The sequence below is a fragment of the Citromicrobium bathyomarinum genome, from assembly GCF_038594605.1.
GTDB classification, from domain to species: domain Bacteria; phylum Pseudomonadota; class Alphaproteobacteria; order Sphingomonadales; family Sphingomonadaceae; genus Alteriqipengyuania; species Alteriqipengyuania bathyomarina_B.
Map to the genome: position 1 here is coordinate 533419 of NZ_JBCFZM010000001.1, position 895140 is coordinate 1428558.

Sequence of the window (895140 nt, forward strand, 5' to 3'; positions counted from 1 at the left end):
TTGCTGGTTTGTCTGACACACCTGACACAGTGTTCAGGGGCTAAAAACGTGCCACCTTTTTGGTGGCGGAAAATGGTTGGCGGCGCTGGATGGGGCTTGCGGTCGGCATCGCACCATCATTGCCGTTTCGATGGATGTAGGACAGCGCCTCAGCCATCATAGCTCGGCGTCGGTTCCGGCACCGGCCGCGCCGCGGCGGCCTGCATGCGAACGGGGCGCGGATTGCCGTCGTCGTCGGCGAGCACGAACACGAAGGTGCCCTTGCACACCAGCTTGGTTTCCTCGCCATGGCGCGCGCGGGCGATGCCCTCGGCGGCGATGGTGATCGAGGTGTTCCCCTCCTTCACGATCTCGCAATAGATATTCAGCTCGTCGCCCAGCGCCATCGCGGCGGGGAAGCCGAAATCGCTCGCCGCAACCACATTCGCGCGGCCCTGCCCTTCGCGGCTCGCGAGCGAACCTGCGCCCAGCGCCATCTGGCTCATCAGCCACCCGCCGAACACGCCCCCGTAGGGATTCATGTCGGTCGGCATCGCAGTGACGCGGATCTGGGGGGCGCGTTCAGTCATGCCCCTCTCCAAGCTTCGCTACCTCGCTATGCGAGCAAGCTGGGCTAACCTCTCCCACAAGGGGAGAGGAGGATAGGGAGTCTGCCATCATTACCCCGCCACGATCGTCACGAACTTCTTGCTCACCCAGCCCTGCGCGCAGGGGCCGGTGTAGTTGCGCGGCTGTTCGACCGGGCTGTCGACCTCGCAATCGATTCCGCTGTCGCCTTCGATATCGTAGACGATGCCGTACCAGCCCTTTTCCTCGGCACAGACATGCACGCCGTGGCCGTTGCCGATCCGGTTGCGTTCCTTCACCTGCGTGCTCGGCGCGTCGCGGACCGCAAGGTAATTGTCGCCATCCGGGTTCAGGCCGGAGACTTCCCCGTAGCTGGCGCAGGAATCCATGTCCGCGCCGTTGGTGCCGACACGGATCGGCATCGGGATCGGGCCGGCGTAGCCCAGATCGGTCGATCCCGGCGCTTCGGGGACCGTTTCGGCAGGCACCGCGATATCGGCGGGCGCCGTGGTTCTTTCCTCGGGCGCAGGCGTTTCGGTCGAGCCGTCGGCAGGGGCTTGCTGACACGCGCACAGCGCCAGCGCGCTCGCGGCGATTACGGCAATGCCGGTTTTCATAGCATCATGCCCATCGGTTGCTCACACATCTGCTTGAACGCTTCCATCAGCTGCGCCCCTTCGGCACCGTCGATGGCGCGGTGATCGAAGCTGCCGCTGGCGGTCATCACGGTGGCGGGCACGATCTGGCCATCCTTGACCCACGGGCGCTGCTCGCCCGCGCCGACCGCCATGATCATGCCCTGCGGCGGGTTGATGACCGCGTCGAACTGCTTGATCCCGAACATGCCGAGGTTGGAGATGCTGGCCGTACCGCCCTGGTATTCGTGCGGCTGCAGCTTGCCTTCGCGCGCCTTGCCCGCAAGCTCCTTCATCTCGGTCGCGATCTCGGCCAGGCTCTTGCGATCCGCGCCGCGGATGATCGGGGTGATGAGGCCCTTGGGCGAGGCGACCGCGACGCTGATGTCGGCGCGGTTGTAGCGGTGGAGCGTGTCGCCCTGGAAGCTGACATGCGCCTGCGGGGTGCGCATCAGCGCCTTGGCCAGCGCCTTGATCAGCAGATCGTTGACGGAGAGCTTGACGCCCTCGGCCTCCAGCATCGCGTTCAGATCCTTGCGCGCCGCGAGCAGTGCATCGAGGTTGATATCGACGCTGAGGTAGTAGTGCGGCACCTCCTGCTTGGCCGCGGTAAGCCGCTTGGCGACGACCTTGCGCACGCCGGAGACCTTTTCCTCCTCGAACGGTGCATCGCCGTCCAGCGAGGAATCTGCGGGGCCTGCGACCGCGCCGGACTTCGCTTCATTGGCGGGCCTGCCGGCCTCGGCGCCTTCGACGTCGGCTTTGACGATCCGCCCCTTGGGGCCGCTTCCGCTGATGCTCGCGAGATCCACGCCCTTTTGCTCGGCGATCCGGCGGGCAAGCGGCGATGCGAAGATGCGATCGCCATCCTTCTGGGGCGCGGGGGGAGCCTGCTGCGGCTCCGCATCGGCGCGCGGCTGCGCCTTGGCGGGTTCTGCCGGAGCTTTGCCCTCGTCCTTGTTAGGGGAGTCCTTGTCAGCGGAGTCCTTCTTCGGCGCGGGCTTGTCGTCCTTGCCCGAGTCGCTGGCGGGCGCAGCCTTGGCGGCGTCTTCCACGCTCTCGCCCTCGCCTGCCATCATCGCGATGACGGTGCCGACGGCGACACCCTCGGTCCCTTCCTCGATCTCGATCGAGGCGATGGTGCCTTCGTCCACAGCTTCGAATTCCATCGTCGCCTTGTCGGTCTCGATCTCGGCCAGTAGATCGCCTGCCGAGACGGTATCCCCGGCCTTTACCAGCCACTTGGCCAGCGTGCCCTCCTCCATGGTTGGCGAAAGCGCGGGCATCTTGATCGGCGTTGGCATAAAGGCGTGTCCTGCGATTGCGTCAGCGTTGCGTCAGGCGGGGATCGGCCCCCGCCGTAGCGGCATGGTATGTTCTGCGCCGCTTTGGCCAATTTGCCCGGACAGGGCAAGCGCCTTGCCACAGCGACGAATATGTGCCGAAAGCGGGGACGGGAGAACGAACGTGGGCAAATATCTGGTCATCATCGACGAAACCGACGAGGCGCGCAAAGCGCTGCGTTTCGCTATGGGCTGGGCCGAAGAGAGCGGCGGATCCGTGCAGATCCTCGCTATCGTGCAACCGCAGAACTTCAATGCTTTCGGCGGGGTGCAGGCAACCATCGAGCAGGAAGCGCGCGACCGCGCGGAGGCGATTGCGACCAGCGCAGCAGGCAACGTGTTCACGCAAAGCGGCAAGATGCCCAGCATCGCGGTGAAGGTGGGCGAGGCGAACCGCATCGTGCGCGAATACCTCGCTGACAATCCGGATGTGCTTGCGCTGGTGCTGGGCGCGGCGGCGGATGGCCCTCCGGGACCGCTGGTGACGCATTTCAGTGCGCATACCGGCACCCTGCCCTGCCCACTGGTGATCCTGCCGGGCGCGATGGCGATCGAGGATGTGGACCGGATCGCGAGCGCCTAGCCTCAAGCCAAGGCCTCCCGATCCGCCTCCGACAGCTAAACCGCCGTTCCGCGCGCCGGATAGTCGTTCTCGAGCACGAATTCGATCGCGCTGAGCATCTCGTCGAGCGGCGGCCGCGCGAAGGGTGCGCTCTGCACCTCCTCGAAATACAGCGTGCCGTCGGGCTTGATCAGGAACAGTCCCGGTTCGGAGAAAAGCTCGGGCTCGTCGCTGCCGTCGCGCTTGGTGGAGAGGAACAGTCCCCACTCGCGCGCCTGTTCCTCGGACAGATCGTAGGCCAGGGGCAGATCGTGAGTCGCCCACTCCTCGTGCGCGACCATCGCCCGGTCCTTGCTGTCCATCGAGATGGCGAAGGGCGTGGCGCCCAGCGCGGTGAACTTGTCCAGCTTGCTGCCGAGTTCCTCGAGATATTTCTTGCAGATCGGGCAGTGCTTGCCGCGATAGAACACCAGCATGGTGAAGGCGTCCGGCTTCTGCTTGGAGAGCTGGAACCGGGCATCGATGGTGAGGTGCAGGTCGAGATCGGGGACTGGCTGACCGGGGGTTAGCATGGGGGAATTCTCCTTTGCCCGCTCAACGGCAAAGGCCCGGGCGCGTTCCGCCGCGCACCCACCGCCTTTGGTCCCGTATCCCCCGCCTTTGCTCCCGGACCCGGAGTGCTATTTCTTGCCGCGTCCCTGATGGCGAATATTGCCAGGGCGCCCCCGCTTGCCGACCGCGTGCTTGCCCGCCTTATCCTTGCGGAGGCCATCCTTCTTGGGGCCAGCTTTCTTGGGGCCACCCTTTTTGGGACCGTCCTTCTTCGGCTCCCCCTTGTTGTATGCGCCGCGTGGCGAACCCTTCGGCCTGCTGCGCAACGGACGGCCTTCGCGCGCCTTCGAGGCATCGCCGCCGGGCACCTCGAACCGCATGCCGCCGGTGAGCGGATTGGCCTCGACCAGCTTCATTTCCAGCCGCTGCCCGGTTTCGTAACGCGTGCCGGTGTCACTGCCGACCAGTGCCTTGGCGGCCTCGTCGTAATGGAAATATTCGTCGCCGATGGTCGAGATCGGGACGAGGCCGTCGCCTCCCAGCCCGACGATCGTCGCGAAAAAGCCGAAATTCTGCACGCCCGTGATGCGCGTTTCGAAATTCTCGCCCACGCGGCCTGCGAGCCACGCGGCGACATAGCGGTCGATCGTATCGCGTTCGGCCTCCATCGCGCGGCGTTCGGTCCGGCTGATCACTTCGCTGATCTTGCCCAGATCGTCGCGGTCGGTCTCGCTCAGGCCGCTGCTCTCTGGCAGCCTGGACTTTGGCTTGGGCTGTTCGAGCCCGAAGGAATCGACCAGCGCCCGATGCACCAGCAGGTCAGCATAGCGACGGATCGGCGAGGTGAAGTGCGCGTAACTCCCCAGCGATAGCCCGAAATGCCCTTGGTTTTCGGGCCCGTAATAGGCCTGGGTCTGCGTGCGCAGCACCGCCTCCATCAGCAGTGCCTTTTCCTGCTCGTCCGAGACGTCTTTCAGGAAGCGGTTGAACAGCGTGGGCGTGATGACCTGCCCCAGCGCCAGTTTCTTGTCCTGTGTGCCGAGATATTCCTTCAGTGCGAGCAGCTTCTCGCGGCTCGGCTGCTCGTGAACGCGATAGACGACCGGCGAGTTCTTGCTTTCGAGCGCCTTGGCCGCCGCGACGTTCGCCGCGATCATGAATTCCTCGACCACGCGGTGCGCATCGAGCCGCTCGCGGATGGCAATCTCCTTGATCCCGCCCTCCTCGTCGAGGATGACGCGACGCTCGGGCAGGTCGAGGTCGAGCGGATCGCGCACCTCGCGTGCTTTCCACAGTGCTCCCCAGGCTTTCCACAGGTTGTCCAGCCGTTCGTCCCCGGCATTCTCGTCGATCCGGCGCTGGGCCTCTTCGTAGGCCATGACCTCGGCAATCCGCACGACCGCGCGGGTGAAGCGCCGGTCGAGCAGTTTGCCCTGCGCCGAAATGGTCATGTGGCAGACCATCGCCGCGCGATCCTCGCCCGATTTCAGCGAGCACACATCGGCAGACAGCACTTCGGGCAGCATGGGGATCACCCGATCGGGGAAATAGGCGGAGTTGCCACGCTTGCGCGCCTCGCGGTCGAGCGCGCTGCCTGGCCGCACATAATGCGACACATCGGCAATCGCGACGATGACGCGAAAGCCGCCCCGGTTGGCGTCGCTCTCGTCCGGCGCCGCCCAGATCGCATCGTCGTGGTCGCGCGCATCCGCCGGATCGATCGCGATTATGGGGATATCGCGCAAATCCTCGCGCTTGTCGGTCGTCACCGGCAGCTTGGCCGCCAGTTGCGCTTCGTCCAGCACCTCTTGGGGGAAGACCGTCGGGATGCCCTGCTTGGCGATGGCGATCATGGAGAAGCTGTTGGGGGCGAGCGGATCGCCCAGCACTTCGGTCACGCGGACCCCTGCCCGCGGGCCGCGCCCGGTCGGTTCGGCAGAGACCAGCTGGCCTTCCTCGGCCGTGCCGACATCGGAAATGGGCGAGGAATTGCGCACCTTCTTGTCTACCGGCGCGAGCCAGAACTTGCCGCGCCCATCCTTCTCGACAACGCCGATCAGCCCTTCGGTACGCTGCGGCAGCTTCTTCATCGGATGCGCGCGCCAGCCCTTGGGCGTTTCTTCGGTGCGCGCTAGGATCCTGTCATTCACCTTGAGCGCGGGCATGCCCTTGGAGCCGCGGCCACGGCTCTTCTCGATCACGGTCAGCCGAGGCGGCTTCGCACCATCGTCCGGCTCCCACTTTTCGGGCACGGCGACAGGCTCGCCATCCTCGATTTCGACCACGCGCAGCACGGTTACCTTGGGCAAGCCGCCCATCCGGTGAAAGGCGGTTTTCTTGCCGTCGATCAGGCCTTCCTCGGCCATGTCTTTCAGCAGTTTCTTGAGCGCGATCTTTTCCTGCCCCTTCAGCCCGAAGGCCTTGGCGATCTCGCGCTTGCCGACCGTGCTGTCGGACGTTTCGATGAATTCGAGAACCTGCTTCTGCGTCGGCAGGCCCTTGGGCATGTTTTTTGGTTTTTTCGCCATGATGGGGGCTTAAACGCACGGACCCCCCTGCGCTATCCCGCCGCGGAGTTATGCCCCCGGATCGATAAGCACAACGTCACCCCGGGCCGACGATTTGAGATCAATAGGCTCTGGCGACGTAGATCCGCTCCACAGCCGGATCGCCGGTGAAGATGCAGGTGCCGTCTGCGGGCGTGGCGTCGCGCGGCACGTTGCGCACGGTCAGCTTTTCGACCTTCAGCTTCTCGACCACCTGTTCCAGCGCATCGCCGGTCGGTTTCGACCACTGCACTTCGACCCAGCCGGGATATTTGCCGTTGTTGGCGAAGAATTGGACCACGCCGTCCCAGCTGTCGATCCCGGTCGCGATATTGGCATCGCGACGTTCGGCGGCCTGCGTAAACAGAGCCTGCTGGATATCGCCGAGCACGCCGGGGATCGTCTGGCCCGCGACCTCGCGCGTCGGCGCCTGCGAGTTCAGCTTGCCCGTTTCGATGTCCCACAGCTGGTCACGGCGGATCAGCGTGACGACGCCGTTCTCCATATCGCGCCCGCCGACCTCGATAATGATGGGCGCGCCCTTGCGGACCCAGTCCCACCGCTTCTGCGCAGGCTTGCCGGGCTTGGTATCAAGCAGCACGCGCACCGGCTCGCCCAGCGCCTGTTGGCCGGTAAGCGTTGCGCGCAGGCCGTCGCAATATTCGATCAGCGGAGCATCGTCGTCGTTGCCGCGCAGCATGGGCAGGATCACCACCTGCCACGGAGCGATGCGCGGCGGCACGCGCTGGCCATCATCGTCACCGTGCGCCATGATGACGCCGCCGATCAGGCGGGTGGAAACGCCCCAGCTCGTGGTGTGCGCGAACTGCTCGCCGCCTTCCTGCGCCTGGTACTTGATGCCCGAGGCCTTGGCGAAATTGGTGCCGAGATAGTGGCTGGTGCCCGCCTGCAGCGCCTTGCCGTCCTGCATCATCGCCTCGATCGACCATGTCTCGACCGCGCCGGGGAAGCGTTCATGCTCGGGCTTCTCGCCCGCGATCACCGGCAGCGCGAGATCTTCCTCGGCCATCGCGCGGTAGACTTCGAGCATGGTCAGCGTGTGCTCCTTCGCCTCCTCGGGAGTGGCGTGTGCGGTGTGCCCTTCCTGCCACAGGAATTCGCTGGTGCGCAGGAACATGCGGGTGCGCATTTCCCAGCGGACCACGTTGGCCCACTGGTTGAGCTTCAATGGCAGGTCGCGCCAGCTCTGCACCCAGCGCGCCATCGCATCGCCGATGATCGTTTCGGAGGTCGGCCGCACCACCAGCGGCTCTTCCAGCTTTGCCTCGGGATCGGGGATCAACCCCCCCTTCCCGTCCGCAATCAGGCGGTGGTGGGTGACGACCGCCATTTCCTTGGCGAAGCCTTCGACATGATCGGCCTCACGCTCGAAATTGGAGAGCGGGATGAACAGCGGGAAATAGGCGTTGTCGTGGCCCGTGGCCTTGATCCGGTCGTTGAGCAGGCGCTGGATGCGTTCCCAGATCCCGTAACCCCACGGCTTGATGACCATGCACCCGCGCACGCCGGACTCTTCGGCCATCTGCCCTTCGGCAATGGCGGCCTGATACCAGGCGGCGAAATCGGCTTCACGGGTGACGGACAGGGCGTGACGGATCTTGGACACTTGGATTTTGCCTTGCACAGTGAGTGCCGCCAGACCCGCACTGTTCGCGCCGATCGTGGTCGAAGCACTGCTTTTTCTTCGGATGCCGACCCCTAACGACAAAGACGGCCATTGGGCAATGCCCCGCCACGCTTCCGACATTCGCGGGGGCGAGCGGGGCGTTCGTTTTCCTACTTACCCAGCTCGTCGAGCTTTTTCTGCATCGCGGCCATCTGATCGCGCATGCTCGCAAGCTCCTGCGCGGTGTCGTCAGACTTGCCCTCGGCGGTGCGGCCGCTGGTGCTGGTCGGTGCCCCCTGCCCGGTGAACGCGGTGGTCGCCGCGCGCATCATCGCCAGGTTGGTTTCGGCCATCTTGGCGAAAGGATTGCCTGCCATCCCGCTCTTCCACGCTTCGGCGATCTTCTCCTGATTGGCGCGGAAATTCGCCATGCTCGCTTCGAGGTAGCTCGGCATCATCGACTGCATCGAATTGCCGTACATCGAGATGAGGTCGCGCAAGAAGCTGACCGGGAGCATCTGCTCGCCATGCGCCTCTTCCTCGACGATGATCTGGGTCAGGATGGCATGGGTGATGTCATCACCGCTTTTCGCATCGACGACCGTGAAATCCAGCCCCTCGCGCGTCATCTTCGCGAGATCATCGAGCGTGATGTAGCTTGACGTGTGGGTGTTGTAGAGGCGCCGGTTGGCGTATTTCTTGATGACGATGGGTTCGCCATCCACGTGTTTCTTACTGGCCATGGGGGTCGTGCGGCTCCGGATTAATGCTGCGCAGCATCATCCTTAGCATTCGCAGCATCCTCTGCGCAATCCAGCGCGATACTCCGTTCGAAGCGGTGGCCCAGCCCGGTCAGCAACTCGTATTGCGAAAGTCCGGAATGCTGCGCCGCATCGGGCAGGTAATAGGGCACGTCGAGCCAGTCGCCGACCCCGGCTTCGGGCGCCTCCGCCAGATCGACCACCACCATGTCCATCGAGACCTTGCCGAGCAGCGGGAGCGGGCGGCCCTTGTGGCGGAAATAGCCGCGCGCGCCCCAGCTGCGCAGGAATCCGTCCGCATAGCCGAGCGAGACCGTGCCGACGCGCATCGGCGCGGGCGCAGTGAATTCCCGATTATAGCCCACCGCGTCGCCTGCCTTGAGTTCGCGGACATGGATGATCGCAGCCTGCGGATAGGCGACCTGGCGTATGTGCCCGGCCAGGCCGGCGGACGGCACACCGCCATAAAGTGCAAGGCCCGGGCGGGTAAGATCGCACTGGAAATCCGCGCCCAGCGCGATGCCGGCGCTGTTGGCAATGCTTGTCTCGCGATGCGAAACCATCGCCCGCGCCGCGCGGAAGGCGGCGAGCTGTGCCGCGTTGGCGGGCGAATCCTCATCGGCGGAAGACAGGTGCGACATCAGCACCTGGACGTCCAGTTTCGCCACGCTCGCGTCGTCCAGTTCGGACGGTGTCAGGCCGAGCCGGTGGATCCCGGTATCGACCATCAGGTGGCAGGCGCCGCCGCCCGCCTCACTCCACAACCGCGCCTGGTGAAGCGAGTTGATGACCGGCCGCACGCCGAGCGCCTTGGCGTAGTGCGCCTCCTGCGCGTTAATCGGCCCGTGGAGCACGCCCACCTGCGAAGGCGGCACGTGGTCGAGCAGTGGAGCAACCTCGCTCCAATGCGCGACGAAGAAATCGCGCGCGCCCGCCTCGACCAGCGCGGGAACGCACAGGTCCACGCCGAGGCCGTAGCAGTTCGCCTTCACTGCCGCCCCCGCCCGCGCGCTGCCCGACAGCGTGTCGAGCGCGCGCCAGTTCGCGGCGAGCGCGTGGGTGTCGATGGTAAGGCGAAGCGTCGGTGGTGGAGGTTGCGTAGTCACCGTTCCTCAAAATCACGTGGTGGCCCGCCGGGCAAGCCAAACCATGCGACGACGACGCCGAAAGCGACCACGATCCACGTATACCACAGGCCTGCGTAGATATCCCCGCTGCGCGCCACGATGATCCCCGCGATCAGCGGCAGGAAACCGCCGAGATAGCCCGCGCCGATATGATAGGGGATCGACATCGAGGAATAGCGGATCCTGGGCGGAAACATCTCCGACAGCAAAGCCGCGACCGACCCGTAGGTGAGCGCGGACAGCATCCCCATCACCAGCAGCAGCGCCACGATCCCGATGATGTTGCCCATCGGCGGGGTCTGCACGGAGAAATCGAACCCGCGCTGGGTCAGCGACGCGCGGACGCCTTCGCGCAATGCGGCCCCATCATCGAACCACGCACCGGGCAGCGAAACGGCCTCGCCGCCCACGGTCACTCCAGGCCGCTCGCCATCGCGCAGGTCGTAGCGCACGCCGCTGGAAGTCAGCGTGTCGAGCAGTTTGCCGCAATCGCTCTGTTCGCGCCCGAACAGTTCGGCAAAGGGATCAGGCGTGCAGTCCTGCCCGGTCACGACCACCGGCGTACGCTCCGCGGCCTCGGCAAGCCCCGGATTGGCGAGCTGGCCCATCCCCCAGAACACCGGGAACAGCAGGATCAGCGCAAGTCCCCCGCCCAGAATGATCGGTGCCTTGCGCCCGATCCGGTCGGACCAGCGGCCGACGACAATATAAAAGCTCATCGCGATCAGCCCGGCGACGAGCAGCATCCATTCGACTACCCCCTCGTCCACCCGCATCGGCCCGCGCAGGAACGACAGGCCGCTGAAAAACGCGGTGTACCAGATCGTCGTCAGCACGCCGGTAATGCCGAACAGCGCGACGAAGATGCGCCGCTTGTTACCGGGGAAAGTGAAGCTCTCGACGAAGGGGTTACTGGCAGTCTCGCCCGCCGCCTTCATCGCCTGGAACACCGGGCTTTCGGATAGTTTGAGCCGCATCCACAGCGAAATGGCCAGCAGGATGATCGACAGCAGGAACGGCACGCGCCAGCCCCATGCGGCGAAGTCTTCGGGCGGGATCAGTGCGCGGCAGGTCAGCACGACCGCGATCGAGAGAACGAAGCCGCCGACGACACTCGCCTGGATGAAGCTGGTGTAGAAGCCGCGCTTCTCGGGCGGCGCATGCTCGGCGACATAGATCGCCGCGCCGCCGTATTCTCCGCCGAGTGCGAGGCCCTGCAGGATGCGAAAGCCGATGACGATGATCGGTGCGGCAAGGCCGATTGTGGCGGCATCGGGGATAAGGCCGACCCCTGCGGTGGCGACACCCATCAGCGTGACCGTGACGAGGAAGGTGTACTTGCGACCCAACCTGTCTCCCAGGAAGCCGAACAGGATCGCGCCGAGCGGCCGGAAACCGAAACCGACGGCGAACCCGGCCCAAACCAGCAGGATCTGCAGCGTCTCGTTCCCGCTGGGGAAGAACGCCGCGCCGATCAGCCCGGCAAGGGTCCCGTAGATGAAGAAATCGTACCATTCGAAGATCGTGCCCGCAGAGCTTGCGGCGATAACCAGACGGATTTCCTTTTCCGTCGGTTCACGGTGAGTGGCGGCGACGTCGGACGCGCTCATCGATCGATTTTCCCCCTCCGGTTTTTTGCGCAATCTAGCGCGGCGCTGCCTCCTTGCAAAGCGCCTCGACCGCGGCTTTCCAGGGGAGGAGAATGGCACCGTGGCGCGCGGGATAGCCGCTTGCCGGAGTCAGTATCGCAATGCCGGGCCAGCGAGGCGTATCGCCTCTGTTTTTGGCCTCGCCCGCCAGCCAGGTCTCGATCTCGCCGAGCGCGGCGAGCATCTCTTCGGGCCCGCGCCCGCGTGCCTCGCGCGCGAAGATCGCGGCGGCGGACTGCCCGATGGCGCAGGCGGACACCTGCATGCCGAGCGCATCGACCCGGCCCGCATCGTCCAGCGCCAGGTCGAGCGTCAGGGTGCCGCCGCAGGTGCGCGAGCGGACTTCCGCGCTGACATCGGGCGCGCCGAGGCGCGGATGGTCCGCAAGTTCGACCGCGAGGGCGAGGATTTCGGGTGTGTAGAGCTTGGTCACGCGATCGGAGCTATTCGGATGCCGACTCGCTGGTCACGGCGCGCGTCTCGTCATCCTGTTGCTCGCCTTCCTCGGCGCGCAGGGCAGCCCGGCGATCGCGGATGAAGGAGACCATCTGCTCGCTCCCGGCATTGATCGAGGGGTAGGTCCGCGCGGTCACGATCCAGCTCGGTCGTCCTTCGTAGCCCCACACCGTATCGTAACCGAGCACAAGCAGCGAAAAGCCGATCACCGCGATGATCGCGCCCTTGATCGCGCCGAAGCCGAAACCGAGTACCCGGTCGAGCGGGCCGAGCAGCGATTCGCGCGCCTTGCCGCCGACCAGCGAAGCGATCAGTTTCATCGCCGCGTAGGGAATCAACAGGAGTAGCGCGAAGGCGAGGATCGCGGAGGTCGTCTGCGTGCCGAAGCGCGGTTCGATGAATTGCTGCAGCGGCGTGTGCAGGTTCTGGATCGCCAGAATCACGAGAATCCACGCGGCGAGCGAAAGCACTTCCTGCACGAAACCGCGCATGAAGCCGCCCGCCGCCGCCACGGCGACGATCAGCAGGACAATGATGTCGAACCCAGTCATTGGCGCGTTCGTACCTCAGTTTTGCCTATCGCATCACGCGATCCACCAGCTGCGCGAGATGCCTAAATCCACCGAATTGAATGCCTGGTGAAGCTTTTTCTTCCCTTATCGGGCCATGCGCACTTTCGAAACCGAGCTTTGCCGCCTCGCGCAGGCGCAGCCCGGAATGGGCCACCGGTCGAATTTCTCCTGCCAGCGAAACCTCGCCGAACCAGACCGAGCGATCGGGCAGCGCTCGGTCGGCCAGCGCCGAGACGAGCGCGGCGGCCACCGCAAGATCCGCCGCCGGGTCCGCCAGCCGGTATCCGCCCGCGACGTTGAGATAGACCTCCGCCGCGCTGAAATTGAGCCCGCAGCGCGATTCGAGCACCGCGAGCAGCATCGCGAGGCGGCCACTATCCCACCCCACCACCGCGCGGCGCGGGGTCGCGCCCGATTGCAGCTTCACGATCAGCGCCTGGATCTCGACCAGCACGGGGCGCGTGCCCTCCATCGCCGGGAACACCGCACTGCCGGCCAGCGGCGCGTCGCGCCCGGAGAGGAACAGCATGGACGGGTTCTCGACTTCCTCCAGACCCTCCTGCGCCATCGCGAACACGCCGATCTCGTCGACCGCGCCGTAGCGGTTCTTGAGCGCGCGCAGGATGCGGTACTGGTGGCTGCGTTCGCCCTCGAAGCTCATCACCACGTCGACCATGTGTTCGAGCACGCGCGGCCCCGCGATGTTGCCGTCCTTCGTGACATGGCCGACCAGCACCAGCGCGGTGCCCTGTTCCTTGGCATAACGGATCAGCTCGAAGGCGCAGCCGCGCACCTGGCTGACCGTGCCGGGCGCCCCTTCGATCGTGTCGGAATACATCGTCTGGATCGAATCGACGACCAGCAGGTCGGGCGGATCGCCCGCGCCCAGCGTGGTCAGGATGTCGCGCACGTTGGTGCTGGAGGCGAGGCGCACCGGTGCGTCGGCCAGCCCCAGCCGCTCGGCCCGCAGGCGCACCTGGGCGGAGGCTTCCTCGCCGCTGACATAGACGACATCGGCCCCGCGCCGCGCCACCGCCCCCGCGGTCTGCAGCAGCAGAGTCGACTTGCCAATGCCGGGATCGCCGCCGATCAGGATCGCCGCGCCGGGCACCAGCCCGCCGCCCAGCGCGCGGTCGAATTCCTTGAGGCCCGTCGTCTCGCGCTGCGGCGGCTCCACCGCGTCGGACAGCGAGACGAATTCCAGCCGCCGTCCCCCGCCCGAAAGATCATGCTTCTGGCTGAACACGGTCGCAGGCGCATCCTCGACCAGCGTGTTCCATTCCGAACAGTCTGCACACTGCCCCTGCCAGCGCGACGAGACCGATCCGCAATTCTGGCAGACGTAACGTTTCTTGGGCTTTGCCATGCCTTCTCCTTAAGGCGGGGAGTTAGGTGGAACATTTGCGGAACGCAAGTTGCTTTCCCACCGCTTCCACCGCTAGGCATGCGGGCATGCGCCAGAAGGAATTGAGGATCGGCTTGGTCTGCTACGGCGGGGTCAGCCTTGCGGTGTACATGCACGGCGTGACCAAGGAGGTGTGGAACCTCGCCCGGGCGAGCCGCGCCTTCCATTCCGAAGCGCCCGCGATGGGCGGCGTGGCGGGTGCCTATCGCGACGTGTTCGACATGCTCGCCGACGAGCACGATCTGCGCCTGCGCGTGCTGCCCGATATTCTCAGCGGGGCGAGCGCGGGTGGGATCAATGCGGTGTTCCTCGCGCAGGCGATCTTTTCGGGCCGCTCGCTGGAACCGCTCACGACGATGTGGCTCGAGAATGCAGACATCGACAAGCTGACCGCCGAAGACGCTCGCATGGGCTGGCGCTTCGCCAAGGTCTGGGCGCAGCCGCTGGCGAATTTTGTGCTGCGGCGGCCCGGCAACCTCGTGTCCGAAAGCGTCGCGCCCGAAACCCGCGCCGAAGTGCGCGAGAAGGTCTCGAAGCTGATGCGCGGGCGCTGGTTCCAGCCGCCATTCTCGGGCGAGACCATGTCGGCGATGCTGATCGAAGCGCTGGAGGCGATGGACGGCGCGCTGGCCGACGGACCGCTGCTGCCGCCGGGCCACCCGCTCGACCTCTATGTACCGACCACCGATTTCCACGGCTATCTCTCCACGCTGCGGCTCAACAGCCCGCCGGTGGTGCAGGAGAGTGAGCATCGCATGCCGATCGGCTTCACCGCCAAGACGCCCGAGGTATCCGGCGCCTGGCTGGCCGACCCGCTGGAGCTGACGCTCGCGGCGCGCGCCACCGCCAGTTTCCCCGGCGCGTTCCCGCCGCTGCAGGTGGGCGAGATCGACGCGTTGGCCGACACGCACGAGCGCGACTGGAGCAATCGCGAGGCCTTCCTGCGGCGGATCATGCCTGCCCATTTCGAAGCCGGCAGGGTCGATGGCGTCTCGTTGATCGACGGATCGGTGCTGGTGAATCGCCCCTTCGAAGGCGCGATCGACGCGCTGCGCGGGCGCCCCGCGGTACGCGAGGTGGAGCGGCGCTTTGCCTATATCGACCCCCGGCCCGATCGCTATCAACGCGACGAAGACCGGATGCGCGCGAAGGTCGGGTTCTTCGAGAACATCTTCGGCTCGCTCTCCACCCTCCCCCGCGAACAGCCGATCCGCGACAATCTGGAAGCCATCGCCGAACAGTCGCGTCATGCAGCGCGGCTGCAATCGATGATCGCCGAATTGCGTCCCCAGGTGGAAGGTGCAGTCGAGAAACTGTTCGACCGGACGGTGTTCTTCGATCGGCCCACGCCCAGGCGGCTCGCCAACTGGCGGGGCAAGGCGCAGCATGCGGCCGCGGAACAGGCGGGTTATACCTTCGCGGGCTATGCCGAGCTCAAGTTCATCGGCATCGTCGAGCGTCTGGCCGATCTGGTGAAGCGGGCTGCCCCCAAGGAGGCCGAGGCCGACAGACAGCTGATCGCGCTGCGCCTGCGCGACGCTTTACGCGAACGCGGCCTTGAAAGCCTGGTTGGCTCGGGCAGTGGCGCGAGCAAGGAAGCCATCGAGTTCTTCCGCAGCTTCGATCTTGCCTTTCGCATCCGTCGTCTGCGCCTGCTCGCCCGGCGGACGGCGCGCGACTGGGAGGCTGACCCCGACATTCCCAACGACGCGCTCGATCGTGCGCGCGAGGCGATCTATTCCATCCTCGCGGAGTATTTCGAGCGTGACGGGCTGACGCCGATGGATTCCGAATTCGCCGCGATTGCGCGCGAGGCGGTCGCCGATCCGGGCGCAGTGCTCGATTACATTGCCGAAAAGCGCAACCTGATGGAGCTAGATACGCGCTCCGAAGCCGCGCTCGCCAGCGCATTGAGCGACATGCCGCGCGAGCTGCGGCGGCGGATGATGTACGCCTATCTCGGTTTTCCATTCTACGACGTCGCAACGCTGCCTATCCTCGGCACGCAAGGGATGAACGAGTTCGAGCCGGTCAAGGTCGACCGGATCAGCCCCGAAGATGCGCAGGCGATCCGCGAAGGCGGAGCCTCGGCGACCTTGCGGGGCATTGAGTTCTACGACTTCGGGGCCTTCTTCAGCCGCGCCTATCGCGAGAACGACTATCTGTGGGGACGCCTGCACGGCTGCGAACGGCTGATCGACATCGTGCTGTCGACCAGCGACCGCGCCGTACCGTTCGAACAGCGCCGTGACATCCTGCGCCGCGCCTTTCTCGCGATTATCGAGGAAGAGCGAGGGGCGCTCCGCTGTTCGGAAGACCTGCTCGACAATCTGCAAGCCGAGATCGAGTCGCGGGTCGGGGATTCCTGAAGCACCGCCCGGGGCGCACACGAGTTCGCCGAAAAATCCGCCTAACGGTAATTGTCATCCACCGGCATCGATCGCGGCGATATGTTCGCGGCGAGATCGAGGTGCATCGCACCAGCCGGAGAGGTCCCGCCATGAGAAGATATCTGCTTGCCGCCGCCTGTCTCGCCCTTTGCGCTCCGGGCGCAGGTATCGCGCAGGAACCCTTGAACACAAGCGAACAGGCGATCGCCGATTTCTTCGCGCAACGCGACGTGAAGCGCAAACAGGTCAGCGCCGAGAACGGCGATCCCTACTCGATGGTGTGGCTGGCCGACGAGATCCAGAAGCAGAAGGGCGGCGATTGGCTCACCGCGAAGGAGCTCGTGCCCTTCCGCGTGAAGATGTACATGGGCGCGATCCAGGCGGGGTATGCCCCGGCCTATGATCGCATGGCGAAGATGGTGCTCGAAGGGCGCTTGCCCGAAGGCACGAAGATGGATGCGCTGGATTTCTACCGCCAGGGTGCGAAGCTTGGCGATATCGACAGCATCATCGGCTACGCTAGGATGGCGCAGGACGATTTCACCTGCTCGATCTGCAGCAAGGGTGACGAGGGCGAATTGCTGCTCTCCTACGACAACACCGCCGATGGCGAAAAGCGGAGTCTGAAGGAACTCCACGCCGCATCGATGGAGAAGCGAGAAGCGGCAGCAAGGATATATCAGAGGGAGCGATCCGAGTTCGCGAATACGGCGATCGCCCTGCTTTCCTCCGATGCCGCCGCAGATGATTCCAACGCGCAGGACAGGCTGGCGCGCATCTACCTCAACGGGATCAAGCGCCCCGCTCTGACGCGGTACGCGACCTATGAGAGCGCCAGCAGGGACTATTTCATTCTCCGCCCGGATACGGCCAAGGCAAAGCCGATCCTGGAGCGCATGGCGGCGAAGAACGACCGGGCGGCCCTACAACTGCTGGCCGACCTGTACCTCGTCGGAAGCTATGACGGGTTTCCGCAGGATCGTGCCAGGTTCATCAAATATGCCAGCCAGGCCGCCGACGGGGGCGACATGGCATTCGCGTACAAGCTTGGCCATACGATGGTAGCGGGCCAGCCCTTCGGAACAGATTTCGATCTAGGCGCCAAGTACCTCTACATGGCGCATCAGGCCGGGCGTGCCGACGCGACGCTGGATCTCGCCTTCATGTTTTCCGAAGGGCGCGGCGTGCCGCAGAACATGACCACGAGCCTTGCGCTGTTCGAAGAGGCCGCCAATCGCGGCTCAGCGAAAGCCGCCCAGTTCCTCGCCGATTACTGGCGCGAGGGAATGGGTGGAACGGTCAACCCGCTGAGAGCCAGCGTGTGGCAGAAGAAGGCTGACGAGCTCAAGGCCAACGAACAGCGGGGTTCCGAGACGATGGATCTCCTGAAGGCTCTTGCAAACTGACGACCTCGCAAGCCGACGCAGGTTCAGGCCCCGAAAGCATCCTTGATCCGGTCGAAGAAGCCCCGGCTCTCCGGACATTCCTCGCCCGTCTCGGTTTCGCGGAATTCCTCGAGTATTTCGCGCTGCCGCTTGGAGAGCTTGGTCGGGGTCTCGACCGTGATTTCGGTCACGAGATCGCCCCGCCCGCGCCCCTGCAGCACGGGCATGCCCGCCCCGCGACGGCGCAGTTGCCTGCCCGACTGGATGCCCGCCGGAATCTCGATCGTGTTGGTCGATCCGTCGAGATCGGGAATTTCCACCTTCCCGCCCAGCGCGGCGGTCGTGAAGCTGACCGGGATATGCGCGATCAGGTTCGAACCCTCGCGGCTGAACAGCGTGTGCTGGCGAACGTGGATGAAGATGTAGAGATCGCCCGAAGGCGCCCCACGCGGCCCAGCCTCACCCTTGCCCGACAAGCGGATGCGGGTGCCGGTATCGACGCCCGGCGGAATATCGACCGATAGGGATTGCGGCGCGTCCACGCGCCCGTCTCCGCGACAGTTGCGGCACGGGCTCTCGATCACTTCGCCGCGCCCGTGGCAGTTGGGGCATGGTCGCTCGACGACGAACAGGCCCTGCTGCGCGCGGACCTTGCCGTGCCCTGCGCAAACATTGCAGCTGCGCGTGCCGGTGCCCGGTTCGGCGCCCGATCCGGCGCACACGTCGCATTGCTGCGACACCTCGATCTCGATCGTGGTGGATTTGCCGTGGAAGGCCTCTTCCAGCGTAATTTCGAGATCATAGCGCAGGTCAGCCCCGCGCCGCGCACCCTGGCGCATGCCGCCAAAGGCACTGCCGAAGATCGTTTCGAAAATATCGCCGATATCGCCGAAATCGGCCTGGTGCCCACCGCGACCACCGCCGCCGCCCTGCTGGAAGGCGGCATGGCCATACTGGTCGTAAGCCGCGCGTTTTTGCGGGTCTTTCAGGACCTCATAGGCCGCACCGATTGCCTTGAAGCGCGCTTCGGCCTCGGCATCGCCGGGATTGCGGTCGGGGTGATACTGCATCGCCATCTTGCGATAGGCAGACTTGATCGCCGCTGCGTCCGCGTCGCGCGAAACGCCCAGCAATTCATAAAGATCGGGTTCGGAAGCCATCAATTAATGCACCGGTTCTGGACATGAGACGAGGGCCGCGCAGGTGTGAAGTTCCTGCGCGGCTCCATGTTTCGTCTCTGACCTATCAGACCCGGCCTTCTTCGCCGCTGTCGCCCTGATCGGCATCGGCACCGGGTGCCGGGCCGTCGCTGGCGGCATCGTCGACTTCGGAGAATTCCGCATCGACGACGCCGTCGTCCGCAGACGCTGCAGCACCACCTTGCGCAGCATCGCCGTCGCCGCTGGCCTGTTCCTTCTCGTAGATCTGCTGGCCCATCTTCATGGCCACTTCGGTCAGCGCCTGCGCCTTGGCATTGATCGCGTCGACATCGTCGCCTTCCAGCGCGGTCTTCGTCTCTGCGATAGCCGCCTCGACATCGGACTTGAGCGATGCGTCGATCTTGTCGCCGTTTTCCTGAACCTGCTTTTCGGTCGCGTGGACGAGGTTATCGGCCTGATTGCGGGCCTCGGCAGCTTCGCGCCGCTTCTTGTCCTCTTCGGCGAACTTCTCGGCATCCTGGACCATCGATTCGATGTCGGTGTCCGAAAGACCGCCCGAGGCCTGGATGCGGATCTGCTGTTCCTTGCCCGTGCCCTTGTCCTTGGCGGACACGTTCACGATGCCGTTGGCGTCGATGTCGAAGGTCACTTCCACCTGCGGCACGCCGCGCGGTGCGGGCGGAATGCCGACCAGGTCGAACTGGCCGAGCATCTTGTTGTCCGCCGCCATCTCACGCTCGCCCTGGAACACGCGGATCGTCACCGCCTGCTGGTTATCCTCGGCGGTCGAATAGACCTGCGTCTTCTTGGTCGGGATCGTCGTGTTGCGGTCGATCATCTTGGTCATGATCCCGCCCAGCGTTTCGATGCCCAGCGAAAGCGGCGTCACGTCGAGCAGCAGCACGTCCTTGACGTCGCCCTGCAGCACGCCCGCCTGGATCGCGGCGCCCATGGCCACGACTTCATCGGGGTTCACGCCGGTATGCGGCTTCTTGCCGAAGAACTGCTCAACGACTTCGCGGACCTTGGGCATGCGGGTCATCCCGCCGACCAAGATCACTTCGTCGATACCGTCGGCCTTGAGGCCGGCATCTTCGAGCGCCTTCTTGCACGGCTCGAGCGTGCGCTTGACCAGATCGCCCACCAGCTGTTCCAGCTTGGAGCGGGTAAGCGTTTCGACGAGGTGCAGCGGGGTGGAGCTGCCGCCTTCCATGCGTGCGGTGATGAAGGGCAGGTTCACTTCGGTCTGCTGCGCGCTCGAAAGTTCGATCTTCGCCTTTTCGGCGGCTTCCTTGAGGCGCTGCAGGGCCAGCTTGTCGCTCTTCAAGTCCATGTTTTCCTTGGACTTGAATTGGTCGGCCAAATATTCGACGATTGCGCTGTCGAAGTCTTCACCGCCCAGGAAGGTGTCGCCGTTGGTCGACTTCACCTCGAACACGCCGTCCCCGACTTCGAGCACGGAGATGTCGAACGTACCGCCGCCAAGGTCGTAGACCGCGATGGTCTTGTTCTCGTCCTTATCGAGCCCGTAGGCGAGCGCGGCCGCGGTCGGCTCGTTGATGATGCGCAGCACTTCGAGGCCAGCGATCTGGCCGGCGTCCTTGGTCGCCTGCCGCTGCGCGTCGTTGAAGTAGGCAGGCACGGTGATGACCGCCTGGGTCACGTTCTCGCCCAGATAGCTCTCGGCGGTTTCCTTCATCTTCTGCAGAATGAAGGCGGAAATCTGGCTGGGCGAATACTTGTCGCCGCCCGCTTCGACCCATGCATCGCCATTGTTGCCCTTGACGATGTTGTAGGGGACCAGCTCCATGTCCTTCTTGGTCATGGGGTCTTCGAACCGGCGACCGATCAGGCGCTTCACCGCGAACACGGTGTTGTCCGGGTTGGTGACCGCCTGGCGCTTGGCCGGCTGGCCGATCAGGCGTTCGCTATCCTTGGTGAAGGCTACGATCGACGGCGTGGTGCGCGCGCCTTCCGCATTTTCGATGACCTTTGGCTTGCCGCCATCCATCACCGCAACACACGAGTTGGTCGTACCGAGGTCGATACCGATTACTTTTGCCATGATACCCCGCATCCTATTGGCTTCGTTGGACACTGCCCCTCGCGCTATCCCCGTCCAAGGGCGAGAGCGCTCGGCAGCTCAGTTGAGCCGCGGATATAGGTGCGCTTGTTCTTGGCACAAGAGACGGTTGCGCCTAGTCGTACGCCGGGACAAAAAGTCAGGGAGACGATTGAAGATGAAATCGATTTACGCAGCGACCGCACTTGTGCTGGGCACGATTGCTCTGGCCGCATGCTCCGAAGAGTCTGCCGAGACAGAAGAGACCGCATCGCCGCTCAGCGCGAGCGAAGGGCGCCTGTTCCTGCCCGCCGTGGAAGGCAATCCGGGGGTCGTCTATTTCGAGCTTACGAACGACAGCGACCGGGCGATCTCGGTCCGCCGCGCGGACGTGGAAGGCGCGGCCAGCGCGGAACTGCACGATTACATGGAATACGACGATACCGAGATGGGATCGATCGGCGTGGTCACCGTCCAGCCGGGCGACACGACCAGTTTCGAGCCGGGCGAATTGCATGTGATGGCATTCGAACTCGATCCCTCGCTCGAAGCGGGTGGTTCGACCACTGTCACGCTGACGATGGCGGGCGGATCGACGATGGATTTCGAAGCCGAAATCATGCCCGCCGACGCGGAACGCTGATCGCGAGTTAGCGACGCCAGCGGAATCGACGAACGTGCCCGATCATCCGATCGACGCCGAGACACATGAGGCAAAAGTCGCTCCCTGCCCGGCGGGTGGGGAGCGGCAGCTGACGAGCGGCGAGGTGGCACTGGCGCGCAGTGTGTTCGGCACCGCGATCGATTATCGCAAGGTGACGATCCGGCGCCGCAAGTGGGCCTTCTTCCAACCCAGGAACACCACCATGGCGCCGCGCGGGCACCTCCATTTCCATCCCGATGCCGCTGGGTACTGCGACGATTTTTCGGCCGGAAACCACCACCGGCAGGGCCATTTCATCCACGAGATGACGCATGTCTGGCAGACCCAAGCCAAGGGCGAGTGGTACTTGCCGCTCCACCGCCACCCCTGGTGCCGCTACGACTACAGCCTGCGACCGGGCTGGAGCCTTGAGAAATACGGGATCGAGCAGCAGGCCGAAATCGTAAAGCACGCCTTCTGGCTGAGGAATGGCGTGCGCGTGGCGGGGATCGCCAACCGCGAAGCCTATGATCTGCTAGTGCGGTTTCCCGGGGCAAAGACATGACCGAATTCGAGTTCATCTTCGCGCTCTACGCGCTCGCGCTCGGCCTTTCGCTGGTAGAGATATTGTCCGGCCTCGGCCGCACGCTCGAACTTCGCTTCGCCAGCGATGCGGGCGGCGAGAAATTCTCGATAGGCTGGCTGACCCCGCTGCTCGCCATCTTCGTGATCCTCGACCTGCTGTCGTTCTGGATGTTCTCGTGGAGCGTGCAAAATCTGGTTTCGGTCAATTCAGCAACCCTGCTGGCGGTGGTCGCGTTTGCGAGCGCCTATTACCTTGCCGCACGGCTTGTTTTCCCGACCGATCCCGACCGGTTCAACAATCTCGACACCCACTATTTTCGCGTCTGCCGAACGATCATGGCGATGCTGATCGGGCTGGTCGTGGTGCAGTGGGCCTATCTGCTCAGCCTTCCCGAGGTCCGTGATCAGCTGCTCACTGTGCAGTCGGTTGGCCTGACCGTGCTGTTCGTCGCCATGATGGCCGGGCTGATCGCGGTCCGTAACCGGCGGGTCCACGCGATCCTGCTGGTGGCGCTGAGCGTGCGCTATCTGGTGCTCTACCTCCAATAAAAAAGGCCGCCCCTCGCGGAGACGGCCCTCTTCATAATCGTGCGCCTCGCACTGATCAGCGCGGGTCGGCCGGATAGCCGCGCGTGCCGAAGCAATCTTCGTCGAGATAGCCGTCGCGGTCGTAACCGTCGCAACCGTCGTTCTTGTCGACGAAATAGCCGGCGAGCGAACCTGCCGCAGCGCCTGCCAGCGCATAGCGCGTAATGTCGCCGCCGGTGACGGCAGCCACGCCTGCGCCGATCGCAGCGCCCGCAGCGCCACCTTCCACCGCATAATTCTCGGCACACGCGCCGAGCGAGAGGGCGGAAACCAGCGCAACCGGGACGAGGGCAAAACGGGTCTTCGACTTAAGGACATTCATGACGGGTTCTCCACTGGACCTGATGCGATCCAAAGCTCCGAACGCCGTCATTTGTTCCATTAAGAGACGGAAAATGCTCCGCTACCCTGCCCGGCCGAGATCAGTCCGGCTTCTTTGCGACACCGACCAGCGCAGGTCGCAGCAGGCGATCGCGGATGAGGTATCCGGCCTGCATCTCCTGGATGACGGTGCCCGGATCGACATCGTCGCTCGGAATTTCCATCATCGCCTGATGGACGTTGGGATCGAGCGGCAGGCCCTTGGCCGCGACGCGCGTGACGCCGTGCTGGCTGAACACCCGCTCCAGCTCGCGCTGGGTCGCCTCGATCCCGGCTACCAGTCCCTTGAACTTCTCGTCATCGCGAAGCTCCTGGGGAATGGAATCGATCGCGCGCACGAGATTGTCCGAGACGGACAGGATATCGCGCGCAAACCCGGTCGCCGCATAGGCGCGGGTGTCGGCAACGTCCTTTTCCAGTCGCCGCCGCACGTTCTGCGTTTCAGCGCGGGCATAGAGCACTTCCTGCCGCGCGGTGTCGAGATCCGCCTTCATGCTCACCAGCGCTTCGGACAGATCGCCGCCGTTATCGGCGTCATCCTCGTCCTCGCTCTGGTCGCGGAGATGCTCGGGCACGCCCGCCAGCTCCTTCTCGGCTTCCTCGTCCAGCGCTTCGCGATCCTTTACAGGCTCGTCCTTGGGTTCGTTTTCGTCTTGCATATCGTTAGGTGAAGTTTGCCCTGTTATCCGGTCAGTCGCCCCAGTGACTGGGCGGTGAAATCGACCATGGGAACGATCCGGCCGTAGTTCAAGCGAGTGGGGCCGATAACCCCCAGCACACCGACGACGTTCCCATCACGATCGCGAAAGGGAGAGGCGATAACAGACGATCCGCTGAGCGCGAAGAGGCGATTTTCGCTGCCTATGTAAATCCGCGTAGCCTGTGCCTCGCGCGCGCGCTCCAGAACCTCGGCAACGGCTTGCTTGTTTTCCAGTTCGTCGAGCAGTTGGCGCACCCGCTCGACATCGCCGACAGCCTCGTCGTCGAGCAGCCGGGCCTGCCCGCGCACGATGAACACGGGGCTGCGATCCGCGTCCTCGCTCCACATCGCGATGCCCCGCTGGACAAGGCTGGCGGAAGCTTCGTCCAATGCGCTGCGGCCGCTGGCGATTTCGCGCTCGATATCGCTCAGCGCTTCGCCGAGACTGCGGCTTGCGAGCCGGGCCGACAGGTAATTGGAAGCCTGGGTGAGCGCGCTTGCATCCATGCCTTCCAGCTCGATCAACCGGTTTTCGATCTGCCCGTTCGCATCGACCAGGACGGCCAGCGCGCGGGTCGCATCGAGCGGCACGAAGCTCATCTGCGCCAGTCGCCGCTCCGATGTCGGGACGAAGACCATGCCTGCCGCGCCCGAGAGGTCGGACAGCGTCGCGCTGGCCGCTTCGAGCCGGGCTTCGAGCGGGCCGGGATCGCCCAGCCGCGCCTCGATCGCGCGGCGTTCTTCGGCGGATGGCTGGGTGATCTGCATCATCCCGTCGACGAACAGGCGCAGCCCGCTCTCGGTCGGCTTGCGCCCGGCGGAAACGTGAGGCGCGGCGAGCAGGCCAAGGCTTTCCAGGTCCGCCAGCACGCTGCGAATTGACGCAGGCGACAGGTCCACCGCCCCGCCCTGCGCCAAGGTTTTAGAGCCGACAGGCTGCCCGGTGGTGAGGTACTGTTCGACCACCAGGCGAAAGATGTCGCGCGTACGGTCGGTCAGTTCGGTGAGCGGCGGAGAGGTCATAGGGCCAATCTAGGATCGCATCGTATTCATTCGAGCCTGCCATAGGTCTGGCGGTTCTCGTCGCTGCCGACAAGATCGTCTACGGGCAGTTCCTGCCACGCCTTGTACAGCGCCTCGCTATTCTCGGTCAGGCCGGGCTGGCGGCAGCCCATGTACCAGTCGAGCGTGACCGGCTGTTCGCCCGGATCGCGCCAGGTGATCTTCACGCTGGGGGAATCGGTCGCCACCGGCCCATCGCAATTGTCGTACCCGTAGCTGACGGATTCTTTCGGACGATACGGCGCGAGACGCCGGGCGAACGCCTGGTATTCCGCGTCGCTCGCCATGAAGCTTGCTTCGCCGCGTCGGGCCACGAAGGCCTGACCCTCGTAGGTGCCGTCGCCTTCGGCGGTGACCGACAGTTCGAAGGACGGGCAGAAACCGAAGCAGGGGGTGACGGTGTAGTCGATCGTGGCGGAGTTATCCGGCGCGGTCGGCGTGGTCGCGCAGGCGGTTAGCAGGAGAGCGAACGAAGCTATCAATGCAGCACGGACCATGGCGAATGTCTTTCGTAACGGTGATCCTGCTTCCTTGCGGCGAGCCCGCTGGCCAAGCGATGAACAGCGGCGATGAACAGCGGCGATGAACACCGACGCTGGCCACGGGCATCATGGCTTGGTGATGGTGACCTCGCCGAAGGTCATGTAGACGAGCGTCGTCCCCATCGCCCCCCGATAGGCGCCGTTGCTTTCGGAGAGGTAGGCCGCCAGCGCGGTGTAGGCCCACGCCTCATCCTCGCCGATTTCGACCGGGTTCGTGGTCAAGTCGGCCAGTTCGTGACGCTTTCCATAGTCGAACGCCAGCTGCGCGGCGCGGGCGCTATGACCCGGTACCGAGGGATGGTCCCAGCCCCACATGAAGCTGCCGTCGCGCGTGTCGTAGGTGCCGATCACCTGGACCGGCGCGGAGATCAGCCATCGCTTGCTGTTTTGAAATTCGATCACTCCCTCGTCGAGATCGACGCTCCAGTCCGCCCCGCCCAGGTCCCAGGTCTGGTGATTGGCGGCGGTCAAGGTTTCCAGCCCGCTCTTGGCACGGGCGAAGGCGATATGCGGGGCTTGGGTCATCCGTTCTTCTGCCACCGACATCCCATCGTCCTGCGACTGAGCGGTGGCTGGCGCAACGAGGAATGATGCGGCCAAAATTGCCGACAGATGTCTGAACGTTGCCATCGGCTGCCTTTCACCTTGAACAGAGTTCGCGTTAGCCTATGCAACGCGCCAATCCAAAGGAGATTCCCCCATGCGACCTTCAGGCCGTGCGCCCGACCAAATGCGCGCCATTTCCATCGAAACCGGCTACACCAAGCACGCCGAGGGTAGCTGCCTCATCAGCTTCGGCGACACGCGCGTCCTGTGCACCGCCAGCGTCGAAAACAGCGTGCCGCCGTGGATGCGCGGCAAGGGTGCTGGCTGGGTCACCGGCGAATACTCGATGCTTCCGCGCGCCACGCACACCCGTGGCAGCCGTGAGGCGGCGCGTGGCAAGCAGTCGGGCAGAACGCAGGAAATTCAGCGGCTTATCGGGCGCAGCTTGCGCGCGGTCGTAGATATGAAGAAGCTCGGTGAGCGGCAGATCACGCTCGATTGCGATGTCATTCAGGCCGATGGCGGCACTCGGACTGCGGCGATTTCGGGCGCATGGGTCGCGCTCAAGCTGGCGATCGACGGCCTCAAGAAATCGGGCGCGATCGTCGAGGACCCGATCACGGGCAAGGTCGCCGCGGTTTCCTGCGGCGTGTTCAAGGGTACGCCGGTGCTCGACCTCGACTACGACGAGGACAGCAATGCCGATGCCGACGCCAACTTCGTCCTGATCGAAGGCGGCAAGATCGCCGAAGTCCAGGCCACCGCCGAAGGCGCGGCCTATGACGAAGAAGCGCTGCTGCGCCTCCTGCGCCTCGCGCAGATGGGCTGCGGCGAGATCTTCAAGGCGCAGGACGCGGCGGTGAAATGACGCGCCGCATCGGTTCGGGCAAGCTCGTCATCGCGACGCATAACGCGGGGAAGCTGAAGGAGATTCAGGCCTTGCTCGCGTCCTATGGGGTCGAGTGCATATCTGCCGGTGCGCTCGGCCTGCCCGAGCCCGAGGAAACCGGGACCAGTTTCGTCGAGAATGCGCTGCTCAAGGCGCGTGCCGCGGCGGAAGGTTCGGGCATCGTCAGCCTCGCCGACGACAGCGGGTTGTCGGTCGCCGCGCTCGATGGCCGGCCCGGCGTCTACACCGCCGACTGGGCCGAGCGGCAGTGGTTCGAAGGCGAGCCGGGGCGCGACTGGTACATGGCGATGGGCAAGGTCGAAGGCCTGCTCGCCCAGCAGGGGCCGGACGTGGACCGAAGCGCGGCGTTCCACTGCACTTTGGCGCTCGCCTGGCCTGACGGCGAATATTCGGTCTATGAAGGCACCGCGCCCGGTTCGCTCACCTGGCCCCCGCGCGGAAAGCTAGGCTTCGGCTACGATCCTTTGTTCGTTCCAGAAGGCCGCGACCGGACTTTCGCCGAGATCGACCCGGAAGAGAAACACGCCATCAGCCACCGCGCCGATGCCTTCGCGAAGCTCGTGGCGGAGCAGTTCGGCTAGTCAACGAGCGCGAGTCCCTGCGAAAGCAGGGACGTGTCTCCGATCAAATCCCCTCCCCCGATCGAGACCCCAGCTTTCGCTGGGGATCATACAAGTGCTACATTGCCACCATGCCCGCCGCAGACGATCTTGCGCTCTATATCCACTGGCCCTTCTGCCTGAAGAAGTGCCCCTATTGCGACTTCAACAGCCATGTTCGCGAGAATGTGGATGCCGAGGCGTGGCAGGCTGCGCTGCTGGCCGACATGCGCCATGAGCACGCGCTGACGCGTGACAAGCGCGTCGGGTCGATTTTCTTCGGCGGCGGTACGCCCTCACTTATGCCGCCCGCGCTGACGGGTGCACTGATCGAGGAGGCGCAGCGCCTGTGGGGCTTCGCGCCCGATGCCGAGATCACTCTGGAGGCCAATCCGACCTCCTACGAAGCTACCAAGTTCGCGGATTTCCGCGCCGCCGGGGTCAACCGCGTGTCGCTCGGCGTGCAGTCGCTGGAGGACGAGGCGCTGGCCTTCCTGGGGCGCGAGCATAGCGCCACCGAGGCGCTCGCGGCGGTCGAAAGCGCGCAAGGCCTGTTCGGGCGCGTGACCTTCGATCTGATCTACGCCCTACCCGGCCAGAGCGCCGCGGCTTGGGAAGCGCAGCTTGCGCGGGCGCTCGCTTTCGGGACCGAGCACCTCTCGCTCTACCAGCTCACCATAGAGCCCGGCACGGGGTTCGCCGGAGCGGTGTCGCGCGGCCGTTTCGAGCCGATGGATGCGGACGAAGCCGCCGATCTCTTCGTGCAGACGCAGGCGCAGACGGCGGCTGCGGGGCTGCCTGCCTACGAGATCAGCAACCACGCGCACAAAGGTGCACAAAGCCACCACAACCTCACCTACTGGCGGTACCGCGACTATGTCGGCATCGGTCCGGGTGCACACGGGCGGCGAGGCGGGATGGCGACCATCCGCCACAAGAAACCCGAGGCGTTTCTGCGCCGCGTCGGTGAGAACGGGCACGGCATTTCGGAAGAGCGTGCACTCGCGCGCGACGAACTGTTGAGCGAGGCGCTGCTGATGGGCTTGCGGCTTGCCGAGGGGGTCGACCTCGCCGCGCTCGCCACGCGCTTCGGCGCCGAAGCCGATGCGCTGATCGACGCCAAGCGGGCCGAGTTCTATGCCGGGCTTGGCTTCGTGACCCGCGAGGGCGAGCGGCTGACGGTGACACCGCAAGGCATGCCGCTGCTCGATGCGCTGCTGGCCGAATTGGTCTCGGCAGATCTTTGCGCGGCATGAGCCCGCACCGCGAACAGGGCGTTCTCTCCCGCTGGGAAAGCCACCTCGCGGATGAGCGCCGGCTCTCGCCCCATACGGTGCGCGCCTATGTGCGGGCCGCCGAACGGCTGCTGGAGGCAACCGGAGATAGCGACTTCGCATCGCTCGCCCAGCTCGAGGCCCCTGCCCTGCGCGCCCAGCTCGCCCGCCGCCGCGCCGATGGCGTGTCCAATCGCTCCGCCGCGCGCGAGCTTTCCTCGCTGCGCGCCTTCCTCTCTTTCGCGCGGGCCGAGGCGGGGGTGAGCGATGCGCAGGCGCCGCGTTTGCGCGGGCCGAGGATCAAGCGCACCCTCCCCCGCCCCGTCACGCCCGACGAGGCGGTCCATATGGCGCAGGCCATCGGCGAACGGCGGCGCGAGGAATGGACGGGCCTGCGCGACCGCGCGGTGCTGCTGCTGCTCTACGGCGCGGGGATGCGCCTGGGCGAAGCGCTCTCGCTGACGGGCGAGCATGCGACACCAGGCGAGACGATCCGCGTCACCGGCAAGGGCGGCAAGACGCGCGTGGTGCCGATCCTGCCGGCGATCCGCACGGCCATCGCAGCCTATGTCTCCGCCTGCCCGCACGATCTTGCGCCGGACAAGCCGCTGTTCCGGGGTTCGCGAGGCGGGCCGCTTTCGCCGGGTCTGGTGCAAAAGGCGGTCGCCGAGGTGCGCGCAGAGATTGGCCTGCCCGCCAGCGCAACGCCGCACGCCATGCGCCATTCCTTCGCCTCGCACTTGCTGGGCGCGGGCGCGGATCTCCGCAGCCTGCAGGAACTGCTCGGCCATGCGAGCCTTGGCTCGACGCAGATCTATACCGAGGTCGATGCGGCGCGCCTGCTCGACACCTATCGCAGCGCGCATCCACGGGAGAGGGACGGTTAGCGCTCGGCGCGCGGCTTCCAGCTGTACAACCGCCAGCCATAGCCGGCCGCCGCCAGCACCAGCGATCCGATCAGGACCCATCCGACCAGATCCTGCACATTGGAAAACGTACCGACCAGCCATTGCGCGCCGAGAATCAGGAGCACGTTCCAGATCGCCGCGCCCGCGGTGGTGAAGATCAGGAATTTCCACACATTCATGTGCGCAAGCCCGGCGGGCAGCGAGATCATCGTCCGCATCACCGGGAAGAAGCGCAGGAAGAAAACCGCCCACTGGCCGTGTTTCTGGAAGAACTCAGAGGCGCGCTCGATGTCTTCCCATTCGAGCGTGAGCCAGCGCCCCCACTTGTCGATAAAGGGGCCGAGCCGTTCGTATCCGACCCGGTTGCCGAACCAGAACCACGCGTAGTTGCCTGCGACGGTTCCGATCGTGCCGAAAATCAGCAGCGGCCAGAAGCTCATCCGGTCATTGATCACTGCGAGCGCCCCTGCCCCCATGATCGCCTCGGATGGCAGCGGAGGAAAGATGTTTTCCAGCGCCATCAGGATTGCGATGCCCAGATAACCGAGCCGCTCGATGATGCCGACAATCACTTCGTCCATGGCGGTCCAATGCACGGGGCGAATTATCGGGGCCGGGAAAGTTGCGAAGGGTCACGCGGGCATCCGCTCAACCGTGCTGCAAACTCATTTCACCGATGAATAAGAACGCTTCATCGCTCGTTCAGATCGTTTCATCGATAGGGATGCACGGTTGGTCGCTGTAGCGACCCGGCCAATGGAGGCCGCGCTTCCGCCCAGCCGACGAGGAGAAAGAGGCATGGCCGGGTTTATCGAGAGCAATCGTTTCGTGGTGTTGGGTTCGGTCGCAATCGTGATGCTTGGCCTAATGGGCAGCGGTTTCCTCCTCGGCGATGGTCTGCGCCGCGCCAAGGAAGCCGACCGCGAGGTCACCGTGAAAGGCGTGTCGGAACGCGACGTCACCGCCGATATCGCGACCTGGTCGATCCGCTTTTCCGACACCGGCAATGATCTCGCGAGCGTCCAGAATTCGGTCGACCAGCAGGCGCAGGCGGTGCGCAAGTTCTTCACCGAGGCGGGCTTCAAACCGGCTGACTATACCGACAGCGACATCTCGCTGATGCGCGACCAGCCGCGCGACGCCTATGGCAATCCGCTGCCCGAAAACCTGACCGTCTCGCGCACCATCCAGCTGCGCACCAACGACGTCATGAAGGCGCGCGAGGCCTATGCGAAGCAGGCCGATCTGCTACGCGCGGGTGTCGAGATGGGTGGCGGCTCGGTCAACTACACCTTCACCGGCCTGAACGAGCTGAAGCCCGATATGATCGCGGAGGCGAACCGCAGCGCCCGCGAGAGCGCGCAGCAATTCGCCAACGACAGCGGTGCCTCGGTGGGCAAGATCAAAACCGCCAGCCAGGGCTATTTCTCGATCAGCGCGCGCGACGGGGTGGAGTGCGAATATTGCGACAGCAGCGGGGCGAACACACCGTTCCAGAAGGTCCGCGTAGTGACGACCGTGGCGTATGAGCTGAACTAAATCTCCTCCCCCTTGAGGGGGAGGTTGGGTGGGTGGGTACTACGGCTGATGGCTGGGAGCCCCCTCCCCCTCATCGTCATCCCGGGCTTGACCCGGGATAGGGCTTCTTCTTGCGACAGGCCCCGAAGAAAGCCCTGCCCCGGATCAAGTCCGGGGCGACGAATAAAAGGGGGCGAGCGAGACTAGCCCTTCGCCATGGCCGCGTGCCGCCGCTCGGTCGCATCCCACAGTGCGCCCGCCGTGTCGGTGCCGTTGAAGCGGTCGATTGCGACGATGCCGGTGGGCGAGGTGACGTTGATCTCGGTCAGCCACTCGCCGCCGATGACGTCGATCCCGACGAACACCAGGCCGCGGCGCTTCAGCTCGGGGCCCATCGCGGCGCAGATCTCTTCCTCGCGGTCGGTCAGCCCAGCCGCCTCGGCCGAGCCGCCCTGCGCGAGGTTGCTGCGGAATTCGCCCTCCCCCGGCTTGCGGTTGATCGCGCCTGCGACTTCGCCGTCGACCAGCACGATCCGCTTGTCGCCCTCGCTCACGGTGGGCAGGAAAGCCTGCACCATGTGCGCCTCGGGCCATTGCCTGTCGAACACCTCGGACAGCGCCGAGAGGTTCGTGCCTTCCCGATCGATCTTGAAGATCGCCTTGCCACCATTGCCGTGCAGCGGTTTCACCACGACCGTGCCGTGCTTCTGCTGGAAGGCCTGGATATCGGCCAGCCTGCGCGCGATCAGCGTGGGCGGCATGAAGCGCGCATAATCGAGCACGAACATCTTCTCGGGCGCGTTCACGACCTCGCGCGGGTCGTTGACCACCAGCGTGGTGCCCTTCAACCGGTCGAGCAGGAAGGCGGCGGTGATGTAGCCCAGGTCGAACGGCGGGTCCTGCCGCAGCCAGACGACGTCGATATCCTTCGCAAGGTCGATCACGCGGCGCTCGCCCGTCCATTCGAAGTGGTCGCCTTCCTTGCGGCGCACCTTCACCGGCCGCGCAAAGGCGGTGATCCTGCCTGCCGGGCTGCCGTCGCTTTCCCAAGCAAGGCTCTGGACGTCGTAGTGCCAGACCTCGTGCCCGCGCTCCTGCGCCGAAAGCATCAGCGCGAAGCTGGAATCGCCCGCGATTTTGACGCTCTCGATCGGGTCCATCTGGAAGGCGGTTTTCAGGGACATTTCTAACCTCGTCATTGCGAGCGTAGCGAAGCAATCCAGGGCGGATGCGCGCTACGCTCTGGATTGCTTCGTCGCATTCGCTCCTCGCAATGACGAAGAGCGCGCTAAGGCATCCAGGCGTTGGCGATGTGGCGAGGGGGAGCGCCCGGTGCAAGCAGGATCACGTCGATCCGTATGTCCTCTCCACCGGTCGCATATTCATGCGCGACCGCGCCCACCGCCGCCGCGACTCGCGCGAGCCGCCGTTCGTCGATTGCGAGGTCGAGATCGGGCACGCTGCGCCGCCATTTGACCTCGACGAAGGCAATCAGGTTTTCGCGCCGCGCGACCAGGTCGATTTCGCCGAGCGACGTCTTGCGGCGGCGGTCGATAATCTCCCAGCCCTGTTCCTTAAGCCAGCGCGCGGCTTCCTCTTCGCCGCCGCGGCCCGCCTTCTCGGCACGTTCGCGCTTTGCGCTCATTAGCGCAACTCGAGCGCGCGGGCATAGAGCGCCTTGCGATCCGCGCCCGTCGCCTTCGCAACCTTTGCCGCCGCCTGTGACGGTTTCTCGGTCAGCAACGCCTCTCGCAGCAGAGCGTCGACATCTTCCGCGCTCGCCTCCGCCTCGTGGGGCGGTTCGACCAGCAACACGATCTCGCCCTTGGGCGGCTTCGCCTCGTAATGCGCGATCAGAGCAGCGGGCGTATCGAGACGACATTCCTCGTAAAGCTTGGTCAGCTCGCGAGCGACGGCCACCCGGCGCCCCGGCAGCGCGCGATCTATTGCGGACAGAGATTTCACCAGCCGCCCCGCGCTTTCGTAGAACAGCAGCGTCGCATCCACTGCTGCGAACTGCGCCAACATGTCGGCCCGCGCCTTCTCTTTCACCGGCAGGAAGCCTGCAAACAGGAAGCGGTCGCTCGGCAGGCCCGCCAGCGTGATCGCGGCGATCGCGGCGCAGGGGCCGGGAATGGTCTGAACCTCGACGCCTGCCTCGCGCGCGGCGTTGACGAGGCGATAGCCGGGATCGGAAATCAGCGGCGTGCCCGCATCGCTCACCAGCGCCACGGCGCGGTTCGCCATGCTTTCCACCAGCCGCGTGCGGTCGCGCTCCTCGGCATGGTCGTTATAGCGCCACAGCGGCTTCGAGAGGCCCAGATGCCGCATCAGCTTGCCCGTCACGCGCGTATCCTCGCACGCGACACCATCGCACCGCGTCAGCACGTCGACTGCCCGCAAGGTGATGTCGTTCAGATTGCCAATAGGTGTCGCGACGATATACAGGCCGGGCGCAAGGGCGGGGTGAGAGGCTGCATCGCTGGTGTCGTTCACGCTTACCGCCATGGACCAACGCAAGGGATATCCGCAAGCATGATGGGCATTCGCCACTGCCGCCGCCTGATCCTCGCCATGGGCCTCGGCCTGTTTCTCGCGGGCTGTCAGATCATTCCGCAGGTCGACGGCCCACGCACGGCGCCTCCGCCGACCTCGCAGCCCGGCCAGTCCGCCGAGCCGAGCGGCAGGCCCGGCCCCGTCACCGGCGACCCGTCGCGCACCCCGCCGCCGATCGCGCGCGACACGCCCACTCCGCTGCCGCAAGACGGCACGCGCCACCGCATCGCACTGCTGGTGCCGACCACCGGCGGCAACGCCCGCGTCGGTCAGTCCATTGCCAATGCGACGACCATGGCGCTGCTCGACACCAATGCCGACAATCTGCGGATCACCACCTACGATACGGCCGACGATCCTCGCGGAGCCGCGCGCCGTGCGATCAACGATGGCAACCAGCTGATCCTCGGCCCCCTGCTGGGCAGCAATGTCGAGGATGTGGTGGCCGAGGCACGCCCGGCGCGCATTCCGCTGATCAGCTTCTCCAACGATGTCGGCGTCGCCTCGCCCGATGTCTATGTGATGGGCCTGTCGCCATCGCAATCGGTCGGCCGGACGGTGGAGATCGCCCGCAGCCGGGGCGCCCGCAATTACGGCGCGCTGGTGCCCGAGGGCGAATATGGCCGCCAGGCCGAGCTCGCGCTGATCGCGGCGCTGCGCAATATCGGCGGCAGCCTCGTCGCGACCGAGCGCTATTCGCGCAACGAAGGGTCTGCGGCGAGCGCGGCCCGCCGGCTGCGCGCACGCGGCGGCTTCGACACCGTGATGATCGCAGACAGCCCGCGCCTCGCCATCGTCGCCGCATCGGAGCTGCGCACGGAAGACAGCACCGCCCCCCGGCTGCTCGGGACCGAGCTGTGGAGCGGCGAGAGCGCCATTCCTGCCGCCGGTGTGATGGACGGCGCGCTGTTCTCTGCCTTGTCCGACGGACGCTACCGGCGCTTCTCCGACAGCTATCGCAACCGCTTCGGCAATCCGCCCTACCGGATCGCGACGCTCGGTTACGATAGCGTCCTGCTCGTCCTGCGCGTCGCCGGCAGCGGCGACTGGCGGCCCGGCACGCCCTTCCCCACACAGGCGCTGAGCGATCGCGGCGGTTTCCTCGGCCTCGACGGCGCCTTCCGCTTCCGCACCGACGGCACCGCCGAACGCACGCTCGAAGTGCGCGAGGTGCGCGACGGACAGGTGGTGGTCGTTTCGCCCGCGCCGGAGGCCTTCTAGGACCGCTCTGGCCCGTCGAAACTTGCGGACAGTGGGATGTGCGCGCTTGTGAAGCGGTGCGTGCGCGCCCACTGTCTGTTCCATGTCCGATGATCTGTTCGACGGTACGCCGACCTCCAGCGGCGACTATGATTCCTCCTCGATCGAGGTGCTCGAAGGGCTCGAGCCCGTCCGCCGCCGCCCCGGCATGTATATCGGCGGGACCGACGACCGCGCGCTGCACCACCTTGCTGCCGAAGTCCTCGACAACGCGATGGACGAGGCGGTGGCGGGCCACGCCAGCCGGATCGAGATGCGTCTGGAGGAAGGCAACCGACTCACCGTAAGCGACAACGGCCGCGGCATCCCGGTGGACGAGCACCCGAAATATCCGGGCAAATCGACGCTGGAAGTGATCCTTTCCACGCTCCACTCGGGCGGCAAGTTCTCGGGCAAGGCCTACGCCACCTCGGGCGGTTTGCACGGCGTCGGCGTGTCGGTCGTCAACGCGCTTTCCCAGCATACCCGGGTCGAGGTGGCGCGCGACAAGACGCTCTACGCACAGGAATTCTCCAAGGGCCAGACGCTCGGCCCGATCGAGGAAGTCGGCGCGGCGCCCAACCGGCGCGGGACGCAGGTCAGCTTTACGCCAGATGTCGAGATTTTCGGCGAGCGCAGGTTCAGCGCCAAACGCCTGTTCCAGCTCGCGCGGTCCAAGGCCTATCTCTTCGCCGGGGTCGAAATTCGCTGGAAGTGCGCAGAGAGCCTTACCAGCGACGACGTGCCCGCCGAAGAGACTTTCAAGTTCCCCGGCGGCCTTGCGGATCATCTCGCCCAGCGCGTCGCGGGGCGCGAATGCGTTACCGCAGAGCCATTTGCAGGCAATCAGGACTTTCCCGAGATCGACGGCACCTCGCAGGGCCGTGTCGAATGGGCGATCGCCTGGCCGCTGTTCTCCGACGCTGCAACCAGCTGGTACTGCAACACCGTGCCCACCCCCGATGGCGGCACGCACGAGCAGGGCCTGCGCAGCGCGCTGACCAAGGGTCTGCGCGCATTCGGCGATCTGGTCGGCCAGAAGAAGGCGAAGGACATTTCCGCCGACGATGTGATGGCGGGCGGCGAGGTGCTGCTGTCGGTCTTCATCCGCGATCCGCAGTTCCAGAGCCAGACCAAGGACCGGCTCACCAGCCCCGAGGCCGCCAAGCTGGTCGAGAATGCGGTGCGCGACCATTTCGACCACTTCCTCACCGACAATATGGAGCGCGGCAAGGCGCTGCTGGGCGAAGTGATGGAGCGCATGGACGAACGCCTGCGCCGCCGGGCCGAGCGCGAGGTCAAGCGCAAGACTGCGACCAACGCCAAGAAGCTGCGCCTTCCCGGCAAGCTGACCGACTGTTCGGGCGAGACGGGCGCGGAGACCGAGCTGTTCATTGTCGAGGGCGATTCCGCCGGTGGCAGCGCCAAGCAGGCGCGTGATCGCAAGACGCAGGCGATCCTGCCGATCCGCGGCAAGATCCTCAACGTCGCTTCTGCCAGTGCGGACAAAATCCGCGCCAACAGCGAGATCGCGGACCTGATCCTCGCGCTCGGCTGCGGTACGCGCAAGGATTGCGACGCCGACCAGCTACGCTACGACCGCGTGGTCATCATGACCGATGCCGATGTCGACGGCGCGCATATCGCGACGCTGCTGATGACGTTCTTCTTCCAGGAAATGCCCGACCTCGTCCGCAAGGGGCACCTCTTCCTCGCGCAGCCACCGCTCTATCGGCTGACGGCGGGCAAGGAGAGCCACTACGCCCGCGACGAAGAACACCGGCGCGAGCTGGAAGAAACGGTCTTCAAGGGCAAGAAAATCGAGATTTCGCGCTTCAAGGGCCTCGGCGAAATGAACCCCGCGCAGCTGCGCGAAACCACCATGCACCCCGACAGCCGCAGCCTGATCCGCATCACCCTGCCCCCCGAGTTCGAGGATCGCGCAGCGGTGAAGGAGCTGGTCGGCCAACTGATGGGCCGCAACCCGGAGCATCGCTACCAGTTCATCCAGAACAAGGCGGGCGATCTGGACCGCGAGCTGATCGATGCTTGAGGGTTGTTGCCCCTCATCCAGGCGCCGCTAGTCGCTGGCGCGACAAGCTATGCCATCCTTCTCCCGAGGGAGAAGGATACGCAGGCTAGCGCGAAGCGCTTAGCCGGAGTTGGATGAGGGGCCAATGCGCCGCTCCAGTTCCACGAGCACGCCATCGGCATTCTCCAACACCTCGTGGTTCCAGAACCGCTCAACCCGGTAGCCTTCGCTCTCCAGCCATAACGTCCGCGCACGGTCGGCTTTCTCGGAATGCTGACCGCCGTCCAGCTCCACCACCAGACGAAATTCGTGGCAGTAGAAATCGACAATGTAGCGCCCCAGCGGCACCTGCCTGCGGAACTTGAGATCGTGGAACCGGCGGTTGCGCAGGCGCGACCACAAGAGCGCTTCCGCATCGGTCGATGTCTTGCGCAGGGTCCGCGCTCGCTGGGTTCGATCCAAGTTCTGTCCCCCCTCATCCACGCGTCGCTAGCCGCTTGCGCGACAAGCTGTGCTATCCTTCTCCCTCGGGGAGAGAGATATAGAGACTTGGCAGCTTGGCTGCCTAGTCGGAGTTGGATGAGGGGCTCAATCCAGGAAAAAATTCCCCACCCCCTGTAAGAAATCCTCCCGCTCGGCGACTAAAGAGGCATGAGCGGGCAACAGGCCAGACTTTACCACCAGGCGGGCGAGCAGTTTGCACCCGCAATCGCGCGGCTTGCGCGGGCGATGGAGCGCGATGCGGACAAGGCGCGCGATCTGGAGCAGGATATCCACCTCGAACTATGGCGCAGCTTCGCGCGGTTCGATGGGAATTGCGCGCTCAAGACGTGGGTCTTCCGGGTCGCGCATAATGTCGCCGCCGACCATGTGGGGCGCAACAGCCGCAAGCCGGCGACGATCGATATCGACGAGATCGAGACGCTGCCCGTGTCGAACAGCGGTGAGAAGGCGGCGGCGGACGCCCATGCCCTCACCCGGCTTCACGCGATCATTCGCACGCTCCCGCTGCTTGACGCGCAGGTCATCCTGCTGTGGCTCGAAGGGCATTCGGGCGCCGAAATCGCGGAGGTAACGGGCCTTTCCAGCGGCGCTGTCGCCACCCGGCTTTCGCGGTTGAGAGACAAGCTTACGGCACAATTCGAATTACCGGAGAACGATCATGGCGAATGATCTCCAGCACATCTGGCGGACCGATGACGCGCCGCGCAGCTTCACCAGACCGGAGGATCTCGTGAAACGCAGTACCCGGTTCGAGCGGACCATTCGTCGTCGCAACTTCATCGAATATGTGGCGGGTGCGTTACTGCTTTGCCTCGAAGTTCCGGCATTCATCATGTTCGTCATGATGGGCGAGCCGCTGATGGCGGGCGCGATGGTGCTGATGCTGCTCGGCACGCTGTGGGTCCTGTGGAACCAGTACACGCGCGCATCGATGCAGCGCCGCCGCCCCGAAGAGGACTGCCGCAGCCACCTCGTCTCGCAATATCGCCGCCAGGCAGACGCGCTGCGCACCGTGCCGATGTGGTATATCGGGCCACTGCTGCCGGGGGTGCTTGGGGTCTACGGCACGGTTGCGTTCAAGGCGATCGGCGAGGTCGATGCATGGGACATCCTCACCGAAATGGGACCGCCCTTTGGCGCGACGCTCGCCTTCTTCGGCTTTGTCATCTGGCTCAACCAGCGGGCTGCGCGCAGCCTGCAGCGCCGGGCCGAAGAGCTGGAGGCGGTGTGAGCCTACTCGCCCCCCACCTTGGTATGGACGTGCAGGCGCCCCTCCAGCGTGCGATGCACGGGGCACTTGTCCGCGATCTCGATCAGCTTGTTGCGTTGCTCGGCGGTGAGATCGTCGCCGAGCAGGGTGATGACGCGGTGGAGCGCCTGGACCTGGCTGTCCTCGCCCTCGCAATGGTCGCAGTCTTCCGCATGATTGCGCTCGTGCGTCACCGCCACCCGCGCGCCCTCGAAGGGCAGGCCCTTGCGCTCGGCATACATCTTCATCGTCATCGCGGTGCAGGTGCCCAGCGCGGCATTGAGCAGGTCGTAGGGCGTCGGGCCGGTATCGTCGCCGCCGTAGGATCTGGGCTCGTCCGCGATGAAGCGGTGCGAGGGCGTGTGCACCTCGGTGCCGAACTTGCCGTGGCCGGTGCACACGACCACGCCCTGTTCGGGCATCGGCCACTCGGACTTCATCGGGATATAGCGCGCACCCCACGCGGCGATCATGTCGGCAATGAAATGCGCGTCTTCGGGCTTGGTCAGCAGGTGGTCCGCTCCGGCAAGGCTGACGAAGCTCTTGGGATGCAACGCCGCATCGAACAACTGGCCTGCATTTTCGATGCCGACGATCTGGTCGGTCGGCGAATGCGCGATCAGGATCGGCAGTTTGAGCCGCGCGACTTCCTCGGGCAGGTCGATCTCGCGGGTCTTGTGGAGGAATTCACGGCTCAGCTGGAATTCGCGCCCGCCGATGGTCACCTCACCCTCTCCGTCGCGCTCGATCGCCGCGAGGTCGCCCTTGATGTTGCCGAGCACATGCGGAACGTCCGCCGGAGCGCCGATGGTGGCAATGGCCGCGACCCGGTCGCGCCCGATCATGTCGGCCGCCGCGAGCACCGCCGCACCGCCCAGACTATGCCCAACCAGCAGGATCTGCCCGCCGAACCGCTCGCACAAATGATTGGCCGAGGCGACGAGATCTTCGACGTCGCTAGCGAACCCTGCCCTGCCGAAATCGCCGCCGCTGCCGCCCAGCCCGGTAAAATCGAACCGCAGCGTTGCGATGCCCTGCCGCGCCAGCGCGCGCGTCACCTCCACCGCCGCGCGGCTTTGCTTGGTGCAGGTGAAGCAATGGGCGAACAGCGCTGCGCCGCGCACCAGCCCGGTCGGCAGCTCCAGCGATCCGGCCAGTTCGTGGCCGCGCGGCGTTTTGATCGTGATCGGTTCGGTCGGCATCGTGGCTCCAGCGGCAAGAGGTCGATCGGCATTCAGGCATTTGGCTGAATGCGAACTATCAATGGGAATCGAAGGGAAGGAATAACATGCAGATGAGAACAACGCGCGCGATGATCATGGGTGCCGCACTGGCATTCGGAACACTCGGCACCGCCCCCGCCGCCGCCCTCGCCTACGCTCAGGAGACCCAGGCCGAAGCGCCGAGCGAGGCGACCAAGTTCGAAGCCCGCGCGGCGGACGTCGTCGCCATGATCAAGGGCGAGAGGCCCGTCGAAGAGGTGATTTCGCCCGAATTCCTCGCCAGCGTCCCGGCAGAGCAATTCGCGCAGATCGGGCAGCAGCTGACGGCGCAGTTCGGTCCGGTGATCGGTGTTGAGGAAGTTCAACCGGTCGAACCAGACCGTGCCATGATCACGCTGCGGTTCGAAAAAGCGACCGTCGGCGGACCCATGAACCTCGAGGCCACCGCGCCCTTTCTCGTCAATGGCCTGCTGCTGAACGATATCAAGCCGGTCGCCGGAGATGCGAACAGCGTTTCGGCGGACATGGAATCGCTTTCGGGCAGCAAGGCGGCCTGGTTCGGCCCGCTCGATGGCGATCCGGTCTTTGCCTATGGCGATCCAGCAAAGCCGTTCGCGATCGGCTCGACTTTCAAGCTTTACGTGCTCGCCGCGCTTGCGCGCGCGGTCGACGAAGGGCGGCTCGCGTGGGACGATGTGGTGGCGCTCGACGCGAAGAGCTTTCCCAGCGGCGTGATGCAGACCTGGCCCGATGGCGCACCGGTGACGTTGCAGACCGCAGCCACGCTGATGATCTCGATCAGCGACAACACCGCCACCGATCTGGTCATGCGCACGCTCGGACGCGAGGCGATCGAGGCGGAAATGCGCGCGAGCGGCCATGGTGATATGGGCAAGACCCTGCCTTTCCTGACTACGCGCGAGATGTTCGTCCTCAAGGCGAGCGACCTCGGCGAAGACTATGCCATGGCCGACGAAGCCGAACGGCGCGCGATGCTGGCAACGCTCGATCTCGGAAGCATCGAGGAGGATCGGGTTCTCCAGACCTTCACCTCGGGCACGCCGGTGCTGATCGAGGATATCGAATGGTTCGCCAGCGTGGCCGACCAGCGGTCGCTGATGCGCGTGCTGGCCGCCTTGCCCGGCGATACCGCGCGCAACATCATGGCGGTCAATCCCGTGTTCGACGAAGAGGAAACCGCGAACTGGGATTATGTCGGTTACAAGGGCGGCTCCGAGGCAGGCGTGCTCAACATGAGCTGGCTGCTGCGCGATCATGCGGGTCGTTGGTACATGCTCGCGATCAGCCAGATGGACCCGGCAAGCGAGGTCGATACCGCGAGCCTGCTGCTGATGGCCAAGCGGATCCTCGCGCTGGCCGAGTGACCTCGCCCCCCTTGCGGGCCGTGGCCTGTCCCCGTAGCAGGCTTTCAAACGAGTTTTGAAAGGTCGGGTATGGAACGCTTCGAAGGCACGCAGGATTACATCGCAACCGACGATCTGAAGGTGGCGGTCAACGCGGCGGTGACGCTGCGCCGCCCGCTGCTGGTCAAGGGTGAGCCCGGCACCGGCAAGACGGTGCTGGCGCACGAGATCGCCAAGGCGGTGAACGCGCCGCTGATCGAGTGGAACGTCAAGTCCACCACCAAGGCACATCAGGGCCTCTATGAATACGATGCGGTCGCGCGCCTGCGCGACGGCCAGCTGGGCGACGAGCGCGTCCACGACATTGGAAACTACATCAAGAAGGGCAAGCTGTGGGAGGCCTTCGAGAGCCCCGAACTGCCCGTGCTGCTGATCGACGAGATCGACAAGGCCGACATCGAGTTCCCCAACGACCTGTTGCAGGAACTCGATCGGATGAGCTTCGACGTTTACGAAACGCAGCAGCGGATCGAGGCGAAGGAACGCCCGATCGTGGTCATCACCTCGAACAACGAGAAGGAACTGCCCGACGCTTTCCTGCGCCGCTGCTTCTTCCACTATATCGCCTTCCCCGACCGCGAGACGATGCGCGAGATCATCGAGGTCCACTTCCCCGGCATCCAGAAGAACCTCGTCAGCAAGGCGATGGAGATCTTCTATGACATCCGCGAAGTGCCCGGCCTCAAGAAAAAGCCCAGCACCAGCGAACTGCTCGACTGGCTCAAGCTCTTGCTGAACGAGGATATGCCGGTCGAGGTCTTGCAGGATGCCAACCCCAACAAGGCGATCCCCCCGCTCCACGGCGCGCTGCTGAAGAACGAACAGGACGTGATGCTGTTCGAACGGCTTGCTTTCATGAGCCGGCGACAACAGTAATGGGAGGTCGGTAGCGGCTTCGACCTGATGCTTTAGCTGGTCAATCAACCATCACTGGCATACGCTCGTCTGATAATCAGGGGGGTGTCTATGTTGCGTTTGACCGGTGTCGCAATCGCGCTTTGTGTGTTCGAAACACCTGCGTTTGCCGAGCCGCAGCTTCTCGATATAGAGCCGGACGCCCATTGGGTACACGAGCCGACCGGCCTTCGCTTGCCACCGAAGATTCGGGATTTCGTCCGTGACCGGATCGCCAGCTATGCTGCTGGCGACAGCAATATCGGGTCGTCCTACTTCTCGCCGGATGACGACGAGGTGCTCTCGGTCTACGTCTATCGGTCGGGCAGCTACGATGTCTCGATGATGGCCGATGCGGCGATCGAAGCCATGTTCACGAACGAGAACCTGGGCACGATCGACGCCGAGAGTGTGCTGTTCGCAACATTCGGTGCGGACGACATCGGCGAGCAGAGCGGCGTTCGGGCCTCCTTCGAAGTCGATGGCCCCTACAGGTCGACGGGTCTGGCGCTGTTCAGGGCAGGCAACTGGCTCATCAAGCTGCGCCTTTCGTCGAAGAGGGTCGACGTGCAAAGTCTCGACGGGCGGTTGGCCCTGCTGGCCTCGGGAATGCCGATCTCGGAGCCGCCCGAGAAGGCTCCACCGGCCTACCGCATCCTCGACTGCAACGATGCGCAAGAGCGTCCCGTTGCTCCGCGGCGGACGCTGGAGATGACCGACTGGGTGATCGCAACGATGGCCGTATCGGTCGCCTACGACGAGAGTATCGACGAGGGCATGCCTTCAGAGACCCAGCAGGGTCCTGCGCCATCGAAGCTGTGCCGCGATCGCGCATCTCGGGGTGGACGGATGTTCTATCGCGATGGAGACAGCAAAATGCCCCGGGCGATCGTTTTCGGGGATTCCGGCACGGTGAGCTACGTTGGGCAAACGGGCTTTTCTCTCTCCGAAGGCGAGGAGCCGCCGATCATCCTTTCGCTCGCCAATGGAATGCGAACACAGCTCTACGAGGGGTTCGACATGGTGCCGGGGTTCGATCAGATGCTATCGGTCCTGAGCAACGAGCCGATACGGGCCGTTGTCGAGCGCACCGAGGATGGTGGTACGAATATCATCCTGCCATCGGATAGCTAAGACCTCCCGCCCTCACCTCACCGGGAAGCAGTCCGTCCCCGCTTGCCTGAGCGCACCACACGTGGCTTTGGCGCCCGGCCCGGTCACCCGGAGCCGGTAATACTGGCGCGAATTGACCACTGCCGGAATGATCGCCTTGTCGAACCTCTCCAGCTCGGGATGGCGGGCGCTGACCCGCGTCCAATAGGCTTCGGCCTCCGCCACGCTGCGCGGCGCGGCGAGCTGGATCGTCTGCCCGCGGGGTGGTGTGCGGGTCTGTGCAAGCAGATCGATCGGCGGCGCGGAGGTCTCAGCCACTGCGGCGATGGCGGGACGGGACTGCTCGGCAGGTGCGGGGCTCGCCTCTGCCAGACGGGGCTGCTGCTCATCAAAGTCGCGCGTGTCGTCCCGCAGCGCGTCGAGATCCGCCAGACGCGGCTCGGGGCGCTGGATCAGGTGGCCCCGCTCGCCGGGCGTCGGCATGTGCATCGCAAGCGCCATCTGCCGCGCCTGCCACTCCGATCCCAGCGCCTGGTCGACGACGACCACGGTGGTCGCACCCATTTCGGTAATGCCGTAAAGTTCGCGCGCGAACGCCTTGGGCAGGCGGATGCAGCCGTGCGACGCGGGGTAGCCGGGCAGCTTGCCCGCATGGATCGCGATTCCGCCCCAGGTCAGCCGCTGCATGTGCGGCATGGGCGCGTTGGAATAGATGTTCGAACGGTGGTGGACCCGCTTCTGCAGGATCGGGAAGACACCCGCTGGCGTGTCCTTCCCGGGCTTGCCGGTCGAAACGGGCGATGTGTCCCACAACTCGCCGTTGCGATAGACGTACATCTGCTGCGAGCCCTTGCTGATCACCACCAGCGTGCCCGAGCGCAGGACCTGGTCGACCGACGGCGGCATGCCCGCAGTGGGCTTGGCGACCTTCCTGGTCGCCGGGGGCGAAGGCGGAACCTGCTGCACGACCGGGTTCGAGACATAGGTGATGTCGCGCGGCGCACTTTCCGCGCTTCCCGCCTGCAGGATATTGCCCGACGAGGTTACGAAAAAGAAAGCCGCGCACAGGACGGTGGCGATGCCGAAAAAGGTAAAGAGCCCCTTAACCATGTTCCGAGATGTGCACAGCGAGGCGATTCGATTCAACGCCATTTGTCGAAAGTCGCACGATATTCGCGGAATCTTCGCGCTTCAGGCCCGGCGCAAGACCATTAAATCTCGACGGCGAACGATTGAATCCATTCCACAATTCTCGTCATGTGTTGCACAAAGCCAACCCGGTTCAAGAACTCGCATCGCAGCCTCGCGAAGGCGCGCAATTGACCGGAACCGCCTTTGTGGCGCACCGGCCAGACACCTGTTAGACCGCCGCCCAAGTTTGACCTGTCCGCAGTTCGGGAGAGACCCTCGGTGTTTTTCAATTTCGTAGACGAGCTGCGCGCGGCCGGCATATCCGCCAGCCTGAAGGAGCACCTCACGCTTCTCGAAGCGCTCGACAAGGACGTCATCGAGCAGACGCCCGAGGCGTTCTACTACCTCGCGCGCGCGACCTTCGTGAAGGACGAGGGGCTGCTCGACCGGTTCGACCAGGTGTTCTCGAAGGTCTTCAAGGGGATCATGACCGACTACGGCCAGGAACAGGTCGACATCCCCGAAGACTGGCTGAAAGCCGTCGCCGAGAAATTCCTGACCGAAGAGGAAATGGCAGAGATCGAGAAAATGGGCTCGTGGGACGAGCTGATGGACACGCTCAAGAAGCGGCTCGAGGAACAGAAGGAACGCCACGAGGGCGGCAACAAGTGGATCGGCACGGGCGGCACCTCGCCCTTCGGCCACTCCGGCTATCACCCCGAAGGCGTGCGGATCGGCGGGGAGAGCAAGAACAAGCGCGCGGTGAAGGTGTGGGAAAAGCGCGAGTTCAAGAATCTCGACAACACCAAGGAACTGGGCACCCGCAACATCAAGATGGCGCTGCGTCGCCTGCGCCGCTTCGCGCGCGAAGGTGCGGCGGACGAGCTCGATATCGACCGCACCATTCGCGGCACCGCCAAGCAGGGCTGGCTCGACATCCACATGCGCCCCGAACGCCGCAATGCGGTGAAACTGCTGCTGTTCCTCGACGTCGGCGGCTCGATGGACCCGTTCATCAAGACCACCGAAGAGCTGTTCAGCGCGGCCACATCCGAGTTCAAGAACCTCGAATTCTTCTACTTCCACAACTGCCTCTACGAAGGCGTGTGGAAGGATAACCGCCGCCGTTGGCAGGAGCGCACGAAGACCTGGGATATCCTCCACAAGTACGGGCACGACTACAAGGTGGTGTTCGTCGGCGATGCCGCGATGAGCCCCTACGAGATCACGCATCCCGGTGGCTCGGTCGAGCATATGAACGAGGAATCCGGCGCGACATGGATGCAACGGATGACCAACACCTACCCCGCAACCGTGTGGCTCAACCCCATTCCCGAACGCCAGTGGAACTACTCCCAGTCGACCTCGATCATGAAGCAGCTGGTCAATGACCGCATGTATCCCCTGACGCTCGACGGGCTTGACGACGCGATGCGCGAGTTGAGCCGCAAGCACGGCTAGGGTATATCTGCGGCCGGAGGAGATTGATCATGCGTGTCGCCATCCTGCTTGCCGCCCCCTTCGCGATGGGCTTCGGCCCGGCCCAAGAGACCGAGACTGAGGCTCCGGCTGAGCCCGCCCCCGCCGTTGCCGCAGCCGCTCCCGAAGTCGCTCCCGCCCTGCCCCTTACCATGCCCGGTTATAGTCGCCCCGCCCCGCTGGCGACTGGCGACCTGGACGATTTTCTTCGCCGCAAGACCTGCCGCGACACGATCGAGCATGCGCGCGAGGAGAACGGGCAGCCTCCACTCGACCAGCGCGACGGCCCTGCCGACGGGGCGCCCGAAGTGATGCTCTACAAGGCGGTCGATCATCACGTCGATGGCTGCGATGTGCTGGTGATGGCAGGCAACCCCGATGATATTCGCCCGGTGCCCGAAGGTGGCCAGGTGAGGGTTATTCGCTCTACGTCCACCCCCGAAGCCGCACCCGCGCGCTGACAGCGATTTTCTGAACGGGTCACGGGCGGATGGAAGGAACCAGCGAGGCTTTTCTCTATCTCGCCGTCCTCACCTCGATCATTTTCGGCCTCGCTATCCAGCAGGTCCTGCTCGGCTATCGCGACCTGATCCTGACGCGCACGCGCAACCGGCTGTTCGCGCCGGTCCTCACCTGGTCGGTGCTGATCCTGCTGATCGTCGCGCAGAACTGGTGGGAGAGCTTCGGCCTCGCCGGTCGCAGCGACTGGAACTTCGTCGCCTTCGGGATGATCCTGCTGCAGGCGCTGATCATCTACATGCTCGCCGCGGTCATCTTCCCGCGAACCGAGGGCAGCGACCCCATCGACCTGAAGGATCACTATTTCCGCGAGCGCCGCGCAATCTACGGCATTGCGATTGCTTACGTGGTGTCGAGTCCGCTGCGCGCGCTAATCGTCGACGGGGCGATCCTGCCCGCGCTCGATCTCGCCTATCACGGCCTGTTCCTCGCGATCTTCGTCATGCTGGCGATTGTCGCGCGGACGGTGGTCCACCAGCTCTTCGTCCCGGCGCTGCTCGCAGGATTTATCGGCTATATCGCCTTGATGACCCCGGTGCTGGCGGGTGGGTGAACCGTTCGGCGCGAGCCGCTTCCAGCAGATACGCGCGCGCCTGGAGGCCTTCGACCCGGGCTCGGGCTGGCGGTTGTGGCTCTACGAATTCCTGCTGTTCGGCGTCAAGCAAGGCTGGGCGTGCCTGTTCGGCGGGCTGCTGCTCGCGCTGCTGCTCGCGACGCATCTATTCTACCCCGATGATGCTGCCCTCGCCCGTTACGATTTCCTGACGCTGGCCGCGCTCGCGATCCAGGTCGGGATGCTCGCCTTCCGGCTCGAGACGTGGGACGAGGCGAAGGTCATCCTGATCTTCCATGTCGTCGGCACGGTGATGGAGATCTTCAAGACCTATGCCGGATCTTGGGTCTACCCGGAGGAAGCGCTGCTTCGTATCGCCGGTGTGCCACTGTTTTCGGGCTTCATGTATGCCGCCGTCGGCAGCTATGTCGCGCGTGTCTGGCGCATTTTCGATTTCCGCTACACTGGCTATCCGCCGCGCTGGACGACCTGGCTGCTCGCGGCGGGCATTTACGCCAACTTCTTCCTCCACCATTTTTGGATCGATCTGCGCTGGCCGCTCTTCGCGGCGACCGCGCTCATCTTCCTTCGCACCCGCGTCTATTTTTGCAATTTTCGCATGCACCGCTGGATGCCGCTGCTGCTCGGCTTTGGGCTGGTCGCGCTGTTCATCTGGTTCGCGGAGAACATCGCGACCTTCGCCAATGCGTGGACCTATCCGGGGCAGGAATTGGCGTGGAAGCCCGTGTCGCTTGCCAAGTACGGCAGCTGGTACCTGCTGATGATCATCAGTTTCGTGCTCGTCGCACTGGTTCAGCCGATCCGCGAGCCCGACTAATACAGCAGGTGCGGCGCGATCTGGTCGCGCCACTCGGTTTCGTCATTGGTCGCCATGCGGTCGAGGTCGACCGGTAAGGCGGACGGATCGTCGACCCATTCGCGCAAGGCCGGGCCGCCGTTGATGACGTCGATCGCTAAGCGGTCCAGCTCGTATTCGTAGGGAAAGTCACGCCACAGGTCGTAGTCGGGATAGAGTCGGCGGATCGCCTTAAAGGCGAGCGCCTGCAGCCGCCAGGGACGGAATTGCGCGTGATCGTAGAACGGGCCCTCGGCATGGATCATCAGGCCGTTGCACAGCTGCCCGGCGTGCTTGTGGAAGGTCGGCTCGAACCAGCATTCGCGCAAGGCGCAGCCCTTCATCCAGTTGGGCGCGATTCGCTGCATTTCCGCGAGCACCGCCTTGGCGTCGATATCGGGCGCGCCGAACAGAACTTCGAGCGGGCGCGTGGTGCCGCGCCCTTCGGAAACGGTTGCGCCCTCGATCATCACCGTGCCCGCATAGGCACGCGCCATGTTGACGTTGGCGGCGTTGGGCGACGGGTTGATCCAGATTCGATCGGTCGGCCAGCCATGGCCCGGCCCATCGGGCTCCCAACCCTCCATTTCGATCACGCGGTAATCGACGTCGAGACCGAAGTGATCGATGAACCAGTGCCCCATCTCGCCCAGGGTCAGGCCGTGGCGCATGGGCATGGGGCCTGCCCCGACGAAGCTTTCCTGCCCCGGCACCAGCAGCGTGCCTTCGACCGGGCGTCCGGCAGGATTGGGCCGGTCGAGCACCCACACGGCCTTGCCATGCTTCGCGCCCTCTTCCAGCAGGTAGAGCAGCGTGGTGACGAAGGTGTAGATGCGGCAGCCCAGATCCTGCAGGTCGAAGAGAAAAACATCGGCGCTCGACATCATCTGCCCGGTCGGGCGGCGCACCTCGCCATAAAGGCTGAACACGGGGATGCCGTAGGTGGGGTCGGTCTCGTCCGCCGTTTCCACCATATTGTCCTGCTTGTCGCCCTTCAGGCCGTGCTGCGGCCCGAACGCGGATGTGACGTTTACTCCCGCCGCGACCAGTGCATCGAGGCTGTGCCGGAGATTCTCGGTGACCGATGCCGGATGGGCAACCAGTGCGACTCTTTTGCCTTCGAGAGGCTTGCGTAGGTCCGGCTCGGACAAGAGCCGGTCGATACCGAATTTCATGCGTGCTGAAGGGCCTGCTTGGGTTGTGCGGTCTGGGGCTTGCCGAAATGGATGGCGAAACTCATCGGATCGTGGAAGTCGGGCTCGTCACGGCGATGCGCCAGCGACCACAGCGATTGATGCTCGCCCTCTTCCTCGATCACCGCGCATAGCGAAGCGGATTTCACTCCGTCCAGCAGCCGTGCGGGGAGACGGACTGTCGCCGTGATGACCTGAGGGCCGCGCTGAAAATCGATCTTCGGCGCGACTTCGGGCACGTAATCGCCGATCAGCTTGCGGTAGGAGGCGAATTCGAAGGCCGCCCAGTCGCCTGCCGGGGCGAAATTGAATTCACGATAGCGGCCGCCATGGTCGTAGAGGAAGAACTCGAGGCAGGTCCGCCGCCACAGGTCTTCCTGGCTGCGATGGGCATATCCGCGCGGCACGACCACCTTGCTGGCCTGGTTGATACGATAGCGCAGCAACAGCTCGCCACCCATCAGGCGCATCATGGTGACCGAGATAGCGCTGACCTCCAGCGGAGGTGTGGTTGGATGCGGCTTCAACCTGTACGTTTGCATTTGCGACCCCCCATGCTAGCGGGCGCGGTCTTTCCCCCGGAGGAACGCGTGCCCGAATATCGATCCGAACTCTTGAACGTGCTCGATAAGAGACACTATACGCACCAAATCACGGATGCGGAAAGACTTGATTTTCTGGCGTCCCAGAATGTGATTTCGGGTTATGTCGGATTCGATCCGACCGCACCGTCGCTCCACATCGGCTCGCTCGTGCAGATCATGCTGCTTCGCCGTCTCCAGCAGACCGGGCACAAGCCGATCGTGGTGATGGGCGGCGGCACCGGCAAGGTGGGCGATCCGTCGGGTCGCGATGAATCGCGCCAATTGCTGACCGACGAGGTGATTGCGACGAATATCGCCTCGCAGCGCCCGGTATTCGAGCGGCTGCTGACCTTCGGGGACGGACCGACCGATGCGGTGATGGTCAACAACGCCGAATGGCTGAGCGGCCTCGGTTATCTCGATCTCTTGCGCGAGGTCGGCCCCCATTTCACGATCAACCGCATGCTGACCTTCGAATCGGTCAAGTCGCGGCTCGACCGCGAACAGCCGCTGACCTTCCTCGAATTCAACTACATGATCCTGCAGGCTTACGATTTCCGTGAGCTGGCGGAGCGCTATGGCTGTCGCCTGCAGATGGGCGGCAGCGACCAGTGGGGCAATATCGTCAACGGGATCGAGCTGACCCGGCGAACAGGCGGGCCCGAACTCTACGGCTACACCACGCCTCTGCTGACCACCGCCGACGGCAAGAAGATGGGCAAGACCGCGAGCGGCGCGGTCTGGCTCAACGAAGATCTGCTCCCGGCCTACGATTTCTGGCAGTACTGGCGCAATGTCGACGATCGCGATGTGGGCCGCTTCCTGCGCCTCTTCACCGATATCGATCTCGCCGAGATCGAGCGGCTGGAGAAGCTCGAAGGCGGCGAGATCAACGACGCGAAAATCGCGCTGGCCAATGCGGTGACTGCGCTGGTGCGCGGAGAAGACGCCGCCGCGAACGCCGAGTCGACCGCGCGCGAAACCTTTGCCGGTGGCGCGGGCGGCGATCTGCCGGTGCTCAATGTCGGCGACGGCATGCCGCTGCCCGCCGCGCTTACCGCGATCGGGTTCACCGCGTCCAACAAGGAAGCCAAGCGCAAGATTGCGGAAGGCGCGGTGAAGCTCGACGACGAGGCACTAAGCGATCCGGGCATGGTGTTAACCGTGGACGAGGGCGCGCAGCGGCGGCTTTCGCTCGGGCGCAAGAAGCACGGCATCGTCACGCGTTAAGCCTCTCATTTAACAAGCTTTCGTCCCAATACAGGACAAGGCGGCTTAACCGAAATTCAGGCTTTGCTCGTCATAAGGTATATCCTTGGCAGAGGCCATTACGGCCCCCGGAGGACTATGACTTTGGCTTCGCATCTCAGTGTGACCGACCAGCGCGCCGCCATCCGGCATCCGGTCGACTACCAGGTTATCGCCGAGTATTTCGGTCGCGGGGATATCGCGTTCCACGTCAGCAACGTGTCCGCCAACGGCTTCATGATCGACAATGCGAGCGGCGGATCACGCGGCGACCGTGTGATCGTGAGCTTCCCGGTCATCGGCCGGATCGAGGCCTATCTGATCTGGACCAAGGATAACCGCGCGGGCTTCCAGTTCGAACGGATCATCCGGGTGGACGACTTCCTCGAGATGATCGACCAGTTGCAGCCCAACCCGCGCCTGCGCCGCCGCCACTGAAGCATGCGCGGATAAAGCCGCGCTTGCACCCACCCCTTCCAGAAATTGCTTTTGTCGTCGCGGGCCGCCTGTCATGGCAACGGGCGTGACATCTTCAGACGCGCCCGCCGACAGCACCCCCGACACTTCGCCGCTGCGAATCCATAATTTCCGCGCCTATCTGGTCGCGCGGTTCTCCATGATCGTCGGCCAGTACGCGATGATGCTGATCATCGGCTGGCAGACCTACACCATCGCGCGCGGCAATGGCCTGAATGCGTTCGAGGCGTCGGGCCAGCTCGCGCTCATCGGGCTGCTGCAGTTCCTGCCGCTGTTCGTGCTCTCGCCCTTCTCCGGCCTCGCGGCGGACCGCTTTAACCGCAAGACCGTGTCGCGGCTGACCATCGGCCTGCAGTTCCTTGGCGCAGCCTACCTCGCATGGACGACCTATACCGGGCATATCGACCTGCTATCGCTGTTCTCGGTCGCGGTGCTGCTGGGCGTGGTCCGTGCGTTCAACGGCCCTGCGCTGTCCGCCCTCGCCCCCAACCTCGTCCCCAAGGCGATCCTGCCCAACGCCATCGCGTTGTCGTCCATCGCATGGCAGACCGGGATGATCGTTGGCCCGGCAGTAGGCGGCTATGCCTACGACGCGATGCCCGCCTTGCCCTATGCCATCGCCAGCGGTCTGTTCCTCGTCTCGATCATCGCGATCAGCACCATCGGCAAGGTGCCCCGGTCCCCCATTACCGGCGCGCAGCGCCCGATCGGTCAGGTGATCGACGGGTGGAAATACGTGCTGCACAACAAGATGGTGCTCGGCGCCATCACGCTCGACCTGATGGCGGTGTTCCTGGCCGGAGCGACCGCGCTGTTCCCACCCTTTGCCTACGACATCCTGAAGGTGGGCGAGACCGGCCTCGCCCAGCTCGCCGCCGCGCCCGCCATCGGCGCGGCGGTGACCGCGCTGTGGTTCAGCTTCCGCCCCTTGAGGACCAATGTCGGGCCCAAGATGCTGTGGGCGGTCGCGGCCTTCGGCGTCGCCACCATCGTCTTCGGTTTCTCGCGCTTCATGCCGCTCAGCCTCGCGATGCTGGTGATCGTGGGCGCGGCGGACATGTTCAGCGTCTATATCCGCCAGTCGCTCATTCAGCTGCATACGCCCGACGACAAGCGCGGCCGCGTGTCCTCCGCCAGCCTGCTGACGATCAGCGCATCGAACGAGGGCGGCGATGCCTTCTCGGGCTTCCTCGCAAGCGTCATCGGCCCGGCGGGCGCAGTGATCTTCGGCGGGGTCGGCGCGATCGTGACCGTGGCGATGTGGAGCAGAATCTTCCCCGTTCTGCGCCACACCCGGACCTTCGACCCGCCCGCATCGTTACAAGAAGAAACCCCCGAACAGACCTTGCAGGAGAAGATCCCATGAAAGCCGACTCGATCCTCGAAACCATTGGCAACACGCCGCATATCCGCCTCTCGCGCCTGTTCCCCGACCACGACGTGTGGGTGAAGAGCGAACGCGCGAACCCCGGCGGCTCGATCAAGGACCGGATCGCGCTCGCCATGGTCGAAGATGCGGAGAAGGCCGGCAAGCTCAAGCCCGGCGGCACGATCATCGAGCCCACCAGCGGCAATACCGGCATCGGCCTCGCGATGGTCGCCGCGGTCAAGGGCTACAAGCTGGTGCTGGTCATGCCCGAGAGCATGAGCCTCGAACGCCGCCGCCTGATGCTCGCCTATGGCGCCACCTTCGACCTCACGCCCAAGGAGGGCGGCATGAAGGGCGCCATCAGCCGTGCTCAGGAACTGGTCGAGCAGGACTCCAGCGCCTGGATGCCGAGCCAGTTCGACAACGAGAGCAACTGGCAGGTCCACGTGCGCACCACCGCCAAGGAAATCCTCGGCGATTTCACCGACCGCCCGGTCGATGCGCTGATTACCGGTGTCGGCACCGGCGGCCACCTGACCGGCTGCGCCGAAGAGCTGAAGCGTCACTGGCCCGAGATGAAGGCATGGGCGGTCGAGCCCGCAGGCTCGCCCGTCATCGGTGGTGGCGAGCCCGGCCCGCACCCGATCCAAGGCATCGGCGCGGGCTTCGTGCCAGAGAACCTGCACACCCAGTCGATCGACGGCGCGATTCAGGTCGATCCCGAAGACGCCAAGGAAATGGCGCGGCGCGCGGCAAGCGAGGAAGGCATGCTGGTCGGTATCTCGAGCGGCGCGACGCTGGCCGCGATCGCGAAGAAACTGACCGACCTCGCCGCAGGCTCGCGCGTGCTCGGCTTCAACTACGATACGGGCGAGCGGTATCTGTCGGTGCCGGACTTCCTGCCCGAGGCGTGAAGCTTCCTCCCTCCCCCGCGCGGGGAAGGGTCGGGGTGGGGGCGTTCAGCAGTAACTGCCGGCGCCGCACACCCACCCCCAATCCCGATACCCGCCCCCGCAAAAGCGGGGGTCAAGGGAGGGGGGGGTTTTTCAGCCACCCCTTCCGATCACGAGCCGCAAGGGCCCGTCGAAGAACGGTTGCCTGCGCAGATACCCGTATTTCTCGTCCCACCTGCCGCTTTCCAGATCGGCGGACAGGGCCGCTTCGAAGCGTTCCACGGCTCCGCTGGGCACCAAGCTCCAGCTGGAACAGGCTAACCGCGCGTTTCTGTCGAGGAATGCCTCGGGTCGCCCATAATACGCCTCGTTGAACCCGTCCCGGCAATCGAGCGGAGCGGGCACCTGCTCCACCACCACCTTCCCCCTAAACGCGGCTGCGATGCGCTCCAGCGACGGAAAACGGCTTGCCTCGATCTCCCGCACTTCGGGGATGTAGTCGGCCAACCAGTAATCCATCATCGCCGCCGGGTCGCACACCAGCAAGACGACTGGCCCGCGTGTGACGCGCCGCATTTCGGCAATCCCCGCTTCGAGGTCGAACCATTGATGCACGGTCACCGACGCCATCGACGCATCGAAGCTGGCGTCTTCGAACGGCAGGTCTTCGGCGACTGCGTCGATCGCCCGGGTGAGGTGGGCTGGACGCTGCGCTCGCATCGAAGCCGAGGGTTCGACGGCGGTCACCTCGCAATGGACGGGCTCGTAGGAACCCGCGCCCGCACCGACGTTGAGCACGGTCTTCGCGTCCCCCAACGCGCGATGGATTTGCGCTTCGATCACGGGATCGGGCTGGCGGTAGCGGCTGTAGGTGCCGCCGATTGCGCCGTAATCGACGTCTCCCGCGCTGCCGTCGCTTCGACGTTCACCGCTCATGGCTCACCACCCTGCCCGCATAACCCTCGGCTCCGTTTTTCCTACTCGAACCGCCGCTGCTAGCTTCACATCGGCTCTTTGAACCCTGATTATAGCGAAAAACGCGGGATGCCCTAAGTGAAGGGCACCCCGCGTCTGTACTTCATAAACTAAGTCCCAGCGTGACCCTGCGACTCGGGCTTCAGGCCGCCGTGGCAAAGGCCTCTTCGCCCAGCGCCATCAGCGAGTCGCTGCCCGCCTCGATCTTGCGACGCAGCGCGCCCGCATCGGGCACGAAGCGATCCGCGAAGTAGCGCGCGGTGGCGATCTTGGCCTCGTAGAAAGCCTTGTCGTCGGTGTCTTCGGCCAGCGCGGCCTTGGCGACGCGCGCCATCTTGACCCACATCAGCATCAGGCAGGTAATGCCCATAATGTGCATGTAGTGATGCGCGCCCGAACCAAGGTGGTTGGGGTTCTGCATCGCGTTCTGCATGAACCACATGGTCGCGGCCTGCTGTTCACCGACGGCCTTTTCGAGCGCTTCGGCCAGCTCGGCCATGCCCTCTTCTTCCTTGGCTGCGGCGACTTCCTCGCCCACCATCTTGAAGAACGACTGAACCGCACGGCCACCATGCTGGGCCAACTTGCGACCGCACAGGTCCATCGCCTGCACGCCGTTGGTGCCTTCGTAGATCATCGCGATGCGCGAATCGCGCACGAACTGCTCCATGCCCCACTCGGCGATGTAGCCGTGGCCGCCGTAAACCTGCTGCATGTTGTTGGCGACGTCGTAACCCTTGTCGGTGCCGTAGCCCTTGATGACCGGGGTCATCAGCCCGACCAGATCGTCTGCGAGTTGCTTCTCGTCCTCGTCCTGCAGCGCGTGGCTGAGGTCCTGCTGCAGTGCGGTCCACAGCGCGAAAGCGCGCATGCCTTCGTTGAAGGCCTTGGCGTCCATCAGCATGCGGCGAACATCAGGGTGGACGAAGATCGGATCGGCCTTCTCCTCGGGCTCGGCCGGGCCGGTCAGCGCGCGGCCCTGACGGCGGTCGAGCGCGTAGGTGACCGCGTTCTGGTAGGAAACTTCGGCCTGGCTGAGGCCCTGGATGCCCACGCCAAGGCGCGCGGCATTCATCATGATGAACATCGCGGCGAGGCCCTTGTTCTCCTCGCCGACCATCCAGCCCTTCGCATCGTCGTAGTTCATGACGCAGGTCGAGTTGCCGTGGATGCCCATCTTGTGTTCGATGGAGCCGCACATGACGCCGTTGCGCTCACCGATCGAGCCGTCGTCGTTGACGAGGAACTTGGGCACCACGAACAGCGAAATGCCCTTCGAGCTGTCGGGCGCGCCCGGCGTCTTGGCCAGCACGAGGTGAATGATGTTCTCGGCCATGTCGTGTTCGCCGGCGGAGATAAAGATCTTGGTGCCGGTGATCGCATAGCTACCATCGGCCTGCGGTTCGGCCTTGGTGCGGATCAGGCCAAGGTCCGTTCCGCAATGCGGCTCGGTCAGGTTCATCGTGCCGGTCCATTCGCACGTGACCATCTTGGGCAGGTACTTTTCCTTCTGCTCCTGGCTGCCCTTTGCGATCAGTGCCGAGATCGCGCCGTTGGTGAGGCCGGGATACATGCCGAAGGACTGGTTGGAGGAACTGATCATCTCCTCCATCGCGAAGGCGACGACATGCGGCAGGCCCTGCCCGCCGAACTCTTCCGGCATCGAAAGCGTACCCCAGCCCGCCTCACGGAACTGGTCGAAGGCGTCCTTGAAGCCGGTCGGCGTGGTCACCGAGCCGTCTTCGTGCCGGGTGCAGCCTTCCTGGTCGCCGATCTGGTTGAGGGGCTGGAGAACTTCGGCGGTGAACTTGCCCGCCTCGTCGATGATCGAGGTCACCATGTCGGTGCTTGCGTTCTCGAAGCCGGGCAGATTGCTGTAGCTTTCAAGCTCCAGCATCTCGTTGATGATGAAGCGGAAGTCGCGGGTGGGGGCGGTATAGCTCGGCATCGGACGGTCCTTTGCGTCAGGTTCGTAAGGGGATGTTTCGGGGAATGTCTATTGAGAGAACGATCGGCAGCGCGTTGCGTTCAATCCTGGTCGACCCGGTCGACGTGATTGATGAACTCTGTCAGCTCGGTGATCGAGGAATCGATATCGTCACGCTGCTGTTTCAGCTTGGCGACATGCGCGCGGCACCGCTCCAGCGTCACGCGGCGCTGTTCCACGCGGCCGTCGCCCAGATCGTAGAGGTCGATCATTTCCTTGATCTCGCCCAGACTGAAACCGACGTTCTTGGCGCGCATGATCCACGCAAGACGCGCGCGGTCGCGCTTGGAATAGATGCGGGTCAGGCCGTTCCGGGTCGGCGCGATCAGCCCCTCGTCCTCGTAAAAACGCAAGGCACGCGCCGTGCAGTCGAACTCGGCGGTCAGATCGGAGATCGAATAGGTCTCCCGATCCTGCGCGTCGGGGCGGTCGAGATGCGCTCCTGCGCCGCGATAGGAGCTTTTGACGGTGGCTTCGCTCATGGGGCTCTTATAGTCCCCTTTACGTAAAGGTCAATCGTCGATCGGCGCAAGTCGGCCATTCGTGTCGAGCTTGCGGTAGAAACAGCTGCGCGCACCGGTGTGACAGGCGGGGCCTGCGGGCTGCGCAACAATGACCAATGCGTCCTGATCGCAATCGACGCGAATCTCCTGCACCCTCAGCACGTTGCCGCTGGTCTTCCCCTTGCACCACAAGGTGCCCCGGGAACGGGAATGGAAATGCGCGAGGCCCGTTTCGCGAGTGGCCGTCAGCGCCTCCTGGTCGAGGTGCGCGACCATCAGAATTTCGCGCGTCTGCGCATCGACGACGACGCCGGTCAGCAGTCCGTCCGGGCCGAACTTCGGCATGAACTGGCTCCCGGTTTCGCGAAGATCGGTATCGATGGCGCTCATGGCTTTGCGCTCCTTTCAGATTGTCATCCGTCAGTGACCATATTGTTGCCAAAGCACAACAGTCTCAGGCCATTCCTTTCAATTTCACAACGAGAGCGTTGCAAGGAGCCATCCAATTGGAAAGACTGCGTGTTGTGGCCGGTAACGGTCACCCTTCAAGGCCGAGGCGCCACACAGACGCGCCGGGTTCAGGGGGTAGCATCGCTGGATGGGGGTTTTCCCGCGATGCTAAGACGAGGGTTTTGGGTTGCCGAGTGGCCTTTCGGGGGAATGGCCGGGCACTCCATCAAAATTTCGTCACGCGGCGCCCGGGATCGTTGAGGTCCCGGGCGTTTCGCGTTCTAGCACCCTGCCCTCCCGCACACCTTCCCTGACTCTGGCGAAACACGCGATTCGCACGCTGCGTGCTCCTGCGTCCAGCAGCGCCCGGGTACAGGCCGCGCTGGTGGCGCCGCTGGTCAGCACATCGTCGACCAGGATCACGTCGCGGCCCTGCACCGCGGCGGCGCCCTTCCGGCTTGTCACGATGCTCGCACGCATCATCCGGGCCCGCTCGGCCCGGCCCAATCCACCCAGCATCGGCGTCGAGCGGGTGCGCTTGAGCGCGTCGACCGCCACCGCGTGGCCGGTATGCCCCGCGACCGCACGCGCGAGCAGTGCCGCCTGGTTGAAGCCGCGCGCCCACAGCCGCGTGCGATGCAGCGGCACCGGCACCAGCAGCGCATTGGCAGGAGCTGCCGCCAACCGCCCTGCCATCAACCGCCCCATCAGTTTCGCAAGGCCGATACGCCTGCCATGCTTGAACCGCAGGACGAGTTGGCGCGCGCTTTCATTATACATTGCCGCAGCCGCTACCCCCGCATGGTCCGGCGGGAAGGAAAGGCACGCGCCGCACACGCTTTCTTGCGCCGCCGACGGCAAGGGAATCTGGCAACGGGTACAGGAGGGTTCGCCGGGCAGTTCCAGCTCGCTCCAGCAATTCGCGCAGAGCCCCGGCCCGCTTGCGATCCCCTCGCCGCATAAGGGGCAGCGGGGCGGATAAACGAAGTCCACCAGCGGGCCGACCGCACGGGAAAGAACGCTTGCGGGCATCTTGGGCTATGCTGCCCAGATGCGCCCATGTAGGCAAGCGCCATGGCCGAGCGCAGCATCCCCCGTATCTTCAGCCGCCAGCGTCGCATCGCGCGCGCCCTGAGGCACCACAATCTCGCAGGCACCGACGCCAAGGCCGATCCGGCGGAGCAATTCCTCCGCGCCCAGGCGGCGGAGGACATCCTCGAACGGCTCGACTTCATGCGTTTCGAGCCCTGCCCCGCCCTCCTGATCGGCGACCGGCCCGGCTTTCTCGGCGGACCGCTCATCCGAGACCGAGGTTTCGGCGTTTGGGATGGCGGGCCGGACACCATCGACGAGGAGACTCCGCACGGAGACGCAGCCTTCGGTCTCATCGTCAGCCTGTTCACGCTCGACACCGTGAACGACCTGCCCGGCGCGCTGCTTCACTATCGCAATGCCCTGACCCAAGACGGGCTGTTCATCGCCCAGTTCACCGGTGCCGGCAGCCTGCCCGCCTTGCGCGGGATCATCCAGGCGGCCGATGGCGAGACCCCGCACGCGCGCATCCATCCTCAGATCGACCGGCCTGGCGCCAGCGGCCTGATGAGCCGCGCGGGATTCGCCAAGCACGTGGTCGACAGCCACACGCTCACCGTCCGCTATTCCAGCCTCGACACCTTGGTCGCAGACCTCAGAGCGCAGGGCCTGGGCAGCGTGCTCGCCGATGCGCCGCCGCCGCTCACCCGCGCAGGCCGCGCCCGCGCCCGGGCCGCCTTCGACACCTTGCGCGAGGATGACGGCAAGGTGAGCGAGACCTTCGAAATCCTCAGCCTGACGGGCTGGCGCTAACCCTTCCCCGAAGCCTAAGCCTTGAGAGCAGCCTGGGCCGCCGCGAGCCGCGCGATCGGGACACGGAAGGGCGAGGCGCTGACATAGTCGAGGCCCACCTGCTCGCAGAAAGCGATGCTCGCCGGATCGCCGCCATGCTCGCCGCAGATGCCCAGCTTGAGCTTGGGATCGGTCTTGCGACCGCGCTCCGCCGCCAGTTCGACGAGCTGGCCCACACCATCCACATCAAGGCTGACGAAAGGATCGCGCGCGAAGATGCCGCGGTCCACGTAGGTGCCGAGGAACCGGCTCGCGTCGTCGCGGCTCACGCCCAGCGTCGTTTGGGTCAGGTCGTTGGTGCCGAAGCTGAAGAAGCGCGCTTCCTCTGCAATCTCGCCCGCCATCAGCGCGGCGCGCGGCAGTTCGATCATCGTGCCGACGAGGTATTCAACCCGCGTGCCGGTTTCCGCGAACACTTCTTCGGCCACCCGATCGACCAGCGCGCGCAGGATTTCCAGCTCGCGCCGCGTGGCGACCAGCGGGATCATTACTTCGGGAAGCGGTGCCTCGCCGGTTCTCTCCTTCACAGCGCACACCGCCTCGAATATCGCGCGCGCCTGCATTTCGTAGATTTCGGGATAGGTTATGCCGAGGCGGCACCCGCGATGGCCGAGCATCGGGTTGAATTCGTGCAGCTCCGCGATCCGCCGTTTGAGCTGTTCCGCCCCCACACCGGTCGCCGCCGCGATATCGTCGATATCGCTGTCTTCGGAGGGCAGGAATTCGTGCAGCGGCGGGTCGAGCAGGCGGATCGTGCACGGCAGGCCCGCCATCACCTCGAAGATCGCTTCGAAATCGCTGCGCTGTTCGGGCAGCAGCTTGGTGAGCGCGGCGCGGCGGCCATCCTCACGTTCGGCAAGGATCATCTCGCGCACCGCCATGATGCGGTCGGCGTCGAAGAACATATGTTCGGTCCGGCACAGGCCGATGCCTTCCGCGCCGAAGCTGCGTGCGGTCTTGCAGTCCTCGGGCGTTTCGGCGTTGGTCCGCACGCCCATCCGGCGCGCTTCGTCGGCCCACTCCATAACCTTGGCGAAATCGCCGGCCAGTTCGGGCTCGATCGTGTCGACCTGGCCGCGCATGACCTGCCCGTTGCCACCGTCGAGCGTCACGACATCGCCCTCTGCCAGCTCGGCCGAGCCGATCCTGAGGGTGCGCGCCTTGCGGTCGATCGAAACGCCGCTCGCGCCCGAAACGCAGGGACGGCCCATGCCGCGCGCGACCACCGCCGCGTGGCTCGTCATCCCGCCGCGCGCGGTCAGGATGCCCTTGGCCGCATGCATGCCGTGGATGTCTTCGGGCGAGGTTTCGACGCGCACGAGGATCACCGCATCGCCACGATTGGCCCACAACTCGGCAGTATCCGCGTCGAGCGCGATCTTGCCCGAAGCCGCGCCCGGCGATGCAGGGAGGCCCTTGGTCAGAATATCGCGCGCGGCATCGGGGTCGAGCGTCGGGTGGAGCAGCTGATCGAGCGCCATCGGATCGATCCGCAGCACCGCCGTCTTGCGGTCGATAAGCCCCTCGCTTTCCATCTCCACCGCCATCTTGAGCGCGGCCTTTGCGGTGCGCTTGCCGGTGCGGGTCTGGAGCAGGAACAGCTGGCCCTGCTGCACCGTGAACTCGATATCCTGCATATCCTTGTAGTGCTTTTCGAGCAGGTCGAACACGCGGGCGAGCTCTTCGTAAGCCGCGGGCATGGCCTCTTCCATGCTCGGCTTGTCGGCCCCGGCTTCCTCGCGCCGCGCCTTGGTGAGGTATTGCGGCGTGCGGATGCCCGCGACTACGTCCTCACCCTGCGCGTTCACCAGCCATTCGCCGTAGTAGTACTTCTCGCCGGTCGAAGGGTCGCGGGTGAAGGCGACGCCGGTCGCGCTGTCGTCACCCATGTTGCCGAACACCATCGCCTGCACGTTCACTGCTGTGCCGAGGTCGTGCGGAATGTCATTCAACCGGCGATAGATCTTCGCCCGCTCGCTATCCCAGCTGTCGAACACTGCGCGGATCGCGCCCCAGAGCTGCGTGTCCACATCCTGCGGGAAAGGCTTGTCCTGTTCGTTCGCGACGATCTTCAGATATTCGCGCGTTAGCTCTTCCCAGTGCGAGGCTTCCATCTCGGTATCCGAGTAGAAGCCATTATCCTCGCGCATGATCTCCAGCGCTTCTTCGAACAGGCCGTGATCGATGCCGAGCACGACGTCCGAATACATCTGGATGAACCGGCGGTAGCTGTCCCACGCGAAGCGCGCGTCGCCGCTGGTCTCAGCCAGCCCCTTCACCGTCTCGTCGTTGAGGCCGAGGTTGAGGACCGTGTCCATCATCCCGGGCATCGAGATCGCCGCGCCCGAACGGACCGAAACCAGCAGCGGGTCCGCCGCATCGCCCAGTTTCTTGCCGACCGTCTGCTCCACATGCGCGACACCCTTGGCCACCGCATCGTGCAGCTCGGCGGGAAAGTCGCCGCCCAGATCGAGATAGCGCAGGCATTCCTCGGTGGTGATCGTGAAGCCGGGAGGCACCGGCAGGCCGATACTCGCCATTTCGGCAAGGTTGGCACCCTTGCCACCGGTGATGGTCTTGTCCTTCTGGCGCGCATCCGAATGATCCGCGTTGCCGCCGAAGTGGTAGACTGTCTGGGTCATTTCGATCCTATCCCGGTAACTGCTGACACACCTGACACAGTGTTCAGGCGCTAAAAACTATCCCTCGATTTTCCCGAAATCCGCCACCTGGTGGACCGCATCGCGGAACCGCGCGAGCAGGCCGAGCCGTGCGCTGCGCTTGGCTTCGTCGGGGTCGTTGACGGTGACGGTCTCGAAGAAATCATCGATCGGCTTCCTCAGGCTGGCAAGTGCGGACATGGCATCGGCGAAACGCTCTTCCTGTACCGCCGTTTCGGCCTGCGGCCCTGCGGTATCGAGCGCATCGATCAGCGCCTTCTCGGCCGGTTCGGGCGTGTAGGACAGGGCTTTACCAGCCAGGTGCTTTTTGCGCTCTTCCATCTGCGCGGCGACGATGTCCCTCATGTCGGGATCGTCGACCAGCACCAGCGGGTCTTCCTCGCCATTCTGCGGCACGTCGTCGTCGGCGCCCTGCCAGTCTTCCTTCTTGAGGATATTCGCCGCGCGCTTGTACCCGGCGAGCAGGTTCTGGCCGTCCTCGGTCTCCATGAAGCTCTGGAGCGCGTGGACGCGGGCGAGCAGGCGAACGAGATCGTCCTCCCCGCCAAGCGCGAACACCGCGTCGATCAGGTCGTGACGGACGCCCGCTTCGCGCTGCTGCACCTTGAGGCGGTCGGTGAGAAAACTCAGTAATTGCGCTTGAACCGCAACCAAGCGGTCCATGTAAGCTTTGAAGCCCTCTAATTCGCCGATAACTTCGTCAGCCATCAACTGACTTATCTTTTTCCCGTACGCACCTTCGCTTTGCGCGTCGAAAATAGCGGGAATGTGAGCCTTCATCTTTTTTAGACGCTGCTCAAATTCTGCGCTTCCGCCGACCAGATTGGTTGTTTTTACGATAGCTCGATTAAGCGGCATGCGAAGCTCAGCGTGTTGGCACAGAGCAAGAAACGACAACGCTGACCGTCGGAGAGCAAACGGATCTTTGGACCCGGTAGGCTGCTGATCGATCCAAAAAAAACTGACCAACGTATCCAGCTTGTCCGCCAGACTCACCGCCACCGTCACCGGAGCCGTCGGCACATCGTCGCCCTGCCCGACCGGCTTGTAGTGATCGCGGATCGCGTCAGCCACTGCATCGGGCAGGCCCTCGGCGCGGGCGTAGTAGCCGCCCATAAGACCTTGCAATTCCGGAAATTCGCCGACCATCTCGGTGACGAGGTCGGCCTTGCACAGCCGCGCGGCCTGTTCGGCCCAATCCGCAAGTCGAGAATTGTCGGCCAGTTCTTCCCGATCCTCCCCCGCTGGGGGAGGGGGACCATCCGCAGGATGGTGGAGGGGCACGTTCCCCGCACGCACGCCGTGGTCGGTCGGAGCGGCTGAGGGTGCCCCTCCACCACCCCGGATCGGGTCCGGGGTGGTCCCCCTCCCCGTTTCGGGGAGGATTATCCCCTCTTCGACCAGCCAGCGGGCCAGCTTGGCGACGCGCTCGACCTTGTCGGCGACGGTGCCCAGCTTCTCGTGGAAGGTGATCCGCGCCAATCCCTCGGCGTGCTGCGCGAGGGTTTTCTTCTGGTCGACCTCCCAGAAGAAGCGCGCGTCGGAGAGTCGCGCGGCGAGGACCTTGCGGTTGCCGTCGACGATGGCCGCCCCGCCGTCCGCCGCCTCGATATTGGCGGTGCAGATGAAGGCGTTGGCGAGCGTGCCTTGCGCGTCCTCGCACACGAAATACTTCTGGTTGACCCGCGCGGTGAGCTGGATCGTCTCGGGCGGGACGGTGAGGAAATCCTCCTCGAACCGGCCGAGCAGCGGGATCGGCCATTCGGTCAGGCCCGCATTCTCGACCACCAGCCCCTCGTCCTCGACCAGGCTCAGCCCCGCCTCCGACGCGACCTGCGCCGCGCCCTTGCGGATCAGTGCGGCGCGTTCCTCGTGGTCGACGATGACATGTGCGGCGCGCAGCTTCACCGCGTAGTCGTCCGCATCGCCGATGGTGATGTCGCCCGAGTGGTGAAAGCGGTGGCCCAGCGTGACCGCCCCGCTCGTGACCCCATGCACCTCGCATTCGACGACCTCGTCGCCCAGCAGCGCGACGATGCCGGACAGAGGCCGCACCCAGCGCATGCTTTCGGTCGAGATCGACGCCGCGCCCCAGCGCATCGACTTTGGCCAGGCGAAGTCGCGGATGATGGCCGGGATCGCCTCGGCCAGCACGTCGCGCACCGCCCTGCCCGGCGTGTCGATAACCGCGAAGTACGTCTCGCGGCCCTTCACTTCGCGCACTTCGAGCTGGTCGCGCGTAACGCCGTTCTTGCGGCAGAAGCCATCGACCGCCTGATCGGGCGCGCCCACCGGCGGGCCCTTGGCTTCCTCGCTGACGGCCTGCGTCTCGGTCGGCAGCCCCCGCGCAATCAGCGCGAGGCGGCGCGGGGTCGACCAGACGGTGATCTCGCCCATGGAAACGCCGGCGGCGTCCATTTCGCGCCGGAACAGCTTTTCCAGTTCCTTGCGCGCACCCGCCTGCATCCGTGCGGGGATTTCTTCGGAGCGCAGTTCGAGGAGGAAATCGGTCATAGTTCCTCCCCCCACCGGGGGAGGGGGACCAGCCGCGGGCTGGTGGAGGGGCGCCTTCCCCGTTTCAGGGAAGCGGTCGTTCGTTTCGAGGCACGTTGCCCCTCCACCATGCTGCGCATGGTCCCCCTCCCCGTTTCGGGGAGGATTTGCGCGATCCCAATCACAGCGACCACTCCGGATATTTCTCGGCCCATTCGGGCGCTTTCAGCTCGGCGTATTTCTCGCAGGAACCGCGCGCGAGGTCGCGGACGCGGCCCATGTAGCTCGCGCGTTCCTGCACCGAAATCACGCCGCGCGCCTGCAACAGGTTGAAAATGTGGCTCGCTTCCACCGCCTGTTCGTAGGCGGCGATGGGGACATTGTTGGCGAGCGCGTTCTCGCACTCCTTCTCCGCCTTGGCGAAGAGATCGAACAGCGCATCGGTCTCCGCGACCTCGAAGTTCCACTTCGACATCTGCTTCTCGTTTTCGAGAAACACGTCTCCATAGGTTGTGCCACGGCCGTTGAAGTTCAGGTCGTACACATTGTCGACGCCCTGGATGTACATCGCGAGGCGCTCCAGCCCGTAGGTCAACTCGCCCGCGACCGGCTTGCAGTCGAACCCGCCCATCTGCTGAAAATAGGTGAACTGGGTCACCTCCATCCCGTCGCACCAGACTTCCCAGCCCAGCCCCCATGCGCCGAGCGTGGGCGATTCCCAGTCATCCTCGACGAAGCGGATATCATGCTTGAGCGGATCGATCCCGATCACCCGCAGCGATTCCAGATAGAGGTTCTGGATGTCCGGCGGGCTCGGCTTCAGGATCACCTGATACTGGTAGTAGTGCTGCAGCCGGTTCGGGTTCTCGCCATAGCGACCGTCGGTGGGCCGGCGGCACGGTTGCACGAAGGCGGCATTCCACGGCTCCGGGCCCAGCGCGCGAAGCGTGGTCGCGGTGTGGAACGTGCCCGCACCCATCCGCATGTCGTAGGGTTGCAGGATGACACATCCCTGCGCCGCCCAGAAATCGTGCAGCGTGAGGATCATGTCCTGAAAACTGTTTGTCGGATCGCGGGTCGTCATCGTGCCTGCGGCCATGGCGAACCCGCGCGAAAGCGTCAACGGCGGCGCGCACGGCTACACACGTTGACGCATCGCCGGGATCGGGCGATGACCGGGATGTGCGAGGGGGGACGAATGCGGATACACAATATTGGTGCGGCGCTCGCCGCGGTGGCGCTCCTCGCCCTGCCCCTCGCTGCTTGGGCGGCGGACGAGCCAAAAAGCGCGGGGATCGCGCAACAGGCGAAGGGCAGCGACCCTGCGCCGGGCCCTGCACCGACCCCCGTTATCGTCCAGGATTACGAGCCCAATCCGGCGATCTGGCGGCTCGCGGACGAAGACACGACGATCTACCTCTTCGGGACGATCCATATTCTGCCCGAAGGGTTTGCCTGGCGCACCGCGCAATTCGATGCAATCGCGGCGGGGGCAGACGAGCTTGTCGTCGAATCGTCGGACGCGGACCTCGAGGGAGAGGAATTCCAGGCCGCGATCTACGACCTGCTCTTCCCCTCCGATAACCGCATGCCGACCTCACAGGCACTCTCGCCCGAAGCGGCGGACAAATGGCGCAAGCTTGCCGAAATTTCCGAGCTGCCGTTTGAGTTCATCGACTCGATCCCGCCCATGCTCGTGATGCTCATGGTGGGCGTGGACTTCTCCTACGATACCGGTTCGATGTCGGAAGCAGGAGTGGAGACCGTCCTCGAGGCGGAATTCGCGCAAGCGGGAAAGCCGATCATCTCGATCGAGGATCCGGTGCCCGTACTGCGCGATCTGCTGGGTATCGACGAGCAGCTGATGATTGCGCAGCTTGAAACGGACCTCGCGGAGTGGGACGGGCAGAGCATCGACAGCCTGCTGTTCGAGGAAGATTTCGCTTCAGCACCCGACGGTGACCTGTTCGCGCTGGAGCATTCGTGGGCTCGCGGCGAGGTCGGCGCGGAGAATCTGTTCAGCGATACTCCGTTCGAGATGGCCATGCAGGATGCCCTGATCACCAAGCGTAACCGGGCGTGGGCCGAATGGCTCGACACGCGGCTCGATCAGCCCGGAGTCGTGCTGGTCGCAGTGGGTGCGGGGCATTTCGAAGGCTCCGATTCGGTGCAGAACATGCTGGCCGAGCGCGGCCTGACCCCCACACGCATAAACTGAATGTCCAGCAATTTGAGCATCCTAGCCGCACTTTGCGGCTCGCCCTGTCATGCCTGCAGCACTTTTTGTCAGGTCATGTTGACATAGGCAGCGAATCGCGACATATAGTCAGCACAACCTGACACGACGGAAGGTTGGCATGACACCTTGGACCCAATATCCAACTGGAGTGAATGACATGAAGACCCGTATCCTGACGATCGCCGCCGCTCTCGCCGCCCTGAGCGCCCCTGTCCTGACCACCCCCGCCATCGCTTCCGAACGCTCGGTGACGGTTTCGGTCGAGGACCTCGACCTGACGGGCAGCGCAGATCGCGCCAAGCTCGAAAGCCGGATCGCAACCGCCGCCCGGATCGCCTGCGACAGCGGCGCCCGCGATGCCGCCTCGCTCAAGATGGAGCGCGAATGCCGCGCGGCCGCCATCGCAGATGCCACCGCCCGGGCGAAGGTGGCCATGGTCGGCGAACAGCCTCGGCTTGCCGCGATCGAGGTAAGCCCCGGCGCGTGAGGCTCAGGGTCGGGCGGTGACCACCAGTCTTGCGCCGCCGCCCGGCTCACCCAGCAATTTCGATGCTATCGGAGGCCCATACCAGGTGAGCAAAGTCAGCATATTCATGACCGCCGGATGGATCGGCCTCGCCGGTGTCGGCGTCGCGATTGCGGGGGCCGTCGCCCCAGATGGGGACGGTATTGTCGTGACCGGAGCGATCGTCGCGGTGCTGGGGTGCTGGGCCATGCTCTTCACCCGCAAGGCGGACGAGTACACCCAAGCGCTCTGGACCGCGGCGGCGAGCCTCGCATTCGCCACCCTGCTGATCCTGTTCGTTCTCCTGCCCTTCGCCGAGGGCGTCTACGAAGGCTTCACCATGGCGCATGAGGGGCGGGATCCCGACATGGATCCCGGCAAGGCGCAGCCAGAATCCTCCATGGGCCTGACCATCATGATCGCCATTTTCGCCTTTTACGTCGGGCTGTTCTGGAAACGCCTGCGCGGCACCTGACCCGCGCGTCCAAGCAAGAGGATCGAACCGATGAACCGCTTTCTATCCTGCAACACAAACCGTTTCGCCATCGGCCTGCTGGCGGGCGTGCTGCTCTATTGGGCGAGCACGATGGACCGAAACCCGCTGATCGATCTCGTTTTCGGGTTCGGCTCCCTGCCGGAGACGCCCGCACCTTCGAGCCCTTCAATCCTTTCTCCGGAACTCGCCTGAGGACAATTCGATGACCATCAAGATCAACCGCAAATCCATCAGCGCATCGATCCTCGCGATCGGTTTGGTGTTCTTCGCCGGATACGGCGTCGGCAACATCGTCGCGAAGATCGTTCTGGCTTTCGGGGCCTGAGATGCCATTCGATCCCACCGCCCCTACCGACGAGGAACGCTCCCGCATTTTCGCGGTCGTATGGTTCGGCCTCGGCGCCAATGCGGTCCTGCTCGCGTCCTATCTGTTCGAACTCGGCATCACGCCCCCGTTTCTCGGGCTGACCGGTGCGATGATCTTCATCTCGATGTTCAGCAATCGCTACGACGATTATTACGCGGCACTTCGCAATTCCGGAATGCGCTGGGGCATGGGGGTCATCGCGCTCTACCTTTTCGGGGGCGCCATGCTCTCCGTTTTCGCAGGCGGCAACATCGTCGGCTCGTGGGCTGCCTCGGGCGAGATGCCCGACCTGGCCCGCGGGAACCCCGGCCTCATGGCCGATGGCTTCCTCCTCGCGATCGTCGCGGGGCTTGCCTACCACCTCGGCTTTACGCTCGCCCGCCTGAGAGGGACCGGCAGCCGATGACGAATGTCGCCCAAGCCCCGCGCCCGCCCGCCGCTTCCGGAGAGCCTGACATGCCCTACGACCCCAACGCCCTGACGGTCGAAAGTCGCAACTTTCAGTTCAAGATCATGTGGCTGGGCCTTCTCACGACGGTCGGCTGCGTGGTCCAGTATTTCGTGGCCCACGATCTCCTGTGGCTGAATATCGGCTACGGGATCATGATCGGCGGCCTGACCAACGCCATGCTATCCTACAGGTCGGACGATTATTTTCGCGCCAAGTGCCATGTCGGCATGAGCTGGAGCCTCGGCCTCCTCGCGATCTATCTTTTCGTCCTCACCATATTGCGCGTTTCCGACATCGCGTTCGTGACCGGCTACCGCGCCGTTGCCGATGGCGAGGTGGAGCGCATCGCGATGAACCCCGCCGGTTACGCCAATGATGCCAGCCTGCTCGCCATGCTGCTCGCCCTCGCATTCTACTCGGGCTTCGCTTTCGCGATGCTGCGCGACAGATTCTTCGTGGGAGGTAAGTGATGAGCTATAGCGAAAATGGCGTCACCGAGAACGAGCGTGGGGCGCTGGGCACGCTTGCCGTCTGGGCGTCCACCGTCGGCATGCTGACCCTTTTCTTGCGCGATACCGGGCTGGAGCCCGCCGGCTTCATGCGCGACCAGATGTCGACGCTTTGCTCGGTAATGCTGGCGTTTTTCGTCGGCTTCAATCTCGCTGCGAGGCGCAATCCGTGAAAAACCGTCTCAAAGTCCTGCGCGCCGAACGCGACTGGAGCCAGGCGGAACTCGCCGGGCGGCTGGATGTGTCGCGCCAGGCAGTCAACGCGATCGAGACGGGCAAGCACGACCCCTCGCTGGGCCTCGCGTTCAAGATTTCGCGCCTGTTCGAAATGCCCGTCGAGAATATCTTTCTGGATGACGAGGATTGACCATGACCGACCAGACAGAACCCGGACCAGACCCCTTCCCTGAAGATACGACCGGTACGAACCGCGAGATTTCAGGCGAAGCCCGCCTCAGACGCCGCCGGCGTTCGTTCTGGCGTTATCTCGCCGTCGCCTTCGTCGCCAGCATCCTTGTTGGCGCATTCAGCGGTGCGCTCGTCGATGTCTATGAGAACGGCTCGATCCCGCTCTGGCTGCCGGTCGCGATCATGGTGTTGGCAGTCACCGTCTTCGCGTGGTTCACGCGGGACTATTTCAAACGCGTCGACGAACTCGATCTGATGGACAACCTGTGGGCTCACCTGACTGGCGTATACGGCGGGATGATCGTGTTTGCCGTCTGGTATTTTACCGCCGAGCTGGACCTCGTGGCATACCCCAACGCGCCCGCGATGATGGCCATCATCGTCCTGATCGTGTTCGCCGCCTATGGCCTGCGTAAACTGGGCTGGCGTTAAAAACCGCCCCTCAAGCCCCTCACCTCAAACCACTCTTCGAAGAAGGAACCGACATGAAAACGATGACCAAACGGATCGTAAGCAGCTTGACCGCAATTGGCCTCGCACTGGCCTCCACCGCCTGCGCGCCGACGCAGGACACGATGGAGCCGGGTGCATCCGCCGCTCAAGGCACGGGTCCCGCGCTGTGGCGCGTCGCCGATGAAGACACCACGATCTACATCCTTGGCACGGTCCACGCGCTGCCTCCCGAGATCGACTGGTATTCGGGACCGGTGAAGATGGCGCTCGATTCCAGCGAAGCGCTGGTGACCGAGATCGACATGTCGCCCGAGGCGCTGGCCCGGGTGCCCGCGATCCTGCAGGAGACGGCCATGCTGCCCGAAGGCACCACGGTGCGCAGCCTGATGGACGATCAGGAGCGTGCGACCTTCGAAGCGACGCTCACCGATCTGGGCATTCCGCTCAATGCGTTCGACCAGGTCGAGCCGTGGTTCGCGGCTATCCAGTTGGGCAACGCCGCCTTCGCCCGCGCCGGGTTCGACCCGAGCAACGGCACCGAAACCGTGCTCGAACGCACGGTGGGCGACACCAAGGGTCGCGACGCACTGGAAACGGTCGAAATGCAATTCGCGATCTTCGACGAACTGCCGGTCGATGCGCAGGTCGATTATCTGATCGAAACCGCCGAGCAGCTCGACGAGGTTGCGCCCTTTCTCGAAAGCCTTGTGGCCGAGTGGTCCGAAGGCGATGTAGAGGCGCTGGGCGACCTGATGAACGAAGCGCTTGAAGCGGACCCGGTGCTGGCCGATCGCCTGCTCTATGCGCGCAACGCCAACTGGGCGGTGTGGATCGACGATCGTCTCGATACGCCGGGCACGATCTTCATGGCGGTGGGCGCGGGCCACCTTGCGGGCAAGCAGAAATTGCAGGATAAGCTTGCCGAACGCGGCATCGATATCGAGCGAGTCCAGTAATACTGCCGCACCGCCGACCACGAGGACTATCGGATATGCTACGCACCGCCATCCTCGGCTTGCTCGCCTGCCTCGTGGCGGCGTGTGGACAGCCCGACGGGCCCGAGGACACATCTCGCGAGCAGGTCAATCCCCTGCTGTGGGAGATCGCCCGGGCCGACCAGCCAGAGACGAGCCCCGATGCAGGCGAGCCGAAAGGCTGGCTGCTCGGCACGATCCACGCCCTGCCCGACGATACCCAGTGGCGGGCGCCATCGACCGACCGCGCGATCGCCGAGGCGGACGTGCTGGCGGTCGAGATCGCGGACCTGAGCAATGGCGGAGGCATGTCGAGCGCGTTTCTCTCGCTCGCATACTCCGCCGGCCAGCCCCCGCTGACCGCGCGTGTGCCCGCCGATCAGCGCGAACGCCTTGCCGAACTGGTTGACGAGACCAGCTATCGGCTCGATGATTTCTCGCGGATCGAAAGCTGGGGCGCGGCGCTGATCCTCGCTCAGGCTGTCGGCAGGGACGCCAAGACCGTCAATGGCATCGACCGCGCGCTGCTGCGCGATTTCGCTTCGCGCCGGATCGTGGAGCTGGAAGGCGCGCGGGCCCAGTTCCAAGCCTTCGATAGCCTGTCCGAACGCGCGCAGCGTGCAATGCTGGCGGCCATCGTCGAGGAATCGCAGGCCGATCCCGAAACCCTCGAACGCCCCGTCCGCCTCTATCTTGCGGGCGACGATGCCGGGCTGGAAAAGCTTAGCCGCGAGGGCATGCTCGGCAATTCGGAAATCCGCGAGGCTCTGCTGGCGCGCCGCAATGCGAGCTGGATGCCGCAGATCGAACGGCTGCTCGCCGACGACGCGCGCCCGCTGATCGCGGTGGGCGCGGCGCATATGGTGGGCGAGGACGGGCTGGTCGCGCTGCTCGAAGCGAAGGGATACCGCGTCACCCGCCTGCGGTGAAACGGCTTGCTTTCCTGCGGCTTTGCCCGTAACAGCGCGCGCCTCGGCGCCATGTGCATCCCTGGAGGCGTGGCGGGACCGAGCATACATCAGCATTTCGAAAGGTAGTATACGATGAGCGACGCTCTGACCCTGCCGGCCGAGACGCGCGACCGGGCTGGCAAGGGAGCCTCCCGGGCACTGCGTCGCGAAGGCCGTGTCCCCGCCGTGATCTATGGCGGCAAGGAAGAACCCACCCCGATCCACGTCGAGGAGCGCGAACTGGTTCGCCAGCTCGACACCGGCCACTTCATGAACTCGATCATCGAGATCGAAATCGGCGGCAAGAAGGTGCGCACCCTGCCCAAGGACGTTGCGCTGCACCCCGTGACCGACCGGCCCGAGCATGTGGACTTCCTGCGCCTCGCCAAGGGTGCCAAGGTGGACGTGAACGTCCCCGTGGTGTTCGTGGACGAAGAGGAATCCCCCGGCCTCAAGAAGGGCGGCGTGCTCAACGTGGTCCGTCACGAGCTGGAACTGGTCTGCGAAGCGGACAAGATCCCCAACGAGATCACGATCAGCGTCAAGGGCAAGGAAGTCGGCGACTCGATCCACATCAGCGAAGTCGACCTGCCCGAAGGCAGCACTTCGGCGATTACCGATCGCGACTTCACCATCGCCACCCTGGTTGCTCCGTCGGCTCTGAAGAAGTCCGAAGGCGCCGAGGGTGAAGACGAAGTCACCGAAACCGAGGTCATCGAGCAGAACGCCGAGACCGTCATGGGCGAAGACGACCAGGTGGTCGACGGCGAATAAGCCGCCTCGCGCATTGCATTACGAACGCCGGGCCTCTTGCCAGAGGTCCGGCGTTTTTTATGGCCCTCCCCGAGCCGGGGAGGATTTGCTAACGGCGCTGCATGCAAATCTGGACTGGCCTCGGCAATCCCGGACCGCGCTATGCGCTCCACCGGCACAATATCGGCTTCATGGCGTGCGACGTGCTCGCCGAAGCGCACGATTTCGGCCCCGTGCAGAAGAAGTTTCAGGGGTGGGTCCAGGAAGGCCGGATCGGCCGCCAGAAAATCCTGCTGCTCAAGCCCGCGACCTTCATGAACGAAAGCGGGCGCTCGGTCGCAGAGGCGCTGCGTTTCTACAAGCTGGAGCCCGAGGCGCTGACCGTGTTCCACGACGAGCTCGACCTCGCGCCTTTCAAGGTGAAGGTGCGCATGGGCGGCGGGCTGGCCGGGCACAACGGCCTGCGCAGCATCAACCAGCATCTCGGCCCCGATTTCCGCCGCGTGCGGATCGGGATCGGCCATCCGGGCCACAAGGACCGCGTGACCGGCCATGTGCTGGGCAATTACGCGAAAGCGGAGATGGACGATCTCGCCACGATGCTCGGCGCGATGGCCAGCGAGGCGCAGTGGCTCGCCGATGGCGACGACGCGCGCTTCATGAACGATGTCGCGCTCAGGATGCAGGACTGACCGCGTATGGAAGACATGTCGGGGTTCGATTTCGTCACGCTGATCTTCGCCATCCCGATGGGTCTCGCCATCGTGGAAATCGCCCAGGGCCTCTCGCTGAGCCTGCGCCGACGCAAGGACGTGCGGCTCGGCTGGCTGACCCCGATGCTCGCGATCTTCCTGATCCTCAACACCGCTGCCCTGCTCGAAATCTATTGGGAGTGGCGCGGCGAGATCGCCGTGAGTTCGCCGATCCTGGTGAGCGTGCTGCTATTGTCGATCCTCTATTACGTGGCGGCGTCCTTCGTCTTTCCTCACCAGATCGAAGACGGCGGCGATCTCGACGACTGGTTCATGGAAAACCGCCGTTATTCGCTGGGCGGGACCTTCGTGATCTTCGCGGTTTTCGCTTTCGGTGAGCTGTTTCTGGAGATCGAGGCTACGCTGCTGCAGCAGGTCGTCCGCACCATCGTCACGCTTTTCGTCCTCTCCTTTTTCCTCGTCCCTATCCTGGTGGCGATCAGATCGCGTCGCCGGCGCACCGCGTTGATCGCGATCGGGGCGCTCAACCTCATCTGGATCGCGCTGCTCGTGTCCTACACGATCTTTGCGTGATGCGCCCGCACGCGATCCTCGCGCTGCTGACCGCCCAGACCGCGGTCTTCGTCGTGCTGGGCCTGGGGCTGTGGGTCTGGTCCGGGCGCAGCGCCGGTACCTTCGTTACCTTCGGAGGCGATGAATTCGCCATCGGTTTAGCGCTGGCGGGCGCGCTGATCCTGCTCGCCGCGCTCACCTTCTACGGCCTGCCGAAGCTGTCCGAATACCTTGTGCGGGCGCAGGCGGACAACTTCTCGTTCCTCGAAAAACCGCTGCCCTTCCCGGCGATCATCTGGGTCTCGCTGGGGGCGGGGATCGGTGAGGAGGCGCTGTTTCGTGGCGGTGTGCAGACGCTGGCCGGCGATTATATCGGCGCGCCACTGGCGATCGTCCTCGCCGCGGCGCTGTTCGCGGCGGTCCACTTCGCCAAGCCGTTAGTGGCGGCGATCATCTTCGTGATCGGGGTGCTGTTCGGCGTGGTCTATTGGCAGACCGGCAGCCTGCTGGCGGTGATGATCGGCCACGCGCTCTACGATGTGTTCGCCTTGTGGTATGTGCAGAAGGAGATGCACCGTCTGGGCGTGTTCGCGCCTCAAGCAAAGGAGTGATGACCATGCCCCACCTTTCTCGCCGAAGCCTGATGGCCGGTGCCGCCGCGACCAGCGTGCTGGCCGCCACCGCGGGCCGCGCGCAGTACGATGCGATGTCCACCACACCCAACCTGTTCGGCAAGAGCGTGCTTATCACGGGCTGCTCGTCGGGCTTCGGGCGGCTTGGTGCCGAACATTATGCGCGTCTGGGGGCCAAGGTGTTCGCGACGATGCGCGGCCTTCCCCGCCCCGAAGCGGGAGAGCTGCGCGCGCTGGCCGCCGAGAAGAACCTCGACATCACCGTGCTCGAGATCGACGTTCTGTCCGACGAGCAGGTTGCCGCGGGCGTCGCGGAGGCCGAGCGGATCAATGGCGGACCGATCGATGTGCTGGTGAACAACGCCGGCATCGGCATTTCCGGGCCAATCGAGGTGCAGGACATGCAGGCGACCGAGCTGATCTTCGGCACCAACGTGCTGGGTGCGCACCGCATGGCACGCGCCGTCCTGCCCGGCATGCGCGCGAAGGGCGGCGGGTTGATCGTGCCGATGTCGAGCCAGCTGGGCCGCGTAATCGTTCCCTACTCCGGCCATTACTCGCCGACCAAGTTCGCGCTCGAGGCGATGAGCGAAGCGATGGCGTATGAGCTGGTGCCGCACAATATCGAGGTTTCGATCATCGAGCCCGGCGGATATCCGACGCAGGTTTGGGTCAACCGCAACATCTATACCTCGGCGCTGAAAGAGCGGGCCGAAGAAATTCACACCAGCGGCTACCCCCGCGTGGTCGCTTCGATGGGCGAGGAAGACGGCTCCGGCCGCAGCGCGGACCCGATGGATGTGCCCCGCGCGATCGCGCAGATCATCGCCATGCCCGCCGGCACCCGCCCCTTACGCACCGAAGTCCACCCCGGCTCCAAACCGCAGATGAAGATCAACGAGGTGACCGCCGCGACGCAGGTCGGCTGGCTCGGAGAATCGGGCTATGGCCCGCTGATCAAGGCGGTGCACAATGTCGACAGTTGACATCTTGCGCCGCGCTGCGCTGGCGTTTGGGGCCCTTGCGCTCCTCGCCGGCTCCCCCGCCCCGCACCTCGGCAAATCGGAAACGCGGTGCGGGTGGCTCATCAATCCCACGCCCGCCAACTGGTGGCTGATCGACGCGGAGGGTGAATGGACCATCGGCGAACAGGGCGGCTACCAGGCGCCCGGCTTCGACGAAGCTCCATGGGAGGGTCTGCGTGAACAGGTGTCGGTTAACGGCAATTACGGCTATGAATGCGTGTGCATGGCGGTTACGAGCGATCCCGACACGATGACCATCGCGCGCGTCATCTCGGTTCGGTCCAAGCCGCTCAAAGCTTGCAAGGACGATCCGAAGCTTCCCTCGATGGACAGCTGACGCGCCCTACCCGACCAGAGGATTCCCATGGGTTTCAAATGCGGTATCGTCGGCCTGCCCAATGTCGGCAAGTCGACGCTTTTCAATGCTCTCACGCAGACGCAGGCCGCGCAGGCCGCGAATTATCCCTTCTGCACGATCGAGCCCAATGTGGGCCAGGTCGCGGTGCCGGACGACCGGCTCGATACGATCGCGGCCATCGGGAAGAGCGCCAAGATCATCCCCACCCAGCTCGCTTTCGTCGATATTGCGGGCCTCGTGAAAGGCGCGAGCAAGGGCGAAGGCCTCGGCAACCAGTTCCTTGCCAATATCCGCGAGGTCGATGCCATCGTCCACGTCCTGCGCTGTTTCGAGGATGACGACATCCAGCACGTGAACAACAAGGTCGATCCCATCGCCGATGCCGAAGTGGTCGAGACCGAGTTGATGCTCGCCGACCTCGAAAGCGTCGAGAAGCGCGTCGAGAATGCGAAGCGCCGCGCGACGAGCGGCGACAAGGAAGCCAAGGCGCTGGCCTCCATCCTCGGGCAGGCGCTCGACTTCCTCAAGGACGGCAAGCCCGCGCGCCTGGTCGAGCCGGGCGACGACGAGGAAGCGCGGCTGTTCGAACAGGCGCAGCTGCTCACCGCCAAGCCGGTGCTCTACGTGTGCAACGTGGCCGAGGCAGACGCGGCACAAGGCAACGCGCTGTCCGCTCTCGTGGCGCAGAAGGCTGAGGCCGAAGGCGCACAGTCGGTAGTCGTCTCCGCCGCGATCGAATCCGAACTTGTCGAGATGGAAGAGGCGGATCGCAGCGAATATCTCAGCGAACTCGGCCTCACCGAAAGCGGCCTCGCAAAGATCATCCGCGCCGGATACGAGCTGCTGGGCCTGCAGACCTTCTTCACCGTCGGCCCGAAGGAAGCGCGCGCGTGGACCTTCCCCAAAGGTGCCAAGGCTCCTCAGGCGGCCGGCGAAATCCACACCGATTTCGAACGCGGCTTCATCCGCGCCGAAACCATCGCCTATCACGATTACGTCGAGCTGGGCGGCGAAGCCGGGGCGAAGGAAGCGGGCAAGCTGCGTCAGGAAGGCAAGGAATACCTTGTGCAGGACGGCGACATTCTGATGTTCAAATTTAACGTCTGAGACTTTTCGGCACCATACGCGGCCTGCCCCGTTGGGTGTGAAACACACATCGCAACAGGGGCTCACGCGTAATGGTCGACAAATCCGAAAAGTTTAACTGGCTGGTCCGCGTGGGCTATTTCAGCCGCGCCATTCTTTATACGGTCGTCGGCCTGATCGCGCTGACCAGCGCCGGACGCATCGCGGAAGGCACGGCGGGCATCTTCAAGGCGATCGAGGATTTCCCCGCTGGCACCGCGATTCTGTGGATCATGGTCGTCGGCCTGTTCGGCTATGCGCTGTTCCGCTTCTGCTCGCCGCTGTTCGATATCGAGAACGAGGGCTCCGACGCGAAGGGCTGGGGCAAACGGATCGGCCACGCGGGCAGCGCCATCGGCCACCTTGCGCTGGCCTGGTCGGCGTTCAAGTTTGCGACCGATAGCGGCGGCGGGTCCGGCGGCGGTGCGCAGGAAGCGGCATCGGGTGTGCTCGGCGTCGAATTCGGCGGCATCCTGCTCGGTATTCTGGGCCTCACCTTCTTCATCGCCGCATTTAACCAGGGCAAGAAGGGCGTGACCGGCAGCTTCATGAACCGCGTCAGCCCGCAGGCACCCGACTTCACCCGCATGATCGGCGGCGCAGGCTACGTCGCGCGCGCGGTCGTCTTCGTCATCATCGGCTGGTCGCTGGTGAGCGCAGGCTTCATGTCGGGCGGCAGCGATCAGGTGAAGACGATCGGCGATGCGGTCGCCAGCCTTGCCGATGACGGCATCTGGTTCACGCTGGTCGCGATCGGACTGCTGCTGTTCGGTCTCTTCAGCTTCATCCTCGCCCGTTATCGGATCATCCCGGAGCTGAGTTCGGGTGGCAAGGTGCCGAAATTCCGCGCGAGCTAGCGCACGACGTAATCTTGTCATCAAGCGCGCCTAACGGCACCGGCATGCGGTTCATTCTCACCCTTGTCGCTGCGCTGTTGGGCGCGCTTCCGCTCCACGCTCAGGCTCAGGCTCAGGCTCCGGCAACCCCACCCGAGACGCTCGGGGCGGCAGAGCCTGCCGCCACCATCCTGATCTCCATCGACGGGTTTGCGCCGAGATATCTCGACCGGGGCATCACCCCCAACCTCTCCGCGCTGGCCGAGCGTGGCGCCACCGCGCCGATGACGCCATCCTTCCCCACCAAGACGTTCCCCAACCACTATACGCTGGTCACGGGGCTGCGGCCCGACCACCATGGCATCGTGTCGAACAACATGCTCGACCCGCGTCGCCCCGAGGTGACCTTCAGCCTCGGCAACGCGGCGCAAGCGCTCGACCCGTTCTGGTGGGACGAAGCCGAACCCCTGTGGGTCACCGCAGAGCGCGCAGGCATTCGCACCGCGACGATGTTCTGGCCGGGCAGCGAGGTTGCCATTCACGGCCAGCGCCCGTCGGACTGGCAGCGCTTCGACCAGAACGTCTCCAATCGGCAGCGGGTCGAGACGGTGCTCGACTGGATGCGCCGCCCCCGGGGCGTGCGCCCGTCCTTTGTCTCGCTCTATTTCGACACGGTCGATACCGCAGGCCACCGCTTCGGTCCGAACAGTGCAGAGATGAATGCCGTGATCGCCGAAGTGGATGAGCGGATCGGCTATCTGGTCGATGGCCTCGCGCAGATGGACCGCCAGGCCAATATTGTGATCGTGTCGGACCATGGAATGCGCGAGATCGACGAGGCGCGCGTGATCCAGCTCGACGAGATGGTCGACCCGGGCCTCTACCGCCTGATCGACGCCGGGCCGTTCGCGTCCATCGAACCGGCGGCCGGCACGGACCGGATCGTACACGAGGCGCTGCTGGGCTCGCACGAGCGGATGGAATGCTGGCAGCGCGAGGATATTCCTGCCCGCTTCGTCTATGGCAGCAATCCGCGGGTCGGAGAGATTTTCTGCCTCGCCGAGCCGGGCTGGAGCATCATCAGCGGGCTCCCGCGCTATCCCATCGCAGGCGGTACGCATGGGTGGGACAATATGGACCCGCAGATGCAGGCGCTCTTCATCGCTGCAGGCCCGGATATCGCACCGCACGAAGCGTTCGACCGGCTCGACAACGTAGACGTCTATGCGCTGCTCGCAGCGCTGGTGGGAATTGACCCGCGCCCCAATGATGGCGACGACGATGCGATGATGCTGCTTGCAGGCGAATAGCCCGGCCTGGCCTCGCTGACCGGGAACCCTGGCGATGATTGCCATGGGAATCCGGATGCTGCTACGCCACGCGCTCTGACCACCTGAGGGCATTATCCATGCAGTATTTCGAGGATCTGGAAGTCGGCACAAAGGCGTCTTTCGGCCAGTACGAGGTCACCCGCGAAGAGGTGATGGAGTTTGCGGGCAAGTACGATCCCCAGCCCTTCCATCTCGATGACGATGTCGCCGCGAAAACCCATTTCGGGCGGCTATCGGCCAGCGGATGGCACACCTGCGCGATGACCATGCGGATGATGGTCGACCAGTTCTCGAAAGAGAAAGCCGCCTCGCTCGGCTCGCCCGGGATCGACGAGTTGCGCTGGCTCAAGCCCGTCTATCCCGGCGACACGCTGCGGGTCGAAGCGGAGTTGATCGAGAAGCGGCAGAGCAAGTCCAAGCCCTCGATGGGCCTGACCAAGAACCGCCAGACCGTGTTCAACCAGCACGACGAGCCGGTCATGACGATGGTTTCCAACGGCATGATCCAGGTGCGCGATCCGGAAAAGACCCAGGGGTAAATCCGATGAACCCGTTCGCCCGAAAACTGAGCTTCGGTGCCGCGCTGCTCGTCGCGGCAGCTTCGGTTTCGGCGATCGCTCATGCTTCGGACGGCGGACAAGCGGGATCGCGCTTCGCTTTCCTGCCCGACTTCTTCTTCGACCTCGATAGCAACCTCGAAGTGAACGATCGGGCCATCAGGCCCAACCCCTCCATGCGCGTTTGCGACACAGCGGAAACGAACTGCCTCTACGGGCGCTGGTTTCGCGTCGCTTGGCCGATGGATTGCATCATTCCGGTCGAAGGCCAGAAATTTCACGGTAGAGGCGTGACCACGCAGGTGGTCGGATCGTACCATGCGCCGCAGCGGCATGGGCGAAAATGGTTCTATCTCGCGGCGACGCAGGATCATCCCGATGCGCTTTTCATACTCGACAGCAAGGCGCGCCTGGTGGGTATCGTGCAGGACCCGCGGATGCGCGGCATTCTCGAAACCGAAAACGGGCAAGCCGAAGTGGCCGACGCCCTAAACCAAGGAAATCGGATCACACCGAGCGGCTTTCGCACTTCCTATCTGGTCGGCGGGCACCTTCGGCCCTGTCAGTACGCGAGCGATCGGGAAGCGGACGGATGATCCGCATGTCCTGAACCGGGTCGACGATTTCGTTCTCGACCGGTCATGCCCCGCACTCGGCGGAGCCCGCCGCTTCGTAGACGATGCGGTCGTACCCGTCGTGCACGCTCAGCTGCGCGGGCTGGCTCCATAGCTCGTCCCCGGTCCGCTCCTGCGTACCCGAGACGGCGAGCCGGAATGAGAGTTCGCGCCCGTCATACTTGGCGCGCGTATCGAAGGGTCCTTCGGCGCTGCCCGCATCGGGCGCGAAGCGTTCGACATTGCCGTTATACTTGAGCGCGCCGATGTCCGGCATGGCCAGCGCAAACACTTCGTCGTCGATCACAAAGGCGCAGCTTGCGCCGAGCAGGCCTTCCCGCTCGAAATCGGCGTAGTCCATCGGCATCAACGCGACCTTCATCGGCGGGGGCGTGTTGGCAGCGAGGACATCCTGCACCGCCTGCGCGTCCGCTTCTTCCTGCGCGGCAATGTCCTCCGGAGACTGCGCCCCGCAGCCCGCCAGCATCAAGCCAGCGGCCAGCCCCATCCCCCAAGTCGATCGCATCACTATCTCCCGAAGAGCTTTTTCTGCTTTTTGCAGGCTCATCCCGGCCTATCGTAAGGCCATAAGTCGACGGCAGAAACCCTAGTCTTACAAAAGGTTTTCCACGACAGAAAAGACAGCTTTGCCGCCGAAGACCGCTTTCTGCCACATGACAATGATAAACGAATATCCGCAATGGCGTCGCTAATCGACTGTCCGCTTTCAGCGAGATAGCTTCGAAAGCCGACGCTCGACCTATCGTGCCAGCGTCTCTAGTGTCGCCCGAACAGCTTCTCGACCTCTTCCATGCTCAGCTTCACCCATGTCGGGCGGCCGTGGTTGCATTGGCCCGACCGCGGGGTGCGTTCCATTTCGCGAAGCAGGGCGTTCATCTCTTCTACCCGCAGCGTGCGCCCGGCTCTGACCGATCCGTGGCACGCCATGGTCGCCAGCACATATTCGATCTTCTCGGTCAGGAGCAGGGAGCCACCCTCCCCATCGACGCCATTGGTGGCGAGATCGTCCGCAATGTCGCGCAGCAGCGCGTGCGGGTCCGCCTTGGGCAGGGAATGCGGCAGGCTGCGCACGAGCATTGCGGCGGGGCCGAAGCGTTCGATGGCGAGGCCCAGCGTGTCCAGATCGGGCGCGATCGCTTCGAGCCGGTCGCACTCGGCCTCGGACAGCTCGACCACCTCAGGCATCAGCAACGCCTGGCTGCGCGCGGCGGCCTCGCTCGCCCCTGCGGTGCGCAGGCGTTCGAGCGTGAGCCGCTCGTGCGCGGCGTGCTGGTCGACCAGCACCAGCCCGTCCGCCGCCTCGGCAACGATATAGGTGTTGGCGACCTGCCCGCGTGCGATGCCGAGCGGATATTCGCGCGCCTCCTCGGCAACCGGTTCGGCTTCGGCGGCACGGCCCGAGGGCAGCGTGTCGGATGGCTTCGCGCCCCAGTCCATACGCGGCTCGTGGAGCGCGGCGGGCGCTCTCTGATCCGCCCCCTGCCCCGTAAACGGGTCGAAGATCGAACCCACCGCAGGCACAGGCTCGGCCACCGGCTCCGCCTGCCACTTGGCCATCGCGCTTGCATCGGGCGCCTGCGCGCTGCGCTTGTCCCCGGTCGCCAGCGCGGCGCGCAGGCCGCCCACGATCATTCCGCGAACCCCCTGTGGATCGCGGAAGCGGACCTCGCTCTTCGCCGGATGGACGTTCACATCGACATCCTCGGGCGGCAGGTCGAGGAAGAGCGCGAGCACGGCGTGGCGATCGCGCGCGAGCATTTCGGCATAGGCCCCGCGCACCGCGCCCACCAGCAGGCGGTCTTTCACCGGGCGCCCGTTGACGAAGAGGTACTGGTGGTCGGCGACGCCCCGGTTGTAGGTCGGCAGGCCCGCGATCCCGGTGAGCGTCATCTCGCCCCCGCCATCGATCTGGCGGGCGAGTTCGATGGGGACCGAATTGTCCTTCAACTCGCGCGCGACGAGCCGCACGACTCGCTCGGGCAGGGCCTCGCCGCGCTGCAGCTGGAAGATGCGGCGGCCATTGTTCGAGAAGGTAAAGCCGATCTCGGGCCGCGCCATCGCGAGGCGGCGGACGATATCCTGACACGCGGCATGTTCGCTGCGCGGGGTGCGCAGGAACTTGCGCCGCGCGGGCACCTCGCGGAAGAAATCCTCGATCCTGGCGCGCGTGCCCGGCGGGACGGCAGCGGGCTTGTCTTCCACCACCCGCCCGTGGTCGACCACGCGCCGCCATCCGGTATCGGCATCGCGCGGGCGGCTTTCGAGTGTGAAACGCGCCACGCTGGCAATGCTGGGCAGCGCCTCGCCCCGGAAGCCGAGCGTCGCGACATGTTCGAGCGCGTGCCCTTCTCCCACCAAGTCCTCTGGCAGCTTGGAGGTCGCGTGGCGTTCCAGCGCGAGCGACAGAGCGGCTTCGTCCATCCCGCAGCCATCGTCGACCACCTCGATCGCGCCGATACCGCCGTCTTCCAGCATCACTTCGATCCGCGTGGCGCCCGCGTCGATTGCGTTTTCCAGCAATTCCTTGAGCGCGGCGGCCGGGCGTTCGATCACTTCACCCGCAGCAATGCGGTTGATAAGCGCTTCCGGGAGGCGTCTGATGGTGGGCATTTCACCGGCTGTAGCCAAGGCGGTGGAAAAATTCGACGGGGCACGCGAACTTACGCCCGTTTTTTGCTTAAAGGCGTCGCGTTTTTCGTTAGGGGACGCTAGGGGCCGTGTTCTGGTGGACTCGCACCAACGGCCCGTCCCTTCAACCACTGAAAAGGCCGACCGCAAGATCGGCACGGAAGCATACTACCTATGGGTTTCTTCTCGAATCTTCTGAAGTTCGGCACTCAGAACATGGCGATCGACCTCGGCACCGCGAACACGCTGGTCTACGTGCCCGATCAGGGAATCATCCTGAACGAACCCTCGGTGGTTGCCATTGAGACGCTCAACGGGATCAAGCGCGTCAAGGCCGTGGGCGACGACGCGAAGATGATGATGGGCAAGACGCCCGACTCGATCGAAGCGATCCGCCCGCTGCGTGATGGCGTCATCGCCGACATCGAAATCGCGGAAGAGATGATCAAGCACTTCATCCGCAAGGTGCATGGCAAGCGGAGCCTGTTCCGCTATCCCGAAATCACGATCTGCGTCCCCTCGGGCTCGACCTCGGTCGAACGCCGCGCGATCCGCGATGCCGCCAGCAATGCCGGTGCGAGCGCGGTGTACCTGATCCTTGAGCCGATGGCCGCCGCAATCGGCGCGGACATGCCGGTGACCGAGCCCGTGGGTTCGATGGTGGTCGATATCGGCGGCGGCACGACCGAAGTCGCGGTGCTTTCGCTGCGCGGCCTTGCCTACACCACTTCGGTCCGCACCGGCGGCGACAAGATGGACGAAGCGATCGTTTCCTACGTGCGCCGACACCACAACCTGCTGATCGGCGAATCCACCGCCGAACGGATCAAGAAGGACTTCGGCGTCGCCGTTGCCCCGGCAGACGGTGTGGGTGAAACCATCACGCTCAAAGGTAGGGATCTCGTAAATGGTGTTCCGAAAGAGATCACCATCAACCAGTCCCATATCGCCGAAGCCCTGAGCGAGCCTATCGGTGCAATCGTCGAAGGCGTCCGGATCGCGTTGGAAAACACCGCGCCCGAACTCGCTGCCGACATTGTCGACCAGGGGATCGTCCTCACCGGTGGCGGCGCGCTGATCACCGGGCTGGACGAGCATCTGCGCGAAGAGACGGGCCTGCCCGTCAGTATCGCGGAAGATCCGCTTTCCTGCGTTGCGATCGGCACCGGTCGGGCGATGGAAGACCCGGTGTTCCGCGGCGTGCTGATGACGGCTTAAACCAACCGGGCCAAGGTTTAGAAACTACCGGCCGGACGGAGGAATTATGGCCCTGGCTGGGTCTAAACAGCGATTGTCGGGGCACTCCAAGAAGGCCCAGTACGGGGCCTTCACCGGCTACGTGCTGGTCGTGCTTGCCATGTTGCTGGGCATCGTGCTGCTCGTCATTTCTCTCATCCAACCCGCCTCGTTCGACGGGCTGCGCGGTCTGTTCAGCGATGCGACGCGGCCCGCCGCCCAGGTTTCCGCCACCACGCGCACCGGCGGTCGCGGCTTCTTTGAATCGGTCCAGGGCTACCTCGAGGCGGGCCAGCAGAACGCCGACCTCAAGCGAGAGGTCGAGATCGCGCGGATCCGCCTGGCGGAGGCCCGCGCGACCGAAGAAGAAAACCGCCGCCTCAAGGGCCTGCTGGGCCTGCGCGAAACCGATGTCGAGCCGGTCGCGGCGGCCCGTCTCGTCGGTTCAAGCAGTTCGAGCACGCGACGCTTCGCCTATCTCGGCGCAGGACGCTCCGACGGGGTGCTCCCCGGCATGCCCGTTCGATCCGAACGCGGGATCGTGGGCCGGGTGCTCGAATCGGCGCGCCATTCCTCGCGCGTGCTGCTCATCACGGATAGCGAAAGCGTGCTGCCCGTGCGCCGGGCGGGCGACAATACGGTCGCCTTCGCCGAAGGGCGCGGCGATGGCCTGATCAACATCCGCCTCATCAATCTCGGCATCAATCCGCTCAAGCGGGGCGACGTGTTCGTGACCAGCGGCGCGGGCGGCCTCTATCGCCCCGGCATCGCGGTCGCCATCGTCACCCGTCTGACCGACGATGGCGCGGTGGCCCGGATCATCAGCAATCCCGCCGCAACCGACTTCGTGGCGGTCGAACCGGTCTGGCAGCCCGAGGCGCGGCGCGGAGCGAACACTCCCATCGAGGAAGCGATCGGCTCCAACGAGACGGTCGCCGGGGACGGCGAGGACGGCGCGGCGGAAGCCGTCGAACAGGGCGGCGTGGTGACCCCATGATCGAAGGGCGCGCCCACAACAACCGGCGCGGGCCGGCGAGCCGCCAGATCAACAAGGAACACTCCCCGTTTCTGATGGTCTTCATCCCGTGGGCGACGATCATGCTGGCCTCGTACTTCCAGAGCGTGCCGATCGCCACGGTCGGCCCGCTTTTGCCGCCCATCGGCTTCCTGTTCCTGCTCGCCTGGCGCTTGCTGCGCCCCGGCGTGCTGCCGATCTGGTCGGGCATCATCTTCGGCATGTGGGACGACCTGTTCAGTGGCCAGCCATTCGGCTCCGCTATACTGCTGTTCTCCGCAGCGATGCTCGCGATCGAACTGATCGAGATGCGCTTTCCCTGGCGCGGCTTCGCTCAGGACTGGTTGATCGCTGCGACCATCGCGGTGATCTACATCCTGGTGGCGACGCTGGTGTCGGGTAGCCGGCTCAGCCTGCCGCTCTTCGCCGCCATCGTGCCCCAGCTACTGCTTTCGATTATCGCCTACCCGTTCATCGCTTTCATCGTTTCCCGCCTCGACAAACTACGCCTCATGCGTTTCCGGACCGTCGCCTGATGCCTTTCGGCCTGACCAAGCAAGTGCTCAACGAAAGCACGCTGACCAACAGTTTCGATCGCCGCTGCTTCGTGCTCGGCGTGGGCGGCCTTTCCGTCGGCATGCTGCTGGCCGGGCGGATGGGATACCTCGCGATTGCCGAGAACGACAAATACGCGGTCGAGAGCGAGAGCAACCGCGTCAACCTGACGCTGATCCCTCCCCGGCGCGGCTGGATCCTCGATCGCAACGGCGCACCGCTTGCCTCCAACCAGGCGGACTTCCGCGTCGACGTCATTCCCGAGCGCCTGCAGGACGGCGATCGCGAGCTTGAGACGCTCGCCACGCTGCTCAAACTGGACGATGCGAAGATCCGCGACCTGCGCAAGAAAATCGCCGATTCGGCTGGCTATGCGCCGATCGAGGTGGCCAGCGGGCTCGATTACGACGCCTTCGCGGCGGTCAGCATCCGGCTGCCGGAGCTGCCCGGCGTGGTGCCGCAGCGCGGCTTTTCCCGCTACTATCCGACCGGAGCCTCGGTCGGCCACCTGCTCGGCTATGTCGGCGCTGCGAGCCGCGAGGAGTTCGAGGCCGACCGCAATCCGCTGCTGATCACGCCGGGCTACAAGATCGGCAAGGACGGGCTCGAGAAGCAGTTCGAGCAGACCTTGCGCGGCGAACCCGGCGCACGCCGGGTCGAGGTGACCGCCTCGGGCCGGATCGTGCGTGATCTCAGCACCCGGCCCGATGTGCAGGGCGATCCCATCCAGCTGACCATCGATGGCCCGCTGCAGGATTATGCCGCGCGCCGCCTGGGCCTCGAAAGCGGCTCGGTCGTCGTGATGGACTGCCTGACCGGCGATCTGCTGTGCATGGCTTCGATGCCCAGCTTCGATCCCAACTCCTTCTCCGACGGGATCGGCAGCGTCGAATATGCGATGCTGAGCGAGAACGACCGGGTTCCGCTGCGCAACAAGGTGCTCAAGGGCCTCTATCCACCCGGCTCCACGGTCAAGCCGATGCATTCCATGGCTTTCATGCACGAAGGGATCGACCCGAACGAGTCGATCATCTGCGGAGGTGGGCGCCGCATCGGCAACCGCTTCTTCAACTGCTGGAGCAACCATGGCCGCGTGGACATGGCCAAGGGCATCTACCAGAGCTGCGACAGCTATTTCTATCACTTCGCCCAGAAGGTCGGGTTCGACAAGGTCGCCGCCTACGCCCGCCAGTTCGGCCTGGGGCAGGAATTCGACCTGCCGGTCGCGAGCCAGTTCTACGGCACCGTGCCCGATCCGGCGTGGAAGCTTAAGAAATACGAGCGCGAATGGCAGCCTTACGACACGGTCAATGCGTCGATCGGTCAGGGTTACTATCTCACCAGTCCGCTCCAGCTTGCCGTCATGGCGACGCGGATCGCCACGGGTCGTCATTTCGAGCCGGCGATGATCAAGACCGACAAGCGCAAGCCTGCGCCCTCGCTCGACTTCAAGGCGGATCAGATCGCCTATATCCGCCAGGCGATGAGCGACGTGGTCAATGGCCCCGGCACCGCCGGTCGCGCGCGCCTGCCGATCGACGACGTGCTGATGGCGGGCAAGACGGGGACGGCCCAGGTCGTCTCGCTCAGCAAGTCCGATGGCAAGAGCGGTCCGTGGAAATACCGCGATCACGGCCTGTTCGTATTTTTCGCTCCGTTCGACAATCCGCGCTACGCCGGAGCGGTCGTGATCGAGCATGGCGGCGGTTCGAGCGCGGCCTACCCCATCGCGCGCGATGTGATGACCTTCCTGTTCGATCCGCAAAAGGGCATGGACGCCCTGCGCGCGCTGGAAAAGGAATGGGGCGGGACCGCGCAAGAGCGCCTGCAGCGCCGCTACGCCGAATACGCCCGCGCAGCAGGCGAGACGATCCCGCCCAGCGCGCCGCAGGATCGCGAGATACAAGAGCGTGTCGACGCCGAAGCACGGATCGAGGCCCAGCGGATCGAGGCCTTTGCGCGCGACAATCCGCGCCGCGCCCGGCGGACCGATGCCGAAACGTCGGCCGCAGACGGTGGTAGTTCGCAAGGGGCCGCGCAATGAGCAGCATCATCCCGGCACCGATCGCGCGCCAGCCTTGGTCGATGCTGACCCCGCTGATCCTGCTCACCTGCTTTGGCTCGGCAGTGCTCTATTCGGCGGCCGGCGGCAGCTTTACGCCTTTCGCATCCTCACACCTCCTCCGCTTCGCCATCTTCATGGTGGTCGCGCTGGTGATCGCCCAGTTTCCGCGCGATTTCGTGAAGCTCGCCGCCTATCCCGGCTACGTTGTCATCCTCCTGCTGCTGGTCGCGGTGGAAGCCGCGGGCGCGATGGGTGGCGGCAGCCAGCGCTGGCTCGAGGTCGGCCCGATCCGCATCCAGCCATCGGAGCTGATGAAGCCCGCAGTCGCCCTCGCCCTCGCCCGTTTCTACGACACGCTGCCGACCGGCATGATCGGATCGTGGCGTGCGCTGGTGCCTGCAGGCGTCATCATCGCGATGCCGGTAGCGCTGGTGCTGATGCAGCCCGACCTCGGCACCGCGCTCGCTATCCTGTTTTCGGGCGCGGTGGTGATGTTCCTCGCCGGGCTGCCGATGAGCTGGTTCCTGACCGCCGGAGCCGCTGCGGCGGTCGCCGTACCGCTCGCCTACAACTTCGCGCTCAAACCCTACCAGCAGCGCCGTGTGACCACCTTCCTCGACCCGGAGAGCGATCCGCTCGGCAGTGGCTACCACATCACCCAATCCAAGATCGCGATCGGGTCCGGCGGCTTTTCGGGCAAGGGTTTCAACGAAGGGTCGCAAAGCCACCTACAATATCTGCCCGAACCGCACACCGACTTCGTCTTCGCCACCATGGCGGAGGAATGGGGCTTCCTCGGCGGGCTGTTCGTGATCGTGACCTTCGGACTGATCCTCAGCTGGGGTCTGTCGGTGGCGCGCAACGCGGAAGTCCGCTTCGATCGGTTGCTGGCGGCGGGCATGGTCGCGACGATGTTCTTCTACATCGCGATCAACCTGCTGATGGTCATGGGCCTCGCTCCGGTGGTCGGCATTCCCCTGCCTTTCATGAGCCACGGGGGATCTTCGATGATGACCAACATGCTGTGCATCGGCGCATTGATGATGGTCTATCGCTGGAACACGCAGCGGCGCGGCGGCGGACTTCTTTCCAGCTGATCGCCCCCGGCAACGCGCGGAGCGGTACAAAGGGGCTTGCACGATCCGCCACAGGCCCTATGTGACCGCCTCCCGCCGACGAATCGCACGGTCGATCGTGGGCGCGGCCTCTTTCGCAAGCAGGCCGGTGTGGACGCATAGCTCAGTTGGTAGAGCAGCTGACTCTTAATCAGCGGGTCCTAGGTTCGAACCCTAGTGCGTCCACCATTTTTCTCTTCATAAGCAAAGCTTTGAAGCTCAGGCGAGATTCAGTGCGGACGCGCTTTCTGCCGCTAGTAAGTGCTCAGTAAGGCTCAGCTCGAATCCGGGCCAGTCATGCGGTCGCCAGCCCGACGATCAACCCGACGAACCAGCATGCCGCCGACAGATGCATGAAGCGCAAGCCCCAGGCGTCGAGCGTGTGATCCTTTGGGGGGCGCGCGGCCCACGCTTTCAATTCCTCACCCAGCCTCTCGATCGCCGCGGACGAGATTTCTCCCTCGAGGGTCGACGCAATGCGTTGAAGCGCGTCCAGCCGAAGGCCCTGATCGCTTGCGAGCCCAATCAGATGGAGATGTTCTCGCTGCATGGAGAGCATCGCTAGGACGATGCCGACGACGAAGAACGCGATCGCCGTGCTGCCGCCTTCTGACCAAGGGTTTAGGGTGAAATCCTCAGCCACCTGACTGAGTCCAGCCAGCAATGTCACCCCATTCAGGGACAACGAGCCGAAACGCATGCGATCGAGAAGTGAGTCCCTGCGGACTAGCGTTGCTCGATAGCTTTCTCGCGCATCGACCAACGCGCTCTGATTGGCCGCATAGTTGTATTTGAAAAAATCGCGGACCGCCTTCGGCTCTTCAGAAGGCCTCGCCATCACCCCGACAACCTCTGATCCAGCAATCTCCGCACCGCCTCCGGCCGCGTAGGCTTGTCCTTCTGGTCGGCGCGCCAAGCGTCAACACGCTCGAGCATGTCTGGCTGCATTCGCACATTGATCGACACGCCTTCGCCCGTTGCGGGCCTGCCTCTTTTTCTGGCACCATTTATTCTTGCGTCAGCCATGAATTAGCGGTACCAAAAAAGGTGCCCACTGAGAAGGAGAGAAGTGATGGCCACCGCACCTGTCGTTGAAGAAAGCCCTTCGACCCATACCGGCTCGATCGAAAGCTGGCATGCACTGTTCAAGCGTTACGCTGCGGCGAAGCGCAAAGCCCAGGACTACGAGGCGACGGACTATGATCCGATGCGAAGGGCTTTCATGGCCCAATTTCCGAAATGGCCCTCCGACCTCGTATCGGCAGCAGCAGAGAAATGGAGCCGCGAGCATGGCTTCGATGTCGTCGCTACTCGGCACGATGAGCTCGTCAACGCGTATGCGGAACTCGGGGATGAGCTAATCAAGCGGCCCGCACCGGATGAAAAGGCCGCTCTGTGGAAGTTCGACTTTCTGTTCGCCGATTTCGACGAGAACGGCTTTCATACGAGCAATTGGTCGCACGAGTATTGCAGCCAAGCGCTCGTCGATATCCGACGCTTTCTCAGCGCAGTCTGATCGGGAGGCGTGAATGATTGCATTAGCAACCGGGCAACCGGCGTTCAGGCAAGACGGGGACTATACGATCCTATCGGTGCCTTCCGGCGATGGCGCTCCGATCGAAATCGCGTTCAGTAAGAACCAAGTCGTCTACCTGTCCCGTGAGGCCGCGGATGCGGTACAGGAAGCATTCTCGACGATGCCAATTGCGGCCGAACTGATTCCAATGGTTCGCTAGCGCTCTTCCTCGATCCGGCCACGCGTCGCGCCTTCCCACCAATCCGACATGGTCTCGGGCTCAGCTTCGCCGGAGGCTACGTCCACGATGAATTGCGCCGAGGCCGCTCCCTGCCCGGGGACGCGCCCGGTCGCATAGCCGATGAGCTCGAGCGTATTGCGCGTCGCGCGCGTTGTGTCCTCGCCCTCTCGCAGCTTCCGCACATCGGAGCCGACCCGGACCATCGATTCGCCGAGCCCCGCAATCGGCGTGAAGCGATAGGGATAAGCCTGGTCGCCAGCCACCGCAGCTGTGGTCACCGGAACGGCATCACGGAAGAACGGTAGCGGGGCGGCGAGGCCGTATAGCGACTGCTTCGCTGCCCACTCGGCCCAGCCTTCCTCGTTCTCCTCGTCGGGGCCCTTTCCCGAGACCAGCTGCCCGATCACCGGGACCAGCGCCACCAGCACGAACGTGCGCGCAGCGATCTCCGGAATCATCTCCGGCGCCTTCTCTCGCTTGGCGTCGCTCGCGTCGTAGTAGAGATTCGCCAGTCGATTGAACTGCGCTGACTGGAACGAATAGAAGAGGGTCAGTGCCTTGCCGAGTTCGCCGGCAGGCCCGCGGCCGCGCTGGATGGCGCTCAGATCCTTCGCCGCGCCACCCCCTTGAGATTGGAGCACGGCGCTGTCCGCTTCGTAAACTGCCTGCTCTTCGCCCAATCCTTGCGCCAGCGCCTTGTTGTAGGCGCCCAGCCAGGTCGGGATCGACACGAGCCGGTCGAATGCGGAAATGCCCGAGTAGGCGTAGCGCGAGACCATGGCGCCAACGTCGGTTCGACCCGCCACCCGGCGCGCGTTCTCAGCCATGTCCCGATCCATGGTAGAGAAGCGGGTCTTGAGCTCGTTGCTCCGCTCGATCGCGAAGCGGTTCGCTTCGATCGGGTTGCGCAGCGACAGGCCGAGCCCTTCCATGAACCACCTCAGGCCGATGCGCTCGACCGAGTTCGTGTAGCCCGCTAGCTGCGTGATGACGGTGTAGACCCGGTATCCCATGCCGACGAACGTCGTATTCCGCCGCAGCGTGCGCATCGCGTTCTCGAGTTCGCTGACTCCGGCGCGATCATATGCCCACTGGTTGGCGACGTGCTGCAGCCAAGGACGGAAGAGCTTGCTGATGTGCTGGCCCATCGTCTCATCGACGGCGTCGAGCACTCTGCTGTCCGAAAGGAAGCGGTCGGCCTGCATCACCGCTTCGCGATGCGTGATATCGTGCGCGACCTCGGCGACGTGTCGTTGAATGACGTCGAGAGAAAGCAGGATAGGCCGCTCGACCTGCGTGCGAGCCTTTGTGAAGCCCCGCGAGGTCGCCGCCCGCTGATAGGTGTTTTCGAACAGGCTGTCGCGGTTACGCTCCTGCTGCTGGCTCGTGGCACGATCGCGCGCCAAGTCATAGACAACGGGGAAATAGCCGCCGCGCAGGATGCCTGCCGAGGTATTGAGCCTGCGCGCCCGTACCTTGTCGGGCGCCACCCCATTCACGCGCTTCTCGACTTCGACGATCTTGGGCCAGAGCTTCTCGATGGTGTCCCACACACGCTGGACGTACTGCCACTCTTCGGGAGCAAGCTCCTTGTCGAGCACGCGCATAACCTCGTTCTCGCGCCAGCCGTAGCCGCCAGCTAGTTTCGACGCGTTTTGCTCATTGCCCATGTTGAGCGCCATCGAAATGAGCTTGCTCCGCGGACCCGCAAATGGCTCGAGCGTCCGAAATTCGAGCAGACTATCGATTTGGATCTTGTCGCCCCAGGTCGCGAGGACTTTCTTGGGCACCTTCTTCAGATGCTCGTCGAGCTCGCCTCGAATCTCCTCTATCAGCTGTTGCTCAGCCGCTTGCGCCTCGGAGAGCGGTTGCCACACCACACGATGAAACGCCCCGGCACGGCTCCCATCGAGCCGTTCGAAGATCGTATCCATCTTGAGCAGCGAAGCGCCGATGCCGAGCGCGCCGGATTTAATATCGTCGAACTTCGTCGGATCGGCGAAGCCCTTCGTCTTGCGCGGCGGCAGGCGCTGGATCGTGGTGACGGCCTCATTGACCAGCGCATCGAGCTCGCGCTCTTCCTGCCGATCGCGCAGCGTCTGCTTGAGACGGCCAAGGTGCATCACCTGCTTGACCGCGTCATCGAGCCCGAGAAGGTTCTCAGCCGAAAGCTTCGTCCAGTTCGTGCGGCCGAGTGTGCTGGCGAACGAGCGAGGGACCGCGATCGAGTATCCTTCCTCCTCGCGCTTCGCAGCCCAGCTTTCAAACGTCTCCTGCCGCTCCACCTGTGCGCCAGACCGCTTGCGTAGGTCGACTTGCTCGAGCAGCGCGTGCGCCTGTTCCAGATAGTCTTGGTCGACGCTTGGCATGGTCTTCTTGCGCGCGATCTTGTCGAGACGGGCGACCGCCTTTTCGACCTCGACCGAAGCCTCGCGCGCCTCCCGCACCAGCGCGTTATTGACAAGCTGCGCCTGCTTGTGCCGGAACGCGACCCGGTAGTTGCCAGCAGACAGCGCCTCGAAAGCAGATGCGGCATTGCGCGCCGCCGCGCGCCGGTACTGTTGCAGCGCGGCCCCGCTCAGATGATCCTTGACCTCGCCCTCGCGAATTTTCCGTCGCGCCCATTCCCGGGCCATCGAATAGGGCGTGGGCCGATCACCGACGCGCCGTGCGAGCGCGCGCACCTCGGCAGCGAGCACCTCGCCCTGCAGGTCATTGTGCACCGAGGACAGCGCTTCGGTCTCGACCTCCCCGGTCGCGAACGGGTCGCCATATTGCGCGTCCATCCGATCGAGCGTCTCGGCATCGATCGTGGCGGCGCGCACGGAACGCTTGTCCCCATTTTCGCGCATTTCGCGACGCTGCTTTTCGAGACCCATCAGCGTCTCGATCATCTCGCGACCGTCGCCAAATCCGGCTTGTTCGGCGACCGCATCAGGGTTGGCGCCGTTCTTCTTGTACGACTTCGGCACGCCCGCCGGCATGAGCCCGAGCGCATCCTGGCCGAAGCGATCGACGATCCACTGTTGATTGAGCGGCGCCGAGCGAACCAGATCGAGCGCACGCATCGGTGGCCGTGCATCCACATCGACGGCAACCTCGGCGCGGACCTCTGCCTCCATCGCCTTGTAGCGTGCAGACTCCTGCGCCTTGAGGCGTGCGAGCGCCTTCCCGAGCAGTTCGCTGTTCGCGGCGCTTTGCGATTGCGCGACCAAATCCATGTATTCCGCGAATTCGGCCTGCGTCATGCCCGCTTCGGAGAGAGACCCGAACGCCGGATCGAGCACCTGCTCTTCGCGCTTGGTCGCGATCGCGTCGTCGGTCGCCAGCAGGCGATCCATTACATGGCGAATGTCATCCGAAATCGGCGCGTCGAGATTGCGCGCACGCCGATAGATCGCGACCAGCCAGGACCGAACCGTTTCGAACACGTCCCGCAGGGCCGACGAGGGCGCTTGCCCTTCGAGCAGATAGCGCTCGAAACCGCGGGCCCACAGTTCATGCGCCTCGACCGGGATCGTCCCGCCTTCGAGCGGCACCTTGTTGGCGGCGAACCACTGTTCGACCGCCTGCCAATCCGCCTTAAGCTGATCGTTCGCATCGGCTCGCGCGGCATCCTCGCGCAGTTCCTCGAGATAGAGGTGTCCGCTCTCGTGGAGGAAGGTCGACAAGTTGCGCGACTTGAAGAGACGGATGATCGCTTCGCCATCCTCGGTGAAGTGGATCTGCCCCCGCTCGCCACTGGCGTAGGACCGACCGCCCAGATCGCGCGCCTCGAAACGCTCGATCGCCTCCCGAATTTCCGCATCGGTCATGGCACCGGGATCAAAGTCGTCGCCTTCGAGCAGCTCCCGAAGTTCCTCGGCTGCGAGGCGCATGTCATCAATGACCGGCTCACCAGCGTAGCGAGCGTCGCCAGCAAGTTCCGCGGATAGGGCGTCGACGAAATCCTGAGTGTCGAGCGTGGACGGACCCGCCTCGGTCTCGACCGCCTGCAGTTCAGGGAAATAGCCCGCTTCGATTGCCGCCCGAAATGTCGTGTCGATGCCGTAGTCGCCATCCCCAGAGATGCCGCCGAGCGATTTCTGCGGATCGAAGTCCCGAACAAGCTTGCGCCGAAATGCCTTGCCGCGGTGCCACTGGTCGAGCCCGATCGCTGCAAGATCGCCGCCTGTGTCGTTGATCCCGCCCCGCGCTGCGATCCATTCCAGGAGCGATGGCCCCGTCTGCGTCGCGGCAGGCTGTCCGCCGCGAAGGGCGTTGATGACCAGGTCTGTCGCGTCCGCCTTGGCAGCGGCCTTGAGACGTTCGGGGAGAACCCGCTCGACGGTCACCGGGTCGAACTCTTTCCCGGTCAGTGCTTCACCGCGTCGCTCCGCGCGCGTCGCATACCGCTCGGTCACGAGCTCAGCCTGAACCCGTGCCGCATTGCCCGAGTAGCCACCAGCGGAGATCGCTTCGTATGCCTTGGCGAAAAGCTGCGAGCGCGGGTCGTTCCCGCGATCCTCGACCAAGTCCGCCAACTCGGTATCGACCCGATCGGCTTCCTCGCCAAATGCATCTGTCTCGGCGCGCGATTGTCCGCCCGCCGACATGCGCACGTCGTTGCGAAGAGCGTTCCAGGTGGAGCGATCCGAGAGGTGCGTCATCGCCTCGGACAAGGAAATGACGAGGTCACCGCCCGTCGCCTCGGCTTCGGCCAAGGCGTCAGCCTGCGCGCGCCACCAGTCCGTTTCCTCGAACCCTTCCGACTGCATGTAGGACCGCACGGCCGACGCGGGGACATAGAGCTTGTCGGCAACCATGTCCTCGCTCAGCCGGTCGAGCATCGATTGAAATGCGCCGGGGTTGCGCTTGCGGAGCTTGGAGTCGGCTGCGCCATCCGCGAGCCGATCGAGGAAGTAGCCCTCAGCCTCGGCTCTTGCCCTGACGCCTTCGCGCGTTTCAGATCGCGATGCGATCGCGCTCAATCCGCCGAGCGTGCCGGTTGCGACCAGTGTCGCGATCGCGGTCTCGTAAGCAGCAGCGGGTCGCTCCGCCCAGAACTCGCCCCATGTCTTGTCCGGATTGGCGATGGCCGTGTCGATCGCATCCTGAGCGATTGTCGTGAGCTGTTCGGTCGCCAGCTCCTTGCCGAAAAACTCGGCGACGAACTTGCCGGTCGATTGCCGGCCGAATTTCGCCGCCACCGTGCCGAACGGAAGCAGGCTGAGACCGGCTTCCACGGAGCCTTCGCCTACCGCGCCGACTGTCGCCTCGGCTGCGGTCCCGCCGCGTGCGCGATACTTGCCGTAAGCGGGGGCGGAAGTCTGCGCGCCAGCAATCATCGCAGCGGGGTATGGGGAGCGCGTAGCAACAGAAGCAGCCAGGGCGGGGACCATCTGGGCTAAGGATGCGGCGCCGGAATAGACACCGCCTGCCGTTGCACTTTCGAACGTAGGTGTGCTCGCCTGTATGTCCGCCTGCGTAGCCCGAAACCGCCTTAGCAGACCCTCCCTGCTGGCCTTTTCCTGCGATGCGGTGATGTATTTCGGACGTGGAAGCCAGTCACCGAGAGCGAGCGCCCCCCCATCTTTGAGTTGCTCGAAACCACCGACGAGGCTTTGCAATAAGCCCGAGACGATATTGCCGAACGTTGGTTCGACATCTGGCGCAGCCCGAATGGACCAACCGTTGCTCAGGTCTTCCCTGTCAAAGGTACGCGCAATCTTGCCGATTGCCCGACCGTCGTCCTGTGCCATTGCCGCAACACGGGGATTGTTGCCGAACCACCGTCTAAGGACCTCATTTTCCTGCGCTTCACTCAGAAATTCGAGCCGCCAAAGCGATCGTTCAACTTCATCCTCGCGTCCAATAATTTCGGACAAAGCGCCACCAGTGCGTTCGGCGAGTCGATCTACTCTAGCAGTTGCGTCCGGCGCTGGCGCGTCGCGGAGCGTGCGGCTCAAATCTTCCCGTTCGATATCCTCGACGGCACGCAAAATGCGATCACCTTGCGTCTCGTCAGGCTGCGCGCGCTTGCGACGCTGCAGCCGTTCTGCATAGTCGAACGGGTTGGTCGGAACGGGGGTCATAGACGCGAGCTAAGCGCTGCGCTGCGGTGCTTGGCCCGCCATGAGGGGGTCGCCATCGGCGGCCGTGCGGACGTAGCCTTGCGGCGCCTGCCCGCTCATCGGGTCCTTCGTTGCCGCGCTCTCCGCTTCGGGGGTGAGTGCCGCTGACGCCGCGGCCTGTTCGCTCAGGCGGATTTCGTTTTCTGCGTAGATGGGATCGCTCACCTGCTCACGCCAAGCAGCCCTCTCGGCCTGGTCAACCGGTTCGAACTGCCATGTAGGCTTCCCGTCATAGTCGAACCGCTCGTTCGGCAGGACGATGCGGAGATTCGGGAGTTGCGCACGAACGCGCGCACGGTGCAGGGTCATTGTGCAACCTCCTTCTCGGGTGCCCACTTCTCGATCTTGCGCTCGAGAAATTCGGCGCTGGACTGCGCGAATGCGACGGGATCCGGCGCGCCCATCAGGCTTGCATCGAAATGCGTCTTATCGACACCATGCGGGCGCAACAGCGTGGCGAGACGCCCGCCGACCGTACCTTGAAACCGCATCCGGTCCCGCAACTGGCGAAAGTCGATTTGTTTGCGAACCGATCGACCATGGGCCACCATCAATTCGACTGCGCTGCTCGTCTCGTTCTCGAGGTTCTCGACCGCGTCCTGGAGTTCGTCGCTGGCTTGACGCACCGCCTCTGCCGCCTGTTGCCGACGCTGAAGTGCGGCAGCCACATCCTCGCGTAGTTTTTCGTAGGCTGCGACCCGCGCTTTTTCGGCGCTCGCTCCCTCGACTTTCCGGGCCTCATCGAGGGCGAGTTCCAGGCGCTTGAGCTTGCCTCTCGCGCCATCCACCCGCTTTTGGGCGTCGTCGACCTGGCCCTTTTCCGCGGTGCCGGTCGCTTCTGCCAGCGAGGCTGCTCCAAGCGCTTCTTCGGCTTGCGCCAGCTCGTCACGCAATTGCCCGTGCCGGGTCTCGTAATCTGTCAGCGTGAGCATCCTTAATCTCCTTTCGAATCTTCGAGCGTGGCGCGCATCCGGCGCCCTTCCTCGCGAATGTCTTCCGGGTCATTCTCAGGTTCGCCCGCTTGTGCTTGCTCCACCCTGCGATTGCCTGCCGCGATTGCGTTCGCAATGGCATCGGTATCTTCGACTTCGACCGACATGCGGTTCCCCCATTCGTCACGGCGACGGTTCGTCAGCCAAAGGCGTTGAGCGTTGACGTCGGCCGGAATGTGCTTGGTGATCGTCGCGACAACTGGCTTACCGTCGAAGAAGCCGACCTTTTCTTCTTCGATGTCGTAGCCGAGCGCCCGATTGTAGAGCGCGCTGACAACACGATCGTCGGCAGGCTCTTTTCCGACCCGCAGTGCCTCTGCGAACTCCGGATGCTTGACGGTCCACCGACCAATGGTCCGGGCACTCACACCCAGTTCGCGGGCGATCTCCGGGTTCGTCGCACCATTTGCCGCCAGTTCGCGGGCAATAGCGCAATGCGCGGAATCGTATTCGGTTGGTCTGCCTGTCATTTCGTCCGCGTTATGGACGGACAAAAGGAACGTTTGAATCGCGGGCGCGGATCGCCTTTGCCTTGCCTCGGCCTCGCGAAAAGTGTTTCTTTAAACTCGTCAGAAGGAGGACCGCAGATGGGGGATTTTTCGCAAGAAAAGCGAGCGCGCTTTGTGCTCTTTCTCGGGCTGGGAATGCTCGCTGCCTTTATGTTCTTTCACGAGATGATCTCGGACACCCTGGGCTATGAAGGTGAATGGCTAATCGAAGGCGGCGGTCTCCACACACTTGCCGGCGCTCTGATCCTGCTCGGTGCTTGGAAGTGGCTCAATGTCCATGAGGACCGTCGGAATGGAGATGACCGCTAGGAATGCCCCGACGCAGGTCCCCGCCACCGCTCTCGACGGAGATCTTTGACGATTGGACGGCTCACGATGGCGGCCCTTGTCCCGTCGATCCCGACAGCACCCCGGCTGTGATGTTCCGCTCTGGCGTTCGAACACAGCCAACGCGGCCGGCAAGCAGCTGGGAGCGGTTCTGGACCCACGAGGGGACCGGCATGGATATTGTGGCTTACCGGCTCTGAAGGCTAGCGCCAGATGCCGCTAGTTGCTGCTTGCGCGCGCGATGCGAATACGAATTTGCCTGCGAGAGAATAGTAGGAGGATTTTCTATATCTCACGCACGCAAGCAGCATCTGTCAGCAACTAGCAAGGCCGTTTAGCAAGAGAGGCTTCCGAATGAACGACCGACGGTTTCCGGAAAGCTTGCGGACACTGCGTGATGGACTCAGAGCCGCATATCGGGAACAAGATCGGCCGGGGTAAGTTCACGGCGGTGTTTCTCGTTCAATGTCTGATAGCACTCGGAGCAGACTTGGTCAGATTGGACTAGCTTTTGCCGCGGGATCCGCCGTCTTGTCTGGGGGAGGACTCTGGCATTGGGCCAGTTCCCAAGAAGCTGAGTATCGGAACACCGCCGAACGAGACGCACGATACGAGGAAAGCGCCGCACGTGAAAACGTGCAGATCGAATGTGCGATCGCTGATATCTCTCGCGCGGATTGCGACGACCGCATCGAGCAAGCAGCCAGGGACGCTCAGGAAAACACTCGCGATCTTGAAGCCCAGCAGACCATGGCGGTCTGGACCAAAGCCATGGGGCTCGCTGCGGTCATCGGAATGTCGGTCGGTATACTCAGTCTTGGTCTGATCTTCTTCACCTTCCGTGAAACTCGTAAGGGCGCCCAAACCGCGCGCGACAACCTGAACGCCTTCTACGAAAGCGAAAGAGCTATTGTTCACGCTATCGCTGGACGCGTTGGCACAAGCAACAAGCGGGGCGGAGAGTATGTTGCTTTCGAGTTCAAGAACAAGGGCAGGTCGCCGGCTAGGATCGTGAGGATGGGCGGCAATCTCCCTTCCAATGACACCGCGACTGAAAATGCCGAAACCAGATGGACGGTTATTCCGGTTGCGGGTTCTGTTTCCGTCATCGCTTTTCCCGTTCCACCGAAAAACGCGATTCTGGAAACGGAATGCTGGGTAGAATACCGCTCTGTCGGGCCGAAAATCTATACCAGCTATTTCGAGGTCACTGTGAAATGGCGAGAAGAAAGAAGCACCTCGCTCGTTTTCATAACGCCAGCTTGGGAGGTGACCGTTACCAATACTGATGGGCACCCAAAAGACACGTAAAACCCCGTAAACGATGGCAGCTGCAATAGCCCAAGCAGATCATTGCCTACGCGTTGGTGCGCATGGGACATAATGCCGGGAAAGTCTGCTCCAGGTCAGTCGGCGAAGGTCTGAGAGCAACTTACTGGCATAGCGCATTCCTTATGAGCTTACGGGCGATGGCACGGCGTTCGAGCTCCTCCTTGCCCCGATCGGCGAAGCGTTTGTGCACGAGCGGATTGATCAGGAAGCGAGGCTTGTTGCTCTTAGGGGCCGGTTCAGCCCATTCGCCCCAGCCAAACGCCTCTAGTTTCTCGCACAGCACCCTCACTTCATCGGCGGTGACGTGACGGAAAGACTGCGACGAACTCTGCACATCGCGCGCTTTCACCTCACGGACTTCGGAGCCAACGATCCATGTCGCGAGGTGGACCAGATGTTCATGCCCGGCCGACATTCCGAGCACCCCCGCATAGAACGCAATCGCGCTCGGGCGGAGGAACTGCTCCATGAAAGCGGCTACGCGCTCGGCAGTGTTGCCGGAAATCTCGGCCGGCGGTTGGATCTGATCTGAGTGGTCGACGCAGTGCCAGAGAACGCAGAGACGGGCAAAGAGACCGTCATACTTGCCGAAATGGGCGGCAAGCTTCGGGGAGACGGCTTCTAGAGCCGTGATAAGATCGAGATGCTCCTGCTCGAGCTTCTCGCGAACTCGGCGAGCATTGTCGTCGAGGCGAAGGGGGGAAGCCGGATCGTCAAATTTGATGGTTCCGCTCCGTTCGGGTGGTCGCATTACTTCCAGCCGCTCGATGAGCCTCTCGTAGTCGCTGAGAGTGCCGTCGGCTGGCACGTCCCGACCTACTTTCCCGGCTCGCAGGATGACAGGCAGAAGCCGCTGCACCAGTCCGTCGTCGTGGGTATCATTCGCGATCGAGCGGATGGGCTCGGGCTGGATCCCGCCTAGAAGGCTAATCGAGCAATTCGGAATATAGGATGCTCCACGCGCGATGCGGTTCAGGCTGTAGCTGCCGCCGTTGAAAGCTTGCAGCCAGAAACCGCGGTCGGCCTGTGAGCCCTTTCCGGGCGCATACTTGTCCATCGCGCCAAACCAGCCGGACAGCTCGTCCTGCGCCGAAAGCACGCCACGTGGGGAGTCCCGCAGCACTTCCTGCGCCGCCTCGATCGTCGCATCAGAGATAACGCGACGTTCCTGGCGTGGTCGCTCAGCCTCCTTTCGCTCTTTGCTACTCAGGGCGTCATATTCCTGCCGCTTCCCGGCGTAGACTCTCATCAGATTTGCATCGATCCGCTTCAGAGGACGAAGCGCAGCACTCATGATGGGCGTCTTCTTCATCGACGGCGAACCGACAAGCCCTACCCACAGTCGCGCGCTTTCTCGCCAAGAGGGATCATGGCGCTTCACCTGCAGCTTGATGTCGTCGGTAATCGTCGCCGCACACACGCAAAGGGTAGCCATCGCCAGTCCAGCGGGATCAACTCCCATGATTTCAGCATGCCCCCGCGCAAAGCGTTCCACAGCTTGCGGAAGCAGCCCCTCAGGCAATTCGGGTGCTGAGTAGTGTTGCCAGAGGTTGACGGGTTCAGGGTGCAGCACAGGCTTGACCGAAGCCTGTTTCATTAACTCGCGAAGATCGTCCGGGCCGCCAGCCCAATCGAGTATGTCGCCACCTTTCGGCAGACCTGGTAGCCGGATGAGGAACGGCGAGCCCTCTGCCTTTTCGATCGCCTCGACCGCACACTGTGCTTGCCTCTCGCCAGATGTGTCATTGTCAGGCAGAACGAAGACGGTCCGTCCCTTCACGTACCCGGAGAAATCGAAGCTCTTCCAATCCTTGTGGCTCGTGGCGAGGAAACTCCACTCGGCGAGCCGGTCGGCCTTCGCCTCGCCTTCGGCCATGACGATCGGCAGGTCTCGCGGCGCAGTGAGCAGGTCGGGCAGGCGATAGGGGACACGTTCTTCGCCAGCGCCGCGCACCCATCCGCCCTTGCCGTCCGGGCGATCATATTGAAACGACTTCGACCGGCCGTCCGGTCCTGGTTCGATGCGATGTTTCCGATACAACAGGGCACCGTCGGCTGCATGAAACTCGAAAGTCGCGACGATCTTTTGCCCCGGGCAAAGCCCAACGGCGTGCTCGCGAGGGGTAGGCGTATTTTGCCGGGGCGGCGACCATGGAACCCTGTCGCTGAGCGACTGCAACGGGGGTAGGAAGCCGTCTACTCGCAGCCTGTCCTTCTCCACGCGCCAGTCTCCGCCGTTGAAGCAATGGACAAGGCACCCATCAGGCTCATCATCCGCTGCCTTAACAGCGACGCCTCGATCGCGGGCACTATGCCCGATCGCGGGGATAAGCGCCTGCCCACCGGAAACCTCGCCGCCATAGTGCTGAGCGATAGCTTGGATATCGATCATAGCTCGACCACCAGTGTCGTGAGGTCGAGCGAGCCCAGGAATTCGTTTCGGGCGGAGCGATATCGCGGAAGCAGCGAACGACAGAGCTTACCGGTCGGCATGCGCGGCGACCAGCGGCAATCGAGCGAGCCTTCATTGAGGATGAATTCGACCGACCAGCGCCCTTTCAGCCGGTAGGTTTTTCGGTAGCCGTATGCGCTCACGCTGCCACCTCGCTATCGAGATGATCGACCACGACGATTGGCAGGCCATTTCGTGCCGGCCATTGCTTCAAGAGATCGAGCAAGCCGCGCAGCGGTAGCACTGGCTTGAATTCGATCGAGGCAGTCCACTGGTCGCCAGCATATGTCGCCACCCAGTGGGTTCGGTCACGATTAAAAGGTTCGACCCGGATTGCTCGCAAGGGCGGGTTGGGGAATCGGGTGAGCGTCATCGCCGCCCTCCATGCGCCATCAGCACGCCACGGCTTCCTGCCGTCAGGCTTGCCCAGGGTGAGCCATTGGTGTATTTCCTGCGGCGTTCGATCGTCGTGGAGAGAACAGAGCCGCCCCTGCCAGGGCGGCTTTTTCGTGGGTCAGGTGGCCTTCGCATTGGACACCTCCCACAGCTTGAGCGAGAGGGTCGGCAGCTCAGCGCCGTCGCCAACATTCTCGGCGACGATCTCGTTCAGCGCCATGCTGCGTTCGAAGTGCTCGAGGGCGACTGCGTTCGCATCGACAGCGTTGTGCCAGAAGCCGATCGAACGGCGCCCGAAACATCCGCCATCAATCATCACGCGAAAGCCGATCGTGCCGACGGGCTCGACCCATGTTTGGCGAAGCTCGCTCATGCTGACACCTGCGAGGTCGAGAGAAAGCGCCTATCCTCGATCCAAGTATCCAGATCGCACCTTTTGTATCGGACAAATCGGCCGATCTTATAGAAGTGCGGTCCCTCACCGCTTACCCGGTAGTGGGCGAGCGTTTTCGCAGAGAGGCCTACGACCTCACTAGCTTGCCCCGGCGTTAGCAATTCAGTGCTCATCACTGCCTCCATCCTTTGCGTTTGGAAGCTAGTGGGCGGTCGCATCCCTTTGAATCGCGCAGCATCCGCAAGCTTCCCGTAGGAGACTTGTGGACCCGTTGCGAGGGGCTTTGAATTGCATCAGTAAGATTTTTAGGTGACTGTTTTTGAACGATAAACAGAGAAATGCACCGCGAAAAATCAGCGGCTCTGGCTTGGCCCCAGAACTATACCGGCCACTCGAAAGGCCCATGCCTCGAGTGCCTCTCGCTTTTCGTCGGCCCAGTCGTGCCGTTGATATACACCAGCTACACCGGCTCGTGCACCGCTGACATGATTCAGGACTGACTCTGTCACTTCGAACCTGATGCCCAGGCGCTGTAGTCCGGTGGCAACTGTGCGGCGAAGATCATGAAGGCGCCAGTGCGCAATCGGAGGGCGCTCTGCTATGGAGGCGACCTGAGCTATTTCGCGGTCCAAACGCGCCTTGGCCTTCGAAATACCCGAAACAGGCGTCTTCCCGGTGACGGTGAACACTAGCCCGGCATTGGGCCACTCCGCAGATGTCGACAAGGCATCGAGTTCCAAAATCACCGCTGGCGCGAGCGGTACGATGTGAGCCGCCCTGTTCTTCGCCCTCGCCGCAGGGATAATCCACACTCGCTCTCTTCGGTGCAATTCTGTCCAACTCATCCCCATAACCTCGCTTCTCCTTTGCCCCGTAAGGACGAGCAGGCGGACGATTGGGCCGAACGGGTATGACATTCTTTGAGATGCGGCCCACAGAACTGCGATCTCCTCATCGGATAGGTAGCGATCGCGACTTGGGGCCGAGTCAGGTGGAGGAAGGCGATCAAACGGATTCTCGTCGATCAGATCGCGTGCCGCTGCCCATTTCCAGAGGATGCGCGAATAGCTGTATAAGCTCCGTCGCGTGGCAACCTTTTCCGGAGGCACGCTATCGAAAAATGCTGCGAGCTGAGCCCGACTAATCTCGTCTATTCGCTGCGCTCCAAACTCCGCCCGCAGCTTAGCCGCAGCCAATTTAGCGGCTTTCAAGCTAGCTACACTGCGTGCGCGTCCGTTGTGGTGACTGTAAGAGGCCAACCAATTTTCCGAAACTTCGGAGAAAGCGCCGTGCAGGCCCTTCAAAAACTCGGCCGTCCGCCTTTCCCCTTCCTGACGATCCAGCTCGAACGGATCTCCTCCAGTGTCAATTATCCGCCGTAGCTTGCGTGCTTGTTCGCGTGCCTGATCCGGGGTCCAATCGCCGTATTTCCCGATGCGATAACGCCTATCTGCTCGAGAGCCGCGCGGTCGATATTGCAGCACGAATATTTTGGAGCCCGCAGGCGTCACCTTGAGGCCGAACCCACTTACGCTCCCCCGGCCCGAGTCCCACAGGTAGAGGTCGGAATTCGGCTTGTCGGTCCTGGGAGTCGCGGTATCAACGGTCCGCTTCGTTATAGCGCAGGAGGGCATGTCTCTCGTCCAGTAAGTGTCTCGGTAAGTTTGCGCGATACACCAAGCGGGATTCGGCGGGAAGCTGCGGGGCCATACGAATTGAGGAAACCACGTTTTCCATGCGCTTGGAGGTGTTAGATGGACGAGACAGGGTCTAGCGGGATTTGCTGCCAGCTGACTCTTAATCAGCGGGTCCTAGGTTCGAACCCTAGTGCGTCCACCACCTTTTCAAAAACTTCGAGATGATTGATTGGTGCAGCCGCCTGCGTGGGTCCAGATGGGGTCACCGGATTGTTCTGCTTTTCGCTAGGCGGCTTCGTACTCACGCCACAAAGGCCGTGGCAAACCTCCAGTTTTGCAGCGAGAGAATTGCTTTTGGGTGAAGCCAAACGCGGCGAGAAGGCAGGAAGTTTGGCGTTGAATATGCGGCCCTAGCCGCCATAGTCGTCGCATGATCAAGCCGCTCGCATATCATGAGAATATCGTCGATTGGCTCTGCACGAATGAAGACGGTGTGTGGGACTGGTTCTCGATGCGCAAGCTTCAGGACGACCAGGATACCGAGACCCGCGACCTTCTCCTGAAAGAGACCTACCGCCTCTCGCGCGAAGCCCACGGTGCGGTCTATGATTGCTGTGAAACCGCCATGGCGAAGCTCGGGGTCGAAGCGCCGGTAACACTATACCAGGCGGGCGACGGCGCGATGAATGCGGCGTTGTTCTTTATCCCGGATGAAGTGCACATCGTGCTCTATGGCCCGGTGCTTGAGAAGCTCTCGAAGGTAGAGCTGACCGCCCTGTTCGGGCATGAGGTATCGCATTACCTCCTATGGACGCTGCAAGACCGGCGCTATCGCATCGCGCAGCAGATCATCGATGACAGCGCGCAGCAATCGGTCAGCGATTATGCGCTCTCCGAAACTGCGCGGCTCTATCGGCTTTCGACCGAGGTGTTCGCCGATCGCGGCGCGACGCTGGCCGCAGGCGGAGCGGAGCCTGCGATCGCGGTTCTGCTGAAGGTGATGACCGGGCTCGCCACGACCGATCCCACGGCTTTCCTCGAACAAGCGGCAGAACTCGACGCGAAGGGCGAGATCAACAAAAGCTCCAGCCACCCCGAAGTCTATCTGCGCGCGCTGTTTATCGACCGCTGGGAGCGCGGCGACAGCCCGCAGCAAGAGGTCGACAGCTGGGTGCTGGCAAAGCTGAAAGGTCCGCTGGCTATCGGCAGCCTCGACCTGATCGACCAGGCCCGGCTGACGGCGACGACGCGGCAGTTCTTTTCGCTTCTGCTGTACGACACCACGCTTGCCAGCGAGATGGTGGTCACGCAGGTCAAGCAGTTCTTCCCCGATTGGCAAGCGGGGGAAACAGCTCTCGATCCGTCGTCGCTGACGGAGCTGGCGACCGACAAGAGTATCCGCGACTATCTGGTCGCGCTGATCTTCGACCTCGCCCACGCCGACCCCGACCAGACCGAAGAGATGCTCGCCCGCGGCGGCAAGTTTGCGGCCGCCATGGATTGGGAAGCCGATTACCTCGAAAATCTGAAAGCGCTGCTCAAGATGCGCAAGCCGCAGATCGACCGTGTTCTGAGCGCGTCGAAGAAAGTTGCGTGGGAGTTTGGCCGATGAGCGCCGAGAACGAGACGGATTCGCCGGCCGACACGCAACCAGCGATCGAAACTACGCGTGAGCCGCGCACCCTCTCCAAGGCGATGGAGGGCTATTCGGGACGCGTCCCTGAACATGACCTCGTCCACATGTTCGTCCCGCTGATGCGCGAAGTCGCAGCGCTTCACGCCGAAGGGCGTGTGGCGCAGATCACGCCCGACACCTTGCTGGAAGACCCTGACGGGACGCTGAGGCTGGCGAACCCCCGGGGCTCTCCGCTGGTCGCCAATTTCGAAGCTCTGCGCGCGGTTGAACCCCGGGCCACGTCCTCGCTCAACATCGTCGGCAGTCTGGAGGTGACGAAGGACAACGCCAAGGGGGTAAGCTGGCGCGATCGGGCGGTCGCGACCGAAAACGACCCGATCAGCCGGCCGGTATACGTCGCAGGCTACCGTGCGTGGGAAAGCCTGATTGGGCATCATGACGAGCGCACCGATGTATTCTGCATCGGGCAGCTTCTCGCTGCGCTGGCTTGCGACCTCGATTTCGAGAGCGACGGCGATCTCGCCGCCTTCGCCGAAACGCGGACGAATCTCTTCCGGATCAATCCGCATCTCCATCCGGTGGTTGCCGCGCTGATCGAGAACATGACGCCGCTGGTCCGCAAGGATCGGCTGGCCGACCTTGAGGGGATCGCGGCCCGTCTGGAGAACTACCGCGAGGATAACGCGACATTCGATCCCGTGCGTGCGCTCGACGGGGTGTCCTCGATACCGGATCGCCGCACCGCAGTGCTTACGCATCTACGCGACAGGCTGTTCGACCTCTCGCGCAGGAACAAGCTGATCCATTTCCGCCCGACCCAGGCGAGCGTGAACATGACGGTCGCGAGTGTCCCGCTGGTGATGCGGGTCGAATCGATCCGGCGGGACCAGCTTTGCACCTGGAACGACCGCTTCGCGAAGGATGTGCTCTCGACCAAAGCACAGCCGCTGGGGCGCTGGCTGCGCTTCGAGGATCAAACCTACCTGCCCTCCTCGCTGGACCGCATCCTGCAACAATCGCGCCGGGATCGCGCCGAGTACGGCTTCAGCAACCTTCGGCTGGTGGTGGCATTCCTCAACTGGACCAACCTGAAAGACGCGCCGGGCGACAAGATCAATTCGCCGCTGCTCTGGCTGCCGGTGGACGTTCACAAGAAGAAGGGTGTGCGCGACCGCTATACCTTTCAGGCGCTCGACAAGGTCGCCGAGTTCAACCCGGCGCTGCGGCATTATCTCAAGCAATTATACGATATCGACCTGCCCGAAACGGTCGATCTGTCCGAAACGAGCGTCGAGCAGATCCATGCCGATCTCGAGAGACAGATTCATACCAGCGAACCCGGCGTCACGCTCGACCTCGCGACCGCACCGTCAATCCGGCTGATCCACGAAAAAGCGGTGCAGCGGCTGCGGCAATACGAGAAGCGGCGGGGGCAAACCCAGCGACGCGCCATCGGCCGACCGGATTTCAGCTACGGCCGCGACGACTACAAGCCGCTCGGTCGCGCGATCTTCGAACGTCAAGTGCTCATCAAACCGTTCCCGCAGCGAGAAGCTCTCGGCCTGCCGATGCCCGCTCCGCGCCCCGATTACATGGCCGGCGCGGCGGTGAAGGAAACCGAGAAATACTCGCTCGAAAAAGAGGACAAGGGCAAGTTCGCGTGGGAGATCGACTGCGCGCAGGTGACGCTGGCGCATTTCAATTATCGCAAGATGTCGCTGGTGCGCGATTATGCCACGCTGATCGAAAGCGCCGATGAACAGCCGTCGTTCGACCGGCTGTTCTCGATTGCCCCGCGCGATGTCGATCCCAGTCCTCCCGATCCTCTATCGCTGCTCGACCAGTGGAATGTCGTCGCCTCCGACGCGACCCAGGATGCGGCGGTGGCGATGGCGCGCAGCGGCGACAGCTTCATCATCCAGGGCCCGCCGGGCACGGGCAAATCGCAGACGATCACCAATCTGATCGCGGACTTCGCCGCGCGCGGCAAACGGGTGCTGTTCGTGTGCGAGAAGCGCGCCGCGCTCGATGTGGTGTTCAACCGCCTCAAACAGGCGGGGCTGGAGCGGCTTTCGACGCTGATCCACGATAGCCAGGAAGACAAGAAGGCCTTCATTCTCGATCTCAAGGATTGCTACGAGGACTGGATCAAGAACGAGAGCGGGCTCGAGCAGATTACCGTGGCGCGAGAGCGGACGGTCAAGGCGCTCGACCATCATTTCAGCCAGATCGTAGCGTTCGAAGAGGCGATGGCGGCGGTGGAAGCCGACGATGCCTTGTCGATCCGTGCGCTGATCCGTCGGCAACTGGAACTGCCCCCGGTTACGGGCGACTACCCTTTTTCGGTTCGCGAACGCCTGCCCTCGCCCGCCGCGTGGGGGCAGCACAAATCGCTCGCCTCGCAGATCGAACAATCGATGCGGCAGAGCTTCGGCGTTACCAGCCTGTCGCAGACCCCTTTTGCGATGCTATCGGAAAGCATCGTGCGCGATGATCGCGCTTATGCCCGAACCGAGGAGTTCATAAGCCGCGCCGAGCCGCTGGCGGATCGGCTGGCCGGACCGCATGAGCGTCTGCCCGACTTCATCAACGCTGCGGACTTAACGTTCGGCGAACTGACGGCGTTGGCGCAGCTGTGCGACAAGGCCTTGGCCAGCAAGCTTGCCGATAATCTCGACCTGCTCGATGAAAATTCCGCCGACAGCGCCAAGCTCGCGGACTTCCGTTCGGCCCGGCAGGCGATCGAGCGCAGGCACGCCGAGGCTGCCGAAGTAGCGAGCAACTGGCACGATCCGCTCGCGCCCGAAGATGCGGCGAACGGATTGGCCCTCGCCGAAGTCAAAGAGTCCGGTTTCTTCAAGTTTCTGAGCGGTCCGTGGCGGAGCCTGAAGGCGACTGTCACCGCGCGCTACGATTTCGCGGCGCATGCCGTGAAACCGAGCATCACCGAAGCGCTGAGGAAACTGGTCGCGCTGCACGCGGTCGAAGCCGAGATGCATAGGCTCGACGCCGATATGGGCGCGGCGTTCGGAACCGACGAGCCAGCTTTGCTATTGGAAATGCTCAATACGGTCACGCAAGCGCGACGCGAGGATGCGCGGATCGAGCGGTTGTTCGATCCGGCCCGGCCCGCGCATGGCGCCATTGCAGACCTTGCCGCAATGCTGCCCGACTTGCTGGCCTTGGCCGAGGCGTCCTCGGGCGCAATCGACGACGCCGACACCCGGCCGTTCGCTATCCTGGAGGAAACTCTGCGCGACATGCGCGAAGGGCTGGAGGACTTGCCCGATCTCCTGCCGCTGCTCGCGTCTACCTACACTGCCGATCCCGCCAGCGGATATGTGCTCCGCAACATCGCGGAGACTGCGGAAGGGATAGAAGCGCTGATCGTGGACGAGGCGCTGCAGGCGACGTTTCGGACCAAGCCAGAATTGAAGCGTTTCGATGCAGCGCGGCTTGGCCAACTCGCCCGCCGCAGCGCGAAGGCCCGTGCGATTTTGGCCGAGCAGAATGCACAGGCGGTACTGGCCAAGGCCCAGAACGACTTTCTCGCCAATGTGCGCCATTCGACGCTTTCGGCATCGCAGCTCGATGCCCGGGGCAAGGCGTTCAAGAAGGCTTACGCGAATGGACGGCGTGAAGCGGAGCACGAATTTGGCAAGACCATGCGTCACCGCTCGATCCGCGACATGGCGAGCGGCGACACCGGATTGGTGGTCGGCGATCTCAAGCCCATCTGGCTGATGAGCCCGCTCTCGGTCTCCGATACGCTTCCGCTATCGCCCGACCTGTTCGATGTCGTGATCTTCGACGAGGCGAGCCAGATCCCGGTCGAGGACGGCATTCCCGCGCTGTGCCGCGCGCCCCAGCTGATCGTGGTCGGCGATGAGATGCAGTTGCCGCCGACCAGCTTCTTCGCCACGAGCATCGATGAAGACAGCATGGAGATCGAGGTCGAGCACGAGGGCGAAGCCTTCAACATCATGCTCGATGCGGATAGCCTGCTGAGCCAATCCGCCCGGCACCTCCCCGCGACTTTGCTGGCATGGCACTATCGCAGCCGCTCCGAAGCGCTGATCAGCTTCTCCAATGCCGCGTTCTACAATGGTCAGCTGGTGACGATTCCCGATCAGGCATTCCCGGTGCCTTGCGCAGAGCCTGCCCCGCTTGCCTCGGACGACGAAGCTGCCGCAGCGGTAGCGACCCGGCGACTGCGCGAGCGGCCGATCAGCATGCACACGGTTTCGGACGGGGTCTATCTCGATCGGGCCAACCAGCCCGAAGCCCGGCTGATCGCCGCCATGGTGCGTGAATTGCTGCTTCGCGGCGATGGCAAGAGCATCGGCATTGTCGCTTTCTCCGAAGCCCAACAAAGCTGCATCGAAACTGCTCTCGAACAGCTGGCGAACGAGGACAAGGCATTCGGCGCCCGGCTCGAGGACGAATTCAACCGCGAGGACGACGGGCAGTTCGATGGGCTGTTCGTCAAGAATCTCGAGAATGTGCAGGGCGATGAACGCGACATCATCATCCTGAGCGTCTGCTATGCGCCCAATGCGACAGGCAAGATGTCGATGAATTTCGGCCCGATCAACCAGCGCGGAGGCGAGAAGCGGCTCAATGTAATCTTCAGCCGCGCGCGCCACCACATGGCGGTGGTTTCGACCATCGAACCCGAGGCGATCACCAACACCCATAATGATGGGGCGATGGCGTTGCGCACCTTCCTCGCTTTTGCCCGCGCGCGTGCCATCGGCGATGCCGAACTCGGCCGCTCGGCGCTCGCCTCGATCAATCCGAACGCCCGCACGATCTTTGCAGCTGCCCCTCCCGCAGACCCGCTGCGCAGCGCCATCGCTCAGGAGCTTGCCATGCGCGGGCACGATGTCGCCGAATATGTTGGCGGGGCAAGCTTCCGCTGCGACCTCGCAATCGTGGCGCAGGACAAGGCCGACTTTGCGCTGGGCATCCTGATCGACGGGGGAACGCTGGACAGTGCGCGGCGGATCTACGAGCGGTTCGTCTTCAAGCCCGCGATTCTGCGCGCCTTCGGGTGGAAAGTGGTCGATATTCCCTCGCATTCATGGCGCCAGGACAAGGACGGCGTCATCGCCATGATCGAGGCCGAGCTGAAGCGTACGGATGCCGCACCGGCGGACGATGATCCGTTCACCGATATTCCAAGCCCGGCGCAGGTCAGCGTCCCGAGTACCAAGCCGAGGAAGCCGCTAACCGAAGAGGTGGCTCCACCGGCGAGCGACGATTGGCAGACCTTCCGTTTCCAGCAGGGTAATTCGGACAAGTTCTGGCGGATCGCGCTTCGGGGGAGCGATGTGGTCGTCAACTACGGTCGCAGCGGGACGAAAGGGCAAAGCGTCACCAAAACCTACGAAGACGGGGCCCGCGCGAGCCATGAGAAGAACAAGCTGATCATGGAAAAAACACGCAAGGGCTACGTCGAGGAATGATGTGCCGAGTTGCTTTTTTTCGCGCGATCGGGCTCATTTCATGAGGTTGTGAGGCCTATTCGGTTTCCAGCCCAGTGGGAGAAGTCAACGAAGATCGGTCGGAAAGCGACGCGGCGACGCGGCGCGAAAACGTGTTGCGAGGTAACGCGTCCATACCACGCCGGGAGACCGGTATCGGTAGCTCCTGCGACTGCGGTGTCGCGAGAACTCGTATTCGCGCCTGAGCCGTTACGCACGGCCCGATGTCGTGGTGTACGTTCTCCCGACCGCATGCCCCAAATCGGGTGCCCGGCATAAAGCTACGCTAGCTGGCGGCGCCGGCAGCAGCGGCAAACGCCTCGCCAAAGATGCCCAGGCCTTCGTCAATCTGCTCGTCCGAAATCGTCAGCGCGGGCAGGAAGCGGATCACGTTGCCGTACATTCCGCAGGCGAGGATGATGAGGCCGCGCTTGTGGCATTCGGCCAGCACCGCCTTGAGCAGCGCTGCGTTGGGCTTCGCCATCGATCCGTCCCGCACCAGCTCCAGCGCAATCATCGCCCCGCGGTCCGCGCGGATGTCTCCGATCAGATGGGGATATTGGCGCTGCACACCTTCAAGCGCCGTGCCGAAGCGTGCGCCGATTGCCTGCGCGCGTTCGACCAATCCTTCCTCTTCCAGCACGTCGAGCACTGCGAGCGCCGCTGCGCAGCCGATGGGCGAGCCTGCGTAGGTGCCGCCGAGCCCGCCCGGATCGACCGCGTCCATGATCGCGGCCTTGCCGACGACGCCCGCAATCGGGAAGCCGCCCGCCATGCCCTTGGCCATCGTCATCAGATCGGGCTCGATGCCCGCATATTCGCTCGCGAACATCTTGCCGGTGCGCCCGAAACCGGTCTGAACTTCGTCGGCGATCAGCACGATGCCGTGCTCATCGCAAATCTCGCGCAGACGGCGCAGCCATGCGGTCGGGGCAGGATAGAACCCGCCCTCGCCCTGCACCGGCTCGAGAATCATCGCCGCACAATCGGCCGGGTCGAGATCGGTGCGGAAGAGCGTGTCGAGCGCCTTGAGCGATGCCTCATCGGAAATGCCGTGGCCCGCGATAGGATAGGGCGCGCGGTAGATTTCGCCCGGAAACGGGCCGAACCGTGTCTTGTAGGGGGCGACCTTGCCCGTCAGGCCGAGCGTCATCATCGTGCGCCCGTGATAGCCACCATCGAAGGCGACGATCCCGCGCCTGCCGGTGTGCGAGCGCGCGATCTTGATCGCGTTCTCGACCGCCTCGGCGCCGGTTGTGACGAACATCGTCTTTTTGGGTGTATCGCCCGGGGCGAGCGTATTCAGCCGCTCGGCCAGCTCGACCGCGCTCGCATAGGGCGTGATCATGATGCAGCTATGGCTGAGATGGTCGAGCTGCTTCGCGACCGCGCTCTTCACTTTGGGGTGGAGGTGGCCGGTGTTGACCACCGCGATGCCGGTCCCGAAATCGAGATAGCGCTTGCCCTCGACATCCCAGACCTCGGAGCCTTCGGCGCGGTCGATGAAGATCGGCGCGAGATTGCCCTCGCCGCGCGCCATGGCCGCATCCTTGCGCTCCTGCCATTGCGCGTTGCCGACGACTTCTGCCTTCACCGCGTCCTGTGCGAGCGTAGCGCTCATGCCGAAAGCCCTCCCATGCGAATATATTTCATTTCGAGATAATCCTCGATCCCGTGGCGCGAGCCTTCGCGCCCCATGCCCGATTGCTTAATCCCGCCGAACGGCGCGGCGACCGACGAGATGATCCCTTCGTTGAGGCCCACCATTCCGTATTCGAGCGCATCGCTCATCCGCCAGGCGCGCCCCAGATCGCGGGTGTAGCAATAGGCGGCGAGGCCGTAGGGCGTGTCATTGGCCGCCGCGACGACCTCTGCTTCGGTATCGAATACGATGATCGGCGCTACGGGTCCGAAGATTTCCTCGCGCACGATGCTCGCATCGCGGGCGACGTCCGCCACCACGGTCGGCTCGAAGAACAGGCCGTCCTTGTTCGCCCCGCCTGTTTCGATGCGGGCACCGCCCGCGACGGCTTCTGCGAGCAGACGCGAAACCTTGTCGAGCGCCGCCTGATTGATCAGCGGGCCGACCTCGGTTCCGTCCTCCGCCCCATCGCCAACCTTGAGCGCGCGGACCCGCTCGACCAGCTTGGCGCAGAAGGCGTCGTAGATGCCCCGTTGCACATAGAAGCGATTGGCGCACACGCAGGTCTGGCCTGCGTTGCGGTATTTCGATGCCATGGCCCCGTCGACCGCCGCATCCAGATCGGCATCGGCAAACACGATGAAAGGCGCATTGCCGCCAAGCTCCATCGAGGTCCGCTTCACCGTGCCCGCGCATTGCGCGAGCAGCTCGCGGCCGACCCCGGTCGATCCGGTGAAGGAGAGTTTGCGCACCACCTCGCTCTCGGTCAGCGCGCGGCCCACGTCGCCTGCGTTGCTGGTGGGGACCACGTTGAACACGCCCGCAGGCACGCCCGCCTGAATCGCCAGGTGCGCGGCGGCGATGGCCGAGAGAGGCGTGTCTTCTGCCGGTTTCGCGACCATCGTGCACCCCGCTGCAAGTGCAGGAGCAACCTTGCGCATCAGCATGGCATTGGGGAAGTTCCACGGCGTGATCGCCGCGCATACGCCCACAGGCTCGCGCGTCACGAAGGCTCTTGCGCCGCCGACGGGCGCGGGAATGATCTCGCCATAAACCCGCTCGGCCTCCTCGGCGAACCACTTGATGTAGCCAGCGCCGTAGCGCACCTCGCCCAAGGCTTCGGGCAGGGGCTTGCCCATTTCCGCCGTGATGAGGCGAGCGAGCGCGTCTTCCTCGGCGATCATCAGGTCGTACCAGCGGCGCAGGATCGCGCCCCGGTCCGCTGCCGGGCGTGCGCGCCACTCCGGCAGAGCGCGATGGGCCGCGTCGATCGCCGCGAGCGCATCCTCGTGCGAGCAATCTGCCACCGATGCGATCACCTTCCCATTGGCGGGATTGAGGACCGCGAAAGTCTCGCCGCCCGACGCAGCGCGCGGCTCCCCGTCGACGAGGGCCTGCCAGCTATGCTCCTCGGTGCTGAAAAATCGCGGCATGTCGTTCATCATTCGCTCCCTGTTCGCCTGAAATCCCACTCAGGGCGCGCAGGTGATAGGTCCAGAATTTCTCGAAATCTGGAGCCAGTTATACACTCTTGCTCCGGTCGAGCGATCGTGCCGGAAGCAGCATGACGACTGCGCTCAGAACAAAGGTGGCGATGGCGACATTGATGAGCAGCCCGTAATCGCCCCCGCTGCCGAGCAGCTGCCCGGCGACGAGCGGGCCCGATGCAAGCCCGACCTTCGAGACGAAGCCCGCCGCCGCCGCCGTCCGTCCTGCCCCGTCGAATTGCGATGCCATGCCCAGCAGGTACGCCATCACCATGCCCCAGGTGATCCCGGTGCCACAGTTGGCGATCAGATATGCCGCCGGATGCGCGCTCCAGTGGAAGATGGCGGTGCCGCCGAGCGTCAGCAGCATGACCAGCGCCAGTGGCAGGAAACGCCCGAACCTGGTCCCGATCACGATCACGCAGAGTGGCCCCAGCAGCGCGACCCACGTTGCCAGCCCCAGCGCATAGCTGGTGTAGGTCCGGTCGAGATCATAGGCGAGGCCGAGCCGGAAGATATAGGCCAGCAACCCCATGTTCGCGGCCTGGAAGAGGAAGATGGCGAGGAGCGTGAGGACGAGCGGACCCCATTCCACTTTGCCGGTGCCCAGCGTCGTGGTCGGCTTGGGCGGGAAGGCGGGCAGGAAGACCAGCATCACCAGACTGGCGAAGCTGAACAGCGCGAGCGCAATGAACAGCGCCTGCGTGCCATAGATAGGGACCAGCTGCGGCAGGGTCATGACGCCCAGCCCGCCGAGTCCGAACTGGACGAACAGCAGGATGCCGAAGGTCCGGTCGGCCTGCGCGGTGCGGGCGATGACGCCGAATGCGATCCCGACCAGCATCCCGCCCACCAGTCCGTGGAAGGCCCGCACGGCCAGCAGCGCGTTGGCACTTTCAATCGGCATCGAGACCAGATCGAGCGCAATCAGCACGATCAGCAGGGTGTAGGCTGCCGGACGCCAGGGCACGATCTTGATCAGCACCACCGATATCAGCGCGCCCACCGACGCGCCGTAGATATTGGCCGACCCGATCAGGCCTGCCTGGCTTTCGCTCAGGCCCAGCCCGGTGATCAGCCCGTCGACGATGGCCGCCATGATGTTGACGTAGAACAGCCCCGCCGTCGCGAGGAAGCTGAGCATGATCCCGGCGAGGAGGCCTGCCGGATCGACCTTCATTCTGGTGCGTGTCGCGGCGCTCATTTGGTGTCCCCACACAGCGGAAATCGTTGATGAATGGCCTTCGCCGACGCGCCCCAGCGGTAGGTTCCGCCGTCGCTGACATGCCAGTAGAGTCTCTCGTCCGGCAGGAAGGCCGCGGCGAGCCCTCCGAAGCCCGACATCAGCGGGATCCACTGGTCGCTTTCGCACCCGAGGTACGGCCCCGCATTCCACGCCCAGAACCCGTTGCGGTAACGCTGATCATCGCTCGCCGCGCGCAGGCCATAGGGCGGCTCGCCGTGTTGCAGAGCCTCGCCCAGCATGGCGGGATCGAGAAACACCTCGCCACCAATCGTGCCGCCGCGCTGGAGGAAGGCGGCGATCCGGGCGAGATCGGCGCGGGTCAGATACAGGCCCCAGCCCGAGAACGGAATCGCGCTTTCGTCATAGGTGCGGCGCGGGGCCTCCATCAGTGCCGAAAGACCAAGCTCACGCCAGATCGGCGCGAGCAGATCGGTCTGCAGATCGGCGGCCGCATCCTGACGCTCGGTGCGTAAAATCGCGGTCATGGCGGTGCCCGCGATGTAGGTGTCGGCAGTGCGATAGACAAAACGGGTGCCCGGACCGGCGCGGCGACCGAAGGCCTTACAGGCGATCAGGATCTTGCCCGGATGATCCTCGACCAGGAAGAACTTCTGCATCGCAGCAGAGCCTTCGTCCACCTCGTGCCGGCGGCTGTTGTAGTGGCCCGAGGCCATGTTGAGGACGTTCGACACCGTGACGTCGCCCCAGTCATCGGCATCGCAGCCGCCGACATAGGGGGCGATCTTGCGCTTCATCGAACCGGGATAGAGCTGTTCGAGCCGCATCGCGCCAATGCCCGCGAAGACCGACTTGGCCCAACTGTACGAAGGAATTACCAGCTCCGCGCAAAACGGATAGGCGCCCGCGCGGGTCGGACAGTCGGACACGTAATGCGTGCCGCCCAGCACGGTGCCGTAGGCAGTCAGCGCCTCTGCGGGGACCTGATCTTTAGACGCGAGGCGGTCGGCAAAGGGCAGCGTGCTCACTGGCATTTCGGGCAGGCGCGCCGCGCGTTCGCGCTTGTCGGCGGCGATGACGGCTGCCGCATTTGGAATCTCGGTAGCGGTGAAAAGCGCAGCGAGCTCCGCGCGCATGTCGAACTGCAGATAGGCGCAGGTCTCGCCGGCGATCTGGAAATCGGCGGGCTCGTCGGGTTCTGAAAGATTCATCTTGAGCAGCCCGTTATGGACGCAATTCGCATTCCGCTCGGTCAGCGCCACGGGCAGCGATAGCCACGCGATCCCCTCGGCATCGCTCCACGCCGTGCCGGGCTGGACGATCCATTCCCAGTGGGGATGCTCTCCGCGGATCGGCCCGCGCTGCACCGGGATGATGCGCGTTCCATCCTGCACCAGATCGACCCGGAGCGGCGGGATCATATCGAGTTGCAGGGCCTTGCGGTCGATCCTGAAGCTGTTGGTGTGCAGGTCGAACAGGTCGGCCTCGGCTCCGTCGATCACCAGAGTGCCCTCGATCGCTGCGTCTGGCGCAATCGGGTCCTCGGGCGGGGCGAAGAAGGAGGTCGGCAACAATTCACTGCCGGACGCAAAGGCCGCGCCGGGAAGCAAAAGCACCATGCAGACAAGGATGATCTTCAGCTTCGAAATCATGCGATCACCCCTGCCTGCGACAATGCGTCGACCAGTCGCTTGAATTGCTCTTTGTGGCGCCGCCAGGCACCGACCGACCGATTGTGGATTGGTTGGCGGACCTGCACCGCGCTGGCCGTGGCCGAGGGCGAGCTGGCTTGGTGGAAGTCGAGCACGCGCTCGTCCCAATCGAGCCCCGCTGCATCGAGCAAACGCCGGCTCTCGCCCTCCTGATCGGCCACCAGATCTTCGTAACGCACGTGGTGAATGCGATCTTCCAGCAGTGCATCCCAATGCGCCATCAAGCGATGTTTCGCGATCAGATATTCGGCAATGTCGTCGAGCGAGTAGGCGAAGGGATATCCCATGCGGAACAGCGTCTTGTAGACGGCAAAGGCAATATCCATCGGATCGCGCTCGACGCTGACAATGGTCGCATTGGGCAGCGCCTGCGCGATGATGCCGAGATACAGGAAATTGAGCGGCGTCTTGTCCACGGTGCGGGCTGCCTCGGGCGCACGCCAGCCCATCCGCTGCGCATAGTTGGCACCGATCGCGCTTGCCGGGCCGCGATGCGATTTCTCGATCAGCTCGCGTTTCGAGCCGACGGCGCCGGTTTCTTCCATAATCGCGAGCGCGAGGTCGTTGACCTCACCCACGCTCGCAACATCGGGATGGCTGGCGAAAATGCGGTCGACCAGCGTGGTGCCCGAGCGCGGCATGCCGACCACGAAGATCGGCGCGGCATCGGTGTGGCCCTCCTCATCCCCGCCGCTCTCTGACGAACACGCCGCAATCTGGCGCATCGCTTCGGCATCGTCCTGTACGCGATATTGTATCGCCCGCCTGCGCAGCGCGTTGCCGTGCTGCAGGGCCTGCCAGCTCTCCCGGTGGTGACCCAGGTCCTCCAGTTCCTTGGCAAACGCGAAATGCACCGCAAACGCGTCGCGCTGGCCCTGCATCTGTGGGAGGATTCGCGTCAGCTCGTCGAGGTTGTTCTGCTCGGCCGATTGCGTTCGCAGGGTCGAGAGGTTGTAGCGGGCATCGCCGTCGAGCGGCCGGGCCTTCAGCACCGCCCGAAGATTGTCCTCGGCCAGCCCGAAGTCTCCCAGAGCGACCTGCGCGGCGGCGAGATTGAAACGGTATCGCGGATGCGCGGGCTCTGCATCGCAGGCGCGGAGCAACAGGTTCGCCGCGAGCTGGTAGTCGGCAATCTGCGTGGCCGTCTGCGCCAGTGCATCGAGCCGCCCGGCCCCGATCGCCGGATCGTCCGACAATTGGGCAATGCGCTCCCTTGCGGTCGGGATATCACCCCGCAGGACCAGGGCTTCGAGTTCAAGATTCTGCGCGCGGGCGTCTTCCGGCGAGGCCTTGCGCGCCATCGCGGCGCTGCGCACCATTGCCACAAAGTCGCTCTGCCGCTGGTAGGGGCGGGCGAGCACGGTCCATTCGGTCGTGCCGCCCTGCCCCGTCGCCAGCGCCGTTTCCAGCATCGCGGCAGCTTTCACCGGATCCCCCTTCTCGAGCAGGACCACCGCTTTGCGCGTTGCCGCGGCCAACCGATGTTGCTGCTCGAGAGAGGTCTCCATGCGTTCAGTCGACCGCTAGAAGGACACGGTCGCGGTCAGGCCCACGGTCCGGGGGAGCGAGATGAACTCCTTGCTCCCGTTACCGAAGTACCCGGCGGCAGGTGCGGTGCCCATGTAGGCCTCCGTAAAGACGCCGGTCACACCCTCCTCGTTGAAGATGTTCTTGATCCACGCGGCAATGGTGAGCGGCCCGTTGGATACGCTCGCGGTGGCATTGAACAGGGCGAACCCTTCCAGCGGCACGTTGAACGTCTGGCTGGTGCCAATCGCATTGCGCGTTTCGGACTGGTAGTTGCCGTCGGTGCGCAGGAACAGCGACCATGTGTCGCTGATCGGCGTATCGTAACTGAACGCCCAGTTGATCATATGCGCGGGCGTGCCCGGCAGCCGATCGCCATCCTGCCCCAGCACGGTGCCAGCAGGCGAGAGCACATCGCCGGTAAGCTCGGCATTCACGTAGGCATAGCCAAGCTGGTAGCGCAGGCTGTCGCCAATATAGCCGTCGACCGCCAGTTCGAGCCCGTAGGTGCGCGCGGAATCCCCGTTTCGGACGGCGAAGAAGCCCCAGTTGGTGGTCGCCGTGTTGAGCTGCGGATCGCTCCAGTCGACATAGAACACGCTCGCATCATAGGTCACACCGCCGGTGCGGCCCTTCACGCCCGCTTCGTAGTTCACGACGCTGTCCGATGTGTAGACCTGCCATGCGGGATCTTCGGCAAAGGTGCCCGTCAGCGGCACCGCGTTGGAGCCGCCACGGCGATAGCCTTCCGACACCGTCACGTAAGCCAGCTGGTCTGTGGCGAACTTCCACGAGAGGTTGCCCTTGAACAGCACATCGTTCTCGCCGATTTCGAAATTCGCGGTCGTCGGTTCGGCGACCGAGGCATAGAGCGGGAGATCGATGAAGGTGTCATTGCTCGACTGGTTGTCGAAATAGCGCGCCCCCACGGTCAGGTCGAACGTATCGGTTGCGTGCCAGGTGACTTCGCCGAAGACCGAGACTTCCTCGAAATCCTCGTCGCGGCGGTAGGCAAAATCCTGATCGCCGGTAACCGCACTGGCAAAGCCGGGGAATGCGGTATCCCACCAGCGCTTGAATCCGAGGAGATAGCTGCTCTGCGTGGAGACGATGTTCTGATCGCGATAGAAGCCGCCGACCACGTAGTCGATCGTCTCGTTGCCCTTGGACACGAGGCGGACCTCCTCGACGAAGGCGGAGTCCTCGTAAGTGCGCACGGCGGCTGCGGCCGGACGCGGATAATTGTAGTAGAAGCCCAGGAAACCGGCCTGCGCATAGAAGCCGGTGTTCTCGCTCGTGCTGCCACCCGACGTGTCGTAGTATGACGTCGAAGAGGTCAGCGTTGCGAAGCCGAGGTCGATATTGGCTTCGAGCGCGACGAGATCGACTTCGCGATCCGACGGTTCGAGCTGGATCGAACCAATCTCGTTATCCTCATAAGGATTGCCGAACCCGTCCGAGCCGACCGTCTGCGCGCGGCGACCGCCAATATCGTCTTCCTGATGGGCGTAGAGCAGCTTGGCATCGAAGTTCGCGCTCGGCTCGAACAGCATGGTCGCGCGGACCATCCATTGCTCGGCCGTGTCGGCATCTTCGACTTCGCGGTAGGACGCTGCTGGGTCGAGCACGCCGTTGGGTGCGGCCGGCAGGCCATCGCTATCGAGTTCGTAAACGTTCACGTAATCGGTGATGCCGGGGTAGTCCGCATAGGAGCCGACGACCCTGAGCGCGAGCGTGTCGCCAAGCGGTACGTTGACCACACCGTCGAGCGAGTAGCCGATCCCCGACGAGCCATCGACATGCGACAATGCGCCGCTGGCATATCCGCCGAATTCACCGAGCACGGGATCGCGGGTGATGAAGCGCACTGTGCCGCCCAGCGAGCCGGACCCGTATAGCGTGCCCTGCGGCCCGCGCAGAACCTCGACCCGGTCGATGTCGCGCAGCATGAAATTCGCGAAGACCGGCGTTTCGTTGACGTAGGTGGAAACGGTCGCGACCGATGACGTCGCGTAATCGCCCAGCGCATTGCTGTCGACGTTGAGGCCGCGAATACGGATCTGGTTGACCGTGCCCGCATTGCGGAAGCCACGATCGACCACCGCCACACCGGGGATCGAACGGAGCAATTCGGCGCTGTCGAAGGTCTGCGCCGCCTCGATCTCGTCTCCGCTGACCGACGTGATGTTGTAAGGCACGTCGATCACGCGTTCCTGGCGGCGGGTCGCGGTGACGGTGATGATGGGCCGCTCGCCCTCGTCCTCGGCGGCGGTTTCGTCCGCCTCGCTGGCGTCCTGTGCGTGCAGCGGAGCGACCATTGCGGTCGACGCGAGCAGCAGGCCGCCGAAGGTCGCCATGCGTATCTGTGTTCTATGAATCATTGTCCTGACCCCTTTATTCCTGATGGACTTTGAAGATTTTCGCTTCGGCTTCTGGTGCCCCCTCGGCACCCGCTTCACTTTCGGGAACGACCAGCGGACCCAAGTCCGACATCGCCTTTGCGCGCGTTTGCGCGTTCTCGTGCAGTGGATAGCGCAGCGGCGTGTCGCGGAAGCTCTTCATGACCTGGCCCAGGCCCTGCCAGCCTTCCTCGCGTGCATCGCGCACCTGCTGCAGATCGAGCCGAAGGGCCGCAACGTCGCGCCCTTCGCCGCTCTCGTAGATCAGCTCGCCACCCGGCCCGAAATAGGCAGAGCGACCATTGCCGAGCATCCCTGCGCAATTCACATCGATGAAGAAGCACTGGTTGGTGGCGGCATTCGCGCGCGCAATGGCCAGTTCCACATCGCGGTCCACCGTGTTGGTCATCGTCGGCAGGACGATAACCTCCGCGCCCATCGCGGCGAGCGTGCGCATCGCCTCGGGAAACCACATGTCGTAACAGATCGCGACGCCGATCCGGCCGATGCCGGGGATTTCGAACACGCAATATTCTTCACCGCAAGCAATGTCCTTTTCGTAGGGAAGGAAAGGGAAGAACTTGTCGTGCCGGGCAACGATCTCGCCCTGCGGGTCGAAGACGGGGGCGACATTGAAGATACGCCCATCGCGTTCCTGATAGAACGAGCCCGGGATCAGAAAAGTGCCGGTTTCGCGGGCGAGCGCGGACATGCGCTGTTCGAATGACCCGCCCTCGCGCTCGGCATGCTTGGGAGACGCGCCATAGGCGGCAAGCTCGCCGAACACGACCAGATCGACCCATGGAAACCGCCGCGTTACCGCGCGCGCCTCACGTTCGATCAGATCGACATTATCGGTCGCATCGGCGTCGACCTGGATTGCAGCAATTCCTAGCTTTGCCATCAATTCCCCCTCTGAGGACAGAGGTTCTCGCAACTGCGGCAAAGTTATTAGAGCCAGTTTGGTCGGTTTTTTAGAGCCAGATCGGTCAGGTTGGAGAGGGTGCGATCACGGCCTCGTCGATTGTGCGGCCATCGTCGTCGAGCCAGAAAATGCGGTTTCCCGCGCGCGCAACCCGAAAGCGCCCCGTTTCGCCATAGGCCCACTCATCCCACTGGCGACACCAGTGGCCCCCCTCGATCCACCAGCGCCCCTCGTCGCGCTCTTCCTGGGCATAGCCTGCCCGGCCCTGCATACTGCCATCGGCGAAAAGCTCGATTATGCAAGGCTCGCCGTAGACGGTCTGATAATTGAGCCGCTGGCCCGAAAACAGCGGCTCCAGCTCTGCTGCCGGGAGCGCAGCGCGCGTGTCGTCGGCGGGCGACTGCTCCGCGCCGTCACCTTCGGGCGCGTTCACCAGTTTCAGCATTTCACGCGAAAGGGCCTCGATCCCGGGCCGGATCTGGCCTTCATCGAGGCTGGTAACGCCGAGCCTGAACATATTCGAGCGGCCCTGACCATCCGCGAAATAGGGGGTTGCCGGTTCGATCAGCACACCCGAATTCTGCGCCGCGACGCGTAATTTCTCGGCGTCGAGATTTTCGGGCCCCCGGACCCAGTAAGACGTGCCCCCGGTCACGGGAGGGATCGCGATCGAGAGCGGGCGATAGTGGTTGAGCGCGTCGCGCAGTGCAATCAACCGCCGCTCGTAAATCCCGAAATGCTTGCGCAACATCGCGTCATAATGCCCCAGCGACAGGAAAATCCCTGCCGTGCGCTGCGTGATCGGGGAGGGTTTGCGCGTAGTCAGGTTGCGCAGCCTTCGCGCGGCGCGGATAAAATCGGCGGGCCCAACCAGAAATCCGAGCCGCAAGCCGGGCGAGAGCACCTTGGAGAGCGAGGCGACATATACCACCCGGCCGTCGCTATCGCCGCTCTTGAGCGAAGGCGGGGCATCGGCAAGGAAGCCCAGCTCGCATTCGAAGTCGTCCTCCACGATCAGCGCGTCGTGTGCGCGCGCCTCGGCCAGCAGCGCCGCGCGTTGGCTATCGGGCATGGTGACCCCGGTCGGGCGCTGGCGGCTCGGCGAGACGTAGAACAGGTCGATCCCGTCGAGCCCGCTCGAAATGTCGACGCCGGTATCGCCGACCGGGAAATACCGCACCCCTGCGCCACGTTCGTGAACCAGCGAGCGGATGTCCGGTTCGCCGGGGTCTTCCAGACCGACCGTGCTATCCGCGCCGCATAACAGCTCGAAAATGAGGTGGAGCGCCTGCTGCTCCCCGACCGTGACGAGAATCTCGTCGGCCGCCGCCGCAATTCCGCGCCGTGTGAGGATCTTCTGCCGAAACTGCTCGACCAGCAATTCATCGTCGGCCTCGCCGGTATCGGTCGACCAGCTTTCGACCTCGTTTACGGCAAGCGCCATCCGGCTCGCCTCGCGCCATTCGGCAATCGGGAACAGCGTGCGGTCGTAAAGCCCTTCGATGAAGGGAAAAGGCAGTTCCCGCCAGTCCGCCTGATACCGCAGGCCTTCGCCGGGGATCACCCGATCGGGCGCCTTGCGCATCACCGCCGATTGCTCGCGCCGGGGCTTCGGCCCGGCGACTGCGGGAATGATTGCCGCGCGGCGCCCATCGGCGACATACACGCCGCTCCGCTCGCGCGAATGCAGATGACCGGAGGCGATGAGCTCCTGATAGGCTAGCGAGACGGTGTTGCGGGCGATGCCGAGTTGACCGGCAAGCTTGCGCGACGATGGCAGTTTGAGCCCCGCTGGCAACACGCCCGAATTGATCGTTTCGACGATGCGCGCGCGCAACTGCGCCTGCAGCGAAGTGTTCGATTCCCGGTCCAGGCGGAAGAGGTGCGCAATCGATTGCTTTGCCATCCTGCACGCTCGTGGCCCAATTGCAGGGGTTGCTCAAGCTCGCTCGCGTTTACGCGCAGGAGTTGCGCGCACCCCTGACCGGGGTCAAAGCGACCTCTCGCGAGTGCGGCCTTTGACTTGAGCCACCACACACACGCCCCTACCACCGCAATGTGCAGCGATGCTTCCATTATCACACTGCAATGTGATAGAGCGCTTCATCATGAGCGAATCAACCATCAGCCGTGTGCGCGCCGCCATCACCTCCGGCAGCATCACCCGCGCCGCCCTCGCCCGGGCGGCGGGGCTCCATGCCAACACCCTGCGCGACTGCGCCGAGGCGGACTGGAACCCCACCGCCGAAACCTTGCGCAAGCTCGACGCCTTCCTCGACGCGCAGGAAGATGCGCCAGTCCTCGTCCCGATCGAGGAGATTATCGAGGAAGCGCGCAACGGCCGCATGTTCGTGCTGGTCGACGACGAGGATCGCGAGAACGAGGGCGATCTGGTGATCCCCGCACAGATGGCCACGCCCGATGCGGTCAACTTCATGGCCACCCACGGGCGCGGACTCATCTGCCTGACGCTCCAGCGCGCACGGGTCGAGGCGCTGGGCCTCGAACTGATGAGCCGCAGCAATGGCAGTCGCCATGAAACCGCCTTCACCGTCAGCATCGAAGCGCGCGAAGGCGTGACCACCGGGATCAGTGCGGCGGACCGCGCGCGCACCGTCGCGGTGGCCATCGACCCTACGCGCGGCGCGCAGGATATCGTCACCCCGGGGCACGTCTTCCCGCTGATCGCACGCGACGGCGGGGTGCTGGTGCGCGCGGGCCATACCGAAGCGGCGGTGGATATTTCGCGTCTGGCGGGCCTCAACCCCAGCGGCGTGATTTGCGAAATCATGAACGACGATGGCTCGATGGCGCGGCTCGACAATCTCGTCGAGTTCGCGCGGCGTCACAAGCTCAAGATCGGCACGATCCGCGACCTGATCGAATACCGGATGAAGCACGATCATCTGGTCGAGCGTGCGGGCGAAAGCACCTTCGACAGCCAGCACGGCGGCGAGTGGCGGGCGATCAATTACCGCAGCACGGTCGACGGCAGCGTCAGCGTGGTGCTGCAAAAGGGCCGCGTACTGCCCGACAGCCCGACGCTCGTGCGGATGCACCGCATCTCGCTGTTCGACGACGTACTCGGGCGGACGAGCGAGAAGCGCGAGATGCTACAGCGCGCGATGCGCGTCATCGGCGAAGAAGGCAGCGGGCTGATCGTGTGCCTCATGCCCGGCCAGCCAGACAAGATGCAGGCCGAGGTTGCTGGCCGCCCTGAGGGTGGCGAATTGCGCGAATACGGCATCGGTGCGCAAATCCTCGCCGATCTCGGCGTTTCCGAGATGACCCTCCTTTCCAATTCCCACCGCAATGTGATCGGCCTCGAAGGCTATGGCATCACCGTGGTGGGCGAACGCCCTATTCCGGAGTGATCTGATGGCCCGTTTTCTCATCGTCGAAGCGCGTTTCTACGCCGAGCTCAACGACAAGCTGATCGAAGGCGCGCGCGCTGCGCTGGAGGAGGCTGGTCATCAGGCCGATGTTCTCACCGTGCCCGGTGCACTCGAAATTCCGGGCGCGATCGCACTGGCGGCGGAGAGCGGCCAGTACGATGGCTTCGTCGCGATCGGAGTCGTGATCCGGGGCGAGACCTATCATTTCGAAATCGTCGCCGGCGAGAGCGCGCGCGCGATCATGGCGCTGACGATGGACGGGATCGCGATCGGGAACGGCATCATCACGGTCGAGAACGAGATCCAGGCACAGGTGCGCGCGGATCCGGCCCAGAAGAACAAGGGCGGCGAAGCGGCCCGCGCGGCCATCGCGCTGCTCGATATCGCGGGCAGGTTCGCCCCGCGCGGCTAGGCGCAAAACCTAACCTTTGCGCAAGTGCGAAACCTTTCGGGCGTGCGGCGTGTTACCCGCCGCATGAACGGACCGCTCGAATGGATCGCCGCAATCGGCACGATGATCGCCGCAGGAATGATCGCCGCCGATCTTGGCCGTAAGGCTACGGGCTGGGGCTTCGTGTTGTTCTGCGTGGTGGCGATAACCTGGGTCGTGTCCGGCCTGATCGAAAACGCCATGCCGATTGCCGCGATGAACGCGATCCTGCTGCTGATCAACGCATGGGGCGTGTGGCAATATCTGCTCAGCCCAAAGAACCGCAAGAAGATCGAGAAACTCGAAGAGCTTGAGGAAGAGGCCGAAGCCGAGGTCGAGGCGGAGGAACGCTAGCCGCCCTCCCCCGCCTGCCAGCAAAGTATCAGCGTGCCAGACGCCCAAAGCAGGCGTGACCTGCATAATGGGCGCTATCGCCCAGCTCTTCCTCGATCCGGATCAGTTGGTTGTATTTGGCGAGCCGGTCCGACCGGGCGAGCGAGCCGGTCTTGATCTGCCCGCAATTGGTCGCAACCGCGAGATCGGCGATGGTCGAATCCTCGGTCTCGCCCGAACGGTGACTCATCACGGCTGTATAACCGGCGCGATGCGCGATATCGACCGCGTCCAGCGTCTCGGACAGCGTGCCGATCTGGTTGACCTTCACCAGTAGCGAGTTGGCAAGCCCGCGGGAGATCCCGTCGCGCAGGCGGGCCGGGTTGGTCACGAACAGATCGTCGCCCACCAGCTGGACTTTGTCGCCGATCTTCTCCGTCAGCGCTTTCCAGCCCTCGAAATCGTCTTCGCCCATGCCGTCTTCGATCGAGCGGATCGGATAGTCGTTGCACAGCGCGGCGAGGTAGTCCGCCATTTCGCTGGCGCCGTAGGTCGCGCCCTCGCCCGCCAGAACATACTTGCCGTCCTTGAAATATTCGGTCGCTGCACAATCGAGCGCGAGCGCGATGTCGCTGCCCGGCGTGAAGCCTGCGGCCTCGATCGACTGCATGATGAAATCGAGCGCGTCGCGCGTGCTGCCGATATCGGGGGCAAAGCCGCCCTCGTCGCCCACCGAGGTCGACAGGCCCTTCTGCGACAGGCCCTTCTTGAGCGTGTGGAACACTTCCGCTCCCCAGCGCACTGCCTCGGCCAGCGTTTCCGCGCCGACCGGCATGATCATGAATTCCTGGATATCGATCGAGTTGTCGGCATGTTCGCCGCCATTGATGATATTCATCATCGGCACCGGCAGGACATGCGCTGAAACCCCGCCAACATAGCTCCACAGGGGAAGGCCGCGTGCGTTTGCGCCCGCCTTCGCCACCGCGAGGCTGACGCCGAGCAGCGCATTCGCGCCGAGGCGGCCCTTGTTGTCCGTCCCGTCGAGCGCGATCAGCATGGTGTCGACGTCGCGCTGGTCTTCCGCGTCGAGGCCCAGCAGCATGTCGGCAATCTCGCCATTTACCGCATCGATCGCCTTGAGCACGCCCTTGCCCATATACCGATCGGCATCGCCATCGCGCAGTTCCACGGCCTCGTGCGCGCCGGTCGACGCGCCGGAGGGCACCGCAGCGCGTCCGAAACTGCCGTCTTCCAGTAGACAGTCAACTTCGACGGTCGGGTTGCCCCGGCTGTCGAGAATTTCACGCGCGTGCAGATCGAGTATGGCAGTCATTGGGCCTCCGGTCGGATTATGTTACTTGGGCCGGGGAACAAGCGATCGGCCTTGGTGCGCAGCGCGGCTTATGCGGTGGAACGAACCCTTGCAAGCTGCGTTGCAATTTCAAGGACGGCACCAGTTTTGGGCCTGTCGAACACGAACTGCAAAAAGAGGGAAAACCCATGGCTACTGACGACAAGATCAACGAGACGAGCGCCGTTCCGCTGACCACCGATGCGGCGGGTGCAGCAGCAGGTTCCGCCGAAGCGCAGCCCACGGGTGGCACGCAGGAGGCAAAATCGCGCTTCAATTCCGCGCTCGACGAAGCCAAGGCGGGCGCCCAGGCGCTGCGCGGAGAGGCGAGCACCAAGGCCCAGGCTTACAAGGAACAGGCTGCCGCTAAGGGTTCGGAATATGCCGAGCAAGCCAAGGCCAAGGGTTCGGAATATGCCGAACAGGCCAAGGCCAAGGGGGGCGAGCTTGCCGTCGAAGGCAAGCACAAGGCGAGCGAAGCCCTGACCTCGCTCAGCCGCGTCGTGGCGGAAAACGCTGCGAAGATCGACGATAGTTTCGGCCCGAAATATGGCGACCATGCGCGCAACGCCGCGCGCGGCCTGCAGGATGCTGCCACTCATATCGATTCGAAGTCGTATGACGAACTCGGCGGCGAAGCGCGCGAATTCGTGCGCCAGAACCCCGGCCTCTCGGTCGGTATCGCGGCCGTGGGCGGCTATGTCCTCGCTCGCCTGTTCCGCCGTTGAGCGGGACTGGCTGAGAAGGGCCTGTGCCGGATATAAAAGACCAGCAATTCGGACATCCTGACGGACCTGTCGCGCCCTTGGGTGCGGCGGGCCCGCCTCGTCCCGAAACCACGCGCGCCGACGAAGAGCCTTTGGGTTCCTTGTTCGACGACGCCTATGCGCTTTACGAGGATGGCCGGACTTATGTGGAGGCGGAAGTCGCCTTCCAGAAATCGCGGGCAAGTTACGCCTCGCGAGAAGGTATCTCGGGAATCATCTTTGCGCTCGGTGCGCTTGCGTTTCTTCACCTGGCGCTGATCGGCCTGGTGGTGGGGCTCATAATAGCACTCGGCCCGATTCTCGGCGCGTTCGGTGCGACCGCTGCGGTGGTCGGTGCCCTGCTGCTGATGATGGCCGTCGTCGGTCTGGTCGCCCGCTCGCGCTTCAAACACGTGAGTAACGCGTTCAAGGATTCCGGCGGCGAAAGGACGAGCTCATGAACCCGCACCTTCGCCAGATGGAAGAAGACCGCGCGCTGCGCGATGCCGCACGCGGGCTCGTGAAGAACGATATCGCGCATCTGAAGGGCGACGTGGAGGAAAAGGGCATTGTCGCCCGGATCGCGAGTTCGGCCATGATGGGTGTCGGCGATATCGTTGGAGAAGGCATAGAGCTCGCAGAGCGGCACAAGCCAGCATCCTACGGCCTCGGCGCAGTTTTCGCGGTCGTCCTCGGCTCGTGGGCCTTGGGCGGCGGCGGATCGGACGAATCCGACGACGAGGACTATGCGTGGGACGAAAAGGACTGATCCTGCGTTCCTGCCCGGAACTCACGCGGCCCTGCGGCGCTTCATATATGACGCACCCATACGAATTTGGAGACCAAGCATGAGCACCCAGGAACAGCGCGACGAATTGCGCCGCAAGATCGAAGCGAGCGAGCGCCGCAACGAAGAACGCAGCTATGCCGACATCGCGCGCGAGGCGACCGACGACGCAGTCGAATTCGTCAAGGCCCATCCGATCCTTACCGTCAGCGTGGTCGCGCTGGTCGGTCTCGCGCTCGGTTCGCGCACTTCGAAAGGTCGCGAGCTCACCGGTCGCGCGATCGGCTTCGCCGATCACCTCACCGATCTGGGCATGGCTTATGCCAGCGGCATGGCCGGCAAGATGACCGATGCAACGCGCCATGGCGGCGATCGCCTGGTCGATTTCGGTGACGATGTTGCTTTCGGCAGCCGTGCCGCACGCCGCAACGCAGCCTATTTCGCGGAACGTCAGAAGGACGCCGCGCGCCACGCCGGACGTCGCGCTGCGCGCAAGACCGGTCGTGGATATCGCGATCTCAAATCGGCGCTCCCGTTCTGATCGATCGCGTCGAAAAGCGCACGAATCACAAGGGCTCGCCCTTGTAACAAGGCCCGCTCGCGCTAAGGCGTGCGGGCCTTTTTCATATCCGAATTCCAAATTCCATGGAGCAGTCTCCCATGTCCCACACCACCGAAAACAATGTCCACGAAACCACCAGCCCCCAGCTCCTCCACCTCGTGATGGGCGGACGGGTCAAGGATCCGCGCTCGGTCGAGTTCCACGATCCCGAAAGCATCCATGTCGTCGGCGTGTTCAGCAGTTACGAGCAGGCCGAGGAAGCATGGCGTGCCAATGCCCAGCGGACGGTCGACGATGCGGAGATGAAGTATGTCATCGTGCACATCCACAAGCTGCTCGAGCCCGAGGCCTGAGCATACGCCCGCAGGCTATCGCCTTCGCACCTATCGTGAGGGCGACGCCCCTGCCCTCGCTGCAATTACCGCCGCCGCCATCGAGGCGGTCGGCAGGCGACGCTATTCGCCCGAGCAGGTCGCGGCGTGGGCCGCGCGCCATCCGGGGCCCGAGCGCTTCGTCGAGCGCATCGCGCAGGGGCATCTGATCTGGATCATCGCGAATGCGCGGGACGAGCCTGTGGCCTATGCCTTGCTTGAGCCCGAAACCGAGGATGGAGGGCATCTCGACATGCTCTATTGCCACCCCGCACATACGCGGAACGGGCTGGCCGACCGCTTGCTATCCCAGGCAGAGCAGCACGCGAGGGGCCTGAACCTTGCGCGCCTCTATACCGAAGCGAGCGACCTTGCCCGCCCCGCGTTCGAGCGCGCGGGCTATCGGGTCACGCACCGGCGCGACTTTGCGATCGAGCACGCGGGCAAACGCGTCCCGATCCACAATCATGCAATGGAGAAGGTGCTGGCCTGACGCGGCTTCCCCGTTCTGGCCGACAACCTCAGATGAATTCGATCTTGTCGACGAGGTAGAACTTGTCGCCCGAAGGGACCGTTACCTCGACCTCCTCGCCCACCTTCTTGCCGATCAGTGCACGGCTGAGCGGAGAATTGTAAGAGATGCGGCCCGATTTCGCGTCCGATTCGGTCTGGCCGACGATCTGGTATTTCACCGGCTTATCGTCCTCGTCGAGCAGCGTCACGGTCGCGCCGAACACCACCTTGTCGCCCGACAGGGTCGACGGATCGATGATCTGCGCGCGGGTCACCCGGTCCTCGATCTCGGCGATCTGCGCCTCGACCTGACCCTGGCGTTCCTTCGCGGCGTGATATTCGGCGTTTTCCGAAAGATCGCCATGTGCACGCGCTTCTTCAATCGCGTCGACGATTTTCGGACGTTCCGCGCGCAGGGCTTTCAAGTCGGTTGTTAGCCGCTCGTAACCTTCTGCCAGCATCGGAACTTTTTCCATTGGGTACCCCCGATCTATCCTGTTGGCCTGCCCGGCGCCCTTGCCCGAAAGTCCCGTTTCCACCGCACCCTTGCGGGGCGGACGTGGCGAACAGGAGTTTTCGGGGAGAAGAACTGCCGTCAGGTCGCAGAATAATAGGATTGGAGAGACCGAACTTCAAGCGGCTGCGACGTCAGCGCGGTGATCGCTTCCACAGCAGCGCGTCCGGCCGAGGCTGTGGTGAAGTACGGAACCTTGTGTTCCAGCGCGCCCGCGCGGATCGACTGGCTGTCACGCAGGCTCTGCCAGCCTTCGGTCGTGTTGAGGATCAGGTCGATCTCGCCGTCGATGATCCGGTCCACGATATGCGGGCGGCCCTGCGCCACCTTGTTGACCTGCGTGACCGGCAGGCCCTGGTCCGCGATGTAATCGTGCGTGCCGCCGGTCGCGACGATTTCGAAGCCGGCATCCACCAGTCCTCGAACCGCCTCGATAATCACCGGCTTGTCGCTATCCTTGACCGAAACGAACGCACGCCCGCTGCGCGGCAGGATCATCCCCGCGCCCAGCTGTGCCTTCGCGAAGGCCATCGCGAAATCGCGGTCGAGACCCATCACTTCGCCGGTCGATTTCATTTCGGGCGACAGGACCGGGTCCACCCCGGGGAAGCGGCCCCACGGGAACACGGCTTCCTTCACCGCAACGTAATCCAGCTCGCGCGTGATTGCGGGCAGGTCGGCCAGCTTCTCGCCCGCCATGATCCGCGCGGCATATTTCGCGATCGGCTGGCCGATGGTCTTGGCGACGAAAGGCACGGTGCGGCTGGCACGCGGATTGACCTCAATCAGATATATCTCGTCATCCTTCACCGCGAATTGCGCATTCATCAGGCCGACGACCTTGAGTTCGCGGGCCAGCGCCTCGGACTGGCGCTCGATTTCCTCGACGACTTCGGCGCTGAGCGAATAGGGCGGCAGCGTGCAGGCGGAATCGCCCGAGTGGACGCCCGCTTCCTCGACATGCTGCATAACGCCCGCGACCACGATATCCGCGCCGTCGCACAGGACATCCACGTCGCATTCGATCGCATCGCGCAGGTATTGGTCGACCAGCACCGGACTATCGCCCGACACCTTGACCGCGCTGGCGATGTAGTCGTCCAGCTGGGCTTCGGAATCGACCACCTGCATCGCGCTGCCACCCAGGACGTAGGACGGGCGCAGCAGGACCGGATAACCGATGGTGCGCGCCGCGGCGGCGGCTTCGTCGCGGCTCTTGGCGATCCCGTTCTCGGGCTGCTTGAGCTTCAGCTTGTTGACCAGCTTGGCAAACCGCTCGCGGTCTTCGGCGAGGTCGATTGCATCGGGGCTGGTGCCGAGGATCGGGATCCCCTCGTCCTCCAGCGCCTGCGCCAGCTTGAGCGGGGTCTGCCCGCCATACTGGACGATAACGCCGACCAGCTCGCCCTTCACCATCTCGCGGTTGAGGATTTCGAGCACGTCCTCCGCCGTCAGCGGCTCGAAATAGAGCCGGTCGGAAGTGTCGTAATCGGTGCTGACGGTTTCCGGGTTGCAGTTGACCATGATTGTCTCGAACCCGGCCTCGCTCAGCGCGAAGCAGGCGTGGACGCAGCAATAGTCGAACTCGATGCCCTGCCCGATCCGGTTCGGCCCGCCGCCCAGGATCACGATCTTGCGGCGGTCGGAAGGATCGGATTCGTCCGCAGGTGCGCCGAAGGCCGGGGCCTCGTAGGTCGAATACATGTAGGGCGTGGCGGCCTCGAATTCGGCCGCGCAGCTGTCGATCCGCTTGTAGACCGGCAACACGCCGAGCTTGTGGCGCAACTGACGCACTTCCGCCGCACTGGTCGCGCCCGCCATCGCCTGCATCGCATCGTGCAGCAGGCCCGAGCGTGCGGCGACCGCACCGCGCGCCGCGCCGACCGAGTCCACTGCCAGCCTGGCGAGCTGCGCGTCGGAGAAGCCCAGCGCCTTCAGCCTGCGCAGCTCCGCCGCATCGCGCGGCAGGCCGTTGTCGCCGACGGTCTTTTCGGCCTCCACGATCGCTTCGATCTGCCGCAGGAACCACGGATCGAAGGTCGTCGTCTCGCGGATCGTTTCGAAGGGCAGTCCGGCACGGAACGCCTGCCCGATGCCGAGCAGGCGCGAAGGCGTGCGGCGGCTGATCGCGGCGAGAATCTCGTCGTGGCTGGCATCTTCCAGCTCCTCGACCGGGTCGAGCCCGTCCAGACCGGTTTCCAGCCCGCGCAGTGCCTTCTGCAGGCTCTCGGCAAAGCTGCGACCGATCGCCATGACCTCGCCGACCGATTTCATCGCGGTCGAGAGCAGCGGTTCGGCGCCCTTGAACTTCTCGAAGGCGAAGCGCGGGATCTTGGTGACGACGTAGTCGATGGTCGGCTCGAAGCTGGCCGGGGTCGCGCCGGTGATCTCGTTGGTGATCTCGTCGAGCGTGTAGCCCACTGCCAGCTTCGCCGCGACGCGTGCAATGGGGAAGCCGGTGGCCTTGGAGGCAAGCGCCGAGGACCTCGAAACACGCGGGTTCATCTCGATCACGATCAGGCGGCCGTTCTCCGGATTGACGGCGAACTGCACGTTCGAGCCGCCCGTCTCCACCCCGATCTCGCGCAGCACAGCAATGCTGGCGGAGCGCATGATCTGGTATTCCTTGTCGGTCAGCGTCAGCGCGGGCGCGACGGTGATCGAATCGCCGGTGTGGACGCCCATCGGATCGACATTCTCGATCGCGCAGATGATGATCGCGTTGTCCTTGCGATCCCGGACAACCTCCATCTCGTATTCTTTCCAGCCGAGCAGCGATTCCTCGATCAGCACTTCGGTGGTGGGCGATGCATCGAGCCCTTCGCGCACGATCCGCTCGAATTCGGACTTGTTGTAGGCGATCCCGCCGCCGGTCCCGCCCAGGGTGAAGCTCGGGCGAATGATCGCGGGCAGGCCGGTGTCGTCGAGCGCGTCGAAGCTGCGCTGGACGGCCGATGCGACATAGCGTTCCTTGCGCCGCTGCTCGCCGCGCCGCCATTCGGTTTCGAACGTCTCGAGCTCTTCGCCCGAGAGCCCGGCGACGCGCTGGCGGTATTCGTCACGGTCGGCCTGCACCAGATCGTCGGCATTGATCGTGCGCGAGCGCGCGCTTTCGAGCCCGATCTTGTCCATCGCCTCGCGGAAGCGCTGGCGGTTCTCCGCCTTGTCGATCGCGTCTGCATCCGCGCCGATCATCTGCACCCCGTGCCGCTCCAGCGCGCCGCTTTCGAACAGCTTGAGCGCGCAGTTGAGCGCGGTCTGCCCGCCCATCGTCGGCAGCAGCGCGTCGGGCTTTTCCTTGGCGATGATCTTCTCGACCACCTCCGGAGTGATCGGCTCGATATAGGTCGCGTCGGCGAACTCGGGATCGGTCATGATCGTCGCCGGGTTCGAATTGACGAGGATGACGCGATAGCCCTCCTCCTTCAGCGCCTTGATCGCCTGCGTGCCCGAGTAATCGAACTCGCACGCCTGCCCGATGATAATGGGCCCCGCGCCGATGACGAGGATAGAGGAAATGTCAGTGCGTTTGGGCATTATTGAGGAATCCCAAGGTGTATGGCTAGCGCAGTTAGTAAGGAGGTGGCGAGAGACCCTATAAGCTCATTTTCGTAGCGCTTAGCTAAGAAAGTCAGAGCGTTCACAAGCGTCACCTGAATTGAATAAAGTCTGAAAACGCCCTCATCGATGAGTGCTCTGCCCGCCTTGAGTTGCCCTACGATCAAGTTCCGAAATCCATCTGGACCATCAATCGAATTGAGCGATTCAACCTCATCGACCAAAGTTTTTATCTCGTCATCGAGTTCAGAGATTTGATTATGATCAAGCCGAACAATTCTATCGGAGGCTGGCGCTTGGGTATTTAACTCTTCAAGCGCGCGAAAATCCTCCTCTGCTTTCTCATTCTGAAGATCATTCGACGGGTATATTTGACCGTCTTCAGCAGCTATTTTCTTTAGCGCCCTAGCCAGGGCCTCCGGGCCAGGTGATCCGATTCTGTTAAGACGATTCGCGACTTCATGTTTCGACAAAAATGCGTCAACGGCGGCATCTTTTTTGCTTACGATGAGTTTGAAAAGCCTGTCTGAATACTCATCCCCATCGAATATTATACCACCACCTTTTTCTAAAACATCAAAAATATCATCGACAGATTTTCGATATGCATGAGATGATATTATCAGGTTTTCCTTCGCGAAGGCGCGAAAGGCGATTTCACGGGAAATATCGTCATATTGATCATAAAAAATCCATTGAGTGCCAATCTGCTGGTCGAACTCAGTTGATCTAATATACCGTGCTATAACGTATTCGAGATACTGTTCCTTCACCCCAGCATCCCCACAAACTTCTCGAACAGGTAGAAGCTGTCCTGCGGCCCCGGCGACGCCTCGGGGTGATACTGCACGCCAAACGCCCGCTTGCCCTTGATCGCGATGCCGCAATTGGTGCCGTCGAACAGCGAGACGTGCGTCTGCTCGACATTCGCGGGCAGCGTGTCGCCGTCGACGGCGAAGCCGTGGTTCATGCTGGTGATCTCGACCAGACCGGTATGCTCGCCCCAGCCCTCGCCGACGCGCTGGACGGGGTGGTTCGCGCCGCGGTGGCCCTGGAACATTTTCGACGTTTTCGCGCCCGCCGCGAGGCCGAGGAGCTGGTGGCCGAGGCAGATGCCGAAGATCGGAATATCGCGCTCCAGCAGGCCCTGGATCACCGGCACCGCATAGGCGCCGGTCGCAGCCGGATCGCCCGGGCCGTTGGAGAGGAACACGCCATCGGGTTCCAGCGCCAGCACATCCTCCAGCGAAGTCTCCGCAGGCACCACCGTCACCCGCGCGCCCGCACGGACCAGCTGGCGGAAGATATTGTCCTTCGCGCCATAATCGATCGCGACCACGTGCGGCTTGTCCGCCGCGCTGTCGCCATAACCCTTGCCCAGTTCCCAGTGGCCGCCGCGCCAGCCTTCGTGCGCCTTGCGCGATACGCGGCGGGCAAGGTCCATGCCCTCCAGCCCCGGCCAGTCGCGCGCCTTCTCAAGCAAGGCATCGAGGTCGAACACACCGTCTGCGCTGTGCGCGATCACTGCGTTGGGTGCGCCGTTGAGGCGGATGAGGCGCGTCAACGCGCGCGTATCGACGCCAGCCAGCCCGATCTTGCCCTCGTCCTTCAGCCAGGTGTCGAGATCGACTTCGGAGCGGAAATTGCTCGGCCCCGTGGGCACTTCGCGCATGACGCAGCCGAGCGCGCTTTCCACCTTGCTCTCGATATCCTCCGGGTTCGCGCCGACATTGCCGATATGCGGGAAGGTGAAGGTGACGATCTGGCCGGCATAGCTCGGGTCGGTCATCACTTCCTGATAGCCCGTCATCGCGGTGTTGAAGCACACCTCGCCCACCGCGCTGCCTTCCGCCCCGCAGCCAATGCCCCACAATGCCGTTCCGTCGGCCAGAAGCAGCAGACCCGTCGCGCCTTCAGGCTGCGCAGGAGTGATCTCGGCTGAAGCCATGGGCCTGTCCGTTCCTTAAGTCGTTTCCAGCGATGTGCGCTAAGCCATCCGGCTAGGCCTGAGGCCCCCGCCCGTCAAGCGCACACAGCCCTCTTCGCCCACAGGAACATTTGTTATATCCGCACGTCTGTTGATTAACACGCAAGGATAAATGGAACACCATGATACGCGACACGATTCAGAAGGAAACGATCGCCGCAATGAAGGGCGGCAACAAGGAGCGTACGGCCACGCTCCGCCTGATTCAGGCCAAGATCAAGGATCGCGATATCGAGCTGCGCACTACGGAAAAGAAGGGCGAGGATGACGAGATCGTCACCGACGTGCTCCTCAAGATGGCCAAGCAGCGCAAGGAATCGATCCAGATGTACCGCGACGGCGGGCGCGAAGAGCTTGCCGCGCAGGAAGAAGCCGAGCTGGCGGTGATCGAGGAATTCCTGCCCAAGCAGATGGACGAAGCCGAAACGCGCGCCGCGATCGACCAGGTAAAGACCGATGTCGGCGCAACCAGTATCAAGGATATGGGCAAGGTCATGGCCGAACTGAAGGATCGCCACGGCGCGACGCTCGACATGAGCCGCACCAGCGGGTGGGTGAAGGAATCGCTGCAATGATCCGCACGCTCGCCTGCTGCTCGCTCGTGCTCGCACTGGCGGCCTGCTCGGGCGAGCCCGAGGATGCCGATGCGACCCCCTCGCCCACCGCCAGCGCCACCACCGATGCGCCCTCCGATCCGCGCACTCTGGTCGCCGCCGATTTCGGCGAGCTTGAACTTGGCGCGAAGATCGAAGGGCCAGTGGGCCCGGAAGTCGAGGCGTCGATCATCGTCGATGGTCGCTCGATCGGTGATATCGTCAGCTACGTCGCCTGCCCTGCCGAATATGACGAGTGCGATCCGGAGGATATGCCCGAGGGCACGGTCTATACCTATGTGCACACCGTCCGCCCCGGGGTCGACGATCCCAACGATCCGCCGTTCATGCGCCCGGTCGGGCTCGACGAAGTGGAAGCGGCCACATTGTTCGAAACCGTGCGCGAGGCGCGCGGGTTCACCGGCGCGATCGGCTTCGACCGCAAGCAGGTTGAAGAAGCGCTCGGCCCCGATGGCACGATCCGCGTGCAGGATGATAATGGCGCGCTTGCTTGGCGAATCGTCGGCGGCGATGGCTGGTCGACGGGCGAACCGATTACCTTCTTCTGGCAGAGTACCATGGCGCCGACCGGCCCCGCAGAAGCGTTTGCGCTGCGCGCCGACCAAAAGATCGCCATGGCCTCCGGCCCCTTCCCCGGCGAAGAAGACGATGAGCCCTGATCGGTCTTGTGGACCATGCTGTGGACCGCGCGATTAATGGCGAAATCGGCTCTGGTGAAGCAGCGACACCGGCACTAGGCTGCTAGGCGCGATGGCGCTTTCCCCACAATGGCTCGATCAGTTGCGGACGCGTGTGACGCTGTCCACCGTCGTCATGCGGACGACCAAGCTGCAGCGCGCCGGGCGCGAATGGCGGGCATGCTGCCCGTTCCATGACGAAAAGACGCCCAGCTTCTACGTCAACGACCAGAAGGGCTTCTACCACTGCTTCGGCTGCGGCGCGCATGGCGACGTGATCCGCTGGATGACCGACCAGCGCGGGCTGCAATTCATGGATGCGGTGAAAGAGCTGGCAGCGCAGGCGGGCATGGAGATGCCCGCACCCGATCCGCAACAGGCGAAGCGAGCGAAGAAGCGCGCCGGACTGCACGATGCGATGGGCGCGGCGCAGGAATTTTTCGTCCGCGAGCTGGCAGGGCCGCGCGGCTCTCAGGCGCGCGATTATCTCGACAAGCGTGGCTTCTCGCCCGCTATCATGCGCGAATTCGGCTTCGGCTATGCCCCAGACGAGCGACAGGCGATGGCACAGGCGCTCGGTTCGCTCCCGCCGCAATTGCTGGTCGAGGGCGGACTGCGTATCGCAATCGACGGGAAGGACCCCTACGACCGCTTCCGCGACCGCCTGATGCTGCCGATCCACGACGTGCGCGGCCGCGTGATCGCCTTCGGGGGGCGCATTCTTTCGGCAAAGGAAGGCGCGCCCAAGTACCTCAATTCGCCCGAGACGCCGCTGTTCGACAAGGGGCGCACGCTCTACAATATCCACCGCGCCAGCGCGGCCGCGCGCAAGGCAGACCGCATCATCGTGGTCGAAGGCTATATGGACGTGATCGCGCTCGCCAATGCGGGGCTCGCCGAAGCCGTCGCCCCGCTCGGCACCGCGCTGACCGAGAACCACATTGCCGAGCTGTGGCGCCACGCCCCCTCCCCGATCCTGTGCTTCGACGGCGATGCGGCGGGCCAGCGTGCGGTGCGTCGCGCAATCGAGCGATCGCTCCCGCTGCTGCATCCCGGCCACACGCTGAGAATCGCCTGGCTGCCCTCGGGGCTCGATCCGGACGATCTCATCAAGGCCAAAGGTGTTGCAGCATTCGAACAGGTCATCGAAAATGCGCAGCCGCTGCTCGAGGCTCTGTGGACGCTGGAGGCGCGCGCCGTGCCGCTCGACACGCCCGAGGCGAAGGCGGGCCTGAAGGCGCGGCTGATGACGCATATCGAGACGATCGAAGACGGCGATGTGCGCGCGCTCTACCGTCGCGATCTGCTCGACAGGTTTTCCGCCTTCGCCTTCCCTCCGCGCCAGAAAGGCGGCGGAAAACAGCCGTTTCAGCCGCGCAAACAGTGGAAGCGCGACGCGCCCGAACCGCTCTCGCCGGAGCTTGCGCGCAAGCTCGCCAACCTTGCGCAAGGCGGCGCGCGCCAGCGTCTGCTGGCCGAAGTGATGGGGCAGCTGGCGGCCTTTCCGGAGCTGATCGAGCCGCATCGCGACGCCCTGAACGAACTCGGCGAAATCGATCCGGCGACGATTTCTTTGCTCGATCCGGTGATGGAGCGCGCACAAACGCTTGAAGCCGACGACAAAACGACCATATTCGACCCGCGCTGGGGCTCCCGGTCCGCTGAACAATCCGCACCCGGCTTGCCTCGACAAGCCACAGATGCAGCGACCGCGCGCGAAGACCTGGCCGAAGCCATCGAGTTGCTGGTCGAAGGGCCGGCGCTGGAAAAGGCACTGGCCGCCGCGACGGAGCGTTTCGAACACGATCCAGAAGGCGCGTTCGCCGAACAGCAGCGACTGCTCAAGCGGAAGCTGGCATTCGACGCTCGTTTGGGCCAGATGGCAGCGAGGCGGATCGCGCGAGCGACACCGGCAACAGATTTAAAAGCCGCGGCGGCTCCTCCCGAAGACGGGGAACGCATCGGCCAGGAAACGGATTAGCAAGGCCCTATGGCGTCCGAAGCGAAGACCAAAGACACCGAAGATGCTCCCCTGATCGACCTTAACGAGGCCTCGATCAAGAAGCTCATCACCAAGGCTAAGAAACGTGGTTACGTCACCTATGACGAACTTAACGAGGCTTTGCCGCAAGGCGAGATGAGTTCGGACCAGATCGAGGACATCCAGGCCGCGATTTCCGAAATGGGCGTGCAGATCGTCGAATCGGACGACGAGGTCGAGGCCGAGAAGGACGAGGTCGAGGAAATCGCACCCGATTCATCGGCCAAGAAAGATGCCAAGCCTGCCGCCGCAGCGACCAAGAAGACCGTCGATGCCCGGACCGACGATCCGGTGCGCATGTATCTGCGCGAAATGGGCGCAGTCGAACTGCTCAGCCGCGAGGGCGAAATCGCCATCGCCAAGCGGATCGAGGCCGGGCGCGACACTATGATCATCGGGCTGTGCGAAAGCCCGATCACCTTCCACGCCATCATCCAGTGGTCTGACGCGCTCAACGAAGGCGAGATGCAGCTGCGCGAGATCCTCGATCTCGATGCCATGCTCTCCAAGGAACCTCCCGTCGACAAGATGGAAGAGGAGAACGAGGACGATTCGGGCGAGATTTCGGAAGAGACCGCCGGGCCGACCATTCGAGACGACGACGAGGATGAAGACGAGTCCGAAGACGGCGACGAAGAAGGCGACGGCGAAAGCAAGCGCCGCGACGACGAAGAAGAAGAAGACAACACGATGTCGCTGGCCCAGATGGAGGCCGCGCTCAAGCCCGACGCGCTGGAACGTTTCGCGCGCATCACCGACCTGTTCAAGAAGTTCGAGAAGCTGCAGGGCGAACGCGTCGATACGCTGGGCCGTGGCGATGCCTTCCCGGCTGCCAAGGAAAAGAAGTACGAGGACCTGCGCGAACAGCTGACGGCGGAAGTCGAAAGCGTGCAGTTCCACGCGACCAAGATCGAATTCCTGGTCGACAATCTTTACGCCTTCAACCGGCGCCTGACCGCGCTCGGCGGCCAGATGCTGCGCCTGGCCGAGCGTCACAAGATCAAGCGGATCGACTTCCTCGATGCCTATCTCGGCAACGAGCTGGACGACGAATGGCTCACCAGCCGGACGAAAGATAAAAAGTGGGCCGCGTTCGCCGAGGGCGAAAGCGATTCGATCGAGCGTATCCGACAGGAAATCGGCGATATCGCCAGCCAGACCGGCATGGCGCTGCCCGAATTCCGCCGGATCGTGAACATGGTCCAGAAGGCGGAGCGCGAGGCGCGCATCGCCAAGAAGGAAATGGTCGAGGCGAACCTGCGTCTCGTGATTTCCATTGCCAAGAAATACACCAACCGCGGGCTGCAATTCCTGGATTTGATTCAGGAAGGGAACATCGGCCTGATGAAGGCGGTCGACAAGTTCGAGTACCGCCGCGGTTACAAGTTCAGCACCTATGCGACGTGGTGGATCCGTCAGGCGATCACCCGCTCGATCGCCGACCAGGCGCGCACGATCCGCATCCCTGTTCACATGATCGAGACGATCAACAAGCTGGTTCGGACTTCCCGCCAGTTCCTCCACGAGCAGGGCCGCGAGCCTACGCCCGAGGAAATGGCCGAGCGTCTTTCGATGCCGCTCGAAAAGGTTCGCAAGGTGATGAAGATCGCCAAGGAACCGATCAGCCTCGAGACGCCGATCGGCGACGAGGAAGACAGCCACCTGGGCGATTTCATCGAGGACAAGAACGCGATTATCCCCGTCGACGCCGCGATCCAGTCGAACCTCAAGGAAACCGTCACCCGCGTGCTCGCCTCGCTCACCCCGCGCGAGGAACGCGTGCTGCGCATGCGCTTTGGCATCGGGATGAACACCGATCACACGCTGGAAGAAGTTGGCCAGCAGTTCTCGGTGACGCGCGAGCGTATCCGCCAGATCGAAGCAAAGGCGCTGCGCAAGCTCAAGCACCCCTCGCGCTCCCGCAAGATGCGCAGCTTCCTCGATCAGTAGACCGGGTACTGCGGCCACGGCGTGAAGGGGCTTCGGCCATGGCGATACTGAAAGCGCAGTTGAAACGACAACTGCGCTCCGCCCAGAGATGGTTTCCCTTTTTGCGCGGGGCCAAATTCTCCGCGTGGAATTTTGCGACCCGCCGTCTCGGTTAGAAGATCGAACCCGAATTCCGGCTGCTGCGCCATCGGCCGCGGTGCGATCTGGCGATCGATGTCGGCGCCAATTGGGGTCAGAGCATTCTGGCCCCGAAACGCTGCGCGCGTCCGCGCCGCATCCTGAGCTTCGAACCCAATCCCAAACTGGTCGCACGGCTGCAACTCCGATATCGCGACGATCCTTCGGTGCAGATCGACGCCATGGCGCTTGGCTTACGAGAAGGGCCATACGAGCTCCTCATCCCGAGCTATCTCGGCTTAACGAATACGATCTTCCTGACCGACGAGCAGCGTTCGGCGATGCCGTTCTAAACAGGCACCCGGCCCCAGCGTGCGCCTTGCGATTGTGCTCGCTCCCCGTCGGTCCTATCCCGGCGTATGCTCGCGTTGAAACATCCTGCCATCAGGCAAGCCCGCCCGACCCGTCTGCGGCCGATGCATTGGGGAAAGCTGCTTCCGGCGATCGCAGGGATCGCGGCCCTACCCGGCTGCATCGCGTTTCCGGACGTATCCGCATTTCCCGAATGGGCGATGATTCAGGAACAGATGGCGGCGGAGGCCAAGCCGATCCAGCTGGACCCGCTGATACTCGACCAGACCGACGATTTCGTGATCGATGCGAGTATCGCCGGGCAGCCCGTCCGGCTGCTGGTCGATCTCTCGCACTCCGGCATTGCGCTCAACCCCGATGCTGCCGAACGGCTGGGGCTGGCTCCCCTGACCAGCCTCACTTCCACGCGGATCGGCCCGGTAACGGTCAGGCGCTGGATAGCCGATGCGCAGGTCGCCAGCGGACCGGTATCGTCGCAGCAGCGCCTCTCGTGGACCGAAAGACCGATCACCGATGAGGCCGATGGCATCGTCAATATCGCCAACCTCCCCAACCCTTCGGTCACGCTGAACTTGCGGCCGCGCAGGTCCGAAGATCGGGCAATCACGCTTCCCACCCGTCCGCGCGGCGGTTTCGCCTTGGCATATGTCCACGACGACGCCGGCCAGAACATCGATGTCCGCTTCCTCCTCTCCGGCCCCCGCAGCATGGCGACCACCGCGACCGGCGCCTATCTGGCCGAAACCTATGGTGGATCGTGGGACGGCCCCCGACGCGCGCATCCGATCCTCTATGGTGTGGAGCGCCCCGTCCGCCCGATGCGCTTTGCCCGCCCCGTCTCTTTCGGCGGCATTCTCTTCCAGAACCCGCTGGTGCGGATGCGCGACTATCAGGGCGAGGATCTGCTTCCCCAGGACGCGCCGAGCGAAGAGACGACGATTACCGTTCAGGGCGTCGGCGAGCGCACCTCGGCCGAGCATTTCGTTTACGTCGCGTACGACATTCTGGGGCAATGCAGTTCGATTACCTACGTCCGCGCCACAAGGAATCTGACGCTGGTATGCCCGCCCGCCGTGCTGGCTCCGCCGGCCTGAGCATGTCCTGCCGCTATCGCTGTGCCGCCTTGCGAAATAGGGCCGCCAGCGACAGCCATCCGAGGCAGACCACCCCGGTCGCCACCCACTCGAAGCCCATTTCCTGCCGGCCCAACAGCAGGATCGCGAGTTGCGCCACTGCACAGAACACCATCAGCCCCGCCATGGCGTTCGCGCGGAAGCGAAAGATCGCTCCGCCGATCGGAACGACCGCCAGCATCGCAAAATAGGCGAGGTTGAGCGGATTGTCCCCATTGCCGATGAACCCGATGGCGAGGTTGATCCACACCAGCGAAACCGTGCCCAAGCACGACTATCGCTTCGTCGCGGAGATCAAGGCGGACGAGGGGCAATCGGTACCCACCCCCAGATCGAGTGGCCCGGACCATTCGCAGCATGCCGCGATCCGCATGCTGTTACGAGCGATCCTCGGCGGAGCGGCTGCGGGCATCATTGGCGGCGTGGTTTACGGGATGATCGGGCTGGCAGACGCGCCGAGCGCATTGTCTAGCCTGCTCGTGCTGGTGGTCCTGTGCGGCGGCGTCGGCTTGCTCGCCGGAGTCGGTGTGGGCGCGGGTCTTGCTCTGGCGGACCGCTTCGCTTCGGGATCGCGCTTGTGGCTTGCCGTGGGTGGCGCGCTCGGCGGAGCTATTGTCGGCGCGCTCGCCAAGCTGCTCGGCTCCGATGCCTTCAATCTGCTGCTGGGCGCCGCGCCCGATACTATGACCGGAGCGCCCGAGGGGCTCATAATCGGCCTCACAATCGGCCTGGCGCTGCTGGTGCCCGGCCAAACACCCGATGGACGCACCTCGCCCGCGCCCGTCGCCGTTGCCGGAGCACTCGGCGTCGTGAGCGGCGCGCTCATCGCCTTTTCGGGAGGCCGCCTGATGGCGGGGAGCCTTGCTGCACTGGCAGAGGCTTTCAGCGGGAGCAAAGTGGGGCTTGAACGGATCGCCGCGCTGTTCGGCGAAGCGGACTTCGGGCCGCTCAGCCTCGCATTCACGACCGCCTTCGAAGCCATGCTGTTCGCCACCATGGTCGTGGCGGCGATCCGCTTTCGGACTGCTCGACACGACAGGCCAGTGCGCCCGGTGGATGCAGCGCGCGTTCCGGGTAGCGTCTGACGGCGCTTCCCCCTATGTGGCCCCCATGCGTATCGCGATAGCTTCCGACCATGCTGCCATCGAAATGAAGGCCGCACTCCATGAATGGCTCGTCGAAAAGGGCCACGAGGTTGCCGATCTCGGCCCCGGCGACGGGGAACGGGTCGATTACCCCGACTACGGGTACAAGCTTGCGAGTGTGATCGCCGATGGCACCGCCATGCGCGGTATTGCGCTCTGCGGCTCCGGTCTCGGCATCTCGATGAGCGTCAACCGCAACCCGAAGTGCCGTTGCGCAATGGTATCCGAACAGCTCTCTGCCAAACTCGCGCGCGAGCATAACGACGCCAACGTCATTGCGATGGGCGCCCGGTTGATCGGGATCGAACAGGCCAAGGCCTGCGTGCAGACTTTCCTTGAAACCGCGTTCGAGGGTGGCCGCCATCAGGGCCGCGTCGACAAGCTTTCCAACCCCGACATTACCGGAGGCGCCTGAACAATGGCCAGCACCAACGCCGATATCACCGCGCCTGCCGCGAACCCCGCCGATCCGATGCATCGCTTCTGGCATGACAGCCTGGCCGATGCGGACCCGGAAATCGCCGCCGCGATCGGCAACGAGCTTGGCCGCCAGCGCGACCGGATCGAACTGATCGCGTCGGAAAACATCGCCAGCTCCGCCGTGCTCGAAGCCGCGGGCAGCGTATTCACGAACAAGTATGCCGAAGGCTATCCGGGCAAGCGTTACTACGGCGGCTGCGAATATGCCGACGTGGTCGAGACGCTGGCGATCGACCGCGCGAAGGAACTGTTCGGCTGCAACTTCGCCAACGTCCAGCCCAACAGCGGCAGCCAGATGAACCAGGCGGTCTTCCTCGCCATGTTGCAGCCGGGCGACACCTTCATGGGGCTGGACCTCAATTCCGGCGGCCATCTGACCCATGGTTCGCCGGTCAACATGAGCGGCAAGTGGTTCAACCCGGTCGCCTATGGCGTGCGCGAAGGCGACGAGCTGATCGATATGGACGCGGTCGCCGCCACCGCGCGCGAGCATAAGCCCAAGCTCATCATCTGCGGCGGCACGGCCTATTCGCGCACGTGGGATTTCGAGGCTTTCCGCACAATCGCCGACGAAGTGGGCGCAATCCTGCTGTGCGACATGAGCCACATCTCGGGCCTCGTCGCGGGCGGTGCCCACCCTTCGCCCTTCCCGCATTGCGACATCGTGACCACCACGACGCACAAGAGCCTGCGTGGACCGCGCTCTGGCGTGATCCTGTGGAACGACGAGAAATATTCCAAGCCGCTCAACATGGCGGTTTTCCCGGGGCTTCAGGGTGGCCCGCTGATGCACATCGTGGCGGCCAAGGCGGTTGCCTTCCGCGAAGCGCTGCGGCCCGACTTCAAGGATTACGCCTCGCGCGTGGTCGAGAATGCCCGCGCGCTCGCCGCCAGCCTCGAAGAGAATGGCCTGCGGATCGTTTCGGGGGGGACGGACAACCATTCGATGCTGGTCGATCTCAGCGCGAAGGACGTGACCGGCAAGGATGCGGAAAAGGGCCTCGATCGCGCTTATCTCACCTGCAACAAGAACGGCATTCCGTTCGACAAGCGCAGCCCTTTCATCACCAGCGGGCTGCGGCTCGGCAGCCCGGCGGGCACCACCCGCGGCTTCGGCCCCGAAGAGTTCGCCAAGGTGGGCGAATTGATCGCGCGCGTGGTCGATGGCCTTGCCAAGAACGGGCCGGAAGGCGATGCGCAGATCGAACAGGCGGTTCGCGCCGAAGCCAGCAAGCTGTGCAACGCCTTTCCTGTCTATCCAGGGAGATAATCAGATGAATAATCAGGATCCCGGCAACGGGCAGGATTGGGTCGAGGATGCCCGGGTAGAAGTGTCGGGCATGCTCAAGGGCGGGATGGACCATCCCTCCACCAAGCCGGTGCTGACTGGCGCCGCCGTCGGCGCGGTCGGCGCAATGATTTTGCCGGTCATCACCTGGCCGGTCGGCCTGGCGGCCGGTGCCGGTTACATGCTCTACCGACGGATCAAGCGCTGAACGAGAAGCCCGCAATCGTCCTCGTCCGTCCGCAACTGGGCGAGAATATCGGCAAGGCGGCACGCGCGATGGCCAATTTCGGCCTCGCGGAGATGCGCCTCGTCACCCCGCGAGATGGCTGGCCGAACCCCTCGGCAGGCCCTGCGGCGGCGGGGGCTGACTTCATTATCCACAAGGCACAGGTGTTCGAAAGCACCGCCGATGCGGTCGCCGATTGCGCGCATGTGTTTGCGAGCACGGTGCGCAAACGCGGCGTGACCAAGCCGGTACTGACGCCCGAGGAAGCAGCCGATGCGATCCACGGCGAAACCGGCAAGTCCGCCATCCTCTTCGGGCCGGAGCGCTCAGGGCTGGAAACGCAGGATGTCGCGCTCGCGCGCAGCATCCTGACCGTACCGATCGATCCCGATTTCGGTTCGCTCAATCTGGCGCAGGCCGTCGTATTATGCGCTTACGAATGGTCCAAGCGGCGCGGTCTCGCGCAGCCTCCCAAGGAAGACCTGTTGCCGCCCGGCCCGCAGGAAGAACTCGACGGGCTGATCGCGCATCTCGAGCATATGCTTGAGCCCAAAGGCTATTTCCTGCCGCCGTCACGCGCCGAGTCCACCCGGCGGACGCTGCGCGGGGTCCTGACCAAGCCGGGATGGAACCACCTCGAGTTGCGGACCTTGCGCGGAGTGCTCTCTTCGCTCGAACGCAACAGACTATCCGATTGAATGCATTTGACTTCTTCGAGCCGAGATGGTGACTCTTGAACGAATCCCGTCTTGCAGACCTATTGGAGTTTACCCCCGCTAATGAAACGCACCCTCATTCTCGCCGCCGCCTGCGCGGCCTTCGCGCTGCCCGCCTCGCTCGCCGCGGCACCCGAATCGGACAATCCCAAGGAGCAGACCGAGGCCAAGGCGCAGGACGAGAAAGACGCCAAGGAAGAGGCGAAGGAAGAACGCAAGATCTGCCGCCGCATCAGGGAAGTCGGCACGCGGTTCAGCGAAAAGGTCTGCATGACCAAGGACGAATGGAAAGAGCAGATGTCCGGCGCTCAGGATACGGTTCGCGAAGGTCGCGACCGCTAGGCGGAAACGCTATCGATATCGGGGGCGGCTGGCAATGCCTTCAGCGCCGCAGCCGCTCCCACTCGATCATCTCGTAACCGATCGAAGCCTCGACGAGGCGGTCCCAGATGTCGCGGATCGCCTCTTCGGGAATGCCGGCATCCCGTGCATCGTCGCAGGCGTTGGCGATCACCTCTGCCTTGCGCGCCTCGTCACGCACGTGGCCTCGCTCAGGCTTGATCCGGGCTGCGGCACGCATGTAGCCGAAGCGGATAGCGATCAGCCGCATCAGCTCGCGGTCCAGCGCATCGACGCCGGTACGCACATCGGCCATGGTTTCACAACGTTCGGGGGCTTTGGCTTCAGGAGCTTGGACGGGGTCACTCATGGGAACGAGCCTGTGCCCTGCCCCGCGCGAAGTGTCGAGCCTTGACGAAACCGGCGAAAGCGCTATGTGCCGCGCTTCGCTCGCGAGCTTTCTACAAAGTCTCACGAAATTGGCCCCGCATCCCGGTGAAGCGGTGGCCGCGACAGGGATATTGCCCTGTCGGTGCGATGCCGGGTTGAAGCGCCGTCATACGGGCGGCGACAGCAAATTGAAGGAATGGATTATGTCGAAGCGCAAAAGCGCCAAGTACAAGCTCGATCGCCGGATGGGCGAGAACATCTGGGGTCGTCCGAATTCGCCGGTCAACAAGCGCTCCTACGGCCCCGGCCAGCACGGCCAGCGCCGCAAGGGCAAGATGTCCGACTTCGGCCTGCAGCTGCGCGCCAAGCAGAAGCTGAAGGGCTATTACGGCGACGTCACCGAAAAGCAGTTCAAGCGCACCTACCAGGAAGCGTCGCGGATGAAGGGCGACACCGGTCAGAACCTGATCGGCCTGCTCGAACAGCGTCTCGACATGGTGGTCTATCGCGCCAAGTTCGCGCCGACGATCTTCGCCGCGCGCCAGCTGGTCAACCATGGCCACATCACCGTCAATGGCGGCAAGTGCAACATCCCGAGCCGCCGCGTGATGGTAGGCGACGTGATCGGCCTCGGCAGCAAGGCCAAGGACATGGCGCTTGTGATCGAAGCGCAGAGCCTGCCCGAGCGGGACATTCCCGATTACGTCGCGCCCGAAGGCGACGACAAGGTGACCCTCACCCGCGTGCCGAAGCTGGACGAGGTGCCCTACCCCGTCACCATGGAACCGAACCTGATCGTCGAGTTCTACTCGCGCTGACCGGTCGGCCAGTTCCAACGAAGAAGGCGGCCCGTGCGGCCGCCTTTTTTGTGTCCGGGGCAGACGGCGGCCGATTCCGCGGGGCCGGCACGGTCAAGAAGGTGGCAAGACTTTGCTAAGAATACCTTGCTAACCGGCTGCGATGGACTTCGTGAACATCGACCGTCATTTGCGCGACGAAGATAAGCGGCTGGCAGAGCTTGCCAACCTCGCGATCCTCGACACCGGGGTGGAAGCCGAGTTCGAAGAGCTGACCGCGCTTGCCGCTTCGGCGCTCGGCATGGAGAGCGCAGCAATCAGCCTCGTCGATCACGACCGGCAATGGTTCAAGTCGCGCGTCAACCTGCCCATGTCGCAGACCCCACGCGACATCGCCTTCTGCCATCACACGGTCGAGCGACGCGAAGTCATGGTCGTCAAGGATGCGAGCCTTGATCCGCGCTTCAAGGACAATCCGCTGGTCGTCGCGAAGAACGGCATCCGGTTCTATGCGGGCGCCCCGCTGATCCTCGATAGCGGCTTCTGCGTCGGCAGTCTGTGCGTGATCGACAGCCAGCCTCGCGAGGAATTCGAAGAAAAATCGGTCGCCGTGCTCGAAGGACTGGCACGGATTGCAGCACGCCTGATGGCCGCACGCAGGGATCGGCTCAAAGGCGAAATCGCAGCGAAAGTGGTCCAAGAAACGACCGACGCGATCATTGCCGCCGATCGAGCCGGGCGGATCGTGCTGCTCAACCGCGCGGCCGAAGAGCTGTTCGGCCATGCGGCGGAAGATGCGCTGGGCGAGAGCATCGAGATGCTGATGCCGCAACGCTTCCGGCACGGGCACCAGCGCAAGGTGGACAACGCAGCGAACGGCGGGCCGACACGTTTGCTGAACACCTTCGTCGAGCTGCCTATCAAAACGGCGGACGGGCGCGAAATCGAGACTGAAGTTTCGCTCGCGCCGTGGGGCGAGGCTGGCGCAAGCGGCGGTTTCGCGGCGATCTTCCGCGACATTACAGATCGCAAGGCGTTGGAAGCGGACCGTCAGGAGGCACGCAGTTTCCTCGATGCGATCATCGCGAACCTGCCGACTATGCTGTTCGTGAAAGATGCCAGAACCGGCAGATATCTGATGGTGAACAGGCAGACGGCCAAGGTCGCGGGGATCCCGCAAGAGGCCTTTGTCGGCAAGACCGATACCGAGCTGCTAGGTGCGGACGGCGCCAAGTTCGAGCGGCAGGACCGCCTGACCATGGCCACGAAGCAGCCTCAGGCATTCGAGGTCGATTTCGTTCGGTCCGATGGACGCGAATTCCATCTGCGCACCACACGTGTCATGATGGATGGGCCGGATGCGAGCCACCAGTATATTCTCGGTATGGTCGAGGACATGACCGATATCCGACAGAGTGAAGCGGAAAACGTGCGCCTTGCCCACTTCGACGGGTTGACCGGTCTGCGCAATCGCAAGAGCATTTCCACCCTGCTCGGCGACTATGTGGCCGAAGGCGTTCCGTTCGCGATGCTGAACATCAATCTCGACCGGTTCAAATCCGTCAACGAGCAGTTCGGGCACCATGCAGGCGACGCGGTTCTGGTAGAAGCGGGGCTTCGCCTGAAGGAGCTCACCAAGCAACGATGCGCGTTGGCCCGAACTGGTGCCGACGAGTTCGTCATCCTTCTCAAAGGCGAACGGTTGAACCAGCGTGCCATGAACCTGGCCGACCGCATCGTGGAGGTGCTGGCAGAGCCGATCGAGACCCATGGCCAGCTCGCCCATATCGGCGCATCGGTCGGCGTTGTCCTGTATCCCGATGACGGGACGACGATCGAGAAGTTGCGCGAGCATGGCGATCTTGCGCTCGATCGCGCGAAGAAGAGCGGTCGCGGCATGGCCTGCATGTTCGATGCAGGAACGGATGCCGCGGTACGCGACCGTCAGACGCTGGAGTGCGATCTGCGCGCGGCGATCTGCGCGGGCGAGATCACACTTGCCTATCAGCCCGTCTTCGGCACGCGGAGCGGCGAATTCACCAGCGTCGAAGGCCTAGCCCGAGGGGAGCACCCGACGCGCGGCTTCATCAACCCCGAGGTCTTCATTTCGCTGGCGGAGGACTGCGGCCTGATCGACGAGCTCGGCTGCCAGCTGCTCGACATGGCATGCGATGATGCAAAGCAGTGGCCCGAGCAATTGAGGGTCGCGGTCAACCTTTCTCCGATGCAGTTCCGGTCGGGTGAGCTGGTGTCGACTGTCCGTTCGGCATTGAAGCGATCCGGCCTGACGCCGGACAGGCTTCAGCTGGAAGTTACCGAGCGGCTCATGATCGAGGATACCGACGAAACCTTCTCCCAACTCAAGGAACTGCGCGAGCTCGGCATCCAGATCCTGATCGACGATTTCGGCGTCGGCCACTCGTCGCTCAGCTATTTCAAGGTGCTGCCCTTCGACAAGGTGAAGATCGACAAGTCGTTCATCGCCGATATCGAGACATCGAAGCCCGACCGCGCCATCGTCGAAGCGGTCGTCGGCCTCGGTCGCGAATTGTCGATGGGAATCGTCGCCGAGGGGGTGGAGACCGAGGCCCAGCGGGCGCTGCTGACGAAGCTGGGATGCACGCACCTGCAGGGCTATTATTTCAGCCCGGCCTTGCCGCGGGAAGAGGTCGGCGAGTTCATCACGCAAGGCGGCGCGTGGCAAAAGCGCCAGACCGCCGCGATCGCGTGAGGTCGGGCTCGCCTCGGTACCGACCTTCGCGGCGGCCGTGACGAAAAAAGGGCGACCCGCCGGGCCGCCCTTTTCTGTGCGCTCGTTTCGGAGCTAATTCTGGAGGTTCTCGGCGAGGAAGCCGTCGATCGCCAACAGCATGTCGCGCCGCACCTTGCCGTGATCGAGATAGTGGTCGTGCCCTTCGAACTCGACATAGCGGACCGGAACGCCCGCCGCCTCTAGCCGGTCTTCCATCTTGCGCGACTGCTGATTGCCCACGTTCATGTCTTCCGTGCCGTGGAACAGCAGGACGGGCGCCTGGAAGCGGTCGGCGAAGTTCACGGGGCTGCCAGCGCGCACATGCGGGCCCTCGCCAACGAACCGTCTGACGACCTGGAAGTTGGTGTAATCGCGCGCCTCTTCGACGACCATATCGAGATCGGTCACCGGAGCGATGGCGACCACCGCCTTGTACAGGTCCGGATCGACCACCTGCGATTGCAGTGCGGCATAGCCGCCGTAGGACCAGCCAGCGATCCCGAGACGCGCCGGATCGGCGATTCCTTCGGCCACCAGCCACCGGCCTGCATCGTTGACGTCGCCGATCGCCGTTTCCCATTCCTGAAAGCCGTTGCGGCCGAACCATGCATCGCCATAGCCCGCCGAACCGCGGAAGTTGGGTTGCAGAACGGCATAACCACGGGCGGCAAGGAACTGGACCAGCCAGTCGAAGCCCCATTCGTCGCGCGAACCGGGCCCGCCATGCGGCAGCACGATGGCGGCCATCGGGCCGGACGCCCCGGCGGGGATCGTGAGGTAGCCGGGAATCTGCGTACCATCGGCCGCCGGGAAGGTGATCGGCTTCATCTGTGCCATCGGCCGGTCGACCAGCGGATCGCGCAGGGGAAGCAGCGGCGAAAGCCGGTTGCTGTCGCGTTCCAGCAGGTAGGTCATGCCCGGATCGACATCGCTCGATGCGACGATCAACAGCGTCCGCTCGTCCGCCGAGGCATCGACGATGTCGATCAGCGGCTTGCCCGGAAGCGCCGCCTGGAGCTTGCTCGCGAGGCTGGCCAGCTCGGGATCGAGATATTCGATGGTGCGCTTCTCGGTGGCGTAGCTCGCTCCGACGACGCGCCGCTGGCGGCCGATGCGGATCAGCTGGTCGATATCCACGTCGTCACGCGCGAGCACCTGCTCGCTGTTGCCCGAACCATCGAGCGCGACGCGATAAAGCGCCTGATAGCCATCGACGTCCCTGAAACCGTAGGCCACGTTCTTGGCTGCATCGACCGCAACCGGTGAGAAGCCGCTGAAACCGTCCCCGAAATCGCGCCAGCTCTTGGAGCCGGACTCGCGGTAGAAATACCTCCGCTCGCCCGTCAGGCGCCCGGAACCGTCGCGAAGCGAGCGCACCTTCAGGCGAATGGCACCCTTGTCATCGGCGATGTAGCGGGTGGCATATTCGTCCGGCTTTTCCACGGTGTTGCGTCGCTTGCTCGACACGTCGACTTCTTCGACCCCAAGACCGCGCTCTTCGTTGGCGAGGCGCGTGCCGATCGTCGCCTCGGCAAGGAAATCGCGCGTCATGAGGATGCGGTTCTCTTCGCCCTCGACGTCGAGCGCGACGATCGTGCCGCCATCCTGCTGCACACCATAGGCCCGGACGGAGCGGGTCGAGGTGAGCAGGCGCGGCTCCGAATCGTCGGTCCCCACCGAAAGCATGCGCGAGAAATAGACCGGCACCCCGCCATCGACCCTCGCGATGCCGACGATTTCGCAGACAAGGTACGTATCGGTGGCCCAGTCGCAGCGGCTCAGCTCGGCATCGTCTTCCCCCAGCGACATAAGCGCGCGAGGCGCCCCGTCGCTTGCCAGGTCCACGACATAGAGCACCTCTGTCGTGCCGTTGTCAGAACCGAGATAGGCGATCTTGCTGCCGCTGGGCGACAGGGAAATATCGAGCACCGAAGCGCGTGCGCCGAAGACGGCCGCATCTTCCTCCGCATCCCCCTGCGCCACGGCAGCGGCAGGAAACGCGACGGCAAGGCCCGCCAGAAGCGGCACGAAAAAGCTGTATTTCATCCAATCCCCCAAGTCAGATCGGGAGAAAAGCACAGCTATCCGTTGAATGCCATGGGTCTTATTGCGCCCTACCGCCGAAAGGCAAAGCGCAGGCTCCACCACAATAGCGCGATATTCACTGCGCTCAACACGATGCCCCAGAACCAGTATGGCAGCAAAAGCGCCTCGGCGATTGCGCCCGTGTCCGAGATCTGCGCCCTCCCGTCTAGCGTACCGCCTTGCGTGAAGAGGTATCCCAACTGGGCCCACACGCTGATGATCGCCTGCACGCCCAGCAACTGGATGGCAAAGCGCTGCTGCGCAGGGTTCGCCTGCCGCGCGATCGCGAGGATGGCGAGCCCCATGGCCGGCAGCACCAGCCATCCGGTAAGGCCGCGCACCCAGATCACGCTCGTCACCAGCAGTGCAGCACCGAGCACCGCAAGCGCGATCCGTGTGCCTTTCAGTGTCCGCGACGAAGCGATCAGCGCTGCCCCCGCCAGGCCGGGGCCAATGGGGCCCCCTGCCGAGATGATCGCGTCCTGCAGGACATTGCGACTGGGCGACACCTCCGAAATCGCGACGCCCGATCCATCGGGATAGATCTGCAGCGATTCGAACCGCTCGCCCATGAAGATCGTCGCGATCCCATGGCCCATCTCGTGAAACCAGGTCGTCAGAATGGTGAAGGGATAGAGCAGCAGCGCACCGAACTGCGTATTCCAGAGCATGATCGAGCCGATGCCGAGGATGACGAGCAGCGTGATCCTCTGTTCCCGGTCCTGATCTGCAAGATAGTCGCTCATCTTCCGCCCAGATAGGAATTGCGGAAGTCGCTCGCAAAGGCGGCGAAGCGATCTTGCGCGATGGCCTCGCGCATGGCGGCCATCAATTGCTGGTAGAAGCCGATATTGTGCTCGGTCAGCAGCATCGCGCCTAGCATCTCGCCCGACTTGATCAGGTGGTGCAGATAGGCGCGGCTGTAGGTGCCGCAGGTTGGGCACGTGCAACGCTCGTCCAGCGGGCCTTCGTCTTCGGCGAAGCGCGCATTGCGCAGGTTCATCGCGCCGTTCCAGGTGAAGGCCTGCCCGTTCCGGCCCGAGCGCGTCGGCAGCACGCAGTCGAACATGTCGACCCCGCGCTCCACCGCGCCAACCAGATCGTCGGGCTTGCCGACCCCCATGAGGTAGCGCGGAGCATCTTGTGGCAATTGCGCAGGCGCAAAGTCGAGCGTGGCGAACATCGCCTCCTGCCCTTCCCCCACCGCGAGGCCGCCGATGGCATAACCGTCGAAGCCGATCTCGGCGAGCGCATCGGCGGATCGACGGCGCAGACCTTCGTCGAGTGCGCCCTGCTGGATGCCGAACAGCGCGGACCGCGCCGCATGCTCGCCGCCGGCGTCGAAGGCATCGCGGCTGCGCTTCGCCCAGCGCATCGACATCTCCATGCTCGCCTCGATCTCAGCCAGCGGCCGGTCGGCACGCGGGCATTCGTCGAACGCCATCACGATATCGGAGCCGAGCAGGCGCTGGATTTCCATGCTGCGTTCGGGGGTGAGCATATGCTTGCTGCCGTCGAGATGGCTGCGGAATTCGACCCCTTCCTCGGTCAGCTTGTTGAGGTCCGACAGGCTCATGACCTGGTAGCCGCCGCTGTCCGTCAGGATCGGGCGATCCCAGTTCATGAATTTGTGCAGCCCGCCAAGGCGCGCAATCCGCTCCGCCCCAGGCCGCAGCATGAGGTGGTAGGTATTGCCGAGGATGATGTCCGCGCCCGCGCTGCGCACGTCTTGCGGTTTCATGCCTTTCACGGTGGCAGCGGTGCCGACCGGCATGAAGGCGGGCGTGCGGATCTCGCCGCGACGCATGGCGATCGTGCCGGTGCGCGCGGCGCCGCTGGTGGAGGAGACGGTGAATTGGAAACGTGTGCTCATCGCCTGCCCAGCTAGGATAGCCGGGCGCGGCTGTCGATGCGCGGTGCATCGTCTCATTCACGATTTGCTCAGTGGTTCGACGCCAGACATGGCTCCCACCACTTTAGGACACCGCCATGATCCGTTCCGCCGCCGCTGCCGTCTGCCTGCTTGCCGCCAGTTCCACCGCCATGGCCCAGACGCAGGAACGCCCCTGCATCAGCCCTGCCCAGAACGAGGCGCTGGTCGCCTATGCCCTTCCCGATCTGATCGGCGCGCTGGAAACCCGCTGCGCGAGCAGCCTGCCCGCCAAGGCATTCCTCGGCGCCCGCTCGGACGCGCTGCAGAAAAAGCTGCGGCCGCAGGCGGACCGGGCGTGGCCGCGCGCGCGCGATACGGCGCAAAGCCTCGCAGGCACGCGCCTGCCGGTCGACACCCGGTTCGAAAGCGTGGCCAAGGCGGCCCTTGCACCTGCCGCCGCCGCCATGATTGCACGCAGCTTCGATGCGGGGCGATGCCAGGTCGCCGACCGTTTGCTGGCCGAGCTGGCGCCCCTTCCGCCGGAGAATCTCGCCGGAGTGATGGCGCTGTTCGTGGAGCTGGGGATCGAGGAGAACGCGGACGTGCCCTTCAGGGTCTGCTGAGCCTGGTCGCCCGTCACCCACAAAAAAACCGCGCGCCCCCATGATGGGAGCGCGCGGCTGTTTCAGGCTCGCGTTCGCTTAGAACTTGAAGCCGACGCCGGCAGTGGCGCGCAGCGTGTCGAACGAGATCGTGTCGAGATTCACGCGAACCACGGCGCCGCCAAGGCCGAAATCGACACCGGCACCGACGAGGTAATCGTCGAACGTGTCTTCGAGATCGCCCGGGATATCGTCTTCATCGACATTGAGGATATTCGCGTAGTCCAGATCGATGAACTGGTAACCGCCACGAAGGTAAACCTTGGTGCCATTGGCGGCACGGTAGCCGAGACGGGCCGAGGCACCGTAATCGGCGTCGAGCGCGTCGGTTCCGATGTTGAGGTTGCCTTCGACGCCGGCGAAGAGCGATTCGCTCAGCGGGAAGTCGACAGCGGCGAACCCGCCGAAGATCGGGCTGCCATCTTCGACTTCGAGACCGGTCAGGTCTTCGACTTCGTCGGCAATGCCGAGATCGTGGTAGCCGGCGGTCACGCCCAGAGTCACTTCGGCCTGACCGTCCTGCGCGAAGGCAGCGGCGGGCATGACGAAGACAGTGGCGGCCAGAGCCGCACCGAATGCAAACTTGTTCATCTGCTTGTTTTGTCCTTGATAGGGTTACTGCCGAGAGGCAGCCCGTGCCAGATACTGCGCCGCTGACTGCGAAGCGATATCCTTAATCGGAGCAGATGCACTTCGACCTCGCGCTGTGACCATTTGGTTACAGCCGATCAGAACCCGTAAACCAAAGTAAACCGGGTCAGCGTGTCCACTTCTTCATTCGGCGACCCACCATTACTGTTGTATTCGAGTTGGTAGGTCAGGCGCGAGCGCAAGCGGTCGCTCACCTTGAAATCGATCCCGCTCACCAGGTTGAGCGTGGTGTTGGAGCTGTCCACGATCAGTTGCGCCTCGCCGCCTGTTTCGGTCACGGCGTTTGCATCCTGGCTGAAAGTGACGCGATCGGCGATCTTCCAGTCGAAGTCGGCGCCGAGCAGTGCGGCCAGACGGTCGACCCGCATGCCGTCGGTCCGCTCGGTTACGCGGTAAGCCGGGCCCGCCTTGACCGAAAAGGTGGCGGAATCGCTGTCGAGCAGCTTGTAGCCGACACCGCCCGACACCGCATAGCGATGCTCGAAACCCTGGAACCGGTCGTGCTCGTATTGCGCAAGACCATAGGCGAACAGATTTTCGCCGAACTGAAAGCGCGGCTCGTAGGCGGCAAGGTATCGCTCGCGGCTGGTGACGCCGTTGGAGCGCTGATAGTCGGCATTGACGCGCATGGCGTGCGTCCAGTCGATGCCTTCGCGCTTCGCCGACAGCGCGAGCGAAAGGCCGGTATTGTCGCTGTTGCCGGTCGAGACGAAGGCACCCACCTGCCCTTCCCCGCTCCACAGGTCGAGCAGACCCGCCTTGCGGATTTCCTCGCGCTTCTGCTCTGCGGCGATTCGCTTTGCCTCGGCCTGGCGGGCCCGCCAGTCTTTGGCAATCGCGTCGATGTCGCGGGCGCTATCGGGCTGGGTCTGCTTGGCGAGCGCGATCACCGTTTCCACCTTGGCGGGATCGCCGGTGGCGATGGCGGCATCGATCATCGCCTGCACGTCCCTTGGAATGGGGGCGGGCGAATTGTCCGCCAGTGCGGGCGTGGCGATCAGGCAGGTGGCGGCGGTGGCGAACAGCGCGTGTCGGATCATGCGGCAAGCTGTTAGCGGCTCAATTGCGCAATCGCCAGCCAGTCTTGAAGATGTATGCGATCACGCCGGTACACACCGCGAGGAAGGCGAGCGTGAGGCCCAGCGAGAGCCAGATGCTGACGTCCGCCGAGCCGTAGAAGGTCCAGCGCAGACCACTGACGAGGTAGACGATGGGGTTGGCCAGCGCGATCTGGTCCCACGGGCTCGGCAGCATGTCGATCGAGTAGAAGGTGCCGCCAAGGAAGGTCAGCGGGGTCAGGAACAGCAGCGGGATAATCCCCAGTTTCTCGAAACTGTCGGCCCAGATGCCGAGGATGAAGCCGAAGAGCGAGAAGCTCGCCGCGACCAGCACGATGAACATCAGCGCGAAGACCGGATGCGCGATCTCGTAAGGCACGAACAGGCGCGCGGTCAGCAGGATGATCGCCGCGAGGATCAGGCTCTTGGTGGCCGCCGCGCCGACGAATCCGATCAGCGTTTCGGCCACCCCCACGGGCGCCGAAAGCAGTTCGTAGATCGTGCCGGTGAAGCGCGGCATGTAGATGCCGAAACTGGAATTGCTGGTCGTCTCGCCCAGCAGAGTGAGCATTAGCAGGCCGGGAATGATGAAGGCGCCATAGTCGACCCCGTCGAGATCGGGCATGCGGCTGCCGATCGCGGCGCCAAAGACGATGAAATAGAGCGCGGTGGTGAGCACCGGGGCGAGGACCGACTGGAACGCGGTGCGCAGGAAGCGCCACAATTCGCGTTTGTAGATCGACCAGGCGGAGCGTGCGTTGAAGATCATGCCGCTGCCGCCTCATCATCGGTCTGCTGTTCGCCAAGCAGCGAGACGAAAATGTCTTCCAGGCTGCTCTCGCGTACATCGATCCCGACATAGTCGATCCCGCTGGCGATCAGCGCCTTGGTCAGGCCCGCCACCTCTTCGCGGCCTTTGCCGGTGCCGTCGCCACCGCGATAGCAGATCGTGCGCCCGCCCTCCTGCAGCTCCACCGGGAATTGCGCGATCGCCGGGGGCAGTTCGCCCAGCGGCTCGGCCAGCGTGACGAACGCCTCGGTCCGCCCTAGCCGCGCCATCATCGCCGCCTTCTCGTCCACCATCAGGATCTTGCCGCCCCGGATGATGCCCACCCGGTCGGCCATTTCCTCGGCTTCCTCGATATAATGCGTGGTCAGGATCACGGTGACGCCGCGCGCGCGCATCGCGTCGATCTGGTGCCACATGTCCTTGCGCAGCTCGACATCGACGCCCGCGGTCGGCTCGTCGAGGAACAGCAGGTCGGGCTCGTGCGCCATCGCCTTGGCGATCAGCACCCGCCGCTTCATCCCGCCCGAAAGCTCCATGATGCGGTTGTCGCGCTTGTCCCACAGGCTCAGAGACCTGAGGATTTCCTCGATCCGCGCGGGATCGGGAGCGAGGCCGAACAGGCCGCGCGAATAGGAAACCGCCTGCTTCACCGGCTCGAACATGTCGGTCGAAAGCTCTTGCGGGACGAGGCCGATCCGCGCGCGAGCCTTGCGCCAGTCGCGGGTCAAATCCTGCCCGAAGGCAATCATGCTGCCCGATGTCGGCCGCACCAGCCCGCACACCGCACCGATCAGCGTCGTCTTGCCCGCACCGTTCGGCCCGAGCAGCGCGAAAATCTCGCCGCGATTGATAGTGAGGTCCACATTGTCGAGGGCCTTGAGCCCACCGGGGAAGACCTTGGTCAGGCCGGACAGCTCGAGGATCGGTTCGGACATGCCAGCCTATTTGACGCGCCCGAAAGGTTTTACAAGAGAACTCGTCGCGCGCGCTATTCGTCGATCCCTTCCTTTTCCGCCCGCTCGCGCAAAATTGCCAGCCCGCGCAGCACCTTCTCCCGATTGGTCGATGCTTTCATCCAGCGCGGCAGCCGCGCCATCATCGTGAGGCCCGGCTGTGGGCCGCGCTCGCGAACCTTTGCGCCCAGCCAATCCTCCAGCGCGTTGAGATGGGCGAGGTTCAGGACCCACAGCGTTTCGCCCGCGACCTGCGTTTCGAGGTAACGGCGCAGCACCCGCCAGGATCGCCCGCCCGAAGGGGGCGAGCCGGGCGATGCAGGGTAATCCTCTGTCTCGCCGCAATGTTCGCAACAAATACGGACGAACAGCTTACCGTCGATTTCGCGCGCTGTCGGTCGCTCCCGCCTGTCGAGCGGCTTGCGGCAGTGGCTGCACAAGGGGTTCGACGAAGTGGGGTAGGCCCATTTGTCGCTGTAGGGCTTCAGATCGGGCACGGTCGTGTACCCGCAATGCATGCAGGACACGGTGCTGCCGTCGCTCTTCGCGGCCTTGTCGCATTCGGGGCAATGGACCCAGGTCACGCTTCCGAAACTCCACACCCGTCCGCCCGGATCTTCGGCGCGGTGATGGATGGGCAGCTCTCGCTCGGTCATGACCCGGGAAGTAAGAGCGAGGAATCGCCGTAGGAATAGAAGCGATAATCGTTCGCGATAGCGTGGGCGTACACATCCAGCATCCGCTCGCGCCCCATCAGCGCGCTGACGAGCATCATCAGGGTCGATTTGGGCAGGTGAAAATTGGTCATCAGCCCGTCGACCGCCCGGAAAGCGTAGCCCGGGGTGATGAAGATGTCGGTATCGCCCGAAAACGGCTGGATCGCGTTTCTCTCGTCAGCCGCACTTTCCAGCAGTCGCAGGCTGGTCGTGCCGACGGCGATCACGCGGCCGCCTTTTGCACGCGCGGCGTTGAGGCGATCGGCCGCTGCCGGAGAGATTTCGCCCCATTCGGAGTGCATCTTGTGGTCGAGCGTGTCCTGCGCCTTGACCGGCAGAAACGTGCCCGCGCCCACATGCAACGTCAGGGTTTCGGTCGCGATCCCGGCCTGGTCCAGCCGCGCGACGAGGTCGGGCGTGAAATGCAGCGCTGCGGTGGGGGCGGCGACCGCGCCGGGCTTGTCCGCGAACAGCGTCTGGTAATCGCTCGCATCGCGTTCGTCGGTGGGGCGCTTTTGCGCAATATAGGGCGGCAGTGGCATCGCGCCCGCGCGTTCCAGCAGCAGCTCGACCGGCTCGTCGCCTTCGAAGGCGAGCACCCAGCTGCCGTCGTCACCGCGCGATTGCGCGATGGCCGAGACGTTTGCGGGAAAGACGATCCGGTCCCCCTCGCGCAGCCGCTTGGCATTGCGCACGAAGGCCTGCCAGCACCGCGCATCGATCCGCTTGTGGAGCGTCGCGCCGATGGCCGCGCCGCTCGCGCCGTCGCGCACGCGCTCCCCTTCCAGCCGGGCGGGGATCACGCGCGTATCATTGAAGACCAGCACATCGCCCTGGCGCAACAGGTCGGGCAGGTCGCGGACCTGCCTGTCGCCAAAGGGGGCATCGCCCTCCACCACCAGCATCTTTGCCGCATCGCGCGGCGAGACCGGTCGCAAGGCGATGCGATCGGGCGGAAGGTCGAAATCGAACAGATCGACTTTCATGGGATATTTTCCGAATCCCCGCAAAGGCGGGAACCCAACATCGTCACTGATCGATGGATGCGTTCAGATCGCCGGCGGTGATGTCGTCGTCACGCTGCGGCCGGGCAAGCGTCGCCGGATCGGGCGCGGGCTTGTTGTCCGCCGCGATCGAGGCCTGAACGATGCGGGTCGGATTGCCGGGCGGTTCGCCGCGGGCAATCGCATCGACCGCATCCATACCCTGAATCACGCGTCCGAAATTGGTGTAGTTCCGGTCCAGGCTGAAGCGCGGGTAGAAGACGATGAAGAACTGGCTGTTCGCGCTGTCTTCGCTCTGCGCACGTGCCATCGAGACGGTGCCGCGCACATGCGGCATGGGATTGAATTCTTCCACGAGGTCGGGAAGCTGCGATCCGCCCTGCCCGGTTCCGGTGGGATCGCCGGTCTGCGCCATGAAGCCTTCGATCACGCGGTGGAAGATCACCCCGTCGTAGAAGCCCTGCCGCGCCAGCGTCTTGATCCGCTCGACATGGTTGGGCGCCCATTCGGGCATCAGCCGGATCGCCACGCGCTTGCCGTTCGACAGGTCGAGCATCAGGATGTTCTCCCGCTCCGCCTGCAAGCTGTAGTCGATCGGCGGGTAGCTTCGCGCAGGCGCCGGAGCAGCCGTCGCGTCATCCTCCGCAACGTCTTGCGCCTGTGCGGAGGTTGCGGCCAGCGCGATCAGCGCTGCGGCGGAAAAAATGGTCTTGAACATGGGTCTCACGGATGAAAATTCCTGAATTGCCGCGGCGATACAAACCCCGCGCTGTCCACGCAATGAACGATTTGGCGCAGGCAAGCGCGCGTCAGTAGTCGCCCTTCATGCCGATCTTCTCGACCCGGGCGACCACGTCGTCGCGCACCGAGGGGCTGACGAAGGCGGCGATGTCCCCGCCATAGACCGCGATTTCCTTGACCAGCTTGCTGGCGATCGGCTGCAGCGAGACGTCCGCCATCAGGAACACCGTCTCGATCTCGTCGTCGAGATACTGGTTCATCCCCGCCATCTGGTATTCGTATTCGAAGTCCGCGACCGCGCGCAGGCCTCGAATGATCACCGACGCCCCTTGCGCCTTGGCGAACTTCATCAGCAGCGCGTTGAAGCCCACGACCGATACGTTGCCGAGATCCATGTCCGACACTTCGCGTTCCACCATCGCGAGGCGCTCGTCGGTGTTAAACATCGGGTTCTTGGAAGGATTGGTGGTCACCCCGATGATCAGGTGATCGACCAGCTTGCTGCCACGCCGGATGATGTCCGCATGGCCGCGCGTGATCGGATCGAATGTGCCAGGATAGATGCCTGTACGCTTACTCATTATTCGCCTCCCCCGGACCAATAGACCGCTCCGGGAATCGGTTTATCGTGCAGCCATTTGACGAATGCCGCGTCCCCCTCGGGTGCAGTTTCGTCCCCGCTTCGCATTACCGTCAGATACAGCTGCTCATTGCCCAGAAAATACAATTCTCCGCGATGATCCTCGTTTTTCCCGAACGCCTCATTCCACGAATTCAAACATTCCCGGCTGCCGGTGAAGTAGGCGGTGTCTTCGTACCCTCCATTGCGCAGGAGATGGTTATCCAAATCCCGCCTTTCGGGATCAAGAGATCCGCAGTCCGGTATCTTTGCCGCTTCGGGAAACGCTTCGATGAACTGATCGTCAGGGATCAATTCCGGTTGGCTGCACCCGACCGAAACTAAGAGCATGAGTAAGGCAAAAGTCGCCCTCACCGATCCCGCTCCACGATATACCGCGCAAGATCACACAGCACGCCCGCATCCTCGCCATAATGCGCAAGGTGGCCGCAGGCCTGTTCGACCAGCGCCCTTGCCTGGCTGCGCGCGCCATCGGCACCCATCAGCGTGACGAAGGTTTGCTTGCCCTGTTCGTCGTCCTTGCGCAGCGCCTTGCCCGCCTTTTCCTCATCACCTTCGTGATCGAGCAGGTCGTCGGCGATCTGGAAGGCGAGGCCGATGTCGCGCGCGTAGTTCAGCAAAGGCCCGCGAGAATCGTGCGGCAGCCGGCCGAGGATCGCGCCCATTTCCACGCTCGCGGTCAGCAGTGCGCCGGTCTTGAGCTGTTGCAGGCGGGTGATCGTGTGCAGGTCGTAGGTCGCGCTGTCGGCGGCCATGTCCATCGCCTGTCCGCCCGCCATGCCGCCCATGCCGCTCGCGAGAGCGAGGCAGCGGGTCAGCTGGGCCTGCACGAAGGGATCGGCGCTCACATCCTCGAAGGTCAAAATCTCAAAGGCCAGCGCATGCAGCGCGTCGCCCGCCAGGACCGCGGTCGCTTCGTCGTAGGCCTTGTGCAGCGTCGGCTTGCCGCGGCGCATATCGTCATCGTCCATGCACGGCAGATCGTCGTGGATCAGCGAATAGACGTGGATCGATTCGAGCGCCGCTCCGGCGAGCACCGCCGCCTCGCGCGATACGTTGAACATGGTTGCGGTGGCGCACAGAAGCAGTGGGCGGACCCGCTTGCCCCCGCCGATCGCGGCATAGCGCATCGCTTCGAACAGGCGCGCGCGCGTGTCGTCGGGCACCGGCAGCAGGCGGTCGAACGCCTCGTCGATATCGGTCTGGATCGTCGCCAGCGCCATGTGCAGCCGCGCACCCTTGGAATCGACGAAATCCATCTCAGCGCCTCACATCAATCCGCGCCATCGAAGCTTTTCGTGCCAGCGGGCTTGCCGCCTGCATCGAGCACGATCGCCTCGATCCGCGCCTGCGCCGCATCGAGCCGCGCCTGGCAATGCGCGCGCAGCTTCTCGCCGCGCTCGTAAAGCGTGATCGACTGGTCGAGCGGCACCTCGCCGTCCTCCAGCTGGCGCACGACCTGCTGGAGAGCTTTCAGCGCCTGCTCGAAGCTCATTTCCGAAATGTTGGGAATGTTGTCCTCTGCCATCGCGGGCGAGCATTGACGGGCTGCCTGTGGCGGGTCAAGCGAAGGGTCGCAGGGTTTGGGGAGGAACGCACATGTTTATCGGGCACTTCGCCCCCGCATTCGTGGCTGCGGCGGTGACTCCGACCAGGCCGCGACTGGGGCTCTATTTCCTGGCCGCGCAACTGGTGGACTGGGCGTTTTTCGCCTTCGTGCTGGCTGGCGTGGAGGATATGCGGATCGTGCCGGGCATCACCGCGATGAACCCGATGGACCTTTATCACACGCCCTATACGCACAGCCTGCTGGGCAGCGCAGGCTTTGCGTTGGGTTTCGCCGCGCTGGTCTGGCTGTTCACACGCGATCGGCTGGCAAGCGCGCTGGTGGGCTGCGTGGTGCTGTCGCACTGGCTGCTCGATTTGGCTGTCCACCGACCCGACCTCACACTGGCGGGCTCCGCCCCGAAGATGGGCCTGGGGCTGTGGAATTATCCGCTGATTGAAATGCCGCTGGAACTGGCGCTGACCTTCGGTGCGCTGGCCTTGTTGCTATCCCGGACACGCGGCCCCTCAGGGCCGGCCATCATCTTCGGCGTCGTGCTGTTGCTGGTGCAGGCGTTCAACTGGTTCGGGCCCGAACCCGAGGCGGTCACGCCCGCGCTCTCCTACACCGCGCTCTTCGCCTATGGCCTGATTACGCTTATCGCATGGTGGCTGGGACACACGCGGCGTGCGAAACGCTAGTGTAGGACTGGCGTAGCGCCGCGGACCGGTTTAAGCGGCGGCGCATGGCTACCCCAAACACTCCCAGCGCACCCCAGATCACCCCAGACATCGTCGAACAGCACGGTTTCAGCCCCGAAGAATACGAGCGCGTGCTGAATGCACTCGGCCGCGAACCCAACCTGCTGGAACTCGGCATATTCTCCGTGATGTGGAGCGAGCATTGCTCGTACAAGTCCTCGCGCCTGCACCTCAAGAAGCTGCCGACCGAAGCCGAGTGGGTGATCTGCGGCCCGGGCGAGAATGCGGGCGTGATCGATATCGGCGACGGACAAGCCGCGATTTTCAAGATGGAGTCGCACAACCACCCGTCTTACATCGAGCCCTATCAGGGCGCGGCGACGGGTGTCGGCGGCATCCTGCGCGACGTTTTCACCATGGGCGCGCGTCCGGTGGCCAACGCCAATGCGCTGCGCTTCGGGCGGCCCGATCACCCCAAAATGAAGCATCTGGTGCAGGGCGTGGTCGCAGGGATCGGCGGCTATGGCAATTGCGTGGGCGTGCCGACCATCGCGGGCGAGACCAATTTCGACCCGGCCTATGATGGCAATATCCTCGTCAACGCGATGACCGTGGGCGTCGCTGACGCGGACAAGATCTTCTATTCGGCTGCCACAGGCGTGGGCAATCCGATCGTCTATGTCGGTTCCAAGACCGGGCGCGACGGCATCCATGGCGCCACCATGGCGAGCGCGGATTTCGAGGAAGACGCCGAGGCCAAGCGCCCCACCGTGCAGGTGGGCGACCCCTTCACCGAAAAGCTGCTCATCGAAGCCTGCCTCGAACTGATGGCGACCGACGCGATCGTCGCCATCCAGGACATGGGCGCGGCGGGGCTGACCAGCTCCAGCGTTGAGATGGCCACCAACGGCAAGGTCGGCATCCGACTCAAGATGGACGACGTGCCTCAGCGCGAAGAGGGGATGACGCCCTACGAAATGATGCTGAGCGAGAGCCAGGAGCGGATGCTCATGGTCCTCAAGCCCGGCAAGGAAGAGATGGCCCGCGCAATCTTCGAAAAGTGGGAGCTGGACTTTGCGGTGATCGGCGAAGTGACCGAGCCCGGTCCGTCCGGGGGCCGCATGGTGCTCGACTTCGAGGGCGAGACCGTGTGCGACATTCCGCTCGGGCCGCTCGCCGACGATGCGCCGCTCTATGACCGGCCCTACCTGAGCCGCGAGGAATACGGGGCATGGGCGAAGATCACGCCGATGAAGAACGTGCCCGACAGCGCGAATGTGGGTGCCGACCTGCTCAAACTGATGGGCAGCCCTGCCCTCGCCTCGCGCCGGTGGATTTACGAACAATACGACCGGCAGGTGGGTGCGGACACGCTCCAGACCGGCGGCGATGCGGGCGTGGTGCGCGTTCACGGGACTAAGAAGGCGCTCGCGATCAGCACCGATTGCACACCGCGCTATGTCCATGCCGACCCGTTCGAGGGCGGCAAGCAGGCGGTTGCCGAGGCCTACCGCAACCTGTGCGCGGTGGGCGCGAAACCGCTCGCGATCACCAATTGCCTCAACTTCGCCAATCCCCAGCGGCCCGAGATCATGGCCCAGATCGTCCACGCGCTGGACGGCATGGGCGAGGCGTGCCGCACGCTCGACTTCCCCGTCGTGAGCGGCAACGTGTCGCTTTATAACGAGAGCAAGGCGACGGGCGGCGGCTCGGCCATCCTGCCCACCCCTGCCATCGGCGGGGTCGGGCTGATCGCGGATTACGACAAGCTGGTGAACAGCGCTTTCAAGAACGAAGGCGACGCGATCTACCTGATTGCACCCGAATTCTGGGCCAAGCCCGATCCGGTCCGCTCGCACCTCGGCAAATCGCTGTGGCTCAAGGAAGTCCACGGCCGCGACGAAGGCCGCGTACCACCGGTCGACTTGGCTGCAGAACGTGGCGCGGGCGAGATCGTGCTCAAGCTGATCGACGAAGGGCTGCTGAGCGCGGTGCACGATTGCTCCGACGGCGGGCTCGCCGTGACGCTCGCCGAAATGGCGCTGGCGGGTGGTATGGGCGCGGAGGTGACCGCGAACGAGGCCTACACGCCTGCGCAGTGGTGGTTCGGCGAGGATCAGAGCCGCTATGTCGTCACCGTCAGCAAATCCAATATCGAAGCGTTCAATGCGATCGTCGCCGAAGGGCCCGAGAGCGAGGCCGCCGCGCTGGTTGGCTTCACCCGGCTCGGCACGGTCGGCGGCGACAGCCTGCTGGGCGTGAAGGTGGAAGACCTGCGCGCCGCGAACGAGGCGTTCTTCCAGGACTGGATGGAGGGGTAAGGTGAGCGCGGGCACTTCGCCAACCCCGCTCGCCAGAGAGCTGGACCTGCGGGACGGCCAGCGGGTGTGGTTCGAGAACATGCCCGAAAACGTTCAGGACGAGATCGGCGAATATGCGCTCGACCTGATATTTGTCGGTCACCCGGACGAAGGCGCCGATGCGCTGCATGTGTTCGTCCGCGACATTGCCACGCTGGAGGCAAGGCTCCCAACGTTTCGCCGGACCATGGCTCCGGACGGGCATGTCTGGGTCAGCTGGCCAACGCAGGCGTCGGGCGGGGCGAGCGAGCTGGACGAGCCCGCTGTCCGCGCCGCCGGGCTTGCCGCGGGCTTCGTCGAAACGAAGAAATGCGCGGTCGACGAGATTTGGTCCGGCCTCAAATTCGTCATCCCGAAGGGTGATCGTTGAACGAGGCGCACCACCCCTTCCCGCCATTGCCCGACTATAGCGATGAGGAACGGGTTGCGCGGGCCAAAGCCGCCTACGAACGCCTCAAGAGCCGCCACTCCTGCCGCAGCTTCACCGATACCCCGGTGCCGCGCGCGGTGATCGAACAGGCGATCCTCGCCGCGGGCACCGCGCCCAATGGCGCGAATCACCAGCCGTGGCATTTCGCGGTCGTCGGGTCGGCGGAGAAAAAGCGCGCGATCCGCGAGGCGGCAGAGGCGGAGGAGCGGCGCTTCTACGGTGAAGGCGGCGACAAGCCGAAAGCTTCGGGCGACTGGCTCGATGCGCTCGCGCCTATCGGCACCGATGCGCAAAAGCCGTTTCTCGAAACCGCGCCCTGGCTGATCGTGTGCTTCGCGCAGCGCAAGGGCGGGATCGACGAAGACGGAACCACGCAGAACTACTACGTGAACGAGAGCGTCGGAATCGCCTGCGGGATGCTGATATCGACGCTGCACGAGGCCGGGCTTGCGACGCTGACCCATACGCCCTCGCCAATGGGCTTTCTGCGTGAGATCTGCGGGCGTCCCGAGTGGGAAAAGCCGCTGATGATCGTGGTCGCCGGGCACGCGGCGGGCGATGCTACCGTGCCCGACCATGCCGTGCGCAAGAAGCCGCTGAGCCGGATCGCCAGCTGGCTTTGAACAGCGAGCAAGTCCCAGCGAAGGCTGGGACCTTTTTCAGGCAAAGCGCTCTTTCCGAGCGAGGTCCCAGCTTTTGCTGGGACTCTGGGCTTAGGCAGCTACCGGCGCCCCGGCATCGCCGGGAGCATTGCCGAGCAGGTCGTAGGGGTCGATCCCTTCCTCGCGCCACACGCGGTGGCACTCGCGGTACCAGTGCGGCTCGGGAATGTTGAGCTTCGCACGCGCTTCTTCGAGATCGGTCGCGAGCAGCTCGCGGATCGACATCTCGACCAGTGGCGGGCACGCGGTGCCCGTCTTCTGCGCCTGCCGCACGGCCTTGAAGACCGGAGCCTTGCTGCCCTTCACGCCCCGCTTGATGTTGAGCGCTCCGGCATAGCCGATCAGCAAATGGCCGTGGCTCGGCTGCTGGCCGTGGGTGAACAGCAGCACGCATTGTTCGCCCAGCGCATCGCGCCCGTAGCCGGTCAGCACATGCATCAGATCGTGCGTGTCGCGATTGCGGAAGGCGAACCACTGGACCAGGTCGTCGAACTTGCGACGGCCGAGCTTGTCAGCTTCGGCAACCAGGCCGGCAGCCGACAGGCCTTCGCGCTCCATGAAATCGCAATAGGCGTGCGCGACCGTGCCCTTCGGCAGCTTGCGCAGCGCCTCGTGATCGTCGAGGATCGGCGGCAGGAACGGCTCTTCGGCCCGCAGACGTTCCCCCTGCTCGCTCAGCACAAGTTTGCGCACGCGCGGCATGAAGCTCTTGTGCGGCAGCGCCTCGAAGATGCGGAAGACGTGGGAGGTATCCTCCTTGTCCTTCAGCAGCTCGCGAAAATGGTGGTAGGCGAGCAGCGGCCGGTATCTCGGCGCAACCCGGTCGGGGTGACGCAGCGGGGTGCCATCGCGGGCAGCTTCCACGGCTGAAGAATCGGTCGAGAGGGGTGTTGCTTCGGTCATGCGCCATTCCTTACTGACATCAATGTCAATAGATGATGAACGAACACATTCCAAGCCTATTTCACGACCCAGTTTTCGCGCGCTATCCCCAGGAGCAAGAGCAGCGCGGTGAGGTCCTCGATATCGACCCAGCCATTGGCCGCAGCACGGGTTTTGGGCTTGGCCCGATAGGCAACGCCGTAATCCGCCGCGACCAGCATCGGCGTGTCGTTCGCGCCGTCGCCCAACGCGAGCGTTCGGGCACCCGCCCCAAGCTTTGCCGCCTCTTCGCGCAAGGTGCGTTCCTTGGTCGCGCTGTCGCAAATCGGTTCTTCCACCGCGCCCGTCAGCTTGCCGTCCGCCACCAGTAAGCGGTTGCCGACCACATGGTCGAAGCCGAGCCGCTGGGCCACGGGATCGGCAAAGCGGTGAAATCCTCCGGTCACCAGCACGCTGCGGGTGCCGTGTGCTGCAAGCGTGGCGATCAAGGTCGCCGCGCCCGGCGTCGGGACGATCCGTTCCGCAAGGCAACGCTCGATCGCGGTTTCCTCCAGCCCTTCGAGCAGCGCAACCCGCTCGTGCAGGGCGCCTGCAAAATCGAGTTCGCCGCGCATTGCGCGCTCGGTAATCGCGGCAACCTGCGGCTTTATCCCTGCGAAATCGGCCAGCTCGTCGATGCATTCCTGCCCGATCATCGTCGAATCCATGTCGCTCACGAGCAGTCGCGGGATCGCGATCTCGTCTTGCGCGAACAGCGCAGCAAAAGGCGCGAGATGCTGTTCGACCAGCGGCGCGGCGACCTCCTGCGTGGCGTCGGGAATCTCGATTTCGAGCACGCCCTCGCTGCCCGGGAGCGTCGTGGTCCGCGCGATCGGCTGGCCCGCTGCGGATAAAGCGGATTCCAACGCGCGCACACTTGCCTCAGGGGGCGCGGGCTCTGCTAGGAGGCGGATGATGAGCACGGGCAATATCTCCGAGGATGCAGTCAAGGGGCCGCTCGCGCTCATCGCAGGGCCGACGGCGAGCGGCAAGAGCACGCTGGCGCTCCGCCTGACCGACAGGCTGGCGGAGCAGGGCCGGAGAGGCGTGATCGTCAATGCGGACAGCGCGCAGGTCTATGCCGATCTGTGCGTGCTGAGCGCGCGGCCCGGCGCACAGGACACCGCGCACCACGAACACCGCCTGTTCGGCACCTGGGACGGCGCGCAGGCATGCTCGGCGGCGGATTGGGCGGAGGCAGCGAAGCGCGAGATTGCCGATCTCCACGCGAGCGGCGATGTGCCGATCCTCGTCGGCGGGACGGGGCTCTATATCCGCACGCTGCTCGACGGGATTGCGCCCATCCCCGCCATCCCCGCGCAAGTGCGCGATGCGGTGCGCGCGATGCCCACGCCCGAGGCTTACGCCGAACTGGCGGTGGCGGACCCGGCGAGCCACGCGAAGCTCGACGCCAATGACACGCAGAGGATCGCCCGCGCGCTGGAAGTCGTCCGCGCCACCGGGCTGAGCCTGCGCGAATGGCAGCAGCGCAAGGAAGGCGGGATCGGCGAAATGGTCGATCTGTCGCCCGCGATTCTGCTGCCTGACCGCAATGTTCTCTATGCCCGGTGCGACGCGCGATTCGAGACGATGATGGACGAAGGCGCAGTTGCGGAGGTCGAGGCGCTGCTTGCGCGAAATCTCGACCCCGATCTACCGGTGATGCGCGCCATCGGCGTGCGCGAGATCGCCGGTTGGCTGCGCGGCGAGTATTCGCGCGAAGAGGCGGTCGCGAAGGGCCAGCAGGCCACCCGCAATTACGCCAAGCGCCAATATACCTGGCTGCGTCACCAGCCGCCCGAGGCATGGCCGCGGGTCGCGAGCGCTGCGGATGCACTGGCGGTGCTCGAATGAGGCGCTTCCCTACCCGGCCCTCCTCCGGCACTCTGCGCCGAATGCACTGGCCCAGCACCCTCGATCGGTACGATTGCACCCGCCTTGCGAAAGGTGACACTTCAGGCCCGGATGCAACGCGCTATCGCTTGGCCACTGCGGCACAGCGCGCATTCCAGAGTTTTTCAAACACCCCCTGTCCGTGTCTCACGCCAAACGGGAAATCCGCATGAGTAAGCCCGAATCCGTCCGCGAATCCGTGATCGAACCCGATCTGCCGATCATCGATCCGCATCATCACCTGTGGGATCTGCGCGCGCTGGTCGGTGCATTTCCCGAGCCCCTTCACCCCTTCATCGAAACGGTCGGCCTGTCTGCGCACTACACCTTCGACCAGTTTCTCGCCGACATCGGCAGCGGCCACCGGATCATCGGCACCGTGTTCATGGAATGCGGCGCATTTTACGATGCGTCGCGCGGCGAGGCGCTGAAGGTGGTCGGCGAGGTCGAGTTCGTGCGCGGAGTCGCAGCGCAGGGCGCGAGCGGGCTCTACGGTGCCAGCCGCCCCTGCGCGGGCATCGTCGGCCATGCGGACCTCCGGCTTGGCGCGAAAGCCGGAGAGGTACTGGATGCGCAGGCAGAGGCGGGTGGCGCGCGCTTCAAGGGTATTCGCCACGCAGGCGCGTGGGATGCCGACCCCAGCGTGCTCGGCCCCGCGTTCCACCACCCCGAAGGTCTCTACCGCGATGCCGCCTTCCGCGAAGGCTTCGCCGAGCTGGGCAAGCGTGGGCTGACCTTCGACGCCTGGGTCCTCGAACCGCAGCTGGGCGACGTAATCGACCTCGCGCGCGCCTTTCCCGACCAGCCCATCGTGCTCGACCATTGCGGAACACCGCTGGGCACCGCCTCCTATGCAGGCAAGCTGGACGAGCATTTCGGGCGGTGGCGTGCCTCGATCCGCGAGCTGGCGGAATGCGAGAATGTGGTGGTCAAGCTCGGCGGCCTGGCCATGTCGTTCTGCGGCATGCCGCCCGAAGGCCCGACCGAAAGCGTGCCTTCGGAAGAGTTGGCGCGGATGTGGCGGCCCTATGTCGAAACCTGCATCGAAGCCTTCGGGACGGACCGCGCGATGTTCGAGAGCAATTATCCAGTCGACAAGTGGGCGGGCAGCTACGCCACGCTCTGGAACGCATTGAAACGGCTCGCCTCCGGGGCCTCGCAGGACGAAAAGCACGCGCTGTTCGCGGGCACCGCGGCGCGGGTCTATGACCTCGAGCATCTGCTCGAGTTGACGTAACGGCAGTCTCGACACCGCCGAAAGCGGCGCATAGACCCCACGCAAACAGCTTTTCCGGAGAGAAACCCAATGCCCCTTCCCGCCCCGTTCGACCGTCTGCGCCTGCCCATCATCGGCTCGCCGATGTTCATCGTTTCCGGGCCGGAACTGGTCATCGCCCAATGCAAGGCGGGGATCGTCGGCAGCTTCCCGGCGCTCAACGCGCGGCCCTCGGGCGTGCTCGACGAATGGCTGCACCGGATCACCGAGGAACTGGCGGCGCATAACCGCGACAACCCCGATCGCCCCGCCGCGCCCTTCGCGGTCAACCAGATCGTCCACCGCTCGAACGCCCGGCTCGAAGAAGACATGCAGGTGTGCGAGAAGTGGCAGGTGCCGTTGGTCATCACCTCATTGGGCGCGCGTGAAGAGGTCTTCCAGGCGGTCGACAACTGGGGCGGGATCACGCTGCACGATGTCATCAACAACCGCTTCGCGCACAAGGCGATCGAAAAGGGCGCAACCGGGCTAATCCCCGTCGCCGCCGGTGCGGGCGGCCATGCCGGCACGCAGTCGCCCTTCGCATTGATGCACGAGATTCGCGAATGGTTCGACGGGTTGATCGCGCTGTCGGGCTCGATCGCGACCGGTCGCTCGGTCCTCGCCGCGCAGGCGATGGGCGCCGATTTCGGCTATATCGGCAGCGCGTTCATCGCGACCGAGGAAGCCAATGCGGAGCAAGGCTACAAGGATGGCATCGTCGAGGGCAGCGCCGAAGGCATCGTCTACACCAACCTCTTTACCGGCGTACACGGCAACTACCTGCGCAGCTCGATCGAGGCAGCCGGGCTCGACCCCGACAACCTGCCCGAAAGCGACCCGTCGAAGATGAATTTCGGCAGCGGCGGCAATTCCAAGGCCAAGGCGTGGAAGGATATCTGGGGCTCCGGCCAGGGTGTCGGCGCGGTGAAGAAGGTGGCAAGCGTGGCCGAAATGGTCGACCGGCTGGAGCGCGAATACAAGGACGCCAAGGCGTCGCTTGATGCGGCGAGCGCGCCCTATTAGGCGATCTCTCAGCCCGGCCAGACCCGCACGAAACGGCGATTGCCCGATGGCTCCAGCCGCAGCGGCGTGCCGTCGGGCGCGGCCAGCTCGCCGGTCACGGTCTGCTCCCCGGCGTAGAACAGGTGCGAGAAGATCAGCCGGGCCAACCCGTCTTCCCCGCCCCGCACCAGGGGGGGCTCGATGCGAAACTCCTGCCCCGTGAAGAAGGCAAGTCCGTGGCTCTGCACCGCTCCGTCGATCGTCCGGCGAAAGCTCGCCAGCAGATTGACCGGCACATCGCCGCGATCATCCCAGGCATGCAGGTGATGGGGGAGCCGGTCGAGCGGAACGACGACCCCGCCGGGCACCCAGCACAAGGTCGTAGCGCCAAAGGTCTCCGCGAGCCCGGAAGCGAGACCGAACCATTCGCGCAGGATGGCGAGGCTGCCCTTGCCCGCAACGATATGCGGGCCGAGCCGCAGGGACGAGGCCTCGGTCCGGGTGGGCAGGATCGGTTCGCGCATCACTTGCTCCTCGCCCATATCGGGCACCGCAATGGGTGGGCCGGGCGCCAGCCCGACGAGATCGAAGACCAGCCCCGCGCGCTGCAGCCCGAGCCCGGTGGGCGCCGCGATATCGACCTTGTGTTCGTACTCCGTCAGATCGGGACCGCTCGCATCGGCAAAGCCGCTCGTCCCGCATTGCCCATGGACGCGGCGCGCGGTGGGCCGCGTGCCATGAGGAAACAGGATCAGGAGGTCGTCGCCGATTTCGGGCGCGGCGGAACCGCTCAGGCCCTCGGACATGCGCGCATCTCTTCCCTTTCCGTCCCCATTCACGGCGCGGACCTTTGCGCATGTCCCTCCCGTGCGTCGAGGGGGTAGGCGCAGGCATTGCTCCGAAATGGTACGAACTCAACCGAGGTTAAGTGTCAGAAGACCCCCATCGCCAGGCCTTCGGCCAAGGCTTCGCCCAGCGCTTCGCATTCGTCGAGGCGTGCCTGGGGAACCTCCCTGGGGGCGAGAATGTCCTCGGGCGATTGTGCATCCATGTTCACGATGATCGGGTCGGCGACTCGTTTCAGCCGCCAGCCCTGCGCGATCCGGTCTATCTGCGCCTGCGCGCCCTCCCCGTCGGACCCGGCGGAGATGATGGTCGCGAAGGCGCGCCCCTCGATCTTGCCGAGCACAGGGTAATAGCAGCGGTCGAACATCTCCTTCATCATGCCCGACATCGTGGCGAGATTCTCTGGGCAGACGAACAGATAACCGCTCGCCGCGAGCAAATCGTCGGGCTCCACCTCGGCGGCGGCCATCAGCCGTGCCGCGTCGCCCGCGCCAGCTGCGGCGGCCTGCGCCAGTGCCTCGCTCGCGCCGGTGCGCGAATGCCAGATGATGAGGAGCGTCGCGTCGACCATGCGCGCAACCTCGCGCCCGCCTGTCGAAAGTCAACGGGGCCGCGCTTTGTTCTGGTGGCGAGGCGCGCTAGGTTGAGCCGATGGCCACCACCGCACCCACCAATACCGCAACGCATGTCTGCGGAGTCGAACGCTCGCTTGGCGGTCGCAGCTGGCGCTGGCGCGGCGGGCGCAACCAGCACGACGGGATGGTTGCGGGCCTCGGCGACGATATCCTGACCCAGATCCTGATTGCTCGGGGGGTGGCGCGAGACGATCTGGAGCGGCAGCGCGAGCCCAAGCTCGCCGCCTTCCTGCCCGACCCGGCGATCTTTCAGGACATGGAAATCGCGGCAGAGCGGCTCGCACAGGCGATCCTCACCCGCGAAAGAGTGACGATCTACGGCGATTACGATGTCGACGGCGCGACTTCCGCCGCCCTGCTGATCCGCCTTTTCCGCATGCTCGGCCACGAGGCCGATTACTACATCCCCGATCGCCTGCTGGAAGGCTACGGCCCCAGCGGCGAAGCGCTGGTCAAGCTGGGCGAACAGGGATCGAGCCTTGTCGTCACTGTCGACTGCGGCGCGATGGCGCACGAGGCACTGGCGGCAGCGCGCGATGCGGGCGTCGACGTGATCGTCGTCGATCATCACAAATGCTCGCCCGAGCGCCCCGCCGCGGTCGCCCTCGTCAATCCCAACCGGCTCGACGAAGAAGACGATGCCGCCGCGCATGGTCATCTGGCCGCAGTCGGCGTGGCCTTTCTGGTCGCCATCGCGCTTGTGCGCAAACTGCGCGAAGGCGGCTATTTCGAGACGCGCAAGGAGCCCGACCTTCGCGCGCTGCTCGATCTGGTCGCGCTGGGCACGGTGGCGGACGTTGCCGCGCTCCATGGTCTGAACCGGGCGTTCGTGTCGCAGGGCCTGAAGGTCATGGCGAAACGCGCCAATATCGGCATGAGCGCGCTGATCGACGCAAGCCGGCTGACGCGCGCGCCTGCCTCTTCCGATCTCGGCTTTGCGCTCGGCCCCCGAATCAATGCGGGCGGACGCGTGGGCGAATCGACCTTGGGCGTCCGCCTGCTGACCACGGAGGACGCCGAGGAAGCCGGTACGATCGCCGCGCAGCTATCCCAATTGAACGAAGAGCGCCGCGCGATCGAGGCCGAGGTGCAGGAGGCGGGCGAGGCACAGCTTGCCGGGCAGGCGAATCGCGCGCTGCGGATCGTCCACGGCAATGGTTGGCACCCGGGTGTGATCGGAATCGTCGCGGGCCGGATCAAGGAAAAGACGGGACGCCCCAGCATCGTCATCGCCCGCGACGCCGCGACGGGAATCGGCAAAGGCTCGGGCCGCTCGATTCCCGGTGTGGACCTGGGCGCAGCGATTATGGCGGCGCGCGAGGAAGGCCTGCTGGAAGCGGGCGGCGGGCATGCGATGGCGGCCGGCCTGACCGTGCGCGAGGACAAGATCGAGGCATTGTCCGATTGGCTGGAGGCGCGGCTGGAGAGGCAGGTCGCGGCAGCCAGCGCCGAGGCCTCGCTCGGCTTCGATCTCTCGCTCGGCCCGCGCGCGCTCACCGTGGAACTGGTCGAAACGCTGGAGCGTGGCGGGCCCTACGGCATGGGCTGGCCCGGCCCGCGTCTGGCCATCGGGCCGGTCCACGTGGTGAAGATTGACCGTGTCGGAACGGATCACGTGCGGCTCGTCGCCGGCTCTCGCGATGGCGGCTCGATCAAGGCCATCGCCTTTCGCATTGCCGACACCGAATTCGGGCAGGCACTGCTTGCGCTTCATCCGGGGACAAAACTGTGGCTCGCGGGCCGTGCAAAGGTCGATACGTGGGCCAATACGCCGCGCGCGGAATTGCACCTTGAGGACGTCGCGCTGGTCGAAGCGTGAATTTGGCAGATTGTGGGCTTGACCGCTTATCGCGACATGCCTAAGTGCGCGGCTCGCTTCGGCGGTACCGGCCTTTTCGCCGACCCGCCAGAAGCTGTTCCGGATGTGGCCCCTTCGTCTAGCGGTTAGGACGCGGCCCTTTCACGGCTGAAACACGGGTTCGATTCCCGTAGGGGTCACCATCCGGTGCCGGCGCTTCGTCGGCAACTCAATCTCCCCCCAGATAATGCCCATCGGGCCGGGAAGCGCACAGCTTCCCGCGCGTGGAACACGCCAGTTGGCGGGTCCGGAGGCACCTCTACAAAGCGAAGCAAAGCGATCCGCTCTCCGGCTCTGGCGTGGCGCGGCAAATCCGCCTAGGCGAGACGCTATGCACAAGCCGCTCGCATATCCCTGGGCAGGCCTCATCATCGCCACCTGCTCCACACTGCTGCTGATGCTGGCAGGCGTGGCCGTCGCCTACGCGCTGGCCATCTGGCTCGTCTGGTCGCTGACCTTGTGGATCAGCCAGCCGCAAGAGCAGCGGGTCGAAGCCGATTCGCGGCGCGATGGCCTCTCGCGCGAGGGCTTCGCCGAGATGATCGAGCACGCGCATTCGCCGCTGCTGCTTACGGATCGCAAGCGCGTGGTTATGGCCAATGCCTCTGCACGTCGCCTACTGGGCCAGCATGTGATCGGACAGGACGTGCGTGTGGCAATCCGCAACCCGCGTGCGATCGCTCTGATGGATAGCGAACGCCATGGCGAGACGGTGGTGACCGGCCTTGTGCGACGCAAGGACGTGTGGCGGGTCAGCCGTTACGGGATCGATGCGCGCACCGCGGTCATCGAATTGACCTCCAAAACCGCCGAATCGGACGTCAGCCGGGCGCATACCGATTTCGTCGCCAATGCAAGCCACGAACTTCGCACGCCGCTTTCGTCCATAATCGGCTATGTCGAGACGCTGAGCGAACACCCCGAAGATATCGACCGGGACACGGCGCGCAAATTTCTCGACACGATTCATCGCGAGGCCCGGCGCCTGCAGAACCTCGTCAGCGATCTGATGTCCCTCTCTCGCGTCGAAGCGGAAAAGCATGATCGCCCGGACACGCCTGTCGAGCTCAACGCGCTGGTGCAACGTGCCGCGCGCGAAGGTGCTGGCGCCCACCGGGCCGAGCGTATCGCGTTCGAAGCGGACGGTACCTTCACCGTGCTGGGCGACCCGCAGCAGTTGGAGCAGCTCATCCGCAATCTCGTCGACAATGCGCTGAAATATGGCCGCGAGGGAACGCCGGTCTCCGTCCGGTTGAGCGAATCGGCCCTCGGCGAAGCGAAGGTCGAGGTCGAAGACCGCGGCGAAGGTATCGAGCCCGAACACCTCCCTCACCTCACCCGCCGATTCTATCGCACCGATCCGGGGCGCAGCCGGCTGTCCGGTGGGACCGGATTAGGGCTCGCCATTGTCAAACATATCGTAGAGCGCCACCACGGGCGGCTCGACATCGATAGCGAAGTCGGGCGCGGCACGATCGTTACCGTTCGACTGCCGCGCGAAGAATGTTCGCAGACGGCCGGAACGGAGGAGATGCCCGTTGCGGATCGCGCCTCTGGCTCTTCGCTCGATGCGTCGAATGCGCGTGATGAACAGCAATTGTCATGAGGCTTTCACAAAGTTTCAACAACGGGGGGTGCCTGCCGCTTGCGGAGCGGCACCTCACCTGATTTCTGACCGGACTACACGGGGGCAAGATCGCGCTAGGCGATGGACCCTCCAAAGCATGACGTAAGGGGCCCTTCGGCAGCATGTCTCCCGCTTTTCTTTTTCTGCTAGCGATCGGCCTCGGGCTGGCAGGATGGCTGGCCGGCCGGGCGAGAGCCCGCGCGTTCGACCGGTCGCCCGAAGCCCCGCGCGTCGTTTCGCGCCCCGGCTATCACGCATGGTTCGTTGCGATCTGGGTCGCCGTGCCGCTGGTGCTCTTCGCGGCGCTGTGGAGCGTGCTTTCGCCGATTCTCATCGAACAGTGGGTGCTCGCTTCGGCGGCGGCGCAGGATCTGCCCGCTTTCGGCTTTCAGCGCGACGCCATGCTGGCCGAAGCGCGCAGCGTGGCAAACGGGCATGCGGCAGCCGTGTTCAACCCCGACGCGCAGGCGCTGGTCGAACCGTTTCGCGAAGCGAGCCAGTTCTACAGCCTGGTCGGCCTCGCTTTCGGCATTGCCATGGCGATTATCCTGGGCCTGTGGGCATTTAGCCGCCTGAAGCCGCAATTCACCGCACGGGTAAAGGTGGAACGCGCGGTGATGGCCGTGCTGCTGATCGCATCGCTCGTCGCGATCCTGACCACCTTCGGCATTCTTGCCAGCCTGGTTTTCGAGACGATTCGCTTCTTCGGCATGGTCTCGCCGATCGATTTCCTGTTCGGCCTGAGCTGGAACCCCGACCCGATGTCCAATCCAGACGCGGTTCAGGGCGACCGCTATGGCGCAATCCCGCTGTTCTGGGGCACGATCTTCATCGGTGCGATCATTGCCATGATCGTCGCCATTCCGCTCGGCATGATGAGCGCAATCTACCTCACCCAGTACGCCAGCCCGCGCTGGCGCAAGATCATCAAGCCCGCGCTCGAGGTTCTCGCCGGGGTACCGACCGTGGTCTACGGCTATTTCGCCGCGCTGACGGTGGCCCCTGCGATCCGTGACGCAGCCCAGGCGATCGGCGTTACCAACGCCTCTTCCGAGAGCGCGCTGGCGGCCGGGCTCGTCATGGGTGTGATGATCATTCCCTTCGTCTCCTCGATGGCGGACGACAGCATCGCAGCCGTGCCCGGATCGATGCGCGACGGGAGCTTGGCCATGGGTGCCACCAAGTCCGAAACGATCAAGAAGGTGCTCATCCCCGCCGCCCTGCCTGGCATCGTCGGCGGCGTGATGCTGGCGGTCAGCCGCGCGATCGGGGAAACCATGATCGTCGTCATGGCAGCCTCTACTGCCGCCAATCTCACGGCGAATCCGCTGGAGTCGATGACCACGGTGACCGTGCAGATCGTCGCCCTGCTGACCGGTGAAGGCAGCTTCGATCATCCGGCGACGCTCAGCGCCTTTGCGCTGGGCTTCGTGCTGTTCATGGTTACGCTGCTGCTGAACTTCATCGCCCTGCGCGTCGTCAAACGCTTCCGGGAGGCCTACGAATAATGAGTGATCCCGTAAGCCCCGATGCCGCGGCCAAAGCCGGCGGCCAGCCGACCCGAACCGCCGCGTTCGAAAAGCGCCTCAAGCAGCGCTATGCATCCGAACGGCGTTTCAAGTTCTTTGGCCTGTTCGCGATCCTGGTGTCGATCACAATCCTGTTCGTGCTGCTCGGCAACATGACCATCAACGGCATCGGCGGCTTCCAGCGCGCCGAACTGCAGGTGCCGGTCGATTTCGCCGCCTCCGGCCTTGCCGGCGACGCAGAAACAATGAGCCAGCCCAGCGCAGTCCAGACGCTGGAAATGCAGGGCCTCCCCCAGATCGTCCAGTTCTCTGCGGAACAGGCGATCGGCGAGGCCGGCGCCGAGGAATTGAGTGAGGATGCCTGGCGCGAAGTCGCCGATGATCTGCGCGCAGACCCTGCGCTGCTCCAGCGACAGGAAACCTTCTGGCTGCCCGCCAGTGGCGATCTCGCCATGGGCATGGACGGCGAAGGCGCGCCGGAGATGCAGGCGCTCGCAGCTCAGCTCGAGCGCGAAGGGCACCTCGCCAAGCGGCTCGATTGGGGCTTCCTTGCGCGTTCCGATGCGACCGACCCGCAGCAGGTCGGCGTGTGGGGGGCGCTCAAGGGATCGATCCTGACAATGCTGGTGACGCTGGCGCTCGCCTTTCCGATCGGCGTGCTTTCCGCGCTCTACCTCGAGGAATATGCGCCCAAGAACCGCTGGACCGACATTATCGAGGTGTCGATCAACAATCTCGCGGCAGTCCCGTCGATCATCTTCGGCCTGCTGGGTCTCGCGGTGTTCCTCACGATCTTCCCCAACATGCGCTCCGCCCCGCTGATCGGGGGGATGACGCTCGCGCTGATGACGATGCCGGTGATCGTGATCTCGGGCCGCAACGCGATCAAGGCGGTGCCGCCCTCGATCCGCGATGGCGCGCTGGCGGTGGGCGCATCGCCCGTGCAGGTCGTTTTCCACCACGTGTTGCCGCTCGCCCTGCCCGGCATCCTCACCGGCACCATCATCGGCATGGCGCGTGCGCTGGGCGAAACCGCCCCGCTGCTGCTGATCGGCATGCGCGCCTTCGTGGCGACCCCGCCGGACGGTTTTACCTCGCCCGCCACTGTGCTGCCGGTGCAGATCTTCCTGTGGTCGGATGAAATCGACCGCGGCTTCATCGAGCGAACCAGCGCCGCGATCATCGTGCTACTGGTGTTCCTGCTCGTCATGAACGCCCTCGCCATCTTCCTGCGCAACAAGTTCGAGAAAACCTGGTGACCGTAATTCACGAAATGGACGAAAAGGCCGAAGCCAAGATGCGCGCGCGCGACGTCTCGGTCTACTATGGTGACAAGAAGGCGATCGACGATGTGTCGATCGACATTCCCACCAAGTTCGTCACCGCCTTCATCGGCCCCTCGGGTTGCGGGAAATCGACCTTCCTGCGCACACTCAATCGCATGAACGACACGATCGCCTCCGCGCGTGTCGAGGGCGATATCGAGCTCGACGGCGAGAACATCTATTCCAGCGGGATGGACGTGGTTCAGCTGCGTGCGCGGGTCGGCATGGTGTTCCAGAAACCCAATCCGTTCCCCAAGTCGATTTACGACAACATCGCCTACGGCCCGAAGATCCACGGCCTCGCCGAAAGCAAGGGCGAGCTGGACGAGATCGTCGAGCGGTCGCTGCAGCGCGCAGGCCTGTGGAACGAGGTGAAGGACCGGCTGAGCGAATCGGGCACCGCACTTTCCGGCGGACAGCAGCAGCGCCTGTGCATCGCGCGCGCCATCGCGGTCGATCCCGAAGTGATCCTGATGGACGAGCCGGCCTCCGCGCTCGACCCCATCGCCACCGCCAAGATCGAGGAACTGATCGACGAACTCGCGGGGCGCTACGCCATCGTGATCGTCACCCACTCGATGCAGCAGGCCGCCCGCGTTTCGCAGCGCACGGCTTTCTTCCACCTCGGCAAGATGGTCGAATACGGGCCAACGGGCGAAATCTTCACCAATCCGCGCGAAGAGCGCACCAAAGACTATATCACGGGACGCTATGGATGATTGCCCAGCACACCGTCAAGGCCTTCGACGAGGACATCACGCGGCTGCGTGGGCTCATCACCGAGATGGGTGGGCTCGCGGAAACCGCACTGGAAGGCTCGCTCGATGCGTTGATCCGCGGCGACGAAGAGCTTGCCGAACGGATCGTGGCCGACGATCGCAAGCTCGATACGCTGGAAGTCGAAGTCGACAAGCTGGCGGTCAAGATCATTGCCCTGCGCGCCCCGATGGCGGACGATCTTCGCGAGGTGATCGCCGCGCTCAAGATCGCCGGCGTGGTCGAGCGGATCGGCGACTATTCCAAGAACATTGCCAAGCGCGTCGGCCGGATCGAGGGACGCTCGCGGTTCGAACCGCTTACCCTGCTGCCCGCAATGGGCGAGGTTGCGGCGGAGATGGTCCACGACGTGCTGACCGCCTATGCCGCGCGCGATCCTGCGCTGGCGCTCGAGGTGATCGCTTCGGACAAGAAGGTCGACGCCTTCTACAATTCGGTTTTCCGCAATCTTGTCAGCCATATGGTCGAAAACCCTGCGACCATTTCGAGCGCGGCGCAGCTGCTGTTCGTTGCCCGCAACATCGAACGGATCGGCGACCATGCGACCAACGTGGCCGAAATGGTCTACTTCGCCGCGACCGGTTCCTACCCACTCGACGACGACAATTGACACAGGCCCGTCCTGTTCTAACACCCATGAAGTCCATCGGAATGCGAGACTCCCAGTGCCTGCCGCAAAGCTGATCCTCGTCGAAGACGATCCGGCGCTCGCCGAGCTGCTCGAATTTCGTTTCGCCAACGAAGGCTACCAGGTGCGCGTGACCGCCGATGGCGATGAAGCGCTGCTGATGGCGAGCGAGGACGTGCCCGATCTCATCATCCTCGACTGGATGATCGAAGGCACCAGCGGGATCGAGGTCTGCCGTCGGCTGCGGCGCGACAAGGAAACCGCGCACGTTCCGATCATCATGCTGACCGCGCGCGAGGCGGAGGACGACCGGGTTCGGGGGCTCGACACCGGGGCCGACGACTACCTGACGAAGCCTTTCTCCCCGCGCGAATTGCTGGCCCGCGTCGCGGCCGTGATGCGCCGCATCCGCCCTGCCCTGGCCGGCGAATCCATTTCGGTGGGCGATATCCAGCTCGATCCGGTGGCCCACAAGGTCGAACGGCGCGGACGTCCGCTGCAACTCGGCCCGACCGAGTACCGCTTGCTCAAGTTCTTCATGGAAAGCCCGGGGCGCGTGTTCAGCCGAGGGCAGCTGCTCGACGGCGTATGGGGTACAGGCAGCGACATCGAGCTGCGCACGGTCGATGTGCATATCCGCCGCCTGCGTAAGGCGCTGGAGCTGGAGGGCGCGAAGGACCCGATCCGCACGGTCCGGTCTGCCGGATACGCGCTCGAAGCGGTGTAAACCCTGCTTTTGCGGCGCCCCACAGGCTGGCGCTTCACCGGGTTCAAATCCCGAGCCTGACACACCTGACACAGTGTCATGGGGCAGAAAACCTGCCCGATCGCGAACCTTCGGAAGGTTGCGGGCATGGTGGGTCGTGCGCAGCATCGGGCTGGCTTCGCATATCCGCCCGCCTGTAGGACAGCGCGCAAGCCTCAGCCCATCGTCGCTAGCGGCACACGCCGCCGAAACCCCGACCTTCCTGGTCGAGGTGAAAATGGTCGCGGTGCGCCTCGTTGTAATCGGGTGAGAGGACGGTGCCGAAGGCCGCGCAGGCCCCGTCGCGCACCTGCCGCAGGAAGCGGGCCTCGGCATCCTCGCCATCCCATGCATTGACGATCGCGATGCGGGTGCCGTCCTCCAGCACGAATCCTGCAATATCGATCGCATTGGCGGTGGCATGTTCGCTCCACGGTCCTTCGTCGCGCCCGTAGAGGCGGCGGCAGCTGAAACTGCCGAAATGCTCGATCCGGGCGACGTCTTGCCCGAAAATCTCCTGCGCGACAGGCTGGACGCTGTCGCGCCGCCAGATTTCCAGCGCGGCGGCCATCGCGCAGGTCGTGTCGGGACGCGCGCCCGCATAAGGAAAGCCATCGAGCCGGGTGCGATTGTCGCGCAGGCACGGCGCCTCGCCCACCGGATCGAGCGGGGTAAAAGCCACCTCGCTACGCTCCAGCACGGCGCGACATTGCGCAGGATCGTCGCGCAGAGCCGCGATTTTCGCGGGTGTCGCCCAGCCCGGCTCGTCGCGCAGATCGAGCGGTGCCCACGGATTGCTTCCAGGGTTCTCGGCCAGCCACGCGCGCCCACCCGCGAGCACCGCGATCATGACGAGGATCGTGAGCACGAACCGGTCGGCGCTGAGCCGCGCCAGTGGGCGCAACATGCGCGCGGCGCTCCTGAGCCGGTCGAAGCGGGGATTTGCATCTGCCATCTCAATGAAAGTCGCGCGATTTGGGAATGATCCGGGCATTGCGCGGATGGCCACCGGTATTGGGCAATTCGTCGATCAGATCGCGCGGGCGGATCGGGGGGCGGATCGCATCGTTTGTGGTTGGGCCATTAGCGGGATCGTCCGCACCACTGCGCAAGTCGTCGCGCGGGTTGGCCTTGCCGGAAGGCAGCGGCGAATTGACGTGGTCCGCCCGCGCCAGCTGATAGTTCAGCGTGTCTTCGGAAAGCCGGGCGAGCTGGTGGCTCGCATCGGTCATGTGCTGGGCGATAACGTGGATCACCTCGTCATCATACTCGACCCGGCCGCGCACCTCCATCAGCCGCGATCCCATCACCACCTTGCGCTGCTTTTCCTTCAAGTCGGGCCACACGACGAGGTTCACGACCCCTGTCTCGTCCTCCAGCGTGATGAAGCACACGCCCTTGGCGCTGCCCGGCCGCTGGCGGATCAGCACCACGCCCGCGACCTGCACCATGCTGCGGAACTTGCGGGTCCGCAGGTCGCTGGCACGCACGAAACCCCGTTCGGCCAGATCCGCGCGCAGGAAGGCCATCGGGTGCGCCTTCAGGCTGAGCCGCGTGGTCTGGTAATCGGCGACGACTTCTTCACTCAGCGACATGGCGGGGAGGCGGGTAGCGGCCTTTTCCGCCCCCTCCTCGCGCTCGTCCGCCGCGCGGAACAGCGGCAGGTCGGGCGATGCGATCAGGCTGCGTGCATCCCACAGCGCCTGGCGGCGCGGCAGATTGAGCGACTGGAAGGCATCGGCGGAAGCAAGCCGCTCGACATGGGCAGGCGATAGCCCCGCCCGGTCGCGCAATTCGGCAACGTCGCGATAGGGCCCTCGCTCGGCCCGCTCCGCCACCAGCTTCGCCGCGACATGTTCGGGCAACCCGTCGATCTGACGCAGGCCGAGGCGGAGCGCGATGTGGCGGTCGAGGCGGCCCTTGTCCTCCTCTGCCCACCCTGTTGCAGCTAGGCTCACCTGCGGTTCGCCAAGCTTCACTGCCCCTCCCGCTTGCGGGAGGGGTTTGCGAGACTTGGCAGCTTGCTGCCTAGTCGCAGCGGGGTGGGCATCCGGTCCACGCATATCCTCCAGCGTGCAATCCCAGTCCGAGCAGTTCACATCCGCCGCCAGCACGCCCACGCCATGCTCGGCGGCATCGCGCACGATCTGCGCGGGCGCGTAGAAGCCCATCGGCTGTGAATTGAGCAGCGCGCAGGCGAAGGCCGCGGGGAAGTGGCATTTGAGCCAGCTGGAGACGTAGACGAGGTGCGCAAAGCTGGCCGCGTGGCTTTCCGGAAAACCATATTCACCAAAGCCACGGATCTGGTTGAAGCAGCGCTCGGCAAAGTCGCGGTCGTAGCCGCGCGCCACCATCCGCTCGACCATCATGTCCTGCAATTCGTCCACCATCCCGCGGCTGCGGAAGGTCGCCATCGCCTTGCGCAGGCGGTTGGCCTCGAGGCTGGAGAACTTTGCGGCGTCGAGCGCGATCTTCATCGCCTGTTCCTGGAAAATCGGCACGCCCAGCGTGCGTTCGAGAATGCTCGATAGCTCGTCCGGGGGCCCGTGCTGCTGGCTCGGCGCAGGGATCACCACCTGTTCGGCGCCCCGGCGGCGCTTGAGATAGGGATGCACCATGTCGCCCTGGATCGGCCCGGGCCGCACGATCGCGACCTGGATGACGAGGTCGTAGAATTCGCGCGGACGCAGGCGCGGGAGCATGTTCATCTGCGCCCGGCTTTCCACCTGGAACACGCCCAGCGAATCCCCCTTGCGCAGCATCGCGTAGGTCTCCGGGTCTTCGCGCGGCACGGTGGCGAGTTGCAGCGGGCGCTGGTGGTGATCCTCCAGCAGGTCGAAGCACTTCTTGATGCAGGTCAGCATGCCCAGCGCCAGCACGTCGACCTTGAGGATGCCGAGCGCCTCGATATCATCCTTGTCCCACTCGATGAAGCTGCGATCGGGCATGGCGCCATTGCCGACGGGCACGGTCTCGATCAGGTCGCCATGGGTGAGGATGAACCCGCCGACATGCTGCGAAAGATGCCTTGGCATTCCAATCATTTGTTGCGTGAGTTTCAGAACTCGCTTTAGGTGCGGATCGGTGACGTCCAGGCCCGTTTCCGCCACGTGATCCTCCCCGATCTCGCGCCCCCAGCCACCCCATACGGTACGCGCGAGCGACGCGGTGACATCTTCGCTCAGCCCCATCGCCTTGCCCACTTCGCGGATTGCCATGCGCGGGCGGTAGTGAATCACCGTCGCGCACAGTCCGGCACGGTGGCGGCCATATTTGCGATAAAGATACTGGATCACCTCCTCGCGCCGCTCATGCTCGAAATCGACGTCGATATCGGGCGGCTCCTTGCGCTCCTCGGAGATGAAGCGGTCGAACAGCAGCTGGTGCTTGGCCGGATCGACCGAGGTGATACCCAGTACGTAGCAGACCGCCGAGTTGGCCGCACTGCCCCTCCCTTGGCATAAGATCGGCGGATCGACCTCGGTGCGCGCAAAATCGACGATATCCTTGATGGTGAGAAAGTATCGCGCGAGATCGAGCTTGCCGATCATTGCCAGCTCCTTCTCAAGCGTCTTGCGAACAGTATCCGGCAAGCCGCTGGTATAACGCGCTTTTGCCCCCTTCCACGTCTCCTGTTCGAGGAATGCCTGCGGGCTCACGCCCTCAGGCAAAATCTCGTCTGGGTATTCGTATTGCAGCTCGTCGAGCGAGAAGCCGCAGGAATCGGCAATTGTGCGTGACGCCATGACGGCATGAGGCCAGCGGGCGAACAGGCGGACCATGTCTTCGGGCGATTTCAGGTGCCGTTCGGCATTGGCGTGGAGCAGGTGCCCGGCGGCATCCACCGTCGTCTTGTGGCGGATTGCCGTCATGACGTCGTTCAACGGACGCCGCTCGGGCGCGTGATAGTGCACGTCGTTGGTCGCGAGCAGCGTGAGGCCATAGGCGCGGGCCATGGCGTCCAATCGGTCGATCCGCGCGATGTCGTCCCCGCGATAGAGGTAGGCAGCGGCAAGGTGGCGCAGCGTGGGGAGCTGCGCGATCAGATGGGGGAGGATGTCCGGGAAGGGAGCGGTTAGCTCGACCCTGTCGTCACCCCGGACTTGATCCGGGGTCCCGCTTCTTTTGCGAGCAAGTGGCACCTTAGAAATGCCAGCGGGATGACGGAACGGGATAACGTTGCTCGGCACCGCGATCGTAAACCGCGCATCCGGATCGTCGGGCGGCAGCAGGATCAGCTGCACCTCCTCGCTATGCGCGGCGAGCATCGCGAGGGAGATTTCGCACACGCCCTTGTCCTGCCATCCGCCCGATAGAGTCTGCATCCGGCCCTGGCTGATCAAACGGCACAGGCGGCCATATGCAGCGCGGGTTTTCGGGTAGGCGAGGAAGGCGAGCCCCTCGACCGTCTCGATCCGGCAGCCGATCACCGGACGCAGCTTCAGCATCTTCGCCTCGGTATGCAGGCGCACCACGCCCGCCATGGTGTTGGCATCGGCGATCCCCAGCGCGTCGTAGCCCAGCGCACGCGCCGTCAGCGCCAGATCGACCGCGTCCGAACTGCCGCGCAGGAAGCTGAAGCACGAGACGAGACCAAGCTCGACGAAGGGCGCGCGTGGCGGCGGATCGATCGCGTCGGGATCGATCTCTATCCGGCGTTTGTCGGGGGTGAGCGGTGCTTCGGGCATGCTTGCCTCGGCGCCGGCCCGTCATCCCTGCGCAGGCAGGGATCCATCCACCTTCACCGATCGGGGCAAGGTTAGCTGGACCCCCGCCTTCGCGGGAGTGACGAAATGGATTGAGTGTCTCATTGTGCGGCCAACTCTTCGAGCCGATCCCGCACCGCCGCGAGGTCGGCATCGAACAGCGCAGCCTGCTTGTCCCGCGCCTCGCCATCGAGGCGCAGCAGGTAGGATGGATGCGCAGTGATCCACAGCTCACTACCGTCATCGAGCGGGATGGGTGCCCCGCGCACCTTCGCAATGCTGACCGTCTTGCCCAACATCCCACGCGCGGCGCTGGCCCCCATGGCCAGCACCAGCTTCGGCTTCACCAGTTCGCGCTCGCCCTCGATCCACCAGCGGCAGGTGTCGATCTCCTTGGCGGTGGGCGATTGGTGGAGCCGCCGCTTGCCCTTCACCGTGAACTTGAAGTGTTTGACCGCATTGGTGACGTAGGCGCGGCCGCGATCGATTCCGGCGCGTTCCAGATGGCCATCGAGCAGCTGGCCGGCTGGGCCGACGAAGGGCCGCCCATCCTGATCCTCGCGATCGCCCGGCTGCTCGCCTACAATCATCAGAGTGGCATCATCCGGCCCCTCGCCCATAACCGCGCGATTATCCAGGCAGCCGATCGGACATTTGCGGCATGCCTGTATCGCCTCGCTGATCGCCATGAGACTTGCAGGCCGTTCCTCGAAACTCTGCTCGCCTGCCGCCACCATCTCGCTCTCGCGCTGCTGCGCACCCGCGATCAGTTCGGGGATGAGCGCAGCCTCGGGCAGGTTATTCCAGTATTTGCGCGGCATTTCGGAGAGCATCGCCCCCACCTTCAACCGCGCCGGATTGAAGATCGACGCATAATAGGTGCGCCACAGGTCCTCGACCGGATCGCCCTGCGGCGCGTCCGATTTCTGCGCGGGCGGGCCTTCGCGCATGGTTTCGCCATCCCAGTGCAGCGTGCCTTGCGGAGTGAGAATCGACCAGCGCATGCTCGCAAAGCGGCGCAGGAAGAAGCCCGCATTGGCGCGCAGGATGTGATGCTCAGGCTCGAACCAGGCGACATAGTGCTCGCCGCCTTCCGCGTCTTCCACCTGCCGGAAGCGGACGAAGGCGTGCATCTTGTGGCTGTCGCGCCGGACGTTCTTATCCAGCTCCTCGACACGCCGCACGTCCGGATCGGCCTTGTCCTCCATGATCCGGGGATTGGCCTGGAGCCCCCACAACAGCCGGTAGAGCAGCGCGAAGCGGTTGGGATCGCTGTGCAGCGCAGCGTTCTTGGCGAGCGAAAGGTAGCGCTTGCTGGCACGCACCGGCGGTGCATCTTCGAGGGGTGCGGGCAGCCGCATGCCGCCACTCGAGAACAGGTCGTCGGTACCGCCCGGTTCCACCCACGCGACCTTGTCGGGCGGAATATCGCACTGGATCAGCGCCCGCGCCCGCTCGCGCCAGAAGGCGAAATCGTCGCTGCGGGGCAGTTGCACGGTATAGTGTGCGTGCGGGCGAACATGCTGGAGCGCGGTCATTCTTTCCCCTCTCTTTCAGGGGAGCGGGTTAGGGGGTGGGGAGCGCGGCAAAGGCCCCACCCCGCTGCGACCAGGACTTGGCAAACGCCAAGCCCAAGTCTCGCTGCCCCTCCCCTGAAGGAGAGGGGTGAAGTCACTTGCCTCATCATGCCGCAAACAGCTCCAGTTGTTCCTGCTTCGGCGCCAGCAGCGCGCGCAGGTCCGCACGATCGGTCAGCATGGTCGGACGCCAGTCGAGGGTGCAGATAAAAGGGCGCACCTTGGTAATCGACACGGTCAGCCGCGCCACATCGTCGAGCCGCAAGGTCCGATGGCGGCGCGAGGCGAGGATGCGCTGCACCGCCTTTACCCCCAGCCCCGGCACGCGCAGCAGGTCTTCGCGGCTCGCGCGGTTCACATCGACCGGAAAGCGCTCGCGAAACTTCAATGCCCAGGCGAGTTTGGGATCAATATCCAGCGGCAGGTTTCCGTCGGCCTCGGTCGCCTGCATGATCTCCTGCGGGCGGTAATCGTAGAACCGCATCAGCCAGTCCGACTGGTAGAGGCGATGCTCGCGGATCAGCGGCGGGCGCTTCAGCGGCAGCACGGCCGAGGCATCGGGGATCGGCGAGAAAGCGCTGTAATAGACGCGGCGCAGATTGAAACTGTCGTAAAGGCGGCTCGCCCGGCCCACGATATCCGCATCGCTCGCCGTGTCCGCACCCACGATCATCTGGGTCGACTGGCCCGCCGGGGCAAAGCGCGGCGCGTGGCGGAAGCGCTTCTTCGCGTCCTTCGCCTCGACGATATCGTCCTTGGTCTTGCCCAGCGCGCCTTCGATCTGGCGCGCGTCCTTGTCCGGCGCGAGGCGCGTCAGCCCCGCATCGGTGGACAGCTCGACATTGATCGAGACGCGATCGGCATACATTCCGGCGCGGTGGATGATCTCCGGGTCCGCCTCGGGGATGGTCTTCAAGTGGATATAGCCGCGAAAATCATGCTCCTCGCGCAAAATGCGCGCGGCCTCCACGATCATCTCCATCGTGTGGTCGGAGCTCTTGATGATGCCCGAGGAGAGAAACAGCCCCTCGATATAATTGCGCCGATAGAAGCTGAGCGTCAGGTCCGCGACTTCCTGCGGCGTGAAACGCGCGCGGCGGACATTCGAACTCTTGCGATTGATACAATAGTGGCAATCGAAGATGCAGTGATTGGTCAGCAGGATCTTGAGCAGCGAGATGCAGCGTCCATCGGGCGCGTAGGCGTGGCAGATGCCCATCCCTTCGGTCGAGCCGATTCCGCCGCTTGTGCTGTTGCGTTTCGCGGTTCCCGAAGAGGCGCAGGAGGCATCGTATTTCGCCGCATCGGCGAGAATTTTCAGCTTTTCGAGAATCGGTGGATGGCTCATATGTTCTTTATATGTTCCATCTCCGGCAATGCCTAGACCTAGTCTTTAGGGCACTCGCAAGTGCGCCATTATGTGTTTTTTGCAACGCGGGACCGGGCCCCTCTGGCGCGTTTCATGACGCGTGATGTCGGACCGCATCGTAGTCGAAGGGCTGAAACATGCCCTCTGGATGAAGATGCGCGTTCGACGGAAATGAATTCTCGAACCTCCATCAACGCGCAAGGGGTGGAGTTCATAATGAAAAACTTACCGCAACTGCTCTTGTCGCCACCGGTGCGCTTGCACTGGCCGCATGCAACGAAGCCCCGGCGGGCGAAGGTGGCGATATCGCCGCCACCGAAGGTTCGGGCGAAGCCATCACCGGAGCCGAAGTCGCAGCGGCCCAGCAGGCATGGGGCGAAGGCATCGTCGCGATCGGCCAGACCTTCACCGAGGACGGCGATTTCCGCGCCCGCGCGCAGGAACATATCAACACGCACTATGCCTATGGCGACGACCAGACGATCCTCTTCAAGCCGACGCTGGCAGCCGAAGACCAGTTCCGCGAAACCAACGAGGAAGCGCTGAGCTACTTCGTCGGCACCGAAGGTACCGAGGATGGCGGCTTCGCCATCGCGCCCTACACCGCTGTACGATGGGAGAACAATGGGACCGTCGTCAGCGAAGACGGCACGATGGCGGTCGCCATGGGCAACTACTACTTCACCGGCACCAACGGCGCGGAAACGAAGGTCGAATACTCCTTCGCCTACGAGCGCGGCGAGGACGGCGATCTCGACATCGTGCTGCACCACAGCTCGCTGCCGTTTAGCGCAAACTAGGAATATCCCCTAGGGAGAGGGTCGCATTGCAGAATGCGGCCCTCTTTCGTTTTTCCGAACAGCAGGTCGGCGACATGCGCCGGCGGCATCTCGGTGAGGCACCCGCAATGAAATATCTCGTATCTGCCCTTACGGGGGCTCTGGCCGCCGCGAGCCCCGCCCATGCGGCCGATGAGGCCTTCGAGCTGTGGCTCAATCCCTCGGTCTCGGCCGCGCTGGACGACGACACCGCGCTCGAACTGGAGACCGCACAGCGGTTCCGCAGTTCGGAAGATGGCCGGGTCGATACCTATTTCTTCCGCCTGTGGCTGCAGCAGGCCATTTCCGACGAGTTCACGCTTGCCGGGGCCGTCGAGCAGAGGTTCAACGATGGTGGGCGAGACGAGACCCGCACCATGCAGCAGCTCTCCGGCAAGCACGGATTCCTGCGCACGCGGCTGCGGCTCGAGCAGCGTTTCGTCGATGGTGCCGATCGCATGGGGCTGCGGCTCCGCCCCCGCCTCGGCGTGGCGGTCCCGCTCGACGACGAAGGGCGCTGGTCCGCCGGTGCCGATGCCGAACTTTTCGTCACGCTCCGCAGCACCAGCGCGGGTGGAGACGACGGGCTGACGGGGCTGCGCACGCAGGTCGGCCTGGGCTACGACGTGAGCGACAGGCTCGGCGTGAGCCTCACCTATCTGCGCCAGCAAGATTTCGAGCCCGGCGGCCCGGACGAGATCGGCCATGCGCCTCTGATCGGGATCGAATACGCGTTCTGAATGCGCGCCGGGCCCGCGTGTGCGGCTGTGGATCATTCGGTGGATAAGTGTTCGTCGTTCGCCCGAGAAAGCCGTTTGCATTCCGTATCTTGCACTCAGGTCTGCATTTACGCATAATCGAGACTGAAGGAGAGGCGTTATGGACGATCTTTCGAGCACTTCGGGACTGACCAACCGGTTATGGCGCGTGGCCCTGTGGGGCTCGTTCGTCGCAATCCTTATCGCTCCGCTGATTGCGATGCAGTTTACCGGAGAGGTCCACTGGACGCCGTTCGATTTCGGCGTTGCGGCAGTGTTGCTGGGCGCGACCGCGCTCGCGATCGAGTTTGCGATCCGCAATATCGGCCGTCCGACCTGGTGCGTGGCGGCGGTGCTCGCGATCATGGCCACACTGCTGCTTGTATGGGCGGAGCTTGCCGTGGGCGTCTTCGGAACACCCTTCGCAGGTCACTGACCGGCCCCCGTTCCGGTCACGCCCCACATCACGCACATAGGCCCTGCATGAACCATTCGGGCGCACCCCCGCGCCCGTCGCCCGCAATGCCATAGCGATAGATCCAGTAGCGGCGCCCGGCATCGTCCTCGATCCGGTAGTAATCCCGCAGCCGGGTGGAGCCACGCTCGCGCCACCACTCGGGCGCAATCCGTTCCGGCCCCTCGACCCGCGCAATCTCGTGCACCTGTCCGCGCCAGCGGAACCGCTGGGGCAGCCCGTCGGGGGTCGCATACAGGACCGCGATGCTTTCCGCGCGGTCGAGCAGCTTCAGCGGGCGCGTATGGAAGCGCATTTCTTCCTGTGCGGGCGGCTCCGGCTCCAGCGGTGGCTGCCAGCGCTGCGCTCTTTCCGGCACGTGGCTGCCCTTGAGCACCGGGCGGCGCACCGCCCTGGGGCCGAGCCGGGTGGTCAGCCGGTCGACGAATGCGGACAGCGAGGTGCCATGCCGCTCCGCCGCGGCTTCGATATCGGCCTGGGCCGTCGGCAGCGGCTCGGCCCAGCTGGCGCGCAGGCGCACCAACTCGATCCCGAAGCCCGCGTCGATATCCGCCAGCTTCTCGCCGAACAGCCGCACGATATGGGCTGCATCGCGGGTGGCGGCAGCAAGCTCGAGCGTCTTGACGATCACCTCGCCATCGACCCGCCATAGCCCGAGATCGAGGCGCCGCCCGCCCTGCCCCGCGCCTTCCAGCTCGCGTACCATCTCCTGCGCCAGATCGGTCAGCACCTGGTCGAGCAGCGTCCGGTGGCGGATCGGCTCCATCAGGCGCCGCTGCACCAGCGGCATTTGCTGCGGGACGACCGGCAGCAGCGGCTCGGGCACATGGCCCAGCAACTGGTCCATCCGGATCAGCGGATTGGCAGACGGCGACTTGCGGTTGCGGAACCGGCGGTGGAGCGCGTCGCGCCCCGCCCCGTGCCCTGCACTGTGCCCCGGCCCGCCTCCGATAACCCCGCCAAGTTCGCCGAGCCGCTTGAGACCGAGCCGCCGCAGCACGGTCAGCACGTCGTCGTCGAGCCGCAATGCCGCCACCGGCAGATCGGAGAGGCGCGCCTCCATGTCGTCTTCCGGCGCGAGGATGCAGCGCTCCGGCCCGTGATGCGCCAGCGCCCAGGCCGCGCCTGCCGTGGGCGCGATCGCGCCGCGAATGGCGAAACCGCGCGCCGCGAATGCCGCATGAACATCGGCGAGCAGCTTCGCCTCGCCGCCGAACAGGTGCGCGACGGCAGTGACATCGACCAGCAGGCCGTCGGGCGGGTCGAGTGCGGACCATGGCCCCCAGCGCCGCGCCCACGCGGCGAGCTTTTCCAGCGCATCGAGGTCACCCGCCGGATCGCCCGGCACCGCCGCGATGGACGGGCACAGCGCCCGCGCATCGGCGAGCATCGTGCCTATCCGTGCGCCTGCATTGCGCGCCGCGTCGTTGGCCGCCGAGATCCGGGGGCCGTGCGCGGTCTCGGCGATAAGGACCAGCGGCTGCGCATCCGCGCCCTCGCCCCGCGCGCAGCCTTCACCGAGCCGCCAGCAGTCGATCGCGAAACGCGCGAGCCAGATCGAGAGAATGCGACGGGGCTGTGCCATGCCTAACCACTCACCCTCTCCCCAGTGGGGGAGAGAATGGCGACGCTTGCTCCCAAGGAGCGAGCAGAGCCTGGAGAGGGGGCTGCCGCATCCGAAGGCTTCGTACGACCCTCTCCAACTTCTTGCACGGGGAGAGGAATGTGTCGCCCCGCCACCAATCGACCGCCATCCTCGCTCAACCGCCAGGTCCCCGGCGGATGGGAGCGCGCGCGGAACAGCTCGGCCTGCCACGCCGGAACGCCGGGCGCCTGACGGTTCCACTGCGGGTTTGCCGAGGGGGCGGCCTGCACCGCCCAGCGCTGGCGGGCAGAGGAGAGATCGCGCGTCCCGTCCAGCCGCACCAGCGTGAGCGGCACGCCATGGCGTTCGGCAGCCAGCGTCAATCGGCGCGAGGCGGTGAAATCGAGCGCGCGCGGGCTCCCGGCGATTTCACCGATGACGAAGGCGATATCGCGGCATCGGACCGCCTCTTCCAGCGCGAACAGCGCGTCCTCGTCCTTCTCGGCCAGCACATGGATCAGACGATGGCGGATTTCGGGCGGCAGGCCGGGGCGAAACGGACGCCCGCCATGCTTTACCGCGCCGCGCGTCTGCACCCACACCACCGCGCGACGATCCTCTGCCTCCTCCCCCTCGCCACGCGGGCGGCAGCGCCAGGCATCGAGCGCGAGCGCCAGCGCCGCGCCCGCCCCGCTTCCCTCGCGCGAGGACGCGAAAATTTCGCTCTGCGCGACAGCGCCCAGCCCCGGCTTCCAGCGCTGGGCGGGTGCCCCCGATGCAAGGTCGGCGGCGGTATCGAAGGCACTCGTGGAGGATTGTGGGATCATGGTGGAACGACTCATCTGTTCCACTTATGTTCCATTTCGCATTCGGTCGCAAGCGCCCGCCGACTACCGTCCTTCGTCCCGTGTCGAAACCATCCCCCCACCTCGTCCGTTGGGCCAGCAAAGGAGAAAAAATTCATGCGATACAACGAAGGCAAGGCCGACGAACTGCGGGAAAAATTCTGGAAAGCGCTGGCCGACAGCCCCTACCTCTTCCTCCAGCTCGACAGCGACCCGAAGAGCGCGGTTCCGATGGCACCCCAACTCGACAAGGATGCCAACAGCTCGATCTGGTTCTTCACCCACACCAAAAGCGATTTCGCCAAGCTGGGCGCGGCCACCGCCACCTTCGAAGGCGAGGATCACAAGATGTTCGCGCGCTTCCACGGCACGCTGGTGAAAGAACCCAGTCAGGAGCGGTTCGACCAGTTCTGGAGCAACTTCGTCGAAGCCTGGTACGACGGCGGCAAGGACGATCCCGACATCCTGTTCCTGCGCATGGACCTGGGCGATGCGGAAATCTGGAACGGCGACATGGGCCTGCTCAACGTCGCCAAGATGGCGCTGGGCATGAATGTGCACGACGACGCCAAGGACAAGCACGTCAAGGAAACGTCGCTGTAAACTTCTTCCAGCAAGACAACGAAAAGGGGCGCGACCTGCGACGGCCGCGCCCCTTTTTCGTTGTTACCCTATCAATTGGTCACTCAGCCACTTCGGCGGACTGCGCTTCACCGCCACCGAGCATGGCGAACACCTCCGCCGCACGGTCGGGGAAGATACCGCCCAACAGGATCAGGAGCAGTGCCAGCGGGCAGAACCAGCGGACGAGGAAGCGCCAGAAAAGGTGCAGCCCGCCGCTCAGGCCGTTCTCCGAATCGACCAGCCGCTTGTCCGCGATCCAGCCGATGAACACCGCCGTCAGCAAGGCGCCGATCGGCATCGTCAGCTTGCTGGTCAGCGTATCCAGCGTGTCGAGGAAGCCGAGCCCTTCGAACATCGGCAGGAAACCGAGCGGGTGGAACCCCGACAGCATCCCGGTCGACAGGGCAGACAGGGTGCCGAACACCGCCGCCAGCGCGGTGACCAGCAGAACCGCCGCCGGTCGCCGTATGCGGAACTGGTCGATCACCCAGGCCGACGGAACCTCCATCAGCGCGACCGAACTGGTCAGCGCGGCAAAACCCACCATGATGAAGAAGGCGAGACCGATCAGCGAGCCGAAAGGAATTTCCTGGAAGGCGTGCGGCAGCGTCTGGAACATCAGTCCAAGCCCCCCATTGGGCGTGAGCCCGGCGGCAATGACGATCGGGAAGATGCACAGGCCTGCAACCAGCGCCACAGAGGTATCGGCCGCACCGATGATGGCCGACGTGCCCGCAAGGTTCACGTCGCGCGACACGTAGGCACCATAGGTGACCATCCCGGCCACCCCCAGCGACAGCGAGAAGAACGCCTGCCCCACCGCTGCCAGCATGACCTCGCCGGTCAGCTTCTCGGGCTCGAAGGTGAAGAGGTAATCGAACGTCTCCTGGCTCGATCCGCCGATCAGGCTGTAGATCGTGATGCCGACCAGCAGCACGAAGAACAGGGGCATGAGATAGACTGCGACCTTCTCGATCCCGCCCGAAACGCCGCGCGCGACGAAGAACAGGGTTATCGCGAGGAATATCAGGTTGAGCACGACGGTGACCGGTCCATTGGCGATCATGGCCGGGAACAGCGCATCGACCGCTTCGAAGTTCAGCCCGTCGAACGCCGGCCCGGTCACGCCGGTCGCGATCAGGTCTGCGATGAAGAGATAGATGTAATAGAGCACCCAGCCGCCGAGCACGCAGTAGAAGCTCAAAACCAGAAAGGCGGACAAGACCCCGAGGGTCGCCACCAGCTCCCAGCTCTTGGACGCGCCCGACTCCTCAGCAACCTTGCGGTAGCTTTCGGGCGCGGCGGCCTGGCCATGCCTGCCGATCAGGGTTTCCGACAGCAGCACTGGCAGACCGATGAGCACGATGCACAGGATGTAGAACAGGACGAACGCCCCGCCCCCGTTGGCGCCTGCCTCCGCCGGAAAGCGCACGAGGTTGCCCAGCCCCACGGCCGAACCGATCGCGGCGAGGATGAATGCTGAACGCGAGGACCAGCCATCGCGGCCCGTTGACGTCGTAGCGACCATAGAATCTGTTCTCCCTGCCGTGCCCCCTAAGGCACGGTTTACCCTTTGCATTGGTCACGCTTTTGCAATGATTCTGCGACCGCGTCGAGGGCTTCGCTTTGCGTTTGTCCCATAGTCGGTCTAGCAGACGCGCTTATGTCGACGACCTTTCAGATTGATACCGCGACCAGCCGCGCCACGCCCACCCCCCAGCCAATGAAGCGGCTGACGGTGCCAAAGATCCAAAGCCGCAAGGCGGATGGCAAAACCGAAGAGCCGCTGGTGATGCTGACGGCCTATACCGCGCGGCAGGCACAGTTGCTCGACGAACATTGCGACCTCCTGCTGGTGGGGGATTCGCTGGGCCAGGTCATCTACGGTCTGCCATCGACCTTGCAGGTCACGCTCGACATGATGTGCGCGCACGGCGCCGCCGTCGTTCGCGGCAGCTATCATTCGGTCGTCGTGGTCGACATGCCCTTCGGTGCCTATGAACAAAGCCCGGAAAAAGCGTTCGAAAGCGCCAGCCGGATCATGGCCGAAACCGGCTGTGCAGCGGTGAAGCTGGAAGGCGGCGAGGCAATGGCGGAAACCATCGCTTTCCTCTCCCAGCGCGGCATCCCGGTCATGGCGCATGTTGGCCTGACCCCGCAGGCGGTCAACGCTTTGGGCGGCTATGGTGCGCGCGGTCGCAGCCAGGAAGAACACGCCAAGATCATTGCCGACGGTGAGGCTGTGCAGGCCGCCGGAGCCTTCGCTGTCGTGGTCGAAGGGGTGGTCGAGCCTATCGCGGTTGCGCTGACGCAGACACTGGACATCCCGGTAATCGGCATCGGTGCCTCTGCCCAGTGCGACGGCCAGGTGCTGGTGGTGGACGACATGCTCGGCATGTTCGAGCGCGTGCCGCGCTTCGTGAAGAAATACGGCGACCTTGCCGACCGGATCACCGGCCACGTCGAAGATTACGCACACGAGGTGCGCGCGCGCACCTTCCCTACCGAAGACCAGACCTACCAACCCAAATAGACCGGCCCCGGCCCGTCATCACGTGGACGACGCATTTCGTGAACACGCTTTTCAAACATTACTGGGGCTCGCTCCTCTTCACCGCGGTATGCTTTGCGGCGGCGGCGATCTACGCTTGGAACAGTAGCGGCTCGGTCGGCGGAGTGGCGCAGGTCCTGTGGATCGTGCTGGTCCTCTCGATCCTCGAAATCTCGCTCAGCTTCGACAACGCGGTGGTCAACGCGACCGTGCTGCGCGAAATGGACGAGAAGTGGCAGCGGCGCTTCCTGACCTGGGGCATCCTGATCGCGGTGTTCGGGATGCGGATCATCTTCCCGCTCGCGATCGTGGCGATTGCCGCAAACCTCGATCCGCTTTCCGCGATCAACCTCTCATTGAACGATCCCGAACGCTACGAGGCGATCGTGTCGTCAGCGCATGTCGGCATCGCCGGCTTCGGTGGCGCCTTCCTGACCATGGTAGGCCTCAGCTTCTTTTTCGACGGCGAGAAGGATGTGGACTGGATTCGCGGGCTGGAACTGTGGCTGCGCCGCTTCTCCGAGGTCAAGGCAGCCGAGATCGGCATCCTGCTGGTGATCCTCTACGCTATCTCGACAATGCTACCGGATGCCGAGGCGATGGTCTTCCTCACCTCGGGCATCCTCGGCCTGCTGACCTATATCGCGGTCGATGCGGTCGGCACCCTGCTCGACAAGATGGAGCGCAAGAAGATGGCCGAGGGCGCCGTGCGCTCCGGCCTCGGCGGATTTCTCTATCTCGAAGTGCTTGATGCGAGCTTTTCGTTCGACGGGGTGATCGGTGCCTTCGCACTATCCAACAACATGATCGTCATCGCCATCGGGCTGAGCATCGGCGCGCTGTTCGTCCGGTCGATGACCGTGCACCTCGTTCGCGCAGGCACGCTGACCAAATACCGCTTCCTCGAACACGGTGCTTTCTGGGCGATCATCGCGCTCGGCCTGATCATGCTGGTGTCGGCCAAATTCCATATCCCCGAAACGATCACGGGGCTGATCGGTGCGGTGTTGATCGGGATCTCGCTGGTCTGGTCGATGCGCTACAACCGCCAGCACGGGGCCGAGACCGACGAAATCTAGTTCTGCAGATCGTACTGCTTGAGCAGATCGTACAGCGTCGGGCGTGACACGCCGAGCAGCTTGGCGCTGCCCGAGATATTCCCCTCGGTCCGGGCGAGCGCTTTACGGATCACATGCCGGTCGGCCTGCTCACGCGCGCATTTGAGGTTGAGCGGCGCAGCATCCTCCACCGCGTCGGTTTTCAGATCGAGATCGTCTGCCGAGACGAGCTTGCCGTCCGCCATGATCACCGCGCGCTTCACGCGGTTCTCGAGCTCGCGCACATTGCCCGGCCACTGGTGTGTGTCGAGTGCGGCCAGCGCATCGGGTGCGAAGCCTTTCACCTGCGGGTTCATCTCGCGCGCGAAACGGTTGAGGAACGCTTTTGCCAGCAGCGCCGCATCGCCCGGCCGTTCCGCCAGCGCGGGAATCGCGATCACGATTTCGGCCATGCGATAATAGAGGTCTTCGCGGAACGTCTGTTCGGCGATCATCGCGTCGAGATTGCGATGGGTCGCGCACACGATCCGCGTATCGACCGCAATCGTCTTGCGCCCGCCGATCCGCTCGATCGTGCGCTCCTGCAGAAAACGCAGCAACTTCACCTGCAGGGCAAGCGGAATATCGCCCACCTCGTCGAGGAACAGCGTGCCGCCATCCGCGCTCTCGATCTTGCCCTCGGTCGTCTTGACAGCGCCGGTGAACGCACCCTTTTCGTGCCCGAACAGCTCGCTTTCGAGCAGGTTTTCGGGGATCGCCGCACAGTTGATCGCCACGAACGCACCGTCGCGGCGGGGGCTGGAATCGTGCAGACCTCGCGCGAGCAGTTCTTTGCCCGTCCCGCTCGCACCCAGCAGCATGACCGAGGCATCGGTGTTCGCGACCCGCTCGATCGTGCGGGCAACCTTCACCATTTCCGGTGCGCCGGTGATCAGCGTCCCGAGTACGGTCTTGTTTTCGCCCACCTTGTCCGCCAGCCGGCGGTTTTCCGCCTCGATCCGGTGGAGATTGAGCGCACGCCCGACGATCAGTTCGAGGGCGGAGATATCGAGCGGCTTCTGGTAGAAATCATATGCGCCCGCCGAGATGGCATCGAGCGCGCTTTCGCGAGCGCCATGCCCGCTGGCGACGATCACCTTGGTGGTCGGCGCTTCGGCCATGATCGCATCGAGCACGACGAAGCCTTCGCTGGTGCCATCGGGATCGGGCGGTAAGCCCAGATCGAGCGTCACCACCGGCGGACGTTCGGCGCGCAGGATCGTCAGCGCCTCGTCGCGAGTCCCCGCAACGAACACTTCGAAGCCTTCGAAGGCCCATTTGAGCTGGGTCTGCAGCCCCTCGTCATCCTCGACGATGAGCAGTTTGGGTAACGATTCGCTCATCAAGCAACCTCTTGTTCGTGAGTTTTGGCAGACAGCGAGGCGCTGTCGGCAAGATCGAGTTCGATGGTAAAGCGCGTCCCCAGGCCGACGCGCGACTGGACCTGCAGGCGCCCACCCATCGCGCGCACCAGCTCGCGCGCTTCGAGCGCGCCGATGCCGAAGCCGTCGGGTTTGGAACTGACGAAGGGCGCAAACAGCTTCTCGCGCACGAAGACCTGATCCATGCCCTGCCCCATGTCGACGATGTCGATACTGGCATGCCGACCCTTGCAATGCACCGCGATGCATACGGGCGCACCTTCCGGACTGGCTTCGATGGCGTTCTGGATCAGGTGAACCAGCGCCTGCTCCAGCCCCTCCCGGTCCGCGCTGACTACGCACGATGTCGTGCAGCAAACATCGACCGTACGGCTTGCGCCGAAGCCCTTCGCAATGTCGCGCAGCAGCGTGGCAAGATCGACATTCTCGATCCGCGCCGCACGACCCGTGCCATATCGCCCGAGCCGCTGGATCAGCGCGTTGAGCTTGGCCGTGCTGGTGCCCAGCGTCTTGAGCATGTCTGCGCGAAAGGCGGGATTGTCCGCATGGCGCTGCGCATTGTGCGATAGCAGGGACATCTGGCTGGCAAGGTTCTTGATGTCGTGCAACACGAAAGCCATCCGGCGATTGAACTCGTCGAAGCGGGCAGCCTCCATCAGCGCCCGCTGGCTCGCCTGTTCGGACAGATAGCTTGCCAGCTGGCGCCCGACGACGGTCAGCAGGTCGAAGTCTTCCCAATCGAGCTTGCGATCGACCAGCGGCCGGGCGAGCAGCACTACGCCCTGCAACCGGTCGAAATGGCGCAGCGGCACGATCGCCCATGCGCCGCCTTCGCCATCGAGCCAGGCGGGCAGCGCCTCGGTCTTCCCGGCGAGCGAGGTGCCCGCGCGCCAATCCTCCAGATCGATCACATAATCGCGCGTCTCGACGAAACGCACGATTTCGGGAGGCAGCGCCGCCGCCGCCTCGTCCAGAGTGGGCCAGTGCCAGGTCTCGGTCAGGACGAGCGCACCATCGGCATCGGGCAGGTAAAGCGCGGCGGAGGGGCTTTCCGTTATGTCGGCCATCGCTTTGGGGATGCGCAGGTGCAGCGTGTCGCCCTCCTCCACCCCGCGCCCGATCGTTTCGGCAAGCCTCAGCCATTCGGCGCGGTAATCGTAGCGATGGCTGAACAGGTGCTTTTGCGCGGTGACCTTCAGCCAAGCCCGGAAGCGCGGCGACGGCAGCCACAGTGCCGCCACGGTGAGTAGGGCGACTAGGAAGCCGACCTGCGCCAGCCGCGCTCCATCCGCGTCCAGCGCGCTGAGCAGCCGGGCGAGCCCCGCCATCGCCAGAAGGTAGCTACCGATCATCAGCAGCGAGATGGAGCGGAACGCCACCTTGCGCGATGCCCGGAACCGCAAGCGCCGAACATCCGAGCCCAGCGCCATGGCGAGCGGGATGAAGGCAACGCCCACCACCAGCCCGCGCAGGCTCGCCACATAGCCGGGCAATTCGCCCGTAAACCACGTCACGACATAGTAGTTCAATTCGAACACCCACAGGGCGGAAAGCGACAATGCGATCCAGCGCGTGCCCGAGCGGTCCTGCTGCAAAGCCCCCGTATAAAGGTTGTGCAGCAGCACCAGCGCCCCGATCGCGACGAGCGTATGCAACAGGGCCGACACCGGGAGAATTTCGTCGGCGAGCTGCGGGCCCGTCTCGAACCAGCTGTTGGCGACCAGCACTGCGCTCTGGAGCAGTTCAACAAAGACCAGGCTGGCGAATACGAAACGCACACGGCGCGCGGTTTCGCTGTCCACACCGGTCGCGAACAACGCGTGCAACAGCGCGAGCCATGAAAGGTTGCGGATCGCTTCGGTCGCTGCCGTTAGAAGACTTGCCGGGCCCAGCGCTGCGAGCACCGCCGCCCACAACGCGGTGAGGCAAAGCGCGGCCACGCCCGCAATCCGCTCGCGGTGCCACGGCAACGGCCGCTGGACGAGCCAGATCGCGGCGAGCGCGCAGACGGCGGCGCACGTCGTGCTGCTGGCAAGGCCCACAACCTGCGCGACGGCGTCTCCGCTGATCATCGCGCGCCATCCGGCCACAGGATCACGCGCAGAGTTTGCAGGAGGATCAGCAGATCGAGGAAAGGCGTGTAGTTCTTGGCGTAATAGAGGTCGTATTCCAGCTTGTGCCGGGCATCCTCGATGCTCGCCCCGTACGGATAGTTGATCTGCGCCCACCCGGTGATGCCGGGCTTCACCATGTGCCGCTCGGCGTAATAGGGCAGCTTGTCTTCCAGATCGTCGACGAATTTCGGTACTTCGGGGCGCGGGCCGACGAAGCTCATCTCGCCTTTCAGGACGCTCCACGTCTGCGGCAATTCGTCTATCCGCACCTTGCGGATGAAGCGGCCGAGGCGGGTAATGCGCGGATCATTCTCGCTCGCCCATTTCACCCCGTCCTTTTCGGCATCGGTCCGCATGGAGCGCAGCTTGATGACCGAAAAGGGGCGTCCGTAGAGGCCGACCCGCTGCTGGCGGAAGAACGCCGGACCCTTGCTGTCGAGCTTCACCAGCAGCGCAAACAGCGCAATGACCGGGAGCGTGATCAGCAGCACGAGCCCGCTGACCGCGACGTCGAACGCGCGCTTTGCAATCCGTGAAAAGCGTTGCCCGGAGGAAAACCCGTCGGAAAAGATCAGCCAACTCGGGTTGAGCGTATCGAGATCGACGCGGCCCGTTTCGCGTTCGAGAAACCCCGAAACCTCGCGCACCGGCACCCCGCGCGTACGCACCCGCAGCAGGTCATTGAGCGGCAGCGCATTGCGACGTTCTTCCAGCGCCAGCACGACCTCGCTGGCGCGAAGGCGCGTCACGTAGGCGCCGAGATCCTTCAGCCGGTCGCGCGAAACCGCCTCGGGCAGCAGCCGGTGCGCCTCACTCATGGCGATGAAGCCGACAATAACGAAGCCGCTGTCTTCCTGGGCAGCGAGTGCTTTGAGCCGCGCGGCGCGCGATCCCGCGCCGAGCACGACCACCCGCCGCTTGAGCCGTTCGCGGTCGACCGCATGGCTAAGGCCCACCCGGACGAGCCCGATGAGCACCAGCGCGATGCCGAGCGCATAGAGCAGCGTCGAACGCCAGAACCCGACCGAGGGCACGGCGAAGGCCATCACGGCCAGCGCGACGCCGCCAAGCGACAGCGCCACCATCGCGCGCGCGAAGGCATAGCGCGGGCTGCGCAGCGCCTCAGCGCTATAGGCACCGACTGCAATAAGGCTCAGCGAAGAGACGACCGCGAAGCCAAGGATCGGCGACATGCGATCGACCCACGGGCCAGCCTCCATGCCGATCTGCACCGCGCGCACATGCCAGGCCAGGTCGCCCGCCAGCAACAGCAGCGCCAGGTCGCACAGGCCGTACAACACTGCGGCGTGCGGAATATAATGCTTGAACAGCCGGATCATCGCGCTTGCCGGGCCCCTTTGCTCCGCGAAATTTCGCGAATTTCACATGGGGCCCGGCTTACGCACGAGTGATGAAATGTCGGTAAACTTTACACCGGGCTTTCGCTGCCCGGGACAGTGCTATTCGGTGGGAGCCACGCGATCAGCCGCGCCTTCGATGGCGTCGCCCGCCTGATTGGCGGCTTCGCCAACCTCGCCTGCCGCATCGCCGATGGCATTGTCCTTCGCCACTTCGGCGCCGCTCATGTTGTTGAAGATCAGCACAGCCGCGACAATCGCTACAATGGCCACGATCACCAGCAGGATGGTGGCACCGCCCCCGCCCTTGCGCTCACCATCGGTGACGATCGTGTGCGTGGTGTGCGTGTTGCCTGCTTCGTCGGTGTGCTCGGTAATGCGTTCTTCGGTCATGCTGACTTTGCCCTGGTGGGTGATCGGTGCCTTGCAGAAAGCGCAAGCCGCCCGACGGTTCCGCGCAATCGTCAGTCGACCGGCCCCTGCGTCGGCCCGCGCAGGGAGCGCGCGGGGCATTCCATCCGGCGGCAAGTCCGACAGCCGGGCCCAATGGGGATGGCATCTTCCGGGCGGAGCGAGACCCCGCGCGCCAATGCGAAGCTCTCTGCCAGACGTGCCTCGATCCCGAGGATCAGCACATCCGTGCGCGGTTCGTCGGCAAACGGCGGCGCGGCGATATGCGCGATCAGCCAGTGCGCCGGGCCCAGCGCACCGCTTTCCAGCATCACCGCATTCGCGCGCCATTCGGGCTGCCAGTGAAAACCGAGACGCGGGCACCCCGGCCTGCGGTCGAGCAGGCTCGCGTCGCTCGCGCCGAGCAGGCGCTCGACCAGTTGCACCGATCCGTCGATCCGCCCGACGAAGAACGGAAGGCCGCGCTGGCCCACCCGCTGGAGCGTAGTCAGCCGTCGGGCGACCTCGCCTGCATCGGTGGCGAAACGGCGGGCTAGGACATGCGGCTCGTATCCCGTCGCCTCGCATGCGCGCAGGAACCGGCCATAGGGCATGATCAACGCCCGCGCGAAATAGCTGCGCAGATAAGCTTGAAAAGCTCCGCGCGCGCCAGGATGCTCGAAACTCGCGCCATCCGCGATGTCGGCGATCATGTCGCGATGCTCCAATTCGGCAACCTGCTTGGCAATCTCGAGATTGCGCGCGGCAGGCGACAGCATTTCCGACAGCTGCACTTGGCGCGCATGAAGATCGAGCCGCCGGTTGGCCTCGGGCAGAACCGCCCGCGGAAGGAAGCGGAGCGCGAGATCGTGGCGTTCTCTCAGGTGGTCGGTCAGGGCTGCGCCAATGTCCGCGCGGGTGAGACGCATTTCGTCGGCGAGAGTTTCCGCCGCTTCGTCCAGATCGGCGAAGTGGTTACGCCAGCGCTCGATTGCGCGCCAGACTTCTTCCTCGAAGGGTCGCCCATGCGGGCTCGCGGTGCCCTGCTCGTCGAACAGCCGGGCGAAGGCGGCGGCGGCCTGTGGAGCCGCGGCGAGGAATTCAGTCACCTCCGCACGGTCGATGCCGAGATCGGCAAAACGCTCGTCCCCCAGGCGGCGGACCAGCCCGTCGATCCCGCCGATGGCGCTGTTTTCCTGCAGGCTGCGCGGATCGTAGTCGAACTGATCGACCAGTTGCACCACCACCCGCGCCGTCACCGGACGCTGGTTGCGCTCGATCAGGTTTAGGTAGCTGGGCGAGATCGACAGGCGTTCGGCCATGCTCGCCTGCGTCAGGCCCTCACGGCGGCGCAGGCGGCGCAAGGCCGCGCCTGCGTAGAGGGAGGGTTCGCTCATGGCTCGGGTGCTCGCAAAGGTTTGTAAATATCTTCACATCACGACAAGACTAACCTATCGATATCGCCATATAAGACAAGATAGCTTGTAATGATCTCTAGTCCCGCGGTCCGCCCAAGCGTAACTCCAGCGCCACGAACGCATTACCCGACGGAGTATCAAGATGACCTACGCACGCGAAATCGACGAACTGACCAAACGCATCGAACAGGGCGGCGAAGCATGGAGCGCCATCGACGCGCAGGCCGCTGCGCGCATGCGCCTGCAGAACCGCTTCCGCACCGGGCTCGACATCGCGAAATGCACCGCGAAGATCATGCGCGAAGACATGGCCGCTTACGATGCCAATCCTGCCGACTACACCCAGTCTCTGGGCGCATGGCACGGCTTCATCGGTCAGCAGCAGATGGTTGCGATCAAGAAGCATTTCGGCAGCACCAAACGCCGCTACCTTTACCTCTCGGGCTGGATGGTCGCCGCGTTGCGCAGCGAATTCGGCCCCCTGCCCGACCAGTCGATGCATGAGAAAACCAGCGTCCCTGCCCTGATCGAGGAGATTTACACCTTCCTCAAGCAGGCCGATGCACGCGAGCTGGGCGGAATGTTCCGCGACCTCGACGCGGCACGCGAAGCGGGCAATGATACCGAAGCCAAGCGGCTGGAAAACGCGATCGACAACTACGAAACCCATGTCGTTCCCATCATCGCCGATATCGACGCAGGCTTCGGCAATGCCGAGGCGACCTACCTGCTCGCCAAGCAGATGATCGAGGCGGGCGCCTGCGCGTTGCAGATCGAGAACCAGGTGTCGGATGAAAAGCAGTGCGGCCACCAGGACGGCAAGGTCACGGTGCCGCACGAGGACTTCCTCCAGAAGATCCGCGCGATCCGCTACGCCTTCCTCGAACTCGGGGTCGAAGACGGCATCATCGTCGCACGCACCGACAGCCTGGGCGCAGGCCTGACCAAGCAGATTGCTTACAGCAAGGAGCCAGGCGACCTGGGCGACCAGTACAACGCCTTCCTCGACGCCGAACCCGTCGATGCGAGCCAGATCCAGAACGGCCAGGTTTTCATCAGCCGCGACGGGCAGCTGATGGCGCCCAAGCGTCTGCCGTCGAACCTCTATCAGTTCCGCGCCGGCACCGGGGTGGATCGGGTCGTGCTCGACTGCATCACCAGCTTGCAGAATGGCGCCGACCTGCTCTGGATCGAGACCGAGAAGCCTCATGTCGAACAGATCGCCGAGATGGTGGACAAGATTCGCGAGACGGTGCCCAATGCCAAGCTGGTCTACAACAATTCGCCCAGCTTCAACTGGACGCTGAACTTCCGCCAGCAGGTTTACGATGCGTGGGAGAAGGAAGGCCGCGATCTGTCGCAGTACGACCGGGCAAAGCTGATGAGCGTCGACTACGACAGCACCGAGCTGGCGCAGGAAGCCGATGCGAAGATCCAGAGCTTCCAAGCCGACGCCGCGAAGCGTGCGGGCATCTTCCACCACCTTATTACGCTGCCGACCTACCACACCGCGGCGCTGAGCACCGACAATCTCTCTAAGCGCTACTTCGGCGAGGAGGCGATGCTGGGCTACGTGAAGAACGTCCAGCGCGAGGAAATTCGCCAGCAGATCGCCTGCGTGAAGCACCAGAACATGGCCGGCTCCGACATCGGAGACGACCACAAGGAGTACTTCGCTGGCGAGGCCGCGCTGAAGGCGGGCGGCAAGGACAACACCATGAACCAGTTCGCGGCGTAGTCCTGACCAAATCGATCAAGAGCTCGAGAGGCGGGCTTGTCACCGGGGCGTCGGGTCGGCATTGCTATCCGACGACCCCGGGACACCTGACTTTTCCGATGGAGCGGATGCACTTATGACCGAAGAAACCCCGAAAGAACCGGGCCGCGCACGCGCCCTGCTTTCCACCGCAGATTTCCGCCTGCTGCGCGCCGCGCTCGCCAGCCATGCGCGGACCACCGAAGACCGTGAGGAACTAGCGAAGATCAACGCCCTTCATCATCGGTTGGGCACATACGTCCCTGACGCGGAATAGCTGCGCGGAGAGGATGCGACGGGCGGGCGCGTGGGGACCTCCCTGCGCGCCCGCTTCTATTTTGGCCGGTTGTTCGACCCTGGTTGCACTAAACGACAGAGCGCCTAGACCGCGCGGCAATCAATTTGCTCAAGGAGCCTGTCTATGCCTCGTTTCGCCCGTGGCGTGCTGAAATTCCAGGACGAGATCTTTCCCAGCAGGAAAGAGCTGTTCGAAAAGCTGAGCCAGGGCCAGTCGCCCGAAGCGCTCTTCATCACCTGCTCCGACTCGCGGATCGAGACAGGGATGATGACCCAGACCGATCCCGGCGAACTGTTCATCTGCCGCAACGCGGGCAACATCGTCCCGCCGCACACCAACCAGACCGGCGGGATGACCGCGAGCATCGAGTTTGCCAGCGCCGCCCTGCGCGTGCCGCATATCGTGGTGTGCGGCCATACCGAGTGCGGTGCGATGAAGGGGGCGATGGACCTCCACAAGGATCGCAGCTCGCTCGACACCCTGCCCCACGTCCGCGAATGGCTGGGCTTCAGCCGCGCGGCAGTCGATATCGTCGATGCCCGTGCGGCGGGCATGAGCGACGAAGAGCGGATGCGCATGCTGCTGGAGCAGAACGTCGTGCTCCAGCTGCAGCACTTGCGTACGCATCCCACGGTCGCCCTGCGGCTTGCGCAGCGCGAGGTTCAGCTGCACGGCTGGGTCTACGATATCGGCACCGGCAAGGTCGACGCCTACGATCCCGAGCAGGACCGCTTCATTCCCATCGCCGAGCGCTACGGCCTCTGACTAGCCACGCGGCATCAGCCTGAGCGCGGCGTCGGCCATGGCTTCGGCGCCGGTCGCGATGACCTGTTCCGCGTCAGGCGCCCACAAGGCGCTGTGCAGCGAAGGCAGCGTCGCCTCGCCGTTCTGCGCAGCCTGCCATTCGTCCTGTGGAACGCCGCCGATCCAGAAGATCAGCGACTGGACCCCATCGGGATCGGCGCGGCGGAACTGGCCGAAATCCTCGCCCCCCATCACGCTGGGCACCTGCATCACGCGATCATCACCAAAGCGAGTGCGAAAGCCTGCCATTACGGACTCGGTAAACTCGGGGTCGTTATAGGTCGACGGGGTGTAGGGATCGGCGACGGTGACGGTCGGCAGCTTGTCCTCCGGCATCCCCGCTGCAATCGCCTCGCCCCGTGCAATCCGGGCGATCCCGTCGAGCAGCAGCTTGCGCGATTCGTCGGTATAGCTGCGCACGGTCAGCTGCAGCTTCGCCTCGTCCGAAATCACGTTGTGCTTGGACCCCGCGCGGAAACTGCCGACCGTGACCACGCCGGGTTCGAGCGGAGACAGCTCGCGGCTGACCAGCGTCTGCAGCCGCATCACGATGGCGCTGGCGATCACCACCGGGTCCTTGGTCGTGTGCGGATAGGCGCCATGCCCGCCGATACCGGGAACGGTGATGTCGACGCTGTCGACATTGGCGAGCGCATAGCCCGGCGAATAGCCGATCATTCCGGCAGGGAACTGCGCCGCATCGTGGAAGGCGATCGCGTAATCGGGCTTGGGAAAGCGGGTGAAGAGCCCATCCTCGAGCATCGCGAGCGCGCCCTCGCCCAGCTCTTCCGCCGGTTGCAGGATCATCACCAGCGTGCCGCTCCACGCGTCTTTCCGGTCGACCAGCTGCTGCGCTGCGCCGATCCACGCGGTCATGTGCGTGTCGTGCCCGCAGGCATGCATCACGCCTGTTTCGACGCCGGTGGCGGGCGTGGCGGTGACGGTCGAGGCGAAGGGCAGCCCGGTCTGCTCGACCACCGGAAGCGCGTCCATATCCGCGCGCAGCAACACGGTGGGCCCTTCGCCGTTCTTCATCACCGCGACCACCCCGGTCCGGCCGACGCCTTCGGTCACGTCAAAGCCCAGTTTGCGCATCCGGGCCGCGAGCCTGGCGGCGGTCTCGGTCTCTTCGAAGCTCAATTCGGGATTGGCGTGGAGATAGCGATAGAGCTCCATAAGCTCGGGCATGTCTTCGGTTACGCCCGCACGCAGGCCGTCATCCTGCGCGACGGCGGCGGTGGAGCATAGCAGCGCGCCGGCCGCCGCTGCCAACATCGTGCCCATCATACCGTTCTGCTTAGCCATTCCCCATGTCCCCCTTGTCTGGTCCTGCGTGACACAGTGCCCGCGCATCGAGGTGCTTACAATCGGCTCGACACCTGATGTCGCGCTCGTTGATGAAACACATACGCAAGGCAGCGTCGGGGCCGACTCATCGCAGATTTGCCGCGCGTAGGAAATGCCTAGAGCCGATAGGTCAGCACCAGCAGGATCGACAGCGTCGTCACCATCAGCAGCACCAGCGGCACGCCGGTGCGGATATAGTCCGAAAATTCGTACGAACCCTCGCTCATGATCAGCATGTTGGTCTGATAGGCAATGGGCGTCGCGTAACACAGGTTGCAGCCGAACAGCACGGCCAGAACCAGCGGTTCGGGCGGCAGACCGAGTTCGCGCGCGATGCTGAAAGCGATGGGCGTGCCGACCGTCGCGGCGGTCGCGTTGGACGCGAAATTGGTCAGCACGGTCACGAACAGCATGATCGCCGCGAGGACCAGCGCCGGGGGTAGTGACGACAGACCGATCGAGAGCGCCATGCCGAGCCACGCTGCCGCACCGCTCGCCTCGACGATCGACCCGACCGCGATGCTTGCCGCCACCAGCACGATGACCTTGGCGGACAGCGCCCGGCCCACCCGGTCGAACTTCACGCAGCCGGTCAGGAACATCAGGATCGCGCCTGCCAGCGCCGAGATCGCGATCGGGAACAGCCCGATCGAGGCGGTGAACACCGCGCCGCCCATGATGACGGCGGAAAGCAGCGCCTTGGACCGACGCGGCAGCTCGCGCATGCCTTCAAGCATCAACAGGCTGTCGCTGCGCGCGAATTCTTCCAGCTCGGCGCGCAGTCCAGTGACCATCAGCACATCGCCTTCCGCAAACTGGAGGTCGCCCTGCGCATAGCCGGACAGGTCTGCCTCCCCACTCGCCCAGCGCTCCGGCCGATGGACGCCGAGCACGGCAACGCCATAGCGGTCAGCGATGCCCGAACTCGGCAGGGTGCGGCCAATCAGGCGCGAATCTGCCGTTACCGCCATCTCGACCACGATCACGTCTTCGCGCCGCGCATCCGCTTCGCGCTTGATCTTGGAGAGCACCCAGTCCGGCGCCGCCTCCCCGCGCAAGGTCCGCATCGCGGCTTCGATCCCCTCCTGCGTGCCCGAGATCAGCAGGCGCTGCTGCGGTTGCAGCTGTCCGGTGGGGGGATCGTGGACGATCACGTCGCCCGAGATCTGCGGCAGGACGTCGGCCAGCGCCTCCCCGGTGAGGGGGCCATCCTCGCTCACCCGCAGGCGCACCTGAAACTGCCGACGCGGGCGCGTTTCCTGCACGCGATTATCCTTCAGCAGGCGCGGCATGACCAGCCAGAGATAGGGCAGCGCGATGGCTGCGGCGAACAGGACAATCGGCGTGTAATGGAACACGCCCATCTCGGGCAGACCCAGATCGCTCGCGATCGAGACCACCAGGATATTGGTGGAAGTGCCGATGGTGGTGGCCATCCCCCCGATCAGGACCGCCGCGTTCAACGGGATCAGTGTCTTGGATGCAGGCAGTGCGCCACGTGCAGCCAGACTGACGAAGATCGGCATCAGCAACACCAGCACCGGCGTATCGTTCACCGCCATGGAAAACGCCATCGCCGCGATCAGCGAGACGAGCAGGCCGATCTGCAGGTTCCACTTGAACAGCCGCTCCAGCAGGTGCGCGGCAGGCTCGAGCGCGCCGGTCACGACCAGCCCCCGGCCCATGATCATCAGCGCGCAGATGGTGATGAGCGCGTAGTGCCCGAAGCCCGAGAAGGCGAGCGCTAGCCCCTCGGTCGGCTGGGCGCCCGGCAGCGGAAAAAAATAGAGGAACACCGCGATGACCGCGATGGTCATCAACGAGACGATCTCGGTCGACAGCTTGCTGCGCGCGAAGCCAAGGAACATCGCAACCGTAACGATCATTGCGGCGATCGCATGAAATGATGGAGCTTCGAGCATCGCTGCCCAAGGCGATAGCCGCGCGTGCCCCCCCTAGGCAATCGATAGCGGAATTTTACATAGGTTAATCCTCGGCTTCGGATGCGGCCCGCATCGCAGCAGGTGGCCGGAGATCGAGGAAGATGGTGCCCCTGGCCCGACTCGAACGGGCACTCCTTGCGGAACTCGATTTTGAGTCGAGCGCGTCTACCAATTCCACCACAGGGGCTCCTGAGGGAAGGAAAGGGTGCCTAGCCGAGCATGCGAGACGCATCAACGGCCAAAGCCGGGCAACGCCATAATTCCCTCCGCGGCGCGACGCGCGCCTGTCAGCCCGGCCCGTCGGCGGGCATGGGAACGAGGGCTCGCCCGGTCGGTGTCACGCAACCCGCTCCACCTTGGATTCGCTGGGCTCGCTGTCCGAATTTTCCTGCTTGGCCGCATGGCCCGGCGCGGGCCTGCCATAAAGGAACCCCTGCCCGACATCGCAGCCGAAATCGCGAACGCTCTGCGCGCTGGCCTCGGTTTCGACTCCTTCCACGATCACTTGGAGACCGAGATGATGCGCCATCGAGGTCACGGCTTGCACGATTGTCTGGCTATCCAGGTTGGTGTCGATGTTCGAAATGAACGACCGGTCAATCTTCAGCTTGTCGAAATGCAACTCGCTCAGGTGGCGCAACGAAGAATAGCCGGTCCCGAAATCGTCGAGCGAAACCTTGATCCCCTGGCGCTTGAAATTCGCGATGACCGCGCGGGCCGTCTCGAGTTCGGAGACCAGCGCGCTCTCGGTGATCTCCACTTCCAGCCGCGCGGGCGAGAGGCCCGCGTGATTGAGGACTTTCAGAGTGCGCCCGACCAGCCAGGGGTCGCTGAACTGCAAGGGTGACAGGTTGATCGACAGGATGGTGCCCTGATCCCACTCACGCGCCTCGCGCGCGGCCTTGGCCAGCAGGCCGAAATAGAGATCGCCGATCAGGCCGCATTCCTCGGCGATCGGGATGAATTCGTCTGGATCTTTGACGGCCCCGTCTTGCTGGCGCCAGCGGGCGAGCGCCTCGTAACCCAGAATCCTGCCGGTCGAGAGCTCGACGAGGGGCTGGAAAAAGGGTTCGATGGCGTCGGCGGCGATGGCTTCGCGCAATTCACGCTCGGTCCGCGCGCGTTCGGTGACCGCCCTGTCCATGCCCGGCTCGAAGAAACAGAACGACTGGCCGGGAGAGGCTTTGGCGCGGTACATTGCAGCGTCTGCCTGGGTGATGATCTGGTCGATCTCGATCCCCGACCGATCGACCAGCGTCACGCCCACGCTCGCGCCGACCGTCACCGCGCTGTCGACCGACGGCAGCTCGATCGGCTTCGCGAAGGCGGAGACGATGTCTTCCACGCGCCCGACGAGCGCTTCGCTGGAAGCAAAATCGTCAAGCATCACCACGAATTCATCGCCGCCGAGCCGGGCGACGAGATCGCCCTCACGCACGCGCGAACGCAGGTTTTCGGTCGCCGCCAGCAGCACTTCGTCGCCGGCGAGATGGCCATACTGATCATTGACCGACTTGAACCGGTCGAGGTCGATCAGTGCCAGAGCGAAATGCCGCGTATCGGCATCTTGGGTCGCTGCCTCGATCACCTGATAGGCCTTGCGGCGGTTGGGCAGGCCGGTGAGGGGATCGTGGAAGGCGAGCGCGCTCGCTTCTTTCTCTGCCGCGATGCGACGCCGGAATTGCTCGCGCAGCTCGAACAACCGCCGGATGGTGTAAATTGCGAGGGCGAGCGGCATGATCATCAACGCGGTCAGGATTTCGTCGAGTTCCCATGACTCATGGTCCCGGGAAAACTCTATGACCGTTTCGAAACCCTGAAACGCGATGGAAACGGTCAGCAGAACGCCGAAAAACCCGAAGATGGCGAAAGCTTCGATCCGCGCGGCCCTGCTAAAGAAGGTCTTGGAATCTAAGTTCTTCATATCATTCTCTTTCCGGCCACCGAGTAGATCAGGTGGCCGTTAAGATACTCTTGATATGAAGTGCCTCAGTTCCCTGCGTTGCGCAGCGAAGCGGCGATGATCTTGTGCATTTTCGAATGCAGTCCATCATTGCCCGCAAGCACCTGTTTGTGCAGCACCGGCTCGCTGCGACCGCGATAATCGGTCACGAAACCGCCCGCCTCGCGCACCAGCAGACAGCCGGCAGCCGTATCCCAAGGCTGGAGGTCGCTTTCCCAGAAGCCGTCGAAGCGCCCGGCAGCGACCCACGCCAGGTCGAGCGATGCGGCACCGAAGCGGCGGATACCCGCGACCTCGGGGCCGAGCGCACCATAGATGCGGCTCCATTCGGCAAAGTTGCCATGGCCCTGGAAGGGCATCCCGGTCGCGATCAGCGCATCGGGCAAGCGATTGCGCGCCGATACGCGCAGGCGCGCATCGTGCAGCCAACTGCCACGGGTCTTCTCTGCCCAGAAGGTTTCGTCGGTGACGGGATTATAGACGACCGCTGCGGTCACATCGCCCCAGCCCGATCCGTCCAGCTTGCGCTCCTGCACCGCGATCGAGATCGCGAAATGCGGGATGCCGTGCAGGAAGTTGCTCGTCCCGTCGAGCGGATCGACCACCCAGCGCGGCGCATTCTCGTCCTCGCCTTTGATCTCGCCCGCTTCTTCCAGCAGGAAACCCCAGCCGGGGCGTGCCTGGAGCAGGTCGTCGTACAGCGAGCGCTCGGCCCGCATATCCGCCTTGCTGACGAAATCGGCAGGCCCCTTGCGGCTCACCTGAAGATGCTCGATCTCACCGAAATCGCGCCGAAGCTTGCCGCCTGCGCGGCGTGCTGCGCGTTCCATGACGCGGATGAGACCCGTAATCGCTGCCATTATATGTGCCCGTTATTCTGCCGGAGCCTGCGGAACCGTCTCCGCAGATGCACCGGGCTTGCGCGCGCCGCAGACAATGGCGGCGACGATGTAGATGTTGATCGGCTTGCTCGTATCGATTTGCGGGTTCTTGGCCAGAACCTCGCCCGTCGCCTTGCTGACCTCTTCGAGGGTCGCAGCATAGAGGCAGCGGATCAGACCGTTCTTTTCGTCGGCGGAAACATCCTCGTCCTGAACCGCACTGGCGAACAGGGTGAAGATCAAGCCCGCCCGATCCAGCACCGCCTTCTGCTCCGGAGCGATCGCTGCGGAGGCGGGAGCCTCCTGCGCGATCGCCGGCGTGGCGAGCATAAGGCCCGCCAGAAGCGCGAGGATGGACCCGGCCCGCATGCTTAGCTGGCCTTCCCGACGTAGCTCTGTTCGTACACGTCGACGATGATGCGTGTGCCGCTCTCGATATGCGGCGGCACCATGATGCGAACGCCGTTGTCGAGCACCGCCGGCTTGTAGCTGGAAGAGGCCGTCTGCCCCTTCACCACCGCGTCGGCCTCGACAATCTCGGCCTCGACCTGTTCGGGAAGTGCCACGCTGATCGGCTTTTCTTCCCACAGTTCCAGCGTCACGGTCATCCCGTCCTGCAGGAAGGGGCGCGCATCGCCCAGCAGGTCCGACGGCAGGTTGATCTGCTCGTATGTGTCGGTGTCCATGAACACGAGCATGTCGCCGTCTTCGTAGAGGAACTGGTAATCCTTGGTGTCGAGCCGGACGCGCTCGACCGTATCGGCGCTGCGGAAGCGCACGTTGGTCTTGCGGCCATCCTGCAGGTTTTTCATCTCGACCTGCATGTAGGCCCCGCCCTTGCCCGGCTGGGTGTGCTGGATCTTGGCGACCTTCCAGATGCCGCCTTCATATTCGATGATATTGCCGGGACGAATGTCGACGCCGCTGATCTTCATGGGGTATACCTTGGCTCTGAGCGAATTGGAGGCTGCGGCGCGCATGATTGCAGCGTGGCAGCAAGTCGCGCGCCTTAGCCGAGCGCTCATGGTCAGGCAAGGTAAGCCGTATTATAGCGAGCGCCATGGACACGATTTCAAAGCTCATCGCGCCGTTGGTGGCATCGAGCGCGCTCGCCGCGCTCGCGCTGCCCGCTGTCGCCCTTGCCAGCGGGCAGAGCACCCTGCCATCGGGCCGCATCGCGACCCTGCCGATCGGCGCCTACGAATGCTCTTTGCCCGGCAAGGCAGATGGCCCCGCATGGCATCGCATTCCCGACCAGGATTTCTCGATCCTCAATGCGTCGAGCTACGAAGCACGCGGACAGCGCGGCATCTACCTGCTGCGTGGGTCAGAGGTGATCTTCACCCGCGGGCCGTTGAGGGGCACGAGGATGGAACGTTCTGGCCGCCGCATGCTGCGCGAACGGATGGACGACGGCACGCTGGGTCGGATGCGCTGCGTGCGCACCGGCCCCGCTGACTGACGCCCGGCCTGATCGTTGGGCCTGATCAGTCGGTCTCGCCTGAAAGGTAAGGGTACGGATTGATCGCATTGGTCGGCTCCCACCACTGCGCATCCTTCGTCGTCCGCATGATCGCGAAATGGAGGTGCGGTGCGTCGGGCGCGGCGTTGCCGGTAGTCCCGACCGAGCCGATCCGCTGCCCGCGGCGCACCTTCTGGCCTTCCTTCAGGCCCGGCGCATACTTGTCGAGATGCGCGTAGTAGAAGATCGTCTCCTTGTCGTTCGATCGGACATAGAGCGAATTGCCGCCGGTCTCGGACTGGTAAATCCGCTCGATCGTGCCCGGCGCCGCTGCAACCACCGAGGTGCCCTTGGGGGCCATGATGTCGATCGCTTCGTGCAGGCGCGCGCCGCCGTCACGCTCGGCAAGGAAACTGTCGTTCAGATCGCTCTTGCGCACATTGAGGACGGGGATGACCAGCTGCCCCAGCCCTTTCTCGCGCGGCGAGGTTGCATTGGCGCGATCGGGCGAGGCGACATTCGCCGAGCGCCGCGCGGTTTCGGCCTCCCGTTCGTCTCCGGCGACCGTTTCCTGCGTCAACGGGGGCGCCGCGGCCTCTGACGCAACCGCGCCGGGCCGCGTTTTCTCGATCTGGCTGTCGGAGCCCGCCATGTCCAGCAGACTGCCCCCTGCCACGATCCACACCATCGAGGTGATCGTGGCGGTGACGATGATCGTCAGGATGCGGTCCACGGCGCCCATGGTCTTGCGTTTAGCAGATTTCAGCCCATCAAACATCCTCTTGCCCCTCAAGCACGCCGACGAATGCCTTAACGGCTGCCGCCTCGTCGCCGTTCCAGACGGCACCGGACACGGCGAGGAAGTCGGCGCCCGCCGCAATCAGCGGAGCGCAGTTTTCGGGCGTGATCCCGCCGATGGCGACGCTGGGGAGTTCGAATATCTGCGACCACCATTCGAGGATTTCAGGCGTCGGCCGCTCGGCATCGCCCTTGTCCTTGGTGGTGCTGGGGTAGAACGCGCCGAACGCGACGTAATCCGCGCCCGCATCGCCCGCTTCCATCGCCAGATGCCGCGAGGCGTGGCAGGTGACGCCGATCTGGGCCTGCATGCCCAGCGCATCGCGCGCTTCATCGACTGTCCCGTCATCCTGCCCCAGATGCACACCATCCGCCTTCAATCGTTTGGCGAGCGCGATGTCGTCGTTGACGATGAAGGCGACCTCATGCTCGGCGCAAATCTGCTGCAAAGGCTCGGCTAGCGCGGCCGCCTCGTGCTGGCCCGCCGATCCTTCGAAGCCTTTGACGCGGAACTGGAACGCGGTGACATGTCCCTTCCCCGCCTCCAGCGCGCGGCCGAGCCGTTGCGGGAAATCGCCACCCACTTCGAGCGGGGAGATGAGGTAAAGCTGCGTCGGAATGTGCGGGATCGTGCTGTTGGTATCGGTCATCGCCAATCGACCTAGCGCCGCTTTCGCGGCCAGTCGATTCCATCGCTTCGATATTCAGCAGCGGGCAAGCCGCGCAGGCGCTAAACCCGGGGAATGAAACACACCCTGATATTCGCCGCGATCCTGCCGCTTTCCGCCTGCGCGATCGTCCCCAACAAGGGGCCGATCGTCGATTCGCCCCACGAAGTCGCGCAGCAGGGCAGCACCGTCGGCCTGCTGCGCCCGGTGCAGCTTGGCCGCGTTGTGGTGACCCCGATGCGGGTAACCGAGGACAGCCGCTGTCCGGTCAACGCGCGCTGCGTTTGGGCGGGCCGCACGGTCGTGGAAACGCGGATCGACGGGCCCGGCTGGCGCCAGACGCAGCCGCTCACGCTGGGTGAGCCGCACACTGTACGCGGCGTCACCGTGACGCTGGTGTCGGTCATGCCTGCCCAGCAGACCGGCAAACAGATCAGCTCCGCCGAATACCGCTTCGCGTTCGAGGGTGGTTAGCCCTCAGCCCGCGACGCTCGCCGAGTAAATCTCGTCGATCGCGCTTTCGAGGGCGTTGTTGAACTTCTCGTCGTCCATATGCGCGCGCAGCTCTTCGAGCAGGGCGCGGCTGAAGCTGGCGATCATGCCGGTGTTCTTGGCCAGCTCCGCGCAGGCTTCGTCACGGCCATAGCCGCCTGACAGCGCGACGACGCGCAGCACCTTGGGGTGCTCGACCAGCGGCAGATAGAGGTTCGGCTCGCTCGGGATGGTCAGCTTGAGCATCACCTGCTGTCCTTCGGGCACGCGCTCCAGCTGGTCGAGGAAGGCCGCCAGCAGATGCGCTTCCGCCGTGCCGCGCGTTTCCGACTTCAGGCTGACTTCGGGCTCGAGCATCGGCACGAGGCCGTGGCTGAGGATTTCGAGGCCGAAATCCATCTGCTGGCTGACCGCGTCCATGATCCCCTGCTGGTTCGCCTCGTGCACGACAGAGCGCATCTTGGTGCCGAACACGCCCAGCTCCTTGGCGCGCGCGCACTGCTGCGCCAGCTGCGGCATGTCCTTCATCAGCTGCACGCCATTGGCTTCGTCGTGCATCCCCTTATCGACCTTCAGGAACGGCACGATGCCCTTGCCTGCAAGCCGTTCGGGAATGGGCATGCCTTCCTCGTTGCAGCCTTCCATCGTCTTTTCGAACAGAATCGCACCGACGACCTTCTCGCCCGTGAAGGCCGGGCTTTCGACGATGCGGCAGCGCATTTCGTGGATCTTGGCGAACATCTCGTCTTCGCCCGAATATTCGTCTTCGCCGACGCCATATCCGGCGAGAGCCTTGGGCGTGGAGCCGCCCGATTGGTCGAGCGCCGCGATAAACCCGTCGCCCTTGGCGATTTTCGCCTTCATCTCTTCGAAATTCATGGGAGCCTTACGCCTTTCTGGAATTCGGGAAACTGTGTCCGGGCGCTTAGCCAGCCAAGCCAGTGCTCGCAAGGTAGGTGCATTTTATCGCACTCTCCCGCTCGCATTCTTGCTCGCCCAGACGGAGCTTCCTAAGCGCCCGCGATGTTTTTCAGACCCGCAGCATGTCTTGCCCTCGCCGGCGCGAGCTTAACCTCCCTACCCGCCTGTACGACGGCTGCCGATGTGCAGACTGCGCGCCTGACCGTCAGCGAAGAGCAGCGCCCGTTCGTCACGGTGGACGAGGCGAAGGTCGCCATCGTTGGCGCAAGCTTGATCGACGGTTCTGGCACCGCGTCGAGGGACGATCAGACGATTCTGATGGAAAACGGGAAGATCGCGTGGGTCGGCAAAACCGCCGATGCGCCGATCGACGGGCATCGCCGGATCGACGGACGCGGGGCGACGGTCATCCCGGGTATCGTCGGCATGCACGACCATCTGCATCGGCCCGGCACGCCTTTCACCGCCTTTTCTTCCACACGGCTCTGGCTGGCCGGGGGCGTTACCGCCGTGCAGACGGCAGGCGCCGCAGAGGCGGAGCGCGAACTCGAACTGGCGCGTGCCATCGAAGAAGACGGGGCGCTCGGGCCCGAGATTTTCGCCAGCGCACCATATGTTACCGGGCCGGGCGGCAACGGGCCGATGACCAAGCCGAAGAGCGAGCAAGAAGCCCGCGCCTTCGTTCGCGAGTGGGCGGCGAAGGGCGTCAGCTGGTTCAAGCTGTACCGCCATACCGAACCCGCGATCGCGTCCGCCATCATCAACGAGGCGCATCGGCTAGGCCTGCGAACGACCGGGCACTTGTGCAGTATTTCGTACGGCAAGGCGGCCGAAATGGGGATCGACCGGGTGGAGCATGGCCTGAACGCCATGGCCGATTTCGTCGAGGGCCGTTCGGAAGGGGAATGCGTTTCGAACCGCGCCGCGATCGACGCGCTGGAGATGGACGATCGGCGCCTGATCGCGCTGGTTGACACGCTGGTCCGCAACGATGTGGTGGTCGGATCGACCTTGCCGATCATCGAAAGCGGCTATCCGGCGCGAATCCATATCGATGCGCGCAGCCTCGATGCATTGAGCCCCGACGAACGAGCGCGGGCCGAAGCTGCGCGCGAGGCGGGACGGAGCATTACGGACGAAGAACGCAAGCGAACCGCACGCTACACCAAGATCGCCGCGTTCGAACGGCTTTTCGCGCAGCGTGGCGGTACGCTGGTCACCGGGCCGGATCCGGGCCGCCACATCGTGCCCGGGTACGGCAACCAGCGCGCGGCGGAGCTGCTTTACGAAGCAGGTTTCACGATTCCCGAGGTGATCCGCATCATGACCGCGAACGGCGCCGAAACGCTGGGCGCAGGCGACAGGATAGGCCGGATCGCCGTAGGCTACGAAGCGGACATCGTCTTGCTGGAAGGTAATCTCGTGAAGGATGCCAGCGCGATCAATCGCCCGCGCATCGTGTTCAGCAACGGGCTCGGATACGATCCAACTGCGCTCGCTCGCGCGGCGAGCGGCCAGGTCGGCATACGGTAGTTTCGCGCAGAGCCTGCGCTCAGCGGCTGCCGCGCACCTTGCGGATAATGCCGTCGAAGCGCAGCACCGGGGCGCCATCGGCCTTGACGATCCCGGCAACGAAGATCGTCTTGCCGCCCGCGCGCACCACCTCGCCGGTCGCCTCGATCAATTGCCCGACGCGCGCGGGATCGAGGAAATCGCCGGTCAGCGTCAATGTCACGCCGTGGCTGCCGTCCATCGCCTTGCGTGCGATGGTGAAGATCGCGGCGTCGGCGAAAGTCATCAGGCAGCCGCCATGCATGAAGCCCGCGCCGTTCATATGGCGCGGCTCTGCCCGGAACGCGATCCGCGCGGTGCCATCTGCATCGACCTTTTCGTAGAACGGCCCGGCGCGCTGTTCGAACGCGTCGCTCTGCCACACCTGCCAGCCCGCGAATTCGCCCTCGGTTACGTCCACCAGGCCGGTAGCGCCCGTTTCGCCCACACCTTCATTCTCGCTCATCGAATCACGCCTTCAACGCTTCGACACCGGGCAGCGGCTTGCCTTCCATCCATTCGAGGAAGGCACCGCCAGCCGTCGAAACATAGGTGAAATCCCCCGCTACGCCTGCTGCGTTGAGCGCAGCAACCGTATCCCCGCCGCCCGCAATCGAGACGAGCGAACCTTCCTGCGTCAGCGCCGCAGCGGTGCGTGCAAGGCTGACGGTCGCCTGATCGAAGGGCGGCGTTTCGAACGCGCCGAGCGGGCCGTTCCAGACCAGCGTGCGGCAGGTCTTGAGCACGTCGGCCAGCGCCTCGGTCGCCTGCGGCCCGATATCGAGGATCATCTCATCCTCGGCGACCTGGTGGACATTGCTCGTGCGCAAGCTTGCCGGGTTCGCCGCGAATTCCTTCGCCACCATCACATCATACGGCAGATGCACGGTGCATCCGGCATGATCGGCGGCGTCCATGATCGCATTGGCTTTGGCGACCAGATCGTGCTCGCACAGCGATTTGCCGACATCGGCCCCGCGCGCGGCGAGAAAGGTGTTGGCCATCCCACCGCCGATGATCAGATGCTGCACCTTGCCGACGAGGTTTTCGAGCACATCGAGCTTGGTCGACACCTTCGCCCCGCCGACCACCGCTGCGACCGGCGTTTCCGGATTGCCGAGCGCCGCGTCGAGCGCCTTGAGCTCTGCTTCCATCGCGCGGCCCGCATAGGCGGGAAGGATATGGGCAAGCCCCTCGGTGCTGGCATGAGCACGGTGCGCGGCGGAAAAGGCGTCGTTCACGTAGAAATCGGCGTGCTGCGCCATGCGCTTGGCGAACTCGGCATCGTTCGCCTCTTCGCCCGGCCAGAAGCGGACATTGTCGAGCAGGCCGACATCGCCATTGCCGAGAATGCCGATCGACTGTGCGACCACAGGGCCCGAGACCTCGGAGATGAACATCACCTCCTTGCCCAGCACGTCCTCGACATCGTCCTGAACGAAGCTGGTGCTCATGGTCGAATGGCGCTGCCCCTTGGGCCGCCCGAAATGGGCGAGCAGCAGCACCTTGGCACCCTTGTCGCTCAACTCGAGGATGGTCGGCTTCGCCGCCTCGACCCGGGTGACGTCGGTGGCCGAGCCATCCTTCATCGGCAGGTTGAGGTCGACGCGCACCAGCGCGACCTTGCCGGAAAGATCGGCGGGCAGATCGTCGAGGGTTTTGAAATTCGCCACTGTCACATCCTTTCCTCTCCCACGGGAGAGGGATACGGAGCCCTGCGAGCTGGCTCGCCAGGCGGAGTTGGGTGAGGGTCTGCCCAGTTTGCAGCCCCTCATCCAAGCTTCGCTAGTCGCTTCTGCGACAAGCTGCGCTGTCCTTCTCCCGTCGGGAGAAGGATGCGCCGACCTCAGATCAGCTTCGCCATTACCCCGGCGGTGTCGATCATCCGGTTGGAGAAGCCCCACTCGTTGTCGTACCAGCTGACGACGCGCGCGAGCTTCCCTTCGAGAACCGCGGTTTCGAGGCTGTCGACCGTGCTGCTGGCGGGCTGGTGGTTGAAGTCGCTCGAAACCAGCGGCTGTGCGGTGAAATCGAGCACGCCCTTCATCGGGCCGTTTGCGGCAGCCTTGAGCGCTTCGTTGAGCTCTTCGGCGCTCGTGTCGCGCCCGGGCGTGAACACCAGGTCGATCAGCGAGACGTTGGGCGTGGGCACGCGGACCGACGATCCGTCGAGCTTGCCGTTGAGCTCGGGCAGGACGAGGCCGACCGCGCGCGCCGCGCCGGTGGTGGTCGGGATCATGTTCTGCGCGCCGCCGCGGGCCCGGCGCATGTCCGAATGCATCTGGTCGAGCATGCGCTGGTCGTTGGTATAAGAGTGGATCGTGGTCATGAAGCCACGTTCGATCCCCACGGTGTCCTGCATCACCTTCGCCACGGGCGCGAGGCAGTTGGTCGTGCAGCTGGCGTTGGAGACGATATGATCGTCGGCGGTCAGCACTTCGTGGTTCACGCCGTAGACGACCGTCTTGAGGTCGCCCTTGGCAGGCGCCGAAATCAGCACGCGCTTGGCACCGGCATCGAGATGCGGCTTCGCAGCGTCGACCGACTGGAAGAAGCCGGTGCATTCGAGCACGATGTCCACGCCCATGTCGCCATGCGGCAGCTTGCCAGGCTCACGCTCGCTCGTCACCGCGATCTTCTTGCCGTCGACCACCAGCGCGTTGCCGTCGACGCTGACCGTTCCGGGGAAGCGGCCATGGGTCGAATCGTACTGGAACAGCAGGGCATTGGCGTCCGCATCCGCCAGATCGTTGATCGCGACCAGTTCCAGATCGTGATCGCTACGCTCAAGGATGGCGCGCGCGACAAGCCGCCCGATGCGGCCGAAACCATTGATTGCAACCTTGGTCGCCATGATGCTGTTCTCCTGACTTATGCTTCTAGCTTGGCGAGGATCTTGGGGACGATCGCTTCGCTGGTGAAACCGAATTTCTCGAATGCGTCCTTCGCGGGGGCGGAGGTGCCGAAAGTATCGATGCCGATCCGCAGGCCATTGAGCATCGTGTAGCGTTCCCACCCGAAGGTGGTTCCCGCTTCGATGCTGACCCGAAGAACCTCGTCCGGCCCGACATTGGGCAGGATGTTGTCGCGATAGGCGGGGCTCTGTTCGTCGAACAGTTCGGCGCAGGGCATCGAGACCACGTCGGCACCGATATCGCACGATTCGAGATCCTTGGCGCAGGCCAGCGCCAGGCCGACTTCCGAACCCGTCGCGATCAGGATCACGCGGCGTTCGGCCTCGGCTTCCTTCACCCGGTAGGCACCGTGCGCGCACTGGTTGCCCTCGGCAACCTCGGTGCGGAACTGATCGAGCCCCTGACGCGACAGCGCGAGCACGCTCGGCCGCTTTTTCTGCTGGAGCGCGACATCCCAGCATTCGGCGGTCTCGACCGCGTCGCCCGGGCGCATCACCAACAGGTTGGGGATCGCGCGCAGCGATTGCAGGTGCTCGATCGGCTGGTGGGTCGGGCCATCCTCGCCCAGCCCGATCGAATCGTGCGTCATGACGTAGATCACCCGCGCCTCTTGCAGCGCGGAAAGGCGGATCGCCGGGCGGCAATAGTCGCTGAACACCAGGAAGGTGCCACCGTAGGGGATCACCCCGCCGTGTAGCGCCATGCCGTTCATGGCCGAAGCCATTCCGAATTCGCGGATGCCGTAATAGACGTAGCGTCCGGCGCGGTTGTCGGCGAAGAAATCGCCCAGATCGCCGGCCTTGGTGTTGTTCGAGCCCGTAAGGTCGGCGGAACCGCCGACTGTTTCGGGCAGCCGGTTGTTGATCACCGCCAGCGCATTCTCGCTCGCCTTGCGCGTTGCCACCTTCTGCGGTTCACGAACCAACCCGGCTACGAATTCGTCGAGGCTGAAGCCTTCGGGCAGGTCGCCCGCCATGCGTCGCTCCAGCTCGGCCTTCTGATCGCTGGCATCGAGCCGCGCCAACCATTCGGAACGCTGTTCCCTGCATCGCGCGCCGGCGGAATGCCATTCGCCGCGAATCTGGTCGGGGATCTGGAACGGCTCCGCGTTCCAGTTCAATTCCTCGCGCGCGGCGGCGATTTCGTCTGCGCCCAGCGGAGCACCATGGGTTGCAGCGGTACCCTGCTTGTTGGGCGCGCCGTAACCGATCATCGTGCGGCACGCGATCAGCGCAGGGCGATCCTCGGCCAGCGCTTCCTCGATTGCGCGCGCGATGTCGGCATAGTCGTGGCCGTCGCACTGGTTCACGAACCAGCCGGTCGCCTCGTAGCGGGCGCGCACGTTCTCGCTCGTCGAAAGGTCGGTGCTGCCGTCGATGGTGATCTGGTTATCGTCCCAGAACACGATCAGACGGCTGAGTTTCAGGTGACCGGCAAGCCCGATCGCCTCGTGGTTGAGGCCTTCCATCAGGCACCCGTCGCCCGCGATCACCCAGGTCCGGTGGTCGACCAGCTCGTCACCGAATTGCGCATTCAGGTGCCGTTCCGCCATCGCCATGCCCACCGCCATCGCGAGGCCCTGCCCCAGCGGACCGGTGGTGCATTCGACGCCCGGCAGCAGAAAATTCTCCGGGTGCCCCGCGGTCGGGCTGCCGAGCTGGCGGAAATTCTCGATCTCCTCCATCGTCGGATGCGCGAAGCCCGAAAGATGCAGCAGCGAATAGAGCAGCATCGACCCGTGGCCCGCGCTCAGCACGAAGCGGTCGCGGTCGGCCCAGTCAGGCGCGCTCGAATCATATTTGAGATAGTTCGACCAGAGGACGGTGGCGACATCGGCCATGCCCATCGGCATCCCGGGATGGCCGCTTTGCGCTTTTTGCACCGCATCCATCGACAGGGCCCGGATGGCGTTGGCCATCGGGATCATGCGTGCAGGGTCGAGACTCATCTGTGGGGGCACTCCTGAGCGGCGGGCGGATGCCGCGATTCGAACATGCGAGTGCCTTCGACAAGCGAAGCGCTCAGGTCAAGGCGAGGGGGCACTTTGCGGCCCAAGGATCGCTCAACCTGTCCAAAAAATTCTTTGCGCTCTTGGGAATGGCGGATTTGCCCCTTACACGTTCTGCGCATGAGGGATGAAAGGCTCGAACAGACAGTCCAGCGGATCGAGCGTGCACTGGCGCGGATCGCGGCTGCTGCCGATTCTTCCGTCAAAGGCGGCCAGCCTTCCGACAGCGATCTGGCGGCACGGCACGAGGCGATGCGCAGCAAGGTGCGCAGCGAACTGGACCGGCTCGACCGGGTAATCGGCGAGTTGGAAGATGAGTAAGGTCGAAATCACCATCGGCGGGCGCGACTTTGCGATCTCCTGCGGACCGGAGGACGAGCCGCGGGTGCGCGCGCTCGTCGAATCGATCGACGAGCATTATCAGGAAGTTGCCCCCCGCTTCTCGCAGAACCTGCTGTTCGCGTGCCTGCGCGCGGCGGACGAGGTGTTCGACAAGGCGGGAGTGGCACCCGGGGAAGACCCCGAACTGGCGCGCACGCGCGCGCGACTGGCCGAGGTCGAGCAGGAACGGGACCGGCTGGAAGCGGCGCTCTCCTCCGCAACCGATGCGCGAGGGCGGCTGGAGCGGGACATCCGCCAGGCGCGCGAGGAAGCAGCCACACGCGATGCCGCGCAAAGCAAGGCGCAGGCGGAGCGGATCGAGACGCTGGAGGCGCGCTGCGCCGATCTCCAGCAGCGTCTCGAGGATGCGCAGAGCCAGGAACTGCCCTTTGCGGCCGCTCCGCACGGGGACGATCCCGAGCTGCTGCCTGCGCTGGAGCGATTTGCGGGCCTGCTCGAATCCTGTGCGGACAAGCTTGAGGGTCGCGTCCCCAACACCTAGATAGGTGATGGCGGGGCTGCCCGGTACGAGCCGTAGAACATCCCTGAGGCTATAAGTTTATCCTAGGGAGCTGTCCCTGTCCTGGTCCACCAGTTCGGCTGTGGGGCCGGGGTATACGGCGCCCACCTGACCTTTTGCGTCAGAGGATTTCCCAGGCACCGACCCATGGTGGTCCCGCCACTTCGCTGTACGAAGTGCCCCCTAACGGGCCGCACGGGCCGAGCCTTCGAAGCCCTGCACTTCTCCTTTTTCGATGTTTCTCGAAGGAAGAACGGCCCTTCGACAACCTTGGGGCGAGCAGTGACCGACAAGACAACCCTGCGAAAACAGATGCGCGCAATCCGAAAGAAGAGCGCCGACGCGCTCCCCGACGCGGTGCGTGGACTGGTTTTCTCGCGCCCGCCCGCACCCGTCATCGAACGCATCCCGCAAGATGCCGTGATCGGCCTCTATCGCGCGAGCGCACATGAAGCGCCCGCCGCACGCTACGCGCAGTTCTTCCGCGAAGCGGGTCACCGTGTCGCCCTGCCCCGCCTGCTGGCCGAGGATGGCGCGATGCGCTTTGCCGAACATACCGACCCGCTGGGCGAGAGCGATCTGGTGGAAGGCCCGCACGGACTCATGCAACCCGGCGAGAATGCGGACGATATCGTGCCCGACGTGCTGTTCGTGCCGCTGCTCGCCTTCGACGAGGATGGCGGCAGGCTTGGCCAGGGCGGCGGCTACTACGACCGCTGGATTGCCGAGCATCCCGGCGCGCTGCGGATCGGGATCGCGTGGGATGCGCAAAAGATCGACGCGGTGCCGCTGGAGCCGCACGACCAGAAACTGCACATGGTCGTCACACCCCAACGCGTGTACGAAGCGGACTCATGAGCCACGAACCCAATTGGCGCATCCCGGTGGGCATGCTGATCCTGCTTGTTGCGCTGTCTATCTATGCGATCCTGATCGCGCGCTATGTGCCCGAACTGATCGGTGGCTGGCACATTATTGTGCAGACCGCGATCTACCTCGTACTCGGGCTGATCTGGCTGCTCCCGCTCAAACGCTTCCTCATCTGGATGGAGAGCGGCCGGCGCAGCTGACCGGAACTGCCACAGCGCGGGCTACGTTTCTCGTGCATGCCGGAAGCACCCGAAGCCGAAGCCAATCGCCTGCGGATCGAGCGCGAATGCCTCAACCGCACGATCGAGGCGGCCGAACCGGGCAACGACACCAGCTATATCGAGCTTCCCGGCGATAACGAGCGCGGCCGGCTGGTCGGGCATCAGTTCACGCAGACCCACCGCCACGGCAAGCTGATCTTCGCCGGGTCGAAGACCGGCCCGTGGATGTGCGTCCATCTGGGGATGAGCGGCTCGCTGCGCCCGTTCGACGAAGAGGACAGCCCGCCCGACTACATCAAATTCCTGATCCGCTTCGAAGGCGCCCGCCGGTTGGCATTCCGCTGCCCGCGCAAGCTCGGATGGGTCCGCGTGGTCGACAGCCCGGAAGCGGAGATCGAACGAATCGGCTTCGGGCCGGACGCGCTGGAGATCGGCCGCGATGCCTTCGTGGACGTGATCGGCAGCTCACGAGGAGCGATAAAATCGGCGCTGATCGAGCAGAAGAAGATCGCCGGTGTCGGCAACCTGTGGTCGGACGAGATCCTGTTCCGCACCGGCATCGACCCTGAACGCAAGGGGACCGATCTTTCCGAAAGCACGCTCGGCGAAATTCGCACGGCCATGCGAGATATCCTGCACGCTGTTATGGATACCGAGGCGCATTATGACCAGCTACCCGACGACTGGCTGATCCATACGCGCAAGGAAGGCGCACCCTGCCCGCGCTGCGACGGGACGATCACCAAGACCAAGGTCGGCGGGCGCAGCGCTTATCACTGCACCCGCCACCAAGAATAACGTCTAGAAGCTGAAGACGCCTAGAAACTGAAGACAAAAGTCTCGCGCCCGTCCTTCTCCATCGCCCGCTGGAACGATGGCGTATCGCGCATCTGCTTCATCCAGCGCTGGCAGTTCGGGCGGCCTTCGAGCCTGCCCTGCGCGTCTGCCGAAGCGATCGAATAGCACATGGAAATATCGGCGGCGGTCAGGTGGTCGCCCGCCAGCCAAGTGTTGCGACCGAGGTCCGCTTCCAGCTTGTCGAAGATCAACTTCAGGCGCGGCGCGACGAGCATTTCGCGCACCTTGTCGGTCGCGATGCCCACCACCGACTTTACCAGCGCGGGCGAGCGCGCCTTCATCATGGTGAGGATGCCGTTCATGAACTGCATCGGCATCAGGCTGCCGGTGCCCGCATGGAACCAGAACAGATAGTCGGCGCGGGTCGCCTCGCCCGGCGCGGGGCGCAGCGGGCTCTCGGGGTACGAATCGAGAATATAATCGATCACCGCATTGCTCTCCGCCATCACGAGGCCGCTTTCGTCGGTGATGACGGGCGCGGTACCCAGCGGCGAGAGGGCCTTGTAATCGGAGGGCGCGAGGCGGCTTTCCGGATCGCGCTCGTAGACCTTGAGGTCGTAGGGAGCGCCCAGCTCTTCCAGCAGCCAGAGGATGCGGAAGCTTTGCGAATATTCGAGATGGTGGAGCGTGATCATCGGATGGCCTTCCCTGACGCGGTTCGTGCCGCCGGGGTGGCGAAACGCGCGCCATCGCGCAAGCCTTATGCTGGGCGTCGAAAGCACCATTCCTTGATGAAATGGCGCGAGTGACGGGACTCGAACCCGCGACCTCCGGCGTGACAGGCCGGCGCTCTAACCAACTGAGCTACACCCGCGCAAACACGAGGGAGAAGGTGTCTCCGCTGCGTGGGAGCGGCGCGCTTAAGCCACCCCCGCACCCCTGTCAATGGCTTGCGCCACGCCTTTTTGACCTTGTGCCGTACGAACGTGGTTAGGACCGCCTTAACCGCATTTTGAGCAATTGCTGCAAGGGTCGCCCGCGAATGGAAAACCGGCCTGGGGGAGCCGTTTCATGCGTGTGCAATTCCTGATCGCCGGCGCCGCCTTGCTGACCGCAGGCACGGCCGCCGCACAATCGCTGGTCGAGATCGACCGCGAAGTTTTCGTGGAGATCTCGCAGCAGCGCGATGGGCGCATTCAGCGCGTGCTCGCACCCGCCGATACGCTGGAAAGCGGCGATACGGTGGTGCTCATGCTCGCCTGGCGCACGCCGCGCGACCGGCCCTTCACGATCTCGAGCCGTGTACCGCGCGCCCTGGCCTTCAGCGCCCACGGCGGCGCGGCGCCCGAAGTCTCGGTCGATGGAGGGCGAAGCTGGGGAAAACTGGAGACGCTGCGGGTGCGCGGACGCCCCGCGACGTCCGCCGATGTCACCAACATCCGCTGGGATGTCGCGAATCCACGCGCCGCAAAGGGCCGGGGGGTTCTGACCTACAGCGCAGTGGTGCGCTGATCCGCGTCAGCAGGCTTCGTATTTCCAGTTGCGGCGCTTGCCCTCGCCGATCCAGGCGACCGACGTCGCGATCCGCTTGCTGCGGGTCCCTTCGCGCTTGGCGGTGGTGATCCATTCCAGATATTCGCGCCGCTGGGCATCGGTGAAGGTGTCGTACACCGCCTTGGCCCCGGGGGCGGCGGCGAGAGCCTGCGCAAAATCTTCGGGCATTGCGATGGTGGGCTTGGCATTCGGCACCCGGCGCTTGCCAGCCGCAGCGCGCTCGGCTCCGCGCCGGAACCGCGCGATCAACTCTTCGTCGGACGGCAGGTTCTCAAGATCGGCGATCTTGCCGAGCTGCCCCATCCCCTCGCCGTTGCGATCGTGCTCCTCGTGATGAATCACGCAGCTGCAATGGGTCGCAAAACCGGCGATGCTGATGACATTCCTGCCCCCGAGCATAAGGGTTGGCATCGACCACTTGATGCTCTCTTCCCCTTCGGGAAGCGCCTCATGCGCCAGCTTGCGCAAGTGGCGCAGGATCGGCTGCGCGAAGGGTGCCGCCCGCGCGATGTAATCATCGATGCGCGGATCGGTCTTCACCGAATCAGTTCGCGAGGATCAGAGCAGGCGATTCGATCCGCTTCCTGAGCGCCTGGATGAAGCTCGCCGCATCCCAGCCATCGACCACGCGGTGATCGCAGCTGATCGAGATGTTCATCAGCAGGCGCTTCTCGACCCGCTCTACCCCGTCGGCACCCTTCACGAACATCGGGCGTTCGACGATCTTGTTCGGGCCGATGATCGCGACCTCGGGCCGGTTGATGACCGGCGTGGTCGCGATCCCGCCCAGCGGCCCGAGCGAGGTGACGGTCAGCGTGCCGCCCTGCATCTCGTCCGACTTGGCCTTGCCAGTACGCGCGGCTTCGGCCAGGCGACCGATCTCGCGCGCCAGCTGCCACAGGTTCTGGTTCTGCGCATCCTTGATCACCGGCACCATCAGCCCTGCATCGGTCTGTGCGGCCATGCCCATGTTGACCGATCCGTGGCGCGTTACGACGCCTTCTTCGTCGTCGTAGGTGGCATTGATCATCGGGAATTCGGGCAGGCACTGGCAGATCGCGGTGATCAGCAGCGGCAGGATGGTAAGCTTGGGCTTGTCGCCGCGCCCATCGTTCAACTGCGCGCGCATCGCTTCGAGATCGGTCACGTCGACCTCTTCCACATAGGTGAAATGCGGAATGTTGCGCTTCGACGCTGCCATGTTCTGGGCGATCCGGCGACGCATGCCGATGACCTTCACGGTCTCGTCCGAACGCGGGCCGGTGGCGGGCGAATAGCCGCCCGAATAGCTGATGAACTGGTCGAGATCGCCATGGCGCACACGGCCATCCTCGGCCGGTTTCACCTGCGCCAGATCGATGCCGAGGTCCTTGGCGCGCTTGCGCACCGCGGGGCTGGCGAGAACCTTGGTCTCGGACTTGGGCGCGCTTTTCTCGACCGGTTGCTCGGGTGCAGGATCGGGATCGGCTTCATGCGCGTCGTCCGCATCGCTCGCATCGGGGTTCTCGACCTCGATGCGCGTTTCGACCTCGTCGTCCTTCGGCGCAGGTGCGGGCGACGGATCGGACGCCGGCTCAGCCTGAGCTTCATTCTCTTCCAGCACTTCGTCCGGAATTTCGCCCTCGACTTCGATCGTGACGAGCATCGCGCCGATCGAGATGGTGTCGCCCACCTCGCCTGCGATTTCGATCACCTTGCCCGCCACCGGGCTTTCCATTTCCACGGTCGCCTTGTCGGTCATCATGTCGGCCAGCGGGCCGTCTTCCTCGACCGTGTCGCCGACGCTGACGTGCCACGCCACGATTTCGGCTTCGGCAATGCCTTCGCCGATATCGGGCAGGTTGAAGGTGAATTTCGCCATGTCGGATTTACTCGCTTAGAAGCTTGTCGAGGGCGGCGCCGATGCGCACCGGGCCCGGGAAGAAGGCCCATTCGAGGCTGTGAGGATAGGGCGTGTCGAAGCCGGTGACGCGCGCGATCGGCGCCTCCAGGTGATAGAAGCAACGTTCCTGCACCAGCGCGGAAAGCTCTGCGCCGAAGCCGGAAGTGCGGGTCGCCTCATGCACGATCATGCATTTCCCCGTCTTCTTCACAGACTTTTCCACAGCCTCGATATCGAGCGGGACCAGCGTGCGCAGGTCGAGGATATCGGCCTCGATGCCCTTCTCCTCCAGCACCGCCTTCGCGACGTGAACCATCGTGCCGTAGGTCAGCACGGTCAGCTGATCGCCTTCGGTCACCATTCGAGCCTTGCCCAGAGGGATGCTGTAATGGCCTTCGGGCACGACGCTGTCGGGATGCGATTTCCAGTTGCGCACCGGGCGGTCGAAGAAGCCGTCGAACGGGCCGTTATAGATCCGCTTGGGCTCGAAGAAGATGACCGGGTCGTTGTCTTCGATCGCGGCGATCAGCAGGCCCTTCGCGTCGTAGGGCGTCGCAGGGATCACGGTCTTGATGCCCGAGGCATGGGTGAACAGCGATTCCGGGCTCTGGCTGTGCGTTTGCCCGCCAAAGATGCCGCCGCCAAAGGGCGTGCGAATGGTCATCGGCGCGGTGTACTGGCCCGCGCTGCGATAGCGAATCCGCGCCGCCTCGCTGATGATCTGGTCATAGCCGGGGTAGATATAGTCGGCGAACTGGATTTCCGGGACCGGCCGCAAGCCATACGCGCCCATGCCGATCGCCGCCGCCACGATCCCGCATTCCGAAATCGGCGTATCGAACGCGCGCGACTTGCCGTATTTCTCCTGCAAGCCCGCCGTGCAGCGGAACACACCGCCAAAATAGCCAACGTCCTCGCCGAACACGACCACATTGTCGTCGCGCTCCATCGACACGTCGAGCGCGTCGTTGATCGCCTCGATCATGTTGAGACGACGCTCGTCGTTTCCGTTGCCCTCGCCGGTCGCATCGCGGCCGGACCCGGGGTTTGGCTTGTCCTTGGCGGACGCCTTGGTTTCAGTCTCGCTCATGAGTGAGGCACCCCGTCGGGATATTTGGTTACACGCTCGCTATGAGCCTGCTCGTTCTGCTCGCGGAGGTGCCATGGCTCCTCCTCGAACACGTCCTCGAACATCGTGTGGAACGGCTGGTGCATGCCATGGCCCAGGATGCCGTTCTTCTCTGCCGCCTTGGTGTCGGCCTTGACCTTCTCGGCGGCTTTGAGGTCCATCTCGGCCTGCCGGTCCTCATCCCATTCGCCCAGTTCGATCAGGTGGTTCTTCAGGCGCACCACGGGATCGCCCAGCGGCCATGCCTCGCGCTCCTGAGCGCTGCGATAGCCGGAGGGATCGTCCGAAGTGGAGTGCCCCTCGGCCCGGTAGGTGAAGAATTCGATCAGCGTCGGGCCGGAATTGGTCCGCGCGCGATTCGCCGCCCATTGCTCGGCGGCGTAGCAGGCCAGCGGATCATTCCCGTCGACCCTCAGTCCGGCAAGACCATACCCGATCGCGCGGCTGGCGAAGGTGGCGCGTTCGCCACCTGCGAAACCCGAAAAGCTGCTGATCGCCCACTGATTGTTGACGATGTTGAGAATGACCGGCGCGTTATAGACGCTGGCAAAAGTGCACGCGGCATGAAAATCGTTTTCCGCTGTGCTGCCCTCGCCCACCCATGTCGCGGCGATCCGGCTGTCGTTCTTGATCGCGCTCGCCATCGCCCAGCCCACGGCCTGGGGCGTTTGCGTGGCGAGGTTGCCCGAGATGCTGAAGAAGCTGTGCTCGCGGCTCGAATACATGATCGGCAGCTGGCGGCCCTTCAGCTTGTCGCCACTGTTCGAATAGATCTGGTTGATCATCTCGATCAGCGGATAGCCGCGCGCGATCAGTACGCCCTGCTGGCGATAGCTGGGGAACACCATATCGTCCGGCTGCAACGCCATCGAGGTGGAGATGCTCGTCGCCTCCTCGCCGGTGCACTTCATGTAGAAGCTGGTCTTGCCCTGCCTCTGCCCGCGGAACATCCGCTCGTCGAAGGCGCGCACCATGGAGAAGTGGTGCAACATTTCGCGCAGGGTTTCAGGGTCCAGCTTGGGGTCCCACGGCCCATGCGCCTTGTTGTCATTGCCCAGAACGCGAATCAGATCGGTGCACAGCCCGTGCGTTTCGGCAGGATCGCAGGTTTCGTCCGGGCGGGCCTGAGCGCCGGCATCGGGGATCTCGATCGCCGAGAAATCGACCTCTTCCGCACCGGGACGATAGTTCGGCTCGGGCACATGCAGCGATAGCTGCGGCTTGTTGTCGCGCTTGTCGGTCTGCGCCTTTGTTCGCTGGGGCCCTTTGGCCATGCGTATCTCTCCCGGCGCCTCTCGGGTCGAGACGCATTCTTTCACTCACGCGACCGGATATTGCGCGAGCACTTCGTGGTCAAGCACAGCGACGCCGAGCCTTCCCTGTCACACCGCAACCGGCGCCTTGATGGGCGGATGCGGGTCGTAATCGGCGACCGCGAAATCCTCGATCCGATAATCGAAGATGCTCGCCGGACGCCTTGTGATTTCAAGCGCCGGGCGCCCGCGCGGTTCCCGCCCAAGCTGTTCCTCGATCAGATGCGCGTGGTTGAGATAGAGGTGCGTATCGCCACCCATCCACACCAGCTCGCCCGGTTCGAGGTCCGTCTGCTGGGCGATCATGCGGGTGAGCAGCGCCGCACCGAAAAGGTTGAAGGGCAGCCCCAGCGCCACATCGCAGCTGCGCTGGTAGAGCACGCAGTCGAGCGTGGTGCCCCCTCCCCCGACATGGAACTGGTAGGACTTGTGGCACGGCGGCAGAGCCATCCGGCCAACCTCGGCCACATTCCATCCCTCGATGATATGGCGACGGCTGCCGGGGTTGGTGCGCAGGCTCTCGATCACCTTTGCCACCTGGTTGATCCCCTCGCCCTTCTCGTAGAGCCCATCTGCGCGATAGCGATAGGTCGGCCAGTCGACCCACTGCTTGCCATAGACCGGGCCGAGATCGCCCCAGCGATCGGCGAATCCCTCGTCGTCCGCGATCCGCTGCACGAACTCGTCGAGCGGCAGATCGTCGCCCGTTTCCGCGACATAGCGGGCGTGCGGCCACTCGTTCCAGATCTTCACGCCTTGGAGAACCAGCGGGCGGATATTGGTTTCCCCGGTGAGGAACCACAGCATCTCGCGCGCGGCGGTTTTCCAGTAGACCCGCTTGGTGGTCAGCAGTGGCACCGCGTTATCGGCGAGACTGCACCGCAACTGCGTCCCGAAAACCGCACGCGTGCCCACTCCGGTCCGATCCACGCGCTCGTCCCCGCCGCGCCAGATGCGCGCCATGAGATCGAGATATTGCTGTTCGAAATGGGGATCGCTCATGCGCGAATGCCTTAGCGGGCAAATGCATGCTTGCCACCCCCGGCGCACGTTCCTATAGGGCGCGCCTTGCCTCGACCCGCAGGTGGCATCGCCACCCTCGGGGCCGACACGGTCGGGGAGTAGCTCAGCCTGGTAGAGCACTGTCTTCGGGAGGCAGGGGCCGGAGGTTCGAATCCTCTCTCCCCGACCAATTATCGTTCGCAGCAGGGCGCATGGTATGCGCGAAGGGCCGATCGGTGTCGCCCCTCGGGCCCCGCGTGAAAACGCTCGATCCGCAATATTGAATCTTCGCCCGCCCGGCGGCTGTCGGCCGCGTCGAACGGGTCGCGTGCGCTGTCTCTCGCTGGCCGGGCCGTCTTGAGACTGCCGCCCTCCCCCGGATCCGATGGAGAATCGCCTAACGGCGGCGCATCGTGGCGCGAGCGAGGCGATTTAGCAGGGTCGAGAGCGAGGAATAGTTCGCATCCCCATAGGCGGAACCGACCGGCAGCGCGCCAGCAAGGCGCCGATGCGCCTCGGGCAGCGCGTGATAGGGCAGCCGCGGGACGAGATGGTGGAGCGCATGAAAGCGCAGGCCGACCGGGGCCCAGAGTACGCCCGGGAACGCGGGCGGGACATTGGTGCTGTCACGGTACTGGTCGGTAAGCGAAAGCTCGGCGCCATCGTTTTCCCACAAATGCGCCACCAGTGTGCGCGTCTGGTTCAGCACCGCAACGCCGGCGACGACCACGCAATAGAAGACGAAAGCGCGCAGCGGCACCAAGCCGGTCGCGGTGCTCGCGAGAATGGCGATGGCCGCCATGCTGGCTGCAATCTCCTGCAACCGCCAGCGGCGGGCAAAAGCCCCCTCGGGTGCAGGACGGTGATAGGCCGGGTTCACCTCGAGCGCGGAAAAACGTTCGACCAGCACCCGGCGCAGCGGCGGGATAAAGATGGAGAGCGGGGCGAGAATGCCGAAGCGCAGCAGCAACAGGAACGGCATGGCCAGCGCGGCCAGCGTGAACAGCGGCAGCGTCCACGGGCGCATGTGCGCAAGCGGGAGGTATTCCGGGTCGCGCTCGGTCCCGTAATGCCTGCGCGAATGGTGGACCGCGTGAATCCCCTCGTAAAGAAACGAGGGCAGCAGCAGCGGTGCGCCGACCCCGATATTCCATGCCGCGCGAAACCCAGGAAGCAGGCGGTGATCGAGATGCGTGATCTCGTGAATGAACAGCACCGCGCGGTACAGCGCGAGGATCGACAGCACGACCAGCGCGACTGTGAGCGCGGCGCTGTGGCTGAGGATTGCGCCGGCCAGCGCGGCATATCCGACCGCTGCCGACCCGAAACAATCGCTCCAGTATCGCGCTGGGCTTGGCCGATGAAGGTCGCGCGTCAGAAGCGCTGCCTGACGCAGCATCTGCTTGTCCTCGGCTCTGGTGGAGTGCGATTGCGAGGGCATTGCTCTTTGCTCTTTATCGTGGGCGATGCGCGCCCTCGCCATGATCAGTGGCGCTGCAGCATCCGGTTGATGACGGTGTTGACCGGCAGAATATGCGCGGCTGCGCCCAGCGCGGCATGGCGTGCGATGCGCGCGCGCCGATCCTCTGCCGTATAGAGGCGCACGAGCAGATTGGTCCCGCTGTAGAGCGGGCGGGTGGCAAGGCGGTGGCGCGCCTCGTACCGGCGCAGCAACAGCGGCGAAGCGATCGAGCGGCGCTTTTCGGCCGCGCTGCGCAGAAGTCCGGAAAGGGTTTCCGCCGATTGCAAGCCAAGGTTGAAGCCATGCGCGGTGACCGGATGCATGCCCACTGCGGCATCGCCGATCAGCGCTGCGCTGTCGCTCACGAAATGGCGGGCATAGGTGGTGGCGAGTGGATAGACATGCGGGGCGGAAACACAGCGCATGGGGCCGAGACGCCCGTCGAAACGCTCCTCGATCTCGGCCGCGAGCACCTCGGGAGGATAGGCGGCAATCGGCTCCATCGCAGCGCTCGACAATGTCAGGACCGCGGAGGATCGATGTTCTCCCAGCGGAAGCATGGCGATCGTCTGGCGATAATCGAACCACTCGGTCGCAATACCGTGATTAGGCCGGTCATGAGCGACACGCACGACAAGCATCGAGCGGCCGAGGCGATTGATCTCCGCCCCGATGCCGAGCTGTTCTCGTATCACCGAAAACCGCGAATCGGCGGCAACGATGAGCTTGGCAGTCACGGTTCGGCCATCGGCCAGAAATACGCGCGCGCCCGCCCTGTCGGCATGAACATGCTCGACGCCCGTACCGGCAAGCAGCGTCACGCCCCCCTGCCCCTCGATCGCCGCGAACAGGCTCTGGCGGATCAGATGGTTCGAGACGAGGCAACCGAGGTGGTCTTCCGGCCCGCCGTCCGGATCGAAGCCGAGCGCCAGCGCAGAGCGGCCATTATAGACGCGCGCGCTCCGCAAGGCGAAGACCTGATCGGGCGGGATACTGCTCCACGCGCCAAGCCGATCCAGCATGTCGACCGAGCGGTGGGTGAGCGCGATTTCCCGCCCGTCGACCGGCGGATCGGCCAGCACCTCCGCAGCCTGCCGCTCGATCAGCGCGATACGAAGACCGCTCCCTTCGAGAGCGCGGGCAAAGGCAAGGCCGCTGGGCCCCGCGCCTACCACGATAATATCGAAATCTCGCATCGCCTGTCCTGCAATTGCCGGTTGGAGGAGCGGGCTAGCGAGTGCCAGCCAGGGTATCATTGCGATGGATCAAACCGGACCCGGAGGCCGTGCTTTCTCGTTCCCTCGCCGGTCCGCGGCCTGCGCACGACGCAGCTAGAACGGGATAAGTGCCCGATGCGCCTTTGCGTGCTGCCGGTGGGCACCTATTCATAAGCCATATGAAATCGCAGATCGAAATTGGCACGGATTCGGCCGGGCAAGGCATTTGCGTCGACGTCGAGGAACTGCTCGCCACCCGTTTGCTCGTTCAGGGCAATTCGGGATCGGGCAAATCGCACCTGCTGCGCCGCCTCCTCGAACAGACGGCCGGGCTCGTTCAGCAGATCGTGATCGATCCGGAAGGCGATTTCACCAGCCTGGCGGACCCGTTCGACCATATCGTGATCGATGGCGCCGCGCATTCGGTGCGCGAGATAGAGGCGCTTGCAAGGCGGGTACGCCAGCACCGCGTTTCGGTCGTCCTGGCACTCGACGAGCTGGAGGTGGAACAGCAGATCCGCTGCGCCGCGCTGTTTCTCTCCGCGCTGTTCGATGCCCCGCGCGAGCATTGGTATCCCGCGCTGGTGGTGGTCGATGAAGCGCAGATGTTCGCCCCTGCCGCCGCGGGCGAGCTGGCCGAGGATACGCGCCGCATGACGCTGTCCGCGATGACCAACCTGATGTGCCGCGGGCGCAAGCGCGGCCTCGCGGGGATCGTCGCGACGCAGCGGCTCGCCAAGCTGGCCAAGAATGTCGCCGCCGAGGCCTCGAACTTCCTGATGGGCCGCACCTTCCTCGACATCGATATGCAGCGCGCAGCCGACCTGCTGGGGATGGACCGGCGGCAGGCGGAGCGTATCCGCGATCTGCAGCGCGGCCATTTCCTGGGCCTCGGCCCGGCGATCAGCCGCCGTCCGGTCGCGGTGCATATCGGCAATGTGCAGACCGGCGGGAAGAACGCCGCCGAGGGTCTGATGCCCCTGCCCCAGGCCGAGGGAGAGGACCTGGAGGCCCTGCTCCATTCCGAACTGGCCGAGGAAGCGGCTGCGCCCGCGCGCGCCCCTGCCCCGCCCAAGTCGGCGCCCGACCTGGAACGAGCCATCACTGAGCGCGCCGCAAAGGCCGAGCCTGCCGTGAGCGGCGAGGCGGACGCCGCGGACGACTATCTGCGCGAAGGCGGCGCACCCAACCCGCAGGCTGGCGAAGATGCGGTGCCCCGGATAATTGCCGAGCTGGCAGCCGAAGAAGGCGCGACCTTCCAATCCTCGGCTGCGCTGTTCCGCAATTTCGCGACCCGCTGCCGACAGCAAAAGGTGCCGAGCGCGCATATCGACATGGTGCAGTTCCGCCGCCTGTTCGCTTTCGCGACGGCCGGTCTGCACGAACTGGAGGCGCCCCTTCGCGAGGTGATCGAACGCCTGGCCGATAATGTGCCGGACGATGTGCTCGCGCCCTACCTTGCGCTCGCGGTTTCCGCCGCTCGGGGCGATGAGGCACCCGACGAAGACGAACTCGCGCGCGTCTATGGCAGTTCGTCCCCCAGCCGCATCCGCCGGTTGCTGGAACACATGGAGCGTCAGGGACTGATCGTGGTGCGCGAGGAATTCGGCGGCGGGCGCACGATCATCGTCGTCGGGCTCGAAGAACCGGCCGGCGCAGTACATGCTTCGTGAGGTAGTGCGCACTCTCCGGGCGAAAGACTAAGGCGATTGGACGGAACAGGCGTCTGCGGGCGCGGTTGATCAGGCAAAGGAGAAATATCGAATGCCTATCATCATCCTCATCGCTACGATTCTCGTTCCGCCGCTCGGCGTCGCGCTCAAGCACGGGCTCGGCACGCAGTTCCTCATCAGCCTCGTCCTGACTTTGCTGTTCTACATCCCCGGCCTGATCTACTCGCTCTACGTCAACTACGCCTGATCCCATGGCGCGGGAGGATGATCGGCAGGGCCGCCACCGTGCGGTCCCTTCCTCCCGGCTCGGGCGGCTGAGCGGCTTCGGGCGGCTCGCAGGCGGTGTCGCCGGCGGCATGCTGGCCGAAGGCGCGCGCCGCGTGGCTTCTGGCGAGCAGCTCCGGATGAACGACCTCGTTCTGACACCGAGCAATATCGGACGGCTGACGGAGCGCCTGTCGCACCTGCGCGGGGCCGCGATGAAGATGGGCCAGATGCTGTCCATGGATGCAGGCGATGCCCTGCCTCCCGAGCTGTCCGAGATTCTCGCCAAGCTGCGCGACAACGCCGATTTCATGCCCCCGCGTCAGCTCGACAAGGTGCTGGCCGAGGAATGGGGTACCGACTGGCGCAAGCAGTTCCGCCGGTTCGAGCCTCGCCCGATCGCTGCCGCCAGCATCGGGCAGGTCCACCGCGCCCTCACCCGCGACGGGCGCATGCTGGCGATCAAGGTGCAATACCCCGGCGTGAAGCAGAGCATCGATTCCGACGTCGACAATGTTGCCACCCTGCTGCGCATCACCGGCCTGCTGCCCAAGGAACTCGACATCGCACCGCTGCTCGTCGCCGCGAAAGAGCAGCTGCACGAAGAGGCCGACTACCGCCGCGAGGGCCGCATGATGCAGCGCTACGGCGAACTGCTCTCAGGGCACGAGGCGTTCGTGGTCCCCGCGCTCGACGAAGAACTGACCCGCGACCGCATCCTTGCGATGAGTTACGAGGAAGGCCGCCCGGTCGAACAGCTGGGCGACCAGCCTCAGGAGGTGCGCGACAGCGTGTTTGCGGAGGTGATCGAACTGGTCGCGCGCGAGCTCTTCGAATGGGGTTTCATGCAGACCGACCCCAATTTCGCGAACTACCGATACCGCGAGGCGGACCGGAAGATCGTGCTGCTCGATTTCGGAGCGACGCGAGAGGTCGCTCCAGGGATCGCGCTGTCCTATCGCAATCTCCTCAAAGCCGGTCTCGACCGCGATCACGCTGGCGTCCGGCAGGCCGCGATCGACGCGCAATTCATGGCCCCCGCCGTCGTGGAAAAGCACGGTAAAGCAATCGACCGGATGATCGCGATCATTCTCGGCGAAATGGCGAGGGACGCCCCCTTCGACTTCGGCGACCGCGGCTTCGTGCCTGCCTTGCGCGACGAAGGCATGGCCATCGCGCAGGACAAGGCTATCTGGCACATCCCGCCCGCCGAAACGCTGTTCGTGCAGCGCAAGGTCAGCGGCACCGCGCTGCTCGGCGCGCGGATCGGCGCGGTGGTCAATATCCACGCCATCGTGCGCGATGTGCTGACAAGGACCGCCTAGCGGGAGCCTATACCTCCCGGGCACGGCCGAATTGCCAGCCCAGCGCCTATGCAGATTTACGAGTATGAAGGGCTGCGTTTTCGCAGTATAGCTCCCCAATGCTCAGTAAAAATTGTCGACAAAACGACTGATTTCTTGTGGCTGGGCATGGTCGAGTGGCCCTGTAGGTCACTTTCATTCGGAGGGCCTTGAACATGCACCCCCAGCAGCATCATTCACAGTTCGAAATTATGCCCTATCCAAGCGCGCTGCGCAGCGGCTGGATGCCCGATCCCGCCAGCAATGCCTGGTCGATGTTCCAGCAGGAGCTGTCGGAACAGGCCGATCCCGGGGCGCAGTTCGATCCGGTCGTGCAGGATCTGCTCGATTTTCTGCAAGGCGATCCGATCATCGCCTGGCTGATGGCGCAGGCGTGCCGGCAGAACGCCACCATGCTGGCGACGCCCGATCTCGACACGGGCGGCGTGCCCCTCCCCCGCATCGACGACGCAATCTGGTTTGCCGCCTATTGCAATGCGCTGCTGACCCAGACCCCGCGCTTCATCGACGATCAGCTGGTTGGCCTGCCCTTTTCCGGAATGACCGTAGGGATCGACCCGACGCTGGCCGGATCGCAGCTTCTCGGACTACCTCAGTTCAATGAGAAAATGCGCGCGGTGCTCGACCAGTGGCACCGGTTCCTCGGCACCGCCGCATCCAACTGGGTGTTCGCGGTCGATGGGCAGCAATGGCTCTCCGACCAGGCGAAGGCGATGTATCACTTCGACGACTGGCAGAAGGACAACGAGACGCTGCCCTACTGGAATTCGTGGAATTCCTTCTTCACGCGCGAGTTCAAGGACCCCGCGACGCAACGGCCGACCGCCGATCCGGAATCCAACCAGACGGTGATCTGCCCGAATGACGGATCGCTGTTCCGCTGGGAATATCAGGTGGCGTCCGACAATACCTACTGGTTCAAGGACATGAATTACTCGCTGCGCGATATTTTGAGCTCATCCGATCCGACGCAGCAGGAAACGATCGACAAGTACGGCCTGGTCGACATGTTTTCTGGCGGATATATCTTTCAGACCTATCTCAACCCCTACAATTTCCACCGCTGGTGGGTGCCGGTGAACGGCAAGGTCCTGTTCGATCCGATCTCCATCCCCGGCGCCTATTTCGCCAAGCTCGTCCTGCCGGATTTCACCGGGGCGACCACCGCTTCTCTGCCCTATCTGTGCGAAGCCAACGCGCGCGGCCTGATCGTGTTCGAAACGCCCGACTACGGCCATGTCTGCTGCATTCCGCTGGGGATGAGCGAGGTCTCCACGATCGACTTCGATCCGGCGATGACCATGGGGGCAGAAGTGCGCAAGGGCCAGCCGATGGGGATGTTCAATTACGGCGGATCCTCCTTCGCTATCCTGTACGAGAACCTGCCCGACAAGCAGCTCGTCTTCATGGATGGCAACGGGCAGCATTTCCCGCAGCGGCCGGTACTCCCATCGGGCAGCGCAAGCACCGGCGGCAATGTCACCAAGATCGGCGCACAGATCGGGGTGTGGTATTCGCGCTGAAGCAGAACCACCCTGCGCTCCACGCGAAGGAAAAGAGCTACCCCTCCCCCTGCTCCGCGATCCAGCGGTTTACATGGTCTTCCAGCACATTGAGCGGCACTGCCCCGTTCTCCAGCACCGCGTCGTGGAAGGCGCGCAGGTCGAACCGGTCGCCTAGCGCCTGTTCCGCGCGGGTCCGCAGCTCGCGGATCTTCAGCTCGCCGATCTTGTAGGCGAGCGCCTGGCCGGGCCAGGTGATGTAGCGGTTGACCTCCGCGTCGATGTTCGCCGCACTGAGCGCGGTGTTCTCGGTCATGAAATCGACCGCCTGTTGCTTGGTCCAGCCCTTCGAGTGGATGCCTGTATCCACCACCAGCCGGGTCGCGCGCCACATCTCGTAGCTCAGCCGCCCCATCTCCTTGGCGGGCGTGTCGTACAACCCCATCTCGATGCCGAGCCGTTCGGAATAGAGGCCCCACCCCTCGACGAATGCGGTGAAGAATGTGCCGTTGCGGCGCAGCGGGTGCAGGTCCAGCTCCTGCTGCAGCGCGATCTGGAGGTGATGCCCCGGCACCGCCTCGTGGACGCCCAGCGCGGGCAGCTCCCACAACGGCCGCTGGTCGAGCTCGGTCAGGTTGACGCGATAGATTCCCGCTTGCCCCGTCTGGAGCGAGCCGGGCTCGTAATAGGCGGTGGTATTGCCGGGCGCCTGCGCTGCGGGGATCGGCAGCACGGTGTAGGGCTGGCGCGGCAGCGTGCCGAACAGCTTGGGCATCCAGCCGTCAATCTGCTTGGCGAGCGCGGCGGCGTAGCGCAGATACTCGTCCTCGTCGGTCATGTAATATTGCGGATCGGTGCGCAGATGTTCGATGAAAGCCTCGCGGCTGTCGAACCCTGCCTCTGCCGCCACGCTTTCCATTTCTGCCAAGATGCGCGCGACTTCGGAGAGGCCGAGCTGGTGGACCTCGTCGGGCGTCATGTCGGTCGTGGTGAAGCTGCGCACGCGATAGGCGTAGTAGTCGTCGCCGTTCGCGGTTTCGGCGACACCGGGCAGGCCGGTGCGGCATTCGGGCGCGTATTCCTCGGTGTAGAAGCTCAGGAAATCTTCGTAGGCGGGGAACACCACATCGGTCAGCGCGGCGCGGGCGCGGGCTTGCAGGGCTTCCCAGTCGGCTTCGGAAATGGTCGAGGGGCGCTTTGCGAAGGGGCGCCAGAAGGCCGATTCTTCGGGGCTGTCCGCCATCTGGCCGGTGATCTGGTCCTCGACGCCTTCCATCGGCCCGCATGCCTGCGTCAGCCCGCGCGCAACCGCCTCTCGGCTGCGGGCGATCCCGGCTTCGTTCTGAGCGCCATAGGCTTCGAGCCGCGCAACGTAGCTTTCGTAATCGGCCTTGGTGAACAGCGGCGAGCTGTAGGGCAGCGACGCGATCCAGCTGAACCAGCCGCCGCGATTGGTGAACAGGACGTAGCGGGTCTGGTCGAACTGCGCGCCCTCGATCCCGTCTTCGAGCGAGCTTTTGAGGATCGCGTAATCCACCCGCAGGTCTTTGGGCAGCGCGCTCTCGTCGATGGCGTTCAACCGTGCGAGGAATTCGCGGTCTTCGGCGACGTTGCGATCATAGGCCGCCATGCTGAGGTCGCCCAGCTGCCCGTCCCCGCGGCGGTCGCCCACCGAGGTCGCCAGAGTGGGATTGTCGTCGAGCATGTCTTCCCACACATCCTCGCGCAGCTCGGTGTAGTCCTCGACCGGGCCGGCGGTCAGCGGGCTGGCGATGGTGAATGCGAGCGCCGTGGCGGCGAGCAGGTGCTTCATGGTGACTGGTTCCCCTTGTTTGCGGCAATCCCTATTGCGCGCGGCGGCGTGCGTCCAGTAGGCCGGACCGATGGAAAAACCCGCGATCCTGTTCGTCTGCCTCGGCAATATCTGCCGCTCTCCCTTGGCGGAAGCGGCGTTTCGCGATGCTGCGGAGAAGGCCGGGCTGGAGGCGGAGGCCGACAGCGCAGGCACTGCGGACTACCACGTCGGCAACCCGCCCGATCCGCGCAGCGTCGAGGAAGCATCGAAGCACGGGCTCGACATCTCGGGCTATTCCGGACGGCAGCTGGTGATCGAAGATTTCGAGTGCTTTACGCACATTTTCGCGATGGATCATCAGAACCTGCGCAATATCGAGGCGCTGCGGCCCGAGGGATCGCGTGCGCATGTCTCGCTGCTGATGGACCTCGTGCCGGGGCGTGAAGGCGCGGCGATTGCCGACCCGTACCACGACGGCGAGGAGCAGTTCGAATATACGTGGGAGGATGTCGACGCGGCGGCGAAGGCGCTGGTGGAGCGGCTGGGCGGATAACCAAAAAACCCCTCCCCTTGGGGGGGGCAGTTCTTGTCACCCACCCCGCAGTGTTCGCACACCCATGTCGCGCTCCATCAGGTAGAGCAGGATGCGCGCCGCCTCGCCGCGTTCGCCCTCCAGACCGGCGTCGCGGTCCATCAGAAGTTTCGCATCGGCAGTCGCGGGGTCGAGGAAGCGCTGCATCTGGTCGAGCGTGGCGATGCGGAACGGCGTGTCGCCCGACTGCCGCGTGCCGAGCAGTTCGCCCCCGCCGCGCAGCTCCAGATCTTCCTCGGCGATCCGAAACCCGTCCTGTGTCTCGCGCATGAGGGCGAGGCGGCGCTGGCCCGTTTCGGACAGCTGGTTACCGCGCAGCAGCAGGCAGACCGATTTCTCGCTGCCCCGCCCGACCCGGCCACGCAGCTGGTGCAGCTGGGCGAGGCCGAAGCTTTCCGCCTGTTCGATCACGATCAGCGTGGAGGCGGGGACGTCGACGCCCACTTCGATCACCGTGGTCGCGACCAGCAGTTTCGCCGCGCCGCTGGCGAAGCGCGCCATAGCGGCGTCCTTCACCTCGGGGTCGAGCTGGCCGTGGACCAGCACCACGGCATCGTCGAACCGCGCCTTGAGCGCAGCAAAACGCTGCTCGGCGGCGGCTTTCTCCATGCCCTCTTCATCGCGGACCATCGGACACACCCAATAGGCCTGCTGGCCGCTCGCGAGGTGCCGCCCGACCGCCTCGACCACTTCGGGCAGACGATCCATCCCGACCACGCGCGTATCGATCGCCTGTCTGCCCGGCGGCAGTTCGTCGAGCCGGCTGACCTCCATCTCGCCATAATTGGCGAGCGTCAGCGTGCGCGGGATCGGGGTCGCCGTCATCGAGAGCGTGTGCGGCGGCCGCTTGCCCTTGCCCGCCATCTGGAGCCGCTGCGAGACGCCGAAGCGGTGCTGTTCGTCCACCACCACCAGCCCGAGGTCGCGGTACTGCACCGCCTCCTGAAAGATCGCGTGCGTGCCGACGACGATCTGGATGCTGCCATCCATCAGCCCCATCAAGATGCTTTCGCGCGCGCGCCCCTTGTCGCGGCCCGTCAGCAGCGCGACCTCGACCCCGGTGGGCCGCGCCATCTCGCGCAACGTCTCGTAATGCTGGCGCGCGAGGATTTCGGTCGGGGCGAGCAGCGCCGCTTGCGCGCCCGCCTCCACCGCGACCAGCATTGCGTGCAGCGCCACCACGGTCTTGCCCGCGCCCACATCGCCTTGCAGCAGACGCAGCATCGGTGCGTCCTGCGCGAGGCCGCCCTCGATCTCGCGGATCGATCGCTCCTGCGCGCCGGTCAGCGGAAACGGCAATTGCAGCTTGTCGCGCAGGCTCCCGTCGCCTGCCAGCGGACGGCCCCGCTTGCGGCGGTTATCCGCCTTCACCAGCTGCAAGGCCAGAGCATTGGCGAGCAGCTCGTCGTAGGCGAGCCGGTCCTTCGCGGTCTCGTCATCGCGCGCATGGACGCTGCGCAACGCGTCCGCCCAGGCGGGCCATTTCTGCTGCGCGAGCATGCCCGGCTCGATCCATTCGGGCACCGCGGGCAGCTTCTCCAGTGCCTGCGCCGCGAGGCTTGCCATGCGCGGCTGAGTAAGCCCCTCAGCCAGCGGATAGATCGGCTCGCGCATTGGGCCGAGCGCGGCGTCCTCCATCGTCAGCACATGGTCCGGGTGGACCATCTGGAGCATGTCGCCGTAGCGCTCCAGCTTGCCCGCCACGCGGCGCTTCTCGCCCACCGGCAGCTGCTTTTTCGCGGTGTAGCTCGACCGGCCGAAAAAGGTCAGCGCCAGCACGTTGCCCGCGCTGTCGGTGGCGAGGATCCTGTACGGCGCGCGCCGCGACGCGCCTGCGCGGTGTTCGGTCACGGTCAGCGCGACGATGATCTGCTCGCCCTCGCCCGCCTCGTCCAGATTGTCGACCGGGCGGCGCGTCACGAAGCGGTCGGGCCAGTGATAGGCAATGTCGCGCACCCGCGTGCAGCGCAGTTTCTCGAGCGGCTTCTTCAGCTTGGGGCCGACACCGTCCAGCGTGTCGACCTCGGCAAACAGGGGGTTGAGGATTTCGGGCCGCATGGGAGCGCTATGACAAATAGAGGTCGTCATTGCGAGACACGTCCGCAGGACGGGGCGAAGCAATCCAGAGCGTCTTGCGAAAACGCACTGGATTGCCGCGTCGCGGCTTCGGCGTTCCGCGTAATGACGAGTTGAGAAATCGGCGCGGCAGGCCTAGTCCCCAACCCATGACCTCCCCCAGCTTCGAATCCCGCCTCGCCCGCGCCAAGTTTCGCGCCTGGCACCGTGGCACGCGCGAGGCCGACTACATGATCGGCGGCTATTTCGATCGCTATCACGCCGAATGGGGCGAGGACGATCTCGTCTGGTTCGAAACCCTGCTCGATTACGACGATGTCGAGATCATGGCCTGGGCGCTCAAGACGCAGCCGATCCCGCCGGAAATGCAGGGTGAGCGGATCGAGGTCATGCAGAAGCTCGATTACGTCGATATTCCGCGATGACCATCTCTCCCCTCCTCTTTAGAGGAGGGGCGGCGAGACTTGCGAGCTTGCTGCCTAGTCGCAGCGGGGTGGTGCTTTGCGACCGGCCTCGCTAACGCCATTCCACCACCCCCCCAACCCCCTCCTCGCGAAGAGAAGGGGGCAAAATGCGTGTGCACGGAACACGTGCGCGCCGGAGCGACTTAGACACCAATGCCCGACCTCTCCCGCATCCTCGCCGCGAAACAGCCGCTGACCTTCGCCAACTTGGCCCGTGGCGCGCAGCCTCTGGTGATGGCGGACATCGCGCGCGCAGCGAAACGACGCGCTGTGTTCATCGCTCCCGAAGACAGCGCGATGCGCGGCGTGGCCGACGCCGCGCGCTATTTCGCGCCCGAGCTCAGCGTGATCGAGCTGCCTGCGTGGGATTGCCTGCCCTATGACCGGGCCAGCCCCGCGCTCTCGATCAGCACCCAGCGGCTGGCCGCGCTGCATCGCCTGCAGAGCGAGAAAGGCACGCCGCAACTGCTCGTCACCACCGCCAATGCCGTGCTCCAGCGTATGCTCACTCCGTTCCGCATTCGCGAGGCGGTGCGCGAGCTGAAGCCGGGAATCAGCATCGGGCACGAGAGCCTGACCCAGCTGCTGCAAAAGCAGGGCTACAACCGCACGGACACCGTGATCGACGCAGGCGAATTCGCGGTGCGCGGATCGATCTTCGACATTTTTCCCTCAGGCCTCGAACAGGGCCTCCGGCTCGATTTCTTTGGCGACGAGCTGGAGAGCCTGCGGCTGTTCGACCCGAGCACGCAGCGCACCACCGGCACGCTCGATTCCTTCCTGCTGCTACCTGCTTCGGAAGTGTTGCTCGAAGACGCGACGATCAAACGCTTCCGCTCCGCCTATCGCGAACGCTTCGGCGCGAATGCCACGCAGGACCCGCTCTACGAGGCGGTCAGCGAAGGGCGACGACAGGCGGGGATGGAGCACTGGCTGCCGCTGTTCGAGGACAAGCTGGCGACCCTGTTCGACCATCTTGGCGAGAGCGATCCGGTTGTCATCGACGTCGGTGCGCTCGCCGCGTTCGAGGAACGTATCTCCGACATCGTCGAATACCGCCGCACGCGGACCGAGACTGCCGGGCAGAAGGCGGGCAGCTATCGCCCGCTCGACCCCGAGGCACTCTACCTGGCGCAGGACGAGATCGACGGCGTAATGGCCCAGCGGCCCGTCCACCGCGCGACCGGCTTCGACGAGCCCGAGAGCGACAGCGTGATCGATTTCGGCTTCGGCTCGGCCCGCGACTTCGCGCCCGAGCGTGCGCGCGGCGACAATATCTACGAAGCGGCCGCACAGCATTTCAAGACCATCGGCAAGGCGGGCAAGCGCCCCTTGCTCGCCGCCTATTCCCAGGGCAGCCGCCAGCGCATCGCCTCGATCCTCAGCGAAGCGGGCACAAGTGTGACGCTTGCCGAGAGCTGGCAGGATGCGCTGGGCAAGGCGGCAAAGGGTGCGCCGACGGCGATGATCCTGCCGCTCGACAGCGGGTTTGCGAGCGACGATATCGAGCTGATTACCGAGCAGGATCTGCTCGGCGATCGGCTGGTCCGCAGGCGCAAGAAGCGGCGCGATTCGGATGCTTTCCTGAGCGAGCTTCAGGCGCTCTCGCGCGGCGATCTGGTGGTTCACACCGAACATGGCATCGGCAAGTATCTCGGCCTCGAACCGATCACCGTCGGGAAGTCCAAGCACGACTGTGTGATGCTGGAGTACAAGGGCAGCGACAAGCTCTACATCCCGGTCGAAAACCTCGAAGTCCTCTCGCGCTACGGCAGTAGCGAAGAAGCCGTCATGCTCGACCGGCTGGGCGGCGAAGCTTGGCAGAAACGCCGCGCGCAACTGCGCGAGCGGATTCGCGAAATCGCGAGCGAGCTGATGCGCACCGCCGCACAGCGCGCGCTCAAGAAGGCCCCCGTGCTCGAAACGGACGAGGCCAGCTACAACCAGTTCGTCGACCGCTTCCCGTGGGAGGAAACCGACGATCAGGAACGCGCGATCGCCGACGTGCTGGGCGATCTGGAAAGCGGCAAGCCGATGGATCGGCTGGTCTGCGGCGATGTCGGTTTCGGCAAGACCGAGGTGGCGCTGCGCGCCGCCTTCGTCGCGGCGATGGGCGGCCAACAGGTCGCTGTCGTGGCCCCGACCACCCTGCTCGCGCGACAGCACTACCAGAATTTCAGCGAGCGGTTTGCCGGCTTCCCGCTCAAGATCGGGCGCCTCAGCCGCCTCGTGCCGCCCAAGGAAGCGAGCGAGACGCGCGATGCGCTGGCCGACGGCACGATGGATATCGTCATCGGCACGCACGCGATCCTCTCCAAGTCGACCAAATTCAAGGATCTGGGCCTCGTGATCGTCGACGAGGAACAGCGTTTCGGCGTGACGCACAAGGAAAAGCTCAAGACGCTGCGCGCCGACGTCCACATGCTGACCCTCACCGCGACGCCGATCCCGCGTACGCTGCAGATGGCGATGACGGGCCTGCGCGAACTCTCCACCATCCAGACCCCGCCGGTGGACCGCCTCGCCGTGCGGACCTACGTGATGGAGTGGGACGACATGGTGATCCGCGAGGCGCTGCTGCGCGAACACCATCGCGGCGGGCAGAGCTTTATCGTGGTCCCACGCATCTCCGACATGGACCCGATGCTCGACTGGCTGCGCGAGCATGTGCCCGAAGTGAAGGTCGTGCCCGCGCACGGGCAGATGAGCGCGTCGGAGGTCGAAGACCGGATGAGCGCGTTCTACGAGAAGAAATACGATGTTCTGCTGTCGACCACGATCGTCGAAAGCGGGCTCGACATCTCCAGCGCCAACACGATCATCATCCACCGCGCCGACCGTTTCGGCCTCGCCCAGCTTTACCAGCTGCGCGGGCGCGTGGGCCGTGCGAAGCTGCGCGCCTATGCCTACCTGACCACGCCTGCGGATGAGGCTTTGTCGGAGGTCGCGGAGAAGCGCCTCAAGGTATTGAGCGACCTCGACAGCCTTGGTGCTGGCTTCCAGCTCGCCAGCCACGACCTCGACATTCGCGGCGCGGGCAACCTGCTGGGCGACGAACAGTCGGGCCATATCCGCGAGGTCGGCTTCGAACTCTACCAGTCGATGCTGGAGGACGCGATCCTCGCGGCCAAGGCGGGCGAGATGGGGCTTGAGAAACCCCCCGAGGATATCAGCCCGCAGATCACGGTCGATGCACCGATCATGATTCCGGAAGAATACGTGCCCGACCTCGCTGTGCGCATGGCGCTCTACCGCCGCCTCAATCAGGCGAGCGACCAGGCCGAGATCGAGGGGCTGGCGGCCGAGATGATCGACCGCTTCGGCGAATTGCCCAGCGCGACGCAGAACCTCGTCCGCCTGATCGAGATCAAGCATCAGGCGATTGCCGCCAACATCGCGAAGATCGATGTCGGCGCGCGTGGCACGCTGGTCACCTTCCACAAGGACGATTTCCCCGATCCGGCAGGCCTGCTGGCTTACGTCGACAAGCGCGCAGAAGCGGTGAAGCTGCGGCCCGATATGAAGCTGGTCGTCAACCGTGCGTGGGGCGATCCGCAAAGCCGCCTCAACGGGCTGTTCCAGCTGACCAGGGGCCTGATGAATGTCGCCCGCAAGGCAAAGAAAACCAAGGCGGCGGCAGACTGATGGATTGATCGCTCGGCCGGTTTGGGCAAAGCTCCCCGCGAGGGAGAAATACCACCATGCGATCGATCAACTTCGCCGCCAGCGCGCTCGCGCTTGCCATTGGCCTTGCCGCCACCGCCGCACCTGTCGCCGCGCAGGAAGGCTACCAGACCCCGCCGCAGGACGTGACCGACATCGTCACCCGGGCGCCCAGCCCCGGCGTGTCGGTTTCGCCCGATAACGACCAGATCCTGCTGCTGGAGCGCGAGGCGCTGCCGCCGGTCGCAGAGCTGGCCAAGCCGATGGAAAAGCTCGCCGGGCTGCGGCTCGATGCCTCGATCAATGATCGCTACGGCACGCGCGCCACGGTCGGGCTGGTGCTGCAGGATATCGCCAGCGGCGCTACGCGGCGGGTCGCACTGCCCGCCGAGGCAGACATCTCCGACGTTTCATGGAAGCCGGACGGCTCGCAGGTGGTCTTCACCAACACGCGCAGCGACGCGATGGACCTACACGTCCTCGATACCGATACCACGACCGTCGCCAAGCTGATGACCGGCGGAGTGAACCCGATCTTCCAGAACCCGCGCTGGATGCCCGATGGATCGTTGCTGGTCCTGACCATCCCGCAGGATCGCGGACCCAAGCCGGTCGAATCGCTGACCCCGAGTGGCCCGGCGATCCAGGACGCAGCGGGCGGCGTGGAAGCGCAGACACGAACCTATCAAGACCTGCTCGAAAATCCGCATGACGAGGCATTGTTCGAATGGCTGACAACCAGCCAGCCGGTAGTGATGAACGCAGACGGATCGGGCATGCGCGCCATCGGCGAGCCTCGCATCTACACCAGTGTCACGCCCTCGCCCGATGGCGAATATCTGCTGATGGAATGGTTGGAAAAGCCGTTCTCGTACCAGGTGCCTTACTACCGTTTTCCGATCACCAGCGCGGTCTACAACCGCGAAGGCGAGCTCGTGCAGATGATCGCCGAGCAGCCGCTGGCCGATGCGCTGCCCGTGCAGGGCGTGGTGACCGGACGGCGCAATATCCAGTGGCACCCGACCGAAGACTCGCTGCTGATGTGGGTCGAAGCGCAGGACGGCGGCGACCCGCGCGTCGAAAGCGACAACCGCGACAACCTCTACGCGCTCACCGCGCCGTTCAGCGGCGAGGGCCGTGTGGTCGCGCGCTTCGAAGACCGCGCCTCGGGCGCGATGGGCATCGAAGGCACCGACGACATGATCGCTTATGATTACGACCGTGACACGCGCGAGCTGCGCCAGTCGCTGGTCGATGTGACGGGCGGCAATGCGCCGCGCGTGCTCAACCTGCGCAACGTGCAGGATGCCTACAACGACCCGGGCAGCCCGCTGACCACCTATACGGCACGCGGCTTCGGCGTGGCGCGCAATGTCGATGGCAAGCTGCTGCTGAACGGTAGCGGCGCGACGCCCGAAGGCCTGCGACCCTTCCTGCGCCGCTTCGATCTGACCACGCTGGAAACCGAAGAGCTGTGGCGCAATTCGGGCGAGCAGCTCGAATCGGTGATCGATGTGCTCGACGATGACGGCAGCGAGTTCCTCACCTTCTACGAAAGCCCGCTCAACCCTGGCAACATCAAGCTCTACGGAGATGGGACCGAACGCTTCATCACCGACTTCCCCGATCCGCACCCCGAACTGACCGGGATCAAGCGCGAGCTGGTCACTTACCAGCGCGCCGATGGCGTCGATCTGACCGCGACGCTTTACCTTCCGCCCGAATACAAGGAAGGCGACAAGCTGCCGGTGGTCGTGTGGGCCTATCCGCGCGAATTCAACGATGCGGCGACGGCCAGCCAGAACCGCGATTCGCCGTACCGCTTCACGCGCATCGGCAGCTATTCGCACCTGTTCTTCCTGACTCAGGGCTATGCCGTGCTGGACCGGGCAGCGATGCCGGTGATCGGCGACGATCCCGAAACGGTCAACGACAGCTTCATCGAACAGATCGTCGCTGCCGGACAGGCCGCCGTCGACTTCACGGTGGAGCGCGGCTTTGGCGACGGCGTTCGCGTGGGTGTCGGCGGGCACAGCTACGGCGCGTTCATGACCGCGCACCTGCTGGCACAGAGCGACATCTTCAAGGCGGGCATCGCGCGTTCGGGCGCGTATAACCGCACGCTCACGCCTTTCGGTTTCCAGTCCGAACGGCGCATCTTCTGGGATACGCCCGAGACCTACTACATGCTCAGCCCGTTCATGGCGGCGGACAAGATCAACGAGCCGATCCTGTTCATCCATGGCGAGAACGACAGCAATTCGGGCACCTTCCCGCAGCAGTCGGAGCGCATGTTCGCGGCGGTCAAGGGAACCGGAGGCACCGCGCGGCTGGTGATGCTGCCGCATGAGGACCACGGCTATCGCGGGCGGGAGTCGATCCTCCACACGCTCGCCGAGATGTTCGACTGGTTCGACACGCATGTGAAGAATGCCGAGGTGCCGAGCGACGACCCGGCCTCGGCTGACTAGCGATGAGCTATCGGCCTCTCGGGCTTATCCCCGGGGGGCCGCCCTCACCCGGCCCGCGCCAGGTCGAGAAATTCGGCCTGCGGCAAAGGCTTGGCGCGCAGGAAGCCCTGATACGAGGTGCAGCCCTCTTCCAGCGCGATCGTGCGCTGCTGCTCGCTCTCCACGCCCTCGGCCACCACTTCGAGGTCAAGCGCGCGGGCCATTGCCACCACGGCGCGCAGCACCGCCCGGTCGCGCGGGTTGTCCTCCACCCCGTCGAGCATGATGCGGTCGAGCTTGATGATGTCGAGCGGCAGGAATTTGAGATATCCGAAATTGCAGAAGCCCGCGCCGAAATCGTCGAGCGCGATCCGCATCCCCGCATCGCGCAACAGGCCTAGCGAGCGTGCGGCCAGGTCGAGATCGCCCAGCAGCGCCTGCTCGGTAATCTCCAGCGTAATCCGCTCGGGATTGACCGAGAGATCGCCCATCATGTCCAGCATGTCCTGGGGAAAGCGCGCGACAGCCAGATCGGCGGCCGTCACATTGATCGAGCATTTGAGATCGGCAGGCCAGGTGAGCACCGATTTCAGAGCGGCCCCGACCACCCGCCGGGTCAGCTGCGTGGTAAGGTCCGCCCGCGCCGCGATCCGCAGCAGCGCCTCCCCGCCGATCGAGCCGAGCAGCGGCTGGTTCCAGCGGACCAGCGCCTCGGCCCCGATCATCGCATCGTCGGCGAGCCGATATTGCGGCTGGAAGCGCACCGCAACTTCCCCTGCGTCGAGCGCGCGGCGAAGCTCCGCCTCTACCTGCCCGGTGTCGATCCCCGCAGGTGCCTCGTCCCGGTCGATCCAGACGATCCGCCGTCCCGGCTCGCCCCGCAGGCCGATCTGCGCATCGCCCAGTCGCCCGAGGATGTTTGCCGCATCGTCGCCCGACAGAGCGCGGATCAACGCAATATGCGGCCAAAGCTGCGGCAGGCCGGCAATCGCCCCGGCGAGCGGCTGTGCGATCCCGTCCGCCAGTGCCTCGGCGAGGAACTGCCACCGCTCCCGGCTGCACGGCTCGCGCGTTGCGAGCAGGAACTTGCCGCCATCGAGCCGCGCGACGAACCACGTGTCTTGCGCGAACTCGTCATGCCCGAAATGGCTCAACCGCCGGGCCACCTCGGTCAGCGCATAGTCCCCCGCGACCGCGCCATGGGCAAGGTTCACACTGTCGAACCGCCCCAGCACCAGCAGCATCGCATGAACCCGCGTATCCTCCTGCTCCAGCCATCGGCTCAGAATTGCTCGTGCGAAGTCCGGGCTCGCAAGCCCGGTCAGCGCATCATGGTCGGCGTCGGCATCCATCGCACCTCTATTGCAAGCGCTTGCCGAATGGGGAAGCCTGAGCTTCGCGAGAATACCCCGCTGCGGCGCACATGCATTGCCAAGCCGCTCCATGCTCCATAGGCACTGCGCCCAGTGACTGGGCAAGGCACGGGAAGAGGACTGCAATGGCCGGGCAACCGACATTCGAGCGGCTGGCGCTCGCGATTTCGAACTCCGCTCTGGCGCAGGACGCGGCGCAGGACCTGCGCGATTCGCACGACTGGGTGCCGCAGAGCGAGGCCGACGCGGTCGTCGCGCTAGGCGGCGACGGTTTCATGCTCCAGACGCTGCACACGATGCTCGATACCGGGCGCATCCTGCCCGTCTATGGCGTCAATCGCGGCACGATGGGCTTTCTGATGAACAAGCACCGTCCCAAGGGTGCGCTGATCGACCGGGTCAACCGCAGCCGCCCGGTGGGGATTTCTCCGCTGAGGATGGAGGCGACCACGCAGGATGGCGAGACCCGCATCGAATGCGCGCTCAACGAAGTGTCGCTGCTGCGCGAAACCCGCCAGACCGCGAAGATCGAGATCGTAGTCGACGACAAGACCCGGATCGAGGAACTGGTGGCCGATGGCGTGCTAGTGGCAACGCCTGCAGGATCGACCGCCTATAACCTTTCCGCCAATGGCCCGATCCTGCCGCTCGATTCGCATCTGCTTGCGCTCACCCCGATCAGCGCCTTCCGCCCCCGGCGCTGGCGCGGCGCGATCCTGCCCGACCGCGCGCGGGTGACGTTCCGCATCAACGAGCCTGCCAAGCGCCCCGTGGCGGCGGTGGCGGACCAGAAGGAGGTGCGCGACGTGGCCGAGGTCCACGTGGAGATCGCGCGCGACTCCGAGCTGACCCTGCTGTTCGACAAGGGCCATTCGCTCGACGACCGGATCGTCGCCGAACAATTCATGACCTGATTTTCCATTGGGGGCTTGCGAAATCTTAAGCCCCCCCATATAGGCCCGGGCCTGCCGATATGGCTGCTCCCCGATAGCTCAGCGGTAGAGTAGGTGACTGTTAATCACTTGGTCGTTGGTTCGAATCCAACTCGGGGAGCCATTTTTCCTTCATAGCCGCAGCAACAGCGCCGGAGCCGTCTCCTGTGCGAGGGCTTCCGGGCTTTTCGTAGCTTCGCGTTCGATGTCCGCTTCAGGGCACTTCATGCGGTGGCGTCGGCGACCGTGATGGGGTGGTTAGCTGCCACCCAAGGTCATTCTACCCGCTGCGCGTTCCTCAAGACATATGGCTGGCAGACCGTGATACAGATGAGCTCGGTGCCACAGGCCGTTTTTTCCAATGTCCCTGTCAGCTTCACTCTACTCGCATGAGGTGCATCGATAACCGCATCGACAGCGACACAGCTTTCCGGGGCGTCAAAATAGTTCCTTTTGCCAAAGTAGATGCCTGTCGCCTCGTGCTGGTTTGACCAGAATCCGGAGAGGGTGACTTTCTCATTCAACCTCTCTTCGAGCATCTGATAGTTCGAGATTCCAGTGGGGGAAGAGGCCGACACGCAGCCAGCCAATGTCATCGAAAGTATCGCTATTCGAGCGCTGCGCATGTTGCATTCTTAGTAATAAAGCGAGTGTCCGCAATGGGGTCGTTAGCTGACGGTCAGCTTCAGCGCCCTAAGCCCCCAACAACAGCCGCACCCCCACAAACAGCGTCAACCCCGCCGTCAGCCAGGCGATCACCTTCGGCTTGAACAGCCGAACCGCGAACAGGCTGCCGATCTGGCCGCCAATAACCACCGCGATCATCAGCGGCAGGCCCGCCTCTGCCGCCGCGCCGAGCATTCCGAAACCGTTCTTGGCGAGCTGGCCGGAGAGGCCGAACAGCGAATTGACGAGGATGAACAGGCTCGCGGTCGCGGCGATGGCGCGCGGGTTGTCCCAGCGCACGAGGTGCAGCAACGGGGCGAGGAAGATGCCGCCGCCGATCCCCACCAGCCCCGCGAGATAGCCCAGCGGCATCGCGGCTACGTAGATCGCGCGGCCTCCGAGCCTTGATCGGCCTTCGCTTGCCTCACGCTTGGGCAGCAGCAGCAAGGCGCCCGCGACGCACAGGCTCGCGCCCAGCAGCATCAGGAAGGCGCGCTCTCCGATGGGGGTCAGCCCGCCGAGCAGCGCGGCGGGTGCGGCAATCGCGGTCAGCGCCAGAGCGCCGCGCCACGGGGTGATCCCCGCGCGCGCGAAGCGCACCGAGCTGCCGCTGACCACCGCGAGATTGCACAGCAGCGAGACCACCGGCAGCAGCCGGTAGTCCATGCCGGAAAGCGCCAGCAGCGCGCTATAGGTCGATCCACCGCCGAAGCCGACCGACGCATAGAGCAGCGCGGTTACGCAGAACGCGGCGAGGAGGGCTGCGAAGCCGATCCGCCCGATCCCGCCATCGAGCCACCGGCGGCGCCGTGGCAATGCTTGTACTTGTTACCCGATCCGCACGGACACGGCGCGTTGCGGCTGATGTCCTGCCCGGCCCATGGATTCTCCCCGCTGGCCGAAGCCCGGCCCGGCCCGGCAGACGCACGCGGAGAGCCCGCCAGCGAGCCGAACATCGCGGCCTGGCTTTCCGAACCATCGCCATCGTTGCTGTCGTCGATCCCCGTTAGCGGGTCGATATGGCCGGTCAGAAAGTCGGGCAGGTCGGGCAGCTTCTGCTGCGGCGGAGCGATCCGGATTTCGTTGCGCAGCAGGATCTTGGTCACGTCCTCACGCAGCGTATCGAGCATCTTCTCGAACAGGCCGAAGGCTTCCTGCTTGTATTCGTTGATCGGCGTCTTCTGCGCATAGGCGCGCAGGAACACCACCTGGCGCAGCGCGTCGAGCGTGGCGAGATGTTCCTTCCAGTGGAAGTCGAGCCGTTCGAGCAGAATGCCCTTTTCGACCCGGCGCCAGATCTGCGCATCGGACTGTTCGATCTTGGCGTCCATCTTGGCGTCGGCCTCGGCGCGGAGACGATCCTCGAACAGCTCGGGTTCGATCGCGTCTTCTTCCATCCAGTCGTCGATCGGTGGGGTCAGGCCGAGGATTTCCTCGACCCGGGCTTTCAGCCCTGCGACGTCCCACTGTTCGGGATAGGAACCCGGCGGGCAGGATTCGGCGACGATTGCGGTCACCGTATCGTGCCGCATGTCGACCACCACATCGTCCACCGCTTCGCTATCCATGATTTCGGCGCGCTGTTCGTAGATCACCTTGCGCTGGTCGTTCATCACGTCGTCGTATTCGACGACCTGCTTGCGCGTGTCGTAGTTGCGCGCCTCGACCTTCTTCTGCGCGGTCTCAATCGCCTTGGAGAGCCATTTGGAACCGATCGCCTCGCCATCGGCGAGGTTGGAATTCATCATTCGGGCGAACAGCGTGTCCGGCCCGAAAATGCGCAGCAGATCGTCTTCGAGGCAGAGGTAGAAGCGCGAGAGGCCGGGGTCGCCCTGACGGCCCGAGCGGCCGCGCAGCTGGTTGTCAATCCGGCGACTTTCGTGGCGTTCGGTGCCGAGCACGAACAACCCGCCCGCTTCGAGGACCTTGGCCTTGTCCTCCGCGACCTGCGCCTTGATCTTTTCGATCAGCTTGTCGCGCTCGGGCCCTTCGGGCATGTCGCCGACCTGGTCTTCGATCATGAAGTCGAGGTTGCCGCCCAGCTGGATGTCGGTCCCGCGGCCCGCCATGTTGGTCGCGATGGTCACCGCCCCGGGCTGCCCGGCCTGCGCGACGATATGCGCCTCACGCTCGTGCTGGCGCGCGTTCAGGACCTCGTGCTTCACGCCTTCCTTGTCGAGGAACGAGCTGAGCAGTTCGGACTTCTCGATGCTGACCGTGCCGACCAGCACCGGCTGGCCGATCTCGCTCTTCTCGCGGATCGCCTTGGCGATGGCCTGGAACTTGTCCATCGTGTTCTTGTAGAACTCGTCGTCCTCGTCGATCCGCTGGACGGGCACGTTGGTGGGGATCTCCACCACGTTCATCTTGTAGATTTCCCAGAACTCGGCGGCTTCGGTCGCGGCGGTGCCGGTCATGCCCGAAAGCTTGGGATACATGCGGAAATAGTTCTGGAAGGTGATCGAGGCCATCGTCTGGTTCTCGGGCTCGATCTTCACGCCTTCCTTCGCCTCGACCGCCTGGTGCAGGCCGTTGGACCAGCGGCGCCCTTCCATCATGCGGCCGGTGAACTCGTCGATGATGACGACCTTGCCGTCTTTCACGATGTATTGATCGTCCAGCTTGAACATCAGGTTGGCGCGTAGGCCTTCGTTCATATGGTGGACGACCTGAGTGTTCTCGACATCGTAGAGATTATCGGTTTCGAGCAGACCGCTCGCGGCGAGCCGCTGCTCGATCTCCTCCGCGCCTTCCTCGGTCAGCGAGACGGTGCGCGATTTCTCGTCGGTGTCGTAGAAGCCCACGCCTTCGCTGGAGCTGTCGGGGATCGCATTATGATCGGCGACGAAGTCCTTCAGAACCTGGTCGATGGTGATGTAAAGGTCGGTCTTGTCTTCGGTGGGGCCCGAGATGATCAGCGGGGTGCGCGCTTCGTCGATCAGGATCGAGTCGACCTCGTCGATGATCGCGTGGTTAAAGGCGCGCTGCACCATCTGGCTGCGCTCGTGCTTCATATTGTCGCGCAGATAGTCGAAGCCGAATTCGTTGTTCGTGCCGTAGGTGATGTCGGCGGCATAGGCCTCGCGCCGCTCGAACTCGCCGAGGTTGGGCACGATCACGCCGACCGACAGGCCGAGCCAGCGATAGAGCTGACCCATCCATTCGGCATCGCGCTTCGCGAGGTAGTCGTTCACGGTGATCACGTGGACGCCCTTGCTTTCGAGCGCGTTGAGGTAGGTCGCCAGCGTCGCGACCAGCGTCTTGCCCTCACCCGTCCGCATTTCCGCGATCTCGCCGCGATGGAGCACGATCCCGCCGATCATCTGCACGTCGAAGTGCCGCATGCCGAAGACGCGGACCGAGGCTTCGCGCACCGTTGCGAAGGCTTCGGGCAGGATGTCGTCGAGTTTGGCACCCTCGGCCAGCCGATCGCGCAGCTTGTGCGTCTGCGCCTGCAAATCCTCGTCGGAAAGCGCCTGCATTCCGGGCTCGAGCGCGTTTATCTGCGCGACGATCTTGTGCAGCGACTTGACGTAGCGATCGTTGGACGAGCCGAAGATGGATTTGGTGAGCGACTGGAACATGGTGCGAGGGGACCTTGAAATTTCGATGGAATGCGCAGGCTCGGCTGGGAACGCCGGCGCTGCCGCAGGAAAAAGGGATTATGCGCCGCCCTCAGGGGCGAACGGCCGGGTACGCAGGTGCGCTATTCGCGCAAGCGGTCGGGCCCGTACTGGACGGTCGGAATGAAAACGACCGGGCCGCGCAGGCGGCACACCTTCTCGGCAACGATCCACCAGTCGCGCACCGCATACTTGGTGCGACAGACGCAGCGCTTGTTATCCTCTTCGGGATCGCAGACTTCGTCGGCCGAGCGGCTGACCGAGCTTTCCGCCAGCATGGCGTGCCCCGGCGCGCCGAGCGCGATCAGGCCGGTAAGGAAGGCCAAGCAGGTGAGCAGAATGCGAAGCATCGGCTGTTTACATAGGCACAGCTTCACTCGCCGTCCAGCCGCAAGCGGTAGGCCCGCCTAGTCCGCGGGTTCTTCGACGCTCACGCTGCCCTTCATGCGGAACCTGCGCCGTACCGGATTGCCGTCCTCGTCGCGGATCGGCTCGAAGACCGGGCCAGCCGGAAATCCGCAGGCCCATGACCGGTCGAAACCGACGAGCGTATCGATCTCGCAGTCCGAAACCGAACCGTCTGCCTCTACCGTGAAGGCGTAATCCCATTCACTTTCTTCGGGCGCAGGGCGGCTGCCTTCGGGTATTTGCCAGCGCACGGTGCCATCGAAGACGCCCGCGACCGCCTGCCCCTCCTGATCGCGCTTGGGCACGAAAAGTGCGCGCTTCGTGATAAGCTCGCAGGTCAGCTGCTTGAGGTTTTGCGGCGCGCTACCCCCGGTCGTTTCGCAGCCCGACACCGTGCCGTCGGGCTCCACGTCGAGCGAGAAGGACACCGTCCCCTCCTCGTTTCTTGCGATAGCCGAGGTAGGATAGTCCGTACTCCGGATCCACGTACCGGGGTTGTTGGCCGGCCTCAGCGCATTTCCGCCCGGCTCCGCCCTGTCCAGCGGCGAACCGGCCTGCTGGGGCTTCGGTTGCTCTGAATCGACGATGCGAAGTGCCGGTGGTGCATCCTGCGCCAGCGCCGCACCCGATCCCGACATGAGCAAGACCGCGGCCGCTCCGATAACGCTTTGCATATTACCCCCTGTGGCAATCCCTTGCGCAGAGTGTGTGCGGCGGAGCCGCGCTTGTAAACCCGTGTGCACCGCATTCCGCACTGTCCCTAAGCGTGGGCGGGAATGGCGGCTTGCAGCGCTTCCTCCCACCGGTCGGCTACCGCGCGATCGCCGTAGCGCGCATCGATATGGGCAAGGCCCTGCGCAAGGCGCTCCCGCTCGTCGTTCCAATCGCAGGCGTAGCGCGCAAGCCCGCCCTGCCAGTCGTCGATCGCCACGAAGTCTCGCAACTCCTCGTAAGCTGGAAGCGCATCGGCAACCACGCCCAGCCCCGCACGCAGCGCGGTGGCAGGCCGGTTGATCGACTTGCCCAGCGTAAAGCTGCTTCTCCCCACCGGAATGACCGCCACGCGATGCGCGCGAAGCGCAGGCAGGAAAGCGGCGAGCGACCAGCTCATGTAATGGGACGGGATGCCGAAATCCGCGCCGACCTTCCGATAGGCAAACCAGGTGTCGCTGATGATGGTGAGCGTGATCGGATGGCTCCTTGCAAAAGCCTCCAACTCGCTCATCCGCTCGGCGACATGGACCAGCCCGGCATGCTTGCCCGCGCTGTTGCCGAACCAGACGCAGTGCAGCGCTTCGTCGTGGCGGGTGAGGAAGCGGCGCAAGCGCGTCAGCCGCCAGCGCTCCAGCAGCGAGAGAGGCAATCCGGCGAGGAAATCGGTATTCTCCAGCATGTCCGGAACGACCTTCAGCGGAACGCCTGCAACCTGTTCGGCGAGCCGCGCGAGCAGGTCGGGTGTAGGAGCGGTAATCAGCGCTGCCCGCTGCAAGCCCGCAATCACTCGGGCTTCGGTCTGCTTGTCACCCTCGGCGCGCGCTTTGGCGATCAGGTTGTCGCACATGTCGTAGAGCACCGGCACGCCTGCCGCTTGGGCCCGGTCCATCACCTTGTCGGCCGTACGGGTGAAGCTCTTGGAAATGACGATGCAATCGAGCCCCTCAGCCGAGTGCCCGCCGTCGTAAAACACGCATTCATGCCCGCGTGCCGCGAGCTGCGCCATCGGGCCATGGACGCGCAGGCGCGCGCTGGCGTGCTTGGGGTTCCGGCGCTGGGTGTACCAACCAATACGCATTCGGCTCTCTTCTGATGACCTTTCGTCAGAGTTCTGCGCCCGACACTCGTTGCGCGATGCGTGCAAGCGGTGGTGAGCGACGAGCGGTGAACTTTCGGCAGCGCAATCGCAAGCGGGAATGGGAGCGCTGATGCATGCCCTTCCATCGAACGCTCTTGCCTCGCTGCATGGCCGAACCTAACCCGCAGACAATGGAACTCGCCCGCTCCCCGCTCGCCCTGCCCTTCCCCCATATGCCGCCGATCGACGGCGTGACGCTGCGCATCGCGCGGGCGCGCTACAAGGAATGGGACCGGTGCGACCTGACCTTTGCCGAGCTGGCAGAGGGCACCAGCGTCGCGGGCGTGTTCACGAAGAACGTATGCTGTTCGAGCGAGGTCGAACTGGGCCGCGAGCAGATCAAGGGCGGCAGCGCGCGGGCGCTGATCGTCAATGCGGGCAATTCCAACGCCTTCACCGGCTATCGCGGGCGCGAGGCGGTGGAGCAGATCATGGGCCAGGTCGCCGAGCATCTCGGTTGTACGACCGGTGAGGTGTTCGTCTCCTCCACCGGCGTGATCGGCGTGCCGCTGCCCAAGGACAGGGCGCGCGCGGGCGTGGAAGCCGTGCTGAGCGCGCAAGCCTGTTCGTGGGAAGAGGCGACCAACACCATCGGCACGACCGACACCTTCGCCAAGGGCGCGCATGCCAGCGCGATGATCGGCGACACGCGGGTCGAGATCGCGGGGATCGTCAAGGGCAGCGGGATGATCGCGCCCGATATGGCGACCATGCTTGGCTACATCTTCACCGACGCGGCGGTCTCCCCCGCCTTCCTTCAGGAATGCCTTTCCGCCGCGAACCGGCAGACATTCTCTTGCATCACCGTCGATTCCGACACTTCGACCAGCGACACCGTGCTCGCCTTCGCGACCGGCAAGGCGGGCCATGCACAGCTGACGTCGTTCGACGATCCGGGCGCGGATGCCTTCATGGCGGCGCTGCACGACGTCTGCCGCCAGCTTGCCCACGCGGTCGTGCGCGACGGCGAAGGCGCGCAGAAATTCATCGCGGTGCATGTAAGCGGCGCGGTGTCGGACAACAGCGCACGGACCGTAGGCCTGGCCATCGCCAACTCGCCGCTGGTCAAGACCGCGATCGCGGGCGGCGATGCCAACTGGGGCCGCGTGGTGATGGCCGTCGGCAAGGCCGGTGAACCCGCCGACCGCGACACCCTCTCGATCGGCTTCGGCGGGCACTGGGCCGCACGCGAGGGGCAGCCGGTCGAGGACTACGACGAGGCCCCGGTCGCTGCGCATCTCGCGGGGGACGAAATCGACATCGCGGTCGACCTCGGTCTCGGCGATGGCCGCGCGAGCGTGTGGACCTGCGACCTGACCCACGGATATATCGCGATCAACGCGGATTATCGCTCATGAGCGTGCTCGACCGCGAAATTCTGGCCCTGATGCGCGATGTGGCGGAACGGATCATCATGCCGCGCCACCAGGCGCTGAAGGCGACCGAAATCATCGAAAAGGCGGACGACGACCTCGTCACCATCGCCGACCGCGAGGCGGAGCTTGCGCTGGCCGAGGGGCTGGCGAAACTCGTGCCCGAAGCGGCCATCGTGGGCGAGGAAGCGGTTCATGCCGATCCGTCGGTGATGGATCGCCTATCGGGCGCCTGCTGGATCATCGACCCGATCGACGGGACCAGCAACTTCGCCAGCGGCAAGGGCCATTTCGGGATCATGATCGCTCTGGCCGAAGGTGGCGCCGCGCAGGCCGGATGGATCTTCGACCCGCAGCGCGACCGGCTATGCGCCGCCCATCTGGGCCAGGGCGCGACAATCGATGGCGAACAGGTGCTCGCCCGACCGAGCGGCGCAAACCCGCCGCGCCTCGCCGCGATGAAACGCTTCATGACGCCCGAGCAGCGCCGCCGGTTCGAGCTGGAGGTTGCGCCCAATTACACGCTGGTCCACGCGCCCGGTGCCGCGTGCGAACAATATCCGCTGACCGTGCTGGGTGAGCACGACATCGCGATCTACGAGCGAACGCTGCCGTGGGACCACGCGGCGGGCAGCCTATTTCTCAACGAAGCAGGCGGCACCTGCCTGCGGCTCGACGGTTCGCCCTACCGGGTCGACGACGGGCGCAGGGGCATGGTCGGCGCGGCGAACCGCGAATTGTTCGACCAGCTGGTCGTGCGGTTGACGGCGGCAGGCTACGAGCCCGCCGCCTGAGCACGCATCAGAGCTGTTCTTCGAGCCAGGCCTTCAGCTGGCTCTTGGGCCGCGCGCCGGTTAATTCGGCGGCACGCTCGCCGTTCTTGTAAAGGACGAGGTAGGGGATGCCCTGCACGCCCAGCTTGCCGGGAGTGTCGGTGTTTTCCATGATGTCCATCTTGGCGATGGTCACCTGATCGGCCAGTTCGTCGCTGATTTCCTCCAGCGCAGGCGCGATCATCTTGCAGGGCCCGCACCATTCGGCCCAGAAATCGACCAGCACGGGCTTGTCGCTCTGGATGACATCGGACTCGAAGCTGGAATCGGTGACGGTCTTGGTGGCCATGGAAGTTCTCCTGTTCGTTGAACCAGTATCTAGGAAGCGCGAACGATTACGCAAAGCCGTTCGCGGCCAAGCCTTCCTCTTGGGCCTGCAAGCCGGGCTTGTGCGCGGCCAGCAGATCGTCGGGCAATGCGATGAGCTGCGGCGCGTGCGTATAGAGCAAGGCCGCCGAAATCCGCCGCCCCGGATAGATCGTGGCGAGCGCGTGCGCATAGGCGGACATCTGTTGCAAAGTCGCCGCAGGCACGGCCTCCAGCGATTGCGGCGGGCGGCGCGTGGTCTTGTAGTCCACGACCAGCACCTCCTTTTCGCCCACGCATAGCCGGTCGAGCGTGCCGGTGACGACCTGCCCCTCCACGCTCGCGGCGATGGACACCTCGGCCAGCGCGCCGGGCGCGAACAGGTCCGCGAAGTCGGAGTGATCGAGCACCGCGATGGCCTGCGCGATCATCTGCGCGCGCAAATCCTCGGGCAGATCGTCCGCCTGCTTCGCCAGCCACGCGGAGCCGCGCGCCTCTCGTTCATCGGGCGCGATATCGGGCAGGCGTTCGAGCAGGCGGTGGATCAGGGTGCCACGCCGCGCCGCCTCGTTGTTCTGCGCGAGCCCGGGAGGATTGGGCGCAAGGTCGGCCCCTGCCGAGGTCGGCACGAGGGGCCGTTGCGGGGTCGGCTCGTCGGCTGGAGGGCGGCTCGCCCAATCGGGCAGCGCCGCACGCTCGGCGGAAGGCGCGGAGTCTTCCGCCGGAACGCGCTCCTCGACCAGCATCCCCAGATCGAACCGCGAGCCCCAGATGGCATCGTCCACGCTATCCGCACCTTCGAACAGCGAAGCCGCCACCGCATACCAGCTCGCCGCGGGCACCTCCTTGTCGCTCGGCAGCAGCGCCCCACCGATATAGAGCGCTTCTTCGGCGCGGGTCATCGCGACATACATCAGCCGCCAGTGTTCCTCGCGTTCGCGCGCGGCCTTGGCCTCTTCCGCCGCGACCACCGGCCCCGCCTTCGCCTCCTTCGGAAGCGGCGGCAAAGGCACGGCGCGGCCATCGGGGGTTTCGAGCTCGCCCGCGCGCACCGGCCCGCGATCCGGATTGCCGGTCGCATCGGCGAGGATCACGATCGGGGCCTGCAATCCCTTTGATCCATGCGCGGTCAGCACCCGCACCGCATCGCCGCTGCCCGCAGCCTCGCGCTTCAGTTCCTCGTCCGAGGCATCGAACCAGTTGAGGAAGCCCTGCAGGCTCGGCGTATGTTCGGCGGCGAAGGCGAAGGCTGCGCCAATCAGCTCGTCGATCGGATCGTTCGCCTCGCGTCCCAGCCGCGCGACAAGCTTGCGCCGCCCATCCCATGGGCCTGTGAGCAGGTACTGCAGCAGCGATGCAGGGGGTTCGTAGTCGACGCGCGCCAGCAAGCCGCGCAGACGCTCGGCGGTCTCCATGCACAGCGGCGCCTCGCTACGGCGGATCTGATCCCATAGCGTCACCTTCCTGTCGCGCAGGCCGTGCTGAAGCAGGTCGTCCTGCGACCATCCGCCCAGCGGCGAGACGAGCAGGTTCGCGAGGCTGAGATCGTCGCGCGGCTGCGCGGCGAAGCGCAGCGCGGCGAGCAGATCCTTCACCGCCAGCGGCGCGCCCAGCCGCAGCCGGTCGACCCCCGCCACCGGCACGCCCTTGGCATGAAGCCGCGCGACGATCAGCCCGGCGAGCGCGCGGCGCTTGCGCACCAAAATCATGATGTCGCCTGCCGTGGCGCGTCGATTGCCGCCCTTCGTGAGAGCATGCCCCTCATCCAGCCACGCTTTTACCTGATCCGCGATCGCATCGGCCATGCGCCGCTCGGGCGCGGGCAGCCAGGATTCCTCGCCCTCCTGCTCGACCGCTTCGGGATCGTCGCCATCCTCGGCGCCGATCGGGGCCCACAGGGTAACGCGCCCCGCCCGGCCCTCGCCCGAATGGCGCACCTCGCCCGGTTCCATCCCCATCGCCTCGGCACCCAGCTTCGCAATCGCGCCATCGACGAAATCGAGGATCGTCTGCGAGCTGCGGAAATTGCGCTCCAGCCCGAGCTTTTCGAGCGGACTGAGCGGCACCATCGGCCGATCGCGGGTTTCGTGCGCCAGTTCGCGCGCATTGGCGATGGCGGCGTTGATCCGCGCGTCGTATTCCTCGCGCTTGTCCGCGAACAGGCGCGGCTCGGTGCCCTGAAAGCCGAAGATCGCCTGCTTGTAATCGCCGACCACGAACATGGTGCGAAGCCGATCGCCCGCCGCGCCGAGCCCGTCGAAATAGTCCTGCGTCAGCGCATCGATGATCGCCCACTGGCTGGCATTGGTATCCTGCGCCTCGTCGACGAGGATATGATCGAACGCCCGGTCGAGCTTGTAGCCGATCCACTGGGACATTTCCGAATTGCCGAGCAAGGTGGCGGCACGCGCGATCTGGTCGTCGAAATCGACCAGCCCGCGACTGCGCTTCGCTTCGTCCCACCTCAGCGCGAACCGCCGCCCGAGTTCGAGGGCGGGGGTGAGATATTCCGCCAGTGCCAGCAGCGCGAGCTTTTCGCGAATACCCTCGCAACAGGTCCGCACCGCCTCGATATGGCCCTCGTAGGCCGGGTCGCGCTTTGCCAGATGGTTGAGGTTCTTGGGCTTCGAGCCGTCCGCGACGAACAGCGTGCCGTTGAAGCCGCCCAATCCCGCAAGCCGCTGCGCCGGATCGCCTGCGAGCCACGCGTTGATCGCCTCCGTACCTTCGCGCCCGCCCTTGGTGTCCCAATCGCGCAGCGTCGCGAGGCAGGCGTTGAGCGATGCGGTATCGAACGCACCGTCCGCACAATCCTGTGCCAGTTGGGCCTCGTCGAAATCGCTCGGCAGGCCGAGCAATTGCAACACCTGCGGTCGCATCGGGCTCTGCCAACCCGCAGGACCTTCCCACAATTCGCGCGCCTTGGCGCAGGCCATCAGCCAGGCTTTCGCGCCATCGGGCGACAGCTTGCGCGACAGCATGGCGAGCGCGCTGCGATCATCCTCGTCCGCATGCATAACCAGATCGGTCAGCACTTCGCGAGCGAGCAGCGCGCGCGTACGGTCGTCCATCGCGACCGTGCCCGGCTCCAGCCCCGCTTCCTCGGGAAAGGCGGCGAGCAGATATTGCGCGAAAGCGTGGATCGTATCGATCCGCAGCCCACCGCCCGGACAATCGAGAACCTTGGTGAACAGCGTGCGTGCCCGAGCTTGCGTCTCCGGATCGAACTTCGCGCCGATCGCGCGCAAGTCGGCCGCCAGAGCGTCGGGCTTCATCCGCACCCAGCGCGCCAGCGTTTCGTTGACGCGCGTCGCCATTTCGGCGGCGCCCGCCTTGGTAAAGGTGAGGCACAGGATCGCGCCCGGCTCGACACCGGGCTGCAGTAGCAGGCGAAGCACGCGGGCGGAGAGAACCTGCGTCTTGCCGGTGCCCGCGCTGGCCGAGAGCCAGACCGAATGCCCAGGGTCGGCTGCGCGTGCCTGTTCGGGCAGAAGGGGATAAAGCTTACCCACCCTTTTCGCTCCCACCGATTTCGCGCCCGAGCCATTCTTCCAGCCGCATCAGCTGATCGTAGGTGGCATAGAGCTTGAGGTCGGGATTGGGCCGCGCGGTAAAGGGCTCGTCGCCGATGATCCACCGGTCTATCGCGTCTTCGAGATATCTGCGGGTCTCGGGCAGGAATTCGTCAGGCTCCATTCCCGTACGCGCTGCACCGACTTTCAACGGCGTGGTGACATAGCCGAACCCCGTGTCCGACTTCGCGTCGCGCCCCAGCGACCAGTATTCGAACCGCGTCGGCGTGCCGTCGACACCGCGATCAGCATAGGCCCCCTCGGCCAGCAAAACGCCCAGCGTACCGAGCTGAAGCGCGAAGCCTTGCGCGACCATCTTCTTCGATGGCGGTCCGCCGGTCTTGTAGTCGACGATCGCATAGGTGCCGTCACCTAGCCGATCGATCCGGTCCGCCGTTCCGGTAACCTCAACGCCCTTGAAAACTTGTTTGGCCTTCTCCTCGACCAGCACGATCTCGCGCGACGGATCGCCCTCCACCTCGTTGGCGATCCATTCGAGCGCGGCCATCAGGCGCGGCTCCCACAGCGCGCGGGTCAGCGGGTGGGCATCCATCTCGGCGAGGTGCTTCGCCGCCAGATCGGTGAGCGCGCCCTTCCGGTTGTGCCATTCTTCGAGGATCGCGTGCGCGAGCGTGCCCTGCCACGCAGGCGAAGGCTCGGCATCGAGCGTATCCTTCTCGTCCAGCCTCAGGATCGAGCGGGCATAGAACTGGTACGGGTCCGACCGCAGCCGATCGAGCGCCGTGGCGCTGAGGGACACGCGACGTACCTCGGCCGGCGGACACGGCGTCGGGATCGGATAGAGCGGCGCAGGCTCCGCATCGCGCAGCGCGTGGACCAGGGGAGCAAGCTCCGTATCCTCGTGCCGCTTCGCAAGATCGCCGAGCAAAGCCCTGACCCGCAGGAAAAACCTTGAGGGGATCGCAGGCCCGTCGGAATCCCGCTCCGCGCGCGTCAGCAGCACCTCGGGTGCGCCAAGCGCTCCCGCCAGATCGTGTGCGGCGAGGCCAATGCGGAACTCACCGCCGGGCACCCCCAGCGCTCGCAGCACCGGCGGCGCAAGCAAGGGATCGGGCGAGGCACCGCCCGGCCAGGTCCCCTCGTTAAGCCCCGCACAGATAATAAGGTCGGCGCGCGCCATCCGGCTTTCGAGCAGCCCATAGATCGCCACGCGCGGGTGCCCGCCATAGGGCGGACGCACCGCGATGCGCTCCATCGCGTCGGCGAGCACATCGTGCAGGTCGGCAGGGTCGAGCATGGTGCCTGCCGCCGCCGCGTGATCGGTCAATTCTGCGATGAATTGGCCTAGCGCGCGGCCATCCTCGCGCGCCCAGATCCCCTCTCCGCAAAAGCTCTCGAGCGTCTGCGCAGCCTGCCCCAGCAACTCTGCGAGTGGCGCTTCGCCCCCTTGCGACATCAGCGGCTCAAGGCGTTCCGCCACGCCGCGCCACCAGTCCGCCACGTCCGCTTTCGCGGCGACCGCGCGCAAGGGGCCGAGGCCGGGAGCAGGGCGCGGACCGCGCAACCGGGCCTCGAACCGACGCAGCGCATCGAGCCAGTCGGCACGCGCTTTGCCCTCGTCCTGCGTCCCCGCGATCCCCATTGCCGGATGGCCGAGAAACGCGATCAGCGGAACAGGTGCGGCATTTTCGGCTATTACCTTCGCCAGGAGCAGCAACGCGCGCCCGGCAGGCGTATCGCCAAGCGGCGCACCGGCGGAATCGTCCGCCCGAATGTCCCACCGGCGCAGGTGCTGCACGATGCGGCGGGCGACCGTGCGATCAGGCGTCACCACCGCGACCCGCTTGCGCGGCTCTTCCAGCGCATGGCGCACCGCCAGCGCGACCGCCTGCGCCTCTTCCTCGGGATTGCCCGCTTCAACCAACCGTACGCTCGCCAACCGACGTTTGTCGGACGGCAGATCGACCCAGCTCTTGCTCGCCTGCGGGGGTAGGAACAGCGCGCTCACCGCGTGCGTGCGGTCCGGGTTAGCCGCGCCGATCCCGCGCCGGTGCCATTGCTGCACCTCGCCCCGGTTCACCCCCATGCGATTGAGCAGCAGCTTGAGGTGATATTGCGGATGGCTCGGTGCGTCGTTGCGGCCGAGGCTCTCGCCATCGGCCTCGTCGGACTGACCTGCGCGGCCCAACTCTTCCCACGCTTCGTCCGACAGCGAAAGATCGAGATCGGGCAAAATGACCGCGCCCTTTGGCAGTTCGCTGATCACGCGCAGCAGCCGCGCAAGCGCGGGCGCGGCACTGGTGACACCCGCAGCGACAATCGGCGTTGCCGGAGGCTCGGCGCGCCAGCTCTTCGCGGCTTGCGTGAACAGAAGATTGCGCCGGGTGGCGGCATCGACCCGGCCCATTTCGGTCAGCTCGATCCGCCACCGCGCCTGCACGCGGGCGAAGCGGCGCAAGCTGTCCTGCCAGTGCCCCGCAACCGAACCGACAACATCGAGCACGCGATCCCCGAGCAGGTCTTCGGGTGCGATCTGCTCCACCAAGAGGCGGTCCATCGTCTCGCCGATCATGCGGGCCTGCCGGAAGAGCGGGGGGCCATTCGGAGCCTTCTCGCCCATCTCCTCCGCGAGCAATGCAGCAAGGCGGAGCCAGCGATATGTCGGGTCGACCGCGGGCGGTATGTCGCTCGCATCCAGTGGATCGAACAGCGGGCCCAGCGCCTCGTCCAGCGACAGATCGCCAATCGTGAGCATGCGTGGCAGCAGGAGCCCGGCGGCGCCCTCTTCGCCCATCTGGCGCACGAACGCCTCGCTCACGGTGCGGATCGCCCGGCCGCTGGGCAGCAGCAGCGTCAGCCGCGCGAGCCCCAACCCGTCCTCGGCGTATCGCGGAAGCAGACCGGCGACCAACGCGTCGGCAAATCCGCGATGGGCCGCGATCGAGTAGACCTGTGGACGCGTGGATTCACCCACGCGACAGCGCATCCTCGGTCGGGCGAATGGCAGCGGGGGTGCCGACCTCGAACCACTGGCCGGTAAAGGGCAGCGCGAAGAGGCGTTCTTCCTCGATCGCGCGGGACCAAAGGATATTGGTGGAGAACTTGCCCATTGGCGCATCGCGCAGCAGGCGGTGCGAAACGAGCTGAATGCCGGTGTAGATGAACGGCGCGATACGCCCCGGCTTGCGGCGGGTTACACGGCCCGTCGCATCGAGATGGAAGTCGCCCGGTCCGTCGAAATTGCCCGCCTGCTTGTGCGGCACGACCAGCAGGAGCGCGTCCATCGCATTCGCATCCCATCGATCCGATAGCTCGGCAAACGCGTTGCGCGGGCCGTCGAGCCAGATATTGTCGGAGTTGAGGCAGAAGAACGGATCGGGCAACAGTCCTTGCGCCTTCACCATGCCGCCACCGGTTTCGAGCAGTTCCTCGCGCTCGTCCGAAATCTCGACCTTGGGCACAGCACGTTCGAGCACATGGGCTTCGAGCGCGTCCGCCAGGTAGTGAACATTGACCACCGCCCGGGCGAGGCCCGCCTCGGCCAGCCGGTCCAGCGTGTGATCGATCAGCGGCTTACCCGCGACCCGCACCATCGGCTTGGGCATGGTCGCGGTGAGTGGGCGCATTCGCTTGCCCAGCCCGGCCGCCATGACCATCGCGGTGTCGGTCGCCAGTGCGCTCATGCTTCCACGGCCCCGTGCCTTGCGCGCAGCTGCGCCGGGATATTGTCATCGAACCACTTGGCGACGGGAGCGAGCGCCGGGTGTGCAAGATCGCGCTCCAGCGCTTCCCATACGCGCGGGATCATGCCGAGATAGCGCGGCTTGCCATCGCGCCTGTCGAGCCGCGCGAAAATGCCGACGATCTTGGTGTTACGCTGCGCACCGAGGCGCGCATAGTCCGCCTCGAAATCGCCGCCGCAATTCGCGCACGCGCGGTAATGGGCGAGCATTCTGGCCTCCAGTTCGCGCGATACATCGCGCCGCGCATCCTGCAGCAGCGAGACGAGGTCGTAAGCCGGATGGCCGACCAGCGCGTCCTGAAAATCGATCACGCCCTGCTCCTTCGCGCCGGCATTGGGCCGCAGCAGCATGATGTTTTCCGCATGATAGTCGCGCAGCACGGTGACGCCCGGCTGCTGACTGGCCATCAGCGGGGCAAGCGCCTCGCGCCACGCGGCCTCGAACCCGTCACTGTCGACATCGAGGCCGAGCGCGGCACAATACCATTCGGTGAACAGCCCCGCCTCGCGCAGATAGGTTTCTTCGTCGTAAGGCGGAAATGGCCCGGCGGGCTTGCGGTGAAGATCGGCCAGCGTCTCAATCGCGGAAGCATAGGCTTCATCCTCGCCGGCCGGGTTCTCGTCCAGCCAGTCACGCATCCGCGCATCGCCGAAATCCTCGATCAGGACCCAGCCGCCTTCGAGATCTTCTGCATAAATCCGTGGCGCGCGAATCTGCTGATCGAGCAACCAACGCCCGACATGGAGGAATTCGCGCGGCTCTTCGGGCGGAGGCGCATGCATCAGCATCGCGCTCCTGCCTTCATGGTGGACGCGGAAATAGCGCCGGAAGCTCGCATCGCCGGTCAGCGGAGCGATCTGTGCGCCCGCCCAGCCAGCCGAGCCGAGAAATTCGTAGATACCATCGGGCAAAGTCGTCATGGTACGCGCCCTAGCCAATCGGTCCCGGGTTCGACAATCGCCTTGCGCCCGGTTGCGTCGAATGAAATGTCGATTGCGAGGCAGGCAGGCTCGTGCGCGAAGCCCCCTGCCCGCTCGGGCCATTCAGCGATCAGGACGGCGCCTTCGCGATAATCGTCGAGGCCCAATTCCTCTGCCTCCGCCGGATTGTCGAGCCGATAGAAATCTGCGTGAGCGACCGGCGGTTCGAGCGCGTCGTACATTTCGATCAGTGTGAAAGTCGGCGAAGGCACCTCGCCGCGATGCCCCGCACCTTGCAAGATCGCCCGTGCGAGCGTGGTCTTGCCCGCCCCCAGCGGCCCGGACAGCGCGATGACGTCGCCCACACGAATCTTCGCCGCGATGCGCGCACCGAAAGCCTCCATGGCAGCAAGATCGGGAAGGTCGTGGGTTACGGCAGCCATAGGTTCACGCTCGTCCCCGCGCCTTTCTCGGACTGGATTTCAAACGTCCCCCCGTGCGCCTCGATCAACTGCTTCGCCAGGGGCAGCCCCAGACCCTGACGACGCGTATCGTCCGGATCGCTGTCGCTTGGCTGACGCATCCCGTCGAGTGCGCGGGCCAGTTCGCCCTCGTCCATTCCGCGCCCGTTATCCGAGATGACAATCCGCACTCCGCCATCGTGCTTCGCCAGATCGACCAGGATGCGGCCATCCTGCGCGCAGGCGGCGATCGCATTGTCGAGCAATTGACCGATGGCCCGGCCTAGCTGACGCGGATCGGCATGGACCGCCAGCGACTGCTTGCCGCGCAGGTCGAGCGTGATGTTCTTCGCCTCGACCGCTTCCTCGCGCGCCCGCGCCACGCCCGCGACGAAGGCCAGCAGCGAAAGCTCGCGCCGCGCGATCGGCAGCAGCCCAGCTTCGCTCTGCGAGAGGTCGAGCACGTTTTCCACCTGGTCGGTCAGCCGCGCGACCGATTCGAGAATTGCGGAGACATATTCCTTCGCGCCATCGCTCAGCGGCCCAGCCACCTCGGCCTCGAGCAGTTCGGCGAAGCCACCGATCGAGGTCAGCGGCGTACGGAACTCGTATGACATGTTGGCGAGGAAGCGGGTCTTGACCTTGTCCGCCTGTTCCAGTGCCTCGGCCCGATCGCGCAGCGCGGTTTCGGCCTGCTCGTTGGCGGTCACATCCAGCGTGGTCAGCAGGCCATTTCCGTCCGGCAGCGGAATGCCTGCGAACTCGATGGTGCGCCCGTCGGCCAGTTGCAGGCGCCCGGCGCGTTCCTTGCGGTCGAGCGTCGCGGAGCGGATCACCTCTGCCACGCCCTTGATCTGCCGGGGCCGCGCCAGATTGGGCTCGATCAACGGCAGCAGCGCGTCGACCGAAGGGTGCTTGTCGAGCGCTTCTGCTTCCAACCCCCAGGTCTCGGGAAAGCTGTGGTTCCACAGCTGCAGGGTGCCATCGGGCGCGAACACCGCCAGTGCTTCGAACAGGCTGTCGAGCATCGCGGTGCGGGTGCGCAGCAAGGTATCGCGATTTGCGGCAAGCGAGAGCTGCTCGGTGCGATCCTCGACGATGAGGGCGAGCCCGCCGTCGGGCATCGGCTGACCGACGACGGCAAGGTGCGTGCCGTCGGACAGTGGCCAGTCCTCTTCCTGCGTGCCGCCTTCACCGAACCACGCGACATGCTCCTTGCGCCAGGTCGGAAAGTCCCTGACCGACGGCGTGCGGCCTTCGTCGCGCGCGTCGCTCAGCAGCCGTTCGAACGAGGTGCCGATGGCGCCAGCGCCCGGCCGCACGCCCAGCAGGCGACGGAAGGGCTGGTTGGCGAAGGTTAGCCTGCGCTGCCCGTCGAACTGCGCGACGCCGACCGACAGGCGATCGAGCATCGAGCGCTGGGCCTCGCGATAGGCGCGATGTTCGCGCGCCTGATCTTCCTGTTCCTGGATGTCGACCGCGTAGCCCGCCACACCCTCGTCGCCCAGCGGAAGATCGGAAACGCGGAACCGCCGCCGCGTGCCGTCGACGCTGGTGACCGAGACCGTGCGCTCCATCGGTTCCCCACTCTCCGAGGCGCGGCGCGCGATTTCGGAAGCGGGCGTGCCCTCGACCGGTTCGACCAATTCGATCTGCTGGTCGAGCACGCTCTGCATGTCTTGTGCGCCGACTGCGGCCACATAGGCTTTGTTGACCAGCTGCAGCTGCATTTCGGGGTTCCGAAACCACATCGGCGTCGGCGCAGAAGCGATCACGCCGACCAGCGCAGCAAAATCGGACATCGCGCGCGCCGTCTCCTTGCGCATCTGCACAAGTTCGAGCTCGCTTTCACTGAAATCGAACACCCAAATCAGCGCCGCGCCGCCGGGCGAAACCTGCGGATCGGCAAGACTGCCGCGCAAGGCAAGACTGCGCGCGGACCCCGGCAGCGTGATCGCCATCCGGAAAGGCTTGGCGGATTTCTGGGCGAGCCGCACCCTGCTGGTCAGATCGTCCAATTGCTCTTCGGTCAGTCCGCGATCGGGATGTCTGGAAAGCTCGCTCAGGAATTGCGGCAATTCCTCGAAGCCGAGCCAGTGCGCCAGCCGCTCCGAGCCCTCCAGCCGCCCGTCGCTGCGCACCAGCAGGGCGGCGGCAGGTGACTCGTCGAGCAGTCGATTAAGGCGCTTGGCAGTGCGCCGTGCCGTGTCCGCCCCGCGCGAGCGTGCCCCGGCGGCGATCATCAACCACGCCGCGCCAGCCGTCCACGCCGCCAGCAGCAGGCCGAGAAGCGCCAACGCGGTTGAGCCGAGGTCCATAAGAATCAGCTAGGCCCGGCAATGGTCGCTTGGCAACCATGCCGGGCCTGCATGTGGCGGGGATTTCCCCGCGCATTCGCTCGATTAGCGCTTAGTAGCGATAATGCTCGGGCTTGTAGGGCCCTTCCTTGGGCACACCGATGTAGTCGGCCTGCTCCTTGCTCAGCTCAGAAAGCTTCACGTTGAGCTTCTGCAGGTGCAGCGCGGCGACCTCTTCGTCGAGGTGCTTGGGCAGCACGTGCACGGCGTTGTCGTACTGGTCCGCCTTGGTGAAAAGCTCGATCTGCGCGAGCACCTGGTTGGTGAAGCTGGCGCTCATCACGAAGCTGGGGTGGCCGGTCGCGTTGCCGAGGTTGAGCAGGCGGCCCTTCGAGAGGAGGATCATCCGCTTGCCGTCGGGGAATTCGACCATGTCGACCTGCGGCTTGATCTCGGTCCACTTCATGTTCGCCAGGCCTTCGACCTGGATCTCATTATCGAAGTGGCCGATGTTACCGACGATCGCCATGTCCTTCATGTCGCGCATGTGATCGACGGTGATGACGTCCTTGTTGCCGGTGGTGGTGACGAAGATGTCGGCGCGCTTGGTCGCCTCTTCCATCGTGACGACCTCGAACCCGTCCATCGCGGCCTGCAGGGCGCAGATCGGGTCGATTTCGGTGACCATGACGCGCGCACCGGCCCCGGCAAGCGAGGCTGCCGAGCCCTTGCCGACATCGCCGTAGCCCGCGACGCAGGCGACCTTGCCGGCCATCATCACGTCGGTGCCGCGGCGAATACCGTCGACCAGTGATTCCTTGCAGCCGTACTTGTTGTCGAACTTCGACTTGGTGACGGAATCGTTCACGTTGATCGCCGGGAACGGCAGCTTGCCCGCCTTGGCCAGCTGGTAGAGGCGGTTGACGCCCGTGGTGGTCTCTTCCGACACGCCGCGGATCGTTTCGACCGTCTTGGTCAGATAGCCGGGCTTGCGTTCGATGAAGGCCTTGAGGGCGCGCTGCATTTCGCGCTCTTCCTCGTTGGTCGGCGCGGGCATTTCCTCGCCCGCTTCGATCCGTGCGCCCCACAGCGCGAACATCGTGGCGTCACCGCCATCGTCGAGGATCATGTTGCAGGGCTCGTCACCCCAGTCGAAGATCTTTGCGACGTAGTCCCAGTAATCGGCCAGCGTCTCGCCCTTGATCGCGAACACGGGAATGCCCTTGTCGGCGATGTAGGCGGCGGCGTGATCCTGCGTCGAATAGATGTTGCAGGTGGTCCAGCGCACGTCGGCGCCCAGTTCCACCAGCGTTTCGATCAGCACGCCGGTCTGGATCGTCATGTGCAGCGAACCGGCAATCTTCGCGCCCTTCAGCGGCTTGCTCTCGCCATACTGTTCGCGCAGCGCCATCAGACCGGGCATTTCGGTCTCGGCGATTTCCATTTCCTTGCGACCATAATCCGCAAGATCGATGTCCGCGACAATGTAGTCCTGTTCCTTGGTAGCCATGCTTGCTCCTTTGGGTTGTGTGGGCATACGCCTGGCAGGCGCAGGGAACCCGGGGGTGTTGTTCTGTTATAGGCGGCGCGGCCGCTCGTGTGTGCGGTGCCAATATAAAGACTTCTTTATATCTGCAAGCGCCCAGAGGCGAATAGGCGCCATGGATGGTGCGGCAGATCGGCTCGACCGACCGCGATCGCCTTTTTGCGGGATAGAAACCGGCCATGCTTCGTAGAATGCACGAAGCCGGTTTTTCCGACGTCGGGGCCCTAGCGGATTGCCCTTGCCGGTCGAGCGGGCCACAACGACGCCACGAACACAACAAGAATGGGACATACACACATGCGCATTTCAGAAGGCGACAAGCTTCCCCAGGTCAAGGTTTCCAAGGCTGGCGAAAGCGGCCCCGAACCGGTCGACACCCGCGAGTTCTTTGCCGGTCGCAAGGTCGCGCTGTTCGCGGTGCCAGGTGCCTTCACGCCGACCTGCTCGGCCAAGCACCTGCCCGGCTTCGTCGAGAAGGCGGAAGAGCTCAAAGCCAAGGGCGTCGACGAAATCGCCTGTATCTCGGTCAACGACCCCTTCGTCATGGGCGCCTGGCAGAAGGCCGATGGCGGCGAGGAGGTGACCATGCTGGCCGACGGCAACGGCGACTTTGCCGAAGCGGTGGGCCTGACCATGGACGGTTCGAACTTCGGCATGGGAAAGCGCAGCCAGCGCTATTCGATGCTGGTCGACAATGGCGAAGTGCGCAAGCTCAACGTCGAGCAGCCGGGCGATTTCAGCGTCTCGAGCGCGGAGCACATGCTCGGCCAGCTCTGACCGGTTTACGAGACTAAAAATAAAGGGGGCGGCCGCTCATTCACGAGCGGCCGCCCTTTTTCATGCCCAAAGGCTTTGCGTCAGAAGCGCACTTCGGCCTGCACGAACACCCGGCGCGGATCGCCGTAGAACCCGGTCAGCGTGCCTTCGAGGCCCAGCGTCGGCGCGAAAGGCGTGTTGATCCCGTCGCCGGTCGTGAAGTTGTAGCCGGACACGATGTACCGCTTGTCGAGCAGGTTCTTGCCATGCACGCCGATGCTGAAACGATCGGAATCGGCGGTGTAGACGATGCTCGCATCCACCAGCGCGAAGCCATCCTGGTCGAGGAAGCGGTTGGGCACCTCGAACTGGCTGGCGTCCGAACGCAGCGACACTGCACCGAGGAAATCGACGATCCCGCTCGCGACCGGCAGCCCGAGGTCGAAGCCTGCCTTCACGGTGTACTCCGGGGTGTTCTGGAACACCCGCTCATCCGCGACGTCATTGCCGAAATTGTCGATGTATTCGTTGAACTTGGCATCGAGGTACCCGAACGCCCAGTTCACACCGAAACGGCTGCCTGCTCCCGCGAAGTTCTTGCCGACCAGCAGGTCGCCTTCGAACTCGATCCCGTTGATGTCGGCATCGGCGGCGTTGGTGGTGACGCCGATGAAAGTCTCGTTGACCCCATCACCGTTGGAATCGATCCCGACCGAGCCGGGGATCTGCACGTCACTGTACTTGCCGAGGAACCCGGCAAGCGCGATCTGCAGGCGATTGTCGAACAGCGACGCCTTGTAGCCTAGCTCGTAGCTGTCGACCGTTTCCGGATCGAAGCTCAGGAATTCGTACTGGTCATCATAGTCGATGTCGCCGTCACCATCGAGATCGGGAGCGGCAGAGGTCTGCCCGCGCGGATCGAAGCCCCCGCCCTTGAAGCCCTTCGAATAGGTGAAATAGACGTTCTGATTGGGCGTCGGCTTGAAGCTGATCGAGGCGCGCGGCGTGAATTCCTCGAACGTTGCGCTCCCTTCGAAGTCCGAAGTCACCGCGATCGCGGTCGCCCCGTCGTCGAACAAATCCGAATAGCCGCCGATAAACGTCGTGCGCAGCACCTTGCTGGTCCGCTTGTCGTTGGTCCAGCGCCCGCCGAGCGAGATGCTGAGCTGGTCGGTCAGGTCGTAGGTGAAATCGCCGAAGATCGACCATGTCTCGGTGTTCACATCGCCTAGCGTCTGCGCATTGTATCCGCGCAGATCCGTGCTCGGGTCGAGCAGGTATAGCAGGTCCCCGGTGGTGAAGAGTGCCACGTCGAAGGCGGTGAAGGCGCTGGCGTCGAGATAATACGCGCCGAGCACGCCGCTCAGCCGGTCGCCCTGATAGAGCAACTGGAGTTCCTGGCTGAATTGGTCGTTGTCATAGATAGCGGGCACATCGACATCGGCTGCCGGAAGGCTGTCGAAATCGATCGGGCTGGTCGAGGAATCCTCGCGATAGCCGGTGATCGACTTGAGCGTGATCGTGTCCGTCACATCGAGCGAGATCGACAGCGCCCCGCCGTAGGCTTCCACCTCCTGATCGACGACATTCAGCCCGGCTCGCGTATCGTAGACATCGTCGAGAACGGGAGCGCCGGTCAGCAGGCTCGGTATCAGGCGATGCCCCTGGCGGGCAAAGCTGTCGTCCTTCACGTAGTCGCCCGAAAGTCGCACGAATAGCGGGCCGCCACTATATTCGATCGTGCCGCGGGCGGCCCAGACGTCCTTGTTGTAATTCTCGGTCCCGAGATTGATGTTCTCGCCGAAGCCGCCGCGGCTCAGCCGCGCGCCACTCGCGCCGATTTTCAGGCCGCTGTCGCCGATGGGAGTGGAGGCGGTGACGATCAGGTCCGCCTGATCGTAAGAACCGTAGGCGCCCCGTACTTTCAGGCTCGTTTCGTCGGGCAGTTCGGCAGTCACATACTTGATCGCGCCGCCGATCGTGTTGCGACCATAGAGCGTACCCTGCGGCCCGCGCAGCACTTCGACCCGTTCCAGATCGTAGATGTCGAGCACGGCGGCCTGCGGACGGTTGATGTAGACATCGTCGACATACAGACCGACGCCGGCCTCGAAGCCTGCCACCGGGTCCTGCTGGCCCACACCGCGGATGAATGCGGTCAGCGTGGTATTGGTGCCGCGGCTGACTTCCAGCGTCACGTTGGGCACATCCTTGGCGACATCCACGATGTCGAGCGCGCCGCCCTTGATGAGTTCGTCCCCGCTCAGCGCGGTGATCGAGATCGGCACATCGGTAATCCGCTCCTCACGGCGGCGCGCGGTCACGGTGATGACAGCGCCGTCGGCCACGATAGCCTCATCGGCTGCGGCTTCCGTCGCGTCTCCATCTTCCATTTCCTGCGCGGCGGCTGGCGCCGCCATACACGCCACCAGACCCGCACCGGCCAGCAGACCGGCACGCAGGCCAACAGTGCTCCTGTTGAAGCTACGCATCATCACATTCCCTCTCCGATTGAACTCTTATGCGTTCGCCATATTGAAACCTGAACCATGTTTCAAGTTACAGCTTGTGAGGGCCGTGGGTTTTCCATAGACCGTGACCATTATGGCGCGCACCGACCTCGATTTCTCACCTGCCCCACCGGCGACGGAACGGGGCCGACGCACGCGGCGCAAGCTGCTCGATGCTGCAACTGCCGAGTTCGGGGAGCGGGGATTCCACGATGCCTCGATCGCCTCGATCACGCGTCGTGCGGGCGTCGCGCTGGGCAGTTTCTACACCTATTTCGGCAGCAAGGAGGCGATCTTCCGCGATCTCGTCCGCGATCTCAGCGATGGGGTTCGCCGCGCCGCCGCCGAACGTCTGGCAGAGCGCGAGATGAGCTCGCTCGACACGGAGCAGGCCGCCCTCGCCGCCTTTCTCGCCTTTGCGCGCGAGCATAGCGAGATTTACCGGATCATCGACGAATCCGAATTCGTCGATCCCGAAAGCTATCGCGCGCATTACGAGAAGACCGCCGAACGTATCCTCGGCCGGCTGCGCACCGGGGCTGCCAGCGGCCAGCTACGGGGCGACCTGGAAGAAGCCCACGCATGGGCGATCATGGGGATGAACGTCTTCCTCGGGCTACGCTACGCGGTCTGGAGCGACGGCGAGAACGCGGCAGACGACGCCGAGCGTGCGGCACAGGCCGCCAACTCGATCCTTGCCAAAGGAATCGGCCCCCGAACCCCCGACTAGACCGCACCGACTAGACTGCCGCGGGCGCCGGGCGCCGGGTGCGCTCAATAACCCATCAGGCTGAGGACTTCCTTGCGGCTGCGCTCGTCATCGCGGAACACGCCCATCATTCGGCTGGTGACCATGCCGACACCCGGCGTGCGCACCCCCCGCGCGGTCATGCAGGCATGGCTCGCCTCGATGACCACCGCCACGCCTTCGGGTTTCAGACTGTCCCAGATGCACTGAGCCACCTCCGCCGTGAGCCGTTCCTGCACCTGCAACCGGCGTGCGAACCCGTGCAGCACGCGGGCAAGCTTCGATATGCCGACCACGAAATCGGTCGGCAGATAGGCGATGTGCGCGACCCCGATGATCGGCGCCATGTGGTGTTCGCAATGCGACTGGAAGGGGATATCCTTCAGCAGCACGATCTCGTCGTAGCCGCCGACCTCTTCGAACACGCGGCTGAGATGGACCCCGGGATCCTCCTCGTAACCGATGCAATATTCCTTCCACGCACGCGCCACGCGCTTGGGCGTGTCGAGCAGGCCTTCGCGGCTCGGATCGTCGCCCGCCCATTCGATCAGCGTGCGCACGGCTTCCTGCACGTTCTCGGGAACGTGAGGCTTGCCCGCCTCGCGATCTTCGTCGGGTCCTACCAGACTGCTCATTTCAGCAATTTCCTTTTAGCCTTGTCGCGCAACCGCCTGAGCCGCCCGCCCTTGCCGAAAAGTCCGCCCCGCGCAAATGGCCTTAAGATACCCGAAGGTCTTTCGGGATCGAGCATCGCCGATTCGGCGAGCCATTCCTGAAACTCGCTCTTGGTTGGCGGCACATAAGCCCTCAACTGCCGGGGGCCCTGCGAACCATGCGCCGCGATGACGGCTTGCATCGATCCATGCTTTTCGAGCGCCGCCTCCATCTCCGGCTCTTCCACCCCGCAATGCTCGGCCAGCAACGACACGCGGATCGCGCGAATGCGATCTTCGAGGCCGCGATTGGCATTATGCGGGCGGGTCGTATCGAGAATGGTGTCGCATTCGCTGTCGAGCCCGAGCGAGCGGTTGTTGAGGTTCGCCGAGCCGATCCGCAGCACCTCGTCGTCAACGATCATCAGCTTGGCGTGAACGTAGATCGGCGTCTCCCCGGTATAGGGAATGTAAACCTCGAAGCAGTCGCGCACGTCCGCCGTTTCCACAGCTTCGGCCACCAGATCGCGCGCATGGTCCATCGCCTGCTGTTCCAGCCAGCCATCGGCATGCCGGGGATGGATGATAACGATTTCGGGCGGATTTGGCTCGCTCAGACGTTTCGCAATCGCCTCGGCGATCTTGCGCGAGGTGAAATACTGGTTCTCGATATAGATGAACCGCTTCGCTCGCGCGATCAGCGCAAGGAACAGCTCTTCGACCTCGTGCACCTCGGTCACTTCACCGCATGCTGCACGGGTGCGCGAAAGGCCGATTTCGACATCCTCGAAATGCGCCTCAAGCTGATCGGGCCACGGCTTTTTCGCGGGCCGCTCCGGCCGGTCGAGCGGTTTGCCGCCTGCCACCTGCCAGCGCGTATCGCACAGATCGAACAGCGCGCCGACGATCGGACCGGTCATCATCACCGTAATGTCATGCCATGGGCCGTGGGTATTGCCCGGCCAGTTCACCCGGCGCGGATCGTCTTCGAGGTGTTCGCGCGTATCCCACCGGTCGTAGGTCAGATCGATCCCACCGCATACCGCCAACTGCCGGTCGAACACCGCGATCTTCTGGTGATGGCTGCAGCCAGGCGGATGATGGCTATCGAAGCGGAAGCTGATCCCGTCGACCATCCACATGCGCGCGATATCGTAGGCCATCCGCCCGCGCTTGAGGAACTGGACCCACGAAAGGCCCCACTTGAGGATGCGGATATCGAGCCCCTCGTGCGTCTTCACCAGCCACGGCAGATATTTGCCGAGCTTGGCGGGCCGATCGATGTCGCCGTTTTCCCAATCCTCGCCACGCCGGAGCGAAATGCGCGTGTCGAAATCCCACCCGATCAGCACGATCTGGGTGCGCGCATTGAACATGGCCGTGTGAACGTGGGCGAAGTAATCTTCCCCATCGACGACCACCGCCATTCGCTCGGCGATCTCGTAGCGCCAGATGCCCTTTTCGATAGACGCGTCTGCGCCCTCGCCGCCGGCAATGGCGCGATCGCGTTCGGCGCTGCCCCCCTTGTTGCCCACTACTCCTTGGCGTCTTCTTGCTTTTCGGGAGTGACCTTGGCCTCGCCCTTTTCTTCAGATTTCCGGCGTTCGAAGACCTGCGCCATATGCTCGACATCGTCCTTGTCGAGGTAATTCCTGAAGTCGGGGAAGTGGTCTTCCTCCTCCTCGTCGATGTGATGGCGGTAATCGTGATCGAAGGTCTTGAACTTCTGCAGCCAGGACCCTTCGGACATGTCGGTTGCGGCGAGATCGTTGAGCATCTCGTCGATCTCGTGATGTTCGGCGACCGAGTGACGCGTTTCATCGGTGGTCGGCGGCTTACGTAGCATCGTCGAGTAAAGCGCCTGCTCTTCCGCCGCGGCGTGGCTCTTCAGCTCTTTGGTGAGCTCGGTGAACAACCGCTCGCGCTCCGCACTGTCGCCGTGCGTTTCGAGCAGCTGGTCCAGCAACGCGCGATGTCGGTCATGGTCCTGTTTCAGCCGTTCGAAAATGGCTTGGGCGTCGCTCACAGCATGTCTCCAATGATGGTCTTGCACCTTCAACCGGATGCATGTCGAGGGGTTCCGCGATTGATGCTTATCGCGATGGCCGATGTCTGGCGCGCCCTGCAGGATTCGAACCTGCGGCCTCAGGATTAGAAGTCCCGTGCTCTATCCAACTGAGCTAAGGGCGCGCGATGGGCCCGCATAGCCATCTTTGCGGCAGTGCAAAACAGGGTTATGCCGATTGTGATGAGTGACCCATCCGCTCCAGCGCCCGAGGCAGGAACAAAGGCCGAACCGCGCCAGTTCCGATACTACGACATCGTGATGGCGGGCTTCGTCACCATCCTGCTCCTTTCCAATATCATCGGCGCGGCAAAGCTGACCTTCGTCAGCGTGCCCTTCTGGCCCGATGGCTGGTGGCCCGCACCCGACGGCGTCTTCATCTATGGCGCGGGCATCCTGTTTTTCCCGGTCAGCTACGTGATCGGTGACGTTTTGACCGAGGTCTACGGCTACGCCCGCGCCCGCCGCGTGATCTGGACCGGCTTTGCCGCGCTGGTGTTCATGGCCTTCATGAGCTGGGTCGTGGTCGGCTTGCCCCCGGCCGACAGCTGGACCGGGCAGGACGCGTACGAACAGGTCTTCGGCCTCGTGCCCCGGATCGTGCTGGCATCCATCGTCGCCTTCTGGGCGGGAGAGTTCGTCAATTCCTTCGCCATGGCGAAGATGAAGATCTGGACACGCGGCCGTGCGTTGTGGAGCCGCACCATCGGATCGACCGTGGTCGGTCAGGGCGTCGACAGCCTGCTGTTCTACCCGATCGCCTTTCTCGGCATCTGGGAAACACGCGACGTGATCATCGTGATGATCACCAACTGGCTGCTGAAGATTTTCTGGGAGGCGGTGCTCACCCCCGTCACCTACGCCGTCGTCAACGGACTGAAGCGTGCCGAAGGGGTCGAGATTTTCGATACGGACACCGATTTCTCGCCCTTCGCGACCGAAAAGCGGGCTTCCGACCGAACGGGCGCGCGCTAACGCTACCTTTCCGGCAGCGCCAGCTCGACCTCGCCTTTCTCCGGCAGTTTCTTCTCGCCCATCACCCGCATCTCCGGCTCCAGTCCCAGGTGATCGGCGAGCATCTTGAGGTCGCGTTCGGTTGGCTGTGCGTAGAGCGCGGCGTGGCTCTTGGCGAGCGTGAGGACGAGCGACTTCTTCTCGCGGGTCAGTCGCGTCGCGTCGAGCGAGCGCGCCGAGCCTGCGCCCAGCCGCCGGGCGAGGCGCAGGCCCAGCCCCCAGGTCACGCCCTCTTCCAGCGCTTCTTTCGACGCTAGCGCTCGCAGCGATTCCGGCAGATCGAGATTGTTCGAATTGGCGCAGATCGCAGCCGCAATCATCGCGCGCCCTTCGGGAGAGACGGCGATCCAGCGCTTGTGCAGCGCCCAGCCCACCCCTTGCCCTACGCGCAGGTTCGGCTCGGTCTGCATCGCCGCCATGCCGAGCAGGATCGCAGCCAGCCGCAAACGCTCCGCCCCCGGACGCTCCGAGGCAACCGTGTCGACCGTCCACCCGGCAATGCGGGTCGCATGCATGGGCGAGGCGCCGCGACTCTCGGCGAAGTCGATAGTGCCCGCAAGCAGCGGGTCCTGTGCCTTCTGGTACTGGTCCAGCCGCCGCATCATCAGGCCTTCGCGCAAGCCCCACGCAGATACGACGATCCGGGCGGGATCGTAATGCTTGAGCAGCACATGCAGGAGCTGCGCCGCCTCGGGCAGCGATTCGGCACGCGAAGAGGGTACGCGCGGCGCCGCCTTAATCGCATCGACATCGCTCTTGCCGAGCGTTTTGACCAGGTCTGCAGCTTCCTCGCGCGTCAAGGCGAAGGCGTGCGGGTCGGACAAGGGGAAATCGGCCTGCGTGTGGGCGAAGGAGGCCAGCGCGCGCCACGTTCCGCCGACGAGGTAGAGATCGCCGGTCTCGCCCTCGGGCAGCCCCATCGCGGGTGCCTCTTTGGCAACCATCTTCTTCAGCTTGTCGCGCAGCTTGCCCAGATCGCCACCGCCAATGCTCGCCAGCCGCAGTGTGCCTGCGGGAATGCTGCACCCGTCGCCCACGGCCCGGTCGCCAATCGGAACCAGTTCGAGGCTGCCCCCGCCCAGATCGGCGACGATGCCGCGCGCTTCGGGGAATGCACCGAGAGTGCCCTGCGCACTGATGGTCGCTTCGTCGAGACCACTCAGCAGGCGCGGCTCCAACCCGAGCGACGTGACCCGGGCGAGGAAATCCTTGCCGTTCTTCGCATCGCGCACGGCCGCCGTCGCCACGGTATCGACCTTCGAAACGCCCAGATCGGCGAGGATCAACGCGAAACGTTTCAGCCCGGCCATCGCCATGTCGATCGATGCATCGGCAAGCCGCCCGCTTGCGTCGAGTTCGCTACCCAGCCGTGCGGTGACCTTTTCGTTGAACAGGATGCTAGGCGCACGCGGCGGCCCGCCATAGATGACGAGGCGGACGGTGTTGGAGCCGATGTCGATAATCGCGCCGAGCGGTTCGAGCCCCGCGATACGCCCGCGATCGCTGTTCTTCTTGCGCCCCATCAGACCGATCCTTTCCGCAATGCCAGTTTGGGCACACCGCCAGCCTCCAGTGCGCCGCCGCGCCCGGAGAGCGACGGGTTGGTCATGAAATAGCGGTGGCAGTTGAAGGATTTCTCACTCGGCTCGGCCCGCTCGTACGTGCCATCGGGTTGCAAAATCCAGCTCCGCTCGTTGTCGAGCAGGTTGGCGAGCAGCACCTGCTGCAACACCTGGTCATGCACGGTCTGGTTCTCGATAGGCACCAGTTGTTCGACTCGCCGGTCGAGATTGCGTTCCATCATGTCGGCGCTGGAAATATACACCTGCGTCTGTTCGCCAGGGATCGGCGCGCCATTGGCGAAGGCATAGATGCGGCTGTGCTCCAGAAAGCGGCCGATGATCGATTTGACCCGGATGTTCTCGGACATGCCGGGCACTCCGGGGCGCAGATTGCAGATGCCGCGCACCACCAGCTGGATTTCGACCCCCGCCTCGCTCGCGGCATATAACCGTTCGATCATGCCCACATCGGTGAGCTGGTTGAGCTTGGCCCAGATGCCCGAAGGCCTTCCCTGCCTCGCAGCATCGGCCTCCGCGTCGATCTTCGCATACAGCGTTTCGCGCAGGTCGATCGGGCTGATCGCGATCAGCTCCGTCTCATGCGGCTCGACGTAGCCGGTGACGAAGTTGAACAGCTTGGCCGCATCGCGCCCCAGCCGCGGGTCGGCGGTGAAATAGCTGAGATCGGTGTAAATCTTGGCGGTGATCGGGTGGTAGTTGCCGGTGCCGAAGTGGCAGTAGGTGCGGAACCCCTCTTCCTCGCGCCGGACGACCATCGCGACCTTGGCGTGCGTCTTCCAGTCGACGAAGCCGTAGATTACCTGAACGCCGGCACGCTCCAGCTTGTTCGCCCAGTAGAGGTTCTGCTCCTCGTCGAAGCGGGCCTTAAGCTCGACCACGGCGGTCACGGACTTGCCGTTTTCCGCCGCTTCGACCAGCGCCTCGACCACCTCGGACTGGGTGCCCGCGCGGTAGAGCGCCTGCTTGATCGCGACCACGTGCCGGTCGTTGGCGGCCTGGCGGATGAAGTCGACCACTACGTCGAAACTCTCGTACGGGTGGTGGATGATGATGTCTTTTTCGCGGATCGCGGCAAAGCAGTCGCCATCATGCTCGCGAATGCGCTCCGGGTAGCGCGGCGAATAGGCATCGAACTTGAGGTCCGGCCTATCCTCTTTCACGATATCGGCGAGCCCTGCCATGCCCAGCATCCCGTCGATCTTGACGAAGGAGGCACCGGGTGTCGCCAGCCGCTCGCGCAGCAGCGCCTCGGCGGTTGCATCGAACTCTTCCTCCAGCTCCAGCTGGATCACCTGCCCACGCCGCCGCCGCTGGATCGCGCTGCGGAAGGTGCGGACCAGATCCTCCGCCTCTTCCTCGATCTCGATATCGCTGTCGCGCAGCACGCGGAACACGCCGCTGCCCTGCATCTCGAAACCGGGAAACAGATGCTCGGCAAAGCGGGTGATCAGGTTCTCGATCCCGATATAGATAGCCTCCTCGCCGGGCACGCGCAGGAAGCGCGGCAGGGCTGAGGGGATCAGGACCATCTCGACCAGTTCTTCCGCTTCGCCCGACCGCAGATCCGATCGCCGCACGGTGAACAGCACGCCCAGTCCTTCGTTGGCGATGAAGGGGAACGGATGCGCAGGGTCTAGCGCCTGCGGAGTGATGACCGGCATGATCTCGTCGAGGAAATGCTGGCGCAGCCACTCGTGCGCCTCGCGGTCGATCCGCCGATCGTCGGCCATGTGAATGCCGCTGTCGGCCAGCATTTCGCGCAGGTCGCGCAGCGTGGTCTGCTGGACCTCGCTCAACCGCGCGAGCCGGGTGCGGATTTCGGCGAGCTGCTGCGCGGGCGTCAGCCCGTCGGCCGACGGCTTGTCGATCCCGCGCTGGACCTGGCCCACGAGCCCCGCGACGCGGATCATCATGAACTCGTCGAGGTTGCTGCCCGAGATGGAAAGAAAGCGCAGCCGCTCCAGCAAGGGATAATCGGTATTGCAGGCCTCGGCGAGAACCCGGTCGTTGAAGGCCAGCCAGCTAAGCTCGCGATTGAAAAAGCGCGCGCTCGATTCGCGGTTCGGACTGGCGCTCAGCGGAGATGGCATCGTGCTGCGGGCTCTGGCTCTCTTACGGGACTATACGGGTCCGCGCAGACGCGCGGCGCGGTATCGGGGCCGTCATTATCGCGGGGTGCGCAGCCTTGCCACCCCGATTTGGCGCTCGTCGGCTACCATTCTTCCGATTTCATCAGGTCCGATGTGCGGGCGATTTCCGCTATGCCGCGCTTACCGTCCGAGCCCCGGCCCAGCTGGACCATCACGTCGATCACACTGGCAGCATAGGCGATGATATCCTTGCGGCTGAGCCCGATGCCGGTCTGCATGACCATCAGCGACAATTGCTCCAGCGCGCCATGCAGCGAGTTGGCGTGCACGGTGGAGAAGCTGCCCGGGTGGCCGGTGTTGATTGCGCGCAGGAAGCTGACGCTTTCTTCCCCGCGCAACTCGCCCAGCACGATCCGGTCGGGCCGTAGGCGAAGCGCGGCCTGGAGCAGCTCGTTGGCGGTCACCTTGGCCTCGCCCAGTTCGCCCTTCACCGCGACCAGCCCCACGCCGTTCTCGCCGGGCAGCTTCAGCTCGGGCGTATCCTCGACCAGCACCACGCGCTGGTCCTTCGGGATTTCGCCGAGCATCGCATTGAGGAAGGTGGTCTTGCCGGTGCTGGTGCCGCCAGAGATCAGGATCGTCTGGCGCTGCAGTATCGCCTCGCGCAGGAACGCGATCGGCTCTGCCTGCGGGTCGGGCATGGCGGGCGCGGCCTGCTTCTTGAGCGGGCCGGTGTCATAGGCGTCGAGCGGCAGGTCCAGCCGCCGGTGGCGACGGATCGCCATGACCCAGTGCCTACGGCTCGCGGGCGGGCCGCAGAACTGTACGCGCGCGCCGTCGGGCAGCGTCGCGCCGAGCAGCGGATGCTCGCGATTGATACCCTGATGGCTGACGCGAGCGACCTGTTCGGCCAGTCGCTGCACGAGAATATCGGTAATCGCGTCGGTCTCGATCCGCTGCATGCCACCGGGCTGCGCCGCATCCTCGACCCACACCTCGCCGGGGCGATTGACGATGATCTCGGTCACCGTGTCACGGTCGAGCCACTGACGGAACGGCGCCAGATAGGCTTCGAGATAGACGCTGCGGCCCGTCGAATCGGTTTGCACCTGCGGGCTGCGCGGTTCGGTCGGCTTCAGGGGTTGGACGTCTGCACCCATGGTCTGCGGTTCGGCGTCGGCCAAGCGCGCCGCCTAGAGGCCCGAAAAGCCGAGGTCGCGCGATACGAATACGCGGATCGGTTCACCGGCCCGCACGCGCACCACAGGGCCAAGCTGGCCGTCCTGCTGCGCCGCCGCAGCCGCCGCCGCCTGCCCACCACCACCGATCACGACCGACGCGCCGCCGGTGCCGATGGCGGATAGCCCGCCGACGACCGACAGCAGCATCGCCGATCCGAAGCGCTGGAAAAAACGGCTGTCGACATCGCCGGGCAGGCCCGTCTTACCGTCGAACCCGACTCCGGGCGATTGCAGGTTCACGCTGACGCCGTCGGGGCGGATCACGCGGGTCCAGATCACATAGGCGCGCTTCTGCCCTGCTTGCAGGCCCGACTGGTACTGACCGATCAGCCGGCTGGAGCGCGGAACCAGCACGTTCTTGCCGTCGAAGCTCTTCACGTCCTGGCTCACGACCGCACGCACATATCCCGGGACATCGGTGTCGATCGCGGTTTCGAGAACCGCAGGGATCAGCGTGCCCTGCGTTATCGTCGTCGAAGGGTTGGTCATCGCGGTGGCCTGCGCCGGACCGCCACCGACCCCGCCCACGCGCGCGGCAAAATCGCCCGCCGAGCTGCCGGTCGTAGCGCCAGCCGTCCCGGGTGCGGCGCCTTCGGGCAGCGCAGCGGCGGGCACGGAGGCAACCGCCTTGCCGGTGGCATCGAAGACCAGCGAGGGGCTGTTATAGGGGTTCGCAGCGGTGCCCGGCGCCATATTGGGGTTGTTCGAATAGACCGGCGACGGCGCCGGGTCGGTCCGGAAGACCGGTTGCTGGGGTGCGTTCGCGGCCGGGGCAACGGGTGCCGGGTCAACGGTGATCTGTGCGGGGCTGGTATCGCGGGCCGCGACAGAAGCGGTGGCGGGCGCGGCTTCCTCGGGCGAAAGGCGCGCGCTGCTCATGCTCCACAGCGTCACGAGGCCGAGCCCGGCGACGATCGCGATCCCTGCGACCATCCCCATCGTGTCGCCGCCGCTCTTCTTGTTCGCGACCGCCGGGAAGGCGCTGCGGCTGGCGAGATCGATGACCTCGGCGCTCTCGCTTTCGCGCGGGTCGTCGTCGCGCGCGTCATTGGCGGCGTTGCCTTGACCATCGCCTTTCCTGGGCGGCATTTTCATCGCGAGGCGCATAATCTTCGCTTCCCTTGTTGGCGTGCCTAGCGGCCGCCGCTGACCGGTCCGCTCGCCGCAGTGGCGCGAACCGGACCATTGTTCACCAGTATTGCCTTTTCGCGACCCGAGCGAAGGATAATCTGCCTGGGCACGCCGTCGACAATCACCGTATCGCCGCGCACGGTCGAATTGACCGGGCCTTCCTCGCCCTCGTAATTCTCGATCAGGATCGCGGGCACGGGACGGTCTTCGTTCCAGCGCAGGTATGTCGAGCGACCGTCGTCATAGATCTCGTCGGGGCGCAATTCGCTCTCCCCTTCGGCAGCCCATTTGAAATTGAGCAACGCCGGATCGATCACCGCGAGCGGATCGGTCGCTGCCGCCAGTTCGAGCGCATTGGCTTCGCCAGCGGCGCTCTCGGCAAGCTGCTCGTCGACCTCTTCGGGCGGAGGCTCGGGATAGGTGAAACGCAGGACATACATCGGCTTGGCACGCGGACTTGCCACCAGATCGAAGAAATAGGTGTGCCGGTTGGTGACCACCGTCATGTTGGTCTGCGCGCTCGGCTCCAGCGGCTTCACGAACAGCAGGTTGGCGCGCTGGTTGGGGGTGACCTGCCATGCGTTGGAATCGCCGATGGCGACATTCTCGATCGACTCGCCGTCGCCGAATTCGATCGTCGCCTGGACCTTGGTCTTACCCTGGATGACCACGACCTCGTCCGGATCGTAGAGCCGTTCGACGAGGCGCGGATCCTGCGCAAGCGCGGGGCTGGCGAGCATGGTCGCAAGGCAGGCGAGCGCTGTCAGTCGCGCGCGAATCATTTCATTTTCTCCGTCTGGCGTGCCCCGATGGAATTGCCCGATGCACTCTTGAACCGGCTGCCGAGGCCGCTCGTGCGCGAGGCCGCCTTGCTAGTTTCGGCACCCTGTCCGTTGCCTGAAGAGGTCGCATAGACCTTGGTCACGCGCACGCCGCCGGTGGCCGAGGAACCGCCGGAGCCTGCGCCACCGCCGGAGTCGTTCGCGGCCCTGGGCGGGGTCGCGGCAACCACGGCGGTGCGGCGCGCGGCGCTCGACTGGGCGGACTGAGCGGTGTGCGCGCTGTTATAGGGATTGGCAGCGGGGGGTGCGGGCGCCGGGGCAGGCATGCTCGAACCGCTGCGCGCTGCGTCCTGCTCGCCATTGGCGAGGCCGAATACGGTCCAGCCGCCGACCATCGTGCCGACCACCTTGAGCACCATCACCATCAACGCGACATGGACCGCGCCAATCATGAAAAAAGCCATCGCGGCGCGGGCCGGAATTTCGCCGGGAATCGCGGTCAGCGCGGCGAGGATCGGGACCGACATTTCGAGCATGATCGATCCGCCCAGCACCGCAAAGAGTGGTGTCAGCGCCATCATCGTCAGGCCCTTGAGCCAGCCGGTAAAAAGCCCGCGCGTCCCTTCGAACAGTGCCAGCACGACGAAGATCGGCCCCAGTGCCACCAGCAGGGCGAGCGCGATACGGGCGGTCACCAGCAGCCCGACCGTGCCGAGCATGAACAGCAGCGCGCCCATCCACAGCATCCCGGCGGGCGAGAAGGTCTCGATATCGGTCTGTCCGGCAGATGCCTGCTGCACGGCGGCGAACACCACATCGACCTTGGTCGCGAAAGTCTGCGTGGCAGAGCCGCTGTCGCCGGTCAGCGCGCTCGCCAGCCAGTCCGGACCGTCGACGAACACGCCCCATACGACCGACTGGTAGGCGACCCAGCTGGTCGCGAAGGTCAGCACCAGACCCAGCGTCAGCATGCGCGGGGTGAGCGCACGTACACCCAGCACCGAACGGCCCGTCAGCAGGTTGATCGCAAAGAACGCGACATACAGCGTCAGGATGATGGTCAGCGCGGTCACCAGAATGCCGCCGGGGGCGAACAGCCGCCCGAAAGTCGCGCCGGTTACTTCGGCGGCGACGCAGTTCACCGCTTCCAGCGCAGCGGCAATACCGCCCGCGGCTTCGGACATCGCCAGATCGCAGGTTCCCGAAGGCGTCATTCGGCGGCCAGCTTGAACGGCAGCACGCTGGCGTCAGGATCATCCCGGGTGCCGCCCGGCCAGGCATGGCCGGTGAGCGCGGGGAACCAGTCGGCGGGATCGTCACCCACCGCCTCGCGCAGCAGGTCGAGCCGGCGCACGCTGCTTTCGCGACCCGACAGGATCGTGAGTACCTCTGGCGCATTCGAGAGGTCCAGCCGCACCACCACACTCGCATCGGGCTGCCGGACGAGGAAGCAGCGGCTGTGCGCCGGCAGCGTGCGGATCAGCGCGAGCTCGTGGCTGGTGAGGCCGAAGCCGTCGCAGTAATCCTCGGGCCGCGCGCGGCTGTTGGGCATGAACACCATCGTCGCGGTCTGTTCGACCAGCGCGGTGGAGATGCGGCTTTCCAGCGCATCGCGCGCGCTCTGCGTGGCGAACCCGACCAGCGCGTTGCGTTTGCGGAGCGTCTTGAGCCAGTCGCGAATGCGCGCGGCGAAGACCTCATCGTCGAGCGCCTTCCAGCCTTCGTCGATCAGGATCATGGTCGGCTCGCCGTCGAGCCGCTCCTCGATCCGGTGGAACAGATACATCATCGTCGGCGTGCGCAGGCGCGGGTTTTCGAGCAGCGCGGTCATGTCGAAGCCGAGCGTCTTGCGCTCCAGATCGAGCTCGTCGGTCTCGTTGTCGAACAGCCAGGCATGCTCGCCGCCGTGAATCCAGGCGGACAGGCGATCGGCGAGGTCGCCCGCCTCGGGCCGACGCGTGCCGCTGAGCAGTTCGCGGAAATTGCGCAACCGGCGCAGGCTCGCATCGTTCTCGTAAGCCGCATCGACCGCGTGGCTGACGGTCTGCAATTCCTCGGGCCCTTCGGCCTTGAGGAGCACGCCGAGCCAATCGCGCAGGAAGGCGCGGTTTGCCGGATTGTCTGGCAGCGAAAGCGGATTGAAGCCGCTGGGTTCGCCCGCATAGATCCGGTCGTAGCGCCCGCCGATCCCGCGCACGAACAGCTCCGCACCGCGGTCCTTGTCGAACAGGATCGTGCGGGGGCTGAACTTCTGCGCCTGCGCGGCGAGGAAGTTCATCACCACGGTCTTGCCCGAACCCGACGGGCCGATGACCGAAAAATTGCCCAGATCGCCGTTGTGGAAGTTGAAGAAAAACGGCGTCGCGCTGGTCGTCTCCAGCAGCGTCACCGCCTCACCCCAGTGGTTGCCCTCGGCTTGGCCGAGCGCGAAGCCGTGCAGCGAACCGAAGCTTGCCATATTGGCGGAAGAGATCATCGCGCGGCGCACGATATATTGCTCATTGCCGGGGAACTGCGCCCAAAAGGCGGGCTCCAGATTGGTATCCTCGCGCACCACGATCGCGCCGGTGTCCGCGAGTGCGGCGGAGCACGCGGCGGTCGCATCGTCGAGCCGGGGCAGCGTGCGCTCGCGCACCAGCACGCTGAGGTGGTGATCGCCGAAGCCGACCGTGCCGTTGCCCAGTGCATCGCGCGCGGCCATCATGTCGTTGCGCTCTGCCTGCGCTTCCTCGTCGACCGAGCGCAGACGCCGGATCGCCAGATCCATCCGCTCGCGCGCGGTGGTCCGCTCCGCCGGGGCGTAGCTTTCCGAAACGACCATTTCGTAGGGCAGCCGCAGGAGGCTATCGAGCAGGCCCGGACTGGTCGCGTCGGGATAGTCTTTCAGGCTGAGCATCGCGGCGAAATCGGGGTCGCCGCTGCCACGCAGCTCCATCGCGTCGATCCCGAAACTCGCCCTGCGATAAGGCAGCATGTGGCCGATATCGCGATCCTCGGCCGGGCGGCGCACGGGCCGCATCTCGCCGTTATAGAGCGCGGAGAGCAGCTCGAGAATCTCGGAATTCACATAGCCTTTGGGCCCGGTGTAATCGCCGAGCATCTCCGCGCCGTAGGGTTGCAGCGAGGCGACGAGGCCTGTCGCAGCGGCGCGAAGCGAGCGCAGGTCTTTCGGATCGACCTCGACCGCGTCCTTCTTGCGGCTGTTAAGCGCCTTGCTCGCCTTCTCGACCCAGCCCGCCTTGCCGCGAGCGGGGCGGCGGATGAGCGTGACGAACTGGTCGTTGATGAACAGCGATCCCGAGCCCAGCCGCTCCTTCCACCGCGCATCGATATGACGTGCGAGCGGGTCGGTGAACTCGGCGTCCAGCTCCACCTCGACCCGCCGCCGGATGACGTGGTGATACATCACGAAGCGGCTATCGAGCGTCGAGCGCAGCATCACCTCGCGCGTCGCGGCATGGGCGTTGAGCGCGTCGGTATCCTCGGTCTCGAACAGCAGGCCGGGCACCTGGATCGCAGTCAGCAGCGATCCGTCGCGCAGCAGCAGCGTGTTCTCGTCCACCAGGCGCGCAAAAGGCAGCCGGTCGCCGACGCGGGCTTCCTTCGCGCTCCAGGCAGCGGCTCCTTTCCATTTGCTCATGCGTCGACCCTCCTAGGTCGGCTTGCTCTCAAGCCGCGTAGCTGTTGCAGCCCCACCGCTTGTAATTCTTGATGCGCGGGCATTTGCTGACCTTGGTGATCCACAGATCGAAGATCCGCGGTTCGCGCATGCAGGCGAAGTATCCGATGCCGTGCATCACAGCAGCGACGGGCAATGCCAGCCAGCTACCGGTGATAAGGAAAACCTCGGTCGTCACACCGATATTGATGATGAAATAGTTGAGCGTCACTCCCCCGAACATCTGCGGGCGGGTCAACGCGCGGTGAACCGGGTGGCGGACAAGTTGATCCATGATGGGTGCCCTCGCTCCCCTGCCCTAGCCTGCGGCGGCCTGGATGCCCGAAACGATCGAGGCCGCGCCAAACAGGATGAACACGCCGATGATCACGGTCGCCCCGAAGCGCCAGTTCATCCGGCCGGTCAGCATCATGAAGCCGACCGCAGCAACCGCCATCACCGCGACCATCGTGGCGACATTGCCCAGCAGCGTGCCCTGCAGCCATGCCAGCGCGTTGACGATCGGGCCCGAGCCCGCCGGGTCGGTCTGCTGCACCTGCGCCAGAGCCACGCTGGGCGAAACCAGCGCGAACAGTGCCGCAATGCGAGAAAGCAGTTTCATTTTCATACCTTTAGTCGTTCCGGGAATGATTGGCGAGACGGCCCATGATGGCCGCCACATAGGCTTGCGTCTCGCGGATGCGCGGCACGCCATTGGCGCGAATGACGCGCCCGGGGCCGGCATTATAGGCTGCGAGTGCTTTTTCGAGATCGCCGTCGAACCGGTCGAGCTGTTCGCGCAGGTAACGCGCCCCGCCCTCCAGATTGGCGAAGGGATCTTTCGGGTCGACGCCAAGGTCGCGCGCGGTGCCCGGCATCAGCTGCGCCAGACCACGGGCTCCTACCGGCGACACGGCGTTTTCACGCCAGCGGCTTTCCTGCCACACCAGCGCTTCGATCAGGCTGGGGCTAAGATCGAACCGGGCCGAAAGCTCTGCGACCTTGGCCTGGTAATGTGCGGGGACGCCGCGCGCGGTCAGGCGCGGATCGGTGGTGACGATCGCGGGCAACCCCTCGACCGCCTGCTTTCCATCCAGCGAGACGATCTGCGCGTCCAGACTGCGGAGCGCGGCAGACTGCGCCGCGGTCAGCTCAAGACCTGCGGCGGGCATGCCTACCCGATGGCCCGCGATCCAGCGCGCGCCATCCTCCGAGATTTCCATAACGTCGGCCCGCGCAGGGGCCGTAAGCAGGGTCAGCATCGCGAATATCGCGAGCCGACCAGATGTCCCGAGAATCATCGAGCCCTCCGTCCTGTCGCCTTGCGCATCATACATGACAGCGCAGTGACAAGCGACTGGATGGTTCCCGCTCGTTATCTCGATTTCGCAACGGCTTGCCGCTGCAACGGACCCGCCATTTAAGGCCGAAACTGCCGGCGCGGCGCGCCGATCAGCGGCTGGCGATCTTGTCCCGGCGGGCCGCGAAATCACCGTTTTCGAGCATCTTCAAACCGTCACGGGCGAGATCCGCCGGATAGACGAAGCGTCCGTCGGTCGTTTCCAGCGTGTAATCCACGCGCATTGCGCGAACCTTCTCGAAAGCGACCCGGGCTGCCTCGGTCTCACCCGCAATGGCCAGTTCGACACCGAGATTGAGCAGCTTCGCGGGATCGGTCTCCGTCTTGACCTGCGCCACCGGCTGCATTTGATCCTGCGTGGCCATCTGCGGGCTCTGCAACATCATTGCACTGGCGATCATTGCCTGAATCATCATGTTCCACTCTCCTGTCTTTCAGGAGTGGATTATGCACTTCAGCCCCAAGATTGCAACAAATCTGTAATATTGTAATATATGAGTCACGTAGGGATTGCGCCGACGCCCCGGTTTCTCTGGCATTGCGGCCATTTGCTGACCGATATAGCACTGTAACAAAGCGCGGCGCACGTACCCGCGCGCCGCACTGCCCGCCCTGCCAGAGATGAGAGTCAGGCGTCCGCAGGACGCTTCTTCTGCAATCCGCTGCGCTTGCAGCTCGCGACCAGATCGCCGTGCTGGTTGAAGGCGCGATGTTCGAAGGTGACGATCCCCGCTTCGGGGCGTGACTTGCTCTCGCGCAGGGCCACGATCTCGGTCTGGATATTGATCGTGTCTCCATGGAAGAGCGGCTTCGGAAAACGCACCTCGTCCCACCCCAGGTTGGCGACGGCCGTGCCCAGCGTCGTGTCGTTGACCGAGATGCCGACCATCACCGACAGCGTGAAGCACGAATTGACGATCCGGGTGCCGAACTCGGTGCCCTTCATGTACTCCTCATCCAAATGCAGTTGCGCCGGATTGTGGGTCATGCAGGTGAACATGACATTGTCCGTCTCGGTCACCGTGCGGCGGATCGGGTGGTCGATCACCTGCCCCACTTCCATATCGTCGAACCAGATCCCGGCCATGTGCATCTCTCCTGCGTTTGTGAGCCTTTGTCGCGGGCCTAGCCATGGGCTGTGAGCGCGCAAACCATTTTCCTACTCGCCAAGAGGTGGTTACTGGACTCGGCTCCATCAGACCGGAGCCTTTCCCCATGCCCCTCATCGAAAGCCTGATCGGCCCCCTCGCCTCGATCGTCGACAAGATCATTCCCGACAAGGAAGCGCGCGCGAAAGCCAAGCTCGAGCTGCTCGCGCTGGAGGGTTCCCATGAACTCAAGCAGATCGAGGCGCGGATGGCTGCGATCGTGGCAGAGGCGCAGTCCGCCGACCCGTGGACCAGCCGCGCAAGGCCCAGCTTCCTCTACGTGATGTATGCGATGATCCTGTTCGCGCTGCCGATGGGCGTGCTCTCTGCTTTCGATGCGCGCATGGCGGTGAACATCGGCAACGGGATGACGGCCTACCTGCGCGGCCTGCCGGAGGAACTCTACGCGCTCTTCGGCACCGGCTACCTCGGCTACACCGCCGCGCGCCAATGGGGGAAGGTCAAGGGGGTGGAACGGTAGGCTCTAGGTTTCAAGTCGGGGTCGGAAGCGGACGGCAAGGTCCGAATCAGGGTTTACGGTCAAGATGTTCCCTCAATGCCAGAACTTCCTTCACCTCTGCATAGGCTCTTTTCCAAGCCGGTTCTGACTTGAAAAGGATCAGGTGCGACACTGACGCTACCTCGCCCTCCGTCATATCGCACCATTCCAGATCATCTTCGCACCAGCGGAGCCGTTTGAGTCTCGCCAGAAGTGCTCCTGTGGGCATCCCTTCAAGCTCTTCACGCGAGAGCGGCGCCAAAGCGCGGGAAATGCCCATACCCTTCTTCATTCGCCACGATTACCGTAGACCACGGATGTCCACAACGGAGTCGTCAGCGGACATGAGCTTTCACCCGCTCGCAGCCCTCGCTAAGACAACGCGATGCCCACCACCCTCTTCATCCTCAACGGCCCGAACCTCAACCTGCTCGGCACGCGCGAGCCGGAGATTTACGGCACTACCACGCTCGCCGAGATCGAGGCGGCGTGTATCGCCAAGGCTCGCGAGCACGGCCTCAGGGTCGACTTCCGACAGACCAACCACGAAGGCACGCTGGTCGACTGGCTGCACGAGGCGCACGCAGGCGGCGCGAAGGCGGTCATCATCAACGCTGCAGCCTATACCCACACCTCGATCGCGCTACTCGATGCCGCCAAGGCGATTACCCCGCCGGTGATCGAGGTGCATCTGTCCGACCCGCAGACTCGCGCGGATTTCCGCCACCGGTCCTTTATCGGGCAGGCGGCGGACCAGTGCTTCAAGGGCAAAGGCCTCGCCTCTTATCTCGAAGCGATCGACGCTGCCGCTGCCCTCTAAACCTTGCATGAACGCGCAGCCGGGAGCATACGCGCCGCTCCCCATTTCACGGATCAAGGTCTTACATGGCAGAAGATAGCCACAAATCCGGTCGCAAGTCGCAGATGAACGTCGACATCACGCTCGTCCGCGAGCTTGCCGAGCTTCTTTCCGAAACCGGCCTCTCCGAAATCGAGGTCGAAGATGGTGATCGCAAGTTGCGTGTCGCGCGCGAATTGCAGGCGACCTACGCCGCGCCCGTGCAGCACGCACAGCCTGCCCCCGCAGCGGCTCCCGCAGCTGTCGATGCGACGCAATCCACCCCTGCCGCCGGGCCGGACCTTTCGAGCGCGGTCCCTTCGCCGATGGTAGGCACGGTCTACCTCGCGCCCGAACCCGGCGCCAAAGACTTCATTTCGGTCGGCGACAAGGTTTCCGAAGGCCAGACCATCCTGATCGTCGAGGCGATGAAGGTGATGAACCCGATCACCGCCCCGCGCGCCGGGACCGTACGCCAGATTCTGGTCGACAATGCCCAGCCGGTCGAGTTCGACCAGCCGCTGGTCGTCATCGACTGAGGACGCAAAGCATGGCCATAACCCGCATCCTGATCGCCAATCGCGGCGAAATCGCGCTGCGCATCCACCGCGCGGCCCACGAGATGGGCATCGAGACGGTTGCTGTGCACTCCACCGCCGATGCCGACGCGATGCACGTGCGGCTCGCCGATCATGCCGTTTGCATCGGCCCGCCCGCTGCCAGCGAGAGCTATCTGAACGTCGCCAACATCATCTCGGCGGCCGAAGTCAGCCAGGCGGATGCGATCCACCCCGGCTATGGTTTCCTGTCGGAAAACGCCAAATTCGCCGAAATCGTGGAGGCGCACGACCTCGCATGGATCGGGCCCAAGCCCGAACATATCCGCACCATGGGCGACAAGGTGACCGCGAAGGCGACGGCAGGCAAATTGGGCCTTCCGTTGGTCCCGGGCAGCCCCGGCGCCGTCGCGACGGTCGAGGAAGCGAAGCGGATCGCCGCCGAAATCGGCTATCCGGTGCTCGTCAAGGCCGCGAGCGGCGGCGGCGGACGCGGCATGAAGGTCGTGCCGAGCGAGGACCTGCTCGAGGGTCTGATGAGCCAGGCCAAGAACGAGGCGAAATCCGCCTTTGGCGACGACACGGTCTATCTCGAGAAATACCTCGGCAATCCGCGCCACATCGAGTTTCAGGTGTTCGGCGATGGCAAAGGCAACGCAATCCATCTGGGCGAGCGCGACTGTTCACTCCAGCGCCGCCACCAGAAGGTGCTCGAGGAAGCGCCGTCGCCCGTTCTTTCGACCGAAGAGCGCAATCGGATGGGCGAAATCTGCGCGCAGGCGATGCGCGACATGGCCTATCGCGGCGCGGGCACGATCGAGTTCCTGTGGGAAAACGGCGAGTTCTTCTTTATCGAGATGAACACCCGCCTGCAGGTCGAGCATCCGGTGACCGAGGCGATCACCGGGGTCGATCTTGTACGCGAGCAGATCCGTATTGCCGAGGGCAAGCCCCTGTCGGTGACGCAGGAGGAAATCGAGTTCAAGGGCCATGCGATCGAGTGCCGGATCAACGCCGAAGACCCGTTCACCTTCGCCCCCTCCCCCGGCAAGGTCAGCTATTACCACTCCGCGGGCGGTATGCATGTGCGCGTCGATAGCGGGCTCTACGCGGGCTATTCGATCCCGCCCTACTATGATTCGATGATCGCAAAGCTGATCGTCTATGGCCGGACCCGCGAGGGCTGCATCATGCGGCTCAAGCGCGCGCTGGAGGAAATGGTCGTCGAAGGTCCCAAGACCAACATCCCGCTCCACCAGGCGCTGCTGAAAGAGCCGGACATCCTCAATGGCGACTATTCGATCAAGTGGCTGGAGGAATGGCTCGCCGAGCGGGAGAGCTAGGCCTCGGTCACGCCGGTTTGCGCGTGTGCCAGCCGCGTATCATGAACGCCTGATAGAACGGAACGGGCTTGGCGAAGCCCGCCTCGCGCCACAGCGCCTCGGTTTCGGCAGGCCCGACCACGCTCAGCGTGTGGCGTAAGGTCTCGCCGAGCGAGGCGAGCGATTCCTCGCTGGCTCCCATCATCGCATGCACCTGCTTCCAGTCTTCGAGCATTTCAGGGAAGCCCGGTGCGTCGAGGTCACAACTGATCTCCGCGCTGACAAAGCGGCCACCCGGGGCCAGGCGGTCGTATATCGCACGATAGAACTCCGGGCGATCTTTGCGCTGGACAAAGTGCGCGACAAGGAGGCTGACGGCCGCGTCGAATTCGTCTCGGGGTGCGTCAGCGACGTATCCTGGCACGAGCTCGCAACGGGCTCCGATTCCGGCCTCATCCAGTCGATGCCGCGCAACCTCCAGCATTTCGGCGGAAGGATCGACACCGACAAACGAAAGATCGGGACGCTCGCTTGCCAGCGCAAAGATATCCGCCCCTGTCCCGACGCCCACGCACAGGACCCTGGCCTGTTCCGGGAGGCTGGAGAGCACAAGCCGCATCTGGAAATGCAGGCAGTCCGAGAGAGGTTTGAGACCCGCGTTGCGCTGGTCGTAAGCTTCCGCCATTTCCTGATTGAAGAAGTCGGACGGTCTGAAGGAAGCGTGCTTATTCATGATACCTTGTATCATAGGCAGCTCGCTTCTGCCATTCAAGCGCGCTGTCCCGCTAAATCGCAAACATGTCCGGTCGCTCGGATCCGCCCCTAGTCGAAGGTAAAACCCGCCGCCTTGGCTTCTGCGATCACTTCCTCGCCCGTCTGTCGCAGATGATCGCCTTCGATCCGGCACCAGGCGGCACGCTCGTTGACGAAGATTTCTTTCTCGATCGCGTGGCCGGCGGCCTCATCGAACAGGCCCGCAGAAAAGCTGCGTCCACCGGTCGGCAGGAAACGATACCACAAGTTGCTGCCGCATCGGGAACAGAAGGCGCGTTCGGCCCACTCGCTCGAGCGATAGACCCCTATCGACTCCTCTCCGTCAATCTCCGCCTTTTCACCGGTTTGCGCAGAGTAGAATGACCCGGCCCAGCGGCGGCACATGGCGCACTGGCATATCTCGATCTCACGCGCCGGATCGGTGAGCACGATCTGAACCGCGCCACAAAGGCAGTGACCGGAAAGGGAGGGCGCCCGGGTCATGCCGTAGCCCTGCCTACTTGAGCGGAACGCCCGGCGTATATTTGCTGGTGCGGATTGTCAGCGAAGTCTTCACCGAGGCCACGTTGGGTGCGGGCGTCAGCTTGCTGGTCAGAAATTCCTGGAAGCTCTGCAGGTCGCGGCTGACGATCTTCAAAATGAAATCGATCTCGCCGTTGAGCATGTGGACCTCGCGCACTTCGTCGAGGTCCTGCATCGCGGCTTCGAACTCGCGCAGCGATTCTTCCGCCTGGCTCTTCAGGCTGACCATCGCAAACACCACGATCGCGAAGCCAAGCTTCGACGGTTCGAGATCGGCATGGTAGCCACGAATCACGCCCATATCTTCCAGCGCGCGCACCCGGCGAAGGCATGGCGGCGCGGTCAGCCCGACGCGGCGTGCCAGTTCCACGTTCGTGACACGCCCTTCGGCCTGCAATTCCTGCAGCAACTGGCGATCGATCTCATCAAGATTGGCCACGGCCACCCCTCTCGCAACAAATCAACGTCCCTGAAGCCATCCACGCGATTCCTGAAAGGATCATCTTTGTAAATAATTCGAACGGCTAACATTATTGTTCATGACAGCGAATGTCCCGCTTTGCAACGTGGGGACTGACTGTCATTCCTACGCCGTGTTAAAGGGTTATGAACCATCCACGTCGTGCCGCGAGGGTCGGCGAAATACCCCCTACCGCGTAAGATCCTTCTCGCCGGAGCCTGCCACCGCAAACCCTATGCAATTCGACGATCGCCTCGCCACAGTTCTGCGCCACAAGGCGAGTGCAAATGCGGGCGCGCGCACGCAATATCGGCAGCTGCTCGACCTGCTCGGCAGTCCGCGCGAAGGGCGCGACCCCAGCCTCCTGGCTGCCGCACGCCTGCGCCTCGATTCACTGGCCGACGTTATTTCCGTACGCGAACGTGCCGAGATCGTGCGCGAACAGGGGCGACGGATGAACGATCCGGCACTGGTCGCCCAGTTTGCCGAGGCCGAGCCCGACATTGCCTGCGCCACGCTCTCCACCGCCCGCCTGACCGAGGATCAGTGGCTGCGGCTGATCCCCGAGCTTCCGGTTCGCGCGCGCGGTTTCCTGCGGCTGCGGAGCGATCTGCCCGAGGAGGTGGAGGCGCTGCTGGAGCGACTCGGCGTGCGCGACCGCGCCCTGCCCCTGCCGCCGTCGCCCGAACCTCTGGTCGAAGACCGCCGCGAGGAACCTGCCCCGGCGCCGACCCGCAATCCCGAGCCGAACGAAGACCATATCGTCGATGGCGAGTATACCGAGGTCGAAGATCCCGAGGGTGACGACAAAGCGGTCGAGAACGAGCCTGAACCTCTACCCGAGTCGGCGCCCGAACCGGCTGCGGAAGAGCCCGAACCGCTTGCGGCGACGGGTGCTGCCGCTGCAGTTGCGGCCGCCGCAGGAACGGTCGCTGCCGGGATGGCCGCTTCGCAACCTTCTCCGCAAGCCGACACGCCTGAGCAGCCGCAGCCACAGCCGCAGAGCGAAATTGCAGCGCTGCGCCAGCGGATCGACGCATTCCAGCGGTCGCGCGAAGATCGCGGCCGGTCGCCCGCGCAAGAGCCTGCCGCAGACCATGCGGCACCCACCCTGCCCTTCGCCGATGCCAGCACCGGTCAGGAGGAACTGACCGGCTTCGGCTTCGCCACCGACACCGCCGGCGTGATCGACTGGGCAGACAGTTTCGCGGCCTCGCGCGTGCTCTACCTTTCCTTGCCCAGCATCTTGCCCGAAGAATTCTCCGAAGCGATCGAGCGGCAGCAGCCGCTGCACGGCGTTGATGTGACTTTGGAAGGCGGCCCCGCCATTGCCGGCGCATGGGTGCTCGACGCACAGCCGCGCTTTTCCAGCCCCGACGGGCGTTTCCTCGGCTTTGCAGGCGGGATGCGCCGCGCGCTGGAAGCCGAAGAGCCGGGCAATCAGAGCGATCGGCTGCGCCAGTTGCTTCACGAACTGCGTACGCCGGTGAACGCGATCCAGGGTTTTGCCGAAGTCATCCAGCAGCAGGTCGTTGGCCCCGTCCCGCACGATTACCGCGCGCTCGCCGCCGGTATCGCGGGCGACAGTGCGCGAATGCTGGCCGGGTTCGACGATCTGGAACGCCTTTCGCGTCTCGAAAGCGGTCGTCTGCGCCCGACCAGCGGCGACGCCGACCTTGCCGCGATCTTCCGGCAGCACCTCTCCCAGCTTCTCCCGTTGCTGCAACCGCGCAATGCAGGCTTCGTCGCGACGCTGGGCGGCAGTTGCCGGGTCGATCTCGCCAAGCCCGAGGCCGAGCTGCTGAGCTGGCGCATTCTGGCGACGCTGGGGTCCGCCGCCGCGCCGAGCGAGAAGCTGGCCCTTACGCTCGACCATGAAACCGGCCCCGGCGGCAACACCGCGCAGTTCGTCGCCGACCTGCCCGCATCGCTGAACGGCAGCGAGGATATCTTCGCCGCCCGGGGCAAGCCGCTCTCGGTTGCGATCAGCGCCGGGCCGTTCGGCCCCGGCTTCGCATTGCGGCTCGCCAGGGCGGAAGCGCGTGCGATCGGGGGCAGCCTGCGCCGCGAGAATAGGCGGTTGATACTCACGCTGCCCGCTTTGACCACGCAGATACCCGCCGCTACCGAGGCGAAAGGGGTTCCCGAACACGCGGTCTAACTGCGGGAGCGGTGCCCGGATCGGACGGGGCCAGGACCAATGCTGATATTGCCACAAGCAGAGCAGGAAGCGCGCTTTGCGCCCGGGTTCGCGCCCGCCTCTCTCCTCACGGTCGATACCGAGGAAGGCTTCGACTGGAACGGGCCTTTCACCCGCGACCGGCACGATCTCCACCATCTCGACCGCTTGCCCCGGTTTCAGTCCTTCTGCGAGGAGCTGGGAGTCTCGCCGGTCTATCTGGTGGACTGGCCAATCGTGCAGTCTGCCAAGGCGAAGGCGATCATCGGCGATGCGGTGGCACGCGGTACGGCCGAGGTCGGCGTACAGCTGCATCCGTGGGTCAATCCGCCGTTCGACGAAGAGGTGACCACGCGCAATTCCTTTGCCGGCAACCTTCCTCCCGAGCTTGAACGCGCCAAGTTCGTGGCCCTGCGCGACGCGATCGAGGAAACCTATGGCACCGCGCCGATCATTTACCGGGCAGGCCGCTATGGCCTCGGCCCGGCGACCAAGGCGATCCTGCATGATTGCGGTGTGGTGATCGATAGCTCGGTGCGCGCGCTCTACGATTACTCGCCCGGCGAAGGCGGCGATTACAGCGCTTTTCCGAACCGCCCGTACTGGGTCGCTGGCGAGAAGCCGCTGCTCGAACTGCCGCTCACGACGATTTATCGCGGCTTGCTCGCGCGCAAGGGCACCGCGCTGTTTCCTCGTCTGGCGAAAGTGCCCCACGGCGCAGGGATCGCCGCGCGCGCAGGTTTGCTCGAACGCATTGCGCTGACGCCCGAAGGCACACCGCTGCGCGACGCGATCCACGCGGTCGACACCGCGCTGGACAATGGGCTGCCGTTGCTCGTGCTCTCGTTCCACAGCCCCTCGCTCGCGCCGGGCAATACGCCCTATGTGCATGACGAGCGCGAATTGGACGCGCTGTATGATTGGCTGCGCGGAATCTACGCACACATGGCAAGCCGCAACGTCTCGCCGACCACGGTGAAGCAGGTGTGGGACGCGGCGCAGCAAGCATGATGCGCAGTGCTGATGCGCACTGTCTGCTTGCGAATGGTGCGCATCGCGGCTAGCGGCTTGCGCTTGCGATGGCATCGTCCCGGGGGCCTGTAGCTCAGTTGGTTAGAGCTGGCCGCTCATAACGGCTAGGTCGCGGGTTCGAGTCCTGCCGGGCCCACCGGGGATGCCGTTATCGCATGAGCCAGTCGATAGTCTGGCGGTCGGGGAGTGGCGCAGTCCGGTAGCGCGCTTGCTTTGGGAGCAAGATGTCGCAGGTTCGAATCCTGTCTCCCCGACCAATTTTCGTCGTTTCCGACAACAAGCCTCAGAATTCCGCCGTTTTCCTTCAATCGAGGAAATCGGTTGGGAATCTTGCGCGCTGATTGTGCCACAAAATGTGCCACAGATTGTGCCCGCACTGTGCCCCGCCAGGCTCCTCGCAGCCAAGGTTCACATGGCATGGCAGTCTATCGTCGCGGCGCTGTTTTCTGGTGGAAATCGCGCGTTCGTTTTGGTTCTGTTCCACTCCAGGCTATAATCGTCAGAATATCTCTGCGCACTTCGAGCCCTCAGCAGGCTCGTTGGCGCGCAGCTGAACTAGATTTGGCGAAGGACGCGATCATGGAACAGATGCCCATACTGAGGCGGAGCGTGAAGCCGGACGATATGCCTGCGCTCTACAAGCGCGCGTTCGAGCGTGAGCTGGATCGGGTTGTCATGGCGCAATTTCAGGAGCCTGGCCGCGCCGATGATCATCGAGCGTTTAATCGGGCGTATGCACTCTACTTCTCTCTCCTCGCGACGGAGCCGCAGCTGTTGGATGGCAGCCTCGAAAGCCACGAGGAGCTTCGGCGGCGCGGCATGGACGAGGCCGATGCAGATGCGTTGACCGCCCTTGCCGCTCGTCACAAGCGCCAGCTTCCGATCTCACGCGGCCAGCTCATGGAAGATTTACGTGAAGAGGGCATCGACCCTAGCGAACGCAATCTGACAGCATCAGGCAGGGTTGCCGCAGCCGCATATCGCAATGCAAATATTGAAGCCTGCTCCGAGCTGGGCTTGCCGTTGAATGCGAACGAGATTTGGCCGCTCCCGCAGCATCTCGAACGGCTGAGCCATCGCGAGATCGTGTCCACTGCTGGCGCACCGGTCGAACCTGCAGAAGATGCGAAGGCTTCGTCTTCTTACGTCGTCAAGGAAGGTTGTGCCGCCCCAGAAGCACCGCTGCTTTCAGAATACGCCAAGATGGCCTTGGACAGAAAGATCAAGGACGGCGCTTGGGACGAAGGTCGCAGGCGCGATATCGAGGGCGCGGTCAGGATCTTCGTCGCGGCCAATGGGGACATTCCGGTGAATGCGATCGGCCAGAAGCACCTCATCGCGATGAAGGATGTCTTTCCCCGTCTTCCGGTGATCTATGGTCGCGCGCGGAAGGATGAAAACGGCGAGGAAGTCCGTGAAACGATCGAGGAAGCGCTCAAACGCGGCGATGATTTGCGTAGGAAATGGAATGACGATCCGACGGCCGCCGATGCAGAAGGTCTCCCTTACGTCGGTCTCTCGTTGATCACCCAGCGGAAGCACATGACATGGATCAGTGCGCTCGTGACGCATCTCGAAGGAAACGATCCCGACCTTGCACCAAGGGGTCTTAATTTCACAGCGGTTCGGAAGACCTTGGTAAATCCGAAGATGCAGGGCGATCGCCATTCCGTGAAGACTAACCAGAAGCGGAACGCCGGACGGCTTCCTTGGCATCCCGACGAATTGCGGAAGATGCTTGAAACCCCCGTCTGGTATGGGTGCGCCGGCTTATGGAGGCGGTTCGAGCCAGGTGATGAGGTCATCCATGACGGCATCTACTGGGTGCTCCCGCTTGTGATTTCTACGCTCGCGCGGTCAGACGAGATCGCGGGTCTGGCTGTCGCTGACGTGGTTCTCGATTGCGAGGTGCCCTATCTGCACATCCGGGAAACGAACCTGCGCCGGATCAAAACTGTCTCTTCAACGAGGAAGGTTCCGATTGCGCGGAAGCTGCTTGATCTTGGCTTCGCTGAATACGTGACGGCGATGAAGGAGGCCGACAATCGCGCTCTCTTCCCCGAGTTCCAACACGAGACAATGGACTCTGACAAATGCTTTTACAAGGATCTCTTCGGCCCCTTACGCAAATTGGTGTTCCCGAATGGGACTTCCCGGAAGCGGGGCCGCAAGGACGTAGACGTTCCGTCGATTCGCACTCTGGGATTCAATGTCCTCCGTGACAAAGAGGATGAGACCGGGCTCAAGGTATTCAACAAAGCGCACCGGCAAGGCCTTGGCGGGCACGAGCCGAATGATACCGAAGGCAAACACTACGACGATGACTTCGAACCTGGGCAGCTCGTAGAACTGGTCGAAGTGCTCGCAGAGCTGTTACCTGACATTCCGAGGCGACCTCTCAACCTGAGACCCTGCGAATATCAGAAGTTCGGCAAACCTCGTGGGCGACGGAAAAAAGCAGATTGATCTTCTTGGGGACTATAAACGCTTTAGCGACCTGCGATGGGCAAAGCCCAAGTTTAGCCGTAACCCGATCTCAAAATGCCTGCAGAGGCTATTTGGAAATTACAACTACTGCTGATCGGACTGCCCTACATATTTCTTAATTTCATCGATATAAAGCCTCTGACTTTCATCTTGAAATCTGCTCTTTTCCCCAAGAAGAGATACAAACTTTGAATATATATTACGATAAATTATCGAGTGCGCCTGATTGCCTAGATTGTCTTCGGTGGGGACATCCATAGATACCTCATTTTCAAGGAGAACATTCAGTAGAGTAAGAATTCCATCCTTATCTATTCCATCGATTGGCTGCCATTCGCTATCTTCAGAAAATCGGAAAAAGCCCTTATTTTCACGAATTTCTAAGATTTTCATAAGTCTGCCTCCTTTCTTCGTAGGCCTTGGAACCCGCCTCTAAATTGCCCATTAGGACATCCCAGGTTTTGACTTTCATTCCATCCGGTGAGATCAACTCGGCGCTAGTGGGATATCCTGAGTATGTCCTCCAGACGACCTCTTCATCTTCAAACTCTTTGCTCGTGTATAAAAGGTAATCAGGCTTTATAGAGGCCCCGACCGTATTATTATGGGTAACCACTACGACGGGCATTTTCTTGGACATTTGTTTGATCAACGAATTTACGTCTTCGATGAGAAAATTGTTATCGAAGGACGATTCCGGCTCATCAATCAGCAGCATATCGTGCTCATCCGCACTTTCAATCTTATCCAACAAAAAGAACTCAGACCGTTCCCCACCCGAGGCCTCAAATCCATCCCTATTTAGAATCTGATACTGGATTTTGACAAAGCATTTCGCGAACTCACCCTGTTCTAAAGGAGCGCCGATTTGCTTCAATTCTTGAAGAAACCGATATGGGCGCTCATATTCTCTGTAAGCGTTACTGAAAGCAATCTTTCGTTGTAAAGCCGCACCTATTTCGCCAGCACCACTAAAAGGGGAAACACTCGCTACGACCGAGAACCCTCTCATTTGCCTCCGCAATGGCGTCGAGCGCCGCTGTGCGCATTTAGCAATTTGCTCAAATGTCGAAATTTTTCTCTGGTTGAGAGCGACTTTATAAAAATCTACATCCGCAATTTTTGGAGCCGCAGAGCTGCGTTGAAGCTGGGATTTAACATCGCGAATTATTTCGTTGACCCAGCGCTTTTTCAGGCGAATCTCCTCCCTCGCGGAGTATAAATTCATCAATTCGAGATATAGGTCTATTAAATTCGCGCGCACTAAATGCTTCTCAATAATCTCGCGAAATTCTATATTACTAATCAGATTTTTAGTAGATGAAATGAGAGTCAGCAGACCCTTCTGGTCTCTGTCGAGAAACGGATCTTCATCGTAAAGCTTAGCATTCGAAAATGCGTCATGCCGCTCTGTTTCTCTGGCGTAAGCAAGTATCGAACTAACATAGTTTTCTACCTCACGCTGGTCGTTCTCTAAACTTATGTCGACGACATCTTCAATGACGCGTTGAAGCCCGGCCAGATGTTGTTTAGAAAACAGTCCTTGGTTTTGACTTAGATATCTACTGAAGCGCTCTTCGTCTTCAGCCTCATCTCGTGCAACCAGCGCAAACTGCTCGATGTGGTGAGCATTCGGAAATCTTCGCTTGATCGCATCCAATGTATGCGACTTACCGGACGATCGATCACCCAAAATAACATTCAAGCCAGTGGAAATATGTTGGCCGTTCTCGAGAATTTGGAATAGCCGGTTTCCATCACTTCTGGACAGCGCGACTTTGCTTTTATCGCGAAGGCACTCTTTAATCGTTTGGAATGAAATTGTTTCGCAATCTACGTAGGTTTGACGAACAGGCAAAATCGAGAGATTATCTTTTATACGACAATCACTAAAATATACCGGGACCAGGCGATCCGCGCCATTTAAGCAATAGATGAATTTTTTTGGGCTGCTAACCTCACCTGCTGTAATGAGATCGGAAAAATGGGATAGGAGTTCTTGGCTTATTGGAGGCTTTTTCTCGTAATGCGGGATCAGGATATAGCCCTTTAGGTCCCCAAAGATTTGCTCAAATTCTTGCACACTGAGATAATCACCGACTTTGGTGCATTGCTTCTCTACCTTTTCGCAAGTTTCGGCAAATGTCTTTACATCCTGACCATCAGAAATTACGAGTATCTGGCCTTTGTCTAAGCTCACCTCGATCCCAGGGAAGGTCGGAATTTGGACGGCCTCGCGAATTTCGCGAAATTGCACCTCGTCAAAGAGATTATGATTTGTAATCGCGATTCCGTCGAGCGCCGCGTTCGCAATATATTCATCGAGCTTTGCTTGAGAAAATTCGAAATGCGCATCCAGAAAGCTGGCCCGAGTATGAATATGGAAATCAATTTTGCGCATATGGACACATTTTATTCAGTTTTTCTGAATAATCCTTGGCTTTATCGTCTCTAGTGCAATAACAAATCCAACCGCCTTTGATAGACCGGGCAATCGCAGGCTTGGTTATTTTAAACCTTCGATAATCATTTTTCAACTTTTCTAGCAGCTGAAGCTTCTATTTCGACCACAGCGTTTTGAACTCGTTCAAAAATGAGTTGGTCGTGGCCTTTTCTCGCCTTCATGAGATTGACTGCTCTCTTCGCCTCAGCCGAAGTGAGTGTGAATTCCGCTGTAAGGGAATCGAACTTGATTGAAATCAAGAATGAAGCGCTATTAGGATGCGCGACGGTAACTTGAGGGAAACCTTGGATGCCGAGGCCATTAATGCGGATGTCTTCAATAACACTTTCAGCGATTGCAGCGCCAATATCGCCAGATGACACTCCGCTGGCGTATAGTGTTCCCACGGCGATGCTCCATTATGATCCCAATCCACACATTCCAATGCTGGAATAGTTAGCATTGGAGCAACCTCAGCCGGACACAGCTGGAGACCCTGGCTGAACGTTGCAGCAGGCCGAAGCGTTACACAAGCCTGTTAGACTAGAATGTCTACGGGCACCATTCATCGCCTATCCGCTCATTCCTCGGCTGATCGCTGAAACTGCCGTGAAGGGTTCATCATCTATTATGGGTAACCTCGGAACCCAGGACCCAACCGCGCGTTGCGCGTCCCACATTTTGCGCATCGTAGCTTTTGCTCGACATTCTCCAAGCTCCGCGACCACCCCTTGCGCTGGCACAGAAGCGATAGCTCCAGTGGATCGATGATGGTGACCCGCTTGCACGATCGGCAGTCGATCCGGACCTTGTATCCATGGCGCGAGAAATCCGAGAGGGAGTTGAGCCTGATCGAGCTCACGGCTTGCGCCTGATCGACCAGATCAGCGCAGAGCTTGCGGTGATGACCGCAGCGATCGCGGTGATGGTCAGGGGGTCAAGAACGATCATAGGTGCCTCCGATTCGAGACAGCTTATGTTCCATATTTGTTCCGAGTAGGAAAATGGTAATCGTGCTTGCGTAGCCAGAGGGAATGCTCCTTCTTGCCGCAGCCCTCGCCGTTTGCGCTCCCGGACCGAGGGCCCATTGTGTGCATGATGGTGACACAGTCTGGATCGAGGGCGAGAAAATCAGGCTACAGGACATCGACGCGCCGGAGCTTAACGGTGCGTGCGAATACGAAACACGCCTTGCCTTGCTGGCCCGCGACCGGCTTATCGTCCTTCTGAACTCCCGCCGCTTCGAGATCGCCAGAAGCGGCAAGGATCGCTATGGTCGAACCCTCGCGATCATTCACTGGGGAGGACGATCGATTGGCGACCAGCTTGTTGCGGAAGGTCTGGCCCGAACATGGTCAGGACGACGAGAACCGTGGTGCTGACGTGACATTGTCACGGCTTGGGCGACTGTTGCTGGTGGTCGAGGCGATTATCCTTGGCACGATCCAATGCGCAGCGATCATCGGCCTCGTGTGGTTCGTCCTTCCGTGACCCCGACCCGCGATCAGGAACTCTGGGCTCTGACCCTTTGGGTAGAGAAGCACCATGGAGATGATGGCGCCGCCTATATCGACGAAAGGATCGAGCACTTCACCACCGCGGGCGAAACCGGAGCGGTGGATATGTGGGAAGCTGTGGCGCAACGGTATGCAAACCTCACCAGCGCGACGGCGATGCGAACCCACTAGAACACGCAGGCCATCAAGTTCAGGCGGCCTCATCCAATTCGAGCAGCGCACCCCATTCGCTTGCTATACGCCGCTTGATCAGGCGGCGCACTGTCGCAAGGGTAGCCTTGTCGGTTCCAGCGCGACCTGCAAGCGACGCGCCGCACAGGCCCTCGTCGATGCCGTCAAGGACTGCCTCCACCAGTGGATCGTCAGCGATCACCCGCTCGATGGCGTTGCGGCATTCCGTGGCCCATTCGGCAGCGCAGATTGCTTGGTCGGCAGGTGCGGGTCCATCGGCTGCGTTTAAGCCATATCCTAGCAATGTATCGACGTCGCGTTCGCGACGCTTGATCGCGGCACTCGCGATCGACCGCATGACACCCATCAGGAAATGCTCGATCGATACCTGCGCAGGGCACGTGCGCGAGCTCAACGCGCGAAGGATAGCCTCCTGCATCAGGTCATCGGCATCGAGGTCTGCGGTCCAGGCGCGATATCGCGCGTATCGCATCAGTGCCGATCCAGGTCCGCTGCTGAGTTCTCCGAGAGCAGCACGAACCTGCGCAGCGTCGAGGCGCTCTGTCGACGCCTTTGATGATGTATGCGCTTCTGCGTCCGTATTCGGACATGCCCGTGCGATATTTTTGGAGCCGATCAGTCGGTCGGCATATTGTCTTGGCATGTGTTCCTCGCTCGGCGAGCGAGGTCATCGACATGCGTATGCGATGTAGGAGATGCCATTTCGTGACCTCGAACGCCATTCGAACGCGCACCTCGCTAGGTGCGGGTTCAGGGGTTGGAGCGACACAAAATCAGGTCACCGGCTTGGGCTGCTAACCCAGCGCGCTGTGTTCGCGACTATTGCCGTCTCTACAGTGCAGGAATGACCGGCGCCTTTCGGAAAATGGTAAGCGAATTCTATGCGCCGGACCTACGATGTCTGAATTTCGTCGGCCCGGCGCATAGGCAGGTGAAGCTACGCCGCTTCATCCCATTGCGAAGTCAGGCTCGCCTCAATGTCTGCCGCGTAAGCGGCAAGCATCTCGGCCGCAGGGTGATCCGGGCGAGCGCGCAGGAACCCGGCGACAAGCGCGAGGTTCCCCCCCTGCGTGCGCAGTCCGTTCTCGCCCTGGCTGACCAGCCAGGCAAGCTTGGCGATAGCCAGGATCAGCGTGTCGAGCTCGCAGTGTGCGCGAACCTGCTCCCAGGCACCGGGCGCTACGGGCTTCACGACCTTGGTCTTGCCTTCGAGCAGTCCGACAGGGACATGGCATCGTAACGCAACTTCACTGAGGTGATGGTAGGTCTTGCCGCCAGCCTTCAGGACTAGATCGAGGTCGATATGCGGGCGCGGTCCTCTGCGGCCGGGCGTGTCGATCAGCTGCGGTGGCAAGCGCAGCCCATACTCCATAGCTGCCAGGGACAGCACCCGCAGATCCTGGTTCACGCCTCCATAGGAGACGATGACCCGATTCGACCGGAGACGCAGATGGTCGAACAGATTTTCGACCACGGCCTCCTCGTCGAAGTGTGTGTGCTCCGTCCACGAGCCGATCGTGCCGACAGCCACCCTGCCCTGATCGTCGATGTCGACATCGAAGGCCGCCGCAACGCCAATCCGTCGGCAGCCGATGCGGTGTTTCTGGCAATCCGGATCGAGCCTTTTGTAGTCTGCTGCTAGCTGCTCGCACCACCAGCTCTCGGTATCGATGAACGTCAGTTTGCGCGCCATTTCTTTTCCTTTCTCTAGGTTGGACACGCAACCTCCCCTTCACCTGGAGCTTCGAACCCTAATGGGCGCGGTGCTTGCAGCGCGTTCCACGCCTGCCCGGGGGCGAGCAGGTCTTTCCTCTGCCACTCGAAGTCGAACAGACCGAGTATTACGAGCTACAGCGCTTACGCTTGACCCGCAGACGGCATCTCCGAAGAGACGCCGCCCGCAAGCGCTTGGGTATCTGAATGGCAATGGGGCTAGGCGGCCATGCTGGCCGAGCCACGCTCGAAGATCACGACCTGCGGATCCCACCCCGCTTGATCGGCGACCGTATCCGCCAGAGCGGCGTCGTAGCGAACTTGTGCAGCCGCGATTGCTTCCGGAAGCCTCCCAGCAGATGGGACCCGTGCCTCCTGCACCAGCCACCGACTATCGAGGCGAAAGCACCTGGCGTGGTCGATGGTGATCAGCTGCAGGGGCTTTGACTTGCTCCGCTGGACCAGTTCCACCGGCAGCAGCTCTGCTCCGTTCGGTGTTCGCAGAACAAGGACGGTCAGCATCACATCGGTGGCCGCGATGCTGTCGTAGCAGTGGATCAGGGTATCCTGCCTATCGGTGATGGCCTTCTGGGCGATCGCACACAGGAGTGTGTCATTGGGCTCGTCAATCGCTGCAAAAGCCAGCCCAGTCGTGATGGGCGCCTCCCTGGGGAAGCCTAGCTCCTTGCGCAGCGCCATCATCCGGCGCTTGCGATGCTGCACGCCGGGGTCGTTCGTATTGGTCATTTCGAAATCCTTCGGTTGAGGTTGCGGCCGTGTTCAGCCGGAGCATTTTTCCCTTCTCGGAAATCAGCCCTCTCTCACCGCAGCCAGGATGGGGTGCGCGCGTTCAGCCGTTTCGGTGCCCAAGTATGGGTTGCGCGGAATCGCTCCGTGGCAGGCAGCGGCACCACCGAAGGACGGGTGCCGACGGTCTTCTTATACCAGCGGTATTCCGAGCGAAAATCGGCCTGCCGGACATGCTTGTGCCAGATCTTGTGGCGCATTCCCGGTGCCCAGCGGTAGCGCCGGTCCTTCAGGTCGTCGCGAAAGTGATAGGGAGCAGCAGTCGCTTCGAACCGCCATGCACTGCTGTCGATCGCGGATAGCACCTTAGCCATCACGCTCTCACCATCGGTGCAGACGTGGTCGAGAAGCTCGACCAAGCTAAGCACATCGTCGCGCGCACGATGGGCGTTCGCGTTAAAGCGCCCGGCCTGCATCAATAGGTAGTTCTGAGGGCCCGGCTGGAAATTTAGCGAACGCCATGGAACATCGGCCATCGCGCAGCCCCAATTCATCAGCGGCAGACCCCGCAGCAGCTTCTCCACGAATGGGCGATCGAACCCGGCGTTGAATGCGACCACGCTATCGCAGTTCGAGATGAACTGAGTCAGCTTCTCGCGGTTGATCGATGTGCCAGCGATATCGTCATCGGTGAGACCGGTCAGTGCAATGATCTCCTCGGCAAGCGGGGCACCCGGATCCTCGGTGCCGCTGCCGATCGATTCTATCCCGATGATGCGGCCGTCATTCGACACCTGCACCGCTGCCGCACAGATTTCGATCACGCGGTGGCGGTCTGCATCGAGACCGGTGGTTTCCGTATCGAGCACGCAAACTCTCCGGAAGGTTTCAGCATCCGGCATGGCTCGCGGCCAGTCGTCGCGATTGCGCACCGGCTTGAGCAGGCGGTTCGGTCCCTGGCTGTCGTCCGGTGCCGCTGCGATGCTGTCCGCATCGCCGTTCACATTTTCCATGATCACCTCGCTTGTAGCGAGGCCGGCCCGAAGGGCTTTTCCCTTCAGCTGCCGACCTCAGAAGGCCGCGTCACTGTGGGAAAATGGTGCGTCGATCCTCGCACCAGCCCATCATTTTACTCTAGGCTTGCGCAAGTTCCAGCACCATGCCAAACGCGAACAAACACAGAACAGAAAAGAGATCTATCATGCAATCGATTGAACTTTGCGCGGGCGCAGGGGGGCAAGCCCTCGGACTGGAGAAAGCGAAGTTCGAGCACGTGGCGCTCGTTGATAACGACAAGCCCTGTTGCGACACGCTCAAACTGAACCGCCCTAGCTGGAACGTGCTGCATGAGGGACTGGAGACCTTCAAAGAACGTGCAAGTGACTTTAAGGGTGTCGAACTTGTTGCGGGTGGGTTGCCTTGCCCCCCCTTCTCGATTGCCGGTAAGCAGCTGGGCGAGCGCGATGAGCGAAACCTATTTCCAGACGCTCTGGATGTTATCGATGCAGTGCGCCCGCGCGCTGTCATGATTGAAAATGTGCGCGGATTTCTCGGCGCTGTATTTGAGGATTACCGCCTTCAATTGCGATCCCAACTAAAGAAGTTGGGGTATGAGGCGGACTGGCGATTGCTCAATGCATCTGACTACGGCGTATCTCAACTTCGGCCACGCGTCGTGATTGTAGCGATGCAAGAGCAATATTGGTCGGAATTCAATTGGCCGAAAGTTAATAATAAAAATCCGATGACAGTCGGCGCAAAGCTCTATGACATGATGTCAGAAAACGGTTGGCGCGGCGTCGACCAATGGATGGCGCGCGCGAACGAAATTGCACCCACGATCGTGGGCGGCTCGAAAAAGCATGGCGGGCCGGATCTAGGACCTACACGCGCAAAGAAAGCGTGGGCTGCAATGGGTGTTAACGGAATGACGATTGCAGAAGAAGCGCCAGGACCTGACTTCGTGGGCATGCCACGCTTGACAGTGCCTATGGTCGCTGCACTTCAAGGCTTCCCGAAGAATTGGAAATTTTCAGGTCGTAAGACGGCCGCATATCGACAGGTTGGCAATGCCTTTCCTCCACCGGTTGCTTTCGCTGTCGCCAAACAGGTTAAGCTTGCTATCGGTAGGAATGTCGTTGTCCCTATGCGAGCGAGAGCGTAACGGAAAAGGTGGTGAACAAGATGGCGCCGCATACCCATGCGATCAGATTTAAGCACTGTAGATAAAGACCATCCTGACTATGCGCTTCTTAGCGCCTTGCGTGATGAGATTGCGAAACGTGCAGGCGGGCTATCAACTCTTGAGGAGAACTTTCCTCTCTTGGTTCGAGACGCGGTTGATTTTTTATTGGATTCCGTAAGGACCGCGCGCACGCGGGTCAGCGAACTGGATAACGTCGAGAAGACGTTCATCGGACTGAAGCTCGAGCATTTTGTTCGCGACATGCTAGATGTTCCGAAAGGAATTCGTGACCTCGTCGTTGCAGGTGTCGACGTAGACATCAAAAATACCGTGCAAAAAAATTGGTCTATCCCGCAAGAGACCTATCGCAGTTCAGAGCCCTGCGTTTTAATGGCAATCGACGATGATAAATACTGTTGCTCTCTAGGACTGATCATCGCAAAACCCGAATATCTACACAAAGGTGCCGGAAATCGCGATACCAAGAAGGGTGTAAGCATCGACGGTTTCAAGCATATCATGTGGTTAGTGGCAGAGCAGCCCTTCCCCGCCAGCCGTTTTGCCGGATTGGACATGAACCGGTTTCGAGAGTTGAGGAAGGTCAAAGGCGGCAAAGAGCGTGCTGCACAATTTTTCCGGGAGAACCTATTCAAGGTTGTTCATAGAGATGTCGCCCGTGCCCTACTATTCGATCAGTATGATCCAATGAAGCGCCTACGAAAGAATGGTGGCGCACCTGATGTTCTGTCGCAGGAAAACATCGCAGTGCTGATCGGCACCTACCTAGCGGACAGGCGTGTCGCGGGAGAATTCGGATTCGGCAGCTTGGCGCGGGATGAAATTGTTGCAGTTAAGGCGCGTAGCGAAGAAGAAATTGAAGTCCTACGCAGGAACGACATGCGCGCAAAGGATCTCAGTTAGAGAATGAGCTTGCACGTTAGACTTGCAGAAGGGCTCCTCTGGACATACATCTTTGCTTTGCCATCCATTAAGTTTGTGTCGCGCCATGGAAATTGAAGCTATATCTGCGATTGGACAGCTTTTTGCTGCGGTATCGGCTATTTTGTTTCCATCTTTTGGCCCACGTCGAGGCATCTGTGTTTTGGTGCATCGGATGGCCGCCTTCATTGATTTCGTTCTGCGTTTTGTCTTGCAAGAAATATCACGATGCCGTTCGCACGTAGCTATCGTTCGGCTGAGCATTGATAGAAATCAACTTCGCCGCCACTTGGGAAGTCCACCACAAGTCTGGGCGGCACCTTAATCTAAATATTGCGTCGTTCGGCCTGGTCATTCTCTGACCGGCCACTGTTTTATTGGCGTGACTGCGTGAGACTCTGCGATATTTGCGACGATTGCGATGTCGCAATTATCGCAATCTCGCGTCACGCATGACGTGAGATTAAGGATCATGAAATCTTCAAAGGAAAGAGCTAACGACAAAGCTCTCTACAAGAAGCTAGACCAGCTGCTCGAGGAGCTGCAAAAGTCACCCACGGAGCTCACCGCCTACCAGGCAGCCAAGGCACTCGAGACGCACCCTGGAGGCGAGTTTTATCGCGCCTTCAGGAATTGGCAGGACTGGCATGCGGAAAAGTCTGACCGCGTTCTGCTGGATCTTGCGCCCGAAGCGAAGGCCCGGCTGCATACAATGGCTGAAGACTTCAAAACGCGGTTCGTTGAATCGTGCATTGAGACGCTGCGCGAAGTGAGCGGCGAACTTGATGCAACGGCGACGCTCCGGGTTACGAATGCAGAACATCGTCTCAGCAGAGTGCTGGAAGAGTCGAATGCGCTGATAGAACAGCTCATTTCTACCGAACTTGAGCGAGACGGGCTCGCAGATCGGGTTAGGAAGCTCGAAATTGAGAATGCTGAACTGGGTCGAACTAACGATCGCCTGGTCGCTCAAGCAGAGGGTCGCGATGACGCGCTAATCGAATTGCGCAGAGGCTTGCTCGCCGAACGCGCATCGGCGTCCGCCGGGAGCCCTTCGTCTGCGAGCCCGGATGAGGGAAAGAAACGCGCTCATAACGCACCAGAAACGACACCGACATCGGTGGCGCAGTCTGGTCAGTCTGCAGATGATGCGCGTGCAACCGAACCTAGCCCGTCCGCTAAGACGGGCTCTGAGACGTCGTCGAACGATGAGGGCGATGGCCGCAAGGCCCATCAGGCCGAATTGTCGCTCGTCGAGACAGCCACCGCGCAGGAAGCGGAGGTTGGTCATGACGATCACGACTGACAGGTTCGGCCCGTGCCACGACCATATTGGTCGTGGTGCGCCAAAGGCTCTTCCAGTTCAGGAAGAGCCACGTCATGCAGCGGCCAGCGAAGGGACGTCGGGGGTCCAGGGGTTCTCCCTTGGCACGCCTTTTTTCGCCACGCGAAAAAAGCATAGCGTGTACTCTTTTTTTCTAAATTCAGGAATTGGGGAGGCAAGCCATGGTTAGCAGCCCCGTATCAGGCGTCGCCGGTTCCGTACGGATCCATCAACTGACCTTAGCCCAACTTCGTAAAGCAGAGAGACATGGCAAGCGCTTGGATGAAACTGGCAAAGCACGCGCAGTGCTCGATGCCCCGCCCTTGACCACAACCGGGCTTAACCTGGAAGCACTTTATCTGGCCCACATCGACGGGGCTTTCTTGCCAAAGGCCCGCACGAAGGTGCTCCACGTTTTGGTGCAATTCCCATCCGAGTTGGTCGATGGTGAAGATGGCCCATACATGCTCAAACACGCGCGGTTTTTCGCCGAATCTGTGTTTGGTAGTAATGCGATCATTGCGGACCGACTTGATCGTGATGAGAAAGGGCGACGGAACGTAGACCTGTTTGTCGTGCCCAAATACATCAAAAAGACGAAACACACGGAGAAATCGGCCATCTCAGTGACCCGCCACCTCAAGCTGCTTGCCGATCGTTACGGGCGAAAACAGCATAAATGGGATACTGGTCGGGCTCTCCAAGACGCGCTTCACGACTACATGGACCTTATCATGGGCCTTGAGGGTGTCCAGCGGGGAAACCCTAAAGCAGTTGCAGGTGATGACTGGAAAAGCGCTGAGGAACTTCGCGCAGAAGAAATTGCGAGAATTTCGGCTGACTTGGATAGGCAGCGATCCGAAATAGAAGAACAACGCAGAAACACGCAAAGCCTCCAGGATGTTGCCGAGGCCGATCGATCGGCCGCCAATGCGTTGCGCAACAGCGCAGACGCTGTCCGAGAAGAGGCATACCGGCAAGAAAGCGCGGCGAAGCAAGCACGTGCTGAAGCAGAACGGATTAAGCTCGAAGCTGAGGCTATCCGAAACCGGGCATTAGATTCCGAAGCTAAAGCTGAAACCGCAAGGCATCGAAAGGCCCAAGAGCTCGAACAACGAGAAATGAAGCTCGCGACGGAGACAGCGGAGGTCGAAAAAAAATCGAAAAATCTATCATCCGATTTAGAGACTGCTCAAGATAACCTACTGGCTTCGCAAAGGGCTTTAGCTGGAATTGCAGCGAAAGAGGAAGCGATCAAATCCGCGAACAATAAACGGAGGGCCGAACAAGAAGTTCAAGATAAGCAACTGGCCCTTCTTGCACGCGCGGCCGACGATGATGCTGGCCTTGAATTGAAGCTAAGAGGCGACCGCTTCGAAATGAACGAGCGAATGATGACAGAGTCAGAGCGCGAAACCTACCACCAACCTTGGCACGAAGCTTTGATCGCTCTCGCCCGGTCTCTCGCCAGGATGTTGAAGAAACTTCGCGATAGGGCCCGAACGCTGAATTTGCGCGAGACTGAGTTTGAAAAGCGAAAAAGAGTCGACGAAGCGCGCGATCGTGAAGAGCGGGCTGACATTGAGGCGCAACGCCGCCAAGCCAGGGAGATGCTGGCCAAAACAATTGAATTGCAGACGACTGCAAACGTAGATCTCAAGGACCGGCAAGAAGGCATCCACAGCAACGAGAATGAACAGAAAACGTGGCTGTTCATTCTTAAACTCACAAGAGACTTCCCGCAGATGTTCGATATAGCCTCCACGGGAAGGATTTCGCTCACCGAGGAGGGGAGGAAGCAGTCAGAACATCGCATCATTCAAACACTGGCCAAGGAGCCCCCTGATTGGGTAAAATCGACCGTAAAGCAGCAATTGACACTCGCCGAGGAGACCGCTGCGGCAAATGCCAAGCGGAAGGACGCTGAGCAATTGGCAGATCGTATGGCCCAGCTCCTGAAAGAGGCAGGCCCGGTGCTAACCCCTGCCCAAGCAAATCTCAAAGAAAGGGCCAATCAGGCGATGTTGGCAGTTGCCGCACAGCAAGAGAATTCTGGGCGTTAAGAGCGCTCACTGCTCTAACAGCGGAACTCAAGGTTTTCCCTCGCGCTGTGCCACGAATTGTGCCACAGATTGTGCCACACGCTTCGACCGGAAGCGTGGAAACGGCTGTTTTCTGCGCTTGTTTAGAAGCGGTTGAAAAAAGGTCTGGAATCCTGTCTCCCCGACCATTCTCTTGCGCGCGGACGATCAACACTCGCCCCCCGCCCCATGCACCCGAAGATCCGTACCCGGTCTGCCAAAAGTCGATTATCCTCGATTAACCGCCTGAACGCGGGTTGATAGTCCGGTACGGTGTGTCATTATCGACATTCACAGGGGGGAGCGAACGCGAATGGTGCAATCGCGCACACGGATGATGATGGTACGCGGCAAGGCTCCCTTGTTGGGGCTCTCGCTGCTCGTGACCCTCGGTGGCTGTGCCACGATGGGCGAGCCGTCGGTCCCGTCATCCGCGGCGCCGCAGGTGCCCGAACGCTGGGCGATTGCGGACCCCACCGGCCCCGAGATCGAGCTGCAGGCTTACTGGCAACTGCTCGACGATCCGCTGGTCGACCGATTCGTCGAGCGCGCACAATCCGGCAATCTCGATCTGGCGCAGGCTGCCTCGCGGCTCCGCCTGGCGCGCACGCGGCTTCGCGAGGCCCGGGCAGGCCGCCTGCCCAGCGTGTCGGCCAATGCCGGCGTCGGCCGCGACGTGGGCGATTTCGCACCGGATGATCTGCAGTTGGTGCTGGGCGCCGATATCGCGTGGGAGGCGGACCTTTTCGGTCGCATATCGGGCTCGATAAACGCTTCCGAAGCGAACCTTCGGGCAGCGGGCTATACCCTCGCCGATCTGGAGCGGGCAATCGTGGGATCGGTGGCCACGCAGACGATTACCGCCCGCTCGCTCGCGCGGCAGCTGGCGATCTCACGTAATGCGCTGGCCAATCAGGAAGACAATCTCCAGATCGCGCAGTGGCGCAACCAGGCGGGCCTTGTCTCCAGTCTCGACGTCGAGCAGGCGCGCACCCAGCGCGCGCAGACTGCCGCGAGCATCCCGCAGCTGGAAAGCGATCTGATCGCGACGGCCAATGTCATCTCCACCCTGATCGGCGAGCCGCCGGGCGCGGTCTATGCAGCGCTGATCGCCGACACGCGCGCGCTGCCCGTTCCCCCGCGCTCGGTCGGGCTGGCAGTGCCCGCGGAAATCCTACGTCGCCGACCCGATGTGAGCGCCGCCGAAGCGCAGCTGGCCGCCGATCTCGCGCAGGTCGGCATCGCCCGGGCGCAGCTCTCTCCGTTCGTCCGGCTGACCGGGACGGTCGGCAGCACCGCCCTCGGCGTCGACAATCTGCTCGACGTCATCACCGGCAATCTCTTTGCCGGGATCACCCAGCTCCTGTTCGACGGTGGCCGCACGCGCGCGCAGATCGACGGGGCGCAAGCCATTGCCGACGGATCGCTCGCGGCGTGGCGGCAGAGCATTCTGGTCGCACTGGAAGAGGTCGAAACCGCATCGGTCCGCCTCGACGCGACGGACGAGCGGGTGGCCGCGTTCATCGAGGCCAGCGACGGTGCGCGCAATGCGGCAATCCTCGCCCGCAGTCAGTACGAGGCCGGGCTGATCGATTTCCAGACCCTGCTCAACGTCGAAAGTTCACTGCTGAGCGCCGAGACGGCGGAGGTGTCCGCCGAGGCGGCCCGCGCCATCGCCTTCATCAATCTTGCGCGTGCTCTTGGCGGCGGCTGGCGCGCGCCCCAAGCCATCGAAGCGGCCATCGAGACCGGACCCCAACAGCCATGACAAAGACCGACAGCACCTCTTCGGACAATATCGACGAATTTCTCGGCGAAAAGCCGCGCCCTCGCTGGCGCCGGTGGATGAAATTCTGGCTGCCCGCGGTCATTATCATCGCGCTGGTCCTGCTGATTTCCACCTGTTCGGGCGGCAACGAGGCACCGAGCTATATTACCGAGGATGTGGAGCGAGAATCGCTCGACATTACGGTTACCGCGACCGGCAACCTGCGCCCGACCAATCAGGTGACCGTGGGCTCCGAAGTCAACGGCCCGGTCGAGCGGGTGCTGGTCGACGTGAACGACCGGGTGACGCGCGGACAGGTGATCGCGGTGATCAACACCGAGATCATCGACCAGCAGATCGCGCAGTCGCGCGCGCAATTGAACGCTGCCCGGGCCAGCCTGTCGCAGTCGCGTGCAACGCTGGATGTGGATACCGCGCAGCTCGCGCGGCTCGAAGAGGTGCGGCGGCTTTCGGACGGGCGTGTCCCCTCCCAGGTCGAGCTGGAGCAGGCCCAGGCCGCGGTCGCGCGCGACAAGGCGGCGGTTGCCTCCGCCCGCGCAAATATCGAAGCGGCACAGGCAAGCCTGCAGGCCAACCTCACCACCCGCAGCCGCGCGGTGATCCGCGCGCCGGTGACCGGGGTCGTGCTGGCCCGCCAGATCGAACCGGGCCAAACCGTCGTCGCCAGCTTCAATACGGTCACCCTGTTCGTGATCGCCGAAGATCTGTCCGCGATGCAGCTGCGCGTCTCGATCGACGAAGCCGACGTCGGCGCCGTCGAAGCGGATCAGAGCGCGACCTTCACGGTCGATGCCTATCCCGGCCGTCGCTTCCCAGCGCGGGTCGAGCGGGTCGATCTGGCCTCGGCCAATACGGTCGAGAATCAGTCTGCCGCTGCGGGCAACTCGGTTGTCAGCTATGAGGCGCGGCTGGCGGTGGATAATCCGCAGGGCCTGTTGCGACCCGGGATGACCGCCACCGCAACCATCGCCACCAAGTCCACCGGCCAGGCGATGCTGGTGCCCAACGCGGCGCTGCGCTTCAACCCCGGAGAGCAAAAGGGCGCCAGCGGCGGGGTCTTCAACCCGCAGATCGGGCTGGAGGAACAGGAACAGCAATCGGGCATCGGCGTCGGCAGCCGTCAGAAGGTGCAGGTGCTGCAAGAGGATGGCACCCTGCGTGCGGTCGACGTGGTCACCGGGCAGAGCGACGGACGTCGTACGGTCGTGCGGTCCTCCGATCTCAAGCCGGGCATGAAGGTCGTTACCGGACTGCGAGCCCAGGGCGAATGAGCGCAGAGCCGCTCATCGAAATGGAAGGCATCACCAAGGTCTTCGGCACCGGGAGCGCGGCGTTCCAGGCGCTCAAGGGCGTCGACCTGACGATCGCCCGCGGAGATTTCGTGGCGATCATGGGGCCCTCGGGCTCGGGCAAGTCGACCACGATGAACATCCTTGGGTGTCTCGACGTGCCGACCGGCGGCATATTCCGCTTTCGCGGCGTCGAGGTGCAGAAGCTCAATCGCGATCAGCGCAGCCTGCTGCGTCGCAGATATCTCGGCTTCGTCTTCCAGGGCTTCAATCTGCTGGCGAGAACCACCGCGCTCGAGAATGTCGAGCTGCCATTGCTCTATCGCGGCGAGAAGAAGGCCGTGCGGCAGGAGGCCGCGATGCGCAGCCTCGATGCGGTCGGCCTCGCGCCGTGGGCGAGCCACACGCCTGCCGAGCTTTCGGGCGGACAGCAACAGCGCGTCGCGATCGCACGGGCGCTGGTGACCGACCCCGACGTGCTGCTGGCCGACGAGCCGACGGGTAACCTCGACACCGAACGCTCGGTCGAGATCATGGAGCTGCTGCGCAAGCTCAACCGCGAGGGGATCACCGTGCTGATGGTGACCCACGAAGAAGAAATGGCCTCTTTTGCCAAAACCATCGTGCATTTTCGCGACGGGCTGGTCGAACGGGTCGAGCGCGGCGCGCGCAGCATGGAGGTGCCCGCCTGATGCTGGGTGCAACCTTCCTCCTCGCGCTGCGCGAAATCCGGCGACACATCCTGCGCTCGATCCTGACCACGCTGGGCATCATCATCGGCGTGGCCGCGGTGGTGACGATGGTGACGCTTGGCAATGGCGTGACCGCTTCGGTGCAGGAGTCCGTCTCCTCGCTGGGGGCGAGCAACTTCATCGTCTTCCCGGTGCGCAGCGAACGAGGCGCGATCCGCCCCTTCGACCAGACTGACGTCGACGCGGTCGAACAGCAGATCGCGGGCGTGCAGGTTGCGGCGGGGAACGCCAGTGCGAACGCGACCGCGATCCACAACGGGCAGGACTGGGATACCAGCGTAACCGGCGCGAACTCCGCCTTCCTCGAAGCACAGTCGATCGAGGTTACCGAAGGGCGCCCCTTCAACCGCGATGAAGAGGTCGCGGGCAAGAACGTGTGCCTGCTCGGGCCCAAGGTGCGCGAAGAGATATTCCTGGCCGATTCCTCTCCCGTGGGCGAACAGATGCGGCTGGGCGAGGTTTCCTGCACCGTGGTCGGCGTGCTCGAAGAACGCGGCCAGGGCGGCAATGGCGCGGACGACGACAATACTGTTTTCATGCCTCTCAAGACGGTGCAGCGCCGGTTCCGCGGCAACGACAATCTCGATTTCTTCGTGGTCAAATACGACACCGGCTACCAATCGTCCGCGATCCAGGAATCGCTGATCGATCTGCTGCGCGAACGGAGGCTGCTGCGCGGTGAGGAAGGCAATGATTTCAATATCATCGATACGGCGCAGGTGAACGATGCGCTCGGCTCTGTTACCGGGGCGCTGACCGGCATGGTCGCCATCATCGCCTCGATCAGCCTGCTGGTCGGGGGGATCGGGATCATGAACATCATGCTCGTCTCGGTGACCGAGCGGACCCGCGAAATCGGCATCAGGCTCGCCATTGGCGCATTGGCCCGCGAAGTACGGCTGCAATTCCTGACCGAAGCGGTGGTGCTATGTGCGCTGGGCGGGCTGGTCGGCCTGATCCTCGCCTTCCTCGCGTCGATCTCGCTCGCGTCGGCGATCGACGTGCCCTTCGTGTTCGATCCGACGATCAATATTCTCGCGCTCGCATTCTGCGCCTTCATGGGGATCGTCTTCGGCTATTACCCCGCGCGAAGGGCGTCGCAGCTCGATCCGATCGAAGCGCTCCGCCACGAATAAGCCAGAGCGTCAGGGCGCCGGCTCTGCCTCGCGTTCTTCGCCCTCGTGCGTGGCGGCCCAGACGACGCTGCCGGCCGAGAAGCCGTGGACGATGGTCGACAGCAGGATCGTGAACGTGACGGTCGCCCACAATACTCCTTCGTCGACCAGGTCGAGCTGCCCGCCCGCATAGGCGAGGTAGTAGATCGATCCGATCCCGCGCACCCCATAGAAGGCGACCACCCCGCGCTGGCGAAGCGACAGCGATGTGCCCCATAGGGCCAGCATGCCCGAGAGCGGCCGGAAGACGAAGATCAACGCCACGCCGAGCGCCGCGTGGCGCCAGTCGAGATAACCGAACAGCGCGGGAATTGCGCCGCCCAGCAGCACAAGCAGGATCGCGGTAACCGAATGCTCCAGCGCGCTCGAGAAGCTGTGCAGGCGCCCGTGGTACTCGTGCTCTTTCTCCGTGCGGCGCAGCACCACGCCCATCGCGAAGGCGGCGATGAAACCATATCCCTCGATCAGTTCGGTCAACCCGTAGGTGACGAGCACACCCGCGAGCGCGATCACTCCGGTGCCCGCATTGGCAAGCGGATTGCGGCTCGGGACCGAGAAGAGGATTTTGCCCAGCAACCAGCCCGCCGAGGCGCCCGCCAGCGTGCCGACTGCAATCTTGTAGAGTACGTAGAACCCGAACCACTCGCCAATCCAGTCTGTCACCCCTCCGCTTGCCGCGACCAGGAAGATCGCGAGGTAGACGAAGGGAAAGGCCAGCCCGTCGTTCAGCCCCGCCTCGGTGGTCAGCGCAAAGCGCACCGGATGCTCCCCGCCCTCGGTCGGCGCGCCGACCTGCACATCGGCGGCGAGCACCGGATCGGTCGGCGCCAGCACCGCTGCAAGCAGTACCGCCGCGGCGAGCGTCAGGCCCACGCCCAGCCCCAGCGCAGCGACCGCGAGGATGCAAAGTGGCATGGCGATCACTAGAAGGCGGACGGTCGGGCTCCACAAACCCTTGCCGAAGAAACGGTCGATGCGGATTCCGGTGCCGAACAGCGCGATGATGACCGCGAATTCGCTCGCCAGTTCCCACACGCGCGGATTGTCGATCGGGCTCAACGCATCGGGGACACCCGGCAGCAGACCGAACACCGCCAGCCCGCCGAGGATCAGCAGGCCCGACGCGGCAGGCTCGCGCCCATGCAGGAAGCGCGGCAGCCAATAGGCGACGATGATCGCGAGCCCGCACCCGGCAAGCAAGATATGATAGGGGTCGAGACCGAATTTTGCGCCGTCCATCTGCGCTTAACGCACGGCGTGACGATACGGCTCCCGCATCCTATTCAGCCGGTTTAAACGGCTCACGCGTGTTGGCGAGAATGCCGACCACTTGCGTCCACACCGCCACGTTCTGGCGCAGCTGCGCCGGGTCGATCTTGTCGAGCGTGTCGTTGTTGGTGTGGTGCAGATCGAAATAGCGTGTGCCATCCTGCTGCAGGTCGACCAGCGCGCCGCCCTGATCGCGCACGATGTTGAGATCGGCACCGCCGGTCGCGACCTCGCGCGAGGGCGCCACGCCGAAGCGCGCCACCGCCAGTGCCAGCTTGCGGTACAGATCCGGATTGCTCTGTGTGAAATTGCTATCGATGCGCCAGATACGATCGGCGCCGAAATCGCTTTCGATCCCGACCGCGATGGGCTCGTCGATATGCGCTTCGCTATAGGCAGCGCTGCCCCACAGGCCGGTTTCCTCCGCGCCCGCGAAGAGCACGCGGATAGTGCGCAGCGGCTGGCCCGCCTCGGCAACGTTCAGCGCAGTCGCGGCGGCAATCCCGCAGCCAGCCCCATCGTCGAACGCGCCAGTGCCGTTCCACCAGCTATCGAGGTGACAGGCGAGCAGTACGGGCGGCAACGACGGATCGGTGCCGACGATTTCGCCGACGACATTGCCACTGGTGGTCTCCCCGATCAGTTCGGGCGTCAGCACCAGCTGCATCGTGATCGGCTTGCCGTCCGCGCGCGCAAACATCCGTTCCAGATTGTCCGCATCGGGATTGGAAAGCGCGCCAGCGGGCGTCGCCTTCACGCCTTCGGGAAAGCTCGTGCCGCCGGTGTGCGGAGTACGATCGGTTTCGGTGCCGACCGAGCGGATCACCGTGGCGACCGCGCCCTTGCTCGCCGCGAGGCCCGGGCCGGTCCACCGTGCAGGGCCGGCGAAGCCATAGCCCGAGCCATCCTGCGTCGGGCGCATGTCGTGGCTAATAAAGGCGATCTTGCCCTTCAGGCTGCCTGCGGGTGCAGCGGCCAGATCGGCATAGCTGGGAAAATAGACGACCTCTGCTGTCATCCCGCTCTCGCCCGTGCTGGCGCTGTTGCCCAAGGGGACGATCGCCAGTTCCTGCGCGTAAGGCGCGACCACCCGGGCCATGGCCGGGCCACCCGGCACCCAGGTATCCATCTGATAGGGCTCGTCCGCGACATTGGCGAAGCCGCGGCTTCTCAGCCAGTTCACCGCCCAGTCGCGCCCGCGCTTCTCCGCCTCGGTGCCCGCCTGCCGGGGGCCGACCTCGGTCGTGATCCCTTCGACGAAATCCCACGCGATCGTATCGCTTTCGAGCGCTCCATCGGCGGCGCAGGCGAGTGCTCCCTCGCACGGGCCGGGGCCCAGCTGCGCGGCGGCGGGGGTGGTCAGGAAAGCGGCGGTAGCGGCAAGCGCGATGAGCGAGGTTTTCATGAACGAGAGCGCTAGCGCGCACGCTCGCGCCTGCCAAGTGCCACCCCTTTCTCGACCACGGCAATCGACCGGATGCCGAAGTGATCCACGAAGGCACTAGCGGGAAATACGGTCTTCAGTCTCCCGGTCGAATCTCTATGATTGTCGGCGGGTCCGGGGGGATTTCATGAAAACGCGACGCAGATACGCCGGCCGGAGGCCAGCAAAGCCGACCCTGTTCGATACGCTCAATGCACGCACGCACGAGCGGATCGGGATTCGTGTCGGCAACCCCGCCATCACCGTCCATCGAGGGTTCTGGAGACCGAAATCCTCCCCCGACCACGGCGCCGACTACGACGATGGCGACCATCGCGATAGCGACCGCAGCGACGACTGCTGGCTAGCCAGCATCGATGGCTACGTCAAAGAGGTCGAGACCTCTATCGCGGATTATCTGCGCGAAAGCGGTCTGCCGGTCGTTCTCAACTCGCTTCCGAACCCCCGCCCCGAGCCCGCAAAGGGCAAGTCGTTTCTGCTCTCGTTCGACGTTGGTCCCATCACCGTCACGATCATGTTCGATCTGTTCGAAGAGTTCTTTTCGCAACTCGTGGTGATCGATTTCTCTTCCTGCGCGACTTCAGGCGACAGCCGCGACGCCGATACTGCGCGCGAACCGGTTCTCGACGCCAATCTCTCCGCCATCCACACTGCGCTGCTCGAAGTCGAGAATACGATCATCAGGAGGCTGGATGAGTCTTGGCAACGCCGGGTCGATAAACGGCCGACAACCCGGGCGGAGAAGAAATACGGCGAAACGCGGATGGCAGACATCTCGCGCGATATCTCGCTCGAATGGGACGAGATCAAACCAGTTTTCTTCCCGGATTTCCCGGCGATCAGCAAAGCCGACCGCCTCTTCGCGGACTTTTTCGGGTTCTCCCTGGGAATCGATGTCGCCCAATTCCTGAATGATCCGCCCCCCAAGAACCCTTCGGCGGCGCGACTTCCGACCAAGACTGCAGCCAGTCTTGGAGATAATATCAGACCGACCCAGCGTCTGAAGAACAAGCAATTGCTGATGTCTCTGGCGGATGCCGTGTGGACGGCGGCGACCCATCTCAATCCATTCTATATCACCGATCGGGCAAGGTTCGATCCGAGCCAGGTCGAAGTGTCGCAGCGAGAGCTTTCGTTCTCCACGATCAATCGGCACCGGTCGCTCTACGTCACGTCGATGGGCGGGGCGAAGCCGGATCCCGAACACGGCGTGCGCTACCCGCTCTCCTACATCCTCCTCTCGCCCCACCGCGCCCAATGGCAGATCGGGCGGATTACCGACCGCATCCACACGCTCGGCCTCTTCAGGCTCGCTACGCTGAGGCAGTTCGAAGCGATCCATTCCACAAACGACAGACTGCGGGAGATTATCGGCAAATTCGATGTCGAGAACCACGACAGGTTGCCGCAGGTCGAAAAACAGTATCGCAAGATCCTGCGCGAGAAGTTCCGGCAAGACGGATATTCCTATCGCCTGCAATGGTCGCAATATTACCGGAGGATCTTCGAGGAGACAGCCAGACACCTCCAGTTCAACCGGGTTGAGGGGCATCAGACCTATGAGGAGTTCGTCAGGAAGAAACTGGCCCCCAAATTTCTGCTGCTCGAAAGCGCGTCCAACCGGCTCGACTATGCCGAAAAGCTGCTGACCTCGAAAATTCAACTGCGAAACGGGGATTCGATCAAGCACGCGCTCAGGACGGCGGAAGTGTTCGCTTTTCCGGCGGTGCTTTATGCGGTGATCGAAATCGGCAAAGCCATGTGGGATCTCATCGGCAAGCCTTGGTACCAACACCGGCTTTCCAGTGTCCCATCCATCTGGTTCTGCAATGTTCCGGAGTTGCAATTTACTTGCTGGAGTCTGGGTGGGGTTTCGCTCGCCAATGATGCGCGCATTCTGGCTATCGGAGCATTGCTAACCGCGTCGATCTGGTGGGTTACCCGCCTGGTATCCTGGTCGACAGACAGACCGGGGTTCGGACGACGTCGAGAGAGATCGACGGACTGAGACGGCGCGAATTCGAACGCGCGTTCACCAGAAACGACTGCCGGGTACACCCTTGAACGGGCCGACCACCTTACTGGTGATCCACCCGCCGTAGAACTCGCCAGGCTGCGGCTGGACCACCTCGCCGCCGAGTGTGATCCGGTCGAACGGCGCGGGATAGAAGGCAAGGTGGTCCGCCAGGATGCGGAAGCCCGGCGTCGGCTCGGAGTAGCTCCAGCCGACCTTGGCAAGCCGATCCCCGCCCGCGACGACATCCCAGTATTTTGCCTGCCCCTTCCATTCGCACAGCGATTTGCCGGGCGCACGTTCAAGCACGCCTTTGGCAATGTCGTCGGGCGGGAGGTAATATTGCGGTGGATGGCTGGTTTCGAGCACCCGGATCGCGCGGCGCGTGTCGGCTATCACGATCCCGCGATGTTCGATCACGATATGCGCATCGGCCGGCTCCGCAATCGCGGGGCGCGGATAGTCCCACACGCTTTCCTGCCCCGGGCCGGGCTTTATCGGATCGGGCCTTTGCATGGGGGACCTTCTATCCCCGTGCTGTGCGCGTTGTGAATACGGCCTTCAGGCGAAGACGACCGCGACGCCCTGCGTGACTGCCTTGGCGAGCGCAGCCGCATTCCAGTTGGTCAAGCGCACGCAGCCATGGCTCGCGCTCTTGGCGATCAGCGCGGGATCGGGCGAACCGTGGATGCCGTAGCCTTCCTTGGTCAGATCGATCCACGTGCCGCCGACCGGATTGTTCGGCCCCGGCGGCAGGATGTAGGTGCCTTCAGGGCCCCATTCCTGCGCGTCGCCCTGAAAGGTGTAGTTCGGCTCGGGCGCAATCGCGGTCACTTCCATACTGCCGCTGGGGCTCGGAAAGCGCGTGCTGCCGATGGTCGCGGGGTAAGTGGCGACGATCTCGTCCGCGTCATCGAAGGCAACCAGTCGGTCATCACCCTTGCGCACCTCGATCCGGGCAACGTCGCCCGCGATCTTGCCGTCGCCGTGGCTCACGATCACCAGCTTGGTCCCCGCCTTGCCGAAATCGGCATCGGGGTTGAGCGCGCGCAGGAAATCCTGGTCCATATGGAAACGCTCGGCCAGCATTTCGAGCGCGGTTTCGTAACCCAGCTTGTCCATCTCCGCCATCTGCGCAAACTCGGCGGGCATGTCGCGGAAGGCGCCCTTCGCGTCGGCCTCGGTCACGGTATAGGTGCGGAAGATGTCGCCGGTCTGATCGTCGAGCAGCGATTGCAGCAGGGCCTCGTCCACTGCGCTGCCCCCGCCCAGCCCGTGTGCTTCGCGGTAATAGCGGATCGCGCTGTCGGTGTTCCCGCCGCCGCGGCCGTCGATCACGCCGGGCGCATGGGCGCTGCGGTCGAGCATCACCTGCACCGCGATCATTTCCGCCGTGCGTTCACCCAGCATTTCCTGCGTCACTCCATCGGGCAGCGTAAGGGCGACCTTGCCGTTTTCGATCCGCGCCTCGGACCGGCTCGCGGTGCGCACATCGTCGTAGCCGCCGGTCCCGGCCTGTTCGGCAGCAGGCTCGGCCTGCTCCTGCGTTTCGGCAGAATCGGTGCCCTGCATGCCGCAGGCGGCAAGAACGGCGAGAACGGGGGCAAGCGCTAAGGTTTTGATCTGGTGCATGAACGGCGAACGGCTTCACGCACTGCAGCGTTCCCCGATCAGCCTGCGATCTTTCTAGCCAGCGCATGGCCGGAGAGAAACGCGTTCTCGACCCGGGGCCCGCTGGTCCAATCGCCGCAGGCGCCAAGCCGGAGTTCGGGATCCCACACGGTGCCCGTATCGTTCTTCTCGCACATGGCGTAGCGCCAGCGGTGCGCGCTCGACATGACGACATGCCGGAGCGGCCCGACCTGCGCCTCTAGTGCGGCGAGAAGCTCGTCGCGCACTTCGTCTTCCGTTCGTTCGAGATTGCGGCGCGACCATTCGGGTGTTGCGTGAAGGACCCAGCATTCCTGCGCCGCATTTCGGCCCGGCTTGGAGGAATTGCGCGCGGCCCATGCCAGCGGGCTATCGCTGGGCAAGGCGTCCGAGATCGTATCGGGCGCGTCCAGCCGGGCATCGAACGCGACCATCGCGGCCCAGCATGGCGCGCTCGCCACCCAGTGCGCCAGATCGGCCAGATCGGCGGAGTGCGGATCCAGCAACGGGCCGGCCTGCTCTGCGGGCACCGCCGCCACCACCGCATCGAAGCGCGTATCGGGCGCGCCTTTGCCAATCAGCCACCAGCCATCGTCGCCCCCGGATCCAGCGCGCGCGATGGATTCGATCCGCGTCCCGAATTGCACATCGAGCGTGTCGGCCATCGCGCGGATCGGCGCGTTCATGGCGGGCGTACCGACCCACGCGCCCTCCCCGGCTGCGGACCACCGCGCGACGATGCCCTCGCGCTCCCACTCGCGGACCCGTTCGACAAAAGCCGGATCGCGAGCGGTGAAATACTGTGCGCCGTGATCGAAACGGAAGGTCTGGCCGCCCTGCTCGAAACGCCGCGTCGCCATGCGGCCCCCGGCCCCACGACCCTTGTCGAACATCGACACATCGTGCCCCGCGCGCCTCAGCTGCCCGCCACAAGTAAGACCGGCCATCCCGGCCCCGATGATCGCAATTTTCATTGATCTGGGCACATGGGCGGCCCCGCCTCACCCGCATACCTGCCCCAAAGGCTAGGGTCGCGGCTGCAAGCGTGCTTGCCCCACGCCGCAGAGGCCACTATCTGCCGAGCCAAATCTCCGAACACAGCCAGACCCGAAGGACCATCCAATGGCCGCGCAATATGCCTACGTCATGAAGAACATGACCAAGACCTTCACCGGCGCCCCCAAGCCGGTGCTGAACAATATCAACCTGCAGTTCTACCAGGGCGCGAAGATCGGCATCGTCGGGCCCAACGGCGCGGGCAAGTCGACGCTGATGAAGATCATGGCAGGGATCGACACCGATTATGCGGGCGAGGCATGGCCTGGCGAGAACATCACGGTGGGCTACCTGCCGCAGGAGCCCGAGCTCGACCCGACAAAGACCGTGCTCGAAAACGTCAAGGACGGCGCGCGCGAAACCGCCGACATGGTCGAACGGTTCAATGCGATCGGCATGGAAATGGCCGAGGAAGACGCCGATTTCGATGCGCTGAGCACCGAAATGGCCGAGCTGCAGGACAAGATCGACGCGGTCGACGGCTGGACGCTCGACAACCAGCTCGAAATCGCGATGGAAGCGCTGCGCTGCCCGCCCTCGGACGCCAGTGTCGAGAACCTGTCGGGCGGTGAGAAGCGCCGCGTCGCGCTCACCCGCCTGCTGATCCAGAAGCCGGGCATCCTGCTGCTGGACGAACCGACCAACCACCTCGACGCCGAAAGCGTCAACTGGCTCGAAAACCACCTCGCCGAATATGCCGGCGCGGTGCTGATGATTACCCACGATCGCTACTTCCTCGATAACGTCGTGGGCTGGATTCTGGAGCTCGATCGCGGCTCCTACTACCCCTACGAAGGCAACTACTCGACCTACCTGGACAAGAAGGCGAAGCGCCTTGCGCAGGAAGAGCGTGAGGAAAGCGGCCGCCAGAAGGCGCTGTCCGAAGAGCTCGAGTGGATCAGGCAGAACCCCAAGGGCCGCCAGACCAAATCCAAGTCGCGTCTGCGCAAATTCGAGCAGCTGCAGGACGCACAGGCCGACCGCAAGCCGGGCAAGGCACAGATCGTCATCCAGGTGCCTGAACGCCTCGGCAGCCAGGTGATCGAAGCGCACAACCTGACCAAGAGCTTCGGCGACAAGCTGTTGTTCGAAGACCTGAGCTTCACCCTCCCCCCCGGCGGCATCGTCGGCATCATCGGCCCCAACGGAGCGGGCAAGTCCACCTTGTTCCGCATCATCACCGGGCAGGAAGAGCCGGACTCGGGCTCGATCAAGATCGGCGACACCGTGCACCTTGGCTATGTCGACCAGAGCCGCGACGACCTGACGGCGAGCAACAATGTGTGGGAGGAAATCTCCGACGGGCTCGATTACATGAAGGTCAACGGCCACGACATGAGCACGCGTGCCTACGTCGGCGCGTTCAACTTCAAGGGCCAGGACCAGCAGAAGAACGTCGGCAAACTCTCCGGCGGCGAACGCAACCGCGTGCACATGGCTAAGATGCTGAAGGAAGGCGGCAACGTGCTGCTGCTGGACGAACCGACCAACGACCTCGACGTGGAAACCCTGCGCGCGCTGGAAGACGCGATCGAGAACTTCGCCGGCTGCGCCGTGGTCATCTCGCACGACCGCTTCTTCCTGGACCGCCTCGCGACGCACATCCTCGCGTTCGAGGGCAACAGCCACGTGGAGTGGTTCGAGGGCAACTTCGAGGCCTACGAAGAGGACAAGCGGCGGCGCCTGGGCGATGCGGCGGATCGGCCTACGCGGTTGGCGTACAAGAAGCTGACGCGGTGATCAAAAAGGGGCGGGTTTGCCCGCCCCTCGGTTAGGTCAAAAGCCAGATCGCCACCTGAGACCACCGGATGATGATCTGCTGCGAACTTCCATTCGCGGCCATTTCTTGACGAGCTTTTCGCGCACGATCCGGTCTCGATCTTTTCGTGGCCTTCGGCATAGTCCTGCCTGGTCCTGCCGGTCTGCGACACATGGCCCGAGCCCGCGCCCTCGCGACGCTGGTGCGCGCTAGCCGTCGGGTCGGCGGTCATGCCCACATGCATCCCGCCGCCAGAGCGGTTGGTCGTGAGGCACACCCGGCCACGCTTTTTTCGCGCGCTTTTTATTGGCGACCGCCGCCGCATCGCCGAACAGGCCCGCAGCGCGCAAGGTCGGACGGGCAACGAGCCCTCCGCCGAAAGCGGATGGTCCGCCTGGAGGACCCACAATTGTCGGTTTTGGGACCCGGTTGTTTTCCCATGCGCTGCGACGGGCATGAACAACAAACACACGCTCTTGTGGCCCGTCCTTGCCTTCAGCACTTTCTGCCTTATCGGCCTCGGCGCGCGAGAAGCGATCGGCACGGTCTACGGCGCGGCCGAGGCGCGCGATTTGCTGGAGGCGCTCAGCCGCGCGGGGCTGTATCTCGGATCGGCCATCGCGACCGCATCGGCCACCACGCTCGCGCTGATGCTGACGCTGATCGGGATGTTGCGGCGGATCGATACCGAATTCGACCAGCAAACGTACAAGCAGGTGACGCGCATCGCGGTGCTCTCCACCGCCACGCTGATGATAAGTTTCCTCGTCCTGCTCGCCTTTACATTGCCGATCGGCGAATTCGAGAACCTGCCAAGCGGCTGGTACAACTATCTCTACACCGCACTGTTCGCGCTGACAGTCGCGATGGTGGCGCTGGCAGCGACGAGCGTGACGATCGTGTTCATGACCATCCATTCGATCGTGACGCACATCACGCCGGGCGACGATGTCTAGCGGCAAGCGGGGCGACGGGCGTTTTTCCTACTCCAGCAAGAGCCGCTAGACCGACGAGCCGCTCTTTCGCATCGTCAGCTCCCCTCCGCTCCTCGCCCTCACCCGCGCCTGCACGAGCGAAATCCGCGCTTTTCGCCGACCGCCGTTTTTGACGTCAGGACACTGTGTCAGGTGTGTCAGGCGTTGCCGGCCGTCGAACCCTTGGGCGGGTCTTCATCGCCCATGCCGTCACTCTCATCCGGCTTCACGGACGGCGCGAAATCGCCCGCGAGCGCGTGGTAAAGCCGTTCCTTGCACACCAGCGACCCCGCCCAGTCGCCGATCAGCGCGGTCGCGAACAAGGGCAGGATCGCGTGGCTCGACCCGGTCGCCTCGCTCAGGATGATCACCGCGGTCAGCGGCGCGCGGACCACACCGGTAAAATATCCGCCCATGCCGATCAGGATGATCAGCCCCGCCTGTTCGGGTGGGAACAGCGGCGTCAGCAACTCGCCGAAGCCAGCCCCCACCGCCAGCGAGGGGGCGAAGATGCCGCCGGGAATGCCGCTCGCGCTGGTTGCCAGGGCAGAGACAAACTTGGCGGGGCCGAACCAGTATTCGGCGTCCGCGCCCGAAAGCAGCGCGCGAGTGGGTTCGTAGCCGGTGCCGGATGTCGCGCCTGCGGTAACGTAGCCAAGCGCGCCGACCACGACCCCGCAGACCAGCGCGGTCGTCAAAGGCCGGGCGCTGAGCCGCGCGGCGAAGCGCCCGCCCGGCCCGCGCAAGGCCAGCACCATGCGCGAGAACAGGCCACCCGCCGCGCCGCCCGCCAACCCCGCGATTGGCGCCGCGATCAGCACGGTCCCGATCGGCAGGCTGCCCGAGATGTGGCCGAAATAGACGTAATCGCCGGAAATACCCTGCGCGGTCAGGCCCGAGATCATCACCGCGCCCATCACCAGCACGGCGACTCGCTGCTCGTAAGCGACCGCCAGCTCTTCGATGGCGAAAGCGATCCCCGCAAGCGGCGTGTTGAACGCCGCCGCGACGCCCGCTGCGCCGCCTGCGATGTATACGCCTGCGGTCAGCGGCACGCGAAACAGCCGATGGACCTGCACCATGATCGCTGCGCCCAGCTGCACCGTCGGCCCCTCGCGCCCCACCGATGCCCCGCCAAGCAGCGCAGCGACGGTCAACACCGCCTTGAACAGCGCGGTGCGGATCGCGACCAGCCCGGCAATGGCCGCGTTGCCGGGCGTCCGGCTCGCGGCGATGACCTGAGGAATGCCCGATCCGCGCGCGTCCTTTGCGAACCGGTTGGTGAAGGCGGCAATGGCGACGAACACGAGCGGCGCCGAAACGAGGTAGACCCACGGACTTCGGTGGGTCGTCCGCTCGAACAGCTGGCTGGCATGGTCGCCCGCGATCGCAAACCCGATCGCGACCAGGCCGATCAGCACCGCACTTACCAGGGTGGCGGCACGGCGGCTCCAGTCGGCCGTGCTGATCAACTCCTTGCCCATGCCCGGCAGCAGATTCGTCGCAGGCAGGCGGGGGCGTTTCATGGTGCCGCACCTATGGCAAGGAACCTGCGGGGTCTAGGGCGTCGCCCAGCACGCTGCGCCTGTGACAAGGTCGAACTGCGCACGGCGATGGCCGTCACGGGCAAGCGTGAACCAGTCGAGCTGTTCGATCTCGACCAGCAGGACCGCGAAGTTGGCGCGGGCGGGCGCAAGCTCCTCGTCGCTCGGCGCGATCCCTTCGAAGGCTTCGGGCAGGCCCGAGGATGCCGTGTCGCTGAGTGTGCCCGGCCCATCGCCGAGGTAACAACGGCGCGCGAAGTTGTCGCCGGCCTCCCACGCCGCCTGCACAGTCGGCCCGTCCCGCTCGATCCGCGCGGTACCGCGCAGGCGGATCTGGACCTTCTCGGACTTGTCGTAAAGCAGCACGCCGATACGCGGATCATCTTCGATCACCGCAACCTTGGGCGCACGCCTGTCCGTATGAAAGCGCAGGCTCCAGGGTTGGAATGCGCGCAGGACCATCACCCGCGTATCGGCATCGGCGGTTGCCACGACCGGCGTGTGCATGGGAGATCGGCGGTCGCTCGCGGCGCGGGCAAGGCGCCGGGCCGCATCCTCGCGTATCTCGTCGAGCGTTTCGATCATGGCACCCTCAACGCACGAGGCGGACGGAATTGTCAATTTTGCCGGGCCTGCAAGCTATCATTCATTAAGTCATATCCGAATATGAACAAGAACCCTTACGAAATGTTCAGATTTGTGTCAGTGCGTATCAGCCATGTATCGCATCGGGACAGAGAAGCCGCATGGTGGGCGCGGCGAAACTCCCAGCCAACGGTGGGCCAACGCAACGAAGGGAGCCGCACACACCATGTACGATCTATCAGACCTTTTCCGCTATGGCGGGTTGAGCGCACTGGGGCTGGCACTCGCCGCCACCGGCCTGCCCGCCAATGCTGCCGTGAACGCACCGCAGCAAACCAATGTCCTCACCTTTGTCGGCGCCTCGAGTGCGGCGGCGGCCCAGCCGGATCGCCGCGCACCGCGCGAACGGGGTGAAACCCGTCGGGGCAGCGGCGACCGGGCGCAGAGCCGCCAGCAGCGTCGCCAGGCCAACCGCCAGCAGGCGCGGCAGGAACGACGCCAGGAACGACGCCAGGAACGACGGACCAATACCCGCGATCAGGGCGTTCGTGAACAGCGCCAGCGCGCGCGCCAGGCTCGCCAGGAAGCCCGCCAGCAGCAGCGTCGTGCAGAACGTCGGACAGAACGCCGCGCCGATCGTCGCGCAGACCGCCGTGCCGATCGCCGCGCAGACCGCCGTGCCGATCGGCGGGCCGATCGCCGAACGGAGCGTCGTGCAGACCGCCGCGCCGATCGTCGGGCCGACCGCCGTGAAGTTCGGCGTGAAGTTCGCCGGGAGGCCCGTCGCGACGCGCGCCGGGATCAGCGCCGCGCCTATCGTCAGGCGGAGCGTCGCTGGGAGCGTCGCGAAGCACGCCGCGACCATCGCCGCTGGAACCGCGCATGGCGTAACAACAACCGCTATAACTGGCGGCACTATCGCGCGGCCAATCGTCGGGCTTTCCGTCTCGGTCGGTACTATGCGCCCTATCGCAACTACAGCTATCGCCGCCTGAGCATCGGCTTCACGCTGGGCAGCCTGTTCTTCGGCAACCGCTACTGGATCAACGATCCGTGGCAGTATCGTCTGCCGGAAGTCTACGGCCCGTATAAGTGGGTCCGCTATTACGACGACGTGCTGCTGGTGAACACCTATTCGGGCGAAGTGGTCGACGTGATTTACGACTTCTTCTGGTAAGCAGCCGGATCGCCTGACACTGCAAACGCCCCGTCGATCATCGCGATCGGCGGGGCGTTTCGCTTATTGGCGGGCCTTCCCGCCGAACGGCAGCATGCGGAAGATGCCCAAATCCTTGTCGACGAAGGTGTGCTTGAGCGCGCCGAGAATATGCAGCGCGATCAGGTAGATCATGATCGTCCCAGCCGTCTTGTGAAAATCGAAGATCGTGCCGCCCAGGTCCGTATTCATGCCCACCGGCAACACGGGGATTGTGAACAGGCCGAAGAAGTCGATCGGCCGCTCGACCAGCGAACTCGCCAGCCACCCGCCAAGCGGCAACCCGACCAGCAGCAGGTAGAACAGCACGTGCGTCGTCCGGGCGAGAATACGCTCCCACGGGGCATAATTGTTCGGCAGCTTGGGCAAGGGATGGGCGAAGCGCCATGCAAGCCGGCCCAGAGTCAGGGCGAGGATCAGCATCCCCAGCGCCTTGTGGTTAGCGAACACCGCGCCTTTCGCGGCGCCTTCCAGATGCTCGGCACTTTCGGCGATCCGCCAGTTCACGATCACGAGCACCGCGATCAGCCAGTGAAAGATCATCGCGCCCAGGCTGTAGCGTTTCGGATTCTCGATTTGCATTTCCCACCTCCAGACTCTTCGTGCTGGACCTAGCAGCGCGTCGGGACGCTTGCTAGAATGCCTGCATGACCGACACCGCCACCAAGACGACCAAGGTACCGGACCAGAGCGCGCTCGCCCGCGTTGGCAGAACGGTTCGCGCGCGGCTCGATGCCGATCCCAAGGCCTACAAAGTGCCGACCGACAAGGCCGAGATCTATGCCATCGGCGACTTTTTGAGCGCGAACGAATGCCGCAAGCTGATCGAGATGATCGACGTCGTCGCCAGCCCGAGCTCGCTTTACGAAGGCACGTATAAGGATGGTTTTCGCACCTCCTACACCGGCAATTTCAATCGCGACGACACGACGGTGAAGATGGTCTCGCGCCGGATCGACGACGCGCTGGGCCTGTCGGGCGAGCTGGGCGAGACAATGCAGGGCCAGCGATACCTGCCGGGCCAGCAGTTCAAGGACCACCACGACTACTTCTACCCGACCGAGAATTACTGGAAGATGGAACGCAAGAATGGCGGCCAGCGCAGCTGGACCGCGATGCTGTTCCTCAACGATGTTCAGGCCGGCGGAGCGACGTCTTTTCCCGAGCTCGGTATCAGCATCGAGCCCAAGGCAGGCGTGCTGCTGACCTGGAACAACGCCAAGGAAGACGGCACGCCCAACGAGGATACGCTGCACGCGGGCACGCCGGTAACGCTGGGCTCCAAATACGTCATCACCCGGTGGTATCGCAGCCGCAAATGGGGCTGAGACTTCAGGCGTTCTCGATCGCGTCGGCGATCAGTTTCTGCGTGTTCTCGATCCCGTAAAGCGCGATGAAGCTACCCATGCGCGGGCCCTGCTCCGATCCCAGTAGCGTCTCGTAGAGCGCCTTGAACCAGTCGCGCAGGTTCTCGAACCCGAACTCTTCCCGCTTGCCGATCTCGTATACGATCGTCTGCAAGTTTTCCGCGCTCATATCGGCAGGCACCTGCGCCAATTCGCCGTCCAGCGCGGCCAGCGCCGACGCTTCATTGGGCGTGGGCGCGCGGCGCTTGAGCGTCGGGGCGATGAAGTCGCGGCTATAGGCCAGCGCGGTACCGACCAGCAGATCCAGCTCGGGGTGCTTTACGGGGTCGGGGTCCGCGATGTAGTTACCGAGATAGGACCACACCTGGTCGCGCGTCGCGGTCGCGCCCATCACGCCCACCAGATTGAGCAGCAGGCCGTAGGTCACCGGCAGGCTCTCGCCAGCACCCGGTGCTTCCTCCGCCTGATAGCCGCCATTGGCGCGCAGCAGGTGCCACGCCGGGTTGCCGAGCTGCTTGTCGAGACTCTGCTCGGGCAGCCGTTCGCGGAACTGCCAGTAATCGTCGACCGCGCGGGGGATCACGCCAACATGCAACTGCTTGGCGCTCTTGGGATTGGGGAAAATGTAGAAGCCGAGCGATTCCTCGCTGCCATAGGTCAGCCACTCGTCGATCGTCAGGCCGTTGCCCTTCGACTTCGAAATCTTCTCGCCCTTCTCGTCGAGGAACAGCTCGTAGATCAGCCCCTCGGGCTTGCGACCGCCCAGCACCTTGGCGATCTTGCCCGACTGGATGCCGGTATCGGTCAGGTCCTTGCCGTACATCTCGTAATCGACGCCCATCGCGACCCAGCGCATCGCGAAGTCGACCTTCCATTGCAGCTTGGCCTGCCCGCCGAGCGCGGATTGTTCGACCACGCTGCCATCCTCATCGGTGAAGCGAACCGTGCCTTCCTGCGCATCGACCACCTCGACCGGCACCTGCAACACGCGGCCCGTGACCGGGCTGATCGGCATGATCGGCGAATAGGTCGCCGCGCGCTCTGCCCGCAGCGTCGGCAGCATGATGTCGAGGATCGCCTGGTTGTTGGCCAGCACGCCCTTCAGCGCATCGTCGAACGCGCCGCTCTCGTAACGTTCGTGGCTCGCGATAAATTCGTAATCGAAGCCGAACCGGTCGAGGAATTCGCGCAGCTTGGCATTGTTATGATGCGCAAAGCTGGGGTGATCGGTGCCGAACGGGTTCGGAATGCGGCTGAGCGGCTTGTGCAGGTTCGCCGCGAGCAGCTCGGCGTTCGGCACGTTGTCAGGCACCTTGCGCAGGCCGTCCATATCGTCGCTGAAGGCCACGAGGCGCGTCTTGCCATCCTCGGGCCGGGCGCCGATCAGCGCTTCGAAAGCGCGGCGCACCAGCGTGGTGCGCAGCACTTCCTGGAAGGTGCCGATATGCGGCAGGCCCGAGGGGCCGTAGCCGGTCTCGAACAGCACCGGCGATCCGTCGGGTTTTGCACCATCGGGATAGCGCTTGAGCAGCCGCTGCGCCTCCTGGAACGGCCAGGCCTTGGATGTGCGGGCGGCTTCGATCAGATCTTGCATGCTCATGGCATCAGCCTGTTACGCAGGCACTCTCATGTTGCAAGCGCGAATGGCCGGAGCGCTGACGCCCCGGCCTTGCGCTTCAGTCATAGTTGACCACTTCAAACTCGATCCCGTCCCAGTCGAAGAAGTAGAACCGGCGCCCCGGATCGTAATCGTCGTGCCCGAAGGGTTCGAGGCCGTGGCCTTTTACCACCTCCTCGGCAGCGGACAGATCGTCGACGACGAAGGCAATGTGGTTTAGCGGGTGGCCCGTGGCGAAATCGCCGCTCACGTGCTCAATGGTGTAAAGCGCCAGATAATCCACCTCGCTCCCGATATGGATCGACCGACCGGAATTCATCGAAGGCCCCCTCCACCGCTCGTGCCACCCCAGCAGATCGATCAGCAGCGCCGCGCTGCGCTCCGGATCGGTCACAGAAATATTGGCATGTTCGAGATAGCCTTTGGGCATCGCTTTACTCCTTCTGCTGGCGGTGCCGAAGCGGCTCCGCGACTGCGATGCGCACATCAATGCAACCTCAACCTCACTTGAGGTCAAGCAGGAATATCCCTATCGCCGCAATCGATGAAAGCGAACGACCTTTTGCCGATTGGCGAACTTGCCCGCCGCACCGGACTCAGCGTGTCGGCCATCCGCTATTACGAGAGTAAGGGGCTGATCGAACCGCATCGCACGGGCGCCAATCAGCGGCGTTTCCTGCGCTCCGACATTCGTCGGCTCAGCTTCATCCTGATTGCGCAGCGCCTTGGGTTATCGCTTGGCGAGATAGAGGCGCAGATGGCGCGCCTGCCGCAGGGCCGCACCCCCAATGCGCGCGACTGGGCGGCGATCAGCCGCGCGATCCGCGAACAGCTCGACGCGCGCATCGCAGAGCTTCAGCGCGCGAGAGCAAACCTCGACGGGTGCATCGGGTGCGGGTGCCTCAGCCTGACCAAATGTGCGCTCTACAATCCCGACGACGCTCTCGGCGCGGATGGGCCGGGCCCCCGCAACGTGTTGAGCTAGTCTTCCGGCCCGAGATCGGGATCGAGGTCGCGCGGGCGTTTGAAATGGACCAGCTTGGCGGTCTGCGCGCCCAGCTCGCCCCAGTCGTCGATCGGCAGTTCGAGCACCGCGAATGACGCAGTCGGAAACTTAACCATCGCCTCCCGAAAGTCGGCCGTCTCGTGCTCTGGCGAGACGAGCGCCAGGACCACATCCTGCAGCCCTGGATTATGCGCCGCAATCAGCACCGCGTCGGCATCGCCCCCAAGCTCCTTCAGGAGTTCGATATGCGTGTCCGAGCCGGCGAGATAAAGGCGCGCGTCGAACGTCGTGTCTACACCGAGCGCGGCTTCGTCCAGCGTCAGGCGCACGCGCTGCGCCGGGCTGGCGAGCAGGCAATCCCAGTCGACATCGTGCCGACGGATATGGCGGCCCATCAGGCCAGCGCCCTTTCGTCCGCGTGCATTCAGGCCGCGGTCGAAATCGCGCTGGTCGCGATCGACCCAATCGGATTTCGCATGACGGAACAGGCCGAGATATTTCACGTGTTCAGCCTCATGTTGGATCCTCAATCCGCCGTCATGTCGAACGCGGCGGGTACATTCCCTCCCTGCCTTGCAGGCGGCCCCGCCGCAAGGCGCGAAACGGCCTCGGCCAGCGTAACGCGATGAATCGGAGTGCCTTCGGGGAAAGCGCTGAGCAACCGCGAAGGAAATGCGGCGGACAGAACGACGAAATGGCCCGAATCGTCGCGCGTACGGATCAGCCGCCCGAATGCCTGCGCCAGCCGCGCGCGAATGATCCGGTCGTCGTACGCCCCGCCTCCTCCAGCATCTTCCGCAAATGCGGCACGCCGCGCGCGATGAAGGATCGTGGGGCGCGGCCAGGGCACTGCCTCCAGCACCACGCTCCGCAAGCTTTCGCCGGGCACGTCGATCCCGTCGCGCAGGGCATCGGTGCCGAGCAGGCTCGCGCGCGGATCGTCGCCGAAGATGTCGGTCAGCGTACCGGTATCGATCGGATCGACGTGCTGGGCATAGAGCGGTAGTCGTGCTCTCGCGAGCCGGTCTGCGATCCGCGCATGAACGGCGCGTAGCCGCTTGATCGCGGTGAACAGCCCCAGCGTGCCGCCGCCTGCAGACTCGATCAACTGCGCATAGGCCCCGGCAAGCCCGGCGAGATCGCCGCGCCTGATGTCCGTGACGATCAGCACTTCGGCATTCCTGGAATAGTCGAAGGGGCTCGGCTGGCTGGTGAGGCCGGGGTTGAGCCCGATATGATCCGCGCCGCTCGCCGCGATGGCGCGGTTCCAGTCGACCTCCCCATCGACCGCGCGATCCGCGAGCGTTGCGCTGGTCAGCATCACGCCATGTGCGGGTTCGAGGACGATCTTGGCAAAGGGCTTCATCGGATCGAGCCAGCGGCGGTGCAGGCCGATATCGTACTCGCGCGATTCGAACCGGTCGACCGCCAGCCAGTCGACGAAGTCGGGTGTAGTAGGCCCGCCAATCCGGCCGAGCAGCGCCTCCCACGCAGCGATCAGGTCGATCCGCCAGGCAAGCGAGTGTCGCGCACCCTCGATCCGCGCGCGGCCCTGCGAATCGAGCCAGTCGGGCGCATCCTCCAGCACCGCTTCGAGCCGCTGCCCCAGCGTCAGGAGCGGCTTGCGCAGGCTCGCAAGCGCGCCTTGCGCTTCTTGCGCGGCATCGACCAGTGGCCCGGGCGGGTCCGCAATCTCGGTTTCGATCCCGTAGCCTGCTTCCTGTCCGCCGCTTTCGTCGCGCGCGAACACCGTGGCGCGAACCTGCGACAGCAGCTCCTCCAGCGGCCCGGACGGCGCACCTTCGCCGATCCGCCCCAGCCAGCCATCGGCGGGCAGCGCCTGCGCCGCTTCGATGGCGGCCTCCACCGCGTCGCCGCTCGCATCGTCGTAGGACGCGACATCCGCCAGCCGGGCGGCGAGACCGCGCCGCCGCCCGCGCGTGTTGCGCTCCGGCCCGATAATCCAGCGGCGCAGCTCGATCGCTTCCTGCCCCGTAAGCGCGGCGGCAAAGGTGCTGTCGGCTGCATCGAATACGTGATGCCCCTCATCGAAGATCATGCGCGTCGGCGGGTGGCCGTGGTGCCTGCCGCGAGCGGCGTTGATCATGACCAGCGCGTGGTTCGCGATCACCAGATCGGCCTGCGCGGAGGTGCGCGCCGCGCGTTCGATAAAGCACTTCCGGTAATGCGGGCATCCGGCATAGACGCACTCGCCGCGTTGGTCGGTCAGCGCGGTAATCCCGCGGCGGGGAAACAGCGTGCCGAGCCAGCCGGGCAGGTCACCGCCAATCATGTCGCCATCGCGCGAATATTGCGCCCAGCGCGATATCAGATGGGCGAGGATCGCGCCGCGGCCGGCAAACCCGCCCTGCATCGCGTCTTCCAGATTAAGCAGGCACAGGTAATTCTCCCGCCCCTTGCGGACCACCACCGGCGCCGACCCATCGGCGCGCTTTTCCGGCCACGCACGGCGGCTTTCCCGGCGCAGTTGGCGCTGGAGGTTCTTGGTATAGGTGCTGACCCAGAGCGTGCCCTGCGCGCGTTCCGCCCAAACGCTCGCGGGCGACAGATAGCCGAGCGTCTTGCCGATGCCGGTGCCAGCCTGCGCGAGCAGCAGGTGCGGCCTTCCCCTGCTTTCTCTCGGGGCGAAAATCTGCGCGACCTCGGTGGCATAGGCGCGCTGCCCCTCGCGCTTTTCGGCCCCCTCACCGGTCAGGCGGGAAAGCTGAGCGCTGACCTCCTCTTCGGAAATCGCGACCTGCGCAGGCTGCGGGCGTTCGGGCGTTTCCTCCCATTCGGGCAAGGTCGCGAACACCCAGCGTTCGGCCCGTTCGGGCTTCGCCACGATACCGGCAAGCACCTGCGCCCACGGCCAGCGCGCGCGGGCGAGCGATTGCAGCGTGCTCCACGCACCATGCCGCTCGGCCCAATCCTCGCGCCCGCACACGGCGAGCATCGCCGCCAGAGCTTGGCGCAGGAAGGCAGGCGTCGCCGCGTCGTCCTGCGGCGGATCGATGCTGAGTGCCGCCGCCAGTCCCTTGGGTGTCGGCACACAAAACCGCGCAGGGTGGAGGAAGGCGTAAAGCTCGAGCAGGTCGAGCCCGGAGAGGTCGGGATAACCCAGCCGTGCAGCGACCAGCGGCGCGTTGAGCATCAGCACCGGCGTATCTGCACAGGCGTTTATCGCCTGGCCCTTCGCGATCTCCTGCACGGTGCCATCGGGCGCGCCCAGCCATAACCCTGCATGGCTGGCATGGAGCGCGGGCAGAGCGGGAATCTCGGAGGACGGCGCAGCCATGCCCCGGTTTAGATGGGCGCGGAACGAAAAGTAAACAGCTAGGGGGTGCTAGACCCCCGCATTCCCCACGACAAAGCACGCCAACGCCAGCAAAAAGCCCGCCCAGCGGTTCGAGCGGAAACGGGCGAGCGGATTGTCGCCATCGCTCTCGTCCAGCGTCACGATCTGCCAACCGAGATGCCAAGCGACCGGGATCAGCGTGAGCCACGCGACCCAATCCTCGCGCAGCAACCAGAATCCGATGCCCCACAAGAGCAAGGCCCCCGCGTAGCACGCAGTCACGCCCTGCTTCACCTTGCCGCCCATGCGCAGCGCGGATGAGCGGATACCGACCAGCGCATCATCATCCCGGTCCTGCAACGCGTAGATCGTGTCGTAACCCACGGTCCACAGCACGCAGCCGAGATAGACCGCGATGGCGACGCCCCAGTTCTCGCCCGCGAGCGTCGCCCAGCCAACCAGCACGCCCCAGTTGAAAGTGAGCCCCAGCCACGCCTGCGGCCACCAGGTAATCCGCTTCATGAAGGGATAGGCGGCGACCAGCACGAGGCTGATAAGTGCGATGATCTGCGCCTGCAGCGGCAATTGCAGCAGCACGACCAGCCCGACCAGGCTTAGCGCGGCCAGCCAGATCCACGCCGTGCGCTTGCTCACGCGCCCGCTGGCGATGGGCCGACTGGCGGTGCGCGCAACCTGGCGGTCCAGCTCCGCATCGGTAATGTCGTTGTAGACGCAGCCCGCTCCGCGCATCGCGATCGCGCCCAGCAGCAGCAATACGAGCAGCCCAAGCTGCCAGCCGGCACCGCTCAGCCACACGCCGAACACGCAGGGCCAGAACAGCAGCCACCAGCCGATCGGCCGGTCGAACCGCGCAAGCTGAGCGAGATCGCGGGGAAGCTGCGGCAGGCGGGCGATTAGCCCACTGTGTTCGCTATCGGGTACGATTGTTTCGGCGGAGTCGCTGCTGCTCATGGACTTGCTCCCTAGCGCGCCGCGTGCCACCTGCCCAGCCATGCCCGCAACCCCTGCCTGGCCCCCGAAAAGCGCTCCACGCCTGTTCGTCGAGGATGAACTCGGCGCTGGCCGCAGCTTCGCACTCGACGGCAATCGGGCCCACTACCTCGGCAAGGTCATGCGCGTGTCCGAAGGCGACACCGTGATCCTGTGCGACGACATCACCGGCGAATGGGCGGCCCGGGTCGGCCAGGTCGGCAAGCGGCGTGTCGATGTGAAGGTGGTCGAACGGCTGCGCGAAAGGGAGGCGGTGCCCGACCTGTGGCTGTGCCCCGCCCTGCTCAAGAAAGATCGCTTCGATCTGGTGCTCGAAAAGGCGACCGAACTGGGCGTCGCAGCGATCCGTCCAGTCATTACGCGGCGCTGCGTGGCAGACAAGCTCAATCCCGACCGCGTGCGGACCATCGTGACCGAGGCGGCGGAGCAGTGCGCGCGCACCGCCCTGCCCGAAATGGCGGAACCGGTGAAGCTGGAGACGTTGCTGGCGCAATGGCCGGAGGATCGCGCGCTGTTCTTTGCAGACGAGGAAGGCGGGGCAGAGGCGGCCAGTGCCTTCGCCGCGCACGGCCAGCCGGCCGCGATCCTGATCGGCCCCGAAGGCGGCTTCGACGATGCCGAGCGGGCCGCCATCCGGGCCCTTCCTCAGGCGGTGCCGATTACGCTGGGCCCGCGCATCCTTCGCGGCGAGACTGCCGCCATCGCATCGCTATCCGTATGGATGGCCCAAGCAGGCGACTGGCAGCCGCAAGAATAATTTCCTTCCCTCGGGTTGGCCGGTTTTCTATCGCCACTCGAATGAGCACCCGCAACACATCCGCAGAAGACGATCCCGTCATCGAAAGCCGCGATCAGCTGATTGCTCCGATGCAGCAGGGTGAGAAGCCCAAGGCCGACTGGCGGATCGGGACCGAACACGAAAAGCTCGTCTACAAGCGCAAGACCCACGCCGCGCCGAGTTACGACGAGGAAGGAGGAATCCGTGATATCCTCCTGTCGCTTCAGGATTTTGGGTGGCAGACCGTCGAAGAAGGCGGAAAGGTCATCGCCATGGCGGGCGAAGATGGCACGGTGAGCCTCGAACCCGCCGGGCAACTCGAACTCTCGGGCGCGCCGCTCAAGACGCTGCACGAAACCTGCAACGAAGCGGGTCGCCACCTGAGTCAGGTCAAAGAGATCGGCGAAAAATTCGGAGTCGGGTTTCTCGGCCTCGGCATGTGGCCCGACAAGGCGCGCGAAGACCTGCCTGTGATGCCCAAGGGCCGTTACCAGATCATGATGGACCACATGCCGCGCGTCGGCAATCTGGGCCTCGACATGATGCTGCGCACCTGTACGATCCAGGTGAACCTCGACTACGGCAGCGAAGCCGACATGGTGAAGAAGTTCCGCGTCGGGCTGGCGCTGCAACCGCTTGCGACCGCGCTGTTCGCCAATTCGCCTTTCACCGAGGGCAAGCCCAACGGATATCTCTCCTACCGCAGCCACATCTGGTCGGATACCGACCCACATCGCACCGGCATGCTGCCCTTCGTGTTCGACGAGGATTTCGGCTACGAACGCTATGTCGACTACATGCTCGACGTGCCGATGTACTTCGTCTTCCGCGACGGAAAGTATCTCGACGCGGCAGGCCTGAGCTTCCGCGATTTCCTCGATGGCAAGCTGTCGATCCTGCCCGGTGAAAAGCCAACCGAGAGCGACTGGTGGGATCACCTCTCCACCGCCTTCCCGGAGGTGCGGCTGAAGAGCTTTCTCGAAATGCGCGGTGCCGATGGCGGCCCATGGAGCCGCATCTGCGCCCTGCCCGCGCTATGGGTCGGCCTGCTCTACGATCAGGGCGCGCTCGATGCGGCGTGGGATCTGGTCAAGGACTGGTCGATGGAAGAGCGCGAAGCGCTGCGCAACGCGGTGCCGAAGGAAGGACTTGCCGCTACTGTCCCCGATGGCCGGACCTTGCAGGAGCTGGGTCGCGAAGTGCTCGCGATCGCGCGCGAGGGGCTGACAGCGCGCGGCTTCCTTAACACCGGCGGCGACAATGAAAGCGGCTTCCTGCAAACGCTGGACGAGATCGTCGAAAGCGGCAAATCGCCTGCCCAGCGCATGCTCGACCGCTACCACGGCGAATGGAACGGCGATATCAGCCGGATCTACAAGTACAGCTTCTGACCGCGCGCTACCGCGCTGCTATTCGGCGGGCTGCAACACTTCGCCGCGACCGCGACCGATCGCACGACCAAGCGCGACCAGCGGCGCGGTCACGACTCCGTGTTGCGCCATCCACGCGTGGTATTCACGATATTTGGCGTCTTCGCGCAGCAGATGCGCCTCTTCGGTCCGCGCACGCCAGTAGTAGATGCCCGACACAAGCGAGAGCGCGACCACGTTGCGCAGCGCCTCCATGGGCCCACCGGAGGTCACGAGGAAGGGCAGCGAAGCACTCCACCAGAACAGGTTCTTCGCCACGTATGCGGGGTGGCGCGTAAAGCGGTAGGGGCCATTCGTGATGACCCCGCGATAGGTGAGGTTCGAAAAGCGCAGACCGAATGCGACGGTCGCCCAGGCATAGACTGCGGTCAGCACAACCATCCAGCCGCCCCACAGCGATAGCAGCATCGAATTGCCCGCCAGCCAGTGCTGCCAGCCGGGCGCGTTGATTTCGTAATCGAGCAGGCCACCTGCGCTCATCAAACCGTAGTTGACCGGAGGATAGCACAGCAGCGCAGCCAGCCACCCGGCGAGGAAAGGGTTACCGCTGCGAATATGGCTGTCGAGCGGGCGCATTGTCGTGATGTAGCCGACCGTACCGATCTGCACGTCGATCACGAAGAGCAGCGCGATCAGGGCGGATGCCAGTGCCCCCGGCTGGCTGGCGAGCAAGCCGAAATCGGCATTGACGACTTGGGTGAAACCACCGGGCAAGATCGAAATCATGAAGGCGCCGAAGAAGCCCTTGATGATCCACGCACGCCAATGACCGATAATCTTCTCCCTGTCCCATGGCTCGCGCGCGAGGAGGAAGGCGCCGAAATGCCAGGCACCGTCGCGCGGCTGGAACATCCGGCGGTCGAGCCAGAGGATATAGGGCACCGAGAGCACGACCATCGGGACGATCGCCACCCCGAGGATTTGCATGGCGAAGAGGTAGTTTCCCTCCCAGTACCAACGCGCAATGCAGTAGACTGCGGCGATGATGGCCCAGGTCGCCCACAGGCCGGTCAGCTTGGTGAAGGAAATCGCGCGGGTGCTTTGCCCCTCGGCGCGCTTGTTCCAGTCCAGCCCGGTCGAGTCGCGGGTGTGGACCTTGTCGACGAACACCGACCACAGGACCATCGGCAACCCGGCGGCGATCAGCCCCGTCAGCGCGGCGTAGGGCCCGTCCAGCCGCTCGGCAGGCAGCGCCAGATCGAACGCGCCGACGAATTCGGGAAAGCTACGGCAGATCGCGATCCACGCCAGCAGCCCGGCGAGCCCGACGAGGCCGACGGCGGCCGACACATCGCTGGCGGGAAGTGCTGCCCCGTTCGGGGCGCCGAGGGCGGTATCACGCATGACACCGCCCATAGGCCCGGATTGGTTAAATGCCCGGTAACGCGAGCGCCAAAATTAGCGGAACGCCGTGATCGTTCCGCCGTCATCCAGCACGTAGAGCGTATTATTGACCACGATCGGCGGCAGGCTGACCGGCTTTTTCAGTTCGGCGACCAGGTTCGCCGAACCTTCGCCCACGCTCGCACTCCACAGCTCGCCTTCGGAATTGGCGATGTAGAGCATGTTGTTGGCGAGCACCGGACCGCTCCAGAAGATCGAGTCCTCCCGCTTCTTCTCATTGCGATAGCGGCGCAGCTGGGTGATCCAGCGGACCTTGCCGGTCGAGCGCGCGATCGCCAGCAGGCGCGCGTCGCTGGTCAGCGTGAACAGCCATTCGCCTGCCATCGCGGGGGTCGAAATGCCCGAAAGGTTCAGTTCCCACACGCGCTGGCCGGTGACCAGTTCGTAAGCGGCCATGCGCCCGCCCTGACCCAGCGCATAGACCCGGCCGCTGTCGATGATCGGGTCGGCGTCGATGTCCGATATGCTGCCCACCTCGGTCGAGATCGAGGTCCGCGCGAGCGCATCGGCCCACAGCACGCGGCCATTCTCGTAGCGGTAGGCAACCAGTTCGCCCGAGCTGTAGCCCGCGACGACCGTACCCTGCCCTGCGGCAGGCGACGCCACGCCGAACACACCGGCCTGCGCTACCGAACCCGATTCCTGCCATGCGAGCGAACCGTCATTCTGGTTCAGGGCGATGATGCGATTGTCCTGGGTCATCACCAGCACGAGGTTGAAGGCCAGCGTGGGCGCATCGCGCAGCGGGCCGGCCGGGTTGGCATCCCACACTTCGCTGCCGTCTGCTGTGTCGAGCGCGACGACCCGGCCCGTGCCACTGGTCGCAAACAGGCGGTTGCCCGCGACGGCAAGCCCGCCACCGAACGCCACACCGCGCAGATCGGAAGCAATGTCGGGGCGATACTGCCATTTGCGTGCGCCGGTTTCGGCATCCAGCGCATGGACGGTGCCCGCCGTGTCGACCGCGTAGAGCGTGCCGTCTGCAACGATCGGCGCCGCGCCGAGGCGACGGCTGCTGGTCGAACCTTCGATCGTCGCCGTCCACGCGCGGGTCGGGTTGTCGCCCAGCGAGAGGTGGCCATAGCTCTTGCTCGGCGTGCTGCTCGCCATCGCCCAGCTTTCATTGACGCGCGCCGGAGGCAGCACGACCGACACGCCGGCCAGGCTCGGATCGACGCTCGCGCCGCTTTCGATGCGCGACAGCACGGGCTGACGGTCGCCGAGGGTCGGGGTAACCTTTTTGTCGCCACCACCGCCGAACAGGCCGCCGGAGCAGCCCGCGACAAGAAGCGCCGTGAGTAGAAGCGGGATCGCACCAGTGGCTCGCAAGGTCATCCTCCGAAAGATTCGCCCATCGGGCAAAGGCATGTGTGTTATTGGGGCTGCTGCGGCTGCGGGGGTCCGCCCCGCGCTCCGGCAGAAGCAGCCGCGCGTGCTTCTTCGATGAACTCATCGACATCGCCAATCGCGTCGATGCCAAGCGCGCTGGCCATCTGGCGCGCACGACCGCGGATCGTGTCGGGCACTTCGTCGTCTTTCGCGATCTTGGCGAACAATTCGCCCGCCTTTCCGGTGTCGCCCGCATCGAGGTGCGCCATGGCGACAATCTCGCCCGCGCTGCCGAAGTAGGGCTCACCCTCCTGCGCCAACGGCGTCAGGCGGCTGATGACTTCGGACGGTTCGAGTGTGTCGTACGCCGCAACCACCGCGCGCAGCTCTGCCAGATCGCGCAGCGAATCCGGGATATCGCCATTCGCGGCAACCTGTTCGAACAGGGCCACGGCCTCTTCATTGCGCCCCTGTTCCAGCGCGATGCCGCCGCGCAACATCTGCGCCTGCGCCTGGGCTCCGCCCTCGCCTTCCTCGGCAAGCGTGACAAGCGTTTCGTCCGCCGCGTCAAGATTGCCCGCTTCGAGGCGGTCGAGCGCCTGAATCAAGACTTCGGAATTGCCTTCGCGCTCGGCATCGCTCTGGCCGCCGAAGATCAGCACCGCGGCGAAAATCCCCAGCGCGATCACCACGGCGCCAATGATATAGAGGCCGTAATTGGTCCAGATATGGCGGTACTGATCGGTGCGGACCGCATCGTCGACCTCGCGCAGCAGCGCTTCATCCTGTGCGGCGGCAGTCTTCGCCTTGCGGTCGGCCGTCTTGTTGCTGTCGCGGTTGGGTAACAGGGCCACGCCTGAGAAACTCTCTTTTCTAGAAACTGCCGGGATTGGCGGGCGTCTTTAAACCATGGTGCGCTGAGTTCAATAGGAGCGTACTCAACACAGGCGCGGGTGAACGCCGCGTGAAAGCGCCCGCATCGCCGCCCTTCACGTGAGCACGCCCCCGCCCAGCGCGCTGTCGTAGAGCCGGCGATAGGACGCGATCATCGTCGCTTCGTCGAATTTCGCGCGCGCCCTGGCCTTGTTCGCGTCGCCGAGGGTCTTGCGCAGGCCTTCGTCGCCCGCGAGCGCGAGCAGCGCTTCGGCAAGCGCTGTCTCGTCTTTCGGCGCGACGATGAACGGCGCGTTTTCCTTCGCGACCATGTCCGCAATATCTCCGACTGCGGGCGCTGCGACGGGCAACCCCGCCGCCATCGCTTCGACCACGGACAGCGGAAACTGTTCGGAACGCGACGACAGCGCGAAGATATCGAACAGACCAATATAGCTTTTCGGATTGGCAACGAAGCCGGGCATATGCACCCGATGCGATATCTCGGCGGCTTCGGCGGCGTCGCGGATCGCCTCGCGTTCCGGCCCCTCCCCCACAATGACCAGCTGCCATTCTTCGGGCAGGCGAGCGACCGCGCGCACCAGTGCGGGCAGGTTCTTGACCGCACGCAGCCCGGCAAGCGAGCCGACCCACTTCTCTCCCTTGTGCTTGATCACACCGCGCAGCGCATCGGCGCGCGGACGGGCAGCGAAACCCTTGGTATCGATCCCGTTAGGGACATGTTTCACGCGGCCGATCGGCTGCTGCCAGGTTTCGAGCGCAATGCCTTCCAGCACTTCGGACGGCACGACAAGTCCGTTCGCCTTGCCTAGCGCAATCCGGCGATACCAGTTGCGCGAAGCCTTCAGCCTGTCCTGCTCGTCCTCGTTGAAGCCGTCCTCGTGGTGGATCAGCGGCGGCAGATCGAGCGAATCCTTGAACAGCGTATGCGCCATCACCGCGTCCATCGCGCCCCAGTTATAGGTCAGCACGAGGTCGTAGGGCTGCATTGCGCGGGCGAGCGTGTGGAGGCGGCCCGGCCATGGCTTTCCCCTTAGCGACGGGAAATCGCGCGGGTAACGCACGTCGCGCCCCTTCGCGATGTGCTCGGCCGCCCCGTAAGCATTGGGATCGGCGGAGACGATCGCGTGCGACAGCTTGCTCCCGAATGCATTGATCAGCTGCACGCTCCGCAGTTCCTTGCCCCCGGCAGCGAAGGTCGAATGGAGATGGAGCACGCGCGGCGGCGATCCCTCGTCACGTACATCGGCAGGCATCAGACGGTTTCCTGCGCCCTGACCCGGGCGAGCAGCGCGTCGATCGCTGCCACGGCCTCGGGCTCTTCCAGTGTCGGAGCGTGGCCCGTGTCGGGCACCGAAACGATCTCCATGCCGGGGTTGCGCGCTTTCATCTGCTCCACCGTCTCTTCGGACAGGAGGTTGGAGAGTGCGCCGCGCACCAGTAGCAGCGGGGTCTGGGCTAGTGATTCGAAGGCCAACCACAGGTTTGCAGCGGGGGCACCGCCGCTGTCGTCGGCCTCGCGGAAGGCATCGCCCACCGCCATGTCGTAATCGAAGCTGATCCGTCCGTTCTGGCCCAGCACCATCACGCGCTTGGCAGCCTCCAGCCAGTCTTCCAGCTGATAGGTCGGGTGCGCATCGCTGTGCGTGTCTTCGAGCGCGCGCGCGGCGTGCATCCAGGTCGGGAAGCTGCGCCCCTGGCCGACATAGCTGCGAATCTTGTCCAGCCCGTCTTCCTCGATCACCGGGCCGATATCGTTGAGCACCGCCCCCGCCAGCCGACTTGCGTTCTTGCTGGCGAGAAGGATGGTCATCAGCCCGCCCAGCGATGTGCCGATGGCGAAGAACCGATCGATTCCCAGATCGCTCAGCAACCGCTCCACATCCTCGACATACTGGACGGGATTATAGGTCGCGGAATCGTCGGCATAACCGCTTTCCCCGCGCCCGCGCATCTCGGGTACGATGACCCGCCATGCGGGCGAAAGCCGCGCGGCGACGCCCGCAAAATCGCGCGCGTTGCGTGTCAGACCGTGCATGCACACAATTGGCGGCCGCCCCTGATCCTCCTCGGTAGATCGGCCCGGATAATCGCGATAATGCAGTTTCAAACCGTCGGCGGAATGCCAGAATCCATCGGTGAAGCGCTGATCCATGGCTCTCTTTTCGGTCCCAGCTAAGGCAGTTCGGTTGCGCGACGATGCGCGCGCGGCCACTATTGCCGCGATGGCCGACAAACCGCAACCGCACCGCGACGCCGCATCACCGCCGATTGTAGAGCTGGCCGACTGGCTCGGCGATCAGGTCGCACCCGCCGACTTCCCGAAAACCGAATTGCGTTGGCGCAACGACCGCGCAGCGCAGGGCGTCGGCCTTCACGAATTGAGCGACACGCAGTGGCTCTCCCACTTTGGGCGCTTCGAGCCCTTGCCCGACAATCTGCCACAGCCGCTCGCGCTGCGTTACCACGGCCACCAGTTCCGGGTGTACAACCCCGATATCGGCGACGGACGCGGATTTCTGTTCGCGCAGGTGCGCGACGATGCGGGCAGACTGCTCGATCTCGGCACCAAGGGTTCGGGCCAGACGCCCTATAGCCGCGCGGGCGACGGGCGGCTGACGCTGAAGGGCGCGGTGCGTGAATTGCTCGCGACCGAGATGCTCGAGGCACTCGGGGTCGATACATCGCAGACATTCTCGATTGTCGAGACTGGCGAGAATCTGTGGCGCGGGGACGAGCCTTCCCCCACCCGCTCCGCCGTGCTCACCCGGCTGAGCCACGGGCATATCCGCATCGGCACCTTCCAGCGGCTGCTCGCTTACGACGAGCCCGAGCATATGCGCGAGCTGGTCGAATACTGCCTCGCGCAGTTCCCCGGCCCGCCGCCGCCGCAAGGCGCGCCAGAGCGCGATGATCCCGCCGTCCGGCTGCTGCACCATGTGGTCGAGCGGCTTGCGGACCTTGCCGCAAGCTGGATGGTCGCGGGCTTCGTCCACGGCGTGCTCAATACCGACAATATGAATGTCAGCGGGGAAAGCTTCGATTACGGGCCGTGGCGTTGGCTACCGACGTGGGACCCGGGCTTCACCGCCGCCTATTTCGATCATAACGGCCTCTATGCCTTCGGTCGCCAGCCCGAAGCGCTCGGCTGGAACTGCGCGCAGCTTGCCACCGCGCTGCGGCTGATCGCACCGTCGGACGGCCTGATCGCCGCGCTCGAACGCTTCGGTCCGCTGTATGGCGAGCAACTGCGCCGCAGGTGGCTCTGGCGGCTGGGCCTGAAACCGCGCGGCGAAAAGGCGGACGGCGCGCTGATCGCGGCATGCGAGCGGCATATGCGCGAAAGCGGCGCACAGCCGGACGCCTTCTTCTTCGCACATCGAGGCGGCAGATCCGCCAGCCCGGAACTCGCGGCGATCTTCGACGCTTATGAGCCGACAGGGCCCGATCATGCCTATTGGCACGAGGGCGCGCCGCAGAGCATGCTGATCGACGAGGTGGAGGCAATCTGGTCCGCCATCGACGAGCGTGACGACTGGCAGCCGCTCTGCGACAAGGTCGAGGCCCTGCGCCACATGGGCGAGGCCCACGGCACCGCCCCGCCGCCCGCCGCGCAGGACAGGTGACGGGGGCGCATATTGGCGCTATTGCGCGCCCATAAAGCAGCGAGCGGCGGTAGAAACCGCCGTCATGAGGAACCGAGGACTGCCTGGAGTGCCACTTTCCGACATCGTGTCTTACGAACCTGCCACCGGGCGGGAACTGTTCCGTGCATCCATCGGCGATGTGGACGAGGCGGTGGCGCGCGCGCGCGAAGCCTTTCCCGCCTGGGCCTCGCGCCCCGTCGCCAACCGGATGGAAGTGCTCCGCCGCTTCGCCAACGAAGTCCGGGCCGCAGCCGACGAATTCGCCGAGCTGATCGCCCGCGAGACCGGCAAGCCGCACTGGGAAGCGAAGACCGAGGTCGAAGCGGTCATCAACAAGGTCGAGATTTCGATCACCGCCTATCTGGAACGGACCGGCCAGAAGAAGCTCGACAGCGCGCTCGGCGGTTCCGCCGCGCTGCGCCACAAGCCGCATGGCGTGATGGTGGTGCTCGGCCCCTACAACTTCCCGGCGCACCTGCCCAATGGCCACATCGTGCCCGCCCTGATCGCGGGCAATACGGTGGTCTTCAAGCCAAGCGAGAAGACCCCGGCGGTCGGCGCAATGCTCGTCGAATGCTTCCACCGTGCAGGGATCGACAAGAACGCGGTACAGGTTCTGATTGGCGGGCCCGACGAAGGCAAGGCGCTGGTTGCGCATCCGGGCGTCGATGGCATCCTGTTCACCGGTAGCGCGCAAGCAGGCATCGCGATCAACCGCAAATGCGCCACCAATCCGGGCAAGATCCTCGCGCTGGAAATGGGCGGCAACAACCCGATCGTCGTCACCAAAACGCCGAAGGTCGAGGATGCGGCGCTGATCATCATCCGCTCCGCCTTCACCACGGCGGGCCAGCGATGCACCGCCGCGCGGCGTCTGATCGTGACCGAAGAGATGTACGATGCGACGATCGATGCGGTAAAATCTGTCATGGGCAAGCTGATCGTCGACGAGCCCTTTGCCGACCCCCAGCCCTTCATGGGCTGCGTGATCGACAATCAGGCGGCGGACCAGTTGACCGAGAGCTTCCTCTACCTGCTCTCCAACGGCGGCAAGGCGATCCGCCACCTCAAGCGAATCCGCGAGGATGCGCCATTCGTCGCGCCGGCGCTGATCGACACCACCACGATGGAAGAGCGCCCCGATATCGAACTGTTCGGCCCGTTGCTGCAGGTCATCAAGGTGCCCGATCTCGATGCCGCCATCACCGAAGCGAACGACACGCGATTCGGCCTGTCGGCGTCGCTGGTCGGAGGATCGCCCGAGGACTATAATCACTTCTGGGCCAACATCCGCGCCGGGATCGTCAACTGGAACCAGCCGACCAACGGCGCATCCTCCAAGGCGCCGTTCGGCGGGCTCGGCCTGTCGGGCAACCACCGCCCCGCGGCCTACTACGCCGCCGACTATTGTGCCTACCCTGTCGCCAGCAGCGAGATCGGCCAGCCGCGGGCAGCCCTGGGGGTCGGCTTCAAGACGAATTAAGGCGAAGGAGATGAAAACGCCCCGGCACTGGTGGTGCCGAGGCGTCTTCCACAGCGCTGGTGGGACGCTGCGCCCTGACCCTCCCATAGGAAAGCCAAAGATCGTCTGATAATTTCGCGTGTCCCGAGTGCAGCGAGATGCCGCCTCCGAATCGACTGCGTTCATAAATAGAGGCACTAACATGAACGCCATGCAACGCTTGTTCGGCCTTTCGTACAGGACTAGGGCGCGTGGGTGAGCGCTCCCCAAATCCCCGAAGCACCCAAGCCCTCCGGCCTGCCGCAAGCAGTTGCGGCCTATACGATCTGGGGCTTTCTGCCGCTTTACCTGCTGCTGGTGCGCCAGGTGCCCGCGTTCGAATTCGTCGGCTGGCGAATCGTGTGGACCTTGCCGATCTGCGTCATGATCGTGCTCTTTCGCCACCAGCTCCCGGCGGTGCGAGAGGCGCTCTCCCGCCCGCGCAACCTGCTGATCCTGAGCGCCACTGCCACGCTGATCGGGATCAATTGGCTGGTCTATGTCTGGGCGATCCAGAACAATTACGTGCTCGCGGCGAGCCTTGGCTATTACATCAATCCTCTCGTCAACGTTCTGCTCGGCACCTTCGTCCTGAAGGAGAAGCTGAGCCGCGCGCAGTGGGTCGCGGTGGCCCTCGCCGCGGTGGGCATCGTGACTCTCGCTGCGGGCGCGGTGGCATCGCTCTGGATCAGCCTGACTCTCGCCTTCAGCTTCGCGACCTACGGATTGCTGCGCAAACAGGTGGATGTCGGCGCGCTGCCGGGACTGACCATCGAGAGTGCGATCCTGCTGCTGCCCGCGCTCGGCATTTCCGCCTGGTACTGGGCGAGCCCGCAGGGGTCTTCCTTCGACGATTCGCTCGGCCTGTCGCTCTCCATCATCCTCGGCGGGTTCCTGACCGCGATCCCGCTGCTGCTCTTCGCGATCGCCGCGCGGCGGATGGACTACTCGGTGCTCGGCTTCGTCCAGTTCCTAGCGCCCAGCATCGTCTTCATCCTCGGCCTGACCGTGTTCGGCGAGGAGCTGCGCCCCGCCCAGGCCTTCTGTTTCGGCTGCATCTGGCTGGCAGCGGCGGTCTTCGTGTGGGACCTGCTCGCCAAGCGACGGGCGCGCAGACCCACGCCGGTTAGCTAGAGCGCCCGCTCAATCGGCGAGGCTCCAGCCGATCGTCTGCCCCGCCATGAAGGGCACCACCTGGCTGCCCGCCGCCGGAATGCTGTCCGGCACGGCCTGCTCGCGCTTCTCCAGCGTAACCGTACCCTCGTTCACCGGCAGCCCGTAGAAGCGCGGTCCGTTGAGCGAGGCAAAGCCCTCGAAATGCTCCAGCGCATCCTCTTCCTCGAAGACCTGCACATAGGCCTCCAGCGCGTGCGGCGCGTTGTAGATGCCCGCACAGCCACACGCGCTTTCCTTGGCGTGCTGTTCGTGCGGCGCGCTGTCGGTGCCGAGGAAGACCTTGGACGAGCCGCAGGTCGCAAAGGCGCGCAGAGCAAGCCGGTGCTCTTCGCGCTTGGCAACCGGCAGGCAATAGGCATGCGGCCGCATTCCGCCGACGAGCATCGCATTGCGGTTGATATGGAGGTGGTGCGGCGTGATCGTCGCAGCGACATTCTCCCCGTTCGCTTCGACGAAATCCACCGCATGGCTGCTGGTGATATGCTCGAAAGCAATCTTCAACTGCGGCAGATCGCGATGGAGCGGCGCCAGAATCCGCTCGATGAACACCGCCTCGCGATCGAAGATGTCGATCTCGGCGTCGGTCACCTCGCCATGGACGCACAGGACCATGCCCGCCTCTGCCATCGCCTCGAACACCGGGTGCAGCCGCGCGATGTCGGTGACGCCGTGCGCGGAATTGGTCGTGGCATTCGCGGGGTAGAGCTTGGCCGCAGTGAACACGCCGTCGCGAAAACCGCCGATCAGATCCGCCGGATCGGTATCGTCGGTCAGGTAGGCGGTCATCAGCGGCGTGAAATCCATGCCCTCGGGCGCGGCCGCCATGATCCGCTCGCGATAGGCGCGCGCGAGTTCGGCGGTCGTCACCGGTGGCGTGAGATTGGGCATCACGATCGCGCGGGCGAATTGCCGCGCGGTGGCCGCAACCACGCTTTGCAGCATCGCGCCATCGCGAAGGTGGACATGCCAGTCGTCGGGGCGGCGGATCGTGAGCGTGTCGGTCATGCGGCGCGCCCTAGCCCAACAGACCTCTTCTTGGGAGCCCTGACACACCTGACACAGTGTACTGGGACGAAAAAACCGGTCCCTTCCGGCAGGTAACGTATAGCTGCGGGGCGAGGCGGACGAATGGACATTTCCGCGACGCTAAGTGCTTGCACAGATGTAGGACAGCGGCTGGAATCGGGCAGGCACCGCTCCTATCTGCGCTGCATGACCGCAACCCTTCTCGCCAAACGCGCCGTGATCCGGCTGAGCCCACTCGACCCGGACGAGAATGTCGCCGCGTTCCTGCAAGGCCTGCTGACCAATGATGTGACCGGCGAATTGCCCGCCTACGCTGCGCTGCTCAGCGCGCAGGGCAAGACGATGTTCGACATGATCGTGTGGCCGGGCCCGGCGGGAGAGTATGGCGAGACCATCCTGCTCGATTGCGAAGCGGCTGTGGCAGACGATCTGGCCAAGCGCCTGTCGCTCTACCGCCTCCGCCGCAAGATCGCGATCGAGCGCGACGAAAGCCTGTCGACCCACTGGAGTGCCGATGGCAGCGATGCGCATCCTCTCGACCCGCGCCTCGCGGCACTGGGTTCGCGCTGGCTCGCGCCCGCGGGCGATGGCGAAGCGGCGGACGACGCATGGCTCGCCCACCGCCTCTCGCACGGCGTGCCCGAGGGTCAGGCCGAATTGGCCGATATCCTGTGGCTGGAGACCAACGCTGTCGAGCTTAACGGCGTAAGCTTCTCGAAAGGCTGCTATATCGGGCAAGAGAATACCGCGCGGATGAACTGGCGACAGAAGGTCAACCGGCGTCTGGTCGTCGTGCCGCTCGATCGGTCGGAGGAGAAGCGCCGCAAGGCGGCATATCCCGAGCTTGGCTTTGCGGTGGACCATCTGCGGGTCGCCGATATTCCCGCCGATCTGGTGCCCGAATGGATGCGGCTGGAAGCGGCCGCCGACTAGCTAGAAGCCGTCATGCTGAACATGTTTCAGCATCCAGTGGATCATCCTGTCTTCCTGGGCAGCGGGCGGACGGGGCCCCGAAGCAAGTTCAGGGTGACGAATGACGAATGAATGCGGCCCGGGGCACAGCGAGATTTTGGTCGCCCCACCCAACCTCCCTGCCTTTGGGAGGAGGCGAAAAGCCTAAACTGCCTGCCGGCCCATCTTCTCCAGCGAATCGACCACGAACTGCTCGGCAATGTCGCGTGCGGTCTTTTCCGGCAGTTTCAGCGCCGATGCCAAGGGAGAGCCGATCAGCGACTGGCCGAGCGCCAGCAGCACCACGGTAAGCGTCGTCTGCAGCGCGGGGACATCCGCCGAGTGCCCCGCAACCTCGCCTTCGCGATGCACGTCCTCGATCATCTCGTGGATCGCCTTCGCAAAGGGTTCGAGCGCATCCTCCTGACCCGTGGCGAGCAGCCAGCTGACCAGCGCGCCGCCGCCCTCGCCATCGAAGGCATCGAAAGCCTGGTCGACGATCATCCTCGGGGATGCAGCGCCAACCCGGCCCGCGCGGATCGTCGCCGCGATCCTGTCGCACACGTCCTGCGCCAGAAAAGCGCCCAATGCGTGCTGCAGCCCCGCCGCCGAGCCGAAATGGTGCAACAGGTTGGCGTGGGTGCGGCCCACGCGTGCACCCACCGCCTTCAGCGTGACCGCCTGCGGGCCTGCCTCGATCAATAGAGTGCGCGCAGCTTCCAGCGCTCCGGCGCGCGATTCCTCGGGACTCAAACGTTTACGGGTGGCCATCGCGGCTTGGTAGTCCGACCGAGCCTGCGCAGCAAGGAACCTCCTATTGACACGACTGTTCATGCTACTGACATTGGTGTAAGTTATTATGCAGCCGAAACCCTAGACGTTACGGAAACACGGATCACAGATCATGACCGCTCACGACCAGACCCTTGCCGCCAACCACGCGATCACGGTTCGCGACGAACGCTTCAACCGCGAGAGCACGCCCTCGCGCTGGTGGGCGGGCGAGCCCTTCGGCACCGCCTGGCACAACGCGCTGTCGGGCACGTTCCCGCGCGGCGAAGCCTTCTTCATCGAATCGGTAAAAGCCTTCCGCGAAGGCACCGACGCAAAGCTGGCGAGCGAGATTCGCGCCTTCGTGAAACAGGAAATCAACCACACGCGCGAACATGTCGCCTTCAACCGACTCGCCGCCGATGCAGGCTACGACATGGACATGATCGACCGGCGCACCGCCGAACTGCTCGAGCTGGCGAAGGGGCGCCCCGCGATCGCCAAGCTGGGCGTGACCATGGCGCTGGAGCACTACACCGCGATGATGGCGCACGAATTCCTCGCCAATCCGCAACATTTCGCGGATTCTAACCCCGAGGTCCGCAAGATGTGGGAATGGCACGCGGTCGAAGAGATCGAGCACAAGGGCGTCGCCTACGACGTATGGAACCACGCCACGCGCGAATGGAGCGACTTCCAGCGCTGGCTGCGTCGCAGCATCATCATGCTGGAAGTGACCCGTCGCTTCCTTAACAACCGCTGGAAGGACGCGATCGAGCTGCTCGCGCAGGACGGGATCACGGGTCTGCGAGCGCACTGGGGCCTCGCCAAGTACCTGTTCGGGACGCCGGGCGTGTTGCGCCGCTGCTTCCCGGCGTGGCTGAGCTATTTCAAGCCCGGCTTCCACCCGTGGGACCACGACGACCGCGCGCTGATCGGCAAGTACGAAGGCGATTACGAAGCCGCGCTGCTCCCCGCCTGAAGCGGCACAAGCCCGTCAGGGGCGCCGGCGGTCGGCTTTACGCGGCCGCCGGCAGGGATTGGTCCGCTTCGAGATCGAAGGCGTAACCGACCGTCTGTGCTTCGTAGCCCCGGGCGAGGCTGAAATGCCGCCCGGTCTTCCCGGTCGGGCAGAACCCTGCCTTGCGCAGCACCCGGCCCGACGCCGGATTGTCGAGGAAATGGCTCGCAACGATCCGGGAGTGGCCGGTTGCGCGCGCGATCTCGATCATGGCGCGCGCCGCCTCGCTGGCATAGCCGCGGCCCCAGTGCGGGCGGGCGACCCAATAGCCCATCTCCATCGTGCCATCCCCGCCACCGTCTTCGAGCGGCAAGGGGCCGATACCGATGCAGCCGATCACCTCGCCACTATCGGCGAGCGTGATGAGGAAGCGCGGGGCGTGGGGTGCGAAGGGGGTAGCGCACCAGTCCTGCGCGTCGGAATCGGCGTAGGGCCACGGCGCGCTGGCGAGATTGCGTACGATACCCTCGTCCGCGATTGCCCCGCGCACCGCGCGCCAGTCTTCGGGCCAGGGTGGCCGCAATAACAGCCGCTCGCTTCTGTGAAACATCGTGACGTCTCCCCGGGCGCGGTCCTTCCTGTAAGAACCACACCGACAAGGGAGACGAAAAAAGGGAGACGGGGCCGGCCCCCTCTCCCTCGATGGCCGGATGCTACCTCCGGCGGGGCCGCCTCGTTGGACGGCCCTGTTCGTGAACCGTCCGCTTATTCTGCCGCTTGCGCCAGCATGTCGACCGATACGTATTTGCGGCCGAGCTTCCCGTCGTGGAAGCGTACAATACCGTCGGTAAGCGCAAACAGCGTGTGGTCCTTGCCCATGCCGACATTGCTGCCTGCATAGAACTTGGTCCCGCGCTGGCGCACGATAATGTTGCCCGCGACGACGCCTTCGCTGCCGAACTTCTTCACGCCAAGACGGCGGCCTGCCGAATCGCGACCATTGCGCGACGAGCCGCCTGCTTTCTTATGTGCCATTGCTCTTCGTCCTTACTTTCGCTGGGCAGCGCGCTTACGCGTCGCCCGAATCCTTGTCAGCGGCCTTCTTGGCAGCAGGCTTCTTGGCCGGAGCCTTGGTGGCGGCGGTCTTCTTCGGCGCGGCCTTCTTGGCGGCGGGCTTGTCGCCCGCTTCAGCCTTCTTGGCTGCCGGCTTCTTGGCCGGAGCCTTTTCCGCAGCCTTGTCGTCGGCAGCATCGGCCTTCTTCGCGGCGGGCTTGGCGGCAGCCTTCTTGCTGCCTTCGCCCACGTCGAGGATGCGCAGCAGCGTCATCTGCTGGCGATGGCCGGCCTTGCGGCGATAATTGTGGCGACGGCGCTTCTTGAACACCACCACCTTCTCGCTCTTGGCCTGTGCAATGATCTCCGCCGAAACGGACACCTTGGCGGCGTCGGCGAGATCGTCGCCTTCCCCTGCCAGAAGCACATCACCCAGCGTGATCGTGTCGCCGGCTTCGCCTGCGAGCTTCTCGACCGCGATTTTGTCTCCGGCGGCAACCCGGTATTGCTTGCCGCCCGTGCGCACCACTGCGAACATCGGTTCTACTTTCAATCGTTTTGCTATGACGCCGCCTCTGACGAGACGCCGTATCGGCGGGCAACACGAAGTGCGCCCCCCAAAGAAGGGCGCGCTTAAGCGAGCTATGGCGCAAAGTCAACGCCGAGGCTGCGAGAAATAGCCCCTCTGAACGCAGATGGCCATGCTCGATCCTCCATCGCCTCTACCGCCAGCGCCGTGCCATGCTAAGAAGCGCGGCATGAACGTCACCCGCCTTGCGATCCTGCTTGCCAGCGCGCTGCCCCTCGCCGCCTGCGCCGCCGCGCCCGACCGCGCCTATCCCTCGCTCGCGATCCGCGATGCCGAGCGCGCCAGCGGCCAATATCCCGCACCCACGGGCACTTGTGTCGGTGCGGATGGAGCCTCGCCAGTCGAGGGCACATTCCAGCCGGGCCCGCCTGCCCCACCGCCATCGCTTTCGAACGATGTCGTCGAACGGGTCGACCAGCTGCTGATGCAGGCCCGCGAGGACCATGCCGATTTCGAACGCACCGTGCCGGACGCACGGCCAGCTTTGCGCGGAGCCGGTGCGGTAGGTTCGAAAAGCTGGGGCCGTGCCCAGGTCGCCTACGCCAACCTGCGCTCGCTGCGGGCGCGCACCGCGATCGCGCTCGCCGATCTCGATACGCTGGCCGCCACGCGTGCAGTTGCGGGAGAGCCGGTCGATCAGATCGTCAGCGCACGCAATGCAGTCGCCGAGATGATCGAGCGGGAAGACGCCGTACTGAGCGAACTGGCACCGCGCTAGCTGCACACGAAAAGGCGCGGGACCGATCGAATCGACCCCGCGCGCTTCTTTCCCCCTACGGAAAGCTTGTCAGGCGGCGACCACCCCCGCGATGACCAGCACGGTCATCGCCCAAACCACGATCAGCACCGGCAGGATCATCATCTGCACTGCCGCGTCGCGGCCCTTGAGCAGGCCCGTGTTGGTCATGATGCCCTGCCGCATCAGCGCGCCGACGCTCTTCGCCTTCGCCTCGGGCGCATTCGCCCCGGAGCGCAGCCACAGGGCCGGTGCGCCGAACAGGCCGACGATGAAGATCGCGAAGATCGCCATCGGGAGCGCAAGCTCGGGCGTCGACAGTCCAAGGCCCAGGATCGCGATGAAGCCGAGATAGAGCGCGACGGTGGCCCCGTAGAGCGCGGTCGGCATTTCGAAGCTGCGGTCGACATCCTGCCGGATATTCGGCTGCGCTTCGGCGGCGGGCGTTGCGAGCGCTTGACCCAGCGTAATGCCCGGCTTCTCGAACAGGTCGTGCGCAGCGACCCGCCGCTTCGGCAGTTCTGCATGGACAATCGCCTTGTCGGCGACGGTGGCGCTGTTGAGACGTTCGGACATTTCATCACTCCTCGTTGTCTTGAGGAACGATGTGCGCCGATCCGCCGCAGCGCGCCTTGATCTCGATCAAATCGCGCGCGGAAAAATCACTCCCAGCTATTTCGGTCGGCAAAATCCTGCGCGCGCGGTTCGATCCAGTGCCAGCCGTCTGCGCGTTTCTCGCGTTTCCACAGCCACGCCGCGCTCTTGAGATAGTCCATCAGGAAATCGACCGCGTGGAAGGCATCGCGGCGATGGCGGGCAGCGGCGGCAACCAGCACGATCCCTTCGCCCGGATGCATCACCCCGATGCGATGCCACACCAGCACCCCGTCGAGCGGCCAGCGCGAGAGCGCGCTATCGGCAAGATCGCGCATGCCCGGAAGGGTCAGCGGTTCGTAGTGGCTGAGTTCCAGCACCTGCACATCGTCGTCGGGCCGCACCTTGCCGAGAAAGGTCGCGATGCCGCCCGCAGCCGGGTGCGCGGCGTTGAATGCGGCGAGCGCTTCGCCGACGGACATGCCACGATCGATCAGGCGCACATCGGCGGGCGTTTCGAGCGAGAGACGCGCCATCAGCCGCCGCTCACGGGGGGCAGCAAGGCCACCTCGTCGCCATCCTGCGCGATGAGCGCGGCCTTGTCGCCCAGCACCTTGCCCGCACAGGCGACATGCACACGCGGCTCGTGCAATTGCTCGGCAACGGCGGGCGGGACGGACGCGAGCAACCCCTCCCAATCGAGCGGCGCAGGATACTGCGCGTCGGGAGCGCCGGCCATATCGCGCAAGGGGCCGAGGAAGAGGACGGTTACGCTCATCCGCCGGTCACCGACATGTGCCGGGGCTGCGCAGGCGCCTCGCCCTCCCCGATTCGGAAATCATGCGCGAAAGGCTTGATTGCCATCGCCTGGTCGAGCGATTCGGCCACCGCGCGCTCGGACGCGTCGGAGCGCAAGGCTGCGCGCAGATCGACCCGCTCGCCCCCGCCAAGGCAGGGGTAGAGCTGGCCCGTAGCGGTGACGCGCAGGCGATTGCAGCCCTCGCAGAAATTCTCGCTCATCGGGGTGATGAAACCGATTCGCCCGCCGGTCTCGGCAATGTCGAAATAGCGCGACGGGCCGGGCGTGGTCGCATCGCTGGAGGTGAGAGACCAGCGCGCATCCAGTGTCTCGCGCACCTGCGAAAGGGGCAGGAAGCGATCCTCGCGGGCCTCGTCCACATCGCCCAGCGGCATGGTCTCGATCAGGCTGATGGCGTGGCCTTCGCTGTGTGCCCAGGCGATCAGATCGGGCAGTTCGCCCGCGTTCACGCCGCGCATGGCGACCGTGTTGAGCTTGACCTGCAAACCCGCTTCGCGTGCCGCCGCGATTCCCTCCAGCACCTGCGGCAGAGCCTCGCGGCGGGACAGGCGGGCAAAGGTCTGCGGGTCGCGCGTGTCGAGCGAGACGTTGATTCGCCGGACCCCGGCGCGTGCCAGGTCATCGGCATGGCCCGCAAGCTGCGTGCCGTTGGTGGTCAGTGTGACCTCGTCCAGCTCCGATCCGACGTGGCGACCGATCGCGCGCACCAGATCGACGACATCGCGCCTGACCAGCGGCTCGCCACCGGTCAGGCGGATCGTGCGCACGCCGCGCGCCATGAAACTGCGCGCCAGCAGATAGAGCTCTTCCAGTGACAGGATTTCGGCCTTGGGCAGAAACTGCATCCGCTCGGGCATGCAATAGGTGCAGCGCAGATCGCAGCGATCGGTGACCGACAGACGAAGATAGGTGATGCGACGCATGTGCCGGTCGATCAGCGGCTTCGGAGCGGATCGCTCCAGCAGGTCGAGACGATCAGCCTTCCGTGTCATCGTCCGCATGTCGGTCGTCGGCCCCGCTCTCGCAAGGGCCGGTTTCGGCCAGCGGCAGATATTGCCCGGTAATCGCGGGCGCGCGACCGAGGAATTCGACCATCCGCGCGACCGCCCCGGCGTCCGAACCGGCCACGATGTTGATGCAGTGATCCGGGTGCGCGCGGGCGAGATCGCGGGCGGCGGCACGGCGCCAGTCGGCATGGTCGAAGGGCGCCGGACGCATCGTCACGACGATGCATTCGCTCCCCTGCACGGCAGCATTGCGCACATCCTCCGCCCAGCGCGCATGGAAGGCGGCGACAGCCTCCAGCGCGGGTTCGGGCAGATCGCCGACCCGGATGATCGCTGGTGCGCCTGCGCTCATGTCAGGGCCGATCGCGATGGAGCGTGATGCCGATCTTCTCGCCGCCGATACCGATCGCGAGCTTGACGATCTTCACCGTCACCGCGTCGATGCGGGCATCCTGCAGGAACAGCGTTTCGCAGATATGGTCCGCCACCGCCTCGATCAGCTTGAAATGGACGCCCGGGGGCAGCCCCTCGGTCGCCGCGTGCTTCAGATCCATGTAGTTCTTGCTCGCGTCGAGCGAGGTTTCGGGATCGTAGCGATCCTGCGGGCGCATGTGCACGTCGATCGTGATCCGCAGCGGCTGCGGTTTGCCCGTTTCCTCCGAATAGATACCGGTCAGGACATCGGTTTCGAGGTCGGCCACGGTCAGGGTGAGTGTGTCGGTCATTTCCATCCTTCAAGCGGGATTGCGCCAGCGTGCGAAGATCGCGGTCGGCAGGACGCGCCCATCCCCCTCTTCCCGCACGCCCAGATCGCCATGCTCGACCACGCCCGGCGCATCGGCAAAGGCTTCGTCGAGCAGCGCGGCGAGCGACAGGCTGCTCATGCGCACGGCATAGACGGTGAGGAACAGGAAGCGGCTGTTGTCATCCAGCAGGCGGCGGCAATCGGCGATCAGCGGCGCGAGGCCCTCCTCGATCCGCCAGGTTTCGTTCTTGGGGCCGCGCCCGAACTTCGGGGGATCGAGGATTATCCCGTCGTAGCGATTCTCCCGCCGGACCTCGCGCGCAGCGAACTTGGCCGCATCGTCGACCAGCCAGCGGATCGGCTTGTCCTCCATCCCGGCCAGCGCAGCGTTGTCGCGCGCCTGCGCGACCGACTTCTTGCTCGCATCGACATGGGTGACCGGGCCGCACTGGCTGAGCGCAAGCGTGCCGACGCCGGTATAGCCGAACATGTTGAGCGTCTGCGCGTCCGGCCTGCCCGCCAGTTGGCCACGCATCCATTCCCACACCGGGGCCATGTCGGGGAAGAAGCCGAGGTGGCGGAAGGGCGTGCATTGCGCGCGGAAGCGGACGTCGTCCCACGCCAGTTCCCATGAATCGGCGACCTCGGGCGAGAGATCCCAGCGTCCGCCGCCATCCTCGTCCGCGCCGGGGACGAATTCGCCGTCGGCCTCCCAGTCCGACTCGCGCGGCGACCACATCGCCTGCGGCTCGGGGCGGATGAAGCGGTAGCGGCCAAAGCGTTCGAGTTTACGGCCATGACCGCTGTCGACCAGCGCGTAGTCATCCCACGCATCGCCGATCATCAGCTGCGGTTCGAGGCGCAGCGTGGCCATCAGTGGGTGGCCTTGGCCGAGATATAGTCGCGCACCGCATCGTAATCGGCGGGCAGTGTCTCGCAGCGCTCCTCACGCTCCATGATTCGCTCGACCCGCTTGGGAAGATCGGCGCGCAGGTCGATCGCCTGCTCGACCGCATCGGGGAATTTTGCCGGATGCGCCGTAGCGAGTGTGACGACCGGCACCGCCGGGTCGAGCGCGTTCTGCTCTCGCGCAGCGTGCAATCCAACGGCAGTATGCGGATCGATCACCTCGCCGCATGCCTGGTGCGCCCAGCGCATGGCCTCCAGCGTTTGCTCGGGCGTGGCACGCTCTGCCGAGAACATCGCCGCAATCCGCTCGCGCTGCGCGGGGTCGAGCGGCAACGTCTTGCTGCTGCCGAACCCATCCATCTGCGCCGCTAGCGAGGCCGCATCGCGCCCGTTCGCCTCGAACAGCAGCCGCTCGAAATTGGAGCTGACCTGGATATCCATCGAGGGCGTGATCGTCGCGTGGCTCTCTCCCACCGAATAGTCGCCATCGCGGATCGCGCGCGCGAGGATGTCGTTCTTGTTGGTCGCGACGATCAGCCGCTCCACCGGCAGGCCCATCTTCTGCGCGACATAGCCCGCAAAGACATCGCCGAAATTTCCGGTCGGCACACTGAAAGCAGCCTTGCGGTCGGGCGCGCCCAACTGGAGCGCGGCGGCGAAATAATAGACCACCTGCGCCATCAGCCGCGCCCAGTTGATCGAATTGACCGCGCCAATGTCCAACGTGTCGGTCAGCGCGCGGTCCGCGAACATCCGCTTCACCATCGCCTGCGCGTCGTCGAAACTGCCGGCAATCGCGATATTGTGGACATTGGCCGCGCTCACCGTGGTCATCTGGCGGCGCTGGATATCGCTCACCCGGCCTTCGGGGTGGAGCATGAAGATCTCGACATTCTTGCGCCCCGCCACGGCGTCGATCGCGGCAGAGCCGGTATCGCCACTGGTCGCGCCGATGATCGTGAGCGGTCGCTCCCGCTTTTCCAGAAACCGCTCGAACAGCAGACCGAGCAGTTGCAGCGCCACATCCTTGAACGCCAACGTCGGCCCGTAGAACAATTCGAGCAGCCAGTGCTGCTCGTCCAGCTGGACAAGCGGCGTGACCGCTGCATGCGAGAACCCGCCATATGCCTGCTGGCACAGCGCCAACAGATCGTCCTGCGAGAGCGAGCCCGCCGTAAACGGAGCCATGACCCGGGCCGCCAGTTCCGGATAGGGCACCCCGCGCAGCGCGGCGATTTGGTCATGCGAAAATTGCGGCCATTCCTCGGGCAGATAGAGCCCGCCATCATTGGCGAGCCCCGTCAGCGTCACGCCTTCGAAATCGAGCACGGGCGCCTGACCACGGGTCGAAACGTAGCGCATCACTCTGTCTCCGGTGTGCTTTCGTCGCGCTGACCCAGCACGCGCTTCCTCACCGCCAGCACGTAGATTACCAGCGCGGTCAGCGCGAACAGGAACCACTGCCAAGCATAGGCCATGTGATTATTGGGCAGGTCCGACGGGTCGGGCCGCTCCAGCGGCAACAGCCCCGCACGCGGCGGATCGGCCACCAGGCGCGGGCCCGGGGCGATGATGCCCGTCACTTCGCCGCCGTTCCAGATCGGGCCCTCGGGTACGCGGGTCCAGCCCAGCGCGATGCGCGCTTGCCCGCCGCGCTTGCCGTTTTCGTTCGAAAGCTCGCATTCGGCGATCTGCGCCCAGCCCTTGGAGCCGCGCGCATTGGTCCCGGCCACGGCAGTCAGTTCGGTGACCCGCGCGCATTCGACCGAGCTGCGCCGATAGAGGCGGCGTTCCAGCGCGGCCTCGCTGTCGCCCGGCCACGCGACCAGTTCCTCGCTCGACCCTGCGGCGGCATAGCGCGCCAGCAGGGCTTCCTTCTCGTCCGCCCGGCCCAGTTGCCAGAAGCCGAGCCAGATCATGATCGCCACTGCCGCAACGACGATGATCGTCGGGATCACCGGCAGACGACGCAGCAGGTCGATGGCGGCATCCCGCATGCGAAAAAGGGCAGTCTCGCGAGATGCGGACTGCCCTTTCGCACCGGCTTCGCGGTGTTCGTCGGACATCAGGCGCTCATCAGTGGATTTCGGCGCCCCAGCCACCCCAGACATAGACGCTGAGGAACAGGAACAGCCAAACCACATCGACGAAGTGCCAGTACCACGCTGCCGCTTCGAAGCCGAAGTGCTGGCGCGGGGTGAAGTGGCCCAGATACGCGCGGCGCAGGCAGACGATCAGGAAGATCGTACCGACCAGAACGTGGAAGCCGTGGAAGCCGGTCGCCATGTAGAATGCGCTGGTGTAGGTGCTGCCACCGAAACCGAAGGGCGCGTGCAGATATTCGTAAGCCTGAATGGCGGTGAAGAGCACGCCCAGCGCGATGGTCGCCCACAGGCCCAGCTTCAGCCCCTCACGGTCGCCATTGATCAGCGAATGGTGCGCCCATGTCACCGTGGTGCCCGAACACAGCAGGATCAGCGTGTTGATCAGCGGCAGATCGAACGGGTCGATCACGTGCAGGCCCTCATGCGGGAACACGGCGAGCATGGCCGCTCCGTCCTGCCCCAGCATGTTCTGCCACATCCCCTCGTCGATCATCTGCAGCGGCGCGGGGAACAGCGCGAAATCGAAGAAAGCCCAGAACCAGCCGACAAAGAACATCACTTCGGAAAGGATGAACAGGATCATGCCGTAGCGCATGTGCAACTGCACCACCGGCGTGTGATCGCCCGACTGCGCTTCGTTGACGATCTTTGAGAACCAGCCCCAGAAGGTCGCGATCAGGCCTGCAATGCCCAGCCCGAGGATCACCTGCCAGCCGGTCATCGTGTCGCTGTGCATCAGGAACACCATACCGGTGGTGAACGTAAGCGCCGATGCTGCGCCGATGAACGGCCAGATGTCGGGGGCGAGAATGTGGTAGTCGTGGTTCTTGGCGCCGGCCATTTTTCGTCTTTCCTATTCAGCGGCATCGCCCTTACCGAGGCGAAGTGTCGCGGTCCAGAGGGTCAGCCGTCTTCGGGCGGTTTGCGGTGGAAGGTGTAGCTAAGGGTAATCTGCTCCACCCCATCCATGTTGGGATCGTCCAGCGCCGCCGGGTCGACGTAGAACAATACGGGCATGCGCATTTCCTCGCCCGGCTGCAACGTCTGCTCGGAAAAGCAGAAACACTGGATCTTGTTGAAATAAGGCGCCGCCTGCTCGGGCTCGACATTGAAGGTCGCAGCGCCGGTGATCGGCACGCTGGAATTGTTGCGCGCGATGTAGAAGGCGAGGTCGCGGGTGCCGACCTGCACCGTCTCGGTCGTCCGCTCAGGCTCGAAGGTCCACGGCATGTTGCTCGCGGTGCTGGCATCGAAGCGAATCGAAATGGGCTTGGTCGCGCCGCTGGCGGCAAGACGTTCGGCAATGCTCGCGTCGCTCTCGCTCGCGACCTGCGCGGTGCCTGCAAAACCGGTGACCTGGCAAAACATGCGATAGAGCGGCACCGCCGCGAAGCCGAGCGCAACCATCGCCGCTGCGACCGCCAGCGCGATAAGCCCGACGCGCAGGTTCTTCTGTTCGAGGGATGCGACCGCGCTCGCCATCAGTCGCCCATCCGTACGATCGTAATCACATAGAACAGCACCGCAAAGAACAGCAGAGCGCCGCCGATCCCCAGATTGCGGCCCTTACGCGCCTGCTTGAAGCGCGCTTCCTCTTCCGGGGTCATGCGGGGCGGACCATCGCTCATACCAGCACTCCGAAATCCTGCAGGACACGGTCGACGACCAGCGCGCCGAACAGCGCGAAGAGGTAGACGATCGAATAAGCGAAGAGCCGCTTTTCGGGCTTCATGGTGTCGCCTTCGCTCGAACTGCGCAGCCCCACGGGCACGGCCAGCGCGGCGAAGAATCCGGTCAGCGCCAGCGAAGCGACGCCATAGACCGCGCCTGCCGCGCCGAGATACCAGGGCGAAGCGGCCAGCGGGACCATGAACAGCGAATAGGCGAGAATCTGGTGGCGCGTCGCGCGCTCGCCATGGATGACCGGCATCATCGGCACGCCCGCATTGGCATAGTCGCCCTTCACGAACATCGCGAGCGCCCAGAAATGCGGCGGCGTCCAGAAGAAGATGATCGCGAACAGCAGAATCGGGGTGAGCGTGATGTCACCCGACACCGCGACCCAGCCGATCAGCGGCGGAAAGGCACCTGCCCCGCCCCCGATCACAATGTTCTGCGGCGTGCGCGGCTTGAGCCACATCGTGTAGACGACGACGTAGTAGAAGATCGACACGGCCAGAATCGCGGCAGCCAGCCACCCGATCGCAAGGCCCATGGTGAGGATCGATGCTCCGCACAACACGCTGGCGAAATCGCGCGCGTCGTTCTTGCTGACCCGACCGGCAGGGATCGGGCGCTTAGCGGTGCGCTTCATGAGCGCGTCGAGCTCTGCCTCGTACCACTGGTTGAACGCCGCAGCGCCCCCGGCGGCGAGCGCGATGCACAGGATCGCGGTGAAACCCAGCACGGGATTGATGGTCCCCGGCGCGGCGAGCAGGCCACACAGGCCGGTAAAGACGACCAGTCGCACCACGCCCGGCTTGGTCAGCGCATAGAAGTCGCGCCAATGGCTCGACATCGGCGTCGCTGCGGTCGGCGTGAGAAGGGTCGTCGTACTGGTCATTGCTCGGTCGTTATAGCGGGCGATCCGGAGCAGCATGACGCCACGCCGAATCCCCGGTGATGGTTCCCGCCCGCACACTCAGCGCGAGCGGCGCCTTTTCGATCACGCCGTCGCGGGCTTGCTCTCGCCCTCGCCCGGCAGGTGGTTGTGGTAATCGTGGTGGTCCTCGATCACCGGCAGCGTTTCGAACTGGTGGAACGGCGGCGGGCTGGACAGCGTCCACTCAAGCGTAGTTGCGCCCGGTCCCCAGTAGTTCCCTTCGGCGCGGCGGCCTGCCGTGAAGGCGTAGATCAGGTTCACGAAGAAGATCAGGACCGACACGAACACGATGTAGTATCCGATGGTCGAGACCTCGTTCCAGAAGCTGTAGGCCTGCGCATAGTCCGGGATCCGTCGCGGCATGCCGTTCACGCCGAGGAAGTGCATCGGGAAGAACACGATGTTCACGCCGATGAAGAACACCCAGAAGTGAATATGGGCGAGCAGTTCGGAGTGCCAGCGGCCGCTCATCTTCGGGAACCAGTAGTAGAAGCCCGCGAAGATCGAGAACACCGCACCCATCGACAGCACGTAGTGGAAGTGCGCGACCACGTAATACGTGTCGTGCAGGTTGTCGTCGATGCCGCCATTGGCGAGCACGACACCGGTCACGCCGCCCACGGTGAACAGGAAGATGAAGCCCATCGCCCATACCATCGGCGATTTGAACTCCAGGCTGCCGCCCCACATCGTGGCGATCCAGCTGAAGATCTTCACGCCGGTCGGCACCGCGATGACCATGGTCGCTGCGGTGAAGTACATCTTCGTGTTCACGTCGAGACCCACGGTATACATGTGGTGTGCCCAGACGATGAAGCCGACGACGCCGATCGCGACCATGGCGTAGGCCATGCCGAGATAGCCGAACACCGGCTTGCGGCTGAAGGTCGCGACGATCTGCGAGATCATGCCGAAGCCCGGCAGGATCATGATGTAGACTTCCGGGTGACCGAAGAACCAAAACAGGTGCTGGTAAAGCACGGGGTCGCCACCACCGGCCGGATCGAAGAAGGTCGTACCGAAGTTACGATCGGTGATCAGCATGGTGATCGCGGCCGCCAGCACCGGCAGCGCGAGCAGCAGGAGGAAGGCGGTGACCAGCACCGACCACACGAACAGCGGCATCTTGTGCAGGGTCATGCCCGGCGCACGCATGTTGAAGATGGTGGTGATGAAGTTGGTCGCACCCAGGATCGAGCCTGCGCCCGCAAGGTGGAGCGAGAAGATCGCGAAGTCGACCGCCGGGCCGACCGAACCGCTGGTCGAAAGCGGCGCATAGACCGTCCAGCCCGTACCCGCACCCGGCCCGATGCCGCCGGGGACGAACATCGAGAACAGCAGCGAGAAGAAGCCCGCCACGGTCAGCCAGAAAGAAACGTTGTTCATGCGCGGGAAGGCCATGTCCGGCGCGCCGATCATCAGCGGGACGAACCAGTTGCCGAACCCGCCGATCATTGCGGGCATGACCATGAAGAACACCATGATCAGGCCGTGCGCGGTGATGAACACGTTCCACAGGTGCAGGGTCTGGTCGATCTGCGTGGGATCGGCGCCGAGCCACGGCGCCACCACCTTCAGGATCTGGATACCCGGCTCGGCCAGCTCGGCGCGCATGACGCCCGAGATCGCGCCACCGATCAGACCCGCGATGATCGCGAAGATCAGGTAGAGCGTGCCGATATCCTTGTGGTTCGTCGACATGAACCAGCGAGCAAAAAAGCTCGGCTTGTGATCGGCATCGTGATGATGCTCGTCCGTGTGGGCCTGGAAGGTGTCAGCGGTGGTTGCCATGTCGCTCTTGATCTCTTCGGTTCTGCTAATCGGTCAAATACTTGCTTGCAGGCGCGGGCCCGTCAATTGGTGCTTTCGGTACCATCCGCTTGCGCCGCGTCGAGCGGCACGGACGGCGCGCCGCCCGCATCGTCCGCCGCGGTCAGGCCTTCGCCCGCCGCCGGGGCGCCTTCGGCTGCGCTGGCAGGGACCTGGACATCCACGCCCTCGCTCGTTTCCGCATCGTCGCCGAAGCTGCCGCCCTTGGAGGCGACCCACTGGCGCCAACGCTCCATCGGGACCGCTTCGATCGCGATCGGCATGTAAGCGTGACGCGCACCGCACAGTTCGGAACACTGCCCGTAATAGATGCCCGGCTCTTCGATCGTCAGCAGACGCTCGTTGAGACGGCCCGGCACCGCGTCCAGCTTGAACCACAGGCTCGGCACCGCGAACGAGTGGATCACGTCCGCACCATAGGTCTGGATACGCAGCGGCACACCGACCGGCACAACCATGCGGTTATCCACCGCGAGCTGGTCGGGCAGGCCGCGCGACAGTGCTTCTTCCGGGGGCAGCATGTTCGAAATCACTTCGAAGCCGCCCTGGTCGGGATAGGTATAGCCCCAGTACCACTGGTAACCGGTCGCCTTGATGGTGATCGCGTCCGCAGGCGGCGTCTTGTATTGCTTGGCCAGCAGCGTAATCGACGGGACCGCGATGATGACGAGGATAATCACCGGAACGATCGTCCAGATCACCTCGACCAGCGTGTTATGCGTCGTGCGCGAAGGCTCACGCCCCTCGCGGCGGCGATAGCGGACCACCACGACCAGCAGCAGGATGAACACGAAGGCGCTGATGAAAACGATCACCGGCGCGAGGATCCAATTGTTCATCCACATCGCGTACTTGCCGTTCTCGGTGTATTGATCCTGGAACTGCGTGCTCTTCCAGGGGTCCTCCTCGAACGAGGTCGGCTGGCCCTTGATCATGTCGGGGCCGTAATACTCGTATGCGCCCTCGGCGCTTTCGGCTGCGTTGGCACCGGCCGCCGCATCGGTTTCCGTAGCGTCCGTACCGGCATCGGCCTGCGTGGCAGCTTCCGGAACCGCCATATCGGGCGCTGCGGCAAATGCACCCTGCCCCATGAAGGCAAGCCCCAGAATACCTACGAAGCCAAGGACTAAACGGCGAATATCGCGATGGACGACAGCGATGGTCATTATCGGTCTGCTTTCCTTCAAACCCTGGTGGGAACCGTACAGATTGGCCGAAATCAGCCACTGCACGTCATTTTGGGCTCGCGCTATAGGCGCGCTTGCCGCAAGTCTCAAGCGCCTCTAGACGGGAAATCGCGGGTCGTCCAATGCGTATCGCGCAAGACCTGTGAAACCTAATCGAAGGACCACCTCCCCGCATGACGGAAGAAGAGATCATCGGCGAGCTGCGCGGCTGCGATGCGCTGCTGGAAGGGCACTTCCGCCTCAGCTCGGGCCGCCACTCGGCCCACTACCTCCAGTGCGCGCTGGTGCTGATGGATGCGGAACGCGCGGGCCGCATGGCCTTTGCGCTCAGCCAGAAGATCCCGCGCGAGGTTCGCAGCCAGATCGATGTGGTCGTCAGCCCGGCGATGGGCGGGCTCATCATCGGCCATGAGATGGGCCGTGCGCTGGGGAAAAACGCAATGTTCCTCGAACGGCCCGAGGGCACGTTCGAACTGCGCCGGGGATTCGCTCTGAAAAAGGGCGCCAGGGTGCTGATGGTGGAAGATGTGGTCACCACCGGCAAATCGAGCATGGAAGCGATCGACGCGGTCGCGCGTGAAGGCGGCGAGGTGATCGCCGAGGCATCCCTGGTCGATCGCTCGTCCGGCACCGTCGATCTCGGCGTGCCGTTCTTCCCGCTGATCCAGCTGTCTTTCCCCACCTTTGCGGAAGACGAGATTCCGGCGGAGCTCAAGGCTATCCCCGTGACCAAGCCGGGGAGCCGGAAGGCTTGACGCAAAGACTGCGCCTCGGCGTCAACATCGATCACGTCGCGACGATCCGTAACGCGCGCGGCGGCGACCATCCCGATCCTGTGCGCGCGGCGGAAATCGTCGCGGCGGTCGGCGGCGATGGAATCACCGCGCATCTGCGCGAAGATCGCCGCCATATCCGCGACGACGACCTGAAGCGCATCCAGGACGCGACCGACCTGCCGCTCAATCTCGAAATGGCGGCGACCGAGGAAATGCTGAAGATCGCGCTGCGCCACCAGCCGCACGCCGCCTGCATCGTTCCCGAGAAGCGCGAGGAACGCACGACCGAAGGCGGGCTCGACGCGGCGGGGCTGCACAACCAGCTCGCGCCGATCGTCACCCAGCTTAAGGACGCCGGCATTCGCGTCTCGCTGTTCATCGAAGCCAATCCGTCGCAGCTCGAAGCGGCGATGCGTCTGGGCGCGCCCGTGGTAGAGTTCCACACCGGCGAATATGCGCATGCCCACGAGCGTGGAGATGGCGAACAGCGCGCGGTGGAGCTGAAGAGGATTGCGGACATGGCGGCGCTGGCGACGAAGAACGGGATCGAACCCCATGCGGGCCACGGGCTGACCTTCGAGAACGTCCAGCCGATCGCCGCGATTCCCCAACTCGCCGAGCTCAACATCGGGCATTATTTGGTGGGAGAAGCGATCTTTACCGGCCTCGAACCCGCGATCCGCCGCATGCGCGATTTGATGGACGAAGCACGGTGAGCGAGTCGGCGCAATTCACGAGGGCGCAGCACTTCTGGCTCATTGCCGGGGCTATCCCCTTCCTCCTGAGCATATTGCTGCTCGGCATTTCGCTCAATTCCGGCGCGCTTACCATGTTCGCTTTCGGGTGGCCGCTGCTGCAGGTCTTTGGCTACACGATGACCCTGCGCATGGCGAAGGGCGATCCCTCGCACGATCTCGTCAAGGTGCAGGTCATCCTGCACTATATTGCGCTGGCCCTGCTGCTGGCCCTGGTGGTGCGCGCTCTATGATCATCGGTCTCGGCTCAGACCTGTGCAATATCGAGCGCATTCAGAACTCGCTCGACCGTTTCGGCGAGCGGTTCGAGAACCGCGTGTTCACCGATAAGGAGCGCGCGAAAGCTCGTAAACGCCCGTTCACCATCGCGGGCACCTACGCCAAGCGGTTTGCGGCGAAGGAGGCGTTCTCGAAGGCCGTGGGCACGGGCTTCCGGCGCGGCGTCTTCATGAAGGACATCGGCGTTACCAATTTACCTTCTGGCGCGCCCACTCTCGAAGTGGCACACGGGGCGGCCAAGGCGCTTGCGCAAATCACGCCGCCGGGCCATGTGGCCCGCGTTCACCTTACCCTCACCGACGATCACCCATGGGCCCAGGCCTTCGTGATTATCGAGGCTTTCCCCGAATGAGCAATGTTACCGGCATGAGCGACACCGACACCGCAAAGAAGGACGGCGATAAGGACAACGTCAACTGGTTCGCCGAACTGCGCGGGCTGTTGCTGATGCTGCTGGCCGTGCTGGCGTTTCACAGCTTCGTCGCGAAGCCGTTCTACATCCCCTCGACCAGCATGATGCCCAATCTGCTGGTGGGCGACCGGCTGATCGTGAGCAAGTATCCTTACGGCTATTCGTGGGCGTCGATCACCTTCCACCTGCTGCCGCGCGGCGAATGGCGGATCTTCGGCGGCACGCCCGAGTATGGCGATATCGTGATCCCGGTCCATCCGCAGCGCAGCGAAGATTACATCAAGCGCGTGGTCGCCCTGCCGGGAGACCGGATCGCGGTGCGCGACGGGCAGATCATCCTCAATGGCGTGCCGGTGAAGCAGGAGGTCGAGTCCGACATGCTGCTGCCCTACGATCTCAACACCCCGTGCACCGAGCCTGAGTTCGAGGTCGTGACGGGGCCCGACGGCACGCAGAAGTGCAAGGTGCCGGTGATGCGCGAGACGATGCCCAACGGCGTCAGCTATTCGATCATCGAAGCCCTGCCCGACCAGCCGCTGGACAATTACGACGAGATCCTAGTGCCCGAAGACGCGGTGTTCGTGATGGGCGACAACCGCGATTATTCGGCCGACAGCCGCGCCAGCGTGGCGCGTCAGGGCCTCGGCGGTCCCGTGCCGCTCGCCAATATCGGCGGCCGTGCAGAATTCATCACCTTCTCGCTCGACGGGACGGCAAGCTGGAACCCGTTCACCTGGTTCGGTGCGATGCGCGGCGACCGTGCCTTCACCACCCTGCGCCCGACCCGGACCGATGTCGTGTCCGAGGCCGAGACCGAGACCGAGTGATCTGATTGACGATGACGGGGAGCGGGATGGCTTCGGAAGAAAACGCGGCAACGCCCGCCACGGTTGATGCGAACACGCCCCTCGGTTCGGCCGAAATGGACGAATGGGGCGGCGCAAGCCCGGCTTACATCTCCAACCCCCGGCTGCGGCACGAGGTCAGCAAGGCGCTGATCTGGGTCGGCGTGATCGGCACGGTCGCTCTCGCGGTGTATATCTCGCAGGCGCTGCTGGTGATCTTCGCCGCGCTGGTCTTCGCCTCGCTGATCGACGGCGGCTCGCGGCTGCTTGGGCGCTATCTGCCCCTCGGTCGCAATCTACGGATCGCCATCGTGCTGCTCGGCGCGGTCGGCTTCCTCGTCTGGCTCGGTTATTTCGCCGGGTCGCAGATTACCGCTCAGGCCGCGACCCTGCCCGAAATCGTCGAGAACCAGCTCGACCGGCTGATCCAGCTTGCCCGCGATAACGGCATGGCGGTGTCGCTGTCGGACGCGCAATCCATGCTCGACCAGGTGCTCAGCGGCGTCGGCACCGTCACCCGCGCAATCGGCGGGATCGCGGGCGCGGTCGGCACCACGGTCATTATCCTCGTCATCGGGATCTATATCGCGATCGAGCCCAACCTGTACGAGCGCGGCGTCGAATGGATGGCTCCGCGCAACGGCCGCAGCGAGCTTCGCAAGACGCTGGCGGAAATGGCGCACACGATGCGGCGGCTGATGGCCGGACGGGTTGTGGGCATGGTCTTCGAAGGCTTCTTCACGTGGGTCGCGCTCGAATTGTTCGGCGTGCCGATGGCCGCATTGCTCGGCATCCTGACCGGCCTGCTCGCCTTCATTCCCAATCTCGGCGCGCTCATTTCCGGCATCCTGATGGCGATCGTCGGCTTCTCGGTGGGGGTCGAGACCGGCATCGCCGCGATCGTCGTCTATTTCGTGGTCCAGACCTTCGACGGCTACGTCGTCATCCCCATGATCGCGCGCAAGACGGTGGACCTGCCGCCCGCGCTGGTGCTTGGCGCGCAGCTGGTCATGGGCATCTTGTTCGGCATCATCGGCCTGCTGCTCGCCGATCCGCTGCTCGCCATGCTCAAGGTCGCGCTGGTCCGCCGGTCCGAGGTGAACGATGCGGCGCAGGCCGCTGCTGGCGCCGAAGAGCAGGCCAGGGTCGGCGTTCCGCCTGCCGAACTGACACCACCCGAACTTTCTCAAGGAGCCTGAGATGGTCCGCGCCTTTCTCTACTTCATCGTTACGATGATCGTGCTCGTCATAATCGGGCTGTTCGCCCTCAACTACTGGTCCGACAAGGCGACCGAGCTTGCCTTCGTGCCCAATACCGAGTTCGTCGAGCAGGAAGCGCTGGCCGACAACGCCTATAGCGATCCGGACATGTGGTATTCGCGCCCCGGCATCGGCACGAACGATCCCTCGCGCTATCAACCCGCGATCGCCGAAACGCAGAACCCGCTGCCGCGCAGCGAGAGCGAAGGCACGTTGGTGGAGCAGGCCAGCAAGGCCGGATCGCGCCGGATGACTGTCGAAGAGCAGGAAGAAGCGCCGCCCTTCGCGGTCTTCTTCGTCCATCCGACCAGCTACATTCCGACCAATGTCGACCGCGATATCCAGTGGAATGCGAGCCTGGGCGACGAGGATACCGAGGCGCGATCGGACCTGTTCCTGCGCGGGCTAGCCAGCCCCTTCAACCGGGCGGCCGAGATCTGGGCACCCAAGTACCGCCAGGCCGCCGTGGGCGCCTTCATCACCGACAAGCCCGAGGCCGAACAGGCGATCGACGCCGCCTATCGCGACGTGGCGCAGTCGTTCGACTACTTCCTCGAAAGCGTCGACAAGGATCGCCCGATCGTGCTCGCCGGGCACAGCCAGGGCTCGCTCCACCTGCTGCGGCTGTTGCGCGAGCGGGTGAAGGGCCGCCCCGAGCTCGAGAATCGCATTGCTGCCGTCTACGCCGTCGGCTGGCCGATCTCGATGGACCGCGACCTGCCGGTTCTGCCGCTGCCGGGCTGCGAGCGCCCCAATCAGTCGGGCTGTATCCTCAGCTGGGCGAGCTTTGCCGATGATGGCGACCCCACCCAACTGCTCAGCCGGTTCAAGGAAAGCGCCGGATTCGACGGGCAGCCGCGCGGCGACGGCGCGATTCTGTGCGTCAACCCGATCACCGGCTTCCAGAACAGCGCCGCCCCGGCGGACGACAACAAGGGCACGCTGGTGCCCGACGAAAGCCTCGCCTCGGGTCAACTGGTTGCGGGCGCGGTCGGTGCGCGGTGCGACGAACAGGGCATCCTGCGCATCGGCGATCCGCCCGAAATGGGCTCCGCCGTGCTGCCGGGGCAGAATTATCACGTCTACGACATCCCGCTGTTCTGGCGGAACGTGCAGGAAGACGTCGTGACGCGCGTGCGCGAATGGGCGGCGGAGAACTCGTAGGGGAAAGTGCCGCCGGCCTGGCCGAAGCGCTGCCCGACGGGGGGGCGCTCATCGGGCTGGACTTGGGCACCAAGACCATCGGCATCGCTGTATGCGACGCGGGCTGGCGCTTCGCCACCGCGCTGAAGACGCTGCCGCGCGGCAAGTTCGGGCGCGACCGGGACGAATTGCGCAAAATCATGGAAGGGCGCGGCGTGCGCGGGCTGGTGATCGGCCTGCCACGCAACATGGACGGCAGCAAGGGTCCCCGCGCGCAGGCGAGCCGCGCCTATGCCCGCAATCTGGCCGAAGCCTTCGGGCTGCCGGTGCTGCTGTGGGACGAGCGCTGGTCCACCAAGAGCGCCGACGACGCGATGATCGGGCTGGATGTCAGCCGCCGCAAGCGCGCGGAGCGGATCGATGCCGAAGCGGCAGCGATCATCCTTCAGGCGGCGATCGACGCGGCAACGGGCTCGCCTCTTCTCTGAGCTTTACGAGCCGCTCATCCCGAGCGAATCTGCCGGGATAGCTCGGACGCCACCCGCCGCATCGCCGCGCTCGGATGGTGCCGCGCGAAATCGCACGTCAGCGAGCGCGCATTCTCGTTCCCCAGTGCGACTCCTGCGCGCAAGATTACCTCGTTCGCGCTCGGGTTGAGTACGCCCGCGATCCGTTTGCCATCTGTATCGAACCGGTATTGGTCGAGCCATCCCTGCGCCGGGAAGGCGGCGCAGATGTTGAGCGAGACCGAGAGGCTTTGCGGCGGATGCTGGCAATGCACGTCGCGGTGCGCGCGGTAGTGCAGCACCCGGCCTTCGCCGAGCGCCGAGCGTTCGACGAAGCGCAGGTCGACTGGCTCGCCCACATCTCCTCGAACCGACACGTAGTCGTATTCCCAATAGTCGCTGACATAGCCCGGCCCGAAATATCCGACCGTTAGAAAGTCGAAATTGTGATCGTGCGGCAGACCGTAGACGAAGCTCGCCGCGCCGCTTGCCCGATAAGCGGGATCGCCGCGTGCGGGCCAGAGATTGGCCCTGATGAAATAGCCGTTGCGCGGGCCCGCCAGCATCAGCGCCTGCGGGCCGTAGGCGGTTGCAGCCCCGCTCATCGTCCCGGTCATCGCGCCAGCGAGCTGATCGATCAGCATATCGCCGAGGAACGTGCGGTTGGCAGCCAGCCCCGCCAGCGCTTCGGCCGCATTGTGGAGCGATGTCTCGTCGCCAGCGTCGAAACCCATTGCGTCGATCCGCGCGACGCATTCTGCGAGGCTTAGTGGGGTCCGTGCCAATGGTTTCAGCTCACGAGGCATGAGTTTCCACCATGTTGGCAAGCTGTGGATAAGTTGTGCAAAGCTGCCTCTGTAGAGCACCCGCCTGGCAGGCAAGCGGATCGACCTCACGCCCGGCAATTTCGCGTAAGGCCGCGAATCCAGTCGCCGTCTCGAGCGCGAGCGCGATGCGCAGCGCCTGCCAGCGCGCACCCTCGCCCGCTTTTCCACAGGCACCCCGCGCATAGCGCGCCAGCACCGGTGCGGCATCAACTCGCCCCATCGCCCCGAGCAGCGCCGCCGCCAGTTCGGCGCGGCCTTCCGCCGGGCTGGCCGAGGCCCGATGGACGATCCGCCCGCTCGCAATTTCGACCTCGCGGGTCGTCTGCGGATCTACCGGATCGCGGGAGACTCGCAGCACCACGAGCGGCGTATCCAGCGCGATAACCGCACGCGAATGGCGCACATCGCAGGCGAGCGTTGTTCCCGGCGAGAGCGCAAGGGGGCGGGCGATCGGCGCGACGCGACCGTCGAAACGATACGCCATGCCCGCGCCCTCTCCGGCCAGCACGACCTCGCGGCGCTCGCAGTCGGTGAAGGTGATCGTGACCGGGCGCATCGCAGCGCGCGGTTCGATCAGCAACAGCGCCAGCGTTACCCGGCCCGTGCGGTGCAAATGGATTACGCCGGTTCCGTTCGTATAGCTGTGGCGGAAAGGAAGCTGCGCCAAAGGCGCAGCACGCCACGCCCGGACCATGTCCGCAATCCAGCCCTGCACGAACCCGGGGGCGCACCGCCCGGCCATCAACTCCGCGAGCGCGGCGCATTCGGGCAGGGCCGCGCCTTCGGCATAGGCTTCGCAATCGGCGAGGATGCGCGCCACATCTTCGCAGGCCTGCCAGCCATCACGTGAGGCCAACACGCGATCCTGCGCCTCGGCCTGGGCCACTCCGTCCGCCGCAAGGGCCCTCAACGCAGGATCGACATGCATGGCCGCGCTTCAGAAGCCGAGCAGAGTGTCGGGGGGATAGGTATCGTAGAGATAGACCATCAGGTAGATGATCCGATCATCGGCAGCCGCATTGGCAAGGTCGGACAGGCTGCCGACCAGCCCCGGCGCATCTGTGAGGTCTGGCAGGATGTCGAGCGCAAGCTTGGGCAAATTCATCGCAGAGGTCTCCTTTGGTGAACGACGCGGTCGTGGTGCCGCGCCCCCGTAAGGGTTCCCCAGCAGGCACTCTCGCGCGAATTAAAACATTGTCATCGCGCGCCCCGCCCCTCAGTTAGCGGGGCATGGAGAAAGACCCGTCATCCTCCCCCGCCCCCTCCTCTGCGTCGCATCGCGACCCTGCCGCCGTGTTCGACCCCAAGGCCGCGTCCCCCTTCCTTTTTGCGGGCGGTCATCCGGGCTGGCTGGGCCTCGCCTATCGCGACCATGGCGAGAACTGGACCGAACTGACGCTGCCCTGGCGCGAGGATCTGGTGGGCGACGATTTCCGTCGCGTCATTGCCTCAGGGCCGATCTTCTCGATGCTCGACATGGGCGGCGGGATGGCGATCTGGACGCATGCGAAGCGTTTCGTGCCAGTGGCCACGCTGGATATGCGGGTCGACTACCAGCGCCCGGCAGGCGAGCGGGCCGACGTGATCGGCCGCTGCGAATGCTATCGCACCACGCGTTCCGCCGCGTTCGTGCGCGGGATCGCGCATGATGGCGATCCGGACGATCCGGTGGCGACGATGGCCGCGGTCTACATGACGATCGGTGGTGGAGGATCGAAGAATGGCTGACGAACCGCACCCCGATCTGCTGTCCAACTACGCCCGCTCCCTGGGTATCGAGGTCGCCGACTTCGAAGATGGCGTGCCGGTCCTGTCCGTGTCGGGAATCGACGCGATCGAAGGCCGGCCCGGCCATTTCCACGGCGGCGCGACCAGCGGACTGCTGGAAACTGCAGGCTACGCCGCGCTGCGCGTCGCGCTGAACGAAAGCGATCGAGAGGCGCAGCTCAAGCCGATCAACATTACCGTCCAGTTTCTTGCCGCAGCGAAAAAGGCGCCGCTCTTCGCCAAGGCGCGGATCACGAAGCTGGGTCGCCGCAGCGCCAACGTGACCGTCGAGACATGGCAGGAAGAGCGCGATCGTCCGCGTGCGAGCGCGGTGATGAACGTGATGATCCAGCGCAGCGAGAGCGCCAGCGCCAACGCCTGAGCGCGCCCGGTTCGCTTCTTCAGTCGGCCGTAGCGACCTCGTCCTCGCGGACCGGTGCCAGCTCGGGCGCGGTGCGCGGCGCATCCGGCGGCACATCGAGCGGCGGGGCCTCACGAGTCGTCACGCCGCTTTCATCGACCGTGATTTCCGCGCCTTCTTCCTCGACCGGATCGGGAATGTCGCTCGCATTCGGCACGTCGAGCGGCTGGATCGGGCCCGACGGGCTCTGGCGACGGCGGACCGGTCCCGCGTCGGCATTGCCCTGCGCGCGCAGCATGAAGACCTTCCAGATGCGTGCGGGCAACCCGCCGCCGCTGATCCCGTCGAGCGGGGAGTTGTCGTCATTGCCGACCCATACGCCCACCACCAGATCGCCCGCATAGCCCACGAACAGCGCATCGCGGTTGTTCTGCGTGGTGCCGGTCTTGCCGAAATTGAGGCCCGGCAGCTGGGCTGCCCGCCCCGTCCCGTTATTGATTGCGCTGCGCAGCAAACGCTCGATGTCGCGATGGTTCGAGCTCGACATGCTGCGCGGCGCGTTGAACAGGCGATCCCACAAACCCACCGTTTCTGCCCGGAAAGCGGTAGGCCGCACCGGATAGGAATTGCCCGCAATGCCCGCATAGGCGGCGGTCAGTTCCATCAGCGACATCCCCGCCGTGCCCAGCGCCACGCTGGGATCGCCGGGCGTAATCGGGCTGGTAATTCCCAGGTCGCGGGCAAGGTCGATCACCCGCTCGCTGCCCACCTCGTTGAACATGCGCACCGCCGCCACGTTGCTGGACCGGGCAAAGGCCTCTTCCAGCGTGAGGAAAGCGGAATAGCGATCATCGTAGTTTTCGGGCCGATAGCTGCCTTCGGTAAAGCGCCGGTTGCTCACCGGATCTTCGGGCCCGAAGCCTTCCTGCAAGGCGGCAAGGTAGACGATCGTCTTGAAGGTGGAACCCGGTTGACGGCGGGCCTGCGTCACCCGGTTGAAGGCGCTTTCCGAATAATCCTTGCCGCCGATCATGGCGACGACCTCTCCGTTGGGCCGCATCGCGACGAGCGCCGCCTGCGCATCGCCGAGTGGCGCGTTTGCGATCACCTCGCGCGCGATGCTCTGGAGCCGCGCGTCGAGCGTGGTGGTGTGCGCCTGCAGGGCATAGCCCGGAGCGGCCCGGTCGCGCGCCTCGGGCAGCGCCCAGTCCGCGAAGTATGTGCCGGTGGGCAGATCGTTGACCAGCCGCATGTCGAGCTTCGGCGGGCGCATCGCCTCGGCCGCGTCCTCCCCCAGGTAGCCTGCCGAAACGAGGCTCGCCTTCACCGCCTCCATCCGGCGCGCCGCCCGGTCGTAATGCTTGGAGGGCGCATAGGCCGATGGCGCCTGCAGCAACCCTGCCAGCATCGCGGCCTGGTTCGGCTCCAGCCGTTCGGGCTGGCGGTAGAAATAGTGCAGGCTCGCTGCGCGCAGGCCGTAGGTGTTGTCACCGAAATAGGCGTTGGAGAGGTAGCGTTCGAGGATCTCGTCCTTGGTCAGCCAGGTTTCGAGCCAGAAGGCGATCAGCATCTCGCGGCCCTTGCGCGAAAGCGACTGTTCGGGCGTCAGGAAGGTGAACTTGGCCAGCTGCTGGGTGATCGTGCTGCCGCCCTGCGTGGCCCCGCCCGACCAGTTGTTGATCGTCGCACGCGCCAGCCCGCGCGGATCGACACCCCAGTGGCTGTAGAAACGGCGATCCTCGGTCGCGAGGAAGGCCTCTACTACATGGTCGGGCAGCTGGTCGATATCGACCGGCTCGTCATACACCGCGCCGTTGCGTGCGATCGGCGTGCCGTCGGCTGCGAGCAACGTGATCTGGGGCGGAGCGATCGGTTCGAGCGACTTGGAAAGCGGCGCGGTGATCGCCAGCCAGATGACAAGCAGAAAGAGGACGAACAGCATCGCGGCAGCGATCCTGACCGCCCAATAGCGGACGCCATGAGCGGTCAAGATTTCCCAGGCCAGATCCCATAGCGACGGGCCATCGCGGCGACGCTCGGCGAAATCGTCGTCGTCCTCGTCGTCCCAGGGGTCGTCGATCATGCTTTCGGACAGGCTGTAATAGCCGGAGTGCCCGGTACTACCGGCTCCTTTGCGGCTCATGCGCGGCTTGCCCTTGTATCCCCACATGCATGCCTAAATACCGAAAGCACGTTAACCATACCAGCCGATCTTGGTCAGGCGTCAGCAATCTGCCGGAATCGGCTGCGCGGGACGCCGCAAGAATGGCTCTGTCCGGCTCTCTCGCGCGGCCGCCTAGCCAGCCTGCCCGACCACGCTCTCGGGCAGGTCCTTGCCGAACACGCGCTGGTAATATTCCGCCACCAGCATCCGCTCCGCCTCGTCGCACTTGTTGAGGAAGGTAACGCGGAAGGCGAAGCCGATATCCTTGAAGATCGCGGTGTTCTGCGCCCAGCTGATTACGGTACGCGGGCTCATCACGGTCGAGATATCGCCGTTCATGAAGCCCTGGCGCGAAAGGTCTGCCACCTTGACCATGTCGGCGATGGTCGCCTTGTCGACCTCGGGCACCTTGGCGGTGACGATTTCGTTTTCGGTCTCGGCGGGCAGGTAGTTGAGGCCGACAACCACGTTCCAGCGGTCCATCTGGCCCTGGTTGATCTGCTGCGTACCGTGGTAGAGCCCGCTGGTATCGCCCAGCCCGACCGTGTTCGAGGTCGCGAACAGGCGGAAGCCGGGGTTGGGGCGGATCACGCGGTTCTGATCGAGCAGGGTCAGCTTGCCCTGCGCTTCGAGCACGCGCTGGATCACGAACATCACGTCGGGGCGGCCCGCATCATATTCGTCGAACACTAGCGCGACCGGGTGCTGCAGCGCCCACGGCAGCAGGCCTTCGCGAAATTCGGTCACCTGCAGGCCATCGCGCAACACGATGGCGTCGCGACCGACGAGGTCGATCCGGCTGATATGCGCATCGAGATTGATCCGCACCGTCGGCCAGTTCAGGCGCGCGGCGACCTGTTCGATATGGGTCGACTTGCCGGTTCCGTGATAGCCCTGCACCATCACCCGCCGGTTGAAGGCGAATCCGGCGAGAATCGCGAGCGTCGTGTCCGGATCGAACACGTAGCTGTCGTCGCGGTCGGGCACGCGGTCGTCCGCCTTGCTGAAGGCGGGCACTTCCCAGTCGATATCCACGCCGAAGGTCTCGCGCACGTTCACCTTGGTGTCGGGCGCACCCAGAATGGTGGTGTCGGAGGGCTGAAATGTCTTGTCGTCGCTCATCGCTCGCGGACGTAGAGAGGTTGCGCGCCCCTCGCAAGCGGGCTTTGGCCCGCATTCCCAAACGCTGCGGGCGCGCTATATCCTCTGGCGATGGCGCACCCCGATCCTTTCGATCCCGTTCGCAACGCAATTCTGCGGCAGGTTCGGGCCGCCTTCAATCAGGGCAAGGTGCCGACCGACCGGACCCCGCCGTCCGACGAGGCGCTGTTTGCCAAGGATTCGCCGATCCGCATGGTTCATGCCGATGTGCTGGGGATGATGATCGGCGGGATCCGGGGGCTGTTCCTCCAGATGCTCCACCCGCCAGCACTGCAGGGCGTGCTCGATTTTTCGAATTTCCGAAGGGATGCCGAGGGGCGTTTTCACCGCACCGCGCAGTTCATTTCGGTCACCACCTTCGGGCATCGCGAGCGTGCACAAGAGGCGATCGAGCGGGTCAACACGATCCACAAACGCATCGAGGGGACACTCCCCGACGGCAAGCCCTACTCTGCCACGGACCCGCGCACGCTGGCCTGGGTCCATATCGCCGAGGCGACCAGCTTCCTCGAAGGATACCTGCGCCACGCCCGGCCCGACATGCCCTTGGCCGAGCAGGACGAGTATTATGCGCAGATGGCGGTCATCGGGCGCGCGCTCCATGCCGATCCGGTGCCCACAAGTGTCGCGGAAGCGAAAGCGATACTGCGCGAATTCCGTCCCGAGCTGACCACATCGAAACAAGCGCGCGAGATCGCGCAGTTCGTCCTCGCGATCCGACCGCGCGGTTTCCCTGCTCCGCTACAACAGGCAATCGGGGCGGAAGCGGTGATGCTGCTCCCGCCGTTCGCGCGTTCGATGTTGGGACTGAACCGCCCCGGCCTCGCCGCCCTGCCCGCCCGCGCGACCACCTGGGGCCTTGGCAAGACGCTGCGCTGGGCGATGCGGCAATAGCGCGAAACGCGGCTTGGCATGGCCATGATGGCGGGCCATTACGCGGACTCCAATTGCTTCAGGATCTGTCGCGCCATGACCTATGTAAGCGGGTTTCTCAGCCCGGTCCCGACCGACAACAAGGCGAAGTACGCCGAGCACGCCCGCAAGGCCTGGCCTTTGTTCGAGGAATATGGCGCGCTCTCGATGATGGAGGCATGGGGCGACGATGTGCCGGAGGGCAAGCACACCGATTTCCGCAAGGCGGTGGCGCTGGAGGACGGCGAGACGGTCGTCCTCAGCTGGCTGATCTGGCCGGACAAGGAAACCGCCGCCAAATGCATGGCCAGCATGGAAACCGACGCTCGCTGGCAGGAGCTGATGGACATGCCCTTCGATGGCAAGCGCATGGTGTTCGGCGATTTCGAACCGATCTTCGAAGGCAGGGCCTGAGCGATGGCGGAGTATTCCTTCTACACCAACCCGATGAGCCGCGGCCAGATCGCGCGCTGGGCACTGCACGAGGCAGGTGCGGATTACGAACAGGTGCTGGTCGATTACGGGCCCGACCAGCCCGAGGCCTTCGTGAAGGCCAACCCGATGCGCAAGTTCCCCACGCTGGTCCACCATCACATGAGCGAGAACGGGGGCACGCATGACCATGTCGTCACCGAAGCGGCGGCAATCTGTCACTACCTTGCGGAGATGCATCCCGGCGCGGATTTGCTTCCGGGCGCGCATGAAAAGGCGGATTATTTCCGCTACTTCTTCTTCGCCGCAGGCCCGGTCGAGCAGGCCGTGATCACCAATACCATGGGCTGGAGCACGCAGGACCCGCAAAAGCAGGTAATGCTCGGTTTCGGCAGTTACGACCGCTTGGTCGATACGCTCGAGCAAATGCTGACGGGCCGCGACTATGTGTGCGGCGACCGCTTCACGATGGCGGACGTCTACGTCGGCAGCCATGCGATCTGGGGCATCGATTTCGACACGCTGCCGAAGCATGATGCGTTCATCACTTACGCAGAACGCCTCAAGAAGCGCCCCGCCTATATCGAAGCGAGGAAAATCGACGCAGACCTGAGTGCAGAAAGCGCGTCGGCGCCCGGTTGATCGCGCCGCGCGCTAGGCGACAGCCGCGCTTTTCCTGAGCAACTGATACGCCTCGACCACCCGGCCCAGCCGCGCTTCGTGGGTGCGGTCGCCCCCGTTGCGGTCGGGGTGGTAGCGGCGGACGAGTTCGGAATAGCGCTGGCGGAGGCGCTTGCGGTCGGTCTTCGCGCCCAGCCCCAGAACTTCCAGTGCCTGCGCCTCTTCCTTCGTGAAGCGCCCGTCCATCGCCATTTCGGCCTCGCGCTGCGCGCGGCTCTTTATGCCGCTCGCGCGGGCCGAAATCGCATCGAGCGGATCGTTGTAGTCGCCCCAGCGCGGCATACCATCGACCCCTCCGGTCGCGCGGAACGCAGGCGTCTCGGTCTGCCACCCCGCGGCCGGAGACTGCGCGCGCAGGATCTCGTCCGCGCTCATTCCGTCGAACCAGTCGTAGCCCGCGTTGAATTCGCGTATATGCTGGAGGCAGAACCAGCGCCACTGGCCCGGTCCGTCGAACGAGTTACCATAGGCTCCGGGCGCGCGGAATTCGCCGGGCTCTTCGCAGGTGGGGTGGGAACAAAGTCTGCCGTTCGCTTCGTGGCGTCCATGGAACCGGGTCTGGCGCATAGCGCTTTAGGATGGGCAGCGCAGAGCAAAATTGCAAAGGGATCGAACGACAAAATGGCACAATCCGTAGCCGATGAGATGGAGCAGCGCTTGCGCGAGGCATTTTCGCCGACGCAGCTCGATATCGTGAACGACAGTGCGAAGCATCGCGGCCACGTGGGCGACGACGGCACCGGTGAATCGCATTTCACGATCCTGATCGAGGCCCCCGCCTTCACCGACAAATCGCGCCTCGAACGCCAGCGGATGGTCAATGGCGCGCTGGGCGACATTCCGGGTGAGCGGGTTCACGCGCTGGCGATCAAGGCCACCGCGCCGGCCACGCCAGGCTGAGCGCGATGGCATATGATCTTTGGTACTGGCCGGGCGCCCCCGGCCGTGGCGAATTCGTGCGCGTCGCGTTCGAGGCGGCGGGTATCGACTATGTCGACCGCGTGCGCGAAGAGGGCGTGCAGGCGCTGGTGGACGATATGGAGCGGCGCAGCGGTATCCGCCCCTTCGCCCCGCCCTATATCGCGCATGGCGACATCTGCATCGCGCAGGTCGCGCATATCGTGACCTGGCTGGCAGATCGGCACGGCTTTGGCGCCGAGGAAGAGCGCGGTAATCTGGAGCTGATCATGCTCCAGCTCACCATCACGGATATCACGGCCGAGGCGCACGACGTCCATCATCCGATCGCCGATGCGCTCTATTACGAGGACCAGAAAGACGCCGCGAAGCGCGTGGCTGAGGATTTTCGCGAGAAGCGGATGCCGAAGTTCTTCCGCTACTTCGAGGATGCGCTGTGCGCCACCGAAGGGCCGTTCGTCCTTGGCGAGAAATGGTCGCACGTCGACACGTCGCTGTTCCAGCTCGTCGAAGGGCTGCGTTACGCTTTCCCGCAGCGAATGAAGGCCATCGAAGGCGACTATCCGAAGCTGATCGCGTGCCGCGACGCGGTGGCGCAGCTCGACGGGATCAAGGCTTATCTTGCGTCGGATCGCCGAATGGCGTTCAACGAGGATGGCATTTTCCGCCATTATCCGGAGCTCGACGCAGCATGATTTCTGGCCCCATCGAGACGACGATCACGCCGACCAACCACGACCTCGGGGACTTCGAGGTCCGCCGCGCGCTGCCTTCGCGCCAGCGCCGCATGGTCGGCCCCTTCATCTTCGTCGACGAGTTCGGGCCGGCGCGCCTGCCACCCGGGGGCGGGATGGATGTGCGCCCGCATCCGCACATCAACCTCGCCACGGTCACCTGGCTGTTCGCGGGCGAGAATGCCGGCGCGATCGAACATCGCGACAGTCTGGGGACCTTCTCTACCATCCGGCCCGGCACGGTGAACCTGATGACTGCGGGCAGCGGGATCGTCCATTCCGAACGCTCGCCCGCCGACGAGCGCAAGGGCGGTGCCGGCATGTTCGGCATGCAGACCTGGCTGGCCCTGCCCGACGGCAAGGAAGAGATAGACCCCGCCTTCGAAGCGATCGACGGTCTGCCGGTGGTGGAGGATGGCGGCGCGCGCGCGACGATCATCATGGGCGACCTATGGGGCGAACGCGCGGCGACCACGACCTATGCCGAAACGATCTATGCCGAAATCGTGCTTGCGCCCGGCGGACAGATGCCGATCGAGTCACCCGCCGACGAGCGCGCGCTGATGGTGGTCGAGGGGGAGGCCACGCTCGATGGCGAAGAGCTGCCCCGCTATGCGCTGATCGTCGTCAAACCCGGCGATTGCCCAGCGCTGCGCTCCGAGAAGGGCGCGCGGGTCATGCTGCTCGGCGGAGAGAGCTTTGCGACCAAGCGCTACGTCTGGTGGAATTTCGTCAGCTCGGATCGCGACCGGATCGAGCAGGCGAAGGAAGACTGGACGCAGGGCCGCTTCGCCAAAGTGCCGGGCGATGACGAGGAATGGATTCCGCTGCCCGACGAGCCCAAGACGGTGACCTATCCCTGAGGCATCCTACGCAGGAGTGGGCATGACAGAACAATTCGCAGGCAAGGTCGTCTGGATCACCGGCGCGTCGTCGGGCATCGGCGCGGCGCTGGCGCGCGCGTGGGCCGACGCCGGGGCGCATGTCGTTCTGTCGGGTCGCGACGAGGCGCGTCTGGCGCACGTGGCGAAGGACTGCGCCACCGATACGCTGATTCTGCCCTACGACGTGCGCGAGGAAGCCGCGATGCGCGCCGCGTGCGAACAGGCGATCGGCTGGAAGCAGGGCGTCGACATCATGGCCAACAATGCCGGCATTTCCCAGCGCAGCCGCGCGACCGAGACCGCGATGGAGGTCTATCGCAACATCATCGATATCGACCTGACGGCGCAGATCGCAGCGACGCAGGCCATGCTGCCGCACTTCACCACGCGCGGCAGCGGGCATCTGGTGTTCGTATCGTCCGTGGCGGGCAAGATCGGCATTCCGCTACGCACCGCCTATTGCGCCGCGAAACATGGTCTGGTCGGCTATGCCGACGCGCTGCGCGCCGAGCTCTCGCAATCGGGCGTATCGGTGCACGTGGTGTGCCCCGGATCGGTCGCCACCGATGTCAGCCGTAACGCGCTGACCGCCGATGGCAGCGCGCGGGGGCGCAGCGACAGCGTGATCGACAACGGCATGCCGCCCGAAGAGGCCGCACGGCGCATCCTCGATGGCGTGGAAAGCGGCGAGCGCGAGATCATCGTCGCACGCGGCGGCGAGAGCAGCTGGGGCGAACAGCGCCGCACGCCCGACGCGCTGTTCGACCAGGTCGCGCAGATGGTCGCCAACGGATACATGGACAAGATCGAGTCGGAGGGATGAGAATGGACCAGACGCGCGTAAAGCTGCCCAACGGGATCGAGCTGGATGTGGTCGACCAGGGGCCGAAGGACGCGCCGGTGCTGATCTTCCTCCACGGTTTTCCCGAAAGCCACCGGACCTGGCGCCATCAGATCGCCCATTTGTCGGACCGTTTCCGCTGCATCGCGCCCGACCAGCGCGGCTATCGCGGGTCGTCCAAGCCGCAGGAGGTCGAGGCCTATACCCCTGACAAGCTGATCGGCGACATCTTCCTGCTCGCGGCCGAGCTGGGTGTGCAGGAGTTCACGATCGTCGGCCACGACTGGGGCGGCGCGATCGCATGGGGTGTCGCGTTGATGGGCCAAAAGGGCACGGGCACAGGCCGCGTCAATCGCTGCATCATCGCCAATGCGCCCCACCCCGCGATCTTCCAGAAGCTGCTCTACCTCGATCGCCACCAGCGCGAATCGAGCCAGTACATGCGCGGCTTCCGCGACGCCGCGAACGACGATCTGGTGCGCGAAACGGGCCTCGTCGGCATCCTGATGCAGGAAGTGAAGTGGGACCGCGCTTCCGCAATGGAGGACGAGGAACGCGCGAAGCTGCTGGAAGAATGGCAGGACCGCGATGCCGCCTTCGGCATGCTCAACTGGTATCGCGCGAGCCCCGTGGTGGTCCCGCCGATGGATGCGCCTTTTGAACTGCCCGAAGGCTACACGCCCCCCGCCCTGCCCAAGCTTGCGATCCCGACGCTGGTGATCTGGGCGATGGACGACGTCGCGCTCCCGCCCGAGAATATCGAGGGACTGGACGAAGTAATCGACGATCTGAAGGTCGAGCAGGTCCACGGCTGCGGCCACTTCGTGCCGTGGGAAGCGCCCGAGAAGGTCAACGCCGCGATGGACGCGTTTCTGGAGCGGACGGCCCAGGACAGCGCCTAGATTGGCGAGTTAACCCTCCCAGTCGACCCACGTGCCGTGCGGGTGCGCAACGCCAAGCCGCTGCCACTCCTTTCCGCCGCCTTCGTTACCCGCCCAATAGCGCACGGTAAGCTCATGCCGGTGGGTATCGCGGTTCGCCTCGAGCGAAATCCAGGCGATGGGTGACTCCTCGGTCGCGGCTGCGCCTGCCTTCTCGATTGCCTCGGTGATCTTTTCGCGCTGAGCTTCGGGCACGTATTGCCACACGACCGAGTGCATGATGACCCGTGTGACACCCGGTTCGGCAGGCTGTGCGAGAACACGCTCGACGAAGACATCGGCAGTCTCGCGCGTGATCTCCGGTGGCATCCTGTCGGCCGCCGCAATGGCCGCATCCATTCTCGCGAACCGCTCGGTAAATTCTGGCCAGATATAGGCCTTCAGCCGCAGCGCCTGCGCCGGATCGGTCAGGTCGACAGGTTTCACGTCGCACCCCTGCGCTGCCACGATTTCGTACTCGGTATCGGGCGGCGGGGAGCCGCGCCATTCAGGCACCAGCCGCATCTGTGCGCCCTTCGGCCCGGCGGTCACTCCGCCCAGATCGAAGAAATAGCGGCGCAGCATCAGGTTGATCCCCGCGCTCGATCCGATTTCGTTGAGCGCGAATTTCGCGGACAGGCCTTTGTCCGCCAGCCACAGCATCGCCGCTGCATAGGCCCAGCTGCGCCCGGCCTCGTTGGTCTGCGGCGGCCCGTCGAGCCATGGCATCAGGAACGCCTCGTGCCGCTCGATCGCATCGGCGACCAGTTCCGCGGGGTTGCTGACCCGCTGCTCCAGATAGATCGCCGAAAGCGACGGGTCTTCGTCGGCCAGGTGCAGCGCGTGCAACCCGCCTGCGAGGCGCAGCGGAAGCGCATCGGCCAGTGGCGGCCCCGCCCACTTGCGCACCCGCCGCATCACCGCGCCGCCGCGCTCGGTCTCGAGCAGATCGTAGAGGGCCTGGCAGATCGTGGCGGTCACCGGGGCGCCATTGTCGCGGCAATAGGCGACCTGGTTCGCAAAAGCCCGCTGCACCGCCTCGAACCCCTTTGCCTGCGGATCCACCGTTTCGTATTTCAGCTCTTTGTCGGCCATGCTGCCTCGCGCAATTGCCCTTTCGCCACGCTCGTCCTATCTGGCGCTCCATGCCGCAAAGCGATCTTACCTTCGCCGTACCCAAGGGTCGGCTTCTCGACGATGCCCTGCCCGTGATGGAGCGTGCGGGCGTCGTGCCCGAGCCGGGTTTCCACGACAAGGCCAACCGCGCATTATGCTTCGCAACGGCACGCGAAGACCTGCGCCTGATCCGCGTGCGCGCCTTCGATGTCGCGACCTTCGTCGCCCATGGTGCGGCGCAGATCGGGATCGTCGGTTCCGACGTGATCGAGGAGTTCGATTACGCGGACCTCTACGCGCCGGTCGATCTCGACATCGGGCACTGCCACCTCGCGGTCGCGAAGCAGGCCGAAGATACCCGCGATATCGACGCGCAAAGCCATGTGCGGGTTGCGACCAAATATCCCAACATCACCCGCAAGCATTTCGAACGCCACGGCATCCAGGCCGAGTGCGTCAAGCTGAACGGCGCGATGGAACTCGCCCCCTCGCTGGGTCTTTCGCGTCGGATCGTCGACCTCGTTTCGACCGGCACCACCCTGCGGGAGAACGGGCTGGTCGAAACCATGCGCATTCTCGACATTACCGCGCGCCTGATCGTCAACCGCGCCGCACTGAAGACCGACAGCCGGGTTGCCGAGCTGGTCGAGACCTTCCGGCGCGAGGCCGATGCCCGCGCCAGCCAGCAGGTCGCCGCCTGATGCAGATCATCGACGCCCGGGCCGAAGATTTCGCGGACGTTTTCGACCGCGTGGTGAACGCACGCCGCGAGAGCGAGCAGAACGTCAGCCGCGACGTCGCCGAGATCATCGCCAAGGTACGTGCGCATGGCGACAAGGCATTGTCCGAATTGACCATGAAGCTCGACGGGCACCACTTCGCCAGCGAAGAGGACTGGAAAGTGCCCGCCTGGCGGTGCGAGCGCGCCTATGATGAGCTTGATGGCGAACTGCGCGACGCGCTCAACCTCGCCGCAGACCGCATTCGCGCCTATCACGAGGCGCAGAAGCCGGGCCCGCGCGACTATACCGACGATGCGGGCGTGCGGCTCGGCCATCGCTGGGGTCCGGTCGATGCCGCAGGCATCTACGTGCCCGGCGGTCGCGCGGCCTATCCGTCCTCGCTGCTGATGAACGCGATCCCCGCGCGGGTCGCGGGGGTCGACCGACTGGTCGCCGTGACTCCCACGCCAAAGGGCGAGATCAACCCGCTGGTGCTCGCGGCAGCGCATATTGCAGGGATCGACGAGATCTGGCGCATCGGCGGCGCGCAGGCGATCGCCGCGCTCGCCTATGGCACCGACCGGATCGCCTCGGTCGACGTCATCACCGGCCCGGGCAATGCATGGGTTGCCGAGGCCAAGCGGCAGGTGTTCGGCACGGTCGGCATCGACATGATCGCCGGGCCGAGCGAGATTCTGGTGATCGCCGACGAGCATAACGATCCCGCCTGGATCGCCGCCGACCTGCTCAGCCAGGCCGAGCACGACCCCAGCTCGCAGAGCATCCTCATCACCGACAGCCAGGATTTTGCCGCGCAGGTGGAAGACCAGGTCGATGTGCAAGCCGCGATGCTCGCGACCGGCAAGACCGCGCGCGCCGCATGGGATGCGCATGGCGCGATCATCGTGGTCGAAACGCTCGACGATGCCATGCCGCTCGCCAACCGGCTCGCGGCCGAACATGTCGAACTGGCGGTCGCCGATCCCGAAGCGCTGTTCGCGCAGCTGCGCCACGCGGGCAGCGTGTTCCTCGGCCGGATGGTGCCCGAGGCGGTCGGCGACTACGTCGCCGGGCCCAATCACGTGCTGCCTACCGGGCGCCGCGCGCGCTTTTCCAGCGGGCTGTCGGTGCTCGATTTCATGAAGCGGACGAGCTTTATCGAGGCTGGCGCAGACGCGCTCGCTGCGATAGGGCCCGCCGCCATCGCCCTTGCCGAAGCCGAAGGGCTTCCGGCCCACGCCCAGTCGATCAGGTTGCGTCTCAAGTAATGTCCCATCAGCGTTCCACCGCACGCTCCGCCGCGCGGCTTGCCGCCGTTCAGGCCCTCTATCAGCGCGACATGGAGGGCACCTCGCTGCCCAAGCTGCTCGACGAGTTCCACCAGCACCGGCTGGGGCGCGAGATCGAGGGCGATACCTATGCCGACGCCGAAGTGCCCTTCTTCGACGATATCGTGCGCGGTGTGGACGCGCGTGCGGAAGAGATCGACCAGCGGCTGAGCGAGAAGCTGGCCGAAGGCTGGAGCCTCAAGCGGCTCGACAAGACCCTGCTGCAGGTCCTGCGCTGCGGCACCTACGAGCTGATCGCGCGCGCCGACATCCCGACCGGCGCGGTCATCAGCGAATATGTCGATGTGGCGAAAGCTTTCTTCGATGATCGCGAAGCCAAGTTCGCCAACGGCGTACTGGACGCCGTGGCGAAGGCCGCGCGCACCTAGGTCGACGCGTAGATGTTGCAGGTGAGGTAGGTCATCCCCGGCTTCGCGCTGCTTTCCACCAGCTGCACGATGGTATTCATGCCATAGACGCCGACCTCGCGGCCATCGACCTTCGGGATGCCGTTGGCGGTTCTCTTCGCTGTGGCATAGTAATCTTCGAACGGTGTCTCTAGCATCTCCTGGCTGCCATCGAGATAGTATTGCTGCGTGAACATCGCGGCAGGCTTTGGCTCACCATATTCCGGATCGACTTCGGACAGCGTCCAGCCCGCGGCCTTCAGCGTGCCGGCCAGATCGGGCGTGTCCTCGAAATAGAGGCGAATATCGACCCCGTCATAGGGGACATTCTCGGTCAGGGATTGGCGGGTAGCTGCGTTGGCCCACAGGCCGCGCAACCGCAAGCCGTGCCACTCTTCGTCGAGCGGCAGGAAAATTCCCGGCATCTGATACGGATCGTCGGCCAGCTCGACCGCGCGCACCGGTGCCTCGCTACCGGGAACGGTCGCGCTGGCAGGCTTGGCGACGAGCATTCCGTAGCCACCCCCCTCTAGCTCGGTCTGCATCATCGCTTCGACCACCTTGGCCGCTTCCGGGGCAAGCTCGCACTTGTCGCGATCGCTGAAAGCGAGCCACGTCGCCCCGGCTTCGGCCCCGGCCTCGGCCTCGGCCTGCGACGCCCCCGTCGCATCACCCGCATCCGTACCGCTCGCATCCGCCTCGGCATTGCCGCATGCCGTCAGCAGCGCACCTGCGGCGATCATCATCGAAAAACGCAAAGGTCATCCTCCCGAACTGTTCCAGCCGAGGCCGAAGCTCCCGATCACGCAACATTTGTCAAGGTGGCGGCCCCGATCGCGCTGGCTCGAACGAGGTGACGGGCGCCTGCTCTACTGGCATAGCGAAGCGCGATGGTCGACGAACCCGCCTTCATCCAGTCGCTGCGCGCGCTTGCTACCCACCCCGCCGCACGCGGGCTGGCGGACGATGCGGCGGTGCTGGAGATCGGCGGCGAGACGCTGGTGCTGACCAAGGACATGATGGTCGAAGGCGTGCACTGGCCGCGCGAGCAATCGCTGGCGGATGTCGCCTGGAAGCTGGTCGCGGTGAACCTGTCCGACCTTGCCGCCAAGGGCGCGGAGCCGGTGGGAGTGATGCTCGGCTACGCACTCGGGGCGAACGACGCTGCATTTCTGGAAGGGCTGCGCGAGGCTCTCGACACGTTCGGCGTGCCGCTGCTGGGAGGCGACACCGTGGCCACCCCGGGCCAGCGCACCTTTAGCCTGACCGCCATCGGTCGCGCGACGCACGCGCCCGTCCCCTCGCGCGGTGGGGCACCGGCGGGTGACGGCCTCTATCTGTGCGGACTTGTGGGCGGAGCGATGATGGGCTTTGAAGCGCTGACTGGTCTCGGCGAAGCGGACGAAGCGCCCTTCACGCGCCCTACCCCTCTGCTGGCGCAAGGCCGCGCGCTCGCCCCGCATGTCTCGGCGATGATGGATGTGTCCGACGGGTTGCTGATCGACGCGTGGCGAATGGCGCAGGCGAGCAAGGTCACGATCCGGATCGACAGCACCGCAGTCCCGCTTGCCGCGCCCGAAGCACGCCGCGGCGATGCCCTGCGCTGGGGCGACGATTATGCATTGCTCTTCACCGCCTCGTCCGATGCGTCGCTACCCGTCGAGGCGGCGCGGATCGGTACGGTCGATGCGCAAGGCGAAGCCGCGCTGCAGATCGATGGCGAGTGGCTGAGCGGGCCCGAGGGCCTCGGCTACCAGCACTGAGGCGCGGCTAGATCGCCGAGCAATCGACCCCGCGCTTTTCGAGGATCGGCTTCATCTCGAGATACGCCGCCTTGGTCTTGTGGTTGGGAATGCCCGGATGCAGGTGGTGGATCAGGTGGGTTTCCATGCACATCGACAGGAAATGACCGACATGGCTCTTGAAGATGTTGGCCTGGGCATAACGCTCGGTCTGCCCTTCGCGCGGGTGATGCGGCGCCCAGCTGAGGAAATAGCGGATGTAGCTGAGGCCCAGCTGGCGGGGCAGCCACCAGCAGACCACGGCTGCAATCGCATAGCCATTCCACGCCATCGTGAAGAGCACCGCCAAGTAGATCAGCTGGACGACCATCGTCTGCTTGAGCGCAATGCGCGCCTCGCGCGTGTTCAGTTGCTGGCAGACGGTCTTGTAACGGTTGATCGTGCCGTCGACGCGCGGCTGCCGGTTCCACCAGGTCTTGTACCACGCCATCCACCAGTTGGGCGCTTCGTCGGTATAATCCGGGTCTTTCTCCGGGTGATTGCAATGCTTGTGATGTTCGAGGTGAGAGACGCGGCCCATGCTGAATGGAACCGCGATCGGCAGCAGCGACACTTCGCCGACCAGCTGGTTCGCCCAGCGATACTTGCTGCCGCGCTTCGCGATATTGTCGTGCATCGCCTCGTGGCAGGTGACGTAACCCGCGACGGTGAGGAAGGTGGAGACGACCAGCGTCACCAGCGGATGGACAACCCCGAACATGGTCAGCGGAAACAGCGCCAGCCACACAGCGAAGCCGCCCACCGCCGCGACGACATAGCCCCACATCGGCCCGCCCTGGTATTTCGCGGCGATCGCCCGTTCCTGCTTGAGCAGATCGACGCGCGTCTGCCGGTCGAGCCCGTCCTCTGCGCTCAGCGGCAGGGCGCTCGCCTCGCCCTCCGGCACATCGAGCGCCTCCTGGTGGCGCGTCCTGGTCGGGGAGATACCGTCCGTCATATCCAGCGCCCCTTGATGGTCGCGTAGAGACCCCAGAGCGCACCGATCAGAAGCCCGAGGGTGATCCGCTCCATCCCCAGCGGCGCTTCCCAGCCCCCCAGGGCCATCGACTGCGCGATGACCGGCGCGATGAAACCGATGCCGAAGATGAGCGGCATGACCGAGAACAGTTTCTGGAGCGCCCCCTGCATGTCCGTTGACATACTATTTACCATCGAATCCAGCAAGACTCCGCGAGTCGCGATGATGAACGGGAGAGAAAATCCACGAGGGCTTGCACCGCGCACGTCCGCATTCTAGCCCTGTTCGGATAGGATTGCCGAATAGAACGGCAACCCGTCGAACTGTCGTTCGGCGTATATTGGGGGAGAAAAGGCGTGGATCTCGTTCTCGTCGCCATCGGGCTGGGCCTGCTGGCTGTCATCTACGGAATTTTCACAAGTCGACAGGTTCTCGGTGCCGGAGCGGGCAACGATAAGATGCAGGAAATCGCGGCCGCCATTCAGGAAGGCGCGCGCGCTTACCTGAACCGGCAATACACCACGATCGCCATCGTCGGCGTGGTCGTTGCGATACTCGTCTTCGTCTTCCTTAACTGGATCGCCGCTGCAGGCTTCCTGATCGGTGCCATCCTGTCGGGCGCGGCGGGCTATATCGGAATGAACATCTCGGTGAAGGCCAACGTGCGCACCGCCGCCGCCGCGCAGAGTGGTCTGCAGCAGGGCCTCACGCTGGCGTTCCGCGCGGGCGCGATCACCGGGATGCTCGTGGCCGGCCTCGCGCTGCTCGCCATCGCGGTGTTCTTCTACATTCTGGCGGGTCTGCTCGGCTTCGAGGCGAACAGCCGCGAAGTGGTCGACGGGCTCGTCGGGCTCGCCTTCGGTGCCTCGCTGATCTCGATCTTCGCGCGCCTGGGTGGCGGTATCTTCACCAAGGCGGCCGACGTGGGCGCCGACCTCGTCGGCAAAGTCGAGGCCGGCATTCCCGAGGATGATCCCCGCAACCCCGCCGTGATCGCCGACAACGTAGGCGATAACGTGGGCGACTGCGCCGGGATGGCCGCGGATCTGTTCGAGACCTACGTCGTCACCGTGGGCGCCACCATGGTGCTCACCGCACTGCTGCTCGGTGGCACTCTGGGTGCCCTGCTGCTGCCGATGATGTCGCTGCCGTTGCTAATCGGCGGGGCGTGCATCGTCACCTCGGTCATCGGCACCTACTTCGTGAAGCTGGGGCGCAAGCAGAGCATCATGGGCGCGATGTACAAGGGATTCCTCGTCACCGCCGTGCTCTCCATTCCCGCGATTTATGCCGTGATGGCATGGGCGCTGGGCGACATGAACACGCTGATCGGCGCGAGCATGGTCAGCGAAACGGCGACGGTCGCGCTGGGTGACACGCTCGTCACGGAGCAGGCTACCGAAGTCATCGGCGGCTTCACCGGGATGGACCTGTTCTGGTGCTCCATGCTTGGCCTGGCCATCACCGGGCTGATCATCTGGATCACCGAATACTACACGGGCACCGAGTATCGTCCGGTCCGCTCGATCGCCAAGGCATCGGAAACGGGCCACGGCACCAACGTCATCCAGGGCCTCGCGATTTCGCTCGAAGCGACCGCACTGCCTACGCTGGTAATCGTGGCGGGCATCATCATCGCCTATCTGCTGGCTGGCCTGATGGGCATTGCCTACGCGGCAACCGCGATGCTGGCGCTGGCAGGCATGGTCGTGGCGCTCGATGCCTATGGCCCAGTCACCGACAATGCAGGCGGGATCGCCGAAATGGCGGGTCTGGACGACAGTGTGCGCGAGAAGACCGACGCGCTGGACGCGGTGGGCAACACCACCAAGGCCGTGACCAAGGGCTACGCGATCGGATCGGCGGGGCTTGCCGCGCTGGTGCTGTTCGCTGCCTACACCACCGACCTCGTGGAGTTCTTCCCCGGTATCGCGGTCGACTTCAGCCTGAAAAACCCGTTCGTGATCGTCGGACTGCTGCTGGGCGCTCTGCTGCCCTATCTGTTCGGAGCGATGGGGATGACCGCAGTGGGCCGCGCAGCGGGCGACGTGGTGAAGGACGTACGCGAGCAGTTCGCGGAAAAGCCGGGCATTATGGATTACTCCGAGAAGCCCGACTACGCCCGCACGGTAGACTTGGTGACTCGCGCCGCGATCAAGGAAATGATCCTTCCCTCGCTGTTGCCGGTGCTGGCGCCAATCGTGGTCTATTTCGTCATCACGCTGATTGCCGGTCAGGCGAATGGTTTTGCCGCTCTCGGCGCGCTCCTGCTCGGGGTCATCATCTCGGGCATCTTCGTCGCGCTTTCGATGACCGCCGGTGGCGGCGCATGGGACAACGCGAAGAAGTACATCGAAGACGGCAACCACGGCGGCAAGGGCTCCGAAGCGCACAAGGCTGCGGTGACCGGCGATACCGTGGGCGATCCGTACAAGGATACGGCGGGCCCGGCGGTGAACCCGATGATCAAGATCACCAACATCGTCGCGCTGCTGTTGCTCGCCGCGCTGGCCGCGGGCGGCGTCGGCTAACCCGAGGCCTCGCCATCCCGAACGCGCGAAGGGCGCGGCTCCTGCTGCAGGGGCCGCGCCCTTTGCATTTCATGCAAGAGAAAGGCGACGGACTTAAACAAATCTCAGCTTTTGGGCCCTAGGCTTAATGCCACGGTAAGCACCGGTTCCTGCGGACGGCAAGGCAAAGAGGCGACACAGCTGCGATGGCGAGGGTAGAGCCCCATATCGATGAGCAGGGTCGCAGTGCGCCGCAATTCCTCGTCGCGTCCTGGCGCGACGCGCTGCCCGATGACGCCAGCTGGGACGACCTTTCCACCCGCGCGGGCGAACCCAATCCATTCTTCGAACGCTGGTTTCTCCAGCCCTCGCTCACCGAACTCGATCGCGCGGGCCGGGTCCGCGTCGCCCAGCTTCGGGTCGATGGCCAGCTCGTCGGGCTGATGCCGCTGACGTTCCGGGTGAACTACTACAACCGCCCGGTGCCCCACCTCAGCACCTGGCTCCACGACAACGCCTTTTGCGGCGTGCCGCTGATCGTGCCCGGTTTCGAAGCGATGTTCTGGTCCATGCTGCTGCGCTGGATCGACGCAAAGAGCCGGTTCGCCGCCTTCCTCCACCTGCCGGGACTGCCGATGGAGTGCGCGCCGACCGCCGCGCTGGTCGAAGTGATCGGCGAGGATGCCCGCCCCGCTGCCGTCGTCGCGTGCGAAGCGCGCGCGCTGCTCGCCTCCGATCTTTCGGCCGAAGATTATTACACTGCCGCCCTGCCAAACAAGAAGCGCAAGGAACTGCGCCGGCAGGCCCGCCGTCTGGCCGAGCTTGGCGAGGTGAGCGTCGAGCGTGTTCACACGCCCGAGGCCATCGCGCGCTTCGCCGATGACTTCCTGACGCTCGAAGCGGCCAGTTGGAAGGGGCGCGCAGGCTCCGCGCTCGCCAGCAAGGCAAAACATGCGCGCTTTTTCCGCCAAAGCCTGGCCGGTGCGGCTCAAGTCGGCCGGGCCGAAGGGCTGTCGCTGCAGCTCGATGGAAAGCCCGTCGCCATGCTCGTCACCCTGCTCACCCCGCCCGGCAGTTTCAGCTTCAAGACCGCATTCGACGAGAATTACGCCCGCTGTTCGCCCGGTGTTTTGCTCCAGAAGGAAAATCTCGATCTGCTCGAGCGCGAGGATATCGCCTGGTGCGATAGCTGCGCCGCGCCCGACCACCCCATGATCGACCATTTCTGGCGCGACCAGCGCAGCTTCGTCTCGCACAACCTCGCCATCGGCTCGGGCGCACGACGCGCGCTCGGCGCGAAACTGATCGCTTACGAAACCCGCCACTCACACGAAGGCGTCTCCGAATGAACGCTCTGACCGAATTTCCGCACGGCGATGCGCCGCACGATGCTTCGCCGGTCTTCCCGGACGATGCACGCAAGGCTTTCGCCGCCGCCTATCCGGAGACGCCGCTGGTGATCGAGCACCGGCTGGACGATCACCCGCTGCTCGGCCTCGACGCGCTGGCGGACCTGGCGGGGCGTCTGCCCGAAAGCTCCATCGAATATAACCGCGGCGACCTGCCGGTGGGGATCGATGGCAAGCCGGGACCGACGGGTCTCTCGATCACCGAAACCATTCGCGGGATCGCCGAAGCGAACAGCTGGGCCGCAATCAAGAATATCGAACAGGACGATGGCTATCGGGCCCTGCTGCACGGTCTGCTGGAGGAGCTGCGGGAGGATATCGAGGCGAAGACCGGCGAGATGCTCACCCCCCAGGGCTTCGTCTTCATTTCCAGCCCGAACGCGGTGACGCCCTATCACTTTGACCCCGAGCACAACATCCTGCTGCAACTGCGCGGAAGCAAGGTGATGACCCAGTTCCCCGCCGGCGATGCCCGTTTCGCACCCGACCGGATGCACGAAAGCTATCACCTCGGCGGCCCGCGCGAGTTGAAGTGGGAGGATGACTTCGCCAGCGATGGCAAGGAATTCGCGATTCAGGCGGGCGAGGCACTGTTCGTACCCGTGATGGCACCGCATTTCGTGCGCAACGGGCCGACGAGTTCGATCTCGCTCAGCATCACCTGGCGATCGGACTGGAGCTATGACGAGGCAGGCGCGCGATGTTTCAACGCGATCCTGCGCAAGGCCGGGCTCGATCCTGCACCGCCCAAGCGCTGGCCGGGGTCCAACCGCCTGAAATGCGTGGGCTTCCGTGGCTATCGCAAGCTGTTCGGCCCGCCCGCACCGCCCGTGCAGCCCGGATGAACGCGCCGACCCAGTTCTCCGTCGCGGAAAACGCAAATCCGGTCGACACGCTTGCCGAGGCGGACGATCCGCGTCGCGCTTTTCTGCGTGCCCGCTGGTTCCAGGCGAGCAACGATGCCACACTGGGCACGGTCATCGCGCGCATGCCGTCCGGTCGGCCGCTCGCTGCGATACCACTGGTGACCAAGCCTGTCGGCCCGTTCCGCGTGAAGCAGGTCGCCGGAGCATACTGGCCATTTCGCGGCGCGCCGATCGATTGCACCGCGAGGGTCGACGACCTGGCCGAGGCCCTATCCGAACCTGCGACCGCGCAAGCGCTGGGTCGCGCGTGGCGGATCGGCCCGGCGATCGCCGACGACCCCTCGCTCGTCACCTTGCGCGACGCTGCTACGCGGGCTGGCTGGCATTGTCTGGAACGCGAGGTCAGCGCGCTTTACTGCCTCGACCTCGTAGCGCTGCGCGCCTCGGGCACCTGGCCATCGACCAAGGGCAAGCAGAAAGACCGCTGGCGGGTGCGCCAGCTCGAAAAGACCGGTCCGGTGCGGATCGAGCGCTTTACCGGGCTCGACTGGACCGACGCCAAGCGCGACGCCATCGCCGCCATCGAGGCCGCTTCCTGGGTCGGGCAACTCGACGAGGGCGGCGACACGAAATTCGCGGACCCCGCGCTACGCCAATACTGGGAGCGTGCCTCGCAAGATCGCCAGATTGCAGACATGATCCGCGGCTTCATCCTGTGGGTCGGCGACACGCCCGCAGCTTTCACCTTCGGGCTGGAGGCAGGCGACACGCGCTATTGCATTGCCAACAATTTCGACCGGCAATTCCACAAATTCAGCCCGGGCCGCGTGCTGCTGTACCATGATTTCGAAGACGCAGCGGATCGCGGTTTCGCGCGGATCGACTGGGGTCTGGGCGATGGCGGCTACAAGAGCCCGATGGGCGCGCACGCCGAGGCTGCCGTTATCGACCTGCTGTTCGTCCGCAATCGATTGCTTGCCTGCATCGCCGCCCCTCTCTGGAAGCGAGGCGGCGCTTGACGCTCGCGGAAAGGCCCCGCAGAGAAGGGCTATGACTGGCGCACCTCCCTCCCCGGCGAATTTTGCCGATCTCGAAACCATCGACCCTGACACCCTGACCGCTCAGCTCGTCGACCTGCTCACGGTCGAGCGGATCGAGAACGATTCCTACCGCGGCAAGCCGCAGGTCGATGGGATCGGACGGGTCTTCGGCGGGCAGGTGATCGCGCAGGCACTGCAGGCCGCGCAGGCGACGATCGGCGATGGTAAGGAAGCGCATTCGCTGCACGCCTATTTCCTTCGCGGGGGTGAGGAAGGGCCGCCGATCGACTACGCGATCGCGCGCGATTTCGACGGCCGCAGCTTCGCCAACCGCCGCGCCGTGGCGAGCCAGGACGGCACGCCGATCCTCAACCTGACGGCCAGTTTCCAGACACCCGAGGATGGTCTTGCGCACGAGAACATGCCCTTCCCGCATGTGCCCTCCCCGGAGGACCTGAAGTCCGACCATCAATTGCGGCGAGAGATTTTCGCCGACAAGCTCGACCAGATGAGCGAGAGCCAGCGGCACTTCATGCTGCGCCCGCGCCCGATCGAGATGCGCCCGGTGGACGGGCTGCACTGGATGGAAACCAGGCCACGCGAGCCCAAGTCGCAAACCTGGTTCAAGACCGTCGGCCGCTTGCCCGACGACCCGGCGCTGCACCGCGCGGTGATCGCCTATGCGAGCGATTATACCCTGCTCGGCACCGCTGCCATCGCGCATGGCCTGTCATGGATGCGCAACGAGTTGGTCGGTGCCAGCCTCGATCACGCCGTCTGGTTCCACGCACCTGCGCGGGCCGACGAATGGCTGCTCTACGATACCGACAGCCCATGGTCGGGCAACGGGCGCGGCTATAATCGCGGCCGCATCTTCAGCGAAGGCGGCACACTGATTGCCAGCGTCGCGCAGGAGGGCATGATGAGGAAGCGGCGGGAGCGCAAATAGCGAAACCCGCACGGCGTCCGGCAGCCGCCGCCGCTCAGGTCTTCCAGGCCACGATGTGGGTCTTGGTGAGCCCGGTCCAGCTCCACCGGTTTTCGAAGTCGGCGAACGGCAGCCCCGCCACGCGCCACTTCTCCTGCCCGAGTTGATAAGAATCGTTCGGATTGCCGACACCTTCGGTCATGGCCGGATTGGTGAACCACACTTGGCCATTGTCGATCGCGAAGACGACCACCCAGTGCAGCGTCTCGATTCCCTGACCCCATTTGAGAAGGCAGACGGTAGGGATTGGCACGCTGTTCTGCACGTATTTCGCGATCGAACCGATCCCATGGTGCGGGCCCCAGCCCCAGCTGACCTGCAGCCCCACGGATTTGACTGCATCCATGAGACGCGCCGGCGACATACCGCCTACGTCGTTCGGAAAACGCTGACGGATCGCGTCCACTGCGATCACATCGTTCCAGAAAAGAGGACCGCTGGGAAAATGCGGATCGGGAACCTGGCGGCCCCCGCAATAACCGGGGTCGAAACCCCAGTAATCCCATAACGTTGCGGTCGCAGCCTGCCCGCAATAGCTGATCGGCCCGCTCGCCGTATAATTCTTGTAGCCATGGATGCGGCTAACATTTTCCGCTGCCATCTGCCCATCGGGCGGGCTTGCGGCATCGCGGCTTTCGGAACTCTTCTTTTCGCTCGCCCCCCATTCCGCCATCGCGTCGGTCGGCATCGTCGGCACCGATCCGACGGACTGGTCCAGTGCCGAGATATCCTGTGCGTCATCGGGTATTTGCATGTCGAGACTCCCCCAAATGATCGGCCCCTCCATGATAGAGATCGCCGAGGGAGATACTTATAAAGCAAATCCAGATTCAGAGTAATCAGTGACTCTACTCGCCTTCTCCTGACCTGCTTCTGCAAATCCCATGAAATCTGCATGGCCGCACAGTTCTCTCCATAATTTGCGCAGTAGTGGCGGAACGACCCAAGGCGTGGCCCGTTCGCCCTTCATGAAATTCGAAAAACAGCAGCAGGCCTTTCGCGACAGCAATCCCTCCCTCATCGGGAGGGGGTTCGAGAAATTCACCAATCCGGTCGCGAGCGCGGTCACCAGCTTCATCCCCAATGGGCTCGTAAAGGGCGTGCTCAAGGGTATCGACCGCGCCATCGGCGCACCGCAGCTGGTCAAGTTCGATCATGACCTGACCGATCTGGTCCAGTGCCATGATGCCGCAAAGACCGTCGCCCGTACGGCGAAAGCCGTCAGCGGATCGACCGGGGCCGCGTCCGGTCTCGGGGGGATCGCGACCATGGGGCTGGATATCCCCGCGACGATCGCGGTGGCCCTGCGCAACATCCGCGATACCGGCCGTGCCTATGGCTACGACGGCAAGGGCGCACGCGAGCGGCTGTTCCGCTTGCAGATCCTCGAGCTCGCCAGCCTCAATGATCGCAGCCAGCGACAGGAGCGGATCGCCGTGCTCGAAGCCGGGATCGCAAGCGACGGCAGCCTGACCGAAATCTCGCCCGACGAAATCGAGCCGATCATCGAACAGGCCGTGGAGCGGGTGAGCCGCGCACTGGCACTGGCGCTCTTCCGTCGCCGAGTGGGTGCGGTGGTGCCTCTGGTCGGATCGGTCATTGGCGGCGCGGTCAACGTGTCGTTCCAGGGCGATATCGGTGAAGCCGCGCGATACGCGTTTCAGGAGCGCCGGCTGCGTACGGGCGGCGCCTGATCGCCTGGCGCCACTGCGGCGTTTGCGCCGTCTGAGATTCTCGGCATAAGGGCCTCGATAACGGGAGCCCTCGCCTCATGAAATTCGCCAAGACCGGAGCATTGGTGCTCCTGCCGTGTGTCCTCTCCGCATGCGCCCATGCGAGTGCGCCAGAGGCACCCCCGCAGCCCCCCGTCGTCGAGGCTCCGGCCCCCTCCCCCCCGACCACACTCGATTACGATGCGGCATTGCGCCGTACCGTGCAGGCCTATGATTCGACCGGGATGGTCGCTGCGGTATCGATCGACGGCGAAACCGTGTGGGACGGCGCGCAAGGCCTGGCCGAGGAAGGCACGCAGCGTCCGGTCACGCAAGACATGCTATTTCCCATCGCCAGCATTTCCAAGGCTTTCACCACGACCGCGCTCGCGATCCTCGTCGAACGCGGCTCGGTGAAATGGGACGAGCCTATCCGCACTTACATCCCCGAATTCGCGATGTCCGATCCGTGGGTCAGCGAGCATTTCACGGTGCGCGACGCGCTGACCCACCGATCCGGCCTGCCCCTTGGCGCGGGTGACCTGCTGATCTGGCCCGATGGCGACGCCGAGCCGGAAGACATCATCGCAGCCCTCCCACACCTGCGGCCGAGCGCAGGCTTCCGCTCCGAATATGCCTACGACAACCTGCTCTACATCGTCGCGGGCGAGATCGTGGAGCGTGCATCAGGCAAAAGCTGGGCCGATTTCGTAACCGACGAAATCCTCGAGCCGGTCGGGATGGAGCGCTGTGTTGCCGACAAGAGCCGCATTCCCGCCGGTGCGCGTTTCGTCACCGGGCACGAGCGTGCCGCGGGTGCGGATGCCGGCGTTCCGATCGACGAACGGCTCGCCTTCTCGCAAACGTGGAACGCGGCAGGCGGCATCTGGTGCGATACCGAGGGCATGATGAAATGGGGCCGCTTCTGGCTCGACGGGGGCGTGACCGAGGATGGCAGGCGCCTGCTCAATCAGCGGCAGGTGCGCGAGGTGTGGCAAGGCGTCACGCCCATGGGCGTCAACGGCAGGCTGCGTGCGGCGGGCCTGTCGCACCTCTCGGCCTATGCGCTGGGCTGGAGCACGCAGGATTTCGCAGGTCGGCTGCTGGTCAGCCATGGTGGCGGTGCGCCCGGCGTGGTCAGCAACTTCATGATCATCCCCGAAGAGGATCTGGTGCTGTTCAGCGCGACCAACGACTATCGCGGAGCGCCCTCGACGTTCAATTACCACGTTGCGGCAGCGCTGCTCGACCAGCCGGAGCTCGACTTCATCGCCGACTGGGGTGGCGCTTTCGCCAGGGCGGAGGCCGAAGGCACGAAGCTGATCGCCGATACCGCCTCGAGCGCGCCCGAGGATGCCGGCGCACCCAGCCTGCCGCTCTCGGCCTACGCCGGGACCTATCATGACCCATGGTACGGCGACGTGCGCATTCGCCTGACCGACGATGGCGGCTTGTTCATCGACATGGGCCGCAGCGAGATTCTCGATGGCGAGCTGTCCCACTACGACGCGGATCGATTCGCGGCGTTCTGGCCAGATAGCTCGCTGAAAGCGGACGCCTTCGTCGACTTCACAGTCGAGAACGACAAGGTCACGGGCATGAAAATGCAGGCGATCTCGGACCTGACCGACTTTTCCTACGACTTCCACGACCTCGACCTGAAGCGCGTGGCAGACTGAGCCGCGCTAGGCGCTGGCGTGGTAGAAATCGTAGATCTGCTGCGCGACCGCGACGCTGATACCCGGCGCACGCTTGAGATCGTCGAGCGCCGCCGCGCGGACCTTGCTGGCGGTGCCGAAGTGCAGCAGCAGCGCGCGTTTACGCGAAGGGCCGATGCCGGGGATCTCGTCCAGCGGCGAGGCGGTGATGGCGCGACTGCGCTTCGCCCGGTGCGCGCCGATCACGTAGCGGTGGACCTCGTCGCGCAGGTTCTGAAGGTGGAACAATAGCGGCGAATTGACCGGCAGCGTCTTCTCGCGCCCGTCGGGGAAGTGGAACACCTCGCGCCCCTCGCGGCCATGGTCCGGGCCCTTGGCGATGGCGATCAGCGGCACGTTGTCGATCCCCATCTCGGCCAGCGTATCGCGCACGGTAGACATCTGCCCCTTGCCGCCATCGAGCAGGACGAGATCGGGCCAGACCGTCTCGTGGCTGTTGCGCTTGCCTTCCTCACCATCGGGATTCTCGGCGAGATTGCGGAAGCGGCGCTGCATCACCTCGCGCATCATTCCGAAATCGTCGTTGGTCTGCGCGGATCTGATGTTGAACTTGCGGTACTGCGCCTTCTCGAACCCTTCGGGCCCGGCAACAACCATCGCGCCCACGGCCTTTGCGCCCTGAATATGCGAGTTGTCGTAGATCTCGATTCGCTGCGGCGGTTCTTCCAGCTCGAGGAATTCCGCGAGATCGCGGTTGAGCTTTGCCTTGGTGCCCGTCTCCGCCAGCCGCCGGTCGAGCGCGTCGACCGCATTGCGCTGCGCCTGCTCCATCAGCCGCCGCCGATCGCCGCGCTGGGGCACCGAGAGTTCGACCTTGTGCTCCGCCGCCTCGCACAGCGCCTGCGCCAGCAGCTCTGCCTCGGGCAACTCGCGGTCGACCAGCACCGTGCGCGGCGGGGGCACCTCTTCGTAGAATTGCATGATGACGCGGGCGAGCACCTCGTCCTTGTCCACATCCTGCGTGTGCGTGGGGAAGAAGGCGCGATGGCCCCAGTTCTGCCCGCCGCGGATGAAGAACGCCTGCACTGCAATCTGCCCGCCCTTCGCGGAAAGCGCGAACACATCCGCGTCGCCCACCCCGGTTGCGTTGACCGCCTGACTGCCCTGGATGAAGGTCGCCGCGCGCAGCCGGTCGCGCAAAATGGCGGCGGTTTCGAAGTCGAGCTTCTCCGCCGCTTCGGCCATCTGCTTTTCGAGATCCTGCTGCACCGAAGAGGATTTTCCACCAAGGAAATCCTTCGCCTGGCGGACCAGATCCTCGTACCCGTCCTCGTCGATCCGGCCCACGCAGGGCGCCGAGCAGCGCTTGATCTGGTAGAGCAGGCAGGGCCGGTCGCGATTGTTGAAAAAGCTGTCGGTACAGGACCTTAGCAGGAACAGCTTCTGCAGCGCATTAAGCGTCTTGTTGACCGATCCCGCGCTCGCGAACGGCCCGTAGTAATTGCCCTTGGCGCGCCGCGCGCCGCGATGCTTGTGGATGCGTGGAAAGGCATGGTCTGCGCGCAGCAGGATGAAGGGGAAGCTTTTGTCGTCGCGCAGCAGTACGTTGTACGGCGGGCGATAGCGCTTGATGAACTGCGCTTCGAGCAGCAGCGCCCCTGCCTCCGAATTGGTGGTGACGATCTCCATGCTGCGCGTCTGGCTGACCATCCGCTGGAGGCGATTGGTGAGCGCATTGATCTGCGTGTAGTTCGCGACCCGCGCCTTCAGGCTGCGCGCCTTGCCCACGTACAGCACATCGCCGCGCGCATCGAGCATGCGGTACACCCCGGGGCGCGGCGGGAGCGTGCGCACCGTCTCGCGGATCGCGTCGACCCCGGCTTCCAGATCGGGCTGCGCGCTCGCGACCGTGTAGGCGGCGCGTTCCTCGTTGAAACGCTCCTTGCCACGCGGGTCGTGGGGACGGTTTGCCTTGCTGTCCGACATGGCCCGCTAGATAGGCGGCGTGCCCGCTGGTTGCCAGCGGTCGGGGGCGGGTTATCCGCTCACGCAGCTGCGTCTACAAGCTTTGCCTTGGCCCACGCTTCGAATTCCGTTTCGAGCGCCTCGAGCGTCTCCGGCAGGCCATTCTCCCCACCCGACCGCGCCAGCCAGCCGCTCAGATCGCTGCCATCGCGATAGGCCTCTGCGATCGCATAGAGGATGCGCGGATCGCCGCTCGTCTCCATCAGGTAATCGATGAACATTCGGGTTTGCCGATAGAAAACCGCAGGGTTGCCGCCGCTTGCTTCGAGAAAAGCGTCAGCCTCGTCGCCCGAGAGCATCACCGCCCCGGTCGAGCCGCGTTTCAGTGTCTTCAGCGCCTGCGCGGATTGCAGCAAAGGGTGCTCCATCGAAAGGTAGGTATCGAGGGGAAATGCCAGAACCGTGCCGTCCGCATCGTACGCTTCACGCGCGGCAACATAGCGGCTGCGGGTCTGTGCGTCGTTTTCCAGAGCAACCGCCGCTGCTTCGTCGAGCCAGTCGGGCGCGCTCGAACCATAACGCGTGCTCCGATCGGCAGACCCCGTCTCGGGCCCGTCGAAATATCGATTGAACAGCAGGTGCCCGATTTCATGGGCGATTGCGCCGTCTTCCATCTCAGGGTCCGCATGGGCGGGAGCGGCCCCCTCAGCCTTCGCCAGCGCCTGCTGGACCACCGCAGCGCGCTGCGCTTCCGGCAGAGAGGCCGTCTGCGCTTCCACCTGAGCAACGATGCTGTCCCTAAGCATTGCGGCCTTCGTCTGGTTGTCGATCCAGGGAAGCGGCCTGTAGCCATCGGCGGCAAGCGCCGCGGTTAGCTCCGGAGAGACCTCCGGCTGCACCACCAGCGCAACCTTCTGCTCGCTTGGCGCAAAGTACTTCGCGAAAGTTGCGAAGGCACGCGGGAACACCTGCGCGTATTCGGTTGCACGCGCCGCTCCGCCGATGACGGCGCCCCCGTCTGCGGGTTCACATCGCAGATCGCCGATCACACCAGCTTCGCGCCATTCGTTACACGGCCCATCCTCCGCCTGAGCCGATCCTGCACTCGCCACGAACGCTGCCGCCACGATGATTGTTGTGATACGCACCTAGGCACCCCTTCCGTCTACACTTGTAATCAAGACGGAATCCCTAATGCCTGGTCAGCTTAACCGCTGATTTATGAGGTCAGAAAAGCTTGCGGAATTCGATCTCGAACGTGCGGCCAAGCGGGTCGATCAGCGCGGGCTGGAAACGCGTGGGCGTCACGCCATTGCCATCGACCACGTCCTGCCGCGTGTTGAAGATATTATCCATGCTGAGCGATACGCGCGTACCCTTGAAGAAGCCCGGCTGCTCTCCAGTCAGCCACTTCTGCTCTTCCAGGTTCATGAAGAAGCGCAGATCGAAGGTCACGAGGTCGCCGAACTTCAGGTCGCTCGCGCCCGTCGGGTCGCTCCCCTCGATAGTATAGCCACTGCGGTAGCGCCCGCTCAGCCGGGTGCCGAGGCCCTTGTAGAATACCCCACCCTCCAGATCGACCGAGTGACGCGCGAGCCCCAGATCGAAGTAATCGATCGTCGGGATGCCGGGTGCAATCAGCGCCTCGTTCTTCAATTCGATGCTGTGATACGCCGCGAGGAACCAGCGACCCTGCCCATCGTCACCGCCTCTGCCACCGCCGCGACGACCACCGCCGCGCCGCTGATTGCCGGACGATTCGCCCTGCCCTTGCGCGCCTTCGCCATTCTCGCCCTGGCACACGGCTTCGCGCAGGCGCGCGACTCGCTCTTCGTTCACCGTGCCATCTTCATTGGTCAACCGCGCGCGCAACCCTTCGGGCAGGGCTGTCAGGTCGAGCGGCTGGTCGGGCGAGGTGCACAGCGCCTGACGGATAGCGGCCGCCTGCTCCGGATCGAACATGCCGGGCCCGCCGCCGCCTGCTCCGGGCTGAGCACCCTCGGCATTGCAGAACCGCTCGCGCACGGCCGCCAGCCGTTCCATGTTCACCGAGCCGTCTTCGTTGGTCAGACGGTCGCGGATGAACGGAGGAAGCTTGGAAAGATCGGGCACGGTGCCCGGCTCGCTGGCGCAGAACTGGTCGCGCATCTGCTGGAACTGTTCGGGGCCCATCCGTGTCTGGCCGCCGGCGCTGGACGCCCCGGCCGGTGGACCGCCGCCGCGCCTGCCTTCGCCGCCACCCTGCGGCGCCTCCTGCGCCTTGCCGACCCGGCCGAACATGTTGAAACCATAGCGAATGCGTTCGCTGTTCCGTTCGGCATAGGTAATCGGCCGCTGGTCGAGCGCAATCAGCGTGCCCGATCCGTCGCGCGTCACCCGCCCGGGGAACGCCGCTTCGATCTGCGGGGTCAGCAGCGGGAAACTTTCGGTCGTATTTTCGGACCGGTTGCGGTTGAATTCGACCAGAATGTTCGCCCGCTCGAACAGGCCGAGTTCGTAATTCGCACTCAGCTTGAGGTCGTTCAGGTTAGCGGCCGGCAGCAGCGGGTTGCCCCCACTGGTCAGCGTCGCGAGAACGTTTTCGCCGGTCGCGAAATCGAACAGCGGTACGTTGAAGGTCTGCACCACCGGATCGCCGAGCTGCGAGAGGCCGGGGGCAGCCTCGCGATTGATCATCGTCGCCTGCAGGGTCAGCCCCTCGAGCGGCTCCCACGTCAGGCCCAGCGTCGAGCCGAACAGCGTCCCGAAATCGGAAAGATCGTTGATCTCGCCCGACGCATTGAGGCTGAGTTCGCCAAGGAAGCCGAGGAAGCCTTCGCGATCGCTCGCCAGCGGAATGTTGAGGTTGAGCGACCCGTTGAGGTCGCCGCGGGTCAACTCGTTTTCGCCCAGCGCCGTGCGCGTGTCCTCGCTGACGATGCGCGTCCAGCCATAGCCGCCGGCAAAGGTCATGTTGACCTCCCCCGCGGGCAGGAAAATGGGACTGCCCCTTAGAGTCGAGCGTGCCGAAGCCGAGGTCGTCCGGCTGGTCGCGGTATCGACGCCCGGCGTCGGAATCGCGGGCAGCGGCCCATCGATTGCCAGCGTGCCCGCAGCCGCCTGCGTGACCAGCGGAGACAGATCGCGGCGGATATCGATATCGGTCTCGCTCTCGACGTGGCTGGCGTCGAGCGTGAGGTCGAACTCGAACTCGCCCAGCGACTGGCGATAGGCCCCACCGCCCGAAACCGACGTGGTGCGCGTCATGCGGGTTAGCGGGTCGGCGTCGATCGCGCGCACCGCAGTCTCGCTATCGGGCGCCGGAGAAGTCAGGGCGACGATATCGAGCCCGGATAGCGAGCGCGAGTAGCTCTGTTCCGCGGCCAGATTGACCGAGATCGCCTTGGCGTTGGCGCCTTCGCCGATGGCGGTGTTGAACGATCCTTCGAGCTGATAGCTTTCCGCATCGGCGCGCAGCGAGCGGAACGGGGCCGGGTCGGGATCGCCCGCGACAGTCGGCTGGCTGCCCGGCGTCTGCTCGATATCGCGCTCGTCCTCGGTCAGCAGCGTCTGGGTGTTGAATTCGCCCGCGATGTTGAACCGCTTTGCGCCCGAGATGACCAGCTGCGAAACTTCGATCTCGCCATTATCGGTGCCGCCTTCCAGCGAGCCGCCATATTCCACCTCGACCTCGCGGCTGGTGAAATTGTCCTTGAGGATGAAGTTGATGACCCGCTGATCGGCGCGGAAGCCGTATTGCAGGGCGACCTCTTCGGGGAACACCTCGACCTTCTCGATCGCTTCGGGGGGATAGCGACGCAGTTCGCGGAAGCTGGCCACGCGCTGGCCGTTGACCAGCACGACCGGCTGGCCGCCGCGACCGCGCCCGGAACTGGTCTGTGGGCCCAGCTGGGCGACCAGATCGGCAATCGAATCCGCGCCGTAGGATGCAATATCCGCCTCATCCAGCTCGACCACCGGCGCGACATCGGTATCGACCGAACCGCGCATCCGCGATGCGGTGACGATGATATCGGCTTCGAATACCTCGTCGCTGACCTGTTCGTCCTGCGAACCGCCGGACTGATTCGTCTCGGGCTGCTCCTGCGCGGCGTCCTGCGCGAGAGCCGGGAAGCAGATCGTGCTGGCGAGCGCAAGCGCGGAAACCCGATAGGCGAAGCGGGACGAAAATTGCATTGGAGAGAAGTTTCCTCGATAAAATGTGATCCGCCCCCGGCAACCGGCGCTTTGCGGCAGGTGGCGGAACAAAAGCAAACGTCGGCTTGTAACGATTGGTCGCGCTAAGCTTTCCCGTTGCTGACAGACACTTCCCTTTTGGAGGTATGATCGCTAAATCGCCGCAAAATTCGACGAACTGCATAAGGACACGATCAAATCCATGGCGAAAGAAGAGCTCCTCGAAATGCGCGGTCGGGTTGTCGAGCTTCTGCCCAACGCGATGTTCCGGGTGGAGCTTGAGAACGGCCACGAGATTCTCGGCCACACCGCCGGCAAGATGCGCAAGAACCGCATCCGCGTGCTGACCGGCGACGAAGTGCTGGTCGAGCTGACGCCCTACGATCTGACGAAGGGGCGGATCACCTACCGCTTCATGCCGGGTCGCGGCGGCCCGGGTCCGCAATCCTCGCCGTCCTCCTGATCGCCTGCAGGCCCTGCGCGACATGACGGCGCGCCCTTCCCCCATTCTGGTCCTCGCGAGTTCCAGCCCGCGACGCCGCGACCTGCTTGCGCAGATCGGGGTGACGCCGGGCCAGATTCGCTCGCCCGATATCGACGAGGAGCCGCGCAAGGGTGAACTGCCTCGCACTTATGCGGAGCGGATGGCGAGCGAGAAAGCGATCGCCGTGCCCCGACAGGAAGGCGAAGTCGTGCTCGCGGGCGACACCACCGTGGCGCTCGGCCGCCGCATCCTGCCGCAGGCGCAGAGCGAGGAGGACGTCGCGCGATTCCTGCGCATGCTCTCCGGCCGACGGCACCGGGTCCACTCGGCCATCTCGGTCATCGACGCGAGCGAACGGCAACGCACCCGCTGCGTGACCTCGCAGGTCCGGTTCAAGCGCCTCTCCGAAGAGGAAATACGCGACTACGCGCGCAGCGGTGAAGGCATCGGCAAAGCCGGCGGCTATGCGATCCAGGGCCGCGCGGCGGGACTGATCGACTTTCTCGCGGGCAGCCATTCGGCGGTGGTCGGCCTGCCGCTGTTCGAAACACGCACGCTTCTGAAGGCGGCAGGTATCGCGCTTGCCTGAATGGCTGATCGAGCGCGGGATCGGGGAGACCCGCGCGCTCCGGGTCGATGGAGCGCGCGTGCTCGCGGCGAAGCTGAGCTGGCCGGATGAGCCCGGGACGGGTGTGGTGCAAGCCAAGTTGATCCGCCGCCCCGCAGGCGCGACCCGCGGCCTCGCACGCACTGCCGACGGGCTCGAAATCAACGTTTCCGGCCTCCCGAAAGACGCCAGCGAGGGGCGCGAGATCACGGTTGCGATCACCCGCGCTCCGATGGCCGAGAAAGGCCGACTCAAGCGTGCGCAGGGGCACCATTTCGCCGAGGGTAGCAAGGCCGGACCGCCGCCGAATCATCTCTTAGGCAAGGAGGTCCACCGCTTCCCGGCCGGGCTTTGGGAAGATGTGTGGGCCGATGCGTGGGACGGCGAGATCGCCTTTGCCGGCGGATCGCTGATCGCCAGCGTCACACCGGCGATGACCCTGATCGACATCGACGGCGACCTGCCCCCGCGCGACCTCGCGCTGGCAGCGGCGCCCGCCGTTGCCGACACGGTGCGACGGCTCGACATCGCAGGATCGATCGGAATCGATTTCCCCACCCTCCCCGACAAGGCCCAGCGCCGGGCGGTCGACACCGCGCTTGGCGAGGCGCTGGACGATTGGCCACACGAACGCACCGCGATGAACGGTTTCGGCTTCGTGCAGCTGGTCGCGCGGCTCGAAGGCCCCTCGCTGCTGCATCGCCTGCATTTCAACCGCACCTCGGCAGCGGCGCGGATGCTCCTGCGCCGGGGCGAGCTGGCCGAAGGCATCGGCCCGCGCCTGCTGCTGAGCGCGCACCCTGCGATTCTCGACCGGATCGAGCCCGCCTGGCTCGCCGAGTTGGCCAAGCGGAGCGGTCGCAGGGTCGAAACCACGCGCGATCCGGCGCTTGCGCTTCATGCGGGCCAAGCCCAAGTTCTTGCATCATGAGCGAGACGACACGCCCCACCCCCAAACGCCCCTGCCCGATCTGCAAGTCCACTCCGCAGACCGGCGAATTCGCGCCTTTCTGCTCTTCGCGGTGCCGCGACAAGGATCTCAACCGCTGGTTCAACGATGGCTATGCCCTGCCCGGCAGGGCCGCCGATCCGGAAGAGATCGCCCGCGAGGAAGACTAACGCGCGATAGGGCTTGCCAAGCAGGCAACGCTTCGCCATAGGCGCGCACTCATTCGCTCGTCGGACCGAAAAGCCGATCAGGCCAGGTCCGCCGTCGTGGCGACGCCCGGGTAGCTCAGTGGTAGAGCAGACGACTGAAAATCGTCGTGTCGGTGGTTCGACTCCGCCCCTGGGCACCACAACCTCCCAGTTCAAGATGATGGTCGCCCGGTTTCGTCGGTGATCGGCCTGTGCGTTCGCTATGGCCGAGAAAAGCCATCGTGCGTTGCGGAAACGGTGGCCGGTCTCCTGCGTTCGAGCTCCACACACCTTTACGATACGGGAGCAAGCAATGACCAAGATCCTCGTCCTCTATTACTCGTCCTACGGCCACACCTCGACGATGGCGGAAGCGGTTGCGCAAGGCGTGCGCGAGGGCGGCGCCGAGGCCGTCATCCGCCACGTCCCCGAAACCGCCCCTGAAGAAGTCGCGAAAAACGCAGGCTTCACCGGCATGCCCGGCCACGACGAGATCGATGGTCCTGACGAACTGGCCGAATATGACGGCATCATCGTCGGCTCGCCCACCCGCTATGGCCGGATGACCAGCCAGATGGCGGCGTTCTGGGACACCACCGGCGGGCTGTGGATGAAGGGCGCGCTGATCGGCAAGGTGGGCGCGGCGTTCAGCTCCACCGCCAGCCAGCACGGCGGGCAGGAAACGACGCTGATGTCGATCCTGACCAACCTGCTGCACATGGGCTGTACCATCGTGGGGCTCGACTACGGTTTCCAGAATCAGATGGGCGTCGACGAGGTCAAGGGCGGCTCCCCCTATGGCGCGACGACAATCGCGGATGGCGACGGCAGCCGCCAGCCGAGCGAGACCGACCTCGCCGGAGCGCGCTATCTCGGCAAGCGGGTCGCGCAGACGGCGGCGAAGCTTCACGGTTGAGCCTGAGCGTTCTCCAACAGATGGGGACCGCTTCGACCAGGCTCCTGAGCTAGCAGACCGGTTGGCGGGCGGAGCCCGTTTATGGGCGCGAAATCATCGGGGCGGGCCACGCAGGCTCGCCCCTTCTTCGTTGCTGGGTGGCAGGGTGCCCCGCCCCGCTACCTGCGAGATCCCGGAGTGATGAACGACCGACACGCTCGCGCCACGGCACCGCGCAGGATGGCGCGCAAAGCCTCCACCACTCACAACTTCGCGGCGATCCGGCCTCCTGTCTTGCACAGTCAAGCACTTTATGTTTTAAAGTGCGCGTCAACACAAAGGAGAGTGACATGATTCGCAAGGCCCTACTCACCGCTACCGCGCTCGCCATCGCGACCGCAGCGCCCCCCGCCCTCGCCGGGCAAGTCACCGTGAGCCTCACCGACGTGCAGGCCGATGCGGGCGATCTCTACATCAGCCTGCAAAGCGAAGCGCAGTTCATGCAAGCCGATGCGGTCGCGAGCGAGATCGTGGATAACCCGCAGGACGCGACGGTCACCGTCACGTTCGACGATGTTCCCGACGGCCGCTACGCGCTCATGGTGTGGCACGACATCGATGGCGACGGCACCTTCAGCATGGGGCGTATGGGCCCAACCGACGGGTGGTCGATGATCGGCGCGGCCGCATTGCGCGGCATGCCGAGTTGGGAAGCGCAGAGCTTCACCCTCGATGGCAGCGCCACGATCACCGAACCGATGCTCTATGCGCGAGACGGCCAATGAGCACCGCGCCTTCCCAAAGCGCGCAGGACGACCTGCGCAGGATGCGCGAACTGGCCGAGGAGGGGCGCACCCGCCCTCTCCTCGGTGGGCGCGAATTCGTGATCTTCGGCTTGGCGATGGCCGCGGCCAGCCTGGTTCATGCGGCATTGCTCGATGGCCTGCTGCCGTGGCCCCCGATGGCCTTGTCCGCGATCTGGTTCGGCACGATGATGGTCGCGGTCGTCGTGGCGCGGTTTTCCCGTCGAGGCCAGCCAAGGCCTACCACCGCCAACCGGGTCGAGATGGAGGTTTGGCGCGTGGGCGGATTGGTGATCGGTGCCCTCGCACTCAGCATTTTCGTTTACGCGATGCTCGACAACACGCCGCGCGGTTTCTTCCTCTTCACGCTGGTTCCACCGGTGGTCTTCGGGGTCTATGCGATCGCGATGGCAGCAAGTTCGGCAGCGGCGCGCGATACGACCTTGCGCAGATATGCTGTGCTCTCGATGGCGTTTCTGGTGGTGACCACCCTTCTGGCAGGGTCGGTAGCGCAATTTCTCGCGATGGCCATCGGTGCGGTGCTCGTGTCGATCGTGCCGGGGATCGTATTGATGCAGCGGGAGCGCGACCGTGGCTGACCCCCCCCTCGATTACCGGGCGATCGACGATACGATCCACGGGCGCGTCCGGCTCGCCACGATGGCCTACCTGTCGAGCGCGGAATGCGCGGATTTCGGAGAGTTGCGAGCCCGCACCGGGGTCAGTGACGGCAACCTGTCGGTCCATCTGCGCAAGCTGGAGGATGCGGGCTATGTGAGCATAGAGAAACGCTTCGAAGGCAAGAAGCCGGTCACCACAGCGTGCCTCACCGAAGCGGGGCGCGAGGCGTGGATCGGCTATCTCGACCGGATGCGCGCGATGCTGTTTGGAGAGGATGAGGGTTAACGCGCGCTGCGCTGTTAACCAAACCGAATCGCTCGCCGCGCTGCCACCGCCGCGCCGCCGCCACTTGCGCGCGCACAAAAAAGGGCCCGCAAAGGGGCCCTTTTCGTGAATTTGTCCGGCTCGGATTATCCGATGAGCCAGTCCCAGATCGAACGAAGCATGGTTAATCTCCTTGGAGTGGAGCCTTCTTGTATCTTAACCATATCCGTTAGTAAAGCATTAACCATTGTCCCGTCGGCTCAACGTCATTTCGCGCTCCCTTCGAAGGATCGCGATATACTCCGCGAGGCACAAAGGGCGCGAAATGTAATAACCCTGGCCCTGGGTACAGCCCATGCTCGCCAGCAAGTCGTAGGTGGCGCGATCCTCGATTCCCTCGCCCAGTACGACGATGCCTTCCTCGCGCGCCGAATGAATGATCCCTGCGGCAATCGCACGCGCGCGTGGAGAATGGTGTATCGCCGCGACGAACCGCCGATCGATCTTCACTTCGTCGAACGGTAGCTCGAACCACGCTTCGTAATTGGCACTTCCCACCCCGAAATCGTCCAGCGAAAGTTTGAAGCCGAACTCCTTGAGGCGATCGACCACGCCCCGGGCGACACGAAAATCCTCGATCCGCGCGGTCTCGGTCAGTTCGATCTTCACCAGCGCAGGATCGATCCGATGGTCGTGCAGCGCTTCTTGGGCGATCTGGACGATGCGATCGTCGACCAGCTGGACCGCCGATACGTTAATTGCGACCTCCGGGATCAGGCCCTCGCGCCCGATCGCATCCACCGCCGCGAAGGACTTTTGGAAGATCCGCCGTGTAAGGCTGTCGAGATGGCCCATCCGCTCGCATTGTAGGATGAAGGATGACGGGGGGACGTCCACCCCGTCCGAATCACGCCACCGGGCCAATACCTCGGCGCCGACGAAGGCCCCGCTGCCGAGGTCGACCTGCGGCTGGAGCTTGATGCCAATCTGATCTTCAGCCAGCGCCTGAGTGAGCTTGGCCGTGAGCGAATGGTCCCAATCGTCCTTGTCGTGTCCGACAATGAACACCGGCTTGTAGGCCTCACGCGCTTGGTCCGCCGCAGCGGTTGCGGAACTCAGCCGCTGTTCGATCGGATGATCCGCCAGACCGTCGGCCCCGATGGTGACGGACACGTCCAGACACCTTCCGGTCAGACGGACCGGCTGCGACGCGACGGCTCGCAGGCCTTCGAGATGGCCTTGCAGGTCGGGAATATCGCCACTGTCGCACAGGAACGCGAAATATTTGCCGCCGTCGTAATAGACCGTGCGAGCTTGATCGCCGAGCGAAAGTCGATTGCAGATCTCGCGCAGGTAAGTTCGCCGCTCGGCCGAACCTAGGCCGACGAAGAGGGCATCCAAACGCGCGACCTTGGCGATGACCAGACAGCTGCTGCCTCCGGCTTTCCCGTCCGACAGATCGGATTTGAGCGCGGTGAAGTTGGGCAGCCTGGTGAGCGGGTCGATCGTCAGATGACGCCGACGATATCCGGCCACGCAGCGCATGATCGCATAGGACACTGCCAGCAGCAGTCCATCGGCAAAGAAGGCCCTCATCCCGAAAAAAGCGGTGGCGAAAAATAACGCCAAGCCAAGCGAGCACCATGCGAGATATGCAAACCGGCGGCGCCTCGTCGTACGCAAGAAACGTACACCGAGGGCCAGCGCTATGCCTAGCGTCATGGTGATAACGTACCATGGCAGGCTATAACCGGTGCCACGCATCAGACTTTCGGCAGCCAGAATATGAATTGCTGTTGGCGAGACGGTGTCTGCACCCGGCGCGCGAATATTCGCACCGAAGGAATCGGTGCCCAGAATGAAACTTTTGCCCGCTGGGCCGAGCCGCGAAAGGTCGGTTTCCCGCGAAGCCGAACTGATCGTCGGGATGGTGCTGGCACCGATTGTGTAATCGATGAATACGTCATCGCGATCCGGGCCGATGTTCGCCAGTGCAAAGCTCAGCGGAACCAAGTTCTCCTTCGTCGGCTCTTCGGATCTACTGAACCCCCAGACGAACCGCAGAAAATCGGCATCGTAGTCGCTCGAATAGACTTTCGAGGCCTGTGTGAAATACGGATCGGTCGGCGGTATCCGGTCGCTGTCCTTGTAATCCTGCTCGGACGAGCTGGTTAGATAAATGTCGTCCGCATTGGCAGCAAGGAACGCTCTCAGACGAGCGTCGGTTTCCTGCGATTCGCTTGTCTGGAGCGGCACATTAACGAAGATCCGCTCCGCCCCGGACGCATGCAGGGCCTCGATCGTGCTGAGCACCTCGCGATTATTTTTGGCGGCATCGCCCGTGGCGAATGGCATTCGCACATAAACGAACTCGCCGCTCGCCTCGCGATCGAACAGCTTGGCCTGCACGAGCCAGCCGAATACGTCCACGGGACGCATAAGAGTGAGGAAGCCCGCCGCAAGTGCGATTGCGAGGGCGATCAGCGCATGCTTCACACGCTCGTCGAGGACGAACCTGGGCATCGGCTAGGTAGATTTCCGCAGCATGATGGAGACGCGTCTATAGACCGCGGGTAAACACACGGTTCACGGCAGGATTCTGCCGCCGCCGGTCGAACGGGGGCCCAGGGTGCGCGGGCCCATCCGCGCGGGCCGATGCCCGGCCGCACGATTGGTGCTCCGGTCGGAGGTTCGCCCCGCCCTTTCCGGCAGCGCCGGGCGCGTATAGGCAGGGCCGATGCACGATACCGCTGCGACCGCGCTTTCACCTTTCGACCTCGCCGCGATCCTTGTCGTGGCTGCGGCGATCTTCGGCTACATCAACCATCACTATATCCGCCTGCCGCATGTCATCGGCCTGACGATCATGGGCGCCCTGGCCGCGATCCTGCTGATGGCCACGGACGCGCTGATTCCGGGCATCACACTCGACGACAGCGTCTCGCGCCTGCTCGAACAGTTGAATTTCACCGAGACGCTGCTCGAAGGAATGCTGAGCTTTCTGCTGTTCGCGGGTGCCCTCCACGTCGATCTTGACCGGCTGAAGGCGGACTGGTTGCCTGTGCTGCTGCTCTCCACCGTTGGCGTCGTAATTTCGACCCTCCTCGTTGGCGGGGCGGCCTGGGGTATGGCCTTGCTGCTCGGTGTCGAGATCACGCCTATCTGGTATTTCGTGTTCGGTGCGTTGATCTCTCCCACCGATCCGGTCTCCGTCCTCGGCGTGCTCAAGGAAGAGAACGTTCCGCTGTCGCTGCAAAGCGCGGTCGCAGGCGAAAGCCTGTTCAACGATGGCGTCGGCATCGTGGTCTTCACCATTCTGCTGGGTGCCGCGATCACGGGGGCGGATTTCAGCCTCGGCGAAGGGGCGCGTCTGTTCGTGATCGAGGCGGGCGGCGGCGTTGCGGTCGGTCTCGCGTTCGGCTGGCTCGGCTTTCGCGCGCTGCGTTCGATGGACGAATACACGCTGGAAGTGCTCATCACGCTCGCGGTGGTGATGGGGGGATATGCACTGTGCAGCCAGCTCCACATTTCCGGGCCGCTGGCGATGGCGGTCGCAGGCCTGCTGATCGGCAACCAGGGCGCGAATCTGGCGATGAGCGACGAAACGCTCGACTACGTGAACAAGTTTTGGGAGCTGGTCGACGAAGTCCTCAATTCGGTGCTTTTCCTGCTGATCGGGCTGGAGATCATCGCGCTGGTTCCGGGCCTCAGGGAATTCGCCTTCGGCCTCGCCGCTATCCCGATCACGCTCGCCGCACGGGCAATCGCGGTCGGTGGAGCGATCAAGGCGATCCCCGCCGCGCGGCTCTCCACCCCCGGTTCGGGCCGCGTGCTGTGGTGGGGCGGCCTGCGCGGCGGCATCTCCATCGCGCTCGCCCTTTCCTTGCCCGCAGGCGACACGCGCGACCTGCTGCTCGCCGCAACCTTTGCCGCGGTGCTGTTCTCCGTCCTTATCCAGCGCGCCACGCTCGGCAAGCTGATCGACAGCCTCAAAGCGGCCCACTCTCCCGCGATGGAGGAAGGCGCTGCCGGCGCCCGCGCAGATGGGAGCGGTGCGGATCGAAGCGGCGCGGATTGAAGCGGCTCGCGTTTGATTGTAGGGCCAGCATTATCCGCCCCGGCAGGGCGGCGCCTGCCGGGCGCCGTTCGCGATGCCGGGGCGCAGTTCTTTTTAAACAGCGCAGGTGAGCCCCATGTCCCGTCGTCGCCAGATCTACGAAGGCAAGGCCAAGATCCTCTACGAGGGCCCTGAACCGGGCACCCTGATCCAGTATTTCAAGGATGACGCGACCGCCTTCAATGCGGAAAAGAAAGGCACGATCAACGGCAAGGGCGTGATCAACAACCGCATCAGCGAGCATGTGTTCACCCGGCTGGCGAATATCGGCATCCCGACGCACTTCATCCGCCGCCTCAACATGCGCGAACAGCTGATTCGGCAGGTCGAGATCATTCCGCTGGAAGTGGTCGTGCGCAACGTCGCCGCGGGCTCACTGTGCAAGCGGCTGGGGCTGGAAGAAGGCGAGCCCCTGCCCCACTCGCTGATCGAGTATTACTACAAGGACGATGCGCTGGGCGATCCGCTGGTCGCCGAAGAGCATATCGCCTGCTTCAACTGGGCCAGCCAGGAAGAGATGCAGGATATGTCCGCCATGGCGATCCGCATTAACGATTTCATCGCCGGCATGTTCGCCGCAATCGACATCCGGCTGGTCGACTTCAAGCTCGAGTTCGGGCGTTTGTGGGATGGCGAGTATGCCCGCGTGATCCTGGCCGACGAGATCAGCCCCGACGGCTGCCGGTTGTGGGACATGAACTCGGGCGAAAAACTCGACAAGGATCGCTTCCGCCGCGATCTGGGCGGCGAGGAAGAGGCATACCAGGAAGTCGCCCGGCGTCTGGGCGTGCTCCAGAACGACGACAATGCGCCCGGTGAAGTTTTCGACCTCAGCGCTCACCGCGGACGGATGCGCGGAGTCCCCAAGAAGAAATAGCTCGCGGCGCACCCGGTCGGGGCTCGGGCGACAGTCGGTCCTACGTGGCCTCAAGCCCCTGTTGCATCGGGTTAATCCCGCCGCGTATAGGGTTCCCCGAAAAGGGGCGCGCGCATCTGTGCCCCGTCCAGTCAGGACATCAAGGGGAGCCACCGATGATCATCACACGCGCAATCGCCAAGGGCGTATCCACCGCTACGCTTGCTGCCATGCTGGCAGCAGCCAGCCCCGCATTCGCGCAGGGCCCGGTCGAAGGCTGGGGAGTCGAGGCGACCGACGTCGAGCCCGACGAATCCTACACCTACGGCCAGCTGCCCAACGGCATGAAATATGCCATCCGCAACAATGATGTGCCCGATGGCGCGGCATCGTTCCGGATGCATGTGAATTTCGGTTCGCTCGGCGAAACCGAAGAAGAGCGCGGGCTGGCCCATTTCATCGAGCATATGGCCTTCAACGGCTCCACCAATGTCCCCGAGGGCGAGATGATTCCGCTGCTCGAGCGGCTGGGCCTCGCCTTCGGGCCAGACACCAACGCCTACACCTCGTTCGACGAAACCGTGTACATGCTCGACGTGCCCAACGCGAACGAGGAAGGCCTCGAAACCGCGCTGTTCCTGCTGAACGAGACTGCGCGCGAGTTGAGTTTCGATCCCGAAGCGGTCGACCGCGAGCGCGAGATTCTGGTGAGTGAGCGCCGCGTGCGCGACACGCCGGGTCTGCACAATATCCGCGATCTTTACGAGTTCCGCATTCCCGGCACGCGTTACAACACGCGCTTCCCGATCGGCCTCGACGAAGTGCTGCGCGAAGCCCCGGCAGAGCGTCTGCGGGCGCTCTATAATCGCTTCTATCGGCCCGAAAACGTCACGCTGGTCGCGGTCGGCGATTTCGATGTCGCCGAGATGGAAACCGCGATCCGCGACAAGTTCTCGGACTGGCAACCGCGCGGTGAGGCCGGCACGATTCCCGAGCCCGGCAGCGTCGATTTCGATCGCGAAACGGAATTCGACGTCTATGTCGATCCCAACCTCAATTCGGGCATCGCGATCTACCAGCTGCGGCCTTTTACCGATCCGGCAGACACGCGTGCGGAGCGGACCAGGAGCCAGCTGCGCAGCCTCGCCAACATCATTTTTGACCGTCGCATCAGCCGGATCGCCAATCGCGAGGATAGCCCGATCCTCGGCGGCGGCTATGGCACCGGAAGCGATGAAGGCCTCGCGGATTATACGGTGGTCACCATGACGACCCGCGACGGTGCGTGGCGGGAAGGCCTCGAAATCGCCGAGCAGGAAGTGCGTCGCGCGTTGCAATACGGCTTCACGCAGAACGAGCTGGACTACGCCCTCACGCAGGTCGAGAGCGGCCTGCGTCGCGGCGCGGCCCAGGCGGATGCGCGCAGCAACGCACAGCTCGCCATGGACATGGTCAATGTCGCCACCGAAAACTATTTCGTCACCGACCCCGAGTGGCGTTACGAGTTTTTCCAGTCGATCCGCCCGCAGCTGACGGTGGATGCGGTGAATACCGAATTCCGCGAATTGTGGAGCGAAGGCGAGCCGCTGATCCGCGTCACCGCAAAGGAACTGGATGGCGGCGTCGATGCGGTCGCAGCAGCCTATGCCCAAAGCACGCAGGTCGCGGTGGCCGAGCCCGAGGACGTGGTCGCCACCGCCTTCGCTTACGACAGCTGGGGCGATGGCCCGGGCGAAGTCGTCGCCGACACCATGATCGACGATCTCGGCATTCGCACCGTCACCTTTGCGAACAATGTCCGCCTGAACATCAAGCAGACCGATTTCGAGCCCGGCCGGGTGCGCTTCAACGTGCAGATGGACGGCGGCAGTTTCGCGCTCGACGAGGCCAACGCGTCTTCGGCGAGCATCTATCTGCAGATCGCTTCGCAGGTCGGCGGCGTCGGCGAGCACAGCTTCGATGAGTTGACCGAACTGCTGGCGGGCAAGCAGATTTCGAGCGGGATCGCCACTTCGACCGAGAATTTCTTCTCGTCCGGCGTGACCACTCCCGAGGATCTGGACATGCAGATGAAGGTCAGCGCGGCCTATCTGACCGATCTCGGCCTGCGCCCCGAAGCCGACGCACGCTTCAACACGCTGCTCGATGTGGTGTGGGGCCAGCTCACCTCGCAGCCGGGTCAGGTGCTTGGGCTTCGCTCGAGCGAGCAGATCGCGGACAGCGTCTATCTCAACTTCCCGACCCGCGAGCAGCTGGCTGCGGTCGACCGTGAGGCGCTGCGCGACGCAGTGCTGGCGGCAGCGGCGGACGGCGCGCTCGAGATCGGCATCGTCGGCGATATCGATCCCGATACCGCGATTGCGGCAGTCGCCGAAAGCTTCGGCGCGCTCCCGCAGCGCGAGGCCGAATTCTCGGACTATGCAGACAAGCGCACCCTCGTTTTCAACGATCTGTCGAGCGACGAGGTGGTCGACTACACGCACACCGGCCAGGCCGATCAGGCAGCGGTGGGCAGCATCTGGCGCACCCGCGACGATAGCGATTATCGCGAAGCGGTCGGCCTGAACATGCTGTCGCAAGTGTTCCAGCTCAAGGCGCTGGAGGTCCTGCGCGAGGAACTGGCGGCGACCTACAGCCCCTCGGTCTCCAGCTCGACCAGTTCGACTTTCGACGATCTGGGCACCTTCAGCGTGTCGGCGGTGGTCGATCCGGCGCAGGTGGACGAAGTGCACGATATCATCGTGCGGCTCGCCGACGAACTACGCAACGAAGCGGTGAGCGAGGACATGCTGCTGCGCGCGCGTCAGCCTGTGCTGGAGCGGATCCGCCTTGCGCGGGAAAACAACGGCTTCTGGTTGAGCGTCGCGACGAACGCGCAGAGCGAGGCAGACCGGCTCGATCGCATCCGCATGCAGGCCGAGGTCGTGAACAGCTTCACCCCCGAAGACTTGCAGGCGCTTGCCCAGCAATACTTGGTGCCCGAGCGCCGGGCGGACAGCCGGGTTCTGTCCGAGGCGAACGAAGAAGCCGCCCAATAGGGCGGTTTCTCGCCGACACTACATGCACGCGAGAAATCGGGGCGTATTGACGAAAACTGCCCTAAGTTTTCGAAAATACGCCCCTTTTTCGCAGGCTTTCGCCTGATTTCCTCTTGGTCATCCTCCGACCTCGCCTTAGGATCGGGGGCGATAAAGGGGGAATTCGAATGCGACTGCCACATCTTGCAGCGGCCTGTGCCGCGCTCGCCATAGCTACGCCTGCGATGGCACAAGAAGCGGACATCCGCATCGCCCCGCCAGCCGACTGGGTGGTCGAAAGCGATCCCATGGCGGTGCCCGACGATGCCACCGGCCTTATCTTTATCCGTCGGATGGATTCGCAGACGCATTTGAGCGAGGATGGCTCGCATACCTTTACCGGGCAGATGTTCCGCATCCTGCACCCCCAGGCTCTGCAGGCCGGCAACGTCGCCATCGCCTGGAATCCTGCCGCGGGCGAACCGGTCGTGCATCGGCTGCTGATCCATCGCGACGGCACGACCATCGATGTTCTGGAAGAGACCGACTTCGAGATTCTGCGCCGCGAGGACCAGCTCGAACTGGCGATGCTCAATGGGGTCCTGACCGCCGCATTGCGGGTCCCGGACCTGCGCGTGGGCGACGATCTGGAACTCGCCTTTACCGTTCCCTCGAACGATCCGACGCTTGGCGCGACCAGTACCGGGTATCTGGCGGTCGCGCCGACAGTACCCGAAGGGCGCATGCATTTGCGGCTGTCGTGGGAAGACGGGCAGGAACCGCGCATCCTCATGCGCGACGGGCTGCGTCCATTCTCCCAGAAAAACGAAGGCTCTCTCGTCGTGCGGGGCGACAACATCCCCGCCGAAGCCCCGCCCGAGGATGCCCCGCCCCGCTATGGCCTCAACCGGGTCGCCGAGTTTTCGGACTTTGCCGACTGGCAGGCCGTCTCGTCCCGCTTCCAGCCGCTCTACGACGAGGCGGCGACGATTCCGGCGGGCTCGGATCTGCGGGAAGAAGCGCAGCGCATCGCCGCCGCGCATGCGGGCAAGCTGGCGCAAGCCGAAGCGGCTCTCGATCTCGTGCAACGGCAGGTTCGCTACGTCTATGTCGGCCTCAACGGCGGCAATTATCGCCCCGCCAGCGCGCAGGAAACGTGGGAGCGGCGCTACGGCGACTGCAAGGGCAAGACCGCGCTGCTGCTCGCCCTGCTGGACGAGTTAGGGATCGAGAGCGAGGGGGTGCTGGTCAACAATTCGGGCGGCGATGACGGGCTGGACGAACGGCTGGCCAGCCCCGCCGTGTTCGATCACATCCTCGTGCGCGCGACGATCGACGGCAGGCAATACTGGCTCAATGGGACGCTGCCGTTCGTCGCCGACATGCGTGAGACACCGGCCCTCCCCTACCGATTCGCGCTGCCTCTGGCGCAAAACGGTGCCGCGCTCGAAAAGATCGCATGGCAGCCTTTCGCGCTGCCGCAGGAGATGTCGCTGTTCGAAATCGATGCGCGTGCAGGCTTCGACGAGCCGGGCCCCACCGTCTGGACGACGATCAAGCGCGGCATCGATGGCTATGCCGAATACGCCGCATTCTCGGCGCTCAGCTCTGCGCAGCTGGAGCAGGAATTCCGCAACAGCCTCACCGGCGGTTCGAACTGGGAAAGCGTCGACGAGGTCGACTACCGCTACGACCGCGAAACCCAGGCGAGTGTCCTGACCATTCGCGGCACCTCGGATCATGACTGGGAAGACGAGGGCGGCGGCGCGTACCGGATGTCGCTCCCCGGAGGGGGGTTCAGCCCGCCTGAAAGGCGGCGCAGGCCGCGGAGCCAGGATGCGAGCGCCCCTTTTTACGACGAGCCGGGTTTCGACTGCCGTGTGACCACCGTGCGGCTGCCCGAAGGCACCAACCTGCGCAACTGGCTGTACAACAGCGTCTTCGTACAGGATTATTTCGGCGCTACCTATTACCGGATGATGGAACTGCGCGACGATCGCACGCTGCGCATGGTCCGGGGGTTCAGGACCGAGCAGCCCGAAATCTCAGCCGAAGAGGCCGAGCGCGACAATGCGCGGCTCGACGATTTCGACAATTCCAAAGCCAATATTTCCTACGATCCTTACCAGACGGGCACCCCCTGGGGCATGGCCAGCCCGGTGCCGGCCACCTTCGACGACGTCTGGCGCGGAGCGCAAGCCCCGTGCCTGGCACAGAAGTCGCAAGGCGATCGCGAGGACGCTCTGAGGACCGGCGGGGGAGGCGGCGATGGCAATGCGCCGGTCGCCGTCAGGATCAGCCCCGAGCCGCTCGAAGAATAGCATTCGCTCGCAGGCTGCGCGCAGCGCAGGGATCGGCACATGGCCGCTTTCGGTAGCTGCGCCGGCTCCTCTTCTTCGCGCCTTATGGCCGCTACGACGGGCGACTTATCCAGCGCTGTGGATTGCGCGGGCAGCGCCAATCACTATAGGGCCAGCGTAACTATCCAATCCGAGTTCGGGATCGTTCGATCATGAAGAAGCGCGTATTCGTCACCCTGAAACCTGGCGTGCTCGACCCGCAGGGTCGCGCGGTGCACCATGCGCTCGATGGCCTCGGCTTCGAAGGGGTCGAGGATGTGCGCATAGGGCGGCTGGTCGAACTCGATCTGGCGGGCGACGTTTCCGACGAGACGATCGGCAAGATGTGCGAGCAGCTGCTCGCCAACACGGTGATCGAAAATTACCGGATCGAAGATACCCCGGGGACTGGGGAGTAAGCGATGAACACCGCCGTCGTCACCTTTCCCGGTTCCAATTGCGACCGCGACATGATGGTCGCGATCAGCGAAGTCTTCGGCAAGGCGCCGACACAGGTATGGCACCGCGAAACCGCGCTGCCCGACAAGCTCGATTTCATCGCCCTGCCCGGCGGCTTTTCCTACGGGGACTATCTGCGTGCGGGCGCGATGGCGGCGAACAGCCCGATCATGCGCGAGATCGCGCGCGAGGCGGCGCGCGGTGTGCCCGTTCTGGGCGTGTGCAACGGTTTTCAGGTACTGTGCGAAGCGCGGCTGCTGCCGGGTGCGCTGATGCGCAACGCGGGCCAGCGGTTCGTCTGCCGCGACGTGGCCTTGCGGGTCGAAAATGCGGACACGCACTTCACCCGCGAGTACGCGCAGGGCGAGACGATCAGCATCCCCGTTGCCCATCATGACGGCAACTATTTTGCGGACGATGCCACGCTCGATGCACTGGAAGGCGATGGCCGGGTGGCTTTCCGCTACCTCGATGCGACCAATGGCTCGCGCCGAGACATCGCGGGCATCGTGAACGACGGCGGCACGGTGCTCGGCATGATGCCGCATCCCGAACGCGCGATTGACGCCGCCCATGGCGGCACCGGCGGCCGACGGCTCTTCGCATCGCTCATGGGTAGCCTCGCCGCAGCGGCTTGAGGTTCGGCTGGGACGGCAGCGCCGCCCGAAAATCAGGCGCTCAGTTGCCGGTAATCGATATCGAACAGCGCGCGGGCGTCGTAGCTGGTCATGGGCCGTCCGAAATGGAAGCCCTGGATTCGGTCGCAGCCCATGGTGCGCATGAGCTCCGCCTCGTCCTCTGTTTCCACCCCTTCGGCGGTGGTCTTCATCTCGAGGCTCTTGGCCATGGCGACGACGGCGCGGACGATGGCTAGGCTTTCGCTGCTACCCTGCGCGGCGCCCTGAACGAAGCTGCGATCCACCTTGATGGTGGAGAACTGGAGCTTGCGCAGGTAGCCGAGCGAGGAATAGCCGGTTCCGAAATCGTCGAGAGCGACCTTGCAGCCCAGCTCCATAACCTTCGCCAGCGCCTCGCGCGCGACCTCGGTGTCGTTGAGGAAGATACTCTCGGTCACTTCGATTTCGAGCCGCTGCGGATTGAGCCCGCTGGATGACAGCGCTTCGATCACGGTGTCGGTGAAATCGGCCTGCATCAACTGTTCGGGCGACACGTTGACGTTGATTTTCACATGCTCGGGCCAGGCCATCGCTTCCTGACATGCCTGTTTCAGAACCCACTTGCCGATCGGCAGGATCAAACGGGTGTCTTCGGCCACGGGGATGAACTTGGCCGGGCTGACGAAGCCGTGTTCTTCGCTGTGCCAGCGCACCAGCGCCTCGAAACTGACGACCCGTTCCGAAGTCGCATCGACCACGGGCTGGAAATTGAGCTGCAGCTCATCCTGCTCCAGCGCCTTGCGCAAGGAGAATTCGAGCTGGCGGCGCTCTTCGGCGACGGCATGCAGCGAAGGTTCGTAAGCGAAGTGGACCCCGCGCCCGTGGTCCTTCGCGCGGTAAAGCGCCAGATCGGCGTTGCGCATCAGTTCTTCCACGCCCTTGCCGTCGCGCGGAGCGAGCGCCGAACCGACGCTGGCGCCGACGAACAGGGTATGGTGGTCGACCTCGTATGGCTGCGAGACGCGTTCGATCACCTTGCGCGCGAGCATATCGATCGCCTCGAAGTCGCGGGCATCGCGCACCACGATGCCGAACTCGTCTCCCCCCAGGCGGCCACATATCTCGTTGTCGCCCGCAATCTCTTCCAGACGGCGCGAAACCTGTTCCAGCAGCCGGTCGCCGGTCTGGTGGCCGAGTGAATCGTTGACCGCCTTGAACCGGTCCAGATCGACCATGATAAACGCGCAGCGCCGCCGCCACTTGCGCGCATCGTCCATCGCCTGGCCGAGCGTTTCGTGCAGCATCAGGCGGTTCGGCAAGCCGGTCAGCGTGTCGTACCGGGCGAGATAGGCGATCTTTTCGGAGGACTTGCGCTGCTGCGTCACGTCCGATCCGACCCCGCGATAACCGAGATACTCGCCCTTATCGCCGATCATCGGTGTGCCGGAGAGTTCCCACCACCGTTCCTCGCCCGCCACTTTCACAAGTACCAGCTGGTTGGAAAAGCTCTGCTTTGTCTTGATGCTCTCGGCGAGTTCGCGCAGCGACTGGGTCGTCTGGTCGGTTTCCCCGTCGCCGCCGCTGATCAGATCGAAGAAGGGCCGTCCCTCCAGCGAGGCGGCGGTTTCGCTCAGGGCAAAGGCGAAGCGGGGCGATGCCGAGCGGATCCGGCGGCTCTTGTCGATCTGCCACAACCAGTCCGCTTCGTTCTCCTCGAACTCGCGCAACAGCAAGGAAACCGTGTGCGTCTGCTCGAGCAGCGCGTTCTCTGCGATCGCGAAGCGGAGAAAGTCGGTCGACCTGATCCATATCGATCCGTAACCGAAAAAGGTGAAAAAGCCAACGAACAGGTACATCGCGTCGTTGTCTGCCAGCCAGAAGCCCGTTGCGGCACCGATGGTCAGCAGCGTGGAAAAGACGAGCGCGCTGAGCGGCACGACGCCCATCAGGACGACGCTGCCCACGGCGATCCCGGCGCCCAGAATAAGACCGCGGATCGCCACCTCGGGCCCGGCAAAAATCTGGAGCAGCGGCATCAGGCTCGCCCAGGCGACACCCAGAACGATGCTGCCGACAAGGTGAGAACGGGCCTCACGTGCGGTCAGCGAGGGCTTGTCGATCCGCAAAAAATGCGCGTCGCAGCGCGTATAGATATAGAGCCCGGCTGCCAGCAGGGTGAGCCAGGGGACCAACACGAACAGCGGCAAGGCCTCGAAGAACATGACCGCCGCAAGCGCTGCACCCGTCCCATGGCAGGCAATTCGCGGGGTTCTGAGCCTCGCCAATTCGCGGTGCTGGAGCAGCCACAGGCGCGGCCAATCGAGGTCGGGACCTTCGGCGAGGCCCAACACTGCAGACACGGGGAGCTTCCGGCGCAATGTCCGCTCATCAATGGTCGTATTGTCGATCACCCCACCGGGTTACCCGGGAAAGGTTATTCTGCAGTAAAGTGCCGTCCGGCGCCTGGTCGCTATTCGACGGTCACCGACTTGGCGAGATTGCGTGGCTGATCGACATCGGTGCCCTTTGCGCAGGCGACATGATAGGCGAGCAACTGGACCGGCACAGCGTAGACCAGCGGTGCAATCAGCGGATGCACCCTGGGCATCTCGATCGTGGCGAGGCAGCCTTCGCCAGCTTCGGCGAGGCCATCGGCATCGGAAATCAGCACCACCTGCCCGCCGCGCGCGCGCACTTCCTGCATGTTCGAGACCGTCTTTTCGAACAGCGGGCCCGACGGCGCGATGACGACCACCGGCACATCCTCGTCGATCAGCGCGATGGGGCCGTGCTTCATCTCGCCGCTGGCATAGCCTTCGGCGTGAATATAGCTGATTTCCTTCAGCTTCAGCGCGCCTTCCAGCGCCATCGGGAAATCCGCCCCGCGCCCCAGATAGAGCACGTCGCGGGCCGGAGCGATGGTGTGCGCCATCGCCGCGATATCATCGTCATGGTCGAGCGCGGCGTTAAGGCACGCGGGCGCTTCGAGCAGGTGGCGGACCACCTGTTGTTCTTCATCGCGATTCATCTCGCCCTTCACGACCGCCAGCTTGGCGGCCAGTGCGGCGAGGACAGCGAGCTGACAGGTGAACGCCTTGGTCGAGGCGACGCCGATTTCGGGCCCGGCATGGATCGGCAGCAGCAGGTCCGCCTCGCGCGCCATGGTGCTGGTCGGCACATTGACGATCGCCGCGATGGTCTGCCCTTGCGCCTTGCAGTATCGCAGCGCGGCCAGCGTATCGGCGGTCTCCCCGCTCTGCGAGATGAACAGCGCGAGCCCCCCTTTGGGCAGCGGCGGTTCGCGGTAACGGAATTCGCTGGCGACATCGATATCGACGGGCACGCGCGCGAATTGTTCGATCCAGTACCGCCCGACCATGCCCGCGTAGTACGAAGTCCCGCACGCAACGATCGTCATGCGTTCGATGCTGGAGAGGTCGAAGTCCATCTGCGGCAGCGCGACCGTCTCGTCCGCCTGTCGAACGTAGCTGGAGAGCGTTTGCGCGACGACCGTGGGCTGTTCGAAGATCTCCTTCTGCATGAAGTGACGGTAATTGCCGCGCTCGACCGCAGCGGCGCTCGCGCCCGAAGCGACGATCTCTCGCTTCACTTCGTTGCCCTCTGCGTCGAAAACCTGCACGCCTTCGCGCGTCACGACCGCCCAGTCGCCTTCTTCGAGGTAGGAGATGCGCTGCGTCAGCGGGGCGAGCGCCAGCGCGTCGGAGCCGACGAACATCTCGCCCTCTCCGTACCCGACAACCAGCGGCGAACCGAGCCGAGCGCCGATGATCTTGTCCGGAAAATCGGGAAACAGGATCGCCAGCGAGAACGCACCGCGCAGGCGCGGCAGCACCGCACGCACCGCGTCTTCCGGGCTGGCCCCGCGCTCCACCTCGCGGCTGATCAGCAGGGCCACGACCTCGCTGTCCGTCTCGCTCTCGGCGACGAAGCCATCGGCCTGCAGCTCTTCGCGCAAGGGTCGGAAATTCTCGATGATGCCGTTGTGGACCAGCGCCGCGGCCTTGCCTGCATGCGGGTGTGCGTTCGCTTCGGTCGGCGCGCCATGCGTGGCCCAGCGGGTATGCGCAATGCCGATTGAGCCCGGGGCGGGCTCTTCCTTCAGAACCTCGATCAGATTGGCAAGCTTGCCCTGCGCCCGGCGACGGATCATCTGTCCGCTGTCGAGCGTGCAGACGCCCGCGCTGTCGTAACCGCGATATTCCATTCGCTTCAGGCCATCGACCAGCCGGTCGGCCACGGGGTCACCACTTACGATTCCGATAATGCCGCACATGTCAGTTGCCGTTCCCGCTGCTATCCGCCTTAGCGTCTAACGTCTCCGGCTGGCCTTGCAATGCGCGAGACATTTGCGCGGTCGTGCGCGGCGTGGTGAGCCACAGGAACAGCCCGGCCGCAATGATGGTCGCCGCCCCGCCGATGGTCGCGAGGTCGGGCACATCGCCGAACAATGCGTAGCCCAACACGATGGCGACGATCATCTGCACATAAACCATCGGCGCGATGGTCGCCGCGCCCGCCCGGGTCGTACCTAGATAGGCGAGCCAGTGCGACGTGCTGGCGGTCACCGCAACCAGCGTGCAGCGGGCGATAACCGTCCAGTCGGGCAAATCTACGCTCAGACTCGGCGCGCCGCTCAGATGGCCGATGGCTGCCGCGGCAATCAGGAATGGCGTTGCGAGGCAGGCGATGAACACCTGCATCGACAAGGCGCTCCCATCGCCCGCCGATGCGCGGTTGGAGACAACCATCAGCGAGAAGAACAGGGCCGACAGGACCGGCAGGCCCGCCAGCCAGCCCAGTTCGGTGAAGTTTGGCCGCAGGACCAGCAAAACGCCGATCAGCGCCACCGGCGAGGCGATCCAGACGGCAGGGCGCACCTTCTCTTTCAGCAAGGGCCCGCTGAACAAAGCAACGAACAGCGGTGAAACAAAGGCCAACGCCAATGCTTCGGCCAGCTGCATCACGAAAATGGAGGAGAAGAAACACAGCGTCGCCCCGGCGAGGCACGCCCCGCGCGCGACCTGCAGCCACGGGCGGCGGGGGCGGAAGGCACCCGGTCCTTCCGCTCGCAGCAACAGCAGCGAAAGGCCGATCGCACCAATCGTGAAGCGCAGCGCGGCCACCGCGAGCGGCGACCACTCGCCCGCCATCGTCTTGATGATCGCATCGCCCACCGACAGCGAGCTGAAGCCCGCCACCGCCAGCAGAATGCCGCTGCGTTCGTCCTGTCGCACGTGGTGGAAAGTCCCTTTCGCAGCGACAATGCTGCCGCAACCGCCCTTACGCGAATTGAACCGCGAAGCCAGCAGAAGGGACCCGGCGATATGGCATGGCCGCGATATGTCCCGCTCCGGGTGCCTGATCGAAACCGGCCAACTGTCGGGGTACGTTTAGGAAATTGCTAAGGTTTCGATCCTATTCACCATTCCTGAAAAGGTAATGTTGGCCATCCCGCCCGCATCACGCACCGCACCTGATTTTGGGGGATACCGCAATGAGCGCTTTCGGACGCAGGAACGGAGCCGGGGGCATGACACCCGGCAGCCGCCCCGCATTCGGCAACGCCAAGCCAATGAGGGGCACAACCCCTTCGCGCGCATCGAGCGACGAAGGCGGCGAACAGTTTCCTCCGATTCCCGACAAGGAAAAAGGGGCGGAAGGCGGCAATTCTGCGCCCAAGCCCGCTCCGACGGACGGTAACAGGCATGCCGACGCACGGCGCCGCCTCGACGAGCGTTCCAACGCGGTCCACGTGAAGGAAGAGTTCTCGGGGTTCGAGGCGAGCGTCCACAAGATCAAGGAACAGGTGCTGCCGCGCCTGCTCGAACGGATCGACCCCGAGGCCGCTTCCACGCTGAGCAAGGACGAGTTGGCGGAGGAATTCCGCCCGATCATCATGGAAGTGCTGGCCGAGCTGAAGATCACGCTCAACCGGCGCGAGCAGTTCGCGCTGGAAAAGGTGCTGATCGACGAGCTGCTCGGCTTCGGCCCGCTCGAAGAGCTGCTCAGCGATCCGGACGTGTCGGACATCATGGTCAACGGCCCCGACCAGACCTACATCGAAAAGAAAGGCAAGCTGACGCTCGCCCCGATCCAGTTCCGCGATGAACAGCACCTGTTCCAGATCGCCCAACGAATCGTGAACCAGGTCGGCCGCCGCGTCGACCAGACCACGCCGCTGGCCGATGCCCGCCTCAAGGACGGCAGCCGTGTGAACGTGATCGTCCCGCCGCTCAGCCTGCGCGGCACGGCGCTCTCGATCCGTAAGTTCTCCGAAAAGCCGATCACCATCGACATGCTCAAGAACTGGGATTCGATGGACGACAAGATGGCGACCGCGCTGAAGATTGCAGGCGCCTGCCGGATGAATGTCGTGATTTCGGGCGGTACGGGTTCGGGTAAAACGACCATGCTCAACGCGCTGTCGAAGATGATCGACCCGGGCGAGCGTGTGCTGACGATCGAGGATGCGGCGGAACTTCGCCTTCAGCAGCCGCACTGGCTGCCGCTGGAAACCCGCCCACCCAACCTCGAAGGGCAAGGCGCGATCACCATTGGCGACCTTGTGAAGAACGCCCTGCGTATGCGGCCCGACCGGATCATCCTGGGCGAAATTCGCGGCGCGGAAGCCTTCGATCTGCTCGCCGCGATGAACACCGGCCACGACGGTTCGATGTGTACGCTCCACGCCAACAGCCCGCGCGAGGCGCTGGGCCGTATGGAAAACATGATCCTGATGGGCGATATCAAGATTCCGAAGGAAGCGATCAGTCGGCAGATCGCGGAATCGGTGGACCTGATCGTTCAGGTGAAACGCCTGCGCGACGGTTCGCGTCGTACGACCAACATCACCGAAGTGATCGGGATGGAAGGCGACGTGATCGTGACGCAAGAGCTGTTCAAGTTCGAATATTTGGACGAGAGCGAAGACGGCAAGATCCTCGGCGAATTCCGTAGCCAGGGCCTGCGCCCCTATACGCTGGAAAAGGCCCGCCAGTTCGGGTTCGATCAGGCATATCTGGAGGCCTGTCTCTGACAAGCATCGCCGCCCGCGCGTTACCCCTGTAGCAGCGCCGGCACGGCGGTCGCGAGCAGTCCGCCGCCGATGACCGCCGCGAAGACAAAGATCGTCATCCACGGCATGCAGCCGACCCGGTCGATCCGCGCGCGCTTCCCACGCCTGCCCTCAGCCACCATCGCGACCAGCGCCACCAGCACGAAACCGAGGCCAAGCAGCGCGACGCGCCCTGCATCGCTCAGGAAGATGAGTTCGTGAATCCAGTCCATCGGCAGGGCAGGTGGCGATTGCCCTCGCAAAGCGCAATGCGGCTTTCATCGCTTGAACCTGCGCCGCCAATCTCTAACAGCAGCGCATGGATGGCAGCGTCGCCCAATCTCGCCCCCTGACGGCAATCGGCCTGCGCCTGCTGGCGGCGCTGGCGCTCACCACGCTTTCGATGCTGGTCAAGCTGACCGGCGAACAGGGCGTCCACCTTTTCGAGATCATCTTCTGGCGGCAGGCGGTCACGCTGATCGTCATGGTCGGCTTCGCCGCCGCGACCGTGGGCCTCGCGACCCTCAGACCGGTCCGTTTCAAGAGCCACGCGATCCGCAGCGCCTACGGCATCACAGGAATGGCGATGGTCTATGGCGCAGTGATCCTGCTGCCGCTGGCCGAGGCGACCACCGTCAATTTCACGGCGCCGATATGGGCGGTGATCCTGTCGATGCTGCTGCTGAAAGAGAAGATCGGCCGCTATCGCTGGAGCGCGGTCGCGCTCGGCTTCATCGGCATCCTGATCGTCACCCAGCCCGGCAACACGCCGGTCGATCCGCTGGGTCTCGCGCTGGGCCTCGGCGGGGCATTCATGGTCGCGCTCATCTCGATTCAGATCCAGGATCTCAACAAGACCGAAAGCGCGACCAGCATCGTGTTCTGGTTCTGCCTGCTGACCGTGCCGCTGCTGGCGCTCGCCCTGCCCTTCGTTGGCAAAGCCCACTCGATGGAGACCTGGCTCCTGCTTCTGGGAGTCGGGCTGAGCGGCGCGGCGGGCCAGCTGCTGCTCACCAATTCGCTGCGGTTCGGGTCGGCAGCGACGGTGATCGTGATGGACTACACCGCGCTGCTGTGGGCGACGATCTATGGCTGGCAGGTCTTCGACGAACTCCCGGTGGCGAACACCTGGATCGGCGCGCCGATCATCATCCTGGCAGGCACGATCATTGTCGTGCGCGAAGGCCATCTGGCCCGCAAGGCGCGCCGTTCGGCAGCGCCTGAGGAACCGCTCGCGCCCAACACCCGTTAAGTCCGCAACCGGGCAAACCGCGCGCGACGTGCGGGGCCACATGTACGAAGGACCTGACCATGATCCGCAAGATCGCACTCGCCATCGGCGTCTCCACCCTCGCGCTGACCGCCACCGCCTGCAACACCGTGAAGGGTTTCGGGCAGGACGTGGAATCGGTCGGCGAAGCCGGTGAAGAAGCCATCGACTGATTGGAGAGGAGGCGAACGGGCGGACCGGGTCCGCTCCGTTCGCCCTTTCCAGTCGTTCAGACCTTCCGGTAAACGAGCATCAGGTTATTGGCGGGCATAGCGACGCGCTGCGTACGCTCGAAACCGTTGGCTGCCGCCAGCGCATCGACATCGGCCAGATCGCGCAGACCCCAGCGCGGATCGCGCATCTTCAGGCTCTCGTCGAATGCGAGGTTCGAGGGTGCGGTCTCCACATCGGCTTCGATATAGGGCCCGTAGAGCACCAGCGGCGCTGCTACATCGAGCAGTCGAGCAGCACCCGCAAACATCCCCCCGGTCGCTTCCCACGGGCTGATATGCACCATGTTCACGCATAGCAGCGCCGCTGCCTCGGCAATCGGCCACTGCCCCGCGCTCGCATCGAGCGTGATCGGCGCGCGCAGATTGGGCAGTGCGGCATCCTCGACATACGCAGCGATGGATGCACGCGCTTGCGGGTCCGGGTCGCTCGGTTGCCATTGAAGATCGCGAAATTCCCGCGCGAAATGCACCGCATGTTCGCCCGTTCCGCTCGCGATCTCCAGCACCAGCCCGCTCTCGGGCAATTCTTCCACAAGCACTTGCGCAATGGGCGCGCGGTTGCGCTGTGCGGCGGGGCTTTCGCGTCGGGCGTTCACAGCCACCGCCGCACGCGCTTGCAGTAGGCGCGATACTGCTGACCGAAAGTCGCAAGCAGATAGGGCTCCTCGCGCGCGATGACGAAACGATCGATCAGCAGGATCGCCAGCGGTACGGAGAGCAACGCACCGATGCTCTGCGCGAAGAGCGCGATGCCCAGCTGCACCGTCACCATGCCCAGATACATCGGGTTGCGGCTGAACCGGTAGATGCCCGAGGTGACGAGCGCGGTATCCTTCTTCCACGGTTCGGGATCATTGCCCGCCTTCACGAACCCCATCAGGCAGATCCCCACGATCACAGCGCCCAACGCGCCGATGACGATGCCGATGGGCCGCAGCGCCGCAACATCGATCATCGGAAGGCCCGCCCATCGCCCCGCCCCCACACCGAGAAACAGCAATCCCAGCACGATCAGCGGTGGCGGAAAGCGGACTTTCGCGCTGTCTTCGTCGACAAAGGCCATCGCTCTACCCGCTGCCCTTCGCGCTGAAAAACAGGCGCGCGATCAGCCACGCAAAGAGCCCGGCGGGCCCGGCCATGAAGGTTACCAGCAGGAACGGCACCTGCACCAACCGGCCTGCGCCACGCTTGTCGGCATCGCGCGCAATCCACAGGCCTGCGAAGAGATCGAACGCCAGGTAATGCGTCCAGCCTACCACGATCGCCCCTTCGGAGCGGAACATCGCCATCAGGCCCTGCACGCTATATTCGAACTCGGGCGCGGGCGCGGCCCCCGCAGCGGGCGCGGGATCGACGAGATTGCCGACCAGCGCGATCAGCATCACCAGATAGGTTGCGCACAGCAGGCCGATGGCCGCGTAGAGCACCGCCTGGAGCACGCTTTCGCGGCGCGGCAAGATGGTCAGCATCCCCCAGCCGATGAGCGCGATGACATTTGTGATATCGAATAAGGACTGCCACATGGCGCGCTACCCTTGCGCCTGACGAGCGCTGCCCTCGGTCGAACTTTCGTCGAAAGCTGGATGCACACCCCCTGTCGTAGCGCGTGAGAGCATCGCCGCAGCCCGCTCTATTCCATCACGCTCATGGACGAATTTGCCCGGCGTGCGCCGCAGGCTGAGCGTCAGGATCGCCTGCGCGACGGTCTGCACGTCGGTGCCACGGCCACGCAATGCGCTGATGCCCGACAAAGCTCCGTCATCATCAAGCCCTCGCTGCGAAAGCGGGCCGGGCCGCACGATGTCGAGCCGCTTGAAGCCAAGGCGCGACAGCTCGGTCTCGGCCTTGCCCTTGGCGCTCAGGTGGCGGTCGCGCGACCAGCGGTCCGCCCCTTCGGAGCTGATCGCGACCAGTCGCTCGACCCCGGCGAAGCGCGCTGTCTTGGCAATCTCGACCACGGCTTCCTCATCATCGATCGCCCGCAGCGCGCTGTCGTCCTTGCCCACGAGATTGAGCGCAGGCCCCAATCCGACGATGAATACCTTGGGCTTCATCGCCTTCATCACCCTTGCCCAGCGATCCGCATCGGCAATGAACATTTCCATCCGGCTGCCTGGCGGAATCGCGACCTCGCCCAGCGTCAGGGCGACGAGGCGGATTTGCGGTTGATAGCGTGCGAGATGCATCAGGCGCAGCCCGATCGGCTCGCTCACTCCGCCTATCGCTACACGAAATCGACTGCTCATGCCCCCCCGATCACACGTTGCTCAGGTCGTCAGGCGCCGACCCGTAAATCTCCCGTACGCGCTCTAGCGCAAATTTGTCGGTCATGCCCGCAATATAATCCGCGATATGGCGGCTGCGATACGGCTCCTGCGCGGGCAGACCCTCTACCCATCTCGATCCCATCCGCGATGGATCTTCGCAATAGGCCTGCCAGAGCTGTGCAATAACGGCATTGGCCTTGTCCGCCGTCGCGGTCTGTTCTGGATGGTAATAGAGCTTGGCATACATGAACGCCTTGAGCCGCCGTTCCGCTGCCAGCATCGCCGGGGAGAAACCGCCGAGTGCCCTTTCTGCCGTGGCGATGGCGGCACGCTCATCCAGCCCGGCGGTGGAGACGCGGGTGTGCTCGATCACGTCGTTGACCATCCACCCGATCTGGCCGCGCACCAGTTCGCGCAGTTGCCGGTCGCGCGGCGCATTGGGGAACCGCCGCTCCACCTCGCGCCACTGATCGGCGATGAAATCGAGCGTCAGCAGATCGTCCAGTTCGAGGAAGCCGGCCCGCAGCCCGTCGTCGATGTCGTGGTTGTCGTAGGCGATGTCGTCCGCCACCGCTGCCACTTGTGCTTCGAGCGTGGGGTAGCCCTCGAGATCGAGCGGAAAGTCCGCGTCCAGCTCGGCCAACGCCCAGTGCGGGGCGTGGACCGGGCCATTATGCTTGGCGAGGCCTTCGAGCACTTCCCAGCTGAGATTGAGCCCGTCGTGCGTGCAGTAGGGGCTTTCCAGCCGCATCAGCGTGCGCAGTGTCTGCGCGTTATGATCGAACCCCCCATGTGGCGCCAGCGCGCTATCCAGCGCATCCTCGCCCGCATGGCCGAAGGGCGGATGGCCAATATCATGCGCAAGGCACAGGGCCTCGGTCAGATCCTCGTCGAGGCCCAGCGCCCGCGCGATCACCCGCCCGATCTGCGCGACCTCGAGGCTGTGCGTCAGGCGCGTTCGATAGTGATCGCCTTCGGGCGCGACGAAAACCTGCGTCTTGCTGCGCAGTCGGCGGAACGCGATCGAATGGATGATGCGGTCGCGGTCGCGCTGGAAAGCGGTACGCGGGCCTCTGGTCTCGCCAGCGGGATCGCCATCGGAGGTTACCGCGAATTCCCGCCCGCGCGAGGCGGAGGGGTCGGCAGCCAGAGGTGAGCGGTTATCGAGGGAGCGGTTCATGCCCCGCCCGCCTATCCCGCCGCGCGCCAGCGAACAACCGCGCGCATCGTCACGAGCCGGCCTTGTCGTCCATGCTGTCGCTCTCTGTGGAGCTGACGGGCGCGCCTTCGCCCTCGCCGAGCATCCAGTCGACCACCGCATTGCTGTGGATGCGCGCGGAATCGAAGATCGGCAACACATTGGCATCGACGTCGATCACCATGTCGAGCTCGGTACAAGCGAGCACGATCGCCTTGGCCCCATCCTGTTCGAGATTGGTGATCATCGTGCGGAAGAAACGCTCCGCATTGCGGCTCGCCTTGCCGTGCATCAGCTCGTCGTAAATGATCTCGTTCGTGCGATCGACATGGGTCATGTCGGGCGGCAACAGGTCGATCCCGTGCGCGACGAGATGCTTGCGATAGAAGCTTTCGATCATGACGTTGCGCGTGCCGATCAGCGCGGCGTTGACCACGCCTTCCGCCTTCATCTTTTCGCCGACCGCCTCCGCAATGTGCAGCACCGGCACATCGACCGCTTCGGCGACCTGATCGTAAACGCGGTGCATCGAATTGGCGGCGATCGCGATGGCCCCCGCCCCTGCCTGCTCCAGCCGTTTGGCGGATTCGGCGAGAATCTCGGCCGCGCGATCCCACTCGTCGTCCTTGGTCAGACCATAGAGTTCTGCGAAATTGAGGCTTTCGATCAGCAGCGGAGCCGAGGTCATCGGCCCAACGCGGGCGGTAACCGCCTTGTTGATCCACTTGTAATACAGGCTGGTGGAAACCCAGCTCATTCCGCCGATAAGGCCAACCTTGCGCAACTATCTGTCCTTCGAACCGTGTTTCGACAGGACTGCCTTACCGAGCAAGCGCGCGTGGCGTCCATAGCTGGTGGCGCGCCTATGCCGGTCCATTTGCTGCGGGTGCGAAATCCTGCTCGTCTAGCCACTGGAGGAGATAGGCGCCGGAGCGGTCGGCGACCTCCTCGTGCGGCAGATGGCCGATGCCGGAATAGACGACCAGGCGGCTGTCGGGCAGCTGCGTATCGTACCACAGGCCCGCTTCGACCGGGATCAGCGCGTCGTCCTCTCCCCAGATGACCAGCGCAGGCACATCGATCTGCGCGACATCGTCTGCCTCGAAGCTGCTCCGCTCGCCCGCAAAGCGCGCGATGGTCGCGTCTCGATTGCCGGGATAACGCAGCAGCTCCCAATAGCGATCGACGGCTTGCGGCGTGACGATGGCCTGGTTGCTCACGCTCTGGCGCAGCGACTGCTCGACCATCGAACGCGGGGTGATGTGCTTCATCAGCTGGTTGAGCACCGGCGTGCGCGCGATGGTGAAGCCGATATTGCCCCCATCGTCATCGCCTTCCTCGCTTTCGCCGAGTGGCGGAACGCCGCCCGCGTCGACCAGCACCAGGCCGTCCAGCCGTTCGGGATGGGCCAGCGCATAGGCCACCGCATTGCCGCCGCCCATCGAATTGCCGCCAAGCACGAAGCTCTCAAGGCCGAGCGCGTCGGCCACCTCGTCGATGTCCGCGACGAAGTTCGTTTGGCTGTAATCGCCCACTGGATCGGCCCCGGTAAGGCCATGTCCGATCTGGTCGAAGCGGATCACGCGATAGCGGGCCTTGAGAATATCGACCCATGGCTGCCACGTATGCAGATCGGCATTGGAGCCATGCAGCAATATGATCGCGGGCGCCTCTTTCGGGCCTTCGTCGCGCAGGTGGACGGTCACGCCATCGCCGATTGCAACGAATTGCGAGGGCTCGCCGCCGTATTTGGCGCGCATTTCCGCCGGATCGGAATCGGGCGTGCGGAAAATGAGGAACGCCACGACCAGCAGCGCGACGACCACTAGGAGGATGCGGAGCACCCACTTCATTTCGCGGGCATTCCTGCAATCCAGCGCTCGACCAGCGCCACGCCTTCCTCGTGCACGGTCGCCTTGCCCAGCTCGGGCATCGCGACTCCCGGCTCGGCGCTCTTCATCCGGTAGGCGAGGATCGAGGCTTCGGGATCGCCCGGCACGATGTCGAACATCAACCCGCCCGATCCGCGTCCGGCGGCGACGGGGCGCTTGTCGATGCCGAATGCGTGTGGATCGCGCGTCTCCCACCGCAGGTCGAGACCCGAGTTGGACGCGGTCGACCCGGGGCGATGGCAATGCGCGCAATTGACGTCGAGATAGGCGCGCGCGGCGGCTTCGATACCGGCGCTCTTGCGGTCTTCCCACAGTGGCATGGTGTCCGAACCCTCCGGCACGGTGCCGAGGAAGGCCTGCAACCACTGGGCGGAGAGATTGCGCGTCTTGGGCCCGATGGGCGTCACCGCGCCATGCAGCCCGTGGCATTCCTTGCACTGGTTCTTGTTGGGCACGCGGTAGCTGATGTCCTCGCCCCACGGCGTGGTCACCGGTACGCGCTTGCCCGCTAGCACCAGCGTCGCTTCGGTTTGCGCCTCGTTCCACACATAAGGCAAGGCGACCCAGCCGTCTGCGCGGTGGAGCAGCACGCGCGTCTCGATCTTGCGCATCGCGTCGCCCTCGCCGAACGCGAAGGTCTTGATCAGCGCGGAGCCGACCGGGAATTGCAGCAAGCCCTGCTCGCCGACATCCACCTGCGCGCCCTCTGGCACGTAGATATAGCGCAGCTTCGTCGCCCCGTCCGAGAACAGCGGCATGTTGAGCCGGTAAGGCTTCACGCCGGGCGCGGGATCGTCGGCGTGGACATCGAGGAAGAAGCCGTAGTCACCCAGGGTCCTGGGCAGGCTGTCGTCCGCGATGAGCGGATCGTTCACCTGCGGCGGTGGAAGCGCGCTGACGCCCGCGCTCAGCGCCAGCGTCGCGGCGGCGGCCGCAAGGATGGCAAGGTGGCGGTTCACTTGAGCCGCGCCTCCAGCGCTTCCGGCGCGCCCCAGCCTTCGATGCTGATCGGCTGCCCGATCATGCCCGCCTCGAGCGGCGCGGGCCGGGCCGATTCGATCCCCGCGCCCTGCTCGGGCAGATTGACCGACCAGCCCGTCATGTCGGGATGGATCATCAGCGACAGCTCCTCGCCCGGAGGGGCAAGACCGTCGGACATGATCGGCGGCAACGCGCCTCCGAACGCGGCGAGCAGCATCTCTGCCCCTTCAAACTGCGGATCGGTGCCGCCTTCGTCCACCTCGTTCCAGTCGATCGTGATCTCGCGCGGGTACGGATTGTACTCGGGGTCTTCAAAGGCGAGCGGATAGGCGATCACCATGATCGGCGCGGTCGGGTTGTCGTAGAGCAGATTGCGACCCACCCACACGGTGTCGTTCGCCATCACCATGATGCCCGTGCCGCGCCGCACGCTGGCAACGATATTGCCCTCGGGCGCGAAGTTGGGCGTAGTGTTATTGGCGACCAGGTTGTTGCGCACCAGCACTTCGCCACCATTCTTCACCGGCAGGCCGGGCAGGTCGAACACCAGGATACCGCCGGTATTGCCGGTCACGTAATTGCGCTCGACGATCGCCTTGCGGCTGTTCTCTATCTCGATCCCGGCCACGTTGTAGCTGGCCATCGAATTGCGCACGGTAATCAGGCTCGACTGGCCGACATAGATGCCCGCATCGGACGCACCGGAAACCTCGCATCCGTCGATCAGCACGCCGGTGCTCTCGACCGGATAGATGCCGTATGCGCCATTGGTGCTGGCGGGGCCGTTGGTCCAGGTGACGCGTATGCCCTGATAGACGATGTCGTCCGCGCCCTTCGACTTGACCCCGTCGCCCTTGGGGTTTTCCATCCCGAAATCGCGCAGCGTCACGCCGTCGCTGGTAACCAACAGGCCCTCGCCCGCGCCTTCCTGCGCGCTGAAGTCGAGCACGCTGGCATGCATCCCTGCCCCGCGCAGAGTCACGCCATCGGCATCGAGGCTGAGCCCGTCGGTCAGGATGAAGCGCCCTGCTTGCAGCACGATTTCGTCGCCCGGCTCGGCGAGGATCAGCGCCTCCTGCAGGCGTTCCTGAGCGTCTTCGCCCGGAGCCACGGTGATGGTTTCGGCAAACGCGGGCGAAGCAAGGGTGGCCAGCGCGGTGGCGGCCATAAGCGTGCGGATCATGTCTCTCTCCCTTTTGCGTTGCATAGTGCCACGCATGGGAGCGAAGACAAGACTCTACAGCTTCTCGAAAATCCCGCCGAAGGCGCAGGCCGCAGCCGCGCGCACCGTGACCTCGATCGCTTCGGGATCTTCGACCCGGCGGATTCGATCCAGCGCCTCGCCCGTATCGCGCGGCAGCGACGTCTCGCCGTCCTGCGGCGCGACATTCTGCAATTTGCGCAGCTGTTCGGGGCTGAGCCGCTCGGTCATGCGCGGGGCCATGCAGGCGGCCTGTTCTTCAGGCACCCCCGCCTCGACCAGTGCGACCTCGACGCTGCGCTCGGTGACGATGCGCAGCCCGTCACCGAAATAGAGCCACGCGCCCACGCCCAGCGCGGCGAGCAGGATCAGCAGGAGCAGGAAGCGGCCCACTACTCTTTATCCTCCGGCTCCAGCGTTTTCAGATACCGCCTCGCATCATCCATCGTGGGCATGTTCGCCAAATTCGGGATGACCACGACACCATCCGGCGTCTCATAGATGTAACGGTTTTGAGGTCGTTGCGCGCCCGGCAACAGCGGTGTGCACTCCCACCCATCACCATCGCGCTGAATGTGCCAGGCCACAATTGGAGATGGAGTGAATGCGGGATTTTCGGGTAGCCCGTATCCATCGTCGCCAACAAGCAAGTGCGCGTTCCAGCCCGGATGCGCAGGAATGATCGTCTCCATCGGGTTACTCCAATCGGCTGTTAATCCAGCGCCTTGACGATTTCCTCGACCATCTTCTTCGCATCGGACAGCAGCATGGTCGTCTGGTTCAGATAGAACACATCATTGTCGACGCCGGCATAGCCCACGCCGCCCATCGAGCGCTTGATGAAGAAAACCTGCTTGGCATTGCCCACGTCGAACACGGGCATGCCGTAGATCGGGCTGGACTTGTCGGTCTTCGCCGCCGGGTTCACCACGTCGTTCGCGCCGATGATGAAGGCGATGTCAGCCTGCGCGAACTCGGAGTTGATATCCTCCAGCTCGAACACCTCGTCATAGGGCACGTTGGCTTCGGCCAGCAGCACGTTCATGTGCCCCGGCATGCGGCCTGCGACGGGGTGGATCGCGTATTTCACGTCCACGCCCTTGGCCTTCAGCACATCGCCCATCTCGCGCAGCGCGTGCTGCGCTTGGGCGACGGCCATGCCGTAGCCGGGAATGATGATGACCTTCTCCGCCTGTTCGAGCATGAAGGCGGCGTCATCGGCGCTGCCCTGCTTGTAAGGGCGTTGTTCACGCGCCTCGCCGCCACCAGCCGCGCTGTCGTCGGCGCCGAACCCGCCTGCGATCACGGAGATGAAGCTGCGATTCATCGCGCGGCACATGATGTAGCTGAGGATCGCGCCCGACGATCCGACCAGCGCGCCGGTGATGATCATCGCGGTGTTGCCCAGCGTGAAGCCCATCGCCGCCGCCGCCCAGCCCGAATAGCTGTTCAGCATGCTGACCACGACCGGCATGTCCGCCCCGCCGATGGGGATGATCAGCAAAAAGCCGATCGCGAAGGCGAGCGCGGCGATGGCGATGATCATCCAGCCCTCGCCCGGCCCGGCGACCTCGGCCATCGCATAGGCCGCGATCAGCGCGATGATCGCGGCGAGCGTGCCGAGATTGATGACGTGGCGACCCGGTAGCATGATCGGCTTGCCGCCCATCCGACCGGAAAGCTTGAGGAAAGCGATGACCGATCCGGAGAAGGTGATCGCACCGATGGCGATCCCCAGTCCCAGCTCGATCCGGCTGACCGTCAGGATCTGCCCGCCTGCATCGAGAATTCCGAACGCGCCGGGGTTCATCCACGCCGCAAGGCCCACCAGCACGGCGGCGAGGCCGACGAGGCTGTGGAAGCCCGCGACCAGTTCGGGCATCGCGGTCATCGCGATGCGTCGGGCGATGGTGAAGCCGATCAGGCCGCCGATCGCGATGGCGATCAGGATCTCGACGATATTGGCGATGTCGTGCGTCACGATCACGGTGACGACCGCGATCAGCATCCCGATCATCCCGTTGCGGTTGCCCGCGCGGCTGGTCGCGGGGCTCGAAAGCCCACGCAGCGCGAGGATGAAGAACACCCCCGCCACCAGATAGGCGAGCGCTACCCAGGGGTTGGTCGGGCCGTGGGCGGCGGCGGTCTCGACCGCGTGGCTCACGCCATAGTCGGAGCCCGGAGGCACGGCCAGCGGTTCAACGTCGCGAGGAAGGCTCATGCTGCGCCTCCCGATATTCGAGCGAGGGATGCGCCCGCGCGATGGCCCCTCATCCAGCTTCGGCCAGGCAGCAAGCCACCAAGCCTGCACATCCTTTTCCCCGTGGGAGAAGGATACTGAGACTTGCGCGCTCGCGCGCTAGCCGAAGTTGGATGAGGGGTAATGGACAAAGGAAAAGCCATCCTCACTTCTCCTTCTTCTTGTACATCGCGAGCATCCGCTCGGTCACCGCGAAGCCGCCGAAAATGTTGATGCTGGCGAGCACTACGGCCGCCAGGCCGAGCCACTTGGCGACCGCGCTACCCGCTTCGGCGCTGGCGATCAGCGCACCGACGATGATGACCGAGCTGATCGCATTGGTCACCGCCATCAGCGGCGTGTGCAATGCGGGCGTGACCGACCACACCACGTAATAGCCGACGAAACACGCCAGCACGAAGATCGACAGGACCGAAATGAAGTCCATCTTAGAAACGCGCCTCCCCCGAGGATTGGATGAAGCCGCGTTATTGCAAGGCGATGCAGCGCTGTCGATGGCTTTGGCGCGCAAAGCCACCCGTTTCGTCCATCAGCCTGCAGGCAGAACGATGCCGTCGATCACATGCATCAGGCCATTGGCCTGGGCGAGATCGGCCATCGTGACCCGCGCCGAACTGCCGTCGCTGCCAGAAAGAACCACCGTTTCGCGGTCCATCCGAAAGGTCAGCATATCGCCGGCAAGCGTCTGCGCACGATAGCTGCCTCCACCTTCGACGATCCGCGCGGCGAGGTCAGCGGCGGTGATCCGCTCCGCAATCGCATGATGCGCCAGCGTCTTCCTCAGCGCTTCGTCGGTGTGCGGGGGCAGGTCGACGAGTGCAGCGTCGGTCGGCGCGAAGATCGTCAGCGGTCCTTCGCCGCCGAGGGTTTGGGCAAGATCCGTCCGCTCGACCAGCATGGCGAGCCTGGAGAAAGCGGGCGAGGCTGCAACATTCTCGGCAATGGTCGCATTGGGATAAATCGGGCTTTCGCCGATCCACGAGATATCGTCGGGCGCGACATTCTCCAGATCGACGTCGTCGGCCAGGCTCGGCCCGCAGGCGGCAAGCGCCAGCGCGACCGGGAAGATTGCCACCAGACCAGGTTTCATAGGTTCACCGCCTCGTAGATGCGGCTCAGCCGCTCTTCGCGCGAAAGACTAGAGGACGTTCATCCGGGTTGCGAGCAGCTTTTGCAGCGCTTCGGTATTGGTGAACTTGCCGACCTTGAACTCGATCGGCGGGTGGCCGGAGAGGAACACCGCAATTTCCGCATCGATGTCGATCGTGCCCGCGCTGGTGATCGAGAACGCGGTAATCGAACGATAGGGAACCGTCAGATATTCCTTCTTGGTGCCGAGGATGCCCTGCACATCGACATAGATCAGCCGCCAGTCGGTGAAGGCGATCCAGTCGCGAATCGTCTTGAAGGCGAAGTAGACCTCCTCACCCTCGACCAGCGCGTGGCCGTGATTGTCCACGAACCCCTGCGGCGTGGTCTGCGTCTGGTTCAGCACCCCCATCGGACTTTATCCTTCCTTCAGCCGCCGTCTAACAATCTGGCATTGACCACCTGACCGCCCTTGGTCAGTCGCACCGCGTCGCCGATTTCCTCGTCCAGAACCGGCCCTCCTGCCTCTTCGTCCCAAAAGGCGGAGAGGAAATTGTAGAGGTTGCGCGCAAAAAGTGCGCTCGCATCCGGTGCCAGTTGCGCGGGCGTGTTCGCGTACCCCATGATCGTGACACCATGGCGGTCAACCAACTCGTCCGCCACCGCGCCTTCGACATTGCCCCCTTGCGGCACAGCAATGTCGAAGATGACGCTGCCCGGTTTCATGCTCGCGATCTGTTCGTCGGAGATCAGCCGGGGCGCGGGGCGGCCCGGAATCAGCGCGGTGGTGATCACGATATCCTGCTTGGCAATGTGCTCGGAAACGAGCTTGGCCTGCGCCGCCTTGTACTCGTCGCTCATCTCGCTGGCGTAGCCGCCGGTGCCCTCACCCTCGATCCCGCCTTCCTCGACGAAGATCGCCTTGGCGCCGAGCGATTCGATCTGCTCGCGCGTGGCGGAGCGAACGTCGGTCGCGGAAACCTGCGCGCCGAGACGCTTGGCGGTGGCGATGGCCTGCAGGCCCGCCACGCCGACGCCCATCACGAAAACGCGCGCGGCCTGCACCGTGCCTGCCGCGGTCATCATCATCGGGAAAGCGCGGCCATACTGGTCGGCCGCTGCGATCACGGCCTTGTAGCCCGACAGGTTGGACTGGCTGGAAAGCACATCCATGCTCTGCGCACGGGTGATGCGCGGCATGAATTCCATGGACAGTGCTTCGAGACCCGCCTTGGCATAGGCATCGATGCGCTCGCCCTGCTTGAACGGATCGAACGTCGCGGCGACCTTCGCATCGGGCTTGGCGCCTTGTAGAAGCGCAGGATCGGGAGCCTGGACGCCGAGCACGATGCCCGCATCCTTGACCACCTGATCTGCCGTGCCGACGCTTGCGCCGGCATCGGAATACGCCGCGTCCGCGATGGAGGCATGCTCACCCGCCCCCGCCTCGACCGCGACATCCGCGCCCAGCGCGATGAATTTCTTCGCGGTCTCGGGAGTCAGCGCAACCCGCGTCTCGCCCGTTGCCCGCTCCTTGAGAACCGCGATCTTCATGCGATCAGGACGCGATCAGCACGACGACGATGAACACGATCAGCGCGATGATCGGGATCGCCCATTTCAGGCTCCCCATGAAGCGCTCATAAGTGCTGCGCGCTTTCTCGATATCCGGGGTGACGATGTCGTTATTGGTGGCCATGGCTGGCATATTCTCCGCAAGAGATGGAACTTCGCCAAGCGGTCTATCGCCGCAACCCGCCATGCTCAAGCACTTGCTGGCAACACACTCCCCAGCTTCTTGCCGAGCTTCGCCGCCCATCGGTAGGCTTAAGCTGGTCTTTACCGGTTTACCGTAAAGCAGCGGCCTGCACCGCAATGGGACGGTTCCCATGCAACCGAGTGGCGGGGAAACATGGCCGATTCTGACGAACGTTTGCTGATGCTGATCGATGACGAACCGGCGCAGAGCCGACTCGTCAGCGCGCTGGCGGCCCGCGATGGCTGGCGAACGATCGTTGTCAACGACGCGGAAACCGCGATCGCCACGCTCGGTACGCGGCAGGGCATGCAACTTTCCGCGATCATCCTCGACCAGTGGGTGCCCGGCGATGCTGCATGCGATCTGATCGCGGAATTGAAACAGCGCCGACCCGCTCTGCCGATCCTGATGCTGACCACCAGTGCGAGCCCGCTGCTCGCCGTCGAGGCGATGCGCGCAGGCGCCACCGATTATCTTATCAAGCCCGTCGCGCCCGAGCGGCTGATGCGCGCCCTGCGCAGTTCCACCCAGATGGAAGCCCCGCGCAACGAGCTGCAGCCGTTGACCGAGAAAATGCCTGCGGTGCTCGATTTCGACGCGATGATCGGGACCGATCCGATCTTCCGCATCGCGCTGGCCCGCGCGGCGAAGGCGGCCCGCACCCACAGCCATGTGCTGATCGAAGGTGAAAGCGGCACGGGCAAGGAGATGCTGCTGCGCGCCATCCAGGCGACCAGCCCGCGCGCCCGCAACCCCTTCCGCCTCGTCAACGTCGCGGGCGTGCCCGTGAATTCCATCGAATCGACTTTGTTCGGGCACGAGAAAGGCGCCTTTGCGGGCGCTTTCGAAAGTCAGATGGGCGCGCTTCAGCAATGCGACACCGGCACGCTGGTGCTCGACGAAATCGACCGGCTTTCGGCCGACCAGCAGGCGCGGCTCGCCGCGACCCTCAACGAAGGCATCGTGCGCCCGATCGGCGCGACGCACGGCTTCAAGATCGACACCCGGCTGCTTTCGGCGAGCAACCGTCCGCTGTCCGAACTCGCCGCGAAAGGCCAGTTCGACCAGGACCTGCTGGCCGCGATCTCGTCGACCCGGATCAGCCTGCCGCCCTTGCGCGAACGTCCGGGCGACATTCCTGCCCTCGCCCGCCACTTCCTCGCGCGAATTGGCGAAGAGCCGGGCCTGTGCCATCTCAGCCTCGCCGACAGCGCGCTCCATCTGCTGTGCGCCTTCGACTGGCCGGGCAATGTTCGCCAACTCCAGGCCGTGCTGTTTCGTGCGGCGGTGTTCTGCGAGGCGGAAATGCTGACCGCGAGCGATTTTCCGCAGCTTTCCGAACTGATCGGCGAGCAGGCGGAGGGCAGCCATCATGTGCAGGAAGCGGTCGGCGTGATGCTCTATACGTCCGACGGCAACCTGCGCCCGCTCGAAGAGATCGAGGCGGACGTAATCCGGCTCGCCATCGGCCATTATCGCGGGCGGATGACCGAAGTCGCGCGGCGGCTCGGCATCGGGCGTTCGACGCTCTATCGCAAGCTGAGCGATCTGGGCATCGACAACGCGGCCTGATCCAGGCCGACACCCGGCTCCAAGGCACCTCCGGGCACGGAACCCGCGCGACAATCCGGCGTTTCCCTTTCGATCTTCAACATTCGAAACGGGGGCTATCCACTAATGGATATCGTCGACTGCATCCTTGCTGACCATGACCGCCAGCGCCGCTGGTTTGCCGCTCTGGACGAGGCTCGCGACGACCGCGATTCGGCCGCGAAAATCTTCAACCGCCTGCGCGACCATCTCGAAGCGCACGCGATGGCGGAAGAGAAGTACTTCTACCCCACCCTGCTCCAGCTCGGCAAAGGCGCGCTCGATTCGGACAGCGCCGACGAGACGACCGAGGATGCGATCGACGATCACAACAAGATCGCCAACGCCGCCGACGCCGCGCTGAACGAAGAGGTCGGATCGGACGCGTGGTGGGAATGCGTCGACAAGGCGAACTACCAGAACAGCGCGCACCTTTCCGAAGAGGAACGCCAGGGCCTCACCGACTTCCGTCGCCGGGTCCCACTGGAGAAGCGGGTGGCGCTGGGCCTCAAATATCTCGCCTTCGAAGCGGACCACGTCACCAATGTGGAACGCGAGGAGAAGGACCCGGACGCCTACATCAAGCAAAACGAGAACGCGTAACTCGGGTGCGCGCCTGTCTTCCGGTGCGGGCATGCATTTCACGCGGGGCATCGACAACGCGGCGTAACGCGCTAAGCCCCTCGGCATGACCGAGGGACACGACTTTACGGGCCGCACTGCGCTCATCACCGGCGCAGCGTCCGGCATCGGTGCCGCGACCGCCCGCTGGCTCGACCAGCAAGGCATTGCGCGCCTCATCCTGATCGACCTCGACGGCGATGGCCTGAACAAACTCGACCTCTCCTGCGAGGTCGAAACGCACGCCGCCGATGTTGCCGACGAAGCCTTCTGGCAGGGCCTCGAGCCCAAGCTCGACCGGCTCGACCACGCAGTGGTCAACGCGGGCATCGGCACCGGCGGCCAGATCGCCGAGCTCGATTTCGCCGAGTGGCGGCGGGTGATGGCGATCAACCTCGATGGTGCCTTTCTCACACTTTCCACCGCCCTTCGCGCGATGCGCAATGCGGGTGGCGGCAGCGCAGTGGTCACCGCTTCTGTCACCGGGATCAAACCTGTCCCCGGGATCGGCGCCTATGGCGTCTCCAAGGCGGCGGTCGCGCATATGGCGCGGATCGCGGCGGCGGAGAACGCAGGCCACTCCATCCGCATCAACGCCATCGCGCCGGGCGGCGTCGACACCGCAATCTGGAACTCGCCCGAGCTTCAGGCCCAGTTCGCCGAGCACGGGCGCGAGGCGGTGATCGCGCAGATGGGCCAGACAACCCCGCGGGGCCGCTTCGCCACGGCGGACGAGCTCGCGCGCGACATCGGCTACCTCCTGTCCGATGCCTCCGCCAACGTCACCGGCACCGTGCTGACCAGCGACGGGGGCTACACGCTCTAGGTTCGGCGCCCTCTTAAAGGCCCTCGACACACCGCCGAATTGTTTCGCCCAGCGCTTGCCTTTCGGGCCCCGGAGTCATGGGCAGCATCTGGTCACCCGCACGGAGCACGAAGTAGTCGTGCGTCCAGAACGCGTCGAGCGCTTCGCCCTCCAGATAAGCGGTCACCTGCCTGCCTCCACCCGGCTGGTCCGCCACGATCATGCGGGGGCGGAAATAGTCGGGCTGCTCCCCCTCGTCACCGATCAGAGCCTGCCCTTCCTGCGGCCCATTCTTGGCATTGGCGGCAATCTCTCCACCATAACGAATCTCCAGGGATCCTAGAGTCGCCATCTTGAGCGTGATGGAATCCCACGGCGGCATCTTGCCGTCGGGGAACGGTTCGGGAGCGCCGCCGGGCACGGTGCAGAATGTGCTGGCGCCGACGACCGTCCAGTTCCCGACCCGCTCGTAGAACCGCTCCTGCGCAAATGCGCAAGTAGCGGACAGCGCGCCAGTTGCCAACGTTGCGGCTAAGATCATATGCTTGGAATAACTCATCTTTGCGTCCCCGCTTTCTCTCGGCGAACCATAGGCAACAAATCTTCCGCGGGGGATGACAATCCCTGTAAGAAAGTCACACTCGGCGGCGCCAGTTGTCTGGCGCGTCGTCGATATGCTGCTCGCTCCAGCGAACAACCCGCCAGTCACACCGGCAGATCGCCAAAATCCGTCAGCGCCGCATCGCGCAGGCCCCGCCACACATCGCGCGCCTGCACGGTTTCGGGCACATCGTGAACCCTCACCAACTGCGCGCCCGCATCCATCGCCTTGATCGCCAGCGCGATGCTCCCGCCGAGCCGCGCGTCCGCCGCAGCCTCTTTGCTCAAAGCCCCGATCATCCGCTTGCGGCTCGCGCCGAACAGGATCGGACAGCCGAGCGCATGGAACAGCGGCAGCGCATTGATCAGCGCGAGGTTGTCGGCGAGAGACTTGCCGAAGCCGAGCCCCGGATCGATCAGGATCTTGCCCCGCTCCACACCTGCCGCAATCGCCGCATCGCGCCGTTCGCGAAGCCTATCGAACACGTCGAACACCACGCTTTCGTAGGTCCCGCCCTCATGCAGGTCGGTGCCCTTCCCCGGCGCGTGCATCAGCACCACCGGGCAGCCGGTTTTCGCGACCAGCTCGGCCGAGCGCGGGTCGTAGCGCAGCGCGGAGACATCGTTGACGATCCCCGCCCCCGCCTGCAACGCCGCCTCCATCGTGCCCGCGCGGCGCGTGTCGATGCTGACCGCGGCGCCCATGCTGGCGGCGGCTTCCACTGCGGGCACCACGCGGCGGATTTCCTCTTCTTCCCACACCGCCTCGGCCTTTGGCCGCGTGCTTTCGCCGCCAATGTCGATGATGGAGGCCCCCGCCTCGACCATCGCGCCGATCGCATCGCGCGTGCCCGCCGGATCGTCGACATGCTTGCCCCCGTCGGAGAAGCTGTCGGGCGTCACGTTGAGGATGCCCATGACCTGCGGCTGGTCGAGCCGGATCGTGCGCGCGCCCAGCTCCAGCGGCGGGTGCGCCATGCGCAGGTTGCTCCACTGCGCCTCGGCCTCGGCGGCAACGCTGTCGGGCAGTTGCCCAAGCACCTGCGCGATGGTTTCAGGCGAAGCGCGCCAACGTTCAACAACGTGGTCATCCCGGCGCAGGATCACCGCAAAGCGGCTGGCATAGACGAGACCCCCGGCAAGCCGAATGGCATCGCCCTCCTCGCTCTGCGGACCCGGCGCGAAGCCGATCGGGCGGATGTAGACTTGGTCGCTCATGTGCCCTTGCCTAGCCCCTCTGTAGGGTTCCTGACACACCTGACACACAGTCTAAGGGGTAAAAATAGCGGTCGGATTGTGTACGAAAACCGAAAGGAAAGAGTGGTGCGCTGCGCATGGCCAGCATCCTAGAGCGATCGCATGAGGTAGGATAGCCGACCGCAGCGCTAATCGTCATCCCGGCCAGTCCTGCCCCTGATGGAGACGGGGGTCGGGATTGCGCTACTGCCTGCTCTTATTTCGAGAATATCATGTAACGGCAAGCGAAAGCACCGCGAGTATGAAGCTCAGCGCGATCAGCACATCGCCGTTGTCTCGTACCCAATCGGCGAACATGCCAACCACACAGTCGGACGCCCCTGCTCACGAGGCGCCATTTGGCGGTCCTACCAAATTGCGGCCGGGATGACGAGACGTCACGAATGCTGCTTGAAATCCATCCTGTCTTGAACGACGCGGCCGATTGGAACCGCCTCGCCGGAGGGCAGGAGAAAACCACCTGCTGCCGGATACACGCCCTGTGCAATCTGCGCGCGATAAAGGGCGTCCTGCATGTCGCTGAGCGTGATGCTCTTGCGGTTGGTGGCCATGAGGTGCTGCTGTTGAGAGCGATGCATCATCCGTGAAGCCACCCCCCCTTGCACCCGTCAGCGCAGCGCCGCGACCAGATCACGCTCGAAGCCAGCGGCATCCTCGCGCCCCGCTCTGAGCGTCGGGGTGTCCAGCGCCAGGCTCACGCGGCCCTTGGTCATCACCAGCCCCGCCTCGCAGAAGCCGCACAGGGTCGTGAGATCGTGCAGCGCCGTAATGAGCGTCAGCCCCTCTTCCACGAGCACGGCGAGCGCCGCGCGCGTATCGAAGGCCGCCACCGGATCGAGCCAGTTGAACGGCTCGTCGAGGATCGCGATGCGGGTAGGCCGTGCAAAGGCCAGCGCCAGCGCCGCGCGCTGCTTCATGCCGGAGGAGCATTGGCCTGCCTGCACCGCAAGCAGGTCGCCGATCCCCAGCGCCTCCCACAGCGCATTGTTGCGCTCCAACTGGATCGCAGGATCGTCGCCTGCCAGCGCGAGCAATTCGCGCGCAGTCAGCGAGGCTGGAAGCCGCTCGATCGGCGGTGCGAAGCCGATGGCGCTGGCGCGGGCATCGCGATCCCGGGACGTCTCCTCCCCGAAGATCGCGCAGCTGCCACTCGCGATAGGCAATCGCCCCGCGACGGCACGCAGCAGCGTCGTCTTGCCCGATCCGTTCGCGCCGATCACGCCGAACCAGCTCGCCTCGGCTATGTGTGCGCTCAGCTCGTGCACAATGGGCGTAGCACCACGGCGGACGCTGACGGCGGCAAGGTCGACTGCGGCGCTCATGCTATCAGCCACCGCGTGCCCGTGCCCTTGCGCGCAAACCAGACCATTGCCGCAAGGATCGCCAGCACGCCAAGCGGCGGGAGCGTCAGGGTGAGGTAGGCGGCGATCGCGATAAAGATCGACACCAACCAGTCCGCGAGAATCCGACCGAAGGCGCGGTAGGCGAGGATGCGCAGAGCAGTGATGCACGGCAATCCGATGGCGGCGATGGCCGCAACGCTCGCTGCCATCCAGTCCTGCGCGAGCGCGAGCACCGCCGCGAACGGAACCAGCAAGGCCAGCTGGATCGTCAGAGACTTGCGCAGCATCGTCGCCGCGGAATGGCCGACCATAGCCATGTAGCGCACGGCGGTCGCATCGACCTGCCCCGCCAGGACGACCACGGCCAGCGCATAGCCTCCGGCGACCAAGCCATCGAGGTGGTTCTGGCTGGGCAGCAGCGCGCAGGCCAGCCCGACCGCGGCCGAGAATACCGCCACCAAGCCCATCTCACGCCGATGCCCGAGCATCCGGGGGGGAGTCGGCATGGGGCCCGCCATGAAGCGCGGGACGAAGTTGGCGGCGACTGCCAGCAGGAGGCCCAGCGCGGTTCCGGCAGCGATCCACCCGGCCAGGCTTATGGACGGTAGCCCGGCGATGGACGCCATCCCTGCTAGCAGGATCGCAAGTCCGCCTGCGAGCAGCGGCAAGACGAAGCTGAGCAGAACGGATGATCGCTGGGCATGATGGGCTAGCGCCCCTTCGGTGCGGTGATAGTCGAGCCGTTCCGCCACCGCCTTTGCGAGCGTCGCGGCAATCACGAAGCCGGCCACTCCGACGATGATCTCCCGCCGGTCTACGACAAGCTGCGCCAACCACACGCGCGCAAATAGGGCAAGGATCGGAAGGGCGACAAGCAGCGTCAGCAGGTCGCGCCAACGCTCGGCCACCTGCCGGGCAAGAGCGCCCGCTATCGCCGCATCGTGCCTGAGAAGTGCGAAGCGCAACGCGGCCTGCCTTCAGGTCAATCCTCCGTCGCGAGCAGATAGAGCTGCCGCGCAGCGTCGAGAGGTTTCACCAGTCCCTCGTCCTCGAAGTGCCAGAAGGTCCAGCCATTGCAGCTGGGGGCGCCTTGCAGGTCCTTGCCGACCTGGTGGATCGAGCCGGTCATCTTTTCGTGTGCCAAAGACCCGTCGGCGCGCACGGTTGCGGTCCAGTGGCGTTTCTTGTCGAACACCTGCGTGCCGGGTTTGACGAAGCCCGCCTCCACCAGCGTACCGAAAGCGACACGCGGCGCGGTGCGCTTGCTCTGCATCGTGGTCAGCGCGCTTTCGTCCAGCGGCAGTTCCTTGTCGATCCGCGCGCGGGCGACGGTGCGGTAGGCCTCCTCGCGCTCGCAGCCGATCCATTCGCGGCCCAGCCGCTTGGCGATCGCGCCGGTGGTGCCGGTGCCGAAGAACGGGTCGAGCACGACATCGCCCTTCTCGGTCGTCGCCAGCAGCACGCGATAGAGCAGCGCTTCGGGCTTCTGGGTCGGGTGCGCCTTGTGGCCCTGTTCGTCCTTGAGGCGTTCGCCTCCGGCGCAGATCGGGAAGGTCCAGTCGCTGCGCATCTGGAGCTCGTCGTTGAGCGTTTTCATCGCGCGATAATTGAAGTGATAGCGCGCCTTTTCGCCCTGGCTCGCCCAGATCAGCGTCTCGTGCGCATTGGTGAAGCGCGTGCCGCGGAAGTTGGGCATCGGGTTGGTCTTGCGCCAGACGATGTCGTTGAGAATCCAGAAGCCCAGATCCTGCAAGGTCGCGCCGAGGCGGTAGATATTGTGATAGCTGCCGATCACCCACAGAGCGCCATCGGGCTTCAGAACGCGTCGGCACTCCGCCAGCCAGGCCTTTGAGAAATCGTCGTAAACCTTGAAGCTATCGAACTGGTCCCAGTGATCGGTTACGGCATCGACATGGCTGCCATCGGGCCGGTTGAGATCGCCGCCGAGCTGGAGGTTGTAGGGCGGATCGGCGAAGACGAGATCGACGCTGTTGTCGGGCAGCGAACGCATCGCGGCGACGCAATCGCCGTCGAGGATCTGGCCCAGCGGCAGATCGGGCGCGATCTCGACGGGTTTGGCGCGCGCGACACGCACCCTCGTTTTCGTTTCAACGACCATGATATGCGTGCGTCCCCCAAAAACCTGTCGGTGCGGGCCCTGATTGCCCGTCCGAGTTATCCACAGGGGGACTCGATGAGTCCTCGCGGAGTCCCCGTCAAGTCAAACTTGGTAAACGGGGATGGTTTATGTGGGGTAAAGGCCGCCGATTCCTCGTTTGGAATCAGTACGCAGCCTACGCAAATGCGAGCGCGGTGTTGGCCGCGAAACCCGCCAGCATCAGCAGCCCGAACAGCCGCCCGATGCGCGGCAGGAAGCGGCACATCAATACCAGCAGCAGCGCGGAGGCGGCGGCGATCGGCCAGCCGTATTTGAGCAGCTCGACCGGCAGGGCCTGCCCCGAAACGCCCATCGTCACCCCGCCGATCAGCAGCAGGTTGAAGATGTTGGAGCCCAGCACGTTGCCCAGTGCCAGTTCCGCATGGCCGCGGAACGCCGCGACGGCAGAGGCGGCGAGTTCGGGCAGCGAGGTACCGACCGCCACGATGGTCAGGCCGATCACCGTCTCGCTCACGCCCAGGTCGCTCGCGATGTCGATCGCACCGGTCACCAGCCAGCCGCCGCCGAACACCAGCGCAGCGAGTCCGGCAGCGAAGAACACCAGCGAGAGGAGGAAATTGGGCGCGGGATGCTCATCCTCTTTCTCCTCTACCTGCGCGGGCGGGTGGCGGTATCGCCACACGATATAGACGACCAGCGTCACCAGCAGGCCCACCCCGATATATTGCGCGCCGAGCCCCTGCCAGGCGATCGCCCACACCCCGAGCGTGACGAGCAGAGCGACGACCGAATCGCGCCTGCCCATGCCTGCCAGCACGATCGGCGCGATCAGCGCCGCGCCGCCCAGGATCAGCAGCGAGTTGGCGATGTTCGAGCCGACTATGTTGCCCCACGCGATCTCGGGCGACCCGGCGAACACCGCCTGCAAGCTCGCGACCATTTCGGGCATCGAGGTCGCCGCGCCGACGATCACCAGCCCGGTGAACAGCGTGGAGATGCCAAACTTTTTCGCGATACCCACCGCGCCGCGCACCAGCAGTTCGCCCCCGATGGCAAGAGCGAGCAGTCCGACGGCGATCAGGATCAGCGATCCGGTCATGCGTTCGCACCTCTTTTGTTACCGCGCAGGAGGATCAGCACGCCGAGCAGCGCCGCGATGACCGAGCCGGAGAGTACGCCGAGCTTGACGGCATTGATCTGTTCGGGGCTCGCGAAGGCGAGATTGCCGATGAACAGGCTCATCGTGAAGCCGATCCCGGCGATCAGCGACAGGCCCCAGACCTGCAGCCAGCCCACGCCTTCGGGAAGGCGCGCAATTCCGCTCTTCACCGCCAGCCATGCAAGGCCGAAGATGCCGATCTGCTTGCCGACCAGCAGGCCCAGCGCGATGCCAAGCGGCAGCGGCGCGAGCAATGCGGCAGGCTCCATCCCTTCGAAGGAGACGCCCGCATTGGCGAGCGCGAAGATCGGCACGACGAGGAAGGCGACCCACGGGTGCAATTCATGCTCCCACGTTTCCAGCTTCGGCTCGCCCTTGCGGTCCACCATCGGGATGCACATCGCCAGCGCGACGCCCGCAAGCGTGGCATGGACGCCCGATTTGAGCACGAAGTACCACAGCGCGATGCCGAGGATGGCGTAAGGGATCGAGGAGCCGACGCGCAGATATCCAAAGCCTGCGAGGAGGACCAGCACGACGGCAGCCGCGCCCAGCATCGAGAGGTCAACACCGGGGGTGTAAAACAGCGCGATGATCGCGATGGCACCAATGTCGTCGATCACCGCCACCGCCAGCAGCAGCGCCTTGAGCGCCACCGGCACACGGCTGCCGAGGAGAGCGAGAATGCCGAGCGCAAAGGCTATGTCGGTCGCGGCGGGGATCGCCCAGCCCTGCAGGTTGGCCGGTTCGCTGAGGTTGATACCGACGAACACCAGCGCAGGGATCGCCATGCCGCCCAGCGCCGCGAAGATCGGCAGCGATGATTGCTGCCAGCTCGACAGCTGGCCGATCAGCACCTCGCGCTTCACCTCCAGCCCCACGAGCAGGAAGAACAGCGCCATCAGCCCGTCGTTGATCCACAGGAGGGCAGATTTCTCCACGCCCGTCCCGCCGACTTTCGCCGTGACCGTCGTGTCGAGCATCCCGAAATAGGCGGAGGCGAGCGGGCTGTTGGCCCAGATGACCGCGACCGCAGCGGCGGCCATCAGCACGATCCCCCCTGCGCTTTCCTGATGCAGGAAGTCGCGCATCGACCGTGCGGCACGGGCAAGGACTTCGGGCGGGCGCGGTGCGGGCGTCGGCTCCGGTCTGGGCGCGGTGGTCATGTTATTCCCCCGGGAATGCTTGCCGGGCCTTGGCAGGCGACGGCGCGTTAGACAAGGAAAAGGCACCGCGCGATGCATCGCGCGATGCCAGTTTGATACTCAGGTTGGGGTCAGGCCCTAGAGCGAACCCGCGAGCCGGTGAGCGCGGCGATCCGGTCCTTCACGAGAAGGCGCATTTTCTTCATCCGCTTGCGATCTTCCTGCCGGGCGGGTGCGCGCATCGTGTCGATCGCACGATCGAGACGGCGGTGGGTCTGGCGAAGCTTATCCAGATGCGATTGCATGGTCTTCTCCTTGGTTGGGTTCCGGCAATTTCGGGGCTCAAGACCGATAGGTCCAATTGAAACTCGCCTGCAAATCCGATAGATTTCATCTATGGCCATCACTCTCAAGCAGCTCCGCTACCTGACGACCTTGCAGGACGAGCGCCATTTCGGTCGTGCGGCCAACCGGCTGCACGTCACCCAGCCCACGCTCAGCCAGCAGGTGCGCCAGCTCGAGGCGACCCTGGGCGCGACACTGGTCGAGCGGGGGCAGCCCGTGTCGCTGACCCCGATCGGCCGCGATGTCGCTTCGCGGGCGCGCAACATCCTGCGCGAGGTGGCCGATATTCACCACCTGGCGGATCGCGCACAGGGCATGCTGTCGGGCACGGTGCGCTTCGGGGTGACGCCCACGCTCGGCCCCTACCTCATGCCGCAGGTGGTCCTGCGCCTGCACGCCGCGCATCCTGAATTGCGGCTGTATATCCGTGAAGGCTTCCCCGACGAGCAGGCGCGCGCGCTCGCCAACGGGGAACTCGACATGCTGCTCGCTCCGCTGCCGATCGACCATCCGCGATTGCATGTCGAACCGCTGTTTCGCGAACCGCTCGCGCTGGTCGGCCCGCCCGATCATCCGCTGCACGGCAAGCCCGAAACGCTGGCGCGTGATTTCGGGGGCGAGGCGATCCTGAGCCTCGATCCGCGCCACCACTATTCGCGGCAGGTCGCCGAAATCTGCGATCGGCTGCGCGCCAACCTGTTGCGCGACTACGAAGGCACGAGCCTCGACGGATTGCAGCAGATGACGGGATCGGGGCTCGGGCTGTCGATCCTTCCCGAAACCTACCTGCGCTCGGAATCGGGCGGCGAGCACATCGTGCGGCGCTTCGCGGTGGCCGACTGGGAGGCCTACCGATCGATCGCGGGCGTCTGGCGCAAGGGATCGGTGCTGAGCGAAGCCTTCGCCCAGATCGCGAAGGTTATCACCGAAGAGGCGAACCGCACGCTGGGTTGATCACGCCGGGTCGATCGGAGGGCCGTGCGATCAGGTCGCGGGCGCAAGCCCCGGATCGACCCCGGTCATATCCTTCGAAATTTCCCACAGGCGCGCGGCGAGCAGCGGATCGCGCGCGGTGGCGGTCGCAACCGCCCGGCCCGAGGAGCCACCGGTCGCCTCCATAAAGCCATAAGGCCCGTAGTAGTCGCCGCCCTGCGCCGCCGCATCGGTCGCCGCCTGCAACGCGGGCAACGCGCCCTGTTTGGCGGTGTTGAGCAGCGGTCCGAAAATCGGCATCACGATCTTCGCCCAGCCGACCTGCCGGGTCAGTTCGGTCTTCGCAACGCCGGGGTGGCACGCGATGCTGGCGATCGGCGACCCTGCGGCGCGCAGCCGCCGGTCAAGCTCCAGTGCAAACATCAGGTTGGCAAGCTTGCTCTGGCCGTAGAATTTCTGGAGCGCATAGTCGTGCTCCCCCGACAGGTTTTCGAAATCGATCGCCGCCGGGCGATGCGCAATGCTCGACTGGACGACGACGCGCGGGTCCTTGCCCTTGGCGAGCGCGGGCAGCAGCAGGCTGGCCAGCGCGAAGTGGCCGAGGTGATTGACCGCGAAATGCCGCTCCGCCCCGCCCGTGCCGATGCCGTGGGGCACCCACATGATGCCGGCATTATTGATCAGCAGGTCGAGGCTATCGATCCCTTCGGCAGCGGCGCGGACCGACGCCATGTCTTCCAAATCGAGCTCGACGATGTCGATCTCGGCCCCCGGTACGGCTTTGAGCATGTCGTCGCGCGCGCTCTGCGCCCGGTCCATGCTGCGGCAACCCATCAACACGTGCGCGCCGTTTTTCGCGAGCATTTCGGCAATATGATAGCCGATCCCGGTATTCGCGCCCGTGACGAGCGCGGTGCGCCCCGACTGGTCCGGAATATCGTCGAACGTGAAACCCTTCATGCGCGCATCTCCAATTGCATTTCCAGCTGGGCCACCGGTGCGAAGCTGCGACGGTGCAGCGCGCAGGGCCCATGCACCCTCAATGCATCGAGATGCTCTGCGGTCCCGTAACCCTTGTTCCTGTCCCACCCATAGTGCGGATGATCGCGCGCGGCGTCGGCCATCAGTCGGTCGCGCCATTCCTTGGCGACGATGCTGGCGGCCCCGATAGCAGGCTCTCGCCCGTCGCCGCCCACGATGGCGCGCGCGGGCCAGCGCCAGCCTTCGCACCGGCCATGCGGAGTCAGGTTGCCGTCGATCAGGACCATGTCGGGCGCGCGGCCCATTGCTTCGGCCACCCGCTCTACCGCGATCGTCATCGCGAGCATGGTCGCACCGAAGATGTTCAGCCGGTCGATTTCGTCAGGCTCGATCTGGGCGACGGCCCAGGCGCACCGCCGCCGCACCTGCTCGTCGAGCGAGGAACGCTTGGCGCTCCCGAGCTTTTTGGAATCGTCGAGCCCACCCGGGCGCGGCTTGCACAGCGCCACAGCGGCGGCCACAACCGGCCCCGCAAGCGGCCCGCGCCCAGCCTCGTCGACACCGACGACCAGCGCACCGGGCGGACAAGAGGCCGCGAATTCGGGATAAGGACTTTTTGCGAACATGACCAAGAACCGCGTGTTTACCGCCCTCATAGCTAGCAGCACAGCCCTCGCCCTCTCAAGTTGCGGCAATGCCGGCACGGGGGAGAACAGCCCCAACCCCGCCGCGTCCACCGCCACGGGCTCGCCCACGGGCGGCGCCGCGGACGAGATCGTCGGCCCCTTCGCGGTCGAGAACATGGGCACCTTCGACGAGCCATGGGCCGGCGCATTCGTGCCGGGCACCAACACGCTGGTGATTACCGAAAAGCCGGGCAAGATCGCGGCGATCGACGTGGAAACCGGCGAGCGGATCGCGATTTCGGGCGCACCTGAGGTCGATTACGGCGGCCAGGGCGGCCTTGGCGATATCGCCTTTCTCGAAAGCGAAGCGGGCCGCGATACTCAGAACCGCACGATCTATCTCAGCTGGGCCGAGGCGGGTGACGGCGATACGCGCGGCGCGGTCGTCGGCAAGGGCGACCTGTTGTGCCTGAAGGTCGACAGCTGCGAGATCGTCGGCCTCGAAGTGATCTGGCGCCAGACCCCCAAGGTGACCGGGCGCGGCCACTATTCGCACCGCATCGCCTTCAGCCCGGACGAGCAATACATGTTCGTCGCCAGCGGCGACCGCCAGAAGAAAGCCCCTGCACAGGATACCTCCAACACGCTCGGCACGGTAGTGCGGCTCAACCTTGATGGCACCCCCGCAGCGGGCAATCCGCTGGCCGATCGCGGATCGCCCAGCGACCAGATCTGGAGCTGGGGCCACCGCAATATCCTGGGCCTCCAGTTCGACAGCGCCGGTCGCCTCTGGGATCTCGAACACGGGCCTGCGGGCGGCGACGAGCTGAATCTGGTGGAGCGCGCCGACAACTTTGGCTGGCCCGAACGCTCCTACGGCGACAACTACAACGGCTCGCCGATTCCCGATCACACGCCCGACGACGGCTTCACCAAGCCCGCGATCTACTGGACCCCGGTGATCGCACCGGGCGATTTCCTGTTCTATTCGGGCGACATGTTCGGCGACTGGCGCGGCGATGCGCTGATCGCGAACCTGAAGGAGCAGAACATCGTGCGGGTCGAGATGAATGGCACGCGCGCCACGGAAGCCGCGCGCTACGAATTCGGGGAGCGCCTGCGCGACATCATCGAAGGGCCCGATGGCGCACTCTATGTGCTCGAGGATGGCAATAATGCCCGCCTGCGCAAGCTGACGCCTGCGGGGTAGCTCTCCCGCCCGAAAGAATCGACAGCGGGCGCGCGGGGGACTAACCGGCGCGCCCGTTCCTTTTTCAGGCTCCCGCGCTTTACCATGCCCACGATCGTTCCCATCGACGCCGTTCCGCCTGAACTGCATGAGCAACTGCTCGACGCGGCCTTCGGCCCGGACCGCAGCACGCGCACCGCCTACCGCATCCGCGAGGGGCTGGAGCGACTGGGCAGCGTGAGCTTCGCGGCGCTGGACGACGAGGATTACCTCGCGGGCACGATCGAGCTGTGGCCCGTCTCGCTCACGGACGAGGACGGCAAGCAATATCCGCTGCTGATGGTCGGCCCCGTGGCGGTCGCGCCGAGCCGCCAGAAGCAGGGCTATGGCCGCGCGCTGATGGCGGCCGCGCTGGGCGCGGTCGAGGGGCCCGCGTCGGCCGAGAATCCGGCCCTGCCGCAGGTGCTGATCGGCGACCCCGAATATTACGAAGCATGGGATTTCGTCGCCGGGCCGACCGCGCAGTGGGACACGCCCGGCCCGGTCGAGCGGCACCGCCTGCTGGTCCGCTGCGCCAACCCCGCCGTGCTGCCGGTGCGCGGGATGCTGGGGCCATGGCGAAGCGAACAGGCCTGATCGCGATGCGGCCTTCGGGCCCGATTGCCAGCCCCCCACCCTTCTGCCACAGGCCTTCCAATGCCTTACGAGCCCCCGCCCCACCTCGCGTCACTGACCCTGTCGCAAATCGCCGCGCAGGTCGAAGCGCGCAAGCTGCCGCCAGTCGAAGGCTGGGCCCCGCAGCAGGAGGGCGAATCCAACATGCGCATCGCCGCCGACGGTACGTGGTTCCATGAGGGATCGCCGATCACGCGCGAGGCGATGGTGCGCGCATTCTCGGGACTTCTGATCCGCGATGCAGATGGCGCGCATTTCCTGATCTCTCCGTTCGAAAAGCTCTCGATCGAAGTCGAGGATGCGGCCTTCATCGCGACCGACATGGTTGTACGCGACGAAAACGGAGAACCAGCACTCGCCTTCCGCCTCAATACCGATGAACTGGTGATCGCGGGGCCGGACCACCCGATCTTGGCACGCGGAAGCGCGGAAACGCCTGCGCTCTATGTCGGCGTACGGCGTGGGCTGGACGCGCGGCTCAACCGCAGCACCTACCAGCAGCTTGCCGAACATGCCCTTGCGGTATCTTCCGCCAAGGGGGGCGAGGACTGGACCGTCTCCAGCATGGGCGAGAGCTTTCGCCTGAAACCGTGAGCGATCTGGTCACCCGCCTCCAGACGATCTTCGACGAAGGGCACGGGGTCGAACTACCCGGCCTGCTGACCGATCGCGCCTTTGCCGATGCGAACTCCCGCCCCGCCGCCGTGCTGATCCCCGTCACCGATCGGCCCCAGAGCGCCGGGGGGCCCGGCGCGATCCTCACCCAGCGCCCGCAGGACATGCGCAATCATCCGGGCCAGGTCGCTTTCCCCGGCGGCAAGCTGGACGCTGGCGAGGATGCGGTCGAGGCGGCGCTGCGCGAGGCGCACGAGGAGCTGGCGCTCGATCCCTCGCATGTGCGGGTGATCGGCGCGACCGACCGCTATCATACCGGCACCGGCTTCGACGTGACTCCGGTACTCGGCGTCATTCCGCCCGACCTGCCCCTGGTGCCCAATCCGGGTGAGGTCGAAAGCTGGTTCGAGGTGCCGTTGGCAATGCTATTCGACCGATCGAACTACACTGAGCAATACACGATGTGGAAAGGGGCCGAGCGCCGCTATTACGAGATGCATTACGAAGGCTACCGCATCTGGGGGGTCACCGCCGCGATCATCTTCAACCTTTCGCGGCGGCTGGAGATTACGGAGAGCTTCGGTGGCTGAGCGTTTGCCGCAGGTCGAATGGTCGCAGCGCGAAGACCTCGCCGCGCTAGTGGCGGCGCTGGGCGCGGAGAATATCCGCTGGGTCGGCGGCGCGGTGCGCGACACGCTGCTCGGGGCTACGGTCAAGGATATCGACGCGGCGACGCCCCTGCGGCCCGAAGCGGTGATCGAGGCGTGCAAGGCGGCCGGCATCCGGACCGTGCCGACAGGGATCGACCACGGCACGATCACCGTGCTGCTCGATGGTGGTTCGGTCGAAGTGACGACGCTGCGTCATGACGTCAGCACCGATGGCCGCCGCGCCACGATCGCCTTCGCAAGCGACTGGCGCGAGGATGCCGCGCGGCGCGATTTCACGATCAACGCGCTTTATGTCGACCCGGCAACGCTGGAATTGTTCGATTATTTCGGCGGGCTGGCCGATCTGGAAGCACGGCGTGTCCGCTTCATCGGCGATGCCCGCCAGCGCATCCGCGAGGATCACCTGCGCATCCTGCGCTATTACCGCTTTCAGGCGCGCTTCGGCGCGGAGTTGGACGAGGCGGCTGAGGAAGCCTGCGCCGAACTCGCTCCGACCATGAAGGGCCTGAGCCGCGAGCGCGTCGCGATGGAACTGCTCGCGATCCTTGCGCTGCCCGATCCAACCCCCACGCTCGCCCGGATACGGGCCCGCGGGGTGTTGCCGGTCATTCTGCCCGAGGCTGGCACGGCACAGATTGCCGCGCTCGAACGGCTGATCGCGGCCGAGCGTGGGCACAGCGCCGAACCCAATGCTATCTATCGGCTTGCCGCGTTGCTGCCCGCCGTCGAAAGCATCGCCGAGAGCGTGGCCGCGCGCCTGCGCCTGTCGCGCAAGCAGCGCGATCTGCTCGCCTGTCTCGCAGAACGGCGCGCCGCCGACCATGTGGAGCCGAAGGCGCTGGCCTATCGCACGGGCCGCGACTGTGCGGTCGGGCGCCTGCTCCTGACCGGCGGCGACTTCGGGGCGCTGAGCGATTGGGAGATTCCCGAGCTGCCGCTAAAAGGCGGCGAAATCGTGCAGCATGGGGTTACCGGGGCCGAGGTTTCGCGCCTGCTCCGCAAAGTCGAAGCGCGCTGGGTTGCGGAGAATTTTCCACCCCGCGAGCGCGTCGTCATACTTCTCGCAGAAGAATTATCCGCCCGAACAAACTCTTAAGCTTACCTTCATGCGCAAGAATCTATTTCCCATGCATCGGATTTGGACGGTGTCCCATGATCGACCCTCAGGCGGTTGACATCATTTAGCCGTATTTTCATACCGACCGACCTCGCTCTACGCCTTTTTGGGCCGGAGGAACCGCCCAGTGCGGGACCGTCTGCGGGATTCAAAAGTTTTAAGGGGAAACCCCCCGTGCCGTGGCCGCGATGGTCGCGACCTTGAAAGGAGAACAACCTGATGAAGTTCAAGACCGCCCTCGCCGCCGTTGCAGCCATGACGCTGACCGGCACTGCCTACGCCCAGGTCGGCCCCGAAGTCGGTGCGACCGTCTACGAAGCGCCCAACGGCGAAATCGGCGGCGTGATCGGCACAATCGAGACGATCGAAAACGACACCGTGCTCGTCGATGTCGACGGGATGGACGCTCCGCTTCCGCTGGCCGCTTTCGGTGAAGGCCCCGACGGCCCCGTCATCGCGGCGACCAAGGCACAGATCGTCCAGATGCTCCAGCAGGCCCAGGCCCAGGCCACTGCGGCACGCGATACCGCGCTGGTTGCCGACGCGCCCGTGATGACCGCCAACAGCGTTCCGGTCGGTAAGATCGAGTCGGTCGACGGTGACAACATCATCCTTGCCCTGCCCGAAGGCAGCGTCGCCCTCGTCCGCACCAATTTCACCGCCGATGCCAATGGCAGCCTGATGGTGCTCTACACCAAGGCGCAGCTGCTTGCCGCGTTGAATGGTGAAGACATGCCCGAAGGCGAAGCGATGGCCGAAGGCGCTGCCGAAGGTGGCGAGATGGCCGCCGACGCCGAATAATCCGAACACGGCTTACCCTCGGAGCCACCAGCTTTGAGGGTCGCAAGGGGCGGGTCGCATGCCGAAAGGTGTGCGGCCCGCCTTTTTTGTCGGGGCCCGTGTCACCCCGCCTGGAGAGCCGGGGAGGCGGGTTAGCGATCAATCGAAGCGGTTATCCCGCGGGAAACCCTGCGGCGGCATTCGGCCCATCCCGCCGCGCGCGACCTTCCATTGCCACATCTCGGATTCGGTCCGCGTACGCTCGCCCGATCCGCCCATCTGCCAGCTGAGACCGTCCTCCAGCCGGAAAGTGGTAACGTCGGACATCCCGCCATCCTTGTAGCGTTGCAGCTGGACGCCTTGCCCGCGCTGCATCTCGGGCATTTCCTCGAGGTTGAAGACCACCAGCTTGCGGTTGTCGCCTACGACCGCGACATGATCGTGGCCCTCGCCGATACGCGCAGCCTTGGCCATCTTCGCATCGCCCTTGAGGTTCATGACCGCGCGGCCCTTGCGCGTTTCGGCCAGCAGATCGTCGCTCTTGACGACGAAGCCCTTGCCCGGCGTGCTCGCCAGCAGCAGCCGTTCGCTTGGGCGGTGCGCCCATGCCGCGACGATATGCGCCGCGTTGTCGATATCGAGCATCGTGCGCACCGGCTCGCCGAAACCGCGCGCGCCGGGCAGCTTGTCCGCACCCATGGTGAAGAAGCGCCCGTCGTCGGTGGCAATCAGCAGCTTGTCGGTCGTTTGCGCGTGGAAGACGAAAGCAAGCTCGTCGCCTTCCTTGAACTTCCAGTCCTGCGTCAGGTCGACATGGCCTTTCGCCGCACGGATCCAGCCGCGTGCCGACAGGATCACCGTGATCGGCTCCTTCTCGATCATCGCGTCCATGCTGAATTCGACCGTCGGCTCGGCCTCGGCGATAGTCGTGCGGCGCGCGCCCAGCGCGGTATCCTTGCCATATTCCTTGCGCAGCGCGGTCAGGTCGCGCTTCAGGCGCGTGCGCTGGCGGGCGGGACTATCGAGCAGCTTGTTCAGCTCGTCCTGCTCCTTCAGCAGTTCGTCCTTCTCCTGCCGCAGCTGCATTTCCTCCAGCTTGCGCAAAGACCGCAGCCGCATGTTGAGGATGGCCTCGGTCTGCCGGTCGGTCAGGCCGAATTCGGCCATCATCACCGGCTTGGGCTCATCCTCGGTCCGGATGATCTCGATCACCCGGTCGAGATTGAGGAAGGCGATGATGTAGCCTTCGAGCAGTTCCAGCCGGTCCGCGATCTTCGCCAGCCGGTGGCGGCTGCGGCGCTGCAGGATATCGATCTGGCTGGCGATCCAGTTCTGCAGCAGCTCCTTGAGGCCCATCACCAACGGCGTGCGCGTTGCGTCGAGCACATTCATGTTGAGGCCGAAGCGCGTTTCGAGGTCGGTCAGGCGGTAGAGCGATTCCTTCAGCAGCTCGGGGTCGACATTGCGGCTCCGCGGAACCAGCACGATGCGGATCTGCTCGTCGCTCTCGTCGCGCACGTCCTCGAGGATCGGCACCTTCTTGTCCGCGATCACCTGCGCGATCTGCTCGATCAGCTTGCCCTTGGGCACCTGGTACGGGATTTCGCTGATGACGAGCTGCCACTGCCCGCCACCCAGCCGCTCGATCCCCGCCTCGCGATCGGCTTCGGCCTCCGCCTCGGCGGCATGGAAGCGCGCGCGGATGCGGAAGCTTCCGCGCCCGGTTTCGTAGGCGTTGGAGATCGTTTCCGCACTGTCGACGATCAGGCCACCGGTGGCGAGGTCCGGGCCCTGCATCAGCTGCATCAGCTCGGAATGCTCGGCCGCCGGGTTCTCGATCAGCGCGAGCGTCGCGTCGATCACCTCGTCCACATTGTGACTCGGGATATTGGTCGCCATGCCCACCGCGATCCCGCTGGCCCCGTTGGCGAGCAGGTTGGGGAACAGCCCGGGGAAGACGAGCGGCTCTTCTTCCTCGTTGTTGTAGGTGGGAACGAAATCGACCGTGCCTTCGTCGAGCCCCGCCATGAGCGACATCGCGGTCTTGGTCAGCCGCGCTTCGGTGTATCGCGCGGCGGCCGCGTTATCGCCGTCGATATTGCCGAAGTTGCCCTGCCCCTCGACCAGCGGATATCGCAGCGCGAAGGGCTGCGCGAGTCGGACCATCGCGTCGTACACCGCCGTATCGCCATGCGGGTGGTACTTGCCCAGCACCTCGCCGACCACGCGGGCGGACTTCTTGTACGCAGTGTCGGGCCCAAGACGCAGCTGACGCATCGCCCACAGCAGACGGCGGTGGACCGGCTTCAGCCCGTCGCGAAGGTCGGGCAGCGAGCGCGCGGTGATCGTGGACAGCGCATAGACGAGATAGCGCTCTGACAGCGCGGTCTCGAACGGCGCATCGACGATTGCAGCGGGGGAATCGGGCTCCGCGGGGCCCTGATCTTTGGAAGCCATCGGCTCGCCCTACCACCGGCTCGCCTTGGCCAACAGCACGGAACGACAAGCTTTCCCCGCCCGTTTAACACGTGAAACCGCATTTGATACGAAAGGACTTCATCATGGCCAAACGCGTTATGATTCTCGCCACGAACGGCTTCGAGCAATCGGAGCTGTTCGACCCCAAGAAGAACCTCGAAGACGCAGGCATCGAAACCGAAGTTGTCAGCCTCGAATCGGGTGAAATCAAGGCTTGGGACAAGGATGACTGGGGCAAGACGGTCAAGGTCGACAAGACCGTGGACGACGTCGCCAATTGCGAAGGCTACGATGCCCTCCTCCTGCCCGGCGGCCAGATCAACCCCGACCTGCTGCGCGTCAACGACCGCGCCGTCGCGATCGTCCGCGAATTCAACGCTGCGGGCAAGCCGATCGCCGCGATCTGCCACGCTCCGTGGCTGCTGATCGAAGCCGATCTGGTGAAGGGCAAGACGCTGACCAGCTACCACTCGATCCGCACCGACATGAAGAATGCTGGCGCGAATGTGGTCGATCAGGAAGTGGCCGAAGACGGCAACCTGATCACCAGCCGCAATCCGGACGACATTCCCGCCTTCTCGGAACGCCTGATCAGCCGCGTGCTGGAGAAGGTCCCCGAAAACGCCTAACCGCGTGAAGAAACGACATTGGTGAAGGCCCGGTCACAGCGATGTGAACGGGCCTTCGCATGTCTGGGCCGGACCTGTTGCGGACCCAAGCGCAGGGGCCGCGCATTGGTCGGTCATGATCGACACCCGGCTTGCGACCCTCTTTACCTTCGTCCTCCTCCTTGTCGGGGGCGCGAGCGCCCCTCTTTTTGCGCAGGATGGTCGACAGGTCGAACAGGGCAGTTCGTCAACGGTCTATGAGGTCGAAAGCCTGAACAATGGCGCGGGGCAAGAGCCGCCGCGCCTGTTCCTCGATACCCCGATGGGCCTGATCGAAAGCTTCATGGTCGCAGGCGACCAAGAGGACTGGACCCGCGCGAGCGCCGCACTCGACTATACCAATATCGAGCGGAGCGTCGCCGAAATCCCGCGCGAGGAACTCGCCGCGCAGCTCTATCACCTGATGAGTCACACGGTCGCGATCGATTGGGCACAGCTGCCCGACCGGCCCGATGCGGTGGATATCAATGCGAGCAGCAAGAACCCCATGGCCGGCGTATCGCGCCGCTCGCTCACTATCGCGATGCTCGAACTGGGCAGCCGGCGCGTGCCGATCCGCCTCGCCCGGGTGCAGGAGCCGGGGGGAGAGCCCGTCTGGGTCTTCAGCCGACAGACGGTCGCGAACGTCCCCGCCCTCTACGACGAATACGGCCCGACCGGGTTCGAAAAGATGCTGCCCGCCCCCTTGCGCGAACAAGCGGCATGGACGCTCGCCTGGTGGGAGTTGATCGTACTGCCGCTGGTGCTGATCGTCGCGGCTCTGGCGGGTCTGCTGACCTATCTCGCCATTCGCCGTCTGCGCGAACGCTACGACACCGATACCAAGATCGGCGGCGTGTTGCAGGCGGTCCACCTGCCCGTCACGCTGCTCGCCTTTGCGGGTACCTTTGGCCTCGTGCGCAACAGCGTGCTGCGCCTGTCGGGTCCGGCCAAGGACCTGCTCGACCCGTTCCAGCTGATCCTCGTCATCGCCGCCATTCTCGGCATCGCGCTCGCCGCAATCGAAGCGCTGTTCGAGTTCGCCACCAACCGCCGGACCGACGAGCTGGAGGCGCCGGGCAACCACGAAGACCGCAATTTCTACACCAAGATGAGCGCGATCCGCCGCATCGTGACAGCGCTACTATTGCTAGCGGCGGTCGGCTTCCTGCTGGTGGCGAGCAATATTGCCGACACGCTCGGCTTCTCGATCCTCGCCTCGGCGGGCGTGCTCGGCCTCGTGCTCGCCTTTGCCGCACGCAAGGTGCTGGGCGACATCATGGCGAGCGTGCAGATCGCCTTCGCCCAGACCGCGCGGATCGGCGATGCCGTCCAGTTCGAAGGTCAGTGGTGCTTCGTCGAGAAGATCGGCTTTACCCACCTGCGCCTGCGCACGTGGGACGAGCGCCGCGTCATCGCCCCGGTCAGCACCTTCACCGGCGAAAGCTTCGAGAACTGGACCAAGCAGGACGCCAGCATGATGACGCATGTCGAGCTGCAGTTGGACAACCGCGCCGATGTCGACGCCCTGCGCGAGGAATTCTGCAAATTCGCGAACCAGGACGAGGACGTCGTCGATCCCGAAGATGCGGTGTGCGAAGTCGTCGCGCAGGATGCCCGGTCGAAAACCGTACGCTTCATGGCGCGGGCCGCCGATCCCAAGACCGGGTGGTCGATGCACTGCCGGGTGCGCGAACACATGCTCGACTTTGCGGCGCGACTCGATGCGACCGCCGAGCCCCTGCCAGTCTATTTCGCGCGCGAACGCGAGGTGACCCTCGAAGGTTCTGCCGAATAGGCCGCTCGCGCCTCGTCGCCTCAGAGAACGAAATCGCCGAGCAAGTTCAAAGCCTTGCCACAAATGCGGCAGGGAAGGCCCAATTGTGTCTTGACCATGTCTTAATTGCGGCGCAATTATGGCGATATCAAGGCATAAAGGAGGCAACTATGAGGCGTGCTTTTCGGAAACCCCTGATTTTGTGTGCGGCGCTGCCGCTGGCGGCAGTCGCGGCGTGCAGCGATGCGTCCTATGAGACCGAGGAGGCGGCAGTGGTCGACGCGGCCTCCGACTATGAAGGCGACGCGATGATGGCGGAGGAAACCGCCGAGGCCGTCGCCGATCCAGCCGCGGGCCCCGATGCAAGCCTGCCGCAACTCGGCGCGCTCGAAGTCAGCCTGCCAAAGCTCGCCTATGTCTACGATTTCGCGTTCCGCATGCCGGGCGAGGATATCGGCACGCTCCAGCGGCGCCATGCGGACCTGTGCGAACAGCAGGGCCCGACGAGTTGCCAGATCGTGGGGATGAGCAAATCGGGCGAGGAGGCAGACGAGGTGACGGGCGAACTGCAACTCGCCGTCGCCACCCGCCATGCCCGCGCCTTCGGTGCGCTGCTCGAAAAAGAAGCGGGCGATATTGGCGCGGAGCAGATCTCGGCAGAGATTTCCGCCGAAGAGTTGTCCAAGCAGATCGTCGACACCCAGGCGCAGCTGCGCGCCCGCACCGAGCTGCGCGACCGGCTGATGGAGGTGCTGCGCACCCGCAAGGGCAGCGTGAGCGAGCTGGTCCAGGCCGAACGCAGCGTCGCGCAGGTCAATCAGGAGATCGACCAGGCGCGCAGTTGGCTGAGCGAAATGCAAGGCCGCGTCGCCTTCAGCAAGGTGACGGTTCGCTACGAAACCGGGCAGCCGGTAACCAGCGACTTCCTGAAGCCGGTTCAGCGCGCGCTCGGCTCGCTCGGAGGGATCTTCGGCTGGACCCTCGCCGTGCTGATCGTGCTGGGCGCCATCGCACTGCCGGTGGGCGCGGTGGTCTGGGCGGCGCGCAAGCTCGGCTGGGTCGGCAGCCCGGCTACCTAGCGGCCCTTGTTGGTTGGCGGGTCGTCTTTCTCCCGGACGGCCCGCCGCGGAGGGGCATCTGCACGGGCGGGCGGAGGCCCCTCCACCCCGTTACCCCCGGCTCATATCATGCGCATCGGCGGGGATGGCGACTTCCAGCCCGTCGAGCGCGTCGGTGAGGGTAATCTGGCACGACAGGCGGCTGGTCGGCCGCACGCCATAGGCGAGGTCGAGCATGTCTTCCTCGTCCTCGCTCGCCTCGGGCAGCCGAGCGAACCATTCCTTGGCGACGAGCACGTGGCAGGTGGAGCAGGCCATCTGCCCCTCGCACGTGCCCTCCAGCGGCATCCCCGCCGCCTGCCCTACACGCAGCAGCACGTCGCCGGGCTCTGCGTCCGTCTCGACCCGTTGGCCGTCCGATTTGATGAAGGTGACTTTCATCCTTGCGAGTCTGCCGCCTCGAGGATGATCGAGCAAGCGCGCTGCATATCTTCGCGCGTAGTATAGCGGCCCCAGCCGAGGCGGATCGAGGATTTCGCCTGCGCATCGCTCAGCCCGATAGCGCGCAGCACATGGCTCGTCCGGCCCGATCCGCTGGCGCAGGCCGACCCGGCGGAGAACATGACTTCGCGGCATTCGCTCATCAGCCGGGCGACGTCGAGGCCGTCCTTGCGGATGTTGAGGTTGCCGTGCCAGCGCTGCTCCGCGCTGCCGTTGAGCGTCCAGCCATCGAACGCATCGCGGGCGATCTGCCACAGCTCTTCGGCATGCGTCGCGTCCTCTTCCATCCGCTCGACCGCCTGCGCCGCCGCCGCGCCGAACCCGGCGCATAAAGCAGGCGAGAGCGTGCCCGAACGTAGCCCCTGTTCCTGCCCGCCGCCCTCGACATGCGGGATAAGCTTGAGCCCGTCGCGCACCCACAGCGCACCGATGCCCTTGGGCCCGTGCAGCTTGTGTGCGCTCACCGCGATCATGTCGGCCTCCGCGGGCAACGCCATCTTGCCCGCCGCCTGCACCCCGTCGACCAGCAGCAGCGCGCCGGTTTCCTTGGCGCGCTTCGCCATCTCGGCAATCGGCTGGATGGTGCCGATCTCGTTATTGACCTGCATCACCGCGAGCAGCCCGACATATTTGGGCATGTCGACATCGGGCACGATCACGCCATCCGCGCCGACCGGCAATTCGGTCCAGTTGCCGATGGCCTTGACCGTATCGATCACCGCCGCGTGCTCGATTGCGCAGAACGCCGTGTGCTCGCCCGAGCGGACCGCGGCATTGCCCCGGATCGCGAGGTTGATCGCTTCGGTCGCGCTGCCGGTGAAGATCACCTGGCCGCCGGGCGGGAACAGCGCCGCCACCTGCTCGCGCGCGACCTCCACTGCCGCCGCAGCCATCCGGCCCATGCGGTGCGGGCTGTGCGGATTGCCGAAAGTGTTGGAGTCGGGCCCGCCGAGCCATGGGATCATCGCCTCACGCGCTTCGGGCGCGAGGGGGGTGGTGGCCTGGTAGTCGAGGTAGATCATTGCTTTCTCATCCTACCCGCTACGTCGCCCCGGACTTGATCCGGGGCAAGGCTTTCTTGCGGGGCGACGCGAAAGAAAACGGGACCCCGGATCAAGTCCGGGGGGACGGCGGAGCTTCAGGTGAGGCTGCGCCAAGCCTCAGCGAACGCGTCCAGTTCCTCCGGCGTGGTGCTCCACCCCATGCTGACCCGGATCGTGCGCGCGGCGACATCGTCGGGCACGCCGAACGCATCGAGCACACGGCTCTTCTTGAGCGTGCCCGAGGAACACGCACTTCCCGCCGAGACCGCGAAACCCATCGAGTCGAGGCGGATCAGCTGAGCCTGGGCGCTCATGGTCGGGTGGGCAACGGCAATGATATAGGATCGCTGGGGACCGAAGATCAGCGGTTCCCCAACTCCTCGGAGCTGATCGCGTAGATCGAGACGCTGCCCAGCATCGGTTGCCCAAGAACGCTGGCCTCCGGCCTCCAGAGCCGCGGCGAAGCCTAACGCGGCAAGCATGTTCTCGGTCCCTTGCCGATAGCCGCGCTCGTGCCCACCCATAGGCTCAAGCATCGCATAGTCGCGCACCAGCAGCGCGCCGATCCCGATGGGACCGCCCAGTTTATGGGCCGAAACAACCGCCATATCCACATCGGGTATCCGACGCTTACCTGCGCTTTGCGAGCAATCGCACAGGAACAGCCCACCAACTGCGCGAACCCGTTCTACAATCTCTTGCGTGTGATCGCTTCCCGGTCTGATCAGCTCGGTGCCGGTCTCCGAATTGACCGACTGGATGGCAACCAATGCCTTGCCCGGCTTGGCCAACGCCGTGTCGAGAGCTTCGCACTCCGGTTCGGCCATCATCTCTGCGATCGGCACAACCTCCGCATCGGGCGCTGCACGGAACACCGCATCATGCTCCACCGCGCTCACGATACGCCGATCCACCTTCGCGCGGTTGAGCGCGATCCACAGCGCCTCGCTTGCGCCGCTGGTGAAGATCACCTCGCCTTCCCACGCCAGCGCCGCCTTCAACCGGGTGCGGGCATCTTCCAGCGCCTGCTTCGCCTTGCGTCCCTCGGCGTGCGGAGACGAGGGGTTGGCCCAGATCGCGAAGCCCTCCTCCATCGCGGCCTTCGCCTCGGGGCGGAGCGGCGAGGTGGCGGCGTGGTCCAGATAGATGCGGGGGCGCGCCATCAGATGCTCGAAGTAATTGCGAAATGCGGCATAAAGCCTATATAGCCGCCCACCTCGCGCGCGCCACCGCCCAAACCGATGGCGCTTGTGCCAGCCCAGCTATTTCCGGATCACAGCACCAATGCCCACCGTCATCTTCCCCGGCCCCGAAGGCCGCCTCGAAGGCCGTTTCTCGCCCCCGCCGCGCCCGCGCGCGCCGGTCGCGCTGATCCTCCATCCGCACCCGCAGGGCGGCGGCACGATGAACGAGCGGATCACGCAGAGCCTGTACAAGACCTTCGTCGATCGCGGCTTCGCGACTTTGCGCTTCAATTTCCGCGGCGTGGGCCGCAGCCAGGGCAGCTTCGACAACGGCATCGGCGAACTCTCCGACGCGGCCAGCGCGCTCGACTGGATCCAGTCGATCCACGAAGAAGCGCAGGTCACCTGGGTGGCCGGTGTGTCTTTCGGCGCGCTGATCGGCATGCAGCTGCTGATGCGCCGCCCCGAGATTCGCGGCTTCATCTCGGTCGGTGCGCCGGCGAGCATGTACGACTTCAGCTTCCTCGCCCCCTGCCCCGCCAGCGGCATCTTCGTCCACGGCGCGGCCGACACGGTGGTGCCGCCGCCTGCGGTCACCAAGCTGGTAGAGAAGCTGCGGACGCAAAAGCACATCACGATTCACCACGAGGAAATCCCGCGTGCCAACCACTTCTTCGAGAAGGAGCACGACGAGATGATGGGCGCGGTGAACAATTACCTCGATTTTCGACTCGATCCTTCCTGCCCGATCCGCTGATCACGCAGGCCGGATAGGCCGCACTCCCGTCAGGCTGAGCTGAAACCCGCAGTTTTGCGGGGCGTAGAGCCGTGTCGTTATTCGGTTCGGCTTTGAAACGTTATACCATCTAGCGCTTGTTCATAGTAATAATGTATCATCTCCGTGTGCCGGCCAGCAGCCGGTTCGCAAAAAACAGGAGAGATGCCAATGGCATACGCCACAGCAAACACCCCCCAGAACCGGATGACGGCCATCGTCACGGTCGGCGCAATCCATGCCGGGCTCGGCGCGCTGCTCATCTACGGACTGACCACGGGCGGTTTCGCACCGCCAAAGGATCCTCCGATTAGCGCCGGTCAGATTCCGATAGAGCCGCCACCGCCGCCGCCGGAGCCGACGCCCGAGCCAACGCAGACCCAGGACGCGTCATCGCGCTCAATCGTTGCGCCCAAGCCGCCGATCAGCATCCCGACCAGCGCGCCTAGGGTCGACACCAGCGACATCATCCTGCCGCCGACCCCTCCCGTGCCTAACGTCATCCCGTCCGCCCTGCCGACGATTGCCCCGCCGCTGCCCCCGCCGCCAAGCCCCACCCCCAGCTTTGACGCCGTGCCCGCGCGCCCGGCAAACAATCCGGGCGGCTGGGTCACGCAGGCGGATTACCGGACCAGCTGGATCTCGCGCGATTATGCGGGGACGGTCGGTTTCCGCGTGTCGGTCGGGGCGAGCGGGCGAGTGGAAGGCTGCTCGGTCACGCGTTCCAGCGGCGTCTCTGCGCTCGACGAGGCGACCTGCCAGCTGGTGACGCGGCGTGCGCGCTTCGATCCGGCGAAGAACGATCAGGGCCGCGCGACGGCGGGCAAGTATACCGGCGCGGTGCGCTGGCAGCTGCCCGACTGATCGCTAGCCCATTTCCCCGGTTTCGTCGGCCGGCACGCCATCGATCGGCGAGCGGCCGCTGGAATCGGGGATCGTCCAGATCGCGACATTCAACATCGCGACGAGCGCCGCGACCACCATCAGGCCCGCTTGCTTGCGGTAGCCACGGCGAAACAGGATGAACGCGCCGCCGATCAGGACCAGCGATGCGAGGACGAGCAGCGAAAGGACGATATCGAGCATGCCTTTCGCCTACACCCGATCGCGCCGATGCGGAACGCCCGATGCAGCCGAAGCTTGTCTTTAAATGCGGCACCCCTGCCGCGATGAGCGACAGGAGATGAACATGGGTATTTTCGGATCGATCAAGGACGCGATCTTCGGCGACGACAAGCCCGAGAAGAAGCCGGCGCCCGCGCCATCGACCACCCCTGCGAAGGAAACGATCAACAATTCGGGCGTCGCGTTCGAACCGACCAGCACGGTCGACGTGGCAGAGCGGCTGGACCAGATCGAGGGTTCGGACAGGCTCAACTGGCGCACCTCGATCGTCGACCTGCTCAAATTGTTGAGCATCGATCCCAGCTACGAAAACCGCAAGGAACTGGCGGGCGAGATGGGCCGCGTGGATTACGAAGGCAGCGCCGAAGACAATATCTGGCTGCACAAGCGCGTGATGCAGGAAATCGCCGACCACGGCGGCAATGTGCCCCCCGAACTGCTTCAGTAAGGCAAGCGCACCAAAGATTTGACGGGTGTGGCGAACGACGCCACACCCGTCTGCATGAGCAACCTCTCCCTAACGCGCCGCCAGACCCTCGCCGGTCTCACCGCCACCACCGCCCTGACGCTGGGCGGATGCACTACGCGCGGGTCCGGCCCGGCATTGCGCGACATGACGATCGCACCCGACCAGTGGCTCGACGATGTCGCCTACGGGATGCTCAAGTACGAGCCGGAGAGGGCCACCAGTCTCGGCGTCGACACCGGCAAATACGCGGCATGGCGCGGAATGCTCGAAGACCAGTCTCCCGAAGGTCAGCGCGAATACGCCGCCTACCTGCGGTCGGTGGTAAACCAGATGGACGGGCTCGACGAAAGCGGCCTCACGCCGGATCAGCAGACCAGCTACCAAGTCGTCCGCAGCGCCTTCGCGACCGCAGTCGAAGGCTTCGACCTGCCCTACGGCGATGTCGCGGTCGGATCATGGCGTAACGCGCCCTATGTGGTCATCCAGAACGTCGGCACCTATCTCGACATGCCGCGCTTCATGGATTCCTCACACCCGGTCGAAGACGCGGCGGATGCCGACGCGTTCGTCTCCCGGATCGAGGCGATGCCGCAGGTGCTCGACGGCGAGCTCGAACGTATCCGGTCGGCCCGGGCGATGGGCGTGGTGCCGCCCGACTTCCTGCTAGACAAGGCGATCGCTCAGATGGAGCGGACCATCACGGACGCCGAAAAGGGCGAACCTTTTACCACCAGCCTGCAGGAGAAGCTGACGGAAGCGGGGCTGCCGACCGGCCGGGCCGGGCGGGTGAGCCTGCTGACCAGAGGCCCGGTCGCGGATGCGCTGAAGCGCCAGCTCGCCGAGCTGAAGGCGGAACGCGCGGTCGCGACGTCGGAGGCCGGCATGTGGGCGCGGCCGGGCGGCGAGGAATGGTATCGCTGGGCGCTGAAGGCCAGCACCACGACCGATCTCGGTCCCGATGAAATCCACGAGCAGGGACTGGAGGAACTGGATTCGCTGCATGCGCGGATGGACCCGATCCTGCGCGACATCGGCTACGATAGCGGCACCGTGGGCGAGCGGATGCAGGCGTTGAGTACTGACAAGCGATACCAGTTTGCGGAAGGCGATCCGGGCCGGGACGAGATCATGAGCTTCATCAAGGGCCGGATCGACTGGATCACCGCGCAGATGCCGCGCGCGTTCAACCAGTTGGTCGAACCCAACGTGGAAGTTCGTCGCCTGCCGCTCGCCGAAGAACCCGGTGCGCCCGGCGCCTATGGCGGCGCGGGCAGCAAGGACGGCTCGATCCCCGCGCGCATGTGGATCAACCTGCGCACGACCGATCTGCACCGAAAGTACGACCTTGCCGACCTCACCTACCACGAGAGCATTCCGGGCCACGCGTGGGAGGGCGAGTTCTCCAACCGTCTGCCGCTGATCCGCAGCATCCTGGCTTTCAACGCCTTCTCCGAAGGCTGGGCGCTTTATGCGGAGCAGCTGGCCGACGAGCTGGGCGCCTACGACGATTTTCAGGTCGGGCGCCTCGGCTACCTTCAGAGTCTCGCCTTCCGCGCCTGCCGCCTGGTGGTCGACACCGGGCTGCACCACAAGCGCTGGACGCGCGAACAGGGTCGCGCCTTTTTCGTCGAGCGCAACGGCAGCAAGGCGGAGGAAGTGGCGAGCGAGGTCGATCGCTATTGCAGCTGGCCGGGCCAGGCCTGCGGCTACAAGATCGGTCACTCGCAAATCGTCACGCAGCGCGCGCGGGCCAAGCGCGAGATGGGCAACGCCTACGACTTTAAGGGTTTCAACACTGCGGTAATCCTCGGCGGCAATTCGCCCCTCGACGTCATGGCGAAGACCGTGACACGCTACATCGACACCGCCGGATGATGCTGCGCGAAATGGTCTAGCGCGCGGCGGCGTCCGGCTCGGCCGCGCGCGGGACCAGCCGCACTTCGAACATTGTCGGCCACAGCTTGCCGGTGACGAACCAGCGATCCGCCTCCGGGTCGTGGGCGATGCCGTTCAGGACTCCGCCCGGATCGGCGGCGGCGACTTCGCTCACCAGCGGACTCATATCAACGATGCTGCGGATCGCTCCGCTCGCAGGATCGATGCCGACAATCGCCTGGCTGTACCACTGGTTCGCCCAGATCAGCCCGTCGATCGCCTCCAGCTCGTTGAGCCGGGGGACGGGTTTGCCATCGAGCGTACCGGTGATCTCGCGCTGCACCGCGTAGGTTTGCGGATCGAGAAAGCGCAAGGTCGCGCTGCCATCCGAGGCGACAAGCTGGTCGCCCAGCACTGTCAGACCCCAACCCTCGTAGGGGAACGGGTCGCTGCGAACCGGCTCCAGCCCTTCCAGCGACCAGCGGTGGATGACGCCATTGCGCCATGTCAGGCTGACGAGCTCATCACCCCACAGCGCCAGTCCTTCGCCGAACTGATCGGCGGGGATATCGCGCGCGGCGAGCACTTCGCCGGTGGTCGGATCGACCTTGCGGATTTGGGACTGCCCCACCTGCCCCGTGCTCTCGTACAGGTGCCCATCGTGCCACAGCAGACCTTGCGTGAACGCATCGGGATCGTGCGGATAGCGCGCGATAACCTCGACATCGTAGACGACGGGGCCAGTTTCGGCAGGGGCAGTAGTCCCAGCCTGAGGCGCGGACTGCGCTACGCCGATGGCAGGCGAAACGAGCGCAGCCAGAACGAGCGAGAATGACAGGAGCAGCTTGATCGGCATAGTTCCTCATCGAGCGCCATCGCGCCTGACCCTGCGCTGAAGCGCTCCGAGCCGTTTCGCATGGGCCGGACCCGAGGTCTATATCGCCTGTGCCGCCGAGGCTTCCGGTGGGCGGGCCTCTATGACCGGCGAATGATCCAGAGATCCTTGTGGGCACGGGAGCGCTGCAGCCTGCCCAGCGGCTTCGCATCGGCGGTAATGTCGACCTCGCGACCGTCTGCCGTTTCATCGAGCCAGAATACGAAGGCGCCGTCGTCCTTCTCGAAATCGAGAGTCTGGGCAGGTTGCAGGCCATCTGCATCGAAGCTGAGCTTGAAGCGCGTCAACGCGCATGTCCGTTACGCAGCATGATCCGTTCCCCGATGTCAGAATTACCGTCTGAATTCATGCGGGAAATACGCGCGCACTGCCGCGGAAGGGCCGAAATTAACCTTCGGTAATGTGTGGCTCTGAAACGGATGTCCCACACGGCCCGATATCCGGCGCGAGGCCCGAAATTATCAGGGCCCCGCTCCGGCTTTCACCGTGCGGGGCCCCTCCTCTCCAACCGGGAAGATCGTTGGCCTTATGCGTCCTGCGGCATCAACCGCGGCGCGGCGTCGCGCACGCCCTGATCGACATGCGCGGCGAAGGGCTCGAAATTGTCGACGAACAGCTGGACCAGCTTGTGCGCGGTCGCGTCATACTCCTGCTTATCGTCCCAGGTCGAGCGCGGATCGAGGATCGCGCTGTCGACGCCCGAAACGCTGACGGGAACTTCGAAACCGAAATTCTCGTCCGTACGGAATTCGGCGTCGTTCAGCGATCCATCCAGCGCCGCATTGAGCAGCGCGCGGGTCGCCTTGATCGGCATGCGGTGGCCGGTACCGTACTTGCCGCCGGTCCAGCCGGTGTTGACGAGCCAGCACTGCGCCCCGCCCTCGGCAATCCGCTTCTTCAGCAGGTTGCCGTACACGCTGGGGTGACGCGGCATGAAAGGCGCGCCGAAGCAGGTGCTGAAGGTCGCCTCGGGCTCGGTCACGCCGATCTCGGTGCCTGCAACCTTGGCGGTATAGCCCGAGAGGAAGTGATACATCGCCTGATCGGGCGTCAGCCGCGCGATCGGGGGCAGGACGCCAAAAGCATCGGCGGTCAGCATGATGACGGTGCTGGGCGGCGGGCCCATATTCTCGGCCGAGGTGTTCGGGATCGAACTGAGCGGATATGCGCCACGCGTATTCTCGGCGAGCGAATTGTCGTCGAGGTCGATCTCGCCGTTCTCGTCCATCACCACGTTTTCGAGGACCGTGCCCTCCATCTTCGTGGTGGCGTAGATTTCCGGCTCGGCCTCGGGGTTGAGGCGGATCATCTTCGCATAGCAGCCGCCTTCGAAATTGAAGACCGCCGTGTCCGACCAGCCATGCTCGTCATCGCCGATGAGCGTGCGGCTGGCATCGGCGGAAAGCGTCGTCTTCCCCGTGCCCGAAAGTCCGAAGAACACCGCGCTCTTGCCGTCGGGGCCGATATTGGCGCTGCAATGCATCGGCATCACGCCCTTGGGCGGCAGCAGGTAGTTGAGCACGCCGAAGACGCTCTTCTTCATCTCGCCGGCATATTTCGTGCCGCCGATGAGGATCAGCTTTTCTTCGAGGTTCACTGCAATCACCGTCTCGCTGCGGCAGCCGTGGCGTTCGGGGTCGGCCTTGAAGCTGGGCAGATCGATGATCGTGTATTCGGGGACGAAGCCGTTCAACTCGTCCTGCGTCGGACGCACCAGCAGCGTGCGGATGAACTGGTTATGCCACGCGAGTTCGTTGACGACGCGCACCTTCACCCGGTGCTCGGGCTGCGATCCGCCGAAGAGGTCCGCGACGTAGAGCGTATCCTTGCCCTTCACCGCCGCGAGGAAATCTTCCTTCAGCGCAGCAAAGTGCTCGGGCGTCATCGAGGCATTGTTGTCCCACCAGACCGTATCCTCGGTCTCGGCGTTGCGGACGATGAACTTGTCCTTCGCGCTGCGCCCGGTGTGCTTGCCGGTCTCGACCACCAGCGGCCCGTGCTTGGCGCGCTTGCCCTCGCCATTGTTCAGCGCTGCTTGAGTAAGCGAGGCGCTATCGAGATTGGCGTGGACGGTGGCATCGGTTTCGATGCCCTGGTCCGCCAGACTGTGGGACAAAGATACAGGCACTTTCGCCAATCTCCTGACTTCAAACGTGATGTTCTGAGCAAGCGTCCGGAGAACCGGATCGGACAAGAACCACACATACGTATACATGGCTTCTTGCGAGCAGCGCATAAGCGGGCCGACGCGCTCCGTCAAATTGGTGCGAGCCCCATGCAGCAAATGGTGCAACATCGGGCCGCGATGCGTTGTGAGTAGGCCACACACACGCTACTTTGATGGCGCAGCAACCGCTTGACCGTACTGGACCCCATGGAACCGACGACCGACACCAGCGAACCCCTTCCGCCCTCGCAGTCTCCGCTGCGCCGCACCGACCGGCGTGTGATCGCGCTGGTGGACGACGATCGCAACATCCTGACCACGGTTTCGATCGCATTGCAGGCCGAAGGGTTCGAGACGCGCGTCTATTCCGATGGCGAGACGGCGCTTCGCGCACTGACCGAGAATCCGCCCGACCTGGCCGTGTTCGACATCAAGATGCCGCGCATGGACGGGATGGAACTGCTCGCCAAGCTGCGCGAGCGTTCCCCCCTCCCCGTCATCTTCCTCACCAGCAAGGACGACGAACGAGATGAGGAAGCCGGGTTCGAAATGGGCGCGGACGATTATATCTCCAAGCCCTTCTCGCTCCGCCTGCTGGTTGCCCGCATTCGCGCGATCCTGCGCCGCAGGGGTGTCGAGGATGGCACTCCGGAAGAGCGCGAGGCGACCGAGGAGGCCGGCCCCTCGCGCGAAAGTTTCAGCCGCGGTCGGCTGACGATGGATCCGGCCCGGCATCAGGTTACGTGGGACGGCCGTGCCGTATCGCTGACCGTCACCGAATTCCTCCTGCTGGAGGCGCTCGCCCATCGCCCTGGCGTGATCAAGAGCCGCAACCAGCTGATGGATGCCGCCTATCCCGACGACGTCTTCGTCGACGATCGCACGGTCGACAGCCATATCAAGCGCATGCGGCGCAAGTTCCGCCAGGTGGATTCCAGCTTCGGTGCGATCGAGACCCTTTACGGCGCAGGCTACAGCTTCAGCGACGGCTGACGGATGGGAGGCTGACCATGGCAAGTGACAACCATGGCAGGTGAGCCGGGCCGCGTGCGGCGGATCGCCCGCCCATTGGAGCGGGTCGGCTTTCTCTCCCGCATCTCGCTCACCGCGCGCATTCTCGCGGTCAACATCCTGCCGCTTGCACTGCTCGGCGGTGGCATCGTCTATCTCGATTCCTACCGCGCGCAATTGCTCGACGAACGCTACAAGCTCGCCCGGATCGAAGCGCAGATCACCGCCGAGGCGCTCGCGGGCGCGACCCGCGCGCGGCAGGACGCCCTGCTGCTCCAGATCGGCAAGGAACAGGATATGCGGCTGCGCCTGTTCGATCCCGAAGGCCAGTTGATCGCGGACAGCTTTCAGCTGGGCGAGCCGACCTTCACCCTCGACGACCCGACCGACGATCCGTTCGAACTGCGCTTCGCCCGGTTCCTCGACCAGATCGTGGATACGGTGGTCAGCGCACAGCCCGTACCCCGCTATATCGAGCCGGAATCGAATATCGCCGATTCGTGGCCCGAGTTGCAGCGCGCACGCGAGCTGGGCATTTCGCAGATCGAGCTGCGTCAGGCAGCGGACCGCACCCCCGTCATCACCGCCGCCGCCCCGGTCGGCCTTCAAGGCGCCACGCTGCTGACTACGCGCAATGCGATCGACATCACCGAATCGGTCCGCAATGCGCGCTCCACGCTGGGCACCGGCGTGTTCTTCGCTCTCCTCGCCTCGATCATGCTGTCCCTGTTCCTTGCCCGCACGATCGTCTCGCCCCTTCAAACGCTTTCCAAGGCCGCCCAGCGCGTGCGACTTGGGCGCGAGCGCGAGGTGCAGGTGCCGCGCCTGCCCGATCGGCAGGACGAGATCGGCATGCTCGCCCGCGCGGTCGCCGACATGACCGACGCGCTGCGCCACCGGATCGACGCGGTCGAACATTTCGCCGCCGATGTCGCGCACGAGATCAAGAACCCGCTCGCATCCTTGCGCAGCGCGACCGAATCGCTCAGCCACGTGGACGATCCCGAACTGCGCGCCCAGCTGCTCGATATCGCGACCCACGACGTGCGTCGGATCGACCGGCTGGTGACCGAAATCTCCGACGCCAGCCGGATCGACGCGGAACTGTCGCGCGCGACCTTCGAACCGGTCGATCTGATCGCGCTGATCGCCAACATCATAGAGCGGCGCCGCAACCGCGGGATCGACCAGGGACGCTCGGTCGTCTTCGATCATGCAGCCAAGGCTGCCTGGACGATGGGCGTGCCCGAACGGCTGGAACGCGTGATCGACAATCTGCTGGATAATGCGGTGTCATTCTCGCCCGAGAAAGGCACGGTGCGGGTCACGATCGCGCATGATCGCGACGCACTCGTCACGATGGTGATGGACGAAGGCCCCGGCATCGCGCCCGATTCGCGCGACAAGGTTTTCGAGCGGTTCCATTCCGACCGGCCCGAGACCGAAGGGTTCGGCAACCACAGCGGCCTGGGTCTCGCCATCGGGCGCACCATTGCCGAGGCCCATGGCGGCATGCTCAGCGTCCACGACCGACCCGATGGCGGGGAAGGCGCTTGTCTCGTGCTCGATCTGCCCGCCCTGCGCGACGACAGTGCGAACGGTGTTTGAGCGCGTCTCGCCCAGCGGTTCGACCTTGCGTTTGGCACAGGTGATGGATCATGGCCTCAACACGTCTTCGAGATGGAGCGCATGGGATTGAGCACGCCGCAGAAAATCATGCTGGTCACCGGAATGTCGGGCGCGGGCAAGACAACCAGTCTGCGCGTGCTCGAAGACCTCGGGTGGGAAGCGGTCGACAACTTCCCCATCCGACTGCTGCGCCCGCTGGTGGAAGAGGTGCTGGCAGGCGACGAGCGCACGCCGCTGGCGATCGGCTTCGATTCCCGGACTCGCGGCTTCGACCCTTCCGCGATCGTCGCGATCGCCAAAGACCTCACCAAGCGCGACGATCTGGAGGTGACGACCCAGTTCATCGATTGCAACAACAGCGAGCTTGAGCGGCGCTATAACGAAACCCGGCGGCGCCATCCGCTGGCCAATGGCCGCACCGCGATCGACGGCATCCGCGCCGAACGCGATCTGCTCGAGCCGCTGCGGCGCTGGGCGGATATGCTGATCGATACCAGCGAGCTGGCGACCAACGAGTTGCAGCAGTTCGTCCGCCAGAATTTCGAGACCCAGAATGCGGGCGAACTGGCGATCACGGTTAGCAGTTTCGGGTTCGCGCGCGGGATGCCGCCGCTCGCCGATCTGGTGTTCGACATGCGGTTTCTCGACAATCCGCATTGGCATCCGGACTTGCGCGAACAGACCGGACTGGACGAACCCGTCGCCAGCTTCCTGCAGCAGACCGACGGTTTCGAGGAAACTTTCGGCCGCATCCGCGACCTCCTGATCGACCTGCTGCCGCGCTATCAGGCGCAGGGAAAGAGTTATGTCCACATTGCTTTCGGCTGCACCGGGGGGCGCCACCGCTCGGTCTACACGGCGCAAAGGATGGCCCAGGCCCTACGCGAAACGGGCTTTGCGCCCACCGTCACGCATCGCAACCTCGGCAGCCGCGCAGCCGATATGGTCGAGATGCAAACCGCCTGATCGGCGGTTGCCCCTTGTGTTGAGCGAAAGTCGATTTAGACACCTCGCCCATGATTGGCCTCATTCTGGTAACCCATGGGCAGCTCGCTCGTGAGTTCGTGTCCGCGATGGAACACGTCGTCGGCCCGCAGGAGTCGATCTCGTCCGTGTGCATCGGCCCGCAGGACGACGCCGAGGGCCGCCGCGAAGAAATCAGCCAGAAGATCGCCGAGGTCGACCAGGGCCATGGCGTCATCGTGCTGACCGACCTGTTTGGCGGCACCCCTTCCAATCTCGCGATCTCGCTGCTCGACGAAGGCCGGGTAGAGGTGATCGCAGGAATCAACCTGCCGATGCTGATCCGCCTGGCGCGGGCGCGCAAGGACATGGACGTAGCCGATGCGGTGCGCGCAGCGCGCGATGCAGGCCGCAACTACATCACCATCGCATCCGAATTCCTCGCCCGGCCGAGCGAAGAAATGAAGAGTGCGGGCGAATGAGCGGCGAGCGCAGGGCCATCACCATCGTCAACGAACGCGGCCTGCACGCCCGGGCCAGTGCCAAGCTGGTCGAACTGGCGAGCCGCTGGCCGGAGACGACCGAAATCCGGGTCGCCAAGGGCGAGCGCGTGGTGGATGGGCGCTCGATCCTCGACCTGATGATGCTCGGCGCGGCGCGCGGCGATGAAATCACCCTGATCGTCGAAGGCGAGGATGCGCCTGCCGCGATGGCCGAACTGGCGGAGCTGGTCGAAACCGGCTTCGGCGAAGAATAGGGCTGCGCCCGGTCCACCTGCCCCATGCCGCGCCGCTCCATCACCAGCTTTTCCAATCCCGCGATCAAGGCCTTGCGGAGCCTGCGCGAGAAGAAACACCGCCAGCGCGAACGCCGGTTCCTCGCCGAAGGGCTGCGCCTGCTGACCGATGCGCGCGAGAGCGGGCGCGTGCCCGAAACGCTCGTGATGGCGGAAAGGCGCGATCCGCATCCGCTGCTCGATGCGCTCGAGCGCGCGGTGGAGGAAACGGGCGGCGAAGTCATCGAGACGACGCCCGCGATCCTCAGCAAGATCACCGGCAAGGACAATCCGCAGGGCGTCGCGGGCGCTTTTGTCGAATGGGACACCGGGCTCGACGCGATCGACCGCAAGGCCGCGCCGATCTGGCTCGTCGCGCAGGCGCTACGCGACCCCGGCAACCTCGGCACCATGCTTCGCACGGGCGACGCGGTTGGCGCAGGCGGCCTGATCCTGATCGACGATTGCGCGGACCCCTTCGGTGTCGAGGCTGTCCGCGCGAGCATGGGCGCGATCTTCACCCAGCAGCTGGCCCGCACGCGGTGGAAGGATTTTGTGCCGTGGTTGCGCGCGCACGAAGGCGCGCAGCTGGTGGCGGCCTCGCTACGTGACGCCGTTCCCTATCGCGGCGCGCCCTATGCCGCCCCGTGCTTCGTTCTGGTAGGCAACGAGTCGCAAGGCCTCCCCCAAGCCTACGAGGACGCCTGCGACCTTCGCGTGACGATGCCGATGAAGGGCCGCGCGGACAGCCTCAACGCGGCGGTCGCCGCCGCGGTGCTTGCTTACGAGGTGCTCGCTTCGATCGAATAGGCGCCTCCGCAACACAGCCGGGGGCGTAGCACCACCGACCTGCTCAGGCCGCCAGATATTCGCCGGTGACGATGTAGTTCACACTATCTGCGATCTTCTTTGCATAATCGCCCACGCGTTCGAGCTGCTTGGAGATGAAGAGCAACTGCACCCCATCGGGAACGAAGGCTTCATCGTCGCGCATCGCGCGGGCAACAAGCTCGGTAAATTCGTCGAATTGTGCGTTCAGCTGGACGTCGCGATCACGCACGACGACCGCCAGCGCAGCCTCGCCCCGGTTGAAGCAGTCGACCGACTGCGCGAGCATCGACGATCCGAGCCGGCTCATCTCGCGCAGCTTCTGCATCAGCGGGGCCGAGGCCCGCAGATCGATCGTACCGGTTCGTTTTGCCATGTTCTTCGCGTGATCGCCAGAGCGTTCGAGCATCGCGCCGATCCGGATCGCCATCATCAGATAGCGCAGATCGTCGGCCACGGGCGCACGCAGCGCGATGCAGCGCGTCACTTTACGCTCCAGCTCGCTCTCGAGGGCATCGAGCCGCAGATCCTGCGCGATCAGTTCCTTCGCGCGGGCCTGGTCCGAACTGACGAGCGCATCCATCGATGCGTCGAGCGCATGCGTCGCGGCTTGCGACATCGCGTTGATGGCGATCGCGATTTCGGCGATCTCGTCGTCGAATGCGGTGACGGTGTGACCGCCCTTGATCCGGGTAACTTCCATCTTCGGAATGTGACAGATTCATTACAAAAAGGGAAGCGCTCGTTCGGCTATTTCCCCAAAATGCGACACTTTTGGAGCAATCCGTCTCGAAAATTCGTCATATTCCGGCCGGAAGATCGCGCAGTACGCACCGGCCGCGCCGGTCAATCCCCGGCGACAAAAGCCGTGATCTTCCACCTGCCATCTTGGCGGTTCGCCACGAGGCGGTAGTCGACGATGCTGCGCAGGGCATGCTCGGAGACATAGCCGGAGACGCCCTGCTGCGTGGTTACCGGCCAATAGCCGGTCTCATCGTCGTCGCCTTCGTCATAGCGGACCAGCGCCCAGTCCCAGCTTATCCGGCTCAGGATCTTCGCATCATGCGACGGCGATTGGCGTAGTGGCACGTCGACGCCCATCACGATCACCGTTTCGAACGGATCTTCGCCGATGGACTTGGGAAAGTACCATGGGAAGGCGATATAGCCCGCGTCCTCGGCATCGCCGTCGAGGTTCTCGTTGACGCCGCAGCCCAGGTTCACGGTGTCGGCAAGGTCGCTCCACCCCTGGTATTCGCCTGCGTCGAGCCGATCGCGCCACTCGACTACCCCCATCCCCCCGCCGAAATCGAGCGTCACGCTTTCATCGGCGAGCGCCAGCAAGGCATCGGCGTCGCGCAGTGTAATCGCGTCATCGAGCTGGCGTCTGAACTCGGCGTAGCCGGGCAAATCCTCGCATTCGTCGCGGGGAGCGAGCGGCCCGGCATCTGGTTGCGTGGCCGAAGTCGCGTTCGTACCGACAGGCGCGGCCACCAGACCCACCACCAGAGTGCCGAGTATCAACCTGCTGCGCATTCTCGCCTCCCTCCGGGGCGCGCGCCAGCTACTCAGCCACGTGGCGCGCATTCTCCAGTTTGTCGGGCGACCCTTCACTTTCGATAGCAGCAACGTCATCGGAGGTGTAGGTCGGCGTCTCCGCGATCTGCGGTATTTCCTCGATCTCGCGCTTGCCGATCTCGATGCCTTTTTCGGACAGGCGCCGCCCGGCGGACAGCACGTTGCGCTCGAAAGAACCGACGAACTTGTTGTAATTCTTGACCGCGCTTTCGAGCCCGCCGCCGACGCGCTTCATGTGCTCGGCCGCGATGGCGAGGCGGTCATACAATTCGCCCCCCGCCTTGCCGATCTCCATCGCTTCCTTGGCGATCGTGTCTTGCCGCCAGACCTGCGCCACGGTCCGCGCGATCGCCACGAGGTTCGTAGGAGTGGCGAGCAAGACCTTGTTGCGGAAGGCAAAATCCCACAACTCCGGATCGGCATCGAGCGCGGCGGCGACGAAATGCTCGCCTGGCACAAACATCACCACATAGTCGGGCGCGTCGTCGAACTGGCTCTGGTAGCTCTTCGAACCCAGCGTCTGGACATGGCCGCGCATCGACTTGGCATGCAGATCCAGATGGCGCTTGCGCTCATCTTCGTCCTCAGCCTCGAACGCAGCCTGATAGGCATTGAGCGAGACCTTGGCGTCGATCACAAGCTTCTTGGCGCCGGGCACGTTGACGATCGCGTCAGGCCGCAGCCTGCCCTCATCCGTCTCCAGCGACTGTTCGAGCATGAAGTCGGTGTGTTCGGAAAGGCCGCACTGTTCCAGCACATTCTGCAACGCCCGCTCGCCCCATCGCCCGCGGGCCTTGGGCGCGTTGGTCAGCGAATTGCCGAGCCGCTGCGCCTCGCGCCGGACCTCTTCCTGCCCCAGTCGCATCTGCTCGATTTGCGAGGCGAGCGAGGAAAAGGCGTTGGTCCGCTTTTCCTCGAGATCGGAAACCTGCTTCTCGTACTTCGCCAGCCGGTCGCCTACGGGCGCGAGCAGCGCGCGGATCTTCTCTTCGGACGATTTTTCGGAGTGGCCGAACCGCTCGTTCGCGCGCTCCAGAAAGGCCTCCTGCGCCTTGGTCAGCACCGCGGACCCGGTGTTCTGGAACTCCTTGAGCAATTCCTCGCGCGCCTCGACCAGCAGGCGCTTCTGTTCGTCGAAATTGGCGGTCTTTTCCTTGAGCGTCGCCAATTCGGAGGACAGCGCGCCATTGGCCCGCCGCAGCTCTTCCTGCACGGCTTCGTGCCGCGCGCGCGTTTCCTTCAGCTCGGCCTCCAGCGTATCGACCCGCGCCCCCTTCTCGCGCGCCGCCTCCAACTCGGCGTAAGCGCGCAGATACTTGGCATCGATCTCCTTCGCTTCGCGCTCGCTATCGGCCAGCCGGACCTTCAAATCCGCCGCCGGCCTTCCGCCGATGAACCAACCTACGCCCAGCCCGATGAGCAGCGCCACGACACCCAGAATTGCAAGTTCCATAAGTCGGAACATAGCTGGAACGGGTACGCGCGCCAAGTCGGCTCGGGAACTATCCCCCGCCCCTTCCGCTCCTTTAATGAAAAAGGAGAAAAACCCGATGTCGATCAAGGAAATGATCAGCGAGCACCCGCAGGTTGGTGCCGATTACAACGACCAGCTGGGCGAAGCGATCAAGCACGCGATGTATTGCGCGGCGATCTGCAATTCCTGCGCCGATGCGTGCAATTCGGAACAGGGCGACATGTCCGAATGCATCCGCAAATGCTCGGACTGCTCGGATATCTGTCAGGCGGTCAGCACGGTCGCAGCGCGGCGCACGCACGGCAACACGGCGGTGATCAAGTCGCTGCTCGAAGCGTGCATCCTCGCGTGCAAGGTCTGCGCCGAAGAATGCGCGAAGCATGACAACCCGCACTGCAAGCGCTGCGAGACAATGTGCCGCGAATGCATGGAAGACTGCGTGAAGGCCCTGCAGGGCATGGTCGCAGCGGCTTAAGAGCCGCCGCTTTCGGGTGCGAGCCTGCCACGTGCAGGCTCGCATCAATTCAGGCTGCGACGCGCAGCTTTTTCAGCTTCTTGAGCGCCATGCTGCGCTTGAGGCGGCTGAGATGGTCGATGAACAGAATGCCTTCGAGATGGTCCATCTCGTGCTGGATGCAGGTCGCCATCATGCCTTCCAGCGCTTCGGTGTGCTCGTTCCCGTCGAGATCCTGCCAGCGCACCGTGCAGGTCGCCGGGCGATCGACGTCGGCGTAGATCTCGGGCACCGAGAGGCAGCCTTCCTGATAGGTCGAAAGCTCTTCCGCCGGATCGAGGATTTCGGGGTTGATGAACACCCGCGGCTCTTTCTTGGTCGCCGGGTGCGTGTGGCTGTGCCCGTCATGGTCGCACTCGATCGGCTCGGCGTCCGGGTCTTCGGGCTGCAAATCTATCACGAGGATGCGCTTGGGCACGCCGACCTGAATCGCAGCGAGGCCGATGCCATGCGCGGCGTACATCGTTTCGAACATGTCATCGATCAGCGTGCGCAGATCGTCGTCGAACTCGTCCTTTGAGACAGGTTCGGACACGGTTTTCAGCCGGGGGTCCGGCACTTCGAGGATTTCGCGGATAGCCATGACCACGAATTAGGGTGCGGTTCGCGACATCGCAAGCGCGGGTTTGCCCACCCCCAACCCCTCCCGCATGCGGGAGGGGAGCGAGACTTGCCGAACCGCCAGGTTCGCTAGTCGCAGCGGGGTGGGGTTGTCAGCCCATCGGTCGCCGCGCGCGCAAAGCCTGCGCCAGCGTTCCCTCGTCGAGATAGTCGAGTTCGCCGCCAACCGGCAGGCCATGCGCCAGCTGGGTGATGCGGACGGGAAAATCCTCCAGCTTTTCGGCGAGGTAATGTGCGGTGGTCTGGCCCTCCAGCGTGGCGTTCATCGCCAGTACGATCTCGTCCACCCCGCCCGCCTCGACCCGCGCGAGAAGGCCGGGGATCGCGAGGTCTTCGGGTCGCACGCCGTCGAGCGCGGAGAGCCGCCCGCCGAGTACGTGGAACGTGCCCGAGAACAGCTTCGCCCGGTCGAGCGCCCACAGGTCGGCGACATCCTCGACCACGCAGATCGACTTCGCATCGCGCTTCGGGTCGGAGCAGATGCCGCAGGGGTCTTGCGTGTCGACATTGCCGCAGATGCGGCATTCCTCCAGCGTATTCTGCACGGCGAGCAGCGCATCGAGCAGCGCGGGCAGCGCGGTCTCGCGCTTCTTGACCAGATGCAGCACCGCGCGCCGCGCCGAACGCGGGCCGAGGCCGGGGAGCCGGGCGAGCGCTGAACTCAATGCTTCGATTTCTTGCGATGCCATGGTCACAGAGATAGGGGCGCAAGCCAGACCTGAGAACCAAAAACTCCCCTAATCCACACGCGAATGGGAGACATCGGGTGGGGATGTAGCGCCTCGGCGGCCATACCCACCCCAGCCCCTCCCTCAAAGGAGGGGAGAAGGAGAGAAATGCGCATCGTCTTCATGGGAACCCCCGACTTCGCGGTGCCGACGCTGGAAGCGCTGGTACACGCCGCGCATGAGGTGGTGTGCGTGTATACGCAGCCGCCGAGGAAGGCCGGGCGCGGCAAGAAGCTCCAGCCGACGCCGGTACATCAGGCAGCCGAACGCCTCGGCATCGAAGTGCGCCACCCCGCCTCGCTCAAACCGCAGGAGGAGAAGGACGCCTTCGCCGCGCTGGAGGCGGATGTCGGCGTGGTCGCCGCCTATGGGCTGATCCTGCCGCAGGCGGTGCTCGACGCGCCGGAACATGGCTGCCTCAACGTTCACGCGAGCATTCTTCCCCGATGGAGAGGTGCCGCGCCGATCCAGCGCGCCATTCTGGCGGGTGATGCCGGCACCGGCGTCACCATCATGCAAATGGAGGCGGGGCTCGACACCGGCCCGATGCTGGCGACCGTGCGCACCCCGATCGAGCACAAGACCGCGGGCGACCTGACCGACGAGCTGGCCGACAAAGGTGCGCAGCTGATGGTCGGCACCTTGCGCGAACTCTCGAACCACAGACCGCTCGCGCAGGACGATGCCGAGGCGACCCATGCGCCCAAGATCGACAAGACCGAAGCACGGCTGGACTGGTCGCAGGAGGCTGAGCAGGTCGAGCGGCAGGTGCGCGCCTTCAGCCCGTGGCCGGGCGCGTTTTTCGAATATGCCGGCGCCGAGGGATTGGAACGCGTGAAGGTGCTCGGTGCGCAAGTGGCTGAAGGCTCGGGCGAGCCCGGCGCCGTGCTCGACGATGCGCTCACCGTGGCGTGCAAGACCGGCGCGCTGCGGCTCACCCGGGTTCAGCGTGCTGGCAAGCCGGCGATGGACACGGCAGACTTCCAGCGTGGGCGCGCGATTCCCAAGGGCGCGCACCTCAGCGGGGAAGCGCCCGCTCATGACAATGTCCGTTAGGCTTCTCGCCCGCGATTGACTTCGCCGTGCGATCGGCAAGGTTCGGCCCCTGAAACACGAGGGAGACGGATATGAACCGGATGGCAGCAATCATGATCGCGGTGGGCACGGCGCTGGCCGCGTGCGGCGCGGCGGAGCCCGGCGAGGCTGCAGCCGAGAGTTCGCAGACCATCTCTTCCGCTGCACCCGCCGATCTTTCCGACGCGCTCATCACCTGCGCTATGCCCGATTACGACGGCAAGCAGGGCCTCACGGTGACCGAACGGTTCATCCTGATCGAGGGCCAGGTGAAGCGCTATTCCGATTTCCGGAACGAAGCCTTCGATCTGTGCGAGGTCGGGCAGGAAGATTGCGGGCTGGAAATCGAAAACGGCGTCATCCGGATGCACTGGACCAGCCGGAACGGCACCCGCTCGCGCTACGATGTCGATCTGGGCAAGCTGGATATCGCCTCGTACAAGACCGCTGCGGGCGAGGCGGAGCGATCCGTCCCCTTCCGCGAAGGCGCAAAATGCGAGCGCGAGCCTCTGCCCGAAGGCCTCAAGGTCATGTGACGGGTTGCCTCAGCGGCTGCCTCGCCTAGCAGGGCGGAATGGCTCCGACGCGCTACGCCCTCACGCTCGAATTCGACGGGACGCCCTTCTTCGGCCTCCAGCGCCAGAAGGACGGGCCGAGCGTGCAGCAAGCGGTCGAGGAGGCCGTCCATGGCGTTACCGGCGAGGAGGTGACGCTGCACAGCGCGGGGCGGACCGATACCGGCGTCCATGCGCTCGCCATGCGCAGCCATTTCGATGTCGAGAGCAAGCTGACGCCGTTCCGCATGGGCGGGGCGATCAACGCGCACCTGCGCCCCGCCCCGATCGCCGTGACGCATTGCGAGGTCGTGCCGGAAGACTGGCATGCGCGGTTCAGCTGCATCGGCCGGCGCTATCTCTACCGCATCATCAACCGCCGGGCGCCGCTGACTTTGGAGAAGAACCGCGCGTGGCTGGTATCTCCCGATTGCGACGCCGAGGCGATGCACCGCGCGGCGCAGAGCCTCCTCGGCCATCACGACTTCACCACCTTCCGATCGGTCCATTGCCAGGCGAAAAGCCCGCTCAAGACGCTCGACCGGCTGGACGTCAGCAGGCACGGCGACGAGATCCGCATAGAGGTCGCCGCACGCAGCTTCCTGCACCATCAGGTCCGCAGCATGGTGGGGTGCCTTGCGCTGGTCGGCATGGGGCGATGGAACGAAGGGCGCATTGCTGAGGTTCTGGAAGCGAAAGACCGACAGGAACTGGGCCTCAATGCGCCATCGCATGGGCTCTATTTCGTCGACGCCATTTATCCGGACGACCGACACGGCGCCTAGACCGCGATTAGGTTGCAACCTGCAACCTCAGTGCTAGGTCCGCACAAAGAACGATTCCGAAGAACAATAAGGAGAGCGCCCCCATGACCACCACCGGCAAGCAGATTTTCACGACGCTCGAGAGCGACGGCACTCTGACCGTCGAAGTCGCGACCAGCGAGTTTGCGGAGCCCAAGGGCAACCAGGTTCTGGTCAAGATGGAAGCCGCGCCGATCAACCCGAGCGATCTGGCTCTCCTGCTCGGCCCGGCTGACCTCGAGAATGCGGAATACACGGACGGCAAGATCGTCGCCAAGATGCCCGAACCGTTCAATTCGGGTGCCAAGGGCCGCCACAGCCAGCGCCTGCCGGTCGGCAATGAAGGCGCTGGCGAGGTTATCGCGACCGGCGACGGCGACATGGCCAAGGCGCTGATGGGCAAGCGGGTCGCCTGCGTCCCCGGCACGGCCTTCGCCCAATTCGCCATCGCCGATGCCAGCATGTGCCTGCCGCTGGGCGATGTTTCGGCGAAGGACGGCGCGTCCGCCTTCGTCAATCCGATGACCGCGCTCGGCTTCGTCGAAACCGCGAAGATGGAAGGCGCCAAGGCGATCCTGCACACCGCCGCCACCTCGAACCTCGGCCAGATGCTCGTGCGCATCTGTCAGGAAGACGGCATGCCGCTGGTGAACATCGTGCGCCGTGCCGAGCAGGTGCATCTGCTGCAGGACATGGGCGCGGAGCACATCGTCAACTCGGGCGAAGACGACTTCATGCGCCAGCTGCGTGAAAGCATCGACGAAACCGACGCCTTCTTCGGCTTCGATCCGATCGGCGGCGGTCAGATGGTCGACCATTGCTTCAAGGCGATGGAGCAGGTCGCGGTGTCGAAGATGAGCGAGTTCAGCCGCTACGGCTCGAACCAGCAGAAAAAGATGTACATCTACGGCCGGCTCGACCTCGGGCCGACGATCCTGACGCCGTCCTACGGCTTCGGCTTCACGCTGAGCGGCTGGCTTCTGACGCCCTTCTTGCAGAGCGCGGGGATGGAAACCGTGACCCGGATGCGCCAGCGGGTGCTCGACAACATCACCACGACCTTCAAGAGCAACTACACCAAGGAAGTGACGCTCGAAGGCATGCTGGAGAAGGACGCGGTGCTGCAATATCGCCAGATGCGCACGGGCGAGAAGTACCTCGTCACCCCGCACGGGTGATCCACAACGCACTCCTCCCCCTTGAGGGGAAGGCTGGGTGGGGGTGCGCCGATGGCGCAGAACCCCCACCGCCAACCCACTCCCCCAAGGGAGAGGGCTAAACTTACCTCCCGTCGAAGTGCCGTTGCGCCTCCTGCCGGTCGGTGATCCCGTTCGCGATTAGCAGCGCCGTCAGCAGCCGAGCCTTGGGCGGGGCGAGCGCGCGCGAGGCGACGAAGCGGTTGTCATCGTCCTCCGGCTCGCGATCGACCAGCCCTTCGTCGGTCCGGCTCGCACGCACGACCAGGCATTCGCGCCGGGCGTGCTGCACCAGAATCTGCCGTACGGGATCGGGCATGTTGCCCTCCCCCAGGCCGGACACGACGATCCCCGCCGGATTGTCGGATAGCTGGCGCGCGGCTGCGGCGGAGGTCATTCCGGCATAGACCGCCAAGATCGGCACATCGGGGAGCGGCAGGAAGCGTAGCGATGCGGCATCGCCCACCCGCCACGGCGCACCGAACCAGTCGAGCCGCGAGGGCGTGACGATGGCAACCGATTCGCGCGGGAAGCCGCGAAAGGCCTCCGTCGCGCGGGTCTGTGCCTTGCGCACGTCGCGCGCCGAATGGACCCGGTCGCCCATCACCACCAGCACCCCGCGCCCTGCGGCATCGGGATCGCCCGCCACGCGCACCGCATTCGCGAAATTGCGCATCCCGTCATAGCCGACCACATCGGCAGGCCGCATCGCGCCGACCAGCACCACCGGCTTGGTGCTCGGCAGCGTCAGGTCGAGCAGGAAGGCGGTTTCCTCCGCGGTGTCGGTACCGTGGGTGACGATGACCGCATCGACGCCGTCGTCGCGCATCGCAAGGTCGATCTCGGCATGGAGGCGCGACCAGATCGAGGCGTCGATGTCTTCCGACCCGATATTGGCGATTTGCCGCCCGGTGAACTGCGCCTCGACGCCCAGCCCGCTCGCCTGTGCCAGATAGTCCTCGATCCCGATCTGGCCGGGGCGGTAATCGGCGCGCATCGCGTCGCCAGCCTGCCCGGCGATGGTGCCGCCGGTGGCGAGAACGAGGATACGGGGGAGCGCCATGGCACCGCGCCCTAACGCTTGAGTGCGCGCTGGCAATTGATTTTGAAGGTTTGCACGCTAGATAGCGTCCCTCCCGAATGGAATCGGGCGATTAGCTCAGTTGGTAGAGCGCTTCGTTTACACCGAAGATGTCGGCAGTTCGAGCCTGTCATCGCCCACCATTTCCGCACAATTCCGGCTTGCCGCAAAGGCCCCGACGGGGCACCTCGGGCGGCGATGAGCCATTTCGACATCGCCATCGCCGGATGCGGCCCCGCAGGGCTCGCCGCCGCGCTGCTGCTGCATCGGCAGGGGCACCGGGTGACTCTGTTCGACCGGTTCGAACAACCGCGCCCCGTCGGTTCGGGCCTGATGATTCAGCCGAGCGGGCTTGCAGTGCTCGCCGCGCTGGGCCTCGCGCCAGACATACTCGCGCACGGTGCGCCGATCCGCGCGCTGCACGGGCTCAACCACCAGGGAGATATCGCGCTCGATGCGCGCTACGCCGATCTCGGCATTCCGGGCGCTCGCGGCATCGGCATCCACCGGGGGAGCCTGTTCACCCTGCTCTATCGCGCTGTGGCGGCAGAAGGGATCGGGATCGAGACGGGCTTTGCGGTCGAGCGGTCAGACCTTGTGGGTAATGGCCGTGCGCTCGCGTCAAGCGAGCGGCAAACCACGCGCAGCTTCGATCTGGTGGTCGACGCGCTCGGCACCTCTTCTCCACTCGCGCCGCGCTGCGGTGAATGGCTTGCCTTCGGCGCACTGTGGGCCACGCTGGACTGGCCCGCCGATGCTCCGTTCGATGTCGGCCTGCTCGAACAGCGATATACGCATGCGACGCAAATGGCGGGCGTGCTCCCCACCGGCATTCGCGTGGATGGGACCTGCAAGGAGATGTCGTTCTTCTGGTCGCTCAAGGCGAGCGCGTACGAGGCATGGTGCGAGGCCGGGCTCGATGCGTGGAAGGCTCAGGTCTGCACGCTGTGGCCGGATTGCGAGGGGCTGCTGACGCACATTATCGAGCCTGAGCAGCTGACCTTTGCACGTTACGCCCATCGCCGCCTGCCCGAACCGACAAGCGAGCGGATGATCCACATCGGCGATGCGTGGCATTCGGCAAGCCCGCAGCTCGGCCAGGGCGCGAACATGGCGCTGCTCGATGCGTTTGCGCTATCGCGCGGCTTGGCCAACGGCGATGGGCTACAGGACGGCCTTCACCGCGCCGTCGATCTGCGTTCGCGCCACGTGAAGCTCTACCAGGCGCTGACCTGGGCCGCGACGCCGCTCTACCAGTCGGACAGCGTGTGGCATGCGCTGCTGCGCGATTTTTTGCTGACGCCGCTTGGTCGCATACCGCCGGGACCGCGCATTCAGGCGCGGCTCGTTTCAGGCCTCGTGGGCGATCCGCTCACAACGCTCGGCCTTCCCCAGCCCGACTATGCGGCACTCGGGAGGCCCCGCGATCACGGCATTTCAGGCGTTTCGACAACCTCGTCGATCGCCGCGCGCGCCTCTTCGCTCGCCCAGTCGTAGTCGCCGGTCACGCGCCACACCTCCTGCCCCGTGGCATCGTAGAGTACGGTCGTCGGCAGGGTTTGCGCACCGATCGCCTCGCCCAGCGCGAGCTGCGGATCGAGCCACTGGGGCAGGTTCGCCAGCGTGTTTTCCTCGAAGAACGCGGCAACCTTGCCCGGGTCGCCCATATCCTGGCTGATCGTGATGACGCTCAGTTCGTCCCCGTAATCCGCCGCCACTTGGTCGAGCAGCGGCATTTCCTTCACGCAGGGCGCGCACCATGTCGCCCACAGGTTCACCAGCACCGGGCGGCCCTGCAACGCGCCGAGATTGATCACCTCCTCCGCAGAGTTCACCAGATTGGCGGCGGGCATCAGCTCGCCGGCAAAGCGCCGGTCGATCTCGCCCGTAATCGCGGCCTCGCCCCCTTCCACGCTGCTCTCTTGCGGGCTCTCCTGTGGCTCCCTATCGCACCCGCTCAACACCAGAACAGCGGCGAGCGCAGGCAGAATGGCGAAACGGGACATGGAAACCTCCGGTAATGGGCGCGGCAACGCCATGTGGGGCGGTCGCTTCGCCGACGGGCCTAGTGCCATCATGCGCGAAATCAATGCCTCGATCCCCTTCGACAAGGCGCTCTGGCGGCAGGATATCGCGGGCAGCCGCGCGCATGTGAGCATGCTGGCGGCGCAGGGCATTCTGTCTGCCGAAGATGCCCAGACCATCGACGACGGCTTGCAGACCATCGCCACCGAGTACGAGCGCGACGGCGTGCCCGAGGACTGGGACCTCGAAGACATCCACATGACCGTCGAATCGCGCCTGACCGAGCTGATCGGCCCGGTCGCGGGCCGCCTCCACACCGCGCGAAGCCGCAACGATCAGGTGGCGACCGATTTCAAGCTGTGGACCCGCGAAGCGCTGGGCGAGATCGACGCAGGCCTCGCCACAGTCCAGGCCGCGCTGGTCGCGCGAGCCGAAGAGCACGCCGCCGACATCATGCCTGGCTTCACCCACCTCCAGGCCGCCCAGCCGGTCACGCTCGGCCATCACCTGATGGCCTATTACGAGATGCTGCGGCGCGACCGGATGCGCTTTGCGGCGGCGAAGGAGCGGCTCGACGAATGCCCGCTGGGCGCCGCCGCGCTGGCGGGCACCGGATTCGACCTCGACCGCGAGGCGACCGCGAAGGCTCTGGGCTTCGCGCGGCCCACCGCCAACAGCCTCGACACCGTATCCGACCGCGATTTCGCGATGGATTACCTGCACGCCGCCAGCATCGCGAGCATCCACCTGTCGCGCCTCGCCGAAGAGATTATCATCTGGGCGAGCCAGCCCTTCGGCTTCATCCGTCTGCCCGACAGTCTCTCGACCGGCAGCTCGATCATGCCGCAGAAGAAGAACCCCGACGCCGCCGAGCTGGTGCGCGGCCATGCGGGGCGGATCATCGGCGCGGCGACCGCGCTTTCGATCACGATGAAGGGCCTGCCGCTCGCCTATGCGAAGGACATGCAGGACGACAAGCCGCCGGTGTTCGAGGCGCACGGACTGCTGGTGCTCTCGCTCGCGAGCATGGAAGGCATGATCGCGGGTGCGCAGTTCAACACCGACCGGATGCTCGCGCTCGCGAGCAGCGGCCATGCCACCGCGACCGATCTGGCCGACTGGCTCGTGCGCGAGGCGGGCGTGCCTTTCCGCGAGGCGCACCACATCACCGGCGCCGCCGTGGCCCGCGCCGATGCAAAGGGTTGCGCTCTGGCGGAATTGACGCCCGAAGACCTCGCCGCGATCGATCCGCGCGCCACCCCGGAGGCATTGAACCACCTCTCGCTCGAAGGGTCGGTCGCCTCGCGCCGCAGCTATGGCGGAACCGCGCCCGATCGGGTACGCCAACAGGTGACAGCCGCGCGCAGAGCGCTCGGCCTCGATAGCTGACGCGAGAAACCATGCGCACACGCCTGATCCCGATTGCTCTTGCTCTGCCGCTGGCGCTGGCCGCCTGCGGTCAGCGCGCCGACCTCACGCCCCCGCCCGGTGCCACCCTGCCGCCAGCGCCCTATGGCAGCGAGGTGCAGCCCACCGCCGAGGAGCTGCTGGAGCCCGACGTGATCGCGGTGCCGCAGCGCGACGCGGAGCTGCGCACCAAATCCGAAGAGCGCGAGGACGACCCCTTCGATCTGCCGCCCGAATAGGCGCGGCTCGCAAACATACAGGCTACCATGGATCACTTTACGAGCATCGACGGCACCCTCCATGCCGAGGGCGTGCCCCTGCCCACAATCGCGGACGAGGTCGGCACCCCGGTCTACGTCTATTCGCGCGCCACGCTGGAACGCCATGCGCGCGTGTTCAAGGAGGGGCTGAGCGAACTCGACGATCCGCTGATCCTGTTCGCGGTGAAGGCCAACCCCAACCTTGCCGTGCTGCGCGTGCTGCAACGCGAAGGCTTCGGCGCGGATGTCGTCTCGGGCGGAGAGCTACGGCGTGCGCTGGCCGCCGGGATGACGCCCGACAAGATCGTCTTCTCCGGCGTGGGCAAGACCCGCGCCGAGCTGGAGCTGGGCCTCGACACCGGCATTGCGCAGTTCAACATCGAATCGCGCGAGGAAGGCCGCGAGCTGGCCGAGCTGGCGGCGGCACGCGGCGAACGCGCGCGCTGCGCGTTGCGGATCAATCCCGATGTCGATGCCGGCACGCACGAGAAGATCAGTACCGGCAAGGCGGATAACAAGTTCGGCGTGCCGCTCTATCGCGCGGGTGAGGTTTTTGCCGAGCTGGCCGCGCTGGACGGCCTCGCGCTGGAAGGACTCGCGATTCATATTGGCAGCCAACTGGCCGATCTTGCTCCGCTGGAGGCGGCCTTCGGGAAGATCGGCACGCTGCTTGGCGAGCTGCGCGAAGCCGGTCACACGATCACCCGCGTCGATCTGGGCGGCGGGATCGGCGTCCCCTACAAGGGGGGCGAGACTTTCCCGAGCCCGGCGGAATACGGCGAGATGGTCGCGCGCACGACCCGCGACTGGGGTGTGCAGCTGGTCTTCGAGCCGGGCCGCGTGATCGCGGGCAATGCGGGCGTGTTGCTGACCCGCGTGGTGCGCGTGAAGAGCGGGCTTTCGGCGCCCTTCGTGATCGTCGACGCCGCGATGAACGATCTCGCCCGACCGGCGCTCTACGGCGCGTGGCACGATTTCGAGGCGGTGCGGGATACCGAGGCGCGGATGACCGCAAATATCGTCGGCCCGATCTGCGAGACTGGCGACACCTTCGCGACCGACCGCGACTGCCCGGAACTGGCGGCAGGCGACCTCGCGGTATTCCGCACCGCCGGAGCCTATGGCGCGACCATGGCGTCCTCCTACAACTCGCGCGGGTTCGTGGCCGAAGTGCTGGTCAGCGGCGACCGGTTCGCCGTTGTGGCGGACCGGATCGATGCGGGCGCGATCATGGATGCCGAGCGGGTGCCCGAGTGGCTCGACTGACGCCCGACCGGACTTCGGGCCGGATCGCGTCGCTGCCGCTGTTTCATCAGGTGGCGGGCAGCCGGATCGTGGTCGTCGGCGAAGGCGCGATGGGCGATGCGAAGCAGCGACTGGTCGAGCGCGCGGGGGCGATTCCCGTAGGCGAGCCGGAGGCGCATCATGCTGCGCTCGCCTTCGTGGCGCTGGAGAACGCGGAAGAAGCGGCTGCCGTGCGGCAGCGGCTGAAGGCGAAGGGCCTGCTGGTCAACGTCGCCGACCGGCCCGAGCTGTGCGACTTCACCACCCCGAGCATCCTCGATCGCGATCCGGTGCTGATCGCCATCGGCACCGGGGGTGCCTCGGCGGGTCTCGCCAAGCATATCCGCTTACGGCTGGAGGCGTTCCTGCCGCAGCGGCTGGGCGAGCTGGCGCGTGCGCTGGCGGCGGGCCGCGATGCCCTGCGCGCCGAACTGCCCGATGGCGACGCGCGCCGCCGCGCGGTGGACGCCGCTTTGCGCCCGGGCGGCACGCTCGATCCGCTGGACGAAGCCTCGGCCGACCGGGTCGAGAGCTGGCTGATCGATCCCGCAGATGAAGCCAGGGCGCGCATTGAGTCCATTCACCTGACCAGCGACGATCCCGAAGATCTGACGCTGCGCCAGGCACGCTGGCTGGGCGAGGCCGATGCGATCTATCACGGTGCCGATGTGCCGCCCGCCATCCTCGCCCGCGCGCGCGCCGATGCGACGCGCCATCCGCTGGACGAAGCACCCGATACGCCGCGCAGCGGCTTCGCGCTCGTTTTAACGCGCGGCTAGCGATGCTCGCCCGCCCCTACAGGCCCGTGCCGTTCGCGTTGCCTGCGGCCTCGAAATAGCGCGCCATCGCAGCCACCGCCGTATCGCTCAGCGCCACGAAGGCGCGCCTGCGGTCGACCAGATCCTCTTCGCGCACCAGCAGCCCCTGATCGGTCATCTGCGCGATCCACCGCAACGCGGTGGTCGGCGGCACGCCACTGGCGATGCAGAGCGAGGTGACCGAGACGCGCCGCCCCTCAGCGCGCGCTGCGGTCAGATCGAGCAGGATGTCCCATGCCGGGTCCGCGAACAGGGCCGCATCGAAGAAGCGCGATCGCAGCTGCCGCTTGCGAATCGTCGCGCGCACCTGCCGCGGATCGGGCAGGCCCGGGACGCCGCCGCCGTTCTCTCCGGGACGATGTTCGCGCAGCGCGCCGCCAGCCGAAGCACTCATGCCGGTGCCGAAGACAAACGCGCTGCCACCGTCGCGCGGCTCGTCATCGCCCACCAGGCCGTCGAGCTTTTCGGCCAGCATCGTTACCCGTTCCACCAGCCGTAGGACCGCCAGCCGGTCTTCTTCCGACATTTCACGCACGCGCCCGCGCACCATCCCGGCGAGGGTTTCGCCGAAGGCCACCAGCCGCTCCGCCCGGCCCGGCTCGACCAGCAGCACCGGATCGGCCGCCGAGGTCGCAACGATCACGGGTTCGAGCGCGCCGATGGTGGTCGACACGATCAGGCGCGCGCGCGAGCGTGCGATCCGCTCCGCCAGCCGGTCGAGCGCCGCCATCGTCGCCGCATCGGTGGTCGGGACATCGACCACGGCAATATCGCCGAGGCCCAGCTGCCCCTCCCCGCTCTCGCCCCAGCGCGCGCTCCCCTGCGGCAGGTAATCTTGCGTTGGCGCGCCCTTCAGCACACCCAGCGGCGAGGCCTGCGTAACCCCGAAGCCCGCCAGTTCGGCATCGGCCCGCATGGCCTCGCGCACATGCGGACGGTCTGCGAACAGCGAGATCGCAACCGGCAGCCCCGCGGCATCGCGGGGTGCAAGATCGTCACCATCTGCGGGCGTACCATCTCCGGGCCTAGCATAGGAGGGCCCGGCATCCTCCGCCACCGGCGCGCGCGACTCGGTCTGAAGCATTCCCATTCCCCTTATGTTCCAACTCACTTGTGAGAACAAAGGGAGAATAAGTCAATCGCATCCGGAATGGACCTAACGCCCGGTCCACCAATGGTGCCCAAGGGCACCCGGCGCGCCTAATCCTCGAACGGGTCGCGCACCAGGATCGTGTCTTCGCGTTCGGGACTGGTCGAGACAAGCGCCACCGGAGTCTCGATAAGTTCCTGAACACGCTGGACATATTTGATTGCATTGGCGGGCAGATCGGCCCAACTGCGCGCGCCTGCGGTGCTTTCCTGCCAGCCTTCCATCTCTTCGTAGATCGGCTCGCAACGCGCCTGGCTGGCGGCGTGGCTGGGCAGGTAGTCGTAGATCTTGCCGTCGATGCGATAGCCGGTGCAGATCTTCACCTTGTCCATCTTGTCGAGCACGTCGATCTTGGTCAGCGCAATGCCGGTCACGCCGCTGATCGCACAAGTCTGGCGCACCAGCACCGCGTCGAACCAGCCGACCCGCCGCTTACGCCCGGTGACGACGCCGAACTCGTGCCCGCGCTCGCCCAGCCCCTGCCCGACCTCGTCGGTCAGTTCGGTCGGGAACGGGCCGGAGCCAACGCGCGTGGTGTAGGCCTTGACTATGCCGAGGACGAAGCCGGTCGCGTTGTGACCAAGGCCCGAACCGCTCGCCGCCGTGCCGCTGACCGTGTTCGAGCTGGTCACGAAGGGATAGGTGCCGTGATCGACATCCAGCAGTACGCCTTGTGCGCCTTCGAACAATACGCGCGCGCCCGCCTTGCGCACCTTCTTCAGCCGCTTCCACACCGGCTGCGCGAATTGCAGCACGAAGGGCGCGATTTCCTTGAGATCGGCGACCAGCTGTTCGCGGTCGATCGGCGCTTCGTCGAACCCGGCGCGCAGCGCGTCATGATGCGCGCAAAGGCGATCGAGTTGGGGTTCGATCTCGTCGAGATGCGCGAGGTCGCACACGCGGATCGCACGGCGGCCGACCTTGTCTTCGTACGCCGGGCCGATGCCGCGCCCCGTGGTGCCGATCTTGCCCTGGCCCGCGGCGGTTTCCCGCAAACCATCCAGATCGCGGTGGAGCGGCAGGATCAGCGGGCAATTGTCGGCCAACGCGAAATTGTCCGCCGTGATCGTCACCCCCTGCCCTTCGAGCTTATCGATCTCGGACTTGAGGTGCCAGGGATCGAGCACCACGCCGTTACCGATGATCGACAGCGTCCCGGTAACGATGCCCGATGGCAGCAGGCTGAGCTTGTAGGTCGTATCGCCGACGACCAGCGTATGGCCCGCATTGTGCCCGCCCTGGAATCGCACGACGGCATCGGCGCGGCTCGCCAGCCAGTCGACGATCTTGCCCTTGCCCTCATCGCCCCACTGGGCCCCGATCACGGTCACATTGGCCAAACTCAAACTCCTTCAGATCATCGCGCGGACCGGCACTATGGCGCCTGGCCTGACACACCTGACACAGTGTCCAAGGGGCTAAACCCGCCCCCAGCTTTCCCTGCCTTCGCAAGCGGCGCCCTATGGCATGCGCGCGAGCCATAGGAAATGGATTTCCTCGCCGACGGAACAGCGCGCCCATCGCGCCCGTTCAATTGGAAACGAAAGGAAAACCTCACGTAATGACCGGACATTCTCGAACCGATTATCCCACTCTCACCCTCAACGACGGCCGCCAGATTCCTCAGCTCGGCTTCGGCACATGGCAGATCGACGACGACAAGGCCGCCGAGGCGGTCTCGACCGCGCTCGATGTCGGCTACTGGCTGGTCGATACCGCCGCGATCTATCAGAATGAAAAAGGTGTCGGCGAAGGGATTGGCGACTGGTCGGATATCTTCCTCCAGACCAAGATCTGGAACGAAAGCCAGGGCTACGACCGCACCTTGAAAGCGGCCGACAAGTGTCTGCAACGATTGGGCCGCGACCATGTCGACATGCTGTTGATCCACTGGCCCCAACCCGAAAAGGGCCTGTTCGTAGACACGTGGAAGGCGCTGATCGAGCTGCGCGACCAGGGCAAGGCGAAGAGCATCGGCGTGTCCAATTTCCGTGCGGCGGATCTCGAACGGATCGTCGACGCAACAGGGGTGACGCCCGCGCTCAATCAGGTGGAGCTGCATCCCGGCTTCCAGCAGCGCTCCTTGCGCGCCGTGCATGACAAGATGGGCATCGTGACGCAGAGCTGGTCGCCGCTTGGCCAGGGCAATGCGATGGGTCGCGAAGCGATCGACCGGATTTCCGGGGACATCGGCCAGCCCGGCGCGGCGGTGGTCATCCGCTGGCACATCCAGCATGGCCTCTCGACCATTCCCAAGGCCTCCAGCCGCGAACACATCGAAGCCAACTTCCGCGCGCTCGATTTCGAGCTTACCGAGGATCAGATGGCCGCAATCGATGAACTGGACGATCCCGAAGGCCGGATGGGGCCCGAACCGGGCAGCTTCAACGACTAGAGCGGTGTCGCTGCACCTGCCGCCAGCCGGTGGGTGCAGCCCAGCGTGCGCGGGTCTTCGTCGTCTGAGAGCGCAGCCAGCGTGCGCCAGCCCTCGCTGCGCAGGCGCGCGGCCGCTTGCCGGTCGTGGCCCAGCGGAAGGTACAGCATTGCGCGCGGCTCGCCCGCGGGCAGCAGCGGCAGCGCCTGGCCGAGATAGATCGAGAATCCGGTGGCGGGTTCGTCCGTGCCGCGGATCAGGTATGTCCCGCCCCGGCCCAGCGCGCCGCGCGCATTGCCGGCATAAAGCGTGAAGCCGAACCAGCTTTGATACTCGAAGCCATGCCGCTCGGTCGGGTCGAGCGTCATGCGTGCCCGATCGCCGATCGCCGCCGCGACCTGCTCCAGCCCCTCGATCCGGCTGGCGAGCGCGCCGCCTGCGTCGATCGCGCGCAGCTTCGCCAGCGCCTCATCGAACGGACCGGCGGCATGGATCAACGGCAGGAACGCTTCGCCCCCGACAGCCTTCAAGCCGCCCGCATCCTTGCTGTCCAGTTCACGCCGGACGGCATCGGCCTGATCCTCCTCCAGCGGGAACGGGCCTGAGGCGAGCGTGGTCACCAGATCGGGCAGCGTGAAATCGACCGAAATCTGCTCGATCCCGACCGCCTTGAGTGCCTCGATTGCGGTCAGCACCACCTCGCTCGCCGCTGCGACGCTATCCGCCCCGATTAGCTCGGCCCCGACCTGCAGGCGCTGGCGCACCGGATCGAGCTGGTCGGCCGCGATCCGGGCGACCTCACCGGCGTAGCAGAGCCGCAACGGACGCGGACTGTCGGCCAGCGCGGTCGCCGCGATCCGCCCGATTTGCGGGGTGATGTCCGACCGCAGGGCCAGCGTGCGCAGGCTGGCCGGATCGACGAAGCGGAACATGGCGCGCGTCTGCAACCCGTCCATACGGCTGCCGAGCGATTTTTCGAACTCGATCAGCGGCGGGCTGACCCGGTCGTAGCCATGCGCATCCATCGCGCCCAGCGCAGCGCGCATGGCGTGGGTGAGCAGCGCGGATTGCGCGGGCAGATTATCGGCCAGCCCCTCGGGCAGAAGATCGTCGGTAGTGGTCATGCGCCTGCCCCTAACCCCCTAGCCATCCCAGCGAAAGCTGGAATGACGGATGGGAGCCCGGGTTAGAAACTCAGCGCACGTACCGTCCGCACACCCTCCAGCGCCTCGACCTCTTCCATCAGCGCTGTTTCCACCGGCTGATCGAGGCTGAGCAGCAGCACTGCTTCATCACCGGCCTGCCTGCGGCCAAGGTTGAAGGTGCCGATATTGATGCCGCGATTGCCCAGCAGCGAGCCGATCCGTCCGATAAAACCGGGCGCGTCGTCGTTGACGACATAGATCATGTGACCCTCAAGCTCGGCCTCGATCCCGATGCCGAAGATTTCCACGAGGCGCGGCGCGTCCCTGCCGAACAGCGTGCCGGCGACCGAGCGCTTGCCCGCATCGGTATCGACCGTAACGCGAATCAGCGTCTGGTACGTACCCTCACGGCTGTTGCGGATTTCGCGCACTTCCATGCCGCGATCCTTCGCCAGATAGGGCGCGTTGACCATGTTCACGCTCTGCGAATAGCGGCGCATCAGGCCCGCGAGCACCGCAGCGGTGACCGGCTTGGGATTGAGCTCCGCCGCGTCGCCTTCCAGCTCGATCGCGATCTTGGGCAGGTTTCCATGCGCCAGCTGGCCGACCAGCGAGCCGATGCTTTCGGCCAACTGCATGTAAGGCTTGAGACGCGGTGCCTCTTCCGCCGTCAGGCTGGGCATGTTGAGCGCGTTGGTCACCGCCCCGGTGAGGAGGAAATCGCTCAGCTGTTCGGCGACCTGCAGGGCGACATTCTCCTGCGCCTCGCGGGTCGAGGCGCCGAGGTGCGGCGTGCAGATGAAGCCGGGCTTGCCGAACAGCGGGCTTTCCTTGGCCGGTTCGGTCTCGAACACATCGAGCGCCGCGCCCGCCACGTGCCCGCTGTCGAGCACCTCGGCGAGCGCCGCTTCGTCGATCAGGCCGCCGCGCGCGCAGTTGACGATTCGCACGCCCTTCTTGGTCTTGGCGAGGTTTTCGCGGCTGAGGATGTTGCGCGTCTCGTCGGTCAGCGGGGTGTGCAGCGTGATGCAGTCCGCGCGCTTGAGAAGATCATCAAGCTCGACCTTCTCGACCCCGATATCGACGCTGCGTTCTTCGGTCAGGAAAGGATCATAGGCGATCACCTTCATGCGCAGACCCTGCGCGCGGCTGGCGACGATCGATCCGATATTGCCCGCGCCGATCAGGCCCAGCGTTTTGCCGGTCAGTTCGACACCCATGAAATCGCTCTTCGGCCATTCGCCGTTCTGCGTGCGCGCATTGGCTTGCGGTATCTGCCGCGCCAGCGCGAGCAGCATGGCGATCGCGTGTTCGGCAGTGGTGATCGAATTGCCGAATGGCGTGTTCATCACCACCACCCCGCGCTCGCTGGCGGCGGGAATGTCGACATTGTCGACGCCGATGCCTGCACGGCCGATCACCTTGAGGTTGGTCGCCGCGTCGAGAATCTCGGGCGTGACCTTAGTGGAGGACCGGATCGCGAGGCCTTCGTATTCGCCGATGATCGCTTTCAACTCATCGGGCGAGAGGCCGGGTTTTACGTCCACATCGCAGCCGCGCTCTTCGAATATCTTGGCGGCTTCGGGGCTCATCTTGTCGGAAATCAGGACTTTGGGTTTCCGGGACATTTCATTTCCCTCAAATCGTCATGCTGAACTTGTTTCAGCATCCACCGAGCCTTCTCGAACGAAGGCGCGATGATGGAGAACTGGACCCTGAAACAGTTTCAGGGTGACGGTATTGCAAAAAGGAACCGGCCTACTTCTGCAGCTCGGCAAAGGCCCACTCGATCCACGGCAGCAGGCGCGCGATATCTTCGCTCTCGACCGTGCCGCCACACCAGATGCGCAGGGACGGCGGAGCGTCGCGGTAGCCATTGAAGTCGTAGCCGACGCCTTCGGCTTCCAGCATCTTGTAGATCTTGCCGGGCACTGCGGCCTGCTCTTCTTCAGGCAGACTGTCGAACCACTCGCCCTGGAAGACGAAGCACACACCGGTATTGGTCCGCTTGGCCGGATCGTCGACCATGTTGCGCACGAACGGCGTCGCCTCGATCCAGTCGGTCAGGACCTTGGCATTCGCGTTGGCGCGTTCGATCATCGCAGGCAGCCCGCCGATCGACTTCGCCCATTCGAGCGCGGCGATGTAATCCTCGGTCGCCAGCATCGAAGGCGTGTTGATCGTCGCGCCCTCGAAGATGCCGGTGTTGAGCTTGTCGCCCTTCTTGAGGCGGAACAGCTTGGGCAGCGGCCATTCGGGATCGTAGCTTTCGATCCGCTCGACCGCCTTGGGCGAAAGGATCAGCATGCCGTGCTGCGCTTCGGAGCCCATCACCTTCTGCCAGCTGAAGGTCGTCGCATCGAGCTTGGCCCAGTCCATCTCCTGCGCGAAGATGGCGCTGGTCGCGTCGTTGATCGTGATCCCCTTGCGGCCCGGCTCCAACCAGTCGGTGTTCGCGATCTTCGCGCCGCTGGTGGTGCCGTTCCAGGTGAAAACGACATCGTTTTCCTGTGGAATCGCGCTCAGATCGGGAATTTCGCCATAGGGCGCGTCGAGCACCTGCAAGTCGGGCAGCTTGAGCTGCTTCACCGCATCCTGAATCCACACATTGCCGAAGCTTTCCCACGCCGCGACCGTGGCCGGGCCGGCGCCCAGCATGGTCCACATCGCGCATTCGAGCGCGCCTGTGTCCGAGCCCGGCATGATGCCGACGAGATAATCGTCGGGCACGCCGAGCAGTTCTTTGGTGAGGTCGATCGCGTATTTCAGGCGCGCCTTGCCGACCGAAGAACGGTGCGAACGGCCCAGCGATTCGGTTTGGAGTTTGTCGAGCGACCAGCCGGGAAACTTGGCGGTCGGACCGGACGAAAAGAAAGGACGCTCAGGCTTGAGCGTCGGCTTCGACGGGCGCGCAGGCGCGCCCTGATGGGGTTTATCAGTCATGTATTCTCTCCTTGCAGAGAGCTCGCGCGGCGTTGGGACCGCGTGGCCCGTCGGCGGCAATAAAGTTGCGCAGACAGGAGTCAATGCGAAACACCATTCTGTCGACAGGGTGGCGTTGCAATCGGTCGGGCCGCTGCGGACGCCCCCTCGCCAATTCGCGCACCAAGCCTTAAAGGCAGGCGCCATGGACGTTACCGATCTGCGCGTCGCCCTGGTCAGCGGCAATTACGACATGGTCCGCGATGGCCCGACACAGGCCCTCAATCGGCTTGTCGGCTATGTGCTCGAAAAAGGCGGCGCGGTGCGCATCTTCGCTCCGACGGTGGAGAACCCGCAGGTCGATGCTGTAGGCGAGGTCATCTCGCTGCCTTCGATCGCTATTCCGGGCCGCTCCGAATACCGCGTGCCGCTTGGCCTGTTTGGCAAGGCGAAGGAGACGTTCGAGGATTTCCGCCCCAATCTGGTCCATGTCGCCAGCCCGGACCGTGCCAGCAGGCAGGCGGTCGACTGGGCGCGCGCGCATGATGTGCCGGTGCTGGGTTCGGTTCACACCCGGTTCGAGACCTATCCGCGCTATTACAAACTCGGCTTCCTCGAGCCTGCGGTCGAGGCGTGGCTGCGCAGGATGTACCGCAAGTGCGACGCGCTGGTCGCGCCATCCGAAGGCATGGTCGACGTGCTCAGGTCGCAACGCATGAACGATGATATCGGCATCTACACGCGCGGCATCGACCGCAGCATTTTCCACCCCGGCGCGCGCGACATGGCTTGGCGACGCGAACAGGGCATCGCCGACGACGAGGTGGTGATCTCGTTCCTCGGGCGGCTGGTGATGGAAAAGGGCCTCGACATCTTCGCCGATGCGATCATCGAACTGCGCAGGCGGCAGGTGCCGCACAGAGTCGTGGTGATCGGCGACGGCCCGGCCCGCAGCTGGTTCGAAAAGGCGCTGCCCGGTGGCATTTTCGTCGGCCTGCAGGAAGGCGCAGATCTGGGCCGTGCGGTCGCCAGCAGCGACATTTTCCTCAACCCCTCGATCACCGAGACATTCGGTAATGTCACGCTCGAGCATATGGCCTGCGCGATCCCCGTGGTCGCGGCCAATGCCACCGGCAGTTCCAGCCTGGTGGCCGACGGCGAAACCGGCGTGCTGGTCGAGCCGGGCAATGTGACCGCCTTCGCCGACGCGCTGGCGCCCTATTGCATCGACGCCGATCTGCGGGCCCGCCACGGCGCAGCGGGGCTGGAACGCAGCCAGCCCTACACGTGGGAGGCGATCAATGCCTCGATGGTCGATACCTACCTGCGGCTCGCCAATGCCCAGAAAGCAAAAGGCGGACCGCAGGCGGAAAGGTCAGCGTAACACGCCCCTGTTTTTCATCGCCCGCGCGTAGAAAATCAGCAGCAGTTCGATGACGAAGATCGCCATGGTCATGCCAAGCTGGAAACCCGTCATTTCCACTCCCGGCATCGGATCGCTGTACTGCATCGCGAAAGACACGACGGTGCCAATAAAGCTCAGGATGAAAGCGTAGAGCGCAAAGCGCGTCCGCAGCAACAGCAGGACCGAGCCGAGCACGGCACCCCAGATGCCGATGGCCCATGCCGCGTGGAACAGGATCGACCGGCTTTCGAAATACTGCACCACGGTTTGCGCGGTCACGCCCATCATTTCGCCCGCTTGGGCGAGGTATTCAATATTGCCTGTCTGCGTTTGGAAATAATCGTTCGCGCCGCCGAGGTGCCACAGAAGCGAAACGACGCCGATGACCCACAGGTGCCACGGGGTGCGCGCAGTCAGATGCTCGTCCATAATGATCCTCCCCCCACAAAACGACCCGGGCGCGAGACTACACGCACCCGCCCGGGTCGCAAGTCAGGGACGATCAGAGGCGTTCGATCTTGCGCGCCAGCTCGTCGATCAGGTCGACGACCTTGTCCTTGCTCGCGCCGCTGAACTGCCCGTTGGCCGCGCGGTTTGTGATGACCGTGGCCAGGTTGCCGAGCGCGCGCAGCAGATCGGGCGAACCCGTGGGTTTCGTGCGCTCCGCCTGTTTACCGAGCCGTTGCATGAGGCGGGCGACTTCGCCACTGCGCGCTTCCAGCTCTTCCATGCCTGCATCGGTCGCCCGAAACGCTTTGCGGGTCTCGCCGCCCTCGACCGGTGCGATCAGCCCCTCGTCCTCGAGCAGCGAGAGCGTGGGGTAGATTACGCCCGGGCTGGGCGCATAGTCGCCGCCGGTCAGATCCTCGATCTCCTTGATCAGTTCGTAGCCATGCCTGCGCTCGCCCGCGATCAGCGCGAGCAGTACCAGGCGCAGCTCGCCAGGCCCGAACATGCGCTTGCGGCGGCGGTGCTGCTGGCGATGAGGCGGGCCTGCGTCGTGCGTGCCACCCATCTTCCAGTTTCCGCGCCCCATGGTTGCGCCGCCGAAGGGGCCGCTCTTGCCGAACGGGCCACCGGGACCGAACGGGCCGTTGCGACCGAAAGGACCTTCTAGGCCGAAAACGCCCTCGGGCCCGAAAATGCTGTCGACGGTGAAGGAATCGCGATCGCGCTTGCCGTTCCGGTTGTAATCTTCGTCGATCTCCACCTCAATATCCTCGTCGAAATCCTCACCTTCGGGTTGGTCGGAAATCCGGCCTTCGGTCGGCTCTCCGCCTTCGTTTTCGTATTTGTCGCTCATCTGCGCGCTCCTCACTTATGATATAGCTAAGATATATCTTGGCCGGACCGCGACAAGTGCCCGCTGCAATTTCCCGATCAAGCGCCTATGTCAGCCGACCAATGGCCGATCTGTTCGAAAACGAGGCTCCCAAGCCCTCCTCCACCACCCCCGCCGAGCCGCGCGAGGATGCGCCGCTGGCCGACCGGCTGCGCCCGCGCACCCTTTCCGAAGTTGTCGGGCAGGAGCATCTGACCGGGCCTGAGGGCAGCATCGGGCGAATGGTTGCCGCCGGCCGCCTGTCCAGCATGATCCTGTGGGGACCGCCGGGCACCGGCAAGACCACCATCGCGCGCCTGCTCGCCGATAGCGTGGGCATGCGCTATGCTGCGGTGAGCGCGGTGTTCAGCGGGGTGGCCGACCTCAAGAGGGCCTTCGCCGAGGCGGAGACTGCCGCCAAGGCGGGCCAGAAGACGCTGCTGTTCGTGGACGAGATTCACCGCTTCAACCGAGCGCAGCAGGATGGCTTCCTGCCTTTCGTCGAACGCGGCACGGTCACGCTGGTCGGCGCGACGACCGAGAACCCCAGCTTCGCCCTCAACGCCGCGCTGCTCAGCCGCGCGCAGGTGCTGATCCTCGAGCGATTGGGGCACGAGGCGCTGGGCGAACTGCTGGCCCGCGCCGAAGAGCTCGAACGTCCCCTCCCCCTAACCGACGATGCGCGCGCCGCGCTGATCGCGAGTGCCGATGGCGACGGGCGCTTCCTGCTCAACCAGGCTGAAACGCTGTATAATGCGGGGCTGAGCGAGCCGCTCGATCCCGCTGGGCTCGGCAGCTTCCTGCAGCGCCGCGTGGCGGTGTACGACAAGGATCGCGACGGGCACTACAACCTCATCTCCGCGCTGCACAAGGCGGTGCGCGGGAGCGACCCGGATGCCGCGCTCTATTACCTCGCGCGGATGCTGACTGCGGGCGAGGAGCCGCGCTATCTCGCCCGGCGGCTGGTGCGCATGGCGGTGGAGGATATCGGCATGGCCGATCCGGCCGCGCTCAGCCAGTGCATCGCCGCGCGCGATGCCTACGAATTTCTCGGCAGCCCCGAAGGCGAGCTCGCGCTGGTGCAGGCGTGCCTCTACCTCGCCACCGCGCCCAAATCGAACGCGGCCTATATGGCGCAGAAATCTGCGTGGCGAAGCGCGAAGGAGACGGGCAGCCTGAGCCCACCCAAGAACATCCTCAACGCGCCGACGAAGCTGATGAAGAACATCGGCTACGGCGAAGGCTATTCCTACGATCATTCGGCGGAGGATGCGTTCTCGGGCGACAATTACTGGCCCGACGAGATGGAGCCGCAGGGCTTCTATCAGCCCACCGGTCGCGGCTTCGAAAAGCGCGTCGCGGAGCGGATGGAGTTCTGGGCCGCGCGGCGCAAAGGGCGCGATTGAGCCGCTTCTCCCACTTCCTCGCGATCGACTGGTCGGGCGCGCGCGGCGAGCGGCACAAGGGCATCGCGCTGGCCATGGCCGAGCTGCGCGACGGCCCGCCGCGCCTTCTGCAGCGCGAGAAACCGTGGAGCCGCACCGAAGTCCTCGCGTTCCTGCGCGACGATCTGCCGCGCGATACGCTGGTCGGGATGGATCTGGGCATTTCGCTGCCCTTCGCCGATTGCGGAGCGTTCTTTCCAGGCTGGGATAAATCCCCGCCAGATGCGAAATCGCTGTGGGCGCTGGTCGACGAATTGAGCGCAGAAGATCCGCATCTGGAAGCGGGCGGCGCGCTGCGCCATGACGAGCTTGCCCGCTATTTCCGCCATCGGGGCGAGCAGGAGGGCGACCGCTTCCACGCGCCCGATGCACCGACCCGCGAAGGGCGCTTCCGGGTCGCCGAACTGGCACAGCGCGCAATGGGCTGTCGCCCGGTGTCCAACTTCAACCTCGTCGGCGCGGCGCAGGTCGGCAAATCGAGCCTTACCGGCATGCGGGTGCTTCACCGGCTGGACGGCGCGTTGCCCGTTTGGCCGGTCGACGATCTGCCGCGCGAGGGATCGGTGCTGGTGGAAATTTACACCGCGCTCGCCTCGCTCCAGGCCCTCCCGGCCCATCGCGGGCGCAAGATCAGGGACCATGCGTTGCTGAACGAAGGGCTCAGTGCGCTGCTATCCGCGCCCGTTACGGGCTCTGGCCCGATCGACGATCACAGCGCCGATGCTCTGCTGACCGCCGCCTGGCTGCGCCGGGTCTGCGGCGATGCAAGCCTGTGGAGCCCGCGCAGCCTGACGTGCGCCCTCGCCCGCACCGAAGGCTGGACCTTCGGCGCGCGTTAACATCAGGCGGGAACGGCGGGAAGGTGGCTACCGAGCCGTTCGAGCGTCTCGAGATTGCGCCGCTCGGTCTGGGCCGGGATCAGGAATGCGTCGATCAGCCACCAGATGCCCAGAATGAACCAGCCAAGGAAAAACGGCACCCAACCGAGCAACAGCAAGGTCAGCTGGATCGCACCGCTGCCGATATGACCCAGATAGAAGCGGTGCGCCCCGAAGGTGCCCAGAAACAGCCACAGAATATAGGCCGCGGCGATCGACTTCTTCTGTGCATCATATTGCAGTTGGGTGCGAAGATTCTGGTCCAATGTCTTTTCCTTGTTTACCACTGGAATTGTACCAGATCGGGGCGTATTTTACAAAGAAAACCGGGCCGCAGGCGGTGCCTCGCGGCTTGTTTCGCATGATGCATTCGAGGGTGGACGCGCGCGCGGTTTTGCCGCAAGGCGCGTGACCTTGAACGGGCCGGTTTAGCTCAGCTGGTAGAGCAGCGGTTTTGTAAACCGAAGGTCGCGGGTTCGATTCCTGCAACCGGCACCATCACTTCCTGGTTTTTCGCGCGCCCTTCAGCCGGCTGAGATGCTAGTGGCTCGCCGTTGCCTCCAGCGCGATCACAGGGTCGGCTTGAACGTATCGGGATCGGCCATCCGCCAGTACTCGGCGAAGGCGGTATCGTCGGGCTCGTGCAGCAACTTGCCGGGCTCGACCTCGTGCACGATCTGCGACCACGGGATCATCTCGGCATTGTTCTTCCACTGCCGCAGGTGGCGCGGCGTGAATTCGTCGGGCGATTCAAGCCCGCAGGCGACCACGATGTCGTGCAGACTGTCGAGCGTCTTGGACTGGAAATTGGCCACGCGCTGGGCTTTTTCCGGGATCACGAGGCCGCGCTGGCGAGCCGGCGAGCTGGTCGCGACCCCTGTGGGGCAGGTGCCGGTATGGCACCGCAGCGATTGCACGCAGCCCAGCGAGAACATGAAGGCGCGCGCGGCGTTGCACCAGTTCGCGCCCAGCGCGGCATTCATCGCGATGGACGATCCGGAAAACACCTTTTCCGAGGCGGCGAGCTTGATTGTGTCTTTCAGCCCCGTCCCGATCAGCGCGTTGTTGACGTAGTAGAGACCTATACGCAGCGGCAGCCCGACGTGGTCGGACAATTCCAGCGGCGCCGCACCCGTGCCGCCGCCGCCGCCATCGACGACGATGAAGTCGAGCGTGATGCCGCTGTCGAGCATCGCCTTGCAAATCGCGAACACCTCGTGCGGCTGGCCCACGCACAGCTTGATGCCGACCGGCTTGCCGCCCGAAAGCTCGCGCATCTTGGCCGCGAATTCCAGCATCTCGCGCGGGGTCGAAAAGGCCGAGTGCCCCGGCGGCGAGAGGCAATCTTCATCAGCCGGAACCTGCCGCGTTTCCGCGATTTCCTTCGTCACCTTGGCCGCTGGCAGCAGCCCGCCATGACCCGGCTTCGCGCCCTGGCTCAGCTTGATCTCGGTCATCTTGACGGAATCGTGCTGCGCCTTGTCGCGGAAGCTGTCGGGGTCGAAATTGCCGTCCTTGTCGCGCGCGCCGAAATAGCCCGAGCCCAGTTCCCACACGACGTCGCCGCCATGCTTGAGGTGATAGGGCGACAGCCCGCCCTCGCCCGTATCGTGATAGAAGTCGCCGATCTTGGCGCCCATGTTCAGCGCCTCGATCGCGTGATTGCCGAGCGCGCCGAAACTCATCGCGCTGATGTTCAGGCGGGCGGCGTCATACGGCTTGCTGCACTGGTGCGTGCCGACATGCACCCGCGTGCGCTTGGGCGCCTTGGGGTTCGGATTGATCGAATGGCACAGCGCCTCGTACTCGTCGGAATAGACGTCCAGCTCGGTGCCGAAGGGCTGCGCGTCTTCCTGGTTCTTGGAGCGGGCATAGACGAGGGATCGGGAAACGCGGTCGAAAGGGCGGCCCTCCAACGGGCCTTCGACGATATAGCTGCGCAGGAAGGGTCGCAGATCCTCGAACAGCCAGCGAAAGCGGGCGGTGAGCGGATAGTTGCGCCGCAGCGAGTGGGTCGGCTGGATCATGTCCCACAGCGCGATCAGCAGCAGCGGCGCGACGACCACGAGAGCCCAGTAGAACTGCTCGGCAACCCAGTGCCCGAGTGCGGCAATCGCTATGACGAGGATGAGCGGGACCCAGAAACCCAGATTTCGTTCCAAGCCCCTGTCCGCGAACAATCCTCGCATCAGCATTCGCTATCCTTCTTGTCGGTCTGGCTCGCGCATTGCGACCAGAGTCCTCGTAAGTAAAGAATCGCAAACGCTCGCGGAGGCGTGGCCTCTCGCTGCACACGCGTTGCGGCCGCCGGTCGCGCCAGATTTCAGAAGGGCGCACCGATGATCGTCAGCAGGTTGTCGACGATGCGGCGCCCGAACGGACGGGTGGTTGCGGCATCGCGGTCGATCTCGATCGCATCCTCCAGCCAGCGCTGCTGTCGCCTGCCCAGCTGACCTGCGATCTCGTCGGACTCGAGCAGGATGTTGTTCTCGAAATTCAGATCCAGGCTGCGGCGATCCATGTTGGACGATCCGATCAGGGCGACACAACCGTCGGCCACGATCGTCTTGGCATGCAACAGGCCGCCGCAATACTCGAAGATGCGTACGCCCGATCTCGCCAGCTCGGGGTAATAGGCGCGGCTGATCGCTCCGACGACGCGGTCGTCGTTGCGATGCGGGACAACGATGCGCAACTCGACCCCGCGACGCGCGGCTGCCACGATCGCGCCGAGCAGCTCGGGATCGGGCGCGAAATAGGGCGTGGTGATCGTGACTTGGGATTGCGTCGCCGCCAGTACGGCCGCGAACATGTCGGTCATCGTGCCACGCGGCGAGAGCGGGCCGATACCGCAGGCGATGGCGGCGATGCCATCGGGCAACGCCCGCGGCGGCTCCGCGCTCATCGCTTCGCGCAAATCCTCGCCCGTTTCTAGGGTCCAGGCGGCCGCGAAGATGATGTCGGTCTGGCGCGCGACCGGCCCTTCGAAGCGGACGAAGATATCGACCCAAGGCGCGAAATCGCGTTTGACGAGGAATGCAGGATCGGCGCAGTTCTGACTGCCGCAATAGGCGATATGCCCATCGATGACGGCGATCTTGCGATGATTGCGCAGATCGGTGCGATGCCCGACGAGAAAGCCCATCCCCAATGGCGCCGAGAGCAGGCTGCAAACCTGGGCGCCGGCATCGCGCATTGCCGTCCAGTGGTCGGAGCGGATCAACCCTCTCGACCCGATGGCATCGACGGCGATCCGGCAGGTGACCCCTCGCTGCGCAGCACGGCAGACCGCCTGCACCACCTTCGTGCCATTATGGTCACCGAGCCAGATATAGAAAGACAGGTGAACCGAATGCTCCGCGGCATCGATATCGGCCACGAGCAGCGCGATCGCGGCATCGGAGTCTGGTGGAAGGGTCGCCTGATTGCCGGTGCAGGTCGGCCAACGCGCTTCGGCCTCGAAGGTGCGGAACGCATTGCCGTAAACGCCGCGCAGATCGGCCTGTTGGGTCGGGCGCGGAGCAAAGGGGAGCAGCGCCTCATAGGCGCGGCGCTGACGTTCGCGAAGGCCTCTGGAAATCCATGCTTCGCCGAACAGGAGGTACAGGATCACTCCGAGCCCGGGCAACGCGATCAGCAGGAGCAGCCACGCCGCCCGCGCATCGGATCCGCGACCTTCCAGCAGGAGCGCACGCAGGATCACGGCCAGATGGATCGCCGCGAGGATCAGCCACCAGATGCTCATATTGATCAATGCCGTTCCCCGGTCCGCGACAGACCCAACATCCAGCTGAGATTTCGCCTTTGCTCCGAGACTCGCTGCTTGTCGATGCGAAGACGCCCCGCCCGCTCGCAAAACGCATCGCACCGCTGCGGGCCAGCGGGCCTGCATACTTGCATTCGATCCGCATGCTCGCGAAACATCGGGCTGGGCAACGCTTTGGGGAAGGACCGGCGGATGGCAGGAAATGCGCTCGGCTGCGGGCTAGATGGCGATGGCGGGAGCGGAGAAGATGACGAGCCATCCGGCCCTTCGCACGCGCCCGAAATCGAATTCATCTGCGACCCCGCGCTGGTCGGCACCATCCCCGCGCCCGAGCGCGCGATCCGTTTCGCGCCCGACTGGTTCAAGCGGCTCGACCGCGAAATGGGGATGGAAGACGCGCACGGCATGCCTGGTCTCACGGTCAAGGCGTGCCTGCCGGTGACCGATGCCCTGTCGCTCGGTTTCGTCATTCCGCTGCCCTATGATGTCCTGTTCCGCGTGCCGCAAGACCGGGTGTCGATCGAACTGGGCTGGCCGCAGAATGTCGCTTTCACGCCGATAGAGCAGCATCATCCCGGCCAGATCGGCGCGCCCGAGCCACCGTTCGAAGCGGCCATGCCGCTCAAGTTTGTCAATCCGTGGCGGATCAAGGTGCCCGAAGGCTATTCGGTGCTGTTCATGCAGCCGATCAACCGGCCCGACCTGCCCTTCACCACCTTCGCGGGCATGGTCGATTGCGACCGGTTCGAGACGACGGTCAACATGCCCTTCCTATGGACCGGTTCCGTGGGCGAGCATGTGCTGCGGGCAGGCACGCCGATTGCGCAAGCGATCCCGATCCGCCGCGACAGCCTGCTTAAGAAGCACGCCTCGCGCGCTTCAACCGAGGCCGAGCGAGCCGCAGAAGCGGACGCAAAGCAGCGCAAGTATCATGAGGAATCGACCTATGCGCGCGAATGGCGGGTGAAGAAGTAGCGTCTGCCGCTGCGCAGGCTAGCCGCGCCCGCGATAGTTCTGCACGCCCTGGTCGGGCACCCACAGCCCTTCGGGCACCGGGCCGCTCTGCCAGAACACATCGATCGGGATACCGCCGCGCGGATACCAATAGCCGCCGATGCGCAGCCATTGCGGGCTCATTTCGTCGACCAATCGCTGGCCGATGCCCACGGTCACGTCCTCGTGGAAGCCGCAATGATTGCGAAAAGAGCCGAGGAACAGCTTGAGGCTCTTCGATTCCACGATGGTGGCGCCCGGCGCATAGTCGATCACCAGATGCGCGAAGTCCGGCTGGCTGGTGACGGGGCATAGCGAGGTGAACTCGGGCGCGGAAAAGCGCACGCTATACAGCGAGCCCTCGCGCGGATTGGGCACGTAATCGAGCACGGCCTCTTCCGGCGAGGCGGGCAGCGCGCTCGACTGGCCGAGAAACTTGGGGGAAGGTGTGTCGCTCATGCCGCGTCCATGCCTTTATCGTGGCCAGCGCACAAGCGAGCCTTTGCAAGCCCGCGATTAACCGACTATTCAGCGCCGTTCTGCCCGATGCCGAGGCAGGTTCCTTCTTCCCCCAAGGGCATGAATTCGTAAGTCGACCAGATGCGATTGCTACTCCCTCTTGCTGTGCTGCTGTGCGCGAGCGCTGCCGCCGCGCAGCCCGCCAGCACTTTTACGCTGCCTCCCGATCCGGACGCCACCCCCACGTCGCGCCCGCAGGTGCAGGGGCCTGTCGATACCGAAAGCGAAGTCCCCAGCGTTCCGCGCGTCATCACGTCGCCCACGCCGCAGCCGACCCGCACCGCGCCGACCCCGCGCCCGACCGCTTCGGCACGCGCCACGCCGACACCTGCGCCGAGCCGCACTGCCGCTCCGCAGCCTGCCACGAGCACGCCCAGTCCATCGCTGCCCGCCAGCGAACGCTCGGTCCCGACCCGCGAGGTTCTTTCGCAACCCGATACCGCTTCTTCGCCGGTGGCGGACGAACCTGCGCCCGAGCAGGATCGCGCTGCGGCTCCTGCGGATCAGGACCGCTCAGTCACCCCGATCGAGGAAGAGTCCGGCGCACTCGACCTTCCCGAGGTTTCGGGCAGCGAAGATACCGCATCGGCCAGCGTTTCAGACCAGCCGAATGCCACGAGCTTCCCGCTCTGGCTGGCGGGAGCCCTCGCTGCCGCGCTGCTCGTGCTGGGGGCGATTGCGTTCGCCGTCATGCGTCGTCGCAAACCCGCGCCGGACGAGCCTGCTGAGATCGTGAACCCGGCGGGTGCGCCGCGGCATGAGGTCCGTGGATCCAATTCCGTCGCCAAGCCCGACGCCGGATCGCTGGAGGTGGAGGCCTATGCCGTGACCCTCAGCCGCAGCGTGATGAACGCCTCGATCTCGTACCGCGTTACGATGGTCAATCGCGGTCGCGTGCCGATGACGCAGGTTCAGGTGCATGGCGACGTGACGACCGCGCATGGCCGGGTGCCGGTGACGCAACAGTTGGCCGATGCGACGCAGGCCTTACCCGAACTGCATAGTCTCGACCGCCTCGAACCCGGGCAGCGCATTACCCTACACGGCGACCTGCGCCTGCCGCTGGGCCAGGTTCGCGCGCTGCTTCAGGGGCAGGTGCCGGTGTTCGTGCCGCTGCTGCGCCTGACCGTGCGCGCCGCCGATATGGAACCGCGCGCCTTCACCTATGTGATCGGCACGCGCAGCCCCCAGAAGGGCGCCCGCCCCACTCCATTCCGGCTCGACGGCCCGCCGCGCAGCTACGACAAGCTGACCACCCGCGCCGTCGCCTGAGCGCCACGCTCGACAAGCGGCCGCCCGCGCCGCTATCCGGCTCGGCATGGACATGCTGATTTCTACCGAATGGCTCGCCGACGAGCTGGGTGCGCCCGATCTCGCGGTGCTCGACGCCTCGCTTCACCTGCCCGGAGCCGAGCGCGACGCGCGGGCTGAATTCGAGAGCGGCCATATCCCCGGCGCGCGGTTCCTCGATCTGGCGGGCCTCCACGACCCGGCATCGGCCCTGCCCGGCAAGGTGCCCGACGGGGACCGGATCGCGCGCTGGCTGGGCGAGCGCGGCATTGGCGCGCAGACGCGCATCATCCTCTACGACGATTCGCAGCTTCGCAGCGCGGCCCGGGCGTGGCTGCTGCTCGACCTTGCAGGTCTCGCCAATATTGCGGTGCTCGACGGCGGGCTGGCGAAATGGAAGGCGGAAGGCCGCCCGCTGGAAAGCGGCTCTGCGATGGCAACTGCTGTCGGACGCCCGCCCACCGCGGTCCGCGTCACCGATATCCGCGACAAGGCCGCGATGCTCGCCAATCTGGAGAGCCGCGCCGAACAGGTCGTCGATGCACGCAACGCCGGGCGCTTCACCGGGGCCGATGAGGACAGCGTGCATGATCTGCCCGGCGGGCACATCCCCGGCGCACGGCACCTCTTCTTCCGCGATGTGCTGCGCGAGGACGGCACCTTCCGCGATCCCGAAGAGCTTCGTTCGCAGGCCGAAAGAGCTGGCCTTGACACCGACCAGCCCATCGTCGCGAGCTGCGGCAGCGGGGTGACCGCCTCGGTGATCCTGTTCGCGCTCCGCCTCGCAGGCGCCTCGCAGACCGCGCTCTACGACGGCAGCTGGAGCGAGTGGGGCGCGGACCCCGAGACACCCAAGGAAACCGGAGAGGCCCGGTGAGCAAGACACGCGACGATCACCGCTCCGCCACCCGCGCGGTGCTCGCCGGGCGGCGCGAGGAATGGACCGGCAGGGTGGTCAACACCCCGATCTGGCGCGGCAGCACACATCTCTACGCCAGCGAGGAAGAGCGGCAGGAGAGCCTCAAATATAACGAGGACGGGCACTTCCACTACGGCCGACGGGGCGCGCCGACCCAATGGTCGCTGGCTGAGGCGCTGACGCAGCTGGAACCGGGAGCGGATGGCACGATGCTCTATCCCAGCGGCACGGCGGCGCTTGCAGGCGCGATGATGAGCGTGTTGGAGCCCGGCGAAGTATTGCTGGTGCAGGACAATGTCTACGAGCCGACCCGCTCCATCGCCTCAGGCCTGCTCAAGCGATGGGGCGTGGAGGCGCGCTTTTTCGATCCCGCCGACCACGATGCCTACGCCGCGGCTTTCGATGACCGGACCACCGCCGTCATGCTGGAGACGCCCGGCAGTCTGACGATGGAAGTGCCCGATATTCCTCACCTTTCCGCCATTGCGCGCGAGAAAGGCGCCTGCACGCTGGTCGACAACACCTGGGCCACCGGGCTGGGTTTCGCCGCGCTCGAGCATGGATGCGACATATCCATCACCGCGCTGACCAAGCATGCAGGCGGGCATTCGGACGTGATGATGGGCGCGGCGAGCGCGGGGAAGAAGCACTACGCCAAGCTGCGGCACACCGCGCAAAGCCTCGGCCAGTGCGTCTCGCCCGACGATGCGGCGCTGGTTTCGCGCGGCCTGCGGACGATGCCGCTAAGGTTGCAACAAACGTCCACAAGCGCACTCAAGGTCGCACAATGGCTGCAACAGCGCAGCGAGGTGGCGCACGTCCTGTGCCCGATGCTCGAGGGATCGCCCGGCCACGAGTTGTGGCAGCGCGACTTCACCGGCGGCTGCGGACTCTTCAGTTTCGTGCTCTCGGGTCACACCGATGCGCAGCGCAGCGCCTTCGTGAACCACCTCGAACTGTTCGGCATCGGCTACAGCTGGGGCGGGTTCGAAAGCCTCGCCCTGCCCTTCGATGCGGCCCGCATTCGCAGCGCGAGCGCATGGCCGTTGCCCGGCTGGCGCGAGGAAGACCGGCTGGGCATTCGCCTCGCCATCGGGCTCGAAGATGCGGATGACCTGATCGCGGACCTTGACCGCGCCTTCGCCGCGATCAAGCATAGCTGATGTCCAGCGCTTTCAGTCCCAATGCCGCAACCGATGCGGTGCTCAACCCGCAAGGAACCGCGAGCCCATCGCCCACGCCGACCGGCGAACCGCTGGAGGCGGGCGAACAGGTGATCCTGCAGCCGGTGCCCACGGACGGGTCCACGGCTGCGAGCACCATGCCCACCCCCGAAGCCAGCCCGACGGACAGCGTGAAGGCGGCCGACGAGATCGCCCAGGCGGTGGGCGAACAGAGCCAGACGATCGGCGATGTCATCGGATCGCTCGACGGAATGGCGATCAATGTCGGTTCGATGCACATTTCGGTGTGGGACGGGATTGTGTTCCTTGCTGTGGTCGCCGCCGTGTTTGCCTTCGCCTTCTTCGGCAGCAAGCTCGCGCATATGGGGTTGGCGCGCGCGACCAAGCTCGACCAGACGCGGCGACTGCTGGCGGAAAAGATCGTCACCATCGTCGTCTGGGGCATGGCGTTCTTCATCGGGATCGACCTGCTGGGGATCGATCTGACCGCGCTGGCGGTGTTCTCCGGCGCTTTCGGCCTCGCCATCGGTTTCGGCCTGCAGAAGACCTTCGGCAACCTGATCGCCGGGATCATCCTGCTGATGGACAAGTCGATCAAGCCGGGCGACGTGATCGCGATCGCGGACCAGGCGGGCGTTTCCACCTTCGGCCAGATCCGCAAGATCGGCATCCGCGCGGTCTCGATCACCACCCGCGACCAGAAGGAATACCTCATCCCGAACGAGAACCTGATGATCAATCAGGTCGAGAACTGGTCCTATTCCAGCCGCAACGTGCGGATGCAGGTGCCCGTGGGGGTGAGCTACCACGCCGATATCGACAAGGCCGAAGAGCTGATGCTGGAAGCCGCGCTGTCGTGCGACCGGGTGTTGAAATCTCCGCCGCCGACCGTGTGGCTGGACGGTTACGGCGACAGTAGCGTCAATTTCATCATCCACGTGTGGATCACCGACCCCGAAGCGGGGATCGGCAATGTGAAGAGCGCGGTGCTCAAGAAACTGTGGCACCTGTTCCAGGATCACGATGTGGAAATCCCCTTCCCGCAGCGCGACATCAACCTGCGCAGCGCCGAAGGGCTCGACCAGCTGATCGCCGCGCTCGAGCAGAAGCGCAGCGGCAGCAAGGCGAAACCTGCCGCTAAAGAATAGCTAGGCCGCCACCAACCCATTCTCGTTCGCGCCGCCTCGCGCCGCCCGCCATGTTGGACGACATGGCAGATACCGGCACAATCCATCTCGTGGGCGCAGGCCCCGGCGACCCCGACCTCCTGACGCTGCGCGCCGCGCGGCTGATCCAGCGGGCTGAGCTTATCGTGCATGACGGGCTGGTCGATCCGGCCATCCTCGCCATGGCGCGCAAGGACGCGACGCTGATCTCTGTCGCCAAGCAACGCTCGAAGCACACGCTGCCGCAGGAAGACATCAACGCGCTGCTCGTGCGCGAGGCCAGGGCCGGGCGCTCCCCCGTGCGCCTGAAGGGCGGCGATCCGCTGATCTTCGGGCGCGGCGGCGAGGAAGCCGAAGCCGCGCGCGCGGCAGGCGTGCCGGTCGAGGTCGTGCCCGGCATCTCCGCCGCGAACGGCGCTGCCGCAGCCGCGCAGATCGCGCTGACGCACCGCGATGCCTCCAGCATCGTCAGCTTCGTCGCAGGCCAGTGCAAGGGCCTCTCCGAACAGAACTGGGCGGGCCTTGCGGGCAAAGGCCGCACGCTGGTGATCTACATGGGTGTGAAGACCGCTGGCGACATCGCCGACAAGCTGATGGCCGACGGCCTCTCACCCGATATGCCGATCGCGATTATCGAGAATGGCGCGCGTCCCCAAATGCGCGTCTTGCACGGGCTCCTTGCGGGCCTGCCGGACCTCGTCGACCACGAGCGCGTCACTTCCCCGGCGCTGATCGTGATCGGCGAGGTCACCGCGCGCACCGACGCACAACTCGCTTCACAGGCGATGGAGGCGGCACAATGATCCTCGTCACCGGAAACGACCTCAAGACCGGTGCGGTCATCTGGTGGACCGGCAGCGGCTGGTCGATCCACATCGAAGACGCGGTCGACGCTGGCCAGGCCGGCAATGCGATCATCGCTGCCGAAGAAGCCGCACGCCGCGTCAATTCCGCCTATGTCGTCGAGGCCGAGCCTGGCCCCGACGGCGCCCCCCGCCCTGCCCATATCAAGGAGCGCATGCGCGCGCTCGGCCCCACTGTGAGACCCGATTTGACGCTTAAACCCGATGATGCCGACGCGATAAGGAACGTCGTCTGATGTACGCCTACGACCAATACGACCAGGCGATGGTCGATGCGCGCGTCGCCGAGTTTCGCGACCAGTGCGAACGGCGACTGGCGGGCAAGCTGAGCGAAGACCAGTTCAAGCCGCTGCGGTTGATGAACGGGCTCTACCTCCAGCTGCACGCCTACATGCTGCGCGTGGCGATTCCCTACGGCACGCTCAACGGGCGCCAGATGCGCGTGCTCGCCGATATCGCGGAGAAGTACGACCGTGGTTACGGCCACTTCACCACGCGGCAGAACATCCAGTACAACTGGATCAAGCTGGAAGACGCGGGCGATATCCTCGCCGATCTGGCAACGGTCGAGATGCACGCGATCCAGACCAGCGGCAACTGCATCCGCAACATCAGCTCCGACCATTTCGCGGGCGCCGCGGCGGACGAAGTGGCGGATCCGCGCCCCTATGCCGAGTTGCTGCGCCAGTGGTCCAGCTTCCACCCCGAATTTTCGTACCTGCCGCGCAAGTTCAAGATCTGCGTCATAGCGAGCGAACAGGATCGCGCGGCGATGCGGCTGCACGATATCGGCATCCGTATCGTCGAGCGCGAAGGAGAGCTGGGCGCGCAGTTCTACGTCGGCGGTGGCATGGGCCGCACCCCGATGATCGCACCGCTGATCCGCGACTTCGTGCCGCTCGACCAGCTAGTGACCTATTCGGAAGCGTGCCTTCGCGTCTACAACCGCTACGGACGGCGCGACAACAAGTACAAGGCGCGGATCAAGATCCTCGTCCACGAGCTGGGCGCGGAGGAATATACCCGCCAGGTCGAAGAGGAATTCGCGCACCTGCTCGACCAGGGCGTCGAGCCGCCGCTGGCCGAGCTGGAGCGGATCAAGGGGTTCTTCGCCGATCCGGCTTTCGACGCGGCCGACGCCGAGCCCGACCGGTCGGACCCCGATTTCGCGGTCTGGCTCGATCACAATACGCATGCGCACAAAGCACCCGGTTACGTCTCGGCCATCGTCAGCCTCAAGCCGGTCGGCGGCATTCCTGGCGACGCGACCGACACGCAGATGCGCGTGCTGGCCGATCTGGCGGAGCGCTATTCCTTCGATGAGCTGCGGGTCATGCACACGCAGAACGTTGTCCTGCCGCATGTCAGCAAGGCCGATCTCTACGCGCTGTGGCAGGCGCTCAACGAAGCGGGCATGGGCACGCCCAATGCGGACCTCATGGGCGATATCATCGCCTGCCCCGGCCTCGACTATTGCTCCCTCGCCAATGCCCGCTCGATCCCCATCGCGCAGCGCATTTCGGAGCGCTTCGCCGCCAATGGCAAGGAAGCCGCGCTGGGCGAGCTGAAGCTCAAGATTTCGGGCTGCATCAATGCCTGCGGGCACCATCATGCGGGCCATATCGGCATCCTCGGCGTCGACCGGAAAGGCACCGAGAACTACCAGCTGCTGCTCGGCGGATCGGAGGCCGAAGATACCAGCCTCGCCAAGATCACCGGCCCCGGCTTCGACGAGCACGGCATTGTCGACGCGGTCGAGACCGCCGCCGATGTCTACCTGCGCGAACGCGACGAGGGAGAGCGTTTCCTCGATACCTACCGCCGGATCGGCATGGCCCCGTTCAAGGAGGCGCTCTATGGCTAACCCAAATCCTCCCCTCCCCTTCAGGGGAGAGGATCGAGGGGTGGGGTCGACCCACGCCCGCACCCCCGCTCCTGCCTTCGAACCACCCCCAACCCCCTCCTTTGAAAAGGAGGGGGCGATATGACAGACCAAGCAACCTTACGCCTGCGGGATGACGCGGTATGCATGGAGCCTGCCGTCACGCTCGATGCCTTTCCCGGGCAGACCAATGCGGTCGCGGTGCGGATCGAACCGGGCGAGGACACGCGCGAACTGCTGCCCCATCTCGACAGGCTCCGCCGGATCGATATTGCCTTTCCCGCCTTCACCGACGGGCGTGGCTATTCCGCCGCGCGTATCCTGCGCGAGGCGGGCTTTACGGGCGAATTGCGCGCGGTGGGTGATGTGCTGGTCGACCAGCTCGCCTACATGCGTCGCTGCGGGTTCGATGCCTTTGCACCCGACGCGCCGATCGACGTAGCCGATGCCGAGGCCGCCTTTGCGCGCTTCCCCGAGGTGTACCAGAGCGCCGCCGACAAGCGCACACCGATCTGGGCGCTGCGCCACGGCCGCGCGGGATGAATGCGCCCCATCGCCTCTCGAGAAATATCGACCGGATCGACACCGGATCGCGCTTCACTGCCGAGGATGCTGCGCGCCTGAACGCGCAGCATGCCGACAGCGATGCCACAACATTGCTGCGCGACATCCTGCAGCAAGAGCCGGTCGGGCGGGTGGCGATCGTCTCCAGCTTTGGCGCGGAAAGCGCGGTGCTGCTGCATCTTGCGGCGCAGGTGGACCCGGGCACGCCGGTGCTGTTCCTCGACACGCACAAGCACTTCGAAGAAACGTTGCGCTATCGCGACGATCTGGTCGCGCATCTCGGGCTGACCGATCTGCGCATTCTGGAGCCCGACGAGGCGGAGGTGAATGCGCGCGACGAGACCGGCTTGCGCTGGTCTTACGATCCCGACGGCTGCTGCGAACTGCGCAAGGTGCGTCCGCTGGCCCGCGCGCTCGCCTCGTTCGATGCGACGCTGACCGGACGCAAGGCGTTCCAGGCGGCGACCCGCGCGCAGCTGCCGCGCTTCGAGATCGATAGCAGCGACGCCGCGGGGCGGCTCAAAATCAACCCGCTGATCGACTGGAATGCCGCGCGCATCGACGGGTATTTCGAAGAACACGCCCTGCCGCGCCACCCGCTGGTCGAGCGCGGCTTCCCCTCGATCGGCTGCGCACCCTGCACGCACAAGGTCGCCCCGGGCGAAGACCCGCGTTCGGGCCGGTGGAAAGGCTGGGACAAGGTCGAATGCGGCATCCACAAGCCGGGCGAGGAGCCGTTCCTCTGATTGCCTAGGACGATTGACGCGCAGGCCCTCCGCCCTAGTCTGAGGCCATGCTGAGCTCCGCCCTTCCCCTCGTCCTGCTCCTGCAATCCGCACCCCCTGCGACCGAGCCGGATTGTTCCTACGATCTCGACGCAATGCTCGCGCTCGACCAACAGGCCTTCGATCAGGATATGGACGGCGGCTGGCGACCGCTCGGGCAGCGTGACGGGTGCGAGGCTGCCGCGGCCGAGCTAATCCGCGAATGGCGGCACGCAAAGCGCGCGCATGGCAGCATCCTCTACTGGCACGAAGGCCAGATGCGCGCCTTCGCCGGGCAGACCGAGCAGGCGATCGCGCTGTTCAACCTGACCTACACCGCGCCCGAGGAAGACGCCGACTTCGGCTGGAACCACTATGTTTCGGGCAGTATCGCCTTCCTGACGCGCGATCGCGAGCGCCTGGCCAGATCGATCGAAGCGCTTAAAACCGTGCCGGAGCCGGAGGAGACCAGCTTCACCACCCCCGATGGCGTGGTCATCCAGATGGACTGGCCGCCGAACCTCAACGTTCTCGAGGCCTTCGATCATTGCTGGGAAAAAACCTACCGCGAGGCTTATGGCACTCCCGAATGCGCGGCGCCCGAAGGGGACGCCTAGAGCATCCCCGCTTCGCGATACCACTGCGCGGTGTCGCGCAGCCCTTCGCGAGTGAGAATTTCGGGCTGCCAGATGTCGGTCGGTACGCCGCGCGAAGGTGCCACCGTCCAGTCCTTGTGCGCGAGGTAGCCTGCGCGATCCTTCGTCAGCCGCGCATTGCGCCCGCGAAATTTCTCGTCGAGCGCGGCCGCCGCGTGCAGCGCGAAGGCGGGCAGCGGGATGGTATGAACATTGGTGCCGACCGCGCTTCCGATGCTGCGCGCGAGATCGGTATGGGTCCAGCCATGCGCGCGCCCGTCGTCGGGTTCGAACACCTGGTGCGTGATCCCCTCCCCACCCTCGCGCAGTGCGAGCAGCAGGCGCGCGAGATCGCGCACGTGGATCATCGAGCTGCGCCCGCCCGCAGGCACGGGCAGCACGCCCTTCTTCGCCGCACGGAACATCTCCAGATAGTCGCTGTCGCGCGGGCCGTAGACGCCGGGCGGGCGCACGATCGTCCAGTCGAGCCCGCTCGCCGCGACGATCGTTTCGGCCCGGCGTTTCGAGGCGCCATAGGCGGATAGTTCGGGCTCACGCGCGGCGAGCGAGGATACGAAGACCAGCCGTTTGGCACCTGCGCGCTTCGCCGCTTCCACCACGTTGAGCGTGCCGGTTACGTTGACGATCTCGAAATGGTCGGGGTTGGTCGTGCGGGTCAGCCCCGCGATGTGGATCACGCATTCGGCATCGGCAACCAGATGCGCCAGCTTGAACGGCTCGCTGAGGCTGCCGTCGACCCATCGAAAACCGCGCTTGTTCTCGGGCACATTGCGGGCCAGCACGCGCACCCGCTCTCCCCTGCCTTCCAGCAGATCGAGCACGGCCTGGCCGACGAAGCCCGTGCCACCGGTCAGCGCCAGCGTCATGCGCGCAGGCCCGCAGAGGTCGCCACTACAGCGGCGACCACGTCGCCTCGCCCTCGCCCCTGCTTTCGTCGTCGGGCCCGTCTTCCTCGGACTGATCGCCGCCGGCCTCGTCTTCCAGCGCGGTGCGTTCGGGCAGGTAGCCGAGCACTGCGTCGAGCAGCGCCTCGACGCCCGCACCCGTCGCCGCAGACACGGGGTATACGGCATCGGCGCCGACCGCTTTCAGCTCATCCGAAAAGGCATCGGCCAGTTCCGCGTCGGCAAGATCCAGCTTGTTCAGCGCGACGATGCGCGGCTTGTCTTCCAGCCCCTCGCCATAGGCCTCCAGCTCCGCCTCGACCGTGCGCATGGCGGCGGCCGGATCGTCGCCCGCAATGTCGATCAGGTGGATCAGCACCCGGCACCGCTCGATATGGCCGAGGAAGCGGTCGCCGATGCCGGCGCCTTCCGCCGCTCCCTCGATCAGGCCGGGGATGTCTGCGAGCACGAAGTCGCGGCCCTTGTGGCGCACCACGCCCAGCTTGGGCACGAGCGTGGTGAAGGCATAGTCGCCCACCTTGGCGCGGGTATTGGTGACCTGGTTGATGAAGGTCGATTTGCCCGCGTTGGGCAGGCCGACCAGCCCCACGTCGGCGAGCAGCTTCAAACGCAGCCACACCCACATTTCCTCGCCCGGTTCACCCGGCTGGTGCTGGCGCGGTGCGCGGTTGGTGCTGGTCTTGTAGCTGGCGTTGCCTCGCCCGCCCATGCCGCCTTCCATGAAGGTAACGCGCTGGCCGACCTGCGTGAAATCGGCGAGGACTTCGTTCTTGTCCTCGGACAGGACCTGCGTGCCCACGGGCACTTCAATCACGAGGTCGTCCGCACCCTTGCCGGTCCGGTCGCGGCCCATGCCGTGCCCGCCGCGCGAAGCCTTGAAATGCTGCGCGTACCGAAAGTCGATAAGGGTGTTGAGCCCGGCAACGGCGACGAACACGACGTCGCCGCCCTTACCGCCATTGCCGCCATCGGGCCCGCCATACTGGATGTATTTTTCACGCCGGAAACTGACGGCCCCTGGGCCGCCCGCACCGGACTTGAGGAATATCTTGGCTTGATCGAGAAAATGCATTGGGCGCCAAGTAAGCTGAAATGGACGGGATTACTAGGCACCGGCCCGCGCGCATTCGCGCAAGGGTAACGCCGGACGGCGGTTAACACGTGCCAGGTGCCGCAACCGGACCGGGCGTATCGGGCAAGTATCGGGAGAATCAACACCTGGTGGAGCCGAGCGGGATCGAACCGCTGACCTCGTCATTGCGAACGACGCGCTCTCCCAACTGAGCTACGGCCCCGTTCAGGTGTGACTGGCAAAGAGGTGCGAGACGCGCCCCTTCGCAAGAGCGCGGGCTAATACCGAACCCGGCGTCAGACGCAAGGCCTTTCGGTAATCCGCGCGCTACTTGCCTGAAGAATCGGGCTCGGGCGTTCCCTGCACTTCTTCCGGCGTGCCGGTGGCCGCAGTCTGCGGCAGCACGATGACCGGAGGCGTGTCTTCCGCCAGAGTTTCTTCGGCAGTGCTCGGCGCGACTTCCACCATCTGCGAATCCTGCGGCACTGCCAGCATCGGGTCGGAAGACATGGCGGGAGCGGTCTGCGCGCCCATCTGCACCGCACCGGACGCATCGCCGGTCAGCTCATCGCTCGAAGCGTTGAGCAACACCGTGCCGTCCGTGCTCTGCGGCGACTGCCCGCTCGCGACCTGCGTGGCAGGGCCGTAGGTCGGATAAAGACCCTGCGGCGGACCATACTGCCGGTCCCACGCGGCCACGTTCGTCTGATACCGTTCGAAAGCGCGGAAGAAATCCTCGAACACGCCTTCGAAGCGAGCCAGCGCACGGGCCGAGAAACTGTCCAGATCGCCGGGCGCGACGAGCACGGATTCGTTGCTCAGTTCCAGCGCCGCATCGCAGAAGGCGACCTTGGCGGGTGGCAGGGTGAAGTAGTTGTAGACCTTGGTCATGTAGGAATCGAGTTCCGCGCGACCCGTCTTGCGGTCGCCGTATTTCTCGCGGAATTCGGCCTCGACCTTGTCGTTCGCCTTATCGAGCGGCTTGTCGAAATTCTCGAGGAAGGCCTTGTAGTTGGGCAGGATGTTCACGTGCTCGGGCGACAGGCAGTTGAGCGCGGCCACGTTGAGCGCGGAGCGCACGTTCCAGGTCTTCTGCGCAGGCGTGATGTCTGCATTGACCGTCTGGCGCACGCCGTCGGGCGCGACCGGGGGTATCGCCATCAACGCGCTGGCCCCCATCGGCGGCAGCGGCCGCGGCGGGATCACCACGGGCGGCGGCGGCGGCGGCGGTGGAGGTGGCGGCGGAGGCGGAGGCGCTGGCGTAGCGCACGCGGCGAGCGTGCCCAGAACACCGGCGAGGATCGTGATGCGTAACGGCGACTTCAAGTCGTCGGACATAGTCGAAAGGCTCCCATGGCGGGTCGGCTCGCGCGATCCGGGGGAAGCGCTGCTGCGACCACTGCTGTGGGACCTTCCTAACGCATTAGACCTTAACTGAAAATGCCCGAGACGGTGTTTCCGCCCCGGGCATCCCATTTTGCAAAAAGTGTGTCCGATCCGACTCTAGTCGCGGGCGACGCCCATGAAGCGCAGCAGGAACAGGAACATGTTGATGAAGTCGAGGTACAGGCTCAGCGCGCCGAGGATGATCGACTTGCCTTCCCAGCTCGTGCCACGCAGGCGCTGATAATCGTTCTTCAGACGCTGCGTGTCGTAAGCGGTAAGCCCTGCGAAGATCAGCACGCCGAGGATGCTCACCGCCAGTTCCAGCGCAGCGGACTGCAGGAACATGTTGATGACCATCGCGATGACAATGCCGATCACACCCATGATCAGGAAGCTGCCCCAACCGGTGAGATCCTTCTTAGTGGTGTAGCCGAACAGGCTCAGGCCTGCGAAAGCACCAGCGGTCGCGAAGAAGGTCGCCGCGATCGATCCGCCCGTGTAAACGAGGAAGATCGTCGAGAGCGACAGCCCCATGAGGAAGGCGAAGCCCCAGAACATCAGCTGCAGCGTGCCGCGGCTGAATTTCTGCGCGCCGAAGCTCATCGCGAACACGATGGCCAGCGGCGAAAGCGCCACGATCCACATCAGCGGGCCGCTCGCGAGGGTCAGGGCAAGTCCCGACTGCGCGGTCAGCAGCGCGACGATCCCCGTGAGCAGAATGCCCGAGGTCATATAGTTGTAAATCGAGAGCATGTACTTGCGCAGACCCGCGTCGAAGGTCGTGCGCGAGGCGACATCACCCCCGGCGCGCGGCACCGAGCCGAAACTCTGCCGTGTGCGGTCGTCCCAATCAGCCATTTCAAAGCCACTCCAGTTGCCGGCTGCAATATGCGCCGGTTCAGGAGAGAATATTGCGTCAAATGCCCCGGAATTCAAGGGCTGGCAGCACGATTTAGTCTTAACCGCCGTTCAGGTGCAAGGGGTGCAACAGACGCCTTTTATGCACCTGTCCCGGTTGCCGGTTCAGGCCTCGCCCGCCGCATCGATCATCGCCGCTTCCAGCGCCTCGGCGGGCTCCTTGTTGCCCCACAGCACGAACTGGAACGCCGGGTAGAACCGGTCGCATTCCTCGACCGCATTCTCGATCAGAGCCTGCGCCTGCGAGACGCTCAGCATGCCGTCGTCGGCCAGCAGCGCGCCGTGGCGATAGACGAGCACGCCCCCCTGGCTCCAGACGTCGAAATGGCCAAGCCACACCTGTTCGTTGACGAGGCCGAGCAGCTCGTAAGCGGAGGCAAGGCGATCCTTGCCCACGCGGATATCGGGCAGGCAGATCAGCTGGAGGACGCTGTCTTCCGGCTTTAGCACCGCACGCACCTGATACTTGACCCAGGCGCCCTGCACCTCGCCGCCCAGTTCTTCGTCGGCATGGGTGTCCAGCGCCCAGCCGCGCGCGTCGAACAGCGCGGCGAGCACATCCATCGGCGATCCGTATTCGTTGCCGATATTGTCGTTCAAAGCGGTTTCCATCTGCGATCCCTATACCCGTCCATCTGTTTCAACGCCTTGTGGGGGATCGACGGGGGCACACGCAAACCGCGCAGCGAAGCGAGCGGTGTATAAGCGTTAACGCTGTTCACGCCTTGTGGGAAAAGCGCTTTTTCGGCGCAAATCCGTGATGTCGAACCGACGCGATCAGCGCAGGTCCTCGATCTCCTGACCTTCGGCGCTGGTCCACACGAAGGAATCGATGTCCGCCGCCGCGAGCGCATTGAGCGCCTCGCGCGCATCCGCCTGGCTGTCGAACGGCCCGGCGAGCAGGCGGTTGGTCTGACCCCATGGCGTCACGAAAGGCCCCTTGCCCTTCAGCGCATCGACCTTGCGATATTTCAGGCGCCAGTCGCTGCGCAGCAGGCTGCGGTTCTGCCCGATACCCAATTGCAGCCAGATCCGCTTGGGCGCAGGTGGCGGCTCGGGCGCTGCGACCTCGCGTACCGGGTCGATGGCGGAAATATCGACGACGTCGTCGCCCGATACCGCGACCGTGGTCGGCTCGGCGAAATCGGCGAAGGCGTCCGCCAAATCCATCTTGCCGAGCGATGCGGGCTGCGCGGGAGCGGCCGTCGCGGTGCTTGCCTGCACACTGCGCGATTCGGGCTGGCCTGCATTGGCCGGCGCAAGCGGCGCGGTGTCTGTCCGCGCCTGCGCTGGCGGACCGGCGGGCGGGCCAGAGGGAGATGGGGTGGCACTCTGCGATAGTGCGGCAACCCGAACGGGCGCTTGCGCTTGGGCCGGTTGCACATTGCCCGGCGAAGCGGGCAGTTCGGCCTGGGCCGCGCGGGTCTCGCCCGACTGCGCGGGCGTGCCGGTGGCTGCGGGGGTTGGCGGAGGCGGCTGCGACGCTGCAGCGGGCTGGGCAGTACCGGGTGCGGCACTCGCCTGCCGTTCCGGCTGACGCATGATCGTCCGCGTCAGCGGATCGCGGGGGTCCACACCATTGCTCCGCGCGCCCTGGCTTTCCTGCGCTGCGACAGCCGTGCCAAATGCATTTCCACGCGGTTCGAGCGCACCGTCCGGGGTTTCCGGCGCGCCGAGCGTGCCCGCCGCGCTCGCGATGCGCGGGTCGTCCCGTCCGATGCGGGAGGCGGAAGGATAAATCCCGAGATTGGCGGCGGCGGCCTGCTGCGACTTCGTGAGGCGCGGCATGAAGCGCAGATAGGGCTCCATCCGCCCCGCCAGATCACGCGGCATTACGGCGCGCGCGATCTCGATCGCGTCTTCCGCATTGCCCAGGATCGCCAGTCCGAAGGCGCGCGTGCGATAGGCGCCATAATCCTTCTCGTCGATCAGCGGCTTGAGCGCCTCCTCAAAAGAGCGGCGATCGCCTGCAATCGCATAGCTGAGCGCAAGGCGCTGACGCACCGCGGCATCGTCCTTGCGTGACAGCGCCTCGCGATAGGCGCTCTGCGCGGCACCGTTCTGGCCGACCAGATCGTAGGCCAAGCCGCGATCGGCCCACAGCGATCCGGACGCGATTCCGGCATTGTCGGCCTCCTCGAACAGTTTGAGCGCCTCGACCGGGCGTCCGCCGCGCACATAGGCAGCGGCCATGCCTTCGGAGATGCGCGGATTTTCCGGCGACAAGGCTTTCGCCCGACCGAAGAAACCGATCGCCGCATCCATGTCGTCCAGCTCGAGCGAGGCGAGACCCGCCGCGATCAGCGCATCGACATCGCGCCGATCCTTGGCCAGCCGCAACAGCGCCGTGTTGAGGTCGGACACGGCAGCAGGCGGCAATGGCTGCACCACCGCGCGCGACACCGAATCCTGCGACTGCGCAGATAGCGGAGCTGCAACGCCGAGAACGCTGCACGCCAGCATGGGCACAAGCACCGGCAACGCGGTGCGCGAGATTTTGAATCGACCCGTCATCGTGCGGAAACTAGTCCGGCATGACCCGTGTGAACAGCCCCAGAGCACGCTCCGGACGCCACTCGTCGCGGCTACTGGTTGTTCTGTCGCCCCAGGAAACGCGGGATATTCAACGAGGAACCATCGTCATCCTCGTCGTCGTCCTCTTCCTCGGGCGCCCCGCCGCGGGACAGTTTGGCCATCCGTTCGAAAAGCGTGCCGCCGCCGCCACTCTGCGGGGGAGGCGGTGCTGGCCGATTTTCCTTGCCGCCGTCGCCTGCAACGAGCCCCCGGCGACGGGTCGGCGCAGGCTCATCGGCCGGTGGCGCCTCGGCGGCATTGTCTTTCGGCTCACCCTGAGCCCTGGCATTGGCCTCGTCGCCCAGCAGCAACTCGTCGGACGGTTCGTCTGCCTCAGCCTTGGTCATCGAACCAAGGTCGAGCGTGTCGTCATCGTCCGGCCCTTCGTTCGCACCGGCTGGCGCGCCGAAAGGCTTGCTTCCCGAGCGTGCCGGAGCCCCGAAGTCGCGCTCCTCATCCTCGGAATTGCGCAGTCCGGCGAGCGGATCGACGATGTCGTCGACATCCTCGCCCTCACCATCGTCCTCGTAATCCTCGTCGTCGCCATAGACGGCGGCGGGTTTAGGGGTGTGCGGAGCCTGCGGCGCATCATCGCCCCACGGGTCACGCGAAGCTTCGCCCGATGCCTCCCCCGACGACTGCGGTGCCTGAACCGGCTCGCGCCGCTCTTGCTCGACCGCTTCGCTATCGGCGCGCGAGAAGTCGAGCACCGGACGTTTGGCCTGCCTCGGCTCGTCCGCGGGTTCGGGACTGCGCGGCTGCGGCGCCGGGTTGGCTGCGGCACGCGGAATGGCGGTCTGCCCATCGCTGCCCTCTTCGATCCCGGTGGCCACCACCGACACGCGAATCTTGCCTTCCAGATTGGGGTTGAAAGCCGAACCCCAGATGATGTTGGCGTTATCGTCGACCAGTTCGCGAATGTGGTTCGCGGCTTCGTCGACTTCGAGCAGCTTCATGTCCTCGCCGCCGATGATCGAGATGATGACGCCCTTGGCGCCCGCCATCGACACACCTTCGAGCAGCGGATTGGCGATCGCCTGCTCGGCAGCTTCGCGGGCACGATTTTCGCCCTCGGCCTCGCCGGTGCCCATCATCGCCTTGCCCATTTCCTCCATGACCGACTTCACGTCGGCAAAGTCGAGGTTGATGAGGCCCGGCATTGTCATCAGGTCGGTTATCGAGCGCACGCCCTGCTGCAGCACCTCGTCGGCAAGCCGGAAGGCTTCCTTGAAGGTGGTGTCGCGATTCGCGATCAGGAACAGGTTCTGGTTGGGAATGACGATCAGCGTATCGACCTGGCGCTGAAGCTCTTCGATCCCGGCCTCGGCGGCGCGCATCCGGCGCGTGCCTTCGAACAGGAACGGCTTGGTCACCACACCCACGGTCAGCACGCCCTTGCGGCGCGCGGCTTCCGCGATCACCGGAGCCGCCCCGGTGCCGGTGCCGCCGCCCATCCCGGCCGCGATGAAGCACATGTTCACCCCGTCGAGCGCATCCTCGATCGCCTCGACCGTTTCCTCTGCCGCCGCCTTGCCCAGTTCGGGCCGCGCGCCCGCGCCCAGTCCGCCGGTGCTTTCCGGCCCGAGCTGGATGCGATTTTCCGCAGGCGAAGTACTGAGCGACTGGGCATCGGTATTGGCGACGATGAAATCGACGCCTTCGATCTCGGCCTCCATCATGTTGGCGATGGCGTTGCCGCCAGCGCCGCCTACACCGATAACCGTGATCTTGGGGCGCAGATCGTCCGAAGGGTCGGGGCCGATATTGATACTCATAGGGTCTTCACTCCGCGAAATCGGCGGGGTGGATACCGATTTCTCAATGGTTTCATGTGGCAGATATCACCGGGCTATTTAATGGATATCCCCGATCTTTTCCACATAACTCGCCCAAGCAATGCGAAGCGAGCGGGGTCCGGCGTCAGAAATATTCGCGACCTGCCCGCCATACGCGATTGATGAGCCCGATACCACTCATGCGCGACTGCGACTGATACTTCGCCTTCACCGTGCGGATATCGACCGGGTCTTTCGCGGCGTAAAGGCACAGGCCGACCAGCGTCGAGAAACCGGGTGTGGCATGTGCGGGCGGAAGCCCGCGCAGGACCTGCGGCTTGCCGATGCGCACCGGGCGGCCCAGCGCATTCTGGACGAACTCTGCGCTGCCGGCCAGTTCCGCGCCGCCGCCGGTGAGCACGACCGGCCCACCCTTGGCGCCGATGAAGTCCATGGCTTTCAGCGCCTTGCCGACCTCATCGGTGAGGCGGCCGAGCTGTTCGGTTACGACCGCGACCAGATCGGCGCGATTGATCGAGCCTGCCCGCGGATCGCCATCGGGATCGACCGGCACCTGCTCGCGATGATCGCTCGGGCTGGCGAGCGCCGAGCCGGACACGCACTTGAGCCGCTGGGCGTGCTGTCGCCGAATGCCGAACGTGCTCGCGATGGCATCGGTAATATCGCCCGAGCCCAGCGGGATCGCCCGCATCGCCTGGACCATCCCGTTGCGCAGCACCGCGACATTGGTGACATCGCCGCCGATCTCGATCAGCGCGGTGCCAAGCTCACGTTCTTCGGGCGTGAGGCTGGCATGGGCCGACGCGATCGGCGCGGCGACCACGCCCTCCACCGTCAGATGTGCGCTCTGCACCGCGGTGATGATGTTGCGGATCGGCGCGCCATCGGCGAGCAGGATGTGGACGTCGACGCCCAGCTGCTCGGCATAAAGGCCGACCGGGTTGGCGACGCCGTGGGGGCCGTCGACCGAATAATGCGCGGGCTGCGCGTGCAGCACCATGCGCCCGTCGGGCTCCAGCGTGTCGCGCGCGGTGACCAGCAGGTGGTCGACGTCTTCCTCTTCGATCCGGCGCCCGTGAATGGGGATTTCGACACGCGAGATGCGGCTGGCGAGTCCGGCGCCCGCGCATCCGACCCACACGCTCTCGATCGCGGTGCCCGCATCCTTCTCCGCCCGCTCGACCGCTTCGCGGATCGCATGGGTCGCGGCCTGGCTGTCGGTCACGTAACCGCGCCGCACGCCCGCGCTCGCCCGATGCGAGGACCCGAGCACGATCAGCTCGCCGCCCTCGGTCAGGCCCATGATCATGGCGGAAACCCGGAAGGAGCCCAGATTGATCGCGCCGAACACGCGGGAGATGCGCGCCGCACCCATTATTCGGCCCTTTCCTTGCTGCTGGCGAAGCGATCCGCCCGGCCCGGCTCGCGCAGGACATAGCGATCGGGCACGCGCAGATCGATCACGGTCGCCTTGCCGCCGAGCAGGCGATAGAGCCCGTCCATCCGCGCGAAATCGATGAAGGCATCCGCCGCCTCGTCCTCGCCCTGAGGCAGCGCGAGGATCTGGCCGGTCTTGAACACGATATTCCAGCGCCGCTCGCCGATCCGGTGCGCGCTGGCGATCTGCGGCTGGAGCGCGGGCGCGGCGGCGAGCACGCGGTCGAGCGAGTCGATCTGGTCCTTCGCACCCGCACCCGAAATGCGCAGCATGCCTGCCGCATCTTCCTCCGCGATCGGATCGAGTTCGATCCCGTCGCGGTCGATCAGCACCAGCCGGTCGGGCTTGACCAGCACCGCGTGCGGCGTGCGTTCCTGAATGTCGATTACCAGCTTGTCGGGCAGCTGGCGCGAAACACGCGCCTCGGCGATCCACGGCATCCGCTTCAGCTCGGTGCGGATTTCCGCAAGGTCGAGCAGCGGCATCGGCGTCCCGCGATGCTCCATCACCTCTTCGTAGACCTTCAGGCGGTTCATTCGCTCGACCCCGGTCAGGTCGATATTGCGCATCTGGAACCCCGCTGATCCGGCGGAGGCTGCGATCTGCTGGTGCATCAGCGCAGGCACGCCCGCGGCGCTCGCAACCCACCAGGCGAGCGCTGAAGCGCCTGCGAGGATCGCGAAGAAAAAACCGCCCTGCAACTGCTTCTGGCTGATCGGCAGGGCGGATAGCGCGGTGTTGACCACGCCCTTGCTCTGCCGGGTCGCTGCCCGCGCCTTTGACGCACGCGAGCGCGAATTGGCGGCCCGCCGAACCCCTTGCGCCTTACGCTTGACCTTGCGCGCCATCTTTCCCTCCCGAGTGGCTCAGTGCGTCCGCGATGATCGTTTCGACCAGATCCTCGTAACTCATGCCGACATGTCGCGCTTGCTCGGGCACAAGGCTGAGCGGCGTCATCCCGGGCTGGGTATTGGTTTCGAGCACGAAAAGGCCATCGACACCCTGCTCATCGTCCCAGCGAAAATCGGTGCGGCTGGTGCCCCTGCAGCCCAGGATGCGATGCGCCTCGCGCGCGTAGTGCATGCAGGCTTCGGCAATATCCTGAGGTATCTCGGCCGGGCAGACGTGGCGGGTGCGCCCGTCGGTATACTTGTTCTCGAAATCGTAGAACCCACTCTCGACGATCAGTTCGGTGACGCCCAGTGCCTTCTCGCCGACTACTGCCGTCGTCAGCTCGCGGCCCCGGATATAGGGCTCGGCGAGCAGTTCAGGGAATTCCTGCCACGGGCCCTTGGCATCGGGGCCGATAGGATTGCCGTAATTGCTCTCGTCGGAGACGATCGCGACGCCGACGGACGAGCCTTCGTTGACCGGCTTGAGCACATAGGGGCGCGGCAGCGGATCGCTAATGTAGAGGTCCTCCGACTTCACGATCCGTCCGCCCGGCATGGGGATACCGCGCGGCACCAGCGCCTGCTTGGTCAATTCCTTGTCGATCGCGATCACCGAGGTGGCGAGGCCGCTATGCGTATAGGGCACGCCCATCAGATCGAGCATGCCTTGCACCGTTCCGTCCTCGCCCGGCACGCCGTGGAGCGCGTTGAACACGATATCGGGCTTTACCTCCGCGATCCGCGCAGCAACCTGCCGGTCCATGTCGATCCGGGTGACGGTGTGCCCGCGCGCTTCAAGCGCCTTGGCGACGCCCTCGCCGCTCATCAGCGAAACGGGCCGTTCGTTCGCCCAGCCGCCCATCAGGACGGCGACATGGAGCTTGTCCGGCAGGATCACACCCGCGGTCCGCCCGAAGGGTAGAGCTGAATCTGGCCGAGCCGGATCCCCGGCGAGCAATCCTCCTCCCACGGAAAGGCGCGGGTGTCGGGATCGGGCCAGACGATCTGCATCGCGCGGCGCAGTTCCTTGCCATCGCGGTAACGGTGGAACCACATCGCGTAGCCAAAATGCCTTTCCCAGGCGCGCGGGTCTTCGATCGGGCGGGCGACGCAGTCGTAACCTTCGATAAGGTTGCCGATCGCCTTTCCGTCTGTGAGCTCGAGCCCGTCATCCTTGCACTGGTGAAACAGCGCATTGACCATCGAACCCGCGAGATCGCGTCTCAGGCTGTAAACCAGCACTTCGGGCTGACCCAGCGTATGCTCGAAACCGATCGAATAGCAGAACGTGGGCGCTTCCGGATTATCGGATGTGACATGCATCACCGACCAGCCGAATTTCTCGACGTTCTCGATAATTGCCTTCTGGTTGTCGTCCAGGGTTTCGCCTTCGCTCATTTCCGTCCCACTCTCTGAATTTCCCATTCCAGCTCGACGCCGGAGTTCTCGCGTACTTTCGCCCGGACATCCTCGCCCAGTTGCTCGATATCGGCGCTGGTCGCGGAGCCGGTGTTGATGAGGAAGTTGGTGTGTTTCTCACTCACCTGCGCGCCCCCGCGCATCATCCCGCGACAGCCGGCCGCATCGACCAGCTGCCAAGCCTTTTCGCCTTCAGGGTTCTTGAAGGTCGAGCCGCCGGTCTTCGTGCGCACCGGCTGGCTGTTCTCGCGGGCCTGTGCGATCCGCTCCATCTCGGCACCGATCGCCGCAGGGTCGCCAGCTTCGCCCTTGAGCCGTGCGCCGACCACCACCGCGCCTTCGGGCAGCTGCGAATGGCGATAGGTATAGCCAAGCTCCGCGACCGGCAGCGTCTTGAGCGATCCATTGCGCAGCACGACTTCGCATTCGACCAGCACATCGGCCGTCTCACGCCCGTAGGCGCCGCCGTTCATGCGCACGAAGCCGCCCAGGGTGCCGGGGATTCCGCGCAGGAATTCGAGCCCTGCGATGCCGGCATCGCGCGCGGTCGAGGCGATCAGTACGCCATGGGCCCCTGCTCCGCAGCGCAAGGTGTGGTCCGCTTCGGTTTCGATTCCGGCGAAAGGCTTGCCAAGGCGAATGGTCACGCCCGGCACACCCCCGTCGCGCACGATCAGGTTCGATCCCAAGCCCAGCGGCATGATCGGCACCGCCGGGTCAAGCTCGGCGAGGAAGGCGCGCAGATCGTCCACATCGGCAGGCTCGAACAACCAGTCCGCCACCCCGCCCGCCTTGAACCAGACGAGCTTGGCGAGCGGTGCGTTCTGCGTCAGCGTGCCACGCACTTTCGGGAGGGAAAGCGAGGCTCTCATGCCGGGACGTTCTCCAAGGCGCCCTGCAACTCGTCGGGCAGCCGCGCCGCCCACTTGGTGATGTCGCCCGCGCCGAGGCACAGCACGAGGTCACCCGGCTGGAGTTCGGGCGCGAGGGTCCGCACCAGATCCTCGCGATCGGCCACCGTTTGCGCCCGGCGATGGCCAAGTGACTTGATCCCCGCGACCAGCGATGCGGCATCCACTCCGTCGACCGGATCCTCGCCCGCAGCGTAGACCGGCGCGACATAGACCTGGTCCGCCGCGTCGAAACAGGCCTGGAAATCGCCCATCAACTCGCCCAGCCGGCTGTAGCGGTGCGGCTGCATCACGGCGATCACCCGCCCGCCGTTTTCCGCGGCATCGGCGCTCTCGCGCGCAGCGGAAAGGACCGCGCGGATTTCAACCGGGTGATGCGCATAATCGTCGATGACGGTCGCGTTGCCGCCGTCCACCGCGACCGTTCCGACCTTGGTAAAACGCCGCCGCACGCCGCCGAAGCGCGCAAACCCTTCCCGCACCGTCTCGTCCGAACAGCCCATCTCGAGGCTGACCGCGATCGCGGCGAGTGCGTTCTGCACGTTATGCCTGCCCGGCATCGGCAGGAACACGTTCTCGATCCGGCGATCCTGCGCCTGATCCCGGGGCCCTCGCTGGCGGACGATCACATCGAACCGGTTGCCGCCCGTCTCGGGCGTCACGTTGACCGCGCAGATATCGGCCTGGAGCGAGAAGCCGTAGGTGATGACTCGCCGGTCGCGCACCTGACCGATCACCGCCTGCACCTCCGGATGGTCCACGCACAGGATCGCCGCACCGTAGAAGGGCACGTTGTGGATGAACTCGACGAAGGCGCGCTTCACGCCGTCGAAATCGCCGTAATGTTCGAGATGTTCGGGATCGATATTGGTGACCACCGCGATGGTCCCGTCGAGACGCAGGAAGCTGCCGTCGCTCTCGTCCGCTTCGACCACCATCCAATCGGAATCGCCCATTTTGGCGTTGGACCCGAACTGTTCGATGATTCCGCCATTGATGACCGTCGGGTCGATCTTGCCGCAATCGAGCAGCCCGGCAATCATGCTGGTCGTGGTCGTCTTCCCGTGGGTACCCGCGACCGCGACGGTCGATTTCAGGCGCATCAGTTCGGCGAGCATTTCCGCCCGGCGGACCACGGGGATGCGGTGTTCGAGCGCCGCCTCGACTTCCGGATTGGTCCGCTTGACCGCCGACGATGTCACGACCACCGCGACCCCATCCACATTCTCGCGCGCATGGCCGATGGCAATATCGATCCCGCGCTCGCGCAGCCGCTCGACTGCGGGGCTTGCGGAGATGTCGGAGCCCTGCACCCGATAGCCGAGGTTGTGCATCACCTCGGCGATACCGGACATGCCGATCCCGCCGATGCCCACGAAGTGGATCGTGCCGATATCGGTGCCGACGCCCTTCAAGAGTTGCGCTCCCCGCCAACCTCGCGAGCGGCCCCCTGCCCGACCGCGACACCCTGCGAGGCACCGCGAGCGTTGTTCTTGCCTACCCGGATCACGTCCATCATGTCCGCCCCGCCGAAACTCTCTACGAGGTCGGCGAGGTCCTTCACCGCATCGGGTCGCCCGCAATTCCAGGCCTTGTGCGCCGCATTGCCGAGCGTGCCCGCCCGCTGGCTGAGCACCTGAATCTGGCGGGCCAGTTCCTTGGGCGTGAACGAACTCTGGCGGATCATCCGTGCCCCGCCCGCATCCACGATCTCGCGCGTATTGGCAGCCTGGTGATCGTCGGTCGCAATCGGCAGCGGGACGAGGATCGCAGGGCGCCCCACCGCCGTCAGCTCGGCGATGGTGGAGGCACCTGCGCGGCCGATGAACAGATGCGCATCGGCCAGCCGTTCGGCCATATTCTCGAAATAGGTCGCCAGCTCGGCCGGAATCTCGTGATTGCGATAGCGTTCGCGCACCGCGCCGACATCCTCGGGGCGGCACTGCTGCACCACCTGCAGGCGCTGGCGCAGCGCCGGCGGCAGCATCGCGAGGCCATCGGGCACGACCTGCGCGAGGATGCTCGCACCCTGGCTGCCGCCGGTCACCAGCACCTTGAGCAGGCTGTCTTCGGTAAAGGTCGGGAAAGGCTCGTCCCGCAGCGAAAGGACCTCGGCCCGCACCGGGTTACCCACCAGATGCGCCTTTTCGGCCCACTTGGATTTCATCCGTGCGACCGTGGGATAGGCGGTCGCGATCGCATTCACCCCGGGAGCGAGCAGGCGGTTAACGCGGCCAAGCACCGCGTTCTGTTCGTGGATCACGCTCGGCAGCTTGGCGCTGCGTGCCGCCAGCAGCGCGGGCAGCGTGGGATAGCCGCCGAAGCCGACCACCGCGCTCGGCTCGAAGCTTTCGAACAGCTGCTTCGCCATCTGGCGGCCTTCCATCACCTTGGCCGCGCCCTTGATCCAGCGGACCGGATTCTTGCCGAAGCGCCCCACCGGCATGATGTGCGCGGGCATGAAATCGGGTTTGCCCGGAATATTCGCGCCGCGCTCGTCGGTGATCAGCGCGACGTGGTGTCCGCGCCGCTCCAGTTCGTGCGCCAGCGCGAAGGCGGGCAGCATGTGCCCGCCAGTGCCGCCCGCCGCGAGCACGTAATGTCGATTGGCGCCGGTCATTGATTCCTCTCTCTGTCGAACAGCCCCAGGGGCTTCTCGAACACTGATCTGCGAAGGCCTGCGGTTTCCCGGGTCAAGAACGGGTTGCGGCGCGTCAGCGCGAGCAGCAGGCCGAAGGCCATGCATACCGCGATCGTCGACGAGCCGCCATAGCTGACCAGTGGCAGCGTCATGCCTTTCGACGGAAACAGCGAGAGATTGACGAGGATATTGATGAAGGCCTGTCCCCCCAGCTGTGCAGTGAGGCCGACCGCCGCGAGCAGCGCGAAGAAGTTCTCCTCGCTCGACACGCGTACCAGCACGCGCAGGACGATCGCAAAGAACAGCAGCACGATGCCAGCGCAGGCGAGCAGGCCGAATTCTTCGCCCACGACCGAGAAGATGTAGTCGGTCTGCGCCTCGGGCAGGCGGAACTTCGCGCGTCCGACCCAGAAGCCCACCCCGTCCCAGCCGCCCGCCAGCAGCGTGCGCTGGGCGAGGTCCACTTGGTCGTAATCGGTCCCGCCCGACAGCCAGGAGTCGATGCGATGCCGGGCATTGCCGTAAAAAGCATAGGCGAGGCTGAGCGCCGCGAGACCGCCTGCAAACAGAGCGGCGATGTGGCGGAAGGACACTCCGCCGAGCAGCACGATCACGAACCACACGCCGGTAAACAGGATCGCTGCGCCCAGATTGGGCTGTGCCATCAGCAGGATGACCACCAGCGCAAGCGCCGCGGTGACCAGACCGAAGACGGGCATGTGCGGGTCTTTCAGCCGCCAGCTCATGAGCCAGGCCAGTGTCACCGCAAAGCCGGGCTTGAGGAATTCTGACGGCTGGAACCTGAAACCGAGGTTCAGCCAGCGGCGCGCGCCATTCACCTCGTAACCGATGAACGGCACCAGCAGCAGCGCGGCCACCATGCTGAGCGATAGCAGGATCGCGAAACGCCGTGCGGTATCGCGGGTCAGCATCGACAGGCCGAGCATCGCGGTGATCCCTACTGCGAGCCAGCGAAGATGCGCCCACAGGAAATAGAGCGGCGGGAGCGTAACCTCATCGCTCGACAGGCGCTCGGCACCGGCAGGCGAGGCGGCGGCGATCGCGGCGCACCCCACCGCCATCAGCAGGACGACCAGGCCAAGCAGCACATGGTCCAGCTCGCGCCACCAGATCTTAAGCCGCGCACGAACCGGCACGCGCGGGTTCGTGCGGCCCGGCAGGTCGCTTGCTACGGCAGTGGCCGGGGCGATGTTCATTCAGATGCCCTCGCTGCGGGTGATTGCGTGAACGAGCACGCGAAACTGGTCGCCGCGATCCTCGAAATCACGAAACTGGTCGAAACTGGCGCATGCCGGGCTGAGCAGCACCGTCTCGCCCGGCCGCGCGACCTGCGATGCAAGCTCGATCGCCTTTTCCAGCGTGCCGGAGCGGCTGACGGGGCAATGCGGGGTCAGCGCCTCGGCAAAGCCGTCACCTGCCTCGCCGATGGTATAGGCGGCGGTGACGCGGCCCATGTATTGCTCGCACTCGCCCAGCCCCGGCTCCTTGGCGCGCCCACCGACGATCCAGTGAATCTTGTCGAATGCCGCCAAGGCAGGCGCGGCGGCGGCGGTGTTGGTCGCCTTGCTGTCGTTGACGTAGAGAATGTCGCGCGCTTCGCCGACCCGCTCCATACGGTGCGGGAGGCCGGGAAAGGTGCGCAAACCTTCGCGGATCCGCTCCGCCGTCAAGCCCAGAATGTCGCATGCTTCAATCGCTGCCGCCGCGTTTTCGAGATTGTGCGGCCCCTGAAGCGATGGCCAGTCCGCTTGCTCGCTCGCCGCGATGTCCCTGTGCTTGAAAACATCTTCGAGAATGCTCGCGATCGAGCCTTCTGCGAATTGTCCGAGGGAGCGCGCATCGGTGAATCGGGCAATCGAGTTCTGACCTCGCGTCTGCATCGCAAACAGACGTGACTTGCTCGCCGCGTAGGCTGCGAAGTCGCCATTATAGCGATCCAGATGATCCGGCGTGATATTGAGCAGCACCGCCACTTCGCAAGCGAGACTGAAGGTCAGGTCGATCTGATAGCTCGACAGCTCCAGTACGTAGACCCCGCCTTCGGGCAAAGGCTCCTGCTCGAGGATCGGCAGACCGATATTGCCGCCCATCGTGGTGGGGACGCCAGCGGTTTTCAGGATATGATGCACCAGTGCGGTGGTGGTGCTCTTGCCGTTGGTGCCGGTGATGCCGACAACCCGATGCGGCGGCAGATCGCCCCGGGCCTGCGCGAACAGCTCGATATCGCCGATTACCGGCACGCCGAACCTGTCGGCATGCGGCTTGATCGGATGCGTGTTGAGCGGGACACCGGGCGAAACCACCACACCATCGAAACCCGTGAGGTCGATCTCGACCGGATCGGCCAGCGTCGCGCGGCCTTCGAATGGCGCGCGCGCCTCGCTACGCTCGTCCCACGCGGTCACCTCCGCGCCCGCCGAGAGCAGCGCGTTCACCGTCGCCCGGCCCGACCTCGCAAGGCCGAGGACCGCATATTTGCGGCCGTTCCAGGCGGGCGAGGCAATCACCGCAGCTTCAGGGTGCTGAGCCCGATGATCGCGAGCACGATGGCGATGATCCAGAAGCGGATCACGACCTTCGTCTCGCTCCAGCCGAGCTGTTCGAAATGGTGGTGGACGGGCGCCATGCGGAAGATGCGCTTGCCCGTGCGCTTGAACCAGAAGACCTGGATGATGACGCTGAGCGCCTCGAACACGAACAGCCCGCCGACGATGGCGAGCACGATTTCGTGGTGGCTCGCGACAGCGATTGCGCCGAGTGCGCCGCCAAGGGCAAGCGACCCGGTATCGCCCATGAAGACATTGGCGGGCGGCGCGTTGAACCACAGGAAGGCGAGCCCCGCCCCCATGATGCAGGCACAGAAGATCGCGAGTTCGCCCGCACCCTCTACGTAAGGAATGCCGAGATATTCGGAAAAGTCAGCACGGCCTGCGAGGTAGGCGATCAGCGCGAACGTGCCCGCAGCGATGATCACCGGCATGATTGCCAGCCCGTCGAGCCCGTCGGTCAGGTTCACCGCATTGCCCGCCCCCACGATCACGATGGCCGCGAAAACGTAGTAGAACGGCCCCAGCGGGATCGCCTGGTCCGACACGAAGGGCACGTAGAGCCAGGTGTTGATCTGGCTGACGATGATATAGGCCGCGATGCCTGCGACCACGAATTCCATCAGCAGTCGGACCTTGCCCGAAACGCCCTTATGGCTGTTCTTGGTGACCTTGTCGTAATCATCCATGAAACCGATCGCGCCGAACCCGATGGTCACGGCGAGACAGGCCCAGACAAACGGATTGCTCAAGTCCATCCACAGCAGCAGGCTGAGCACCATCGCGATCAGGATCATCAGACCGCCCATCGTTGGCGTGCCAACTTTGGCGAGGTGGGTCTGCGGCCCGTCTTCGCGGATCGGCTGGCCTTTGCCCTGCCGCACGCGCAGCATGTCGATAAGCCGGGGGCCGATCAGCAGGCCGATGAACAGCGCGGTGAGGATGGCCGCGCCCGCCCGAAACGTCTGGTAGCGGAAGAGATTGAAGACCCCTTCGAACTCGAACATTTCCGCTAGAAAATAGAACATTGCGCGTCGATTCCTTAGCCTTGGCCGATCCTCAAGCCCGGTTTACGAAGTGATCGACAAGGCGGCCCAGACCGACGGAGTTGGACCCTTTGACGAGGATCGCGTCTCCGGCATTCAGGCCGAATTCTTCCAGCATGGCAATCGCTTCGGCAGGCCCTGCGCAATGGGCGAAGGCCGTTGCATTGCCAAGGCTCTTCGCGCCCGCCGTCCCCATCTTGCGCACCAACGGCTCCATCGCGTCTCCGACGAGGACGGCGAAATCGACGCGCGCATCGACGATCGGCTCGGCCAGCTGTTCATGGAAACGGGAGCTGAAAGCGCCCAGTTCGGCCATTGAGCCGAGCACCGCGATACGGCGGCTGGCAGGCGTGTGGCCCAGCTGGGTCAGCGTCGCGCGCATCGAGGCGGGATTGGCATTGTAGCTTTCGTCGATCAGCGTCGCACGGCCACCGGCCGCCGCGATCGCATGGCGTGCGCCGCGCCCCTTCAGGCCGCCCATCTCGCCCAGCGCGACGCCTGCCGCACCCAGATCGCCACCCACGGCATAAACGGCCGCCATCACCGCCAGCGAGTTGTCGATCCAGTGCTCACCCGGCTCGGCGACCGAATAGCACAGGCGTACGTCGTCGATTTGCGCGGTGACGAGCGAAGCGCCGCCGTTGGCAGCGGGGATCGCATCGAGCAGACGGACCCGCGCGCCTGCGGTCCGGCCGAAGCTGAAGATATCGGCCCCGGCTGCCTCGGCATGAACGCGCAGCCGCTCGAACTGGGGACTGTCGGCGGGGATCACCGCCGCACCGCCCGGCTTCAGCCCGGTGAAAATCTGCGCCTTTTCGTCCGCAATCCCCTCCAGAGTGCCCAGGTTCTCGATATGGGCGGGGGCAATGGTCGTGATGACGGCGACGTCGGGACGCACATGCTCGGCCAAAGGCGCGATTTCACCGGGGTTGTTCATTCCCATTTCGAACACGCCATACCGCGCCCGCGCGCCGAGCCGCGCAAGGCTGAGCGGGACGCCAACATGGTTGTTATAGCTGCGGACAGAGCGATGCGCCTGCCCTCTGCTCGAGCGGTCGAGCGCAGCGAAAATCGCCTCCTTGACGCCCGTCTTGCCGACCGACCCGGTCACCGCGATCCGCTTCGCACCGCTGCGCGCACGGGCTGCGGCGGCAAGCGCATGAAGCGCGGCGGTGGTATCCCTGACCAGCACGTGCGGGCCATCGACCGGGCGATCGACGATCGCGGCGGTAGCCCCGGCGGCGAACGCCTTGTCCACGAAGCGGTGGCCGTCCATCGCCTCGCCCTTCAGCGCCACGAACAGGTCGCCCGGGCGCACATCGCGGCTGTCCATTTCCACTCCGGAACACTGGAACTCGCCCGATGCTTTGCCGCCCGTCGCGCGGGCGATCTCGGCTGAAGTCCACAAGGCCAGCGGCAACGCATCGCGCTGCGTCGTGGGCCATGCACGCAGGCGCGGATGGGCTAGCACGGCGACGCTCATTCGCCCTGCTCCGCTGCATCGGTGTTGATCCGCGACGCTTCTTCGCGCGCGACAGCCGCGTCGTTGAACGGTAATACCCGCATGCTCTCTCCCGAACCGATGATCTGGCCTTCCTCGTGGCCCTTGCCTGCGATCAGGACGATGTCGTCCCGATCCGCACATTCGATGGCTTGCGCGATGGCTGCACGCCGATCCGCAACCTCGCGCGCATTCGCGCCCGCACCTTCCAGCACCGACCGGCGGATCGCGCCGGGGTCTTCGCCACGCGGATTGTCGTCCGTCACGATGACCACGTCGGCGAGACGGGAGGCGACCTCGCCCATCGGCGCGCGCTTGCCGGTGTCCCGATCGCCGCCCGCGCCGAACACCACGATCAGCTTTCCGGTCACATGCGGGCGAAGCGCCGCAATGGCGGCCTCCAGCGCGTCGGGGGTGTGGGCGTAATCGACATAGACCGGCGTGCCGATCTGCGTGATGACCGCACGCTCCAGCCGTCCGCGCACCGGCTGCAGCCGACTCACTGCATCCCACAGCCGCATTTCGTCGGCGCCGGTGACCAGCGCGAGCGCTGCGGCGGTGAGCGCATTGGAGGCCTGATATTGCCCGATCAGCGGCAGGCGGATCGTGCGCCGCTCGCCATTGCGGGCAATCTCGATGCCCTGGCCCAGCTGGGTCGGCTCCTGCTCGATCAGCGTGATGTCTTCGCCATGCGGGCCGACCGTGAACACGCTGAGGCCGCGCCGCTGCGCATGTCCGCGCGCCTTGGCCGCCCACTCGCTGCCATCGGCCCAGATTACCGTCGTGCCGTCATCCGCCACGACCTCGTCGAAGAGACGCATCTTGGCCTCGAAATAGGCCTCCATGCTTTCGTGATAGTCGAGGTGGTCGCGGCTGAAATTGGTGAAGGCCCCGGCGATCACGCGGGCGCCTTCGTTGCGATACTGGTCGAGCCCGTGGCTGGAAGCTTCGTAGGCGATGTGGGTCACGCCTTCGCGCGCGAGCCCGGAAAGATTGGAGTGGAAAGTCACGATATCGGGCGTGGTCAGCCCCGTGGAGACGCTTTCGTCCTGCGTGGTAACGCCCAGCGTGCCGATGCTGGCGGATCGCTCGCCCAGCATGCGCCATAGCTGGCGCGTCATCTCGACCGTCGAGGTCTTGCCGTTGGTGCCGGTCACGGCGACGATCGTTTGCGGGGTCGGGGTGAAGAAGCGCGCCGCGATATGCGCGAAGGCGCGGCGCGGCAGATCGTCGGCGATATGCAGCGCGCCCTCGACCTTGGCCGAGCCGCGCGCGACGATCGCCACAGCGCCCGCCGCAATCGCGGCGTCGATGAAGTCCTCGCCATTGACGCTCGCGCCTTCGAAGGCACCGAAGATCGTCCCCGGCGCGACCTTGCGATGGTCGATTGCGAAGCCGGTGACGGGCGCTGCGTCATCGCTGCGCTCATGGCGCCCGGCCTGTTCGAGAAGGGTGTTCAGCTTCACTTGATCTCGCTCCGGATCAGGGGGCGCAGGTCCGAAATGTCGATATCGCGGCTGAGGTCGGGCCGCACGTCGAGCAGCGGGCCGATCCGCGGGACCAGCTTGCCCACGATCGGCGCGGCATTCCACGCCGCGGTGCGCTGGAACGAGCTCGCGGTCGTGCCCTTCGGCTCGTCGAGCATCGCCACGACGACATAACGCGGATCGTCCATCGGGAAGGCCGCGGCAAAGGTCGAAACGAGCAGCTTCTCCTTGTACCCACCGCGCGAAGGCTTTTCGGCGGAGCCGGTCTTCCCGCCAACGCGGTAGCCGGGTGCATCCGCGCTCTTGCCGGTGCCGTAAATCGCGATCATCCGCAGCAATTGCCGCATGCGTGCGCTGGTATCTTCCTTGAAGACGCGGCGGCCCCGCACTTCCTGGCCCGGCTCCACCTTCAGGAGCGTCGCGGGCCGCCAGATGCCGCCGTTGACCATCGCCGCGTAGGCCGAGGCAAGGTGCAGCGGCGTCACCGAAACACCGTGCCCATAGCTCACCGTCATCGTCGTGATCCGCGACCATTTCTCGCCCGGCCACAAGGGCTTACCGCGCGAAGGCAGCTCGATATAGGGGCGCTCGGCAAAGCCCAGATCGCGCATCGTATCGCGCAGCCGGTCGCCGCCGAGTTTGTCGGCGATACGGGCGGTGACGGTGTTGGAAGAGTGAATCAGCGCTTCGGGCACATTGAGCGTATCCCCGAGCGAGTGGCTGTCCGAAAGAGTGCGCCCCGCAACTTTCACCGGCTTTGCGTCATAGCGCAGGCTCAGATCGCGCACGATGCCGGCGTCGATTGCCGCAGCGATCGAGAGCGGCTTGAAGGTAGAGCCCAGCTCGTAAACCTGATGGGTCACACTGTTGAAGGAGTTGGCAGGCTGCTTGAGCCGCTGCTGTTCGGGCGTGCCGATCAGGTCCGACGGCTTGACGTCGTTCGGATCGAAGGAGGGGAGCGAGGCGAGCGCGATCACCTCGCCCGTGTCCACGTCCAGCACCAGCCCGGTCGCGCCGCGCGCGTTGACCGCGAGCATGCCCTTGCGCAGTTCGTCCTCCAGCGCGCCCTGCACCCGCAGATCGAGCGCGATGGCCGCCGGTTCGCCGCGATGCGCCGGATCGTTGAGCCGTTCGTTGAGGACGGCCTCCATGCCCAGATTGCCGACCTTCACGACGTTGCCGTCTTCATCCTCGCCGTCGGTGACGTAGCCGAGCACGTGCGCCGCCATCGACCCTTGCGGATAAAAGCGGTCCTTTTCCGCCGGCAGCTCGAGCGCAGGCTCCCCGATATCGAACACCCGGTTCGCTTCCTCGGGCAGCAGGCGACGGCGCAGGTACTGCCGCTTTCCGCTGGCCAGGCGATGCGCCATGTCGGCCTGGTCGATGTCGGGGAAGATTGCGGCGAGCGATGCCGCGACCTCTTCGGGCGTGTGGACCAGCGGGCTGCCGCCGTCTTTCATCTCCGAAGGATCGTACCACAGGGCGAAGGCATCGTAATTGCGCGCCAGCGGCAGGCCATTGCGATCGGTGATCTCACCGCGCGGCGGCAGCAGCCGCTGCTCCATCGACAGCTGGATATCGGGCCCGCCGAGCACGCCGAAAGCCGCGATGCGCAGCAGCGCAACGAGCGCGATCAGCCCGAACGCGGGCATCAGCAGGAGCGCGCGCATGCGCGCGACGAGCAGCGATTCGAGGCGCTTGTTGGCCACCCGCAGGGGGCCTGCGGCCACCATGCTGTCGATGGCGATACTCGCCATCAGTCGAGGCTCGCGAGCGCGAGATGCGCGTCCTGCTGCGCGGGCTCTGCATCGGACCCGTCGTCATCGTCGGCGGCTTCGTCCGGACCGGCGAGCGGAGAGACGAGCGCGGGATAATCGCTCGCTTCCATTTCGCGCGCAAAGCGGATCGGCTCGGGCGAACCGGGCGCACGCGGCGCGCTGAAACTCGCCAGCTCGCGCTCGGCTTCCATGAACTGGTCGGCGCGCGGGGGCAGATAGCCGAACTCGATCGCGTTCCAGTCCGCCAGCTGCTGCTGGTTGGCGCGCGTTTCGAACTCTGTTTCGAGCGCCAGCTTCTCGCGCTCGAGGTCCACGATCACCCGCTCGGCGCGGACGACTTCGCTCTTCACCGCGTTGACCCGGAAGGTCAGCAGCATGAAGCCACCGAAGACGATGCCGATGCAGATGGCCCAGCCGATCTGCCGCAGGCGGCTGCCTCTAACCATGGATCACTTCCTTTCGAGCCGGAGCTTGCGTGCGGGTCGCCGCCCGCAGGATGGCCGAGCGCGCGCGCGGATTGCGCGCCAGTTCGGCCTCGCCTGCGCGCACGGCCTTGGCGGGCCTGGAGAACGTGGTCGGCGGCTGCTCCGTGAGGGGAAGATGGCGGGAGCCGCCGCCGACCTGACCGGAAGCGTCCCGCAAGAAGCGCTTCACGATCCGATCTTCGAGAGAATGGAACGCGACGACCACCAGCCGCCCTCCCGGCGCGAGCAGGCGTTCGGCCGCGCCCAGCGCTTCGCGCAACTGGTCGAGCTCGCCGTTCACGTGGATACGGATCGCCTGGAAGGTGCGCGTCGCCGGGTCCTTCTTGTCGTGCGGCTTGTGACCGGTCGCCTTGCGCACGATCCGCGCCAGTTCGCCGGTCGTCGAGAGCGGGCGGGCAGAGACGATCGCGCGCGCGATCCGGCGCGACTGACGCTCCTCGCCATATTGGTAGATCACGTCGGCGATCTCGCCTTCGTCAGCGGCGTTGAGGAAGTCCGCCGCGCTCGGCAGGTCCGGGTCCATCCGCATGTCGAGCGGACCGTCCCCAGCGAAGGAAAAGCCACGCTCCGCCTGGTCGAGCTGCATCGAGGATACGCCGATATCGAGCACGATGCCCTGCACCTGTTCGATGCCCTGCTGAGCCAGCGCATCCGCCATTTCGGCGAACGGGCGGCGGTGGAGTACCAGCCGCGGCGGGTTTTCAGCGAGCTCCGCCCAGCCATCGGCGTTGGCGAGCGCGGAAGGGTCGCGATCGAAGGCATGCACCGTCGCGCCCGCAGCCAAGATAGCGCGGCTATAGCCGCCCGCACCGAAGGTGCCGTCGACGATCAGGTCTTGGGGCGAAAGCTCAAGCGCAGCGATCACTTCCTCGAGCAGGACGGGGACATGGGGGGACGGGGCGGAAGCGGTCACTTCTTCTTCCCCTTCGCACGCGCTTCCTCTTCGAGCGCACGGCATGCCGCCTTGGGCATCGCGAACTCGTGGCCCATCTCGTACAGCTTCGCCGGGTTCCAGAGGGTGAAGACACGCCCCGCGCTCAGGAAGAACACCGAATCCTCGATCCCGCCGAGGCCCCGCAGGAACTCGGGCATGATGAAACGCCCGCTGTCGTCGAACGGCATCGTCTCGAAATTGGTGAGCTGGATGGAGCGGATATCACGGTCGAACTCGCGCCCGAACTTGTAGGCCGCTTCCTCTTCGCGATCGAGCAGCGCCTCGACTTCGGCCTTTCGCGAGAGTCCGAACCCGACAAGACAATCCCACTTGTCGTGCGTGGTAAGGCACAGGGTCTTGCCTTCCGAAGAGGCTTTTACCGCGTTGCGGAAGGCGGGAGGCAGCGTGAACCGGCCCTTTTCGCTGCGCAGCGAAAAGGCCTGCCCGCTATATCCCTCGAACGCCTCCGACACTTGTCGCTCTTCCCCTGTGAGCCTTAAAACCCCGCAGACAGAGCTTCCCCGTGCGGAGGCGCGCCATGCACACCCCCGATCGCGTGGCACCCCACGCGCAGGTCGAATCCTGTCCGATGCTGGATTCGTAATATCGCGGGAAGGCTGGGGATTAAAGGGGAAACTTAGGAATCTCTGTGGAGATTGTGTTTCCAGAGCCAGTTTGCGGCAGTTTTCCGTGGCTCGCAAGCTTAAAATTTATGGTTACCAAGGGCACCACCCCTCCTCCGGTCGCCAATCCGGGAGCAAATAAAAGTATGATTTAAAGCGAAAATTCGCCTAATCGGCGGTCGCGTCCCCAAGCATCCCCAAAAGAGACCAGAAAATTCCCGCCCCTTCCCCGGTTTCCCGTTCGCTTTCGAAGATGGTCGCGTCGGCCATCAGCACGGCCCGCCCGGCTCCGATGGTGCAGACGGCGAGGAGGCCTTCATAATGCAGCTCGCAATCGGCCGGATCCCCGCCCGCCGCTGGCCTTTTCTCGAAGGTCCCGCCCAGTATGACCGGCACGCCGTCAGACCCAGCTGGCATCGCCTGCTCCGCGCCGTCCCCATCTTTCCCGTGGGCGTGCGCCCCATGACCTTGGGGACCGCGCCCACCCTCGTCTGCGACCAGTTGCAGACCCCAGCGCGCATGGATCGGGCCGGTCAGCGCGATCGCCTGGGGATTTCGCGGGTCGCCCAGCGCAAAGCGCGGCTCCCCGCTCAGCATCGGGTCCGCGACCAGGAACACCTGCCCCCCTCCCCGCACCCATTCGTCGAGCGCGACATACTCCGTCGGGGTGAGCGCATGCGGCTGGATCAACAGCAGGATGTCGGTTTGCGCGAGGCTGGCCCGGTCGAGCAGGTCGATCGGCGCAAGCGTGTTAGCCGCTTCCAGCTCGGCGCGAAGCCAGTGCCTCGTCTCGTCCTGCCCAGCCCCGCTCCTCAGAGCATCGGCCACGCTAGCCTGTGGCGCACGGTAGATCGGCAACGAGGTCATCAGGCCGAAACGCTGACCCTCCATCGCCTGCGGCGGCTGCGGCGACGATGCGCAAGCGGAGACCAGCAGGCTCGCCGCGAGCAGCGCGGCGCCCGCCGGATGCCTATTCAACGCGTGCACCCTCGCCGGTTTCGGGCAGTACCGGCCCTTCGGGCACCGGCTCTGCCTCGGGCTGTTCGGGAAGATCGGGAACGACGCCCGCATCGCTGAGCGGATCGCTACTCGTCTGCGTGGCGCTCGGCTCAACGGTCGGCGCGGCTTGTGGCACCGTGGTCTCTTCGTTCTGCAGGGCGCGCGTGGTGATGACGTTGGCAATGCTCACCGCGACGATCACGGCGACAACCCCGCCCAGCCCGGTCCGCAGGCGCTGCATGACGTCGGGATCCATGGTTTCGCGCTGGCCGCCGGAGGGGGCGTCGCGCGGAGCGTCCCGCGTGTCGCGGCGCTGGCGATCTGTGGTCAGGACCATGCCGGTAAAGGTAGAGGCCCACGCCGGGCCGTCAATGCGGGAAGCGGCGAGCCCCCGAACCGACAGGCCAGGACGCGGCGTCAATCGGCCAGCCAGTCGAACACCGGCAGGTCTTTCTCGCGCAGCCACGCGGCATTGAAGATCGTCGAGAGATAGCGGAAGCCGCTGTCGCACAGAATCGTGACGACCTGCGGAATTTCGCGCCCTTCGGCGACCAGCTGCCGGCCCAGCGCCACTGCGCCCGCGACGTTGATTCCCGAGGACAGGCCCAGACACAGGCCTTCTTCCTTCAGCAGCCGCGCGACCCATTCCAGCCCCTCCTCGTCGGAAATGCGGAACTGCGTGTCGATCGGCGCGCCGTCGAGATTGGCGGTGATGCGCCCCTGCCCGATCCCCTCGGCGACCGACGAACCTTCCGCCGCCAGCTCGCCATGCGCGAAGTAGTTATACAGCGCCGCGCCGTGCGGATCGGTCAGCGCGATGCGGACCTTTTCATCCTCAGCCTTCAGGCCCAGCCCGACCCCGGCGATCGTCCCGCCGGTGCCCGCCGCGCAGGTAAAGCCATCGATCCGTCCTTCCAGCTGCGCCCAGATTTCCGGCGCGGTGCTTTCGATATGGGCCTTGCGGTTGGCGCAATTGTCGAACTGGTTGGCCCAGATCGCGCCTTCGGTTTCCTCGGCCAGTCGACGCGAGGTGTGCACGAAGTGCCCCGGATTGGCGAACTTGGTCGGCGGGACGAGCACCAGCTGTGCGCCCAGCGCGCGCAGCGTGTCCATCTTCTCGCGGCTCTGATTGTCCGGCATCACGATGACCGTGGAATAGCCGAGCGCATTGGCGACCAGCGCAATCCCGATCCCGGTATTGCCGGCTGTCCCTTCGACCACCGTGCCGCCGGGCTTCAACGCGCCCTTCGCCTCGGCATCGCGGATGATCCACAGTGCCGCGCGGTCTTTCACCGAACCACCGGGATTGGCGAATTCGCACTTGCCATAGATGTCGCAGCCAGCCGCCTCGCTCGGCCCTTCGAGCCGGACGAGCGGGGTGTTGCCGATGAGGTCGAGCGCGTGGGGTAGCGGAGCAGGTGGTGTCATGGCATCCGCTTAGCGGGTGAGCGCATGGCGCAGCAACCGCGATAAGCTTGTCGGCCGGAAAGCCGCGCTTAGTCCTCGGGCGCGATCTGCACCTTGAGGCCGTCGAGATCGAAAGTGAATTCGATCTGGCACGACAGGCGCGAGGTTTCGACGCGGTGGTCGCTGCTTTCGAGCAGGTCGTCCTCGTCCTCGCTCATCGGCGGGAGCTTGTCGGTGAAGGCAGGGTCGACATGGACGTGGCAGGTCGCGCACGAACAGCACCCGCCGCACAGGGCCAGCAGCTCGTCGAAGCCGTTGTCGCGGATTGCCTCCATCACGGTCAGGCCATCCTCAACCTCGATCACGCGTTCGGTTCCGCTCCGGTCCAGCACGGTCAGTTTGGGCATCGTTCGTCCTTTTCTGTCGCGTGGGTCATCGAAGCGCCCCGCCATTGACGCGGCTGCTAAAAGCTGCGTTTCGGATTGGCAAGGGAAGGTGCTTCAAGGAGGCGGTTCGAATGGGCCTCAGCGCAGGTCAGATCAGGCATGGGCTCGATGCGGTCGCAGCGGACGATCCGCGCGTCGCGCGCGCGCTCAAGATTGCGGGCTATCCTGAACCCCGTATCCGAGAGCGCGGCCATCGCACCTTGCTGCGTACGATCGTAGGCCAGCAGGTGAGCGTCGCGGCAGCGGACAGCGTGTGGGCCAAGCTGGAGGCCGAGATCGGCAGCGAAATGGCGCCCGAGCGAATTATCGAAGCGGATTACGATACGCTGCGCGCCTGCGGCATGTCGCGCCAGAAGCAGGGCTATGCCCGCAGCTTGTGCGAACTCGTCGCGGCGGACGAGCTGGATCTGGAGAACCTGCCGGAAGACGACGAGGCAGCCATCTCCGAGCTCACGAAGATCAAGGGCATCGGGCGCTGGTCAGCGGAAATCTATCTGCTGTTCGCCGAAGGGCGACCCGACATCTGGCCCGCGGGCGACCTTGCGGTGCAGAAGGCGACCGGCAAGATCGTAGGCCTCGACGAAGCGCCGAGCGAGAAAGAGACCCGCGCCATCGCCGAAGACTGGCGCCCGCATCGCGGCGCAATGGCGGTGTTCACATGGCACGCCTATTACATACCGACGCTTTAGATCGGGCCCCGGGAATTCGGCGAAGGACCACCGCCAATGGAGCTGATCGCAAACGACGCCATTGCGGGCCGGAAAATCGTCTGGCAGTCTTGAAGCTTAGAGCTCGGCCGGGAGAAGTGCTGTGATTGGACGCCGCGAACTTCTGGGCATCGGGGTGGCGAGCACAGTGCTTTTTTACGCCGTCATGGGCAAAGGCCTGCACGGTGCGTGCGAGGGTGAAACCGAAGCCCTTTCGGCGCAGGGAATGCGAACAGCCGATTCATGAGCTGGTTGCGTTTATGAACGAAGCTCCATCGCTTTCAGCGGATGCTGTTACCGAATGGGTCGATGCGCGCGATATCGAGGTCGACTCCGACTATCCGGTCTCGAAGAATGTAGGGGGCGTGCTCTACACCTTCCTCTTCTTTCAAGAGTTCCGCATGTGGGGGCGGAAAGCTCGATCCGGAACCGATCCGGCTCAAGGAAATCAATCTTATCATAACGGTCGGCAATCAGGCGGCCTTCGAGTTCACCGTGGTCAGGAAGCAGTTCTTCCCTGCGGATGACGAGGGCTGCAATGGCCTGTTCGTGCATCCCGAATATTACGAACGGACCGAAACCGCATTCATTGCGCGGTTCCATGACAACAGGCTGGAGGGTTTCCGCGACTTCCCAGAGTGGTTCGCCTAGGCTCGGAACGACCGGATTGCTGAATCTGCAGCCGACGGAATTCAAATTCGGAGAGCCGGACGACCGTTGAAGAGCGTTGCCCACAACAATCCGCGCGCGATGGCCCTTTAGTCAATGTCCCTTTATACCGTAGCAAGGACGGTTTAGCATCGCGACAATCACAATCGGGGAGAGGTTTTCATGTTCCTTGGCCATAACGTCGCTCGCCGCTCGATTCTGGGCTTCGGTTGCGCTGCAGGCGCGCTCGCGCTAGCCGCCGTGCCTTCGATCGCCCGCAATTCCGGCGCACACAGCTCTGCCGCTCAAACGGACCCCAGCATGACCGCAAACACACCCGCCGCCTCGGCACCGATGATCCCGCGCGAAGCCCTGTTCGGCAATCCGACCAAGGCCGGCGGCCAGATCAGCCCCGACGGCAAATGGATTTCGTGGCTCGCGCCGTCGAACGGCGTGCTCAATGTCTGGATGGCTCCGGCTGACGACCTCGACGATGCCAAGGTCATGACCAAGGCCAGCGACCGCCCGATCCGCCAGTATTTCTGGGCACCGGACAGCCAGAGCCTGCTCTACATCCAGGACAAGGGCGGGGACGAGAACTTCCTGCTTTACGGCGTGAACGTGGAAACGGGCGTCGAGACGACGCTGACCGATTTCGAGAACACGCGCGTCCAGCTCGTCGGCGGGTCGGACAGGATCAAGGACAAGATCCTCGTCGGGCTCAACAACCGCGATCCTCAGTATCACGACGTCCACATGCTCGACCTCAACACGGGCGAGCTGACGATGCTGATCGAGAACGAGAGCTATGCGGGCTTCGTGGCGGACGACAATCTCGACGTGCGCCTGGCCCTGCGGCCCAATGCGGAAGGCGGAATGGATTTCTTCCGCGTGTCGGGCAATGAGGTGGAGGAAGAGCCCTTCGGGCGCACGGAGCTCGAGGATTCGCTCACCACGAGCCCGGCCGGGTTCACCACCGACGGCAAGACGCTCTACTGGCTCGACAGCCGCGGTCGCAACACCGCCGCGCTGATCGCGATGGATGTCGAGACGGGCGAGAAGCGCGTGATCGCGCAGGATGAGCGGGCCGATATCGGTGGCTCGATCAGCGACCAGGAAACCGGGGAGATCGAGGCCTATTCGGTCAACTATCTCAAGAACGAGTGGACCGCGCTCGATCCCGAGATCGGGGAAGCGCTGAAGTTCCTGGAAGCCAATCTCGAAGGCGAGTTCGGCATCTCCTCGCGAACCGAAGACGACACGAAATGGATTGTCGGCAACGATCCCGTCGTCGCACCCGCCAAGTCCTACCTCTTCGACCGCGAGGCGGGCACGCTCACCCAGCTTTACGTCACCCGGCCCGAGCTGGAAGGCGCGCCGCTGCAACCGATGCACGCGCTGGAGCTCAAGAGCCGCGACGGGCTCACCTTGCCCTCCTACCTCACGCTGCCGCCGGGTAGCGACAGCGATGGCGACGGCAAGCCCGACGCCGCCGTGCCGATGGTGCTGCTGGTCCACGGCGGACCGTGGGCGCGCGACGGCTATGGCTACAACGGCTATCACCAATGGCTCGCCAATCGCGGCTATGCCGTGCTGAGCGTCAATTACCGCGGCTCGACCGGGTTCGGGAAGGACTTCATCAACGCGTCCAACCTGCAATGGTCCAAGACCATGCATGACGACCTGATCGATGCGACCCGCTGGGCGATCGACGAAGGCATCGCGATCGAAGACAAGGTCGCGATCATGGGCGGCTCCTACGGCGGCTACGCCACACTGGTCGGGCTGACCTACACGCCCGACACCTTTGCTTGCGGCGTCGATATCGTCGGCCCGTCCAACCTCGAAACCCTGCTCTCCACCATTCCGCCCTACTGGGCGCCGATCATTTCGCAGTTCCACGAGCGGATGGGCAATCCCGAAACGCCCGAGGGCAAGCAGCTGCTGATCGACGCCAGCCCGCTCTACAAGGCGGACGAGATCATCCGCCCGCTACTGATCGGCCAGGGCGCCAACGATCCGCGCGTCAATCAGGCGGAAAGCGATCAGATCGTCGCTGCGATGAAGGAAAAGGGCATTCCGGTGACCTATGTCCTCTACCCGGACGAGGGCCACGGCTTCGCCAAACCCGCCAACAACATCGCCTTCAACGCGGTGACCGAGAACTTCCTCGCCACCTGCCTCGGCGGCCGGGCCGAACCGATCCGCGATACGGTGAAACAGTCGACCGCCGAAATCGTCGAAGGGGCGGACTTCGTCCAGGGCCTGAGCGCGGCGATCGAGTAAGGTTGTAACGGGCCCCTCATCCAAGCAGCGGTAGCGCACTGCATGCGCAACCTTCGCTATCCTTCTCCGTGAGGGAGAAGGATACGCAGCCTCGGCAGCTTGCTGCCCTAGGCGCAGTTGGATGAGGGGGCTTTTTTTCGCCTGCTCGCTGCGCCATGTACTTCTCAGGGAATGCGGAGCTATTCATGAAAAAGGCGATTTTCATCACCGGCGGGGCGTCGGGCATCGGGCGCGCCATTGCGCAGCGGTTTGCGAAGGGCGGCTGGTTCGTCGGCCTCGGCGATGTCGACCAGAAGGGCATGACCGAAACCCAGCACGAGATCGGCCTGGGCTTCAGCTTCAGCCACAAGTTCGATGTGCGCGACCGCGATGCATGGGACGAAGCGCTGGGCGCTTTCGCCATGGCCGCAGGCGGACGGATCGATGTGGTCGCCAATAATGCGGGCATCCCGCTGGGCGGCACGCTCGACCAGAACAGCGTCGAGGAGATCGAACGCTGCCTCGATATCAACCTCAAGGGTGTGCTCTTCGGCGCACAGGCGGCGTTGCCCCACCTGAAGAAAACTGCGCCGGGATCATGCCTGCTCAACACCGCCAGTGCAGCGGGGATTTATGGCACAGCGGGCGCGAGCGTCTATTCGGCGACAAAGTTCGGCGTACGGGCGATCACCGAAAGCCTCGACGGCGAATGGGCCTCGCACGGCATCAAGGTCCGCTCGATCATGCCGAGCTTCATCGAAACCCCGCTGATCGATCAGGTACCCAACGCGCAGAGCAACGAAGCGATTCGCGACCGCGTGCTCGCCGCCGGGCTCGAGATCACGCCCGTCGCCGATGTCGCCGAGGCCGCGTGGGACGCGGTGCATGGCGACAAGCTGCACACGCTGGTGGGCAAGACCTCCAAGCGCCTCCACTTCGCATCGCGCTGGCTGCCGGGTAAGGTGCGCAAGCAAACGCGCGCCCGGGCAGAGGGCCCGATGGGGGGCGGTTAGTTCGGCAGTTCCCTATCGCGAACCATACACCTCCCAGGCGGGGTGGGAGGTCCGGCCGGAGAAAACTAAAGCGCGTTGATCGCTTTCGCCATTTCGACATCGCGTTGCGACAGGCCATCGGCATCATGCGTGGTCAGCGCGATTTCCACGGTGTTGTAGACATTGGACCATTCGGGATGGTGGTCGTGCCTCTCGGCGAGCAGCGCGACCCGGCTCATGAAGGCCCATGCCTCGCTGAAATCGGCGAACTTAAAGGTCCGCTCGATCGCGTCGCGGTCGCTCGCCATCGACCATCCGTCGAGTGCGGACAGCCAGTTCTTGCGTTCGCTCTCGCTCAGTTTCTCAACTGCCATCACAGATCCTTCCTTGCCGCATGATATTGCCGTTGGCCGGGCTCTCGCCTAACCCGCACGGCCATGCAAGCCCGCCTCTCTGCCACGGACCTCGCCTGCAGACGTGGCGAGCGCCTGCTGTTCCGCAAGCTGACGCTCGATCTGCGCCCCGGCGACATGCTCGAGATCCGCGGGCCCAATGGCGTGGGCAAGACCAGCCTGCTGCGCATCCTTGCCGGGCTCGCGGAGCCTTTCGCGGGCGAAGTGCAACGCAAAGGCGAAGTCGGACTGGTGGATGCCAGGCATGCGCTCGATCTGGATCGCAGACTGGGGGACACACTCAATTTCTGGGGACGGCTGGACGGGTGCACGGACCCCGCAGCCGCCATCGCCGCGACCCAGATCGAAACCCTGCTCGATATTCCGGTCGGCTACCTTTCGACCGGACAGAAGCAGCGCGCGGCGATCGCGCGGTTGCTGGCCCGCCATCGCCCCATCTGGTTGCTGGACGAGGCTTTTGCCGGGCTCGACACTGCCGCCCAGGGCATGCTGGCGGACCTGGTCCGGGAGCATTGCGAGACAGGCGGGCTCTGCGCGTTCGTGTCGCACCAGCCGGTTGACCTGCCCGCCCGGGTGCTCGATCTGGCGGGGTACGCGGCGTGAGAACCTTTGCGATCCTGCTGCGCCGCGATCTGGCGATCCTGCTGCCGGGCGGAGCGCGCGGCTCTGCCTTCCTGCCCCTCATCTTCTTCCTGCTGGTCGCGGTGCTGTTCCCCTTCGCGGTCGGGCCCGAACCCACACTGCTCGCGCGGACCGGCGGCGGCGTGCTGTGGATTGCAACGCTGCTCGCCAGCATCCTCCCCCTCGACCGGCTGGTTGCCGCAGACCGCGAGGCTGGCGTATTCGATCAACTACGCCTGCGCGGCATCAGCGAAGAGGTGGCGATGACCGCGCGTCTGCTCGCCCATTGGCTGTGTTTCGCACCGCTGATGATCCTCGCCACCCTGCCCGCCGCCGCATTGCTTTCACTGAGCGGCGAAACGCTGGCGCGGCTTGTGGTGAGCCTCATCGCAGGCACGCCGGGGCTTGCCGCGATCGGCCTGATCACCGCCGCATTGCTCGCTAGCTTGCGTGCAGGTACCGCGCTTGCTGGCTTGTTGCTCGCCCCGATTGCCGTACCGCTGGTGATTTTCGGTGCCGGACATCTGGCGCGCGACGACCTGTCCGGCGCTCTGTTCGCTGGCGCATTCAGCCTGGTGTTGTGCGCAATAGCGCCCTTCGCCGCCGCGGCTGCGATCCGGGCTGCGAGGGATTAGAAGAGCCGTCGACGGGTCAATAAGGCGGCTTGTCGCGGCCCGTCGGGCTGAGGGTGAAGATTTCCACCCCATCCTCGGTAATGCCGAGCGAGTGCTCGAACTGCGCGGAGAGCGACTTGTCGCGGCTTACCGCCGTCCATCCGTCGCCGAGCACTTTGGCCCACGGCTTGCCCGCGTTGAGCATCGGCTCGATCGTGAAGAACATGCCCGGCTTCAGTTCAGGGCCCGTGCCCGCGACGCCCACATGGACCACTTCGGGCGCGTCGTGAAACAGCCGCCCCAGCCCGTGCCCGCAAAATTCGCGGACGACGCCGTAGCGGTGCTGCTTGGCATGCGCCTCGATCGCGGCGCCGATATCGCCAAGCCGCGCACCGGGCTTCCCGGCTGCTTCGATGCCGATCATCAGCGCCTCGTGCGTCGCCTCGACCAGCTTCTTCGCCTTCAATGGCGGGTCGCCGGCGAAGAACATGCGGCTGGTGTCGCCATGCCAGCCGTCGAGCAGCGGGGTCACATCGATATTGACGATATCGCCGTCCTTCAGCGTCTTCTCGCTCGGGATGCCGTGGCAGATCACGTGGTTGATCGAGATGCAGCAGCTGTGCGTGTAGCCGCGATATCCCAGCGTCGCCGGGACCGCGCCCGCATCGAGCATCATGCCCCGCACCGCATCGTCGATACTGGCGGTCGTCACGCCGGGCTGCACCAGTTCGGGCATCGCATCGAGGATGTCGGCGGCCAGCCGCCCGGCCTTGCGCATGCCTTCGAACCCTTCGGGCCCGTGCAGCTTGATCGTGCCGTCGCGGTAGACTTCGGTTTCGCTGTCGATGGTCTGATATTCGTTCATGGCGCGCTAGATACGCACGAAGCGGCCAAAAAGCGAGATCAAGAAACGAAATCCTCGCGATAGCGCGGCTTCACCGCCTCGCGGATCGCATCGTCGACGCTCAGCTCGACCTCGTAATCGCCCTCAACATATGGCCCGGCGACATAGGGCGCGGCGTACAGCATCACCCGGTCGAACTTCTTGCCGTTGGAGAGCAGGACGAGCTCCAGCTCTTCGATCTCGGGACACCGATTGAAGGTGTCGTCGCCCTCATCCAGCTCGCCGCCGCGCCGCGCCATGCGCTGTGAATCGAGCGCGTTGCAGTATCGCTCCCCCAGCGCCTTCTCCAGGGCATCCTGAGATTCGAACAGCATGATGGGTTCGAGCAGGCGCTGCGCGCCTGAATGCCACAGCACGCTGGAAAGACCGTAATTGCCGTGCGCTCCGCCAAAATAGGTCGCACCGTTTTCAATCAGGCTCAGCCAGTCATCGGTCTGCCCGGCGAGCTTCCATTCGATGGTGACCATGTAGCGGTTGTAGGGGAAACCTTCTTCGCGCGCTTCCTGGCTCGCTTCGCGGGCCGCGCGCTGCAGGTCGGCCTCCTCGCGGTTCGCCTGTTGGTCGAGCCTGTCCCTGAGAGCAGGCACCGAGCCGAGTGTTTCGGGATAGGAGAACGAGAAGGCGTAAAGGTCGCTCTCTTCCGAAATCTCGCGCGCGGTTGCAGTATCGCCGGCCCCGGCACCCTCGCCAGAGGTCGCGTCGGTAGCGGTGCCGCCATCCTCCACGCCCGCCTCGCGCTCGAGCTCCTCGGGCGAGGTGCAGGCGGCGAGTCCGAGCAAGCCAGCTATCAGAAGCTTCGCGAAACTTCCGGTCATTATGGCACAATTCCCTTTCAACGACGCGATTCCGGTTGAGCATGCGCGCCATCCTCGCCATGCACAATATAATGACAAAGACTGCTTTGATAGAGGCCGATAAGGGCCAGAACGCGATCGACCTCCACCTCGTCAACGATGCAGGCTTCGCCGAATGGGCACGCAAGCTCAGCGATACGCAGCGCGCGATGCTCGATGCACAGGGCTTTACCGGCAAGGGATACGAGACCGCAATCGTCCCCGCCACGCCCGGCAACGGCGCACCATGGTTCGCAGTGGGCGGTGTCGCCAACCCCGAGGATCTTTCGAGCTGGTGCCTTGCGCGGCTCGCCGAAGTGCTGCCTGCGGGCACCTATCGCCTGCAGGGGCGAGAGCCCGGGCCCGCGCTGCACGGCTGGCAGACTGCACAATACAAGAACCTCGCCTATCGTAGCGATGCCGAGCCGACCGGCGCGAAGATACTGCTGACCAAGGACGCCAATGCGATCGAGCCCGCCATCGCGGAGGCGCAGGCGGTCACTCTCGTCAAACGGCTGGTCGACACGCCGCCCGAAGATATGGGCCCCGCCGCGCTCGAAGAAGAGATCGAGGCGATGGCCAAGGCGCATGACGCGAAACTGGAAGTGACGCGCGGCGATCAGCTGGAACAGAAGTACCCGCTGGTCCACGCGGTCGGCCGCGCTGCGGCGCGCCATCATGCGCCGCGCATCATGCATCTGACGTGGGGCAAGAAAGACGCGCCGGTGCTGGCAATCGTCGGCAAGGGCGTCACCTTCGATTCGGGCGGTCTCGACATCAAGTCGAGCGCCGGCATGGCGCTGATGAAGAAGGATATGGGCGGCGCAGCCCATGCCATCGCGCTCGCCAAGCTGGTGATGAGCCAGAACCTGCCAGTCCGACTGCACCTGCTGGTACCCGCGGTCGAGAATGCGATTTCGGGCAATGCTCTGCGCCCCGGCGACATCGTGAAGAGCCGCAAGGGCCTGACTGTCGAGATCACCAATACCGACGCCGAGGGCCGCCTTATCCTGGCCGACGCGCTCGACCGGGCGAGCGAGGAAAACCCCGAGCTCATGATCGACTTCGCCACGCTGACCGGCGCGGCGCGCGTGGCGCTGGGGCCGGACTTCCCCGCGCTGATGACGCGGCGCGACGAAACCGCCGAGGCGCTGATCGCGGCGGGCAAGAGCCACGACGACGAGCCGTGGCGTCTGCCGCTCCCCGGGATTTACCGTGAATGGCTCGATTCCCCGCTCGCCGACTGCATCAACGCGCCCAAGAACGGTTTTGCGGGCGCGAGCGTGGCGGGGCTGTTCCTCGACCAGTTCGTTGGCGAGGATATCGACTGGGCCCATTTCGATACCTATGGCTGGCGCCCGACCGCCAAGCCGGGGCGCGCGAAGGGTGGCGAGGCCTACGGTTTGCGGGCGAGCTGGCACATGCTGCGCGCGCGTTTCGGGGCATAATCGCCGATGCACGAAACACCCGAACCGCTGCGAGGTTGTTTGCGCGGCGACAGCGGGCTAAGCGCGCATGCTAGACAAATGACAATCGACGCGCCCCAGTGAACGATCCCCACACCAATGCCCCGCAGGCTCATCCCGTCCAGCAAGACGATCTCGGCCTGACCGGCCCTGTCGTCTGGCCGGCCAAGGGCACGCTGCCGCTGCGGCGCGACCTTGCGCATATCGAACTCGCCCCGCGGTTTCTCGTCGCGCATTATGCGGTGCCTACCGCCATGCATATCGGCGAGGCGCCTGCGGAGCTGATCCGTTCTACCAAGGGCGAAGCCGATGTGATCGCCAGGCTTGAGCCCGGCTGTGCGTTCCAGGCGCTCGACGTGACGACCACGTGGGTGTGGGGCTGCCTGGGGCCGGACGGGCCTTCGGGCTACGTAAAGCGCACCGCATTCGCCTGATGGCCCGGTGACATGACCACGCCGGTATTCATCGACGGTGCTGCGGGCACCACGGGGCTCGAAATCGTGGAGCGGCTGACGGCCCATCCGCATTTCGAACCGGTCGTGCTGGACGAGGCGCGGCGCAAGGACGCGCACGCCCGGCGCGAAGCGCTCAACGACAATCCTTTCGCAGTCCTGTGCCTGCCCGACGATGCCGCGCGCGAAGCGGTGGCGCTGGTCGATCCGGCGAGCACGACGCGGATCGTGGATGCGTCGTCCGCCCACAGGGTGGCCGACGGCTGGACCTACGGTTTTCCAGAGGTGATCGGCCGCGCTTCGATCGCCGAGGCAACGCGCGTCGCCAATCCGGGCTGCTATCCCACCGGCTTCATCGCGCTGGTCGCGCCGCTGGTGCGCGCCGAGCTGCTGCCTGCGGATTGGCCCTTCACCGTCAACGCCGTCAGCGGCTATTCGGGCGGCGGCAAGGCGCTGATCGAGCGGTTCGAAGCGAACCCCGGCATCGCATTGCGCACCTACGGCCTGACGCTCGATCACAAGCATCTGCCCGAAATGCAGCGGCATGCCGGGTTGGAGCATTCCGTCCTCTTTGCGCCTTCGGTCGTGCCGGCGTTTCGCGGCATGCTGGCCGAGGTTCCGCTCCATCTGGGCGCGATGCGGACCGATCCGCGAGCCTATGCCCTGCGCGATGCGCTAAGCGAATTCTACAGCGATTCCGATGTCGTGCATGTCGTCCAGGAGGACGACACTGCCGAACTGCTGATCGATCGCGACGCCGCACCGTGGGACGGAATGGAGCTGCGCGTGTTCGGAAACGAGGGTGGCTGGAACGCGCGGCTGATCGCGGTGCTCGACAACCTCGGCAAAGGCGCCAGCGGCGCCGCGATCCAGAACCTCAACCTAATGGCCGGCTTTCCTGAAACTGCTTCGCTGCACGTGCGGTAGGTTACAATCGGTCTGCAAACCGCCTTTTCCACGTAAAAAACTTGCCCCTTTATCGCAGTGCAACATTACAGTAGGCTCCCTGTAACAACGCGCCGACTCGTGTCGGCCAGGTTCTTCGGAGGACAGCTCTCGCGGTGAAAAAGATCGAAGCGATCATCAAGCCCTTCAAACTCGACGAAGTGAAGGAAGCTCTCCACGAGGTTGGCGTATCGGGGATCACCGTCACCGAGGCCAAGGGCTTCGGGCGACAGAAGGGCCACACCGAGTTGTATCGCGGCGCCGAATACGTCGTCGATTTCCTGCCCAAGGTGAAGCTCGAGGTCGTCGTACCCGATGCCCTCGCCGAAAGGACCGTGGAAGCCATCTCTTCCGCCGCACAGACCGGCCGCATCGGCGACGGCAAGATCTTCGTCTCGACCATCGATTCCGCGTTGCGAATCCGCACCGGCGAGCGCGACGACGACGCCCTGTAAGCGCCTCCGGGCAACACTACTCTCCACCATCCGAAAGGAGCATCATGTCAACTGCCAGCGACGTCCTGAAACAGATCAAGGAAGAAGATATCGAGTGGGTCGACCTGCGATTCACCGACCCCAAGGGGAAATGGCAGCACCTGACCATGGTCGCCGGCATCCTGACCGAGGACGAGCTGGAAGATGGCCTGATGTTCGACGGATCGTCGATCGCGGGCTGGAAGGTCATCAACGAGAGCGACATGATCCTGCGGCCCGACCTGTCGCGGACCTATATCGATCCGTTCAGCGCGACGCCGATGATGATCATCTTCTGCGACATCGTGGAGCCCAACACGGGCGACTGGTACGCACGCGATCCGCGCACCACCGCCAAGCGCGCTGAGAACTATCTCAAGTCGACCGGTATCGGCGACACCATCTATGTCGGTCCCGAAGCCGAATTCTTCATGTTCGACGATGTGCGGTTCGAAGACGGCTATGCGGGTTCGGGCTTCGCGATCGACGATGTCGAACTGCCGACCAATTCCGGCAAGGAATATGAATCGGGGAACATGGCCCATCGTCCGCGCGCAAAGGGTGGCTATTTCCCCGTCGCTCCGGTCGACAGCGCCGTCGACATTCGCGGCGAAATGGTCGCGACGATGATCGAGATGGGCCTGAACTGCGACAAGCATCACCACGAGGTGGCTGCGGCGCAGCACGAGCTGGGCCTGACCTTCTCGACGCTGGTCGAAACCGCCGACCAGATGCAGATCTACAAGTACGTGGTGCACCAGGTTGCCCATGCCTACGGCAAGTCCGCCACCTTCATGCCCAAGCCGATCAAGGAAGATAACGGCAGCGGCATGCACACCCACATGTCGATCTGGAAGGATGGCGACCCCACCTTCGCTGGCACCGGCTATGCCGGGCTGTCCGACAATTGCCTCTATTACATCGGCGGCGTCATCAAGCACGCCAAGGCGCTGAATGCCTTCACCAACCCGACCACCAACAGCTACAAGCGGCTGGTGCCGGGCTTCGAGGCACCGGTGCTGCTCGCCTATTCGGCGCGCAACCGCTCCGCCTCCTGCCGCATTCCCTATGGTGCGGGCGACAAGGCGAAGCGCGTGGAGTTCCGCTTTCCCGATGCGATGGCCAACCCCTACCTCGCCTATTCGGCGCTGCTCATGGCGGGCCTCGACGGGATCCAGAACAAGATCCACCCGGGCGAAGCGATGGACAAGAACCTCTACGACCTGCCGCCGGCAGAACTGGCGGACGTGCCGACCGTTTGCGGCTCGCTTCGCGAAGCACTGATCGCGCTGGAGGAAGACCACGAGTTCCTGCTGAAGGGCGACGTGTTCACGAAGGACCAGATCGAAGCCTACATCGAACTGTTGTGGGAACAGGTCGTCCGTCTCGAAACCACGCCCTGCGCGGTCGAATTCGACATGTACTACAGCGCGTAACCCGCGCCGATCTCAACCGATCACAAGAAGGGCCGCCAGAGAGCAATCCGGCGGCCCTTTTTCTCGACACCAGATCGGCTCAGCGCGGCTTGAGCATTCCGCGCGCACCGGTGGCGACGAACGCCCCGACCAGGGTCATTCCCATGACCAGTGCGACCACCAGTTTGGCGTCGAATGCAGGGCCGATGCCGTTCATCGCAAACGCGCTCCACACCAGCAACGTCACCACGACAAGCGCGCCGGCCACGCTCGCCCCTTCGAGGCTCACCTGCCGCATCAGCTCGTCCTGATATTTCCAGCTCTTCACCGTCAGGAACCCGGCCACCGCCAGCGCCGCAAGCACGCTCGCCACCGCGATTTCCACCGAGATCGCACCGCCTGTTCCGCTATTGGCGAGCACGATCATCATCGCTCCGAGAACGACATTGGCGAGCGAGCTGCCGAGCAGCGCCCCCCTGCTCTCAACCAGTTCATCGCTATCTTCGACATTGAGCACCTTGGAACCCGCGCGTGGCATCAGCGTGCCCAGGCCCACCATCAGCCCCATCGCCAGATAGGCAAGGCCCACACCGGACAGGATCACAGCAGAATCGCCGGTCTTGGCTGCATCCGTCCAGCGGAGCAGCAATGTTACGCCGAACGCGCCCGCGACCGCGCCGAACAACGCCGAAACGAGCATCTTCTTGCGAGGATCGGGCGACGACTTCTTCAGGCTCGGGTTCATGGGTTTTTCTCCGGTGTCCAATCGTCGATAAAGAGGTCAGGCACCGCCACCTCGAACAGCTTGGCCATTCGCAATGCCAGCGGGAGAGAGGGATCGTATTTGTCGGTTTCGACCGCATTGATCGTCTGCCGCGACACGCCGAGCCGCCGGGCAAGCTCGCCCTGGCTCCAGCCTGCGCCCTCACGGTAGAATTTGACGCGGTTCTGCACCGGCACCGACCTCCATACAGCGCGACTTGCCGCGCCTGACAAGAGATCTTTACAGTCAAGAACTCTTGTCAGTCAAGAGCTCTTGTCAGGCCTGCGTTCGGCCGCCTCAGGCCGTACCGTTGAGGAACTTGTAAACCGGGCGGAAACCCAGGGGGCCGCGTTTCACCCGTGCTTCTGCGGCGGCGACCGCCTTGGGATAGATCGTGTTGAACAGGTGGTGGAAGGTCGCGTCCCAGCTGTATTCGCGCTCCACCAGCGCGCGCGCCTCGCGGCCCATCGCAGCGGCGCGATCGGGCCAGATGTTTATCACTGCCTGGGCGATTGCCTGCGGGTCGTGCGCGGGGACCAGTTCGCCGTTCTCGGGCGAGACACGGCTCGGCATGGCGCCCGCATCGACGCCGATCACCGGGAGCCCGCAGGCCTGCGCCTCGATCACCGAGATGCCGAAGGTCTCGCTCGCCATTGCCGAGACGTAGATGTCGGACGAGGCCAGCGCCCGCGCCAGTTCCTCCCGATCGTCGAGGAAGCCTGGGAACACCACGTTCATGCCTTCCGAGGCTTCCTTCAGCTCTTCGGTCAGCTTGCCGTCGCCCATCATGACCAGCCCGGCATCCAGTTCGCGCGGCAGCTTGCGGAACATCTCGATCAGCTGATCCGCGCCCTTCTCATAGTCGATCCGCCCGGCATAGATCAGCAGCGGGCCGGTTGTATGCGCCAGCCCCATCTCCGCGCGAAACCCGGGGTCCGCCTTGGTCGGACTGAAGATATCGGTGTGAACGCCCAGCGTCAGCATATCGACATCGTGCACCTTCATCCGCTCGAGCGTGGGCAGGCTCACGTCGCTCAGCGCGTAGACCTCGTCGAATTCGCGATAGGTGATCTCGCCATAGCAGCAGGCCTGCCAGCGCCAGAAGCGCGCGAGCTGCGGGCCGAACAGCTTGACGGCGACGCGGTGGACCTGCGCTTCGGGAAAATCGGTGTGATAGCCGGCCACCAGCGCGGTGCCGGGATGGCGGCGGCGGTGGTTGATTGCCGTCCACGGCAAGATCCACGGGCAAGGCGACTCGATAATGTCCGGGAGATACTGTTCCAGCACCTCGCGGACCGGCCCGGTCTTGGTGATGAAGCGATAATTCGGGCTGTTCTCGATCCCCTCGGCGGCAATCTCGCACCAGATCGATCGGCCATTATCGACCACCTTCGTCTCGGGTCCGGGCACGATCTGGAGCAGGCGGTGGCCGGTGTTTTCCAGCACGTAGCGGCGCTTTTCCTTCAGGTAGGTGCTGATGCCCCCGCCGCCGCGCGGGGAATAGCTCTGCGTCAGGTCGCACACCAGCAGCTGTTCGGGAGTGGTAGCCATGTTACGTCGCTCGAAATCTCGTGAAGGGCGCTCGCGGATTGCGCGCGCAAATGATGCGTGCAGGCCAGATAGTCCATGCGCGGCCATGCTGCCACTCGCAAACATCAAGGTGTGTTGCACTGACGCAACGCGCACGGGGCGAGCGGCATCTGATGCCTGCGATTACCGGGCGCGATCAATAATCGCGGCTCGCCTCCACCGAAACGCCATTTCGCCCGACGGTCGAGACCGATGCCAGCAATGAAAGCCAGCTGGTAATGCGGAACTCCGCATCGGTCGCGCTGTAGCCCTGCCCGTCCGTTATCAGTTCCACATAGAAGCGGCGCCCGATATTCTTGCCCAGTGCGATCGCCGTGCCCCGGTCGAGCACCGGATCTGCGGAGACGATCCGCAACCGGTCGAGCCCGATGGCGCTGCGCAGTTGGTTGATGGGATCGAGCCCACCCCCGCCGCGCAAGGACGCGACCGCCGCCCCCAGTTGCAGCGCGTCGGTGGCCGACAGGCTGGTGATCGATCCGCCGAACAGCAGGCGGGCGAGGATTTCCTCGTCCGGAAGTGCGGGGATCGAGCTGAAGTCGATCTGCGGGTCCATCGCGTTGCCGGTAATGTTGACGGTCACCGAGATGCCGTTGCTGTCGGTCTGCGCTTCGATGTCGAGACGCGGATCGATCGCGCGGCTTTCGTCGAATTCGATCCGCCCGCGCTCGACCTCGAAGCGCGCACCCGCGAAGGTATAGTCGCCGCGGATCAGATTGGCCTCACCGCCGATCCGCATCTCGTCGGTCGTGCCGCGCACGCGCACATTCGCGCTCCATTCACTGTCGAGGCCCATGCCGTCTACATCCACCCGGCTCGGCGCACGGGCATCGATCAGGAAGCGCCACGGGGCACCCGGCGCGGCAGGCTGGTAGCGATCGCGCGGAAGGTTGATCTCACGCGTCGGGATCGACGGGATCTTGGTCGATTCCGCCGCGGTCCCGAGCCGCCAGCTCGCCCGCTCGACAAGCAGCCGCCCGGCAATCGTACCGCCCGATCCGTTGGAGACGATCCGCAGAGGCCCGGTCACCGTGGCGACCAGCCCCCGCGCATTGACGAGCTGCGCATTGCGCGCGCCCGCGCGCAGGTCGATCTCGGGCCCGCGACCGGAGCCGAGATTGGCGAGATCGACCACGCCGCTTCCATTGACCACCCCGCCGTTGGGAGCGGTGCCGCGGAAGGAATTGATCCGCAGCCGGGAGCCCGCGAAGTCGCCCCGCACGCTCGCATTGCGGATATCGGTGCCGGAGATCTGGCTCTGCACGCGCAGCTCGTCGCTCGAAAGCGATCCGCGAACGCGCGGATCGGTCAGCGTGCCGCGCACGTCCGCCGCGATGGCGACCGGGCCGGAGAAGTCCAGCAGGTCGATCGCGGCGAGCCGCCAGAGCGACTGCGCAGGCCCACGATACCGCAACTGCGCGAAAAGGTCGCCGCGCTGCAACCGCTCGACGACGCTGCCATCGCGCGGCAGATCGGAGATCAGCGCTTGGATGCGACCGCCCTGCGTGCCGTTATCGGCAAGAACCGCGCGCATCTGCAGGCGGTCCGCGTCCAACTCCGCAGCCATCGACAGGTCGATCGGACGCGAGGCGAGGATCAAGCCGGACCGGGTGAAATTATCCACCTTCACGCGCGCTTCGCCTGTGGGCACACCACCTTCTGGCGCGGCATAGGTAATCGTGCCCGACATCGTCCCGCCCAGCCCCGCGTCGCCCAGCGCGATGTCGGCGAGCGAAAGGGGAATGTCGCGGACGTTCAGATCGAGCCTGGTCGTGTCGCCGCCCAGCTGCCCTTCGGCGATCACGAAGCCATCGCCATAGCTTATCTGCGACCGCTGGAGGCTCCAGCCGCCACCGTCGACATTGGTGAGCACCGCCCGTCGCGGCATCGTCAGCTCGCGCCCGGCCAGATTGCCGCGCGCGGCAATTGCAATCCTGTCCGGTGCGACATCGGCGGCGAGTTGCAGGGCAAAACCGCGACCACGCCGCCCTGCCACGGCGGCATTCACATTGCCGCGACCATTCACCAGCTCTGCATCGGCGGTCAGACGCCCGATAAAGAGCGTACCGAACCGGATACCCTGCGCATCCGCCTCGCCCCGGATGGTCGTGTTGCCATCCGCGATCAAACCGCTCGCGTCGATATCGGCGATCGCGATCTCCACTCCGCTCGCACCGCCGAAGCTGGCATCACGCGCAGCGAGCTTCACGTCGAACGCCTGCCCTCCATCGCGCGGCGCGAGCGAAATCGTGCCGTCGAGCCCGCCGCCGATCAGCGCCAGATCTCCGCTTGCTGCGCCGTCGCCAAGGATAATGTCGCCGGTCACCTCGGTTTCGGACACCGTCAATGTCTCGACCGCCAGCCGTGTGGGGCCGCCTGCCGGAGAATAGAGGCCGAGATCGCCCGCGAACGGACCGAGCAGCGATTCGCCCTCGGTCTCGATAGCGAAACCTTCCTCAATCGGGCTGATCGCCACTCGCACGTCGCGCAAACCGGCGGCGGGGAGCGGTTCGGCAAATACCAGCACCGCTTCGGGCCCGCGATCGGTCAGCGAGGCCTCGACCGTGAACGGCCCGTAATCGGCCTGCCGCCCTCTGCCCGCGACCCGCGTGGTGCCGGGCGCGACTTGCCCGTCGATCAGCAGTTCGAGCTTGCGCGAATCCAGCCTCACCTGCCGGAAATCGATGGGGGCATTCTGCGCGAGCGAGACACCGCCTGAAAAGTCGATCATCGGCCCCGCCAGATTGGCGAGCGTATCATTGGTGACCCGCGGAACCTGTCCGCGGACATCGGCGGCGAGACGCCAGGCGCCATCATACACGAAGTCGATCGTGCCGCCTGCGTTCACCCGCCCGACCTGTTCGAACATCAAACCGTTGACGGCTGCGGGCCCACGCACCTGCCAGCGGTTGGCGGGAATATTGCCCTGCAGGGAAAGCTGCGCGCTCGCATCGGGGAAATTGATCCGCAGCGCGTCGGACAAAAGCTCGCGCCCGGTAAAGACCAGTCGCCCATCGACGGTCCCGTTGACGAGCCGCGGGTCGGCCAGATCGTTGCCTGTCGCGATCCGGCCAATGGTGGCGTCGAGCGGGATGACCCAGCGGCTGCCATCGTAAGTTGCGGTGCCTTCCTGCGCGATGTCGGTGAGGCTGGTCGTCCCGGCCGAGAAGCGGTTTGCAACCAGCCGGAAGGGGATCGAAAGGTCGCGGAAGCTGCCGTCGATCGTCCCGGTGGCCTCGGCGCCCTCGAACCGGAAGCTGTCACCGAACAGCTGGGGATCGCGTAGCGTCGCGGCGAATTCGACATTGTCGGCCTCGTTGTCGGCCAGATCGGCGGCACCCTCCGCGATCAGGCTGATGCCCTGCCCCAGCAGTTCGAAGCGCCCGTCGACCACACGGTCGGCAAAGGTGCCGGCCGCCTCGATACGGGTGTCCGGGCCGAGCGCGCGTTGCGGGATGCCGGTCAGGAAGGGCGACGTGTCGGCCTGCCCATTTATCCCATAGGTACCGTCCTCGAGGCTCAGCTTGAAGCGCGCGAGCGATTCCCCGTTGCGGTTGACCGCCAGATCGCCCGCCCACTCACTCCATGTGCCGTCACCGTCGAGCCGCGCGACATAGTCGCCATCGAGGTTCGCGAAGCTGGTGAGGACGCCGCCTGCAGGCGCGTCTATCCGCAGATCGGCGTCGAACACGTCCCCATCGGGCTCGGCGACCAGATCGAGCACCAGCCGGTCGCCTTCGCCGAAGCGCCCGTTCGCCTTTACTTTCGCCCGCCCGTCGCGGATATCCGCACTACCGACGAGGTTGACCACCCGCTGCTCGTCGCCCGCGATACCGGGAGCGAGCACGAAATCCTCCAGATTGAGGCGATCGATCCGTATGTCGAACCCGGGCAGCACCGGGGAGTCGGGATCGCCGGGAATAAGCTCGGGCAGGCGCAGCAGCCGGCCCCGCTCAGCCTCCAGCGACCGTATATCGAGCGTGTTGCTCGCAAAGGCGAAAGGTCGCCAGTCGATCTCCGCGCGCGGCAAGGTGAAGAAGACGCCCTGGGGATCGGCGAGCGCGAGATCGTGGATCACCGCATCGTCGAAGATATTGCCTTCGATCCGCCCGATCGAGATACGCAGACCCGATGCGGGCTCGATATTCTCGATCTGGTCGACGATCCAGCGCTTGCCGACCGGGGTGTTGAGACCGAAGATGAGCCCCGCCACCAGCACCGCCAGCACCGCAACGATACCGATCGCCCATTTCGCGATCCGACCGCCCACGCTCTTGCGCTGCGGCGGCTGTTCGGCCGCATCGTCTGCAGGCGCAGGGGAAGAAGGCGCAGCCTCGGACATCAGAAGGCCTGGCCGAGCGAGACGTAAACGGCGACGAAGCTGTCGCCCGGGCGCGGCGTGACCGGGAATGCGACGTCGAGGCGCAGCGGCCCGAAGCCGGTCAGATAGCGCACGCCGACGCCCGCACCGATGCGGATATCGTCGAAGTCGGGATATTCCTCGGTCCCGACCGAGCCTGCATCGACGAAGGGCACAACCTGCACCGCACCGTCGAACAGCGGCGTCGGGATGCGCGCTTCGGCGGAGAGTTCGACCAGCGAGCGCCCGCCGATCGGATCGCCCGATTCATCGCGCGGGCCAATCTCGCGGTAGCCGTAGCCGCGCACCGATCCGCCACCACCCGCAAAGAAGCGCCGCGAAGGTGCGATATTGTCGAGCGAAGCGCCGTTGATCGAGCCGAGCCCGACGCGCCCGGCCAGGATCGGGCCGTTGTCGCCGATCTGGCGATAATAGGACGCATCGACCTCGTTGCGCACATAGAAGCTCTGCACGCCCTTTGTGGACGAAACCTCGGGCGAAGCGCGTACGCCGACGCGGAAACCGCTGGTCGGATTGAGGAGATCGTCGCTTGTATCGATCTGGGCATAGCCCGGCAGCGCAGCGACGAAATAGGCCTGCCGCGCCGGTGGGTCGGGATCGGTGCTGTCGCTGTTGTCGATGTCGAAGGCCAGCCGCTCGTCTGATGCGACCAGTTCGAACCCGATCGACCAGCTGAAGGGCTTCTGGAACAACAGCGTCGATAGCTGTTCGTAGGTGCCGATAAAGCCCGCCGTGTCGGCCGCAAACGCGCGGTTGTCGAGCGAGCTGGCAAAGGCGTCGAGCGTCAGGATACGGTCGCGCCCGCCGAAATTGCTCTTGCGGAAGGTGACGCCCAGCAACTGCTCTTGCGTGCCCGCAACGCCGCGAACCCGCAACGCGCCCTCGGGCGGGAAGAGGTTGCGATGTTCCCAGCTGCCGGCGAGCCGGAACCCTTCTTCGGTGCCGTAACCGATCGCGCCCGTAATCGTGCGCAGCTTCGCCTCGGTGAGGCCGACATTCATGTTGACCACGCCCGGCTTGCCATCCGTAGGAGCCTCGTCTTCGACCGGCGTGATCGTGACCGAGGAAACCAGGCCGGTCGCGATGATTGCGCGGCGCAGGTCCAGCTCGAGGTCGCGCTGATAGAGGTCGCCGGGCTCGAACCGGGCGATCGACGCGAGATGATCGCTGGAGAGGAAGCCCGGCTTGTCGGAAACGACGCTGCCGAACACATATTGCCCGTTGGGGCGCACCGGCATGGTCAGATCGCCCTCTGTCCGGGCATAATCGATCAGCAACTCGGGCCCGTCGATCTCCGCGAAGGGGAAGCCGGTATTGCCCAGCGCGGTGTCCAGGTCGCCGCGTTCGCGAAGGATGTCGTAACTGTCGACCGGATCGCCCGGATAGAGATCGAACGCGCGGCGCAGATTTTGCGAATCCGGGGCCTGCGCCAGGTCGCCGAGGTCGATCTCGCCGAAGCGGAAACGCTCGCCCGGCAGGATGTTGAAACGCACCTGCGGCCGCTCGTCGGACCCGTCGATCAGGTTCGGCCCGACCTCGCGGATGACCTCGCCATCGTAGTAGCCATAAGCGCGCAGTAGGCGATTGAGAATCTCCTGATCCTCGCGCGCGCGCGCGCCGAGCTGGCCGACATTGGCTTCCGTATCGCCATAGGCCTCGATCGAAGAGAGCATGGCGAATTGCTCGACGAACTCGCCCTGCTGCGGGAAAGCCCCCGTCTCCGAAGGGAAGGCGAGCGCCAGCTGCTCGGTCAGGTCGATCACGACCGGATCGATCAACAGCGGGCCGGATTCGAGCGGGTTGGCATTGGCGAAATCCGCAGACCCGTCGTCCTCGACCTGCTCGACCGGCGTCAGTTCGAGGGGATCGGGCCAGTCGAGCGTCAGGCCGGGCAATTCGGCCAGCGGGCTCTCGGGCCCCAATTCGATGGTTTCGCCCTCGAACGGGTCGGGCCCGTCGATCGGAGAGGGTTCCTCGGGCGGCACGCCATCGGCGGCCCAGCCCTCGGGATCGTCGAGCGCCTCGTCCGGAATCAGCGCTTCGAGTTCGGCATTCGCGTCGCGGTCTTGCGCAAGCGCAAGGCCGGGCTGGCTTACCAGAGCCACTGCAAGCGCGGACAGGCAGACGCGGCAGGCGATCTTACCGGCTGACTGCGAGAGCCTTGTCGCCGGAGCCCGCAGCAGATGCTGGCTCGTCTCCACGCACGGCGGCCTGGATGAGAGCATCCTGCTCTTCGGTCCCGAGGCGCCGCCATCCGCGCGGGCCGAGCCGTTCGAGCGGGCGGTAGCGGATTTTGTACTGCATACGCGCGGAGCCTTCGACCCAGTATCCGAGATAGACGTAAGGGAGGCCTTCTTCAGCAGCGCGCTGGATGTGATCGAGAATGATGAAGTTCCCAAGTCCGGAACGCACCTCAATATCGGGGTCGTAGAAGCTGTATATCATCGACAGCCCGTCGCCCTGGCGGTCGGTGAGACACGCCCCCACAAGACGCCCAACAGACCCATCGTCCGTTGGTTCCCTGTATTCAACGACATAGCTCGACACGGGCGTATGCTCTACCATATCGGCATAGTCCACCTCATCCATTCGCGTCATCCCCCCTTCGGGATGCCGCTTGGCGAGGTAACTGCGCAGCAACTCGAATTGCTCGGGCGTCGCCCATGGCCGGCATTCGTTGATCACGAGATCGCGGTTGCGCTTGAGGATCCGCTTCTGCGCCTTGGAGGGCGCGAATTCCGAAGTGACCACCCGGACCGACACACAGGCCTGGCAATCCACGCAACTGGGCCGATACGCGACCGTCTGGCTGCGGCGAAAACCGATCCGGCCCAGTGCCTCATTCAGGTGGTCCGCATGCGGGCCTTTCAGCTCCGTGAAGACCTTTCGCTCCGTCCGGCCCGCCAGATAGGGGCACGGCGCGGGGCTGGTGACAAAGAAGCGCGGAAAGCGAACGGGTGCTGTCACGGCTCTACTTTTCGCTCCTGTCGAACGGTTGGATCGTCTGGTCGGCTGATGGATCAGGGTATGCCCGACCCATCGCCATCACAAAAGGGTCTTAACCACGAAGTAGGGTTAACCAGAGCTTATTTTGCACAATTGTGCCGCAGCTCCCCTTATTCCGACAGCTCATTCCAGCTCGATCGTGTGCACCTTGTAGCCCGCGTTTTTCATGTCGGCGACCAGCGCATCGACCTGGCTGCGGTTGCGCGCCTCGCATTCGATATCGGTAATCAGGCCCTTCGCCGGGAGCTTGGTGAACACCCGCTGATGGTAGACCTCGATGATGTTGACGCCGTGCTGTTCGAACAGGCTCGCCAGCTTGTGGAGCGACCCCGGCTGATCCTTGAGCGCGATCCGCAGCCGCGCCAGCCGCCCCTCGCGCGCCAGATCGCGCAGCAGAACGGTCGCAAGCAGACGCGAATCAATGTTGCCACCGCACAAAGGCAGGCCGATCTTCTTGCCCGCGAACTTTTCCTTGTTGGAGAGCACGGCGGCAAGACCCGCCGCGCCCGCGCCCTCGACCACGGTCTTCTCGATCTGCAGCAGCAGCGCGACCGAGCGTTCCAGATCGGGCTCGCCCACCAGCAGGATCTCGTCGACCCGTTCCTTGATGATCGCGCGGGTAAAGGTGCCCGGCTCCTTCACCGCGATACCTTCTGCCAGTGTGTCGCCGCCCAGCGGCAGGTCGTTACCGGTTAGCGCGGAATGCATCGAAGGGAACAGCTCTGCCTCCACCCCGACGATGCGCATGTCGGGCTTCAGCGCGCGGGCGACCGTGGACATCCCGCTGATGAGCCCGCCGCCGCCGATCGGCACCACCATGCAATCGAGCTCCGGCTGGTCTTCGAGCATTTCGAGCGCAACCGTGCCCGCCCCCGCAGCCACATCCGGGTCGTCGAACGGATGGACGAAGGTCAGCCCGCCCTCCTCCTCCAGCGCGCGCGCATGCGCGTAGGCGTCGTCGAAGGTCTCGCCGTGCAGGACGACATTGCCGCCCACCGCCTCGGTCTGCATCACCTTCACCGCGGGCGTGGTGCTTGGCATGACGATCGTCACCGGCACGCCCAGGCGGGTGCCGTGATAGGACAGACCCTGGCTATGATTGCCCGCCGAGGCCGCGATCACGCCGCGCGCCCGCTGCTCGTCGCTCAGCAGAAGCAGAGCGTTGAGCGCGCCACGTTCCTTGTAAGCGGCGGTGAACTGCAGGTTCTCGAACTTGAGCCAGACCTCCGCCCCGGTAATCTGCGAAAGTGTTTTCGAATGCAGCGTCGGCGTATGAACTACCGCATCGCGAATGCGATCATGCGCGGCGCGCACGTGATCGATGGTCAGCAGGGAAAGCGGGTCTTTGGCCGGGTCTGTCATGGGCGGGAGACCTATCGCCGCTTGCCCGTCCCCGCAATAAAAGGTCGCTTGCAGGCGTAAAACTTGTGCCTTGCAGCCGAACGCCGCCACCATTGGCAGCTTCGCGCGTTCGCGTTACGCCCCGAAACGAAACATTCGTTGAAAGAAGTCGAACCCATTTGATGAAGCTTCCCGCATTCAAAAGCGCCCTGCTGTGCGCCGCATTCCTTGCTGTCGCGCACGGCCCTGCGCATGCCGATGTCCTGATCGACAATGTCGAGGGCCTGCGGATCGACGAGGATGGCGATCTCGACCGGTTTACAGGCCTGTGGCTGGAGGATGACGGCACGATCATCGAGGTGCTCGACAAGCGCGACAAGCGGCCCGAGCGGCCCGACTTCCTCGCCGACATGAAGGGCCAGATCATCGTGCCCGGAATGATCGATGCGCACCTGCACGTCATGGGGCTCGGCTTCGGCGCGCTGACAATCGACCTGTCGGAGACCGGTTCGCTCGACGAAGCGCTGGCGCTGATCGCGCAATTCGCGCGCGAGAACCCCGGCCGGCCGTGGATTCTGGGGCGCGGCTGGAACCAGGAAAAGTGGGGCCTTGGTCGTTTCCCCACCGCCCAAGAGCTGGACCGCGCGGTCAGCGACCGGCCAGTCGCGCTCGAACGGGTGGACGGGCATGCGACCTGGGCCAACAGCCTCGCGCTGGAGGCTGCGGGCGTGACCGCCGAGACCGAAAGCCCGGCCGGTGGCCGCATCGAACGCGGGGCCGATGGCGTGCCAAGCGGCGTGTTCGTCGACGCGGCGAGCAGCCTGATCGACAAGGTCGTCCCCGAACCGCGCCCACTCGATCGCGATGTTGCTCTACAAGAGGCGCAGAGACTCCTGCTTTCACAGGGCATCACCGCCGCTGCCGACATGGGCACCACGCTAGCCGACTGGCAGACTTTTCGCCGCGCGGGCGACACGAACCAACTGCGCATCCGCATAATGGCTTATGCGGCGGGTATCGATGCGATGGAGATTATCGGCGGGACCGGGCCGACGCCCTGGCTCTACGAGGATCGCCTGCGTCTGAACGGCGTGAAGCTCTATCTCGACGGCGCGCTCGGCTCGCGCGGGGCGTGGCTCAAGGCGCCCTATTCCGACGATCCAGGCAATAGCGGCCTGCCGCTGCTGAGCGAGGCCCAGCTGCGCAACCTGATGAGCCGCGCGGCGATGGAGAACTATCAGGTCGCGGTCCACGCGATCGGCGACGCTGCCAATGCCGAAGCGCTCTCCGCGATCGAGGAATTGTCGGAAAGCTATCGCGGCGACCGCCGCTGGCGGGTCGAGCATGCCCAGATCGTGTCGCCGGAGGATATCCGGCGATTCGGAGAGCACGGCATCATCGCCTCGGTCCAGCCGGTCCACCAGACTTCGGATCGGCTGATGGCCGAAGCGCGGCTGGGGCCGGCGCGCCTCGAAGGCACTTACGCCTGGGACGCCCTGGAAGAAGCAGGCGCGCGGCTCGCGCTGGGGTCCGATGCGCCGGTCGAATCGCCCAACCCCTTCATCGGGATGGCAGTCGCGATGACGCGCGTCGACGGTGATGGAATGCCTCCGGGAGGCTGGATGCCACAAGAGCGCCTGTCGCGCATGGATGCGTGGCGCGGATTTACCAGCGATGCCGCCTTTGCAGGCTTTGCCGAAGGCCGCTTCGGTCGTCTGGTGAAAGGAGAGCGCGCCGATTTCATCGTGATCGACCGGGATATCTCGCGCGCAAGGCCCGAAGCGATACGCGAGACGCAGGTCCTCGAAACCTGGGTGGGCGGGAAGCAAGTCTACCGGCGCGAAGACCGCTGACCGCCTTTACACGGTGATCCTCCCGATCGACGAGCGGGGTAATAAAATCTTAACCAACGCCATCTAGGCGGCAGTCGAGCGACCGAGATCCGATTAGAATTTGTGCGTTGCACAATGCCTGGGTTTTGATAGTATGCAGCTGTTCAGTCGACACAATTCGCTGCTCGAACGGATAGCGTTGCTCAACGGCAACAGCCTGCTCTGTCGTTGAAAAAGTGTAGATTTTGGGTTGCAATCGCCCGCGAATGAAACCATTACCAAGCTCGATCGTATATAGAATACATTCGAGATTATCCCGCAAGGAGACGTACGTTATGAAGATTCGCACTATGGCTGCTGCCGCTGCCGCACTCTCGCTGGTCGCAGCTCCGGCCGTCGCCGAAGTCAGCTTCGACCGCGCCTCGGCTCCCATCGAGAGCGAAGATGAGCTTGCCGGTAGCGGTGGTGCCATCCTCGGCGTCCTCGGCGTTAGCCTGCTTGTCACCGGCGTTCTCGTCGCGACCGACGTGATCGGCGGCGACGACGAAGAAGGCGTCAGCCCCTAAGTCCATCGCGACTTACCAGTTAGAAGAAAGGGCCTCCTTCCGGGGCCCTTTTTTTATGCTTGTAGCGCAGGCTCGCTGCTGGGCTTATTCTCGCAGCGGAAAATTGGCGAGTATGCGGAGCGGGTGAGCGCGACCGTAATGGTGCTCGGCATGTCGATGCCTTCGGTCACGCGGTGAACGGTCTGGGCCAATGCTCGAAGGAAAGCGCCGCCCGTCGGGTAAGCGGCGCATCCGATCGGCGAGTAACCTTCAGGTACTTTCGCGCGCCTCGCGGTCTTCGCTTTCGCCCTTGTCGTCCCGAGAGCCTTCACGCCGCTCCAGGATCAACATAAGCAGCAGCGACCCTTCGAAGAGCAGGTAAAGCGGAGCTGCGAGGATCAGTTGCGAGCCCGGATCGGGCGGCGTGACGACGGCCGCGACACCAACCACCCCGACGATCACGTAGCGGCGAATCTTGGACAGCGACTTGCGGGACACGATCCCTGCGCGCTCGAGAAGCAACAGCAACACTGGCAGCAGAAAGCTGATCCCGAAAGCGAGAATGAACTGCATCACCAGGCTCAGGTATTCGCCCGCGCTGGGCAGTGCCTCGATCGGCAAGCCGCCTGCCTCGCCCTGGAAGCCGAGGAAGAAGCGAAACGCAGTCGGCATGACCACAAAATAGGCAAGACACGCACCCGCGGTAAACAGGAGCGGCGTTGCAAGCAGAAACGGCAGGAAGGCTTTTTTCTCTCGCGCATAGAGCCCCGGCGCGACGAACGCCCACAACTGGTTCGCGATAAACGGAAAGCTTACGCAGAAAGCCGCGAACAGCGCGACCTTTAGTTCGACGAAGAAGACCTCGTAAAGCTTGGTATAGACGAGCCGCCCCTGCCCGGGAGGGAAGGCTTCCGCCAGTGGCCGGGCCAGAAAGGCGAGGATCTGGTCGGCGAAGTAGAAACAGACGCCGAAAGCGATAGCCAGCACCAGGACCGACCGAAGCAGTCGCCCCCGCAGTTCCACCAGATGCTCCATCAGCGGAGCCTGCGTTTCGTCGATATCGCGCAGAATGCCCATGCTCAGGCCTTCCGGTCCTTCGCCGCCTGTTGATCGTGGAGCGGCAGCTGCGGTTCGTTCGCGGTGCTCTCCACCTCGCCATCGGTGTCTGTGTCAGGAGGGCTACCCTGCCCGCTCACACGCGCTTCCGCCGAAGCGGAGGCAGGTGCGGCACCATCGGAGGGCACCGGATCGTCCTTCGCGGGATCGTGCTCTTGCGTAATGTCGCCCTCCTTCACAGGAGGAGGCAGGGGCGTCATCTCATCGGGATGATCGCGCATGATCTGCGCGTTCCGCTCCTTCCATTTCTTCTCCATCTCCTCGATCTCGGCCTCGCGCACCATGGCGTCGATCCCGGCGCGAAAATGGCTGGAGACGCGCCGCATCTGTCCGATCCAGCGGCCTGCGGTACGCATGGCGAGCGGCAGATCCTTCGGCCCGATGGCGAGGATCGCGACAATCGCGATGACCAGAATCTCGGGGGCTCCGATATTGAACATGGGCTTGGCGAGCCCCTTTCAGATCAGGAGGTGCGGTCGCTTGTCTGGCCCGGAGCCGGGGCGGGCGTCGGTGCGGGCGTGTTCTCGTTGACGGTTTCGCCGGCGGGCTTGGCTTCGTGGGCCGGGCCTTCGATGCGCGGCGCAGGCTCGCCCGGCTTCTTGTCGTCTTCGTCGCTGAGGCCTTTCTTGAAGCTGTTCACACCCTTGCCGAAATCGCCCATCATCTCCGAAATGCGTCCGCGCCCGAAAAGCACGAGCACGACGAGCGCGACGATGAGAATTTGCCAGATACCGATTTGACCGAACATAAGTGCCTCTGTGTGATCCGACCCTCCCTATAGGGACTGCGGAGCGCGACTTCCAGCGAAGAGCGATGGCTCGACGCACTAGTTCGCCTCAGGCGCGTCGCTTTCCTCGTCGGCCTCAGCCATCTCTGCCTCGAAGGCCTCTTCCACCGGATCAAGCATGCCGGTGGCGCGCAATTCGTCGATTCCCGGCAGGTCGCGTCGCGATTCGAGCCCGAAGTGGCGCAGGAATTCGGGCGTGGTGGCGTAGATCAGCGGGCGGCCAGGCACTTCCCGGCGGCCGGCGGGCTTCACCCAGCCCGCCTCCATCAGCACGTCGAGCGTCCCGCCCGAGGTCTGCACGCCGCGGATCGATTCGATTTCGGCGCGGCTGACCGGCTCGTGATAGGCGATGATCGCCAGCACCTCTGTCGCCGCGCGGCTGAGCTTGCGAAGGGATTCGCGTTCCCTGCGCAAGAGATGCGCGCAATCGGGCGCGGTCTGGAAATGCCAGCGCTTGCCACGCTCCACCAGATGGATCCCGCGCGGGGCATAGAATTCCACTAGCCTGGCAAGCGCGGCGCGCAATTCGCCCTTGTCCGCGTCGCCGAGATGGGTCGCAAGCTGATCGACGCTGAGCGGTTCTTCCGACGCAAACAGCGCTGCCTCCACCCCCCGTTCGAGCGTCGCCTCCTCGCTCATGCAGCCGTGCGCACCCGGCGCAATCTGAGCGGGCCGAAGATATCGTCCTGCGCCAGCTCGGCGCGGCCCGTGCGCGCGAGCTCCAGCGCGGCGACGAAGCTGCTCGCCATGGCGGACTTGCGCAGCCGGGCATCTGCACCGGGAGGAAGGAAATCTTCCAGCACCATCCAGTCGAGCGTGACCCCGAGCATGGACGAAACGCGGTCGATCGCGCTTTCCAGCGTCATAACCTGGCGGTCGCGAACTGTGTGCAACGCGGGCGCGTTGCGCGCCTTCACCTGTCCGTAGGCACGCACCAGATCGTAATAGCCGACCTGCCAGCTGATCGTTCGATCGGTCCGCAGGCCCTCCGGGTTGCCGCGCAGGAAAACGTCGCGTCCCACCCGGTCGCGCCCCATCAGCCGCCCCGCCGCCTCGCGCATCGCGCCCAGCCGCTGAAGCCGCAGGTGAAGGCGCAGCGCGAGCTCTTCTGGGCTCGGGTCTTCCTGCTCGTCCTTGGGCAGCAGCATCGCCGATTTGAGATAGGCGAGCCATGCCGCCATCACGAGGTAATCGGCGGCAACCTCAAGCTTCAGCTGTTCGGCACTATCGAGAAAGGTCAGGTACTGGTCGACCAGCGCGAGGATCGAGATTTCGCGCAGGTCCACCTTCTGCTTCCGGGCAAGCTCCAGCAACAGGTCGAGCGGCCCTTCCCAGCCGTCGAGCGCGAGATAGAGCGCGCCCTCATCCGGGGTGCCGGAGGTGCCCGATGCCGCGATGCCGCGCCATTCGCCTTCCTCTCCGGGCAAATCCTCGAAGCCCGGACTGGACGAGGCAATCGTGCCGCCTTCCGGTTGCTCGATCACAGGTCCAGCTCCGCCGCCGCGAACAACGCATCGCGCATGGCCACCAGCGCGTCGACGTCGGCAGGCTCGGCCGGAGGAGAGACGCTCGCCAATGCTCGATCGAGACGAGCGGAACTCTCAGGCCGGATGGTGCCGCAGGCTTCCACGATGCCGACCATGTCGTCCATCTTCGCCCAGCAGTTGAGCGCGAGATCGCACCCGGCGTCCAGCGCGCGCTTCGAACGCTCGGGGATCGTCCCGTCGAGCGCCTGCATGTCGATATCGTCGGTCATCAGCAATCCGTCGAAACCGATCCGGTGCCGGATAATGTTCTCGACCACCCATGCAGACTGGGTCGCGGGCCTCTCCGCATCCCAATCGGTGAAGACGATATGCGCGGTCATCCCGATGGCGGCGCGCCCCGCGAGCTTGGCGAAAGGCGCGATGTCGACCGCAAGTTCGGCATCGGGGGCATCAACCACCGGCAGGTGCTTGTGGCTGTCAGCCGTCGCCCGGCCATGGCCCGGCATGTGCTTGAGGCACCCGGCGACACCGGCTGCCGCCATCCCTTCGAGGATCGCCCGCCCCAGCGCCGCAACCTGCATCGGTTCGCTGCCGAGCGCACGATCGCCGATCACGTTGTCGGTCTCGGGCCGGGCGACGTCGCAGGGCGCGTGATAGTCGACGCTGATACCCGCAGCCGCCAGCTCGGTCGCCATGGCCTCGCTGTTGAGGCGTAGCGCCTCGATCGCCGAAGCGGGCGCAACTTCGTAAAGTTCGGCAAATCGCGAGGGCGCAGGCCATTTGCGCCATTCGGGCGGCCCGAGCCGGGCGACGCGGCCGCCCTCCTGATCGATCGAGACCAGCAGCCGCTCGCGCCCGTGAATGTCGCGCAAGCTATCGGTCAGGCGGCGCAGTTGCTCGGGATCGACGCAGTTGCGCTTGAACAGGATGTAACCTGCCGGGTCTGCCTCGCGGAAGAACGCCCGCTCGTCTGCGGTCAGTTCGGGGCCGGAACAGCCGAAGATTGCTGGCGTCATAATGCTGCTGAATCTGGCAGGATTGCGCGCTTTCGGCAAGCTGCGGTCGGCTCATGACGGTGGAAAGCCGGACGGGCAAGGGCCCGCCCGGCTTCGGCCATCACTGCTTGATCTGGCTCGCCACACCATCGGCCTCCAGCGCATCGCGCAGACGACGCGCGGCGGCCATATCGCCCGGCACCGCCTGGAGCCGGTAGACCGTGCCGATGTCGGCTTCGCCCTTTACGACCCTGTACTGGACCCCCGAGAGCGCATCGGTCTGCCGCTGAAGCTTGCGCCAGCCCTCCTCAGCAGTCGCCTTGTCGCGATAGGCGCCTACCTGCACCACGATGCGGTTGTCGGTCGCAGCTGGCGCAGCAGGTGTTTCCTCCGGCTGCTCGTCCGCTGGCGTCTGCTCCGGCGCGACCGGTTCGGGCGTTGCCGACCCTTCGGCCAGGCGTCCCTCACGGGTTTCGCCCTCGCCCACCGCAGGCGCCATGTCCCCGGTGCCCTCGAAGGTCTTGCCACCCGGATCCTCGGGCCGTTCCTTGTAAGGCTCGTCGGGTGCTTCGATCACGCTGCCATCGGCGACCGGTGTGCCCAATTCGCCGCGATTGCCGAAATACCAGATCCCGCCGACGATCAACGCCAGCACCACGAGGCCCAGCACTACGAAACCCGTGATTCGCCACGCATCGACGCTCTCGATTTCTTCGTAGTCGGAGGATTCGAGCCACGGCAGCGCATCATCGTCGCTGACCAGACCAAGGTCTTCACCCTCAAAACCCGACTCGTTCTCGGGTTCGACGAAGGCCTCGGGCTCTTCGGCAGGTTCTTCGACCGAACCGCATTCCGCCCCCTGATCGGAGGGTTCCGCCTCGGCGGACGTATCGTCGCCCTGCTCGATCGTGCCGCCTTCTTCGGAACCGGCTTCAAGCGTCATGGCAGGCTCCTCGGCAGTGGTTTCGCCAGCGTCGGCAGGCTCATCTGCATCGGTGCGCCGCTCGTCGTCGGTCCGGGCTGCATCGGCTGCAGGCGCGGCGGAAGACGCTTCCCCCTCCGAATCGCGCCCTTCCGGGCTCTGATCGTCGCGATCGTCCCCATCGATCATCGTTACATCTCCTCGACGGCCTCCACCCCGAGGAGACCGAGTCCATTACGAATAACCTGACCTATTTGCGCGACCAAATAAAGCCTTGCCCCACTTAGGCTGGGGTCCTGTGTCAGTATGACCCTCTTGGAAGAGTCATCGTTTCCGGCATTCCAGTAGGCGTGGAAGGCGGCTGCAAGGTCGTAGAGGTAAAAGGCGATCCGGTGCGGTTCGCGCGCCTGCGCCGCCGATTCGACGACGCGCGGATATTGCGCGGCCTGCTTGACCAGCGCGATATCGCCTGCAGTCAGAGAATCGAGTGCCTCATCGCTCGGCGCGATGCTTTCCTCGCCCGCCTTGCGCATCGTCGAGCAGATCCGGGCGTGCGCATATTGCACGTAGAAAACCGGGTTGTCCTTCGATGCTTCGACCACCTTGGCGAAGTCGAAATCCATCTGTGCTTCGGGCTTGCGGGTCAGCATGGTGAATCGCACGACATCTTTGCCGACCTCTTCGACGACATCCGCCAGCGTCACGAAATTGCCCGAACGCTTGGACATTTTCACAGGCTCGCCATCGCGCATCAGCTGGACCATCTGGACCAGTTTGACATCGAAAGGCACCGGTGTGCCCTTGCCCTCGCCCAGCGCCGCAACCGCCGCCTTGATCCGCTTGACCGTGCCCGCGTGGTCCGCACCCCAGATGTCGATCAGCGCGTCTGCATTCTCCGCCTTCTGCATGTGATAGGCGAGGTCGGCACCGAAATAGGTCCACTTGCCGTCCGACTTCTTGATCGGACGATCCTGATCGTCGCCAAACTGCGTCGAACGGAACAGCGGCAGCTCGACCGGCTCCCAGTCGTCGGGCGTCTTGCCCTTCGGCTTTTCCAGCTCGCCATCATAGACGAGACCCTGCTCGCGCAGCCATTTCTCTGCCTCGGCAGGCTTGCCCGCCGCCTGCAACTCGGCCTCCGACGCGAAGACATCGTGCTGGATGCCCAGCTTGGCGAGATCGGCGCGGATCAGCTCCATCATCGCGGCCACGGCGCGCGGGCGGAACAAGGGCAGCCATTCGTCCTCGGGCGCGGAGGCGTACCTGTCCCCGAATTCCTCGGCCAGCGCCTTGCCGACCGGGATCAGGTACTCGCCCGGATAGAGCCCCTCGGGGATCGCGCCGACCGCTTGCCCCAGCGCCTCGCGATAACGCACGTGCGCAGAGCGGGCGAGGACATCGACCTGGCCGCCTGCATCATTGACGTAATACTCGCGGATCACCCGGTGTCCGGTCGCGTCGAGCAGGCTGGCAAGCGCGTCGCCGACCACCGCGCCCCGGCAATGGCCCATATGCATCGGGCCCGTCGGATTGGCGGAGACATATTCGACGTTCACGCGCGTGCCCTCGCCCATCGGCGATCGTCCATAGCCATCGGCAAGCGCGCCGATCGCCCGAATCTCTTCGATCCAGGCCCGGTCCGCGACGCGCAGGTTGATAAAGCCAGGCCCCGCAATCTGTGCGCTTTCGATATCGGGATCGCGATCGAGATGCTCGACGATCTTCTCGGCCAGCGCGCGCGGGTTGGTCTTGGCGGCCTTGGCCAGCACCATCGCGGCATTCGTGGCGATGTCGCCGTGCGAGGGATCGCGCGGCGGCTCGACCGCGACATTCGCGCGGCTCACGTCCGCGGGCAGCGAGCCCTCCATCTCGAGTGCGGAAAGCACGGCGTCGATCCGCTCGGCAAAAGCGGCATACAAGGTGTTTATAGTGGACATGGCGCCCGCTTAGCCGGTTTCGCAGCGCCCGCAAGGGAGCGCAGCGTCATGACATGCCCGACCGCGTCGGCGGGGATGCAATCAGCGGGTGGCGTTGTAGGCCAGCTGTTCTTGCGACAGCTGGAAGCCGACCAGCAATTCGAAGGTTGCCGCTTGCACGGCGGCCTTCACCTCGGGATCGGCCAGCGGATCCAGCGCCGCATCGGCATCGCCTGCCCGGCGCTCGCGCGTGATCTTGCGCCGCACGTCGTCGGGCAGCGTCGCGTCGGCGCGGTTGATGAAGGCCCCGGCCTGTCCCCGACCCACCGCTCGGTCCTGTCCGTCGGCAAAGGTCACGCTGACCGTTCCCACCCGCTTGGTGACGACCGAGCTGCCGCCGCGCAGGACGACCGAGAAATAGGGCAGCTCCACGGTCCGTGCGCCGCGCGTATCGGCGCGGCTCGCGTAGACATCGAAGGTTGCATTGGCATAGACGCGCTCGCCCGCCTCGTCGCAGGTGGTCCGCAGGTTGGTCATGCTCGCCTCGATGTCGAGATCGCTCGCAAGGCGGCTGTCGGCGCTGCGGAAGGTGGTGATGTCGCCGGTGTAATCGGGGATGCCGACGGCAGGGCACAAGGTTCGCACCGAGGTCACGCCGACGCCCTGGTTCAAGACGAGATCGCCTTCCTTGGAACAGCCCGAGAGGGCCAGCACGATGGCGGCCGGAGCGATGATGCGGACGGCAGGATGCATTGTCTTATCGGTTCCCTGATCGGTCTTGTCGTCAAACTCGTCCCGGCCACCTAGCGGCGCGCGAGCATAATGGCTAGATAGGCGCTCATGAACGCCGCCTTTCCCGCCGAGCTGCCGGACGCCGATGCCAAGTCGTCGCGCCCTGGCCTGACCCTCCTCATCGCGGCCCCGCGCGGCTTTTGCGCAGGCGTGGACCGCGCGATCGAGATCGTGGAGCGCGCGCTCGATAAGTATGGCGCGCCAGTCTACGTCCGGCACGAGATCGTGCACAACCGTTATGTGGTGGACGGGCTGCGCGCGAAAGGCGCGATCTTCGTCGAGGAGCTGGACGAGGTGCCCGACGACGCACCGGTCGTTTTCAGCGCGCATGGCGTGCCCAAGGCGGTCCCTGCCGAGGCGGAGCGGCGCAAGCTCCTTTATGTCGATGCGACCTGCCCGCTGGTCAGCAAGGTCCACCGCCAGGCCGAGCGGCAGCTGGAAAAAGACCGTCACATCATCTTCATCGGCCACGAAGGCCACCCCGAGGTGATCGGGACCATGGGTCAGGTTCCCGAAGACGGAATGACGTTGGTGGAAACGGTCGAAGACGTTGCGCGCCTGCCTTTTTCGCAGGATGACGCGCTGTCCTTCCTCACCCAGACCACGCTGTCGGTCGATGACACGCGCGACATCGTCGAAGCCTTGCGTGTCCGCTATCCAAAGATCGTCGGGCCGAAGGCAGAAGACATCTGTTACGCGACATCCAACCGCCAGGCTGCGGTCAAAGAGCTCGCGCCGGATAGCGACCTGGTGCTGGTAATCGGCGCGCCCAATTCGTCCAACTCGCTGCGGCTGGTCGAAGTGGCAGAGCGCTGCGGAACGGTTTCCAAGCTGATCCAGCGGGCAGACGAAATCGACCCCGCATGGCTCGAAGGGGTCGAGACGGTCGGCCTGACCGCGGGCGCTTCGGCACCTGAGAAACTGGTGCGCGAAGTGGTCGCCAAACTCTCCGAATGGCGCGAGATCGACGAGCGCCCGGTGCTGGTTACCGAAGAGAAGATGACCTTCAAGCTGCCGCGCCAGCTGGTCGACTGAAACCGGCGCGCGGCAGGGCAAGACGCGGGGCCATGGCCGTATACACCCACCTCACCGCCGCCGAACTCGCGGAGTTCGTTGGCCAGTACGATGTCGGCGCGCTGCGTTCGGCCAAGGGAATTGCCGAAGGCATTTCCAATTCCAACTGGCTGATCGAGACCGCGCATTCCGGTGCCTCGCGCCGGTTCATCATGACGGTATTCGAAGCGCGGACCGAAGCCGCCGACCTGCCCTTTTTTCTGCACCTGCTCGATCATCTTGCCGATGCGGGCCAGCCCGTGCCGCGCACCATTCACACGAGCGATGGTGGGCAGATGATTACCGTGCGGGGCAAGCCCGCCGCGCTGATCGAGTTTCTGCCCGGCGTCTCTATCGACGAACCCGACGCGCAGCAGGCGCATGCGGTGGGCGTGGCGCTCGCCGATCTGCATCTGGCGACGCGCGATTTCTCGCCGACCCGCACATCGACCCTCTCGATTCCGACCTGCATCGCGATGCTGCGCACTTACGCCGACCGCTTCGACGAGATCGACCCTGAGCTTGCGCAGATCCTGCCCGATTGCGGGGCGGGACTGCTCGACGAATGGCCCGACGCCCTGCCGGAGGGCACGATCCATGCGGACCTCTTCCCCGACAACGTGCTCTTCGTCGACGGCGTGGTCACTGGCATGATCGATTTCTACTTCGCCTGCACAGGCACGCTCGCCTTCGATGTGGCGGTAACGCATGCGGCGTGGAGCTTCGCCCCGACGGACGGTGCTTTCCGGCCCGAGATCGCGAAGGCGTTGATGTCCGGCTATCAAACTCACCGAAGCCTGAGCGATGCAGAACGCGCCGCACTGCCAATTCTTGCGCAAGCGGCATGTCTGCGGTTTGTCGCGACACGCGTGGAAGACTGGTTCGCGACGCCCGCCGATGGGCTTGTCCGCCGCAAAGACCCGATGGAATTCGCCCGCAGACTTGCATTCTATCGTGAGCGAGGCGAAGCGCCCTTCGCATGAGCGACGTACAGATTTTCACCGACGGGGCCTGCAAGGGCAATCCCGGTCCCGGCGGATGGGGTGCACTGCTGCGCAAGGGCGCAACCGAAAAGGAAATGTCGGGCGCGGAGCCGAACACGACCAACAACCGCATGGAAATGACCGCCGCGATCGAGAGTCTGTCCGCGCTCAAGCGCGCCTGCGCGGTCGATCTCTATACCGACAGCAAGTACCTGATCGACGGGATCACCAAGTGGCTGCCCGGCTGGCAGAAGCGCGGCTGGAAAACCGCGAGCAAGCAGCCGGTCAAAAACGAGGACCTGTGGCGCAAGCTCTCCGAGCTCAATGCCAAGCACCAGATCGAATGGCACTGGGTCAAAGGCCATTCGGGCCATGCCGAAAACGAGCGGGTCGACCGGCTGGCCAGCGATGCGGCGGAGAGCTTGCGCTAGCGCGGTGTCAGCTGTTGTCGATCACTTCGGCACCCGGGCCGTTGCTCTTGATCGAATCGATCGCGTTCTGCGCGCTCGCCTTCGAGGAATAGCCCTCGGTCGAGAACATGATCTCGGAATTGTACTTGAAGCGAACGCGAAACTCGTCCGCCTTGTCCCTGTAGATTTCGAAGGTGTGCGCCATTTCGGTGTCTCCGGTATTGGTGTCCGACGGTGCAGGCTAACAATTGAGGCCGCAGTCCACTACCCGAACCGCGCGGGAGAAAAGCTCTGTTCGTCCAGCCCCTCGGTCATCGCATCGCGTGGGGCATCGAGCAGCAGCTGTGCCCCCAGCCGCGCGGCTGCAGGGGCGGTCTGGATGCCGAACCCGCCCTGCCCTGCAAACCAGAAAAAGCCCGGCACGCGCGCATCCCAGCCGAATACCGGCAGCCGGTCGGGCGCGAAGCTTCTGAGGCCGGCCCAGGTCCGCTCGACCTTTTCCACGCGTGCATCGAACACTTCGCCGAACCGATCGAGCGCCTGCGCCACCGCCAGTTCTTCGGGCGCAACATCGGCGGGCGGCACCGGCGTTTCATCATGCGGGCTGAACCACATCGAGCCCGCGCTCTCGGGTTTGAAATAGAACCTGCCGGAAATGTCGAGCGTCAGCGGGCCGCCGCGCGGCAGCGCCGGCTGCGCCGCCAGTTGGAGCATCGTTCGCTGGAGCGGCTGGATGCCGAGCGCCCGCGCCCCTGCCAGCTCGGCAATGCCGTCCGCCCAGGCGCCCGCCGCATTGGCGATGGAGCGCGCGCGCCATTCGCGACCGTCGGCCGTGCGCAGCAGCCACCCTTCGCCTTCGCGATCAAGCGCTTCGATCCGGGCCCGGGTCACCATCTCCACCCCGGCGGCGCGGGCCGACTTCAGATAGGACTGGTGGAGCGCCGCGACATCGATATCGGCGCAATGCGGTTGCCAGATCGCCTCGCGCCATTCCGAGCGCAGGGTAGGCACATATTCGTGCGCCGCGCCCTCAGCCAAACGCTCGAACCGCGCGCCGCTATCGGTGAACCGAGCCTCGAACGCATCGAGCTTTGGCGCGTCTTCGGATCGCCCGATATAAAGCGCGCCGCGCGTCGTCAGATACCCTCCTTCGCGCAAGTGAGCTTCCGAAGCGCGGCTGAGCGGAACGATCGCCGGGCCGCCATAGCATTCCTCCCAGAACGCCGCCGAGCGCCCGGTGGTATGGTAGCCCGGCATATCCTCGGCCTCCAGCAACAGCACGCGCCTGTTCGTGCCAACCTCGGCAGCAAGGCTCGCGCCCGCCATTCCGGCCCCGATAATCGCCAGATCGTAATCCATATGCGCTAACTAGCCCTCGCGAGGTGCCTTGCGATCGAGGAAGTCCGCGATGCCATCCATCGCACGCGAGCGAACCGCGTCGACCTCGCGGAAAATCTCGTGATGCGCCTCGTCACCAAAGCGCAACAGCTCGCCATAAGGCAGGCGCCCAGCGGCTTCCTCTATCGCCCTCCATGCGACCAACTGGTCGTTGGTGGTACCGAACAGCAAGACAGGGAGTGTCACGCTCTCCAGGGCGCCCTTCGCCTCGATCACTTTCATCGATTCAATGGCGGCGGCGACCCAGCCCCAGCTCGCCGGGCCCATCGAGACATCGGGTCGCGCATTACGCCACCATAGCTCGTCTTCGTAGCGATCCACGTCGTGGGTCAGCAGCGCGCCGCGATCTTCGGGCATCGCGCCGGGCTTCTCGCTGGTCTTCCACGCCGGACGGCGCGGATCGCCCATCCGCGCGATCCCTTTCGAGACCGCGCCCAGCAGCCAGAGCGGCCCCGGGGTCCCGACCAGACCGAGCATCGGGGCGGAGAGCACCGCCGCATCGGGTGTCGCGCGTCCTTCGATCAGCGCGCGCAGCACCAGGTGCCCGCCCATCGAATGGCCGATCAGCACATGCGGCCCCGGAGTGGCGGCGACCCATTCTTTCCACAACACCGCAAGATCGCGCGTCCAGATCCCGAAATCGTCGATGTGGCCCGTATGTGCATCCTTGCCCAGCCGTCCCGAGACGCCCTGCCCCCGCCAGTCGCTCGCGGTGACGCGCCAGCCATCGCGGGCCCATTCGTCCAGCGTTTCGAGATATTTTTCGTAATGATCGCCGCGCCCCGGCATGAACAGGATCGAACCGCGCGGGGTATCCGACGCCGGCTCCCAGTCGATCCGCCGCACTTTCGCTCCATCCGCGGTCTGCCAGTGGCTCTCGCTCGCCGCATCGGGGATCGCGCGGCGGTCGAAGGATGAAGAGGATGCGGGGCTGGCGTTCATTTCGTGGTCTCTCTCGATCGCAGGGCACGTGGTTACTTTTTGGTAAGCGCCAGCGCGTAAGCCGACTTCCGACATGGGAGACCCGGGGCCACCATCATGAGCGACTATCTGCAATATGGACTGCTCGTCGGACTGGCAATCGCGCTGGTAACGGCGGCGATCACCGACCTCAAGGCGCGGCGGATCGACAACTGGCTTACCGGCGCGGTCGCACTGGGCGCACCGCTGTTCTGGTGGGCCAGCGGGTTGAGCCTGTGGCCGGGCGTCGCGTTGCAATTCAGCGTGGCACTGGCTGCCTTCGCGGTCCTCGCGGTGCTGTTCGCCTTTCGCGCGATGGGCGGCGGCGATGTGAAGCTGCTGACCGCGCTCGCGCTGTGGATCGAACCGCTGCAGTTCGGCCAGCTGATCGTCATGATGGCTTTGCTGGGCGGCGTTCTGACGCTCGTCTTCGGTGCATGGCACATCATGCGCCGTCGCAAGGATCGGCTGGCAATTCCCTATGGCGTGGCGATTTCGGCGGCGGGCCTGTGGGTATTGTCCGCCTATTATTTCCCGGCAGCGGGCAACGCCATCGGGCTTTATGCCTGATCTGGCAGATCGGCCCAGGGTGCCGAATGCGATGCCTAAGTACCGCGATGAACTCCATTTTAACCACTCACCGCATAGGCACAGCAACCATGTCGGCCGAAGGTCGACGGTTGATTGATCTGAGGGGCTGTTGAGTCATGGATAGGAAGAAGCTGGTTCTTTTGCTGGCGGCGCTGGTGATCGCGGCAGGGACAGCCCTTATCGCGCGCAGCATGTTCGCCGGGTCGAGCGCACCGCAGGCGACCGCCGCGAGTGTTGCCGCGGAACCCACCGGTCCGCGGGTACTCGTCGCCCAGCGCAGCCTGCCGGTCGGCACGATCCTCACGCAGGATGCGATCGGTTTCCAGGCATGGCCCACCGAACTGGTGCAGGACGCCTATTTTATCGATGGCGAAGCCGACGTGACCCAACTGCTGGGCACGGTCGTACGTTTCCCGATTACCGCTGGTGAGCCGGTGACGCAGGGCGGCCTTGTGGCGCCCGGCGATCGCGGCTTTCTGGCCGCGGCGCTCAGCCCGGGCATGCGTGCGATCACCGTGCCGGTCAACGCCAATACCGCCGTTGCCGGGTTCGTCTTCCCGGGCGACCGCGTCGACCTGCTGATGACCCACGATGCCGGTGGCCTCAAGGCTACCGAAACCATTCTGCGCAACCTGCGCGTGCTCGCCACCGACCAGTCGACCTCGCAGAACACGGTCGATGGCCGGACCTCGGTGCGTGCCTTCAGCACGGTCACTCTGGAAGTGACGCCGAAGATCGCGGAAAAGATTTCCGTCGCCCAGACGGTCGGCACGCTCAGCCTTTCGCTGCGCCCGATCGCAGACAGCGCGAGCGACCTCGAACGCGCGCTGGCTTCGGGCAACATCTCCATTCCGGACGATGCGACGCCCGAAGAAGAAGCCCGCCTGCTTGCACGCGCCCGGGCGACGCCGAGCGATTCCGGATCGTCCTATGCCATCGGGGCCGACGTTTCGCGCTTCGCAACCCGCACCATTCAGAGGGATGGACAGCCTCAGCAGGCGCAGCAGGCGCAGCAGGCGCAACAGGCACCCAACAGCGAAGAAATCCGGGCCATCCTCAACCAGCAGGGCATCACGACCGCCCCTGCGGCCCCGAAAGGCCCGACCGTACAGGTCTCGCGTGGGGGACAGACGTCGCAAGTTTCCGTCGGACAGACCGGTACGGTCAAGACCAGCACCGCCAAGATCGCGCCGGTGGGACAATGAACATGAAAAAGGCTCTCGCAATGAACGCCAAGCACAGCAAGTACGCGCCTGCCGGGGGCAAACGCACACGGCTTCGCTTGCGCCCCATGATGCTCGGCGCCGCCCTGATCGGGGCGCCGCTCGCGGCCATGCCGTCGGTTGCCGACGCGCAATCGATTATCCGCCCGACGCAGGACATCGTCCTCTCCATCGGCAAGGGCGAGCTGATCAACGTGCCCGGCAACATGGACAACGTCTTCATCGCCAACGACACGGTCGCGGACGTTCAGGTGAAGTCGCGCCGCCAGCTCTACCTGTTCGGCAAGTCCGGCGGGGAGACGACTGTCTACGCAAGCGATGCGGCAGGCGATGTGATCTGGGCGGCGAATATCCGCGTGGGATCGAACATCGGCAGCGTCGACCAGATGCTGGCGATGGCCATGCCGCAGGCCAAGATTTCGGTCGCAACGATGGGCAGCAACACCGTGCTGCTGACCGGCACCGTGACCAATCCGGAAGACGCCGCCGAGGCCGAACGACTGGTGCAGGCCTTCCTGGGCGACGATACCAATGTCATCGCCCGCCTGACCACCGCGACGCCGCTGCAGGTCAACCTGCAGGTCCGCTTCGCCGAAGTCAGCAAATCGCTGGTCCGCGCGCTGGGCGGCAATCTGACCACCATCGATGGCACCAACGGATTCCAGTTCGGGGTCGGCACAGGCCGCCAGGTCGCCAGCAACGCCTATATGGTAAACGGCCCTCTGGCGGTCGGCAACGGCGCCAGTGCCGCCGTGCGCGTTCTGCCGGACGGCACCGAAGTTCCCGGTCCTGCGGTAGGGACCGTCGGTAACGGCACGACGCTAAGCGGTTTCGGCAACCTCTTCGGGCTCAACATCCTCGGCGCGCTCGACCTGGCCGAAACAAATGGCCTCGTCACCACGCTGACCGAGTTCAATCTTGCCGCGCTTTCGGGCGAGACGGCGGACTTCCTCGCGGGCGGGCAATTCCCGGTCCCGGTCAGCCAGGGGCTTGGCGCAACCGCCATCGAATACCGCGATTACGGCGTGAAACTGAATTACACGCCTACCGTGCTGGCCGACGGCCGGATTTCGATCCGCGTCGCGCCCGAAGTCTCTGAATTGTCGTCGCAAGGCGCGGTTACGCTCAACGGATTTCAGGTTCCCGGCGTCACCGTGCGCCAGGCATCGACCACCCTCGAACTCGGGTCAGGCCAGAGCTTCATGATCGCCGGTCTCATGACCAACAATGCCCAGAATTCCATCGACAAGGCCCCTGGCCTTGGCGACGTGCCGATCCTGGGCAACCTGTTCCGCTCGACCAGCTTCCGCAAGGGCGAGACCGAGCTCGTGATCGTCATCACGCCTTACCTCGTGAAGCCGGTCAACGCGAACGACATCCGCCTGCCGACCGACGGCTACAACGCGCCGACGGTTCTGGGCCAGCTCGGCTTCCAGAACAATTCGACCGGGAAAAGCGAAGCATCGCGCCCGATGCCACGCACCAGCGACCGCCAGTCGACCGGGCCCGCGATCTCGCAAGGGTCGCAAGACACCAAGCGGCGGGCGGGCAAGCCGGGCCGCAAGGAACGCAGCGCCTCGGCCGCACCCGGCTTCAGCATCAATAACTGAGGGACAATACAGCCATGACCAATCGCAACCGTATCGCCCTCGGCCTGATCGCTTCCACCTTTGCCCTGTCGCTCGGCGCATGCAGCGGCGACATGAACCGCAGCGTCTACAGCACCGCGCAACCGGTGGTGGAGCGCACGCATTACACGCTCGATCTGATGGCAGGGCCCGGGGGTCTCTCGATCCCCGAACAGCGGCGCCTCGCCGGCTGGTTCGAGGCGCTGGACCTCGACTATGGCGACCGCATTTCGGTCGAGACCGATACCGCCAGCCCCGCCACGATCGAGCACATCGGCGCAATCGTCGGCCGCCACGACCTCAAACTGAGCGACGAGGCTCCGATTACCGAAGGCTTCGTCGAACCGGGCCGCGTTCGCGTGGTCGTCACCCGGTCGAGCGCGAGCGTGCCCGGCTGCCCCGACTGGTCCGACAGTTTCGACGGCAACTACGGCAACGCAACGAGCCGCAACTACGGTTGCGCAACCAACAGCAATATCGCGGCAATGGTCGCCAATCCGGAAGACCTCGTCCGGGGGCAGGAAGGCGACGGCAAGCCGGTCGTCACGACCTCGAACCGCGCCATCGAAACCTACCGCGCAGGCGGTGGCGACGACCCCCAGTAAGATAGCGAGCGAACGAGGAAACACGATGAACGCACCGTGGAATTCAGGCATGCCGGGCAACCGCGATCCCTTCGCCGCCTTTCTTTGCGACGACAACGCGCTGGACACCCTGCGCCCGGTCGTCGCGGAACTGGGCTGGGCGCCCGAGAAATGCGCTAAGGGCGGATTGCGCAATGCGATCCAGAGCCTGTCGGTCAGCGCGAGCCCCAATATCCTGATCGTCGACCTGTCGGAATGCAGCGACCCGCTGACCGAGATCAACGGCCTCGCCGAGGTCTGCGAGCCGGGCACCGTAGTGATCGCCGTCGGCCAGGTGAACGATGTGCGGCTTTACCGCGATCTGCTGGCGAGCGGCATTCACGACTATCTGCTCAAGCCGCTGGCATCGAGCCAGCTGCGTGATGCGCTGAACGACGCCCAAACCGTGTTCAACACGCCCAAAGCCGTCGATGCACAAACCGCCAAGCGGCATGTTTCGACTGCCGTCGTCGGCACCCGCGGCGGCGCGGGCGCCTCGATGGTCGCGACCTCGCTCGCATGGCTGTTCAGCGACGAACAGAAGCTGCCGACCGCACTCCTCGATCTCGACGTGCATTTCGGGACCGGCGCGCTGACGCTCGACCTCGAACCGGGGCGCGGGCTGACCGACGCGATCGACAATCCCAGCCGGATCGACGGCCTGTTCATCGAACGCGCGATGATCCGCGCGAACGACAACCTCGCCGTCCTGTCCGCCGAAGCGCCGATCAGTGCGCCGCTGATGACCGACGGCGCGGCCTTCGTGCAACTGGAGGAAGAATTCCGGCAGGCATTCGAAATCACCGTGATCGACATGCCGCGCAACATGCTGATCAACTTCCCGCAGCTGCTCGCCGATGTGAACATCGTCACCGTGGTGTGCGAATTCACGCTGGCCTCAGCCCGCGATGCGATCCGCATCCTCAGCTGGCTCAAGAGCTACGCACCGCACGCACAGGCGGTGGTGATCGCCAACAAGGCGCAGAGCGCGCTGGTGGAAATCAGCAAGGCGGACTTCGAAGCCTCGATCGAGCGCAAGGTCGACTTCGTGCTGCCCTATGACGCAAAGTCGGCGACCAATGCCGCCAAGCTGGGTCAGGCCTTCGTCGAGGCAAACAAGTCGAGCAAGGTGACAAGCCAGCTTCGCAACCTCGTAGATCGCGTGCTCTCCGCCGGGGACGAGGCCGTCGAGGCCGACGAACCCACGCAAGGCAAGAAATCGCTGCTCGGCTCGCTCGACCTCAAGGCGCTGTTGCCGACCTCGATCAAGAGCAAGCCTGCATCTCCCAAGCCAGCCAAGAAGAAAGGGGCAGCGAAGATCGACGCCTGACCGGTAGCGGGGTTCGAAGCGAACCGCGCGGATCGGCAAAGCGGCTTGATCTGACGCAAGACCATGGATCTCATCCAGCTCTTCATCCTTGCCCTGGGCAGCTTCGCGGCGATCGGACTGGCCGTTTTCGCGCTGTCCGGTCCGTCCACGAAAAAGCAGGTCCAGCGCCGGCTCAGCGGCGTGCGCTATCGCCATTCGGAAAGCACCGACGCCAAGGTCGAGTCGCAGATGAAGAAGGCGATGGCCCAGCGCAAACCGAAGGTCCACAAGGTCGCCGGGTCGGGCTCGCGCGCAGAAGCGCTCGCGCTGCGTCTCCAGCGGACCGGCAAGGCCTGGACGGTCTCGCAATATGTCTATGTCAGCCTCGGCCTTGCGCTTGCCGTCGGACTTATCCTCTATCTGCAGACGGGCGTCCCCCTGCTGTCGCTGATCGGCGGCCTGGTCATCGGTGCGGGCCTGCCGCACATGCTCGTCAACTTCTTCATCAAGCGTCGCACCACCAAGTTTACCGCCAAGTTTCCCGATGCGATCGACCTGCTGGTGCGCGGCCTGCGCTCCGGCCTGCCGGTGACCGAGACACTCGCCGTGGTCGCTCAGGAAATCGAAGGCCCGGTGGGGCTCGAGTTTCGCGGGATCATCGAACGGATCAAGATCGGCCGTTCGATGGAGGATGCAATGCAAGTCAGCGCCGATCGGCTCAACCTGCCCGAATTCAACTTCTTCGTCATCACGCTGGCGATCCAGCGCGAAACCGGCGGCAATCTGGCGGAAACGCTCTCAAACCTGTCCGACGTGCTGCGCAAGCGCTCGCAAATGAAGCTGAAGATCAAGGCGATGAGCTCTGAATCGAAAGCCTCCGCCTACATCGTCGGTTCGCTGCCCTTCCTCGTCTTCTTCATGATCTGGTTCATCAACCCGTCCTATATCGGCGCGTTCTTCGTCGACGAGCGGCTGATGGTGATCGGCCTCGGCGGCCTCGGCTGGATGGGCATCGGCGTGTTCATCATGGCCAAGATGGTGAGCTTCGAGATCTGATGAGCTTTACACCCGCCCTCCTCTTCACCTCGCCGAGCAGCGGCCCGACCCTTCTCGGCGTCGACGTGATCCTCGTCGCCACCGTGCTCGCTGGCGTTGCCGCGATGGCGATCATGCTGGCGATCTATGCCGCAGTCACCGTGCGCGACCCGATGGTCAAACGGGTCAAGGCGCTCAATGCCCGTCGCGACGAACTGAAGGCGGGCATCGTCAAGGAGCACGGACGCAAACGCAAGAGCCTGGTCCGGCGCACGCAGAAGACCGACAAGGTCAAGGACGCGCTGAACAACTTCAAGGTCCTGCAACCCAGCCAGCTGGAAGCTGTGCAGCAGAAGCTGGCCCATGCCGGCATCCGCAACAAGGAATATGCGGTTTACGTGATCGGCGCGCGGGCGGTTCTGCCCGTCGTGCTGGGCATGCTCGCGTTCTACGTCTTTTACGTCTCGGGCTCCTACGAGGACTGGGGCGCGATGAAGAAGCTGGGCGCGCTCGCCGCGGCCTTGGGCCTTGGCTACAAAGGCCCGGAACTCTACATCGCCAACAAGGCCAAGAAGCGCACCGACGCGATCCGCAAGGGCCTGCCCGACGCGCTCGACCTGCTGGTGATCTGCGCGGAGGCGGGCCTGACGGTCGATGCCGCCTTCAACCGCGTCGCCAAGGAATTGGGCCGTGCCTATCCCGAACTGGGCGACGAGTTTCTGCTGACCGCGATCGAGCTGTCGTTCCTCAACGAACGCAAGAAGGCGTTCGACAACCTCGCCTACCGCGTCGATCTGGAATCGGTGCAGGGCGTGGTGACCACGATGATCCAGACCGAGCGTTACGGCACCCCGCTCGCCTCGGCATTGCGCGTCCTGTCTGCCGAATTCCGCAACGAGCGGATGATGCGGGCGGAGGAAAAGGCCGCGCGACTGCCCGCGATCATGACCGTGCCGCTGATCCTGTTCATCCTGCCCACGCTGTTCATCGTCATCCTCGGCCCGGCAGGCTGCTCGATCGCGGATGCCTTCAGCTAAGCCGATAATCGAAAGCGACCGGCCCGTTCGCGGCTAGACAAGCCAACCGCGAACGGGATCGGACCGGGTGTCAGCCAAGCACCCTGCCCGCGATCGCATCCAGCTTCGCCACGAGCGTCTTGTCGCGCATCTCGGGCGCAGTGATGATCGCGTGCTCCAGCGCGGTGTCGACCGGGCTTGGCGCACGCGTTTCGGGCAAGGTAGCGATCAACTCGTCCAGCATCGCCCGCGCGCGGTCCGCATTGCCCTTGAGCACGGCGAGAATATCGAACGCCTCGACCCCGGCCTCTTCATCGCGCCAGCTGTCGTAATCGGTGACCATGCCGATCATCGCGTAGGGTAGCTCCGCCTCGCGCGCGAGCCGCGCCTCGGGCATCCCCGTCATCCCGATCACATCGCCGCCCCAGCCGCGATACATCCGGCTTTCCGCGCGGGTGGAGAATTGCGGGCCTTCCATCGCGATGTAGGTTCCGCCGCGATGGACGGTCGATCCGCTCGCTTCGGCTGCGCCAGCGACCAGCGCCGCGAGCCGCGGGCAAACCGGATCGGCGAGGCTGACGTGCGCCACCAGACCTTCGCTGAAGAAACTCTGCACGCGTCCACTGGTACGATCGATGAACTGGTCGACACCCACGAAGTGCGTCGGGGCCATATCCTCGCGCAGAGAACCGATAGCGCTGATCGCGACCAGATCGGTCACCCCGCACCGCTTCATCACGTCGATATTGGCGCGGTAATTGACCGTATCCGGCGATTTGGCATGCCCCGCCCCGTGCCGGGCCATGAAGCTGAGCCGCACTCCGCCCACGGTCCCCGTGGTGACCGGACCGGAGGGTTCGCCGAAGGGCGAGGAAACCTCGATCTGCTGCTGGCCTTCCAGCTCAATGCCTTCGTAAAGGCCCGATCCGCCAAGGACGCCAATGTGCCAGGCTTCGCTCATTTGGAAAAACTCATGTGTAATCGGGCTCCTGCCACCAAGGATAGAAATCGGGCATGTCGGTGCTGACCTTGCCGGTGAATTCGGGCGGACGTTTCTCGAGGAAGCTGGCGATACCTTCCTTCGCGTCGGCCCCGCGCGAGAGGCGGTAGATCGAACGGCTGTCGATCCGGTGCGCCTTCATCGGGTGATCTTCCGCCGAAAGCCGCCACATCATCGCACGCGTCATCGCGACAGAGATGGGCGAGGCATTCTCCGCGATCTCGCTCGCCAGCCCACGCGCCGCATCCATCAACTCGCCCTGCGGGTGGACCGAACGCACCAGCCCCGCATCGAGCGCTTCGGATGCATCGAAGATCCGCCCCGTCATGCACCATTCGAGCGCTTTCGACATGCCGACGAGGCGCGGGAGGAACCAGCTGGAGCATGCCTCCGGCGTGATCCCGCGCTTGGCAAAGACGAAGCCGAAGCGTGCATTGTCCGAACACAGCCGCATGTCGAAGGGCAGTTGCATCGTCGCGCCGACGCCGACCGCGACGCCGTTGCACGCGCCGATGAGCGGCTTTTGCGAATTGAACAGCCGCAGGACGAGCCGCCCGCCGCCATCGCGCACCAGCGGCTCCGACAGGTCGTCGACCGTGGCCGGGTCGGAGAAAACGTGCTTTTCGGTGCCGTCCGAGTTCTTCGGCGGGGTCAGGTCGGCCCCGGCGCAAAAGGCGCGCTCGCCCTCGCCCGTCACGATCACCGCCCGCACCGCATCGTCGGCATCGGTGATGTCGATCGCCTCGATCATCTCGTCGCGCATTACATTCGTGAAGGCGTTCATCTTTTCCGGGCGATGCAACGTGATCGTCGCGATGGCGCCATCGATATCGAGCTTGATCTGCGTGAAATCGGTCATGTCTTCGCTCCCCCGCCCTGACACACCTGACACAGTGTCTTGGTGCAGAAAACCGTCCCGCGCGCGCCAGTGCCCGGATCCCCAGTGCCCGGATCGATAGTATTCGACGGATTGGCAGCGCAGCTCATCCAACCAGCGATAGGGCAAGCCCATCGCAGTAGGGAAGGCCGAAAGGGACTATTTCGACGCGGCGAAAACTCAAGGGTCGGTAGCCGCCATCGGCAGCCACCGGTCCCCCAATCCTCATCGAACGCTAAACGCTCAGTGGCTTGCCTGGCCGAGCGCCGCCGCGATCACATCGGTCCGGCCCCAGGTCGCGAGATCTTCCGCTGCGACTTTCGCCTCGTCGAAACGCATGCCCCACACCCCGCCGAGCGTCACCGCATCGTCGTAGCTGTAGGGCAGATCGGTCCAGTTGCAGCGCGCGCCGCGCTCGCGACTTTCGTTGAGGACTACCGGGACATTGGCGACCAGCCCCGCCCCGATCTTGTTGCCGATCTCGATTTTTCCCTGGTATGCATCGGTTCCATAAAGCTGGCCGATCAGCTTCGCATCGCAGTAGGAATAGCCTGAGGCGAAGAACCGGTCGAGCGCCCCATCGGGGTCGCTGGCGTCGGCTTCGCCGCCCTCTTCCATCAGGTAGCCGGTCACCTCGCCGCTGCGGCCCATGGTGAACATCCGTGCCGCACGCGCCTTTGCTTCCCACGGCGTGGTGCCCCACACCCTGGCAAGTGCTTCCGCATTGTCGTAGGTCAACCCGGTGTCGGCCCACTCGCAGCCATGGCCCCGGTTGCGGCTGGACTGGAGCACGTCGACCAGGTTCTCCGCATAGCCGCCGACGATCTTCATACCGATCTGGATCTTGCCTTCGTAGGGATCCATCCCCCACAGCTGGCCGACCAGCTTGGCATCGCAATAGGTGTAGTCGGAGTTGCCGAAGGCGCGGACGTAGTCGTTTTCGGACTGCGCGACGAGCGGCTGGTAGGCGACAAGGCCTGCGGCGGACGTGGTGAGCATCAGGGCCAGCGCCACGCGCAGCCCGCGCTTTTTCCTCGGCACGCTTCGATCAGTCGTCATTTTCGGGTCCTCCCCCTCTGAGATGTTCTTGCGACCCTTCGAACACGCTTTTGCGGCGGTATAGCACGGTTTTCGGGGCCCGTCTGCGACCTCGTCACCGGCGCGAAAGTTCCGGAATGGTTTCAACAAGCTCGGCCTCGTCGGCGGGTATGTCCGGGGCATCGGGATCGCGGCAGAAGTGCAGAATTGCCGCACACCCTCGCGCCCAGCGCAGCACCTCTGCGGCATCGAGCGTGGCCGGAAAGATGCGAAACTCGATCGTGTCCTTGCCCGCCGTTTCGTTGACCAGATTGGCGAGATTGATGTCGCACCATTTCTTGAGGCCGACCTGCGCGAGCCGCCGCGCCGCGTCGAGCCAGTCGAGCGTGGCGAAGGCAGGGTCCGCGACGAGGCGCGCCAGCTCGGGCGGCCATCCGCCCAGCCGCACGCAGGCCGGATTGCTCTGCGCGAACGCGCGCAGCGCCGCATGGTGGGCCTCGTAGAAGGCGACCAGCCGTGCGAGCGCACGCGGGTCCCGCATCGGCGCGGCGTCGAAATGGATATGCGTCGCGCCCTCATGCGGCAGCGTGAAGCCAAGCGCGCGTGCATCGGCGAGCAATGCGCCGATGATCTCGGCATGCCCGCTTTCGATCGGCGCGGTGACGATCTCGCAGGGCCGCTCGCGCTCGCCCGGCAGCGGCGCGCCGATGGCGACCGAAGCGCCTAGCGCATCCACCACCCTCACCATGCCCCCGTCATGCGTCTGGGTCTGCGTACCGAACAGGGCCGCGAGCGGGGCCAGCACATCCTCGAGCGGGGCCTCGGCATCGCAGTGCTGCTGGACTAGCCGCAACAGCCGCGCATCGTCGGCGACGATCCGATACCATCCCTGTCTGGGTACATGGCTCTTGTCGAGATCGGCCTGGAGCGTGAGGTCATCGACGAAGCTCGCGATCCACGCGCCTTGCGCATCGGCGACCCGATGGCCGAGCGTCAGGTTCTCGAACACCGGATGGCCGGGCACCGCGCTGGTCTCGCTCTCGGGGTGGAAGATGCGGGTGGCACTGCCGCCGACCCGCGCCGCCACCTGCCGCGCCAAAGCCTCGCGGCTGCTCCCCAGCGGCGCCAACAGCTCGATCTCGACGCCGATTTTCCAGTCGATATGGCGCATATTCTCCCCCCGGAAACGAAACGGGCCCCCGCCTTGCAGCAGGAGCCCGTCTGTTTAGCGCAATGTGGCGCTTCTTACCTCGGCGCCATTCGGATCGCGCCGTCGAGGCGCACGTCCTCGCCATTGAAGTAGGTATTTTCGAGCATCACCATCGCCAGCTTGGCATATTCCTCGGGCAGGCCGAGGCGCTTGGGGAACGGGACCGACGCGGCCAGCGCGTCCTTCACCTGCGGCGGTGCGGCGTTCATCAGCGGCGTGTTGAAGATGCCGGGAAGGATCGTGTTCACCCGGATGCCTTCCTTCATCAGATCGCGCGCGATGGGCAGCGTCATGCCGACAACGCCGCCCTTCGACGCCGAATAGGCCGCCTGGCCCATCTGGCCATCTTCCGCCGCGACCGACGCGGTGTTGACGATCGCGCCGCGCTCTCCATCGTCGTTGATCGGATCGAGGGTCATCATCCCGGCCGCCGACTTGGCGATGCAGCGGAAGGTGCCCACAAGGTTCACCTGGATCACGAAGTCGAACGCCGACAGCGGGTAATGCTTGATGCTGCCATCGTTCTTGTCGCGGCTGGCGGTCTTGATCGCGTTGCCGATCCCGGCGCAGTTGACGAGGATACGCTCCTGCCCATGCGCTTCGCGCGCCTTGGCGAAGGCTGCGTCGACTTCCTCCTCGCTGGTCACATTGACCTTGCAGAAGGTGCCGCCGAGTTCCTTGGCGACCTTTTCGCCTTCGTCTTCCTTCATGTCGAAGATCGCGACCTTGGCGCCCGTCGCGGCAATCGCCTTTGCGGTCGCAAGGCCGAGGCCCGACGCGCCGCCGGTGACGATGGCGGGGGTTTTGCTGCTGATTTCCATCAAATTCTCTCCGGTTTGGTGTTGTTAGAGCGCTTCGACGATGGTCACATTGGCGACGCCGCCGCCTTCGCACATCGTCTGCAGCCCGTACTTCTTGCCGCGCGCATGCAGCGCGTGGATCAGCGTTGCCATCAGCTTGGTGCCCGAAGCACCCAGCGGGTGGCCGAGCGCGATCGCCCCGCCATTCACGTTAAGCTTCGCCGGGTCCGCACCGACATGCTTCATCCATGCCATCGGGACCGGCGCGAACGCCTCGTTGACCTCGTAAAGATCAATATCGTCGATGGAGAGGCCCGCTTTCTTCAGCGCCTTCTCGGTCGCGAAGAGCGGCTCTTCCAGCATGATGACCGGGTCGCCCGCGGTCACCGTCAGGTCGACGATCCGCGCGAGTGGCGTCAGCCCGTGCTCCTTCAGCATCGCTTCGGACACGATCAGCGCGGCGCTCGACCCGTCGCAGATCTGACTGGCGGAAGCTGCGGTGATCGTGCCTTCGGGGCTCAGCAGCTTGACGCTCGCGATCCCTTCGAGGCTCGCATCGAAGCGAATGCCCTCGTCCACGGTGTGCATCTGCTCGCCATCTTCGGTCTCGATCGGGATCGGCACGATTTCGGCGTCGAAGCGGTTGGCCTTGGTCGCGGCGGCTGCCTTTTCGTGGCTGGCGAGCGCAAAGCGGTCCATCTCGTCCTTCGAAAAGCCGTGCTTCTTGGCCATCATCTCGGCGCCGACGAACTGGCTCCACTGGACTCCGGGGTATTTCTTCTCGAGGCCCGGCGACTTATAATTGCCCAGCCCTTCCTTCATATGGAACATCGCGGAAGAGCCCATCGGCACGCGCGTCATGCTTTCCACACCGCTGGCGATCACGACATCCTGCGTGCCGCTCATCACCGCTTGGGCTGCAAACTGGATCGCCTGCTGCGAAGATCCACACTGCCGGTCGATCGTCACCGCCGGCGTGCTTTCGGGCAGGTGTTTGGTCGCGAGGACCGCGTTGCGGCCCACCTGCATCGCCTGCTGGCCCGCCTGGCTGACGCAGCCCATGATAACATCGTCGATCACCTTGGGGTCGATTCCGGTGCGCTCCACCAGTGCATCCAGCGTCTGCGCGGCCAGGTCGACCGGGTGCACATCGGCCAGCTTGCCGCCGCGCTTGCCCCCGGCGGTCCGCACCGCATCCACGATATAGGCGTCTGCCATCAATCTCTCTCCTTAGCTCTGATCGGCTTTAGTTTCGTTTGACAACTGAATTGGCCGCGAGGCCGGTGCGTGTCAAGCATCGGCGAGCCTGCCCGGCTTGCCTCGCCGACCGGCCAGCGCCTAAGACAGCAGCGATGGCCAGGACCCTTTTCGAACTCAACCCCGATCTCGACCGCGCAGCGCTGGGCCGTCGGTTCCGCGAGACCGGCCGCGTGCAGGTGCGCGATGTGCTGACGCGCGAGGCGGCAGAGGAAATCCAGGCGATCCTCACCAAGGCCACGCCATGGGGCATGGCGGTGCGCGCAGGCAGCGGCGCCGATACGCCGCCGCGCGCGTTCAGCAATGCAGAGATCGCCGCAGCCGGCGGTGCGGAGGCGGTCAACCGGATGGCCAATGCCGCCGCGCAGGCGAGCGCGCGAGGCGATTACGGCTTTCGCTATGCCCAGTTCTCGCTTGTCGAGGCGGTCCAGAAGAGCTGGAACCCGGGTGGCCCGCACGAACTCCTGCTCGAACATATCAATGCCGAGCCGATGATGGACCTCGTGCGCGAAATCACCGGCTTTGCGGAACTGGTCAAAGCCGACGGGCAAGCGACACTCTTCGCGCCGCAGCACTACCTCGGCAAGCACAGCGACAGCCATGTCGCCGAGGGGTGGAAGGTCGCCTATGTCCTCAACTTCGCGCGCGAAGACTGGCAGGCGGACTGGGGCGGCTATCTGCTGTTCCTCGACGAGGATGGCGATGTGATCGAAGGCTTCCGGCCGCGATTCAACGCGCTCAACATATTCGCCGTGCCGCAAGATCATCTCGTCAGTTTCGTGCCGCCCTTCGCACCTGCCGGCAGGCTGGCGATCACCGGCTGGTTCCGCGACCGGTGAGTACCTCCCCGCGCGAATGGCACGAGCGCGCGATCGCGGCGGAACGCGGCGGCTCCCCGCAAGAGGCGGAACGGATTATCACCGAAGGTCTGGGCGAGCATCCACGCGAGGCTGAGCTGCACAACAGCGCGGGCAACCTCGCGATGCGCCGCAGAGACTTCGTGCTGGCAGCAGAGCGCTTCGCCGCCGCTGCCCGGATCGCGCCGACCCACCTGCCCTTCGCGATCAACGAAGCCATCGCCCGCACGCAAGGCGGTGCGCCGGATAGCGCGCTGGCAGCACTCGCCCCATACGAAGACGCGGGCCGCGCCGACGCGCGCTATTGCACCACCCGCGCCAACGCCGCACGGCTGGCAGGCGATCCTGCGATGGCGAGCGAATGGTATGACCGCGCACTCGCGCTCGATCGCGGGAATGCCCGCGCGCTCGCCGGGCGCGCGCGGATCGCGCTGGAACGTAACGAAGCCAACGCGGTTGCGCGCATCGACACCGCCCTTGCGCGCGAGCCGGGCGACCCGCATCTCTGGCTGTCGAAGGCGCAAGCGCTCGACCTTGCGGGCGATCTCGCGGGCGCGCAAGCGCTCACCCGGCAGATCGTCGATCAGGCGCCGACCTGGCGCGACGGACTGGACCTGCTCGCCCAGCTGCGGCTTGCCGCGGGCGATGCGGATTTCGACGATCACTTTGCCGAGGCCGCCCGCAAGGCTCCTTCTGACCGGACGATCCCGATCGCCCATACGCTGGCACTGGCGGCAGTCGAACGTTTCGCGGAGGCCACCGAGATCGCGACGCAGGCGCAAACCCGGTTCCCCGAGGCGGAGCGCTTCGTGCTGTTCGAAGCGAGCTTTGCGAGCGCGGCCGGTGACGATGCCCGTGCCGAAAATGCCTTCGGCAAGTTGCGCGAAGATACGCTCGACCGGGCGCAGAACGAGGCCCGCCATCGGCTGCGCACGCAGGACTGGGCAGCCGCCCAGACCGCGCTCGACCGCGCGTTTCACCATGCCCCGTTCGACGGCACGACATGGGCGCTGGCCGGAATGCTGTGGCGCGTGACCGACGACCCCCGCGCCGAATGGCTGCATGGGCAGGAAGGGCTCGTGCGCCTGATCGCGCTGACCGATGCGCAGACGGTGCTGCCGCCTGCCATCGCGCTGCTGGAGCAAATACATGCAACGGCGACCTTCCCCATCGGCCAGTCGCTGCGGGGCGGCACCCAGACGCGCGGCATATTGTTCAACCGGAAAGAGCCCGAACTGGCGGCGCTGCGCGATGCCCTCTTGGCGACGCTGGACGAATATCGCGCCGGGCTTCCCGCCGCCGATCCGCAGCACCCGCTGCTGCGCCTCGCCCACACGCCGTGGGCGCTCGCGGGATCGTGGTCGGTTCGCCTGACAGGCGGGCGCGATCACCATGCGTCTCATACGCATCCGCAGGGGCTGTTATCCTCCGCGCTCTATCTCCTGCTGCCGCCGACCGACGACGCCCACGGCGAGGGCGCACTGGAGCTGGGGCGCCCGCCCCCCGATCTCAGGCTCGACCTGCCGCCGCTCCATGTCATTCGTCCGCAGGAAGGCCATCTGGCGCTGTTTCCAAGCACGCTTTTCCATGGCACCACTCCTTTCACAAAGGGCGCGCGGATGACCGTGGCGTTCGATGTCGTGGCGAGAGGGGGCCCCGGATGAGCGACAAAGCAGCCGCATGGAAGGCCTTCTGGGCGCAGCAGGGGCCCGGCAATGCGACCGGTTGCCTGCCTGCGCGCTGGCAATCGGTTTTTGCAGAGCTGGAAGGCGCCTGGCGCAAGTTTGCAGCAGGCCTGCCCGAGAATGCACGGGTCCTCGACCTGGCGACCGGCGACGCACGCGTGCTGCACTGGCTGGGCGAAGCGCGGGCCGACGTGACGCGAACGGGTGTCGATCTTGCTCCAAGCCTGCCGCCCGCCCCGCCGGGCGTCAGCATCCATACCGGGGTCGCCATGGAAGACCTGCCCTTCGAGGATGACGGTTTCGACGCGGTCGTCAGCCAGTTCGGCGTCGAATATGGCGAGCCGCCCGCAACCGCGCGCGAAGTCGCCCGAACGACGACCGAGGATGCGACCGTGGCCCTGATCGTCCATCGCGGCGATGGCGCCATCCTTGCCCACAATCTCGCCCGGGCGGAGCAGATCCGATGGGTGCTCGATGAAACCGGCCTGATCGACGCGACGAAAGCAGCCGTTACCGAAGACACCGCGCCCTGGGCGACCGCCACCGCCAGCGTCGCTGCCGTCGTCGACCAAGGACGGCAGCGTTACGGCGATCGCTCTGCCGGATGGGAAATCCCCGAAGCCATTCGCCGGTCGCTGGTGATGGGCGCGCAGGCTGGCGATAGCGCCGCTGGCGTCATCGGCCTGCTCGACAGGATCGAGAGCCAGGCGCGCAATGAACTCGCACGGATCGACTCGCTCGCCGGGGCCTGCGAGACAGCCGATGCGCGCGAAGACTTTCTCGCCGCGTTCGAAGCCCACGACCTGGCCCTTACCGATAGTCGCGAATTGCACGACGCCGCCGGGCGCCTGTTTGCCGAAATGCTGGAACTCCGGCGCACCTGAGCGCCAGCAGCCCTCCCCGCCCTCTCAAAGCGCTCTTCCGCAGGCCCCGCGCACACGGAGCGTTGGGTCGCGCGCCCGTATGCCGCTCGCGAAACCTCGGCCAGAACCGGCACGCATTTTTCAAACGCGCACAAAAAAACGGCGGGCTCCGAAGAACCCGCCGTCTTTTGATCGGCTAATCGCCGTTCGCGTTTAGAACTTCAGCGTGGCGCTGACGAAGTAATCACGGCCAAGCACGTCATACACGCTCGGGTAGGTGTTCGCCTGTTCCTGGTTGTCGCCAAGCAGGAGGCTGTTCGGGCGGTTGGTCACGATGCCATTGGCATCGAATTCCGGGTTGCCCGGCAGCGTGTCGAACAGGTTGCTCACACCTGCGGTCAGGGTCAGCATTTCGTTCGCCGCGAAGGAGAACGTCACGTCGACCAGGTCGTAGGCATCGATTTCTTCGATACCGTTGAACGCCGTGTAGTCGGTGCTGGGATCATCATCCTGCACGCTACCAATGTGGCGCCAGCGGATCGAGGTCGTCATCGGACCATCGATGAAGTTGAAGCGCGAGGTCCACTTGTACTCGGGCACCGGCTGACCGAACGGCGTCGCGCTGCAGGTCGTGCCGAACTTGCCCGCACACTCGGTGACTTCGTCCGGGAACGCGGCAACCGGGGTGAAGCTGGCGGTATCGGTCCAGGTTCCGAGGAACGAGAACTGGAAGCGCTGCTCGCCCGTGTCCGTGAACAGCGAGAACGGGATCGCCGTGCCGTAGCTCACACCCAGGTCGACACCCGAAGTCTTCAGGCTGGCAGCATTGGCCTGCAGGAAGAGCGGCGGATTATCGACGGTGATGGCGCCGGTCGTCGGATCGCGGAAACCATCGAACGCCTGACAAAGCGGATCGTTGATGTCCTGGACCTGGTTGTAGCAGAGACGCAGGGCATTGTTCACGCCGCCACCGAAGGTGGAGATGGCGTTCTCGATCGTGATGTCGAAGTAATCGACCGTGACCGACAGACCGGGAATGAACCGCGGCTGCAGGACGATACCAGCAGTGTAGCTGTCGGAGGTTTCCTCTTCGAGGTTCGGGTTACCGCCGAACAGACCCGGGATCTGGGTGTTCAGCTGGATCGTGTCGGCATCGCCGACCGAGCCCGAGGGCACGCCGGTCGCGATGCACAGCGCGCGGATGGTCGCATCGGTCGCTGCTGCATCCTGGCCGCACGGGTCGGTCGCAGCGGGGAAGCCGATCGACGAACCGCCGAACAGTTCGCCCACGTTCGGCGCGCGGATCGCACGCTGATACTGACCACGGATCGTCACGTCGCGGATCGGCGAGAACTCGACGCCACCGGCGTAGGTCCACACACCGCCAACCGCATCGAGCGAGTAGTCGGAGTAACGTGCCGCACCGGTGAGATCGAGCGTTGCCGAGCCGAAGCGGACCGGGATCGCGAGTTCCGCGAAGAATTCCTTCACATCGTACTCACCCTGGGTCGGCTCACCGGCGTTGAAGCCGATGACGTCGCCCGATGCGAGTGCGGTGTCGGGAATGAACTGCGAGGAAACCTTGCGGTATTCGGTACCAACCGCGAACGCGATCGGATCGGATTCTGCGGTGATCGCGAAATCACCCAGCGTGCCCGAAACGACTGCCGAAGCAACCTGCAGCGCCGAAATGTCACCGTTCTGAGCGCGAATGGTGATCGCATCGACCTGTTCGGGGGTCAGCGTGTTCGGGCCGAAGATGTTGATCGGCGTACCGGTGCCGTCGAGGCCGGCCTGGAAGGCCGAACGCGAGATGTTACCGTTCTGCACCTGAGCGTTACGGGTACGTGCATACATGTAGTACGCATCGTAGTTCAGGTATTCACCGATCGGGCCGGTGAGGCCGCCGAGGACGCGGAAGGCATTACGCTCGTCCAGGTTCTCGCGCAGACCGGTTTCCACGATACGGCGCTGCACGAAGGTGCTGACCGTGCCGAGTTCGGCGCTCGCAAGCGGATCGAGACCGTTGGCGACACGCTGCGCGCTGGCATCGGCTTCACGCTGATCGAGTTCCTGGAACGCAGCGAAGGTCGCCGCATCCACGAAGGGCTGGATCGTGGCGAGATCGATGTTGAACGTGCCGGTCACCGGAGTCGCGGCCAGAGCGGCGTCGACGCGGTTGTTGACGTAGGACACTTCGGCGTAGGCGCGATGGCCATTGCCGATTTCGTAATCGGCATAGCCACCCAGCAGGTAGCGTTCCTGCGGCAGCTGCAGATAGTTGACCGGAGCGTAGTTGTAGAGATCGCCGGTACGCGCACGGCCGACCCCCGCGTTGTCGAACACGGCATCGTCGATGACGAGGCCCTGGCCGAGAACCGCGCAGCCTTCGCCCGGGTCGCACTGGCCATTGTCGTTGGCGTCGTTGGCAGTCGCCGAGATGCCGATCGAGCCGGGAGTGTTGATACGGCCGAACGGGACGGTCGAGGAACCGAACTGCTGCAGCGGATCGTCGGTGCTCTCGCCGCCGAGGGCGAAGGCCGAGAAATCGCGGTCGCCCTGGAAGAGCGAATCGCGGTTGTAGTAGCCGGCATAAACGGTTGCGTTACCGCGGCCGTCTGCAAATGCGGTGCCGATCGCGCCGCTCACTTCGAAGCGGCGGGCATCGCCACGTTCGGTGATCGAGTACTGGCCACCCAGTTCAACGCCTTCGACATCGCGCAGGCGGAAGTTGACCACGCCCGAGAGCGCGTCCGAACCGTAAACGGCCGATGCACCGCCGGTCACCACGTCGACCGAGTCGAGCAGGAACTGCGGGATCGTGTTGAGGTCGACGGTCTGGTTGGTATCGTAGAACATCCAGCGGCGGCCGTTGACCAGCACCATCGTGCGGGTTTCGCCGAGGCCGCGCAGGTTCACCGAAGCGGTGCCGTTGCCGGGGTTGTTCGAGTTCGAGGTGAAGCCGGGAACGACCTGCGGCAGGGTGTTGATCACGTTCTCGACGTTGACCGCGCCCGAGAGTTCGAACTCTTCTTCGTTGACCACGGCGATGGGCGCCGCGGATTCGAGGTCGCGGCGCGCAATACGCGAACCGGTAACGACGATCAGGCCTTCTTCGTTGGCAACGCCAGCATCCTGGCTTGCTTCGATGGCGGGCTCGTCAGGCGCACCCTGCGCCATGGCAGGCGTGGCCACCACTGCGCCGGCGATGATCGTGCCGGTCAGCAGGGCTGCCTTGTTCAAACGGTTGGTCATGATGATCCTTTCCTAGGGGGCGGTACCCGGGGGGGCACACGTCAGAATCGAATTGCAGTACAATTGACTTCGCCCGCTTAGGTCAGCAGAATCCCCCTCATCAAGCGTTGGCGCATGGGTCTTGCCCCTTTCGTCCGACCTATGTGACTTTTCAGTGACAGACCCTTTTAGGCTCGAAATGCGCTGAGAATACGCAGAACTACCTTGCGAAGAGGCGCCACACGCGATGCGAAGCACATATATGTCACATCCTTTCGCGGCGATTTTCCTCGCAAGCGCACTGGCTAGCCCGGCAATCGCGCAGGATCCGCCCGAGGGCTATCTTGAACGTCTTGCCGACTGCCGCGCGATCGCTGATTCCGAGGCGCGACTTGCCTGCTACGACCGCGAGGTCGGCTCGGTTGTCGCCGCCAGCGAACAGGGCGAGGTCAAGATGGTCAGCCGCGAGGATGTACGCGAGACGCGCCGCAGACTGTTCGGCTTCGCGGTGCCCGACAACCTGTTCGGCAGCGGCAGCGACGATGAAGCCCTCAATACGCTGCAGACGACGATCACCCGGGTCCAGCCCTACGGCAGAAAGGGCTATCTGATCACCACTCAGGAAGGGTCGGTATGGCGGATCAGCAGTCCGCCGCTGCGTTTCGCACGGCCCAAGACCGGCCAGGAAGTCGAATTCAAGGCCGCTTCGCTCGGATCGTACTTCATCCGCGTGAACGGTCAGCTCGGTGTCAAAGGTGTGCGGGTCGAATAGCGGGTTTTGACACCTGCGTTCTGCGGCCCACTAGGCCAGAAAACCCTAACCGGTCCCGGCACTGAGCATACATCGCGCGCCCTCCATGCGTGGCGCGTCTGACGTTTGCAGTCCCGCGCCAAGTCCCTGCCGCCGCGATCGACGCGTCGAACCAGAGATAGGCCCCACGATTGGCTCAATCTCAGCCGCCCTGCCCGCATCGGCCTAAGGCACCCGTACGCAATTCAGTATCGGTCGCTTCGCAGAGCCACAGGGCTGTCGTCACACGACGACGAACCATCCTTGCGGCACGGGATGACGGCTCGTCCAATCAAGTCGCTGAAATCCGCGGCGATCCGGACGCCGATCGAACCCGCGGTGGTCCGGCCTAACCTGCCACCGGTCGGGCCGCTCCAGGCCCCAAACGCAGAGCGGCCCCGCAACCGAAGTTGCGGGACCGCTCCCTGTTCGATTGTCCTTTCGGACTATCAGAAGCGCAGGCGGACCGAGCCGAAGAACGAACGGCCGTCGTAGTCGTAGGCCTGGCCGATCGGAACGTTCGACGACGAGGTCACTTCGCTCGGATCCACCAGCGGCGGAGCCGTGTCGAAGATGTTCGAGACACCCAGACGCAGCGTTGCGAAGTCGTTCAGGTCGTAACGGATCGAAGCGGTGTGGACGAAGTAGTCTTCCACGAAGCCGACGTCGCGACAGTAGACACCGTCACCTTCGACGATACCGTCCTGCACGCCGTTGTCGTCGCGCGAACCGCCACCAAGGCAGGTGTGACCGGTGATGCCGACGAATTCGCCGTCAGGTCCGTAGCCAAACGCATCGCTGAAGTCTTCGATCGAGGACGCGTCCTGCTCCATGCTGCCCACATACCGAACCTGGTAGGTGAACGTGAAGTCGGAGTAGCCCGCGGTGAAGGTCGCACGACCCGTCCAGTTCGGGAAACCGAACTCACCTTCGAAGAAGGACTCGGAGGCCTCGCCATTGTCGTCCACGAACACATTGCTGCGCTCGATCAGGTGGTTGGCATTGAACGCCAGACCCAGGTCGAGGATCTCGTTGCCGATCGGCAGATCATAGCCGAGGTTGGCATTGATATCGATGCCCTTCACCTTGTCCGTTTCGAGGTTCAGGAACCCGGCGAACACGTCCGAGATCAGGCCATCGCCGCCAGCGCTGGTATCGTAAGAGATACGATCGCAGAACGGGCTACGGGTGCCTTCGGTCCGGTTGAAGCAGTCGTTGACGATGAACTGAGCACTCGGCTCGACCACCGAGTCGGTGATTTCGATCGAGTAGTAGTTGAAGTTCACCGCGTAATCGAAGGCGCCGAAGGAGTCGGTAACCGCAACACCCGTGGTGAACGAGGTCGAGGTTTCCGGATCCAGTTCGAGGCTACCGCCCGAGCTGACTTCGACGCTCGACGTCTGGAACGGGCTGACCGCACCGGGCGTCAGGCCGACGGTGGTCGGATCGCGACCTTCACGACGGCAGTTGTCGAGAATTGCCGGATCGCGATCGTCGTCGGTCGGGTCATAGCCACCGCCCAGCGAGTCGAACGCATCGTCGGGTACCGCACAGGGATCGAACAGGGTGTTGAAGCCCGACTGTGCCCGCAGGAAGTTCTCACGAAGGTTCGGCGCACGGAACGAAGTACCGTAGCTTGCCTTCACGAGGACCTGCGGAACCGGACGCCAGCCGCCCTTGATCGAGTAGGTGCCGGCCGTGCCGTAGAACTCTTCGTCGGTGATACGACCCGAAGCGTTCAGGTCGAGGCGACCCCAGAAGTCATCGTCGAACACGGGAACGTCGAGTTCCGCGAAGCCTTCCAGAAGGTACTTGTCGCCAGCAGCACCGCCGTCGGAGAAGAAGCCGAAGAAGAGGCCGTTGTTGGCAACGTCGTTCGGGGTCGAGGCGATGCGGTCCTTGCGATATTCGGCACCGACCACCAGCGCCACCGGACCGGCCGGCAGGGTAAACAGATCGCCGGTCGCGAAGGCCGAAACAAGGATCTGCTCGTAGGTGGTGTCGAAGGTCCGTTCACCGAACAGGTAATCGCGCTCTGCCTGGGTGGCAAAATCACCGATCGAGCCGCTCGAATACAGGCTGGGTGCGAAGAAGTTCACCGGCACGCAACCCTCGACCAGATCGGAACCGGCGAGGTTCGGGTTGGCCAGGCTGCTGGCATCGCACGAACCGCCGGCGAGCAGCGGGTTGCCCGAGACCTGCGAGAAGAAGTCGTCGGCCACGCCGTCGCCATTGTTGTCGGCAACGCCGTCGCCATCGAAATCGGCCGTGGGGTCGATACCGAGCGAGAACAGCACGCGGTCCTGACGGATACCACGACGGATCGAGGCACCTTCCGAACGCGAGTACACACCCGATGCTTCGAAGGTCCAGGTGTCGTCGATGAAGGGCAGGTCGCCCCGAATACCGAGAACGCCGCGGTACTGTTCGAGAGTAACCTGGTAGTTGTTACGATCGCCACGGATGGACGGGATGACCTGAACCGCCTGCGAGGTACCGGTGCCCAGACGTGCGCCGTAGAAGGGCGACCCCGGGACCAGGCCGTTGAACACGTTGTCCCGATCACGACAGTCGACGCCATCGGGATTGATCCGCACGCCGTTGCGCGAGGAAATGTTACAGGGGTTGAACTGGTTGTTGCCCGGAACGATCGGGAAGAACTGCGGCACGCCGCTGTTGTCGCTGTCCACGTCGGCGCGGCTGTACAGAGCCTCGAAGAACGGCGTGATGTTCATCGCACCGCCGAGTTCGTACTCACCGTAGGCCATGACGTTATAGCTGTCCTGCTGGGGCGAGAACTCCTGGGTCAGGTCGTTACCGTTAATCGTACGGTTGAACAGGTTGATATCCTGCACGCCGTCGCCGTCACGATCGACCGGCACGCCGAAGGCATCGGTCGTTTCGCTGAAGAACGGAATGCCGGTGTTGCCGGGAACGGTGGTCGTCGGATAGGTATTCGTGTCGTAATAAACCGAACCGACGCGCGTTCCGACGATCGAGATACGGCCGGTGATACGATCGAGCACGCAAGGATTTTCCGCCGTCCGCACCGTACCGCCGCTGTTTGCGAGCACGTTCGCATTTTCAGCGATGTTGACCGTACGGATTTCGCCGGTGGTCGTTTCTTCGTAGTTGGTCGCACAACCGGAGAAGAAGTCACGATCCGAGAAGCGGATACGATCGGTCCTGGCGTACTCCGCGCCGATGCCGATGAAACCGCGATCGAACACGGTGCCCCAAGCGGCGCTGACCGTATAATCGTCGCCGCCATTGCTCTGTTCGTTCTTCACGCCCGAAGCGAACAGCTCGAGGCCGTCGAAGTCGCTGCGCAGAATGACGTTACCCACGCCCGCAACCGCGTCCGAACCATAGACCGACGAAGCACCGTCGAGCAGCAGGTCGTAGCGCGCGATCAGCGAGGTCGGCAGCAGGTTGAGCGAGGGGCTGCTGGGCGCGCCCTCGACACCGGCCGGCGCGAGGCGGCGACCGTTGACCAGGAGAAGCGTGCGGTCGGCGCCAAGGCCACGAAGGTTGAAGGTCGACGAACCCGGGCCGTTGTTAAGCACGAAGCCGGAGAAGGTCGCATCGATCTGCGTACCGGCGGCCGCTTCCGAGCGCTGGAGGATGTCGGCAGCATTGAAGGTACCGATGTCCTGCTGAGTCTGGTTGTCGATAACCTGCAGCGGCGAGATGCTGCTGTAGGTGTCGCGCTTCACGCGCGAGCCCGTCACGACGATAAGGCCATCCTCGTCCGCCTGGCCGGTCGCACCGATCGCGTCGTCGGAAATGTCGTCGTCGCCGGGATCGTTGGTGCTGACGCCGTCGGCCTGATCGTCTTCATCGGCGGTCTGCGCAAATGCAGGCGTCCCGATAAGAAGCGCGAATGCAGACACCGATCCGCCGAGGCTCATCAGTGAAGTCCGATTGATTTTACGCATGTCTTCTCCAGTCTTGCGCTAAGCTGGAGTCCCCCCAATGGCGAGCATTGATTGCCTCCTCGCGGAAGCGCCCCTCGATCTCGCCTTTTTCGGAACCCCCAAATTCCTAGTACGGGTTTTTCTGGAGCAAAGACGGAGCCATGTCAAAGGCCCAAAACAACTTTGAATATGAATGTTGCTTGAATCCCACACGATCATTGCGTTGTGGGTTACAATCGCTTTCTTGTTGCGCCGCAAAAGACGTTTTCGTGACGCGAAACCTCGCGTCCTGACCCCAAAAAGTCACGGAAAAGCAATGGTTACGTCATCTTTTCCACAAAACCCCGGGAACGGCGATGTTGCAACGCAGCATCGGACGCCGACGGAGGATTTCGCTGCCGCAAAATGCCTCCGCCTTGCGACTACGAGGCACAAAGGACCCAAATCGGCACAGGCCTCGTGGCCGATCGGCAGCACCTCCCGGAGTCGCCGGGAACCATTCCCGTGTCGCAGATACCGCCGTTGACTGCCGCCCGATGCGGCCTCAGGTCAGGCCACCGTGATCGAGAGCTCGCCGTCGCCTTCATCGATATTGACGGTGGAGCCGTCGGGGATGTCGCCCTGCAGCAACCGCTCGGCGAGCGGGTCCTGCACATAGCGCTGGACCGTCCGCTTGAGTGGACGCGCGCCGTAGACCGGATCGTAGCCGACCCGCCCCAACCAGCGCTTGGCAGCATCGGTCAGCACAAGCTCGATCTTCCGGTCGGCCAGCAGCTTCTGCACGCGCTTGACCTGCAGTTCCACGATCGGCGCCATGTCCGCCATGCTCAGGCGGTGGAACAGGATGATCTCGTCCAGCCGGTTGAGAAATTCGGGGCGGAAATGCCCGCGCACGACATCCATCACCTGCGGCTCGACGTCACTAACCTGCTGATCGTCGGTCATGTTGGAAAGATGCTGGCTGCCCAGGTTGGACGTGAGGATGATGAGCGTGTTCGAGAAATCGACCACCCTGCCCTGTCCGTCGGTCAGCCGCCCGTCGTCGAGCACCTGTAGCAATACGTTGAACACATCGCTGTGCGCCTTCTCGACCTCGTCGAACAGCACGACCTGATAGGGCCTGCGCCGCACGCTTTCGGTCAGCACGCCGCCTTCTTCATAACCGACATAGCCGGGAGGCGCGCCGATCAGGCGGGCAACCGCGTGCTTTTCCATGAACTCGCTCATGTCGATTCGGACCATGGCGTTGTCATCGTCGAACAGGAACTGCGCGAGCGCCTTGGTCAGCTCGGTCTTGCCGACGCCGGTGGGCCCAAGGAACAGGAAGCTGCCGAGCGGACGCCCCGGGTCCTTCAGCCCTGCCCGCGCGCGGCGGACAGCCTTGGACACCGCCTCGACCGCAGCCTCTTGGCCGATCACGCGTTTGCCCAGCACCTCTTCCATCTTGAGCAGCTTGTCGCGCTCACCTTCGAGCATCCGGTCGACCGGAATGCCGGTCCACCGCGCCACGACACCCGCGATGTCTTCTTCGGTCACTTCCTCGCGCAGCAGCGCGTTGGAGGTGTGGCCCTCGGCATCCTTCAGCTTGTTCTCCAGCTCGGGGATGCGTCCGTATTGCAGCTCACCCGCCTTGGCGAGGTCGCCCGCCCGCTGCGCCTGCTCCAGCTCGAGCCGCGCCTGGTCGAGGTCTTCCTTGATCCGCGACTCGGCCTGGATCTTGTCGCGCTCACCCTGCCAGCGGGTCGTCAGTTCGGACGAACGCTGCTCCAGATTGGCAAGATCCTCGCGCAGGTTTTCCAGCCGTTCCTTGCTGGCGTCGTCGCTTTCCTTCGCGAGCGCCTGCTCTTCGATCTTGAGCTGGATGATCCGCCGGTCGAGGCCTTCGATCTCTTCGGGCTTGCTCTCCACCTCCATGCGGATGCGCGAAGCGGCCTCGTCCATCAGGTCGATCGCCTTGTCGGGCATGAAACGATTCTGGATGTAGCGGTTGGAAAGCTGCGCGGCGGCGACAATCGCGCCGTCGGTGATCCGCACGCCATGGTGCAGCTCGTACTTTTCCTTGATCCCGCGCAGGATCGAGATCGTATCCTCGACACTCGGCTCGTCGATATAGACTGACTGGAAGCGCCGCTGCAGCGCAGGGTCCTTCTCGACATATTTCTGATATTCGTCGAGCGTAGTCGCCCCGATGCAGTGCAGCTCGCCGCGCGACAGCGCAGGCTTGAGCAGGTTGGAGGCATCCATGCTGCCTTCCGATGCGCCCGCCCCGATCAGCGTGTGCATTTCGTCGATGAACAGGATGATCTGCCCGTCCGATCCCTTCACTTCGTCGAGCACGGCCTTCAGCCGTTCCTCGAACTCGCCGCGATATTTCGCGCCCGCGATCAGCGCGCCCATGTCGAGCGCCATCAGCGTGCGGTTCTTGAGGCTGTCGGGCACGTCGCCATTGGCGATGCGCAGCGCTAGGCCTTCGGCAATCGCGGTCTTGCCGGTGCCGGGCTCGCCGATCAGCGCGGGATTGTTCTTGGTCCGCCGGGCGAGAATCTGGATCGTGCGGCGGATTTCCTCGTCGCGGCCGATCACCGGGTCCAGCTTGCCGTCGCGCGCCGCCTGCGTCAGGTCGCGGGCGTATTTCTGCATCGCGTCATAGGCCTGTTCGGCATTCGCGCTGTCCGCCGTACGCCCGCCGCGCAGATCGTTGATCGCGCGCTCAAGCGCCTTGGCATCAATTCCCGCATCGCTCAGCACGCCGCCCGCCTTGGTATTCGACGCCAGCGCGAGCGCGACCAGAATCCGCTCCACCGTGACGAAGCTGTCGCCCGATTTTTCGGCGATCTGCTGTGCTGAATCGAGCACGCGAACCGCGTCATTATCGAGGCCGGGGCTCGCCTGCGCGCCGCCGCCGGTGACCGCCGGGATGCGCCCCAGCTCGTCGTCGACCCGCTGCTCCGCCTTCATCGGATCGCCGCCTGCGCGCTGCACGAGCCCGGCGGCCATGCCTTCGCTATCGTCGAGCATCACCTTGAGGATGTGGAGCGGCGTGATGCGCTGGTGGTTGAGGCGGATCGCGGTCGTCTGGGCGGACTGGAGGAAGCCCTTTGCGCGGTCGGTAAATTGTTCGAGATTCATTAGGCGATGACCTCCTTGATCGTTCGGACATCATATAGTGTTGCCCATTTGCAACACAAGTGTCCCGCGAGCATTTCACTCCAAGTCTGTTGCCCGCAGAGGTGGGCCCGGCACCCCTCTCTGCCAAGAGGGGCACCCCGTCGATCGGGCTTGCTTGTGGAGTTTTGGCCCGCTCGATATCGAGCCGTAAACGCCGACGCGTTTCCATTTCGATAAGCCGTCGGCCGGCCGGAGTTCGTCGACCATGTCACAACCAACGCGACAAGTGGTGCATATCGGCCTCGCAAAAACCGGCACCACGACGCTTCAGAAACATGTCTTCCCAATGATCGCGCAGCTCGCCGGCTACGCATATAATCCTCCGCAACTTTCCGAGCAGCTGAGCAAATTCCTGATCACCTACGATCCGGAAGATCGCCACAAGGTAGCGCAGCTCGCAGCCACGCACCCGCGCTTGTTCGTCAGCAATGAATCGCAGGCAACCTGGCTTCCCCAGCATTTCGAGAAAGCTGCCGAAGAGCTACTCCTGCTGTGGGGGAGACACACGACGATCCTGATCACCGTGCGCGATCCGCTCGATTTCCAAGCCAGCCTGTATGCCGGCAGCTTCCGGGCCGGGGCCCATCTGCGACCGCAGGACTTTTTCCTCTCTGCCGAACGATACGCTAGCGTCCGCCCGCCAGAAGGCCACTGGCTCGACGATTTCTTCGCTGTCGACGCCTTCGACTTCCGGCGCCTGGTAGAGATTTATCGTACGCGGTTCGACCGCGTCGTGGTCCTGCCGCTCGAAACGCAATTCGATCTCCGCACGCTCGCCCGCGTTTTCGATCTCGACGAAGATCGACGCCGCGCCGTCGCCACGCACCTCGCTGCGGCCCCGAGGCTCAACTCGCGCCCCGCAGCATGGGAAATCCGTGCGCTGTCTCTTTATGTGAGCCTCACCGGCAAACGGACGAGCAGCCCGGGCCTGGGCACCAGGATCAGGTCGACAGCCCCGCGCCGCGCGCCTACGCGCCTGCTCGACGCACGAAAATGGTGGTTGAGGATGCGGGCGATCCTCTATCGGATATTGCCGGACACGCCTTACCAGCTCCCGGCGGACACCTACCAGAACGCCGAACTGACGCGCCGCAACCGCGCTTTCCTTGCAGAACTGGTGGCCGAGGAGCGAGCCGCTCGCGCAGGCGCAGACGACTAGCGAAAGTCGGCAACCCACTGGATCGCCTTCTGCTGGCGCTCCGCCTTTTGGCGCGGGATGAAGAGGCCCGCCGCCCGGTCAGTCGCCCTCGCCCCTCTTGTGTGCGATCGCACGCTCGAAAGTCTCGATATAGGCGCGCGCACTGGCAAGCGGATCGGCGATGGCCTGCGTCGGCTCCGGACGCGGCGCGGCCAGCACGCCTTCGATCGCACGCGCGACGGCATCGGGTTCGCGGACCGACAGCAAGTGGCCCGAACTCGGCTCGCTCAGCAATTCGCGCATCGCCACGCTGCTTTCGGTGGCGACAACCGGGCTGCCTGCCGCCAGCGCCTCGACCACCACATTGGGCCGCCCCTCGTATTTCGATGTCAGGAGCAGCAGGTCGGCCTGCCCGATGACCTGCTCCAGCCCCTCGACGAAGCCGGGCAGGTGGACCCGCCCGACCAGCCCCAAACGCTCGATCAGGGCAGTCAGCCGGGCACGCTCACCCCCCTCGCCATAGATGAACAGCTCGCGCCCCTGGGTGTCTGCCTTGGCGAAGGCGCGGATTGCGAGGCCCCAGTCCTTCTGCGGTTCGAGCCGACCGATCCCCAGCAGGTAGCGGTCTGCAGGCGGCACAGCGACCTGCCCGCCGCCGACCGCAAGGTGGGGGTTTTCGATGACATCGATCCGGTCGCCGGGAATACCGGTGCGCTTCACCGCATCCTGCGCCATTGCGCGCGACATCGCCACCACCCGGTCGGTGAAGCGGTGATGCTGGCGAACCCACAGGCCATTCGCCATCCGCATCGGCCACGCAAAATCGCGCCGGGCGAGATCGTTCGAGATTTTCCACACGATCGGCGGGCTGCGCTCGCCCAACTGCATGCGAATCCGCGCGGCGGCCGAGGTATAGTGATTGCCCGGGCAGAAGAACACGTCGGGCGCGACCGCTCCGATCGCAGCCGGGGCGGTCTTGCGGCCTCCAAAATGGGGCACCCACGCGACCTCGGGCGGCAGGCTTGCCCGCAGCTGCTCTTCGACGGGTGACGCGAGAATCGCGACTTCATGGCCCAGTTCCACCCAGTCCCGCGCGAGCCGCACCGCAACCCGCTCCACCCCGCCACCGGAATAGTGCTCGAGCCAGGTCGCGATTTTCATGCGCGCACGCCCTGCCGCGATCGGGCGCGGCAAAGACGGACAGCGGTGTCCCGCAGGCAAGAGGCGTTAGGCACGTTCGGCATGACAAGGCGAGCGGCTTTAGCCAGCAGCGGCAACGATTGACAGTCTTGTAAAAGCGTCCATAGCGTGCGCCCCCATGGAGGATGGGCCCGAGGGCAAGAAAGATTTCGTTGCCCGTGCCTTGCCTTGGGTTCGGCGCGCGTTCACCATCGGCATCGTCGCCTTCATCCTCTGGCGCCTGACCCAGTTCGGCTGGGGCGAGCTGGCCGCCAATCTTCCACGAAACCCGCTGTTCTACGCCGTTCAGGTCATTTCCTACGCGGTGCTACCGATTTGCGAGGTGGTGATTTTCGGCCGCCTGTTCGGCCAGCGCCTGTGGCGCGAATGGCCCGTCATGCTGCGCAAACGCGCGCTCAACAATTCGGTGCTCGGCTATTCGGGAGAGGCCTACCTGGTCTTCTGGGCCAAGGAACGGCTGGGCCTGCCCCGGCGCAAGGCGCTGTCGGCGATCAAGGACAACGTGCTGCTGTCGGGCTTTACCACCGCAGCCTTCGCCATCGCCGCTGCGGGGCTGCTGATCGTGATCCACCCCGCCCTGCTCGATACCAACGAGCTGGCGAAATCGGGCGAGCGCAGTTTCCTGCTGTTTGCGGCGCTGTTTCTGGTCTCGCTGGCGGTCGGGCATCGCTTCCGCAAACGCCTCTTCGGAATCGGATCGAAGCTGATCCTGTTCATCATCGCCGTCCACGCCGCGCGGCTGGTGGCAACCTATTCGCTGCAGATGCTGCAATGGGATATCGGCATACCCGAAGGCACACTGATGCTGTGGTTCACGCTGATCGTCGTGCAACTGCTCATCTCGCAACTGCCGCTGCTGCCCAACCGCGACCTGCTGTTCGTCGCCTTCATCCTCGAATTTGCGCCCGCGAGCGGGGTCGATCCCGCCGCGCTCCGAGCAATGATCCTGACGATCTATCTGATCTATCAACTGTTTAATTATTTCGCCTTGCTGGCGACCACGGCCATGCCGACCGCCCGCGCCTATGGCGAAGAGGAAATAAGAGAGCCGAAATGATCCGTATCCTGAAATGGGCCGGTGCCCTCATCCTCGTCCTGCTGCTGATTGCCGCCATCGGTCTGATGACGTGGGAGCCGTTTTTCGCCCGCGACGGCGTGGCGCCCGAAGGTGATCGGACCTACACTGCGGAAATCGTGCGCGACGAATTCGGCGTGCCGCATGTTTACGGCGCGACCGATCCCGACGTCGCCTATGGCGTCGCCATCGCGCATAGCGAGGACGATTTCACCACCCTGCAGGATGTGATCGCGATGAGCCGGGGCCGCTACGGCGCGATTGCAGGCGAAGACGGCGCGGCGGTCGACTACGTCTACCACCTGCTCGATGCGCGCGGCACGGCAGAGCGCGAGTGGGAGAACCTCCCCGAAGATACCCGCGCGCTGTTGGACGCCTACGCGGTGGGCCTGAACGATTATGCGGAAGCGAACCCGGGCGAGGTCAAGCTCGGCAGCCTCTTCCCCGTCAACGGGATCGACGTCGCCGCCGGGTTCGCACTGCGTCAGCCGTTCTTCTTCGGGCTCGACCGGTTCCTCGGCCCGCTGGTGGCGGGCGAGCCGCTGCCGCCTGAATACGGCCCGCGCATTCCCGCCGAGAACCTGCGTGCGACGAGCGCCGGGACAATCGACGATGCCCCCCGGATCATGGAAGAGGGTGCGCCGCAGGCGCGCACAGACCTGCCCACAACCGGCTCCTACGGCGAGGATTTCCGCATGGCGGGCTCCAACGCCTTTGCCGTCTCACCCGAGAAATCGGGCGGGCCGACGATCCTCGTCTCCAATGCTCACCAGCCGTGGCGCGGCCCTGTCGCGTGGTACGAAATCGTGGTGGAAAGCGGCGAAGGCTGGCACTTCGCGGGCGCCAACTTCCCCGGCAGCCCCTTCCCCTTCCTCGGCCACAACGAGAATCTGGGCTGGACCAACACGGTCAACACGCCCGACATGATCGATATCTACAAGCTGGTGCTGGACGACAGCGGCACGCGCTATCGCTTCGATGGCGAGTGGCGCGATCTGGAGGCGACCGACGTTACCCTGCCCGTCCGCGTCGGCCCCTTCACCCTGCCGGTTAGCCGCACGGTCTATCGCAGCGTCCACGGGCCGGTCATCAAGAACGACGACGGCGCCTTTGCGGTGCGCTTCGCCGCGCTCGGCAGCATTGACCAGCTCGACGCCTATTACCGGCTGAACAAGGCGGAAGACCTCGGCGAATGGCAGGAGATCATGGCGCGCGGGCAGGTCCCCTCGACCAACTTCATCTATGGCGATGCCGAGGGCAATATTGCCTATATCTACAACGCGGCGATCCCCGACCGGCCCGAAGGCTACGACTGGCGGGGCGTCCTGCCGGGCGACACCAGCGCGACGCTGTGGACCGACAAGGTCGCCTACGACAGCCTGCCGCAATATCTCAATCCGGCGAGCGGCTGGCTGATGAACGCGAACAACACGCCTTACTTCGCCGCCGGGAAAGGCAGCGATCTGAACCCCGACGACTTCGCACCCGAAATGGGCATCGAGGGCAAGATGACCAATCGCGGTCGGCGTGCGTGGATCCTGATGAGCCGCGCCGAAACGCTCGATCGCGAAACGCTCGAAGCGATCAAGTTCGACACCGGCTACGAACGGATGGGCTATGTCGAACGGATGATGGAGGATGTCGCGGCGATCGACCCGAACGAACATCCCGAGCTTGCCGAAGCGCGCGCGCTGATGCTCGAATGGGATTACTCGGCGGACAATATCGGGCGTGCCGATTCCATTGCCCTGCTGATGATCCGCGCGTTCATGTCGTCGAGCTATCAGAAGACACCATGGCCCGACGCGGTCGAAGAACTGACCGAGGCACGCGACCATCTGCAGGAACATTTCGGGCGGCTGACCCCGCCGATGGGCGAGCTGCTGCGCCTGCGTCAGGGTGACGTGGATCTCCCGCTCGACGGTGGATCGGACACGCTGCGCGCCTCGACCACGTGGGACGTCGATGAGGACGGGCGACTGGCCGTACGCCATGGCGACAGCTTCATCATGTGGATCGAGTGGCTCAACGGCCAGCCGGTCAGCTCGCGCTCGATCCAGCCCTTCGGGGCAGCGACGACGCGGCCCGATAATCCGCATTTCGTCGATCAGGCTACGCTGTTCGTCCAGCACCGCTTTAAAGCGGTACACTTCTGGCGGGACGATGTGTTAGCCTCCGCCGCCAGCCGAAAGACGGTATCCAGCACTCGCTAGAACTGCTTTATAAAGCTCCTGTTTTCAGGACCTTGGATTCTTTTAGGGGAAAGACTCATGCTTCGTACTACCAAGACCAGCCTTACCGCGCTTGCCGTCGCGCTTGCCGCGCCGGCGTTCATCGCCGCTCCGGCCCATGCGCAGGATGCCGCCGCGCAGGAAGTCGCCCCGCTCGAAGACCTCGTCGATCAGGTTGCGATCCCCTACGAGGAATTCCAGCTCGAAAACGGTCTGACCGTGATCGTGCATGAAGACCGCAAGGCCCCCATCGTGGGCGTGGCCGTGTGGTACAATGTCGGCTCCAAGGACGAACCCAAGGGCCAGACCGGCTTTGCCCACCTGTTCGAACACTTGATGTTCAACGGATCGGAAAACGCGCCGAACGACTATTTCCAGTACCTGCAGGAAATGGGCGCGACCGATTACAACGGCACCACCAATTTCGACCGCACCAACTATTTCCAGACCGTGCCGACCGGCGCGATCGAGCGTGCGCTGTGGCTGGAAAGCGACCGCATGGGTTACCTGCTGGGCGCGGTGACGCAGGAAAAGCTCGATAACCAGCGCGGCGTGGTGCAGAACGAGAAGCGTCAGGGCGACAACCAGCCCGGCGGCCTCGTGTTCTACGAAATCATCAAGACGCTCTACCCCGAAGGCCACCCCTACGATCACAACGTGATCGGTTCGATGGCGGACCTCGACGCCGCTTCGATGCAGGACGTGCGCGACTGGTTCACCAACAAGTATGGGCCCAACAACGCCACGCTGGTGCTGGCAGGCGACATCTCCGCTGAAGAAGCCCGCCCGCTTGCGGAGAAGTATTTCGGCGACATCGCGCGTGGGCCGGTAAACAACCCCGCGCAGGCCGAGGTACCGCAGCTCAAGGAAGACGTCCGCAAGATCATGCAGGATCAGGTCGCGGCGACCCAGATCAGCAAGTACTGGTCCGTCCCCGGCATCACGAGCGAAGACCTGACCGCCCTCTCGGTCGGTGCAAGCATCCTCGGCGGTCTCGCCTCCAGCCGTCTCGACAACATCCTCGTCCGCGACGAACAGCTGGCGGTTGGCGTTTCGGCTGGCAACTACGCCTTCCAGCGCGTCGGCATCCTCAACCTCGGCGCAACCGTGAAGCCGGGCGTCGATCCGGAGGTGGTCGAAACACGTCTCAACGAAATCATCGCGCAGTACATCGCCGAAGGTCCGACCGAGGACGAAGTGCGTCGCGCAGCGACCGCCGATCTCGCGGGCACCATTCGCGGGCTCGAACAGGTCGGCGGCTTCGGCGGCAAGGCCGTGACGCTGGCACAGGGCAAGGTGCTGGCGGGCGACCCCGGCTTCTTCGATCGCCAGCTCGAAGTCCTCGCTTCGCTGACCCCTGCCGACGTGCAGGCCGCGATGCAGAAGTGGATGACCAAGCCCAGCATGACGCTGGTCCTCCAACCCGGCGAGCGTACCGGCGAATACGAGGAAGCAGCTTCGGTCGCCGCCGATACGGACGAGGGCGACGCAGAGCCGGCTTCGAACGAAATCACGGTGACCAAGGTGCGCCCGGCGCCTGAAATCAGCGCCCTGGCGGAACTCGACTTCCCCGATGTGACGCAGGCCACGCTCTCCAACGGGATCACCGTCCATTACGCGCAGCGCGATGCCGTTCCGGTAACCCGAGTGGCGCTCAGCTTCGATGCCGGTTCGGCAGCCGACCCGGTCGACATGCGCGGCCTCGAAGGCATGACTCTGGCCTTGATGGACGAAGGCACCACCAGCCTCACTTCGCAGGAAATCGCGGAGGCCAAGGAACGGCTGGGTGCGGTTATCTATAGCGGTGGCGGCTCCGACCGGTCGAGCTTCACGCTGACCGCGATGAGCGCGAACCTCTCGCCCTCGCTCGACCTGATGACCGACATCGTCCGCAATCCGGCGTTCAACCAGAGCGAACTGGAACGCGTCCGCACGCAGACGATCACCGGCATCCAGCAGTCGCTGAAATCGCCGGCCGGCATCGCATCCTACGTCGCAACCCCGCTGATCTACGGGGAAAACAATCCCTATGGCGGTTCGGCCACGGAAGAGTCGGTCTCGTCGATCACGCGTGACGATCTGATCGAATTCAAGCAGACGTGGCTGCGGCCCGACAATGCCGAGATCTTCGTGGTGTCGGACATGGCGCTGGCCGACGTGATGCCCGAACTCGAAGCCGCCTTCGGCAACTGGCAGGCGCCTGCCACGGCAAAGGGAACCAAGACCTTTGGCAGTCTGGCTGCAAGGCCCGAAAGCGCGCGGGTGGTCCTGGTCAACCGCCCCAACTCGCCGCAGAGCTTCATCCTCGGCGGGCTGATGACCGATACCGATCCGGCCGATCCGAAGATCATCGACCTGTACAATGCCAACAACGCCCTGGGCGGCAACTTCCTCGCCCGGCTCAACATGAACCTGCGCGAATCCAAGGGCTGGAGCTACGGTGTGCGTGGCGGACCGCGCGTCAACGAGAACACGGTCGCCTACTACGTGCAGGCACCGGTTCAGGCGGACCGCACGGGCGATGCGCTGGCGGAGCTGATCCGCGAAGTCGGCGAATTCGTGACCACCAGCGGCGTCACCGACGAGGAACTGACCCGCATCGTGAACGCCGAAATCCGCGAGCTGCCCGGCCAGTATGAAACCTCCGGTGCGGTGCTCGGCGCGATGCAGAGCAACGTGCTCTACGGGCGTCCGATGACCTACCAGGAAACGCTGGCCGATAAGTATCGTGCACAGACCCGTGAGAGCCTCGATGCGGCGGCGCGTGCGGCGATCGATCCCGACCAGTTCACCTGGGTGATCGTCGGCGATGCCGAACAGGTTGGCCCGCAACTCGAAGCACTCGGCCTGCCGGTGGAAACCATCGAGGTAGAGTAAGCGTTATTGACACGAATGTAGGTGCGGGCGATGGCCCGCCCTACCCACACATACGAGAGGAGTACCGCAAATGTCCGTAGCAGGAACCTATGATACCGTCGTAAAGAGCCCGATGGGCGACCAGAAGGGCACCTTCACCGTCGTTCCGGGCGACGATGGCAACACCTTCACCGGCTCGATGGCCGGCGGAATGGGCTCGATGGACGTGAAGGACGGCACGATCGCCGGCGACACGCTCAAGTGGAAGATGGATATGACCGTCCCCATGCCGATGGAGCTCAACTGCGAAGCGACCGTCACTGGCGACCAGATGACCGGCAAGGTCAACGCAGGCGCCTTCGGCGACATGCCGCTGACCGGCGAAAAGCAGGGCTAAGCAGGCTCAACCTACAACGAAAAGGCCGCCGGAGTTTGCGCTCCGGCGGCCTTTTTCTTTAGCAATGCGGGCGTGGCGGTCAGTCGGCTGCGCGCGCTTCGGCGGTAAAGGTGCTGGCCTGAGCAGCCGGAACGTCACCCGCTTCGTCGATTGCGGTGTCGCCCTCTGGCGAGGCCGCCAAAGCGGCCGCGGCCTCGGCCTTTTCGCGCTCCGCCTTGGCAAGCTCGGCCTTCTTTTGGGCCTCGGCCGCCAGCCTGGTGGCCTCCTTCACGTCGACGATCCGGTCGCGTTCGTAGGCGAGCACCCCATCCATCGGGGCGAGGCGCGCAATCGTCCCACCGAACCAGTTGTCCACCTTGCCAGCCGCGCGGAAATCGGCGCGGATTGTTTCATAACCGGCGAGTGCGGCAGGTACCGTATAATCGATAGGCCGGGCAGGTTCGCGTTGTTTGGCGAATTCGTCCCAGTTGATGCCCGACTGGCGCCCCGCGTCATCGTCGATCCAGCGCATCATCGCGAAGTCGCCGAGATTGGTGACGACGCCCGGCTTCGCATCGAATTTCACACTGCCCATGCACATGCACGATCCAACGGCCCCACCGTTCGGATTGAGGAAGATCGGCCCGTAATAGGTGTATTCGCCCGGATCGAGTTCGATCAGGTAGGAATAGACCTGCTCTCCGGCTTCATCCTTGCTCTTGTCGAAGACATAGTTTGGGCCCCAGCCAACCAACAGGCGGCGCTCGACCGATCCGATCGAGAAGGTCTCGCGGCTAACTTCGTCCGGTTTGTCCCGCAGCCGTTCGCCAGAGTACAGCTTGTCCTCGCGAATCCTCTCGCGCTGTTCGAGGTACCTTTCCAGCTTCGCTTCGTACTTCTCGCGGGCGTTGGCGTACTGCTCCTCCCAATCTTCTTGGAACAGCGCCAGATCGGCCTCATCGGCCGTCTTGTAGAACACACCTTGGCTGCGCGCGCTGCCGGTCACCAGGATATAGGCCCGGTCCGCCGCAATCTGTTGCTTGCCTCTGGCAAGATTCTTCGCCTCAATATGTTCGCGCTCGACATTCTGCGCGAGCGCGGGCGTGGCAAGCGCCATGGCAGCGCATGCGGCCGTGGCGATCATCGAAAAGATCTTCATGGCTGGAGCGCCTCCTGCGCGGGTTTGGGGCCGGATGCGACGCGGGCCTGCATCATCAGCTTTTGGGCGCGACTTTCCGCTTCCTCGCGGCTGTTGCCTTCCTCGAAGTTGAACTCCTGCCACAGGTCCTTCTCCAGCCCGTAACGACTATAACCCTTGTAAAACATGCAGTTGCGTATGTTCGTGCGGCGCTGCTTGCGCCGTTCCGCCGATCCGAAGATTGCGTCGGCCACGACCGATCCGATCGCCCCGCCCACCGCGCCGGCCATGCCGTATTGCATGACCTGCTGGGTGATCATCGACTGCGAGGCGCCGCCATAGAAGCTGAGCCCGCTGGTCAGTGCATCGCATTCGGCGATATCGCGAAAGGCAACATCGAAGCTGGTATCGGGCCGGTGGAAGTAGAAATACTTCTCGAAATCGTCCCCGTCGACGCTCCCCGCGTCGAAGGCGAGCGCGGGCATCGGCACGGCCTCCACCTCGGCGTCGGTGAAGGTGTAGATCGGCGGCTCGTTGCTATCGACATATTGTGCCTGCGCTGCGACCGGAACGGACAGCAGCAGCAGAGCGAAACAGATGCGTTTCACTGGATCCCCCTCATGTTTTACAACCCCGCCAACAAGATACGCGCGATAAAAACGTACGCCTATAGCGAAATGTGCGCGGTGGTGTTTTACCCGGCCATTTGTCCGCGCAGCGCCTGGTAGGCCGCCGCAGTGACGGTGTTGGCGAGGTTGAGCGAGCGGACCTTGTCGCTCTTCATCGGCAAGCTGACCATCTGCTTGGCGTGCGCCTGCACGATATCGCCCGGCAGCCCCTTGGTCTCACGCCCGAAGACAAGATAGGCGTCCGCCGGATAGTCCGGTTCGTAGAAGCTGCGCGGAGCATATTCCTCGAACAGGAACAGTTGATCGCCGCGCGGATCACGCTCCGCCAGGAACGCCTCCCAGCTCGCGAACTCCGCCAGCCGGATATGCTGCCAGTAATCGAGCCCCGCGCGCTTCAGCCGCGTGTCGGTGATCGTGAAGCCGAGCGGGTGGATCAGGATGAGTTCGAGATCGAGCGCCACGCAGGTGCGCCCCACCGCGCCGGTATTGCCGGGGATTTCGGGGTGGACGAGGACGATGGACAGGCCGGAGGCGCTCATTCGGGCATGATAGCGGGCCGGATCGCGCGGACGACATAGTCGCCCGGCGGCAGCAGCAACGGAATATCTTCGCCTGGCTCCACATAGATGCGGTCCATCGGCACCGCCATGTCGGGTTCGCCCGCGCGAAACGCATCGACGATCAGCGGGCCCTCACCCTCGCGGAGTTCAGCCGGAATGGCGATCTCGCGATCGCCCGCCCTGCGCCGCCACTGCGGGCGAGAGCGCGCGAACTGGGTGACCGGCTGTGAGAGAACCAGGTCGACCAGCCCTGCAGACTCGCCTTCGGGAAGCTGCGCGAGGAAGGCCTCGCCACCATTGCTCGAACACAGGATCTGCGAAATCGTCAGCGGATCGATTCCTGTGAGCTGCTTCAGGCGCGCTGCCATCCACAGGTTGGTCGATCCGTCGCCGCGCACCACCGGCACTTCGGACGCGTGCGAGTACCCGACATGGATGATCAGCTTCTCCCCATCGTCCATCGTCGCGAGGATCGCGGCGAGATTTTCCGCCTGCGCAGTTTCGCGTGCACGGATACGCTCTTCAACGGACGCATCTTGCGGAGCGGACTGGGTGGGCGTTTCCTCGTAGGCCACGAGCCGATAGCCGAGGCCTTTCGCCTCGCGCACCAGCCGCCCGAAGACAGGTTCCAGCGTATAGGTGCCGTCGGTCACATGCGGCCACGCGAGCGCGGCGTTTGCCTCGACCGGATCGACGCCGTCCTGCGCGTTGCTGAAAGTCTCGGCGGCATAGACGGTATAGCCCAATGGCCGCAGCGCGCCCAGCAACTGGCGCACGGTATCGCGATGGCGGGTGACCGAATGGCTTTCGTTCACGATCACCACCCGGCTTTGCCGCGCGCGCTCGACGATCGTAGCCAGAGCGGCTTCCCATCCCCGCCGGGTGCCCGGCAACACTGCGCAGGGCGAGGCGCGATATTCGCTGGTGTCGGTCAGGCTGCCGCGATCTTCGCGCCCCAGCATCGACCATTGCTGCGCCGCCGGACCGACTGCGGCCCCCTGCCCCGGCACGCGGTAGAACGGGTCCAGCCCCGTATCCTCGGAAGCAATCGGGGGGCCGGAAACGGACAGGCGCACCGAAGGCGTGGGCGCGCCGCCCGCAACACGCGGCGTGCGCGCCCCTTGCACCGCGGCGCTGCCCTGCGCGGGCTGTGATGCCTGCGCACGAGCTTGCCGGCTCTCGATTTCGGCATCGAGGCCGGTGAAGAAATCGGCGTACAGCGCTTCGTCCAGCACGGCGCGCTCCCCCGTCCGTGAAAGCGCGCCCGTACCCGACACCCCGATGGAGAAGGCGGCGCGAACCCGGACCGTCCCACCGCCAAGATCGTCGATATAGGCGGAAACGACCGGGGTCTGGTTCGATCTACCGAGGCCCGAAGTATCGACGCGAAGCCGATCCGTCGTGGTCCCCGTGGCCGTGATCAAACCGCTGTCCAGATCAGCGGTCTGCACCCGGTAGCCGCTATCGAGCAGCGCTGTCATCGTGCTGGCGAAGGCGATCTGTTTGGTGGTGCTGAATTCGCGATTCTGCAAACGCCGCAGTTCCTGTGCGGTAAGAGGGGCAGCGCCCTCTGCCCCCAGCACCGAATTGGCGATCGATCCGCCCGCCGCCGCCACTTTCTGGAACTGCTGCACGGGCGAACAGGCTGCGGTGCCTGCCAGCGCGGCGCACAGTGCCGTCGCGCAGATCGCATGGCGGGGGTGGCTCACGCCCTCCCCCTTTTCAGCAGACCGACCTTTCATGGCTGCTAGCCAAGCTTGTCCTTCAAAATCTGATTCACCACCGCCGGGTTCGCCTTGCCCTGCATTGCCTTCATCGTCTGGCCGACGAAGAAGCCGAACAGCTTGTCCTTTCCGCCGCGATATTCGGCCACCTTGTCTTCGTTGGCGGCGATGATCGCGTCGATCGCTTCCTCGATCGCACCGGTATCGCTGACCTGCTTGAGGCCTTCGGTATCGGCGATCTCCTCGGGGTCGCGGCCGGTCTTGAGGACGATTTCGTAGATTTCCTTGGCCTGTCCGCCCGAAATCTCGCCCTTGTCCTGCATCGCGAGGATGCTCGCCTGCGCCTCTGCGGTGGCGTGCGCGGGGTCGGCTTCTTCGCCCAATGACTTCATCACGCCCGGCGCGACCGAGAGCGCCCAGTTGGCGACCTGCGTAGCGACCGTCTTCTCGGGCTTGCCGATCTTGGCCGCCGTGGCGGAGAGCAGCGTTTCGAAGCGACCGAAGGTTTCCACCTCGGCGGTGAGCTCGCGCGCGTTGTAGGGCGTGAGGCCCAGCTCGTTCTCGTACCGTGCGCGCTTGGCGTCGGGCAATTCGGGCAGGCTCTCGCGGCATTCGCTCAGGAAGGCATCGTCGAGTTCGAGCGGCAGCAGGTCGGGATCGGGGAAGTAGCGGTAATCGTGCGCGTCTTCCTTGCTGCGCATGGTGCGCGTGGTGCCGGTGGCGACATCGAACAGGCGGGTTTCCTGATCGACCGTCCCGCCGCTCTCCAACACATCGACCTGGCGGTTCGCCTCGTATTCGATGACCTGCATGACGAAGCGCACCGAGTTGACGTTCTTCGTCTCGGTCCGCGTGCCCAGCTCAGAATCGCCAACCTTGCGCACCGAGACGTTGACGTCCGCGCGCATCGATCCTTCTTCCATATTGCCGTCGCACGACCCGACATAGCGCAGGATCGACCTGAGCTTGCGCACGTAAGCGCCTGCTTCGGCAGGAGACGTCATGTCGGGCTTGCTGACGATTTCCATCAGCGCGATGCCGGTGCGGTTGAGATCGACGTAGCTCATCGTCGGGTGCTGATCGTGCATCAGCTTGCCCGCGTCCTGCTCCACGTGAATGCGCTCGATCCCGATGATCTTGTCCTCGGGGATGCCCGCCTTCTCGTCCGCCTCGATCAGCAGCTGCCCCTCGCCCACGATAGGGTGGTAAAGCTGGCTGATCTGGTAGCCCTGCGGCAGGTCGGCGTAGAAGTAGTTCTTGCGGTCGAACCGACTCCACGCGTTGATCTGGGCTTCGATGGCCATGCCGGTGCGCACCGCCTGGCGGATGCACTCGCGGTTGGGCACGGGCAGCATGCCCGGCATCGCGGCATCTATCAGCGAGACCTGCGTGTTGGGCTCGGCCCCGAATTCGGTGGATGCGCCGCTGAAAAGCTTGGCGTTGGAGGTGACCTGCGCGTGGACTTCGAGGCCGATCACGACCTCCCATTCGCCCGTTGCGCCCTGGATACGGTATGTGCTCATGGCTGAGCGATTGCCTCGGTTCGCGCGAATTTGCAACGGGGTGCGCACCACGCTCAACCCGCATCGCATCCCCGGCCCCTCGCGCATCGCACCCGCCTGCGTGGTGGGCCGAGCGACAAGTACGTGCCAGCTCCCGTTTTTCGGGCGACACGCGCGCATTTCTGCGGGCACTTTGAAGTTCGCGGCGTGGACTTTGAACCCCGGTTGGCCTAGCTCCGGCCTTGGGCAGGAATGAGGGTCGAGCAAGGTGTTGAGCGAATTCGACGGGCAAGGCATCGATCTTCAATTCGAGGTCGAAGTCGCGGTTTCCGAGCAGCCGGGAGCGCGACTCCAGGTCCGGAACGATGCCCGCCAGCCCGTTTGCCCTGTCATGGTCGGCGGTCGCCCCGCGGGTTACCTGATCGGCCATGCCGTCGATATCGACCGGGGCGAGCTCGTTGAGAAACAGCTCGATCTGGAAGAGGCAGAGAGCCCGGCGGCGGTTGCCGAGCATGCGCTTCGCGCGCTCAACGGAAGCTTCCTCCTGCTGCTCGACTATGCCGGGGAGGTCTGGGCCTATCCCGACGCCAGCGCGACCGTCGGGCTGGTTTACGCGCCTGAGCGCGGCAAGGCCGGGTCTTCGGCGCGAGTCGTGCTCGGGGATAAGTACGATGCGCTGCTGCGCCGCGATCTGATCCAGGCTTTCGGTGCGGATAATGATGGTTGGTTCACGGCGGGCCTGACCGCGCACGATGGCCTGTTCCGGCTTCTGCCCAATCACCGGCTCAACCTGCTCACGTGGGAGACAGAGCGGTTCTGGCCGATCGAGATGCCCGCCTATCGCGACGATGTCGATCCGATGCTGCGGGATATGGGCAGCGAGATGGACACGGTGATCGCCGCACTGGCCGCGGCACGCCCGATCACCCAGTGCCTCACCGGTGGCAACGAGACGCGCGCGCTGCTGGCGTGCAATTCCGCCAGAAGCGAAACCGAGTTCATGAGCCTGTCGCTGCCGGTCACCGGCCTCGACCTGCATCTCGCGAAGATCCTGGCCGAGACGCATGGGCTTGAATTGCGCATCCTGCCGGGGGTGAAGGCCGACGCGGGAGCGACTGAGGTCTGGATCAAGGCAGCGGGGAACGCGCTTTCGGGGATGAATGCGGTCTGGTCTCCCAGCGTCGCCCCTCTTGCCGGTCGCTATCTTATCGGCGGACTGGGTGGCGAAGTCGGCCGCGGATTCCTCTGGACGAGCGAATTGCAGGGCACGGACAAGATCGGCACGTCGGTTCTGCTGGGGCTGCTGAAGCTCCCCAAGCATCCTCTGCTGATTGCGGCGATCGAGCGTTGGATGGAGGATCTGCCGCCCGACCTCGACGCATACCAGTTTCTCGACCTCGCCTATCTCGAGCTCAGGCTCGGCCCGTGGGGCTTCGCCCAACCTCGCCTGGCCGACAGCCCGGTGGATATAAGCCCGATGATAAGCCGTCGACAATTCGAGCGGATGTGGTCCCTGCCGCCGGGCTTTCGCCGCTCGCCGGGTTTCCTACGGCGCCTCGTCGAGCTTCACGATGCGCGCTTGCTCGACGTGCCGATCAATCGTTACGGCGACTGGCGCGACCGGCTCACCCCGCTCGTACGGGCGGCCCAGCGACCGGATCGTGCCCTGCGCAAGCTCAGAAAGCTGCTGGTTACGCGTTAGGGGAAGCGCGCCCACGCGGAGTGCTCGCCATAGCCTCCCGCGACGCCAGCACCTCTCGCCGCTCATCCAGCGCGGCGATTTCGGTCAGAAGACCTCGAACACCTCGACCACGGCAGGCACTCTCACCGATTTGCTCACCTGGTCTGCGGTGTCGGCTGCGTCGCTGCCCCCGTCCCTGATCCAGCCGATAATCGCGAGAACGATAAATAGGGTCACTGCAAGGATCACCAGAAACGTCAGCGCATTCATGCAGCCCTTCATCGCGTCCTCCTCGTCAAACCGCCCGTAGCCCGATCCCGAACCTGCTCACATATAATGAGAATTCCAGTACATCGCCGGTGCACCTGCCGAAACGATCAATAGCCCCGCAAGACTGCAACCCCACCGGATGGCCTTCGACACGCCCAGTTCAGCAGCAATGGCTTCTCTCAAGTCATATCCGCAAGCATTGCAGTTCACATAGGGCTTCGGTTCTCCGCAGGCCGAGCATCCGCAGCGCTGTTGCTCTCGCTGCAACGCGGGCACTCGACCGACCAGGCGGTGTCGTACTCGCTCACGAAGCTATCGCCCGCACGTCTCGCGATGGAAGCGGCATCTATTCATCGTCGATCCGCTTCTCATCCTTGGCGAAGCGCGCCTCGCCATGCTTGCCGCGCCGCGAGATGATTGCCGGGATCATCATGACCGCCGTGACCGCAACGGCCGCAACGAGCGTGAAGATGGCTTCGTCGCTCACCACCATTTCTCGGGTTTGGCATCGAACCCGCTGCGCTGCTCGATCGCCAGCCCGGCGTTGAGTACGCCCTGCTCGTCGAACGGCTTGCCGACGATCTGGAGGCCGAGCGGCAGCCCGTCGCCGTTGAGCATCGCGGGCACGCTCATCGCGGGCAGGCCAGCCAGTGAGGCAGGCACGGCGAACACGTCGTTCAGATACATCGCCAGCGGATCGCCGTCGAAGCCGCCCAGCGGGAAGGCGGCATTGGGCGTCGTCGGGGCGAGGATGAGGTCGCACTCCCCCCAGGCCTTCTCGAAGTCCTGCGCCACCAGCGTGCGGATCTTCTGCGCCTGTGTGTAATAGGCATCGTAGAAGCCCGCACTGAGCACGTAAGTGCCGATCAGGATGCGCCGCTTCACCTCGTCGCCGAAGCCAGCCGCGCGGGTCGCGGCGTACATGTCCTGCAAGCCAGCGCCTTCGGGCAGATCGCGCAGGCCGTAGCGCACGCCGTCATAGCGCGCGAGGTTGGAGGAGGCTTCGGCCGGGGCGATGATGTAATAGGCGGGCAGCGCGTATTTGGTATGCGGCAGCGAGATATCGACGATCTCCGCGCCCGCATCGCGCAGCCATTCCTTGCCCCGCTCCCAACTGTCGAGGATCGCCTGATCGGTCCCCTCCATGCGGTATTCGCGTGGGATACCGACCTTCTTGCCTTTCAGGTCAGGGTTCAGGCCCTTCTCCCACTCGGGCACGGGCATGTCGAGCGAGGTCGAATCCTTCGGATCGAACCCGGCCATCGCCTCCAGCATGATCGCGCAATCGGTGACGTCGCGCGCCATCGGCCCCGCCTGGTCGAGGCTGGATGCGAAGGCGACCACGCCCCAGCGCGAACAGCGCCCGTAGGTCGGCTTGATCCCGGTGATGCCAGTGACGGCGGCAGGCTGGCGGATCGAACCGCCGGTATCGGTGCCGGTGGCTGCCGGAGCGAGCCGTGCGGCAACCGCAGTGGACGAGCCCCCCGACGAACCGCCGGGGATCAGCGCGGCATTACCGCCCTGCTTGCGCCACGGCGAAATGACGTTGCCGAAATAGCTCGTCTCGTTCGACGAACCCATCGCGAACTGGTCGAGGTTGAGCTTGCCCAGCATCCCCGCACCCGCCTTCCACAGGTTGGCGGACACGGTGCTTTCGTACTGCGGGACGAAGCCTTCGAGGATGTGGCTGGCGGCCGTGGTCTGCACGCCGTCGGTGCAGAACAGGTCCTTCATGCCGATCGGCACGCCGCCCATCTTGCCCAGTTCCTCGCCCTTCGCGCGCTTCGCATCCACCCCGTCGGCGGCTTCGAGAGCTTTCTCAGGCGTGGCGACGATGAAGGCGTTCAAGTCCTTCGCGGCGGCGACATTGGCGTTGAAAGCCTCGGCCACTTCGCGCGCGGTGAAATCGCCACCGGCGACCCCGTCGCGGATGGCTTTGACGCCAAGGTTGGTAAGGTCGTTCATATCTGTGAGTCCCAGCGAAAGCTGGGACCCCGGGCCGCCAGTTCCGCGCAAATTGGATGGAGGCCCCAGCTTTCGCTGGGGCTCATGGAGGCGCGTTGCGCGATCACTCGATCACCTTGGGCACGCCGAAAAATCCGTGCTCGGCAGCGGGGGCATTGGCGAGCACATCCTCGCGCCGCCCACCTGCGGTCAGCGGATCGGCATCGCCCACGTCTTCGCGCAGGCGCATGGCCTGCGGGATCACGGCGGTCATCGGCTCGACCGAGGAGGTATCGACCTCGCCCAGCTGCTCGACCCAGCCCAGGATATTGTTGAGTTCGGGGACCATGCGATCCAGCGCCGCGTCATCCATCTGGATGCGCGCGAGGCTCGCGATCTTGGCCACTTCTTCGCGGGTGATTGACATAGCGTGGCGTTAGCCGCGCCGCATCGCAGCATCAAGCGGTCAGATTACTTGAATGGTTGGCTAGCGGGCTTGCCGTCCACGAATATCTGCTGCCCCTCGAAAGGCCGAAGTTCGATGTCGCCGTCATAGTCAACAGGGCCATCCAGCCCCTCGTACTCGTGAATCAGCTTCCCATCGTATACACGTTGGGTTTCGGCCTTGTCACTTCCAGCTGCGACCCAAAGGAGGTGGGGGTTGTCACCATACTCGGCCTTGGTCATCAGCGCGATCAGCACACCTTCGGGCGAAGCTCGGAGCGGTTCCACCCTGCATCCTTCCCTGCACAGAATGACCTCGTCGCGTAACAAGGCCCGGACAGCCTGAGCCGTATCGTCATCGAGCGCGGAGAGATCGGCATTGGACGCCATCGCCTCTCGTTCCGGAATGGTCGAGCGGTAAGGCTTCGTCTTCAATTGCAAGGTCATGCGCGCCAGTTCCGCGACACGAGGGCGTCCGCTCTTCGCCAGCCGCGCCAACGCCTTGCGCCCCGGCTCGCCGAAGTCCCAGCGCAGGGCGGAGAAATCGAACTCCTCCACCGAAATCGCCCCCGTTTCCAGCCGCGCGAGCTGGTCCTTCGTCGACAGCGAACCGAAATTGAGGATCGGCAGCGCGAGGAACAGCGCGAACAGCGCCGTCGCGAGCCCCAGCCGCAGGTTCGATGCACGCAGCCGATCCCGCCAGCTCCCGCGCACACCCAGCACAGCGTCGATGAAGTACGCGAGCCCGAAGGCGACCGCGACGATGATCGAACACAGCGCCCACAACCGCTCCGGCGAAAGCCCGTGCTGGTCGATCCGCACGCCAGTGCTGATCGCGGCAAACACCGTCAGCGGCAGGATGCCGAGCGCCAGCGCATAGCCCGACCATTTGAGCACGGCCCCGCCGACCATGTCCGCATTTCGGTCGCGCAGCACGGCATTGGCGAGCACGTAGGCACCGATGGCGATCGACAGCAGCACCGTGGTCGCAGAATCGGTCGCATTCCACAGCACGCTCGGCCCCGAAACGACCACCGCGCCAAGGAATACCGCAATCGCGATCGCGAGCGGCAGCGCCAGAATGGAAAGGACCAGCAGCACCACCGATTGCAGCGTGCCGATGATCTTCAACTGGTTGCGCAGCGTGCCCAGACCCGCACCCAGCGTCAGCCCAGCAAACATCCATCCGAACCAGTCCGCCTGCACCAGCTCGCGAAAGGGAATGCCGACGAGGTCGAGCAGCGACGCGACCAGCCAGATCAGAAGCCAGGCGAGCCCTAGGAATGCGAAGGCACCCGCACCCGTGATCGCGTCGGTCCAGACGAAATAGTGGATGTCCTTGTAGTCGGTCCGCAGCCGGCGATGAAGGAAATCGGCCTGGAACAGCGGCACGGCGAGCAGGCAGGCAAACACGCCCGCCGCCACGGCATAGCCGCTATCCGCGACATCATTGCCCGCGCCGACCGCGCGCCAGGTCAGTCCGCCGACGACGAGGCCGGTGACGATGGAGAAGATCGCAGGCGCAAGCAGCCGTCCACGCTCGGCAGTGAGAACGAAGGCACCGCAGGCGAAGGCGATGAAGGCAGCCGCCGCAACGCGCGGCCCGCTTTCGTCAGCATCGTCGGTAATCAGATGGATCGCGAGGCCTGCCAGCGCCAGGAGGCCTGCGAACAGCCAGGGACGCAGCGGCCAGTCGGTCTCGACCCGGCTGCGTGCGGTATCGCCGCCCTCGTAAGCGCCCTCTTCGTTCATCGACCCCTCCCTTTGAAGGGAAGGACCATAGGCGAATTACTGCGGCGGCGCAGCCCCTTCGGGAGCTCCTTCAGGCAGGGGCTCGCCCATCGGCGCGCCGCCCGGTCCGCCCATCATCGCGCCCTGCTGTTGCTGCATCATCTGTGTGATGACCTGCACGCGGCGTTCGAATTCGGCGCGGCTCATGAAGTCGACCAACTCGACCTCGAAGATAAGTTCACTGTTGGCGGGGATGATGACTTCGCCCGTCTGCGGATCGGTCCGCGGCTCGTCGCCATAGCCCTTGCTCGGCGGGATACGCAACTCGTACTCGCCACCCTTCTGCATCTGTAGCGCACCTTCGGTGAAGCCGGGAATCATGTTGCTGAGCGGCAGCGGATTGCCTTCGGGGAACACGCCTTCCACCGGGATCGGCAGCGGCTGCGACTGGTCGAACACCTTACCGTCGGCCAGCTTGCCGACATAGTTGACGAAGATCACGTCATCGGCGCTGGGGCTCGGCCCCTCGCCCGCTTCCAGCACGGTCAGGCCATAGCCCTTGGGCGCGAGGCTCCACGCGAGCAGCACGGCGAGGACGACCGCTACGATCACACCGATCCACAGTTTGGCGAGCGAGCCCTTCGCGATCGGGCGGAGGGGGACGCGGGTGACTTCGGTCATCGATCAGATCCTGAAAAGGCTTGAGGCCATGCGGCAAAAAGGCAGATTCGTCCGGCGTCGAAACGCCGAACGGCTCGCGCCCATCTGGCGCAAGCCGTCCTGCTGTTCAAGGCTGTGTGTTCAAGGCCGTGCCAGACAACCCAGCCCGATCGACCGCGCTATCGCAGCCGATCCGGCGAACAGGCCTAGCGACCGTCGCGCTCGGCGCGCTTGCGGTCCATCTTGCGCGCGCGGCGAATGGCGGCGGCTTTTTCGCGCGCGCGCTTCTCGCTCGGCTTCTCGTAGTGGCGACGCAGTTTCATCTCGCGATAGACGCCCTCACGCTGCAGCTTCTTCTTGAGAGCCCGCAGAGCTTGGTCGACATTATTATCGCGAACCATGATTTGCATAAACTAAAACGCCTTTCAAAACATAAACTTGGCAGCACACGCCGCTGCGCGGACCGACGAAAATATTATATGGAAAAGGCCGGCAACGCCGAAGCGGCCAGCCCCGATGCGCGCTTTATAGGCCAAATGGCACCGCCGTGCAAGGCACATACGGGCGATCCGCCGCGCCCACAGCACGTGTAGCGCACGCGACGCGGGTTGGCGCGGGCACCCGGGCACTATAGAGAGCGTCACGCAAATGACCAGTCTTTCCCCCATCACCGCAACGCTGGGTGTCGCGCTCGGCGGCGGAATCGGCGCTGCGCTGCGCTATAATCTCGGTCGCGCGATGACCGCGTGGCTCGGCGTGCCTGCGGTCAGCACGTTCCCTTGGCCGACGCTCGCCGCCAACGCCATCGGCTCGCTTGTCATGGGCTTGCTGGCAGGCGGCCTCGCGCGCGGGTTTGCCGACGGCCATGCCGATCCGCTCCGGCTGATCCTCGGCGTCGGCCTGCTTGGCGGCTTCACCACATTTTCGGCGTTCAGCCTCGAAACCTGGCTACTGATCGAGCGCGGGCAGGTATCGATCGCGCTGCTCTACGTGCTGCTGTCGGTTTCGCTGTCGATCAGCGCGCTGGTCTTCGGCCTCACCATTACACGAGTGTTCTAAGCAATGTCGCCGACCGAAACAGACCCCGACAAGGGAACCGACGAGAGCAGGCCCGAAAGAAGGGAAGTGCGTCAATACACGGTCGCGCCCGACGATGACGATATCCGGCTGGACCGGTGGTTCAAGCGACACCTGCCCGAAGTCGGGTTCGCAACCGTGGCGCGCTGGGCGCGCACCGGGCAGATCCGGGTCGATGGCGGCCGCGCCAAGCCGGACGATCGGCTCGTGGCGGGCCAGGTGCTGCGCATTCCCCCCGGCAATCCCGCGAAAACAAGGGCCCCGCGCAAACGCGCCGAACTGAGCGATGAGCAGCGCCAGCAGGCACGCGCGATGGTCATCACCGAGACCAAGACGGCGATCGTGCTCAACAAGCCGCCGGGCCTCGCGACGCAGGGTGGCAGCAAGACCTACAGCCATGTCGACGGCTTGCTCGATGCCTTCGTAGAGGGTGACGGCCCCCGCCCTCGCCTCGTCCACCGGCTCGACAAGGACACGTCGGGCGTGCTGCTGATCGCGCGCACGCCGGGCAGCGCGGCGGCATTCTCCAAGCGCTTCTCCGGGCGCAGCGCCAAGAAGGTCTACTGGGCGCTCGTCGTTGGCGTGCCCGAACAGCATGTCGGCGAGATCGACGCACCGCTCGCCAAGCAACCGGGCACCGGCGGCGAGAAGATGCATGTCGACATGGAGGGCGGGCAACCGGCCAAAACGCGCTACCGCGTGGTTGAACGCGCAGGCAACCGGGCTGCATGGCTCGAACTCGAACCACTGACCGGCCGCACCCACCAGTTGCGCGTCCACTGCGCCGCGATGGGCCACCCGATCGTCGGCGACGGCAAATATGGCGGGCAGGAAGCCTTCCTCACCGGCAGCATCAGCCGCAAGATGCATCTGCACGCGCGCCGCCTGATCATCACCCAGCCAGGCGGCGGCCAGCTGGACGTGACCGCCGAGCTGCCCGAGCATTTCGCCACGACGATGGAGCAGATGGGCTTCGACCTGTCGCTGACCGATGCGGAGCCGCTGCGCGACGATCCGGGCCCCAAGACCAGGGCCGAAAAGAAGCAGGACGCCAAGCAGCACGCCAAGCAGTATCGCAAAGCGCGCCGGGGCGAACGCCGCTCGCGCGCCGTCTCCAAACCCGCCGCCAAGAGCAAGGCAGGCAAGAAGCCGAAACCCAAAGGCAAGCGCTGATGCATCCGAACCCGGTCTTTCGCAGCGACGATCGCGCGCTGCTCGAAATGCTAATCGACAAGATCGGCTTCGGGATGGTGTTCCTCACCACGCCCGACGGACCCCGCGTGGCGCACACGCCGCTACTGTTGTCAGGCGAAGGTGCGGTCCAGTTCCATCTTGCGCGCGGCAATTCCCTGACCCGCCACCTCGACGGAGCGACCGCTCTGGTGACGGTCAACGGCCAGGACGCCTACGTCTCGCCCCGCTGGTACGCGAACCGCGATAGCGTGCCGACCTGGGATTACGTCGCACTGGAGTTGGAAGGCAGGGTGCGGCGGATGGCGGACGAGGGGTTGGAGGCGTTCCTGCATGCCGCCATCGCAAAGCACGAAGCCCGGATCGAGGGCGAGCCATGGCGCGCCGACGAGGCGAGCGAGTCGCTGTGGAGCGGGCTGTTCAAGGGCATCGCCGGGTTCGAGCTGGAGGTGCAGGCGTGGCGCCCCACCATCAAGCTCTCGCAGAAAAAGAGCGCGGCTGAACGCGAGCGAATTGCCGCAGGGCAGGCCGCTGCGGGACGACCCGCAATCGCGCAGCTGATGCGGACTCTTGGCGCATGACCATCCGCTGCGCGGTGTTCGATTGCGACGGCACGCTGGTCGACGGGCAGGCGGCGGTGTGCGATTCGATGGAGGCTGCATTTGCCCAAGCGGGACTGCCTCAGCCCGATCGCAACGCGGTGCGCCGGATCGTCGGGCTCAGCCTGCCACAGGCGGTCCTGCAACTGGCTCCCGATGCCGAACGCGAACAACGGATGGCGGTGGTCGAGGCCTACAAATCGCATTTCCGCGCCACGCGCGAGAGCGGCGCCCTGCGTGAGCCGCTTTATGCGGGCATCCGCGAAGTGCTGGACGCATTGCGCGAGGCAGGCTGGAACCTCGCGGTCGCCACCGGCAAATCCGACCGCGGCCTGAACGCAACGGTCGCCACGCATGGGCTGACCGGGGTTTTCGACAGCCTTCAGGGCGCGGATCGGCATCCCTCAAAGCCGCACCCGGCCATGCTGGAAGAGGCGCTGGTCGAATGTGGTGCAGCGCCCGGCGATGCCGTGATGATCGGCGATACCAGTTTCGATATCGAGATGGCGAAAGCTGCGGGCGTGCGCGCCATCGGCGTGGCGTGGGGCTATCACGAGCCCGAGGAACTGCTGCGCGCGGGCGCCGAAGCGGTCGCGCAAACCCCGACACACCTGACGGAGATTCTCCTTGGACGCTGACCCCGAAGCGGCCGAGGCGGTTGCGGCGCGCCGATACTGGGCGCTGCAATTCACCCGCCTCGCCGGAATTTTCACGACCTTTACCGGCGCGATGTTCGTCGTGGGCCGGATCGATGCCGGCGACGCAGGGGCGATCATCGGCCCCGCCCTGTTCGTCGCCGGGCCGCTGCTGTTCTTCGTGGCCCCCGTCCTGCTCGCCAGGAAGTGGAAGCGCGACCAGCCATGAAGCGGTTCTGGAAGGCGGCCGACCTCACGCAGGTCGATTGCGGGTGGCAGGTCGCGCTCGACGGCAGGCCGGTCAAGACGCGCTGCGGCAGCGCGCAGATCCTGCCCACCAGGGCGCTGGGCGAATTGCTCCGCGGCGAGTGGGCGGATGCGCCGGAAGAGGTTCACCCCGATCACTTCCCGCTGCGCGACCTCGCCGACCGCGCGATCGACAGTGTCGCGAATGATCGCGAGCCCGTGATCGCCCGCCTGCTCGGCTTCGCCGATGGCGATACGCTATGCTATCGCGCCGAGCCGGACGAGGCGGTAGCGCGGCGCCAAGCGCAGGTGTGGGACCCGATCGTAGCTCAGGTTGAGGACGAGTTGGGCATCACGCTCAGCCGCACGCACTCCATCCTCCACAAGCCGCAAGCCGAGCCCAGCCGTGCAGCGATACGCCAACGTCTCGAGAGCGAGAGCGCCTTCGTTCTTGCAGCGCTGGATGCCTCGGCCTCGCTCGCCGCGTCGCTCTGCGTGGCGCTGGCCGGGCTGAAGGACGATGCCGACGCGCAGGCGCTGTGGGCCGCCGCCAATCTGGAAGAGGATTTTCAGGCCGAGCAATGGGGCGTGGATGCCGAGGCGCTGGCCCGCCGCAACGCGCGCGAGGCCGAGTTTGCCCGCGCGCTGGCGTTTGCGCGCGCGGCGCGATCACCAGACTAGGATCGCGCGGGCAGTCCTTCGCAAAGCGGGCTTTCGCCCTACCCGCCGATCCATTCGGCCACGTCGAGCGCAACCTGGTTTGCCGCATCGTTCAGCGCATTGCCAACCGGGCTGGCCTGCGCCGGAACGCCGGGAATGCGCGCCGTGAAGCGACGGGTTTCCAGCCGACCGGCGCTCTCGCGGATCGCGTCGTAGGTCACGATAACCGACCCGCTCTGCGCGTCGTAGCCGAAATCGCGCAGGGTCCCGCGCAGCATGGCATCGGTTCCGCTGCGGCTCTCCACATCGTCGAGCACCAGCCGCCCGGTCCGCTCGCGGATGGTGGTGACCAGCAGGTTCTGGAACAGCTTGGCGGGCCGATCGACCCACACCGCATCCTGCAGATAGGCGATGGTCGAGGCATCGACCTGAACCGGCACCCGCGTCACCGCGAGGCTACCGGGAACCTCGGGCCGCATCACGGTCAGCGCGCTGGTCGCCTCGCCCGCGGGCCCGGTGCCGGTCTCGATCGGCGCATGGGGCGTCAGGGTCAGCAGCGCGGGCGGCGGGTCTTCGCCGATGCTGATGCATCCGGCCAGCAGGCACGCGGCAGCCCCGATGATCGGCAGGCGGAGGGTCGTCAGGCGCAGAATGGACATCGCTGTCAGTCCTCCGGTTCGTAGTCGGGCAGCTTGGGCGAGGACAGCAGGTCGGTCGCGCCCTTGTCTTCCAAACGCTCGGTCAGGCTGCGCAGAGACCGGCTGGTCGCCTGCAGGTCCTCGAGCGTGGCATTCGCGGTCGGCAGGGTTCGATCATTGAGCGTGCGCACGGCAGGCTGCGCCTGCTCGAGCGTCTCGTTGAGCGTTTCGGCGGTCTTGTTCGCCTTGCTCAGCGTGTTGCGCAGTTCATCGGCGATCGACTCGCCCTCGCGATTGATCAGCTCGTTGGTCGATTCGGTGGTCTTCTCGAACGCATCGAGTGCTTCGCTCGCCTCGCGCAGCGTGATCTGCATCTCCGCGAGCGCGCCCTGCAATTGCGGGGAAGCATCCGCAACCTCGGCGGAAATCGCGTTGGTGTTGCGTAGGATACCCGCCAGCTGCTGCTGGTTATCGTCCGACAGCAGCATGGTCAGCCGCTCGGTCAGCGTGGCCAGCCGTTCGAGCAGCAGCGGCGCATTGGCGAGGATTTCGCCGAAACCGCCCGCCTTGGGCGGGATTACCGGCACGCCTTCGGGGCAGGCGGTGGTTTCGCAATCGATCGGTGGGCGGCCCTTGCGCGCGCCGTCCAGCATGATCGTCGAGACGCCGGTGAAGGAACTTTGCACCGTGGCGGTGGTGCCGACCAGCACCGGCACATCTTGCTTCACGGCGACCCGCACGCGCACGAATTCGGGGTCCTTCTCCCACAGCGAGATTTCGCTCACCTGGCCGACCGGAACGCCGGCAAAGGAAACCTGGCTGCCATTGGCCAGTCCGGCGACCGACTGCTTGAAGAAGATGTCGTATTCCTTGCGATCGTTCTCGCCCAGCCGGGCGATCCACACGATCGCAAGCGCCAGGGCGGCGAGAATGGCGAGGGTAACCGCCCCCACCCAGACATGATTGGCCCTGGTTTCCATAATGTGTCGCCTATGCCTCGTCTTCGCCGGACTTGTCCAACGCTTTGACCGCCTCTGCCGCGATCGGCTTGTCCATATGCCGGCGCAATTCGTCCAGCGCCTGCGCGGTCAGTGCGGCGCGACCGCGCGGCCCGTTGAAATATTCCTGAATCCACGGATGGTCGAGCTGCATCAGGTTGGGCACCGTATCGACCGCGATCACGCGTCTGTCGGCCAGCACCGCAACCCGGTCGCAGATCTCGTGCAGCGTATCGAGATCGTGGGTGATGAGAAACACCGTCAGCCCGAGCGTTTGCTTGAGTTCTTTGGTCAGCTGATCGAAAGCCGATGCACCGATCGGGTCGAGCCCGGCGGTCGGTTCGTCGAGGAACAGCAGCTCTGGATCGAGCGCGAGCGCACGGGCCAGCCCGGCGCGCTTCCTCATCCCGCCCGAAAGCTCGGATGGATACTTGTTCGTCGCTTCTTCGGGCAGGCCCGACATCACGACCTTGTAGCGCGCGATCTCGCTGACGAACTCGGGCGAGAGATCGGGGTAGAACTGCTTGATCGGCACCTCCACATTCTCGCCCACCGTCAATGTGGAGAACAGCGCCCCGCCCTGGAACAGCACGCCCCAGCGGTTGCGCACGCCCAGCGCCTCGTCCGGCTCGGCGTCGGTCATCGATTGGCCGAACACCTCGATCTGGCCCGCGTCGGGCTGCTGCAACCCGATGATCGCGCGCATCAGAACCGATTTGCCGGTGCCCGATCCGCCGACCACGCCCAGAATCTCGCCCCGCTTCAAATCGAGATCGAGGTTCTCGTGTATCACCTGGTCGCCGAACGCATTGTCCAGCCCGCGTACGCGCACCGGATACTCGCCGCGAAACCGTTCGTGCCGCTGCGGTTTGTCCCCGCCGAAAATTTCGTCGACGATACTGCTCATGCCCAGCCAACCCCGGTGAAGAACACCGCGAAGAACGCATCGAGCACGATCACGGTGAAGATCGCCTGGACCACCGCATTGGTGGTGCGCTTGCCGACTTCCTCGGAATTGCCGTGGACCTGCATCCCCTGGTAACAGCCCGCGATCCCGATGATCAGACCGAAAACGGGCGCCTTGATCATGCCCACCCACACATCATAGGTCGGCACGACTTCCTGAATGCGCATCAGGAAGGTCCAGAACGGAATGCCCAGCATCAAGTCGGAGATTACCGCGCCGCCGACGATCGCCATGACCGATGCATAGAAGCCCAGCAGCACTATCATGAACACGCAGGCGAAGATGCGCGGGATGACCAGCGCCTCGATCGGCGAGATGCCGATGGTTCGCATCGCGTCGATTTCCTCGGTCAGCTTCATCGTGCCGATCTGCGCTGCAAACGCACTGCCTGACCGGCCCGCGACCATGATCGCGGTCATCAGCACGCCCAGTTCGCGCAGCGTGATCCGCCCGACGAGGTTCACCGTGAGCGATTCGGCGCCGAAAAATCGCAGTTGAGCCGCGCCCTGCTGCGCGATCACGATCCCGATCAGGAAGCTCATCAGGCCGATGATCGGCAGCGAGTTGACCCCGACCGATTCGAACTGGTGGACCAGCGCGCGATAGCGGAACCGGCGCGGGTGCCGAATCAGCGCACCAATGCCGATCAGCACCTGGCCGAGGAAACCGATGATGTTGGTGGTGCCGCGCCCGGCACCGAACACCTTTTCGCCCATCGCTTCGGATGCGCGCTCCAGCAGCGCGTTGCGCGGCGCGGCCATGGGCGAATCATTGTCGATCTCGCCAACCGCATCGATAAGCCGCTGCGCCCGCTCGCTCGCATTGACGATTTCTGCGGAATTCTCGCGCGCCAGCTTGCAGGCGAACCATGCACCGACGGTGTCGATTTCGTTGACCTCGCCAAGGTCGATCGTCGCGATGCCGAGATCGCGCTCGCGCAGATCACCCTCGATCTCGCCGATGGTCGACAGGATATACGGCCCCGAAAGCCTGAGGATACCGCCCCCGTCGCCGCCCTGTTCCAGCGTATGCTGCGCCTCTGTCGCCATCGCGTGTCGCTATGCGGGCAAAGCGCTGGAAGCTCAAGCACTCAGGTGACAAGCGGTGCGCGTGGTGCTTATGGGTCCGCCCATGACGCAAGAACTATCGACCACCTTCGAACCCGCCGCAATCGAAGAGCGCTGGTACGCCCATTGGGAAGAGAACGGCCGCTTCCGGCCAGAGCGCCCGGACGCGCAGGCCTTCACCATCGTCAACCCGCCGCCCAACGTCACCGGCAGCCTGCATATCGGCCATGCGCTGGACAACACGCTACAGGACATCATCGTCCGGTACGAGCGGCTGCGCGGCAAGGATGCGCTGTGGGTGGTCGGCACCGACCATGCGGGCATCGCGACGCAGATGGTGGTCGAACGCCAGCTGGAAGCGAGGCAGGACAAGCGGACCAACTACTCGCGCGAAGACTTCATCGGGAAAGTCTGGGAGTGGAAGGAAGAAAGCGGCGGCACGATCACCGGCCAGTTGCGCCGGCTGGGCTGCTCGATGGACTGGTCGCGTGAACAATTCACGATGGACGATCACTTCAGCAAGGCCGTCACCAAGACCTTCGTCGATCTCTACAATGACGGGCTGATCTACCGCGACAAGCGGCTGGTGAATTGGGACCCCAAGCTCAAGACCGCGATTTCGGACCTTGAGGTCGAACAGCAGACGATTCCCGGCAGCTTCTGGCACTTCAAGTACCCGCTCGCAGACGGCGTGACGCTGGATAGCGGTGCGGACTTCATCGAGGTCGCGACGACGCGGCCCGAAACGATGCTCGCCGATATGGCAGTGGCGGTGCATCCGACCGACGAACGCTACAAGAGCGTGGTCGGCAAGCACGTGATCCTGCCGATCACCGGGCGCCGCATCCCCATCGTCGCGGACGAGCACGCCGACCCCGAACTGGGTTCGGGCGCGGTGAAGATCACGCCGGGGCACGACTTCAACGATTTCGAGGTCGGCAAGCGCGCAGGCTTTGCGCCTGCCGAGATGCTCAACATGCTCGATGCCGAGGCGAACGTTTGCCAGACCGCCGACGGGCTGGTTCCGCAAGAATTCATCGGCCTCCACCGCTTCCGCCGCGACGAGTTGAACGGTGCGCGCGAAGCCGTGGTCGCGCGGCTGAAGGAAGAGGGCTTCCTGATCCCGCATATCGCCAGGACCAAGAAGGGCGAGGAGGTCGAGCACGACGCCGAACCCCGCCAGATCGCGACGCCCTTCGGCGACCGCGGCGGCGTGGTGATCGAGCCGTGGCTGACCGACCAGTGGTATGTCGACGCCGAAAAGCTGGCGGTGAAGCCGATAGAGGCGGTGCGCAGCGGCGAAGTCGAGATCGTCCCCAAGACGTGGGAGAAGACCTTCTTCAACTGGATGGAGAACATCCAGCCGTGGTGCGTCTCGCGCCAGCTATGGTGGGGGCACCGGATCCCGGCATGGTATGGGCCGGAAGGCCGCGTGATCGTGGCCGAGGACGCCGAAGCCGCACAGAGCCTTGCCGGGCCCGGCGTGGCCCTGGTGCAGGACGAGGACGTGCTCGACACGTGGTTCTCCAGCGCGCTGTGGCCCTTCGCCACGCTCGGCTGGCCGGACAAGACCGACCTCGTTGAAAAGCACTACCCGAACGATCTGCTCATCAGCGGCTTCGATATCCTGTTCTTCTGGGACGCGCGGATGCTGATGGCGGGCTATTTCAACACCGGCCAGAAGCCATGGCCGCGCCTCTATCTGCACGGGCTCGTGCGCGCCGCCGACGGTGCGAAGATGAGCAAGTCGAAAGGCAACGTGGTCGATCCGCTCGGCCTTATCGACCAGTACGGCGCCGATGCGCTGCGCTTCTTCATGGCGGCCATGGAAAGCCAGGGCCGCGACATCAAGATGGATGAGCGCCGGGTCGAGGGGTATCGCAACTTCGCGACCAAGCTGTGGAACGCGGTGCGGTATTGCCAGACCAACGGGATCGGCGCGTCGCAAAGCGTCGCCGCGCCCAAAGCCACGCTGGCGGTCAATTCATGGATCATCGGCGAGGTGATCGAGGCCAAGGCTGCGCTGGAGCAGGCGCTGGCCGATCTGCGCTTCGATGCCGCCGCGAACACGATCTACCACTTCGTTTGGGATCGCTTCTGCGACTGGTATCTGGAACTCATCAAGCCGGTCTTTGCCAAGGACGGCGCGGATGCGGACAGCCCGCCCGCGCAGGAAACGCGCGCGGTCGCCGGCTGGGCGATCGACCAGATCCTCGTCATGCTGCACCCCTTCATGCCCTTCGTCACCGAAGAGCTGTGGCATGCGCAGGCGCAGTTCCAGGGCGGTGAGCGCCCCTACGACCTGATCGTGGCGCAGTGGCCCGATCCGCAGGCCGAAGTCGATGCAAACGCAGTCGCGGCGATCGACTGGATGATCGCGCTGACCACCGCGACCCGCGCCGCGAAGAACGAGTTGGGCATCGCACCCGGCGCCAAGCTGGAAGCATGGCTGCCCGCCCCCTCCCCGCTGGCCGCGAGCATTGTCGAGCGCAGCTCTGCAGCGATCGAGCGGCTGGCCCGCCTCACCCCGCTTCATCTGGCCGAGGAAGCCCCTGCCGGCCCCGCGATGCAGATCGCGGCGGGCGAGGATGCCTTTATCGTCCCGCTGGCAGGGATCGTCGATGTGGAGGCCGAGAAAGCCCGCCTGACCAAGGCGATGGAGGCGAGCCAGAAGGAGTTCGGATCGCTCGACAAACGGCTGTCCAACCCATCCTTCGTCGAAAAGGCCAAGCCCGAAGCGGTCGAGAAGGCGAAGGCCGATGCAGCGTTCCACGCCAGCGAGATCGATCGCCTGCGTAACGCGCTGGCGCGGCTGGGGTAGGCTCGCGCCGCCCCGGCGGGCGAGCCTCCTACCAAAGCGATAGCTGCGATCTTACTTCTGCAAGATGACGCCCTGGATCATTCTTGCCCTACCGCTGCTCGTGGCCGCGTTCCTGCTATACCGCCGCTATTCGAAGCAGCGGAAGCGCAAGGCGCTGCTCGCGTCGTCGCTCACGACACAGCAGCGGGCGGTGGTTGAGAAGCTGGTGCCGCTGGTCCGTCGGTTGCCTCCTCAAGTGCGGTCCGCGCTGGAGGGGAAGATGAACCTCTTCCTCGATCAGATCACCTTCCGCGGCCAGAATGGGTTGGAGGTCACCGAAGAGATGGAGCTCTCGATCGCGGCGCAGGCCTGCCTTCTCGTGGTCAACAGCCCGGTCTGGTACGACACGCTCCGGAACGTGCTGCTCTACCCGTCGGCCTTCCTGACCAACCGCGATACGCACGGCGACGGCGTGGTCTACGAAAACCAGCACGCGACGCTGGGCGAAAGCTGGGCACGCGGCCCGGTCATCCTGTCATGGGACCATGCGCTGCAGGGTGGTCTGGATGCGCAAGACGGGCACAATGTCGTGATCCACGAATTCGCGCACCAGCTCGATAGCCTGTCGGGCCACACCAATGGCATCCCGCTTCTGCGCAAGGGACAGACTTACGCGGGCTGGGAAAGGGCGATGCTCGATGCGTACCAAGACCAGGTGCAGCGCGTCCAAAACGGCGAGCGCACGCTAATCGACCCGTATGGTGCCAGCAACCACCAGGAGTTCTTCGCCGAGGCAATCGTGACCTTCTTCGAGCGGCCTCGCGAGCTGCGCGACCAGGTGCCGGCGCTGTACGATCAATTAGCAACGCTCCTGGCGCTGGACCCCGCAGGGTGGGACTGACCATACGTTCGAGTGGCGGGATCATTCGAATGACGAGCGCCGATTTCCTAACTTCAGGTTTTCTGGCATGCGCTGCCCCATGACTGCTTCCGCTGCCTTCCTTAAAACCACCACCTGCGGTGTTCGTGCGGCAGACCGGAATTCTTGGGCAAGACACTGTGTCAGGTGTGTCAGGGATCGCCTCGCATGAACCTCGTTCTCGCCACCGACGGCCCCGTTGACCTTGGGGGAGGCCCCGAGATTTTCGCCTCCGTACAAGGTGAAGGCCCCAGCGCGGGCGAGCCGACCGCCTTCCTGCGCCTGTCGCGCTGCAACCTCGCCTGCGTGTGGTGCGACACCGCCTATACGTGGCACTTTACCGGCGATGAGCGCCCGCACCGATCCGGCGAAACCTTCGAGCGCAAGGCCAATCAGGTAACGCTCGAGGTGGCCGAGGTGGCGGATCGCATCGCCGCGCTTGGCCAGCGGCGGCTGGTGGTGACCGGCGGCGAGCCGATGTTGCAGGCGGCTCCGCTTGCCGAATTGCTCGCTACGCTGCCCGATATGACGGTGGAGATCGAAACCAACGGCACCGCCTTCCCGCCGCCCAAGCTCGAGGTGTGGGTCGACCAGTTCAATATCAGCCCCAAGCTGACGCATTCGGGCAATGCGCGCGAGCTGGCGATCGTGCCGGGCGTGCTGCGCCGCTATGCCAGCGATGCCCGCGCGTTCTTCAAGTTCGTCGTCGCCGAGCCCGCCGATGTCGAGGAAGTGCGCGAGCTTGTGCGTGCGCACGCCCTGCCACGCGGGCGCGTGTTCCTGATGGCCGAAGGCACCGACGGCGCGACCTTGCGCGCGCGGCAGGAATGGCTGGTGCCGCTATGCCTCGAACACGGCTTCAGGCTTTCGGATCGGCTGCATATCCATCTGTTCGGCGACACACGAGGGACGTAACAGGTTCGCGGGCGCGCGATGCCGGCGAATCGGGGGGTTTTTCGGAATGGGTTTTTCATCGCAGCAATCGCTTCCGCGATCGATCGGTCTGGTCGTCGGGCTGATCGTGGCAGGCCTGGCTGTTCGCTTTTTTCTGGCGGGGGGCATCGAGGAGTATTTCAACCCGCAGAAGCGGGTGGAAAACCAGATCGAAGCCGCGCTCAAGGCAAATCCCGGCGATCTCGCCCTGATGGACGCGATCGAAACCCATTTCCCTCTTCAATACGACAAGATGCTCGATAGGCTCGGTGACGCAGCCATCCAGGCCGAGGATGAAGAGACCCTACTGCTGGCAATCAATAACGTGCTCCAAGAGTTCATGGCGAGCCATCGCAACGATTTTGCCTACGCGCCGACACAGAACCTGCGCTCCGTTCTTGCCGACGAGGAAGCGCTGGTGGATATGCTGTCGCGCGAAAACCCGACGATGTGCAGCGATTATCTGTTCGGAAGGATCGAGGTGACGGACGAAACCTCGCAAGAGCTGCGGACGCTTTTCGGCAAGTCCGTCGCAAGCCGGGTGGAGGCAATGGCGACAGGCAGACGCGACCAGCAGATGCGGTTGGCCGTGACCCCCTCACTGGTGGCAAAGCTGCGCCAGTCCATGGTGCAAGAGGGCGCCTCTGAAGCACAATTGGCGATGCTCTTCGACCAAGGCGACCCGGGCGTCCTGTCAAGCGCACAACAGTGCGAAGCCTTGCGGAAATTGCACGCCGCCGTTGGCAAAATGCCGGATGAGGACGCAGCCTTGTTGATCGGCACTTTGCTCAACGCGGCCTGATCGTCTTACGAGTGACTGCGCCAGCGCTCCACGATCCGCTCCAGTGCCTCTTCCTCGCCACCGGTTTCGCGCCACAGCTTGCTGAAGCTCGGGTCTTCCGAAGCGGGCCGCTTGGATTCCTCCAGCGTGTCGAAGGTCACCCGCATCGGCACCGACGAGCCCTCGCCGCAGATGATGCATTCGCGGTTGCGGAGCGCGGCGATCGAATCGAGGAACCCGCGCGCGCCCTCGGGCATGGCAGCCTTGACGAAGGCCTGGTCGCGCTCGTTGTTGAGCCGCATCGAGATGATCGTGCCGCATTGCGAGAGCACGCCTTCGGCAAGGTCGGATGGACGCTGCGTCACCAGGCCGAGGGCAACGCCGTATTTGCGCCCCTCCTTGGCGATCCGGCTGAGCACCTTGCCGACCGAGGAGCTGTCGAAGTTCTTCTCGCTGGGAACGTATCGGTGCGCTTCCTCGCACACCAGCAGGATCGGGCGGGTCCGCTCTTCGCGGGCCCAGGTGGCGTAATCGAACACCAGCCGGCTGAGTACCGCGACCACGGTGGCGGTAATGTCGGACGGCACGCCTGAGACGTCGATGATGGAGATCGGCTTGTCCTCGGTCGGCAGACGCAGGATGCGGCCGAGAAACTCGGCCATCGTGTCGCCCACCAGCATGCCGGAGAACATGAACTGGTAGCGCGGATCGGACTTGAGCTCGTCCAGCTTGGTCTTGATCCGCATATAGGGCGCGATGCCGGTCGCCTTGTCGAGATCGCCCATTTCCTTGGTCAGCGCCGCCGACAGGTCCGACAGGAGATACGGCACCGGCGAATCGACGGTGACCTTGCCGATGCTTTCGGCCAGACGGTTCTTGCTGCGCGCGACAAGCAGGCACTTGGCCAGAATGTCCGCATCGATCTGCCGGTTGCTGCCCTGGCTGGTCAGCAGGATTTCGCAGTGTTCCTCGAAGTTCATCAGCCAGTACGGCATCCGCAGATTGCCGACGTCGAGGATCGCGCCATTGGTCTTGAAGGCACTGGCATATTCGCCGTGCGGATCGATCATGATGACATGGCCCTGCGGCGCAGCCTCGCAGATCCGGTGAAGCATCAGCGCAGTGGTGGTCGACTTGCCCGTCCCGGTCGAGCCGAGCAGCGCGAAATGCTTACCGAGGAGCGAGTCGATATAGAGCCCGGCGCGAATGTCGCGCGTGGGAAAGACCGTGCCGATTTCGATGAAGGCGCGCCCGTCGCCCGCGAAGACGTGGCGCAGATCGTTGGTGCTGGCGGCGAAGACCATGCCTCCGGGCACCGGATAACGGGTGACGCCGCGGCGGAAGCCCCGGATGCGACCGGTCAGCTTTTCCTCCGCCCCCTCGCCCAGAAAGTCGATTTCGGCGACAATCCCGCCGGTGCCCCTGCGGTCGCGTTTCTGGTTGCGCACGCTCGCGAGCAGCCAGTTGTCGCCCGCGCGAATTTTCACCTGGCTGCCGACCTGCCCGGCAAGCGCGATCGCCGGATCGTCGTCACCGGCGCATTCGCTCAGCCGTTCGGGGTCGAGCGCGATGATCGCGCCCGCACCGGCCACGTCGAGCACGACGCCGATCGGCTGGCCGGTCGGATTGGCGCGCCGCGGTTCGACGACCTCGTCCTGCTCAACCGGATAATTCGCTGCCTGGCGGAACTCGTGACCACCGTTGTCAGTCATGCGCAACCCCTCGTCGCTTCAGCGGCTACCCTTCGTCCCGGAGCCACCAAACGCCCTAGAGCGAGACGGTTAAGATGGGGTCAATCCGTTCGGCCGGGGCTGCCCGCGCAGGCCCCCTCAGGACCGGTTGAAGAGGCGCCCGGCCAGCCAACCCATCAGGAGAGACAGGAAGATGGCGACGAGCCCGTAAAGCAGCGGCTGCCGGTTTGCGAACAGCTCCACGAACCGCTCGAACCCGACCTTGCGAACCGAGACTTCGGCCACTGCGGAGGCGACCACACGGCCATCGCGCAAGGCGAAGGTCTCCGCCGTATAGGCACCCGTCTGGACGTTGGAAGGCAAGCCGATGCGCGCCTGGTAAAGCACGCCTTCGCGCACGGTCACGCCGTCCTCGATCGTGCGGTAGAGGCCCTGCCGCTCACGCAGGTCGACCAGCCCGGCGCGCATTCTCGCCTGTTCTTCAAGATCGATCGAACCCGACGGGCTGAGCTGGATGAACTCGGTGCCGAATTCGAAGATCGCCGCCGTACGATCGTCCACGATCTGCTCGATCGGGCGGCTGGACGCGACCGCGAAGTAGGATGGCGCGGACCGGAAGGCCGTACTCTCCGCATTCATCCAGATCCCGCCAATCTGCCGCTTCTCACGCAACTGGATGGGCTGGGCCGGCCCCTTGAGGACGACGATGATGTCGAAGGCGTCGTCGCCGCGCTCATCCGGGTCGATCACTGCCCCGAACAGCAGCAGCTCGGTGCCGGTAAAGCCCTGCCGGACCTGCACTTCCTTCTGCGAGACTTCGGGCACCAGAACAGGATCGCGCGCCTCGGCCGTCTGGGCCGGCAGCACAATCAGGCATGCCAGCGTCAACGCGATGCGCCGCAATGCGGTCACAGGTTGACCACCGAATAGACCTCGTCGGGCTGGATGCTGAGCCCGAACAGCATCCGCAGCGCGACGAGCAGCACCGTGGTTGCCAGCGCCAGCCGCAGCCAGTCCGGCTTCAGCATCAGCGCCAGACGCGTGCCGAACTGCGCACCCAGCACCGATCCGACCAGCAGCAACGCGGCCAGCACGAGGTCGACCGCCTTGGTCGTCAGCGCGTGGGTCATGGTCGTCGCCATGGTGACGAACAGGATGTTGAACAGCGATGTGCCGACCACCACCTTGCCGCTCATCCCGAGGATATAGAGCATGGCGGGCACCAGCATGAACCCGCCACCGACCCCCATCAGCATGGTCAGGATGCCGACGCCGGTGCCGAGGATCAGCGGGGCGAGCGGCGAAATGTAGAGACCCGAGGCGTAGAAGCGCCAGCGATAGGGCAGCGAGGCGACCAGCGGATGGTGGCGGCGTTTGGCGGCGCGCTGCTGGCTCTTCGACTGGCGGATATTGAGCGCGGCCAGCGCTTCCTTGAGCATCAGCGCGCCGATCGAACCGAGCATGAATACGTACAGGACGTTGATGACCACATCGATCTGGCCGATCGACTGGAAGAAACTGAACAGCCCCGCGCCGATCAGCGCGCCTGTGACCCCGCCGACCACCAGCACACCGCCCATGCGATAGTCCACTCCACCGCGCCGGTTATGCGCGAGGACACCGGAAACACTGGCGCCGGTCACCTGCGTCGCCGCGGAAGCAGCCGCGACCGTGGGCGGAATTCCGTAGAATATCAGCAGCGGCGTCGTCAGAAATCCGCCCCCCACTCCGAACAGGCCGGAGAGGATACCCGTCAGCGCGCCGAGAGCGACGATGACCAGTCCGTTGACCGATAGGTTCGCGATGGGAAGATAGACGTCCATGACCGCGCGTTGCCGTATGCGCTTTCGCGCAAGTTATAAAGCGCGCATCGGGCGTAATCTGCAGCCTTAGAACGATGCCGATAAAGTCAGCGCAGGTCCGTCGCCTGGGCGGGCATCGCCCGCGACCCGAAAGCGATAGTCGAGCGAGGCGCGCAGATTCGCCCTGCCCGACGACAGGACGAAGGTGGCGGTCGGCCCTGCATCGACACGGGAGGCGCCCCGCTGCGCTCCGCCCCACACTCCGCCGCCGACCGCGACGCGGGCCTTGCCGCTGCGCAGTAGAGGCGCTTCCAGTGTTGCTTTGCCGTCGACGAACGCTGTCTCGAAATCGCCGCCGACATAGCCCGCCTGGAGATAGCTGTCGGCGTTCAGCACACCTGCGATACGCTGTCGTGGCAAGCCGGTGACCACGAAGGCCGCAGGACGCACCTCGGTGCGATCGCCCGGCACGCCTGGACGATCGGTGAGACGCACCTCTCCATGCACCCGCAAGGGAAAGCTGCGCGAAAGGCTGACGCTGGCACCGCTCGCCACCTCGCTCTCCCCATCGCCTACCAGGGCCTTGCTCGCGCGAACATAGACTGCGGGCTGCAACGCGGTGTCGGGGGCGAGCGAATAGCGCACGACCGCGCCGAGCTGATCCGATCCGTAGCTCGCCGGATTGGCGCTGGCGACGCGTCGAGGCCGCGCGCCATCGCGTAGTAGCAGCCAGGCGTCACCCGACCAGCGCCCGGGGCGTGGTGCGCGATCTGCTGGCTCGCTGGCCCGCGTGAGAGAGGTTGCAGGCAGGGGCCCCCAAGCCCACGGCAAGCCCCGCTGGCCGCGCCCCGGCGCCGTGTTGCGCGCTTCGCTCAGCCCCCCGCCGCGCGATCGGTCGATGGCTGGCAGGGTCGCGAAGGCGGCGGCGTAGAGCATCTGGTGGCTGGCCGCACTCCGCGATCTGGCGAGTTGCCCGGAAATAGCGGGATGGGCGAAGGTTAGCCCGGGCGCGGACGGCAGGCGAAGACGATCCTGCGTCGCAACACCCGCAATCCGCGTGAGCGGCAGTGCACCGCCCCGCACCGGCCACTGCGCCAAGACTGGCGACGAAACGGCCATCGCTCCAGTAGCCGCTTCGCCACGAGCAGGCCGGGCAGAACCGGTATTGGCTTTCGCAAAGATCGCATCGGGCGATGGCAATGGAAAGGGCGGTTCCCAGATCGAGGCGCGCACCACCACCCATCCAGCGAGCACCGCCAGCACAGCCATTACCGGCCTTCCGCCCGCGCGCCTTGTCATGCCGTCGCCTGCTGCCCAACGGGCTGATGTCCAACAGACGGGTGCCCGTGATGCTCGGTCTTGTCCCACTGGACCATGCTTCCTCGCAGGCTCGCCAGATATTGGACCACGGCCCGGCGCGCGGCCATGATCGCGATGATGTTGCTGACCGGAAGGCGCAGAATCGAACGTCCGCCCTCGGCCCAGCCATGCTCCATCGCGGTAAAGCCCGCGCGAAACAGCGCCCGCCACAATAGGCTGGCCGCGTTCGCCAGCAACAGCATCTCGGTCACCGGCGTCAGCCCCGGAGACCGGGCGGCACCCAGCGATTCGGCGAGCATCAGCGCGCCGGTAAGCAGCAGAAGCAGATAGGCCACGAACAAGACCAGCGCGGCCAGCGGCCCGCGTCGATCGCGCAAGCGCATCCAGCCATCGAGCGGACTGCCCGTCCAGCCCAGCCGGTCCCACCCTTGCAGTGCGATCCCGCACACCCAGCGGCTCTTCTGGCGTACCGCCGTATCCAGCCGGTGGGGAAAGAACGCGCGGGTCGCGACCAGATGGCCTTCCTCTCCGCGCACTCGCAGGAATGCCGTGCGTCCGCCGTCCTGCGCAACCTTGAGGCCGAGTTCGTAATCCTCGGTCAGGCTCCCGGCATCGAACGGTCCCGTGCCGCCGTTCTGTGCATCGAGCTTCGCCAGCCTGCCGCGCGCGATGGCGCATCCCACACCTGCCGAGGGGAAGCCGGTGCCCAACCAATCGCGCACCACCATCGCCTTGCCGTGCGCTTCGGCGAATTCGTCCATGTAATGGCCCGCCACCCAGCGCGAACCCGCCTGCGGCATCGGCAGCACAGGGATTTGCAGCAGCTCTGCGCTGGCGAGCCCTGCGTCGAACAGCGGCAGCGCAGCCGGGTCCACCATGTCTTCGGCGTCATGAATCACGACCATCGCGTAGTCGATTCCCTCGCGCCGCTCGTCCTGCTGGATCGCACGATAAAGACTGTTCATGCAGTCTGCCTTGGTGGTCGGCCCGATCGCGGAATGAACCACGATCCGCACCCGCTCGTGCCCGCGCGCCGCGCGCGTGGCGGCGGCGATGGTGGTCGGATCATTGGCGTAGCAGCCAACGTAGATCCGCAATTCCGATTGCGGCCAAGCACGCAGCATATGGCGCAGGGTTGCGCCGATCACGTCGTGTTCCTGCCATGCCGGAACGATCACCGCCGCCCTGCCGCCCAAGGCCCGGCCCTCGACACAATCGCGCGCGATCCGCGGCGTGCGAATTTGGCCCCGCAATCTGCCGACCGCATAGAGGATGTCGATCGCGAGCTCGTCCAGGGTCCCCAGGAGAAAGAAAAGGCCCGCGAATAGAAAGAGTTCGTGGTGGATGACGACCATCCAATCGACTGGCGTCAATGCCGCCGCTTCCATGCCGCTCCACCCCTTTTCCCGCCTGCACTCAACCTATCGGAGCGAACCGGGCCTTGCAACGCGCGAAAGATTGAGAAAGAGGATGCGCATGCTCGAACCGATCCGTCGACCAATCCGCCGCGCCGTCGCCCCTGTGCGGGCCCTGTTCGTCAGCGACGCCTCTGCCGGTGTCCTGCTGATCCTGGTGGCCGCCGCCGCGATGATCGTCGCCAACTCTCCGCTGGGGGACGACTACCACGACCTGTTCCATACCTATTGGTGGCCGAAGGAGGTCTTCTATCTCAACAACCTCCACAAGTGGATCAACGACGGGCTGATGGTCCTGTTCTTCTTCGTGGTCGGGCTTGAGGTGAAGCGGGAACTGATCGCCGGACAATTGTCGAGCGCGGACAAGCGGACCCTGCCGATCATCTCGGCGGTCGCCGGGATGGCGGTTCCCGCCCTGATCTACGTCGTTATCGCGGGCGGCGATCCGCGGCTGATCCGTGGCTGGGCAATCCCCGCCGCGACCGACATCGCCTTCGCCATGGGTGTGCTCGGCCTGCTCGGCAGCCGCGTACCCGCGTCGCTGCGCCTGTTCCTGCTGACCGTGGCGATTGTCGACGATATCGGCGCGGTCCTCGTGATCGCCGTCTTCTACACCAGCGAATTGAGCGTGATGTGGCTCGCCATTTCGGTGGCGATCTTCGGCGTACTGGTCGGGATGAACCGTTTCGGCGTGAAGCGATTATGGCCCTTCGTTCTGGTCGCAGTGGCGCTATGGCTCGCCGTGCTGTTCTCGGGCGTCCATGCAACAATCGCAGGCGTGCTTGCCGCGCTGACCATTCCGATGCGCAAGGTCGATGGGCATTCGATGCTGGAAAAGGCTGAGCATGGCCTCGCGCCGTGGAGCGCCTACCTCGTGGTGCCCGTTTTCGGGTTCGCCAATGCCGGCGTCCATATCCTCGAAATGAGCCTGGACGAGGTGTTTGCCGCTCTGCCGCTGGCGATCGCCGCGGGTCTCTTCTTTGGCAAGCAGCTCGGCATTTTCACCATAGTCGTTCTGGCGGTGAAGCTGGGCATTGCGAAGAAGCCGGACAACGCCAACTGGATGGAAATCTGGGGCGTGACCATCCTGACCGGGATCGGCTTCACCATGTCGCTGTTCGTCAGCGGCCTCGCTTTCGGGGATAACGACTTGCTGATCGACGAGGCGAAGATCGGCATTCTGCTCGGCTCGATCATCTCGGCGATCGTTGGTTATGTCGCCCTGCGGATCACCACGAAGCATCCGGAAGAAGCCTCCATGCACGAGGAGGCGAAGGCGACCACGCCCTGAACGCGTTGGTGTCCGCCGCCGTCTTCTCCCGCATCCTTCGATTGGCTTCGCCGTACCCCCGCCGCCGCTTGCGGTCGGGCGTGCTAGAGCCTATCTGGCGCGCTCACAAACTCCTGCTGCGGGCTTTCCGCCCGCCTGCGCCGACCGATCCCTGACAGTCTGCCATACCGCATCATGCCCAATCCCTTCCGCAATCTCTTCCGCAAGGCGCCGACCGGGCCTCGCCCGTCGACCCCGCCGGGCACGCGCTATTACGCGATTGGCGATATTCACGGCTGCGACGCGCTATTCGACGCGCTGATTGCAGCGATCGAGGAAGACGACGCAGCCGCAGAGCCCGCCGACACCACTGCCATCCTGCTGGGCGACCTGGTCGACCGCGGGCCGGGTAGCGCGAAGGTGATCGCCACCGCTCGCGACTGGGGGCAGCGACGCAAGGTCCGCTACCTTGCCGGAAATCACGAGGAGATGTTTCTCGAAAGCTTCCAGGAGGTTGGCGTTCTGCGCCATTTCCTGCGGCATGGCGGGCGCGAAACGATCCTCAGCTATCCGATCGAGAAGTCCGAGTTCAACACGCTCGAGCTCGAACCGCTGCGCAAGCGTTTGCACACGCTCGTGCCCGAGGAGGACCGGGAGTTTCTCGAAAGCTTCGAGGAAATTATCGTCGCGGGCGATTATGCCTTCGTCCACGCCGGAATCGATCCTTCGCGTTCGATCGAGGATCAGGCGCGACAGGACATGCTGTGGATTCGCGAGCGGTTTCTGGGCCACGATGCCCCGTTCGAGAAGATCATCGTGCATGGTCACACCATTTTCGAGGATGTTGAGCATCGCCCCCACCGCATCGGCATCGATACGGGCGCATTTCGCTTCGGGCGCTTGACGGCACTGGTGCTGGAGGGCGAGAGCCGTCGCTTCATCCAGGCGGTCGACCGGGACGGCGAGATCGTAATCGAGAAGTGGGATGAAGAGCCCTAGTGGGTGGCATGCCCGTCAAAGATGCATTCGGTGGCTGGCGACATTGGTGAAAGGTGATTGGTCATGAAAATCGCGATGGTCGGGTCGGGCTATGTCGGCCTGGTATCAGGGGCCTGCTTTGCCGATTTCGGCCACGATGTGGTGTGCATCGACAAGGATCAGGACAAGATCGACCGCCTTCATGACGGGGTCATGCCGATTTACGAGCCCGGGCTCGACGCGCTGGTCGACAACAATGTGAAGACGGGTCGGCTCTCCTTCACCACCTCGCTCGCCGAAGGGATCGAAGGTGCCTCCGCCATCTTCATCGCGGTCGGCACACCCAGCCGCCGCGGCGACGGGCATGCCGACCTTTCGTTCGTTCATGCCGTTGCGCGCGAGATCGGGGAATCGCTGACCAATGATGCGGTCGTCGTCACCAAGTCGACCGTGCCGGTGGGCACCGGCGACCAGGTGGAGCGCATTCTGATGGAAAGCGCGGCGGTAAAGGATCGCGGTCTGAAGGTCGCGGTCGTTTCCAACCCGGAATTCTTGCGCGAAGGTGCGGCGATCGGCGACTTCAAGCGCCCCGACCGGATCGTGATCGGGGCGGAGGACGACTTCGGCCGCAACGTTATGCGCGAAGTCTACCGCCCGCTGTTCCTCAACGAATCGCCGATCCTGTTCGTGGGTCGGCGGACCAGCGAGCTGATCAAATACGCCGCCAACGCCTTCCTCGCGACCAAGATCACCTTCATCAACGAGATCGCGGACCTGTGCGAGAAGGTCGGTGCGAACGTGCAGGACGTCGCGCGCGGGATCGGGATGGACAACCGGATCGGCTCCAAGTTCCTCCACGCAGGCCCCGGCTATGGCGGCTCGTGCTTCCCCAAGGATACGCTCGCGCTGCTCAAGACCGCAGAGGACTACGACAGCCCGACGCGGATCGTCGAGGCGGTCGTGAAGGTCAACGACAGCCGCAAGCGCGCGATGGGCCGCAAGGTCGTCGATGCGCTGGGCGGGCTCGACGCAGCGCGCGGCAAGCGGGTCGCGATGCTCGGCCTGACCTTCAAGCCCAACACCGACGACATGCGCGATTCCCCCGCCATCGCGGTGGCACAGACGCTGGCCGATGCGGGGGTGGAGATCGCCGCCTACGATCCCGAAGGCATGGAAATCGCCGCCCCGCTGATGCCCGAAGTCGAGATGGTCGACGATCCCTACGCCGCGATCGAGGGGGCCGATGCGGTCGTCATCGTGACCGAGTGGGACGTGTTCCGCGCGCTCGATTTCGAGCGGGTCAAGCAACTGGCGAAGTCCCCCGTGCTGGTCGACCTGCGTAACATCTACAATCCCGCCGACATGCGCGAAGCAGGCTTCCACTATACGAGCGTGGGCCGCGAGTAGGACAGCGATTTAGGGTGCCAGGAGGCCTGTAAGCCGGGTTCTGTTCCCATCGCGAACGACGGTCGGCAGCCATTCATCTAGGCGACCTGTTGCCAGGTCGCTCGAGCAGCCAACCCGGACCTCCTCGGAAGCGAAGCGCTCCTGCCATTTCTGGCGCGGGATCCCTATTCGGCCTTGCTCCGGGTGGGGTTTACCATGGCGGGACCTGTTACCAGGCCCCCGGTGCGCTCTTACCGCACCCTTTCAGCGTTACCTGTGAACCTGGAACGCAAGCGTCCCAGCCTCCATCGGCCGTCTACTCTCTGTGGCACTTTCCCTATGGTCGCCCACGGCGGGCGTTACCCGCCACCCTTACTTCGTGGAGCCCGGACTTTCCTCGGTGCTTGCGCAACGCGGCTGCCCAGCCTCCTGGCACAGCCGATATAGGGCAGGCGGGGACGGTTGGAAAGCTCAACTCACCCGCGCTTGCGAGGCACTGTCGAGCCACAAACCACTCGCATCGGCCAGCGCGGCCTCACGCACGTCCTCGGCAATATCGCTCCCCGGCAAGGCCCGCGAGACAACCATCCCGCCCACGCACAGGGCTGCGAGCGAAAGGGCGCGCTGCCTGAAACACACCGAGCGTCGGAGCCGCACCCCTCTACCGCGCCAGCCCCCGGTCGCGGTCGAGCAGCAGCTGGAACAGGATCGCGCGGATCTCACCGTCGATCTCGCCGTCGATTTGCTCGGGCCGCCAGCGCCGCTGGAACGCCTCGACCACTTTGCGCCCGTCGCTGATGTCGTAACCGAACCGCTCCAGCGCGAGATAGAACGCCCCGTCATTGTCGAACGGATCGCCCAGTTCCAGCTTGGTCGGGCGCGGGAGGCACAGGCCCAGCTCGGCGATCCGCGCCCATGGAAACAGCTCGCCCGGGTCGATCTTGCGCTGCGGCGCGACGTCCGAATGGCCGACCACGTTCGCGCGCGGCACGTCGTGACGCTGCACGATCGCGTTGAGCAGCGGCACCAGCGCCCCGATCTGCGCTTCGGAGAATTCGCGGTAGCCAAGCGCGTGGCCCGGATGATCGAGCTCGATCCCCACGCTCACCGCGTTCACGTCGGTCTCGCCGCGCCAGTAGGATACGCCCGCATGCCAGGCGCGCTTTTCCTCGGGCACCAGGCGGGTCACCTCGCCCGCCTCGCTGATTACGTAATGCGCGGAAACCTTCGCTTCGGGATCGGTCAGCCGCTCGATGGCGACATCCGCGCTTTCCATCTCGGTATAGTGGATCACGACCATCGAGACCGGCGCGTTACGCTCGTCGTAATTGGGCGAGAGCCGCTCGTGATGGACCAGTTCGCCCGTCCCGTCACCGATCCCACCGTCACCGGTATCGCGCATGCTCATCCCTCGTGCGGCAAGGTCGCGCCGAGCAGCAGGGTGCCCTCTTCGGCATGGGTCTGGATCATCCCCCCCGATCGTGCGGCGATCAGCGACAGCACATGTGCAGGCGCGGTGCGGCCGGACAACTCCACCGGATCCAGCTTGCCCGCCAGCGCCTCGCCAAGCTGCGGATCGAAGGCGATCTTGGTGCCCGTCGCGCGGATCACGATCTCGGTCGCATCGTCACGCTCTTCCGCCCCGATATCGAGCGTACCGCCGCGCACCAGCGCATCGAGCCCCATGTTCGAAAGGTTAAGCATGATCTTGGCCGCCGTCTTTGAAAGCGTGGGCGTGGCGATTTCCCAGTTCAACGCGATCCGCTTGGCATCGGCGGCCAGCGCCTCGATCACGCCCCTGGGTTCGTCGACCGAAATCCGCTCCCCGAAGCCGCCGGCCGCGCCATAGGCGAGGCGGAAGAACTTGAGCTTGGCGGCGCTGGTGCGTGCGCTCTGTTCGAGCAGTTCGAAACAGCGCTGGCGCATCTGCGGGTCTTTTTCGTCCGCGAGCAGCTCGAGCCCGTTCGACAGCGCGCCGACGGGCGAAAGCATGTCGTGGCACAGCCGCGAACAAAGCTGGCTGGCGAGCAGCAGCGGATCGGTCTCGCTCATGCGAAAGCTCCCGTTATCTGCGCCCTGACACACCTGACACAGTGTCCAGGGGCAAAAAAGCGACCGCGCGCGATGCGCGTTACGGAGCGGGCGTGAATTGTCGAATGGGGATAGATCATCGCCACCTGCCTAGCGCGGCGCGACTTCGTAGGAAAGCGCCTCGAATCCATCCTCCCCATCGCGGAAGAACCCGATTCCACCGTTCGCGACGATGGCCCAGACCTTCCCATCATGCGCCGCGCTCTCCCGGTCCGTGAGTGAGGGTTCGGCTCTTCCCTTGGGATGCGAGTGGTAGTAGCCCAAGATTCGCGGCCCGCCTTCGCGCTCCGACTTGTGCGCGGCGATCAGCGCGGCGGGGTCGATTTCGAAATGGGTTTCGGGCCTCGGGTGGATGTTGGCGGTGGGGTGCGCGTGCGTAATCGCAGAGCCTTCGCCCAGCAGCAGGCCGCAGCATTCGTGGGGGTGGGCGTTGGCGGCGTGGGCGAAGACGGCTTGGATGATGGTCTGGTCGATCCTTATCGCTGCTCGCGGCTCGGCCTCTGTCAAAGAAGCCGTTCGTCCTGAGCCTGTCGAAGGGCGAATGGTTCGCGCCTTCGCCAGCGAAGTGAGTCGATCCCATCGCCCAGCCATCAGCGCTTCCTTCTTCCCTCGCGACCAGCCTTTGATGCGGCGTTCCGATGCAAGCGCTTCTTCGCGCGAAACGAAATCCTGCGACCAGACATGCTCAACCGGCAGGCGCGTTCTGGTCCAATGCGAACCTTCGCCTGCCTGATGTTCGGCAATCCTGATTTCCAGATTATCGGTATGGCCGGTGTAGTACGATCCGTCAGCACATCGCAGGATGTAAACGAAGAAAGCCATGCTGCGAGTGTAGAGCCGGTTCGCCCTTCGACAAGCTCAGGACGAACGGACTGTCGTCGAACCAATCGATCCCGTTGCTGGTGAGGCCGTCGAAGCGTTAGGACTGCTCGAAGTTCACCCTTCGACAAGCTCGGCACGAACAGTATGGAACCACCATGAGTGCCCCCCTCACCGGAACCATCCCATCCCTCACCCGCCTGGACAAGGCGCTGGCAGAGGCCACCGATCTCTCGCGCGAGCGGATCAAAGGCCTTATCGCGCAGGGCGCGGTGACGGTCGGCGGCGCTCCCGCCACCTCTCCCTCAGCCAAGGTCGAGGCAGGTGCGCGCTTCACCATCGCCCTTCCCGCCCCCACCCCGCTGGAAGCCGAGCCGCAGGATATCCCGCTCGTCATCGCTTACGAAGACGAACACCTGATCGTAGTCGACAAGCCGGCGGGTATGGTCGTTCACCCGGCAGCGGGGAATCGCGACGGCACGCTCGTCAATGCGCTGCTGCATCACTGCCGAGGCCAGCTTTCGGGCATCAACGGCGTCGAGCGGCCCGGCATCGTGCACCGGATCGACAAGGATACCAGTGGCTTGCTCGTCGTTGCGAAGACCGATTCTGCGCATGAGGGGCTTGCGAAACAGTTCGCCGATCACAGCATTTCGCGCCGCTATGTCGCGCTCTGCGCAGGTCGGCCCCGGCCCGCCACCGGCACGATCGATGCGCGGCTCGGCCGGTCGGACCGCGATCGCAAGAAGATGGCTGTCCTTCCCCCCGATGCCTCGCGCGGCAAGCATGCGGTCACGCATTACCGGACAATCGATTCTTGGGATGTCGCAAGCAAAATTGAATGCCGGCTGGAGACGGGCCGCACGCATCAGGTGCGCGTTCACTGTGCGTCAATAGGTCATCCGTTATTGGGGGACCCACAATATGGACGCGATCCGAAGGCCTTACGGCCGATCCTCGAAACACTGGGCTTCCGCAGGCAGGCGCTCCACGCCGCCAGCCTCGGCTTCATCCATCCCGCCACCGGCGAGCCGGTCCATTTTCAGGCTGACCTGCCCCGGGACATGGAGGAACTGATCGACGAAATCGCTCGTTGAAATCGATGAACAGCGCTCGAAATTGCGCGCGCGGCGGCCTATAAAGGATGTGTGGCCATGCCAGTCGGATGCCCATCAGGGGTCCAAGCCCGATGTCGGGGGGGGCGGGTCGACATAGAAAGGTTAGGGACGAAATGAGTAAAAGCAAGGCAGTAGCCATACCGGCCCTCGGCGGAGAGCAGAGCCTCAACCGCTATTTGTCGGAAATCAAGAAATTCCCCGTGCTGACGGCAGAGCAGGAATACATGCTCGCCAAGCGGTACGAAGAGCATGAAGACCCGGAGGCTGCGGCACAGTTGGTGTCGAGCCACCTGCGGCTCGTGGCCAAGATCGCGATGGGCTATCGCGGCTATGGTCTGCCCGTGTCCGACCTCATTTCCGAAGGCAATGTCGGCCTGATGCAGGGCGTCAAGAAGTTCGAAGCCGATCGCGGCTTCCGCCTGGCGACCTATGCCATGTGGTGGATCAAGGCGAGCATCCAGGAATACATCCTGCGCTCCTGGAGCCTCGTGAAGATGGGGACCACTGCGGCGCAGAAAAAACTGTTCTTCAACCTGCGCCGGATGAAGAAGCAGCTGGAAGCCTATGAGGATTCCGATCTGCACCCCGACGATGTGACCAAGATCGCGACCGATCTGGGCGTGCCGGAGCAGGAAGTCATCAACATGAACCGCCGCATGATGATGGGCGGCGACAGCTCGCTCAACGTCTCGATGCGCGGTGAAGAGGAAAACGCCAGTCAGTGGCAGGATTGGCTGACCGATGATCGCCCCTTGCAGGACGAGACGACCGCCAATGCGCAGGAAAAGCATGTCCGGCACGAAATGCTGCTCGAAGCGATGGATTCGCTCAACGACCGCGAGAAGCACATTCTGACCGAGCGTCGCCTGACCGAAGACCCGCAGACGCTCGAAGAGCTGAGCAAGGTTTACGACGTCTCGCGCGAACGTATCCGCCAGATCGAGGTGCGCGCGTTCGAGAAGCTCCAGAAGGCGATGCAGCGGATCGCGAACGACAAGATGATGCCGATCGCGGCGTAATATCTGCCTGACTGCAAACGAACAGAACGCCGCCCCGCGATTTCGCAGGGCGGCGTTTTTCATATCGGCGGTTGGCACGCCTTTGCCTTAATTCGCCGAGCTTGCCGTCCGCTTCCGCCTTGCGAAGCGGGTGAGCCCGATCGGACCGAGCAGGTTGACCGACACCTCGGGCCCGGCGTCGGGCAGGTCGCGCGAAACAGGCCAACGCCGGTGATTGTCGCAACGCCCCGCACCCCCTAGATTGCCGGGCGTGCTATTCCGTATTCTTCAATTCCTGACCACGCTGGTCGCGACGTTCATCGGGCTCAGCCTGTTCCTGACCGTGCTGTGGCGCTTCGTGCCCGTGCCCGTCACCATGACCATGGCGATGGACGAGCACGGCTATACCAAGGACTGGCGCAGCCTCGACGATATTGACCGCAGCATGGTGCGCGCGGTGATCGCTTCGGAAGACCAGAACTTCTGCGAGCATGACGGGTTCGACTACGCCGCCATCCAGGCAGCGATGGAGAACAACCTAAAGGGCGGTAAGCAGCGCGGCGGCTCCACGATCAGCCAGCAGACCGCCAAGAACGTGTTCCTGTGGCAAGGCGGCGGGTTCGTCCGCAAAGGGCTGGAGGCGTGGTTCACCGTGCTGATCGAGAACCTGTGGACCAAGCGGCGGATCATGGAGGTCTACCTCAACGTCGCAGAGACCGGCATCGGCACTTACGGTGCGCAGGCGGGATCGCTGCGCTATTTCGGGCACGGGGCAGACCGGCTGAGCAACAGCGAGGCGGCGCGCATGGCGGTTGCCCTGCCCAGCCCCAAGAAGCGCGAAGTGAAGAACCCGCAAGGCTGGCTGCGCCGACATGGCGACCGCATGGCGCGCGCAGTCGATACCATGGCGCGCGAAGGGCTGGATGCCTGCGTTTATGAGTAGGGCGGCGAACGTCGCGTCGGAATAGCGCTGGGCTTTCAAATGGTTGCCCGCGCTCCGCGACCATGTATGATATACTATACCGCCGAATGATATTCCATATCTAGTTGTTTTGAAATGATTTTTCTTGTGTGGCGATGATCATCGCGTCTATTCGCGGGGCTCGCATGATGGTCAGGGGCGACAGGAAAAGCGGCTAAGCGATGGGCCACGGACATTCTCACGATCACTCGCATGGCCATAGCCACGGGCATGGGCACGGACACAGCCACGCCCCGGCCGATTTCGGACGCGCCTTCGCCATCGGCATCGCACTCAACACTGCATTCGTGGTGGTCGAGGCGACATTCGGCTATATCTCCGGCTCGATGGCGCTGGTCGCCGATGCGGGGCACAATCTTTCCGATGTGCTGGGCCTGCTGATCGCGTGGGGCGCGGCCGCCGCGGCTAAGCGCCCGCCCTCCCCGCGCTTCACCTATGGCCTCAAAAGCTCCACCATCCTCGCCGCGCTCGCCAATGCGGCGCTGCTGATGATCGCGATCGGCGCGATTTTGTTCGAAACGATCGACCGGCTGCTCGATCCCGTCGAGCCCGAGGGCTGGACGATGATCTGGGTCGCCGGGATCGGCATCGTCATCAACACCGCCACCGCGCTGATGTTCGTGCGCGGGCGCAAGGACGATCTCAATATTCGCGGCGCGTTCCTGCACATGGCGGCGGACGCGCTGGTCTCGGTCGGCGTGGTGGTCGCGGGCGCGGCGATCCTGCTGACCGGTGCGGTGTGGATCGACCCTGTCACCAGCCTCGTGATCCTCGCGGTGATCGGCTGGGGCACCTGGGGCCTCGCGCGCGACAGCCTGAAACTGGGTCTGCTCGGCGTGCCCGAAGGGGTCGACGAAGCCGCAGTGCGCGCCACGCTGGAAGGCGAGCCGGGCGTCACCGAGGTCCACGATCTCCACATCTGGCCGATGTCGACGACCGAGACCGCGCTGACCGCGCATCTGGTAATGCCGGATGGGCACCCGGGCGACGAATTCCTCGCGCGTATCGCGCACAAGCTCGAGCATGATCACGCAATCGGGCATACGACCGTGCAGGTGGAACGGACGCGCGATTGTAGCGGGGGGTGCTGATGGGCCGCAGATTCACGGGACGGCGTGTGCTTGGATGGGGCGCGCTGGCCATCCTGGGTATCGCGGCCCTCCTGTCCGGGCTCAACGCGTTTTCGAAGGCCCCATGCTTCCAGTTGCCCGGCGCGCTGACATGCCGGGTCGACACCGAAGACAAGATCGTCGCACTGACCTTCGACGATGGCCCCACTCCGCTTGGGGTTGCCGCCGTTCTCCCCATCCTCGGCCGATATGACGCGAAGGCGACCTTCTTCCCGATCGGAGAAAATCTGAAGCGTCATCCCGACGCGGCGCGAGAGATCCTTGCGGCAGGTCACGAGCTCGGCAACCACACCTATAGCCACCAACGCAACGTCGGGCACTCGCGCGCCTTCTATCGCGACGAGATCGGCCAGACCGCGCAGCTGTTGCGCACCGTCGGTTCGGACAGCGCATTTTTCCGCCCGCCCTATGGCCGCAAGCTGCTGGGCCTGCCGCTGGAGGTGGAGCGCGCAGGATTCAGGACGATCACGTGGGATGTCGAGGACCGCCCGGGCCGCTTCCCCGACCCGGCGGATTATGCGCGGGATATCGTCGAGAGAGTGCGCCCCGGCTCGATCATCCTGATCCATCCCATGTATCGCGCCAACTCGACCTCGCGCGAGGCGCTGCCCCAGATACTGGCGCAATTGCAAAGTCGCGGATATGACGTCGTCACCGTGAGCGAACTGCTGAACCACAAGCCCTCCGGGGCAACACCGGCGCGATGACCCCGGCCAGCCCCGAGGCCCGCGAGGCATTGCAGGCGGCGATGCTGCGCATGGCCAAGGGCGAGCGCGCGGCGCTCGATGAGGTGTATCGCCTCACCAATGTGAAGCTTTTCGGCATCTGCTTGCGTATCTTGGGGGACAGGAAAGAAGCCGAAGACGCCTTGCAGGACGTTTACATCACTCTCTGGCGCAACGCCGCCCGCTACGATGCCTCACGCGCGAGCCCGATCGCGTGGCTGTCCACATTCGCGCGCAACCGTGCGGTCGATCGCTTGCGCACGGGCAAGGTCCGGCGCGGTGCGGTGCCGGTGGACCAGGCCGCCGCGCTGCCCGATGGCGGACCGTCCGCCGACACGATGCTCATCGATGCGGAGCGTGACGCGCATGTCCACTCCTGCCTCGCAGCACTGGACGCCAAGCAGCGCGAACCGATCCGCGCGGCTTTCTTCGAAGGGCGCACCTATGCCGAACTGGCCGAGGCCGAAGGCGTGCCGCTGGGCACGATGAAGAGCTGGATCAGGCGCGGGCTCGCGAAGCTCAAGCAATGTATGGAGCGCGGGCAATGAGCGCGCAGGAACCCGAAACCGCCGAACTGACGGGCGACGAGCGGCTGGCCGCCGACTACGCGATGGGCCTGCTCGAAGGCGAGGAACTGCTCGCCGCGCGCGGGCGCATGGCGCGCGAGCCCGCGTTTGCCGGGCGCGTCGCATGGTGGGAACAGCAGCTGGCACCGATGCTCGACGATGTGGCGGGTGAAGCGCCCTCGGACGATCTGTGGGATCGGATCGCCGAAGAGATCGACGACGGAGAAGCGGGCGAAGTCGTGACGCTGCAGCGCCGCGTCGCCGTGTGGCAGAGGGTCGCCGCGGGTAGCGCGGTCGCCGCGCTGGCGGCGGTCGCGATGCTGTTCGTGCCCTCGATGCAGCCGCCCGGCCCTGCGCCGGCGCCCGCAACCGACGCGCCGCCACTGGTCGCCTCGATCCCGATCGCCGACACGCCGCTGCGCATCGGCCTGACCTACCTGCCCGATCGGGACGAGATGCTGGTCGCCGCCGATGGCCTGACCGCCGATGGAGTGCACGATCACGAATTGTGGCTCGTGCCACCGGGCGACGATCCGCAGGTCCGCTCGCTCGGCCTGATCGCTCCGGGCGAACAGCGGCGCGTGCCGCTCGATCCCGAGCTTGCGAATTCGATGCGCCAGGGCGCGCAGATCCTGCTCAGCCAGGAACCGCTCGGCGGCGCGCCCGATAAATCCGCCCCCGGCCCGGTGGTGGCCGAGGGCGTGCTCGTCAAAACCTGACGCAAAGAAACTTCGCCTATCGTGCATCCGCTTGGATGCGGGCTGCGTAACTCCTCTCCGACGGGACGAAGAAACCCGTTCGAGAGAGGAGATCGACAATGTTCGCCAAGAAAACTCACACGGCCCTGATGCTTGCTGCCAGTGCCGCCCTGCTGGGCGGCTGCGCCACCTACGGCATGGACGATGACGCGATGGACAGCGCCAGCACGCAGGAGACCGTGATGGTCGGCGGTGCGGCGATGTACCCCACCCGCAATATCGTCGAGAATGCGGTCAACTCGAAGGATCACACCACGCTGGTCGCCGCCGTGAAGGCCGCCGGGCTGGTCGATACGCTGTCGGGCTCCGGCCCCTTCACCGTCTTCGCGCCGACCAATGCGGCTTTTGCCAAACTGCCTGCGGGCACCGTCGACACGCTGCTGAAGCCTGAAAACAAGCCGATGCTGACCAAGGTGCTGACCTATCACGTGGTGCCCGGCCGGGTTTCTGCGAGCGAGTTGATGAGCATGATCCGCGACGGCGGCGGCATGGCCCGGCTGACCACCGTCGAAGGCGGCACGTTGACCGCGAAGATGATGGGCGGCAATGTCGTGCTGGTCGATGAGAAGGGCGGCATTGCCACCGTGACGCAGGCCGACGTCTTCCAGTCCAACGGCGTAATCCATGTAACCGACACGGTCTCGATGCCGAACTGATCCGGTTTCCTTCGCGGCACCGGGCGCCTCCCCCGTAATCCAGTTCCGGTGTCGCATCACGGCCCCGCTCGGCGAGTCCCTGTTGCCGGGCGGGGTTTTTCTTGCGCGATCGCCGCCTGCGTTCAGCAGCGAACGTAAAAATTGTGCGGCGGGTGCATCCACCCCGGCGGGGGCTTCGTAACTCCCGGTGCAAGCGAGGGAGGGGCTTGTGCAACCAAGGAGATACGAAGCCATGCGTAAGACCAGCAAGATCACGACCGCCGTATTCGCCGCAATTGCCGTTACCACCGGCCTGGGCCTCGCAGGCGCGACCCCCGCGCTCGCCGATCATCATAAAGAAACGAGCCAGCCGAACATCGTGCAGGCGGCCATGGGAACCGGAGTACACAACACTCTGGTCACTGCGGTGAAGGCTGCGGACCTCGTAGACACCCTGTCCGGCCCCGGCCCCTTCACCGTCTTCGCGCCAACCGATGATGCCTTTGGCAAGCTGCCTGCGGGCACGGTGCAAACGCTCATCGAACCCGAGAACAAGGAAACGCTGACCACGATCCTGACTTATCATGTGGTCGCGGGCGAAGTGGATGCGTCCGCGCTGACCCACGCGATCCGCGATGCGGGCGGTGCCTACGAATTCGAGACTGTCGCGGGCCTCACGCTGACCGCGCGGCAGGACGGTCACGGCACGATCACCATCACCGACAATGCCAACCGCACCGTCAAGGTGACGCAAGCCGATGTCGATGTCTCGAACGGAGTGATCCACGTGACAGATGGCGTATTCCTGCCGGGCTAAGCCACTCTTACCCCTAGCGGCGCCGGCAGCTCCACCCCGCCAACCCAACCGGTGTCGCACCAGGGCCCCGCTCGGTGACATCCCTCGCCGGGCGGGGTTTTCATGTCGCTAGTGCGTCGGCAGCCACTTCCACATGCGCGCCTTGAGCAGGCGGACCAGTGCATCATCCATGAATTCGAACTCGTCGGGGATGTTCAGCACGATCACGCGCGTGTCTTTCAGTGCGGCCTTGTGCTTCTTGCGCAGCTTGTTGCGATGGGTGTTCTCCATCGCGACGATCACGTCCGCCCAATCGACGAGCTCGTCCGAGAGAGGGTTCTCGGCATCATTATTGGTACCCGCAGACATTGTGCTGATGCCGAGATGATCGGCGAAGATGTGCTCTGCCGTCGGGCTGCGCAGCTTGTTCTGGCTGCACACGAACAGGTAGTTGCGCCCGCTCACCCTTGCCCGCGCGCCCAGCGTTCGATCATCCACAAGTGGAGCGCCATCGAGCAGACGAAAGCGAGCCCGAGGCCGACAAAAACCCCGACCAGATTGCCGTGCGTCGGCAAGCCGAAAGCGACAGGGAGTACCAGCGCCAGCGCGAGGATTCCCCCTGCCAGCACGGGGTAGAGGTAAAGAGTGAAACGTCGCGGATCGAGCCGCAACACCTCTCCGGTGATCCCGAACAGGCCAGGCAGTTTGTCGAACCGCACGTACCGTCGGTCTGCCAAAATGGCTGCAGCGAAGCAGAGGACAACACAGGCGACGCAGATCAGCGCCGCCGCGATTTCCCCGACCGTCATATCAGCCAATGCGCATCAGGCTGCGGCGTCGCCTCCGGCACGCTTGCCGCCTTCGCCGTTGAACACGCGGACCGGATCCTTGCGACCTTCGACCACGTCCTTGTCGATCACGACTTCGGTGACGTCATCGAGATCGGGCAGGTCATACATCGTGTCGAGCAGCAGGCCCTCCACGATCGACCGCAAGCCACGTGCCCCGGTCTTGCGCTTGATCGCACGTTCGGCGATCGCGCGCAGCGCGTCGTCGGTGAAGGTCAGTTCCACGCCTTCCAGCTCGAACAGCTTGGCGTACTGCTTGACGATGGCGTTCTTGGGTTCCTGAAGGATCGTCACCAGCGCATCGACGTCAAGATCGTGCAGCGAAGCGATGACCGGCAGGCGACCGACGAACTCGGGGATCAGGCCGAACTTGAGCAGATCTTCCGGCTCGCTCTTTTCGAGCAGCTCGCCGGTGCGGCGCTTGTCCGGATCGGCGACATGCGCGCCGAAGCCGATGCTGCGCTTCTGCAAGCGGTCGCCGATGATCTTGTCGAGGCCCGCGAACGCGCCGCCGCAGATGAACAGGATATTGGTCGTGTCCACCTGCAGGAATTCCTGCTGAGGATGCTTGCGCCCGCCCTGCGGCGGGACGGAGGCCGTGGTGCCTTCCATCAGCTTGAGCAGGGCCTGCTGCACGCCTTCGCCCGACACGTCGCGGGTGATGGAGGGGTTTTCCGCCTTGCGGGTAATCTTGTCGATCTCGTCGATATAGACGATCCCGTGCTGCGCCTTCTCGACATTGTAGTCGGACGACTGGAGTAGCTTGAGGATGATGTTCTCCACATCCTCGCCCACGTAGCCCGCTTCGGTCAGCGTGGTCGCATCGGCCATGGTGAACGGCACGTCGAACGTGCGCGCCAGCGTCTGCGCGAGCAGCGTCTTGCCCGAGCCGGTCGGCCCGACGAGCAGGATGTTGGACTTCGCCAGTTCGACGTCGCCCTGCTTGCCCGCATGCTTCAGCCGCTTGTAGTGGTTGTGCACCGCGACCGAGAGCACGCGCTTCGCACGGTCCTGGCCGATCACGTAATCGTTGAGCGTGGCGCAGATTTCCGACGGCGAAGGCACTTCGCCTTCCTTGCGCCCGGTCAGACCTGCCTTGGTTTCCTCGCGGATGATGTCGTTGCACAGCTCGACGCACTCATCGCAGATGAAAACGGTCGGCCCGGCGATCAGCTTGCGCACCTCGTGCTGGGATTTGCCGCAGAAGCTGCAATACAGCGTGCTCTTGCTATCCGTTCCGCTCAATTTGCTCATATCCTGTAGTCCTCGAATCCCTGCGCAGACAGGGATTCATCGAATGTAACTTTCGCAGTCGCCAATGCAACCGATGGCGATCATGCACGAAGACCCTTGCGAAGGCCTGAAAATCGCGCGCGGAGTGATGATCGGGCAGATTTTCGCCCTCATTTTCAATCACGTGTGACCCTAAGGTCACGCATGAGCGATGCTCGACCCTGCGGCGAGCCGCACCGCAGATCAGTCAGGCGCGCCGCCCGAACCGGAGCTCTGGCCGCTCTCGTCATCGGACGAATCGCCTTGCGGGCGGGTTTCGAACACCTTGTCCACGATGCCGAACTTCATCGCTTCCTGCGCGTCGAGGAAGGTATCGCGATCCATCGCCTCCTCGATATCGGCGAGGTTCTTGCCAGTATACTTGGCGTAGAGATCGTTCATGTTCTTGCGAATGCGCAGGATCTCGCGCGCCTGGATTTCGATGTCGGAGGCCATGCCCTGCGCCCCGCCCGAAGGCTGGTGGACCATGATCCGCGCATTGGGCAGCGCGATCCGCATGCCCGGCTCGCCCGCGGCCAGCAGGAAACTGCCCATCGACGCAGCCTGGCCAACGCAAACCGTGGAAATGCGCGGTTGGATGTACTGCATCGTATCGTGGATCGCCATGCCGGCCGTCACCACCCCGCCGGGCGAGTTGATGTACATGCTGATGGGCTTGGAGGGGTTTTCGCTTTCGAGGAACAAGAGCTGCGCCACCGCCAGGCTCGCCATCCCGTCTTCCACCGGCCCGGTCAGAAACACGATGCGTTCGCGCAGTAGGCGGCTGAAAATATCGAAGCTGCGTTCACCGCGACTGGTCTGTTCGACCACCACGGGCACCAGGGCGCCGGTTGCGGGATCGCGGAAATAGCCGGATTCGTCGAATTGCATGAAAGGTCCTTATTTCTCGTCGACGCCTATATCTGGTCTCATCCTTTCATCATCAAGGCTTGAATGGAAAGCCCGCGCGCGCCAGTTGTGCCGCAACAACATGCGCGATGCCCAATTCGTGATGGCGATGCGCCGAAGGAGCCCGATTATGCCGATGCCCAGCAGCCCCCTTCCCTTCCGTGCCGACGACGAAGAGGAGAAGGACAAGGACATCTCCAACGCCGGCGCGGCGATGATGAACAAGTTCCTCGACGCGCGCACCGTGCTGATCTTCGGCGGCGTCGACCAGAAGATGGCGGAGCGCATTTCGATGCAGCTCCTCTATCTCGACCATGTCAGCAACGAACCGATCCGCGTGATCGTCAATTCGCCCGGCGGCCACGTCGAATCGGGTGACACGATTCACGATCTGATCAGCTTCATCGCCTCACCCGTCGCCATGATCGGCACCGGCTGGGTCGCCAGCATCGCGACGCATATCTTCCTGAGCGTTCCGGCAGAGCGCCGTTTCTGCCTGCCCAACACGCGCTTCCTGATCCACCAGCCTTCGGGCGGTGCGCGCGGCCCGGCGAGCGACATTGCGATCCAGGCGCAGGAAATCGTCAAGATGCGCGAACGCATCGCGCAGAAGATCGCCGATGCGACCGGCCAGCCGCACGAAAAGGTCCTGAAGGACATTGACCGCGATTTCTGGATGAACACCGAAGAAGCAAAGGAATACGGCATCCTCGGCACGGTGATCGACAGCGCCAAGGACGTGACCTTCGGATAGGGTCGGGATCGGGGCGGGATTGTGTCTCGCCCCGGCCGATCAGTACAGCGCGACTCGCCAGATTTCCTAAGGTTGCGCGGCGAATCCGACATGGTTACCATGCGGTTGCCGAAGGGGTAGCGATGGGGCCGCCTGCGATCCGCGCGGGCACGGTCGCTCCCCGGACGGGGACGCAAGCATGACGCAAGCCGCTGCCATCTACGGTTCGACGGGTTCGCGCCTGTCGACCATTCCCTTCTCCCATCCCGATCGCGTGCCCGCACAGCGCAATATTCGCCGCGCCTGGCACCACTTCTGGGAATTCAAGAAGGACAAGGAGAAGACCAGCGAGGTCTTCCGCTTCTTCGAACATCTCCCCTGGCTCGACATGCCCGAGCGGGTGCGAAATTTCCTGAGCACCGACCACGGGAAATACGTGTTCGAAACCGAGCCATTTCTGCCCGACATCCTCGACGATCACGAGATGTTGCGGCGCGAATATCCCGCCGGATCGCTCGCCCACGAGTATTGCGACTACATGGAGCGCGAAGGGTTAAGCGCCGCCGGGCTTGTGGCGGAATACGACGATTTTCGCGGCGAGCGCCCGCGTCTGGACGACCAGATCGAATGGTATGCGGATCGCCTGCGCGACACGCATGACCTACTCCACCTGCTGACGACCATCGGGCGCGACACGCTGGGCGAGCAGGCACTGGGCGCCTTCGTCTTCAAGCAGCGCCCCAGCCACGGCCACCTGATCCTGGGCTATGCGGGCGCGGCGGTCATCAAGGCGAACGTGAAGACCAAGGCGCCCGTGATGCGCGCGATTCACGACTGCAAGCAGGCGGGCAAAGCTTGCGAGCCGATTGCCGAACAGTCGATCCGCGAACTGCTCGCCATGACGATCGACGAGGCGCGCGCGTTCCTCAATATCCAGCCTGTCGCCTGGTATCAGAAATGCCAGTCGATCTGGGCCGAGGAAGGGATCGACCCGCTCAAGATCCTGGCCAACGATGCCAAGGCGTCGATCTATCGAAAGGATACCGTGCCTTCGCCGGACGAGCTTTCGAGGGGACCGTCGGTCTTTGCGATGGACGACAAGTCTGCCAGCGAGAATGCGCCGGGCGAGGACGCGGAAACCCCGCGCGAGCGCGCATAGAACGCCTCTGGCGGTGTAACGCTTCGATTGATGAATTGACCGGATAGCGAGGCTGGCGCAGGCTCGGGCTTATGAAAATCCAAGCCTGCCGCGCCGCCATGGCGCTCGCCCTCGCCGCAGCCCCCGCCAGCGTCCTTGCCCAGGAAGATTCGAAGACTCTCGTCACGCTGGTGCATCCCCGGCCCGTGGTCGATGCCGTCAACGCGCAGATCGATCGGATCGAGCGGCTGGACGATACCGGCCCGCGCCTCAACGCGGTCATCGCGATCAATCCGAACGCGCAGGTCGAAGCGGCGGCGGCGGCCGATCTGCCGCTGGCCGGGCGCACGGTGCTGGTGAAGGACAATATCGAGACGCGCGAACTGCCGACCACCGCCGGATCGCTGGCACTCTCGGGCAACAGCACGGGGCGGGATGCGCCGATGATCGCCAATTTGCGCGCTGCTGGTGGCGTGGTGCTGGGCAAGACCAATCTTTCCGAATGGGCCAATATCCGCGATTTCAACTCGACCAGCGGATGGAGCGCGGTGGGCGGCCTCACCCGCAATCCGCACGCGATTGACCGCAACACCTGCGGCTCTTCATCCGGCAGCGCGGCGGCGGTCGCGGCGCAGTTCGCGTGGGCGGCGATCGGCACGGAGACCAACGGATCGATCACCTGCCCCGCCAGTATCAACGGCGTGGTCGGCTTCAAGCCTACCGTGGGCATGGTCAGCCGCACGCACGTCGTGCCGATCTCCAGCACGCAGGACACCGCCGGGCCGATGGCGGGCAGCGTGGCGGATGCCGCGATGCTGCTGAGCGCGATTGCAGGCAGCGATCCGGCTGACCCAGCGACCGCCGAGGCAGACACATACAAGCCGACGCCGGGTCAGGCGCTGGTGCCCGCCGACCTTACCGGAGTGCGGATCGGGGTTATGCGCAACCAGGTGGGCGACCGCGCCGATCTGCGCGCCGTGTTCGACACGGCACTGGCGGATCTGAAGCGTGCGGGCGCGGTGCTGGTCGATATTGAGTTCGAGCCCAACGACGAGATGTCGCGCGACAGCTTCCAGGTGCTGCTGTTCGAGCTGCGTGACGAGATGGGCAAATACCTGCGCTCGATCCCGCCCATCGAGGGTGGCGATACGCCGCGCAGCCTCGCGGACCTGATCGCGTTCAACAAGGCCCATCCGGCGGTCGAGATGCGCTGGTTCGGCCAGGGCATTTTCGAACTGGCCGAAACCACCACCGATCGCGCCGCCTATGAAGCCGCGCGCGAAAATGCCGTCCGCCTTGCTGGCGAGCGAGGGATCGACATGCTGTTGGCCGAGAACGACGTGCAATTCCTCGTCGCCCCGACACGCGGGCCCGCGTGGACCACCGACCTCGTCAATGGCGACAATTTCAACGGCAGCATCGGATTCGGCAGCCCGGCCGCGATCGCAGGCTACCCGCACCTGACCGTGCCGATGGGCGGGGTCGAGGACCTGCCGGTCGGCCTTTCGATCATCGGCGGCAAATGGCAGGACTGGGCGGTGCTGGAAGCGGGCGCCGCTTACGAGCGCGCACGCTCCGCGACCGTCCCCACCCCCGATTTCGGGCACTGGCAGCCTGCTGCGGGCGCCCCCGTGCAATAGCCGAACGAAAAAGGGGCGGCCGACATATGCCGACCGCCCCGCTCTATCCTTGCCAACGCCGCTTCCGGCGTGAGGATCAATCCTTCTTGGCAGCAGGCTTCTTGGCCGGTGCCTTCTTCGCCGCGGGCTTCTTTGCAGCAGCCTTCTTGGCAGGTGCCTTCTTTTCCGCAGGCTCCTTGTCGGCGGCCTTCTTGGCAGGCGCTTTCTTCGCCGGAGCCTTCTTCGCGGCAGGCTTCGCCTCGTCCTTGGCGTCGTCTGCCTTGGCTTCCGACTTTTTGGCCGCGGGCTTCTTCGCAGCAGCCTTCTTCGCCGGAGCCTTCTTCGCGGCAGGCTTCTTCGCCTTGGCCGCTTCGGCGTCGGTGCTTTCTTCCGCCTCGATCGCGGCTTCCAGCTCCTCGCGGGTCACTTCACGCTCGGTCACTTCGGCCTTGTCGAACAGGAAATCGACGACCTTGTCCTCATAGAGCGGCGCGCGCAGCTGGGCGGCGGCCATCGGATCGTTCTGGATGAACTCCATGAACCGCTGACGGTCTTCCTGGCGGTATTGCTGGGCCGCCTGCTGGACCAGCATCGACATTTCCTGATTGCTGATCTGGACGTTGTTCGCCTGCCCGATTTCGGACAGCAGCAGGCCCAGACGCACGCGGCGTTCCGCGATGCGGCGGTAATCGTCGCGTTCGGATTCGATTTCCTTGAGCGCGGCTTCGGGGTCTTCCTCGCGGGACGCTTCCTGCGTCAGCTGCTGCCAGATCTGTTCGAACTCGGCATCCACCATGCCATCGGGCACGGGGAAGTCGTGGCCAGCGGCCAGCGTGTCGAGCAGCTGGCGCTTCATCTGGGTGCGGGTCAGCCCGGCGGTTTCCTGCTCCAACTGGGCCTTGACCAGCTCGCGCAGCTTGTCGGCGCTGTCGAGGCCGAGCGACTTGGCGAACTCATCGTCGATCTTGGTGTCTTCGGGCGTCTTGACCGCCTTCACCGTGACCGCGAACTCGGCATCCTTGCCAGCGAGATGTTCGGCCTGATATTCTTCGGGGAACGTCACCTTGACGGTTTTTTCGTCGCCCGTCTTCACGCCCTTGAGCTGGTCTTCGAAGCCCGGAATGAAAGTGCCCGAGCCGATCACCAGCGGTGCGTCTTCGGCCTTGCCGCCTTCGAATTCGGTGCCGTCGATCGAGCCGACGAAATCGATGATGACCTGATCGCCATCGGCCGCCTTCTTGGTCTTGGCGGCATCCTTGAACGTCTTGTTCTGATCGGCAATCCGCTCAAGCGTTTCCTCGATCGCCTTCTCGTCGACCGGAACGACCATCTTCTCGAGCTCGATTCCGTCGGTGCTCGGCGCGTCGATCTCGGGCAGCAGCTCGAGCGTCACGTCGATTTCGGCATCCTTGCCTTCTTCGTAATCGTCACCCAGCGAGATGGCCGGCTGCATCGCCGGACGCAGCGCCTTGTCCTTGATCAGTTCATCGACCGACGACTGGATCGTGTCGTTCACGACCTGCGCATGCATCTGTTCGCCGTGCATCTTGCGCACGAGGTTGGCGGGCACCTTGCCCGGACGGAAGCCAGGCATGCGCACTTGCGGTGCGACGCGCTTTACCTCGGCCTTGATCTTGTCATCGATCTCGCTGGCGGGGATCGTGATACGATAGGCGCGCTTGAGGCCCTCATTGGTGGTCTCGGTGATCTGCATGGGTGGTCTACGTGCTTTCCACTGGTTTGCTGACTGCGTTTTGTGGCGGGAGCTTGGTGCGGGCGAAGGGACTCGAACCCCCACATCTTGCGATACTTGGACCTAAACCAAGCGCGTCTACCAATTCCGCCACGCCCGCAATCCGAACGAGGTCGCGCGAACGGCGGGTGCCATCCACGACAGACCGGCGCGTCTAGAGCGTCTGGCGCGAAAGGGCAAGCGCCCCGCCCGCCCCCTTTGCACCGCAATCGCAGCTTGATTGTGACGTTTTGATTACGTTAAGACGAATACGTGTAACAAAAATGTCAAATACAAACGGGGTCGACCATGAAGACGCGAACGGACATATTCGGAAAACTGAGGATTCCCCTGGTGCATCCGGCCAACGGGCGATTATCGTCCAAGGAATTGGAGAAAGACGGCCCCGGCGGTAATCCCCTGCTGGAACGCAGTTCGTGGACGAGCGAGATCGATCGCGAACGCCGCGATGCGGGCGTGCCGGTTTCCAGAAGCCGCCAATTTTCGCTGTATGGCACCAACCTGGCGCCCGATTGAACGAGTCGGAGCGGCGGGTCAGGCCGCTCATCCCTATAGGCTGCGTATTGTCAGGCCGCGCAGGGCTGTCTATCGGCCTGCGGCATGAGCGACGAAACCCCCGAGAACACGCCCCCCGAAAACCCGGCTGGCACCCCTTCCGAAGCGACGCCCAAAGGCGCGGACGTTCCGCCGATGGAATTGTCGGTCAATCCACGCAGCCCGCACTTCGACCAGGCCGCGCTGCAGCGCGGTGTCGGCATCCGCTTCAAGGGCCGTCAGCGCACCGATATCGAGGAATACTCGATCCCCGAAGGCTGGGTCCGCGTGCAGGCAGGCCGGACGATGGACCGCAAGGGCCAGCCACTGACGCTCAAGCTCAACGGGCCGGTGGAAGCCTGGTTCGAAGATCTGGGCGACGACGCTCCGGTGGCAAAACACGACGGCTGAATTGAGCCGGTGTACCGCGCCGATCTCAGCAGCCCCAGCATCGCAACCTAGTCGTAGAGCGCCACCGCGCGCTCGACCACGTCTCCACCGCGCCTGTCCGCATGGCCACGGGTCGTCTGTCGCTGCGGGGCAAGCGGCGTTGCATCGGCATAGGCGATGCGCGGCTGCGAGCGGGCGACCGCCTGGCGCGGTGCCTGCGCGACCGGGCCGCTCGAAAAGGCAGCAAGGAACGTCTTCGACGGCTCTTCGCGGGTCGGCTGAGGGGGTGCTGCCTGGGCGAAGCGCTGGCGCGGCTGCGCGCGCGGCTTCCCGTCGGGATAGATGAAGCCCTGCACCGGCCACGGCGTCACGCCAAGCCCCTGCAGCGGATCGTACCAGACGCGCACTTCGCTCCAGTCGTTATTGGGGGACACGTCGATTGCCTTGACGTTGCGCTCGATCTGCCCGCGCCGCCCATCGACGGGCGACCAGTTCGCGTGGTCGAGCAGGATGGTGCGCGAATCGATCACCCGGGAAACGGCCGCGACATGACCGAGCCGCATCTTGCGGTGGGGCATGAAGGCCATTACCGCACCGACACGCGGCGTGCTGCCGCGGGCGAAACGACCGTCGGCCTGCTCCCACCAGGTATACGCATCGCCGTAGATGTCGATGCCCGTCACCTCGCGGGCGTAGGGCACGCATTGCAGGTATGGCGGCAATTCGGTGCCGCCAACCGCAGCATTGACGAGCGGGAATATCGGCGCGTTGGCATGGGAAACCGCTGGAAATCCCAGAGTTAATGCCACTGCAGCGATGGGGGCGAGCAGTGTTGGAGGGGTGGGGGTCATGCGGCAAATATTTGCCGGTTCGTCTTTCGATGACCCTTGCAACTGTAGTAAACGGGCCGTTAACCTTTCTGTGCCGGTTCTGAGGGAAGGCGCTGGAAAGCTTGCCAAGCGGGGGCCGAAGCGCCACTTGCGCACCAATCATGCTTCCTCGCGTCATCATCATCGGTCGTCCCAATGTGGGCAAATCCACGCTGTTCAACCGGCTGGTCGGCAAGAAACTGGCACTGGTCGACGACCAGCCAGGCGTCACGCGCGACCGCCGATTCGGCGATGTGGAGCTGGCGGGCATGAAATTCACGATCGTCGATACTGCTGGCTGGGAAGACGAGGACCCGAGCACCCTGCCCGGCCGCATGCGCGCACAGACCGAAGTGAGCATCGCCGATGCGGACGCGGTGCTGTTCGTGATCGATGCCCGCGCCGGGCTGACCCCGCTCGACAGCGAGATCGGTAACTGGCTGCGCACGGCGGACGTCCCGGTCATCGTGGTCGCCAACAAGGCCGAGGGGCGCAGCGGCGACGGCGGCATCTTCGATGCCTATTCGCTGGGCCTTGGCGAGCCTCTCGGCATTTCCGCCGAACATGGCGAAGGCACCGCCGACCTGTTCGAAGCCCTCTGGCCGATCATCGGCGAGAAATCCGAAGCGGGCGATGCGCGGATTGCAATGGACGAGGTGGAAGAGGATGAGGACGGCGTGCCGACCGGCCCGCTGAAGCTTGCCATCGTCGGACGGCCCAATGCGGGCAAATCCACGCTCATCAACCGGATGCTGGGCGAAGATCGCCTGCTGACCGGCCCCGAGGCAGGGATTACCCGCGATTCCATCGCCATCGACTGGGAATGGACCGATCCGGAGAGCGGCGACACACGCGAAATCCGCCTGATCGACACCGCCGGCATGCGCAAGAAGCGCAACGTGGTCGAGAAGCTGGAAAAGCTCTCGGTCGCCGATGCGCGCCGCGCAGTCGATTTCGCCGAAGTGGTCGTACTGATGCTCGATGCGACCAAGGGGCTCGAGCACCAGGATCTCAAGATCGCCAGTCTCGCATTGGAAGAAGGCCGCGCGCTGATGATCGCGATCAACAAGTGGGACGTCGCGGCCGAACCCAGCAAGCTTTACAACGGCATCCGCTTCGCGCTCGACGAAGGGCTGGCGCAGGTGCGCGGCCTGCCGGTGATCGCGGTGAGCGCCAAGACCGGCAAGGGCATCGACGCGCTGCTGACCGCTGCGTTCGAGCTGCGCGAGGCGTGGAGCCGCCGCGTTTCGACTTCCGCGCTCAACCGCTGGTTCGACGATGCGCTGGAAGCGAACCCACCCCCTGCCCCGGGCGGCAAGCGGATCAAGCTGCGCTACATCACTCAGGCCAGCACCCGCCCGCCGCGCTTCGTGGTGTTCGGCACGCGGCTCGACATGCTGCCCACCTCCTACGAGCGCTACCTCGTCAACGGCATCCGGCGCGAGCTTGGCTTCGGCGCTGTGCCGGTGCGCGTGGTGCTGAAAACCTCGAAGAACCCCTACGCGAGCGAACAGTGATGGATTATTTGCTCGTCCACGCCCCGCAAGCCGCGCTCGATCTGCTCGAACAGACCGCGAGCACGCCGCGTGTCTTGCAAATGCTCCAGTTCAGCCTTGCCCCTGCTTTTTTGCTGGTGGGCATCGGATCGATCATGAACGTCATGATGGCGCGGCTGACCTGGGTCGCCAACCGGATCGAGCGGCTGGAGGCCCGATACGAGGACAAGCCCGAAGAGCCGTGCAGCGACGAGCTGTCCTGGCTTGAGCGGCGACGCGGCATCTCGCAGCGCGCGATGATGTTCTCCACGGCGGCCGCAGGTCTGATCAGCGTGCTGATCGCCGCGCTGTTCGTTTCCGCTTCGATCACTTTCCAGATCGGCACGCTCATCGCCATCCTGTGGGTGGCGACGATGGCGCTGCTGATCACCGGACTGTCGTTCTTCTTTCGCGAAACGTGGATCGCGGCGAGAGGCCCTGCCAGCAGAGCCTCCCCCCACCACCGCAAGAGCTAGATCGCGTCAGGCGGATCGTCTCAGGGCGCGCCCGCGCCCGTCTCGCCCTCACCCGCCGGGTGGCTTTGCAGCTGGACGTAGTTGTGCAGGCCCATCCGCTCGATCATGTCGAACTGGGTTTCGAGGAAATCGACATGATCTTCCTCGCTGGCGAGGATGTTCTCAAACAGCTGGCCGGAGGTATAGTCCTTCACCTCCTGACAGTATTCGGCCGCATCCTTGAGCAGCGGGATCGCTTCCATCTCGATCGCGAGATCGGCCTTGAGGATTTCCTCGACCGTTTCGCCGACCTTCAGCTTGTGGATCGCCTGGAAGTTGGGCAGCCCGCCGAGAAACAGGATGCGCTCCGCCAGCCAGTCGGCGTGCTTCATCTCGTCGATCGACTCGTGCCGCTCGTACTCGGCGAGCTTGGTCACACCCCAGTCGGCGAGCACGCGGTAGTGCAGCCAGTACTGGTTGATCGCGGTCAGCTCGTTGGTGAGCGCCTGGTTGAGATAGTCGATGACCTTGGGGTCGCCCTTCATGGCGCGGTGCTCCTGATAAGTGCCTGATTGGCCAACCTCATGACCGCAGGCGGGCCGGACCGCAAGGGCCGGACATGAAAAAAGCCCGGAAATCCGGGCTTTTGCGAGCGCGTCTCAATCACGGGCGGCAGATGCGAATGCGTTTAGGCAGCAGCGGAAGTGCAACCCATCTCGCGCTCCTCGAAAACCACGCAGTCGGCGTCGCACAGGCACGATCCGCATTGCGGGCGCTTGCCGAGCATCGCGTAGCAGGCTTCCGCATCGCCCGCGCAATGGCGCGCAGCGCGCCGCAGCTCGGTTTCGCGGATAGCATTGCAGATGCAGACATACATTGTGGGTGGAGACCTCCTGAGAACGACTCGCAAGGCCATTGTTAATGCGACTTGTTCTCACAAACAAGAGCAAAGTGATTCTTGTCCGATCCGGCGCGATCTAACGCTGCTTTTCGAACACCCGGGTCGCGCCGGTGTCATCCACGAAGGCGATCTCGACCGACCCGGGGCGGCGCAGCTTCGCGCTCGCTTCGTAGTTTCTGCAATCGCCCTCGAAGGTGATGCACAGAAGGCTGAACCGGACGAACGAGGTCGAGCCCAATCGCACGACGTGATAGCGCCCGCGATCCTCGGGCGGGGAGCATTGCGGCTCGTCCGCGCGGCAGAAGCGATAGAGCATGTCCTCGCCCATCTCGAGCCGATAGGCGTCGCCCTCGCCCAGCGTGCCCATGTAGACACCCGCAATATCGCGCGGCGCGATTGGCTCCGAACATGCGACCACCAGTGCCGCGAGGCCGATCGCGAGCGCCGCTTTGGTCACTATGCCTCGGGCTGACGGCGGATCGGGAACAGCTTGCCGTAAGTCAGGCAGCGCCACAGCCATTCGAGCGGTCCGAAGCGGAAGACAGAGAGCCACGCCTTCGACCATGCCAGCATGATGATCCATGCCACCACCATAACGATATAGAGCTGCGGACGGGTCAGTTCGCCATAGAGGCCGAGCGCGAAGCCATGGAACACGAACAGCATCAGGATCGAAGTCCCGAGATAGTTCGAGAACGCCATGCGTCCCGCGGCGCTCACCCGCGATCCCAGCCAGCCGGTCGCCCGCGGGCCGATCAGCGCCAGCAGCGCGGCGAGGCCGATCACGAAGGGCAAACGGACGAAGGTGCTCGTGCCGACGAAGCTGAGGAACGTCGCGTAGAAGCTGAGGTCCTGCTCGAGCGTCCACAAGCCGATCGCGAGCGATCCGGCCACGCCGACCGCTACGCCGATGGCACCCCAGATCGCCTGTTTCTTCGCGCTGATCCGGCCATCGAACAAGCCGAAGCGGTAGAGCGCCATGCCGATCAGGATCAACGGGATCGTCTCGAACCCGAAGATCATGATGTTGGTAAACGGCTCCGACCAATGTTCCGACAGATTATACTGCACCCAGCCGAGGTAGTCGCCCGACTGGATCAGCGGGGTCTCGACCTGCGCCATATCGAGGCCTTGCGTTTTCATCACCTCGAATTGCGCGCGCACCTGCTCGGGGTCCGAGGGGCCGCCGCTTTGCGCGCCCGAAGCCGCCATCGCCTTCGCCCCGCCGGCTTCCATCACCCAGTAGAAGAAAGTGGACATCGCGGTCATAATCGCCGCACCGACAACGTAGAATGTGATGCCCACTCCGAGCTGCGTCCTCGGCCGCCACTTTACGAACAGCAGCGAAACCATGCCGCACATCGCGTAAAGCATCAGGATGTCACCGCGCCAGATGAAGAAGAAGTGGATCGCGCCGAACGCCAGCAGCCATAGCAGCCGCCGGAACTGGAGGCCACGGCCCTGCCCGCGCTCCCAAGCCTTGTCGAGGAACAGGATCATCCCCGCACCGAACAGCAGCGTGAACAGACCGCGCATCTTGCCGTCGACGAGTACGAATTGCGCGACCCACATCCAGTTGGACGTCTCGCCATGCGGGGTCATGAAGCCCTCGGGCCACATATAGGCGATCATCGGCTGCCCGAAGGCGACGATATTGGCCGCGAGGATCCCCATCACCGCGATACCGCGCGTGAAATCGAGGCTCAGCAGGCGATTGCCGCCGCTCGCCGAGATCGGCGCGGCCTTCGCGGCGGCTTTCTGCGCTACACCCTGGTCAGGCGTGGCCGCCATCGTCGCATCGGTCATGTCGGTTGTCCCCCTTGAAAGGCGGACATATCATCGGCCCTTGCGCAGGGAAACAGCGTTCGACGGGCGACCTGCGCTAGCCGACGAATTTCGGCTGTGCGTGGGTCCTAGCGGGTGACGAGACAGTCCTGCCCGCTGCGCTTCAGCGAGGCGCAGGCATCCTGCGCGGCTGCGCGGCTCGCATAGCCACCTGCGAGCAGCTTGGTCACCCGACCTGCGGGTTCGAGCACGCGGGTCGCGCCCGCCAGCTCGGATCGCCCGGAAAGACGCGCCCACAACCGTTCGGCATTGCCGTCGACCGCGAATGCGCCGAGCTGAACCTTCCACGGGCCGCCCATGGCACGGACTTGCGTGCCCGCGCTGGCGCTTGGCTCCGTACGGGCAACTGCGCGCGGTGCGGGTTGCGGCTGCGGTGCCGGAGTCCTGCGGACGACCTGCGGCGTGGTCGGCTGCGCCTCCACACGATTGCCGGCATTGCGGGCAGGATCGGGCAGCGAGGTTGAGCGGCTGGCAAAGGTCGCACCCGCATCGGCTGGGCTTTCGGTGCCCGTCACGCGGCTCGCCTCGGCAATCGCGGATTGCGCGGCGGTAACCGAGGGCGCGACGCGCGTTTCGCGTACCGGCTGCGGCACACGCGCAGCGCGGGTCGAAGCCAATGCTCCCGCCGCCGTGGACGCCTGTCCGGCATCGTTCGTCGGTCGGGCGGGAGCGGCAGGGCGCGCGCCAAGATCGGCGGCGGCGAGACGGCTGGACCGGCGCGCATCGGCTTCGCGCTTCAACTGCGGCACGAGGGCCTGTGCCTGCTGGCGCTGCTCGAGCGGGATATGCGTATCCATCTGCGCCACCGCGCCCGCCGCCTGCGGCAGCCCGGCAGAATTGGCGAGCGTCAGAAGGGCGTAAGCGCGAACCCAGTCGCGCTGCACCATGTCACCGTTGAAATGAGCAATGCCCAGCAGATATTGCGCGCGCGGATCGCCCCTGTCGGCGGCATCGCGGACATAGGGCATGGCCTCTTCGCGCCGCCCGTTCTGGAACAGGAGCAGGCCAAGGTTGTCGGCTGCCTTTACATGGCCCTGCGCGGCGGCTTTCGCGTAATAGATCTCGGCCTGGCGGGTGTTCTGCTCGACCCCGCGCCCGAGACGATAGGCTTGGCCCAGATTGAACTGCGCATCGGCATCGCCCGCGCCCGCAGGCCCGCGCCATTCGGCCACAGCGGTGGCATAGTCGCCCTGTTCCCACGCGGCCACACCGGCATTGACGTCGGCAAGCGCAACTCCCGGGATCGCGACAAAAGCGCCGGCGAGGGCAAGTTTCAGGGCCAGATTGCGGCTCTTGTGCGTGGTCTGTCGCATGGTCATGGTAATCCCCGTCATAAGCCAGCGCATTGATTCACGATGAGCGCTAGCGTGCGTTGGTTAACGCCCGATTACCACTAGGGTGCCCACAGCGTCACGATCGGCGCCCGATCCACTGCGCTATCATGGGCCGCATTCGAAGTCCGCCCCCCGACCCCAAACCGGGCGAGCCGTCGCCCCCTCGCCATGCAGCCATGCAATACCGCCGCAAAGCACGATACCGGCCGCCCGTGTTTAACCCAAAATAAAGGGTATCCTGCGAAGTCTCGCCACGCATCGGGCCGTTTTCGGTCGCGATACGGGACACTAAGGCTTTACGGGGGGAACCACCCAGTGCGAGTTCTGGCATTGGCATCGCAGAAAGGCGGGTCGGGCAAGACGACGCTATCCGGCCACCTGTCGGTGCAGGCGCAACGCGCGGGCGCAGGCCCCGTCGTGCTCATCGACATCGACCCGCAAGGTTCGCTCGCCGACTGGTGGAACGAGCGCGAGGCAGACTATCCCGCCTTCGCGCAGACTACCGTTGCGCGCCTTGCCCACGATCTCAATACGCTGCGCGATCAGGGCTTCAAGCTCGCCGTGATCGATACGCCGCCCGCCATTACGATGGCCATCCAATCCGTCATTTCGGTTGCCGAGCTGATCGTGGTGCCCACCCGTCCCAGCCCGCACGACCTGCGCGCAGTGGGCGCCACGGTCGACCTGTGCGAGCGTGCCGGCAAGCCGCTGGTCTTCGTGGTCAACGGCGCAACGCCCAAGGCGCGGATCACCTCCGAAGCTGCCGTTGCGCTCAGCCAGCACGGAACGGTTGCGCCGGTCACGCTGCATCACCGCACCGATTTCGCCGCGTCGATGATCGACGGGCGCACGGTGATGGAGATCGACCAGGATTGCCGATCCTCGGCGGAAGTCACGGCCTTGTGGAATTACATCGCAGACCGGCTGGAAAAGAATTTCCGCCGGACCGTGTTTTCCGCACCGGGTTCGACAGTCCACATGCCGCATGCCCCGCGACAGGGCGGTTTCGGCCGCCGGATCGCGCAGTAAGGAGGCACGCGCGCGATGACCGACATGAACTTCGCTTCGCTGTCACCTGCGCTGCTCGCGCGCAAGGGCGGTGCCAAGCCCGCCATGCGCCGCCAGTCGCCGATGGTGACGAACGCGGTGACAGGCGCACACCCCTCTCAGCCCGGCATGAGCGAGGCTGCGCTGGAAGATCTCGGCTGGAACGATCTGGGCGAGCCGGACCGGTCGCCAGCGAAAACCGCGCAATCCGAACCGCAGCACACCGCCCACGCCGCCCCTGCCCAGCATGCGAACGATGTTGGCGACGAGGCGGATGACACCTGCGCAAAGGACGATTTCGCGCCGCTCGCCAGCCATGCGCAGAGCACCGCAACCGAGCGAGACGAGGTTGCCGAGAACGTCACGCCGATCCGCAAGCCTGCGCCGCGCCTGCCGCGCTCGCAAACCACGCGCCCGAGCGCCCCGAAAGGCGCGCCGCACACTGCCTCCAGCGGCAAGCGCACCGCCTTTACCCTGCGGCTCGACGCCGAACGTCACCTCAAACTGCGCCTCGCCTGCACCCTTGCAGGTCGCAGTGCGCAAGCCCTCGTCACCGAAGCGGTGGACGCCATGTTCGCCACGACACCCGAACTCGACGCGCTGGTCGCGCGCGTGCAATCGCGACCCCAACAGGAAGGATGATCCGATGATCCGCCCCAACCTCAACAAGGCCCTGCTGGCCGCCACCGCTACCGCTGCGCTCGCCCTGACGGGCTGTTCCGCCGGAAGCGCCGGCGGACGCACCGCTTCTGCGTCCAACGCGGCAGCCGCGCGCGCCGACGGCAAGGTCGACAAGGCGATTTCGCTGGCCGAACAGGCGGTGCTCGCCGCGCCGCGGGACCCGGCTGCCAAGGCCGAACTGGGATCGTCCTATCTCGCCGCCGGGCGCTTCGCTTCGGCGCAGCAGGCCTACGACGATGCTCTGGTGCTGGGCGACGTATCTCCGCGCACCGCACTGGGCTTCACGCTCGCGTCGATCGCGCTCGGAGAACAGGCAGTGGCGCTCGAGACGCTGGGCGAGTGGCGCGATGCCATGTCGCCAGCCGACCTCGGCCTCGCTTATGCGCTGGCTGGCAACCCGGAAATGGGTGCGCAGGTGCTCACCAATGCGCTGCGCGGCGGGGAGAACACGCCGACGATGCGCCAGAACCTTGCCTACGCCTACGCGCTGGGTGGCCAATGGGCGGCAGCGCGGATCATTGCCGCCGAAGATGTGGAGCCAGCCGAGCTGGACAAGCGCATCTCGCAGTGGGCCAGTGTCGCACGTCCGGCAGACTATACCGCGCGGGTCGCCGCACTGCTCGGCGTCCAACCGCAAGCCGATACCGGGATGCCCACGCAGCTCGCGCTCGACACCGGGCCGACTGCCGATCAGCTGCTTGCGAAGGCCAGCGCTGCGACCACCGAAACCGCCGCCGCCGCTCAGGCGCCGGTGCCTTCGGGCGAATTGCCGCCGGTCGATCTGCTCGCCGCGAACACTGTGACGCGCGAGCTCAAGCCGCTCGACACGCCGGTCGGCGCGCGGACTTCCGCACCGACTCCTCCGGCGTCCAGTTTCGCGTCCGCCTTCGTCGCCAACAACGGCACCGTCGCCTCGCGCGTCGTGAGCGATCCGGTGGTGCAGGCCACGCCGAAACGGGCCGCACCGCGCCCGCAGACCGCCGCAGTCGCGGTGCAGACGCCCAAGCCGGCAGCCAGGCCGGGCCGCGCAACGCGCAGCGCGAGCACCGACCTTGCCGATGGCTCTTACCTCGCCCAGCTCGGCAGCTATGCCAGCGAAGCCGATGCCAAGCGCGGCTGGGCCATCTTCGCCAAGCGCTACCCGCAAATCTCGGATCGCGAGCAGGTCATCACCCGCGCCAAGGTGCGTGGCAAGATCTACTACCGCCTCTCGGCCGGCAATCTCGCCGCGGCGAGCGCCAAATCGCTATGCCAAACGGTCCAGGCGAAGGGTCATGGTTGCATCGCCTGGGAAGAGAGCAAGCCGCTGCCCGGCACGCTCGATTCCGGACGCCGCGTCGCCAGCCGCTGAAACCAAGCCTTGAGGCGGGGCGTCAGTCGACTTTGACGCCGCCCTTCCAGAGGCCGAGCACGCGGCCCTGCATGGGCTGGCCGTCGAATGGCGTGTTGTCGGCGGTCGCGGCCATCTTGCGCCGGTCGACCACCCACGGCTTTTCTGGATCGACGAGGGCAATATCGCCCTCGAAGCCCTCGCGGATCTCGCCGGCATCGACGCCGAGCAGCCGCGCGGGCGCGCCCGCCAGCAGATCGAACGCACGCGGCAGATCGATCACCCCGTCCCTGACCAGCGTCAGAGTGCAGGACAGGAGCGTTTCTGCCCCCGCCATGCCCGGCTCTGCATCGGTGAACGGCAGGCGTTTGTCCTCCGGCCCGCGCGGATCGTGACCGCTGGCGATCACGTCGATCGTCCCGTCGCCGATCGCCGCGACCACCGCATGGCGGTCATCCTCGCTGCGCAGTGGTAGGGAGAGCCTGCCGAAGGTGCGGAAGTCGCCGATCGCGAGGTCGGACAGCATGAAATGCGCGGGCGTCACGCCTGCCGTCACCGGCACGCCGCGCGCCTTCGCAGCGCGCACCAGTTCGAGCGCGCCTTGCGTGGTCAACTGCCGGAAATGAATACGCGCGCCCGCAATCTCGGCCAGCGCGATATCGCGTGCGACCGCCAGCGCTTCGGCCTGCGCCGGGGCGCTGGGCAGCCCGAGCCGGGTCGCCATCTCGCCTGCGGTTGCGACCGCCTCGCTACCCGCCAGCCCGCCATCCTCGGCATGGGCGACGACCACCTGATCGAGCATCGCGGCATATTGCAGCACGCGCAGCATCACGCCGCTGTCGGCGATCCACCGGCGCCCCGTCGCGATGCCCCGCGCGCCCGCCTCGCGCATCAGCGCGACCTCGCCCAGCTGCTCGCCCTCCAGCCCCCGCGTGGCGGCGGCCAGGGGATGAACCCATAGATCGGGCTTGCCGCTCTTGGCGATGTAATTGACCCGGCTCGGCAGATCGAGCGGGGGGTTCTGGTCGGGCATCAGCGCAGCGCGCGAAATGCCGCCGAAATGGAAGGCGGGCTTGTCGATCGCGAAGACGCCCAGATCGACGAGCCCTGGCACGATGAGCTTGCCCTTGGCGTCGATCACCTCGTCGCCATCCTGCCTGGCCTCGTCTCCAACGCCCACGATCATGCCCTCGGCGAGGCGGACCGCACCGTCGCGCACGCCATCGGGCGTCACGACCTTGCCATTGGCGATCGCGATGGGCTGCACCTGCTTCATCGCCATTGCCCCTGGCCCAGCGGAGCCTCCCAGCCGGGCAGCATGCGCGCGCGCCGCGTCAATACGTCGAGGCACGCCATGCGCACCGCCACGCCCATTTCAACCTGCCGCGTGATGATCGACCGGTCGAGCATATCGGCGACATCGCTGTCGATCTCCACCCCCCGATTCATCGGCCCGGGATGCATCACCAGCGCATCGGGCGCGGCGCGGCGCAAACGCTCCTGCGTCAGCCCGTAGAGGTGATGATATTCGCGCATCGAGGGGATGAACTGCCCGCTCATCCGCTCGGCCTGAAGGCGCAGCATCATGACCACGTCGCTGCCTTCGAGCGCGGCGTCGAAATCGACGAACGGCCGCGCGCCCATCATCTCGATCCCGGCGGGCATCAGCGCCGGCGGCGCGCACACGCGCACGCTTGCACCCATCGCCTGGAGGCATAGGATATTGGACCGCGCGACCCGGCTATGCGCGATGTCGCCGCAGATCGTTACCACGAGGCCGGTGAAATCCTCCGCGCCCTCGCCCCGCTCGTCCAGCGCATGGCGCAGCGCGAGTGTATCGAGCAACGCCTGGGTCGGATGCTCATGGCTGCCATCGCCGGCGTTTAGCACGGGGCAATCGACCTTGCCGTCGATCAGGTCGACCGCACCGCTGGAGCCATGGCGGATCACGATCGCATCGGCCCGCATCGCGTTCAGCGTGATCGCGGTGTCGAGCAGCGTCTCGCCCTTCTTCACGCTCGACTGCGCGGCGTGCATGTTGACCACGTCCGCACCCAGCCGCTTGCCCGCGATCTCGAAGCTGAGCAGCGTGCGCGTGGAATTCTCGAAGAACGCGTTGATGATCGTCATCCCCGCCAGCAGGTCGCAATGCTTGTCCGGCTGACGGTTGAATTCGACCCACTGCTCCGCCTCGGCCAGCAGATAGAGGATCTCGTGCCGCTCTAGCTGGGCGATACCGGTCAGGCTGGGATGGGGAAAGGCATTGCCCCCGGCGGGGAATCGGCCAGAGCCGGAAGAGGAACCTGCAGAAGCCATCAAAGCCATGCCACTAGTCGAGCCGTATGGGCCGCTCAAGCACATTCGGCTGGCGCGATTCGTTAACGGCCCTTAGGTATGGCGCGCTAAAAGCGACGGGAATTACGAATATGGCCTTTGCGAAGAATGTCTGGAAACTGCTGGTCGCCGTCAAGGATGGCCTGTCGCTGGTGTTCCTGCTGCTGTTCTTTGCCCTGCTCTTCGCGATCCTCACCGCGCGGCCCAACGCCGCGGCAGTGAAGGAAGGCGCGCTGATGATGAAGCTCGACGGGTTCATCGTCGAGGAGAAGACGCCGATCGATCCGTTCTCCGCACTCCTTTCGGGCCAGGCACCGACCGGCGAGCACGATGTGCAGGAAGTCGTCCACGCGCTCGAAACCGCCGCTGGCGACGATCGGATCAAGGCTGTCGTCCTCGACCTGCGCGAATTCGTTGGCGCGGGCGCGGTTCACCTGCGCGAAGTGGGTGCCGCGCTGGATACCGTGCGCGCAGCGGACAAGCCCGTGCTGGCCTACGGTATCGGCTATGCCGACGACAGCATTCGCCTCGCCTCGCATGCGAGCGAAGTCTGGCTCGATCCGCTGGGCGGTGCGCTGATCGCGGGGACGGGCGGCAACCGCCTCTATTACGGCGAACTGCTCGACAGGCTCGGCGTCAATGCGCGCGTCTACAAGGTCGGCACCTACAAGTCCGCGGTGGAGCCCTATCTCGGCAATTCGATGTCCGCGCCCGCGCGCGAAAACGCCCAGGCGCTGTATGGCGAGCTGTGGAGCGAATGGCAGGCACGCGTGAAGAAGGCCCGGCCCAAGATCGACATCGACCGGGTGGCCAATACCCCGGCGGCGTGGGTCACCTCTGCCGACGGTGACATCGCCGAAGCCGCGCTCGACGCCGGCATTGTCGACAAGCTCGGCAGCTGGACCCAATTTGGCGAGCACGTCGCCGAAATCGTGGGAAAGGATCGTGGGGACAAGGCACCCGGTGCCTTCGCGCAGACCGATTTCACGACCTGGCTGGCCGACAATCCGTTCGACGATAGCGGCGACGCGATCGGCGTCGTGACCATCGCGGGCGAAATCGTGGACGGCGATGCTGGCCCCGGCACCGCCGGCGGCGACCGGATTGCCCAGCTGCTCGACGATGCGCTGGACGATGGCCTGAAGGGCCTCGTCGTGCGGGTCGATTCCCCCGGCGGATCGGTGCTTGCCTCCGAGGCCATTCGCGAAGCGATCCTGCGCCACAAGGCGATGGATATCCCGGTCGCAGTGAGCATGGCGAACGTCGCCGCCAGCGGCGGCTACTGGGTTTCGACTCCCGCCGACCGTATCTTTGCCGAGCCCGAGACGATCACCGGCTCGATCGGCATCTTCGCCGTGCTGCCCACTTTCGAACGGCTGGCCGACGACTGGGGCGTCAGCGCCGACGGCGTGACGACCACTCCGCTGTCGGGTCAGCCCGATTTCATCGCCGGGTTCAATCCCGAGACCGAGCAGATCCTGCAGGCCTCGATCGAGAACGGCTATGATCGCTTCCTGCGGATCGTCGCCGAATCGCGCGGCAAGAGCATCGCGCAGATCGACGCGATCGGCCAGGGCCGCGTCTGGGATGGCGGCACCGCGCGCCAGAACGGTCTCGTCGACCAGTTCGGCGATCTCGACGATGCGCTGGAATGGGTCGCCGCACAGGCCGAGCTTGAAGAGGGGGGCTGGCACGCCGCCTTCCTCGGCGGCGATGCGGACGAATTCGACACTCTGCTGGCCCGAATGATCGGCGGCAACAACGCGCGGGCGTCAACCAGCGGCGATATCTTCGCGATCACTGCTCAGCGCGAAGCCCAGACACCGGCCCGGGTCGCACGCGATCTCGAACGGCTGATCGCCACTCCCGGCATGCGTGCCTATTGCCTCGGCTGTCCCGAACAGCCCGCAGCGGTGCGCAACACCGGCGCGCTTGGCCAAGGCGGTTGGCAGGGCAACTGGTTCACCGCGCTGGCGCGCACCTTCGCCCAGTAGCGACATGGCCCGGCGCGGCGCATGAAAGCGCTTGCGCTACGGGGCGAGGATTGGCAAAGGCGCCCCTCGGCGTTTCCCGAGAGACGCGCCGGGCGCGTAGCTCAGTGGTAGAGCACACCCTTCACACGGGTGGGGTCGCAAGTTCAATCCTTGCCGCGCCCACCATCTTTTCAAAGACTTGGAAGAGATGGGCCGCGATCCTGCTGGTATTCGGTTTCATCGGTGACGGGGATTGGCCCAATGACCCGTTAGGGTGTTTCTCTCCGCGCCGCTCCTCACCTATCTGATGGCTTTCGTGGGGGTGACGAAACTGCCGACCGTGCCTTTCTTCAAACGGGGCGACTACAGCTACGGCATCTACCTCTATGGCTTCCCGGTGCAGCAGACGATGGTGCATTTTTTCGGCATCGAGAGCATCCTCGCGCTGTTCGTGGTGTCGATGCCGGTCATCGTTTTGTTCGCGGTCATGTCGTGGCACCTTGTCGAGAAGCCGACGCTGGCGTTGCGCAAGAATTTCTCGATGGCGGCAAGGATGGAACGGGCAAGGCAGCGAGGAGAAGCGTAGCGCTTAAGGAGCCTGTGACTCGGCAGCCGGTCCGTTGGCAGAAAGCGAGGGGTTGTTGTCCTTACAGACAGCAAGGCTTCGCTGTAGAGCAACGGCATGAACAGCAAACAGACCATATGCGCCCCAAAAGTTGCACCCATAGATGTAGCGATGGTGGCTTACCCCGATGCCCATATTCTGGACGTCGCAGGCCCAATCGAGGTGCTCAGCGGCGTCGAGCTTTTCGCTCCCGAAAGTGATGCCCGCTATCGCACCAAGCTTCTTGCTGGCGATACCGGGCCTGTCAGGACGACGAGCGGACTTACACTTCAGCCCGATCTTTCCTTTCAGGATGCGCGCCACAGCGATCTACCGATAGATACGCTGATCATATCAGGCGGCCACGGCACCAGCGCGGCGCTGAAGGACGATGATCTTCTGGCGTTCGTCGTGTGGGCCGCGCAAAAGGCGCGGCGCGTCGTATCGATCTGCACCGGGGCGATGATCCTTGCGGAGACTGGATTGCTGGATGGCCGCAGGGCCACCACCCATTGGTGGTGGGCTCCGATCCTCGCCCGGCGATATCCTTCGGTCACGGTCGAACCCGACTCGATCTTCGTGAATGACGGCCGCATCTGGACCTCTGCGGGGGTGACATCCGGCATGGATCTGACCCTGGCTCTGGTCGAGGCCGACTTCGGGCACGATGTGGCTCTTCAGGTCGCGCGCTATAACGTCATGTATATGATGCGCCCTGGCGGGCAGTCGCAGTTCAGCGCCAACTTGATTGCGCAGAACAGCGACGATCCCATCATCTCTCGCGTGCTCGCCCATGTGCAGGCCAACCCTGGTGCCGATCTTGGTGTTCCCGCGCTGGCGGAGATCGCCTTGATGTCGGACCGATCCTTTGCGCGCAAGTTCAAGGATGCGATCGGCATGACGCCCGCGAGTTACGTCGAATTGGCAAGACTGCAGGCGGCGCGCATCCAGCTGGAGCGAACGGACGCGCTGATCGACCAGATCGCCCTCGATACCGGTTTTGGAAATCCGGAGCGGATGCGGCGCGTCTTCCAGCGACATCTCGGCATAGCGGCCAGCGACTATCGCGATCGGTTCCGCCCGCACGGCTCGATTGCGCAGATCGACAGCTCATGATCGCCCCACTTTAGCCTGACACGGCGGCGCACCGGCACATTCGCCGCAGCCCGCCCGCGGCCAACACCCATTACGAAATTCGCATTCCCTTGCGCGAGCCCTGCTCTGCGCAGCGAAGACTCACGACCAATCTGAACGACGAAAAGGAGAATACCTATGAGAACTATTGCAACCGATACATCGCGCACCGTGCTGAGCCTGGTCGGAGCCTTGGCCATGACCGGGCTGCTGTTTGCCGACCCCCTCTCTGCGCAGGACCGGCAGGACCCATTCGAGGGGGTTAGCATCGGGGCCCAAGCGGGCTGGGAAAAACGCGATATCGACGAGCAGATCCCGGTCGCGCCGGCGGACATTCGCCTCACCGACGATACCGATGCAGCGATTTTCGGAGGATTCGTCGGCTACGATCGTCAGTTCGACACCATGGTCGTCGGGATCGAGGCGGGCGTCGCGGTAAATGGCGGCACGCTGCAAACCGATGTCGCCGGAGCAGGAACGATCGAAGTCGATTCCCGCTGGGCTGCCGACCTTAGTCTGAGGGCAGGCTTTACCCCTGTCGAGAACGTCCTGCTCTATGGCCGGGGTGGCTATGCGCTGAACCGCAACCGCACCCGCGCATTCGAGGCGGGTCAGTCGCAGCCGGTCGCAAGCGGCTCCGCCACGGACGATGGATGGCTCTACGGGGGCGGCGTGGAGATCGCCTTGCCTCGTGGCCTGTCGATCCGCGCGGAATACCGGCGCACCGAATTCGATGGCTCACTGGCATCCGATCAGGTGCTTGGCGGCGTCGCATTGCGCTTCTGACGGCGATTGGCAGAGGATCACGCCGCTTCGCGCGGCCTCGGTGATCCTCTGCCATCGCTTCCTGCAAGTTTATTTAGACAAGCGAGAGAAACCATGGCCAATTTTCGAGTGCTTGCCGCCCTGTGCCTTGTCGCAACCGCCGGTTGCGCCACCACGGAGCAGCGCGCAGCGTCCTACCGTCATCTGTCCTGCGAGCAGCTGGTTGTGGCGCTCGATTACGAGCGGCGGGCGGAACGGGAATCCCGCCGGGAAGGTGTGCTATTGGGGGTCGCCAGTGTCCTGGACGGTTCCGACGATAGCGATCTCGTGGAGCTGGATTCCGACATCAGCTTTCTCGATGCAGACAACAGCCAGGCTCGCGCAGAAGCCATCATCTATGAGATGGAGCGGCGCTGCGGGTATCTTCGGGATGATGGGATGAAACGATGACGGACAGCAAGCAGACAGTGCTTATCGCAGGAGCCACAGGCTATCTGGGCACGCATCTGGTGACGGCATGCCACGCGGCGGGCTTCAGAGTGGTGGCCCTTGCCCGGCAACCCGAAAAACTGATCGCGCTCAACCATGCGATAGACGAGATCGTCTTCGCCGAAGCGACCGATCCGGCGACGTTTTCCGGCCAGATGCGCGGTGTCGATCTGATAATTTCGGCGCTTGGCATAACCAGGCAAAAAGACGGACTCACCTACGAGGAAGTCGACTACCAGGCCAATCGCAACCTGCTCGACGAAGCACTGGCAGCCGGTGTGCCGCAGTTTGCCTACATCCACGTGCTCAACGCCGAAAAAATGCCGAACGTTGCGATGGCGCGGGCCAAATCGCGGTTTACGAAGGAATTGGCGCAAGCGGACATCCAATCGACAATCATATGCCCGAGCGGGTTCTACTCCGACCTCGTCGAAATTCTCGACATGGCGAAATCCGGCCGCGTGTATCTTTTCGGTGATGGCGAAGCCCGGATGAGCCCCATCGACGGAGCCGATCTGGCGGAGGCCGCGCTTTCGGCCATCGAGAGCGGCCAGCCCCGCATCGAAATCGGCGGCCCCCAATCGTTCACTCAGAATGAAATCGCCGAACTCGCGTTCGAGGCCGTGGAGCGACCCGTTCGCATCACGCGCATCCCGCTTGCCCTCGCCGATGGCGCGATCAAGCTGGCCAAACTGTTCGGAGCCGAGGCCAAGGTCAGTGCTGTCGAATTCTTCGTCGCCGCGTCGAAGCTGGACATGACCGCCCCGCCCTACGGCACGATCAGCCTGCCCCGCTTTTTCACGCAAACGCATGCGGGCCGCGCCGTCGGCCCTGACCGGTAAGCCTCGACAGCCTGGGCGAGACATTCCGGTTCCTGGGCATCGAGGATTGAACGTGATCCGACGAGAAGGGAAGTAACGTGGCTATGAGCATCGCAAGATCCGGGTTCGCAGCGATCGTCCTTGCATTCGTATCCTTTGCCGCCCCGGCACAGGCGCAAAGCGACGAAACGCTTCTCCTGCACAACGTGCGTATCCTTCATCTGGACCGCGAAGAAGCGAGCGTGGACAAGGCCATGTCCATCCTCATCGAGGACGGGCGGATCGCAAGCGTCACGCCCATCGAGAAAACCAGTGAAGCCGGAGTTGCGACAGTCATCGACGGGCACGGGCGTTTCGTCATGGCGGGGCTCACCGACATGCACGTGCATATCTGGGACCGGTCCTCGCTCGGGGCTTACCTTGCCTCAGGCGTGACGACCGTGCGCAATGCAAGCGGCATGCCTTTCCACCTGCGCCTGGCGGATCGGATCGAACGCGGTGAGATCGTCGGCCCCCGCCTGATCACGACCGGACCCATCCTGAACAGTCCCGGCCCCAACGCCCAGATCAACCACGAAATGGTGACCACTGCCGAGGAAGCGCGGCAGGCTGTCCGGCGCCAATACGAAGCCGGTTTTCGCAGGCTGAAGGTCTATTCCAATCTCACCAGCGAAGCATACGAGGCAATTCTCCACGAGGCAGGCCGCCTGGGAATGACCATCATGGGGCACACGCCCGAAGGTGTCCGGCAGCCCGGAATGCCAGACGATATCCCCTTCGAGATCGAGTTCGCTCACATACTCGAAGGCGGAATTGTGACGATCGAGCATGTCGAATCGATCGTCTGGCATGGATTGCGGGATCGCCATGACGCGGATGCCGGACGAGAACTGGCGCGGCAGATTGCTGCAGCGCAGGTTGCCGTCGATCCAACGCTGCTGGCCTTCTACAACCTGCTGCGCGTGGCAGAAACGCAAGGCGGATATCTGCAGCGCGAGGGGACCGAACTGCTCAATCCGATCCTCGTTGCTCAAAGCGAGGCAGAATATGAAAGATGGTCTGGCGAAAACATACCGAGGAACCGGGCCGCATTCGACTTCTACAAACGCATGACGCGGATCTTGTCCGATGAGGGCGTGCTACTTGTGGCCGGGAGCGACGCGGGCATTTTTACCAATGTGCCCGGTATTTCACTGATAGAAGAGCTGGAACTGCTGGAACAGGCTGGATTGGGCCGCAATCAGGTTCTGCGTGCGGCGACGATCAATGCGGCGAAGGCTCTCGACGAACAAGACACGGCCGGAAGAGTGGCCGAAGGTTACCGCGCAGACCTGATCCTGCTTGAGAGCGATCCTTCGGCCGATCTCGGTGCGCTAAGGTCAATCTCCGCCGTCGTCGCAGGCGGCAGATACCTCGACAGAGCCGCGCTGGATCGGCTTCTCGAAGATGCCGCAATACATGACCTGCGGAGGACGCAGCGCAATCTGGTCGAGGCTTTGGAGGCACAGGGCGTGGATGCCGGCATCCTCCAGCCTTGATCGCGCTCATTATAGCGCGGGGATATCCGGTGCGGGTTTATCCGACAGCGTAAGCGAGGATTAGTCGACTATCCCAATCGCCCGCGACTGAAGCTGCTGGGGACCGTCGACCTGGTCGGTATCGAAGTGACTCCCGAGCTCGTGGCTCGTCCACCCGATCCGTAAAACCAGGCAGTGCCAGAAACTCCTCAGGACCGTGCCGGTCGCCTCACACCGCCTTCAATCCCTCCTCGAGCTGCGCGATCAGATCCTCGGCATCCTCGACGCCGCACGAATAGCGCAGCAGCGTTTCCGAGATACCGAGCTCAGCGCGTTGTTCGGCGGTGCATTCGACATGGCTGGTCACCGAGGGCGGGCCGATCAGCGTGTTGACCGAGCCGAGGCTGGCGGCGCGATGGACGTATCTCAGACCGCCGACGAAGCGCTTGAGCGCGTCGAAATCGCCATCCACCGAGAAGCTGAGCATCCCGCCGAAGCCCGACATCTGGCGCTTGGCCACATCATGCTTATCGTGGGTTTCGAGGCCCGGATAAAACACGCTCGCCACTTTGGGATGCTGGTTCAGGAAACGCGCAACCGCGAGGCCGGTCTGGTTCTGCTTCTTCACCCGTAGGTCGAGCGTCTTCATCCCGCGCAGCAGCAGGTAGGCGGAGAAGGCCGAGAGAACCGCACCGCAGATCTCGCGGTGTTCGTACACCGTCTGGACCAGATCCTTGCGCCCGATCAGGACGCCGCCCATCGCGTCGTCATGCCCGCCGAGATACTTGGTCGCCGAATGCACCACCAGGTCGGCGCCGAACTCCAGCGGGCGCTGGTTGATCGGGGTGGCGAAGGTGTTGTCGACCACGGTGATCGCGCCTTGCGCCTTGGCCGCAGCGATCGCGCGGTCGAGATCGATGATTTTCAGCGTCGGGTTGGTCGGCGTTTCGAGATAGACGAGCTTGCAGCCCTTCGCGATTGCCGCGTCGATCGCGTCGGCGTCACTGGTTTCGACCAGATCGACCTCGATCTGCATGCGCGGCAGCGTATCCATGAACAGGCGGCTGGTACCGCCGTAGCTGTCCTTGATCGACACCACCCGGTCGCCCGGCGACAGCAGGGAGAGGAGCGTGTTGGAAATCGCGGCCATTCCGCTGGCGAAGGCGATGGCTTTCTCGCCACCTTCGAGGATGCGGCATTTCTCCTCGAACACGCCCACGGTCGGGTTGGTGTTGCGCGAGTAGATATAGCCTTCGGCCTGGCCCAGCGCGACGGCGGCCCATTCGTCCATGTCTTCATAGGCGAAGGGTGCGCTCTGCACGATCGGCACCTGCGCGGCGCCGAAGGCGAGGGGCTTTTCCTCGCCACCCCAGACCGCGATGGTCGCAGGCTTCTGGCTGGTGATGGACATGCGGTCTGCCCCGGCTGCGGAGGAGTTTGCGGGGGTGTAGTCGGCCATTGATCAGTCCTCGTTCGTCAGCGTTTCGTCGGCGTAGATCGCCTCTTCAGCCGGGTGGTCGCTGCTCGCCGCGCCCCGGTACATTCCTTCGGTATTCATGGCGAAGGCAATCCGCCCCATCGCGTCCATCGCGATCAGCCCGCCGTCGCCGCCCAGCGCGCCGATCGACGCGATGGTGTCGTCGGCTGCCTGCGCGATGCTCTGTCCGTTCCACGCGATCCGGTCGCATACCTGGCGTCCGGCGTTCTCGCGGATGAAGTATTCGCCCGTCCCGGTGCCCGAAACCGCGCACTTGCCGTTTGCGGCATAGGTGCCCGCGCCGATGATCGGGGAATCGCCGATCCGGCCCCAACGCTTGCCGGTCAGGCCGCCGGTAGAGGTTGCAGCCGCAAGGTTCCCGTCCCTGTCGAGCGCCACCGCCCCGACCGTGCCGAAGCGATGCGTGGGATCGAGCGCGAGCGCGGAAAGATTGTCCTTGCGCCATTCCTCGATCTGCCGCCAGCGATGCTCGGTGCGGAACCAGGCCGGGTCGACCTGTTCCACGCCCTGTTCGCGCGCGAACTGGTCTGCGCCTTCGCCCGACAGGAGGACGTGGCGCGAATTGGACATGACCGCGCGGGCCAGTGTAACCGGGTGCTTGGTGCTGCTGACCCCTGCCACGGCGCCTGCATTAAGCGTTTTGCCGTCCATGATCGATGCATCGAGCTGGTTGCGTCCCTCGGCATCGAAGACCGCGCCGCGCCCCGCGTTGAACAGCGGATCGTCTTCCAGGATACGCAGCGTCGCTTCGACCGCATCGAGGCTGGAGCCGCCGTTTTCGAGCACTTCGGAGCCTGCTGCCAGCGCCGCCTGCAGGCTGGCGCGATAGGCCGCTTCCATCTCCGGCGTGATATCGCCGCGCTCGATCACGCCCGAACCGCCGTGGATCGCGAGCGACCACTCGCGCCGCTCCGGCGGCATGGGAACATCGCGCAGCTGCCCCGCCTCGACCCGGGCAGTGCCGGCGAAGGCCGGATTGGCAACGCTCATCCTGGCAAGGTCGACGCGGCTTTGCGGGCCGATCCCGGTCAGCTCGACCGACGCCCAGTCGAGCGCGCCATCGTCTTGGAATTCCGGCACGCCAAGCGGACGGACCAGCCAGGCATGCCCGCCGCTGGTGGTGTAAAGCCGCGCGCTGCCGTCCGCTTCGACCGCGAGTGCGGTATCCTCGTCGATCCCGAGGCCGATTGCATCTGCGTTACCCGCGGCCCGCGCCTGCGCCACGAAGGCGACGAGCCGGCCGAGCCGCTCGCGCTCGCTGAAATGCGTGTCGGTGATGACATTCGCGAGGAATGGCGTGGCGAGGAAATCGCTGACCAGCGTCACCTTTGCGCCCTTGGGGTCGGCCAGCGCCTCGGGCGAGTCCACCGCCGCTGGCGCCATTGCGCCGTATCCGGTGCCGCCAAGGATCGCGAGACCGGCGCTGGTGCCGCCGAGCGGGCGCCCGGCCGCGACGTGCGCATTCAGCGCCTCGGCGACAGGCGTGCCTTTCCAGAACCGGACGTATTTCGACTGGTCGCCGCCAGCGATGAAGATACCATCGGCATTGGCAAGGATGTCCGCCACGCGCGGGTCGAAGGCCGCCTCACGGTTTGAAAACACGAGCGTCTGCACCGAAGCCAGCCCGCCAATGTGCTTCATCAGCCACTCGCCGTCGCTGCCGTCCTGCGAGGCGCGCAGGATCACCAGATGGCCGCCCCCCGTCTTGCCCGCAAACCAGCGCCAGGCCGGCTCGCTCCATTCCGACCCGCCGATCAGCAGCAGCCCCAGCGACGGCGCACGCGGCGCGGGCGCGTCGATATCGCCTGTCTCATAATAGGCATAGCCCTCGGCCGCCTGCGCATGGGCGATACCCGGCAGCAGCGATAACGCGGCGAGCATGGCGGCGAGAAGTGGCTTGGGAAACATGAACTCGACCCTCCAATAGCGGTCGTCCGGCTTACGGGGGAACTGGCGCATGGCGAAATCCTCGCCTCGCAATCGCCACCCCCGCTGACGATTCGACCGATTACAATTTCGCAGATAGGATGGACCATATCCGGACGTTTGATAGCCGAATGCGACGAATTTTGTCGCACGGATACCTTAGGAGACCATGATGCGGAAAATCGATGCGGCGGATGCCCGCCTGCTGGAGGCTGTTCAGGCCGACACCCACCTGACTGCGGACCAGCTGGGCGCAGCATGCGGTCTTTCGCCCACCGCTGCGCTAAAGCGGCTCAAGCGATTGCGCGCGGACGGGATCATCGAGCGCGAGGCGGCACTCGTCTCTCCCCGCTCGCTCGGCTACAACATCATGGCGCTCGTGATGGTGACCCTCGACCGCGAGGATCGCGGAGTGATCGACCGGTTCAAGCAGGATATCCGCAACACGCCGCAGGTGACCAACGGCTATTACATCACCGGCGATGCCGACTTCATCCTGACGGTCGTGGCGCGCGACATGGACGAGTATGACGAGTTCACCCGCGACTTCTTCTACGACCGCCACCCGATCAAGACCTTCAAGACCTGTGTGATCATGAACGCGGTAAAGACTCACGGCCCGCTCCCGGTCCATCCGGAACTGTGATTTGCATTTTTTGGTGCCGAAACGACAGATTTTGTCGCCCAAAAGGCCGAATTCGCCCGAAGCGCCATCATCGGCGCGATATAGTTTGCGAACAAGCAACTCCGCATCGCGAATGCCCCACGAGGGCGTTCGACCGCAGGAGAGGCCGCTCCACCTTGTGGTGGGGGACGGGAGGGACGCCGGTTCGGGCGAAGCATCATGGTCACGGGCGCCCCGCGCCCGACAGGGGGATATTTCTATGCGCCGTTTCTCAACCGCCATTGCGCTGGCCGGCACCAGCCTGCTGGCTACCGCCGCCGCCGCGCAGGACGCCCCGCCAGCCAGCCAGGTCGGCGCGGACGACGAAACGCTCGTCGAGGCCGAAGATGCCGCCCCGCCTGAAGGCCAGGCGATCGTGGTGGTCGGTTCGCGAATTCCGCGGATCGAACAAGAGGGCCCCGCCCCGGTGGTGACGATCACCGCGGAAGATATTCAGGAGCAAGGCTATGCCGACGTTCCCGAAATTCTCGCGTCGCTCCCCCAGAACAATGGCGATACGCAGTCGACGCAGGACTATGGCGCGAACACCTTTACCCCCGGTGCGCAGCAGGTCGATTTGCGCGGCCTCGGCCCCAACCACACGCTGGTGCTGGTCAACGGGCGCCGGATCGCAAACTTCCCGATGCCCTATGGCGGCAACAGCAACGTCGCCGACATTTCGAGCATCCCTGCCGGTTTCATCGATTCCGTCGAAGTCCTGAGCGGCGCGGCTTCCGCCATTTACGGGTCCGACGCGATTTCGGGCGTGGTCAATTTCAAGCTCAGCGAAGAGGCGACCCAGACGCGTCTCGATGCGCGGGTCGGGCTGACGGGCCGTGGTGGGGGAGAATCTTACAAGATCTCGGGTTCGACGGGCTTCGAGAGCGACCGGTTCTACACCCTGATCGGGGCGCAATACAGCCATCAGGAACAACTCTTCGGGTTCGAGCGCGACATCCAGGACTCGGGCCTCGACAGCCCGACCTCGAACCTCGCCTATCGCAATTTCCTGCGGACCGATTCCGACGGTTATTACATCGATCCGGGCCAGGCGACGTGCGACTCGCTCTCCTCCCTCAATCAGGGCTCGACCTATTACGCCAGCCGCGAGGGCTACGGCTTCGAATATCCGAGCTATGCCACCACGCCGGGGTACTTCTGCGGCAGTCAGGAAGCCTGGGGCTACGGCGCGATTACATCGGGCTGGGACCAGTTCAACCTTTACAGCTCGTCGGGTTACGAGCTCAGCGACAGGGTCGACCTCTTCCTCGACGCGCAGTTCGGCTATGTCGAACGGCAGGTGCTGAACGGCTTCAAGACCTGGTATTATCAGGCACCCGACGGGGATGAATCGGGCCTGTTCTACAATCCCGACAACATCGACGTTACCAATTCGTATTGGGACGACGGGCTCGATTACTGGCAGCGGATTTTCACGCCGGAGGAAACCGGCGGGTTCGAAAACTCGATGATCAAGGCGCGCTCGTACACGTTCAACATCACGCCGGGCATCAAGGGGACCTTCGAACCCGGCATCGGCGGGGAATGGAACTACGAAGCCTATTACAATCACGCCGAGTATCGCTCGCGCATCTCGTGGCCCGAGATCGTGATCGACGCCGCCAACGACTTTTTCCTCGGCCAGCCGGTGGACGATCCGGGCAATACCAGCGGCTATCAGCGCTTCGACGCCGATCCCACGCGGCTGTTCACTGCGCTGACCCCAGAGGAATATGCCAGCATCTCGGCCGACACGGTCTATAATCCCAAAACCTGGGTCAACAATCTGCAGGCGACCGTCAGCACGGGTGAGCTGTTCCAGCTGCCTGCCGGTCCGGTCGGCTTCGCCGCGGTCGCCGAAATCGGCAATTCGGGTTACGAGATCAATCCGGACCCAAGGGCGCTCGAACAATACTACGTCGGCATCCAGGACTCCGACGGCGAAGGCACACGCGATCACTGGGGCGCGGGCGCGGAGGTTCGCGTTCCGCTGTTCGAGTTCTTCCAGCTGACCGGTGCCGGACGGTACGACCGCTACAAATATGCGGACAATGATTTCGGCGAGTTCACCTACAATCTGGGCGCCGAACTGCGCCCGACCGATACGCTGCTGCTGCGCGGTGCGATCGGCACCGGCTTCCGCGCGCCGGACCTGCACTACGTCTATCGTGGTCAGGGGACGGTCAATTCCTCGGGCGCGGACTACTACACCTGCCGCACCAATGATCCTTCGGCCAGCCCGACCGACTGTACCTACTCCGACTGGTCGCGCTTCGTCGGGCGCCGCGGGGGCAACCCCGATCTGCTGCCCGAAACCGCCGAATCCATCACCGCCGGGATCGTCTGGGCACCCAGCTCGCGCTGGCAGTTCTCGGCCGACTATTTCCGGGTCGAGCTGAACGACGAAGTGCTCAACCTGAGCACCGACCTTCTCCTGCGCGACGAGGCGGCCTGCCGACTGGGGACCACTTTCGACGGCTCAGCGGTCGATGTGAACTCCCCTACCTGTCAGGATGCACTGGCGCGGGTGACGCGCTACGACAGCGGTCCGTTGGCGGGCGATATTCGCCTGATCGATGTTCTGCCGGTGAACACCGCGCAGCAGATCACCGACGGGCTCGACTTCGCGGCGGACGGTTCGTTCTCGATCGACGATGTCTGGGATCTCTCGCTCGGCGGATCGTTCACCTACGTGCTGAACCACACGCTGCTGCAATATCCGGGCGATCCGGTGATCGACAAGTTCGACGTCTCGCAGGGCTACGGCGTGGCGAAGGAAAAGGGCAAGGCCTGGGCCACGCTGAGCACCGACAAGTTCAAGGTGTCGCTGACCGGGCTCTACACGGGCGAATTGACCAACTGGAACTGGGATGGCCGCATTCCCGGCACCGTCTGGTACAATCTTTCGACCCAGTACTGGGCGACCGACAACATCCGGCTCAACTTCTGGATCAACAACCTGCTCGACAGCAATCCGCCGAATGACCCGACCCACGCCAGCTACCCCTATTACAACACCGCCTGGTACGACAGCGTTGGCCGCGAGTTCTATTTCTCGGCAAGCTTGTGGTTCTGATGAACGGCCAGGAAACGAGCGGCGGAGACGCGCTCTGACGGCTAGCGCAATTGACCCCTCGCGTCCCAGGCGAGAGAAGCGGGGCTCCCCATGCTGAAGGAGCCCCGTTTCTTGCCTTCCCTCTTGCGCGCAGTATCCATCGCTTTCGCCTGCACCGCGCTGGTTGCCACCACCACCGCGCAGGCGAGCTACGCCTATTATGTCGGCAAGGATCTGACCGAAGACGGCAGCGTCATGGTCGGCGGCACGGGTGAGGAGGTGTCGAGCCACTGGCTCGAGATCGTACCTGCGAAAGACCACCCCGCCGATGCGACGATCACGGTCGGGGTGACCGGCGATGCGGTGATCCCGGGGGAGCTGATCGAAATCCCGCAGGTAGCGCACACCTTCCGCTACATGCAGATGGCCTACACCGACTTCGAAGGCTTCCCTCCGCCGCTGACCAATGGCGGCGTCAACGAGCACCAGGTGGCGGTGCGCGACATCTGGGCACCCAGCCGACAGGAACTGGTCGACATGACGCCGCGCCCGCAGCGTGGTCTCCAATACTCCGACCTTGCCCGCATCGTGATGGAGCGGGCCCGCACCGCGCGCGAAGGCGTGGAGATCATCGGCGACCTGATCGCGAAGCATGGTTTTGCGACCTATGGCGGCAACACGCACCTGATCGCCGATCCGAACGAAGGCTGGGTCGTGTGGGAATTCGCAGGCGGCCAGGGCCTGTGGGTGGCCGAGCGGCTGGGTGGCGACGATGTGCGCGTACTCTATCCCGGCGGGATTGGGGAAATCCCGACCGATCTGGACGACAATCCCGATTACCTCGCCTCGGACAACTTCATCTCCTTTGCGGTCGCGCAGGGCTGGTTCGATCCCGCGGCGGGCAAGCCTTTCAACGTTCAGCACGTCTACGGTGACCAGAGCATCCGCGACTATCGCGATCCGGGCATCAAGCTGATGTCGCCCGCCGCGATGGAGGCCGCGACGCGCGCGATGGCTCCGGTGAGCGAGGCCGACCTGTTGGAGCGGGTGCGCGACCCGCGCGTGGTCGACGATGACAGCGGTTATGGCCAGCTGGTCAGCCTGCGCAGCGATCTTTCGGACCCGGACCTGATCCGCGTCTGGAACGCGCCGACCGGATCGGTCGCCGCGCCGTTCAACGTCTGGTGGCTCGGCGTCGAAGACGTGCCGATGGAATATGCGCAGCATCGTTACCTGACCAAGGATTCTGCGGCGACCTTCCTCAATCCCGACTACCAGATGCAGGAGGCGACGCGTTTCGCGGGGCGCACCTTCAAGCGGGTCATGTATTCGGCTTGCTCCGCGCCGGACGAACTGCTGCCGCCGGTCACGAAGATGCTGACCGCGTTCGAGCAGGAGACGCGGGGCGACCTGTCGTGGATCGAGCGCACGGCGCGTACGATGATCGCGAGCGGCGACCGGGAGGCAGCGCGCGCACTGCTTACCCACTACGCGGGAACGCGCGCCCTCGCTGCGCTCGACATGGGCGACACGATGGCCGACGCGCTCGACGCCTATACGCGGCTGGTGAGCGGCCGGCGGGCCCCGCAAGGCAGCGCGATCAACACTTTCGACCCGACGGTGAACTGTCTCGCGGATGGCGATCCCGATGTCCCCGAAGCCGCGAACGTCCGCGACTAAGCGGATACACGGCTAGCGCGGGCCGCGTAGCTTAACCGGCCGCTGGTGCCGGGCAGTAGCGGGCGAGGTACTCGGCGTGGCCCGGCATGTGGTTGACGAGGAAGCGGATGGACCTTTCCATCTCGTCGAATTCGCCCTTCATGTCCGACACTTTCATGGCGGCGGCGATCGGGCTGCAGCCCCCCATCTCGATCCCCTGCCCCATCATCACCGCGGCCCAGCTGGTTTCGTTGAACAGCTCGTCCTCTTCGCGGAAGATTTGGCCGTTCGCCTTGAACAGATCGATCTTCTCGGTCAGCGTTTCGGGCACATCCATCGTGCGGACGTAATTCCAGAATTCGGAATCGTCGCGCGTGGTGGCGTTGTAGTGCAGCACGAGGAAGTCGCGGATGCGGCGGTATTCCTTGTCGGTCAGCCGGTTGTACGCGTCCTGCTGCGCCTGCGTGACTCCGTCGAGCGACAGGATCGCGATCAATCGGTTAATCCCCGAATTGATCATATGGATGGAGGTCGATTCGAGCGGCTCCATGAAGCCCGCCGCCAGCCCCAGCGCGACGACGTTCCGGTTCCAGAACTTCTTGCGGCGACCGGTAACGAAGCGCAGCCAGTTGGGCTCCGCCTGTGGCTTGCCCGCAAGATTGCCGAGCAGGATGTCGAGCGCCTCGTCATCCGCCATGTATTCGCTGCAATAGACATGCCCATTGCCGTTGCGCCGCTGCAGCGGCACCTGCCACTGCCAGCCCGCGCTGTGCGCGATGGCCTTGGTGAACGGCGGAGGCCCGCTGCCATCGTCTCGTCCGCAGGGAAGCGCCACCGCGCGATCGCAGGGCAGGTAGTGGCGCCAGTCCTCGTATCCGGTTTCCAGCGCCTGTTCGATCAGCAGTCCGCGAAAGCCCGAGCAATCGATGAACAGGTCGCCCGCGATCTGCGCGCCGTCTTCCATCGTCACCGAAACGACATCGCCGCTCTCGGGATCGAGGGTCGTGTCGCCCACCCTGCCCTCGCGCCGCGTCACGCCGCGCTTTTCGGCATAGCCGCGCAGGAACCGCGCATAGGCGGTCGCATCGAGATGATAGGCATAGTTCATGGTCGGCAGGTCGTCGCGCTGATAATCCTGGGTGCGCGAGAACTTGCCGAAAAAAGCGGCGATCGTTTCGAGATTGAAGACCTGCAGCGGGCGACGCTCCCCCTCCTGGCGCGCGCGGTGCCACACCTGATGGAAGGCGATGCCGCCCATGTGATAGCCATAGGACCCGAAGGGATGGAGATAGTTGTCGCCCCGCTTGCCCCAGTTGGCGAACTGAATGCCCAGCTTGAAGGTCGCCTGCGTGGCGGCCATCATCTCGCGCTCGTCGATGCCCAGCAGCTGGTTGAACTCGACCATCGGCGGGATCGTCGCCTCGCCCACCCCGACCGTGCCGATCTGTTCGGATTCGACCAGGGTGATCGAAACCTTGCGGCTTTCCGACAGGCGGGAAAGCGCCGCTGCCGTCATCCAGCCCGCCGTTCCGCCGCCGACGATCACGATATTCTCGATAGCCATTAAGGCATTCCTCCCACCACTCCGTGGAAATGTCGATAGCATCGGTGACGCGGATGTGAACGTTCATTTCAACTTGTGAACGCTCACAATTGCCGATATGGCGTCAATCAACGAGTCGGATAAAAACCGGCGAGAACATATCCTGGGGAGGAAACATTGAACTTTTCATCGACACTTCCGTCGCTGTGCACGCAGCGCGCCCGTACGCTCGCAACCGCATCCTGCCTTGCATTGGCGATGGTGGCTCAGCCGGCGCTGGCGCAGAGCGCCGATGAGGCCGAAGAAGAGCCCGACAGCGAGATCGATGACAGTGCTGCCGCTGGCGATGGCGCGGTCATCGTCGTCTCGGGGTTCCGCGCCTCGCTCGAAAATGCGCAGAACGTGAAGCGCAACGCCGATACCGTAGTCGATGCGATTACCGCCGAAGATATCGGCGCCCTCCCCGACCGTTCGGTGGCGGAGGCGCTCCAGCGCGTGCCGGGCGTCAATATCGGCCGCTTCGAGAAGACCTCCGACCCCGACCGCTTCTCGGTCGAAGGCACGGGCGTGATCATTCGCGGCCTCCCCTATGTGCGTTCGGAACTAAACGGACGCGACATCTTCTCGGCCAATGGCGGTCGTAGCCTGAGCTTCGAGGACGTCTCGCCCGAACTCGTCGGCCGGGTCGAGGTCTACAAGAACGCCACCGCAGACATGATCGAAGGTCAGATCGCCGGTCTGGTGAACCTGGTCACGCGCAAGCCGCTGGACAATCCGGGGCTCAATATCGCCGGCTCGATCGAGGGCAACTACGGCGACCTGCGCGAAGAGTGGTCGCCGACGTTCAACATCCTCGCTTCGGACACCTTCGAAGGCGATTTCGGCACGTTCGGATTGCAGCTTTCCTACTCCAATTCCTCGCTCAAGAGCCGGACCGACGCCTCGCAGGTTGCCGACCCCTGCTACCGCAACGCCGACCTCAGTGGAGGATGCCTGCGCGTCTTCGACGTGAATTCGGGCGGCTTCGGTGCCGACCCCAATTACACGCGCGATGAATTCCCGCCGCCCGGTTCGGTGATCGTGCCCCAATATGCAGGCGTTCGCACGACCGATCTGGACCGCGACCGCGAGGCGATCTCCGCAATCGGGCAGTTCGAATCCTACGACGGCCGCCTACGCATGACGCTCGAATATCTGCGTTCGGAAACGAGCTTCTTCACCGAGGAGTTCGCACTGCTCGGCCGCATGGACGATGGGGTCGCCTCGCCCGAGGCGCGCCCCGGCACCAGCTTCACCTACGACGAGGATGGCCGGTTCGTCAGCGGCATCCTGACCGACAATGTGGGCGACGCCTACGCAAACCCCTTCGGCCGTGGTGGCATCCCGCTCGACGCCCTGCGCTTCCTGCGCGACACGAACAGCGTCACGGAGGACATCTCCTTCAATGCCGACATGGAGTTTTCCGATCGCTTCCGCGGCTCGGTCGACATGCAGTACGTCAGTTCGCAGCTCACCCGCGACTCCGTGTTTGGCGCGACGAGCACCTGGGCCGACATCGATCTCGACCTGAGCGGCGACACACCCAATGTCCGGTTCCTCGCGCCCGAAGGCTCGCCAGACGATTACTTCTCCAGCGGATTCTACACCTATTACTGGTTCGGCCTCGATAGCCGCGAGCGTAACGATGGCGATCTGATGAGCATCGCTGGCGATTTCGAATATGACCTCAGCGATGATGGCTTCTTCCGGCAGGCCAAGTTCGGTGCCCGCTGGGCAGCCCGCGACCGGACGACGCGGAACACCAATTTCAGCACCTGGGGCAACCTCTCCGCCCCGTGGGCGGGCCGTGCGGGCTGTGCACCCTGGGGCGAAGGACCGGGCTGCTTCGCCAACGGCCCCGGGCCCTTCGGCAACGGGTTCATCCCCGGCCGCTTCTATACCGGCCTTCCCGGCCAGGAATCCGCGATCGCAGGCGGCGCCTATGTCGACGAATTTCCCGGATACTCCCAATATCGCACGCCCTTCGGCAATGGTTTCCAGCGCGGCGCTGCGGGCACCCCGATCCCCGGTGGCGGGGCTTATTTCTTCGGCGGCGACGACTTCCTGGCTGAATACCTCGCCGGTATCACCGACGAACAGTGGGACGAGCTGACCACGTTCGGCCAATCGCCGGAACGCTTCAATCTCGGCGTCAACGGTCGCACTCGCACCCTGCTCGATGGCACGGTCGTCGAATGCGATCCCTTCTGCCCTGCGGAAGTTTCCGCCGTCGGCGAAATCACCGAAGCGGCCTATGCCCGGCTCGATTTCGGTCGCGATTTCGACAGCGGGTGGTCTTTTGCGGGCAATATCGGCGTGCGCTACGTCGGCACCACGGTAGAGACCGATGCGCTCGTCGCCTTTCCCGATCCCGCGCAGTTCGACGATCCCATCATCGAAAACGGTGTGCAGATCGGTGGGGGCAATGGCGACGGAGTCGTTCAACCCAGCGAAATCACCGGGTCGTGCCCTGCGGTCGATCCCAACGTTCCGGGCGGCTATGCTCCGCAGGTTCTCTATTGCCAGCTGAGCGGCGCGCGGCTTGCCGAATATGCATCGCTTTTTACCGGCGAAGTCATTCGCGACAATCGCGACATAACCTTCGATCACTGGCTCCCGGCGCTCAACCTTCGGCTCGACAGCGGAACGGGTGTGGTGATCCGGGGGGCGGTGTCCAAGGGGATATCGCGGCCCGATCTCAACCGCTTCAGCGCAGGCGGCGTATTCGGCTTCAGCGGACGGGTGGACGATGGCCCGCTGCTGTCGCTGTCGACCGGCAACCGCAATATTCTGCCGACCGAATCCTGGAACTACGACCTCTCGGTCGAATGGTACTTCGACCGGGTCGGATCGCTGACGGGGGCAGTATTCCTGAAGGACATCACGGGAATCGAAACGACCGGCACCGGGCTGGTAACCTTCCCGACCGCCGCCGGCGGGTCGCAGGATGTCATCATTACCGGCCCTGCCAACGACCTGAGCGGGAAGCTGAAGGGTTTCGAAATCGCCTATCAGCAGACCTACGACTTCCTGCCGGGCCTGCTCAGCGGGTTTGGTAGTCAGTTGACCTACACCTATCTCGATGGTGGCGACTTCTCCAACCCGGACATTTCCGGCATCGGTTCGCCGTCCGTCGCGGCAGCGTTCAGGCCTCTGAACGGCGGCCCTTTCGTCGGCGATCAGCCCTTGCGAGGGATTTCCGAGCACACGATCAACGCGACGCTCTTCTACGAGAAGGGGCCGTTCGCCGCACGCGCCGCCTATAACTGGCGGTCCGAGTTCCTGCTCACCCCGCGCGACGACATCTTCCCGTTCTCGCCGATCTTCCAAGAATCGACCGGACAACTCGACGCATCGATCTTCTACGATGTGACCGAGTTCCTGAAACTGGGCGTCCAGGGCGTGAACCTGCTCGACGAAGTGACCAAGACTTCGCAGGTGATCGATTTCGACGGCACGCGGGTCACCCGATCGGCGTTCCGCAACGACCGTCGCTACACCTTCATCGCGCGCTTCAAGTTCTGAGCTAGCGCGCTGTGCAGAACAATGGGAAGCGGGCCCTTGCCAGCAGGCGTGGGCCCGTTTCTTATGTGGCCGAACATCGGTCAGGCATCGCGGACAATCGTTCGCATCGCGCAGGCCGGGAAATGAAATACTGTATGCCGGCGGTCGGGGCTTCCCGTCGGCCGGGCGCAAGACCGGGGTAATCATGGCGAGACGGCGCCAGGCAGTCACGATCAAGCATGTTGCGGCCGATGCCGGCGTAAGCCTGCAGACGGTGAGCCGTGTCATCAATGCCGAGCCCAATGTGCGGCCCGAGATGAAAAAGCGGGTCGAAACCTCGATCACCAAGCTCGGCTACGTGCCCTCGATCGCGGCACGGCGGATGAGCGGATCGCGATCCTACCTGATCCTCGCGCTCAACGACCGCGAGCGCACGATCGCCGACTGGCAGGCGCGGCAGGGCACCGACTGGGTCGACCAGATGCTGCTGGGCGGCATGCTCAAGAGCGCCGAGTTGGGCTATCGCATGATCATCGAGCTGGTCGACACCCATTCCGATCACGTCGAGCGAGAGATCGACGCTGCGCTGATCGCGCTCCAGCCCGACGGCATCATCCTCACCCCGCCACACTCAGACAATCCGCTGATAACCGGCCTTCTGAAAGATCGCGGCGTGCCCTTCGCACGGATTGGCTCGCGCGATACCAGTTCGGGCATCTCGCTCGTGATGGACGATGACGGCGCGGCCCGCCTTGCGACCCGCCACCTCATCGATCTTGGCCATCGCCGAATCGGCTTCATCCGGGGCAGCGCCGAATACGCGCTGAGTTCATGGCGCGAAGACGGATGGCGCGCGGTGATGGACGAGGCGGGCCTTCCCACCGACAACCTCCGGGAGCCGGGCGACTTCAGCTACGCGTCAGGGCGCATTGCTGCCGAAGCGCTGCTGGCTCGCGATCCCCGCCCCACTGCGATCCTCGCGAGCAATGATCAGATGGCGATGGCGACGATGGATCTGGCGTCCGAACGCGGGCTTGCCATTCCCGGCGACCTGTCGGTGATCAGTTTCGACAACACGCCGATGGCGATCTTCAGCCAGCCGCCGCTGACCGCCGTGGACCAGCCGATCGCGGCGACCGCATCGCGCGCGGTGGAACTGCTGATCGCCGCGAACAAGGGCAAAACCCCGGCGGGAGAAACCGAAGTCATCGAAGCGGCCCTGATCGAGCGGGGATCGACCGGGCCCGCACCCGCCGAAACCTGACGCTACGGGAAGCAGGCTTGCATCCGCGACCCGCGCATGTCAGAAATTTGATAACGTTCACAAGAATAGCAAGTACGGGGGATTGTAATGCGTCTTAAGCTAGTGGCGCTCGCCTGCACGTTAAGCGTCGCGGCGTGCAGTCAGGCGCAGATTGCGCCCGCGTCGAGCATCCCGACCCGACAATCCAGCGAAGAGGCACGGATCGCAGACCTGCTGTCGCGCATGAGCCTTGAACGCAAGGTCGCGCAGCTGATCCAGCCGCAGATCAATTCGTTCACCGCTGCCGACATGGAACGCTACCGCTTCGGCAGCTACCTCAATGGCGGCAATGGCGGCCCCTACGGCGACGAATATGCGCCTGCGTCCGAATGGCTGAAGCTGGCCGACGAGATGTGGGTCGCTTCGACCAGGCCCTTGCCCGGCGATGAGCCTGCGATCCCCGTAATGTGGGGCACCGATGCGGTGCACGGCCACACCAACGTGGTCGGCGCAACGATATTTCCGCACAATATCGCGCTCGGCGCGACGCGCGATCCCGAGATCGTCCGCCAGATCGGCGCGGCCACCGCGACCGAGATCGAGGTGACCGGCATCGACTGGAACTTCTCCCCCACCGTCGCCGTCGCACGCGACGATCGCTGGGGCCGGACCTACGAAAGCTATTCCGAAAACCCGCAGCTTGTCGCGCAGATGGGCGCCGCGCTGGTCGAGGGGCTGCAGGGCCGCAGGAGCGCCGACGACTTCCTCGGCCAGGGCCGCGTGCTCGCCACGGCGAAGCATTTCTTTGGCGATGGCGGCACCGAACGCGGCGTCGACCAGGGCGACGTCAACGGCGATATCGAGCAGTTGAAGGCGATCCACGCCGTGCCCTACCCCGCCGCGATCGACGCGGACGTGCAGACCATCATGGCCAGCTTCAATTCGATCAACGGGCGCAAGATGCACGGCAACGAGGCGTTGCTGACCGGCGTGCTGCGCGGCGAGTTGGGCTTCGACGGGCTCGTCGTTGGCGACTGGAACGGGCACGGGCAGATCAAGGGCTGCACCAATGTCGATTGCCCGCAGGCGCTGCTGGCCGGGCTCGACATCTACATGGTGCCCGACGACTGGAAGGCGCTGCTCGAAAACCTCGTCGCGCAGGTGAAGGACGGCACGATCCCGATGGCGCGTCTCGACGAGGCGGTCGGCCGTGTGCTGCGCGCTAAGCTGCGCGCCGGTATCCTCGACGGGCCGCGCCCGTCGCAGCGCGCCAATGCGGGCGACTATGCCAAGCTGGGCAGTGCCGCGCATCGTGCAGTGGCGCGCGAGGCGGTTGCGAAGTCGCAGGTTATTCTCAAGAACGACGGCGTACTGCCGTTGAAAACCGGCGCACACGTGCTCGTAGCGGGCACCGCAGCAGACAACATCGCACAGGCCTCGGGCGGCTGGACGCTGACGTGGCAGGGCGGTGGCGATCTCGACAATGATCGCTTCCCCGGCGCGACTTCGATCTACCAGGCCATTGCAGCCGAGGCGCTGGCCAGCGGCGGCCGCGCGACCCTCTCCGAAGACGGCGCCGCACCGGCGGAAGATTTCGATGTCGCAATCGTCGTCTTCGGCGAAGCGCCTTATGCCGAGTTCGCTGGCGACCGGAAGGACCTCGCCTTCCGCGACGAGGAGGGGCTGGAGCTGCTGCGCAAGTTCGATGCGGCTGGTGTGCCGACGGTGGCGGTGTTCCTGTCGGGTCGCCCTATGTGGGTGAACCGCGAACTCAACGCCGCCGATGCCTTCGTCGCAAGCTGGCTTCCGGGTAGCGAGGGCGCGGGCGTTTCCGATATCCTGTTCGGCAAGCGGCCCGCGACCGGCAAACTCTCCTTCAGCTGGCCTGCGAACTGCACCGGCATGCCGCTCAATTCCGCCGAGGGCGCGCTGTTCCCCTTCGGCTATGGCCGCTCGCTGGGCGACACCAGCGCTCTGCCCACGCTCGACGAGACCTGCGCGGCGCTCGCCGAAGGGCCTTCGCGCGAGCTGTTCGGATCGGGCCGCCTCGCCGACGGCGTGGTTGCCAATGCTGGCGAAGGCGCGCTGCCCAACCTCATCGGCAATGCGGGCGGGATCACTGCGCGCGGATACGACAGGGAGGCGCAGGAGGACGCGCGCGAAATCACCTTCGCGCCGGGATCGAGCCTGCGCCTCGTGCAGTCGGGCGATAACACCGGCGCCTATCGCATCACCTACGAAGTGAGCGCTAAGCCAACCGCCCCGGTCACCCTGCTGATCGGCGATCGCCGCATCGACATCACGCAGGAAATGATCGTGGCCGAGGGCAAGAGCTGGCGCGAAATGGTGCTGACCGAGGCGTGCGCGGGGACGCTCGGAAACACAATCGGCTTTGCTTCTGAAACCGTTTTCACTATCCGCATTGCAACGATCGAACGCTTCGACTCCGAAGACGGCGCGCAGTGTTCGTTCTGATTGAGATTACTTTTTGATTAGCCTAGGGATTTTGGCGCTCGCGCAGGTCCGAGAGACGACCGAACGCGGGTTAGGGAGAGAAAAAGATGGCGTTGGCACCCGAAGTTTCGAGCAGTACGGACCCTCGACCGATCGAGGATGACGACACGCATATCAATGCGCCGGGCCTGCAGTTCTTCGTTTTCGGGCTTTTCTTCATCTTCGGCGGGATCACCTCGCTCAACGATGTGCTCATCCCCAAGCTGAAAGAGCTGTTCACGCTCAACTACACCGAAGCGATGCTGGTGCAGTTCTGCTTCTTCACGGCCTACCTGCTGATCGGCATTCCCGGCGCCAAGCTGGTCAAGCGGATCGGTTACATGCGCGGCGCGGTAGCGGGGCTCTGCCTCATGATCCTGGGGTGTCTGCTGTTCATACCGGCATCGCAGACCGCGACCTACGCCCTGTTCCTCGGCGCCCTGTTCATTCTCGCCAGTGGCGTGGTGATCGTGCAGGTCGTGGCCAACCCGCTGATCTCGTTGCTGGGCCCGCAGAAGACCGCGCACAGCCGTCTGACCTTCGCGCAGGCGTTCAACTCGCTGGGCACCACCGTCTTCCCGATTGTCGGCGCAGCGGTGATCCTCGGCAGCCTTGCAGATATGAGTGCCGACGATCTTTCGGGCGCGCAACTGGCCGCCTATCGCGCTGCGGAAAGCGAAGCGATCTGGCAGGGCTATCTCGGCGTTGCTTGCCTGATCGGACTCGTCGCCTTTGCCGTGTGGATGTTCCGCAATCGTCTGCAAGGCGAAAAGCACGAAGCATCGTCGGGGCTCGCCGGTTTCGACCTGCTCAAGCGCACCCGCTTCGGCTACGGTGCGCTGTGTATTTTCCTTTATGTCGGCGCCGAGGTCTCGATCGGCTCGATCATCATCAACTATCTCGCGCAGGAGCGTGTGCTGGGAGAGCCCGAAAGCGTCATCGGCTGGATGATCGGGCTCTATTGGGGTGGTGCGATGGTCGGCCGTTTCATCGGTTCGGTTTTCCTGCGCATCTTCTCGCCGGGCAAGATTCTAGCCTTCAATGCGAGCGTCGCGATCCTGCTCATCGCGATCTCGGCCAATACCTCGGGCGAAGTGGCGGGTTACACACTGCTCGCCTGCGGGTTGATGAACTCGATCATGTTCCCGACGATCTTCTCGCTCGCCTGCGAAAAGCTGGGCCCGCGCGCGGCGGACGGATCGGGCATCATCAACGTGGCGATCTTCGGCGGCGCGGTCGTGCCGCTGCTGTTCGGCGTCGTCGCCGATACCAGCGGCAGCCTGGCCATCGCGCTGACCCTGCCCGCGATCTGCTATGCCATCATCGCCGGCTTCGGATTTTACGCCCGCCGACCGGCCTGATCTTCGAAGCTACGAAATGAAAAGGGCGGCAGCAGAGGTTACCCCTCCGCTGCCGCCCTTTCCTTATCCTGCCTCGGCCTCGGCTTAGGTGCCGCTGGCCTGCTTGGCCCGGCCGAACGCGGCCAGCGCGGTATCGACGTCCTGTTCGCTAAGCGCGGACGACATCTGCGTGCGGATGCGCGCCTTGCCCTTGGGCACCACCGGGTACGAAAACGCGGTTACATAGACGCCCTCGTCCATCGCGGCGGCGGCGAAGCGCTTGGCCTTGTCGGCGTCGTAGAACATGATCGGGATGATCGGGTGCTCGCCCGGGATCAGGTCGAAGCCCAGCTCCTCCAGCCCTTGCCGGAAACGCGCGGTATTGCGGCGCAGGCGCTCCAGCGCAGTGCCTTCGCGGACCAGTTCCATCGACTTGAGGCTGCCCGCGACCACCGGCGGGGCCACCGTGTTGGAGAACAGGTAGGGCCGCGAACGCTGACGCAGCAGCGCCACGATTTCCTTCTTCGCCGAGGTATAGCCGCCGCTCGCCCCGCCCAGCGCCTTGCCCAGCGTGCCGGTGGTGATGTCCACCCGGCCCATGCAGCCGCGATATTCGTGCGTCCCGCGCCCCGTTTCACCCAGGAAGCCGGTGGCGTGGCAATCGTCGAAGTGAACCAGCGCGCCGTACTGCTCGGCCAGGTCGCAGATCTTGTCGAGCTGGGCGATGTGCCCATCCATCGAGAACACGCCATCGGTGGTGATGAGCTTGAAGCGCGCCCCCGCCTCGTCGGCGGCTTTCAGCTGCGCCTCGAGATCAGCCAAGTCGTTGTTCTTGTAGCGATAGCGCTGCGCCTTGCACAGCCGCACGCCGTCGATGATGCTGGCATGGTTGAGCTCGTCGGAGATGACCGCGTCTTCCGCGCCCAGCAGCACTTCGAACAGCCCGCCATTGGCATCGAAGCATGAGGGATAGAGGATCGTGTCCTCCATGCCGAGGAAGTCGGAGAGTTCGGCTTCGAGCTGCTTGTGGATGTCCTGCGTGCCGCAGATGAAGCGAACCGAGGCCATGCCGAAGCCTCGCTCGTCCAGCCCCTCGCGCGCTGCCGCCATCACTTCGGGGTGATTGGCGAGACCGAGGTAGTTGTTGGCGCACAGGTTGATCAGCTCGCGCCCGTCCACCTCGACCTTCGCATCCTGCTGCGAAGCGATGAAGCGTTCGTTCTTGGTCAGGTTCTGCGCCTCGATCTCGTCGAGTTCGGCCTGGATATGGGCCTGGAAGTCTCCGTACATATTCGTCTCTCTATTCCCAGTTGAGCACGACCTTGCAGGCCTCACCCGAAAGCATGGCTTCGAAGCCCCGCTCGAAGTCGTCGACCGGCAGGCGGTGGGTGATGATCGGCGAGAGGTCGAGCCCGCTCTGGATGAAGACCGACATCTTGTACCACGTCTCGAAAATCTCGCGCCCGTACACGCCCTTGAGCGTCAGCATGTTGAAGATGACCTTGTGCCAGTCGATCCGCACATCTCCCGCGGGCAGGCCGAGGATCGCGACCTTGCCACCGTGGCACATATTGTCGATCAGCGAGGCGAAGCCGGGTTCGCTGCCCGACATTTCCAACCCGACGTCGAAGCCTTCGGTCATGCCGAGCTCGGCCTGCACATCCTCCAGCTTCTCGCGCGTCACGTTGACCGTGCGGGTCGCGCCCATCTTCTTCGCCAGCGCAAGGCGATCGTCGTTGAGATCGGTGACCACGACATGGCGCGCGCCCGCGTGACGGCACACGGCAGCCGCCATGATGCCGATCGGCCCCGCGCCGACCACCAGCACATCCTCGCCCAGCACATCGAACTGCAAGGCGGTGTGAACGGCGTTGCCATAGGGATCGAACAGCGCGGCAATGTCGAGGTCGATTTTGGGGTCGTGCACCCAGACATTGGCGGCGGGCAGCGCGAGATATTCGGCAAAGGCGCCCGGCCGGTTCACTCCGATCCCCTCGGCAAAAGCGCACATGTGGCGGCGGCCCGCCATGCAGTTGCGGCACTGCCCGCAGACCACGTGGCCTTCGCCAGAAACGATCTGGCCGAGCTGGAAATCTCCGGCATTGTCGCCGACATCCACGATCTCGCCAACGAATTCGTGGCCGACGATCATCGGCACGGGAATCGTCTTCTGCGCCCACTCGTCCCATTTCCAGATATGCATGTCGGTGCCGCAAATCGCGGTCCGGCGCACTTTGATCAGCACATCGTTGATGCCCATCTCAGGCTTGGCGCTGTCCTCCATCCAGAGGCCCGGCTGTGCCTTCGCCTTGACCAGACTTTTCATCGGTTGCTTGTCTCCTGTCGAACCGTGACCGCCCTACTAGTGGTTTTGCGCGCCAGTCCAACCGCCAATCGCGGCTCCCGTTCCGGATGCATATGACGTAGCGTCAGCGCCGCCCGCATGCAGAGCCGACACTTCCGACTGCGCCCTGCGTCGCCCGGTCGCATGGACGTCACGAACCGGTCACAAGGGCACGGCAGATGTGCGCACGACGAAGGGGCGCCAGAGCCATGCGCAAGGTCAATATCCTGCTGACGGGGACCCTCCCCGGTGCCGACTCGCAAGGCGGGGAGGACCGGCTGTTCGATTACCAGAGGATCGGCCCTGGCGGCCCGGACGAGCTGGTCGACGGCCCGACCTGGATCTTCGTCGACTGGATCACGCCCGAGATGTCCGGCCTCGCGATGGTCCGACGCCTGCGGGCGGACGAACGCCTGAGCGATGCGCATGTTACCATGGTGCTGGAGCGTGACGACGATGAGGACCGGCGACGCGCCATTCAGGCGGGCGCGGACGACTACGTACTCGGCCCGATCGACCGCAACGGCGTCCTCGACCGGATCCTCGCCCTCCAATCGCAACGCGGCATCCGCCGCTCTCCCCCGCGCGAGCGCCATGGGCTGCTGGAGGTGATCCCAGCGGCTCAGCAGGCCCGCTGGGATGGCGAGCCGGTTGCGCTCAGCCCCAACGAATTTCGGCTTTTGCGCTACCTGCTGACGCGGCACGGCGAGATCGTGTCGCGCCAGCGGATGATCGCCGGGATGGGCAAGCTCGAACCGCCGATCGACGAACGCACGGTCGATGTGTGGATCGGCCGTCTGCGCCGTGCGCTGCGTGCGGCGGGCGCACCCGATCCGATCCGAACCGTCCGCAAGGCAGGCTACGTCCTCGATCTCGGCGACTGATCGCTTTGCGGCGGACCAAACGGAAAAGGGCCCGCGATATCCCCGCGAGCCCTTGTCTTGCGTCATCGATCGCTTTGGCAGCCGATCAGAATTGCGCCGAAACCGATAAGCCGAAGCTCTGCCCGATATCGTAGCTGTTGGTGTCTACCCGACCGCTGTCGTTCGCGATGAAGGTGCTTTTGTCGGTCCCCGTCAGGTTACGGGCTTCGAACTTGAGCTCCAGCGGCACACCCGCGAGTGCGATGCCCTGCCGGATCACCAGATCGAGGCTGATGCCCGGCTCTTCGATCTCGTCGGGCAGCCCACCGGCATTGTTACCAAGGCGGCTGGCCACCCGCTCGCTGGCGTAGTTGAACAGCAAGGTGATCTGGCTCAGCCGGTCGGTATCTTCCAGACCGACCTGGATGTTCACCAGATGGTCCGACTGGCCGGTCAGCGGATCGCCATCGCGGAACAGGCTATTCGCCGCGACTTCGATCGGGGTCGAGCCGGTCGTGGGGACCAGCGTAGTGTCGTCCGGTCCGATCTTCAGTTCGGACTGGGTGTAGGTGTAGTTCGCAATGAACAGCGCGCGCTTGCTTTCGAAGAAGCCGCCCCAGTCGATCAGGTCGTAGTTGTACACGAACTCCGCTTCGGCGCCGTAGAGCTGCGCTTCGGGCGCATTGGCAAAGCTGCTCGACTGCGTATTGTCGGTGAACTGCGAGAAGATTTCGATCGGATTGTCGATCTTCTTGTAGAACCCGCCAAGCGACACCCGGCTGCGCTGTCCGAAGTAATATTCGGCCCGCGCTTCGGCATTGAACAGCTCGCTGTCCTGCAATGCGGGGTTACCGCTGAACGAACGCTGGCTGCCCGGATCGGTATAGGTCTGCAGCAGCAATTCGCGGAACTGCGGCCGCGCGATGGTCTTCGATGCGCTCGCACGCAGCTGCAGCCCGTTGTCGAACTGATAGGTGATCGTGGCTGCAGGCAGGAAATAGTCGTTCGAGATGTTCGTGAACGCATCGAGGTTCGGCTGGTTCTCGAATATCTGCGCCGGCGTAACCGTCTGCGTGGCATCCTCGAAGCGCACGCCCGCATCCACGGTCAGCCCGTTGAGCAACGAGAGGTTGCCCTTGATGTATGCCGCGAGGATTTCCAGCCCGGCGTCGAAGGCGGGTGTATCCTCGGTCAGTTCGCGCAGATCGATCGGCGCGTTGACGCCGGGGCGCACGAAGCCGGGGATGTTCGACGCTTCGATGATCGTCGGCGTAATTAGCAGGTCGGGGCGCAACAGGGCGATCCCGTTGGGGAAGTTGCTCGGCGCGCTGAACTGGAAGAAACGCCGTTCCGAATAGCGGTCCGTATCATTGTACGCGATACCCGTGGTCACCGAGAAAGCGTCGGTCAGCGGCACGGTCAGGTCCAGCCCACCGTAATAGTTGCGCTCGGTCAGATCGGAAAACGAAACGCTCGCTTCCCCGCCCGGCAGGTTGTTGTCGAGCGGGTTGATGAAGAAGTCGCCGAACGGGCTGTTCGCATTGTTCGTCCGCACGTAGGTGAAGCTGTATTCGTACGGGCTTTCGCGGTCCGTCTGCGCATAGCCCGCGCGAACATCCATCGAGACGCCCGCGAACTGGAACTCGCCGACGAGCTGCGTATCGATCAGCTGCCGTTCGAACCAGGCATTCTGCTGATTGATCACGTCGAACCCGTCATTGCCCGAACCGGAAATGATCGTGCCCTGGTTCAGCGAGGCCTGCTTGAGGACGTCGCGGATATAGAGGTTGGTCCAGCGGATTTTCTGGTCGCCCAATTCCAGACCGAAGCCGAGCATGCCGTTCGCAAGAACGCGATTATCGGTCACGAAGCGGCGGAAATCGTCGGCCGGGGTCACATCGGCCTGACGCACGGGCGTCTGATTGGTGACGTTGCGATTGTTCAGCGAGTTGCTCAGGTTCACGGTCGCGATGACGCCCAGTTCGGCATCGTCGCCCACGAAGAAACTTGTACCGCCGGTCAGGCCGCCCGAGAAGTTCGGCCGCAGGTTATCGGTCTTCTGCAGCAGCAGGAGATTGGGCTTGTTGAGCGTGCCGGCAATCGACTGGCGCTCGGCGAGCGTCAGGCTTTCGAGCTCGACCGTGCCATTGAGGTAATTCTCGAGGATCGGCGGCGGATCGCGACGGCCATTGTCGAAGCCGAACCAGTCGAAATCGCTGCCGTAGTAAAGCAGGCCGTTTTCGTAGGTCGTTTCCGTATCGCCGCTGACGCCGAGGCTCATTTCGAGGAAGCTCTCGTCGGGGATGGCCTGCGTCGTCAGGTTGATGACGCCGCCACCGAATTCACCGGGAAAGTTCGCGGAATAGCTCTTCTGCACCAGCGAAGAGGCGATGACGTCGGTCGGGAAGATATCCAGCGGAACCACGCGGCTCAGCGGCTCGGGCGAAGGCAGCGGCAGGCCGTTCAGGAGCGCCGAGGAATAGCGATCGCCCAGACCGCGCACGAACACGCGCCCGTTGCCGGTGTTGGAAAGGCCGGTCACACGGCTCAGTGCGCCGGCAATATCGCCCTCGCCCGTGCGTGCGATGTCTTCGGTACTGAGGACGGAAACGACCTGCGCCGAACTGCGCGTCACATCGCGCGGGCCGCGGCGACCGGTAACCGTGATGATGTTGCCGCCGGGAATGGAAACATCGACGTCACCCTGCGCGGGCTCGATGTCGTCGTTGTCCTCCGGATTGATCGGTTCCTCGGCGGGCGTCTCGACCTCGGGCTGCGAAGCCGTATTGCCCGACGAACTTTGTGCGAAAGCGACACCCGGGAAGGTGAGCGCGGTGGAGAGCAAGAGCAGCCCTGCCAACTGCTTACCGGTGGACATGATATGAGACCCCCTCAATGCTTAAGGTCCGTGAAACTGGGCGCATTCGGCAAAAGCGAGCCGAAGTGTAGGTGATTGCGGGAAAGGGGTGCCCGGCCACAGTGGCCGGGCACCCCTTCTCCATCGCTCCGATCAGGACGTCGGCAGCGTGTCGCAGCTACCGGTGTTGCTGGTGCCCAGCACGACGGTAGCCGAGTTGCAGGTCCAGCCTTCGGCCCAGTTGCCCGCAACGCTCGGAATCGCGCCGATGTAGCCGCGAGCGCTGAAGAAGCTCGACGAGGCAAAGGCGAAGATCGGCGTATAGCCGTTTTCGTTCGCGCCGTTGATGAACGGTGCACCGGTGGTCACGCCGGGCAGGCGCTGTAGGGTGTTGGTGAAGCTCGCGTCATTGCCCGCGCCCGCGTTGAAATTGGCTTCGACCTGCGCCGCCGTGCTGCCACTGCCGCCACGGAAATTCGTGACGCAATCGAGCGCGACCGAGTTGAAGACGGTCGGGCCGGCTTCGTCGATGGTAGCGTCCGCAGCGCGGGTCGGCGAAACGCCCTGCACGTTGAGGCAGCCGCCGTTATTGCCCGCACGATCCCAGATCAGCGAATTGTAGAGCGCGAAATCGCTCGAACCGCGAATACGGATGGCACGATCGCCGTTTGCGCTGTTCACCACGAAGGTCGCGTTGTTGATGCGCGTGTTGGTCCGCGGAGCCGATTCTTCGTTGCCGTCGGAATCCTGTTCGATGACGGTGTCCGAAGCGGTTGCGCGCTGCACGACCAGCAATTCGTCGAACTGCGCCTTCACGCCGGTATCGGTGTCGAGCGAATCGTCTTCCGCACCAACCATGATGAACCGGCGACCGTTCACGACGCCGCCGAAGAACTCAGCGCCATCGTCCGAGCTGTTGTAGGTCATGATGTTGGAGAAGCTCGTGCCCGAACCGACGCCACCGGTGGTGAGCGACTGAAGCTCGTCACCATTTGCCAGCGCAAAGCCGGAGAAGCGGATTTGCACGAAGCTCATCGAGCCGGACGAGTCGGCGGGATCGTTGCCGCCGTAGAGGATCTGGTTGGTCGCACCTTCGACGCGGCGCTGACAGGTGTTGGCGGCTTCGCTGCCGAGGAAGCAATCGGTCACCGGAGCGCGGCCCGAGAGGATCACGCCGCCCCACTGGCCCGAGCTATCCTCGCCGGTGGTGCCTTCGATGTTGTTGCGGCTGGTGAAGATGATCGGCTGGCTGGACGTGCCATTGGCCGAGATCTGGTTGCCACGGGTGACGTTCAGGAAGTCGTTGCCGGCAGCGAAGACGATCACGCCCGGCTCGATGCTCAGCGTCACGCTGGCCTGGCCCGGAGCGGCTGCGAAGCCCTGGTCGATACCGACGTCGGTCTGGCCGTTGATTTCGTAAAGCACGCCTTCGATGCGCGGAAGCGTCGACGAAACGGTAAAGGTCGACGGCATCAGGCAGCGGCGATAGCTGCCGGTCGGGCCGGTGATCGTGCCGATGTTGGAAAGGCCGATCGGGTTCGCGATCTGCGGGCAGTTATCGGCTGCAACGACGCCGGGCGTCGGGGTGGGCGACGGGGTCGGCGTCGGGGCCGGCGTCGGGTTGTTGATTGTCACGTTGCCGCCCGTGCCGGGCGAAACGATTTCGTCTGCGCCGCAGCCGGCAAGTGCCAGCGCGCTGCAACCGATGATGAGCGAGCGATGGAGATTTTTCACAGCGAGCGGTCCCCTCAAAAAACCGAAGAATCGAACATGCGGACGCGAGTATTGATCGCAGGAGGGGCGCTAGAAGTTTGGAATGACACTTTCGGGGCCTGCCCGTGACAGTTTGAGGGCCATACCGTGACAGTTGTATGTCACGCACGGCGCTCCGCGCTTTGCGCGGCGAATCTACCCCGGGCCGGGTGTCGATTTCGGCGAAATAATCACTGCAGCGAGAGGCGATGGTCCGGAGACCAGGCGCGGCTCAGGCAGCGCCCCCGGCCCGCCGCGCCGTGGCGACAGCGCCGGGCTGGCCGGTTTCCTCGGGAATCGCGAAGCGAGTCGCATATGCGGAAAACCGCGCACGCACCTCGCCTTCATCCAGTCCGAACTGCTCGAGGCTGTATCTGTGCGGCGTTCGCTTGAGGCGCCGCGATCGGTCCACGTAGTTCTGCATCGCGGACATGGCAGGCGCCATGTCGAGATCGAGGAAGGCGTAGATGCGCGCCATCGTGCCCTGCCAATCACGATCCATCGCTTCGTAGCCGACATCGATCCGCCGGTCGGCGGGCACGAGCGATCGCGCCGCCATCATCCGCTCCACCTGCAGCACGCTCTTGCGCAGCCATTCCTGCCCGACATCGTGGGGGGTCACATCGTCGGAATAGATCGCGGTCTGGTTCCACGCGAGCGAGGCTGCACTGCCGACGATCTTCTTGGGGTCGCGGTGGGTGAAGATGATCCGCGCATCGGGAAACACCTCCATCAAGGCGGGCAGGTCCAGCATGTGCTGCGGCGTCTTGAGGATCCACGGCCGGATTTCGCTCACCTGCTGCGACCAGCCGACCAGCCGCAGCAGGTCCGCGAGGTGGCGATAGGCGGGCGTCGCGTCGATCCGTTCGCACCAGCGGCCATAGGTCGGCACGCGCCACTGCGCCTCGTGCTTCATGCCGTACATCGAATTCACCAGCAGGCCGAGTTCTTCCTCGGGCTCGAAGGGGCCGGTCGGATGGATCGAAAGCGTGCGCGGATTGGCCAGCCGCGCAATGCGCATCACGCGGCTGGCGAGGATGGGCCGGAAATCGCGTTTCTTCCGCGCCAGCACCTTTTCGAAATCGAGGCGCGGGACGGGCGAGATCGTCTCGAAGCTGCGCATGTGGCTGAAGCGGTGGTCGCTCGCGAGCAGCCGGTGGAGCCGCGTGGTGCCCGACCGCATCGGGCCGACGATCACGACAGGGCGCGGAATCGAACGTTCGAGGATTTCCGGGCGGCGCTTGTACCACTCGATCGCGGTCAGCCTGTCGGCCAGGACCTTCCCGAATTGCAGCCGCGCGGCAAACTCGCCCGCCCTGTTCAATCGCGCTTCCTCGCGGATCGAGTCGAGCAGCACCGAAAACGGCCCCGTGAACCAGGGATCGCCGAAATCGTCGAGCCCGGTCTGCTCGACCGCGGCAGACATCAGCGCGTCTTTCTCCAGCGTGGATGGCGCGACGACTCCCAGTTTCCGGCCCAGCCCGATCGCGCCTTGCAGAACATCGATGAAGGGGGTGCGCTTCGGCGCCGCCAAGTACGTCATTATATTCCGCCGTTAACCCTGAACATGCGCGCGTAATCGCCACAACGGTGCGGCGACGGATTTTGTGCCCAACCTAACCTTGTGCAGCCTGCGGGCGGCCCTGCGCGAAGCACTGTCCTACATCCCGGTTCGCGTGCCATGGTCCGGGCATGAACCGACCGGCCGGCCTGCCCCTTGTCCGCGCCCCGTTTTGGCGGCGTTCGGCGCGGGTCGCTTTTTGGCCCTTGGACACTGTGTCAGGTGTGTCAGGCCAACCGGCCGCGCGACTGGATGTTCGGCTCCGCGCAAGTTGCCACTGGCCAAGCTGGCGCCCCATCGGCATAGGCCCGCGCATGCACGATATCGCCACCATCCGCCGCGAACCCGAAGCCTTCGACGCAGGGCTCGCCCGCCGGGGGGCCGCCCCGATCTCCGCCAAACTGCTCGATCTCGACACGCGCCGCCGCGCCGTCCTGACCCAGCTGCAGGACGCGCAGAACCGCCGCAACGCCGCCTCGAAGGCGATTGGCCAGGCGATGGGCAATGGCGATACGGACGAAGCCGAACGGCTGAAGGTCGAAGTCGGCGAGCTGAAGGCGACCACCCTGCCCCATCTGGAAGAGCAGGCGCGGGTGATCGGCGGCGAGCTGGACGAGCTGCTCGCAGGCATTCCCAACCTGCCCGCCGACGATGTGCCCGAAGGTGCCGGCGAGGACGAGAATGTCGAGCTGTCGACCTGGGGCGAGAAGCGCGACTTCGATTTCGAGCCGAGAGAGCACGCCGATATCGGCCCGATGCTGGGCCTCGACTTCGAGATCGGCGCGGACATCGCAGGCGCGCGCTTCACCTTCCTGCGCGGGCAGATCGCCCGGCTGCACCGTGCGCTAGGCCAGTTCATGCTCGACCGGCAGACGACCGAGAACGGCTATCTGGAGTGCAATCCGCCGCTGCTGGTGCGCGATGATGCGGTGTTCGGGACGGGGCAATTGCCAAAGTTCGCCGACGACCTGTTTCACACCACCGATGGCCGCTGGCTGATCCCCACCGCCGAAGTCAGCCTGACCAATGCGGTGCGCGGCAAGATCGTCGAGCAGGGCGACCTGCCGCTGCGGATGACCGCGCTGACCCAGTGCTTCCGCTCCGAAGCGGGCGCAGCGGGCAAGGACACGCGCGGCTTCATCCGCCAGCACCAGTTCGAGAAGGTCGAACTGGTCAGCATCGTCGCGCCCGAAGACAGCGAAGCCGAGCATGAGCGGATGACGCAGTGCGCCGAGGGTATTCTCCAAGCGCTCGGCCTGCCCTATCGCAAGATGCTGCTGTGCACCGGCGACATGGGCTTCGGCGCGCGCAAGACCTACGATCTGGAAGTGTGGCTGCCAGGACAGGGCGCCTATCGCGAGATTTCCAGCTGCTCCAACACCGGCGATTTCCAGGCGCGTCGGATGAGCGCGCGCTACCGCCCCGAGGCGGGCGGAAAGAAGACCGAGTTCGTCCACACGCTCAACGGATCGGGCCTCGCCGTGGGTCGCACGCTGGTCGCGGTGCTTGAGAATTACCAGAATGCCGATGGCAGCGTCGATGTGCCCGAAGCGCTGCATCCCTACATGGGCGGACTGACGCGGCTGAGCCCAGAGTGATTTATCCGTCACCCTGAACGTGTTTCAGGGTCCGTCACTTCCAGACGCGAATGGTTGCAGGTGACGCAGAACTGGATGCTGTAACGGGTTCAGCCTGACGAATTGGAGAAAGCGGAGCCGAATGAAAATCCTCCTCACCAACGACGATGGCGTCCACGCGCCCGGCCTGGACGTGCTCGAAGAGATTGCGCGCCAGTTCTCCGACGATATCTGGATCTGCGCACCCGACGAGGAACAATCGGGCATGGGCCACGCGCTCACGCTGACCCGGCCCGTCCGTCTGCGCAAGCATGGCGAGCGGCGCTTTTCGGTCACCGGCACGCCGACCGACAGCGTCACCATGGGCCTGCGCAAGCTCATGGACGGGGAGCCCGACGTGATCCTTTCAGGCGTCAACCGGGGCGCCAACCTGGGCGACGACATCACCTATTCGGGGACGGTCTCGGCCGCGATCGAAGGCGCGCTGGCGGGTATCCGCTCGATCGCGTTCAGCCAGGTGACGAGCAAGGAAGGCGCGGCCGGGGCCGATACCTTCGATGCGGCGCGCAGCTGGGGCGCGAAGGTGCTCGGCCCGCTGCTCGACACGCCGCTCCCCAAACGCACGCTGGTCAATGTCAATTTCCCCGCGCTCCCCGCCGATGCGATCAAGGGCATTCGCGCCGTGAGGCAGGGCTTTCACGACTATTCGCGCGGCACCGTGGTCGAAGGGCGCGATCCGCGCGGGTTCCAGTATTACTGGTTCGGCCTGCAGGCGATCGAGCACACGCTGGACCACGGCACCGACCTCGAAGCGATCGACGAAGGCTTCGTCTCGGTTACGCCGCTGCAGCTCGACCTCACGCATCATGCCTCGCTCGGCGAGCTGGGCGAGCGTTATGGCTGACGGTGCATGTTGCCGTGCATGACGCGCGCGTCTAACCCCGGGATTGCGATGATCGAGCACCCATCATGAGCCGACAGAAACAGCAGGTCGAACGTGTCGGCAGTGGCGCGAGCGCGCGCGAAGTGCGCGGGCCGAGCTTTCAGCCGCTCCGCCGTGCGCTGAAGGTCCCCGTCTGGGGGGATCTGACGATCCGGCTGGGCCTGGCGCTGGGCCTCATCTTCCTCGTCATCATGATCCACTGGTGGGATCGCGACGGCCTGGTCGACAACCTCGACGGGGAGATCAGCTTCTCAGACGTCGTCTATTTCACCATGATCTCGATCACGACGACCGGCTTCGGTGACATTGCGCCGATCACCGATCGCGCAAGGCTGGTCGAGGCCTGGATCGTGACGCCGGTTCGCTTCGCCGTGCTCTTCATCTTCGTTGGCACAGCCTACAACTTCCTCATTCAGCGCAGCTGGGAGAAATTCCGCATGACCCGCATTCAGGAGAAACTGTCGGAGCACGTCGTGGTGCTCGGCTATGGCGTGTCCGGCTCCGAATCGGTCAACGAACTGATCGACAGGGGGACGGACCCGCATTGCATCGTCGTGATCGATCCGAACGAGGACCGGCTCTCCGATGCGGAGGCACTCGGCTGCAACGTGATGGCCGCCGATGCGACTCGCGACGAGACGCTCAAGGCGGTGAAGATCGACCGCGCGCAGAGCGTGCTGGTCTCGGCTGGGCGCGACGACACTTCGATCCTGATCGTGCTGACGGTGCGCGCGCTCGCGCCGAGCGTGCCGATCAGCGTGGTGGTGCGCGCGGCCGACAACGAGAGCATCGCGCGGCAGGCGGGCGCCAACAATGTCATCAACCCCGTGCACTTCACCGGGCTGCTGCTGGCGGGCAGCGTCAGGGGCGCGCATATCGCGGATTACCTTGCGGATCTCGCCTCGGTGGCCGGGCGCGTGCAGCTTGTCGAGCGACCGGTTACCGCGGAGGAATGCGGTTGCGCGATTTCCGACCTGCGCACCGGCGGGCGCGGCCTGCGCATCTATCGCAATGGCGAGGCGCTGGGCTTCTGGGAAGACGAATGCCAGAACCTTCAGGCGGGTGACATCGTCGTCGAGATCGTGCCGACCCTCGACGGTGAAGAGCGCGGCGACGGGCACAACGGCAAGAGCATGCCAACCGGCTGATCGCTCTTCAGAACTTGTCGTCAGATCGCCAGCGCCCCCATCAGCACGAAGGTGCCGCCCATCGCGGCCATGGCGACCACGAAAAAGCCCGCGTCGATCGCAAAGACCCGCCACGGCGCGTTGAGATACAGGTAGCGAATGCCCACTGCGGGCACCATCAGCATCAGGCCGTAGCCGATCGAGATCATCATCATCGCCCGTACCGACGGGCTCGACATCGCGAACTGGTGCGCCAGCGTCATCGAAATCAGCAGTGCAAAGGCGAAGGTCAGACCGAAGACCAGCCAGATCGGCCGGTCGCCGCTGAAATCCTCGTCTTCGTCGCGCCCGATGGCACGCTTCCACACCTTGCCGAACAGCACCCCGTACCACACCATCCCGACGACGAAGAACGCTGCAGCGCCAAGGAATACTGTCAGCATGTTGATCTGGCCCATCATCGTCGCTCCTGTCCTGCGAATCACGCGCCGCCTAGCGCAATGGTCCACTTGCGTGTAGAGGGCGCGGCCAATCATGACATCCACTTCCACCTCGATACCCGACGCCAAGAAGGTCGGCATGGTTTCGCTTGGCTGCCCGAAGGCGCTGGTCGATTCCGAACGCATTCTCACGCGTCTACGGGCCGACGGCTACGCGATGAGCCCCGACTATGCCGGTGCCGACATCGTGCTGGTCAACACCTGCGGCTTCCTCGACTCCGCCAAGGAAGAGAGTCTGCAAGCCATTGGCGAGGCGATTGCCGAGAATGGCCGCGTGATCGTGACCGGTTGCATGGGCGACGAGGCCGACGCGATCCGCGCAGCGCATCCGCAGGTTCTCGCGGTGACCGGCGCGCACCAGTACGAGCAGGTGGTCGAGGCGGTGCACGAACACGCGCCGCCCAGCCAGGGACCCTATGTCGACCTGATTCCGCAGCCCGACATGGCGGATATCAAGCTGACCCCGCGCCACTACAGCTACCTCAAGATTTCCGAAGGCTGCAATCACTCCTGCGCCTTCTGCATCATTCCCGACCTGCGCGGAAAGCTCGCCAGTCGCCGGATCGATGCGGTGCTGCGCGAGGCGGAAAAGCTGGTCGCGGCGGGCACGAAGGAACTGCTGGTCATCAGTCAGGACACTTCGGCCTATGGCGTCGATACCCGACACGAGGCACGCGAGTGGAAGGGCCATGAGGTCCGTGCCCACATGACCGATCTTGCGCGCGAGCTGGGCCAGCTGCGCACCGATCAGGGCACGCCGCCATGGGTCCGGCTGCACTATGTCTACCCCTATCCCCATGTCGATCAGGTCATCCCGCTGATGGCCGAAGGGCTGCTGACGCCCTATCTCGACATCCCCTTCCAGCACGCCGCGCCTTCCGTTCTCAAACGCATGAAGCGCCCCGCGAACGAGGCGAAGGTGCTCGAACGGCTGAAAAGCTGGCGCGAAATCTGCCCTGACATCGCGGTCCGCTCCAGCTTCGTGGTCGGCTTCCCCGGCGAGACCGAGGCGGATTTCGAATACCTGCTCGACTGGCTCGAAGAAGCGCAGCTCGATCGCGTCGGCGCGTTCCGGTTCGAGCCGGTCGAAGGTGCGGCAGCCAACGCCCTGCCCGATCCGGTGCCAGAAGCGGTGAAGGAAGAACGCTACGCCCGCATCATGGAAGCGACCGCGCGGATCAGCGCAGCGAAGCTGCAAGCCAAGATCGGCCGCACGCTGCCGGTCATCATCGATGAAGTCGGCGAGCCCGACGAGGATGGCGATATCGGTGCGACCGGCCGCAGCCAGGCCGACGCGCCCGAGATCGACGGCAACGTCTTCCTGCGCAACGTGCCCGCGACCCTTGCGGCAGGCGATATCGTGGATGTGGCGGTCGAGGATGCGGACGAACACGACCTGTTCGGCGCCATCGAAACAAACCTTTGACATCCTCGGGCCCGAAGTCCCCGCGCAGCGTTAGGCTAGCATGGCCATCATCATAGATTCCCGTTTCGTGTTCACCGCCGAGCAGGCGACCGACTGCCTGTTGCAGTTCGAAGCCGCAGATATCCCCGAACAGCGCCTGCTCTCCCGCAACACCGACCTGACCGAGACCGAGCACTTCGCGCGGGTGCCCGCCCAAGGCGATATCGGCGAGCGGATCTGGCTGTGCGCGCAGGGCCGGATCGAAGTGCAACATCACGCACGCGTCGAGATCGATCGGCAGATCGTCGAGCTGCGCAGCCTCGAGCAGCTACCGCCGCACAAAATGCCTGCGGCCGCCGTCGATTACCTGTTCGATTCGCGCTATTGCGGGGCGGACCGGTTCCAGAACTTCGTCGACGACTGCTTTGACGGCACCTCGGGCGGCGCGCGCATTCAGGCGATCCGCGACTGGGTGGCCAAGAACCTCAGCTACACTCCGGGCAGCTCAGGCCCGAACACCACCGCGCTCGACAGTTTCGTGGAGCGACGCGGCATCTGCCGCGACTACGCGCATCTCGTCATTACGCTCGCCCGCGCCAGCGCGATCCCTGCGCGCTACGTCGCCTGCTACGCGCCCGACGTGACCCCGCCCGATTTTCACGCGGTCGCCGAGGTTTTCCTCAACGATCCGCAAACCGAAGGCGGCGGCACCTGGCAGCTGGTCGACGCGACCGACATGGCGACACCGGACGAGATCGTGAAGATCGGCATCGGGCGCGATGCCGCCGATGTGAGCTTCCTCACCAGCTTCGGCCTCGTCGAACTGTGCGAAAAGAACGTGCAGGTTTCCCGCGGTTGACCGCGCCTCGCGCTCCAAACCGGCGTTAACCTTTGACCGCTATGATGTCCTCGAAAGGCACGCGTATCGCCTTCGCGCTGTAAGACCGCACGCGCGCGAGGCAGAGGCACACACATGATCAAGGCTCTCATCTGGATCGGCGGCGCCACTTTGGCGGTCGTTATGCTGTTCGCCAGCGTGGCGATCGGTGCGCGCTTTCTCGAAAGCAATGGCGGTGGTGCCGCGACCGAGACCGTCGCCGTGGACGCGCCGAGCATCGAGGATGCGATCCCGGTCGACCCTGCGAAGTTCGGCGACGAGGCAGAGCCGCAGAGCGGCACCCAAATGCCCGATCCCGAGGGCGAAGAGAACCCTGCACTGACCGACGAGACCGTCGATGCCACCTCATCCGCCGGCACCGCCCAACCCGGCACGACCACCTCGCGCGGGGCCGCCAGCCCCTCGACCCGCGACGGTGAGACCATCTACGATGCACGCCGCGGTGCAAGTCGCTCGACCCCGGCTCGCGCGGAGCCGCTGGTGGTCAAGCGCGTGCTCCCGATCAACGGGCCGATCAAATATGGCGAATGGCACTGGGATACAGACGGCGTACTGCCGGGCAAGATCGTGATGACGGTCGATCTCGACGCGCGGGTCATCTCGGTCTTCCGCGACGGTTATGAAATCGGTGCGGCCGCCGTGCTGCTCGGCACCCAGGAGCATCCGACCCCGCTCGGCACCTTCCCGATCCGCTACAAGAAGCGGCACAACGTGTCAGAGAAGTACAACGACGCACCGATGCCGTACTCGATGTTCCTGACAAAGGACGGGGTCGCGCTGCACGGATCGCAGGTCGAGAACGGCTACGCGAGCCACGGCTGTATCGGCCTGCCGAACGAGTTCGCGGCGAAGGTGTTCGCGGTGGCGAAGAAGGGCGACAAGGTCATCATCACGCGCGGCGAGAAGCTCCAGTTGGGCTCGCCGATCCTCTAGGACTTTCGCGGAGGCTCGCGCTCGAATTTCCAGGCATCGACCTGCGTCAGCGAGTCTTTCTGGTGCCACCCGCGTTTCGCCATTACGCCGCCGAGACAGGCTGCACCATCCTTGCGCAGCGCCTCGACCATTGTGGCGACGGCGGATCCGCGTGGCTTCGCTCCGAACTCTTGGAGAATGCGCTCGACGGTCTCCAGCTCGAGCAGGAAGGGATGGCCCGGGTGAAACCAGATCGCCTCGCCCTCGCGAAATACGCATTCCTCGTATGTCTTTCTGACTTCGCTCGCTACGATGCGTTCGGCATCCTGCAAGATACGCGCACTGCGGGCTATTGCGACGGGATCGAGCCAGTCCGCATCGCGGAGCACGTTCCGCAATCGCACCCGGTCGAACTGCTCGTCATGGTTGGAAGAATCGCGGACCGGCTCGATCCCTGCATCGGCGACAATCTCCTCCAGCTCGGCCTTGCGCCATTCCAGCAGCGGCCGGACGACCAGCATCTCGGCGAGCGGCTCGGGATTGAAATCGACGCGATGCGCGCGGATTCCGGCCAGCCCCGCAACCCCGCTTCCGCGATTTAGCCGCATCAGCACCGTCTCGGCCTGATCGTCGGCATGGTGCGCCGTCGCGAGGGTATTGGTCCCTAACTGAAGGAAAGCTTCGTATAGCGCGCGGTATCGCACCGCGCGTGCGCGGTCCTGCAGATTGCCGTCGGCCACTTCGACCCGCCGCGTCAGGTGCGGGATTGCCAGATCCGCGCAAAGCTCGTGCACAAAGCGGGCCTCCCGCGCGCTCTCGGCGCGCAGGCCGTGGTCGATGGTGACCGCGACCACCCGCCCCGGCAGAGCGGCATGGGCGAGCAGCAGCAGCGCCAGGCTGTCCGGCCCGCCGGAAACGGCAACGCCCAGCGTCCGCCCTTCGTCATGTTCGATCCAGAGCTTCTCCAGCTCGGTGCGGAATCTCTCGACCTTATGTCCGGCGGGAAGGTCCACCTTTACCCCGGGCAGTTCACCTTCCGGCGATTGCCTTCGTACTGGTCGCTCAGGCGTCCCGCCGCGATGGCCGGATAGGTTTCCGCAAATTCGGCCAGCGCGATGCAGGCCCGGTTCGTGTCGCCCAGCTCGATCATCGCCTCTGCAAGGTAGAGCAGACTGTCGGGCGCGCGCGCTGCGTCGTTGTCCGCCTGGTAGTTCTGCAGGAACCACGGCGCGGCCTCGCGCGCCTGGCCATTGTCGAGGAAAGCGCGGCCCAGCAGGTTGCGGCCATAGGTCGTACGCCAGTGGTTGGGATATTGCTCCACGAAGGCTGCCAATGCCTGTTGCGCTTCGGGATAGAACTCCGCTTCCCACAGGCGGAAGCCGTAGGAATACTCGTCGTCGCCCGCATCGTCGGTCGAGGGCTTGGCGATTGCGCGCACGGCAGCCAGGCGTTCCGCGCTCGGCCCGGTGGCCTGCGCCGGTGCAGGCGTCGGAGTGGGGGTGGTGGTGGTCGATCCGCCCGACGAAGTCGCCGGCACCGTGCCCGTCGCGGGCGTCGCGGTTCGCGTTGCGAAATTGTTTTCCAGCACGGACAGCCGCTGTTCGATGCCCTGTTGCTGGTTGTTCGAGACCTCGATCTGGCTGGTGAGCGACTGAATCGAGGATTCAAGCGCATCGAGCCGGGCAAGGATATCGGTTACCGCAGTGGTCTGAACCGAGGAGTTTGGCCCGCTGGTGGGTTGGCCGGAAATCTCGGGCTCGAAATAGCGTCCGTCGCCACCCGGAAATACCCGCCGCTGGAGCGCGCGGATCTCGGATTCCAACTTGCGGATGCGGGCCTCGTCACTGTCCTGCGCGATGGCAGGCGTGCCGGTAGTTGCCAGCAGCGCAGCCAGTGCGCCGATCATCACCGCGCGGGGTTTCGCGGAAGAGTTAAGCCTGATCATCATATCCCTCGTCTTCGTGTCCGTCCTTGCGGCAGTGCCCCGGTCATAAAGAACCGGGCCTGAACCACCGCCCCTCTAAATCTCCGGCGCGTCAGCGCGCTCCGCCACCGGCGTCGCCCGACGCGGAATCGCTGCCTGCACCCGGCAAACCGACGCCATCGCGCGCCAGCAGCGCCTCGGCGCTGACCTCGACATCGCTGACCACCGCATCATTCTGGGCCAGTGGCGGCACGCTTTGCCCGCCAACCGTGATGCTGAAGGCATCCGGTCGCCCGGTGCGCATCTGCGGATCGCTGGCGGTGTCGGGGATGGTGTAGCTTTCGCCCTCGCCCATCAGGCTTTCCATCAGCACGTTCGATTCATCGCCGTCGTAGAAGCGGACCCACATGCCCTCTTCGGTCGAGGTGAAGACCACCGGCCCACCCGCAACCGGGCGCTCGCTCGCGCTCTGGGTCGCGGCGGCCTGCGCCTGTTTCTCGGCGAGGGAGCGTTCTTCCTCGGCCGCGAGGAGCGAGTCCGGCTCGCCGCCGGGATCGAAGAAGGTGCGCGAGAATGCGAACAGCCCTGCGAGCAGCACCAGCGCCGCTATGATCGACGCGAAGACGAGCCCGCGCGAGGGCAGTCGCGTCGGGTCCTCGGTCTGCATCGTGCCGTCGCGCAGCCGTTCGCTGGGGTCTTCGATGCCCAGTTGCTCGCGCACTTCATTGACGATCTCGTCGTCGTTGAGGCCGACCGCCCTGGCGTAGCTGCGCGAGAAGCCTATCGCGTAAGTGCGGCCCGGCAGGACCGCGAAGTCGCCGTCTTCGATGGTTTCGAGGTGCCGTTTGGGGATGCGGGTGGCGTTGCTGACGTCTTCGACAGACATGCCCTTGGCCTCACGCGCAGCACGCAGCCGCTCGCCCGGCGCTGTGGGCTCGGAACTATCAATTTCAAATCCGGCTTCGTCGTCGCCCATTGTCCATCCTTACCGCCCCCGCCGCAGGTTTTCGCCGGTCTAGCGGCCTTCGCACGCGAAGCCAACGCCTGCGAAGCGGGATTCCAAGGATTTTTCGCAGGTTGGGCGCTGCCGGGCCCGGCCTGTGGCGCTAGTCGACTTCGATTCCGCGTTCCTGCGCCCACTGCGCGATCGCCGTGCGCGGATCGCCCGGCGCCTGCGAGACGAGCTGGTTCATGAATGCGCTGATCTCCGCCAAATCGATCTGGCGGATCAGTTCCTTGATCGGCCCGACCGAAACCGGCGTGATCGACAGGCGGCGATAGCCCAGCCCCAGGAGCGCCAGCGCCTCCAGCCGTCGCCCGCCCATCTCGCCGCACAGGCCCAGTGTCACCTGATGCCCGGTCGTGGCATCCACGATGCGTTTGAGGAAGCGCAGGATCGCCGGGCTCAGCCAGTCGTATCGCGCCGCCAGTTTGGGGTTGGCCCGGTCGGCGGCAAACAGGAACTGCGTCAGGTCGTTGGTACCGACCGACAGAAAAGACACCTTCGGAATCAGCACGTCGAGCACTTCGACCAGCGCGGGCACTTCCAGCATGGCGCCGTATTCGATCCGCTCGGGCAGCATGATGCGCTTGCGCGAGCGCAGGAATTCCTGCTGTTCCTCGAACACCTCGCGCGCCGCGTCGAATTCCCACGGTTCGGAAATCATCGGGAACATGACCCTGAGCGTGCGCCCGCCCGCAGCCTCGATCAGCGCCCGGGCCTGCGCTTTGAACAGGCCTTCCCGCTCGAGCGCGAGGCGCAGCGCGCGCCAGCCCATAGCCGGGTTCTCGTCCGCCGCGCTGCTGTCGTTGGAGAGATAGGGCACCGCCTTGTCCCCGCCGATATCGACCGTGCGGAACACCACCGGCTTGTCACCCGCCGCATCGAGCACATCGCGATAGAAGCGCGTCTGCTTCTCCCGCTGCGGCAGCGTGGCCGAAACGAGGAACTGAAATTCGGTGCGGAACAGCCCGATCCCGTCCGCCCCCACCATCGACAAGGTGGTCAGATCGTCACGCAGGCCGGCATTCATCATCACCTGGATGCGCGTGCCGCACCGGGTGAAAGGCTCGACATCGCGCAGCTCGGCGTAGGCTGCACGGCGCTCCTTCGACTTCGCGAAACGCGCCTCGAAGGCTTCGAGGATGGAATTCTGCGCGCGGACGTGCGCGACCCCGGCATCGCTGTCGAGCAGCACGTGATCGCCATCGCCGATGACGCCGCGAAGCCCCCGTACCCGGCCAAGCACGGGAATGCCCATCGCCCGCGCCACGATGACGACATGCGAGGTAAGCGAGCCTTCTTCGAGCAGCACGCCCTTCAGCCGTCGCCGGTCGTATTCGAGCAGTTCCGCCGGGCCGAGATTGCGCGCGATCAGGATCGTGTCGTTCTTCAGACCGCTCGTCGCAGCGGTGCCCATCTGGCCCGAGACGATCCGCAGCAGCCGGTTGGAGAGATCTTCCAGATCGTGCATCCGGTCCGCCAGCAGCGGATCGTCGATCTCGCGCATGCGCATCCGGGTGCGTTGCTGCACCCGCTCGATCGCGGCCTCGGCAGTCAGGCCGGTATCGATTGCCTCGTTGATCCGGCGGCTCCAGCCCTCGTCATAGGCAAACGCCTTGTAGGCCTTGAGCACCTCGTCGGTTTCGCCCCCGGCGCCGAATTCGGCCTGCTGCGCCATCTGGTCGATCTGTTCGCGCATCCGCTCGAACGCGCGATAAACCCGTTGACGCTCGTATTCGGTGTCCTCGGCGACGACCCTGTCGATGGTGACGCGCGGCTGGTGGAACACCGCCGATCCTGCCGCCAGCCCCGCGACCAGCGTCAGCCCCGTCATCTGCGCCGGGCCGGACTGTTCGCGCGTTGCCTCGTCGGCCGATCTCTCATCGATCAGACCGGCATTCACGATCAGCTCGCTCAGTACCATGGCGGTGGTCTGCAGCGCCTCGATCTCGACATCCTCGTAACGACGCGGATCGACGTGCTGCACGTTCAGCGCGCCCACCGCCCGCTCGCGATAGACGATCGGGACGCCTGCGAAGCTGGAGAACTTATCCTCACCCGTTTCGGGGTGATACTGGAAATCTGGGTGCGCCTTGGCCTGCGCGAGGTTGAGCGTCGCGCCATTCGCGACCAGCGTGCCGGTCAGACCCTCGCCCACCGCCAGCCGCGTGACGTGCACGGCGGACTGGTTCAGCCCGCGGGTCGCGGAAAGCTCCAGCATGCCGCCGCGCAGCAGATAGATCGAGCAGACCTCGCTATCCAGCGCCTCGCCCACGACCTCCACCGTCCGGTCGAGCTTGTCCTGCGCCGAAAGGCGCGTGGCCATCAACTCGTGAAGGCCGATGAGGATCTGCCGGGCCGCTGCTGTCGCACTCATGCAGGCAGGACTAGCTTATCGAACGGCGCAGGGGAATTGCGATCGCAAGTCATGCCTCGCGATCGCGAACGCAGTTGCGACGCAAGGCGCGATCAGCCGCCTATTTCCTGTTTCAGCATGAGCTTCTGTTTCTTGAGGCTGCGTATCGTCACATCGTCCGGCGCGGGCTTGCGCATTTCCTCGGCAATCGCCTCGTCGAGCGTGGCATGCTTGGTCTTGAGGGCGGTGATGTGCGAAGCGTTCATATGCCTCTTCTCCTTCTGTGTCAGAACCGCTCGCCCGAACACTGAGGGACGGTGCGAACCGCGCGGGGGACACGGAAGGGGCCTTCCGGCCTCCGCTGATTGCATACAACCACAGAATCGCTTTCCTGCGAAGGGGTGATATGAGGCGCCTGCGACCAATGCAGTGCAAGCTGCGGCGGGCCGCGAACTGAAATGCGTTTGTCTTTCATGAAGGGCCGTTCGACGTGACCGAAGCGGAATTGCGCAAGCGGCTGGAGCAGTTGCGGATCGAGCATCGCGATCTCGATGCGGCGATCGCTGCCTTGTCCGCGCTCGACGCGCCCGACCAGCTACAGATCGCGCGTCTCAAGAAGCGAAAACTGCATCTACGCGACCGGATGTCGGCCATCGAAGACGAACTGATCCCGGACATCATCGCCTGATTTCCAGCCGACCGCGCCGTGCCACGCCGGTTCCCCGAAGCCGGATTCATGCACAGACATCTTTCCCCCGCCCCTTCCCGGGACAGGCCCGCCATGCCGCTTACCTCGTTGATGCGAAAAGGATTAGGCAGCGGCGTCATGCAGGGACCTACCGACATAACGGCGCTGATCGTCGAGGAACTGTACTGCGAGGCGAATGTCCTCGCGGATGAAGTGCGCACGGTTTTCGCGCCCGCAGTCAGCGAGTTGATGCCGGTCGAGCAGCCCTTGCGCCGCGCGCTGGAATGCGAAGGGCTGAAAACGACCACGCGGATCATGCATGTGCTTGCCTGGCTGCTCAATCACCGGGCCTTTCTGGCGGGTCAGATGACCGACGCGCAATGGAAGCGTCACGCCATCCTGCCCCCCGATCGCGCTCCGTCGGCCGAAATGATGGACCTGCTCAACCTGCATACGCAGGCGCTGGTCGCACAAACGCAGCGGCTGCATGCCCGCGTTGCCAGGCTCGACCGCGAATATCGCGCACGGCGCCTCGCGCCCTACCGGTCCGGCGAACCGTCTATCGGCACCATAAACCAGCGTCTCGACCGGCACTTCGTGCCAGGCTGAGAAGCGGAACCGGATATTGCGGCAGGCGTGACATGTCGCCGCGCGGTGCCCATATCGCTGGTCATGGTCGATATTCCGCCCCGCCCGTGGCCCACTGGTACGCCCGAACATCCCGAACCGCTGGTGACCCGCGTGCTCGCACCCAACCCCTCGCCCTACACCTTCACGGGTACGCAGACCTATCTGGTCGGCTCGGGCAAGGACCGCGCGGTGATCGACCCCGGCCCTGCAGAAACGGAGCATCTTGACGCAATCCTTGCGGCCGCCGGCGACGCGTCAATCACCGCGATCCTGTGCACGCATACCCACCGCGACCATTCGCCCGCCGCGGCTCCGCTCGCCGAGAGAACCGGCGCGCCGGTGATGGGCTGCGCCAAGCTGGTGATTGCCGATAATGGCCCGCGCGCGGACGAGGCTTTCGACACGACCTACGAGCCCGAGCGGGTACTCGAAGACGGTGAGGCGGTGTCGGGCGATGGCTGGACCTTGCGCGCGATCGCGACGCCCGGTCACACCTCCAACCATGTGTGCTTTGCATTGGAAGAAAGCGGTGCGCTGTTCACCGGCGATCACGTTATGGGCTGGTCCACCAGCGTCATCGTTCCGCCCGACGGCGACATGGGCGATTATCTGGCCAGCCTCGACAAGCTCTATGCGCGCGAGGACACGGTCTATTACCCGGCGCATGGCAAACCGGTCGAAAAGCCGCGACAACTGGTGCGTTCGATGATCGGTCACCGGCGCCAGCGCGAGCGGCAGATCCTGAGAATTCTGGGCGAAGGGCCGCGGAGTCTGCCTGAGTTCATCCCGATCATGTACAAGGGTCTCGACCCGCGGCTCGAGAAAGCGGCGCAGATGTCGGTTCATGCTCATCTGATCGATCTGGAACGGCGTAACGTGGTTAACCGTTCAGAAGAACGATGGACCGCCCTTTAGTGGAGACGAATTGCCGTGAGTGACGAAGAAACCCAAACCGGTGAGCAGGAAACGCGCGTGAAGAAGCCGCGGCCGCAGTTCCTGCCGTGGTTCCTCGTAATCCTGCTGATCGCGGCGATAGCCTGGATCGGCTGGCGCACCTACGGCCCCAACCGGATGGGCGACCCGATCGGCACCACGCTCGTCTCGTTCGAGAAACAGAACCGGCTGGTCGTTTTCACCGCCGAGTTCGCGCCCGTCGTGGCGAGCAAGGACAGCCGCTTCTTCGGCGCGCTGCAAAGCCGCCAGATCGCGGTGATCCCGGCGCGGGTCGACTATTCGGTCGATCTGTCTGAAGTCGACCGCTCGCGCCTGTCGTGGAATGCCGAAACGCAGACGATGGACGTACGCCTTCCCGCGCTGCGGTTGAGCAAGCCGAATCTCGACGAAGCGCGCGCGCGCTATATGCGAGAGGGGCTGTGGATCACCCGCGACGCGGAAGACGATCTGAGCCGGAACAACACCGAGATCGCCGAGCGCGAGGCGCTGGAAAGCGCCCGCAGCCCCGCGCTGATGGAACTGGCACGCGCGTCCGCGCGCTCCGCGGTCCAGCAAAACATCGCGGTGCCGCTCGCTGCCGCAGGTTATCGCGGGATTACGGTGGACGTCAGCTTCGACGGCGATGCGCCCAAAGCAGTGGGCACGCCCGACCGTGCCCCCGCAAAACCCGCGGCAGAGAAAAGCTCGACCCGCTAGCCGCTAGCTGCCGGCGATCAGGCAAGCCGCCGCGCGTGGCGGAAGTGGGCGTAGCGGTTGAGCAAATCGCCGATCAGCTGGTCGGTGGTGTAGCCCGTCACATCCAGCGGATGGCCGCCTTCGGAACTGCGCGCCATCGCCCGGAAATGACGCTTCTCGTCGTCTCCGGGGCGGTGCGCTTCGGCCCACGCAAAGCTGGGCGCGCGGAAGGCGCGTGCACGCACTTCGTAGCTGAAGGTGCCGTGTTCGCCATGGGGCACCGATAGGAGCACGTCGCCACCCTCGCGGGTGACTTCGGGTGCCAGGCTGCGGCGGCGCATTTCTGCTGCCACATCCTCCAGCGCGGGCAACGCCTTCTCCTCGAGGAATTCGGCCACCTGCTCCTTGTGGAAGGAACCGGTGATCGTCGAAAGTCGCTTCTTCCAGCTGCTATCCGCATCGATCGGTTGCGTGGGCAGCACGCCATAGTCGGGCACACCGCCGCTCTTCTCCATGGCGAGCGCCTTGAGCAGACCATAGCAGATGAAGATCATCACCACCGCAAAAGGCAGCGCGCTCGCGATCGCGGCTGTCTGCAGGGCTTGCAGCCCGCCGGCGACCAGCAGCACCGCCGCGACGGTGCCCGCACAGATCGCCCAGAATACGCGCTGCCAAACCGGCGGCGCGTCCGCTGCGCCATTGGTGATCGTGTCGATTACAAGGGCACCCGAATCCGCCGAGGTGACGAAGAATGTCACGATCAGCACGGTCGCTGCAACCGAAGTGATCGACGAGAACGGCAGCTCTGCCAACGTGGCGAACAGCGCGGTCGGCAGGTTATCCTGCACTATCTGGGCGAGCGGCGCGATGCCCGCCATATCGAGCGAGATCGCGGTGTTGCCGAATACCGTCATCCACAGGAAGGTGAACAGCACCGGCACCACCAGCACCCCGCCTACGAACTGACGGATCGTGCGCCCACGCGAGATGCGCGCGATGAACATGCCCACGAAAGGCGACCACGCGATCCACCAGCCCCAGTAGAACAGGGTCCAGTTGGCAAGCCAGTCGTTCGGCTCGTAGGCGTAGAGGCGGAAGGTGCGCTCCACCACCTGACCCAGATACGCACCCGTATTCTGCACGAAAGCCTGCAGCAGGAAGATCGTCGAGCCGGTGACAAGCACGAAGCCGAGCAGGATCACCGCCAGCAGGATGTTGAATTCGGAAAGGCGCTTCACGCCCTTGTCCAGCCCGAGATAGACCGACAGCGTCGCCAGGAAGGTAATCCCTGCGATCAGCGCGATCTGGATGCCCGCCGACTGCGGCACGCCCGCGATGAAGGCGAGGCCCGCATTGACCTGCAGCACCCCGAGCCCGAGCGAGGTGGCGACACCGAACATGGTGCCGAGCACCGCGAAAATGTCGATCGCATGCCCGATCGGCCCGTGAATGCGCGAACCCAGCAGCGGATAGAGCGCGGAACGCGGCGTCAGCGGCAGCCCGCGTCGGAACGCGAAATAGGCGAGCGCGAGGCCGACAACCGCGTAGATAGACCACGCATGTACGCCCCAGTGGAAGAAGGTCAGCACCATCGCCTGCCGCGCAGCATCGACGCTGAGCGGATCGCCGCGCGGAGGCTCCGCGTAATGCAGCATCGGCTCTGCCACGCCGAAGAATACGAGGCCGATCCCCATCCCTGCGCTGAACAGCATCGCGAACCACGAAAGGTGGCTGTATTCCGGCTCGCTCCAGTCCGGCCCGAGCTTGATGTCGCCATATTTGCTGAGCGTCAGGAACACGACGAAGACCAGGAAACCGGCGACGGTCAGAATATAGAACCAGCCGAAGTCGGCCACGATCAGAGCCTGAAGGCGATCGAACACCTGCCCTGCCGTTTCCGAGAACAGCGCGCCGAACAATGCGAAGGCCAAGATCAGTATCGCCGACCCGAAGAACACCGGGCGGTTAGCAACCAGGCGCAATTTGGAGGAATTGTCCGAGGCTTCTGTCAGTACGGGATCTCTCATGGCCACGCGCTCTCGCATCCCCGCCCGCTCGGAGCAAGGCAATCCCGCGATTTGCTCCGGTCCGGTAACGCTCACACAAGCGGTTTGCGCGGAACACCCTCGCGCATGCGCCCGTTCTGACTATATGCGATCCGCAACAGACATCACCGGGGCTCAAGACCAATGAACGACCAATCCCGCCCGCCCAGTGGCGACGACCTGCTCGCCGAGATCGAACGCCTGCGCAAAGAGCGCAACGCGGTGATCCTGGCGCACTATTACCAGAAGCCCGAAATTCAGGACCTCGCCGATTTCGTCGGGGATTCGCTCCAGCTGTCGCAGATGGCGGCGGAAACCGATGCGGACGTGATCGCCTTTTGCGGCGTGAAGTTCATGGCCGACACCGCCAAGATCCTCAGCCCCGAAAAAATCGTCGTCCTGCCGGACATGGACGCGGGCTGCAGCCTCGAGGACTCCTGCCCGCCCGAGAAGTTCAAGGCCTTCCGCGAGGCGCATCCCGACCACATCGCGCTGACCTACATCAACTGTTCGACCGAGGTGAAAGCCCTGTCGGACGTGATCGTCACCAGCTCCAGCGCGGAAACGATCCTCGAGCAGATTCCCGAGGACCAGCCGATCATCTTCGGGCCGGACCGGCACCTGGGGGGCTATCTCAACCGCAAATTCAACCGCGAGATGCTGCTGTGGCCGGGCGTGTGCATCGTCCACGAGGCGTTCAGCGAAACCGAGCTATTGAAGCTCAAGGCCCAGCACCCCGGCGCACCGATCGCGGCGCACCCCGAGTGCCCGCCCGCGATCGTCGAACATGCGGATTATGTCGGCTCGACCAGCGGCATCCTGCAATTTGCGGAGACCTTCCCCGGCGACACGCTGATCGTCGCGACCGAGCCGCACATCATTCACCAGATGGAAAAGGCGCTGCCGGAGAAGAACTTCATCGGCGCGCCCGGCGCAGACGGCAACTGCAACTGCAATATCTGCCCCTACATGGCGCTCAACACGCTGGAGAAGCTCTACACCGCGCTGCGCGACCTCGAGCCGCGGATCGAAATCGAGGAAGGGCTGCGCCTCCAGGCCAAGCAGAGCCTCGACAAGATGCTCGAAATGGCGAGCGGCACGATCGGCAAGGGCGATCTGGGTAAGATCGACTGACCCACACACCGACGGACACGAAAAAGGCCGGGGCGAACCACCACCCCGGCCTTCGTTCTGGACACGTCAGGGAGACGATCCGGAATTCGTGTATTGCGGTATCCTACGGCGCCCGTCGCAGGCCCGGCCCGGCCGTATTGCTCTTGGGCGGAGCTGGGGCCAGCTCCTCTGCGGCAGGCATGTAGCCTTCGTAAGAGCTGCGGCGCAGCACGAAGCGGGTCAGGATGATGCCGAAAACCAGCTTCGAAAAGATATCCGCCACCGAATAGATCGCCTGCCGGGCCACCACGATGTCGCCGGTCGCGCCGAGCTGCGGTAGCGCATAGGCCAGCGGATAGAGCCCCCAGGTGGCGAGGAAGAACCACCACAGATTGCTGGGCCATGGCTTAAGAATATCGGGCGTATTGTTGATCCCCGAAATCAGCGTCTGGCGCACTTCGAGGATCAGCCAGAGGAAGAAGATCGTGGAGACGACGCCCCACAGATTGAGGTGCGAGAAATCGCCGACTTCGCCGAACTGGCCATACAGGCCTGCCCAGATCATCAGCACGCCCGGCACCGCCATCCGCAGCGAACGGCGCTGGATGTCCGACTGCTTGAGGCCCATGGCGATCGCCAGCTGGGTCAGCAGGATCGGCACGGTGATCGTCCAGTTGCCGTAACGGAAGGCGTTGGTGAAGGTCTCGTTCTCGGCCAGCGGACGATAGGCACCGTCGACGAAGGCGTAGCTATCCTTCCACAGGTTGAATTCCTGCAGCAGGCTCAATCCCGCGCTCGCCATGACCACTGCCGACAGAATTGGCACCAGGCGATAACGCGGCGCGAGATTCTGCGAATTCATCATGAAAAACAGGATGAATGCGAAACACGCGCCGTAACTCACCATCAGGATCAGCGACCCGAGCGTATATTGCTGCGTCGTCAGCGTAACGATGTTCTCGATATTGCCGAGCTGGTCGGCCAATGCAGTATCCGCCCCCGGGATCGGAGGGTTAACGACGGTGTTGTCGACGATGGGGGCAGTCATGAACGTCCTTTCACGGGCAGGCCGCGGGTTTCTCCTGCCAATGCGGCATCCAATCGCATCAACTGGAGAAGTGTGCAATCGCGGTAAGGATAAACGCGGAGAAGCCGTTTCGTCGCGAGACAGGGCCTGTGATGGTCCCTAATGAACACGATTAACAACAAGGAAGCAGCCCCCGATCATGATGGCCGATCTGCGCAAATTGCTGAGCGACATTAATGCCAGCTATTGGTTCTTCCCCGCGCTGTTCGCGGTTGGTGCCCTGCTGCTCGCGACGCTCACCATCCAGCTCGACCGGGCAGGCCAGACCGACTGGATCAACGACATTCACTGGCTCCAGCCCGCGCGGCCGCAGGGGGCGAGCAACATGCTGTCGGTAATCGCCGGATCGATGATCGGCGTCGCATCAACCCTGTTCTCGATCACGATCGCAGCGGTCGCGTTCGCCAGCGGCAATTACGGACCGCGCCTGCTGACCAATTTCATGGAAGATCGCGGCAACCAGATCAGCCTCGCGACCTTCATCGGCACCTTCGTCTATGCGATCACGGTGCTGCGGTCGGTCCGCGCGGCTGACGAGGCAAGCCTGATAACACAGGGCAGCGCGCTGCCCGGCTTCGTGCCGCAACTCTCGCTGCTCATCGCCTACGGCCTGATGGCCCTCTCGGTCATGGTGCTGGTCTATTTCCTCAATCACGTACCCTCCTCGATCCGGATCAACGCCGTGCTGGAGGGGATCGGGCGGCGTCTGCTCGTCTCGATCCGCAAGAACTTCGACGAACCGATGAAGGCGCGCGTGGAAGCCGACATCCGCGCAGGCACTCCGGTCGCCGCGGATCGATCGGGCTATATTCAGGTCATCGACTGGAGCGAGCTCTTGAAAGTGGCGCGCAAGAGCGGCGCGGAACTGCAGCTGGCAGTGCGCACCGGCGATTTCGTCCATCCCGGCGTCGCGATCGGGTACTGGTCGGAAAAGCCCGACGACGCGTGTGACGAGCAGGTGCGCGACTGCCTGGCACTGGGCGACACCCGCACGCCGACGCAGGATCTCCATTTCATGATCGACGAGCTGGTGGAGATCGGCCTGCGCGCCCTGTCGCCCGGCATCAACGACCCCTTCACCGCGATTTCGGCGCTGCACTGGATCGGCGCGGCAACCGCTGAGCTGGGGCGGCGCGATCTCAACTGGTCGGTCGGCGAGCCCGACGAGGACGGGCGGCGCCCGCTGCGGCCCATGGCAGACGATTTTCACCATTATGTTGCCCGCGGCTTCGGCACAATCCGTAACGGCGTCTCGACCAGTCCGGCGGCATCCACAGTCATGTTCGATACGCTGGAGAATGCCGCGACCGTCATCACCGATCCGGTCCGCCACAAGGACCTGCAAGACGAGGCTTTGCAGCTGATGCGGCAGGCGAGGGTCAATCTGACGGGCCCCGATCTGGAGCAGGTGGAGGCGCGCTATGCGCTGTTTGGCAAGCGGACCGCGGATCGCCCGCGCTAGGCGAAAGCCGACCTCAGCTAGCGCACGCGCGCCCGCGCGACGGCCAGCGCCGCGCCGAGCATCGCCATTCCCACCAGATCGAGCGGGCTTAGAACTTCGCCAAAGGCCACGAACCCGTATGCCACGGCGACCGCTGGCTGCATCAGCAGGGCAAGCCCGATGATCATCGGCGGGAAGGCACGCAGCGCGAAGACCAGCAGGCCCTGCCCGACGACCTGGCTCAGGATCGCGAGCACCACCACTGGAGCCCAGTCGTGCGGCCATACAGGCTCGCCACGGATCACGGCGACCGCGACCAGCACCGGCGCGCCAACCATGCATACGCGCACCAGCAGCGCCCAGCTGCCCAGCCCCTTGCGCGCATCCTGCAGGCGCAGGAGATAGACCGCGTAGAGCAGCCCGGCGGCGATGCAGAACAGGTCGCCCACCAGGGTGCTCGCGCTGATCTCGGCGCTGCGGCCCAGCAGGATCGCCGCCCCGCCCAACGCCAGCAGAATCGCGAACCACTCCGCGCGGGCGGGCATCGTCCGCGCAACGAGCACGCCCCAGAACAGCAGCACGATGCTGCCCGCGTTGCCGAACAGGCTGGCATTGCCCAGCCTCGTCTGTTCGATCCCGACATGCCAGGCCGCCAGGTCGAGCGCGAAGGCCACCGCGCCCAGCGCCACCAGCCACGCCGCGCGGCGCGGCACCCCGAACACCGGCTCGCCCACGCGCCGGGCAATCAGCCAGAGGATCGGCAAGGCCAGTACGACCCGCCAGAAACCGGCCGCCACCGGCCCGCTATCGGCCAGCCGGACGGACCATGGACCCAGCGCCAGCGCGATATTGCCCGCGATCAGCGCGAGCCAGTGCACGAGCCCTGGCTCGGCGGCGCGAGGATCGCTTGCAGGCTGGAAAGCCGATCTATCGCGCGTGTCGCTTGCCGTGCTCATGGTGCCGCCCTACCTCGCCTGCACACCGATGGGTCAAAAATAAGAGAAGGAGATCTCCCTCCATGCACGACGCCCTGTTCGAGCCGCTGCGCCTCGGCGCGATAACCGCCCCCAATCGTATCCTGATGGCCCCGCTCACGCGTGGTCGCGCGACCCCGCCCAATTTCGTGCCCAACGCGATGATGGAAACCTATTACCGCCAGCGCGCGAGCGCCGGGTTGATCATCTCCGAAGCGACCGGGATCAGCGTGGAAGGGCTCGGCTGGCCCAACGCGCCGGGCATCTGGAGCGACGAGCAGGTCGAAGGCTGGAAGCCGATTACCGACGGCGTCCACGAGGAAGGTGGGCGGATCGTCCTCCAACTGTGGCACATGGGTCGCATCGTCCATCCCGATTTCCTCGGCGGCAATCCGCCGGTCTCAGCCAGCGCGACGACCGCGCCGGGCCATGCCCACACGCCGACGGGGCGCAAGGATTACGAACAGGCGCGCGCGCTTTCGGTCGACGAGATCAAGCGCGTGGTCGAGGATTATCGCAAGGCGAGCGAGAACGCGAAAGCCGCCGGGTTCGACGGTGTGCAACTGCACGGCGCGAATGGATACCTGATCGACCAGTTCCTGCGCCGCAGCACCAATCTGCGCGAAGACGAATACGGCGGCTCGGCGGAAAATCGCGCCCGTTTGCTCGGCGAAGCGCTCGACGCGCTGATCGACGTGTGGGGTGCGGACCGCGTCGGCCTGCGGCTCTCGCCCAATGGCGACTCGCAAGGGGCGGACGATCCCGATCCGGCAGAGACGTTCGGGGCGGCGGCCAAGGTCGCGCAGGATCGCCAGGTCGCCTTCCTCGAACTGCGCCAGCCGGGCCCGGAAGGCACCTTCGGCAGCACCGAAGTGCCGCAGCAGGATGCGCATATCCGCAGCATCTACAAAGGCCCGCTGGTCCTCAACAGCGACTACGAGCCCGCACAGGCGGCGGCGGACGTCGAGAGCGGACGCGCCGATGCGATCAGCTTCGGCCGCCCCTTCATCTCCAACCCCGATCTGCCCGCACGCATCGCGAAAGACGCGCCGCTGGCAGAGAACGTCAATGTTCCGCAGAGCTGGTATCTGCCGGGCGCGGCTGGCTATATCGACTATCCGACGCTGGAAGAGGAAGCGGCCCAAACCGCCTGAGTGGCGCGCCGCGCGGTCGACAGGGCGGCGCTACCCGGCGTCGCCCCCGTCCGGCGAGGCGTCCGGTGAGGCATCATCTGCGGTGTCATCGTCGCCGCCGCCGCCGCCACGCTGGGGCGATTGCGATTTGACCGAATCGAGCGGCAGCATCGCGTCCGAGATCGTCCCGCCGCGCACTTCACCCTGCGGCCCGGCGTCCGCGGTCGCCTCGGTCTCGGGCGCTTCCTCGCTGTCCCCGCATGCTGACAGCAGCGCGAGCGCTGCGATCGAGGCGGCAAGCGAGAGAGATTTTCCGGTCATCATGTGTCCTGCTGGTCGAGCGCCGCGAGGAAGGCGGGCGCCTCGGCCCGCAATGCCTCATCCCATGCCTCGGGCGCAAGCGCGATGCCCAGATCGGCGAGGCTGGTGACGCCGAATTCCTCGATCCCGCACGGCACGATGCCGGTGAAATGGTTGAGGTCGGGCGCCAGGTTTACTGCAAAGCCGTGCATCGTGACCCACCGGCGCACCCGCACGCCGATCGCACCGATCTTCGCCTCGCGCCCGTCCGGCCCGGTGGTCCAGATGCCGACCCGTTCGGGCACGGTCCAGCTCTCGACACCGAAACGCGCCAGCGCCGCCGCCGCCCAGCCTTCCAGCGCGTGGACGAACCGGCGCACGTCCTTGCCGCGTGTCCGCAGGTCGAGCAGGACGTAGGTCACCCGCTGGCCGGGGCCGTGATAGGTGTAGCGCCCGCCGCGCCCCGCCTCGACCACCTCGAAACGCGGGTCGAGCAATTCGCCCGCCACCGCGCTGGTGCCTGCCGTGTAGACCGGCGGATGTTCGAGATGCCACAGCAACTCGCGCGCCTCGCCCGCCTGGATCGCGGCGTTGCGCGCCTCCATTGCGGCCAGCGCTTCGCGGTAGGGCACCGGATCGGTCGCCACCCGCCATTCGATTTGTTCAAGCTCGCGCATTTTCGTTTGCGTGCCGCATGGCCCGCCGCTTATCAAGGGCGGGAAAAGAGGGGTAATCAATGAAGCTCGACATGAATCGCGCGTGGAACGAGGCGCTCGAACTGATCCAGGCCAATCTCGGCGTGATCGCCACCGTGGCCGGAGTGTTCTTCTTCCTTCCCTATCTCGTCTTTTCGCTGCTGATGCCCGAGACGGCGCAATCGATGAATATCGAACCCAATGCCGAGCCCGCAGTGGTGATGGAGCAGCTTACGGAGTTCTATGGCGATATCTGGTGGATTCTGCTTCTGCTGATAGTGACCCAAACGGTCGGAACGCTGGCACTCCTCGCGCTGCTGCGGGCGAATAACCGCCCGACCGTCGGCGAAGCGATCGGGGTCGGCGCGATCGGCTTCTTCACGTCCATCGCAGCTTCGATCCTTTTCTACGTCGGCTTCGGCATCGTCGCGGGCGTGCTGATGGGGATTGCGATCGCGACCAATGTCACCGCGCTCGCAGTGGTCGTGGGCATCCTCCTGTTTGTCGCCCTGATCTACGTGGCCGTCAAACTCTCGCTGCTCGCGCCCGTCATCGCGATCGACAAGATCTACAATCCCTTCACCGCGCTGCTGCGATCCTGGCGGTTGACCAAGGGCAATTCGGTACGGCTGTTCTTCTTCTACCTGCTGTTGTTCATCGCCCTGCTGGTGGTCAGCTTCGTCATCGGCCTGATCGTGATGCTCGTCTTCGGCCTGATGGGCGAGGAGATTGCGATGATCGGCAGTGGGCTGTTCAATTCCGCCTTCAATGCAGTTTACATCGTGATCATGCTGGGCATCTTCGCAGCGGTCCATCGCCAGTTGGCCGGGCCGGACGTCGAAGAGGTCTCCGAAACCTTCGAATAGGGTCGCAGCGCGCGTCACCACTGATTGCCAGCGTGCGGCGCGCGGCCTAGCGTCGCGCGCCCATGGCCGACTCTCACGCTTCCATCACGCCTACCGCATCGATCCCGCAGCCCGGCATCCCGCGCGGACGCATGGCGCTGCTGTTTACCGTCGTGCTCGTATCGGCGGCGGGCAATACCGCGATGCAATCGGTCATGCCCTCGATCGGCACCGCGCTGGGGGTGGCCGACGTGTGGATCAGCCTCGCCTATAGCTGGTCCGCGTTGCTGTGGGTCGGCTTCGCGCCCTTCTGGGCCCGCCGGTCCGACCGGCGCGGGCGCAAGGCTATGATGGCCATCGGGCTCGTCGGGTTCGTCGCGTCGATGGGGCTATGTGGCGCGGTCCTGTGGATCGGCCTCTCGGGCTGGATCGGACCGCTGCTCACGCTGCTGCTGTTTGCGCTCTGCCGCTCGCTCTACGGACTGCTCGGCTCCGCTGCGCCGCCTGCGGTGCAGGCCTATGTCGCCAGCCGCACCCCGCGCAGCGAGCGCACGCAGGCGCTCTCGCTCATCTCCTCCAGCTTCGGACTGGGCACGGTGATCGGCCCCGCGCTCGCCCCGCTGATGATCCTGCCCTTCCTCGGACTGACCGGCCCGTTCTTTGCCTTCGCGCTGATCGGCATCCTCGCCATCATAGCCCTGCGGCTGCGCCTGCCCGACGACGAACCGCGCTTCGAGGCGCGCGGCCTGACCTTCGATGCGCCCTATGGCGGCAGCGGAGCGGGACGCCACGCGACCGACGGCGACCGCGACGATGGCGAGGAGGAAGAAAGAGCATACCGGGCACCGCGGGTCGGCGAGCAGCTGACCGCCGAGGCCGCGAGCGCACCCCATCTCGCCTGGAGCGACCCGCGCATCCGGCCGTGGCTGCTATCGGGCTTTCTCGGCGGACATGCGCAGGCAATGATGCTCGGCATTGCGGGCTTCCTCGTGCTCGACCGGCTGGGCCTGCGCGAAGATCCGCTGGCAGGCGCGGGTCCGGTCAGCATCGTCCTGATGCTCGGAGCGCTCGCCACCCTGCTCGCGCAGTGGGGGATTATCCCGATCATGCGCCTCGGCCCGCGCGCATCGACACTGTCGGGCATGGCGCTCGGTGTGATCGGCGCAACCGTGTTCGGCATGGCAGACGCATTGCACGGGATCGCGCTGGGCTTCGCCATCGCCGCACTGGGCTTCGGCCTGTTCCGCCCCGGCTTCACCGCCGGAGCCTCGCTTGCGGTCAGTCGGCCCGAGCAGGGGCAGGTTTCCGGCAAGGTCGCCAGCATCAACGGCGCGAGCTACATCTATGCGCCCGCACTGGGCGTCTGGCTGTACGGCCACAGCGACTGGATCGGCTTCGCCGCGATCATCGGCTTTTGCGTTGCCGTGATGGTGATCGGGTGGACCCGGCTGGATAGCGACGCGGTGCTGATGGCGAGCGCCGAGGACTAGTTCGCCGGGGAGGCGGGTGGGGGATGGAGTTCGCGCTAGCGAACTCTCGCTAGATCAGAGTATCTCCAGCACCTTGTCCTGCGGGCGGCACAGGCGTGCGCCCTTCTCCGTCTCGACCAGCGGTCGCTCGATCAGGATCGGGTCGGCAACCATCGCATTGAGGATCGTATCGCTGTCCGCGTCCGGCAGCCCGCGTTCCTCAGCGTCGGTGCCGCGCGTGCGCAGGCCATCGGCGGGCGAGATGCCTGCGTCTTCGTAAAGCTGGGCCAGCTTGTCGCGGCTCGGCGGGTCCTTGAGATATTCGACAACCGTCAGGTCCACACCTGCGAGGTTCTCCAGAATCGCGAGCGTCTTGCGCGACGTGCCGCATTTGGGGTTGTGCCAGATGGTGGCTTTCATGGCTGTCTTTCCTTCGTTCGGGGGGTTTCGAACCGCCTAGCGCTCCCTGCATTTCCAACCAAGGCGGGAAATCGATTGCGATTGCAGCCTAGTCGCGGGGCGGGGAAGTGGTCGACCGCGTCGTCGGTTTCAGGGCAGGCACATCGCGCGCTGCCTCTTCGGGCGTAATGGCGGGCGGGGGCGCGGCCTCGATGGCGCGCGCGCCGCTCGCCGCCTCGCTCGCCCGCGTGATAGCGCGCGCCAGCCGTGGATAAACACCGCAGCGGCAGATATTGGGGATCGCAGCGTCCATATCCTCCCGCGAGGGCGAGGGATTGCTTTCGAGCAAGGCGGCCGCCGCAATCGCGATCCCCGGCGTGCAGAAGCCGCACTGGATCGCCTGCTCCGCCACCAGCGCCTGCTGCACGGGGTGCGAGCGATCGCGCGACAGCCCTTCAATCGTGGTGATCAGCCGCCCCTCCGCCTCGGCAATGGTGACGAGACACGATCGCAGCGCGACCCCGTCGACCAGCACCATGCACGCGCCGCAATCGCCCGTGCCGCATCCGTATTTGGTGCCGGTCAGGTTGCTCGCATCGCGCAGCGCCCATAGCAGTGGCGTGTCCGGGTCGAGCAGATATTGCACCGGCCGGCTGTTGACCGTCATCCTCGTCACGCGTGTTCCTCTTTCATGGATCACCTCCGTGATCCCGGTCGCCGCCCGTGGTCAGAACTAGCTAAAAAAGCCCCTCAATCCGCATAGAACTCGACAAGATGGCACCGCTCGCACCGAAAAGCGCGCAGCGGTTTCAGCTCTTTCTTCTTCACCTTCACGCTGCCGGTCCAGCCGGTTTCGGGCGTCCCCTCTTGCCAGCGCGCGGGTTTCACCTCGCCATAGCCCATATCGACGACGAAGCCTTCGGCGCTGCGTCCGCCGCACTTGCCGCAATGGCGCGCTTCGGGAGTAGAGGGTTCGCTCACTGCTGCCAGCTGTCGTCGATCCGGCTGGCCTTGCGCTTCCATGCCTCGAAATCGAACACACCCGCCCCGCCCTGCGACTGCATCACGGACAGATCGCGCTGGTGCACGTCGACCACTTCCTGCGGCACCAGATGCGGCTCGCCCATGCCGAGAGTTGCGACCTGAATCTCGCACGCACGCTGAAGCGCCCACATTTTCACGAACATGCCCTGGATGCCCTTGTCCATCACCACGGGGCCGTGATTGCGCAGCATCAGGATCGACTTGTCGCCCAGGTTCTCGATTAGCCGGTCGCCCTCTTCGGCGCGCACCGTCACGCCCTCGAAATCGTGATAGCCGATCTGGTTCTGGAAATTGCAGGCGTAGAAATTGGTCGGCAGCAGCCCATCCTTGTGGCTGCACACCGCCATCGTTTCGGTCGTGTGGACATGGCAGATCGCGTTCGCCCGCTCGCCCAGCTGCTTGTGGAAGTGGGCGTGCTGCGTGAAGCCCGCCTTGTTCACCATATAGGGCGAACCGCCGATATTATTGCCCTCGACATCGATCTTCACGAGATTGGAGGCGGTGACTTCGTCGTACAGAAGCCCGAAGGGATTGATCAGGAAAGCACCCTCCTCACCCGGCACGGCGAGCGAGATGTGGTTGTAGATCGATTCCGACCAGCCGAGCAGATCGAAGATGCGATAGCAAACGGCCAAGTCCTGCCGCGCCTGCCATTCTTCCTTCGAACATTCGTAATCGAGCTTCGCCTGCGTCGCCATCGGGGCCTCTCCTTCACATAAGTTTGCGCAGGAGGATAGAGCATCGCGGGGGCGCCGCACAAGCGGGCTACATTGCCGCTTTAGCTTTGCCCGGCCCCGGGCTACCGCGCCCCCGCAATGAGCAGACAAGCCAAGCTGACGCGCGGGAGCATTCCCGGCCATCTCGTGACGCAGACCGTGCCGATGATCGTCGGTGTGGCCGCGATCATGTCGATCAGCCTGATCGATGCGTATTTCATCGGCCAGTTGGGGCCAGACCCGCTCGCCGCCATCAGCTTCATCTTCCCGATCTCCGTCGCGCTGACCAGTCTTGGCGTGGGCGTGATGGTCGGAATCAATTCGGTCGTCGCGCGTTCGCTTGGCGCGGGCGATCACAATCAGGCCGCGCGCCGCGCGAACCTGGGCGTGGTCTTCGCCACGGTGGTCGGCGTGATCCTGGGACTCGCGCTCTGGCTGCTGCAGGAGCCGCTGTTCCGGCTGATGAATGCGCCCGACAACCTGCTGCCGCTGATCCGCGACTATATGGACCCGTTCGCGCTCGCCTTCCCGTTTTCGCTCGTGCTGATGGGCTTCAACGGCGTGCTGCGCGGACAGGGCGAGGCGAAAATGAGCAGCTTCATCAACATCGCCTACGCGGCGGTGAACTGGGTGCTAGACCCGATCCTGATCACCGGCGCATTCGGGTTCGAAGGGTTCGGCATCGCAGGCGCGGCCTATGCCACGCTGATCGGCTGGGCGTTTGCGGTGGTGCTGGCGGTCGTGTGCGTGGGGCGGACGCACCTGCCGTTCAATCCAGCGCTGATCCGCGATTGCGAGGACCCGCGCGAACCGATTGTAGCGATTATAAAGGTCGCGGGCCCGGCATCTTTCTCCAATGCGATCAACCCTATCGGGCTGTCGGTGCTGACCGCGCTGATTGCGCTGGAGGGGCAGAGCGCGGTCGCCGCTTTCGGCGCGGCGGGCCGGTTGCAGAGCTTCGCGGTGGTGCCCTTGCTAGCGCTGTCGGGCTCGATCGGGGCCATCGTCGGCCAGAACTGGGGTGCGGGTCAGCCCGAGAGGTCGCGTGCAGCGGCGCGCGGTGCGGGGCTGTTCTGCATCGTCTATGGCCTCGTGATTGCAGTCGCGCTGGTCGCGGCGGCGAAGTGGTTCGCGGGCTTCTTCACACAGGACCCCGCAATCGTGCGTCAGTTCGCGCGCTATCTGGAGATCGCCGCGTGGGGCTACGCCGGGTTCGGCCTGCTGATCGTGGGCAACGGCATCCTCAACGCAGTCGACAAGGCAGGTCTCGCGCTCGCGCAAAGCTGCGCGCGCGTGTTCCTCGTGATGCTACCCTTCGGCTGGCTGCTGCGCCCGCTATGGGATTCCGACGCGATCTACGCCGCAGAGCTTGCCGCCAATATCATCGGCGGACTGGTCGCGGTGATGATCGTGCGCAAGGTGCTGGCAAGCGATCCCAATGGCGTCCACGCCAGCGACGAGAGCGAGAGCGAAAAGGGCCAGACTAGCGTGAACTGATGCTGCCCGGCGGCAGCGCCTCGGGCATCTCGCGAAACGGCGCGAGCAGGCTGTTGGTCAGCGACAGGTCCGCAATGGAAGCCCGGTCCGCGACCCCGATTTCGATCGCCTCCTGCGGCTTGCTGCGTAGCGTCCCATGCAGCCGATCCCACAGGCTCAGCCCGCTGGACCAGTTGCTGTCCATCTCCTCGGGCACCTTCGAATGGTGCACGCCGTGCATCTCCGGTGTGGTGAGGAAAAGCGACAGGGTTTCGTCCCAATGGCCGGGCAGGCGCAGGTTGGAATGGTGGAACAGCACCGATGCATCGAAGAAGCGCCGGTGTGCCATCAGGTTGACGGGGTCTGCACCGCTGAGCACCACTTGTGCCACTCTGAACGGCAGCGATACCACCATGTCGAGCGCGTGAAACCGCAGCGCGGTCGTCATGTCCATGTCCGGGTCGATATGGTGTACCCGGTGCAGCCGCCACAGCAACGGCACCTTGTGCGTCGCGATATGCCACCAGTAAAAAGCGTAATCCATCGCCGCGACGCCAAGCACGGTCTTTGCTGCGCGAGGCAGCGGAAGCGTCTGCGCGAGCCCCCGGCGCGCGCGAACATTGCCTTTTGCCAGCCGCTTCAACAGCGGCATTTCGATCGCCGTAACCACCAGCATCGCACCCGCACCCATCGCGACATTGCGCACCTGCCGGGTCGCCGTGTCATGCGTCTGGGTGCGTAGCTGTCGGGCACGCTCGGCCAGCCACAGCCCACCGATCAGAGCCACGCCGACAATGCCCAGAGGAGAAATGCGCGCCATGGCAAGCCTCTTATGGGAAAGCGGCAGCCGTGTCGCTATGCGGGCAGTCATGAACACGCCGCAAATCGCCATTTTTGCTCGCTGGCCCGAGCCTGGCAAGGCCAAGACCCGTCTGATCCCGGCACTGGGTGCCGAAGGCGCGGCCAGGCTTTATGCCAGCTTGCTGGAGCTGACCGTGCGCGAGGCCCGGGAATCGGGACTGCCTTTTCACCTGCGGGTCACCGGCGATGATCCCGCACGCTTCCGCGAATGGCTGGGCGAGGAACTGGACGTGCGCGACCAGGGCAGCGGCGATCTTGGCGAAAAGCTTGCCCGGGTGCCAACGCCCGGGATCATGATCGGCAGCGATTGCCCCGGCCTCACCGCCGCATTGCTACGCGAGGCGGCCAGCGTGTTGCCCAATCGCAACGCGGTGATCGGCCCCGCAGCCGACGGCGGCTACTGGCTGCTCGGCCTGCGAGAGCCCTGCCCCGACCTCTTCACCGACATCGCGTGGAGTACGCCGGAGGTCTATCCGGAAACGCTCCGCCGGCTCGACGCGTACGGCATCAATCCCCACCTGCTGCCCGAGTTGACCGATATCGACACGGGCGAAGACCTCGCCGCATGGCCCGAGTTGCTGGGGTGAACGACGGCGGCGTGTCGCCCCCCGCAGTCACCATCGTTGTGCCGGTGCTCAACGAAGCGGCGGCGATCCCCTCGCTCGCTGCGCATTTCGCGATGCTCGACCCTGCACCGGGCGAGATACTCTTGGTCGATGGTGGCAGCGACGATGATACGGTGGCGCTGGCGCAAGAGGCAGGGTGGCGCGTCATGAGCGCCCGACGCGGCCGGGCACGCCAGATCAATGCCGGGGTCGAGGCCGCAGCCGGCCCGCTCGTCTGCATCGTCCACGCGGACAGTTGTCCGCCCGCCGACATGGTCGCAGTGATCCGCAAGAAACTGGCGGATCGAAAGATCGCGCTCGCCAGTTTCACGCCGCTGATTACCGGAGAGAAGACCCGCTGGGTGACCTCCGCGCACAATTACATCAAGACCTGGTACGCCCCGCTGATGTGCCGCCCGCACCAGTTCGTGCGCGGTGTCCGGCTATTGTTCGGCGACCATGCGATGTTCTTCCGGCGTGATGACTTCCTCTCGATCGGCGGCTGCACACCCGGTGACATCGTGATGGAAGAGGCGGACCTGTGCGTGAAATTCGCAAAGCTCGGCCGGATCCGCATGGTCCCGCGGATCGTGCGCACAAGCGACCGACGCATTGCCGCATGGGGTCCCCTGAAAGCCAACTGGATCTATTTCAAGGTCGGGATGCTGTGGGCATTCGGCTTGCGCAGCCGGATGGAGCGCGATTATCCCGACGTGCGCTAGGCGCTGATCGCCTTGCTATCCTCGGCGAGCAGGAAACCCTCCGCAATGCAGAAGGCGATCAGCCGGGAGAGGTAGGCCTGGTCGGCAGGCCCCGCCTCGATCCCGGTCAGTGCGCGAAACCGGCTATCGTCGAAGCGCGGATCGCGCTGGAAGTAACTGGCGTAAAGGGCCGAGACGCGGCGGTGCAGGCGCCGCTCAAGCGGAGGCAGGTCATGCGCATCGAACATGGCCGGATCGACAAGCTTTGGCACATGGAGGCCGTCCACCCCGCCGATCCCTGCGGCAAAATCGCGCATCGCAAGCGGGCTGGAGGGGACGAGATGGAAAGTGCCACGCGCGGCGCGCTCCCAATTCGCGACGATCGCGACGATCCCGGCGGCCACATGATCGACCGGAACGAAACCCAGCGTCGCGTCCGCGCCCGCGGCACCTGCCGGATGCGGCCCTCGGCCATCAGCTTGAATGCAAGATACAGCGCATCGAAGTGACGGATGCGGCCGCTGTGATACTCGCCCAGCACGATGCCGGGCCGCGCGATAGCCCAAGGGGTGTCGCACGCGCGCACCAGTCGCTCGCCTGCCGCCTTGCTCGCCTCGTAGCCATTGGCGAAGCCATCGGAGGCGGGCAGCGGATCGTCTTCCAGGATTGCGCCGTCGCGCGTGCCGCAGACATAGGCCGTGCTGACGTGCAGCAGGCCGGCCCCGCCCGCCTCTGCCAGAGCGATCACCTTGGCGGTGCCGTGTGTGTTGGTCCGCGCGTATTCTTCGTCGCTCAGGTCGAAGCGGATCGTCGCCGCGCAATGGATGACGAGATCGTTCGCGCGAGCCAGCCGGTCGAAGGTTGCCTCGTCCAGCCCCAGGCGGTCCTGCGCGATATCGCACGCCACGGTTTCGGCAACCGCGACTGGCGCCCCATCATTCCCCCGCACCTCGGGGTTGCGGTGGATGAGCGCGGTCACCTGATGCCCCGCCGCGACCAGGCGCGCGCAAACCTCGCCGCCGATCAGCCCGGCGGCGCCCGTTACCAGAATGCGCTTCAACAGCAGCCGCCGCCGCTCGCCACCTCGGGCGCCGCGCCCGCCAGCGGGAAGAGCGTGCCGCAATCGGGATAGATGCCGTAATGGGTGCTAAAGTCGCCGAAGAATTCGAAATGCTCGGCAAAGCGGCTATCGGCCAACATCTTCCAGGTGTTTCCGCAGACCGGGAACATCCGCCCGGCCTCGATCCGGTGATGATCGTCGAGCACGAACACACGTTCCTCGCCCGCCACCGTGCCCTTGTAGCGCACGGCCTGCCCGTAGTCCTCGCACAGCATCTCAAGCTCGGGCAGCTTGAACAGCCGCGCGGTAGCGCTGTGGAACGCGATGCCGTCGAGCTTCGCGGCGATGGCGGTATCGTTGATGCCGAGCGGACGGCTGGTAACGAGACGCGGGTCGAGGAAGCCCGCCGCCTTGGCCGACGCAATGAAATCGAACCAGTACATCGCGCCCGACAGGCATTCGCCGTGGAGCACGGGATCGTCGCGCAGGCCAGCGGGCACGCGACGTTCGGAATAGACGTCGGAGAAATACAGCTCACCACCCGGCTTGAGCAGCCGGTAGGCCGCATCGAACACCGCCTTCTTGTCCGCGACGAGGTTGATGACGCAGTTGGACACGATCACGTCGAAGCTGGCTTCGGCCAGATCGAGCTCGCCCAGCTTCTCGATATCGCCTTCGAGGAAGCGCACGTTGCTCTTGGCATAGCCGAAGCGCTCGCGGTGCCATTCCTCATGCTCGCGAGCAACCGCCAGTTGCGCAGGCGTCGCATCGACTCCGGTGACCGTGCCATGCTCGCCCACCATCTGTGCGAGCAGATAGGCATCCTGCCCGCTGCCCGACCCCAGATCGAGCACATGAGCGCCCCTGATTGCCTGCGGCGCGACGAGCCCGCAGCCGTAATAACGCGCGCGCACATCTTCATGCACGTTGCGCAACAGGTCCATCACGGCGGGCGGCGGTGCATCCAGCGTGCAGCACGCATCGGTCTTCAGATCGGCGGAACCCTGCAGGACCTCGCCATAATAGTTTTGCGAATTTTCGAGATTCATGAAACCGGGGCGTCCTTGTCTATGCGTTGGCTGTTACATACTCGAAAAGTATACGTCGAGGGCGACGGATCGGATGCGGAGGGGCGCATGAGATATACACATGATGTGATCGTGATCGGCGGGGGAGCGGCGGGACTGACGGCAGCAGGCGGCTGTGCGCTGTTCGGCCTGAAGGTCGCGCTGGTCGAACGCGCCGAAATGGGTGGCGAATGCCTCAACAACGGATGCGTACCCTCCAAGGCTCTGATCAGCGCAGCCAAGCGCGCGGCGGTTGCCAACGAGGATCGCTTCGGCGTCCGCATGACCGCCGCGAAAGTCGAATGGAGCGGCGTACACGCGCATATCCACGGTGCGATTGCAGGAATCGCCCCGCACGACAGCCATGAACGGTTCGAGGAGATGGGCTGCGATGTCTATCGCGGCCACGCGATCTTCACTCACAAGAAGCGCGTTCAGGTAGACGAGGTCGCCCTCGCCGCGCCGAAGATCGTGATCGCCACCGGATCGGAGCCCTTCGTGCCCCCGATCGAAGGTCTGGACGAAATACCCTTCCTCACCAATGAGAATATCTGGGATCTCGAAGCCCTGCCCCAGCATCTCGTGATCGTGGGCGGCGGGGTTATCGGCATGGAAATGGCGCAGAGCTTCCGGCGGCTGGGCAGCGAGGTGACGGTGATCGAACCCGGCGCACCGATGGGGCGCGACGATCCGGAATCGGTCGCGGTGGTGGTCGAGGCGATGGAAGCCGAAGGCGTGATGTTCGTTGAGGGCAAGGCCACCAAGGTGGCGCCCGGCGCGCTTGGCAGCTTCACCTTAACACTGGAGGGCGGCCAGGAAATCGCGGGCACGGATCTGCTGATCGCGGTCGGCCGCAAGGCGCGGGTCGCGGGATACGGGCTGGAGGAAATCGGCGTCGAGCTGGGCCGGAACGGCATCGCAGTGGACGAACGGCGGCGTACAAGCCTCAAGCATATCTACGCCATCGGCGATTGCCGCGAAGGGCCGCGCCTGACGCATGTGTCGGGCTACGAAGGGTCCAACGTCGCGCTCGAGATCACGCTGGGGCTAAAGACCAAGGTCGACTGGTCGGCGCTGCCGTGGTGCACCTATACAGACCCCGAAGTCGCCCAGATCGGGCTGACCGAGGCGCAGGCACGCGAACAGCATGGCGACAAGATCACTATTTTGCGCGAAGGCTTCGATCACAACGAACGCGCCATTGCCGAAGGCGATACCAAGGGCCACCTGAAGGTGGTGATGAAGGGCAGGAGGGTTCTGGGCGCCAGTATCGTCGGCAAGAATGCGGGCGAATTGCTGCTGCCGATCACCCAGCTGATCACCGGCAAGGCGAGCACGTTTGCGCTGGGTTCAGCCATCGTCGCGTACCCGACGCGGAGCGAAATCACCAAAGCTGCCGCTTTCAGCGCCTGGGAAGGCACCGTGTTCGGCAGCGTACCAAAGGGCTACGCCAAGACCCGCGCTTGGTTCAGAAAGACGCTTTCCTGAATGGCCACCCGATCCAAGAGCCGTAACGCCCCCCAAGGCCCCTCGCCCTTCGCGGTGGAGGCGGCGACGCTTCCCGAAGGCAAGTTTACCGATCCGGACGTGACTGCGAAGGGCGAAGAACGCGCGCAAGTACCGTTGCTGAATCTCGAAACCCTGTGGCTGTGCACCGGCACGCTGTGCAACCTCGCCTGCGCAACCTGCTATATCGAAAGCAGCCCGACCAACGATGCGCTGATCTACCTGACCGCCGAGCATGCCGCGCGCTATTTCGACGAGATCGAGCGCGATGGCTGGAACACGCGCGAAATCGGCTTCACCGGTGGCGAGCCCTTCATGAACCCGCATTTCATGACGATGCTGGACGACGCGCTGGGCCGCGGGTTCGAAGCGCTGGTGCTGTCCAACGCGATGAAGCCGATGCGCCGCCACGGGGCGAAGCTGATCGATTTGCGCAAGTCCCATGGCGACAAGCTGACGCTGCGCATCAGCCTCGACCACTATACCAAGGCAGCACACGAGGGCGAGCGTGGGCCGAACAGCTGGGACGCCGCGATCGACGGGCTCAAGTGGCTGTCGGAGAACGGCTTTCGCATTGCGGTCGCCGGGCGCCTGCTGCCGGGCGAAGGCCTGGTCGAGGCGCGCGAAGGCTATGCCGCGCTGTTCGCGCGCGAAAACATCCGCATCGACGCGCATAATCCGGCAACCTGCGTGCTGTTCCCCGAGATGGACGCAGACAAGGACGTCGCCGAAATCACGACCGGCTGCTGGGACATCCTCGGCAAGTCACCCGTCGACATCATGTGCGCGACCAGCCGCATGGTCGTCCACCGCAAGGGCGAGCCGAACCCGCGGGTCGTCGCCTGCACGCTGATCCCCTATGACGAGGAATTCGATTTCGGCGAGACGCTGGCCGATGCCAATATCGCGGTGAAGCTGAACCACCCGCACTGCGCACGTTTCTGCGTATTGGGCGGCGCGAGTTGCTCGGCCTGAGCTAACCGCCCCCCTTCACCTTCTGACGATAGGCGTGCAGCAGCGGCTCGGTATAACCGCTGGGCTGCTCGGTCCCTTCGAAGATGAGCGCGCGCGCGGCCTGGAAGGCCATGCTGCCCTCGGGATTGTCGGCCATCGGGCGGTATGCCGGGTCGCCCGCGTTCTGCGCGTCGACCTTCTTCGCCATCTCGATCAACACCTCGTCGACCTCTTCGGGGCTGACCACGCCATGCTCGAGCCAGTTGGCGATATGCTGGCTGGAAATGCGCAGCGTCGCGCGGTCTTCCATCAGGCCGATATCGTTGATGTCGGGCACCTTGGAACAGCCTACGCCCTGGTCCACCCAGCGCACGACATAGCCGAGGATGCCTTGGGCATTGTTCTCAAGCTCTGCCCGAACCTTTTCGGCGGGCCAGTTGACGCCGTCGGCCAGCGGGACCGTCAGCAGGTCCGAAAGCGGCGCGACACCCTCTTCCCGGCGCTCGCCCTGCCGTTCGAACACATCGACGAGGTGGTAGTGCGTCGCATGCAGCGTCGCGGCGGTCGGCGAAGGCACCCACGCGGTGTTCGCACCCGACAGCGGGTGGCCAATCTTCTGCGCCAGCATGTCCGCCATCCGGTCGGGCATGGCCCACATGCCCTTGCCGATCTGCGCCTTGCCCGACAGGCCGCAGGCAAGCCCGATCTGCACGTTGCGATCCTCGTAGGCCGCGATCCACGGCGTTTCCTTCATCGCACCCTTGCGCAGCATCGCGCCTGCCCGCATCGCCGTGTGGATTTCGTCCCCCGTACGATCGAGGAAGCCGGTGTTGATGAACATGATCCGGTCGCGCACTTCATAGATGCACGCAGCGAGATTGGCGGAGGTGCGCCGTTCCTCGTCCATCACGCCGACCTTGATCGTGTTGCGATCCAGCCCCAGCAGATCCTCGACCGCGTCGAACAGATCGTTGGTCATCGCGCATTCTTCAGGCCCGTGCATCTTGGGCTTCACGAGATAGATCGAGCCTGCACGGCTGTTGCCGCCTGCTCGCTTCAGGTCATGGCAGCCGATGGCCGAGGTCATAATCGCATCCAGAATACCCTCGGGCGCCTCGTTGCCTTCGGGCAGGATCACTGCGGGCGTCGTCATCAGGTGGCCGACATTGCGTGCGAGCAGCAGGCTGCGACCCGGCAGCGTGAACGCCTTGCCGTCCATGTCGACATAGTCGCGATCCGGGTTGAGCGTGCGGGTCATCTCCTTCCCGCCCTTCATGAAGGTCTCTTCCAGATCGCCTTTCATCAGGCCGAGCCAGTTGGTGTAGCCCTGCACCTTGTCCTCGGCATCGACCGCCGCGACCGAATCTTCGAAATCGCAGATGGTGGAAAGCGCGGCTTCGAGGATCACATCGGCAACGCCTGCCTTGTCGGTCTTGCCGACGGGATGGTCGGGATCGATCACGATCTCGATATGCAGTCCGTTGTGGCGGATCAGCCAGTTGTCGCCATTGCGCCCCACGAGTTCGGCAGGTGCCTTCAGATCGGGCTCGCTGCCGTCCCAATTGCGCCAGAGCTGGTCCTTCAGCGGCACCGCGCGGTCGAGGAACTGGCGCGCCCAGTCGATCACCTGCGCGCCGCGTGCCTCGTCATAGCCGCCGCCCGCAGGCTGGCCGGGAATTGCGTCGGTGCCGTAGAGCGCATCATAGAGGCTGCCCCAGCGGGCATTCGCCGCGTTCAACAGGAAGCGCGCATTGAGCACCGGGACGACCAGCTGCGGTCCCGCGATCTGGGCGAGCTCGGGATCGACGTTCTGCGGGTTCACGCTGAATGCCTCGGGCTCGGGCACGAGATAGCCGAGCTCGGTCAGGAAGGCGCGGTAGGCTTCCCCGTCGATCGGCGCAGGATGCTCGCGGTGCCATGCGTCGATCTTCGCCTGCAACGCCTCGCGCTTTTGCAAGAGGTTGCGGTTGACCGGCACGAACCGGGTGAAGATATCGGCCGCACCCTGCCAGAACGCATCGGGCGCAATCTCCAGACCGGGCAGCACCTGCGTCTCGACGAAAGCAGCCAGCTCGTCGGCGACCTTCAATCCTGCCAGTTCGCGCATCCCCATTCTCTTCGCTCCTCGTCGCTTTTGCATGTTTCAGACGGGCTTGGCGCGACCGACGGGCGCGTGTCAAATGCCGACAGCGCCTACGACCCCCATGCCGTTACGGCACGCTACCTCGCGCAATCCTAAGCGCCCGCCAGGCCGTCACCGATCATCGTATGCGGTTGCACGATGCGGTCGTATTCCTCTTCGCTCACCTTGCCGCTGGCAATGGCTTCCTCGCGCAGAGTGCTGCCGTTCTTCGCGGCGGCCTCCGCGATGTGCGCGGCGTCCATATAGCCGATCTCTGGCACCAGCGCGGTGACGAGCATCAGCGAGCGGTCGAGATGCTCGCCGATCCGCTCGCGATCCAGCTCGGTCCCTTCGATGGCATTGGTGCGAAAGCTCGCGCAGCCATCCGCCAGGATGCGGATCGAGTGGAGCACGTTGGCCGCGATCACCGGCCGCATCGCGTTCAGCTGAAGATTACCCCAGCTGCCCGCCATGGCATTGGCAGTATCGTGGCCGATGACCTGCATCGCGACCATCAGCAGCGCCTCGCTCTGAGTCGGATTGACTTTGCCCGGCATGATCGAAGAGCCCGGCTCGTTCTGCGGAAGTTTCAGCTCGCCGATGCCGCAGCGCGGCCCACTCGCGAGCCACCGCACATCGTTTGCGATCTTGATCAGAGCAACCGAAAGCCCGCGCAATGCAGCGGAGAGCCGCAAAAAGGGATCGAGCGTCGCCTGGGCGTAGAACTTGTTGGGTGCGGTGCGGATCGGTAGGCGCGTCATCCGGGCGATCTCGCTCGCGACCTCTTCTGCGAAGCCATCCGGCGCATTGAGGCCGGTGCCCACCGCTGTCCCGCCGAGCGCGATCTCCATCAGACCCTCGCGCGCCTTCTCGATATCGAAACAGGTGTGGCGCAGAGCCTCGGCCCATGCGGACCATTCCTGCCCGACCGACAGCGGGACCGCATCCTGAAGATGCGTGCGTCCGATCTTGGCGACGTCCATCCAGCTCTCGGCCTTCTTCTCGATCAGATCGGCGAGCGATGCGATTTCGGGAATCAACCGGCTGTCGACCGAGCCGAGCGCCGCGAGATGCATCGCGGCTACGAAACTGTCGTTGGAAGACTGGCTCTTGTTGACGTCGTCGTTGGGCGCGACCGGCTTCTGACTGCCGAGTTCGCCGCCGAGCAGCTGGATCGCGCGGTTTGCGATCACCTCGTTGACGTTCATGTTGGTCTGCGTGCCCGAACCCGTCTGCCAGACGCGCAATGGAAAATGATCGTCCAGCTCGCCGGCAATCAGTTCTTCGCAAGCCTGGACGATAGCATCGCGTTTGTCATCGCAGAACAGGCCCTCGCGGGCGTTGACGTTTGCCGAAGCCTGCTTGACGTAGCCATAGGCGCGGCACAGCTCGATCGGCATTCGATCCTCGCCGATATCGAAATGCTCGAGCGAGCGCGCGGTTTGCGCCCCCCAGTAGCGGTCGGCAGGGACACGAACTTCGCCCATCGAATCGAATTCGATGCGGTCACCCTCGCTATCGATGCCGACCGGAATTTCGCCTTGGCGGCGGCCATTTTCGCTCACGGCGATCCTTTCGAGTGTCTTGTTTGTTGAACAGCGTGCAAACCACGTCGTTCCCGGCGAAGGCTTATTGGCCGCGCCAATTGTGCTCGACCGATTGGCCCGCTATTCCTGCTCGCCATGGGGGCAATGCGGCAGGCTTGGCAGCGGATCTATTACGCCATCGCGATGCTGCGATGGAGCGTGCTGATCGCCGTGATCGTGCTGCACGCGGTTGTTTCGTATATCGTGCTGGGCCTGACGGGCGAGACATCGCTGATCGCGGACCCGGCGGTATATTTCTATTACTACATGACCACGGCGACCACGGTGGGCTATGGCGATCTCAGCCCGCAGACCGAGCTGGGGCGGTCGGTCGCTGCGATCGTGATCCTGCCCGGGGCAATCGCTCTGTTCACTGCCGTGCTGGGCAAGGCGGTGAGCGACATCGGCAGCCATTGGAGGAAGGGTTTGGACGGCAAGGGAAGCTACGCAAATCGCACCGATCATATCGTGATCGTCGGCTGGCAGGAACGCGCGACCAAGCGCCTGATCGAAACGCTGCTGGAGGATCGTCGCGCTTCGGCGCGACCGGTACTGCTCGCCGCGGCGGTAGAGGATAACCCCCTGCCCGACGCGATCGATTTCGTCTTCACGCCGACGCTTTCCGACCTCGACGGCTTTGCGCGGGCCGGCGCCGCTGGCGCGAACACGATTCTGATCCGCGGGGCGAACGACGACGATACGCTGGCTGCTACGCTCGCTGCACGGGCGATCGCCCCCGATGTGCACATCGTCGCGCATATCGAGAACGAGGATACCGCCCGGCTGATCGAGACGCAGATCAGGAATATCGAGGTGTTCTCGTCGATCTCGGTCGACATGATGGTGCGCGCGGCGCACGATCCGGGCGCCTCCCGCCTGGCCAGCCTGATGTTCTCCTCGCGCACGGAGAGCACCGCCTATTCCATGCACGTGCCCGCCGACACGCCGCCCTTGTACTATCTCGATGCGCTGGTGGCGCTCAAACGCTCGCACCGCATCACGCTGATCGGAGTCAGCGAAGAGGGGGGACTTCACCTCGACCTCAACTGCGTCGGCGACCGGCAGATCAAGGGTGGCGATACGCTGTTCTACATCGCCAACGAACGTCGCGAGCCAACCGCGGCCCAATGGCATGATCTTGCGCGCGAACTTGCGTAAGCCGCATATAAGAGTGTCGCAAATCTGAAGCGCGCGGTTCCTAACCGGTTCAGGCGCAAATTTTTACACGGCCCCCAATTCATAAGGACGCCCCCATGTTCGCCGCCACAGATCGCCGCAAATTTCTCGCCGGAACCAGCGCCGCATTCGGCGCGCTGGTCGCCAATGGTTGCACCTCGCGCGGTGCGTCCCCGATAGGCGGCGCCGTCGGCACGCCGACTCCCGGCCCGACCGCCTATGGGCCGCTGGTCAAGGACCCGGCAGGCATGCTCGATCTGCCGCAGGGCTTTTCCTATCGGCTGCTGTCGAGCCTCGGCAATCCGATGAACGATGGCGGGACCGTGCCGAACAAAGCCGATGGAATGGGCTGTTTCGATATCGGCAATGGCGAGATCGCGCTGGTCCGCAATCATGAGCTGGTGCCGAGCGATGCTTCCGGCGGGCCAATCGCCAAGGGCTTCGGCACCCGCAATGGCGAAATCGTGCCCGGCGGCACGACCAATCTCGTTCTCGATGCGAACACGCTGGAGCTGAAGCGCGAGTTCCGGACATTGGGCGGTACGATCCGCAACTGCTCGGGCGGGGTGACGCCGTGGAATTCCTGGCTGACCTGCGAGGAATCGCCGACCGGTCCCGGTCAGCGCTATGGCGACGGGCTGGCGGAAAACCATGGCTGGGTGTTCGAAGTTCCCGCCAACGCCACCGGGCTGGTCGATCCGGTCCCGCTCAAGGCCATGGGACGCTTCAACCACGAGGCCGCCTGCGTCGATCCGGCGACCGGCATCGTTTACGAAACCGAGGACCGCGACAACGGCGTGCTCTATCGCTTCATTCCGACCGAGCGCGGCAACCTGCGCGCCGGTGGACGGCTGCAGGCCATGGTGATCGAGGGATTGAGCGACACGCGCAACTGGAGCGGCCCGACGATGCCGGTGCAGAAGCTCTACTCGGTGAGCTGGGTCGATCTCGACAATGTCGAAGCCCCGCAGGACGATCTGCGGATGCGCGCCATTGCGAAGGGCGCGGCGCCGATCGCGCGCGGCGAAGGCATCCATATGGGCACGGACGAGCTGTACGTCTGCTCGACCAGCGGCGGGCAGAAAAGGCTTGGCCAGATCTTCAAGCTCATTCCCGGTCGTGGCCAGGGCCCCGACATGGTCGAGTTGTTCTTCGAGAGCGAGCGCGAGGAGCAGTTCAACTACGGCGACAACCTGACCGTCGCCCCCAATGGCCACCTGATCGTTTGTGAAGACCAATATACCGACGTGGTCGATAACCACCTGCGCGGGATCACGACGAATGGGCGCGCTTACGATTTCGGTCGGCTGACCATGCAGACCGAACTGGCAGGCGGCTGCTTCTCGCCCGATGGCAAATGGTTCTTCGTCAATGCCTACTCGCCAACCCGGACGGTCGCGATTACCGGACCGTGGGACAGCTTCGTCGGGTAGAATGATCAGGGGCGGGGCGGTTACCCCGTCCCGTTCATTCACCTGCGTCGTCAGCGCCAGAAGCAGCTTCGGAGTCGAATTCGAACGGGGGAAGGCGGTTCACCGCCTCGCGCAGCGAAAGGCTCCACTGTTCGGATATGCGACGGAAATAGGGGTCGTTTTCCTCGATCCGCTGATGATGCGAGACGCGGCATTCGTCCCTTTCGTGCGTCGCGAGATCGAGCGGCAGGTCGACAGCGAGATTCGATCGGATGGTTGAATCGAAGGACACCATCAGCAGCCTGCTCGCATCCTCGAACGGCATCGCAGGATCGAAGGTGCGCACGATGATCGGGCGCCCGTATTTGGTTTCGCCCGTCTGGAAGAAAGGCGAATCATCGCTCGCCTCGATGAAATTGCCTTCCTTGTAGATCAGGAACAGGCGCGGCTCGCTGCCCTGGATTTGCCCGCCCAGGATAAGGCTGGCGCTGAAGCCGGACTTCGAGTGCTGGCCGGAATTGCGCATCGTGGCGATCACTTCGCGCAAGGTCTCGCCCACGATGGTGGCGATCTGGAACATCGATGGCGCGGCCAGAATCGACGGTTCGCGCTCCGACGGGGCCTTGGTCCGCTCGTCGAGCAGGCTCACGACCGCCTGTGTGGTGGCGAGGTTACCCGCCGAGAGCAGCGTGATGACGCGCTCGCCCGGGTTTTCCCAGTGGCGCATCTTGCGCACCCGCGAGACGTCGTCGACACCCGCGTTGGTGCGCGTGTCGGACATGAAGATCAGGCCTCGGTCGAGCCGCATGGCCACGCAGTAAGTCATAGAAAATCGGCTTCTTGTTGAACGCCGAGCCTGCCTATTGCTCGACCCTCAGGTTGACAAGAACACCCTCACCGCTTCCCCCCATCCGCATCCCGCTGATCGGCGCGGCCTCGCGGAAATCGATGCCGGTGGCGACGCGGATATAGCGTTCGTCGGGGGAATAGCCGTTGGAAATGTCGAATCCGACCCAGCCGATCCCTTCGAAGAAGGCTTCGGCCCAGGCGTGGCTCGCATCCTGCTCCACCCGATCGTTCATCATCAGGTAGCCCGAAACATAGCGCGCGGGCAGGCCCATCAGGCGCGCGGCGGAACAGAAGATATGGGCATGGTCCTGGCACACGCCGGTGCCGATCCCGATAGCCTCTTCGGCAGTGGTGCCCGCATGGGTATTGCCGCCCTCGTATTCGACCGCTTCGAGGACCGCTTCGGACAGGCGATGGCCGGTGCCCACGTCGCTCTTGTCGGCATCCTCCAGCGAGGCGACGAGCTTGCGCACGCCCTCGCCCGCCTTGGTAAGGTCGGAAGAACGCCGATAATGCCAGAGCGGCAGGAAGCCTTTGTGTTCGCCCAGCACACCGTCGGTTTCGGTGTTCTCGATCAGACCGACGCACCGGATCGAGGTTTCGGTCCGGCCGGGTTCGATGCCGACCAGATCGACCGAGTTGCCGTTGTGATCCTCGTACCGCAACTGGCTTTCGCCGCCCTCGATCGTCACTTCCCAGTCGAGCACTTTCTGCCCGCGCGTGTCCTTGGGCCGCAGGCGGATCTGCTGGAGCCCGTAAACGACGGGGGCATCGTAGATATAGCGCGTTTCATGGTCGACCCGCAGCTTCATGATCCCACCTCGAAAGAATAATCGGCGGCGATGCGCGTGCCGAGCTGGCCATTCGCACTGAGGAAATTGCCGATGAATTCATGCAGGCCACGGTCGAAAATCGATTCCATGGTGCGCCCGAGGTAATCGTCGCGAATACGCTCCGCCATCCTCATGGACTCCGCTTCCTGGCCGTAATCCTTGCAAAGGTAGCCCAGATTGTCGCAAATCTTGTTATAGCAGAAGCCCAGGCTGCGCGGCATTTGCTCATGCAGGATCATGAACTGCGCGATGTCGCGCGGATTGACCGTCGCGCCGTGCAGCCAGGTATAGGATCGCAGCGCCGAAACTGATCGCAGGATGGTCTCCCACTGCTTGATGTCGAGCTGCGAACCGACCTGGCTGATCGACGGCAGCAGCAGGTAATATTTCACGTCGAGAATGCGCGCGGTGTTGTCCGCGCGTTCGATGAAAGTGCCAAGGCGCACGAAATTGAACCCGTCGTTACGCAACATCGTGCCGGTAGTCGCGCCGCGCACCAGTGCGTTCTGTTGACGGATCGTGGTCAGCACGTCGGGCAAGTCCGCTTCGGGGAATTTTCCCACGAGCAGTTTGTCGAGCGTCATCCAGCTTTCGTTGGTCGCCTCCCACACTTCGCGCGTCAGTGCGATCCGGACGGCGCGTGCATTGTCGCGCGCGGCCTTGACCATGCAGATGATGCTGGAGGGGTTGTCCCGGTCGCTGAGAAGGAACTCCATGACCTTCGATGAGGTCGCCTCGCCATGACGTTCCTTGAACGCCTTGATCTGGCCCACGGTGGTGAGCACCGATTCCCACTCCGAGCGTGAGGAACCCGCGCGGGTCAGGGCAATCCGGAAGCCGGCATCGAGCAGGCGCGCGGTCGCTTCCGCCCGTTCGAGATAGCGGAACATCCAGAAGAGGCCTGCGGCTGTCTTACCGAGCATCGCGGGTCTCCCCATAGGTGTTTGAGGCGCGCTCAGTCATCATCGAGCACCCATGTGTCCTTCGTTCCGCCACCCTGGCTGGAATTCACCACCAGCGATCCCTCGTTCATGGCCACGCGGGTCAGACCCCCGGGCACGATGTCGACCGAATTGGGCGCCATCAGTACGAAGGGGCGGAAATCGACGTGACGCGGGGCGAGGCCCTGATCGGTGAAAATCGGCACTGTCGAAAGCGCCAGTGTCGGCTGCGCAATGTAGCCGTCGGGGTTGGCCTTAAGCTTCTCCCGGAAATCGGCGATCTCCTGCTTGCTCGCGGTCGGCCCGATCAGCATGCCGTAGCCGCCAGAACCATGCACTTCCTTGACCACCAGCTCGTCCAGCTTGTCGAGCACTTCGGCCAGCTGGTCCGGCTCCGAACAGCGCCAGGTGGGCACGTTTTCGAGCAGCGGCTTCTCGCCGGTATAGAACTCTACGATCTCGGGCATGTAGCTGTAGAGCGCCTTGTCGTCGGCGATGCCGGTGCCCGGCGCGTTGGCGATGGTGACGCCGCCCGCGCGGTAGACATCGAAGATGCCGGGCACACCGAGCATCGATTCCGGATTGAAATTGAGCGGGTCGAGAAATTCGTCGTCGATCCGGCGATAGATCACGTCGACCGGCTTGTAGCCTTGCGTGGTCCGCATCGCGACCCGTCCGTCGACCACCCGCAGATCCGACCCTTCGATCAGTTCCGCGCCCATCTGGTCGGCGAGGAAGCTGTGTTCGAAATAGGCGGAATTGAAGGTGCCTGGGGTCAGCACCGCGACGGTCGGCTTGTCCAGGCACGCTGCGGGCGCGCAGGCCGCGAGCGATCTACGCAGCCATGTCGGATAATCGCTGACGTCGCAGATCGCGCTCTCCGCGAAGAGCTCCGGGAACATCTGGAGCATGATCTCGCGGTTTTCGAGCATGTAGGACACGCCGGAGGGCGTCCGGGCGTTGTCTTCGAGCACGTAAAACTGGTCGGGGCCGGTCCGCACGATGTCGGTTCCGGTGATATGGGTGTAGATACCGCCGGGCGGATCGAAACCCATCATCTTGGGCAGGAAGGCAGCATTGTTGGCAATCAGGCTTTCGGGCACGCGACCCGAGCGCAGAATCTCCTGCCGATGATAGATGTCATGCATGAAGGCGTTGATCGCCCGCACGCGCTGCTCGATCCCCTTGGAGAGCTTGCGCCATTCACTACCCGAAATGATCCGCGGGACCACATCGAACGGGATCAGGCGTTCGTCCGCCTCATCTTCGCCATAGACGTTGAAGGTAATGCCGATCGTGCGAAAGAAATTCTCCGCTTGCTCGGATTTACGGGCAACGCGTTTGTCGGGCTGGCGGTCCAGCCATTCGCGAAATGCGCGATAGGCAGGGCGGATTTCTTCCTTCCCGTCGAACCCTAGCATTTCATCGAAGCTCAATGTGGACCCCCCGGCCTTACTATTTCTGATTGTGCGCTGCCGTCCTGGTCTGGTTACGAGCGGAGGTGCCGTTCGCAAAGCATTGCTTTCATAACAGCCCCGGCGCCCCCTTTGTTCCGCGCTGCATCATTATGGGCCCTCAGCCGTCCACGCGCCCCTCGATCAGCCGGTCGACCAGAGAGGGGTCGGCGAGCGTCGAGGTATCGCCGAGCGAACCGTAATCGTTCTCCGCGATCTTGCGCAGGATGCGGCGCATGATCTTGCCGCTGCGCGTCTTGGGCAGACCGTCGGTGAAGTGGATCCGGTCGGGCGTCGCCACGGGGCCGATCTCCTTACGGACCTGCTGACGCAGTTCTGCGGCGAGATCGTCGGAGCCATCCTCGCCCGCGTTCAGCGTCACGTAGCAATAGATGCCCTGCCCCTTGATGTCGTGCGGGAAGGCGACCACCGCCGCCTCTGCCACCCGGGGGTGCAGCACCAGAGCGCTTTCCACCTCGGCGGTGCCCATCCGATGGCCGGAGACATTGATGACGTCGTCGACCCGCCCGGTGATGCGGTAATAGCCGTTCTCGTCGCGCTGGCAGCCGTCGCTGGTAAAATACTTGCCCTTGTAGGTGCTGAAATAGGTTTGCACGAAGCGCTCGTGATCGCCGTAGAGCGTGCGCGCCTGGCCCGGCCAGCTGGCGATCAGGCACAAATTACCCTCCGCCACGCCATCCAGCACGCCGCCCTCGTTATCGACCAGCTGGGGCTGGACGCCGAAGAACGGCAGGCCCGCGCAGCCGGGTTTCATGGCGTGGGCTGCGGGCAGCGTGGTCAGCATGATGCCGCCCGTTTCGGTCTGCCACCAGGTATCGACCACGGGGCAGCGTCCCTCGCCCGGCACGTCGCGATACCAGCGCCACGCCTCGGGATTGATCGGCTCGCCCACCGATCCCAGCAGGCGCAGGCTGGATCGGTCATGCGAGGTGACGAAGCCGTCGCCCTCGCGCATCATCGCGCGGATCGCGGTCGGCGCGGTGTAGAAGATGCTGACCTTGTGCTTGGCGATCACCTGCCAGAACCGCCCGTGATCGGGATAATTCGGCACGCCTTCGAAGATCACCTGCGTCGCGCCGTTCAGCAGCGGCCCGTAGGTGACGTAGCTGTGCCCGGTGATCCAGCCGATATCGGCAGAGCACCAGAACACGTCTGCAGGCTGGTAGTCGAACACGTAATGGAATGTGCACGCGGTCCACACGCCATAGCCACCCGTCGTGTGGAGTACGCCCTTGGGCTTTCCCGTCGAGCCCGATGTGTAAAGAATGAACAGCGGATCTTCCGCCGCCATCGGCTCGCACGGGCAGTCCTCATCGGAGGCGAGGTCTGCATACCAGTGGTCGCGACCGTCCTTCATCGCGATGTCGGCACCGGTATGCGCGATCACCAGCACGCCCTTCACCGGCGTCTCGTGCTCGTCCACGGCAGCATCGACATTGGCCTTGAGCGGGATCGGCTTGGTCCCGCGCCGCCCTTCATCGGCGGTGATCACGAACTCGCTTTCGCAATCGATGATCCTGCCAGCCAGCGCTTCGGGGGAGAAGCCGCCAAAGACGACCGAATGGATCGCACCCAGCCGTGCGCAGGCGAGCATTGCGACCACCCCCTCGACCACCATGGGCATGTAGAGCGTAACCCGCGCGCCTTTGGTGACGCCCATGGCCTTCAGAGCGTTCGCCATCCGCACGACCTCGCCGTGCAGCTCGGCATAGGTCAGCTTGCGCACTTTGCCATCGGGATCGTCGGGCTCGAAAATCAGCGCCGTCTTGTCGGCCTTGTTCGCCAAATGCCGATCGACCGCGTTGTGACACAGGTTGAGCGTGCCGTCCGCGAACCACCTGATCTCGACCGGATCGTATGACCATTCGCCGCCCTTCGTCGGCGGCGTAATCCAGTCGAGCCGCTGCGCCTGCTCCAGCCAGAAGGCATCGGGTTCGGCAATGGAGCGGGCATAATCGGCGTCATACTGCTCACGCGTGCAATTGGTCGTGGTGCTTTGCGAAGGCTGGACGAATTCTTGCATGAACGGCTCTCTCCCAAGATGCATGATGTGCAGGGCTATCCCATCGCACGCGGTTTGGCGACCGGCGGCGAGGCCGATCCGCTCCAGCCGATCAACGGCAATCGGAGATCGACGAACGACATTCGCACGCTTGCGTCGGCCCGCATGGGCCAATAGCAGGTGACGCTATCACATCGGCGTCACGCTTGGGCCGATCCGGTTTCTAGGGGATTTCAAATGCGTATCAGGACACTCACGGTCGCACTGCTGATGGCGGGGGTCGCGACATCTTCGCTCTCGGGGCCGCTCGCCGCGAAAGAAGGGATGTTCACGCCCGAACAACTGCCCGAAATCGCCGAGGATCTGCGCGAAGCCGGGCTCGAACTCGATCCTGATGCGCTGTCGGACCTCACCGGCTTCCCGATGGGGGCGGTGGTCAGCCTTGGCGGTTGCTCGGCCAGCTTTGTCTCGCCGCAGGGCCTCGTGGTCACCAACCACCACTGCGCACGCGGATCGGTGCAGTACAATTCGACCGCCGAAAACAACTACCTCGAGAACGGTTTCCTTGCGCCGACGATGGGCGACGAATTGCCCGCCGCGCCGGGCTCACGCATCTATGTGACGACCGAATTCAGCGATGTGACGCAGCGCATGCGCGCAGGCACCGATACCCTCTCGCCGAACGAGCGTTACGACACGGTCGAGCAGCGCATGAAGGACATCACCGCCGAGTGCGAGCAGGAAGCCGGCTTCCGCTGCCGCGTCGCGAGCTATTACGGCGGTTCGCAATACAAGCTCATCAAGCAGCTCGAAGTGAAGGACGTGCGGCTGGTTTACGCCCCGGCCGACTCGATCGGCAAGTATGGCGGCGATGTCGATAACTGGATGTGGCCGCGCCACACCGGCGATTTCTCCTTCTACCGCGCCTATGTCGCGCCCGACGGCTCTGCCGCCGAATATTCCGAAGACAACGTGCCCTACCAGCCCGATCATCACCTGAAGGTGAGCGCGGCGGGCCTCGACGATGGCGATTTCGTGATGGTCGCGGGCTACCCCGGTTCGACCTCGCGCTACGCGATGCTGGCGGAAGTCGAGAACACCTTCGGCTGGAACTACCCGACCTTCCAGACCCTGCTGACCGACTGGATCGACACGATCGAGACGGCCGCACCCGAAGGCTCCGACGCGCGCGTGAAGTACGAAAGCCGCCTCGCCGGCCTCAACAATTACGAGAAAAACCTGCGCGGCCAGATCGAAGGCGCACGCCGCGTCGGCCTGATCGAACGTCGCCGCGAGCGTGAAGAGGCGCTCGCCGCCTGGATCGCAGCCGATCCCTCGCGCGCCGCCTACGGCCCCGCGATTGCGGACCTGTCCGCCCTGTCGCAGGAAAGCGCCACCGCCGCGCGCACCAGCTTCTGGTACGGCAACGCGACTCGCGCACAGCTGCTTTCGGTTGCGCAGCGCCTCTACCGTCTCGCCAAGGAGAACGAAAAGCCGAACGCTCAGCGCGACTCCGGTTATCAGGAGCGCGACATGGCGTTCTTCCGCCAGAGCATGCAGGCGCTCGACCGGCGCTACGACCCGGCGGTCGACAAGGCCGAATGGAAGCTGTTCCTCAAGGGCTACATCGCCCAGCCCGAGGCCGAGCGTGTCGCCGTGTATGACGATGCGCTGGGGCTGACCGGTATCGACGATGCGAAGCAGCTCGATACGATCCTCGACGGCTTCTACGAAGGCACCTCGCTCGACGAGACCGAGACGCGTCTGGCGTTGATGGATGCCAGCGTTGCCGAGCTCGAAGCGAGCAACGATCCCTTCATGAAACTCGCGATCGCACTCTATGATTACGAACGCGGGCTGGAAGACGCGGGCGAGGAACGCGCCGGGCGCGCGCTGGCATTGCGCCCCGCCTATATGGAGGCGATCACGCAGTGGCAGAGCGAGCAGGGCCAGCTGCCCTATCCCGATGCCAATTCCACGCTGCGCATCACCTTCGGCAACGTGATGGGTGGATCGCCCTTCGACGGGATGGCCTACCTGCCCTTCACCACGCTGGAAGGGATTACCCAGAAGGACACCGGCATAGATCCGTTCAACGCTCCGGCGCGTGAACTCGCTCTGATCGAAGCCAAGGATTACGGCCCCTACGAACTCGAAACGATCGGTTCGGTCCCGGTGAACTACCTGTCCGATCTCGACGTGACCGGCGGCAACTCAGGCTCGGCCACGCTTAACGCACAGGGCGAGCTCGTCGGCCTGCTGTTCGACGGCACCTTCGAAAGCGTCAATTCGGACTGGGATTTCGACCCGCGCACGACCCGTTCGATCCATGTCGACACCCGCTACATGCTGTGGGTGATGGAAAAGGTCGACGGGGCGACCAACCTGATCGAGGAAATGGACATCGTCGAGTAAGGCGACAGACCTCGAAGCCAATAAGGGCGGCCTGCGGGTCGCCCTTTTTTTGCATTGCGCAGATAGGTTTAGCGGACGCGCTTCCTCACTGCCTTTTAATGTTTGTTAGCTATGTCGGCCTAACAGCGCTTGCATGAGAATTGACGAGCCGTTCCCTATCGCATCGCCCGATCGGCCCATTGGGAAATTGCGCGCGAGCAGCGGTCTGCTTCCATGGCTAATGCGATGGGGTCACGGGACACCGCATGAACTGCGCCCGGCGATGAACGGCGCACTGCTCTCGTCACCCGTGGCGGTGATCATGGGCGCGCTCAATGGACTGTTCGTCGCCTGCCTGGCTCATTTCACGGTCGGCGGCGCCGCTTTCGCGATCATCATTCTGGCAGAGACGATCCTGCTGTGCGCGCGACTCGCAAGCTTGCGGAGAGTGAAAGCGACCCGTGCCGGCGGCGAGATCCCGTACATCGACCTGCCGGTCACGCTCTCGCTGTTGTGGTGCGGATTGCAGGGCTTGCTGTTCTTCTTCGCCATGAGGACCGGCAACACCGCGATTATGGTCATCACCGCTGCCCACTGCATGGGGCTGGTAGGGCCGTTGTGCGCCCGCAACTACGCCGCGCCGCGGCTGGCGATGCTGCTGGTCGGATTGTCCGTTTGCCCGTTCCTGATCGGCGCAGCGACGACGGGCGATCCGGTGATGCTGGCACTGCTGGCGCTGCTCCCCGGTTTCCTGCTCGGCGCGCTGCAACTGCTGGCGAACTACCGCAGCGCGATGCTGTCCGCGCTGAGCGCGGAAATGATCAATGCAGACCGCGCGCGGCACGATCCCTTGACCGGGCTGCTCAACCGGCACGGTCTGGAAGGGGTGATGAAGAGCCTTTCTCGCGACGATGTGTTTTCGCTGGTGTGCTTCGATCTCGACGGATTCAAACCGATCAACGACCGGTTCGGCCATGCGGCGGGCGACGGCCTGCTGTGCGAGGTGGCGAGCCGGATGCAGGCCGCCCTCGACGAAGGGCAGATCCTGGCGCGGATCGGTGGCGACGAATTTCTCGCGCTGCTCCCCTCCCAAGGGGCCGAGAAGACCGAAGCTACTATCGAAGCCGTTCTCGCCAACGTCTCGAGCGCCCCCTATCCGGTCGATGGGACGAGCCTGGTCCAGATCGGCGTTACCGCTGGCTTCGCGTGCTACCCCGAAGATGCGACGGATATTACGGAGCTTCATGTGCGCGCCGACCGGGCGCTCTACGCGGCCAAGAAGGCGGGCAAGGGCTTCGGGACGCGCTACGTCCCCTCGCTCGCAGCCTGACCTACCCATCGCCCATCTCTGTTGAGAAATTCGCAACAGGCGGTGCCGAACCGGCGCTGGAACGACCTCCTCGTTTTCTGTAGGTCCTGACCATGTTCGATGCCCTCGATCCGATCATTCTGGCGCGGATACAATTCGCGTTTACGGTGAGCTTCCATTTCATCTTCCCGGCCTTCTCGATCGGGTTGGCGAGCTATCTCGCGGTTCTCGAGGGGTTGTGGCTGAAGACCGGCAAAACGGTCTACATGGATCTGTTCAAGTACTGGCTGAAGATCTTTGCGATCGCTTTCGCCATGGGCGTCGTCAGCGGTATCGTCATGTCCTACCAGTTCGGCACCAATTGGTCGGTCTTCTCCGATGTGGCAGGCCCGGTGATCGGCCCGCTGATGGCCTACGAGGTGCTGACCGCCTTCTTCCTCGAAGCCGGGTTCCTCGGCGTGATGCTGTTCGGGATGAACCGCGTGGGCAAGAAGCTGCATTACGTGGCCACGCTGATGGTCGCCGGCGGCACGTTCATCAGCGCCTTCTGGATCCTGTCGGTCAACAGCTGGATGCAAACCCCAGTCGGCTACGAACTCGCCGCCAACGGGCAGTATTTGCCGGGCGACAGCTGGCTAGAGATCATCTTTAACCCCAGCTTCCCCTACCGGCTCGTCCACACGGTGCTGGGCGCCTACATCACCACCGCCTTCGTGGTCGGCGGCGTGGGCGCATGGCACCTGCTGAAGGATCGCACGAACAAGCACGCGCGCAAGATGTTCTCGATGGCGATGTGGATGGCGGCGCTGGTGGTGCCGGTGCAAATCTTCGCTGGCGACATGCACGGGCTCAATACGCTGGAGCACCAACCGCAAAAGGTGATGGCGATGGAAGGCCATTACCAGAGCCACCCCGACGGCGCGCCGCTGATCCTGTTCGGCATTCCCGACAGCGAGGCGCGCGAGGTCAAATACGCGGTCGAGATTCCCAAGGCCTCCAGCCTGATCCTCAAGCACGATCTCGACGCACCGATGGCTGGGCTCGATACCATCCCGCTCGACGAGCAGCCCCCCGTGGGGATCGTCTTCTGGTCATTCCGGATCATGGTGGGGCTGGGCTTCGCCATGCTTGGCGTCGGCTTGTGGAGCCTTTTCGCGAGGGTTCGCGGCAAGCTGTATGACTGGCACTGGCTGCACCGTGCCGCACTGGTGCTGAGCCCGGCGGGCTTCGTCGCGGTCATTGCGGGCTGGATCACCACCGAGGTCGGTCGCCAGCCTTACGTCATCTACAATCTGTTGCGCACCGCCGATGCGGCCAGCCCGCTCGATGCGCCGGCCGTGGGCGCATCGCTGATCGCCTTCGTCGTCGTCTATTTCGCGGTCTTCGGAACCGGGACGTGGTACATCCTGCGCCTCATGAGCAAGGCCCCGCAGGCGCACGAAACGGGCGTCAAGCGCGGCGATACCGGCCCGATCCGTACCGCCGGGATCACGCCGGGGCCGACACAGGACCCCGGCAACCTGAGCCCGGATTCGCTCAGTTCGATCCGATATGTCGAGCCTGCTTCCAAGGAGGACGAGCAATGATCGACCTCACCACGATCTGGGCCTTCATCATCGCCTTCGCCATCTTCGCCTATGTGGTGATGGACGGCTTCGACCTTGGCATTGGCATCCTCTTCCCGACCTTCGATGTCGGGCAGGAACGCGACCGGGCGATGAACTCGATCGCGCCGGTGTGGGATGGCAACGAGACCTGGCTGGTGCTGGGCGGCGGCGGGTTGTTCGCCGCCTTCCCGCTTGCCTACGCGGTGATCCTGCCCGCAACCTATCCGCTGGTCATCGCAATGCTGCTCGGCCTCGTCTTCCGCGGCGTTGCTTTCGAGTTCCGCTGGCGCGATCCGGCACACCGCAGGTTCTGGGACGCATCTTTTACCGCAGGCAGCATCGTCGCCGCGTTGGCCCAGGGCATGACGCTCGGCGCGCTGCTGCAAGGCATCGAAGTGACCGACCGCGCCTATTCGGGCAGCTGGTTCGACTGGCTGACGCCCTACACGCTGCTGACCGGCGTCGGCACGGTCGCCGGATATGCCCTGCTCGGCGCGACATGGCTGGTTTGGAAGCTCGATGGCGATGGCCAGGCCCATGCCCGCAAGCTGGGCAAGATTGCTGCCATCGCGACGATCGCGCTGATGGGCGCGGTAAGCCTCTACAACCTTGTCCTGCGCCCCGAATATGCCGACCACTGGCTGAGCACGCCTGCCATTTACTGGGTCGCACCGATCCCGATCGCGACGCTGATCGTGGCCGGGTTCCTGTGGCACGCGCTCTCCTGCGACCGTCACTCGAAGCCGTTCTGGCTCGCCCTCGCGTTGTTCTTCTTCGGCCTCGCGGGGGTCGGGGTGACAATCTGGCCCTTTGTCGTCCCGCCCGGTCTGACGATCTGGGATGCGGCCGCTCCGGAACGCAGCCAGGTGTTCATGCTGGTTGGTGTCGCGATCACCATGCCGTTGATCATCGGCTATACCGCGTGGGCCTATTGGGTGTTTCGCGGCAAGGTGGGCGATGAAGGCTACCACTGATGTCCGAAGGCGAACCTGGCACCCCTCTATGGCGCCGCCTCGGCTGGATGGCGGCGATCTGGGGCATGAGTGTCGGCGCACTCGGTATCGTCGCCTATCTCATCCGCTGGTGGCTGATGGGCTGACACCCATCGGTATCGGGTCGTCAATCGCAACTTCTTGTCAGCGGCCCCTCGCCCTTTAATGAACGGTGGCGTATAGCTGAGCGTCATGCGCCGCGCGATTCTCTTCGGGACCTTCGCACTCGCCCTCTCGGGATGTGCCAGCATGGCACCCGAGCGCGCGCAGCCAGAGATCGCCGCGCAGCTTCCCAACACTTTCCCGAATTCGGAAAACATGGGCGAATACCGGCCCGATGCATGGTGGACGGCGTTCGACGATCCGGTGCTGAACGCGCTGGTGGAAGACGCGCTGGCCGATAATCTGGACATCGCGGAGGCTGCGGCTCGCGTCGCCCAGGCTGCCGCCCAGGCGCGCGTCGCACGCTCCGCGCTGTTTCCCGGCATCAACGCCAGCGGCGATGCGAGCTATTCCAACACTCCGCTCAGCGGCAGCGCCTTTGGCGGACTCGCCGGGGCAGGTGGTGGTGGCCCGACCCGGATCGAGAACGATTCCTACTCGCTGGGACTCGGCGCATCCTACGAGGTCGACCTGTTCGGCCGTGCCCGCAGCGATTTTGCTGCCGCCCGTGCCGATGCCATCGCCGCCGAGTACGATTACCGCTCGGTCCAGCTGGCTGCTGCCGCCGAGACGATCGCCACCTATTTCGAAATCGTCGACGGCCGCCGCCAGATCGAGCTGACACTCGAAACTCTCGACCTGCTGGCCGAACGTACGGTCCAGACGCAGGAGCGTTTTCGGCGCGGCCTGACACCGAGCTTCGAACTCTATCAGGTGCAGCAGGACGAACGGAACACGCAGGCCTCGCTGCCGCAGGCGGAGGCGGCGCTGGACGATGCGCAGGGGCGGCTGGCGCTGCTGGTGCGCGAATATCCGCAAACGATGGAAGAGCGGCTCGACCGCCAGCTGTTGCCCCGCCTCGTGTTCGACGAAGTGCCCGCCGGCCTGCCCGCGGACCTGCTCGGCCAGCGGCCCGATGTCGCCGCAGCATGGGCGCGCCTCGAAGCGGCACGGCTGCGGGTCGGCGCGCGCCGGGCAGAACGCTTTCCCGCGATCACGCTGACCGCCGCCCCCGGCACGCAAGGGGGCGAAATCGGCAGCGTGCTCGATGTGGCCAACAACTGGGCCATCAACCTCGCCGCCGGGCTGACCGCGCCGATCTTCCAGGGCGGGCGCATCTCCGCCAATATCGAGGCCGCGCGCGCGACTTACGACCAGCAGGTTGCCAATTACGCTCGCACCGTGCTGACCGCTTATCGCGAAGCCAACAGCGCGATCGAGGAATACGAGGAAAACCGCCAGCGCTACGCGCTGATCCTCGCCCAGCGGGAGGACGCGCAGTTCTCCGCCGAGCTTCAGGCGCGTCGCTTCGAGGCAGGCGTGGGCGACTATGTCAGCTATCTCGACGCGCTGCGGGCGGTCTATCAGGTTGAGGCGGCACTATCCTCGGCCGGTCGCGCGGTCGCATTGTCGCGCCTTGACGTTCATCGCGCACTCGGCGGCGACTGGGCGGCGGGCGTCGAACCCAATCCGGTCGGGCTGATCCCCGCTCCCCAAGAAGGACAAGAGCCATGAGCCGTCAGGCCATTCTCGCGCTGGCCGTGCTCGGCGGCGCGATTCTTCTCGCCGTGTTGATGGTTACGCTGCGGCCCGAACCCGAGGAGCAGGAGCGTGTCGAGCAGGAGCCGCTGGTCGAAACCGTTGCGTTCGAACGAGGGACCGGCCCGCTGGAAGTGCGTGGCAGCGGGACGGTTCAGGCCCGTGAGACGGTGACCGTGGGGGCGGAAGTCTCGGGACGCCTGGTCTACGTCAATCCCGCGTTCCAGGAAGGGCGGATCGTGCCGCGCGGGGCGACGCTGTTCCGCGTGAACCCGGTCGACTTCCAGAACCAGGTCCGCTCGGCCCGCGCCGATGTCGCCGCGCAGGATGTCGCGGTGCTGCAGGCCCGCGAGGAAGTCGAGATCGCACGCGATGAGCTGGAGCGTTTCGCCCGACGTCAGGCGACGCGCGAGGTGTTGCAGGCCGGGATCGATCCCGACGATTACGCCGCGCGTATCCTCCCGCCGACAATGCTTGCCCGGCAGGGTTTTTCCGGAGGAGAGAGCGCTGCGGGCGAGCCTGCAGCCGCGCCCAGCCGCCTCGCGACCCGCGAACCGCAGCTACGCTCCGCCCAGGCCGCGCGCGAGCGTGCCGCAGCCAACCTCGAAGCGGCGCAGCTCACGCTGTCTCGCACGCGTATCTCCGCGCCTTTCAGCAGTCTCGTGCGGGAAGAGTCCGCAGCAGTCGGCACGCTGGTCCAGCCGGGGCAGATGCTCGGCACGCTGGTGGCGACCGACGCCTTCGAAGTGCGCGTCGCACTTACGGAGGACGAGGCTGCGCTGATCCCCTCGTTATTGCGGCCCGGTGGCGGCCGGATACCGGCAAGCGTGTTTTTCGATTACGGCGGCATCACCTACCGGTGGGAGGCCTTCGTCGATCGCGCGGACCCGATTCTCGATCCCGAAACCCGCACGATCGACGTATTCCTGCAGGTCCCTTCACCGCTGCAATCGGGCGAGCCTGTCGATAGCGACGGCCCGCCCGGCCCGCCCCTGCTGCTCGGCAGCTTCGTCGATGCGCGCATGACGGGCGAGGCTTCGGTGCCGTTCGCGCGCATTCCGATCAGGGCCCTGCGCCCGGGCAATCAGGTCTGGGTCGTTCGCGACGGGCGACTGCGCATCCTGCCGGTGCGGGTCATCCAACGAACCGACGAGGTGGCCTATGTCACAACGCCCAGCCTCGCCGTGGGTGGACGGATCGTGACCAGCAACCTGCGCGCGCCGACCGACGGCATGCGCGTTCGCCTGAGCTCGCAACAGCCCCGCACGGCAACCCCGGCCGATGCAGAGCCGCCGCGCGGTGAGTAACGCCGAGGACACATCCGGCCCGGTCGACCGCTTCGGCAACGAGGCGGATCGCGCGCGCGACCGCACCGGGCCGATCGCCTTCATGGCAAAGAACGGCGTCGCATCGAACCTGCTGCTGTTCGCGATGTTCATCGCGGGCTATTTCTCCTTCACCACCATCGTGCAGGAGGTGTTCCCAGAGAGCAGCCTCGACACGATTTCGGTCTCCGTCACCTATCCGGGCGCGACGCCCGAGGAGATCGAGGAATCGATCGTCCAGAAGGTGGAAGAGGCGGTCGAAGCGATCGAGGGGGTGAAGGAAATCTCGGCCACGGCCTCCGAAGGCCGCGGCGTGGTCAACGTCGAACTCGAACTGGGCACCGACATCGCCCGGGCGCTCGACGAAGTGAAGTCCGAAGTCGATCAGATCCAGACCTTCCCCGACGATGCCGAGGAACCCGATATCCGCGAATTGACGACGCGCGCGGTCGTCTTGCGGATCGCGCTTTTCGGCGATGTCGACGAACGCACGCTCAAAGAAACCGCCTACCGGCTTGAAGACGCGGCATCGAGCCTGCCCGAGATCAGCTATGTCGAGACCTCTGCGGTTCGCAATTACGAGATCTATGCCGATGTCCCCCAGTCGCGCCTGCGCGCGCTGGGCCTGTCGCTGCCGCAGGTTGCCCAGATCGTCGGTCAGTCCAGCCTCGATAGTCCGGCGGGCGCGATCGAGACCGGTACCGAGGAAGTGCGCGTGCGCACCATCGGGCAGAACTACAACCAGCAGGACTTCGAGAACATCGTGGTCGTCAGCACGCAGGACGGCGCGACCCTGACGCTGGGCGACATCGCCGACGTGCAGGACGATTTCGAAGATTCAGACCTCATCACCCGCTTCAACGACGCACCGGTCGCGTTCGTCGATATCTACCGCACCAGCGACGAGCGGGTGTTGGACGTGGCGGAAGCGGCCAAGACGCTGGTCGACGAGGATTTCGAACTGCCCGCCGGGGTTTCCTACGCCATCTGGGAAGACCGCTCCGAATTGCTCGAGGACCGACTCGCGCTGCTGCTGCGTAATGCCGCACTGGGCCTGATCCTCGTGCTCGGCGCCCTCACCTTGTTCCTCGACTTGCGACTGGCAGCCTGGACTGCCGTCGGCATCGGCGCGACCTTCGTCGGTGCGATCTTCATCCTCGACTGGGCCGGATCGAGCATCAACATGTTCTCGCTGTTCGGCTTCATCCTCGCGCTCGGCCTCGTGGTCGACGATGCGGTCGTGGTGGGCGAGAACATCTATGCGGAGCGCGAGCGCGGGCGAACCGGCATCGGCGCCGCCATCGCAGGCGCCCAGCGCGTGAAGGTGCCCGTCTTCTTCGCGGTCGCCACTACAGTCACCGCTTTCCTGCCGCTGCTGGCGGTTGGCGGGGTGATCGGCAAGATCCTGGCCGACATTCCACTGGTCGTGATCGCGGTGCTCACCCTTTCGCTGGTCGAGGCGCTGTACGTCCTCCCGCACCACCTAAGCACCCTGCCCGACCACGATCATAAGCCCGGCAACCGAGTGACGCGCTTTTTCTCGCGAGTGCAGTCGTGGGTCGATGCGCGTTTCAAGGCCTTCGTAGAGGGCCCACTGGATCGCGCACTGCGGTTCGTGGTCGCGATGCCGTACTTCATCGTGGCAAGCGGCGTTGCGCTGCTGATCCTGTTCCTCGCAATGATCCCGGGCGGCATCATCAAGTTCGCTTTCTTTCCCGAGATCGAGGGCGACATCGTGGCCGCTACGCTCGAGATGCCATCGGGCACCACGGTGGAGCGGACCGCCGAGGTGACCGAACGGATCGAGGCCGCCGCCGACCGGGCCTTGGCGCGCTTCGATGCACAGCCGCCGGGCGATGCGCCGGATAATGGCGTGGGGCCTTACTTCCTCGAAGCGATCTACACGACCATCGGCATGGCGCAGACCGGCCAGGGGCCCGGTGGGGCAGAACGCACACTGCGCCCGAACCTCGCGAATGTGCAGCTGAGCCTGATCCCTGCTGCGCAGCGCGAGAGCGTTTCGGCTTCCGCCATCGAACAGGCATGGCGCGAGGAACTGGGCCCTGTGCCCGAGGCACGCTCGCTCTCGATCTCGTCCTCGCTGCTTGCCGTGGGTGAGCCGGTGAATGTCCAGCTCAGCCACCCCGACGAAGCGATCCTCGATCTCGCCTCGGACCGGCTGATGGAGCAGTTGGCGCGCGTCACCGGCGTGTTCGATATCGAGAGCGATCAGGACGCGGGCCAGCAGGAAATCGAGCTGCGCCTCAAGCCTGGCGCACGCACGCTCGGTGTGACGCTGCAGGATGTCGCCAGCCAGGTCCGCGCCGCGTTCTTCGGTGCCGAGGCGGTGCGCGTGCAGCGCGGGCAGGAAGACGTGCGCGTCTACATCCGCCTGCCCGAGGACGAACGCGATTCGATCGCCGATATCGAACGTTACCGGGTTCGGCTTCCGGGCGGCGAGGTCGCGCTGTCGAGCATCGCCGAGGTCTCTTTCGGCGAGGCTCCATCGGTCATTCGGCGCGAGGAAGGCCACAGGATCGCGACCATCACGGCCGATGTCGATAGCGACACGATCGGCGGGCAGGAGGTGGCGACACTTCTGGAACAGGACATCATGCCGCAGCTGACGGCAGACTATCCCTCGCTCCAGTATGATTTCGGGGGAGAGCAGGAGGAGCAGCAGGAAAGCTTCGGCGATCTCGGCAGTGCCTTCCTGCTGGCACTGGTGGCGATCTACGCGCTGCTTGCAGTGCCCTTCAGATCCTACGTCCAGCCGCTCATCATCATGGCCGCGATTCCCTTTGGGATGATCGGCGCGCTGATCGGGCACCTCCTGCTGGGTATCCCGCTGGGCATCCTGTCGATGTTCGGAATTATCGCGCTATCGGGCGTCATCATCAACGGGTCGCTGGTGATGATCGACTTCCTGAATGAAAACCTAGCCAATGGGATGGAACCAGGCGAGGCGATGATCGAAGCGGCCAAATCGCGCTTTCGCCCCATCATGCTGACCGCGATCACGACCTTCCTGGGCGTCGCACCGATCACCTTCGAAACCAGTCTGCAGGCGCAGTTTCTGATCCCGATGTCCGCCAGCCTGGGCTTTGGCGTATTGTTCGGCACAGTGCTGCTGGTGCTGCTGATCCCGGCCCTGGCGATCATCCAGATGCGCGCAGAGGCCAGGATCAAGCATTGGCGTGGCAAGCGGTCGGGCGAGATCGCACTCGGTGGAGAACCGATGGCGAACTGACCCGATCTGGAGGGTTCAGGCGACCCGCTTGCGGGCCATGATCGCGCCTGCTGCCAGCGCGAAGATCAGCGCTACCGGCGGAGCGGGCACTTCGGTCGGGCCGCCACCGCCGCGCGAGCCGTGCGGATCGCCGTCGGGCGGATTGGTGTAAGCGGCCGCCGGGGTGGCGGCAGCCAGAAACGCGATACCTGCAAGCGCAGTGAGCTTCTTCATCAATATCTCCATCGTGAGCAAGATGGAGGCTCGCATATCACCAGCGCCCGCGTCGACCATAGACGCAGGCACTGGCCGGATTTGGAACGGTTTCGAACCGAATTATTTCGCAGAAGCTAACGACTTCTGCTCCTCGGCAAGCGGGAACTCGAGCTTGTTAACCATGTCCTTGGGAACAACTTGCCAGAAATGTCCGAGACTTGCGCTCCATTCCGATAGCAGAGCCTTGGCATGGGCGCTGCCGGTCAGCTCGACATGGCGTTTGACCAGCGCTCGCAATTCCTCGCGCCAATGATCGCTCGCCAACCGCTGCCAAAGGATCGAGCCCCGGTTTGCCAGCCGCTCGAATCGACCCTCCGGATCGTAGACGAAGGCCATCCCGCCGGTCATCCCGGCTCCAAAATTGCTGCCCACGCGCCCGAGGATAACGGCCATGCCGCCGGTCATGTATTCGCAGCCATTCGCGCCGCATCCCTCGATCACCGTGCGCGCGCCCGAATTGCGCACCGCAAAACGCTCGCCCGCCTTGCCCGCCGCGAACAGCGCGCCCGAGGTTGCGCCATACAGCGCGGTGTTGCCGATAATTCCGTTCGCCTCGCTCTTGCGCGGGGCACCCGAAGGTGGATGGACGATGATTTCGCCCCCCGAAAGGCCCTTGCCGACATAGTCATTGGCGTCGCCTTCGATCGTCAGGCGAATGCCCTTGGCCAGAAAGGCGCCGAGCGACTGACCCGCACAGCCGGTCAGACGCACGTCCAGTGTCCCGTCCGGCAGGCCATCGGGTCCGTGCCGGGTCACGACATGCGAAGAGAGCCGCGCGCCCACCGCGCGGTGCACATTGCGGACCGGCAGTTCGACCTTGATCGGCGTGCCGTCCTCGATCGCTTTGCTTGCGTGGTCGAGCAGTTCGGCATCGAGGCTGTCGGGCACCGGGTTGCGATGTTCGGCAATCGAGAACACACGCGGCTCGTCGGTCTGCACCTTTTGCAGGATGGGATTGAGGTCGAGATCGTCGAGATGCTCGGCACCGCGGCTCACCTGCCGTAGCAGCTCGGTCCGCCCGATCACCTCGTCGAGCGAGGAGAAACCGAGCTTGGCAAGAATGTTGCGGACATCCCCGGCGAGGAAGTCCATCAGCTGGATCACCTTTTCTGGGCTCCCGCCGAACATTGCGCGCAGGCGCGGGTCTTGCGTGCAGACCCCGACCGGGCATGTATTCGAGTGGCACTGGCGAACCATGATGCAGCCCATCGCGACCAGGCTCATCGTGCCGATGCCGAATTCCTCGGCGCCGAGGATCGCCCCGATCACGATTTCGCGACCGGTCTTCAAACCGCCATCGACCCGCAGTTTCACCTTGTGACGCAATCCGTTGAGCGCGAGCACCTGGTTCACTTCCGCCAGCCCCATTTCCCACGGCGTGCCGGCAAACTTGATGCTGGTTTGCGGGCTCGCGCCCGTACCGCCAGTGTGGCCTGAAATCAGGATTGCATCGGCATGCGCCTTGGCGACACCAGCCGCGATCGTGCCGATGCCCGCCGCGCTGACCAGCTTCACGCAGACCCGCGCGCGCGGATTGACCTGTTTGAGGTCGTAGATCAGCTGCGCCAGATCCTCGATCGAATAGATGTCGTGATGCGGCGGTGGCGAGATCAGCGTCACGCCCGGGGTCGAGTGGCGCAGCTTGGCGATCACCTCGTCCACCTTGAAACCGGGCAGTTGCCCGCCTTCGCCTGGCTTCGCGCCCTGCGCGATCTTGATTTCAATCTCTTCGCAATTGTTGAGGTAGTGCGCGGTGACGCCGAAGCGCCCACTCGCCACCTGCTTCACTCCGCTATTGGCAAGATCGCCGTTCTCGCGCGGCGTGAAGCGTTCGGCGGATTCTCCGCCTTCGCCGGAGACGGCCTTCGCGCCGATCCGGTTCATTGCGATCGCCAGCGTCTCGTGCGCCTCGGGCGACAGCGCACCCAGAGACATGCCCGGAGTCAGGAAGCGCTTGCGGATCGCCTCGACCGGCTCGACCTTGTCCAGCGGCAGCGGCTCCGCCGCCTCGTCGATGCCGAGCAGATCGCGCAGGTAGATCGGTTCGGCACCTTCGACCGCCTGGACGAAGCGCTTCCACTGCGCCTGATTGCCTGTGGCGCAGGCGGTTTGGAGCGCGTGCATCCCATCGGCGCCCCACGCATGCTGCTCCTCGCCCGACCGCTGCCGGTAAAAGCCGCCGATCGGCAGCTGCGCATGGCGGCTACCGAAAGCATCGGCGTGCCGTTCGGCGGCGCTGACGTGGAGGGAATCGTAACCCTCGCCCGAAATCTTGTTGGGCATGCCGGGGAACAGGTCTGCCGTGATCGCGCGGCTGAGGCCGACGGCTTCGAAATTATAGCCGCCGCGATAGCTGGAGATGACCGAGATTCCCATTTTGGCCATGATCTTCAGTAACCCGTCTTCGAGCGCGGTGCGGAAGTTGCCCAGCACCTCCTCGCGGCTCTGATCGCCGTACAGGCCACGCCGATGCCGGGCGAGCAATGCCGCCTCGGCCAGATAGGGATTAACGCTCGTCGCACCCACGCCGATCAGAACGGCGAGCGTATGCGTATCGAGACATTCGGCGGAACGGACGTTGATCGACGCCGAAGAGCGCAGGCCCTTGCGCGTCAGGTGCGTGTGGACCGCGGCGGCGGCGAGAATCATCGGCACGCCGATGCGATCGGGACCGGTCGCCTCGTCGGACAGGAATATCTCGGCCTTTCCGGCCTTGACCATCGATTCCGCCTCGGCCCGGATGCGCTCGATCGCGAAGCGCAGGTCCGCCGCCGCACCGCGTGCGCGGAAGGTGCAATCGATATCGCCGACATTCTTGCCGAAACCCGCGCGCAGCCGTGCCCAGTCGTGCGAGGTCAGCACCGGGCTCTCCAGCACCAGCACGTGATCGTTCTGGTCTTCCTCCTCCAGAATATTGGCGAGGTTGGCGTAGCGCGTGCGCAGGCTCATCACATGGCGTTCGCGAAGGGAATCGATCGGCGGGTTGGTGACCTGCGCGAAATTTTGGCGGAAGAACTGGCTGACATTGCGAGACTTGCCGCTGATCACCGCCAGCGGCGTGTCGTCGCCCATCGAACCGATGGCTTCCTTGCCATCGAGTGCCATCGCATCGAGGATCAGCTCCATATCCTCGGTCGTCATGCCGGCGGCACTCAGGCGACGCTCGAGCTGCTCCTCGTCGTAGGAGGGCTCCGCTTCCGCCGGAGCCTCCGGCAGATCGTCGATCCCCCGAAAACCCGCGACCAATGCGCCATAGGGCGCTTCGCGAGCGATGCGGGCCTTGAGCTCCTCGTCGCGCAGCAGTTGGCCTTCGTGCAGATCAATCGCGATCATCTGCCCAGGGCCAAGCCGTCCCTTTTCGACCACCCGATCCTCGTCGAGCGAAACCATCCCGCTTTCCGAGCCGACCACCAGCAGGCCATCGTCGGTGCGGCTGAAGGCGAGCGGGCGCAGCGCGTTGCGATCGAGCCCGGCGACAGCCCAGCGGCCATCGGTCATCGCGAGCGCGGCGGGCCCATCCCACGGCTCCATGACCGAGGCCATGTATTGATACATCGCGCGGGTTTCATCCGCCATGTAAGGCGCCGCCTGCCATGCTTCGGGCACCAGCATCGATTTGGCCGTCGGCATTGCCTTGCCCGAACGGACCAGCAATTCGATCGCCGCGTCGAGACTGGCGGTGTCCGATGCGCCGACCGGGATCACGGGCTTGATGTCGTCCGGCGTGTTCGCGAAGGCGAGGCTCGCCATCTTGATCTCGTGCGTGCGCATCCAGTTCTTGTTGCCGCGGATCGTGTTGATCTCGCCATTATGCGCCAGCGTGCGGAACGGCTGGGCGAGCCACCATTGCGGGAAGGTATTGGTGGAATAACGCTGGTGGAGGATCGCCATCCGGCTGGTCACCAGCGGATCGCGCACGTCGGGATAGAAGGTTGCCAGACTCTCCGCCAGGAACAGGCCCTTGTAGACGATCGATCGGGCGGAGAGCGACGCGATGTAGAAATCGCGCAGCTGCGCTTCGACGATCCGCCGCTCGATCCGCCGCCGGACGACGTAAAGGTGTTTCTCGAACTCGTCGAGCGATTGCTCCTCCGGCTCCGGTCCGGCGATCATCACCTGCTCGATCGCAGGGCGGGTTTCGCGCGCCTTGCGCCCGATAACCGATATGTCGATCGGCACCTGCCGCCAGCCATAGACGAAGAACCCGGCGCGGATCAGCTCCGCCTCCACGATGGTGCGGCAGGCATCCTGCGCGGCAAGATCGGCCTGGGGGAGGAATACGACGCCCACCGCAAGGCGTCCGTCGCGCACGGCATGGCCGCTCGCATCGATCGCGCTGGCGAAGAAATCGACCGGCAGATCGATCAGCAGCCCGGCCCCGTCGCCGGTCTTCCCGTCCGCATCCACCGCGCCGCGGTGCCAGATGGAAGACAGCGCATCGAGCGCGGCATCGACCACGCGGCGCGTCGACTTGCCCGACGTTTCGCCGATCAGCCCGACGCCGCAGGCATCGTGCTCCATATCGGCATGATACATGCCGTCGCGCGAAAGGCGCTCCGCTTCGTTCTGTTGATGAGTCATGCCGCTGCTGCGCTTTGCTTGTTCGCACGCTGCGTCCGCGCAGCTACGAGATATTTATCGATGTGTTCGGCGACGTCGCGACCGTCGCGCACCGCCCAGACGACTAGGCTCGCACCGCGCGAAATGTCCCCGCCGGCGAACACGCCGGGAAGCGTGGTCATCATTGTCTCGTCGCATTCGAGCGTGCCCCAGTCGGTCACGGCGAGGCCCTCCTCGCCGAAGATCGCGGGCAGCGGCTCGGGTTCGAAGCCCAGCGCGAGGACGACCAGATCGGCATCGAGCGCGAAACTGCTCGAGGGATCGACCTGCGGACGGCGGCGGCCATCGGCATCGGGTTCGCCCAGCTGCATCCGGTTCGCCTGCACTTTCGCGGCACGCTCGCCCCCTTCGATCGAAGCGGGGCCGGAGAGCCACAGGAATTCGACGCCCTCTTCCTCGGCATGCGCGACCTCGGTGCGGCTGCCGGGCATGTTGTCCCGGTCGCGGCGATAGAGGCATTTAACCGACTTCGCGCCCTGCCGGATCGCGGTGCGCACGCAGTCCATCGCCGTATCGCCGCCGCCAATCACCACGACGTCCCGGTCCTTCGCCAGCAGGCTGCCATCGCTGTGGCTGGGCACCTCGTCACCCAGCCCGCTGCGGTTCGAGGCGGTCAGGAAATCGATCGCGCGGATCACGCCATCCTTGTCCGCACCCTCCACGGTCAGTTCGCGCGACTGGTACACACCCGTCGCGACGAATACCGCATCGTGCCGCTTGCGCAGCTCGGCTAGGGTGACATCTTCGCCTACCTCGACGCCGCGATGGATGCGGATTCCTCCCTCCTCGACCCGCTTGACGCGCCGGTCGACCACGCTCTTGTCGAGCTTGAAGTTCGGAATACCGTAGATCAGCAGGCCGCCTGCACGGTCGTGCCGGTCGTAGATATCGACCTCGTAACCGGCGATGCGCAGATATTCCGCAGCGGTCAGGCCAGCGGGCCCTGCGCCGATGATGCCGACCGACTGCCCGTTCGCCGGGCCAGGCTCGATGCCGCGCACCCAGCCGTTCTGCCACGCATTATCGCCCAGATACTTCTCGATACTGCCGATCGTCACCGCACCATGGCCGGAGAATTCGATCACGCAGTTGCCTTCGCACAGTCGGTCCTGCGGGCAGATGCGGCCGCAGATTTCGGGCATGGTCGAGGTGCGGGCCGAAAGATCGTATGCCTCGCGCAGCCGCCCCTCGGCCGTCAGGCGCAGCCAGTCGGGGATGTGATTGTGCAGCGGGCAATGCGACTGGCAATAAGGCACACCGCATTGCGAGCAGCGGCCGGCCTGCGCCTGCGCCGCATCATCGGCAAAAGGCGCGCCGATTTCGAGAAAGTCGGCACGACGGGAATCTGCCGAACGCTTGGCCGGATAAGCCTGCTCGCGCTCGACGAATTTATTGGTGGAATTACGTTCGATCGGTTTGGCCCGGTTTGTGTTTCATAAAGTCTGCACCCCGTTCGGCGCACATCTTCGATAGCATTGGGCATGCCCAGCGAAATATCAATGCTAAAATGTTGCGAGTGCGAAGGGTGACCCTGTAGCTGCCACCGCCTTTCGTCACCAGCACCTTTTGCTGCGCCCGCCTTTGCCCTAGCCTTATCGGTAAGTGAAGGAAATGGAGAGGCCCGATGCGCATGATTTCGAGACTTCTGACGGCCAGTATGCTGATGGCGAGCCCGGCTCTGGCGCAGGGGAGCCCTGCCCCCGCGATCAATACCGCCGACACGACCGAGGAAGCCACACAGGGCATCGGGCCCGGCGCACGGCCCGTGGGCGCCGGCTGGAGCCGCAGCCCGGTCGCCGCAGCGAACGGGATGGCCGCAACCGCGCATCCGCTCGCCACCCAGATCGCGCTCGACATTCTCAAGCAGGGCGGCAGCGCAGTCGACGCGGCGATTGCCGCCAATGCCGCACTCGGACTGATGGAGCCGACCGGGAATGGGATCGGCGGCGACCTGTTCGCGATTGTCTATGATCCCAAGACCGACAAGCTCTATGGCATCAACGGATCGGGCCGCAGCCCCTCGGGCCAGACGCTCGAACAGCTCAAAGCGAAGCTTGGCGAAGGCGCGACCTCGCTCCCCCCGGTCGGTCCGCTGCCGATCACCATTCCCGGCACGGTGGATGCCTGGTTCGACCTGCACGACCGTTTCGGCAAGCTGCCGATGGCCGAAAACCTCGCACCGACGATCCGTTATGCGCGCGAAGGGCATCCGGTCGCGCCGGTCATCTCGATGTATCTCGAGCGCTCGCTGCGCGCCTACGAAGCCCGTCTCCAGCGGATGGACTTCGATTTCGAGAATGCCCGTGCAACCTGGTTCGCGGATGGCGATGCGCCCCAACCGGGGGAGATTTTCAAGAACGCCGACCTCGCCAACACGCTGGAGCGGATCGCGGCGAATGGTCGCGACGAATATTACGAAGGCGAAACCGCGCAGCGGATCGTCGATTATCTGCGCGGACAGGGCAGCGCCTACACGCTGGCCGACTTCGCGAACCACGACAGCGAGTGGGTCGATGTGGCCTGTGTCGACTATCGCAAGGGCTATGAACTGTGCGAGCTGCCGCCCAACGGCCAGGGCTATGCGGCCTTGCAGATGGTCAACATCCTGAAGAACGTCGATCTGGCGCAGTGGGAACGGGGCAGCCCGCAAGTGCTGCATTACATCACCGAGGCGAAGCGTCTGGCCTTCGAGGATGTCGCACGCTTCTACGCCGATCCCGATTTCTCGCCCGCACCACAAGGGCTGTTGAGTGACGCATACGGGCGCACAAGGTTCGCACAGATCGACCCTAAGCGCGCAACACCCGCCTTCGGGCCGGGCGAGCCACCGATCGAGCCCAAGCTGGAGGGCGAAGGCGACACGACTTACCTCACCGTGGCGGACAAGGACGGGATGATGGTCAGCCTGATCCAGTCCAATTATCGCGGGATGGGCGGCGGTCTGGTCGCCCCCGGGCTCGGCTTCATGTTCCAGGATCGCGGCGAACTCTTCAGCCTCGATCCCGCGCATCCCAATGCCTACGCGCCCAACAAGCGGCCTTTCCATACGATCATTCCCGCCTTCGTGAAGAAGGACGGCAAACCGTTCATGAGCTTCGGCCTGATGGGCGGCGGGATGCAGCCGCAGGGCCATGTCCAGATCCTCGTCAATCTGGTCGACTACGGGATGAACCTGCAGGAAGCAGGCGATGCTGCACGGCTGATGCACGATGGCGGTCGCCAGCCGACCGATGCGCTTCTGGGCAGTGCAGCCGACACGGTGGAGATCGACGATCTCGGCACGCTGATGGTCGAACCCGGCATTCCGACGGCGACGGTCGAAGCCTTGCGCGCGATGGGCCACAAGGTGGAGGTGGAGACCACCGGCATTCCCTTCGGCGGCTACCAGGCGATCGCCCGCGATCCGGAGAGCGGCGTCTATGTCGGCGCGACCGAAATGCGCAAGGACGGGCAAGCCTCGGGCTATTGAGCGGCGTGCCTATCCGGAACAGGGAGAGTAGGAAAGATGGTGGACCCTGCTGGGCTCGAACCAGCGACCTCGATATTAAAAGTATCTTGCTCTACCAACTGAGCTAAGGGTCCGACCGGGTGCGGTCCCTAGGCAGGGCTTGCGGGCGGGTCAAGCGTGCCTGCAACTGCCGCAGCGTAAGGCCGCTATCGGGGTCGCGCCAGCCGGGTGCGATGGCCGTCGCGGGACCCAGCACGAAACTGCGAGCGGCCAAGCCACGGTGCGGAATGTGCAGACTGCGCGAATGCCACCGCCCGCCGCTCCACAGCACGATGTCGAGATCGAGCACGCGGTCGCCCCACGTCTTGCCCGGCCGCCTGCCGAAGTCGCGTTCGAATCGCTTGAGCTCGCGCAGCAGCGCGGGCGGCGCGAGGTCGGTCTCCAGCTGCGCCACCGCATTGGCGAAAATCCGCCGGGCCGCGCCGATGGGCGCGCTGGCGATCACCGGACTGCGCGCGTCCACTGTGCCGAGTGCGCTCAGCTCTTCCATCGCCGCCAGCACGACCCCGCGCGGGCGGCCATGCTCGCCGTGGCGCCGGTTCGATCCCAGCGCGATGAGATAGGTTTCGCTCAGACGTCCTCGCTCAACCGGCCATAGAGCTCCGGCCGCCGGTCGCGGAAGAAGCCCATGCCTGCGCGATGTTTGGCCGCCGTATCGAGGTCGAGCGTGGCGACCAGCACGCCGTCCTCCTCGCGCCCGAACTCGACCAGCTTGTCGCCCCATTCGTTGGTGATGAAGGAGTGGCCGTAGAACGTCTGCCCGTCCTCGGTGCCGATCCGGTTCGCGGCGATCACCGGCATGCAGTTCGAGACCGAATGCCCCTGCATCGCGCGCTGCCACATGCGGCTGGTATCGAAGCTGGCGTCATAGGGCTCGGAGCCGATCGCGGTCGGGTAGAACAGCAATTCGGCCCCCATCAACGCCATCGCCCGCGCGGTTTCGGGATACCACTGGTCCCAGCATACCCCCACGCCGATCTTGGTGGAGCCTCCGACTTTCAGCGGAACGTCCCACACCTTGAACCCGGTATTGCCGGGGCGGAAGTAGTACTTTTCCTCGTAGCCCGGGCCGTCGGGAATGTGGCTCTTGCGATAGACTCCCATGATCTCCCCGTCGGGGCCGATCATCGCGAGCGAGTTGTAGTGGTGCGGCCCGTCTTTCTCGAAGAAGCTGGTCGGGATCGCCACGCCCAGCTTCTTTGCCAGCTTGGCCATCGCGCGCACGTTGGTATGGTCGGCGGTCGGCGCGGCGCGGGCGAACAGCGCCTCGTCCTCCTGCTTGCAGAAGTAGGGGCCGTCGAACAGCTCGGGCGGCAGGATCACCTGCGCACCGCGCGACGCCGCTTCCTCGACCAGCGAGGACACCGCTTCGATGTTCTCTGCCTCGTCTTGGGCTCCAAGCTCCAGCTGGAGCGCGGCTACGGTGATCTGACGCATGGCGGCCGGTTACTTGGGCACCAGCGCGAAGTCCACCTGCACGGAGACGCGGCTGGTGGTCTGGCCGGGCTGGATCACCCCGCCCGCCTGTTCCTCCGGCATCGCCTGCGTGCGGACCACCGGCGCGACGGGCGGCGGCGGAGGCGGTGCTCCGGGGATGTAGCGCCCGCCCTGCGCGCCGCCGCCATCGCGGATCGTGAGCACGCGGGCGATCTTCATATCGGCGGCATCGGCATAGGCCTGCGCGCGGGCCCTCGCCGCCTTGAACGCCTCGCCATAGGCGGTGTTGGCGGCCTTCTCGCTGTCGGAGATGCGCAGGTCAGGGCCGGAGAACACGTTCGCGCCCGCCTCGGTCGCGGCGGTCACCGCGTCGCCCGCACGCTCGATATCGCGCACGGTCACCGCGACGATGTTGTTCGCCTGATACTGCCCCTTGCGGTCGCCGTACTGGATCCGCTGGATGCCGACAGTGCGCGTCTGGATATCCTCCGCCGGAACGCCCGCCTCCTTCAGTGCGGCGACCACCTTCGCAATGTCCTTGGCATTGGCATCGCTTGCCGCCTTGCCGGTTGGCCCGAAATTCTCGACCCCGACCTGGAAGAAGGCCTCGTCCGGGCGGACTTCGGATTCGCCCGTCGCGCTGACAGACAGCAGGGTTTCGTCATGATCGACCCCGCGCGGATCGTAGGCCGGTTGCTGGCACGCAGCGAGCGCCAGGGGCGCGGCAAGCAGGGGCAAGTATCTGGAACGCATGACATATCCCCTCATGAGACTCTATCTCACGCGCCATCTGCCGCCGCCCGCCTGAACCGCGTCTGACAGGCCTCAGCGCTTCTTGAACAGCAGCGTCATCCGGTCGCTTTCGCCCACCGCCGCCGCTTCGGCGACATCGCCGCTATTGCTCGGCGGCAGGGTCCACACACCGCCTTCCCAGTTGGACGGATCGGCGGGGTTGGCGTTGATGTCGCTCATCCCCACCAGTTCGAAGCCATGCGCCTCGACCAGCGCGATGACATCGCTCTGCCGCAGATAGCCCTTGCCGCCGGTGGTATAGTCGCCCGGCGCATCTTCCTTCGCGCGGTGCTGCACGATGCCGAGCATCCCGTCGTCCTTCAGCATCGAGCGGATGCGGGTGAGTTCGGTATAGAGCACGCCCGAGCGCAGCAGGTTGTGCATCTCGCGGAAGATCAGCGCGCGATCGACGCTGCCCTGCATCGCTTCGGGCACATCCTGCGAGCCATAGACGCTCGTCGGTGCGCCGGTCAGGTTCCACTTCGGCGAATTTTCGGTGAAGTTGCCGGGCAGCCCGCCGAAATAGTTCGCGAAACGCTCCCCATCGGCGGCGGCGGGATCGGGCGTCAGGCCGATATAGCGCCCCTCGCTGCCCAGATAGGGCACCAGGATGCGCGTGTACCAGCCACCGGCGGGCGTGTAGTCGACGACGGTCATGCCCGGCTTCACCTGAAAGAAGTCGAGCGTTTCGAACGGGTGGCGCCACTGGTCGCGTGCCGCATCCTCGCCGCGCGCGTCGGATGCAACGGCAGCTTTGAGCGCGCCATGGTGATCGTGCCGCTCGGCGGTCACGCCCATGTGGTCATCGGCCATAGCGGGGCTCGCAAAGGCAAGGCCGGCGGCGGCAGCGAGAAGAGCAATACGCATCGTGAAATCTCCCGGAATTGTCTTGTGCGCGCACCCTAGCTGCGGAGGCCCTCATGACAAGAGCCATGGACTTAAGCCACATGCTTCCTACCTCCGGAACCAAAGGAGAATAACGACATGAGCGAGACCGCGATTTTTGGAGGCGGATGCTTCTGGTGCACCGAAGCCGTGATGAAGGACGTGATCGGCGTCGAGAGCGTCGAGAGCGGCTATATCGGCGGCGAGACCGAGAACCCGACCTACAAGCAGGTGTGTTCCGGCAATACCGGCCATGCCGAGGCGGTGAAGGTCACCTTCGACGCAGACACCATCAGCTACGCCGAATTGCTCGACATGTTTCTCGGCACCCACGACCCGACCCAGCTGAACCGGCAGGGCAACGATGTCGGCACGCAGTATCGCAGTTCGATCTTCCCGCTCGATGCGAAACAGGCCGAGGAAGCCGAAGCCGCGATCGGGCGCTGGAATGCCGCGAATGGTGCGATGGCAGTGACCACGATCGAAGGCATGTCCGATGGCCAGCAGACCGCCACCTGGTATTCGGCCGAGGGCTATCACCAGGATTACTGGGACGGCGAAGGCCAGCGCAATCCCTATTGCCAGGCGACCATCCCGCCCAAGCTGATGAAGCTGCGCAAGAGCTTCCAGAAATACGTGAAGGACGACGCCTGAGTCGCCCGGAGCGCGTCCGGCGAAAGTGGATGCCGGTTTGGCGGTTCGGACGCGCGACCACCCAAGACGCCTGACACACCTGACACAGTGTCCAGGGGCCAAAAAGCCACCGCCGGTTCGGACGTCGAAAAAGACGACCCGGACCGGCGTTATCGTATCGTGACACACGGCGCGAGGATGGCACGCCCGCGTGCCTGTAGGACAGCGCGTTTATAAGGCGGATTCGAACTTCGGGGTTGCGCCTCGCGCGGATGGCCCCACGTTGGTGCGCATCGAATATTCCCGTGGCCGCAATGATACTGCCGCCCTCACCCCTCAGTCAGAGAGGAAATAGCTTATGCCTACAGCCAAGAACGGCGACACCGTCGCCATCGATTTCGTGGTCAAGACCGAAGCAGGCCAGGTGGTCGGCAACACCGAAGAAAGCGGCCCGCAGGTCGTCACGCTCGGCAAGCAGGAAATCTTCCCGCAGATCGAAGCCGCGCTCGACGGGATGGAAGTCGGCTCGGTCCAGCAGGTCAAGATCGACAGCGAAAACGCCTTCGGCCCGCGCCGCGAGGAACTCGTGATCGACGTGCCCCGCGAAAACCTTCCCCCCGAGCCCGCTCCACAGCCGGGCATGCAGCTTTCGGCGCAGGGCCAGGACGGCCAGCCGATCCAGCTCGTCATCACCGAAGTGGGCGATGAAGCGGTCAAGGCCGACGGCAACCACCCGCTGGCAGGCGAAGACCTGACCTTCGGCGTGACGCTGGTCGAGATCAAGGAAGCCGCGTAATTCGCGCGAGCCTTGTGACGGGCCGCAGTTCGATGCGGCCTGAGGACTGAAGAACTCCGTCCGATCCGGGCGGACTTTCGAACACGAGAAGCGGCCTCGGGCGAATGCCCTGAGGCCGCTTTTCTTTGGGGGGTTGGCGGCTGGAAGAGAGATGAGACGAGGCGCGCGCCGCTCAAATGAGAATGAGATTTAGAGTGCAAGTTTCCGACCCCATTGCGGGTATTCGTCATCACGCGAATTGATAGCGGGTCCTTTCTCTGGCAACTTGCAATTGAATGATGAAACGATTTGCAATTCTCATTGTCGTGCTCGCTGCGACCGGCTGTGGATCAGCGCAGGAGCCTTACGAAGACGATCCAAAAAGTACAAAAGCCGGTCTGATGAATGCCATTGAGAATAGAGTTGAACTTCCTGCTGGTTCGAAGCCGCTAGACCGATATGCACGCACCTATAAATTCGCCTCCGAAAATCGTATTTCTGCCGCTTATTTCATCCCTGATACCCGGTTTATAAATGATGCTTGCCAATCGGCAAAGTCGGGCGGCAGCAAAAATGGTCAGATTGTAATGCTCTGTCCGCCACCCGACGGAATGAAAGCCGGTGAGCGCCGCTGGTTCGATCGTGAAACCTATCTCCCGGCTCAGTCGGATGGTGGTTGCAGCTACATCGAGATCGAATACAGCATCACTTTTGACACGGTAATTACGATCAGATGCAATGGTAATGCCTAGTGTCAGCTTTCCACCCGAAAACGGTCAATTCTCTTCCGACCGCCAACGCACCAGGAGGGCCACACTTTTCTCCTCCCCCTTGAGGGGGAGGTCGGGTGGGGGTGTGCCGAGGCCGGTGGCTTAGAGCCCCCACCCCCAACCCCTCCCCGCCGGGGAGGGGAGTTATTTGGCTAACTCTTGCGCCAGCGGACGATGAAGAACCCGTCGAGGCCGCCGTGTTCGGGCAGCATTCCGGGGTCGGTGCGCAGGGTGCCGTGCGCGGTGGGTGACAGGCCTGCGGGCAATTCCTCCGCCCGGATGGGATCGGGCGCGAGCGAGACCTTTTCAGCCTGCGCCTCCCCCTCCTCGCTCTCCAGCGAGCACACTGCATAAACCAGCACGCCGCCGGGCGTGAGCCAGCCGCTCGCCCGCTCGATCAGGCGCGCCTGTACCTCGGCCATCTGTTCGATCTGGCGCGGGCCGATGCGGTGGAGCACGTCGGGGTGGCGGCGCGCGGTGCCGGTCGCGGTGCAAGGCGCGTCGATCAGGATCGCGTCGAATGGCGCGGCCGGCTCCCATTTGAAGGCGTCGGCGGCGATCACCTCGGCTTCCAGCCCGGTGCGCTTGAGGTTTTCCTCCAGCAGCTTCAGCCGCTTGGCCGAAATATCGAGTGCGGTGACCTGCCATCCCTGCGCCGCCAGCTGCAGCGTCTTGCCGCCCGGTGCGGCGCACAGGTCGAGCGCGCGCCTTCCCTGCCCGTCGCCCAGCAGGCGCGCAGGCAGCGAGGCGGCGAGATCCTGCACCCACCATGCGCCATCCTCGAACCCTTCGAGCCCGTGCACCGCCTGCCCGCGCGAGAGGCGCAGGTGGCCGGGCATCAGGCTGTCCGCGCCCAGCTTCACCGCCCATTCGGCGGTCTGCGAGGGATCGCGCAGCGTCAGGTCGAGCGGGGGCGGTTCGGCGAGGCCTGCGACGATGGCTCCAGCGCGCTCTCCCCATCGTTGAGCTACCGATTCTGGCAAAGTCGGGGCGGCGGGCAGTTCAACGCCGCGCTTGGTCAGCGCGCCGAACACGCCATGCGCCAACCGCTTGGGTCCGCCCGACAGCAGCGGCAGAGCGGTCGCGACCACCGCATGGGGCGGGGTGTCGAGCCGCAGCCATTGCGCCAGCATCAGCCGCAGCACGGTGCGCGGCTTGGCATCCTTGGGCAGCATCTCGCGCGTCGCGCTGTCGATCAACGCATCGAAATCGACCAGCCAGCGCAGGGTTTCCGCCGCAATCGCGCGGGCAAGCCCCGCATCGGAGGCGGGCAAACCGCGCAAGGCCGCCGCCTCGTTCTGCTCCAGCGTCTCGCCCCGGCGCAGCACGCCATCGAGCATCCGCAGCGCCGCCTTGCGCGCCGGCAAGCCCGCGATTTCGTTACCGTCTTTAGCCACGCTTGAAACCGCCGGTCGGGAAGATCATTTCTCTCATATGAAACGCGCTACCGAACGCCCCGAAGGATTCAAGAAGCCTGCGCACTGGAGCGACGATCCCCCGCCCGCGCCCGAGCCGATCGATGCGAGCGTGGATGATCCCAAGGGCCTCAGCCCCACACGCTACGGCGATTGGGTGAAAGACGGGATCGCGATCGATTTTTGACGGTCGGCCAGAGGCTCAAAGCTTCTCCAGCCTGATCTGCAACCCGTCCTTGGGCTGCGGGATCGGCCAGGCCTGCCAGTCGGGCGCGTAGCCTTCCACCACCTCGATCCGGTAGTTGGTCAGCATGTGCGCCATCAGGATCTTGATCTGCATGTAGGCGAAGTGGAGGCCGAGGCACATGTGCGCGCCGCCGCCGAAGGGGACCCACGCATATTTGTGGCGAGCCTTTTCCGCCTCCCGAGTGAAACGCATCGGATCGAATTTTTCGGGCGAATCCCAGATTTCCGGGTCGTTGTGAACGAAGGTCGGGTTTACGCCGACCGGCGTGCCCGCCGGGATGCGATATCCACCGAATTCGAATTCCTCCAGCGCGCGGCGCGGGATGGAGGGCACGGGCGGGATCATCCGCAGCGCTTCCTTGAACGCCATTTCGGTCAATTCGGCCTGACCCAGTTCCTCGTAATTGAGCGCGCGCCCTTCGCCGCCGGTGATCGCGCGCAGTTCCTCGCGCAGCTTCTCCTGCCATGCGGGGTTCTTGGCGAGATAATAGACCAGCGATGTCGCGGACGAGGTGATCGTGTCGTGCGCGGCCATCATCAGGAAGTTCATGTGATCGACCACCTCGTCGACCGGCAATAGCTCGCCATCGTCGCGGGTCGCGGTCGCGAACTGGCTGAACATGTCCTGCCCGCCGCCTTCGGCCCGGCGGCGCTGCGTTTCCTTGGTGAAATACTCGACCAGGTAAGCACGCCCATCGGTGCCGCGCTTCATCTTGGTGAAGGGCAGCGGGCGGCGGATCGGCGCGACCGAGGCCTGGACCATGTCGACGAAGGCCTGATTCACCTTGTCCGCTTCCTCGCCGAAAGGAATGCCGATGAAGCTGTCTGCCGCAAGGTCCAGCGTCAGCTGCTTGATCGCGGGGTAGAAGCGCATCGGCCCTGCGCCCCATTGCTCCATCCGGTCGGAAATGCCGCGGTTGAGGCTGCCGACGTAATGGCGCATCGGCTCGGGCTTGAAGGCGATAGACAGCGCCTTGCGGTCGGCCCGGTGATGGTCGAAATCCATCAGCATCAGGCCACGCGGAAACAGCTTGTCGAGGATCGGGCCCCAGCCCTGCTCGCTGGAGAAAATCTTCTGCCGGTCGAACAGCACCAACTCGTTCGCATCCGCGCCGACCAGCGCCACCACCGTGCCGCCGAACGCGTTGTTGCGATAGACGCGTCCGTATTTCTCGACCATCCCCCTGGTGAAGGCGACCGGATCGGCGAGCATCTTGAAGGTGTTGCCGACCACCGGAAGGCCGCTTTCGCCCGGGATGTGCGAGAGATCGCCCGGGCTCGGGTTATCCTCTCTCCAGTGCTGCGGGCGGGCGGATGCGGGCTGGTGAGCTGCAAGCGTGGCCATTGAGTGTCCTCTCCTTATTGACCCCAATGTAAGTTATTTACGCGCTCAAATCCATCCTGCAAGTTCACGCCGCAGGATCGCCTCCAGCATGGCCAGCCCGGCTTGCGAGGTGTTGAGGCAGGACAGTGCGGCGAAGCGTTCGCCGCCGGTTTCCTCGAACTGCTCTTTGCCCTCCAGCGCCAGCTCTTCGAGCGTTTCGAGGCAGTCGGCGGAGAAGCCGGGCGCGACCACCGCCAGCCGCTTGGTGCCCTTGCGCCCTTCGTCCATCAACACATCGTCGGTCGCCGGTTCGAGCCACTTGGCCCGCCCGAAGCGCGACTGGAAGCTGGTGCGAAAACGAAGCCCCGGGCGGAGGCCGCGCTCGGCCATCTTCGCTTCCAGCAGCCGTGCAGTCTTGTGACAGTGGCAATGGTAGGGATCGCCCAGCGCCAGTGTGCGCGCGGGCATTCCGTGGAAGCTGAGCAACAGCACTTCGGGTTCGAAGTCGAGCGCGTCCAGCTGCCGGTCGATGTCGCTCGCCAGCGCGTCGATATAAAGCGGATCGTCGTGATAAGGCGGCAGCGTGCGCAAGCTCGGCTGCCAGCGCTGTTCGCGCAGCCAGTCGCTCGCCTTGTCGACCACCGTGGCGGTCGTCGCCGCGCAATATTGCGGGTAGAGCGGCGCGAGCAGAATGCGGTCGCACCCGGCATCGTGCAGCGCGGCCAGCCGGTCGGGAATTGCGGGCTCGCCATAACGCATCGCCCAGTCGACGATCACGCGCCCCTCGCTCGCGGCACCGATCGCGGTATCCATCGCCGCAGCTTGGCGCTTGGTGATCGCGGCGAGCGGCGAACCGTCCTCGCTCCACACCTTGCGATAGGCCTCCGCCGATTTCTGTGGCCGGGTGTTGAGGATCACGCCGCGCAGGATCGGCTGCCACGCGATCGGCGGGATTTCGATCACCCGCCGATCCGAAAGAAATTCGGCCAGATAGCGCCGCACATCGGCGGTGGTCGGCGCAACGGGCGTGCCGAGATTGACCAGCAACACGCCGATCTTGCCCGAACGCACGGGCGGATGCTCTTCGGGGAGCTGGTGGTCTTGCCAGGTCATGCGTTTCGCCAACGCGATGGAAGGCGACGCGTCAAGATGGCTCTTCCACTGCCGGCTGCTCCGAAGAGGGGTCGGGCCCCTCCCGATCTGCGGGCGGCTGCTCTACGGGAGCCGGGTCCGCAGGCGCCTCCTGCACCGCTGGCCGGGCCGCCGCGATGTCGAGCGGGAGAGAGCGATACCGCTGGCCCGTGGCGGAGGACAGCGCATTGGCGATGGCGGGCGGAGCGATCACCGCCCCCAGTTCGCCGGGGTCGAACGGCTCTTCATCGCTGGTCACGAAATCGATCGCGATCTCCGGACATTCGGCCAGCGTGGGGAGGTCGAGCGCCGCCAGCCGCGTTGCAGTCGGCAAGCCCTTCGCGAAGCCGGTTGCCGATCCCAGTGCCAGCGACAGGCCGAAGACCAGCCCGCCCTCGATCTGCTGGCGGACAAGATCGCGGTTGACGATCCGCCCGATATTCGCCGCCACGCTCAGCCGCGTGACGCGCACGCCGCCCTCGCCCTGGCTGGCCTGCGCGACGCAGGCGATCCATCCGGACCGCTCGCCCAGCTGCATGCGATGGCAGGCGAGCCCCTGGCCACCGGCGACCTCTCCGCCGTTCCATTCGGCGAGCCGGGCGGCGCGTTGCAGCACCTCGACCATCGCGAGGTCCTGCCCCAGCATCGCGATCCGGTACGACAGTTTTTCACGCCCCAGCTCCTCGGCCAGTTCGTCGATGAAGCACTCGGTGAAGAACGCCGTGAAGGCATCGCCCCCGCCGCGCATCCGCGCGACCGGCAGCCCGATCGAGACGGGCACGTGCGCCACCGAAAGGTTGGGAATCGCATAGGCGGGCACCGCACCCGACACTGCCAACGGATCGGCCTGCCCGGCGCTGTCTTCGCGTGCGGCCCAGGTCGTCCGGTTGTCGAACAGGCGTGCGCCCTGTTCGCGCATGAAGGGCGGGATCGCGATCTTCGTCTTCAGCGCAACGATGCTGCCGTCGCGCCCCAGCCGCGCACCGATCTGCGCCGCGGCGGGCGCGCGCGGCGGGCTGTCGATCAATTCCTGCCAGCGCGACCAGACCAGTTGCACCGGGCGACCCAGTTCGCGCGCGATCACCGCGGCCTCGATGGCATGGCGATGATCGAGCCGCGCGTCGAAGCTGCCGCCTGCCGCCATCGGCACCAGGATGACGTCTTCCACCCCGATGCCGATCGCGCGGGCTGCCGCGACGCGCGCCCGCTCGGGAGCCTGGCTGGCGATCCACAGCGTGAGTTTGCCATCGTCGAGCCACGCGGTCGCGGTCGCGGTTTCGATCGGAGCGTGGACAGCAGGCGCAATGTCGTAGCGGCGGGTCAGCGTGGGCTTGCCGTCGAGCACTTCCTGCGCGCCAACCAGTGCGATCTGCTGCGCTTCGCCGCTGTTGAGCCCCTCGTCGAGTGCTTTGGCGATCCGGCCACTATCGACGGCATTGCTGACACCAAACACCGGCTTCATCGCCGCCAGCGCCCTCTCCGCCGCCCACCATGTCTCCCCCGCAGCCGCGAGCCAACGATTGCCCTGCACGATGCCGACGAGGCCGCGCACCTTGGCGGCGGCTTCCTTTTCGTAGCGCTTGAGGATGCTGCGATCGACCGGACCATGGCGGATCGAGACGAAGGCCATGCCGGGCAGGCGGATGTCGCCTGCGAACAGAAAGCTGCCATCGACCTTGGCGGGCAGATCGATCCGCGGAAAGGCGGTCTCGGCGGTGGAGCCTGCGCCGCGCGGGGGCTCGGCAGGCGGCTGGCTGCGTAGCGGGGCGACATCGGGCGGATCGCGGCGGCTCGCACCCTCGGCCAGATCGGCAAAGCGCAACTGCCGCTGGCCGGCGATCACGAAGCCATCGCGCGCGCGGCATTGCTCGGGCGATATGCTCCAACGCTCGGCAGCCTCGGCGATCAGCATGGCGCGCGCGGTCGCGGCCGCTTCGCGTGCGGGCATTTCATATGCGGCGAGCGTGGTGCCTGCGGCGGTCGCATTGAAGCGCGTCCGCTCGGCAAAGCGGCGGGCGAGCAGGGAATCGGGATCGCTCGCAATGTCCGCCCCGCCCGCCAGCCACAGCCGCGCCCAGTGGCTGGCTAGCACGACGTTGGGATAGGCCCCGGTCGGCGGCGCAGGCTCGACCGCGATCTGTCGCCAGTCCGCGCCAAGCTCCATCGCCACGATCTGCGCAATCAGCGTGGTGACACCCTGCCCCATCTCGCATTGCGGAACGGCGACGGTGATCACCCCGTCATTCGCGATCTTGAGCCAGGCGTTGAAGCCGACCTCGCCCTCCGCAGGTTCCAGCGGCGCGTCGAAGCGCTGGGGCAGCAGCAGATAGGCGACGACCAGGCCGCCGCCTGCCGCAGCCCCTGCCAGCACCCCGCGTCGGGAAATCTTCAGGCCGCGTCCGGCCTCGACGCCCCGACGCAGCCCATTCATGCGGCGCCGATCCCGAGGCTTTCCGCAATCTCTGCGGCAATCGCCCGAAAGGCGCTGCCTTCGGGGCTGTCACCCATGGCCACGGGCGCGCCATCGTCGCTCGATTCGCGCACCGCATGGCTCAGTGGAATGCGCCCGAGGAACGGCAGATCGAGGCGGCCCGCCGCGCGTTCGACCCCGCCGCTGCCGAAGGGATCGCTCGCCTCGCCGCAATGGGGGCAGACATAGCCCGCCATGTTCTCGACCAGGCCCAGGATCGGCACTTCGGCCTGATCGAATAGCGAGCCGGCGCGCGCCGCGTCGGCTAGCGCGAGATCCTGCGGGGTCGACACGATCACCGCGCCATCGGGCTTGAACTTCTGGAGCATGGTGATCTGCACGTCGCCGGTGCCCGGCGGCAGATCGACCAGCAGCAGCTCGGCATCGCCCCAGTTCGCTTCGAACAGCTGCGCCAGCGCGCGGCCCGCCATCGGCCCGCGCCACGCGAGCGCGCGGCCCTTGGCAACAAGGTGCCCCATCGACAGCATCGGGATGTCGGCCACGCCGATTACCGGCTGCAGGGTTTCGCCTTCGGCCTCCGGCTTGCGATCCTCGCTCTTGAGCAGAATCGGCTGCGAGGGGCCATAGATATCGGCATCGATCACGCCGACCTTCACGCCTACCCGCCTGAGCGCGACCGCAAGGTTCGCGGTGACAGTCGACTTGCCGACCCCGCCCTTGCCCGATCCGATCGCGATGATTCGCCGCTGCACTTTCTCGCCCATGAAAGCGACCGCCAGCGTCCGACCCGCCAGCAGATCCTGCAGGCCTTCGCGCAATTCGGCCTCAAGCGCGTCGCGCGCGCCTTTGCTCAAGCCTGCACCGTCGACCACCAGCGACAGCGAGCCTTTGCCCGCTCCTGCGCCAGCGGCATCATCGCGCGCCATCGCCGCAGCGACACGCGCAGCCAGTTGCGGACCCAATGCCGCCTTCACATCATTCAGTTCATTCGTCACGCGCGTGTCAATAACAGCAAAAATGCGCGGGCAACCCCTGTTTTTCGCGAAGCATGCTCCCTATAAGAAATGCCATGAAAATCTTGGACGGGTTTCACTCGAAAATTGCGCTGGCGATGGCCGGCAAGAACCCATGGGGCGGATCGTCGGGCAATTCCTCCGGCGATGGCGATCGATCCGGTGATTCGGACGGCGGAAAGCCCGCAGGCGGCGGGTCGAAGGGCGACAGGCCGGATGGACCACGCAACCCATGGGTGCCCAAAGGCGGCGATGGCGGCCCGCGCCGCTCCGCCTCGATCGAGGATATCTTCAAGAACCGCGGCCCCGAAGGCCCGCGCCGGCGGGCCGGTGGCCCGGGTGGCCCCGGTGGCCCCAACTTCCGCATGCCCCAGCGCCCAGGCGGCAAGAGCTGGGTGCCCGTGATCGTGATCATCGCGCTGGTGATTTGGGTTCTGGTGACGAGCACGCACCTGATCGGCCCGCAGCAAAAAGCAGTGGTCAAAACGCTCGGCAACTACACCCGCACGCTCGATTCGGGTCTGCAGTTCACCGCCCCCTTCCCGTTCGAAACGGTCGATGTTGAGGATGTCGAAGGCGTGCGCCCGGTCCGCATTCCGGGCAACAACAACCAGGCCAAGCTCATCCTGACGGGCGACCAGAACCTCGTCGATCTCAGCTATATCGTGCGCTGGAACATCAAGGATCTGGAAGGCTTCAAGTTTCGCGTCGTCGATCCGGAGGAGACGGTGAACGAGGCCGCCGAAGCCGCGATGCGTGCCGCCGTCGCCGAGACCGAGCTGGACGAGACCTTCTCGGGCCAGGGCCGTGCGGCGATCGAGCTCGACGTGCGCGAACGCATGCAGGCCACGCTCGACAGCTATGGCGCGGGCGTCCGCGTGCTGGGTGTCGAAATCGAAAAGGCCGATCCGCCCGCACAGGTGGTCGATGCCTTCCGCGACGTGCAGGTGGCCGAACAGAACGCCGATGCGGCGCGCAACCAGGCGCGTGGCTATGCGCAGCAGATCCTCGCGCAGGCCGAGGGTGAGGCGCAGGCCTTCGACAAGGTCTACGAGGAATACCGCCTCGCCCCCGAGGTGACGCGCCGACGTATCTATTACGAAACCATGGAGCGCGTGCTGAGCCGGACCGACAAGACCATCGTCGAGACGGACAACGTCACCCCCTACCTGCCGCTTCCCGAGATCAATCGGCGGCGCGGTGCCGGGGCGACAGCGCAGCCCGCGCCCTCCACCACCACGACCACGGGAGGCCAGTAATCATGGTTAGTGTGTGGGATAAATATCGCGCGGTCTTCATCATCATCGGCATCGCGATCGTCGCCTTGATGATGAGCATCTATATCGTGCCCGAGGAAGAGCAGGCGGTTATCGTACGGACGGGTGAGCCAGTCGGTACGGTCAACACGATCGGCGGCGAAACGAACGCCGGCCTCTATCTGCGGGTGCCCTTCATCGATTCGGTTCGCCGGATAGAGAAGCGCCTGCTCGATCTCGAAATGAACGATCAGGAAGTCCTCTCGGCCGATCAGCAGCGCCTGCTGGTTAACGCCTATGCGCGCTTCCGCATCGTCGATCCGGTCCGCATGGTCGAACGCGCAGGCACGACCGACGGTGTGCGCAATGCGCTCGAGCCGATCCTGAACTCGGTGCTGCGCCAGGAACTGGGCCGTCGCACGTTCCAGGGGATGCTGACCGCCGAACGCGGCAACGCGCTCGCCAATGTTCGCGCCAATCTGGACCGGCAGGCGCGTCAGTACGGGGCCGAAGTGGTCGATGTGAAGATCATGCGCACCGACCTGCCCGACGCGCCGCTGCAGTCTGCCTTCCGCCGGATGGAATCGGATCGCGAACGCGAAGCCCGCACGATCCGCGCTGGCGGTAGCCGCGACGCGCGCATCATCCGCGCCGAAGCCGACGCCGAAGCGGCCCGCACCTATGCCGACAGCTTCGGCCAGGACCCGGACTTCTACGATTTCTACCGCGCGATGCAGAGCTACGACCAGACGTTCGAGACCGGTCGCGATGGCGATGCGCAGAGCGAAAGCAGCATCATCCTGTCGCCCGACAACGAATATCTGCGGCAGTTCCGCGGACAGCGTTGACCGTTCGTCGAACGGAGTGCCCCGCCGATAGACAGGGTTTCCTCCGTTCAAACGCGATTAAGCGCCTGCGCCCTTCATTGAGGCGCAGGATCAAGACCGGGCCCTCGCGCGTTAATGCGCCGGTGCGGTCGACGACAGAAAAAGGAACCAAGAGGACGTGAGACCCGTGCGATATGCTTATGGCCTGACCTCTGCGCTGCTGATCGGTGGCGCAACCATTTCCCTCGTAACCGGCCAGCCGGCGGGCGCCCAGGTCGCCCAGAACGCCGACAACCGGATCGAAAACGCAGTGCCGCGCGCCGGCGCCCCCGCGAGCTTCGCCGATCTGACCGAGCAGCTCGCCCCGGCGGTGGTCAATATCTCCACCCGCCAGCGGGTCGAAGTGCAAAGCTCCAACCCCTTCGCGGGCACGCCTTTCGAAGGGCTGTTCGGCAATCGCCGGCAGGGCCAGCCGACCACCCGCGAGGGCCAGTCGCTCGGCTCGGGCTTCATCATCTCCTCGGATGGCTACGTGGTCACCAACAACCATGTCGTCACCCCGCAGGGACGCGGCACGGTGGAAGAAATCACCGTGACCACGCCCGATGGCACCGAATACGAAGCGGAACTGGTCGGCAAGGATGCCGAATCCGATCTCGCGGTGCTCAAGATCAACCGCGCCGAGGCCTTCCCCTTCGTCCAGTTCGGCGATTCCGAAAGCGCGCGTGCGGGCGACTGGGTGGTTGCGATCGGCAACCCCTTCGGCCTCGGTGGCACCGTCACCAGCGGGATCATCTCGTCGGTCCTCCGCACCGCCGGTGCCGGCGCATATGATCGCTACATCCAGACCGACGCCGCCATCAACCGCGGCAATTCGGGCGGCCCGCTGTTCGACATGCGGGGCAATGTCATCGGCATCAACAACGCCATCCTCTCGCCCTCGGGCGGTAGCGTGGGCGTCGGTTTCGCCATTCCCGCAGACACTGCGGCACCGATCGTGGAACGGCTGCGCAAGGGCGAGACGATCGAACGCGGCTATCTGGGTGTCAGCATCGGCCCCGTGACCGATGATTTCGCCGCCGCGCTGGGCCTGCCGCGCAATCGCGGCGAAGTCGTCCAGTCGGTGGTCGAGGGTGAAGCCGCAGAGCGCGCCGGGATCGAAGCGGGCGACGTGGTGATCGCGGTCAACGGCCGCGACGTTACCCCCGACCAGACGCTTTCGTTCCTTGTCGCCAATATCGCGCCGGGCACGACCATCCCGGTTACCCTGCTGCGCAATGGCGACCGCCGCACCGTCCGCCTGACCGTGGGCACGCGGCCGAGCGCCGAAGAGCTTGCCGAAGCGCAGATGTTCGATGGGAACGACGACGAGGACGAAATGAACGCGCCGCTCGATGGTGGCGAATTCCTCGCAGAGAAGCTGGGCATCGGCGCGGTCGCGATCAATCCGTCCATCGCCCGCCAGCTGGGCGTGGAAACCGACATGCAAGGCCTCGCCATTGCGGCGATCGATCCGAGCTCGGATGCCGCGCGCAAGGGCCTGCAGCGGCGCGACATCATCCTGTCCGCCAACAACCAGCCCGTGCCTTCGACCGACGCACTGGAAGCGATTGTGCGCGACGCCGAGGAACGAGGCCGCGAAGCCATCGTGCTGCGGGTTCAGCGCCCGCGCGGCCCGTCGCAGTATGTCGCGGTGCGCATCCAGTAGGATCGCGTCAAACCGAACATCAAAGGCCCCGTCGGAGCGATCCGGCGGGGCCTTTTCGTTGTGTGCAATCGGTGATGCGGTGCTGGCGGCGGATGGCCGCTCGGCGCCCCGCCCCCGGGGTGCGCGCTAGTAAATCTGCTCGCGTTGCTGGGGAGGAACCGCCGGCGCCTCTCTCTGCGTCGGCTGGGCCGGTTGCGGTGAGGGACGCGGGGTTGGCGGTGGCTGCTGCTGGGGCGGCTGCGGGCGGCTCCCTTGTCCGCTGCCCTGATTGCCGCCGCCGATTGCGCGATTGAGAAAGTCGTCGTCGACCGCCTGCGGCTCGCCATCCGCGCCTGCCCCGGGGTTGCGCGGACGTTCGGTCACGCCTTCGCTCGCCGGGCCTTCCTCGCCCCCACGGCGGCCCGGTTCGATCAGGTTGCCTTGCTCGTCGATGAAGTAATAGTCTTCCGGATCGCCGTAATAGAACTCTTCGTCCGGCTCGACCTGCCAGTCGGGGAGGTCGGTATCGGTATCGAAAGGCTCGATCGGGCGATCCTTCACCGCAAAGCGCATGAAGGCGGAAAACGCCTGGGCCGGCGCACGCCCGCCCGACAGCCCGCCGACCGCCTTGTTGTCGTCGCGCCCCATCCACACACCGGTGGTGATGCCGGAAGAAAAGCCGACGAAATAGCCGTCTTTGTTGGAGCTGGTGGTGCCCGTCTTGCCCGCGACCGGGCGACCGATCTGCGCCGCGCGGCCCGTCCCGGTCTGGACCGCGGCCTGCAGCAGGTCGGTCATCTGCGACGCTACGTAATCGGGCACCAGCCGCACTTCGCGCGGAGTCTCGCGCTGATAGAGCGTCTCGCCGCTGGTGGTCGTCACCTTGACGATGCCATAGGGCTCGACCGCCATGCCCCCTGCCGAAACGGCAGCGAAGGCGCGGGTCATGTCGATCAGGCGGACCTCCGAACTGCCGAGCACCATCGAGGGGAAAGTGGACACTTCCGAAGTGATCCCGAAACGCCGGGCCATCGATGCGACCGTGCCGAAGCCGACCTCGTTGCCCAGTTGCGCAGCGACGGTGTTGACCGAGAAGGCGAAGGCCTGCCGGATGGTCATCTCGCCGGAAAAACGCCCGCTCGAATTGCGCGGGCTCCAGCCGTCGATGGTGATCGGTGCGTCGACCACCGTATCATCGACCCGGTAGCCCGATTCGAGCGCCGCCAGATAGACGAACAGCTTCCATGCCGAACCCGGCTGCCGCTTGGCCACCGTGGCGCGGTTGAAATTGCTCTCGACATAGTCCCTGCCGCCGACAAGCGCGCGGATCGCACCGTCGCGGTCGAGCGCGACCAGCGCCCCTTGCGCACCCTTGGGCGCGTTGGACTTGATCGCCGCAGTCGCCGCGCCTTGCATGCCGACATCGATGGTGGTCCACACCTCGATCGGTTCGAGCGTATTGGGCAGCAGGATATCGAGCTGGGGCAGCGCCCAATCGGTGAAATAGCGAACCGAGTTCTGCCCGGTTTCCTGCTTCAGTTTTACGGCGGAGGGATCGACCGATGCCTGCTCGGCGGTGATCCGGCCCTGCTCCTGCATCAAGCGCAGCACGACCTGCGCGCGGCCCACCGCGGCATCGACATCGGCAGTCGGCGAATAGCGGCTCGGCGCCTTGACCAGCCCCGCAATGATCGCCGCCTCGGCGGTCGAAAGCTCGGTCGCGGGATGGCTGAAGAACTTCCGGCTGGCGCTGTCGACGCCATAAGCACCGCCGCCGAAATAGACCTTGTTGAGGTAAAGCTCGAGGATCTGTTCCTTGTCGAACTTCATCTCGAGCGCCAGCGCCAGAACGGCCTCGCGCAGCTTGCGGTCGAGCGTGCGGTTGGAGTTGAGGAACACGTTGCGGGCGAGCTGCTGGGTGAGGGTGGATGTGCCGCCGACGCGCGAGCGCGATCCGATGATGGGTTCGATGAACGCGCCGCCGGTGCGCACCGGATCAATGCCGAAATGCGAATAGAAGCGGCGATCCTCGACCGCGATCATCGCCTGCTTCATGACCTCGGGAATTTCTTCCTTGTCCAGCCACTCGCCCGGGCTCGGCCCGAGTTCGACGATGGCGCTGCCATCGGCCGCGCGCACGACGATGGTCTGCGCGGTCTGCGCAGCCTTGAGTTCTTCATAGGAGGGGAGAGAGCGGGCCGCGAAAGCGACCGCCAGGATGAGGAACAGGACTGCCAGAGCCGCCAGTCCGCCAGCCCACATGACGGTCAGGCGCAGCCAGCGCGGTGCTTTTTCCCACGTCTGCGCCCCGGGAAACCTGCGCCCCCCATTTGCGCGCGTGATGCTGTTTCCCGCCATCTAGCCAACTGGTCCCAAATTACGGTGCATAGCGGCACCCGTGATCTCGCCGCTATGCATAGGTGAAGCTCAATGGCGAATGAACGACATTTTTTGGCCTCAATTCATGAATCAACTGCCAACGGGCGGATCGCCGGCTGCCTCGAACTCCAGCGCGACCGAATTGATGCAATAACGCAGCCCTGTGGGCTTGGGCCCGTCGGGGAACACATGACCCAGATGCCCCTGACAGGTGGCGCAGAGAACTTCTGTGCGGGTCATCCCGTGCGAGACATCCTGCTTGGTCTCCACCGCGTCGCCCTCCGCCGGGCTGTAAAAGCTAGGCCAGCCAGAACCGCTGTCGTACTTCTCGGCGCTCGTGAAGACGAGCGTGCCGCAGCCCGCGCAGTGATATTCGCCCTCGTCCTTGAGCTTGTCGTAGGCGCCGGTGAAAGCCCGCTCGGTCCCGCCTTCGCGCAGGACATGGAACTGTTCGCGGGTCAGGCGCTCACGCCATTGGTCTTCGGTCAGGTCGAGTGTGTCGGGCATTGGGATATCTCCTTTATAGGATATATGGTCCGCACGCTGCCCCCGTTCCAGCTTCCTTTGTGCGAGCTCAGTCGTCGAGCTGCGAATAGGAGGGCGGCGGCTGGATCACATCCATCCGCTCACTCAGCAAAGGTCCGAAACTGGGCCTGCTCTTGAAAGCGGCATACCAGTCGCGGGTCGGCTGGTGATCCTTCAGATCGATCCCGCCGAGATAATCCGCCACCGAAAGCTGCGCGGCGGCGGCGATATCGGCCAGGCTCAGCTGCGGCCCGGCGAGCCATGCGCGGTGATCGAGCAGCCAGTCGAGATAGTCGAGATGGGCGTGGGCCAGCTTCATCGCCTCGCGGATGATCCGCGAATCGGGCGGCTCGCGGAGCACGAGGCGTTTCTTCATTCGCTCGTGCAGCAGCGGCATCGTGACATCGCCGAACAGGTTTTCCTCGAACAGGGCGACCAGCCGACGGATTTCCGCGCGGTTCAGGGCAGAGCCATTGATCATCGGCGCGCGGTCGACCGTCTCTTCGAAATATTCGCAGATCGCGGTCGAATCGCTCAGCACGATGCCTTTCTCGGTCTCTTCCAGCACGGGCACGCGGCCCGCGTGGTTCATGTCGAAAAAGTCGTCGTCGGCATTCCACGGATCGAGCCGCTGAAGCGCAAAAGGCACGCCCTTCTCGCGCAGCAGGATACGCACCTTGCGGCTGAACGGGCACAGGGGAAATTGGTGGAGGGTCCACATAGGCCCCTCAGATGGAGCAAAGCGCTCCGCAAATCCAGATGCTTGGAGCGCAGTTTCGGCGCGGATCGCCGCAAAGCGGTGCCTAGATGCCCGAAGCTTCCAACATCAGCAGGCACGGCGGCATGATCTCGTCGAGCGAGCCTTCGGCCAGGATCGCATTCGCCTGCTTGCGTATCCGCAATTCGATCGCCTGCCGGTCTAGCCCGGCCTCATCCATCAGCCACGCGCCCGATTGCACGAAAAACTCGCGCCCGCGCTCGCCCAGCGGCGGATAGGCCAGCGCCGCTTCCTCGCCTTGCCGCTGACGTTCCGCAATCAACGCGAAAGCCGCGGAGCAGCGCAGCGCACCTTGCTGGTCGGCCGGCAGAGGCATGGCCTCGGCAGGCTCCGTCCGAGGCGCGGCAGCATCGGCTGCGGGCTGGGCGACAAGAAAAACGATTGCGAGGAGGTTGGCGATCATGGCTCGGGCCTATACCTGACAGCCAAGCGCGTCGCTGCCCATTTCCGGGCGATGGTGCCAAAACACGACGAACCGTTTGCCGTAAGGAGCCTCCATTCATGACCGACCATTCCTCCCTCCACCTCCTGATTGGCGGCGAACAGCTCTCCGGCGGCGGGCGCGAAACCCAGGATGTGATCGACCCCGCGACTGCCGAGGTGCTGGGCACCCTGCCCCATGCAAGCGCCGACGATCTCGACACCGCGCTCGCCAATGCGGACAAGGGCTTCAAGGAATGGCGCCGTGAAAGCGCGGACAAGCGCGCAGCCGCGCTCACCAAGGCGGCATCGCTGATCCGCGAGCGCGCCAAGGACATCGGCATGCTGCTGACCCGCGAACAGGGCAAGCCGATCAAGGAAGCGATCGGCGAAGTGATCTACTGCGCGATGCTGTTCGAATTCTATGCCGGTGAGTGCAAGCGTACCTACGGGCGCGAACTGGTCCGCCCGACAGGGCAGAGCGCCCGCGTCATTTACGTACCGGTCGGCCCGGTCGCGGGCTTCGCGGCATGGAACTTCCCCGCGATCAACGTCGCCCGCAAGGTCGGCGGTGCGATTGCGGCGGGCTGCTCGGTCATCGTCAAGCCTTCGGAGGAAACGCCGGCGGCGGGTCTCGCGCTGGTCCAGGCGCTGCTCGACGGCGGCGTGCCTGCCGATGTCTGCCAGGTGGTGTTCGGCGTGCCCGACGAGGTCAGCCGCCACCTGCTCGCAAGCCCGGTCATCCGCAAGGTCACCTTCACCGGCTCCACCGCAGTGGGCAAACATCTGACCAAGCTGGCGGCGGAAGACATGAAGGTCACCACCATGGAACTGGGCGGCCATGCCCCGGTGATGGTGTTCAAGGATAGCGACGTCGACACCGTGCTCGATACGATGGTCGGCGCAGCGTTCCGCAATGCCGGCCAGGTCTGCGTCAGCCCGACGCGCTTTCTTGTCGAGCAGGACCTGTTCGAGAATTTCCGCGACGGCTTTATCGAGCGCGCGAAGGCCATCACCGTGGGCAACGGGATGGATCAGGACACGCGAATGGGCCCGATGGCGAACGAGCGCGGACCCGAAGGTCTCGCCAAGAAGATCGCCGATGCGAAGGACAAGGGCGCCAAGATCGACACCGGTGGCGAGCGGATCGGCAACCAGGGCTTCTTCTTCGAACCGACCGTGCTCAGCGAAGTGCCGACCAATGCCGAGATCATGAACGAGGAGCCGTTCGGCCCCGTCGCGCTGATCAATCCGATGGCCAGCGCCGATGCGATCATCGAAGAGGCGAACCGCCTGCCCTACGGCCTCGCCGCCTATGCCTGGACCAACGATCCCAAGCTGCGCAGTCGCCTTGCAGCCGATGTCGAAGCCGGGATGCTGGCGATCAACGGCGCGAACGTGAGCGCGCCCGATGCGCCCTTCGGCGGGGTCAAGTGGTCGGGCCACGGGCAGGAAGACGGCGCCGAAGGCGTGATGCACTGCATGGTGCCCAAGACCGTCCACGAAAGCTGATCTGTTCGAGGGGGGCCGCTACGCCCCCTCGATCTGGCTCACCGCGCCACCCGCGCAGGATCGATCCAGCGCCGAAGTTCGATCCGGTCGCCGGCGAGATCGACGATCAGCAGCTCGTCGCGGTCGGGATAGCCGAGCAGGATCGAGAGGCGCGTGTCGTCGAGCATCTCCATATGGTGGATCGCGACATAGCCGCGCGCCACCAGCGAGGATTTGAAATCGTCGAGCCCGCCCAGCAGCAGGCGGCGCCCGCGCAGCCCCTCTCCGCGCAATTCGGCATCGAGCATGAAGTGCGTCGGCGCGGGGACTGGGAAGCCATCCTCGACATCCGGCGAAGTGCCGTTGACCACGCCCGGCACCGGCCAGATGAGCCGGTGGCCGCGCACGAAGTTGCGCTCGTTGGGCAGCAGCGAAACGCTTACCCCGCTCTCCTTGTCGATAATCAGCACGTTGGTGACCGGTGCGCCGTAACTGGCACTCGAAACGCTTTCGCGCGGGCGTTGGCGCGGCCCGCCCACGGTCGCAAGCAGCCAGTTCGTGCCCGCGACGGGCGAAACGCCCGAGACGATCGCGGCAGGCGCGGCCTGCATCGTGTCGACCTCGCCGAAATCGGCATCCTCGCGATCGCCGAACGGCAGCATCGGTTCGCACGCGGTCAGCAGGCCGGCGGCCAGCAGCAGCGGCACAATCTTCATCGTCACCCTCCCCTTGCTCGAGCCCTTCATGCCATGAGTTGGGCCAGGGCCATAACTCCATTTTGATACGGCCCATCTATTCGGCACATTCTCTTGGCGCTATTGCTTCGATTGGTGTATTGCACGCCATGGCTTTCACGGAGCATCCTTTGCGGCGTGAACTGGTGCACGAGATGCACCTGCGCCGCTTTGCTCCGGTCGAGGCTCCGGCGCGCATCATCCAGATGGTCTGCCTGATCGACGAAGATGAGCGCAAGGCAGAGCAGCAGCATCTCGCCAACGCGCCCGTCAGCCCGCATGCGCAGGAACGCGAACGACGCCATGCGGTGCTGCATTTCGATCAGGGCGTCGTCTTTCTGTGGGAACGCCATACCGAGGCGACCACCATCACGCTGATCGCCCGCAGCAATGTGCGGGATACGCACGAAGCGCACGCGCTGGCGGACTGGTTGGCGGCGTGGCCTGGCGTCGTCCTGCGTGCCACCCGCGTTTTTGTCGAGCCCTCCGACAGCGAAGCCGAGGCGCTGCTGCCTGAAATGCGTTTCGAAGAGCAGGATTTGGTGTCCTGCCTCGTTTGCTCGAACGTGCGCGTCTGGTCCGATTTCCGCATCCGCGAAGACGGATACGGCAGACTGCTGCTGTCCGCTCCCGGGCGCGAACCCGATGATCTGGGCCGCATCGTCCAGCGCCTGCAGGAACTCGGCAACTACCGCAATCTCGCGCTGGTCGGCCTGCCCCCCGTCCAGCGGCTGATGCCCGAACTCAACACGCTCGAAAGCCAGCTGGCCGAATACTCGCAGCTTCTGATCGACGACGGCAAAGGCGAAGACGAAGACCTGCTGCTCGACCTTTCCACCGTGTCGGCCAAGCTGGCGCGCCTGCGGGCGGAAAACAGCTATCGTACCAGCGCGAGCCAGGCCTATGCGCAGATCGCGGCCGACCGGCTGGAAGCGCTGAAGGTCGAACCGATCGAGGGATTCCAGAGCCTGCGGGACTTCACCGAACGGCGCCTGGTCCCCGCCACCCGAACGATCGACACCTTCAACGGGCGTCTGCGGCGGCTTTCGGAACGCAGCGGCGATGCCATCGCGCTCCTCAACACGCGGATCGACACGCGGATCAAGGCCCAGAACCTCGAATTGCTGCGCTCGATGGACAGCACCTTCAATCTTCAGCTGCGGTTGCAGAACCTGGTCGAGGTGCTGTCCGTGATCGCAGCGAGTTACTACGCGGTCGCGCTGATTGCCTACATGGCCAAGGGCGCGAAGGCGTTCGGCAAGGGCGAGATCGTCGACGTCGCTATCGGGCTGGTGACCCCGGCGGTGATCCTGACGATCTTCCTGCTCGTCTCGCGCATCCGCCACCGTTTCATCCGGGAAACCGAGGACGCGGCCGACCGTTCTAAGAAAAGCGATGCTTTGAAACCGCCTGGAAAAGGTTTATAGCACACGGGTGACGTAGCGTTTTTGTGGGTGAGGAGAAGAATATATGAAGAAATCTCATGGCTTTGTCGGCAGCATGGCAATCGCCTGCCTGCTCGTTTCCGCCGGGTGTAACAGCCGCGCGGACGAAGAAGCGGCGGCACCCACCGAAACGGCCGAAACCACTGCGCCCGCAGAAACCGCGGCACCGGCAGCCGACGTCGATCTTGCAAGCCTCACCGGCGATGCTTCCGCGGGCGAACAGGTATTTGCGGTCTGCACCACCTGCCACTCGGTGGAAGAAGGCGTGAACAAGACCGGTCCTTCGCTGCATGGCATCGTTGGCCGCGAAGCGGGCTCGGTCGCCGACTTCAACTACACCGACGCGAACAAGAACAGCGGCATCACCTGGACGCCGGAAGAGCTGTTCGTGTATCTCGCCGATCCGCAGGCGAAGATCCCGGGCACCAAGATGATCTTCCCCGGCATCAAGGACCCGCAGCAGCGCGCGGACCTGATCGCCTATCTGGAAACGCAGTCCTGATGTGTAAGGCCTGAAGCCTCGGGCTTCGGGCGAATTCACCGGATCTGAAAAAGGGGCGCTCTCGCGATGGCGAGGGCGCCCCTTTTCGTTGCGGTGTTTTTTTGCAGGTGGGACGTTGCGGGCGCGCGATGCGCGCTGGCTCGATCGGGTCAGTCGACCTTCGGGCGACCTTCCTCGCGCCGTTCCTCTTCCGCCTCCTTGCGCCGCATTTCCTCAGCGGCCTTGCCTTCGGGCGTATCCATGGGATGGCGGTTGGAGCGCTTGCGCAAAAAGATCGCGAAGATCACGACTGCCGCGATCAGAACCACCAGCATGGTGCCGATATTGAGCGGCGCGGCGATCCCGAGCAGGGGCAAATTTGTAATGGACATAGGGGATTTCTCGCTTTCTCCCCTCCGTCAAACCAACGAAGCGGCCTGCGCGTTCGTTCCGAAAGCGCCCGCTTCGCACAGGCTTCACACCGACCTGCGCGCTCCGCGTGTCGCCGCCTGCGGCGTCAGGCAACCGCGTCCATCCGTGCCAGTTCGCACTGCGACCAGATCTCGCTCAGCGCATCGATGAGCCGACCGATGTCGCCATCTGTATGAACCGGGGAAGGCGTGATCCGCAGGCGCTCGGTGCCGACCGGCACGGTCGGGTAATTGATCGGCTGCACATAGATGCCGTGGTTGTCCATCAACCAGTCGCTGATCCGTTTGCACTTGTGCGCATCGCCCACCATCACCGGGATGATGTGGCTGGGATTGGCGAGATGCGGGATACCGATCGCATCCAGCTTGCGGCGCACCTGCGCCACCCGGTCCTTGTGCCGCGCGCGCTCCATCTCGCTGGTCTTGAGATGGCGGATGCTCGCTGCCGCACCCGCAGCAACAGCGGGGGGTAGCGCGGTCGAGAAGATGAAACCGCTGGCGAAGGTCCGGACGAAATCGACGAGATCGGCGCTGGCCGCGATATAGCCGCCCATGACGCCGAACGCCTTGCCCAGCGTGCCCTCGATCACGGTGATCCGGTCCATCAGCCCTTCGCGTTCGGCCACCCCGCCGCCGCGCGGGCCGTAGAGGCCCACGCCGTGGACCTCGTCGATATAGCTCATCGCGCCATGCTCCTCGCACACGTCGAGAATCTCGGCGATGGGGGCGATGTCGCCATCCATCGAATAGACGCTTTCGAAGGCGACCAGCTTGGGCACTTCGGGGCCGTAGTCCGACAGTTTGCGGTCGAGATCTTCGACGTCGTTGTGCGACCAAATCTTGTAGGGTGCCCGGCTGTAGCGAATACCCTCGATCATGCTCGCATGGTTGAGCGCGTCGGAGAACACGACGCAGCCCGGGATCTTCCCCGCCAGCGTGCCCAGCCCCGCCCAGTTGGAAACATAGCCGCTGGTAAACAGCAGCGCTGCTTCCTTGCCGTGGAGGTCGGCCAGCTCGCGCTCCAGTTCGACATGGAAATGGTTGGTGCCCGAGATATTGCGCGTGCCGCCCGCACCCGCGCCGCATTCTTCCAGCGCGTCGTGCATCGCGTCGACCACGACCGGGTGCTGGCCCATGCCGAGATAGTCGTTCGAGCACCATACGGTGACCGGCTGCGTCTCCTCGCCCACGAAGCGCGTCGCCTGCGGGAAGTTGCCACGATGGCGCTTGATGTCGGTAAAGACGCGATAGCGCCCTTCTTCCCGAACCGTGTCGAGCTGGTCCTTGAAGAAAGCATCATAGTCCATCGGGCAATTCTCCGTCTCGTGCATTATAGCCCCCTCATCGCATTCGTGTGCGCCCGCTTCTCCCGCGCGGCAATGGCCCAGCCCCACAGCGCACCATCGCGCAGCGGCAGGGCAAAGAACAGATGTTCGATCGCGCCCAGTGCGGCGAGTGCGAACAGCAGGGTCGCGCGCGTCTCCGGCCCGCCGGCCGGTGCCATCGCGGCCAGCACGCCGAGCCATACGGCAAGCGTAATGGTGCCCGCGATGCTCAGGCCCAGCAGCGCGGTGAAGCGGTTGGGCCCGAAATAGCTCGTCAGATAGGCGAGGTGGCGCGGCAGGATATCGGTGCTGGCATTGGGCACGCCCGCATAGAGGTTGAGCTTGGAAAGCAGACGCAGGCCGAACAGCAGCGCGAAGACTTGTGCGCCGATCGGGTTGGGCTGGCCCCATGCTAGCACGATCAGCATCGCCGCCGTCGCCGCCAGCGCAATCTCGTGATGGATTACCGCCGCGCTCGCCTGCCGGAATCGTGCGAGGCCACGGACCTCGGGAGCCTGGGATTCGCGACGCGGACCGGTCACACCGCCGGTCAGAAATGCCAGTTCGTGCCAGCCCCAGATTGCCAGCGCCCCGGCAAAGCCGATCGTCGCGCCCGCAATTCCGGTCATCGTGTGCGATGCGACAATCATCGCCAGTCCGCCCACCCCTGCCACTCCGGCCAGCACGAGGCTGCGCACGAAGCTGCGGCGCGGCGCGTTCGCCGCCCACGCGATCAGCCCGGTCGCGAAAAACCACACCATGATGGTCGCCAGCACCGGCAGGACATGGCCGGAGAAGCTCACCATGCGGGTTGCAGACGTACGCTTTGCGGCAGCTCGTTCTTCTGCGCGCGGTGGAAATACATCCGCGCGAAATTCCAGCCCGCACCGGCCATGCCGCTCGCGCGCTTGACCAGCCCGCCGATGCCGCCCTGCTCCTTGCCCTCCTCGATCCGCAGCGATGCCTGGCGCAGCGCCTCCATATGCGCGCGGAACTTCGGGCTGTCGGTATCAAGCTCGACCGGGAAGACCTGGCGGCTGATCTGGTTGCAGACCGAGAAGACCTTGTAGTCATATTCGGTCGGATCGACGCCCAGCGCCTCGTGGAACACCGGGCGCGCGTGGTCGCGCACATACATCGTCGCATAGACCGCAAGCAGGAAGAAACGGATCCACAGCTTGTTGTGGCCCTTCAGCAGCTTGGGGTCGGCGCGCATCAGCATCGCGAAGGCCTCGCCATGGCGGAACTCATCGTTACACCATTCCTCGAACCAGTCGAAGATCGGGTGGAACTTGTTCTGCGGGTTCTTCTCGAGGTGCCGGAAGATCGTGATGTAGCGGGCATAGCCGATCTTTTCGGACAGATAGACCGCGTACCAGATGAACTTCGGTTTGAAGAAGGTGTACTTCTTGGTCTTGGTGAGGAAGCCCAGATCGACGCCGATGCCTGCATCCTTCAGGCTTTCGTTGATGAAACCGGCATGGCGGCTCTCGTCGCGCGCCAGCAGCTTGAACAGGGCCTTCACATCGGGGTTCTTCGTGCGCCGCGCAATCTCCGCATAGAGCACGCAGCCGGAAAATTCCGACGTCATCGAACTGACCATGAAATCGGTGAACTCGGCACGCAGCGCGGGCTCGAGATTCTCGATCACGCCCTTGAAGCTGCCCTTGTCCTTGAAGTGCTGCTTGTTCGGGTCGCCGACCATGTCGGCAATCAGCTGGTCCCACTCCTCACGCACCAGCGAGACGTCGATCGCGTCGAGCGCATCGAAATCGGTGGTGTAGAAGCGCGGGGTGAGGATCGTGTCCTTTGTCGCGAGGGCCATTGCCTCGTCGCTGGTCATGATCTTGCCGCCATGCGCGGCTTCGATCTTGGTGCTCTCAATTTGGGCGGGCGCGTTCATTTGATCCTCCCGGGATTGAAGCTGACTTCGTAGAGTTCGCGAAGGTCGAAATAGGCGGCGATCCGCGTGATCGCCTGTCCGATCGGCCCGGCGCGGGTGACCGTGGCCATGCGGTCGTATTGCGCGGTCTCGCCGAAAGCGATCTGGATCGGCGCACCGTGAACGCGCACCTTGTCGCCCGGACGAATGGCGACCTCTTCGGCCAGTTCGACATGCGCATGGAAATGCTCCTCGCTTTGCTCGACCGAGATGCGGCAGGGGATGTCGAACCGTCGCAGGCTCGCGTTTGCATAAGCCATCACGCGGTCTCCCCTTCCAGCAGCACCGCGAAAGCCGCGCGATTATCGTCCCCGAAGCCGACCAGTTCGCGCCGTTCTCCTGTCGCCGGATCGCTCAGCGTCAGGCCGCCATCGCTCCACTCGGTCAGTTCGAACGGGGTTTCGGCGCCGATGCCCGACCGCTGGCGGACCAGCACGAGGCCGCGCATGGTGGAGCGGATGAAGCCTCCCGTGCCTGGTTCGACCTTGGCGACCCTCGCTCCGGTCGCGGCATCGCTGATCAGCACGCCGCCGTCGGGCGCGTCGTGAAAGAAGAGGGCGCGGCTCGCCACTTCCTGCGTCCCCGCCGCCGCGCGCGAGGCTTCGGGCACGGCGTCGCGGGCGACGAGGCCGAAGCTTGCCGAGGCTGCGAGCAGCAGGGAGAGAACCGCAATCCCGCCGATCATCGCCAGCGGAACCTTGGGCACGGGCTCGTCATGGTCGTGATGCACACTCATGCGATCGCCCCTTGCGCGCCGTGCATCGCAGGCTTGGCGCGGGCCGGGATCGCTGCGGGCTGCGCTTCACCCGGGGCCTCTCCGCGCGCAATCTCGCTGCGCGCCGAGACCGCATTGGCGAGCTTTTCCGCCACCGTCGCCGCATCGGGCAGTGCGCGCAGCATCGGCTGCGGGCGCGCCATTCGCCAGGGGCGTGCATGCGGCCACAGCAGCAGGTAGCCGAGCGTGTGCTCGCCCGCCGGTTCCAGCGCGATTTCGCCGAAGCCATGGCCCCGGTCGTTGAGGTGTGCCGCGCCGATCCTGTGGAGCGGGAGGTTGATCGTCTTCTCGATCGCCATTCCGATATGCAGGATCACGCGCTGGTCGGTGAGGATGTAGGTGGTCGTCCGGGCCGAAACGAAAGCCAGCCCATGCAGGAGCGCAAGCGCGCCAACCCCGCCCAGCAGCGTCATCAGCGCACCGGTCACGCTGCCGTTGAACACCAGCGCCGAAGCCGCGAGCACCGCGAAATAGCCGGCGACCCACCGCGCACGAAACGCGCTCCGGGCGAGCACCATCGCGTTGGGCTTGCCCTGCCACAGAACGGTCTCGTCACTCTGCGGTTGCCACAGCGTTTGGATCTGGGCCTCGCTCAGGTTCGTGCGCCGATCTCTCATGTTCACCCCGGCGGTACTCACAGCAGCGGCTCCTGCCTTTCAGGCGTCGCGTACAGGTAGCCACCACCGAAGTAGGCAACGATCCGCTCTTCCTCGTAGAACGTGATCTGGTCGGGCGCGGCCGGCACCGGAGCGCCCGCGAATTGCGCGGCATTGAGCGCGTCGATCACGATCACACCCTTGCCTTTCCTGACCACCGACATCGCCATCGGCGCAAGCACCGTCTTGCCTGCTTCGGTGGCGATCTGGAGGTAGCGGATGACGTGTTCGGCGCGGTCGATCCACACCTCGGTGACTTCGCCGACCGGCTGCTTGTCCGCACCGATCACCATCATGCCGATCGGGTTCGCATCGCGCGTGGCAATCGAGATGTCCGCTTCGAGGCTCAACGGCACGATCCGCGGGCGGCCGTCATGCGTGATGTCGGGCACCGGCTTGCGTTCGGCCCAGGATGCCGGGCCCAGCCCGTCGATCAGCGGATCGCCGGTCGGCACGAACGGCGCGCCATGGGCGCCGAAGGAAGGCTTGGCCGGGATGTCGACCCGTTCGCGACGGCTGTCCTCTGGCGTCACCGTGCCGCGCCCGTGCGGCAGCTTGAAGGTCTTTACGCTGGCACGGCTTAGCGGCCCGCCGGGGCTTTCGACAAAGCCGCTCATCTCGTTCTCGAGCGGATAGCCCTCGCGCCGGTCTTCACGACGCAGGTAGAAGATGAGCGCGATGAAGAACAACACGAAGGCGAGGAACACCAGCTCCGTGATGTCGAGCGTACCCACGAGATAGGGATCGATCATTGTGGCTCTCCTTGAGTGGCAATCATGTCGGGAACTCGCGGAGTCCGAAGGGCTGTGCGAGGGTCTGCCCGCCGCCTTGGCGACGACGTGCGACGAGCGGGCCGAGCGCCACGAGCGCGGCCAGCAAGAGGATTATCTCGATGATGTAGACGCTGGCGTAACCGGCAGCCGGGTTGTTGAGCGCGCCCGAAAGCCCGCCGGCGGACGCCGCTTGCGAAATGAGATCGCGCAGCGTGCCGCCGATGGCGATGGCCATGCCCGCACAGCTCGCCTGCACCGCGCCCCATGCGCCCAGCGCAAGCCCTGCGCCTTCGCCGCTTGCGCGCGCCATTGTTTCGGTCAGCGTGCCGACCGAGAACAGGCCGAGCCCGAGGCCGATCGACGCAGCGCCCGTGAACAGCAGCAGGCTCGACTGGAACGGCGCGGCGAACAGCACAAGCAGGAAGGCGGTGATCCCGGCAACGAGGCCGGTGCCCGCGAGCCGCAAGGGGTCGCCGCCGCGCGAGAGGCTGCGACCGGCAAGGCAGAAGCCCGCCAGCGCGCCCGCCGCCCATGCGCCGGTCAGCATCGTGGTGGTGCCGACCGACAGGCCGAGTATCTCGCCCCCGAAGGGCTCGAGCAGAGCATCCTGCATCGCGAAGGCGGCCGCGCCGATGCCGATCGCGGCGAGCAGCCGCGCGGTGCGCGCCTCGGCGATAAAGGTGCGCCACAGCACCGCAAAGCTGGGCCCTGCCGGGTCCGACGGGCGCAGCGAAGACCCGCGCGGCTCCTGCTTCCACAGCGCCACCAAGTTCAGCACCAGCGTCACCACTGCCGCTCCCTGAATCACCTGCACCAGCCGGGTGGCGGAGAAATCGACCAGCAGCGATCCGATCGCCAGCGCGGCCAGGATCGTCCCTGCCAGCAGCATGACGTAGAGCAGCGCGACCGCGCGCGGGCGCTTGTCCGGCGGGGCAAGGTCCGTCGCCAGCGCCAGCCCGGCGGTTTGCGTGACGTGGAGCCCCGCGCCGGTTAGCAGGAAGGCGATCGCGCTGGCGATAATGCCAAGCGTTGCCTTCGCCGGGTCGGACATCAGCAACAGCGCGAAAGGCATGATCGCCAATCCGCCGAACTGCATCAGCGTACCCAGCCAGATAAAGGGCACCCGCCGCCAGCCGAGTACCGAGCGGTGCGTATCCGACTTGTGGCCGATCAGGGCGCGCAAGGGTGCGACCAGCAGCGGGATCGCGATCATCACCGCGACCAGCCCTGCGGGGATCGACAGCTCGACGATCATCACCCGGTTGAGCGTACCGGTCAGCAACACGCTCGCCATCCCAACGCTCACCTGGAACAGCGCGAGACGCAGCAGTCGTCCCAACGGCAGATCCGCACTGGCCGCATCGGCGAAGGGCAGCCACGCGGTGGCCACCTTCATCCAGCTTGCAGCAAGGGGCGGACGCGTACTCATCCCCGGCGCACCAACTCGATTGCGTGCGAGGTGTAGAATCCGCTGGAGACGCACTCGCTGCGAGCGATCCGCCACTCGGGCAGTGCAGTGGCGAGCCGCGTGCGCAGCTGGCTCTCTACCAGCGGGACAAGCCGCGGCGACCGGTCGCTGCGCGGGAACAGCTTGCCCGCGTGGTACATCGCGAAAAGCAACGGCGTGCGTGGCACGAAGGTGAACAGAATGCTGTCCGAGGTGCGCTCTGCCAGCGCCGCCAGCGCCGCGATCAGGTCCCCCTCGCGGTAATGGATTAGCGAATCCATCGCGACGACGTGGCCGAAACTGCCGAATGCGGGGTCCAGCATGTCGCCCGCGTGCCAGCGGATCTTGCCATGGCCGACGAAAGAAGGTTCGCGCCGACGCGCCACGTCGACCAGCCCGGCAGCGACATCGACGCCGGTCACTTCCGCGCCGCGACACGCCGCCGCGACGCTGAACGCGCCCGTGCCGCAGCCCGCGTCGAGCACGCGGGTGCGCCGGAGATCCTGCGGCAGCCAGTCCAGCAGCATGGAGCGCATTGCCTCGCGCCCGGCGCGCACCGTCGCGCGCACGCCGCTGACCGGCGCGTCCGAGGTCAGGTCGATCCATGCCTTCTGCGCGGTGCTGTCGAAATAGGTCGCCAGCCGGTCGCGGTTGAGATCGTAGGTGGAAGCCCCGGTGTGCTCGATGGCGCGCGTAGCCATCACTCGAACCCCAGAAAATCGAAGATGTCGCGGTCCTTCATCGCGGTCGCTTCGGACGGATCCACCCCGTCCCAAAGCAATTGCGCGAGCCGGATATATTCGAGCTGGGCGGCGAGCACTTCGGGGCACTCCTCCATCTCGAACAAGGTGCACTTTTTCAGGCGGCTGCGACGGATCGCGTCGAGATCCTGGAAATGCGCGAGCCGCTGCATCCCGATCTCGTCGCAGAAGCGGTCGATTTCGTCGGTCTCGCGGCTGCGATTGGCGACCACGCCGGCGAGCCGCACATCGTAGTTCTTCGCCTTTGCGCCGATCGCGGCGACGATCCGGTTCATCGCGAAGATCGAGTCGAAATCGTTCGCGGCGACCACCAGCGCGCGCTCAGCATGCTGCAGTGGCGCGGCGAACCCGCCGCACACCACATCGCCCAGCACATCGAAGATCACCACGTCGGTGTCTTCGAGCAGGTGGTGCTGTTTCAGCAGTTTGACCGTCTGGCCGACCACGTAACCACCGCAGCCTGTGCCCGCGGGCGGCCCGCCAGCCTCAACGCACATCACGCCGTTATAGCCTTCGAACATGAAGTCTTCGGTCCGCAGTTCCTCGGAATGGAACTCGACCTGCTCCAGCGCATCGATCACGGTCGGCATCAGCTTCTTGGTCAGCGTGAAGGTGCTGTCGTGCTTGGGATCGCAGCCGATCTGCAGCACCCGGTGGCCGAGCTTGCTGAACGCGGCGGAGAGGTTCGACGAAGTGGTCGACTTGCCGATCCCGCCCTTGCCGTAGACCGCGAACACCTTCGCGCCCTTGATCTTGTCGCTCGGGTCGAGCTGGACCTGGACGGAGCCGTCGCCATCCGGCGGTGCCTGTGTCGCTGCGTCTAGCATCATAGTCTCCTCATTCGGCCGCGACCACGCCTTCGAGCCGATCTTCCAGATCGTCGCTCGCCGCGCGCAGGGCTGCCAGTGTGTCGTCGTCGGGTTCCCAGAGCTTCCGCTCGCAGGCTTCGAGCAGGCGGTTCGCCACCCGCACGGATGATTTCGGATTGAGCGCGGAAAGCCGCGCGCGCATCGCTTCGTCGAGCACGAAGGTCTCGCTGATCTGCTGATAGACCCAAGGCTTCACATCGCCGGTAGTCGCCGACCAGCCGAGCGTGTTGGTCACATGCATCTCGACATGGCGCACGCCTTCGAAGCCGTGCTTGAGCATGCCTTCGTACCATTTGGGGTTGAGTGTGCGGGTGCGCGTTTCGAGGTCGATCTGTTCGCCCAGCGTGCGGACCTTCGCCTTACCCTGCGTCGCATCGAGGATGTAGACCGGCGCGTCCTCGCCCTTGGCGCGCGCGATGGCGCGGTTCATCCCGCCCAGCCCATCGACATACTGGTCGAGATCGGTGATCCCGACCTCCACGCTCTCGAGGTTCTGGTAGGTGAAATCGACGCTGGCGAGCGCGGCGGCGAACAGCTCGCGCCGCTGCACGGGCGCACCCTTGGGGCCGTAGGCATAGCCCTTGTGCGTCTCGAAGGCATTGGCCAGTTCGTCCGGATCGGTCCACACACCGCCGTCGATCAGCTGGTTGACGTTCGCGCCATAGGCACCCTCGGCATTGGAGAAGACGCGCAAGCTGGCGGTTTCCATGTCGCAGCCATGAGCCTGCGCAAAAGCGAGGCTGTGCTTGCGGACGTGGTTCTGCTCGATCGGCTCGTCGGCGATGGTCGCGAGCCACGCGGCTTCGGCGAGCATCCGGGTCTGGAGCGGCAGCAGGTCGCGGAAGATGCCCGAGAGCGTGGCGACCACGTCGATCCGTGCGCGGCCCAGTTCGTTCAGCGGGATCAGTTCGGCCCCGCTCAACCGGCCATAGGAATCGAGCCGGGGCCGCGCGCCGATCAGCGCCATCGCCTGGGCGAGCTGCGTGCCCTCGCTCTTGAGGTTGTCCGTGCCCCACAGCACCATCGCGATGCTTTCGGGCGTCTTGTCTTTCGTGGCGCGGTGACGGGCGAGCAGCTGTTCGGCCTGCCGCGCGCCCTCGACCACCGCGAAACTGCTGGGAATGCGGAAGGGGTCGAAGCCGTGAATATTGCGACCCGTGGGCAGCACCTCGGGGTTGCGCAGGATATCGCCGCCCGGCGAGGGCAACACGTAACCGCCGTCAAGCGCATGGATCAGCGCGGACATCTCGTCATTGGCATCGAGCCTGTCTTCCAGCGCTTCCCGGTCGGCATCGGCGTCGGCCTGCTCGATCGCGTCGAGCAGCGCTTCGCGCTCCTCGCCTTCCGGGTTGGCACCGAACACGTGCAACCCGTGCGGGATCAGCGTGCGCTCCAGCTCATACAAGCGGCCCGAGAGGTCTTCGATATCGCCCATGAATATCTCGAGCGTGTCGCAGGCATCGGCGATCATCGCTTCGACCGAGGCGCGTTCCTCGGCATCGGTCGATCCGCGCCAGCGCTCGGTCAGCGCCTTGAGGTCGGCAAAGCCCTTGTACAGCCCGGCTTCGGCCAGCGGCGGGGTGAGGTAGCTGACCAGCGTGGCCGACGCGCGCCGCTTGGCAAGGATGCCTTCGGAAGGGTTGTTGGCGGCGTAGAGGTTGAAGTTGGGCAGATCGCCCAGCAGCCGCTCGGGCCAGCAATCCCCGCTCAGCCCGGACTGCTTGCCGGGCATGAACTCCAGCGCGCCGTGGGTACCGAAATGCAGTACGGCATCGGCGCCGAAGTCACGCCGGATCCAGCGGTAGAAGGCGGAAAAGGCGTGGGTCGGCGCGAAGCCACCTTCGAACAGCAGCCGCATCGGATCGCCCTCGTACCCGAAGGCGGGCTGGACGCCGACGAAGACGTTTCCCAGCTCGACGCCATAGATGTGGATCGCCGAGCCATCGGCCTGCTGCCTGCCGGGCGCGGGGCCCCACTGCGCCTCGATTTCCTTCAGGTGCGGTTCGGCGCGGACATGCTCGTCCGCCGGGATGCGCGCGGCGACATTGGCATCGGCGCAGAACATATCCGCATTGCCGTGCAGCACGGCATCGCGCAGCGCCTCGATGCTTGTCGGCACATCGACGGCGTAGCCCTCGGCGGCCAGGCGGACGAGCGTGGCGTGGAGCGATTCGAACACCGCGAGGTGCGCCGCCGTGCCGGTCGCGCCCGAATTGGGCGGGAAGTTGAAGATGACGATGGCGAGCTTGCGGCTCGCGCGTTCCGCCTTGCGCAGCGTGACCAGCTTCGCGGTCTTGGCGGCGAGTGCGGCAGCGCGTTCGGGATGGCCGCGCATCGCGCGCACCGGGCCATCGCTGTCGTCACTGCGGCCACCGAACAGGCTCGGCGCGATCGCCCCGTCGAGCTCGGGGATCGCGACCATCATCGTGGTTTCGAGCGGCAGCAGCCCCATCCGGCCCTCGGCCCAGGATTCGAGCGACTGGAACTCGATCGGGTGTGCGGCGATGTAGGGCAGGTCGAGGCCGGAGAGCGTTTGCACCGCAGCCTCGGTGTCGTTGTAAGCTGGCCCGCCGACCAGTGAGAAGCCGGTCAGGTTGACGATCGCATCGACCGTCGGCTTGCCATCCTTGACGAAGAATGTCTCGATCGCCGGGCGCGCGTCGAGGCCGGCGGCAAAGGCAGGCACCACCTCCAGCCCGGCGGCCTCCATCGCGGAGATCACGCCGTCGTAATGCGCGGTGTCGCGGCCCAGCAGGTAGGAGCGCAGCATCAGCAGGCCCACCCGGCCCTGCGCGCCCTTCAGCCGCGGCAGCAGGCGCGTGCTTTCGGAGATCAGCTGGTCGGTGCGCGGATGATAGACTCCGACCTCGGGATACTCCTGCGGAGCCTCTGCATGGGTCCCGCCGCGCCGGGCTTCACGCTCGCCAGCCGCGTAGCGGTCGATCAGCGCACGGGCCATCGCGACCACGTTGTCGTCCGATCCGGCAAGCCAGTACTGCAGGGTCAGGAAATAGGCGCGCACATCCTGCGCGGTGCCGGGAATGAACTTCAGGATTTTCGGCAGGCGGCGCAGCATCTTCATCTGTCCCGCGCCCGAGCTGGCACCCGGCTTACCGGAACCGCGCAGCTTCTTGAGCAAGGCGAGCGGGCCCTTGGCAGGCGCATCCATGCGGTAGCCGCCCATCCGGGTCAGCTTCACGACTTCGCCCGCCGACATCAGGCCGAGCATCGCGTCGCACTCTTCGCACCGCGCCTGGAGCGCGGGCATGATGGCGCGGACATGATCGTCGAGGAACAGCATCGTCGCGATGACGATATCGGCCTGCGCGATGTCGCTTTCCGTCTGTTCGAGCGATCCAGGCACCCGATCCCAGTCGGACGCGGCGTGGAGCACGATCGCAATATTCTCGTCCGCAAGCCGCGCGCTCGCGCGCTCGACCGCACCCTTCAGGTGGTTGTCGAGCGTCACGATCACGACGCGCGTGGCGGGGAGCGCACTAACGGGCATAATGCGCCTTCGCATCGTAGAGCGTTTCGAGGTCGATCGCGGCGCGGCCCTGTTCGGCGGCGAAGCTCTCCGTGTTTCGCTTTGCCTTGCCGCGCACGAAGAAGGGGATCTTCTTCAGCTCCGCCTCGGCCTCGGCGGTCCAGAGCGAATTGCCTCCGTCACCCTGAACTTGTTTCAGGGTCCAGCCTTCTTCCTGGTTTGGCGTATCGGGTTGCGGACTGGATGCCGAAACAAGTTCGGCATGACGAATGGGCTGGCTCGGTGCGTGCGCGTGAAGGTGGCTTGCCCCCGCATCGTCCGAAAACTCGAAGTCCTCGCGGAACATCGTGAGCAGGTGCTCTTCCAGCCCCATCACCAGCGGATGGACCCAGGTGTCGAACAGCACGTTCGCGCCTTCGAATCCCATCTGCGGGCTGTGCCGCGCGGGAAAATCCTGCACGTGGACCGGGGCGGAGATCACCGCGCAGGGGACGCCCTGCCGCTTGGCAATGTGGCGTTCCATCTGCGTGCCCAGCACCAGCTCGGGCGAGGCGGCGGCGATTGCGTCCTCGACGTCGAGATGATCGTCGGTGATGAGCGGCTCGACGCCATAGAGCTTCGCGGCATCGCGCACTTCGCGGGCGAATTCGCGGTTGTAGCAGCCGAGCCCAACCACCTCGAAGCCCAACTCTTCCTTCGCAACCCGCGCGGCGGCGACCGCATGGGTAGCATCGCCGAACACGAACACCCGCTTGCCCGTCAGGTAGGTCGAGTCGACCGAGCGGCTCCACCATGGCATGCGCGACTCGCCGTCGGCGAGCGCTGGGTCGGGATCGACGCCTGCCAGCGCGGCGACCTCGGCAATGAACTCGCGCGTCGCGCCCACGCCGATAGGTACGGTCTTGGTGCGCGGCTGCTTGAACTCGCGTTCCAGCCAGCGGGCAGCGCTTTCGCCGATTTCGGGATAGAGCACGATGTTGAAGTCCGCTGCACCGATCCGGGCGATCTCGGCGGGCTCAGCGCCCAGCGGTGCGACGCAGTTCACATCGATACCGAGCGTGTCCAGAATGCCGCGCACTTCGCGCACATCGTCGCGGTGGCGGAAACCGAGCGCTGCGGGGCCAAGAATGTTGACCAGCGGCTTGCGCGTTTCGCGCGGCGCAGGGCGAATGTCGCGGTCCGCGATATGGCGTACGATCTGGTAGAAGGTCTCGCCCGCGCCCCAGTTCTCCTTGCGCGAATAGCTCGGCAGTTCGAGCGGGACGACCGGGCACGGCAGGCGCATCGCCTCGGCCATCCCGGCGGGATCGTCCTGAATCAGCTCGGCGGTGCATGAAGAGCCCACCAGCATCACCTGCGGGTCGAACCGCGCATAGGCATCGCGCGCTGCACGCTGGAACAGGTCGGCGGTATCCTTGCCCAGATCGCGCGCCTGGAAGGTGGTGTAGGTGACCGGGGGGCGTGCATTGCGGCGCTCGATCATCGTGAACAGCAGATCGGCGTAGGTGTCGCCCTGCGGCGCGTGGAGCAGGTAGTGGACTCCACGCATCGCCGTCGCGACCCGCATCGCGCCGACATGAGGAGGCCCCTCGTAGGTCCAGACGCTCAGCTGCACGGCTACACCTGCAACACGTCGCAGCGGCGCAAGGGCCGCGCAAAGAGTTCGGCGAGGTCGCCCGCCTGTTCGAACCCGTGGATCGGCGAGAAGACCAGTTCGATCGCCCACTTGGTGGAGAGCCCTTCCGCCTCCAGCGGATTGGCGAGGCCGAGGCCGCAGACGGTCAGGTCGGGCCGGTCGGCGCGCACCCGGTCGAGCTGCCTGTCGACATCCTGCCCTTCGCTGATCCGCGTGCCCTGCGGCAGTTGCTCCAGATCGCGCGCGACCAGCTTGCGGTTGAGATAGGGCGTGCCGACCTCGACCGGCTCCATGCCGAGTTCGGTGGCGAGGAACCGCGCTAGCGGCACCTCCAGCTGCGAGTCGGGCAGGAAGGAGATCCGCTTGCCCGCCAGTTTTTCGCGATGATGTTCGAGCGCACGCTTGGCCCGCTCGCGGCCCGGCGCAACCACCGCGTTGGCGTGCATCTCGTCGATCCCGAAAGCCGCCGCTGTGGCCTTGAGCCAGGCGGTCGTGCCTTCCGCACCGAAGGGGAACGGCGCATCGATCCGCTGGCCCCCACGCCCTTCGAGCGCCTGCGCGGTTTCACCAAGGAAGGGCTGCGCGAGCAGAATGCGCGTGTTGGGGCCGACCGAGGGAAGACTGTCGGCGGTGCGCGCCGGCAGCACGCCGACATTCTCGATCCCGAGCTGCGCGAACAGGCGCAGGAACTGGTCCTCGACGATATCCGGCAGCGATCCGACCATCAGCAATTCTGCCGCGGCATCGGGCGCGCTCTTGGGCATGGCGGGGACCAGCGAGGCAAGGCATGCGTCCTCGCCCTCGGTGAAGGTCGTTTCGATCCCGCTGCCAGAATAGTTGAGAATGCGAACCGCACCGGCATGCTTGGCGCCGAGTCGCTCGGCCGCCTTGCCGAGGTCCAGCTTGATGACTTCGGACGGGCACGAGCCGACGAGGAACAGCTGCCTGATCTCGGGGCGCCGCGCGAGCAACCGGTCGACCACCCGGTCCAGCTCTTCGTGGCAATCGGCCATGCCCGCCAGATCGCGCTCCTCGATAATCGCGGTGGCGAAGCGCGGCTCGGCGAAGATCATCACGCCCGCCGCCGATTGCAGCAGGTGAGCGCAGGTGCGCGATCCGACCACGAGGAAGAAGGCGTCCTGCATCTTGCGATGCAGCCAGACAATTCCCGTGAGGCCGCAGAAGACCTCGCGTTGGCCCCTCTCTCTCAATATGGGCTCGCGCAAGACCTCGCGTTCGGGCGAAACTGCGCAGCCGCTGTCTGCGGGAACCGAGAATGTGTCCGCCTTCATGCGGGCACCGCCTGGACGCTGCCGGCAAGCCGCGCAGCGCGCAGCTTCAGCAGGAACTGTCCGGCATTGACGACATAGGCCGCGTAACCTGCCAGCGCGACGAGCATGCGCGCCTCGACGCTGCCGATGCCGCCCAGCAGCATCGCGAGATAGGCGGTATGCAGGCCGATCACGACCATGCTGAACACGTCTTCCCAAAAGAACGGCCTCGCGAAGAGCCATTTGCCGAACACGACCTTTTCCCAGATCGAGCCCGTGATCATGATCGTATAAAGCGCGAAGGTCTTGGCGATGATCGAAAGGTCGGCGGCAAAGGCGCCGTCGCCGGTCGCGAGAGTGCGCAAAACCAGAACCAGGCTGATCGCGAAAATCGCGAACTGCACCGGCGCAAGCACACCCTGCACGAGGGTCCAGACGCTCGAGTCGCGGCGCGCGCGTTCTTCGGGCGTGTAGAGCGACACGCCGTCGCTCGCCCACGCGGCACGGGTTGTCCCGTGCCGCGTACGCGGCGCTTTCGTGCCTGTGTCCGGATGAGCCTTGCTGGTCATGGGGTCGGCGACCGCCCTCCTCTCTCCAATGGCGCAAGACTACGCCTACCTCGCGAGGAGTGTCAATCTTTCATGACGACAAGTGAAGTGGACACTATCCGATTTGCCATATCGCGAAATCGGGCGTACGCTTCCTTCAGCTTGGGCGGAGTCGTATAAGTATAACCGCATGCCCGGGTCGACGCAGTCCGCGCCGCTAACAGACTGGGAGAGTCTGCAATGGCATCGGTTTTCGGCATGGGGTCCACGGCCCTCCGGAACATTATCGCTAACCCTCTGGGTGCCCGAAGGCGAGTGCCCGGCCCGCATGAGGACGAGCTGGGCGATATAGTGGAACAACACATGATCCCCCGCCTGATGCTGGCGCACTCGCGCGAGCCACAGGCCCAAGTCGCGACGGCACTTGACCCGATCGCACCGGATTTTGCGGACGGTTTCGCGGTCAGTCTGCTCGAATGGGATGCCGACCGGGCGCTGAGGGAAGTCGAGTCTCTGATAACGCGCGGCTACGAGATCCAGGCGCTCTATCTCGACCTCCTCGCCCCTGCGGCGCGCAAGCTGGGCGCCCTGTGGGAAGAGGACCGCTGCGATTTCGTCGAGGTGACGATGGGCCTGTGGCGATTGCAGGAGGTGATGCGCGAAGTCACTTCTTCCACCGCGCCGATGGCCCGCGCGCTGGAGACACCAGCCCGCGCGCTATTCTCGCCCATTCCGGGCGATCAGCACGCCTTCGGCGCCTTGATGATCGACGAGGTTTTCGCGCGCGCCGGGTGGGAAAGCGAAGCGCTGATCGATCCTCAGAGGCGCGAATTGCTGACCATCGTATCGCGGAAATCCTTCGATCTGATAGGATTGACCATCACCACCGATTCACCTAGCAGCGCGCTTCAATCCCTGATCCGGGCCATTCGCGCGGTATCGGCCAATCCGGCGACCCGCATCATGATCGGGGGGCGGATGGTCAATTCCAATCCGGACATCGTGAAGGAAGTCGGCGCCGACGGTACGGCGACGGATGCCTTTTCGGCGCTCGAAACCGCACAACGGATGGTCGCCGAAGCAGGACTGCTTTCTAACCCCGCACCCTGAAGGGGGCGAGTATCTGATGCTGACCAAAAAGCACTTCGGTGATGCAGACCGGTCCTTCGGCGACAGCGCCGGACTGTTTGGTACACTCGGCGTCGAGGCGGCGCAGCAGCTCGCCATGGCGGCGGGCGATATTGCGCTGGTGATCGACGATACGGGCCAGATCGTCGACGTGTCGGTCAGCGAGCAGGAATTTCCCGAATTCACGGATTGGGCGGGCGATAACTGGCTCGACACGGTGACCATCGAAAGCCGTGCCAAGGTCATGGAAATGCTCGCCGCCGCACGCAAGGGAGAGACGCACCGCTGGCGTCAGGTGAACCACCCGACGACCGACGGCGACGTGCCGGTGCGCTATACGATCGTGAGCCTGGGCGATGGACTCCATATCGCGCTCGGACGCGATCTGCGCGATGTCGCGCGAACCCAGCAGCGCCTGTTGCAGGTGCAGCAGGCGTTGGAGCGCGATTACATGCACATGCGCCAGCTTGAGGCGCGCTATCGCATCCTGTTCGAACGATCGGGCGAGGCGGTGCTGATCGTCGAGGCGGATACGCATCGCATTCGCGAGGCGAACCCCGCGGCCTGTCGCCTTGCGGGCGCGCGCGGCGGAACCCTGCATGGCAAGAAGCTGGGCGGACTGTTCGACAGCGCCACGCGCGATTCGCTCACCACCCAGCTCGGTTCCGCACTGGGCACCGACGCCGCGGCACCGATCCCGGTCAAGCTTTCGCGCGGCGGTCGCAAGGCGATGGTCGCGGCAACCGGCTTCAGCCAGTCGCGGCGGCAATATCTACTGCTGGTCATAACCCCTGCGGACGAACAGGTGGCGAAGGACGATCATTCGCTGTCCGATATCATCGAAACGATGCCCGACGCCTTCGTTATCGCCGATGGCGACATGCGGGTTTTGCGAGCGAATTCGGCCTTCGTGGAAATGGTCGATGCGGCGAGCGAGGAGCAGCTCGGCGGACGCTCGCTCACGCGGTTCCTCGGTCGCCCGGGGATCGATCTCGATCTGATCGCAGGGCAGATGGAAAAGGATGGGGTCGCGCGCAATGTCACCAGCGTGGTCCGCAACCTGAGCGGGTCGGCCGAAGAGCCGGTCGAAATTTCCGCCGTGGCCACCGGCGACGACAAGCAGGGCAATGCACGCCATTTCGGCTTCGTCATCCGTCCGATCGGCCGCCGTCTTCGCGAGGTCGCCGGCGCCGGCGAAGATCTGCCGCGCTCGGTCGAGGAGCTGACCGATCTGGTCGGCCGCATGCCGCTGAAGGACATCGTGCGCGAGAGCACCGATCTGATCGAACGTTTGTGCATCGAAGCTGCGCTGCTCTACACCTCGGACAATCGCGCATCGGCGGCCGAGATTCTGGGGCTGAGCCGCCAGAGCCTTTATTCCAAACTCAACCGCTACGGCCTCGGCAAGCAGGGCGAGGAAACGCGGTAGCCTTTGCCTGACATAAAGACTGTCAAAATGGTTTGACGGACCTTCCGCCGAGGCATACCCTGTTTGGCATGGAACGTTCGGCGCCCTTACCCGGAACGTCGCCGCCGCCCGCGGCCCGCGATGTCCTCGCGCTGCTCAAACCGATCACCTGGTTTCCGCCGATGTGGGCCTTCGCGGTCGGGGTCGTCTCGTCTGGCGTAGCGGTCGACGGGCGCTGGTTGCTGGTCGCCTGCGGCGTGCTGCTGGCAGGGCCGCTGGTGTGCGGGACGAGCCAGGCAGTCAACGACTGGTTCGACCGGCACGTGGACGCCATTAACGAACCGAACCGCCCGATCCCCTCGGGCCGCGTGGCAGGCCGCTGGGGCCTTTACATCGCGATCATCGGGACCGCCCTTTCGCTGCTGGTCGCCCTCGCGCTAGGGCCGCTGGTGCTGGGCGCGGCAACCATCGGGCTTGCGCTTGCCTGGGCCTACAGCGCCCCGCCCTTCCGTTTGAAGTCGAGCGGCTGGTGGGGCCCGGCGACGGTCGGCCTGACTTATGAGGGGCTGAGCTGGTTCACCGGCGCCACGGTCATGTTGGGCGCGATGCCCTCAGCATCGGTTCTGATCGTGCTGCTGCTCTATTCGGCGGGTGCGCACGGCATCATGACGCTGAACGATTTCAAGGCGGTAGAGGGCGATCGCGTGACCGGCTTGCGCTCGCTCCCGGTCACGCTGGGCGTGCGCAACGCGAGCCTGCTCGCCTGCGCCACGATGGCCGGGGCACAGGCCGTCATTATCGCGATGCTGATGATGTGGGGACACTGGCTCTCCGCAGGAATCGTCGCATGCCTGTTGATCGGACAGTTTGCCCTGATGCCGCGGCTGGTCCGCGATCCGGCCAAGCATGCGCCATGGTATGGGGCGACCGGCGTCACGCTCTACGTGCTGGGCATGCTCGCCGCAGGACTAGGCCTGGGAGGATATGTCTGATGGACGCCAACGCCTTGTCTGCGCCCGATGCGAGGGGCCTTGGCTGGCTCGCGATCATCCGGCTCGGGCTGGTGCAGGCGTCGATCGGTGCAATCGTCATGCTGGCGACCTCGCTGCTCAACCGGGTGATGGTGGTCGAATATGCCCTCGCCGCGGCGATCCCTGCGGGGCTGGTCGCATGGCATTACGCTGTGCAGCTCGCGCGCCCGCTATGGGGCCATGGATCGGACCGGGGACGCAGGCGTACGCCGTGGATCGTCGGCGGCATGGCGGTGCTGGCGGGCGGCGCGCTGCTCGCGGTGCGTGCGACAAGCATGATGCCCGAAACGCCGGTGCTCGGCGGAACGCTGGCGGTGCTTGCCTTCACCATGATCGGCGCTGGCGTCGGCGCCGCGGGCACCTCGATGCTCGCGCTGCTGGCCTCGGGCGTCGCACCGACGCGGCGCGCGGCAGCCGCGGCAGTGACCTGGACGATGATGATCGCCGGGATCGTGATCGCGGCAGGTGTGGCCGGTGCGCTGCTCGACCCGTTCAGCGAAGCACGGCTGGCGAGCGTGGCGAGTGGCGTTGCGCTGAGCGCGTTTGCCGTCGCCTGCCTCGCCATCTGGCGGCTCGAACCGCGCGCAATGGCGAACTTCGACAGCGAAGATCGCGGCGAAGCGCCCGCCTTTGCCGAGGCGCTGCGCGAGATCATGCAGGAAACGGCTGCGCGCCGCTTCACCGTGCTGATCTTCGTCTCGATGCTCGCCTATTCGATGCAGGACCTCATTCTCGAACCCTTTGCCGGACTCGTCTTCGGGATGACGCCGGGCCAATCGACCAGCCTTTCGGGGCTCCAGCATGGCGGCGTATTGCTTGGCATGATCCTCGCCGGCGTCGGTGGCAGCGCCTTTGCAGGGCGTCTGCCGGTGGATCTGCGCCTGTGGATCGTCGCGAGTTGCGCTGGCTCGGGCCTGGCGCTTGCAGGTCTGGCGATGGCGGCGCTCGCCGGGCCGGGCTGGCCGCTTGCCGCCAATGTCTTCGTGCTGGGCTTCTGCAACGGCGTGTTCGCGGTTTCCGCCATCGGCGCGATGATGGGGCTGGCCGGCGCGGGCGAAAAGACCCGCGAGGGCGTGCGCATGGGCGTCTGGGGCGCAGCGCAGGCCATCGCCTTCGGCCTCGGCGGACTGGGCGGCGCGCTGGGCGTCGATGTTGCCCGGCGCGTAGCGGGTCAGGATGGTGCGGCCTTCCAGCTGATCTTCGCCATCGAGGCCTGCCTGTTCATCCTCGCCGCCGCGCTGGCGGTGCAGGCGACGCACAAGGCACCGGCACATTCGGGGGGAGTGGCAACGGCATGAGCATAGCGACAGAGGATGCGATCTACGACGCGGTGGTGGTCGGCGGCGGCCCTTCCGGTGCCACCATCGCCAAGGACCTTGCCGATGGCGGGCGGCGCGTGCTGCTGCTCGACCGCGCGGGCCGGATCAAGCCGTGCGGCGGCGCGGTGCCCCCGCGGCTGCTCAAGGATTTCGAAGTGCCGCACTCGCTGCTGGTCGCGCGCGCGCGCTCGGCCCGGATGATTGCGCCATCGGACCGCAAGGTGGACATGCCGGTGGGCGAAATCGGCTATGTCGGCATGGTCGACCGCGATGTGTTCGACGAATGGCTGCGCAACCGTGCGGCCGAAGCAGGGGCGGAGCGACGCACCGGCACGTTCGAGCGGATCGAGCGCGACGAGGCAGGCACCAGCGTCTGCTACAAGGAAAGCCGCGACGGCGAGATGCAGCAAATCCGCACGCGCCTGGTCATCGGCGCGGACGGTGCGCGCTCCAAGGTCGCGGCACAGAACATCGCGGGGGCGGAGCGGATGAAATGCGTCTTCGCCTATCACGAGATCATCAAGTCGCCCGCGAACGATACGCCGGGCTATGACAAGGACGCCTTCGATGGATCGCGCTGCGACGTGTTCTACCAGGGCCATCTCTCGCCCGATTTCTACGCGTGGGTCTTCCCGCATGGCGAGACCGCCAGCGTCGGCGTGGGCAGCGCAAACAAAGGCTTCAGCCTGCGCGGTGCGGTCGCTCGGATGCGCGGCGACCTCGGCCTCGATTCCTGCGAGACGATCCGCCGCGAAGGCGCGCCGATCCCGCTCAAGCCCCTCAAACGCTGGGACAATGGCGCGGACGTAATCGTCGCGGGCGATGCCGCCGGGGTGGTAGCGCCCGCATCGGGCGAAGGCATCTACTACGCGATGATGGGCGGGCGCTGCGTGGCGCGGGCGGCCGAACAGTTCCTCGCGACCGGGCAGCCCGCTACGCTCAGGCAGGCGCGTCGAAGCTTCATGCGCGAGCACGGGAAGGTGTTCTGGATCCTCGGGATGATGCAGCACTTCTGGTATTCGAGCGACAAGCGCCGCGAGCGTTTCGTGACCATGTGCGCCGATCGCGACGTGCAGCAGCTGACGTGGGAAGCCTACATGAACAAGCGGCTCGTGCGTGCGAAACCCATTGCCCATGTCCGTATTTTCCTGAAGGATTGCGCGCATCTTCTGGGCCTGAAGGCCGCCGCGTGAGGGATGCATATTGATGGCTCGCAGCTGGCTGTTGCCGATGATCGTGGCGGGCATCGCCGCGCTGTGCGTTGCGATGCTGGGCGGTACGATCACCGATCTGGGGCCTTGGTACCAATCGCTCGCCAAGCCCGACTGGACCCCGCCCAATTTCCTCTACCCTGTCGCATGGACCGCGATCTTCGCGCTGGCGGCGGTAGCGGCGGTGGCGACGTGGCGCGCGGCACCGAATTCGCGCGTCGCCGATGCCGTCATCGGACTGTTCGCGCTCAACGGATTCCTCAACATCCTGTGGAGCCTGATCTTCTTCCGCATGCAGCGGCCCGACTGGGCCTTTGCCGAGCTGCTGCTGCTGTGGCTCTCGGTCGGTGCGCTGATCCTCTTCTGCGCCCGCTATTCGCGCTTCGCCGCGATCGCGCTGGTGCCGTACATCGTGTGGGTGAGCATCGCGGGCGCGCTCAACTGGAGCATCGTCGAGCTCAACGGGCCGTTCTGACGTGTCCGATGCGATGGAGGCGCTGTTCGCCAGCGGGCATGCGGCGGACATCGTACTGGCCGTGCTGGCGCTCGAGGCGCTGTGGCTGGCGAGCCGTGGTTGGCGCATCGGCGCGATCGCTGGCCTGCTCGGCCCCGCCGCGCTAATGATGCTCGGCCTGCGCGCCGCGCTGACCGGGGCAGAATGGTACTGGGTCTCGTTTCCGATCGCCCTCGCCTTCCCGCTTCATGCGATGGACCTGCGGATGCGGTTTGCTGGGAAAGTCTGAATTGGGCGAGAATTGTTCAGTAACCTGACCGTCAGCTAACGACCCCGTTGCGGACATTTCGATGGGTGATGGGAATGGGATATGGCGACTACTTATCACTTCATGTCTGCTCCACATGAGCTCGATGTCTTAGATTGGTTCAGATCACAGGCGGAAACAGCAGAAGAGCATCAAAACGCTGAGCGGATATTGCTATTCTATCGCCAGTACGGTCCCTTAGCCCACAACGAAGATGGTAGCCCTGACGCAACAGGATCGCCTCTCGTTTCGATCTACAATCCTAAAATTCGGAAATCGTCACTCTGGACAATTGGAGAAGTTCATTTCCTTTGGAGGGGTGCGTCGAGGTTTCCTGCACTTGAGCGAATGCGCAAGCGGTTCCAAAATTGGCTCCGCGAACGGCCTGTTGTATGGGAACGGAGCCAAGATGGTTTGGAGGGCTACGGATACTACTTGGAAGGCACGGTAAGAAATATCTCTGACTCCATCTATGCATTTCCGGACGGTTTGGCCGCCTATCGAACTGGTCAGTATTTTGTTGCCGAAAGTGACAATGAGTTTGTGTTAGACCGTGTGTGCCGGACCCTCCAATTGCGTGGCATCGACTGCTCCTGAAAGGGGACCGTTTTCCACCCCATAGTCGAATATCAATAAGCCGCTTCAGTCTCCCGGAGAGCCGCCACTCAGTCCCGATACAGAAAAAGCCCGACCGCGATGGCCGGGCTTTTTCTTGTTGCCTTCGTAGCAGGTCAGCGCGGCGGGGCGTAGTGATGCTCCTGCGCCCACAGGTACCAGTTGTCGACCACCGTGCCGGTCAGCAGGATGCCGATCCCGCCGGTCAGCGTGGTCAGCACCGCGAACCACCAGGCCCAGCGGTGGATCGATTCCATCGTGGCGTTGAAGCCCATGGTCCAGCGCCAGAACAGGCCGGCCCGCTCCGCAGCCGTACCGCGATCGGTGATCTGTTCGATCTCACGCTCCCCGCCATAGCGACCGACCGCGAGGATGGTGCCGCCATGCATCGCGAACAGCAGTGCCGAACCGTAAAGGAAGGCGATCGAGAGGCAGTGGAACGGGTTGTAGAAGAGGTTGCCATAGATCAGCGAGAAGTTGTTGGTCCAGTCGAGGTGCGGGAAGATGCCGAAGGGCACCGCCTCGCTCCAGCTGCCCATCAGGCCGGGGCGGATGAAGCCGAGCACCAGATAGAGCCAGATCGCGCTCGCGAAAGCCCAGGTGACATGCAGCCCCATGCCCAGCGCCTTGGCGCGGCGATAGGTCCGCAACCACCACAGCAGGATCGACGTGGTCAGGAAGAACCCAGCCATGATCCACCAGCCGCCTTCGGCCAGCGGGACGAAGGGCTGGAAGCCGTACTCGGGCCCCGGCGGATCGAGCGAGAGCCAGAAGAACTCGCGCACGAAGGCCTGCGGGCTCCAGTTGACCGAGGCGAGCATGTTGAGCCCGATGATCTCGATCGCGATGAAGCCGAAGAGCAGCGAGGCGAGGCCAAGCCAGCCGAGATAGATCGGCCCGAACTGCGCCTGGCCGAGCTTGCCGAACCAGTGGGCGTTCCAGTGAAGCGGGATGCGCGGCTCGTCGGCGAAGGGCAGGTCGATGCCCATTTCCGCCGGGCCTTCGAGCTGCACTTGGGTGAAGATGTTCTGGTAGCGTGGCATGACGAAGTACCCTCCTCAGGACCAGATCGGGATGCTGCGCCACCAGCTCCACCATTCGGGGAAGCTGCCCTGGTACAGCGGCCCGGCAAGGATCATGCACGCCGCGCTCCAGAACCCGGCGTTGAGCGCCAGGAGGAGCCCCAGCCGGTGGATGCCCACGGTGCCGATCGAATAGCCGATGAAATCGCGGAAAAACGTGTCTTCGTACTCGGGCGACTTGACCTCGGTGCCCTTGGGCACGTTGACTGCCGACAGGACCAGCGCACCATGCAGCGCAAGCGCGAGACAGGTCGTGAAGAAGAACGTGATCGCGACCATGTGCAGCGGGTTGTAATGGAAATTCACGTAGGAATAGCCGGTGTTCGATACCCAATCGAGGTGGGTGAAGATGCCATAGGGAAAGCCGTGCCCCCATGCGCCGAGCCAGATCGGACGGATCACGACCAGCGTGGCATAGGCCAGGATTGCGAAGCTGAAGGCGACCGGCACGTGGTATCCCATGCCCAGCTTGCGGCAGATCTCCACCTGCCGCAACGCCCATGAGACGAAGGCGATCAGCGCACATACGGTTATGATCTGCCAGTAGCCCCCGGCATTGAGCGGGGCGGCGGCAAGCCCCGCTTCGATGGGTGGCGGATCGATCGAGATCAGCCATGGGTTCAAGGTTGGCCCTTGGGAAGCCGAGGCGAAGATCAGGAGCGTGCCCAGCAACGCAGCAATCGCCGCCGTAACGCCGAAGAAGCCCACGTAGAATGGACCGACCCAGAAATCGAACAGGTCGCCACCGATCAGGGTGCCGCCACGCACGCGATATTTCCGCTCGAAACTCAGGAGCGCCATAGGTCCATCCTTCCCGCCCCCAGTGGCGGGTCTTGCAGGTTCATCCCAGATTACTCACCGGGCCGCGCATGCGGCGCCGGCTGCGGGGACGGAGAAACCCGCCCCCGTCACGTCGGGCGGGTCGCTAGCCCGTCGTCGCCGGGCCTTCGACCGCCGCAGCAGTCGTCGCCGGAGCGGCGCTTGCGCCATCCAGCCAGTTGTACCGGTTGGTGCTGAGCAGGATGAAGTGGATCAGCAGCGCGAGAACGAACAGGAACACGAAGAGTGCAACCAGCGCCCTGCGCGGATCGAAAATGAGCCAGATTCTCCACATTTTTAAATTCCTTTCATGTGGTTACGGCAGTTAGCGCTCGCTGGCGCGCGCACGCGCCGGCCAAGGCATGACGGATCGCTCAGAGCCAGGGCTTGTAGGCCCACAGCGCGATGTGAGCGAGGACGGCGATCCCCGTGAAGCCGATGAAGGAGCCCATGAAAATCTTGTGAAATTCCTTGGCTTCTTCCGGCGTCAGGTAGGTGCGCAGACCGAAGCGATCGTCGCCAGGTGTTGGATCGTTCATTGATCAATCTCCAAACTTGCTGGACATAGTGGGGCATTGCTGCCCCGGCGGTATCCGCGAGAGGACACGGTCCATCGCGCGAATTGCTTGGCCCGTCGCCGGGCGGATGGTCGGGCCGCGCGCCTCACCGGGCGGCCCCTTCGAGCAGGGCGTCGGCCAGCCGGTCGGCGGTCACCACCGTCTCCCCCGCCCCGCGGGCGGCCGCTTCGGCGGCGTCCCTCAAACGCTTGGCAGCCGAGATCCGGACGAGCACGGGCTGGGCTTCGACGATCGCGTCTAGCCGTGTCTTGGCCTGCGGCTCCCAGCGCAATTCGGCCTGCTTGCGCGCCGGCGTTGCGTCTGCTTTGTCCATTTCGGAGCCGAGCGGCAGGATGTGGAACAGTGCATCGAACAGCGCATTGCACACCTCCTGCACGAGGTAGGTCGCGCCCGAATAACCCATGAAGGGCGTGCCGGTGTGGCGACGGATCGCGGCGCCGGGGAAGCTGGCGGCAATGAACTGGCCTTGCGGTCCATGGCCGCGCCCTGCGACCTCGGCCATGTACATCCGCTCGTTATAGCTGCCGAACACCACCAGCGGCGGGTTGGCGTGGATCGCGGCGCGCACGTCTTCGTTCTTCGGCTTCACTCCGGCACAGCGCCCGAAGGCGAAGCTGCACGGAAGCCCCATATCGTCTTCGAGGAAGTACCGGATGCCGCGCGCGTAAGTCTCGTTCGCGCAGATCCCGAAATTGGCGGTGCCGAAGAAATCCTGCGTGACCGAGCGCCACAGGTCCCACAACGGCTTGATCGTCGTGTGTTTCTCGCGCTCGATGAACGGCTCGGGGTCTAGCCCGAGTTCCTTGCCCAGCGCGCGCAGGAACTTCGTGGTCGACGTCAGCCCGATCGGCGCCTGGAAGAACGGCCGCTCCAGCAGTTCGCACAGGTTGCGGCCATACTCGCGATACATGCACACATTGGCCTGCGCATTGGCGAGCTTGCGCATGTCGGCCAGATGGCTGCCGAGCGGGAAGGACAGATTGATCTCTGCCCCGATCCCTTCGACCAGACGGCGGATTTCGGCGAGGTCGCTCGCCATGTTGAACATGCCGTAAGCGGGGCCGATGATGTTGACGAGCGGCTTTTCGCCCTCTTTCAGCTCCCTGGGTTTGGGCATCTTTTTCGGCCCGAACTCGGTCCACAGCCAGCTCAATGCGCGGTCGGCGCTTTCCCACTGGTCCTCGTCGATCGTGCGCGGCAGGAAGCGGCGGATCGTGGTGCCTTCGGGCGTCACACCGCCGCCAATCATTTCGGCGATGGAGCCCGTCACCACGACCGAGGGCAATTCGGGGTCGAGCGTTTTCCACGCCCGCTTCATCGCGGCTTCGGTGCCGGTCTTGCCCAGCTCTTCCTCGCCCAGGCCGGTGACGACGATCGGCAATTCGTGCGGCGGCAGGCCGTCGGTATAGTGGAGCACCGATGTCACCGGCAGGTTCTCGCACCCGACCGGCCCGTCGATGACGACCTGCAAGCCCTTGATCGCCGTGAACGTGTAGACCGCGCCCCAATAGCCACCCGCCCTGTCGTGATCGAGAACGAGGGTCATACCTCGCCTCCCGCAAAACCCGAGATCGCGACGAATCGAAGAGCACCGTGATCGAGGACGAGGGTCACGATCCCACCGCCTCTGCCGCCTTGAGCGCGGCAGCCGTCTGAGCGGCGAATTTCTTCTTGAACTGCGGGCGGTCGACCGGGGTCTCCTGCCAGATGCCCGCGTTATCGTCCGCGCCGACGCCTTCGAAGAAGTCGCGCATCTTGTCGAAGCGCGCCTTGTTGCCGAGCGCGGCATTGACCACCTGCGCCAGGCTGCCTGCGCCTGCCGGACCCATCAGCGGACGGGCCGAGATCAGGTTGGTGAAGTAGAGCGCAGGGGTCGCCTTCTGCTTGGCATGCTGGACGACCGGCGTCGTACCGATGGCCAGATCGGGGCCGAATTCCTCGACTGCCGCGATATCTTCTTCCAAGCTGGCGCGATAGTTCACGCGCACGCCCTTGGCCTCCAGCCACGCACGGTCGGGATCGGACCATTTCGTGCGCGGGCAGGCGGTGCCGACATAGGGAACATCCGCACCGCTTTCGATCAGCAACCGCGCAACCAGCAATTCGGAGCCTTCGTAGCCCGAGACCGTGATCCGTCCCTTGACCGGCATTGCGGCAAGCGCGCCGGTGATGGCGGGCAGGAACGCGTTCTTGGCTGCATCGACCTTGTCTTGCGCCACGCCGCAAGCTGCACCGATGGCGTCGAGCCAGGCGGCAGCCCCCTCACGCCCCACCGGAGCCGAACCGACCACGCTGCGCCCGGCAGCTTCGAACTCGCGCACGCTGGCTGTGTAGAAAGGATGGATTGCAGCAACGACCGCACAGTCGAGCGCGCTATACAACTCGCGCCACTCGCGCGTGGGGACCACCGGCCCCGCGGCGAGGCCCAGCGGCTCCAGCATCATGCCGATGCCGACCGGATCGGCGGGGAACATCTCGCCCAGCAACGATACCGTGGGGCGATCCTGTGCCGGGCCGTCGGGCCGCGCAACGGGGCCTTCCTCGGCCTCTTCGCGCGCATATTTGAGCATCGCGCCTGCCAGTACGTCCTTCGCCTCGGCATGGGTCGGGATGCCGAAGCCGGGCACGTCGATGCCGATCACGCGCACGCCGTTGATCTGGTCGGGCAGCAGCCGCAGCGGTACGCCGCTGGCGGTGGGCACGCACAGGTTGGTGACGATGATCGTGTCGTATTGCGCCGGGTCGGCGAGCTGCTCGACCGCTTCCTTAATATCCTCGAACAGCTTGCCGGTGACGAGCGTTTCGGAGCTGAAGGGCACGTAGCCGACCGTGCGCCGCGCGCCGTAGAAATGCGAGGTGAAGGTCAGGCCGTAGATGCAGCAGGCACTGCCCGAAAGGACGGTCGCGGTGCGCTTCATCCGCAGGCCGACGCGCAACGAGCCGAAAGCCGGGCACATGCTCTGCGGCTGGTCGTGCGGTCCCTGCTTGGCCTCGTCGAGCGGATAGTCGCGCGCATACTGGTCGAGGATCTCGCTCTTGCCAGCCTTGCGGGCAGCCTCACGCATGGTGTCGCCGCTCGCGCAGCCGCCTTCATCTGGCTTACCGAGATCGAGCCGGTCGGCGGCGCGTAGGTCTGGAGTGATGGCTTCGCTCATGTCCATCAAGCCTCGTCGTAAACCACTTCGAGGCTCGGCTTGGGTTCGAACGAGCCGCCGCGCATATCTGCCTGCGTGGCCGGGATCAGCTGGACGTTGCCGCCGGTATCCTCGGGGCTGAACAGGTCGAGCAGGCCATCGCCCTCAAGCGGGGTTGGCCGCTGCGGCGGGGCATTGGCGACGTTGATCGCCAGCTCCTCGAACAGCGGGGCCCATTCGCCACCGGGCTTGCCGATGATTTGGTAATTGGCCGACTTGCGTCGAATTTCCTCGTTCGCGGGGATCGCGCACAGCACCGGGATGTCAACCGCTTTGGCGAAAGCCTGCGCCTCTCCCGTGCCGTCGTCCTTGTTCACGATCATCCCGGCGACGCCGACATTTCCGCCCATCGAGCGGAAATATTCGACCGCCTTGCACACGTTGTTGGCGACGTAAAGCGACTGCAGGTCGTTCGAGCCGACCACGATCACCTTCTGGCACATGTCGCGCGCGATCGGCAGTCCGAAGCCGCCGCACACCACGTCACCGAGAAAATCGAGCAGCACGTAGTCGAAGCCCCATTCGTGGAAGCCCAGCTTCTCGAGCAGTTCGAAACCGTGGATGATCCCGCGCCCACCGCAGCCGCGGCCGACCTCGGGCCCGCCCAGCTCCATCGCGAACACGCCGTCGCGCTGGAAGCAGACATCCTCGATGCTGACCTCCTCGCCTGCGAGCTTTTTCTTGGAGGAGGTTTCGATGATCGTCGGGCAGGCCTTGCCGCCGAACAGTAGGCTGGTCGTGTCGCTCTTGGGATCGCACCCGATCAGCAGCACGCGCTTGCCCTGCTGTGCCATCATGTAGCTGAGGTTGGACAGCGCGAAGCTCTTGCCCGAGCCGCCCTTGCCGTAGATTGCGATGACCTGCGTCTGCTTGGTCACCTCGCCATCGTGCACCGGATCGGGCTCGATCGCGGCCTCTTCGCGCAGGGCGTCTACGGCGGAAGCTTGGTCGAGGTGGGTCATGCAAGTTCGCTCCAGTCCAGCACCAGCTTGAGGCAATCGCGGTCCTCGAAAGCAGTGGGGTAGGCGGCGCACGCATCGCCTGCCGGGGCCACGTCGGTGACGAGGCCGGCAAGGTTCAGCGCGCCGGTTTGAATAAGGGATTGCATCGCAGCGAGGTCTTCGGGCTGCCACTCGGCGGCGATCCGCAGCCGAGCCTCGCGCTGAAAGGCGGGCGCAAAATCGAAGCCCAGCCGGTCGCGGTAGAAGCCTGCAAGCACGATCTCGCCGCCCTTGCCCAGCCGGGTCACCAGCGTGTCGAGCAGCGAGGCATCGCCGCTGACGTCGTAGATGCTGCGATAGTCGCTGCGCGAATCCGCTTCGGGATGGACAACATCGTAGCCTTGCGCGCCATGCGTGCGGGCCGGATCGACCTCCCACACCGTGGGTGCGGGCGCGCCGTTGGCGATGGCGATGCGCGCGAGCAGTCGCCCGAGCACGCCGTGACCGATGATGAGATCGGGCGCGTGGCCGCCAGCCAGCGCGTGGCGCGCGGTCGCAGTCAGCGCGAAGAGCACGCCTTGTTCGGCCAGCGACTCAGGGATCGGCAGTGCGCGTGCGGCGGGGACGATCAGCGTCCGCGCGGTACCGCCGAAGAGGCCCCGCGCATCGGTGTAGCAGTTGGCGCCGGGGACGAAGACCCACTCGCCGATGCGGCTTTGTGCGTCGTGTCCGGCATCGACGATCCGGCCGACCGATTCGTAACCGGGCACCAGCGGATAGCCCATGCCCGGGAATGGCGGCATCTCGCCGGTCCAGAGCAGCTTCTCGGTGCCGCTGCTGACGCCGCTCCAATGGATCGACACCACCACGTCGGACGCCTCGACCGCCCGCAACTCGAGACGCTTAAGCGCCAAGCGCCCCGGTCCTTCGAGTGTGACGGCCATCGTATCCATTGGTCCGGTTCCTCTCCCCTTGGTCGGTCCGTCGCCACCCGGAGGTGGGATAGCCCACATGTCAGCTACGCCTACCGTGACGTAGTGTCAATTCTGCATGACAGATTAGTTGTCAGGCATGGGCGACTATCATGGACGCGATCAGCGTCTGTCGCGTGGCGAGCGAGCGGCTGCGCGCGAAGCCCGCTTCGCGCAGCATCGCGTGAATCTCGCGGGCGGTGCGGGGGCGGCCTTGACCCATGGCCCAGAGGTAGAGGCCGAAATAGGCGTCGCCCATTGCCTCCGCGCCGGGCGTTCCGGACATTGGCTCAGCGATCAGCAGGGTTCCGCCGGGTTTCAGCGCAGCGCGGATGTTTGCAAGGATCCGCAGCGCGGGTTCGTCGTCGTGATCGTGGAGAATGCGCACCAGCGAGGCGCAGTCGTAGCCGCGCGGCAGATCGTCGGAGAGAAAGCTGCCGGAATGCACCGCCACCCGGCCCGCCTCGAGTCGCGCGACGACTTGCGGAAGGTCGAACAGGCCGAGTCGGAGCCCGGGATGCGCCATGCCTACCGCATCGAGGAACGCGCCATGCCCACCGCCGACATCGAGCAGCGAGCGATGCCGGGAGAAATCATAGGCCGCCAGCGCCTCGTCCGAGACCGCCGCCTGCGAGGCCGCCATCAGCTGCGAATAGGCACCCGCCTCGCCCTCTTCCGCCGTTTTCTCGGCCCCCGCATAGGACCAGAAGCGCGACAGCGCGGTCGACTCGGCGCGGTCCTTCCGCAGCAGTGCGAGCGGATCGGCGAGGTCGGCATAGAGCAGCTTGTGATGGTGGATCATCGCCAGCGCACCCGCGTTGCCGTGGAGCGCGGCACCATGGCGGCCGAGCATCCACCAGCCCTCTGCCACCTCTTCCGCGATCCCGATCGCCGCCGCCGCACGTAGCAGGCGTAGCGTCGCCTCGCCCGAAAGCCCGGCAAGATCGGCCAGCTCCGCGGTCGACGCAGGCCCTTCTCCCAGGCGCTGCACACAACCGCTCTCAACCGTGCACAAAAGCACCTGAGAGTAAGCAAAGCCCGCCACAAGGTCGAACAGAGCACCCGCACGCGCTCTTGCGATCGGGCGCAGAAACGGATTGGCCGCAGCGTGACGCTGGAAGGCGCGGCTGCCGATAATCCGGTTGCGCCAGCCGCGCAGGCGAACCTTCAGCCCACGCGGCTCGACCGATGATTGGCCTTGACCCGTTTCCATTTGTCCAGTTTGTTGGACAGATGCTATGTAAATAGCAATCGTCTTGTGGGAGAGCGCGCAGATGGCTGAGAAGGTCGTCGTCATCGGAGCAGGGATCGGCGGGCTCGTCAGCGCAGCGCTGCTTGCCGCGCGCGGCTGCGACGTCACCGTGATCGAGAAGGAACCGCAGGTCGGCGGCAAGGCCCGGCGGCTGGAGGTCGATGGCGGCGCGATCGATGCGGGCCCCACCGTCTTCACCTTGCACGAGGTATTCGAGGATATCTTCCGCGCCTGCGGCAGCAACCTGCGCGCCGCGCTCGACATTAAACCCGCGCAGGTCATCGCGCGCCATGCGTGGACCCCCGACGAACGGCTCGACCTGTTCGCCGATCCGCTTCGCAGCGAGGAAACGATCGGCGATTTTGCCGGGGCCGAGGCCGCGCGCGGCTATCGCAACTTCCGCGCAGAGGCGCGCCGCATCTACAACATCCTCGACGAAAGCCTGCTGCGGCAGGGCAAGGTCTTCTGGCCGCTGCCGCTGATGCAGCGGATCGGCCTCACCCGGGTCGGCGATCTAGCCGCGATCCGCCCTTACGAGAGCCTGTGGAAGGTGCTGGGCGAGCATTTCGCGGACCCGCGCCTGCGCCAGCTGTTCGGCCGTTACACCACCTATTGCGGCTCCTCGCCCTTCGACTCGCCCGCCACGCTGATGCTGATCGCGCATGTCGAGGCGAAGGGTGTTTGGCTGATCGATGGCGGGATGAGCGCGCTGGCCGAAGCGCTCAAGGCACTGGCCGAGGCCAACGGAGCGACCTTCCGGCTGGGCGAGGGCGTCGCCCGGATCGAGACGGATCGCGATGGCGTATCCGGCGTCGTCCTTCGCCGGAGCGAGCGTATCGCTGCCGATACTGTGCTGTGCAATGCCGACCCTGCCGCGCTCGCATACGGGCAATTCGGCGAGGCGGCGCGGCGCGCGGTCGGCAAGACGCCGCAGGGCCGCCGCTCGCTCTCCGCGCTCGTCTGGCTGGCCCATGCGAAGACCAGCGGCTTCCCGCTTTCGCGCCACAACGTGTTCTTCTCGCCCGATTACGCTGCCGAATTCCGCGCCACCGGCAGCGGTCAACAGATCGCCGACCCGAGCGTCTATGTCTGCGCGCAGGACCGCGATGCGGACGTCGCCCGCACCGGCGCCTCACCCGCCACCGATGGCGGGCGGGAGCGCTTTCAGGTGATCGTCAACGCCCCGGCAAATGGCGATTCCCACACCTTTACCCAACAGGAGCTCGACCAATGCACGCAAGCCATGACGCGCAGCCTCGCCCGCTGCGGGCTGGAGCTGGAGCCCGACTTTCCGCACCAACTGGTCACTCCGGCGGATTTCGAAGCGCTGTTCCCTTCGACGGGTGGGGCCCTTTATGGACGGGCCTCGCACGGATGGGCGGCGTCCTTCCTGCGGCAGGGAGCAGCCACGCGGATCCCTGGGCTCTATTGCGTCGGGGGGAGCACCCATCCCGGCGCGGGCGTGCCGATGGCAGCCTTGTCCGGGCAGATCGGAGCGCGCGCAGCGATGGCGCGCCTCGCTTCGATGCGGAAGTCCCACCCGGCGGGTATGGCTGGTGGTATGTCGACGCGATCAGCAAGGACGGGCGCCACGGCCTGACCATCATCGCCTTTCTGGGCAGCGTTTTCTCCCCCTATTACAAGGCGAGCGGGCGCGGCGATCCGCTGAACCACGCATCGCTCAACGTCGCGCTCTATGGCCCGAAGGCACGCTGGGCGATGACCGAGCGCGGAGGCGCCGATGTAGAGCTGAGCCGCGATACGCTGGTGCTGGGGCCCAGCAGCGTGCGCTGGACCGGCACTGCGCTGGAGATCGACATCGATGAGCGCGACAAGCGGCTCGGCGTGCCCTGGCAGCGCCGGGTGCGCGGGCGCATTCGCGTACACCCCGAAGCGCTCAACCCCGTCAGCTTCGCGCTCGATCCGGCGGGCAAACATATCTGGCACTGCCTCGCGCCGCGCGCACGGATCGAGGTGGATATGCACGAGCCCGACCTGAGCTGGACGGGCCGCGCCTATCTCGATTCGAACTTCGGCGCCGAGTCGCTGGAGGATGGCTTCGACGTCTGGCACTGGTCGCGCGCGCATCTCAGCGAAGGCGCGGTGGTCTGCTACGAAGGCAAGCGCGCCGATGGTTCGCATTTCGCCAGCGCGATCCGCTTCGATGCCTATGGCCTGCCGCAGCAGGTGGAGCTGCCGCTGGCCGCGCCGCTGCCCAGCACGCTCTGGCAGATGGAGCGCAAGACGCGCGGCGACCGGGGGCATGCGAGCGTCATCAAGACATGGGAGGATTCGCCCTTCTACGCGCGCTCCACGCTCCGATCGCGCCTGTTCGGCGAAGAGGTGGTCGCGGTGCAGGAAAGCCTCGACCTCAGGCGCTTCGCGTCGCCGGTGGTGCAATTCATGCTGCCCTACCGGATGCCGCGGGTGGCGTAAGACCTTTGATTGCAACCCTTCGTGGTGAGCCTGTCGAACCGCGAACGGCGCGCCAACGTTCGCCGTTGACGCTTCGCCTCTCATTCCTTGTCGTTGCGACGCGCATTGAAATTCAGCGCTGCTCGTCGTCCGCCTTCTTCGCCTTGTCTCGCTTTATCTCGCGGCTGACCGACCAGTATTGCCACCCGCCAAAGCCCAGCGCGACGACTGCGGTAAAGACGATCTCGACCCAGCCGTAATGTTCGCCGAAGCCTTCCATCTGTCTATCCTCCATGGGGAGCCTGAACGCTAATTATACTCGTCATTGCGAGCGGAGCGAAGCAATCCAGTGCGGTGCGAGCTCAGCCTGGATCGCCGCAGGGCTTCACCCCTCGCGATGACGATATCCGGGGGTCACGCGATCAGTTCGAGTGGCCCTGCCGATCCAGAAACCCTCGGATCAGCCCCGCAATCTCTTCCGGCCGTTCCTCGTGCATCAGGTGGCCAAGGCCCGGCAGCACTTCGAGCGTGGCGTCGGGCAAGGCCCGCACCGCATCCTCCACCCCGTCGAGCGGGATGGCATTGTCGCCGCGCGCATGGATCAGCAGCACCGGGTTCGCGATGCCCGGCAAGGCACGTTCCAGCGGGTCCAGATCCCAGTTCGCCATCATCGCCAGCGCGCTGCGGGCATGGTCGCTGTTGCCGAGCAGCGTCGCGTAGCAGCGCGCACCCTCGCGATCGATCCGCGAATTGGTCGAGCGCTGGATGAAGCCTTCGGTATCGCCCGCAAGACGGCTGATGCCGGAGAAGAGTTTCGGCACCAGCGGGTTGAGCGCGAGCACCCGCGCCATCGCGGGGAAGACCTGGGCGGCGGGCCAGGGAAACGGCGCGAGCGCGGGGTTCAGCCCGATAATCGGCGTATCGGTGAAGCGATCCAGCGCGGCAGTGAGCGCGATGGCGGCACCTGCCGAATGGCCGATCATCGCTGCCGGTTCGATTTCCAGCGTTTCGATCAGGGCGCGAACCGCGTCTGCCATGCCCGGCAGACTCATCTGCGAACCGCGCATAGCTTGGGTGAAGGCATGTCCCGGCAGGTCCGGCGCGATCACGCGGTAATTCTCGGCCAGCAGCGGCATCAACCCGCGCCACGAATGGCACGACGCGCCGGTGCCGTGGAGCAACAGTAGCACGGGCGCGTCCTCTTCGTCCGGCCCCATCACCTGAACATGCCAGCGCAGGCCGGCACTTTCGATGAAGCGGCTCGCCTCGCGGTGCGGCCAAGTGCGCCCGTCGCGCTGCCAGTCCAGCGATCCGCTCATGCGGCCTGCGCCACGGGTTGCGCAGCCTTGACCGCCGCGTGAAGCTTCGCCGCGTCGGCCATCGGCAAGGCGAGGAAGCGCGCCCGCATCGCCTGCGCCAGCTCGCCCGCCTCGGGCGCGGTGCGCGCGGAGATATCGACCACCAGCGCATCGAGCCCGCGCGCCGCGATGGTCTTCGCGGCGATGAGCGCATCTTCCTTCGCCTGCGGGCGACCGCCCTTGCCCTCGACATTGATGTTGGCGCGCCCGTCGGTCAGGATCACGAGATGCGGCGTCTTGCCGCGCGCTGCGACCGCCTCGGCCACCTCGCTTCCTGCCTTCAATCCCAGCGCCAGCGGAGTCCCGCCGCCGCCCGGCATCGCGGCGAGCACGCGGCGCGCGCGGGTGAGCGAGCGGGTCGGCGGCAGCAGCAGCTCCGCACCCTCGCCCCGGAATGCCACCAGCGCGACCTCGCTGCGGGTGACGTAGGCCTGCGCCAGCATCAGCTCGACCGCGCCCTTGGCCTCGGCCAGCCGCGCCGCCGCCGCCGAGCCCGAGGCATCGACGCAGAAGATGGTGACGCGCGCCCCGCGCTCCTCGAAGCGGCGCACGCGCAGATCGGACTTGCGGATGACGAGGCTGTCGTTCGCCGCGTCCAGCTCGTGCCGTCTGAGCGCCCGCCACGGCACGGCAGCGCGCAAGGTATCGACCAGCGCCAGCCGCGCACCGCCACGGGGCATGCCGGGCCGCGCCGAGAGCGGTTTGCCGCGCTGGCCGGAGAGCTTGCGCTTGCCACCCCCGCTCCCGGCGCTGCGCCGCGTGCGCCCCTCGGCCAGCTGCGCCAGCAGATCGGCCGGGATCGAGGCGAGCGCTGCGTCGAGCACCACGTCGTCGAGTGGCCGCTCACCCGGCTGCGACGCCTCGTCGCGCTCGCCCGCTTCGTATTGCTCTGGCGGCGGTGGCGCTTCGTCGGGCAAGTCCTCGGGCAGCTCGGGCATCTGCGTGGCGCGCGGGCCGAGCACGAGGCGCGCCGCAGCGGAGATATCCGCTTCCGCTACCGCCTCGCGGCCTTCCAGCGCGCCATGCGCGCGCGCGGCATGGCATGCAAAATTCAGCGCGCGGACCGAATGGACGCCCAACGCCGTCGCGGTCGCGGCGAGTGCGTGCAGCGCCTCTTCGCCGAGCGGTGCGACGTCTTCCACGTGGCCAAAGCGCAGCGCAGCACCGGTCATTCCAGCGCGTGTGAGGTCGCAATGAAATGCCACCCGTTCGAGCAGCGCGGTCGGCGGCACTTCGTCTTCGGTGCCATCGTCCAGCAGGACGAGCCCGAAGTGCGTCTCTTCGGCGTCCATCGCCTGCGCCAGACGCCCCGCCACGCCTGCATCCAGCCGCTCCGCCATCGGCACGACCAGCACTCCGCCGGTGATCTCTTCGAGCAGGCCACGCGCGCGCACCTGCCGCCCTCCGGCGAGGCTGGCGGCAAGGTCGACCCCGCCCAGCAGCCGCTCGTCGTCGATATGCGCGGGCATCCGGCGCAGCGGAAACGTGCACCCGGCAGCTTCGCTAAGCCGCTCCAGCAATGCATCGCGCACCGGACCCGAGCCGCGCAGGCTCAGCCCGCCCAGCTGATCGGGAGCGATGAGAAACAGCGACAACGCCAGCAGCGCATCGTCCTCCGGAGCGGCGGCTGGGCCTGCCCCGGGCTCCATCAGAAAACCTCGGCGATCGCGCGCTCGATCCGCGCGGCGGAGCCGGTCTCATCCAGCACGTCGCGCCGCAATCTGTGCCGCAGCGCCGATGGCGCGACCGCCATCAGCTGCGCCTCGCCAACCTTCTTCGCGCCCTCCAGCGCAGCCACCGCGCGGGCCGCCCTCATCACGGTCAGCTCACCGCGCAGGCCATCCGCGCCCACCGCCATGCACAGCTCGGCCGCCTTGACCAGCATCGCATCGGGCACATCGACCTTAGCCAGCCGCTTGCGCCCGCGGTCGATCCGCTTGAGCACCGCCTCCTCCTCATCCGCCCATTCGTCGGCGAAGGCCTGCTGATCGGCCTCCTGCCGCGCGCAGCGGCGCATGATCTCGACCCGCGTGTCGATATCGCCGGGCGTGCGCACCTCGACCGACAGGCCGAAGCGGTCGAGCAGTTGCGGGCGCAGCTCGCCCTCTTCCGGGTTGCCGCTGCCGATCAGCACGAACCGCGCCGGATGGCGGACCGACAGGCCTTCACGCTCGACCACGTTCTCGCCCGAGGCGGCTACGTCGAGCAGGAGGTCGACCAGATGGTCCTCCAGCAGGTTGATCTCGTCGATATAGAGGAAGCCGCGATGCGCCTTGGCGAGCAGGCCGGGTTCGAACGCCTTCTCGCCCGAGCGCAGCGCGCGCTCCAGATCGAGCGCGCCCAGCACGCGGTCCTCGGTCGCGCCCAGCGGCAGATCGACGAACGGCACCGCGCGCTTGCGCATCGGCCCGCTGCCGCACACGTCGGGATAGCGCGCCTGATCTTCCTTCGAGCAGCCATAGACGCAGTCCTTCGCCGCGCTGATCGGCGGCATCAGACCCGCCAGTGCGCGCGCGGCGGTCGACTTGCCCGTGCCCCGGTCACCGAACACCATCACGCCGCCGATCGCGGGGTCGACCGCCGCGATCAGGAGCGCCTGCTTCATCTCGTCCTGACCGACGATTGCGGAAAAGGGAAAGCGCGCCATTGGCCCCAAAGTGTCGCAGCGGGCGGACGCTGGCAAGTGTCTTCCGTATTTGTCGATTGTCTGATGGCTTCGCGCTGCTAGGACAGGTGGCGAACTGCAACTAATCTGGGAGAGATCAATGTTCAGCCACGTCATGCTCGGCGCCGACGATATCGAAGCCTCGAAGACCTTTTACGATGCGTGCTTCAAGGCACTCGGCGGGCGCGAGGGCTCGGTCGATCCCAAGGGCCGCGTCATCTACATGCACAATGGCGGCATCTTCCTGCTGACCAAGCCGATCGACGGCCAGCCTGCGAGCTGCGGCAACGGCTCAACCATCGGCTTCGCCGCGACGAGCGAGGAACAGGCTAATGCATGGCACGCCGCCGGGCTCGCGCATGGCGGCACCGCGATCGAAGACCCGCCGGGCATCCGCGAAGGCGCGGGAATGAAGCTCTATCTCGCCTACCTGCGCGATCCGGCGGGCAACAAGATCTGCGCGATGTATCGTCCGGGGTAGTGCGTGCGCTGCTCCTCCCTCCTTCGGCTTGCTGGCACAGCCAGCCGCTCATGACAGGCCTTGAGGGGGAGTCTGGGTGGGGGTGTGCGGCGCCGGGAGGTCTGAAGAACCTCCCGGCGTAGAACCCCCACCCCCAACCCCTCTCCCGCGGGGGAGGGGAGTATTCGCCGCTAACCCCGGCCGATCAGGAACAGGGCGAATTCGGCGCGCAGGTTTGCGCCGAATTCGCCGATCTCGTGGCCTTTGCCGAAATACCACGCGCGCTCGACCCGCGCGCCGCGGTCCGCGACCAGATCCTTGAAGTCGACGACGGTCAGGTTGCGGATATTGCCGGTCGCATGCCACGCCTCGGGCAGCGCGGGTGTCACCGGCATCCGACCGCCCAGCCCCAGCGCGACCCGCATCCGCCAGTGCGCGAAATTGGGGAAGCTGATGAAGGCGGCGCGGCCTACGCGTAGCAACTCGTCGATCACCTCGGCAGGCCGGTCGACCATCTGGATCGTCTGGCCGAGAATGGCGTAGTCGAACGCGTCGTCGGGGTAGTGGACCAGATCGGCCTCGGCATCGCCCTGCACCACCGAAAGCCCGCGCGCCACGCAGGTTGCCACCCGCTCCGGATCGATCTCCAGCCCGCGCGCATCGACCCGTTTGTGCTCCGCCAGTGCGGCCAGCAGCGTACCCGGCCCGCAACCAATATCGAGCACGCGCGCACCATCGGGGATGGTCCCGGCGATTGCCGCGAGGTCGGGGCGCAGATCGGGAAGCTTGCTCATGCGTAGATATCCGGGAAATGGCGCTGCATGAAAATGCTCGGGTCCGGCAGCGGTTGCCAGCCTAGCCCTTCATACAATCCATGCGCGTCGCGTGTCGCCAGCATCCTGCGGCGCAGGCCCTGCAACTCGGCGTAGCCCTGCAGATGGCCGACCATGGCCTTGGCCAGCCCCTTCCCGCCATGCCCGTCGAGCACGTAGACGTCTGCCAGATAGGCGAAGGTGGCCCGGTCGGTGATGACCCGTGCCATGCCGATCTGCTCGCCGCGATGCAGCACGCTGACGCACAGGCTGTTGGCCAGCGCCTTCTCGACCGTCTCGACCGGAATGCCGGGCGACCAGTAGCGCTGGGTCAGGAAGGCGTGAGCGGCGCGCGCATCGGCCCCGTCGTGCAATTCATAACCGTCGGGAAGCTCGCTCACGACACGAACCCCCGCACCACTTCATCCAGTCCCGGCGTCTCCAGCAGGAAGCCATCGTGCCCGTATGGCGATGACAGCTCGACAAAGCTGACCGGCGCGCCCGCCGCATTGAGCGCGCGAACGATGTGCCGGCCCTCCTCGGTCGGGTAGAGCCAGTCGGTGTCGAAGCTGACAATGCAAAAGCGCGCGGAGGTGTTCGCAAAGGCATCGGCCAGCCGTCCGCCATGCTCTTCGGCGAGGTCGAAATAGTCCATCGCGCGGGTAATATAGAGGTACGAATTGGCGTCGAACCGGCGGGTGAACCCGCTGCCCTGATAGCGCAGGTAGGATTCGATCTGGAAGTCGGCCTCGAACCCGAAGGACTTTGTGCCGTCGCTGCCGTCGGGCCGCTGCTGCAGCCGCCGCCCGAACTTCTCGGTCAGACCCGCTTCGGAAAGATAGGTGATGTGCGCCGCCATCCGGGCCACCGCCAGCCCTGCATCGGGGTGCGTGCCGCCGTAATACTCGCCACCGTTCCAGTTGGCATCGGCCATGATCGCCTGGCGCCCGACCTCGTGGAAAGCGATGTTCTGGGCACTCTGTCGCGCCGCGCTAGCGAGCACCAGCACACGGTCGGCCCGGGTCGGGAACTGCGACGCGAAAGCGAGCGCCTGCATCCCGCCCATCGATCCGCCGACGAGGGCATGCACCCGGTCGATCCCGAGCGCATCGAGCAGGCGGCCGATCGCGCGGACCATGTCGTGGATCGTCACCACCGGAAAGTTCTGGCCGTAGGGCGCACCGCCGGTTTCTTCAGGATTGGCGCTGGCAGGGCCGGTCGAGCCCATGCAGCCGCCGATCACGTTGGCGCAGATGACGTAATAGCGATCCGTATCGATCGGCATCCCGGGGCCGACCATGCGGTCCCACCAGCCGGGCTTGCCGGTCGCCGGATGCGGGCTGGCGACATACTGGTCGCCGGTCAGCGCGTGGAAGATCACCACCACGTTGCTGTCGTCTTGCGCCCGGGCGCCATATTGCTCGTAGGCGATGGTGACCGGCGACAGCTGCGCCCCGCTGTCGAGCGGCAGCGGATCGGGAAGGGTCAAGCTCAGGGACTGGGATTGCTGCGGCGTGTTCATGGTCGCTTGCGCAAGAAGAGGAAAAACAGCCCTTCGACAAGCTCAGGGCGAGCGGTTAGGGGAATTTCTTTCGAAATCCGCTCGTGCTGAGCCTGTCGCAGCACCGCACTTTTTCTGGTTGTGCCCTTATGAATTCGCCGTTTCCCCAGCCCAAGCCCTACATCCTCGATATTGCGCCTTACGTGCCCGGCGTGTCGAAAGCTGCGGACGGGCGGACGCTGATCAAGCTCTCGGCCAACGAGAACCCGCTGGGATGCAGCGCGGACGCGCTGGCGGCGATGCGCGCGGCGCAAAATCTCGCCACCTATCCCGACCCCGACTCGATCGCGCTGCGCACCGCGCTGGGCGAGATGCACGCCATCGACCCGGCGCGGATCGTGTGCGGCACCGGCTCGGACGAGCTGCTCAATCTGGCGGCACAGGCCTTCGCGGGCGCGGGCGACGAGGTGCTGATGTCGCAATACTCGTTTTCGGTCTATCCGATCGCGGCGCGGCGGGTGGGCGCGGTGCCCCTCGAAGCCGAAGCGCGCGATTTCGGCGCCGATGTCGATGCGATGCTGGCAGCGGTGAGTGAGAAGACGCGCGTCGTCTTCCTCGCCAATCCGAACAACCCCACCGGCACTTACCTCCCCCATGGCGAGGTCGAGCGGCTGCACGCCGGATTGCCCGGCGACGTGCTGTTCGTACTCGACCAGGCCTATGCCGAATATCTGGAGGATGGGGGCGCGCCCGGCCTCACGCTGGCGGGCAAGGTCGACAATGTGCTGGTCACGCGGACCTTCTCCAAGATCTACGGCCTCGCCTCCGCCCGGGTCGGCTGGGCGACCGGCGCGCCGCATCTGGTCGACGCGCTGAACCGCATTCGCGGGCCGTTCAACGTGACCGGCGCGGCACAGGGCGCGGCCCTCGCGGCCCTGGCGGACCAGGATTTCCTGAGCAGATCGCGCGAGAACAATGCGCGCGAGCGTGCCGCTTTCGTCGCGCGACTGGAAGGATTTGGAAATCGCGGTGTTGCTTGCGTGCCGAGCGAGGCGAACTTCGTGCTCGTCCGCTTCCCCGACCAACCGACGGCGGAACGCGTGCGCGATGCGGTTGCCGAAGCGGGTTATGCGTTGCGGCACCTGCCGGGGCAGGGCCTGGGCGAAGCGCTGCGGATCACCATCGGGCGCGAAGATGACATGGCCAAGGTCGGCGATGCGATCGAGGCTGTGCTGGAGCGGTAGGACGCATCACGCGCGCAGCCGGTTGATTCCTTCGCGCACCTGCGCCTCGACCTCGGCACGCTCCAGCCCCGGCGCAATCGGATCGCCAAAGCGATAGGTGATCTGCCCCGGCTGCTTCACCAGATCGCCATAGAGCGGGCCGCTGTTCACCGCTACCGGGACGACCGGCAGGTCCAGCAGCTTGTAAAGGCCCGCAAAGCCGGAGGCGATCGGCCCCTCTTCGTCATGCGCGATACGCGTACCTTCGGGGAAGATCAGGAAGGCCCGCCCTTCCTCCTTGGCGAGACGTGCCGCGCGCATCAGATCGCGCAGCGCCTTCGCGCCCTTGTCGCGCGCGACGGGGATGATGCCGTATTTGGCGGCGGCTTTCCCCCACATCGGCAGATCGAGCAATTCCTGCTTGGCAAAGATGACCGGCGCACCGAACACTTGCGGTGCATCGATCGCCTCGAAGAAGCTCTCGTGCCGCATCGCATAGAGCACCGGCCCTTCCGCCTGCGGCGCCCCCTCCTGAATGATGCGGATGCCCAGCAGGTGGCGGACGCACCACCGGTGCAGTCCGCTCCATGCATGTGCGAGCTTCCACATGCCCGCTCGCCCACGGAAAGGCGCGACGAGCAGCAACACCAGGGTTCCGGAATAGAAGACGCCGTAGAAAGCGAGGCTGCGCAGCACGTTCATGTCAGGAGAACAGGGGCCCCACGGTGCGGCTCACCAGCCATTTGTGATATTCGACGAACAGCATCCACAGGCTCGGCTCGCTGCGAACCGCATCCTTGATGACCTTCACACTGTCCGGCAATTCGCGCCGCAACTCGATCGAGGCGCGCCGCATATGCCAGTCGCTGGTGACGAGGCGCAGGCTCTGGATGCCGTTCTGCTCCGCCCATTCCTTCGTTTCCTGCGCATTGCCGCGCGTATCCGTGGCGGCGAAGCCCAGCGTGACGCAGCAATCCATCACATCGGCCGGCACTTCGAACTCGGCGGCGAACTCGCCCGGCGTGACCTCCGGATCGACGCCGGTGACCAGCAGCGTATCCGCACTGTCGGTCTGAACCACGTCGAGCCCGCGCGCGATCCGCCCCGCCCCGCCTGTGGGCACGATCACAGCGTCGGTCCGCTCCATCGGCGCAGGCTCGGGCAGCCACCCGGCAAACCAGATGAAACCGAGTACCCAGACGAGGAGGAGGCCAAGCCCGACGCGCCAGATCACAGCATTTTCCTAACGGCAGCAAGAACGGTGAAGCGCGCGGTCACGACCGCCAGCGCGACGCCGAAAATAGGGATAAGCGCGATCAATATCCAGTCCAGCCAATCGAGCCCGGCGCTCGCCACCATGCCGCTGTCGAGCGCCGCGAACTGGTAGCCGAGCCCAAGTACGGCGGTAAGGCCGAGGATCAGGCCGACGATCCCGCCGAGAATAGAGTCGAACAGAATCGCGCGCTGGAACAGCTGCGCGATCTGCCCGTCCGTGCCGCCGAGCAGGTGCACGATCGCAATCGTCTCGCGATTGTTGCCCAGCGCGCTGCGCGCCGCGAGGAACACCGCCGCCGCGCTCGTCACCGCCAGCAGCACGACCAGCGCCAGCGCGAGGTACTGGAGCGAGGACAGCGCGGCGAACACCGGTTGCAGCCAGCTCGACTGCGCGTCGACCCGCGCATCTGGCGCCACATCGGCGATCCTCGTGCGCAGCGCGGCAAGCGCCTCCTCGTCCGCCTTTCCCTCTAGCCGCACGTCGATCAGCGCGGGCACCGGGACCGTCTCCGCATCGCCCGATCCGCCCAGCCACGGCTCCAGCAGCGCATCGAGCTCGTCCTGCGGAATCAGCCGGCTCTCGGCCACGATATCCATCGTTCGCAGCGCTTCCTGCGCCGCCGTCGCCTGTTCGGCCCGGGTATTCGGATCGGCATCGAGAATCTGCACGGTCGCCCCGCCAGCCAGTTCCGAGCGCGCATCGCCCACGATATTGCCGAGCGCCAGTCCTGCCCCCGCTGCCAGCACCGTCAGCGCGACCATGATCGCGAGCACCCACGGCATCGGCCCCGCCAGCCGCGCCTGCGGGATCAGCGCGCGCGCCTTGTCGCCGTCGAAGGACGATTGGCCTGCGCGCGCGGTATCGCTGAGCGGCGGCTTGCTCACCGTGCCTGCTCGTCTGTCACGGGCCTGCGCGGCGGATAGCGCAGCGCGCCCGTCGGGTCCCCGAGGCGCCCCTTGTCGAGCCGCATGATGATCGAACTACGCACGTTCTGCAGCAGGTGCAGGTCGTGCGTCGCGACGACCACCGTGGTGCCCAGCCGGTTGAGGGATTCGAACAGCCGCATCAGCTTGAGCGCCATATCGGGGTCGACATTGCCGGTCGGCTCGTCCGCCAGCAGCATGTCGGGTCGCCCGATGACTGCTCGCGCAATGGCGACGCGCTGCTTCTCGCCGCCCGAAAGCGTTTCGGGCCGCGCCTCGGCCCGATGCGCGAGGCCGACCCATTCGAGCATATCCGATACGGGCTGGACCAGCTCGCCCTCGTCCACCCCGGCGATGCGCAGCGGCAGCGCGACATTGTCGAAGGCGGAGAGATGCTCGACCAGCCGGAAATCCTGGAACACGACGCCCAGCCGCCGCCGGAAGCCGGGCAGGCGCGAGCGCGGGAGCGTGATGACGTCGCTGCCGAACATGCGGATGATCCCGCGCGACGGGCGCTGTGCGAGATAGAGCAGCTTGAGCAGGCTGGTCTTGCCTGCCCCGCTCGCCCCGGTCAGGAAATAGAAGCTGCCCGGCCACAGGGAAAAGCTGACATCGGTCAGGATTTCCTTGCCGCTGCCGTAACGCAGGCCGACATTGTCGAAGTAGGCGACTTCGCCGTCACCCCCAGACATCGTCAGTCCTCGTCCTACACGCCATGTTCTACCGACCCGTCCCGTGGTTAACACACGCGCAGGGTATAGGGGGCAATGTCGGTGGAAAAAAGCCGCAAATCCGCCTCGTCCACCAGCGGGGCGCTTGCCTTGGCCCACTTGGCAGGCGTAATGGATTGGGCACTATGATCCTCGCCTGCCCTGCCTGCGATACGCGCTATGCCGTACCCGACAGCGCCATTGGCGCAGACGGGCGGACCGTGCGCTGCGCGAAATGTCGTCACAGCTGGTTCCAGGAAGGCACCGAACTCGACCTCAAGTCGCTGGAAGAGGAAGCCGAGCAGGCAGTTGCTGCGGCAGACGCCGCGCCGACCCCGCACCAGCCGTGGCACGATGTGCCTCCGATCGACGGCGGCGACCAGCGCGAGAAAACCAAACCTTCCGAAGACCGCTCGCAGTTTTCTGCCGAGCCGCCCTTCCGCCCGCGCCGCAATCCGCTGAAAATGTGGGGCATGGCCGCCAGCCTGTTCGCACTCATCTCGGTCGGCACGATCGCCGCGGTCAGCTATGCCGGACTGCCCGACTGGGTGCCCGTAAGCCGCCCGACTTTCGCGCTGAACGAGCCCGATCTGGTACTCGAATTCCCCGCCGAACAGCAGGATCGCCGCACCCTGCCCGATGGCAGTGAGTATTTCGGCGTGGCGGGCGAAATCAAGAATGTCGGGCGCGAGACCAAGGCGGTGCCGCCGGTGCTGATCGTGCTGTACGATTCGCGCAATCGCAAGGTCTACAACTGGGAGATTCTCCCACGGCAGGGCCGCCTGCAGCCGGGCGAGACGCTCAGCATCAACGAAGCGATCACAGATCTGCCCAAATCCGCGCGTTTCGCGGAGATCGGCTGGAGCCCTTCCTGAATGTGAACCGGCAAGGTGCAGGCGCGTCGCAAAGGCGCTTGCAGGCCGCCAACACCCCTGCTAGGGCGCCGCTTCCTCACGGGGGCCGACCAATGGTTGACTTCCGATTGCTGACCCGGCTGACCGGGTCATGTGTGCGGTCGTGGCGGAACTGGTAGACGCGCAACGTTGAGGTCGTTGTGGCCGCAAGGCCGTGGAAGTTCGAGTCTTCTCGACCGCACCAAAACTTTCGGGGGCCATTCTCGCCGCCCCCTCCCTCGCCGAACAGCATTGCACCCGCACGCATTGGAATCCGTGCCGGGTCCGCCTAGAAGCCGCATTGTGCCTTTCTTCTACGGCAATGCGAGCATGCTATCTTGAGCCACAAAACACGTGCCTGGCGCTTTGCGGTCGATCGCGGTGGGACCTTCACCGATGTGGTCGCGACCACGCCTGACGGGCGACTCGTCACGCACAAGCTGCTCTCGGAAAACCCCGAACAATACGCCGATGCCGCCACCGAGGCCGTTTCGCGCCTGATGGGCGAGCACGGGAATGCCCCCATCGCCGAGCTGCGGATCGGCACCACCGTCGCCACCAATGCGTTGCTCGAACGCAAGGGCGATCGGCTCGCGCTCGTCACCACGCGCGGATTCGGCGATGCGCTGCGGATCGGCACTCAGGCCCGGCCCGAAATCTTCGCCCGCCATATCCTGCTGCCCGAACAACTTCCCGCGAAGGTGATCGAGGTCGACGAGCGGATCGCGGCGGATGGCGTGGTTCTGCAATCGCTCGACGAAGACGCCGCCCGCAGCGCGCTGGAGACGCTGCATGGCGAAGGATTCGACGCGCTCGCCATCGTGCTGATGCATGGCTGGAAGTACCGCGATCACGAGGCGCGGCTTGCGGAAATCGCGCGTGAGATCGGCTTCGCGCAGGTCAGCGTCAGCCACGAGGTCGCGCCGCTCATCAAGCTGATCCCGCGCGGCGATACCACCGTTGTCGACGCCTACCTCTCGCCCGTACTCAAACGCTATACCGACGGGCTTCAGCGCGACCTTCCGCCGGTCGAGCGGCTGCGTTTCATGCAATCGAACGGCGGCCTGGCAGAGGTTGGCGCATTTCGCGGCAAGGATGCGATCCTTTCCGGCCCCGCAGGCGGCGTCGTGGGCATGGTCGCGGCGGGCGAGGCGCGTGGCTATGCCAAGCTGATCGGCTTCGACATGGGCGGGACGAGTACCGATGTCGCCCATTATGCAGGCGAGCTCGAGCTGGCGGCAGACAACATGGTCGCCGGCGTGCGGGTGGCCGCGCCGATGATGCAAATTCATACGGTGGCGGCGGGCGGCGGCTCGATCTGCTCCTTCGACGGCGCACGCTTCCGCGTGGGGCCCGAGAGCGCGGGCGCGGATCCGGGGCCTGCGTGCTACCGCAAGGGCGGTCCGCTGAGCGTGACCGACTGCAACCTGTATCTGGGCCGGATCGCCCCCTCATTCTTCCCGCATGTGTTCGGGCCCGATGGCGACCAGCCGCTCGACCCCGACGCCTCGCGGGCGCGGCTCGAAGAGATCGCTAGCTCGCTCCCCGAAGCCAAGCCGTTGGACGAAATTGCGGAGGGCTTCCTCGCCATCGCGGTCGACAACATGGCCAATGCGATCCGCAAGATCAGCGTCGCGCGCGGGCACGATGTCACCGAATACGCGCTCGCCTGCTTCGGCGGTGCGGGCGGGCAGCACGCCTGCAAGGTGGCCGACGAGCTGGGGATCGAGACCGTGCTGGTCCATCCGCTGGCGGGGATCCTGTCGGCCTACGGCATCGGCCTTGCCCCGGTGAAGGCGATTCGCGAGGCGAGCCTGGTGCGCCCGCTGCACGATGGCTTCGCGCGCGAACTCGATGCTCTGAGCGACGAGGCACTTGCCGCCCTGACCGACCAGGGCATCGATCCCGGCAATGTCACACTCACGCCGCGCGCGCGGCTGCGCTTTGCGGGCAGCGACTCGATGCTGACCGTCGCCTGCACAGACGCGGACGCGATGGATGCCGCGTTCCGCGTGCAGCACCGCCAGCGCTACGGTTATTCCGATGCCTCGGCCGCGATCATTGTCGAAGCGCTGAGCGTGGAGGCGAGCGGCACTTCGGGCGGGCTAAGCGATGCGCAGGTCGAACCCATGGCGACCGACGAGGCGACGGCGAAGGACGGAGCCACCGCGTGGACAACCCGCGACCGCAGCAGCTTTACCCCCGGAGAAACCTTCGAGGGTCCGGCGCTGGTCATCGACCCGGACTCCACCACCGTGGTCGAGCCAGGCTGGCAGGCGCGGCTGGCCCGGGATGGCAGCCTGGTGCTGACGCGCGAGAAACCTGTCGAGCGTGATCGGGCGGCGGGTACGCAAGTCGATCCCGTGCAGCTCGAAATCTTCAACAACCTGTTCATGGCGATTGCCGAGGAAATGGGCGTGGTGCTTCAGAACACCGCGACCTCGGTCAATATCAAGGAACGGCTCGATTTCTCCTGCGCGCTATTCGACCCGAGCGGCAACCTGATCGCCAATGCGCCGCATATTCCGGTGCATCTCGGCAGCATGGGCGACAGCGTTGCGCGGGTGATCGAGGTGCGCGGGCCTGGCGAAAATGGCGAGCCGCGAGATGGTCGCGGCATCCGGCGCGGCGATGCCTATGTCGTCAATGATCCGTTTCGCGGGGGCACCCACCTGCCCGATATCACCGTGATCGCGCCGGTGTTCTACTCGACTGATGGCGACCAGCCGGACGCCTTCGTGGCCGCGCGCGGCCACCACGCCGATATCGGCGGGGTCG

Annotated in this window: 846 protein-coding genes, 18 tRNA genes, 2 other RNA genes and 2 pseudogenes; 406 read left to right on the forward strand and 462 right to left on the reverse strand. The window is 64.7% G+C overall.

Annotation, left to right across the window (positions count from 1 at the left end; translation table 11 throughout):
• Positions 1 to 149: 149 nt before the first annotated feature.
• The 3 genes from AAG612_RS02575 to AAG612_RS02585 all read right to left on the reverse strand — a co-directional run bounded on the left by AAG612_RS02575 (position 150) and on the right by AAG612_RS02585 (position 2506).
• A complete protein-coding gene (locus AAG612_RS02575) occupies positions 150 to 569 on the reverse strand; it encodes an acyl-CoA thioesterase (RefSeq protein ID WP_342506964.1) in 420 nt (139 codons plus the stop codon).
• 90 nt (positions 570 to 659) lie between these two features.
• The gene (locus tag AAG612_RS02580) at positions 660 to 1184 is read right to left on the reverse strand and encodes a hypothetical protein (RefSeq protein ID WP_342506966.1); all 525 of its coding nucleotides are present in this window, start codon (positions 1182 to 1184) and stop codon (positions 660 to 662) included.
• On the reverse strand, positions 1181 to 2506 hold the full coding sequence (locus AAG612_RS02585; RefSeq protein ID WP_342506969.1) for a pyruvate dehydrogenase complex dihydrolipoamide acetyltransferase: 1326 nt from the start codon (positions 2504 to 2506) through the stop codon (positions 1181 to 1183). The genes AAG612_RS02580 and AAG612_RS02585 overlap by 4 nt, the downstream gene beginning before the upstream one ends.
• Positions 2507 to 2669: 163 nt before the next feature.
• Between AAG612_RS02585 and AAG612_RS02590 the strand changes: the two genes are divergently transcribed.
• Positions 2670 to 3128 carry a universal stress protein gene (locus AAG612_RS02590; RefSeq protein WP_342506971.1) on the forward strand — a complete coding sequence of 153 codons (459 nt, stop codon included), beginning with the start codon at positions 2670 to 2672 and terminating at the stop codon, positions 3126 to 3128.
• A gap of 35 nt (positions 3129 to 3163) precedes the next feature.
• Here AAG612_RS02590 and AAG612_RS02595 read toward each other — a convergent pair whose 3' ends face one another.
• The 9 genes from AAG612_RS02595 to radA all read right to left on the reverse strand — a co-directional run bounded on the left by AAG612_RS02595 (position 3164) and on the right by radA (position 13763).
• The gene (locus AAG612_RS02595; RefSeq protein ID WP_342506973.1) at positions 3164 to 3679 is read right to left on the reverse strand and encodes a peroxiredoxin-like family protein; all 516 of its coding nucleotides are present in this window, start codon (positions 3677 to 3679) and stop codon (positions 3164 to 3166) included.
• A gap of 108 nt (positions 3680 to 3787) precedes the next feature.
• Positions 3788 to 6187, reverse strand: a complete 2400-nt coding sequence (gene rnr / locus AAG612_RS02600) for a ribonuclease R (protein WP_342506977.1) — start codon at positions 6185 to 6187, stop codon at positions 3788 to 3790.
• Positions 6188 to 6287: 100 nt separating this feature from the next.
• Positions 6288 to 7832 (reverse strand): proline--tRNA ligase, encoded by a 1545-nt coding sequence (gene proS, locus AAG612_RS02605; RefSeq protein WP_342506979.1) that lies wholly within the window; start codon positions 7830 to 7832, stop codon positions 6288 to 6290.
• 170 nt (positions 7833 to 8002) lie between these two features.
• Complete coding sequence (gene phaR / locus AAG612_RS02610) at positions 8003 to 8575, reverse strand: polyhydroxyalkanoate synthesis repressor PhaR (RefSeq protein WP_342506981.1); 573 nt, start codon at positions 8573 to 8575, stop codon at positions 8003 to 8005.
• Positions 8576 to 8595: 20 nt separating this feature from the next.
• Entirely contained in the window at positions 8596 to 9699 is a 1104-nt protein-coding gene (alr, locus tag AAG612_RS02615; protein ID WP_342506983.1) for an alanine racemase, read from the reverse strand.
• Positions 9696 to 11330, reverse strand: a complete 1635-nt coding sequence (locus AAG612_RS02620) for an MFS transporter (RefSeq protein WP_342506985.1) — start codon at positions 11328 to 11330, stop codon at positions 9696 to 9698. Before AAG612_RS02620 ends, alr begins: the two co-directional genes overlap by 4 nt.
• A 34-nt stretch (positions 11331 to 11364) precedes the next feature.
• On the reverse strand, positions 11365 to 11802 hold the full coding sequence (locus AAG612_RS02625; RefSeq protein ID WP_342506987.1) for an iron-sulfur cluster assembly scaffold protein: 438 nt from the start codon (positions 11800 to 11802) through the stop codon (positions 11365 to 11367).
• A gap of 10 nt (positions 11803 to 11812) precedes the next feature.
• Complete coding sequence (locus AAG612_RS02630; protein ID WP_342506989.1) at positions 11813 to 12376, reverse strand: CvpA family protein; 564 nt, start codon at positions 12374 to 12376, stop codon at positions 11813 to 11815.
• 25 nt (positions 12377 to 12401) lie between these two features.
• Positions 12402 to 13763: a DNA repair protein RadA gene (gene radA, locus AAG612_RS02635; protein WP_342506991.1), complete on the reverse strand. Its 1362-nt coding sequence runs from the start codon at positions 13761 to 13763 to the stop codon at positions 12402 to 12404.
• A gap of 86 nt (positions 13764 to 13849) precedes the next feature.
• Between radA and AAG612_RS02640 the strand changes: the two genes are divergently transcribed.
• Both AAG612_RS02640 and AAG612_RS02645 read left to right on the forward strand, forming a co-directional pair.
• Positions 13850 to 16171, forward strand: coding sequence for a patatin-like protein (locus AAG612_RS02640; protein ID WP_342506992.1), 2322 nt, complete (start codon positions 13850 to 13852; stop codon positions 16169 to 16171).
• 131 nt (positions 16172 to 16302) lie between these two features.
• A complete protein-coding gene (locus AAG612_RS02645) occupies positions 16303 to 17598 on the forward strand; it encodes a tetratricopeptide repeat protein (RefSeq protein WP_342506994.1) in 1296 nt (431 codons plus the stop codon).
• A 23-nt stretch (positions 17599 to 17621) separates the two neighbouring features.
• On the opposite strand, the gene dnaJ is transcribed toward AAG612_RS02645, so the two are convergent.
• Positions 17622 to 18737 carry a molecular chaperone DnaJ gene (gene dnaJ, locus AAG612_RS02650; RefSeq protein ID WP_342506996.1) on the reverse strand — a complete coding sequence of 372 codons (1116 nt, stop codon included), beginning with the start codon at positions 18735 to 18737 and terminating at the stop codon, positions 17622 to 17624.
• Between the two features lie 85 nt (positions 18738 to 18822).
• Positions 18823 to 20802, reverse strand: coding sequence for a molecular chaperone DnaK (dnaK, locus tag AAG612_RS02655; RefSeq protein WP_342506997.1), 1980 nt, complete (start codon positions 20800 to 20802; stop codon positions 18823 to 18825).
• Positions 20803 to 20977: 175 nt separating this feature from the next.
• Here dnaK and AAG612_RS02660 point away from each other — a divergent pair, with 175 nt between their 5' ends.
• Genes AAG612_RS02660 through AAG612_RS02670 form a run of 3 tightly spaced genes read left to right on the forward strand, consistent with a single transcriptional unit; the run spans position 20978 to position 22576 of the window.
• A complete protein-coding gene (locus AAG612_RS02660) occupies positions 20978 to 21442 on the forward strand; it encodes a copper chaperone PCu(A)C (RefSeq protein ID WP_342507000.1) in 465 nt (154 codons plus the stop codon).
• 34 nt (positions 21443 to 21476) lie between these two features.
• On the forward strand, positions 21477 to 22007 hold the full coding sequence (locus AAG612_RS02665; RefSeq protein WP_342507002.1) for a vgr related protein: 531 nt from the start codon (positions 21477 to 21479) through the stop codon (positions 22005 to 22007).
• Entirely contained in the window at positions 22004 to 22576 is a 573-nt protein-coding gene (locus AAG612_RS02670) for a hypothetical protein (protein ID WP_342507005.1), read from the forward strand. Before AAG612_RS02665 ends, AAG612_RS02670 begins: the two co-directional genes overlap by 4 nt.
• A 55-nt stretch (positions 22577 to 22631) precedes the next feature.
• On the opposite strand, the gene AAG612_RS02675 is transcribed toward AAG612_RS02670, so the two are convergent.
• The 5 genes from AAG612_RS02675 to AAG612_RS02695 all read right to left on the reverse strand — a co-directional run bounded on the left by AAG612_RS02675 (position 22632) and on the right by AAG612_RS02695 (position 25930).
• Entirely contained in the window at positions 22632 to 22937 is a 306-nt protein-coding gene (locus AAG612_RS02675; RefSeq protein ID WP_342507007.1) for a hypothetical protein, read from the reverse strand.
• A 100-nt stretch (positions 22938 to 23037) separates the two neighbouring features.
• Positions 23038 to 23655, reverse strand: coding sequence for a nucleotide exchange factor GrpE (grpE, locus tag AAG612_RS02680; RefSeq protein WP_342507009.1), 618 nt, complete (start codon positions 23653 to 23655; stop codon positions 23038 to 23040).
• A gap of 23 nt (positions 23656 to 23678) precedes the next feature.
• On the reverse strand, positions 23679 to 24719 hold the full coding sequence (gene hrcA, locus AAG612_RS02685) for a heat-inducible transcriptional repressor HrcA (protein ID WP_342507012.1): 1041 nt from the start codon (positions 24717 to 24719) through the stop codon (positions 23679 to 23681).
• A gap of 26 nt (positions 24720 to 24745) precedes the next feature.
• Positions 24746 to 25255 (reverse strand): DUF6438 domain-containing protein, encoded by a 510-nt coding sequence (locus AAG612_RS02690; protein ID WP_342507014.1) that lies wholly within the window; start codon positions 25253 to 25255, stop codon positions 24746 to 24748.
• Positions 25256 to 25366: 111 nt separating this feature from the next.
• Positions 25367 to 25930, reverse strand: a complete 564-nt coding sequence (locus AAG612_RS02695) for a DUF6882 domain-containing protein (protein WP_342507017.1) — start codon at positions 25928 to 25930, stop codon at positions 25367 to 25369.
• Between the two features lie 70 nt (positions 25931 to 26000).
• Here AAG612_RS02695 and rph point away from each other — a divergent pair, with 70 nt between their 5' ends.
• From rph to AAG612_RS02715, 4 genes are all read left to right on the forward strand, one after another.
• A complete protein-coding gene (rph, locus tag AAG612_RS02700) occupies positions 26001 to 26714 on the forward strand; it encodes a ribonuclease PH (protein WP_342507019.1) in 714 nt (237 codons plus the stop codon).
• Positions 26711 to 27337, forward strand: a complete 627-nt coding sequence (gene rdgB, locus AAG612_RS02705; RefSeq protein WP_342507021.1) for an RdgB/HAM1 family non-canonical purine NTP pyrophosphatase — start codon at positions 26711 to 26713, stop codon at positions 27335 to 27337. The genes rph and rdgB overlap by 4 nt, the downstream gene beginning before the upstream one ends.
• A 110-nt stretch (positions 27338 to 27447) precedes the next feature.
• On the forward strand, positions 27448 to 28611 hold the full coding sequence (hemW, locus tag AAG612_RS02710; protein WP_342507023.1) for a radical SAM family heme chaperone HemW: 1164 nt from the start codon (positions 27448 to 27450) through the stop codon (positions 28609 to 28611).
• Positions 28608 to 29516, forward strand: coding sequence for a tyrosine recombinase XerC (locus AAG612_RS02715; RefSeq protein ID WP_342507025.1), 909 nt, complete (start codon positions 28608 to 28610; stop codon positions 29514 to 29516). Before hemW ends, AAG612_RS02715 begins: the two co-directional genes overlap by 4 nt.
• Here AAG612_RS02715 and AAG612_RS02720 read toward each other — a convergent pair.
• Positions 29513 to 30118: a DedA family protein gene (locus AAG612_RS02720; RefSeq protein WP_342507027.1), complete on the reverse strand. Its 606-nt coding sequence runs from the start codon at positions 30116 to 30118 to the stop codon at positions 29513 to 29515. The genes AAG612_RS02715 and AAG612_RS02720 overlap by 4 nt on opposite strands.
• Before the next feature lie 217 nt (positions 30119 to 30335).
• Between AAG612_RS02720 and AAG612_RS02725 the strand changes: the two genes are divergently transcribed.
• Entirely contained in the window at positions 30336 to 31076 is a 741-nt protein-coding gene (locus tag AAG612_RS02725) for an SIMPL domain-containing protein (protein WP_342507029.1), read from the forward strand.
• Positions 31077 to 31258: 182 nt separating this feature from the next.
• On the opposite strand, the gene gshB is transcribed toward AAG612_RS02725, so the two are convergent.
• The 3 genes from gshB to rsmI form a co-directional block, all read right to left on the reverse strand.
• Positions 31259 to 32239 (reverse strand): glutathione synthase, encoded by a 981-nt coding sequence (gshB, locus tag AAG612_RS02730; protein WP_342507031.1) that lies wholly within the window; start codon positions 32237 to 32239, stop codon positions 31259 to 31261.
• Between the two features lie 104 nt (positions 32240 to 32343).
• On the reverse strand, positions 32344 to 32700 hold the full coding sequence (locus AAG612_RS02735) for a YraN family protein (protein WP_342507033.1): 357 nt from the start codon (positions 32698 to 32700) through the stop codon (positions 32344 to 32346).
• Positions 32700 to 33563, reverse strand: coding sequence for a 16S rRNA (cytidine(1402)-2'-O)-methyltransferase (gene rsmI, locus AAG612_RS02740; RefSeq protein ID WP_342507036.1), 864 nt, complete (start codon positions 33561 to 33563; stop codon positions 32700 to 32702). The genes AAG612_RS02735 and rsmI overlap by 1 nt, the downstream gene beginning before the upstream one ends.
• 27 nt (positions 33564 to 33590) lie before the next feature.
• On the opposite strand from rsmI, the gene AAG612_RS02745 reads away from it, so the two are divergent.
• Both AAG612_RS02745 and parE read left to right on the forward strand, forming a co-directional pair.
• Entirely contained in the window at positions 33591 to 34832 is a 1242-nt protein-coding gene (locus AAG612_RS02745) for a penicillin-binding protein activator (RefSeq protein WP_342507039.1), read from the forward strand.
• Between the two features lie 82 nt (positions 34833 to 34914).
• Positions 34915 to 36903, forward strand: coding sequence for a DNA topoisomerase IV subunit B (gene parE, locus AAG612_RS02750; protein WP_342507041.1), 1989 nt, complete (start codon positions 34915 to 34917; stop codon positions 36901 to 36903).
• Positions 36904 to 37002: 99 nt separating this feature from the next.
• On the opposite strand, the gene AAG612_RS02755 is transcribed toward parE, so the two are convergent.
• Positions 37003 to 37344 carry an endonuclease domain-containing protein gene (locus tag AAG612_RS02755; RefSeq protein ID WP_342507044.1) on the reverse strand — a complete coding sequence of 114 codons (342 nt, stop codon included), beginning with the start codon at positions 37342 to 37344 and terminating at the stop codon, positions 37003 to 37005.
• 189 nt (positions 37345 to 37533) lie between these two features.
• Between AAG612_RS02755 and AAG612_RS02760 the strand changes: the two genes are divergently transcribed.
• Positions 37534 to 38055 carry an RNA polymerase sigma factor gene (locus AAG612_RS02760; protein ID WP_342507046.1) on the forward strand — a complete coding sequence of 174 codons (522 nt, stop codon included), beginning with the start codon at positions 37534 to 37536 and terminating at the stop codon, positions 38053 to 38055.
• Positions 38045 to 38617 carry a hypothetical protein gene (locus tag AAG612_RS02765; RefSeq protein WP_342507047.1) on the forward strand — a complete coding sequence of 191 codons (573 nt, stop codon included), beginning with the start codon at positions 38045 to 38047 and terminating at the stop codon, positions 38615 to 38617. The genes AAG612_RS02760 and AAG612_RS02765 overlap by 11 nt, the downstream gene beginning before the upstream one ends.
• Positions 38618 to 38619: 2 nt before the next feature.
• Here the strand turns inward: AAG612_RS02765 and AAG612_RS02770 are convergent, their stop codons facing one another.
• Complete coding sequence (locus AAG612_RS02770) at positions 38620 to 39837, reverse strand: bifunctional alpha/beta hydrolase/OsmC family protein (RefSeq protein WP_342507048.1); 1218 nt, start codon at positions 39835 to 39837, stop codon at positions 38620 to 38622.
• An 86-nt stretch (positions 39838 to 39923) separates the two neighbouring features.
• Between AAG612_RS02770 and AAG612_RS02775 the strand changes: the two genes are divergently transcribed.
• The 3 genes from AAG612_RS02775 to AAG612_RS02785 all read left to right on the forward strand — a co-directional run bounded on the left by AAG612_RS02775 (position 39924) and on the right by AAG612_RS02785 (position 43310).
• Positions 39924 to 41243: a serine hydrolase gene (locus AAG612_RS02775; RefSeq protein WP_342507049.1), complete on the forward strand. Its 1320-nt coding sequence runs from the start codon at positions 39924 to 39926 to the stop codon at positions 41241 to 41243.
• Positions 41244 to 41312: 69 nt separating this feature from the next.
• On the forward strand, positions 41313 to 42158 hold the full coding sequence (locus tag AAG612_RS02780; RefSeq protein WP_342507051.1) for an AAA family ATPase: 846 nt from the start codon (positions 41313 to 41315) through the stop codon (positions 42156 to 42158).
• Positions 42159 to 42248: 90 nt separating this feature from the next.
• Positions 42249 to 43310: a hypothetical protein gene (locus AAG612_RS02785; RefSeq protein ID WP_342507052.1), complete on the forward strand. Its 1062-nt coding sequence runs from the start codon at positions 42249 to 42251 to the stop codon at positions 43308 to 43310.
• Positions 43311 to 43322: 12 nt separating this feature from the next.
• Here AAG612_RS02785 and AAG612_RS02790 read toward each other — a convergent pair whose 3' ends face one another.
• On the reverse strand, positions 43323 to 44399 hold the full coding sequence (locus AAG612_RS02790) for a L,D-transpeptidase family protein (RefSeq protein ID WP_342507053.1): 1077 nt from the start codon (positions 44397 to 44399) through the stop codon (positions 43323 to 43325).
• Between the two features lie 300 nt (positions 44400 to 44699).
• Between AAG612_RS02790 and AAG612_RS02795 the strand changes: the two genes are divergently transcribed.
• The 4 genes from AAG612_RS02795 to AAG612_RS02810 are packed head-to-tail and all read left to right on the forward strand — an operon-like array spanning position 44700 to position 47809.
• Positions 44700 to 45881, forward strand: coding sequence for a vWA domain-containing protein (locus tag AAG612_RS02795; protein WP_342507054.1), 1182 nt, complete (start codon positions 44700 to 44702; stop codon positions 45879 to 45881).
• 29 nt (positions 45882 to 45910) lie between these two features.
• Positions 45911 to 46360, forward strand: a complete 450-nt coding sequence (locus AAG612_RS02800) for a hypothetical protein (protein WP_342507055.1) — start codon at positions 45911 to 45913, stop codon at positions 46358 to 46360.
• Between the two features lie 29 nt (positions 46361 to 46389).
• On the forward strand, positions 46390 to 46971 hold the full coding sequence (locus AAG612_RS02805) for a hypothetical protein (RefSeq protein WP_342507056.1): 582 nt from the start codon (positions 46390 to 46392) through the stop codon (positions 46969 to 46971).
• Positions 46964 to 47809 carry a DUF817 domain-containing protein gene (locus tag AAG612_RS02810; RefSeq protein WP_342507057.1) on the forward strand — a complete coding sequence of 282 codons (846 nt, stop codon included), beginning with the start codon at positions 46964 to 46966 and terminating at the stop codon, positions 47807 to 47809. The genes AAG612_RS02805 and AAG612_RS02810 overlap by 8 nt, the downstream gene beginning before the upstream one ends.
• On the opposite strand, the gene AAG612_RS02815 is transcribed toward AAG612_RS02810, so the two are convergent.
• Both AAG612_RS02815 and AAG612_RS02820 read right to left on the reverse strand, forming a co-directional pair.
• Complete coding sequence (locus AAG612_RS02815) at positions 47806 to 49002, reverse strand: exo-beta-N-acetylmuramidase NamZ family protein (protein WP_342507058.1); 1197 nt, start codon at positions 49000 to 49002, stop codon at positions 47806 to 47808. The genes AAG612_RS02810 and AAG612_RS02815 overlap by 4 nt on opposite strands.
• A complete protein-coding gene (locus tag AAG612_RS02820; RefSeq protein WP_342507059.1) occupies positions 48999 to 49547 on the reverse strand; it encodes a DOMON domain-containing protein in 549 nt (182 codons plus the stop codon). Before AAG612_RS02820 ends, AAG612_RS02815 begins: the two co-directional genes overlap by 4 nt.
• Before the next feature lie 63 nt (positions 49548 to 49610).
• Between AAG612_RS02820 and tyrS the strand changes: the two genes are divergently transcribed.
• The 4 genes from tyrS to cysK all read left to right on the forward strand — a co-directional run bounded on the left by tyrS (position 49611) and on the right by cysK (position 53612).
• A complete protein-coding gene (gene tyrS, locus AAG612_RS02825) occupies positions 49611 to 50834 on the forward strand; it encodes a tyrosine--tRNA ligase (protein ID WP_342507060.1) in 1224 nt (407 codons plus the stop codon).
• A 117-nt stretch (positions 50835 to 50951) separates the two neighbouring features.
• Positions 50952 to 51290 (forward strand): PilZ domain-containing protein, encoded by a 339-nt coding sequence (locus tag AAG612_RS02830; protein WP_342507061.1) that lies wholly within the window; start codon positions 50952 to 50954, stop codon positions 51288 to 51290.
• A 73-nt stretch (positions 51291 to 51363) separates the two neighbouring features.
• Positions 51364 to 52695 carry an MFS transporter gene (locus AAG612_RS02835; protein WP_342507062.1) on the forward strand — a complete coding sequence of 444 codons (1332 nt, stop codon included), beginning with the start codon at positions 51364 to 51366 and terminating at the stop codon, positions 52693 to 52695.
• Positions 52692 to 53612, forward strand: a complete 921-nt coding sequence (cysK, locus tag AAG612_RS02840; protein ID WP_342507063.1) for a cysteine synthase A — start codon at positions 52692 to 52694, stop codon at positions 53610 to 53612. The genes AAG612_RS02835 and cysK overlap by 4 nt, the downstream gene beginning before the upstream one ends.
• A 132-nt stretch (positions 53613 to 53744) precedes the next feature.
• Here the strand turns inward: cysK and AAG612_RS02845 are convergent, their stop codons facing one another.
• The 6 genes and pseudogenes from AAG612_RS02845 to AAG612_RS02870 all read right to left on the reverse strand — a co-directional run.
• Complete coding sequence (locus AAG612_RS02845) at positions 53745 to 54527, reverse strand: class I SAM-dependent methyltransferase (protein WP_342507064.1); 783 nt, start codon at positions 54525 to 54527, stop codon at positions 53745 to 53747.
• Between the two features lie 181 nt (positions 54528 to 54708).
• Entirely contained in the window at positions 54709 to 56514 is a 1806-nt protein-coding gene (locus AAG612_RS02850; protein WP_342507066.1) for an acyl-CoA dehydrogenase C-terminal domain-containing protein, read from the reverse strand.
• An 80-nt stretch (positions 56515 to 56594) separates the two neighbouring features.
• On the reverse strand, positions 56595 to 57035 hold the full coding sequence (locus tag AAG612_RS02855; protein WP_342507067.1) for a MerR family transcriptional regulator: 441 nt from the start codon (positions 57033 to 57035) through the stop codon (positions 56595 to 56597).
• A gap of 30 nt (positions 57036 to 57065) precedes the next feature.
• Positions 57066 to 57446, reverse strand: a complete 381-nt coding sequence (gene hisI / locus AAG612_RS02860) for a phosphoribosyl-AMP cyclohydrolase (protein WP_342507069.1) — start codon at positions 57444 to 57446, stop codon at positions 57066 to 57068.
• A gap of 297 nt (positions 57447 to 57743) precedes the next feature.
• Complete coding sequence (locus AAG612_RS02865) at positions 57744 to 58286, reverse strand: ComF family protein (RefSeq protein WP_342508585.1); 543 nt, start codon at positions 58284 to 58286, stop codon at positions 57744 to 57746.
• A gap of 51 nt (positions 58287 to 58337) precedes the next feature.
• A pseudogene (locus AAG612_RS02870) lies at positions 58338 to 58538 on the reverse strand (double zinc ribbon domain-containing protein); the annotation flags it as partial.
• A 42-nt stretch (positions 58539 to 58580) separates the two neighbouring features.
• Here AAG612_RS02870 and AAG612_RS02875 point away from each other — a divergent pair.
• A complete protein-coding gene (locus tag AAG612_RS02875; protein ID WP_342507072.1) occupies positions 58581 to 59351 on the forward strand; it encodes a hypothetical protein in 771 nt (256 codons plus the stop codon).
• Positions 59352 to 59365: 14 nt separating this feature from the next.
• Here AAG612_RS02875 and ppdK read toward each other — a convergent pair whose 3' ends face one another.
• The 3 genes from ppdK to AAG612_RS02890 all read right to left on the reverse strand — a co-directional run bounded on the left by ppdK (position 59366) and on the right by AAG612_RS02890 (position 65663).
• Positions 59366 to 62032, reverse strand: coding sequence for a pyruvate, phosphate dikinase (gene ppdK, locus AAG612_RS02880; protein ID WP_342507073.1), 2667 nt, complete (start codon positions 62030 to 62032; stop codon positions 59366 to 59368).
• Between the two features lie 57 nt (positions 62033 to 62089).
• Positions 62090 to 64585 (reverse strand): glycine--tRNA ligase subunit beta, encoded by a 2496-nt coding sequence (gene glyS / locus AAG612_RS02885; RefSeq protein WP_342507074.1) that lies wholly within the window; start codon positions 64583 to 64585, stop codon positions 62090 to 62092.
• 160 nt (positions 64586 to 64745) lie between these two features.
• Entirely contained in the window at positions 64746 to 65663 is a 918-nt protein-coding gene (locus AAG612_RS02890) for a glycine--tRNA ligase subunit alpha (protein ID WP_342507076.1), read from the reverse strand.
• Between the two features lie 99 nt (positions 65664 to 65762).
• Here AAG612_RS02890 and AAG612_RS02895 point away from each other — a divergent pair, with 99 nt between their 5' ends.
• The 23 genes from AAG612_RS02895 (at position 65763) to AAG612_RS03005 (ending at position 80394) form a co-directional block, all read left to right on the forward strand.
• The gene (locus tag AAG612_RS02895) at positions 65763 to 66782 is read left to right on the forward strand and encodes a TraB/GumN family protein (RefSeq protein ID WP_342507077.1); all 1020 of its coding nucleotides are present in this window, start codon (positions 65763 to 65765) and stop codon (positions 66780 to 66782) included.
• Between the two features lie 178 nt (positions 66783 to 66960).
• Positions 66961 to 67290, forward strand: coding sequence for a UrcA family protein (locus AAG612_RS02900; RefSeq protein ID WP_342507078.1), 330 nt, complete (start codon positions 66961 to 66963; stop codon positions 67288 to 67290).
• A gap of 85 nt (positions 67291 to 67375) precedes the next feature.
• The gene (locus tag AAG612_RS02905) at positions 67376 to 67783 is read left to right on the forward strand and encodes a hypothetical protein (RefSeq protein WP_342507079.1); all 408 of its coding nucleotides are present in this window, start codon (positions 67376 to 67378) and stop codon (positions 67781 to 67783) included.
• A gap of 30 nt (positions 67784 to 67813) precedes the next feature.
• Positions 67814 to 67996, forward strand: a complete 183-nt coding sequence (locus AAG612_RS02910; RefSeq protein ID WP_342507080.1) for a hypothetical protein — start codon at positions 67814 to 67816, stop codon at positions 67994 to 67996.
• Between the two features lie 10 nt (positions 67997 to 68006).
• Complete coding sequence (locus AAG612_RS02915) at positions 68007 to 68129, forward strand: hypothetical protein (RefSeq protein WP_342507081.1); 123 nt, start codon at positions 68007 to 68009, stop codon at positions 68127 to 68129.
• A gap of 1 nt (position 68130) precedes the next feature.
• A complete protein-coding gene (locus AAG612_RS02920; RefSeq protein WP_342507082.1) occupies positions 68131 to 68577 on the forward strand; it encodes a hypothetical protein in 447 nt (148 codons plus the stop codon).
• Entirely contained in the window at positions 68574 to 69092 is a 519-nt protein-coding gene (locus tag AAG612_RS02925; RefSeq protein ID WP_342507083.1) for a hypothetical protein, read from the forward strand. The genes AAG612_RS02920 and AAG612_RS02925 overlap by 4 nt, the downstream gene beginning before the upstream one ends.
• A complete protein-coding gene (locus tag AAG612_RS02930; protein WP_342507084.1) occupies positions 69092 to 69304 on the forward strand; it encodes a hypothetical protein in 213 nt (70 codons plus the stop codon). The genes AAG612_RS02925 and AAG612_RS02930 overlap by 1 nt, the downstream gene beginning before the upstream one ends.
• On the forward strand, positions 69301 to 69498 hold the full coding sequence (locus AAG612_RS02935; RefSeq protein WP_342507085.1) for a helix-turn-helix transcriptional regulator: 198 nt from the start codon (positions 69301 to 69303) through the stop codon (positions 69496 to 69498). Before AAG612_RS02930 ends, AAG612_RS02935 begins: the two co-directional genes overlap by 4 nt.
• Positions 69499 to 69500: 2 nt before the next feature.
• Positions 69501 to 69971, forward strand: coding sequence for a hypothetical protein (locus AAG612_RS02940; RefSeq protein WP_342507086.1), 471 nt, complete (start codon positions 69501 to 69503; stop codon positions 69969 to 69971).
• A gap of 53 nt (positions 69972 to 70024) precedes the next feature.
• Positions 70025 to 70948 (forward strand): TraB/GumN family protein, encoded by a 924-nt coding sequence (locus tag AAG612_RS02945; protein WP_342507087.1) that lies wholly within the window; start codon positions 70025 to 70027, stop codon positions 70946 to 70948.
• A 35-nt stretch (positions 70949 to 70983) separates the two neighbouring features.
• Complete coding sequence (locus tag AAG612_RS02950) at positions 70984 to 71895, forward strand: TraB/GumN family protein (RefSeq protein ID WP_342507088.1); 912 nt, start codon at positions 70984 to 70986, stop codon at positions 71893 to 71895.
• Between the two features lie 114 nt (positions 71896 to 72009).
• Positions 72010 to 72690, forward strand: coding sequence for a 50S ribosomal protein L25/general stress protein Ctc (locus tag AAG612_RS02955; RefSeq protein ID WP_342507089.1), 681 nt, complete (start codon positions 72010 to 72012; stop codon positions 72688 to 72690).
• 101 nt (positions 72691 to 72791) lie between these two features.
• Complete coding sequence (gene pth, locus AAG612_RS02960) at positions 72792 to 73361, forward strand: aminoacyl-tRNA hydrolase (RefSeq protein ID WP_342507090.1); 570 nt, start codon at positions 72792 to 72794, stop codon at positions 73359 to 73361.
• Between the two features lie 6 nt (positions 73362 to 73367).
• Entirely contained in the window at positions 73368 to 73955 is a 588-nt protein-coding gene (locus AAG612_RS02965; protein WP_342507091.1) for a hypothetical protein, read from the forward strand.
• Positions 73955 to 74545 (forward strand): CPBP family intramembrane glutamic endopeptidase, encoded by a 591-nt coding sequence (locus tag AAG612_RS02970; protein WP_342508587.1) that lies wholly within the window; start codon positions 73955 to 73957, stop codon positions 74543 to 74545. Before AAG612_RS02965 ends, AAG612_RS02970 begins: the two co-directional genes overlap by 1 nt.
• Positions 74546 to 74550: 5 nt before the next feature.
• Positions 74551 to 75552 carry an SDR family oxidoreductase gene (locus AAG612_RS02975; RefSeq protein ID WP_342507092.1) on the forward strand — a complete coding sequence of 334 codons (1002 nt, stop codon included), beginning with the start codon at positions 74551 to 74553 and terminating at the stop codon, positions 75550 to 75552.
• On the forward strand, positions 75539 to 75928 hold the full coding sequence (locus AAG612_RS02980; RefSeq protein WP_342507093.1) for a DUF4087 domain-containing protein: 390 nt from the start codon (positions 75539 to 75541) through the stop codon (positions 75926 to 75928). Before AAG612_RS02975 ends, AAG612_RS02980 begins: the two co-directional genes overlap by 14 nt.
• 27 nt (positions 75929 to 75955) lie before the next feature.
• Positions 75956 to 77056: a redox-regulated ATPase YchF gene (gene ychF / locus AAG612_RS02985; protein WP_342507094.1), complete on the forward strand. Its 1101-nt coding sequence runs from the start codon at positions 75956 to 75958 to the stop codon at positions 77054 to 77056.
• Between the two features lie 71 nt (positions 77057 to 77127).
• Positions 77128 to 77931 (forward strand): DUF1206 domain-containing protein, encoded by an 804-nt coding sequence (locus AAG612_RS02990; RefSeq protein ID WP_342507095.1) that lies wholly within the window; start codon positions 77128 to 77130, stop codon positions 77929 to 77931.
• 44 nt (positions 77932 to 77975) lie between these two features.
• Entirely contained in the window at positions 77976 to 79220 is a 1245-nt protein-coding gene (locus tag AAG612_RS02995) for an alkaline phosphatase family protein (protein WP_342507096.1), read from the forward strand.
• A 98-nt stretch (positions 79221 to 79318) separates the two neighbouring features.
• Positions 79319 to 79780 carry a MaoC family dehydratase gene (locus tag AAG612_RS03000; RefSeq protein WP_342507097.1) on the forward strand — a complete coding sequence of 154 codons (462 nt, stop codon included), beginning with the start codon at positions 79319 to 79321 and terminating at the stop codon, positions 79778 to 79780.
• A gap of 5 nt (positions 79781 to 79785) precedes the next feature.
• A complete protein-coding gene (locus AAG612_RS03005) occupies positions 79786 to 80394 on the forward strand; it encodes a hypothetical protein (RefSeq protein WP_342507098.1) in 609 nt (202 codons plus the stop codon).
• Positions 80395 to 80437: 43 nt separating this feature from the next.
• Here AAG612_RS03005 and AAG612_RS03010 read toward each other — a convergent pair whose 3' ends face one another.
• Together AAG612_RS03010 and mutL are read right to left on the reverse strand one after the other, a co-directional pair.
• Positions 80438 to 80938: a hypothetical protein gene (locus tag AAG612_RS03010; RefSeq protein WP_342507099.1), complete on the reverse strand. Its 501-nt coding sequence runs from the start codon at positions 80936 to 80938 to the stop codon at positions 80438 to 80440.
• A 251-nt stretch (positions 80939 to 81189) separates the two neighbouring features.
• Positions 81190 to 83043, reverse strand: coding sequence for a DNA mismatch repair endonuclease MutL (gene mutL / locus AAG612_RS03015; RefSeq protein WP_342507100.1), 1854 nt, complete (start codon positions 83041 to 83043; stop codon positions 81190 to 81192).
• Between the two features lie 192 nt (positions 83044 to 83235).
• On the opposite strand from mutL, the gene AAG612_RS03020 reads away from it, so the two are divergent.
• From AAG612_RS03020 to AAG612_RS03045, 6 genes are all read left to right on the forward strand, one after another.
• Complete coding sequence (locus AAG612_RS03020; RefSeq protein ID WP_342507101.1) at positions 83236 to 84279, forward strand: rod shape-determining protein; 1044 nt, start codon at positions 83236 to 83238, stop codon at positions 84277 to 84279.
• 52 nt (positions 84280 to 84331) lie between these two features.
• Positions 84332 to 85294 carry a rod shape-determining protein MreC gene (mreC, locus tag AAG612_RS03025; RefSeq protein WP_425341837.1) on the forward strand — a complete coding sequence of 321 codons (963 nt, stop codon included), beginning with the start codon at positions 84332 to 84334 and terminating at the stop codon, positions 85292 to 85294.
• Positions 85291 to 85848, forward strand: coding sequence for a rod shape-determining protein MreD (gene mreD, locus AAG612_RS03030; protein WP_342507103.1), 558 nt, complete (start codon positions 85291 to 85293; stop codon positions 85846 to 85848). The genes mreC and mreD overlap by 4 nt, the downstream gene beginning before the upstream one ends.
• Positions 85848 to 87911 carry a penicillin-binding protein 2 gene (gene mrdA / locus AAG612_RS03035; RefSeq protein ID WP_342507104.1) on the forward strand — a complete coding sequence of 688 codons (2064 nt, stop codon included), beginning with the start codon at positions 85848 to 85850 and terminating at the stop codon, positions 87909 to 87911. Before mreD ends, mrdA begins: the two co-directional genes overlap by 1 nt.
• Positions 87908 to 89029: a rod shape-determining protein RodA gene (gene rodA, locus AAG612_RS03040; protein ID WP_342507105.1), complete on the forward strand. Its 1122-nt coding sequence runs from the start codon at positions 87908 to 87910 to the stop codon at positions 89027 to 89029. The genes mrdA and rodA overlap by 4 nt, the downstream gene beginning before the upstream one ends.
• A 131-nt stretch (positions 89030 to 89160) precedes the next feature.
• A tRNA-Lys gene (locus AAG612_RS03045) sits at positions 89161 to 89236 on the forward strand.
• 106 nt (positions 89237 to 89342) lie between these two features.
• On the opposite strand, the gene AAG612_RS03050 is transcribed toward AAG612_RS03045, so the two are convergent.
• Positions 89343 to 89885: a hypothetical protein gene (locus AAG612_RS03050; RefSeq protein WP_342507106.1), complete on the reverse strand. Its 543-nt coding sequence runs from the start codon at positions 89883 to 89885 to the stop codon at positions 89343 to 89345.
• 234 nt (positions 89886 to 90119) lie between these two features.
• On the opposite strand from AAG612_RS03050, the gene AAG612_RS03055 reads away from it, so the two are divergent.
• Both AAG612_RS03055 and AAG612_RS03060 read left to right on the forward strand, forming a co-directional pair.
• Entirely contained in the window at positions 90120 to 90563 is a 444-nt protein-coding gene (locus AAG612_RS03055) for a hypothetical protein (RefSeq protein ID WP_342507107.1), read from the forward strand.
• Between the two features lie 13 nt (positions 90564 to 90576).
• Positions 90577 to 90783, forward strand: coding sequence for a hypothetical protein (locus AAG612_RS03060; RefSeq protein ID WP_342507108.1), 207 nt, complete (start codon positions 90577 to 90579; stop codon positions 90781 to 90783).
• Here the strand turns inward: AAG612_RS03060 and AAG612_RS03065 are convergent.
• The 4 genes from AAG612_RS03065 to AAG612_RS03080 form a co-directional block, all read right to left on the reverse strand.
• Complete coding sequence (locus tag AAG612_RS03065) at positions 90780 to 96131, reverse strand: acetyltransferase (RefSeq protein WP_342507109.1); 5352 nt, start codon at positions 96129 to 96131, stop codon at positions 90780 to 90782. The genes AAG612_RS03060 and AAG612_RS03065 overlap by 4 nt on opposite strands.
• Positions 96132 to 96887: 756 nt before the next feature.
• Positions 96888 to 97226 carry a hypothetical protein gene (locus AAG612_RS03070; RefSeq protein WP_342507110.1) on the reverse strand — a complete coding sequence of 113 codons (339 nt, stop codon included), beginning with the start codon at positions 97224 to 97226 and terminating at the stop codon, positions 96888 to 96890.
• Positions 97223 to 97849, reverse strand: a complete 627-nt coding sequence (locus AAG612_RS03075; protein WP_342507111.1) for a hypothetical protein — start codon at positions 97847 to 97849, stop codon at positions 97223 to 97225. The genes AAG612_RS03070 and AAG612_RS03075 overlap by 4 nt, the downstream gene beginning before the upstream one ends.
• Positions 97850 to 97851: 2 nt before the next feature.
• Entirely contained in the window at positions 97852 to 98379 is a 528-nt protein-coding gene (locus AAG612_RS03080) for a helix-turn-helix domain-containing protein (protein ID WP_342507112.1), read from the reverse strand.
• Positions 98380 to 98496: 117 nt separating this feature from the next.
• Here AAG612_RS03080 and AAG612_RS03085 point away from each other — a divergent pair, with 117 nt between their 5' ends.
• From AAG612_RS03085 to AAG612_RS03090, 3 genes are all read left to right on the forward strand, one after another.
• A complete protein-coding gene (locus AAG612_RS03085; protein ID WP_342507113.1) occupies positions 98497 to 98727 on the forward strand; it encodes a hypothetical protein in 231 nt (76 codons plus the stop codon).
• A gap of 415 nt (positions 98728 to 99142) precedes the next feature.
• Positions 99143 to 99253, forward strand: coding sequence for a DUF6471 domain-containing protein (locus AAG612_RS16300; RefSeq protein WP_425341826.1), 111 nt, complete (start codon positions 99143 to 99145; stop codon positions 99251 to 99253).
• Between the two features lie 128 nt (positions 99254 to 99381).
• Positions 99382 to 100056, forward strand: coding sequence for a hypothetical protein (locus AAG612_RS03090; RefSeq protein WP_342507114.1), 675 nt, complete (start codon positions 99382 to 99384; stop codon positions 100054 to 100056).
• Between the two features lie 121 nt (positions 100057 to 100177).
• Here the strand turns inward: AAG612_RS03090 and AAG612_RS03095 are convergent, their stop codons facing one another.
• The 6 genes from AAG612_RS03095 to AAG612_RS03120 all read right to left on the reverse strand — a co-directional run bounded on the left by AAG612_RS03095 (position 100178) and on the right by AAG612_RS03120 (position 104953).
• Entirely contained in the window at positions 100178 to 102469 is a 2292-nt protein-coding gene (locus tag AAG612_RS03095; protein ID WP_342507115.1) for a DUF3987 domain-containing protein, read from the reverse strand.
• Positions 102466 to 102672, reverse strand: a complete 207-nt coding sequence (locus AAG612_RS03100; protein ID WP_342507116.1) for a hypothetical protein — start codon at positions 102670 to 102672, stop codon at positions 102466 to 102468. Before AAG612_RS03100 ends, AAG612_RS03095 begins: the two co-directional genes overlap by 4 nt.
• Entirely contained in the window at positions 102669 to 102902 is a 234-nt protein-coding gene (locus AAG612_RS03105; protein ID WP_342507118.1) for a hypothetical protein, read from the reverse strand. Before AAG612_RS03105 ends, AAG612_RS03100 begins: the two co-directional genes overlap by 4 nt.
• A gap of 141 nt (positions 102903 to 103043) precedes the next feature.
• Positions 103044 to 103298 carry a hypothetical protein gene (locus AAG612_RS03110; RefSeq protein ID WP_342507119.1) on the reverse strand — a complete coding sequence of 85 codons (255 nt, stop codon included), beginning with the start codon at positions 103296 to 103298 and terminating at the stop codon, positions 103044 to 103046.
• On the reverse strand, positions 103295 to 103537 hold the full coding sequence (locus AAG612_RS03115) for a helix-turn-helix transcriptional regulator (protein ID WP_342507120.1): 243 nt from the start codon (positions 103535 to 103537) through the stop codon (positions 103295 to 103297). The genes AAG612_RS03110 and AAG612_RS03115 overlap by 4 nt, the downstream gene beginning before the upstream one ends.
• A gap of 135 nt (positions 103538 to 103672) precedes the next feature.
• Positions 103673 to 104953: a tyrosine-type recombinase/integrase gene (locus AAG612_RS03120; protein WP_342507122.1), complete on the reverse strand. Its 1281-nt coding sequence runs from the start codon at positions 104951 to 104953 to the stop codon at positions 103673 to 103675.
• Positions 104954 to 105075: 122 nt separating this feature from the next.
• Here AAG612_RS03120 and AAG612_RS03125 point away from each other — a divergent pair.
• The 3 genes from AAG612_RS03125 to AAG612_RS03135 all read left to right on the forward strand — a co-directional run bounded on the left by AAG612_RS03125 (position 105076) and on the right by AAG612_RS03135 (position 112060).
• Positions 105076 to 105158 (forward strand) — tRNA-Lys (locus AAG612_RS03125).
• Between the two features lie 228 nt (positions 105159 to 105386).
• Positions 105387 to 106568: a M48 family metalloprotease gene (locus AAG612_RS03130; protein ID WP_342507124.1), complete on the forward strand. Its 1182-nt coding sequence runs from the start codon at positions 105387 to 105389 to the stop codon at positions 106566 to 106568.
• Positions 106565 to 112060, forward strand: coding sequence for an AAA domain-containing protein (locus tag AAG612_RS03135; protein WP_342507126.1), 5496 nt, complete (start codon positions 106565 to 106567; stop codon positions 112058 to 112060). Before AAG612_RS03130 ends, AAG612_RS03135 begins: the two co-directional genes overlap by 4 nt.
• A 304-nt stretch (positions 112061 to 112364) precedes the next feature.
• On the opposite strand, the gene gabT is transcribed toward AAG612_RS03135, so the two are convergent.
• The 8 genes from gabT to AAG612_RS03175 form a co-directional block, all read right to left on the reverse strand.
• Positions 112365 to 113699, reverse strand: a complete 1335-nt coding sequence (gabT, locus tag AAG612_RS03140; protein ID WP_342507127.1) for a 4-aminobutyrate--2-oxoglutarate transaminase — start codon at positions 113697 to 113699, stop codon at positions 112365 to 112367.
• Positions 113696 to 115162 (reverse strand): NAD-dependent succinate-semialdehyde dehydrogenase, encoded by a 1467-nt coding sequence (locus tag AAG612_RS03145; protein WP_342507129.1) that lies wholly within the window; start codon positions 115160 to 115162, stop codon positions 113696 to 113698. The genes gabT and AAG612_RS03145 overlap by 4 nt, the downstream gene beginning before the upstream one ends.
• Before the next feature lie 79 nt (positions 115163 to 115241).
• On the reverse strand, positions 115242 to 116411 hold the full coding sequence (locus tag AAG612_RS03150; RefSeq protein WP_342507130.1) for an MFS transporter: 1170 nt from the start codon (positions 116409 to 116411) through the stop codon (positions 115242 to 115244).
• Complete coding sequence (locus AAG612_RS03155) at positions 116408 to 118063, reverse strand: serine hydrolase domain-containing protein (protein ID WP_342507131.1); 1656 nt, start codon at positions 118061 to 118063, stop codon at positions 116408 to 116410. Before AAG612_RS03155 ends, AAG612_RS03150 begins: the two co-directional genes overlap by 4 nt.
• Positions 118060 to 119631: a tetratricopeptide repeat-containing sulfotransferase family protein gene (locus AAG612_RS03160; protein WP_342507132.1), complete on the reverse strand. Its 1572-nt coding sequence runs from the start codon at positions 119629 to 119631 to the stop codon at positions 118060 to 118062. The genes AAG612_RS03155 and AAG612_RS03160 overlap by 4 nt, the downstream gene beginning before the upstream one ends.
• Before the next feature lie 15 nt (positions 119632 to 119646).
• On the reverse strand, positions 119647 to 122031 hold the full coding sequence (locus tag AAG612_RS03165; protein ID WP_342507133.1) for a TonB-dependent receptor: 2385 nt from the start codon (positions 122029 to 122031) through the stop codon (positions 119647 to 119649).
• A gap of 13 nt (positions 122032 to 122044) precedes the next feature.
• Entirely contained in the window at positions 122045 to 122953 is a 909-nt protein-coding gene (locus AAG612_RS03170; RefSeq protein WP_342507134.1) for a carbon-nitrogen hydrolase family protein, read from the reverse strand.
• A gap of 85 nt (positions 122954 to 123038) precedes the next feature.
• Positions 123039 to 124880, reverse strand: a complete 1842-nt coding sequence (locus tag AAG612_RS03175) for an aminotransferase-like domain-containing protein (RefSeq protein ID WP_342507135.1) — start codon at positions 124878 to 124880, stop codon at positions 123039 to 123041.
• A gap of 202 nt (positions 124881 to 125082) precedes the next feature.
• Between AAG612_RS03175 and ribB the strand changes: the two genes are divergently transcribed.
• The 3 genes from ribB (at position 125083) to AAG612_RS03190 (ending at position 127153) form a co-directional block, all read left to right on the forward strand.
• Complete coding sequence (gene ribB / locus AAG612_RS03180) at positions 125083 to 126348, forward strand: 3,4-dihydroxy-2-butanone-4-phosphate synthase (protein WP_342507136.1); 1266 nt, start codon at positions 125083 to 125085, stop codon at positions 126346 to 126348.
• A 4-nt stretch (positions 126349 to 126352) separates the two neighbouring features.
• Positions 126353 to 126781, forward strand: coding sequence for a 6,7-dimethyl-8-ribityllumazine synthase (gene ribH / locus AAG612_RS03185; protein WP_342507137.1), 429 nt, complete (start codon positions 126353 to 126355; stop codon positions 126779 to 126781).
• A 63-nt stretch (positions 126782 to 126844) separates the two neighbouring features.
• A complete protein-coding gene (locus AAG612_RS03190) occupies positions 126845 to 127153 on the forward strand; it encodes a hypothetical protein (protein WP_342507138.1) in 309 nt (102 codons plus the stop codon).
• A 28-nt stretch (positions 127154 to 127181) separates the two neighbouring features.
• Here the strand turns inward: AAG612_RS03190 and eno are convergent, their stop codons facing one another.
• Positions 127182 to 128468, reverse strand: coding sequence for a phosphopyruvate hydratase (gene eno / locus AAG612_RS03195; RefSeq protein WP_342507139.1), 1287 nt, complete (start codon positions 128466 to 128468; stop codon positions 127182 to 127184).
• Positions 128469 to 128635: 167 nt separating this feature from the next.
• On the opposite strand from eno, the gene AAG612_RS03200 reads away from it, so the two are divergent.
• The 6 genes from AAG612_RS03200 (at position 128636) to AAG612_RS03225 (ending at position 131445) form a co-directional block, all read left to right on the forward strand.
• A complete protein-coding gene (locus tag AAG612_RS03200; protein WP_342507140.1) occupies positions 128636 to 129214 on the forward strand; it encodes a hypothetical protein in 579 nt (192 codons plus the stop codon).
• Positions 129215 to 129354: 140 nt separating this feature from the next.
• A complete protein-coding gene (locus tag AAG612_RS03205) occupies positions 129355 to 129693 on the forward strand; it encodes a phage holin family protein (RefSeq protein ID WP_342507141.1) in 339 nt (112 codons plus the stop codon).
• Positions 129690 to 130001 carry a hypothetical protein gene (locus AAG612_RS03210; RefSeq protein WP_342507142.1) on the forward strand — a complete coding sequence of 104 codons (312 nt, stop codon included), beginning with the start codon at positions 129690 to 129692 and terminating at the stop codon, positions 129999 to 130001. The genes AAG612_RS03205 and AAG612_RS03210 overlap by 4 nt, the downstream gene beginning before the upstream one ends.
• Before the next feature lie 79 nt (positions 130002 to 130080).
• Entirely contained in the window at positions 130081 to 130560 is a 480-nt protein-coding gene (locus AAG612_RS03215) for a hypothetical protein (RefSeq protein ID WP_342507143.1), read from the forward strand.
• Positions 130561 to 130679: 119 nt separating this feature from the next.
• Positions 130680 to 130934 (forward strand): DUF4170 domain-containing protein, encoded by a 255-nt coding sequence (locus AAG612_RS03220; RefSeq protein ID WP_342507145.1) that lies wholly within the window; start codon positions 130680 to 130682, stop codon positions 130932 to 130934.
• Positions 130891 to 131445, forward strand: a complete 555-nt coding sequence (locus tag AAG612_RS03225; RefSeq protein ID WP_342507146.1) for a GNAT family N-acetyltransferase — start codon at positions 130891 to 130893, stop codon at positions 131443 to 131445. Before AAG612_RS03220 ends, AAG612_RS03225 begins: the two co-directional genes overlap by 44 nt.
• Before the next feature lie 28 nt (positions 131446 to 131473).
• On the opposite strand, the gene greA is transcribed toward AAG612_RS03225, so the two are convergent.
• The 4 genes from greA to carA all read right to left on the reverse strand — a co-directional run bounded on the left by greA (position 131474) and on the right by carA (position 137485).
• Complete coding sequence (gene greA / locus AAG612_RS03230) at positions 131474 to 131941, reverse strand: transcription elongation factor GreA (RefSeq protein ID WP_342507148.1); 468 nt, start codon at positions 131939 to 131941, stop codon at positions 131474 to 131476.
• Between the two features lie 119 nt (positions 131942 to 132060).
• On the reverse strand, positions 132061 to 135516 hold the full coding sequence (gene carB / locus AAG612_RS03235; RefSeq protein WP_342507150.1) for a carbamoyl-phosphate synthase large subunit: 3456 nt from the start codon (positions 135514 to 135516) through the stop codon (positions 132061 to 132063).
• Complete coding sequence (locus AAG612_RS03240; protein WP_342507151.1) at positions 135516 to 136310, reverse strand: hypothetical protein; 795 nt, start codon at positions 136308 to 136310, stop codon at positions 135516 to 135518. The genes carB and AAG612_RS03240 overlap by 1 nt, the downstream gene beginning before the upstream one ends.
• A complete protein-coding gene (carA, locus tag AAG612_RS03245) occupies positions 136307 to 137485 on the reverse strand; it encodes a glutamine-hydrolyzing carbamoyl-phosphate synthase small subunit (RefSeq protein ID WP_342507152.1) in 1179 nt (392 codons plus the stop codon). Before carA ends, AAG612_RS03240 begins: the two co-directional genes overlap by 4 nt.
• A gap of 161 nt (positions 137486 to 137646) precedes the next feature.
• On the opposite strand from carA, the gene AAG612_RS03250 reads away from it, so the two are divergent.
• The 6 genes from AAG612_RS03250 (at position 137647) to AAG612_RS03275 (ending at position 144389) form a co-directional block, all read left to right on the forward strand.
• Entirely contained in the window at positions 137647 to 138099 is a 453-nt protein-coding gene (locus AAG612_RS03250) for a GatB/YqeY domain-containing protein (RefSeq protein ID WP_342507154.1), read from the forward strand.
• Entirely contained in the window at positions 138096 to 138797 is a 702-nt protein-coding gene (locus AAG612_RS03255) for a hypothetical protein (RefSeq protein WP_342507156.1), read from the forward strand. The genes AAG612_RS03250 and AAG612_RS03255 overlap by 4 nt, the downstream gene beginning before the upstream one ends.
• Before the next feature lie 91 nt (positions 138798 to 138888).
• The gene (gene dnaG / locus AAG612_RS03260) at positions 138889 to 140796 is read left to right on the forward strand and encodes a DNA primase (protein WP_342507158.1); all 1908 of its coding nucleotides are present in this window, start codon (positions 138889 to 138891) and stop codon (positions 140794 to 140796) included.
• 9 nt (positions 140797 to 140805) lie between these two features.
• Positions 140806 to 142806 carry an RNA polymerase sigma factor RpoD gene (gene rpoD / locus AAG612_RS03265; RefSeq protein ID WP_342507159.1) on the forward strand — a complete coding sequence of 667 codons (2001 nt, stop codon included), beginning with the start codon at positions 140806 to 140808 and terminating at the stop codon, positions 142804 to 142806.
• Positions 142807 to 143015: 209 nt separating this feature from the next.
• Entirely contained in the window at positions 143016 to 143276 is a 261-nt protein-coding gene (locus tag AAG612_RS03270; protein ID WP_342508590.1) for an FkbM family methyltransferase, read from the forward strand.
• Between the two features lie 123 nt (positions 143277 to 143399).
• On the forward strand, positions 143400 to 144389 hold the full coding sequence (locus tag AAG612_RS03275; protein WP_342507162.1) for a hypothetical protein: 990 nt from the start codon (positions 143400 to 143402) through the stop codon (positions 144387 to 144389).
• Between the two features lie 13 nt (positions 144390 to 144402).
• On the opposite strand, the gene AAG612_RS03280 is transcribed toward AAG612_RS03275, so the two are convergent.
• A complete protein-coding gene (locus AAG612_RS03280) occupies positions 144403 to 144678 on the reverse strand; it encodes a hypothetical protein (RefSeq protein WP_342507164.1) in 276 nt (91 codons plus the stop codon).
• Here AAG612_RS03280 and AAG612_RS03285 point away from each other — a divergent pair.
• The 6 genes from AAG612_RS03285 to AAG612_RS03310 all read left to right on the forward strand — a co-directional run bounded on the left by AAG612_RS03285 (position 144659) and on the right by AAG612_RS03310 (position 148625).
• Entirely contained in the window at positions 144659 to 145513 is an 855-nt protein-coding gene (locus tag AAG612_RS03285) for a hypothetical protein (RefSeq protein WP_342507166.1), read from the forward strand. The genes AAG612_RS03280 and AAG612_RS03285 overlap by 20 nt on opposite strands.
• Before the next feature lie 25 nt (positions 145514 to 145538).
• Positions 145539 to 145988, forward strand: a complete 450-nt coding sequence (gene rpiB / locus AAG612_RS03290; RefSeq protein ID WP_342507169.1) for a ribose 5-phosphate isomerase B — start codon at positions 145539 to 145541, stop codon at positions 145986 to 145988.
• Positions 145989 to 145991: 3 nt separating this feature from the next.
• A complete protein-coding gene (gene glyA, locus AAG612_RS03295; RefSeq protein ID WP_425341827.1) occupies positions 145992 to 147323 on the forward strand; it encodes a serine hydroxymethyltransferase in 1332 nt (443 codons plus the stop codon).
• Between the two features lie 4 nt (positions 147324 to 147327).
• Positions 147328 to 147549 carry a hypothetical protein gene (locus AAG612_RS03300; protein WP_342507171.1) on the forward strand — a complete coding sequence of 74 codons (222 nt, stop codon included), beginning with the start codon at positions 147328 to 147330 and terminating at the stop codon, positions 147547 to 147549.
• Positions 147550 to 147563: 14 nt separating this feature from the next.
• Positions 147564 to 148265: an RNA methyltransferase gene (locus AAG612_RS03305; RefSeq protein WP_342508595.1), complete on the forward strand. Its 702-nt coding sequence runs from the start codon at positions 147564 to 147566 to the stop codon at positions 148263 to 148265.
• Positions 148266 to 148346: 81 nt separating this feature from the next.
• A complete protein-coding gene (locus tag AAG612_RS03310) occupies positions 148347 to 148625 on the forward strand; it encodes a hypothetical protein (protein ID WP_342507173.1) in 279 nt (92 codons plus the stop codon).
• A gap of 40 nt (positions 148626 to 148665) precedes the next feature.
• Here the strand turns inward: AAG612_RS03310 and AAG612_RS03315 are convergent, their stop codons facing one another.
• Positions 148666 to 148992 carry a chorismate mutase gene (locus tag AAG612_RS03315; protein WP_342507175.1) on the reverse strand — a complete coding sequence of 109 codons (327 nt, stop codon included), beginning with the start codon at positions 148990 to 148992 and terminating at the stop codon, positions 148666 to 148668.
• Between the two features lie 223 nt (positions 148993 to 149215).
• On the opposite strand from AAG612_RS03315, the gene rpsD reads away from it, so the two are divergent.
• Complete coding sequence (rpsD, locus tag AAG612_RS03320; RefSeq protein ID WP_342507177.1) at positions 149216 to 149830, forward strand: 30S ribosomal protein S4; 615 nt, start codon at positions 149216 to 149218, stop codon at positions 149828 to 149830.
• A gap of 142 nt (positions 149831 to 149972) precedes the next feature.
• Positions 149973 to 152540 carry a sensor domain-containing phosphodiesterase gene (locus AAG612_RS03325; RefSeq protein ID WP_342507179.1) on the forward strand — a complete coding sequence of 856 codons (2568 nt, stop codon included), beginning with the start codon at positions 149973 to 149975 and terminating at the stop codon, positions 152538 to 152540.
• Positions 152541 to 152633: 93 nt separating this feature from the next.
• Here the strand turns inward: AAG612_RS03325 and AAG612_RS03330 are convergent, their stop codons facing one another.
• The 3 genes from AAG612_RS03330 to tgt all read right to left on the reverse strand — a co-directional run bounded on the left by AAG612_RS03330 (position 152634) and on the right by tgt (position 156519).
• Positions 152634 to 154607, reverse strand: coding sequence for an alpha/beta hydrolase family protein (locus tag AAG612_RS03330; protein ID WP_342507181.1), 1974 nt, complete (start codon positions 154605 to 154607; stop codon positions 152634 to 152636).
• Positions 154608 to 154675: 68 nt separating this feature from the next.
• Complete coding sequence (locus tag AAG612_RS03335) at positions 154676 to 155392, reverse strand: M50 family metallopeptidase (protein WP_342507183.1); 717 nt, start codon at positions 155390 to 155392, stop codon at positions 154676 to 154678.
• On the reverse strand, positions 155389 to 156519 hold the full coding sequence (tgt, locus tag AAG612_RS03340) for a tRNA guanosine(34) transglycosylase Tgt (protein ID WP_342507185.1): 1131 nt from the start codon (positions 156517 to 156519) through the stop codon (positions 155389 to 155391). The genes AAG612_RS03335 and tgt overlap by 4 nt, the downstream gene beginning before the upstream one ends.
• Positions 156520 to 156635: 116 nt before the next feature.
• Between tgt and AAG612_RS03345 the strand changes: the two genes are divergently transcribed.
• Positions 156636 to 157142, forward strand: coding sequence for a hypothetical protein (locus AAG612_RS03345; RefSeq protein ID WP_342507188.1), 507 nt, complete (start codon positions 156636 to 156638; stop codon positions 157140 to 157142).
• Positions 157143 to 157220: 78 nt separating this feature from the next.
• Here AAG612_RS03345 and AAG612_RS03350 read toward each other — a convergent pair whose 3' ends face one another.
• From AAG612_RS03350 to AAG612_RS03400, 11 genes are all read right to left on the reverse strand, one after another.
• Entirely contained in the window at positions 157221 to 157772 is a 552-nt protein-coding gene (locus AAG612_RS03350; RefSeq protein ID WP_342507190.1) for an outer membrane beta-barrel protein, read from the reverse strand.
• Positions 157773 to 157909: 137 nt separating this feature from the next.
• Positions 157910 to 158872, reverse strand: coding sequence for a DUF481 domain-containing protein (locus AAG612_RS03355; RefSeq protein WP_342507192.1), 963 nt, complete (start codon positions 158870 to 158872; stop codon positions 157910 to 157912).
• Between the two features lie 19 nt (positions 158873 to 158891).
• The gene (locus AAG612_RS03360) at positions 158892 to 159659 is read right to left on the reverse strand and encodes an ABC transporter permease (protein WP_342507194.1); all 768 of its coding nucleotides are present in this window, start codon (positions 159657 to 159659) and stop codon (positions 158892 to 158894) included.
• Positions 159656 to 160615, reverse strand: a complete 960-nt coding sequence (locus tag AAG612_RS03365) for an ABC transporter ATP-binding protein (protein ID WP_342507196.1) — start codon at positions 160613 to 160615, stop codon at positions 159656 to 159658. The genes AAG612_RS03360 and AAG612_RS03365 overlap by 4 nt, the downstream gene beginning before the upstream one ends.
• A gap of 53 nt (positions 160616 to 160668) precedes the next feature.
• A complete protein-coding gene (locus AAG612_RS03370) occupies positions 160669 to 161289 on the reverse strand; it encodes a hypothetical protein (protein WP_342507198.1) in 621 nt (206 codons plus the stop codon).
• Positions 161286 to 162335 carry a tRNA preQ1(34) S-adenosylmethionine ribosyltransferase-isomerase QueA gene (queA, locus tag AAG612_RS03375; protein WP_342507200.1) on the reverse strand — a complete coding sequence of 350 codons (1050 nt, stop codon included), beginning with the start codon at positions 162333 to 162335 and terminating at the stop codon, positions 161286 to 161288. The genes AAG612_RS03370 and queA overlap by 4 nt, the downstream gene beginning before the upstream one ends.
• Before the next feature lie 43 nt (positions 162336 to 162378).
• Positions 162379 to 163071, reverse strand: coding sequence for a peptidylprolyl isomerase (locus AAG612_RS03380; protein WP_342507203.1), 693 nt, complete (start codon positions 163069 to 163071; stop codon positions 162379 to 162381).
• Between the two features lie 91 nt (positions 163072 to 163162).
• Entirely contained in the window at positions 163163 to 163675 is a 513-nt protein-coding gene (coaD, locus tag AAG612_RS03385) for a pantetheine-phosphate adenylyltransferase (protein ID WP_342507204.1), read from the reverse strand.
• Positions 163675 to 164028, reverse strand: a complete 354-nt coding sequence (locus AAG612_RS03390; RefSeq protein ID WP_342507207.1) for a hypothetical protein — start codon at positions 164026 to 164028, stop codon at positions 163675 to 163677. Before AAG612_RS03390 ends, coaD begins: the two co-directional genes overlap by 1 nt.
• Positions 164029 to 164084: 56 nt before the next feature.
• Positions 164085 to 164993 (reverse strand): polyprenyl synthetase family protein, encoded by a 909-nt coding sequence (locus AAG612_RS03395; protein WP_342507209.1) that lies wholly within the window; start codon positions 164991 to 164993, stop codon positions 164085 to 164087.
• 14 nt (positions 164994 to 165007) lie between these two features.
• Complete coding sequence (locus tag AAG612_RS03400) at positions 165008 to 165262, reverse strand: exodeoxyribonuclease VII small subunit (RefSeq protein WP_342507211.1); 255 nt, start codon at positions 165260 to 165262, stop codon at positions 165008 to 165010.
• 71 nt (positions 165263 to 165333) lie between these two features.
• On the opposite strand from AAG612_RS03400, the gene AAG612_RS03405 reads away from it, so the two are divergent.
• From AAG612_RS03405 to AAG612_RS03420, 4 genes are read left to right on the forward strand one after another with little or no spacing between them, the layout of a single operon-like run.
• Entirely contained in the window at positions 165334 to 165981 is a 648-nt protein-coding gene (locus AAG612_RS03405; RefSeq protein ID WP_342507213.1) for a hypothetical protein, read from the forward strand.
• Between the two features lie 44 nt (positions 165982 to 166025).
• Complete coding sequence (gene purL, locus AAG612_RS03410; RefSeq protein WP_342507214.1) at positions 166026 to 168302, forward strand: phosphoribosylformylglycinamidine synthase subunit PurL; 2277 nt, start codon at positions 166026 to 166028, stop codon at positions 168300 to 168302.
• 1 nt (position 168303) lies between these two features.
• Positions 168304 to 168711, forward strand: coding sequence for a DUF3052 family protein (locus AAG612_RS03415; protein WP_342507216.1), 408 nt, complete (start codon positions 168304 to 168306; stop codon positions 168709 to 168711).
• Positions 168708 to 169394, forward strand: coding sequence for a nitroreductase family protein (locus AAG612_RS03420; protein WP_342507218.1), 687 nt, complete (start codon positions 168708 to 168710; stop codon positions 169392 to 169394). The genes AAG612_RS03415 and AAG612_RS03420 overlap by 4 nt, the downstream gene beginning before the upstream one ends.
• A gap of 90 nt (positions 169395 to 169484) precedes the next feature.
• Here the strand turns inward: AAG612_RS03420 and AAG612_RS03425 are convergent, their stop codons facing one another.
• Together AAG612_RS03425 and serB are read right to left on the reverse strand one after the other, a co-directional pair.
• Positions 169485 to 170336 carry a Coq4 family protein gene (locus AAG612_RS03425; protein ID WP_342507220.1) on the reverse strand — a complete coding sequence of 284 codons (852 nt, stop codon included), beginning with the start codon at positions 170334 to 170336 and terminating at the stop codon, positions 169485 to 169487.
• Between the two features lie 56 nt (positions 170337 to 170392).
• Entirely contained in the window at positions 170393 to 171220 is an 828-nt protein-coding gene (serB, locus tag AAG612_RS03430) for a phosphoserine phosphatase SerB (RefSeq protein WP_342507223.1), read from the reverse strand.
• A gap of 49 nt (positions 171221 to 171269) precedes the next feature.
• Here serB and miaA point away from each other — a divergent pair, with 49 nt between their 5' ends.
• The 3 genes from miaA (at position 171270) to AAG612_RS03445 (ending at position 174528) form a co-directional block, all read left to right on the forward strand.
• The gene (gene miaA, locus AAG612_RS03435; protein ID WP_342507225.1) at positions 171270 to 172208 is read left to right on the forward strand and encodes a tRNA (adenosine(37)-N6)-dimethylallyltransferase MiaA; all 939 of its coding nucleotides are present in this window, start codon (positions 171270 to 171272) and stop codon (positions 172206 to 172208) included.
• Between the two features lie 208 nt (positions 172209 to 172416).
• Positions 172417 to 173484, forward strand: a complete 1068-nt coding sequence (locus tag AAG612_RS03440) for an amidohydrolase family protein (protein WP_342507227.1) — start codon at positions 172417 to 172419, stop codon at positions 173482 to 173484.
• Positions 173485 to 173553: 69 nt separating this feature from the next.
• Entirely contained in the window at positions 173554 to 174528 is a 975-nt protein-coding gene (locus tag AAG612_RS03445; protein WP_342507229.1) for an NAD(P)H-dependent flavin oxidoreductase, read from the forward strand.
• 8 nt (positions 174529 to 174536) lie between these two features.
• On the opposite strand, the gene AAG612_RS03450 is transcribed toward AAG612_RS03445, so the two are convergent.
• Both AAG612_RS03450 and AAG612_RS03455 read right to left on the reverse strand, forming a co-directional pair.
• Positions 174537 to 175313 (reverse strand): hypothetical protein, encoded by a 777-nt coding sequence (locus tag AAG612_RS03450; RefSeq protein WP_342507232.1) that lies wholly within the window; start codon positions 175311 to 175313, stop codon positions 174537 to 174539.
• Between the two features lie 125 nt (positions 175314 to 175438).
• Complete coding sequence (locus AAG612_RS03455; protein ID WP_342507234.1) at positions 175439 to 175924, reverse strand: flavodoxin family protein; 486 nt, start codon at positions 175922 to 175924, stop codon at positions 175439 to 175441.
• Positions 175925 to 176004: 80 nt separating this feature from the next.
• Between AAG612_RS03455 and recJ the strand changes: the two genes are divergently transcribed.
• From recJ to phoB, 8 genes are all read left to right on the forward strand, one after another.
• Positions 176005 to 177807 (forward strand): single-stranded-DNA-specific exonuclease RecJ, encoded by a 1803-nt coding sequence (gene recJ / locus AAG612_RS03460; RefSeq protein WP_342507236.1) that lies wholly within the window; start codon positions 176005 to 176007, stop codon positions 177805 to 177807.
• Between the two features lie 107 nt (positions 177808 to 177914).
• Positions 177915 to 177989, forward strand: a tRNA-Glu gene (locus tag AAG612_RS03465).
• A 188-nt stretch (positions 177990 to 178177) separates the two neighbouring features.
• A complete protein-coding gene (locus tag AAG612_RS03470) occupies positions 178178 to 179452 on the forward strand; it encodes an ATP-binding protein (protein WP_342507238.1) in 1275 nt (424 codons plus the stop codon).
• 143 nt (positions 179453 to 179595) lie between these two features.
• A complete protein-coding gene (gene pstC, locus AAG612_RS03475) occupies positions 179596 to 180981 on the forward strand; it encodes a phosphate ABC transporter permease subunit PstC (protein ID WP_342507240.1) in 1386 nt (461 codons plus the stop codon).
• A complete protein-coding gene (pstA, locus tag AAG612_RS03480; protein ID WP_342507242.1) occupies positions 180981 to 182261 on the forward strand; it encodes a phosphate ABC transporter permease PstA in 1281 nt (426 codons plus the stop codon). Before pstC ends, pstA begins: the two co-directional genes overlap by 1 nt.
• Positions 182262 to 182275: 14 nt before the next feature.
• The gene (gene pstB / locus AAG612_RS03485) at positions 182276 to 183046 is read left to right on the forward strand and encodes a phosphate ABC transporter ATP-binding protein PstB (RefSeq protein WP_342508597.1); all 771 of its coding nucleotides are present in this window, start codon (positions 182276 to 182278) and stop codon (positions 183044 to 183046) included.
• Complete coding sequence (gene phoU / locus AAG612_RS03490; protein WP_342507244.1) at positions 183043 to 183714, forward strand: phosphate signaling complex protein PhoU; 672 nt, start codon at positions 183043 to 183045, stop codon at positions 183712 to 183714. The genes pstB and phoU (AAG612_RS03490) overlap by 4 nt, the downstream gene beginning before the upstream one ends.
• A gap of 55 nt (positions 183715 to 183769) precedes the next feature.
• Entirely contained in the window at positions 183770 to 184459 is a 690-nt protein-coding gene (gene phoB / locus AAG612_RS03495; RefSeq protein WP_342507247.1) for a phosphate regulon transcriptional regulator PhoB, read from the forward strand.
• Positions 184460 to 184667: 208 nt separating this feature from the next.
• Here phoB and AAG612_RS03500 read toward each other — a convergent pair whose 3' ends face one another.
• The 5 genes from AAG612_RS03500 to AAG612_RS03520 form a co-directional block, all read right to left on the reverse strand.
• Entirely contained in the window at positions 184668 to 185384 is a 717-nt protein-coding gene (locus AAG612_RS03500; protein WP_342507249.1) for an extensin-like domain-containing protein, read from the reverse strand.
• 49 nt (positions 185385 to 185433) lie between these two features.
• Positions 185434 to 189165 carry an error-prone DNA polymerase gene (locus tag AAG612_RS03505; RefSeq protein WP_342507251.1) on the reverse strand — a complete coding sequence of 1244 codons (3732 nt, stop codon included), beginning with the start codon at positions 189163 to 189165 and terminating at the stop codon, positions 185434 to 185436.
• Positions 189166 to 189284: 119 nt separating this feature from the next.
• The gene (locus tag AAG612_RS03510; protein WP_342507253.1) at positions 189285 to 190721 is read right to left on the reverse strand and encodes a UdgX family uracil-DNA binding protein; all 1437 of its coding nucleotides are present in this window, start codon (positions 190719 to 190721) and stop codon (positions 189285 to 189287) included.
• Positions 190722 to 190866: 145 nt separating this feature from the next.
• On the reverse strand, positions 190867 to 192108 hold the full coding sequence (locus tag AAG612_RS03515; protein WP_342507256.1) for a putative DNA modification/repair radical SAM protein: 1242 nt from the start codon (positions 192106 to 192108) through the stop codon (positions 190867 to 190869).
• 68 nt (positions 192109 to 192176) lie between these two features.
• The gene (locus tag AAG612_RS03520; RefSeq protein WP_342507258.1) at positions 192177 to 192902 is read right to left on the reverse strand and encodes a hypothetical protein; all 726 of its coding nucleotides are present in this window, start codon (positions 192900 to 192902) and stop codon (positions 192177 to 192179) included.
• Between the two features lie 134 nt (positions 192903 to 193036).
• Here AAG612_RS03520 and AAG612_RS03525 point away from each other — a divergent pair, with 134 nt between their 5' ends.
• Both AAG612_RS03525 and AAG612_RS03530 read left to right on the forward strand, forming a co-directional pair.
• Positions 193037 to 193687, forward strand: coding sequence for a DUF2490 domain-containing protein (locus tag AAG612_RS03525; protein WP_342507260.1), 651 nt, complete (start codon positions 193037 to 193039; stop codon positions 193685 to 193687).
• 139 nt (positions 193688 to 193826) lie between these two features.
• Positions 193827 to 194141: a hypothetical protein gene (locus AAG612_RS03530; protein ID WP_342507262.1), complete on the forward strand. Its 315-nt coding sequence runs from the start codon at positions 193827 to 193829 to the stop codon at positions 194139 to 194141.
• Between the two features lie 28 nt (positions 194142 to 194169).
• On the opposite strand, the gene AAG612_RS03535 is transcribed toward AAG612_RS03530, so the two are convergent.
• Both AAG612_RS03535 and AAG612_RS03540 read right to left on the reverse strand, forming a co-directional pair.
• Entirely contained in the window at positions 194170 to 195765 is a 1596-nt protein-coding gene (locus AAG612_RS03535; RefSeq protein WP_342507264.1) for a DUF6504 family protein, read from the reverse strand.
• Positions 195766 to 195767: 2 nt separating this feature from the next.
• Complete coding sequence (locus AAG612_RS03540; protein ID WP_342507265.1) at positions 195768 to 196607, reverse strand: hypothetical protein; 840 nt, start codon at positions 196605 to 196607, stop codon at positions 195768 to 195770.
• 120 nt (positions 196608 to 196727) lie between these two features.
• Between AAG612_RS03540 and AAG612_RS03545 the strand changes: the two genes are divergently transcribed.
• The gene (locus AAG612_RS03545) at positions 196728 to 197213 is read left to right on the forward strand and encodes a pyridoxamine 5'-phosphate oxidase family protein (RefSeq protein WP_342507267.1); all 486 of its coding nucleotides are present in this window, start codon (positions 196728 to 196730) and stop codon (positions 197211 to 197213) included.
• Positions 197214 to 197292: 79 nt separating this feature from the next.
• Here AAG612_RS03545 and AAG612_RS03550 read toward each other — a convergent pair whose 3' ends face one another.
• The gene (locus AAG612_RS03550; protein WP_342507270.1) at positions 197293 to 198762 is read right to left on the reverse strand and encodes a sodium-dependent transporter; all 1470 of its coding nucleotides are present in this window, start codon (positions 198760 to 198762) and stop codon (positions 197293 to 197295) included.
• A gap of 135 nt (positions 198763 to 198897) precedes the next feature.
• Here AAG612_RS03550 and panB point away from each other — a divergent pair, with 135 nt between their 5' ends.
• Positions 198898 to 199767 (forward strand): 3-methyl-2-oxobutanoate hydroxymethyltransferase, encoded by an 870-nt coding sequence (panB, locus tag AAG612_RS03555; RefSeq protein ID WP_342507272.1) that lies wholly within the window; start codon positions 198898 to 198900, stop codon positions 199765 to 199767.
• 38 nt (positions 199768 to 199805) lie between these two features.
• A complete protein-coding gene (locus AAG612_RS03560; RefSeq protein ID WP_342507274.1) occupies positions 199806 to 200864 on the forward strand; it encodes a DUF475 domain-containing protein in 1059 nt (352 codons plus the stop codon).
• On the opposite strand, the gene prsR is transcribed toward AAG612_RS03560, so the two are convergent.
• From prsR to AAG612_RS03585, 5 genes are all read right to left on the reverse strand, one after another.
• The gene (gene prsR / locus AAG612_RS03565) at positions 200861 to 202225 is read right to left on the reverse strand and encodes a PEP-CTERM-box response regulator transcription factor (RefSeq protein ID WP_342507275.1); all 1365 of its coding nucleotides are present in this window, start codon (positions 202223 to 202225) and stop codon (positions 200861 to 200863) included. The two genes, AAG612_RS03560 and prsR, sit on opposite strands and share 4 nt — an antisense overlap.
• Positions 202225 to 204336: an XrtA/PEP-CTERM system histidine kinase PrsK gene (prsK, locus tag AAG612_RS03570; protein WP_342507277.1), complete on the reverse strand. Its 2112-nt coding sequence runs from the start codon at positions 204334 to 204336 to the stop codon at positions 202225 to 202227. Before prsK ends, prsR begins: the two co-directional genes overlap by 1 nt.
• Positions 204333 to 205718: a TIGR03013 family XrtA/PEP-CTERM system glycosyltransferase gene (locus AAG612_RS03575; RefSeq protein ID WP_342507279.1), complete on the reverse strand. Its 1386-nt coding sequence runs from the start codon at positions 205716 to 205718 to the stop codon at positions 204333 to 204335. The genes prsK and AAG612_RS03575 overlap by 4 nt, the downstream gene beginning before the upstream one ends.
• A gap of 120 nt (positions 205719 to 205838) precedes the next feature.
• Positions 205839 to 206129: a hypothetical protein gene (locus AAG612_RS03580; RefSeq protein ID WP_342507281.1), complete on the reverse strand. Its 291-nt coding sequence runs from the start codon at positions 206127 to 206129 to the stop codon at positions 205839 to 205841.
• 71 nt (positions 206130 to 206200) lie between these two features.
• Positions 206201 to 207523, reverse strand: coding sequence for a helix-turn-helix domain-containing protein (locus AAG612_RS03585; RefSeq protein ID WP_342507282.1), 1323 nt, complete (start codon positions 207521 to 207523; stop codon positions 206201 to 206203).
• 163 nt (positions 207524 to 207686) lie between these two features.
• Here AAG612_RS03585 and AAG612_RS03590 point away from each other — a divergent pair, with 163 nt between their 5' ends.
• The 3 genes from AAG612_RS03590 (at position 207687) to AAG612_RS03600 (ending at position 210363) form a co-directional block, all read left to right on the forward strand.
• Entirely contained in the window at positions 207687 to 209282 is a 1596-nt protein-coding gene (locus tag AAG612_RS03590) for an isocitrate lyase (RefSeq protein WP_342507284.1), read from the forward strand.
• Positions 209283 to 209397: 115 nt separating this feature from the next.
• Positions 209398 to 209577, forward strand: a complete 180-nt coding sequence (locus tag AAG612_RS03595; RefSeq protein WP_342507286.1) for a hypothetical protein — start codon at positions 209398 to 209400, stop codon at positions 209575 to 209577.
• Between the two features lie 144 nt (positions 209578 to 209721).
• Positions 209722 to 210363, forward strand: a complete 642-nt coding sequence (locus tag AAG612_RS03600) for a carbonic anhydrase (RefSeq protein WP_342507288.1) — start codon at positions 209722 to 209724, stop codon at positions 210361 to 210363.
• On the opposite strand, the gene AAG612_RS03605 is transcribed toward AAG612_RS03600, so the two are convergent.
• The 7 genes from AAG612_RS03605 to efp form a co-directional block, all read right to left on the reverse strand.
• Positions 210364 to 211707 carry an amidohydrolase gene (locus AAG612_RS03605; RefSeq protein ID WP_342507290.1) on the reverse strand — a complete coding sequence of 448 codons (1344 nt, stop codon included), beginning with the start codon at positions 211705 to 211707 and terminating at the stop codon, positions 210364 to 210366. It lies immediately after the preceding gene.
• A gap of 158 nt (positions 211708 to 211865) precedes the next feature.
• Positions 211866 to 213671 (reverse strand): SLC13 family permease, encoded by a 1806-nt coding sequence (locus AAG612_RS03610; RefSeq protein ID WP_425341828.1) that lies wholly within the window; start codon positions 213669 to 213671, stop codon positions 211866 to 211868.
• A 123-nt stretch (positions 213672 to 213794) separates the two neighbouring features.
• Positions 213795 to 213879, reverse strand: a tRNA-Leu gene (locus AAG612_RS03615).
• 150 nt (positions 213880 to 214029) lie between these two features.
• Positions 214030 to 215616: a putative bifunctional diguanylate cyclase/phosphodiesterase gene (locus AAG612_RS03620; RefSeq protein ID WP_342507294.1), complete on the reverse strand. Its 1587-nt coding sequence runs from the start codon at positions 215614 to 215616 to the stop codon at positions 214030 to 214032.
• A 65-nt stretch (positions 215617 to 215681) separates the two neighbouring features.
• Positions 215682 to 216515, reverse strand: a complete 834-nt coding sequence (locus AAG612_RS03625) for an inositol monophosphatase family protein (RefSeq protein ID WP_342507297.1) — start codon at positions 216513 to 216515, stop codon at positions 215682 to 215684.
• 12 nt (positions 216516 to 216527) lie between these two features.
• On the reverse strand, positions 216528 to 216905 hold the full coding sequence (locus AAG612_RS03630; protein ID WP_342507298.1) for a hypothetical protein: 378 nt from the start codon (positions 216903 to 216905) through the stop codon (positions 216528 to 216530).
• A 2-nt stretch (positions 216906 to 216907) separates the two neighbouring features.
• Positions 216908 to 217471, reverse strand: coding sequence for an elongation factor P (efp, locus tag AAG612_RS03635; RefSeq protein ID WP_342507300.1), 564 nt, complete (start codon positions 217469 to 217471; stop codon positions 216908 to 216910).
• Between the two features lie 125 nt (positions 217472 to 217596).
• Between efp and AAG612_RS03640 the strand changes: the two genes are divergently transcribed.
• Complete coding sequence (locus AAG612_RS03640; protein WP_342507302.1) at positions 217597 to 217998, forward strand: hypothetical protein; 402 nt, start codon at positions 217597 to 217599, stop codon at positions 217996 to 217998.
• Positions 217999 to 218023: 25 nt separating this feature from the next.
• On the opposite strand, the gene AAG612_RS03645 is transcribed toward AAG612_RS03640, so the two are convergent.
• Positions 218024 to 218776, reverse strand: a complete 753-nt coding sequence (locus tag AAG612_RS03645) for a M23 family metallopeptidase (RefSeq protein ID WP_342507304.1) — start codon at positions 218774 to 218776, stop codon at positions 218024 to 218026.
• On the reverse strand, positions 218769 to 219446 hold the full coding sequence (gene thiE, locus AAG612_RS03650) for a thiamine phosphate synthase (protein WP_342507307.1): 678 nt from the start codon (positions 219444 to 219446) through the stop codon (positions 218769 to 218771). Before thiE ends, AAG612_RS03645 begins: the two co-directional genes overlap by 8 nt.
• 93 nt (positions 219447 to 219539) lie before the next feature.
• Here thiE and AAG612_RS03655 point away from each other — a divergent pair, with 93 nt between their 5' ends.
• On the forward strand, positions 219540 to 219938 hold the full coding sequence (locus AAG612_RS03655; RefSeq protein WP_342507309.1) for a hypothetical protein: 399 nt from the start codon (positions 219540 to 219542) through the stop codon (positions 219936 to 219938).
• A 3-nt stretch (positions 219939 to 219941) separates the two neighbouring features.
• Here AAG612_RS03655 and AAG612_RS03660 read toward each other — a convergent pair whose 3' ends face one another.
• Positions 219942 to 220835, reverse strand: a complete 894-nt coding sequence (locus AAG612_RS03660; protein WP_342507311.1) for a fructose bisphosphate aldolase — start codon at positions 220833 to 220835, stop codon at positions 219942 to 219944.
• A 144-nt stretch (positions 220836 to 220979) separates the two neighbouring features.
• Between AAG612_RS03660 and AAG612_RS03665 the strand changes: the two genes are divergently transcribed.
• On the forward strand, positions 220980 to 222410 hold the full coding sequence (locus AAG612_RS03665) for an amidohydrolase family protein (RefSeq protein ID WP_342507313.1): 1431 nt from the start codon (positions 220980 to 220982) through the stop codon (positions 222408 to 222410).
• 19 nt (positions 222411 to 222429) lie between these two features.
• On the opposite strand, the gene AAG612_RS03670 is transcribed toward AAG612_RS03665, so the two are convergent.
• The 4 genes from AAG612_RS03670 to tkt form a co-directional block, all read right to left on the reverse strand.
• Positions 222430 to 222894 carry a PaaI family thioesterase gene (locus AAG612_RS03670; protein WP_342507315.1) on the reverse strand — a complete coding sequence of 155 codons (465 nt, stop codon included), beginning with the start codon at positions 222892 to 222894 and terminating at the stop codon, positions 222430 to 222432.
• Positions 222895 to 222898: 4 nt separating this feature from the next.
• Positions 222899 to 224101: a phosphoglycerate kinase gene (locus tag AAG612_RS03675; RefSeq protein WP_342507317.1), complete on the reverse strand. Its 1203-nt coding sequence runs from the start codon at positions 224099 to 224101 to the stop codon at positions 222899 to 222901.
• Between the two features lie 173 nt (positions 224102 to 224274).
• Positions 224275 to 225282 (reverse strand): type I glyceraldehyde-3-phosphate dehydrogenase, encoded by a 1008-nt coding sequence (gap, locus tag AAG612_RS03680; protein ID WP_342507319.1) that lies wholly within the window; start codon positions 225280 to 225282, stop codon positions 224275 to 224277.
• Positions 225283 to 225299: 17 nt separating this feature from the next.
• Positions 225300 to 227291, reverse strand: coding sequence for a transketolase (gene tkt / locus AAG612_RS03685; protein ID WP_342507321.1), 1992 nt, complete (start codon positions 227289 to 227291; stop codon positions 225300 to 225302).
• Positions 227292 to 227471: 180 nt separating this feature from the next.
• Between tkt and AAG612_RS03690 the strand changes: the two genes are divergently transcribed.
• The 6 genes from AAG612_RS03690 to AAG612_RS03710 all read left to right on the forward strand — a co-directional run bounded on the left by AAG612_RS03690 (position 227472) and on the right by AAG612_RS03710 (position 230141).
• Positions 227472 to 227672 (forward strand): hypothetical protein, encoded by a 201-nt coding sequence (locus AAG612_RS03690; RefSeq protein WP_342507323.1) that lies wholly within the window; start codon positions 227472 to 227474, stop codon positions 227670 to 227672.
• The gene (locus tag AAG612_RS03695) at positions 227665 to 228234 is read left to right on the forward strand and encodes a cell division protein ZapA (protein ID WP_342507325.1); all 570 of its coding nucleotides are present in this window, start codon (positions 227665 to 227667) and stop codon (positions 228232 to 228234) included. Before AAG612_RS03690 ends, AAG612_RS03695 begins: the two co-directional genes overlap by 8 nt.
• A 10-nt stretch (positions 228235 to 228244) precedes the next feature.
• Positions 228245 to 228413: non-coding RNA, 6S RNA (gene ssrS, locus AAG612_RS16305), on the forward strand.
• Positions 228414 to 228534: 121 nt separating this feature from the next.
• On the forward strand, positions 228535 to 229110 hold the full coding sequence (locus AAG612_RS03700) for a 5-formyltetrahydrofolate cyclo-ligase (RefSeq protein ID WP_342507327.1): 576 nt from the start codon (positions 228535 to 228537) through the stop codon (positions 229108 to 229110).
• On the forward strand, positions 229107 to 229322 hold the full coding sequence (locus AAG612_RS03705; RefSeq protein ID WP_342507329.1) for a DUF2842 domain-containing protein: 216 nt from the start codon (positions 229107 to 229109) through the stop codon (positions 229320 to 229322). Before AAG612_RS03700 ends, AAG612_RS03705 begins: the two co-directional genes overlap by 4 nt.
• Before the next feature lie 36 nt (positions 229323 to 229358).
• Positions 229359 to 230141: a DNA-formamidopyrimidine glycosylase family protein gene (locus AAG612_RS03710; protein WP_342507331.1), complete on the forward strand. Its 783-nt coding sequence runs from the start codon at positions 229359 to 229361 to the stop codon at positions 230139 to 230141.
• A gap of 20 nt (positions 230142 to 230161) precedes the next feature.
• Here AAG612_RS03710 and AAG612_RS03715 read toward each other — a convergent pair whose 3' ends face one another.
• Positions 230162 to 230836, reverse strand: a complete 675-nt coding sequence (locus AAG612_RS03715) for a glutathione S-transferase family protein (protein ID WP_342507333.1) — start codon at positions 230834 to 230836, stop codon at positions 230162 to 230164.
• Between the two features lie 102 nt (positions 230837 to 230938).
• Positions 230939 to 231015 (reverse strand) — tRNA-Asp (locus AAG612_RS03720).
• Positions 231016 to 231212: 197 nt separating this feature from the next.
• On the opposite strand from AAG612_RS03720, the gene AAG612_RS03725 reads away from it, so the two are divergent.
• Positions 231213 to 231653: a hypothetical protein gene (locus AAG612_RS03725; RefSeq protein WP_342507335.1), complete on the forward strand. Its 441-nt coding sequence runs from the start codon at positions 231213 to 231215 to the stop codon at positions 231651 to 231653.
• A gap of 6 nt (positions 231654 to 231659) precedes the next feature.
• On the opposite strand, the gene AAG612_RS03730 is transcribed toward AAG612_RS03725, so the two are convergent.
• The 5 genes from AAG612_RS03730 to thyA form a co-directional block, all read right to left on the reverse strand.
• A complete protein-coding gene (locus AAG612_RS03730) occupies positions 231660 to 232235 on the reverse strand; it encodes a YdeI/OmpD-associated family protein (protein WP_342507337.1) in 576 nt (191 codons plus the stop codon).
• A gap of 4 nt (positions 232236 to 232239) precedes the next feature.
• A complete protein-coding gene (locus tag AAG612_RS03735; RefSeq protein WP_342507339.1) occupies positions 232240 to 233556 on the reverse strand; it encodes a dihydrolipoamide acetyltransferase family protein in 1317 nt (438 codons plus the stop codon).
• A gap of 7 nt (positions 233557 to 233563) precedes the next feature.
• On the reverse strand, positions 233564 to 234667 hold the full coding sequence (locus AAG612_RS03740; protein ID WP_342507343.1) for an alpha-ketoacid dehydrogenase subunit beta: 1104 nt from the start codon (positions 234665 to 234667) through the stop codon (positions 233564 to 233566).
• Positions 234664 to 235980 (reverse strand): thiamine pyrophosphate-dependent enzyme, encoded by a 1317-nt coding sequence (locus tag AAG612_RS03745; protein ID WP_342507345.1) that lies wholly within the window; start codon positions 235978 to 235980, stop codon positions 234664 to 234666. The genes AAG612_RS03740 and AAG612_RS03745 overlap by 4 nt, the downstream gene beginning before the upstream one ends.
• 108 nt (positions 235981 to 236088) lie before the next feature.
• Entirely contained in the window at positions 236089 to 237021 is a 933-nt protein-coding gene (thyA, locus tag AAG612_RS03750) for a thymidylate synthase (RefSeq protein ID WP_342507347.1), read from the reverse strand.
• A 113-nt stretch (positions 237022 to 237134) separates the two neighbouring features.
• On the opposite strand from thyA, the gene AAG612_RS03755 reads away from it, so the two are divergent.
• Positions 237135 to 237211, forward strand: a tRNA-Pro gene (locus tag AAG612_RS03755).
• Positions 237212 to 237418: 207 nt separating this feature from the next.
• Here the strand turns inward: AAG612_RS03755 and AAG612_RS03760 are convergent.
• Together AAG612_RS03760 and ubiM are read right to left on the reverse strand one after the other, a co-directional pair.
• Complete coding sequence (locus AAG612_RS03760; protein WP_342507349.1) at positions 237419 to 238462, reverse strand: fatty acid desaturase family protein; 1044 nt, start codon at positions 238460 to 238462, stop codon at positions 237419 to 237421.
• Between the two features lie 44 nt (positions 238463 to 238506).
• A complete protein-coding gene (ubiM, locus tag AAG612_RS03765) occupies positions 238507 to 239679 on the reverse strand; it encodes a 5-demethoxyubiquinol-8 5-hydroxylase UbiM (protein WP_342507351.1) in 1173 nt (390 codons plus the stop codon).
• 200 nt (positions 239680 to 239879) lie between these two features.
• Here ubiM and AAG612_RS03770 point away from each other — a divergent pair, with 200 nt between their 5' ends.
• The 4 genes from AAG612_RS03770 to AAG612_RS03785 all read left to right on the forward strand — a co-directional run bounded on the left by AAG612_RS03770 (position 239880) and on the right by AAG612_RS03785 (position 244524).
• On the forward strand, positions 239880 to 241373 hold the full coding sequence (locus AAG612_RS03770) for a helicase HerA domain-containing protein (protein ID WP_342507354.1): 1494 nt from the start codon (positions 239880 to 239882) through the stop codon (positions 241371 to 241373).
• A 91-nt stretch (positions 241374 to 241464) separates the two neighbouring features.
• Positions 241465 to 241620, forward strand: coding sequence for a YqaE/Pmp3 family membrane protein (locus AAG612_RS03775; RefSeq protein ID WP_342507356.1), 156 nt, complete (start codon positions 241465 to 241467; stop codon positions 241618 to 241620).
• A 4-nt stretch (positions 241621 to 241624) separates the two neighbouring features.
• A complete protein-coding gene (locus AAG612_RS03780; protein ID WP_342507358.1) occupies positions 241625 to 242962 on the forward strand; it encodes an ABC1 kinase family protein in 1338 nt (445 codons plus the stop codon).
• 230 nt (positions 242963 to 243192) lie between these two features.
• Positions 243193 to 244524, forward strand: coding sequence for a phosphatidylserine decarboxylase family protein (locus tag AAG612_RS03785; RefSeq protein ID WP_342507361.1), 1332 nt, complete (start codon positions 243193 to 243195; stop codon positions 244522 to 244524).
• 37 nt (positions 244525 to 244561) lie between these two features.
• Here the strand turns inward: AAG612_RS03785 and AAG612_RS03790 are convergent, their stop codons facing one another.
• The gene (locus AAG612_RS03790) at positions 244562 to 246316 is read right to left on the reverse strand and encodes a DUF885 domain-containing protein (protein WP_342507363.1); all 1755 of its coding nucleotides are present in this window, start codon (positions 246314 to 246316) and stop codon (positions 244562 to 244564) included.
• Between the two features lie 70 nt (positions 246317 to 246386).
• Here AAG612_RS03790 and AAG612_RS03795 point away from each other — a divergent pair, with 70 nt between their 5' ends.
• Positions 246387 to 246851: a low molecular weight protein-tyrosine-phosphatase gene (locus AAG612_RS03795; RefSeq protein ID WP_342507365.1), complete on the forward strand. Its 465-nt coding sequence runs from the start codon at positions 246387 to 246389 to the stop codon at positions 246849 to 246851.
• Positions 246852 to 246887: 36 nt separating this feature from the next.
• Here the strand turns inward: AAG612_RS03795 and recG are convergent, their stop codons facing one another.
• Positions 246888 to 248948 (reverse strand): ATP-dependent DNA helicase RecG, encoded by a 2061-nt coding sequence (gene recG, locus AAG612_RS03800; protein WP_342507367.1) that lies wholly within the window; start codon positions 248946 to 248948, stop codon positions 246888 to 246890.
• Positions 248949 to 249115: 167 nt separating this feature from the next.
• Between recG and AAG612_RS03805 the strand changes: the two genes are divergently transcribed.
• From AAG612_RS03805 to AAG612_RS03815, 3 genes are all read left to right on the forward strand, one after another.
• Complete coding sequence (locus AAG612_RS03805) at positions 249116 to 249391, forward strand: FAD assembly factor SdhE (RefSeq protein WP_342507370.1); 276 nt, start codon at positions 249116 to 249118, stop codon at positions 249389 to 249391.
• A 192-nt stretch (positions 249392 to 249583) separates the two neighbouring features.
• Positions 249584 to 253075: a transcription-repair coupling factor gene (mfd, locus tag AAG612_RS03810; RefSeq protein WP_342507372.1), complete on the forward strand. Its 3492-nt coding sequence runs from the start codon at positions 249584 to 249586 to the stop codon at positions 253073 to 253075.
• Between the two features lie 56 nt (positions 253076 to 253131).
• A complete protein-coding gene (locus tag AAG612_RS03815) occupies positions 253132 to 255564 on the forward strand; it encodes a S9 family peptidase (protein ID WP_342507374.1) in 2433 nt (810 codons plus the stop codon).
• A gap of 44 nt (positions 255565 to 255608) precedes the next feature.
• On the opposite strand, the gene AAG612_RS03820 is transcribed toward AAG612_RS03815, so the two are convergent.
• The gene (locus AAG612_RS03820; RefSeq protein WP_342507376.1) at positions 255609 to 256895 is read right to left on the reverse strand and encodes an EAL domain-containing protein; all 1287 of its coding nucleotides are present in this window, start codon (positions 256893 to 256895) and stop codon (positions 255609 to 255611) included.
• Between the two features lie 146 nt (positions 256896 to 257041).
• Here AAG612_RS03820 and AAG612_RS03825 point away from each other — a divergent pair, with 146 nt between their 5' ends.
• Complete coding sequence (locus tag AAG612_RS03825) at positions 257042 to 257830, forward strand: NAD kinase (RefSeq protein WP_342507378.1); 789 nt, start codon at positions 257042 to 257044, stop codon at positions 257828 to 257830.
• Between the two features lie 67 nt (positions 257831 to 257897).
• Positions 257898 to 257972 (forward strand) — tRNA-Asn (locus tag AAG612_RS03830).
• 151 nt (positions 257973 to 258123) lie between these two features.
• Here AAG612_RS03830 and AAG612_RS03835 read toward each other — a convergent pair.
• The 6 genes from AAG612_RS03835 to AAG612_RS03860 all read right to left on the reverse strand — a co-directional run bounded on the left by AAG612_RS03835 (position 258124) and on the right by AAG612_RS03860 (position 264337).
• A complete protein-coding gene (locus AAG612_RS03835) occupies positions 258124 to 258444 on the reverse strand; it encodes a hypothetical protein (protein ID WP_342507380.1) in 321 nt (106 codons plus the stop codon).
• 97 nt (positions 258445 to 258541) lie between these two features.
• Positions 258542 to 259330, reverse strand: a complete 789-nt coding sequence (locus tag AAG612_RS03840; RefSeq protein WP_342507382.1) for a sulfite exporter TauE/SafE family protein — start codon at positions 259328 to 259330, stop codon at positions 258542 to 258544.
• Entirely contained in the window at positions 259252 to 262098 is a 2847-nt protein-coding gene (gene secA / locus AAG612_RS03845) for a preprotein translocase subunit SecA (RefSeq protein ID WP_342507384.1), read from the reverse strand. Before secA ends, AAG612_RS03840 begins: the two co-directional genes overlap by 79 nt.
• 122 nt (positions 262099 to 262220) lie before the next feature.
• Positions 262221 to 262487 (reverse strand): hypothetical protein, encoded by a 267-nt coding sequence (locus tag AAG612_RS03850; protein ID WP_342507386.1) that lies wholly within the window; start codon positions 262485 to 262487, stop codon positions 262221 to 262223.
• A 57-nt stretch (positions 262488 to 262544) separates the two neighbouring features.
• Entirely contained in the window at positions 262545 to 263183 is a 639-nt protein-coding gene (locus AAG612_RS03855) for an energy transducer TonB (protein ID WP_342507388.1), read from the reverse strand.
• A 122-nt stretch (positions 263184 to 263305) separates the two neighbouring features.
• Positions 263306 to 264337, reverse strand: coding sequence for a hypothetical protein (locus AAG612_RS03860; RefSeq protein ID WP_342507390.1), 1032 nt, complete (start codon positions 264335 to 264337; stop codon positions 263306 to 263308).
• Positions 264338 to 264528: 191 nt separating this feature from the next.
• Between AAG612_RS03860 and argJ the strand changes: the two genes are divergently transcribed.
• Positions 264529 to 265755, forward strand: coding sequence for a bifunctional glutamate N-acetyltransferase/amino-acid acetyltransferase ArgJ (argJ, locus tag AAG612_RS03865; protein ID WP_342507391.1), 1227 nt, complete (start codon positions 264529 to 264531; stop codon positions 265753 to 265755).
• Positions 265752 to 266564, forward strand: coding sequence for an inositol monophosphatase family protein (locus AAG612_RS03870; protein ID WP_342507393.1), 813 nt, complete (start codon positions 265752 to 265754; stop codon positions 266562 to 266564). The genes argJ and AAG612_RS03870 overlap by 4 nt, the downstream gene beginning before the upstream one ends.
• A 7-nt stretch (positions 266565 to 266571) precedes the next feature.
• On the opposite strand, the gene trxA is transcribed toward AAG612_RS03870, so the two are convergent.
• The 8 genes from trxA to ahcY all read right to left on the reverse strand — a co-directional run bounded on the left by trxA (position 266572) and on the right by ahcY (position 279373).
• Positions 266572 to 266892, reverse strand: coding sequence for a thioredoxin (gene trxA / locus AAG612_RS03875; protein ID WP_342507395.1), 321 nt, complete (start codon positions 266890 to 266892; stop codon positions 266572 to 266574).
• Positions 266893 to 266938: 46 nt separating this feature from the next.
• Positions 266939 to 270421: a double-strand break repair helicase AddA gene (gene addA, locus AAG612_RS03880; protein WP_342507397.1), complete on the reverse strand. Its 3483-nt coding sequence runs from the start codon at positions 270419 to 270421 to the stop codon at positions 266939 to 266941.
• Complete coding sequence (gene addB / locus AAG612_RS03885; RefSeq protein ID WP_342507400.1) at positions 270414 to 273428, reverse strand: double-strand break repair protein AddB; 3015 nt, start codon at positions 273426 to 273428, stop codon at positions 270414 to 270416. Before addB ends, addA begins: the two co-directional genes overlap by 8 nt.
• A complete protein-coding gene (locus AAG612_RS03890) occupies positions 273409 to 274125 on the reverse strand; it encodes a nucleotidyltransferase family protein (protein ID WP_342507402.1) in 717 nt (238 codons plus the stop codon). Before AAG612_RS03890 ends, addB begins: the two co-directional genes overlap by 20 nt.
• Positions 274122 to 275105, reverse strand: a complete 984-nt coding sequence (locus tag AAG612_RS03895) for an aminoglycoside phosphotransferase family protein (protein WP_342507404.1) — start codon at positions 275103 to 275105, stop codon at positions 274122 to 274124. The genes AAG612_RS03890 and AAG612_RS03895 overlap by 4 nt, the downstream gene beginning before the upstream one ends.
• On the reverse strand, positions 275102 to 275548 hold the full coding sequence (gene tsaE, locus AAG612_RS03900) for a tRNA (adenosine(37)-N6)-threonylcarbamoyltransferase complex ATPase subunit type 1 TsaE (RefSeq protein WP_342507406.1): 447 nt from the start codon (positions 275546 to 275548) through the stop codon (positions 275102 to 275104). The genes AAG612_RS03895 and tsaE overlap by 4 nt, the downstream gene beginning before the upstream one ends.
• Positions 275536 to 277884 carry a PAS domain-containing sensor histidine kinase gene (locus AAG612_RS03905; protein ID WP_342507408.1) on the reverse strand — a complete coding sequence of 783 codons (2349 nt, stop codon included), beginning with the start codon at positions 277882 to 277884 and terminating at the stop codon, positions 275536 to 275538. Before AAG612_RS03905 ends, tsaE begins: the two co-directional genes overlap by 13 nt.
• Positions 277885 to 277975: 91 nt before the next feature.
• The gene (gene ahcY / locus AAG612_RS03910) at positions 277976 to 279373 is read right to left on the reverse strand and encodes an adenosylhomocysteinase (RefSeq protein WP_425341829.1); all 1398 of its coding nucleotides are present in this window, start codon (positions 279371 to 279373) and stop codon (positions 277976 to 277978) included.
• Positions 279374 to 279706: 333 nt separating this feature from the next.
• Between ahcY and AAG612_RS03915 the strand changes: the two genes are divergently transcribed.
• Complete coding sequence (locus AAG612_RS03915) at positions 279707 to 280186, forward strand: peroxiredoxin (protein WP_342507412.1); 480 nt, start codon at positions 279707 to 279709, stop codon at positions 280184 to 280186.
• Between the two features lie 80 nt (positions 280187 to 280266).
• On the opposite strand, the gene AAG612_RS03920 is transcribed toward AAG612_RS03915, so the two are convergent.
• Positions 280267 to 282657: a TonB-dependent receptor gene (locus tag AAG612_RS03920; RefSeq protein WP_342507414.1), complete on the reverse strand. Its 2391-nt coding sequence runs from the start codon at positions 282655 to 282657 to the stop codon at positions 280267 to 280269.
• A 112-nt stretch (positions 282658 to 282769) separates the two neighbouring features.
• Here AAG612_RS03920 and AAG612_RS03925 point away from each other — a divergent pair, with 112 nt between their 5' ends.
• Positions 282770 to 283405, forward strand: a complete 636-nt coding sequence (locus AAG612_RS03925) for a TetR/AcrR family transcriptional regulator (RefSeq protein WP_342507416.1) — start codon at positions 282770 to 282772, stop codon at positions 283403 to 283405.
• Positions 283406 to 283449: 44 nt separating this feature from the next.
• Here the strand turns inward: AAG612_RS03925 and folE are convergent, their stop codons facing one another.
• The 4 genes from folE to AAG612_RS03945 all read right to left on the reverse strand — a co-directional run bounded on the left by folE (position 283450) and on the right by AAG612_RS03945 (position 286266).
• A complete protein-coding gene (gene folE, locus AAG612_RS03930; protein ID WP_342507418.1) occupies positions 283450 to 284058 on the reverse strand; it encodes a GTP cyclohydrolase I FolE in 609 nt (202 codons plus the stop codon).
• Positions 284055 to 285611, reverse strand: a complete 1557-nt coding sequence (locus AAG612_RS03935; RefSeq protein ID WP_342507420.1) for a phospholipase D-like domain-containing protein — start codon at positions 285609 to 285611, stop codon at positions 284055 to 284057. The genes folE and AAG612_RS03935 overlap by 4 nt, the downstream gene beginning before the upstream one ends.
• Positions 285611 to 286102, reverse strand: a complete 492-nt coding sequence (locus AAG612_RS03940; RefSeq protein ID WP_342507422.1) for a hemerythrin domain-containing protein — start codon at positions 286100 to 286102, stop codon at positions 285611 to 285613. The genes AAG612_RS03935 and AAG612_RS03940 overlap by 1 nt, the downstream gene beginning before the upstream one ends.
• An 87-nt stretch (positions 286103 to 286189) precedes the next feature.
• A tRNA-Arg gene (locus tag AAG612_RS03945) sits at positions 286190 to 286266 on the reverse strand.
• 58 nt (positions 286267 to 286324) lie between these two features.
• Here AAG612_RS03945 and AAG612_RS03950 point away from each other — a divergent pair.
• Positions 286325 to 287116, forward strand: coding sequence for a queuosine precursor transporter (locus AAG612_RS03950; RefSeq protein ID WP_342507423.1), 792 nt, complete (start codon positions 286325 to 286327; stop codon positions 287114 to 287116).
• A 2-nt stretch (positions 287117 to 287118) separates the two neighbouring features.
• On the opposite strand, the gene AAG612_RS03955 is transcribed toward AAG612_RS03950, so the two are convergent.
• The 12 genes from AAG612_RS03955 to AAG612_RS04010 all read right to left on the reverse strand — a co-directional run bounded on the left by AAG612_RS03955 (position 287119) and on the right by AAG612_RS04010 (position 300087).
• On the reverse strand, positions 287119 to 288678 hold the full coding sequence (locus tag AAG612_RS03955; RefSeq protein ID WP_342507426.1) for a Ppx/GppA phosphatase family protein: 1560 nt from the start codon (positions 288676 to 288678) through the stop codon (positions 287119 to 287121).
• A complete protein-coding gene (locus tag AAG612_RS03960) occupies positions 288678 to 290828 on the reverse strand; it encodes an RNA degradosome polyphosphate kinase (protein ID WP_342507428.1) in 2151 nt (716 codons plus the stop codon). The genes AAG612_RS03955 and AAG612_RS03960 overlap by 1 nt, the downstream gene beginning before the upstream one ends.
• Positions 290829 to 290950: 122 nt before the next feature.
• Positions 290951 to 291988: a P-type DNA transfer ATPase VirB11 gene (virB11, locus tag AAG612_RS03965; protein ID WP_425341838.1), complete on the reverse strand. Its 1038-nt coding sequence runs from the start codon at positions 291986 to 291988 to the stop codon at positions 290951 to 290953.
• A 33-nt stretch (positions 291989 to 292021) separates the two neighbouring features.
• Positions 292022 to 293164, reverse strand: coding sequence for a TrbI/VirB10 family protein (locus AAG612_RS03970; protein WP_342507432.1), 1143 nt, complete (start codon positions 293162 to 293164; stop codon positions 292022 to 292024).
• A gap of 38 nt (positions 293165 to 293202) precedes the next feature.
• Positions 293203 to 293982 (reverse strand): TrbG/VirB9 family P-type conjugative transfer protein, encoded by a 780-nt coding sequence (locus tag AAG612_RS03975; protein ID WP_342507433.1) that lies wholly within the window; start codon positions 293980 to 293982, stop codon positions 293203 to 293205.
• Positions 293979 to 295196, reverse strand: a complete 1218-nt coding sequence (locus AAG612_RS03980) for a TrbL/VirB6 family protein (RefSeq protein WP_342507435.1) — start codon at positions 295194 to 295196, stop codon at positions 293979 to 293981. The genes AAG612_RS03975 and AAG612_RS03980 overlap by 4 nt, the downstream gene beginning before the upstream one ends.
• Positions 295193 to 297622 carry a VirB4 family type IV secretion/conjugal transfer ATPase gene (locus tag AAG612_RS03985; RefSeq protein WP_342507437.1) on the reverse strand — a complete coding sequence of 810 codons (2430 nt, stop codon included), beginning with the start codon at positions 297620 to 297622 and terminating at the stop codon, positions 295193 to 295195. Before AAG612_RS03985 ends, AAG612_RS03980 begins: the two co-directional genes overlap by 4 nt.
• Positions 297623 to 297650: 28 nt before the next feature.
• Positions 297651 to 297935: a VirB3 family type IV secretion system protein gene (locus AAG612_RS03990; protein WP_342507439.1), complete on the reverse strand. Its 285-nt coding sequence runs from the start codon at positions 297933 to 297935 to the stop codon at positions 297651 to 297653.
• A 24-nt stretch (positions 297936 to 297959) separates the two neighbouring features.
• A complete protein-coding gene (locus AAG612_RS03995; RefSeq protein WP_342507441.1) occupies positions 297960 to 298268 on the reverse strand; it encodes a TrbC/VirB2 family type IV secretion system protein in 309 nt (102 codons plus the stop codon).
• Between the two features lie 4 nt (positions 298269 to 298272).
• On the reverse strand, positions 298273 to 298941 hold the full coding sequence (locus AAG612_RS04000) for a lytic transglycosylase domain-containing protein (RefSeq protein WP_342507443.1): 669 nt from the start codon (positions 298939 to 298941) through the stop codon (positions 298273 to 298275).
• Positions 298942 to 299092: 151 nt separating this feature from the next.
• Entirely contained in the window at positions 299093 to 299416 is a 324-nt protein-coding gene (locus tag AAG612_RS04005) for a hypothetical protein (RefSeq protein ID WP_342507445.1), read from the reverse strand.
• Between the two features lie 212 nt (positions 299417 to 299628).
• Positions 299629 to 300087: a MaoC family dehydratase gene (locus AAG612_RS04010; protein WP_342507448.1), complete on the reverse strand. Its 459-nt coding sequence runs from the start codon at positions 300085 to 300087 to the stop codon at positions 299629 to 299631.
• Positions 300088 to 300215: 128 nt separating this feature from the next.
• Here AAG612_RS04010 and AAG612_RS04015 point away from each other — a divergent pair, with 128 nt between their 5' ends.
• Positions 300216 to 300629, forward strand: coding sequence for a holin family protein (locus tag AAG612_RS04015; RefSeq protein ID WP_342507451.1), 414 nt, complete (start codon positions 300216 to 300218; stop codon positions 300627 to 300629).
• 46 nt (positions 300630 to 300675) lie between these two features.
• Here the strand turns inward: AAG612_RS04015 and AAG612_RS04020 are convergent, their stop codons facing one another.
• Complete coding sequence (locus AAG612_RS04020; RefSeq protein ID WP_342507453.1) at positions 300676 to 300939, reverse strand: hypothetical protein; 264 nt, start codon at positions 300937 to 300939, stop codon at positions 300676 to 300678.
• 93 nt (positions 300940 to 301032) lie between these two features.
• Here AAG612_RS04020 and AAG612_RS04025 point away from each other — a divergent pair, with 93 nt between their 5' ends.
• The 3 genes from AAG612_RS04025 (at position 301033) to accC (ending at position 303385) form a co-directional block, all read left to right on the forward strand.
• Positions 301033 to 301467 (forward strand): type II 3-dehydroquinate dehydratase, encoded by a 435-nt coding sequence (locus AAG612_RS04025; protein WP_342507455.1) that lies wholly within the window; start codon positions 301033 to 301035, stop codon positions 301465 to 301467.
• 65 nt (positions 301468 to 301532) lie between these two features.
• The gene (gene accB / locus AAG612_RS04030) at positions 301533 to 302024 is read left to right on the forward strand and encodes an acetyl-CoA carboxylase biotin carboxyl carrier protein (protein WP_342507457.1); all 492 of its coding nucleotides are present in this window, start codon (positions 301533 to 301535) and stop codon (positions 302022 to 302024) included.
• An 11-nt stretch (positions 302025 to 302035) separates the two neighbouring features.
• Entirely contained in the window at positions 302036 to 303385 is a 1350-nt protein-coding gene (gene accC / locus AAG612_RS04035) for an acetyl-CoA carboxylase biotin carboxylase subunit (RefSeq protein WP_342507460.1), read from the forward strand.
• 7 nt (positions 303386 to 303392) lie between these two features.
• On the opposite strand, the gene AAG612_RS04040 is transcribed toward accC, so the two are convergent.
• From AAG612_RS04040 to AAG612_RS04050, 3 genes are read right to left on the reverse strand one after another with little or no spacing between them, the layout of a single operon-like run.
• On the reverse strand, positions 303393 to 304136 hold the full coding sequence (locus AAG612_RS04040; protein ID WP_342507462.1) for a class I SAM-dependent methyltransferase: 744 nt from the start codon (positions 304134 to 304136) through the stop codon (positions 303393 to 303395).
• Between the two features lie 50 nt (positions 304137 to 304186).
• Complete coding sequence (locus tag AAG612_RS04045) at positions 304187 to 304621, reverse strand: GFA family protein (RefSeq protein WP_342507464.1); 435 nt, start codon at positions 304619 to 304621, stop codon at positions 304187 to 304189.
• A 13-nt stretch (positions 304622 to 304634) separates the two neighbouring features.
• Entirely contained in the window at positions 304635 to 305099 is a 465-nt protein-coding gene (locus AAG612_RS04050) for an Lrp/AsnC family transcriptional regulator (protein WP_342507466.1), read from the reverse strand.
• Positions 305100 to 305355: 256 nt separating this feature from the next.
• On the opposite strand from AAG612_RS04050, the gene AAG612_RS04055 reads away from it, so the two are divergent.
• The 5 genes from AAG612_RS04055 to AAG612_RS04075 all read left to right on the forward strand — a co-directional run bounded on the left by AAG612_RS04055 (position 305356) and on the right by AAG612_RS04075 (position 310797).
• The gene (locus AAG612_RS04055) at positions 305356 to 307281 is read left to right on the forward strand and encodes a sensor histidine kinase (protein WP_342507468.1); all 1926 of its coding nucleotides are present in this window, start codon (positions 305356 to 305358) and stop codon (positions 307279 to 307281) included.
• Positions 307282 to 307320: 39 nt separating this feature from the next.
• The gene (locus AAG612_RS04060; protein WP_342507470.1) at positions 307321 to 308310 is read left to right on the forward strand and encodes a polysaccharide deacetylase family protein; all 990 of its coding nucleotides are present in this window, start codon (positions 307321 to 307323) and stop codon (positions 308308 to 308310) included.
• Between the two features lie 83 nt (positions 308311 to 308393).
• A tRNA-Ile gene (locus AAG612_RS04065) sits at positions 308394 to 308467 on the forward strand.
• A gap of 44 nt (positions 308468 to 308511) precedes the next feature.
• Positions 308512 to 308588: transfer RNA gene (locus tag AAG612_RS04070), tRNA-Pro, on the forward strand.
• A gap of 322 nt (positions 308589 to 308910) precedes the next feature.
• Positions 308911 to 310797, forward strand: a complete 1887-nt coding sequence (locus tag AAG612_RS04075) for a site-specific integrase (protein ID WP_342507473.1) — start codon at positions 308911 to 308913, stop codon at positions 310795 to 310797.
• 105 nt (positions 310798 to 310902) lie between these two features.
• Here the strand turns inward: AAG612_RS04075 and AAG612_RS04080 are convergent, their stop codons facing one another.
• The 3 genes from AAG612_RS04080 to AAG612_RS04090 form a co-directional block, all read right to left on the reverse strand.
• Positions 310903 to 311211 (reverse strand): hypothetical protein, encoded by a 309-nt coding sequence (locus tag AAG612_RS04080; RefSeq protein ID WP_342507475.1) that lies wholly within the window; start codon positions 311209 to 311211, stop codon positions 310903 to 310905.
• Entirely contained in the window at positions 311189 to 313219 is a 2031-nt protein-coding gene (locus AAG612_RS04085) for a PHP domain-containing protein (RefSeq protein WP_342507477.1), read from the reverse strand. The genes AAG612_RS04080 and AAG612_RS04085 overlap by 23 nt, the downstream gene beginning before the upstream one ends.
• A gap of 125 nt (positions 313220 to 313344) precedes the next feature.
• Entirely contained in the window at positions 313345 to 313668 is a 324-nt protein-coding gene (locus tag AAG612_RS04090) for a hypothetical protein (protein WP_342507479.1), read from the reverse strand.
• Positions 313669 to 314295: 627 nt separating this feature from the next.
• On the opposite strand from AAG612_RS04090, the gene AAG612_RS04095 reads away from it, so the two are divergent.
• Genes AAG612_RS04095 through AAG612_RS04105 form a run of 3 tightly spaced genes read left to right on the forward strand, consistent with a single transcriptional unit; the run spans position 314296 to position 314949 of the window.
• Positions 314296 to 314643 carry a thermonuclease family protein gene (locus AAG612_RS04095; RefSeq protein WP_342507481.1) on the forward strand — a complete coding sequence of 116 codons (348 nt, stop codon included), beginning with the start codon at positions 314296 to 314298 and terminating at the stop codon, positions 314641 to 314643.
• Positions 314576 to 314752: a hypothetical protein gene (locus tag AAG612_RS04100; RefSeq protein ID WP_342508634.1), complete on the forward strand. Its 177-nt coding sequence runs from the start codon at positions 314576 to 314578 to the stop codon at positions 314750 to 314752. The genes AAG612_RS04095 and AAG612_RS04100 overlap by 68 nt, the downstream gene beginning before the upstream one ends.
• Complete coding sequence (locus AAG612_RS04105; RefSeq protein ID WP_342507483.1) at positions 314749 to 314949, forward strand: DUF6961 family protein; 201 nt, start codon at positions 314749 to 314751, stop codon at positions 314947 to 314949. Before AAG612_RS04100 ends, AAG612_RS04105 begins: the two co-directional genes overlap by 4 nt.
• A 19-nt stretch (positions 314950 to 314968) precedes the next feature.
• On the opposite strand, the gene AAG612_RS04110 is transcribed toward AAG612_RS04105, so the two are convergent.
• The 4 genes from AAG612_RS04110 to AAG612_RS04125 form a co-directional block, all read right to left on the reverse strand.
• The gene (locus tag AAG612_RS04110; protein ID WP_342507485.1) at positions 314969 to 315613 is read right to left on the reverse strand and encodes an RNA polymerase sigma factor; all 645 of its coding nucleotides are present in this window, start codon (positions 315611 to 315613) and stop codon (positions 314969 to 314971) included.
• A gap of 294 nt (positions 315614 to 315907) precedes the next feature.
• Entirely contained in the window at positions 315908 to 316663 is a 756-nt protein-coding gene (locus AAG612_RS04115; RefSeq protein ID WP_342507487.1) for a hypothetical protein, read from the reverse strand.
• 239 nt (positions 316664 to 316902) lie between these two features.
• Positions 316903 to 317430, reverse strand: a complete 528-nt coding sequence (locus tag AAG612_RS04120) for a hypothetical protein (RefSeq protein WP_342507489.1) — start codon at positions 317428 to 317430, stop codon at positions 316903 to 316905.
• 74 nt (positions 317431 to 317504) lie between these two features.
• A complete protein-coding gene (locus AAG612_RS04125) occupies positions 317505 to 318443 on the reverse strand; it encodes a 3'-5' exonuclease (RefSeq protein WP_342507491.1) in 939 nt (312 codons plus the stop codon).
• Positions 318444 to 318631: 188 nt separating this feature from the next.
• Here AAG612_RS04125 and AAG612_RS04130 point away from each other — a divergent pair, with 188 nt between their 5' ends.
• From AAG612_RS04130 to AAG612_RS04165, 8 genes are all read left to right on the forward strand, one after another.
• Complete coding sequence (locus tag AAG612_RS04130) at positions 318632 to 319594, forward strand: DNA cytosine methyltransferase (RefSeq protein ID WP_342507493.1); 963 nt, start codon at positions 318632 to 318634, stop codon at positions 319592 to 319594.
• A 36-nt stretch (positions 319595 to 319630) separates the two neighbouring features.
• Positions 319631 to 320536, forward strand: a complete 906-nt coding sequence (locus AAG612_RS04135) for a NaeI family type II restriction endonuclease (RefSeq protein ID WP_342507495.1) — start codon at positions 319631 to 319633, stop codon at positions 320534 to 320536.
• 490 nt (positions 320537 to 321026) lie between these two features.
• A complete protein-coding gene (locus AAG612_RS04140) occupies positions 321027 to 321860 on the forward strand; it encodes a hypothetical protein (protein ID WP_342507497.1) in 834 nt (277 codons plus the stop codon).
• 200 nt (positions 321861 to 322060) lie between these two features.
• Positions 322061 to 323941 carry a coiled-coil domain-containing protein gene (locus AAG612_RS04145; protein ID WP_342507499.1) on the forward strand — a complete coding sequence of 627 codons (1881 nt, stop codon included), beginning with the start codon at positions 322061 to 322063 and terminating at the stop codon, positions 323939 to 323941.
• Between the two features lie 331 nt (positions 323942 to 324272).
• Positions 324273 to 325727, forward strand: coding sequence for an efflux transporter outer membrane subunit (locus AAG612_RS04150; protein WP_342507501.1), 1455 nt, complete (start codon positions 324273 to 324275; stop codon positions 325725 to 325727).
• Entirely contained in the window at positions 325724 to 327019 is a 1296-nt protein-coding gene (locus AAG612_RS04155) for an efflux RND transporter periplasmic adaptor subunit (protein ID WP_342507503.1), read from the forward strand. Before AAG612_RS04150 ends, AAG612_RS04155 begins: the two co-directional genes overlap by 4 nt.
• The gene (locus AAG612_RS04160; RefSeq protein ID WP_342507505.1) at positions 327016 to 327729 is read left to right on the forward strand and encodes an ABC transporter ATP-binding protein; all 714 of its coding nucleotides are present in this window, start codon (positions 327016 to 327018) and stop codon (positions 327727 to 327729) included. The genes AAG612_RS04155 and AAG612_RS04160 overlap by 4 nt, the downstream gene beginning before the upstream one ends.
• Positions 327729 to 328925: an ABC transporter permease gene (locus tag AAG612_RS04165; protein ID WP_342507507.1), complete on the forward strand. Its 1197-nt coding sequence runs from the start codon at positions 327729 to 327731 to the stop codon at positions 328923 to 328925. The genes AAG612_RS04160 and AAG612_RS04165 overlap by 1 nt, the downstream gene beginning before the upstream one ends.
• A gap of 9 nt (positions 328926 to 328934) precedes the next feature.
• On the opposite strand, the gene AAG612_RS04170 is transcribed toward AAG612_RS04165, so the two are convergent.
• Together AAG612_RS04170 and AAG612_RS04175 are read right to left on the reverse strand one after the other, a co-directional pair.
• Positions 328935 to 330203: a cation:proton antiporter gene (locus AAG612_RS04170; protein WP_342507511.1), complete on the reverse strand. Its 1269-nt coding sequence runs from the start codon at positions 330201 to 330203 to the stop codon at positions 328935 to 328937.
• Positions 330204 to 330243: 40 nt separating this feature from the next.
• A complete protein-coding gene (locus tag AAG612_RS04175) occupies positions 330244 to 331638 on the reverse strand; it encodes a M20/M25/M40 family metallo-hydrolase (RefSeq protein WP_342507513.1) in 1395 nt (464 codons plus the stop codon).
• Positions 331639 to 331804: 166 nt separating this feature from the next.
• Between AAG612_RS04175 and AAG612_RS04180 the strand changes: the two genes are divergently transcribed.
• Positions 331805 to 333685 (forward strand): hypothetical protein, encoded by a 1881-nt coding sequence (locus tag AAG612_RS04180; RefSeq protein WP_342507515.1) that lies wholly within the window; start codon positions 331805 to 331807, stop codon positions 333683 to 333685.
• 24 nt (positions 333686 to 333709) lie between these two features.
• Here AAG612_RS04180 and AAG612_RS04185 read toward each other — a convergent pair whose 3' ends face one another.
• From AAG612_RS04185 to AAG612_RS04195, 3 genes are all read right to left on the reverse strand, one after another.
• Positions 333710 to 334207, reverse strand: a complete 498-nt coding sequence (locus AAG612_RS04185; protein WP_342507516.1) for a DUF427 domain-containing protein — start codon at positions 334205 to 334207, stop codon at positions 333710 to 333712.
• A 45-nt stretch (positions 334208 to 334252) separates the two neighbouring features.
• Positions 334253 to 335263 carry a L,D-transpeptidase family protein gene (locus AAG612_RS04190; protein WP_342507518.1) on the reverse strand — a complete coding sequence of 337 codons (1011 nt, stop codon included), beginning with the start codon at positions 335261 to 335263 and terminating at the stop codon, positions 334253 to 334255.
• Between the two features lie 98 nt (positions 335264 to 335361).
• Positions 335362 to 336315, reverse strand: a complete 954-nt coding sequence (locus AAG612_RS04195; protein ID WP_342507520.1) for an NAD(P)/FAD-dependent oxidoreductase — start codon at positions 336313 to 336315, stop codon at positions 335362 to 335364.
• A 148-nt stretch (positions 336316 to 336463) separates the two neighbouring features.
• Between AAG612_RS04195 and ettA the strand changes: the two genes are divergently transcribed.
• Together ettA and AAG612_RS04205 are read left to right on the forward strand one after the other, a co-directional pair.
• On the forward strand, positions 336464 to 338137 hold the full coding sequence (gene ettA, locus AAG612_RS04200) for an energy-dependent translational throttle protein EttA (protein ID WP_342507522.1): 1674 nt from the start codon (positions 336464 to 336466) through the stop codon (positions 338135 to 338137).
• A gap of 474 nt (positions 338138 to 338611) precedes the next feature.
• Positions 338612 to 339112 (forward strand): hypothetical protein, encoded by a 501-nt coding sequence (locus tag AAG612_RS04205; protein ID WP_342507525.1) that lies wholly within the window; start codon positions 338612 to 338614, stop codon positions 339110 to 339112.
• A 176-nt stretch (positions 339113 to 339288) separates the two neighbouring features.
• On the opposite strand, the gene AAG612_RS04210 is transcribed toward AAG612_RS04205, so the two are convergent.
• Together AAG612_RS04210 and AAG612_RS04215 are read right to left on the reverse strand one after the other, a co-directional pair.
• On the reverse strand, positions 339289 to 340656 hold the full coding sequence (locus tag AAG612_RS04210) for a chloride channel protein (protein ID WP_342507527.1): 1368 nt from the start codon (positions 340654 to 340656) through the stop codon (positions 339289 to 339291).
• Between the two features lie 33 nt (positions 340657 to 340689).
• On the reverse strand, positions 340690 to 341259 hold the full coding sequence (locus AAG612_RS04215) for a pyridoxamine 5'-phosphate oxidase family protein (protein WP_342507529.1): 570 nt from the start codon (positions 341257 to 341259) through the stop codon (positions 340690 to 340692).
• Positions 341260 to 341485: 226 nt separating this feature from the next.
• On the opposite strand from AAG612_RS04215, the gene AAG612_RS04220 reads away from it, so the two are divergent.
• Complete coding sequence (locus AAG612_RS04220; RefSeq protein ID WP_342507531.1) at positions 341486 to 342436, forward strand: RcnB family protein; 951 nt, start codon at positions 341486 to 341488, stop codon at positions 342434 to 342436.
• Between the two features lie 63 nt (positions 342437 to 342499).
• Here the strand turns inward: AAG612_RS04220 and AAG612_RS04225 are convergent, their stop codons facing one another.
• Positions 342500 to 343057 (reverse strand): cytochrome b, encoded by a 558-nt coding sequence (locus AAG612_RS04225; RefSeq protein WP_342507533.1) that lies wholly within the window; start codon positions 343055 to 343057, stop codon positions 342500 to 342502.
• A gap of 65 nt (positions 343058 to 343122) precedes the next feature.
• Between AAG612_RS04225 and AAG612_RS04230 the strand changes: the two genes are divergently transcribed.
• On the forward strand, positions 343123 to 343803 hold the full coding sequence (locus AAG612_RS04230) for a prolyl hydroxylase family protein (RefSeq protein WP_342507535.1): 681 nt from the start codon (positions 343123 to 343125) through the stop codon (positions 343801 to 343803).
• A gap of 4 nt (positions 343804 to 343807) precedes the next feature.
• Here AAG612_RS04230 and AAG612_RS04235 read toward each other — a convergent pair whose 3' ends face one another.
• Together AAG612_RS04235 and AAG612_RS04240 are read right to left on the reverse strand one after the other, a co-directional pair.
• Positions 343808 to 345442 (reverse strand): lysine--tRNA ligase, encoded by a 1635-nt coding sequence (locus tag AAG612_RS04235; protein WP_342507537.1) that lies wholly within the window; start codon positions 345440 to 345442, stop codon positions 343808 to 343810.
• Positions 345443 to 345518: 76 nt separating this feature from the next.
• Positions 345519 to 345890, reverse strand: a complete 372-nt coding sequence (locus AAG612_RS04240; RefSeq protein ID WP_342507539.1) for a VOC family protein — start codon at positions 345888 to 345890, stop codon at positions 345519 to 345521.
• Between the two features lie 114 nt (positions 345891 to 346004).
• On the opposite strand from AAG612_RS04240, the gene soxR reads away from it, so the two are divergent.
• The gene (gene soxR / locus AAG612_RS04245; RefSeq protein WP_342507541.1) at positions 346005 to 346445 is read left to right on the forward strand and encodes a redox-sensitive transcriptional activator SoxR; all 441 of its coding nucleotides are present in this window, start codon (positions 346005 to 346007) and stop codon (positions 346443 to 346445) included.
• Here soxR and AAG612_RS04250 read toward each other — a convergent pair.
• From AAG612_RS04250 to ubiA, 3 genes are read right to left on the reverse strand one after another with little or no spacing between them, the layout of a single operon-like run.
• Positions 346442 to 346969, reverse strand: a complete 528-nt coding sequence (locus AAG612_RS04250) for a SixA phosphatase family protein (RefSeq protein WP_342507543.1) — start codon at positions 346967 to 346969, stop codon at positions 346442 to 346444. The two genes, soxR and AAG612_RS04250, sit on opposite strands and share 4 nt — an antisense overlap.
• Before the next feature lie 23 nt (positions 346970 to 346992).
• Entirely contained in the window at positions 346993 to 349764 is a 2772-nt protein-coding gene (locus AAG612_RS04255; RefSeq protein ID WP_342507545.1) for an ATP-dependent DNA helicase, read from the reverse strand.
• Between the two features lie 48 nt (positions 349765 to 349812).
• Positions 349813 to 350736 carry a 4-hydroxybenzoate octaprenyltransferase gene (gene ubiA / locus AAG612_RS04260; RefSeq protein ID WP_342507547.1) on the reverse strand — a complete coding sequence of 308 codons (924 nt, stop codon included), beginning with the start codon at positions 350734 to 350736 and terminating at the stop codon, positions 349813 to 349815.
• Positions 350737 to 350776: 40 nt separating this feature from the next.
• Between ubiA and AAG612_RS04265 the strand changes: the two genes are divergently transcribed.
• Entirely contained in the window at positions 350777 to 351532 is a 756-nt protein-coding gene (locus tag AAG612_RS04265; RefSeq protein ID WP_342507549.1) for a 16S rRNA (uracil(1498)-N(3))-methyltransferase, read from the forward strand.
• Positions 351533 to 351573: 41 nt separating this feature from the next.
• Positions 351574 to 352944, forward strand: a complete 1371-nt coding sequence (locus AAG612_RS04270) for a glutamate--cysteine ligase (RefSeq protein WP_342507552.1) — start codon at positions 351574 to 351576, stop codon at positions 352942 to 352944.
• A gap of 18 nt (positions 352945 to 352962) precedes the next feature.
• Here the strand turns inward: AAG612_RS04270 and AAG612_RS04275 are convergent, their stop codons facing one another.
• From AAG612_RS04275 to AAG612_RS04295, 5 genes are all read right to left on the reverse strand, one after another.
• A complete protein-coding gene (locus AAG612_RS04275; RefSeq protein ID WP_342507554.1) occupies positions 352963 to 354327 on the reverse strand; it encodes a methyltransferase family protein in 1365 nt (454 codons plus the stop codon).
• Between the two features lie 54 nt (positions 354328 to 354381).
• On the reverse strand, positions 354382 to 355722 hold the full coding sequence (locus tag AAG612_RS04280) for an outer membrane protein assembly factor BamB family protein (RefSeq protein ID WP_342507556.1): 1341 nt from the start codon (positions 355720 to 355722) through the stop codon (positions 354382 to 354384).
• A 38-nt stretch (positions 355723 to 355760) separates the two neighbouring features.
• Positions 355761 to 356570: a tetratricopeptide repeat protein gene (locus AAG612_RS04285; protein ID WP_342507558.1), complete on the reverse strand. Its 810-nt coding sequence runs from the start codon at positions 356568 to 356570 to the stop codon at positions 355761 to 355763.
• A gap of 135 nt (positions 356571 to 356705) precedes the next feature.
• Positions 356706 to 357866 carry a glycosyltransferase family 4 protein gene (locus AAG612_RS04290; protein WP_342507559.1) on the reverse strand — a complete coding sequence of 387 codons (1161 nt, stop codon included), beginning with the start codon at positions 357864 to 357866 and terminating at the stop codon, positions 356706 to 356708.
• Positions 357866 to 358765 (reverse strand): alpha/beta fold hydrolase, encoded by a 900-nt coding sequence (locus AAG612_RS04295; protein ID WP_342507560.1) that lies wholly within the window; start codon positions 358763 to 358765, stop codon positions 357866 to 357868. Before AAG612_RS04295 ends, AAG612_RS04290 begins: the two co-directional genes overlap by 1 nt.
• A 70-nt stretch (positions 358766 to 358835) precedes the next feature.
• Between AAG612_RS04295 and AAG612_RS04300 the strand changes: the two genes are divergently transcribed.
• The 3 genes from AAG612_RS04300 to rarD all read left to right on the forward strand — a co-directional run bounded on the left by AAG612_RS04300 (position 358836) and on the right by rarD (position 362892).
• Positions 358836 to 360236: a protein adenylyltransferase SelO family protein gene (locus AAG612_RS04300; RefSeq protein WP_342507562.1), complete on the forward strand. Its 1401-nt coding sequence runs from the start codon at positions 358836 to 358838 to the stop codon at positions 360234 to 360236.
• A gap of 64 nt (positions 360237 to 360300) precedes the next feature.
• Positions 360301 to 361740, forward strand: a complete 1440-nt coding sequence (gene astD, locus AAG612_RS04305) for a succinylglutamate-semialdehyde dehydrogenase (protein WP_342507563.1) — start codon at positions 360301 to 360303, stop codon at positions 361738 to 361740.
• A gap of 234 nt (positions 361741 to 361974) precedes the next feature.
• A complete protein-coding gene (rarD, locus tag AAG612_RS04310; protein ID WP_342507565.1) occupies positions 361975 to 362892 on the forward strand; it encodes an EamA family transporter RarD in 918 nt (305 codons plus the stop codon).
• Between the two features lie 9 nt (positions 362893 to 362901).
• Here rarD and pyrC read toward each other — a convergent pair whose 3' ends face one another.
• Positions 362902 to 363939, reverse strand: coding sequence for a dihydroorotase (gene pyrC / locus AAG612_RS04315; protein WP_342507567.1), 1038 nt, complete (start codon positions 363937 to 363939; stop codon positions 362902 to 362904).
• Positions 363940 to 364146: 207 nt separating this feature from the next.
• Here pyrC and ygfZ point away from each other — a divergent pair, with 207 nt between their 5' ends.
• Positions 364147 to 364893, forward strand: a complete 747-nt coding sequence (gene ygfZ / locus AAG612_RS04320) for a CAF17-like 4Fe-4S cluster assembly/insertion protein YgfZ (protein WP_342507569.1) — start codon at positions 364147 to 364149, stop codon at positions 364891 to 364893.
• A 183-nt stretch (positions 364894 to 365076) separates the two neighbouring features.
• Here ygfZ and AAG612_RS04325 read toward each other — a convergent pair whose 3' ends face one another.
• Positions 365077 to 365682 (reverse strand): TetR/AcrR family transcriptional regulator, encoded by a 606-nt coding sequence (locus AAG612_RS04325; RefSeq protein WP_342507571.1) that lies wholly within the window; start codon positions 365680 to 365682, stop codon positions 365077 to 365079.
• A gap of 133 nt (positions 365683 to 365815) precedes the next feature.
• Between AAG612_RS04325 and AAG612_RS04330 the strand changes: the two genes are divergently transcribed.
• Positions 365816 to 366664: a metal-dependent hydrolase gene (locus AAG612_RS04330; RefSeq protein ID WP_342507573.1), complete on the forward strand. Its 849-nt coding sequence runs from the start codon at positions 365816 to 365818 to the stop codon at positions 366662 to 366664.
• 37 nt (positions 366665 to 366701) lie between these two features.
• On the opposite strand, the gene AAG612_RS04335 is transcribed toward AAG612_RS04330, so the two are convergent.
• From AAG612_RS04335 to rplU, 3 genes are all read right to left on the reverse strand, one after another.
• Entirely contained in the window at positions 366702 to 367253 is a 552-nt protein-coding gene (locus AAG612_RS04335) for a GNAT family N-acetyltransferase (protein WP_342507575.1), read from the reverse strand.
• A gap of 155 nt (positions 367254 to 367408) precedes the next feature.
• A complete protein-coding gene (rpmA, locus tag AAG612_RS04340; RefSeq protein ID WP_010414272.1) occupies positions 367409 to 367678 on the reverse strand; it encodes a 50S ribosomal protein L27 in 270 nt (89 codons plus the stop codon).
• Positions 367679 to 367712: 34 nt separating this feature from the next.
• Positions 367713 to 368234 carry a 50S ribosomal protein L21 gene (gene rplU, locus AAG612_RS04345; RefSeq protein ID WP_342508599.1) on the reverse strand — a complete coding sequence of 174 codons (522 nt, stop codon included), beginning with the start codon at positions 368232 to 368234 and terminating at the stop codon, positions 367713 to 367715.
• Positions 368235 to 368454: 220 nt separating this feature from the next.
• Here rplU and AAG612_RS04350 point away from each other — a divergent pair, with 220 nt between their 5' ends.
• The gene (locus AAG612_RS04350) at positions 368455 to 369003 is read left to right on the forward strand and encodes a hypothetical protein (RefSeq protein WP_342507581.1); all 549 of its coding nucleotides are present in this window, start codon (positions 368455 to 368457) and stop codon (positions 369001 to 369003) included.
• Positions 369004 to 369072: 69 nt separating this feature from the next.
• Here AAG612_RS04350 and AAG612_RS04355 read toward each other — a convergent pair whose 3' ends face one another.
• The 15 genes from AAG612_RS04355 to coxB form a co-directional block, all read right to left on the reverse strand.
• Positions 369073 to 369597 (reverse strand): hypothetical protein, encoded by a 525-nt coding sequence (locus tag AAG612_RS04355; protein ID WP_342507583.1) that lies wholly within the window; start codon positions 369595 to 369597, stop codon positions 369073 to 369075.
• A gap of 86 nt (positions 369598 to 369683) precedes the next feature.
• Positions 369684 to 370151, reverse strand: coding sequence for a molybdenum cofactor biosynthesis protein MoaE (locus AAG612_RS04360; protein WP_342507585.1), 468 nt, complete (start codon positions 370149 to 370151; stop codon positions 369684 to 369686).
• On the reverse strand, positions 370151 to 370393 hold the full coding sequence (locus AAG612_RS04365) for a MoaD/ThiS family protein (protein ID WP_342507587.1): 243 nt from the start codon (positions 370391 to 370393) through the stop codon (positions 370151 to 370153). The genes AAG612_RS04360 and AAG612_RS04365 overlap by 1 nt, the downstream gene beginning before the upstream one ends.
• The gene (moaA, locus tag AAG612_RS04370; protein ID WP_342507588.1) at positions 370390 to 371427 is read right to left on the reverse strand and encodes a GTP 3',8-cyclase MoaA; all 1038 of its coding nucleotides are present in this window, start codon (positions 371425 to 371427) and stop codon (positions 370390 to 370392) included. Before moaA ends, AAG612_RS04365 begins: the two co-directional genes overlap by 4 nt.
• Complete coding sequence (locus tag AAG612_RS04375; RefSeq protein WP_342507589.1) at positions 371411 to 371794, reverse strand: Rossmann fold domain-containing protein; 384 nt, start codon at positions 371792 to 371794, stop codon at positions 371411 to 371413. Before AAG612_RS04375 ends, moaA begins: the two co-directional genes overlap by 17 nt.
• Before the next feature lies 1 nt (position 371795).
• Positions 371796 to 372167 (reverse strand): dihydroneopterin aldolase, encoded by a 372-nt coding sequence (locus tag AAG612_RS04380; RefSeq protein WP_342507591.1) that lies wholly within the window; start codon positions 372165 to 372167, stop codon positions 371796 to 371798.
• Between the two features lie 9 nt (positions 372168 to 372176).
• Entirely contained in the window at positions 372177 to 373061 is an 885-nt protein-coding gene (locus AAG612_RS04385) for a class I SAM-dependent methyltransferase (RefSeq protein WP_342507592.1), read from the reverse strand.
• Positions 373061 to 374458: a threonine synthase gene (gene thrC / locus AAG612_RS04390; RefSeq protein ID WP_342507594.1), complete on the reverse strand. Its 1398-nt coding sequence runs from the start codon at positions 374456 to 374458 to the stop codon at positions 373061 to 373063. The genes AAG612_RS04385 and thrC overlap by 1 nt, the downstream gene beginning before the upstream one ends.
• Positions 374458 to 375093, reverse strand: a complete 636-nt coding sequence (locus AAG612_RS04395) for an SURF1 family protein (protein ID WP_342508601.1) — start codon at positions 375091 to 375093, stop codon at positions 374458 to 374460. Before AAG612_RS04395 ends, thrC begins: the two co-directional genes overlap by 1 nt.
• A gap of 79 nt (positions 375094 to 375172) precedes the next feature.
• Positions 375173 to 376042: a cytochrome c oxidase subunit 3 gene (locus AAG612_RS04400; RefSeq protein WP_342507595.1), complete on the reverse strand. Its 870-nt coding sequence runs from the start codon at positions 376040 to 376042 to the stop codon at positions 375173 to 375175.
• A 62-nt stretch (positions 376043 to 376104) separates the two neighbouring features.
• Positions 376105 to 376683 carry a cytochrome c oxidase assembly protein gene (locus tag AAG612_RS04405; protein ID WP_342507596.1) on the reverse strand — a complete coding sequence of 193 codons (579 nt, stop codon included), beginning with the start codon at positions 376681 to 376683 and terminating at the stop codon, positions 376105 to 376107.
• Positions 376683 to 376829 (reverse strand): hypothetical protein, encoded by a 147-nt coding sequence (locus AAG612_RS04410; RefSeq protein WP_342507598.1) that lies wholly within the window; start codon positions 376827 to 376829, stop codon positions 376683 to 376685. The genes AAG612_RS04405 and AAG612_RS04410 overlap by 1 nt, the downstream gene beginning before the upstream one ends.
• Positions 376826 to 377764 carry a heme o synthase gene (locus tag AAG612_RS04415; protein ID WP_342507600.1) on the reverse strand — a complete coding sequence of 313 codons (939 nt, stop codon included), beginning with the start codon at positions 377762 to 377764 and terminating at the stop codon, positions 376826 to 376828. The genes AAG612_RS04410 and AAG612_RS04415 overlap by 4 nt, the downstream gene beginning before the upstream one ends.
• A gap of 102 nt (positions 377765 to 377866) precedes the next feature.
• Positions 377867 to 379594: a cytochrome c oxidase subunit I gene (gene ctaD / locus AAG612_RS04420; protein ID WP_342507602.1), complete on the reverse strand. Its 1728-nt coding sequence runs from the start codon at positions 379592 to 379594 to the stop codon at positions 377867 to 377869.
• A 62-nt stretch (positions 379595 to 379656) separates the two neighbouring features.
• Entirely contained in the window at positions 379657 to 380799 is a 1143-nt protein-coding gene (coxB, locus tag AAG612_RS04425) for a cytochrome c oxidase subunit II (RefSeq protein WP_342507604.1), read from the reverse strand.
• A gap of 194 nt (positions 380800 to 380993) precedes the next feature.
• Between coxB and pyrE the strand changes: the two genes are divergently transcribed.
• The 8 genes from pyrE to ruvX are packed head-to-tail and all read left to right on the forward strand — an operon-like array spanning position 380994 to position 386778.
• A complete protein-coding gene (gene pyrE, locus AAG612_RS04430) occupies positions 380994 to 381575 on the forward strand; it encodes an orotate phosphoribosyltransferase (RefSeq protein ID WP_342507606.1) in 582 nt (193 codons plus the stop codon).
• Entirely contained in the window at positions 381572 to 382312 is a 741-nt protein-coding gene (locus AAG612_RS04435; protein WP_342507609.1) for a pyridoxine 5'-phosphate synthase, read from the forward strand. The genes pyrE and AAG612_RS04435 overlap by 4 nt, the downstream gene beginning before the upstream one ends.
• The gene (locus tag AAG612_RS04440) at positions 382309 to 382584 is read left to right on the forward strand and encodes a pyridoxal phosphate biosynthetic protein (RefSeq protein ID WP_342507610.1); all 276 of its coding nucleotides are present in this window, start codon (positions 382309 to 382311) and stop codon (positions 382582 to 382584) included. Before AAG612_RS04435 ends, AAG612_RS04440 begins: the two co-directional genes overlap by 4 nt.
• The gene (gene acpS, locus AAG612_RS04445; protein WP_342507613.1) at positions 382581 to 382982 is read left to right on the forward strand and encodes a holo-ACP synthase; all 402 of its coding nucleotides are present in this window, start codon (positions 382581 to 382583) and stop codon (positions 382980 to 382982) included. Before AAG612_RS04440 ends, acpS begins: the two co-directional genes overlap by 4 nt.
• Entirely contained in the window at positions 382979 to 383869 is an 891-nt protein-coding gene (gene lepB / locus AAG612_RS04450; protein ID WP_342507614.1) for a signal peptidase I, read from the forward strand. Before acpS ends, lepB begins: the two co-directional genes overlap by 4 nt.
• 26 nt (positions 383870 to 383895) lie before the next feature.
• On the forward strand, positions 383896 to 385086 hold the full coding sequence (locus AAG612_RS04455; protein ID WP_342507616.1) for an AI-2E family transporter: 1191 nt from the start codon (positions 383896 to 383898) through the stop codon (positions 385084 to 385086).
• Between the two features lies 1 nt (position 385087).
• Complete coding sequence (locus tag AAG612_RS04460) at positions 385088 to 386311, forward strand: DUF3089 domain-containing protein (protein WP_342507618.1); 1224 nt, start codon at positions 385088 to 385090, stop codon at positions 386309 to 386311.
• Positions 386290 to 386778: a Holliday junction resolvase RuvX gene (gene ruvX, locus AAG612_RS04465; protein ID WP_342507621.1), complete on the forward strand. Its 489-nt coding sequence runs from the start codon at positions 386290 to 386292 to the stop codon at positions 386776 to 386778. The genes AAG612_RS04460 and ruvX overlap by 22 nt, the downstream gene beginning before the upstream one ends.
• 14 nt (positions 386779 to 386792) lie before the next feature.
• Here ruvX and AAG612_RS04470 read toward each other — a convergent pair whose 3' ends face one another.
• From AAG612_RS04470 to AAG612_RS04480, 3 genes are all read right to left on the reverse strand, one after another.
• Positions 386793 to 387530 (reverse strand): transposase, encoded by a 738-nt coding sequence (locus AAG612_RS04470; RefSeq protein WP_342507623.1) that lies wholly within the window; start codon positions 387528 to 387530, stop codon positions 386793 to 386795.
• 61 nt (positions 387531 to 387591) lie between these two features.
• Positions 387592 to 388551 carry a hypothetical protein gene (locus AAG612_RS04475; RefSeq protein ID WP_342507625.1) on the reverse strand — a complete coding sequence of 320 codons (960 nt, stop codon included), beginning with the start codon at positions 388549 to 388551 and terminating at the stop codon, positions 387592 to 387594.
• Between the two features lie 9 nt (positions 388552 to 388560).
• Positions 388561 to 388728, reverse strand: a complete 168-nt coding sequence (locus AAG612_RS04480; RefSeq protein WP_342507628.1) for a hypothetical protein — start codon at positions 388726 to 388728, stop codon at positions 388561 to 388563.
• A gap of 125 nt (positions 388729 to 388853) precedes the next feature.
• On the opposite strand from AAG612_RS04480, the gene AAG612_RS04485 reads away from it, so the two are divergent.
• Both AAG612_RS04485 and AAG612_RS04490 read left to right on the forward strand, forming a co-directional pair.
• On the forward strand, positions 388854 to 389351 hold the full coding sequence (locus AAG612_RS04485; RefSeq protein WP_342507630.1) for a PaaI family thioesterase: 498 nt from the start codon (positions 388854 to 388856) through the stop codon (positions 389349 to 389351).
• Positions 389344 to 389772 carry a PaaI family thioesterase gene (locus tag AAG612_RS04490; protein ID WP_342507632.1) on the forward strand — a complete coding sequence of 143 codons (429 nt, stop codon included), beginning with the start codon at positions 389344 to 389346 and terminating at the stop codon, positions 389770 to 389772. Before AAG612_RS04485 ends, AAG612_RS04490 begins: the two co-directional genes overlap by 8 nt.
• Positions 389773 to 389791: 19 nt before the next feature.
• On the opposite strand, the gene AAG612_RS04495 is transcribed toward AAG612_RS04490, so the two are convergent.
• A complete protein-coding gene (locus AAG612_RS04495; protein WP_342507634.1) occupies positions 389792 to 391894 on the reverse strand; it encodes a transglycosylase domain-containing protein in 2103 nt (700 codons plus the stop codon).
• 153 nt (positions 391895 to 392047) lie between these two features.
• Positions 392048 to 393037 carry a cobaltochelatase subunit CobS gene (gene cobS, locus AAG612_RS04500; RefSeq protein ID WP_342507636.1) on the reverse strand — a complete coding sequence of 330 codons (990 nt, stop codon included), beginning with the start codon at positions 393035 to 393037 and terminating at the stop codon, positions 392048 to 392050.
• 90 nt (positions 393038 to 393127) lie between these two features.
• Between cobS and AAG612_RS04505 the strand changes: the two genes are divergently transcribed.
• From AAG612_RS04505 to AAG612_RS04515, 3 genes are all read left to right on the forward strand, one after another.
• Positions 393128 to 393970, forward strand: a complete 843-nt coding sequence (locus tag AAG612_RS04505) for an oxygenase MpaB family protein (protein ID WP_342507638.1) — start codon at positions 393128 to 393130, stop codon at positions 393968 to 393970.
• A 75-nt stretch (positions 393971 to 394045) separates the two neighbouring features.
• Positions 394046 to 394402: a DUF1428 domain-containing protein gene (locus AAG612_RS04510; RefSeq protein WP_342507640.1), complete on the forward strand. Its 357-nt coding sequence runs from the start codon at positions 394046 to 394048 to the stop codon at positions 394400 to 394402.
• A gap of 3 nt (positions 394403 to 394405) precedes the next feature.
• A complete protein-coding gene (locus tag AAG612_RS04515) occupies positions 394406 to 395062 on the forward strand; it encodes a glutathione S-transferase family protein (RefSeq protein WP_342507642.1) in 657 nt (218 codons plus the stop codon).
• Between the two features lie 12 nt (positions 395063 to 395074).
• Here AAG612_RS04515 and AAG612_RS04520 read toward each other — a convergent pair whose 3' ends face one another.
• Positions 395075 to 395668, reverse strand: a complete 594-nt coding sequence (locus AAG612_RS04520; protein WP_342507643.1) for a J domain-containing protein — start codon at positions 395666 to 395668, stop codon at positions 395075 to 395077.
• Between the two features lie 54 nt (positions 395669 to 395722).
• Here AAG612_RS04520 and AAG612_RS04525 point away from each other — a divergent pair, with 54 nt between their 5' ends.
• Genes AAG612_RS04525 through AAG612_RS04545 form a run of 5 tightly spaced genes read left to right on the forward strand, consistent with a single transcriptional unit; the run spans position 395723 to position 399380 of the window.
• On the forward strand, positions 395723 to 396001 hold the full coding sequence (locus tag AAG612_RS04525) for a BolA family protein (protein ID WP_342507644.1): 279 nt from the start codon (positions 395723 to 395725) through the stop codon (positions 395999 to 396001).
• A gap of 5 nt (positions 396002 to 396006) precedes the next feature.
• On the forward strand, positions 396007 to 396714 hold the full coding sequence (locus AAG612_RS04530) for a glutathione S-transferase (protein ID WP_342507646.1): 708 nt from the start codon (positions 396007 to 396009) through the stop codon (positions 396712 to 396714).
• Positions 396711 to 397616, forward strand: a complete 906-nt coding sequence (locus tag AAG612_RS04535; RefSeq protein WP_342507648.1) for a pirin family protein — start codon at positions 396711 to 396713, stop codon at positions 397614 to 397616. The genes AAG612_RS04530 and AAG612_RS04535 overlap by 4 nt, the downstream gene beginning before the upstream one ends.
• Positions 397617 to 397638: 22 nt before the next feature.
• Positions 397639 to 398460 carry an SDR family oxidoreductase gene (locus AAG612_RS04540; RefSeq protein WP_342507650.1) on the forward strand — a complete coding sequence of 274 codons (822 nt, stop codon included), beginning with the start codon at positions 397639 to 397641 and terminating at the stop codon, positions 398458 to 398460.
• On the forward strand, positions 398457 to 399380 hold the full coding sequence (locus AAG612_RS04545) for an alpha/beta fold hydrolase (protein ID WP_342507652.1): 924 nt from the start codon (positions 398457 to 398459) through the stop codon (positions 399378 to 399380). Before AAG612_RS04540 ends, AAG612_RS04545 begins: the two co-directional genes overlap by 4 nt.
• Before the next feature lie 9 nt (positions 399381 to 399389).
• On the opposite strand, the gene AAG612_RS04550 is transcribed toward AAG612_RS04545, so the two are convergent.
• Positions 399390 to 400493, reverse strand: coding sequence for a DUF2332 domain-containing protein (locus AAG612_RS04550; RefSeq protein WP_342507654.1), 1104 nt, complete (start codon positions 400491 to 400493; stop codon positions 399390 to 399392).
• Positions 400494 to 400543: 50 nt separating this feature from the next.
• Here AAG612_RS04550 and hisG point away from each other — a divergent pair, with 50 nt between their 5' ends.
• From hisG to nusB, 3 genes are read left to right on the forward strand one after another with little or no spacing between them, the layout of a single operon-like run.
• The gene (gene hisG / locus AAG612_RS04555) at positions 400544 to 401215 is read left to right on the forward strand and encodes an ATP phosphoribosyltransferase (RefSeq protein ID WP_342507656.1); all 672 of its coding nucleotides are present in this window, start codon (positions 400544 to 400546) and stop codon (positions 401213 to 401215) included.
• On the forward strand, positions 401215 to 402504 hold the full coding sequence (gene hisD / locus AAG612_RS04560; RefSeq protein ID WP_342507657.1) for a histidinol dehydrogenase: 1290 nt from the start codon (positions 401215 to 401217) through the stop codon (positions 402502 to 402504). The genes hisG and hisD overlap by 1 nt, the downstream gene beginning before the upstream one ends.
• Positions 402504 to 402953, forward strand: a complete 450-nt coding sequence (gene nusB, locus AAG612_RS04565) for a transcription antitermination factor NusB (protein ID WP_342507658.1) — start codon at positions 402504 to 402506, stop codon at positions 402951 to 402953. Before hisD ends, nusB begins: the two co-directional genes overlap by 1 nt.
• Here the strand turns inward: nusB and AAG612_RS04570 are convergent.
• A complete protein-coding gene (locus AAG612_RS04570) occupies positions 402950 to 403717 on the reverse strand; it encodes a hypothetical protein (protein ID WP_342507661.1) in 768 nt (255 codons plus the stop codon). The two genes, nusB and AAG612_RS04570, sit on opposite strands and share 4 nt — an antisense overlap.
• Before the next feature lie 144 nt (positions 403718 to 403861).
• Between AAG612_RS04570 and thiL the strand changes: the two genes are divergently transcribed.
• Positions 403862 to 404734 carry a thiamine-phosphate kinase gene (gene thiL, locus AAG612_RS04575; protein WP_342507663.1) on the forward strand — a complete coding sequence of 291 codons (873 nt, stop codon included), beginning with the start codon at positions 403862 to 403864 and terminating at the stop codon, positions 404732 to 404734.
• A gap of 7 nt (positions 404735 to 404741) precedes the next feature.
• On the opposite strand, the gene AAG612_RS04580 is transcribed toward thiL, so the two are convergent.
• Entirely contained in the window at positions 404742 to 405710 is a 969-nt protein-coding gene (locus tag AAG612_RS04580; RefSeq protein ID WP_342507665.1) for a fatty acid desaturase, read from the reverse strand.
• Positions 405707 to 405901 (reverse strand): hypothetical protein, encoded by a 195-nt coding sequence (locus tag AAG612_RS04585; RefSeq protein WP_342507667.1) that lies wholly within the window; start codon positions 405899 to 405901, stop codon positions 405707 to 405709. The genes AAG612_RS04580 and AAG612_RS04585 overlap by 4 nt, the downstream gene beginning before the upstream one ends.
• A gap of 186 nt (positions 405902 to 406087) precedes the next feature.
• Here AAG612_RS04585 and AAG612_RS04590 point away from each other — a divergent pair, with 186 nt between their 5' ends.
• From AAG612_RS04590 to AAG612_RS04610, 5 genes are all read left to right on the forward strand, one after another.
• A complete protein-coding gene (locus AAG612_RS04590; protein WP_342507669.1) occupies positions 406088 to 408262 on the forward strand; it encodes a sodium-translocating pyrophosphatase in 2175 nt (724 codons plus the stop codon).
• Between the two features lie 185 nt (positions 408263 to 408447).
• Positions 408448 to 409590, forward strand: coding sequence for a GNAT family N-acetyltransferase (locus AAG612_RS04595; protein WP_342507671.1), 1143 nt, complete (start codon positions 408448 to 408450; stop codon positions 409588 to 409590).
• Complete coding sequence (locus tag AAG612_RS04600) at positions 409587 to 410495, forward strand: transcriptional regulator (protein ID WP_342507673.1); 909 nt, start codon at positions 409587 to 409589, stop codon at positions 410493 to 410495. Before AAG612_RS04595 ends, AAG612_RS04600 begins: the two co-directional genes overlap by 4 nt.
• A complete protein-coding gene (locus tag AAG612_RS04605; RefSeq protein WP_342507675.1) occupies positions 410492 to 411535 on the forward strand; it encodes a GNAT family N-acetyltransferase in 1044 nt (347 codons plus the stop codon). Before AAG612_RS04600 ends, AAG612_RS04605 begins: the two co-directional genes overlap by 4 nt.
• A gap of 31 nt (positions 411536 to 411566) precedes the next feature.
• Complete coding sequence (locus tag AAG612_RS04610; RefSeq protein ID WP_342507677.1) at positions 411567 to 412505, forward strand: acyl-CoA thioesterase; 939 nt, start codon at positions 411567 to 411569, stop codon at positions 412503 to 412505.
• Positions 412506 to 412539: 34 nt separating this feature from the next.
• Here the strand turns inward: AAG612_RS04610 and AAG612_RS04615 are convergent, their stop codons facing one another.
• Positions 412540 to 413298, reverse strand: coding sequence for a cysteine peptidase family C39 domain-containing protein (locus AAG612_RS04615; protein ID WP_342507679.1), 759 nt, complete (start codon positions 413296 to 413298; stop codon positions 412540 to 412542).
• A gap of 214 nt (positions 413299 to 413512) precedes the next feature.
• Here AAG612_RS04615 and AAG612_RS04620 point away from each other — a divergent pair, with 214 nt between their 5' ends.
• Complete coding sequence (locus tag AAG612_RS04620) at positions 413513 to 414238, forward strand: EcsC family protein (RefSeq protein WP_342507682.1); 726 nt, start codon at positions 413513 to 413515, stop codon at positions 414236 to 414238.
• A 77-nt stretch (positions 414239 to 414315) separates the two neighbouring features.
• The gene (locus AAG612_RS04625; RefSeq protein ID WP_342507683.1) at positions 414316 to 415935 is read left to right on the forward strand and encodes a serine hydrolase; all 1620 of its coding nucleotides are present in this window, start codon (positions 414316 to 414318) and stop codon (positions 415933 to 415935) included.
• A gap of 6 nt (positions 415936 to 415941) precedes the next feature.
• Here AAG612_RS04625 and uvrC read toward each other — a convergent pair whose 3' ends face one another.
• The 3 genes from uvrC to AAG612_RS04640 all read right to left on the reverse strand — a co-directional run bounded on the left by uvrC (position 415942) and on the right by AAG612_RS04640 (position 422055).
• Complete coding sequence (uvrC, locus tag AAG612_RS04630) at positions 415942 to 417900, reverse strand: excinuclease ABC subunit UvrC (protein ID WP_342507685.1); 1959 nt, start codon at positions 417898 to 417900, stop codon at positions 415942 to 415944.
• Positions 417901 to 417959: 59 nt separating this feature from the next.
• Positions 417960 to 419027 carry a hypothetical protein gene (locus AAG612_RS04635; protein ID WP_342507687.1) on the reverse strand — a complete coding sequence of 356 codons (1068 nt, stop codon included), beginning with the start codon at positions 419025 to 419027 and terminating at the stop codon, positions 417960 to 417962.
• Positions 419028 to 419106: 79 nt separating this feature from the next.
• A complete protein-coding gene (locus tag AAG612_RS04640; RefSeq protein WP_342507689.1) occupies positions 419107 to 422055 on the reverse strand; it encodes a hypothetical protein in 2949 nt (982 codons plus the stop codon).
• Between the two features lie 202 nt (positions 422056 to 422257).
• Between AAG612_RS04640 and infA the strand changes: the two genes are divergently transcribed.
• The 9 genes from infA to AAG612_RS04685 all read left to right on the forward strand — a co-directional run bounded on the left by infA (position 422258) and on the right by AAG612_RS04685 (position 426887).
• Positions 422258 to 422518: a translation initiation factor IF-1 gene (gene infA, locus AAG612_RS04645; RefSeq protein ID WP_342507690.1), complete on the forward strand. Its 261-nt coding sequence runs from the start codon at positions 422258 to 422260 to the stop codon at positions 422516 to 422518.
• Between the two features lie 22 nt (positions 422519 to 422540).
• Positions 422541 to 423128, forward strand: coding sequence for a Maf family protein (locus tag AAG612_RS04650; RefSeq protein WP_342507692.1), 588 nt, complete (start codon positions 422541 to 422543; stop codon positions 423126 to 423128).
• Positions 423121 to 424077 (forward strand): Rne/Rng family ribonuclease, encoded by a 957-nt coding sequence (locus AAG612_RS04655; protein WP_342507694.1) that lies wholly within the window; start codon positions 423121 to 423123, stop codon positions 424075 to 424077. Before AAG612_RS04650 ends, AAG612_RS04655 begins: the two co-directional genes overlap by 8 nt.
• Complete coding sequence (yacG, locus tag AAG612_RS04660; RefSeq protein ID WP_342507696.1) at positions 424074 to 424265, forward strand: DNA gyrase inhibitor YacG; 192 nt, start codon at positions 424074 to 424076, stop codon at positions 424263 to 424265. The genes AAG612_RS04655 and yacG overlap by 4 nt, the downstream gene beginning before the upstream one ends.
• A 104-nt stretch (positions 424266 to 424369) precedes the next feature.
• Positions 424370 to 424444 (forward strand) — tRNA-Phe (locus AAG612_RS04665).
• Positions 424445 to 424596: 152 nt separating this feature from the next.
• Positions 424597 to 425199 (forward strand): NAD(P)H:quinone oxidoreductase, encoded by a 603-nt coding sequence (wrbA, locus tag AAG612_RS04670; RefSeq protein ID WP_342507698.1) that lies wholly within the window; start codon positions 424597 to 424599, stop codon positions 425197 to 425199.
• Positions 425200 to 425528: 329 nt separating this feature from the next.
• Entirely contained in the window at positions 425529 to 425963 is a 435-nt protein-coding gene (locus AAG612_RS04675) for a DUF2141 domain-containing protein (RefSeq protein ID WP_342507700.1), read from the forward strand.
• Positions 425960 to 426580, forward strand: a complete 621-nt coding sequence (locus tag AAG612_RS04680) for a hypothetical protein (protein ID WP_342507703.1) — start codon at positions 425960 to 425962, stop codon at positions 426578 to 426580. The genes AAG612_RS04675 and AAG612_RS04680 overlap by 4 nt, the downstream gene beginning before the upstream one ends.
• The gene (locus AAG612_RS04685) at positions 426573 to 426887 is read left to right on the forward strand and encodes a winged helix-turn-helix domain-containing protein (protein ID WP_342507705.1); all 315 of its coding nucleotides are present in this window, start codon (positions 426573 to 426575) and stop codon (positions 426885 to 426887) included. Before AAG612_RS04680 ends, AAG612_RS04685 begins: the two co-directional genes overlap by 8 nt.
• A gap of 219 nt (positions 426888 to 427106) precedes the next feature.
• Here AAG612_RS04685 and AAG612_RS04690 read toward each other — a convergent pair whose 3' ends face one another.
• Positions 427107 to 429389: an EAL domain-containing protein gene (locus AAG612_RS04690; protein WP_342507707.1), complete on the reverse strand. Its 2283-nt coding sequence runs from the start codon at positions 429387 to 429389 to the stop codon at positions 427107 to 427109.
• Positions 429390 to 429603: 214 nt separating this feature from the next.
• Here AAG612_RS04690 and AAG612_RS04695 point away from each other — a divergent pair, with 214 nt between their 5' ends.
• From AAG612_RS04695 to purQ, 6 genes are all read left to right on the forward strand, one after another.
• On the forward strand, positions 429604 to 430944 hold the full coding sequence (locus AAG612_RS04695) for a cation:proton antiporter (protein WP_342507709.1): 1341 nt from the start codon (positions 429604 to 429606) through the stop codon (positions 430942 to 430944).
• A 115-nt stretch (positions 430945 to 431059) separates the two neighbouring features.
• Entirely contained in the window at positions 431060 to 431860 is an 801-nt protein-coding gene (purC, locus tag AAG612_RS04700; RefSeq protein WP_342507711.1) for a phosphoribosylaminoimidazolesuccinocarboxamide synthase, read from the forward strand.
• Positions 431861 to 432015: 155 nt separating this feature from the next.
• Positions 432016 to 434877: a M16 family metallopeptidase gene (locus AAG612_RS04705; protein ID WP_342507712.1), complete on the forward strand. Its 2862-nt coding sequence runs from the start codon at positions 432016 to 432018 to the stop codon at positions 434875 to 434877.
• Positions 434878 to 435044: 167 nt separating this feature from the next.
• Positions 435045 to 437177: a DUF3857 domain-containing protein gene (locus AAG612_RS04710; RefSeq protein WP_342507714.1), complete on the forward strand. Its 2133-nt coding sequence runs from the start codon at positions 435045 to 435047 to the stop codon at positions 437175 to 437177.
• A 191-nt stretch (positions 437178 to 437368) separates the two neighbouring features.
• Positions 437369 to 437614: a phosphoribosylformylglycinamidine synthase subunit PurS gene (purS, locus tag AAG612_RS04715; RefSeq protein ID WP_342507716.1), complete on the forward strand. Its 246-nt coding sequence runs from the start codon at positions 437369 to 437371 to the stop codon at positions 437612 to 437614.
• 3 nt (positions 437615 to 437617) lie between these two features.
• Positions 437618 to 438292, forward strand: a complete 675-nt coding sequence (purQ, locus tag AAG612_RS04720) for a phosphoribosylformylglycinamidine synthase subunit PurQ (RefSeq protein WP_342507718.1) — start codon at positions 437618 to 437620, stop codon at positions 438290 to 438292.
• Between the two features lie 32 nt (positions 438293 to 438324).
• Here the strand turns inward: purQ and AAG612_RS04725 are convergent, their stop codons facing one another.
• From AAG612_RS04725 to AAG612_RS04735, 3 genes are all read right to left on the reverse strand, one after another.
• Positions 438325 to 440631, reverse strand: a complete 2307-nt coding sequence (locus tag AAG612_RS04725) for a putative bifunctional diguanylate cyclase/phosphodiesterase (RefSeq protein ID WP_342507721.1) — start codon at positions 440629 to 440631, stop codon at positions 438325 to 438327.
• Positions 440632 to 440741: 110 nt separating this feature from the next.
• Entirely contained in the window at positions 440742 to 442565 is a 1824-nt protein-coding gene (glmS, locus tag AAG612_RS04730; RefSeq protein WP_342507723.1) for a glutamine--fructose-6-phosphate transaminase (isomerizing), read from the reverse strand.
• Between the two features lies 1 nt (position 442566).
• A complete protein-coding gene (locus AAG612_RS04735; RefSeq protein ID WP_342507725.1) occupies positions 442567 to 443526 on the reverse strand; it encodes a DMT family transporter in 960 nt (319 codons plus the stop codon).
• 260 nt (positions 443527 to 443786) lie between these two features.
• Here AAG612_RS04735 and AAG612_RS04740 point away from each other — a divergent pair, with 260 nt between their 5' ends.
• Entirely contained in the window at positions 443787 to 445328 is a 1542-nt protein-coding gene (locus AAG612_RS04740) for a TadA family conjugal transfer-associated ATPase (protein WP_342507727.1), read from the forward strand.
• A 20-nt stretch (positions 445329 to 445348) separates the two neighbouring features.
• Here AAG612_RS04740 and AAG612_RS04745 read toward each other — a convergent pair whose 3' ends face one another.
• A complete protein-coding gene (locus tag AAG612_RS04745) occupies positions 445349 to 445579 on the reverse strand; it encodes a hypothetical protein (RefSeq protein ID WP_342507729.1) in 231 nt (76 codons plus the stop codon).
• Positions 445580 to 445665: 86 nt separating this feature from the next.
• On the opposite strand from AAG612_RS04745, the gene AAG612_RS04750 reads away from it, so the two are divergent.
• Both AAG612_RS04750 and AAG612_RS04755 read left to right on the forward strand, forming a co-directional pair.
• Positions 445666 to 446598, forward strand: a complete 933-nt coding sequence (locus tag AAG612_RS04750) for a DMT family transporter (RefSeq protein ID WP_342507730.1) — start codon at positions 445666 to 445668, stop codon at positions 446596 to 446598.
• Positions 446599 to 446657: 59 nt separating this feature from the next.
• Positions 446658 to 446789 carry an entericidin A/B family lipoprotein gene (locus AAG612_RS04755; protein WP_342507732.1) on the forward strand — a complete coding sequence of 44 codons (132 nt, stop codon included), beginning with the start codon at positions 446658 to 446660 and terminating at the stop codon, positions 446787 to 446789.
• A 56-nt stretch (positions 446790 to 446845) separates the two neighbouring features.
• On the opposite strand, the gene AAG612_RS04760 is transcribed toward AAG612_RS04755, so the two are convergent.
• From AAG612_RS04760 to AAG612_RS04840, 17 genes are all read right to left on the reverse strand, one after another.
• Complete coding sequence (locus tag AAG612_RS04760) at positions 446846 to 447445, reverse strand: DUF938 domain-containing protein (RefSeq protein ID WP_425341830.1); 600 nt, start codon at positions 447443 to 447445, stop codon at positions 446846 to 446848.
• Positions 447442 to 447912 (reverse strand): methyltransferase family protein, encoded by a 471-nt coding sequence (locus AAG612_RS04765; protein WP_342507735.1) that lies wholly within the window; start codon positions 447910 to 447912, stop codon positions 447442 to 447444. Before AAG612_RS04765 ends, AAG612_RS04760 begins: the two co-directional genes overlap by 4 nt.
• Positions 447913 to 447916: 4 nt before the next feature.
• Positions 447917 to 448372 (reverse strand): ABA4-like family protein, encoded by a 456-nt coding sequence (locus AAG612_RS04770; RefSeq protein WP_342507737.1) that lies wholly within the window; start codon positions 448370 to 448372, stop codon positions 447917 to 447919.
• A gap of 6 nt (positions 448373 to 448378) precedes the next feature.
• Positions 448379 to 449062, reverse strand: coding sequence for a Rossmann-fold NAD(P)-binding domain-containing protein (locus AAG612_RS04775; RefSeq protein ID WP_342507739.1), 684 nt, complete (start codon positions 449060 to 449062; stop codon positions 448379 to 448381).
• A gap of 43 nt (positions 449063 to 449105) precedes the next feature.
• Entirely contained in the window at positions 449106 to 450296 is a 1191-nt protein-coding gene (locus tag AAG612_RS04780; RefSeq protein ID WP_342507741.1) for a deoxyguanosinetriphosphate triphosphohydrolase, read from the reverse strand.
• A 49-nt stretch (positions 450297 to 450345) separates the two neighbouring features.
• Positions 450346 to 451098 (reverse strand): aspartate/glutamate racemase family protein, encoded by a 753-nt coding sequence (locus AAG612_RS04785; RefSeq protein WP_342507743.1) that lies wholly within the window; start codon positions 451096 to 451098, stop codon positions 450346 to 450348.
• A gap of 79 nt (positions 451099 to 451177) precedes the next feature.
• Positions 451178 to 452167: an alpha/beta fold hydrolase gene (locus AAG612_RS04790; RefSeq protein ID WP_342507744.1), complete on the reverse strand. Its 990-nt coding sequence runs from the start codon at positions 452165 to 452167 to the stop codon at positions 451178 to 451180.
• Entirely contained in the window at positions 452164 to 453165 is a 1002-nt protein-coding gene (locus AAG612_RS04795) for an SO2930 family diheme c-type cytochrome (RefSeq protein WP_342507745.1), read from the reverse strand. Before AAG612_RS04795 ends, AAG612_RS04790 begins: the two co-directional genes overlap by 4 nt.
• Positions 453162 to 454370, reverse strand: a complete 1209-nt coding sequence (locus AAG612_RS04800; protein WP_342507746.1) for a parallel beta-helix domain-containing protein — start codon at positions 454368 to 454370, stop codon at positions 453162 to 453164. Before AAG612_RS04800 ends, AAG612_RS04795 begins: the two co-directional genes overlap by 4 nt.
• Before the next feature lie 54 nt (positions 454371 to 454424).
• Entirely contained in the window at positions 454425 to 454781 is a 357-nt protein-coding gene (locus AAG612_RS04805; RefSeq protein ID WP_342507747.1) for a hypothetical protein, read from the reverse strand.
• The gene (locus AAG612_RS04810) at positions 454781 to 455080 is read right to left on the reverse strand and encodes a hypothetical protein (RefSeq protein ID WP_342507748.1); all 300 of its coding nucleotides are present in this window, start codon (positions 455078 to 455080) and stop codon (positions 454781 to 454783) included. The genes AAG612_RS04805 and AAG612_RS04810 overlap by 1 nt, the downstream gene beginning before the upstream one ends.
• Before the next feature lie 20 nt (positions 455081 to 455100).
• The gene (locus AAG612_RS04815) at positions 455101 to 456609 is read right to left on the reverse strand and encodes an NAD(P)(+) transhydrogenase (Re/Si-specific) subunit beta (RefSeq protein WP_342507750.1); all 1509 of its coding nucleotides are present in this window, start codon (positions 456607 to 456609) and stop codon (positions 455101 to 455103) included.
• Between the two features lie 184 nt (positions 456610 to 456793).
• Complete coding sequence (locus tag AAG612_RS04820) at positions 456794 to 457075, reverse strand: NAD(P) transhydrogenase subunit alpha part 2 (RefSeq protein ID WP_342507753.1); 282 nt, start codon at positions 457073 to 457075, stop codon at positions 456794 to 456796.
• 102 nt (positions 457076 to 457177) lie between these two features.
• Positions 457178 to 457738: a fasciclin domain-containing protein gene (locus AAG612_RS04825; protein WP_342507755.1), complete on the reverse strand. Its 561-nt coding sequence runs from the start codon at positions 457736 to 457738 to the stop codon at positions 457178 to 457180.
• 48 nt (positions 457739 to 457786) lie between these two features.
• On the reverse strand, positions 457787 to 458149 hold the full coding sequence (locus tag AAG612_RS04830) for a PH domain-containing protein (RefSeq protein ID WP_342507757.1): 363 nt from the start codon (positions 458147 to 458149) through the stop codon (positions 457787 to 457789).
• A 17-nt stretch (positions 458150 to 458166) separates the two neighbouring features.
• Positions 458167 to 459291, reverse strand: a complete 1125-nt coding sequence (locus AAG612_RS04835; RefSeq protein ID WP_342507759.1) for an NAD(P) transhydrogenase subunit alpha — start codon at positions 459289 to 459291, stop codon at positions 458167 to 458169.
• Positions 459292 to 459295: 4 nt separating this feature from the next.
• Positions 459296 to 459436, reverse strand: a complete 141-nt coding sequence (locus AAG612_RS04840; protein WP_342507761.1) for a hypothetical protein — start codon at positions 459434 to 459436, stop codon at positions 459296 to 459298.
• A 213-nt stretch (positions 459437 to 459649) separates the two neighbouring features.
• On the opposite strand from AAG612_RS04840, the gene AAG612_RS04845 reads away from it, so the two are divergent.
• The 3 genes from AAG612_RS04845 (at position 459650) to AAG612_RS04855 (ending at position 462533) form a co-directional block, all read left to right on the forward strand.
• On the forward strand, positions 459650 to 461068 hold the full coding sequence (locus AAG612_RS04845; RefSeq protein WP_342507763.1) for a sigma-54-dependent transcriptional regulator: 1419 nt from the start codon (positions 459650 to 459652) through the stop codon (positions 461066 to 461068).
• 105 nt (positions 461069 to 461173) lie between these two features.
• A complete protein-coding gene (locus AAG612_RS04850; RefSeq protein WP_342507765.1) occupies positions 461174 to 461689 on the forward strand; it encodes a hemerythrin domain-containing protein in 516 nt (171 codons plus the stop codon).
• A gap of 85 nt (positions 461690 to 461774) precedes the next feature.
• A complete protein-coding gene (locus AAG612_RS04855) occupies positions 461775 to 462533 on the forward strand; it encodes an SDR family NAD(P)-dependent oxidoreductase (RefSeq protein WP_342507767.1) in 759 nt (252 codons plus the stop codon).
• Positions 462534 to 462546: 13 nt separating this feature from the next.
• On the opposite strand, the gene AAG612_RS04860 is transcribed toward AAG612_RS04855, so the two are convergent.
• The 9 genes from AAG612_RS04860 to AAG612_RS04900 all read right to left on the reverse strand — a co-directional run bounded on the left by AAG612_RS04860 (position 462547) and on the right by AAG612_RS04900 (position 470440).
• Entirely contained in the window at positions 462547 to 463071 is a 525-nt protein-coding gene (locus AAG612_RS04860; protein ID WP_342507769.1) for a hypothetical protein, read from the reverse strand.
• A 146-nt stretch (positions 463072 to 463217) separates the two neighbouring features.
• Positions 463218 to 464330, reverse strand: a complete 1113-nt coding sequence (gene folP, locus AAG612_RS04865; RefSeq protein ID WP_342507771.1) for a dihydropteroate synthase — start codon at positions 464328 to 464330, stop codon at positions 463218 to 463220.
• A gap of 416 nt (positions 464331 to 464746) precedes the next feature.
• A complete protein-coding gene (locus AAG612_RS04870) occupies positions 464747 to 464920 on the reverse strand; it encodes a hypothetical protein (RefSeq protein WP_342507773.1) in 174 nt (57 codons plus the stop codon).
• Positions 464921 to 464977: 57 nt separating this feature from the next.
• Positions 464978 to 465691, reverse strand: a complete 714-nt coding sequence (locus AAG612_RS04875; RefSeq protein ID WP_342507774.1) for an ABC transporter ATP-binding protein — start codon at positions 465689 to 465691, stop codon at positions 464978 to 464980.
• The gene (locus tag AAG612_RS04880) at positions 465688 to 466677 is read right to left on the reverse strand and encodes a hypothetical protein (protein WP_342507776.1); all 990 of its coding nucleotides are present in this window, start codon (positions 466675 to 466677) and stop codon (positions 465688 to 465690) included. Before AAG612_RS04880 ends, AAG612_RS04875 begins: the two co-directional genes overlap by 4 nt.
• A gap of 17 nt (positions 466678 to 466694) precedes the next feature.
• Positions 466695 to 467831: a site-specific DNA-methyltransferase gene (locus AAG612_RS04885; protein ID WP_342507778.1), complete on the reverse strand. Its 1137-nt coding sequence runs from the start codon at positions 467829 to 467831 to the stop codon at positions 466695 to 466697.
• Positions 467832 to 468006: 175 nt separating this feature from the next.
• Entirely contained in the window at positions 468007 to 468930 is a 924-nt protein-coding gene (locus AAG612_RS04890) for a calcium/sodium antiporter (RefSeq protein ID WP_342507781.1), read from the reverse strand.
• Positions 468927 to 470156 (reverse strand): Na+/H+ antiporter NhaA, encoded by a 1230-nt coding sequence (nhaA, locus tag AAG612_RS04895; RefSeq protein ID WP_342507783.1) that lies wholly within the window; start codon positions 470154 to 470156, stop codon positions 468927 to 468929. Before nhaA (AAG612_RS04895) ends, AAG612_RS04890 begins: the two co-directional genes overlap by 4 nt.
• Before the next feature lie 110 nt (positions 470157 to 470266).
• Positions 470267 to 470440 carry an HP1242/YdcH family protein gene (locus AAG612_RS04900; protein WP_342507785.1) on the reverse strand — a complete coding sequence of 58 codons (174 nt, stop codon included), beginning with the start codon at positions 470438 to 470440 and terminating at the stop codon, positions 470267 to 470269.
• A gap of 91 nt (positions 470441 to 470531) precedes the next feature.
• Here AAG612_RS04900 and AAG612_RS04905 point away from each other — a divergent pair, with 91 nt between their 5' ends.
• Complete coding sequence (locus AAG612_RS04905; RefSeq protein WP_342507787.1) at positions 470532 to 471434, forward strand: hydrogen peroxide-inducible genes activator; 903 nt, start codon at positions 470532 to 470534, stop codon at positions 471432 to 471434.
• 30 nt (positions 471435 to 471464) lie between these two features.
• Here AAG612_RS04905 and AAG612_RS04910 read toward each other — a convergent pair whose 3' ends face one another.
• Both AAG612_RS04910 and AAG612_RS04915 read right to left on the reverse strand, forming a co-directional pair.
• The gene (locus tag AAG612_RS04910) at positions 471465 to 472373 is read right to left on the reverse strand and encodes an oxidoreductase (RefSeq protein WP_342507789.1); all 909 of its coding nucleotides are present in this window, start codon (positions 472371 to 472373) and stop codon (positions 471465 to 471467) included.
• Positions 472370 to 473020: a ribonuclease HII gene (locus tag AAG612_RS04915; protein WP_342507792.1), complete on the reverse strand. Its 651-nt coding sequence runs from the start codon at positions 473018 to 473020 to the stop codon at positions 472370 to 472372. Before AAG612_RS04915 ends, AAG612_RS04910 begins: the two co-directional genes overlap by 4 nt.
• On the opposite strand from AAG612_RS04915, the gene AAG612_RS04920 reads away from it, so the two are divergent.
• The 6 genes from AAG612_RS04920 to AAG612_RS04945 all read left to right on the forward strand — a co-directional run bounded on the left by AAG612_RS04920 (position 473019) and on the right by AAG612_RS04945 (position 478088).
• Positions 473019 to 474230 carry a PQQ-dependent sugar dehydrogenase gene (locus AAG612_RS04920; protein ID WP_342507795.1) on the forward strand — a complete coding sequence of 404 codons (1212 nt, stop codon included), beginning with the start codon at positions 473019 to 473021 and terminating at the stop codon, positions 474228 to 474230. The genes AAG612_RS04915 and AAG612_RS04920 overlap by 2 nt on opposite strands.
• An 84-nt stretch (positions 474231 to 474314) precedes the next feature.
• Positions 474315 to 474845: a GNAT family N-acetyltransferase gene (locus AAG612_RS04925; RefSeq protein ID WP_342507796.1), complete on the forward strand. Its 531-nt coding sequence runs from the start codon at positions 474315 to 474317 to the stop codon at positions 474843 to 474845.
• 60 nt (positions 474846 to 474905) lie between these two features.
• Positions 474906 to 475478 (forward strand): DUF1285 domain-containing protein, encoded by a 573-nt coding sequence (locus AAG612_RS04930; protein ID WP_342507798.1) that lies wholly within the window; start codon positions 474906 to 474908, stop codon positions 475476 to 475478.
• The gene (locus AAG612_RS04935; protein ID WP_342507800.1) at positions 475475 to 476089 is read left to right on the forward strand and encodes a CoA pyrophosphatase; all 615 of its coding nucleotides are present in this window, start codon (positions 475475 to 475477) and stop codon (positions 476087 to 476089) included. The genes AAG612_RS04930 and AAG612_RS04935 overlap by 4 nt, the downstream gene beginning before the upstream one ends.
• Positions 476082 to 477266, forward strand: a complete 1185-nt coding sequence (locus AAG612_RS04940) for a CCA tRNA nucleotidyltransferase (RefSeq protein ID WP_342507802.1) — start codon at positions 476082 to 476084, stop codon at positions 477264 to 477266. Before AAG612_RS04935 ends, AAG612_RS04940 begins: the two co-directional genes overlap by 8 nt.
• A gap of 240 nt (positions 477267 to 477506) precedes the next feature.
• Entirely contained in the window at positions 477507 to 478088 is a 582-nt protein-coding gene (locus AAG612_RS04945) for a hypothetical protein (protein WP_342507804.1), read from the forward strand.
• 138 nt (positions 478089 to 478226) lie between these two features.
• Here the strand turns inward: AAG612_RS04945 and parC are convergent, their stop codons facing one another.
• Positions 478227 to 480524 (reverse strand): DNA topoisomerase IV subunit A, encoded by a 2298-nt coding sequence (gene parC, locus AAG612_RS04950; RefSeq protein ID WP_342507806.1) that lies wholly within the window; start codon positions 480522 to 480524, stop codon positions 478227 to 478229.
• Positions 480525 to 480628: 104 nt separating this feature from the next.
• Between parC and AAG612_RS04955 the strand changes: the two genes are divergently transcribed.
• The 3 genes from AAG612_RS04955 to AAG612_RS04965 all read left to right on the forward strand — a co-directional run bounded on the left by AAG612_RS04955 (position 480629) and on the right by AAG612_RS04965 (position 484048).
• The gene (locus tag AAG612_RS04955; protein ID WP_342507808.1) at positions 480629 to 481174 is read left to right on the forward strand and encodes a type 1 glutamine amidotransferase domain-containing protein; all 546 of its coding nucleotides are present in this window, start codon (positions 480629 to 480631) and stop codon (positions 481172 to 481174) included.
• Positions 481175 to 481289: 115 nt separating this feature from the next.
• A complete protein-coding gene (locus AAG612_RS04960) occupies positions 481290 to 482990 on the forward strand; it encodes a mechanosensitive ion channel domain-containing protein (RefSeq protein WP_342507810.1) in 1701 nt (566 codons plus the stop codon).
• Between the two features lie 149 nt (positions 482991 to 483139).
• Complete coding sequence (locus AAG612_RS04965) at positions 483140 to 484048, forward strand: DUF4349 domain-containing protein (RefSeq protein ID WP_342507812.1); 909 nt, start codon at positions 483140 to 483142, stop codon at positions 484046 to 484048.
• 90 nt (positions 484049 to 484138) lie between these two features.
• On the opposite strand, the gene AAG612_RS04970 is transcribed toward AAG612_RS04965, so the two are convergent.
• From AAG612_RS04970 to AAG612_RS04980, 3 genes are all read right to left on the reverse strand, one after another.
• Entirely contained in the window at positions 484139 to 484468 is a 330-nt protein-coding gene (locus AAG612_RS04970) for a 2Fe-2S iron-sulfur cluster-binding protein (protein WP_342507814.1), read from the reverse strand.
• Positions 484465 to 485550: a cysteine desulfurase family protein gene (locus AAG612_RS04975; protein WP_342507816.1), complete on the reverse strand. Its 1086-nt coding sequence runs from the start codon at positions 485548 to 485550 to the stop codon at positions 484465 to 484467. The genes AAG612_RS04970 and AAG612_RS04975 overlap by 4 nt, the downstream gene beginning before the upstream one ends.
• 116 nt (positions 485551 to 485666) lie before the next feature.
• Entirely contained in the window at positions 485667 to 486734 is a 1068-nt protein-coding gene (locus AAG612_RS04980) for a cysteine desulfurase family protein (protein WP_342507818.1), read from the reverse strand.
• Positions 486735 to 486855: 121 nt separating this feature from the next.
• On the opposite strand from AAG612_RS04980, the gene AAG612_RS04985 reads away from it, so the two are divergent.
• Both AAG612_RS04985 and AAG612_RS04990 read left to right on the forward strand, forming a co-directional pair.
• Positions 486856 to 487512, forward strand: a complete 657-nt coding sequence (locus AAG612_RS04985; RefSeq protein WP_010238692.1) for an alpha/beta hydrolase — start codon at positions 486856 to 486858, stop codon at positions 487510 to 487512.
• Between the two features lie 189 nt (positions 487513 to 487701).
• Positions 487702 to 488394: an energy transducer TonB gene (locus tag AAG612_RS04990; protein ID WP_342507820.1), complete on the forward strand. Its 693-nt coding sequence runs from the start codon at positions 487702 to 487704 to the stop codon at positions 488392 to 488394.
• A gap of 3 nt (positions 488395 to 488397) precedes the next feature.
• Here AAG612_RS04990 and AAG612_RS04995 read toward each other — a convergent pair whose 3' ends face one another.
• A complete protein-coding gene (locus AAG612_RS04995; protein ID WP_342507822.1) occupies positions 488398 to 488616 on the reverse strand; it encodes a hypothetical protein in 219 nt (72 codons plus the stop codon).
• A gap of 103 nt (positions 488617 to 488719) precedes the next feature.
• Here AAG612_RS04995 and AAG612_RS05000 point away from each other — a divergent pair, with 103 nt between their 5' ends.
• Together AAG612_RS05000 and AAG612_RS05005 are read left to right on the forward strand one after the other, a co-directional pair.
• Entirely contained in the window at positions 488720 to 489103 is a 384-nt protein-coding gene (locus AAG612_RS05000; protein ID WP_342507824.1) for a DUF3597 domain-containing protein, read from the forward strand.
• Positions 489104 to 489157: 54 nt separating this feature from the next.
• Entirely contained in the window at positions 489158 to 490999 is a 1842-nt protein-coding gene (locus AAG612_RS05005; RefSeq protein ID WP_342507826.1) for a DUF885 domain-containing protein, read from the forward strand.
• Positions 491000 to 491015: 16 nt separating this feature from the next.
• On the opposite strand, the gene AAG612_RS05010 is transcribed toward AAG612_RS05005, so the two are convergent.
• The 3 genes from AAG612_RS05010 to AAG612_RS05020 all read right to left on the reverse strand — a co-directional run bounded on the left by AAG612_RS05010 (position 491016) and on the right by AAG612_RS05020 (position 494022).
• Positions 491016 to 491855: a glutaminyl-peptide cyclotransferase gene (locus AAG612_RS05010; protein WP_342507828.1), complete on the reverse strand. Its 840-nt coding sequence runs from the start codon at positions 491853 to 491855 to the stop codon at positions 491016 to 491018.
• A gap of 119 nt (positions 491856 to 491974) precedes the next feature.
• Positions 491975 to 492181, reverse strand: a complete 207-nt coding sequence (locus AAG612_RS05015) for a hypothetical protein (RefSeq protein WP_342507829.1) — start codon at positions 492179 to 492181, stop codon at positions 491975 to 491977.
• Between the two features lie 239 nt (positions 492182 to 492420).
• Complete coding sequence (locus AAG612_RS05020) at positions 492421 to 494022, reverse strand: phosphoenolpyruvate carboxykinase (RefSeq protein ID WP_342507831.1); 1602 nt, start codon at positions 494020 to 494022, stop codon at positions 492421 to 492423.
• 246 nt (positions 494023 to 494268) lie between these two features.
• On the opposite strand from AAG612_RS05020, the gene AAG612_RS05025 reads away from it, so the two are divergent.
• The 6 genes from AAG612_RS05025 to AAG612_RS05050 all read left to right on the forward strand — a co-directional run bounded on the left by AAG612_RS05025 (position 494269) and on the right by AAG612_RS05050 (position 499249).
• On the forward strand, positions 494269 to 495054 hold the full coding sequence (locus AAG612_RS05025) for a response regulator transcription factor (RefSeq protein ID WP_342507833.1): 786 nt from the start codon (positions 494269 to 494271) through the stop codon (positions 495052 to 495054).
• A 33-nt stretch (positions 495055 to 495087) separates the two neighbouring features.
• The gene (locus AAG612_RS05030; RefSeq protein ID WP_342508603.1) at positions 495088 to 496680 is read left to right on the forward strand and encodes a stimulus-sensing domain-containing protein; all 1593 of its coding nucleotides are present in this window, start codon (positions 495088 to 495090) and stop codon (positions 496678 to 496680) included.
• Positions 496681 to 496761: 81 nt separating this feature from the next.
• Complete coding sequence (rapZ, locus tag AAG612_RS05035; RefSeq protein ID WP_342507835.1) at positions 496762 to 497667, forward strand: RNase adapter RapZ; 906 nt, start codon at positions 496762 to 496764, stop codon at positions 497665 to 497667.
• A gap of 50 nt (positions 497668 to 497717) precedes the next feature.
• The gene (locus tag AAG612_RS05040) at positions 497718 to 498146 is read left to right on the forward strand and encodes a PTS sugar transporter subunit IIA (protein WP_342507837.1); all 429 of its coding nucleotides are present in this window, start codon (positions 497718 to 497720) and stop codon (positions 498144 to 498146) included.
• On the forward strand, positions 498143 to 498421 hold the full coding sequence (locus AAG612_RS05045) for an HPr family phosphocarrier protein (protein WP_342507839.1): 279 nt from the start codon (positions 498143 to 498145) through the stop codon (positions 498419 to 498421). Before AAG612_RS05040 ends, AAG612_RS05045 begins: the two co-directional genes overlap by 4 nt.
• Positions 498422 to 498445: 24 nt before the next feature.
• On the forward strand, positions 498446 to 499249 hold the full coding sequence (locus AAG612_RS05050) for a TrmH family RNA methyltransferase (RefSeq protein WP_342507841.1): 804 nt from the start codon (positions 498446 to 498448) through the stop codon (positions 499247 to 499249).
• A gap of 43 nt (positions 499250 to 499292) precedes the next feature.
• On the opposite strand, the gene phoU (AAG612_RS05055) is transcribed toward AAG612_RS05050, so the two are convergent.
• From phoU (AAG612_RS05055) to AAG612_RS05065, 3 genes are all read right to left on the reverse strand, one after another.
• Positions 499293 to 499970, reverse strand: a complete 678-nt coding sequence (phoU, locus tag AAG612_RS05055) for a phosphate signaling complex protein PhoU (protein ID WP_342507844.1) — start codon at positions 499968 to 499970, stop codon at positions 499293 to 499295.
• A gap of 143 nt (positions 499971 to 500113) precedes the next feature.
• Positions 500114 to 500803 carry a hypothetical protein gene (locus AAG612_RS05060; RefSeq protein WP_342507846.1) on the reverse strand — a complete coding sequence of 230 codons (690 nt, stop codon included), beginning with the start codon at positions 500801 to 500803 and terminating at the stop codon, positions 500114 to 500116.
• A gap of 28 nt (positions 500804 to 500831) precedes the next feature.
• Positions 500832 to 502298: a DNA recombination protein RmuC gene (locus tag AAG612_RS05065; RefSeq protein ID WP_342507848.1), complete on the reverse strand. Its 1467-nt coding sequence runs from the start codon at positions 502296 to 502298 to the stop codon at positions 500832 to 500834.
• Positions 502299 to 502395: 97 nt separating this feature from the next.
• Here AAG612_RS05065 and AAG612_RS05070 point away from each other — a divergent pair, with 97 nt between their 5' ends.
• Positions 502396 to 502794: a four-helix bundle copper-binding protein gene (locus AAG612_RS05070; protein WP_342507850.1), complete on the forward strand. Its 399-nt coding sequence runs from the start codon at positions 502396 to 502398 to the stop codon at positions 502792 to 502794.
• A 49-nt stretch (positions 502795 to 502843) separates the two neighbouring features.
• Here the strand turns inward: AAG612_RS05070 and def are convergent, their stop codons facing one another.
• The gene (gene def / locus AAG612_RS05075; protein WP_342507852.1) at positions 502844 to 503416 is read right to left on the reverse strand and encodes a peptide deformylase; all 573 of its coding nucleotides are present in this window, start codon (positions 503414 to 503416) and stop codon (positions 502844 to 502846) included.
• A gap of 130 nt (positions 503417 to 503546) precedes the next feature.
• Positions 503547 to 504143: a recombination mediator RecR gene (gene recR, locus AAG612_RS05080; protein ID WP_342507855.1), complete on the reverse strand. Its 597-nt coding sequence runs from the start codon at positions 504141 to 504143 to the stop codon at positions 503547 to 503549.
• A 147-nt stretch (positions 504144 to 504290) separates the two neighbouring features.
• Here recR and fmt point away from each other — a divergent pair, with 147 nt between their 5' ends.
• The 4 genes from fmt to AAG612_RS05100 all read left to right on the forward strand — a co-directional run bounded on the left by fmt (position 504291) and on the right by AAG612_RS05100 (position 507791).
• A complete protein-coding gene (fmt, locus tag AAG612_RS05085; RefSeq protein WP_342507857.1) occupies positions 504291 to 505238 on the forward strand; it encodes a methionyl-tRNA formyltransferase in 948 nt (315 codons plus the stop codon).
• A 71-nt stretch (positions 505239 to 505309) separates the two neighbouring features.
• On the forward strand, positions 505310 to 505792 hold the full coding sequence (locus tag AAG612_RS05090; protein ID WP_342507859.1) for a hypothetical protein: 483 nt from the start codon (positions 505310 to 505312) through the stop codon (positions 505790 to 505792).
• Positions 505793 to 505830: 38 nt separating this feature from the next.
• Positions 505831 to 506595 (forward strand): tRNA pseudouridine(38-40) synthase TruA, encoded by a 765-nt coding sequence (gene truA / locus AAG612_RS05095; protein ID WP_342507861.1) that lies wholly within the window; start codon positions 505831 to 505833, stop codon positions 506593 to 506595.
• A gap of 83 nt (positions 506596 to 506678) precedes the next feature.
• Positions 506679 to 507791, forward strand: coding sequence for a zinc-binding dehydrogenase (locus AAG612_RS05100; protein WP_342507863.1), 1113 nt, complete (start codon positions 506679 to 506681; stop codon positions 507789 to 507791).
• 103 nt (positions 507792 to 507894) lie between these two features.
• Here AAG612_RS05100 and AAG612_RS05105 read toward each other — a convergent pair whose 3' ends face one another.
• On the reverse strand, positions 507895 to 508872 hold the full coding sequence (locus AAG612_RS05105; RefSeq protein WP_342507865.1) for an asparaginase: 978 nt from the start codon (positions 508870 to 508872) through the stop codon (positions 507895 to 507897).
• 85 nt (positions 508873 to 508957) lie between these two features.
• On the opposite strand from AAG612_RS05105, the gene AAG612_RS05110 reads away from it, so the two are divergent.
• Together AAG612_RS05110 and AAG612_RS05115 are read left to right on the forward strand one after the other, a co-directional pair.
• Positions 508958 to 509033 (forward strand) — tRNA-Val (locus AAG612_RS05110).
• Between the two features lie 55 nt (positions 509034 to 509088).
• Complete coding sequence (locus AAG612_RS05115; RefSeq protein WP_342507867.1) at positions 509089 to 510387, forward strand: FAD-dependent oxidoreductase; 1299 nt, start codon at positions 509089 to 509091, stop codon at positions 510385 to 510387.
• On the opposite strand, the gene AAG612_RS05120 is transcribed toward AAG612_RS05115, so the two are convergent.
• A complete protein-coding gene (locus AAG612_RS05120) occupies positions 510318 to 510896 on the reverse strand; it encodes a TlpA family protein disulfide reductase (RefSeq protein WP_342507869.1) in 579 nt (192 codons plus the stop codon). The two genes, AAG612_RS05115 and AAG612_RS05120, sit on opposite strands and share 70 nt — an antisense overlap.
• Between AAG612_RS05120 and argH the strand changes: the two genes are divergently transcribed.
• The 4 genes from argH to AAG612_RS05140 are packed head-to-tail and all read left to right on the forward strand — an operon-like array spanning position 510895 to position 514645.
• Entirely contained in the window at positions 510895 to 512304 is a 1410-nt protein-coding gene (argH, locus tag AAG612_RS05125; RefSeq protein WP_342507870.1) for an argininosuccinate lyase, read from the forward strand. The two genes, AAG612_RS05120 and argH, sit on opposite strands and share 2 nt — an antisense overlap.
• 11 nt (positions 512305 to 512315) lie before the next feature.
• The gene (lptM, locus tag AAG612_RS05130; RefSeq protein ID WP_342507872.1) at positions 512316 to 512561 is read left to right on the forward strand and encodes an LPS translocon maturation chaperone LptM; all 246 of its coding nucleotides are present in this window, start codon (positions 512316 to 512318) and stop codon (positions 512559 to 512561) included.
• A gap of 27 nt (positions 512562 to 512588) precedes the next feature.
• On the forward strand, positions 512589 to 513848 hold the full coding sequence (gene lysA / locus AAG612_RS05135; RefSeq protein WP_342507874.1) for a diaminopimelate decarboxylase: 1260 nt from the start codon (positions 512589 to 512591) through the stop codon (positions 513846 to 513848).
• On the forward strand, positions 513836 to 514645 hold the full coding sequence (locus tag AAG612_RS05140; protein ID WP_342507876.1) for a precorrin-2 dehydrogenase/sirohydrochlorin ferrochelatase family protein: 810 nt from the start codon (positions 513836 to 513838) through the stop codon (positions 514643 to 514645). The genes lysA and AAG612_RS05140 overlap by 13 nt, the downstream gene beginning before the upstream one ends.
• Positions 514646 to 514661: 16 nt before the next feature.
• Here AAG612_RS05140 and AAG612_RS05145 read toward each other — a convergent pair whose 3' ends face one another.
• Entirely contained in the window at positions 514662 to 515768 is a 1107-nt protein-coding gene (locus tag AAG612_RS05145) for a MarR family winged helix-turn-helix transcriptional regulator (protein ID WP_342507879.1), read from the reverse strand.
• 116 nt (positions 515769 to 515884) lie between these two features.
• A complete protein-coding gene (locus AAG612_RS05150) occupies positions 515885 to 517174 on the reverse strand; it encodes an adenylosuccinate synthase (RefSeq protein WP_342507881.1) in 1290 nt (429 codons plus the stop codon).
• Between the two features lie 221 nt (positions 517175 to 517395).
• Here AAG612_RS05150 and AAG612_RS05155 point away from each other — a divergent pair, with 221 nt between their 5' ends.
• Positions 517396 to 518229, forward strand: a complete 834-nt coding sequence (locus AAG612_RS05155) for an aldo/keto reductase (protein WP_342507883.1) — start codon at positions 517396 to 517398, stop codon at positions 518227 to 518229.
• Here the strand turns inward: AAG612_RS05155 and AAG612_RS05160 are convergent.
• From AAG612_RS05160 to AAG612_RS05170, 3 genes are all read right to left on the reverse strand, one after another.
• Complete coding sequence (locus AAG612_RS05160) at positions 518226 to 519332, reverse strand: ATP phosphoribosyltransferase regulatory subunit (protein WP_342507885.1); 1107 nt, start codon at positions 519330 to 519332, stop codon at positions 518226 to 518228. The genes AAG612_RS05155 and AAG612_RS05160 overlap by 4 nt on opposite strands.
• 62 nt (positions 519333 to 519394) lie before the next feature.
• Complete coding sequence (serA, locus tag AAG612_RS05165) at positions 519395 to 520981, reverse strand: phosphoglycerate dehydrogenase (protein ID WP_342507887.1); 1587 nt, start codon at positions 520979 to 520981, stop codon at positions 519395 to 519397.
• 130 nt (positions 520982 to 521111) lie between these two features.
• Entirely contained in the window at positions 521112 to 522296 is a 1185-nt protein-coding gene (locus tag AAG612_RS05170; protein ID WP_342507889.1) for a phosphoserine transaminase, read from the reverse strand.
• 184 nt (positions 522297 to 522480) lie between these two features.
• Between AAG612_RS05170 and AAG612_RS05175 the strand changes: the two genes are divergently transcribed.
• Positions 522481 to 523659 (forward strand): glycosyltransferase family 4 protein, encoded by a 1179-nt coding sequence (locus tag AAG612_RS05175; protein WP_342507891.1) that lies wholly within the window; start codon positions 522481 to 522483, stop codon positions 523657 to 523659.
• On the opposite strand, the gene AAG612_RS05180 is transcribed toward AAG612_RS05175, so the two are convergent.
• Together AAG612_RS05180 and AAG612_RS05185 are read right to left on the reverse strand one after the other, a co-directional pair.
• The gene (locus AAG612_RS05180) at positions 523651 to 524109 is read right to left on the reverse strand and encodes a hypothetical protein (RefSeq protein ID WP_342507893.1); all 459 of its coding nucleotides are present in this window, start codon (positions 524107 to 524109) and stop codon (positions 523651 to 523653) included. The genes AAG612_RS05175 and AAG612_RS05180 overlap by 9 nt on opposite strands.
• 73 nt (positions 524110 to 524182) lie before the next feature.
• A complete protein-coding gene (locus AAG612_RS05185) occupies positions 524183 to 524983 on the reverse strand; it encodes a PadR family transcriptional regulator (RefSeq protein WP_342507895.1) in 801 nt (266 codons plus the stop codon).
• A gap of 101 nt (positions 524984 to 525084) precedes the next feature.
• On the opposite strand from AAG612_RS05185, the gene AAG612_RS05190 reads away from it, so the two are divergent.
• On the forward strand, positions 525085 to 526407 hold the full coding sequence (locus AAG612_RS05190; RefSeq protein WP_342507898.1) for a replication-associated recombination protein A: 1323 nt from the start codon (positions 525085 to 525087) through the stop codon (positions 526405 to 526407).
• Positions 526404 to 527285 carry a hypothetical protein gene (locus tag AAG612_RS05195; protein ID WP_342507900.1) on the forward strand — a complete coding sequence of 294 codons (882 nt, stop codon included), beginning with the start codon at positions 526404 to 526406 and terminating at the stop codon, positions 527283 to 527285. Before AAG612_RS05190 ends, AAG612_RS05195 begins: the two co-directional genes overlap by 4 nt.
• Before the next feature lie 2 nt (positions 527286 to 527287).
• Here the strand turns inward: AAG612_RS05195 and AAG612_RS05200 are convergent, their stop codons facing one another.
• Positions 527288 to 527590 carry a TM2 domain-containing protein gene (locus AAG612_RS05200; RefSeq protein WP_342507902.1) on the reverse strand — a complete coding sequence of 101 codons (303 nt, stop codon included), beginning with the start codon at positions 527588 to 527590 and terminating at the stop codon, positions 527288 to 527290.
• Positions 527591 to 527746: 156 nt separating this feature from the next.
• Here AAG612_RS05200 and AAG612_RS05205 point away from each other — a divergent pair.
• A tRNA-Thr gene (locus tag AAG612_RS05205) sits at positions 527747 to 527822 on the forward strand.
• Positions 527823 to 527893: 71 nt separating this feature from the next.
• On the opposite strand, the gene AAG612_RS05210 is transcribed toward AAG612_RS05205, so the two are convergent.
• Both AAG612_RS05210 and cls read right to left on the reverse strand, forming a co-directional pair.
• Positions 527894 to 529519, reverse strand: coding sequence for an FMN-binding glutamate synthase family protein (locus AAG612_RS05210; RefSeq protein ID WP_342507905.1), 1626 nt, complete (start codon positions 529517 to 529519; stop codon positions 527894 to 527896).
• Positions 529520 to 529647: 128 nt separating this feature from the next.
• Positions 529648 to 531069: a cardiolipin synthase gene (gene cls, locus AAG612_RS05215; protein WP_342508605.1), complete on the reverse strand. Its 1422-nt coding sequence runs from the start codon at positions 531067 to 531069 to the stop codon at positions 529648 to 529650.
• 213 nt (positions 531070 to 531282) lie between these two features.
• Between cls and AAG612_RS05220 the strand changes: the two genes are divergently transcribed.
• Entirely contained in the window at positions 531283 to 532065 is a 783-nt protein-coding gene (locus tag AAG612_RS05220) for a hypothetical protein (protein ID WP_342507907.1), read from the forward strand.
• Positions 532066 to 532083: 18 nt separating this feature from the next.
• On the opposite strand, the gene queF is transcribed toward AAG612_RS05220, so the two are convergent.
• Complete coding sequence (gene queF / locus AAG612_RS05225) at positions 532084 to 532542, reverse strand: preQ(1) synthase (RefSeq protein WP_342507909.1); 459 nt, start codon at positions 532540 to 532542, stop codon at positions 532084 to 532086.
• A gap of 141 nt (positions 532543 to 532683) precedes the next feature.
• Here queF and AAG612_RS05230 point away from each other — a divergent pair, with 141 nt between their 5' ends.
• From AAG612_RS05230 to AAG612_RS05275, 10 genes are all read left to right on the forward strand, one after another.
• Positions 532684 to 533874, forward strand: a complete 1191-nt coding sequence (locus AAG612_RS05230; RefSeq protein ID WP_342507912.1) for a hypothetical protein — start codon at positions 532684 to 532686, stop codon at positions 533872 to 533874.
• Between the two features lie 46 nt (positions 533875 to 533920).
• Entirely contained in the window at positions 533921 to 534769 is an 849-nt protein-coding gene (locus AAG612_RS05235) for a sulfurtransferase (protein WP_342507914.1), read from the forward strand.
• The gene (metC, locus tag AAG612_RS05240) at positions 534766 to 535974 is read left to right on the forward strand and encodes a cystathionine beta-lyase (RefSeq protein ID WP_342507916.1); all 1209 of its coding nucleotides are present in this window, start codon (positions 534766 to 534768) and stop codon (positions 535972 to 535974) included. Before AAG612_RS05235 ends, metC begins: the two co-directional genes overlap by 4 nt.
• Positions 535974 to 537143 carry a mechanosensitive ion channel family protein gene (locus tag AAG612_RS05245; protein ID WP_342507918.1) on the forward strand — a complete coding sequence of 390 codons (1170 nt, stop codon included), beginning with the start codon at positions 535974 to 535976 and terminating at the stop codon, positions 537141 to 537143. The genes metC and AAG612_RS05245 overlap by 1 nt, the downstream gene beginning before the upstream one ends.
• 62 nt (positions 537144 to 537205) lie before the next feature.
• A complete protein-coding gene (gene cobA / locus AAG612_RS05250; RefSeq protein WP_342507920.1) occupies positions 537206 to 537964 on the forward strand; it encodes a uroporphyrinogen-III C-methyltransferase in 759 nt (252 codons plus the stop codon).
• Positions 537961 to 538260 carry a DUF2849 domain-containing protein gene (locus AAG612_RS05255; RefSeq protein WP_342507922.1) on the forward strand — a complete coding sequence of 100 codons (300 nt, stop codon included), beginning with the start codon at positions 537961 to 537963 and terminating at the stop codon, positions 538258 to 538260. Before cobA ends, AAG612_RS05255 begins: the two co-directional genes overlap by 4 nt.
• The gene (locus AAG612_RS05260) at positions 538260 to 539888 is read left to right on the forward strand and encodes a nitrite/sulfite reductase (protein WP_342507924.1); all 1629 of its coding nucleotides are present in this window, start codon (positions 538260 to 538262) and stop codon (positions 539886 to 539888) included. The genes AAG612_RS05255 and AAG612_RS05260 overlap by 1 nt, the downstream gene beginning before the upstream one ends.
• A 120-nt stretch (positions 539889 to 540008) precedes the next feature.
• A complete protein-coding gene (locus AAG612_RS05265) occupies positions 540009 to 540449 on the forward strand; it encodes a DUF934 domain-containing protein (protein ID WP_342507926.1) in 441 nt (146 codons plus the stop codon).
• A complete protein-coding gene (locus tag AAG612_RS05270; RefSeq protein ID WP_342507928.1) occupies positions 540446 to 541216 on the forward strand; it encodes a phosphoadenylyl-sulfate reductase in 771 nt (256 codons plus the stop codon). The genes AAG612_RS05265 and AAG612_RS05270 overlap by 4 nt, the downstream gene beginning before the upstream one ends.
• Positions 541217 to 541263: 47 nt before the next feature.
• Positions 541264 to 541851: a hypothetical protein gene (locus AAG612_RS05275; RefSeq protein ID WP_342507930.1), complete on the forward strand. Its 588-nt coding sequence runs from the start codon at positions 541264 to 541266 to the stop codon at positions 541849 to 541851.
• Here the strand turns inward: AAG612_RS05275 and AAG612_RS05280 are convergent.
• From AAG612_RS05280 to AAG612_RS05415, 28 genes are all read right to left on the reverse strand, one after another.
• Complete coding sequence (locus AAG612_RS05280; protein WP_342507932.1) at positions 541848 to 542756, reverse strand: NAD-dependent epimerase/dehydratase family protein; 909 nt, start codon at positions 542754 to 542756, stop codon at positions 541848 to 541850. The two genes, AAG612_RS05275 and AAG612_RS05280, sit on opposite strands and share 4 nt — an antisense overlap.
• A 25-nt stretch (positions 542757 to 542781) precedes the next feature.
• Positions 542782 to 543867: a GTPase ObgE gene (gene obgE, locus AAG612_RS05285; RefSeq protein WP_342507934.1), complete on the reverse strand. Its 1086-nt coding sequence runs from the start codon at positions 543865 to 543867 to the stop codon at positions 542782 to 542784.
• A gap of 147 nt (positions 543868 to 544014) precedes the next feature.
• Positions 544015 to 544090 (reverse strand) — tRNA-Ala (locus AAG612_RS05290).
• A 104-nt stretch (positions 544091 to 544194) separates the two neighbouring features.
• Positions 544195 to 545205, reverse strand: coding sequence for a hypothetical protein (locus tag AAG612_RS05295; RefSeq protein ID WP_342507936.1), 1011 nt, complete (start codon positions 545203 to 545205; stop codon positions 544195 to 544197).
• Positions 545206 to 545370: 165 nt separating this feature from the next.
• Complete coding sequence (locus AAG612_RS05300; RefSeq protein ID WP_342507938.1) at positions 545371 to 546111, reverse strand: Bax inhibitor-1/YccA family protein; 741 nt, start codon at positions 546109 to 546111, stop codon at positions 545371 to 545373.
• A gap of 165 nt (positions 546112 to 546276) precedes the next feature.
• The gene (locus AAG612_RS05305; protein ID WP_342507940.1) at positions 546277 to 546783 is read right to left on the reverse strand and encodes a type III secretion system chaperone family protein; all 507 of its coding nucleotides are present in this window, start codon (positions 546781 to 546783) and stop codon (positions 546277 to 546279) included.
• A gap of 165 nt (positions 546784 to 546948) precedes the next feature.
• Entirely contained in the window at positions 546949 to 548685 is a 1737-nt protein-coding gene (locus tag AAG612_RS05310; protein WP_342507942.1) for an SPOR domain-containing protein, read from the reverse strand.
• A 71-nt stretch (positions 548686 to 548756) separates the two neighbouring features.
• Entirely contained in the window at positions 548757 to 550520 is a 1764-nt protein-coding gene (gene ftsZ, locus AAG612_RS05315; RefSeq protein ID WP_342507944.1) for a cell division protein FtsZ, read from the reverse strand.
• A gap of 145 nt (positions 550521 to 550665) precedes the next feature.
• A complete protein-coding gene (ftsA, locus tag AAG612_RS05320) occupies positions 550666 to 551916 on the reverse strand; it encodes a cell division protein FtsA (RefSeq protein WP_342507946.1) in 1251 nt (416 codons plus the stop codon).
• Entirely contained in the window at positions 551916 to 552827 is a 912-nt protein-coding gene (locus AAG612_RS05325; RefSeq protein WP_342507948.1) for a cell division protein FtsQ/DivIB, read from the reverse strand. Before AAG612_RS05325 ends, ftsA begins: the two co-directional genes overlap by 1 nt.
• The gene (locus AAG612_RS05330) at positions 552805 to 553770 is read right to left on the reverse strand and encodes a D-alanine--D-alanine ligase (protein ID WP_342507950.1); all 966 of its coding nucleotides are present in this window, start codon (positions 553768 to 553770) and stop codon (positions 552805 to 552807) included. Before AAG612_RS05330 ends, AAG612_RS05325 begins: the two co-directional genes overlap by 23 nt.
• On the reverse strand, positions 553767 to 554270 hold the full coding sequence (locus AAG612_RS05335) for a DUF4262 domain-containing protein (protein WP_342507952.1): 504 nt from the start codon (positions 554268 to 554270) through the stop codon (positions 553767 to 553769). The genes AAG612_RS05330 and AAG612_RS05335 overlap by 4 nt, the downstream gene beginning before the upstream one ends.
• The gene (gene murB, locus AAG612_RS05340) at positions 554267 to 555163 is read right to left on the reverse strand and encodes a UDP-N-acetylmuramate dehydrogenase (RefSeq protein ID WP_342507955.1); all 897 of its coding nucleotides are present in this window, start codon (positions 555161 to 555163) and stop codon (positions 554267 to 554269) included. The genes AAG612_RS05335 and murB overlap by 4 nt, the downstream gene beginning before the upstream one ends.
• Entirely contained in the window at positions 555160 to 556617 is a 1458-nt protein-coding gene (murC, locus tag AAG612_RS05345; protein WP_342507957.1) for a UDP-N-acetylmuramate--L-alanine ligase, read from the reverse strand. Before murC ends, murB begins: the two co-directional genes overlap by 4 nt.
• The gene (murG, locus tag AAG612_RS05350; protein ID WP_342507959.1) at positions 556614 to 557822 is read right to left on the reverse strand and encodes an undecaprenyldiphospho-muramoylpentapeptide beta-N-acetylglucosaminyltransferase; all 1209 of its coding nucleotides are present in this window, start codon (positions 557820 to 557822) and stop codon (positions 556614 to 556616) included. Before murG ends, murC begins: the two co-directional genes overlap by 4 nt.
• Positions 557819 to 559060, reverse strand: a complete 1242-nt coding sequence (locus AAG612_RS05355) for an FtsW/RodA/SpoVE family cell cycle protein (RefSeq protein WP_342507961.1) — start codon at positions 559058 to 559060, stop codon at positions 557819 to 557821. Before AAG612_RS05355 ends, murG begins: the two co-directional genes overlap by 4 nt.
• Complete coding sequence (gene murD / locus AAG612_RS05360; RefSeq protein ID WP_342507963.1) at positions 559061 to 560371, reverse strand: UDP-N-acetylmuramoyl-L-alanine--D-glutamate ligase; 1311 nt, start codon at positions 560369 to 560371, stop codon at positions 559061 to 559063.
• Positions 560368 to 561438 carry a phospho-N-acetylmuramoyl-pentapeptide-transferase gene (gene mraY, locus AAG612_RS05365; protein ID WP_342507965.1) on the reverse strand — a complete coding sequence of 357 codons (1071 nt, stop codon included), beginning with the start codon at positions 561436 to 561438 and terminating at the stop codon, positions 560368 to 560370. Before mraY ends, murD begins: the two co-directional genes overlap by 4 nt.
• 31 nt (positions 561439 to 561469) lie before the next feature.
• On the reverse strand, positions 561470 to 562939 hold the full coding sequence (locus AAG612_RS05370; protein ID WP_342507967.1) for a UDP-N-acetylmuramoyl-tripeptide--D-alanyl-D-alanine ligase: 1470 nt from the start codon (positions 562937 to 562939) through the stop codon (positions 561470 to 561472).
• Positions 562936 to 564423 carry a UDP-N-acetylmuramoyl-L-alanyl-D-glutamate--2,6-diaminopimelate ligase gene (locus tag AAG612_RS05375; protein WP_342507969.1) on the reverse strand — a complete coding sequence of 496 codons (1488 nt, stop codon included), beginning with the start codon at positions 564421 to 564423 and terminating at the stop codon, positions 562936 to 562938. The genes AAG612_RS05370 and AAG612_RS05375 overlap by 4 nt, the downstream gene beginning before the upstream one ends.
• Positions 564420 to 566201, reverse strand: coding sequence for a peptidoglycan D,D-transpeptidase FtsI family protein (locus tag AAG612_RS05380; protein WP_342507971.1), 1782 nt, complete (start codon positions 566199 to 566201; stop codon positions 564420 to 564422). Before AAG612_RS05380 ends, AAG612_RS05375 begins: the two co-directional genes overlap by 4 nt.
• On the reverse strand, positions 566201 to 566668 hold the full coding sequence (locus AAG612_RS05385) for a hypothetical protein (protein ID WP_342507973.1): 468 nt from the start codon (positions 566666 to 566668) through the stop codon (positions 566201 to 566203). The genes AAG612_RS05380 and AAG612_RS05385 overlap by 1 nt, the downstream gene beginning before the upstream one ends.
• On the reverse strand, positions 566661 to 567620 hold the full coding sequence (gene rsmH, locus AAG612_RS05390) for a 16S rRNA (cytosine(1402)-N(4))-methyltransferase RsmH (protein ID WP_342507974.1): 960 nt from the start codon (positions 567618 to 567620) through the stop codon (positions 566661 to 566663). Before rsmH ends, AAG612_RS05385 begins: the two co-directional genes overlap by 8 nt.
• Positions 567617 to 568114, reverse strand: coding sequence for a division/cell wall cluster transcriptional repressor MraZ (locus tag AAG612_RS05395; protein WP_342507977.1), 498 nt, complete (start codon positions 568112 to 568114; stop codon positions 567617 to 567619). The genes rsmH and AAG612_RS05395 overlap by 4 nt, the downstream gene beginning before the upstream one ends.
• A gap of 318 nt (positions 568115 to 568432) precedes the next feature.
• The gene (locus tag AAG612_RS05400) at positions 568433 to 569242 is read right to left on the reverse strand and encodes a hypothetical protein (protein WP_342507980.1); all 810 of its coding nucleotides are present in this window, start codon (positions 569240 to 569242) and stop codon (positions 568433 to 568435) included.
• The gene (locus AAG612_RS05405) at positions 569235 to 569600 is read right to left on the reverse strand and encodes a hypothetical protein (RefSeq protein WP_342507982.1); all 366 of its coding nucleotides are present in this window, start codon (positions 569598 to 569600) and stop codon (positions 569235 to 569237) included. The genes AAG612_RS05400 and AAG612_RS05405 overlap by 8 nt, the downstream gene beginning before the upstream one ends.
• Before the next feature lie 80 nt (positions 569601 to 569680).
• On the reverse strand, positions 569681 to 570691 hold the full coding sequence (locus AAG612_RS05410) for a cysteine synthase A (RefSeq protein ID WP_342507984.1): 1011 nt from the start codon (positions 570689 to 570691) through the stop codon (positions 569681 to 569683).
• 68 nt (positions 570692 to 570759) lie between these two features.
• Entirely contained in the window at positions 570760 to 571077 is a 318-nt protein-coding gene (locus tag AAG612_RS05415) for a 2Fe-2S iron-sulfur cluster-binding protein (protein WP_342507986.1), read from the reverse strand.
• A gap of 110 nt (positions 571078 to 571187) precedes the next feature.
• Between AAG612_RS05415 and AAG612_RS05420 the strand changes: the two genes are divergently transcribed.
• The 4 genes from AAG612_RS05420 (at position 571188) to AAG612_RS05435 (ending at position 575749) form a co-directional block, all read left to right on the forward strand.
• Entirely contained in the window at positions 571188 to 571805 is a 618-nt protein-coding gene (locus AAG612_RS05420; protein WP_342507988.1) for a DNA-3-methyladenine glycosylase family protein, read from the forward strand.
• 125 nt (positions 571806 to 571930) lie between these two features.
• A complete protein-coding gene (locus AAG612_RS05425; protein WP_342507990.1) occupies positions 571931 to 572350 on the forward strand; it encodes a hypothetical protein in 420 nt (139 codons plus the stop codon).
• A 442-nt stretch (positions 572351 to 572792) separates the two neighbouring features.
• Positions 572793 to 574757 (forward strand): S9 family peptidase, encoded by a 1965-nt coding sequence (locus AAG612_RS05430; RefSeq protein WP_342507991.1) that lies wholly within the window; start codon positions 572793 to 572795, stop codon positions 574755 to 574757.
• A gap of 185 nt (positions 574758 to 574942) precedes the next feature.
• Positions 574943 to 575749, forward strand: a complete 807-nt coding sequence (locus AAG612_RS05435; protein ID WP_342507994.1) for an SDR family oxidoreductase — start codon at positions 574943 to 574945, stop codon at positions 575747 to 575749.
• 65 nt (positions 575750 to 575814) lie between these two features.
• Here AAG612_RS05435 and AAG612_RS05440 read toward each other — a convergent pair whose 3' ends face one another.
• Entirely contained in the window at positions 575815 to 576102 is a 288-nt protein-coding gene (locus tag AAG612_RS05440; protein ID WP_342507996.1) for a 4a-hydroxytetrahydrobiopterin dehydratase, read from the reverse strand.
• Positions 576103 to 576165: 63 nt separating this feature from the next.
• Here AAG612_RS05440 and ccmA point away from each other — a divergent pair, with 63 nt between their 5' ends.
• Together ccmA and AAG612_RS05450 are read left to right on the forward strand one after the other, a co-directional pair.
• Positions 576166 to 576744: a heme ABC exporter ATP-binding protein CcmA gene (gene ccmA, locus AAG612_RS05445; RefSeq protein WP_342507998.1), complete on the forward strand. Its 579-nt coding sequence runs from the start codon at positions 576166 to 576168 to the stop codon at positions 576742 to 576744.
• Positions 576741 to 577397 carry a heme exporter protein CcmB gene (locus AAG612_RS05450; protein ID WP_342508000.1) on the forward strand — a complete coding sequence of 219 codons (657 nt, stop codon included), beginning with the start codon at positions 576741 to 576743 and terminating at the stop codon, positions 577395 to 577397. Before ccmA ends, AAG612_RS05450 begins: the two co-directional genes overlap by 4 nt.
• 16 nt (positions 577398 to 577413) lie before the next feature.
• Here the strand turns inward: AAG612_RS05450 and map are convergent, their stop codons facing one another.
• Both map and AAG612_RS05460 read right to left on the reverse strand, forming a co-directional pair.
• Positions 577414 to 578241, reverse strand: coding sequence for a type I methionyl aminopeptidase (gene map / locus AAG612_RS05455; RefSeq protein WP_342508002.1), 828 nt, complete (start codon positions 578239 to 578241; stop codon positions 577414 to 577416).
• A 38-nt stretch (positions 578242 to 578279) separates the two neighbouring features.
• Entirely contained in the window at positions 578280 to 579095 is an 816-nt protein-coding gene (locus tag AAG612_RS05460) for a DUF4163 domain-containing protein (protein WP_342508004.1), read from the reverse strand.
• 71 nt (positions 579096 to 579166) lie between these two features.
• Here AAG612_RS05460 and AAG612_RS05465 point away from each other — a divergent pair, with 71 nt between their 5' ends.
• From AAG612_RS05465 to glnA, 5 genes are all read left to right on the forward strand, one after another.
• Positions 579167 to 580561, forward strand: a complete 1395-nt coding sequence (locus AAG612_RS05465; RefSeq protein WP_342508005.1) for a leucyl aminopeptidase family protein — start codon at positions 579167 to 579169, stop codon at positions 580559 to 580561.
• 98 nt (positions 580562 to 580659) lie between these two features.
• A complete protein-coding gene (locus AAG612_RS05470; RefSeq protein WP_342508007.1) occupies positions 580660 to 581013 on the forward strand; it encodes a hypothetical protein in 354 nt (117 codons plus the stop codon).
• 12 nt (positions 581014 to 581025) lie between these two features.
• The gene (argC, locus tag AAG612_RS05475; protein WP_342508009.1) at positions 581026 to 581958 is read left to right on the forward strand and encodes an N-acetyl-gamma-glutamyl-phosphate reductase; all 933 of its coding nucleotides are present in this window, start codon (positions 581026 to 581028) and stop codon (positions 581956 to 581958) included.
• Positions 581959 to 582092: 134 nt separating this feature from the next.
• Positions 582093 to 582431: a P-II family nitrogen regulator gene (locus AAG612_RS05480; protein WP_342508011.1), complete on the forward strand. Its 339-nt coding sequence runs from the start codon at positions 582093 to 582095 to the stop codon at positions 582429 to 582431.
• A 44-nt stretch (positions 582432 to 582475) separates the two neighbouring features.
• Positions 582476 to 583885 (forward strand): type I glutamate--ammonia ligase, encoded by a 1410-nt coding sequence (glnA, locus tag AAG612_RS05485; RefSeq protein ID WP_342508013.1) that lies wholly within the window; start codon positions 582476 to 582478, stop codon positions 583883 to 583885.
• A 79-nt stretch (positions 583886 to 583964) separates the two neighbouring features.
• Here the strand turns inward: glnA and AAG612_RS05490 are convergent, their stop codons facing one another.
• The 7 genes from AAG612_RS05490 to AAG612_RS05520 form a co-directional block, all read right to left on the reverse strand.
• The gene (locus AAG612_RS05490; protein WP_342508016.1) at positions 583965 to 584609 is read right to left on the reverse strand and encodes a hypothetical protein; all 645 of its coding nucleotides are present in this window, start codon (positions 584607 to 584609) and stop codon (positions 583965 to 583967) included.
• Positions 584606 to 584818 carry a helix-turn-helix transcriptional regulator gene (locus AAG612_RS05495; protein ID WP_342508607.1) on the reverse strand — a complete coding sequence of 71 codons (213 nt, stop codon included), beginning with the start codon at positions 584816 to 584818 and terminating at the stop codon, positions 584606 to 584608. The genes AAG612_RS05490 and AAG612_RS05495 overlap by 4 nt, the downstream gene beginning before the upstream one ends.
• A 106-nt stretch (positions 584819 to 584924) precedes the next feature.
• A complete protein-coding gene (locus tag AAG612_RS05500; protein WP_342508018.1) occupies positions 584925 to 586178 on the reverse strand; it encodes a glycosyltransferase in 1254 nt (417 codons plus the stop codon).
• 175 nt (positions 586179 to 586353) lie between these two features.
• Positions 586354 to 590556 carry a translocation/assembly module TamB domain-containing protein gene (locus tag AAG612_RS05505; protein ID WP_342508020.1) on the reverse strand — a complete coding sequence of 1401 codons (4203 nt, stop codon included), beginning with the start codon at positions 590554 to 590556 and terminating at the stop codon, positions 586354 to 586356.
• Positions 590556 to 592700 carry an autotransporter assembly complex protein TamA gene (locus tag AAG612_RS05510; RefSeq protein ID WP_342508022.1) on the reverse strand — a complete coding sequence of 715 codons (2145 nt, stop codon included), beginning with the start codon at positions 592698 to 592700 and terminating at the stop codon, positions 590556 to 590558. The genes AAG612_RS05505 and AAG612_RS05510 overlap by 1 nt, the downstream gene beginning before the upstream one ends.
• A 34-nt stretch (positions 592701 to 592734) precedes the next feature.
• Positions 592735 to 593562: an arginyltransferase gene (locus AAG612_RS05515; RefSeq protein WP_342508024.1), complete on the reverse strand. Its 828-nt coding sequence runs from the start codon at positions 593560 to 593562 to the stop codon at positions 592735 to 592737.
• Positions 593563 to 593724: 162 nt separating this feature from the next.
• On the reverse strand, positions 593725 to 594963 hold the full coding sequence (locus tag AAG612_RS05520) for a threonine ammonia-lyase (protein WP_342508026.1): 1239 nt from the start codon (positions 594961 to 594963) through the stop codon (positions 593725 to 593727).
• A 161-nt stretch (positions 594964 to 595124) separates the two neighbouring features.
• On the opposite strand from AAG612_RS05520, the gene AAG612_RS05525 reads away from it, so the two are divergent.
• Positions 595125 to 596795 (forward strand): amidohydrolase, encoded by a 1671-nt coding sequence (locus tag AAG612_RS05525; RefSeq protein ID WP_342508028.1) that lies wholly within the window; start codon positions 595125 to 595127, stop codon positions 596793 to 596795.
• A 314-nt stretch (positions 596796 to 597109) separates the two neighbouring features.
• Positions 597110 to 597340: a hypothetical protein gene (locus tag AAG612_RS05530; RefSeq protein WP_342508030.1), complete on the forward strand. Its 231-nt coding sequence runs from the start codon at positions 597110 to 597112 to the stop codon at positions 597338 to 597340.
• 249 nt (positions 597341 to 597589) lie between these two features.
• Here AAG612_RS05530 and tatC read toward each other — a convergent pair whose 3' ends face one another.
• The 9 genes from tatC to AAG612_RS05575 all read right to left on the reverse strand — a co-directional run bounded on the left by tatC (position 597590) and on the right by AAG612_RS05575 (position 605295).
• The gene (gene tatC, locus AAG612_RS05535; protein WP_342508031.1) at positions 597590 to 598396 is read right to left on the reverse strand and encodes a twin-arginine translocase subunit TatC; all 807 of its coding nucleotides are present in this window, start codon (positions 598394 to 598396) and stop codon (positions 597590 to 597592) included.
• A gap of 2 nt (positions 598397 to 598398) precedes the next feature.
• Entirely contained in the window at positions 598399 to 598875 is a 477-nt protein-coding gene (tatB, locus tag AAG612_RS05540) for a Sec-independent protein translocase protein TatB (protein WP_342508033.1), read from the reverse strand.
• Between the two features lie 23 nt (positions 598876 to 598898).
• A complete protein-coding gene (gene tatA, locus AAG612_RS05545) occupies positions 598899 to 599183 on the reverse strand; it encodes a twin-arginine translocase TatA/TatE family subunit (RefSeq protein WP_342508034.1) in 285 nt (94 codons plus the stop codon).
• A 78-nt stretch (positions 599184 to 599261) separates the two neighbouring features.
• A complete protein-coding gene (gene scpB, locus AAG612_RS05550; protein ID WP_342508036.1) occupies positions 599262 to 599861 on the reverse strand; it encodes an SMC-Scp complex subunit ScpB in 600 nt (199 codons plus the stop codon).
• Positions 599858 to 600619 carry a segregation and condensation protein A gene (locus AAG612_RS05555; protein ID WP_342508608.1) on the reverse strand — a complete coding sequence of 254 codons (762 nt, stop codon included), beginning with the start codon at positions 600617 to 600619 and terminating at the stop codon, positions 599858 to 599860. Before AAG612_RS05555 ends, scpB begins: the two co-directional genes overlap by 4 nt.
• Positions 600620 to 600702: 83 nt before the next feature.
• Positions 600703 to 601725, reverse strand: a complete 1023-nt coding sequence (gene nagZ, locus AAG612_RS05560; protein WP_342508038.1) for a beta-N-acetylhexosaminidase — start codon at positions 601723 to 601725, stop codon at positions 600703 to 600705.
• 100 nt (positions 601726 to 601825) lie between these two features.
• Positions 601826 to 602815: an SPOR domain-containing protein gene (locus tag AAG612_RS05565; protein ID WP_342508040.1), complete on the reverse strand. Its 990-nt coding sequence runs from the start codon at positions 602813 to 602815 to the stop codon at positions 601826 to 601828.
• A gap of 2 nt (positions 602816 to 602817) precedes the next feature.
• Complete coding sequence (argS, locus tag AAG612_RS05570) at positions 602818 to 604563, reverse strand: arginine--tRNA ligase (RefSeq protein ID WP_342508043.1); 1746 nt, start codon at positions 604561 to 604563, stop codon at positions 602818 to 602820.
• Positions 604564 to 604644: 81 nt separating this feature from the next.
• Positions 604645 to 605295 (reverse strand): hypothetical protein, encoded by a 651-nt coding sequence (locus tag AAG612_RS05575; protein WP_342508045.1) that lies wholly within the window; start codon positions 605293 to 605295, stop codon positions 604645 to 604647.
• 87 nt (positions 605296 to 605382) lie between these two features.
• Here AAG612_RS05575 and ispH point away from each other — a divergent pair, with 87 nt between their 5' ends.
• The 3 genes from ispH to rnhA are packed head-to-tail and all read left to right on the forward strand — an operon-like array spanning position 605383 to position 607801.
• Positions 605383 to 606369, forward strand: a complete 987-nt coding sequence (gene ispH / locus AAG612_RS05580) for a 4-hydroxy-3-methylbut-2-enyl diphosphate reductase (RefSeq protein ID WP_342508047.1) — start codon at positions 605383 to 605385, stop codon at positions 606367 to 606369.
• Between the two features lie 32 nt (positions 606370 to 606401).
• Complete coding sequence (locus AAG612_RS05585; protein ID WP_342508049.1) at positions 606402 to 607370, forward strand: homoserine kinase; 969 nt, start codon at positions 606402 to 606404, stop codon at positions 607368 to 607370.
• Positions 607367 to 607801, forward strand: coding sequence for a ribonuclease HI (rnhA, locus tag AAG612_RS05590; RefSeq protein ID WP_342508051.1), 435 nt, complete (start codon positions 607367 to 607369; stop codon positions 607799 to 607801). Before AAG612_RS05585 ends, rnhA begins: the two co-directional genes overlap by 4 nt.
• Before the next feature lie 7 nt (positions 607802 to 607808).
• Here the strand turns inward: rnhA and AAG612_RS05595 are convergent, their stop codons facing one another.
• Genes AAG612_RS05595 through AAG612_RS05605 form a run of 3 tightly spaced genes read right to left on the reverse strand, consistent with a single transcriptional unit; the run spans position 607809 to position 610120 of the window.
• Positions 607809 to 607985: a YegP family protein gene (locus AAG612_RS05595; protein WP_342508053.1), complete on the reverse strand. Its 177-nt coding sequence runs from the start codon at positions 607983 to 607985 to the stop codon at positions 607809 to 607811.
• Between the two features lie 59 nt (positions 607986 to 608044).
• Positions 608045 to 609139, reverse strand: a complete 1095-nt coding sequence (locus tag AAG612_RS05600; protein WP_342508055.1) for an NAD(P)/FAD-dependent oxidoreductase — start codon at positions 609137 to 609139, stop codon at positions 608045 to 608047.
• A 9-nt stretch (positions 609140 to 609148) separates the two neighbouring features.
• A complete protein-coding gene (locus AAG612_RS05605) occupies positions 609149 to 610120 on the reverse strand; it encodes an alpha/beta fold hydrolase (RefSeq protein ID WP_342508057.1) in 972 nt (323 codons plus the stop codon).
• A gap of 96 nt (positions 610121 to 610216) precedes the next feature.
• On the opposite strand from AAG612_RS05605, the gene AAG612_RS05610 reads away from it, so the two are divergent.
• The 7 genes from AAG612_RS05610 (at position 610217) to AAG612_RS05640 (ending at position 617584) form a co-directional block, all read left to right on the forward strand.
• Positions 610217 to 610708, forward strand: coding sequence for an A24 family peptidase (locus tag AAG612_RS05610; RefSeq protein WP_342508059.1), 492 nt, complete (start codon positions 610217 to 610219; stop codon positions 610706 to 610708).
• Between the two features lie 137 nt (positions 610709 to 610845).
• Positions 610846 to 611934 carry a Flp pilus assembly protein CpaB gene (gene cpaB / locus AAG612_RS05615; protein WP_342508061.1) on the forward strand — a complete coding sequence of 363 codons (1089 nt, stop codon included), beginning with the start codon at positions 610846 to 610848 and terminating at the stop codon, positions 611932 to 611934.
• 2 nt (positions 611935 to 611936) lie between these two features.
• The gene (locus AAG612_RS05620; protein WP_425341831.1) at positions 611937 to 613562 is read left to right on the forward strand and encodes a type II and III secretion system protein family protein; all 1626 of its coding nucleotides are present in this window, start codon (positions 611937 to 611939) and stop codon (positions 613560 to 613562) included.
• A 14-nt stretch (positions 613563 to 613576) separates the two neighbouring features.
• The gene (locus tag AAG612_RS05625) at positions 613577 to 614185 is read left to right on the forward strand and encodes a CpaD family pilus assembly protein (RefSeq protein WP_342508063.1); all 609 of its coding nucleotides are present in this window, start codon (positions 613577 to 613579) and stop codon (positions 614183 to 614185) included.
• 25 nt (positions 614186 to 614210) lie between these two features.
• Positions 614211 to 615533 (forward strand): pilus assembly protein CpaE, encoded by a 1323-nt coding sequence (locus AAG612_RS05630; RefSeq protein ID WP_342508065.1) that lies wholly within the window; start codon positions 614211 to 614213, stop codon positions 615531 to 615533.
• 63 nt (positions 615534 to 615596) lie between these two features.
• Positions 615597 to 616568 (forward strand): type II secretion system F family protein, encoded by a 972-nt coding sequence (locus AAG612_RS05635; protein WP_342508067.1) that lies wholly within the window; start codon positions 615597 to 615599, stop codon positions 616566 to 616568.
• The gene (locus AAG612_RS05640) at positions 616568 to 617584 is read left to right on the forward strand and encodes a type II secretion system F family protein (protein ID WP_342508069.1); all 1017 of its coding nucleotides are present in this window, start codon (positions 616568 to 616570) and stop codon (positions 617582 to 617584) included. Before AAG612_RS05635 ends, AAG612_RS05640 begins: the two co-directional genes overlap by 1 nt.
• 70 nt (positions 617585 to 617654) lie before the next feature.
• Here the strand turns inward: AAG612_RS05640 and mtnP are convergent, their stop codons facing one another.
• The 6 genes from mtnP to AAG612_RS05670 all read right to left on the reverse strand — a co-directional run bounded on the left by mtnP (position 617655) and on the right by AAG612_RS05670 (position 623706).
• Complete coding sequence (mtnP, locus tag AAG612_RS05645) at positions 617655 to 618524, reverse strand: S-methyl-5'-thioadenosine phosphorylase (RefSeq protein WP_342508071.1); 870 nt, start codon at positions 618522 to 618524, stop codon at positions 617655 to 617657.
• Positions 618525 to 618534: 10 nt separating this feature from the next.
• Positions 618535 to 619422 (reverse strand): crotonase/enoyl-CoA hydratase family protein, encoded by an 888-nt coding sequence (locus AAG612_RS05650; RefSeq protein ID WP_342508073.1) that lies wholly within the window; start codon positions 619420 to 619422, stop codon positions 618535 to 618537.
• 261 nt (positions 619423 to 619683) lie between these two features.
• Positions 619684 to 620499 carry a hypothetical protein gene (locus AAG612_RS05655; protein WP_342508075.1) on the reverse strand — a complete coding sequence of 272 codons (816 nt, stop codon included), beginning with the start codon at positions 620497 to 620499 and terminating at the stop codon, positions 619684 to 619686.
• A 94-nt stretch (positions 620500 to 620593) separates the two neighbouring features.
• Positions 620594 to 621649 carry an amidoligase family protein gene (locus AAG612_RS05660; RefSeq protein WP_342508078.1) on the reverse strand — a complete coding sequence of 352 codons (1056 nt, stop codon included), beginning with the start codon at positions 621647 to 621649 and terminating at the stop codon, positions 620594 to 620596.
• A gap of 74 nt (positions 621650 to 621723) precedes the next feature.
• Complete coding sequence (locus AAG612_RS05665; RefSeq protein ID WP_342508080.1) at positions 621724 to 622509, reverse strand: SDR family NAD(P)-dependent oxidoreductase; 786 nt, start codon at positions 622507 to 622509, stop codon at positions 621724 to 621726.
• A 24-nt stretch (positions 622510 to 622533) separates the two neighbouring features.
• A complete protein-coding gene (locus AAG612_RS05670) occupies positions 622534 to 623706 on the reverse strand; it encodes an acetyl-CoA C-acetyltransferase (protein ID WP_342508082.1) in 1173 nt (390 codons plus the stop codon).
• Positions 623707 to 623840: 134 nt separating this feature from the next.
• On the opposite strand from AAG612_RS05670, the gene AAG612_RS05675 reads away from it, so the two are divergent.
• Genes AAG612_RS05675 through AAG612_RS05685 form a run of 3 tightly spaced genes read left to right on the forward strand, consistent with a single transcriptional unit; the run spans position 623841 to position 627171 of the window.
• The gene (locus tag AAG612_RS05675; protein WP_342508084.1) at positions 623841 to 624584 is read left to right on the forward strand and encodes a 2OG-Fe(II) oxygenase; all 744 of its coding nucleotides are present in this window, start codon (positions 623841 to 623843) and stop codon (positions 624582 to 624584) included.
• The gene (locus AAG612_RS05680; RefSeq protein WP_342508086.1) at positions 624581 to 626266 is read left to right on the forward strand and encodes a putative 2OG-Fe(II) oxygenase; all 1686 of its coding nucleotides are present in this window, start codon (positions 624581 to 624583) and stop codon (positions 626264 to 626266) included. The genes AAG612_RS05675 and AAG612_RS05680 overlap by 4 nt, the downstream gene beginning before the upstream one ends.
• Positions 626263 to 627171 carry a class I SAM-dependent methyltransferase gene (locus tag AAG612_RS05685; protein ID WP_342508088.1) on the forward strand — a complete coding sequence of 303 codons (909 nt, stop codon included), beginning with the start codon at positions 626263 to 626265 and terminating at the stop codon, positions 627169 to 627171. Before AAG612_RS05680 ends, AAG612_RS05685 begins: the two co-directional genes overlap by 4 nt.
• Before the next feature lie 192 nt (positions 627172 to 627363).
• On the opposite strand, the gene AAG612_RS05690 is transcribed toward AAG612_RS05685, so the two are convergent.
• On the reverse strand, positions 627364 to 630405 hold the full coding sequence (locus tag AAG612_RS05690) for a TonB-dependent receptor domain-containing protein (protein WP_342508090.1): 3042 nt from the start codon (positions 630403 to 630405) through the stop codon (positions 627364 to 627366).
• Between the two features lie 241 nt (positions 630406 to 630646).
• Between AAG612_RS05690 and AAG612_RS05695 the strand changes: the two genes are divergently transcribed.
• Positions 630647 to 631156 carry a hypothetical protein gene (locus tag AAG612_RS05695; RefSeq protein WP_342508092.1) on the forward strand — a complete coding sequence of 170 codons (510 nt, stop codon included), beginning with the start codon at positions 630647 to 630649 and terminating at the stop codon, positions 631154 to 631156.
• 467 nt (positions 631157 to 631623) lie between these two features.
• Here AAG612_RS05695 and AAG612_RS05700 read toward each other — a convergent pair whose 3' ends face one another.
• Complete coding sequence (locus tag AAG612_RS05700; RefSeq protein WP_342508094.1) at positions 631624 to 635112, reverse strand: TonB-dependent receptor domain-containing protein; 3489 nt, start codon at positions 635110 to 635112, stop codon at positions 631624 to 631626.
• A 528-nt stretch (positions 635113 to 635640) separates the two neighbouring features.
• Positions 635641 to 638220: an ATP-dependent chaperone ClpB gene (gene clpB / locus AAG612_RS05705; RefSeq protein WP_342508097.1), complete on the reverse strand. Its 2580-nt coding sequence runs from the start codon at positions 638218 to 638220 to the stop codon at positions 635641 to 635643.
• A 244-nt stretch (positions 638221 to 638464) separates the two neighbouring features.
• Between clpB and AAG612_RS05710 the strand changes: the two genes are divergently transcribed.
• On the forward strand, positions 638465 to 639418 hold the full coding sequence (locus AAG612_RS05710; protein WP_342508099.1) for a sulfotransferase family protein: 954 nt from the start codon (positions 638465 to 638467) through the stop codon (positions 639416 to 639418).
• A gap of 78 nt (positions 639419 to 639496) precedes the next feature.
• On the opposite strand, the gene AAG612_RS05715 is transcribed toward AAG612_RS05710, so the two are convergent.
• The gene (locus AAG612_RS05715; protein ID WP_342508101.1) at positions 639497 to 640558 is read right to left on the reverse strand and encodes a glycosyltransferase; all 1062 of its coding nucleotides are present in this window, start codon (positions 640556 to 640558) and stop codon (positions 639497 to 639499) included.
• 157 nt (positions 640559 to 640715) lie between these two features.
• Here AAG612_RS05715 and AAG612_RS05720 point away from each other — a divergent pair, with 157 nt between their 5' ends.
• From AAG612_RS05720 to AAG612_RS05735, 4 genes are all read left to right on the forward strand, one after another.
• A complete protein-coding gene (locus tag AAG612_RS05720; protein ID WP_342508104.1) occupies positions 640716 to 641654 on the forward strand; it encodes a hypothetical protein in 939 nt (312 codons plus the stop codon).
• A complete protein-coding gene (locus tag AAG612_RS05725; protein WP_342508106.1) occupies positions 641651 to 643885 on the forward strand; it encodes a penicillin acylase family protein in 2235 nt (744 codons plus the stop codon). The genes AAG612_RS05720 and AAG612_RS05725 overlap by 4 nt, the downstream gene beginning before the upstream one ends.
• Before the next feature lie 57 nt (positions 643886 to 643942).
• Entirely contained in the window at positions 643943 to 646780 is a 2838-nt protein-coding gene (locus tag AAG612_RS05730; protein ID WP_342508108.1) for a M16 family metallopeptidase, read from the forward strand.
• Positions 646781 to 646850: 70 nt separating this feature from the next.
• A complete protein-coding gene (locus AAG612_RS05735; protein ID WP_342508110.1) occupies positions 646851 to 647156 on the forward strand; it encodes a hypothetical protein in 306 nt (101 codons plus the stop codon).
• A 79-nt stretch (positions 647157 to 647235) separates the two neighbouring features.
• Here AAG612_RS05735 and AAG612_RS05740 read toward each other — a convergent pair whose 3' ends face one another.
• From AAG612_RS05740 to gatB, 5 genes are all read right to left on the reverse strand, one after another.
• Positions 647236 to 648294 carry a hypothetical protein gene (locus AAG612_RS05740; protein ID WP_342508112.1) on the reverse strand — a complete coding sequence of 353 codons (1059 nt, stop codon included), beginning with the start codon at positions 648292 to 648294 and terminating at the stop codon, positions 647236 to 647238.
• Positions 648291 to 648881 carry a hypothetical protein gene (locus AAG612_RS05745; protein WP_342508114.1) on the reverse strand — a complete coding sequence of 197 codons (591 nt, stop codon included), beginning with the start codon at positions 648879 to 648881 and terminating at the stop codon, positions 648291 to 648293. The genes AAG612_RS05740 and AAG612_RS05745 overlap by 4 nt, the downstream gene beginning before the upstream one ends.
• 86 nt (positions 648882 to 648967) lie before the next feature.
• Complete coding sequence (locus AAG612_RS05750) at positions 648968 to 649441, reverse strand: tRNA (cytidine(34)-2'-O)-methyltransferase (RefSeq protein ID WP_342508116.1); 474 nt, start codon at positions 649439 to 649441, stop codon at positions 648968 to 648970.
• Complete coding sequence (locus AAG612_RS05755; protein WP_342508117.1) at positions 649438 to 651171, reverse strand: hypothetical protein; 1734 nt, start codon at positions 651169 to 651171, stop codon at positions 649438 to 649440. The genes AAG612_RS05750 and AAG612_RS05755 overlap by 4 nt, the downstream gene beginning before the upstream one ends.
• A 38-nt stretch (positions 651172 to 651209) precedes the next feature.
• Positions 651210 to 652709, reverse strand: a complete 1500-nt coding sequence (gatB, locus tag AAG612_RS05760) for an Asp-tRNA(Asn)/Glu-tRNA(Gln) amidotransferase subunit GatB (RefSeq protein WP_342508120.1) — start codon at positions 652707 to 652709, stop codon at positions 651210 to 651212.
• A gap of 250 nt (positions 652710 to 652959) precedes the next feature.
• Here gatB and AAG612_RS05765 point away from each other — a divergent pair, with 250 nt between their 5' ends.
• On the forward strand, positions 652960 to 654390 hold the full coding sequence (locus AAG612_RS05765) for a hypothetical protein (RefSeq protein ID WP_342508122.1): 1431 nt from the start codon (positions 652960 to 652962) through the stop codon (positions 654388 to 654390).
• Positions 654391 to 654474: 84 nt separating this feature from the next.
• Here the strand turns inward: AAG612_RS05765 and AAG612_RS05770 are convergent, their stop codons facing one another.
• The 7 genes from AAG612_RS05770 to rpsU all read right to left on the reverse strand — a co-directional run bounded on the left by AAG612_RS05770 (position 654475) and on the right by rpsU (position 659828).
• Complete coding sequence (locus AAG612_RS05770) at positions 654475 to 654651, reverse strand: hypothetical protein (protein WP_342508124.1); 177 nt, start codon at positions 654649 to 654651, stop codon at positions 654475 to 654477.
• Between the two features lie 334 nt (positions 654652 to 654985).
• Positions 654986 to 655126, reverse strand: coding sequence for a hypothetical protein (locus AAG612_RS05775; RefSeq protein WP_342508126.1), 141 nt, complete (start codon positions 655124 to 655126; stop codon positions 654986 to 654988).
• Positions 655123 to 656604 (reverse strand): Asp-tRNA(Asn)/Glu-tRNA(Gln) amidotransferase subunit GatA, encoded by a 1482-nt coding sequence (gene gatA, locus AAG612_RS05780; protein ID WP_342508128.1) that lies wholly within the window; start codon positions 656602 to 656604, stop codon positions 655123 to 655125. Before gatA ends, AAG612_RS05775 begins: the two co-directional genes overlap by 4 nt.
• A 103-nt stretch (positions 656605 to 656707) precedes the next feature.
• Positions 656708 to 657010 (reverse strand): Asp-tRNA(Asn)/Glu-tRNA(Gln) amidotransferase subunit GatC, encoded by a 303-nt coding sequence (gatC, locus tag AAG612_RS05785; protein WP_342508130.1) that lies wholly within the window; start codon positions 657008 to 657010, stop codon positions 656708 to 656710.
• Between the two features lie 44 nt (positions 657011 to 657054).
• Complete coding sequence (locus AAG612_RS05790) at positions 657055 to 658779, reverse strand: DUF4153 domain-containing protein (RefSeq protein ID WP_342508132.1); 1725 nt, start codon at positions 658777 to 658779, stop codon at positions 657055 to 657057.
• Between the two features lie 36 nt (positions 658780 to 658815).
• Positions 658816 to 659439: an FKBP-type peptidyl-prolyl cis-trans isomerase gene (locus tag AAG612_RS05795; RefSeq protein WP_342508135.1), complete on the reverse strand. Its 624-nt coding sequence runs from the start codon at positions 659437 to 659439 to the stop codon at positions 658816 to 658818.
• 185 nt (positions 659440 to 659624) lie between these two features.
• Positions 659625 to 659828: a 30S ribosomal protein S21 gene (gene rpsU, locus AAG612_RS05800; RefSeq protein ID WP_342508137.1), complete on the reverse strand. Its 204-nt coding sequence runs from the start codon at positions 659826 to 659828 to the stop codon at positions 659625 to 659627.
• A 238-nt stretch (positions 659829 to 660066) separates the two neighbouring features.
• Between rpsU and crcB the strand changes: the two genes are divergently transcribed.
• From crcB to AAG612_RS05830, 6 genes are read left to right on the forward strand one after another with little or no spacing between them, the layout of a single operon-like run.
• Positions 660067 to 660477, forward strand: coding sequence for a fluoride efflux transporter CrcB (gene crcB, locus AAG612_RS05805; protein ID WP_342508139.1), 411 nt, complete (start codon positions 660067 to 660069; stop codon positions 660475 to 660477).
• 3 nt (positions 660478 to 660480) lie between these two features.
• Positions 660481 to 661668, forward strand: coding sequence for an RluA family pseudouridine synthase (locus AAG612_RS05810; protein ID WP_342508141.1), 1188 nt, complete (start codon positions 660481 to 660483; stop codon positions 661666 to 661668).
• A complete protein-coding gene (locus AAG612_RS05815) occupies positions 661668 to 662267 on the forward strand; it encodes an FMN-binding negative transcriptional regulator (RefSeq protein ID WP_342508143.1) in 600 nt (199 codons plus the stop codon). The genes AAG612_RS05810 and AAG612_RS05815 overlap by 1 nt, the downstream gene beginning before the upstream one ends.
• Positions 662264 to 662923, forward strand: coding sequence for an HAD-IA family hydrolase (locus AAG612_RS05820; protein WP_342508145.1), 660 nt, complete (start codon positions 662264 to 662266; stop codon positions 662921 to 662923). Before AAG612_RS05815 ends, AAG612_RS05820 begins: the two co-directional genes overlap by 4 nt.
• Positions 662913 to 663149: a hypothetical protein gene (locus AAG612_RS05825; protein ID WP_342508147.1), complete on the forward strand. Its 237-nt coding sequence runs from the start codon at positions 662913 to 662915 to the stop codon at positions 663147 to 663149. Before AAG612_RS05820 ends, AAG612_RS05825 begins: the two co-directional genes overlap by 11 nt.
• Positions 663146 to 663847 carry an ATP12 family protein gene (locus tag AAG612_RS05830; protein WP_342508149.1) on the forward strand — a complete coding sequence of 234 codons (702 nt, stop codon included), beginning with the start codon at positions 663146 to 663148 and terminating at the stop codon, positions 663845 to 663847. The genes AAG612_RS05825 and AAG612_RS05830 overlap by 4 nt, the downstream gene beginning before the upstream one ends.
• A 38-nt stretch (positions 663848 to 663885) precedes the next feature.
• Here AAG612_RS05830 and AAG612_RS05835 read toward each other — a convergent pair whose 3' ends face one another.
• Genes AAG612_RS05835 through AAG612_RS05850 form a run of 4 tightly spaced genes read right to left on the reverse strand, consistent with a single transcriptional unit; the run spans position 663886 to position 667478 of the window.
• Positions 663886 to 664485, reverse strand: a complete 600-nt coding sequence (locus tag AAG612_RS05835; protein WP_342508151.1) for an ABC-type transport auxiliary lipoprotein family protein — start codon at positions 664483 to 664485, stop codon at positions 663886 to 663888.
• 5 nt (positions 664486 to 664490) lie between these two features.
• Positions 664491 to 665444 carry an MlaD family protein gene (locus tag AAG612_RS05840; RefSeq protein WP_342508154.1) on the reverse strand — a complete coding sequence of 318 codons (954 nt, stop codon included), beginning with the start codon at positions 665442 to 665444 and terminating at the stop codon, positions 664491 to 664493.
• 10 nt (positions 665445 to 665454) lie between these two features.
• Positions 665455 to 666369 carry an ABC transporter ATP-binding protein gene (locus AAG612_RS05845; protein WP_342508156.1) on the reverse strand — a complete coding sequence of 305 codons (915 nt, stop codon included), beginning with the start codon at positions 666367 to 666369 and terminating at the stop codon, positions 665455 to 665457.
• Entirely contained in the window at positions 666366 to 667478 is a 1113-nt protein-coding gene (locus tag AAG612_RS05850) for an ABC transporter permease (RefSeq protein WP_342508158.1), read from the reverse strand. The genes AAG612_RS05845 and AAG612_RS05850 overlap by 4 nt, the downstream gene beginning before the upstream one ends.
• 82 nt (positions 667479 to 667560) lie before the next feature.
• On the opposite strand from AAG612_RS05850, the gene AAG612_RS05855 reads away from it, so the two are divergent.
• From AAG612_RS05855 to AAG612_RS05870, 4 genes are all read left to right on the forward strand, one after another.
• Positions 667561 to 670317, forward strand: coding sequence for a valine--tRNA ligase (locus tag AAG612_RS05855; protein WP_342508160.1), 2757 nt, complete (start codon positions 667561 to 667563; stop codon positions 670315 to 670317).
• A 64-nt stretch (positions 670318 to 670381) separates the two neighbouring features.
• Entirely contained in the window at positions 670382 to 671197 is an 816-nt protein-coding gene (locus AAG612_RS05860; RefSeq protein ID WP_342508162.1) for a M90 family metallopeptidase, read from the forward strand.
• A gap of 186 nt (positions 671198 to 671383) precedes the next feature.
• A complete protein-coding gene (locus AAG612_RS05865; protein WP_342508164.1) occupies positions 671384 to 672130 on the forward strand; it encodes a 7-carboxy-7-deazaguanine synthase QueE in 747 nt (248 codons plus the stop codon).
• Positions 672131 to 672176: 46 nt separating this feature from the next.
• Positions 672177 to 672950: a hypothetical protein gene (locus AAG612_RS05870; protein WP_342508166.1), complete on the forward strand. Its 774-nt coding sequence runs from the start codon at positions 672177 to 672179 to the stop codon at positions 672948 to 672950.
• Between the two features lie 5 nt (positions 672951 to 672955).
• Here the strand turns inward: AAG612_RS05870 and AAG612_RS05875 are convergent, their stop codons facing one another.
• From AAG612_RS05875 to AAG612_RS05895, 5 genes are all read right to left on the reverse strand, one after another.
• A complete protein-coding gene (locus AAG612_RS05875; RefSeq protein WP_342508169.1) occupies positions 672956 to 674641 on the reverse strand; it encodes an ATP-binding protein in 1686 nt (561 codons plus the stop codon).
• Between the two features lie 117 nt (positions 674642 to 674758).
• Complete coding sequence (locus AAG612_RS05880; protein ID WP_342508171.1) at positions 674759 to 675487, reverse strand: TIGR02186 family protein; 729 nt, start codon at positions 675485 to 675487, stop codon at positions 674759 to 674761.
• A 41-nt stretch (positions 675488 to 675528) separates the two neighbouring features.
• Positions 675529 to 676443 carry a sulfite exporter TauE/SafE family protein gene (locus AAG612_RS05885; RefSeq protein ID WP_342508173.1) on the reverse strand — a complete coding sequence of 305 codons (915 nt, stop codon included), beginning with the start codon at positions 676441 to 676443 and terminating at the stop codon, positions 675529 to 675531.
• A gap of 66 nt (positions 676444 to 676509) precedes the next feature.
• Positions 676510 to 677691, reverse strand: a complete 1182-nt coding sequence (locus AAG612_RS05890; RefSeq protein ID WP_342508175.1) for a hypothetical protein — start codon at positions 677689 to 677691, stop codon at positions 676510 to 676512.
• Positions 677692 to 677717: 26 nt separating this feature from the next.
• Positions 677718 to 679130: a glycosyl transferase family protein gene (locus tag AAG612_RS05895; protein ID WP_342508177.1), complete on the reverse strand. Its 1413-nt coding sequence runs from the start codon at positions 679128 to 679130 to the stop codon at positions 677718 to 677720.
• Positions 679131 to 679218: 88 nt separating this feature from the next.
• Between AAG612_RS05895 and nhaA (AAG612_RS05900) the strand changes: the two genes are divergently transcribed.
• The 3 genes from nhaA (AAG612_RS05900) (at position 679219) to AAG612_RS05910 (ending at position 682812) form a co-directional block, all read left to right on the forward strand.
• Positions 679219 to 680448: a Na+/H+ antiporter NhaA gene (gene nhaA / locus AAG612_RS05900; RefSeq protein WP_342508179.1), complete on the forward strand. Its 1230-nt coding sequence runs from the start codon at positions 679219 to 679221 to the stop codon at positions 680446 to 680448.
• A gap of 174 nt (positions 680449 to 680622) precedes the next feature.
• Complete coding sequence (locus tag AAG612_RS05905; protein ID WP_342508181.1) at positions 680623 to 681426, forward strand: metallophosphoesterase family protein; 804 nt, start codon at positions 680623 to 680625, stop codon at positions 681424 to 681426.
• Positions 681427 to 681489: 63 nt separating this feature from the next.
• Entirely contained in the window at positions 681490 to 682812 is a 1323-nt protein-coding gene (locus AAG612_RS05910; RefSeq protein WP_342508183.1) for a UDP-glucose dehydrogenase family protein, read from the forward strand.
• 13 nt (positions 682813 to 682825) lie between these two features.
• Here the strand turns inward: AAG612_RS05910 and rnpB are convergent.
• From rnpB to AAG612_RS05935, 5 genes are all read right to left on the reverse strand, one after another.
• Positions 682826 to 683224: RNase P RNA component class A (gene rnpB / locus AAG612_RS05915), an RNA gene on the reverse strand.
• Positions 683225 to 683262: 38 nt separating this feature from the next.
• The gene (locus AAG612_RS05920; protein ID WP_342508185.1) at positions 683263 to 683388 is read right to left on the reverse strand and encodes a hypothetical protein; all 126 of its coding nucleotides are present in this window, start codon (positions 683386 to 683388) and stop codon (positions 683263 to 683265) included.
• A gap of 64 nt (positions 683389 to 683452) precedes the next feature.
• Positions 683453 to 684199: an N-acetylmuramoyl-L-alanine amidase gene (locus tag AAG612_RS05925; RefSeq protein ID WP_342508187.1), complete on the reverse strand. Its 747-nt coding sequence runs from the start codon at positions 684197 to 684199 to the stop codon at positions 683453 to 683455.
• Entirely contained in the window at positions 684196 to 684843 is a 648-nt protein-coding gene (locus tag AAG612_RS05930) for a histidine phosphotransferase family protein (protein ID WP_342508189.1), read from the reverse strand. The genes AAG612_RS05925 and AAG612_RS05930 overlap by 4 nt, the downstream gene beginning before the upstream one ends.
• Before the next feature lie 129 nt (positions 684844 to 684972).
• Positions 684973 to 685704, reverse strand: coding sequence for a Mov34/MPN/PAD-1 family protein (locus AAG612_RS05935; protein WP_342508191.1), 732 nt, complete (start codon positions 685702 to 685704; stop codon positions 684973 to 684975).
• Between the two features lie 155 nt (positions 685705 to 685859).
• Here AAG612_RS05935 and AAG612_RS05940 point away from each other — a divergent pair, with 155 nt between their 5' ends.
• The 9 genes from AAG612_RS05940 to AAG612_RS05980 all read left to right on the forward strand — a co-directional run bounded on the left by AAG612_RS05940 (position 685860) and on the right by AAG612_RS05980 (position 693430).
• Positions 685860 to 686798, forward strand: a complete 939-nt coding sequence (locus tag AAG612_RS05940) for an RluA family pseudouridine synthase (protein WP_342508193.1) — start codon at positions 685860 to 685862, stop codon at positions 686796 to 686798.
• A 134-nt stretch (positions 686799 to 686932) separates the two neighbouring features.
• A complete protein-coding gene (gene rpoH / locus AAG612_RS05945; protein WP_342508195.1) occupies positions 686933 to 687838 on the forward strand; it encodes an RNA polymerase sigma factor RpoH in 906 nt (301 codons plus the stop codon).
• Between the two features lie 250 nt (positions 687839 to 688088).
• Positions 688089 to 688760, forward strand: coding sequence for a monofunctional biosynthetic peptidoglycan transglycosylase (mtgA, locus tag AAG612_RS05950; protein ID WP_342508197.1), 672 nt, complete (start codon positions 688089 to 688091; stop codon positions 688758 to 688760).
• 200 nt (positions 688761 to 688960) lie between these two features.
• Positions 688961 to 689890: a cation diffusion facilitator family transporter gene (locus AAG612_RS05955; RefSeq protein ID WP_342508199.1), complete on the forward strand. Its 930-nt coding sequence runs from the start codon at positions 688961 to 688963 to the stop codon at positions 689888 to 689890.
• Positions 689890 to 690636, forward strand: a complete 747-nt coding sequence (locus tag AAG612_RS05960; protein WP_342508201.1) for a polysaccharide deacetylase family protein — start codon at positions 689890 to 689892, stop codon at positions 690634 to 690636. The genes AAG612_RS05955 and AAG612_RS05960 overlap by 1 nt, the downstream gene beginning before the upstream one ends.
• Complete coding sequence (locus AAG612_RS05965; RefSeq protein WP_342508203.1) at positions 690633 to 691202, forward strand: sigma-70 family RNA polymerase sigma factor; 570 nt, start codon at positions 690633 to 690635, stop codon at positions 691200 to 691202. The genes AAG612_RS05960 and AAG612_RS05965 overlap by 4 nt, the downstream gene beginning before the upstream one ends.
• On the forward strand, positions 691199 to 691939 hold the full coding sequence (locus tag AAG612_RS05970; protein WP_342508205.1) for an anti-sigma factor: 741 nt from the start codon (positions 691199 to 691201) through the stop codon (positions 691937 to 691939). Before AAG612_RS05965 ends, AAG612_RS05970 begins: the two co-directional genes overlap by 4 nt.
• A 98-nt stretch (positions 691940 to 692037) precedes the next feature.
• A complete protein-coding gene (locus AAG612_RS05975; protein WP_425341832.1) occupies positions 692038 to 692634 on the forward strand; it encodes a fasciclin domain-containing protein in 597 nt (198 codons plus the stop codon).
• A gap of 232 nt (positions 692635 to 692866) precedes the next feature.
• A complete protein-coding gene (locus AAG612_RS05980) occupies positions 692867 to 693430 on the forward strand; it encodes a fasciclin domain-containing protein (protein WP_342508207.1) in 564 nt (187 codons plus the stop codon).
• A gap of 108 nt (positions 693431 to 693538) precedes the next feature.
• Here AAG612_RS05980 and AAG612_RS05985 read toward each other — a convergent pair whose 3' ends face one another.
• The 4 genes from AAG612_RS05985 to AAG612_RS06000 form a co-directional block, all read right to left on the reverse strand.
• Positions 693539 to 693874, reverse strand: a complete 336-nt coding sequence (locus AAG612_RS05985) for a low molecular weight protein tyrosine phosphatase family protein (RefSeq protein ID WP_342508209.1) — start codon at positions 693872 to 693874, stop codon at positions 693539 to 693541.
• Complete coding sequence (locus tag AAG612_RS05990; protein ID WP_342508211.1) at positions 693871 to 694218, reverse strand: hypothetical protein; 348 nt, start codon at positions 694216 to 694218, stop codon at positions 693871 to 693873. The genes AAG612_RS05985 and AAG612_RS05990 overlap by 4 nt, the downstream gene beginning before the upstream one ends.
• Before the next feature lie 15 nt (positions 694219 to 694233).
• Positions 694234 to 695511: an ATP-dependent Clp protease ATP-binding subunit ClpX gene (gene clpX, locus AAG612_RS05995; RefSeq protein WP_342508213.1), complete on the reverse strand. Its 1278-nt coding sequence runs from the start codon at positions 695509 to 695511 to the stop codon at positions 694234 to 694236.
• 222 nt (positions 695512 to 695733) lie between these two features.
• Complete coding sequence (locus AAG612_RS06000; RefSeq protein WP_342508215.1) at positions 695734 to 696420, reverse strand: ATP-dependent Clp protease proteolytic subunit; 687 nt, start codon at positions 696418 to 696420, stop codon at positions 695734 to 695736.
• Positions 696421 to 696568: 148 nt separating this feature from the next.
• On the opposite strand from AAG612_RS06000, the gene AAG612_RS06005 reads away from it, so the two are divergent.
• The 3 genes from AAG612_RS06005 to AAG612_RS06015 all read left to right on the forward strand — a co-directional run bounded on the left by AAG612_RS06005 (position 696569) and on the right by AAG612_RS06015 (position 699949).
• Positions 696569 to 697192: an ATP-dependent Clp protease proteolytic subunit gene (locus tag AAG612_RS06005; protein WP_342508218.1), complete on the forward strand. Its 624-nt coding sequence runs from the start codon at positions 696569 to 696571 to the stop codon at positions 697190 to 697192.
• 178 nt (positions 697193 to 697370) lie between these two features.
• Positions 697371 to 698330, forward strand: coding sequence for a Coq4 family protein (locus AAG612_RS06010; RefSeq protein ID WP_342508220.1), 960 nt, complete (start codon positions 697371 to 697373; stop codon positions 698328 to 698330).
• 71 nt (positions 698331 to 698401) lie between these two features.
• On the forward strand, positions 698402 to 699949 hold the full coding sequence (locus AAG612_RS06015) for an amidase (RefSeq protein ID WP_342508222.1): 1548 nt from the start codon (positions 698402 to 698404) through the stop codon (positions 699947 to 699949).
• Between the two features lie 76 nt (positions 699950 to 700025).
• Here the strand turns inward: AAG612_RS06015 and tig are convergent, their stop codons facing one another.
• Positions 700026 to 701642, reverse strand: a complete 1617-nt coding sequence (tig, locus tag AAG612_RS06020; RefSeq protein ID WP_342508224.1) for a trigger factor — start codon at positions 701640 to 701642, stop codon at positions 700026 to 700028.
• 54 nt (positions 701643 to 701696) lie between these two features.
• Positions 701697 to 701781, reverse strand: a tRNA-Leu gene (locus AAG612_RS06025).
• 188 nt (positions 701782 to 701969) lie between these two features.
• Here AAG612_RS06025 and AAG612_RS06030 point away from each other — a divergent pair.
• Both AAG612_RS06030 and AAG612_RS06035 read left to right on the forward strand, forming a co-directional pair.
• Positions 701970 to 702197: a hypothetical protein gene (locus AAG612_RS06030; RefSeq protein WP_342508226.1), complete on the forward strand. Its 228-nt coding sequence runs from the start codon at positions 701970 to 701972 to the stop codon at positions 702195 to 702197.
• Positions 702198 to 702281: 84 nt separating this feature from the next.
• A complete protein-coding gene (locus AAG612_RS06035) occupies positions 702282 to 702626 on the forward strand; it encodes a DUF3297 family protein (RefSeq protein ID WP_342508228.1) in 345 nt (114 codons plus the stop codon).
• A 47-nt stretch (positions 702627 to 702673) separates the two neighbouring features.
• Here the strand turns inward: AAG612_RS06035 and AAG612_RS06040 are convergent, their stop codons facing one another.
• Positions 702674 to 703414: a CHAP domain-containing protein gene (locus tag AAG612_RS06040; RefSeq protein ID WP_425341833.1), complete on the reverse strand. Its 741-nt coding sequence runs from the start codon at positions 703412 to 703414 to the stop codon at positions 702674 to 702676.
• 182 nt (positions 703415 to 703596) lie between these two features.
• Between AAG612_RS06040 and der the strand changes: the two genes are divergently transcribed.
• Both der and AAG612_RS06050 read left to right on the forward strand, forming a co-directional pair.
• On the forward strand, positions 703597 to 704991 hold the full coding sequence (gene der, locus AAG612_RS06045) for a ribosome biogenesis GTPase Der (RefSeq protein WP_342508230.1): 1395 nt from the start codon (positions 703597 to 703599) through the stop codon (positions 704989 to 704991).
• The gene (locus tag AAG612_RS06050; protein ID WP_342508232.1) at positions 704991 to 705485 is read left to right on the forward strand and encodes a DUF2721 domain-containing protein; all 495 of its coding nucleotides are present in this window, start codon (positions 704991 to 704993) and stop codon (positions 705483 to 705485) included. The genes der and AAG612_RS06050 overlap by 1 nt, the downstream gene beginning before the upstream one ends.
• A 20-nt stretch (positions 705486 to 705505) precedes the next feature.
• On the opposite strand, the gene bfr is transcribed toward AAG612_RS06050, so the two are convergent.
• From bfr to AAG612_RS06075, 5 genes are all read right to left on the reverse strand, one after another.
• On the reverse strand, positions 705506 to 706009 hold the full coding sequence (bfr, locus tag AAG612_RS06055) for a bacterioferritin (RefSeq protein ID WP_342508235.1): 504 nt from the start codon (positions 706007 to 706009) through the stop codon (positions 705506 to 705508).
• Between the two features lie 143 nt (positions 706010 to 706152).
• Positions 706153 to 706341, reverse strand: coding sequence for a (2Fe-2S)-binding protein (locus AAG612_RS06060; RefSeq protein WP_342508238.1), 189 nt, complete (start codon positions 706339 to 706341; stop codon positions 706153 to 706155).
• A gap of 100 nt (positions 706342 to 706441) precedes the next feature.
• The gene (locus AAG612_RS06065; RefSeq protein WP_342508240.1) at positions 706442 to 706822 is read right to left on the reverse strand and encodes a hypothetical protein; all 381 of its coding nucleotides are present in this window, start codon (positions 706820 to 706822) and stop codon (positions 706442 to 706444) included.
• On the reverse strand, positions 706822 to 708171 hold the full coding sequence (locus AAG612_RS06070; RefSeq protein ID WP_342508242.1) for a DUF418 domain-containing protein: 1350 nt from the start codon (positions 708169 to 708171) through the stop codon (positions 706822 to 706824). Before AAG612_RS06070 ends, AAG612_RS06065 begins: the two co-directional genes overlap by 1 nt.
• A gap of 107 nt (positions 708172 to 708278) precedes the next feature.
• Positions 708279 to 709529 (reverse strand): SPOR domain-containing protein, encoded by a 1251-nt coding sequence (locus tag AAG612_RS06075; RefSeq protein ID WP_342508244.1) that lies wholly within the window; start codon positions 709527 to 709529, stop codon positions 708279 to 708281.
• Between the two features lie 330 nt (positions 709530 to 709859).
• Here AAG612_RS06075 and AAG612_RS06080 point away from each other — a divergent pair, with 330 nt between their 5' ends.
• From AAG612_RS06080 to AAG612_RS06090, 3 genes are read left to right on the forward strand one after another with little or no spacing between them, the layout of a single operon-like run.
• Positions 709860 to 710573 (forward strand): AAA family ATPase, encoded by a 714-nt coding sequence (locus AAG612_RS06080; protein ID WP_342508246.1) that lies wholly within the window; start codon positions 709860 to 709862, stop codon positions 710571 to 710573.
• A gap of 15 nt (positions 710574 to 710588) precedes the next feature.
• Positions 710589 to 711233, forward strand: a complete 645-nt coding sequence (locus tag AAG612_RS06085) for a hypothetical protein (protein WP_342508249.1) — start codon at positions 710589 to 710591, stop codon at positions 711231 to 711233.
• Between the two features lie 4 nt (positions 711234 to 711237).
• Complete coding sequence (locus tag AAG612_RS06090; RefSeq protein WP_342508251.1) at positions 711238 to 712623, forward strand: SPOR domain-containing protein; 1386 nt, start codon at positions 711238 to 711240, stop codon at positions 712621 to 712623.
• A gap of 22 nt (positions 712624 to 712645) precedes the next feature.
• On the opposite strand, the gene AAG612_RS06095 is transcribed toward AAG612_RS06090, so the two are convergent.
• Entirely contained in the window at positions 712646 to 713878 is a 1233-nt protein-coding gene (locus AAG612_RS06095) for a dihydroorotase (protein ID WP_342508254.1), read from the reverse strand.
• Positions 713875 to 714918 (reverse strand): aspartate carbamoyltransferase catalytic subunit, encoded by a 1044-nt coding sequence (locus AAG612_RS06100; RefSeq protein WP_342508256.1) that lies wholly within the window; start codon positions 714916 to 714918, stop codon positions 713875 to 713877. The genes AAG612_RS06095 and AAG612_RS06100 overlap by 4 nt, the downstream gene beginning before the upstream one ends.
• 110 nt (positions 714919 to 715028) lie before the next feature.
• Here AAG612_RS06100 and sppA point away from each other — a divergent pair, with 110 nt between their 5' ends.
• The 8 genes from sppA (at position 715029) to AAG612_RS06140 (ending at position 722260) form a co-directional block, all read left to right on the forward strand.
• A complete protein-coding gene (gene sppA / locus AAG612_RS06105; protein ID WP_342508257.1) occupies positions 715029 to 716930 on the forward strand; it encodes a signal peptide peptidase SppA in 1902 nt (633 codons plus the stop codon).
• A gap of 90 nt (positions 716931 to 717020) precedes the next feature.
• Positions 717021 to 717095 (forward strand) — tRNA-Val (locus tag AAG612_RS06110).
• 88 nt (positions 717096 to 717183) lie between these two features.
• Entirely contained in the window at positions 717184 to 717495 is a 312-nt protein-coding gene (locus AAG612_RS06115; protein WP_342508260.1) for a hypothetical protein, read from the forward strand.
• 96 nt (positions 717496 to 717591) lie between these two features.
• Positions 717592 to 718629 (forward strand): GlxA family transcriptional regulator, encoded by a 1038-nt coding sequence (locus AAG612_RS06120; protein ID WP_342508262.1) that lies wholly within the window; start codon positions 717592 to 717594, stop codon positions 718627 to 718629.
• Positions 718630 to 718785: 156 nt separating this feature from the next.
• Positions 718786 to 719433 carry an outer membrane protein gene (locus AAG612_RS06125; protein ID WP_342508264.1) on the forward strand — a complete coding sequence of 216 codons (648 nt, stop codon included), beginning with the start codon at positions 718786 to 718788 and terminating at the stop codon, positions 719431 to 719433.
• 93 nt (positions 719434 to 719526) lie between these two features.
• A complete protein-coding gene (locus AAG612_RS06130; RefSeq protein ID WP_342508266.1) occupies positions 719527 to 719862 on the forward strand; it encodes a hypothetical protein in 336 nt (111 codons plus the stop codon).
• On the forward strand, positions 719859 to 720743 hold the full coding sequence (locus AAG612_RS06135) for an SDR family oxidoreductase (protein ID WP_342508268.1): 885 nt from the start codon (positions 719859 to 719861) through the stop codon (positions 720741 to 720743). The genes AAG612_RS06130 and AAG612_RS06135 overlap by 4 nt, the downstream gene beginning before the upstream one ends.
• An 83-nt stretch (positions 720744 to 720826) precedes the next feature.
• Positions 720827 to 722260 carry an amidohydrolase family protein gene (locus AAG612_RS06140; RefSeq protein ID WP_342508270.1) on the forward strand — a complete coding sequence of 478 codons (1434 nt, stop codon included), beginning with the start codon at positions 720827 to 720829 and terminating at the stop codon, positions 722258 to 722260.
• 208 nt (positions 722261 to 722468) lie between these two features.
• Here the strand turns inward: AAG612_RS06140 and AAG612_RS06145 are convergent, their stop codons facing one another.
• Both AAG612_RS06145 and AAG612_RS06150 read right to left on the reverse strand, forming a co-directional pair.
• The gene (locus AAG612_RS06145; protein WP_342508272.1) at positions 722469 to 723698 is read right to left on the reverse strand and encodes a cystathionine gamma-synthase family protein; all 1230 of its coding nucleotides are present in this window, start codon (positions 723696 to 723698) and stop codon (positions 722469 to 722471) included.
• Between the two features lie 3 nt (positions 723699 to 723701).
• A complete protein-coding gene (locus tag AAG612_RS06150; protein ID WP_342508276.1) occupies positions 723702 to 725696 on the reverse strand; it encodes an isoaspartyl peptidase/L-asparaginase in 1995 nt (664 codons plus the stop codon).
• Positions 725697 to 725835: 139 nt separating this feature from the next.
• On the opposite strand from AAG612_RS06150, the gene AAG612_RS06155 reads away from it, so the two are divergent.
• The 3 genes from AAG612_RS06155 to AAG612_RS06165 all read left to right on the forward strand — a co-directional run bounded on the left by AAG612_RS06155 (position 725836) and on the right by AAG612_RS06165 (position 731062).
• Positions 725836 to 726309 carry an Lrp/AsnC family transcriptional regulator gene (locus AAG612_RS06155; protein WP_342508278.1) on the forward strand — a complete coding sequence of 158 codons (474 nt, stop codon included), beginning with the start codon at positions 725836 to 725838 and terminating at the stop codon, positions 726307 to 726309.
• 238 nt (positions 726310 to 726547) lie between these two features.
• Positions 726548 to 729403 (forward strand): TonB-dependent receptor domain-containing protein, encoded by a 2856-nt coding sequence (locus AAG612_RS06160; RefSeq protein WP_342508281.1) that lies wholly within the window; start codon positions 726548 to 726550, stop codon positions 729401 to 729403.
• 111 nt (positions 729404 to 729514) lie between these two features.
• Positions 729515 to 731062 (forward strand): C69 family dipeptidase, encoded by a 1548-nt coding sequence (locus AAG612_RS06165; protein WP_342508283.1) that lies wholly within the window; start codon positions 729515 to 729517, stop codon positions 731060 to 731062.
• 31 nt (positions 731063 to 731093) lie between these two features.
• Here AAG612_RS06165 and AAG612_RS06170 read toward each other — a convergent pair whose 3' ends face one another.
• Entirely contained in the window at positions 731094 to 732605 is a 1512-nt protein-coding gene (locus tag AAG612_RS06170) for a tryptophan halogenase family protein (protein WP_342508285.1), read from the reverse strand.
• 237 nt (positions 732606 to 732842) lie between these two features.
• Between AAG612_RS06170 and AAG612_RS06175 the strand changes: the two genes are divergently transcribed.
• From AAG612_RS06175 to AAG612_RS06190, 4 genes are all read left to right on the forward strand, one after another.
• Positions 732843 to 736148: a TonB-dependent receptor gene (locus AAG612_RS06175; RefSeq protein ID WP_342508287.1), complete on the forward strand. Its 3306-nt coding sequence runs from the start codon at positions 732843 to 732845 to the stop codon at positions 736146 to 736148.
• Positions 736149 to 736332: 184 nt separating this feature from the next.
• Positions 736333 to 737391 carry a LacI family DNA-binding transcriptional regulator gene (locus AAG612_RS06180; RefSeq protein WP_342508289.1) on the forward strand — a complete coding sequence of 353 codons (1059 nt, stop codon included), beginning with the start codon at positions 736333 to 736335 and terminating at the stop codon, positions 737389 to 737391.
• Between the two features lie 87 nt (positions 737392 to 737478).
• Complete coding sequence (locus AAG612_RS06185; protein WP_342508291.1) at positions 737479 to 739845, forward strand: glycoside hydrolase family 3 protein; 2367 nt, start codon at positions 737479 to 737481, stop codon at positions 739843 to 739845.
• Positions 739846 to 739931: 86 nt separating this feature from the next.
• On the forward strand, positions 739932 to 741224 hold the full coding sequence (locus AAG612_RS06190; protein ID WP_342508293.1) for a sugar MFS transporter: 1293 nt from the start codon (positions 739932 to 739934) through the stop codon (positions 741222 to 741224).
• Between the two features lie 84 nt (positions 741225 to 741308).
• Here the strand turns inward: AAG612_RS06190 and kbl are convergent, their stop codons facing one another.
• A complete protein-coding gene (gene kbl / locus AAG612_RS06195) occupies positions 741309 to 742493 on the reverse strand; it encodes a glycine C-acetyltransferase (protein WP_342508295.1) in 1185 nt (394 codons plus the stop codon).
• A gap of 10 nt (positions 742494 to 742503) precedes the next feature.
• Positions 742504 to 743529, reverse strand: a complete 1026-nt coding sequence (tdh, locus tag AAG612_RS06200; RefSeq protein ID WP_342508298.1) for an L-threonine 3-dehydrogenase — start codon at positions 743527 to 743529, stop codon at positions 742504 to 742506.
• A gap of 227 nt (positions 743530 to 743756) precedes the next feature.
• On the opposite strand from tdh, the gene AAG612_RS06205 reads away from it, so the two are divergent.
• Positions 743757 to 744431, forward strand: a complete 675-nt coding sequence (locus AAG612_RS06205) for a winged helix-turn-helix transcriptional regulator (protein WP_342508300.1) — start codon at positions 743757 to 743759, stop codon at positions 744429 to 744431.
• Positions 744432 to 744516: 85 nt separating this feature from the next.
• Here the strand turns inward: AAG612_RS06205 and AAG612_RS06210 are convergent, their stop codons facing one another.
• The 3 genes from AAG612_RS06210 to AAG612_RS06220 form a co-directional block, all read right to left on the reverse strand.
• Positions 744517 to 747288, reverse strand: a complete 2772-nt coding sequence (locus tag AAG612_RS06210; protein ID WP_342508302.1) for a TonB-dependent receptor domain-containing protein — start codon at positions 747286 to 747288, stop codon at positions 744517 to 744519.
• Positions 747289 to 747420: 132 nt separating this feature from the next.
• On the reverse strand, positions 747421 to 749001 hold the full coding sequence (locus AAG612_RS06215; RefSeq protein ID WP_342508304.1) for a hypothetical protein: 1581 nt from the start codon (positions 748999 to 749001) through the stop codon (positions 747421 to 747423).
• A 250-nt stretch (positions 749002 to 749251) separates the two neighbouring features.
• Complete coding sequence (locus AAG612_RS06220) at positions 749252 to 750562, reverse strand: sulfotransferase family protein (protein WP_342508306.1); 1311 nt, start codon at positions 750560 to 750562, stop codon at positions 749252 to 749254.
• 332 nt (positions 750563 to 750894) lie between these two features.
• Here AAG612_RS06220 and serS point away from each other — a divergent pair, with 332 nt between their 5' ends.
• From serS to AAG612_RS06235, 3 genes are all read left to right on the forward strand, one after another.
• Complete coding sequence (gene serS / locus AAG612_RS06225; RefSeq protein WP_342508308.1) at positions 750895 to 752178, forward strand: serine--tRNA ligase; 1284 nt, start codon at positions 750895 to 750897, stop codon at positions 752176 to 752178.
• Between the two features lie 121 nt (positions 752179 to 752299).
• Positions 752300 to 753061, forward strand: a complete 762-nt coding sequence (gene surE, locus AAG612_RS06230; RefSeq protein ID WP_342508310.1) for a 5'/3'-nucleotidase SurE — start codon at positions 752300 to 752302, stop codon at positions 753059 to 753061.
• 65 nt (positions 753062 to 753126) lie between these two features.
• On the forward strand, positions 753127 to 754248 hold the full coding sequence (locus AAG612_RS06235) for a potassium channel family protein (RefSeq protein ID WP_342508312.1): 1122 nt from the start codon (positions 753127 to 753129) through the stop codon (positions 754246 to 754248).
• Between the two features lie 20 nt (positions 754249 to 754268).
• On the opposite strand, the gene AAG612_RS06240 is transcribed toward AAG612_RS06235, so the two are convergent.
• Positions 754269 to 754712: a DUF1761 domain-containing protein gene (locus tag AAG612_RS06240; RefSeq protein WP_342508314.1), complete on the reverse strand. Its 444-nt coding sequence runs from the start codon at positions 754710 to 754712 to the stop codon at positions 754269 to 754271.
• Between the two features lie 49 nt (positions 754713 to 754761).
• On the opposite strand from AAG612_RS06240, the gene rimO reads away from it, so the two are divergent.
• The 3 genes from rimO to AAG612_RS06255 all read left to right on the forward strand — a co-directional run bounded on the left by rimO (position 754762) and on the right by AAG612_RS06255 (position 757963).
• On the forward strand, positions 754762 to 756153 hold the full coding sequence (rimO, locus tag AAG612_RS06245; protein WP_342508316.1) for a 30S ribosomal protein S12 methylthiotransferase RimO: 1392 nt from the start codon (positions 754762 to 754764) through the stop codon (positions 756151 to 756153).
• A 40-nt stretch (positions 756154 to 756193) separates the two neighbouring features.
• A complete protein-coding gene (locus AAG612_RS06250) occupies positions 756194 to 756991 on the forward strand; it encodes a transglutaminase-like domain-containing protein (RefSeq protein ID WP_342508318.1) in 798 nt (265 codons plus the stop codon).
• A 114-nt stretch (positions 756992 to 757105) separates the two neighbouring features.
• Positions 757106 to 757963 (forward strand): L,D-transpeptidase family protein, encoded by an 858-nt coding sequence (locus tag AAG612_RS06255; RefSeq protein WP_342508320.1) that lies wholly within the window; start codon positions 757106 to 757108, stop codon positions 757961 to 757963.
• Here the strand turns inward: AAG612_RS06255 and tilS are convergent.
• The 5 genes from tilS to AAG612_RS06280 form a co-directional block, all read right to left on the reverse strand.
• Positions 757960 to 758955 (reverse strand): tRNA lysidine(34) synthetase TilS, encoded by a 996-nt coding sequence (gene tilS, locus AAG612_RS06260; RefSeq protein WP_342508322.1) that lies wholly within the window; start codon positions 758953 to 758955, stop codon positions 757960 to 757962. The genes AAG612_RS06255 and tilS overlap by 4 nt on opposite strands.
• A gap of 2 nt (positions 758956 to 758957) precedes the next feature.
• Positions 758958 to 759887: a tetratricopeptide repeat protein gene (locus tag AAG612_RS06265; RefSeq protein ID WP_342508616.1), complete on the reverse strand. Its 930-nt coding sequence runs from the start codon at positions 759885 to 759887 to the stop codon at positions 758958 to 758960.
• A gap of 91 nt (positions 759888 to 759978) precedes the next feature.
• Positions 759979 to 760842, reverse strand: a complete 864-nt coding sequence (locus tag AAG612_RS06270) for a helix-turn-helix domain-containing protein (protein ID WP_342508324.1) — start codon at positions 760840 to 760842, stop codon at positions 759979 to 759981.
• Between the two features lie 130 nt (positions 760843 to 760972).
• Positions 760973 to 763246 carry a phosphoenolpyruvate--protein phosphotransferase gene (gene ptsP / locus AAG612_RS06275; protein WP_342508326.1) on the reverse strand — a complete coding sequence of 758 codons (2274 nt, stop codon included), beginning with the start codon at positions 763244 to 763246 and terminating at the stop codon, positions 760973 to 760975.
• Positions 763247 to 763338: 92 nt separating this feature from the next.
• The gene (locus AAG612_RS06280; RefSeq protein WP_342508328.1) at positions 763339 to 763491 is read right to left on the reverse strand and encodes a YdcH family protein; all 153 of its coding nucleotides are present in this window, start codon (positions 763489 to 763491) and stop codon (positions 763339 to 763341) included.
• Between the two features lie 224 nt (positions 763492 to 763715).
• On the opposite strand from AAG612_RS06280, the gene AAG612_RS06285 reads away from it, so the two are divergent.
• From AAG612_RS06285 to AAG612_RS06300, 4 genes are all read left to right on the forward strand, one after another.
• Complete coding sequence (locus tag AAG612_RS06285) at positions 763716 to 763913, forward strand: YdcH family protein (RefSeq protein WP_342508330.1); 198 nt, start codon at positions 763716 to 763718, stop codon at positions 763911 to 763913.
• 138 nt (positions 763914 to 764051) lie between these two features.
• Positions 764052 to 764522, forward strand: a complete 471-nt coding sequence (locus tag AAG612_RS06290; protein WP_342508332.1) for a DUF1465 family protein — start codon at positions 764052 to 764054, stop codon at positions 764520 to 764522.
• Positions 764523 to 764585: 63 nt separating this feature from the next.
• A complete protein-coding gene (locus AAG612_RS06295; RefSeq protein ID WP_342508618.1) occupies positions 764586 to 765458 on the forward strand; it encodes an MBL fold metallo-hydrolase in 873 nt (290 codons plus the stop codon).
• Between the two features lie 15 nt (positions 765459 to 765473).
• On the forward strand, positions 765474 to 766193 hold the full coding sequence (locus AAG612_RS06300) for a DUF4230 domain-containing protein (protein ID WP_342508334.1): 720 nt from the start codon (positions 765474 to 765476) through the stop codon (positions 766191 to 766193).
• 17 nt (positions 766194 to 766210) lie between these two features.
• Here the strand turns inward: AAG612_RS06300 and AAG612_RS06305 are convergent, their stop codons facing one another.
• On the reverse strand, positions 766211 to 768199 hold the full coding sequence (locus tag AAG612_RS06305; protein WP_342508337.1) for a BCCT family transporter: 1989 nt from the start codon (positions 768197 to 768199) through the stop codon (positions 766211 to 766213).
• A 162-nt stretch (positions 768200 to 768361) separates the two neighbouring features.
• On the opposite strand from AAG612_RS06305, the gene nadA reads away from it, so the two are divergent.
• A complete protein-coding gene (gene nadA, locus AAG612_RS06310) occupies positions 768362 to 769351 on the forward strand; it encodes a quinolinate synthase NadA (RefSeq protein ID WP_342508340.1) in 990 nt (329 codons plus the stop codon).
• 103 nt (positions 769352 to 769454) lie between these two features.
• On the opposite strand, the gene AAG612_RS06315 is transcribed toward nadA, so the two are convergent.
• A complete protein-coding gene (locus tag AAG612_RS06315; protein ID WP_342508343.1) occupies positions 769455 to 770378 on the reverse strand; it encodes a bacteriorhodopsin in 924 nt (307 codons plus the stop codon).
• 178 nt (positions 770379 to 770556) lie between these two features.
• Between AAG612_RS06315 and AAG612_RS06320 the strand changes: the two genes are divergently transcribed.
• On the forward strand, positions 770557 to 771879 hold the full coding sequence (locus AAG612_RS06320; protein WP_342508345.1) for a DUF2254 domain-containing protein: 1323 nt from the start codon (positions 770557 to 770559) through the stop codon (positions 771877 to 771879).
• Positions 771880 to 771896: 17 nt separating this feature from the next.
• On the opposite strand, the gene AAG612_RS06325 is transcribed toward AAG612_RS06320, so the two are convergent.
• Complete coding sequence (locus tag AAG612_RS06325) at positions 771897 to 772814, reverse strand: DMT family transporter (RefSeq protein ID WP_342508347.1); 918 nt, start codon at positions 772812 to 772814, stop codon at positions 771897 to 771899.
• Between the two features lie 62 nt (positions 772815 to 772876).
• Between AAG612_RS06325 and AAG612_RS06330 the strand changes: the two genes are divergently transcribed.
• Positions 772877 to 773986 carry an alkene reductase gene (locus AAG612_RS06330; RefSeq protein WP_342508349.1) on the forward strand — a complete coding sequence of 370 codons (1110 nt, stop codon included), beginning with the start codon at positions 772877 to 772879 and terminating at the stop codon, positions 773984 to 773986.
• Between the two features lie 30 nt (positions 773987 to 774016).
• On the opposite strand, the gene AAG612_RS06335 is transcribed toward AAG612_RS06330, so the two are convergent.
• Positions 774017 to 774286 (reverse strand): hypothetical protein, encoded by a 270-nt coding sequence (locus AAG612_RS06335; RefSeq protein WP_342508351.1) that lies wholly within the window; start codon positions 774284 to 774286, stop codon positions 774017 to 774019.
• The gene (lipB, locus tag AAG612_RS06340; RefSeq protein WP_342508352.1) at positions 774286 to 774942 is read right to left on the reverse strand and encodes a lipoyl(octanoyl) transferase LipB; all 657 of its coding nucleotides are present in this window, start codon (positions 774940 to 774942) and stop codon (positions 774286 to 774288) included. The genes AAG612_RS06335 and lipB overlap by 1 nt, the downstream gene beginning before the upstream one ends.
• A 59-nt stretch (positions 774943 to 775001) precedes the next feature.
• Between lipB and AAG612_RS06345 the strand changes: the two genes are divergently transcribed.
• Complete coding sequence (locus tag AAG612_RS06345; RefSeq protein ID WP_342508354.1) at positions 775002 to 775826, forward strand: hypothetical protein; 825 nt, start codon at positions 775002 to 775004, stop codon at positions 775824 to 775826.
• A gap of 62 nt (positions 775827 to 775888) precedes the next feature.
• A complete protein-coding gene (locus AAG612_RS06350) occupies positions 775889 to 777295 on the forward strand; it encodes an MFS transporter (protein WP_342508357.1) in 1407 nt (468 codons plus the stop codon).
• A 54-nt stretch (positions 777296 to 777349) separates the two neighbouring features.
• Here the strand turns inward: AAG612_RS06350 and arsC are convergent, their stop codons facing one another.
• The 4 genes from arsC to AAG612_RS06370 form a co-directional block, all read right to left on the reverse strand.
• Positions 777350 to 777694 (reverse strand): arsenate reductase (glutaredoxin), encoded by a 345-nt coding sequence (gene arsC / locus AAG612_RS06355; protein ID WP_342508359.1) that lies wholly within the window; start codon positions 777692 to 777694, stop codon positions 777350 to 777352.
• A gap of 88 nt (positions 777695 to 777782) precedes the next feature.
• A complete protein-coding gene (locus AAG612_RS06360) occupies positions 777783 to 778349 on the reverse strand; it encodes a (2Fe-2S)-binding protein (protein ID WP_342508361.1) in 567 nt (188 codons plus the stop codon).
• Positions 778350 to 778423: 74 nt separating this feature from the next.
• Complete coding sequence (locus AAG612_RS06365) at positions 778424 to 778654, reverse strand: hypothetical protein (protein WP_342508363.1); 231 nt, start codon at positions 778652 to 778654, stop codon at positions 778424 to 778426.
• On the reverse strand, positions 778651 to 779415 hold the full coding sequence (locus AAG612_RS06370) for a class II aldolase/adducin family protein (RefSeq protein ID WP_342508365.1): 765 nt from the start codon (positions 779413 to 779415) through the stop codon (positions 778651 to 778653). The genes AAG612_RS06365 and AAG612_RS06370 overlap by 4 nt, the downstream gene beginning before the upstream one ends.
• Before the next feature lie 117 nt (positions 779416 to 779532).
• Between AAG612_RS06370 and AAG612_RS06375 the strand changes: the two genes are divergently transcribed.
• Complete coding sequence (locus tag AAG612_RS06375) at positions 779533 to 780930, forward strand: MATE family efflux transporter (RefSeq protein WP_342508367.1); 1398 nt, start codon at positions 779533 to 779535, stop codon at positions 780928 to 780930.
• On the opposite strand, the gene AAG612_RS06380 is transcribed toward AAG612_RS06375, so the two are convergent.
• On the reverse strand, positions 780917 to 781729 hold the full coding sequence (locus tag AAG612_RS06380; RefSeq protein WP_342508369.1) for a sterol desaturase family protein: 813 nt from the start codon (positions 781727 to 781729) through the stop codon (positions 780917 to 780919). The two genes, AAG612_RS06375 and AAG612_RS06380, sit on opposite strands and share 14 nt — an antisense overlap.
• Before the next feature lie 49 nt (positions 781730 to 781778).
• On the opposite strand from AAG612_RS06380, the gene AAG612_RS06385 reads away from it, so the two are divergent.
• Both AAG612_RS06385 and AAG612_RS06390 read left to right on the forward strand, forming a co-directional pair.
• A complete protein-coding gene (locus tag AAG612_RS06385) occupies positions 781779 to 782357 on the forward strand; it encodes a TIGR04282 family arsenosugar biosynthesis glycosyltransferase (protein WP_342508371.1) in 579 nt (192 codons plus the stop codon).
• Positions 782336 to 783097 carry a glycosyltransferase gene (locus AAG612_RS06390; RefSeq protein WP_342508373.1) on the forward strand — a complete coding sequence of 254 codons (762 nt, stop codon included), beginning with the start codon at positions 782336 to 782338 and terminating at the stop codon, positions 783095 to 783097. Before AAG612_RS06385 ends, AAG612_RS06390 begins: the two co-directional genes overlap by 22 nt.
• On the opposite strand, the gene AAG612_RS06395 is transcribed toward AAG612_RS06390, so the two are convergent.
• From AAG612_RS06395 to AAG612_RS06405, 3 genes and pseudogenes are all read right to left on the reverse strand, one after another.
• Positions 783094 to 783480, reverse strand: a complete 387-nt coding sequence (locus AAG612_RS06395) for a hypothetical protein (RefSeq protein ID WP_342508635.1) — start codon at positions 783478 to 783480, stop codon at positions 783094 to 783096. The two genes, AAG612_RS06390 and AAG612_RS06395, sit on opposite strands and share 4 nt — an antisense overlap.
• A gap of 95 nt (positions 783481 to 783575) precedes the next feature.
• Positions 783576 to 784199 (reverse strand): annotated as a pseudogene (locus tag AAG612_RS06400) (SDR family oxidoreductase); the annotation flags it as partial.
• Entirely contained in the window at positions 784133 to 785185 is a 1053-nt protein-coding gene (locus AAG612_RS06405) for a methyltransferase domain-containing protein (RefSeq protein ID WP_342508375.1), read from the reverse strand. The pseudogene AAG612_RS06400 and the gene AAG612_RS06405, both read right to left, overlap by 67 nt.
• 87 nt (positions 785186 to 785272) lie before the next feature.
• Here AAG612_RS06405 and AAG612_RS06410 point away from each other — a divergent pair, with 87 nt between their 5' ends.
• A complete protein-coding gene (locus AAG612_RS06410; protein WP_342508377.1) occupies positions 785273 to 786691 on the forward strand; it encodes a dihydrolipoyl dehydrogenase family protein in 1419 nt (472 codons plus the stop codon).
• Positions 786692 to 787684 (forward strand): radical SAM protein, encoded by a 993-nt coding sequence (locus tag AAG612_RS06415; RefSeq protein WP_342508379.1) that lies wholly within the window; start codon positions 786692 to 786694, stop codon positions 787682 to 787684. It abuts the gene before it with no gap.
• Between the two features lies 1 nt (position 787685).
• Here AAG612_RS06415 and AAG612_RS06420 read toward each other — a convergent pair whose 3' ends face one another.
• Entirely contained in the window at positions 787686 to 789770 is a 2085-nt protein-coding gene (locus tag AAG612_RS06420; RefSeq protein ID WP_342508620.1) for a malate synthase G, read from the reverse strand.
• Between the two features lie 128 nt (positions 789771 to 789898).
• Positions 789899 to 791350 carry a class II fumarate hydratase gene (locus AAG612_RS06425; RefSeq protein ID WP_342508382.1) on the reverse strand — a complete coding sequence of 484 codons (1452 nt, stop codon included), beginning with the start codon at positions 791348 to 791350 and terminating at the stop codon, positions 789899 to 789901.
• 126 nt (positions 791351 to 791476) lie between these two features.
• Between AAG612_RS06425 and AAG612_RS06430 the strand changes: the two genes are divergently transcribed.
• Together AAG612_RS06430 and AAG612_RS06435 are read left to right on the forward strand one after the other, a co-directional pair.
• On the forward strand, positions 791477 to 792529 hold the full coding sequence (locus AAG612_RS06430) for a potassium channel family protein (RefSeq protein WP_342508384.1): 1053 nt from the start codon (positions 791477 to 791479) through the stop codon (positions 792527 to 792529).
• A 95-nt stretch (positions 792530 to 792624) separates the two neighbouring features.
• On the forward strand, positions 792625 to 793980 hold the full coding sequence (locus AAG612_RS06435; protein ID WP_342508386.1) for an alkaline phosphatase PhoX: 1356 nt from the start codon (positions 792625 to 792627) through the stop codon (positions 793978 to 793980).
• A gap of 34 nt (positions 793981 to 794014) precedes the next feature.
• Here the strand turns inward: AAG612_RS06435 and AAG612_RS06440 are convergent, their stop codons facing one another.
• The 5 genes from AAG612_RS06440 to acs all read right to left on the reverse strand — a co-directional run bounded on the left by AAG612_RS06440 (position 794015) and on the right by acs (position 800080).
• Positions 794015 to 794785 carry a proteasome-type protease gene (locus AAG612_RS06440; RefSeq protein WP_342508388.1) on the reverse strand — a complete coding sequence of 257 codons (771 nt, stop codon included), beginning with the start codon at positions 794783 to 794785 and terminating at the stop codon, positions 794015 to 794017.
• A 34-nt stretch (positions 794786 to 794819) separates the two neighbouring features.
• A complete protein-coding gene (locus AAG612_RS06445) occupies positions 794820 to 795620 on the reverse strand; it encodes a transglutaminase family protein (RefSeq protein WP_342508390.1) in 801 nt (266 codons plus the stop codon).
• Positions 795617 to 796564: an alpha-E domain-containing protein gene (locus AAG612_RS06450; protein WP_342508392.1), complete on the reverse strand. Its 948-nt coding sequence runs from the start codon at positions 796562 to 796564 to the stop codon at positions 795617 to 795619. Before AAG612_RS06450 ends, AAG612_RS06445 begins: the two co-directional genes overlap by 4 nt.
• 32 nt (positions 796565 to 796596) lie before the next feature.
• Positions 796597 to 798003: a circularly permuted type 2 ATP-grasp protein gene (locus AAG612_RS06455; protein WP_342508621.1), complete on the reverse strand. Its 1407-nt coding sequence runs from the start codon at positions 798001 to 798003 to the stop codon at positions 796597 to 796599.
• Positions 798004 to 798157: 154 nt separating this feature from the next.
• Entirely contained in the window at positions 798158 to 800080 is a 1923-nt protein-coding gene (acs, locus tag AAG612_RS06460) for an acetate--CoA ligase (RefSeq protein WP_342508394.1), read from the reverse strand.
• An 18-nt stretch (positions 800081 to 800098) separates the two neighbouring features.
• Between acs and AAG612_RS06465 the strand changes: the two genes are divergently transcribed.
• The 9 genes from AAG612_RS06465 to AAG612_RS06505 all read left to right on the forward strand — a co-directional run bounded on the left by AAG612_RS06465 (position 800099) and on the right by AAG612_RS06505 (position 812637).
• Positions 800099 to 800236, forward strand: coding sequence for a hypothetical protein (locus tag AAG612_RS06465; RefSeq protein ID WP_342508396.1), 138 nt, complete (start codon positions 800099 to 800101; stop codon positions 800234 to 800236).
• 60 nt (positions 800237 to 800296) lie between these two features.
• Complete coding sequence (locus AAG612_RS06470) at positions 800297 to 802474, forward strand: S46 family peptidase (RefSeq protein ID WP_342508399.1); 2178 nt, start codon at positions 800297 to 800299, stop codon at positions 802472 to 802474.
• 262 nt (positions 802475 to 802736) lie between these two features.
• Positions 802737 to 803783 carry a GGDEF domain-containing protein gene (locus AAG612_RS06475; protein WP_342508401.1) on the forward strand — a complete coding sequence of 349 codons (1047 nt, stop codon included), beginning with the start codon at positions 802737 to 802739 and terminating at the stop codon, positions 803781 to 803783.
• 92 nt (positions 803784 to 803875) lie between these two features.
• Complete coding sequence (locus tag AAG612_RS06480; protein ID WP_342508403.1) at positions 803876 to 805348, forward strand: cytochrome ubiquinol oxidase subunit I; 1473 nt, start codon at positions 803876 to 803878, stop codon at positions 805346 to 805348.
• Positions 805345 to 806343 (forward strand): cytochrome d ubiquinol oxidase subunit II, encoded by a 999-nt coding sequence (cydB, locus tag AAG612_RS06485; RefSeq protein WP_342508404.1) that lies wholly within the window; start codon positions 805345 to 805347, stop codon positions 806341 to 806343. The genes AAG612_RS06480 and cydB overlap by 4 nt, the downstream gene beginning before the upstream one ends.
• Entirely contained in the window at positions 806343 to 806468 is a 126-nt protein-coding gene (locus tag AAG612_RS06490; protein ID WP_342508406.1) for a DUF2474 domain-containing protein, read from the forward strand. Before cydB ends, AAG612_RS06490 begins: the two co-directional genes overlap by 1 nt.
• A gap of 85 nt (positions 806469 to 806553) precedes the next feature.
• Positions 806554 to 808038, forward strand: a complete 1485-nt coding sequence (locus tag AAG612_RS06495; protein WP_342508408.1) for an efflux transporter outer membrane subunit — start codon at positions 806554 to 806556, stop codon at positions 808036 to 808038.
• The gene (locus AAG612_RS06500; RefSeq protein ID WP_342508410.1) at positions 808035 to 809369 is read left to right on the forward strand and encodes an efflux RND transporter periplasmic adaptor subunit; all 1335 of its coding nucleotides are present in this window, start codon (positions 808035 to 808037) and stop codon (positions 809367 to 809369) included. Before AAG612_RS06495 ends, AAG612_RS06500 begins: the two co-directional genes overlap by 4 nt.
• A complete protein-coding gene (locus AAG612_RS06505) occupies positions 809344 to 812637 on the forward strand; it encodes an efflux RND transporter permease subunit (protein WP_342508412.1) in 3294 nt (1097 codons plus the stop codon). The genes AAG612_RS06500 and AAG612_RS06505 overlap by 26 nt, the downstream gene beginning before the upstream one ends.
• Before the next feature lie 15 nt (positions 812638 to 812652).
• On the opposite strand, the gene AAG612_RS06510 is transcribed toward AAG612_RS06505, so the two are convergent.
• The 3 genes from AAG612_RS06510 to AAG612_RS06520 form a co-directional block, all read right to left on the reverse strand.
• Complete coding sequence (locus AAG612_RS06510) at positions 812653 to 812850, reverse strand: hypothetical protein (RefSeq protein WP_342508414.1); 198 nt, start codon at positions 812848 to 812850, stop codon at positions 812653 to 812655.
• Between the two features lie 102 nt (positions 812851 to 812952).
• Entirely contained in the window at positions 812953 to 817473 is a 4521-nt protein-coding gene (gene gltB, locus AAG612_RS06515) for a glutamate synthase large subunit (RefSeq protein WP_342508416.1), read from the reverse strand.
• A complete protein-coding gene (locus AAG612_RS06520) occupies positions 817470 to 818924 on the reverse strand; it encodes an NAD(P)-dependent oxidoreductase (protein ID WP_342508623.1) in 1455 nt (484 codons plus the stop codon). Before AAG612_RS06520 ends, gltB begins: the two co-directional genes overlap by 4 nt.
• Positions 818925 to 819142: 218 nt before the next feature.
• On the opposite strand from AAG612_RS06520, the gene AAG612_RS06525 reads away from it, so the two are divergent.
• On the forward strand, positions 819143 to 820981 hold the full coding sequence (locus AAG612_RS06525; RefSeq protein ID WP_342508418.1) for a gamma-glutamyltransferase family protein: 1839 nt from the start codon (positions 819143 to 819145) through the stop codon (positions 820979 to 820981).
• A gap of 37 nt (positions 820982 to 821018) precedes the next feature.
• Here AAG612_RS06525 and AAG612_RS06530 read toward each other — a convergent pair.
• The 5 genes from AAG612_RS06530 to AAG612_RS06550 all read right to left on the reverse strand — a co-directional run bounded on the left by AAG612_RS06530 (position 821019) and on the right by AAG612_RS06550 (position 824116).
• Positions 821019 to 821094, reverse strand: a tRNA-Lys gene (locus AAG612_RS06530).
• On the reverse strand, positions 821085 to 821570 hold the full coding sequence (gene folK / locus AAG612_RS06535) for a 2-amino-4-hydroxy-6-hydroxymethyldihydropteridine diphosphokinase (RefSeq protein WP_342508625.1): 486 nt from the start codon (positions 821568 to 821570) through the stop codon (positions 821085 to 821087). The genes AAG612_RS06530 and folK overlap by 10 nt, the downstream gene beginning before the upstream one ends.
• 20 nt (positions 821571 to 821590) lie before the next feature.
• Entirely contained in the window at positions 821591 to 822457 is an 867-nt protein-coding gene (gene aguB / locus AAG612_RS06540; protein ID WP_342508420.1) for an N-carbamoylputrescine amidase, read from the reverse strand.
• Between the two features lie 9 nt (positions 822458 to 822466).
• Positions 822467 to 823210 (reverse strand): SIMPL domain-containing protein, encoded by a 744-nt coding sequence (locus tag AAG612_RS06545; protein ID WP_342508422.1) that lies wholly within the window; start codon positions 823208 to 823210, stop codon positions 822467 to 822469.
• Between the two features lie 72 nt (positions 823211 to 823282).
• Positions 823283 to 824116, reverse strand: a complete 834-nt coding sequence (locus AAG612_RS06550; RefSeq protein WP_342508424.1) for a class I SAM-dependent methyltransferase — start codon at positions 824114 to 824116, stop codon at positions 823283 to 823285.
• A gap of 117 nt (positions 824117 to 824233) precedes the next feature.
• Here AAG612_RS06550 and msrA point away from each other — a divergent pair, with 117 nt between their 5' ends.
• From msrA to AAG612_RS06565, 3 genes are all read left to right on the forward strand, one after another.
• The gene (gene msrA, locus AAG612_RS06555; RefSeq protein ID WP_342508426.1) at positions 824234 to 824788 is read left to right on the forward strand and encodes a peptide-methionine (S)-S-oxide reductase MsrA; all 555 of its coding nucleotides are present in this window, start codon (positions 824234 to 824236) and stop codon (positions 824786 to 824788) included.
• Positions 824789 to 825125: 337 nt separating this feature from the next.
• The gene (locus AAG612_RS06560; protein ID WP_342508428.1) at positions 825126 to 825563 is read left to right on the forward strand and encodes an FKBP-type peptidyl-prolyl cis-trans isomerase; all 438 of its coding nucleotides are present in this window, start codon (positions 825126 to 825128) and stop codon (positions 825561 to 825563) included.
• A gap of 275 nt (positions 825564 to 825838) precedes the next feature.
• Positions 825839 to 826294 carry a hypothetical protein gene (locus AAG612_RS06565; RefSeq protein WP_342508429.1) on the forward strand — a complete coding sequence of 152 codons (456 nt, stop codon included), beginning with the start codon at positions 825839 to 825841 and terminating at the stop codon, positions 826292 to 826294.
• 170 nt (positions 826295 to 826464) lie between these two features.
• Here the strand turns inward: AAG612_RS06565 and AAG612_RS06570 are convergent, their stop codons facing one another.
• Positions 826465 to 827709, reverse strand: coding sequence for an RsmB/NOP family class I SAM-dependent RNA methyltransferase (locus AAG612_RS06570; protein ID WP_342508431.1), 1245 nt, complete (start codon positions 827707 to 827709; stop codon positions 826465 to 826467).
• A 37-nt stretch (positions 827710 to 827746) separates the two neighbouring features.
• Here AAG612_RS06570 and AAG612_RS06575 point away from each other — a divergent pair, with 37 nt between their 5' ends.
• Positions 827747 to 827914 carry a DUF1674 domain-containing protein gene (locus AAG612_RS06575; protein ID WP_342508433.1) on the forward strand — a complete coding sequence of 56 codons (168 nt, stop codon included), beginning with the start codon at positions 827747 to 827749 and terminating at the stop codon, positions 827912 to 827914.
• A gap of 15 nt (positions 827915 to 827929) precedes the next feature.
• On the opposite strand, the gene AAG612_RS06580 is transcribed toward AAG612_RS06575, so the two are convergent.
• The 4 genes from AAG612_RS06580 to AAG612_RS06595 are packed head-to-tail and all read right to left on the reverse strand — an operon-like array spanning position 827930 to position 833785.
• Positions 827930 to 829318 (reverse strand): cytochrome P450, encoded by a 1389-nt coding sequence (locus tag AAG612_RS06580; protein WP_342508435.1) that lies wholly within the window; start codon positions 829316 to 829318, stop codon positions 827930 to 827932.
• A 45-nt stretch (positions 829319 to 829363) separates the two neighbouring features.
• Positions 829364 to 830410 (reverse strand): ferrochelatase, encoded by a 1047-nt coding sequence (gene hemH, locus AAG612_RS06585; protein ID WP_342508437.1) that lies wholly within the window; start codon positions 830408 to 830410, stop codon positions 829364 to 829366.
• Between the two features lie 31 nt (positions 830411 to 830441).
• Entirely contained in the window at positions 830442 to 832859 is a 2418-nt protein-coding gene (locus AAG612_RS06590; protein ID WP_342508439.1) for a xanthine dehydrogenase family protein molybdopterin-binding subunit, read from the reverse strand.
• Entirely contained in the window at positions 832856 to 833785 is a 930-nt protein-coding gene (locus AAG612_RS06595; protein ID WP_342508627.1) for a P-loop NTPase, read from the reverse strand. Before AAG612_RS06595 ends, AAG612_RS06590 begins: the two co-directional genes overlap by 4 nt.
• Positions 833786 to 833970: 185 nt before the next feature.
• Between AAG612_RS06595 and hflK the strand changes: the two genes are divergently transcribed.
• The 3 genes from hflK to AAG612_RS06610 all read left to right on the forward strand — a co-directional run bounded on the left by hflK (position 833971) and on the right by AAG612_RS06610 (position 837663).
• Complete coding sequence (hflK, locus tag AAG612_RS06600; protein WP_342508443.1) at positions 833971 to 835131, forward strand: protease modulator HflK; 1161 nt, start codon at positions 833971 to 833973, stop codon at positions 835129 to 835131.
• Positions 835132 to 835133: 2 nt separating this feature from the next.
• Positions 835134 to 835976 carry a protease modulator HflC gene (gene hflC, locus AAG612_RS06605; RefSeq protein ID WP_342508445.1) on the forward strand — a complete coding sequence of 281 codons (843 nt, stop codon included), beginning with the start codon at positions 835134 to 835136 and terminating at the stop codon, positions 835974 to 835976.
• Positions 835977 to 836142: 166 nt separating this feature from the next.
• Positions 836143 to 837663 (forward strand): Do family serine endopeptidase, encoded by a 1521-nt coding sequence (locus tag AAG612_RS06610; RefSeq protein ID WP_342508449.1) that lies wholly within the window; start codon positions 836143 to 836145, stop codon positions 837661 to 837663.
• Positions 837664 to 837789: 126 nt separating this feature from the next.
• On the opposite strand, the gene AAG612_RS06615 is transcribed toward AAG612_RS06610, so the two are convergent.
• From AAG612_RS06615 to AAG612_RS06630, 4 genes are all read right to left on the reverse strand, one after another.
• Positions 837790 to 840000 carry a transglycosylase domain-containing protein gene (locus AAG612_RS06615; protein ID WP_425341834.1) on the reverse strand — a complete coding sequence of 737 codons (2211 nt, stop codon included), beginning with the start codon at positions 839998 to 840000 and terminating at the stop codon, positions 837790 to 837792.
• 111 nt (positions 840001 to 840111) lie between these two features.
• A complete protein-coding gene (gene msrB / locus AAG612_RS06620; RefSeq protein WP_342508451.1) occupies positions 840112 to 840528 on the reverse strand; it encodes a peptide-methionine (R)-S-oxide reductase MsrB in 417 nt (138 codons plus the stop codon).
• A gap of 67 nt (positions 840529 to 840595) precedes the next feature.
• Positions 840596 to 841267: a glutathione S-transferase family protein gene (locus tag AAG612_RS06625; RefSeq protein ID WP_342508452.1), complete on the reverse strand. Its 672-nt coding sequence runs from the start codon at positions 841265 to 841267 to the stop codon at positions 840596 to 840598.
• 82 nt (positions 841268 to 841349) lie between these two features.
• The gene (locus AAG612_RS06630) at positions 841350 to 841727 is read right to left on the reverse strand and encodes a hypothetical protein (protein ID WP_342508454.1); all 378 of its coding nucleotides are present in this window, start codon (positions 841725 to 841727) and stop codon (positions 841350 to 841352) included.
• A 98-nt stretch (positions 841728 to 841825) separates the two neighbouring features.
• Here AAG612_RS06630 and AAG612_RS06635 point away from each other — a divergent pair, with 98 nt between their 5' ends.
• Positions 841826 to 843256 (forward strand): NAD-dependent succinate-semialdehyde dehydrogenase, encoded by a 1431-nt coding sequence (locus AAG612_RS06635; protein ID WP_342508456.1) that lies wholly within the window; start codon positions 841826 to 841828, stop codon positions 843254 to 843256.
• 38 nt (positions 843257 to 843294) lie between these two features.
• Here AAG612_RS06635 and AAG612_RS06640 read toward each other — a convergent pair whose 3' ends face one another.
• Positions 843295 to 843951 carry a hypothetical protein gene (locus AAG612_RS06640; RefSeq protein WP_342508458.1) on the reverse strand — a complete coding sequence of 219 codons (657 nt, stop codon included), beginning with the start codon at positions 843949 to 843951 and terminating at the stop codon, positions 843295 to 843297.
• Positions 843952 to 844079: 128 nt separating this feature from the next.
• On the opposite strand from AAG612_RS06640, the gene AAG612_RS06645 reads away from it, so the two are divergent.
• Entirely contained in the window at positions 844080 to 845396 is a 1317-nt protein-coding gene (locus AAG612_RS06645; protein ID WP_342508460.1) for a DUF3422 family protein, read from the forward strand.
• A gap of 43 nt (positions 845397 to 845439) precedes the next feature.
• On the forward strand, positions 845440 to 845916 hold the full coding sequence (locus AAG612_RS06650; RefSeq protein ID WP_342508463.1) for a c-type cytochrome: 477 nt from the start codon (positions 845440 to 845442) through the stop codon (positions 845914 to 845916).
• Between the two features lie 149 nt (positions 845917 to 846065).
• Here AAG612_RS06650 and AAG612_RS06655 read toward each other — a convergent pair whose 3' ends face one another.
• From AAG612_RS06655 to bchF, 15 genes are all read right to left on the reverse strand, one after another.
• Positions 846066 to 846287 carry a hypothetical protein gene (locus tag AAG612_RS06655; RefSeq protein WP_342508465.1) on the reverse strand — a complete coding sequence of 74 codons (222 nt, stop codon included), beginning with the start codon at positions 846285 to 846287 and terminating at the stop codon, positions 846066 to 846068.
• A gap of 125 nt (positions 846288 to 846412) precedes the next feature.
• The gene (gene hemA, locus AAG612_RS06660; RefSeq protein WP_342508467.1) at positions 846413 to 847633 is read right to left on the reverse strand and encodes a 5-aminolevulinate synthase; all 1221 of its coding nucleotides are present in this window, start codon (positions 847631 to 847633) and stop codon (positions 846413 to 846415) included.
• A 23-nt stretch (positions 847634 to 847656) separates the two neighbouring features.
• Positions 847657 to 848457, reverse strand: coding sequence for a putative photosynthetic complex assembly protein PuhE (gene puhE, locus AAG612_RS06665; RefSeq protein ID WP_342508469.1), 801 nt, complete (start codon positions 848455 to 848457; stop codon positions 847657 to 847659).
• Positions 848451 to 849494 (reverse strand): magnesium-protoporphyrin IX monomethyl ester (oxidative) cyclase, encoded by a 1044-nt coding sequence (gene acsF, locus AAG612_RS06670; protein WP_342508632.1) that lies wholly within the window; start codon positions 849492 to 849494, stop codon positions 848451 to 848453. The genes puhE and acsF overlap by 7 nt, the downstream gene beginning before the upstream one ends.
• Positions 849495 to 849550: 56 nt before the next feature.
• Positions 849551 to 849853, reverse strand: a complete 303-nt coding sequence (locus tag AAG612_RS06675; protein ID WP_342508471.1) for a hypothetical protein — start codon at positions 849851 to 849853, stop codon at positions 849551 to 849553.
• The gene (gene puhC, locus AAG612_RS06680; RefSeq protein ID WP_342508473.1) at positions 849853 to 850329 is read right to left on the reverse strand and encodes a photosynthetic complex assembly protein PuhC; all 477 of its coding nucleotides are present in this window, start codon (positions 850327 to 850329) and stop codon (positions 849853 to 849855) included. Before puhC ends, AAG612_RS06675 begins: the two co-directional genes overlap by 1 nt.
• Positions 850326 to 851006, reverse strand: coding sequence for a photosynthetic complex putative assembly protein PuhB (puhB, locus tag AAG612_RS06685; protein WP_342508475.1), 681 nt, complete (start codon positions 851004 to 851006; stop codon positions 850326 to 850328). Before puhB ends, puhC begins: the two co-directional genes overlap by 4 nt.
• Positions 851003 to 851776 (reverse strand): photosynthetic reaction center subunit H, encoded by a 774-nt coding sequence (gene puhA / locus AAG612_RS06690; protein WP_342508477.1) that lies wholly within the window; start codon positions 851774 to 851776, stop codon positions 851003 to 851005. Before puhA ends, puhB begins: the two co-directional genes overlap by 4 nt.
• 22 nt (positions 851777 to 851798) lie before the next feature.
• Positions 851799 to 853193, reverse strand: coding sequence for a BCD family MFS transporter (locus AAG612_RS06695; RefSeq protein WP_342508479.1), 1395 nt, complete (start codon positions 853191 to 853193; stop codon positions 851799 to 851801).
• A gap of 29 nt (positions 853194 to 853222) precedes the next feature.
• Positions 853223 to 853945: a magnesium protoporphyrin IX methyltransferase gene (gene bchM / locus AAG612_RS06700; protein WP_342508481.1), complete on the reverse strand. Its 723-nt coding sequence runs from the start codon at positions 853943 to 853945 to the stop codon at positions 853223 to 853225.
• A complete protein-coding gene (gene bchL / locus AAG612_RS06705) occupies positions 853945 to 854832 on the reverse strand; it encodes a ferredoxin:protochlorophyllide reductase (ATP-dependent) iron-sulfur ATP-binding protein (RefSeq protein WP_010236050.1) in 888 nt (295 codons plus the stop codon). Before bchL ends, bchM begins: the two co-directional genes overlap by 1 nt.
• Before the next feature lie 10 nt (positions 854833 to 854842).
• Positions 854843 to 858382: a magnesium chelatase subunit H gene (bchH, locus tag AAG612_RS06710; RefSeq protein ID WP_342508485.1), complete on the reverse strand. Its 3540-nt coding sequence runs from the start codon at positions 858380 to 858382 to the stop codon at positions 854843 to 854845.
• Positions 858372 to 859976, reverse strand: coding sequence for a ferredoxin:protochlorophyllide reductase (ATP-dependent) subunit B (bchB, locus tag AAG612_RS06715; RefSeq protein WP_342508487.1), 1605 nt, complete (start codon positions 859974 to 859976; stop codon positions 858372 to 858374). The genes bchH and bchB overlap by 11 nt, the downstream gene beginning before the upstream one ends.
• Before the next feature lie 2 nt (positions 859977 to 859978).
• On the reverse strand, positions 859979 to 861289 hold the full coding sequence (locus AAG612_RS06720) for a ferredoxin:protochlorophyllide reductase (ATP-dependent) subunit N (protein WP_342508489.1): 1311 nt from the start codon (positions 861287 to 861289) through the stop codon (positions 859979 to 859981).
• On the reverse strand, positions 861286 to 861837 hold the full coding sequence (gene bchF / locus AAG612_RS06725; RefSeq protein WP_342508491.1) for a 2-vinyl bacteriochlorophyllide hydratase: 552 nt from the start codon (positions 861835 to 861837) through the stop codon (positions 861286 to 861288). Before bchF ends, AAG612_RS06720 begins: the two co-directional genes overlap by 4 nt.
• Before the next feature lie 342 nt (positions 861838 to 862179).
• Between bchF and AAG612_RS06730 the strand changes: the two genes are divergently transcribed.
• The 8 genes from AAG612_RS06730 (at position 862180) to AAG612_RS06765 (ending at position 869271) form a co-directional block, all read left to right on the forward strand.
• Positions 862180 to 862926, forward strand: coding sequence for a cobalamin B12-binding domain-containing protein (locus AAG612_RS06730; protein WP_342508492.1), 747 nt, complete (start codon positions 862180 to 862182; stop codon positions 862924 to 862926).
• A 16-nt stretch (positions 862927 to 862942) separates the two neighbouring features.
• On the forward strand, positions 862943 to 864373 hold the full coding sequence (ppsR, locus tag AAG612_RS06735) for a transcriptional regulator PpsR (protein WP_342508494.1): 1431 nt from the start codon (positions 862943 to 862945) through the stop codon (positions 864371 to 864373).
• 68 nt (positions 864374 to 864441) lie between these two features.
• Complete coding sequence (gene chlG / locus AAG612_RS06740) at positions 864442 to 865344, forward strand: chlorophyll synthase ChlG (protein ID WP_342508496.1); 903 nt, start codon at positions 864442 to 864444, stop codon at positions 865342 to 865344.
• Entirely contained in the window at positions 865344 to 866681 is a 1338-nt protein-coding gene (locus AAG612_RS06745) for a BCD family MFS transporter (RefSeq protein ID WP_342508498.1), read from the forward strand. Before chlG ends, AAG612_RS06745 begins: the two co-directional genes overlap by 1 nt.
• Positions 866678 to 867895 carry a geranylgeranyl diphosphate reductase gene (locus AAG612_RS06750; protein ID WP_342508500.1) on the forward strand — a complete coding sequence of 406 codons (1218 nt, stop codon included), beginning with the start codon at positions 866678 to 866680 and terminating at the stop codon, positions 867893 to 867895. The genes AAG612_RS06745 and AAG612_RS06750 overlap by 4 nt, the downstream gene beginning before the upstream one ends.
• A gap of 13 nt (positions 867896 to 867908) precedes the next feature.
• Positions 867909 to 868388, forward strand: a complete 480-nt coding sequence (locus AAG612_RS06755) for a TspO/MBR family protein (RefSeq protein WP_342508501.1) — start codon at positions 867909 to 867911, stop codon at positions 868386 to 868388.
• Between the two features lies 1 nt (position 868389).
• Positions 868390 to 868656, forward strand: coding sequence for a hypothetical protein (locus tag AAG612_RS06760; protein WP_342508503.1), 267 nt, complete (start codon positions 868390 to 868392; stop codon positions 868654 to 868656).
• 81 nt (positions 868657 to 868737) lie between these two features.
• On the forward strand, positions 868738 to 869271 hold the full coding sequence (locus tag AAG612_RS06765; protein ID WP_342508505.1) for a hypothetical protein: 534 nt from the start codon (positions 868738 to 868740) through the stop codon (positions 869269 to 869271).
• Positions 869272 to 869405: 134 nt separating this feature from the next.
• Here AAG612_RS06765 and pufM read toward each other — a convergent pair whose 3' ends face one another.
• From pufM to AAG612_RS06810, 9 genes are all read right to left on the reverse strand, one after another.
• A complete protein-coding gene (gene pufM / locus AAG612_RS06770) occupies positions 869406 to 870332 on the reverse strand; it encodes a photosynthetic reaction center subunit M (RefSeq protein ID WP_342508509.1) in 927 nt (308 codons plus the stop codon).
• 15 nt (positions 870333 to 870347) lie between these two features.
• Complete coding sequence (gene pufL, locus AAG612_RS06775) at positions 870348 to 871172, reverse strand: photosynthetic reaction center subunit L (protein WP_342508511.1); 825 nt, start codon at positions 871170 to 871172, stop codon at positions 870348 to 870350.
• 124 nt (positions 871173 to 871296) lie between these two features.
• Positions 871297 to 871485, reverse strand: coding sequence for a light-harvesting antenna LH1, alpha subunit (pufA, locus tag AAG612_RS06780; protein WP_342508513.1), 189 nt, complete (start codon positions 871483 to 871485; stop codon positions 871297 to 871299).
• 79 nt (positions 871486 to 871564) lie between these two features.
• Entirely contained in the window at positions 871565 to 871729 is a 165-nt protein-coding gene (gene pufB, locus AAG612_RS06785; RefSeq protein ID WP_115491449.1) for a light-harvesting antenna LH1, beta subunit, read from the reverse strand.
• A gap of 124 nt (positions 871730 to 871853) precedes the next feature.
• Positions 871854 to 873314, reverse strand: a complete 1461-nt coding sequence (bchZ, locus tag AAG612_RS06790; protein WP_342508517.1) for a chlorophyllide a reductase subunit Z — start codon at positions 873312 to 873314, stop codon at positions 871854 to 871856.
• Between the two features lie 64 nt (positions 873315 to 873378).
• Positions 873379 to 874923: a chlorophyllide a reductase subunit Y gene (gene bchY / locus AAG612_RS06795; protein ID WP_342508519.1), complete on the reverse strand. Its 1545-nt coding sequence runs from the start codon at positions 874921 to 874923 to the stop codon at positions 873379 to 873381.
• A gap of 5 nt (positions 874924 to 874928) precedes the next feature.
• Complete coding sequence (locus AAG612_RS06800) at positions 874929 to 875924, reverse strand: chlorophyllide a reductase iron protein subunit X (RefSeq protein WP_342508521.1); 996 nt, start codon at positions 875922 to 875924, stop codon at positions 874929 to 874931.
• Complete coding sequence (bchC, locus tag AAG612_RS06805; RefSeq protein ID WP_342508523.1) at positions 875921 to 876856, reverse strand: chlorophyll synthesis pathway protein BchC; 936 nt, start codon at positions 876854 to 876856, stop codon at positions 875921 to 875923. Before bchC ends, AAG612_RS06800 begins: the two co-directional genes overlap by 4 nt.
• A 112-nt stretch (positions 876857 to 876968) precedes the next feature.
• Complete coding sequence (locus AAG612_RS06810; protein ID WP_342508525.1) at positions 876969 to 878087, reverse strand: methyltransferase; 1119 nt, start codon at positions 878085 to 878087, stop codon at positions 876969 to 876971.
• Between the two features lie 61 nt (positions 878088 to 878148).
• Here AAG612_RS06810 and crtD point away from each other — a divergent pair, with 61 nt between their 5' ends.
• Entirely contained in the window at positions 878149 to 879726 is a 1578-nt protein-coding gene (crtD, locus tag AAG612_RS06815) for a 1-hydroxycarotenoid 3,4-desaturase CrtD (protein ID WP_342508527.1), read from the forward strand.
• Positions 879727 to 879845: 119 nt separating this feature from the next.
• Complete coding sequence (locus AAG612_RS06820; protein ID WP_342508529.1) at positions 879846 to 880562, forward strand: hydroxyneurosporene dehydrogenase; 717 nt, start codon at positions 879846 to 879848, stop codon at positions 880560 to 880562.
• A gap of 112 nt (positions 880563 to 880674) precedes the next feature.
• Here AAG612_RS06820 and AAG612_RS06825 read toward each other — a convergent pair whose 3' ends face one another.
• The 4 genes from AAG612_RS06825 to bchI all read right to left on the reverse strand — a co-directional run bounded on the left by AAG612_RS06825 (position 880675) and on the right by bchI (position 884546).
• Complete coding sequence (locus AAG612_RS06825; RefSeq protein ID WP_342508530.1) at positions 880675 to 880836, reverse strand: hypothetical protein; 162 nt, start codon at positions 880834 to 880836, stop codon at positions 880675 to 880677.
• A gap of 127 nt (positions 880837 to 880963) precedes the next feature.
• Positions 880964 to 881860, reverse strand: a complete 897-nt coding sequence (bchO, locus tag AAG612_RS06830) for an alpha/beta fold hydrolase BchO (protein WP_342508532.1) — start codon at positions 881858 to 881860, stop codon at positions 880964 to 880966.
• On the reverse strand, positions 881857 to 883548 hold the full coding sequence (locus AAG612_RS06835; RefSeq protein WP_342508534.1) for a magnesium chelatase subunit D: 1692 nt from the start codon (positions 883546 to 883548) through the stop codon (positions 881857 to 881859). Before AAG612_RS06835 ends, bchO begins: the two co-directional genes overlap by 4 nt.
• Complete coding sequence (gene bchI, locus AAG612_RS06840) at positions 883548 to 884546, reverse strand: magnesium chelatase ATPase subunit I (RefSeq protein WP_342508536.1); 999 nt, start codon at positions 884544 to 884546, stop codon at positions 883548 to 883550. Before bchI ends, AAG612_RS06835 begins: the two co-directional genes overlap by 1 nt.
• A 118-nt stretch (positions 884547 to 884664) precedes the next feature.
• Here bchI and AAG612_RS06845 point away from each other — a divergent pair, with 118 nt between their 5' ends.
• Positions 884665 to 885045 carry a VOC family protein gene (locus AAG612_RS06845; RefSeq protein ID WP_342508538.1) on the forward strand — a complete coding sequence of 127 codons (381 nt, stop codon included), beginning with the start codon at positions 884665 to 884667 and terminating at the stop codon, positions 885043 to 885045.
• Between the two features lie 170 nt (positions 885046 to 885215).
• Here AAG612_RS06845 and metW read toward each other — a convergent pair whose 3' ends face one another.
• From metW to metX, 3 genes are read right to left on the reverse strand one after another with little or no spacing between them, the layout of a single operon-like run.
• Positions 885216 to 885818 carry a methionine biosynthesis protein MetW gene (gene metW, locus AAG612_RS06850; RefSeq protein ID WP_342508540.1) on the reverse strand — a complete coding sequence of 201 codons (603 nt, stop codon included), beginning with the start codon at positions 885816 to 885818 and terminating at the stop codon, positions 885216 to 885218.
• Positions 885815 to 886237 (reverse strand): GNAT family N-acetyltransferase, encoded by a 423-nt coding sequence (locus AAG612_RS06855; RefSeq protein ID WP_342508542.1) that lies wholly within the window; start codon positions 886235 to 886237, stop codon positions 885815 to 885817. The genes metW and AAG612_RS06855 overlap by 4 nt, the downstream gene beginning before the upstream one ends.
• Positions 886234 to 887358 carry a homoserine O-acetyltransferase MetX gene (gene metX / locus AAG612_RS06860; RefSeq protein ID WP_342508545.1) on the reverse strand — a complete coding sequence of 375 codons (1125 nt, stop codon included), beginning with the start codon at positions 887356 to 887358 and terminating at the stop codon, positions 886234 to 886236. Before metX ends, AAG612_RS06855 begins: the two co-directional genes overlap by 4 nt.
• 128 nt (positions 887359 to 887486) lie before the next feature.
• On the opposite strand from metX, the gene hisC reads away from it, so the two are divergent.
• The gene (hisC, locus tag AAG612_RS06865) at positions 887487 to 888581 is read left to right on the forward strand and encodes a histidinol-phosphate transaminase (protein WP_342508548.1); all 1095 of its coding nucleotides are present in this window, start codon (positions 887487 to 887489) and stop codon (positions 888579 to 888581) included.
• Positions 888582 to 888587: 6 nt separating this feature from the next.
• Here hisC and AAG612_RS06870 read toward each other — a convergent pair whose 3' ends face one another.
• Genes AAG612_RS06870 through ftsE form a run of 4 tightly spaced genes read right to left on the reverse strand, consistent with a single transcriptional unit; the run spans position 888588 to position 891451 of the window.
• A complete protein-coding gene (locus AAG612_RS06870; protein WP_342508550.1) occupies positions 888588 to 889262 on the reverse strand; it encodes a lysophospholipid acyltransferase family protein in 675 nt (224 codons plus the stop codon).
• A 1-nt stretch (position 889263) separates the two neighbouring features.
• Positions 889264 to 889794 (reverse strand): YdcF family protein, encoded by a 531-nt coding sequence (locus AAG612_RS06875; RefSeq protein ID WP_342508553.1) that lies wholly within the window; start codon positions 889792 to 889794, stop codon positions 889264 to 889266.
• Positions 889791 to 890720: a cell division protein FtsX gene (locus tag AAG612_RS06880; protein ID WP_342508555.1), complete on the reverse strand. Its 930-nt coding sequence runs from the start codon at positions 890718 to 890720 to the stop codon at positions 889791 to 889793. The genes AAG612_RS06875 and AAG612_RS06880 overlap by 4 nt, the downstream gene beginning before the upstream one ends.
• Complete coding sequence (gene ftsE / locus AAG612_RS06885; protein WP_342508557.1) at positions 890717 to 891451, reverse strand: cell division ATP-binding protein FtsE; 735 nt, start codon at positions 891449 to 891451, stop codon at positions 890717 to 890719. Before ftsE ends, AAG612_RS06880 begins: the two co-directional genes overlap by 4 nt.
• A gap of 164 nt (positions 891452 to 891615) precedes the next feature.
• Between ftsE and AAG612_RS06890 the strand changes: the two genes are divergently transcribed.
• The 3 genes from AAG612_RS06890 to AAG612_RS06900 all read left to right on the forward strand — a co-directional run.
• A complete protein-coding gene (locus AAG612_RS06890) occupies positions 891616 to 892344 on the forward strand; it encodes a zinc-ribbon domain-containing protein (RefSeq protein ID WP_342508560.1) in 729 nt (242 codons plus the stop codon).
• 136 nt (positions 892345 to 892480) lie between these two features.
• Positions 892481 to 892567, forward strand: a tRNA-Leu gene (locus AAG612_RS06895).
• A gap of 133 nt (positions 892568 to 892700) precedes the next feature.
• Positions 892701 to 895140 (forward strand): hydantoinase/oxoprolinase family protein (locus AAG612_RS06900; protein ID WP_342508561.1); only part of this gene is annotated, 2440 nt, incomplete at its 3' end.

Coding starts and splice junctions, on each gene's coding strand:
- AAG612_RS05100 (WP_342507863.1), top strand. CDS start 506,679: ATGACCACCACCGGCAAGCAGATTTTCACGACGCTCGAGAGCGACGGC.
- AAG612_RS03540 (WP_342507265.1), bottom strand. CDS start 196,607: ATGAGTCGTTCCACCATGATCCCACAATCCTCCACGAGTGCCTTCGAT.
- AAG612_RS05625 (WP_342508063.1), top strand. CDS start 613,577: ATGACCAATCGCAACCGTATCGCCCTCGGCCTGATCGCTTCCACCTTT.
- AAG612_RS05870 (WP_342508166.1), top strand. CDS start 672,177: ATGGGTTTTTCATCGCAGCAATCGCTTCCGCGATCGATCGGTCTGGTC.
- dnaK (WP_342506997.1), bottom strand. CDS start 20,802: ATGGCAAAAGTAATCGGTATCGACCTCGGTACGACCAACTCGTGTGTT.
- AAG612_RS03825 (WP_342507378.1), top strand. CDS start 257,042: ATGGCCGGGCAACCGACATTCGAGCGGCTGGCGCTCGCGATTTCGAAC.
- AAG612_RS05980 (WP_342508207.1), top strand. CDS start 692,867: ATGCGTAAGACCAGCAAGATCACGACCGCCGTATTCGCCGCAATTGCC.
- AAG612_RS03370 (WP_342507198.1), bottom strand. CDS start 161,289: ATGACCGAGCGAGAGCTGCCCATCCATCACCGCGCCGAAGATCCGGGC.
- AAG612_RS05685 (WP_342508088.1), top strand. CDS start 626,263: ATGAGCGACAAAGCAGCCGCATGGAAGGCCTTCTGGGCGCAGCAGGGG.
- AAG612_RS04240 (WP_342507539.1), bottom strand. CDS start 345,890: ATGCCCAAAGGCTATCTCGAACATGCCAATATTTCTGTGACCGATCCG.
- AAG612_RS04415 (WP_342507600.1), bottom strand. CDS start 377,764: ATGACCAGTACGACGACCCTTCTCACGCCGACCGCAGCGACGCCGATG.
- AAG612_RS03690 (WP_342507323.1), top strand. CDS start 227,472: ATGAGGGATGAAAGGCTCGAACAGACAGTCCAGCGGATCGAGCGTGCA.
- AAG612_RS06390 (WP_342508373.1), top strand. CDS start 782,336: ATGGCCCGAGTTGCTGGGGTGAACGACGGCGGCGTGTCGCCCCCCGCA.
- AAG612_RS05860 (WP_342508162.1), top strand. CDS start 670,382: ATGACGCCCTGGATCATTCTTGCCCTACCGCTGCTCGTGGCCGCGTTC.
- AAG612_RS06560 (WP_342508428.1), top strand. CDS start 825,126: ATGCCTACAGCCAAGAACGGCGACACCGTCGCCATCGATTTCGTGGTC.
- ftsE (WP_342508557.1), bottom strand. CDS start 891,451: ATGTCTGGGGGTGACGGCGAAGTCGCCTACTTCGACAATGTCGGCCTG.
- AAG612_RS03425 (WP_342507220.1), bottom strand. CDS start 170,336: ATGACCGAAGCAACACCCCTCTCGACCGATTCTTCAGCCGTGGAAGCT.
- AAG612_RS03165 (WP_342507133.1), bottom strand. CDS start 122,031: ATGATTCATAGAACACAGATACGCATGGCGACCTTCGGCGGCCTGCTG.
- AAG612_RS06250 (WP_342508318.1), top strand. CDS start 756,194: ATGGCCATCATCATAGATTCCCGTTTCGTGTTCACCGCCGAGCAGGCG.
- scpB (WP_342508036.1), bottom strand. CDS start 599,861: ATGAGCGAGGAGGCGACGCTCGAACGGGGGGTGGAGGCAGCGCTGTTT.
- AAG612_RS05310 (WP_342507942.1), bottom strand. CDS start 548,685: ATGACGGGTCGATTCAAAATCTCGCGCACCGCGTTGCCGGTGCTTGTG.
- AAG612_RS03010 (WP_342507099.1), bottom strand. CDS start 80,938: ATGCGATCGACTTGGGGGATGGGGCTGGCCGCTGGCTTGATGCTGGCG.
- AAG612_RS05585 (WP_342508049.1), top strand. CDS start 606,402: ATGGCCGTATACACCCACCTCACCGCCGCCGAACTCGCGGAGTTCGTT.
- pufA (WP_342508513.1), bottom strand. CDS start 871,485: ATGTGGAGAATCTGGCTCATTTTCGATCCGCGCAGGGCGCTGGTTGCA.
- metW (WP_342508540.1), bottom strand. CDS start 885,818: ATGAGCAAGCTTCCCGATCTGCGCCCCGACCTCGCGGCAATCGCCGGG.
- purC (WP_342507711.1), top strand. CDS start 431,060: ATGTCCCGTCGTCGCCAGATCTACGAAGGCAAGGCCAAGATCCTCTAC.
- AAG612_RS03470 (WP_342507238.1), top strand. CDS start 178,178: ATGCACAAGCCGCTCGCATATCCCTGGGCAGGCCTCATCATCGCCACC.
- AAG612_RS02725 (WP_342507029.1), top strand. CDS start 30,336: ATGGCCGGGTTTATCGAGAGCAATCGTTTCGTGGTGTTGGGTTCGGTC.
- AAG612_RS04520 (WP_342507643.1), bottom strand. CDS start 395,668: ATGCGCCAGACCCGGTTCCATGGACGCCACGAAGCGAACGGCAGACTT.
- AAG612_RS02990 (WP_342507095.1), top strand. CDS start 77,128: ATGGTCGACAAATCCGAAAAGTTTAACTGGCTGGTCCGCGTGGGCTAT.
- rsmI (WP_342507036.1), bottom strand. CDS start 33,563: ATGGCGGTAAGCGTGAACGACACCAGCGATGCAGCCTCTCACCCCGCC.
- glnA (WP_342508013.1), top strand. CDS start 582,476: ATGTCAACTGCCAGCGACGTCCTGAAACAGATCAAGGAAGAAGATATC.
- AAG612_RS04145 (WP_342507499.1), top strand. CDS start 322,061: ATGGTTAGCAGCCCCGTATCAGGCGTCGCCGGTTCCGTACGGATCCAT.
- glyS (WP_342507074.1), bottom strand. CDS start 64,585: ATGACCGATTTCCTCCTCGAACTGCGCTCCGAAGAAATCCCCGCACGG.
- AAG612_RS05690 (WP_342508090.1), bottom strand. CDS start 630,405: ATGACCAACCGTTTGAACAAGGCAGCCCTGCTGACCGGCACGATCATC.
- AAG612_RS06190 (WP_342508293.1), top strand. CDS start 739,932: ATGGCGTTGGCACCCGAAGTTTCGAGCAGTACGGACCCTCGACCGATC.
- AAG612_RS04620 (WP_342507682.1), top strand. CDS start 413,513: ATGAAATTCGAAAAACAGCAGCAGGCCTTTCGCGACAGCAATCCCTCC.
- AAG612_RS16300 (WP_425341826.1), top strand. CDS start 99,143: ATGGACTCAGAGCCGCATATCGGGAACAAGATCGGCCGGGGTAAGTTC.
- AAG612_RS03740 (WP_342507343.1), bottom strand. CDS start 234,667: ATGAGCGAGACTGAAACCAAGGCGTCCGCCAAGGACAAGCCAAACCCC.
- AAG612_RS02995 (WP_342507096.1), top strand. CDS start 77,976: ATGCGGTTCATTCTCACCCTTGTCGCTGCGCTGTTGGGCGCGCTTCCG.
- AAG612_RS05530 (WP_342508030.1), top strand. CDS start 597,110: ATGAAGATTCGCACTATGGCTGCTGCCGCTGCCGCACTCTCGCTGGTC.
- secA (WP_342507384.1), bottom strand. CDS start 262,098: ATGTTCCAGTCGCTCACCAAATCCATCTTCGGCTCGTCCAACGATCGC.
- AAG612_RS06575 (WP_342508433.1), top strand. CDS start 827,747: ATGAAACGCGCTACCGAACGCCCCGAAGGATTCAAGAAGCCTGCGCAC.
- AAG612_RS04300 (WP_342507562.1), top strand. CDS start 358,836: ATGGCCGACAAACCGCAACCGCACCGCGACGCCGCATCACCGCCGATT.
- AAG612_RS03105 (WP_342507118.1), bottom strand. CDS start 102,902: ATGACGCTCACCCGATTCCCCAACCCGCCCTTGCGAGCAATCCGGGTC.
- AAG612_RS05280 (WP_342507932.1), bottom strand. CDS start 542,756: ATGACGCTGGCGCTGACCGGTGGCACGGGCTTCGTCGGCCAGGCCGTG.
- AAG612_RS02975 (WP_342507092.1), top strand. CDS start 74,551: ATGCCCCACCTTTCTCGCCGAAGCCTGATGGCCGGTGCCGCCGCGACC.
- AAG612_RS02790 (WP_342507053.1), bottom strand. CDS start 44,399: ATGGTTAAGGGGCTCTTTACCTTTTTCGGCATCGCCACCGTCCTGTGC.
- AAG612_RS03365 (WP_342507196.1), bottom strand. CDS start 160,615: ATGTCCGAACCGATCCTCGAGCTGTCCGGCCTGACCAAGGTCTTCCCC.
- AAG612_RS06730 (WP_342508492.1), top strand. CDS start 862,180: ATGATCCCCCGCCTGATGCTGGCGCACTCGCGCGAGCCACAGGCCCAA.
- AAG612_RS05405 (WP_342507982.1), bottom strand. CDS start 569,600: ATGGTCCTGACCACAGATCGCCAGCGCCGCGACACGCGGGACGCTCCG.
- AAG612_RS05925 (WP_342508187.1), bottom strand. CDS start 684,199: ATGAGCATGCGCGATACCGGTGACGGTGGGATCGGTGACGGGACGGGC.
- puhA (WP_342508477.1), bottom strand. CDS start 851,776: ATGATCGATCCCTATCTCGTGGGTACGCTCGACATCACGGAGCTGGTG.
- AAG612_RS06890 (WP_342508560.1), top strand. CDS start 891,616: ATGATCCTCGCCTGCCCTGCCTGCGATACGCGCTATGCCGTACCCGAC.
- AAG612_RS06420 (WP_342508620.1), bottom strand. CDS start 789,770: ATGCGCGAACTGGCAGGATTGAAGGTCGCCGACGAGCTGGCTGCTTTC.
- AAG612_RS04205 (WP_342507525.1), top strand. CDS start 338,612: ATGAACAACAAACACACGCTCTTGTGGCCCGTCCTTGCCTTCAGCACT.
- AAG612_RS06650 (WP_342508463.1), top strand. CDS start 845,440: ATGAAGAAATCTCATGGCTTTGTCGGCAGCATGGCAATCGCCTGCCTG.
- AAG612_RS04115 (WP_342507487.1), bottom strand. CDS start 316,663: ATGGCGCGCAAACTGACGTTCATCGATACCGAGAGCTGGTGGTGCGAG.
- AAG612_RS03325 (WP_342507179.1), top strand. CDS start 149,973: ATGGACTTCGTGAACATCGACCGTCATTTGCGCGACGAAGATAAGCGG.
- soxR (WP_342507541.1), top strand. CDS start 346,005: ATGAAAGCGAACGACCTTTTGCCGATTGGCGAACTTGCCCGCCGCACC.
- AAG612_RS05380 (WP_342507971.1), bottom strand. CDS start 566,201: ATGGCGAGTATCGCCATCGACAGCATGGTGGCCGCAGGCCCCCTGCGG.
- AAG612_RS06345 (WP_342508354.1), top strand. CDS start 775,002: ATGAAGCTCGACATGAATCGCGCGTGGAACGAGGCGCTCGAACTGATC.
- AAG612_RS05695 (WP_342508092.1), top strand. CDS start 630,647: ATGTCACATCCTTTCGCGGCGATTTTCCTCGCAAGCGCACTGGCTAGC.
- AAG612_RS05210 (WP_342507905.1), bottom strand. CDS start 529,519: ATGCTGATGCGAGGATTGTTCGCGGACAGGGGCTTGGAACGAAATCTG.
- argS (WP_342508043.1), bottom strand. CDS start 604,563: ATGTCCACTATAAACACCTTGTATGCCGCTTTTGCCGAGCGGATCGAC.
- AAG612_RS04085 (WP_342507477.1), bottom strand. CDS start 313,219: ATGCGCAAAATTGATTTCCATATTCATACTCGGGCCAGCTTTCTGGAT.
- carA (WP_342507152.1), bottom strand. CDS start 137,485: ATGGCTTCAGCCGAGATCACTCCTGCGCAGCCTGAAGGCGCGACGGGT.
- AAG612_RS04525 (WP_342507644.1), top strand. CDS start 395,723: ATGGCACAATCCGTAGCCGATGAGATGGAGCAGCGCTTGCGCGAGGCA.
- recJ (WP_342507236.1), top strand. CDS start 176,005: ATGGCCACCACCGCACCCACCAATACCGCAACGCATGTCTGCGGAGTC.
- AAG612_RS02800 (WP_342507055.1), top strand. CDS start 45,911: ATGCGTGTCGCCATCCTGCTTGCCGCCCCCTTCGCGATGGGCTTCGGC.
- AAG612_RS04535 (WP_342507648.1), top strand. CDS start 396,711: ATGATTTCTGGCCCCATCGAGACGACGATCACGCCGACCAACCACGAC.
- AAG612_RS04640 (WP_342507689.1), bottom strand. CDS start 422,055: ATGCAATTTTCGTCCCGCTTCGCCTATCGGGTTTCCGCGCTTGCGCTC.
- AAG612_RS04980 (WP_342507818.1), bottom strand. CDS start 486,734: ATGGCGCGCCCCCGCATCTATCTGGACCACGCCGCCACCTCGCCGCTC.
- AAG612_RS02595 (WP_342506973.1), bottom strand. CDS start 3,679: ATGCTAACCCCCGGTCAGCCAGTCCCCGATCTCGACCTGCACCTCACC.
- AAG612_RS06445 (WP_342508390.1), bottom strand. CDS start 795,620: ATGAAGCTGCGGGTCGACCATGAAACGCGCTATATCTACGATGCCCCC.
- AAG612_RS03725 (WP_342507335.1), top strand. CDS start 231,213: ATGCGTGTGCAATTCCTGATCGCCGGCGCCGCCTTGCTGACCGCAGGC.
- AAG612_RS03955 (WP_342507426.1), bottom strand. CDS start 288,678: ATGGGGCGCAAGAAGAACAGCGATCGCGGGCGTATCGCGGGGCTCGAA.
- AAG612_RS05160 (WP_342507885.1), bottom strand. CDS start 519,332: ATGACCACTACCGACGATCTTCTGCCCGAGGGGCTGGCCGATAATCTG.
- AAG612_RS05715 (WP_342508101.1), bottom strand. CDS start 640,558: ATGAAAATCGCGACCTGGCTCGAGCACTATTCCGGTGGCGGGGTGGAG.
- AAG612_RS03005 (WP_342507098.1), top strand. CDS start 79,786: ATGAACCCGTTCGCCCGAAAACTGAGCTTCGGTGCCGCGCTGCTCGTC.
- AAG612_RS05955 (WP_342508199.1), top strand. CDS start 688,961: ATGGGCCACGGACATTCTCACGATCACTCGCATGGCCATAGCCACGGG.
- AAG612_RS03020 (WP_342507101.1), top strand. CDS start 83,236: ATGGGTTTCTTCTCGAATCTTCTGAAGTTCGGCACTCAGAACATGGCG.
- AAG612_RS06325 (WP_342508347.1), bottom strand. CDS start 772,814: ATGAGCACGGCAAGCGACACGCGCGATAGATCGGCTTTCCAGCCTGCA.
- gap (WP_342507319.1), bottom strand. CDS start 225,282: ATGGCGACCAAGGTTGCAATCAATGGTTTCGGCCGCATCGGGCGGCTT.
- rph (WP_342507019.1), top strand. CDS start 26,001: ATGCGACCTTCAGGCCGTGCGCCCGACCAAATGCGCGCCATTTCCATC.
- AAG612_RS03055 (WP_342507107.1), top strand. CDS start 90,120: ATGGCCACCGCACCTGTCGTTGAAGAAAGCCCTTCGACCCATACCGGC.
- prsR (WP_342507275.1), bottom strand. CDS start 202,225: ATGAGCGAATCGTTACCCAAACTGCTCATCGTCGAGGATGACGAGGGG.
- AAG612_RS04140 (WP_342507497.1), top strand. CDS start 321,027: ATGAAATCTTCAAAGGAAAGAGCTAACGACAAAGCTCTCTACAAGAAG.
- AAG612_RS05260 (WP_342507924.1), top strand. CDS start 538,260: ATGTACGCCTACGACCAATACGACCAGGCGATGGTCGATGCGCGCGTC.
- gatB (WP_342508120.1), bottom strand. CDS start 652,709: ATGAGCACATACCGTATCCAGGGCGCAACGGGCGAATGGGAGGTCGTG.
- thrC (WP_342507594.1), bottom strand. CDS start 374,458: ATGCGCTACGTTTCGACCCGTGGTCAGGCGCCCGTGCTCGATTTCGAA.
- AAG612_RS06270 (WP_342508324.1), bottom strand. CDS start 760,842: ATGGGCGACGACGAAGCCGGATTTGAAATTGATAGTTCCGAGCCCACA.
- AAG612_RS05185 (WP_342507895.1), bottom strand. CDS start 524,983: ATGAGCGACAAATACGAAAACGAAGGCGGAGAGCCGACCGAAGGCCGG.
- AAG612_RS04845 (WP_342507763.1), top strand. CDS start 459,650: ATGGCCGATTCTGACGAACGTTTGCTGATGCTGATCGATGACGAACCG.
- ubiM (WP_342507351.1), bottom strand. CDS start 239,679: ATGCGAGATTTCGATATTATCGTGGTAGGCGCGGGGCCCAGCGGCCTT.
- rpsU (WP_342508137.1), bottom strand. CDS start 659,828: ATGCAAATCATGGTTCGCGATAATAATGTCGACCAAGCTCTGCGGGCT.
- AAG612_RS03995 (WP_342507441.1), bottom strand. CDS start 298,268: ATGAAAATGAAACTGCTTTCTCGCATTGCGGCACTGTTCGCGCTGGTT.
- AAG612_RS05895 (WP_342508177.1), bottom strand. CDS start 679,130: ATGGAAGCGGCGGCATTGACGCCAGTCGATTGGATGGTCGTCATCCAC.
- msrB (WP_342508451.1), bottom strand. CDS start 840,528: ATGCCCGACACACTCGACCTGACCGAAGACCAATGGCGTGAGCGCCTG.
- AAG612_RS02970 (WP_342508587.1), top strand. CDS start 73,955: ATGCGCCCGCACGCGATCCTCGCGCTGCTGACCGCCCAGACCGCGGTC.
- AAG612_RS05355 (WP_342507961.1), bottom strand. CDS start 559,060: ATGAACATCGCCCCGGCCACTGCCGTAGCAAGCGACCTGCCGGGCCGC.
- folE (WP_342507418.1), bottom strand. CDS start 284,058: ATGAGCAGTCTGGTAGGACCCGACGAAGATCGCGAGGCGGGCAAGCCT.
- AAG612_RS04495 (WP_342507634.1), bottom strand. CDS start 391,894: ATGAGCCGCAAAGGAGCCGGTAGTACCGGGCACTCCGGCTATTACAGC.
- AAG612_RS02915 (WP_342507081.1), top strand. CDS start 68,007: ATGACCATCAAGATCAACCGCAAATCCATCAGCGCATCGATCCTCGCG.
- bchL (WP_010236050.1), bottom strand. CDS start 854,832: ATGCTAGACGCAGCGACACAGGCACCGCCGGATGGCGACGGCTCCGTC.
- AAG612_RS04195 (WP_342507520.1), bottom strand. CDS start 336,315: ATGAAAATTGCGATCATCGGGGCCGGGATGGCCGGTCTTACTTGTGGC.
- lptM (WP_342507872.1), top strand. CDS start 512,316: ATGCGCACACGCCTGATCCCGATTGCTCTTGCTCTGCCGCTGGCGCTG.
- AAG612_RS04155 (WP_342507503.1), top strand. CDS start 325,724: ATGACAAAGACCGACAGCACCTCTTCGGACAATATCGACGAATTTCTC.
- AAG612_RS04930 (WP_342507798.1), top strand. CDS start 474,906: ATGCCTTACGAGCCCCCGCCCCACCTCGCGTCACTGACCCTGTCGCAA.
- metX (WP_342508545.1), bottom strand. CDS start 887,358: ATGAACACGCCGCAGCAATCCCAGTCCCTGAGCTTGACCCTTCCCGAT.
- AAG612_RS05650 (WP_342508073.1), bottom strand. CDS start 619,422: ATGACCGATTTCACGCAGATCAAGCTCGATATCGATGGCGCCATCGCG.
- ruvX (WP_342507621.1), top strand. CDS start 386,290: ATGGGCGGCGGAGAACTCGTAGGGGAAAGTGCCGCCGGCCTGGCCGAA.
- AAG612_RS04615 (WP_342507679.1), bottom strand. CDS start 413,298: ATGCAAATACCCGATGACGCACAGGATATCTCGGCACTGGACCAGTCC.
- dnaG (WP_342507158.1), top strand. CDS start 138,889: ATGGCGCTTTCCCCACAATGGCTCGATCAGTTGCGGACGCGTGTGACG.
- AAG612_RS02910 (WP_342507080.1), top strand. CDS start 67,814: ATGAACCGCTTTCTATCCTGCAACACAAACCGTTTCGCCATCGGCCTG.
- AAG612_RS04395 (WP_342508601.1), bottom strand. CDS start 375,093: ATGCGGGATGCCGCCATCGACCTGCTGCGTCGTCTGCCGGTGATCCCG.
- AAG612_RS06405 (WP_342508375.1), bottom strand. CDS start 785,185: ATGAATCTCGAAAATTCGCAAAACTATTATGGCGAGGTCCTGCAGGGT.
- AAG612_RS06175 (WP_342508287.1), top strand. CDS start 732,843: ATGGTGGCTCAGCCGGCGCTGGCGCAGAGCGCCGATGAGGCCGAAGAA.
- AAG612_RS06800 (WP_342508521.1), bottom strand. CDS start 875,924: ATGACCCACCTCGACCAAGCTTCCGCCGTAGACGCCCTGCGCGAAGAG.
- AAG612_RS06500 (WP_342508410.1), top strand. CDS start 808,035: ATGAGCCGTCAGGCCATTCTCGCGCTGGCCGTGCTCGGCGGCGCGATT.
- AAG612_RS06170 (WP_342508285.1), bottom strand. CDS start 732,605: ATGGCTATCGAGAATATCGTGATCGTCGGCGGCGGAACGGCGGGCTGG.
- AAG612_RS04690 (WP_342507707.1), bottom strand. CDS start 429,389: ATGCCCAGGTTCGTCCTCGACGAGCGTGTGAAGCATGCGCTGATCGCC.
- AAG612_RS02715 (WP_342507025.1), top strand. CDS start 28,608: ATGAGCCCGCACCGCGAACAGGGCGTTCTCTCCCGCTGGGAAAGCCAC.
- ychF (WP_342507094.1), top strand. CDS start 75,956: ATGGGTTTCAAATGCGGTATCGTCGGCCTGCCCAATGTCGGCAAGTCG.
- AAG612_RS03715 (WP_342507333.1), bottom strand. CDS start 230,836: ATGATCACGCTCCACCATCTCGAATATTCGCAAAGCTTCCGCATCCTC.
- AAG612_RS06220 (WP_342508306.1), bottom strand. CDS start 750,562: ATGACGTACTTGGCGGCGCCGAAGCGCACCCCCTTCATCGATGTTCTG.
- AAG612_RS03710 (WP_342507331.1), top strand. CDS start 229,359: ATGCCGGAAGCACCCGAAGCCGAAGCCAATCGCCTGCGGATCGAGCGC.
- moaA (WP_342507588.1), bottom strand. CDS start 371,427: ATGACACGGAAGGCTGATCGTCTCGACCTGCTGGAGCGATCCGCTCCG.
- AAG612_RS05735 (WP_342508110.1), top strand. CDS start 646,851: ATGTCCGTAGCAGGAACCTATGATACCGTCGTAAAGAGCCCGATGGGC.
- queA (WP_342507200.1), bottom strand. CDS start 162,335: ATGAAAGTCGATCTGTTCGATTTCGACCTTCCGCCCGATCGCATCGCC.
- AAG612_RS04820 (WP_342507753.1), bottom strand. CDS start 457,075: ATGGACTTCATTTCGGTCCTGTCGATCTTCGTGCTGGCGTGTTTCGTC.
- AAG612_RS02765 (WP_342507047.1), top strand. CDS start 38,045: ATGGCGAATGATCTCCAGCACATCTGGCGGACCGATGACGCGCCGCGC.
- AAG612_RS02890 (WP_342507076.1), bottom strand. CDS start 65,663: ATGGCCGCAGGCACGATGACGACCCGCGATCCGACAAACAGTTTTCAG.
- AAG612_RS03735 (WP_342507339.1), bottom strand. CDS start 233,556: ATGGCGAAATTCACCTTCAACCTGCCCGATATCGGCGAAGGCATTGCC.
- AAG612_RS03120 (WP_342507122.1), bottom strand. CDS start 104,953: ATGCCCTCCTGCGCTATAACGAAGCGGACCGTTGATACCGCGACTCCC.
- AAG612_RS06580 (WP_342508435.1), bottom strand. CDS start 829,318: ATGGCCACGCTTGCAGCTCACCAGCCCGCATCCGCCCGCCCGCAGCAC.
- crcB (WP_342508139.1), top strand. CDS start 660,067: ATGACCAGTCTTTCCCCCATCACCGCAACGCTGGGTGTCGCGCTCGGC.
- AAG612_RS02675 (WP_342507007.1), bottom strand. CDS start 22,937: ATGAATGTCCTTAAGTCGAAGACCCGTTTTGCCCTCGTCCCGGTTGCG.
- hflC (WP_342508445.1), top strand. CDS start 835,134: ATGGTTAGTGTGTGGGATAAATATCGCGCGGTCTTCATCATCATCGGC.
- AAG612_RS04400 (WP_342507595.1), bottom strand. CDS start 376,042: ATGGCCGGCGCCAAGAACCACGACTACCACATTCTCGCCCCCGACATC.
- hemH (WP_342508437.1), bottom strand. CDS start 830,410: ATGACCTGGCAAGACCACCAGCTCCCCGAAGAGCATCCGCCCGTGCGT.
- ettA (WP_342507522.1), top strand. CDS start 336,464: ATGGCCGCGCAATATGCCTACGTCATGAAGAACATGACCAAGACCTTC.
- hisG (WP_342507656.1), top strand. CDS start 400,544: ATGCCGCAAAGCGATCTTACCTTCGCCGTACCCAAGGGTCGGCTTCTC.
- pufM (WP_342508509.1), bottom strand. CDS start 870,332: ATGCCACGCTACCAGAACATCTTCACCCAAGTGCAGCTCGAAGGCCCG.
- bchF (WP_342508491.1), bottom strand. CDS start 861,837: ATGACCAGCAAGGCTCATCCGGACACAGGCACGAAAGCGCCGCGTACG.
- AAG612_RS05850 (WP_342508158.1), bottom strand. CDS start 667,478: ATGGCGACAGAGGCGCAGCATACGCTGGAACAGGGCGGCGACGGGGGC.
- hemW (WP_342507023.1), top strand. CDS start 27,448: ATGCCCGCCGCAGACGATCTTGCGCTCTATATCCACTGGCCCTTCTGC.
- AAG612_RS06205 (WP_342508300.1), top strand. CDS start 743,757: ATGCGCAAGGTCAATATCCTGCTGACGGGGACCCTCCCCGGTGCCGAC.
- AAG612_RS03095 (WP_342507115.1), bottom strand. CDS start 102,469: ATGATCGATATCCAAGCTATCGCTCAGCACTATGGCGGCGAGGTTTCC.
- AAG612_RS02670 (WP_342507005.1), top strand. CDS start 22,004: ATGACCGAATTCGAGTTCATCTTCGCGCTCTACGCGCTCGCGCTCGGC.
- AAG612_RS05275 (WP_342507930.1), top strand. CDS start 541,264: ATGCTGAGCTCCGCCCTTCCCCTCGTCCTGCTCCTGCAATCCGCACCC.
- AAG612_RS03255 (WP_342507156.1), top strand. CDS start 138,096: ATGATCCGCACGCTCGCCTGCTGCTCGCTCGTGCTCGCACTGGCGGCC.
- AAG612_RS05270 (WP_342507928.1), top strand. CDS start 540,446: ATGAATGCGCCCCATCGCCTCTCGAGAAATATCGACCGGATCGACACC.
- AAG612_RS05595 (WP_342508053.1), bottom strand. CDS start 607,985: ATGGCGCACACCTTCGAAATCTACAGGGACAAGGCGGACGAGTTTCGC.
- AAG612_RS06320 (WP_342508345.1), top strand. CDS start 770,557: ATGATGGCCGATCTGCGCAAATTGCTGAGCGACATTAATGCCAGCTAT.
- AAG612_RS03890 (WP_342507402.1), bottom strand. CDS start 274,125: ATGAGCGCACTGGCGACCGACACCGCGATGGTCATGGCGGCCGGGCTG.
- miaA (WP_342507225.1), top strand. CDS start 171,270: ATGAGCACGGGCAATATCTCCGAGGATGCAGTCAAGGGGCCGCTCGCG.
- AAG612_RS06085 (WP_342508249.1), top strand. CDS start 710,589: ATGACCGACATGAACTTCGCTTCGCTGTCACCTGCGCTGCTCGCGCGC.
- AAG612_RS04650 (WP_342507692.1), top strand. CDS start 422,541: ATGACGGCGCGCCCTTCCCCCATTCTGGTCCTCGCGAGTTCCAGCCCG.
- AAG612_RS06750 (WP_342508500.1), top strand. CDS start 866,678: ATGAGCATAGCGACAGAGGATGCGATCTACGACGCGGTGGTGGTCGGC.
- AAG612_RS04985 (WP_010238692.1), top strand. CDS start 486,856: ATGCCCACCGTCATCTTCCCCGGCCCCGAAGGCCGCCTCGAAGGCCGT.
- AAG612_RS04850 (WP_342507765.1), top strand. CDS start 461,174: ATGGATATCGTCGACTGCATCCTTGCTGACCATGACCGCCAGCGCCGC.
- AAG612_RS06545 (WP_342508422.1), bottom strand. CDS start 823,210: ATGCGTTCCAGATACTTGCCCCTGCTTGCCGCGCCCCTGGCGCTCGCT.
- AAG612_RS04910 (WP_342507789.1), bottom strand. CDS start 472,373: ATGAAGGGTTTCACGTTCGACGATATTCCGGACCAGTCGGGGCGCACC.
- mreD (WP_342507103.1), top strand. CDS start 85,291: ATGATCGAAGGGCGCGCCCACAACAACCGGCGCGGGCCGGCGAGCCGC.
- thyA (WP_342507347.1), bottom strand. CDS start 237,021: ATGAGCGATCCCCATTTCGAACAGCAATATCTCGATCTCATGGCGCGC.
- AAG612_RS05190 (WP_342507898.1), top strand. CDS start 525,085: ATGGCCGATCTGTTCGAAAACGAGGCTCCCAAGCCCTCCTCCACCACC.
- pyrE (WP_342507606.1), top strand. CDS start 380,994: ATGACGGAAGAAGAGATCATCGGCGAGCTGCGCGGCTGCGATGCGCTG.
- AAG612_RS05665 (WP_342508080.1), bottom strand. CDS start 622,509: ATGGAAATCAGCAGCAAAACCCCCGCCATCGTCACCGGCGGCGCGTCG.
- purS (WP_342507716.1), top strand. CDS start 437,369: ATGAAGAAGCGCGTATTCGTCACCCTGAAACCTGGCGTGCTCGACCCG.
- AAG612_RS02805 (WP_342507056.1), top strand. CDS start 46,390: ATGGAAGGAACCAGCGAGGCTTTTCTCTATCTCGCCGTCCTCACCTCG.
- tsaE (WP_342507406.1), bottom strand. CDS start 275,548: ATGGCTGCCGTAACCCACGACCTTCCCGATCTTGCTGCCATGGAGGCT.
- AAG612_RS04075 (WP_342507473.1), top strand. CDS start 308,911: ATGGAACAGATGCCCATACTGAGGCGGAGCGTGAAGCCGGACGATATG.
- AAG612_RS04875 (WP_342507774.1), bottom strand. CDS start 465,691: ATGAGCGCCGCAGTCGACCTTGCCGCCGTCAGCGTCCGCCGTGGTGCT.
- prsK (WP_342507277.1), bottom strand. CDS start 204,336: ATGATCAGCGGAGACGCCGTCGCGCAGGTTGTGGGCCTTGCCAGCAGC.
- AAG612_RS03450 (WP_342507232.1), bottom strand. CDS start 175,313: ATGTCCGAGGGCCTGAGCGGTTCCGCCGCGCCCGAAATCGGCGACGAC.
- mtnP (WP_342508071.1), bottom strand. CDS start 618,524: ATGAGCGAAGCCTGGCACATTGGCGTCCTTGGCGGATCGGGCCTTTAC.
- AAG612_RS04000 (WP_342507443.1), bottom strand. CDS start 298,941: ATGATTCTCGGGACATCTGGTCGGCTCGCGATATTCGCGATGCTGACC.
- AAG612_RS04350 (WP_342507581.1), top strand. CDS start 368,455: ATGAACGTCACCCGCCTTGCGATCCTGCTTGCCAGCGCGCTGCCCCTC.
- AAG612_RS05305 (WP_342507940.1), bottom strand. CDS start 546,783: ATGGAAACCGCTTTGAACGACAATATCGGCAACGAATACGGATCGCCG.
- AAG612_RS06410 (WP_342508377.1), top strand. CDS start 785,273: ATGAGATATACACATGATGTGATCGTGATCGGCGGGGGAGCGGCGGGA.
- cls (WP_342508605.1), bottom strand. CDS start 531,069: ATGAGCATCTGGTGGCTGATCCTCGCGGCGATCCATCTGGCCGTGATC.
- AAG612_RS04020 (WP_342507453.1), bottom strand. CDS start 300,939: ATGAAGAAGGGTATGGGCATTTCCCGCGCTTTGGCGCCGCTCTCGCGT.
- AAG612_RS05245 (WP_342507918.1), top strand. CDS start 535,974: ATGTCCAGCGCTTTCAGTCCCAATGCCGCAACCGATGCGGTGCTCAAC.
- gatC (WP_342508130.1), bottom strand. CDS start 657,010: ATGTCAATCACCCGCGAAGAAGTGGCCAAGATCGCGAGCCTCGCGCGC.
- wrbA (WP_342507698.1), top strand. CDS start 424,597: ATGACCAAGATCCTCGTCCTCTATTACTCGTCCTACGGCCACACCTCG.
- AAG612_RS06845 (WP_342508538.1), top strand. CDS start 884,665: ATGTTCAGCCACGTCATGCTCGGCGCCGACGATATCGAAGCCTCGAAG.
- AAG612_RS03515 (WP_342507256.1), bottom strand. CDS start 192,108: ATGAGCCATCCACCGATTCTCGAAAAGCTGAAAATTCTCGCCGATGCG.
- bchH (WP_342508485.1), bottom strand. CDS start 858,382: ATGCCCGTTAGTGCGCTCCCCGCCACGCGCGTCGTGATCGTGACGCTC.
- AAG612_RS06060 (WP_342508238.1), bottom strand. CDS start 706,341: ATGTATGTCTGCATCTGCAATGCTATCCGCGAAACCGAGCTGCGGCGC.
- AAG612_RS05335 (WP_342507952.1), bottom strand. CDS start 554,270: ATGAGCGAAGGCGAAACCCTGGACGACAACCAGAAGGCAATTATCGAG.
- addB (WP_342507400.1), bottom strand. CDS start 273,428: ATGCGCTGTCGCGTGGGTGAATCCACGCGTCCACAGGTCTACTCGATC.
- rimO (WP_342508316.1), top strand. CDS start 754,762: ATGACATCCACTTCCACCTCGATACCCGACGCCAAGAAGGTCGGCATG.
- AAG612_RS04975 (WP_342507816.1), bottom strand. CDS start 485,550: ATGATCTACCTCGACTACCAGGCCACCACCCCCCTCGCGCCCGAAGCG.
- AAG612_RS06505 (WP_342508412.1), top strand. CDS start 809,344: ATGCAGAGCCGCCGCGCGGTGAGTAACGCCGAGGACACATCCGGCCCG.
- lipB (WP_342508352.1), bottom strand. CDS start 774,942: ATGCGCGAGCTTGAACAAATCGAATGGCGGGTGGCGACCGATCCGGTG.
- AAG612_RS04855 (WP_342507767.1), top strand. CDS start 461,775: ATGACCGAGGGACACGACTTTACGGGCCGCACTGCGCTCATCACCGGC.
- AAG612_RS05050 (WP_342507841.1), top strand. CDS start 498,446: ATGCCGCGCCGCTCCATCACCAGCTTTTCCAATCCCGCGATCAAGGCC.
- AAG612_RS04190 (WP_342507518.1), bottom strand. CDS start 335,263: ATGCAGGGCACCGATTCTGCCGAAACGCAGGAGCAGGCCGAGCCTGCT.
- AAG612_RS04010 (WP_342507448.1), bottom strand. CDS start 300,087: ATGGCCGGGATCTGGTTCGACGATATGGAAGTGGGGCAGGTGATCGAC.
- AAG612_RS04550 (WP_342507654.1), bottom strand. CDS start 400,493: ATGGCCGACAAAGAGCTGAAATACGAAACGGTGGATCCGCAGGCAAAG.
- AAG612_RS04125 (WP_342507491.1), bottom strand. CDS start 318,443: ATGGAAAATGTGAACGGCGATGCGGACAGCATCGCAGCGGCACCGGAC.
- AAG612_RS05235 (WP_342507914.1), top strand. CDS start 533,921: ATGGACATGCTGATTTCTACCGAATGGCTCGCCGACGAGCTGGGTGCG.
- AAG612_RS04915 (WP_342507792.1), bottom strand. CDS start 473,020: ATGTTCGCAAAAAGTCCTTATCCCGAATTCGCGGCCTCTTGTCCGCCC.
- AAG612_RS06375 (WP_342508367.1), top strand. CDS start 779,533: ATGAGCAGACAAGCCAAGCTGACGCGCGGGAGCATTCCCGGCCATCTC.
- ygfZ (WP_342507569.1), top strand. CDS start 364,147: ATGACCGCAACCCTTCTCGCCAAACGCGCCGTGATCCGGCTGAGCCCA.
- AAG612_RS05795 (WP_342508135.1), bottom strand. CDS start 659,439: ATGACCGAAGTCACCCGCGTCCCCCTCCGCCCGATCGCGAAGGGCTCG.
- gabT (WP_342507127.1), bottom strand. CDS start 113,699: ATGAGCGCTACGCTCGCACAGGACGCGGTGAAGGCAGAAGTCGTCGGC.
- tatB (WP_342508033.1), bottom strand. CDS start 598,875: ATGTTCAATATCGGAGCCCCCGAGATTCTGGTCATCGCGATTGTCGCG.
- AAG612_RS02930 (WP_342507084.1), top strand. CDS start 69,092: ATGAGCTATAGCGAAAATGGCGTCACCGAGAACGAGCGTGGGGCGCTG.
- AAG612_RS03050 (WP_342507106.1), bottom strand. CDS start 89,885: ATGGCGAGGCCTTCTGAAGAGCCGAAGGCGGTCCGCGATTTTTTCAAA.
- AAG612_RS04470 (WP_342507623.1), bottom strand. CDS start 387,530: ATGGGTTTCGACGCTGGCGACGAGACATCGCTCCACAATGCGGCCGAA.
- lysA (WP_342507874.1), top strand. CDS start 512,589: ATGGATCACTTTACGAGCATCGACGGCACCCTCCATGCCGAGGGCGTG.
- AAG612_RS06075 (WP_342508244.1), bottom strand. CDS start 709,529: ATGACCATGCGACAGACCACGCACAAGAGCCGCAATCTGGCCCTGAAA.
- AAG612_RS05255 (WP_342507922.1), top strand. CDS start 537,961: ATGATCCTCGTCACCGGAAACGACCTCAAGACCGGTGCGGTCATCTGG.
- AAG612_RS03505 (WP_342507251.1), bottom strand. CDS start 189,165: ATGCCCGAAGCACCGCTCACCCCCGACAAACGCCGGATAGAGATCGAT.
- AAG612_RS04185 (WP_342507516.1), bottom strand. CDS start 334,207: ATGCAAAGGCCCGATCCGATAAAGCCCGGCCCGGGGCAGGAAAGCGTG.
- tatC (WP_342508031.1), bottom strand. CDS start 598,396: ATGGGCATTCTGCGCGATATCGACGAAACGCAGGCTCCGCTGATGGAG.
- AAG612_RS03600 (WP_342507288.1), top strand. CDS start 209,722: ATGCCTCGTTTCGCCCGTGGCGTGCTGAAATTCCAGGACGAGATCTTT.
- AAG612_RS05040 (WP_342507837.1), top strand. CDS start 497,718: ATGATTGGCCTCATTCTGGTAACCCATGGGCAGCTCGCTCGTGAGTTC.
- AAG612_RS02660 (WP_342507000.1), top strand. CDS start 20,978: ATGAAATCGATTTACGCAGCGACCGCACTTGTGCTGGGCACGATTGCT.
- AAG612_RS06640 (WP_342508458.1), bottom strand. CDS start 843,951: ATGAAGATTGTGCCGCTGCTGCTGGCCGCCGGCCTGCTGACCGCGTGC.
- AAG612_RS04570 (WP_342507661.1), bottom strand. CDS start 403,717: ATGATGATCGCCGCAGGTGCGCTGCTGACGGCATGCGGCAATGCCGAG.
- AAG612_RS03380 (WP_342507203.1), bottom strand. CDS start 163,071: ATGTTCAAGACCATTTTTTCCGCCGCAGCGCTGATCGCGCTGGCCGCA.
- AAG612_RS05630 (WP_342508065.1), top strand. CDS start 614,211: ATGAACGCACCGTGGAATTCAGGCATGCCGGGCAACCGCGATCCCTTC.
- argH (WP_342507870.1), top strand. CDS start 510,895: ATGGAAACCTCCGGTAATGGGCGCGGCAACGCCATGTGGGGCGGTCGC.
- AAG612_RS05295 (WP_342507936.1), bottom strand. CDS start 545,205: ATGTCCGACGACTTGAAGTCGCCGTTACGCATCACGATCCTCGCCGGT.
- AAG612_RS04290 (WP_342507559.1), bottom strand. CDS start 357,866: ATGCCTGCCGATGTACGTGACGAGGGATCGCCGCCGCGCGTGCTCCAT.
- AAG612_RS04355 (WP_342507583.1), bottom strand. CDS start 369,597: ATGTCCGAACGTCTCAACAGCGCCACCGTCGCCGACAAGGCGATTGTC.
- AAG612_RS03355 (WP_342507192.1), bottom strand. CDS start 158,872: ATGATCCGACACGCGCTGTTCGCCACCGCCGCCACCTGCCTGATCGCC.
- AAG612_RS04675 (WP_342507700.1), top strand. CDS start 425,529: ATGATTCGCAAGGCCCTACTCACCGCTACCGCGCTCGCCATCGCGACC.
- nhaA (WP_342507783.1), bottom strand. CDS start 470,156: ATGACCACCGCGCCCAGACCGGAGCCGACGCCCGCACCGCGCCCGCCC.
- parC (WP_342507806.1), bottom strand. CDS start 480,524: ATGGCTTCCAAAGATCAGGGCCCCGCGGAGCCCGATTCCCCCGCTGCA.
- AAG612_RS04455 (WP_342507616.1), top strand. CDS start 383,896: ATGGCTTCGGAAGAAAACGCGGCAACGCCCGCCACGGTTGATGCGAAC.
- fmt (WP_342507857.1), top strand. CDS start 504,291: ATGCGCATCGTCTTCATGGGAACCCCCGACTTCGCGGTGCCGACGCTG.
- AAG612_RS05440 (WP_342507996.1), bottom strand. CDS start 576,102: ATGGCAGTTGAGAAACTGAGCGAGAGCGAACGCAAGAACTGGCTGTCC.
- grpE (WP_342507009.1), bottom strand. CDS start 23,655: ATGCAAGACGAAAACGAACCCAAGGACGAGCCTGTAAAGGATCGCGAA.
- AAG612_RS05830 (WP_342508149.1), top strand. CDS start 663,146: ATGAAGCGGTTCTGGAAGGCGGCCGACCTCACGCAGGTCGATTGCGGG.
- AAG612_RS04960 (WP_342507810.1), top strand. CDS start 481,290: ATGATCGACACCCGGCTTGCGACCCTCTTTACCTTCGTCCTCCTCCTT.
- sppA (WP_342508257.1), top strand. CDS start 715,029: ATGGCCTTTGCGAAGAATGTCTGGAAACTGCTGGTCGCCGTCAAGGAT.
- AAG612_RS05430 (WP_342507991.1), top strand. CDS start 572,793: ATGACCGCAAACACACCCGCCGCCTCGGCACCGATGATCCCGCGCGAA.
- crtD (WP_342508527.1), top strand. CDS start 878,149: ATGGCTGAGAAGGTCGTCGTCATCGGAGCAGGGATCGGCGGGCTCGTC.
- ribH (WP_342507137.1), top strand. CDS start 126,353: ATGGCCCGTTTTCTCATCGTCGAAGCGCGTTTCTACGCCGAGCTCAAC.
- AAG612_RS06635 (WP_342508456.1), top strand. CDS start 841,826: ATGACCGACCATTCCTCCCTCCACCTCCTGATTGGCGGCGAACAGCTC.
- AAG612_RS03525 (WP_342507260.1), top strand. CDS start 193,037: ATGAAATATCTCGTATCTGCCCTTACGGGGGCTCTGGCCGCCGCGAGC.
- AAG612_RS03145 (WP_342507129.1), bottom strand. CDS start 115,162: ATGAACGACATGCCGCGATTTTTCAGCACCGAGGAGCATAGCTGGCAG.
- AAG612_RS06350 (WP_342508357.1), top strand. CDS start 775,889: ATGGCCGACTCTCACGCTTCCATCACGCCTACCGCATCGATCCCGCAG.
- pstB (WP_342508597.1), top strand. CDS start 182,276: ATGGACGAAAAGGCCGAAGCCAAGATGCGCGCGCGCGACGTCTCGGTC.
- AAG612_RS05060 (WP_342507846.1), bottom strand. CDS start 500,803: ATGCGCAGCAGGTTGATACTCGGCACTCTGGTGGTGGGTCTGGTGGCC.
- AAG612_RS05465 (WP_342508005.1), top strand. CDS start 579,167: ATGACAAAGACTGCTTTGATAGAGGCCGATAAGGGCCAGAACGCGATC.
- AAG612_RS03850 (WP_342507386.1), bottom strand. CDS start 262,487: ATGCTTCGCATTCTGCTCACCTGCTTGGCCTTCCTTACCGGCCTGATC.
- AAG612_RS04605 (WP_342507675.1), top strand. CDS start 410,492: ATGAACGCGCCGACCCAGTTCTCCGTCGCGGAAAACGCAAATCCGGTC.
- AAG612_RS03970 (WP_342507432.1), bottom strand. CDS start 293,164: ATGAAAATGCCGCCCAGGAAAGGCGATGGTCAAGGCAACGCCGCCAAT.
- AAG612_RS03215 (WP_342507143.1), top strand. CDS start 130,081: ATGAGCACCCAGGAACAGCGCGACGAATTGCGCCGCAAGATCGAAGCG.
- AAG612_RS03080 (WP_342507112.1), bottom strand. CDS start 98,379: ATGACAGGCAGACCAACCGAATACGATTCCGCGCATTGCGCTATTGCC.
- AAG612_RS05410 (WP_342507984.1), bottom strand. CDS start 570,691: ATGACACCACCTGCTCCGCTACCCCACGCGCTCGACCTCATCGGCAAC.
- AAG612_RS03815 (WP_342507374.1), top strand. CDS start 253,132: ATGCGATCGATCAACTTCGCCGCCAGCGCGCTCGCGCTTGCCATTGGC.
- AAG612_RS05220 (WP_342507907.1), top strand. CDS start 531,283: ATGGCAGGAAATGCGCTCGGCTGCGGGCTAGATGGCGATGGCGGGAGC.
- AAG612_RS03620 (WP_342507294.1), bottom strand. CDS start 215,616: ATGAAGAACTTAGATTCCAAGACCTTCTTTAGCAGGGCCGCGCGGATC.
- AAG612_RS06675 (WP_342508471.1), bottom strand. CDS start 849,853: ATGGCTTATGCAAACGCGAGCCTGCGACGGTTCGACATCCCCTGCCGC.
- AAG612_RS05970 (WP_342508205.1), top strand. CDS start 691,199: ATGAGCGCGCAGGAACCCGAAACCGCCGAACTGACGGGCGACGAGCGG.
- AAG612_RS02950 (WP_342507088.1), top strand. CDS start 70,984: ATGCTACGCACCGCCATCCTCGGCTTGCTCGCCTGCCTCGTGGCGGCG.
- ribB (WP_342507136.1), top strand. CDS start 125,083: ATGAGCGAATCAACCATCAGCCGTGTGCGCGCCGCCATCACCTCCGGC.
- AAG612_RS06525 (WP_342508418.1), top strand. CDS start 819,143: ATGATTTCGAGACTTCTGACGGCCAGTATGCTGATGGCGAGCCCGGCT.
- AAG612_RS05565 (WP_342508040.1), bottom strand. CDS start 602,815: ATGATCGATGGGGACGATCGCGACGATCAGAGCCCGGAAGGGCGCGAT.
- hemA (WP_342508467.1), bottom strand. CDS start 847,633: ATGGACTATGATGCTTTCTTCAAGGACCAGCTCGACACGGTTCGGGAA.
- AAG612_RS02775 (WP_342507049.1), top strand. CDS start 39,924: ATGCAGATGAGAACAACGCGCGCGATGATCATGGGTGCCGCACTGGCA.
- AAG612_RS05065 (WP_342507848.1), bottom strand. CDS start 502,298: ATGGAACTTGCAATTCTGGGTGTCGTGGCGCTGCTCATCGGGCTGGGC.
- AAG612_RS05325 (WP_342507948.1), bottom strand. CDS start 552,827: ATGGCGCGCAAGGTCAAGCGTAAGGCGCAAGGGGTTCGGCGGGCCGCC.
- def (WP_342507852.1), bottom strand. CDS start 503,416: ATGGCTATCCGCGAAATCCTCGAAGTGCCGGACCCCCGGCTGAAAACC.
- mutL (WP_342507100.1), bottom strand. CDS start 83,043: ATGCCCACCATCAGACGCCTCCCGGAAGCGCTTATCAACCGCATTGCT.
- AAG612_RS06265 (WP_342508616.1), bottom strand. CDS start 759,887: ATGATCAGGCTTAACTCTTCCGCGAAACCCCGCGCGGTGATGATCGGC.
- AAG612_RS04160 (WP_342507505.1), top strand. CDS start 327,016: ATGAGCGCAGAGCCGCTCATCGAAATGGAAGGCATCACCAAGGTCTTC.
- AAG612_RS05500 (WP_342508018.1), bottom strand. CDS start 586,178: ATGGCTACCACTCCCGAACAGCTGCTGGTGTGCGACCTGACGCAGAGC.
- AAG612_RS03670 (WP_342507315.1), bottom strand. CDS start 222,894: ATGAGCGAGAATGAAGGTGTGGGCGAAACGGGCGCTACCGGCCTGGTG.
- AAG612_RS06810 (WP_342508525.1), bottom strand. CDS start 878,087: ATGGAAACGGGTCAAGGCCAATCATCGGTCGAGCCGCGTGGGCTGAAG.
- tgt (WP_342507185.1), bottom strand. CDS start 156,519: ATGAGCACACGTTTCCAATTCACCGTCTCCTCCACCAGCGGCGCCGCG.
- AAG612_RS03135 (WP_342507126.1), top strand. CDS start 106,565: ATGAGCGCCGAGAACGAGACGGATTCGCCGGCCGACACGCAACCAGCG.
- bchO (WP_342508532.1), bottom strand. CDS start 881,860: ATGAGCGGATCGCTGGACTGGCAGCGCGACGGGCGCACTTGGCCGCAC.
- AAG612_RS03775 (WP_342507356.1), top strand. CDS start 241,465: ATGCCTATCATCATCCTCATCGCTACGATTCTCGTTCCGCCGCTCGGC.
- AAG612_RS04695 (WP_342507709.1), top strand. CDS start 429,604: ATGCACGATACCGCTGCGACCGCGCTTTCACCTTTCGACCTCGCCGCG.
- folP (WP_342507771.1), bottom strand. CDS start 464,330: ATGAGCGACCAAGTCTACATCCGCCCGATCGGCTTCGCGCCGGGTCCG.
- AAG612_RS06450 (WP_342508392.1), bottom strand. CDS start 796,564: ATGCTCGGTAAGACAGCCGCAGGCCTCTTCTGGATGTTCCGCTATCTC.
- acsF (WP_342508632.1), bottom strand. CDS start 849,494: ATGACCAGCGACGAGGCAATGGCCCTCGCGACAAAGGACACGATCCTC.
- accB (WP_342507457.1), top strand. CDS start 301,533: ATGGCAGAAGATAGCCACAAATCCGGTCGCAAGTCGCAGATGAACGTC.
- AAG612_RS06050 (WP_342508232.1), top strand. CDS start 704,991: ATGGATTATTTGCTCGTCCACGCCCCGCAAGCCGCGCTCGATCTGCTC.
- AAG612_RS04330 (WP_342507573.1), top strand. CDS start 365,816: ATGACCGCTCACGACCAGACCCTTGCCGCCAACCACGCGATCACGGTT.
- AAG612_RS03980 (WP_342507435.1), bottom strand. CDS start 295,196: ATGACGCCTTCGGGAACCTGCGATCTGGCGATGTCCGAAGCCGCGGGC.
- AAG612_RS03130 (WP_342507124.1), top strand. CDS start 105,387: ATGATCAAGCCGCTCGCATATCATGAGAATATCGTCGATTGGCTCTGC.
- AAG612_RS02835 (WP_342507062.1), top strand. CDS start 51,364: ATGGCAACGGGCGTGACATCTTCAGACGCGCCCGCCGACAGCACCCCC.
- gatA (WP_342508128.1), bottom strand. CDS start 656,604: ATGAACGACCTTACCAACCTTGGCGTCAAAGCCATCCGCGACGGGGTC.
- AAG612_RS03285 (WP_342507166.1), top strand. CDS start 144,659: ATGGCGAGGTTGATCCACACCAGCGAAACCGTGCCCAAGCACGACTAT.
- AAG612_RS04060 (WP_342507470.1), top strand. CDS start 307,321: ATGCTGATATTGCCACAAGCAGAGCAGGAAGCGCGCTTTGCGCCCGGG.
- tdh (WP_342508298.1), bottom strand. CDS start 743,529: ATGAAAAGTCTGGTCAAGGCGAAGGCACAGCCGGGCCTCTGGATGGAG.
- AAG612_RS06140 (WP_342508270.1), top strand. CDS start 720,827: ATGAGCATCGCAAGATCCGGGTTCGCAGCGATCGTCCTTGCATTCGTA.
- AAG612_RS05770 (WP_342508124.1), bottom strand. CDS start 654,651: ATGAAGGGCTGCATGAATGCGCTGACGTTTCTGGTGATCCTTGCAGTG.
- yacG (WP_342507696.1), top strand. CDS start 424,074: ATGAGCGAGACGACACGCCCCACCCCCAAACGCCCCTGCCCGATCTGC.
- AAG612_RS04790 (WP_342507744.1), bottom strand. CDS start 452,167: ATGAAGTGGGTGCTCCGCATCCTCCTAGTGGTCGTCGCGCTGCTGGTC.
- AAG612_RS04130 (WP_342507493.1), top strand. CDS start 318,632: ATGCAATCGATTGAACTTTGCGCGGGCGCAGGGGGGCAAGCCCTCGGA.
- clpB (WP_342508097.1), bottom strand. CDS start 638,220: ATGAATCTCGAACAATTTACCGACCGCGCAAAGGGCTTCCTCCAGTCC.
- AAG612_RS03530 (WP_342507262.1), top strand. CDS start 193,827: ATGGACGATCTTTCGAGCACTTCGGGACTGACCAACCGGTTATGGCGC.
- ftsA (WP_342507946.1), bottom strand. CDS start 551,916: ATGGGTGCGGCGCGCATCTCCCGCGTGTTCGGCGCGATCAATCTGGGC.
- acpS (WP_342507613.1), top strand. CDS start 382,581: ATGATCATCGGTCTCGGCTCAGACCTGTGCAATATCGAGCGCATTCAG.
- AAG612_RS04800 (WP_342507746.1), bottom strand. CDS start 454,370: ATGATCCGCACGCTTATGGCCGCCACCGCGCTGGCCACCCTTGCTTCG.
- map (WP_342508002.1), bottom strand. CDS start 578,241: ATGAACGAATATCAGACCATCGACAGCGAAACCGAAGTCTACCGCGAC.
- AAG612_RS05300 (WP_342507938.1), bottom strand. CDS start 546,111: ATGGCTGATTGGGACGACCGCACACGGCAGAGTTTCGGCTCGGTGCCG.
- AAG612_RS04080 (WP_342507475.1), bottom strand. CDS start 311,211: ATGAAAATCTTAGAAATTCGTGAAAATAAGGGCTTTTTCCGATTTTCT.
- AAG612_RS05790 (WP_342508132.1), bottom strand. CDS start 658,779: ATGAACGAAGAGGGCGCTTACGAGGGCGGCGATACCGCACGCAGCCGG.
- AAG612_RS02965 (WP_342507091.1), top strand. CDS start 73,368: ATGGAAGACATGTCGGGGTTCGATTTCGTCACGCTGATCTTCGCCATC.
- AAG612_RS02955 (WP_342507089.1), top strand. CDS start 72,010: ATGAGCGACGCTCTGACCCTGCCGGCCGAGACGCGCGACCGGGCTGGC.
- ctaD (WP_342507602.1), bottom strand. CDS start 379,594: ATGGCAACCACCGCTGACACCTTCCAGGCCCACACGGACGAGCATCAT.
- dnaJ (WP_342506996.1), bottom strand. CDS start 18,737: ATGGCTTCCGAACCCGATCTTTATGAATTGCTGGGCGTTTCGCGCGAC.
- AAG612_RS04485 (WP_342507630.1), top strand. CDS start 388,854: ATGGAGAAAGACCCGTCATCCTCCCCCGCCCCCTCCTCTGCGTCGCAT.
- AAG612_RS02865 (WP_342508585.1), bottom strand. CDS start 58,286: ATGTATAATGAAAGCGCGCGCCAACTCGTCCTGCGGTTCAAGCATGGC.
- AAG612_RS02920 (WP_342507082.1), top strand. CDS start 68,131: ATGCCATTCGATCCCACCGCCCCTACCGACGAGGAACGCTCCCGCATT.
- argJ (WP_342507391.1), top strand. CDS start 264,529: ATGGAACTCGCCCGCTCCCCGCTCGCCCTGCCCTTCCCCCATATGCCG.
- coxB (WP_342507604.1), bottom strand. CDS start 380,799: ATGACCATCGCTGTCGTCCATCGCGATATTCGCCGTTTAGTCCTTGGC.
- AAG612_RS03210 (WP_342507142.1), top strand. CDS start 129,690: ATGAACCCGCACCTTCGCCAGATGGAAGAAGACCGCGCGCTGCGCGAT.
- serA (WP_342507887.1), bottom strand. CDS start 520,981: ATGTCCCGGAAACCCAAAGTCCTGATTTCCGACAAGATGAGCCCCGAA.
- AAG612_RS03440 (WP_342507227.1), top strand. CDS start 172,417: ATGAGTAAGCCCGAATCCGTCCGCGAATCCGTGATCGAACCCGATCTG.
- AAG612_RS04920 (WP_342507795.1), top strand. CDS start 473,019: ATGACCAAGAACCGCGTGTTTACCGCCCTCATAGCTAGCAGCACAGCC.
- AAG612_RS02580 (WP_342506966.1), bottom strand. CDS start 1,184: ATGAAAACCGGCATTGCCGTAATCGCCGCGAGCGCGCTGGCGCTGTGC.
- AAG612_RS04625 (WP_342507683.1), top strand. CDS start 414,316: ATGAAATTCGCCAAGACCGGAGCATTGGTGCTCCTGCCGTGTGTCCTC.
- AAG612_RS05875 (WP_342508169.1), bottom strand. CDS start 674,641: ATGACTGACAACGGTGGTCACGAGTTCCGCCAGGCAGCGAATTATCCG.
- AAG612_RS04015 (WP_342507451.1), top strand. CDS start 300,216: ATGCCCCTCATCGAAAGCCTGATCGGCCCCCTCGCCTCGATCGTCGAC.
- AAG612_RS04210 (WP_342507527.1), bottom strand. CDS start 340,656: ATGAAACGCCCCCGCCTGCCTGCGACGAATCTGCTGCCGGGCATGGGC.
- radA (WP_342506991.1), bottom strand. CDS start 13,763: ATGGCAAAGCCCAAGAAACGTTACGTCTGCCAGAATTGCGGATCGGTC.
- AAG612_RS04510 (WP_342507640.1), top strand. CDS start 394,046: ATGACCTATGTAAGCGGGTTTCTCAGCCCGGTCCCGACCGACAACAAG.
- AAG612_RS04955 (WP_342507808.1), top strand. CDS start 480,629: ATGGCCAAACGCGTTATGATTCTCGCCACGAACGGCTTCGAGCAATCG.
- purL (WP_342507214.1), top strand. CDS start 166,026: ATGGCTACCCCAAACACTCCCAGCGCACCCCAGATCACCCCAGACATC.
- AAG612_RS03985 (WP_342507437.1), bottom strand. CDS start 297,622: ATGAGCAAATGGAAAGGAGCCGCTGCCTGGAGCGCGAAGGAAGCCCGC.
- AAG612_RS05935 (WP_342508191.1), bottom strand. CDS start 685,704: ATGGCTTTCTTCGTTTACATCCTGCGATGTGCTGACGGATCGTACTAC.
- AAG612_RS03575 (WP_342507279.1), bottom strand. CDS start 205,718: ATGATCCGGCTGTTCAAGCATTATATTCCGCACGCCGCAGTGTTGTAC.
- AAG612_RS06695 (WP_342508479.1), bottom strand. CDS start 853,193: ATGAAGGTGGCCACCGCGTGGCTGCCCTTCGCCGATGCGGCCAGTGCG.
- thiL (WP_342507663.1), top strand. CDS start 403,862: ATGGTCGACGAACCCGCCTTCATCCAGTCGCTGCGCGCGCTTGCTACC.
- AAG612_RS03160 (WP_342507132.1), bottom strand. CDS start 119,631: ATGGAGACCTCTCTCGAGCAGCAACATCGGTTGGCCGCGGCAACGCGC.
- rnhA (WP_342508051.1), top strand. CDS start 607,367: ATGAGCGACGTACAGATTTTCACCGACGGGGCCTGCAAGGGCAATCCC.
- AAG612_RS05890 (WP_342508175.1), bottom strand. CDS start 677,691: ATGGCTGTGCTGGCGGTGCTCGCTGGATGGGTGGTGGTGCGCGCCTCG.
- hrcA (WP_342507012.1), bottom strand. CDS start 24,719: ATGACCTCTCCGCCGCTCACCGAACTGACCGACCGTACGCGCGACATC.
- AAG612_RS04890 (WP_342507781.1), bottom strand. CDS start 468,930: ATGACCGGATCGCTGATCCTGATCGCCGTCGGACTGCTCGCTCTTGCC.
- AAG612_RS04120 (WP_342507489.1), bottom strand. CDS start 317,430: ATGACCAATACGAACGACCCCGGCGTGCAGCATCGCAAGCGCCGGATG.
- AAG612_RS02745 (WP_342507039.1), top strand. CDS start 33,591: ATGATGGGCATTCGCCACTGCCGCCGCCTGATCCTCGCCATGGGCCTC.
- AAG612_RS03870 (WP_342507393.1), top strand. CDS start 265,752: ATGAGCGTGCTCGACCGCGAAATTCTGGCCCTGATGCGCGATGTGGCG.
- AAG612_RS03085 (WP_342507113.1), top strand. CDS start 98,497: ATGGGGGATTTTTCGCAAGAAAAGCGAGCGCGCTTTGTGCTCTTTCTC.
- AAG612_RS03360 (WP_342507194.1), bottom strand. CDS start 159,659: ATGATCTTCAACGCACGCTCCGCCTGGTCGATCTACAAACGCGAATTG.
- AAG612_RS04755 (WP_342507732.1), top strand. CDS start 446,658: ATGATCCGCAAGATCGCACTCGCCATCGGCGTCTCCACCCTCGCGCTG.
- AAG612_RS03645 (WP_342507304.1), bottom strand. CDS start 218,776: ATGTTTGATGGGCTGAAATCTGCTAAACGCAAGACCATGGGCGCCGTG.
- recR (WP_342507855.1), bottom strand. CDS start 504,143: ATGGCATCGCAAGAAATCGAAGCATTGAGTTCAGCGCTCGCCCGGCTC.
- AAG612_RS04255 (WP_342507545.1), bottom strand. CDS start 349,764: ATGGCTGCGCCGTCCTCCGAGATTCCCGCTCTGCCCGCGCTCCATGCC.
- AAG612_RS03220 (WP_342507145.1), top strand. CDS start 130,680: ATGTCCCACACCACCGAAAACAATGTCCACGAAACCACCAGCCCCCAG.
- AAG612_RS04215 (WP_342507529.1), bottom strand. CDS start 341,259: ATGATCGAAACGCTCGACGAGATACGCGAGGATGCGGCCCGGCGCCTT.
- AAG612_RS05865 (WP_342508164.1), top strand. CDS start 671,384: ATGAACCTCGTTCTCGCCACCGACGGCCCCGTTGACCTTGGGGGAGGC.
- AAG612_RS02895 (WP_342507077.1), top strand. CDS start 65,763: ATGCGGATACACAATATTGGTGCGGCGCTCGCCGCGGTGGCGCTCCTC.
- AAG612_RS05720 (WP_342508104.1), top strand. CDS start 640,716: ATGGAGGATGGGCCCGAGGGCAAGAAAGATTTCGTTGCCCGTGCCTTG.
- AAG612_RS03665 (WP_342507313.1), top strand. CDS start 220,980: ATGTTTTTCAGACCCGCAGCATGTCTTGCCCTCGCCGGCGCGAGCTTA.
- pstC (WP_342507240.1), top strand. CDS start 179,596: ATGTCTCCCGCTTTTCTTTTTCTGCTAGCGATCGGCCTCGGGCTGGCA.
- ccmA (WP_342507998.1), top strand. CDS start 576,166: ATGCAAGCCCGCCTCTCTGCCACGGACCTCGCCTGCAGACGTGGCGAG.
- AAG612_RS03545 (WP_342507267.1), top strand. CDS start 196,728: ATGCGATACAACGAAGGCAAGGCCGACGAACTGCGGGAAAAATTCTGG.
- AAG612_RS04905 (WP_342507787.1), top strand. CDS start 470,532: ATGGCCATCACTCTCAAGCAGCTCCGCTACCTGACGACCTTGCAGGAC.
- AAG612_RS04235 (WP_342507537.1), bottom strand. CDS start 345,442: ATGAGCATGCAAGATCTGATCGAAGCCGCCCGCACATCCAAGGCCTGG.
- AAG612_RS04580 (WP_342507665.1), bottom strand. CDS start 405,710: ATGACGGACGGTATCTCCCCGACCAGGACGCGCCACCAGGAGGCGCTC.
- AAG612_RS06590 (WP_342508439.1), bottom strand. CDS start 832,859: ATGAATGGGCTGCGTCGGGGCGTCGAGGCCGGACGCGGCCTGAAGATT.
- AAG612_RS06630 (WP_342508454.1), bottom strand. CDS start 841,727: ATGATCGCCAACCTCCTCGCAATCGTTTTTCTTGTCGCCCAGCCCGCA.
- AAG612_RS02875 (WP_342507072.1), top strand. CDS start 58,581: ATGGCCGAGCGCAGCATCCCCCGTATCTTCAGCCGCCAGCGTCGCATC.
- AAG612_RS03860 (WP_342507390.1), bottom strand. CDS start 264,337: ATGCGTATTGGTTGGTACACCCAGCGCCGGAACCCCAAGCACGCCAGC.
- AAG612_RS06100 (WP_342508256.1), bottom strand. CDS start 714,918: ATGGCTTCTGCAGGTTCCTCTTCCGGCTCTGGCCGATTCCCCGCCGGG.
- AAG612_RS03315 (WP_342507175.1), bottom strand. CDS start 148,992: ATGAGTGACCCCGTCCAAGCTCCTGAAGCCAAAGCCCCCGAACGTTGT.
- AAG612_RS05520 (WP_342508026.1), bottom strand. CDS start 594,963: ATGACAGACCCGGCCAAAGACCCGCTTTCCCTGCTGACCATCGATCAC.
- AAG612_RS06625 (WP_342508452.1), bottom strand. CDS start 841,267: ATGTGGACCCTCCACCAATTTCCCCTGTGCCCGTTCAGCCGCAAGGTG.
- AAG612_RS05610 (WP_342508059.1), top strand. CDS start 610,217: ATGAGCGACTATCTGCAATATGGACTGCTCGTCGGACTGGCAATCGCG.
- AAG612_RS04135 (WP_342507495.1), top strand. CDS start 319,631: ATGCGATCAGATTTAAGCACTGTAGATAAAGACCATCCTGACTATGCG.
- AAG612_RS04220 (WP_342507531.1), top strand. CDS start 341,486: ATGTACGATCTATCAGACCTTTTCCGCTATGGCGGGTTGAGCGCACTG.
- AAG612_RS04165 (WP_342507507.1), top strand. CDS start 327,729: ATGCTGGGTGCAACCTTCCTCCTCGCGCTGCGCGAAATCCGGCGACAC.
- AAG612_RS04705 (WP_342507712.1), top strand. CDS start 432,016: ATGATCATCACACGCGCAATCGCCAAGGGCGTATCCACCGCTACGCTT.
- ahcY (WP_425341829.1), bottom strand. CDS start 279,373: ATGGCTACCAAGGAACAGGACTACATTGTCGCGGACATCGATCTTGCG.
- AAG612_RS06745 (WP_342508498.1), top strand. CDS start 865,344: ATGGACGCCAACGCCTTGTCTGCGCCCGATGCGAGGGGCCTTGGCTGG.
- AAG612_RS03350 (WP_342507190.1), bottom strand. CDS start 157,772: ATGAACAAGTTTGCATTCGGTGCGGCTCTGGCCGCCACTGTCTTCGTC.
- AAG612_RS05170 (WP_342507889.1), bottom strand. CDS start 522,296: ATGACTGATAAACCCCATCAGGGCGCGCCTGCGCGCCCGTCGAAGCCG.
- AAG612_RS05265 (WP_342507926.1), top strand. CDS start 540,009: ATGACAGACCAAGCAACCTTACGCCTGCGGGATGACGCGGTATGCATG.
- glmS (WP_342507723.1), bottom strand. CDS start 442,565: ATGTGCGGCATTATCGGAATCGTAAGTGGTGACCCCGTGGCCGACCGG.
- rapZ (WP_342507835.1), top strand. CDS start 496,762: ATGGGATTGAGCACGCCGCAGAAAATCATGCTGGTCACCGGAATGTCG.
- rodA (WP_342507105.1), top strand. CDS start 87,908: ATGAGCAGCATCATCCCGGCACCGATCGCGCGCCAGCCTTGGTCGATG.
- AAG612_RS04110 (WP_342507485.1), bottom strand. CDS start 315,613: ATGCCAAGACAATATGCCGACCGACTGATCGGCTCCAAAAATATCGCA.
- AAG612_RS04840 (WP_342507761.1), bottom strand. CDS start 459,436: ATGGCCACCAATAACGACATCGTCACCCCGGATATCGAGAAAGCGCGC.
- purQ (WP_342507718.1), top strand. CDS start 437,618: ATGAACACCGCCGTCGTCACCTTTCCCGGTTCCAATTGCGACCGCGAC.
- AAG612_RS02830 (WP_342507061.1), top strand. CDS start 50,952: ATGACTTTGGCTTCGCATCTCAGTGTGACCGACCAGCGCGCCGCCATC.
- AAG612_RS04475 (WP_342507625.1), bottom strand. CDS start 388,551: ATGCATGTCGATCCTGCGTTGAGGGCCCTTGCGGCGGACGGAGTGGCC.
- AAG612_RS06455 (WP_342508621.1), bottom strand. CDS start 798,003: ATGCTAGGGTTCGACGGGAAGGAAGAAATCCGCCCTGCCTATCGCGCA.
- AAG612_RS02940 (WP_342507086.1), top strand. CDS start 69,501: ATGACCGACCAGACAGAACCCGGACCAGACCCCTTCCCTGAAGATACG.
- AAG612_RS06765 (WP_342508505.1), top strand. CDS start 868,738: ATGGCGACTACTTATCACTTCATGTCTGCTCCACATGAGCTCGATGTC.
- AAG612_RS03590 (WP_342507284.1), top strand. CDS start 207,687: ATGACCTACGCACGCGAAATCGACGAACTGACCAAACGCATCGAACAG.
- cpaB (WP_342508061.1), top strand. CDS start 610,846: ATGGATAGGAAGAAGCTGGTTCTTTTGCTGGCGGCGCTGGTGATCGCG.
- rplU (WP_342508599.1), bottom strand. CDS start 368,234: ATGTTCGCAGTGGTGCGCACGGGCGGCAAGCAATACCGGGTTGCCGCC.
- AAG612_RS03820 (WP_342507376.1), bottom strand. CDS start 256,895: ATGGATGCCGACGCCGACCATGATGCGCTGACCGGGCTTGCGAGCCCG.
- AAG612_RS03925 (WP_342507416.1), top strand. CDS start 282,770: ATGGCGCGCACCGACCTCGATTTCTCACCTGCCCCACCGGCGACGGAA.
- murB (WP_342507955.1), bottom strand. CDS start 555,163: ATGAGAGCCTCGCTTTCCCTCCCGAAAGTGCGTGGCACGCTGACGCAG.
- AAG612_RS05840 (WP_342508154.1), bottom strand. CDS start 665,444: ATGGAAACCAGGGCCAATCATGTCTGGGTGGGGGCGGTTACCCTCGCC.
- AAG612_RS06370 (WP_342508365.1), bottom strand. CDS start 779,415: ATGGCGACGCAGGCGAAGCTCGATTACGAATGTTCGAAGGAAGAATGG.
- AAG612_RS05145 (WP_342507879.1), bottom strand. CDS start 515,768: ATGCTTCAGACCGAGTCGCGCGCGCCGGTGGCGGAGGATGCCGGGCCC.
- AAG612_RS03065 (WP_342507109.1), bottom strand. CDS start 96,131: ATGATTGCTGGCGCGCAGACTTCCGCCCCCGCTTACGGCAAGTATCGC.
- AAG612_RS06720 (WP_342508489.1), bottom strand. CDS start 861,289: ATGAAGGCGGACACATTCTCGGTTCCCGCAGACAGCGGCTGCGCAGTT.
- AAG612_RS06150 (WP_342508276.1), bottom strand. CDS start 725,696: ATGCGCCAGTTCCCCCGTAAGCCGGACGACCGCTATTGGAGGGTCGAG.
- AAG612_RS04280 (WP_342507556.1), bottom strand. CDS start 355,722: ATGACCTTGCGAGCCACTGGTGCGATCCCGCTTCTACTCACGGCGCTT.
- AAG612_RS06015 (WP_342508222.1), top strand. CDS start 698,402: ATGAAAATCCAAGCCTGCCGCGCCGCCATGGCGCTCGCCCTCGCCGCA.
- acs (WP_342508394.1), bottom strand. CDS start 800,080: ATGCAAGAATTCGTCCAGCCTTCGCAAAGCACCACGACCAATTGCACG.
- AAG612_RS06385 (WP_342508371.1), top strand. CDS start 781,779: ATGAACACGCCGCAAATCGCCATTTTTGCTCGCTGGCCCGAGCCTGGC.
- AAG612_RS06135 (WP_342508268.1), top strand. CDS start 719,859: ATGACGGACAGCAAGCAGACAGTGCTTATCGCAGGAGCCACAGGCTAT.
- AAG612_RS02945 (WP_342507087.1), top strand. CDS start 70,025: ATGAAAACGATGACCAAACGGATCGTAAGCAGCTTGACCGCAATTGGC.
- AAG612_RS04860 (WP_342507769.1), bottom strand. CDS start 463,071: ATGAGTTATTCCAAGCATATGATCTTAGCCGCAACGTTGGCAACTGGC.
- AAG612_RS05910 (WP_342508183.1), top strand. CDS start 681,490: ATGAAAATCGCGATGGTCGGGTCGGGCTATGTCGGCCTGGTATCAGGG.
- AAG612_RS03175 (WP_342507135.1), bottom strand. CDS start 124,880: ATGGCAAAGCAATCGATTGCGCACCTCTTCCGCCTGGACCGGGAATCG.
- AAG612_RS06510 (WP_342508414.1), bottom strand. CDS start 812,850: ATGAAGAAGCTCACTGCGCTTGCAGGTATCGCGTTTCTGGCTGCCGCC.
- mfd (WP_342507372.1), top strand. CDS start 249,584: ATGCCCGACCTCTCCCGCATCCTCGCCGCGAAACAGCCGCTGACCTTC.
- AAG612_RS03920 (WP_342507414.1), bottom strand. CDS start 282,657: ATGCGTAGCTTCAACAGGAGCACTGTTGGCCTGCGTGCCGGTCTGCTG.
- AAG612_RS04540 (WP_342507650.1), top strand. CDS start 397,639: ATGACAGAACAATTCGCAGGCAAGGTCGTCTGGATCACCGGCGCGTCG.
- AAG612_RS03510 (WP_342507253.1), bottom strand. CDS start 190,721: ATGACCGCGCTCCAGCATGTTCGCCCGCACGCACACTATACCGTGCAA.
- AAG612_RS05700 (WP_342508094.1), bottom strand. CDS start 635,112: ATGCGTAAAATCAATCGGACTTCACTGATGAGCCTCGGCGGATCGGTG.
- AAG612_RS04680 (WP_342507703.1), top strand. CDS start 425,960: ATGAGCACCGCGCCTTCCCAAAGCGCGCAGGACGACCTGCGCAGGATG.
- AAG612_RS06645 (WP_342508460.1), top strand. CDS start 844,080: ATGGCTTTCACGGAGCATCCTTTGCGGCGTGAACTGGTGCACGAGATG.
- AAG612_RS02620 (WP_342506985.1), bottom strand. CDS start 11,330: ATGAGCGCGTCCGACGTCGCCGCCACTCACCGTGAACCGACGGAAAAG.
- AAG612_RS04460 (WP_342507618.1), top strand. CDS start 385,088: ATGGTCCGCGCCTTTCTCTACTTCATCGTTACGATGATCGTGCTCGTC.
- AAG612_RS05180 (WP_342507893.1), bottom strand. CDS start 524,109: ATGGACGAGCATCTGACTGCGCGCACCCCGTGGCACCTGTGGGTCATC.
- AAG612_RS04965 (WP_342507812.1), top strand. CDS start 483,140: ATGAGGCGTGCTTTTCGGAAACCCCTGATTTTGTGTGCGGCGCTGCCG.
- ppdK (WP_342507073.1), bottom strand. CDS start 62,032: ATGACCCAGACAGTCTACCACTTCGGCGGCAACGCGGATCATTCGGAT.
- AAG612_RS06495 (WP_342508408.1), top strand. CDS start 806,554: ATGCGCCGCGCGATTCTCTTCGGGACCTTCGCACTCGCCCTCTCGGGA.
- AAG612_RS03550 (WP_342507270.1), bottom strand. CDS start 198,762: ATGGTCGCTACGACGTCAACGGGCCGCGATGGCTGGTCCTCGCGTTCA.
- AAG612_RS02585 (WP_342506969.1), bottom strand. CDS start 2,506: ATGCCAACGCCGATCAAGATGCCCGCGCTTTCGCCAACCATGGAGGAG.
- rpsD (WP_342507177.1), top strand. CDS start 149,216: ATGTCGAAGCGCAAAAGCGCCAAGTACAAGCTCGATCGCCGGATGGGC.
- AAG612_RS04945 (WP_342507804.1), top strand. CDS start 477,507: ATGAAGTTCAAGACCGCCCTCGCCGCCGTTGCAGCCATGACGCTGACC.
- AAG612_RS03330 (WP_342507181.1), bottom strand. CDS start 154,607: ATGAAATACAGCTTTTTCGTGCCGCTTCTGGCGGGCCTTGCCGTCGCG.
- AAG612_RS06210 (WP_342508302.1), bottom strand. CDS start 747,288: ATGTCCACCGGTAAGCAGTTGGCAGGGCTGCTCTTGCTCTCCACCGCG.
- phaR (WP_342506981.1), bottom strand. CDS start 8,575: ATGGCCAGTAAGAAACACGTGGATGGCGAACCCATCGTCATCAAGAAA.
- bchC (WP_342508523.1), bottom strand. CDS start 876,856: ATGGATACGATGGCCGTCACACTCGAAGGACCGGGGCGCTTGGCGCTT.
- nagZ (WP_342508038.1), bottom strand. CDS start 601,725: ATGACGCCAGCAATCTTCGGCTGTTCCGGCCCCGAACTGACCGCAGAC.
- phoU (WP_342507244.1), top strand. CDS start 183,043: ATGATTGCCCAGCACACCGTCAAGGCCTTCGACGAGGACATCACGCGG.
- AAG612_RS05885 (WP_342508173.1), bottom strand. CDS start 676,443: ATGGACGTCTATCTTCCCATCGCGAACCTATCGGTCAACGGACTGGTC.
- AAG612_RS06755 (WP_342508501.1), top strand. CDS start 867,909: ATGGCTCGCAGCTGGCTGTTGCCGATGATCGTGGCGGGCATCGCCGCG.
- AAG612_RS06125 (WP_342508264.1), top strand. CDS start 718,786: ATGAGAACTATTGCAACCGATACATCGCGCACCGTGCTGAGCCTGGTC.
- pstA (WP_342507242.1), top strand. CDS start 180,981: ATGAGTGATCCCGTAAGCCCCGATGCCGCGGCCAAAGCCGGCGGCCAG.
- AAG612_RS05990 (WP_342508211.1), bottom strand. CDS start 694,218: ATGACGGTCGGGGAAATCGCGGCGGCGCTGATCTGCGTCGCCTGTGTT.
- AAG612_RS02925 (WP_342507083.1), top strand. CDS start 68,574: ATGACGAATGTCGCCCAAGCCCCGCGCCCGCCCGCCGCTTCCGGAGAG.
- AAG612_RS03950 (WP_342507423.1), top strand. CDS start 286,325: ATGAGTGACCCATCCGCTCCAGCGCCCGAGGCAGGAACAAAGGCCGAA.
- AAG612_RS06090 (WP_342508251.1), top strand. CDS start 711,238: ATGATCCGCCCCAACCTCAACAAGGCCCTGCTGGCCGCCACCGCTACC.
- AAG612_RS02640 (WP_342506992.1), top strand. CDS start 13,850: ATGCGCCAGAAGGAATTGAGGATCGGCTTGGTCTGCTACGGCGGGGTC.
- AAG612_RS05115 (WP_342507867.1), top strand. CDS start 509,089: ATGAGCCATTTCGACATCGCCATCGCCGGATGCGGCCCCGCAGGGCTC.
- AAG612_RS03795 (WP_342507365.1), top strand. CDS start 246,387: ATGGAAAAACCCGCGATCCTGTTCGTCTGCCTCGGCAATATCTGCCGC.
- AAG612_RS05505 (WP_342508020.1), bottom strand. CDS start 590,556: ATGTCCGAGGCTGCGCCTTCTTCCCCTGCGCCTGCAGACGATGCGGCC.
- AAG612_RS03395 (WP_342507209.1), bottom strand. CDS start 164,993: ATGGATTTCGTCGATTCCAAGGGTGCGCGGCTGCACATGGCGCTGGCG.
- AAG612_RS04885 (WP_342507778.1), bottom strand. CDS start 467,831: ATGGTCGTTGAAACGAAAACGAGGGTGCGTGTCGCGCGCGCCAAACCC.
- nhaA (WP_342508179.1), top strand. CDS start 679,219: ATGCTCGAACCGATCCGTCGACCAATCCGCCGCGCCGTCGCCCCTGTG.
- AAG612_RS02645 (WP_342506994.1), top strand. CDS start 16,303: ATGAGAAGATATCTGCTTGCCGCCGCCTGTCTCGCCCTTTGCGCTCCG.
- AAG612_RS04870 (WP_342507773.1), bottom strand. CDS start 464,920: ATGGCCACCAACCGCAAGAGCATCACGCTCAGCGACATGCAGGACGCC.
- AAG612_RS05155 (WP_342507883.1), top strand. CDS start 517,396: ATGACCGGACATTCTCGAACCGATTATCCCACTCTCACCCTCAACGAC.
- AAG612_RS06565 (WP_342508429.1), top strand. CDS start 825,839: ATGATGAAACGATTTGCAATTCTCATTGTCGTGCTCGCTGCGACCGGC.
- AAG612_RS05670 (WP_342508082.1), bottom strand. CDS start 623,706: ATGGCAGACGCCTATATCGTGGATGCGGTGCGGACCGCCGGGGGCAAG.
- nusB (WP_342507658.1), top strand. CDS start 402,504: ATGTCCCATCAGCGTTCCACCGCACGCTCCGCCGCGCGGCTTGCCGCC.
- AAG612_RS04005 (WP_342507445.1), bottom strand. CDS start 299,416: ATGATGATTCAGGCAATGATCGCCAGTGCAATGATGTTGCAGAGCCCG.
- AAG612_RS03400 (WP_342507211.1), bottom strand. CDS start 165,262: ATGGCAGAGGACAACATTCCCAACATTTCGGAAATGAGCTTCGAGCAG.
- AAG612_RS03605 (WP_342507290.1), bottom strand. CDS start 211,707: ATGGCTAAGCAGAACGGTATGATGGGCACGATGTTGGCAGCGGCGGCC.
- AAG612_RS05660 (WP_342508078.1), bottom strand. CDS start 621,649: ATGCGCCATATCGACTGGAAAATCGGCGTCGAGATCGAGCTGTTGGCG.
- AAG612_RS03445 (WP_342507229.1), top strand. CDS start 173,554: ATGCCCCTTCCCGCCCCGTTCGACCGTCTGCGCCTGCCCATCATCGGC.
- carB (WP_342507150.1), bottom strand. CDS start 135,516: ATGCCCAAACGCACTGACATTTCCTCTATCCTCGTCATCGGCGCGGGG.
- AAG612_RS06155 (WP_342508278.1), top strand. CDS start 725,836: ATGCGGAAAATCGATGCGGCGGATGCCCGCCTGCTGGAGGCTGTTCAG.
- AAG612_RS05835 (WP_342508151.1), bottom strand. CDS start 664,485: ATGTCCATTCTGCGCCTGACGACCCTCCGCCTGCCGATCATCGGGGCT.
- AAG612_RS04480 (WP_342507628.1), bottom strand. CDS start 388,728: ATGAATTTGCCCAAGCTTGCGCTCGACATCCTGCCAGACCTCACAGAT.
- AAG612_RS05810 (WP_342508141.1), top strand. CDS start 660,481: ATGTCGCCGACCGAAACAGACCCCGACAAGGGAACCGACGAGAGCAGG.
- AAG612_RS04410 (WP_342507598.1), bottom strand. CDS start 376,829: ATGAGCGATGGTCCGCCCCGCATGACCCCGGAAGAGGAAGCGCGCTTC.
- AAG612_RS03990 (WP_342507439.1), bottom strand. CDS start 297,935: ATGGATCAACTTGTCCGCCACCCGGTTCACCGCGCGTTGACCCGCCCG.
- AAG612_RS03070 (WP_342507110.1), bottom strand. CDS start 97,226: ATGACCCTGCACCGTGCGCGCGTTCGTGCGCAACTCCCGAATCTCCGC.
- AAG612_RS06330 (WP_342508349.1), top strand. CDS start 772,877: ATGCACGACGCCCTGTTCGAGCCGCTGCGCCTCGGCGCGATAACCGCC.
- AAG612_RS05385 (WP_342507973.1), bottom strand. CDS start 566,668: ATGGTTAGAGGCAGCCGCCTGCGGCAGATCGGCTGGGCCATCTGCATC.
- AAG612_RS03580 (WP_342507281.1), bottom strand. CDS start 206,129: ATGACCGAAGAACGCATTACCGAGCACACCGACGAAGCAGGCAACACG.
- AAG612_RS05460 (WP_342508004.1), bottom strand. CDS start 579,095: ATGACCGGAAGTTTCGCGAAGCTTCTGATAGCTGGCTTGCTCGGACTC.
- AAG612_RS06000 (WP_342508215.1), bottom strand. CDS start 696,420: ATGCAATTCGACGAATCCGGCTATTTCCGCGATCCCGCAACCGGCGCC.
- AAG612_RS06595 (WP_342508627.1), bottom strand. CDS start 833,785: ATGGCGCGCGATGATGCCGCTGGCGCAGGAGCGGGCAAAGGCTCGCTG.
- AAG612_RS05175 (WP_342507891.1), top strand. CDS start 522,481: ATGGACGTTACCGATCTGCGCGTCGCCCTGGTCAGCGGCAATTACGAC.
- AAG612_RS03855 (WP_342507388.1), bottom strand. CDS start 263,183: ATGTCGGGATCGGGTGCGGCGCTGGCGCAGGATGCACCACCGGCACTT.
- AAG612_RS04745 (WP_342507729.1), bottom strand. CDS start 445,579: ATGGACTGGATTCACGAACTCATCTTCCTGAGCGATGCAGGGCGCGTC.
- AAG612_RS05070 (WP_342507850.1), top strand. CDS start 502,396: ATGTCGATCAAGGAAATGATCAGCGAGCACCCGCAGGTTGGTGCCGAT.
- AAG612_RS03170 (WP_342507134.1), bottom strand. CDS start 122,953: ATGGCAAAGCTAGGAATTGCTGCAATCCAGGTCGACGCCGATGCGACC.
- AAG612_RS04365 (WP_342507587.1), bottom strand. CDS start 370,393: ATGAGCGTAACCGTCCTCTTCCTCGGCCCCTTGCGCGATATGGCCGGC.
- AAG612_RS03200 (WP_342507140.1), top strand. CDS start 128,636: ATGGCTACTGACGACAAGATCAACGAGACGAGCGCCGTTCCGCTGACC.
- AAG612_RS04750 (WP_342507730.1), top strand. CDS start 445,666: ATGGATGGCAGCGTCGCCCAATCTCGCCCCCTGACGGCAATCGGCCTG.
- ptsP (WP_342508326.1), bottom strand. CDS start 763,246: ATGAGTGCGACAGCAGCGGCCCGGCAGATCCTCATCGGCCTTCACGAG.
- argC (WP_342508009.1), top strand. CDS start 581,026: ATGACCACGCCGGTATTCATCGACGGTGCTGCGGGCACCACGGGGCTC.
- nadA (WP_342508340.1), top strand. CDS start 768,362: ATGAACGACCAATCCCGCCCGCCCAGTGGCGACGACCTGCTCGCCGAG.
- AAG612_RS02785 (WP_342507052.1), top strand. CDS start 42,249: ATGTTGCGTTTGACCGGTGTCGCAATCGCGCTTTGTGTGTTCGAAACA.
- AAG612_RS06820 (WP_342508529.1), top strand. CDS start 879,846: ATGACCGAGCGCGGAGGCGCCGATGTAGAGCTGAGCCGCGATACGCTG.
- AAG612_RS04740 (WP_342507727.1), top strand. CDS start 443,787: ATGAGCGCTTTCGGACGCAGGAACGGAGCCGGGGGCATGACACCCGGC.
- hisI (WP_342507069.1), bottom strand. CDS start 57,446: ATGAGCGCCATCGATACCGATCTTCGCGAAACCGGGAGCCAGTTCATG.
- AAG612_RS04230 (WP_342507535.1), top strand. CDS start 343,123: ATGACCGACACCGCCACCAAGACGACCAAGGTACCGGACCAGAGCGCG.
- AAG612_RS06475 (WP_342508401.1), top strand. CDS start 802,737: ATGAACGGCGCACTGCTCTCGTCACCCGTGGCGGTGATCATGGGCGCG.
- AAG612_RS06380 (WP_342508369.1), bottom strand. CDS start 781,729: ATGGCGCGCATTTCTCCTCTGGGCATTGTCGGCGTGGCTCTGATCGGT.
- murG (WP_342507959.1), bottom strand. CDS start 557,822: ATGACCGGCGCCAATCGACATTACGTGCTCGCGGCGGGCGGCACTGGC.
- AAG612_RS03115 (WP_342507120.1), bottom strand. CDS start 103,537: ATGCGACCGCCCACTAGCTTCCAAACGCAAAGGATGGAGGCAGTGATG.
- AAG612_RS03745 (WP_342507345.1), bottom strand. CDS start 235,980: ATGGCCAAAGGGCCCCAGCGAACAAAGGCGCAGACCGACAAGCGCGAC.
- glyA (WP_425341827.1), top strand. CDS start 145,992: ATGGCCAGCACCAACGCCGATATCACCGCGCCTGCCGCGAACCCCGCC.
- AAG612_RS05605 (WP_342508057.1), bottom strand. CDS start 610,120: ATGAACGCCAGCCCCGCATCCTCTTCATCCTTCGACCGCCGCGCGATC.
- AAG612_RS03455 (WP_342507234.1), bottom strand. CDS start 175,924: ATGGTCGACGCGACGCTCCTCATCATCTGGCATTCGCGCACCGGCGCG.
- AAG612_RS05820 (WP_342508145.1), top strand. CDS start 662,264: ATGACCATCCGCTGCGCGGTGTTCGATTGCGACGGCACGCTGGTCGAC.
- AAG612_RS04405 (WP_342507596.1), bottom strand. CDS start 376,683: ATGGCGAGCGCGGTCGCATCCCTCGAACAGAAGAACCTGCGCGTCGGG.
- AAG612_RS06335 (WP_342508351.1), bottom strand. CDS start 774,286: ATGACCGGAAAATCTCTCTCGCTTGCCGCCTCGATCGCAGCGCTCGCG.
- AAG612_RS03625 (WP_342507297.1), bottom strand. CDS start 216,515: ATGGCAGCGATTACGGGTCTCATCCGCGTCATGGAACGCGCAGCACGC.
- AAG612_RS04170 (WP_342507511.1), bottom strand. CDS start 330,203: ATGGACGGCGCAAAATTCGGTCTCGACCCCTATCATATCTTGCTTGCC.
- AAG612_RS04970 (WP_342507814.1), bottom strand. CDS start 484,468: ATGAAAGTCACCTTCATCAAATCGGACGGCCAACGGGTCGAGACGGAC.
- rpmA (WP_010414272.1), bottom strand. CDS start 367,678: ATGGCACATAAGAAAGCAGGCGGCTCGTCGCGCAATGGTCGCGATTCG.
- AAG612_RS05415 (WP_342507986.1), bottom strand. CDS start 571,077: ATGCCCAAACTGACCGTGCTGGACCGGAGCGGAACCGAACGCGTGATC.
- AAG612_RS05635 (WP_342508067.1), top strand. CDS start 615,597: ATGGATCTCATCCAGCTCTTCATCCTTGCCCTGGGCAGCTTCGCGGCG.
- ispH (WP_342508047.1), top strand. CDS start 605,383: ATGAACGCCGCCTTTCCCGCCGAGCTGCCGGACGCCGATGCCAAGTCG.
- AAG612_RS06145 (WP_342508272.1), bottom strand. CDS start 723,698: ATGGCCGACTACACCCCCGCAAACTCCTCCGCAGCCGGGGCAGACCGC.
- AAG612_RS02980 (WP_342507093.1), top strand. CDS start 75,539: ATGTCGACAGTTGACATCTTGCGCCGCGCTGCGCTGGCGTTTGGGGCC.
- AAG612_RS02720 (WP_342507027.1), bottom strand. CDS start 30,118: ATGGACGAAGTGATTGTCGGCATCATCGAGCGGCTCGGTTATCTGGGC.
- AAG612_RS05930 (WP_342508189.1), bottom strand. CDS start 684,843: ATGAGCGAGACCGATCCGCTGCTGCTCGCCAGCCAGCTTTGTTCGCGG.
- rpoH (WP_342508195.1), top strand. CDS start 686,933: ATGAGTAAAAGCAAGGCAGTAGCCATACCGGCCCTCGGCGGAGAGCAG.
- AAG612_RS02900 (WP_342507078.1), top strand. CDS start 66,961: ATGAAGACCCGTATCCTGACGATCGCCGCCGCTCTCGCCGCCCTGAGC.
- AAG612_RS03835 (WP_342507380.1), bottom strand. CDS start 258,444: ATGACATTGGCTGGCTGCGTGTCGGCCTCTTCCCCCACTGGAATCTCG.
- clpX (WP_342508213.1), bottom strand. CDS start 695,511: ATGAGCAAATTGAGCGGAACGGATAGCAAGAGCACGCTGTATTGCAGC.
- AAG612_RS04900 (WP_342507785.1), bottom strand. CDS start 470,440: ATGCAATCGCATCTGGATAAGCTTCGCCAGACCCACCGCCGTCTCGAT.
- AAG612_RS04025 (WP_342507455.1), top strand. CDS start 301,033: ATGCCCACCACCCTCTTCATCCTCAACGGCCCGAACCTCAACCTGCTC.
- AAG612_RS05960 (WP_342508201.1), top strand. CDS start 689,890: ATGGGCCGCAGATTCACGGGACGGCGTGTGCTTGGATGGGGCGCGCTG.
- AAG612_RS02850 (WP_342507066.1), bottom strand. CDS start 56,514: ATGCCGAGCTATACCGCCCCCACCCGCGACTTCCGCTTCATCATCAAC.
- AAG612_RS04600 (WP_342507673.1), top strand. CDS start 409,587: ATGAACGCTCTGACCGAATTTCCGCACGGCGATGCGCCGCACGATGCT.
- AAG612_RS06005 (WP_342508218.1), top strand. CDS start 696,569: ATGCCGATGCCCAGCAGCCCCCTTCCCTTCCGTGCCGACGACGAAGAG.
- AAG612_RS03535 (WP_342507264.1), bottom strand. CDS start 195,765: ATGGCACAGCCCCGTCGCATTCTCTCGATCTGGCTCGCGCGTTTCGCG.
- AAG612_RS03790 (WP_342507363.1), bottom strand. CDS start 246,316: ATGAAGCACCTGCTCGCCGCCACGGCGCTCGCATTCACCATCGCCAGC.
- AAG612_RS05940 (WP_342508193.1), top strand. CDS start 685,860: ATGAGTGCCCCCCTCACCGGAACCATCCCATCCCTCACCCGCCTGGAC.
- astD (WP_342507563.1), top strand. CDS start 360,301: ATGAGGAACCGAGGACTGCCTGGAGTGCCACTTTCCGACATCGTGTCT.
- AAG612_RS04270 (WP_342507552.1), top strand. CDS start 351,574: ATGAGCACCCGCAACACATCCGCAGAAGACGATCCCGTCATCGAAAGC.
- surE (WP_342508310.1), top strand. CDS start 752,300: ATGAAAATCCTCCTCACCAACGACGATGGCGTCCACGCGCCCGGCCTG.
- rpoD (WP_342507159.1), top strand. CDS start 140,806: ATGGCGTCCGAAGCGAAGACCAAAGACACCGAAGATGCTCCCCTGATC.
- AAG612_RS06035 (WP_342508228.1), top strand. CDS start 702,282: ATGAGCGACGAAACCCCCGAGAACACGCCCCCCGAAAACCCGGCTGGC.
- AAG612_RS06095 (WP_342508254.1), bottom strand. CDS start 713,878: ATGAAGCAGGTGCAGCCCATCGCGATCGCCAATGGCAAGGTCGTGACG.
- AAG612_RS05420 (WP_342507988.1), top strand. CDS start 571,188: ATGGGCCTCAGCGCAGGTCAGATCAGGCATGGGCTCGATGCGGTCGCA.
- aguB (WP_342508420.1), bottom strand. CDS start 822,457: ATGCGTCAGATCACCGTAGCCGCGCTCCAGCTGGAGCTTGGAGCCCAA.
- AAG612_RS05105 (WP_342507865.1), bottom strand. CDS start 508,872: ATGGCGCTCCCCCGTATCCTCGTTCTCGCCACCGGCGGCACCATCGCC.
- AAG612_RS06480 (WP_342508403.1), top strand. CDS start 803,876: ATGTTCGATGCCCTCGATCCGATCATTCTGGCGCGGATACAATTCGCG.
- AAG612_RS04265 (WP_342507549.1), top strand. CDS start 350,777: ATGCCCGCAACCCCTGCCTGGCCCCCGAAAAGCGCTCCACGCCTGTTC.
- AAG612_RS04925 (WP_342507796.1), top strand. CDS start 474,315: ATGCCCACGATCGTTCCCATCGACGCCGTTCCGCCTGAACTGCATGAG.
- AAG612_RS05230 (WP_342507912.1), top strand. CDS start 532,684: ATGCGATTGCTACTCCCTCTTGCTGTGCTGCTGTGCGCGAGCGCTGCC.
- AAG612_RS04150 (WP_342507501.1), top strand. CDS start 324,273: ATGGTGCAATCGCGCACACGGATGATGATGGTACGCGGCAAGGCTCCC.
- AAG612_RS03660 (WP_342507311.1), bottom strand. CDS start 220,835: ATGAATTTCGAAGAGATGAAGGCGAAAATCGCCAAGGGCGACGGGTTT.
- AAG612_RS03150 (WP_342507130.1), bottom strand. CDS start 116,411: ATGAGCGCCGCGACACGCACCAGAATGAAGGTCGATCCGGCAGGCCTC.
- AAG612_RS02630 (WP_342506989.1), bottom strand. CDS start 12,376: ATGACTGGGTTCGACATCATTGTCCTGCTGATCGTCGCCGTGGCGGCG.
- AAG612_RS02690 (WP_342507014.1), bottom strand. CDS start 25,255: ATGGTCCGTGCTGCATTGATAGCTTCGTTCGCTCTCCTGCTAACCGCC.
- AAG612_RS05005 (WP_342507826.1), top strand. CDS start 489,158: ATGAGCAACCTCTCCCTAACGCGCCGCCAGACCCTCGCCGGTCTCACC.
- AAG612_RS04530 (WP_342507646.1), top strand. CDS start 396,007: ATGGCATATGATCTTTGGTACTGGCCGGGCGCCCCCGGCCGTGGCGAA.
- AAG612_RS02695 (WP_342507017.1), bottom strand. CDS start 25,930: ATGGCAACGTTCAGACATCTGTCGGCAATTTTGGCCGCATCATTCCTC.
- infA (WP_342507690.1), top strand. CDS start 422,258: ATGGCGAAAGAAGAGCTCCTCGAAATGCGCGGTCGGGTTGTCGAGCTT.
- AAG612_RS05435 (WP_342507994.1), top strand. CDS start 574,943: ATGAAAAAGGCGATTTTCATCACCGGCGGGGCGTCGGGCATCGGGCGC.
- AAG612_RS06550 (WP_342508424.1), bottom strand. CDS start 824,116: ATGCGTATTGCTCTTCTCGCTGCCGCCGCCGGCCTTGCCTTTGCGAGC.
- AAG612_RS05965 (WP_342508203.1), top strand. CDS start 690,633: ATGACCCCGGCCAGCCCCGAGGCCCGCGAGGCATTGCAGGCGGCGATG.
- AAG612_RS03975 (WP_342507433.1), bottom strand. CDS start 293,982: ATGATTCGCGCGCGACTGACAGCGCTCGCCTGCCTTGCGACCATGCTC.
- AAG612_RS05855 (WP_342508160.1), top strand. CDS start 667,561: ATGACGCAAGAACTATCGACCACCTTCGAACCCGCCGCAATCGAAGAG.
- thiE (WP_342507307.1), bottom strand. CDS start 219,446: ATGACCGATACCAACAGCACGATCCCGCACATTCCGACGCAGCTTTAC.
- AAG612_RS03000 (WP_342507097.1), top strand. CDS start 79,319: ATGCAGTATTTCGAGGATCTGGAAGTCGGCACAAAGGCGTCTTTCGGC.
- AAG612_RS06440 (WP_342508388.1), bottom strand. CDS start 794,785: ATGACTTACTGCGTGGCCATGCGGCTCGACCGAGGCCTGATCTTCATG.
- AAG612_RS04505 (WP_342507638.1), top strand. CDS start 393,128: ATGGCGCACCCCGATCCTTTCGATCCCGTTCGCAACGCAATTCTGCGG.
- cobS (WP_342507636.1), bottom strand. CDS start 393,037: ATGAGCGACGACAAGACATTTCAGCCCTCCGACACCACCATTCTGGGT.
- mrdA (WP_342507104.1), top strand. CDS start 85,848: ATGCCTTTCGGCCTGACCAAGCAAGTGCTCAACGAAAGCACGCTGACC.
- recG (WP_342507367.1), bottom strand. CDS start 248,948: ATGCGGCCCGAAATCCTCAACCCCCTGTTTGCCGAGGTCGACACGCTG.
- AAG612_RS02735 (WP_342507033.1), bottom strand. CDS start 32,700: ATGAGCGCAAAGCGCGAACGTGCCGAGAAGGCGGGCCGCGGCGGCGAA.
- AAG612_RS03640 (WP_342507302.1), top strand. CDS start 217,597: ATGGACACGATTTCAAAGCTCATCGCGCCGTTGGTGGCATCGAGCGCG.
- efp (WP_342507300.1), bottom strand. CDS start 217,471: ATGAAGATCAGCGGCGTCGACATTCGTCCCGGCAATATCATCGAATAT.
- AAG612_RS05725 (WP_342508106.1), top strand. CDS start 641,651: ATGATCCGTATCCTGAAATGGGCCGGTGCCCTCATCCTCGTCCTGCTG.
- AAG612_RS03770 (WP_342507354.1), top strand. CDS start 239,880: ATGAAATCGCAGATCGAAATTGGCACGGATTCGGCCGGGCAAGGCATT.
- AAG612_RS04515 (WP_342507642.1), top strand. CDS start 394,406: ATGGCGGAGTATTCCTTCTACACCAACCCGATGAGCCGCGGCCAGATC.
- AAG612_RS04095 (WP_342507481.1), top strand. CDS start 314,296: ATGCTCCTTCTTGCCGCAGCCCTCGCCGTTTGCGCTCCCGGACCGAGG.
- trxA (WP_342507395.1), bottom strand. CDS start 266,892: ATGGCCACCAAGACCGTCACCGATTCCAGCTTCGAGTCCGATGTCATC.
- AAG612_RS04765 (WP_342507735.1), bottom strand. CDS start 447,912: ATGGCCTTTGTCGACGAAGACAGCGCGAAAGTCCGCTTTCCGCCACCG.
- AAG612_RS03805 (WP_342507370.1), top strand. CDS start 249,116: ATGACCTCCCCCAGCTTCGAATCCCGCCTCGCCCGCGCCAAGTTTCGC.
- rdgB (WP_342507021.1), top strand. CDS start 26,711: ATGACGCGCCGCATCGGTTCGGGCAAGCTCGTCATCGCGACGCATAAC.
- AAG612_RS05120 (WP_342507869.1), bottom strand. CDS start 510,896: ATGTCCCGTTTCGCCATTCTGCCTGCGCTCGCCGCTGTTCTGGTGTTG.
- AAG612_RS03610 (WP_425341828.1), bottom strand. CDS start 213,671: ATGCTCGAAGCTCCATCATTTCATGCGATCGCCGCAATGATCGTTACG.
- AAG612_RS05730 (WP_342508108.1), top strand. CDS start 643,943: ATGCTTCGTACTACCAAGACCAGCCTTACCGCGCTTGCCGTCGCGCTT.
- AAG612_RS03500 (WP_342507249.1), bottom strand. CDS start 185,384: ATGTTGCGCCCACTGGCGCGGCTCAGCGCCGACCGGTTCGTGCTCACG.
- panB (WP_342507272.1), top strand. CDS start 198,898: ATGTCGACGACCTTTCAGATTGATACCGCGACCAGCCGCGCCACGCCC.
- AAG612_RS04815 (WP_342507750.1), bottom strand. CDS start 456,609: ATGAGCCTTCCTCGCGACGTTGAACCGCTGGCCGTGCCTCCGGGCTCC.
- AAG612_RS06430 (WP_342508384.1), top strand. CDS start 791,477: ATGCGGCAGGCTTGGCAGCGGATCTATTACGCCATCGCGATGCTGCGA.
- truA (WP_342507861.1), top strand. CDS start 505,831: ATGGCTCCGACGCGCTACGCCCTCACGCTCGAATTCGACGGGACGCCC.
- AAG612_RS05490 (WP_342508016.1), bottom strand. CDS start 584,609: ATGAACCCGAGCCTGAAGAAGTCGTCGCCCGATCCTCGCAAGAAGATG.
- obgE (WP_342507934.1), bottom strand. CDS start 543,867: ATGCATTTTCTCGATCAAGCCAAGATATTCCTCAAGTCCGGTGCGGGC.
- AAG612_RS03300 (WP_342507171.1), top strand. CDS start 147,328: ATGAATAATCAGGATCCCGGCAACGGGCAGGATTGGGTCGAGGATGCC.
- AAG612_RS05815 (WP_342508143.1), top strand. CDS start 661,668: ATGCATCCGAACCCGGTCTTTCGCAGCGACGATCGCGCGCTGCTCGAA.
- AAG612_RS05975 (WP_425341832.1), top strand. CDS start 692,038: ATGTTCGCCAAGAAAACTCACACGGCCCTGATGCTTGCTGCCAGTGCC.
- hisD (WP_342507657.1), top strand. CDS start 401,215: ATGCAGATCATCGACGCCCGGGCCGAAGATTTCGCGGACGTTTTCGAC.
- AAG612_RS03630 (WP_342507298.1), bottom strand. CDS start 216,905: ATGCGGGCCGGGTCCATCCTCGCGCTTCTGGCGGGCCTTATGCTCGCC.
- eno (WP_342507139.1), bottom strand. CDS start 128,468: ATGACTGCCATACTCGATCTGCACGCGCGTGAAATTCTCGACAGCCGG.
- AAG612_RS02575 (WP_342506964.1), bottom strand. CDS start 569: ATGACTGAACGCGCCCCCCAGATCCGCGTCACTGCGATGCCGACCGAC.
- AAG612_RS03310 (WP_342507173.1), top strand. CDS start 148,347: ATGAAACGCACCCTCATTCTCGCCGCCGCCTGCGCGGCCTTCGCGCTG.
- ubiA (WP_342507547.1), bottom strand. CDS start 350,736: ATGAGCAGCAGCGACTCCGCCGAAACAATCGTACCCGATAGCGAACAC.
- AAG612_RS03915 (WP_342507412.1), top strand. CDS start 279,707: ATGCGCATTTCAGAAGGCGACAAGCTTCCCCAGGTCAAGGTTTCCAAG.
- AAG612_RS06180 (WP_342508289.1), top strand. CDS start 736,333: ATGGCGAGACGGCGCCAGGCAGTCACGATCAAGCATGTTGCGGCCGAT.
- virB11 (WP_425341838.1), bottom strand. CDS start 291,988: ATGGGTGCAGACGTCCAACCCCTGAAGCCGACCGAACCGCGCAGCCCG.
- AAG612_RS06070 (WP_342508242.1), bottom strand. CDS start 708,171: ATGACCGATGCGACGATGGCGGCCACGCCTGACCAGGGTGTAGCGCAG.
- AAG612_RS06615 (WP_425341834.1), bottom strand. CDS start 840,000: ATGGCGGGAAACAGCATCACGCGCGCAAATGGGGGGCGCAGGTTTCCC.
- tkt (WP_342507321.1), bottom strand. CDS start 227,291: ATGAGTCTCGACCCTGCACGCATGATCCCGATGGCCAACGCCATCCGG.
- gshB (WP_342507031.1), bottom strand. CDS start 32,239: ATGTCCCTGAAAACCGCCTTCCAGATGGACCCGATCGAGAGCGTCAAA.
- ftsZ (WP_342507944.1), bottom strand. CDS start 550,520: ATGAGTATCAATATCGGCCCCGACCCTTCGGACGATCTGCGCCCCAAG.
- der (WP_342508230.1), top strand. CDS start 703,597: ATGCTTCCTCGCGTCATCATCATCGGTCGTCCCAATGTGGGCAAATCC.
- AAG612_RS04595 (WP_342507671.1), top strand. CDS start 408,448: ATGGCGAGGGTAGAGCCCCATATCGATGAGCAGGGTCGCAGTGCGCCG.
- AAG612_RS06825 (WP_342508530.1), bottom strand. CDS start 880,836: ATGGAGGATAGACAGATGGAAGGCTTCGGCGAACATTACGGCTGGGTC.
- AAG612_RS05000 (WP_342507824.1), top strand. CDS start 488,720: ATGGGTATTTTCGGATCGATCAAGGACGCGATCTTCGGCGACGACAAG.
- AAG612_RS04225 (WP_342507533.1), bottom strand. CDS start 343,057: ATGCAAATCGAGAATCCGAAACGCTACAGCCTGGGCGCGATGATCTTT.
- AAG612_RS02780 (WP_342507051.1), top strand. CDS start 41,313: ATGGAACGCTTCGAAGGCACGCAGGATTACATCGCAACCGACGATCTG.
- AAG612_RS06235 (WP_342508312.1), top strand. CDS start 753,127: ATGAGCCGACAGAAACAGCAGGTCGAACGTGTCGGCAGTGGCGCGAGC.
- AAG612_RS04995 (WP_342507822.1), bottom strand. CDS start 488,616: ATGCTCGATATCGTCCTTTCGCTGCTCGTCCTCGCATCGCTGGTCCTG.
- AAG612_RS02770 (WP_342507048.1), bottom strand. CDS start 39,837: ATGCCGACCGAACCGATCACGATCAAAACGCCGCGCGGCCACGAACTG.
- AAG612_RS05525 (WP_342508028.1), top strand. CDS start 595,125: ATGAAGCTTCCCGCATTCAAAAGCGCCCTGCTGTGCGCCGCATTCCTT.
- AAG612_RS04295 (WP_342507560.1), bottom strand. CDS start 358,765: ATGGATCAGCGCTTCACCGATGGATTCTGGCATTCCGCCGACGGTTTG.
- pth (WP_342507090.1), top strand. CDS start 72,792: ATGCAAATCTGGACTGGCCTCGGCAATCCCGGACCGCGCTATGCGCTC.
- AAG612_RS02760 (WP_342507046.1), top strand. CDS start 37,534: ATGAGCGGGCAACAGGCCAGACTTTACCACCAGGCGGGCGAGCAGTTT.
- greA (WP_342507148.1), bottom strand. CDS start 131,941: ATGGAAAAAGTTCCGATGCTGGCAGAAGGTTACGAGCGGCTAACAACC.
- AAG612_RS03780 (WP_342507358.1), top strand. CDS start 241,625: ATGGCGCGGGAGGATGATCGGCAGGGCCGCCACCGTGCGGTCCCTTCC.
- AAG612_RS05905 (WP_342508181.1), top strand. CDS start 680,623: ATGCCCAATCCCTTCCGCAATCTCTTCCGCAAGGCGCCGACCGGGCCT.
- puhC (WP_342508473.1), bottom strand. CDS start 850,329: ATGAGTGTGCATCACGACCATGACGAGCCCGTGCCCAAGGTTCCGCTG.
- AAG612_RS06470 (WP_342508399.1), top strand. CDS start 800,297: ATGCGTATCAGGACACTCACGGTCGCACTGCTGATGGCGGGGGTCGCG.
- rpiB (WP_342507169.1), top strand. CDS start 145,539: ATGCGTATCGCGATAGCTTCCGACCATGCTGCCATCGAAATGAAGGCC.
- AAG612_RS05090 (WP_342507859.1), top strand. CDS start 505,310: ATGAACCGGATGGCAGCAATCATGATCGCGGTGGGCACGGCGCTGGCC.
- AAG612_RS05750 (WP_342508116.1), bottom strand. CDS start 649,441: ATGAGCGCCTCCGGCCTGTCCATCGTCCTCGTCCACCCCGAAATCCCC.
- bfr (WP_342508235.1), bottom strand. CDS start 706,009: ATGAAGGGCGACCCCAAGGTCATCGACTATCTCAACCAGGCGCTCACC.
- AAG612_RS03060 (WP_342507108.1), top strand. CDS start 90,577: ATGATTGCATTAGCAACCGGGCAACCGGCGTTCAGGCAAGACGGGGAC.
- pyrC (WP_342507567.1), bottom strand. CDS start 363,939: ATGACCGACACGCTCACGATCCGCCGCCCCGACGACTGGCATGTCCAC.
- cydB (WP_342508404.1), top strand. CDS start 805,345: ATGATCGACCTCACCACGATCTGGGCCTTCATCATCGCCTTCGCCATC.
- AAG612_RS05575 (WP_342508045.1), bottom strand. CDS start 605,295: ATGCATCCTGCCGTCCGCATCATCGCTCCGGCCGCCATCGTGCTGGCC.
- coaD (WP_342507204.1), bottom strand. CDS start 163,675: ATGAGTAAGCGTACAGGCATCTATCCTGGCACATTCGATCCGATCACG.
- AAG612_RS06415 (WP_342508379.1), top strand. CDS start 786,692: ATGGCCACCCGATCCAAGAGCCGTAACGCCCCCCAAGGCCCCTCGCCC.
- AAG612_RS04830 (WP_342507757.1), bottom strand. CDS start 458,149: ATGGGGGTGCTGAACCAGACGCAGACCACGCCGCAGGGGTTCGTGGAC.
- AAG612_RS04360 (WP_342507585.1), bottom strand. CDS start 370,151: ATGGCGCGTCTCTCGCTCGAAACGCCCGCCGATGTGCGCCTGATCGAT.
- AAG612_RS05030 (WP_342508603.1), top strand. CDS start 495,088: ATGGCAGGTGAGCCGGGCCGCGTGCGGCGGATCGCCCGCCCATTGGAG.
- bchI (WP_342508536.1), bottom strand. CDS start 884,546: ATGGCGCGCTTTCCCTTTTCCGCAATCGTCGGTCAGGACGAGATGAAG.
- AAG612_RS03655 (WP_342507309.1), top strand. CDS start 219,540: ATGAAACACACCCTGATATTCGCCGCGATCCTGCCGCTTTCCGCCTGC.
- AAG612_RS04610 (WP_342507677.1), top strand. CDS start 411,567: ATGACTGGCGCACCTCCCTCCCCGGCGAATTTTGCCGATCTCGAAACC.
- AAG612_RS03225 (WP_342507146.1), top strand. CDS start 130,891: ATGTCATCGTGCACATCCACAAGCTGCTCGAGCCCGAGGCCTGAGCAT.
- uvrC (WP_342507685.1), bottom strand. CDS start 417,900: ATGTCGGACAGCAAGGCAAACCGTCCCCACGACCCGCGTGGCAAGGAG.
- AAG612_RS06655 (WP_342508465.1), bottom strand. CDS start 846,287: ATGTCCATTACAAATTTGCCCCTGCTCGGGATCGCCGCGCCGCTCAAT.
- hisC (WP_342508548.1), top strand. CDS start 887,487: ATGAATTCGCCGTTTCCCCAGCCCAAGCCCTACATCCTCGATATTGCG.
- bchZ (WP_342508517.1), bottom strand. CDS start 873,314: ATGACCCTCGTTCTCGATCACGACAGGGCGGGTGGCTATTGGGGCGCG.
- AAG612_RS04835 (WP_342507759.1), bottom strand. CDS start 459,291: ATGAAGATCGCGGTTCTCAAGGAGCGGGCAACGGGCGAGACGCGGGTT.
- AAG612_RS04780 (WP_342507741.1), bottom strand. CDS start 450,296: ATGAACCGCTCCCTCGATAACCGCTCACCTCTGGCTGCCGACCCCTCC.
- AAG612_RS02855 (WP_342507067.1), bottom strand. CDS start 57,035: ATGAGCGAAGCCACCGTCAAAAGCTCCTATCGCGGCGCAGGAGCGCAT.
- AAG612_RS06295 (WP_342508618.1), top strand. CDS start 764,586: ATGGTCGATATTCCGCCCCGCCCGTGGCCCACTGGTACGCCCGAACAT.
- mraY (WP_342507965.1), bottom strand. CDS start 561,438: ATGTTCTATTTTCTAGCGGAAATGTTCGAGTTCGAAGGGGTCTTCAAT.
- AAG612_RS05640 (WP_342508069.1), top strand. CDS start 616,568: ATGAGCTTTACACCCGCCCTCCTCTTCACCTCGCCGAGCAGCGGCCCG.
- AAG612_RS03585 (WP_342507282.1), bottom strand. CDS start 207,523: ATGAGCGAACCCTCCCTCTACGCAGGCGCGGCCTTGCGCCGCCTGCGC.
- AAG612_RS05620 (WP_425341831.1), top strand. CDS start 611,937: ATGAAAAAGGCTCTCGCAATGAACGCCAAGCACAGCAAGTACGCGCCT.
- cobA (WP_342507920.1), top strand. CDS start 537,206: ATGGCAGATACCGGCACAATCCATCTCGTGGGCGCAGGCCCCGGCGAC.
- parE (WP_342507041.1), top strand. CDS start 34,915: ATGTCCGATGATCTGTTCGACGGTACGCCGACCTCCAGCGGCGACTAT.
- AAG612_RS03905 (WP_342507408.1), bottom strand. CDS start 277,884: ATGGACCTCGGCTCAACCGCGTTGGCGCTTCTCGGCCTGCTGCTGGCG.
- hflK (WP_342508443.1), top strand. CDS start 833,971: ATGGCCGGCAAGAACCCATGGGGCGGATCGTCGGGCAATTCCTCCGGC.
- AAG612_RS03405 (WP_342507213.1), top strand. CDS start 165,334: ATGTTTATCGGGCACTTCGCCCCCGCATTCGTGGCTGCGGCGGTGACT.
- phoU (WP_342507844.1), bottom strand. CDS start 499,970: ATGGAAGTTACCCGGATCAAGGGCGGTCACACCGTCACCGCATTCGAC.
- AAG612_RS03335 (WP_342507183.1), bottom strand. CDS start 155,392: ATGAGCGACTATCTTGCAGATCAGGACCGGGAACAGAGGATCACGCTG.
- AAG612_RS04275 (WP_342507554.1), bottom strand. CDS start 354,327: ATGCGTGATACCGCCCTCGGCGCCCCGAACGGGGCAGCACTTCCCGCC.
- tig (WP_342508224.1), bottom strand. CDS start 701,642: ATGCAGATCACCGAGACCACCAATGAGGGCCTCAAGCGCGCCTATCGT.
- AAG612_RS04825 (WP_342507755.1), bottom strand. CDS start 457,738: ATGAAACCTGGTCTGGTGGCAATCTTCCCGGTCGCGCTGGCGCTTGCC.
- AAG612_RS06305 (WP_342508337.1), bottom strand. CDS start 768,199: ATGAGAGATCCCGTACTGACAGAAGCCTCGGACAATTCCTCCAAATTG.
- AAG612_RS05710 (WP_342508099.1), top strand. CDS start 638,465: ATGTCACAACCAACGCGACAAGTGGTGCATATCGGCCTCGCAAAAACC.
- AAG612_RS03075 (WP_342507111.1), bottom strand. CDS start 97,849: ATGCTCACGCTGACAGATTACGAGACCCGGCACGGGCAATTGCGTGAC.
- accC (WP_342507460.1), top strand. CDS start 302,036: ATGGCCATAACCCGCATCCTGATCGCCAATCGCGGCGAAATCGCGCTG.
- AAG612_RS03345 (WP_342507188.1), top strand. CDS start 156,636: ATGATCCGTTCCGCCGCCGCTGCCGTCTGCCTGCTTGCCGCCAGTTCC.
- pufL (WP_342508511.1), bottom strand. CDS start 871,172: ATGGCGCTCCTGAGTTTCGAGCGGAAATATCGCGTGCGTGGCGGCACC.
- AAG612_RS06435 (WP_342508386.1), top strand. CDS start 792,625: ATGTTCGCCGCCACAGATCGCCGCAAATTTCTCGCCGGAACCAGCGCC.
- AAG612_RS04385 (WP_342507592.1), bottom strand. CDS start 373,061: ATGGCCACGCTGCGCCTCGAACCGCAGCTGATGATCGGCGATGCGTGG.
- AAG612_RS06255 (WP_342508320.1), top strand. CDS start 757,106: ATGATCAAGGCTCTCATCTGGATCGGCGGCGCCACTTTGGCGGTCGTT.
- AAG612_RS06010 (WP_342508220.1), top strand. CDS start 697,371: ATGACGCAAGCCGCTGCCATCTACGGTTCGACGGGTTCGCGCCTGTCG.
- AAG612_RS04325 (WP_342507571.1), bottom strand. CDS start 365,682: ATGGCCACCCGTAAACGTTTGAGTCCCGAGGAATCGCGCGCCGGAGCG.
- arsC (WP_342508359.1), bottom strand. CDS start 777,694: ATGAAAGCCACCATCTGGCACAACCCCAAATGCGGCACGTCGCGCAAG.
- serS (WP_342508308.1), top strand. CDS start 750,895: ATGCACGATATCGCCACCATCCGCCGCGAACCCGAAGCCTTCGACGCA.
- AAG612_RS04990 (WP_342507820.1), top strand. CDS start 487,702: ATGGCATACGCCACAGCAAACACCCCCCAGAACCGGATGACGGCCATC.
- AAG612_RS02845 (WP_342507064.1), bottom strand. CDS start 54,527: ATGAGCGGTGAACGTCGAAGCGACGGCAGCGCGGGAGACGTCGATTAC.
- AAG612_RS06315 (WP_342508343.1), bottom strand. CDS start 770,378: ATGACTGCCCCCATCGTCGACAACACCGTCGTTAACCCTCCGATCCCG.
- AAG612_RS06490 (WP_342508406.1), top strand. CDS start 806,343: ATGTCCGAAGGCGAACCTGGCACCCCTCTATGGCGCCGCCTCGGCTGG.
- AAG612_RS03705 (WP_342507329.1), top strand. CDS start 229,107: ATGAGCCACGAACCCAATTGGCGCATCCCGGTGGGCATGCTGATCCTG.
- bchM (WP_342508481.1), bottom strand. CDS start 853,945: ATGGCTACGCGCGCCATCGAGCACACCGGGGCTTCCACCTACGATCTC.
- AAG612_RS03595 (WP_342507286.1), top strand. CDS start 209,398: ATGACCGAAGAAACCCCGAAAGAACCGGGCCGCGCACGCGCCCTGCTT.
- AAG612_RS06465 (WP_342508396.1), top strand. CDS start 800,099: ATGCATGATGTGCAGGGCTATCCCATCGCACGCGGTTTGGCGACCGGC.
- AAG612_RS04055 (WP_342507468.1), top strand. CDS start 305,356: ATGCAATTCGACGATCGCCTCGCCACAGTTCTGCGCCACAAGGCGAGT.
- AAG612_RS03275 (WP_342507162.1), top strand. CDS start 143,400: ATGCATTGGGGAAAGCTGCTTCCGGCGATCGCAGGGATCGCGGCCCTA.
- kbl (WP_342508295.1), bottom strand. CDS start 742,493: ATGTACGGAGACTTCCAGGCCCATATCCAGGCCGAACTCGACGAGATC.
- AAG612_RS04375 (WP_342507589.1), bottom strand. CDS start 371,794: ATGAGCGCAGGCGCACCAGCGATCATCCGGGTCGGCGATCTGCCCGAA.
- queF (WP_342507909.1), bottom strand. CDS start 532,542: ATGAGCGACACACCTTCCCCCAAGTTTCTCGGCCAGTCGAGCGCGCTG.
- AAG612_RS06030 (WP_342508226.1), top strand. CDS start 701,970: ATGAAGACGCGAACGGACATATTCGGAAAACTGAGGATTCCCCTGGTG.
- AAG612_RS03250 (WP_342507154.1), top strand. CDS start 137,647: ATGATACGCGACACGATTCAGAAGGAAACGATCGCCGCAATGAAGGGC.
- AAG612_RS06185 (WP_342508291.1), top strand. CDS start 737,479: ATGCGTCTTAAGCTAGTGGCGCTCGCCTGCACGTTAAGCGTCGCGGCG.
- AAG612_RS04710 (WP_342507714.1), top strand. CDS start 435,045: ATGCGACTGCCACATCTTGCAGCGGCCTGTGCCGCGCTCGCCATAGCT.
- rnr (WP_342506977.1), bottom strand. CDS start 6,187: ATGGCGAAAAAACCAAAAAACATGCCCAAGGGCCTGCCGACGCAGAAG.
- AAG612_RS04770 (WP_342507737.1), bottom strand. CDS start 448,372: ATGTGGCAGTCCTTATTCGATATCACAAATGTCATCGCGCTCATCGGC.
- cysK (WP_342507063.1), top strand. CDS start 52,692: ATGAAAGCCGACTCGATCCTCGAAACCATTGGCAACACGCCGCATATC.
- AAG612_RS05600 (WP_342508055.1), bottom strand. CDS start 609,139: ATGGATTACGATCTGGCGATTATCGGGGCCGGAATGGCGGGCGCGAGC.
- AAG612_RS05370 (WP_342507967.1), bottom strand. CDS start 562,939: ATGAGCGTCGCCGTGCTAGCCCATCCGCGCCTGCGTGCATGGCCCACG.
- AAG612_RS03695 (WP_342507325.1), top strand. CDS start 227,665: ATGAGTAAGGTCGAAATCACCATCGGCGGGCGCGACTTTGCGATCTCC.
- lepB (WP_342507614.1), top strand. CDS start 382,979: ATGAGCAATGTTACCGGCATGAGCGACACCGACACCGCAAAGAAGGAC.
- ppsR (WP_342508494.1), top strand. CDS start 862,943: ATGCTGACCAAAAAGCACTTCGGTGATGCAGACCGGTCCTTCGGCGAC.
- AAG612_RS06130 (WP_342508266.1), top strand. CDS start 719,527: ATGGCCAATTTTCGAGTGCTTGCCGCCCTGTGCCTTGTCGCAACCGCC.
- AAG612_RS03960 (WP_342507428.1), bottom strand. CDS start 290,828: ATGCCATCTCCGCTGAGCGCCAGTCCGAACCGCGAATCGAGCGCGCGC.
- AAG612_RS03155 (WP_342507131.1), bottom strand. CDS start 118,063: ATGATTTCGAAGCTGAAGATCATCCTTGTCTGCATGGTGCTTTTGCTT.
- AAG612_RS06280 (WP_342508328.1), bottom strand. CDS start 763,491: ATGAACGCTTCGCACATCACCGCCCTCAAGACCAAGCATGCCACGCTC.
- AAG612_RS04175 (WP_342507513.1), bottom strand. CDS start 331,638: ATGAAAACCTCGCTCATCGCGCTTGCCGCTACCGCCGCTTTCCTGACC.
- AAG612_RS03190 (WP_342507138.1), top strand. CDS start 126,845: ATGAACGGACCGCTCGAATGGATCGCCGCAATCGGCACGATGATCGCC.
- AAG612_RS03760 (WP_342507349.1), bottom strand. CDS start 238,462: ATGCCCTCGCAATCGCACTCCACCAGAGCCGAGGACAAGCAGATGCTG.
- AAG612_RS04335 (WP_342507575.1), bottom strand. CDS start 367,253: ATGTTTCACAGAAGCGAGCGGCTGTTATTGCGGCCACCCTGGCCCGAA.
- pufB (WP_115491449.1), bottom strand. CDS start 871,729: ATGAACGATCCAACACCTGGCGACGATCGCTTCGGTCTGCGCACCTAC.
- bchY (WP_342508519.1), bottom strand. CDS start 874,923: ATGAGCGAAGCCATCACTCCAGACCTACGCGCCGCCGACCGGCTCGAT.
- AAG612_RS02815 (WP_342507058.1), bottom strand. CDS start 49,002: ATGAAATTCGGTATCGACCGGCTCTTGTCCGAGCCGGACCTACGCAAG.
- AAG612_RS03785 (WP_342507361.1), top strand. CDS start 243,193: ATGCCCTATCCAAGCGCGCTGCGCAGCGGCTGGATGCCCGATCCCGCC.
- AAG612_RS04380 (WP_342507591.1), bottom strand. CDS start 372,167: ATGACCGACACACTCACCCTGACCGTGGCCGACCTCGAAACCGATGTC.
- AAG612_RS06290 (WP_342508332.1), top strand. CDS start 764,052: ATGCAGGGACCTACCGACATAACGGCGCTGATCGTCGAGGAACTGTAC.
- AAG612_RS04045 (WP_342507464.1), bottom strand. CDS start 304,621: ATGACCCGGGCGCCCTCCCTTTCCGGTCACTGCCTTTGTGGCGCGGTT.
- AAG612_RS05010 (WP_342507828.1), bottom strand. CDS start 491,855: ATGCCGATCAAGCTGCTCCTGTCATTCTCGCTCGTTCTGGCTGCGCTC.
- AAG612_RS06835 (WP_342508534.1), bottom strand. CDS start 883,548: ATGGAGCCCGGGGCAGGCCCAGCCGCCGCTCCGGAGGACGATGCGCTG.
- AAG612_RS05045 (WP_342507839.1), top strand. CDS start 498,143: ATGAGCGGCGAGCGCAGGGCCATCACCATCGTCAACGAACGCGGCCTG.
- AAG612_RS04810 (WP_342507748.1), bottom strand. CDS start 455,080: ATGGAGACGATCATTCCTGCGCATCCGGGCTGGAACGCGCACTTGCTT.
- AAG612_RS06870 (WP_342508550.1), bottom strand. CDS start 889,262: ATGAACGTGCTGCGCAGCCTCGCTTTCTACGGCGTCTTCTATTCCGGA.
- chlG (WP_342508496.1), top strand. CDS start 864,442: ATGGAACGTTCGGCGCCCTTACCCGGAACGTCGCCGCCGCCCGCGGCC.
- AAG612_RS06160 (WP_342508281.1), top strand. CDS start 726,548: ATGCGCCGTTTCTCAACCGCCATTGCGCTGGCCGGCACCAGCCTGCTG.
- puhE (WP_342508469.1), bottom strand. CDS start 848,457: ATGGTGAGCTTCTCCGGCCATGTCCTGCCGGTGCTGGCGACCATCATG.
- AAG612_RS05845 (WP_342508156.1), bottom strand. CDS start 666,369: ATGAGCAGTATCGTCGACGAAATTTTCGGCGGGGACAAACCGCAGCGG.
- gltB (WP_342508416.1), bottom strand. CDS start 817,473: ATGACTCATCAACAGAACGAAGCGGAGCGCCTTTCGCGCGACGGCATG.
- AAG612_RS05740 (WP_342508112.1), bottom strand. CDS start 648,294: ATGAAGATCTTTTCGATGATCGCCACGGCCGCATGCGCTGCCATGGCG.
- AAG612_RS05675 (WP_342508084.1), top strand. CDS start 623,841: ATGGCCAGGACCCTTTTCGAACTCAACCCCGATCTCGACCGCGCAGCG.
- AAG612_RS05655 (WP_342508075.1), bottom strand. CDS start 620,499: ATGACGACTGATCGAAGCGTGCCGAGGAAAAAGCGCGGGCTGCGCGTG.
- AAG612_RS04585 (WP_342507667.1), bottom strand. CDS start 405,901: ATGCAGGGGGCGCTCCAGAAACTGTTCTCGGTCATGCCGCTCATCTTC.
- AAG612_RS04490 (WP_342507632.1), top strand. CDS start 389,344: ATGGCTGACGAACCGCACCCCGATCTGCTGTCCAACTACGCCCGCTCC.
- AAG612_RS03110 (WP_342507119.1), bottom strand. CDS start 103,298: ATGAGCGAGCTTCGCCAAACATGGGTCGAGCCCGTCGGCACGATCGGC.
- AAG612_RS04180 (WP_342507515.1), top strand. CDS start 331,805: ATGAAAACGCGACGCAGATACGCCGGCCGGAGGCCAGCAAAGCCGACC.
- AAG612_RS05025 (WP_342507833.1), top strand. CDS start 494,269: ATGGAACCGACGACCGACACCAGCGAACCCCTTCCGCCCTCGCAGTCT.
- tatA (WP_342508034.1), bottom strand. CDS start 599,183: ATGTTCGGTCAAATCGGTATCTGGCAAATTCTCATCGTCGCGCTCGTC.
- AAG612_RS04545 (WP_342507652.1), top strand. CDS start 398,457: ATGAGAATGGACCAGACGCGCGTAAAGCTGCCCAACGGGATCGAGCTG.
- AAG612_RS03895 (WP_342507404.1), bottom strand. CDS start 275,105: ATGACGACTTTGCCCGATGGTATCTACGAATTTCTCGGCTCGGCTGGC.
- AAG612_RS06120 (WP_342508262.1), top strand. CDS start 717,592: ATGAACAGCAAACAGACCATATGCGCCCCAAAAGTTGCACCCATAGAT.
- msrA (WP_342508426.1), top strand. CDS start 824,234: ATGAGCGAGACCGCGATTTTTGGAGGCGGATGCTTCTGGTGCACCGAA.